General features: G+C 45.8%; 758 protein-coding genes, 1 tRNA gene, 10 pseudogenes and 1 riboswitch (2 of these 770 cut by a window edge). Of the genes and pseudogenes, 335 read left to right on the top strand and 434 right to left on the bottom strand.

All coding sequences use genetic code 11. The features are described 5' to 3' along the window. Positions 1 to 829 carry the 3' portion of a LamG domain-containing protein gene (locus MUK70_RS06130; protein WP_234658149.1) on the top strand. It extends 479 nt beyond the left edge of the window, so the window shows 829 of its 1,308 coding nt (coding positions 480-1,308); the start codon falls outside the window, past its left edge; the stop codon is at positions 827 to 829. 33 nt (positions 830 to 862) lie between these two features. Here the strand turns inward: MUK70_RS06130 and MUK70_RS06125 are convergent, their stop codons facing one another. Then, a complete protein-coding gene (locus tag MUK70_RS06125) occupies positions 863 to 1,744 on the bottom strand; it encodes a sugar phosphate isomerase/epimerase family protein (RefSeq protein ID WP_234658150.1) in 882 nt (293 codons plus the stop codon). A gap of 55 nt (positions 1,745 to 1,799) precedes the next feature. Further along, a complete protein-coding gene (locus MUK70_RS06120; protein ID WP_234658158.1) occupies positions 1,800 to 2,972 on the bottom strand; it encodes a cytochrome-c peroxidase in 1,173 nt (390 codons plus the stop codon). A gap of 76 nt (positions 2,973 to 3,048) precedes the next feature. Here MUK70_RS06120 and MUK70_RS06115 point away from each other — a divergent pair, with 76 nt between their 5' ends. The 10 genes from MUK70_RS06115 (at position 3,049) to MUK70_RS06070 (ending at position 13,321) form a co-directional block, all read left to right on the top strand. Further along, a complete protein-coding gene (locus tag MUK70_RS06115) occupies positions 3,049 to 3,306 on the top strand; it encodes a 2Fe-2S iron-sulfur cluster-binding protein (protein ID WP_234658159.1) in 258 nt (85 codons plus the stop codon). A 25-nt stretch (positions 3,307 to 3,331) separates the two neighbouring features. Next, positions 3,332 to 3,910: a Crp/Fnr family transcriptional regulator gene (locus MUK70_RS06110; protein ID WP_234658160.1), complete on the top strand. Its 579-nt coding sequence runs from the start codon at positions 3,332 to 3,334 to the stop codon at positions 3,908 to 3,910. Positions 3,911 to 4,011: 101 nt separating this feature from the next. After that, on the top strand, positions 4,012 to 4,239 hold the full coding sequence (locus tag MUK70_RS06105) for a tautomerase family protein (protein WP_234604576.1): 228 nt from the start codon (positions 4,012 to 4,014) through the stop codon (positions 4,237 to 4,239). Positions 4,240 to 4,251: 12 nt separating this feature from the next. Continuing rightward, the gene (locus MUK70_RS06100; protein ID WP_234604574.1) at positions 4,252 to 4,998 is read left to right on the top strand and encodes an SDR family NAD(P)-dependent oxidoreductase; all 747 of its coding nucleotides are present in this window, start codon (positions 4,252 to 4,254) and stop codon (positions 4,996 to 4,998) included. A gap of 31 nt (positions 4,999 to 5,029) precedes the next feature. Then, on the top strand, positions 5,030 to 6,094 hold the full coding sequence (locus MUK70_RS06095) for an NAD(P)H-dependent flavin oxidoreductase (RefSeq protein ID WP_234658161.1): 1,065 nt from the start codon (positions 5,030 to 5,032) through the stop codon (positions 6,092 to 6,094). A gap of 153 nt (positions 6,095 to 6,247) precedes the next feature. Beyond that, positions 6,248 to 6,619, top strand: coding sequence for a hypothetical protein (locus MUK70_RS06090; RefSeq protein WP_234604569.1), 372 nt, complete (start codon positions 6,248 to 6,250; stop codon positions 6,617 to 6,619). Between the two features lie 193 nt (positions 6,620 to 6,812). Next, entirely contained in the window at positions 6,813 to 9,998 is a 3,186-nt protein-coding gene (locus MUK70_RS06085) for a SusC/RagA family TonB-linked outer membrane protein (RefSeq protein WP_234658163.1), read from the top strand. Between the two features lie 24 nt (positions 9,999 to 10,022). Beyond that, positions 10,023 to 11,855 (top strand): RagB/SusD family nutrient uptake outer membrane protein, encoded by a 1,833-nt coding sequence (locus tag MUK70_RS06080; RefSeq protein WP_234658164.1) that lies wholly within the window; start codon positions 10,023 to 10,025, stop codon positions 11,853 to 11,855. A 213-nt stretch (positions 11,856 to 12,068) separates the two neighbouring features. After that, the gene (locus MUK70_RS06075; RefSeq protein ID WP_234658165.1) at positions 12,069 to 12,662 is read left to right on the top strand and encodes a hypothetical protein; all 594 of its coding nucleotides are present in this window, start codon (positions 12,069 to 12,071) and stop codon (positions 12,660 to 12,662) included. Positions 12,663 to 12,769: 107 nt separating this feature from the next. After that, positions 12,770 to 13,321 carry an HPP family protein gene (locus MUK70_RS06070; RefSeq protein ID WP_234658320.1) on the top strand — a complete coding sequence of 184 codons (552 nt, stop codon included), beginning with the start codon at positions 12,770 to 12,772 and terminating at the stop codon, positions 13,319 to 13,321. A 42-nt stretch (positions 13,322 to 13,363) separates the two neighbouring features. Here MUK70_RS06070 and MUK70_RS06065 read toward each other — a convergent pair whose 3' ends face one another. Further along, entirely contained in the window at positions 13,364 to 13,567 is a 204-nt protein-coding gene (locus MUK70_RS06065; protein ID WP_234604551.1) for a hypothetical protein, read from the bottom strand. Between the two features lie 162 nt (positions 13,568 to 13,729). Here MUK70_RS06065 and MUK70_RS06060 point away from each other — a divergent pair, with 162 nt between their 5' ends. The 3 genes from MUK70_RS06060 (at position 13,730) to MUK70_RS06050 (ending at position 16,589) form a co-directional block, all read left to right on the top strand. Then, the gene (locus MUK70_RS06060; protein ID WP_234658166.1) at positions 13,730 to 15,505 is read left to right on the top strand and encodes a tetratricopeptide repeat protein; all 1,776 of its coding nucleotides are present in this window, start codon (positions 13,730 to 13,732) and stop codon (positions 15,503 to 15,505) included. A 101-nt stretch (positions 15,506 to 15,606) separates the two neighbouring features. After that, positions 15,607 to 16,017, top strand: a complete 411-nt coding sequence (locus tag MUK70_RS06055) for a globin domain-containing protein (protein ID WP_234658167.1) — start codon at positions 15,607 to 15,609, stop codon at positions 16,015 to 16,017. A gap of 131 nt (positions 16,018 to 16,148) precedes the next feature. After that, a complete protein-coding gene (locus MUK70_RS06050; protein WP_234658168.1) occupies positions 16,149 to 16,589 on the top strand; it encodes a nuclear transport factor 2 family protein in 441 nt (146 codons plus the stop codon). A gap of 76 nt (positions 16,590 to 16,665) precedes the next feature. Here MUK70_RS06050 and MUK70_RS06045 read toward each other — a convergent pair whose 3' ends face one another. Then, entirely contained in the window at positions 16,666 to 17,337 is a 672-nt protein-coding gene (locus MUK70_RS06045; RefSeq protein WP_234658169.1) for an NAD(P)H-binding protein, read from the bottom strand. 258 nt (positions 17,338 to 17,595) lie between these two features. Here MUK70_RS06045 and MUK70_RS06040 point away from each other — a divergent pair, with 258 nt between their 5' ends. The 6 genes from MUK70_RS06040 (at position 17,596) to MUK70_RS06015 (ending at position 22,794) form a co-directional block, all read left to right on the top strand. Further along, positions 17,596 to 18,363 carry a phytanoyl-CoA dioxygenase family protein gene (locus tag MUK70_RS06040; RefSeq protein ID WP_234658170.1) on the top strand — a complete coding sequence of 256 codons (768 nt, stop codon included), beginning with the start codon at positions 17,596 to 17,598 and terminating at the stop codon, positions 18,361 to 18,363. Between the two features lie 69 nt (positions 18,364 to 18,432). Beyond that, positions 18,433 to 19,137 (top strand): helix-turn-helix transcriptional regulator, encoded by a 705-nt coding sequence (locus tag MUK70_RS06035; protein WP_234658171.1) that lies wholly within the window; start codon positions 18,433 to 18,435, stop codon positions 19,135 to 19,137. 77 nt (positions 19,138 to 19,214) lie between these two features. Next, positions 19,215 to 19,646: a VOC family protein gene (locus MUK70_RS06030; RefSeq protein ID WP_234658173.1), complete on the top strand. Its 432-nt coding sequence runs from the start codon at positions 19,215 to 19,217 to the stop codon at positions 19,644 to 19,646. Between the two features lie 39 nt (positions 19,647 to 19,685). Next, positions 19,686 to 20,264, top strand: a complete 579-nt coding sequence (locus MUK70_RS06025) for a YdeI/OmpD-associated family protein (RefSeq protein WP_234658175.1) — start codon at positions 19,686 to 19,688, stop codon at positions 20,262 to 20,264. Between the two features lie 157 nt (positions 20,265 to 20,421). Further along, positions 20,422 to 21,858 (top strand): MBOAT family O-acyltransferase, encoded by a 1,437-nt coding sequence (locus MUK70_RS06020; RefSeq protein ID WP_234658176.1) that lies wholly within the window; start codon positions 20,422 to 20,424, stop codon positions 21,856 to 21,858. After that, positions 21,859 to 22,794 (top strand): hypothetical protein, encoded by a 936-nt coding sequence (locus MUK70_RS06015; RefSeq protein ID WP_234658178.1) that lies wholly within the window; start codon positions 21,859 to 21,861, stop codon positions 22,792 to 22,794. 24 nt (positions 22,795 to 22,818) lie between these two features. Here the strand turns inward: MUK70_RS06015 and MUK70_RS06010 are convergent, their stop codons facing one another. Next, the gene (locus MUK70_RS06010) at positions 22,819 to 23,817 is read right to left on the bottom strand and encodes a bestrophin family protein (protein WP_234658180.1); all 999 of its coding nucleotides are present in this window, start codon (positions 23,815 to 23,817) and stop codon (positions 22,819 to 22,821) included. 192 nt (positions 23,818 to 24,009) lie between these two features. On the opposite strand from MUK70_RS06010, the gene MUK70_RS06005 reads away from it, so the two are divergent. The 6 genes from MUK70_RS06005 to MUK70_RS05980 all read left to right on the top strand — a co-directional run bounded on the left by MUK70_RS06005 (position 24,010) and on the right by MUK70_RS05980 (position 32,951). Beyond that, a complete protein-coding gene (locus MUK70_RS06005; protein WP_234604534.1) occupies positions 24,010 to 24,528 on the top strand; it encodes a sigma-70 family RNA polymerase sigma factor in 519 nt (172 codons plus the stop codon). A gap of 241 nt (positions 24,529 to 24,769) precedes the next feature. Continuing rightward, positions 24,770 to 25,657: a FecR family protein gene (locus tag MUK70_RS06000; protein ID WP_234658181.1), complete on the top strand. Its 888-nt coding sequence runs from the start codon at positions 24,770 to 24,772 to the stop codon at positions 25,655 to 25,657. 125 nt (positions 25,658 to 25,782) lie between these two features. Further along, the gene (locus MUK70_RS05995) at positions 25,783 to 28,926 is read left to right on the top strand and encodes a SusC/RagA family TonB-linked outer membrane protein (RefSeq protein ID WP_244784728.1); all 3,144 of its coding nucleotides are present in this window, start codon (positions 25,783 to 25,785) and stop codon (positions 28,924 to 28,926) included. Positions 28,927 to 29,015: 89 nt separating this feature from the next. After that, the gene (locus MUK70_RS05990) at positions 29,016 to 29,387 is read left to right on the top strand and encodes a TonB-dependent receptor (protein ID WP_244784726.1); all 372 of its coding nucleotides are present in this window, start codon (positions 29,016 to 29,018) and stop codon (positions 29,385 to 29,387) included. 17 nt (positions 29,388 to 29,404) lie between these two features. After that, the gene (locus MUK70_RS05985) at positions 29,405 to 31,093 is read left to right on the top strand and encodes a RagB/SusD family nutrient uptake outer membrane protein (protein ID WP_234658183.1); all 1,689 of its coding nucleotides are present in this window, start codon (positions 29,405 to 29,407) and stop codon (positions 31,091 to 31,093) included. Positions 31,094 to 31,103: 10 nt separating this feature from the next. Beyond that, complete coding sequence (locus tag MUK70_RS05980) at positions 31,104 to 32,951, top strand: outer membrane protein assembly factor BamB family protein (protein ID WP_234658184.1); 1,848 nt, start codon at positions 31,104 to 31,106, stop codon at positions 32,949 to 32,951. Positions 32,952 to 32,987: 36 nt separating this feature from the next. Here MUK70_RS05980 and MUK70_RS05975 read toward each other — a convergent pair whose 3' ends face one another. The 5 genes from MUK70_RS05975 to dgoD form a co-directional block, all read right to left on the bottom strand. Further along, positions 32,988 to 34,049 carry a phage tail-like protein gene (locus MUK70_RS05975; RefSeq protein WP_234658185.1) on the bottom strand — a complete coding sequence of 354 codons (1,062 nt, stop codon included), beginning with the start codon at positions 34,047 to 34,049 and terminating at the stop codon, positions 32,988 to 32,990. A 10-nt stretch (positions 34,050 to 34,059) separates the two neighbouring features. Beyond that, on the bottom strand, positions 34,060 to 35,061 hold the full coding sequence (locus MUK70_RS05970) for a T9SS type A sorting domain-containing protein (protein WP_234658186.1): 1,002 nt from the start codon (positions 35,059 to 35,061) through the stop codon (positions 34,060 to 34,062). 29 nt (positions 35,062 to 35,090) lie between these two features. Beyond that, a complete protein-coding gene (locus MUK70_RS05965) occupies positions 35,091 to 36,152 on the bottom strand; it encodes a phage tail-like protein (RefSeq protein WP_234658187.1) in 1,062 nt (353 codons plus the stop codon). Between the two features lie 41 nt (positions 36,153 to 36,193). After that, on the bottom strand, positions 36,194 to 37,312 hold the full coding sequence (locus tag MUK70_RS05960) for a phage tail-like protein (protein ID WP_234658188.1): 1,119 nt from the start codon (positions 37,310 to 37,312) through the stop codon (positions 36,194 to 36,196). A gap of 239 nt (positions 37,313 to 37,551) precedes the next feature. After that, positions 37,552 to 38,700, bottom strand: a complete 1,149-nt coding sequence (dgoD, locus tag MUK70_RS05955; RefSeq protein WP_234604523.1) for a galactonate dehydratase — start codon at positions 38,698 to 38,700, stop codon at positions 37,552 to 37,554. Between the two features lie 441 nt (positions 38,701 to 39,141). Between dgoD and MUK70_RS05950 the strand changes: the two genes are divergently transcribed. The 4 genes from MUK70_RS05950 (at position 39,142) to MUK70_RS05935 (ending at position 42,942) form a co-directional block, all read left to right on the top strand. Beyond that, entirely contained in the window at positions 39,142 to 39,471 is a 330-nt protein-coding gene (locus MUK70_RS05950; RefSeq protein ID WP_234658189.1) for an XRE family transcriptional regulator, read from the top strand. Between the two features lie 307 nt (positions 39,472 to 39,778). Beyond that, positions 39,779 to 42,184, top strand: a complete 2,406-nt coding sequence (locus tag MUK70_RS05945; RefSeq protein ID WP_234658190.1) for a TonB-dependent receptor — start codon at positions 39,779 to 39,781, stop codon at positions 42,182 to 42,184. Between the two features lie 80 nt (positions 42,185 to 42,264). Further along, the gene (locus MUK70_RS05940) at positions 42,265 to 42,456 is read left to right on the top strand and encodes a hypothetical protein (RefSeq protein ID WP_234658191.1); all 192 of its coding nucleotides are present in this window, start codon (positions 42,265 to 42,267) and stop codon (positions 42,454 to 42,456) included. Continuing rightward, a complete protein-coding gene (locus MUK70_RS05935; protein ID WP_234658193.1) occupies positions 42,457 to 42,942 on the top strand; it encodes an ankyrin repeat domain-containing protein in 486 nt (161 codons plus the stop codon). 70 nt (positions 42,943 to 43,012) lie between these two features. Here the strand turns inward: MUK70_RS05935 and MUK70_RS05930 are convergent, their stop codons facing one another. Continuing rightward, the gene (locus MUK70_RS05930; protein WP_234658194.1) at positions 43,013 to 45,202 is read right to left on the bottom strand and encodes a catalase; all 2,190 of its coding nucleotides are present in this window, start codon (positions 45,200 to 45,202) and stop codon (positions 43,013 to 43,015) included. Between the two features lie 247 nt (positions 45,203 to 45,449). Here MUK70_RS05930 and MUK70_RS05925 point away from each other — a divergent pair, with 247 nt between their 5' ends. Further along, positions 45,450 to 45,830 carry a response regulator gene (locus tag MUK70_RS05925; RefSeq protein WP_234658195.1) on the top strand — a complete coding sequence of 127 codons (381 nt, stop codon included), beginning with the start codon at positions 45,450 to 45,452 and terminating at the stop codon, positions 45,828 to 45,830. A 12-nt stretch (positions 45,831 to 45,842) separates the two neighbouring features. On the opposite strand, the gene MUK70_RS05920 is transcribed toward MUK70_RS05925, so the two are convergent. The 3 genes from MUK70_RS05920 to sugE all read right to left on the bottom strand — a co-directional run bounded on the left by MUK70_RS05920 (position 45,843) and on the right by sugE (position 48,238). After that, the gene (locus tag MUK70_RS05920) at positions 45,843 to 46,340 is read right to left on the bottom strand and encodes a GyrI-like domain-containing protein (protein WP_234658196.1); all 498 of its coding nucleotides are present in this window, start codon (positions 46,338 to 46,340) and stop codon (positions 45,843 to 45,845) included. 104 nt (positions 46,341 to 46,444) lie between these two features. Next, on the bottom strand, positions 46,445 to 47,869 hold the full coding sequence (locus MUK70_RS05915; protein WP_234658197.1) for a sulfatase family protein: 1,425 nt from the start codon (positions 47,867 to 47,869) through the stop codon (positions 46,445 to 46,447). A gap of 54 nt (positions 47,870 to 47,923) precedes the next feature. Further along, positions 47,924 to 48,238, bottom strand: coding sequence for a quaternary ammonium compound efflux SMR transporter SugE (gene sugE, locus MUK70_RS05910; RefSeq protein ID WP_234604510.1), 315 nt, complete (start codon positions 48,236 to 48,238; stop codon positions 47,924 to 47,926). Between the two features lie 366 nt (positions 48,239 to 48,604). Between sugE and MUK70_RS05905 the strand changes: the two genes are divergently transcribed. Next, positions 48,605 to 49,492 carry a dienelactone hydrolase family protein gene (locus MUK70_RS05905; RefSeq protein WP_234658198.1) on the top strand — a complete coding sequence of 296 codons (888 nt, stop codon included), beginning with the start codon at positions 48,605 to 48,607 and terminating at the stop codon, positions 49,490 to 49,492. Here MUK70_RS05905 and MUK70_RS05900 read toward each other — a convergent pair. Genes MUK70_RS05900 through MUK70_RS05885 form a run of 4 tightly spaced genes read right to left on the bottom strand, consistent with a single transcriptional unit; the run spans position 49,473 to position 53,440 of the window. After that, entirely contained in the window at positions 49,473 to 50,576 is a 1,104-nt protein-coding gene (locus MUK70_RS05900) for a glycosyltransferase family 9 protein (RefSeq protein WP_234658199.1), read from the bottom strand. The two genes, MUK70_RS05905 and MUK70_RS05900, sit on opposite strands and share 20 nt — an antisense overlap. After that, positions 50,563 to 51,132: a D-glycero-alpha-D-manno-heptose-1,7-bisphosphate 7-phosphatase gene (locus MUK70_RS05895; RefSeq protein ID WP_234658200.1), complete on the bottom strand. Its 570-nt coding sequence runs from the start codon at positions 51,130 to 51,132 to the stop codon at positions 50,563 to 50,565. The genes MUK70_RS05900 and MUK70_RS05895 overlap by 14 nt, the downstream gene beginning before the upstream one ends. Positions 51,133 to 51,135: 3 nt before the next feature. After that, on the bottom strand, positions 51,136 to 52,461 hold the full coding sequence (locus MUK70_RS05890; RefSeq protein WP_234658201.1) for a glycosyltransferase: 1,326 nt from the start codon (positions 52,459 to 52,461) through the stop codon (positions 51,136 to 51,138). Then, entirely contained in the window at positions 52,433 to 53,440 is a 1,008-nt protein-coding gene (locus MUK70_RS05885; protein ID WP_234658202.1) for a glycosyltransferase, read from the bottom strand. Before MUK70_RS05885 ends, MUK70_RS05890 begins: the two co-directional genes overlap by 29 nt. Positions 53,441 to 53,809: 369 nt before the next feature. Here MUK70_RS05885 and MUK70_RS05880 point away from each other — a divergent pair, with 369 nt between their 5' ends. From MUK70_RS05880 to MUK70_RS05870, 3 genes are read left to right on the top strand one after another with little or no spacing between them, the layout of a single operon-like run. Then, positions 53,810 to 55,522 (top strand): carbamoyltransferase family protein, encoded by a 1,713-nt coding sequence (locus MUK70_RS05880; RefSeq protein WP_234658203.1) that lies wholly within the window; start codon positions 53,810 to 53,812, stop codon positions 55,520 to 55,522. Then, a complete protein-coding gene (locus MUK70_RS05875; protein WP_234658205.1) occupies positions 55,522 to 56,505 on the top strand; it encodes a glycosyltransferase family 2 protein in 984 nt (327 codons plus the stop codon). The genes MUK70_RS05880 and MUK70_RS05875 overlap by 1 nt, the downstream gene beginning before the upstream one ends. Further along, positions 56,502 to 57,491 (top strand): glycosyltransferase family 9 protein, encoded by a 990-nt coding sequence (locus MUK70_RS05870; RefSeq protein ID WP_234658206.1) that lies wholly within the window; start codon positions 56,502 to 56,504, stop codon positions 57,489 to 57,491. Before MUK70_RS05875 ends, MUK70_RS05870 begins: the two co-directional genes overlap by 4 nt. Here MUK70_RS05870 and glgX read toward each other — a convergent pair whose 3' ends face one another. Together glgX and MUK70_RS05860 are read right to left on the bottom strand one after the other, a co-directional pair. Next, a complete protein-coding gene (glgX, locus tag MUK70_RS05865; RefSeq protein ID WP_234658207.1) occupies positions 57,492 to 59,666 on the bottom strand; it encodes a glycogen debranching protein GlgX in 2,175 nt (724 codons plus the stop codon). A gap of 8 nt (positions 59,667 to 59,674) precedes the next feature. Continuing rightward, the gene (locus tag MUK70_RS05860; protein ID WP_234658208.1) at positions 59,675 to 60,661 is read right to left on the bottom strand and encodes a TIGR03885 family FMN-dependent LLM class oxidoreductase; all 987 of its coding nucleotides are present in this window, start codon (positions 60,659 to 60,661) and stop codon (positions 59,675 to 59,677) included. Between the two features lie 144 nt (positions 60,662 to 60,805). Here MUK70_RS05860 and MUK70_RS05855 point away from each other — a divergent pair, with 144 nt between their 5' ends. Beyond that, positions 60,806 to 61,108, top strand: a complete 303-nt coding sequence (locus MUK70_RS05855; RefSeq protein ID WP_234604495.1) for a DUF1330 domain-containing protein — start codon at positions 60,806 to 60,808, stop codon at positions 61,106 to 61,108. A gap of 15 nt (positions 61,109 to 61,123) precedes the next feature. Here the strand turns inward: MUK70_RS05855 and MUK70_RS05850 are convergent, their stop codons facing one another. Both MUK70_RS05850 and MUK70_RS05845 read right to left on the bottom strand, forming a co-directional pair. Then, a complete protein-coding gene (locus MUK70_RS05850; RefSeq protein ID WP_234658209.1) occupies positions 61,124 to 62,041 on the bottom strand; it encodes a helix-turn-helix domain-containing protein in 918 nt (305 codons plus the stop codon). Between the two features lie 15 nt (positions 62,042 to 62,056). Continuing rightward, positions 62,057 to 62,956 carry an NAD(P)H-binding protein gene (locus MUK70_RS05845; RefSeq protein WP_234658210.1) on the bottom strand — a complete coding sequence of 300 codons (900 nt, stop codon included), beginning with the start codon at positions 62,954 to 62,956 and terminating at the stop codon, positions 62,057 to 62,059. Positions 62,957 to 63,112: 156 nt separating this feature from the next. On the opposite strand from MUK70_RS05845, the gene MUK70_RS05840 reads away from it, so the two are divergent. From MUK70_RS05840 to MUK70_RS05825, 4 genes are all read left to right on the top strand, one after another. Then, the gene (locus MUK70_RS05840) at positions 63,113 to 63,355 is read left to right on the top strand and encodes a hypothetical protein (RefSeq protein ID WP_234658211.1); all 243 of its coding nucleotides are present in this window, start codon (positions 63,113 to 63,115) and stop codon (positions 63,353 to 63,355) included. Positions 63,356 to 63,457: 102 nt separating this feature from the next. Next, positions 63,458 to 64,489 (top strand): SDR family NAD(P)-dependent oxidoreductase, encoded by a 1,032-nt coding sequence (locus tag MUK70_RS05835; protein ID WP_234658212.1) that lies wholly within the window; start codon positions 63,458 to 63,460, stop codon positions 64,487 to 64,489. Positions 64,490 to 64,510: 21 nt separating this feature from the next. Beyond that, positions 64,511 to 65,317, top strand: a complete 807-nt coding sequence (locus MUK70_RS05830) for an AraC family transcriptional regulator (protein ID WP_234604485.1) — start codon at positions 64,511 to 64,513, stop codon at positions 65,315 to 65,317. A gap of 89 nt (positions 65,318 to 65,406) precedes the next feature. Next, entirely contained in the window at positions 65,407 to 66,831 is a 1,425-nt protein-coding gene (locus MUK70_RS05825; protein ID WP_234658213.1) for a LamG domain-containing protein, read from the top strand. Between the two features lies 1 nt (position 66,832). On the opposite strand, the gene MUK70_RS05820 is transcribed toward MUK70_RS05825, so the two are convergent. From MUK70_RS05820 to MUK70_RS05800, 5 genes are all read right to left on the bottom strand, one after another. Next, a complete protein-coding gene (locus MUK70_RS05820) occupies positions 66,833 to 68,056 on the bottom strand; it encodes an RNA polymerase sigma factor (RefSeq protein WP_234658214.1) in 1,224 nt (407 codons plus the stop codon). Beyond that, positions 68,053 to 68,403, bottom strand: coding sequence for a YciI family protein (locus MUK70_RS05815; RefSeq protein WP_234658215.1), 351 nt, complete (start codon positions 68,401 to 68,403; stop codon positions 68,053 to 68,055). Before MUK70_RS05815 ends, MUK70_RS05820 begins: the two co-directional genes overlap by 4 nt. Before the next feature lie 145 nt (positions 68,404 to 68,548). Continuing rightward, on the bottom strand, positions 68,549 to 69,133 hold the full coding sequence (locus tag MUK70_RS05810; RefSeq protein ID WP_234604476.1) for a hypothetical protein: 585 nt from the start codon (positions 69,131 to 69,133) through the stop codon (positions 68,549 to 68,551). Positions 69,134 to 69,768: 635 nt separating this feature from the next. Further along, the gene (locus MUK70_RS05805) at positions 69,769 to 72,132 is read right to left on the bottom strand and encodes an ABC transporter permease (protein ID WP_234658216.1); all 2,364 of its coding nucleotides are present in this window, start codon (positions 72,130 to 72,132) and stop codon (positions 69,769 to 69,771) included. Positions 72,133 to 72,199: 67 nt separating this feature from the next. Continuing rightward, entirely contained in the window at positions 72,200 to 73,681 is a 1,482-nt protein-coding gene (locus tag MUK70_RS05800; protein ID WP_255716767.1) for an alpha-amylase, read from the bottom strand. A gap of 127 nt (positions 73,682 to 73,808) precedes the next feature. Here MUK70_RS05800 and MUK70_RS05795 point away from each other — a divergent pair, with 127 nt between their 5' ends. The 4 genes from MUK70_RS05795 (at position 73,809) to MUK70_RS05780 (ending at position 77,253) form a co-directional block, all read left to right on the top strand. Then, on the top strand, positions 73,809 to 74,381 hold the full coding sequence (locus tag MUK70_RS05795; RefSeq protein ID WP_234658218.1) for a Crp/Fnr family transcriptional regulator: 573 nt from the start codon (positions 73,809 to 73,811) through the stop codon (positions 74,379 to 74,381). A gap of 111 nt (positions 74,382 to 74,492) precedes the next feature. Further along, on the top strand, positions 74,493 to 75,443 hold the full coding sequence (locus MUK70_RS05790) for a hypothetical protein (protein WP_234658219.1): 951 nt from the start codon (positions 74,493 to 74,495) through the stop codon (positions 75,441 to 75,443). A 54-nt stretch (positions 75,444 to 75,497) separates the two neighbouring features. Next, positions 75,498 to 75,884, top strand: coding sequence for a GreA/GreB family elongation factor (locus MUK70_RS05785; RefSeq protein ID WP_234658220.1), 387 nt, complete (start codon positions 75,498 to 75,500; stop codon positions 75,882 to 75,884). A 94-nt stretch (positions 75,885 to 75,978) separates the two neighbouring features. Next, positions 75,979 to 77,253 (top strand): sensor histidine kinase, encoded by a 1,275-nt coding sequence (locus tag MUK70_RS05780; protein ID WP_234658221.1) that lies wholly within the window; start codon positions 75,979 to 75,981, stop codon positions 77,251 to 77,253. A gap of 10 nt (positions 77,254 to 77,263) precedes the next feature. Here the strand turns inward: MUK70_RS05780 and MUK70_RS05775 are convergent, their stop codons facing one another. The 7 genes from MUK70_RS05775 to MUK70_RS05745 form a co-directional block, all read right to left on the bottom strand. After that, positions 77,264 to 79,420 (bottom strand): GH92 family glycosyl hydrolase, encoded by a 2,157-nt coding sequence (locus tag MUK70_RS05775; RefSeq protein WP_234658222.1) that lies wholly within the window; start codon positions 79,418 to 79,420, stop codon positions 77,264 to 77,266. Positions 79,421 to 79,560: 140 nt separating this feature from the next. After that, positions 79,561 to 80,475 (bottom strand): AEC family transporter, encoded by a 915-nt coding sequence (locus tag MUK70_RS05770; RefSeq protein WP_234658224.1) that lies wholly within the window; start codon positions 80,473 to 80,475, stop codon positions 79,561 to 79,563. After that, positions 80,459 to 81,979 carry an FAD/NAD(P)-binding protein gene (locus tag MUK70_RS05765; RefSeq protein WP_234658225.1) on the bottom strand — a complete coding sequence of 507 codons (1,521 nt, stop codon included), beginning with the start codon at positions 81,977 to 81,979 and terminating at the stop codon, positions 80,459 to 80,461. The genes MUK70_RS05770 and MUK70_RS05765 overlap by 17 nt, the downstream gene beginning before the upstream one ends. A gap of 106 nt (positions 81,980 to 82,085) precedes the next feature. After that, entirely contained in the window at positions 82,086 to 83,093 is a 1,008-nt protein-coding gene (locus MUK70_RS05760; protein WP_234658226.1) for an alpha/beta hydrolase, read from the bottom strand. Between the two features lie 53 nt (positions 83,094 to 83,146). Then, positions 83,147 to 83,770, bottom strand: a complete 624-nt coding sequence (locus MUK70_RS05755) for a DUF4468 domain-containing protein (RefSeq protein WP_234658227.1) — start codon at positions 83,768 to 83,770, stop codon at positions 83,147 to 83,149. Between the two features lie 89 nt (positions 83,771 to 83,859). Continuing rightward, the gene (locus MUK70_RS05750; RefSeq protein WP_234658228.1) at positions 83,860 to 84,846 is read right to left on the bottom strand and encodes a glycoside hydrolase family 43 protein; all 987 of its coding nucleotides are present in this window, start codon (positions 84,844 to 84,846) and stop codon (positions 83,860 to 83,862) included. 84 nt (positions 84,847 to 84,930) lie between these two features. Continuing rightward, a complete protein-coding gene (locus MUK70_RS05745; protein ID WP_234658229.1) occupies positions 84,931 to 85,854 on the bottom strand; it encodes a tyrosine-protein phosphatase in 924 nt (307 codons plus the stop codon). A 64-nt stretch (positions 85,855 to 85,918) separates the two neighbouring features. Here MUK70_RS05745 and MUK70_RS05740 point away from each other — a divergent pair, with 64 nt between their 5' ends. The 3 genes from MUK70_RS05740 (at position 85,919) to MUK70_RS05730 (ending at position 90,515) form a co-directional block, all read left to right on the top strand. Next, entirely contained in the window at positions 85,919 to 88,750 is a 2,832-nt protein-coding gene (locus MUK70_RS05740; protein WP_234658230.1) for a TonB-dependent receptor, read from the top strand. A 16-nt stretch (positions 88,751 to 88,766) separates the two neighbouring features. Then, positions 88,767 to 89,897, top strand: a complete 1,131-nt coding sequence (locus tag MUK70_RS05735; protein WP_234658231.1) for a phytase — start codon at positions 88,767 to 88,769, stop codon at positions 89,895 to 89,897. A gap of 75 nt (positions 89,898 to 89,972) precedes the next feature. Beyond that, positions 89,973 to 90,515 carry a DUF421 domain-containing protein gene (locus MUK70_RS05730; RefSeq protein WP_234604455.1) on the top strand — a complete coding sequence of 181 codons (543 nt, stop codon included), beginning with the start codon at positions 89,973 to 89,975 and terminating at the stop codon, positions 90,513 to 90,515. Here MUK70_RS05730 and MUK70_RS05725 read toward each other — a convergent pair. Then, positions 90,490 to 91,053 (bottom strand): hypothetical protein, encoded by a 564-nt coding sequence (locus tag MUK70_RS05725; RefSeq protein ID WP_234658232.1) that lies wholly within the window; start codon positions 91,051 to 91,053, stop codon positions 90,490 to 90,492. The genes MUK70_RS05730 and MUK70_RS05725 overlap by 26 nt on opposite strands. Before the next feature lie 78 nt (positions 91,054 to 91,131). Then, a complete protein-coding gene (locus tag MUK70_RS05720; protein ID WP_234658234.1) occupies positions 91,132 to 91,728 on the bottom strand; it encodes a Crp/Fnr family transcriptional regulator in 597 nt (198 codons plus the stop codon). 130 nt (positions 91,729 to 91,858) lie between these two features. Here MUK70_RS05720 and MUK70_RS05715 point away from each other — a divergent pair, with 130 nt between their 5' ends. From MUK70_RS05715 to MUK70_RS05680, 8 genes are all read left to right on the top strand, one after another. Further along, positions 91,859 to 93,103 (top strand): PQQ-dependent sugar dehydrogenase, encoded by a 1,245-nt coding sequence (locus MUK70_RS05715; protein WP_234658236.1) that lies wholly within the window; start codon positions 91,859 to 91,861, stop codon positions 93,101 to 93,103. A 117-nt stretch (positions 93,104 to 93,220) separates the two neighbouring features. After that, positions 93,221 to 93,484 carry a hypothetical protein gene (locus MUK70_RS05710; protein ID WP_234658237.1) on the top strand — a complete coding sequence of 88 codons (264 nt, stop codon included), beginning with the start codon at positions 93,221 to 93,223 and terminating at the stop codon, positions 93,482 to 93,484. After that, a complete protein-coding gene (locus MUK70_RS05705) occupies positions 93,481 to 93,747 on the top strand; it encodes a Txe/YoeB family addiction module toxin (protein WP_234658239.1) in 267 nt (88 codons plus the stop codon). The genes MUK70_RS05710 and MUK70_RS05705 overlap by 4 nt, the downstream gene beginning before the upstream one ends. Before the next feature lie 103 nt (positions 93,748 to 93,850). After that, the gene (locus MUK70_RS05700; RefSeq protein WP_234658240.1) at positions 93,851 to 94,981 is read left to right on the top strand and encodes an AI-2E family transporter; all 1,131 of its coding nucleotides are present in this window, start codon (positions 93,851 to 93,853) and stop codon (positions 94,979 to 94,981) included. Between the two features lie 574 nt (positions 94,982 to 95,555). Further along, entirely contained in the window at positions 95,556 to 96,638 is a 1,083-nt protein-coding gene (locus MUK70_RS05695) for an efflux RND transporter periplasmic adaptor subunit (RefSeq protein ID WP_234604450.1), read from the top strand. A 28-nt stretch (positions 96,639 to 96,666) separates the two neighbouring features. After that, positions 96,667 to 99,873: an efflux RND transporter permease subunit gene (locus MUK70_RS05690; protein ID WP_244784724.1), complete on the top strand. Its 3,207-nt coding sequence runs from the start codon at positions 96,667 to 96,669 to the stop codon at positions 99,871 to 99,873. Next, positions 99,863 to 101,302 carry a TolC family protein gene (locus tag MUK70_RS05685; protein WP_234605139.1) on the top strand — a complete coding sequence of 480 codons (1,440 nt, stop codon included), beginning with the start codon at positions 99,863 to 99,865 and terminating at the stop codon, positions 101,300 to 101,302. Before MUK70_RS05690 ends, MUK70_RS05685 begins: the two co-directional genes overlap by 11 nt. 202 nt (positions 101,303 to 101,504) lie before the next feature. Beyond that, complete coding sequence (locus tag MUK70_RS05680) at positions 101,505 to 103,325, top strand: sulfatase family protein (protein ID WP_234658242.1); 1,821 nt, start codon at positions 101,505 to 101,507, stop codon at positions 103,323 to 103,325. A 12-nt stretch (positions 103,326 to 103,337) separates the two neighbouring features. Here MUK70_RS05680 and MUK70_RS05675 read toward each other — a convergent pair whose 3' ends face one another. From MUK70_RS05675 to MUK70_RS05655, 5 genes are all read right to left on the bottom strand, one after another. Next, complete coding sequence (locus tag MUK70_RS05675; RefSeq protein WP_234658243.1) at positions 103,338 to 104,591, bottom strand: PepSY-associated TM helix domain-containing protein; 1,254 nt, start codon at positions 104,589 to 104,591, stop codon at positions 103,338 to 103,340. Positions 104,592 to 104,633: 42 nt separating this feature from the next. Then, positions 104,634 to 105,881 (bottom strand): DUF4374 domain-containing protein, encoded by a 1,248-nt coding sequence (locus MUK70_RS05670; protein ID WP_234604446.1) that lies wholly within the window; start codon positions 105,879 to 105,881, stop codon positions 104,634 to 104,636. A gap of 33 nt (positions 105,882 to 105,914) precedes the next feature. Continuing rightward, positions 105,915 to 108,284, bottom strand: coding sequence for a TonB-dependent receptor (locus MUK70_RS05665; RefSeq protein ID WP_234658244.1), 2,370 nt, complete (start codon positions 108,282 to 108,284; stop codon positions 105,915 to 105,917). A 344-nt stretch (positions 108,285 to 108,628) separates the two neighbouring features. Next, entirely contained in the window at positions 108,629 to 109,111 is a 483-nt protein-coding gene (locus MUK70_RS05660; RefSeq protein WP_234658245.1) for a hypothetical protein, read from the bottom strand. A 35-nt stretch (positions 109,112 to 109,146) separates the two neighbouring features. Next, positions 109,147 to 109,494, bottom strand: a complete 348-nt coding sequence (locus MUK70_RS05655) for a VOC family protein (RefSeq protein ID WP_234604443.1) — start codon at positions 109,492 to 109,494, stop codon at positions 109,147 to 109,149. A gap of 87 nt (positions 109,495 to 109,581) precedes the next feature. Here MUK70_RS05655 and MUK70_RS05650 point away from each other — a divergent pair, with 87 nt between their 5' ends. Next, positions 109,582 to 109,698, top strand: a complete 117-nt coding sequence (locus tag MUK70_RS05650; RefSeq protein WP_310590035.1) for a RagB/SusD family nutrient uptake outer membrane protein — start codon at positions 109,582 to 109,584, stop codon at positions 109,696 to 109,698. A 76-nt stretch (positions 109,699 to 109,774) separates the two neighbouring features. Next, the gene (locus MUK70_RS05645; RefSeq protein WP_234658322.1) at positions 109,775 to 111,151 is read left to right on the top strand and encodes a sulfatase family protein; all 1,377 of its coding nucleotides are present in this window, start codon (positions 109,775 to 109,777) and stop codon (positions 111,149 to 111,151) included. A 98-nt stretch (positions 111,152 to 111,249) separates the two neighbouring features. Here the strand turns inward: MUK70_RS05645 and MUK70_RS05640 are convergent, their stop codons facing one another. After that, complete coding sequence (locus MUK70_RS05640; RefSeq protein WP_234658246.1) at positions 111,250 to 112,734, bottom strand: FG-GAP-like repeat-containing protein; 1,485 nt, start codon at positions 112,732 to 112,734, stop codon at positions 111,250 to 111,252. 180 nt (positions 112,735 to 112,914) lie between these two features. Here MUK70_RS05640 and MUK70_RS05635 point away from each other — a divergent pair, with 180 nt between their 5' ends. From MUK70_RS05635 to MUK70_RS05625, 3 genes are all read left to right on the top strand, one after another. Beyond that, positions 112,915 to 114,165: a cation:proton antiporter gene (locus tag MUK70_RS05635; RefSeq protein ID WP_234658247.1), complete on the top strand. Its 1,251-nt coding sequence runs from the start codon at positions 112,915 to 112,917 to the stop codon at positions 114,163 to 114,165. 105 nt (positions 114,166 to 114,270) lie between these two features. Then, entirely contained in the window at positions 114,271 to 114,861 is a 591-nt protein-coding gene (locus MUK70_RS05630) for a pentapeptide repeat-containing protein (protein WP_234658248.1), read from the top strand. Between the two features lie 252 nt (positions 114,862 to 115,113). After that, positions 115,114 to 115,998: a DUF4595 domain-containing protein gene (locus MUK70_RS05625; RefSeq protein WP_234658250.1), complete on the top strand. Its 885-nt coding sequence runs from the start codon at positions 115,114 to 115,116 to the stop codon at positions 115,996 to 115,998. Positions 115,999 to 116,116: 118 nt separating this feature from the next. On the opposite strand, the gene MUK70_RS05620 is transcribed toward MUK70_RS05625, so the two are convergent. Next, entirely contained in the window at positions 116,117 to 117,361 is a 1,245-nt protein-coding gene (locus MUK70_RS05620; RefSeq protein ID WP_234658252.1) for a hypothetical protein, read from the bottom strand. Positions 117,362 to 117,593: 232 nt separating this feature from the next. On the opposite strand from MUK70_RS05620, the gene MUK70_RS05615 reads away from it, so the two are divergent. From MUK70_RS05615 to msrA, 4 genes are all read left to right on the top strand, one after another. Then, a complete protein-coding gene (locus MUK70_RS05615) occupies positions 117,594 to 120,050 on the top strand; it encodes a PAS domain-containing sensor histidine kinase (RefSeq protein ID WP_234658253.1) in 2,457 nt (818 codons plus the stop codon). Between the two features lie 77 nt (positions 120,051 to 120,127). Beyond that, positions 120,128 to 120,280 (top strand): SRPBCC domain-containing protein, encoded by a 153-nt coding sequence (locus MUK70_RS30795; RefSeq protein ID WP_255716769.1) that lies wholly within the window; start codon positions 120,128 to 120,130, stop codon positions 120,278 to 120,280. A 14-nt stretch (positions 120,281 to 120,294) separates the two neighbouring features. Beyond that, a complete protein-coding gene (locus MUK70_RS05610; RefSeq protein ID WP_256464067.1) occupies positions 120,295 to 120,759 on the top strand; it encodes an SRPBCC family protein in 465 nt (154 codons plus the stop codon). A gap of 125 nt (positions 120,760 to 120,884) precedes the next feature. Next, entirely contained in the window at positions 120,885 to 121,376 is a 492-nt protein-coding gene (gene msrA / locus MUK70_RS05605) for a peptide-methionine (S)-S-oxide reductase MsrA (protein WP_234658254.1), read from the top strand. Positions 121,377 to 121,460: 84 nt separating this feature from the next. Here msrA and MUK70_RS05600 read toward each other — a convergent pair whose 3' ends face one another. The 6 genes from MUK70_RS05600 to MUK70_RS05575 form a co-directional block, all read right to left on the bottom strand. Further along, positions 121,461 to 121,934: a hypothetical protein gene (locus tag MUK70_RS05600; protein WP_234604428.1), complete on the bottom strand. Its 474-nt coding sequence runs from the start codon at positions 121,932 to 121,934 to the stop codon at positions 121,461 to 121,463. Between the two features lie 77 nt (positions 121,935 to 122,011). Then, complete coding sequence (locus MUK70_RS05595) at positions 122,012 to 123,748, bottom strand: T9SS type A sorting domain-containing protein (protein WP_234658255.1); 1,737 nt, start codon at positions 123,746 to 123,748, stop codon at positions 122,012 to 122,014. 166 nt (positions 123,749 to 123,914) lie between these two features. Continuing rightward, the gene (locus tag MUK70_RS05590; protein ID WP_234658256.1) at positions 123,915 to 124,901 is read right to left on the bottom strand and encodes an erythromycin esterase family protein; all 987 of its coding nucleotides are present in this window, start codon (positions 124,899 to 124,901) and stop codon (positions 123,915 to 123,917) included. Positions 124,902 to 125,045: 144 nt separating this feature from the next. Beyond that, positions 125,046 to 127,466 (bottom strand): TonB-dependent receptor, encoded by a 2,421-nt coding sequence (locus tag MUK70_RS05585; protein WP_234658257.1) that lies wholly within the window; start codon positions 127,464 to 127,466, stop codon positions 125,046 to 125,048. A 167-nt stretch (positions 127,467 to 127,633) separates the two neighbouring features. Further along, the gene (locus tag MUK70_RS05580) at positions 127,634 to 128,062 is read right to left on the bottom strand and encodes an SRPBCC family protein (RefSeq protein ID WP_234658258.1); all 429 of its coding nucleotides are present in this window, start codon (positions 128,060 to 128,062) and stop codon (positions 127,634 to 127,636) included. A gap of 10 nt (positions 128,063 to 128,072) precedes the next feature. Further along, a complete protein-coding gene (locus tag MUK70_RS05575; protein ID WP_234658259.1) occupies positions 128,073 to 128,561 on the bottom strand; it encodes an SRPBCC family protein in 489 nt (162 codons plus the stop codon). Between the two features lie 155 nt (positions 128,562 to 128,716). Here MUK70_RS05575 and MUK70_RS05570 point away from each other — a divergent pair, with 155 nt between their 5' ends. Next, the gene (locus MUK70_RS05570; protein WP_234658260.1) at positions 128,717 to 129,703 is read left to right on the top strand and encodes a GlxA family transcriptional regulator; all 987 of its coding nucleotides are present in this window, start codon (positions 128,717 to 128,719) and stop codon (positions 129,701 to 129,703) included. 47 nt (positions 129,704 to 129,750) lie between these two features. Here MUK70_RS05570 and MUK70_RS05565 read toward each other — a convergent pair whose 3' ends face one another. Together MUK70_RS05565 and MUK70_RS05560 are read right to left on the bottom strand one after the other, a co-directional pair. Then, a complete protein-coding gene (locus MUK70_RS05565) occupies positions 129,751 to 130,437 on the bottom strand; it encodes a hypothetical protein (protein WP_234658261.1) in 687 nt (228 codons plus the stop codon). Between the two features lie 49 nt (positions 130,438 to 130,486). After that, entirely contained in the window at positions 130,487 to 131,599 is a 1,113-nt protein-coding gene (locus MUK70_RS05560; protein ID WP_234658262.1) for an AI-2E family transporter, read from the bottom strand. Positions 131,600 to 131,820: 221 nt separating this feature from the next. On the opposite strand from MUK70_RS05560, the gene MUK70_RS05555 reads away from it, so the two are divergent. Beyond that, a complete protein-coding gene (locus tag MUK70_RS05555; RefSeq protein WP_234658264.1) occupies positions 131,821 to 132,183 on the top strand; it encodes a DUF4180 domain-containing protein in 363 nt (120 codons plus the stop codon). A 41-nt stretch (positions 132,184 to 132,224) separates the two neighbouring features. Here the strand turns inward: MUK70_RS05555 and MUK70_RS05550 are convergent, their stop codons facing one another. Together MUK70_RS05550 and MUK70_RS05545 are read right to left on the bottom strand one after the other, a co-directional pair. Then, positions 132,225 to 133,367, bottom strand: coding sequence for a DUF4249 domain-containing protein (locus MUK70_RS05550; RefSeq protein WP_234658266.1), 1,143 nt, complete (start codon positions 133,365 to 133,367; stop codon positions 132,225 to 132,227). Between the two features lie 36 nt (positions 133,368 to 133,403). Further along, positions 133,404 to 134,669 (bottom strand): TolB family protein, encoded by a 1,266-nt coding sequence (locus tag MUK70_RS05545; RefSeq protein ID WP_234658267.1) that lies wholly within the window; start codon positions 134,667 to 134,669, stop codon positions 133,404 to 133,406. Positions 134,670 to 134,861: 192 nt separating this feature from the next. Between MUK70_RS05545 and MUK70_RS05540 the strand changes: the two genes are divergently transcribed. Continuing rightward, entirely contained in the window at positions 134,862 to 137,282 is a 2,421-nt protein-coding gene (locus MUK70_RS05540; protein WP_234658268.1) for a TonB-dependent receptor domain-containing protein, read from the top strand. Positions 137,283 to 137,450: 168 nt separating this feature from the next. On the opposite strand, the gene MUK70_RS05535 is transcribed toward MUK70_RS05540, so the two are convergent. The 9 genes from MUK70_RS05535 to MUK70_RS31095 all read right to left on the bottom strand — a co-directional run bounded on the left by MUK70_RS05535 (position 137,451) and on the right by MUK70_RS31095 (position 150,966). Continuing rightward, positions 137,451 to 138,959, bottom strand: coding sequence for a RagB/SusD family nutrient uptake outer membrane protein (locus tag MUK70_RS05535; protein WP_234658269.1), 1,509 nt, complete (start codon positions 138,957 to 138,959; stop codon positions 137,451 to 137,453). A gap of 4 nt (positions 138,960 to 138,963) precedes the next feature. Then, on the bottom strand, positions 138,964 to 142,020 hold the full coding sequence (locus MUK70_RS05530; RefSeq protein ID WP_234658270.1) for a SusC/RagA family TonB-linked outer membrane protein: 3,057 nt from the start codon (positions 142,018 to 142,020) through the stop codon (positions 138,964 to 138,966). 280 nt (positions 142,021 to 142,300) lie between these two features. After that, on the bottom strand, positions 142,301 to 144,034 hold the full coding sequence (locus MUK70_RS05525; RefSeq protein ID WP_234658271.1) for a sensor histidine kinase: 1,734 nt from the start codon (positions 144,032 to 144,034) through the stop codon (positions 142,301 to 142,303). A gap of 30 nt (positions 144,035 to 144,064) precedes the next feature. Then, entirely contained in the window at positions 144,065 to 145,189 is a 1,125-nt protein-coding gene (locus tag MUK70_RS05520; RefSeq protein ID WP_234658272.1) for a sensor protein KdpD, read from the bottom strand. Between the two features lie 48 nt (positions 145,190 to 145,237). After that, positions 145,238 to 146,341 (bottom strand): porin, encoded by a 1,104-nt coding sequence (locus MUK70_RS05515; protein WP_234658273.1) that lies wholly within the window; start codon positions 146,339 to 146,341, stop codon positions 145,238 to 145,240. A gap of 88 nt (positions 146,342 to 146,429) precedes the next feature. Next, the gene (locus MUK70_RS05510; RefSeq protein WP_234658274.1) at positions 146,430 to 146,987 is read right to left on the bottom strand and encodes a K(+)-transporting ATPase subunit C; all 558 of its coding nucleotides are present in this window, start codon (positions 146,985 to 146,987) and stop codon (positions 146,430 to 146,432) included. Positions 146,988 to 147,013: 26 nt separating this feature from the next. After that, positions 147,014 to 149,074, bottom strand: a complete 2,061-nt coding sequence (gene kdpB, locus MUK70_RS05505; RefSeq protein WP_234658275.1) for a potassium-transporting ATPase subunit KdpB — start codon at positions 149,072 to 149,074, stop codon at positions 147,014 to 147,016. 74 nt (positions 149,075 to 149,148) lie between these two features. Then, on the bottom strand, positions 149,149 to 150,834 hold the full coding sequence (gene kdpA / locus MUK70_RS05500; RefSeq protein ID WP_234658276.1) for a potassium-transporting ATPase subunit KdpA: 1,686 nt from the start codon (positions 150,832 to 150,834) through the stop codon (positions 149,149 to 149,151). A 54-nt stretch (positions 150,835 to 150,888) separates the two neighbouring features. Then, positions 150,889 to 150,966, bottom strand: coding sequence for a potassium-transporting ATPase subunit F (locus MUK70_RS31095; RefSeq protein ID WP_167274753.1), 78 nt, complete (start codon positions 150,964 to 150,966; stop codon positions 150,889 to 150,891). Positions 150,967 to 151,405: 439 nt separating this feature from the next. Between MUK70_RS31095 and MUK70_RS05495 the strand changes: the two genes are divergently transcribed. Then, positions 151,406 to 153,844 (top strand): ABC transporter permease, encoded by a 2,439-nt coding sequence (locus tag MUK70_RS05495; RefSeq protein WP_234658277.1) that lies wholly within the window; start codon positions 151,406 to 151,408, stop codon positions 153,842 to 153,844. A 109-nt stretch (positions 153,845 to 153,953) separates the two neighbouring features. On the opposite strand, the gene MUK70_RS05490 is transcribed toward MUK70_RS05495, so the two are convergent. The 4 genes from MUK70_RS05490 to MUK70_RS05475 all read right to left on the bottom strand — a co-directional run bounded on the left by MUK70_RS05490 (position 153,954) and on the right by MUK70_RS05475 (position 160,803). After that, the gene (locus tag MUK70_RS05490; RefSeq protein WP_234604403.1) at positions 153,954 to 154,766 is read right to left on the bottom strand and encodes a class I SAM-dependent methyltransferase; all 813 of its coding nucleotides are present in this window, start codon (positions 154,764 to 154,766) and stop codon (positions 153,954 to 153,956) included. A 44-nt stretch (positions 154,767 to 154,810) separates the two neighbouring features. Next, positions 154,811 to 155,290, bottom strand: a complete 480-nt coding sequence (locus MUK70_RS05485) for a hypothetical protein (RefSeq protein WP_234658278.1) — start codon at positions 155,288 to 155,290, stop codon at positions 154,811 to 154,813. A gap of 83 nt (positions 155,291 to 155,373) precedes the next feature. After that, complete coding sequence (locus MUK70_RS05480) at positions 155,374 to 159,399, bottom strand: hybrid sensor histidine kinase/response regulator transcription factor (RefSeq protein ID WP_234658279.1); 4,026 nt, start codon at positions 159,397 to 159,399, stop codon at positions 155,374 to 155,376. Between the two features lie 165 nt (positions 159,400 to 159,564). Next, positions 159,565 to 160,803, bottom strand: a complete 1,239-nt coding sequence (locus MUK70_RS05475; protein WP_234658280.1) for a PQQ-dependent sugar dehydrogenase — start codon at positions 160,801 to 160,803, stop codon at positions 159,565 to 159,567. A gap of 161 nt (positions 160,804 to 160,964) precedes the next feature. Here MUK70_RS05475 and MUK70_RS05470 point away from each other — a divergent pair, with 161 nt between their 5' ends. After that, complete coding sequence (locus MUK70_RS05470) at positions 160,965 to 162,554, top strand: FAD-dependent oxidoreductase (RefSeq protein WP_234658282.1); 1,590 nt, start codon at positions 160,965 to 160,967, stop codon at positions 162,552 to 162,554. A gap of 105 nt (positions 162,555 to 162,659) precedes the next feature. Here MUK70_RS05470 and MUK70_RS05465 read toward each other — a convergent pair whose 3' ends face one another. From MUK70_RS05465 to MUK70_RS05445, 5 genes are all read right to left on the bottom strand, one after another. Further along, positions 162,660 to 163,733: an NAD(P)-dependent alcohol dehydrogenase gene (locus MUK70_RS05465; RefSeq protein WP_234658284.1), complete on the bottom strand. Its 1,074-nt coding sequence runs from the start codon at positions 163,731 to 163,733 to the stop codon at positions 162,660 to 162,662. A gap of 28 nt (positions 163,734 to 163,761) precedes the next feature. After that, on the bottom strand, positions 163,762 to 164,892 hold the full coding sequence (locus MUK70_RS05460) for a PepSY-associated TM helix domain-containing protein (RefSeq protein WP_234658285.1): 1,131 nt from the start codon (positions 164,890 to 164,892) through the stop codon (positions 163,762 to 163,764). A 30-nt stretch (positions 164,893 to 164,922) separates the two neighbouring features. After that, complete coding sequence (locus MUK70_RS05455; RefSeq protein WP_234658286.1) at positions 164,923 to 167,259, bottom strand: TonB-dependent receptor; 2,337 nt, start codon at positions 167,257 to 167,259, stop codon at positions 164,923 to 164,925. 169 nt (positions 167,260 to 167,428) lie between these two features. After that, entirely contained in the window at positions 167,429 to 167,806 is a 378-nt protein-coding gene (locus MUK70_RS05450) for a hypothetical protein (RefSeq protein WP_234658287.1), read from the bottom strand. 60 nt (positions 167,807 to 167,866) lie between these two features. Beyond that, entirely contained in the window at positions 167,867 to 168,418 is a 552-nt protein-coding gene (locus MUK70_RS05445) for a hypothetical protein (RefSeq protein ID WP_234604391.1), read from the bottom strand. A gap of 177 nt (positions 168,419 to 168,595) precedes the next feature. Between MUK70_RS05445 and MUK70_RS05440 the strand changes: the two genes are divergently transcribed. Together MUK70_RS05440 and MUK70_RS05435 are read left to right on the top strand one after the other, a co-directional pair. Beyond that, complete coding sequence (locus tag MUK70_RS05440) at positions 168,596 to 169,900, top strand: hypothetical protein (RefSeq protein WP_234658288.1); 1,305 nt, start codon at positions 168,596 to 168,598, stop codon at positions 169,898 to 169,900. 143 nt (positions 169,901 to 170,043) lie between these two features. Further along, positions 170,044 to 171,318, top strand: coding sequence for a dipeptidase (locus MUK70_RS05435; RefSeq protein WP_234658289.1), 1,275 nt, complete (start codon positions 170,044 to 170,046; stop codon positions 171,316 to 171,318). Positions 171,319 to 171,338: 20 nt separating this feature from the next. On the opposite strand, the gene MUK70_RS05430 is transcribed toward MUK70_RS05435, so the two are convergent. Beyond that, positions 171,339 to 175,361, bottom strand: a complete 4,023-nt coding sequence (locus MUK70_RS05430) for a hybrid sensor histidine kinase/response regulator transcription factor (protein ID WP_234658290.1) — start codon at positions 175,359 to 175,361, stop codon at positions 171,339 to 171,341. Positions 175,362 to 175,559: 198 nt separating this feature from the next. Between MUK70_RS05430 and MUK70_RS05425 the strand changes: the two genes are divergently transcribed. The 4 genes from MUK70_RS05425 to MUK70_RS05410 all read left to right on the top strand — a co-directional run bounded on the left by MUK70_RS05425 (position 175,560) and on the right by MUK70_RS05410 (position 184,220). Beyond that, a complete protein-coding gene (locus MUK70_RS05425; RefSeq protein ID WP_234658291.1) occupies positions 175,560 to 178,574 on the top strand; it encodes a SusC/RagA family TonB-linked outer membrane protein in 3,015 nt (1,004 codons plus the stop codon). Between the two features lie 20 nt (positions 178,575 to 178,594). Next, positions 178,595 to 180,322, top strand: a complete 1,728-nt coding sequence (locus MUK70_RS05420) for a RagB/SusD family nutrient uptake outer membrane protein (RefSeq protein WP_234658292.1) — start codon at positions 178,595 to 178,597, stop codon at positions 180,320 to 180,322. An 11-nt stretch (positions 180,323 to 180,333) separates the two neighbouring features. After that, the gene (locus MUK70_RS05415; protein WP_234658294.1) at positions 180,334 to 183,363 is read left to right on the top strand and encodes a PA14 domain-containing protein; all 3,030 of its coding nucleotides are present in this window, start codon (positions 180,334 to 180,336) and stop codon (positions 183,361 to 183,363) included. 218 nt (positions 183,364 to 183,581) lie between these two features. After that, entirely contained in the window at positions 183,582 to 184,220 is a 639-nt protein-coding gene (locus MUK70_RS05410; RefSeq protein ID WP_234658295.1) for an outer membrane beta-barrel protein, read from the top strand. 22 nt (positions 184,221 to 184,242) lie between these two features. Here the strand turns inward: MUK70_RS05410 and MUK70_RS05405 are convergent, their stop codons facing one another. Together MUK70_RS05405 and MUK70_RS05400 are read right to left on the bottom strand one after the other, a co-directional pair. Further along, the gene (locus MUK70_RS05405; RefSeq protein WP_234658296.1) at positions 184,243 to 185,625 is read right to left on the bottom strand and encodes a glycosyltransferase; all 1,383 of its coding nucleotides are present in this window, start codon (positions 185,623 to 185,625) and stop codon (positions 184,243 to 184,245) included. Continuing rightward, the gene (locus MUK70_RS05400) at positions 185,622 to 187,130 is read right to left on the bottom strand and encodes a hypothetical protein (protein WP_234658297.1); all 1,509 of its coding nucleotides are present in this window, start codon (positions 187,128 to 187,130) and stop codon (positions 185,622 to 185,624) included. Before MUK70_RS05400 ends, MUK70_RS05405 begins: the two co-directional genes overlap by 4 nt. Before the next feature lie 103 nt (positions 187,131 to 187,233). Here MUK70_RS05400 and MUK70_RS05395 point away from each other — a divergent pair, with 103 nt between their 5' ends. Together MUK70_RS05395 and MUK70_RS05390 are read left to right on the top strand one after the other, a co-directional pair. Next, positions 187,234 to 189,738, top strand: a complete 2,505-nt coding sequence (locus MUK70_RS05395; protein ID WP_234658298.1) for a phosphocholine-specific phospholipase C — start codon at positions 187,234 to 187,236, stop codon at positions 189,736 to 189,738. Between the two features lie 211 nt (positions 189,739 to 189,949). Further along, complete coding sequence (locus MUK70_RS05390; RefSeq protein ID WP_234658299.1) at positions 189,950 to 190,453, top strand: 2'-5' RNA ligase family protein; 504 nt, start codon at positions 189,950 to 189,952, stop codon at positions 190,451 to 190,453. A 47-nt stretch (positions 190,454 to 190,500) separates the two neighbouring features. On the opposite strand, the gene MUK70_RS05385 is transcribed toward MUK70_RS05390, so the two are convergent. The 3 genes from MUK70_RS05385 to MUK70_RS05375 all read right to left on the bottom strand — a co-directional run bounded on the left by MUK70_RS05385 (position 190,501) and on the right by MUK70_RS05375 (position 191,967). Then, positions 190,501 to 190,884 (bottom strand): hypothetical protein, encoded by a 384-nt coding sequence (locus tag MUK70_RS05385; RefSeq protein ID WP_234658300.1) that lies wholly within the window; start codon positions 190,882 to 190,884, stop codon positions 190,501 to 190,503. Between the two features lie 48 nt (positions 190,885 to 190,932). Beyond that, entirely contained in the window at positions 190,933 to 191,526 is a 594-nt protein-coding gene (locus MUK70_RS05380; protein ID WP_234658301.1) for a hypothetical protein, read from the bottom strand. A 180-nt stretch (positions 191,527 to 191,706) separates the two neighbouring features. After that, positions 191,707 to 191,967 (bottom strand): hypothetical protein, encoded by a 261-nt coding sequence (locus MUK70_RS05375; protein WP_234604366.1) that lies wholly within the window; start codon positions 191,965 to 191,967, stop codon positions 191,707 to 191,709. 220 nt (positions 191,968 to 192,187) lie between these two features. Between MUK70_RS05375 and MUK70_RS05370 the strand changes: the two genes are divergently transcribed. After that, positions 192,188 to 193,768: a M12 family metallopeptidase gene (locus MUK70_RS05370; protein ID WP_234658302.1), complete on the top strand. Its 1,581-nt coding sequence runs from the start codon at positions 192,188 to 192,190 to the stop codon at positions 193,766 to 193,768. A 59-nt stretch (positions 193,769 to 193,827) separates the two neighbouring features. Here the strand turns inward: MUK70_RS05370 and MUK70_RS05365 are convergent, their stop codons facing one another. After that, the gene (locus MUK70_RS05365; RefSeq protein ID WP_234658304.1) at positions 193,828 to 194,265 is read right to left on the bottom strand and encodes an SDR family oxidoreductase; all 438 of its coding nucleotides are present in this window, start codon (positions 194,263 to 194,265) and stop codon (positions 193,828 to 193,830) included. A gap of 34 nt (positions 194,266 to 194,299) precedes the next feature. Between MUK70_RS05365 and MUK70_RS05360 the strand changes: the two genes are divergently transcribed. From MUK70_RS05360 to MUK70_RS05345, 4 genes are all read left to right on the top strand, one after another. Beyond that, the gene (locus MUK70_RS05360; protein ID WP_234658306.1) at positions 194,300 to 194,884 is read left to right on the top strand and encodes a Crp/Fnr family transcriptional regulator; all 585 of its coding nucleotides are present in this window, start codon (positions 194,300 to 194,302) and stop codon (positions 194,882 to 194,884) included. 313 nt (positions 194,885 to 195,197) lie between these two features. Next, on the top strand, positions 195,198 to 196,202 hold the full coding sequence (locus MUK70_RS05355) for an ATP-binding cassette domain-containing protein (protein WP_234604362.1): 1,005 nt from the start codon (positions 195,198 to 195,200) through the stop codon (positions 196,200 to 196,202). Continuing rightward, positions 196,195 to 197,562 carry an HlyD family secretion protein gene (locus MUK70_RS05350; RefSeq protein WP_234658307.1) on the top strand — a complete coding sequence of 456 codons (1,368 nt, stop codon included), beginning with the start codon at positions 196,195 to 196,197 and terminating at the stop codon, positions 197,560 to 197,562. The genes MUK70_RS05355 and MUK70_RS05350 overlap by 8 nt, the downstream gene beginning before the upstream one ends. Position 197,563: 1 nt before the next feature. Further along, entirely contained in the window at positions 197,564 to 199,021 is a 1,458-nt protein-coding gene (locus MUK70_RS05345) for a TolC family protein (RefSeq protein WP_234658309.1), read from the top strand. Positions 199,022 to 199,055: 34 nt separating this feature from the next. On the opposite strand, the gene MUK70_RS05340 is transcribed toward MUK70_RS05345, so the two are convergent. Then, the gene (locus tag MUK70_RS05340) at positions 199,056 to 200,051 is read right to left on the bottom strand and encodes an SDR family NAD(P)-dependent oxidoreductase (RefSeq protein ID WP_234658310.1); all 996 of its coding nucleotides are present in this window, start codon (positions 200,049 to 200,051) and stop codon (positions 199,056 to 199,058) included. A 125-nt stretch (positions 200,052 to 200,176) separates the two neighbouring features. Here MUK70_RS05340 and MUK70_RS05335 point away from each other — a divergent pair, with 125 nt between their 5' ends. Next, a complete protein-coding gene (locus MUK70_RS05335; protein ID WP_234604358.1) occupies positions 200,177 to 200,530 on the top strand; it encodes a winged helix-turn-helix transcriptional regulator in 354 nt (117 codons plus the stop codon). A 64-nt stretch (positions 200,531 to 200,594) separates the two neighbouring features. Next, positions 200,595 to 201,185 carry an HD domain-containing protein gene (locus tag MUK70_RS05330; protein WP_234658311.1) on the top strand — a complete coding sequence of 197 codons (591 nt, stop codon included), beginning with the start codon at positions 200,595 to 200,597 and terminating at the stop codon, positions 201,183 to 201,185. Positions 201,186 to 201,214: 29 nt separating this feature from the next. Here the strand turns inward: MUK70_RS05330 and MUK70_RS05325 are convergent, their stop codons facing one another. Beyond that, positions 201,215 to 203,671, bottom strand: a complete 2,457-nt coding sequence (locus tag MUK70_RS05325; RefSeq protein ID WP_234658312.1) for a TonB-dependent receptor — start codon at positions 203,669 to 203,671, stop codon at positions 201,215 to 201,217. A gap of 97 nt (positions 203,672 to 203,768) precedes the next feature. Beyond that, positions 203,769 to 204,584 carry an AraC family transcriptional regulator gene (locus MUK70_RS05320; RefSeq protein WP_234658313.1) on the bottom strand — a complete coding sequence of 272 codons (816 nt, stop codon included), beginning with the start codon at positions 204,582 to 204,584 and terminating at the stop codon, positions 203,769 to 203,771. 248 nt (positions 204,585 to 204,832) lie between these two features. On the opposite strand from MUK70_RS05320, the gene MUK70_RS05315 reads away from it, so the two are divergent. Continuing rightward, the gene (locus MUK70_RS05315) at positions 204,833 to 205,813 is read left to right on the top strand and encodes a hypothetical protein (RefSeq protein ID WP_234658314.1); all 981 of its coding nucleotides are present in this window, start codon (positions 204,833 to 204,835) and stop codon (positions 205,811 to 205,813) included. A gap of 85 nt (positions 205,814 to 205,898) precedes the next feature. Here the strand turns inward: MUK70_RS05315 and MUK70_RS05310 are convergent, their stop codons facing one another. The 3 genes from MUK70_RS05310 to MUK70_RS05300 form a co-directional block, all read right to left on the bottom strand. Beyond that, positions 205,899 to 207,446 (bottom strand): SusD/RagB family nutrient-binding outer membrane lipoprotein, encoded by a 1,548-nt coding sequence (locus MUK70_RS05310; RefSeq protein ID WP_234658315.1) that lies wholly within the window; start codon positions 207,444 to 207,446, stop codon positions 205,899 to 205,901. 14 nt (positions 207,447 to 207,460) lie between these two features. Continuing rightward, positions 207,461 to 210,844 carry a SusC/RagA family TonB-linked outer membrane protein gene (locus MUK70_RS05305; RefSeq protein ID WP_234658316.1) on the bottom strand — a complete coding sequence of 1,128 codons (3,384 nt, stop codon included), beginning with the start codon at positions 210,842 to 210,844 and terminating at the stop codon, positions 207,461 to 207,463. 293 nt (positions 210,845 to 211,137) lie between these two features. Next, complete coding sequence (locus MUK70_RS05300; RefSeq protein ID WP_234657476.1) at positions 211,138 to 212,157, bottom strand: LLM class flavin-dependent oxidoreductase; 1,020 nt, start codon at positions 212,155 to 212,157, stop codon at positions 211,138 to 211,140. A 195-nt stretch (positions 212,158 to 212,352) separates the two neighbouring features. Between MUK70_RS05300 and MUK70_RS05295 the strand changes: the two genes are divergently transcribed. Further along, positions 212,353 to 212,715 carry a YtxH domain-containing protein gene (locus tag MUK70_RS05295; protein ID WP_234604350.1) on the top strand — a complete coding sequence of 121 codons (363 nt, stop codon included), beginning with the start codon at positions 212,353 to 212,355 and terminating at the stop codon, positions 212,713 to 212,715. Between the two features lie 86 nt (positions 212,716 to 212,801). On the opposite strand, the gene MUK70_RS05290 is transcribed toward MUK70_RS05295, so the two are convergent. The 15 genes from MUK70_RS05290 to MUK70_RS05220 form a co-directional block, all read right to left on the bottom strand. After that, complete coding sequence (locus tag MUK70_RS05290) at positions 212,802 to 215,819, bottom strand: VCBS repeat-containing protein (protein ID WP_244784855.1); 3,018 nt, start codon at positions 215,817 to 215,819, stop codon at positions 212,802 to 212,804. After that, entirely contained in the window at positions 215,702 to 216,229 is a 528-nt protein-coding gene (locus MUK70_RS05285) for an FG-GAP repeat domain-containing protein (RefSeq protein ID WP_244784721.1), read from the bottom strand. The genes MUK70_RS05290 and MUK70_RS05285 overlap by 118 nt, the downstream gene beginning before the upstream one ends. A 118-nt stretch (positions 216,230 to 216,347) precedes the next feature. Then, on the bottom strand, positions 216,348 to 217,862 hold the full coding sequence (locus MUK70_RS05280; RefSeq protein WP_244784719.1) for a RagB/SusD family nutrient uptake outer membrane protein: 1,515 nt from the start codon (positions 217,860 to 217,862) through the stop codon (positions 216,348 to 216,350). A gap of 27 nt (positions 217,863 to 217,889) precedes the next feature. Beyond that, the gene (locus MUK70_RS05275; RefSeq protein ID WP_234657479.1) at positions 217,890 to 221,033 is read right to left on the bottom strand and encodes a SusC/RagA family TonB-linked outer membrane protein; all 3,144 of its coding nucleotides are present in this window, start codon (positions 221,031 to 221,033) and stop codon (positions 217,890 to 217,892) included. 225 nt (positions 221,034 to 221,258) lie between these two features. Beyond that, positions 221,259 to 223,352: an alpha-glucuronidase family glycosyl hydrolase gene (locus MUK70_RS05270; protein WP_234657768.1), complete on the bottom strand. Its 2,094-nt coding sequence runs from the start codon at positions 223,350 to 223,352 to the stop codon at positions 221,259 to 221,261. Positions 223,353 to 223,411: 59 nt separating this feature from the next. Then, on the bottom strand, positions 223,412 to 226,081 hold the full coding sequence (locus tag MUK70_RS05265) for a sialate O-acetylesterase (RefSeq protein WP_234657480.1): 2,670 nt from the start codon (positions 226,079 to 226,081) through the stop codon (positions 223,412 to 223,414). 28 nt (positions 226,082 to 226,109) lie between these two features. Then, the gene (locus MUK70_RS05260; protein ID WP_234657769.1) at positions 226,110 to 227,159 is read right to left on the bottom strand and encodes an endo-1,4-beta-xylanase; all 1,050 of its coding nucleotides are present in this window, start codon (positions 227,157 to 227,159) and stop codon (positions 226,110 to 226,112) included. Positions 227,160 to 227,225: 66 nt separating this feature from the next. Continuing rightward, on the bottom strand, positions 227,226 to 229,160 hold the full coding sequence (locus tag MUK70_RS05255; protein WP_234657481.1) for an alpha/beta hydrolase-fold protein: 1,935 nt from the start codon (positions 229,158 to 229,160) through the stop codon (positions 227,226 to 227,228). A gap of 47 nt (positions 229,161 to 229,207) precedes the next feature. Then, the gene (locus MUK70_RS05250; RefSeq protein ID WP_234657482.1) at positions 229,208 to 230,056 is read right to left on the bottom strand and encodes a ThuA domain-containing protein; all 849 of its coding nucleotides are present in this window, start codon (positions 230,054 to 230,056) and stop codon (positions 229,208 to 229,210) included. A 144-nt stretch (positions 230,057 to 230,200) separates the two neighbouring features. Then, positions 230,201 to 230,722, bottom strand: a complete 522-nt coding sequence (locus MUK70_RS05245; RefSeq protein WP_234657483.1) for a VOC family protein — start codon at positions 230,720 to 230,722, stop codon at positions 230,201 to 230,203. 5 nt (positions 230,723 to 230,727) lie between these two features. After that, positions 230,728 to 232,407 (bottom strand): glycoside hydrolase family 43 protein, encoded by a 1,680-nt coding sequence (locus tag MUK70_RS05240; RefSeq protein WP_234657485.1) that lies wholly within the window; start codon positions 232,405 to 232,407, stop codon positions 230,728 to 230,730. 33 nt (positions 232,408 to 232,440) lie between these two features. Beyond that, entirely contained in the window at positions 232,441 to 234,900 is a 2,460-nt protein-coding gene (locus tag MUK70_RS05235; protein WP_234657486.1) for a glycoside hydrolase family 95 protein, read from the bottom strand. Between the two features lie 156 nt (positions 234,901 to 235,056). Further along, complete coding sequence (locus MUK70_RS05230; protein WP_234657487.1) at positions 235,057 to 236,115, bottom strand: glycoside hydrolase family 43 protein; 1,059 nt, start codon at positions 236,113 to 236,115, stop codon at positions 235,057 to 235,059. 14 nt (positions 236,116 to 236,129) lie between these two features. Further along, positions 236,130 to 237,944: a RagB/SusD family nutrient uptake outer membrane protein gene (locus tag MUK70_RS05225; protein ID WP_234657488.1), complete on the bottom strand. Its 1,815-nt coding sequence runs from the start codon at positions 237,942 to 237,944 to the stop codon at positions 236,130 to 236,132. A gap of 7 nt (positions 237,945 to 237,951) precedes the next feature. Further along, on the bottom strand, positions 237,952 to 241,191 hold the full coding sequence (locus tag MUK70_RS05220) for a SusC/RagA family TonB-linked outer membrane protein (RefSeq protein ID WP_244784717.1): 3,240 nt from the start codon (positions 241,189 to 241,191) through the stop codon (positions 237,952 to 237,954). Positions 241,192 to 241,507: 316 nt separating this feature from the next. Between MUK70_RS05220 and MUK70_RS05215 the strand changes: the two genes are divergently transcribed. The 3 genes from MUK70_RS05215 (at position 241,508) to MUK70_RS05205 (ending at position 248,163) form a co-directional block, all read left to right on the top strand. After that, positions 241,508 to 241,837: a ligand-binding sensor domain-containing protein gene (locus MUK70_RS05215; RefSeq protein ID WP_244784715.1), complete on the top strand. Its 330-nt coding sequence runs from the start codon at positions 241,508 to 241,510 to the stop codon at positions 241,835 to 241,837. Beyond that, a complete protein-coding gene (locus tag MUK70_RS05210) occupies positions 241,794 to 245,612 on the top strand; it encodes a hybrid sensor histidine kinase/response regulator transcription factor (RefSeq protein WP_244784713.1) in 3,819 nt (1,272 codons plus the stop codon). Before MUK70_RS05215 ends, MUK70_RS05210 begins: the two co-directional genes overlap by 44 nt. 127 nt (positions 245,613 to 245,739) lie before the next feature. Further along, complete coding sequence (locus tag MUK70_RS05205; RefSeq protein WP_234657491.1) at positions 245,740 to 248,163, top strand: ABC transporter permease; 2,424 nt, start codon at positions 245,740 to 245,742, stop codon at positions 248,161 to 248,163. 17 nt (positions 248,164 to 248,180) lie between these two features. Here MUK70_RS05205 and MUK70_RS05200 read toward each other — a convergent pair whose 3' ends face one another. Further along, positions 248,181 to 248,450, bottom strand: coding sequence for a phosphopantetheine-binding protein (locus MUK70_RS05200; protein ID WP_234604335.1), 270 nt, complete (start codon positions 248,448 to 248,450; stop codon positions 248,181 to 248,183). 176 nt (positions 248,451 to 248,626) lie between these two features. Between MUK70_RS05200 and MUK70_RS05195 the strand changes: the two genes are divergently transcribed. The 5 genes from MUK70_RS05195 to MUK70_RS05175 all read left to right on the top strand — a co-directional run bounded on the left by MUK70_RS05195 (position 248,627) and on the right by MUK70_RS05175 (position 252,414). Then, entirely contained in the window at positions 248,627 to 248,995 is a 369-nt protein-coding gene (locus MUK70_RS05195; RefSeq protein WP_234657492.1) for a DUF1801 domain-containing protein, read from the top strand. Positions 248,996 to 249,000: 5 nt separating this feature from the next. Beyond that, positions 249,001 to 249,561 carry a dihydrofolate reductase family protein gene (locus tag MUK70_RS05190; RefSeq protein WP_234657493.1) on the top strand — a complete coding sequence of 187 codons (561 nt, stop codon included), beginning with the start codon at positions 249,001 to 249,003 and terminating at the stop codon, positions 249,559 to 249,561. Between the two features lie 122 nt (positions 249,562 to 249,683). Then, on the top strand, positions 249,684 to 250,382 hold the full coding sequence (locus MUK70_RS05185; protein ID WP_244784711.1) for a ferredoxin reductase domain-containing protein: 699 nt from the start codon (positions 249,684 to 249,686) through the stop codon (positions 250,380 to 250,382). A 12-nt stretch (positions 250,383 to 250,394) separates the two neighbouring features. Next, entirely contained in the window at positions 250,395 to 251,294 is a 900-nt protein-coding gene (locus MUK70_RS05180) for an AraC family transcriptional regulator (protein WP_234657495.1), read from the top strand. Positions 251,295 to 251,409: 115 nt separating this feature from the next. Further along, entirely contained in the window at positions 251,410 to 252,414 is a 1,005-nt protein-coding gene (locus MUK70_RS05175) for an exonuclease/endonuclease/phosphatase family protein (RefSeq protein ID WP_234657497.1), read from the top strand. A 40-nt stretch (positions 252,415 to 252,454) separates the two neighbouring features. Here the strand turns inward: MUK70_RS05175 and MUK70_RS05170 are convergent, their stop codons facing one another. Genes MUK70_RS05170 through MUK70_RS05160 form a run of 3 tightly spaced genes read right to left on the bottom strand, consistent with a single transcriptional unit; the run spans position 252,455 to position 255,779 of the window. Beyond that, a complete protein-coding gene (locus tag MUK70_RS05170; RefSeq protein ID WP_234657498.1) occupies positions 252,455 to 253,624 on the bottom strand; it encodes a glycosyltransferase family 4 protein in 1,170 nt (389 codons plus the stop codon). 2 nt (positions 253,625 to 253,626) lie between these two features. Beyond that, positions 253,627 to 254,610, bottom strand: a complete 984-nt coding sequence (locus MUK70_RS05165) for a lysylphosphatidylglycerol synthase transmembrane domain-containing protein (protein ID WP_234657499.1) — start codon at positions 254,608 to 254,610, stop codon at positions 253,627 to 253,629. Further along, the gene (locus tag MUK70_RS05160; protein ID WP_234657500.1) at positions 254,607 to 255,779 is read right to left on the bottom strand and encodes a glycosyltransferase family 4 protein; all 1,173 of its coding nucleotides are present in this window, start codon (positions 255,777 to 255,779) and stop codon (positions 254,607 to 254,609) included. The genes MUK70_RS05165 and MUK70_RS05160 overlap by 4 nt, the downstream gene beginning before the upstream one ends. A 221-nt stretch (positions 255,780 to 256,000) precedes the next feature. On the opposite strand from MUK70_RS05160, the gene MUK70_RS05155 reads away from it, so the two are divergent. The 3 genes from MUK70_RS05155 (at position 256,001) to MUK70_RS05145 (ending at position 259,963) form a co-directional block, all read left to right on the top strand. Next, positions 256,001 to 256,519: a DUF4142 domain-containing protein gene (locus MUK70_RS05155; protein WP_234657501.1), complete on the top strand. Its 519-nt coding sequence runs from the start codon at positions 256,001 to 256,003 to the stop codon at positions 256,517 to 256,519. Positions 256,520 to 256,592: 73 nt separating this feature from the next. Continuing rightward, positions 256,593 to 257,342 (top strand): OBAP family protein, encoded by a 750-nt coding sequence (locus tag MUK70_RS05150; RefSeq protein ID WP_234657502.1) that lies wholly within the window; start codon positions 256,593 to 256,595, stop codon positions 257,340 to 257,342. A 206-nt stretch (positions 257,343 to 257,548) separates the two neighbouring features. Next, on the top strand, positions 257,549 to 259,963 hold the full coding sequence (locus MUK70_RS05145) for an ABC transporter permease (protein ID WP_234657503.1): 2,415 nt from the start codon (positions 257,549 to 257,551) through the stop codon (positions 259,961 to 259,963). A 3-nt stretch (positions 259,964 to 259,966) separates the two neighbouring features. Here MUK70_RS05145 and MUK70_RS31090 read toward each other — a convergent pair. After that, a pseudogene (locus MUK70_RS31090) lies at positions 259,967 to 260,152 on the bottom strand (hypothetical protein); the annotation flags it as partial. A 102-nt stretch (positions 260,153 to 260,254) separates the two neighbouring features. Between MUK70_RS31090 and MUK70_RS05140 the strand changes: the two are divergent. The 6 genes from MUK70_RS05140 to MUK70_RS05115 all read left to right on the top strand — a co-directional run bounded on the left by MUK70_RS05140 (position 260,255) and on the right by MUK70_RS05115 (position 266,031). After that, complete coding sequence (locus MUK70_RS05140; protein WP_234657504.1) at positions 260,255 to 260,632, top strand: hypothetical protein; 378 nt, start codon at positions 260,255 to 260,257, stop codon at positions 260,630 to 260,632. A gap of 271 nt (positions 260,633 to 260,903) precedes the next feature. Further along, positions 260,904 to 261,440: a YceI family protein gene (locus MUK70_RS05135; RefSeq protein ID WP_234657505.1), complete on the top strand. Its 537-nt coding sequence runs from the start codon at positions 260,904 to 260,906 to the stop codon at positions 261,438 to 261,440. A 234-nt stretch (positions 261,441 to 261,674) separates the two neighbouring features. Continuing rightward, on the top strand, positions 261,675 to 262,124 hold the full coding sequence (locus MUK70_RS05130; RefSeq protein WP_234657506.1) for a hypothetical protein: 450 nt from the start codon (positions 261,675 to 261,677) through the stop codon (positions 262,122 to 262,124). A gap of 134 nt (positions 262,125 to 262,258) precedes the next feature. Further along, a complete protein-coding gene (locus tag MUK70_RS05125) occupies positions 262,259 to 262,828 on the top strand; it encodes a dihydrofolate reductase family protein (RefSeq protein WP_234657507.1) in 570 nt (189 codons plus the stop codon). A gap of 254 nt (positions 262,829 to 263,082) precedes the next feature. Continuing rightward, a complete protein-coding gene (locus MUK70_RS05120; protein ID WP_234604312.1) occupies positions 263,083 to 263,403 on the top strand; it encodes a PadR family transcriptional regulator in 321 nt (106 codons plus the stop codon). A 3-nt stretch (positions 263,404 to 263,406) separates the two neighbouring features. Then, entirely contained in the window at positions 263,407 to 266,031 is a 2,625-nt protein-coding gene (locus tag MUK70_RS05115; protein WP_234657509.1) for an ABC transporter permease, read from the top strand. A gap of 28 nt (positions 266,032 to 266,059) precedes the next feature. On the opposite strand, the gene MUK70_RS05110 is transcribed toward MUK70_RS05115, so the two are convergent. Beyond that, on the bottom strand, positions 266,060 to 267,061 hold the full coding sequence (locus MUK70_RS05110; protein ID WP_234657511.1) for a helix-turn-helix domain-containing protein: 1,002 nt from the start codon (positions 267,059 to 267,061) through the stop codon (positions 266,060 to 266,062). 172 nt (positions 267,062 to 267,233) lie between these two features. On the opposite strand from MUK70_RS05110, the gene MUK70_RS05105 reads away from it, so the two are divergent. From MUK70_RS05105 to MUK70_RS05090, 4 genes are read left to right on the top strand one after another with little or no spacing between them, the layout of a single operon-like run. Beyond that, positions 267,234 to 269,567: a TonB-dependent receptor gene (locus tag MUK70_RS05105; protein WP_244784708.1), complete on the top strand. Its 2,334-nt coding sequence runs from the start codon at positions 267,234 to 267,236 to the stop codon at positions 269,565 to 269,567. 28 nt (positions 269,568 to 269,595) lie between these two features. After that, positions 269,596 to 270,834, top strand: a complete 1,239-nt coding sequence (locus MUK70_RS05100) for a DUF4374 domain-containing protein (protein ID WP_234657515.1) — start codon at positions 269,596 to 269,598, stop codon at positions 270,832 to 270,834. Between the two features lie 30 nt (positions 270,835 to 270,864). Beyond that, positions 270,865 to 272,040 carry a PepSY-associated TM helix domain-containing protein gene (locus MUK70_RS05095; protein WP_234657516.1) on the top strand — a complete coding sequence of 392 codons (1,176 nt, stop codon included), beginning with the start codon at positions 270,865 to 270,867 and terminating at the stop codon, positions 272,038 to 272,040. Between the two features lie 18 nt (positions 272,041 to 272,058). After that, positions 272,059 to 272,259, top strand: a complete 201-nt coding sequence (locus tag MUK70_RS05090; RefSeq protein WP_234657517.1) for a hypothetical protein — start codon at positions 272,059 to 272,061, stop codon at positions 272,257 to 272,259. 19 nt (positions 272,260 to 272,278) lie between these two features. Here MUK70_RS05090 and MUK70_RS05085 read toward each other — a convergent pair whose 3' ends face one another. From MUK70_RS05085 to MUK70_RS05050, 8 genes are all read right to left on the bottom strand, one after another. Then, complete coding sequence (locus tag MUK70_RS05085; protein WP_234657518.1) at positions 272,279 to 273,145, bottom strand: lysophospholipid acyltransferase family protein; 867 nt, start codon at positions 273,143 to 273,145, stop codon at positions 272,279 to 272,281. A 121-nt stretch (positions 273,146 to 273,266) separates the two neighbouring features. After that, the gene (locus MUK70_RS05080) at positions 273,267 to 275,399 is read right to left on the bottom strand and encodes a T9SS type A sorting domain-containing protein (protein ID WP_234657519.1); all 2,133 of its coding nucleotides are present in this window, start codon (positions 275,397 to 275,399) and stop codon (positions 273,267 to 273,269) included. 34 nt (positions 275,400 to 275,433) lie between these two features. Further along, on the bottom strand, positions 275,434 to 276,507 hold the full coding sequence (locus MUK70_RS05075) for a hypothetical protein (RefSeq protein ID WP_234657520.1): 1,074 nt from the start codon (positions 276,505 to 276,507) through the stop codon (positions 275,434 to 275,436). Between the two features lie 112 nt (positions 276,508 to 276,619). Next, positions 276,620 to 277,888 (bottom strand): hypothetical protein, encoded by a 1,269-nt coding sequence (locus tag MUK70_RS05070; RefSeq protein WP_234657521.1) that lies wholly within the window; start codon positions 277,886 to 277,888, stop codon positions 276,620 to 276,622. Beyond that, positions 277,875 to 278,459: an RNA polymerase sigma factor gene (locus MUK70_RS05065; protein ID WP_234657522.1), complete on the bottom strand. Its 585-nt coding sequence runs from the start codon at positions 278,457 to 278,459 to the stop codon at positions 277,875 to 277,877. Before MUK70_RS05065 ends, MUK70_RS05070 begins: the two co-directional genes overlap by 14 nt. A 49-nt stretch (positions 278,460 to 278,508) precedes the next feature. Then, positions 278,509 to 279,450 (bottom strand): hypothetical protein, encoded by a 942-nt coding sequence (locus MUK70_RS05060; RefSeq protein WP_234657523.1) that lies wholly within the window; start codon positions 279,448 to 279,450, stop codon positions 278,509 to 278,511. Between the two features lie 400 nt (positions 279,451 to 279,850). Beyond that, positions 279,851 to 280,249, bottom strand: a complete 399-nt coding sequence (locus tag MUK70_RS05055; protein WP_234657524.1) for a Dabb family protein — start codon at positions 280,247 to 280,249, stop codon at positions 279,851 to 279,853. A 35-nt stretch (positions 280,250 to 280,284) separates the two neighbouring features. Then, positions 280,285 to 281,154 carry a 3-keto-disaccharide hydrolase gene (locus tag MUK70_RS05050; RefSeq protein WP_234657526.1) on the bottom strand — a complete coding sequence of 290 codons (870 nt, stop codon included), beginning with the start codon at positions 281,152 to 281,154 and terminating at the stop codon, positions 280,285 to 280,287. 120 nt (positions 281,155 to 281,274) lie between these two features. On the opposite strand from MUK70_RS05050, the gene MUK70_RS05045 reads away from it, so the two are divergent. Next, complete coding sequence (locus tag MUK70_RS05045) at positions 281,275 to 282,111, top strand: helix-turn-helix domain-containing protein (RefSeq protein ID WP_234657528.1); 837 nt, start codon at positions 281,275 to 281,277, stop codon at positions 282,109 to 282,111. 70 nt (positions 282,112 to 282,181) lie between these two features. Here MUK70_RS05045 and MUK70_RS05040 read toward each other — a convergent pair whose 3' ends face one another. Continuing rightward, positions 282,182 to 283,585 carry a serine hydrolase domain-containing protein gene (locus MUK70_RS05040; protein ID WP_234657529.1) on the bottom strand — a complete coding sequence of 468 codons (1,404 nt, stop codon included), beginning with the start codon at positions 283,583 to 283,585 and terminating at the stop codon, positions 282,182 to 282,184. 173 nt (positions 283,586 to 283,758) lie between these two features. Here MUK70_RS05040 and MUK70_RS31315 point away from each other — a divergent pair. The 5 genes and pseudogenes from MUK70_RS31315 to MUK70_RS05020 form a co-directional block, all read left to right on the top strand. Continuing rightward, a pseudogene (locus MUK70_RS31315) lies at positions 283,759 to 284,118 on the top strand (transposase); the annotation flags it as partial. 203 nt (positions 284,119 to 284,321) lie between these two features. Further along, on the top strand, positions 284,322 to 285,143 hold the full coding sequence (locus tag MUK70_RS05035) for a CPBP family intramembrane glutamic endopeptidase (protein ID WP_234657530.1): 822 nt from the start codon (positions 284,322 to 284,324) through the stop codon (positions 285,141 to 285,143). 350 nt (positions 285,144 to 285,493) lie between these two features. Beyond that, complete coding sequence (locus tag MUK70_RS05030; protein ID WP_234604289.1) at positions 285,494 to 286,516, top strand: LLM class flavin-dependent oxidoreductase; 1,023 nt, start codon at positions 285,494 to 285,496, stop codon at positions 286,514 to 286,516. Between the two features lie 388 nt (positions 286,517 to 286,904). Continuing rightward, positions 286,905 to 287,474 carry a DJ-1/PfpI family protein gene (locus MUK70_RS05025; protein ID WP_234657531.1) on the top strand — a complete coding sequence of 190 codons (570 nt, stop codon included), beginning with the start codon at positions 286,905 to 286,907 and terminating at the stop codon, positions 287,472 to 287,474. 431 nt (positions 287,475 to 287,905) lie between these two features. Beyond that, positions 287,906 to 289,123, top strand: a complete 1,218-nt coding sequence (locus tag MUK70_RS05020; RefSeq protein WP_234657532.1) for a sensor histidine kinase — start codon at positions 287,906 to 287,908, stop codon at positions 289,121 to 289,123. Between the two features lie 178 nt (positions 289,124 to 289,301). On the opposite strand, the gene MUK70_RS05015 is transcribed toward MUK70_RS05020, so the two are convergent. The 3 genes from MUK70_RS05015 to MUK70_RS05005 all read right to left on the bottom strand — a co-directional run bounded on the left by MUK70_RS05015 (position 289,302) and on the right by MUK70_RS05005 (position 291,881). Beyond that, positions 289,302 to 290,105: a YsnF/AvaK domain-containing protein gene (locus tag MUK70_RS05015; RefSeq protein ID WP_234608816.1), complete on the bottom strand. Its 804-nt coding sequence runs from the start codon at positions 290,103 to 290,105 to the stop codon at positions 289,302 to 289,304. A 46-nt stretch (positions 290,106 to 290,151) separates the two neighbouring features. After that, positions 290,152 to 290,580 (bottom strand): YsnF/AvaK domain-containing protein, encoded by a 429-nt coding sequence (locus tag MUK70_RS05010; protein ID WP_244784706.1) that lies wholly within the window; start codon positions 290,578 to 290,580, stop codon positions 290,152 to 290,154. 242 nt (positions 290,581 to 290,822) lie between these two features. After that, positions 290,823 to 291,881 (bottom strand): calcium:cation antiporter, encoded by a 1,059-nt coding sequence (locus MUK70_RS05005; RefSeq protein ID WP_234608814.1) that lies wholly within the window; start codon positions 291,879 to 291,881, stop codon positions 290,823 to 290,825. 430 nt (positions 291,882 to 292,311) lie between these two features. Between MUK70_RS05005 and MUK70_RS05000 the strand changes: the two genes are divergently transcribed. Further along, a complete protein-coding gene (locus MUK70_RS05000; RefSeq protein WP_234657534.1) occupies positions 292,312 to 292,986 on the top strand; it encodes a VTT domain-containing protein in 675 nt (224 codons plus the stop codon). Between the two features lie 62 nt (positions 292,987 to 293,048). Here the strand turns inward: MUK70_RS05000 and MUK70_RS04995 are convergent, their stop codons facing one another. After that, positions 293,049 to 293,450 carry a DUF4267 domain-containing protein gene (locus MUK70_RS04995; protein ID WP_234657535.1) on the bottom strand — a complete coding sequence of 134 codons (402 nt, stop codon included), beginning with the start codon at positions 293,448 to 293,450 and terminating at the stop codon, positions 293,049 to 293,051. Positions 293,451 to 293,506: 56 nt separating this feature from the next. Continuing rightward, on the bottom strand, positions 293,507 to 294,118 hold the full coding sequence (locus MUK70_RS04990; protein WP_234657536.1) for a Crp/Fnr family transcriptional regulator: 612 nt from the start codon (positions 294,116 to 294,118) through the stop codon (positions 293,507 to 293,509). 264 nt (positions 294,119 to 294,382) lie between these two features. Here MUK70_RS04990 and MUK70_RS04985 point away from each other — a divergent pair, with 264 nt between their 5' ends. Together MUK70_RS04985 and MUK70_RS04980 are read left to right on the top strand one after the other, a co-directional pair. Beyond that, positions 294,383 to 295,285 (top strand): NmrA family NAD(P)-binding protein, encoded by a 903-nt coding sequence (locus tag MUK70_RS04985; RefSeq protein ID WP_234657537.1) that lies wholly within the window; start codon positions 294,383 to 294,385, stop codon positions 295,283 to 295,285. Positions 295,286 to 295,566: 281 nt separating this feature from the next. Beyond that, on the top strand, positions 295,567 to 296,313 hold the full coding sequence (locus MUK70_RS04980) for a helix-turn-helix domain-containing protein (RefSeq protein WP_310590034.1): 747 nt from the start codon (positions 295,567 to 295,569) through the stop codon (positions 296,311 to 296,313). Between the two features lie 29 nt (positions 296,314 to 296,342). On the opposite strand, the gene MUK70_RS04975 is transcribed toward MUK70_RS04980, so the two are convergent. After that, complete coding sequence (locus MUK70_RS04975) at positions 296,343 to 297,260, bottom strand: ClpXP adapter SpxH family protein (RefSeq protein WP_234657540.1); 918 nt, start codon at positions 297,258 to 297,260, stop codon at positions 296,343 to 296,345. Positions 297,261 to 297,420: 160 nt separating this feature from the next. Continuing rightward, a complete protein-coding gene (locus MUK70_RS04970) occupies positions 297,421 to 297,975 on the bottom strand; it encodes a DUF1572 family protein (protein ID WP_234657541.1) in 555 nt (184 codons plus the stop codon). 214 nt (positions 297,976 to 298,189) lie between these two features. Between MUK70_RS04970 and MUK70_RS04965 the strand changes: the two genes are divergently transcribed. Next, positions 298,190 to 299,008, top strand: a complete 819-nt coding sequence (locus MUK70_RS04965; protein WP_234657543.1) for a helix-turn-helix domain-containing protein — start codon at positions 298,190 to 298,192, stop codon at positions 299,006 to 299,008. An 87-nt stretch (positions 299,009 to 299,095) separates the two neighbouring features. Further along, positions 299,096 to 299,539 carry an LIC_13387 family protein gene (locus MUK70_RS04960; protein WP_234657545.1) on the top strand — a complete coding sequence of 148 codons (444 nt, stop codon included), beginning with the start codon at positions 299,096 to 299,098 and terminating at the stop codon, positions 299,537 to 299,539. A 31-nt stretch (positions 299,540 to 299,570) separates the two neighbouring features. Here the strand turns inward: MUK70_RS04960 and MUK70_RS04955 are convergent, their stop codons facing one another. From MUK70_RS04955 to MUK70_RS04920, 8 genes are all read right to left on the bottom strand, one after another. Further along, complete coding sequence (locus MUK70_RS04955; RefSeq protein WP_244784704.1) at positions 299,571 to 301,577, bottom strand: T9SS type A sorting domain-containing protein; 2,007 nt, start codon at positions 301,575 to 301,577, stop codon at positions 299,571 to 299,573. Between the two features lie 167 nt (positions 301,578 to 301,744). Further along, positions 301,745 to 302,512: a CBM35 domain-containing protein gene (locus MUK70_RS04950; RefSeq protein WP_244784702.1), complete on the bottom strand. Its 768-nt coding sequence runs from the start codon at positions 302,510 to 302,512 to the stop codon at positions 301,745 to 301,747. Between the two features lie 67 nt (positions 302,513 to 302,579). After that, on the bottom strand, positions 302,580 to 304,928 hold the full coding sequence (locus MUK70_RS04945; RefSeq protein ID WP_234657548.1) for a glycoside hydrolase family 95 protein: 2,349 nt from the start codon (positions 304,926 to 304,928) through the stop codon (positions 302,580 to 302,582). A gap of 373 nt (positions 304,929 to 305,301) precedes the next feature. Beyond that, entirely contained in the window at positions 305,302 to 306,819 is a 1,518-nt protein-coding gene (locus MUK70_RS04940; RefSeq protein WP_234657550.1) for a RagB/SusD family nutrient uptake outer membrane protein, read from the bottom strand. Beyond that, complete coding sequence (locus tag MUK70_RS04935) at positions 306,819 to 309,896, bottom strand: SusC/RagA family TonB-linked outer membrane protein (RefSeq protein ID WP_234657552.1); 3,078 nt, start codon at positions 309,894 to 309,896, stop codon at positions 306,819 to 306,821. Before MUK70_RS04935 ends, MUK70_RS04940 begins: the two co-directional genes overlap by 1 nt. 137 nt (positions 309,897 to 310,033) lie before the next feature. Continuing rightward, a complete protein-coding gene (locus MUK70_RS04930) occupies positions 310,034 to 311,689 on the bottom strand; it encodes a sodium:solute symporter (RefSeq protein WP_234657553.1) in 1,656 nt (551 codons plus the stop codon). A gap of 15 nt (positions 311,690 to 311,704) precedes the next feature. Further along, on the bottom strand, positions 311,705 to 312,937 hold the full coding sequence (locus MUK70_RS04925; RefSeq protein ID WP_234657555.1) for an enolase C-terminal domain-like protein: 1,233 nt from the start codon (positions 312,935 to 312,937) through the stop codon (positions 311,705 to 311,707). Next, the gene (locus tag MUK70_RS04920; protein WP_234657557.1) at positions 312,927 to 313,727 is read right to left on the bottom strand and encodes an SDR family NAD(P)-dependent oxidoreductase; all 801 of its coding nucleotides are present in this window, start codon (positions 313,725 to 313,727) and stop codon (positions 312,927 to 312,929) included. The genes MUK70_RS04925 and MUK70_RS04920 overlap by 11 nt, the downstream gene beginning before the upstream one ends. Before the next feature lie 266 nt (positions 313,728 to 313,993). Here MUK70_RS04920 and MUK70_RS04915 point away from each other — a divergent pair, with 266 nt between their 5' ends. Beyond that, positions 313,994 to 314,890, top strand: a complete 897-nt coding sequence (locus MUK70_RS04915) for an AraC family transcriptional regulator (RefSeq protein ID WP_234657559.1) — start codon at positions 313,994 to 313,996, stop codon at positions 314,888 to 314,890. 42 nt (positions 314,891 to 314,932) lie between these two features. Here the strand turns inward: MUK70_RS04915 and MUK70_RS04910 are convergent, their stop codons facing one another. Further along, on the bottom strand, positions 314,933 to 316,123 hold the full coding sequence (locus MUK70_RS04910; RefSeq protein WP_234657560.1) for a serine hydrolase domain-containing protein: 1,191 nt from the start codon (positions 316,121 to 316,123) through the stop codon (positions 314,933 to 314,935). Positions 316,124 to 316,304: 181 nt separating this feature from the next. Next, positions 316,305 to 317,528, bottom strand: coding sequence for a mandelate racemase/muconate lactonizing enzyme family protein (locus MUK70_RS04905; protein ID WP_234657561.1), 1,224 nt, complete (start codon positions 317,526 to 317,528; stop codon positions 316,305 to 316,307). Positions 317,529 to 318,001: 473 nt separating this feature from the next. Here MUK70_RS04905 and MUK70_RS04900 point away from each other — a divergent pair, with 473 nt between their 5' ends. Next, positions 318,002 to 318,943 (top strand): sterol desaturase family protein, encoded by a 942-nt coding sequence (locus tag MUK70_RS04900; protein WP_310590047.1) that lies wholly within the window; start codon positions 318,002 to 318,004, stop codon positions 318,941 to 318,943. Between the two features lie 2 nt (positions 318,944 to 318,945). Here the strand turns inward: MUK70_RS04900 and MUK70_RS04895 are convergent, their stop codons facing one another. From MUK70_RS04895 to MUK70_RS04865, 8 genes are all read right to left on the bottom strand, one after another. Continuing rightward, positions 318,946 to 320,718, bottom strand: coding sequence for a sulfatase-like hydrolase/transferase (locus MUK70_RS04895; protein WP_234657563.1), 1,773 nt, complete (start codon positions 320,716 to 320,718; stop codon positions 318,946 to 318,948). Positions 320,719 to 320,775: 57 nt separating this feature from the next. Beyond that, the gene (locus tag MUK70_RS04890; protein ID WP_374759737.1) at positions 320,776 to 321,462 is read right to left on the bottom strand and encodes a sulfatase/phosphatase domain-containing protein; all 687 of its coding nucleotides are present in this window, start codon (positions 321,460 to 321,462) and stop codon (positions 320,776 to 320,778) included. Further along, positions 321,399 to 321,581: a hypothetical protein gene (locus tag MUK70_RS31085; RefSeq protein WP_374759738.1), complete on the bottom strand. Its 183-nt coding sequence runs from the start codon at positions 321,579 to 321,581 to the stop codon at positions 321,399 to 321,401. Before MUK70_RS31085 ends, MUK70_RS04890 begins: the two co-directional genes overlap by 64 nt. A gap of 13 nt (positions 321,582 to 321,594) precedes the next feature. Continuing rightward, on the bottom strand, positions 321,595 to 323,139 hold the full coding sequence (locus MUK70_RS04885; RefSeq protein WP_234657564.1) for a sulfatase family protein: 1,545 nt from the start codon (positions 323,137 to 323,139) through the stop codon (positions 321,595 to 321,597). A 78-nt stretch (positions 323,140 to 323,217) separates the two neighbouring features. Then, the gene (locus MUK70_RS04880; protein WP_234657565.1) at positions 323,218 to 325,521 is read right to left on the bottom strand and encodes an arylsulfatase; all 2,304 of its coding nucleotides are present in this window, start codon (positions 325,519 to 325,521) and stop codon (positions 323,218 to 323,220) included. 278 nt (positions 325,522 to 325,799) lie between these two features. Next, positions 325,800 to 326,618, bottom strand: a complete 819-nt coding sequence (locus tag MUK70_RS04875; RefSeq protein WP_234657566.1) for a serine O-acetyltransferase — start codon at positions 326,616 to 326,618, stop codon at positions 325,800 to 325,802. A gap of 78 nt (positions 326,619 to 326,696) precedes the next feature. After that, positions 326,697 to 328,514, bottom strand: a complete 1,818-nt coding sequence (locus MUK70_RS04870; RefSeq protein WP_234657567.1) for a family 2A encapsulin nanocompartment cargo protein cysteine desulfurase — start codon at positions 328,512 to 328,514, stop codon at positions 326,697 to 326,699. After that, entirely contained in the window at positions 328,498 to 329,418 is a 921-nt protein-coding gene (locus MUK70_RS04865; RefSeq protein ID WP_234602711.1) for a family 2A encapsulin nanocompartment shell protein, read from the bottom strand. The genes MUK70_RS04870 and MUK70_RS04865 overlap by 17 nt, the downstream gene beginning before the upstream one ends. A 402-nt stretch (positions 329,419 to 329,820) precedes the next feature. Here MUK70_RS04865 and MUK70_RS04860 point away from each other — a divergent pair. After that, positions 329,821 to 330,237 (top strand): annotated as a pseudogene (locus MUK70_RS04860) (XRE family transcriptional regulator). Positions 330,238 to 330,533: 296 nt separating this feature from the next. Here the strand turns inward: MUK70_RS04860 and MUK70_RS04855 are convergent. From MUK70_RS04855 to MUK70_RS04845, 3 genes are read right to left on the bottom strand one after another with little or no spacing between them, the layout of a single operon-like run. Continuing rightward, on the bottom strand, positions 330,534 to 331,988 hold the full coding sequence (locus MUK70_RS04855) for a sulfatase family protein (protein ID WP_234657568.1): 1,455 nt from the start codon (positions 331,986 to 331,988) through the stop codon (positions 330,534 to 330,536). A 44-nt stretch (positions 331,989 to 332,032) separates the two neighbouring features. After that, positions 332,033 to 333,490: a RagB/SusD family nutrient uptake outer membrane protein gene (locus MUK70_RS04850; protein ID WP_234657569.1), complete on the bottom strand. Its 1,458-nt coding sequence runs from the start codon at positions 333,488 to 333,490 to the stop codon at positions 332,033 to 332,035. An 18-nt stretch (positions 333,491 to 333,508) separates the two neighbouring features. Beyond that, positions 333,509 to 336,628, bottom strand: coding sequence for a SusC/RagA family TonB-linked outer membrane protein (locus MUK70_RS04845; RefSeq protein WP_234657570.1), 3,120 nt, complete (start codon positions 336,626 to 336,628; stop codon positions 333,509 to 333,511). 150 nt (positions 336,629 to 336,778) lie between these two features. On the opposite strand from MUK70_RS04845, the gene MUK70_RS04840 reads away from it, so the two are divergent. Then, entirely contained in the window at positions 336,779 to 338,365 is a 1,587-nt protein-coding gene (locus tag MUK70_RS04840; RefSeq protein WP_234657572.1) for a sulfatase family protein, read from the top strand. A gap of 41 nt (positions 338,366 to 338,406) precedes the next feature. Here MUK70_RS04840 and MUK70_RS04835 read toward each other — a convergent pair whose 3' ends face one another. The 7 genes from MUK70_RS04835 to MUK70_RS04805 form a co-directional block, all read right to left on the bottom strand. Continuing rightward, positions 338,407 to 338,796: a hypothetical protein gene (locus MUK70_RS04835; protein ID WP_234602702.1), complete on the bottom strand. Its 390-nt coding sequence runs from the start codon at positions 338,794 to 338,796 to the stop codon at positions 338,407 to 338,409. 100 nt (positions 338,797 to 338,896) lie between these two features. Further along, complete coding sequence (locus tag MUK70_RS04830; protein ID WP_234657574.1) at positions 338,897 to 340,351, bottom strand: RagB/SusD family nutrient uptake outer membrane protein; 1,455 nt, start codon at positions 340,349 to 340,351, stop codon at positions 338,897 to 338,899. Between the two features lie 19 nt (positions 340,352 to 340,370). Continuing rightward, positions 340,371 to 341,261, bottom strand: coding sequence for a SusC/RagA family TonB-linked outer membrane protein (locus MUK70_RS04825; RefSeq protein WP_234657575.1), 891 nt, complete (start codon positions 341,259 to 341,261; stop codon positions 340,371 to 340,373). After that, entirely contained in the window at positions 341,183 to 342,709 is a 1,527-nt protein-coding gene (locus tag MUK70_RS04820) for a SusC/RagA family TonB-linked outer membrane protein (protein WP_234657577.1), read from the bottom strand. The genes MUK70_RS04825 and MUK70_RS04820 overlap by 79 nt, the downstream gene beginning before the upstream one ends. Before the next feature lie 131 nt (positions 342,710 to 342,840). Beyond that, positions 342,841 to 343,719 carry a DUF1684 domain-containing protein gene (locus MUK70_RS04815; protein ID WP_234602697.1) on the bottom strand — a complete coding sequence of 293 codons (879 nt, stop codon included), beginning with the start codon at positions 343,717 to 343,719 and terminating at the stop codon, positions 342,841 to 342,843. 171 nt (positions 343,720 to 343,890) lie between these two features. Then, positions 343,891 to 344,901 (bottom strand): NADP-dependent oxidoreductase, encoded by a 1,011-nt coding sequence (locus MUK70_RS04810; RefSeq protein WP_234657579.1) that lies wholly within the window; start codon positions 344,899 to 344,901, stop codon positions 343,891 to 343,893. Positions 344,902 to 345,008: 107 nt separating this feature from the next. Next, positions 345,009 to 345,599, bottom strand: a complete 591-nt coding sequence (locus tag MUK70_RS04805) for a TetR/AcrR family transcriptional regulator (protein WP_234657581.1) — start codon at positions 345,597 to 345,599, stop codon at positions 345,009 to 345,011. A 134-nt stretch (positions 345,600 to 345,733) separates the two neighbouring features. Between MUK70_RS04805 and MUK70_RS04800 the strand changes: the two genes are divergently transcribed. Together MUK70_RS04800 and MUK70_RS04795 are read left to right on the top strand one after the other, a co-directional pair. Beyond that, positions 345,734 to 346,642 carry a haloalkane dehalogenase gene (locus tag MUK70_RS04800; protein ID WP_234657582.1) on the top strand — a complete coding sequence of 303 codons (909 nt, stop codon included), beginning with the start codon at positions 345,734 to 345,736 and terminating at the stop codon, positions 346,640 to 346,642. Positions 346,643 to 346,649: 7 nt separating this feature from the next. Continuing rightward, the gene (locus MUK70_RS04795) at positions 346,650 to 347,420 is read left to right on the top strand and encodes a response regulator transcription factor (protein WP_234657584.1); all 771 of its coding nucleotides are present in this window, start codon (positions 346,650 to 346,652) and stop codon (positions 347,418 to 347,420) included. 159 nt (positions 347,421 to 347,579) lie between these two features. On the opposite strand, the gene MUK70_RS04790 is transcribed toward MUK70_RS04795, so the two are convergent. Beyond that, the gene (locus tag MUK70_RS04790; protein WP_234602692.1) at positions 347,580 to 348,167 is read right to left on the bottom strand and encodes a Crp/Fnr family transcriptional regulator; all 588 of its coding nucleotides are present in this window, start codon (positions 348,165 to 348,167) and stop codon (positions 347,580 to 347,582) included. A 193-nt stretch (positions 348,168 to 348,360) separates the two neighbouring features. On the opposite strand from MUK70_RS04790, the gene MUK70_RS04785 reads away from it, so the two are divergent. The 5 genes from MUK70_RS04785 (at position 348,361) to MUK70_RS04770 (ending at position 351,294) form a co-directional block, all read left to right on the top strand. Next, a complete protein-coding gene (locus tag MUK70_RS04785; RefSeq protein ID WP_234657586.1) occupies positions 348,361 to 349,344 on the top strand; it encodes a quinone oxidoreductase family protein in 984 nt (327 codons plus the stop codon). Positions 349,345 to 349,468: 124 nt separating this feature from the next. After that, positions 349,469 to 349,834: a nuclear transport factor 2 family protein gene (locus MUK70_RS04780; protein WP_234657587.1), complete on the top strand. Its 366-nt coding sequence runs from the start codon at positions 349,469 to 349,471 to the stop codon at positions 349,832 to 349,834. 64 nt (positions 349,835 to 349,898) lie between these two features. Further along, positions 349,899 to 350,273 carry an LLM class flavin-dependent oxidoreductase gene (locus MUK70_RS30955; protein WP_310590033.1) on the top strand — a complete coding sequence of 125 codons (375 nt, stop codon included), beginning with the start codon at positions 349,899 to 349,901 and terminating at the stop codon, positions 350,271 to 350,273. Between the two features lie 31 nt (positions 350,274 to 350,304). After that, a complete protein-coding gene (locus MUK70_RS30950) occupies positions 350,305 to 350,814 on the top strand; it encodes an LLM class flavin-dependent oxidoreductase (RefSeq protein WP_310590032.1) in 510 nt (169 codons plus the stop codon). 126 nt (positions 350,815 to 350,940) lie between these two features. Beyond that, entirely contained in the window at positions 350,941 to 351,294 is a 354-nt protein-coding gene (locus MUK70_RS04770; RefSeq protein WP_234657589.1) for a DUF4260 domain-containing protein, read from the top strand. Positions 351,295 to 351,374: 80 nt separating this feature from the next. On the opposite strand, the gene MUK70_RS04765 is transcribed toward MUK70_RS04770, so the two are convergent. Beyond that, the gene (locus MUK70_RS04765; RefSeq protein WP_234657590.1) at positions 351,375 to 352,064 is read right to left on the bottom strand and encodes a DUF3575 domain-containing protein; all 690 of its coding nucleotides are present in this window, start codon (positions 352,062 to 352,064) and stop codon (positions 351,375 to 351,377) included. Between the two features lie 302 nt (positions 352,065 to 352,366). Here MUK70_RS04765 and MUK70_RS04760 point away from each other — a divergent pair, with 302 nt between their 5' ends. After that, positions 352,367 to 354,034 carry a T9SS type A sorting domain-containing protein gene (locus MUK70_RS04760; protein WP_234657591.1) on the top strand — a complete coding sequence of 556 codons (1,668 nt, stop codon included), beginning with the start codon at positions 352,367 to 352,369 and terminating at the stop codon, positions 354,032 to 354,034. A 229-nt stretch (positions 354,035 to 354,263) separates the two neighbouring features. Here the strand turns inward: MUK70_RS04760 and MUK70_RS04755 are convergent, their stop codons facing one another. Next, positions 354,264 to 354,641, bottom strand: a complete 378-nt coding sequence (locus tag MUK70_RS04755) for an SPW repeat protein (RefSeq protein WP_234657592.1) — start codon at positions 354,639 to 354,641, stop codon at positions 354,264 to 354,266. Between the two features lie 264 nt (positions 354,642 to 354,905). Between MUK70_RS04755 and MUK70_RS04750 the strand changes: the two genes are divergently transcribed. Further along, a complete protein-coding gene (locus MUK70_RS04750) occupies positions 354,906 to 355,868 on the top strand; it encodes a hypothetical protein (protein ID WP_234657593.1) in 963 nt (320 codons plus the stop codon). A gap of 340 nt (positions 355,869 to 356,208) precedes the next feature. Here the strand turns inward: MUK70_RS04750 and MUK70_RS04745 are convergent, their stop codons facing one another. Continuing rightward, on the bottom strand, positions 356,209 to 356,685 hold the full coding sequence (locus MUK70_RS04745; RefSeq protein ID WP_234657594.1) for a hypothetical protein: 477 nt from the start codon (positions 356,683 to 356,685) through the stop codon (positions 356,209 to 356,211). Between the two features lie 203 nt (positions 356,686 to 356,888). On the opposite strand from MUK70_RS04745, the gene MUK70_RS04740 reads away from it, so the two are divergent. Then, positions 356,889 to 358,487: a TonB-dependent receptor gene (locus MUK70_RS04740; protein ID WP_234657596.1), complete on the top strand. Its 1,599-nt coding sequence runs from the start codon at positions 356,889 to 356,891 to the stop codon at positions 358,485 to 358,487. Positions 358,488 to 358,533: 46 nt separating this feature from the next. Here MUK70_RS04740 and MUK70_RS04735 read toward each other — a convergent pair whose 3' ends face one another. After that, positions 358,534 to 359,166 carry a response regulator gene (locus MUK70_RS04735; protein ID WP_234602672.1) on the bottom strand — a complete coding sequence of 211 codons (633 nt, stop codon included), beginning with the start codon at positions 359,164 to 359,166 and terminating at the stop codon, positions 358,534 to 358,536. A gap of 63 nt (positions 359,167 to 359,229) precedes the next feature. Then, positions 359,230 to 362,232: a sensor histidine kinase gene (locus MUK70_RS04730; protein WP_234657598.1), complete on the bottom strand. Its 3,003-nt coding sequence runs from the start codon at positions 362,230 to 362,232 to the stop codon at positions 359,230 to 359,232. Between the two features lie 460 nt (positions 362,233 to 362,692). Here MUK70_RS04730 and MUK70_RS04725 point away from each other — a divergent pair, with 460 nt between their 5' ends. Both MUK70_RS04725 and MUK70_RS04720 read left to right on the top strand, forming a co-directional pair. Continuing rightward, complete coding sequence (locus tag MUK70_RS04725) at positions 362,693 to 363,676, top strand: ScyD/ScyE family protein (RefSeq protein ID WP_234657600.1); 984 nt, start codon at positions 362,693 to 362,695, stop codon at positions 363,674 to 363,676. A gap of 38 nt (positions 363,677 to 363,714) precedes the next feature. After that, the gene (locus MUK70_RS04720; protein ID WP_234657771.1) at positions 363,715 to 364,698 is read left to right on the top strand and encodes a c-type cytochrome; all 984 of its coding nucleotides are present in this window, start codon (positions 363,715 to 363,717) and stop codon (positions 364,696 to 364,698) included. A 101-nt stretch (positions 364,699 to 364,799) separates the two neighbouring features. Here MUK70_RS04720 and MUK70_RS04715 read toward each other — a convergent pair whose 3' ends face one another. Next, the gene (locus MUK70_RS04715) at positions 364,800 to 365,186 is read right to left on the bottom strand and encodes a winged helix-turn-helix transcriptional regulator (protein WP_234602665.1); all 387 of its coding nucleotides are present in this window, start codon (positions 365,184 to 365,186) and stop codon (positions 364,800 to 364,802) included. A 99-nt stretch (positions 365,187 to 365,285) separates the two neighbouring features. Between MUK70_RS04715 and MUK70_RS04710 the strand changes: the two genes are divergently transcribed. Beyond that, a complete protein-coding gene (locus MUK70_RS04710) occupies positions 365,286 to 366,026 on the top strand; it encodes an SDR family NAD(P)-dependent oxidoreductase (protein ID WP_234657601.1) in 741 nt (246 codons plus the stop codon). 85 nt (positions 366,027 to 366,111) lie between these two features. Here MUK70_RS04710 and MUK70_RS04705 read toward each other — a convergent pair whose 3' ends face one another. Further along, positions 366,112 to 366,456 (bottom strand): nuclear transport factor 2 family protein, encoded by a 345-nt coding sequence (locus tag MUK70_RS04705; RefSeq protein WP_234657602.1) that lies wholly within the window; start codon positions 366,454 to 366,456, stop codon positions 366,112 to 366,114. Between the two features lie 142 nt (positions 366,457 to 366,598). Between MUK70_RS04705 and MUK70_RS04700 the strand changes: the two genes are divergently transcribed. Together MUK70_RS04700 and MUK70_RS04695 are read left to right on the top strand one after the other, a co-directional pair. Further along, positions 366,599 to 367,111, top strand: coding sequence for an RNA polymerase sigma factor (locus MUK70_RS04700; protein ID WP_234602662.1), 513 nt, complete (start codon positions 366,599 to 366,601; stop codon positions 367,109 to 367,111). A gap of 3 nt (positions 367,112 to 367,114) precedes the next feature. Beyond that, positions 367,115 to 367,756, top strand: coding sequence for a hypothetical protein (locus MUK70_RS04695; protein ID WP_234657603.1), 642 nt, complete (start codon positions 367,115 to 367,117; stop codon positions 367,754 to 367,756). A gap of 98 nt (positions 367,757 to 367,854) precedes the next feature. Here MUK70_RS04695 and MUK70_RS04690 read toward each other — a convergent pair whose 3' ends face one another. The 3 genes from MUK70_RS04690 to MUK70_RS30785 form a co-directional block, all read right to left on the bottom strand. Next, on the bottom strand, positions 367,855 to 368,664 hold the full coding sequence (locus tag MUK70_RS04690) for a helix-turn-helix domain-containing protein (protein WP_244784700.1): 810 nt from the start codon (positions 368,662 to 368,664) through the stop codon (positions 367,855 to 367,857). 160 nt (positions 368,665 to 368,824) lie between these two features. Then, the gene (locus MUK70_RS30790; protein WP_256464066.1) at positions 368,825 to 369,190 is read right to left on the bottom strand and encodes an SDR family NAD(P)-dependent oxidoreductase; all 366 of its coding nucleotides are present in this window, start codon (positions 369,188 to 369,190) and stop codon (positions 368,825 to 368,827) included. Then, positions 369,177 to 369,590 (bottom strand): SDR family NAD(P)-dependent oxidoreductase, encoded by a 414-nt coding sequence (locus MUK70_RS30785; RefSeq protein WP_256464065.1) that lies wholly within the window; start codon positions 369,588 to 369,590, stop codon positions 369,177 to 369,179. Before MUK70_RS30785 ends, MUK70_RS30790 begins: the two co-directional genes overlap by 14 nt. 105 nt (positions 369,591 to 369,695) lie before the next feature. Here MUK70_RS30785 and MUK70_RS04680 point away from each other — a divergent pair, with 105 nt between their 5' ends. Next, the gene (locus MUK70_RS04680; RefSeq protein ID WP_234657606.1) at positions 369,696 to 370,307 is read left to right on the top strand and encodes a Crp/Fnr family transcriptional regulator; all 612 of its coding nucleotides are present in this window, start codon (positions 369,696 to 369,698) and stop codon (positions 370,305 to 370,307) included. Between the two features lie 18 nt (positions 370,308 to 370,325). On the opposite strand, the gene MUK70_RS04675 is transcribed toward MUK70_RS04680, so the two are convergent. Next, complete coding sequence (locus tag MUK70_RS04675) at positions 370,326 to 370,685, bottom strand: amidase family protein (RefSeq protein WP_256464075.1); 360 nt, start codon at positions 370,683 to 370,685, stop codon at positions 370,326 to 370,328. Between the two features lie 135 nt (positions 370,686 to 370,820). Here MUK70_RS04675 and MUK70_RS04670 point away from each other — a divergent pair, with 135 nt between their 5' ends. From MUK70_RS04670 to MUK70_RS04660, 3 genes are all read left to right on the top strand, one after another. Further along, on the top strand, positions 370,821 to 371,183 hold the full coding sequence (locus MUK70_RS04670) for a DUF4174 domain-containing protein (RefSeq protein ID WP_234657608.1): 363 nt from the start codon (positions 370,821 to 370,823) through the stop codon (positions 371,181 to 371,183). Positions 371,184 to 371,294: 111 nt separating this feature from the next. Then, positions 371,295 to 371,666 carry a VOC family protein gene (locus MUK70_RS04665; RefSeq protein ID WP_234657609.1) on the top strand — a complete coding sequence of 124 codons (372 nt, stop codon included), beginning with the start codon at positions 371,295 to 371,297 and terminating at the stop codon, positions 371,664 to 371,666. Between the two features lie 117 nt (positions 371,667 to 371,783). Further along, positions 371,784 to 372,152, top strand: a complete 369-nt coding sequence (locus MUK70_RS04660; RefSeq protein ID WP_234602654.1) for a VOC family protein — start codon at positions 371,784 to 371,786, stop codon at positions 372,150 to 372,152. Between the two features lie 145 nt (positions 372,153 to 372,297). Here MUK70_RS04660 and MUK70_RS04655 read toward each other — a convergent pair whose 3' ends face one another. The 5 genes from MUK70_RS04655 to MUK70_RS04635 form a co-directional block, all read right to left on the bottom strand. Then, complete coding sequence (locus tag MUK70_RS04655; RefSeq protein WP_244784699.1) at positions 372,298 to 373,077, bottom strand: RagB/SusD family nutrient uptake outer membrane protein; 780 nt, start codon at positions 373,075 to 373,077, stop codon at positions 372,298 to 372,300. Continuing rightward, complete coding sequence (locus MUK70_RS04650) at positions 373,034 to 373,882, bottom strand: RagB/SusD family nutrient uptake outer membrane protein (protein ID WP_244784696.1); 849 nt, start codon at positions 373,880 to 373,882, stop codon at positions 373,034 to 373,036. Before MUK70_RS04650 ends, MUK70_RS04655 begins: the two co-directional genes overlap by 44 nt. Before the next feature lie 27 nt (positions 373,883 to 373,909). After that, complete coding sequence (locus MUK70_RS04645; RefSeq protein WP_234657611.1) at positions 373,910 to 377,407, bottom strand: SusC/RagA family TonB-linked outer membrane protein; 3,498 nt, start codon at positions 377,405 to 377,407, stop codon at positions 373,910 to 373,912. Beyond that, positions 377,400 to 378,410 (bottom strand): FecR family protein, encoded by a 1,011-nt coding sequence (locus MUK70_RS04640; protein ID WP_234657612.1) that lies wholly within the window; start codon positions 378,408 to 378,410, stop codon positions 377,400 to 377,402. Before MUK70_RS04640 ends, MUK70_RS04645 begins: the two co-directional genes overlap by 8 nt. Positions 378,411 to 378,567: 157 nt before the next feature. After that, positions 378,568 to 379,218 carry an RNA polymerase sigma-70 factor gene (locus tag MUK70_RS04635; RefSeq protein ID WP_234657613.1) on the bottom strand — a complete coding sequence of 217 codons (651 nt, stop codon included), beginning with the start codon at positions 379,216 to 379,218 and terminating at the stop codon, positions 378,568 to 378,570. A gap of 322 nt (positions 379,219 to 379,540) precedes the next feature. On the opposite strand from MUK70_RS04635, the gene MUK70_RS04630 reads away from it, so the two are divergent. The 7 genes from MUK70_RS04630 to MUK70_RS04600 all read left to right on the top strand — a co-directional run bounded on the left by MUK70_RS04630 (position 379,541) and on the right by MUK70_RS04600 (position 392,820). After that, complete coding sequence (locus MUK70_RS04630; RefSeq protein WP_234657614.1) at positions 379,541 to 382,276, top strand: substrate-binding domain-containing protein; 2,736 nt, start codon at positions 379,541 to 379,543, stop codon at positions 382,274 to 382,276. A 267-nt stretch (positions 382,277 to 382,543) separates the two neighbouring features. Further along, on the top strand, positions 382,544 to 383,866 hold the full coding sequence (locus MUK70_RS04625; protein WP_234657615.1) for a sugar porter family MFS transporter: 1,323 nt from the start codon (positions 382,544 to 382,546) through the stop codon (positions 383,864 to 383,866). 15 nt (positions 383,867 to 383,881) lie between these two features. Continuing rightward, positions 383,882 to 384,769, top strand: coding sequence for a carbohydrate kinase family protein (locus MUK70_RS04620; RefSeq protein ID WP_234657616.1), 888 nt, complete (start codon positions 383,882 to 383,884; stop codon positions 384,767 to 384,769). Positions 384,770 to 384,773: 4 nt separating this feature from the next. Further along, positions 384,774 to 387,932, top strand: coding sequence for a SusC/RagA family TonB-linked outer membrane protein (locus MUK70_RS04615; protein WP_244784694.1), 3,159 nt, complete (start codon positions 384,774 to 384,776; stop codon positions 387,930 to 387,932). Positions 387,933 to 387,951: 19 nt separating this feature from the next. Beyond that, complete coding sequence (locus tag MUK70_RS04610; protein ID WP_234657619.1) at positions 387,952 to 389,664, top strand: RagB/SusD family nutrient uptake outer membrane protein; 1,713 nt, start codon at positions 387,952 to 387,954, stop codon at positions 389,662 to 389,664. Positions 389,665 to 389,800: 136 nt separating this feature from the next. Further along, positions 389,801 to 391,303 (top strand): glycoside hydrolase family 32 protein, encoded by a 1,503-nt coding sequence (locus MUK70_RS04605; protein ID WP_234657620.1) that lies wholly within the window; start codon positions 389,801 to 389,803, stop codon positions 391,301 to 391,303. Between the two features lie 224 nt (positions 391,304 to 391,527). Further along, complete coding sequence (locus MUK70_RS04600) at positions 391,528 to 392,820, top strand: esterase-like activity of phytase family protein (RefSeq protein WP_234657621.1); 1,293 nt, start codon at positions 391,528 to 391,530, stop codon at positions 392,818 to 392,820. A 101-nt stretch (positions 392,821 to 392,921) separates the two neighbouring features. Here the strand turns inward: MUK70_RS04600 and MUK70_RS04595 are convergent, their stop codons facing one another. Both MUK70_RS04595 and MUK70_RS04590 read right to left on the bottom strand, forming a co-directional pair. Next, entirely contained in the window at positions 392,922 to 396,302 is a 3,381-nt protein-coding gene (locus MUK70_RS04595; RefSeq protein WP_234657622.1) for an ExeM/NucH family extracellular endonuclease, read from the bottom strand. Positions 396,303 to 396,350: 48 nt separating this feature from the next. After that, positions 396,351 to 398,099, bottom strand: coding sequence for an alkaline phosphatase D family protein (locus MUK70_RS04590; RefSeq protein ID WP_234657623.1), 1,749 nt, complete (start codon positions 398,097 to 398,099; stop codon positions 396,351 to 396,353). A gap of 241 nt (positions 398,100 to 398,340) precedes the next feature. Here MUK70_RS04590 and MUK70_RS04585 point away from each other — a divergent pair, with 241 nt between their 5' ends. Both MUK70_RS04585 and MUK70_RS04580 read left to right on the top strand, forming a co-directional pair. Beyond that, complete coding sequence (locus tag MUK70_RS04585) at positions 398,341 to 399,309, top strand: Na/Pi cotransporter family protein (RefSeq protein WP_234657624.1); 969 nt, start codon at positions 398,341 to 398,343, stop codon at positions 399,307 to 399,309. Positions 399,310 to 399,385: 76 nt separating this feature from the next. Then, a complete protein-coding gene (locus MUK70_RS04580) occupies positions 399,386 to 400,123 on the top strand; it encodes an AAA family ATPase (protein ID WP_234657625.1) in 738 nt (245 codons plus the stop codon). 191 nt (positions 400,124 to 400,314) lie between these two features. Here MUK70_RS04580 and MUK70_RS04575 read toward each other — a convergent pair whose 3' ends face one another. Continuing rightward, positions 400,315 to 400,824, bottom strand: a complete 510-nt coding sequence (locus MUK70_RS04575) for a hypothetical protein (RefSeq protein ID WP_234657626.1) — start codon at positions 400,822 to 400,824, stop codon at positions 400,315 to 400,317. Positions 400,825 to 400,998: 174 nt separating this feature from the next. Between MUK70_RS04575 and MUK70_RS04570 the strand changes: the two genes are divergently transcribed. Next, the gene (locus MUK70_RS04570) at positions 400,999 to 401,898 is read left to right on the top strand and encodes a metallophosphoesterase family protein (RefSeq protein ID WP_234657627.1); all 900 of its coding nucleotides are present in this window, start codon (positions 400,999 to 401,001) and stop codon (positions 401,896 to 401,898) included. A gap of 131 nt (positions 401,899 to 402,029) precedes the next feature. Here the strand turns inward: MUK70_RS04570 and MUK70_RS04565 are convergent, their stop codons facing one another. The 4 genes from MUK70_RS04565 to MUK70_RS04550 all read right to left on the bottom strand — a co-directional run bounded on the left by MUK70_RS04565 (position 402,030) and on the right by MUK70_RS04550 (position 403,770). Continuing rightward, positions 402,030 to 402,338 carry a hypothetical protein gene (locus MUK70_RS04565; RefSeq protein WP_234657628.1) on the bottom strand — a complete coding sequence of 103 codons (309 nt, stop codon included), beginning with the start codon at positions 402,336 to 402,338 and terminating at the stop codon, positions 402,030 to 402,032. A gap of 487 nt (positions 402,339 to 402,825) precedes the next feature. After that, positions 402,826 to 403,023, bottom strand: coding sequence for a hypothetical protein (locus MUK70_RS04560; RefSeq protein ID WP_234602627.1), 198 nt, complete (start codon positions 403,021 to 403,023; stop codon positions 402,826 to 402,828). A gap of 19 nt (positions 403,024 to 403,042) precedes the next feature. Then, positions 403,043 to 403,339, bottom strand: coding sequence for a hypothetical protein (locus MUK70_RS04555; protein ID WP_234657629.1), 297 nt, complete (start codon positions 403,337 to 403,339; stop codon positions 403,043 to 403,045). Positions 403,340 to 403,440: 101 nt separating this feature from the next. Beyond that, the gene (locus MUK70_RS04550) at positions 403,441 to 403,770 is read right to left on the bottom strand and encodes a hypothetical protein (RefSeq protein WP_234657630.1); all 330 of its coding nucleotides are present in this window, start codon (positions 403,768 to 403,770) and stop codon (positions 403,441 to 403,443) included. Positions 403,771 to 404,017: 247 nt separating this feature from the next. Between MUK70_RS04550 and MUK70_RS04545 the strand changes: the two genes are divergently transcribed. Beyond that, the gene (locus MUK70_RS04545) at positions 404,018 to 404,299 is read left to right on the top strand and encodes a hypothetical protein (RefSeq protein ID WP_234602622.1); all 282 of its coding nucleotides are present in this window, start codon (positions 404,018 to 404,020) and stop codon (positions 404,297 to 404,299) included. Positions 404,300 to 404,711: 412 nt separating this feature from the next. On the opposite strand, the gene MUK70_RS04540 is transcribed toward MUK70_RS04545, so the two are convergent. Further along, positions 404,712 to 405,149: a hypothetical protein gene (locus MUK70_RS04540; protein ID WP_234657632.1), complete on the bottom strand. Its 438-nt coding sequence runs from the start codon at positions 405,147 to 405,149 to the stop codon at positions 404,712 to 404,714. 198 nt (positions 405,150 to 405,347) lie between these two features. Here MUK70_RS04540 and MUK70_RS04535 point away from each other — a divergent pair, with 198 nt between their 5' ends. Continuing rightward, positions 405,348 to 405,704: a winged helix-turn-helix transcriptional regulator gene (locus tag MUK70_RS04535; RefSeq protein WP_234657633.1), complete on the top strand. Its 357-nt coding sequence runs from the start codon at positions 405,348 to 405,350 to the stop codon at positions 405,702 to 405,704. Between the two features lie 181 nt (positions 405,705 to 405,885). Here the strand turns inward: MUK70_RS04535 and MUK70_RS04530 are convergent, their stop codons facing one another. The 9 genes from MUK70_RS04530 to MUK70_RS04490 form a co-directional block, all read right to left on the bottom strand. Beyond that, positions 405,886 to 406,254, bottom strand: a complete 369-nt coding sequence (locus MUK70_RS04530) for a DUF2306 domain-containing protein (protein ID WP_244784692.1) — start codon at positions 406,252 to 406,254, stop codon at positions 405,886 to 405,888. Between the two features lie 265 nt (positions 406,255 to 406,519). Further along, positions 406,520 to 409,126 (bottom strand): ABC transporter permease, encoded by a 2,607-nt coding sequence (locus MUK70_RS04525; protein ID WP_234657636.1) that lies wholly within the window; start codon positions 409,124 to 409,126, stop codon positions 406,520 to 406,522. Further along, the gene (locus MUK70_RS04520; protein ID WP_234657637.1) at positions 409,123 to 409,461 is read right to left on the bottom strand and encodes a PadR family transcriptional regulator; all 339 of its coding nucleotides are present in this window, start codon (positions 409,459 to 409,461) and stop codon (positions 409,123 to 409,125) included. The genes MUK70_RS04525 and MUK70_RS04520 overlap by 4 nt, the downstream gene beginning before the upstream one ends. 182 nt (positions 409,462 to 409,643) lie before the next feature. Then, positions 409,644 to 411,140, bottom strand: coding sequence for a PQQ-dependent sugar dehydrogenase (locus tag MUK70_RS04515; protein WP_234657638.1), 1,497 nt, complete (start codon positions 411,138 to 411,140; stop codon positions 409,644 to 409,646). 107 nt (positions 411,141 to 411,247) lie between these two features. Continuing rightward, on the bottom strand, positions 411,248 to 412,309 hold the full coding sequence (locus MUK70_RS04510; RefSeq protein ID WP_234657639.1) for a helix-turn-helix domain-containing protein: 1,062 nt from the start codon (positions 412,307 to 412,309) through the stop codon (positions 411,248 to 411,250). A 269-nt stretch (positions 412,310 to 412,578) separates the two neighbouring features. Then, complete coding sequence (locus MUK70_RS04505) at positions 412,579 to 413,016, bottom strand: P-loop NTPase family protein (protein ID WP_244784690.1); 438 nt, start codon at positions 413,014 to 413,016, stop codon at positions 412,579 to 412,581. A 650-nt stretch (positions 413,017 to 413,666) separates the two neighbouring features. Further along, positions 413,667 to 414,206, bottom strand: a complete 540-nt coding sequence (locus MUK70_RS04500; RefSeq protein WP_234657641.1) for an SRPBCC family protein — start codon at positions 414,204 to 414,206, stop codon at positions 413,667 to 413,669. 5 nt (positions 414,207 to 414,211) lie between these two features. Next, positions 414,212 to 414,682, bottom strand: coding sequence for an SRPBCC family protein (locus MUK70_RS04495; protein ID WP_234657642.1), 471 nt, complete (start codon positions 414,680 to 414,682; stop codon positions 414,212 to 414,214). Between the two features lie 131 nt (positions 414,683 to 414,813). Further along, a complete protein-coding gene (locus MUK70_RS04490; RefSeq protein WP_234657643.1) occupies positions 414,814 to 415,131 on the bottom strand; it encodes an ArsR/SmtB family transcription factor in 318 nt (105 codons plus the stop codon). A 126-nt stretch (positions 415,132 to 415,257) separates the two neighbouring features. Between MUK70_RS04490 and MUK70_RS04485 the strand changes: the two genes are divergently transcribed. From MUK70_RS04485 to MUK70_RS04460, 6 genes are all read left to right on the top strand, one after another. Further along, positions 415,258 to 415,827 (top strand): LIC_13387 family protein, encoded by a 570-nt coding sequence (locus MUK70_RS04485; RefSeq protein WP_234657644.1) that lies wholly within the window; start codon positions 415,258 to 415,260, stop codon positions 415,825 to 415,827. Positions 415,828 to 415,842: 15 nt separating this feature from the next. After that, positions 415,843 to 416,691 carry a helix-turn-helix domain-containing protein gene (locus MUK70_RS04480; RefSeq protein ID WP_234657645.1) on the top strand — a complete coding sequence of 283 codons (849 nt, stop codon included), beginning with the start codon at positions 415,843 to 415,845 and terminating at the stop codon, positions 416,689 to 416,691. Positions 416,692 to 416,836: 145 nt separating this feature from the next. Then, positions 416,837 to 417,223: a hypothetical protein gene (locus tag MUK70_RS04475; RefSeq protein WP_234657647.1), complete on the top strand. Its 387-nt coding sequence runs from the start codon at positions 416,837 to 416,839 to the stop codon at positions 417,221 to 417,223. 320 nt (positions 417,224 to 417,543) lie between these two features. Next, positions 417,544 to 418,083: a carboxypeptidase-like regulatory domain-containing protein gene (locus tag MUK70_RS04470; protein ID WP_234657648.1), complete on the top strand. Its 540-nt coding sequence runs from the start codon at positions 417,544 to 417,546 to the stop codon at positions 418,081 to 418,083. A gap of 13 nt (positions 418,084 to 418,096) precedes the next feature. Further along, positions 418,097 to 418,513, top strand: a complete 417-nt coding sequence (locus MUK70_RS04465; protein WP_234657649.1) for an outer membrane beta-barrel protein — start codon at positions 418,097 to 418,099, stop codon at positions 418,511 to 418,513. Positions 418,514 to 418,847: 334 nt separating this feature from the next. Next, a complete protein-coding gene (locus MUK70_RS04460; protein WP_234657650.1) occupies positions 418,848 to 419,225 on the top strand; it encodes a DUF3244 domain-containing protein in 378 nt (125 codons plus the stop codon). Between the two features lie 225 nt (positions 419,226 to 419,450). Here MUK70_RS04460 and MUK70_RS04455 read toward each other — a convergent pair whose 3' ends face one another. The 6 genes from MUK70_RS04455 to MUK70_RS04430 form a co-directional block, all read right to left on the bottom strand. Beyond that, positions 419,451 to 422,219, bottom strand: a complete 2,769-nt coding sequence (locus tag MUK70_RS04455; RefSeq protein ID WP_234657651.1) for a bifunctional YncE family protein/alkaline phosphatase family protein — start codon at positions 422,217 to 422,219, stop codon at positions 419,451 to 419,453. Between the two features lie 18 nt (positions 422,220 to 422,237). Further along, the gene (locus MUK70_RS04450; protein WP_234657652.1) at positions 422,238 to 424,727 is read right to left on the bottom strand and encodes a bifunctional YncE family protein/alkaline phosphatase family protein; all 2,490 of its coding nucleotides are present in this window, start codon (positions 424,725 to 424,727) and stop codon (positions 422,238 to 422,240) included. Between the two features lie 33 nt (positions 424,728 to 424,760). Beyond that, positions 424,761 to 426,779, bottom strand: a complete 2,019-nt coding sequence (locus MUK70_RS04445) for a TonB-dependent receptor plug domain-containing protein (RefSeq protein WP_234657653.1) — start codon at positions 426,777 to 426,779, stop codon at positions 424,761 to 424,763. 224 nt (positions 426,780 to 427,003) lie between these two features. After that, a complete protein-coding gene (locus tag MUK70_RS04440; protein ID WP_234657654.1) occupies positions 427,004 to 434,254 on the bottom strand; it encodes a DUF8693 domain-containing protein in 7,251 nt (2,416 codons plus the stop codon). 114 nt (positions 434,255 to 434,368) lie between these two features. Further along, the gene (locus tag MUK70_RS04435) at positions 434,369 to 434,638 is read right to left on the bottom strand and encodes a hypothetical protein (protein ID WP_234657655.1); all 270 of its coding nucleotides are present in this window, start codon (positions 434,636 to 434,638) and stop codon (positions 434,369 to 434,371) included. A gap of 66 nt (positions 434,639 to 434,704) precedes the next feature. Next, entirely contained in the window at positions 434,705 to 434,902 is a 198-nt protein-coding gene (locus tag MUK70_RS04430; RefSeq protein ID WP_234657656.1) for a hypothetical protein, read from the bottom strand. A gap of 328 nt (positions 434,903 to 435,230) precedes the next feature. Between MUK70_RS04430 and MUK70_RS04425 the strand changes: the two genes are divergently transcribed. The 3 genes from MUK70_RS04425 to MUK70_RS04415 all read left to right on the top strand — a co-directional run bounded on the left by MUK70_RS04425 (position 435,231) and on the right by MUK70_RS04415 (position 439,999). Continuing rightward, positions 435,231 to 438,443: a histidine kinase dimerization/phosphoacceptor domain -containing protein gene (locus tag MUK70_RS04425; RefSeq protein ID WP_234657657.1), complete on the top strand. Its 3,213-nt coding sequence runs from the start codon at positions 435,231 to 435,233 to the stop codon at positions 438,441 to 438,443. Positions 438,444 to 438,449: 6 nt separating this feature from the next. Continuing rightward, positions 438,450 to 439,190 (top strand): LytR/AlgR family response regulator transcription factor, encoded by a 741-nt coding sequence (locus MUK70_RS04420; RefSeq protein WP_234602585.1) that lies wholly within the window; start codon positions 438,450 to 438,452, stop codon positions 439,188 to 439,190. 149 nt (positions 439,191 to 439,339) lie between these two features. After that, the gene (locus MUK70_RS04415) at positions 439,340 to 439,999 is read left to right on the top strand and encodes a peroxiredoxin (RefSeq protein WP_234657658.1); all 660 of its coding nucleotides are present in this window, start codon (positions 439,340 to 439,342) and stop codon (positions 439,997 to 439,999) included. A 194-nt stretch (positions 440,000 to 440,193) separates the two neighbouring features. On the opposite strand, the gene MUK70_RS04410 is transcribed toward MUK70_RS04415, so the two are convergent. Both MUK70_RS04410 and MUK70_RS04405 read right to left on the bottom strand, forming a co-directional pair. Continuing rightward, the gene (locus MUK70_RS04410; protein WP_234657659.1) at positions 440,194 to 441,297 is read right to left on the bottom strand and encodes a WD40/YVTN/BNR-like repeat-containing protein; all 1,104 of its coding nucleotides are present in this window, start codon (positions 441,295 to 441,297) and stop codon (positions 440,194 to 440,196) included. Between the two features lie 110 nt (positions 441,298 to 441,407). After that, positions 441,408 to 443,147: a serine hydrolase gene (locus MUK70_RS04405; RefSeq protein WP_234657661.1), complete on the bottom strand. Its 1,740-nt coding sequence runs from the start codon at positions 443,145 to 443,147 to the stop codon at positions 441,408 to 441,410. Between the two features lie 829 nt (positions 443,148 to 443,976). Between MUK70_RS04405 and MUK70_RS04400 the strand changes: the two genes are divergently transcribed. Continuing rightward, positions 443,977 to 444,798, top strand: a complete 822-nt coding sequence (locus MUK70_RS04400) for an AraC family transcriptional regulator (RefSeq protein ID WP_234657663.1) — start codon at positions 443,977 to 443,979, stop codon at positions 444,796 to 444,798. A 66-nt stretch (positions 444,799 to 444,864) separates the two neighbouring features. Next, on the top strand, positions 444,865 to 445,353 hold the full coding sequence (locus MUK70_RS04395) for a VOC family protein (protein WP_234657664.1): 489 nt from the start codon (positions 444,865 to 444,867) through the stop codon (positions 445,351 to 445,353). A 158-nt stretch (positions 445,354 to 445,511) separates the two neighbouring features. On the opposite strand, the gene MUK70_RS04390 is transcribed toward MUK70_RS04395, so the two are convergent. Next, positions 445,512 to 446,378, bottom strand: coding sequence for a LysR family transcriptional regulator (locus MUK70_RS04390; protein ID WP_234657665.1), 867 nt, complete (start codon positions 446,376 to 446,378; stop codon positions 445,512 to 445,514). A 123-nt stretch (positions 446,379 to 446,501) separates the two neighbouring features. On the opposite strand from MUK70_RS04390, the gene MUK70_RS04385 reads away from it, so the two are divergent. Continuing rightward, positions 446,502 to 446,897, top strand: a complete 396-nt coding sequence (locus tag MUK70_RS04385; protein ID WP_244784688.1) for an EthD family reductase — start codon at positions 446,502 to 446,504, stop codon at positions 446,895 to 446,897. 163 nt (positions 446,898 to 447,060) lie between these two features. Here the strand turns inward: MUK70_RS04385 and MUK70_RS04380 are convergent, their stop codons facing one another. From MUK70_RS04380 to MUK70_RS04365, 4 genes are all read right to left on the bottom strand, one after another. Next, positions 447,061 to 448,140 carry an alkene reductase gene (locus tag MUK70_RS04380; RefSeq protein ID WP_234657667.1) on the bottom strand — a complete coding sequence of 360 codons (1,080 nt, stop codon included), beginning with the start codon at positions 448,138 to 448,140 and terminating at the stop codon, positions 447,061 to 447,063. Positions 448,141 to 448,493: 353 nt separating this feature from the next. Next, positions 448,494 to 449,477 carry a helix-turn-helix domain-containing protein gene (locus MUK70_RS04375; protein WP_234657668.1) on the bottom strand — a complete coding sequence of 328 codons (984 nt, stop codon included), beginning with the start codon at positions 449,475 to 449,477 and terminating at the stop codon, positions 448,494 to 448,496. Positions 449,478 to 449,540: 63 nt separating this feature from the next. Next, positions 449,541 to 449,636 carry a sigma 54-interacting transcriptional regulator gene (locus MUK70_RS04370; RefSeq protein WP_255716701.1) on the bottom strand — a complete coding sequence of 32 codons (96 nt, stop codon included), beginning with the start codon at positions 449,634 to 449,636 and terminating at the stop codon, positions 449,541 to 449,543. A gap of 116 nt (positions 449,637 to 449,752) precedes the next feature. Then, on the bottom strand, positions 449,753 to 450,613 hold the full coding sequence (locus MUK70_RS04365; protein WP_234657669.1) for an SDR family oxidoreductase: 861 nt from the start codon (positions 450,611 to 450,613) through the stop codon (positions 449,753 to 449,755). Positions 450,614 to 450,642: 29 nt separating this feature from the next. Between MUK70_RS04365 and MUK70_RS04360 the strand changes: the two genes are divergently transcribed. Next, on the top strand, positions 450,643 to 451,062 hold the full coding sequence (locus MUK70_RS04360) for a winged helix-turn-helix transcriptional regulator (RefSeq protein WP_234657670.1): 420 nt from the start codon (positions 450,643 to 450,645) through the stop codon (positions 451,060 to 451,062). Between the two features lie 180 nt (positions 451,063 to 451,242). Here MUK70_RS04360 and MUK70_RS04355 read toward each other — a convergent pair whose 3' ends face one another. The 6 genes from MUK70_RS04355 to MUK70_RS04330 all read right to left on the bottom strand — a co-directional run bounded on the left by MUK70_RS04355 (position 451,243) and on the right by MUK70_RS04330 (position 460,379). Then, positions 451,243 to 453,627 carry a S41 family peptidase gene (locus tag MUK70_RS04355; protein ID WP_234657671.1) on the bottom strand — a complete coding sequence of 795 codons (2,385 nt, stop codon included), beginning with the start codon at positions 453,625 to 453,627 and terminating at the stop codon, positions 451,243 to 451,245. 105 nt (positions 453,628 to 453,732) lie between these two features. Beyond that, positions 453,733 to 454,572 (bottom strand): helix-turn-helix domain-containing protein, encoded by an 840-nt coding sequence (locus MUK70_RS04350; protein WP_234657672.1) that lies wholly within the window; start codon positions 454,570 to 454,572, stop codon positions 453,733 to 453,735. Positions 454,573 to 454,660: 88 nt separating this feature from the next. Beyond that, positions 454,661 to 455,788, bottom strand: a complete 1,128-nt coding sequence (locus tag MUK70_RS04345) for a serine hydrolase domain-containing protein (protein WP_255716702.1) — start codon at positions 455,786 to 455,788, stop codon at positions 454,661 to 454,663. 500 nt (positions 455,789 to 456,288) lie between these two features. Beyond that, positions 456,289 to 458,721, bottom strand: a complete 2,433-nt coding sequence (locus tag MUK70_RS04340) for a TonB-dependent receptor (protein ID WP_234657675.1) — start codon at positions 458,719 to 458,721, stop codon at positions 456,289 to 456,291. 147 nt (positions 458,722 to 458,868) lie between these two features. After that, positions 458,869 to 459,999, bottom strand: coding sequence for a M56 family metallopeptidase (locus MUK70_RS04335; protein WP_234657677.1), 1,131 nt, complete (start codon positions 459,997 to 459,999; stop codon positions 458,869 to 458,871). Continuing rightward, positions 459,996 to 460,379 carry a BlaI/MecI/CopY family transcriptional regulator gene (locus MUK70_RS04330; protein WP_234657678.1) on the bottom strand — a complete coding sequence of 128 codons (384 nt, stop codon included), beginning with the start codon at positions 460,377 to 460,379 and terminating at the stop codon, positions 459,996 to 459,998. Before MUK70_RS04330 ends, MUK70_RS04335 begins: the two co-directional genes overlap by 4 nt. Before the next feature lie 282 nt (positions 460,380 to 460,661). Between MUK70_RS04330 and MUK70_RS04325 the strand changes: the two genes are divergently transcribed. From MUK70_RS04325 to MUK70_RS04315, 3 genes are all read left to right on the top strand, one after another. Then, positions 460,662 to 461,489, top strand: a complete 828-nt coding sequence (locus tag MUK70_RS04325) for an alpha/beta fold hydrolase (protein ID WP_234657680.1) — start codon at positions 460,662 to 460,664, stop codon at positions 461,487 to 461,489. A 304-nt stretch (positions 461,490 to 461,793) separates the two neighbouring features. Next, positions 461,794 to 462,642, top strand: a complete 849-nt coding sequence (locus tag MUK70_RS04320) for a helix-turn-helix domain-containing protein (protein ID WP_234657681.1) — start codon at positions 461,794 to 461,796, stop codon at positions 462,640 to 462,642. 76 nt (positions 462,643 to 462,718) lie between these two features. Continuing rightward, entirely contained in the window at positions 462,719 to 463,249 is a 531-nt protein-coding gene (locus MUK70_RS04315) for a DinB family protein (protein ID WP_234657683.1), read from the top strand. Positions 463,250 to 463,301: 52 nt separating this feature from the next. Here MUK70_RS04315 and MUK70_RS04310 read toward each other — a convergent pair whose 3' ends face one another. After that, complete coding sequence (locus MUK70_RS04310; protein WP_234657685.1) at positions 463,302 to 466,910, bottom strand: BamA/TamA family outer membrane protein; 3,609 nt, start codon at positions 466,908 to 466,910, stop codon at positions 463,302 to 463,304. A gap of 158 nt (positions 466,911 to 467,068) precedes the next feature. Then, a complete protein-coding gene (locus MUK70_RS04305) occupies positions 467,069 to 468,046 on the bottom strand; it encodes a helix-turn-helix domain-containing protein (protein ID WP_234657686.1) in 978 nt (325 codons plus the stop codon). Positions 468,047 to 468,425: 379 nt separating this feature from the next. Between MUK70_RS04305 and MUK70_RS04300 the strand changes: the two genes are divergently transcribed. Together MUK70_RS04300 and MUK70_RS04295 are read left to right on the top strand one after the other, a co-directional pair. Continuing rightward, positions 468,426 to 470,783, top strand: coding sequence for a tetratricopeptide repeat-containing sensor histidine kinase (locus MUK70_RS04300; protein WP_234657687.1), 2,358 nt, complete (start codon positions 468,426 to 468,428; stop codon positions 470,781 to 470,783). Between the two features lie 161 nt (positions 470,784 to 470,944). Continuing rightward, complete coding sequence (locus MUK70_RS04295; protein WP_234657688.1) at positions 470,945 to 471,850, top strand: alpha/beta hydrolase fold domain-containing protein; 906 nt, start codon at positions 470,945 to 470,947, stop codon at positions 471,848 to 471,850. Between the two features lie 69 nt (positions 471,851 to 471,919). Here MUK70_RS04295 and MUK70_RS04290 read toward each other — a convergent pair whose 3' ends face one another. Genes MUK70_RS04290 through MUK70_RS04280 form a run of 3 tightly spaced genes read right to left on the bottom strand, consistent with a single transcriptional unit; the run spans position 471,920 to position 474,223 of the window. Beyond that, complete coding sequence (locus tag MUK70_RS04290) at positions 471,920 to 473,065, bottom strand: sigma-54 interaction domain-containing protein (protein ID WP_234657689.1); 1,146 nt, start codon at positions 473,063 to 473,065, stop codon at positions 471,920 to 471,922. Positions 473,066 to 473,098: 33 nt separating this feature from the next. After that, entirely contained in the window at positions 473,099 to 473,857 is a 759-nt protein-coding gene (locus MUK70_RS04285; protein ID WP_234657690.1) for a response regulator, read from the bottom strand. 27 nt (positions 473,858 to 473,884) lie between these two features. Continuing rightward, the gene (locus MUK70_RS04280; protein ID WP_234602557.1) at positions 473,885 to 474,223 is read right to left on the bottom strand and encodes a winged helix-turn-helix transcriptional regulator; all 339 of its coding nucleotides are present in this window, start codon (positions 474,221 to 474,223) and stop codon (positions 473,885 to 473,887) included. Positions 474,224 to 474,413: 190 nt separating this feature from the next. Between MUK70_RS04280 and MUK70_RS04275 the strand changes: the two genes are divergently transcribed. Beyond that, positions 474,414 to 475,124 (top strand): pirin family protein, encoded by a 711-nt coding sequence (locus tag MUK70_RS04275; protein WP_234657691.1) that lies wholly within the window; start codon positions 474,414 to 474,416, stop codon positions 475,122 to 475,124. A 199-nt stretch (positions 475,125 to 475,323) separates the two neighbouring features. Here MUK70_RS04275 and MUK70_RS04270 read toward each other — a convergent pair whose 3' ends face one another. Both MUK70_RS04270 and MUK70_RS04265 read right to left on the bottom strand, forming a co-directional pair. Beyond that, positions 475,324 to 476,295, bottom strand: coding sequence for a bifunctional helix-turn-helix transcriptional regulator/GNAT family N-acetyltransferase (locus tag MUK70_RS04270; RefSeq protein WP_234657692.1), 972 nt, complete (start codon positions 476,293 to 476,295; stop codon positions 475,324 to 475,326). Between the two features lie 73 nt (positions 476,296 to 476,368). Further along, positions 476,369 to 476,869: a cupin domain-containing protein gene (locus tag MUK70_RS04265; RefSeq protein WP_234657693.1), complete on the bottom strand. Its 501-nt coding sequence runs from the start codon at positions 476,867 to 476,869 to the stop codon at positions 476,369 to 476,371. Positions 476,870 to 477,129: 260 nt separating this feature from the next. On the opposite strand from MUK70_RS04265, the gene MUK70_RS04260 reads away from it, so the two are divergent. Further along, on the top strand, positions 477,130 to 478,200 hold the full coding sequence (locus tag MUK70_RS04260; protein ID WP_234657695.1) for an alkene reductase: 1,071 nt from the start codon (positions 477,130 to 477,132) through the stop codon (positions 478,198 to 478,200). 64 nt (positions 478,201 to 478,264) lie between these two features. Here MUK70_RS04260 and MUK70_RS04255 read toward each other — a convergent pair whose 3' ends face one another. From MUK70_RS04255 to MUK70_RS04230, 6 genes are all read right to left on the bottom strand, one after another. Further along, positions 478,265 to 479,344 carry an alkene reductase gene (locus MUK70_RS04255; protein WP_234657697.1) on the bottom strand — a complete coding sequence of 360 codons (1,080 nt, stop codon included), beginning with the start codon at positions 479,342 to 479,344 and terminating at the stop codon, positions 478,265 to 478,267. 125 nt (positions 479,345 to 479,469) lie between these two features. Then, positions 479,470 to 480,210, bottom strand: coding sequence for an SDR family oxidoreductase (locus tag MUK70_RS04250; RefSeq protein ID WP_234657699.1), 741 nt, complete (start codon positions 480,208 to 480,210; stop codon positions 479,470 to 479,472). Positions 480,211 to 480,297: 87 nt separating this feature from the next. Then, positions 480,298 to 481,191 (bottom strand): NmrA family NAD(P)-binding protein, encoded by an 894-nt coding sequence (locus tag MUK70_RS04245; protein WP_234657700.1) that lies wholly within the window; start codon positions 481,189 to 481,191, stop codon positions 480,298 to 480,300. Between the two features lie 104 nt (positions 481,192 to 481,295). Then, a complete protein-coding gene (locus MUK70_RS04240; RefSeq protein ID WP_234657703.1) occupies positions 481,296 to 482,048 on the bottom strand; it encodes a pirin family protein in 753 nt (250 codons plus the stop codon). Positions 482,049 to 482,125: 77 nt separating this feature from the next. Next, entirely contained in the window at positions 482,126 to 483,070 is a 945-nt protein-coding gene (locus tag MUK70_RS04235) for an NADP-dependent oxidoreductase (protein WP_234657705.1), read from the bottom strand. Positions 483,071 to 483,201: 131 nt separating this feature from the next. Beyond that, positions 483,202 to 483,939, bottom strand: coding sequence for a helix-turn-helix domain-containing protein (locus tag MUK70_RS04230; RefSeq protein WP_234657707.1), 738 nt, complete (start codon positions 483,937 to 483,939; stop codon positions 483,202 to 483,204). Positions 483,940 to 484,173: 234 nt separating this feature from the next. Here MUK70_RS04230 and MUK70_RS04225 point away from each other — a divergent pair, with 234 nt between their 5' ends. The 4 genes from MUK70_RS04225 (at position 484,174) to MUK70_RS04210 (ending at position 488,383) form a co-directional block, all read left to right on the top strand. Next, positions 484,174 to 485,082: a hypothetical protein gene (locus tag MUK70_RS04225; protein WP_234657708.1), complete on the top strand. Its 909-nt coding sequence runs from the start codon at positions 484,174 to 484,176 to the stop codon at positions 485,080 to 485,082. Positions 485,083 to 485,127: 45 nt separating this feature from the next. Then, entirely contained in the window at positions 485,128 to 485,721 is a 594-nt protein-coding gene (locus MUK70_RS04220) for an RNA polymerase sigma factor (protein ID WP_234657710.1), read from the top strand. Continuing rightward, a complete protein-coding gene (locus tag MUK70_RS04215; protein WP_234657712.1) occupies positions 485,693 to 486,904 on the top strand; it encodes a hypothetical protein in 1,212 nt (403 codons plus the stop codon). The genes MUK70_RS04220 and MUK70_RS04215 overlap by 29 nt, the downstream gene beginning before the upstream one ends. A 297-nt stretch (positions 486,905 to 487,201) precedes the next feature. Further along, positions 487,202 to 488,383 carry an ABC transporter permease gene (locus tag MUK70_RS04210; RefSeq protein WP_234657714.1) on the top strand — a complete coding sequence of 394 codons (1,182 nt, stop codon included), beginning with the start codon at positions 487,202 to 487,204 and terminating at the stop codon, positions 488,381 to 488,383. Between the two features lie 108 nt (positions 488,384 to 488,491). On the opposite strand, the gene MUK70_RS04205 is transcribed toward MUK70_RS04210, so the two are convergent. Beyond that, positions 488,492 to 489,688, bottom strand: a complete 1,197-nt coding sequence (locus MUK70_RS04205) for a helix-turn-helix domain-containing protein (protein WP_234657716.1) — start codon at positions 489,686 to 489,688, stop codon at positions 488,492 to 488,494. A 251-nt stretch (positions 489,689 to 489,939) separates the two neighbouring features. Here MUK70_RS04205 and MUK70_RS04200 point away from each other — a divergent pair, with 251 nt between their 5' ends. Next, positions 489,940 to 492,840, top strand: coding sequence for a TonB-dependent receptor (locus MUK70_RS04200; protein ID WP_234657718.1), 2,901 nt, complete (start codon positions 489,940 to 489,942; stop codon positions 492,838 to 492,840). Between the two features lie 25 nt (positions 492,841 to 492,865). Further along, on the top strand, positions 492,866 to 493,684 hold the full coding sequence (locus tag MUK70_RS04195) for a tyrosine-protein phosphatase (protein ID WP_234602541.1): 819 nt from the start codon (positions 492,866 to 492,868) through the stop codon (positions 493,682 to 493,684). A 136-nt stretch (positions 493,685 to 493,820) separates the two neighbouring features. On the opposite strand, the gene MUK70_RS04190 is transcribed toward MUK70_RS04195, so the two are convergent. Beyond that, entirely contained in the window at positions 493,821 to 496,253 is a 2,433-nt protein-coding gene (locus MUK70_RS04190) for a TonB-dependent receptor (protein WP_234657719.1), read from the bottom strand. 167 nt (positions 496,254 to 496,420) lie between these two features. Here MUK70_RS04190 and MUK70_RS04185 point away from each other — a divergent pair, with 167 nt between their 5' ends. After that, positions 496,421 to 497,002: a Crp/Fnr family transcriptional regulator gene (locus tag MUK70_RS04185; RefSeq protein WP_234657721.1), complete on the top strand. Its 582-nt coding sequence runs from the start codon at positions 496,421 to 496,423 to the stop codon at positions 497,000 to 497,002. 116 nt (positions 497,003 to 497,118) lie between these two features. On the opposite strand, the gene MUK70_RS04180 is transcribed toward MUK70_RS04185, so the two are convergent. The 6 genes from MUK70_RS04180 to MUK70_RS04155 all read right to left on the bottom strand — a co-directional run bounded on the left by MUK70_RS04180 (position 497,119) and on the right by MUK70_RS04155 (position 504,211). Then, positions 497,119 to 497,847 (bottom strand): alpha/beta hydrolase, encoded by a 729-nt coding sequence (locus MUK70_RS04180; protein WP_234657722.1) that lies wholly within the window; start codon positions 497,845 to 497,847, stop codon positions 497,119 to 497,121. A gap of 336 nt (positions 497,848 to 498,183) precedes the next feature. After that, positions 498,184 to 498,765, bottom strand: coding sequence for a hypothetical protein (locus MUK70_RS04175; protein WP_234657724.1), 582 nt, complete (start codon positions 498,763 to 498,765; stop codon positions 498,184 to 498,186). A gap of 32 nt (positions 498,766 to 498,797) precedes the next feature. After that, positions 498,798 to 499,838, bottom strand: a complete 1,041-nt coding sequence (locus MUK70_RS04170; RefSeq protein WP_234657726.1) for a nucleoside hydrolase — start codon at positions 499,836 to 499,838, stop codon at positions 498,798 to 498,800. Between the two features lie 85 nt (positions 499,839 to 499,923). Then, the gene (locus MUK70_RS04165; RefSeq protein WP_234657728.1) at positions 499,924 to 500,169 is read right to left on the bottom strand and encodes a DUF3253 domain-containing protein; all 246 of its coding nucleotides are present in this window, start codon (positions 500,167 to 500,169) and stop codon (positions 499,924 to 499,926) included. Between the two features lie 119 nt (positions 500,170 to 500,288). After that, positions 500,289 to 501,098: a LytR/AlgR family response regulator transcription factor gene (locus MUK70_RS04160; RefSeq protein ID WP_234657729.1), complete on the bottom strand. Its 810-nt coding sequence runs from the start codon at positions 501,096 to 501,098 to the stop codon at positions 500,289 to 500,291. A gap of 5 nt (positions 501,099 to 501,103) precedes the next feature. Then, positions 501,104 to 504,211, bottom strand: coding sequence for a two-component regulator propeller domain-containing protein (locus tag MUK70_RS04155; protein WP_234657730.1), 3,108 nt, complete (start codon positions 504,209 to 504,211; stop codon positions 501,104 to 501,106). A 400-nt stretch (positions 504,212 to 504,611) separates the two neighbouring features. Here MUK70_RS04155 and MUK70_RS04150 point away from each other — a divergent pair, with 400 nt between their 5' ends. From MUK70_RS04150 to MUK70_RS04105, 10 genes are all read left to right on the top strand, one after another. Beyond that, the gene (locus tag MUK70_RS04150) at positions 504,612 to 505,388 is read left to right on the top strand and encodes a hypothetical protein (protein ID WP_234657731.1); all 777 of its coding nucleotides are present in this window, start codon (positions 504,612 to 504,614) and stop codon (positions 505,386 to 505,388) included. Between the two features lie 24 nt (positions 505,389 to 505,412). Continuing rightward, a complete protein-coding gene (locus MUK70_RS04145) occupies positions 505,413 to 505,796 on the top strand; it encodes a helix-turn-helix domain-containing protein (RefSeq protein WP_234602531.1) in 384 nt (127 codons plus the stop codon). 107 nt (positions 505,797 to 505,903) lie between these two features. Next, a complete protein-coding gene (locus MUK70_RS04140; RefSeq protein ID WP_234657732.1) occupies positions 505,904 to 507,202 on the top strand; it encodes a vanadium-dependent haloperoxidase in 1,299 nt (432 codons plus the stop codon). 52 nt (positions 507,203 to 507,254) lie between these two features. Then, positions 507,255 to 508,313 (top strand): TonB-dependent receptor plug domain-containing protein, encoded by a 1,059-nt coding sequence (locus MUK70_RS04135; RefSeq protein WP_244784686.1) that lies wholly within the window; start codon positions 507,255 to 507,257, stop codon positions 508,311 to 508,313. Positions 508,314 to 508,353: 40 nt separating this feature from the next. After that, a complete protein-coding gene (locus MUK70_RS04130; RefSeq protein ID WP_244784684.1) occupies positions 508,354 to 509,472 on the top strand; it encodes a TonB-dependent receptor family protein in 1,119 nt (372 codons plus the stop codon). Positions 509,473 to 509,486: 14 nt separating this feature from the next. Next, positions 509,487 to 510,356 carry an alpha/beta fold hydrolase gene (locus tag MUK70_RS04125; protein ID WP_234657734.1) on the top strand — a complete coding sequence of 290 codons (870 nt, stop codon included), beginning with the start codon at positions 509,487 to 509,489 and terminating at the stop codon, positions 510,354 to 510,356. Between the two features lie 58 nt (positions 510,357 to 510,414). Beyond that, positions 510,415 to 511,833 (top strand): hypothetical protein, encoded by a 1,419-nt coding sequence (locus MUK70_RS04120; RefSeq protein ID WP_234657735.1) that lies wholly within the window; start codon positions 510,415 to 510,417, stop codon positions 511,831 to 511,833. A 351-nt stretch (positions 511,834 to 512,184) separates the two neighbouring features. Beyond that, complete coding sequence (locus tag MUK70_RS04115; RefSeq protein ID WP_234657736.1) at positions 512,185 to 512,568, top strand: DUF2147 domain-containing protein; 384 nt, start codon at positions 512,185 to 512,187, stop codon at positions 512,566 to 512,568. A gap of 16 nt (positions 512,569 to 512,584) precedes the next feature. Continuing rightward, on the top strand, positions 512,585 to 513,526 hold the full coding sequence (locus tag MUK70_RS04110; protein ID WP_234657738.1) for a cytochrome-c peroxidase: 942 nt from the start codon (positions 512,585 to 512,587) through the stop codon (positions 513,524 to 513,526). A gap of 43 nt (positions 513,527 to 513,569) precedes the next feature. After that, positions 513,570 to 514,274 (top strand): hypothetical protein, encoded by a 705-nt coding sequence (locus MUK70_RS04105; RefSeq protein ID WP_234602524.1) that lies wholly within the window; start codon positions 513,570 to 513,572, stop codon positions 514,272 to 514,274. A 10-nt stretch (positions 514,275 to 514,284) separates the two neighbouring features. Here MUK70_RS04105 and MUK70_RS04100 read toward each other — a convergent pair whose 3' ends face one another. From MUK70_RS04100 to MUK70_RS04085, 4 genes are all read right to left on the bottom strand, one after another. Then, positions 514,285 to 517,110, bottom strand: a complete 2,826-nt coding sequence (locus MUK70_RS04100; protein ID WP_234657740.1) for an ATP-binding protein — start codon at positions 517,108 to 517,110, stop codon at positions 514,285 to 514,287. 380 nt (positions 517,111 to 517,490) lie between these two features. Further along, on the bottom strand, positions 517,491 to 518,438 hold the full coding sequence (locus tag MUK70_RS04095) for an alpha/beta fold hydrolase (RefSeq protein WP_234657742.1): 948 nt from the start codon (positions 518,436 to 518,438) through the stop codon (positions 517,491 to 517,493). 76 nt (positions 518,439 to 518,514) lie between these two features. Next, on the bottom strand, positions 518,515 to 519,546 hold the full coding sequence (locus MUK70_RS04090; protein WP_244784682.1) for a S41 family peptidase: 1,032 nt from the start codon (positions 519,544 to 519,546) through the stop codon (positions 518,515 to 518,517). A 12-nt stretch (positions 519,547 to 519,558) separates the two neighbouring features. Then, positions 519,559 to 520,491: a hypothetical protein gene (locus tag MUK70_RS04085; RefSeq protein WP_234657745.1), complete on the bottom strand. Its 933-nt coding sequence runs from the start codon at positions 520,489 to 520,491 to the stop codon at positions 519,559 to 519,561. 454 nt (positions 520,492 to 520,945) lie between these two features. Between MUK70_RS04085 and MUK70_RS04080 the strand changes: the two genes are divergently transcribed. The 4 genes from MUK70_RS04080 to MUK70_RS04065 all read left to right on the top strand — a co-directional run bounded on the left by MUK70_RS04080 (position 520,946) and on the right by MUK70_RS04065 (position 524,847). Next, positions 520,946 to 521,869, top strand: coding sequence for a M57 family metalloprotease (locus MUK70_RS04080; RefSeq protein WP_244784680.1), 924 nt, complete (start codon positions 520,946 to 520,948; stop codon positions 521,867 to 521,869). Continuing rightward, the gene (locus MUK70_RS04075) at positions 521,866 to 522,375 is read left to right on the top strand and encodes a tectonin domain-containing protein (protein ID WP_244784678.1); all 510 of its coding nucleotides are present in this window, start codon (positions 521,866 to 521,868) and stop codon (positions 522,373 to 522,375) included. Before MUK70_RS04080 ends, MUK70_RS04075 begins: the two co-directional genes overlap by 4 nt. A 596-nt stretch (positions 522,376 to 522,971) precedes the next feature. After that, on the top strand, positions 522,972 to 523,853 hold the full coding sequence (locus MUK70_RS04070; RefSeq protein ID WP_234657747.1) for an SDR family NAD(P)-dependent oxidoreductase: 882 nt from the start codon (positions 522,972 to 522,974) through the stop codon (positions 523,851 to 523,853). A 64-nt stretch (positions 523,854 to 523,917) separates the two neighbouring features. Further along, on the top strand, positions 523,918 to 524,847 hold the full coding sequence (locus MUK70_RS04065; RefSeq protein WP_234657748.1) for a helix-turn-helix domain-containing protein: 930 nt from the start codon (positions 523,918 to 523,920) through the stop codon (positions 524,845 to 524,847). 121 nt (positions 524,848 to 524,968) lie between these two features. On the opposite strand, the gene MUK70_RS04060 is transcribed toward MUK70_RS04065, so the two are convergent. From MUK70_RS04060 to MUK70_RS04045, 4 genes are all read right to left on the bottom strand, one after another. Continuing rightward, positions 524,969 to 528,745 carry a hybrid sensor histidine kinase/response regulator gene (locus MUK70_RS04060; RefSeq protein ID WP_234657749.1) on the bottom strand — a complete coding sequence of 1,259 codons (3,777 nt, stop codon included), beginning with the start codon at positions 528,743 to 528,745 and terminating at the stop codon, positions 524,969 to 524,971. Between the two features lie 309 nt (positions 528,746 to 529,054). Next, complete coding sequence (locus tag MUK70_RS04055) at positions 529,055 to 530,521, bottom strand: T9SS type A sorting domain-containing protein (RefSeq protein ID WP_234657750.1); 1,467 nt, start codon at positions 530,519 to 530,521, stop codon at positions 529,055 to 529,057. 410 nt (positions 530,522 to 530,931) lie between these two features. Beyond that, positions 530,932 to 533,595, bottom strand: coding sequence for an ABC transporter permease (locus MUK70_RS04050; RefSeq protein ID WP_234657751.1), 2,664 nt, complete (start codon positions 533,593 to 533,595; stop codon positions 530,932 to 530,934). Continuing rightward, positions 533,592 to 533,930, bottom strand: a complete 339-nt coding sequence (locus MUK70_RS04045) for a PadR family transcriptional regulator (RefSeq protein ID WP_234657752.1) — start codon at positions 533,928 to 533,930, stop codon at positions 533,592 to 533,594. Before MUK70_RS04045 ends, MUK70_RS04050 begins: the two co-directional genes overlap by 4 nt. A 307-nt stretch (positions 533,931 to 534,237) precedes the next feature. Here MUK70_RS04045 and MUK70_RS04040 point away from each other — a divergent pair, with 307 nt between their 5' ends. The 4 genes from MUK70_RS04040 to MUK70_RS04025 all read left to right on the top strand — a co-directional run bounded on the left by MUK70_RS04040 (position 534,238) and on the right by MUK70_RS04025 (position 537,400). Beyond that, positions 534,238 to 534,762 carry a TetR/AcrR family transcriptional regulator gene (locus MUK70_RS04040; RefSeq protein WP_234657753.1) on the top strand — a complete coding sequence of 175 codons (525 nt, stop codon included), beginning with the start codon at positions 534,238 to 534,240 and terminating at the stop codon, positions 534,760 to 534,762. Between the two features lie 11 nt (positions 534,763 to 534,773). After that, positions 534,774 to 535,184, top strand: a complete 411-nt coding sequence (locus MUK70_RS04035) for a nuclear transport factor 2 family protein (protein WP_234657754.1) — start codon at positions 534,774 to 534,776, stop codon at positions 535,182 to 535,184. 494 nt (positions 535,185 to 535,678) lie between these two features. Next, complete coding sequence (locus tag MUK70_RS04030) at positions 535,679 to 536,743, top strand: T6SS phospholipase effector Tle1-like catalytic domain-containing protein (protein ID WP_234657756.1); 1,065 nt, start codon at positions 535,679 to 535,681, stop codon at positions 536,741 to 536,743. Between the two features lie 156 nt (positions 536,744 to 536,899). Further along, a complete protein-coding gene (locus MUK70_RS04025; protein WP_234657757.1) occupies positions 536,900 to 537,400 on the top strand; it encodes a hypothetical protein in 501 nt (166 codons plus the stop codon). Here MUK70_RS04025 and MUK70_RS04020 read toward each other — a convergent pair. Beyond that, a complete protein-coding gene (locus MUK70_RS04020; RefSeq protein WP_234657759.1) occupies positions 537,397 to 538,314 on the bottom strand; it encodes a helix-turn-helix domain-containing protein in 918 nt (305 codons plus the stop codon). The two genes, MUK70_RS04025 and MUK70_RS04020, sit on opposite strands and share 4 nt — an antisense overlap. A 59-nt stretch (positions 538,315 to 538,373) precedes the next feature. Further along, positions 538,374 to 539,174: an SDR family oxidoreductase gene (locus tag MUK70_RS04015; protein ID WP_234657761.1), complete on the bottom strand. Its 801-nt coding sequence runs from the start codon at positions 539,172 to 539,174 to the stop codon at positions 538,374 to 538,376. On the opposite strand from MUK70_RS04015, the gene MUK70_RS04010 reads away from it, so the two are divergent. From MUK70_RS04010 to MUK70_RS04000, 3 genes are all read left to right on the top strand, one after another. Continuing rightward, the gene (locus MUK70_RS04010; protein WP_234657762.1) at positions 539,175 to 539,579 is read left to right on the top strand and encodes a hypothetical protein; all 405 of its coding nucleotides are present in this window, start codon (positions 539,175 to 539,177) and stop codon (positions 539,577 to 539,579) included. A gap of 268 nt (positions 539,580 to 539,847) precedes the next feature. After that, on the top strand, positions 539,848 to 541,140 hold the full coding sequence (locus MUK70_RS04005; protein WP_234657763.1) for an epoxide hydrolase family protein: 1,293 nt from the start codon (positions 539,848 to 539,850) through the stop codon (positions 541,138 to 541,140). Between the two features lie 550 nt (positions 541,141 to 541,690). Beyond that, the gene (locus MUK70_RS04000) at positions 541,691 to 542,143 is read left to right on the top strand and encodes a VOC family protein (RefSeq protein WP_234657764.1); all 453 of its coding nucleotides are present in this window, start codon (positions 541,691 to 541,693) and stop codon (positions 542,141 to 542,143) included. Between the two features lie 41 nt (positions 542,144 to 542,184). Here MUK70_RS04000 and MUK70_RS03995 read toward each other — a convergent pair whose 3' ends face one another. Genes MUK70_RS03995 through MUK70_RS03985 form a run of 3 tightly spaced genes read right to left on the bottom strand, consistent with a single transcriptional unit; the run spans position 542,185 to position 544,779 of the window. Further along, positions 542,185 to 543,114 carry an aminoglycoside 6-adenylyltransferase gene (locus MUK70_RS03995; RefSeq protein WP_234657765.1) on the bottom strand — a complete coding sequence of 310 codons (930 nt, stop codon included), beginning with the start codon at positions 543,112 to 543,114 and terminating at the stop codon, positions 542,185 to 542,187. Between the two features lie 40 nt (positions 543,115 to 543,154). Then, on the bottom strand, positions 543,155 to 543,430 hold the full coding sequence (locus tag MUK70_RS03990) for a GNAT family N-acetyltransferase (protein WP_234657766.1): 276 nt from the start codon (positions 543,428 to 543,430) through the stop codon (positions 543,155 to 543,157). Positions 543,431 to 543,441: 11 nt separating this feature from the next. Further along, complete coding sequence (locus MUK70_RS03985) at positions 543,442 to 544,779, bottom strand: APC family permease (protein WP_234657767.1); 1,338 nt, start codon at positions 544,777 to 544,779, stop codon at positions 543,442 to 543,444. 516 nt (positions 544,780 to 545,295) lie between these two features. On the opposite strand from MUK70_RS03985, the gene MUK70_RS03980 reads away from it, so the two are divergent. The 3 genes from MUK70_RS03980 (at position 545,296) to MUK70_RS03970 (ending at position 547,514) form a co-directional block, all read left to right on the top strand. Continuing rightward, complete coding sequence (locus tag MUK70_RS03980) at positions 545,296 to 546,165, top strand: DUF4595 domain-containing protein (protein ID WP_244784676.1); 870 nt, start codon at positions 545,296 to 545,298, stop codon at positions 546,163 to 546,165. Between the two features lie 757 nt (positions 546,166 to 546,922). After that, positions 546,923 to 547,279, top strand: a complete 357-nt coding sequence (locus MUK70_RS03975) for a DUF1016 N-terminal domain-containing protein (RefSeq protein ID WP_234658811.1) — start codon at positions 546,923 to 546,925, stop codon at positions 547,277 to 547,279. Between the two features lie 58 nt (positions 547,280 to 547,337). Beyond that, entirely contained in the window at positions 547,338 to 547,514 is a 177-nt protein-coding gene (locus MUK70_RS03970) for a type II toxin-antitoxin system Phd/YefM family antitoxin (protein ID WP_234658810.1), read from the top strand. Here the strand turns inward: MUK70_RS03970 and MUK70_RS03965 are convergent. From MUK70_RS03965 to MUK70_RS03925, 10 genes and pseudogenes are all read right to left on the bottom strand, one after another. Continuing rightward, on the bottom strand, positions 547,509 to 548,252 hold the full coding sequence (locus MUK70_RS03965; RefSeq protein WP_255716840.1) for a sulfite exporter TauE/SafE family protein: 744 nt from the start codon (positions 548,250 to 548,252) through the stop codon (positions 547,509 to 547,511). The genes MUK70_RS03970 and MUK70_RS03965 overlap by 6 nt on opposite strands. 184 nt (positions 548,253 to 548,436) lie before the next feature. Further along, entirely contained in the window at positions 548,437 to 548,796 is a 360-nt protein-coding gene (locus tag MUK70_RS03960; RefSeq protein WP_234658808.1) for a nuclear transport factor 2 family protein, read from the bottom strand. 250 nt (positions 548,797 to 549,046) lie between these two features. Then, positions 549,047 to 550,090, bottom strand: a complete 1,044-nt coding sequence (locus MUK70_RS03955; protein WP_234658806.1) for an NAD(P)-dependent alcohol dehydrogenase — start codon at positions 550,088 to 550,090, stop codon at positions 549,047 to 549,049. Between the two features lie 77 nt (positions 550,091 to 550,167). Further along, entirely contained in the window at positions 550,168 to 551,031 is an 864-nt protein-coding gene (locus MUK70_RS03950) for an AraC family transcriptional regulator (protein WP_234658805.1), read from the bottom strand. 222 nt (positions 551,032 to 551,253) lie between these two features. Beyond that, positions 551,254 to 552,159 (bottom strand): alpha/beta hydrolase, encoded by a 906-nt coding sequence (locus MUK70_RS03945; protein ID WP_234658804.1) that lies wholly within the window; start codon positions 552,157 to 552,159, stop codon positions 551,254 to 551,256. 42 nt (positions 552,160 to 552,201) lie between these two features. Then, entirely contained in the window at positions 552,202 to 552,471 is a 270-nt protein-coding gene (locus tag MUK70_RS30945) for a GH36 C-terminal domain-containing protein (RefSeq protein WP_310590046.1), read from the bottom strand. A 60-nt stretch (positions 552,472 to 552,531) separates the two neighbouring features. Further along, positions 552,532 to 554,400, bottom strand: a pseudogene (locus tag MUK70_RS03940) (alpha-galactosidase); the annotation flags it as partial. A 26-nt stretch (positions 554,401 to 554,426) separates the two neighbouring features. Then, positions 554,427 to 557,132 carry a PQQ-dependent sugar dehydrogenase gene (locus MUK70_RS03935; protein ID WP_234658802.1) on the bottom strand — a complete coding sequence of 902 codons (2,706 nt, stop codon included), beginning with the start codon at positions 557,130 to 557,132 and terminating at the stop codon, positions 554,427 to 554,429. Positions 557,133 to 557,164: 32 nt separating this feature from the next. Continuing rightward, complete coding sequence (locus MUK70_RS03930; protein WP_234658801.1) at positions 557,165 to 558,475, bottom strand: serine hydrolase domain-containing protein; 1,311 nt, start codon at positions 558,473 to 558,475, stop codon at positions 557,165 to 557,167. A gap of 135 nt (positions 558,476 to 558,610) precedes the next feature. Continuing rightward, positions 558,611 to 559,750: a glycoside hydrolase family 26 protein gene (locus MUK70_RS03925; protein WP_234658800.1), complete on the bottom strand. Its 1,140-nt coding sequence runs from the start codon at positions 559,748 to 559,750 to the stop codon at positions 558,611 to 558,613. Positions 559,751 to 560,219: 469 nt separating this feature from the next. Here MUK70_RS03925 and MUK70_RS03920 point away from each other — a divergent pair, with 469 nt between their 5' ends. Next, complete coding sequence (locus MUK70_RS03920) at positions 560,220 to 560,645, top strand: helix-turn-helix domain-containing protein (RefSeq protein WP_234658799.1); 426 nt, start codon at positions 560,220 to 560,222, stop codon at positions 560,643 to 560,645. A 166-nt stretch (positions 560,646 to 560,811) separates the two neighbouring features. Further along, complete coding sequence (locus tag MUK70_RS03915; protein ID WP_234658798.1) at positions 560,812 to 563,955, top strand: P-loop NTPase fold protein; 3,144 nt, start codon at positions 560,812 to 560,814, stop codon at positions 563,953 to 563,955. 233 nt (positions 563,956 to 564,188) lie between these two features. Here the strand turns inward: MUK70_RS03915 and MUK70_RS03910 are convergent, their stop codons facing one another. Next, positions 564,189 to 564,470, bottom strand: coding sequence for a helix-turn-helix transcriptional regulator (locus tag MUK70_RS03910; RefSeq protein WP_234658796.1), 282 nt, complete (start codon positions 564,468 to 564,470; stop codon positions 564,189 to 564,191). Between the two features lie 141 nt (positions 564,471 to 564,611). Here MUK70_RS03910 and MUK70_RS03905 point away from each other — a divergent pair, with 141 nt between their 5' ends. Continuing rightward, on the top strand, positions 564,612 to 564,872 hold the full coding sequence (locus tag MUK70_RS03905; RefSeq protein ID WP_026632176.1) for a type II toxin-antitoxin system Phd/YefM family antitoxin: 261 nt from the start codon (positions 564,612 to 564,614) through the stop codon (positions 564,870 to 564,872). Then, entirely contained in the window at positions 564,854 to 565,135 is a 282-nt protein-coding gene (locus tag MUK70_RS03900; protein ID WP_234658794.1) for a Txe/YoeB family addiction module toxin, read from the top strand. Before MUK70_RS03905 ends, MUK70_RS03900 begins: the two co-directional genes overlap by 19 nt. 194 nt (positions 565,136 to 565,329) lie before the next feature. Here MUK70_RS03900 and MUK70_RS03895 read toward each other — a convergent pair whose 3' ends face one another. The 5 genes from MUK70_RS03895 to MUK70_RS03875 all read right to left on the bottom strand — a co-directional run bounded on the left by MUK70_RS03895 (position 565,330) and on the right by MUK70_RS03875 (position 570,324). Continuing rightward, positions 565,330 to 565,980 (bottom strand): DUF1349 domain-containing protein, encoded by a 651-nt coding sequence (locus tag MUK70_RS03895; protein WP_234658793.1) that lies wholly within the window; start codon positions 565,978 to 565,980, stop codon positions 565,330 to 565,332. Positions 565,981 to 566,049: 69 nt separating this feature from the next. After that, entirely contained in the window at positions 566,050 to 567,819 is a 1,770-nt protein-coding gene (locus MUK70_RS03890; RefSeq protein WP_234658792.1) for a sensor histidine kinase, read from the bottom strand. Positions 567,820 to 567,847: 28 nt separating this feature from the next. Further along, a complete protein-coding gene (locus tag MUK70_RS03885; protein ID WP_234614375.1) occupies positions 567,848 to 568,495 on the bottom strand; it encodes a response regulator transcription factor in 648 nt (215 codons plus the stop codon). Between the two features lie 127 nt (positions 568,496 to 568,622). Next, the gene (locus tag MUK70_RS03880; protein WP_234658791.1) at positions 568,623 to 569,537 is read right to left on the bottom strand and encodes a helix-turn-helix domain-containing protein; all 915 of its coding nucleotides are present in this window, start codon (positions 569,535 to 569,537) and stop codon (positions 568,623 to 568,625) included. Between the two features lie 46 nt (positions 569,538 to 569,583). After that, the gene (locus tag MUK70_RS03875; protein ID WP_234658790.1) at positions 569,584 to 570,324 is read right to left on the bottom strand and encodes an SDR family oxidoreductase; all 741 of its coding nucleotides are present in this window, start codon (positions 570,322 to 570,324) and stop codon (positions 569,584 to 569,586) included. Positions 570,325 to 570,489: 165 nt separating this feature from the next. On the opposite strand from MUK70_RS03875, the gene MUK70_RS03870 reads away from it, so the two are divergent. Together MUK70_RS03870 and MUK70_RS03865 are read left to right on the top strand one after the other, a co-directional pair. Further along, positions 570,490 to 570,834 carry a nuclear transport factor 2 family protein gene (locus tag MUK70_RS03870; RefSeq protein ID WP_234658789.1) on the top strand — a complete coding sequence of 115 codons (345 nt, stop codon included), beginning with the start codon at positions 570,490 to 570,492 and terminating at the stop codon, positions 570,832 to 570,834. Between the two features lie 66 nt (positions 570,835 to 570,900). Continuing rightward, the gene (locus MUK70_RS03865) at positions 570,901 to 571,773 is read left to right on the top strand and encodes a HEPN domain-containing protein (protein ID WP_234658788.1); all 873 of its coding nucleotides are present in this window, start codon (positions 570,901 to 570,903) and stop codon (positions 571,771 to 571,773) included. Between the two features lie 526 nt (positions 571,774 to 572,299). Here the strand turns inward: MUK70_RS03865 and MUK70_RS03860 are convergent. Genes MUK70_RS03860 through MUK70_RS03850 form a run of 3 tightly spaced genes read right to left on the bottom strand, consistent with a single transcriptional unit; the run spans position 572,300 to position 574,046 of the window. Then, positions 572,300 to 572,782, bottom strand: coding sequence for a hypothetical protein (locus tag MUK70_RS03860; RefSeq protein ID WP_234658787.1), 483 nt, complete (start codon positions 572,780 to 572,782; stop codon positions 572,300 to 572,302). 7 nt (positions 572,783 to 572,789) lie between these two features. Beyond that, a complete protein-coding gene (locus MUK70_RS03855; RefSeq protein WP_234658786.1) occupies positions 572,790 to 573,632 on the bottom strand; it encodes an SGNH/GDSL hydrolase family protein in 843 nt (280 codons plus the stop codon). Between the two features lie 6 nt (positions 573,633 to 573,638). Further along, complete coding sequence (locus tag MUK70_RS03850) at positions 573,639 to 574,046, bottom strand: hypothetical protein (protein ID WP_244784674.1); 408 nt, start codon at positions 574,044 to 574,046, stop codon at positions 573,639 to 573,641. 151 nt (positions 574,047 to 574,197) lie between these two features. Between MUK70_RS03850 and MUK70_RS03845 the strand changes: the two genes are divergently transcribed. Both MUK70_RS03845 and MUK70_RS03840 read left to right on the top strand, forming a co-directional pair. Continuing rightward, positions 574,198 to 574,908: a LytR/AlgR family response regulator transcription factor gene (locus MUK70_RS03845; protein ID WP_234658784.1), complete on the top strand. Its 711-nt coding sequence runs from the start codon at positions 574,198 to 574,200 to the stop codon at positions 574,906 to 574,908. Between the two features lie 7 nt (positions 574,909 to 574,915). Continuing rightward, positions 574,916 to 576,946: a tetratricopeptide repeat-containing sensor histidine kinase gene (locus MUK70_RS03840; RefSeq protein ID WP_234658782.1), complete on the top strand. Its 2,031-nt coding sequence runs from the start codon at positions 574,916 to 574,918 to the stop codon at positions 576,944 to 576,946. Here the strand turns inward: MUK70_RS03840 and MUK70_RS31080 are convergent. From MUK70_RS31080 to MUK70_RS03810, 7 genes and pseudogenes are all read right to left on the bottom strand, one after another. Then, positions 576,943 to 577,032, bottom strand: a pseudogene (locus tag MUK70_RS31080) (glycoside hydrolase N-terminal domain-containing protein); the annotation flags it as partial. The gene MUK70_RS03840 and the pseudogene MUK70_RS31080 overlap by 4 nt on opposite strands. 61 nt (positions 577,033 to 577,093) lie before the next feature. Next, entirely contained in the window at positions 577,094 to 578,269 is a 1,176-nt protein-coding gene (locus tag MUK70_RS03835; protein ID WP_234658780.1) for an acyltransferase family protein, read from the bottom strand. Continuing rightward, on the bottom strand, positions 578,253 to 580,499 hold the full coding sequence (locus MUK70_RS03830) for an alpha-N-acetylglucosaminidase (protein ID WP_244784672.1): 2,247 nt from the start codon (positions 580,497 to 580,499) through the stop codon (positions 578,253 to 578,255). Before MUK70_RS03830 ends, MUK70_RS03835 begins: the two co-directional genes overlap by 17 nt. Before the next feature lie 111 nt (positions 580,500 to 580,610). After that, a complete protein-coding gene (locus MUK70_RS03825; RefSeq protein ID WP_234658778.1) occupies positions 580,611 to 582,221 on the bottom strand; it encodes a RagB/SusD family nutrient uptake outer membrane protein in 1,611 nt (536 codons plus the stop codon). A 19-nt stretch (positions 582,222 to 582,240) separates the two neighbouring features. After that, entirely contained in the window at positions 582,241 to 585,504 is a 3,264-nt protein-coding gene (locus tag MUK70_RS03820) for a TonB-dependent receptor (protein WP_234658777.1), read from the bottom strand. Between the two features lie 250 nt (positions 585,505 to 585,754). Continuing rightward, positions 585,755 to 586,942, bottom strand: a complete 1,188-nt coding sequence (locus MUK70_RS03815; RefSeq protein WP_234658776.1) for a FecR family protein — start codon at positions 586,940 to 586,942, stop codon at positions 585,755 to 585,757. 242 nt (positions 586,943 to 587,184) lie between these two features. After that, on the bottom strand, positions 587,185 to 587,802 hold the full coding sequence (locus tag MUK70_RS03810; protein WP_234658775.1) for an RNA polymerase sigma-70 factor: 618 nt from the start codon (positions 587,800 to 587,802) through the stop codon (positions 587,185 to 587,187). Between the two features lie 461 nt (positions 587,803 to 588,263). Here MUK70_RS03810 and MUK70_RS31075 point away from each other — a divergent pair, with 461 nt between their 5' ends. The 4 genes from MUK70_RS31075 (at position 588,264) to MUK70_RS03790 (ending at position 592,094) form a co-directional block, all read left to right on the top strand. Continuing rightward, positions 588,264 to 588,608 carry an Arm DNA-binding domain-containing protein gene (locus tag MUK70_RS31075; protein ID WP_374759746.1) on the top strand — a complete coding sequence of 115 codons (345 nt, stop codon included), beginning with the start codon at positions 588,264 to 588,266 and terminating at the stop codon, positions 588,606 to 588,608. Then, a complete protein-coding gene (locus MUK70_RS03800; protein WP_234658773.1) occupies positions 588,595 to 588,765 on the top strand; it encodes a hypothetical protein in 171 nt (56 codons plus the stop codon). The genes MUK70_RS31075 and MUK70_RS03800 overlap by 14 nt, the downstream gene beginning before the upstream one ends. A 910-nt stretch (positions 588,766 to 589,675) precedes the next feature. Continuing rightward, on the top strand, positions 589,676 to 590,608 hold the full coding sequence (locus tag MUK70_RS03795; RefSeq protein WP_234658772.1) for a CehA/McbA family metallohydrolase domain-containing protein: 933 nt from the start codon (positions 589,676 to 589,678) through the stop codon (positions 590,606 to 590,608). Positions 590,609 to 590,621: 13 nt separating this feature from the next. After that, complete coding sequence (locus MUK70_RS03790; protein ID WP_234658770.1) at positions 590,622 to 592,094, top strand: glycosyltransferase family 39 protein; 1,473 nt, start codon at positions 590,622 to 590,624, stop codon at positions 592,092 to 592,094. Between the two features lie 26 nt (positions 592,095 to 592,120). Here MUK70_RS03790 and MUK70_RS03785 read toward each other — a convergent pair whose 3' ends face one another. From MUK70_RS03785 to MUK70_RS03775, 3 genes are read right to left on the bottom strand one after another with little or no spacing between them, the layout of a single operon-like run. Beyond that, a complete protein-coding gene (locus tag MUK70_RS03785) occupies positions 592,121 to 592,384 on the bottom strand; it encodes an IS3 family transposase (RefSeq protein WP_244784670.1) in 264 nt (87 codons plus the stop codon). Positions 592,385 to 592,393: 9 nt separating this feature from the next. Next, positions 592,394 to 592,963 (bottom strand): IS3 family transposase, encoded by a 570-nt coding sequence (locus tag MUK70_RS03780; RefSeq protein WP_244784668.1) that lies wholly within the window; start codon positions 592,961 to 592,963, stop codon positions 592,394 to 592,396. Further along, positions 592,960 to 593,478, bottom strand: a complete 519-nt coding sequence (locus MUK70_RS03775) for a helix-turn-helix domain-containing protein (protein WP_234658927.1) — start codon at positions 593,476 to 593,478, stop codon at positions 592,960 to 592,962. The genes MUK70_RS03780 and MUK70_RS03775 overlap by 4 nt, the downstream gene beginning before the upstream one ends. Positions 593,479 to 593,615: 137 nt before the next feature. On the opposite strand from MUK70_RS03775, the gene MUK70_RS03770 reads away from it, so the two are divergent. Then, positions 593,616 to 594,467: a HEPN domain-containing protein gene (locus MUK70_RS03770; protein ID WP_234658905.1), complete on the top strand. Its 852-nt coding sequence runs from the start codon at positions 593,616 to 593,618 to the stop codon at positions 594,465 to 594,467. Between the two features lie 11 nt (positions 594,468 to 594,478). On the opposite strand, the gene MUK70_RS03765 is transcribed toward MUK70_RS03770, so the two are convergent. Together MUK70_RS03765 and MUK70_RS03760 are read right to left on the bottom strand one after the other, a co-directional pair. Beyond that, positions 594,479 to 595,876: a hypothetical protein gene (locus MUK70_RS03765; protein ID WP_234658907.1), complete on the bottom strand. Its 1,398-nt coding sequence runs from the start codon at positions 595,874 to 595,876 to the stop codon at positions 594,479 to 594,481. Continuing rightward, positions 595,866 to 596,474: an RNA polymerase sigma factor gene (locus MUK70_RS03760; protein WP_234658909.1), complete on the bottom strand. Its 609-nt coding sequence runs from the start codon at positions 596,472 to 596,474 to the stop codon at positions 595,866 to 595,868. The genes MUK70_RS03765 and MUK70_RS03760 overlap by 11 nt, the downstream gene beginning before the upstream one ends. Before the next feature lie 347 nt (positions 596,475 to 596,821). Here MUK70_RS03760 and MUK70_RS03755 point away from each other — a divergent pair, with 347 nt between their 5' ends. Both MUK70_RS03755 and MUK70_RS03750 read left to right on the top strand, forming a co-directional pair. Beyond that, positions 596,822 to 599,230 carry a TonB-dependent receptor gene (locus tag MUK70_RS03755; RefSeq protein WP_234658911.1) on the top strand — a complete coding sequence of 803 codons (2,409 nt, stop codon included), beginning with the start codon at positions 596,822 to 596,824 and terminating at the stop codon, positions 599,228 to 599,230. A 13-nt stretch (positions 599,231 to 599,243) separates the two neighbouring features. Beyond that, on the top strand, positions 599,244 to 600,071 hold the full coding sequence (locus tag MUK70_RS03750) for a DUF4249 family protein (RefSeq protein WP_234658913.1): 828 nt from the start codon (positions 599,244 to 599,246) through the stop codon (positions 600,069 to 600,071). A 300-nt stretch (positions 600,072 to 600,371) separates the two neighbouring features. Here the strand turns inward: MUK70_RS03750 and MUK70_RS31070 are convergent, their stop codons facing one another. After that, positions 600,372 to 600,551: a PKD-like domain-containing protein gene (locus MUK70_RS31070; RefSeq protein ID WP_374759751.1), complete on the bottom strand. Its 180-nt coding sequence runs from the start codon at positions 600,549 to 600,551 to the stop codon at positions 600,372 to 600,374. A gap of 214 nt (positions 600,552 to 600,765) precedes the next feature. Continuing rightward, positions 600,766 to 600,957 (bottom strand): hypothetical protein, encoded by a 192-nt coding sequence (locus tag MUK70_RS03745; protein WP_234658915.1) that lies wholly within the window; start codon positions 600,955 to 600,957, stop codon positions 600,766 to 600,768. On the opposite strand from MUK70_RS03745, the gene MUK70_RS03740 reads away from it, so the two are divergent. Further along, entirely contained in the window at positions 600,956 to 602,719 is a 1,764-nt protein-coding gene (locus tag MUK70_RS03740; RefSeq protein WP_234658916.1) for a hypothetical protein, read from the top strand. The genes MUK70_RS03745 and MUK70_RS03740 overlap by 2 nt on opposite strands. A 626-nt stretch (positions 602,720 to 603,345) precedes the next feature. Here MUK70_RS03740 and MUK70_RS03735 read toward each other — a convergent pair. Together MUK70_RS03735 and MUK70_RS03730 are read right to left on the bottom strand one after the other, a co-directional pair. Beyond that, positions 603,346 to 605,745 carry an ABC transporter permease gene (locus MUK70_RS03735; RefSeq protein ID WP_234658917.1) on the bottom strand — a complete coding sequence of 800 codons (2,400 nt, stop codon included), beginning with the start codon at positions 605,743 to 605,745 and terminating at the stop codon, positions 603,346 to 603,348. Positions 605,746 to 606,129: 384 nt separating this feature from the next. Beyond that, positions 606,130 to 606,312 (bottom strand): hypothetical protein, encoded by a 183-nt coding sequence (locus tag MUK70_RS03730; protein WP_234658918.1) that lies wholly within the window; start codon positions 606,310 to 606,312, stop codon positions 606,130 to 606,132. A 248-nt stretch (positions 606,313 to 606,560) separates the two neighbouring features. On the opposite strand from MUK70_RS03730, the gene MUK70_RS03725 reads away from it, so the two are divergent. Both MUK70_RS03725 and MUK70_RS03720 read left to right on the top strand, forming a co-directional pair. Beyond that, a complete protein-coding gene (locus MUK70_RS03725; protein ID WP_234658919.1) occupies positions 606,561 to 607,214 on the top strand; it encodes a T9SS type A sorting domain-containing protein in 654 nt (217 codons plus the stop codon). A gap of 55 nt (positions 607,215 to 607,269) precedes the next feature. Beyond that, positions 607,270 to 607,626 carry a hypothetical protein gene (locus tag MUK70_RS03720; protein ID WP_234658920.1) on the top strand — a complete coding sequence of 119 codons (357 nt, stop codon included), beginning with the start codon at positions 607,270 to 607,272 and terminating at the stop codon, positions 607,624 to 607,626. Between the two features lie 208 nt (positions 607,627 to 607,834). On the opposite strand, the gene MUK70_RS31065 is transcribed toward MUK70_RS03720, so the two are convergent. Then, on the bottom strand, positions 607,835 to 608,014 hold the full coding sequence (locus MUK70_RS31065; protein ID WP_374759752.1) for a hypothetical protein: 180 nt from the start codon (positions 608,012 to 608,014) through the stop codon (positions 607,835 to 607,837). On the opposite strand from MUK70_RS31065, the gene MUK70_RS31060 reads away from it, so the two are divergent. Together MUK70_RS31060 and MUK70_RS03710 are read left to right on the top strand one after the other, a co-directional pair. Beyond that, the gene (locus tag MUK70_RS31060) at positions 608,013 to 608,210 is read left to right on the top strand and encodes an integrase core domain-containing protein (RefSeq protein WP_374759753.1); all 198 of its coding nucleotides are present in this window, start codon (positions 608,013 to 608,015) and stop codon (positions 608,208 to 608,210) included. The two genes, MUK70_RS31065 and MUK70_RS31060, sit on opposite strands and share 2 nt — an antisense overlap. Positions 608,211 to 608,537: 327 nt before the next feature. Next, positions 608,538 to 609,407 carry a DUF4595 domain-containing protein gene (locus MUK70_RS03710; RefSeq protein WP_244784666.1) on the top strand — a complete coding sequence of 290 codons (870 nt, stop codon included), beginning with the start codon at positions 608,538 to 608,540 and terminating at the stop codon, positions 609,405 to 609,407. A 1,171-nt stretch (positions 609,408 to 610,578) separates the two neighbouring features. Here the strand turns inward: MUK70_RS03710 and MUK70_RS03705 are convergent. Further along, positions 610,579 to 611,700, bottom strand: coding sequence for a DKNYY domain-containing protein (locus MUK70_RS03705; RefSeq protein WP_234658898.1), 1,122 nt, complete (start codon positions 611,698 to 611,700; stop codon positions 610,579 to 610,581). Positions 611,701 to 612,090: 390 nt separating this feature from the next. Between MUK70_RS03705 and MUK70_RS03700 the strand changes: the two genes are divergently transcribed. Beyond that, a complete protein-coding gene (locus MUK70_RS03700) occupies positions 612,091 to 612,453 on the top strand; it encodes a hypothetical protein (RefSeq protein WP_234658896.1) in 363 nt (120 codons plus the stop codon). 89 nt (positions 612,454 to 612,542) lie between these two features. Here MUK70_RS03700 and MUK70_RS03695 read toward each other — a convergent pair whose 3' ends face one another. The 3 genes from MUK70_RS03695 to MUK70_RS03685 all read right to left on the bottom strand — a co-directional run bounded on the left by MUK70_RS03695 (position 612,543) and on the right by MUK70_RS03685 (position 615,526). Beyond that, positions 612,543 to 612,968 carry a globin domain-containing protein gene (locus MUK70_RS03695; RefSeq protein WP_234658894.1) on the bottom strand — a complete coding sequence of 142 codons (426 nt, stop codon included), beginning with the start codon at positions 612,966 to 612,968 and terminating at the stop codon, positions 612,543 to 612,545. 101 nt (positions 612,969 to 613,069) lie between these two features. Continuing rightward, on the bottom strand, positions 613,070 to 614,842 hold the full coding sequence (locus MUK70_RS03690) for a tetratricopeptide repeat protein (protein ID WP_234658893.1): 1,773 nt from the start codon (positions 614,840 to 614,842) through the stop codon (positions 613,070 to 613,072). Positions 614,843 to 615,064: 222 nt separating this feature from the next. Continuing rightward, positions 615,065 to 615,526: a nuclear transport factor 2-like protein gene (locus tag MUK70_RS03685; RefSeq protein WP_234658892.1), complete on the bottom strand. Its 462-nt coding sequence runs from the start codon at positions 615,524 to 615,526 to the stop codon at positions 615,065 to 615,067. A 278-nt stretch (positions 615,527 to 615,804) separates the two neighbouring features. On the opposite strand from MUK70_RS03685, the gene MUK70_RS03680 reads away from it, so the two are divergent. The 5 genes from MUK70_RS03680 (at position 615,805) to MUK70_RS03660 (ending at position 623,425) form a co-directional block, all read left to right on the top strand. After that, on the top strand, positions 615,805 to 618,894 hold the full coding sequence (locus tag MUK70_RS03680; protein ID WP_234658891.1) for a two-component regulator propeller domain-containing protein: 3,090 nt from the start codon (positions 615,805 to 615,807) through the stop codon (positions 618,892 to 618,894). Continuing rightward, on the top strand, positions 618,891 to 619,658 hold the full coding sequence (locus MUK70_RS03675) for a LytR/AlgR family response regulator transcription factor (RefSeq protein ID WP_234658890.1): 768 nt from the start codon (positions 618,891 to 618,893) through the stop codon (positions 619,656 to 619,658). Before MUK70_RS03680 ends, MUK70_RS03675 begins: the two co-directional genes overlap by 4 nt. Before the next feature lie 579 nt (positions 619,659 to 620,237). Further along, positions 620,238 to 620,831: a hypothetical protein gene (locus MUK70_RS03670; protein ID WP_234658889.1), complete on the top strand. Its 594-nt coding sequence runs from the start codon at positions 620,238 to 620,240 to the stop codon at positions 620,829 to 620,831. Between the two features lie 72 nt (positions 620,832 to 620,903). Continuing rightward, positions 620,904 to 621,194, top strand: a complete 291-nt coding sequence (locus tag MUK70_RS03665; protein WP_234658888.1) for a hypothetical protein — start codon at positions 620,904 to 620,906, stop codon at positions 621,192 to 621,194. Between the two features lie 59 nt (positions 621,195 to 621,253). Further along, positions 621,254 to 623,425 carry a T9SS type A sorting domain-containing protein gene (locus tag MUK70_RS03660; protein WP_234658887.1) on the top strand — a complete coding sequence of 724 codons (2,172 nt, stop codon included), beginning with the start codon at positions 621,254 to 621,256 and terminating at the stop codon, positions 623,423 to 623,425. Positions 623,426 to 624,617: 1,192 nt separating this feature from the next. On the opposite strand, the gene MUK70_RS03655 is transcribed toward MUK70_RS03660, so the two are convergent. Continuing rightward, the gene (locus MUK70_RS03655) at positions 624,618 to 625,526 is read right to left on the bottom strand and encodes an SDR family oxidoreductase (protein WP_234658885.1); all 909 of its coding nucleotides are present in this window, start codon (positions 625,524 to 625,526) and stop codon (positions 624,618 to 624,620) included. 110 nt (positions 625,527 to 625,636) lie between these two features. On the opposite strand from MUK70_RS03655, the gene MUK70_RS03650 reads away from it, so the two are divergent. Together MUK70_RS03650 and MUK70_RS03645 are read left to right on the top strand one after the other, a co-directional pair. Then, positions 625,637 to 626,023 carry a winged helix-turn-helix transcriptional regulator gene (locus MUK70_RS03650; protein WP_234658884.1) on the top strand — a complete coding sequence of 129 codons (387 nt, stop codon included), beginning with the start codon at positions 625,637 to 625,639 and terminating at the stop codon, positions 626,021 to 626,023. 185 nt (positions 626,024 to 626,208) lie between these two features. Further along, positions 626,209 to 626,904, top strand: coding sequence for a hypothetical protein (locus MUK70_RS03645; RefSeq protein WP_234658883.1), 696 nt, complete (start codon positions 626,209 to 626,211; stop codon positions 626,902 to 626,904). Positions 626,905 to 627,223: 319 nt separating this feature from the next. Here the strand turns inward: MUK70_RS03645 and MUK70_RS03640 are convergent, their stop codons facing one another. The 3 genes from MUK70_RS03640 to MUK70_RS03630 all read right to left on the bottom strand — a co-directional run bounded on the left by MUK70_RS03640 (position 627,224) and on the right by MUK70_RS03630 (position 628,181). Next, positions 627,224 to 627,484: a helix-turn-helix domain-containing protein gene (locus tag MUK70_RS03640; RefSeq protein ID WP_256464074.1), complete on the bottom strand. Its 261-nt coding sequence runs from the start codon at positions 627,482 to 627,484 to the stop codon at positions 627,224 to 627,226. 153 nt (positions 627,485 to 627,637) lie between these two features. After that, the gene (locus MUK70_RS03635; RefSeq protein WP_234658882.1) at positions 627,638 to 627,853 is read right to left on the bottom strand and encodes an AraC family ligand binding domain-containing protein; all 216 of its coding nucleotides are present in this window, start codon (positions 627,851 to 627,853) and stop codon (positions 627,638 to 627,640) included. 37 nt (positions 627,854 to 627,890) lie between these two features. Beyond that, positions 627,891 to 628,181 carry a hypothetical protein gene (locus tag MUK70_RS03630; RefSeq protein ID WP_234658881.1) on the bottom strand — a complete coding sequence of 97 codons (291 nt, stop codon included), beginning with the start codon at positions 628,179 to 628,181 and terminating at the stop codon, positions 627,891 to 627,893. Positions 628,182 to 628,619: 438 nt separating this feature from the next. Here MUK70_RS03630 and MUK70_RS03625 point away from each other — a divergent pair, with 438 nt between their 5' ends. From MUK70_RS03625 to MUK70_RS03585, 9 genes and pseudogenes are all read left to right on the top strand, one after another. Continuing rightward, positions 628,620 to 632,909 carry a hybrid sensor histidine kinase/response regulator transcription factor gene (locus MUK70_RS03625; protein ID WP_234658880.1) on the top strand — a complete coding sequence of 1,430 codons (4,290 nt, stop codon included), beginning with the start codon at positions 628,620 to 628,622 and terminating at the stop codon, positions 632,907 to 632,909. 191 nt (positions 632,910 to 633,100) lie between these two features. Further along, positions 633,101 to 633,373: a hypothetical protein gene (locus MUK70_RS03620; protein WP_234658879.1), complete on the top strand. Its 273-nt coding sequence runs from the start codon at positions 633,101 to 633,103 to the stop codon at positions 633,371 to 633,373. A gap of 76 nt (positions 633,374 to 633,449) precedes the next feature. Further along, positions 633,450 to 634,409, top strand: a complete 960-nt coding sequence (locus MUK70_RS03615; RefSeq protein WP_234658878.1) for a PAS domain-containing protein — start codon at positions 633,450 to 633,452, stop codon at positions 634,407 to 634,409. Between the two features lie 972 nt (positions 634,410 to 635,381). Beyond that, entirely contained in the window at positions 635,382 to 635,537 is a 156-nt protein-coding gene (locus MUK70_RS31310) for a T9SS type A sorting domain-containing protein (RefSeq protein ID WP_510185830.1), read from the top strand. Positions 635,538 to 636,467: 930 nt separating this feature from the next. After that, positions 636,468 to 638,525, top strand: a complete 2,058-nt coding sequence (locus tag MUK70_RS03610) for a T9SS type A sorting domain-containing protein (protein ID WP_244784664.1) — start codon at positions 636,468 to 636,470, stop codon at positions 638,523 to 638,525. A 157-nt stretch (positions 638,526 to 638,682) separates the two neighbouring features. Continuing rightward, positions 638,683 to 642,954 carry a GEVED domain-containing protein gene (locus MUK70_RS03605; protein WP_234658876.1) on the top strand — a complete coding sequence of 1,424 codons (4,272 nt, stop codon included), beginning with the start codon at positions 638,683 to 638,685 and terminating at the stop codon, positions 642,952 to 642,954. Between the two features lie 493 nt (positions 642,955 to 643,447). Next, a complete protein-coding gene (locus tag MUK70_RS03595) occupies positions 643,448 to 643,867 on the top strand; it encodes a VOC family protein (RefSeq protein WP_234658874.1) in 420 nt (139 codons plus the stop codon). Between the two features lie 165 nt (positions 643,868 to 644,032). After that, a pseudogene (locus tag MUK70_RS03590) lies at positions 644,033 to 644,940 on the top strand (IS982 family transposase). A 426-nt stretch (positions 644,941 to 645,366) separates the two neighbouring features. Then, a complete protein-coding gene (locus MUK70_RS03585; RefSeq protein WP_234658870.1) occupies positions 645,367 to 645,852 on the top strand; it encodes a GNAT family N-acetyltransferase in 486 nt (161 codons plus the stop codon). A gap of 149 nt (positions 645,853 to 646,001) precedes the next feature. Here the strand turns inward: MUK70_RS03585 and MUK70_RS03580 are convergent, their stop codons facing one another. Both MUK70_RS03580 and MUK70_RS03575 read right to left on the bottom strand, forming a co-directional pair. Continuing rightward, the gene (locus MUK70_RS03580; protein WP_234658869.1) at positions 646,002 to 647,780 is read right to left on the bottom strand and encodes a serine hydrolase domain-containing protein; all 1,779 of its coding nucleotides are present in this window, start codon (positions 647,778 to 647,780) and stop codon (positions 646,002 to 646,004) included. A gap of 259 nt (positions 647,781 to 648,039) precedes the next feature. After that, the gene (locus MUK70_RS03575) at positions 648,040 to 648,438 is read right to left on the bottom strand and encodes a hypothetical protein (protein WP_234658867.1); all 399 of its coding nucleotides are present in this window, start codon (positions 648,436 to 648,438) and stop codon (positions 648,040 to 648,042) included. Between the two features lie 968 nt (positions 648,439 to 649,406). On the opposite strand from MUK70_RS03575, the gene MUK70_RS03570 reads away from it, so the two are divergent. Next, complete coding sequence (locus MUK70_RS03570; RefSeq protein ID WP_234658865.1) at positions 649,407 to 650,246, top strand: class I SAM-dependent methyltransferase; 840 nt, start codon at positions 649,407 to 649,409, stop codon at positions 650,244 to 650,246. Further along, positions 650,236 to 650,442 carry a hypothetical protein gene (locus MUK70_RS03565; RefSeq protein ID WP_234658863.1) on the top strand — a complete coding sequence of 69 codons (207 nt, stop codon included), beginning with the start codon at positions 650,236 to 650,238 and terminating at the stop codon, positions 650,440 to 650,442. The genes MUK70_RS03570 and MUK70_RS03565 overlap by 11 nt, the downstream gene beginning before the upstream one ends. Positions 650,443 to 652,255: 1,813 nt before the next feature. On the opposite strand, the gene MUK70_RS03555 is transcribed toward MUK70_RS03565, so the two are convergent. Beyond that, positions 652,256 to 652,639 carry a winged helix-turn-helix transcriptional regulator gene (locus MUK70_RS03555; RefSeq protein ID WP_234658862.1) on the bottom strand — a complete coding sequence of 128 codons (384 nt, stop codon included), beginning with the start codon at positions 652,637 to 652,639 and terminating at the stop codon, positions 652,256 to 652,258. A gap of 141 nt (positions 652,640 to 652,780) precedes the next feature. Between MUK70_RS03555 and MUK70_RS03550 the strand changes: the two genes are divergently transcribed. The 3 genes from MUK70_RS03550 to MUK70_RS03540 are packed head-to-tail and all read left to right on the top strand — an operon-like array spanning position 652,781 to position 654,262. Further along, complete coding sequence (locus MUK70_RS03550; protein ID WP_244784662.1) at positions 652,781 to 653,572, top strand: SDR family oxidoreductase; 792 nt, start codon at positions 652,781 to 652,783, stop codon at positions 653,570 to 653,572. A 21-nt stretch (positions 653,573 to 653,593) separates the two neighbouring features. After that, a complete protein-coding gene (locus MUK70_RS03545) occupies positions 653,594 to 653,917 on the top strand; it encodes a nuclear transport factor 2 family protein (protein WP_234658923.1) in 324 nt (107 codons plus the stop codon). Beyond that, a complete protein-coding gene (locus MUK70_RS03540; protein ID WP_234658922.1) occupies positions 653,918 to 654,262 on the top strand; it encodes a DUF2652 domain-containing protein in 345 nt (114 codons plus the stop codon). A gap of 251 nt (positions 654,263 to 654,513) precedes the next feature. Here the strand turns inward: MUK70_RS03540 and MUK70_RS03535 are convergent, their stop codons facing one another. From MUK70_RS03535 to MUK70_RS03470, 14 genes are all read right to left on the bottom strand, one after another. Next, complete coding sequence (locus MUK70_RS03535) at positions 654,514 to 655,710, bottom strand: IS256 family transposase (RefSeq protein WP_234658931.1); 1,197 nt, start codon at positions 655,708 to 655,710, stop codon at positions 654,514 to 654,516. 136 nt (positions 655,711 to 655,846) lie between these two features. Then, a complete protein-coding gene (locus MUK70_RS03530; protein WP_234658813.1) occupies positions 655,847 to 656,602 on the bottom strand; it encodes an SDR family NAD(P)-dependent oxidoreductase in 756 nt (251 codons plus the stop codon). Between the two features lie 102 nt (positions 656,603 to 656,704). Then, positions 656,705 to 657,424 (bottom strand): SDR family NAD(P)-dependent oxidoreductase, encoded by a 720-nt coding sequence (locus tag MUK70_RS03525; protein ID WP_234658814.1) that lies wholly within the window; start codon positions 657,422 to 657,424, stop codon positions 656,705 to 656,707. A 1-nt stretch (position 657,425) separates the two neighbouring features. Beyond that, a complete protein-coding gene (locus MUK70_RS03520) occupies positions 657,426 to 657,911 on the bottom strand; it encodes a nuclear transport factor 2 family protein (protein WP_234658815.1) in 486 nt (161 codons plus the stop codon). Between the two features lie 68 nt (positions 657,912 to 657,979). Beyond that, positions 657,980 to 658,774, bottom strand: coding sequence for an SDR family oxidoreductase (locus MUK70_RS03515; RefSeq protein WP_234658817.1), 795 nt, complete (start codon positions 658,772 to 658,774; stop codon positions 657,980 to 657,982). Between the two features lie 162 nt (positions 658,775 to 658,936). Continuing rightward, entirely contained in the window at positions 658,937 to 659,758 is an 822-nt protein-coding gene (locus tag MUK70_RS03510; protein ID WP_234658819.1) for a saccharopine dehydrogenase family protein, read from the bottom strand. Continuing rightward, on the bottom strand, positions 659,752 to 659,937 hold the full coding sequence (locus tag MUK70_RS03505) for a hypothetical protein (protein ID WP_234658822.1): 186 nt from the start codon (positions 659,935 to 659,937) through the stop codon (positions 659,752 to 659,754). The genes MUK70_RS03510 and MUK70_RS03505 overlap by 7 nt, the downstream gene beginning before the upstream one ends. A 1-nt stretch (position 659,938) precedes the next feature. Beyond that, positions 659,939 to 660,265 (bottom strand): nucleoside triphosphate pyrophosphohydrolase family protein, encoded by a 327-nt coding sequence (locus MUK70_RS03500; RefSeq protein ID WP_234607433.1) that lies wholly within the window; start codon positions 660,263 to 660,265, stop codon positions 659,939 to 659,941. Positions 660,266 to 660,376: 111 nt separating this feature from the next. Next, complete coding sequence (locus MUK70_RS03495; RefSeq protein ID WP_234658823.1) at positions 660,377 to 661,162, bottom strand: SDR family oxidoreductase; 786 nt, start codon at positions 661,160 to 661,162, stop codon at positions 660,377 to 660,379. Positions 661,163 to 661,208: 46 nt separating this feature from the next. Beyond that, positions 661,209 to 661,826 carry a hypothetical protein gene (locus tag MUK70_RS03490; RefSeq protein ID WP_234658824.1) on the bottom strand — a complete coding sequence of 206 codons (618 nt, stop codon included), beginning with the start codon at positions 661,824 to 661,826 and terminating at the stop codon, positions 661,209 to 661,211. A gap of 37 nt (positions 661,827 to 661,863) precedes the next feature. Then, positions 661,864 to 662,442 (bottom strand): TetR/AcrR family transcriptional regulator, encoded by a 579-nt coding sequence (locus MUK70_RS03485; protein ID WP_234658825.1) that lies wholly within the window; start codon positions 662,440 to 662,442, stop codon positions 661,864 to 661,866. Between the two features lie 70 nt (positions 662,443 to 662,512). Then, positions 662,513 to 663,433: a helix-turn-helix domain-containing protein gene (locus MUK70_RS03480; protein ID WP_234658826.1), complete on the bottom strand. Its 921-nt coding sequence runs from the start codon at positions 663,431 to 663,433 to the stop codon at positions 662,513 to 662,515. Between the two features lie 27 nt (positions 663,434 to 663,460). Further along, the gene (locus tag MUK70_RS03475; RefSeq protein WP_234658827.1) at positions 663,461 to 663,790 is read right to left on the bottom strand and encodes a hypothetical protein; all 330 of its coding nucleotides are present in this window, start codon (positions 663,788 to 663,790) and stop codon (positions 663,461 to 663,463) included. Positions 663,791 to 663,920: 130 nt separating this feature from the next. Continuing rightward, complete coding sequence (locus MUK70_RS03470; protein WP_234658828.1) at positions 663,921 to 664,730, bottom strand: SDR family NAD(P)-dependent oxidoreductase; 810 nt, start codon at positions 664,728 to 664,730, stop codon at positions 663,921 to 663,923. A gap of 363 nt (positions 664,731 to 665,093) precedes the next feature. On the opposite strand from MUK70_RS03470, the gene MUK70_RS03465 reads away from it, so the two are divergent. Both MUK70_RS03465 and MUK70_RS31055 read left to right on the top strand, forming a co-directional pair. Next, positions 665,094 to 665,705, top strand: coding sequence for a DUF2652 domain-containing protein (locus tag MUK70_RS03465; RefSeq protein WP_234658829.1), 612 nt, complete (start codon positions 665,094 to 665,096; stop codon positions 665,703 to 665,705). 96 nt (positions 665,706 to 665,801) lie between these two features. Next, positions 665,802 to 666,092, top strand: a complete 291-nt coding sequence (locus tag MUK70_RS31055; RefSeq protein WP_374760170.1) for an ArsR/SmtB family transcription factor — start codon at positions 665,802 to 665,804, stop codon at positions 666,090 to 666,092. A gap of 84 nt (positions 666,093 to 666,176) precedes the next feature. Here the strand turns inward: MUK70_RS31055 and MUK70_RS03460 are convergent, their stop codons facing one another. The 3 genes from MUK70_RS03460 to MUK70_RS03450 form a co-directional block, all read right to left on the bottom strand. Beyond that, positions 666,177 to 666,386 (bottom strand): cyclic nucleotide-binding domain-containing protein, encoded by a 210-nt coding sequence (locus MUK70_RS03460; protein ID WP_234658831.1) that lies wholly within the window; start codon positions 666,384 to 666,386, stop codon positions 666,177 to 666,179. A gap of 199 nt (positions 666,387 to 666,585) precedes the next feature. Next, positions 666,586 to 667,647: a serine hydrolase domain-containing protein gene (locus MUK70_RS03455; RefSeq protein ID WP_234658832.1), complete on the bottom strand. Its 1,062-nt coding sequence runs from the start codon at positions 667,645 to 667,647 to the stop codon at positions 666,586 to 666,588. A gap of 112 nt (positions 667,648 to 667,759) precedes the next feature. Then, the gene (locus tag MUK70_RS03450; protein WP_234658833.1) at positions 667,760 to 668,566 is read right to left on the bottom strand and encodes a helix-turn-helix transcriptional regulator; all 807 of its coding nucleotides are present in this window, start codon (positions 668,564 to 668,566) and stop codon (positions 667,760 to 667,762) included. Positions 668,567 to 670,031: 1,465 nt separating this feature from the next. Between MUK70_RS03450 and MUK70_RS03445 the strand changes: the two genes are divergently transcribed. Continuing rightward, on the top strand, positions 670,032 to 671,501 hold the full coding sequence (locus MUK70_RS03445) for a serine hydrolase domain-containing protein (protein ID WP_234658834.1): 1,470 nt from the start codon (positions 670,032 to 670,034) through the stop codon (positions 671,499 to 671,501). A gap of 247 nt (positions 671,502 to 671,748) precedes the next feature. Then, on the top strand, positions 671,749 to 671,850 hold the full coding sequence (locus tag MUK70_RS31050; protein ID WP_374759748.1) for an integrase core domain-containing protein: 102 nt from the start codon (positions 671,749 to 671,751) through the stop codon (positions 671,848 to 671,850). Between the two features lie 96 nt (positions 671,851 to 671,946). Here the strand turns inward: MUK70_RS31050 and MUK70_RS03440 are convergent, their stop codons facing one another. Together MUK70_RS03440 and MUK70_RS03435 are read right to left on the bottom strand one after the other, a co-directional pair. Continuing rightward, positions 671,947 to 672,303 (bottom strand): hypothetical protein, encoded by a 357-nt coding sequence (locus MUK70_RS03440; RefSeq protein ID WP_234658835.1) that lies wholly within the window; start codon positions 672,301 to 672,303, stop codon positions 671,947 to 671,949. 58 nt (positions 672,304 to 672,361) lie between these two features. Further along, entirely contained in the window at positions 672,362 to 673,309 is a 948-nt protein-coding gene (locus tag MUK70_RS03435) for a T9SS type A sorting domain-containing protein (RefSeq protein ID WP_234658836.1), read from the bottom strand. 50 nt (positions 673,310 to 673,359) lie between these two features. Here MUK70_RS03435 and MUK70_RS03430 point away from each other — a divergent pair, with 50 nt between their 5' ends. Both MUK70_RS03430 and MUK70_RS03425 read left to right on the top strand, forming a co-directional pair. Further along, complete coding sequence (locus MUK70_RS03430; protein ID WP_234658837.1) at positions 673,360 to 673,731, top strand: hypothetical protein; 372 nt, start codon at positions 673,360 to 673,362, stop codon at positions 673,729 to 673,731. 69 nt (positions 673,732 to 673,800) lie between these two features. Then, a complete protein-coding gene (locus MUK70_RS03425) occupies positions 673,801 to 674,715 on the top strand; it encodes an IS3 family transposase (RefSeq protein WP_244784659.1) in 915 nt (304 codons plus the stop codon). A 154-nt stretch (positions 674,716 to 674,869) separates the two neighbouring features. On the opposite strand, the gene MUK70_RS03420 is transcribed toward MUK70_RS03425, so the two are convergent. The 3 genes from MUK70_RS03420 to MUK70_RS03410 all read right to left on the bottom strand — a co-directional run bounded on the left by MUK70_RS03420 (position 674,870) and on the right by MUK70_RS03410 (position 680,894). Continuing rightward, positions 674,870 to 677,320, bottom strand: a complete 2,451-nt coding sequence (locus MUK70_RS03420; protein WP_234658839.1) for an ABC transporter permease — start codon at positions 677,318 to 677,320, stop codon at positions 674,870 to 674,872. Between the two features lie 541 nt (positions 677,321 to 677,861). Continuing rightward, positions 677,862 to 680,540, bottom strand: coding sequence for an ABC transporter permease (locus MUK70_RS03415; RefSeq protein WP_234658840.1), 2,679 nt, complete (start codon positions 680,538 to 680,540; stop codon positions 677,862 to 677,864). Between the two features lie 18 nt (positions 680,541 to 680,558). After that, complete coding sequence (locus MUK70_RS03410; RefSeq protein ID WP_234658841.1) at positions 680,559 to 680,894, bottom strand: PadR family transcriptional regulator; 336 nt, start codon at positions 680,892 to 680,894, stop codon at positions 680,559 to 680,561. 301 nt (positions 680,895 to 681,195) lie between these two features. Between MUK70_RS03410 and MUK70_RS03405 the strand changes: the two genes are divergently transcribed. Then, positions 681,196 to 682,134, top strand: coding sequence for a PDDEXK nuclease domain-containing protein (locus MUK70_RS03405; protein WP_244784657.1), 939 nt, complete (start codon positions 681,196 to 681,198; stop codon positions 682,132 to 682,134). 698 nt (positions 682,135 to 682,832) lie between these two features. Further along, positions 682,833 to 684,770 (top strand): cytochrome-c peroxidase, encoded by a 1,938-nt coding sequence (locus MUK70_RS03400; RefSeq protein WP_234658843.1) that lies wholly within the window; start codon positions 682,833 to 682,835, stop codon positions 684,768 to 684,770. A gap of 42 nt (positions 684,771 to 684,812) precedes the next feature. On the opposite strand, the gene MUK70_RS03395 is transcribed toward MUK70_RS03400, so the two are convergent. Further along, positions 684,813 to 685,415 (bottom strand): recombinase family protein, encoded by a 603-nt coding sequence (locus tag MUK70_RS03395; RefSeq protein ID WP_255716842.1) that lies wholly within the window; start codon positions 685,413 to 685,415, stop codon positions 684,813 to 684,815. 327 nt (positions 685,416 to 685,742) lie between these two features. On the opposite strand from MUK70_RS03395, the gene MUK70_RS03390 reads away from it, so the two are divergent. From MUK70_RS03390 to MUK70_RS03380, 3 genes and pseudogenes are all read left to right on the top strand, one after another. Further along, positions 685,743 to 686,246, top strand: a complete 504-nt coding sequence (locus MUK70_RS03390) for a hypothetical protein (RefSeq protein ID WP_244784655.1) — start codon at positions 685,743 to 685,745, stop codon at positions 686,244 to 686,246. A 138-nt stretch (positions 686,247 to 686,384) separates the two neighbouring features. After that, a pseudogene (locus MUK70_RS03385) lies at positions 686,385 to 686,573 on the top strand (transposase); the annotation flags it as partial. A 503-nt stretch (positions 686,574 to 687,076) separates the two neighbouring features. Next, complete coding sequence (locus tag MUK70_RS03380) at positions 687,077 to 687,514, top strand: hypothetical protein (RefSeq protein ID WP_234658845.1); 438 nt, start codon at positions 687,077 to 687,079, stop codon at positions 687,512 to 687,514. A gap of 444 nt (positions 687,515 to 687,958) precedes the next feature. On the opposite strand, the gene MUK70_RS03375 is transcribed toward MUK70_RS03380, so the two are convergent. Beyond that, entirely contained in the window at positions 687,959 to 690,211 is a 2,253-nt protein-coding gene (locus MUK70_RS03375; protein ID WP_234658847.1) for an OmpA family protein, read from the bottom strand. 244 nt (positions 690,212 to 690,455) lie between these two features. On the opposite strand from MUK70_RS03375, the gene MUK70_RS03370 reads away from it, so the two are divergent. The 5 genes and pseudogenes from MUK70_RS03370 to MUK70_RS03355 all read left to right on the top strand — a co-directional run bounded on the left by MUK70_RS03370 (position 690,456) and on the right by MUK70_RS03355 (position 695,656). Further along, positions 690,456 to 692,294 (top strand): histidine kinase dimerization/phosphoacceptor domain -containing protein, encoded by a 1,839-nt coding sequence (locus MUK70_RS03370; protein WP_234658848.1) that lies wholly within the window; start codon positions 690,456 to 690,458, stop codon positions 692,292 to 692,294. Positions 692,295 to 692,299: 5 nt separating this feature from the next. Continuing rightward, positions 692,300 to 693,040, top strand: coding sequence for a response regulator (locus MUK70_RS03365; protein WP_234658849.1), 741 nt, complete (start codon positions 692,300 to 692,302; stop codon positions 693,038 to 693,040). 377 nt (positions 693,041 to 693,417) lie between these two features. Further along, positions 693,418 to 693,585: pseudogene (locus MUK70_RS30780) on the top strand (DUF1016 N-terminal domain-containing protein); the annotation flags it as partial. Between the two features lie 45 nt (positions 693,586 to 693,630). Next, positions 693,631 to 694,035 carry a PDDEXK nuclease domain-containing protein gene (locus MUK70_RS03360; protein WP_256464073.1) on the top strand — a complete coding sequence of 135 codons (405 nt, stop codon included), beginning with the start codon at positions 693,631 to 693,633 and terminating at the stop codon, positions 694,033 to 694,035. A gap of 985 nt (positions 694,036 to 695,020) precedes the next feature. Beyond that, a complete protein-coding gene (locus tag MUK70_RS03355) occupies positions 695,021 to 695,656 on the top strand; it encodes a hypothetical protein (protein WP_234658853.1) in 636 nt (211 codons plus the stop codon). A gap of 1,084 nt (positions 695,657 to 696,740) precedes the next feature. Here the strand turns inward: MUK70_RS03355 and MUK70_RS03350 are convergent. From MUK70_RS03350 to MUK70_RS03335, 4 genes are all read right to left on the bottom strand, one after another. Then, positions 696,741 to 697,019, bottom strand: a complete 279-nt coding sequence (locus MUK70_RS03350; protein ID WP_234658855.1) for a hypothetical protein — start codon at positions 697,017 to 697,019, stop codon at positions 696,741 to 696,743. A gap of 236 nt (positions 697,020 to 697,255) precedes the next feature. Next, the gene (locus MUK70_RS03345; RefSeq protein ID WP_234658856.1) at positions 697,256 to 699,952 is read right to left on the bottom strand and encodes an ABC transporter permease; all 2,697 of its coding nucleotides are present in this window, start codon (positions 699,950 to 699,952) and stop codon (positions 697,256 to 697,258) included. A 6-nt stretch (positions 699,953 to 699,958) separates the two neighbouring features. After that, on the bottom strand, positions 699,959 to 700,291 hold the full coding sequence (locus MUK70_RS03340; RefSeq protein ID WP_234658857.1) for a PadR family transcriptional regulator: 333 nt from the start codon (positions 700,289 to 700,291) through the stop codon (positions 699,959 to 699,961). Positions 700,292 to 701,516: 1,225 nt separating this feature from the next. Beyond that, entirely contained in the window at positions 701,517 to 701,897 is a 381-nt protein-coding gene (locus MUK70_RS03335; RefSeq protein WP_234658858.1) for a winged helix-turn-helix transcriptional regulator, read from the bottom strand. A 141-nt stretch (positions 701,898 to 702,038) separates the two neighbouring features. Here MUK70_RS03335 and MUK70_RS03330 point away from each other — a divergent pair, with 141 nt between their 5' ends. From MUK70_RS03330 to MUK70_RS03315, 4 genes and pseudogenes are all read left to right on the top strand, one after another. Beyond that, the gene (locus tag MUK70_RS03330) at positions 702,039 to 702,830 is read left to right on the top strand and encodes an SDR family oxidoreductase (protein ID WP_244784653.1); all 792 of its coding nucleotides are present in this window, start codon (positions 702,039 to 702,041) and stop codon (positions 702,828 to 702,830) included. Positions 702,831 to 702,851: 21 nt separating this feature from the next. Then, positions 702,852 to 703,175 carry a nuclear transport factor 2 family protein gene (locus MUK70_RS03325; RefSeq protein ID WP_234655392.1) on the top strand — a complete coding sequence of 108 codons (324 nt, stop codon included), beginning with the start codon at positions 702,852 to 702,854 and terminating at the stop codon, positions 703,173 to 703,175. A 761-nt stretch (positions 703,176 to 703,936) separates the two neighbouring features. Continuing rightward, positions 703,937 to 704,131: a hypothetical protein gene (locus tag MUK70_RS03320; protein ID WP_234655393.1), complete on the top strand. Its 195-nt coding sequence runs from the start codon at positions 703,937 to 703,939 to the stop codon at positions 704,129 to 704,131. A 4-nt stretch (positions 704,132 to 704,135) separates the two neighbouring features. Next, positions 704,136 to 704,921, top strand: a pseudogene (locus MUK70_RS03315) (recombinase family protein); the annotation flags it as partial. A 736-nt stretch (positions 704,922 to 705,657) separates the two neighbouring features. Here MUK70_RS03315 and MUK70_RS03310 read toward each other — a convergent pair. From MUK70_RS03310 to MUK70_RS03290, 5 genes are all read right to left on the bottom strand, one after another. Further along, positions 705,658 to 705,729, bottom strand: a tRNA-Arg gene (locus MUK70_RS03310). Between the two features lie 104 nt (positions 705,730 to 705,833). After that, on the bottom strand, positions 705,834 to 706,505 hold the full coding sequence (locus tag MUK70_RS03305; protein WP_234655394.1) for an NUDIX hydrolase: 672 nt from the start codon (positions 706,503 to 706,505) through the stop codon (positions 705,834 to 705,836). A gap of 21 nt (positions 706,506 to 706,526) precedes the next feature. Further along, the gene (locus tag MUK70_RS03300; protein WP_234655395.1) at positions 706,527 to 707,210 is read right to left on the bottom strand and encodes a hypothetical protein; all 684 of its coding nucleotides are present in this window, start codon (positions 707,208 to 707,210) and stop codon (positions 706,527 to 706,529) included. Between the two features lie 113 nt (positions 707,211 to 707,323). Continuing rightward, positions 707,324 to 709,333 carry a 1,4-alpha-glucan branching protein GlgB gene (glgB, locus tag MUK70_RS03295; RefSeq protein WP_234655396.1) on the bottom strand — a complete coding sequence of 670 codons (2,010 nt, stop codon included), beginning with the start codon at positions 709,331 to 709,333 and terminating at the stop codon, positions 707,324 to 707,326. A 121-nt stretch (positions 709,334 to 709,454) separates the two neighbouring features. Continuing rightward, positions 709,455 to 710,663, bottom strand: coding sequence for a dipeptidase (locus MUK70_RS03290; RefSeq protein WP_234655397.1), 1,209 nt, complete (start codon positions 710,661 to 710,663; stop codon positions 709,455 to 709,457). Positions 710,664 to 710,904: 241 nt separating this feature from the next. On the opposite strand from MUK70_RS03290, the gene budA reads away from it, so the two are divergent. The 3 genes from budA to MUK70_RS03275 all read left to right on the top strand — a co-directional run bounded on the left by budA (position 710,905) and on the right by MUK70_RS03275 (position 713,521). After that, a complete protein-coding gene (gene budA / locus MUK70_RS03285) occupies positions 710,905 to 711,723 on the top strand; it encodes an acetolactate decarboxylase (protein ID WP_234655398.1) in 819 nt (272 codons plus the stop codon). 35 nt (positions 711,724 to 711,758) lie between these two features. After that, a complete protein-coding gene (locus MUK70_RS03280) occupies positions 711,759 to 712,781 on the top strand; it encodes an alpha/beta hydrolase (protein ID WP_234655399.1) in 1,023 nt (340 codons plus the stop codon). 107 nt (positions 712,782 to 712,888) lie between these two features. After that, positions 712,889 to 713,521, top strand: a complete 633-nt coding sequence (locus MUK70_RS03275) for an HAD family hydrolase (RefSeq protein WP_234602417.1) — start codon at positions 712,889 to 712,891, stop codon at positions 713,519 to 713,521. Here the strand turns inward: MUK70_RS03275 and MUK70_RS03270 are convergent. Continuing rightward, on the bottom strand, positions 713,514 to 714,017 hold the full coding sequence (locus MUK70_RS03270) for a DinB family protein (protein WP_234655400.1): 504 nt from the start codon (positions 714,015 to 714,017) through the stop codon (positions 713,514 to 713,516). The two genes, MUK70_RS03275 and MUK70_RS03270, sit on opposite strands and share 8 nt — an antisense overlap. Before the next feature lie 95 nt (positions 714,018 to 714,112). Between MUK70_RS03270 and MUK70_RS03265 the strand changes: the two genes are divergently transcribed. Further along, positions 714,113 to 714,925 (top strand): AraC family transcriptional regulator, encoded by an 813-nt coding sequence (locus tag MUK70_RS03265; RefSeq protein WP_234655401.1) that lies wholly within the window; start codon positions 714,113 to 714,115, stop codon positions 714,923 to 714,925. A 79-nt stretch (positions 714,926 to 715,004) separates the two neighbouring features. Continuing rightward, positions 715,005 to 715,388 (top strand): VOC family protein, encoded by a 384-nt coding sequence (locus MUK70_RS03260; protein ID WP_234655402.1) that lies wholly within the window; start codon positions 715,005 to 715,007, stop codon positions 715,386 to 715,388. Positions 715,389 to 715,574: 186 nt separating this feature from the next. Here MUK70_RS03260 and MUK70_RS03255 read toward each other — a convergent pair whose 3' ends face one another. Then, positions 715,575 to 718,076: a M1 family metallopeptidase gene (locus tag MUK70_RS03255; protein ID WP_234655403.1), complete on the bottom strand. Its 2,502-nt coding sequence runs from the start codon at positions 718,074 to 718,076 to the stop codon at positions 715,575 to 715,577. A gap of 120 nt (positions 718,077 to 718,196) precedes the next feature. Between MUK70_RS03255 and MUK70_RS03250 the strand changes: the two genes are divergently transcribed. Next, entirely contained in the window at positions 718,197 to 720,572 is a 2,376-nt protein-coding gene (locus MUK70_RS03250) for a S9 family peptidase (protein ID WP_234655404.1), read from the top strand. Positions 720,573 to 720,624: 52 nt separating this feature from the next. On the opposite strand, the gene MUK70_RS03245 is transcribed toward MUK70_RS03250, so the two are convergent. Continuing rightward, on the bottom strand, positions 720,625 to 721,134 hold the full coding sequence (locus MUK70_RS03245; protein WP_234655405.1) for a hypothetical protein: 510 nt from the start codon (positions 721,132 to 721,134) through the stop codon (positions 720,625 to 720,627). A gap of 274 nt (positions 721,135 to 721,408) precedes the next feature. Between MUK70_RS03245 and MUK70_RS03240 the strand changes: the two genes are divergently transcribed. Genes MUK70_RS03240 through MUK70_RS03230 form a run of 3 tightly spaced genes read left to right on the top strand, consistent with a single transcriptional unit; the run spans position 721,409 to position 723,873 of the window. After that, positions 721,409 to 722,194, top strand: coding sequence for a 3-keto-disaccharide hydrolase (locus MUK70_RS03240; RefSeq protein WP_234655406.1), 786 nt, complete (start codon positions 721,409 to 721,411; stop codon positions 722,192 to 722,194). A gap of 2 nt (positions 722,195 to 722,196) precedes the next feature. Beyond that, the gene (locus tag MUK70_RS03235; RefSeq protein ID WP_234655407.1) at positions 722,197 to 723,075 is read left to right on the top strand and encodes a cyclase family protein; all 879 of its coding nucleotides are present in this window, start codon (positions 722,197 to 722,199) and stop codon (positions 723,073 to 723,075) included. Between the two features lie 33 nt (positions 723,076 to 723,108). After that, positions 723,109 to 723,873, top strand: a complete 765-nt coding sequence (locus MUK70_RS03230) for an SDR family NAD(P)-dependent oxidoreductase (RefSeq protein WP_234655408.1) — start codon at positions 723,109 to 723,111, stop codon at positions 723,871 to 723,873. 1 nt (position 723,874) lies between these two features. On the opposite strand, the gene MUK70_RS03225 is transcribed toward MUK70_RS03230, so the two are convergent. Next, a complete protein-coding gene (locus tag MUK70_RS03225) occupies positions 723,875 to 725,158 on the bottom strand; it encodes a PQQ-dependent sugar dehydrogenase (RefSeq protein WP_234655409.1) in 1,284 nt (427 codons plus the stop codon). A gap of 220 nt (positions 725,159 to 725,378) precedes the next feature. On the opposite strand from MUK70_RS03225, the gene MUK70_RS03220 reads away from it, so the two are divergent. Together MUK70_RS03220 and MUK70_RS03215 are read left to right on the top strand one after the other, a co-directional pair. After that, positions 725,379 to 725,708 (top strand): hypothetical protein, encoded by a 330-nt coding sequence (locus tag MUK70_RS03220; RefSeq protein ID WP_234602404.1) that lies wholly within the window; start codon positions 725,379 to 725,381, stop codon positions 725,706 to 725,708. 125 nt (positions 725,709 to 725,833) lie between these two features. Continuing rightward, positions 725,834 to 727,012: an AGE family epimerase/isomerase gene (locus MUK70_RS03215; RefSeq protein WP_234655410.1), complete on the top strand. Its 1,179-nt coding sequence runs from the start codon at positions 725,834 to 725,836 to the stop codon at positions 727,010 to 727,012. Between the two features lie 7 nt (positions 727,013 to 727,019). Here the strand turns inward: MUK70_RS03215 and MUK70_RS03210 are convergent, their stop codons facing one another. The 4 genes from MUK70_RS03210 to MUK70_RS03195 all read right to left on the bottom strand — a co-directional run bounded on the left by MUK70_RS03210 (position 727,020) and on the right by MUK70_RS03195 (position 735,027). Next, positions 727,020 to 729,068 carry a c-type cytochrome domain-containing protein gene (locus MUK70_RS03210; protein WP_310590031.1) on the bottom strand — a complete coding sequence of 683 codons (2,049 nt, stop codon included), beginning with the start codon at positions 729,066 to 729,068 and terminating at the stop codon, positions 727,020 to 727,022. Positions 729,069 to 729,236: 168 nt separating this feature from the next. After that, positions 729,237 to 730,691, bottom strand: coding sequence for a DUF1501 domain-containing protein (locus MUK70_RS03205; RefSeq protein ID WP_234655412.1), 1,455 nt, complete (start codon positions 730,689 to 730,691; stop codon positions 729,237 to 729,239). A gap of 97 nt (positions 730,692 to 730,788) precedes the next feature. Further along, complete coding sequence (locus MUK70_RS03200) at positions 730,789 to 733,080, bottom strand: PSD1 and planctomycete cytochrome C domain-containing protein (RefSeq protein ID WP_374759720.1); 2,292 nt, start codon at positions 733,078 to 733,080, stop codon at positions 730,789 to 730,791. Positions 733,081 to 733,254: 174 nt separating this feature from the next. Further along, the gene (locus MUK70_RS03195; RefSeq protein ID WP_234655414.1) at positions 733,255 to 735,027 is read right to left on the bottom strand and encodes a DUF885 domain-containing protein; all 1,773 of its coding nucleotides are present in this window, start codon (positions 735,025 to 735,027) and stop codon (positions 733,255 to 733,257) included. 148 nt (positions 735,028 to 735,175) lie between these two features. On the opposite strand from MUK70_RS03195, the gene MUK70_RS03190 reads away from it, so the two are divergent. From MUK70_RS03190 to MUK70_RS03180, 3 genes are read left to right on the top strand one after another with little or no spacing between them, the layout of a single operon-like run. Beyond that, the gene (locus MUK70_RS03190) at positions 735,176 to 735,775 is read left to right on the top strand and encodes a class I SAM-dependent methyltransferase (protein WP_234602398.1); all 600 of its coding nucleotides are present in this window, start codon (positions 735,176 to 735,178) and stop codon (positions 735,773 to 735,775) included. Positions 735,776 to 735,780: 5 nt separating this feature from the next. Beyond that, positions 735,781 to 736,689: a ribokinase gene (rbsK, locus tag MUK70_RS03185; protein ID WP_234655415.1), complete on the top strand. Its 909-nt coding sequence runs from the start codon at positions 735,781 to 735,783 to the stop codon at positions 736,687 to 736,689. After that, positions 736,686 to 737,624: a nucleoside hydrolase gene (locus MUK70_RS03180; RefSeq protein WP_234655416.1), complete on the top strand. Its 939-nt coding sequence runs from the start codon at positions 736,686 to 736,688 to the stop codon at positions 737,622 to 737,624. Before rbsK ends, MUK70_RS03180 begins: the two co-directional genes overlap by 4 nt. A 6-nt stretch (positions 737,625 to 737,630) precedes the next feature. On the opposite strand, the gene MUK70_RS03175 is transcribed toward MUK70_RS03180, so the two are convergent. From MUK70_RS03175 to flxA, 20 genes are all read right to left on the bottom strand, one after another. Then, positions 737,631 to 738,863: a multidrug effflux MFS transporter gene (locus MUK70_RS03175; protein WP_234655417.1), complete on the bottom strand. Its 1,233-nt coding sequence runs from the start codon at positions 738,861 to 738,863 to the stop codon at positions 737,631 to 737,633. A gap of 176 nt (positions 738,864 to 739,039) precedes the next feature. Then, on the bottom strand, positions 739,040 to 739,351 hold the full coding sequence (locus MUK70_RS03170; RefSeq protein ID WP_234602392.1) for a hypothetical protein: 312 nt from the start codon (positions 739,349 to 739,351) through the stop codon (positions 739,040 to 739,042). 177 nt (positions 739,352 to 739,528) lie between these two features. Further along, positions 739,529 to 741,757: a sodium-translocating pyrophosphatase gene (locus MUK70_RS03165; RefSeq protein WP_234655418.1), complete on the bottom strand. Its 2,229-nt coding sequence runs from the start codon at positions 741,755 to 741,757 to the stop codon at positions 739,529 to 739,531. A gap of 157 nt (positions 741,758 to 741,914) precedes the next feature. Further along, positions 741,915 to 742,109, bottom strand: coding sequence for a hypothetical protein (locus MUK70_RS03160; RefSeq protein ID WP_244784849.1), 195 nt, complete (start codon positions 742,107 to 742,109; stop codon positions 741,915 to 741,917). Next, on the bottom strand, positions 742,099 to 742,995 hold the full coding sequence (locus MUK70_RS03155; RefSeq protein WP_244784651.1) for a glycosyltransferase: 897 nt from the start codon (positions 742,993 to 742,995) through the stop codon (positions 742,099 to 742,101). Before MUK70_RS03155 ends, MUK70_RS03160 begins: the two co-directional genes overlap by 11 nt. A gap of 141 nt (positions 742,996 to 743,136) precedes the next feature. Further along, positions 743,137 to 743,493, bottom strand: coding sequence for an ApeI family dehydratase (locus MUK70_RS03150; RefSeq protein ID WP_234655420.1), 357 nt, complete (start codon positions 743,491 to 743,493; stop codon positions 743,137 to 743,139). 24 nt (positions 743,494 to 743,517) lie between these two features. Then, positions 743,518 to 744,147 carry a flexirubin biosynthesis/transport protein LolA2 gene (gene lolA2 / locus MUK70_RS03145; protein ID WP_234655421.1) on the bottom strand — a complete coding sequence of 210 codons (630 nt, stop codon included), beginning with the start codon at positions 744,145 to 744,147 and terminating at the stop codon, positions 743,518 to 743,520. Further along, positions 744,140 to 744,904, bottom strand: coding sequence for a polysaccharide deacetylase family protein (locus MUK70_RS03140; RefSeq protein WP_234655422.1), 765 nt, complete (start codon positions 744,902 to 744,904; stop codon positions 744,140 to 744,142). The genes lolA2 and MUK70_RS03140 overlap by 8 nt, the downstream gene beginning before the upstream one ends. Next, on the bottom strand, positions 744,894 to 745,856 hold the full coding sequence (locus MUK70_RS03135) for a beta-ketoacyl synthase chain length factor (RefSeq protein WP_234655423.1): 963 nt from the start codon (positions 745,854 to 745,856) through the stop codon (positions 744,894 to 744,896). Before MUK70_RS03135 ends, MUK70_RS03140 begins: the two co-directional genes overlap by 11 nt. A 28-nt stretch (positions 745,857 to 745,884) precedes the next feature. Then, positions 745,885 to 747,069: a beta-ketoacyl-[acyl-carrier-protein] synthase family protein gene (locus tag MUK70_RS03130; protein WP_234655424.1), complete on the bottom strand. Its 1,185-nt coding sequence runs from the start codon at positions 747,067 to 747,069 to the stop codon at positions 745,885 to 745,887. Between the two features lie 8 nt (positions 747,070 to 747,077). Continuing rightward, a complete protein-coding gene (locus MUK70_RS03125; protein WP_234602384.1) occupies positions 747,078 to 747,335 on the bottom strand; it encodes a phosphopantetheine-binding protein in 258 nt (85 codons plus the stop codon). A gap of 33 nt (positions 747,336 to 747,368) precedes the next feature. Continuing rightward, positions 747,369 to 747,941: a hypothetical protein gene (locus MUK70_RS03120; RefSeq protein WP_234602382.1), complete on the bottom strand. Its 573-nt coding sequence runs from the start codon at positions 747,939 to 747,941 to the stop codon at positions 747,369 to 747,371. A 44-nt stretch (positions 747,942 to 747,985) separates the two neighbouring features. Beyond that, positions 747,986 to 749,068, bottom strand: coding sequence for a beta-ketoacyl synthase N-terminal-like domain-containing protein (locus MUK70_RS03115; protein WP_234655425.1), 1,083 nt, complete (start codon positions 749,066 to 749,068; stop codon positions 747,986 to 747,988). Positions 749,069 to 749,078: 10 nt separating this feature from the next. Then, positions 749,079 to 749,492: an acyl-CoA thioesterase gene (locus MUK70_RS03110; protein WP_234655426.1), complete on the bottom strand. Its 414-nt coding sequence runs from the start codon at positions 749,490 to 749,492 to the stop codon at positions 749,079 to 749,081. A 22-nt stretch (positions 749,493 to 749,514) separates the two neighbouring features. Beyond that, positions 749,515 to 749,934 (bottom strand): hotdog family protein, encoded by a 420-nt coding sequence (locus MUK70_RS03105; protein WP_234655427.1) that lies wholly within the window; start codon positions 749,932 to 749,934, stop codon positions 749,515 to 749,517. Then, complete coding sequence (locus MUK70_RS03100; RefSeq protein ID WP_234655428.1) at positions 749,934 to 750,800, bottom strand: lysophospholipid acyltransferase family protein; 867 nt, start codon at positions 750,798 to 750,800, stop codon at positions 749,934 to 749,936. Before MUK70_RS03100 ends, MUK70_RS03105 begins: the two co-directional genes overlap by 1 nt. A 2-nt stretch (positions 750,801 to 750,802) precedes the next feature. After that, positions 750,803 to 751,069, bottom strand: a complete 267-nt coding sequence (locus tag MUK70_RS03095) for a phosphopantetheine-binding protein (protein WP_234602377.1) — start codon at positions 751,067 to 751,069, stop codon at positions 750,803 to 750,805. A 195-nt stretch (positions 751,070 to 751,264) separates the two neighbouring features. Beyond that, positions 751,265 to 752,485, bottom strand: coding sequence for a beta-ketoacyl-[acyl-carrier-protein] synthase family protein (locus tag MUK70_RS03090; RefSeq protein WP_234655429.1), 1,221 nt, complete (start codon positions 752,483 to 752,485; stop codon positions 751,265 to 751,267). A 3-nt stretch (positions 752,486 to 752,488) separates the two neighbouring features. Then, positions 752,489 to 753,220: a flexirubin biosynthesis SDR family reductase FlxB gene (flxB, locus tag MUK70_RS03085; RefSeq protein ID WP_234655430.1), complete on the bottom strand. Its 732-nt coding sequence runs from the start codon at positions 753,218 to 753,220 to the stop codon at positions 752,489 to 752,491. Further along, a complete protein-coding gene (gene flxA, locus MUK70_RS03080; protein WP_234655431.1) occupies positions 753,217 to 754,746 on the bottom strand; it encodes a flexirubin biosynthesis tyrosine ammonia-lyase FlxA in 1,530 nt (509 codons plus the stop codon). The genes flxB and flxA overlap by 4 nt, the downstream gene beginning before the upstream one ends. 117 nt (positions 754,747 to 754,863) lie before the next feature. Here flxA and MUK70_RS03075 point away from each other — a divergent pair, with 117 nt between their 5' ends. The 3 genes from MUK70_RS03075 to MUK70_RS03065 are packed head-to-tail and all read left to right on the top strand — an operon-like array spanning position 754,864 to position 761,577. After that, the gene (locus tag MUK70_RS03075) at positions 754,864 to 758,748 is read left to right on the top strand and encodes a trifunctional MMPL family transporter/lysophospholipid acyltransferase/class I SAM-dependent methyltransferase (RefSeq protein ID WP_234655432.1); all 3,885 of its coding nucleotides are present in this window, start codon (positions 754,864 to 754,866) and stop codon (positions 758,746 to 758,748) included. 46 nt (positions 758,749 to 758,794) lie between these two features. Next, entirely contained in the window at positions 758,795 to 760,312 is a 1,518-nt protein-coding gene (locus tag MUK70_RS03070) for a phytoene desaturase family protein (protein ID WP_234655433.1), read from the top strand. 2 nt (positions 760,313 to 760,314) lie between these two features. Beyond that, positions 760,315 to 761,577, top strand: a complete 1,263-nt coding sequence (locus MUK70_RS03065) for an NAD(P)/FAD-dependent oxidoreductase (protein ID WP_234655434.1) — start codon at positions 760,315 to 760,317, stop codon at positions 761,575 to 761,577. Here the strand turns inward: MUK70_RS03065 and MUK70_RS03060 are convergent. Both MUK70_RS03060 and MUK70_RS03055 read right to left on the bottom strand, forming a co-directional pair. Beyond that, positions 761,566 to 762,609, bottom strand: a complete 1,044-nt coding sequence (locus tag MUK70_RS03060; protein ID WP_234655435.1) for a beta-ketoacyl synthase chain length factor — start codon at positions 762,607 to 762,609, stop codon at positions 761,566 to 761,568. The two genes, MUK70_RS03065 and MUK70_RS03060, sit on opposite strands and share 12 nt — an antisense overlap. 24 nt (positions 762,610 to 762,633) lie before the next feature. Beyond that, positions 762,634 to 764,268: a glycerol-3-phosphate dehydrogenase/oxidase gene (locus tag MUK70_RS03055; protein ID WP_234655436.1), complete on the bottom strand. Its 1,635-nt coding sequence runs from the start codon at positions 764,266 to 764,268 to the stop codon at positions 762,634 to 762,636. A 160-nt stretch (positions 764,269 to 764,428) separates the two neighbouring features. Between MUK70_RS03055 and lysM the strand changes: the two genes are divergently transcribed. Further along, on the top strand, positions 764,429 to 764,890 hold the full coding sequence (lysM, locus tag MUK70_RS03050) for a peptidoglycan-binding protein LysM (RefSeq protein WP_234655437.1): 462 nt from the start codon (positions 764,429 to 764,431) through the stop codon (positions 764,888 to 764,890). Positions 764,891 to 765,028: 138 nt separating this feature from the next. Here lysM and rplI read toward each other — a convergent pair whose 3' ends face one another. From rplI to MUK70_RS03030, 4 genes are all read right to left on the bottom strand, one after another. Continuing rightward, positions 765,029 to 765,475: a 50S ribosomal protein L9 gene (gene rplI / locus MUK70_RS03045; protein ID WP_234602363.1), complete on the bottom strand. Its 447-nt coding sequence runs from the start codon at positions 765,473 to 765,475 to the stop codon at positions 765,029 to 765,031. A gap of 20 nt (positions 765,476 to 765,495) precedes the next feature. Then, positions 765,496 to 765,747, bottom strand: coding sequence for a 30S ribosomal protein S18 (gene rpsR / locus MUK70_RS03040; RefSeq protein WP_026630174.1), 252 nt, complete (start codon positions 765,745 to 765,747; stop codon positions 765,496 to 765,498). Between the two features lie 3 nt (positions 765,748 to 765,750). Further along, the gene (rpsF, locus tag MUK70_RS03035) at positions 765,751 to 766,131 is read right to left on the bottom strand and encodes a 30S ribosomal protein S6 (protein WP_026630175.1); all 381 of its coding nucleotides are present in this window, start codon (positions 766,129 to 766,131) and stop codon (positions 765,751 to 765,753) included. 137 nt (positions 766,132 to 766,268) lie between these two features. After that, positions 766,269 to 767,210 carry a DUF8428 domain-containing protein gene (locus tag MUK70_RS03030; RefSeq protein WP_234602361.1) on the bottom strand — a complete coding sequence of 314 codons (942 nt, stop codon included), beginning with the start codon at positions 767,208 to 767,210 and terminating at the stop codon, positions 766,269 to 766,271. A 139-nt stretch (positions 767,211 to 767,349) separates the two neighbouring features. Here MUK70_RS03030 and MUK70_RS03025 point away from each other — a divergent pair, with 139 nt between their 5' ends. Continuing rightward, positions 767,350 to 768,012, top strand: coding sequence for a YggS family pyridoxal phosphate-dependent enzyme (locus MUK70_RS03025; protein WP_234655438.1), 663 nt, complete (start codon positions 767,350 to 767,352; stop codon positions 768,010 to 768,012). On the opposite strand, the gene MUK70_RS03020 is transcribed toward MUK70_RS03025, so the two are convergent. Further along, positions 768,004 to 769,050: a glycosyltransferase family 9 protein gene (locus tag MUK70_RS03020; protein WP_234655439.1), complete on the bottom strand. Its 1,047-nt coding sequence runs from the start codon at positions 769,048 to 769,050 to the stop codon at positions 768,004 to 768,006. The two genes, MUK70_RS03025 and MUK70_RS03020, sit on opposite strands and share 9 nt — an antisense overlap. Before the next feature lie 206 nt (positions 769,051 to 769,256). Here MUK70_RS03020 and MUK70_RS03015 point away from each other — a divergent pair, with 206 nt between their 5' ends. Further along, complete coding sequence (locus MUK70_RS03015; protein WP_234655440.1) at positions 769,257 to 769,634, top strand: DUF423 domain-containing protein; 378 nt, start codon at positions 769,257 to 769,259, stop codon at positions 769,632 to 769,634. Positions 769,635 to 769,735: 101 nt separating this feature from the next. On the opposite strand, the gene rodA is transcribed toward MUK70_RS03015, so the two are convergent. The 8 genes from rodA to MUK70_RS02975 form a co-directional block, all read right to left on the bottom strand. Next, positions 769,736 to 771,019: a rod shape-determining protein RodA gene (gene rodA / locus MUK70_RS03010; protein ID WP_234602353.1), complete on the bottom strand. Its 1,284-nt coding sequence runs from the start codon at positions 771,017 to 771,019 to the stop codon at positions 769,736 to 769,738. 12 nt (positions 771,020 to 771,031) lie between these two features. Continuing rightward, complete coding sequence (mrdA, locus tag MUK70_RS03005; RefSeq protein ID WP_234655441.1) at positions 771,032 to 772,957, bottom strand: penicillin-binding protein 2; 1,926 nt, start codon at positions 772,955 to 772,957, stop codon at positions 771,032 to 771,034. 119 nt (positions 772,958 to 773,076) lie between these two features. Further along, positions 773,077 to 774,648 (bottom strand): NFACT RNA binding domain-containing protein, encoded by a 1,572-nt coding sequence (locus MUK70_RS03000; RefSeq protein ID WP_234655442.1) that lies wholly within the window; start codon positions 774,646 to 774,648, stop codon positions 773,077 to 773,079. Positions 774,649 to 774,684: 36 nt separating this feature from the next. Next, positions 774,685 to 775,767 carry a PLP-dependent cysteine synthase family protein gene (locus MUK70_RS02995; protein WP_234655443.1) on the bottom strand — a complete coding sequence of 361 codons (1,083 nt, stop codon included), beginning with the start codon at positions 775,765 to 775,767 and terminating at the stop codon, positions 774,685 to 774,687. A 283-nt stretch (positions 775,768 to 776,050) separates the two neighbouring features. Beyond that, positions 776,051 to 777,625: a DHA2 family efflux MFS transporter permease subunit gene (locus MUK70_RS02990; protein ID WP_234655444.1), complete on the bottom strand. Its 1,575-nt coding sequence runs from the start codon at positions 777,623 to 777,625 to the stop codon at positions 776,051 to 776,053. 32 nt (positions 777,626 to 777,657) lie between these two features. Beyond that, a complete protein-coding gene (locus MUK70_RS02985) occupies positions 777,658 to 778,767 on the bottom strand; it encodes an HlyD family secretion protein (RefSeq protein ID WP_234655445.1) in 1,110 nt (369 codons plus the stop codon). A 34-nt stretch (positions 778,768 to 778,801) separates the two neighbouring features. Continuing rightward, complete coding sequence (locus MUK70_RS02980) at positions 778,802 to 780,136, bottom strand: TolC family protein (protein ID WP_234655446.1); 1,335 nt, start codon at positions 780,134 to 780,136, stop codon at positions 778,802 to 778,804. Next, positions 780,114 to 780,758: a TetR/AcrR family transcriptional regulator gene (locus tag MUK70_RS02975; protein WP_234655447.1), complete on the bottom strand. Its 645-nt coding sequence runs from the start codon at positions 780,756 to 780,758 to the stop codon at positions 780,114 to 780,116. Before MUK70_RS02975 ends, MUK70_RS02980 begins: the two co-directional genes overlap by 23 nt. Before the next feature lie 280 nt (positions 780,759 to 781,038). On the opposite strand from MUK70_RS02975, the gene MUK70_RS02970 reads away from it, so the two are divergent. Next, on the top strand, positions 781,039 to 784,215 hold the full coding sequence (locus tag MUK70_RS02970; RefSeq protein WP_234655448.1) for a zinc-dependent metalloprotease: 3,177 nt from the start codon (positions 781,039 to 781,041) through the stop codon (positions 784,213 to 784,215). Positions 784,216 to 784,217: 2 nt separating this feature from the next. Here the strand turns inward: MUK70_RS02970 and ruvC are convergent, their stop codons facing one another. After that, positions 784,218 to 784,802, bottom strand: coding sequence for a crossover junction endodeoxyribonuclease RuvC (gene ruvC / locus MUK70_RS02965; RefSeq protein ID WP_234655449.1), 585 nt, complete (start codon positions 784,800 to 784,802; stop codon positions 784,218 to 784,220). A gap of 7 nt (positions 784,803 to 784,809) precedes the next feature. On the opposite strand from ruvC, the gene MUK70_RS02960 reads away from it, so the two are divergent. Beyond that, entirely contained in the window at positions 784,810 to 785,829 is a 1,020-nt protein-coding gene (locus MUK70_RS02960) for a lysylphosphatidylglycerol synthase transmembrane domain-containing protein (protein WP_234655450.1), read from the top strand. Positions 785,830 to 785,833: 4 nt separating this feature from the next. After that, positions 785,834 to 786,985 (top strand): glycosyltransferase, encoded by a 1,152-nt coding sequence (locus MUK70_RS02955; RefSeq protein WP_234655451.1) that lies wholly within the window; start codon positions 785,834 to 785,836, stop codon positions 786,983 to 786,985. A gap of 4 nt (positions 786,986 to 786,989) precedes the next feature. Here the strand turns inward: MUK70_RS02955 and MUK70_RS02950 are convergent, their stop codons facing one another. From MUK70_RS02950 to MUK70_RS02930, 6 genes and pseudogenes are all read right to left on the bottom strand, one after another. Continuing rightward, a complete protein-coding gene (locus MUK70_RS02950; RefSeq protein WP_244784649.1) occupies positions 786,990 to 787,979 on the bottom strand; it encodes an FAD-dependent monooxygenase in 990 nt (329 codons plus the stop codon). Between the two features lie 52 nt (positions 787,980 to 788,031). Continuing rightward, positions 788,032 to 788,127: pseudogene (locus MUK70_RS31045) on the bottom strand (NAD(P)-binding protein); the annotation flags it as partial. 20 nt (positions 788,128 to 788,147) lie between these two features. After that, positions 788,148 to 788,861 carry a T9SS type A sorting domain-containing protein gene (locus MUK70_RS02945; RefSeq protein ID WP_234655453.1) on the bottom strand — a complete coding sequence of 238 codons (714 nt, stop codon included), beginning with the start codon at positions 788,859 to 788,861 and terminating at the stop codon, positions 788,148 to 788,150. Continuing rightward, entirely contained in the window at positions 788,858 to 790,354 is a 1,497-nt protein-coding gene (locus MUK70_RS02940) for a tail fiber domain-containing protein (RefSeq protein ID WP_234655454.1), read from the bottom strand. The genes MUK70_RS02945 and MUK70_RS02940 overlap by 4 nt, the downstream gene beginning before the upstream one ends. Before the next feature lie 583 nt (positions 790,355 to 790,937). Then, positions 790,938 to 791,285 (bottom strand): hypothetical protein, encoded by a 348-nt coding sequence (locus tag MUK70_RS02935; protein WP_234655455.1) that lies wholly within the window; start codon positions 791,283 to 791,285, stop codon positions 790,938 to 790,940. A 379-nt stretch (positions 791,286 to 791,664) separates the two neighbouring features. Next, positions 791,665 to 792,483 (bottom strand): XRE family transcriptional regulator, encoded by an 819-nt coding sequence (locus MUK70_RS02930; protein ID WP_234614502.1) that lies wholly within the window; start codon positions 792,481 to 792,483, stop codon positions 791,665 to 791,667. A 130-nt stretch (positions 792,484 to 792,613) separates the two neighbouring features. On the opposite strand from MUK70_RS02930, the gene MUK70_RS02925 reads away from it, so the two are divergent. The 6 genes from MUK70_RS02925 (at position 792,614) to MUK70_RS02900 (ending at position 797,742) form a co-directional block, all read left to right on the top strand. After that, positions 792,614 to 793,510 carry a MerR family transcriptional regulator gene (locus MUK70_RS02925; RefSeq protein WP_234655456.1) on the top strand — a complete coding sequence of 299 codons (897 nt, stop codon included), beginning with the start codon at positions 792,614 to 792,616 and terminating at the stop codon, positions 793,508 to 793,510. Continuing rightward, positions 793,503 to 795,005 (top strand): bifunctional phytoene desaturase/3,4-desaturase, encoded by a 1,503-nt coding sequence (crtID, locus tag MUK70_RS02920; RefSeq protein WP_234655457.1) that lies wholly within the window; start codon positions 793,503 to 793,505, stop codon positions 795,003 to 795,005. Before MUK70_RS02925 ends, crtID begins: the two co-directional genes overlap by 8 nt. A 3-nt stretch (positions 795,006 to 795,008) precedes the next feature. Beyond that, positions 795,009 to 795,845 carry a phytoene/squalene synthase family protein gene (locus MUK70_RS02915; protein WP_234655458.1) on the top strand — a complete coding sequence of 279 codons (837 nt, stop codon included), beginning with the start codon at positions 795,009 to 795,011 and terminating at the stop codon, positions 795,843 to 795,845. Between the two features lie 139 nt (positions 795,846 to 795,984). Continuing rightward, a complete protein-coding gene (gene idi, locus MUK70_RS02910; RefSeq protein ID WP_234655459.1) occupies positions 795,985 to 796,506 on the top strand; it encodes an isopentenyl-diphosphate Delta-isomerase in 522 nt (173 codons plus the stop codon). A gap of 40 nt (positions 796,507 to 796,546) precedes the next feature. Further along, on the top strand, positions 796,547 to 797,020 hold the full coding sequence (locus tag MUK70_RS02905) for a sterol desaturase family protein (protein ID WP_234602333.1): 474 nt from the start codon (positions 796,547 to 796,549) through the stop codon (positions 797,018 to 797,020). Beyond that, on the top strand, positions 797,017 to 797,742 hold the full coding sequence (locus tag MUK70_RS02900) for a lycopene cyclase domain-containing protein (protein ID WP_234655460.1): 726 nt from the start codon (positions 797,017 to 797,019) through the stop codon (positions 797,740 to 797,742). The genes MUK70_RS02905 and MUK70_RS02900 overlap by 4 nt, the downstream gene beginning before the upstream one ends. On the opposite strand, the gene MUK70_RS02895 is transcribed toward MUK70_RS02900, so the two are convergent. From MUK70_RS02895 to MUK70_RS02885, 3 genes are read right to left on the bottom strand one after another with little or no spacing between them, the layout of a single operon-like run. Then, the gene (locus MUK70_RS02895; protein WP_234655461.1) at positions 797,719 to 798,855 is read right to left on the bottom strand and encodes an NAD(P)/FAD-dependent oxidoreductase; all 1,137 of its coding nucleotides are present in this window, start codon (positions 798,853 to 798,855) and stop codon (positions 797,719 to 797,721) included. The two genes, MUK70_RS02900 and MUK70_RS02895, sit on opposite strands and share 24 nt — an antisense overlap. After that, entirely contained in the window at positions 798,839 to 799,534 is a 696-nt protein-coding gene (locus MUK70_RS02890) for a methyltransferase domain-containing protein (protein WP_234655462.1), read from the bottom strand. Before MUK70_RS02890 ends, MUK70_RS02895 begins: the two co-directional genes overlap by 17 nt. Further along, positions 799,527 to 801,572 carry a UbiA family prenyltransferase gene (locus MUK70_RS02885; protein WP_234655463.1) on the bottom strand — a complete coding sequence of 682 codons (2,046 nt, stop codon included), beginning with the start codon at positions 801,570 to 801,572 and terminating at the stop codon, positions 799,527 to 799,529. Before MUK70_RS02885 ends, MUK70_RS02890 begins: the two co-directional genes overlap by 8 nt. Before the next feature lie 54 nt (positions 801,573 to 801,626). On the opposite strand from MUK70_RS02885, the gene MUK70_RS02880 reads away from it, so the two are divergent. After that, on the top strand, positions 801,627 to 802,103 hold the full coding sequence (locus MUK70_RS02880) for an Lrp/AsnC family transcriptional regulator (protein ID WP_082215290.1): 477 nt from the start codon (positions 801,627 to 801,629) through the stop codon (positions 802,101 to 802,103). Between the two features lie 6 nt (positions 802,104 to 802,109). Next, entirely contained in the window at positions 802,110 to 803,057 is a 948-nt protein-coding gene (locus tag MUK70_RS02875) for an EamA family transporter (protein WP_234655464.1), read from the top strand. 342 nt (positions 803,058 to 803,399) lie between these two features. Here MUK70_RS02875 and MUK70_RS02870 read toward each other — a convergent pair whose 3' ends face one another. Then, positions 803,400 to 803,651: a hypothetical protein gene (locus tag MUK70_RS02870; RefSeq protein WP_234655465.1), complete on the bottom strand. Its 252-nt coding sequence runs from the start codon at positions 803,649 to 803,651 to the stop codon at positions 803,400 to 803,402. Positions 803,652 to 803,707: 56 nt separating this feature from the next. Continuing rightward, entirely contained in the window at positions 803,708 to 804,886 is a 1,179-nt protein-coding gene (locus tag MUK70_RS02865; RefSeq protein ID WP_234655466.1) for a cysteine desulfurase family protein, read from the bottom strand. Between the two features lie 175 nt (positions 804,887 to 805,061). Further along, positions 805,062 to 805,155: riboswitch (SAM riboswitch) on the bottom strand. Between the two features lie 190 nt (positions 805,156 to 805,345). Here MUK70_RS02865 and MUK70_RS02860 point away from each other — a divergent pair. Beyond that, complete coding sequence (locus tag MUK70_RS02860; protein ID WP_234655467.1) at positions 805,346 to 805,765, top strand: HEPN domain-containing protein; 420 nt, start codon at positions 805,346 to 805,348, stop codon at positions 805,763 to 805,765. Continuing rightward, a complete protein-coding gene (locus MUK70_RS02855; protein ID WP_234655468.1) occupies positions 805,744 to 806,109 on the top strand; it encodes a hypothetical protein in 366 nt (121 codons plus the stop codon). Before MUK70_RS02860 ends, MUK70_RS02855 begins: the two co-directional genes overlap by 22 nt. 73 nt (positions 806,110 to 806,182) lie before the next feature. Here MUK70_RS02855 and MUK70_RS02850 read toward each other — a convergent pair whose 3' ends face one another. The 7 genes from MUK70_RS02850 to MUK70_RS02820 form a co-directional block, all read right to left on the bottom strand. Then, positions 806,183 to 807,604, bottom strand: coding sequence for a sulfatase (locus MUK70_RS02850; protein WP_234655469.1), 1,422 nt, complete (start codon positions 807,602 to 807,604; stop codon positions 806,183 to 806,185). Between the two features lie 12 nt (positions 807,605 to 807,616). Beyond that, positions 807,617 to 808,993, bottom strand: coding sequence for a sulfatase (locus tag MUK70_RS02845; RefSeq protein ID WP_234655470.1), 1,377 nt, complete (start codon positions 808,991 to 808,993; stop codon positions 807,617 to 807,619). A gap of 220 nt (positions 808,994 to 809,213) precedes the next feature. Next, positions 809,214 to 810,836 (bottom strand): arylsulfatase, encoded by a 1,623-nt coding sequence (locus MUK70_RS02840; protein WP_234655471.1) that lies wholly within the window; start codon positions 810,834 to 810,836, stop codon positions 809,214 to 809,216. A 418-nt stretch (positions 810,837 to 811,254) separates the two neighbouring features. After that, positions 811,255 to 812,187 carry a hypothetical protein gene (locus MUK70_RS02835; protein WP_234655472.1) on the bottom strand — a complete coding sequence of 311 codons (933 nt, stop codon included), beginning with the start codon at positions 812,185 to 812,187 and terminating at the stop codon, positions 811,255 to 811,257. 325 nt (positions 812,188 to 812,512) lie between these two features. After that, positions 812,513 to 813,382: a ThuA domain-containing protein gene (locus MUK70_RS02830; RefSeq protein ID WP_234655473.1), complete on the bottom strand. Its 870-nt coding sequence runs from the start codon at positions 813,380 to 813,382 to the stop codon at positions 812,513 to 812,515. A gap of 52 nt (positions 813,383 to 813,434) precedes the next feature. Beyond that, positions 813,435 to 815,681 carry a M1 family metallopeptidase gene (locus tag MUK70_RS02825; protein WP_234655474.1) on the bottom strand — a complete coding sequence of 749 codons (2,247 nt, stop codon included), beginning with the start codon at positions 815,679 to 815,681 and terminating at the stop codon, positions 813,435 to 813,437. A gap of 155 nt (positions 815,682 to 815,836) precedes the next feature. After that, positions 815,837 to 816,049, bottom strand: a complete 213-nt coding sequence (locus MUK70_RS02820) for a hypothetical protein (protein ID WP_234602314.1) — start codon at positions 816,047 to 816,049, stop codon at positions 815,837 to 815,839. Between the two features lie 145 nt (positions 816,050 to 816,194). Here MUK70_RS02820 and MUK70_RS02815 point away from each other — a divergent pair, with 145 nt between their 5' ends. Further along, a complete protein-coding gene (locus MUK70_RS02815) occupies positions 816,195 to 816,773 on the top strand; it encodes a hypothetical protein (protein ID WP_234655475.1) in 579 nt (192 codons plus the stop codon). A gap of 96 nt (positions 816,774 to 816,869) precedes the next feature. On the opposite strand, the gene MUK70_RS02810 is transcribed toward MUK70_RS02815, so the two are convergent. Next, positions 816,870 to 817,853: a GlxA family transcriptional regulator gene (locus MUK70_RS02810; protein WP_234655476.1), complete on the bottom strand. Its 984-nt coding sequence runs from the start codon at positions 817,851 to 817,853 to the stop codon at positions 816,870 to 816,872. A 128-nt stretch (positions 817,854 to 817,981) separates the two neighbouring features. Here MUK70_RS02810 and MUK70_RS02805 point away from each other — a divergent pair, with 128 nt between their 5' ends. Beyond that, complete coding sequence (locus MUK70_RS02805) at positions 817,982 to 818,758, top strand: DUF899 domain-containing protein (protein ID WP_234655477.1); 777 nt, start codon at positions 817,982 to 817,984, stop codon at positions 818,756 to 818,758. A gap of 83 nt (positions 818,759 to 818,841) precedes the next feature. Next, positions 818,842 to 821,073, top strand: a complete 2,232-nt coding sequence (locus MUK70_RS02800) for an outer membrane protein assembly factor BamB family protein (RefSeq protein WP_234655478.1) — start codon at positions 818,842 to 818,844, stop codon at positions 821,071 to 821,073. 19 nt (positions 821,074 to 821,092) lie between these two features. On the opposite strand, the gene MUK70_RS02795 is transcribed toward MUK70_RS02800, so the two are convergent. Next, entirely contained in the window at positions 821,093 to 821,461 is a 369-nt protein-coding gene (locus MUK70_RS02795) for a DoxX family protein (protein ID WP_234655479.1), read from the bottom strand. 96 nt (positions 821,462 to 821,557) lie between these two features. Between MUK70_RS02795 and MUK70_RS02790 the strand changes: the two genes are divergently transcribed. Beyond that, positions 821,558 to 821,965: a winged helix-turn-helix transcriptional regulator gene (locus MUK70_RS02790; RefSeq protein ID WP_234655480.1), complete on the top strand. Its 408-nt coding sequence runs from the start codon at positions 821,558 to 821,560 to the stop codon at positions 821,963 to 821,965. Here MUK70_RS02790 and MUK70_RS02785 read toward each other — a convergent pair. The 10 genes from MUK70_RS02785 to MUK70_RS02740 all read right to left on the bottom strand — a co-directional run bounded on the left by MUK70_RS02785 (position 821,940) and on the right by MUK70_RS02740 (position 834,216). Continuing rightward, positions 821,940 to 822,863 carry a hypothetical protein gene (locus MUK70_RS02785; RefSeq protein ID WP_234655481.1) on the bottom strand — a complete coding sequence of 308 codons (924 nt, stop codon included), beginning with the start codon at positions 822,861 to 822,863 and terminating at the stop codon, positions 821,940 to 821,942. The genes MUK70_RS02790 and MUK70_RS02785 overlap by 26 nt on opposite strands. Before the next feature lie 211 nt (positions 822,864 to 823,074). Beyond that, positions 823,075 to 824,703: an alpha-amylase family protein gene (locus MUK70_RS02780; RefSeq protein ID WP_234655482.1), complete on the bottom strand. Its 1,629-nt coding sequence runs from the start codon at positions 824,701 to 824,703 to the stop codon at positions 823,075 to 823,077. 90 nt (positions 824,704 to 824,793) lie between these two features. Continuing rightward, positions 824,794 to 827,769, bottom strand: a complete 2,976-nt coding sequence (locus tag MUK70_RS02775; RefSeq protein WP_234655483.1) for a glycosyltransferase family 117 protein — start codon at positions 827,767 to 827,769, stop codon at positions 824,794 to 824,796. A gap of 422 nt (positions 827,770 to 828,191) precedes the next feature. Further along, positions 828,192 to 828,854 (bottom strand): response regulator transcription factor, encoded by a 663-nt coding sequence (locus tag MUK70_RS02770; protein WP_234655484.1) that lies wholly within the window; start codon positions 828,852 to 828,854, stop codon positions 828,192 to 828,194. A gap of 72 nt (positions 828,855 to 828,926) precedes the next feature. Then, positions 828,927 to 830,198, bottom strand: a complete 1,272-nt coding sequence (locus MUK70_RS02765) for a sensor histidine kinase (protein ID WP_234655485.1) — start codon at positions 830,196 to 830,198, stop codon at positions 828,927 to 828,929. A gap of 705 nt (positions 830,199 to 830,903) precedes the next feature. After that, positions 830,904 to 831,113, bottom strand: coding sequence for a hypothetical protein (locus MUK70_RS02760; RefSeq protein WP_234602298.1), 210 nt, complete (start codon positions 831,111 to 831,113; stop codon positions 830,904 to 830,906). Positions 831,114 to 831,361: 248 nt separating this feature from the next. Then, positions 831,362 to 832,063, bottom strand: coding sequence for a DUF4097 family beta strand repeat-containing protein (locus MUK70_RS02755; RefSeq protein WP_234655486.1), 702 nt, complete (start codon positions 832,061 to 832,063; stop codon positions 831,362 to 831,364). A 21-nt stretch (positions 832,064 to 832,084) separates the two neighbouring features. Then, positions 832,085 to 832,870, bottom strand: a complete 786-nt coding sequence (locus MUK70_RS02750; RefSeq protein WP_234602296.1) for a DUF4097 family beta strand repeat-containing protein — start codon at positions 832,868 to 832,870, stop codon at positions 832,085 to 832,087. 70 nt (positions 832,871 to 832,940) lie between these two features. Then, the gene (locus MUK70_RS02745; RefSeq protein ID WP_234655487.1) at positions 832,941 to 833,714 is read right to left on the bottom strand and encodes a HEAT repeat domain-containing protein; all 774 of its coding nucleotides are present in this window, start codon (positions 833,712 to 833,714) and stop codon (positions 832,941 to 832,943) included. Beyond that, complete coding sequence (locus MUK70_RS02740; protein ID WP_234602294.1) at positions 833,698 to 834,216, bottom strand: GFO_1088 family ECF-type sigma factor; 519 nt, start codon at positions 834,214 to 834,216, stop codon at positions 833,698 to 833,700. The genes MUK70_RS02745 and MUK70_RS02740 overlap by 17 nt, the downstream gene beginning before the upstream one ends. A 367-nt stretch (positions 834,217 to 834,583) precedes the next feature. On the opposite strand from MUK70_RS02740, the gene MUK70_RS02735 reads away from it, so the two are divergent. After that, positions 834,584 to 834,886 carry a hypothetical protein gene (locus MUK70_RS02735; RefSeq protein ID WP_234602293.1) on the top strand — a complete coding sequence of 101 codons (303 nt, stop codon included), beginning with the start codon at positions 834,584 to 834,586 and terminating at the stop codon, positions 834,884 to 834,886. A 2-nt stretch (positions 834,887 to 834,888) separates the two neighbouring features. On the opposite strand, the gene MUK70_RS02730 is transcribed toward MUK70_RS02735, so the two are convergent. Then, positions 834,889 to 836,295 carry an enolase C-terminal domain-like protein gene (locus MUK70_RS02730; protein ID WP_234655488.1) on the bottom strand — a complete coding sequence of 469 codons (1,407 nt, stop codon included), beginning with the start codon at positions 836,293 to 836,295 and terminating at the stop codon, positions 834,889 to 834,891. A 196-nt stretch (positions 836,296 to 836,491) separates the two neighbouring features. Between MUK70_RS02730 and MUK70_RS02725 the strand changes: the two genes are divergently transcribed. The 4 genes from MUK70_RS02725 to MUK70_RS02710 all read left to right on the top strand — a co-directional run bounded on the left by MUK70_RS02725 (position 836,492) and on the right by MUK70_RS02710 (position 840,831). Further along, the gene (locus tag MUK70_RS02725) at positions 836,492 to 836,971 is read left to right on the top strand and encodes a DUF1440 domain-containing protein (RefSeq protein ID WP_234655489.1); all 480 of its coding nucleotides are present in this window, start codon (positions 836,492 to 836,494) and stop codon (positions 836,969 to 836,971) included. Between the two features lie 88 nt (positions 836,972 to 837,059). Beyond that, the gene (locus MUK70_RS02720) at positions 837,060 to 837,584 is read left to right on the top strand and encodes a (2Fe-2S)-binding protein (protein ID WP_234655490.1); all 525 of its coding nucleotides are present in this window, start codon (positions 837,060 to 837,062) and stop codon (positions 837,582 to 837,584) included. After that, complete coding sequence (locus MUK70_RS02715) at positions 837,581 to 838,576, top strand: FAD binding domain-containing protein (RefSeq protein WP_234655491.1); 996 nt, start codon at positions 837,581 to 837,583, stop codon at positions 838,574 to 838,576. The genes MUK70_RS02720 and MUK70_RS02715 overlap by 4 nt, the downstream gene beginning before the upstream one ends. Continuing rightward, on the top strand, positions 838,573 to 840,831 hold the full coding sequence (locus MUK70_RS02710) for a xanthine dehydrogenase family protein molybdopterin-binding subunit (protein WP_234655492.1): 2,259 nt from the start codon (positions 838,573 to 838,575) through the stop codon (positions 840,829 to 840,831). The genes MUK70_RS02715 and MUK70_RS02710 overlap by 4 nt, the downstream gene beginning before the upstream one ends. A gap of 49 nt (positions 840,832 to 840,880) precedes the next feature. Here MUK70_RS02710 and MUK70_RS02705 read toward each other — a convergent pair whose 3' ends face one another. The 8 genes from MUK70_RS02705 to MUK70_RS02670 all read right to left on the bottom strand — a co-directional run bounded on the left by MUK70_RS02705 (position 840,881) and on the right by MUK70_RS02670 (position 850,937). Then, on the bottom strand, positions 840,881 to 841,813 hold the full coding sequence (locus MUK70_RS02705) for an aldo/keto reductase (RefSeq protein WP_234655493.1): 933 nt from the start codon (positions 841,811 to 841,813) through the stop codon (positions 840,881 to 840,883). A 134-nt stretch (positions 841,814 to 841,947) separates the two neighbouring features. Further along, positions 841,948 to 842,376, bottom strand: a complete 429-nt coding sequence (locus MUK70_RS02700; RefSeq protein WP_234655494.1) for a hypothetical protein — start codon at positions 842,374 to 842,376, stop codon at positions 841,948 to 841,950. 86 nt (positions 842,377 to 842,462) lie between these two features. Then, positions 842,463 to 842,825, bottom strand: a complete 363-nt coding sequence (locus MUK70_RS02695) for a hypothetical protein (RefSeq protein WP_234655495.1) — start codon at positions 842,823 to 842,825, stop codon at positions 842,463 to 842,465. Positions 842,826 to 842,933: 108 nt separating this feature from the next. Continuing rightward, positions 842,934 to 844,616 carry a PQQ-dependent sugar dehydrogenase gene (locus MUK70_RS02690; protein ID WP_244784647.1) on the bottom strand — a complete coding sequence of 561 codons (1,683 nt, stop codon included), beginning with the start codon at positions 844,614 to 844,616 and terminating at the stop codon, positions 842,934 to 842,936. A gap of 175 nt (positions 844,617 to 844,791) precedes the next feature. Further along, complete coding sequence (locus MUK70_RS02685) at positions 844,792 to 845,133, bottom strand: hypothetical protein (protein WP_234602283.1); 342 nt, start codon at positions 845,131 to 845,133, stop codon at positions 844,792 to 844,794. 184 nt (positions 845,134 to 845,317) lie between these two features. Next, complete coding sequence (locus MUK70_RS02680) at positions 845,318 to 845,662, bottom strand: hypothetical protein (RefSeq protein WP_234655497.1); 345 nt, start codon at positions 845,660 to 845,662, stop codon at positions 845,318 to 845,320. Positions 845,663 to 845,792: 130 nt separating this feature from the next. Further along, positions 845,793 to 847,673 (bottom strand): RagB/SusD family nutrient uptake outer membrane protein, encoded by a 1,881-nt coding sequence (locus MUK70_RS02675; RefSeq protein ID WP_234655498.1) that lies wholly within the window; start codon positions 847,671 to 847,673, stop codon positions 845,793 to 845,795. A 9-nt stretch (positions 847,674 to 847,682) separates the two neighbouring features. Next, a complete protein-coding gene (locus MUK70_RS02670; protein WP_234602279.1) occupies positions 847,683 to 850,937 on the bottom strand; it encodes a SusC/RagA family TonB-linked outer membrane protein in 3,255 nt (1,084 codons plus the stop codon). Between the two features lie 628 nt (positions 850,938 to 851,565). Here MUK70_RS02670 and MUK70_RS02665 point away from each other — a divergent pair. Beyond that, the gene (locus MUK70_RS02665) at positions 851,566 to 851,796 is read left to right on the top strand and encodes a hypothetical protein (RefSeq protein WP_234655499.1); all 231 of its coding nucleotides are present in this window, start codon (positions 851,566 to 851,568) and stop codon (positions 851,794 to 851,796) included. 116 nt (positions 851,797 to 851,912) lie between these two features. Here the strand turns inward: MUK70_RS02665 and MUK70_RS02660 are convergent, their stop codons facing one another. Genes MUK70_RS02660 through MUK70_RS02645 form a run of 4 tightly spaced genes read right to left on the bottom strand, consistent with a single transcriptional unit; the run spans position 851,913 to position 856,423 of the window. Next, on the bottom strand, positions 851,913 to 852,695 hold the full coding sequence (locus tag MUK70_RS02660; protein WP_234655500.1) for an SDR family NAD(P)-dependent oxidoreductase: 783 nt from the start codon (positions 852,693 to 852,695) through the stop codon (positions 851,913 to 851,915). A 2-nt stretch (positions 852,696 to 852,697) separates the two neighbouring features. Then, the gene (locus MUK70_RS02655) at positions 852,698 to 853,558 is read right to left on the bottom strand and encodes an alpha/beta hydrolase (protein ID WP_234655501.1); all 861 of its coding nucleotides are present in this window, start codon (positions 853,556 to 853,558) and stop codon (positions 852,698 to 852,700) included. Between the two features lie 54 nt (positions 853,559 to 853,612). Continuing rightward, positions 853,613 to 855,037: an SDR family oxidoreductase gene (locus tag MUK70_RS02650; protein WP_234655502.1), complete on the bottom strand. Its 1,425-nt coding sequence runs from the start codon at positions 855,035 to 855,037 to the stop codon at positions 853,613 to 853,615. A gap of 6 nt (positions 855,038 to 855,043) precedes the next feature. Beyond that, entirely contained in the window at positions 855,044 to 856,423 is a 1,380-nt protein-coding gene (locus MUK70_RS02645; RefSeq protein ID WP_234655503.1) for a Gfo/Idh/MocA family protein, read from the bottom strand. A gap of 92 nt (positions 856,424 to 856,515) precedes the next feature. On the opposite strand from MUK70_RS02645, the gene MUK70_RS02640 reads away from it, so the two are divergent. After that, a complete protein-coding gene (locus MUK70_RS02640) occupies positions 856,516 to 856,998 on the top strand; it encodes a DinB family protein (RefSeq protein WP_234602273.1) in 483 nt (160 codons plus the stop codon). Between the two features lie 32 nt (positions 856,999 to 857,030). Here the strand turns inward: MUK70_RS02640 and MUK70_RS02635 are convergent, their stop codons facing one another. After that, positions 857,031 to 857,702 (bottom strand): 3-keto-disaccharide hydrolase, encoded by a 672-nt coding sequence (locus tag MUK70_RS02635; protein WP_310590030.1) that lies wholly within the window; start codon positions 857,700 to 857,702, stop codon positions 857,031 to 857,033. Between the two features lie 110 nt (positions 857,703 to 857,812). On the opposite strand from MUK70_RS02635, the gene MUK70_RS02630 reads away from it, so the two are divergent. Further along, positions 857,813 to 860,263: a PAS domain-containing sensor histidine kinase gene (locus MUK70_RS02630; RefSeq protein ID WP_234655504.1), complete on the top strand. Its 2,451-nt coding sequence runs from the start codon at positions 857,813 to 857,815 to the stop codon at positions 860,261 to 860,263. A gap of 13 nt (positions 860,264 to 860,276) precedes the next feature. On the opposite strand, the gene MUK70_RS02625 is transcribed toward MUK70_RS02630, so the two are convergent. Further along, the gene (locus MUK70_RS02625; RefSeq protein WP_234655505.1) at positions 860,277 to 860,567 is read right to left on the bottom strand and encodes a GNAT family N-acetyltransferase; all 291 of its coding nucleotides are present in this window, start codon (positions 860,565 to 860,567) and stop codon (positions 860,277 to 860,279) included. A 147-nt stretch (positions 860,568 to 860,714) separates the two neighbouring features. Here MUK70_RS02625 and MUK70_RS02620 point away from each other — a divergent pair, with 147 nt between their 5' ends. After that, positions 860,715 to 861,707, top strand: a complete 993-nt coding sequence (locus MUK70_RS02620) for a phosphotransferase enzyme family protein (RefSeq protein ID WP_234655506.1) — start codon at positions 860,715 to 860,717, stop codon at positions 861,705 to 861,707. Between the two features lie 30 nt (positions 861,708 to 861,737). Continuing rightward, positions 861,738 to 862,259: a hypothetical protein gene (locus MUK70_RS02615; protein WP_234655507.1), complete on the top strand. Its 522-nt coding sequence runs from the start codon at positions 861,738 to 861,740 to the stop codon at positions 862,257 to 862,259. Position 862,260: 1 nt separating this feature from the next. Here MUK70_RS02615 and MUK70_RS02610 read toward each other — a convergent pair whose 3' ends face one another. Continuing rightward, a complete protein-coding gene (locus MUK70_RS02610) occupies positions 862,261 to 863,175 on the bottom strand; it encodes a sugar phosphate isomerase/epimerase family protein (protein ID WP_234655508.1) in 915 nt (304 codons plus the stop codon). 110 nt (positions 863,176 to 863,285) lie between these two features. Here MUK70_RS02610 and MUK70_RS02605 point away from each other — a divergent pair, with 110 nt between their 5' ends. Further along, the gene (locus MUK70_RS02605; protein ID WP_234655509.1) at positions 863,286 to 863,780 is read left to right on the top strand and encodes a VOC family protein; all 495 of its coding nucleotides are present in this window, start codon (positions 863,286 to 863,288) and stop codon (positions 863,778 to 863,780) included. A 5-nt stretch (positions 863,781 to 863,785) separates the two neighbouring features. Here MUK70_RS02605 and MUK70_RS02600 read toward each other — a convergent pair whose 3' ends face one another. From MUK70_RS02600 to MUK70_RS02570, 7 genes are all read right to left on the bottom strand, one after another. Further along, complete coding sequence (locus MUK70_RS02600) at positions 863,786 to 864,925, bottom strand: glycoside hydrolase family 5 protein (protein WP_234655510.1); 1,140 nt, start codon at positions 864,923 to 864,925, stop codon at positions 863,786 to 863,788. Positions 864,926 to 865,007: 82 nt separating this feature from the next. After that, positions 865,008 to 865,169, bottom strand: a complete 162-nt coding sequence (locus tag MUK70_RS02595) for a hypothetical protein (protein WP_234655511.1) — start codon at positions 865,167 to 865,169, stop codon at positions 865,008 to 865,010. Then, positions 865,163 to 866,503, bottom strand: coding sequence for a M56 family metallopeptidase (locus MUK70_RS02590; RefSeq protein WP_234655512.1), 1,341 nt, complete (start codon positions 866,501 to 866,503; stop codon positions 865,163 to 865,165). Before MUK70_RS02590 ends, MUK70_RS02595 begins: the two co-directional genes overlap by 7 nt. Positions 866,504 to 866,526: 23 nt before the next feature. After that, positions 866,527 to 866,892, bottom strand: a complete 366-nt coding sequence (locus tag MUK70_RS02585) for a BlaI/MecI/CopY family transcriptional regulator (RefSeq protein ID WP_234655513.1) — start codon at positions 866,890 to 866,892, stop codon at positions 866,527 to 866,529. A gap of 142 nt (positions 866,893 to 867,034) precedes the next feature. Further along, a complete protein-coding gene (locus tag MUK70_RS02580) occupies positions 867,035 to 868,033 on the bottom strand; it encodes a sugar phosphate isomerase/epimerase family protein (RefSeq protein ID WP_234655514.1) in 999 nt (332 codons plus the stop codon). A 27-nt stretch (positions 868,034 to 868,060) separates the two neighbouring features. After that, positions 868,061 to 869,185, bottom strand: a complete 1,125-nt coding sequence (locus tag MUK70_RS02575) for a redoxin domain-containing protein (protein ID WP_234655515.1) — start codon at positions 869,183 to 869,185, stop codon at positions 868,061 to 868,063. A 78-nt stretch (positions 869,186 to 869,263) separates the two neighbouring features. Further along, entirely contained in the window at positions 869,264 to 873,106 is a 3,843-nt protein-coding gene (locus tag MUK70_RS02570) for a PVC-type heme-binding CxxCH protein (RefSeq protein WP_234655516.1), read from the bottom strand. Positions 873,107 to 873,230: 124 nt separating this feature from the next. Here MUK70_RS02570 and MUK70_RS02565 point away from each other — a divergent pair, with 124 nt between their 5' ends. Further along, complete coding sequence (locus MUK70_RS02565; RefSeq protein WP_234655517.1) at positions 873,231 to 874,136, top strand: hypothetical protein; 906 nt, start codon at positions 873,231 to 873,233, stop codon at positions 874,134 to 874,136. An 88-nt stretch (positions 874,137 to 874,224) separates the two neighbouring features. Here the strand turns inward: MUK70_RS02565 and MUK70_RS02560 are convergent, their stop codons facing one another. Next, complete coding sequence (locus tag MUK70_RS02560) at positions 874,225 to 874,482, bottom strand: hypothetical protein (protein WP_234655518.1); 258 nt, start codon at positions 874,480 to 874,482, stop codon at positions 874,225 to 874,227. Positions 874,483 to 874,977: 495 nt separating this feature from the next. On the opposite strand from MUK70_RS02560, the gene MUK70_RS02555 reads away from it, so the two are divergent. Next, positions 874,978 to 877,104, top strand: a complete 2,127-nt coding sequence (locus MUK70_RS02555; protein WP_234655519.1) for a DNA topoisomerase 3 — start codon at positions 874,978 to 874,980, stop codon at positions 877,102 to 877,104. A 25-nt stretch (positions 877,105 to 877,129) separates the two neighbouring features. Here the strand turns inward: MUK70_RS02555 and MUK70_RS02550 are convergent, their stop codons facing one another. Beyond that, positions 877,130 to 877,372 (bottom strand): transcriptional regulator, encoded by a 243-nt coding sequence (locus MUK70_RS02550; RefSeq protein WP_234655520.1) that lies wholly within the window; start codon positions 877,370 to 877,372, stop codon positions 877,130 to 877,132. Positions 877,373 to 877,541: 169 nt separating this feature from the next. Here MUK70_RS02550 and MUK70_RS02545 point away from each other — a divergent pair, with 169 nt between their 5' ends. Further along, positions 877,542 to 878,384 (top strand): aldo/keto reductase, encoded by an 843-nt coding sequence (locus MUK70_RS02545; RefSeq protein WP_234655521.1) that lies wholly within the window; start codon positions 877,542 to 877,544, stop codon positions 878,382 to 878,384. A 325-nt stretch (positions 878,385 to 878,709) separates the two neighbouring features. On the opposite strand, the gene MUK70_RS02540 is transcribed toward MUK70_RS02545, so the two are convergent. From MUK70_RS02540 to MUK70_RS02530, 3 genes are all read right to left on the bottom strand, one after another. Beyond that, a complete protein-coding gene (locus MUK70_RS02540; protein ID WP_234655522.1) occupies positions 878,710 to 879,873 on the bottom strand; it encodes a Gfo/Idh/MocA family protein in 1,164 nt (387 codons plus the stop codon). Positions 879,874 to 879,983: 110 nt separating this feature from the next. Next, a complete protein-coding gene (locus tag MUK70_RS02535; protein ID WP_234602246.1) occupies positions 879,984 to 880,808 on the bottom strand; it encodes a DUF481 domain-containing protein in 825 nt (274 codons plus the stop codon). Then, positions 880,805 to 881,248: an RpiB/LacA/LacB family sugar-phosphate isomerase gene (locus tag MUK70_RS02530; protein WP_234655523.1), complete on the bottom strand. Its 444-nt coding sequence runs from the start codon at positions 881,246 to 881,248 to the stop codon at positions 880,805 to 880,807. The genes MUK70_RS02535 and MUK70_RS02530 overlap by 4 nt, the downstream gene beginning before the upstream one ends. Positions 881,249 to 881,298: 50 nt before the next feature. On the opposite strand from MUK70_RS02530, the gene MUK70_RS02525 reads away from it, so the two are divergent. Next, positions 881,299 to 884,685 (top strand): DEAD/DEAH box helicase, encoded by a 3,387-nt coding sequence (locus tag MUK70_RS02525; RefSeq protein WP_234655524.1) that lies wholly within the window; start codon positions 881,299 to 881,301, stop codon positions 884,683 to 884,685. Here the strand turns inward: MUK70_RS02525 and MUK70_RS02520 are convergent. Genes MUK70_RS02520 through MUK70_RS02505 form a run of 4 tightly spaced genes read right to left on the bottom strand, consistent with a single transcriptional unit; the run spans position 884,682 to position 888,269 of the window. Beyond that, entirely contained in the window at positions 884,682 to 885,812 is a 1,131-nt protein-coding gene (locus tag MUK70_RS02520) for a glycoside hydrolase family 18 protein (RefSeq protein WP_234655525.1), read from the bottom strand. The two genes, MUK70_RS02525 and MUK70_RS02520, sit on opposite strands and share 4 nt — an antisense overlap. A gap of 20 nt (positions 885,813 to 885,832) precedes the next feature. Continuing rightward, a complete protein-coding gene (locus MUK70_RS02515) occupies positions 885,833 to 887,014 on the bottom strand; it encodes a fibronectin type III domain-containing protein (RefSeq protein ID WP_234655526.1) in 1,182 nt (393 codons plus the stop codon). Between the two features lie 41 nt (positions 887,015 to 887,055). Next, entirely contained in the window at positions 887,056 to 887,958 is a 903-nt protein-coding gene (locus MUK70_RS02510) for a magnesium transporter CorA family protein (RefSeq protein ID WP_234655527.1), read from the bottom strand. Between the two features lie 5 nt (positions 887,959 to 887,963). After that, positions 887,964 to 888,269 (bottom strand): NAD(P)/FAD-dependent oxidoreductase, encoded by a 306-nt coding sequence (locus MUK70_RS02505; protein WP_234655528.1) that lies wholly within the window; start codon positions 888,267 to 888,269, stop codon positions 887,964 to 887,966. Between the two features lie 169 nt (positions 888,270 to 888,438). Here MUK70_RS02505 and MUK70_RS02500 point away from each other — a divergent pair, with 169 nt between their 5' ends. After that, positions 888,439 to 889,296 (top strand): SDR family oxidoreductase, encoded by an 858-nt coding sequence (locus MUK70_RS02500; RefSeq protein WP_234655529.1) that lies wholly within the window; start codon positions 888,439 to 888,441, stop codon positions 889,294 to 889,296. A 156-nt stretch (positions 889,297 to 889,452) separates the two neighbouring features. Here the strand turns inward: MUK70_RS02500 and MUK70_RS02495 are convergent, their stop codons facing one another. Beyond that, complete coding sequence (locus tag MUK70_RS02495) at positions 889,453 to 892,845, bottom strand: PAS domain-containing hybrid sensor histidine kinase/response regulator (protein WP_244784644.1); 3,393 nt, start codon at positions 892,843 to 892,845, stop codon at positions 889,453 to 889,455. 381 nt (positions 892,846 to 893,226) lie between these two features. Here MUK70_RS02495 and MUK70_RS02490 point away from each other — a divergent pair, with 381 nt between their 5' ends. The 10 genes from MUK70_RS02490 (at position 893,227) to MUK70_RS02445 (ending at position 904,530) form a co-directional block, all read left to right on the top strand. Beyond that, positions 893,227 to 894,567: an amidohydrolase family protein gene (locus tag MUK70_RS02490; RefSeq protein ID WP_234655531.1), complete on the top strand. Its 1,341-nt coding sequence runs from the start codon at positions 893,227 to 893,229 to the stop codon at positions 894,565 to 894,567. A 32-nt stretch (positions 894,568 to 894,599) separates the two neighbouring features. Next, complete coding sequence (locus MUK70_RS02485) at positions 894,600 to 894,968, top strand: VOC family protein (protein ID WP_234655532.1); 369 nt, start codon at positions 894,600 to 894,602, stop codon at positions 894,966 to 894,968. A 257-nt stretch (positions 894,969 to 895,225) separates the two neighbouring features. Next, on the top strand, positions 895,226 to 896,227 hold the full coding sequence (locus MUK70_RS02480) for a hypothetical protein (RefSeq protein ID WP_234655533.1): 1,002 nt from the start codon (positions 895,226 to 895,228) through the stop codon (positions 896,225 to 896,227). Next, on the top strand, positions 896,227 to 897,372 hold the full coding sequence (locus MUK70_RS02475; protein ID WP_234655534.1) for a glycosyltransferase family 4 protein: 1,146 nt from the start codon (positions 896,227 to 896,229) through the stop codon (positions 897,370 to 897,372). The genes MUK70_RS02480 and MUK70_RS02475 overlap by 1 nt, the downstream gene beginning before the upstream one ends. A gap of 36 nt (positions 897,373 to 897,408) precedes the next feature. Continuing rightward, on the top strand, positions 897,409 to 898,557 hold the full coding sequence (locus MUK70_RS02470; RefSeq protein ID WP_234655535.1) for a glycosyltransferase: 1,149 nt from the start codon (positions 897,409 to 897,411) through the stop codon (positions 898,555 to 898,557). Positions 898,558 to 898,615: 58 nt separating this feature from the next. After that, positions 898,616 to 899,542 (top strand): glycosyltransferase family 2 protein, encoded by a 927-nt coding sequence (locus tag MUK70_RS02465; protein ID WP_234655815.1) that lies wholly within the window; start codon positions 898,616 to 898,618, stop codon positions 899,540 to 899,542. Continuing rightward, the gene (locus tag MUK70_RS02460; protein ID WP_234655536.1) at positions 899,499 to 900,065 is read left to right on the top strand and encodes a WcaF family extracellular polysaccharide biosynthesis acetyltransferase; all 567 of its coding nucleotides are present in this window, start codon (positions 899,499 to 899,501) and stop codon (positions 900,063 to 900,065) included. Before MUK70_RS02465 ends, MUK70_RS02460 begins: the two co-directional genes overlap by 44 nt. Continuing rightward, on the top strand, positions 900,062 to 900,805 hold the full coding sequence (locus MUK70_RS02455; protein WP_234655537.1) for a glycosyltransferase family 2 protein: 744 nt from the start codon (positions 900,062 to 900,064) through the stop codon (positions 900,803 to 900,805). Before MUK70_RS02460 ends, MUK70_RS02455 begins: the two co-directional genes overlap by 4 nt. Before the next feature lie 151 nt (positions 900,806 to 900,956). After that, positions 900,957 to 902,165, top strand: coding sequence for an MraY family glycosyltransferase (locus MUK70_RS02450; RefSeq protein WP_234602221.1), 1,209 nt, complete (start codon positions 900,957 to 900,959; stop codon positions 902,163 to 902,165). Between the two features lie 94 nt (positions 902,166 to 902,259). Then, positions 902,260 to 904,530: an NADP-dependent malic enzyme gene (locus tag MUK70_RS02445; RefSeq protein ID WP_234602220.1), complete on the top strand. Its 2,271-nt coding sequence runs from the start codon at positions 902,260 to 902,262 to the stop codon at positions 904,528 to 904,530. A 208-nt stretch (positions 904,531 to 904,738) separates the two neighbouring features. Here MUK70_RS02445 and MUK70_RS02440 read toward each other — a convergent pair whose 3' ends face one another. Then, positions 904,739 to 906,601 (bottom strand): glycoside hydrolase family 2 protein, encoded by a 1,863-nt coding sequence (locus MUK70_RS02440; protein WP_234655538.1) that lies wholly within the window; start codon positions 906,599 to 906,601, stop codon positions 904,739 to 904,741. Positions 906,602 to 906,716: 115 nt separating this feature from the next. Between MUK70_RS02440 and MUK70_RS02435 the strand changes: the two genes are divergently transcribed. After that, entirely contained in the window at positions 906,717 to 907,781 is a 1,065-nt protein-coding gene (locus tag MUK70_RS02435) for an isoaspartyl peptidase/L-asparaginase family protein (protein WP_234655539.1), read from the top strand. Positions 907,782 to 907,920: 139 nt separating this feature from the next. Then, entirely contained in the window at positions 907,921 to 909,024 is a 1,104-nt protein-coding gene (locus tag MUK70_RS02430; protein ID WP_234655540.1) for a T9SS type A sorting domain-containing protein, read from the top strand. 191 nt (positions 909,025 to 909,215) lie between these two features. On the opposite strand, the gene MUK70_RS02425 is transcribed toward MUK70_RS02430, so the two are convergent. After that, a complete protein-coding gene (locus tag MUK70_RS02425; protein ID WP_244784642.1) occupies positions 909,216 to 909,935 on the bottom strand; it encodes an alpha/beta fold hydrolase in 720 nt (239 codons plus the stop codon). A 414-nt stretch (positions 909,936 to 910,349) separates the two neighbouring features. Here MUK70_RS02425 and epsC point away from each other — a divergent pair, with 414 nt between their 5' ends. Then, the gene (gene epsC, locus MUK70_RS02420; protein WP_234655542.1) at positions 910,350 to 911,180 is read left to right on the top strand and encodes a serine O-acetyltransferase EpsC; all 831 of its coding nucleotides are present in this window, start codon (positions 910,350 to 910,352) and stop codon (positions 911,178 to 911,180) included. On the opposite strand, the gene MUK70_RS02415 is transcribed toward epsC, so the two are convergent. After that, complete coding sequence (locus MUK70_RS02415; protein ID WP_082214337.1) at positions 911,173 to 911,766, bottom strand: TetR/AcrR family transcriptional regulator; 594 nt, start codon at positions 911,764 to 911,766, stop codon at positions 911,173 to 911,175. The genes epsC and MUK70_RS02415 overlap by 8 nt on opposite strands. A gap of 207 nt (positions 911,767 to 911,973) precedes the next feature. After that, positions 911,974 to 914,070, bottom strand: coding sequence for a polyphosphate kinase 1 (gene ppk1 / locus MUK70_RS02410; protein ID WP_234655543.1), 2,097 nt, complete (start codon positions 914,068 to 914,070; stop codon positions 911,974 to 911,976). Between the two features lie 143 nt (positions 914,071 to 914,213). On the opposite strand from ppk1, the gene MUK70_RS02405 reads away from it, so the two are divergent. Further along, positions 914,214 to 915,236 carry an aldo/keto reductase gene (locus MUK70_RS02405; protein WP_234602213.1) on the top strand — a complete coding sequence of 341 codons (1,023 nt, stop codon included), beginning with the start codon at positions 914,214 to 914,216 and terminating at the stop codon, positions 915,234 to 915,236. 102 nt (positions 915,237 to 915,338) lie between these two features. On the opposite strand, the gene pyrE is transcribed toward MUK70_RS02405, so the two are convergent. Continuing rightward, positions 915,339 to 915,980, bottom strand: a complete 642-nt coding sequence (gene pyrE, locus MUK70_RS02400; protein WP_234602212.1) for an orotate phosphoribosyltransferase — start codon at positions 915,978 to 915,980, stop codon at positions 915,339 to 915,341. A 2-nt stretch (positions 915,981 to 915,982) separates the two neighbouring features. After that, positions 915,983 to 917,287, bottom strand: a complete 1,305-nt coding sequence (locus tag MUK70_RS02395; protein WP_255716635.1) for a hemolysin family protein — start codon at positions 917,285 to 917,287, stop codon at positions 915,983 to 915,985. A 101-nt stretch (positions 917,288 to 917,388) separates the two neighbouring features. Between MUK70_RS02395 and MUK70_RS02390 the strand changes: the two genes are divergently transcribed. Continuing rightward, a complete protein-coding gene (locus MUK70_RS02390) occupies positions 917,389 to 918,078 on the top strand; it encodes an NUDIX hydrolase (RefSeq protein WP_234655544.1) in 690 nt (229 codons plus the stop codon). 27 nt (positions 918,079 to 918,105) lie between these two features. Here the strand turns inward: MUK70_RS02390 and coaD are convergent, their stop codons facing one another. The 4 genes from coaD to MUK70_RS02370 form a co-directional block, all read right to left on the bottom strand. Next, a complete protein-coding gene (coaD, locus tag MUK70_RS02385) occupies positions 918,106 to 918,588 on the bottom strand; it encodes a pantetheine-phosphate adenylyltransferase (protein WP_234602210.1) in 483 nt (160 codons plus the stop codon). Positions 918,589 to 918,605: 17 nt separating this feature from the next. After that, positions 918,606 to 919,511, bottom strand: a complete 906-nt coding sequence (locus tag MUK70_RS02380; protein WP_234655545.1) for a DUF3822 family protein — start codon at positions 919,509 to 919,511, stop codon at positions 918,606 to 918,608. A gap of 23 nt (positions 919,512 to 919,534) precedes the next feature. Next, entirely contained in the window at positions 919,535 to 920,032 is a 498-nt protein-coding gene (locus MUK70_RS02375; protein WP_234655546.1) for an NUDIX domain-containing protein, read from the bottom strand. Positions 920,033 to 920,099: 67 nt separating this feature from the next. Further along, a complete protein-coding gene (locus MUK70_RS02370) occupies positions 920,100 to 920,540 on the bottom strand; it encodes a CBS domain-containing protein (RefSeq protein WP_234602207.1) in 441 nt (146 codons plus the stop codon). Between the two features lie 145 nt (positions 920,541 to 920,685). On the opposite strand from MUK70_RS02370, the gene MUK70_RS02365 reads away from it, so the two are divergent. Beyond that, complete coding sequence (locus MUK70_RS02365; protein ID WP_234655547.1) at positions 920,686 to 922,113, top strand: ATP-dependent DNA helicase; 1,428 nt, start codon at positions 920,686 to 920,688, stop codon at positions 922,111 to 922,113. Between the two features lie 171 nt (positions 922,114 to 922,284). Here MUK70_RS02365 and MUK70_RS02360 read toward each other — a convergent pair whose 3' ends face one another. Next, on the bottom strand, positions 922,285 to 922,746 hold the 3' end of the coding sequence (locus MUK70_RS02360) for an L-threonylcarbamoyladenylate synthase (RefSeq protein WP_234655817.1). Its footprint extends 495 nt past the window's final position; only the last 462 of its 957 coding nucleotides appear in the window; the start codon falls outside the window, past its right edge; the stop codon is at positions 922,285 to 922,287.

The raw sequence follows: 922,746 nt of genomic DNA, 5'->3' as shown, positions 1-922,746 counted from the left end.
AGCCGATAAAGTGTATTCGGAGGGTGTGCCGAACTCGGTTGTTTTCACTTATAATGCATCCCAGGCGAAAACCGATTCGGTTTACATTGTACAAACCTGGGACATTTCCCGTAAAACATTGGTTCCCAAGCACCAGTCAAAGCATTCGGCTATTTATTATTACCCGGGCTACTTTAATACGCGGCTCATCGTAGACGGCGAAGTTGTGAAAAGGCACGTTGTCCAGATCACCTCCGATGGCTGGCTGGGTCTGGTAGAAATGGATGAAAAACCCTTTTATTTCGCAAAAAAGGACATTACCAAGCCCGACCGCATTGCGATTAGCGAAGATTTACTCAAAGCCAACAACTTTAATCTAAAACCGGTCGCGCCGCGAATTCGTCTTTTCAACCAGCGTGATATGGGCGACTTGAGAAACGACAATTTTGAGTTTGAAACAACATTGCGAAACGATTACAAGGAAGGCGGAAACACTTGCCAGCCCGTGGAAGTGCTCATCCAATGCAAAGACGACATCATTTTCCTTCCACTCGGCAACCCGGCTTGTATAGGAGAGCTAAAAATGTACGCAGCCGGCAAAATGTTCGATGCTAAGTTCGCCGACCTGTCGGGCTTCGGAGCAAATCTGAGCGAATGGACCACATTACGGGTCGTTTGCAGGGATAAGAAAATGCAGGTTTTTGTCAATAATAAAAAAGCCCTGGAATTCACATTTCCCAATGCTGCGACTGGCATTGTTGGATTGCAATATCGGTTTAACGGAGTTGGGGAAGTAAAGGGAACGTGGTTCAAGGATGCGGGCGGGCGACGAATAGACATGGCCCCCTGACCAATGGCCCAGGGGCAGAAGCGCTAGGCAACCTCAGACCTCCTTAATCATCCGATCAAAAACAGCCCGCTGCTCCATCATCGACTTGATCTTGTCCTCCGGATTGGTATGGCATTCCAGAAGGACCCAACCTTCGTAATTCATTTTACCCAGATTGCTCAGCAAAGCTTTGTAGGGATAATCGGTGCGGTCCAGTTCGCGTACGTGGATTGTGTCGCCGAACCATTTTTTGACCAGATCAAAATTATGCTGGAATCCTTCTCCTATCAGGTCTTCCTTGTTACAGTTCCAGCAGATCCTGGCGTTCGGATGGTTGGCAACTTCCATAATCTGCTTAATGTTAGGCAGTTCCTGCGTCTTCTCTCCATGCACTTCCAGCCTGATCTGCTGGCCGAAATCTTTTGCATAGGAAGCCAGTTCACCCAATGCTGCTCCGATTTGCGTCAATGTTTTTTCAACGGGAACGTCCGCATGAAGGGCATTGGGTTTCACTTTGACACCCGAACCGCCTACGTCGGCGCTTAACCGGATAAACTCTTTGGTGCGCTCGATGGATGCTTTTAACTTCGCCTGATCGGGATAATCGTATTGCTGGTTTGTACCGAGGCCTATCAGCTCCACGGGACTATCGGCAAATCTCTTTTTTACTTCTATACGCTCGGCCTTAGTCAGTTCCGGCATAACCTTATGCGCGTGCTCCACGCGTAGTTCAACACCGTTTATTTTTGTATCCGAGCAGTTTTTGATCAACGTGGGCAGGTCCCAGTCCTTTCCCCACAGATAAGTTACAAATCCGAGCTTGAAATTCGCCTTGTTCGCGGACGGACCCGCCGCGCCCGCGTGGCCGTAAACGATCGACGCGCCTGCGAGCAGCGATAATTCTCTCAAAAATGTCTTTCTGTCCATTTGTTTCATGGGATCTGATTTTAGTTTGACAAGAGGGAAAAGAAAGTGGCAAGCCAGATCTACCTCATAGCTCGATAACCGGTAATCCGCTGGGCACACTTTCCGGAACCGATTTATCAAAATCATCGTCATTTAATGCATTCAAAAACTCTACGATCCTGGAAATGTCCTTAAAATTGACGTCCATACTGGTGGCTAATGTGTCAATCTGAGCCGGTTTAACATTGGGATTTGGAATTTTGCCTCCTGCAATGTCTTCATAAAACTGCAACACTTGTTCGAGCGTGGCAAACTTCCCGCTATGCATATAAGGGCCTGTATAACGCAGGTTACGCAGCGAGGGCGTGCGAAAGGCATAATCATTATTAGCGCCCGGGTCGGTCTCTTTGCGGTTTTGGGAGTCCGGCACACCCAATGTATGAAGCCTATAGTCAGACAACATAGGGCCGGAATGACATTTGGCACAACCCGTCTTCAGGAAAAGGTTTAACCCCTCCTTCTCCCCTGTCGTCAGCGCACTGCTGTCCCCGCGCATATACTGGTCGAACCGTGAATTGTTGGCAATGAGTGTGCGCTCGTAGGAAGCAATGGCTTTGGACATATTGGTGACATTGACCGGATTTTTGTCGCCCGCAAATGCCTCCCGGAACAAACTTTCATAAGCCGGAATTTTCCTGACCCGCGCCACAATCTCATCGATCACCTTGTCTTCCGGATAAGAATGGCCGCGCATTTCTTCCAGTGTCCGCACCGGGACCAGCGCTTGCTCTTCCAGGCCTTTGGCCCGCAGGTCCCAGAACATCGGCGCAGATTCCGCGTGATAACTTTCACCGTTTTTGATGCCGTTGAAGGCAGTATTAAGAATGCTTTGCGAATTTCTTTTTACAAATGGAATGTCATTCTGATCCAGAAATTGCCGCTTGCTGCCCGTTCCCCGACCATTGACGCCGATGGACGTTTCCAAAAACTCGGCATAATTGAATTCGGGCTGATGACAAGTTGCGCAGGATACATCCTTATTTCCGGACAGGATCGGGTCAAAGAACAGCAGTCTTCCAAGCCGTACTTTTTCCGGAGTTGATTTGTTTCCGGGCGGATCTGTAACGTATTTGGGCAGCGCACCCAATGCCTGGATCGTTTCTGCATTGTTTTTCTTCTTGTTTTTCAAAGGCTCGCGCTCTCTGCCGCAGGAAGTGCAGATTATAGCCAGTCCGATGATGAGTAAAAAAGAATGCATGCTTTAAAAACGCAATTTAATTATATAAAATATTTTTGAATTTAAATTTAAGCCAGATCTGCAACAAGCGCAATTTATGAGCGACACGATTGATTTTATTCTCGTTTTGGATGGAAAGGAATATGCGGTGCGCGTGGACAAGGGTCAGTATATATCGTTAATGACACTGATTTCAGATCATTTGCCCATTTCCGGTTTCGGTCTTTGCAGCGGAATGGGCGGCTGCGGGACCTGCCTTGTGGAAATTGACGGCGAACCTGCTCTTTCCTGTGGCGTTCCGGTTAATGCCGATCTTTCTGATACGATCATTGTAATTCAGGAAGCCCGTTTCTAAATTCGGCGTTTGCAAAACATAATCCATGGAAGCGAAGGAAATTTTGAGGCAGCATATCGCCCAGGCAGCAAGTTTAACCGACCAGCAGTTCGACTATTTTTTTTCGCATTTCAAACCTCAATCCTATAAAAAAGGAGGAACAGTAATCCAGGTCGGAAAACCGGTTGAGCATGAATATTTTGTGATTTCCGGTTGCCTGAAAGCCTTTTTTGTAAATGACGATATCAAAACCTACATTCTCCAGTTTGCAATGCCCACGTGGTGGACTTCCGACTACGCCGCCATGTACAATCGTACAAATGCCACCATCACAGTCGATTGCATTACGGATGCCGAAGTCCTTTGCCTGGCGGACAGTGACCGTGAAAGGCTTTGCAAGGAAATACATCAGATAGAGCACTTCTTCCGCTGGCGCACAAACAGAGGTTATGTAGCATCACAAAAGCGGCTGCTTTCTTTTATGAATAATGATACCAAAGCCCGCTATGAAGAACTGCTGGCCTTGTATCCGCAGCTTTACAACCTCGTCCCCAAACACCTTATTGCCTCCTATCTCGGCGTTTCACGCGAGACGCTCAGCCGTCTTTACAACAACCACAGATAGCGCTTGCATTATGTGATCTAGGTCACGTAATGTGCTCATCCGGGCAGGCTTACTTTGTGTCATCAAAAGATTAATGATTGATAACACAAACAAGCAAAACCATGCCATACGTAAAAATTGAGCTGACCCGCGAAGGCGTCACCCGCGAACAAAAACAAGCCCTGATCTCCGGGGTTACAAATCTGCTTTCCGATGTTTTGGACAAAGATCCTAACCTCACTTTCGTGGTGATCCAGGAGATTGACCTGGACGACTGGGGCCATGCCGGCGAACAGGTTTCAGTCCTCCGTGAAAAAGGAATTACAGCTACAAAAAGTAAAAACAACTAAATTTTATAAATCATGAAAAAGCAAACCATTATCGTAACCGGTGCATCTACCGGCATAGGCAAAGCCATTGCTACATTGTTTTTGGAACGTGGGCATTTTGTTGTGATCAACGCCGCAAACGAAGTAAATCTGGACGCAACGTATCACGAACTCGGCAATCACGACCGGCTGGCCAAGGTTACAGGAGACATTAGTAAGCCAGAAACGGCTCAACTGCTCGTTGAAACTGCACTGAGCCGATTTGGGGCAGTGGATGTGCTGATTAATAATGCCGGAATTTTCGAGGCGAAGCCCTTCATGGAGGTGGATGCAAAATATCTGGACCGTTTTCTGGACATTAACCTGAAAGGCACTTTCTTTACGAGTCAGGCCGCGATTGCGCAAATGTTAAAGCAGGGTGAAGGCTCTATTATTAACATTGGAACTGTGCTGGTGGATCATGCCATCGGCGGATTTCCTGCCACTGCGCCCGTTGTAAGCAAAGCAGGGATCCATGCATTGACCAGGCAGCTTGCCACGGAATTTGGCAAACATAATATTCGTGTAAATGGCATAGCACCGGGGATTATCAGAAGTCCGTTACAAGCAAAAAACGGCATCAGCGATGCGGATAGCCTTGCAGGACTTCATTTGGTGAATCGCATCGGTGAAACAAACGATGTGGCTGAGTTGGCCCTTTACCTGGCGGAAAGCAATTTTGTAACGGGGGAAATCATCAATCTCGATGGCGGCCACGTGGCCGGGCATCATTTGGTATAGTAAGCAACTGAAAATGGGAAGGTCTGAAAACATGGAAAATCAAACTAAAATAACAGCACTCCTGGGGATCAGATATCCGATCCTGCAAGGCCCGATGGGCGGCGGTTTCTCTAATGCTGAGCTTCTGGCTGCTGTTTCTAATGCTGGCGGTTTGGGGAGCTTCGGAGCCTATACGCTTACGCCGGAGCAGATTCTGGCTGTGGACAAGGAAATCAAGTCGAAGACAAACCAACCTTACAACATCAATCTGTGGGTTTCGGATGTGGACGACAGCCTCAAAGATTATTCTGCCGAAAAGCTCGACAAATTGAAACAGCTTTTCAAACCATATTTTGATTCGCTAAGTATCCCGCTTCCTGATTTAGACCCGAACATTCCTTCTAAATTTCTGAAACAAGTGGAAGCTGTGTTTGAGGCCCGGCCTGCGGTTTTCAGCTTCATATTTGGCATACCACCCAAGGAAATACTCGACGAAGCACGCAGACTTGGTATTAAAACTGTTGGCGCAGCCACCACACTGGACGAGGGTCTGGCACTGGAACAAGCGGGAGTCGATGCCATTGTCGCGTCGGGATTTGAAGCTGGCGGGCATAGGCCTTCCTTTCTGAAACCTGCGCACCAGTCGCTAACAGGCACATTTTCACTTGTTCAACATTTGAAGGCGAAGATTAAAACACCAGTTATAGCGGCAGGCGGCATCAAGGACGGCAAGGGCATTAAAGCCGCGCTCAGCCTGGGTGCCGATGCTGCCCAGCTCGGAACCGCGTTTTTGGTAACCGAAGAATCCAATGCTACGCCCACGCACCGGGCCATGCTTTTGTCGGACGAAGCGCGATACACGGTGCTCTCCAAATCGCTTACGGGCAGAATGGGCCGGATAATTCGCAACCGGATAACAGAGGAAGTGAGTTACGAAACCGAAGTGTTGCCATTTCCGTTGCAGTCGCGCTTCATGGGGCCCCTGCGAGAGGCGGCGCAGGCACAGGGCCGGACGGATCTCGGCATTTTCTGGTCGGGGCAGAATGCAGTGAATTTGAAAGCGGGCAAAGCGGCAGAATTAATGCAATCGCTGATCAATGAGGCATTTGCGGATTAGCAGGCGCACAGGCCGTGTTCACGGTTTTTACTGAGGAGTATTTTGTTTAAAAATATAACATTGGAAAGAAAAGGAATCTGGTTGGATTTTCTAATTTTACGCAGTGCGGTAACCTCGCATTTAGTCATGTAAAACAACTTAATCCATTCAAAAATGAAAATGAAGTATCTTTTCCTGGTAATTTTCGCCATTACCATGTTTTCAGCGCAGGCGGGCAACTTTTTTAAGGCTGGTGACCTGGCGGGAACCTGGAAATACACTGTCTCCAATGTTCCGCCTGAATATGAAACCGGCACGATGGTTTTTGAACAAAAAGACGATAAATGGTCGGGTTCTCTCGGCTCGACCGAAAGGATGGAAATGAAGGAACTGGCGGTTGACCAGGGAAAAATTACATTCAAGCTCGATTTCCAGGGCGGCGTTTTGAATGTTACGCTCAACCAGGAAGGCGATTCTTTAAAAGGAACGATCGTTTCTCAGGATGGCGAATTTCCAATTACAGCCGTTAAGGAAGCAAAAAATTGATTGACTAAAAATATTTGAAAAATAAAACACCGGCCTGACACATGCTCAGACCGGTGTTTTTGTAATTACTAATAACCGCTTTTATACTTACGTAACATTTATTGTAAGGGTAGAAATTTATCATTTCGTCTGGGAATATTGATATAGCGAAGCTGAACGGCCCGCTGATGTGAAACATTCCTAACCCAAACAAATGAGACAAGGATATAACTTATTCCTTCGACCTGTGATGGCTGGAAGTATGCTGCTTGCGCTGCTCCTGCCCCCTGCAATGGCCAATTCCGTGCCAAAAACGCGGAAAACCAATTCCCATCACACTATTGACAAGCCGGTTTCCGGGAGGATTTTGTCAAAAGAAGACAACTCCCCTATTCCCGGCGTGACCGTTGTAGTGAAAGGCACAACAAATGGCACCACAACCGATGCAGACGGTAAATACCAGATCAATGTGCCTGAAAACAACTCCATTCTCGTCTTTTCTGCGGTCGGTTATCTGACGCAGGAAAAAGAAGCCGGCAATGCCAGCGTGGTCGACATTATCTTATCAACCGATCAGAAAACGCTTGAAGAAGTGGTCGTAGTCGGTTACGGAACGCAGAAAAAGCGTGATCTGACCGGCGCTGTCTCCCAGATTAGCGCCACGAAGCTTGAAAACGAAAATCCGCAATCTGTTCAGGATGTTTTGAGAGGGAACATTCCCGGTATGAATGTCGGGTTTTCTGCATCTGCGAAAGGCGGTGGTAATGTGGGTGTCCGCGGAACCAACTCGCTGACTGCGGGAACGTCACCCCTCGTCGTTCTGGATGGAGCGATCTATTACGGTGGCCTGGAAGATATTAACCCCAATGATATCGAGACGGTTGACGTACTGAAAGACGCAAGTTCGGCAGCGGTTTTCGGTGCAAAGGCGGCGAGCGGTGTCATTTTGGTTACCACGAAAAAAGGAAAAGAGGGTAAGACGATCATCAATGTCAATACCAACATTGGTTTTGCGGAAGTGGCCAAAAATCAGGATGTGCTGAGTCCTGAGGGATTTCTGACTTGGCGCGGCGAAGTAATGCGCAATATCAATGCAGGCGCCCAGCCAAGCCGTTTTACCAACCCAAACAACCTTCCTTCTGATGTAACTCTGAAAGATTGGCTTGGGTCTGAGGGGCCTGCGGACGATCCGGAAGCAGTTTGGCTGCGGCGACTTGGGTTGCAATCTGTTGAAATAGAAAATTATAAAGCGGGCCGCAGCGTAGACTGGTATAGCAAGATCTATCAAAAGGCACTTCGCCAGGATCATACGGTAAGCCTTTCGGGTAAAAGTGACAAAGTATCCTATTATATGTCACTGGGTTATCTAAGCAATGAAGGGATTCTGGTGGGTGATAAATACAGCACGGTGCGTGCACGTGTCAATCTGGAAGGAAAAGTAAATAAATTCTTGACCGTAGGGATCAACACCCAATTTGCAGACCGCGACGAAAGTCAGGTTCCTGTTGACTATAACCTCGCCCCCAACCTCTCGCCATGGGGATCGGAATTTAACCCTGACGGGACCTACAAATGGAGGCCCAATGACGAAGCCAGCGGAGGAAACCACCCCTATTACGCGCCGAGCTTTACTGACCGCGACAAAGGTTCTACCACGATCAACAATGTAATTTTTGCAAAAGTCGGCTTGCCTTTCGGCATTACTTACCAGGCGAATTTTACGCCAAGATTTGAATTTTATCACCGGTATAACGCTGAGTCATCCAAACATGCCGAATGGGCAGCAGAAGGCGGACGCGCTTCACGACGCAATACAAAAACCATCAACTGGCAGATCGATAACATCCTGAAATGGTACAAAACCATTGCTGAGAAACACAATATCGACGTAACGCTGCTTGCCAATGCGGAGCGTTTCAGAAGATGGGACGACAGCACATCTAACAAAGGCTTCCAGCCAACGGATATCCTGGGTTACCACAACATTGGCGGCGGAAGCGCACCCATTCTCTGGAGCAATGATGAGACGAGCACGGCTGATGCATTGATGGCGCGCTTATTCTATTCATTCAAAGACCGTTACATGGTGACGCTTTCCACGAGAAGAGATGGTTACTCAGCATTTGGACAAAAAAATCCAAGGGCTCTTTTTTCCTCGGCTGCACTGGGCTGGGTATTTACAGATGAGCCATTCTTCAAAGTGAGCTGGCTGAATTATGGTAAGCTGAGGGTGTCTTACGGAAGTAATGGAAACCGCGACATTGGCCGCTACGACGCATTATCCAACCTTGCAACCGGAAAGTATCTGCACGTGAACTCCGGCGGGACGGTCGTGCAGGTAAGTCAGCTTTATGTGGACAGAATGCAAAATCCGAATCTGAAATGGGAAAGGACCAACTCACTTAACCTTGGTCTGGATTTCTCGCTTTTCAACACGATCATCGATGGTAGCCTTGAACTTTACAAATCCCAAACAAAGGATCTTTTGGTAAAAAGAGCATTGCCGAATGTTCTGGGCTTCGATTTTGTGCTGGATAACCTGGGACAGGTTGACAATAAAGGTCTGGAACTGAGCCTGAACTCGAATAACATGAAGCGCGAGAATTTTAGCTGGCGCTCCACATTGAACATTCAGATGAACCGGAATAAAATCGCGAAACTTTATGGAAACATGGTCGACGTGAAAGATGCCTCCGGAAATGTAGTTGGACAAAAAGAAGCCGATGACATTACAAACAAATGGTTTATCGGCCACGCAGTGGATGAGCTCTGGAACTATAAGGTGCTGGGTGTGTGGCAATCGGAAGAGGCGGATGCAGCTGCGAAATATGGCGTTAAACCGGGAGATCACAAAATCCTGGATGCTAACAATGATGGGAAATACACGAATGCTGACAAGGTTTTCCAGGGTTACAAATCGCCAAGGGCCAGGATCACATTCCGTAATGAGTTCAGGATCTTCAAAAACTTCGATGCGTCGGTCATGATGTATTCGTATTTAGGACAGAAAGGAGAATTTAACCAAATGAAAAACCGCCAGGGATTTCCTGACCGTTCAAGCTCGTATGTATTCCCTTACTGGACGGCTGAAAACCGTAACAACGAATGGGCTCGCTTGTATTCAAGTGAAGGGTCGGCAACGGGTTACGCTGTTTACCGTAACAAATCATTCCTGCGTTTTGAAAGCCTTGCACTGGCCTATACAATCCCGAAGAACATTGTGCAAAAGGTCAACATTCAGAACCTGCGTATTTATGGAAACGTACGTAACCTGGGCTACATATCCGGCTGGGATTTCTGGGATCCGGAGAACGGAACGAATAACGACACCAACGCGAACCTGGACTTCTCCGTGCCGAGTCCTCGCATTTTCACATTGGGTCTGGATATAACCCTGTAATGTTCTTTTCCAAAAATTAACGAAATGAAAACGATATATAACAGATCAAAACAAATATTTGCGCCCGTGCTGATTGCCGGATGCATGACAATGGTCGCCTGCCAAAAAGACTGGCTTGCGCCTGAGCCGCTTTCTTTTTATAATCCGGACATCACATTTAATGATCCGGCTGGTTTACGTGCAACACTGGTTGCCTGTGAACGGAATATGCGACTGGAATGGTACGGAGACGCTCCTCCAATGGTAACCGAAGCCGTGTTTTCGGACATTGCTGTGGAAGGAACAACGGACAAATCGGGTCCTGCGCAGAATCTGAACCTGCTGATCACACCCGATGCGGAGCTCAACCATGTGGATTATAACCGCATTGGCTGGTACTGGATTGAAGGTTTTAAAGGTATAAAGTACGCAAACGTAGCCATTTCCCGCATTGATCAGCCTACCTATAAAAATGAGCAGGAAAAAAACGAGATCCTGGGCGCTGCTTATTTCCACCGTGCGGCACGCTATTACCGGCTCACGCAGCAATTCGGTGACGTTCCTTTAATCCTGGACGAAGTAGTGACCCAGAAACTCGATTTCCAATCGACCAAACGGGAGGTGATTTTGAAGAAAATGAAAGAAGACCTGGAATTTGCCGAACAATGGGTCCCCGCCATTACGGACAAAGGAACGGTTAACAAAGGGTCCGTAAGCCATTTGCTGACAAAAGTAAATCTGGCATTGGGCCTGTTTGACGACGCAATTAAATCGGCAAGCAATGTGATCGATGGCGGAACGCACAAGCTGATGACCAACCGGTTTGGTGTGGACGCGAGCAATGCAAACCGCAATGTGGTCTGGGATTTACACAGACCAGCAAACAAGGCGCTGGGCGCCAATACGGAAGGACTAATGTTGGTTATTGACCGCATTAACATCGACGGAAATGTGCCGGACGGCATTCAGATCATGCGCAATACTGTTCCGCTTTGGCATAACAACATTACTACACCGGCTGGAAATAGAGGCACAATTGACACTTATGGCATTGAAATCGATCAAATCACCAAACTTGGCCGGGGAATAGGACGTGTGCGCCCAACCTATTATTCACAGGAGGGTGTTTGGGATGATAAAAAGGATCTCCGCCACGCACCCGGCAACTGGACGCGTATGGAAGATATTGTCTACAACGACCCAAGCCTTATAGGTAAAGACCAATGGTATGGCAAAAACCTGCAATTCCGCAATGCTGCGGGTGCAATTTTGACCATTGACACAATCCGTTGCTGGTTTGACTGGCCTAATTACAAGCTCTTCATTGAGGACCCGCGGCGCGTTCAGCCACAAGGTGGAAATACGGACTGGTATGTGTTCCGTCTTGCAGAAACTTATTTGCTGAGAGCCGAAGCTTACACCTGGAAAGGTGATTTGGTAAAAGCGGCTGCGGATATTAATGCTGTTCGCACAAGGGCGAATTGCAGCCCGCTTGCGCCTGCCAAAATTAACATTGGCACCGTTCTGGATGAACGTGCCAGGGAACTGTATTTTGAAGAGCCGCGCAAAACGGAGCTCACCCGTGTGGCCTACATTTTCGCGATGACCGGCAAGCCTGCACCCAATGGCAAGACTTACAATATGGAAAGCTTCTCCGATAACAACTATTATTATGACCGTGTCATGGAGAAAAGCGATTTTTATAACAAAGGAGTAAAGACACGCCACGCAGATGAATACACCATGAGCCCGTATCACGTGCTATGGCCTGTGCCTCAGTCTGCAATTGATGGCAATGTGCAGGGGCGGATCAACCAGAACAAAGGTTATAACGGTTTCCAGAACAATGTTCCGGCATTGACTTCGATCCCGGAATAAGGGGATCAAAAATGCCTTTGGATGTTGAAAGTTCACCGCTTGCAAGCGGGTCCCGGATTCAGGACCCGCCTGCAAGCAATATTTCATGCGGAAAGAGACGATTTTTGAAAAATATATCTCAAAAAAGTACGGGAGATAAATTTAATAACGGTTACATAACATAGAATCCGAACGGATTTTTTATTTTCACGGCATCTTGATTCTGTTATTGCTATGAAAAAAAGCTACACCTCTCTCGCGCTTCTGATGATGCTTAGCGCCGCCATGCTGCAATGCAAAACAAAAAGCGAAATTGAACCTGATCCAGCGTTACGATACGAACGGATCGATTTTAACAAAGGCGCGATCCAGATCATGGATACGCTTGTGGATCAGTTATATGGAGAGTGGAACCTGAGGGAGGTCGAGTTTGATATTAAATATTCAAACCCAATGGGCTCGGTAAAACGGGACACGGTTTTCAAGGATTTTGCAGTATTGGATATTAAAAATATTTCAAGAGAAGAGGACCAGCGCCATCCGGTTTGCAAAGGAGAGCTTTCGCTCCGGGGGAAAGTTTGGCCCGTCGCTTTCAGGTTGTGGGCATCGCCTGAACGAATCGCCGAAAAGACTGGCCCGCAAGCGTTTACATTATTTGAAACAAACTTCCCGAACGGCTCACGGCCGTGGCAGGACGATGAAATATTTTTCCGGGATCTGGGATTGACGGGCGAGAATTACACTATTGAAGTGGATGTCAGAAATAAAAATATGATCTGGAAGGGCCTTAACCGGGACATCAAACAGATCTTACTTCAGAAGCGCTAAGACATACGGAACTGCGAGCGAATGCGGCTGCCAACCATTATATTTACGGGATTTTTGAAAGTAAATAATTGGTAAAATTGAGAAAGCGATTCAGAAAGCATGTGCGCATGGCGCGGTATGTGATTTACAAAGAGACCCTTATTGACTTTAATGATCATTTCTGGACATTCGTCGGGTCCTTTTTAGGAATAGCACTCATAGGTTATATTAATGACAGCCAATTTACCCAAGCGGATAATGTATTCCTGATCGGGTCGTTCGGCGCATCGTCAGTCTTGATTTACGGCATTGTAAATAGTCCGCTCGCACAGCCCAGGAACCTCATAGGCGGCCATTTAATCTGTGCAATTGTAGGCGTAACGGTGCATAAAATCGTACCGGACCAGATATGGCTTGCCTCTGCATTTGCAGTCTCCTTATCCATCGTTTTCATGCAGATCACCAAGACATTGCACCCGCCGGGAGGCGCTACGGCATTGATCGCGAACATAGGCTCGGAAAAAATCACCAGCCTCGGCTATAAGTATGTAATAAGTCCGGTGTTAACAGGTGTGCTCGTTTTGCTGCTGGTCGCGCTTTTTGTAAACAACCGTGCAGCACACCGGCATTATCCGAAGAACAAGAACTGGTATAAGGTCTGGCAGCGCAGATACAGGTGACCCGGAAAAATGCGCAATTAGGAGCAGATGAGCAGCATCCTGCTACGGCAACACAGGCGCAGTCAAGTAATATTCATCAATCTGGTTCCAGGAATAACTATAAGTGATCCCTCCCACTTCCTGGACAAAATCGCCGGTGTCGCTGTCGGTAAAGCCAACGCGCCAGTTGGTTGTATTTTTAATCCGGAATTTCAATACCGAATTCGGCGGCGGGAGATCTTTTTCTGCTAATATTTTGATTTTCATATGCTAAGGTAACCTTATTCAGGCACAACCAATGATATTCCTTATAGGTTGTTGATTTGGGTGACTTGTCTGGTTTCGTTGATATTCTAAGTTAACGGTAAATATCAGGCTGCGTAAAACGGCTAATTTTGGACTTCCTAAATTATATCTCTTCCCGTATTTATGAAAATTTGCCGGATTGCATTGTTATCGTTGCTGACAACCTCTCTTTTTGCCCAAACTTCTAAAATCGACAGCCTGGTAAATGTACTCTCCCAGACAAAAGCGGATACCGCCAAAGTAAATCTAATGGTTGACATTGCCACTGAATACTGGGCCTCAGAGCCTGATAAGACCTTGTCCTACACGCAAAAGGCATTGGATCTGGCCAAAAAAATCGGCTATCTGCGCGGTGAGGCGAAAAGTTACCAGGGTTTTGGCATTTATTATTGGCAAAAAAACGATTATACGAAATCCCTTGCCAGTTACGAGCAAAGCAAAAAAATGTACAGTGATCTCAAAGATCAGCTTGGCTTTGGCAAGGCAATTAGTAATATGGGGCTCGTTTACGGAGAGCAGGGAAATTACGATCTTGCCCTGGACAATTATCAGCACGCATTGTCCATTTTCCAGGAATCGGGTGATGAAAGAAGGGTGGCTTCTGTGGTCAACAGCATTGGTAATGTATATAAAAATCAAAAGAATTTTGAGGAAGCATTGCGCTCCTATCAGCAAGCGATGGCTATCTGGACAAAAGTCGACGACAAGAAATCCGCTGCCGGCGCACTGATCAACATTGCAAGCATTTACACCAAACAAAAGAAGTTCGATGCGGCCATAACCAGTGCCAACAAAGCATTGGCGCTTTTCGAAAGTTTTCAGGACAGCAACGGACAGATCATTTGCCTCAACAACACGGGGGAAATCTACATCCAGAAACACGATTATCCGCAGGCCCAACTAAGATATGAACGTGCGCTGAAAATTAATGAGACGTTCCAGAGCAAGCGGCTGATGGTCACTTCCTATAACGGCCTTGGGCAGGTTTACACGGGTCTGCACCTGGCGGAGAAGGCCATCGAAAGTTTTCAAAAAGCCAAAACACTGGCTTTGAATGCCGGCATAAGACCGGCTTTGCAGCATTCTTACCAGGGATTGGCCACGGCTTTTGGCGAAAAGAGGGATTACGCAAATGCTTTTCATTTCCAGCAATTGGCTAGCAGCCTTAAAGACTCGCTGTTCAATGCGGAAAATTCAAGCAAGATCACCAATCTTCGGGTTCACTATGAGAGCGAAAAAAAGCAGCATGAAATTCAATTATTACAAAATGAAAAAGACCTGGGTTATGCACACCGGAATATGCTGGCGCTCGGGCTTGTTTGCGGGCTGATCGTTCTGGGGCTTGCGTTTAACCGTCAGCGTTTAAAAGTGCAGAAAGATCACCAGATACACATTGCACAACAGGCGCTCACCCAGAATGAACTTTTGAACCGACAAGAAAGAGAACAGCAGCTCATCAGCGAGCTTGAATTCCGAAACAAGGCCCTGACCACACACACCTTGAATTTGATCCAGAAAAACAGCATCCTGGAAGACATCAGGCAAACGATTTCGCTGGCGCTGAAAACCAGGCAAAGCGAAGAACATAATCCGCTTTTCAGCCGCCTCATTAACCTGATCGATTACAGTTTTAACCTGGATAAGGATTGGGATGAATTTAAAATGTATTTCGAGGGCGTGCATAAGGATTTCTTTTTTAAACTGAAACAACAAAATCCGGATCTGAGCAGCGGCGAGCTTCGTCTATCCGCACTGATCCGCCTGAACCTCAACCTGAAAGAATCCGCTACCTTACTTAACATTGCCCCCGACAGCGTAAAAACAGCCAGGCACCGCCTTCGCAAAAAACTCAATTTGCCGGAAGACAGCAACCTGACCGATTATTTGATGACCATTTAAGCAAGTGTTTACTTTTTGTATACCTCTTAAAATAGGATCAAAAAAAAAGCCCCGGTAAGTTTGGCCTATCATTTTCACCATCAACATTAATCTGCCATGCCATGAACAATCGGGACATGCTAATCATTAAAAATTCGTGGAGCCAGGTCATTGCACAGCCTGATAATCCTGCGGTTTTGTTTTATGAAAATCTATTCGCAGAGGCTCCTTACCTGATCGCTATGTTTCAGTCGGATTTGGAGCAGCAGCAAGCCAAATTCAGCGCTATGATCACTTACATGGTGATGCATCTGCAAACGATGCCCGACATCCAGACTCAAATCGAGGCCATGGGAAAACGTCACGCCAAATACGGTGTCAAGCCCGAGCATTATGCGCTCGTGGGTAAAGTGCTGATCAACACTTTGGAAACTACGCTGGGTGATTATTGGGATATGGAAACTGCCGAAGCCTGGACCAATTTATACGACGTCTGGGCGTCGGCCATGCTCAATGCTGCGGAGGCTGGCTAGGGACGGGAGCAGCGCACTATTTGCGTTGCTCCTTTCATTGGGTGCTGGCACGAATTTGCTGTTCCAATAAAAAATGTTTGAAAGCAAGAATGGAAAGCCTAAATTCACTACAATATCCCAAAAACGCCCCAATGAGAAAGCTGTTAACAATAATCCTGAGTCTTCCCCTCCTTTTGACCGCCCCGGCTTTCGCCCAGGGCGACGACAGCGACGTGATCAAGCAAATGAACACGCAATGGCTGCAATCCTACCCTAAACGCGACACCGCTTCACTAAGCCGGATTTTGGCCGATGATTTCGTCATGATTTCACCAACAGGCAAGAAGTTATCGAAAACCGATGTCCTTCGCAACGTGTTAACCCCCGATCAGCAAATCATCAATGTCACCATCGATAGCACCGACCTTCAAATCGTCAACAATGTGGGCCTGCTAACTGCTTACACGAGTTTTGTAATGAAAGACAAAGAGAAAATACGCAAAGGAAAGAATTGCTATTCCGACGTTTATATAAAAAGAAAAGGCACGTGGGTTGCCATTAACGCTCATGAGACTTTATTGGAATTGAAATAAAATTTATAAGCGTCGCACTGATAGCAAAGCAAATTTAAAATCCATTTGTTGATTCTATTCAAGTAACAGGCTTGTTTCAAAGCAACGCATGCATTTCCTTCCATTCATAAACCTTCAACTTACCGGCGGGTCTTTTGGCAGCGGCTAACATAGCCTTCGCGATGTCTTTGCCTTCTATTCCCCTGAATTTCTGCATAGGGCCGATGAAAAGCGGATTGATCACGGAGAATATAGTTATTAATGACTTCTCCAATGTCCGGCTTTCCTTGCGGTTTCCCATGATCATGGATGGCCTGAAAATGTGCGTATGCTGCAAATCCTGGGCAATGATGTCCCGCTCCGTTTCGCCTTTTGTCCTGATATAAAAAACGCTGGAATCTGCATCGGGGCCAACAGCCGACACCAGAAAGACCGACTTTGCTCCTTTTTCCTTGCCTGTTTGCGCTGCTAAAACCGGATAATCGTGATCGACCTGGTAATAAGTTTTTTGATCAGGCGTATTCTTTTTTGTAGTCCCGAGTGCGATAAAGACTTCATCTGCAACGATTTCATTTTTCAAATCCGGCAGAGAATGGTAATCTCCGATCAGCACTTTGAGTTTCTGATTTGATATGTTCAAATCTTTCCTGACTACAACGGTAACCTGTTCGTAATCGGGATCATTGAGCAGGCCTTCCAATAAGTAATTTCCAACAAAGCCGCTTGCACCAAACAAAAGTGCCTTTTTCCCCTTTTTCTCGGCGCTCATAATTTCTTTTTTTTGAATTTAACAAATTACCAAACAAATCATGCCGGAATTTGAGTGGATTTACGCTTGTAAAATTTGCCTGCGATTTCTAGATTTGTGATTATGAGGATGACTCCCACACTCTGATATGCTCCAAGCGTCGACCCGGACGCGCTCCCTTTCTTGATAAGGGAATGTTACATTGTGCATTTTTTATTTTTACAACAAGATCTAAACAACGCATTGCGCTTGCTTTTTGATCGGATTTTAAACAATGTTATGGAAGCAATATTGGACAATCATCAGATTGATGATTTCATTCATAAAGGTTTTTTGCGTGTTGATAACGCTTTCCCTGAGAAAGTAGCTGAGGAAGTCTGTGATATTCTCTGGGCGGATCTTGGCCTGGATCGCCATGATCCCGCTAGTTGGAAAAAACCGGTTGTGCGTTTGGGTATGTATCCACAGAAGCCCTTCGTGCAATCTGCGAATCAGCCTGTTTTGCAACGTGCATATGATCAACTTGTTGGACCAGGTAAGTGGTTGCCTTGCGGCAGTATGGGCACTTTTCCGATCCGCTTTCCATCGGACGAAGATCCCGGTGACGCAGGCTGGCATGTGGACGCGGGTTTTCCGGGTGCGGAACCGACCAATTTTTTCTATTGGCGCATTAACATACATTCCAAAGGCCGTGGTTTGCTCATGCTATTCCTTTATTCGGATGTCGGGATACATGATGCGCCCACACGGATCCGTGCGGGCTCTCATCTGGATGTCGCCCGGTTGCTGGCTCCGAAAGGCGATGAAGGGCTCAGTTTTATGGAAGTCGCCGGTGAGTTGGACAAATTCCCTGCGCGTGAAGAAGTGCTGGCGACCGGCAAAGCAGGAACGGTTTATCTCTGTCATCCATTTATTGTGCACGCTGCGCAAGCGCATCACGGGCTAAACCCAAAATTCATGGCGCAGCCTCCTCTGTTGTTGCGAACTGCGTTGCACATCCATGGCGAAAGCCCGATAGAAAGAGCCATTAGACTGGCGATTTCATAATTCCGGGTCGTAAGGCGGCTAAGTTTGACTGACAGTCATTAACTTAGCCGCCTTAGCCATAGACACAAGATGATAGACAATGATACCAAGCGGCTTTCACGCCTGACCGCCATTTTGACCCAATTGCAAACAAAAAGGCTGATTACAGCGCCGGATCTCGCAGAAAAATTTTCGGTCAGCGTCCGGACAATTTACCGGGATATGCGGGCATTGGAACAAAGCGGTGTGCCGGTCGTGACGGAGGAAGGGAAAGGTTACTCGCTCATGGATGGTTACCGGTTGTCGCCGGTTATGTTTACGGAAACAGAGGCCAACGCATTGATTACCGCAGAACAATTGGTCATTAAAAACAAGGACGCATCGTTCGTAAAAGAATATCGTCAGGCGATTGGGAAAATCAAGGCTGTATTGCGACATAACACGAAAGACAGCGCCAATTTGCTTTCGGAGCGGATTTTATTTGGCCACAATGCGGGAAATAACCGGACGAGCACGAACCTGGCCGATCTGCAACTGGCATTAACCCGATTTACCCTACTGAATATTGACTACCATTCCCCGGACACCAACGAAAGCTCTTCCCGCACCATTGAGCCGTTTGCATTATTAAGTACTCAGGAAAACTGGCTTTTGGTGGCCTGGTGCCGCCTGCGCAAAGCTTTTCGTACGTTTCGGCTGGACCGGATAAGAAATTTGACGGTGCTTAACGAGCGGTTTGCGCCGCACAAAATGACTTTGCAGGAATATTTCGAAATGTCTCAAAAAAAGTCATGATACCCCTGACATAAGGCTGTCGCACGACCATTTTACCTTTGTAAGGAAATCAGATTTGAACCAAAACAAGAAACAAAATGGCTGGCGAACAAACATTAAGGGGCATGGCAACGCTCAATTTTTGGGCAGATGACGTGAAAGCGGCGCGACAATGGTACACCGAATTATTAGGTATCGAAGCGTATTTCCAACGTCCGGACGCAGAGAACCCGGCATATATCGAATTCCGCTTAGGCGATTACCAGCACGAATTGGGCATTGTTGACAGCAAATGGTCGCCGAATGGCCCGGGCGATGGAAGACCTGGCGGGGCCGTCCTTCACTGGCATGTGGACGACATTCACGCAGCCTGGGAAAAATTGCTGGCACACGGCGCAAAGCCTTATGATCCCATTACCGTGCGCGGAGAAGGTTTTGTCACAGCCTCGGTCGTCGATCCGTTCGGGAATGTGTTGGGGATCATGTATAACAAGCATTATCTGGATATTTTAAGCTCAAAAAATCAATAGCCCGTCAAAGGAATTTTCGCAAAAGCTTTTTTCAGCACCATGGAAACCAAAAATGACATCAAGGCCTTTTACGCACCAAGCCGGAAAGAATGGCGTGAATGGCTCTCCCAAAACAGTCAGACGGAGAAATCCGTCTGGCTGATCATTTACCACAAAAACAGTAAAACGCCCAGCGTATATTATCCAGAGTCAATTGAAGAAGCGCTGTGCTTTGGCTGGATCGATTCAAAATCTGTAAAACGTGATGCAGAAAGCAGTTATCTCATGTTCACGCCCAGAAAAGTATCCGGGAAATGGAGCGCGGTCAACAAGGAGCGTGTCGAGCGGTTAACCGCCGCTGGCTTGATGACTCCGCAAGGCCAGGCGCTCATCGATCTTGCCAAAGAAACAGGAACGTGGGAAGCCTTGGTTGACGCAGAAAACGCAGTCATTCCGCCAGATTTGCAGGAATTGCTTGACAAAAATGAAGCAGCGCTCAAAAATTTCCTGGCCTTTCCACCCTCTGCAAAACGCCTGATCCTAACCTGGATCTCAGATGCGAAAAGACCGGAAACCCGTCAGCAGCGCGTGACAATGACGGCTGAAAAGGCCGCGGAGAATGTCCGGGTGAAAGTTTAGCACTACACTTTAAGAATCTTATAATGTGCGTCTTAGAGAAATTTTTCTGGCACAGCCCAGGAACAACACTGGAATATTGTAAATTATCATTGAATAGCTATATTTGCGGAATCAGGTGGCGAATGCCAGCAGACACACTATTAAATTTATCCGGACAATGCTTTTTAACTCTCTGAGTTTTGCTCTCTTTTTCCCGGCTGTTCTTTTCCTTTACTGGATCTGTGCCAGAAACAGTCTTCGATTGCAGAACATTATCCTGTTAATTGCAAGTTTGTATTTTTATGCTTGCTGGGATTACCGGTTTGTTTTCCTTCTCATTTTCTCTATTGCCCTGGATTATTTTACCGGGCTTAAAATGGGAAGCTCAAAAATACCAGGCGTAAGAAAATTTTGGCTCGTTTTAAGTATCGCCATTAACCTTTCACTGCTGGGTGTACTCAAATATTACAATTTCTTTGCGGAGTCGTTCGCGGACGGACTTTCGCTGCTTGGCTTTTCCGCTAATCCTCATACATTGAACCTCGTCTTGCCGGTAGGCATTTCGTTTTACACATTTCATGGTTTGTCGTATGTCATCGACATTTACAAGGAAAGGATCAAGCCGGAGAAAGACTTGATTGACTACGCGGTTTTTGTGAGTTTTTTTCCGCTGCTTGTCGCTGGTCCCATCGAGCGGGCCACACATCTTTTGCCGCAAATCCAGCAGAAAAGAGTATTTAGCTACGCACAAGCCTCTGACGGACTCAGGCAGATACTCTGGGGACTTTTCAAGAAAATCGTGATTGCCGATAACTGCGCCGAGCTTGCTAATTTGGCCTTCAATAATCATGAGAGCTATGGCGGTAGCACATTGCTTTTAGGTGCATTTTTCTTTGCCATACAGATTTACGGGGATTTTTCCGGCTATTCAGATATCGCTTTAGGAGTGGCCAGAATAATGGGGATTGAGCTGCTGCGCAATTTCTCTTACCCCTATTTTTCTAGGGACATTGCGGAGTTCTGGCGGCGCTGGCATATATCGCTTTCGTCCTGGTTCAGAGACTATGTATATTTTCCATTGGGAGGAAGCCGTGGCGGCATCTGGCTGAAAGTTCGAAACACTTTTATTATATTTTTGCTTAGTGGCTTCTGGCACGGTGCTAACTGGACATTTCTTGCCTGGGGTGCGCTCAATGCTGTTTATTTCCTGCCGTTATTAATTTCAAAAAGCAATCGCGAGCATATCGACATTGTAGCCAAAGGGCGCTTATTGCCGACGGTTAACGATGTATTTCACATATTGGTAACATTCACTATGACTGTTTTTGCATGGATCTTGTTCCGGGCAGAAAACATCAGACATGCATTCGAATACATCAGCGGAATTTTTTCATCAAGTTTGTTTACAAAGCCTGATCTATTTCGGGGAGAGTTAATGCTCTTGATAGCTGCATTCTTTATTGTGGAATGGATCGGACGCGAGCATCCGTACGCCATTGCACGATTCGGCTTCCATTGGCCGAGGGCCTTCAAGTGGGGATTCTATTACTGTATAGTGATTGCAATCTTCGTTTTTACAGGGAAACAGCAGCAGTTTATTTATTTTCAATTCTAGATGGCTAAGTTCTTATTCAAATTTCTGATTTTCCTCGCGGCCGGGTTTGTCTTGGGTGAAATAGTGGTAAGGGTCTGGCATTTAACGAGCGAAGTCCCCAAACGTTTCCTGGATGCAAGTAAAATCCAGCGGTACATTCCAAAACAGCAGGGCTACTGGAAAGGCGGTAACCACAACTGGGCAACCAACGAACTTGGCTGGACAGGCACCATACCAGGAAGTTATGAAAATCTGGTTACAATTATCGGAGATTCTTTCATTGAAAACTTCATGAATCCCGCCGATTGTCACCAGGATTTGCTGCTCAAAGCGCGTGTTCCTGAGATGAATTTTGTAGAAGCCGCCCGCTCAGGCGTCTCGTTTATCGAAGCAATGGAAATTGCGAACAGCATGGATTCATTGAAGCCGCAGCTTCATCTGATATATGTCAACCCAACTGACTTTACTGAAAGTGTAAGGGAAATAAAGGTCCACTCCGACATTACGCAGGTTGATCTGACAAACCAGAAGGTTGTTGCAGGAATAATGAAGTCCGCGAGGCTCAAAACGATGCTGTACAATGCCAAATTCGCCTACTACTTGTTTCAAAGATTTCCATTAACTGATATCAAGTTGAATGTCAATGCACATGCTCCCGCCAAAATGGTCCCACAACCCGATCACTCCCGTTACATGAAATTGCTCATGCAGTTCGTGAAAGAGAAATATAATGTAGAAAACAAAATTATCGTCTTTCACCCAAAGGTCCCCGACGCGCTGAAAGCGGAAGTGCAAGCCGCCGGATTTAAAACGATCTCGCTGGATTCCGAAAACCAGGGTGAATGGACCTTTGTTTACGATCGTCACTGGACCTGTTACGGACATAAGCAAGCAGCGGATCAAGTGTCCCTTCACCTGCAAAAATGGCTTTCCTCGAAGCAGCTGGCAAGTTATTAAACGAGTAGGTTTTGGCTCAAAAAATCAAAACAATGCTCCATAATAAGGCTGTAACTTCTCCGGTGTTGGTTCGTTGTCGAGCATGTCAATGAGATCTATTTCAATATTGCGGACGATGGTGCCCACGGGAATGTCATTCAGCAGGCCCTCGAAGGGATTTTCGCTGATATCGCCCACATATTCCATGAACATGAAAACCCAGGAAACAATCATGTTGAACGGAATCAGGAGGAACATATACCTTTCTCCCAGCTCAACGAATTGCGGCAGCAGACCGAACGGCAGCAATGTCATGAAAACAAAAATAAAAAGGTTCGAGGTGGTGGCATACTGACGGGGAAACGGCGTGTTTTTGATCCGCTCGCTCTTGCCTTGTTCATCATAGAGGCTGGAAATGAGGTTTTGAAGTGCTACGTGCTGGTAAGCATCCACCCTGCCGGCCCGCCTGAGTCTTGCTAAATGTTGTGACTGCTTATCTAATATTTGCGTTGAAAGGTTTTTCTTATTTTTTAATGCGCTGTGCTCGTCAGCAGGAAGATACTTTTCTATTTCAATGTCGCAAGGCGTTTGCGATCTGTGCAACGCCTCCCGCTGACGCTTGCTCGCCCGGTCTTTATGCTCCCAAGCAGTGCGTTGGGCCATGGCATTTTTCAAAGCGTAAAGCCATGCAATGTGCCTGTGAATCATCACCTTGACATCGTCGTTTTCGTCCGCAAATTCCATTTGATCACTATAAGCAAAAGCCCTCAACGCCGCTCCAAAAGACCGGCTATGGTTCGTAATGCTGCCCCAGATCTTGCGTGCTTCCCAGCTTCGGTCATAGGACTGATTGTTTTTAAAACCAACAAAAAAAGCGGTCGCTGTACCAATCAGGGACACTGGCAACCAGGGAATTGCTACCCAGACCCACCCAAGATAGGTATAAACAAAAATGGCCATAGAACCCGTAAAGAGAGAAAAAAGCACCATTCGCCACGAGTAATAGTAAACGATGAGCGGAGACAGATAACGATTTACGTACATGTGATAAACGCAGTATTAACGGTGAGTGAAAGAAAAGCAGCTAAATTACAAAGATTGTTGATTGGCAGGATAATTCAGCCAGGTGGTTGTAAATTCATGCCCGTTTGTATAAGTTAGAGTCCAATTTTTCATTCTGCCTATCTCGTCATTATCCCCAGTAATCATTTGAACGATTTATCAGACATAGCTTTAATGAATCTTTTGAAGGATGGAGATGACAGAAACGCCTTCAACGAGCTGTATGTGCGTTATTGGAAGGTTATTTATGATATCGGTTTCAAAAAACTACACAATGCCTCCCTCGCCGAAGATCTTGTTCATGACCTGTTTGTGGACATCTGGAACAAGCGGCAGGAAATAACCATTCACAGCACATTTATCGGATATTTGCACACCATGCTGACCAACCGGCTCATCGATCAGAACCGGAAGGAAGTGTTTCGTTTGCGCGTGCAGCAGAGTCTCCTGGATAGGACGGCCGCAAGCGAAAATCAGTTTTTTGATGCGGTCGCTTGTAATGACATTGAAAAACAACTGATGGCGGAAGTAGAAAATCTGCCTGCGGACATGCGGAAGATATTTTTGCTGAGCCGGCAAGAGCATTTGTCAACCTCGGAAATCGCCCAAAAACTGTCCCTTTCTCCTCAAACCGTTAAAAACCAGATCAGCAACGCCATCCGGCGGCTTCGGCTGAAAGAACTGCATTTGTAAAAATACATGTTAATTTAATGCAACCACATTGGATGTCATTACATGCCTCCGGCATTCCAACACCGAAGCTCCTTTCTATCTCTGCCAATGTTGCGTCGCTTTGCGACTGGCTTTCGCTATTGCAAAAAAATTCATGACAATTTCTACTCGGCATAGTACCACCGTCTTTGCCAATCGTCATGTCATTATTAGTACCATTTATGATCCCGCATTTTATAGGATCAATTAAAAAACGCACTCAATGGACATTGACGACCTCTATAAAAGCCTCGGACTGGAACCTCCCACGGACGGTGAAAACAAACATGCACCGAACGGAAACGAGATCAAGGCCCGGATTGATCAAACATTAAATTTCGGCAAAGCCAGAAACATATTTTTCCGGAAATGGTATGCCGTGGCCGCTGCCGCGTCAATTCTTATACTTTCAGCAACAGGAGTTTACTTATATAACCTGAACAGTTCCGTTCCTGAAGATATGATCACCATTACCGCGGCGTCGGGAGAAACGCGGGAAGTAACCCTGCCCGATGGTTCGCATGTGTGGCTGAATGCGGCCAGTGTTCTGAGATATCCCGCCAAATTCGGTGAAACGCGGGAAGTTTTTTTGGAAGAAGGTGAAGTTTTTTTTCAGGTTAAGCGCGATACAACGGCACCATTCACGGTCCACAGCGCGCACCTCGACACCCGGGTGCTTGGAACCTCATTCAGGGTGAAGGCTTACAGGGAATTAGCCCACGAAATCGTGACGGTTGTCACCGGAAAAGTGGCCGTTTCACGCGGTGCCGAACCGCTGGCACTTTTGGAAAAAGACCAGGAAGTGATTTTTGAAAAAAACAGTGGATATGAAAAAGAAGTCCTGGTGGAGGCGGCTGAAACGGTCGACTGGAAATCGGGAAATGTGATATTAAAGTCAGTGCGCTTTGAAGATTTGATATTAGCTGTGGAAAATGCCTATCAGGTGAGCATTCACTTTGATAGGCAAAAATTTAAAGAATGCGAAAACAGCATTCGGTTTAGTACCCATCAGAGCCTCGAAAGTGTGATGGACCTTGTGAGTGACATCCAGGGAATCCGCTACGAAATAGACGGAAAGGAGGTGATCGTAAGCGGAGAGGGCTGTCAGTAACAGAAATGCTGGACCTGCGCCAACAGGCCCAGCACAAATAAATACAAACCCGGGGGCTGATTTTGACGGATCCACACCCCGGCATTTGCCGTGTTTAATAAGTGATTACTAAACCTAGCTAATTTATGAAAAGAAGAACTACTAAACTAATCAGAGTCATGAGGGCCGGATTGATCATGTTTGGGGTGTTGGTTACTACGGCGGGGACTTTGCTGGCGGAAAATGGTTACAGCCAGCGCCTCATGAGCAAAAAAGTCACAATCAGTTTCAGTGATGTTTCGCTCGAAAAAGCCATTGAAAAAATCAGTAAGGCAAGTCAGATCGATTTTTCCTACAACAATAAAGAAGTCCGGAAAATAAAGGTCCATAGCAGTGACTTCCAGGAGACCAGCGTGAAAGAAGTGCTGGAATCAGTTTTGGCCGAAACCCCCTACTCTTTCCGAGAAACAGAGGAAAGCATTGTGGTTTACAAATCGAAAGACCAGCCCGAAGCATTGGAAAGCCTCACAAACCGCCCGCTGACTTCGGGACGGACACCATCGGCTCAGATAAAGGACATTTTGGTCAAAGGTCAGGTAACCGATTCAGAAAACAGTCCGTTGCCTGGCGTAAGCGTGCTCGTTAAAGGCACATCGGAAGGCTCGTTAACGGATGAAGACGGTAATTTCAAGATCCGGGTTGACTCAGAATCAGATGTTTTGATCTTTTCTTACATTGGTTTTCAAACCAGGGAAGTGCCTGTGGGAAATAATACCAGTCTGACGATTGCATTAAAAGAGGATACAAAAAGTCTGAGCGAAGTTGTGGTTGTAGGTTACGGAACGCAGAAAAAGGCCAACCTGACCGGCGCGGTGAGCACAGTTGATGTGGACAAAACCATGCAGTCACGACCTGTGACGGACGTAGGCCGCGCACTGCAAGGCGCCGTTCCGGGATTGACCATTACGACAACGACCGGCGACCTCGGCAGCAGTCCGCAGATCCGTCTTCGCGGAATGGTTGGTTCGCTGAATGCAGGCAATGGCGCACAGCCACTTATTTTGCTGGATAATGTGGAAATTCAGAGCTTGTTACTCGTCAATCCGGATGACATTCAATCCATTTCAGTGCTCAAAGATGCCGCTTCCACATCCATTTATGGAAGTCGTGCAGCGTGGGGAGTTGTTTTAATCACTTCAAAATCAGGCAAGAAGAATACAAGAAATCAAATCTCCTACTCCGCCAATTTTTCACAAAGCACACCTACAAACACGCCCAAACTCGCCCCCGCAGCGGATGGGCCGGAATATGCCTTGCTGGCTGCGAAACGCAACAACCCGTCGGCAACCACTTTTGGAACTGTGGGCATGTATTTTACAGACGAAAGCATTCAGAAAATCCGGGATTGGGAAAAGCAATATGGAGGTCAGGACCTGGGCAATGAAATGGTGCTTGGTCGCGACTTCGAGATCAAAGATGGTCGGCTTTACTTCTATCGCCCTTGGGATGCTGGCGACATGTATATGCGCAAGTGGGCACCGCAAAGCAATCATAATCTGGGTTTTACAGGCGGCAATGATAAAACCAGCTATAATGTAAGCTTGGGTTATATGGGCCAGGAAGGCGTTTTGAAAGAGAAAACAGATCTTTTCAAGCGTTATAGCGGCACTTTTAGCATTAATTCTGATCTGAACAAATGGTTTAGCCTGAACGCCAGGCTGTTACTGTCCAAAAATGTGGCTGAAAGTCCATTTTCTTTCGGCGGCACCACTCATGACCCGCTTTATTATCTGTATCGCTGGCATTCGGTTTACCCGTATGGCACTTATGAAGGCAAGCCATTCCGGAATGTGGTTACGGAGGTTCAGCAGGCCAATATGATCAACTATTCTTCCAATTTTATCCGGGCAACGGTTGGCGGTCAGTTCAAGCTGGCGAAAGACCTTACTATTGATGCCAATTACACTTATTCCAACATCAACGATCACATTCGCGAGGTCGGCGGGACGATAACAGCGTGGAATCAGTGGAACGGGGTGCCCTTGAAATACGAAGCTTACACATCTGCCACTTACGACCGTGTAAAGTACAATTCCAACTGGAATGAAATGCATACTTTCAAAGCGTTTGCCACTTATTCCAAAGACTTGGAGAAGCATTCGCTCAAATTCCTGGCGGGAATGGACCTCGATTTATTCAAAAGATGGGGACAATCCTCCGAAAGACGCGGTTTGCTGGATCAAGCGCACGGAGAGCTGCCGCTTGCAACGGGCGATCAATATGTGGATGGTTTCAGGGGTCACTGGGCTACGCAGGGTTATTTTGGCCGGATCAATTATACATTTAATGACAAGATTCTGCTCGAAGTGAATGGTCGTTACGACGGCTCATCATTCTTCCCTGATAATAGCCAGTGGGCATTTTTCCCTTCCGTTTCGGCAGGCTATATTCTTACTGCCGAGCCCTTTATGTCGTTCAGCAAACCCGTCCTCGACAATCTGAAAATTCGGGGATCGTGGGGATCGCTGGGAAATACGGATGTGGGCAGCACAACATTCCGTCCAACTATGGCGTCTTCTGCATCCAATTGGTGGATCGGGACGAGCAATATGGTTAGCGTGGCAACGCCCTCGCTCGTGCCGCCGTCGCTCACCTGGGAGAAGATCAGCACGCTTGATCTGGGTCTGGACGCAAGCCTTTTCAACAACCGCCTGGCCGTAACTTACGATTGGTATCAACGCACCACCAGCGATATGATCACGGGCGGAATTGTGCTTCCGAGCAGCTTCGGGGCAACGCCGCCCAGAAGAAATTATGGCCAAATGCAGACAACCGGATGGGAACTTGCGCTCGATTGGCGGCAAAGTCTGGCCAGCGGATTCAATTTCAGTATTGGCTTGTCATTGTCTGATTTTAAAGAGAAGATCACCAAATTCGACGGAAATCTGGTCAACGGCAATTACAAGGGCAAAATACTGGGCGAGATCTGGGGGTATGAAACAGACCGGTTTTTCAGAAACGACGATTTTCAACAAAACTCAGACGGCTCGCTGATCACCGACGCTGCCGGTCATTACGTGCTCAAAGACGGTATTCCCAATCAGACCAAGCACGAAGCGGGCACATTCTTCTATGGCCCGGGTGACGTAAAATACAAAGATCTGAACGGCGACGGAACGATTTTCACCGGCAGCAGCAGCCTGGACGATCACGGAGATTTGAAAGTGATCGGTAATTCTACGCCGCTATCAATACGGAATTCGCCTCGGCGCCGATTGGAAAGGCTTTGATCTGAATGTGTTCATGCAGGGCGTTGGCAAGCGCAATTTGTGGGCTTCCGGCTCCATATTTATTCCGGGAAACAACCCAAATGATGCCCATGTACGCACACCAGATGGACTATTGGACGCCCGAACGGCAAGATGCTTTTTACCCGCGGCCCACAAACACCGGACAGTCTAACAACACGCAGAACTTCCTGATCCAGGACAAATATCTGCTGGATATGTCTTACCTGAGAATGAAAAGTGTGAATTTCGGTTACCGGTTGCCAGCACGGCTGACGCAAAAAATCAAAATGCAAAATCTGCGCATTTATGTGAACGGGGAGAATTTATTTGAGTTTGACAACCTGAATATCCCCATTGATCCCGAAGTGGATTTCCGAAATTCCACGATCGACCGTGCCACTTTCGGACGGGTGTACCCTTACCGGAGAAGCATTTCGATGGGTCTTCAACTCACATTCTAACCTCAAAAACAGTCATTATGAAAAAGATATTTCTCATCCTTTCCATTTCGCTGCTTGCTATCACCGGCTGTAAGGAAGATTTTCTCACTCGCGAGCCTCAGGATGCACTCACGGACGACAGTTATTGGACCAATGAAAAGAATGTAAGAACTTTTGCCTGGGGATTTTACCCCAATTATTTCGCAGCTTACGGCTCCGGTTTCACATTCGGCAGATATTTTACAGGCCAAACATTGAATGATGATTTCGCCCCGTCAAGCCCGACGCAGTTTATCAAAAACATTCCGGCCACTTCTACGACATGGTCTTTCACGTGGGTTAGAAAGGCGAATCTTTTCCTGGACCGCATCCAGAAAGTCCCTATGGAACAGGAAGCCATTGCGCACTGGTCTGGAATTGCAAGGTTTTTTAGAGCAATGGAATATCACGATCTGGTAAAGACTTACGGCGATGTGCCCTGGTACGACAAGGCGCTGGACGAAACAGACGTTGCCGGACTCTATAAACCACGCCAACCACGTACAGAAGTAATGGACAAGGTTTTGGAAGATTTCCAGTTTGCTGCTACAAATGTCCGTGCAGATGATGGTGAAAAGGGGTTAACTGTTAATAAATCAGTAGTTCTGGCTTTTATGTCGCGTGTGTTTTTGTTTGAAGGGACCTATCTTAAATATCACAACATCGATCAGGCGAGGGCGAAAACATATTTGGAAGCTGCTAAATGGGCTGCTAACGAGGTGATTAAGTCTGGCCGCTACACAGTTGCCGAAAATTATCGTTCCATGTTCTCGTCCATCACATTAGCTGGTTCTAAGGAAATGATTTTGTATCGAAAATACGAAACCGGCCAGCTTACGCACAGTTTAAACAGCTATAACAACAAAGAACCGCAATCCGGGGCGTCCAAAAATGCCATTGAAAGTTATTTGTCAAAAGATGGTTTGCCTATCGCCGTTTCACCTTTATATCTGGGTGACAAAACGATCAAAAATGTGATGACAAACCGTGATCCGCGCATTACATCCACATTCGTCGACGCCTTGCGTGTGAGCAAATATGCGCCTAATGCGTCTTCGAGCGGCTATGCAACATTGAAATTCCTGAATGAGGAAACCAAAGAATTGCCCGAAGGAAGCGGTTCGCTGAACCAGACCGACGGCCCGGTGATCCGTTATGGCGAAGTTTTGATCAACTATGCCGAAGCCGCTGCGGAATTGGGCGGAATTGTTCAGGCAGATCTGGATGCTTCGGTCAATGTGTTGCGCGCGCGTCCGGGCGTCGCTTTGCCGCCGTTGCAGGTTTTGGGTGGCTTACCGGCTGTAAATGGAAAAGTTTATGACGATCCCAAACGCGACAAAACGGTGCCCTCGTTATTGTGGGAAATCCGCCGTGAGCGCCGCGTCGAGCTAATGATGGAAGGTTTCAGATTAAATGACCTTACACGCTGGAAAAAGCTGGAATATTCGGACACCAAAGCAAACCCGGACATTAATCGAGGCGCGTGGATCAAGAAAGCCGATTATCCCGACACAGACGCCATCATCGAAGGCAACGCTGCGGAAGGTTACATTATCCCCGCATCCAAGCCCGAATCACAACGTTTATTTGAAAGTCCAAAAGTTTATCTGACTCCGATTCCCTTGGACCAGATCAAGCTTTACCAGGATGCCGGATCGGAACTGACACAAAATCCGGGCTGGGAATAACGAATAGATTATGAGATACTTCGCGTTCTGCCTGTTGCTCTGCATTGCTCCGTTTTGTTTTGGACAAAATCAAAATTTCAAGTTCGCTTTCGTCAGTGATACGCACATTGGCGGCTCCACAGGCGCGGAGGATCTCATGCGGACCGTGAAGGACATTAATGCTAATCCGTCACTCGATTTCGTCGTTGTCACCGGCGACATTACGGAGTTTGGTTCCGATGACGAACTTACATTGGCCAAGGCGATATTGGACAGTCTGCAAAAACCCTGGCATGTAATTCCCGGCAACCACGACTCCAATTGGTCGGAAAGTGGGAGCAACAGTTTCAAAACAATTTTCGGCGCCGAATCTTTTTATTTTCTGCACAAAGGTTACGCATTTCTCGGAACAGCGTCGGGGCCCAATATGCGCATGGGTCCCGGCCAGGTTCCAAGGGAGCATTTGGTGTGGCTCGACAGCACACTGAGCAAGCTGCCCGACCCAAAAATGCCCGTCATTTATCTCAACCATTATCCGCAGGACTCGGCGCTCAACAACTGGTACGATGCATTAGACCGGCTGAAAAAGAACAATATACAGCTGATCCTGTGCGGCCACGGCCATAGCAACAAAGCATTTGATTTTGAAAAAATCCCGGGCGTTATGGGACGCTCCAACCTGAGAGCAAAGGATGAAATCGGCGGCTACAACATTGTAACCATTGGCGAAGGAAAAGCGTCATTTGAAATAAAAAAACCATTCTCAGACAGTCTTAAACCATGGAATGAAGTGGCATTAACAGACCACCAGTTTTCAAAGCGCACGGAGAAATTTCACCGCCCGTCCTATGCGGTAAATGATCAGTTCAGGAATGTTAAAGCGGTTTGGAGCTATCAGGATGACAGCGATATAGGCTCCGGCGTGACTATGCATGACAAAGTCATATTGTGTTCCGATACAAAAGGCGTGCTCTTCGCTTTAAACAAAAAGGGAAAGAAGCTTTGGGAATATAAAACCGAAGGAAAGATATACTCCACGCCCGCCGCATCGGGTTCGAGTGTTGTCATCACTTCCAGCGACAAGAATATTTATTGTGTTGATATAAAAACCGGCCAGCTCAAATGGAAATTCAGCGCAGGAAAACCGATTGTTGCGAATCCCGTCATTGCTGACGGAAAAGTGTTTTCAGGCGGTTCCGATGGACATTTCAGGGCGATGAACCTTGAAACGGGCCAATTAATCTGGGATTTCAGAGATGTTAAAGGATTCGTCGTGACCAAACCATTGATTTATCAAGGCAAAATATTTTTCGGATGCTGGGCAAACGATTTTTATGCGCTTGATTTGAAAACCGGCGCATTGGTTTGGAAGTGGAACAATGGCGCCGCAAACCGAATGTTCTCCCCAGCAGCCGTTTACCCCGTTGCTTCCGGCAACCGCGTCTTCATTGTCGCACCGGACAGGTTCATGACGGCCCTCAACGCAACTTCCGGCCAGGTGATCTGGCGTAAACAAATCCCAACCGTGCGCGTGCGTGAATCCATCGGACTTTCTTCGGATAGCAGCCTGGTTTTCGTTAAAACAATGGACGGCGATATCTACGGCGTCTCCACCAAAGCTGACTCCATGGCACTAAGCTGGAAAGCCAAACTTAAATTACCCTACGAAATCTCCCCAACCGCATTAGTTGAAACCAGCAACATCCTCTACGTCCCCAGCAACTCTGGCATGGTCTGCGCCATTGACCGGAGCAGCGGTGAGACGATCTGGAAACACAAGATTTCCAACGGGCTAATCAGCGGCATAACGCCTATAAGTAAACGCGAAGTGCTGGTTACGACGATGGATGGGAAGGTTGCACTGCTGAGAACAAAATAGGCTGACAATGTTCTTAATAATGTATTATGCCTTATCTCAAAGTTTTTGAATTAATCTCCCATTAAAGAAAGCCGCATAGTTAGTGGTCGATAGTGTTGGAGTTGAATCATCGCCAGTCACTTCGCCATTCGCCCCAGAAACAAAAACGACATCCCCAGGCAACAGCTCACAATCTATCGTTACACTTCCCGTGTACTTTGATCTTGCGTCTTCGTGACTATTGTAACCAATAATTTCGCTGACCCCGTTTCTTTTTCGAACCAAATTAACTGATGGATGAAATGTTAATCCATCATTTTGAAATTTCAGACTGGTGGCAAAGTGATATATTCCATGTACAGGCGCTTGAAAACTATAAGAAGGAGCTCCGGAATATCCATTGCCTAGATTATAATTTTCAGTTGAAAATTTCACTTGTTCGAAAAAGCCAATTGCCCCACTGCCTTCCACGCCGTTTACAGAAAATGCAATGGTTTTAATAGCCGGTGCTTGCCAGGTTGCGTTGCCATTGGCATCGGATGTCAGAAGCTTTCCGACGCCGGCTGATAACCCGGGGCCGGTTATTTTCAATCGGCCGTTTACGTGAAGTGCAACACCGTCCTTTAAACTGTATGCATACACACCTGTCCCAGATCCAGAACTTTTTCCGATTACTCCTCTGCCTGAGTTCGTTGAACCCCAAACTCCTGTGCGCTCGGTTGAAAAACCATCAATGGCGGTTGAAGCAAAAGAATTACCTGTGTTCTCTAAGTAAAATAATGCACCATCATAACTGGCGGTCGACATATACGGTAATGTAAGACTGGCGCCCAGCATTTGCCACATTGGGTCGCTTTCCTTACCCATATTGTAATAAAATCCTTCCAGATTGAATGCGTTGGCTGGCTTATAAATGAGCAACCCGTTAGCCGGATTGGGTACTGCATTTTTATCCGAAGCAGACTGCAATGCCACCGTCGGAATCAATACACCTTTGTTATTGCTTGAAACCTCGAGAACAGCGCTTGCATGTGGGGTTTTTGTGCCGATGCCAACGCTTTGTGCGGACACGCCATATCCAGCACAAATGAGGGAAATAAACAGGATATGTTTTTTCATGATTCACAAACTATTTTTTGGAGATTTTTCCTGTGCTTACTGATCCATCTTTCAGTATTACATTGATTGTGTAAACCCCTGATGGAAAGTTCTTGAAATCAACACGATTTTCGGAATAGTGCCCTGTTTGAGGATTCGATGTATGGTAAACCGATTGTCCCTTTGGATTCACAACCCTAATACTCTTGATTGGAGATAAACTCTTCACTTCAATGGAAAGCCAATCAGAAACTGGGTTGGGGAAAAACACTACTGACAGCTGACTCTTCCAGGCATTCGTGATTCGACTAAATGCGAATGTTCCGTCCTGGTCTACAATTCGTAATCTGTAAAAATTGCTGCCTGCTAAGGGAGATTTATGAACATATACGTAGCTATGCACCTCATTACTTTGTTGAACGGCTGCCACACGACCGATTGTTTGCCATTCCTTCCCATTTCCGCTATGCTGAACTTCGAAAAAGTCACTATTAGATTCATAGGAAGTGCTCCAAGACAAAACAATTTCGTTCTCCTGCATCGATGCGTCGAAGTCAATAAGCGTCACAGGCAAAACGTTACCGGAATTTGTAAGCGTCAGATATTTAATGTTTGTCCAATCTACATCTTCGGCCACAAAGTTTTCTAGTGGGTTGACCACACTCTTGTTTGTGGGCACTAAAAATTCGCTAACCAGTCCAGCCTTGGTTAACTGAAGCAAATTTTCAGAATTCATGTTCAACTCATTGTCATAATAGCTGATCAATATATTGCCTTTAAAGGCTATGGGATTTCCCATCGCGTAAACTCGTTTGATACTCTCATTCGGGTTGCCCCAAATCGGCTTGGTTGAATACGAGATTTCATTGTTACTAAAACTGAATGGCCCGGATGGTGTAAGTGACAAGCCACTAACCGTTAAGGTCGTCTCAGGAGCAAGAAAGAAACCGTTGTCATTCACTGTGAATTGTGCTTGAACATCCACCTGAAATAACAATACACACATTAAAATGGTTATGCATCTAGCTTTCATTATAGCATTAAGTTTGGAAGATGTGGGTCTTACAATTTTTGAATCATTCTCCCATTGAAGAAAGCCGCATAATCGGATGTGACGAGTTTTGCTTGTGGATCATTATCAAGGTGTCCGTTACTACCCTGGACAAAGATGATGTCTCCCGGAAGCAACTCACACTCAATTGAAACCTGTGAAGTGTAACTAAACCTTGCTTCCCCAGGTTCATCTTCTGCTAGAATTGTAGTTATGGAATTTCTTGTGCGCATAATCTGCGTGATTGGGAAAAATTCCAGGTTAACATCCGAAGCATATTGCAGTAAAGCATCGAAATGATAGATACCGTGGAAAGGTGCCGTGAAATGGTTTGTGAAAACAGCATTGTAACTGTTCCCAATGTCATAATGCTCAACTAAAAATTTGACCTTTTCCTGCGTCCCGATCGTTCCATCTCCTTTGACGCCGGTCGCTGAAAAAGCAACTGTTTCTACCACAGGTTCCTGCCAGGATGCATCACCGTCTGAATCAGATGTTAAAATTTTACCAACGCCTGGGGACTGTCCTATTCCCGAAATCCTTAATTTACCAGAAACGTCTAGTGCAAGTCCTGTGGACGTATTAATGGCCTGAAATCCAGTCCCCGATCCTAGGGCTAGGCCGGCAACGCCATTCCCAGATACCGTAGCGCCCCAGACTCCTCTTTTAGTTTCGGAATAACCCTCAATTCCGGTTGCCAGAGATGAACTAGATGTATTCTCGACATAAAACAACGCACCGGCATTGGTGTCGGTAAATGACAAGGGGAGGTTCAGTCGTGAACCCAACATTTGCCATAAGGGGTTGTCAGCATCTCCTAGATTATAGTACAACCCTTCCGAGCCAAAAGCATTAGCCGGTTTGTATACCAGAAGCGATTTTGCAGGATTTGGTATCGTAGACTGGTCTGTCGATGATGCAAGCAGAACCTTAGGCAACAATACCCCCTTGTTATTGCTAACCACATCCAGCGAAGCACTCGGATGAGGCGTTTGGGTGTTGACACCCGCATTTTGGGCTAATGATTTCACACTGATCGCTAGCACGAACAAAAGTAAAGTGCATTTATTCATTGACATTTATATTGGGTGAGTTAGAATTGACGTGGCAAGTGCTACAATTCGAGGACAAGATTTCCACTGAAACTGGATTGTATGTTGTCAGGGAAGAAGGCTTGTTTTCTCAATAGGACAATCTGCGAGCCATAAGCCCTTGCGACTGTGTTTATAACATCCCCTTGCTGCAATTGACAATCCATCTCAATGCAGGATCGATACCCACCACCCCAGTTGTATACCCACGCTCGATTTTCGGCAAGAATAGTTGTTGCATTATTCCTGGTCTGCTGCAACCGGATGGTCGGACCGTAAAGGTTAGCGTCTTGTGTTTGATCTTTCCAAAGAACGGCAACTTTGAAATGATAGATACCGGATTTAGGTGCAATAAACGAGCTGTGAGGTGATTGAGTAGCATCGTTATAATCAGAGCCAACATCATAAACTTCATTAGCAAAAGCAAGTTTCACATAGCTATTCTGGGACATATTTTCATTCCCATTTCCCAGTATCCCGACCGCAGAAAATGCGACCCCGCTCGACTTTTCAATGGGTGGCTGCCAGCTTGCATAGCCCAGTGCATCCGAAGTAAGTACATCCCCCGCCGCTGGAGCCTTTGTATTTATGCCAAGATGGATTTTCCCATTTACCTCCATAGCTAAACCTTGTCCGCTATTATTCACAGCCAGGACCCCGGTGCCTGTACCGCTATTATGTCCGGCGACACCCGTCCCGGTCATGGTTCTACCCATAATGCCTATTCCAAGATCAGAAGATCCTTGCACTGCCCTGACGCTTGCCGTCGTTGCGAGATTATTGACTGCAAATAATGTGTTTGCATGGGCAACCTTGTCCGAATAAGGCAGCTTTAACTTCGCCTCCACATTCGTCCAATATGGCAAAATCGGAGTGCCATTGTTATAGTAAAGCCCGGCCTTTCCAAAAGCAGAGTTTGTATTGAAGAGCATTAAACCTTTCGCTGGTAGTGGTATGGTAGCGTTGTCAGTGGCCGACTGCAAATACACTTTCGGAAACAGAACACCCTTATTAGTTGCCCTTACTTCCAATGCAGCGCTTGGATCAGGATGAAAAGTGTTAATCCCAACATTCCCAAAGGTCTGTGCCCAAAGGATGTGGTGCCAACAAAGCGATAGGATAAGTAATACAACTTTTTTCATGGATGGAAAATGGAATTGTTGAATGTGTTTAGCTGCTGAATCAACACGGTATTAAAATACGTGTGTAATATTCCGCACCTTCGCACATTTACAATAATCCGATGAATAACCGGCTAGTTTCACTTTTTTAAAGGTTTTGAAGCGAAACATCCCCGACTATTCATTTGTGAATTTCCCTATCTCATTAGCAGTGGTTGCAAATTTTAAAACCGGTAGAAGCAGATAAATCAAATAGTTTATCACCATTCCGCTGCGCTTCCATCCTCATGTTTCCAAAGCGGATTTTTCCAGTTGTGCCCCACTTCGGCCATTCTCCGCACTTGTTCTTCGTTGATTTCAATGCCCAGGCCGGGGCCGGATGGAATGTTCACGAAGCCATTTTCGTAAGTGAACACCGTTTTGTCTTCCAGATAATCCATCAGATCATTTCCCTGATTATAATGAATGCCAAGACTCTGTTCCTGTATAAACGCATTGTGGCAAGTTGCGTCTACTTGCAGGCATGCGGCCAGCGCAATGGGGCCGAGCGGGCAATGTGGCGCGGCGGCAACATCAAAAGCCTCGGCCATCGAAAGGATCTTTTTGCACTCGGTAATTCCTCCGGCGTGCGATAAATCCGGCTGGATAATGTCTGCGTATCCCTGCGTCAGCAACTCCTTGAACTGCCAGCGGCTGAACATTCTTTCGCCCGTAGCGATCGGAATGCATGTATGGTTCGCGATCTCGCGAAGCGCCTCGTTGTTCTCAGGAAGCACGGGTTCCTCGATAAACATTGGCCTGAACTGCTCCAATTCCTTCGCAAGAACCTTCGCCATAGGCTTATGCAGGCGACCATGGAAATCGACACCAATATCCAAAGCATAACCCACCGCCTCGCGGATAGATGCAACCCGAAGCAAAACAAGGTCGATCTTTTCGTAAGAATCAATGTATTGCATTTCGTCGGTTGCATTCATTTTAATGGCCTTGAAGCCGCTGTCGAGTGACAGCTTCGCCGCGATCGCCACATCCGAAGGCCTATCGCCTCCTATCCATGAATAGACCTTTATCTTATCCCTGCACTTTCCACCAAGAAGCTGATAAACAGGCGCATTATAAAACTTTCCTTTAATGTCCCAAAGCGCCTGATCGATGCCCGCGATAGCGCTCATCAATATAGGTCCTCCGCGGTAAAAACCACCCCTGTACATGGTGTTCCAGTGCCCTTCAATGTCCATCGGGTCTTTCCCGATCAGCGTATCCATCAACTCAATCACTGCTGCTTTTACCGTTGCGGCTTTCCCTTCAATCACCGGCTCACCCCAGCCAATAATGCCTTCATCCGTTTCTATTTTGAGAAATAACCATCTGGGTGGAACCTGAAAAAGCTCATAACTTCTAATTTTCATTTTTATAAATAATTAATGACGCGTTAAAGGAAACACATTCCCATTGTTGATTAAAGCTTTGGTAGGGAATTTTATAATGAGGTTGGTTTTAGAAGAATGGATTATCCACAGATCTCAAAGCAATAAATGTCCGCTGCCGCCACGGTTAAAAATGAATGAAGCCAACAAATCCCGAAGGGATCTAATACGGCGGCAAAAATAGGATCGTAAACAATGTAATCCTGGAGGGATGGAATGTCGGTAGCAAAACATGACCGTAAACAATGTAAATCCCGGAGGGATGGAATATCGGTAGCAAAAATAGGATCGTAACAAAAAGTAATCCCAGAGGGATGGAACGGCCTGCATGATGTTCCATCCCTCCGGGATTTGTTCGAATGCTCAAACACAATAATCAATTTAATTTCCAATAGTCAATTTTTAGATATTACTTTTAGCCAGATGACAGAAAGAATTATTGCGGTTCTTAAAGCGAAAAATTTGAATCAGAAATCTGCGGCGCAGCTTTTAAAACTCTCGGGTGCAAAAATGAGCAAGGTGATGTCGGGCGAACAAACTTTGTCGGGTGAGGCGTTTGGCATTCTAATTAAGGAATTTGATATCCATCCCAACTGGATTTTTGGATATATTGGGCATGCCGATGAAGTGATGTACATGTCAAATTTGATTCCCGAAAGTGAATTGCAGAAAAAGGATAAGGAAATTCAGGAATTAAAGCTCGAACTCGGCGATGTCTACAAGCAATTGGCAGAGGAACGGCGCAACAAATAACATTGCTCCGATCAAACTCAATGTATATGACATCTTTTACACGCACCATACCGCTTCATTTTCCGTGAAAAATCAATCATGGACAACCAGTTCCACCCATCGATATAAAACGCGCCGTGTGGCATTAACATTGACCTATAATTTTGGCAGAGCAGACTTTAACATAAAAAAAGCAAGACGAGCGTGGAAGAAGGGCGCATGGGCTATTGATGTGGAATGAATAACTATTGCAGAAAAAGTCGAACGGATCTGCAACGTTTTCCCGGTTGGCTCGTCATTGCGATACGACGAGACAAACCCCTGCGCCATGAGAAAATTTTTATGTACGATCGCTGCGCTGACAGCGACCATTTGCTTCGCCTTCGCCCAGCAAATCAAGATTTCAGGACTATTATTGGATTCGGCTGCTGCCAAACCGATTGAATTTGCGACCGTTGCCCTCCTGAAAAATGGCAAGATCATTCAGGGTGTTAATTCCGATTCTAAGGGGCGATTTGTTTTTTCCAAAGTGGAAAAAGGCGAATACGCGATTCAGGCTTCGTTAATGGGGTATGTTTCCAAAACGGTTGAAAAAATCACGGCAAACGACGAGGACATTGAAACGGGCATAATTAAATTGGCCCCGACTGTCCGGAACCTGAGTGAAGTGACTGTTACGGAGCAAAAAGCTTTGTTCGAAGAAAAGGCTGACCGGATGATTTATAATGCAGAAAAGGACATAAGTATTAAAGGTGGCGATGCGACGGATGTGCTTAAAAAAATCCCTTCTGTGTCGGTGGACATTGAAGGCAATGTTCAGTTGCGCGGCAGTTCCAACATTAAGGTCCTGATTAATAACAAGCCTTCGAGCATTGTGGCGCGCAGCATTTCGGACGCGTTGAAGCAGATTCCGGCGGACATTATTAAGCAAGTGGAGGTTATCACCTCGCCATCAGCCAAATACGATGCGGAAGGTACGGCTGGGATCATTAATATCATTACCAAGAAAAATACGCTTCGCGGCACAAGCGGCTCGGTTAGCCCGAACCTGGGCCAGTGGAATAACTGGCAAAATGCAACCATTAATCACCGGATGAAAGCCATCAATGTGTCTGCAAACGGCGGTTTCAATGATTGGAAAAATAAGCGCGTCATGCAACTGGGCCGTTCTTTCACGAATGGCGACACGCTTACCAACCAGGATCAGCCGCAAGGGATCACCGGGAAAGGGAAGAATTTTTACGGGACCATCAATGTGGATTGGGATGTGGATTCGCTGAACAGGATCGGCGCCGGATTCAATTATTATAACGGCATTAATACCAACAATTTCGACATTGAGTTTACAGAAAGCAGCCTGGGAACCGTCCGTCAATATTTTCAGCGGGATATGAGCCGCACTTACGATTGGGCTGGCGCGACGGTGAACCTGGATTATACGCGTTTGTTCAAAAAACCCAAAAAGGAAATAGCACTGCTGATGATGTACTCGTTTGAAGGCGAGGACAGCAATTACTGGTCCAATCTGCGCAACCGCGAAAGCACGGTTTATTATCGCGAGAAAAGCTATAATATCAGCAACAACAAGGAAGGAACCATTCAACTGGATTTTACCAACCCGCTTGACAGTATCAGCACGCTCGAAGTGGGTTCAAAAACGATTTTCCGCCAGATCCTGAGCGATTACCGGATTTCCAGCGCCTTGGACGGTTCAACAGATTTCAGGGATCTGCCCGAGCTGGCCAATATCTTCGACTATGCCCAGCAAGTAACGTCGGCCTATGTAGTTTACACCAGAACACCTGAAAAACGATGGGGTATCAACCTGGGTGCACGTTACGAACATACATTCATTCAAGCCGATTTCCTGAACGGGACCGCTTCATTTTCAAACAATTATGGAAATTTGATTCCCAGCGTTAGCTTGTCCCGCAGCATTAAAAAAGATCAGCAGCTTCGACTGAGTTATACGCAACGCATCCAGCGGCCGCAGTTTTTTTATCTGAACCCATACGTGAATCAAGCTGATTCCAAAAACCAGTACGGCGGAAATCCTTATCTCAAACCGGAGTTAACTCATTCTATTGAAGCAAATTACAGTGTCTCTGTTAAACAAACCAGCTTTAACGCATCATTCTTTTTGCGCCAGACAAACAACGCCATTGAAGGCATTAACACTGTGGATACAAGCGGCGTGTTGACCCAAACCTTCCAGAATGTTGCACAAAATTCGGCTTATGGCCTGAATCTAAGCGCGAACACTAAGATTATCAAACAATGGAGCGTAAACGGCTCAGTAAATGTGTTTTACAATGTTCTGGAGAGTGAAGAGCTTAAAACCCGTAACGCAGACTGGATGTATCGGATCAACCTGAACTCGAGTATCGATTTTGGCAAGGGAATCAAGGCACAGCTTTTCGGTTTTTATAATTCTGCACGCGTTAATCTGCAAGGAAAATATGGCGCATTTGGTTTTTATAATATGGTTTTGCAAAAGGAAGTGCTCAAAAAGAAGGGCACCATCGGGTTAGGTTACGACAATCCCTTTAACAGGAGGATTAAATGGCGAAATGACTTCGTAGGGCCTAATTTTGTTCAAACTCAAGATGTGGCTATGTATCGCCGGGGCTGGCGCATCAATTTGAAATATGAATTCGGAAAAATGAACAGCGGCCCGCGCCAGAAAAAACGGATCAGCAATGATGACAAGAAAGGCGGCGAGGGGAACAATTAGTGGCCAGTGCAAAACTGAGAACCAATGGCATAATTTTTGACCTCTTCCTCAGACCGTGAAAATTTTAAACACAAGCGAATATGGCGGATAACGCAACTTTTATTTTAAAAGATGATTCCAGTGAAATTGTAGTCCGCAATGAGGATATTGAAGAAATCGTCCCGGATGCGGATTTCAGGTTCAGCCTTTTGATCCTGAAAAGTGGTGATAAACACTTTGTAAGCGGTACGAAAGAAGAAATTGAAGAAAAACTGGAAGCAAACGCATCGTAAATGGGAAATATTGAAAGTGTAAATTTGGATCAGGTCCTTATACATGCAGCCCGCCTGGGTAACATCCCGGTGATACAGGAAATTCTCAGCCGTGGAATTGACATTGATGTTCAGGATGAAAAAGGATACACGCCGCTCATCATCGCATGTTATAACAACCACTTCGAGACAGCAAAGCTGCTGCTGAAATCCGGTGCTGACGCCAATGCATTTGACTTCGGTGGCAACACCGCTTTAATGGGTGTTTCGTTCAAGGGTTACCCGGACATTGCGGAACTGCTCATCGACAACGGCGCAGATCTGAACATGCAGCACGGCAATGGCGGAACGGCATTGATGTTCGCGGCGATGTTCGGTAGAAATGATCTGGTAAAACTGCTTCTGGCCCGGGGAGCCGATAAAACCATCCTGGACAATCGCGGGCTTTCCGTCGAGGACCTGGCCCTGCAGCAGGGTAACCACGAAGCAGTTACGCTGCTGGCATAAACCAAACCCAATAAAAAAGCCCCGTACAACTTGAAGCTGTACGGGGTTTTTTATCGTTTGCACCGTCCGGTTATGCCGGAACTTTGCGTGGTTTTTCGCGCTCCCAGAATCTGTGCTGCGCAATGGCCAAAATGAATTTATCGGCCAAACCGTCCGTGTCCGTACCCACAATCACACCTTCTGCGAGAATGCTTTTGTCTGAGAAGTCGGCAGGCATTTTTTTGGCGAAATAGGTCGCTTCCAAGACCTGGACAGCATCCGTATGTGCCGCAATGGCTTTGCAGTGGCGGAAAGCCTCGTTCAGAAAATGGATCGCGTCGGCATCAGCCTCAATGGTTGCTACACTATTCGTGCCGCCCGGAACATAAACTGCATCATAAAATACGGATGCGGCCGTGAGCAGGCTATGGCTTACCGGAATCTTTTCGTCATTTTCGGCAACAATGTAATTATGGCGCGGCGCAAGGATTTCTACCACTGCACCTGCTCCCTCCAAAGCCGCCTTCACCGTTAGCAATGAAGCCGCGTCTACCCCATCCGCAGCCAGAAAAGCGATTTTTCTCGTCTTAATGCTGTCTTTTGGAGTGTTTGCCATGCTCAGTGCTTCCGAGGAAGTCAAAGATCCTTCAAAAATGTATGACTCGAAATCAGCAGGATCGCCGTCTGCCGGAACGCTGTGATTAATAGGCTGTTCCAGTGATTTTGGAACCGGAAGCCGCAATGCAAAAGCGACTTGCCCTGCAAGGTCTTTGTCGATCAACGACAGTATACCCAACATTCTTTCGCGGATTGCCGGGACAGTTACTTTACCCAGCTCGAAGCTTAATGCGTCCACAATGTGGTTTTTCTCCGGATCGGACTGGCTATTGAAAAACAACTTTGCCTGGCTAAAATGGTCGAAAAAGCTTTTGCTTCGCGCCCGTACCTTCCGCGCGTCAATGCGCTCAGGATAGGTGTTGAACCCGCCTTCCGAAACTTTGGCCTGCAACGGATAACCGTTGCCCAGCGTGTTCGGATTATAGCTCGTTTTACCCCTGTTGATGGTTTGGCGCATATGCCCGTCGCGCTGGTTATTGTGCACAGGCACAATGGGACGGTTAATGGGTATCTCGTGAAAATTAGGGCCTCCTAAGCGCAATAGCTGTGTATCGGTGTAGGAAAACAGCCTGCCTTGCAACAAAGGATCATTGGTGAAATCAATTCCCGGAACTATATGGCCGACGTGGAATGCCACCTGCTCGGTTTCGGCGAAAAAGTTGTCGGGGTTGCGGTTCAATGTCATTTTCCCGATCCGCTGTACAGGAACCAACTCTTCGGGAATAATTTTCGTTGGATCGAGCAAATCGAATTCATATTTGAACTCGTCTGCTTCAGGAACGATCTGCACGCCAAGTTCCCATTCGGGGAAGTCACCGTTCTCGATGGCGTCCCACAAATCCCTTCTGTGAAAATCCGGATCTTTCCCGGAAATTTTCTGTGCCTCGTCCCAGGCCACTGCGTGCACGCCTAAAAGCGGTTTCCAGTGGAATTTGACAAAATTGCTAACGCCTTCGGCATTCACAAAGCGGAACGTATGCACACCAAAACCCTCCATCATGCGATAGCTCCGCGGCAGCGCACGATCGCTCATGGCCCACATGACCATATGTGCCGATTCGGGCATAATCGAGATAAAGTCCCAGAAAGTATCATGCGCCGAAGCAGCTTGCGGCATTTCGTTATCTGGTTCTGGCTTTACAGCGTGAATCAGATCCGGAAATTTGATCGAATCCTGAATAAAAAACACCGGCATATTGTTACCGACCAGGTCAAAATTCCCTTCCTGCGTATAAAATTTGACGGCAAATCCGCGCACGTCGCGCGCAAGATCCGTAGATCCTCTTGATCCCGCAACCGTCGAAAATCTCACAAAAACAGGTGTTTCAATGCTTGTGTCATTCAAAAACTGGGCTTTTGTGACGTCTCCCATTGGCTTATAAACCTTGAAAACACCATGCGCACCTGATCCCCGGGCATGAACAATGCGTTCAGGGATCCGCTCATGATCGAAATGGGTTATTTTTTCTCTGAGGATAAAGTCTTCCAGTAAGGTGGCTCCACGCTCACCGGCTTTAAGGGAATTTTGGTCGTCATTAATTCGAAGACCGTGATTTGTAGTTAACAGCTCGCCAGTAGCGTCGGCGATGTGCGGGTCAAGGTTTTGAATTTTTGCATTGTCGGGTTGTTTAGCTTCGTTGTCCGATGGCTTATTCGTTTTCATAAAGTGAATAATTTTTAGTGGCGGCACTTATGGACCGTAGTTAGCCTACCAGTAAAATATGCGTTCCACTTCATGAAATCGCCCGATCAGCGCATTTAAGGCGTGTTGACAACTTATCAACCTTAAATTTTAATTAAATCAAGCGGTTTTATGAACAACTGTGGAGTTTTCGCCCGAAAAGAAGATAAATTTATAGCATTGAATCTAACTCCGGGCTTGTTCTGTTTCAAACACCCCTTCGTATAAAATGGCTTTTAAAAATATACTACTGATTGACGACGATGAGGATGACCACGACATTTTTCGCTCGGCGTTAAACCAGCTTTCTGATAACGTTTCTTTCGATGCGATCCTGGATGCCAATGATGCGCTGAAAAGACTGATCAGCAAGCAATTGGAGCCAGACGTTATCTTTCTTGACCTGAATATGCCGAAAATGAACGGTGAAGTCTTTCTGACCCTGATCAAAAACGACAACAGCTTAAAAAATATCCCGGTCATTATTTATTCAACCGCTTCAAGCCCGTCAACCATCCGCACGGTGAAAGAACTGGGCGCTTCTGATTACATCACAAAACCCGACAGTTTCGAAGGCCTTCTCCATATCATGAAGCCGTTGGTCGCATAGCGAGGACTCTTATCAATCTTCCAGCAAAAAGACGATTTCCGTTTGCCATTTATCGGGATTAGGCTCAAAATCAGGGTCTACCAGATAAAATTCCGTTCTCCCGCCCCATTCCGTGCGGCCGTTTTCCTGACGTGCCTTTTCGGTAAACCCTTTTTCTTTGATCCATTTTTCCAAGGCAACATGGGCCTGCATCATGTCTTTGAAATGTCCGGTATAAATAATGCTGGCGTAATGTCCCGCAGGGAAACTTCCTGCTGCAACCCGCTCATCACCTTCAACAGCTTTACCAACCGGAAATCCCGCTTCGCAATCCAGCTCCCCTTTTTCATTCATTGATTTATATAAAAAGAAATCCACCCCGGCCGCTTCAATGTTCCTTTCCTGCATCCATTCCTTCACTTCGGGGATGAGCGGGGGCAGAATTTCCGGGATATTGTGCATGTGGACAGTTTTGCGGATGCACAAATAATGCAGCTCTTCCCGGCGCTCTGTTTTAGGTTCTGAAAGCATGGCTAATTTTTGGATTTGTTGTGGCACAAATCTATGGGTTCAAATTACAACCATGAAGGGCCGATTGCGACAAAAACGAGGGCAGTTTGCGACTAAGTAGCAGTTTACTTCCTGATCGCAATGTCAATGGACGCACCTGCATCGCCTTGCTGTTCCATCCACGTACGCAGTTCGTTTGTAAAGCGCTCGATCCGTTTTACCTGCGCCGGGTCGGCTGCCAGATTATTAAGCTCAAAAGGATCATTTTGCAAATCATAAAATTCAACAGCGGGGCGGTTCACGAATCGGGATGTGATTTTTTTTGCATTTGCATCGTCAACGGCTTTATCAACCCATGAAAACCAAACCGTATTCCGATCCATGCGTTCACGGGTCATCATAAAACGATTGTAATATTCGGTTTTCGGTAACAAGTTCAAAATCAACTTGTAGCGGCCATCGCGAATGCTGCGAATCGGGTAAGGATCACCTTCCGGAATGTTGTTGTGGATGCCATAGGCAAAAGATCTGGCTGTTTTGCTTTTATCGTTCAACACCGGAAGAAAGGTTGTTCCATCCAGTCCGGCAATGGCCTTACCGCCTGCAATGTCTATTAAAGTAGGTGTAATGTCCTCATACTGAACGATTGCATTTGTTTCCGTTGCTTCTTTCACTTTGCCGGGCCATTTTACGATCATAGAACTCTTTTGTCCGGAATCCCACAAATTCCACTTTGCACCAGGGAACTGCGCACCTTGTTCGCCCAGGAAGATGAGGATCGTATTTTTGTCTTGCCCCGTTTCTGCAATCAGCTTGGCAATGTCGCCCACCTGATTGTCCAGACGCCGTATTTCGGCCAGATATTTAACATACTGACGCCTTGTAACCGGCGTATCTACCCAATCCACAGGCAATTTCAGTTTTTTCGCATCGAACTCGGTTGTATCGCCAGAAGTCCAGGGAGTATGCGGGTTAATGCTCATCACAAACAGGCAATAGGGCTTTTCACTCGCCGTCATGTAACTTTTTACTGCATCCAGGCTGTATTCATCGGTGGCAGAAACGCAATTGGGTTCGAAACCTTCAATGATGTCGAAAGGGAATACGGACTTGGGCTTGGTAACATGGTCTTTTCCCGTCAGGCCAACGCGATAACCCAGATCAGCAAGATAATGTCCAACACTCTTCAGGTTATCATAAACGGGTTTGTGATTTTGATATGAACCATGGCGAACCGGATAAAGGCCGGTAAAAAGCGATGCGCGTGTAGGCACACACATTGCTTCCGAAGCATAGATATTGTTGAATTTCAAACCCTGTGCGGCAAGCCGGTCAATGTTCTTTGTTTTGATATTTTGTCCTCCATAGCAGCTTAACTGCTTGCTATCCAGGTCGTCCGCCATAATGATAACAATATTTGGCCGTGTGGTGGTTTGCTTAACGCCGCTATCTTTCTCAGGCACTGACCTGAAACTCAGCATGGTCAGAACCGCCAAAATGCCAACCGCATATCGGCCTGCGAATAAAATGATCCTTGTCAAAGCATTCATGTTTGCATTCTGTTAATCAGATAAAATAGTTTGCAGAAATCCAGCTGCCGTTTCCTATGACGAGATTTTCATGAGCACAATTCCTGCCAGGATCAGCAGTGCTGCTGCAATGCGCATCGGACTGGCGCTCTCACCCAGTAATGCAACGCCCAACAGAAATGCACCGACTGCACCTATCCCCGTCCAGATTGTGTAAGCAGTTCCCAGCGGTAAGGACCGCATCGAAAAGGATAATAGGCCAAAGCTGGCGGCCATTGCAACGAGTGTGATAATGGATGGAACAAGCAGTGAAAAACCTTTTGACTGCTTCATAAAGTAGGCCCAGACAACCTCCAACAGTCCCGCGATAATTAAAGTTAACCAAGCCATAATGCGCATACCGGTTTAAGTCGGGTCGTCCCAAACACTTTTCCCAATACGGGGGAGGCCGTTCCTCCTGGCTGGCGCCGCCACAAACGACGCTTGTGCATAAGGCAAATATAGCGCAATTTGCCTGCATCAAAATCGCAAACGGTTAACAACATTAGGCAAAAATTCCTGCTGATGCGACGCTTCTACCGCTCCGTTGACCTGATTATATTGTTGAGCAAATACATTGTGATGATCTGTAATGTTCTGCAAATCATCAGATATGGCATGTAAAAGATTGTGTTCTTTCGCAAAATTGACGGTAACTTTTGAAAGTAAATGCTTTCCTTATAAGTGTGTAATCCAACAACTTTATGACAGACAAATATGAGCCAGATCAGAAAAGAGGACATTAAACAAGAAGTATTTGACCTTTACGACGACTACGCGCACGACCGGATCGACAGGCGGAATTTTATGCAGAATTTATCTGCATATGCTGTTGGCGGCATAACTGTTGCATCGCTGATGAGCTTTCTGATGCCAGACTATCAGGGAACGATTCAGGTGCAGTCCAATGATTCCCGGTTGAAATCCGACTATATTAACTACGATTCACCCAAGGGAGGCAAAACGATAAAAGCATTGCTTTCAACCCCAGACGGCGCAACCGGTAAACTTGGCGGCGTGGTGGTTGTTCACGAAAACCGGGGCTTGAACCCTTATATTGAAGATGTTGGCAGAAGAGTTGCGTTGGCAGGATTCATTTCTGTTGCCCCGGATGCGCTGACGCCGTTGGGAGGTTATCCCGGGAACGACGAAAAGGGACGCGAAATGCAAAGCAAAAGGGATAGAAATGAAATGTCTGAAGACTTCATCGCGGCTTACGAATATTTGAAAAATCACAAAGACTGCAATGGTAAAATCGGCGTGGTCGGCTTCTGCTTTGGCGGTGCTATGGCCAATATGATGGCTGTCAGGATTCCGGAACTTGCTGCTTCCGTTCCTTTTTACGGCGGGCAACCTGCCGCCGAAGATGTTCCGAAAATCAAAGCGCCGCTTCTTCTGCACTATGCCGGTCTGGATACGCGTGTGAACGAAGGATGGCCGGCTTATGAACAGGCATTAAAAGACAACAAGAAGGAATACACAGCACACATGTATCCCGATGCGAACCACGGGTTTCACAACGACAGCACGCCGCGCTATGATAAGGCAGCTGCGGAACTGGCCTGGAAACGCACCATCGACTTTTTCAAAGAAAAGCTGGCATAGATTTCCCCGGTAACCTGGCAGAGCCGATTAACTTCGTTTCTGCCAGGATTTCCCCGGGCGTGGGGTAAGGAATGTGATCGGCATATCGAGTTTCGTTAACGTGCCGGATCACCCTGTTACGGCTCCTCAGGTGCTCGTGAACAGAGAATTCCAGAATACGGTGCGCGCATTTCCAGGGCGTATGTTGTGGGTTCGTTTGTGCATAAAGCACGATCATGGGTGTCTGCGTCGCTGCGGCAATGTGGATCGTTCCTGTGTTCACAGAGATCAACAGGCTGGCCTTTTCCAGCAGACAAATAAACGTTCCAATCGAAAAACAACCTGCAACCGAAATGGCCGGCTCCCCTATTCCGTCTGCTATGTCATCTGTCAGCTGTTTTTCTGCCTGCGATCCGGAAATCAGAATAGGCACCTCAAACTGCCGGGCAAGCGCTCTTCCTGTTTCTATCCAAAGCACCTTTGGATATTGTCTTTTTTCTTCGGATACGCCCGGATGGAGTACGATGAATGGTTTTTGAACATCGATCTTTATGCCGGACAGTATTTGGGTAAAGGCTCGCCTATCGGCATCAGGGACATTTAATAGCAGCTTTTTTTCTGTGGTTTCAGCACCGATATGTTTTACCAAACCCAGATCGCGCTCAACCTGGTGACGAATCATTTCATAAGGCTCCGAATCTGGTATCCAATGTGTTAGCAGCTGATATGGATTTTCTCTTGCATATGCCACCCGGACTGGAATACCCGCCATAAATGCCAGCATGGCAGCTGGCAGCGCGCTCTGGCTGTAAACCGTAAAAATAATCGCTGCATCGAACGCTTTTTGTTTCAACTCCTCCGCCAGGGCCTGAATCGCTCCGTTTTCAAGGCTATTGCTTTGCACCCAGGGAAGATCAACGGCTATCAGGTCATCCACATATGCGATATAAGGCGCTATGATGGAGCCTGCTTTCGACGTGAGCAAGGTAATTTTGCTTCCAAATGTCTCTTTTAATGCACGAAAAGCAGGTGAAGCCATGATGACATCGCCCATATTATCAGCCCGGATACAAAGCACATTCTGATATGTATTAGGCTCTTGCATAAGCTATTGCAATTTTGGAATGGATATAACCTACCGCTTCCGTAAAGTCCTTTGCCAGATGATCAGGCGTCCGAAAAGCACCGGTAAGCCATTCTGTTTCGTTACCGTTATTGATCAGAATTGTCCGGCAGTCAGCGCGGTTTCCCGCTTCCACATCGTTCAGAATGTCACCAACCATCCACGATTCCCGTGCATCAATGTCCAAATCTGCGGCTGCCTGCAAGATTAACCCTGGTTCCGGCTTTCGGCAATGGCAATGTGCCCCATTTTCGGCCGGAAGATGCGGGCAATAATAAAACCCGGAAAGTATCAGGTCGTTTTTGTTGAAGAATTCATGAAAGTAGTTGATCAATTCATTCAATTGCTTTTGCGAAAACAGTCCCAGTGCAATGCCGGGCTGATTGGAAACGATCACCAATTTATAGCCTAGTGCCTGCAAGGCCGACAGTCCTTCCAATACGCCGCTTTCATACAGCACTTTTTCAGGGTCTGCATTGTAAGGCACATCCCTGATCAATGTGCCGTCTTTATCCAGAAATACTGCTTTTGCTGGCATAGCTCAGGAAATAGCATAAGTGATGGCACCCGGCTGGTATTTTTTTACAGCATTTCTCTCAAGTTCTTTCACATGCAGCAGGAAAACGCGCCCGTTGTAATTACGATTGGCTGCCTTCATGTACAGCTGATGTGCACTTTTAGCCACCCTATCCCACGTAAATTTCTCGTTTACCCGGTTTAGTGCGTTCTGGGAGAGACTCCTGTATCTTTCGGGACAGGAAATGCCTTCCCGCACTGCCTGTGCAAGCGCTTCTGGATTGTGTGGCGGAACCAGAAACCCGGTCTGATTGTGCTGCACCGTATATTTTATCCCGCCCACATTGGATCCGATCACCGGCGTTCCGCAGGCCATCGCTTCCAGGGGCGTAATGCCAAATGGTTCGTACCAGGGTGTTGAAATGAAAAAATCTGCTGCCTGATAGTAATCCCGCAACTGCTCCCGGTTCCGGCGGCCCACAAATTTCACATGGCTTTCAACGCCTTCCGAATCCGCAATGTCCTTCAATCTTTTTAATTCAAGGTTTTTTTCAAAATCAGGCTTTTCATCCGATCCGCCCACTACAAGCAGCTTAATCTTGGGAACATCGGTCAGATAGCGCATGGCACGAATGACATTGTCAATGCCTTTGCGCGGCACCATTCGGCCTAGCTGCAGCAAAATCACTTCATCTTTTCGCAGGCCAAGCCGCTGTCTGGCTGCACTCTTGGAAGCCGGATAAAATTCATCCGAACTGAATCCGCATGGAATAATGCTAATACGACTGGCGTCTGCATGATAATAATCGACAAGGTCCTGGCGGTCTTGCGGACATTCGGCGATGATGAAATTCGCGTCATTTACGATCATCTGTTCAATATCGAGACGGGCGGCCGGAAACGCATCTTTTTCTTTTTGATGGATCATCCTTATTTTCCCCAGCGCATGAAATGTGATCACATAAGGAATTCCCAATGTTTTTTTGATCGCAGACGCTACCAGGCCGGACATGAAAAAGTTCGCATGGACCAACTCGTATTCAATACGGCTGTTTCGGATGAAACGGATCATGTTGGTTGTAAAATCATCCATATATCCCAGCAAAAGCTCTTTTGCCACTTCCCGGGCAGGTCCCGCGTCCACATTGATTACCCGGATATCAGGCAGCCAAGATACAATCTGCGGCAATTCCTCATTGTCTTTCCTGGTAAAAATGTCGATCACATAGCCTAGTTTTGTGAGCGATTTGCAAATTTCAGCCACATATACATTTTGTCCTCCGCTATCCACCCCTCCCAGCACTGCCAGCGGAGAAGCATGTTCACTGATAAATGCTATTCTCTTTTTCATGATTGTGGATATTTAATTGAATAGTCTGTCTGAAGATCTTTTCCCAGTCATTGGTGAAGCGTTTGATACTGAACTTGTCAAGGGCAATGGCCCTGGCACGTTCTCCCAAACTTCTGGCCTCGCCTTCATCGGCAATCAGCCGGTTCATGTTTTCGATCAGTTTGTCAATATTGGTATCAATGAACCCTGATTCGCCATTTTTAATGACAGTCACGTATTCCGTGGTCGCCAGGGCAACCACGGGCATTCCCGCCATCATAGCCTCACAAACGGCAAGGCCAAAACTCGTGTATCGGATCGGGTTGAAGAAAAAGCGGTAATGGCTGATAAATTCCGGTAACTGCGGGTTGAGCACTTCCCCCAGTCCTCCGGACTCCAATGTGCCCATGCCCACAAGGTCAAGCGGCACTTGTTTTCTTACTTCATCAAAAACGTCCCAGCCCGTAATCCGGCCACGTTGCTGGATGTGGTTGATGACAACAATTCCCCGGGGAATGTCACCCTGATAAGTTACCTCAGGAATGCACACGCCATGTTCAATGACACGTACATTTCGCACGCCTGCATTATCCCACATTAGTTTGTTAAAATGCGTCACATGTACCAACGTAACTTCCGGATCAGTCATGATGTGCCGTGAGTTCGTGGGATGTATTTCGGGGGTGTTGTGCTCTACGTATATGCGAGGGAGTCGCTTTTGCCAGCTAGCGAGTATTTCATGCTGGTCTGACAGAAAGTTTCTTTCGGATTGGAACAGAATACAATCAAACTCCATATTACGGACTTCTTCCGCCGGAATTTCAATCACATTCGGGCCAAATGGGAAGGTGTTGCCACGGCCATAATAACCTTCGTCTTTGGTTTCCCTTACAGGAATAAAAATGTCATAATCTCCCTGCGAAAGGTAAAAGAGATAGCTTCCATGTATGTGCCATGTGAAGATTTTAAGCCTTTTTTCCGTGCTGATGTTTCCGTCCATATTCAGTGCAATTTGCGTTAATCAGACCGGCGCTTGTAAAAAACGGTGCCATTCCGATAGAACCGCTTCCCTGATACACACTATTTTAGCTGATGTTATGCATAAACGCAGGAGAAACGCTTCTAACTCAACGTATAAGGATGTCGCCGTCAATAAACTGGGAATAGAAGAATGTCCACAGTTTATCCCCACTTACAGTTGTGGCACAACAACTCTTCTCCATATTATTTCGACTGCATACGCCGAGCGCATTTATATGTAGAGCACGCATAATAAAATCTGGTTCCGGCTTAAACCAAACCTGTTCAGACACATACGTTGGCATAATCCTTATAAGGTCGGGCTGCATTTTAAACTGACAGATGAGCTATGTATATTTTAGGAATCAACGCGGCATTTCATGATACGGCTGCGGCGCTCGTGAAAGACGGCAAGATCATTGCTGCAGCCGAAGAAGAAAGGTTCACCCATATCAAACACGGCAAGCGCCCGGTGCCATTTTCTACCTGGGAATTGCCCTTCCATGCGATCGATTATTGCCTTAAAACGGCGGCTATCACATTAAAAGATGTTGACCGTATTGCGTATTCCTTTGACCCGGAAGGTGTAAATGATGCGTCGGTCTATGAAGACGACTTGCTTTCGGGATCTGATGTGCTGGTTCAGGCGGATGTTTACAATGGCTGGGACACCTTATTCCTAAACTATATCCGGAAAGCGCCGGAGCAACTGCGCGACGGTTATCCGCATCATCTGCAAAAGCGCCTCGCCGATGCAGGATCTCTGACAGAAAAATGGGAATTTGTAAACCATCATGTAGCACACGCAGCGAGCGCATTTTTCCCTTCGCCATTTCAGGAGGCTGCGGTAATGACATTGGATGGCCGTGGCGAGAAAGCAACGACCGCCTATTTTATGGGCAAAGGCAACTCGCTGGAACAGATTTCAACGGTGGATATGCCGCATTCGCTCGGAATGTTGTATGAAAAAATTACTACGTATCTTGGATTTCTGCATTCATCAGATGAATACAAAGTAATGGCGCTCGCCTCGTATGGCAAGCCTGTTTACCTGGAAGATTTTCGCTCCATCATTCATGTGCAGGACAATGGTCAGTATACGATCGATGAGTTTGACCCGCAACAATGGTGGGGTCCGGGCCGGACGAAAGAAGACCCCTTTGAACAACTACATCACGATATCGCCCATTCTCTGCAAAAAGCATTGGAAGAAACGGTTTTGACACTAGCCAATTGGCTGTATCAGGAAACACAGGCAGAAAACCTGTGCATGGCTGGCGGTGTGGCGCTCAACTGTGTGATGAACGCCGTGATCCGTGACAAGGGCCCCTTCAAGAACATTTGGGTGCAGCCCGCGGCAGGTGATGCCGGAACAGCTCTGGGCGCGGCACAATGGCTTGACGTACAATTAAACAGCCAGCATGAGGGCCGCTATACGGCACCAATGGACCATGTATACTGGGGACCGGAATATACGGATGACGAGATTGAGAAATTCATGATCTGGGCTAAAATGCCTTACAAACGCCTGTATGACGTTGCCAAAGAGACGGCTGCTATCCTGGCGGAGGACAAAATTATTGCCTGGTATCAGGGCCGGATGGAATTCGGGCCGCGGTCACTGGGGAGCAGGTCCATCCTCGCCTCTCCTATCCACCCGGATATGCAGGCAAGATTGAATGATATAAAAGACAGGGAAGATTTCAGGCCGGTTGCGCCGGTAGTTCTGGAAGAGGATGCGCCGGAATGGTTCGAGAATGCGGATGTTTCCCCGTTTATGCTATTTGTATATCCTGTCAAAGACGAGAAAGCAGATCAAATTCCAGCCGTAAGGCATACGGATGGAACGGCCCGCGTTCAGACTATTAATGCGCAACAGCATCCGCTTTATTACAAGCTGATCAGCGAATTCAAAAAACTGACGGGCGTACCGGTGCTGGTAAACACATCCTTCAATACAAGGGGGGAACCGATCGTTTGCTCGCCTAGGGACGCCATTGAATGTTTCTGGACGTCTCCTTTTGACGCATTGATCATCAATTCATTTATACTCGAGAAATAATGGGGACAGCGAGCATTAGTGTTATCATTCCCACTTTCCGGCGTCCGGCGCTGCTCAGCCGCTGCCTCGAAGCAATCCGGCAACAACATTGTCCGGATTGCTCGTTTGAAGTGCTCGTCGTTTCGGACGGCCCGGATGAAGCGACGCATGCGCTGATCAGAGACATAAACCAGGCACATCCCGAATTTCCAATTCATTTCCATGCGCTTCCTGCTAAGCGCGGCCCTGCCGCTGCGCGCAATTATGGCTGGAAGAAGGGCGCCGGCGAACTGATCATTTTCACGGATGACGACTGCATTCCTGAGGCACATTGGCTGGACGCCTACTGGACCGCATACCATCTCCGCAATCAGCATTACATTGGTTTCACGGGCAAAGTGATTGTCCCGGTGCCGGAACGCCCGACAGATTATCAAAAGAACGTGGCCCACCTGTCCACGGCGGAATTTATCACGGCAAACTGCGCCTGTTCCAGAGCGGCCCTCGACCGTATTGGCGGGTTTGACGAAGATTTCCCGATTGCCTGGCGCGAAGATTCCGAGTTGCAGTTCAAGCTTTTGAAAGAGAATTTACCCATTATTCATGTGCCGGATGCGGTCATATGCCATCCCGCCAGAGCAGCTTCCTGGGGAACGAGCATCCGGGATCAGCAAAAGAGCATGTTTAATGCATTATTATTCAAAAAGCATCCGGACTTGTATAGGGAAAAAATCGCCAAAAGCCCCGTCTGGAATTACTACACTATCATTATTGCAAGCATTATTGCAATCATTGCATTCCTTTCAGGTTCAAAAATGCTGGCATTCACAGCATTGTCGATTTGGGCCGTTGCTTTAATTTTATTTATTTCAAAACGATTAAAAGGCACGGATATGTCCTTTTCACACCGGGCAGAAATGGTCATTACGTCACTGATAATCCCTTATCTTTCCGTTTTTTGGACACTCCGTGGAGCATTGCGGTACAAAGTCTTTTTCCTATGAAATTCCCTGTCGAAACAACCCATAAAATTGCTGTTTTCCGGGCGCTCCAACTAGGCGACATGCTGTGTGCTGTGCCTGCATTCAGAGCGTTGCGAAGACAATATCCGCATGCAGAAATTACGCTGCTCGGCTTGCCCTGGGCAGCTTCATTCACCACCCGATTCGCGGATTATATTGACAAATTCATCCATTTCCCGGGCTATCACGGGTTGCCTGAGCAACCGTTTGACCAATTGTTATGGGATGAGTTTGCAGAACGAATGCAATTGGAAAAGTTTGACCTTGTCCTGCAAATGCAGGGAAGCGGCGGCATCGTAAACGATATGCTGGAAGGCTTATGTGCCGGGCCTGTCGCCGGTTTTCACAGCGAAGGAAGTTACCGCGACAGCGGTTTGTTTATCGAATATCCCAATAGTATTTCAGAGATCGAGAGACATTTGCTTATGCTGGCAAACCTGGGCATTCAGCCGCAGGGAACCGCATTGGAATTTCCTTTGCAGGAAACAGAGGCTGCCAATTTACATAACATAAAATCACCCTTCCCGGGCGGCCCTTACGTGTGTGTACATCCGGGCTCGCGCGGAGCATGGCGCCAGTGGCCAACTTCGCATTTCGCTTGCCTGGCAGATCAATGTGCAGGAATGGGTTACACGATATTTGTAACCGGGACAAAAGAAGAAGCCGCCATTACAGCTGAGGTAATCGACCTCATGGAGTTCCCGGCCGTGGACCTGACCGGAAAAACCGGCCTGGGTGAAATGGGGCAGCTCATTAAAAATGCGGAACTGCTCATCAGCAACTGCACCGGGGTTTCCCACATTGCGGCTGCTATGGAAACCCCCAGCATTGTGATCAGCATGGATGGCGAACCAGAACGCTGGGGGCCTTTGAATAAGGATCTTCACAAAACCATCGACTGGACAAAAACACAAGATTTTACTTCGGTGCTTTCGCTGCTCGACGATCTTCAATCACCTTCCGCTTGATTAGCCTAAATGGCATTTAAGTACCAATACCGAACGGCCCTGAACCTTGATCTTGTTGCCCGGCACAAATTCTTCCTGGTCTGAACCAATAAAGCCGTCGCTCGTATCGATGGCTTTTTTCCAGTTATTATGGCATTGATCAGCCGGCAAGACATAATCCAGCGATCCCTCGTGCGCATTGAAAATGATGTAGAAACTATCGTCCGTAATTTTCTGGCCGTCATAGTTCACACACCTGATTCCCTTGCCGTTAAGATAAACGCCCAGTGATTTGGCAGAATCATGCTCCCAGTTTTCGTCTGTCATCAACTGGCCATCGGGAGAATACCAGCGAATGTCTTCCACGTCCGATCCCAATACCGGCAAGCCCTGGAACCATCTTCTCCGCCTGAATGAAGGGTGGTCTTTACAAAACCAGATCAACTTCTTGGTAAAATCAAGCAATTGCTGATCAGCCGCCTGCCAGTTGACCCAGGAAATTTCGTTATCCTGGCAATAAGCATTGTTATTGCCGCCTTGCGTACGTCCCAGTTCGTCTCCCGCAACCAGCATGGGAACGCCCTGTGAGAGGAATAATGTAGTCAGGAAGTTACGCTTTTGCTTGTTACGCAAGTCAATGATTTCCTGATCATCCGTTTCACCCTCCACGCCGCAGTTCCAAGAATTGTTATCATTAGAACCATCATTATTGTTCTCCCCGTTAGCCTCGTTATGTTTTTTATTGTAGCTGACCAGGTCATGCAAAGTGAAGCCGTCATGGGCTGTGATCAGGTTGATGCTGGCCATCGGGCTTCGGTAGCCGCCCTGGTATAAATCCGGGCTGCCTGTGAAGCGCTGCGCAAATTCTGCGAGCTTTCGTTCGGAACCGCGCCAGTATGAGCGCACGCAATCACGGTATTGATCGTTCCATTCGGCCCAGCCCGGCGGAAATTTACCCACCATATAACCGTCTTCATGAATATCCCATGGCTCAGCGATCAGCTTGACCTGCGAAATAATCGGGTCCTGGTAAATGATGTTGAAAAAGGATCCCAGGGTGTCCGTATCATTTAACGTTCGCGCCAGTGTTGATGCAAGGTCAAACCTGAACCCGTCCACGTGCATTTCGGTGATCCAGTAACGCAGGCTGTCCATGATCATCCCCAGCACATTGGGAAGCTGTGTATTGATGGTGTTTCCCGTTCCGGTGTAATCTTTGTAATGTCTTGGCTCACCGGGTTCCAGCCTGTAATAACTTTTATTATCAATTCCTTTGAAAGAAAACGTGGGCCCCAAATGGTTTCCTTCTGCCGTATGGTTATAAACGACGTCCAGAATCACCTCAATGCCAGCCTGATGCAATGCTTTCACCATGTTTTTGAATTCCAGCACATGCGCACCCGCTTCGTTTTTACTCGCATACCGCACATCGGGAGCAAAGAAGCCGAGGGTATTATAGCCCCAATAGTTCGTTAGCCCGTTCTCCAGTAAATGGCGGTCTGCAACGAAATGATGCACCGGCATCAACTCAATGGCCGTAATGCCCAGCTCATTCAAATATTTGATCATCTCAGGATGTGCAATCCCTGCATAAGTGCCTTGAATTTCTGGTGGAATGCCCTGGTGAAGCTTTGTAAGTCCTTTTACATGCGCTTCATATATGATCGTTTCGTGGTACGGAATCCGGGGGGGCTGGTCATCTTCCCAATCAAAATGGGGATCAATGACAATCGATTTTGGCAAGTGGGGTGCACTATCGGTTTCACTGAAAGACAGGTCCTGCCGCTTATGGCCGATCTGATAGGCAAATAGCGAATCATCCCAGTCGATTGTTCCGGACAGGGCTTTCGCATAAGGGTCAATCACCAGTTTGTTGGGATTGAAACGATGGCCTTCCCCTGGTTCGTAGGGTCCGTGGAAACGGTAACCATACAACTGCCCGGGGCCTATGCCCTGCACATAAACATGCCAGATATGATGTGTAGTTTCCTCAATTTCTATTTTAACATGTTCGGCACTAGCCTCTGCGTTCTCGAAAAGGCATAATTCCACTTTGGTTGCATGCTCTGAAAAAATGGCAAAATTAACTCCCTGACCGTCCCAAGTGGATCCAAGCGGATAAGGTGACCCTGGCCGAATGCCCAGATCCAGCGAGTCAGGTGCTTCAACGACTTCATTTTGAATGGTGTAACTCATGGCACTGATTAGTTAATTTGATTTGTCATCGTATTTAAATGCGGTAAAACTTTTTCTCCAAAAACATGAATAAATCGCTCTTGTTCCAGATTGACATTGTGCAGATACAAATGCGAAACGCCCGCCTCAATGTCACGAGAGAGCCACTCTACATGCTGGTCCGGACTATCCGAAACGCGCACAGCCGAGTACATATCCTCCGGTCTGACCATCGCGCCCGCTGCGTCAAAACCCTCCGGGCCGCGGATATCTGCCAGGAGTGCAGACGGGAAGACATTGTTTTTCCATTGCTGGTGAGCACCTTCCAGGGCCCTTTCAATAGAAATATCATAGGAAAGCTGTACTTTGAGATAAACGGGTTTACCCTCACCTCCGCCCCTCCTGAAAGCTTCAACGATCCTTTTCAACTCGGCTGGCGGGCGCGAAGTGGTAATCATACCGTCGGCCCATCCGCCTACCCATTCCGCAGTCTTCTCTGTAATGGCAGCGCCTATGACTGTGGGCATGTAACCCGGGAGCGTATAAAGTTTTGCATCGTAGACTTCAAAGAGCCCTTTGTGCGTCACAGTTTGCCCTGCCCAAAGCGCCCGCATAATGTCTACACTTTCTTTGAGGCGCTGGTTACGCACCGCTTTTGCCGGCCACTTTTCGCCGGTTATGTGCTCGTTCAGGAACTGACCGCTTCCTGTTGCAATCCAGAACCGTTGCGGGAACATTTCGCAAAGCGTTGCCACGGCCTGTGCAATAATGGCGGGGTTATATCGCTGGCCAGGTGCGTTTACAATCCCGAAACTCAGGTTAGTCGCCTGCATGGCAGCACCCAGCCAGCTCCACGCAAAACCGCTTTCGCCCTGGGTTTCTCCCCAGGGATAAAAATGGTCTGAACTGAGCGCCGCCGTAAATCCGGCTTTCTGGGCCTGGACCGCGTAATCGACTAACTGACTAGGTTTAAATTGTTCGTGTGAGGCGTGATAGCCGATGTTTATTTTAGTCATATCCGGTAAAATTGATACCGGTTGAATATAAAAATCGTACCTATTTAGTGGAAAATGGCAGCTGTCAACTTCATAATGCACTTGATTTTACACATCTTTGGGTAAATGTGTATTTCAATAAAAGCGTGAAAACTTGCATATGCCATGATCTATTATACACAACTTATTTTTATTAAGGAAGGTAAAGAGAGCTCCTTCCATTTTTTTGAAGACCAGGTTTTGCCATTGCTCAAACAGCATAACGGGGCGCTGATCTACCGGATCAGGCCGAGCATATCGTCGGTTGTTGCCACCACTTTGGGCCATCCCTATGAAATTCACTTGGTCACTTTCCAGGATCGAAAAAGTTTTGAGAGTTATCGCGATGATCCCCAGCGCTTAAAACACATGCATTTGAAAGATGAATCTGTTGAGCGGATCATGCTGATTGAGGGAAATGCTTTATGAAAGCGCGGCGCACATTCAATTAAATGATTGCCTGAATTCCAGAGGCGAAAAATTTGTCTTGGTTTTAAACAACTTGCTGAATGATTGCGGATGTTCGAAACCCAGCTCATAGGCGATTTCGCTGACGGACAAATCCGTCACTGATAATTTTTCTTTGGCTTTTTCAATCAGCTTGTCGTGAATGTGCTGCTGTGTGGTTTGCCCGGTTAAGAGTCTAAGCATATTGCTCAGATAATTGGGCGAAATGTTCAGCATTTCGGCAATGTACTGCACCGTTGGTAAGCCCTTTTGCGCCAGATCTGAACTGTTAAAGTAGTCATTGATAATGCGTTCCAGCCTTTCCACGATTTTGTGATTGCTTATTTTCCTGGTAATAAATTGGCGCTGGTAAAACCGTTCCGAATATTTGAGTAAAACTTCCAGCTGGGCAATAATCAGATCCTGGCTGAACTTGTCAATGTTTGCATGATATTCCTGCTGAATACCCTGCATAATGCCCGAAATGATCGCTTCTTCTTTGTCCGACAGGAAAAGTGCTTCGTGCACCGAATAGTCGAAATACTCGTACTGTTTAATGGTTGTGGCCAAATGTGTGTTCCATAAAAGATCGGGATGGACGAGCAACATCCACCCCGATTGCTCCAATTGCATATCGCGGTCCACTTCAAGGCGCAGGATCTGGCCGGGCGCCATGAAGAACATCACACCTTCGTCGAAGTCAAACTCCTGCTGACCGTATTTGATCTTCACATTGAAATTTCTTTTCAGGGAAATGGAGTAAAAGTCATTGACCAGACTCCACTCATTAGCGGATAGATGGTCTATCGTCTCCAAGTTGATCACACTGATCAACGGATGCTCGGGCTTGGGTAAGCCCCTGAATTTGTGAAATTCACTGATGGTTTTAAACCGACGAAGCTGCGCATTTGACATATTACAATGTAACGATTAATGTTGAAAAGCAGCAGCAAATTCTATGGCAAAATCTTCCAGTTTTACTTTGCCCATCACTGGCTTATGATGGAGATAATCTTCTGCCAGCACACCGTTATGCAAGCTTCCATACATTTCAACCAGGCCCGCAGCGATTTTTGGATTCATTCCCATTCCTTCGAGCGCACTTTGCACCTGGGCATCGGGAGCAATGACCCATTTCAAATCGGGTTTTCCGATTGCAGCGCCCAGAACAGCCGCTGTATCATTGCCTGTGCGATCGTCGCTGGCCACATATCTTACGCTTCTCCCGGTATATGGCCGTACAATTTCCTCAGCCACCGCCACCGCAATGTCGACCGGTGAGACCCAGGGAATTTCATCCTCAGCGCCGTAATTTGCAATGATAGCCCCTTGGTTTTTAATTGCTTCTACATAACCATATAAGTTATAATAAAACGAAACAGGCCGCATATGTGTAATGGAAACATTTGAAGGCAACGCATTCAGGATCAATTCAACATCATGTGCGCCAAGCAAGATCCCCGAACCTTCTCCCGCACCGAGATGCCCGCCAATGGTGCTGAGATTAACCACCCGTTTTACGCCACTTTCCTGAATAGCTTTTGCATAATTATTTCCTTTGCTGCGATAATATGCCAGCAAATCCAGGTCATGATCGAAATAATTGGCTGGCGGCACCATGGTGTAAACTGCGTCCGCTCCGGCAAACGTATCAGTGAGAAAGCCTGCATCATCCATTGAGCCGACTGCGGGTAAAGCCCCTGTTGCTGCAATTTCCTCCTCCCTTTCGGGGTTGCTGCTGATCACTGTAACCGCGTGTCCTTTCTGAATCAAATCTGCCGTCAATGGTCTACTAATGTGGCCTAACGAGCCTGTTAAAACGATTTTCATTGGTCTGTTTTTTAGTTTATGCAAAATTGCGCAGCAGCTGGAAAGCAGACGTAGCCAAATCTATGGTTGTTGTAGCCGAAAGAAGGATGATATTGAGAATTTTGGAAAGATATTTGCAGGGAATGAAACAGGAAGATTAACTAATTGACAAAAACAATGTTGGAACCACAACTTACTGGCTTGCAAAAGCGTGCTTCGAAATATATTGATAAGGCGATTTCCTACCAGCTGAGACCTGGTGAAATGATCGAAGGCCATTTTATCGGGTTTGACAAAACCAATATCGACCGCGCGGTCATACAGATGTCCAATGCCGCCGACCGGACCACGTTGCCACTGATGACGGTTGTGAATTATTTTGAAGGGGTTGAAGATGAGGAGGAGAATGACGGCGCCTGAAAAGTTTGTGAATGGTCTTTAAAACAAATAAACTCGGCCTTTAAAACAAAAACACCGGGAAGCGCATCGCCTAATTTTGTTCCATCATTAAATCAAAAAATCATGGAACAAAAAACATTTTCGGGCAACTACGGCGGGGCTTTGCAAAAGCCGGTTCAGTCGGGCTTTACAGCATTTTCTACTGCTGCTGACGTTATTAAAGGAATTGACCTGACTGGGATAACGGCTATCGTAACAGGCGGTTACGCGGGGATAGGGCTGGAAACGGTGAAGACTTTTGTTGGGGCAGGAGCAAAAGTTGTCGTGCCTGCACGTGACATTCAAAAGGCAGCTAAAAACCTGGAAGGCATTTCAAATGTGACCATTGAGCAAATGGACCTGATGGATCCGGCATCTATTGATGCATTTGCAGGGAAATTCCTGCTTACCGGAAGCTCGCTTCACCTGCTGATCAACAATGCGGGCATCATGTGGGTGCCGCTTCAACGCGATGCAAGAGGTTATGAATCGCAGCTGGCAACCAACCATCTCGGTCATTTTCAACTAACGCTGAGGCTTTGGCCGGCGTTAAAAAAGGCTGGTAATGCGAGAGTTGTGAATGTGTCTTCTTATGGCCATCAAATGGCTCCATTTAATTTTGAAGACCCTAACTTTGAGCGCCGGGATTATGACACATTATCGGGTTATGGTCAGTCCAAAACTGCAAATAATCTTTTTGCACTCGAACTTGACCAGCGCGGTAAAGATGTGGGTGTGCGTGCCTTTTCGCTTCATCCGGGATCGGTTAATGGAACGGATCTGGGCCGGGTTGCTCCTGTGGAATTGTTTCAGCAAATGGGCACGCATGATGCCGATGGGAAAATTTTTCCGGAAGTTGCCCGCAAATTGAAAACGATTCCGCAAGGAGCTGCGACCACAGTGTGGTGTGCAACCAGTCCGCAACTGGATGGTTTGGGTGGTTTGTATTGTGAAAACGCGGATGTGGCCGAACTGGACGAGGGAAATATCGGGCAAAACTACGATGATCCGTTTACGCTCCGCGGCGTCAAATCATATTCGCTGGACGCTGATAACGCAAGGCGGTTATGGAAATTGAGTGAGGAGCTCACAGGATTGAAGTTTGCAGCAAAATAACGTCATATAATCATTGAAATCGTGGGATATCAAACACAGTATATTCATCCCGACCTGAAATTGTCGCGCTTCGACGATACATTTTACAAAGCCGACGTGCTTTTTGAACAGCATTTGCTGGTATGGCTGATATCGGGTGAAACCAAGATTGTGCAGGGTGATCAGACTCATTGGTTTGAGGCGGGAGATATATTGCTGTTCCCACGAAACCAATTGGTTACGGTCATTAATTATCCGAAATACGGCCTGCCCCACCAGTCAGCCGTTATGCATCTCACCAAGCAGCGGCTGACTGACTTTTACAATAAAAACAAGGTGGAAGTCAGGCAAATGCAGCCGCCGGTCTTCCGCGCATTTGACCGACATCCGTTCTTGAAAAGTTGTCTCAACTCGCTGATTCCCTATTTTGACCTGAGAGAACCCCTGCCGGAAAACATTGCGTCCATTAAAATCGAAGAAGCTATCACCATTCTCAGGACGATTGATCGGGAAATCGATCATTTGCTCGCCAATTTCGATGAGCCGGGTAAAATCAGTCTGACCGATTTCATGGAAAAGAATTACATGTTTAATATGCCGATGGATAAATTCGGCTATCTGACCGGCCGCAGCCTGACCACATTCAAACGTGATTTCAAAAAGACCTTCCAAACCACACCCCAAAAGTGGCTAACCGAAAAACGCCTCGAACTGGCACATTACCATATCCGGGAAAAGAAACGCAAGCCATCCGAAGTGTATCTGGAAGTAGGATTTGAGAATCTCTCGCATTTTGGCTATGCCTTCAAGAGGCATTTTGGCTACGCACCGACCGAAATGGCGGGTTAAACCAACTTGAACGAACTTGGCACGCACTTGAACCGGCCTGCTGACGGTTGTAACACATTTTTGCGCAAAAATTAAACAGCAAAAATGTCATGAAAAAGATCGTCCGATTGCTATTGATTCTGCTCGCGTTTCAAAGTTATGCGCAGAAAAAGAAAGAGATCCCGGTAACCAGAAAGGCAGATTACCAGGTTGTGATGGAGCCTGATAAATGGGAGTTCAAGGAGGGAAAAGTGAAGTTCGAGGATTACAAAGGCCATAAGGCCATGAAAATCTCCCAAGGTTCCGGCCAGGTTGTTTTAAAGAATGTGGTGTTCCAAAACGGGACGATCGAGTACGACATTGAGCCGGTACTTCCGGAGTTTGCACTTTCCATCTATTTCCATCGAAAGGACGAGAAAGAGCAGGAGATCGTGTATTTGCGGGCAGGCAAAATGGGCAATAAGCTGGCTAACGAGGGCATTCAGTATACGCCGTATTTCGATGGGGTGAATATGTGGGACATGTATCCCGAATACCAGACTCCTGCGATGACAAAAGCAGGTGAATGGAATCACGTCAAGTTAGTGATGAATGGTGCGAGAATGCAGGTCTTCCTGAATAACGCGCCCCGGCCTGTTCTGGACATCCCGAAACTGGAAGGAAATGAGACACAAGGCAGCATTGCTTTTGAAGGCTCCTCATACATTGCCAATGTACAAGTTAAACCAAATGAAACAGATGGACTCAGCCCACTGGCATTGCCGGATCTGACTGATAATGATGCAACTTATCTCAGAAACTGGGCGGTAACCGCTCCGCAGAATTTGCCCGATGGCAACGAGCTTTCCTTTCGAAACTTACCGCAACCTTCCGCATTTACCGACACCATCTCAGCCGAACGAAGAGGCCTCGTTAGCCTGACCCGCAAGTATGGCGCCAGCAAAAGCCGGCGAGTTGTCTGGCTGAAAACCAAAATCACCGCAAAAGAGGCCGTAAAGACAAATCTTCATCTGGGCATCAGCGACGAAATTTGGGTGTTTCTGAACAATCAGATGATTTTCATTGATAAAAACCTGTTTGCCCAAGGCATGCGGAAATATCCCGAAGGCCGGATTTCAATTAACAACAGTGCTACCCTGCTCAGCCTGAGACCGGGAGGAAACGAGCTGCTGATCGGTGTTGCGAACGATTTTTATGGCTGGGGAATCATGGCCAGGCTTGAATCCGTCGAAGGCATTACCCAAACGGATCAGGTTGCTGACATCATTGCCACGGCAAAAGAGATAGAAAAACTCGATTTGAATCAATATGAAGGCACTTACGGCAATGCAGACGTCAACTACAAACTCCGTTTCATACGAAAAGAAAAGCGGCTGTTTGTGCAAGTGAGCGACCAGGAACCGGCCCAACTTCAAACGGTTGGTAAAGATAAATTCGCATTCACAACCGCCAGCGCCACCTTCGACTTCCTGCCGGAAGGCAAGAAACTGATATTGAGGCAGGGAAATGAGAGTAAGGAATTCAGGAAGGAGTAGGTTATACAGTCAATTCATGCATTTTCTTTGCTATGAATCTTCTCTCAAAAGCGTTGATCGGGCAGATCAGCGCTTTTTTGTAAGAGGCCAGTGCATTGCCGGTATCGCCTTTGTCAGTATATATCCTTGCTCGGAAACAATGCAGCAAATGGTAGGTTTGAAAGAAAGGGTTAGCGATCAGCTGATTCAAAATCGCGGTGGCAGCAGCTTCGTCGCCGCCAAAATACAATGCGGCGGCCTGGCCCATTTTTGTAAATGGCGAGGGGCTTGCCACAGCAAGCCTCTGATATAACGCTGCAATCCCCTGCCAGTCCGTTTCCCCGTATGTTTTGGCGCTGGTATGCTTAAATGCAATGGCCGCTTCCAGCTGAAATGCGCTTACCCGGGACGACGTTCTTTGTGATAGCAGCAAATAATGATTGGCTACCGCGATCATTTCCTTGTTCCAGGCCGTTCGGTCCTGTTCTTCCCATGTTATCAGCTCATCCAGATGATTAGTTCGCGACCTGGCCCTTGCTAAATTGTACAATAGCAGCGCATGTAGTACTTTTACCTCACCATTGGCTTCAATGCCCATTTTATCGATTTCCTGCAACAAGCTCAATGCGTCCTCACACAGCGACTCGTCTGCCAGGTTACCATCCTCCCCCAACTGGTATCCTTCGGTAAACATGACATAAAGGACTTTCAATGCCATTCTCACTTTTTGCTCGCCAGGCTGTGCTGAATTCTGGTCCAGGAGCAAATTTTCAGCCGTATGCTGTGCCCGCCAGCGATAAATGATCTTGGAAATTCCTTCCTCACCACACGCCATTAATGCAGCAATTCGTTTCACCCGCAATCCGCAAACATATCGTAACACGATCACGAGTTGGACCTTCGGCGGCAAAGCAGGTTGCAGACACGCAAATAGCACACGCAATATGTCCTGATCGCTAGTTTGCCGCACCTCCTGGGCTATATAATCCTCCTCAATGACCTGTTTTCGACTGTCTTTTTTAAGCGTATTGTAGGCAATGTTCCGGATTGTTTTATAAAGCCAGGCCTCCGGCTGGTCGGGGACACTTTTTTGCCAGTTTTTCGATGCTATCGCAAACGCCTCCTGAACAATGTCCTCCGAAACCGCCAATTCCTTAATGCCCGTATGATACATCAGAACCGCAACCATTTTTCCGAAATGGCTGCGGTAGAGTTGAGAAAGCAATGCGGAAATATCTTCACTCACGATTCTTGCGAAATTTCCATAATGGGACGCACCTCTATACTGATCTTTCCCTGCACAATGTGCGGGCACTGCGCTGCGATGGCAGCCGCTTGTTCCAGATTTTCGGCCTGGATGATCATATAACCACTGATTCCTTCCTTTGAATCAATAAACGGACCATCAGTCGCAACTGGCTTTCCAATCGTTTGACCCTCATTTTCCAGAGGTTCACCACTAACAAAATTGTCGAATCTAACCAATTCTTCCACCCAGCCGTTCATTTCGGCAATGTCTTGCTGCATTTCTTCTTCGGACATCTGAGCGAGTCGGCTAATGTCCTCCCGAATTAATAATAAGAACCTTTTCATAGTCAATTTTCTGGTATAGTACGCAGGCCGCTACTTTTCCGGACAAGTTTGCAGTAAAAATTATAACAAAAAAACGCCGCCCGTTTTGCTGAGAGCAAATAGGCGGCGCGCGGGCACTCACAAAAGATGTTGCTGGATCAAATCATCAGATCGTCATTACCCAGTGGTAAATATTGACCTTCAATGGATTATCAGCTGCAACTTCTAACAAGTAATATTTTCCAGTTGAAGTTTTGCAAGCGATTACTGTTTTAACCGGCATATAATTTGTCCAGAAGGCTGATCCCGCGGGAGCATTTGCAATGGGAACCAGATTAAATGGAAGGTTTTTCAGAGATGCCGGCGTGATGGAAGAAACATCCACGATTTTAAGGTTGCTGAAAGAAACTTTCAACGGCTTCAAAGCATAATAGCAGCCATATTCGTCCCATGCGATATCTCCCGTTGTTTCAGATGTAATGGCAAAAGGCGATGTTAAATTGAATCCTTTTCCCGTAGGCACATCCAGGGTTTTGGCTAATTTCCATGCATAACGTGAGGTGATTGGGCCTTGTCCCATCGTTCCCTGGCCTGTATTTCCTGAAAATCCCTCTTCTACCGGTGTGTTTGCGGCTGCATTCTTTTGAACTGTTTGAGAAGCTCCGGAAGGAGTTGGTTCGTTAGAATTGCTGCAATTAAATAATGTGAATGAGAGTGCTAATAGTGCGATACTTTTAATGATATTTTTCATGATTTGTTGTGTAATATTTTTTTTAAATAGGTTTTAATTAAATTTTACTTTTACGGAAATTCAACTGACATTTCTGGCCAGTTTTTAATAATGATTTTTGTTTTTTCAAATGTTCATATTTAAAATGTGAGAGATATATTTTTGCTAACGCGGTGCAAAACAACCATGAATTTTCGAGAAGATTTGTATCGACAGGCTTTATGTTTATTTAGCGGTATCCGTTTTGATTTAGCGGTTTCTACTAGGTAAAATGGAGGAATAAAACACAAAAAGGCAACCTGACGAGGTTGCCTTTTGCGTGCTTGAATTAAATTATAATCCGACCTGATTTGTTATAATTAATAAAACAGTTTTTAAATAATATCGCGTTAATAATTAATTCGAATGGTATTATTCTGAGCTCTAATTTCTCCTTTCTCCAATTTTTTTTAGCAATGTTACTTACTGGTTTTGTTTTAAAATTTTTCTTATTTCAACATAGTCGTCATCCTTAATTATGCCACGCCCGATCCATTCGAAATTGGATGGTAATATCACCGCCATTTTCATTCTTAGGTCAAATGTAAATTGTCACTTGTACATTTAGGGTGTGCTGCGATCCTGAATGCATCAGTTGCCACGTTTCGTGCCAGGCGTTACTCCGACTTTATGGATTTTACAGGATCGGCTAATGCGGCTTTAACGCTTTGAACGCTGATGGTGAGCAGGGCTGTGATGATGGACAAACAGCCAGCTAACAGAAACATCCACCATTGGATGGTGATTTTGTAAGCGAAATCTTTTAACCATTGCTCCATCAGAAACCACGCAATGGGCGTTGCAATCACGATGGCGACGACTACGAGCTTCATGAAATCTTTGGAAAGTAATGTGGTCACGTTTAAAACGGTGGCTCCGAGCACTTTTCTGATACCGATTTCCTTTGTTCGCTGCTCCGTGATGAAGGATGCAAGCCCTAACAATCCCAGGCAGGAAATGACGATAGCGATGCCGGCAAAGACGTTGAATAACTTGCCCGTTTGCTGTTCCGATCTGTATAAATCGTTATAATTCGCGTCCAGAAATGTGTATTCAAATGGATAAGCTGGCAAATATTGTTTCCATAATTTTTCCGCAGCACCCAGCGCGGCTGGGGCGCGTTCTCCGGTGGTATGAACATTGACGATATAATTTTGCTCTGGTTTGCTGAACATGACCAAAGGCCAGATCGGTTCGCGAATGGTGGTGATATTGAAATCTTTAACAATGCCGATAATTGTGCCTTCCGTTCCCTCATGCTTGAAACGTTTGCCGACAGGATCCACAATCCCGGTTTCTTTCACAGCAGTTTCGTTTAATATAAAATGCGCCGAATCCGATTTAGAGCCGCTGAAATCCCGTCCTGCAAGTATTTTTATTCCAAAATTGGAAATAAAATCTTTGTCAATGCCCATCTGCACCATAATCAGCGTCCGGTCTTTTTCCTTTCCATCCCAATCCACAGAGGCCGTTCCGGTCTGGATATTGACAGGCGTATCGGTGGAGGTGCTGATTCCTGAAACGCTGGACTGACCGCCGAGCGCCTGCTTGAATTGTGGTGTAAAATTGCGGCCGTTGAATGTGAAAACATGCTCCCGTTTAAAACCCGGATCACGTTCACGAATGAAACGAAGCTGACTGCCAATGATGAAAGTTCCGACGATGAGCGTAGTAGCAAGTGCAAACTGCTTTACAACCAGCAGCTTACGTACGACCGCGCCGTTCGCCTGCCCCGAATGCCCTTTTAATGCCTGAATGGGATTGAATTTAGCGACCATGACTGCGGGATAAATTCCAGCGAGCAGAAAACAGAACGCAAGGCTGCCGACAAGCATTTGCCATGCCTGCGGATCTAAAAGTGAAATGATACTGCCCGACTTCCCAGTTAAACTTGCGTAGAGCGGTAAAAGGGCTTGCAGGAACACGATGGAAAGAATGAGCGCCAGACCCAATGTCAGCAAAGATTCGACAAGCAACTGCCGCGCCAACTGCGCCGAACCCGCGCCCACGACTTTCCGTATGCCGATTTCCTTGCACCTGCGCGTGGCCCTGGCGGTAGTAAGATTCACATAATTGATACAACCGATGCTCAATAAAAGCACCGCAACAACACCCAGAATACTGACCTGCTTCATCACCGATCCGTTCCCTTCCACGGGGTACAAATGAATGTCCGTAAGGGGTTGCAGCTGATAATCAGACAGGTTAGGCTTGCCCTTTAATACCGAAGCCTGGATCGAGGTTAGCTTTTTCGCCACATTTTCAGGCCTTACATTTGAACCCAGCTTTACATACGTTTCAAATCCGTAATTGTCCCAGTTTTCGTCGACCAGCTCGCGCTCGCCTTTTTCCGGCTCCGTGTTCTTTAAAACTTCAAGATTTACATACATGTTATGTCTGAGCGAAGAATTGTCCGGCGCATCCTCGATGACAGCGCTAACCGTGAGCGAAATATGGGTTTCAATGTTTTCAAAGGTTTTCCCGACGGCATCCGCGTTTCCAAAGAATTTTGTGGCCAGTTTTCTAGTCAGGACAACCGAATTGGGTTCAGGGAAAAGCGCTTTCTCGTTTCCGTACAACACTTTAAATCCATCGAATATTTCAAGAAAGCTGGTTTCTGTATAAACCAGATTGTCTTTTTCGTTGAATGTTTTACCATTTGCACGGAATGTCCCGCCCGGATAATATCCCATTCTCACCACGCTTTCCACCTCCGGGATTTGCTTTCGCGCTACAACTGCGACAGGCCCGGGGGTTGACGTAAATGTGTTTTCGTCTGTTCCTTTACCAAAACGTGCATTAATCTGGTAAATCCGGTCCGCCGAAGAATGAAATCGATCGAACGTCAGCTCATCCTTCACCCACCAAAAAAGCAAAAGGCTCACCGCGAGAACCACGGCCAGGCCACCGATGTTAAGTGTGGAATACCACCCGCCCGAGCGCACATTGCGCCAGGCGATTTTGAAATAATTACGAATCATAGCCGATCAGGTGTCTGGTTTTAAACCATTACCCCATCCCGACACATAACGTGGCAAGCCCGACCATTTAAATCGCCCACACACTCACGGAACGACCGTTTGCCCGGAATTCGGCAGTCCCATCTTCACCGATTATCACCGGTTCTGTAACGAAACCTAAATAGTCAACGAAGGTCTTACCAGCGTGCTGCTGGCCTACAAACATCGTTTTTGAAACATTTTCATGATTGGAGATTAACACTGCACAGCCGGAATTTTCGTGAGAATCGTTTCCCTCGCGCGTCCAGCCAATGCAGTTGATGTCGTCAAAATAGTCATGCTGTGTGCCATATGCGCACTTTTTCCTGACATGGAGCAGCGTTTCCAGCACATTCAGTTTTTCCAATGTGATTTCATGCTCTTCCTCATCATTGCCTTTGTCTTTGTATTTTGACCCATATAAATCGCTGTAAAAAACACATGGATAACCCGCTTCACGGAGCAGGATAATCGCATATGCCATGGGTCTGAACCAACCTTCGACGGTTTGTTCCAATGATTGCAGCGGTTGTGTGTCATGGTTTTCCACCAGCGTTACCGCGAGCTCCGGCATGGTTTGAACCAATGTATCGTCCAAAATCGTACGAAGATCGTAATGTTCATTTTCTTTGGATGCCCTGTAAAAGTTGGCTTGCAGTGGCGCATCGAACAACGAAACACGCTTGTCGGTGGCTTCAATGTAAGCCAGCATGGAGCCCAGGTCATACGGCGCCCAGTATTTGCCGACCGCGTAAAACTCTTTCTGATATTTGCCACGCAAGTGGTCCAGCCATTCATTGAAAAATGCAGGGTCCATATGTTTGATCGCATCCAACCTGAAACCGTCACAATTCACCGTTTCCACGAACCATTCGCCCCAGTTTTTCAACTCCTGACGCACATGCGGATTGCGGAATTCGATGTCTGAAAGCATCAGGTAATCATAATTGCCATTTTCCAGGTCCATTACATCCTGCCAGCCGTCGCCATATTGATTTTGAATGCTGTAAATGGCATTTTGCTCAGTTGATGCATTAAAATCCACACCCGAAAAGCATTGATAATCCCACACAAATTGTGAATACTGTCCGGCCCGGCCCGGAAATGTAAATTTTGTATAAGCCTCAATTTCAAAAGTGTCGCTCACAAATTCATTGCGGTTTTCCGGCGTCACTTCTTTTACAGGCACAGTTTCCTTTTCGTCCGCGCCGCCCATATGGTTCAAAACAATGTCACAATAAACCTGCAACCCCGCTTCCTTACCGGCAGCAATGGCATCAATCAATTCCTGTTTTGTCCCGTATTTTGTTCTTACGGAGCCTTTTTGATCAAATTCTCCCAGGTCGAATAAATCGTAGGAATCATAGCCGGAAGATGCGGCACCTTCCATGCCCTTGTGTGCGGGCGGCAGCCATACTGAGTCAATGCCCATATTTTTGAGTCGGGCCGCTTCATTTTTGAAATGTTTCCATAAGGTTCCGTCCGCAGGATAGTACCATTCAAAGAATTGAAACATTGTATAATTATCCATAAACTGTCAATGAAGTGCTGCGGGGTTAAATGCAGCTGCATGCTAAGCATAAATAACCATACCGGCGCAGCTGCATTAAACCAACATTCACTAAATTCGCCACCAGTGATCCCGATCCACGCCAGCCATGAGACATCCGCTTATCGAACACATCAGCAAGCAAGTGCAGGTGGCACCGGAAGAGGAAGCATTGATATTATCATTTTTTCAATCTGTCCGTGCGAAGAAGAAGCAAAACCTGGTGGAGGCCGGAAATCCTTGTTCCGCGCTTTTCTTCGTTGTGGAAGGCTGCATCCGCATGTTTCACCTGAGCGAAAAAGGGATCGAACAAACCATTCAGTTTGCCCTTGAAAACTGGTGGCTTACAGACTTTTCAGCATTTACATTGCAGCAAAACACCGGTTTCACCATTCAGGCTGTTGAAAATTCGGAGTTGCTGGTCATTGATGTGAAGAATCAGGAAAGACTTCTGGAACAGTTACCTAAGCTGGAAAGATATTTCCGGTTTGTTTATCAGCGGGGCTATGGGGCAGCGCAGGTGCGGATGAAGTTTCACCACGATCTGTCCCGCGAAAAGCTGTATCAGAACTTTGTCGAAAACTACCCGCAGTTCGTGCAACGCGTGCCGCAATATTTGATAGCGTCCTACCTGGGTTTTACGCCCGAGTATTTGAGTGAGCTGCGAAAAAAGCGATCTTGAATAAAAACATCATTCCAGGCCGGCAATTAAGGCCTGCGCTCATTAAGCACTTAAATTTTGTTTTGAAAGAATATGATCGTAAATTTACAACTGTAAAAATAAAAATGAACGATGACTTATATTAGTGCGCAACCGGTTCTGACAAATGACTGGGATGACATTTGTTATCCTATTAATCCTGTCTGGCTTACTGACCTTTTGCCCGATTACGATATTATCGCAACGGACCGCCAGCAACTGATTGTGGGTGAACCCCTGGGGGGAAGAAAAACCATTTTCGGCATCCAGAGCGCGGACTATACCATTATTCCCAATATCTGGATCAGAGAAGTGATCGACAAGGTGTTTGGTAAAAATTATACGGTCCAGATCAAATACACGAGCACGGGCGAATTCAGCATCAGCATCATTCTTTCCGACGGATTATCCATTGGCAGCGAAAGCCTGCAACGCAGTATGATCGTGACCAATAGTTATAATGGAAAAACGCCGCTAACCATTCAGGGACAAACATTTACAGCAATGGCAAGCGGAGGCAATAAGCCCGGAACGAGCATGTACAGGGCAATTTGCCAGAACGGCCTCATGGGCTGGGCTGATTCCTTTGGCAAACTGCCCGACTACCAACACTGGCTGGAAGACAAACCGAAAATAAAGGATAAAAAGCAGCCTGTTAAGAGCACGCAGGAGTTGCGGAAAATTCATCACAGCCGGCTGACACCAGAGCTTTTTCAGGCTCAGCTTTTCGAAATGCTCGCTGGTCAGAAGAAAGCACGGCCGACGCTGACAGCTACAATTTACGAGCACCTGCAACAGCGCACAATGACGAAGGCAGATGAAGGCATGTTGAAAAGACTGCCTATTCCCGTTCAACTGGCCAAGCAGGCGCAGGAAAGGCTTCGGCTCGAAGAGCGAATTTTAGGGGCGAGCCCCTCCTACTGGCTGATGTACAATGCGGTGAACCATGCACTTTTTAATGCGCGCAGCAGCCTCACGCTAAATGACCGCTACAAGCTGGATGAAAGGGTTTTTCATCAACTGGCGGCCAGCTCTTTTACATAAGGGCAAAATCGGAACGCGGAACAGCATTCCGATCTAACTTTTAAATACACAATTATGAATACGCTAAGAAATCATGTAATACTTGGAGAAGATGATTTTCGCATGTTAAAGCAGTTTGCAGAAAATTTCAGCAGCACCAATGCGAACGAAATGTCACTTTCCTACGAGCTGAACAGGGCCATTGTGGTTGAAAACGACGAGTTGCCGCCAGACAGCATCCGCTTGAATTCAGAGGTTAAAGTTCGGGAGCTGACGACCAATAAAGAAATGGAATTTTCCATTGTTATGCCCGCTTTTGCAGACATTAAACAGAAAAAAATCTCCGTCCTGACGCCCATGGGTGCTGCTTTGATCGGGCTTTGCAAGGGAGAAACCGTGGAGTGGAAAGTGCCCGCGGGCATGAAGAAATTCCAGGTTCTTGACGTAAGGCAGGTTGGATGAAAAAGTTGTAAGGATAGCCTTGATGTAGCTAAAATCGGGTATGGTATTTGCTGAAAGCGCTGAAAGGCTGTTTTCGAAAAATATAAACCCAACTATGGCAAAACATAAATCTGAAAAACTTGTGCAGGCTGGCGAACTGGCCGCCTTTCTGCGCACGCGCAGGGAAGTGCTGCTGAACAAATGGCGCGAAAGGTGCGATGCAGATCCCTTGCTCAGCAGGAAAAGCAGTTTTTCAAGAGAAGAATTCAACGACCAGGTCCCGGTGTTGCTCGACATTCTCGACCACAGCCTGAAACTAATGAAACCTTCCAATGACCCGGTCGAGGTCTCAAGCCAGCACGGGCTTCACCGCTGGCAAAGCGGTTATTCACTGCAGGAATTGATGATCGAATTGGAGCACCTTTTCGCGATCCTGATTCATGAGGTGTCGGGTTTTGATCCGGATTATACAAAAATGGACACCGAAAATGCGTCGCACGTTTACCGCGAGCTGAACAGGCTGTATTCAGAAGCGAGCCGGGGGAGTGTTTTGTATTACCACGAGCTCCGGCAGACAGCGGCGGCGGAACAAGCAGCCAGTCTGCAGGCTGCCCTGGATCAATTATACCAGATGAGCAAGGAAAGGAATGAACATTTACGGCACAGCTCACATGATCTGCGATCCAGCTTCAGTGTGATGTTAATGGCCTCGCAGCTTTCGCAGACGCCTTCATCCGAAAAAGAGCGATCGGAATTGATGACCATTATCAACCGCAACCTGGCGTCGGTCCGTGATATGCTCCTGCAATTAACCGATTACGCCCGCATAGAGGCCGGCCAGGAGACGCTGGAAATCAAGCAATTGAATGTCAGCGCATTGATCAGGGAAGTGGTGGAAAATGCGAGGCCGGTAGCCGAAATGCGCAAACTGACGCTTACCGCCGAAGGCCCTGAAAAACTGGAAATAATGAGCGACAAGGTCCAGATCCAGCGCATTTTACAAAATCTGTTATATAACGCACTAAAATACACGGAAAAGGGTGGCATATACGTAAGCTGGACAAATGAGAATGATTCCCGCTGGGTTTTGAGCATTCAGGATACGGGCCCTGGCTTTCAGGAAGATACGCCGACAGGATTGTTTGTAGGTCAGCTCAAACCGGCTTCCCACACCACAGCCATTCACAAGCAGGTGCCGGTAGAGAAACCGGCGCCGACAGTTTCCGATAAGAATGAGGATTTAAAAGAAAGTGAAGGACTAGGCCTTTTCATTGTCAAAAAAATCTGCGAACTGATGAAAGCGACTATGGATATTGAAAGCAGGCCTGAAACCGGAACGCTCGTAAGGATCCGCTTTCAGGCCAAACAGGAGCCTAATGCAAAAGCATAACAGGGTAATATCACCTTGTCAAAATTTCAATTTCACCACCATGTTTAAATAGCTCATGAGGAACATGATAGCCCTTCATTTCCTTCCCGTTCACTTTAATAGTAGTCAATGCCCTGCCATTGCCCGGCTTTTTGACAGTAATGACTTTTCCGTTACTTGTTCGCCATTTGACCTCGTCAAAAAGCGGGACCGTCACCAGATACTCAGGGTCTGTGGCCGAAAACGGATATAAGCCGAGCGATGTAAATACATACCACGCGGACATTTCACCCGCATCGTCCATCCCGCACAGCGCAAGGCCATTGTCTCCAATTCCGTACAGATTGTTGAGAATGTTGTCCAGCTGCGCCTGCGATTTTTCGGGCTTGCCTATAAAATGGTAAGAAAATGGCGCCTCATGGTCGGGCTGGTTGCCATGGCAATATTGCCCGACCATCGTTTCCACATTCCGGGCAATGTGCTTCGGGTTCCAGGGAACTGTAAACAGCGAGTCCAGCTTCGATTCAAAACCGGCCGGGCCTCCATACAATGCGATCAGACCCGGCATATCGTGCGGTGCAAAGAAGGAAACCTGCCATGCATTCGCTTCCCGGTACATGTATTCATAATAGGGATATTGCGGGTCAAATGGCTTAATCCAGTCGCCATTCGCCAATTTTCCACGCATAAACCTCGTTGAGGGATCAAACATATTTTTGTAGTTATTAGACCGCGCCATGAGCATCCTGTAATTGGCTGTATCACCAAGACTTTTCGCAATTTGTGCAACAGAATAATCGTCATAAGCATATTCCAATGTTTTGGATACGCCCGCGGCAGCTTTCGTTTCCACTTCGGGATTCGCAATATCAGGATCAGGAATGAAACCCAGCGCTTTGTATTCTTTAATATAAGGACGCGCGCCGCCTTCCACATTGGCATTTTTCAGTAATATTTCATAAGTGCCTTTGATATCAAAATCGCTGATTCCGCGCAGGTAGGCCCCGGCAATGGAAGAAGCGCCATGATCCCCGTGAAAGAATGTCGGAATAAAACCGCTTTTATCGCCCACATCCCTCATGGATTTGATCACATCCAGCGTCACCTGGGGAGAAATCAGCCCGAGCAGCACATCTTTATTTCTGTAAGTGTCCCATAACGAAGGTTCTGTGTAATAGTCGAAGCCGGTTTTTGTAACATTCTTTTGTGCATCCGTGAATTCTCCGTTTACATCGCTGCGCAATGCTGGCCAGAGAAATGAGCGGTACAAACAAGAATACAGCATTTGCTTTTGCTTGCCGGTTCCGCCCTTCACCTGGATCGAGGACAGCAGCTTTTCCCATTTGCCGGTTGCTTCGTTCCGGATCCGGTCAAAAGTTTTGTTACCAATTTCTTTTTCTAAATTTTCCTTCGCATTGGCTACACTGACAAACGAAATGCCAATTTTAAGCTCCACAGGCCCGTTACCATCGGCCAAATGCACGATTGCATAACCGCTCCCCGCACCTTCTTCTTTTTCTTCAAGCCTGGCAATGTTAGTATTCAGACTGGCATAGAAATAAATTTTTTCTCCCGTTTGCTGGTAACCCTGCACCACATTGTCACCCACCTTTTCAATGTTCCAGTTGGCGATTTTGTTATTGGCCTTTGCCAGGTCGAAAAGGATTTGCCTTCCTTTGTTGTTTTTGTATTCATACTGGTGAAACCCGGCCCGCAGTGTGGATGTAAGCTTTACATTGACCTTATAATCATCCAGATACACCTGATAAAAACCTGGCGATGCACTTTCATTTTTATGGCTAAACCGCGAACCGAATTTGGCACCCGGATTGGATAACGGTAAGACCGGAATGTTGCATAAATTCCAATGTCCTTTGTTGGTATGCGTAAAACCCAGGATCAGCGAATCTTCATATTCATAACCCGCGCCGGAGCCATATTCTGTCATCGGGCTTAGCTGTACCATAGCATTGGGCAGCGAACTTCCCGGAAATGTAAGCCCTGCCCAGGAGCGCCAGCCATCCGGCAATTCATAACCCAGTATTTTAGGATCCGTTAGTGGCGCGGTCCCTATGAATGTGTTTACATATTGCGTATAGACTGGTTTCTCCTGAGCGTGAATACCATTACAGGCACACAGTATGACCAACACGAAATGAAAAATGTTTTTGGAACTGAGTTTATTCATTGCAGTTTGAGGATTTAGGAACAGACAATGTGGTAAGTTGCTTTTTGCGGCCCAATTTATGGGATTATAAGTGCATTGCCAATGTCGGGATGCGAGCATCTCGTCTTGCGTCGACTTTAATGAGCATGCCTCTTTCGAAGTTATTGCAGGAAAAAAGTTGCTATTGAGACAAGCACAACGGACAGCAACATGGACAGAAATACCAGAATAGAAGACTGTTCTTCATCCGCTTTGAGGAAGGCCGCAAATACAGTCACATTCGCTGCAACCGGAAAAAGTGGAACCAGGGCCAGCATCTTATAATCTTCTTCCTCCAAATCCTTGGCAATAAAAGATGCGGCAAATGCAATTACGGCCAGGATAACAGCCGCCGCGAATGTGCGGAAGCCGAGCAATTTTGAAAAATACGGTATTTTAATGTGCTTAAAATCGACATTGGCCAGCTGACAACCAACGATCATCATTCCCGCTGCGGACACGGCGAAGCTAACAACACCAAGCGCAGGCTTCACCACTTCCGGCGTTTCTAACCCGGCTACCTTACAGATGATGCCGGCAACAAAAACATAAAGAAACGGGATGCTCAACATTTCCCTGAATGCTTTCTTAGCAGGAAATTTGGTCTTCGCAACCTGATAGTAACCGATCGTATCGCCATACAAAGCTGAGCCCAGGTAAATGCATATCAGCACACTAACCTTGTCCTCTCCAAACAGGGCAGTAACCGTTGGAATGCCGAAAAATGCAATGTTGAAAAATGAAAAAGAGCTGCGCAATAACAGGGGATCTGTTTCGGAAGCAAGTTTGTTCTGTACCAGTTTGGCTGCAAAGTTCATCCCTAATGCCAGCAAAAAAGTCAATATCGGCAGGACGACCAGCTTGGATGCTTCCGCATCGAGCATGTTGGTAAAGACAAGCAAGGGCAAAAGCACATTGATCAGCGGCTTGCTCACATAATCTGAGTTGAAATCGAATTTCTTGCTGATCAGATAGCCGGCTGGGATAAATGCCATTACCGGCAAAAGCTCCCCGTAGAGTTTAAGAAGGGTTTCCAATGATCTGACTGATAAGGTGACGAGATAAATTGCCGATCATTTTTACATTAAACCAAACCGCGTTCACATCGAGCAGCAGGCCATTCGTAATATGCCCGACCGCATAGAAGTTGGGGTAAGCTTTTTTACCTGCGATCACCTGCATTGTTTCGGTGTTGATCTTGATCCCGCCAGCATTCTCGGCTTCAATTAAATTATCCTTCGCCAGGTTCTGCATCAGCTCCGACTTCATCATTTTGACGGAAGAAGCTGGCCCCGTTGCGTTAATAAGATATTTTTCAACGGACTCCTGTCCGTCCTCGCAAGTCAGCACAAACCCGTTTTTATTTTCATCAAAGACCACTTCTTTCAAACGCGGCACCACGCTAAGTTGCTTCGTTTCAAAAAGCTTGCGGACCCTTTCCGCGTTCACAAGCGGCATACAATGGCGATTTACGGCCCAGTAAGGACCCAGCCATTTTTTAAATTTAAGTTTCTCCGATTCATCCAGCCATTTCCACATCTCCGAACTCTCATACCGGAGCGAATAAGGAATATTCACCAGTGCGTCACCGCCTTTCCTGGCAATTTCAATGTCTTCCGCAAGGAGCTGATCGGCGGGCTTTCCCATTCTTTTTGTGGCTTTCCAATCAATTGCCCCATCGGCGTATGCTTCCGCTTCCTGTATGAAAAGACGGAAGATTTCCTTAATAGTCGGATTTCTCAGCTCATTCCGCTGGATTTCGTGCAGTTTTTTGAGTGTCAAAAACTTGCATTCGATCCTTTCATGTTCATCTGACTGCACACGGGGCATAAGCCCGTCAAGAGAGTAGCATGTGATTTTTCCTGTGTAAGCATTATCGGCCAGCGTCATCAATGCATCGATGGCACTTAGGCTTGAACCCAGAATGGCCACATCCGCATCTTTGGGAATGTTTTCCAAAAGGGGCGTCGATGGCCAGGGGGAGCCGAAATAATGCTTATTGTCTTCTAATTCCGGATAGTTATTCGCAACCGGTGTGCCCGGCGCCAGCACCAGATAGTTGCACGCGTGCTTTTTATTTCCTGATAAATGCACATCGAAACCGGCTGTCATCTTGGCTATTTTGATGGCACTCGCCCGGATCACCTCCACGCGCATGCCTTCTTTTTTGGCCAGTTCAAAATAATGCTCAAATTGTTCTTTCAGATAATCTCCATATAACCGCCTGGTTGTGAAAGCTTTATTCTCACCTTGGTTATCAACCACTTCGCTGCCTATCCGTGCATCGTGCTCGATCAGCCAATCGCTGAAATGTTGCGGTTCCGTGAAATGAATTCCCATCAAATCGGCTTGGGTGTTGAGAATATGACCCGGTTGCTTCGTACCGAAGGCAAGCCCTTTCCCAACTTCCTGGTTTTCTTCGATGATTGTTATGCTGACATTTTCGTGACTTTTTGCGATGCGCAATTGAAGAAAAAGCTCAATGAATGCAGATATGCCACACGCTCCGCCCCCAATAATCGTAATGTTTATCAAACTCATTTTTTAGGTTCCTGTTTGCAATCCGCTCGCCTGACAAGCGGGATGAGGCAGAGGCCTAAAATAATCATGCTAATACGACGAACGGTCGACCTCGAATGAAGGGGGGCTATCTGGTTGTTTTGGCGGGAAATACCTGGTTCAGGAAGTTATCAATCGTTTGCAGCGTTGGTTCAAACCAGGGATCAAAAAACATGAATGTGTGCGGTGCGTCAGGGAATGTTTTTACTTCTGAATAAATGTTGAAGCCATTCAGCTTTTTGATAAAATCCTCCCTGCCCGCATGCATGCGGCTTACCGAGCTGTTGATGAACAGATAAGGCGGCGATTGCTTGCTGACATGTGTGATTGGAGATCCGTCGATCCAGAGATCTGGGCGCTCGCTTTTGGGATAGCCAAACCAGTAGGTTGCTGCGGAAATAGATTTTGAATCATCGCCCTCGCCCGATTCCGGATGAATAAAGGCCAGGATCCCGTCGATGTCGATCACGGCCTGCACCCCACTGGAATGCTTCAAATATTCGCCGGAACCTTCGAACTTCTTACTCCCGTTTGTTGCGCCAGTAAAGGCCGCCAGCTCCCCGCCTGCCGAAAAACCGAGAATGGCAATCCGTGATGTGTCAATGTTAAAATCCCCCGCATGTGCCCTGATCCAGCGAATTGCGGCTTTTAAGTCAAATACTGACGCCGGAAACAAATCTTCCGTTGATAGACTGTAATCTGCGGTTATGGTGATAAGGCCTTTTTCCGCAAGTCGTTGTGCCAGTGTTGTGTTATGCGTACGGTCTCCCGAGCGCCAGCCTCCACCATGGACCATAAGGATCGCAGGCGCTGGTTTTGGAAGCCGTTGTTTTCTTTGATAAATGTCCAGCAACAGGTTCCGGCCCGATTTGCTTTGCCTGTACGGAACATTGCGGCTGGCATTGATCGAGGCAGGCATTGCAGGGCTGGCAATTCGAATGTCGGGAAAATGCCTGCTTTCGTTGCGATAGGAACCCAACACGGAAAAGCTGGTGTCGGCCACGCCGGACGGTTTGATTTGTGCCGAGCCCTTTTGCGCATTCGCAAGCAGAATGGAAAGCATAATTACCGTGTGAATCTTGAATTTCCTGAGCATGATTTTGGCAAGGCGATGGGAGGCTTTTTCTGGAAACATCAAACTCCACGTGCTCACTTGGCCGCCAGCGATCCTGCACCCGAAACTGCTTCAAGCAGACCGTTCTGAATGAACGTAAATTGTTGGTCCATTTTGCAATGGGATTTATTGTAGTCGGCAAGATGGGATTTTAAGGCGCGACGTTTCTTATAAAGTTTGGCTAGGTCCTTTTTGTTTTTGGTAATGGAGATTTGCCAGCCTATGTCATCAATGTGCTGGCCGTATTTGCCTATGTTTGAAAAATCCATGTCTGCGGACGTGTAGGCGGCTGATCCTGAACTCAGCGTCCGCACATTGTTGATTGTGCAGCTGTAATTTCCATCTTTCACGTCGATCGTGACGCGATAACTAAAAAATTTGAAGCGTTCGGAAACGATGGGTTCGTGATCTTGGATAACAAACCGGCCGGAACTTATATCCTCTGCCATAACAACCTCACGGTAATTGGGATAAGTCCTTGATATCCAGCTCTTTATGACATTAAACGTCTTGTCTTTGGATTGGCCGGTCTGAACAGTTTTTGTCTGCGTGATCTCACCCGTAAAGCGGTTATAGGGCAAGCCTGACTTTTGCGCAAAGCCTGGTGCAACCAGAAGCAGCGAAAAAATTAACGTTGTTGAGAATAGGAATCGTTTCATTACTTTGTTGACGGAGGATAAAATCGTCAGTAATGATAAGAATTATAGAAAATCTTTCAAAATTTATGGATTAAATAATTCTACAAAAATCACTTAAACGCCTTCCCTACGGTGATTTTATCGCCGGAATCATCCACTTCGAACAAATGAGGGATTCTGACAGTGCGGTTGTTGATGCTTTTGTGGCTGTGGATGGACATCAGCAGCTTACCGTCAAATGTGCGAAAAAGCATTCCGTGCCCGAAATTGGGACCATTGACCGGCTCCTTCTCCTGAATCCACGGACCATCCAATGTTCCGCTTTGAGAATAAGCGACGCCTTGCGTGTACACGTCGTAAATCCAGCTGGTCCAAAGCATACCCAACTTTCCGGTTTTTGTGCGAAACAGCCATGGGCCGTCTGTCACTTTATTAGGACGATCTTTTCCGTCCTTTTCCTTTTCCCGGCTCCACGGCGAATCACTGGCAAGAAAAAGGATTTTCCCTTCCCCCACTGTGCCGCTGAAATCGGGTTTTAATTCGATCTTTTCAATAGTTCCATTGTCGTTCTGCAACCATTCATGACAATAAATCATGTAAGATTTCCCGTCCGTATCCGTCCATAATGTTGCGTCCAATGTTAATTTATCTGCGGGCATATAAATGGGATCGGCCATGGGCACATAGGGTCCGTCGGGCTTGTCGCTTACGAGGATATGACTTGCACGGCGTTCCAGGTTGTTACCAACGCGGACTGCTTTGTTGGTAAATGTTGCGAAATAATAGTATTTACCATTATAATGATGAATTTCCGCTGCCCAGATCATCGGGTTTGGGCCCATCCATGACTTGGGGTCAGGTTGCGCTACTGTATAAGGGCCTGTCCATTTCCGGAGGTCTTTGCTCTTCCATAACTTCCCTCCCGTTCCGGTCATGTAATAGGTGGAGGAGTTTTTGTCGGCCAGAATAAAAGGGTCACTCAGGCGGATCGAGTCAATAGGGATGTCAATGCGTAGCGCCGGTTCGCTGTTTTGAGCCTGGACGAGCATCAGATTGCATAAACACAGCGCTAAGATTAACAGTATTTTCTTCCTCATTTCTTATGGATATTTCCTGAATGACTTTCTTTAAAAGGCGTAACATTAGGCCGTGCGCCGGGTTACCAAATGCCGGATGACCCGCTAATAAGTGAGCTTCTCAACCAGCCGAGCCCTGGCTTCCTGATCGATTCCAAGCTGGTTTTGAATGAAGGAATCCATCCCACCGTACCTTTTATCGATTATATCAAATGTCGCGTTGATGAAACTTTCGTCTACGGTGATCAGGACTTCCACGGCTTTCAGATCCATTTTGCGCTTAATGATTTTGCCCATTTTCGCCTTGCCCAAAGTTTTTTCGGTGTGCGCATTTCGATAGTAATTGGACAGCAAATATTCATTCACAATCGTTTCCCTATCCACATTCAGTATGGATAAAATCAATGCCGAAACAATGCCCGTGCGATCTTTCCCAGCCGAACAGTGATAAAGAACGGGCTCACCGGAAGCGGTTATGCCGTTGATAATGTCACGCAAAGCATCAACATTTCCGGAAACCGCGTCCTGGTAAAATTTTACCGTCATGTCGCGCCCCTGCATTTCTGAGATTTCTCCGTTAATCACCCTGGAACGCAGCTGCGCTATTTCACCTGCGTTGTCCTCCACAGTAGGCGTGTGCAAATATTGCACATTGGGCGGTAAATGATCCTCCTTGCCCTTGATCTCGTGGTCCGTGCGCAGGTCATATACGCGGGCAATATGCGTAGCATTGAACTTTGCAAACTCATCACTATCAAGCTGCGCCAGATTACCCGAACGGTAAATCTTGCCGAGACGAACGGTTTTCCCATCCCTGGTTTTGAGTCCGCCTATATCCCTGAAATTAAGCGTTTCATTGAATGAGACATATCGCTTCGCCAGTATTGCAGAATCACCGCCTTGCATAATCTGGCGGTAGGCCGATTCTCCATTATGATTGTCTGCAACGCCGACCTTGCACGAAGCGAGTGCAACACCGGCTATAAAAATATAAAATGTCTTTCCCACACCGCAAAATAACAATTTCATAACACTTACCTGACACCCTGATAACATTAGTCTGAGACTTTTGCGGATTACTAAAATCAGGCTGATGAATAAACCACTACTACTCCACTCAATTTTACTATTGCTGATCCTTTGCCTGCCATCTGCTGTTTTTGGACAAAAAGCGGTGATCTCGGGAAAAATTATGGACGCGCAAAAGCTGTCGCTTCCAGGCGCAACTGTTAAGATCACGCCCGGAAACCAGTACACAATCTCGGACGTGTACGGGAAATTTGAGTTTTTGAATGTTAATCCCGGCACTTACCAGCTGGAAGCAACTTATATGGGTTACCGGAATTATTCACAAAGCATTACGGTGGCCAGCAGCGGAGGCAAATCCTTCGAGCTGATCATGGAAGAAGGCGGACTCGATATAAACGAAGTGGTCGTCCTGGGCGACCGGTTGAAAGGTCAGGCGAAGGCGCTTAATCAGCAGCGAAATAATGATAACATCACCAACATCATCTCATCCGATCAGGTGGGCCGTTTTCCTGACTCGAACATCGGTGATGCCTTGAAACGCGTGCCGGGCATTACCATGCAAAACGACCAGGGAGAAGCCAGGAACATTATCGTGCGCGGACTCGCGCCTGAGCTCAACTCTGTAACGCTGAATGGCGACCGCATTCCTTCGGCGGAAGGTGATAACCGGCGCGTACAAATGGACCTGATCCCATCTGATATGATTTCGACCATTGAGGTAAACAAAACGCTAACCCCGGATATGGACGCCGATGCCATTGGCGGCTCGGTCAATCTCGTCACACGCGCTGCACCCAACAGCCAGCGGATTTCGGCGACGCTTTCTTCCGGCTTCAATCCTATCCGCAGCAAAGCATTGTATACCGGAGGTTTTGTGTATGCCAACCGTTTTGCCAAAAACGCGATTGGAATGGTTTTGAGCGGTTCCTACAACAACAATAATTACGGTTCCGACGACGTGGAAGCTGTTTGGGCAAAAGACGATTTTGGCAATGTGTTCATCAACGAAACCGACATCAGAAAGTACGACGTCCAGCGGATCAGAAGAAGCCTTTCGGCTGCATTTGATTTTAAATTAAGTCAAAATCACACCATTACCGCCAACGCCATGTACAACTGGCGTGACGACATCGAAAACCGCTACCGCCTGCAAATCGATGACATTGAGCCGGTTTATGATGATAATGATAAAATCACGGGTTTTGAAGGCCGCGTAGGAAGACAAACCAAAGGCGGCATTGATAATAATAAGAACAAAGGCGGTCGTCTGGAAAGGCAGACCGTACAGAATTATTCGGTGCGGGGAGATCATTTGCTTGGCCCGAAAGTGGATCTGGATTGGTCTGTGAGCTATTCAACAGCCAGCGAAGACAGACCAAATGAACGCTATATCGGCTTCCGCGAAGCCGGTAACCCGCTCACATACAACGGCGATTCGCGTGCGCCCATGATGTCACCGGCTGGCTTGGATGCTACGACATTGGGCTTAAACGAAATCACAGAAAATCATGACTTCACCGAAGAAACCGAACTGGGTGCAAAGCTTAACCTGCGTTTCCCGCTGTCGATGATCCCGGATCAGAAAGGCAGAATGCGTGTAGGCGCTCGTCTGAGGCTCAAAACCAAAGACAGAAACAACAATTTCTTTGAATATACACCTGTTAATGAAGACGATATCGCAACGCTTGGCGACGCTGGAACTGTCAACTGGGCTGGCGATAAATTTCAGGCAGGTTCGCATCTGGTTCCCGGTCTGTTTGCTTCCAGAAGCTTTCTGGGTAACCTTAATCTGAACAATACGGCACAGTTTGAAGCTGAATCTGTTCCGGGCGAATTTCTGGGTGCCAATTATAATGCCAAGGAAAACATTGTGGCCGGTTACGTTCGTTTTGACCAGGATTTTAATGAAAAACTGTCGATGATCATTGGTGCGCGGTTTGAAAACACTTCCATCGATTATACAGGGAACATTATCGAAGATGAAGAGGAACTGGCAGGCACCCGTTCGGTGGAAAATACTTATCTGAATGTCCTGCCAAGCGTTTCATTCCGATATAATGCTACTGATAACTTTATCCTGAGAGCAGCCGCAACCACGGCGCTGGCACGTCCCAACTATTACGCATTGGCTCCGTACATCAGCATTATTCCGGGTGATCAGGAAATTTCGGCTGGTAACCCGGATCTAAAAGCCACTTACTCGTGGAATTTCGATCTGATGGCGGAAAATTATTTTGAGTCTGTAGGTTTGGTTTCAGGTGGAGTTTTCTACAAAAATCTCAAAAATTTCATCTATACTTATCGCAACCAGCAATATTCGCAAGCCGACTTCACAGCCGGTTTCCCAAGTGTTACCAACCCGATTTCCGCGGGACAGCAATGGGACTTTTTGCAATCCAGAAACGGTGATAATGTGAATATTTTCGGATTCGAACTGGCATTCCAGCGGCAACTGGACTTCCTTCCCGGCTTTTTAAAGAATTTTGGGATTTACACCAATTATACATTCACCAAATCATTCGCGGACGGAGTGTATAATGAGGATGGTGATGAAAGAACGGACGTTTCACTGCCCGGAGCGGCGCCACATATGTTCAATGCATCGCTCTCGTGGGAAAACAAACGCTTGTCAGCCCGTCTTTCGGCCAACTACACGGCGGCCTACCTGGACGCGCTGGGCGGTGAGGATTTTGATGATGTCTATTATGACAAACAGTTTTTCCTGGATGCCAATGCGGCTTATAAGCTCACCAAAAACCTCCGCCTGTTTGCTGAGGCCAACAACCTGACCAACCAGCCGCTGCGTTACTACCAGAGCATTTCGTCCAGAACCGTTCAAGCGGAATATTACCGCCCAAGGTTTAATTGCGGCTTAAAGTTTGACATGACCAAGTAACCACATTTTCCTTTCCATGCATGCCGTTCACACCACCGCAACGGCCTGTTTTCATCATAACACCAATAAAATGCGTTTTTATTCCATCGCTTTTCTGTTTGCTTCTTTCAGTTTTACAGCCTGCAACCGCCCATCCTCGGAGCAACCCGCCGATGATGCAACCGGATCAATTACAAAGGATTCAACCATCATTCAGCCGTTCATTGTGACGGATTCCGTTGTGCATGACACGGATGACCCGGCCATCTGGATTAATCCCGAAGATCCTTCGAAAAGCTTGATCGTGGGCACGGATAAGGACGCAGACGGTGGTTTGTATGTGTTTGACCTGGCCGGCAAAGTTCAAAAAGACAAATTTGTCAAACTCAAACGCCCGAACAATGTGGATATCGCTTACGGGCTTATGCTTTCAGGAAAAAAAACCGACATTGCCGTGGCCACCGAAAGGGAAGCGAACAAGATCCGGATTTTCACATTGCCGGATATGAAAGTTGTGGATGCAGGCGGTATCGAAGTTTTCAAGGGCGATTCGTTACAGGCGCCAATGGGCATTGCGCTTTACACGCGGCCTTCCGACAAGGCGATATTTGCCATCGTTGGCCGGAAAAGCGGACCTGCGGAAGGTTATTTGTGGCAATACAAGCTCTCAGATGATGGAAAAGGCAATGTAAAAGCCGTTCTTGTCCGGAAGTTTGGCAAATACAGCGGTAAAAAAGAGATTGAATCCATTGCCGTAGACAACGAAATGGGTTACGTTTATTATTCCGACGAGCAAGTGGGCGTGCGTAAATATTATGCAGATCCGGATAGCAGCAGCAAAGAGCTCACATTAATCCCAAACACAGGTTTTACAGAGGACAACGAAGGAATTTCAATTTATAAAACCGGCGCCCAAACCGGTTACATTCTTATTTCGGATCAGGGTGCGGACAAATTTCATATTTTTAAAAGAGAGGGAACAGAAGCCGATCCGCACGCGCACGAGCTTGTAAAAATTGTAAAAGTGGCTGCTCATCAAAGCGATGGTTCGGACGTGACGAACGTTGCCCTGTCGAGTGATTTCCCGAAAGGCCTCCTTGTTGTAATGTCGGAAGGAAAGGTTTTTCACTACTACAAATGGGAAGATATTTTCGGAAAGGCCAACTAGCATTTTAATGTTGCCGGGAAGATCCAATTAATAGCGCAAAGCTGTTACCTTGCTTCGATGTAAACAGTGCACGTTATGGATAATCTTTTTAACATTGATTGGCAATCGATCTGGCAGCCGGGCAGTTCCGTGCTGGAAATGGTCATCAGGGGAACCGTCACTTATTGGGCGATTTTTGTGCTGTTGCGTTTTTTCCGGCGCGGAGCCGGACAATTGGGCGTAAGTGATGTTTTGCTGATCATCCTGATCGGCGATGCTGCCCAGAATGCAATGGCCGGCGAGTACAAATCCATCACCGAAGGCATTGTTTTGATCGGCACACTCGTGTTTTGGGATTATACCATTGACTGGCTGGGATATCGGTCTGTCTGGTTTAACAAATTTACGCAGGCTTCTCCTACCCCGCTGATCCTCAATGGCACGCTTCTGAAAGATAATCTTAAAAAAGAGCTCATCACGGTAGATGACCTGCTCAGCATCCTGCGTGAACAAGGCGTTGACGACTTCCGCCGCGTAAGATCATGCCATCTGGAAGGCAGCGGGAACATCAGCGTAGTGCAGGAAACCGAATTCCGTATCCCGCAGCGTGGTGCTAAAAGCGGTAACCAAGATGGATAGTCGGGAAAACCGACCATTTTTTCTGCTCGTAACTTTGGTTATTCTGCATTACAATCGTGGGGTCTAGTGTATGCATTAATGCAACCCAGGGAACCAGGTAAAGTCCTTTGTATTGATCCTCTTTTTTACCAAACATAAAACGGTAACCCGTTCTTGCACCGAGTATTATGCTTTTTGACACAGTCCTTGCATCACTCGTTTTCAATCCGATTCTATCCATCCCGTAATCAGATTGCAGACCCAGAAAAAAGCCCTTGCTAGCACGAAAAAGATAATCTGCCTTGACTCCGAAACCGGAACTTTTCACTGAAAACTGCTCATTTGCCAGCGCGAACTTTGGTTGTTTTATTCCAAACACCCCTACATCAAATCGCAAGTGCGCCAGCGTGTAACCGGCGTGGAATGAGTATCCATTTAAAATGTAGGCAATGGGGTCGGCTTCGATTTCAAACCGGTTGGCAGTCGGTTGCTTCTGGGCAATGCTGCTGAGGCTCGTTAAGAATGTCAGAAAGAAGATAATTTTTACGATCGTTTTCATAGCTCATTTGTTTGCGTAACAAATGCAAAACTATCGCTAGCCATTGGGTTTAGCGATTAACAAAGGATAAGAAACGATCTATGATTTGGAAATCCTTTTGCGGATCCGGCTCAGCGAGACGGGGGTTATGCCCAGGAAAGAGGCCAGAATGTATTGCGGAACGCGTTGTACCAAAGCTGGATAATGCTTTGCAAACAATTCATAACGCTCCTGCGGGCTAGCCAGAATGTAGGATGAAAGCAGGCGCTGCGCCGAGATGAACCGCTGCTCCATCACTTTCCGCATGATGATGCTGGTTTTCGGCACCAGATCATAGAGTTGTTCCAATCCGGTTTTGTTCAGGACAAGCAATGAGCAGGGTTCCAGCGTTTCCAGGTCCTGCGTGCTGGGAATTTGCTCAATAAAACTTTCCAGGCAACTCGCAAACAGGTTTTCGGAAAATATAAAAGCCGTAATCTGTTCGTCATTTTCGGTGGTATAATAAAGTCTCATTAACCCCGAATGGATAAAATAAATCTCGTCTTCAATTTGTCCTTTTCTTGTGAGCATCGTCCTGGCATCCATTTCTTTTTGAATAAAGAATGTTCGGAAGATAGCCCATTCATCGTTTGAAAGCGGCACAAGTTTGTCAACAACGGCCCTCAGTCGCGCGTATATTTCCGGCTCGTTTGCCATAGGCTTTTACATTTTTGTAAGATATTCCTTTAATTTTGATCCTAAAACACATCTTTACCGTTATCCAGATTGTGTATACATAAAATAAGGCATCCCAAAATCTCATTTCGAAACCGCTAACTTAGAACAAATGACTAAAAGTATTATCCTAACCCTGGCCGGGGCAGCTTTTGTGATCGCTTCTTGCCAAAACAAAAAATCTGAAAATTCAGATGCTGCTGAAAAGGACAGCACGGCTGTTGCGACCAGCGCTCCTGTTGAAACACAAAAGGCAAATTCTGATTATAAACCTTCTTTTGAAGGCCAGACAAGGATCGGCGGCGTGAAATCCACAACCGCCTACGAAGGCAAAGTTTTAGCCAGTGACCTCAAAAATCCATGGGGCATTACCACATTACCGGACGGTCGTTTGATCATCACCGAAAAAGCGGGTACGATTCGCATTGCCACCACCGACGGCAAAGTTAGCGCGCCGATCACCGGCATCCCGGCTGTTAATTCGGAAGGACAAGGTGGTTTGCTGGGCATCCGGGTGGACCCAGAATTTGACAAGAACAGAATGGTTTACTGGGTATTCGCAGAAACGCGTCCGGGTGGCAACCTTACTTCCGTGGCGAAAGGAAAACTTTCGGCAGACGAGAAGAAGATCGAGGGAGCAACTGTCATATACCGCGCTACGCCAGCATTTCCAAGCAATCTGCATTACGGCGGAAGGATTTTGTTTGATAAGAAAGGCGATCTGGTGATTAGCACCGGTGAGCGTTCAGACACCGTTTCCAGGCCACAGGCGCAACATTTGAATTCCAGCCTTGGGAAAGTGATCCGTATTACCAAGGACGGCAAACCGGTTGCAGGTGGTCCGTTTGCCAGCAAAGCAGACGCAAAACCTGAGATTTATTCATACGGACACCGCAATGTGCAGGGACTGGCATTTCACCCGGTATCGGGCGATCTTTGGGAAGTTGAATTCGGCCCGAGAGGCGGCGATGAGCTGAACCGCATTGAGGCCGGTAAAAATTACGGCTGGCCCACCATTACTTACGGTATTGAGTACAGCGGCAAGAAAATCGGCGATTCCATCCAGGTGAAAGAAGGCATGGAGCAGCCCGTTTACTATTGGGATCCGGTTGTTTCGCCTAGCGGCATTACGTTTTACAGCAGCGACAGCATTCCTGAATGGAAAAATAACCTCTTCATTGGCGGTTTGAGCAGCATGCACATTGTCAGGCTCGTGATTGAGAATAACAAAGTTGTAGGTGAAGAAAGGCTGTTGGCGTCGGAAGGACAGCGTTTCCGCGACATTACAGAAGGCAAGGACGGCGCACTTTACGCAGTAACCGATCAGGGCAGACTGTACCGCATTTACAAAAAATAATAAGGGTTAGAGAAAAAGGGGGCGTTGGTGCGAAATCACCAGCGCCCTTTTTTTGTGCATGGTTGGGTTCGTTTTCAACTCATTAAATTTTTAACTTTAAAGAAAAAATTAAAATATATGGAAGCTGTATTGCGGGTCAGTGCATCTGAGTTTACCGATGAACTGGTCAATAAGATCCGAATGCTACTAAGCGGTGCCGAGAATAGCGAAATTACGATCAGTATCACTGAAATACCTTCGTCCGGAATATTAAGGAATGAAACAAGGGATGAATATTTTTCAAGACTTGAAAAGTCCCTCGACAACCTTGAGAAAGGCAATGTTATTAGTTTCAACGGCGATACATTCGACCAGTTTGCTCGGCACCTTTCGATTGGATGAGGAGAATTATTTTTGATACACTCGCTATTGAGGACCTGACCCAATGGTCTAAAACGGAACCCCGCCTTGTAAAAAAGGTTTTTGAACTGATCACCGATATCCAGAAACATCCGTTTGAAGGAATTGGCAAGCCGGAGGGACTGAAACATCAATTTAAGGGATGCTGGAGCAGGCGCATTACGGACGAGCACCGGCTCATATACAAAGTTGTCTCTGATGGCGACATTTTTGTAATGAGTGTTCATGGTCATTATGATCAGTAACTATCGAAAATAGCTGGTCAATTCTGTGGAGAAGGCAGTGAATGGGCATGGTATTTATACATTTTCCATTCCGATTGCCGGTCGCATCCCATTAATTCCAACCATGATCAAATTTTCCGATAGTCTCCGAAGTCTTAACCTCGCTGCATCTTTGCTAAGCCTGGTTTTGATCATTGCATTACTCTATGTGCTGCAAGGCGTTTTGATCCCGCTGCTTTTTTCGATTCTCCTGGCCATATCGCTGTTTCCTATCACCCGTTTTTTTGAAAAGTTCAAGCTGAACCGCGTAACCGCATCGTTGCTCTCCGTTTTGATCGCCATTGTGCTGATCGGAACCCTGGTTTGGTTCATCGTTCATCAGGTTATTGTGATCGGTGCCAATGGAGACGACCTGCAAGTGCGTTTTATGCACATTCTGGAAACCATTCAGAAATGGTTTACGAGGCGTTTCGGGATAGAAGAAGGGGAAATCACCAAGCAAATCACCGGGTTTTCCAATCGGGTCGTAAGCAATGCCGGCGTTATTGTCAGCACGGCTTTTGGTTCTGTCGGCGGCATTCTTGCAGGCGTCGTTGTGGTGCCGTTGTTCACGTTTTTCCTGTTGTACTATCGCGATTTCTTTCGTGAATTTTTCTTTCTCGCCTTTGCGTCTGCCTCCAAAGAACTGGTCAGCGATGTGCTGAACAAGATTTATTATGTTGTACAGAGCTATCTCGTCGGACTGGTAACCGTTATGGGCATTGTGGCTGTCCTGAATACGGTTGGGCTTCTCGTTTTGGGCATTCCTTATGCGTGGTTCTTCGGTATTCTGGCGTCCTTGCTAATGTTGCTTCCTTATATCGGCATTGCGATTGGTTCAATACTTCCGGCCTTGTTCGCGCTGGCAACAAGAGACAGCGCGTGGTATGCTGTTGGCGTTGTTGCCTGGTTCCAGGTTGTACAATTTTTGGAAGGGAATTTCCTCACGCCCAACATTGTCGGTGGAAAAGTGAGTATCAATCCGTTGATGGCATTGATAGGCTTGCTGTTGGGTGGTATGCTCTTCGGCCTGGCCGGATTAATCCTGGCTATTCCAATAACAGCAGTGTTAAAAGTTGTTTTTGACGCAGTTCCATCGATGAAAGCATACGGATTCCTGATCGGGGAACCTGAAAAATATCACCTCAAACGCTTTTCCGGGAAGATCATTATGAAGCGCTGGAAAATTAATCAGGCTCCTACAAATCAGGAATAGTGTTTGAGATTAAGCCCGCTGCTTGTTGCCGGATTGCTGTTTATCAGCGTTTCATATCAGAACCAGAGCGCTAAGCCTGTCAACGCTGCGGAGCAGCACACTGTTTCTAGAAACCGGACACCTCACGCTCGGTTTCGGCCCCTGCGGGGCCACCTATGAAAATCAATGGTCATGGCGGCCCCGCCGTAGCCATTCGTAAATTCTCGATTTCTTTTAGCTAGAAACAGGGGCGCTCTGCGCCTTCTTCTCTTATGCTCACCGCATTTTTATAGCTGTACAAAAATTCTTTTTTGACCTGGATTAAACTTGTCCACGGTGTTGCCATGCTTTTTTAATGCGTTTTTAACACGCTTTTAACTTGCTATTAACGGTAATGTGCGGTTTTTGTATCGGTATTAGTTAAATCCAATTCTACAAAAATAGAAACCCTCATTTCAATGAACAATGTAATCCTATTCGTGATGGTTTACATCTTGTCTCACAGAATTTTCATAATTCAGGGCTTAGGATTTGATCTAATATCGGACAAAAACATGCGTAGTTAACCATATTTTATCAAATAGCAAAAACCATCATGAAGAGAATTCTCATGGTCCTCAGTTTGTGTGCAACAATGTTCCACACAAGCTGTGAATCCAAAAAAGAAGAAAAGGAGGAAGAAGTTAAATTCCTCGTTACAAGCCCCCTGCAAAGAGACACATTGGTCACAAAGGAATATGTAAGCCAGATCCGGGCCATTAGCCACATTGAGCTGCGGGCATTGGAAAGAGGTTATTTACAAAACATTTATGTGGATGAAGGACAGACTGTTAAGAAGGGGCAGTTAATGTTCAAGATCATGCCGATGCTTTATCAGGCGGAACAGCAAAAAGCGCAGGCAGAGGCCAATTTTGCAGAAATTGAATTTAAAAATACCAAGTCGCTGGCCGACAGCAATGTGGTTTCCAAAAATGAACTGGCGCTGGCAAAAGCCAAACTGGACAAAGCCAAAGCAGAACTCGGACTGGCCACAACGCATTTAGGCTTTACAGAAATCCGCGCGCCATTTAATGGCATCATGGACCATTTCCAGGTGAGGCTCGGAAGTCTTCTGGACGAAGGCGATCTGCTGACAACATTATCTGATAACAGCGAAATGTGGGTTTATTTCAATGTTCCCGAAGCTGAATACCTGGATTACAAGGCAAACGAAGCCACAGCCGGCATGCTGAATGTTAACCTGCGCATGGCGAACAACCAAATGTTCCCACACTCCGGAACAGTCAAAACGATTGAAGCTGACTTCAATAACGAAACTGGTAACATCGCTTTCAGGGCCACATTCCCGAATCCGAAAAGACTGCTGAGACACGGCGAAACGGGCAACATCCTCGTTACAGTTCCTATGAAAAATGCTTTGCTGATCCCGCAAAAAGCCACTTTTGAAGTTTTGGAAAAGAAATACGTGTATGTGGTGGACAAAGACAACAAGATCCGTTCGAGGGAAATCCAGATTGAGGCCGAGCTGCCGCACATTTTTGTCGTGAAATCCGGTCTGAAAGCGGATGACAAAATCCTTCTGGAAGGTCTGCGCCAGGTGAAAGAGAACGAAAAGATCCACTCTACATTCGTGAAACCTGATTCTGTTATCTCCAATTTAAGTCTGTACGCCGAATAGTCAGCTATCTTAAAAAGCACAAAACGACATGTTTAATCAATTCATAAGAAGACCTGTATTTGCAATCGTGATCTCGATCATGATCGTATTTATAGGCATCCTGGCGATTGAGAAATTACCCATTTCCCAATTCCCGGACATTGCCCCTACAACAGTCAACATCTTCATCGCCTATCCCGGTGCGAGTGCCGATGTATTGGTAAAATCAACATTGATCACCCTTGAACAGGCCATTAACGGGGTTCAGGACATGCGGTACATTGCTACCGATGCAACGAGTGCGGGGGAGGCGACGCTCAGGATCATCTTCGAGCCCGGCACCGACCCGAACGTGGCCGTTATCCGGGTAAAGACAAGGGTGGATCAGGTAATGCCACTTTTACCGGAACTGGTTCAGCGTGAAGGGGTTATCATTTCGCCCGTTCAGCCCAGTATGTTAATGTATGTCAACCTTTATTCAAAAGATAAAAGCATTGACGAGAAATTCCTGTTCAACTACGCAACAGTAAAAATGATCCCCGAAATCCAGCGGACAAAAGGGATTGCAAGAGCACAAATATTAGGTTCCCGCAGATATGCCATGCGTCTCTGGCTGAATCCGGAACGTATGCGTGCCTATAACATTTCGACCGTAGAAGTTATGAAGGCGGTGGGCGAGCAGAGTATCGTAGGTCGTCCAGGACGTATCGGACAGAGCTCCGGTATCGCAGCCCAGTCGCTTGAATATGTGCTTACTTACAAAGGCCGTTACGACAAGCCGGAAGAATACGAAAATATCATTGTCCGGGCCAATGCACAGGGTGAAAGCGTTCACTTGCGTGACATTGCCAAAGTGGAACTTGGTTCCGAATTCTTCGATATTTATTCTAACCTCGACGGCCATCCTTCGGCTGCGATTGTATTGCGTCAGAATTACGGAAGTAATGCCAGCGACGTAATTGAAGAGGTGAAAAAGAAGCTAGACGTGATGAAACAATCCTTTCCTCCGGGTGTGGATTACAAGATCAGCTATGACGTTTCGCAGTTTTTGGACGCCTCTATTGAGCAGGTTATTGACACATTGCGCGATGCATTTATCCTGGTTGCCCTGGTGGTGTTCATATTTCTTGGCGATTGGCGCTCTACTTTGATTCCGATCCTGGCGGTGCCGGTTTCGCTCATCGGGGCATTCTTTGTCATACAGGCATTCGGGCTCTCGATCAACCTGATCACGCTTTTTGCGCTTGTACTTGCGATTGGGATTGTGGTCGATGACGCGATTGTCGTCGTCGAGGCCGTCCATGCGAAGTTTGAGGAAGAGCCGGGGATATCGCCTTTTAATGCAGTGAAAAAAGTGCTTGGCGAGATCAGCGGTGCGATCATTGCGATCACAGCGGTGATGGTTTCGGTATTTCTTCCGATCTCTTTCATGTCCGGTCCGGTCGGAACATTCTACCGCCAGTTCTCGATCACTATGGCTAGTTCTATCGTGATCTCGGCGCTTATTGCTCTTACGCTTACGCCGGTTTTGTGCGCAATGCTGCTTCAAAATCACCACGGCCATCCGAAAAAGAAAAACTTCCTTACCAAAGCGCTCGACGGTTTCAACAGGACATTTGATAAGCTCACGGGAAGATATGTAAGCCTGCTGAAACGCATTGTCAGCCGCAGGGTTGTGACCTGGGTTGTATTACTGGGATTCTGTGCGGGAATTGTGTTTGTAAATAAAATTTTACCCGCAGGTTTTATTCCAAACGAAGACCAAAGCACGATCTACGCCATTATCCAGACGCCTCCGGGATCTACGCTGGAAAAAACCAATGAGGTTTCGCGCCGTCTTCAAAAGATATGCGAAGAAGTGGAAGGAATCGAGTCGGTTTCGTCACTGGCAGGTTATGAGATCATGACAGAAGGCCGTGGTTCCAATGCCGGAACGTGTTTGATCAACCTGAAACCATGGCACGACCGCAAGCAGAATGTGAAAGAAATCATGGAAGAACTGGAAGCCGAAACAAGAGGCCTCGGTGCGGTCGTTGAATTCTTCGAGCCACCGGCAATTCCTGGTTTTGGTACATCCGGCGGTTTCTCCATGCGTCTTTTGGATAAAACATCTGACACCGACTACGCGGAATTTGACAAGATCAATAAAAAATTCATGGAGGATCTGGCGAAACGTCCTGAGCTTACGGGCTTGTTCACCTTCTTCGCAGCGAACTATCCACAGTATGAATTGCAAATTGATAACCAGCTTGCGATGCAAAAAGGCGTGTCGATCGGAAAAGCGATGGACAACCTGAACATTATGATCGGTAGCACATACGAGCAGGGCTTTACGAGGTTCAACCAGTTCTTTAAAGTGTATGTACAGTCTGACCCGAGTTTCAGACGGCTTCCCTCCGATCTTTTGAAATTGTTTGTAAAAAATGACGCAGGCGAAATGGTGCCTTACTCGTCCTTTATGACATTGAAAAAAGGTCAGGGCCCGAACGAGATCACGCGTTTCAACCTGTACAATTCAGCGGCGATCCAGGGTCTTCCGGCCAAAGGTTACACCACTGCCGATGCCATTCAGGCGATCCGCGAAGTGGCCGCCAAAACATTGCCGCAAGGTTATGACATCGCTTTTGAAGGTCTTTCTTATGACGAGTCGATCCGTGGAAACGAGTCGCTGGTTGTATTTGCGATCGTATTGGCCTTTGTTTATTTCGTACTGGCAGCGCAGTATGAGAGCTTCATCATTCCGTTTGCGGTTGTGCTATCACTTCCGGTTGGGGTGTTTGGTTCATTCCTTCTGCTCAAATTAATGGGCCTGGAAAACAACATTTACGCACAGATCGGTTTGATTATGCTCGTCGGGCTGCTGGGTAAAAACGCCGTGTTGATCGTGGAGTTTGCCGTCCAGAAGCGGCAGCAGGGAGAAACAATCCTCAATGCGGCTATCGAAGGCGCCAGGGTCCGTTTCCGTCCTATTTTGATGACGTCGTTCGCATTCGTTGCCGGTTTGATCCCCCTGATCATTGCCACAGGCGCCGGAGCCATTGGTAACCGAACAATTGGTGCATCTGCGATGGGCGGAATGCTCTTCGGAACCATTTTCGGGGTCATTATTATCCCTGGATTGTACTACATATTTGGTACACTGGCCGACGGCAGAAAAATGATCAAAGATGAAGAGGACGGCTCGTTGACCGAACAATTCGTTCACGCAGTCGACATATTCCCTCACACTCAAGAAACTCAAAATGATGAGCAATAAAAGAATATTGACGTGGGCAGGGATCGCCCTAAGTGCCCTCACCTATACCGCATGCAACGCTCCGTCGCAGGTGCAACGGTCACCGAATAAAACCTTGTCAGCTGCCTACAATGGTCAGGCAGCTGACTCTACCGGCAATGTCGGTAAGCTAAAATGGAAGGATTACTTCACCGATCCGCAATTGAATGCATTGATAGACACCGCTTTGCATAACAACCAGGAGCTGAACATTACTTTGCAGGAAATCGAAATCTCCCGCAATGAGATCCGCGCCCGCAAAGGGGAATATCTCCCTTTCGTAGGTTTGAGAGGCGGCGCCGGCATTGAGAAAGCGGGCCGTTATACGCAGGTTGGTTCCAGCGAAGCCACTACCGAAATCAAGCCCGGTCGGGAAACGCCCGAGCCCCTGCCCGACTTCGTAGTAGCCGCTTATGCACGCTGGGAAGTAGATATCTGGCACAAGCTGCGCAATGCGAAAAAGGCAGCCGTGAACCGTTATTTGTCTTCGGTGGAAGGTAAAAATTTCATGATGACAAACATTGTCTCAGAAATCGCCAATTCTTATTACGAACTTCTGGCGCTGGATACGCAACTGAATATTGTGAATCAGAATATCGAGATTCAGAACAATGCGTTGCGAATCGTGAAAATGCAAAAAGAAGCAACGCGGGTTACGGAGCTGGCTGTTCGCAGGTTTGAAGCACAAGTGCTGAATACGCAAAATCGCCAGTATGCAATCCGTCAGCGGATTGTTGAAACGGAGAACCGGATCAACTTCCTGCTGGGAAGATATCCGCAGCCTGTTTTGAGAAACAGCCAGAATTTCGAAAATATGCTTCCGTCCGTCATCCATGCGGGCATACCGTCCCAATTGATGGAAAACCGTCCTGACGTACGACAAGCTGAGCAGGATCTGGAAGCTTCCAAACTGGATGTTTTGGTTGCAAGAGCGAACTTCTATCCATCGCTGGGTTTGAATGCAGCGGTAGGTTTGCAAGCTTTCAACCCGATTTATCTGGGTAATGTGCCTAAATCGCTCATGTCGACATTGGTAGCCGATCTGGCCGGACCATTGATCAACAAGAACGCGATCCAGGCCACTTACAAAAGTGCCAACGCGCGTCAGATCCAGGCAATTTACAATTACGAGCGTACGGTTTTGAATGCTTACATGGAGGTTGTGAATCAGTTATCCAACATTAACAACCTGCAACAAAGCTTCGACACCAAAACGCGCGAGGTTGCAGCACTAACCGAGTCCACCAACATTGCCAACCGCCTTTTCACCTCGGCCAGAGCCGATTACATGGAAGTGTTACTGACGCAACGCGAAGCCCTCGAATCCAGGTTCGACCTGATAGAAACCAAAATGCAGCAGATGAATGCTACGGTGAATATTTATCGTGCGCTTGGCGGGGGTTGGAATTAATTTAATAATTGCTCTGGATTAAAACACACGGTAATCAGATCGGTCGGGCCTCTGGTTCTTTTTTCGACATGTATGAAAAAAGAGCCGGAGGCTCGACCATTTACATGCTGCCGGTTTTGTTTTCAGCTTACTCAATAATCTTTAAAGATCAGGTAAATCCTTTTTTTACTATTTTTACTTTCTCTATCAATTAAGTAGAATTATGATCAAAAATATCCTTTCCCTATTGCTCCTTTTCATCGTGCTGCCCGAAATCCATGCGCAGCAAAAGGACAAACCAAATATCCTCTGGATCGTAAGCGAGGATAACAGCCCGTTCCTGGGTTGCTATGGCGATACATTTGCGACAACACCGCATCTCGACAAATTTGCCAAACAGGGAATTTTATACAAAAATGCATTTGCAACCGCTCCCGTATGCGCGCCTTCGCGGTTTACGCTTGTCACGGGCATGTATCCGCCTTCCATGGGCACGGAACATATGCGCAGCACGTATCCCGTGCCCGATTATGTAAAATTCTTCCCGCGCTACCTCCGCGAGGCGGGATACTATACGACCAATAATGCAAAAAAAGATTACAATACGACTGACCAACCCGAAGCCTGGGATGAGTCAAGTGCAAAGGCAACTTATAAAAACCGCAAGCCGGGGCAGCCGTTCTTTGCCGTTTTCAACCTGAACGTTTCGCATGAAAGCAGCATTCACACTTCCATTCCGACCAATAAATTAAAGCACGATCCCGAAAAAGTTAACCTTCCGCCTTACCATCCTGCAACGCCTGAGATGAAGCACGATTGGGCGCAGTATTATGATAAAATAGAAGAAATGGACCGGCAGGTCGGGGCGCTCTTGAAGGAGCTGGAAGCCGAGGGACAGGCAGAAAATACGATCATTTTTTATTACAGTGACAACGGCGGGATCCTGGGAAGAAGCAAGCGTTTTCTCTACGAATCCGGCCTGCGCGTGCCGCTGATCATTCGATTTCCCGAAAAATACGCGCGTTTGGCGCCGAATACGCCGGGCACTGAAACCGATCGCATTGTGACTTTCAATGATTTCGCACCTACCGTGCTCAGCCTGGCCGGGCTCGAAGTCCCATCGCATATGCAGGGCAAAGCTTTTTTGGGTGCAAGAGAGGTGAAAGAACGTGCTTATGCTTACGGTTTCCGCGGCAGAATGGACGAACGCACAGACCTTTCGAGATCAGTAAGGGATAAAAAATTCCGGTATATCCGCAACTATTTGCCCCATATCATCTACGGCCAATATCTGGAATATCTCTGGAAAGCGCCTTCGATCGCATCGTGGGAAGCTAAGTTTAAGGCAGGAAGACTAAATGAGGACCAAAAGAAATTCTGGCAGGAAAAGCCGGCTGAGGAATTATTTGACATTGAAAATGACCCGCATAACATTCATAACCTCGCCGGTGATCCCAGCCATAAGGAAGTTCTGCTTAAACTCAGAAAAGCAAACCACGACTGGCTCATCGAAACGCAGGACGTGGGCTTCATTCCCGAACCATTATTGGGTAAAATTGCTGAAACCACTCCCCTGCGCGATTATGCGAAAAGCGGAAAATATGAGCTGAATAAGATTATCGAAACGGCAGAAATCGCGTCATCGAGGGACAAGTCGCATCTTAAAGAACTGGTCAAACGACTCGGGGACAAAGATGCTGTTGTACGTTATTGGGCGGTGATCGGGACAATCATCCTGAAAAATGATGCGATGCCGGCCAAAGCCAAATTACAACCGTTGTTGAATGACCCCGAAGTGGTTGTACGCATTGCGGCCGCCGAAGCATTGCTTGCATTGGGCGACACAGATGCGCCTGTGCAAACATTAAACGAGGCATTAAAAAGCGAAAGCCGGATGGCACGTGTGCAGGCATTGAATGTCCTGGAAAACATTGGAGCCAAAGCGCAGCCTGCATTTGAAAACGTAAAAGCACTCCTCACGGGCGATCCGAAAGATACAGATTACGATGTGCGGGCAGCAAAAAAAGTCCTGGAAACAGAATAGGTTTCCAGGACTTTAAGTCATTATTTTCTTTGGTCTAAATGCATTTCCCGGAGCTGCCCCGGCTCCTGCCAGTGCATTTTCATCCATTTTCGAACCGGGTGTCTTCACTTTTTTACCCTTCTTTTTACTATTGCCAAATCCCTTGCGGTTCCACCAGACAATGAACCCTGTTACCGGAAGCGACGCGCCGATGAGGGAAGCCAGGAACGCCAGCACTTTTCCGGGAAACCCAAGAATGCTTCCAACGTGAATGTCGTAATTCATCCGACGCAATTTTGCTCCGACTCCTGCTTGTTCAAAAGGTGTCCCGTAAATCGCATTAGCCGGCAATTGCTTCGCTGTATGCTGGTCGAACGTGTAGCTGAGTGCGTTGTAAAACTGGCCTGTGCTGGGATAAACCGTCACAAAAATCGCTGACGAAGCTTTTGCGGTGTCGGGAAAACTGTAATAAAAACCGCTGGATTCCGGATGTTTTGCAATGGTGGTCAGCCAGGCTTTGTCGATGGCTTGCTCGGGTGTGAAGAATTTATGTGCATTCAAAGAGTCGGACTTCGTACGGTCGCGGCCTTCGAGTGACTGACCGCCTGAGGTAACCCAATAAAGCCCTTTGCTATACCATTTAATGCCATAAACCATTCCTGTGAGCGCAATTGCGAGCAGGAAAAGCAGCGAATAAAAACCCAGGACATTGTGCAAATCAAGGTTCACGCGTTTCCAGGTTCCGTTCCATTTAATTTTGAAACTCTTATCCCGCGTGCTTTTTGTCCATTTTTTGGGATACCACCAGATAAGCCCTGTGATCAGGAGAATGACAAAAACCAATGTTCCGTAATTCACGATCGGCCGGCCTATTTCAAACGGCAGCCACAGAAACCGGTGACCATTGAGCACCCAGCGGAAAAAATCAGTTTCGCCCTTTTTGTGTACTTTTTCACTGATCACAGTTCCGGTGTACGGGTCCACCCGCAGCGTCACATTAGGACCGCGACGCTCGCCCAAGCCCAGGTAAATCGCCCGTCCCTGCTGGTAAGTGGCATAGGACATCTTCAAACCAGGGTGTTTCTCAGCGCCGATCTTCATGAGCTGCGACGGCATCAACACGGCTTTGTCCTGTTTTTCAACGCGCGTTTCCGGTTCCAGCATCGCGGTGATCTCGTCATTGAAGACCCAGATGCAACCGGTTATGCAAACGATGAAAACGATGATCCCGGAGATCAGGCCGAGCCAGAGATGCAGCCAGTTGTTGATTTTTTTGAAAGTAGACATGAGATGCCCTGGTTTAAAAATGTAATTAGCTTGATCTTATTTCTATTCGTAATTCAGCACGTTAATGGCTGTAATCACGCCTCCTTCCACTTTCAGGCCGCGCGTCCCTTTTGCCGCAACTGCGTCAACTTCATATACATAGCTCGCGCCATCGGCCTGGGTGATCCCGATATAACCGGCTTTGCCGTCTTTGGCGGTGTAATTGGCGGTGGTCACATTGGCAATGGTCGCAGGATCCGGCATGCCTTCGATCCACTTGAATGTTTTTTCATACACATTCACTGCTGCAAAGCGTTTTCCAACGGCATAAGCGCCTTTTTCAGCCGGACTTGTCATGGTCAGAATGAAATTCCCTTTGCCTACATAAAGCTGTGAACTGATGTTATAACCGCCCGCTGCCTGCTCGACATTAAATAAATAGCTTTTGTCAAACTCAGTCGTTCCTGCTTTGATACGTACGATCGCGGAAGGTTTTGTGGAGGTGATTTTACCATTATTGGTTCCTACCGAAGCCGAGTAAGCATATACATCGCCCAGCTCGTCCACAGCCAGTCCATTGCTGAAATATCGGCCAATGAAACCAATGCGGTTGTCCTTAATCACCTTTTCAACGGCCATAGAAGGATAAGAAAGCACCGCGATCCAGGCACTGTCGGGATAGCTCGTGCCGAATGCGTCGGGAGCAACGCCTTTGATGCTCATATAAGGTGCAAAAACCTTGTCGCCAACCTGCGTAGCCCAGGTAAAATGCGCGCGTTCGCCGTTCCCAGCCAGTTTTACTATGTTAACCTGTGCTTCGCCCACGATTTTGGACTGCTCTGCGTTGATGCGGTAAAAAGAGGCGCTTTCGTTGCCCGTGCGTGGTACTTTAATGGTTAATACATCATCCGCAACCGGAGCAAAAACCTGAACCGTTTCAGCTTGAAAATCAGAAACTTTGTTCAGCTCACCTTTGCCGTCCAGGTTGTAGGTGGTCACCGCGCCCGGGTTTCCCTGCCCATAAAGCAGACTGAAAAAACGGTTTTTGTGCGTAAGATAATAACGGTAAGTGCCGTCCTGTTCTTTGCCGTTTCCCACGGTTGAAACCGTTCCTGAGGTAAGGCTTTCGGCCGTCAGCAAATAGTCTGCGATTCCAGTTGAGCCCACGGGCAGTGCGGAGATCACGTATTTGGTTTTGCCTCCTTCACCCCCACCCGGAGTTGGGTTTACATTGCTGTCGTCACTGGTGCAGGCAGCCAGGAATATGCCGAAGCCAAGGCCCAGCGTAATGCTTTTTATTGCGCTTTTCATTTTTGAATTGGAATAAAATATATGTTCTGGAAATTATTTACTGATGAAATAGCGGAGCTTCACGTAGAAGCCGCGACTTGGTTTCTGTAAGCTGAAATTATCGTAAAGCCTGGCGTCGAGCAGGTTTTTGCATTCGAGGGAAACATTGTATTTCCCGTTGGCCATGGCATATACAATGTTCACGTCATGGCTCAGCTGGCGCGGGATGTCCAATTTATCGCTGCCCAGACTCGGCCAGTAGAGATAGTAAGCATGCACATAAAGCAGGTTGTAGCCGAAGGTCAATGTGTTTCCTTTCGCACCAAAATCTTTAAGGAAAACAGAGGCGTCCGCATTGCCGAACAGGAACGGCATATTGGGGATGCGGTCGCGGTAAAGCGGGCTTTCAGTGGTGTAGCCGTCTTCGAAACGCGTGTTGTTGCGCAGGTCCTGATAAGTGAGGTTGACGCCGGCCATGAAAAGTTGTTTGAAAGAATAACGCACCTCTCCATCCACACCGAAATTGGTCACATCGGCCAGGTTATCCATCACCTGCTTGGTCTGATTGGCATTCAGTTTGGGCCGGATAAAGCCTTGCGCGTTCCTATACAGCACGTTCGCATCCACATTCACCCGGTGAATTTTGCTAAACTGCGTCTGGTAACTGAAACCGAGATTGTAGTTGTCGCTGCTTTCGGGATCAAGGTCAATGTTGCCTTCGAGGTTCAGCAAATCCCCGTAGAGTTCGTCGGTTTCGGGCAGACGATAACTTTTTTCATATGAACCCTTTAACTGGAAATTTTTGAATAAAAAGAATGTGGAAGCGACACCATAACCGAACTTATCAAAACGGTTTTTCTGAACCCTGTAAGCCACATCACCCAAATTGCCGGACGGATTATAAGTGACCGAATATTTGTTAAACTGTGAAAACTGTTTCAGGAAAACCGACGTGTTCCAGCGCTCACTATAATCAAATTTATAGCCCAAGCCGAGCACATTCTTGGTGTTATAGCGAGGCTGCTCATAGCGGTCCGCGTCGGGATAAAGTTCGTCGCGGCCTTTCCTGTTAAAAGTGTTATAAACGTTGTTGATCGTGATGGAATGCTTGTCATCGAGCTGGTAAGTGACATTGGCAGTTACCAGGCCATTGTTATTCCTGAATTTGTAAAGGGAGCGTTCCCGCTCGCTGCCTAAACCTTCATATTGTTTGAACTGCTGAAACCAGTTGTACCGACGGTAAACCGTGTCCACATTCTGTTCCTGCCCCAGGTTGTAGTTGGCCGAAAGGCTTACGTTCAAGCCTTTGACAAACAAATCCTTCTTTTGATATTTCAAACTCGGCATCACAATGTTGCCCTTCCGGTGCCATTGTCCGAACACGCTCACCATTCGCGCACCAGTCTGGATTTCTGCGCGGTTCTGTCCGAGTGTTATCCCAAAGAGGAGCTTATCTGCAAATTTTTTGCCTACCACGCCTACATTGGCTATCACGGTTTCATTGTGATAATTGTCATGAAAGCGGCGGAGGCGCTGGTCGCGGAAATATTCGCCCGTGTTTACGTCGGCCACGTCCACATTAATCCAGTAATTGTTATCCGAATAATTCTGGAAAGCATTCACCTGAAAAGTAAAGCCCGATTTCGCTGTAAAACCGGCATTAATCCCGGTGCGGTGCGTGTTGAACGAACCATAAGAATAGGAAGCATCGAGATAGCTGTTCCGCCGGGAGCCGGTGACAATGTTCACCGCGCCGCCGAGCGCATCCGAACCGAGCCAGATCGGCACCACGCCTTTGTAAACCTCCACCCGCTCGGCCAGATTAATCGGAATGTTGTTGAGCTGAAAAGACGAACCAAAATTGTCCATAGGAACGCCATCGAGAAAGAACTTTACCTGGCGACCCGTAAAACCGTTCAGTGAAAAGTTCATATTGGAGCCTACGCCGCCACTTTCCCTGACCCGCACGCCGGAAACCCTGTCCAGGGCATGCGATAGGTCCAGCGTAGAATTTTGCAGTTTTTTGGCATCAATGGCTGTCACGTTATATGCCTGCCGGTTCACTTCCTTCGCCTCCGAACGGCCTATCACAGACACCGATTCCAGTTCTTGTGAAATGGCTTTGAGACGAAAATTGGCCTGCGCATTTTCGCCTGCTTTTAATGTGATTTCTTTGGTTTCAGGCTCGAAACCCAGGAATGAAATGACGATTGTACACGGCCCGGCGGGCAGGTTTTCGAGCGCATAACGCGCTTTGGCATCAGAGAATGTTCCTTTGGTTACACCCGAAACGGTGATGGATGCGCCAGGCAGCAACGCTCCGTCATCCGACCGGACGGTTCCGCTGAGGCTGGCCGTTTGCGCAAAAGACGCGCAGGAACAGGCACATAATATGCCTGTAATCAAGATTTTTATAACTTGCATTACTTTTAATTTTTGACGACTTTAAAAGTGAACACGCCCTGCGTGTTTTGGCCGTACGGTTGGCGCCGTGCGGCCTTTTTTGTACTTACCCCAGCTTAGTTACTGTAAAAGAATGCCCATATCACTATTTAGACTAAATATAATTTATGGCGCAAAAGTAAACGTGAAATGGTTAAAAGCAATTATTAATGGAGTTTTTTCGGAAAATAAGTTTTTTCGAAGTTGAGCGGACAAGGGGATTTTCATACCAAAAGCCAAAAGGCAGAGCTGATAGTCTGTCTTTTGGCTTTTGGTGACTTGCCCGGTTGAGACCGAAGTAGAATCCGGTAAACCAATGCTGTTATTTAGTTCTTATTCAATTCAAGGGCCTCTTCTCTGTTGCCGCCGTCGGTATAAATCTGCTTTTTCTTCACCCTCAATTTCGACTTGTCCAGAGCTGCCGACACTTCGATCCTGCAATGCGCATGATAATTGTCTGACAGAAACCAGAAATCAAGCTTTTTACCATTGCTGATTCTGACATTTCTCGCAGTGTCTGAATGTACCATCGGCCCTCCCGGAAAGGGACGGAAAACATCTTTAAGAACGATGTTTACGGTGGCATTGGACGCCTTGGTGACCGTCCATTCATAGTTTTTTACCCAGCCATCATTAAGAACAGTATCCGTATAAACACCTACCCAATCACCCGTCAAATCGGGGCCCGGGTTCGATAATGCCGCCTTGTCCTTTGAACATGAGCAAATAAAAACCGACATAGCAAAAACCAAAACCGGCATGATATGCTCAACCTTTATTTCTTTTTTCCAAAAAATCGACCGTTTCATTTGCATACTTCAAAATGATATGAACAACACAAAAATCATTCGGACCAGACTGCCAGCTCATTATCGTCCGGATCGGTAAACTGGAAGCGCTTTCCGCCCGGAAACGTGAAAATATCGCGGGTCAGGACGCCGCCTGCTTTCAGCACTTTTTCCTTCGTTGATTCAATATCACGTGAATAAAGAATCACCAGAACGCTTCCCCGGACCGGTGTGCCGATGGTGAAGCCGCCATCCACATAATCTCCCGAGAAGGATGTGTATTCCGGGCCGTAGTCGGTAAATGTCCAGCCAAAACTTTCAGAATAGAATTGCTTGACCTTTTCCAGGTCCTTTGAAAGAAACTCAATGTACTGAATTTGTTCGTGCTTTTCACGGTTTTCCATAGCTCTATTTTTAGTTTTTAATGTGATTTTACTAACAAACATCAGAATTTCATGGCTTAATGCCTAGTGGTGCTGTGACTGATCTGAGTGGTTGAAGTGGTTGCTGTAAACAAAACATTCGATGCGAGCCGTCATTACTTATGGCCGATTCCGCAAAAAGAGCGAGATTTAAATCCATCACTAACCCAAAACCCTGGCTGGTAATATGCGTTTTAATAAAAGTTTAAAGTTTATTGTTTTGCCTGTGCTTGCATTAGGCGCTGCAGCATTCCTGGTTGCCATGGCTCCCAAACCGGCTGCCAAGACACCCAACATTGTTCTGTTTTTCATCGACGATCTGGGTTACGGCGATCTCACGGTAACGGGGGCATTGGGTTACAAAACGCCGCACATTGATAAGCTCGCCGCGGAAGGAACGCGCTTCACCAATTTTATGGCTGCGCAGGCCGTTTGCAGTGCTTCCCGGGCCGCTTTGCTGACGGGATGCTATCCGAATCGCGTCGGCGTCTACGGGGCTTTCGGCCCTAAGCAAGGTTTGGGACTGCATCCGCAGGAAGAAACGATTGCCGAACTACTGAAAGCGAATGGTTATGCAACCGGGATTTTCGGTAAATGGCATCTGGGCAGCGATTCGATTTTCTTGCCTAAGCAGCAGGGGTTTGACGAATATTATGGTGTCCCCTACTCCCACGATATGTGGCCGCTGCATCCCTGGCAACAGCAGGCGCAATATCCACCGTTGTTCTGGATTGAGGGCAATAAGCAAGTGAAGGAAATCAAAGACCTGAACGACGCGGGTGCCCTGACACCAACTATCACCGAAAAAGCAGTTTCCTTCATTAAGCGCAATAAAAAGAAGCCGTTTTTCCTTTACGTGCCGCACCCGATGCCGCATGTGCCGCTGGCTGCGAGTGCCAATTTTAAAGGAAAAAGCGAACGGGGCATTTTCGGCGACGTGCTGACGGAGCTGGACTGGTCGGTCGGACAAATCATGAAAGAGCTGAAAGACCAGGGTCTGGATGATAATACGATCGTGATTTTTACCAGCGACAATGGCCCCTGGCTTAATTACGGCAATCATGCAGGTTCCTCGGGCGGTTTCCGGGAAGGAAAAGGAACGTCCTATGAAGGCGGCCAGCGTGTGGCCGCCATGATCCGCTGGCCGGGCGTGGTGCCTGCCGGAAGGGTTTCAAATAGGTTGTTGTCCAACATTGATATCCTGCCCACATTGGTAAAACTAACCGGCGCCAAATTGCCGGAAAAAAAGATCGACGGCATCGAATTCGTTGATCTGCTGAAAGGGGATGATACTAAAAAGCCGCGTGAGAATTTCCTTTATTATTATCGGAAAAACAATCTGGAAGCAGTCCGGAAGGACAACTGGAAACTGGTTTTTGCGCATCCCGGACGCACTTATGAAGGATCGCTGCCCGGAAAAGACGGCCAGCCTGGACCTGCACCCGAAGACCACGCCATCCCGCTTGCACTTTATGATCTGACCCGCGATCCGGGCGAGCGATATGATGTTTATTCCCAAAATCCAGAGATCGTGGCAGAACTGGAAAAGATTGCAGAAGCCGCACGCGAAGATCTGGGGGATGATTTGCAGAAACGCCCGGGAAAGAATGGGAGGCCGTTGGGCAGAGTCGAAAAGTAAATGAGTTTAGAGTTTAGAGTTTACGGCTTATCGGTTTGTTTGCGTTTGTTGATTCAAATGTGAGCTGACTGATAAGCTTTTAAATTTTAGGAGATGCATTACCGGATTGTATTTTCCAAAACGATGACTGATGGTCCTTCCAAAACCCACTTCTTACCCAAACCTGTTTTGTCGCCCAGCGGAAGAAAATGTACGAATGAGCCTAAAACCAGGTCTGCATCGCCGTCTGCATCCATATCGCCCGCGTCCATGACGATCCACCTTCCTTTAGGCGATTCGGGGAACGAGTAATCCTCAAATTTCAGGCTCCCTTTGTTTTTTAAATAAATAAAACTCTCCTCCGGATAACGGGCATAGTCCGGGAAAAATGAGATCGCAGCAATGTCCGGGTCGCCATCCAGATCATAATCCCGCACCATTGCCTTATAAGCGCCATTCATCTGGTAGAAATAGGATTGCTTAAAACCGGACTTTCCGTCATTCAGGAAAATGTAAATACCGTGATAATTCTTTAAAATGGGCGTTTTATCTGCATTATCGCCGCATACATACACAATGTCATCAAAACCATCTTTATTGAAATCCGCCAGTTCCATATGCTGCGAACCATTCAGCGGCATGAATGATAACAATCGCTTTTCCTCAAATTTTCCAGCTCCCTGATTCATATACAGGAAAATGCCCTCGTCCGCCTGCGCCATGAGCACGTAAATGTCCATTAACCCATCCTTATTGGCATCCTTGATGATGGCCGTGATCGCGCCGGGTTTCTCACGGAGGATGCGTTTGTCATAACCTCCTCTCCCGTTGTTTTCAAACCACGCCAGTTGCCCGGTTTCATTCCCGAATTCGCACGCAACCACATCTTCAAATCCATCCTTATTCAAATCCCCATAAGCCATCGAAACCGGCCGCTGCAAATTGGAGATGGCAATGTTCCCGGATTTGAATCCTTTTTCCGACCCATTTTTGACGAGCCTTTGCAGCGCTCCATCGCGCGCATCGGTGGGGAAAATGCCATTGCCGATCATGGTCAGGTATAACGCTTCCCCTTTTTCAAAGAAATCTATGGGTGTGGATTCCAGGCGCATGCTGTAATTTTCGCTGAGGTCGGGTTTCAGGAACGTAAGCACATTGCTTTTACCTTTCGCATCACTATATACGATGCCGCGGTTATCGGGCAGGATTTTCACCATGGAGGTCATGGCGGGACGGTGTGAGAACGACGTTTCCCTGTATTTGAAATGTTTCAGCCCCATCCGAATTTTACTTGTACGGATCGGAGGAGCAATAGAATCCGGCGCATTAGTCAGGAAATATTGCTCAATTTTCTGCCAGTCGGCTTTCGCCAGGATCGGCCCCATCCGCTCGTGCATATCCGGAAGCACCTTTTTCCAGTTTGATTTTCCCAATAATGCCGGCGGGATAAAAGCATGACAGCGGCTGCAATGCGTCGCTGCCAATTCCCTGCCGGATTGTGTGGAAACGGGCGGTTCTTTCAATTCAGCGGTTTCATTCTGCTTTTTTACATTGCATGAGATCAGGAAAAACAGCGAAATACAAAGCGGCAAAAGTTGTCTCATCAGGATCAGTCGCAAGGTCAGGTTTCGGGATTGTAAACCTAACAAACATTGCCCGAAAAGTCGTTACGCGGATCTTCAAAGTGGATATTAGAAAACCATTAGAGTTTGCCCGAACCGGCCTTTCGAATTGATTTTCCGGCCGGTAAGTTGTTATTTTAGATTGATCTAAATTTTTTTTGCATGGAGTTATACTATTCGTTTTCTGCCTTAATCGTCCTTTCGGCTATATTTTCGTATTTGAATTCACGCTTTCTAAAATTACCGTCCTCCATTGGTGTAATGGTCATTGCCCTGCTCGTTTCGCTGGGTCTGATCGCAACGGACACGATTTTTCCAAGGACATTTCTGCGTATTACAACGCTCATCGGCAGTGTGGATCTCACCGAAATCCTGATGGGAGCCATGCTGAATTTCCTGCTTTTCGCCGGTGCCATCCACATTCACCTGGAAGACTTGCGCGAACAGCGGCTTCCTATCATCGTCTTCTCAACGGTGAGCGTGCTGATGTCGACATTTATCATTGGCTTTTTGGTTTACTATCTGCTGCCTTTCACCGGCATTCAGATTCCGCTGGTCCAATGTCTGGTTTTTGGCGCGTTGATCTCCCCTACCGATCCTATTGCCGTTCTGGGGATTTTGAAACAGGCCGGAGTACCCAAATCCATTGAAACCAAGATTGCGGGCGAATCGCTTTTCAATGACGGGATGGCGGTGGTTATTTTTATCCTGATGCTCGCGCTCGCGCGGGGCGAAGAAGTGAACACCACATTCGGTGGCATCACGATGCTTTTCGTGAAGGAAGCGCTGGGCGGGATTACGCTGGGGCTGGCGCTGGGGTTTGTGGGCTCCAAAATGATTTACAAAGTGGATGGATACAATGTGCATGTGCTCATTACACTCGCTATTGTGATGGGCGGACATTTGGCTGCGCAGGCGCTGCATATGTCGGGCCCGCTTGCAATGGTTGCAGCCGGACTGGTTGTTGGAAATTATGGTAAAAATCCGGGTGCGGTTTCAGACATGGAGCGTGATTACATTGATAAATTCTGGGAGCTGATCGATGAGATCCTGAATGCCATCCTGTTCCTGATCATCGGCTTCGAACTGCTGCTGATCCCCGATCTGAAACAATATGTTTGGGCTGGAATGATTGCGATTGTTGTGGTGCTCCTTGCACGTTTTATCTCCATTTATCTTCCCGTGAAATTGATTCCTTTCAGAAATAAATTTGGTAAAAAATCGATTGCGATCCTGGTGTGGGGTGGTTTGCGCGGTGGCGTGTCCATTGCACTGGCGCTCTCTATTGATAAAGGCCTGAATAAGGATATCTTTCTGGCGATCACCTACTTCGTTGTGCTCTTCTCCATTATCGTTCAGGGACTTACCGTGGGGAAACTTACCAAGCGCTTCCCCGAAGAGGAGATCGGCTGATAAGGATTTCTGTGCGTTGTTTGTTAAATGTTATGTAAATATTAGGGTAAACCCCTGGTTAAGTGTCTAGTTTCAAAAGCCATGTCATATTTAAAAATTGCCGATATGAATTCATTTATTGACCCGTCTATTGAACACCGGAACCGTTTTGAAGATGTATTTATTGCCGAAGAAGATTTAGATCATCGCGTCTGGATCAATTGTGAATTTGTGCGCTGTGATTTTCGGGGCAGCGATCTGAATGGGAACAACTTTATCGAATGCCAATTTGCTGATTGTGATTTTTCCGAAACCAGGATCACTGATGCTGGTTTCCGTGACGCCGTTTTTTCAAATTGTAAAATGAATGATGTCGACTTTTCAGTTTGTAATCCTTTTATCTTTTCTTTTTCTTTCAATGAATGTGTGTTGGATCATGCTAATTTTTTCAACAGCAATTTAACAAAAACGACTTTTAAGAATTGCTCATTACTTCACACTAATTTTGAAGAAGCGGACTTAACGGAAGCCATTTTTGATCATTGCGATCTCGACGGAGCGAGATTCGTCGATTCGATCCTGGAAAAAACAGATTTCAGAACCGCGCATAATTTTAACATCGACCCTACATTAAACCGATTAAAGCGATCCAAATTTTCAGGAACGAATTTGACCGGCTTACTCCGCAGATATAAGCTCGATATTGAATCGAATTAGTAATGCCTCCTAATACTCAAAATTCAGCCATCTCCATGCAATTGGGATGGCATTTTTTTGATACAAAACTATTACTACGTTTACCCAGGTAACATTTTACATTTAATTTATTTGAAAAAATAATTAATTATTGCCCGAATTTTTCACCTTACCGTTTACTTCATTGCGTCGACCGGATACTCATTCTTTATTTAAAGCAACATTAATCGTCATAGTATTACAGCAGTAAAATATTCAAAAACACTTATTGCTATGAAAAGATTATTCAAAAAGATTGTATTATTATCCGGCCTGGCATGCGGATTATTTCTGGTTTCTTGCCAGGATGAAAGCCGGGTAGCAACCGTTCAACCAGCCGCCGGCGAACAAGTAATTAGCCAGGCTCCACCGTTAATGACCCCAAGTTTCAGGCTGACCAAGGCCGGTGATGAAACATTGACCTATAATGCCGATGGCCGTATAAAACAGGTGAACCGCCCGGCCGCCCCCAACTCAGGATACAGCGCTTACCGGACCGATTACGAATACAGCAATAACGCTATTGTAGTCACCCATTATCTGGACAATGTGAAGGAAAAGAAAATGGAATGGCAGCTGGAAAATGGACACGCATCAAAATTGAAAGTTACGGAATATAAGGCCGGAGGTGTGAATGTGTTATCGACAATGCATGCTGCTTATCAATATAATGGACAGGGTCAGCTTGTTAAGGTGATTTTGATGGATAAGGTGCTTAAGACCGTGACAGTTTCATATGATAACCTGGGAAATGCGGTCAAGTTTGCATTGGTAAACAACACCGAAAATGGCGACGAGTTTGTCAATATGATGAGATATGAATATACAGAGTATGTGGGTGGCCCACTTGAACTTGACAAGGGCGAAACGCTTCCTATGCATGTATTCGGCCAGGAAACAATTGGCTGGATAGGCGACCCGTACTTGCCTATTTTTGGAAAGTTTGGTAAAAATCGTTTGAAGAAATCCATTCGCACACACTATCCTGCCACTTATAAATACACATATAATCTGGATGCTAACGGCTATGTTAAGGAGCAAACCAAGTGGACAAAAAAAGGAGAGTTTGTTGAAAGTAAACAATTAACATATGCTATTCCAACTAAAAACCGCTTTTAAAATAAGATTCAATATCGCTTCTAAATATAACAGTATTTAGCTGGACATATAGATTTTCTAATGAGCGGTTTTTCAGCAGTGTGGGGATGAAGATTTAAATTCTTCATCCCCATTCTTTTTATTTAAACCCGAATATTAACGGAAAAATGAAGGCCACAATAATAGTCCAGATGAAATAAACGGGCAAATAAGAGCCAATCGTTTTCCCTACTTCCATGACATCTTTTTTCCCGGTAATTACTTTGTAAATCTGGATCGCAACCAGCAGCAAGTTAATTAAAATCAACACATTGCCCCCCAGCACCGCTGCCCTGTTTGGCGTAATTCCCCATTCTGAGATCCTGAACAAAATGGCCGACAGCGCAATGCCATTCACCACAATTGTTACGACCGACAGCAGGAATATGACCCACACTTCCGCACGGCTTTTATGCGAACCCGAAGTCTCTGCGACTGAAAAGAAAATAATCGCCATCACCCCAACCAGCAATGCATTGAATATCAGCAGAAATTCACGATCGTTATAAGGATCTTTTCCTGAATAAACCATCGCGACCAGGTAAACAAGCAGCATGACCAGCACCAGCGGACTGAATATTCTGGCAATGACCGGGGAGACTTTGCCAACCAACTGTGGATTGGTTTGAGTAAGATATGTGCCAACAATGGGTGCTGCGGCGAGGCCGAAAACACCGATATTCTGGAAATAAAACTCGTCAATTTTAATGCCGATCAACAGGAAAAGGTTAATCGTAATGGCTGTCAGAATGCCTCCAGCAATCAGGATAAGGCCCGTCATGACAACCAAATCACCATTATATTTCAAAAATCCAAGCCGTTTTTCACTCACATTGCTCCGGTCACCAACAAACGCAAAGCCTAATAACGACCAGAGAAACAGAGCCAGGTGAATGCACGCTAAGACCAAAGTGTCACTCGTATTCACATCAGGCAGGAGGTTAATGTAAACCAGCCCCGCCAATGTTGCTCCCGCCAAAACAATGACATTGCCCTTGTGCATGTTGTTTTTCCAAACGAAAAAGGCCATTAGGGCAGGGAAAACTATAAAACCAATGTTCCGAGAATAAAAAAATTCTTCATTAATCCCGAACATGGCCGGGATTTTCGCGATGAGCCCCGCGATCAGCGAAGCAATGATAACAAAGGTCAGTTCTTTGCTGCCGCCCCAGCTAATTTCTTCACTCGAGAAATTGAGCCGCGCATTCCAGAAGCTGGCCACCATGTTGTCCTGCAACTCAGGATACAAGGTTTGAAACGCGCGCTTGAAGCTCGGCTTATCCGTCCGATACAATTTTTCAAGCTGACCTGGGTTGTCGAGATTTAACAGGATTTGATCTTTCATAAAACAATGTCATGGTTAAGCTGTTATTTAAAAGTACTTTGCATTACAAAGTAAATCATTAAAAAAGACATTATCCAAACCAATCAGGTTTTTTTTTATCTGCTGGAATTGAGTGCCTTTTTTTATTTAAATGTTGGCACAATGTTTTTGTGCCGCCTTTGTAACTCGTTCAACTAAATCGGACAATCCGGATAAGGGCGATTTACAACTTTGCTTCATAAAACCCCAATTCATGGCAAGCCAGGCTAACTCATTTGATACTGACGACACCTTAGAGATAAAACGTCTTGATCTTGCCCTGGAATCCGCGGGAATCGGGACCTGGGAATTGGATTTTCAGACCCGGCAAATTCGTGTGTGCCGGCGGACCAGAAGCCTGTTTAAGCTGAATGAAAGTGATATCATCGACCTGCAAACGCTTATAGATCAGATAGATCCCGAAGATGGGCGCACTCTAAACAATGAAATCTTGAATGCTTTGAACCAGGGGGCTCCCTGGTCTTTTTCTTTAAAACTCCGCACCCTCGGCGATGCGGAGACAATCAGTCGCTATGTGCTTTGCAAAGGCCAGTCGCATATGTCCTCCGCGAACATGAAGCGGCTGCTCGGCAGTTTTATTGATATTTCGAATGAAGAAGACAATGTGACTGCGCAGCGGCTGGCAAAAAAAGCGCTGGAAGAAAGTGAGGCTAAATTGAAGACTGTTATAGAGTCTGCGCCAGCAGCAATCGGGCTTTTTGTAGGACGGGACCTGGTGGTGGAAATGCCTAATCAGGCTTTCATCGATATTGTAGGCAAGGGTCCGAACATCGTAGGCATGCCACTTCGCGAGGTTATGCCGGAATTGGAAAATCAGGCATTTCTAAAAATACTGGATGACGTTTATACGTCCGGGGTTACCTTCCAGAGCTATGGGACCCAGGTCAATATTATGCAGCAGGGCGTAATGACCCACAATAAATATGATATCACCTATTCCCCTGTTTACGACAGCGAGGGAAATGTGTACGCGATACTGGATATTGCTATTGAAGTTACTGACCGCGTGAACATTGAGCAGCAAATCAAGCAAAGCCAGATGCAGTTGCTGGAACTGTTTGAGCAGTCGCCCGTCGGCATCGCCACCATTCATAAGGATAATCTGACATTCACAATGGCGAATCCTTTCTATGGTCGCCTGATAGGAAGAAAACCAGAAATGATCGTCGGGAAACCGCTTTTGGAAGTGCTACCTGAGATCAGTGAGCAGGGTTTTGTCGAACTTTTGCAGGAAGTGATTGATACGGGCGTCCCGTACGTTTCCAAAGAGCAGCCGGTGGACATTGCTTTCGATGGGGTGCTTGAAACCATTTATGTGGACATGGCTTACCAACCTCAGCGAGATCGGGAAGGCAACATTATCGGTGTGTTCGTTGTAGCAACGGACCTGACCGAGCAGGTACTGAGCCGCAAGAAGATAGAGGAGACGGAAACATTTTTCAGGGGGGCCATAGAGCTGGCAGAGCTGGGCACTTATTCCATTGATATCAACACCGGCATTGTGGATTGTTCCCACCGGTTCAAACAATGGTTTGGTCTTCAGAGTGAAGAGAAAACCACATACGAAATGTTTCTTGCAGCCATATCCGAAGCGGACCGTGCAGAAGTGATAGCCGCAGGGGAACGTGCTGTTGGTCCTGATTCTGACGGACTGCTGAATCTTGAATATACATTAGATGCAGAAAAAACCGGCATAGCGAGAATTTTGCATGCTCAGGGAAAAGTGCTTTATGACAAAAACAACAAACCGGCAACCATTATCGGCACCACGCAGGATGTCACTATCCAGAGGCGGATACAGCTTGCACTAGAATCGCAGGTGCAGCAGCGGACGGAGCAGCTGGAAGCAATGAATGAGGAGCTGGCAGCGCTGAATGAGCAATACGTAGCCACTAACGAGGAGCTTTCCGATTCTAACAATATGCTGCAACAGTCTAATGTTAACCTCCAGCAATTTGCCTACGTCGCGTCGCATGACCTGCAAGAGCCGCTGAGGAAAATCCAGTCCTTTTCCGACTTGCTGGCTAAACGCTATTCCACCCACCTGGGCGACGGCATTAATTACCTGCAACGCATGCAGAGTTCTGCCAGGCGCATGTCTGATTTGATTGAAGATCTGCTTGCGTTTTCAAGGATAACAGAACACAAAGACGTCGTTGAGGCAGTATCGCTCAGCACGGTTGTTAGTGAGGTTTTAAATGATCTTGAATTGCTGATCATGGAAACATCGGCAGTGATCACAGCGAAGCAGCTTCCGGAAATTCAAGGTGACAAGATGCAGTTAAGCCAGCTTTTCCTGAACCTGATCAGTAACGCGCTCAAATTCAGGAAGCCGGATCTGACCCCGGTGATCAATGTTACCGGCAAGATCATTCCGATATCGGAGCTCCCCTCGTCGGCGAACGTAACCCGCAGCGCATATACATACCACCAGATCGATGTTTCAGACAATGGCATCGGTTTTGACCAGCAGTATGCAGACAGGATCTTTCAGCTGTTTCAACGGCTTCACGGCAGAAGTCAATATTCCGGCACAGGCATTGGTCTGGCCATTTGTGAACGTGTTGCGGCAAACCACGGCGGCGCCATTACAGTTACCAGCACCCCCGGAGAAGGCGCTACATTCAGCATTTTCCTTCCGGCGCAATAAACGCGGGGCACAGTTATTATAAGCAAGGACTGCTTGCCGACGCATGCAGGAAACAACAAACTAAAAATTGAAAGACTATGGATACGGAGCAAAAGGCAAATATTATTGAAATCGAACGGAAGTTTGACGTGACCGTGGACACGCTTTTTAAGGCCTGGACTGAGGCCGAACATTTAAAACAATGGTGGCACCCTATGGGCGACCCGCTCACTGATGTAAAAATGAACTGAAAGAAGGCGGCACTGTGGAATACCACGTAGGTGGAACAGGATTACAGATCACCGGCACTTACAGCGAAGTGGTCCCTAATGAGAAGCTGGCTTATTCGTGGGTTTGGAATATGAGCGATGAAGGTTCGGAAAGTGGCTACACATTAGACATTACATTTTCCCCGGATGGCGAAGGAAGCAGACTGCGGGTTATACAGGAAGGATTTTCGGGGCCTGAATTTTTGAAGCCGCATGAAGACGGCTGGGAAAAAGGACTCAACAACCTGAGCGCATACTTAACTTCCCGTTCTCAAAATACAGAGACAACAGGGAATGGGCAAACAGTCGGCGTGGAAAATCAGGAAACGGAAAGTGCGGAAACAAGCTCATCAGATCAGGACGCCACGCATAAGGATAGCCTGAAAAGTGCAGAAAATATGACTGATCACTCTGGTGGTTATAATGAAGATCCCGAGCAGGTAAAAGTTGGCGGAGGCTGATCAGACAACTTTCGGTACCATTTATCTGTTGTCTATTGAAATGTCAGTTTTTGCTGACCCTTTCTGTTCTGAAACGGGCGGCACAGGGTTTTTGCAAGCTATGTTATACATTAAAAACAGATTATATGAGTACTGAAAAAGCCATTTTGGCAGGCGGTTGCTTTTGGGGCGTTGAAGAACTTTTCAGACATCAGCCTGGCGTCATTTCCACGGTGGTGGGTTATACGGGTGGCGATGTTCCCAATGCGACATACCGAAATCATGGAACACATGCCGAAGGAATTGAAATCGTTTTTGATCCGTCACAATTGACTTATCGCGGTTTGCTTGAGTATTTTTTCCAGATCCACGATCCGACAACGCGCAACCGGCAGGGAAATGACATCGGGACTTCCTATCGTTCCGCCATTTTTTATCTCGACGAAACGCAGCGTGAAGTGGCTGAAACGCTGGTTTCAGAAATGGAGGCCTCAGGCGTTTGGCCAGGTAAGATAGTGACGGAGATTGTTCCGGCTGGCGACTTTTGGAATGCGGAAGTGGAGCATCAGGATTATTTACAAAAGAACCCCGGCGGATACACTTGCCATTTCGAAAGACCAAACTGGAAACTGGCTTAGCTATAAGCTATTTCAAAACAAAAAGGAACACGACGGTTGACTCGTTGTGTTCCTTTTTTAATGTGTCAAACAGTAGGGTAAACCTTAAAAAGACAGGACCTTACCCGTAGACTCTTCATACTCTCCCACTTTTTGCATTACAAATGCAGCGGCAAGTCCGCCCAGTAAATACCAGGCAACGGTCATGACTTTGGTTTCTGTTGTTTTAGTAACTGGCTTATCGCTTAGCCCGAGTTTCTGGGTAAGTCCTATTGCGCCCAAACCTGCAAAAAGGCCATAACCAGCGCCACGCAACATTAATGTCTCCTTGGAACCTTTTCCTATCATGGCATAATACATGGCATTACTCGCCAGATCAGCTGCTAATGTTGTACCGAAAAGGGCATTACCTGTTGGTGCCGACGCACCTACCGCATGCAAGGATTTGGTTAATGCTTCCTCCCCGACTTTATCTATGCGGGGTGCTTTATCCGAAAATCGCTTGGCTGCTTCGTGAATGATATTGAGGACAATGGCGCCGGCCAATCCGCCCGCCAGGCTTCTGATTTCTGGTTTCATATTTTTAATGTAGTTGTTTACTCAATATTCATTAAAAATTGTTCCAAAGCTCCTGCTATCCGCAATGTTCATCACTATTACCGCGTAATCAACACTTTTTTCAATGTGGTCTTGTCGCCATTCCTGATCTTCATGAAATAAATCCCCGCAGGCGCGTTTTTCATTCTCACTTTTTCGTCATGTGCCCCTTTGCCCTTTACTTTAACATCATACCAAATATTACCGCGCACGTCCGTAACAGTGATTTTACCTTCGTCATCCGTCAGATTGAATTTCGCGTTGAATTCTCCGGGAGCGGGGTTAGGGAACACATTGGGCGTATCTTTTATCCCGCTGGGCATATAGCCAGTTTCCGGAGCGCCCATTCTCGCAGTGTTTGTGTTGACGTTTGATATACAAACCTTGTCCTGTCTGATACTTGCGCCGGGTTCTCCCTGTATCCGCACCACGTTGCTGCCCGCTTTCAATGTGAGCATTAGAATTTCCTCACGGAACACGATGTTCCAGCTGTGGGTGGCAGGAAGGCTTTTAGAAAATATCACATAAGTATCGTTCACACGCACTGAAATGCTCGGGCCCGAACTAGCAGCATAGCGTAATTTGAATTCGTATAAGCCGTCGACGGGAACGCCCTCAACTGCATAATCCACATAGTTGTTATAATTGTCTTTGTCACCTCTTGCCTGACTGCCGGAAGCGTTAGGGTCATAGCTCACAGGAGCTGATCCGTTCTGGTTTTCCGATTCCAGGCAGGCATCAAAGTCTTCGTTCGCCGGTGGGGTGCAGTTTCTTATATTGAGTGTGTAGTTTACCGTCCGGGTTTCACAGCCCGGTTTGGACGCAGTAACGACGTAATTGTAAGACCCAATGGCATCCGGTGTGATCAAATTAATGGCTTGCCCCACCTGGTTGTTAGCACCGGGCCCGTTCCATGTATAAGTTACATTGTCACAGTCATACTCCGGGCAATGCGCATAAATGAGTATGGAAGAGTTACAGGTGGGATTATTATCCTGCAGCGAAGGATAAAAGTAGTAGCGGCATGGTGCAAGCGCCCAATCCACATTCACTGCCACAGTGCTCACTTGATCGGGGCAGCCCGGTTTGGAGGCCGTTAGCGTATAAGCATAGTTACCGACAACGGATGGAGATGTCAGGTTAACCGTCTCCCCAGAGGCCGTAATGCCATTTCCTGTCCAGGTGTACGTTACGGTTGCGCAATCTCCGCCTGTACAATTGGCGCTCAGCGTCATGGGTTTTTCCCGCTCATAAATCGGCTGGTTTGTGGTTGGTGCGATGTTAAAATCACAAACCGGCCCCTGGCCTCCCCCGCCTGTTACGCAGATCTGGTCCTGACGAATGCTCCTGCCAGGCAAACCCTGAATCCTGAGCACGTTATTACCTTGGTTCAGCATTACATTAAATGTTTCCTCACGCCAAACAATGTTCCAGGAATGAGTAGCAGGGAAGTTAGCAGAAGGAATCGCCACATTTCCATTCACAGCAATAGCTGCCTGCGCTGCACCGCTGGCATAATAACGAACTTTTACCTGATGCGTTCCGGTGGCCTTAACACCATTTACTGCATAGTCCACGTAATGGTCGTAATTATCCTTACTCCCTCTCGTTTGTCCATTAGAAGCATTGGGATCGCTGGTGATAGGCCCATTTCCGGGCTGGCTTTCTGCCTCAATGCATTGCTGGAATAATTCCTGGCGAGCGGTTACAGTGGTAAGGGTCGGATTTACACGGTCTTCTGCATACCCGTTTAGGGAGATTAAAAATAAAAAAGTAAGGTAAAAAAAGTGTTTCATGGTCATCAGGTTTAAACAGTGAATGTGTTGGATACAGCTGGAATAATGCAGTTAAAACTTGCTATATTCCAGTCACATTACAGACACTTTCCGGATGACGCAGTGTTGCATTTCACAGTGCGAAAGCTTCAATAAAAATTCTGCAGTATTACGGCCTGCTGCGGGTTCATTCGTTCATCCGGGACGCCGTTGTGTTCCTGATAAAAATCATTGCGTCGAAATCCAGGCCCGGAATGATGGGCAGCGGTTTTGGTTCCTGCCAATTGGAAAGCAGGTTTGTGATGGTGTTCGCTGTGTTAATCATCGGTTTAGGGACTTCCCGGAAGTCGATGAAGAATGCGGGAAATTTCACTTTGCTGAATGTGGCCGAAAGCGTATTTTCCTTGCCCTGGAAATCGTGGCTTTCGAATTGGCCATTGTTGAGAACGCTTACGCTGCCGCTATATGTGTCGAATCCCACTGCGTAGTAATCCGCACCATAATGTTTCTTGAGGTGACAGCCCATTGCTTTGTATTGTGCCATGGTTGTATCTTTTGCCAGATGCAGATTATGCGACCAAAGAATGCTTTTTTGCTTCGTGCCATCCTGCGCTTTTATAAAATCCCCGGCCATAAATTCGTCCCTGGTGAACGGGTCGCTCCAATATCCTTCGTCATCAAATCCGACCACCTTAACCTTGTCATTTCCGGATTGGGTTTCATTGTACATTTTCAACCATTCAAAGAGCTTAAAAATCTCGCTCGTATTGTATAATGCCATGGTTCCCAGGATATCTTTCAGATTCCCTTGCCCGGTCTGAACGTATCGGTTGACGGGTTCGATGTAATTAACCGGCGACTCAAATGCGATGATCCTGAAATTTTCCCGGCTGACCAGATATTTTATTATTCTTCGTTTTTGAAAATAAAATTCCTGGGTTCCGTGCGAAGCTTCTCCCAGTCCGACGATCGTTTTGTTCTTGATCTCTTCCGACAAAAAGGAAAGCTCATGATCAGCTGATAATGAGTCCGTAGTCAGTTCCCGTGCATTTTTGTTCAGCCAATCAACGGCGTTATCCTGCGCAAATGTCAGGAAAGGCATAGCCTGAAAAAAGGAAAGAACAATAATTTGGAGAATCGCCCTGAATGTACTTGCAGCGAAAAATTGATTCATAAATGTCTCTTTTTTAACTATATATAAAATTAATTTACATATAAAGAAAAAAAGCTTATAAATATACTGAATGTCCAGAAAAAAAGCTTGGCCGAACAAATGTTCGGCCAAGCCAATGGGTCATTTGTAATTAAAAAAAGTGATCTAAAAATTGTACGTAATGTTGGCAAGCAAAGCGCGCGGCGTTTGCGGAGCGATGGTAGACCAGCCTTTGTAGTATTCTTTGTTGAATGCATTATTCAGCTTAACCGCGATGCGATAGTTTTCGCCCTGATAGGATAGCGATGCATTGGCTACCGTATAAGCCGGAAGCAAGAAATTTCCAGTCGAAGCGTAGTTGATCGCAAATCTTTCACTCGCGCCGTTCACCCCTGCCCCTATGCCGAAGCCTTTCAATTTTCCGCCGGGCACCTCATAGTTTGCCCAGGCATTATACAGGTGCTTTGAGCCCGCGTCGAGAGGTCGCCTGTCAAGAATTTCGGTGTTATCGGATTTCGTTGTTTTGCTGTCGTTATTACTGTAACCGGCCCTTACATTCAGGCCATTGACCGGATTTGCATTTAATTCTATTTCAAAACCTTTACTGTAAATTTCGCCGCCCTGGATCTTGTTGAAAGGTGAAGCCGGATCGGTGATCACCTGGTCCTTTACCTGGATATCGTAGTAACTGATCGTCGCATTCAGCTTGTTTTTGATGATGTTCGTTTTGATGCCAAATTCTAACTGATTCGCCTGCTCAGGTCTGAACGTCTTGATGGTTTGCGGGCCATCTTCCGGATTTCCAACCAGCGACGGCGCTACATTGGTGAAACCATTCTGGTAATTGGCAAAAACAGAAACTTTGTCCGCAACGGGCTGATAAAGAATCCCGAATTTGGGCGACAATGTGGTTTGGTTGTAGTCATCCTCCGAAGTAACGACACTGCCTACATTATCAAAATGATCCAGGCGTAGGCCAACCATCACGGATAAGCTCTTGGTAAGATTCAAAACATCTGATGCATAAGCGCTGTAAATGTTGTATTTCGACTTCGTATTGGAAACCGGTTGCAATGCCAAAACAGCGTCCACAGCTGCTGTGGAAAGCGGATATTCCCTGGTTTCCACTTTGGGAGTAAACGGATCGTCCCCGTTCGCGCCACCTTCCGGCGTGACATTGCCATAAAAGGCATAACCCGTTCCGTTACTGGTAGCAATGGCAGAAAAATAATCCAGACCAATCACAACCCGGTTTCTCATAGCACCCAGGTTGAAATCGCCAATAAAGTTCTGCTGGATATCGGACGTTCCGGTGTATTCATTTTGTTTGTTCAAAAACCGTGAATATGTATCATTTCCCAGAACTCCGAAGTCAAACAAATACGAATAATAGCCCTTTGTCGATGTAGCGCTTTTTGAAATCAGCGTTTGGGACTGCCATTCGTCGGATAACTTGTAATCCATTTCCACACGGTAGTTCTGTGTCGGGTTTTGTAATGTTAAATCATTGCTGGTGAATGAAAGCTTGTTGTTATATCCCAGTTCTTTCAGGTTTTTTGATTGCGTAGGAGCGCTTCTGTTCAGGAAAAGGAACATGGGGTTGGTCTGTTCGGCCTGTGTGATCTCTCCGTAAAAAGAAAACGACAGGTTATTGTTCACTTTATAAGAAAGCGAAGGCGCTACAAAGAATGACTTTCTGAAACCAGCATCCTGGAAGCTCCGTTCCGTTGCATAGGAAGTATTAAGCCTGAAATACAGGTTTTTTTCTTTGCTCAAAGCTGTGTTGAAGTCACCTGTGATCTGGTTCAGTCCGTAAGAGCCGGTTGTAAATGAAAGCTCGCCACCGGTTCCCACGTAGGGTTTTTTGGTTACTACATTAATAAGCCCACCATAGGAGCTGACCGCGTTTCCGAACAATGTTGCCGAAGGCCCTTTCAAAACTTCAATGCGCTCGATATTTGCCGGGTTGATCGTTCCGTTCGTCAGCCCCGGCAGTCCATTCACCAGTTTGGGCTGGACCGAAAAGCCGCGAAGCGAAAAGTAACCTGCTCCGTCTCCCCCGCGGCCGGTGGATGTCCATAAGTTTTCGACACCTGTTGCATTTTTCAGGGCATCGTCAAAGTTGGTAACAATCTGGGATTTGAGTAAATAATTGGTGATGGTGCTGTAAACCTGTGTATTCTCAAAATCCCTGAGCGGCAATTTGGAAACATAAGCCGTCTTACTTCTCGAAAATTTGTTCTCCCGCTCCCCTTCAACCACCACTTCCCGTAATATTTCATCACCGGCGTAGAGTATGACATTTTTCAAATCAACCTCATTTTGAGTGATCGTAAAAGGCAATTCTTTGGTTTTGAAACCCACAGAAGAAATCGACAGCACATAATTGCCATCATTCAGATTAGGTATTTCGAAGAAGCCGTTCTCGTTAGTCTGCGTGCCGATGCTGGTGTTCACAATAAGAATATTGACGCCGGGCAAACCATTTTTGGTGTTATCCAGGACCGTGCCGCTCAGTTTGCCCGCCTGTGCGAGGCATTGGGCCGATGCAAATAATGATATTACAATTGATAGAAGAAGTTTCATTAAACTTATTTAGACAAATTACAAATAGATAGACGTGCAAATGTATTTTGCTGACTGAACACTTCCAAACGATTCAAAAAATATAATAAAACAAAAAAACCCATTGCATGCACAAGTCCAGTGGCATACAATGGGCTTACAGGCCGGCAAGAAACAACCTGGTACGACTAACCAAGATTTAGCCGTTGGTCCTCCACGTAACCTTTCCATGCAGGAGCGCAGGAGTCATAACATTCAAATTCGGGAACCAAGCCGATATGGGTAAACACGACTTTTGTTTTTTCTCCTTCCGGATAAAGTTCAAAACTGATCCTGGTCCCTTGCCATTCATTGGCGTTTTCCAGGAACGTGAGATTGCTTTCAATGACAAGCCAGACCACTTTTTTGTCCTGTTCCAGCTCCACTAATTTCTGTTTGCTGTAATGCAAACCGCCGCCTGCAAGAAAGCTAAACTCGTCACTGATCTTTTCCGAGCTTCCCTCGAATGATTCTCCGTATAACCCGGACCACCAACCGCGAACGTTCAGAATGGCATTATAAACGTCGGACGGTTTTTGATCTACAATAATACTTGTTGTGAAATCCTGATTTTTCATGGCTGTTTTTTTACTGGTTTGATTCCGTTCCGATTTGTTCGTGGCTTGTTATCTCTTGTCCCCTGTTCGGCATGCCGGTGCCTGTTTCAATGAGCTGACGCAGGCTGTTGTTCACATAGCCACTCCATGCATTACTACAAATTTCGTAGCATTCGTATTTCGGGATCAGTCCTTCATGGGTGAAACGTACACGGGTTTGATCTCCTTCTTCTGAAATGTCTAGAATAACCCTCGTTCCGATCCATTCGTTCTGGTCCTGGACGAAATTAAAATAATTTTCAGTAACGAGCCAGGCAACCCTTTTGTCCGGAATAAGCTCAACAACCTTCATTTTACACCGATGGAGATCCTTGTAATGATAGCTCCATTCCGCATTGATCTCGTCTGTGGTGCCCTCGATTTCCTCAGACCACCACGCACGGGGATCAACAATCGCCTTGTAAGCTTCGCCTGCTGATTTGGCCACCAGAAAACTGGTGCTAAAATCTTGATTTTCCATTCTGCTTTAAGTTAGATGGTTAATAGTTTTACAACAATGTTCCTTAGTATTTATGCAAATGTATTGTCGCAAAAGGACTTTATCAGAGGGGGATAAAGACATTATGGCGGGTTGTTTAGGACAATTTGATTGCCTAACATTGTATAAAAAATCATATGAAGCACATTGCCATTATCGCACCGGACGGCCAGAGCAATTTATCCAGCGTTGCGTGCATTGTAGGCTCCTACGAGATATTCTCGGAAGCCAACGCTTACTGGGTAAAGAACGGCCACAAACCTTTATACGAGATTCAGATTGTCGGGGTTTCTGATCACGCCGACTTTAACAAAGGAATGGTGAGCATCCGGCCGCATACACACATTAACAGTCTGGAAAAAACAGACCTCATTATTGTCCCTTCCCTGGCCAGGGATTTTGAGACGGCGCTATCGGGTAACATTGCCATGGTAGACTGGATGCAGCAGCAATACAAAAATGGGGCGGAGCTCGCTTCAATGTGTACCGGGGCATTTATGCTTGCCTCGGCCGGATTGCTCAACGGCAAAACGTGCTCAACACACTGGTCTGCCGTGAATACATTCAGTGTCTTGTTTCCGCATGTAAAGTTACAGTCGCATCGCACGATAACGGATGAAGCAGGGATTTATACCAATGGAGGCGCTTACTCCTTTCTGAACCTGCTCATTCACCTTATCGAGAAGTTTTACGACAGGCCCACCGCCATTTATTGCTCAAAACTGTTTCAGATAGAGATCGACAGGGAGTTTCAATCGATTTTCACGATTTTCAGCGGCCAGAAACAGCACGACGATCAGGAAATAAAGCAAGCCCAGCAGTACATTGAAAGCAAGATTGATGAAAAGATATCGGTGGAAGAACTTTCGTCGAAATTCTCTATCGGCCGACGCAATTTCGACCGCAGATTTCTGAAAGCAACCGGTAACACCCCGCTCGAATATGCCCAGAGGGTAAAAATTGAAGTCGCCAAACGTTCTTTCGAAAATTCGCGGAAAACCATCAACGAAGTCATGTACGAGATAGGCTACTCCGATCTGAAAGCGTTCAGGGAAGTTTTCAGAAAAATTACGGGCATGTCGCCACTGGAATACCGGGAGCGATACAATAAGCGTTTGGCGTAGCATTGAATGTGGAGGGTGGAGCTGCCCCCACCCTCTGAAATACAGGCTTATTCCTCCTCATTCGGAATTACATCCGCGTGGGATTCGGCGTCGTAACTATCGGCATACTTAATTTCATCCAGCCAGTAAGCGGAACTGACGATTTCGTAGGTTACCGAGTTTTCGCCACCAGAAACTTTTTTTAACTGCCAAAGAATATCCCTGGCCTCTGCAAAAAGATCCCCTGCTAGCTGATCGGAAAACAGGCGGTGGATCAGGCTTCGGTCCGACATTCCGGCAGCGAGCAATCGTACGATGGGCGCTTCCGGGTTTTCTTCAAAAATGGTGACATCGCCATTGATCTCAATGGTGAACTGAACCGCTTCGGCCCGTGGAAATTTGCCATTGAAGGCATCATATAACAATTGCGTCGATCGATAGAGATCCGGATGCAAAGGCAGTTCCGGGTATTCCTCCCAAAGCTTTTCGGTCAGTATTTCATGTGATAGATTTTCGATCTGCCCTTCCGTCAGACGGCCGGCAATTGTATAATCCAAAACGATTTTAGCCGCTTCTTCGGGCTCATAGTCTGTCAAAGACATCATACACATTTCCTTCAACTCGGAATCCTTGATTTCCGTGGGATTGTCATAGTCCATGGCATTCAACAAATTCACAAGATCATTCTTTTCCCAGGATCCCGGCAACTCCTTAATTTGCTCGAAAGACAAAATATTTATTTTGAACTGACTCATTTAGCGCTATTTATATTTGAAAAAAAACTATTTAATTCGGTATTCAACTCTATTTCTTACCCATATTCTGCTCGTCTTCTGCAATCTCCTCAATGGCAGGTTTTGTAGCGGGGTGACTATCATCCTCTCCCAGCAAAATCCCCCAGGGGTTAAGGCCCTCTACCCGATCGAAAATTACTTTGAAGATGGCTATCACCGGAATGGACAGGAACATACCCGTGATTCCCCAGATCATTTCGCCGAGAACCAATCCGATCAGGGCAATGAATGTGTTAATTTTCACTTTTGAACCTACAATTTTGGGCATAATGTAGTTGCTATCGATCAAGTGGATCACCACAATAGAAACCAGGACAAAAACAACCTGACTGGTGCCGGCGGTCGCAAAAGTTACCAGACTTGCCAATGATAATGCAGTGAATATACCCAGATAAGGGATCACATTCAGTATCCCGGAAATCAGCCCCAATAGCAAACCGTATTTTACACCAATGGCCCAAAAGGCTGCGCATGACAGTCCGGTTACCAGTAAAAGCTGCAAAAACAGCCCGACAATGTATTTTTTAACAATGTATTGCACCTGGCTAATGATATCATATACGATCATGCTATGCTGCTGATCAAATAGGGAAACCGTGAACCGCAGCAGTAACCTCCTGTGCATCAGCATGAAAAAAGTGTATAAAAATATAAACAACAGCGAAAGTAAAATCGATGAAACCGAAAGCAATGTGTGCCCTAGAATAGAAGTTCCGGTATCCACAGCTTTGGTAGCCGACTCATTGATATAGCTCATCTGCTCTTCATTATCGACATGAAAAGTAAGCTCTATCCACCGCTGTAAGCTTGTTGTGGTGGCCAGTAGTTGTTGTTTAAAAGCCGGCCAGTCCTTCGCCAGCGCGGTTAACTGCGACCCTAGAATGGTAAAAATGGCTGCAATTGCGGCGGTCAGGCTGAGCACCGCCACCATGGATGACAATGCTCTTGGAAATTTCAGTCGATATTCAAGAAACCCTGCAAAGGGAAGCAGTAAAAGTGCAAACAGGAACGCAAAAATAAGCGGTGCCAGCAAGGTTTGCCCAATGATGGCAATGTACACAAGTGAAATAATGCTTACCAAAACATAAGCGAGGCGTGCATAGAAAGGTAAAGAACGGATCATAGTAATGAATAGAGATATGTGAATCATAACATAATCATGCCTGACAAAATGGCCCGGGCTATATCTCCTGTCCGGTCTGCCAGATAAACATTAGTAACCTTGACTGGACGACACGACACAGTTCAGGGGAACTGCCCAATCCCACACGGCTTTTGCAAAGACTGGATAAAATAGCTTAATTCGCCGCCATCATCAACTTTTGGCGCAAAGGATTTTTTAAAATGGAAATTAAGGAACACCTCATAAACAAAATCAGGATCGCGGAAGTGATTTCACCAGATCTTATCATCCACAATATCGAGGATGGGAAAGATCTGATGGGAGATTTATACTATCAGGGTTTCGATAGGATCATCATTTACCAGCATAACCTTACGCCTGCCTTCTTTGACCTGAAAAGTGGTATAGCAGGCGAAATTTTACAGAAGTTTTCCAACTATCGCATTCGTTTAGCAATTATCGGAGACTTTACAATCTATACAAGCAAAAGTCTCAGGGACTTCATTTTTGAAAGTAATAACAGAAAACATGTGAATTTTCTGACTTCTCCGGAAGAGGCAATTGCGCGTTTTTCGCTTGATTAATATCCTTTTAAGGCAAACGCCCACATTCTTTGTGTTGCCCTTTACCAAAACGATGGCTTTCTGGTCGTCCCTCCTGATGTGCGGCAGTCCGCACAATCGGGCGATGCTACCAGTACGGAATCGGACCTGGGCCCCCAGTAAGTCAGCAATAATTTCTGTGTATTAAATGCGCATGGGTCGTCGGGGAATCCGCTGCATTGGACGGGGATGGTGTCCGGCTCGGTGCATCTGGGAAAGATGCCGAGGTTCGGCGAGATGGTGATGCGCCTGGTTTCTTCTGTTGAAGCGCTGAAATAACCGAAAACCAAACTCTTGGGATCAGCAATGTTCTTGATATTTCCCGTGACCTGGGCTGGCTGCGGGTCAAAAAGACTTCCGGTCAGTTGCGTGGATTTTGAAAGTTCGGTCCAGTATTCAAAGGCCGCGCGTGACAGGCCGTATTGTGTTACCAGAATGCTGTATTTTCTGAAAAGCTTGTTCGTTGAAACAGGGACTGTATTGAGCGGAAGGTCCTTAATGATGTCATTGCTGAGCCGGACGGTGCTGCCCAGCAAAATACTGCCGCTTTTTTTGTTTTGCCAGCATTTGGTAATGTTCTCCTTTCTCGAAACAACCTGGCTGTCCACAACTTCCAAAGCCGAAGAATAGGTCGATTCATATTCCCAGGTTTCCTCAAACTTCCAGCGATAAAACTGCGTTTTGTTCTGCTCGTCATGCGCATTGACGTAAAATATCATTGCGTTTTGAACATTATCCAGTTTGTAAGCGAGACTATCAATGGCAGGTGTCCGGCTTACTGTTACAAAATCCGACAGATATTCCTGCCCGTTTGCTGTTTTGATTCTGATCCGGTATTTATCCTGCATATCGTAAGAACCGGGCGGCAGAAAGTAAGTGCCTGCCCCGGACTCAACAAATGTATATGTCCGTCCTTTTTCTGCTTCAACGGCAATGGCTGCCCCGGTTTCGATTAAAGGCTGGTCTGTCTGATTTACATTTTGAGTCCTCCGCAGCTCAATGCGGCTGCTATCGTTGCCGCCCACATTGAAAAATCCATCCACAACCAAATATTGCTCGTCCAGGCTCACTTCCGGTGGCGAAAAAGGGACAATACAGCCTTCGGGAATAAGAAGTAATGCGATTAAATATTTGAGGTTGAAAATCCGCTTTAAGAATAATTTCATGAGCAAATCCAGTTCGTTTTCAAATCAGTCTAACCCTTAAAGGAATACAGAAAAGTAGCCCTTTTTTCCTCGTTGCGTAGCCATGAAGATCAGCCTTTCATTCCCCACCCAGCGCGGCACATAATCCACCGACGGGATCAGGTCCGGCAAAAGTTCAATACGACGCGCCTTACCAGTTGCTACATTGCGCACCCAAAGACTGTAAGACATTGCCGATGAGTCAGTTCTTGTGCTGAGAAAAGCCAGTTGTTTTCCGTCCGGAGAAAATGTCGGATTTGTATCAATCCAGCCAGGTTGTGTTTCAAAATATTTAATCTCACCGCTTCCTTCGGGGGAATAAAGCGAAACCGCAACCCGCCATAGTTTTTGGCCAGCCTCACTACGAATGCGCGACGCGGCAATAGACTGCCCGTCGGGCGACCAGCTGATATCAGTCTGCCGAATGTAATTAGCCTCGCGAACAGGCATAGGTGGCGTGAGGGGAACCGGCGAACCGCCCGATGCAGCGATTTTCCACAAACGAGTCTCAACGTCGGAAACAGTCGTAAAGGCAAGCCACTTTCCATCGGGCGACCAGTCCAGGCCATATATTCCGCCAGCATTTCCAACCGGAATTGTTCTCTTTTGTCCGGATGCGATATTGTAAATGCTTATTTCATTTCCCGTTCCGGAAATATAGGCAAGCTGCTTTCCATCTGTTGAGAATTGGGCTATGCCGCCCAGCCTGTCTGCCAGTTTTGCAGTAACGGGGCGTTCGTTTTCCAATTCAGCCCAATAAAGCCGCGCAGTATATTCGCCTGGCTTTTCCTGGATCAACTCGTTATAGCTGGCCCGCTTTCCATCCGGCGTCACATCTCCCCCGATCACATACTCCGAATCACCAAATCCAGGATAATGTGCCGATTGGGACAGAGAACCATTTGTCGCCATCACTGTATTGGAATTCACGGGTGGTGCGCCTTTGACTTTTGAAACAATGCGCGCCACCAATTGCTCTTTCCGACCGACCAATGGAACGTCAACCGATTTCTGGTCAGCGCTGAGCGTCCGAAAGATTTGGAATTCTCCCAGCTCCTCAGTGGCGATATGCACTTCATACGCTTCGGCTTCCACGTCCGCATCGCCGGGACAGGGCGATGTAATGCAGATAAACCGAATTTCCTCCCAGTTAAGCTTATAAACCCCGTCTTTTACCACGATTTTCAAACGAACCGGCCTCACGCGCACGGATGGATCCACCGCTTCTTCTTTGCAAGCGACCCAGAAAGAGAGTGAAACGAGGAAGAAAAGGAAACGTTTCATAAGCAGACGGTTACATGTTCAGGTTCTTCAAAAGACACTGATCTTTTCCAAAAGGTTGGGACACCAATGATCTCCTTGCATTCGCCGGGAACTTACCTGACTGCCCCAACCAAATAAAATTTTGATGCACTGCATGCAACTTTTCTATGCTTTTCTGTCCCTTTAAGGAAGACATTAGCCATGAACCTATTTATGAAAAAAATTTTACGGATCACATTTATCCTGCTTTTTCCATTTTACACCTATTCTCAAAGTTTTCTGGTCAGCGGAACTGTTAAAAATCAGCAGAACGAGCCGGTTCCGTTTGCGGCTGTTTCAGTTAACAAATCACTCGATTCTTCGTTGGTAAAAGCAGATGTGGCCGATGATGCCGGCACATTTAAAATCTCCGGCATTCATGCAGGGAAGTATTTTCTGCGTATTTCGGCTGTCGGTAGCAAGCCGTTCCAATCCCCGGAATTTGCCGTCACGGCCGCGGATGTCAACTTCCCGGTTTTCAAGTTACTCGCGGAAGCACAGCAGCTGAATGAAGTAAAGGTAACCGCTGCCAAGCCACTCATTGAGGTCAAAAGCGACAGGCTGGTCTTCAACATTGAAGGCAGCATTAACGCAACGGGCTCAAATGCATTGGAATTATTACAAAAATCACCAGGCGTCCAGGTTGATAAAGACGAGAACATTCTGGTAAAAGGAAAAACGGGCGTGCGGATTTATATCGACGGCAGACCCTCGCCAATGAGCGGAAAAGACCTTGCGTCGACGTTGAAGAGTATGAATTCGGCTGATATAGAGGCTATTGAAATTATCACCAATCCATCAGCTAAATATGATGCGGCTGGCGATCTGGGCATCATCAACATTCGCTTAAAGAAAAATGTGAAGTTGGGCACGAATGGAAATCTGAGCCTGGGCGCGATGTTTGGCATAACACCCAAGTACAATGCTTCCCTGAACCTGAATCACCGCGACAAGAAATTCAATGTCTTTGGCTCCTATGGCTTTAACCAGGGCGCCTGGCGCAATACAACCTACGACGACCAGGTCCTGAATAATGTGGCATACAATAAGCTATGGCAAGGAATCTGGCGCGACACCACGCACAGTGCGAAGGTCGGAGCGGATTATTTTATCAATTCAAAAAACACCCTCGGATTCAGTGTCGATGGCCGGATCAGTAACCACAATGGTGGCGGAAAAAGTGAAACATTCATCAGCAAAAGGAATAATCTGCAAACCGACTCGCTGACGCTATTTTCCCAGACCTCTAATCCCGAAAGAAATAAAAACCTGAATGTCAACCTCAATTACCATTATGCAGACACCACCGGTCACGAGCTCAATGTGGATGCGGATTTTGGCCGGTTTGTGTCGCGGGGAATAAGTTATCAGCCCAATAAGTATTTTTTCAGCGCAGACAATAAGGAACCGCTGGAACGAAATTACGTAAGCAAAACGCCCGTCGACATTACGATCCGGTCCTTCAAGGCCGATTATGAACAACGTGTGCAGAAGGGAAAACTGGGCTATGGCTTCAAATTATCGGATGTCAGGTCGGATAATACTTTCGACTTTTTCAATGTGATCAGCAATGTCGAGGTCATTGATACAAACCGCAGTAACCGGTTCAAATACACTGAGCGTGTTTATGCGGCATATCTCAACTACAATGTTCCCCTGGGTAAAAAATGGGATTTACAGGCAGGCGTCCGGGCCGAGCATACCAAATCACTGGGCGACCTGACGAGCTTCAAGCACAATGATCTGGACAAGGTTGATACAACATATCTTAACTTTTTCCCAAGCGGCGCGCTCTCATTTAAAGCTTCTAAAAACCACAACTGGAATTTAAATTACAGCAGGAGGATCAATCGCCCGAGCTACCAAAACCTGAATCCGTTTGAATACCGTATCGATGAATTGGTTTATTCCAAAGGCAATCCGTTTTTAAAACCCGAATATGCAAACAGCTTCAAACTAACCCATGTTTACAAAGCCAAACTGACCACTTCGCTGGGTTACAGAAGAACGCGGTTTCCGGTGGTAGGCCTTCGGATCCCGTACGACAGCAGCCGCACTTATTTCATCACGCAAAATCTGGATCATTCACAAGGTTTCAACCTGGACGTGAGCATTACAACTGCTGTTACCAAATGGTGGGACGTTTATTTCAACATCAGCGGCTATCACAACATCTGGAAGGCTGCGCTGGATAATGGACTGATTATCAACAACAGCACAACGGCATTCAATATGAACGGCCAGAGCACTTTCAAGTTGAAAAACGACTGGACACTGGAACTAACAGGCTGGTACAACTCGCCTTACCGCCGCATTGACTACAACTGGGCAATGGGCATGATGGATGCAGGTGTTCAGAAAAAATTCTGGAAAAGCAATGCGACATTAAAAGTATCATTCAGCGACATTTTCCACACGGCAAGAGGCGGATATGAGTCTGAATATGCTGGCATTAAAACCAATCTTCGTTTCCGGTTTGAGGGGCAGATGCTTAAAGTGAATTTTAATTACCGTTTCGGAAGCAAAGAAATCAATGCTGCCCGCAACCGCCGTACCGGCTCGGAAGAGGAATTGAACCGGATCAAGGGAGGTTAAGGAGCTTGAATAGTTTTTTCATAAAACGGCTTATCCTCTCGTGCAAGGCAATGATCCCATTTAAAAGTATATCGCAGTAAGGGGCAGGCGAACTTTACAGCGTATCCATGAAAAAAGGTGGCCAGGAAATCCCTGCGCCACCTTTTTTAGGTTGTAATACATCCCAACTTATGGGTTCTGCGTCAGTTTCGGATTTCGGTCGATTTCCGCTTGTGGTATAAAGAAAATAATGCGGGCGTCGGTTGGTAAAACCTTCTGTGTAATGTTGGTTGTAGGCGTATTGTTCAATGAATGTGTGCCCGGGTAATTCCTTTCCATAGGCAAGTTATTGCGGAACAAATCATACGAACGGTGTCCTTCAAACGCAAGTTCCAGCCAGCGTTCTTCCATGACCACATCCAGGACGGTTTTCGTTCCCAGGTTTCCAACGGTGTAAAGTTGGTTTCCTGACAGGCCTGCGCGCTGGCGAAGCAGGTTCACATCTTCCAATGCTGCCGCCATCTTGCCCATTTTTGCGTTAGCCTCTGCGCGGATCAGGTGCATTTCTGCAAGGCGCAGATAGACCGGAGAGCTCAGATTGATCACGCCTTCCTGCATGGAGTATTTATTGATGTAGTACATCGGCGTCGAGGGCGACAACTTCAAATTATACTGCAGGACGCCGTTAATTGTGTAAGGAGAAATAAAGTTGCTCCTCAGGTCGGCTGGATTTTTGGTCAGAAAATCAAAATATTTCTTTGAAGCATAAATCTCAGCCCAACCGCTCACACCCTGGCCCTCGGCAGTCCCAGAAGCATTGGCGCTGAAATACATAGAACCGATAGCAGAGAATCCCCGGTCCTGCACTTTGGTGTGACGGATTGCAAAAATCGTTTCCTGGTTACTTGCAGGCGCTGTTTTGAAATAACTGCTGAATTCCCCGCCCTGAACAAGCTTGTAGCGTCCCGATTTGATCACCAGATCGGCATATTTGATTGCATTTTCATTCTCGCCTTTGTACAAATATACACGCGAAAGAAGTGCCTGCGCAACTTCTTTCGAGGCAAAGGAATTGGACTTGTTCTCAGACATTAAATCCGCAGCCTTGATCAGATCCTGGATGACCGAGTCATAAACTTCCTTCACCGAACTGCGGGTAATGCTGTTGATTGCATCGTCGCTCATTCCGTCCATCAGCAGCGGAACGCCTGGATTACTACCACTTTGCTGCGTATAGGGACGCCCGAAAACGCGCACGAGGTTGAAATGCATCATGGCTCTCAGGTAAAGATTTTCCCCTTTGAGCTGGCGCAAAATCACAGACGACTCGTCGGGGACATAGGCAATGATTTTATTCGCCGCCGCAATCACCTTGTAAGCCTGCCCCCAGAAGTTGGTGGCATGCCCCGAGGTGTTGATATGCGTGTAACGATATGCGCGCGTGAGGTCATCACCGGACGATTGTCCCTGCGCAATTTCGTCACTGGGATATTCCATGAGGAAATGCACGCTGCGCACATAAGCAGCGTTCAGTAACACTGCATAAGTCCCAATGGTGGCTGTTTCCACGTCACCGGCATTGGTGAGCGCCGATTCCTCATCAATGGATGTTGTGGGTTCGTAGTATTTTTCACACGATGCCGTACCGAAAAGCAGCACACCCATGAACAGTAATTTATGTATTGAATATTTTCTCATGATATTAGAATGAAAAGTTGATCCCGATAAGATATTTTTTGCTGATTGGATATCTTAAGCTGGATAATCCCGAGCTTAAATCAACCTGTGTTAAGGTTACTTCCGGATCCGGGCCGGAGAACTTGGTCCCAGTCCAGAGGTTATCACCACTGATGAATACGGAAACTCTCGAAAAACCGCTTCTTCCCAAGACATTATCGGGAAGCGAATAGCCCACACGCACGTTTCTCAGACGGATGTAACTGCCGTCTTCCAGGTAACGCGAAGAAGATTGATTGGAATCCTTGTTACCACCAACGATTGGTTTCGGATGTGTAACAACGTCGCCCGGCTTTTCCCAGCGGCTCCATCCCTTGGCAAGCACCATTTGGTTATAACTTTCGTACAGCCCGTCGTTATCGAAATAAACGCGGCTCTCGTTATACACCCAGTTTCCGGACACAAAGTTGAAGAAAGCGGATACGGTGAAATTTTTGTAGTACAATGTATTCGAAATCCCACCGGTGAACTTCGGAGCGGCTGTTTTTCCTGCAAACTGACGTGAATCCGCCGTTTGCGCCTGATTGTAAGTGCTCGTAAGCTCTTTGGTAATATTGCCGTTTGCATCCTTAACGACTTTTTCCCATTGCGGATCACCATTTTCGGGGTTTACACCTGCCCAGATCGGCAAATTATATTCGTCCATATTGTGCCCCACCGCGATTGGCTGGCGCGCGCCTGAGTTGAATACCGTCGAACCATCGCTCAGTTCCAGCACTTTGTTGCGGTTGAAGGCCATATTCAGGTTTGTTTCCCAACTGAAATCCTTGCCTTTAATGTTGGTCGATGTCAGACTAAACTCAATTCCCTTGTTGCGGATTGATCCTGCATTAACCCAAACGTAGCTGTAACCCGTTGTTGCAGCCAATGGTTTGCGATACAAAAGCTCACTGGCTTCTTTCACATACGCGTCAACAACCAGATCGATGCGGTTGAAAAAGCTCAGATCAAAACCAACGTTCGATGATTTGATTTTTTCCCAGGTCAGGTCCGGATTTCCCTTCTGCGACGGAGCTGCGCCCGGAAGCCCCGAGTAAGATCCGTCAGCAGAAATCGTGTACAAGCCCAATGAAGCGAAATTACTCAGCCCGTCGGCATTGCCCACCGTTCCGTTGCTTGCGCGGAGTTTGGCGAATGTCAGGGTTTTGTTGTTTTTCAAAAATGCTTCATTGCTCAAAATCCAGGATGCTCCCAATTGATAGAAGTTGGCCGTGGAATTGTTTCTTCCAAACAGAGAGGAAAATTCATTCACAAAAGAACCTACGAGGAAATACTTGTTGTCAAAGTTATAATCTGCCTGTCCCAGGAATTTGCGGAAACCCACCTGTTCGTTCAACCCCGTCGGATTGGTAAGGATATCCGTTGCCACCGACATGACGTCTCGGCCAGGAGGTAAACCTTTGCCCGCCGCGCTGGTGCTGCTCGAATAAGTGGTTTCGCCTTCGGCAACTCCCAGCAAGGTAAGGCCATGCTTCCCAAAATCCTCCGAATAACGAATGCGGTTCGATGTCAGCAAACGGCTCGAATACGACGTTCCATTATAGAGCTCACCGCTATTGGCGCCCCCTTGTTTGGTGCGTTTGTCGTTATAACTTGCGCTCAGACCATTTGTAAAATTGACCCGGTTATATGACGATAATGTAATTTTATCAGTCAGTTCGTAATCCAGGTTTACGTCGGTCGTTACACCCAGGCTCTGCGCTTTGTCATAATTGTACTGTACGGAATGCAGGAAGTTCTCGCGGTCCCGCCCCAGCCAGGTCGGGTATGTCCTGGCATCTATCGGCTGGCCCTCAGCATCATAAGCCGGGTCAAACGGGAGGTTGTTATAGGCATCGTACAAAGTATTGCTATTTGCATAATTGTCCTTATTGAATGTGCCGTTAAATAATACTTTCGCCGCGAGTTTCCGGGTCAGCTGCGATTGCAGGTTGGCGCGGAAGTTATAGCCGGTTTTATCATTTTCGATCTGTGTTCCCTGCTCCCTGTAATAATTGGCGGAAATGTAGAAAGTGGTTTTCTCACTTCCACCAGAGGCCGAAACAGTGTGGTTATTCACAAATCCTGTTCGGAAAGCTTCTTCCCACCAATTTGTATTGTTCTGGAGAACGGATGCTTCACGCGGATAAAATGTGCTCTGGAAATCATACAACTGCTGCGAATTCATTAAATGAAAATTCCCCGTCGTAGCCTGGGCAATTCCCATGGTATTGGCAAAACTGATTTCAGTCTTTCCGGCTTTTCCCATCTTGGTATTGACAATGATAACACCATTTGCTGCGCGCGATCCGTATAAACCGGTTGCAGCCACATCTTTCAATACAGTAATGTTTTCAACATCCACCGGGTTATAACTGCCGCCAATGTTGCCATCCACGACGATCAGCGGCGAAGTGCCGGCCGAAATTGTTCCCGCACCGCGGATTAATATACGTCCGGGGCTGGTAGGATCGCCCGATGCGCTCGAAACCACCACACCCGGCGCCTTTCCCTGAAGCAAATTGGGAAGCTCATTGGATGTAACGTCTCTCAGTTTTTCGTTGCTGATCGTGGAGACGGAACTCGACAGGTATTTCACCTTCTTGGCTGAATAACCAACGACTACGACCTGTTCCAACTGATTGGACGACGAGGTTAAGGCAATGTCAAAAACGGTCTTCTGGCCTAATTCGGCTTCCACAGGCGCGTAACCGATGTAGCTGAATACCAGCGTGGCATTGCTGGCCAGGTTGTCGGGAATGGCCAGTGAAAAGGCCCCGTTCATGTCGGTGGATGCACCGATGGCATTGTTACCTTTAATGGTAACAGTTACGCCTACGAGCGGTTCGCCACTTTCATCCTTTACTTTACCGGTAACAGTCCGGTCCAGGCGGAGCACATCAGCGGTGGCGTGATGGGCAAACGGGAGCGCAATGCTCTGGGGAGATTGAATGAGGGACATCCCTAGCATCATCGCGAGCGGATAGCGCAACGATCGTTGTTTTGGGGACCACATGGTTGGTTTGGGCTTAGGTTTTTTCATTGCAGTAAATTTTTGTTTACGCAACAAAGTAACCGTTTTTTACTTCACATTAATATGGTTGATTTAAAAATAATGCAATTTTTAGTCTGTGTAAATTGGAAAATGCCATACATTTTTTAGGTCTATGCCCTTATTTCTTCTTTTTTCGAACATTCTTGCGTTCTCGACCACGCAAAAAATGTGCACGAGAACGCAAATATTTGGTCACAAAAATTTCGAAAAAAAGGAAGCACGCATTTGTCGAACCCGGCATTCCGCCCAACTTGGATTAACCATATTGCTACACTTTTGTCAATTCAAAATAGAATGTGCTCCCCATGCCGATCTCGCTGGAAACACCGATAATGCCACCCTGTGCTTCGATGAATTCCTTGCTAATCGCGAGCCCCAATCCGGTGCCGGTTTTTGAGCTGCCGGGAATTTGAAAATATCTGTCAAAGATCCTGTTCCGATAGCGACTGTCGATGCCCTTACCATCGTCACGTACGGAAAACCTGATGCCGTTATCACCGTGCCTGAGTTCGAGCAGCAGCCGGCCTGCTTGCGGGGAGTAGCGGATGCCATTGGTCAGGAAGTTGATGAGCACCCAGGCGGTCTTCTCCATATCCGCCCTGACATCCGGTAAATTTTCATCCGTTTCTAACACCAGATCTATTTCCTTTTGCTCCAGGGGAATCTTCACCGCGTCCAGCGCATAACGCACGATGGCATAAGGACTGCTCGGCTGAATGCTAAGCTGAATATTGCCGGTTTCCACTTGCGACATGTTCAAAAGCTCACCGGTAATTTTCAGAAGCCGGTTACTATCATCCTTAATGCTTTCCATCAACTGCTTTTGGTCATCATTAAGCACGCCCGTTCGCTGGTTTTCTAGGATCTGCAAACTCATTTTGATAGAAGAAATGGGTGTTTTCAGCTCGTGGGAAACTGTGGCTATGAAGTTGGTTTTGGCAAAATCCAGTTCTTTAAAAGGTGTAATGTTTTTCAAAATAATCACTTGCCCGATAAACTTTTTCTGCCGCTCGCCGGTCGGGATGATCGTAATGTCGACGATTTCCTTTTCGAAATAACTTTCTTTGTTGTCTGCATAAATTTTAAGGGAAGGCGCCGTAGTTTGCGTTGCAAGCCCATTGGTTTCCTGCTTTTCCTGGATCAGCACACGGATCAGATCGTTTTGAACGGCCAGATCTACAGCTGATCTTCCCAGCATTTCGCTCACCGGCATTCCCGTGATCTTCACGGCCTCAGCATTGGCAAAAAGAACATGCTTGTTTTCGTCCAGACCAATGACCGGCTCATGCATGTTGTTGATCAATGCTTCGGTCCTTTTTTTCTCAATCAGGATCTGGGAAAGGTTGCTATTGTCATACTCTTCCAGTTTTTCGGCCATGATATTGAATGAATCGGCCAACTGACCGAACTCATCTTTTCCGGGAAAATGAAGGCGCTTTGAATAGTTTTTCGCTGCAATTTCTTTTATGCTTTCTGTGAGCTCCCGGATAGGATTGGCAATGTTGGACGGCAGATTGACCAGCAGCGTCAGGGCAATTAAAAAACACAATGTGGCTGTAAAGACAATGCCGACAATAGCAGAGCGGACAGAGCCCACAGCGATATCGCTCTTCTTTTGAATGGCCTGCATGTTGATTTTAGCCAATGCTGCCAAATCTCTTCGGACAACAACCGGCAATGTGTCGCTCCGCGGACTGGCCTTCAAAAGATCATAATGATCCTGAACTTTCTGCGTGGCCTCAGCTTCCCCTATTTCCGTCACATTGCGTTGCTGCTTTTTGAGATTCTGGTCAAATGCTTTCCAGGCACCTGGATTGGTCTTCACCTCGTCCAGCGCAAGCAGCATATGCTGCACATAATCAAGAGTTTGATAGTTGTCCGCCAAAATGTTTTCCGTATCATCTTTGAGGGTGTATACATGCTTTGCGGCGATCAGGCCCAAGGTCAGGATCAGACAAAAGAGGGTTCCTAACCCAAGTCTCAGTTTGCTTTTTATTTTCATCTTCGGCTCAAATGTTGCTCAACTTCACGCTCAGGATAAGATTACCAGGTCAATGTCGGAAGACGAAAGCTTTTTCAAAAGATTATTAAAAAGATTTGTGGCCAAAATGACCTTCAAAAGGGTGATATGCGGCTTACCCACACAAATCGTCGTGATTTCCCGCTGCTCCGCCACTTTAATGATCGCCTCCGAAACATTAGCGCTCTGCACGCGGATGATCTCGCCACCCATTTCAGTTGCCAGTTTGAAATTATTGATCAGATGCCTTTGCTTGTCTAAAGCGATCTTGTCCTGGCTTTCACCGGGCGTTTGTACATACAGGACAAACCATTTGCTACTGTAGTAACTCGCCAGCCGCGCCGTTTTGCGGATCACATGCCGCGCCGTGCTTTCATTGCTGCTGATGCACGCCAGAAACTTCTCACGCCGCGGAGCCACCATTTTCGGTATTTCCGATTCCACTTTCCGCTCCACTTGGCTGGCCACTTCTTTTAATGCCAGCTCCCGGAGTTGCAGGATATGGTCGGCCTTGAAGAAGTTGTTGAGCGCGGTCTGTATTTTTTCGGGTTTGTAAATTTTCCCTTCCTTTAACCGCGTAATCAATTCGTCGGCCGTAAGGTCAATATTCACCACCTCGTCCGCCGCGCCCAACACGCTGTCCGGGATTCGCTCCCGCACCTCCACGCCGGTAATGCCTTTCACTTCCTCATTCAGGCTTTCGATATGCTGAATGTTCACAGCACTGATCACATTGATCCCCGCATCCAGGATTTCCAGCACATCCTGCCAGCGCTTGTCGTTTTTGCTGCCCTCAATGTTGGTATGCGCCAGCTCATCCACAATCACCACTTCCGGACGCAGGCTTATAACTGCCTGGACGTCCAGCTCATCGAGCTCCTTTCCTTTATAAAAAAGCTTCCGCCGCGGAATAACCGGGAGTCCATCCAGTAAATCGTGCGTTTCCTTTCGGTTATGGGTTTCTATATAACCAATTTTAACGTCAATACCGTTTCGAAGAAGCGCGTGCGCTTCCTGCAACATACGGAAAGTTTTGCCCACGCCTGCGCTCATGCCGATGTAGACTTTGAACTTTCCGCGCCTTGACCTTTTGATCAGGTCAAGAAAATGTTGTGCATTAGGGCTGGTTTCAGACATATCTTAATGGTATCGATTGATTAATTGACATGAGGAACCCTTGTTAAATCAGAAGGAGACAGATAAAGAGCTGGTCAGAAACAGATTATTCTTCCCGAATGTCTGTTCAGGTGCGTCGGCACTTGTTCTTTCCGGAGAGATCCTGTCTTTACTGCTCAGATTCCTCACTTCTACGCGCCAGAGCACGCCGGGAAATATGGCATAATCCACATTAAGCGACAGCCCGAAAGTCTCAAATCCATGCGCCGTCCCCGTTGTGACAATAACGCCATTTTGATCCCGAAAATATTCCCCGCGCGCGGCTATGTTAACCTTCGCGGATAGAGCATAACGGGCGATGAAAACCGGCACAAACCAGTTGTTATAACCCTTGCTGCCTTTGGCTTTTTGTTCAATGCCGTAGTCAAAACCAGCGGTCACGCCGAATCGCTCGCTGACCTGAATAATGCCGTAAAAATTATGATAATAGCGCATTAACCGCAAACTGTCGGGTTTGTCGTTTCCTATAAATGTGCTGTAATTCACTGTTACTGTCGCTGCCGGCTTGTAAGTGATCTGGGTGCCGAAGGCCGGCGTGGTGTTGCCGTCAACCCTTTGTATGCGCTGCCAGCCGTTGAGATACATGGCCGATAAATAGAGCTTTTCATCTTTCGTTGTGAAACCTAGTTTTACACCGGATTCGAAATAAGGCGTATTTTCCGCGACCAGGCTTCTGGTCATTGCCCAATTGTCTCTCCCGATTGCACTTTCAAACCCAATGTGAGATGGCATGATGCCGGCATCAATCCATAAATTACTGTTCTTCGAAATCCTGACACCAACATTGGCCTCGAAAACGTTTTTCAGGACACCCGGTTCAGCGGCGTAATTCGCATTCATATAAGTGCCCGTTGCCAGCGCCAGATTTCCACGCACCCGCTCTGTGGAATAATTTGCCTTTATGTAACCCAGGTTCAGGTTCACCTCCCCCACCCGGTTGAAGTTGTACATAAAGCCGGGCGTTGTGTTGTTCACCGGCCTTTTGAAATCGTAATTGTAGTAGGCTTCCGCGTAACCGCTGATGGTCAGTGACTTTATGGTTTGGGTGGAATCCTGGGCCATAGCCGGTCTCATTGTCACTAAACCCAACGCAGCCAATAATAATTTTTTCATTGAAATAAACACTGTAAACTGATCGTAGCGGCGCTTTTGAAAACCCCGACCTCCGCGTCGCTGCTTGTAAAGGCCGGGGTGGGTATTTTTATAATTTTCCCAATGCCAGGTTCAGGCTCAGCACATTCACCTTCCCGGGACCGAACATGCCCAGCAATGGCTTTTCTGTATGCGATTCTACGATCTGTCTGATCTTATCCTCATTCACGGTACGCAGGGCGGCAATCCTTTTGACCTGAATTAAGGCTGCTTTGCGGGAAATATCAGGATCGAGGCCACTGCCGCTGGCAGTTACCAGCTCCACGGGGATATCTTTTCTGTCAATTCCCGGGTTATGGACCAGAAATGTGTCGATCCGCGCCTTCACCACTGCCAGATATTCCTTATTGGAAGGTGCTTTGTTACTGCCGCCGCTGCCCGCTGCATTATAGCTCACTGCGGAAGGCCGGCTGTTGAAGAACCTGTCTTCTGTAAATGCCTGCCCGATATTCACGTAATAGCGTTTGCCATCCGCACTAATCACTTCACCCTGACCTTTGTTTGGAGCAAGCTGCGCAATGGCCCAGACGATTGTGGGATAGACTACACCGAAAAAAAGGAGTGTTACAATCGTTAATTTAATGGCCGGAAATAGGTTCGTTTTCATTGTTTGAGGCTTTGTTACAGCTTATTTTAATTTTTTATTTGAATATCTAAAATCCATATACTCACCACGAGGTCGATCGCCTTGATGCCCACGAAAGGGATGAGCACGCCGCCGAGTCCGTAGACAAAGAGGTTTCTTCTGAGCAGCGCGCTTGCGCCAATGGGCTTATAAGCCACACCTTTCAGTGCGAGCGGGATGAGAAATGGAATAATGACGGCGTTGAAAATTACGGCAGACAGGATCGCACTTTCCGGGCTGTTCAAACCCATAATGTTCAAACCTTTGAGTGCCGGGATGCCTGCAATGAACAGAGCGGGGATAATGGCAAAATATTTGGCCACATCATTGGCAATAGAAAAAGTGGTGAGCGTGCCGCGGGTCATTAAAAGCTGCTTGCCAATTTCGACGATCTCGATCAGCTTGGTCGGATCATTATCCAGGTCCACCATGTTGCCAGCTTCTTTTGCCGCCTGCGTGCCGCTGTTCATGGCCACGCCTACATCCGCCTGGGCCAGCGCCGGGGCGTCGTTGGTGCCGTCGCCCATCATTGCTACGAGCTTACCGGCTTCCTGTTCCTTTTTGATGTAGTTCATTTTATCTTCGGGCCGGGCTTCGGCGATGAAGTCATCCACCCCTGCTTTTTCTGCTATGAATTTGGCGGTTAAAGGATTGTCGCCCGTTACCATTACCGTTTTGACGCCCATTTTGCGAAGCCTTTCAAAACGCTCGCTAATGCCCGGCTTGATAATGTCCTGCAATTCTATCACACCCAGCACTTTTTCATTTTCCGAAACTACCAGCGGTGTGCCGCCATTGCTTGAAATGGATTCAACTTGTTCCTGGATCTCTCCCGGGAAAAGGTTGCCTGCACCGGTGACCAGATTTTTAATAGAATCAAATGCACCTTTACGGATACGAATAGCTCCGAAATCAATCCCCGAACTGCGGGTCTCTGCGGTAAATTTGATAAACTTCGGATCCGCGATCTGATAGGTCGAAGGCGTCGCATTGGCCAGTTCCAGAATGGATTTCCCCTCCGGCGTCTCATCGGCGATCGAGCTTAGCACCGCACTTTTTATGAAATGGTTTTCGCTAATGCCATTGGCCGTATGGAATCGGGTTGCTTTTCTGTTCCCGATTGTAATCGTCCCGGTTTTGTCGAGCAGAAGCACATCAATGTCTCCCGCTGTTTCCACCGCCTTACCCGATTTGGTAATCACATTCGCGCGCAGCGCCCGGTCCATGCCTGCAATGCCAATCGCAGAAAGCAGCCCGCCGATTGTTGTCGGGATCAGGCAGACGAATAGGGAAATGAATGCGGAAATGGTAATAGGCGTATTGGCGAAATCCGCAAAGGGCTTGAGTGTAACGCACACGATGACGAAAACCAGGGTAAATCCGGCCAAAAGGATCGTTAATGCAATTTCGTTGGGCGTTTTCTGACGGCTGGCACCTTCCACGAGCGCAATCATTTTATCCAGAAAACTTTCTCCCGGAGCAGTCGTAACCATTACTTTGATCTTGTCTGACAAGACCCTGGTTCCGCCTGTCACACTGCTTTTATCGCCACCCGCTTCCCGTATCACGGGTGCCGATTCGCCGGTTATGGCGCTCTCGTCGATCGTCGCCAGACCTTCGATGATCTCGCCGTCGGTGGGAATGTTATCGCCTGCCTCGCAGATGAAAATATCCCCTTTTTTCATCTGTGCAGACATGATACTTTGCGTTGTTACGGCAAATCCCGGCCCATTTTCGATGATCAGCTTTGCGGGGGTTTCCTCGCGGGTTTTCCGCAAGCTGTCGGCCTGGGCTTTTCCCCTTGCCTCGGCGATGGCTTCGGCGAAATTGGCAAAAAGCAACGTAAGCAGGAGTGTCAGAAAAATCACGACATTGTAAGTGAAGCTGCCTTGCGTGGTGTTCCCGGACAAGATCCAGATACAGACCGCAAACATAATGAACGTGCCTATCTCGACGGTAAACATAACCGGGTTTCGGAACAGGACTTTGGGGTTGAGTTTGATGAAAGATTGCTTTAAAGCTTCATTCACCAGCTCCCTCTGGAACAAGGATGCATTTTGAGTTTTCATAAACAGATGGATGTTAGCGCATGTCGGCATAGCGCTCGTTTTATTTTTTTGGAAAATTTGCCTGAGAAGGCACATTACAGGCTGAAATATTCGGCTATCGGCCCAAGCGTCAGCGCCGGGAAAAATGACAAGGCGGTGATGATCATGATAACTGCCAGCACCATCATTCCGAATGTGCCGGAATCGGTGCGCAATGTGCCTGCGCTTTCGGGAATGAACTTTTTGTTAGCCAAAAGTCCTGCTATGGCAACCGGTCCTATGATCGGGATGAAGCGGGAAAGGATCAGCACGAAGCCTGTTGTAATGTTCCACCATGGATTATTGTCGCCAAGGCCTTCAAATCCGCTGCCATTATTGGCGGCCGAGGAAGTGTATTCATAAAGCATTTCGCTGAATCCATGAAAACCGGGATTATTCAGGTTGGCCAAAGTAATGGCTGGAAAAGCTGCCGCAAGCGCCGTGCCTGCCAAGATCAACAACGGATGCAACAGCGCAACGATCATGGCGATCTTCATTTCACGGCCTTCAATTTTTTTACCCAAAAACTCAGGTGTGCGCCCTACCATTAATCCGCTGATAAAAACGGCCAGAATGATAAAGATGAAAAAATTCAGTATCCCCACCCCGCATCCGCCATAAAAAGCATTCGTCATCATGGCCAGCAGCTGCATCATACCAGATAGCGGCATGGTGCTGTCGTGCATGGAATTGACAGAACCTGTGGATATAACGGTGGTAGCTATACTCCAGAACCCCGAAGCCGCGCTTCCAAACCTGGTTTCCTTGCCTTCCATTGCACCTGAACCCATGTCAATGCCCATTTGAGCGATGGCCGGATTTCCGCGCACCTCCCAGATAACGGTTGGAATGCAAAGTGTCAGAAAACCAACAGTCATCACGCCAAAAATCATCCAGGCCATTTTTTTTCTTTTCAAAAAAAATCCCAGTGCGAAGATCATAGCAAGCGGGACAATCATTTGAGTAAACATCTCAATCATATTGGTGAGGTAATTCGGATTTTCGAGCGGATGCGCAGAGTTTGCCCCATAAAACCCGCCGCCATTAGTTCCCAGATGTTTGATCGCAACAAATGCAGCCACAGGGCCCGTCGAAACGCCCACCGTATCGCCCTGCATGGTGATCATCCTGTCCTTACCCTCCAAAGTCATAGGCGTGCCGTTGAATGCCAGAATGCTGGCAACGACCACCGAAGCGGGCAATAAAATGCGGGTGCAGGAGATCAGCATGAGGTGATAGAAGTTCCCCAGCTTTCCGGTTGTTTTTTCTTTTAATGCAATAAACAGAACAACCGCCGCCGCCATGCCCGTTCCGGCGCTTACAAAATGGAGGAACATTAAAAATAGCTGCGACAAATAACTCACGCCACTCTCTCCCGAATAATGCTGAAGGTTACAGTTAACCACGAAAGAAATGGTTGTATTGAATGCGAGGTCAGCCGTTTGGCCCGGATTCCCGTCCGGGTTGAGCGGCAGCCAGCCTTGGTTCATCAGGACAAACATGCCGAGCAGAAACCACACAAAATTAATCGTCAGTAATGCCACTAAATGCTGTTTCCAGTCCATTTCGGCCTTTTCGTCAATTCCGCTGATACGGAAAAATATTCTTTCGATCGGATTGAAAACCGGGTCCAGCAGCGTTTTTTCACCTGCGTAGACTTTTGCAATGTATCTGCCAAATGGGACCGCCATCAGGACCACAACTGCATACATGGCTATAACGCCTAGAATTTCTGTATTCATTTTTGAAAATTGTTATCAGGCACCTGATCATTTGCAGCTGCCAGGATCCGTGGATTAGAACTTTTCGGGTTTGATCAATACGTAGCACATATAGAAAAACACGCCGATTGAGACGATGAATAATGCTGCCATGATCAGATCTTTTCGAAAAAATGAACGGTTTGATAAAAGAGCGCAAAGCACAAGCAGCCGGCGGCGATCAAGAGGATTGTTAACATGAGATTTGATTTAAAATGAATGCTTTTCAATTTAGAATTGGTTTGTTGCTCGATACAGATTAAACATTGTTCCAAAAGAACTGCATACGTATTAAGCTCTTGGTTATCAATCTTTTATTGAGAAATCCTGATTTGTGCCAGCATAATTAAGCCTATCAAAATGATAAGGAATTCCATTTTGATAGGCCGCTGATACAGGAATGTCCGTGTAATCGTGAAATGTTCGTTTTTGAACATAATTTACATTCAATTTGCAGTTAACTACTTTATTATTAACGTCTTAACAGAGAGGGCATAGATTTTTTGACTGGCGAGCAACAGGAACTTTTGCTTAACCTTTTTCCATCTAAACCATGATCGGAAGCTACTTTAAAACTTCGGGACGCAGCTTGATGCGCAATAAGCTGTTCTCTTCCATCAACATTGTAGGCCTGGCCATCAGTATGTCGGTTGGGTTACTGCTCATCGCGTTTGTGCTCGACCTGCGTTCCTACGATAAGTTTCACAGGAATGGCGACAGGATCTATCGTATCACCAATGTCGCAAGTTTCAAGGGCGAGCAAGGCGGCGGAAAGTACGCGTCGACATCAATAAAAACCGGCAACCTTATCCGTGAAAAAGTGACAGGCGTGGAGGAGGTCGCTATTATACGCAACGATTTTTTACAGGATGCCCGGGTGGGCGACCATGTGCTTCCTGTCAAGGGTTTCTGGGCCGAGCCATCGTTTTTTAAAATATTTACCTATCCCATGCTGGAAGGCAATCCCGAAACGGCGCTAAAAGATCCCTACTCGATCGTTCTGACGGAAACGGCGGCGAAAAAGCTGTTCGGCAACAACGCTGCGCTGGGTAAGTCAATCAAATTCGATACGCTTGATTACCAGGTTACCGGCATCATAAAGGACGTTCCGTTTTTTTCGCATATCAGTTTCGAAGCATTGGTGTCGCTCTCAACGGCCCGCCAGCTGAATAAAAATGATAAAAATTTTGAGGAATGGTCCAATATGTTTGCCAACTCCGTGTACATCATGTTGCCGCAAAATGCCGGTAATGCGTCTGACCGGGCATCTATCCAATCGCAGCTTAACGCCATTGCAAAGGAGCAAAATCTGGCTGAGGAAAAAACGAAGATCCAATTGGAGCTTCTTCCATTGCATGATATCGTTGTTGGCGAAAATCTCCGTTCCGGCTCCATGAGCGGCGATTCAGGGCCTCATATGCCTCCTGTTGTGCTGTGGATCCTTGGCGGCCTCGCGCTTGTAGTCATTTTATCTGCCTGTTTCAACTACACCAATCTTTCCGTAGCGCGCGCCATGCGGCGGTTTAAAGAGGTAGGGCTTCGCAAGGCAATCGGCGCACAAAAAAATCAGATCAGGCAGCAGTTTCTCGCCGAAGCGATCATAATCTCCCTGTCCGCGCTGCTGCTTTCATTTGTTATTTTCCTTTTACTGCGGCCGCAGTTGATCAATATGGCGCCAGAAATGCAACGCACCGTAAAGCTCGACCTTACTCCCGCAATAGTTGTTTCGTTCATTGTTTTTTCGGTGATGGTCGGTGTCATTGCCGGACTTATGCCGGCCGTATTCTTTTCGAAAGTGAGCGCGATCCACGCACTCAGGAATGTGTCTTCAGTAAGATCATTCAAACCGGTCACATTTCGCCGCGCGCTGGTTGTCATTCAATATACCGTTACGCTGATTTTCATCACAACAACAGCAGTAGGCTACGTCCAGTACAAGAACATTCTGGCATTTGACCTCGGATTCAATACTGAAAATATTCTGAACATTCAAATGCAGGGCAACAAACCGGATGCTATGATAAAGGAGCTGAGCGAGATGCCGGAGGTGACTGCGGTGTCCCGGTCGCTGATCATTACGAGCGTCGGAAATGCGTGGGGAGGTTATATGAAATACAAAAATTCCCGCGATTCGGCACTCGTTATGACCAATAATGTGGACGAAAACTACATGCCGCTGCACGGATACAAACTCATTGCGGGAGGAAATTTCATCGGACGGCCGACCACCGGCGAAGCTGCCCGCGAACTGATCGTTAATCAGCAATTTTTAAAGCGATTCAACATTGGAAACGGCGACCCTGCGCAAGCCATTGGTCAGGAGGTTACATTCAGCAACTTCAAATTCAACGGACACAGGATGACCATTGTAGGTGTCATGAAAGATTTTCATTATGGCAAAGTGGAAAACCTCATCGAGCCGGTCGCATTCATGTTCTGGACCCCGGAGAACGGCGCGGTGGTGAATGCTAAAATACAAAGTAAAGATATGGTGGGGACGATGGCCAAAATCGAATCCACCTGGAAAAGGATCGATCGTGTGCATCCGTTAGAAGCTGAATTCTACGAAGAATCAATAGAAGAAGCATACAGCGAATTTTCTACGATGATCAAAATCATTGGCTTCCTCTCATTTCTTGCTATTTCCATTGCATCCATGGGCTTGTTCGGAATGGTGGTATTCACAACCGAAACAAGGCTGAAAGAGATCGGTATCCGGAAAGTGATGGGTGCGGGTTCCGGCAACCTGGTCTATTTGCTGAGTCGTGGTTTTTTGGTGCTGTTGTCCATATCGGCATGCATTGCGCTGCCCATCACCTACTTTTTCTTTGAAAGCTTTGTTCTGACCAATTTCCCTTACCATACACCCGTAAAAATCTTCGAGCTTTTCGCCGGCTTAACGGCTGTGTTAGTAATCGCATTCATCATGATCGGTTCACAGACCATGAAGGCAGCAAGGACCAACCCTGTGGAGGTTCTCAAAAGTGAGTAAGGAGATGGCCATTGAGCTATATGCAAATGTTACTATTTTAAACCGCCAAAAGGCCTGTTCGTCAACTTGCCTGCGCAAGCGAGAACAGACCTTTCAGGCGGCTGTTTTTTTACTTCAACACCGTCACTTTAAGGAATGTGGCGGGAATGGAAGTTGCATTTCTGTCCGGACTTTGGTTCTGACTTTCGAACAATGTCTCCAACTCACGCTGCAAATCGGCATCTTTCCCGTTTTTTCCGGCCGCTTCAAATGCATTCATCGTGGGACCGTAGAATTCTCTGAACGTATCCAGAAAAACAGCTGGTGAGAAAGGCGCCTGAAATGTAAATGTTTCCCGCTCGAAGGAAATGCTTTCTTTCTTCGCGCCTGCTGCAACGAACCGATCGATAACATGACTTTCCACTCCCCAAAGCATTGGGCTGACAAAACCTTCCGGCGGTGCCGGTGTGTAGGCCGAGCTCACTTTCAGGATCTGTGCGACCAGCGTTGGGTCACCGGGAATCCAGTTGCCCATGACGATCCTGCCGCCCGGGCGCGTCACACGGAACATCTCTTTGGCCACATCAAATGGCTGCGGCGCAAACATGGCCCCAAAAATGCTTACTACCAGATCAAAATTGGCGTCTGGAATGTCGCTCAGGCTGATTGCGTCACCTTCACGGAATGTAATGTTTGTCAATCCTTCTGCCCTGGCGCGAGCGTTGCCGGCTTCGACAAGGTTCCTGGCAATGTCTACGCCTTCCACATTCGCGCCAAGTTTGGCAGCGGGTATGGCCGTCGTTCCGTCGCCACAGCCCAGATCCAGAACTTTCAGATCTTTTGTAATTCCTAGCTTTGCTACCAGTGCAGAACCGCTTTCACGCATTGTTGCTGCCAGGCGGGTAAAATCACCCTTTTCCCAAAGTGCTTTGTTTGCATTCATTTTATTTTTCGTTTATGTTAATAGATACTGGTTTGACATTATTATTATTGACTAACCGCAAAATATGGCTTGCCCTTCATGTTGATTTCACGTGCTTCCGCTGCAATTTCCAGTGTGTAATGCGCGGAGACTTTACCCGAATGAAGTGTCAGCTCATAGCTGCCGGCCTCCAATTCCGAAACATCCAGGAGCTTGCCGTAATACCTGGCAGCCGTTTTATCACGGTGTAGCGCATGCCCTCGGCCATCGTAAAAGCAGACATTAATGCCGATGCGATTGGGATTGAAAATGTACACAAACACCTTCCCGTCGTCTTTCACCGTGATCTTGGGCAACACTGCAAATTGGGCGGTCAGTGGATTCGCTTTTGCGCCCGCACTGGCAGAAGCAATTGCGTGAAAGGCGTCGTGTTGAACAGCGGTTTGACCTGCGTAGGCCAGATCATTTTTTTGCGCGATGCTTTCATAAAACAATAAGGAAAGTAAAAACGCGAGCAGCACTGTCATCAATTGAAAATTTTTCATAGCTAAATGTTGTTTTGTTTGAGGCTGCAAAGTTGCGTCAGATCGATGCCTGAGACTTGTAATTATGAAGCATATCCAGGTAATTATGCGTCCTTTTGCGATATTCTGGCAGCATATTCAGTGGGTGTCTCGCCAAATTCCTTTTTGAAGCTCTTGCTGAAATACGATTGATCATTAAAACCAACGGCATAGCCGATCTGTGTGATCGTGTCCGCTTTCTGGCGGATCATTTCCGCCGCTTTTTGCAGGCGCAGGTCCCGGATAAAATCGTTAGGCGTCAGTCCGGTGAGTGCTTTGAGCTTTCGCAACAGCTGTGTACGGCTCAGGTTCATCTCCCCTGCCAATTTTTCAACCGAGAAAAGCACATCTTCCATATTTGCTTCCACAATTTCTTTGGCCCGCATCAGAAATTTGTCATCGAGCGACATTTCTTCGGGCGTAGTCACATGTACGCGAATGCGCTCCCGATAACGGTCAACCAATTTTTTTCTGATATCAATCAGATTTTTAACCCGAACGGTCAACTCTTCAACGGAAAATGGTTTGGTAAGATAATCATCCGCGCCTGTTTTCAAGCCATCCATACGCGATTCATGGCCACTTTTTGCTGTCAGTAATATTACCGGGATGTGGCTTGTGCGCTCGTCGGATTTAATGTTCGCGGTGAGCTCCATGCCATTCATATTTGGCATCATCAGATCGCTGATAATCAGGCTCGGCAGTACTTTGCGCGCACAAGCAAGCGCTTCCGCTCCATCAGGCGCCTGGTAAATAATGTAATCTTTTTCGAGCAGCGACGCCATATAATCCCTCAGCCCGGCATTGTCCTCCACGATCAGCAACGTTTCCCTGTTTTCCATACTGAGGCCGTCCTCCTCAGCTTGTTTTATCTCAGGTTTTGTAAAAACATCGGAAGTAGTTTGCGAAATTGGCATCTCATATTCATTGTATCTATCTTCTACGCGCTGGCCAGTCTCGTAAGCCTCTTTCTGAACGGGTATTTCTATTGAGAAGACGGAACCCCTGCCAGGCTCGCTTTGCAATCTGATGCTTCCCTTATGCAACCGCACGAGCTCTTTAACGAGCGCTAACCCCAAACCCGTGCCGCCATCCTGGTTTTCAACGGTCTGCCGCGCCTGGTAAAAAGATTCAAAAACCTGTTTCTGTTCGTCCCCGGCAATGCCTCTTCCAGTGTCCGAAACGGCAATGTTAAGATTTTGCAGACCTTCTTTTTCCTCGATATGCGCTTCAAATGTCACAGACCCGGCCGCCGATGTAAACTTAAATGCGTTGGAAAGCAAGTTGGTTACGATCTTTTCCAACTTATCGGGATCAAACCAAAATGCACCCGCCGGTAACACAATCTTTGTTGTAAAAACGATCTCCTTATGCTGCGCGAGTGAATCAAAAGAAGACGACAGAATGTTCAGGAACCGATTTAAATTGCCTTGCTGAACCTGTAATTCCATTTTGCCGGCTTCCAGCTTGGACAAGTTCAGGAGCTGATTTACCAGTTCCAGCAACCGGTTGGCATACCGCTTCATGATGAGCAGCCTGCCTTGTTCAGCTGGCGGCTTTTGGCTTAATTCCTCCTCCAACGGTGCCAGAATGAGCGTTAATGGTGTGCGGAACTCGTGTGAAATATTGGCAAAAAACCGGGACTTCATGCGGTCCATTTCTTTCAGTTCTTCGCTTTGCCGCATGATTTTCTCGGTTCGTTCAAGGACAGTATTTTCCAGTATCAGCTTTTCCCTTTGTAATTTTCTTTCCCTGAACCGGACCAGCACGGCAGCCAGCCCGCCCAGCAAAAGCGCATACATGGCAAACGACCACCAGGTGCGATACCAGGGTGGAAGGATGGCAAATGCAAGTCTGTCTTCCGCCCCCGGATGTCCATATACGTCTCTTCCCCGCACACGGAAAACGTAATTCCCCTCCGGCAAACTGGTGAAATCTGCAAACGATTCGCCCGACCAGGCCGACCAGTCATCGTGAAAACCTTCGAGATAATACTGAAACTCGTTCTTGGCCGAAAGGTCGTAGCTTGGCAGTGCAAACTGAAAGCGAAGTCCCTGATGCCCGTAAGCTATATGAGGCGGTGACTGCGCATCGCGGAAATTGATCAAAGAATCCTTGTTGATTGAAACTTGCCTGATGAGCGTTTTAAATGGTTTCGCGGCTCCCGTCTTCATGTTTCTATCAAAAAGCACAATCCATTTGTTGGACCCGAAAAGCAAAAATCCGTCCCCGTTATCATGCACTTTGGAGATCAGCGCATCGGAAAGTCTGCCCGAAACTGGCAATTTGTGCAAACCATTTTTCCCATATTCGAAAACGTGGCTTTGATAATGATGATAAAGTGTAAACCACATCGTTCCATCCTGGCCCGCGACGATCTCGTTGATCCACCCGGTCTTATATGGCGCAATGCCGGCAGTAAGCACCGAATCAATTTCAAACCCCCCCCTGGATGGATTGAAACGGTGCATTGCCTCGTCGGTGGAAGCGTAAACCGTGTTCCCTACCCTTTCCAGCCAGCGGATTTTATTGGATGAAAGCCCATTTTCCGGTCCGTGGTGAATGAGGTTGAATGTATTGCGGAGCGAATGTATCGTTTCAGGCCTTTGCCAGGCCATTTCGTAGATGCCGTTTCTTCGGCTGTTGATAAAAATCGTCCCGTCTGCCGCGCGTGCGAAGCTTTCGGAATAAAATTGCATGTCATCGCGCCTCCCGCCCTGCACCCATTTGCCATGATCAAAAATCAGCTCGGTAAGCCCATTGCCTTCCAGTCCGACCAATAAATGTCCGGGCATTTGTGCGGATCGCGCTTCCTCCACGCGCACTACATTTTCTTTGGCTAGTTGTGACCGGTTCCCATTTTTGTCCAACACAAAAACACCGTCGTAGTTAGAGACAATGAGCTCATTACCAAAGGCCTGGCAATGCATCGTCAGATTGTTGATCCCTTCGATCTTTTTGAAGAAAGGTTTGGATACACCCTGGGGAGAAATTCCATTCAGCGCAAAGATCCCTTTGCTGTTTGTCGTAAAAAGCTTATTGTTAAAAACCTCTATATCCATAGGGTTTTCGTCCAGCCCGTGATTTTCATTCAAAACCCGCAATGGTGAATTGATTTCCAGACGGCTGATCCCATTGTCGGTGGCCAGCCAAACATCTCCCTCCGCATCCTCGAAAACAGAATAAGCCGCATCGCTGGTCAAACCATCTTTGCGACCAATGTTGTTACGGATCGTGCCATTCCTGTCCATCAGATAAAACCCCGAACCCGTGGTCGCCAGCGCATAATCGCCGCTGCTCAGCTGCAAACCATGATAAACCGCGTCTTTGATCCGCACCCTTTTTCCGTCCCTGATAAATGGTTCCAGTTTTGACCCGTCATAAATATAAAATTCCTTACTGAGCCCCACCGCCAGCATCTTATTTCCCTCGAAAGGCAGCAAGCAGGTGAGCCCCATTCCTTTGAATGCACTCCCGCCTGCAACCACTTTGAGCGAATCTTTTTCCTTCTTTAAAAGACCGTGTTCGCTCGCGCTCACATACAATGTTCCACGAATCATCCATGCAAATCCCAGCGCACCCATGCTGCTCTTCCAGACTTTGAAATTGCCGTTAACCAGTTCGAGAATATGGAAATCGCAAACAAAATAAACTGAGCCCTTATCGGCAAATGTGAACCATACATTCCCGAAATTCCAGTCTGCACGGTTGAGCCTGTTCTTCAGGGAATGGAAAACGGTTCGATTCTGACCGTTGGCAACCAGGTAACCCACTTCCCCCGACCCACCCACATAAATGCGCCCTTTCGAATCCTTTGCCATGGACCGCACCGGATTGCCCTCGGAAGTGGGAATAAGCTGCCAGGACCCGCCATCAAATTCAAGCACGCCCGAATTGTTAGCTGCATACATCATGCCATTATTGCCCTGCACCAATGCCCAGTTTTGAAACGCCGCCTTATAATCGTCTGTCGAGTAGTTGGTAATAAAGGGAAGGCTCTGCTGCCAAATGCGACCAAGCGGGGATTCCGGCTTTTGCGCCGCCACGTCCAGGCCCAATGCCAAAGCAAAAAGCAGGATGAGTTTTTTCATGGTTTAAAAGGAATAAAAATATCGCTTTTCCAAAGCTTGTGCAATGCACGCGAGGCCGTTCTGCCGGGTAATTTAGTTAACGGGATAAAGAGCGGCGGGCCGAACAGTAAAAAGGCAACCAGTGCTCACCGGTTGCCTTTTTAATTAATCTGAAAATCAACTACATTATTTGTATGCAACCCGGTAGATCACGCCATTCGTGTCATCTGAGAAAAGCAGTGAGCCATCCTTGTGCATGGCTACGCCAACCAGACGCCCGAAATGCGCACGGTTGTTATTTACAATAAAACCCGTTACAAAATCTTCAAAACGAACGGGCTTACCGCTCTCAAAATGCATGCGCACAATGCGGTAACCCACAGGTGAGCTTCTGTTCCAGGACCCGCGCATGGCCACAAAGGCGTCGTTTTTATACTCGCCCGGAAACATGGATCCGGTATAAAAAGCCATGCTCATCGGCGCAGCATGTGCCTGGTAGGTGAGCGACGGCAATGTTGTTTTTTTCAAATACTGCTGATAAGTCGTGTCGCCCGTTGGCCTTGTGCCCGGGTTGTATTTTCCTTCTCCATAAATGTAAGGCCAGCCGTAATGCGCATTCTGCTTGATCTGGTTCACTTCCTCCTTTTGTTCGTCATCACCCAGCCAGTCGATGCCGTGATCCATTCCCCATAACTCGCTGGTTTCCGGGTGCCAGCCAAAACCAATGGTGTTTCTCAATCCGCTGGCAAAAATCTTACGGTTACTGCCATCTTCTTCTGCGCGAAGAATGGTCGCCAGTTCAGGATTCGGCTCTACGCACGAGTTGCAGGTGCTGCCCACAGTGATATACATTTTTTTATCAGGCCCGAAAGCAATGGTACGGTTGGGGTGCTGGCCGCCGTCCGGCAAATCGTTGATCAGCATTTTGGGCTGCCCCAGAGTTCCGTCAGCATTCATGGCCGCTTCGTAAACTTCCCTGACCGTAACCATGTACATTTTCCCGTTGTAAATGGTAAGGCCATGAACTTGTTTGAGGGTTGCTACGGTCTTTTTGTCTTCTGCAATCCCATCTCCGTTTGCATCTGTAAGCATTACCACGACACCGGCTTCACGGTCGGATGCATAAACGTTCCCGTTGCTGTTCACCACCAGGATTCTTGGTTTGCCTACACCTTCTGCAAATTTATTTACCGTAAAACCAGCGGGTACTTTCAGTTGAGCAACATTAGCCTCGGTTGCAGGTTGCACAGCGGGATAAAAAACATAGCCCTCCACTTGTGTAGTCGTCGGCTCCTCGTCTGTTTCAGGAACCATGGCATCCCAAAAGCTGTCATCGTCGCCGCAACTCACCGCGAGCGTAAGCATAACCGCACTGAAAATCAGCGATTTAAAAACAGGATAAAAACCTGAGTTAATTTTTTTCATAATAAAAACGTGTTTGTAAGTTGATGAAATGAATTGGTTCTCGTAAGCGCCGCCTTTGTGAATAAAAACTATACCCGTAACCGCCGGGTACCAGCAGAATCGCGCCGGACATTGGTTTGGTATGATTTTATTTCAATTTGAAGCCTAAAAAATAATTGAATATGGAAAATATCATCAACAAAAATCCAGGAGAAAATAACGATGGCAGCCAGGCCGTAAGCATTGGCCGCGATGGTCACAATGAAAGTTTATGGCAAAAAAGCGCGGTAAAAGAGAACTGGAATGGAGCATTGGACCCTTCCGTTATTTATGATACGCTGATTGTCGGTGCCGGTATTACTGGGATAACAACGGCATTGCTGCTACAAAAGGCTGGGCATAAATGTGTCATTGCGGAAGCGCATAACCCGGGCTATGGCACGACTGGCGGCACAACCGCGCACATTAACACATTTGCAGATACGACATTTGCGGAAGTGGAAAAGGCTTTTGATAAACAGGCAGCAAAACAATTTGCCGAATCGATCGCTGAATCCGTAGCACTAATCGCTGCAAACGTCAGGACGTATAACCTGGATTGTGATTTCCGCTGGCAAAACGCTTACGTCTATGCCGAGACGGACAAGGAAGTTGACGAACTTAAAGACCTGTTTGAAAGCGCATTACGCGTGGGTGTTACCGCGGAAATAGCCGATCATGCGCCTGCGCCGGTTCCTTATCAAAAGGCCGTGGTTTTTGATAAGCAGGCACAATTCCATCCGCTGAAATATATCACGGGTCTTCAAAAGCAATTTACCGACCTTGGTGGAATTGTTCTTGAGAACACCCGGATCGAAGAAATTGAATCACAGGATGACTTTCATATTGCAAAATCCGGCGAGAGGCAAATCAAGGCAAAAGCAGTGGTGTACGCCACACATATTCCCCCCGGCGGCGTTAATGTCCTCCATTTCAGAAATGCGCCTTACCGCAGTTACGTAATAGCCGCTTTACTGAATGATGATAACTATCCCGATGCGCTGGTTTACGATATGCAAGACCCATATCACTACTTTCGGACGCACGAAATAGACGGACAGAAATATCTGATAGCAGGCGGGCACGATCATAAAACAGGACATGGAGATCCGCAGCAGTCGTTTACAGATCTCATCAATTATACCAAACGGTGTTATGAAGTTAAGAGCATTCACTCGCAATGGTCTGCGCAATATTATGTTCCCGCCGATGGCCTGCCTTATATCGGCCATTTACCCGGCGCTTCCAATGGCATTTACACCGCAACGGGCTTCAATGGTAACGGAATGATCTTGGGCACAGTATCTGCAATAGTGCTCAGCGATCTGATATTAAAAGGGCAAAGCACCTATGAAAGCTTGTTCAACCCCGGCCGTGTTAAACCAATTGCCGGTTTCATGGAGACAATAAAGGAAAATGCTGATGTGATAGGCCGCTTTATTGGCGACCGTTTTGGGCTTGAAGAGATAGAATCTGTGTCGGAAATCCCTGTGGGCTCAGGAGAAATCGTGACGTACAAAGACCAGAAATTGGCGATTTACAAGGATCCGCACGGAAAGATTCACGCGTTGAACCCGGTATGCACGCATACAAAATGCATTGTTAACTGGAATAATTCAGAAAAAACCTGGGATTGCCCATGCCATGGTGCACGTTTTGACACCGAAGGGGTTGTACTGACCGGCCCGGCAAGAGCGGATTTAGAAAAGGTAAACATCGGTCCTCAGGCATAATCGCGTCGTCATCGGAATGTTAATGTTGCCCGTAAGTGTATAAAAAAAGGCCATTGAATGGCCTTTTTTTGTTTGTCTTAGTTTTGACTGGCAAACTAAAATGTGTTAAACCGCCTGACGATTGCCTTTAAGCGATGCCATGTCAATTACAAAACGATATTTCACGTCGCCTTTCAGCAGGCGTTCATAAGCGTCGTTAATGTATTGCATATCAATCATTTCTATGTCGGCTACTATGTTGTGTTCTCCGCAAAAGTCCAGCATTTCCTGTGTTTCTGCAATGCCGCCGATCATGGAGCCGGCAAAGCTTTTACGTCCCATGATCACACTAAACGCGGCAACGGGCAGCGGATGTTCGGGAGCGCCTACCAATGCCAGCGAGCCATCTACGCGAAGCAGGTTCAGATAAGCATTGATGTCGTGCTCTGCCGAAACTGCATCCAGAATAAAGTGAAGTTTGCCGCGGTAAGCAGCCATTTGCTCCTCGTCCCTGGACAACACGACTTCATCAGCACCCAGCCGCTTTGCTTCTCCGAATTTGGATTCCGACGTGGTAAAGGCAACCACTTCCGCACCCATGGCTTTTGCGATTTTAATGCCCATATGCCCGAGTCCGCCAATGCCCACAACCCCGATCTTTTTGCCCGGACCAACATTCCAGTGCCTTAACGGTGAGTATGTGGTAATGCCAGCACACAATAGAGGCGCTGTTGCGGCAGGATCAAGGTTCTCGGGAATGCGTAACACGAAGTTTTCATCCACAACCACACTTTCCGAATAGCCTCCAAATGTGGGCGTATCCAGATACTTGTCCGGCGAATTATAGGTTTGGGTCGAGCCCGGTTCACAAAACTGCTCCAAGCCATCCTGGCAATACTGGCATTCGCGGCAGGAATCCACAAGGCAGCCCACGCCTACCAGATCGCCTACTTTAAATTTACTCACATGGTCACCAACGCGGACAATTTTGCCCACGATCTCGTGCCCCGGTACGCAGGGATACTGGGTGCCGTGCCATTCATTTTTTGCTGTATGCAAATCAGAGTGGCAGACTCCGCAATAGAGAATGTCGATTTCTACATCGTGCGCAGTGGGTTTTCTGCGATTAATACCCAGTTGGTTCAATGGGGCGTCAGCCGCTTCCGTGCCGTAAGCCTTAATGTTGCTGCTTTCTATCATATCTTTCCTGAATATTAAAATTGTTCCTTCACCGGTTTGCCCGGTCACCGAGACGCGTCTGCGGCTTCTTCACCCCTCTCCACCAGAGCAAAAAACCGGTAATGGCTAAAAGTCCGGGCGTTAGCCCAATGAGAACATATAGCATTTTGACCGCAAGCCCGCCAAAATTACCCACGTGTAAGGGGAAGAAAGTTGCTTCCACACGTTCTCCAAGCGGCTTTTCGCTCAACCGGCTGATTTCAATAAGGTCCCCGGTTTGCTGATCCATCCGCACAGCATTTCCGATGCCCCATAGTTTAGGCTGACCTTTGGTATAACCTCTGACCTCAAACCTGCGCTCAGGTTGCGTGGGCAAATATACAGACGTAGGTTCCAAATCCGGCATGGCCGCGAGCGCCTTCGCATACATCTCGTCGGGCGAGATGGCAATGTGTGTGTTTGGTTTCGTGGCGACCCGCTCGTTCTGCCACGTTTTAGGTTTGAAGGCAAACAGGTTCATCCAAAATCCGGTAAAGAAAATTACGGCATTTAAAACCAAAGACCACACACCAATGATCCGGTGCAGGTCCGAGCTGATAGTCCGCCAGTTCTTACGATTGATATTTGCTTTGAATGTCACGACTTTCCACAACATTTTCCGATACACAACCGCACCAGAAAGCAGCGAAAACAACATGGTAATGCCAAAAATGGCCGTTAATGCAGCACCCGGCATGCCCAGTTGAAAGCTGAAATGAAACTGGAACAGCCATTCAATGAAGCTGGGCGTAAACTGGGTCGCAGGTCCCTCGCGTAGGATGGCACCCGTGTAAGGATTGAAGGAGATCAGCGCCAGATCATATGTCATCAAACGGGTGTCGTTGAAATACATTCTAAAATTATAAGCCTCATCCGGCCCGTCATCGGGATTGACCCAGGCAATGCCATCCAGATTGGGATATCGGCTTGTAATCTGATCGTAGCAACGCTTTAACGCGTCATTCGGAAGGGGATTTTCGGAAGAAACATGGAGCAGGTCCCGGTTGAAGAAATGGTCCAGCTCCGTCCTGAAAACCAGAACGGAGCCGCTCAGCCCGAGAAGGATCAGGAATATGCCCGTAAAAAGCCCCAGCCAGCTGTGCAACTTGAAAAGGCTACGGTGTAACGAATTTTTTTTCATATAACAACCTGATAATTAATTGAAATTGAATTACCAGAGTTGATAACTGACCCCTAACCGCACATTAAACGGATCGCCCAATCCTGCCAAAGTCACTCCCGAACGGCTTCCCGTAAAATAGTGCCTGTCGGCCAGGTTATAAGCATTCACCTGCACCTGAAACCGGTTACGCTGGTAAGATAACGCCGCATCCATAACCGTATAAGATGGAAAAAGAAACTTTTGGTTGCTTAATAAACCAACCTGATCACTCACATAGCGGACGCCTGCGGCGATGCCGACTCCCTTAAGCACTTGGAAAGGAAGCGCATATTTGCCCCAGAAGTTGAGCTGATGCTTTGGTGCATTCGCGAAGCGGTCGCCTTTTTTTCCATATGTACTCGTGCTGATCAGCACATGCTCGTTGAATGCATATCCCGCAATGATGCTCAGCGCATTCAGATTGCCGGTTACAGAAAATTCCCCGCCCCTGCTTCGTGTCCCATCGATGGCAGCCTGCCTGTGTGAATTTTCCTCTGTGGGGGCCGCCGTCAGTATGTTCGCATAATTGATTTGATATAAAGATAATGTGGCTGATAAACGATTACTGAACAGGTCGGCTTTGGAACCTACTTCATACTGAGTCGCTTTGCGGGTTGGAAACGGGCCGCCGGCAAGCACGTTGTTGGAAGTCTGGGGATTAAATGATTTTAGATATGTACCGTAAACGGACACATTCTTTACCGGCAAATACACGAGTCCTATCCTGGGAATCCAGCCCGAGGCTTGCAGCTCGTCGCCCTGCTTATTATCCCGATCGGATAACGGCGTTTCCTTGCCGTTATAGTTGTCATAGCGCAAAGATAGCAGCACTTTGAGTTGCTTACCGACACTCACCTGATCCTGAATGTAAGCACCTATCAAATTTGTAACACGCTTGTTATCATCCGATTCTTCGGCAGGAATGGAAGCATCCGGCACACTGCCCGTGTAATCTGGATTGAAAATAGATATCCTCGTCGACGGCTTGTATTGATAATCATTTTGAGTCCAGCCATAACGGTTATAGTCGGTTCCCACAATGATCTGATGTCCAACCGAGCCTGTTTTTGTAGTATATGTTGCGAAAGCGGTTGTCTGCAGACTAAACCTGTCCGTCAGCCAATCCTGGTATGCCCGACTGATGCTATCATTCCTGATCCGCCCCACGGGAATATGGTCTGTGAAGTCCAGCTTATTGCGCACCGCCCGTTCCACGATCGTGAGTTTCAAATTATCGTTGAACTGATGGTCGAAGGTCAATGTGGCCGAAGCATTATGCGTTTTGCCATAATCCGTGGGACTTTGGATCGTCAGGTTGTTGGGATAATAATCGAAGTCGAAACTGCCGTCTGCCCGGGAATAAATGAAGCTTCCATTGTCGTACTGTTGGACTGCTTTCTGATAAGCGTAATTCAATTCAAGATTTAAGGAAGTCCCTCTGTTAAAAAGATATGTCAGCGACGGCGCTATAAAAACGTTTTGTTTTTTCTGATAATCCCTGAAACTCTCCGACCGGTCATATCCCGCAATGGCACGGTACAAAAGCTTCTTCTGACCACCGACCGGCCCTGTGAAATCGACGGATGCCCGGCCGAAACCCCAGCTGCCCAGCGACAAATCGACGCTCGCCTGCTTCCCGGACAAAGGTTTTTTGGTAACAAAATTGACCACACCACCCGGCGAACCTTCACTAAACAAAGCCCCTGACGGGCCCCGCAGCAATTCAACCGATTCGATGTTATACAGCAAAGGCTGCTGACTCCAAAGAAACAGGTTTCCACGGATCCCGTTATAAAGCAAAAAGCTGGCATCATTGGGTGAGTAAGCTGTAAAACCGCGGATCTGGAAATTACCATTTCCATTATTGGCTTTCATGCCTGTAAACGAACCCGCAATTTCGTTCAACGTGAAAGCCTGGCGGTCGCGCAGAACGGCGGAAGACATAACCTGGACCGATTGCGGCGTAGAAAGCAAGGGTGTACCGGAGCGCGTTGATGCATTGGAGGTTACAACCTGATACCGTGTCTTGGCCGTACTGACCACAACTTCTGCCAACTCCTGCCTGCTCTCAGAAAGTTGCAGGTTCAGAAACGGGTTTTTCCCTTTGGCGATACGAAGACTTTGGGTATAAGCTGTGTAGCCAATGTTAGAAATTGACAGAATATACGATCCCGGTGCAATGCCCGTCAGACTGAATTGCCCGTTCGCATCGGTAATCGTGCCAAGATCTGTGTTCTGCAATGTAACGGATGCGCCCGCAATGGCCTCCCGCTCTGCATTGATAATCCGGCCGTTTACAGCGCCGGATTGAGACTGGGAGAAAGCATGAATAGAAATAGCTGTCATAAAAAATAACAGCAATAGATTTTTAATGTGCATTAGGATATAAATTATAGCAGCCCTGCATTCCGGTTACGGAATGAGCGCATGAATATCTTGGAAGTGAAAAAATGATGATCCGGATGACTGGAAGTTCACCGGCTGAAAAAATGCGTGTTGCTAACGCGAAGCCTGCTTATATACAGGGAGGCGGAACGAGAATGGAAAGCGGTGCCTGATATGAGGCAAGATGATAAGGAAAATGATGCTCCTGAGAAAGCGGAAAATGTGAGGCTAGAAACTCGAAAGAGGTGATTGTTAAAGCAAACAATTGAAGAACAGGAGTGTTCTGGACACGGTCACTGGTTTGCTTATCCTGCTTTTCCTGCTGCGCTTTCAGCTTTTTGGCAAGATAACATTTACCATTACAATGCAGCTGGGGTTTGTCGCGGTTTTCGCAGAGGACGCGCGTGATATATTCTTTATTGATCTGATAATATGCAATCATTCCCCACTGACTGAAAGTCGGCAGGATGGTGGTGACAAGCCATATGTAGACTATAATTGTACGCATCAGATTGCGGGGCAAATATATTAAAAAGGTTGCTTCACGCAACCTTTTTTAATATCACCATCAGGGACGGCTCTTTACAGACTGCTTGGCATCACGGTTTTGATAGTTGCCCGTTTTACCCGTATGATTTTTGGTATTTCTCTCCGCAGAGCCACTTCCTTTCTTAACCGTGGTATCCGACTCTGTTAGATTTTTCTTGCGTTTTGCAATCGCTTCCTTGGAATTAAAGGACTTTGGATCCGCGCTTTCTGTGTCGGAGTAGCGCCCGACATCATTTGCATTTTTATGCTCGGCCCCTCCCGGACGTGTACTTCCATCTCCTGCTGTGCTCTTTCTGGCGCGGTTTTCCCCGGCGCTGGCAGCTGTTCCTGTTCCGGAGGCAGCTCCGGCACTGGCGCCTGTTCCTGTATTGGCGCCTGCTCCTGCGCTGGCGGCTGTTCCTGCATTGGCGGCTGCTGAGCCCTTCGTTGACTTGCCTGCACTCGCGGCCTGACTTCCCTGCGCGTTTTTGTCCTGCTTATCGTCCTTACCAGAAGTGGATGTGGTTTGCGCGTAGGTTACTGTGGCAGCGCAAAGCATTGCCGCAATGGCCAGATTTATTGTCTTTTTCATAAGAAAACGGTTTTAATGTTGTGATGATTTGTCTCCCTCACTCTAAAAACCATACCAAAAGCAGAAAGCATGTGAAAGCCGGGAAACGCGCGCAAAAAAACTTACTGGATGTTACGCTAGATTATAACAATCATTACCTTGCAGAACAGGCAGCAACCTATTCCTAACCACTCAAAAATGGACTTAAACCTAACCTTAACCCGACGGGAAATGCTGGGCGCAACTGGCATGGCCGGTTTGGCAGTATTGGCAAGCACCGCATCCGGCGCAGGCCCTCAAACCCAGGCAAAAAGGCCGCGGATCGCCTGCCTGGTAACCTACTGGGGCGCAACAAGATCGCATGCCGACTGGATCATTACAAAATTGCTGGACGGTTACTGGTGGCAGGGCGCACATACGCCTTCGCGGGTGGATGTAGTTTCTGTTTACATTCATCAACTCGAAACCAGCTTGCTAGGCCAGAAAATATGCAAGGCCAAGAACATCTCCATCTTCAAAACAGTTGGTGAGGCCGTTACACTCGGTGGTAAGGAACTTGCCGTGGATGGGGTTGTCATCGTGGGAGAACATGGAGAATACCCGACAAACCTGAAAGGACAATGGCTGTTGCCGCGCTGGTGGATATATGAAAAAGTGATCAGGGTTTTCGAGCAAAGTAAGCGTTCGGTGCCCGTTTTTAATGATAAGCATCTTTCCTACGACTGGAACGAAGCCAAATGGATGTTTGACAAATCCCGTGAACTGAACTTTCCTCTGACTGGCGGCTCTTCCATACCTGTATATTTCCGCAAGCCTGAGATGGAACTGGACGTGGATACGCCACTGAAAAATTCCATTGTGGTAGGCGGTGCCCCGGATGAAGGTGCCCTTTTCCATTGTGTTGATGTGCTGCAAGCATTTGTGGAACGTCGAAAAGGAGGAGAAACGGGCGTCAGATCCGTGCAAAGTATCCGCGGGCCTGAAACCTGGAAGTGGACGGAGCAAAATCCATGGGCGGCAAGGCTGCTGGAAGCCGTAAGGATCAAGTTTGAATTGAAACCGGCGCACTTTCAGGAAATTGGGAAACCTAATGTCTGTATTGTTGAATATAATGATGGCACAAAAGCGGCTATATACTCTGCTCAGGGTGTTGGCTGGACCTACGCTTGTGAAATCGAAGGGCGTAATGACGCGACGATCATCTCCATGCTTGATTGGCCGGGCCCTTTCTCACAATACCACGCATCCAATGCCCAGCCCCATTGGATCACCGAAACAATGGTGTCCGGAAAAGAGCCATTCAACGCAGAGCGACTGCTTTTGTCCACCGGTATCACCGCGTACAACATGGAATCCAACTGGGAAAATGGCCGTTACTCGCCCGTCGGACGCCGCATTGAAACACCCTTCATGAACATGAAATACCGCTCAACCCGGGGCGCCCAGTTCAGCACCGGCGAGCGTCCGCCGAATAAGCCCTATATACGGGGGTTCGATGAGTAACCTAACTTTCGAATAAGGGGGAGTGGTGCTTGGAATGTTGAATTGCCTGGAAATCTTTAATTTAGGCTTCTATACCGATTGCTGACCACACTACACAGCAGATATTATTTTTTTCCAAAGATCATTACGACGACAAATAGCGAATGAAACGCAGAGATGTTATAAAATCCTTAACCCTTTTGCCGGTAGCCGGTAATATTATTTCCAAAAAGCCCCTTACTTCCGCCGCGATAGTTGGGAAGAACCATCCCCTGACTACGCAAGGCATCCCTATGCCCGACCTGCACCGGGATGCGTTTGTGATGGATGGGCATACGCACGTGATGAGTCGGGAGCTGGTGCTGAAAACGGATATCGGGCAGCGTTATCAGGATGGAACGGTGGATCTTCCCCGGGCAAAAGAGGGCGGATTGGATGCGATGTTCTTCTCGGTTTATACGCCTGAAAACTACTATCCCGGCAGGTTTGAGACGAAAAATACATTTCGTGTTGTCAATCTAGCGCTGGACCAGATTAAAAAGAATAATGCGGTCATCGAGCTGGCACTCACGGCTTCCGACATTGAACGAATTAATAAAAAAGGCAAAATGGCTGCTTTCCTGGATCTGGAAGGCGGTTACGACCTTTATGGTGATCTGGATTTGCTTCGCTCGCTTTACAAGCTGGGCCTGCGGTCCATGCAACTGACCGCGCACAGCACCACTAATGCATTTATCGATGCCTGCAATGATGTGTATACCTGGGGCGGCATTAATGAGCACGGAAAAGCGGTAATCAAGGAAATGAACGACCTGGGCATGGTGATTAACGTGGCCCATGCGTCTAATGATGCTATTTTGCAGTCGGTTGCCGCCAGCCGCCACCCGGTCATTTACAGCCACGGCGGCTTTCACAAAATTGTGGACCATCCCCGCTGCATTACGGACGAAGCTGCCAAAGCAATCGCTTCCAAGGGAGGCGTGATCGGCGTGCATTTCGGCAGCCTTTTCAACAACCCCAAATACTGGGCCTGGCAAAAACCCAACAATCCCATACGGGTGCAGCCCAGCCCCCAGCCCAAAACACCGCGGATTCTCACTTCCCAGATTACCACGCAAACCATTGAGGATGTGGACAAAGAGTTTGCGCGCGAGCTGCCATTCACCTTTAACGGCACCATTCCCGACGAATACTGGATGCATGTGGATCAGCTGGCCAATGTCATCGATTACGGCGTGAAACTCGTGGGTGAAGACCATATTGCATTGGGTTCGGATCTGGACGGCGGGCCCGAATTGCCGCGAGAAATCAAAGACATCAGTGACTTTCCCCAGATTACCATGTCGATGCAAAAGCTCGGCTATACAGATCAGCGCATCAAGAAAATCCTGGGCCTGAACTGGCTCCGTGTGATCCGGCAGGTGACGGAAGGGAAGTGAGCTTCATTGCCGACAAAAACTTATATTGTCTTTCCGCGCAATTCCTGTACATAATTGGAAGGGCTAATGCCAAACTGCTTTTGAAAATCCCTGGAAAAGTTGGTCGGAATGCTGTAACCGACCATATCGGCGACTTCATTGATCTTGTATTTGTTCTCAGCAAGCATTTCAGCGGCTCTTTTCAGGCGTGAAAGATTGATCAGTTCATTCGGCGTCATATCCGAAATGCCTTTGATCTTGCGATACAATGTGGGGCGGCTCATGTTCATTAAGGACGACAGCAGGTCAACATCCAGGTTACTGTCTGCAATTCGCCTTAAAATGATAGCATTAAGTTGCTCTAAAAACTGCTTATCCGCCGTCGTAAACGCAATGCCCCGGATATGGGTCAGCGGCGAACGCGCGAAATATTCCTTGATAATGTTGCGGTTGTTGATCAGGTTTGTGATCTGTGCGGCCAGGTGATCCAGTGAAAACGGCTTTTCAATGTAGGCATCCGCACCCACTTCCAGGCCTTCGATTTTGGAATTGATGGAGTTTTTCGCGGTTAACAGAATGATCGGAATGTGGCTGAACTGCACGTCGTTTTTCATTTTTCTGCAAAGCTGGATCCCATCCATTACAGGCATCATAATGTCGCTGATCACCAGATGAACATTTTCATGCTGCAAAATTTCAACCGCCTGTTGCCCGTCCAAAGCGCGCATCACATTGTAAGCACTGCTCAGTTCCCGGCTCAGGTAAGTCAGGATCTCCACATTATCCTCCACGATCAGGATCACTGGTTTGGCTGGGTCGGGTGCTTGACTTTGCTCGCTATTCAGCAGAAAATCGGGTGGAACTTCGCCTGTATCCCCTTTCAGATCCATTTCATAGTCCTGGTGAATGGGCAGTGAAAGCAGGAATGTATTTGTTTGTTCGTCCCGGTGTTTCAGTTCAAGACTGCCTTTATGCAGCTCGGCAAGCGAGCGCGCGAGCGGAAGGCCGATGCCTGTCCCCTCCTGTTTCTGGCTGGCGGCAACGCGGTAAAACGGCTCGAAAATCTTGTCCTTTTCCTCGTCGCCAATGATCAGGCCGTCATTGGTGAACTCAATATAAAAAAGCAGATCATCGCTACTGAAAGGCAAAAGTTTCACCTTTACGGCATTGTCCGCATATTTGATCGCATTGTTGATCAGGTTACTAATGATCTTTTTGCAGGCTTCAATGTCCACGTAAGCGTGCAATGTGATCCTGGGCAGCTCAATTTTATAATTCAGGTTTTTTTGCTCCGCAGCCGGCCGGAATGTAGAAAATACGTCGCTTAGCAGCTCATTAATGTCTGTTTTGGTAAAATTCAAACTGAAATTATTCGCCTCCGCTTTCCTGAAATCGAGCAGCTGGTTGGTCAGGTCAATGAGGCGGTTGGCGTTCTTATTAATCATAGTCAGGTTCTCAAATGTTTCGGCATCGGCCTTTTCGTCAGCCAGCAGCTTGTCGAGCGGCATTTTGATGAGCGTCAGCGGCGTTCGGATTTCGTGGGCAACGTTGGTAAAAAAGTCGATTTTGGCATTATAGATCTCACGCTCCTTGCCAATTTCAATGGCTTCAATTTCGCGCTTGTTCTTCTCGCCCATCGCCAGGTGATAATAGCGGAAAACCGTAATCCCGATGGCGGCCACAATGGTGCTGTAAAGCATATAAGCCCAGCCCGTAGCCCACCAGGGTGGCAGAATATCAATGTTCAGCCTCGTTTCACGGTCATTCCACACCTGATCGTTGTTCGACCCCTTAATCCTTAACACATAATGACCCGGCGGGAGTTTTGAAAAAGAGATTTTTCTACTGTTGCTCAATGTAAACCACTGCGGTTCAAGCCCCTCCATTTTGTATTGATAACTATTCATTTCTGGGATGACGAAGCTGAGCGCAGCCACATCGAAACTCAGACTTGATCGGTCGTAAGGCAGCTTGATCCAATTGGTATAAACCGGCGATTTGGTGAGGGGCGAGTCTTTCCCGCCAATGCGCAGTTCCTGATTATTGGCCTGAATGCCCGTCACATACACCGGTGGAACATAAGTATTTTTGTAAAATAAACCCGGTTTAAAGCTGATCAACCCTGCTACTGTGCCAAAAAACAGCGTCCCGTCGTCGTTTTTGAAGGAAGAGTTATAGTTAAACTGTTCGCTCGGCAAACCATTAGCTTCATTGTAATTGGTGAATTTCCCCGTTTTGGAATTCAGCATCGACAGGCCCCGAGAGGTGGAAATCCAGAAGTTGCGCATATCGTCTTCCACAACCCGGAAAACCTGATTATCGGGCAGTCCGTCTTCAATGCGGTAGTTTTTAAATTGCTGCGTTACTGCATTATAACGGGAAAGTCCGTGCTCGGTGCAGAACCAGAAATCGCCGTCTTTGCTTTGGTAAAGGCTGTTAATGTAATTATCCAGCAGCCCGCCCTTTTTGCTGGCGTCATATTGTATCCTGCCCTTTTTCCCTGTTTTGGGATTAGAATAAAAAATTCCGCCACCGTAACTCGCCACCCATAGCGTGCCTTCTTTGTCCTCATGAATGCTTTGCACCTGCGTATTCACAAAGGTCATCGGTGTAAAATCGTCCGTGCTGCGATTGTATTTAAATAAGCCCGACCACGTCCCGACGAGGATTTCGTTGGCGCTGGTTTTATAAAGCGTCACTACAAAATTGCTGCCGAAAGTATTGGGCAAACTCGTGGTGTAATGGCGGATCACTTTATTGGTTTTCAGATCCATCACATCCAGTCCATGCTCGTAAGTCCCGATCCATAACTCATCTCCGTCAGCGACCAATCCGTGCAGGTTTCGATACGCAATGCTTCCTTTTTTGCCATCAGGAAGAAACGATCGGAATGTTCCTGTTTGCAAGTCCAGTTGGTTGAGACCCGCATCTTCGGTTCCTATCCAGAGTTTACCGTATTTGTCCTTCACAATTTCGTGGATCAGATTCCCGCTGATGCTGTTGCCCGGCTGGGGGAAATATTTTTGAAAACGGTTGAATTCAGCAGAGTAATAATTGACGCCGCCAAACTGCGTGCTGATCCAGATCCCTCCTTCGCGATCCTTGAAAATGGCGTTGATAATGTTGTCCGTGATGGAGTAAGGGTTGTATTTCTCCTTCACGATCTGCTTCATTTGCTTCTTTTTCAAATCCAGAATGAAGAGTCCTGACTCAGAACCCAGCCAGTATTCGTCTTTGCCATTTTGGAAAAAAGTGTGAATGTAAATGTCCTGGTTCTGAGCTGTCTGCTTTGAAATGTCTGTAATATTTCCCGTGTTGTAATTGAAAAGCAGCAGCGTTTTCATATTCCCGACCAGCAGCGTGGAATCAGAAACTGCATGCAGGCGCATGTTTGAAAAAATCTCATTCACACGGCCTGAAAGGTCATATCTGGCCACCGTGCCCAACGCAGGATGATAGCGCCGGATCACCCCGTTGCTGAATGTGGCCCAAACCATTCCGCTGGCCGCGACGTGAACGGCGACGGTGTTGGCAGCATCGGGAAGCGCCGTTACTTTTCCTTTTTTGGAATCAAACCTGTAAAGTTGATTGTCGGAAATGATCCAGATGCCGCCGTCCTGATCGCCGCGGATCATCCGCACTTCGCCGGTCGGGATTAATTTGAAGACAGAAAATTGGTCTGAAACAGGATTATAGATATAAACGCCCTTATGCGTCCCGATCCAAAGTTTTTCGTCACCATCCTCGGAAATTGAAAAAACGGAGTTGCTTCCCAGGCTGGTCGAAACACCCTCCTTGCTCCTGAAAATCTTAAAAGAATTTCCGTCAAACCGGTTGAGCCCGTTGCGGCTGGCGATCCAGATAAATCCTTTTTTATCCTGAATAATATCCCCCGTTGCATTGCCAGAAAGTCCATCCGAAACTTTGTAATTTTTGAAATAATACGGCGCTTCCTGACCCAGGCAGGCCAGACAAAAAAACAAGAAGCAGAACGTAGAGAGCAGCTTTTTCACCCAGGCATCGAACAAAGTCAGCTTTGAAACCGACCCTTTTTCGTCAAACATTTTTATAAATATATCCCTGTAAAATCATTGGTAATTAATAAAACTTCATGTTGAGACGAATTGATCTAAAATTGAGACTCACAGATCATTCCGTTAATGAGCAAAGCAGGAAATTCGCACCACTTTAAATAAGTCCAATAAATTAATCGGATAGTAACAAGTGCGGAGTTCAAAATTCCAATTTAACCAACAATTTTAATGAAAAATAATTTGTACAAAATGGCGCAAGCTGCTAAAAGGCGGATGCGGACGAGCTGGTCTGCCGGAACAGCGATCGCAATGCTTTTGAGCATGCTCGTGGCCATTTCCGGGGTAGCACAGGCTCAAACGGGCACCCCGATTTCTGGTAAAGTTTCGGATAAGCAAGGCGCTTTGCCGGGTGTTTCGGTTGTAGAGAAAGGCACAAGCAACGGAACCACCACCGATGCGGAGGGAAAATTCACCTTGCAGCTTTCGGCTGGCGCCAAAACACTTACGGTTTCAAGCGTAGGCTATGTGGCTCAGGATGTGGACGTAACAAACAAGTCGAATGTGGAAATCACATTGGCAGAAGATCAAAAAACCCTTAATGAAGTGGTCGTGATTGGGTATGGCTCCCTAAACAAAAAGGAAGTCTCCAGCGCGATCACGCACCTTTCTTCCAAAGACCTGCTTCGCGTGGGAGGTAACAACCCAATGATGGCCATTCAGGGAAAAGTAGCCGGACTTACGATAACCAACACATCGACGGCTGATCCGAACTCTTCGGCAAACATTCAGTTGCGTGGCGCCTCCTCGCGCAGCGCGGGTTTGGGGCCATTGTTTGTCATCAACGGGATTCCGGGCGGTAACATTGACAACATCAACCAGAACGAGATCGAATCTATTGATGTATTAAAAGGCGGCGCGGCTTCGGCCATTTACGGAACGCGCGGAAGCAACGGGGTAATTGTGATTACCACCAAAAAAGGCTCAGCGGAACCACGTTTATTCTATGACGGCTACACGACTTTTGACTATCTGGCCAATGAGCTTTCGGTACTTTCCAAAGATCAATTTCTTGCCAATAACCGCGGCTTTGATTTCGGAGGAAATAGCAATTGGCTCAAAGAAGTGAGCCGTCAGCCATCCTTCTCTCACAAGCATACATTGCAGTTTTCTGGCGGAAGTGGGCAAACCAACTATTTCACCTCCGTGGATTACCGCGATGCCAACGGAATTGACTTGCGCTCGGGAAAAAGAGAATATGGCGGCCGGGTGAACATCAATCACACCACTGCCAATAACCTGCTTGCACTTACTTTCAGTGCAGCGCCACGATATGCGAAGATCAGTGAAGCCGATTACAGTGCATTCAACTATGCATTGACGCTCAATCCGACGATCCCTGTGCGGGACTCAACCGGCAAATACAGCTACATCAATTCAGGTTTTTTTGCTAACAACCCCGTTGAGTTTGCTACCAACGTGTTGCAGGACCGCGAGCGTAAATCACTCGATCTGAATGGCTCTATAAAGCTGAACATTCTGGACAACCTGAACACGACACTAACATTCGGAGAAGTAAGCACATCCAATCGCATTATGAACTTTACGCCGTCCAACATTACGCCCGTCATTAATGGCACCGGACGGAATACAGCATACCAGGCGCTGGAAGAAAACGATCAGAAAAGTTTGGAATGGCTAGGTAATTATTTCCTGGATAAGGGCAAACATGCTGTGAAGCTTCTCGGTGGTTACTCTTTTCAATATTTCACAGCCTCAGGATTTAATGCAGGCAACGAAAAATTCCCTTCCAATGTACTTACTTACAACGGACTTGGAACCGGATTATGGAACGTAGAGAAAGGGATTAACGGCGTAGGTTCTTACAAAAACAGCTCGAAACTGATCGCCTTTTTCGGACGGGTGAACTACGATTTTGACGAAAAATATTACCTGTCTGCCAGTCTTCGCAGAGAAGGATCTTCCAAGTTTGGTTACGACAACAAATGGGGATATTTCCCGGCAGCATCATTTGCATGGCGCCTGACGCAGGAAAGATTCCTGAAAGACATCCCCTGGCTGAATGAACTGAAACTTCGCGCCGATTATGGTGAAACCGGGAACCAGGACTTTGACAGTTACAAGTCGCTGGATACTTATGGCGGCTACGGTTATTATCCATACAACGGAAACTCTTACCAGGTCTGGGGACCTAACCAGAATACCAACTACGATTTGCGCTGGGAAAAAGCGGCCAACTTCAATATCGGGCTTGACTTTGAATTGCTTAGCAGCAAGATTACGGGTAGCATGAATTATTATGTACGTACCAACAAGGATCTTTTGGGGAACTATAATGTAGCGAACCCACCCAATATCCAGGGACAAACATTTGCCAATGTGGGCACGATGCGCAACACAGGCCTGGAATTGCAGTTAAGTGCAGCAGTGGTCAACAAAGGCGCATTTAGCTACAACTTGTCGGTTACCGGCGCATTTAACGACAATAAATTTGTCTCGTTTTCAAACAATCTTTTCAAAGGGCAGAGCTACGTTGATGTCGTAGGCATGCCAGCACCCGGGAGTCCGGGAACGTTGCAGCGATTGCAGGAAGACAAACGTATCGGGGGTTTTTATGCGCTCAAATCTGCGGGCGTAAATGACGCCGGCGCGCTGCTGGTCTACAACAGAAATGGTGATATCGTGCCTGCTAATGAGGCCAACAATGATGACAAGCAGTTTGTCGGTAACGGCCTTCCCAAGTTCACAACCGGGATTACAAACAATTTTACTTACAAAAACTGGGATCTGAGCGTGTTCTTCCGAGGTGCATTTGGCTACAAACTGTTCAATACTTATGCTTTCTATCTGGGCACTCCAGCCGCACAGCAAAATGCCAACTTGCTGACCTCGGCTTTTGATGGTAGCAAATATTCAAAGCTGACGAGTACAGCAACCTATTCATCGCTTTCGGACTACTTCCTGGAACCGGGCGGATTTTTGAAAGTGGACAACATTACCCTCAGCTACACACAGCCCATGAAAACAAAATTCATGAAGTCGGCGCGTATCTATGCAACGACGCGCAACCTGGCAACATTTACCAAGTTCACTGGCGGCGATCCCGACCTGATCCAGATCAACGGGCTGTATCCGGGCGTCAATACCAACTCGGATAACAACGGTACGCTGAATTACTATCCTTCGACAACGCAGTTGCTGCTGGGCTTACAACTTACATTCTAATAAGCTGACCTGATTCAAAAATGAAAAGAAATCATATTTCAAAATACATGCTCCGGTTTGCTGCCTGTGCGCTCCTGTCCGTAACGGCGGGCTGCACCAACCTGGACGAAGAATTATATGACAAGATTACCTCTGAAAACTTCCTGCAAACACGTGATGACGTAACGCGAGACTTTTTGAGAGCATTTGAGCACAGTTACTGGACCATCCAGGGCGGCAGTACATTCATGCTGCAGGAGAACAGTTCCGATGAAATGATGACGCCAAACCGCCAGGGCGACTGGTTCGACGGCGGGCAGTTCCAGCGCGTGCATTACCACACCTGGACACCGCAGGACAACTATACAACCGATGCCTGGAACGCACTTTACGGAGGCGTAACGCTGGCGACCAACTCGCTGGAAGATTTGGAAGGCATTACCGACCCCTCCAAATTCGAAATGACCCGTGAAGAACTGGACGGCATGATCGCAGAACTGAAAGTGCTTCGTGCATGGCTGAACATTCGTTTGCTGGACTTTTACAGAAACATTGTCATTGTTACCAAAGTAAAAGGCCAGACCGAAGGCGGACCGCAGGTTTCGCCGCAGGAAGCATTTGCTTACATCGAGCAGGAATTGAAAGATGCGCTTCCAAAGCTTTCGACCAACACGACATTGGGCAACAATGTTTCGGGACGGTGGACAAAAGGCGGCGCAGCCGCATTGCTGGTAAGGCTTTACCTGAATGCGAAAGTATACACCGGAACCGACCGTTTCAAAGACTGTGAAACACTTGCGCAAGAGATCATTGACGGCAAATATGGCTCCTATGCATTGGAAACACGCTGGGATGCTCCTTTTGACTACACAAACCCGACTTCAAAAGAAACCATTTTCGGATTCCCGGGCAGCTTTGCGCAAACGCACTGGCAGTATGACGGCGGCATGTATTTCTGGATGCTGCCCAACCTGGCACCAAGCTATTTCGGATTTACCGATTTTGGTAATGCCAACCCGAAATATGCCATGCAGCCGGGCCGCGATGTGGACAGCGTAGAATACAGCTTTACTCTGGGAAAACCATTTATCAAATTTCAGAAATACAAGGATGATCTGCGTTTGAAAAAATACAAAAACCTGGGTGGCAGCAAGCGCGAAGGAATGTTCCTTTACGGATATTTACCTTACAAAAATGCAGCGGGCAAACAAGATACGGTTAGAGGTTTCAAAGGTCCTTATCCCCTGTTCCTGCGGGATCAGGTTGGTAAATTTTTGAATGCAAAACCGGGAACCAAGATTGCGGATAAGGTTTCAAACATGAACAATGCGGACAACAATTCCGGCCTTTATCCGGTGAAATATCCTTACTACCCGAGTGATGATCCCAACAAAATCTCTTCCGCTTATGCAGAAATCCGTTTTGCGGAAATCTATTATTCTCTGGCTGAATGTAAATATCGTGCAGGAAACAAAGCGGCAGCGGCAACATTGCTGAACGCAGTCCGCAAACGCAATTATCCAGCCGGTTCGCCCAGCCTTTACAAAGCCAACGGTGCCGAGCTTACCGACCAGGAAATGCTCGACGAATGGATGCGTGAATTCCTGGCAGAAGGCCGCAGAAGAACGGATCTGATTCGCTGGGGCGTATTCACAACCGGCACCTGGTGGGACAAGAAACCCGATGCGGACAATCACACAGAAATTTTCCCGATCGGACAAAATGTAATGAATGCTTCACCACAATTGAAGCAAAACCCTGGTTACTAAAATATAATTAGATGAAATTTCACAAACCTTTGGTCGGGCCAAGCTTGGTTGTGTTGAGCGCTGCAATTTTAGTTGCAGTGCTCGGCTCGGCCTATCGCGGCCCGGTCAGCACTTTCCATATAAAGCCAGCAACAAATGCTGGCTTTTCAGACGTTAAGCGCCCCCGTGAAGCCTGGGTCCTACGCTCCGTGCTCGATTCCAAACCCCGGATTCTCAGCATTGCGTTGCACGACAATCTCTGGCTTGCCTACAACACCAAAACAGCCGCTTTATACAAAGCCTGGACGGGAAAAATCGATTTTAACGGACCGGTTTACACCTCGTCGCACGGCCCGCAGCCGGTTTCAGTAGGAACCACTTACATGGAAGAGCCGGACGGAAATCCCTGGCGCATAACTGCGGACGGCAAAGAAGTGACGCCGGAAATCAATTACAAAGGCCATACGGTGCTCGATAATCAGGTTACATTGAAATACGATCTGGATTATCAGGGGAAAAAGATTTCTGTTGAAGAAAGACCTGAGTTTTTTGATGCGGGAAATGGCAAAGCAGGTTTTGAACGCGTGTTTACGGTTGCTAACGCGCCAACCGGAATTGAATTGTCGCTGAATGTGCATTTGAATTCACTTGCTACGGATACCGACTATAAAACGGATGGGAAATATCTAGGCGTTATCAGCAAAGAAGCCGCCGGAAACCAGTCCTTCATTGCGATGAATGGCAAGCTGATCCTGAATAATACAGGCAAGACAACTTTTTCAGTTAACCTGACCGAAAAACCAGCACAGCCGCAAACAGCCCAGCAGGAAAGCAAAGCGGACATGGCCGCTGGACTTTTTGCAAAAAGCGACTGTAACACGTGCCATAACCAGGAAGTAAAAACCGTTGGCCCGGCTTATAAAGCCATTGCCGAGCGTTATGAAAACAATGACAAAAACAAAGACCTGCTGGTTACCAAAGTGATCAAAGGCGGCGCAGGCAACTGGGGACAAATCGCCATGTCGCCGCATCCCGATTTGAAAAAAGAAGATGCCGAAACCATGGTCTCCTACATCCTGGAACTGGATGCACAAAAGGAAAAAGCACAGGCGGCAAACAAATTAATGCCTAAGCCTGCCTACCCGATTGTGCTTAAATCCATTGCTCCCGCGAAAGTGGCTGCAGCGACTGAAAAAATCGGCATTGCGGTGAACATTTACCAATTCGCCAGCGGCATTGGCAGCGTCCCTGAAATCAATGATGAAATGTTGCCGGTTCAAGCCGGATCGATCAATGCATTGCATTTGGACGAGCGGGACTTTGGTGATTTAAAAGACAATTTCGCCATCTACGCAAGTGGTTATATCAACATTAAAAAGACGACGAACATTGTTTTCCGACTGGTTTGTGACGATGGCGGGAAGTTGTTTATTGATGATAAAATGGTTGTCGATAACGGCGTCAATCACGGGTTGCAGCCGACCGATGGCGAGATCATTTTAAAACCGGGCAAACATCCTTTCAGAGTGGAATATTATCAGGGTTCGTTTGGCAAAGGACTTTCTTTACAATGGCGTCCGTATGGCAGCAAGGAGTTTGTAGTGGTTCCGCCAAGCGTTTTCACATACAAAGGTGCGGACATTAAAAAGACTGCACAAACGCCGGTTGACGTCAAAAAAGAAGACATTCCCGGCGATAAGTCGCCGCTCGTTGCTGTGCACCCAAGTTTCACATTAGCGCAGGCGCGGCCGGATAATTTTCAGCCGAGAGTCGGCGGAATGGATTTTCTGGCGGATGGGAGAATGGTTGTGAGCACGTGGGATTCGCTGGGCTCCGTTTACATTGTAGACGGCCGCAAAGCCACAACACCCAATGACATTAAGGTAAAACGCATTGCATACGGATTAGCCGAGCCGCTGGGTTTGAAAGTCGTGGACGATGAAATTTACATCATGCAGAAACAAGAGCTCACCAAACTTGTTGATTTAAATAAAGATGAGCTCATCGACGAATATCAGACCATTTGCAACGGGTGGAAAGTCTCTGCCAACTTCCATGAATTTGCCTTTGGGCTGGTATATAAAGACGGCTATTTCTACGGAACATTGGCAACGGCCATTAACCCCGGCGGAGCGAGCACAAAACCGCAAATCCCGGACCGTGGAAAAGTGGTAAAAATTTCTAAAAAAGACGGCTCATTCACATTCGTAGCATCCGGGTTAAGGACGCCGAATGGCATTGGTCTTGGTGTGGATGATGAAATATTTATTGCCGATAACCAGGGCGACTGGCTGCCTGCCAACAAGATCATTCATTTGCAGGAAGGCGCCTGGTATGGCTCGCGGTCCGTGGACTTTGAAGGCACTGCGAATCGCAAGGAAACGCCTCCGATCATGTGGCTTACGCAGGATGAGATCGGGAACTCCCCAAGCCAGCCCGCTAAGCTGAATGTGGGTCCTTACCAAAACCAGATGATCCATGGCGATGTAACGCATGGCGGCATTAAGCGTATTTTTGCTGAAAAAGTGAATGGCGTTTACCAGGGAGCCGTTTTCCGGTTTACGCAGGGACTGGAAGCAGGCGTTAACCGCCTCGCATGGAGCCCTGACGGTTCGCTTTATATTGGCGGCGTGGGTTCTACGGGTAACTGGGGACACACCGGCAAGCTGGGTTACGGATTACAAAAACTGACTTTCAATGATAAAGTTGCGTTTGAAATGCTGGCTGTAAGAGCTAAATCAGACGGTTTGGAAATTGAATTTACGGAGCCTTTGAAAGAAGGCGTGGGCGAAACAGCCGCTGATTACGAGATCCGCCAATGGTGGTTTAAGCCAACCGGTGATTACGGCGGCCCGAAGATGGACGAGGAAAACCTGGCTGTAAAATCTGTCAAAGTTTCCGCAGACCGCAAGAAGGTGACATTGCAGCTGGCTGGCATGAAAAGCAAGCATATGGTTTACATTCATTTGAACCGGAAAAACATGATAAGCCAAAACGGAAGCAACTTATGGAGCACCGAAGCCTGGTACAATTTGAATGAAATTCCGCACACGGTAAATTAACGCACAGCTATTTTTTACTACGATTTATCTCAATTTGAAAAGGCCTGGCAGTCATGATCTGCCAGGCCTTATGCTTTGTAGGAACTTATTATTTGCTTTATATCAATCAAACATTTGAAACGGCGTCCTTTGTTTGCCTGAGATTTGTACTATTTATTTATAATTTTAACATATATTGCTAAGTAAGAAATGGTTACTAAACTGTAAAGAAGCATGATATGAAATCGATATTTTACACTTCACTGATCCTGGCCGGTTTCCTTTTTTCCGGGTCGGACGCTTGCAGCCAGAGTAAATTCGCTGTTTCTGCCAACGTGACGCCATTTTTAGGACATTCCAAAACCACCGTGGATGTAATTGTGCCCGACTCTGGTAGCAGCGGAACATTCACTACGCAAAGATGGACATCGGAAGCCTCACCAAAAGGCATTTGGATCGGACTGAACGGAAGATTTTCGTTTTCAAAGAAGTGGTCGGCTTCAACGGGGCTATGGTACGGCTATTACCGGATAAAAGCCACGAATGTCGATAGCCGTTCCCACACCTTTTCGATTCCCCTTGTTGCCAATTTACAAACGTCTGACCGTAAGTTATCGCCCTATTTTTCTGCTGGCGCATTCTGGAATTTTGCTACAACCAGCCGCTTAACAATCCCTGACATCGGCACGGTGACTTTTAAATCAGACGAAAATACTTCAAGGATCTCACCAACCGTTGGAGCGGGTGTCATTTACCATTTCGCCCAACGCTTATCCCTTATCGCCCAGCCGACTTTCACATACGCAATTCCGCCTTCAAACATGGATACAAAAGCATATCAGGTGGGTTTGAATTTGCAACTTATGGTGAAACTTTAATGTAAAAGATTAAGGGAACCCATCAGTTGAACTTAATCTTATGCAAAGCAAATACCGTCATTCGGAGCAGTAACCAGCCGTGTTTGAAACGGGAAATGTTGGTTTCGCCGTAGGTTCGGGCGCGATAACGGATGGGGATTTCAATGAATTTGAGTTTGAGTCTGGCCGACCCGAAAATAAGGTCGAAATCTCCAAATGGGTCAAACTCTCCGAAGTAGGATCGGTTGGCTGCTAATCGGAGATAATTTTCCCTGGAAAGCACCTTCGTGCCGCAGAGCGTGTCTTTTAAGTTTTGTCCCAACAGCCAGGAAAATGCCAGGCTGAAAAATTTATTACCGAGCAAATTGAGAAAGCGCATAGCCTGTTTTTCCATCGGATATACCAGCCGCGAACCGTTGATATACTCTCCTTTTCCCGACGCGATGGCATTGAAAAATTTGGGCAGTTCCTCAGGCGCGACCGTCATATCAGCATCCAGGATCATTAGAATGTCCCCGCTGGCAATCCCATAGCCTTTTCTTACAGCATCCCCCTTGCCCTTGCCATCCTGCTGCACCCATTTGATATCACGAAATTCCCGGTAATGCGCACCCAGCCGCTGGATTTCCTCCCATGTTTGGTCTGTGGAATTACCCTCCACAAAAATCAGTTCGGTGTGGCGGCCCATTTTTGGTGTGCGCCTGATCAGTGCTTCGATGTTGCCTTTTTCGTTGCGGGCAGGAATGATTACGCTCACGCTCAGATCGTTAGCAGCATCTCGCACAACCCTATTGCTCCTGGCCACCAGGCAGGTGATTAGTCCCAGGCCGTTGATCAACGGCAGATTACCGATGTAACGGTTGAAAAAATATGAAATGAGGGGAATGTATTTGGGTAAAATCATCTTCCTGTAATGGTCGATCAGGTCGAAGTCTGCAACATGAATAAGGGAGATAATATCACTGATGTCCAGCCAGTTTTGTCTTTTTTGAGGCATCTTCAAGCCTAAGGTTTCCGCAAGATTCAGTATAGGCCGCCAGATGAAATTGGTGGATGTGATCACCAGCCGCGTTTGCGGAGTAAACACTTTGTGAATTTCATGAAACACCATTTGCACGTCCCTGAAACTGCCCACCGTGTCACTAATGATCACATAATCAAATGTTTCGTCCAGTGTTATGTGCTCAGCATTCATTTCGTAATACACCTGGGCAGGCCTGCGGATTCTTGCAAAACGAATCATTTCATTTGAAATATCAATTCCTACTCCCCTTGCCGGCCGGAGCTGTTCCAGCAGATAACCCGTGCCGCAACCTATTTCAAGCACCGCAGAGCCTTCCGGAACGATAGATTTCAGGTGCTTTACCAGCGACCGATGATAGTATGCATTTTTACTGATCCATTTTTCTCTCTCTTCCCCGGTCATTTGAATGTCTGATTATACCAGCTCGAATCAGCCAGAATCAATAGTTGCTCATTGGGAATTGCCGTATAACCTTTATCAGGAAATGCGTGGTAGGCACCGTTTTGGACTAAGCCTTTTATATAGATGTACATCAATGGCTTTCCAAGAATATGTGCAGGAAGCTGCCCGTTTTCGGGCCAGAAGCTCGGATAAACCCGCTCAAAATAGCGCAGATACTGGAATGGAACGATAACTTCTGAACCCACCGGCATTGCTTTGGCCAATCCGTGGAGCTGCCGGGCTACACCGTCGGGATAGGGATCAAAACCAAACCGCGATTTGATCATGTACGAAGCATTCCTGCTTAGTGTGCTTGGCTTGGTGTCAAATGAAAAATGATGTGCGACCAGAAATGTGCCCAAAATAAATTGGAGCACACAGCCAGCCAATACCCAGCTGATCGCGTTTTGACCTGGCGTAAACCCTGCCTGAGCCACGCGGTAGCTTAAATAAATAAACGCACTGAACATAAACGCCCACAAGCCGCTGATTCGGGGCGGATAGGAAATGCCCGGATAAATGGTTGGAAAATAATAAAGCGCCTCAGTTGCAAACATCACAAACAGGACTGCATAACAACCCGCCAGCACCCCAATAACCAACTCCCTGCGCGGGAATGCACATAGCCAGGGCATAAATGGGATCAAACCCAAACCAAAAGTGAGCACGCCCACGGCCAGCGAAAATAAGAGGTAATAAAAGAATGTGCGGTTAAACTGGGTATTGGAAAATGCCTGATTGAGACGACTAGATTGCGATCCGTTCAAGTAGGAAAGCCACCATAAACCGATCAAAAATAATACCACGGAAACGGCGGCAATGGTCAGGTTTCGTTTGTTTAGAATGTAGCTTAACCAATGTTTGCCCGGATCGAGAATAACCCGGTCCACCACAGAGCAGAACAGAAAAAGACAGCAAATCAGGACGATGGAGGACTCCTTCACCAAAAAAGTGAGCGTGAGCCACACAACGAACATTGTCCATTTGCGCTGTGCCAGGCTTAAAGCAAGAAACGCGAGCAAGGGAACAAAGTACTGCTCAGGATGCCAGCCAAAGTAATCGAGATACATGAAATAGGCCATCGGCCCGAACACATAAACCAGAGCCGTAAGCCAGATTGCACGGCGTTCGGCAACATTGAAGCCGGCAAAGCTTCGGTATGATATCAGAAAAAAAAGTCCGACAAAGCATACATAGGCCATAAAAAGCCCGTTTACGCCCATGGGCCTGGTGAAAATCCCGATCAGGGGAATAAAATAATAATTGTGCTGCCGGGCGTGGTTTCCATAAATAGTATCGAAAAGATACGGGCGCCCTTCTAGCCAGCCTTTGCTCAGTTGCAGTATCACCATTCCGTCAGGATATTGCTCGGGGCTGGTTTGAAATTGAAATACTTTGACAAAAAACCACACGACGCAACCAAGAATCGGAAGCACAACGAAAAATGCATTTGCAGATCGGCTCATAGCATTTGATATAGTAACCGCAACTTAACATACGTTTCCGCCAACTGAAATACATTTGCCGTTTATTTAATCAAACCCACTGATATATTTATTTACCGTTTAAATGGATTCGAGAAGAGATTTTCTAAAAAAAGCTGCATTACTGACCGGCACAGGTGCCATGGCCAATATGCTGCCTCCTGTCATTCAAAGGGCCCTGGCTATTAATCCTGAACCCGGAAGCACTTTCTACGATGCCGAGCATGTTGTTTTCCTGATGCTAGAAAACCGCTCATTCGACCATCAGCTGGGCACATTGCAAGGCGTTCGCGGCTTCAATGATCCTCGGGCAATTGATCTGCCAAACAAAAACAAGGTGTGGTTTCAGTCCAATTCCGATGGAGACACCTATGGGCCTTTCCACCTGAATGTTAAGGATACCAAAATCGCCTGGATGGGCTCCATCCCGCACGGCTGGACCGACCAGACAGACGCTATGAACGATGGCAAATACGACCGCTGGCTGGATGTAAAAAAGCCAAATAAAAAAGAATACGCGCACATTCCACTTACAATGGGATACTGTGACCGGAACGACTTCCCGTTCTACTACTCACTTGCAGACGCCTTCACGGTTTGCGATCATAATTTTTGTTCAAGCATTACGGGCACGCACCCTAACCGATACTATTGGATGAGCGGCACCGTGCGGGAGAAGAATGAACCCGACGCACTCGCGCACCTTTGGAATATCAGCAACTACGTTTACCCTGAGCTCGACTGGAAAACCTATCCTGAGCGACTGGAAGAAAACGGCATTCCCTGGAAAGTTTACCAGAATGAAATTACCATGGGTTATGGCCTGAAAGGTGAGGAAAGTTCATGGCTAAGCAACTTCGGCACCAATGTGCTGGAATATTTCAAGGCCTACAATGTCCGCTTTCACGAAGGAGGGATCGCCAACCTGCAGGCCAAAAAAGAAACGGTCCTCCAAACGATCACAGAACTGGAAAAGCAGCCTGCGGACGAATCCAAAGAGCGGAAACTGGCTGCCGCTAAAAAGCTGCTGGCCAACTATGAAACGGCGCAAAAGAAGTTCAATGCGGAGACTTTCGCCGGACTATCCCAAACCGGCAAGAACCTCAATACGAAGGCATTCACCACCAACATCAGTGACACCGACTTTCAGACCCTCACGCCTTTGCAATACAGTGACAATGGCACCGAACGCATACTGAATGTGCCAAAAGGCGACATTTTTCATCAGTTCAGGAAGGACGTGGAAGAAGGAACGTTGCCAGCTGTTTCATGGCTGATGCCGCCCGCGCGCTTTTCAGATCACCCGGGAGAACCCTGGTTTGGCCCATGGTATGTGAGTGAAGTGATGGAAATTTTGCTCAAAAATCCGGAGGTCTGGAAGAAAACGATTTTTGTCCTCACTTACGACGAGAACGACGGCTATTTCGACCATATGCCACCTTATACTGTTCCGAATCCATACAAGGAAAATACCGGAAAGGTCTCCGCAGGAATCGACCCGAAAATGGATTTCGCAACTAAAAAGCAGCAAACCAATCCATCCATGAACGAAGCCAAACTCCGCGATGGGTCCATCGGGCTGGGTTACCGCGTACCGATGATCATTGCTTCACCCTGGACACGCGGCGGTTTTGTTAATTCCGAAATTTTTGACCACACATCTTCCCTGCAATTCCTGGAAAATTTTATTGAAAAGAAATTTGGTAAAAACGTCCGCGAAGAGAACATTACCAACTGGCGGCGGACCATTTGCGGCGATCTTACCTCCGTTTTCCGACCTTATAATGGTGAAAAAATGGAGAACCCCGCGTTTCTCGACAAAAACCAGTTCATTGAAGAAATCCATCAGTCGCAGTTCCGGCAGACGCCCGACAATTTCAAAAAGCTTTCTCTAACCGACATAAAGGAAATCAGCCAGAATCTCCGCGAATCACCGGCTTTCCCGACGCAGGAAAAGGGGATCCGCCCTGCATGCGCGCTGCCGTATGAGTTATATTCCAACGCACGTTTTGACAAATCCAAAAATCAGGTAACATTATCTTTCAAGGCCGGTAAAGCTGTATTTGGCGAAAAAGCGAGCGGCGCCCCATTCCGCGTTTACGCCGTGAATGCTTATCAAAACGATCCGCTTCGTTCCTGGGATTACAGCGCGGCTGCGGGCGATACGCTGACGGATGAGTGGAATATCGGCGATTTTGCAGAATCAAAATATCACCTGCGCGTATACGGCCCGAATGGTTTCTTCCGTGAGTTCAGAGGCGACGGCAGCAATCCGTTGCTGAAAGTAACCTGCCTTTACCAGAGTTCCGGCAAAAAGCCTACGGGCAATATCGAAGTCCTGATTGAGAATATGGATACAAAGTCACATCAGATCATTGTTTCCGATAACAGTTACAAAACAGGCGAACAGCAAAAAACCATTGCAGCTGGTGGCAAGGCAACGGTGGCTCTGAACCTTTCCAAGACATTTAACTGGTACGATTTCAGTATTAAAGTAAAAGGCAGCGAAGCGTTTGAAGAGCGCTTTGCAGGACACGTTGAAACAGGCGACGCAACAAAAACTGACCCACTAATGGGCGGCATTGTCTGATCAGGGATAATCGAATTTTCAATAAATAACCGGGCTTTGTTGTCTGTATGACAACAAAGCCCGGTTATTTTGCCGGATGAAACACTTTGAGAATGGTACGCTTTTAGTGTTTAGCAAAATTGCAAACCAAATAGGTCTCTCGTGTGTTCTCACAATCGCGGAAAGTGCAAAACGGGAATGATTGTTTGGCCGTTTCGCTCCTGATATGACTATGAAACCACTTGTTGCCACATTTGCTATCACTCCATCTTTACAGAGCTATTTTAACGAACTGCGCAAACAGCATTTTCCGGCGGAGCGCAATTATATTGATGCTCACCTCACCCTTTTTCATGCATTGCCCGACCAGCCCCGGATCATGGCGGATCTTGAAACGCTGGCGAATGAACAGCCAGCATTTGACGTCACGGCCGAGTCAGTCATTTCCCTGGGCAATGGAACTGCATTTAAAATTGCATCACCGGATCTGCCTGCGTTGCATCAGAAATTGCAAAAAGGTTGGTTTGAATTTTTGACTAACCAGGACAGACAGAAGAGAAATTTTCATGTCACAATCCAAAACAAGGTTGAACCGCAAGTTGCCAAAAAGTTGCAGGCAGAATTGGCGTCGGATTTTAAACCATTTACCTTCGCAATCCAGGGCATTCAGCTCTGGCGTTACCATAATGGCCCGTGGGAATTCCTGATGCAGTTTGATTTTCATGATCGGGTATGAAAAGATCGCACTGTCGGCGGATCGTGTCTTGTGCTGTGTAGCCGTAATTAAATCCTGACCTTGATACGCAACTTACCAGATGTTGAATCATTTAGCGAAATATACTTTACATAAACTTTCTGGCTAAAATAATCATCCTGCGTTTCGGGAATACCCGGCTTTCCAGCGGGTAGCAGGATTTCGGTTTTGGGCTCGAACCGAGGATCGGTCGACCAGTGAATGGCCGATGGGTGGGACAGTGCGCCGTCGAAGGAGAACCTGATGAAGGCGGGCTGTTTCCGGTTGTTTATCACGAAAGTAGTGTCGCGGGCTGCGTCGGTGACTTCCAGATCGTATGATTTTGCAGACTCGTAAATCGTTCCTTCACATGATGCTATGCAAACAGCCAGACAGGCCAGCAGGCCTTTGATCAGGTTTACAGATTTTCCCATAGGGCTGGTATTATTAGTGAAATTTGATACAATATCGTTGCTAGCATCTCAAAATGAATAGCCTAGGCCAATTCTCACGCCCGGATTGATAACACTTTGGCGGACACCGCTTTCCTGTTTACCAAAAGACATTAACCCGTGGCGTTCAAAAAACGGGTTCAGGAAAATGTTTGCATGTTTATAGCTGTATTTCAAACCAGCGCCCAGACCCAAACCAATCCCGGTTTGTTTGTCTATATCGCTGTCCTTTTTGTCAATTTCCGCATCAAGTAGCAACCCGCCATTGATAAAAAGATATTTGAGAAACGTCAGATGGGCATAAACCGGTATGGAAACGACCTTAATGGACTGGGTAATGTCCGGAATGACGATATCAGGCATGCCAACGTAATCAAGTTTGAAATCAAACTGACTATAATCGATGCCGGTTTCGAGTGTGATGATCTTGCTGCTCTTCATGAAGTAGCGCAAACCAAAAGAATGGGACGCAACAGCCTTATAACCAGCACCGCCCTGGACATCTCTATTATAAACAGGCTCAGGTTTAGACCGGGAATAAGTTACAAAAAGTGTGTTGGGATTTTGGCAAAAAGCGTCGACCGAAAGCGTTGCAAACAGGATAGTCAGTAAAAACTCCTTCATGAAAAAGTAAGGTTTGAATGGCTAATGTAACCGAAATATACATGATCCATCTAACCTGTCAAAGTAATATTCGGGACGGGAAATTATATTTTCATAAAGATTTGGAAAGCTGAAAAGTATGCCCGGCTATCGCTCGTTGTTAGTGAAAATAATCTGCTGCCTTATGGACTTGACGGCCGGTCACCCCTCCCCGGCTTGCAGCAACTCCTGATATTTATCTACCTGACTTTCAAACTTCCGGATGCCGGTTTCGTAAATGAATTTGAGTGATTCCAGATCGTCTATGTCCTTCTCGTAGTCAGCTGGCCCGTCCACTTTCCGGTCGAGCGCTGCAAGGAGGACCAGTAATTTTTCCAATGAACCGGCATTTTCCTCAGCGCGATATTGATACCATTCCAGGAGTTTCTGATAGTTTTCTTTTAAGCTGCTCTTTTTTGCCATGAAAGTTGATAGTTGAAGTACTTTAAGCTTTTGATAAATGTTCTTAAAATTCCATACCCGGATCTCTTCTTTTAATCCACGTAATTTTCCCTGATCGAATTCCATCCAGCGATTAAAACCCTTCCTTCATCGATTCTCAGCGGAATCAGCCTTGGCGGCGACTTAGTTTTGATCATCCGAATGCAGGTAGCATTCTTCAAAAACCAAATCAGCTAAAATCATGAAAGCCAAGCACCTGTTAGTCAAATGTATCGCAATTTATGCATTAATTAACCTCACTTCCTGCCGGGAAATGACGCCCGAAACGGAAGTGAGATCCGCAGAGGAAACGGTCGTAAACCATGTAACACCGGAAGTCGCATTTCCAGGAGAGGAAGGTGTCCGAAAGCAGGGAACACTTTTTGGTAAGGAAGTGACCTACGCAGAAATCGATGGAAAGGCGGTGTTCGAAGGTGACATGATCCTGACTCCCGAGCAACTGGGATCTGAGACCGGCGCGCGAACGCAAGCATTGTCCAAAATTGTTTCACTTTGGCCGAATAACACTGTTTCCTACACCATCGACGCATCGATTACCGATCAAAGTGCCGTTCTGGAGGCTATTTCGCAAGTGGAGGCGTTTACGCCGCTCCGTTTTGTGCTGCGCAAACCTACACCCGATCTCCCCGGGCTTCCAGTCCTAAGACAAAGCTATGTAACATTCAAACTGAGCCGCGGATATTCGTCTTCCATAGGCCGCATAGGTGGTGAGCAGTTCATCACGATCCCCACAGGCGCTACGAAAGGCGGGATTCTTCACGAAATCGGACACACGGTAGGCTTGCTGCACGAGCACACACGTCCGGACAGAGATGCCTATATAAAAGTGAACCTAAACAATGTTGCCGATGCTGCCAAGCCCAACCTTGCAATCGTTGCCGAGGAGAGCGATGAACATGTCAAACATGGCAAGTTCGACTTCAAGTCGATCATGATGATGGATTCCTATGCCTATTCCAAGAACAAGCTGCCGGTGATGACGACGACGGACAACAAAACATTTTCCGTGCAACGCGATTATCTCTCAGATGGCGACATCTACTGCATTACAGCCATGTATGCAAACCTTTTCGCCGTGACACCGTATCACATCTGGGCAGGCGACGCCGCTTCCGGAAAATGGTCTGTATTGGCGACAACCTGGACCAACGCAGAGGAAATATATGCACTTCCCGGCACGCTCTTTCTCTCAAAAAGCCCCAATCTAATGCGGCTCAATGCCAGAAGCGGCAAGGGTTACAGCATCGCGAGCGGATTTAGTGGCGTGAAAGGGATCACCTATTATAGGGGAAACTTGTTTGTATTGCAAAATGGGACCGTATGGAAGATCGACGTGGCCAGTGGAGCACGGCAAAGCTTCACAGGGCCGTTCTGGACGTCGGCAACTGGTCTCAGTTACGCATTTGGGCTCCTTTACATCGTTAGCGGCGACAATTTATATATGATATCTTCTAATGGGCAGTCATTCAGCTCAATAGGAAGCGGTTACCAGGGCGTGACGGAAATGACGGGTTGGAAGAATTCGCTATACATACTCAAACCCAATGGTAAGCTTTACAAAGTCGATCCGACAAATGGTGACCAAAAAGAATATACCCCGGCAACTTTTGCGCCAAACGCACAACTGACTTCGAACGGTAAAAATTTGCTGATCGCAAGCCAGGGAGTACTTTACAGCGTAGATGAGAATGGCTGGACCAAGCAAATTTCACTCGGCTGGACAAGTGTGACGGATATTTCCGCCGTCAGTTCAGAGGATTAGTATAAGCTTTTCAGGTAAAATGCCGCGGCTTCTACACGCGGCATTTTTTTATGTTCACCTTACTTCATCAAACTAATGTGGGTCATGCCTCCATCGACGAGAATTTCTGTGCCAAGAATAAAGGATGAATCGTCCGATGCAAGGAACACCGCCGCTTTTCCGATATCCGAAGGTTCACCAATCCGGTTCACCGGGATAATGTCTACCCAGCTTTGTTTGACCTGTTCCACATGCCCGGCCGGTGCAAGTTTGTCAAATGCGGGCGTATCGATTGTTCCCGGTGAAAGTACATTTACACGAATGCTCCTTTCCAGCAAATCGAGCGACAGGCCCTTTGCAAAGAATCCCACAGCGGCTTTTGCAGCGCCGTAAATGGCCATTCCCGGAGCTGCACGGTGTGCCGCGCTGGAACCGATCAGTACAATGGAGCCGCCGTCATTCATGTATGGCAGTGCTTTTTGTACTGTAAAGTAGACGCTCTTCAGATTCAAATCCATATACTGGTCAAATGCGTCCTCGCTAGCCTGATCGATGTTTGAGCTTCTGGCGACATATTTAAGGGAAAAAGCAGGTCTTACCGAAGCTGAAATACAGCGCGTTGAAGCGTTTGCGATCGCCAAAAAACTTCGCAGACGACAATATCTCTTACAGGAAGGCGATACCTGTATTTACAACTGCTTCATTGCCAAAGGCCTTCTCCGCATGTACCGCCTGGGCAAAAACGGCACCGAACACATCCTGCGATTTGGGATAGAAAATTGGTGGATGGCCGATTACGAAAGTTATAACACGGGCAATCCGAGCGTGCGTAACATTGACGCGCTCGAAGACAGCGAACTGCTCCTGATTAAAAAAGAACATTTTGATGCGTTGATAAGTGAAATCCCCGGTTTTCAAAACTTTATCAAACAGCTCGAATACAAGAGTTTCGATGTAAGCCAAAACAGGATCCTCAGCAATATCAGCGACACGGCCGAGGAGAGATATATCAGATTTGTGCAAACCTATCCCGAGTTCAATCGTCGCATTCCGTTGCATATGATCGCCTCTTACCTGGGCACTTCCCGCGAAACCCTGAGTCGCATAAGACAAAAACGCGCCGAGCCTGATAAGTGATCGCAACAAATTGTTCTGCACACGCCGGTATACAGTCGCGTCGGCTTCCCGAAAAATCCCCACTTGTTAAAATGAAATTAGAATTCGATTACAATCTGATTAGAGCAAACGTTTGGTGACTAGCGGTTACCAGGTCGCTAAGGCAAAATTTTGGTACTTTATAAAAAAAGTCCTGTACTACATAAAGAAAGTGAAGGATCAGGAACAGTTTTAGGGAATCTAAAAGTGTGCAATGTTCGTTAGTATATCGGCTCCGTGAATTACTATGCGAACATGGATCGCAAACGACCATCTCTATTACTTTTAAATATTAATGGGTAAAAAACATAAGGCCGAAGTGCCAACCCCCTGGCAAAGGCTCATGGGAATGCTGTATGTCGAACGTTCGACAATCAATTACATATTTATCTACGCAATGCTGATCGGCTTGATCGGGCTTACGCTTCCGCTCGGAACGACAGCAGTTTTCAACCTGCTTTCCAATGGCGCATTATACAGTTCCACTTATGTACTTATCGGCGTCGTACTGATCGGGATCATGATCGGTGGTGTTTTGCTGATCGGGCAACTTACTTTAGTGGAGCTTATTGAACAAAAGCTATTCACGAAGGCGGCGCTTGAATTCGCCTACCGGTTTCCGCGAATCAAAAAGTCGGAACTGGAAGGCGAAAACCCGCCGGAACTCGTAAACCGCTTTTTTGACGTAATAACCATTCAGAAAGGACTAACAAAACTGCTCGTCGACATTGTGGCATCAGGTGTGCAGATCGCGCTATCGGCTATTTTACTTTCTTTCTACCACCCCATTTTCATGACTTTCGGGCTGTTGACGGTTGTTGCTACCATTGTGGTGCTTTTGATGTATTACAAAAGAGGTGTACAAACGAGCATAGAAGAGTCGCATTATAAATATGAGGTTGTGGCTTATCTGGAATCCGTAGCGGCAGATTTGGACCGGTACCGGGGAAAGCCGGATAAACTCAGGCAGGTGATTGTGGATACCGACCGTATTACAGCCGATTATTTACAGGCAAGAAACGACCATTTCTGGGTCCTTCGCAAGTTCTTCGCCAGCTCGGTCATCCTAAGGACGATGCTGATGGGAGGCCTGCTTTTTTTGGGCTGCTATTATGTTGTGCAAAGGCAAATGACACTTGGACAATTTGTTGCAGCGGAAGTGATCATTGTACAGATCAGCTATGCTATTGAGAAGTTTATGACCAGCTTGGACACCATTTTCGATATGGTGACAGGAAGCGAGAAGCTTGCTGCGGTAACCGATCTGGAATTGGAAGAAAGTGAGGTGCGCCATGGCTAGACACGGAATTGACCTGACCAAACGCATTGATTGGGAAGAATTGGGCGTGCTTTCGGACAGGCAGATATTAAAAACGCGTGGGCCAAGATTGCTGGGCCGCATTATGCTGGTCCTCCTGTTTCTTTTCGTTATCGTACTTTTCCTGCCCTGGCGCCAGACGATCCCGGGAAGAGGCACTGTAACGGCATTAACGCCCGAAGACCGGCCGCAGACCGTACAAAACCAAATTGGCGGCCGCATTGAACATTGGGCCGTGCGCGAGGGCCAGCAGGTGCAAAAAGGTGATACGATCCTGGTGCTCTCAGAAACAAGCCAATCCTATTTTGACCCGAACTTACCGCAGCGATTGCAAGAACAGCTCAGGGCAAAAGAAGGCTCAGAAAGTGCTGCTGCACAAAAAATGGACGCGACTAATGCGCAGATCAGCGCCTTGACACAGGGCTTGAAATACCAGCTGAACGCAGCGGAAAACAAAGTGGATCAGGCTGTTAATTACGTGCAAGCCGACAGCGCGGACCTGGTGGCGATTCAGAAATTCTTCGAAATCAGCAAATCACGCCTCGAGCGTTATGAATCGGGATACCGAAACGGCCTTTTTTCATTGACAGACATTGAGACCCGTCGTTTGAAATTGCAGGAGGATAATGCGAAAGTGGTCAGCCAGATCAATAAATTGAACAATTCGCAGCAATCGCTGCAAAATGCGCGCATTGAACTGGACAACATCCGCGCAAAATACATGGAGTCCGTCGCCAAGGCCCGGTCTGATCTCAGCTCCGCCCTATCCAGCCGTGTTAGCGCGCAGGGGGAAATATCCAAGTTACGGAATGAGATTACCAACATTGACATCCGTCGCGGGCTTTATGTGGTGCGGGCGCCGCAAAATGGTTTTGTGGTCAAAACACTGAAAGCCGGGATTGGCGAAAACATTAAAGAGGGCGAATCCATTGCCACATTGCAACCATCCAAACCGCGTGTCGCGGCCGAAATTTATGTGGATGCGATGGACGTGCCGCTCATTCTGGACAGTAGCGATGTCCGCCTGCAATTTGAAGGCTGGCCATCGGTTCAGTTCGCGGGCTGGCCCTCGGTGGCAGTAGGAACATTTGCGGGGAAAGTAACAGTGATCGATCTGGTGAGCAGCGAAAATGGTAAATATCGTATTCTGGTAACCCCCACGGACCCGGTCCCTTACAATGATGAGCAATGGCCCAAGCAGCTTCGGCAGGGGTCGGGTGTGTATGGAAGGGTAATATTGCGGTCTGTGCCTATATGGTACGAGATCTGGCGATTGCTGAATGGTTTCCCTCCAAGCCTGGAACGTGAGCCTGTTAAGACGGATGGTGGAAGTAAAAAGTAGCATGAAGCGAACTCAGATGAATGCAATGATAAGATGGGGCGTCTTGCTCTGCACCTGCTTACTTGTGCAAAACGTGCGCGCTGGCAATGCCTGCGCGCCTGACACTTCGAAAATATTTTCAATCGCCGACCTTCGGGAGCTTGTGATGCAGAATAACCCGGTCGTCAGACAGGCCGGGCTGCTGGGTGATGCCGCGCGCGCGCGGGTAACCCAGGCACTGGGCAGCTTTGATCCAAACCTGAAAGCGTCATTTGACCAGAAACAATTCGGCGGAAAGGCATATTACAACCACTGGACAAGCGAGCTGAAAGTCCCGTTATGGCTGGCCGGGGCAGATTTAAAAGTTGATTTTGACAGAAATGTTGGCACATATACCAACCCGGAAACCACTACTCCGTTGTCGGGCTTGGGTGGCGTGGGTATCAGCGTGCCAATCGGTCAGGGACTTTTGATTGATGCCAGGCGAAACACATTACGGCAATCGCGGATCATGGTGGATTATGCCGAAGCAGAAAGGGTGAATGAAATCAATAAGGTGTGGTTTCAGGCCGTAAAAGATTATTGGAACTGGTTTTATGCGCATCAGCAATACGATCTGATCCGCCGCGGGGTCGAGTTAGCGAATACACGATACATTGCCACGCGTAATCAGGCTTTACTGGGCGACAAACCGGCAATCGATTCTGTGGAAGCATTCATTACAGTGCAGGAAAGATCCATTCAGCTAGCGCGGATTGAGATTGAGATCCAAAATTCGAGGTTGCTTGTTTCCAACCATATTTGGGATGAAAAAGGAAATCCGCTGGAATTACCAGCGGATGCCATTCCCGTAAATGCCGACTCGGCGTTGGCCGTCGTAACGGCCTATCAGCTGGACAACCTGCTAAACAGTGCCGAAGACAATCACCCCAAGCTGCAAATGTTGCGCAGCAAATCCTTGCAGCTCGCCATTGAGCGGAATTACCTGCGCGAAATGCTGAAACCAAAGCTGAATGTAAGCGGCTCACTGCTCACCACGCGCAGGGATTTCACTTCCTATGTGCCCGAATATTATGATATCGGCTGGAACAATTACAAAGTTGGTTTCGACTTTTCATTTCCTCTTTTCCTTAGATCGGCAAGGGGTAAACTGAACGAGATCAAAGTAAAACAAATGGATCTCACCCTCGATGTCCAAAACGAAACGCGAATGATCCGGACCAATATCCGCAGCTCCTTCAACGACCTGAAAGCCTACCAGACGCAGCTGTCGATTCAGACGCAGAGCATTACGAACCAGAAAGCTTTGCTTCGCGGCGAGCTGCAAAAATTCGACCTGGGAGAAAGCACATTGTTTTTGATCAACAGCCGTGAATCAAAGCTGATTGACATGATGATGAAACAGGCAGAGCTTGTGACAAAATATCAGCAATCGCTTGCAGACCTGTATTACAAAGCAGGAATGCTTCAAAATGAATAGCATTCACGCTGTTCCGAAACGATAGGCCTATTTATCATGCCATATCAAATGAAATGCCAAACCGTTCCCCGGTCAGTTCCCATAAGCGTTTTGCGGCAGCTTCGTCCAATGCGTAAGGTTTCACGCCAGTTGAAAACCCTTGACCCAAAGCCAGCTCTGCAACATCCGCATCTTCACAATAAACACCGCCGATGTTGGCCAGTAACGGACTTGTAGCGCACCAGATGGTTGTGGCTGTGCCTTGCGGGATGGTTTTCAGGGATGCGATCACTTCCGGGACCACATTTCCTTTATCGTCGTAAAAGCCAAATTGCTGCAATATTTCCAGAGGCGCCTCTCTGGTCAGCTCCGTTCCCCAGATATTGCCCGGATGCACTGCGTAGGCTCTTACGCCAGATGCTTTGGCACGGTTGTCCAATTCGAGCGAAAACAAATTAAGCGCGGTTTTGGACTGCCCGTAAGCCTGCAATGTTTGGTATTCCGAATTCTCAAAATTCGGATCTTCGAAATTAAATGGGGCAAACTGGTGGCCTTGCGAAGATACATTCACCACTCTGGCGCCAGCGGCTTTTTTCAATGCACCCCATAATCTTGAAGTCAGCTGAAATGGTGCTAAATAATTGGTTGCTAACTGCGATTCAATCCCACGGCTATTTCTTCGGAGTGGCACGAACATAATCCCGGCATTATTAATAAGCAGATGCAACGGTCTGCCCGATGCCAAAAACTTCTCCGCAAATGCATCTATGGAATCGGGGTCCATCAGGTCCATTTCCTCGATTTCCACCTGCGCGATTCCACGTAAATTTTCCCTGGCCTTGTCAATGCTCCTCGCAGGCACAACCACAGTTGCTCCCGCTTCCACCAAGGTTTTGGTAGTTTCCAGACCGATTCCGGTATATCCGCCGGTCACAATCGCAATTTTTCCTGTTAAATCTATTCCTTCCATTACATCACTGGCGGTTGATGTGGCATTAAATCCTGAACCCACTGGTTGCTGCAACGCGCCGTTATAATTATTTTGTTTCATGATTTGATCTCTTAATTGGTTTCACTTTCTCACTCTTTTTTGAATTACAAAGTTATGTTCCAACTGTTTATAATAGTAACTTTGTAACGAAAAGTAACAGTAACATCGAAGTAACCAACTAACCTATGCAATGCGAACCGCGTCAAAACGACAAACACAAAAAGGAAATGATGGCCGTCCAGGATTCGATGGATGTGCTGAATGGTAAATGGAAAATATCTATCATCTCTTCTATTTGCTATTATAACAAAAGGAGATTTTCAGACATTCTGAACGACGTAGTCGGCATTTCCAACAAAATGCTGAGCAAGGAATTAAAGGAACTGGAAATTAATCAGCTCATTAAGCGAACGGTCCTGGACACACAGCCGATCACGGTCCAGTATGAGCTTACCGACCATGGACTGACATTGAAAACAATCATCAACAACCTGACGGATTGGGGAATAGCGCATCGCAAGAAGATCATCGGTGAATAACCTGCCGGTATTTACAGACCGGGCATTACATTGCCACTCAGTTTTGATCAAATAAAAAATACAAATGCAACCAGCCGACCTTTTAAAACAAATTGAGTTTATCAAAGAAGTGGATAAGCTCAAATACATTCTGCGCAAGACGAAGCTGATCAATAGCGATCGTAACGAGAATGATGCAGAACATAGCTGGCATTTGTCGCTCATGGCTATCGTGTTAGCAGGTCACGCCAACTTTCCGATCGATTTATTGCGGGTAATCAAAATGCTGCTGATCCATGACATTGTGGAGATTGACGCGGGAGACACCTTCATTTACGACACCCAAAAAGACCATAGCAACACGGAAGAAGAACGAAAAGCCGCCAACCGGATCTTTGGGTTACTTCCCGACGAGCAAGCCGGTGAACTGATTGCTATTTGGGAAGAGTTTGAGCTTGGACAGACCAACGAAGCCAAATTCGCCCGTGCCATGGACCGCCTCGAACCGTTGCTTCAAAACACGTCTAACAACGGTGGCACCTGGAATGAGTTCGGTATAAACTATGAAAAGGTTTACAACAAAAAACAAATTATTCAACAAGGGTCAGATTCGATCTGGCAATATGCGGAACAGCTTATCAATGAGAGCGTTGAAAAAGGAATTTTAAGAAAATAGCGATTCACTCTATCAAAAAAAAGGCCTTTTCAAAACTCCTTCTCGCCAAATTCACTCGCCGGTAATTTTGCTTTCTTCGAAGTCTGGTTGAAATTATAACTCAGGTTAATCATAAAGATATCTGTTTCCTGAATGTAGTTGGTGGTGGTAAAGAAGTCCTTTCCAAATGTCGTGATCCGTTGCCTGTTCGAACCAAAGAGCCCCAGATCCACGTTTTGCCATTGCAAGGTTGCAGCCAATTTCCCTTTAAGAAGTGTTTTTCTTGCAGATAAACTGGGCGTGATAAATCGTGAATCCTCGCCTTGCGCAGTGACGCGTTTTGACAAATAATTCAGCGCGCCCTGCAATTGAAAAGTCCTTGAAAATTTAATAGTTGTATTGGCATTAATCGAGTATACCCAGCTCGACGTGCTGACATTTACATTATCGTCGAAAAGGGCTCCCTTTATTTTATAATGATATAAATTCCCGCCTCCGTAAAACTGCCACCATTTCGCCAGGTTTAATGTTGTGCCTGCCTCGAGGCCCCAGGAAGTTGCTAATCCGGCATTGGTGTAAATGCGATTCAATATCGTGTCATTATAAACGCTGTTGACACGGTTCACCACATTTTTGATTCGCTGATTATAGATGGTTGCAAAAACAGTTCCCTTTTCTAAATCCTTCACCACACCTAACTCAGAAAGGTCAATAAACTCTGGCAGGATTTGCGGATCGCCGGATTCGAGTGTCTCGGAATGCTCCCGTTCGGGAAAAGGATTTAGCTCACTGTTCGTCGCGCGTTGCACGCGTTTGCTATAACCAATTTTGGTTCGGAGCGAACTGCTTACTTGATATTGCAGATTGAGCGAAGGAAAAAGATTCGATAAGTTGAGGTTCAATGTTTGCTGTGTGCCTGCGGTGAATGCGCGCGTTGCATATTCATATCGTAAGCCGGCAATGTATTCCAATTTGCCGGATTTGGCCGAATACTGTCCATATACCGAATGAATATCGTTATCGACTTTCGTATTGCTGCTGAATTCCGGCAATACGATGAAGTCCCCGCTTTCTAAATTCAGGTCCAGATACTGAAAACTCCCCTTCTGAATTTGACTGCGATACTGATAACCTGTTTCCAGTTTCCCTGTCCCCACATTTACTGTATAATCAGCTTTTATCCTGAACGCATCCAAGGGGTTTTTACTCGGGTTCCGGTTGCTCTGCAGAAGCGTTTTTCTGTCTGGTTCTTGCAAATTAAGATTAGTAGTAAGCCCATCCACGTCTGCATGCTCCACAAGCCCGGAAATGGCCAGTGCTGATTTATTATCAAAAGTGTGCGTATAGTCCAGATTACCTAATGTGATCCTTCCGGATTTCCGCGCCACGTTGGAATTGAAATAGGTGATCTGCCCTACTGTGTCACCTGAAATAAGGTCTGTTTTTACGTTATGATAAACAATGTCGGCGCGACGTGATAGCGAACGAAATCCGGTATAAATACCTGCTGAAAATGTATTGCGGGCATTCGGAGTGAAAGAAACGGAGCTTCGTGCAGTATAATTATAGCGGGTGAAACTGCGCTCGCCGTCAGAAGGAAACGAGGTGAATACGTTGTCAATGGTCGTGTTTACATCTCCGGTGCGCTGTCCTGCAATGTCGTTCCGTAAATAATTGCCGCTCAGGTTAAAATCCCATTTGCCGGATCGGATGTTAAACGTCGCATCTGCGCCGAAACGCAATGGGCTTTCCAGATTATCATAACGGTAAATAGCCGGGAAGCCGCCCTGAATGTTTGCCGAAAAAGACCTGCTTTCCACCGCTCCCGCTTTCGTTGTAATGTTAATGATGCCGGCCTTGCCGTCGGGATCAAACCGGGCGGACGGCGAGGTAATCACTTCCACATTTTCAATCGTATTGGCCGGTATCTGGTTCAGGACCGTTGTCGCATCACTTTGCACCGGTTTCCCATTGACCAACACCAAAAATCCGGATGATCCCCGGAGTGTAATGTTTCCTTCGCTGTTCACTGTGACAGACGGTGTGTTTTTCAAGACATCGATGGCCGTTCCTCCCTGGCTGCCCAGAAACTGATTGGCCCGGTAAACCTGCCGATCGACCTTATTTTCCAGCGCCTGCCGCTCTGAGGTGACGCTTATTTCCTGTAAAGTCCGCGGATCCGGGTCGAGCAGGATGGCGGGAACCTGAATATGGCTACCGATATCTCCCGGAACTGCAACAATCGATTTGTTGTATCCCATGTATTGTATTTGCAGATAATACTGTCCCGGAACTACTTTTTCAAACCTGAAAACACCCAGTTCGCTTGTTAAAACACCTGTTACCAAACTCGAATCCAGGCTTTTGAAAAGCGCGACGGAACAATACATTAGAGGCTTGCTGGTTTGCTTGTCGGCTACACTGCCGGAAATCGTGACGCTGGTTTGCGCCTGCAAGGTGGCTAGCGAAAGGATTAAGGCGAGTAATGTTGCTGTAAAAGTTTTCATGTTGAGTAAAATGCCCTTTCTGCTGCTCCGGCAGAAGCGCAAATTTAACTCTACAATGTTTATAGACTTTGTACATAAGCGCCGATTTCTGGTACATTCAGGAAATTCCCTTGCGGTAAATCCCGGGGAGCACGCCGGTTTGGCGTTTGAAAAACTTATTGAAGTGCGACGCGTCGGAGAAACCAAGCTCGAATGCCAGTTCGGTCAGGTTCCGGTGTGAATACAGGAGCAGCTTTTTAGCCTCGGCAGTCAATTTTTCATTAACTACCGCTCCCGCTGTTTTTCCCAGGAACTTTTTACAGGCGGTGTTGAGCGTTTTGGGAGTGATATGAAGTTGATCCGCATAAAAGGCGGTTTCATGGTGCGCCTGGAAATCTGCTTGTAACAAATCAAAAAAGTCTTTCAGCAATGCAGGATACGGGACGGCCTGGTGGTCCCGGATTTCCCTTTTTAGCAGATTAAAAAGCAGCAGCAAATACGTTTGGATTACGGCCTCATGATTGGAAAGTCCCCTCGTATATTCAAGTTCAATGTTCCTGAAAATGTCCGAGAATGTTTCTTTCGCAGCTTCCAGATCAAATCCACTGGGCAGCGACAATGGGAATGTTTGGAAAAGTGTGTTATAGAGTGGCTGGTCCAGCAAAAAGTCTTTTTGGATCATAGCAACAAACCCTTTGGGAATTTCCGTCAGCTCCCAGCTGTGGATCTGGCCGGGCATTACCAGATAAAGGCTGTGCGGCTTAACCGTAAAGCGGTTGAAATCAATCTGATGAAAACCAGCACCTTGCTCCAAATAAATGATCTCAAGATAGTCTTTATGGCCGTGTGGATCGGTCGTTTTGATCACTTCCTTCATTCTCTTTATCTTGAAAAGCTCCTTTTTGGCAAGCTTGTTTTTAATCGGGATTTCCATCAAACGAGTTTAACTTGATAATAAAGAGAATTAACATCAACTATTGATCCAGCACATGGGATTGGCGCAAACATGAGACCAAATTTAAATCGCAATATTACGATTAAAATTCTAATTTCATATTCCCAACATTGTGCTTTTGTTATTACTATCCAACGGTTAGGAATTTGCTGACGGAATATTAAACTTAATCTACCCAATCTTAGCATTTGGTTTACTCAGTTTTCACTATTTAAACTCATCTCCTTATGCCGTTTACGCTGATTAAGGGCAAGTTTCATGTACGAAACTATTCTCCGGATGGCGACTCCATCCGGTTCGAACCCGACAATACTGCTTTCGTTCAGTCACTTCCCGGTGGCAGACCGAAATTCAATGCGCGCAACCACGTTCAGCTGCGTCTGGAGGCTATCGACACCCTGGAAACGCATTACACTCCGCCTAGTGGTGGCGGTGTATTTCATCAGCCCCTGACACTGGCCAATAAAGCAATGGATAGTCTGTTGAGCTTCGTTGGCATTACTGATGTGGAATGGGACGTTTTGCACAAGACCGTGGTTTCAGCCAACGACGGGACACCCGGCTACATTGTAACCCGAGCGATCGAAAAATATGGCCGGCCTATTGCCTTCGTTTTTGCGGGGGACATCGATAAGGAGGATGGAGCCAGCATTTTTCTCACCACCAAACACCTTCGCGACAGCTACAACTATCAGGCGCTGTTGCAGGGTTATGCCTACCCTACTTATTACGAAGGTCTGTTTTTTGACTTGCGCGAAACGCTCAATGAAGCTGTGCTTGAAGCCCGCGACCAGCGCAGAGAACTGCATGCCGTGGATGCGACTCACACAGGAATTGATGCTAGTTCACTGATTTCGATCACGCAGGACGTTTGCATTATGCCAAAATTATTTCGCAGGCTTTGTGAATATATGGTAAATTATGGAACGGCAATCGGGTTCAAGGAAAAGCTTGCGCAATCGAAAGAACCTGTATTAGACCTTGTTAACAATAATTTTACCCATTTTGACACCTTTATCGAGCAGGATCCGGACAGTTCTTCGATCAAGCTGACCCGCTTCCCCGAACAGCTCATCTTCGATCCGATGCCTGCACGTCCGGTTAATACATTTTCTGTTCTCATGAATCCGGAGATCGGGGAAACATTGGCTGAGACAAATATCAATGGTACGGTTCCGGGAGACTTGCTGCGGGACTTTTTGGCATAAATGTTTGCAGACAGCATTCAATCCACGAACATTGGTGTAAACAGAAAAAGCCGGAAACTTTCTTCCGGCTTTTTCAACATTGAATTTAGTTAACATCCCACCATACACGCGATTTGAGATCGTCGGCGCCTAGCCAGGAAACGGCCTTTTGATAGTTGGCTTCGTTGATCCTTAGCTCGTCGGCAGGATAAAACATCCTCCTTGGAACATAACCAGGCCCCACAGGCCCAACCGGAATTTTTGGTATGCCCGTTCTTCGCCACTCGGACCAGGCTTCGAAACCGATCTGATACAGAGAGATCCATTTCTGAACGCCTATCTTTTCAAGTTTTTGCGCCGCAGTCCCGGTGTAAGCTATGGCTTCCTGTTTGAAATAACTGTCATCCGCTGAGATACTTGCGGGCGAAAGTTTTAGATAAGACGCCGCATAGTTAGCTGGCACCCGGGAAGCGTAATACGCGAACTGATCTTTGATGCCTTTTAAATAGTAGTTCCCGGCGGCGGCAGATCCACCTGAAATGAAGCCTTTCTCAGCTGCTTCTGCCAATATAAACTGAACCTCCGAATAGCTCATGATAATCCCCTGACCGCCTTTCGCCGAAGCCAGATCCGGACTAAACTGGATTGACATCCAAAGCATGCCTGAAGGCGATGTAATGTTGGCATTCGGAAACATGCCTATGCCGTTCAGATCGCCTGCATAAACAAATTTGGATGGGTCCGGGCGATTGCCGTTCGCGTCGATTGCGCTGCTGGCGGGCGTAGGCAAGGCATAAATGAATAAGCGTTTATCGTTCGTGGTTTTCAGATAATCGACAAGCTGCTTGGAAACTTTTGTGTTCGTGCCGCCATTGCCTGACCTGTAAAACGGCGATTCGTTGGCCTGCATATCGGCCAGATATTCCAATGCAGCTTGATCTTTATGCGATGTAAAAAGCGGATAAGTGTTAGGATCTGCGACAATTTTTTGCATTTCAGCCGTAGGATTTACCCGTTTCGACTGGCGCATGAGCAAGCGCAACCGCAAACCATTCGCCAGTTTTTTCCAGTTGGCTGTATTTCCGTTGTACAAAATATCGCCCGTAACCGTCTCATTTCCCGCACCCAAAAGCGTGTTCGCTTCCGCCAGATCAGCCAGTATGCCGGCATAGACGGCCTCCTGCGTTTCGTAAGCCGGTGCGCTGATTCCCTGCAACTTGGCATTAGCCGCTTCGCGGAATGGGATCGGTCCGTAGATATCCGTAAGGCTCTGGAACATCCAGGAACGCAAAACCAGCGCGACGCCTTTGTAGTTTTTCAGGTTTTGTTTTTCGGAAATCGAAATGACTTCGTTCAGATCACGGATATAGTCGTAATAATTCCAAAGAAAATATCCCGTCGCATCGGCTCTTGTCCAGTTACTGAAATTACTTGCAAAATCGGAGGCCAGCAGATTGGCCGCAATCCCGCCGCGATCATACGCGCTGGAATAGCTCTTGTTCACCGACGCGCGGATCGCGTTGGGCAACAACAAACCCACATTGGTCACCACATCGGGCGAGTTCGGGTTTTTATTGATCTCTTCAAAATCGTCGGTGCAGCTCACGCTCAGCAGCAGCAGCAATCCGTATATGTAGCTTAACTTTTTCATCATTCAGATTTTAATTTTTAAAAATTCAGGTTCAGACTAACACCCATTTCACGCGTCGAAGGCGTGCTCATGTTTTCAAATCCTGGAATCAATCCGCCGCCGTCTGTGGCTGTCGTTACCTCGGGATCGAAGTGCTTGTTGCTTTTCGGCGTGATCAGGAATAGGTTTCTGGCTGTAACGGCAACTCTGGCTGTCTTGATAAATTTGCCATTAGCAAGCCATTTAGCGGGCAATGCGTAGCCCAGCGACACTTCGCGCAGCTTAAAATACGTGGAGCTGAATAGCTGCGCCTCGGAAATATGGTCAAGTGGTTTTTTGATAAAATCCCTGGCCTTTGTGCCGTAAACACCGGCGCTGTAAGTCCCGTCCGTGCTCGTGTTGTTAGGCTGATAACTTCCATCTTCCATTTGTGCAGCGCCCGGGATGTAGTACGGCGCATCATATTCCTTACCAGGCGTGCGCGCGCCGCGTCCCAGTGCACTTTCCTCGAGCTGACCTGCACCGGCTGCTTTATTATAGAACCGTGAGACAAATTTACCCCCAAACTGCCCGCCGAACATAAAATTAAGGCTTACACCTTTGTAATTGAGCTGATTATAGATGCCCCCGATCCAATCCGGGTGATAGTTACCCAGATAAATATCTTCGCTGGTTTGCCTCGGATAAGCGTCGTTGAAAATAATCACTTCACCTGCCATCGGGCCTTCCTTCACACGCTGATAGCCTGGCCCCCAGATGGCACCCATTTTCTCACCCACACGTGCTTGAATGGAAGCATCTTCCCCAGGAGCAGCCTGAACGATTTTGTCAACTTCGCTTGTCAGTGACACGAGCTTGCCTACGTTACGCGACCAGTTCAAGGTAACATTCCATTGAAAATCAGCCGTTTTTACCGGCGCAATGTTTACAACCACTTCCACGCCTTTATTCCTGATCTCGCCTGCATTGATCTGCCTGCTGCTTGCACCCGAACTCTGCACGGTCGGCAAACTGATGATCTGGTTCTTGGAAAGCGCATTATAATAGGTTACATCAAAGCCTACCCGGTTGTTAAAGAAGCTCCACGCAGTTCCAAATTCGAAGGTTGTAATAATCTCCGGTTTCAGATTCGGGTTCAAAAGTCCGCCTGTTCCGGTGAGCGCATAATTGCTTCCCCAGGGCGCTGCGTAATTGTAGGTATTTTTCAAAGCATATGGCCCTGTGTCATTACCAACTTTGGCCCAGCTTCCCCGCAATTGCGCCTGGCTGATCACGTCAGGCAGGCCGAGAATGCTTTTCAGGTTACCATTCAGGCCAACGGAAGGATAGAAATAAGCGTTATTTCCCGCGGGCAGCGTACTCGACCAGTCATTTCTGGCCGTGATATCCAGATATACATAGTCCTTGTAGTTCAGGTTTGCTGTTCCGTAAAGGCTGTTGATGCGTTTTTTATATCTGCTTGAACCTCCTGTAAGCGGCGAGGCCGTATTGCTGATGCTGTAAACACCGGGAATCAGTAACTGCGGAGCTGCCACATTTTCGCTATGCCCGAAGTTGTCAAATCGGTTTCCGCCCACAGAAATGTTATATCCAAAATCCTGGTTATGGAATGTATTGTTGTAGGTCAAAAGGAAATCAGCATTACGCTCTTCGTTTTTGATCTGCACAATTTCGTAACGTCCGCTTTCATTGTCTACGGTGCTTACCGCCCATTGCATCGGCCTGAAATCATTGTAAAAATCATCTGCGACCCTTGCTTTCAGCTTCAAATGGTCGTTAAATGCGTATTCCAGAGCAATGTTCCCGTAAACCCGGTCTTTATCCTGCCCTTTGGTATTTTCATACTGCAAAAAGAAAGGGTTATTGTGGTTTTCGCCATAGTTATACTGAAACTGGCGAATGCCTTCCAGCCCGGGCTGCCAGTAACGTTTCAGACTGTTCATGTTCACGTTACGTCCCATCCAGGTAAAAAAGTACATGAATGTATTGCGTCCATAACCATTGTCAGGGCGGTTGTCGCTGGTTTGTTTTACATAATTAATATTGATGGAAGAAGTCAACCGCTTAGTCAGGTGATAGCTGCTGTTCAGGTTTACCTGATAGCGGTCCAGATTGTTATTTGGAATAACCCCTTTTTCATTCAGGGATGTAAGCGAAAGCCGGTAATCGCCATTTTCGTTGCCGCCTGAAAAAGCCAGATTATTATAGTATTTTTTCCCGGTTGTAAAAAAATCATTGATGTTGTTGGGTTGCGAGACCCAGGGCGTCTGGATAATGTCGCCGCGGTTGTTTACCGCCACGTCCGCTCCGCGGAAACCATTGGCTGTTGGGGAGTCAAATTGTGCTTTGGTTGTGCCAATGTCCATTCTGGGCCCCCAGCTTTCGTCATAATCATCATTGTTTCCATTGGGGTAGGCCGACCAGCTCGCACCAAAATTTGAACCTTCATACTGACCATTGTTACCCTGGCCAAACTGATTCTGGAACTTAGGTAACCGCCCGACTTTCGTCCCAAACAGATATGAGTTGAAGCTGACGCCCACGCCTTTTCTGTTACTGCCTTTCTTGGTTGTGATTACAATCGCACCACGCGCTGCGCGTGAACCATATAATGCTGCGGCCGCAGGACCTTTCAAAACGTTAACCGACTCAATGTCAGCGGGATTGATCTCCGATGCACTGTTTCCGTAATCGGCTGATCCGCTGTTATTTGTGCCATCATTACCCACCGGAACGCCATCGATGATGAATAAAGGCTGGCTTTGCATGGATAACGAGGATTCACCCCGGATCACGATCCTGGCCGAAGACCCAACGCCACCCGCGCCGCTGATGTTGACGCCAGCGATCTTTCCCGAAAGGTTATTGACAAAGTTTGAAGCGGGCGATTCATTAATGACATCGCCTTTGATCTGTTGCGTCGCATAACCAAGGGATTTCTTTTCCCGGGTAATTCCCAGCGCGGTTACCACCACTTCGTTCAGCACATTAGTATCCTCTTCCAGCGTAACAGAAATTTCTTTCTGATTGCCCGCAATGACCTGCTGCGTTTGGTAACCTATAAATGAGAATACGAGAATGTCCTTTTCTGAATCAACATTGATCACAAATTTTCCATTTGCATCTGTTGAAGTTCCTTTTTGCGAGTCTTTCACGATAATGTTCACTCCTGGTAACGGCTGCCCTTTGCTGTCCACCACTTTCCCCGCAATGTCAAGATCAATTTCTTTGTCGGAATACACAGTTCTGCCTGACGGCAAATTCACAGGTTCCGCCTGGCGGACGCGTTCTCCGTGGCCAGTTTCGGTTAAAGGCCGTAAAGGGCCACCCGCACCTTCCGCCAGCGGAGACACAACCAGCATGCCCAGGGCAACCAGTCCATGCTGCACCAGCACAATGGGTTTGATAAAAAATGATTTCATAAAACAAGGGTTAAAACGTTGTACAGAAAAGATGGAAAGGGAGACGAGAGTTAAATCATACTTAACCATAAGAAGTATAATTGTATCTCAAAACAAAGGTAATCCGCTATTATAGCTAAGGTATTAACTAAATATTAATTAATACTAAACTTTCCTATTTGTATTTGGATAGTGCTTGACCAGCAACAAAACGCGAGCGCGGCGGCCAGATACAGGCCGCCGCGCTCGCGTTTTTGTTAATATGTATTTAAATTCAGTCTGTGATCCTGCCTAAATATCAGGCAAGAGGCCGACTATCCCACAACCCCTGCATGCTGCACACTTTTCAGGACTTCGTAACTGTGAATACGCGCTTCCGGGTCAAAAATATGGCTGGTTACCATTAATTCATCCAGCTGTGTATGTTGCTGAAAATAGACAAGGTCACTGCTTACCTTCTTTTTGTCCCCGATGAATGTGTATTTCATCATCTGTCTCACGGCCGCTTCCTCATATTCTCCCCAAAGTCCGTCCATACTTTTCACGGGTGGTTGCAGAGGGCGGCGTCTGCCTGTGATAATTCCGGTAGCGAGTTGAAAGAAAGAGGTTGCAAGACGCTCCGCTTCCTCCGTCGTATCCGCGGCGATCACATTCACACAAGCCATTACATAAGGATTCGAAAGATATCGGGACGGCCTGAAATTCCGGCGGTACAGGTCTATCGCAGTCATAAACTGGTTGGGTGCGAAGTGGCTGGCGAATGCATAAGGCAACCCCAGGTGCGCAGCCAGTTGTGCACTGTCGGTGCTCGAACCCAATATCCAGATTGGTATATCCAGGCCTTCGCCAGGAATAGCGCGTACCTTGGAATTGCTGTTTTCTTTGGAAAAATAGGTTTGCAACGCTATTATATCGTCCGGAAAATCCTGCGCGGATTCCATGTAGTTGCGCCGGAGCGCTCGGGCGGTAACCTGGTCTGTTCCCGGCGCACGCCCGAGTCCGAGGTCAATGCGGTCCGGATAAAGGGACGCAAGCGTGCCGAACTGTTCGGCAACCACCAATGGGGCATGGTTGGGCAACATGATGCCGCCGCTGCCCACACGGATCGTATTTGTGCCACCGGCAATGTAGCCGATCAGCACAGCAGTAGCCGAACTGGCTACGCTTTCCATATTGTGGTGCTCGGCAAGCCAGTATCGGTTATAGCCCAGCTCTTCAACACGCTGTGCAAGCTTGAGGCTGTTTTTAAATGTAGTAGCTGCATTATTTCCCTCCGTGATCGGTGCAAGATCAAGAATGGAAAAGGGTATATCGTGAATTTGTTTATCGGCCATGTCCATGTATTAAAATGTAAGAACGCTGCCAGTTAAAATCATTTAATCAGCTTGCTAGTTCCTTTTTCTCCATCATTTTCCAGACCTCCCGGAATAATATGGCGAAAAAAATCTCACCTTTTATTAATCTAGCTATCTTCCTGGCATGCTTTTTCTAGCTAAAATCCCGTTAGTTAAACTTAAAAGAAAGAGATTATGAAAACCAAATATGGAAATGTTGACTTCAATGATGACAGTGCGCATAATGATGGGCTGATCACGGGCCTGCTTCTGGGCGCAGCTATTGGCGCTTGCGCGGCGATTCTATTTGCTCCAAAATCCGGAAAAGAATTCCGCGAAAAAATTAAGGATGTCGCTGGTCAGCAGTCGGACAAGTTGAGCAAACAATGGGAAAATGTTAAAAGTAAAGCGGGCGATTTAGCAAGTAATGCGAAGGAATCCGTTGAATCTATCGGCAGCGATGCAGAGTCAAAATTCAATGAATTTGCAGATACAGCCGAAGATGAAGTAAAAGAAGGTGCAGAAAATGCTGCTGACAAGTTTCAGAGAAAATATTAAAAACGAAATTTATTAAATTTCCCGGGAAGGCAAAAACGCCGTTTGAGCTAATCAAATGGCGTCTTCTATTTATCTGTACGATGATTTTATTTGTCTTTGCTACGATTTAATCTGTTAACCTGAATAGAACCGGAGTTTACGGCGGTTAACAGCCACTTCTCCTGATTAATGCCTTTTATAAAAATACTTTTGCGGGCATCGCCTTTGATCATCAACCCACTGGCAGCGCAGTCCTTTGGCGTGAACCGGCCTTTCCCATTTCCCAGCAGCAGCAAGCCAGTAGACGCGTCCTGCCTGCCCATATTGACTTCATTGGGATAAAAATTCCCTGTCAGGACCACGTCGTCGTGTCCGTCTGCATTTACATCGGCCATATTAATACCAAAAACAGGTGATTTTTGAGCCTCGATTGGTAACGCGTGAATTTTGAATTTCCCCTGTCCCAAATTTTCAATGTAAGCGCTTTGGAGAAAAGTTGCCTCGGCAGCATATGCATCTTCCTTTTCATCGGCGGATAGCAAGTTGTCGAAAGTAACTTGTGCGTAATCTGCATAATGCGGAAATTTCCGGCGAAACTGAATTACCTGCTGGTTCAATGCGTCGCGCGGGACGCTCGGATAACGCTTACCCTGGATGAAATAGCCCATTAGCGGGTCAAAAGTGCCGTCACCATTGAAATCCTTCGCAGTAATCTTGATCGGCTCTTTTTCTGAGGCTCTGTAAAATGTGTTCAAACCCTCATTTCCTGCAATGAAATCGATATCGCCGTCGTGATCGAAATCACTGGCCGCAACACTGTTCCACCATCCGGTAAACTGGTTTAAACCATTATCTGTTTTTTGCGAATGCAATGACTTTCCTTTTATATTTTCAAAAATCCGGATCGGCATCCATTCTCCCGCAAGCACGAGATCGTCAAAACCATCCTGGTTCGTATCGGCCCATACCGCGCCGCAAACCATGCCGACATGAAGCAGCTCGGGGCAAAACGCAGAGGTCACATTGGTAAAATGCGGCTGGCCGTTTGTGGCGTCATTTCTTAGCAAATAACTGCTGGCAGGAAGTGGATATTTGCCTGGAATGCTGCGGCCGCCTATAAAAATGTCCAGATCGCCGTCTTTGTCGAAATCATTGGTCGCCAGGCAGGAACTGCTTAGCGAAAGTTGAGGAATGGCCGTTTCAGCTGCGGGCAGAAAACTGCCCTTGCCATTATTGAGATACAACTGCACTTTATAAAAAGCCTGCTCCGTCACGGGCAGTTCATTTCCCCCAATTGCAATCAGCAAGTCCGGATCACCATCCCTATCCGCATCCAGAAAGGCCGCAGCAGCGTTTTCATGCAATGAATCCTGCAAAATAATGCGCTTTTCAAACCGGCCGTCAGCCGTTTGCAGGAAAATGGTCGGCTTGCTTCCCCGATAACTCCCCCCTGCAAAAACATCCTCCAAACCATCTCCATTTACATCGCCCGACGCAACGGCAAAGCCGCTTTTGGAAAGCATTTTATGCATGGTTGCGGTGTGTTTGAAATCTACGAAATTACCCTCGACGTGCTGGAAATCAAGATGCAGTTCCTTGGTAATGTCAGTAAAATAAGGTTCTGACTGTGGTTCAGCCTGTCCAGACTTTCCTGAATCTGCTGCGTTTTTCTGACTCAGAACCAGGCGCCTGTTTGCAGAGACTTTATACAGCTTTTGAGATTTGCCGCCCGGCCACACAACTTCCAGGCTATCGATTACTTTCCCTTTGCCTAAACCGAAATGCAACACCGGGTCAACAGAAGACTGAAAACCCCTAACAATGCTCAGTTCGGCGTATTGGGAAGTCCTGCCAGCCCATATTGTCACTTTGCTGCCAATTCCCGACAAGTTTCCCTTTGCTCCCTCCAACGCAATGCTCAAGAAATTTGATGTTTCTTTCTCCCGGATATCATTTTCATAGATAAATGCTTCTGAATCAATATTATTAACAACCAGATCCAGGTCGCCGTCGCCGTCCAGATCGGCATAGGCGGCGCCATTGGAATAGGAAAGTTCGTCGAGTCCCCATTCCCCGGACGTGTTGGAAAACGTGAGGTTTCCGGCGTTTTTATAGGCGTAATTGGCAATCTGCACCTCTGGTACTTTTTTGATCAGTTCCAGGGCATTCTGCTGCTTGAAATTGTTGGTGCCAAAATTTGAAAAATCTTCCTTAAACTGGATGAAGTCCCGATCCGTGACGTCGCGGCGATAACCGTTGGTGATAAAAATGTCTTTTTGTCCGTCGTTGTCAAAATCGGCGATCAGCGGGGCCCAGCTCCAATCGGTTTTGGCAACACCCGCCAGCAAACCGATTTCGCTGAACGCAGGCATGCCCCTTTCGTCCCGATTGGCGGCCGCTCCTTGATTCAGCTGTAACATATTGCGCATGTATTGCAGCTGATAGCCATATTGGTCCGAAACGCTCATTTCCTTCCGGTCGTAATCCTGCCCGGCAAGCATTTTTTTCTGCCGGAAATTATCCTCCGGAAGCATATCAAGCTGGAAGATGTCCGGGTAAGTATCATTGTTGATGTCAGCAACGTCCAGTCCCATGCCATATAAGCTCGTATGCGCCGTCGCCTCTCGGATAATGTTGTTGAAACCAGGCATTCCGGTATTTTTGGCACCATTGTTCAGATAAAAAATATCGCTGCTGATGAAGTCATTGGAACAGTAAATATCCGGATAACCGTCTTTATTTAAATCACTTATAGCCAATCCAAGCCCTAACCCTTCGTATCTTACACCTGCTTCTTTGGATATATTGGTAAAAACAGGAATTCCATTTTCCCCGGCACCTTCGTTGCGATACAACTTACCCGTGCTCGGATAAGATCCGTCGTTATAGGTCTTGCGGAGAAAATTGGGGTTTTGAAGATCAGGCGCAGAATTCATCATGAATGCGTCCAGGTCTCCGTCCAGATCAACGTCGAAAAAGGCCGTCTGGACGGTAAATGAAGCGTCATTTAAACCATATGCTTTGGCCATCTCCTTAAAGACAGGCACATTATCTTCACCCGTGCCCTGGTTAACAAAAAGCAAGTTCTCTGTATCGGCAGAAGGAATTTTAATGTGCCTGGCCACAGAAACGTAAATGTCCAGCAGGCCATCCTGGTTGATGTCAACCATTGAAATCCCGGTGCACCAGCGATTCGTTTTACGCCAGCCGCTTCGGTGATGTCTTCAAATGCCCATTTTTTTGTGCGTGTATCAATTTTGCTCAGATATAACCGGCAGCTCACCTGGTTTCCGCCAAGGAAAATATCCGGCTTCCCATCCTTATTCACATCCCCGATCCCAACGCCGCCGCCGTTATAAAAATTGGTGAATGTGAATGGGTTAATGGAGTCATTCGGTGTTAATGTGTTGGAAAAAACAATTCCGGTTTCAGAGGAAGCGTGAGATCGAAAAAGGGTTTCCTGCTTCTTTTTGCAGGAGAGAAGCAGCAGCAAGAAAAGGAGGAAGTGGTAGTTTATGGAAATGTATTTTGACATATGTTAAAACTGCTTTTTAAAGGTTTGTCACCCTGAGCGCACAGGCCGCTCAGGGTGACAAAAAACGATGGGATCAAATGTAACTACTTCCTAATATCCCGGATTCTGATCTGCCGGCTCAATCTTCGCGTTGTTGTCCACTTCCTGTTGCGGAACCTGGCAGCAGCTCATGCTTATTGGCCTGGAAATATGTGATCGGTTCGGTTTTAATTTTCTTCAATTTCCTCCACCTCACAATGTCCCTGTTCCGGATTTGTTCGCCGCTTTGTTCCACGCGTTTTTCGTGGACGATGGCTGCAAAAACCTGGTCCTTGTTAGAAACGGGAAATCTGGAAGTGGGGTAGGCTGGCATGCTTACGCTTTTGCGGGCCCGGATCATGTTCAGGTATTTTACTGCCTGCGCCGTGTTTCCGAGTTCATTTTCAACTTCGGCAAGCGCCAGGATGGTTTCGGCAAAACGCATAATGCGCTGGTTAATCGCACCGGTCAAGAAGGATTCGTTCATTTTATACATGAGCGAATATTTTTGCCAGCTTACTTTTTGCGTCACACCGTCCACCACCGACGAATTGCCATTCTGCTGGCCGTCCGTTAATGTGTTAGCGCCCTTGTTATATTTCTCTCCTGTGAAATAAAACGAGTCACCGTAACGCGGATCCGTTTTAGCATCACCCTTAGTCGTTTTTTCAAATTCTGACAACAAACCATTCGATGGGATCACATTGCGCCATCCGATGGCCGAATACTCCTGCGTCCGCACCGTTTCGGTTCCTGCGGTTGCACCATTTCCATCGCCGTCCCAGTTGTAAACTCCGCCGGAAGGGAAGAAATTGACCTCAAAAATGGACTCTTTGTTGAATTCGGTTTCTTCGAGAAAGTTGTCATTGTAATTATCGACAAGCGTGTAAACGCCTGAGCTGTACACTTTCAGCAATTCGGTCTTGGCACTGGCATAATCGCCTTTCTGCATATGGACCCTGGCCAGCAGCATCTGTGCTGCGCCTTTGGTCGCGCGGCCCTGATTTGCTGCGTCATATGTGAGCGGAAGATCAGCCTGGATTGCCTGCAACTCACCGATTACATAAGCATACACTTCGTCAGCAGGAGCGCGCGGCAGGCTGCCATCGACAGTCAGAACATAATTTTTATAGAGCGGCACATCACCCCAAAGGCTCACCAGCTCATAATAGGCATATGCCCGGAGAAAACGTGCTTCACCAAGAAGCCTCTTTTTATTTTCTTCTGACAAATCCGTCACTTTCGTTGAGTTGTCTACAACCGCATTGGCACGGTGGATCATGCGGTAATAAGCAAGCCAAACCGTCCCCAACACAGAATTGCCAGCGTCGTGCGTGCCCAGCAGCAACTGGTTACGCGGCGTTTCCAACTGGCCGCCGCCTGCCGCTACGTCGTCGCTGCGAAGGTCGTGCAGGAAGAACCATTCACGGGCGACGAGGTTATTGGATTTGAGCATGGAATACACACTCGTAACGCCACTGCTCAGCTCAGCCCCAATTTTGTAGTAACCTTCAACGGTCACGCCGTTAGGGTTCGTCTTTTCGAGCGTATCGTCATTACAGGCGAACACGATCCCGAATAGAAAAGCGTAAATGATGATTAGTTTCTTTTTCATAAATTTCCTTTTATCAAAGTTTCAATGTCAAAATCCTACGCTCAAACCCACTTGCAATGTCCGTGGCTGCGGATACATCCCATAATCGACGCCATTGATCAGCTGCGTCGCCGTGTCGGTGGACGATCCGTTCACACCGATTTCAGGATCCAGTCCGGAATATTTAGTGAATGTCAGCAAGTTAGTGGCCGAAACGTAAAAGCGGGCTTTGGTAATGGTTTCTTTTGTCAAAGCAGATAGAATCTTGGCAGGGATCGTGTAACCGATGCTCAGGTTTTTGATCCGCATATAAGATCCGTTTTCAACGAAACGGTCGCTGGTGCGGCTGTTGTTGTTTGGGTCGCCGCTAACCGCTCTCGGCACGTCGGTGTCGGTATTGGTCGGCGTCCAGGCGTTGAGCACATCCGTTCCGGCATTGAACAACCGCAGCATTCCCTGCTCTATCACCTTTGTTCCGTTGTAGATCTTGTTGCCTTGCACCCCTTGCAGATACAATGTGAAGTCGAAGTTTTTATAGCTTCCACCCAAATTTGCCCCGTAGCTGAATTTTGGAATAAAGCTTCCCAGGTAAGTTCTGTCGGAAGGCGTGATCCGGCCATCGCCGTCCCGGTCCCTGAAACGGATATCTCCCGGTGCGGCCGCATCCTGATACTTGGTTTTGTCGTCTCCATCCAATGCATTGGCGGCATTAATCTCGCCCTGATTTTGGAATATGCCCTCTACTTCATATCCAAAGAATGATTGAATGGGATGTCCAGCCTCGGTTTTTGTAATATCGGCACCGCCGAAATCTGCATTGGAACCTGCGAATAGTGTCGCGCTTTCCGTTGCAAGGCTCAGCACTTTATTCCTGGTTATATCCAAATTAGCCGAAGCATTCCATTTGAAGTCACCATCGTTTTTGCTGTAACCCAACTGGAACTCGTAACCCCAGTTTTTCATGCTGCCAATGTTAGACAAAGGCGAGGTTGAGTATCCCACAGAATTGGGAATCGGGACCTGTAACAGCAATCCGTCTGTATTCCGGCGATAAGTTTCTGCCGTGAACGTAACGCTGTTATTGAACAAGGCCAGATCTATCCCCAGGTTGGTCATGGTTGTGCTTTCCCATTTCAGCGTCGTATTAGCAAGTGAACTGAAATAAGAGCCCAGCACTTTATTCCCGCCAAAAACATAATTACTGTTATCGGCTGAAACAAGCGCCTGCCATGCATAGCTTCCGATTCCGTTAAAACCAGTTTGTCCGTAGCTGGCGCGGATTTTCAGTTCGGAGATCGCGGGAACGGCTTTCAGGAATTCTTCCTCACTGATACGCCATCCCAGCGAAAGCGAAGGGAATGTTCCCCACTTGTTTCCTGGTGCAAAACGGGAGGAACCATCCCGGCGGATGGAGCCGCTCAGCAAATATTTCCCTGCATACTCATAATTCAAACGTCCTACATACGAGATCAGCGAGCTTTCATCCAATGTGCTGGTTGCGTTGGGGTTAGACGCTCCCTGCAACTCGTCGATGTCGTTGTTTGGGCGATAACCAGAGCCATTCAGGGTGCTGGTGCGGAAAGTCTGCTTGTCTATAATTGCGGTTACATTCAGTAAATGTTTGCCAAAATTCTTTTCAAATGTCAGCTGATTGGTCAGCACAGGCGAGAAGAAATTGGTGCGGTTGTCCTGGATCTCATATTGCGTCCGCGATTTGAAACCATCATTATAGATAGGGAACTGATTGACCGTGTTTGCAGAAACGACGTCGGCACCAAAACTGAAACGGTATTTCAGGTAGCTTGCCAATTTTACCTCTGCAAAAAGTGATCCGAGCAGTTTCAGACGCTGGTTACGCGTTACATCCATCAATGCAATACGGACCGGGTTATCGGGGTCACTGCCATCAGCGGCAGTGGGCGAGCTGTAACCTCCGGGTTTTGTCGGATCGGTCACCGGCCAGTAAGGCAGGTTCCGGATCATTTGCATGACTGCGGTACGCCCTCCGCCAAAACCCTGCTCACCGCGTGATTTGTCGAATGACACGGTCAGAGTCTGGCCAATGGTTAAAAATTTGGTAACCTGATGATCAGAGTTGAGGCGCACATTGGCACGCTTGTAGTTGGTCCCGATCAAGATCCCCTCCTGGTCGAAATAGCCGGCAGACGTAAAGAAGCGGGAAACATTGTTACCTCCTGAAACGGAAACCTGGTGCTGCTGGATCGGCGCGTTGCGGAACATTACGTCCTGCCAGTTGGTGTTGGTCTGGGCAAAAGTCTGCGTGGCACCCTGGTAGATCGGCTGGTTCAGATCAGACAATCTGCCCGGCATAGCGATGCCCGCATTGCCCAGCAAAGCCGTTGCATACTGAATGTATTGGTCTGTGTTCAGCACATCCAACTTCTTCCAAGCCGATTGTGTGCCAAAATACGTGTCCAGATTCACATGCAGCTTGCCGTCTTTCGATCCTTTTTTTGTGGTAATGATAATCACCCCGTTGGATGCCCTGGAACCATAAATAGCGGCGGAACTCGCATCCTTTAACACTTCCAGTGATTCAATGTCTTTCGGATCGAGGTTATTCAAGTCGCCGGCAGGAATTCCGTCGATCACATAAAGCGGCCCGGAAGCGTAATTGATGGAACCGATACCCCTTATACGTACGACCGGAGTTTGTCCCGGACTACCGTTATTGACTACGCGCACGCCCGGCACTCTTCCCTGCAAAGCCTGCTCCGCGCTCACAACCGGCAAAGCAGTGAGCTCTTTGGGTGAAACCGATGATACGGCGCCGGTAAGGGAAGATTTCTTTTGCGAACCATAACCGATGACCACCATTTCTTCCAAAGCCTGGTCCTCGGCTGATAGCCGAATGTCAATCCGGGTTTTAGTCCCCACCACGACCTCTTGCTTTGTATAGCCGATAAAGCTGAAAACCAACACACTGCTTTCGGAAGGCACAGTAATTGAAAATTCGCCTTTCGTGTCCGTGGTCGTCCCTGTGCTACTCCCTTTCAATGTTACATTCACACCCGGCAGGGCCTCACCATTATCGGCAGTTACCTTTCCGGCAACCTGTTGATCCGCAAATCTTCCGGCATAAACCACCTGCACAGACAGCAGCAGTAACAGCACAGATCCCCTTAGCCAACTTCCCCTGAGATAAGAAAACGCTAGTAATCGATTCTTCATAAGCATTGATTTAAATGTTTAGATGACACTTGTTAAACAGCACAAAATATCCCTTACGGGATTTCGAAACGAAAGAAAAAGCAAATGATATCGGCGGTTTAATCCAATTTTTAATCAGATGTATCCTATTACAAATATAATATGTTTTTGATATTTGTCAATGGTACACTTAACCAGAATATTAATTTTTTATGAAAATTTGTTATTCTTTGAACAGATACCAGTTTAACGGATTAGATAGACATGCACGGATTGCTTCACTTCTTCCAAGGTTCTCTTCGGCGGCTCAAAACCCGCGGGAATAGGTTGCCTGGCCAAGGATTGCAAATACAAAACCCAGGCATCTCTCCACCAGATTGCCTCTCTGCGCTGAACTTTTAACCGCTCGGCTACATCGGTAAAAACCATCGGATCAAGGCTTGTCTTTGCCAGATCCCATTGCTGCTGCATCCAGAGAACAGAATCGGCGCCTGTATAAAAGCGGGTGCAAAGTTCCTGCCACAAGGATCGGCCGGTGCTTAGCTTTTGGTCCCAGCGCACATGGTGGAACCATAACAGATAAGGCAAGGGTGTCCGGTCGGGATTATTCCATTGCTGTTGTACTTGGGGTTTGTACTGGGCCAGCGCGTTGCTTCCGGAAGCTGTCCTGTCAAAGCCAATTCCCGAAGAATCAGCGCGATGGTAATATATGGCCGTCCAGTCGGGCCGGGAACCTTTGTTTTGCCAGGGTTCGGGCGCAAAGTGCACGCCCATCCAGGGACGCGAAAGCCCGAGTGGCGTATTGTAGTTAACGTAAATCTCCCTTGAACGCAACATGAGTGCGGCAATGTGCCCACTTGCTTTTTCGCTCCGGGTTAAAGTCAGCGCAACCCATTCCTGCAAGATCTGTTCAGAACTCAGCTCATGATCCCAGCTCAGTCTTCCGAATGCATACCAATTGGCCTGCGCCAACGGATGCCCCGTCCAGTTCTGGCTGTTTCCCGTATTGGCCACACCTGCCATGAGCGTGCGTGTGTAACAGTGCAAACTTCCGTCTACGACCTTAGCCACTGTCGATCCCTCCCCATTTACATAAGTGTCCGAGTCCAGACATTCTTTGAAGATAGGCGCTTCATAAACGGCATGCGTGGCAAACCCTAAATACTCCTGCGTGATTTGAAATTCGATTCCCAGCGGGGTTTTCGGCATATTCCCGAAGAGAGGCGAAAACGGTTCGCGCGGCTGGAAATCAATGGGTCCGTTCTTGACCTGCACAATTACCTTGGGATCAAACTTTCCATCCAGCGGCACAAATTCCTCATAAGCAGCTTTAAAACGGTCAGCATTCGGGTCTGCCTTGTAGACGAAAGCCCGCCAGACCACAATGCCGTCATAAGCTTTAAAGGCTTCGGCCAGCATGTTGGCCCCATCTGCATGCGTACGCCCGTAATCCTGCGGCCCGGGCTCCCCTTCTGAATTCGCCTTTACCAAAAATCCGCCGAAATCGGGGATCTCCTTATAAATTTGAGCGACCTTCTCCTTCCACCAGGCGCGAACCTGCGGATCGAGCGGATCAGACGTGGCCAGTCCGCCCAGGGTTTTCGGCGCAGCAAAATACACCGACAAGTAGGTTTTGATCCCATACTTGCGCAGCACATTCGCAATCGCTGCCACTTTCTCGATGTATTCCTGCGACATAAACCGTGCGCTCGCATTGACATTGTTGAGCACAGTGCCATTAATTCCTAACGACGCATTGGCCCGCGCGTAATCTTCATAACGCGGGTCAACGCGCTCGGGCAGTTCATACCATTTCCAAAGCGAAGCACCCGCATACCCCCGCTCAATCGTCCCATCCGGATTGTCCCAGTGGTTCAGCATCCGGTAACGCACTTTCGGGGTGCTTGCAATGCTCAGGTTTTTGATTGGCCGCTGCATTTGCAGGTGCCTTAGCAAAGCAAACGTTCCGTAAAGAATCCCTTGTTCTGATCTTGAAACAATAACAATGTTACCACCCGACAACTGGACCTGGTAACCTTCCGCTGGTTGCGCAGCAGCTGCACCAGGTTCAATTCTGAAGAGGATTCCCCCTGAGCGGCCAGCAGACGAGCTTGTTTCCTGAACCGTTTTACCTAGAAGATTTTTTAATCCCATTTGCAGCTCCCTGGACGCACTCTGCGTAATCTCGCCTTTGTCTGACCGTCCAATGAAAGTGGTGTATCTCAAATACTCGGTCTTTACAGGAGCATTCGTAACCGCCTCGTATTTAAGCCATAGCCGATATCCGTCATCGCCCTCGGAAGCTAGCGGGTCTGCTGCAATTAGCTTTGAGCCAATCATAAGGCAGCTAAAAAGAAGTAGTAAATGGCTTTTGGGCATAACCGGAGTTTTCACGTAAATTATTTCTTCAAATGCTGGATATGCCCTGCTACATTGCGCATAGTATCCACGTAAATGTCCTTTTCATTCTCCTTCAAATAATGGAGCAACTCACTGTGCGCACGGTTGGAGACATTGAGCGCATGTTCCCCGCCCACGCCATGAAAGAGAAAAACAAGCAGCTTTCCGCTTTGCTGTGCCTGCTTTACGAGGCTGATCATTTCCTGTCCTGATTTTTCTGCCATCGAATAACAGTCCACGTCCATCAGGTTTTGTTCCTCAAAAGCGTGCATTTCATGTCTTACCGCTCTTGCGGCTATAAATTCGTCGGAGAGTGTCTGTATAAATTCTCCTTCTGCAACTTTTTTGTGGCCGCATGTGAATGCAAATGTGCGCTTGTCCAGGCCATCGATCGATTTCAAAAATGCGTTACACATCCGGATCTCATCCTGAATCCTGGCCATGCTATACTTGCTGAGGTCATACTCGGGTTTCACCCAGCTCATGCCGGGCCCGGTTGCATCGCAGGGGTGATAAAGGGTGTGATTTCCGAGTTCATGTCCGTTTGCAGCGGCTGCTCTCCAGTCTTTGATCCGGTTACGCGCCGCATCCGATGAAGCGGTTAAATAAAATGATCCTTTCAGGTCAAGCGAATCCAGTGCTGGTATCACATGATCCAGATGGACATTCAATGCGTCGTCATAAGTCAGCACAACGGCGCACTTTTTCCCTTTCCAGGGTTTGGTTTCGTCCAGTTGCTCACTATCCGTCCGGAATGGTGACGCGGGCAGACCGGCTGAATTGTAAAAGTTAATGCCTTCGGGATTGTCCTGCCAGGCATAACGAGCGTATTTGGGTGTCTTAACCGTTTCGCTGCTTAGTTCGACCTGGTCTTTGCCTACAATTCTTGCATTGGCCCAGAAAAATTTCTTATCATTATCCGCTAGTGAAAACCAGCGCAATGCTTCCTGGTCACCAGACTTTATGCCATCGACAACATGATCGAACGTTAAGAGCATTTTGTCTCGTGTGATGCGCTGTGATTTAAGCGTTGGCCCTCTGTAAATCACATTTTTTTCTCCGTATGCCAGGTTTCTGGCAGAGAGCGCCAGTCTTTTCCCAATGTCTTTTTTGTTTAACGGATGAATGTCGTTCCACTCTCCCAGATCTAACGTGACAGTGACGGCGGTGTTATCCAACATTAATGCCTGGTTCTGCGCTTCACGCAGCAACGCCATATTGCTTTCGGCGGGTGTGAAATCTATATCCTGAAAGTTGGGAAGCTGCACCACCAGAAAAGGTAACCTCTCATCGTTCCAGAGCCTGCGCCGGTCATGGATCAATGCGGGCAGGAGTGCGCCATAAGGTTTTGGATCGCCTACATTCGACTCGCCCTGATACCAGAGAAAACCTTTCAGTTTCATAGGCAGAGCCGGGGCGATCATCGCATTGAAAAGTGCAGCAGGCTGATTTTGGGCGACGAAAGGAACATGCTTGACATCCGCCATTTCGCTGGACTGAAAAACCTGGCCGACCTTATATTGCCAAGTGCCCTTAAGATCGATCTGCTGATCATTCGCTGTCATAAAATACGGCTTATCAGGCACAAAACCGCCCTTTCCTGCCGAGTTTGTAACCCGGATCACAAATGTATTCTTACCCGATTTCAACAAACCTGCCGGAATCTCATATCGCCGGGGCGGATATTGATAGGTCACATTCCCAATACTTTTTCCGTTGACAAACATCTGATCTGCATCCACGATGCGCCCCATGTAGAGCTTCACCGGCTTGCCGATCCAGTTTTCGGGCACCTCAAATTCCCTGCGAAACCAGACCACACCATCGAGATCTTTCAGCCCCTGATCTTCCCAGTAACCTGGAATGTTGAAGTTCCGCCATCCTTTTGGCTGATATGCCTCGCTTTCCCAATGTTCGCTTAGTCCGGGATCGGTTGACTTGGGCTGCTTTGGCGCATTGTTTAAATCCTTCTGCTTCCTTGAATTCACATAGGAAGTATCTTTGTTTCTATCAATAATCCTTTGAATGTCAGTAAAATCTTTATAACCGCCTTCACTGATCCATGCCTCGATCGGCGTGCCTCCCACCGAACTGTTAATGATGCCGATGGGCACTTTGTATTGATCGTAAAGGTCTCTTGCAAAAAAATAGGAAACAGCGCCAAAGCCCAGCCCGTCTTTGGGACTGGCTGCTTTCCACTCTGCATTGGGAAAATCTCGCCGGGGCCCATTCAAATCGGTTGCTGTGGGAATGAAAAAATTGCGGATATCCGGATAATCCGCGGTGACAATATCGTCAGGGAAACGTTCCTTCACACGCTCCATGTTGATCACCATATTGCTCTGTCCATTGCAAAGCCACACATCACCGAAGGCGATATTTTTGATACGAACCTGGTTTTTGCCTTTTACCAGCATTTCAAAACCTGTCCCGGCCGGTTGCGCGGGCAGCAGGATTGTCCATTTGCCATCGGCACCGGTCACCGCACTGCGACTTGTGCCTTTACACGTGACTGTAACTTTTTCCTTTGGCGTCGCCCAACCCCAAACAGTTATAGGCTGGTCGCGCTGCAAAACCATATTATCCGAGACCAGTTTTGGCAAGCGGACCTGCGCAAATGCTTTGCCGGAAAGGATGATTAATAACAATAAAAACTTAACAACGCGCATCAGTTTGCAGATCAGAGGACAAGAGCTTTTAGAAATTCACGACGCCTTCAAATGCTTTTTTAGGTTTATAATTCTGGTCAAAAAGCAATGGATAATCTTTGCGGCCAGGCACCGGGAAGTTATCCAGCCAGGTCGTTTTGTCTGAAACATTCCAGAAAGTGATGCCGGTAATGGTGCCTTTATGTTTCCGGAAAGTGTCAAAAATCATCTTGTAATGCGCTGCCTGCTTTTGCTCCATTTCCGGAGTCAAAACGCTCTTTTCGTCGCCAGCTTTTCTTTCGCGGCGCTCGTGCTCTTTGGGATGTACTGAAACGTCGAGTTCCGTGATCTGAACCGCCAGGCCCAGGCTCGCAAACTGTGTAATAGACTTTTCCAGTTCTGCCTGCGTGGGTTCAAAAATAGACCAATGTGCCTGCAACCCCACGCCATGAATCGGGACGTTTTTGTCTTTCAATTTTTTTACCAATTGATAGATCTTCTCCCTTTTAACGGCACTTTCCGTGTTGTAATCATTGTAAAAAAGCTTGGCACCGGGATCCGCAGCATGCGCATATTCAAATGCTTTTTGAATGTAATCTTCACCGATGATCTGGTAAAATTTTGATTCCCTGTAAATGCCTTTGCCCGTGTCGGGAACGGCTTCATTCACAACATCCCAGGCGTAGATTTTGCCTTTGTAGTGCGTCACAACGTCGGTGATGTGCTGTTTCAAACGGGCCAACAATTCTTCCCGTGAAACCTGTGCGCCGGTTGAATCTGTAAAAAACCATTTCGGCGTCTGGTTATGCCAGCATAATGTGTGGCCTCTGACTTTGATGCCGTTCGATTGTCCAAATTCAACAATTGCGTCTCCATCTTTCCAATTGTATTGGTTTTTCTCGGGATGAATCGGCCCCATTTTCATGGCGTTTTCAGGCGTAATGCTATTGAATTGCTGCTTAATGAGTTCCGCCTCCGGGCCGGTCACACTTCTGGGAGAAACCGCCACGCCGATTGGGAAATAATCTTTGTATGCTTCTTTGAGGGATTTTTGCGCGAAAAGCTGGTGCGACGAAAACAATGTGGTCGAGACAACCATACATTGCACCCAAGACTTTAATGGGGATGACTTTACCATGATTTAATGTCAGAGTTGATGAAAATATTATTTAAATAATAGCTGCGAAAACCCGAATAGGTCATGTCGCCAAACCGGCCACGTGTGGCCGCCTCGATATTCGCTGTATTGGTATTTGATGCCTAGCTCGTCGTATTTGGAAAGCATGATCTTGCAGTTTTTGTAAGCGATATCTTCCTCGCCGCCCATCGAAATCCAGAAATTTTTTAGATTGCCGTTTATGGTTTTTGCATTGTCTTTGGCAAATGCATAATGCGGGCCGGATAATGCGTCATTGTTGGCAAACCACCCGGAGCTGAACACGCCCAGGGACGAAAACAGATCGGTGTTTTTCACCCCTGCATATAATGTCTGTATCCCGCCCATGGATAGCCCCGCCAACGCGCGATGCGCTGCATCGGCCTGCACGCGGAAGTTGCTTTCTACAAATGGGAGCGCCCCAAGTTTTAGCTCACTTTCGAAGATTTTCAGAAAGCCATCACCGGCGGTAGCCATACTGCCCGGCCCCATCGGACTGCCCAGGTTTCCGTCCATCATTACCACCAGCATCGGTTTCGCTTTGCCGTCCGCAATGAGGTTATCGAGGATCAAATTAGTTTTCCCCTGCGTGGCCCAGCCTCTCTGGTCTTCGCCGCCGCCGTGTAATAGATATAGCACGGGATACTTTTCAGTCGATTGATCGTAGCCGGGAGGCGTGTATACATACATTTCCCGCCAGGAATTGCTGGCTTTCGAAAGGTATTTTTTGACGCGGATATCGCCGTGCGGGACATCGCGCATCGCATAATAGCCGCCGCCCCGGAATGGTATTTCAATGCCGCTCGCCATGCGTCCCATTCCATAAAATGTCTCGCTGGCCGGATCGGCTAACGCGACGCCGTCGATCAGCAACGAATAGTAATGAAAACCTTCGCCGATGGAATCCGTCGTCACGGACCAAACGCCTGCGGTGTCTTTCACCATATCATACTTTTTCCCCAGATCTACCTGCACTTTTTGTGCATTGGGCGCTTTGGTACGGAAAACAACCCGATTGTCCGGCAGGATCTGAGGGTATTTTACATTGCGAATGTTTGTCGAGGCTGGTGATCCCAGAATGGTGTATTTCGTCAAAGAAGGAACATCAACAGGTTTGAACAAAAACTGAGAAAACATATACAAACCATTTTTCCAAACCTTGAAATCATGCACGCCCGGCTCAATGTAAAAGATGTGCGGAACATTGTTTTCAAACAAATAATCGTGCGTGCGCTTGCTGAATGTAATCAGCCGGTCCTCATCGCCGCAGGAAATGAAAAGTAATTTCAATTTCTTTTTTGCTTCCTCAGGGTTCGGCATTAGTTCGGCAGGAGCCTTCGTATTCGGCGCGGATGAAAACCCTCCTACCCACGCAAACTGATCCAAATTGCCCAAACCGAAATTCAGCGACTGGCCGCCGCCCATCGAAAGTCCGGCAATCGCACGATGCTCACGATCTTTCAAAACGGGATATTTGCTTTCTACAAAAGGAATCAGATCTTTCAGCAAATCCTGCTCGAATGTGGCAAATGCAGCCACCTTGTCGGGAGCCATAATGTTGCCTGTCGCAGCATCATCCTTCATCGCCCTGCCATTCGGCATGACCACGATCATGGGTTCGATTTTCTTTTCTGCATATAGATTATCCAGGATTAGCTGCGGATTGCCGCCTTTCAGCCATTCCTTTTCATCCCCGCCAATACCGTGCAAAAGATAAAGCACCGGATATTTCGTCTTTTTATTAAAACCAGGAGGCGTATAAATCAGCACCTTACGCTTCGTTCCCACCGTTTTGGACTGATACTGAACCGAATCAATCTTCCCCGCAGCTACGCCGGATTGCACAGTGTCATAACCCTTGGGCATTTCTTTCAAAATTTCCTGCGCCTGGCTGGTCGATACGAGGAGCAGAACGCTCATTACAATAGATAAAATTCGTTTCATGATTCAAAAAGGATATAGGTTCAGCATTAATTGGCTTTTTTACTATACTAAGGCATTTTAAAGGAATCTTCCGGGCGCAGACTCTGACTGATAGCAGTTGGGAAATTGGGAGGAACCGGGAATGTTACTCTCCCTGTCGCCAGCCACTCCGCCGCCCTGACAACAGTCGTTTGGTAACCAATGCAGCGATAAGCAGGCGGGTAACTTTCCCCCTTCCAAAGATGCCCCAAACTTGAATTGTAAATCCGTCCTTTGCCATATTTCACCACCCATTCCACTGGCCAGGTCCTTTTGGTACTCGTGCTGTCGAAAGCGCATGACAGCACGGTGATGTTCTCGGCTGGTCCGCGAGGAAAATAGTAAACTTCCGTATTGGCCGTCTGCCACTGATCGGGATATCCTTTGTTAATGGGATGTGGCGTCAAAACCTGGATCAATGCATTGAACCTGTCGCCGTGCCCTGTTCCTTTGCCTTCGTCCGGTGCGATCCGGGTAATGCTTTTTGCTGCGTCAATTTCCAACGCATAGCCTTCGGAGGCGCGCCGCCAACCCAGTCCGATCATTTGGTCGTATTCTTTCCAATGAGGAAATGCATTGTTAGCCGAATGAAGAATGTACAAGCCACCGCCATTCTTCACATATTCTTCCAATTGCCTTTCGGCTTGCCTTGACCAGCGCAGATTGGGATTTTTGATGTTGTTGGTATTCTGGACAATCAATGCATATTGGGTAAAATCCGGGTTCCACGCGCTCCTTTCCAAACTATCCGCGGGAACCGTACTAACCTCCACCGCGAATCGTCCGCTTTCTTCCAATATCCATTTTGTTACAGCAGTAGTTTGTTTCCAGTCATGGTTACTAAATCCATCCACGATCAAAACCCGTATTGGCTTCACTTTTTGTGCTAAAGCACTGAGGGAAAAGCATGCACAAAGGATAAAGACAAGACAATTTCTAAGCATAATCATATCATTTAATTGATCTGCAAAACACCTGAACCAGCAATTGACTATCTGCTAAAAGCGAAAAACGCTCCTTTCCTATTCCATTGGCCCGATCAACTCTACAAATGTGCCGTCCGGGTCCTGCACTAAAACGAAGTGCTTATCTTTTGTCAACGGCGTCGGCGTGCTTCCCAGAAAAGCCACTTTCTGCTCTTTTAGCCTTTCAATAATGGGTTTCAATGATTTGACTTGAATGGTGATATACTGCGGACCTGTATCGTCCTGGATAAATTTTGACTTCGGATGACTGGCCTTTTTCCCAAAACTCATTAGTTTCCAATCGGTGCCTTCGGGGCCGTTTTCAAGTTTCAGAATGTTGACTTCAACGGCTTCACCGCCGGTCAAACCGCCACGCTTCCCAAATTCAGCATTGATGGTGAAGTTGCCGGTTTTGACCATGCCAATTCCATTGACATAAAAATTCAGCGAGCGCTCCATGTCCGCAACCACGACGCCAACGCCGATGGACTTACTCGTAAAATTGGACTGCGCATGAACGAGACTGCATACAAGCAGCGCAGCGATGATCAGGAGATTATTTAAAACAGATTTTTGCATAATGTTTATTTGCTTTTGAACATCGGATCATTACCGGTGTATTTCAGATATTTAAATGAAGCAGAATTGGAAGTCGGCCCTCCGGAGGAAGTAGCGTACATGCCGAACAAGCATCCGATAAAACCTCCCGCGACCTCTGTGCTCAGGAATTTGGCGTCTACTTTGTCTTTGAGCAGTTCCCAAGCACTGCCATTAGAAAAATAAAAATTGTAAAAATCACCTTCTGCAACGATGCGAAGTTTGACTGGTTTCGAAACATCTGCAATGGACTGTTTAGCAAGCAGCTCCATGCTTTTTCCATCCGCACCGCTTTTGAAAAGCTGCACGAAAGGTTTTCCATTTTCCACAGATTTGCTCAAAAAGTAGAAATGTGATTCATCCTGAAAAATGGTCAGGCCTGCTTTTTCCTTCTCTGATTTGGGCGAAAAATCGATTTCCGTTTCGGCAGTGCAAAACAAATGCTGCTGGCGTTTTCCGATGAATGATGGGTTGCCCAATTCCATAATGGTTTCGGGTTTCAGCTTCATGGTCAGACCATTTTGCTTTGATAAAGAGAAAGAACTGCTGTCAATTGTCCTCATGAAAAGCAGTGCGGGGTCGAGTTGCTTTTCGAATGTTAAGGTGTATTCGAAATTGCCGGCCTGCGGAAGCGCGTCCTTTTGCTTTACTTCTTTATAGTTGGCGGTATATTTATATTCAACATTCTTGCTGGGCGGATTGATAACCGGCCAGTCGTTTTTCCATTCCACAGGCGCGATGAAAGTTTCGCGGCCTGTGTTGTAATAATTGCCCTCATAAGGTCTTACTGCCAGGAAAATCGCGTAGGTTTTTCCGTCCGGCCCGTCTACAAACTGCGCGTGACCGGCTGAGGTGATGGGATCTTTACGGTCATCAGGCAATCCTTTTTGGGTTAAAATCGGATTGTTTTCATAAGGAACAAATGGCCCCCAAACCGACTTGCTGCGAAAAACGACTTCCGTGTGGTTGACCGAAGTCCCACCTTCTGCCGCATATAAATAATACCAGCCATTTCGCTTCATGATGTGCGGTGCTTCTATCCAAACCGGCTTTTCGCTGAGATTCACTCCCCCATTAACAAGCTGTTTTTCTTCACCAATCACCTTTAAAGTGGTGGGATCAATTTCATAAATCCGGATCGTTCTGTGGCCGGAATACAACGGTTTTCTGTCCGGCGCATCGCTGTTATAGATAATGTAAGCTCTATCGTCATCATCAAAAAACAGCGACGGATCTATGCCGCGCGCTTGCGGAACGCGGATCGGGTTGCTCCAAGGGCCAGCCGGATTCCTGGCAGTAACCACAAAGTTTCCATCATGGTCAATGTCCGTGCAAGTGACGTAAAAAGTCCCTTTGTGATAGCTGATAGCAGGCGCAAAAAGTCCTCTTGTCAGTTTCTCGCCCATGAAATCCATTTGTGAAGCACGATCAATGACATTACCAACCTGTTTCCAGTTTTTGAGGTCTTTGCTATGAAAAACGGGAATGCCGGGAAAGTAGGAGAATGTGGAGTTGACCAGATAGTAATCTGTGCCCACCTGCACCACACTCGGATCTGGATAAAAACCTGTCAAGATCGGATTCACCAATGTGGTGGTCTGTGCCGACACGGATTGTGCAAGGCATAGCAATGCAAGCAGCGCTATGGAGATAAAATTTTTAATCATTACAGCACGCACTAATTAACATTTATTATTAAGTTACTGACTAACAAATACATAGGTTTTTCCTGCCTGAGTCGGAATGTCGTAAAGGACTGTTTTTTTCAAATCCGGGGTCGCCGCATTTGCCTTGGGAGAAATAACCGCATTAGTCACTTCTTCATTTTGGTAAAATGCATTAGCATTCTGCCCGGAAGCAACTTTTACTGCTTTACCATCGGCCGATTTCAGTTCGTTCGGAGCGCGTAATCTCAGGTTTCCACCCAGCTTGGATTTCACTGCAACCTTTGTGAGCTTACCTTCTTTCCATTCCATGTTTACCAATTCAAAACCACCCTGCGCGAGCAGCCCGCCAATATTTCCTGCTTGCCAAACATCAGGCAATGCTGGTAGCAAATGCACGGAGCCGTCCGCGCTTTGCATCAGCATTTCAGTAATGCCTGATGTGCAGCCAAAGTTACCGTCGATCTGGAATGGTGGATGCGCGTCGAAGAGGTTGTTGTAAGTGCCACCGCCTTCTTTGGACGTGCCCAAGGGTGAAAGCTGGCTTTTGATTAATGTGAATGCATGATTTCCGTCCTGTAATCTGGCCCACCAGTTTACTTTCCAGCCCATGCTCCAACCGGTCGAAACATCGCCGCGGTGCAACAATGTGGTGCGGGCGGCAGAAAACAATTCCGGTGTGCGGTAAGCTGAGATTTGGTCGGAGGGAAACAATCCGTATAAATGCGAAACGTGGCGGTGATGGTCATTCGGATCATCCACATCGTCGAGCCACTCCTGCAACTGTCCGTGCTGGCCTACGTGCATCGGAGGCAGGCGTTTGCGCATTTGCCGGAGCGAATCAGTGAATGCAGCATCTTTTTTCAGGATTTCGGCTGCGCGGATTGTGCTGCTGAAAACGTCGAATGCAATCTGGTTGTCCATGGTCGTTCCGGCATCCAGCGAAGAGCCTTCGTGCGCTGCCGGTGCGTTTTCGGGAGAACTCCCCGGGTTTACGACGAGCCATTTGTACTTGGGATGTTCCACCAGAAAGTCGGCGTAGAATGTGGCTGCACCTTTTAGGATCGGATAGATTTTTGCCAGATAAGCTTTGTCGCCATGGTAAAGATAATGCTGCCATAAATGCTGACTCGTCCAGCCGCCGCCTGCGATCCACATGCCCCAGAATGCGCCGTCGATGGCGCCGGTTGCTCGCCAGATGTCCGTATTATGATGCGCCATCCAGCCTCTGGCACCGTACATGGTTTTGGCCGTTTCTTTTCCGGTTTGCGAGAGTTCTTCCACCATTTTCAGAAAAGGCTCATGCAGCTCGCTCAGGTTGGTGCGCTCTGCGGGCCAGTAATTCATCTGCGCATTGATGTTAATGGTGTATTTGCTGTCCCATGGCGGCATCATTTTGTTGTTCCAAATCCCTTGCAAATTCGCTGGCTGACCACCCGGTTGCGAGCTGGAAATCAGCAGATAGCGACCATATTGATAATAAAGCGTAACCAGTTCGGGATCGTTTACATTGCGGAAATTTTTCAGCCTTTCGTCCGTCGGCAAGTTGCCGAGGTCTGTTGTGCCGAGATCAAATTTTACCCGCTTGAAATATTTTTGGTAAGCCGCAATGTGCGGATTCAGCATAGCGGCGTAGGATTTTGAAGATGCCTTATCCAAGTAGGAAGCCGCAAGTGCATTTTCATCTCCACTTACATCATTATAGTTTTTGAAATTCGTCGCAATTGAAATGTAAATGGTGGCTGCATTGGCACCTTTGACCATTAATAAAGTGTCATTAGCCGTTACCGAACCGCCTTCCGTCTTGATTCTGGCAATTCCTTTGAAGCGAACCATTCCTTTTACACCTTCATGATCCGCAGCCGTTCCGGCAATGGTAAGGTCTTTTGAGGCTGTTGTTTTGATTGATTTATTTTTGTGCAAAGAGGCATAGGAAGCATCAAATGCAAGCATTCCCGGCTTATCGGCTGTCAGCCGGATCACGATCACGCGCTCGGGGAAAGAAGCGAGGACTTCGCGGGTGTAACTGACGCCATCAACCTGGTAAGTGGTTTTCGCCACTGCGCGTTCAATGTCGAGCTCGCGGTAATAATTGGTAAAACTTTCATGACCTGGAAAATTCAGCCGCAAGTCACCGAGCGGCTGGAACATTTGTCCGTGTGATTTTTTGGTTATGATCGTTTTATTGGCCAGCTTTTCGGCTTCTTTTTGTTTTCCCTCAAAAATCAATTTGCGGATCTCCGGCAAGGCTGCCAGCGCATCCGGGTTATCATTGCGATTCGGTCCGCCCGACCATAATGTATGCTCGTTCAGCTGGATCGTTTCATTCACCACATTGCCATACACCATCCCGCCCAGCCTGCCATTTCCCACAGGCAATGCATTTTCCCACGTCTTGCCGGAAGGTTGGTTATACCAGAGCTTTTGAACCCTCGGCGTTTGTGCGTAACCCGGAGTTATGAACGCCAGGAATAACAGGTAAAAAATTCTCCTCATGTAAAATTTGATATTTGTATCGATTAATGTGTCAATATGACACTTTAATTAATACAATGGTATGAGGTATTTTAGAAAAAACAAAATTATTTCTTGATTAAAAGATAAAAAACGGCGTCACAGCATGCAGACGTGCTTACTATGACGCCGATGTTTTCAGGGATTAATGGTTTTGATATTGCCACTGCTGTCGCGAAGCAGTTCCCTGACCTTCACATTACGCAAATGTGTCTTCCCGGAAAGCGCCGCGTCGTGATAGAAAATATACCATTTGCCCTGCACCTCAACGATGGAATGATGCGTGGTCCAACCTTCTACCGGATTCATAATCACACCTTTGTAAGTAAATGGACCGTAGGGCGTACTTCCTTCGGCATAGCATAGCAGGTGCGTGTCACCGGTGGAATAGGAGAAATAATATTTCCCGTTATACTTGTGCATCCAGGCGCCTTCGAAAAAACGGCGTTTGGTATCCGATGCCAGGAGTGGCTTGCCGTTTTCATCCAGGATCTGCACATCTTTCAAAGGCTCAGAAAATGAAAGCATATCATCGCTCATCAATGCTACTTTGGCACTTAATGCAGGCTCGTTTTCATGCCCTTTGCCCAGATCCGTCATCAACGACTTCTCATATTTGCCCGTGTGCCAGCGTTGCAGCTGACCGCCCCAGATGCCTCCCAGATACATATAGCTTTTGCCATCTGTATCCGTAAAAACAGCGGGATCAATGCTGTAACTTCCTTTCATAGGCTGAGGCTCGGCCTTAAACGGCCCGGTCGGCGATTTGCTCGTAGCCACGCCCATGCGGAACACGCCTTCCTTGTCTTTTACAGGAAAATAGAGATAGTAAGTGCCGTTTTTGAATGCTGCGTCAGGCGCCCACATTTGCTTGTCGGCCCAGGGAACATCTTTTACATCCAGCGCCACACCGTGGTCGGTAACCTTTCCACCGATTTTATCCAAAGAGTAGACGTGGTAATCACGCATCTGAAAGTGTCCGCCTTCATCATCCTGCGGAACGTCGGCTTCGATGTCATGCGATGGATAAATGTAGATTTTTCCGTTAAATACATGGGCCGACGGATCGGCGGTGTACAAGTCAGTTACCAATGGTTTAATGCTGGTTCCCTGGCAAAAGCCGGTTTGAATGCCCAGGCCACCCAACGCCAGCAAGGACGCCGATATGCCTAGTAATAAGCTGCGATTTGTCATCATTTGAATTTTTTTTATCAATATCCGGAATTTTGCGGAAACTTAGGCCCGTCTACCACCCGGTCGATCTGCGATTGCGGGATGGGACGGAGCATATTGAAATCTTTCACGTAAGGCGCGGCTTCCTGATTCCACTCCTGCACCCGGCGCACGAGCGAGCGCGTCCGAACGAGGTCATGCCAGCGCTGCCATTCTCCGAAAAATTCACGGCTGCGTTCGTCGAGGATGAAATCCAGCGTTACCTGCGCTGCGGTGATGGTCATGGCCGTTGCGGCGGCGGCATTTTCGGCTGTTGAATTGGTTTTTTTGAAAGCTGCGCGCTGTCTTACCACATTGATCAGTGCTGCTGCCTTTGCGTTGTTACCCGCTTTGAAATACGCCTCAGCGCCTGTCATATACACATCCGAGAAGCGATACAGAACCGCAGGACGTGTGGACGGATCATTGAAATTAGCGCCACGGCTTGGGTCCATGAATTTTTTCAAAGCCGGGAAAATACCATTGTTCCAGAGACTTGGCGGCACTACGATGCCTTTGAATGGCCTTTTGCCCACGAACTGCGGCGCGCCCGGCACCTCATAATCCGGTAGCCAAACGGCAGTGTCCGAACCCGGAACGGTTGTGTAAGAAATCCCGCGCAGGTTATTGGTTGCGTTGGCCTCATTTTTTACCGCAGTATTTGAAATATAAACCGTGTAAAATGAATTGGCATAACGCGAATCGACATTGCGGTTGGTGAATGCCTGATCCAAAAAGTAGTTTTTCCCAGCACGCGGCCCCGTTGCGATTTTGTCGGAATTCGGACGCATCCGCACATACGGACGGCCATAATACGAATCCCGGATCATGCCCGAAGTTCCATTATTGACAAAGGCGCCTGCTGCATTTTTGATAGAATTGATTCCGCTGTTATTGGGATAATTCCAGTTGGTAAACCAAGGGCTCAAATTTTGCGCCGCTCCTCCCCCGGCCCCCGCGCCTACCTGATAATAGCCATATTTCGGATCCAGGACGTGGTCGCTTACAAACATGGTTTCTTTACCATAATCATTTGCGGGCACGAAAGCATCGCCGTAATCCTGCCACAAGTCAAGGCCATAATCTGCTTTTTTTGCAATAATGTCTTCGCAAATGGTTGCTGCCTGGGTGAAATCGGAAGATGTATTATTCAGCCAGCCGCGGGTCAAGTAGGCCTTGGCTAGCAGGAGCTGCGCCACGGGCTTGGTTGCCGCTTTGCCCAGGAACGGAGCGGTTGGTTGATTAGGTAAATCGGCTGCGGCCTCGGTTAAGTCCTGAATGATAAGCGCATACACATCTGCTGCCGGCTGGCGGGATGCGGCCTGCGAAGGCACCGTAATGAACTCCGTGTGAAGCGGCACATCGCCCCAGGTCTGCACGAGATAGAAATACCAGAATGCCCTCAAAAACTTGGCCTGCGCCAGATATTGCTTCCGCGTGGCTTCCGGCAAATCAATGGTTGCGCCGTATTGCAGCACGCCGTTCAATGTATTAATATCCTGAAATGCAACGCCCCAGGCCGCACCGAAGTTACTGCTATTGAGACCATTGTAAGTGTAAGCTGGACCTCCGCCACCATTGACACCCTGAATAAATTCGTCTGTTCCGGCCTGCATTTCAACTGTAAAACCTTCGGTTCCCCATTGGCCCCGGATATCATTGTAAACCCCGGCTATGCCGCCAAGTACGCCCGATGGGCTATTGAAATAAGATGGGACGATCTGGGATTGCGGATGTTCTTCGAGCACTTTTTCGCAACCCGTGCTGAATGAAGCGATCAGCGCTGCTGTGATCAGATTTTTTATGGATTTCATAGTCGGATTAGAATTTAAGGTTTACGCCCACGGTGAATTGCCTTACCGGCGGAGAGTTCAGGTTTACCGAGATCTGACGCTCCGGTGCGCCGCGGTCGCTGGCGCCTTGCGGATTCAGCGTTGACTGGCCCGTTGCGTAGCTGTTTCCTTCCGGATCAACAGCCAGGTCGTCTTTCACCAATGGTGAGTAAATGATAAAAGGATTGGTGAGGTTGACGTAGATTCTCGCCGAAGTCGCACCGATTTTTTTGATCAAATCACTTTCGAAAGTGTAGCCCAGGTTAATGCTCCGGCATTTGATGAATGAGCCGTCGTAGTAACCCAATGTGGAACCGAAGTTGGCCACAGCGCCGCTGGCATCGGGAGCCGGGAATGCGTTGGTTGGGTTGGTGTCGGTCCAGTAATCTGTTTTCACCTGATTTACACGGCTTTGGTTAAAGAATGCAAACCCTCCTGAACCCGTAGAGTTACCCGTTAAGTAAGGGACAAGCACTTTCATGCCCATTCTTGCGAAAGTAACAACAGATGCGTCGAAGTTTCTGAAACTGAAACGGCTCGTAAGCCCTCCCTCCCATTTAGGCTGGAAATTGCCCAGGATCTGGCGATCGTTCGCGTCGATCTTATTATCCCCATTCAAATCTTCCACGCGGATTTGTCCTGCGAACTGAACCGGTGAAGTTTGCTGTGCCAATGTTCCGTTCTCAGCGTCTGCCGTTTGCCAGATTCCTATTTTTTTGTAATCAAAAATCACCGAAAGCGGCTGTCCTACAAACCATCCCGCGCCCAGGTTGGATTTTTCATCCTGCGTGGTCAGCTGCGTAATTTTTTCCCGGTTAAAGAAATAAGTCGCGTCGATGCTCCAATTGAATCCTTTTGGTTTTCTGACGATCTCGAAAGTGGCGGCTACTTCCAATCCCTTGCCTTCTGTCCTACCCAAATTTTTCAAAGTCGAACCGGCACCATTGCTCGGCGGCAGCGGCACGGACAAAAGAATGTCCTTGGTTTTTTGGTGATACCAGTCCACTGAACCAGTAATGCGGTTGTTGAACAAACCAAAATCAATCCCAATGTCCACCTGCGAGGTCGATTGCCAGCTTAGGTCGCTGGAAGGCAAGCTTGTCACGGTGTAAGCCAGTTGTTGCCCTGCCGTACCCAATCCAAAGTTGTAATAACCCGCAGATAATGCACCCAATGTCGAGTAAGCGCCCACATTGCGGTTTCCTGAAATCCCCCATCCGCCGCGCAGTTTAAGATTAGAAATAAATGGAGCCGATTTCATAAAACCCTCTTCCACCACATTCCAGCCTACGCCGATAGCAGGATAATTGAAATATTGATTAGCCGGGGACAATGTTGAAGAACCATCGCGGCGCAATGTTAATGTCAGCAAATATTTGTCGGCAAAGCTATAATTAAGCCTTCCCATGTAAGACAGCAGTCCTGTTTCCGAAAACGAGTTACCAAAATCCGAAGGCGCGACAGGCTGGCCTGATGCGAGCGAGAAATTGGAAGTTTTGATATAGTCAGCAGGCACACCCGTTACCGTGAAGCGGCTTCCCAGCGAGTGATTTTTCGTGTATTCGTAAAGCGCAGTGAAACCCAGTTTGTGCTTGTCTGCAAATGTCTTATCGAAATAAAGCAAATGTTGCAGGTTCACGTCCCAATATTCGGTGTTGCTGATCTCGGCTGTGGACCCGGCTTGTGTTGTGGCCGTGTTGAAATAGGTCAGCGGGCCATTGTAATTATTCAAATTAGACTGGCTGAAATTGAGACCCGCATTGAACCGGTATTTTAATCCAGGCAAAATATTCACCTCTGCATAAAGACTATTGAATGTCCTCAGCGAACGCGTGCGCCCCAAAGCAGATTCTTTTTTGGTCATGATCGTGAGCGGGCTGATTCCGGTTGCATCAATAGAACCTTCCGAAGGGAAGGTGTTGACCGTCCCGTCTGCATTGTAAGGTGATGCCAGTGGAGTCAGGCGCACAAGGCCGCCCGGCACACCGCCGCCGCCCGGCGTATTCGTGTAGGTCAGCGTATTTAATGTATTGAGGCCGATTTTGATGTTTTTACCAATCTTCTGGTCAATCGTTGCGCGAAGGTTGAAACGCTGGAAATTCTGGTTTGGAATGATTCCGGTTTCGTTGAAATAACCTAAACCCAGCGAATATTGCGTGTTTTCAACGCCGCCTTGCAAGCCCAGCTGGTGATTGGTCATAAACCCAGGCTTGTAAATCAGGTCCTGCCAATCCGTGGAAACGCCGTTATCGAGTGCTTCCTGCTCTTTTTGGGTTAGCAAATAACCCGACGTGCCCGGAGCTGTGCGGTTGTACTTGGCCGCATCTGCTTTGAACTGCGCATATTCCTGGCCATTCATGACATTGAATTTGCCCATCACCTGCGTTTGTCCGTGATAGCCGTCGTAACTGAAAACGGGCTTCCCGATTTTTCCTCTTTTGGTTGTTACCAGAATCACACCGCCCGCCCCGCGGGAACCATAAATGGCTGTTGCTGAGGCATCTTTCAAAACCTCTAAACTTAAAATATCATCCGGGTTAATGTCATTTAAACCGCCAAACGGAATCCCGTCCACCACCACGAGCGGACCGTCAAGACCATCGCTTGAACCGGAACTTGTAGTCAAAGTCCGGTTACCTCTGATCCTGATCTGGCCTTGCGAACCGGGCGTGCTTCCGTTACTGATAATGGAGACACCCGCTGCGCGGCCTTTTAACTGATTCACTAAATTGGACGAAGGCACTTCTTTCAATGTACTTTCACTAACCGAAACAACCGAACCCGTTACATCTCTTTTCCGCTGGACGCCATAACCAACCACAACCACTTCGTCCAGCGTTTTATTGTCAACCGCTAAGGTTACATTAATGATCTGCTGCGTGCCTACGACCACTTCTTTCGCTGCATAACCGACCAGCGAGAAAACCAGAACTGCATTTGCATCCTGAACCGTCAGCCGGAAATTCCCGTCCTGGTCCGCGCTGGTGCCTCTTGTAGTTGATTTAACGAGGACACTGGCGCCGGGAAGCGGTTCACCATCCGGGCCGGTGACTTTTCCGGTAACCTCAATGTCAGCCACTGGTGCTGACCTGTGCCTGGTGCCGTAGTCGGCCCATGCTGCGCTGCCTGCAACTGCATCCATGGACGCGCCTCCTAACAGCAGGATTGGAAGACCAGAAAGTCCGAGAATCCTGGCCAGCGTGTTATTGCTTAATAAACGTTCATGCATTTTGTGTATGATTTAATGTTTAAATTAGATTGAATCATGTGGCTTAATTGGTGTTGGTTGAAAGTGTCAATTTGACAATACTTGATTTGGGTGTAACTTAGGCTTCTGATCAGCTAAAAGACTGCATCACTTTTTCCAGATATTATTTAATTTATTGTCGACAAAAGTAGCGTAACGATGCAGCCTGCTGTGAGCACATTTGTTCATATTAAGGATACAATTGTTCAAATGGGTCAAAAAAATGCCCGATTCTGGGACAAACTTGCATTTTTGGGATAACTTTCGTCCTGGGCTCCTCATTTAACCCACTATTTCAATGCGCTTAAAGATTCTGCTCACATTCCGTTTAGCTTGCCTGACTATCGCCTGTTGTGCAGCGACGATCACAGCATGGGCACAGCCATCTGAGCCCAAATTCACATCGCTGACTTCAACCGACGGATTGTCGTCCAATACGGTGACGGCTATCCTGAAAGATCGCTATGGCTTCATGTGGTTCGGGACCGACGACGGGCTGAACAGATTTGACGGAACGGATGTAATGGTGTACCGGCATGATAAAAAGGATTCCACATCGCTTCGATCCAGCGATATTTCCTGGTTTGCATCAAGACCGCAAAGGCAGGATCTGGGTGGGGACGATTGAAGGCGGGCTGCACCTTTACGACCGGCGAAAAGACGCTTTTATAAGCATACCATCTCCGCACAGCGTGGTCAGCATCACGAGCGACCCGACCGGAAAACTTTGGGTGGGAACAACAGCAGGCTTGATCAATGTAAACCCCGAAAGTTATCAGATCCGCACATTCACATCAGTTGCCAACATTCCCGATCAGATTTCCAAAGGAATGATCCTCAGCATTGCGGTTGACAGCAAAAAAAGGGTGTGGATCGGGTCACGAAATGGTCTGTTCAAAATCGACCCTGCTGATAAAAGCGAGGAGTACATTAACTATCTCCAATCGCTTCCTGACGAAGCCGGAGCGCGTGCCGTGAAATCCATTGTGGAGGATAGCGAGGGCAATATTTGGGCAGGCACATTCAGTGGTGTGTTCAAGCTGAATGCAAAGGGACAGATCCTAAGGCATTTTGAATATGAACCCGACAATAAGAATTCGCTGAGCACGAATATGGTTTTTGCGGTCACGTGGGAAAATGCGCACCGCCTCTGGATATGTACGGATGCCGGCCTGAACATGCTCGATACGCGCACGGGCATTATTACGCGTTATGGCCCGGATGCGCGGACACAGTTCAGTTTAAGCAATAAATCGGTGCGGAGTATCCTGATTGACAATGAAGGAATTTGCTGGCTGGGCACTTATAAAGGCGGCGTCAATAAATATGACAAAAACCTGGCCATTTTTGGGTTAAAGCGGTCAGATGTAAATGATCCTTATGGTTTGAGCGCCCCATTTGTTACGTCCTTTGCTGAAACCGAATCGGGTGAGCTGTTTGTGGGAACTGACGGTGGCGGGCTGAATCTGTACAACCGCCAGACTAACCTTTTCAAAAAATTCCCCATTAACCCAAAAAACAAAAACGCCGCTTCGGGACTGGCAATTTTAACATTGGAACTGACTGCCAGCCATGAACTCTGGATCGGGACATTCCAGGATGGGTTATTCCAGTTTAATCCGAAAACCGGCGGTTACACGCAGTTTTTGAGAGGAAAAGATTCGGCCAGCCTCAGTAACAACGAGATCTTTTGTCTTGAAAAAGACAAGTCTGGCAAGTTGTGGGTAGGCACCAATGGCGGCGGCGTGCATTTATACGACCCAGCGACCAGAAGCTTTAAAAGAATGTATGATCCGGGCATTCCGGTTACCCGCCGGAGCATTCCGCTCAATGGATATATCAGGGATCTGTTGCTAGATCGTAAAGGGAGGCTTTGGATTGCCTCGCACGGAACAGGAATTGCCGTATTTGACCCATTAACACAAAAATCAATGCTGCTCGACAGGCAAAGCAGTGACCTGGCCAGCAACATTGTTTTTTCGCTTTTGGAAGATAGCAAAGGGAACATCTGGGCCGGCACATCGGGTGAAGGATTGGCATTATACAACCCGCGCTCCAAAAAATTTATCACTTACGGAGCAAAAGAAGGATTGGCCAGTAACATTGTCAACAAAGTGCTGGAAGATGCGCAGGGGCGGATTTGGGTGAGTACGAACCAGGGAATCAGCTATTTTGATATAAAAAACAAAAAATTCATTAATTACACTTCCTATAACGGCATCCAGGACAGGACATTTGTTCTGGGCTCCGGCGTCCGTGCCCGCGACAATACGCTCTTCTTTGGAGGCATTGCCGGGTTTAATTATATCGACACACGCAGCCTGCCCAGCGGTAAACGCATTCCCCCGATCATTTTAAAGGATTTAAAAATCGGTAACCGCAACATTACGTCCGCAGATTCCAATTTTATTGATGCCGACATTACCGTTGCGAAAACCATCAGCCTGGATTACAAACAGAATTTTTCAATCGGTTATGCGGCGCTGGATTATACCAATCCAAAGCAAATGCATTACCGGCACAGGCTGGTCGGCATGCAATCGGAATGGAATGAGACGGGACTTACCAACTTTGCGAGTTATACCAATTTGAGTCCGGGCGAGTATATCTTTGAAGTGCAGGCCAGTGGAGACGGCATTAACTGGAGTCCGCAGACGAAGTCAGTTGCTGTGATTGTCAAACCACCCTTTTACCTGACTATCTATGCATACATTTTTTACGTTCTCGTGCCATTTGCGATCGTGTATTGGATGAGGCGGCGCGGCATTCAGAAGCTTCAAAGGCAATTCAGGGAGCAGCAGCGGCGCGCGGAAGTGGAGCGGGCTCAGGAGTTGGACCGGATGAAGATCAAGTTTTTGACTAATCTGAGTCATGAGTTCCGAACACCCATATCGCTTATCCTTGCTCCCGTTGACAATTTGCTAGCCAAGACAAAATCCACTGAAATGCATCCGCCGGTAACCGCCATCAAAAGGAATGCAAAAAGACTGCTCAACCTTGTGGACCAGCTGCTGGATTTCAAAAATATGCAAGAGCAAGAAGTCAGGCTGGACCTGAAACGCCGGGATGTTATTTTGTTTATAAAAGACACTTGTGACCAGTTCAGCGACCTGTCTATCCGGAAAGGGATTCAGTTTAAAGTTGAAAGTTCACTGGATCAACTGGACATGGACTTTGATGCGAATAAACTCGAACGGGTTTTGTTCAACCTGCTTTCCAATGCATTCAAGTTTACACCTAAGGGCGGCGAAGTGGCTTTGCAAGTCGGGTTGCAGAAGGACTCTGAGGGAAAACATTGGCTTCAAATCAACATTGCCGATAACGGAATAGGCATTGCGGAAGATCAGCACGAAAAGATTTTCGACCGGTTTTTTCAAAGCGATACGGACCTGACCGTGCTGAACCAGGGAAGCGGAATCGGCTTGTCGATTGTGCGGGAATTTGTGCAGCTGCATCAGGGAAGGATTCATGTGGCCAGCCAGCCGGGTTCGGGCAGCACATTTACAGTAGCGCTGCCCATTGCGGAGGAGCTTCTTCCTGCGGCCGAACAATCTGCGCCGGTGCCGAAAACACTTGGTACTGAGGTGGAAAACGGCTATAACCGGCTGGAAAAAGCCAATCTGGAAGATCCATCCAATGTGCTGATCATTGAGGATAATGATGAATTCAGACATTATCTAAAAGAAAGCCTGATGCCTTATTATCACGTTATCGAGGCCAGCAATGGTAAGGAGGGCTGGCAAAAAACGCTGAGCCATCATCCGGAACTGATCGTCAGCGATGTGGCGATGCCTGAAATGGACGGCATTGCACTGAGTCAGAAAATCAAGTCGGACAAGCGCACCAAGCACATTCCGATCATCCTCCTGACCGCCTCAACGGGTGAGCAACAACAACTCGAAGGCCTCAACTCAGGTGCCAACGACTATTTGACCAAACCCTTTAATTTTGACATTCTGAATGCGAAAATTAATAATCTGATCTTGCTTAACCGTCTGTTAAAAGGCGTTTATTCACGCCACATCCAGGTTTCGGGCAGTGCGCCGCAGATGGAGTCCAGCCAGGAAAAGTTGCTGAAAGATATGTTGTCTTACATTGAAGAAAACCTGCACACCTCGCAGCTAAGTGTCGAAAATCTGAGCAAGCACGTGGGCATGAGCCGGGGAACATTATACAGCAAAGTGCTGGAAATGAGCGGCCAGACGCCTATTGAGTTTATCCGTTCTATCAAGCTCGAAAAGGCTGCATTATTGCTTGAGAACAGCGACCTGAGCATTTCGCAAATCTCCTACATGACCGGTTTTACTGCACCAAATTATTTTGCAAAATCATTCAGGGCTAAATTCAACATGCTTCCAACGGAATACAAGTCTAAAAAACGGAGGAACCTGCCGACGGTTTAGGATTACAAACTTGTTCAGAACTGAACGCCATTTTGTGCGCTTTTGAACAGTATGACTTATTAAATTACTGACAATCAGTACCATAAGCATCCCTTTTGCCATGGTAAGGATTTTGTCACGCCTTAACATGACTCACGGATCAAGCCTTATCGATATGCTGCAGAACTACATTAAGATCGCCTTCCGCAACCTTACTAAAAACCGCACCTACTCCGCTATCAACATTATCGGCTTGTCCGTCGGGATGGCTACGGCCTTACTGATCAGTCTTTGGATGTGGGACGAACTTTCTTTTAACAAATATCACGAGCATTACGACCGCATTGCACGTGTCATGCAGCATCAGACTTACGCCGGGATTACCAACACATCCACCGCCACTCCCCTTCCCATGCGGGCCGCTTTACAGAGTGAGCATGGGAGTGATTTCAAATATATTGCATCCTCGTCCAGGACAGAGGATCGCATTCTGGCCGTCGGCGAAAAGAAAATTTCGAGAAAGGGCAACTGTGTCGAGCCGGATTTTCCGTTCATGATGTCTTTGCGGATCATGAAAGGCACTGCGACCGGACTTGACAATCCTACTTCAGCAATGCTCTCAGAATCGGTTGCAAAAGCTTTGTTCGGCAATGAGGATCCTATTAATAAGACTATAAAGGTTGATAACAAAAATTACTTCAAGATTACGGGCATCTATGAAGATCTTCCTTACAACTCGGAATTCCGCGATGTGTCATTTTTGTTGCCCTGGAAATATTTTGTGGAGGAAGAACCCTGGGTAAAACGCTCGGAGACCAACTGGGGCAACAACTCTTTTTTATTGCTCGTTGAGATTGCGCCAAACACAGGCTTTGATCAGGTGAGTGCCAAGATCGAAAAGATCAAGGCACGGCATGCCAAAGAAGAAGCCAGGTTCAACCCCAAGGCCTTTCTTCACCCCATGAGCCGGTGGCATTTATATTCGGAATGGGAAAATGGAGTGGCGGTCCGCGGGCGGATTCAGTTTGTTTGGCTTTTTGGCATCATCGGGGCGTTTGTGCTTTTATTGGCCTGCATTAATTTCATGAATTTGTCAACGGCCCGTTCGCAAAAACGCGCAAAAGAGGTGGGCATTCGTAAGGCCGTTGGTTCACTGCGAAGTCAGCTGATCGCACAGTTTTTTAGCGAATCGATTATGATGGCCATGTTTGCATTTGTAGTTGCCCTGCTGGTGGTGCAACTATTCCTGCCATGGTTTAACCAGGTCGCCGACAAGCAGATCAACAGCCCTTGGGACAATCAGAGAACCTGGCTTCCCGGCCTGGGTTTTGCACTCATGACCGGCTTGCTTGCCGGCAGTTATCCGGCCATTTACCTGTCGCGGTTCAAGCCAGTGAGCGCTCTTACAGGCTCTGGTTCCTCAGTGAAATTGCGGGGATTCCGTTCCGCTGCACTGCCGCGGCAAACGCTGGTCATCCTCCAATTTACGGTTTCGATAACTTTGGTCATTGGTACACTGGTTGTACTTCGCCAGATTCAGCATGCCAAAAACAGGCCGGTGGGTTTTGACCGGTCGGGACTACTCTCTGTAGCCATGAACACGCCCGACCTGCAAGTACATTCGCAAGCACTTTGCCAGGATTTATTGCGGACGGGAGCTGCTGTAAACACCGCCAAATCTTCAAGTCCGACTGCTGAGGTATGGAGTAGCGACGCCAGTTTTAGCTGGCCCGGAAAAGACCCTGATCAGCTGGGCGACCTGGGGACCGTCGGCGTTACTTATGCCTATGGGAGAACGGTTGGTTGGCAACTGAAGCAAGGCCGTGACTTTTCAAGCGATTCGGGGACGGACCGTCTGGGTATGGTGATTAACGAAAGTGCGGTGAAATATATGGGACTTAAAGAAGCAGTCGGGACTCCCGTTCAATGGAATGGCGATAAGTATACGATCATTGGGATCATTCACGATGTGGTAACCGGCTCGCCCTTTATGCCTATCCAACCGACCGTATATATGTTAAAGGAAGATTGGGCATCCTTCATCCATATCAGGCTTAACCCCGCCGTTCCCACCAGAGAAGCACTCTCGAGGCTTGAACCGGTTTTTAAAAAATATAATCCCGGAAGTCCCTTTGCGTATAAATTTGCCAGCGATGAATATGACCGGAAGTTCCAGGCAGAAGAACGGATCGGTCAGCTTTCGACCGCCTTCGCATCTCTGGCGATCTTTATCAGTTGTCTGGGGCTTTTTGGCCTGGCATCCTTCTTTGCCGAACAGCGACAAAAGGAGATCGGCATTCGTAAAGTCCTGGGCGCTTCGGTGGCTAACCTGTGGCAAATGCTTTCCAAAGATTTCCTGGTCCTGGTCATGATTGCCTGCCTCATAGCGACGCCCATTGCTTACTATCTGATGCATGACTGGTTGCAACATTACACTTATCGGGCTGCTCTTTCCTGGTGGATCTTTGCTGCGGCCATCTTTGGTGCGCTGGCCATTACCTTGGTCACCGTTAGTTTCCAGGCGGTGAAAGCTGCATTGTTGAACCCGGCGAAGAGCTTGCAGAGCGAATAAACTTTATTTGTGACGAATTATTTGTCCGGGCTTCTTTTTCCCCGAATATAGTCCGCCATCGAAGATATGGAGCGGAATGCCTTTTTGCTTTCCTGTGGTTCAAGAACCTCGATTCCGTAATGTTGTTCAAACATCACAATCAGTTCCAGCGCATCGATGGAGTCCAGGCCCAGGCCTGATTCGTGAAAAAGGGGTTTATCCTCATCAATTTCTTCCGGCGATAACCCTTCCAGGTTCAATTGGGCAATAACTTGTTTTTTGAGGTCTTCCTTAAGATTGTCCGGCATCTCAATCGTGGCGTGTTGAAGTGAGCAATGAAACACCACGCCCTTTAACAAATATCATACCTGATGCCTTGCAGGAGACGACCGATATCGCAATCTGTTTCGCCGGGCCAACAAGTATTTACTAATTGCGGGTTACTTTACATTTATCGGATCACGACAATAATCTGCCGACAATCATGCAGTTACGCGACATTGATGATTTCTTTTGGAACAAACCTGAGCCGGCCAAAGGTAGCCTGAATGCATTGCGGGCTTTGGTTTTACAATTCAGTCCGGATGTTACCGAAGTGTGGCGGTACAAGATGCCCTTTTATAATTACAACGGAAAAAGGTTTTGTTATATCTGGCTTGAAAAAAAGACCGGCCTGCCTTATCTTGGCATTGTTGACGGAAAACTACTCGAACATCCAAACCTGATCGCCGAAAAACGGTCGAGAATGAAAATCTTGCTGATAGACCCCCACGAAGACCTCCCTGTTGACCAAATAAACGAAATATTACAAATGGCAATCCGTGCGAGCTGTCATCCATACAAAACAGTTTAGATCACATGAGAAAAATAATTGCAGCCACCAATATGACTCTGGACGGGTTTTGCGACCATACCGCCGTGACTGCGGATGAAGAAACGCATCAGCATTATGCCGATCTGCTAATGGACGCCGGTGTCATACTCTACGGAAGGATCACTTATCAATTGATGGAATATTGGCGAACCATCGTGGAAAATCCCACAGGTATCAAAGCTGAGGATGAGTTTGCTTTGAATATGGATAAAATTTCCAAAATTGTGTTTTCCAGAACGCTGGAAAGTGTGGACTGGAACGGTACGGAGTTAAAACGGGATATCAACAAAGAAGAAATTTTGCAACTCAGGCAGCAAACAGGGAAGGACATCTTTGTCGGCAGTCCGGGCTTAATCGCTGCTTTTACTAACCTTGGCTTAATTGATGAATACCAGATCGCTGTCCACCCGATTATTGCAGGCAGCGGCTTGCCGCTGTTCAAAAACATTCAGGAGAAATTAGATCTTAAACTTTTGAAAACAAAAACATTTACATGCGGTGCCATAATCCTGTATTACGAACCGGTAAGATCGCAACAACGCTAGCCTAACCCTTTCAAGTCAGATTAAGGAGACCCTTACAGGCTATTTGTCCACCTATTCCCGCCTTTTGTTGGACAAATGGCATATTCAGCCCCGATACCTTTGCTCAAAAAAAGAAAGGTAGCATGGTTAATATATTAAAAAAAGCGGCCTCCGGTTTATTGGAGAAGATGTTGAGCAGTGCCACAGTCATTGCGGTAAGAGTCTGGCCCGAAGCCGATATGCATGAAGTTGATCTTTATCTTCCTGATGTGGATATGGATAGCTGGGATTCCATTAAGCGCTTGAAGTGCAAGGTCGACGAGCTCGAATACCGAGATTATACGCCTGTGCTATGGAACTCTGAAATGAGTATATGCACGATGTTTATCGATAGCGGACACGCCGGGGCTGGCAGCCGCTGGGTCCGGGCATTAAAAACAGGCGATCAAATTTTGTTTGGTGCAGCACATGCCGCAGCTCTTCCTTCAACAAAAGGTCCTGTATTGTGTCTCGCAGATGCAAGTGCGCTCGGGCATTTTCTGGCATTGAAGCAATTGACGGACAGAAGTGAACATCCGATGGACGTTGCCGTACTTGTGCATGGTGATTATGAGATTCCAGAAATATTCAAAGCGGAAAACCCGGAATTTTGGTTTATAAAAAGTTCGGGGCGCGCCGAGGACATCGACATGATGGAGCAATGGTGTCACAACAAAGCGCTTACGGAATATAATTCGATCTATATTGCAGGCAATGTTTCCATGACCAAAGCACTGAAAAGCAAATTAAAATCGAATCCAAAAGTACATGCCAGGATTAAGGGTTATGGGTTTTGGGCATAGGTCACGATGAAGATGACAACTCAAGAGATCGAAATCAGGCATTTGCAGCAGGGCGCGCCGGGAATTGAAATTATGCAATTCTCTGAGAAAAATCATTTCGGGGCTATCCCGGATAGCGTCAGGGGCCCACACCGCCATGATCATTACTTTTGTTTTTTTCTGGAATGCGGGTCGGTGCAAGGAATGGTAGATTTTCAGGAGATGGACATTGACCAGCCTGCGCTCCTGCTATCTTGTCCGGGACAAGTTCATGACTTCCGGCAAGCCGAACAGGTCAGTGGCTGGGCTGTTGCTTTTGATGCAAAGTATATAGACCAGAGTGCCCGCATGGTGATTGAACACTCGCTCGCCAACATTGCTATAATCAAGCTGGATGAGGCTGATAAAGAATGGTTTGGACAGATCTTCCACCTCCTTTCCGCCGCAGTAAACGAAGATCAACAAGCTCAGTTTCAGCAGCAACTGGTCCAGGCATTGCTCAACTCCCTATTTTACAGAACCGTAAACCTGTTTCAGTTACAGGAAAATGAACGCATTCAGGCAGTGTCATTGCGTGGCGTTGAGATCGTAAAAAATTTCAATCTCCTTGTCAAGGCGAATTTTCAGACATTGAAAAAACCTGCTGATTACGCCTCCCGGATGAACATTACAGTGAGCTACTTAAATGACACAGTTAAGTCTATTACCGGATTTTCTTCTACGTGGCTGATCAGGCAAGAGGTTTTGCGCGAGGCGCAGCGGCTGCTGTTTTACACGGCCAAAAGTGTGAAAGAAATAGCGTTTCATCTCGGTTTCGAAGACCATAAATATTTTATCCGGCTGTTTAGCAAAACAATCGGCACGTCTCCCGCGAGTTTCCGCAAAACGCTTGGTCGTGCAGATCAGGAACTTTCAAAAAGCACTACATTTTAAGTTGGTTTGGTCGTGCTTAGAGTGCTTTTTTATAAAATTTAATGATTCAATAACAGCCGCTCTTCATTGAGGACATACTGCAATTGTAATTTGGCATCGACCAATATGGAACAGTATGCCAGATATTTACAGAAGAAAACAACGTTTGCATGTTTGGGGACTTTTGGTATTGCTTTTAACCTGCAACAGCACGGAGCGCTCCAATGGGTCGGGTGTAACGGACCTGCATATTGCAGAGAACAGTTTCTTAAAAGCGGACACAGAAGGACAGTTCTCAGCGATCAGCTATAACATTGCCGGTTTGCCAGCCATTATTTGCAGCGCAAAAACGCCGAGAGCCGCCAGCATCGCAGCCATTGGTAAAAAACTGCGGCAATTTGACATTGTGCATGTCCAGGAGGATTTCAATTACCACGCGGATCTGTACGACAATGATGATGTCCACAATTACCGGACGGAAACAAAGGGGCCCGTGCCGTTTGGAGATGGTCTGAACACATTGTCTAAATTTCCGCTCAGCAACGTCGTCAGGGTAAAATGGAACAATTGCACCGGAGCCGATTGCATGACGCCTAAGGGATTTACTTACAGCAAGATACAGGTCGCATCAAATGTTTTCATTGATTTCTACAATGTTCATTCCAATGCTTATAATACATTACACGCGGCTTCGGCCCGCCGCGAAAACATCAAACAATTGTCTGCCTATATTCGCGACCACTCTTCGGGCAATGCGGTTATTTTAATGGGTGACCTGAATGGCCGCTACGGTTTTTTCTATGATAATATTCAAATTCTAACCGCAGAAAACCAATTGCAAGATGCATGGGTCATGCACAAAAAGAAAGGAAAGCGGCCTGATCCATTGAAAATCATTCCTGCTGCCAACATCCTGAATTTAACCGACAGCTGCGAGACAATTGACAAAATATTCTACCGAAGCAGCGAAACGATCGAGCTCAAAACCATCAGCTATTCTTTTTTAAATCAAATCTTTAATACCAAAGAAGGCCTGCCCCTATCCGACCATCATCCCGTCAGCGCTGAATTCTCCTGGCGTATCAAACCTGAACGCGAATATTTATCTGAAACGCGGCTTCCCGTCAAGAAAGATCACTAATGGAGACTCCCGGGCACTGAACAATGCCGTCAATTCCTTTCTATGCCTGCATAGACAGATGTTCAAAGGCCTCAAAATAAGCTTTTACCATCTTGTCCCAACTATAATGGGCGATAGTGAAGTCCCGGAAAGCTTGCTTTTGCCCGCCCAAAAGTCGGCTGTCAGCAGCGAGCTCGTTGAGTTTTGCAGCCCAGCCTTCTGCATTTTGGCTTGGAAGTAAAAAGCCGTTTTTGCCGTGCCGGATAGCGTCCGGAATCCCATCAATGTCTGCCGCGAAAACGAGTGCGCCCTCCACGGCCGCTTCGAGACACACCAGCCCGAACCCTTCCATATCGCCGTCGACATGAACGTTAGGCATGATGAAGGCCGCGGAAGCTTGCAACAGCCTCTTTTTGTCCCCGGCAGGAAGCCTGCCCAAATGCCTGACCGACTGATTGAAATCCGGGTCCTTCAACAAAGATCTGATCGCCTGTGCGTCCGAGCCAAAGCCCAGAAACAACATCACCTGTTCGCGCACCTTGCCTGGAATGAGCGGCAATATCCGTTCGAAAAATGTTGGCTGGTTGTCGAATGGCCCGATCAGCACCACGAAAAAGCGGGGATCCAGCTTGCGGACCACTTCGCGTATAAACCACGAAAAACCTTTCCGCCTGACCGGTCTGCCAACGCCCACTAACAGGAGACGGCCAGCCGGAATTGCATATTTTTCCAGCAGTTCCGCGGTTGGTTGTGCGTAGTGCTCTGAATATTGGGGTTCAATATCGACGCCGTTGTTGATAACGACAACCTTGTCCGGGTTTAAGCCCAGTGCTATGGCGTGATCAGCGGTGGCGCGGCTTACCGCGATGAACAGATCGAACCGGTCAAACCTGGGAAAAACGTATTTTCTGTAAAGTTGACTAGGAAAAACGACATCAAGTCCGTGGAGCGTGACGGTGCGTTTCAGGTGTTCATAGCCCTTATGACTGAGGCAAAATGTGGCCAGAAGGGCATCATTGAAATGGATAACGGTGATATCCGGATGATCTCTGCACATCTTAAAAATGCTGCTTCTCAAACCCAGAAAGAAACGCCAAACAGTGCCCTTTCCTTCGTAAACAATGCGATGCACCTTACAATATTCAGCCATTCCGTTGATCAGCTTGAAACTTTGCATTTCCATCCCTCCAACGGAAGGGGGGAATTTGTGGCTGACAAACAAGATTTCCATGATCAGGAGTATATCCGCTTTTTGTATATAAAAAAAGAATAAAAAATGGCCCCTATCAGCACCCAGATCAGCTGGCGGGTCCTCCGCAAAGCCGAAACAGACAGCCAGAGCGGAATGCTGCTGATCCCAACAAGCGATAACATGACCTTATTCCCCAACTCTTCCACACCGATCTGGCCTGGCACAAAAGCGCCCGCAGCTTTGACCACAATAACGCCCATATCCAGCAACAGGCCGTCTAAAATCGTGATATCATATCCGAAGAGTTTTAACACAATATAGAATTCGAGCGACCCCACCACCCAATGAAGCGTAAAAAAAAGAAAGGCAAGTGCCAGTTCCTTCGGACTGGAACGATAAAAATGGATAAGCTCGGAACGCACGTTTGCAAACTCGGCACGGATTCGCGAAAGCTTTGGATACTTTTCGGCATGCCAGTTAAAAGCCAATAATTTGTAAATGATCAGACCCAGGGACAAGCAAATGATCGCAATGACGACGATAGACGTCCCCGGCAACCACACGCCTGGATTCATTTTGCCTTGAAGCGAAAACCAGATAACCGCCAGCAACAGGAGGCAAATTTGACTTACGATCATCAGTAGCCGGGATATGATCACCGAGGTCACAACCGTTGGTTGGCTCACGGAATAGGGCTTTAACAAAACAATTTTAAGCATATCTCCACCCGCAAAACTCGCCGGATTAAACAAGCCGACCGTTTCGCAGACATGCCGGATCATAAATAAATCGATTTTTGGAATGCTCGCTCTGGAATCTTTAAAGCAATACAACCAGCCTAATGTCCCCAATGCATAAGCCACAATCGTACTGAGGATTACCCATCCAAAACCAGCGCCAACTTTTGCTAATGCTGCCCGTATCTGGTGGGGATCGATCACTTTTACATATTGCCACAGCAGCACCAGCATGCTTACCAGAAGCACCGCCTTAATAATCTTTATATAATGCGGACGCTTTTTCAAGCCTTCTGGTTTTCAGTAACAGAAGTTGCCAGTTCATGAAGATCATGAAAGTAAATCTTCGCGAGCTGTTCCCAATCAAAAGCCCTGCTATGGCTTACGGCATTTGCGGACATTTGCTGCTGCAATGCGGCGTCGCCAAGGAGCAGCCGGATTTTTTCAGCATAAGCAAGTGCATTGTCAGGCTCGCATTTGAAACCATTGAAACCCTCGATCACCATATCCCTGCTCCCCCCGCCGTCGGCGATAACAGGAACCAGTCCCGATGCCATTGCTTCCAGCACCACATTGCCGAAAGTTTCTGACTGGGACGGAAAAATAAAAACGGATGCAGATGCGTAAAGAACCGCCAAGGCATCGTGGTCTAATTGTCCCACGAAAATCGCTTCGGGCATTTGTCGCACGCAACTTTCCATAGCTGATCCATCCCCCGCAATCACCCAATTGCATGCAAATCCGTCCGCCTTCAAGATGTTGAATGTAGCGATCAATGTTTCCAGGTTTTTTTCCCACACCAGCCTGCTTGCAAACAGGATCGTAGGAAGTGCATTACCTGTCAAACTTCTCAGATATTCCGGATTTTTCTTTCCAGGTGAAAATAAATTTGAATCAATGCCGCGCTGCCAGATCGTGAAGTTCCCCGCAGACATTCCGGTCTTGATAAGTTCGTCGGCCAGGCTTAGGGAGGGAACATACACTTTCCTGCACGCTCCGTAAAATGCATTCTGGACCCTGATAAGGCGGTCTTCCAATGGTTTTATCAAAAATGGAAAATACTTGAAATAATAGGCAATGTAACTCAGGAAATGGGTGTGATAAATGCTGATAACCGGCAACCCGCGATCATTGGCATATGCCAGGGCGAAATGCCCCAGGAGCGACGGCGTGGCGATATGTATCACATCCGGATTAAAACGATCCAGTTGCTTTTTGATTTCGTCCGCCGTAAATGACGGAACGGCCAGTTTGTATTTAGGGTTGAGCGGGATGCTGAATGAGCGTGTTTTGATGCAATCGAACTGATTGACCCGATCCGGTCCGCTGCCGCACACAAAAAGGAAGTCAAACTGACTCGCATCGATCCTGTCCAATAGTTGAAACATTGTCCTTGACGCACCATCGAAGTCGGGGATCAGGATTTCGGCAAAAAAAACGGCTCTGACTTTTCTCATTACGATTTCAAAACGTCTAAAATAGGTGAACCGCCCAGCTTGGACATTAACTCTGTGTTAAATATGCAGCCAGGAAGCACCCTTCGGGCCAATTGATCATACATATCGGCCATCTCTCAAATAACATTATCGCTGAGTAGTGCCGCATGGCATAGTTTTTATCAGCGCCTGCGCCAAAGTAATGTTAATCAATTCTCATTCATTATTAAACTTTATCTTTTATGAAAAAGCAATTTTTCTTTCTTTTAGTCGCAGGACTTGGTTTCACATTCTTCTCTTGCACGGATCACGAGGGCGTCGGCATGGTTTCCGAAGCAGACAGGCAGTTCATGATAAAAGCTGCAGACGGTAATCTATTCGAGATCAAAGCGGGTGAATTGGCGTCCATGAAGGCAGTTGTTGATTCTGTCAGAAAGTACGGACACCATATGGTAACCGACCACAGCAAGGCAAGTGAGGAACTGAAAGCATTGGCCAGCAAAAAAATGGTTGATCTGCCTGATATGCTTTCTATGCCCAAACAAAAAAAACTGGACAGTCTGGCGGCGATGAACGGAATGGCTTTTGATTCTACTTACATGATGATGATGGTTGTTTCCCACGTCGAAACGATCGATCTGTTCAACACAGAAACCATTTTGGGCGAGGACCAGGAAGTCAAATCATTTGCCAGCGGCAAACTGCCAACACTTCATCACCATCTGGAGGAAGCTGAAAAGCTGAGAAACTGGCTCTGGTAGACAGTCCCGTCGGGCAAAGCGCCAGGTCGACCAATGCAGCTGGTCAAGTTTAACTTTCAAACGGACAAAAACCATGAACAAATTCGTTCCTGTATGGATCCTGGCGCTTGCCCTAATGGGTTGCGGCGGCAAAAACTCCTCATCTAATATAGACGCCCCTGGTGATGAGAAAACGGTAAAAGATAAAACGCTGAATGCGGGGGCAGAGCTAATGCAAGACAAGACACCACTGAAAGGTTTCAGCACGTACCTGGATGGATTCCACTTTTACAATGGCAATATAAATTCGCAAATGGAGGCGCATCACTATGTGAACCAGATTAATGATGATGTGTACCAGGCAATTATTTTCGATGGCAACGGAAAGGATGCAAAGATCATGGGCGTCGAATACATCATTACTGCACCGATGTTCGCCCGCCTGGCACCGGAAGAGAAAAAGCTTTGGCACAGCCATCATCATGAAGTCAGCTCGGGATCTCTCATTGCGCCGGGCATACCGGAAGTCGCCGAACATGAACTAATGGAAAAATTGGTCTCCACGTATGGCAAAACGATCCACACCTGGCATACCGACCAGGAGAAAGAACTTCCCATAGGTTCCCCAATGATCATGATGGGATTTACCAAAGATGGTCAACTGAACCCTGGCATCCTCCGCGATCGCGACAAACGGTTCAATATTTCTTCAGCACAGAAAAAGCTTCACCGCAAAGACATTCGTACGCCCGAGATTATTCCCGGAGCCAATGCCTGGGAAAAGGGAGAAGTCAGACAATTGGTCATTACTGACAAGGTCGACTCTGTGGCTCACAAACATTAACAGGCATATTCACCGATGACAAGATTTTGTAATTAAAAGAAATGCCGCAGGTCTGTCCTCGCGTTGTCCACCTTTAAGATACACTGTACGAAATCGAACATCTTCGAATCGCAATCAAAAGCTTTCTTTTTGATTTACAAGCATTTAACACCTCGGCATCTTTTTTTACGTGGTAGCGATATTCTTTAACGAGATTCGATATTGCTATGCTTCAAAACTACATTAAGATCGCCTGGCGTAACCTTTGGAAGAACAAAACGTTCTCATCGATCAACATTTTCGGGCTCGCGATCGGGATAGCCGGAGCGCTTCTGATTGGTTTTCACATCAGGCATGAGTTGAGTTATGATAAAGGTTTTTCAAAAGCTGACCGCATTTACCGTATCACATTCGAGAGCACAGGAGCGGACAGCCGTCATTGGGCTGCTACGCCACCACCGTTAGGCCCCGCCTTACATCAGCAATTCCCCCAAATTGAACAAAGTGTGCGGCTGCATCGCCTGTTCCCATATCAACTGCTTAGCCACACCGGACCGACAGGGGAAGTTAAGCGATTTGAAGAGAAAGGCGGCTTGTTCGCAAATGCAGACGTAATTACTATGTTTGACCTTCCATTTGTAAGTGGCAATGCGAAAACGGCGCTCACCGAAGCCAATGCGATCGTCGTTACGGAGGAAATGGCAGCCAAATATTTTGGAAAAACAGACCCGCTTGGCAAAATCATTATAGATGACCGTAACAAGTTACCACTGAAAGTGACGGGTGTCATCAAAGCCTTTGACTTTCCCACACACTTGCATTTCGACTATCTTGTTTCCATTCCAACAATTGATCGATATCTGGACAAAAGGTCAATGGAAAACATTGACTGGTCGGGTTTTTATCATTACGTCATGCTTCGGAAGGATGCTTCCAAAGAAAAGCTCGAAGCCGGATTCCCGTCATTTGCAACCAAGTTTTACGCGCCGCTGGGTGAGTCTGAGAGCCAGATAGTCGCCACCAGGCATTTGCATCTGCAGCCAATTAAAGACATTCATCTGCATTCCAAACTGGAAAAAGAAATGTCAGCAAACAGCGATATCACATACGTGTATATTTTTGCAATGGCTGCCCTGTTCATCCTTCTGGTTGCGACCATCAATTTTATCAACATTTCCACTGCGCTGGCTTTCAACAGGATGAAAGAAATCGGGCTCCGTAAGGTCGTTGGTGCGACCAGGACGCAGCTGATCCGGCAGTTTCTGAGTGAGTCTTTTATTGTCACACTTCTGGCGAACAGCTTGTCTGCATTGTTGTTTAAACTAAGTATCCCATTTTACACCAACCTTGCCGGTGAAGGGTTTGCCTTCTCTGACGTGCTGACACTGCCTAACCTGGCAACTCTGGTCTTATTGATGCTCATTGTTGCATTCTTTGCCGGTCTTTATCCTGCCTGGTTTGTGGCGCGCTTCAATCCTGTGGTTTCTTTGAAAGGGAAAAGAATGTTAGGCCAAAGCGTCAATATTGTAAGGAAAGGACTGATCGTATTTCAGTTTGTTGTTTCTGTATTTATGATTTTCAGCACCATTATCGTGTACCGGCAGATGCAGCTCTTTCATAACCGTAACCTGGGTTTTGATAAGGATCAGGTTATCAGCATCACTATGTACGATCAGATGTGGGAAAAGTTCGGAGCGCTGACAGATCAAATGACTAAAAACCCGGCTATCGCAGCCTTTGCAACCACCTCAACCCTTCCCGGAGAACGTTTTGGAAGTTATCCGGCTTCTCCATTACACAGGGCAACCGGGGAAAGTATTCCTGACGGCAGCAGGGTTTTATGGTCGGACGAAAAGTTGTTTTCAGCGCTGGGGATCAAGCTTAAAGAAGGAAGAGCTTTTTACAAACAGTTTCCCAAGATCGACAATCCGGAATTTATATTAAACGAAGCAGCAGTTAAATCCTATCGGCTTAAAAATCCGGTTGGCGAAACGTTCGTCGTCGGCGCAGACACAGGCACGGTGGTCGGCGTGGTTAAAGATTTCAATTTTGCGTCCCTGCATTCAAAAGTAGAGCCGCTGGTGATCCAATATAACCCCTATTGGGCAAATTACATGCTTGTTAAAGTAAGAGGTGACCAAGTATCGCAAACACTTGAATTTCTCAAAAAACAGGTAAACACCCTTTCGCCTTCCAGCAAATTCACTTACTCATTTCTGGACGAGAACCTGGAAAACCTCTACGCTTCCGAAAACCGAATGGGCCAGGTTTTCAATGGGTTTGCAGGACTTGCTATACTGATTTCCTGCCTGGGCTTGTTCGGGTTATCGGCCTATTCCGCAAAGCTGAGAACCAAGGAAGTGGGAGTCCGTAAGGTCCTTGGCGCGTCGGTGGGCAGTGTCACGTTTTTGTTATCCAAAGACTTTATTCTGCTTGTGGCGGTATCCGTTGTCATTTCGCTGCCAGTGGCATGGTGGGTTATGGAGAAATGGCTGGACTCCTTTGCATACCGGATCTCGGTCTCATGGGATGTGTTTGTCCTGGCAGGCATTTCCGCCTTGCTTTTGGCACTGGTAACCATTAGCTTTCAATCCGTAAAAACAGCACTGATCAATCCTGTGAAGAATCTTAAAGTGGATTAAATGTCAGAGTTCAACAATGCGGCATTCGATTGTGCACCGACTGCCGCTGTGAATGTTTTCGTGGAAGTTGGGATGGTGTGCACGGCCTTTTTTGATCGGTAATCCGCCATAAAACAAAGCGGTAAGGCTCCAAACTATGCCCCCGATTAACTGTCGTTCCACGCCCGACGGGTTGATCACTTTCCCACAGTCAACGGCAAAAAAGACTCAGCGCTTTTGAGTTATGGAAATTAATGCTAACTTTACTACTATATAATACATAGTACCTTGTTAAACACTTTTCCGATAGCCATGAAATCAAAAAACATGTTTCCGATCGCTCTGCAGCTAACACTAATACTGCTCACATCCTGTTCAAACAACGATAATTTGAATGTCCGGGTCAAGGATTCGGATACGCAGTATACATTTACTGCTCAGTACGATCGCGGTAAAACGATAGCTGTTCAGCAGTATGTTAACGCAATGCTGCAACCCAACCGCATTTTTGCCGATCATAACGAGCAGGTCGAGAAAGACATCAAGCTTACAGATGGTGCGGCGTTTTATCTGGAATCATCTCCCGGCGACCTCACCATTGAATTTGAAAAGCAAAAGAATAGTAAAGCCGCATACAGCAAGATCAGAAAATTGTGCCAGGGCATTAAAGAGGTCGTAGCGGGTAAATAAGAGCGCCCGGTTTTTTATTTCCGGTGCATCGGTTCCCATCACTTGGGTCAGCATTGTACTATTTATGTATCCGCTTTGCAAGTGGTATGGACATTATAAGGACCAGCACAGAAAAATCAAGTGGTTCAGGTTCGGCCATAGCAGCAGCAGTATCCAAGAGGTTACCACTATCCTTTTGTATACTGCTATATTTTGTATATCAAACGTCCCTAATTTTGAATGACCGAACAAACGGACGTTTGTATCAAAATGAAATTAACTACTAATTGAGATGTCTAAAACAATTTGGAATGTAGATGCGCTGCATTCAGAAGTACAATTTAAGGTAAAGCACCTTGTGATTTCAACAGTAACAGGATCTTTCAAATCTTTCAGTGGCGAAGCCATTACGGAAGGGGACCAATTTGAAAATGCTCAAATAACGTTTACAATCGATGTAAACAGTGTCGACACCGGCCAGCCGGGACGTGATGAACATTTAAAAAATGCAGATTTTTTTGAAGCGGATACTTACCCGCAGTTTACGTTTACCTCAACGTCCTTTACGCAAATTAAGGGCGATTTGTATAAACTGGTCGGCGATCTTACCATTAAAGGCATCACCAAAGAGGTTGAACTGGAAGCAGAATACGGCGGCACCGAAAGGGATCATTTTGGAAATACCAAAGTAGGTTTTGAGGTAAATGGGACCATCGACCGCAAGGACTTCAATGTTACCTTTAATTCCCTGACTGAGACCGGTGGACTGGCGTTGGGTGAAAAAATTAAGGTCAATGCGAATATCCAACTGGCCAGACAAGCGGAGTAATCTTCCGCAGCGTATCGCCAATTCTGCTCCGCCGGATCTGTATTGCTTGCTTCAATAAGCAGGTTTAGGAAGATCTGGTTGGAGTAGATTTCTTGCTCTTGATGCCAATGAAGCCACGTATACAAGGCTGCGTCAGGGAGCCTGGCCCCTACCCACTTCGTGCTCCAAACTGGTGTGTTGACAGTCAGAGTCTTGGAACGATTATTGCTAATCCATGAAAAAGATTAATAGACCATGGAGAACGTGAAAGAGATTGTACAACAAGTGGTTAAAATCTGGCGTCTTTTTAAGACCCAGCAATTAGCGCTGACTGCGGCTATGCGGCAAGACATATCTTATGATATGAGAAATTTGCTCAGCCGTGACTATATGATTTGCCTGGTGATAAAGAAAGAAATGGCAAATCTGTATGATTCGCTCAAATGCTGCATGCGCGACGCTTGCATAACGCGTAACCAGCAAGCCCATAGTCCGATCGTGAACGACGATGTAAGCATGGCAGTGAAACAAATCGTTAATGTACATCAGCAGATCATCCGTGAATACCGGATTCTGCTGGATCTGATAAAAGATACGAGCATAAACGCCGCTATGCTGCATCAGCATCTGGATCAGCTGGAAAAAATGACCGAGGACCTTTCGGCGCAATCAGAAAGTTCACAATTCGAAGTCGCGCTTGATTAGCTGTCAGCCGGTTGGCACAACACCCCTCCGAAATAGTCCTGAAACCCCATCCAAGACCATGTGTATCTGTGATAACTTTGTCACGCTACATTCGGCTGTCGATTGTAGAATGGAACGTATCAAATACAGATAAAATGAGAAAGGTAGTTTTATTCGCACATATTTCCCTGGATGGTTTTGCGGGAGACATGAATGGGGGCCTTGGTTTTCTATCTTATGATCAGGAGTTGCAGCAATACGCGGACGAGCTGGTCAAAACAGTTGGCGTTCCTTTGTACGGAAAAACCACCTACCTCTTGATGGAAGGTTACTGGCCCACCGTATTAAATGATCCCAATGCCGACAAACATTCACTGGAACATGCAAAGTGGGTGCAGGATATCCCCAAAGTAGTATTTTCAACGACACTGGATACTGCTGACTGGAACAACACGACACTGATCAAAGACAATGTTGCAGAAGCCGTAAACCGGCTCAGAGAGGAGCCTGGCAAGGATCTGGTGATATTTGGCAGCCCCGGACTTGCCAAAAGTTTTATGAAACTGGGGCTGATCGACGCGTATAAATTAACCGTCCATCCGGTAATTCTGGGAAATGGTATCCGTCTGTTCGACAGTGATATAGCAAAGAGTCCGATGAAATTATTGGAAAGCAGAACCCTCAAATCGGGCGTGGTTACGTTGCACTACGAAGTGAATAGGTAAAAAGAGGCCGCCTCACCTGAGTTTGAGACGGCCTCGACATCTTCCCTGAGATTACAACCGTCAAAGCACGGTTTTCCCGATAACCTGCCGCATTTTCCCGCATGATTATTTATTCAGTATTCTCCAAATGACCGTGCGCGGTGTCCGCTTTTGAACAAGCCGAGTTCTAAATAACCGCGTTTCCAGCCTGTACATTGCAATTTGCTACTTCGGCACGCCATTTGTTATACATTTACGGAACTAATAAAAAATCTATGAAGGGCACGTATCTGGGAGAGTTTGAGGAGGTGGTGCTGCTGGCGGTTGCCATGCTGGCCGGTGAAGCCTACGGTGCTGCTATTACGAATGAGATCGAGCAGCAAATGGCACGGTCGGTGAACCTGGGTGCTGTGCACGCAGCATTGGCCAGGCTGGAAGAAAAAGGTCTGCTCACGTCGAGACTGGGTGGAGCCACAGCAGAACGTGGCGGGCGCAGCAAGCGCTTTTTTTCGGTTACAATGGCTGGTATTAAAGCACTTGACACCATCCGCGAGATCCGAAACCGCATGTGGAACGCTATTCCCAAACCCGCCTAAGCCATGAAAGGAGAAAGCCAACCACCCAAATGGGCCACCCGGCTCCTGCATTGGTTCTGCGCTTCGCACCTGGTTAATGACCTTGAAGGCGACTTGCTCGAGCTTTTTGCACAACGCGTCCGCAAGCATGGGCTGCGACAGGCGCGCCAGCGTTACGTGCGCGATGTATTCAGTCTGATGCGTCCCTTTGCATTCAAAAAAGAACCTGAAAGATATCCCAAACCTGTTTTTTCCCCGCCTGCCATGATCCGTAACTATCTTAAAATCGCTTTTCGCAATCTTGCAAAGCACAAAATGTTCTCCTTTATTAATGTTATGGGGCTCTCGGCAGGCATGACAGCCTGCTTCCTGATTGCGTTGTACGTGCATTTCGAGCTCACTTACGATGCATTCAACAAAAAAGCCGATCGTATTTATCGCGTCGCTACCGACGTTCAAACCAACTCTGAAACGCTCCGTTACAGCATTAGTCCGTGGGCGATGGCATCCAACATGCAAAATGATTTCCCAGAAATGGAGGCCTGCGCACGCGTACGGAAGGAAGAAATGCTTTTCCGGAAAGGCGATCTGAAATTCGTAGAAGAAAATGCGGTACTGGCGGATTCGACGTTGTTCGAGGTTTTTGATTTCAAATTATTAAATGGCAATCCCAAAACTGCATTAATGACGCCTCTGAGCATTGTTTTAACTGAAACTTCTGCGCAAAAATATTTCGGCAACAAAGACCCCATGGGACAAACATTGTTGTGGGGCGATCAGGGCGAGCTGGTAACGGTAACCGGCGTCATGCAAGACCCGCCCGTTAATTCGCAGATCAAAGGAGATATGTTCGTGTCCATGAGCACCTACACCGCGCATCGGGACAAAAATATAGAGCAGGAATGGGGCAGCTTCGGCGCGACTGCATTTGTATTGCTCAAACCGGGCACCGATCCTGCGACAATGGAAAAGAAGTTTCCTGCGTTCCTGCAAAATCATGCGGGTAAGATGATGGCCGAGCAGCAAATGCAGATCCGGATGTTGCTCGAACCCCTGAGAGACATTTACCTGCACTCGACGCGCCCGGCGGATGAGTCGGGAAATATTAATAATGTGTATGTTTTCTCCGCGGTAGCCCTTTTTATTATGCTCATTGCGTGCATCAACTTCGTAAACCTCACCACGGCGCGATCGGTGGAGCGCGCGCGCGAAGTAGGTGTGCGAAAAGCCGTAGGTGCGGCAAGAAGTACATTGGCGCGTCAGTTCCTGGCAGAATCGATCATGATGTGCGTGATTGCATTCCTGATTTCCGTCATACTCTCCGCTGCATTGATCCCCCTTTTCAATGAGCTGGCGGGCAAATCGGTGAGCAAGGGCATTATCGCTGAGTTGCCATTTGTAGCGATTCTGCTTGTGGCAGCATTATTGATCGGGTTGCTGGCAGGCATTTACCCGGCTTTCGTTTTGTCCTCTTTTGAGCCGGTAAAGGTCTTGAAAGGCCGTTTTACAACCAGTGCAAAAGGCGTTATGCTCCGAAAAGGGCTGGTTACTGTTCAGTTCACGATCTCGATCACTATGATCATTGCGACCATCGTAGTGTACACGCAGCTGGATTTTATGCGTAGCCATGATCTGGGTTTTTCCAAAAACCAAACACTGGTCATTCAGTCGGGCGTCGGCCGCGAGCGGGATGTATTTGAGGCTTCCATTATGGATCTCGCCGGGGTCAGATCAGCCACGGCTTCCGCGGCGGTGCCGGGCGGCTTGAACCCGCAGGCTTTCTCGAAACTGGAAAACAAGCGCGGCGAAATGCAGGCGGCAAACCTGGATGTGTATCGTGTCGACTTTGATTTCATAACACAATACGGCCTGAAAATAGTGGCTGGGAGGTCATTTTCAAAAAAGTTTGCTACCGACAGCACACGGGCACTGGTAATCAATGAAGCGGCAGCAAAAATGCTCGGCTATGCAACGCCGGGGGAAGCCGTCGGTAAGCAGTTCGATCAATGGGACCGGCAGGGCACAATTATTGGCGTAGTAAAAAACTTCCATTTCAAATCGTTGCAGGAAAATATCAAACCACTAACCTTCCGCCTGATTGACTTCTGGAACGGCAAGCTGCTTTCTGTACAGGTGGATGGAAAAAATGTAAAGCAAACGCTTTCCGCCATTGAAAATAAATGGCGGACCATGCACCCTGACCAACCGTTCAGCTACTATTTTCTCGACGAGTTTTACGATCGGCAATACCGCGCCGATGAGCGATTCGAAGCGCTTTTTCTGAATTTTGCCGTATTAGCAATCTTCATTTCCTGCCTCGGACTGCTTGGCCTTGCCTCCTACTCCACCGTCCAGCGCACCAAAGAGATCGGTGTGCGGAAGGTGATGGGCGCTTCGGCAGCCAGCATTGTCACATTATTATCCGGTGATTTTCTCCAACTTATTGGTATCGCCTTTATCATTGCCGCTCCGTTGGCCTGGTTTGCGATGGACCGCTGGCTGGATAGCTTTGCCTATAAAACGGATATTCATCTGTGGACTTTTATCGTGGCCGCGTTGCTGTCTGCACTGGTCGCTCTACTGACGATCAGCTTCCAAAGTATCCGGGCCGCACTGATAAACCCTGTGAAAAGTCTTCGAAGTGAGTAGGAATCACAGGTAATTTATGCAAAGCGTCTTAGTTATTTTTCAAATCTTTGGGTAAGAATCCGAATTTACGCTTGAAGGCAACGGTGAAGTGCTGTGGGTTTTTATAGCCCGATTGCGCCGCGATCTCGGCAATGGAGGTTTGACCGCCACTATCCAGAATTTGCTGCCGTGCTTCTTCCAGCCGGATACCCGCAATAAATGCGAAAATGGTGGTTCCAAAAAGTTGCTTGAAACCCTCCTGAAGCTTGGTCCGGTTGATACCAGCAGTTTTGGAAAGTTCTTCAATAGAATGTAGGCTGTGAACATTGGCAAGCAAAAGCGCTTTTACCTCATGCAATTTATCAATATCAATTCTTTTCAGGTTTTTAATATTGGCTTCCAGCGCATGTATCTGCTCGATCTGTAAAGTGAGGAGCTCAATGACCTTTGCTTCAATAAACAATTTTTTCAAAGCTCCGGCAAACTTACAATCCCTGATCTGCACCAGGATGTGCTTCATAGCAAGCGTTATCGGGAAGCTGCGGTTACCCATGATCGCGGGATGGTTCTTCTCGATATTATTTCCAAATCCACGCAGGATTTCCAGATCGTTATTGAAGATCTTCCTTAAAAAATCAAGGGAAAGTTCAATTTCAACGCTGTAAGAATCGGGTTTTTTGAGATAATTCAGTCTTCCGTTCAACGCCGGGTAAAAGAGCAATGCATGTGAACCGCCATAAATTTCGGCAGGCACTTCAAACTTGGCATTCGGGTAATAAAGACAGCCCGTGGTGTTCAATTCAAAATGCATTTGCAGATAGGGAAAATCACTTTCCAGGATGTGCACAAGATCTTTTTCCAAAGATCCTTTCATCATTGAAATGATCATCCCGGGGCAGTATATGCGATGCGTACGCATGTGCATTCCGCGATAGTCCATTTCAGACACGCTTTCCCGGATCTGAGAATCGCCGCCTACGTTAAATCCTTCTGCATACTCGCGGACAAAGTTCAACTCTGCAAAATCATCTGATTTAAATACAATTTTCATGCAAGATCCTGTTTCTGGCGTCATTAAAACTGCTTTTCACGTTAACCGTATCCGCCTATACGATACTACTTTTGACACTATTTTTAAACAGTCTTAATAACAAATTTATACAGAGTTGATAAGATCTTTACTTGTTCTGCGACTTTTATTTGCAATACTTGCCTTAAACCACTTGCCCGCAGCAGGTCAGGAAACCTCTTTTCTCTCGGGGACAGTACAAGACAGCCACGGAGATCCGCTTGCCGGCGCATCCATACTCGCTCAGGATCTCAATAAAACAACATTCACAGACAGCACGGGAATGTTTCAAATGACAGTTCCCTTCAGAGAGTCCTACACTGTTGTCATACAGCATATTGGCTACAAAAAGCTGGTCCAAAAAATGACGCAGAAAGATTTAAAAAGAGGCAACCTGGTTTTTCCGCTGCACGATGACCACACACAACTTTCAGAGGTTCAGATCCTGGGGCGAACCGAAACCCAGCAAGCGAAATTGCAGCCGATCAAAGCGGAAATTATCAATACAAAAGCAGTTCAGGAGCAACCGTCGACATTGGTAGAACTCATGAACCGCTCGGCAGGCATCCGCATCCGGCAAACCGGCGGACTAGGTTCCAGCTCCGGACTAATGATGAATGGTTTCCAGGACCGGGCCATCAAAAATTTCAGGGACGGTATTCCGCTTGATTACCTGGGCGCGGGCTATAACATTTCGCTCGTGCCTGTGAATATGCTGGAACGTGTGGAGGTTTACAAAGGTGTTTTACCAACAGGGCTGGGCGCGGATGCTTTGGGCGGTGCCGTGAATATGGTCACAAAAAAAGCACTTTACCGTTACGCTGAGGCTTCTTATGAAATAGCGTCTTTTAACACACACCGTGCTTCTCTTAATGCATTGTACAGCGATACAACCCGTCATTTTTTTGTCGGGACGGATGCATTTGTTAACCGGTCGGACAATGATTACAAGGTGGATGTGACCGTGACCGATCTGGAAACTGCCGCCCGCCGCCCAGCCACCGTGCGCTTGTTTCACAATCAATTTACCAACTACTATGCCGAGGCTTACGGTGGACTGACCAACCTCCGCTGGGCCGACGAGTTGAGAGTCGGCCTGACCTGGTTCCACATTAACCGTCAAAATCAGTATGGCGCAACCATGTCCCAGCCGTTTGGTGCATCGGTGAGCAGACAGCATTCGATCATACCGACGCTGCGTTACCGTAAAAGGTTTGGAAAACTCGGCATTGACCAATTTTTAACCGCCAGCAACATCCACACGGCGCAAGTGGATACGGTAAGGGGCACTTACGACTGGTACGGAACATTTATTCCGAGTCCGTCAAGGCTTGGAGAAATCTCCCTGAGAGGAAGTTTGTCCGATATCAAATTCTCCTATTTCACGTCACGCACCCATCTGAGTTATCAGCTCGCCGAGAATCATCTGGCCGAGGTGAATGTGGTATCAACAAACATCGGCCGCACCGGACGCGATCCTATGGGACTCACGTTGCCCCAAACCGGGCAGGACATATTAGCGCTTCCTGCAAAATATTATAAAGTGGTTGGTGCAGCCGGCATTCAATCGGTTTTCCTCAATGATAAATTAACCAACAACCTGATTGCCAAATTCTTCCATTACAACACATCTACAATTAACGTAGACATTTACGGAACAGCCCTGGGCGAACACCGGTCAACTTCCGAAAACAGCTTCGGGATTGCAGAAGCATTGAAATACGCATTCACGGGCAACACTTTTCTCCGGTTTTCCGTTGAGGCCGCCACCCGCTTGCCCGAACAGGACGAAATGTTTGGCGACGGCAATTTCCACCGGTCAAACTTCCTTTTAAAACCCGAGAAAAGCACCAATATCAACCAGGGTTTCAGGACAGAAAGACGCGGGGCCTACACCCTGGAAGTGAACTCGTTTTACCGCATTACCAAAGACCTGATCCTGAAAGTGCCGGTTGACTTTCTGTTTACCCAAAACCAGAATGTTGAAAATGTAAAGGGCCTGGGATTTGAAACCGACCTGAGCGTATCCCTAAACCGCTGGCTGCGCGCTAATGGCAATTTCACTTACCAGGACTTCCGTCTTTTCGATACCCAGAATCGCCAGACAGAAAAGGCGCGGCTGCGCAATACACCTTATTTTTTTGCCAACCTGGGCCTTAACGGCACCATTAACCAAGTCGGCAATCGCGGAAGGATGCACCTTTATTACTATTTCACCTTTGTACGTGAGTATTACCTGAACTACGTGCCCAAAAGCCTGGAACCTGACGGCTTTCTGGGGCTTTGGGGCAAAGCAAAATTCGATGCGCCGAACATTATCCCAAACCAGGGACTACATTCGGCCGGGTTCACTTACCACCCGGGCGGAGAGCGCTTTTCAATCGGTTTTCAAGCAAAAAATTTCCTAAACGCCCGCGTTTATGACAACTTCCGCATTCAAAATGCCGGCCGCAGCTTGCACCTCAAATTAAATTATACCCTCAAATAAATTTTAGTATTCTTATCAATCAAATGTTATGAAAACCCCTTTATTTAAGTCCCTGCTCTATTTCTTCGCCGCCTCGCTGTTTCTCGGCTGCTCGTCAGACGACGACGGGGGAACGCCTGCGCCGGAAGAAAAAGAGAAGTTTATACTCATGACCACCACGTCGCGCTTCGAGGCTGGCTTTATCGCGCCCATTGATGGGCTGCCTTCGGGAACAATTCAGAACAACAACCCCAAGACCTTGCAGGTAGCCAAGGCGTTCGGATTCCGGACTTTTGGAAAATGGCTTTTTAACCGTTCCAATGCGGCTGGTGACGAGGGTTTACAGAAATACACCGTTAATGCGGATGGAAGCCTGAAAGACGAAGGCTTTATCGCAGGCTCTACTCAATATCTGGTTGTAAATGAGACCACCGGCTACTACCTGGACGTGACCCGAGGCACGCTGAAACTGCAAAAATTCAATCCCACGACCATGTTGCGGACAGGTGAAGTGGATTTGTCGGTTGTTCAGAAAGCAGGTGTGCAATATCAGGCGGTGGGACAACATACGATCGCTGCCAAGGAAGGCAAATTGTTCGTAGGGATCACTTACGGCACCAAAGCAGCGAGCGGATTTGGCGACGACGTTTTTAATGCAATCGAGTTCGCGGTTGTAGATCTGGCGACGGATAAGTACGAGAAAACGATTAAATATGACGGTCTGAAAAGCATTGGCTGGGGCTCGTCGGGGAACAAAATGTGGTCAATCGGCGATGATGGCGCATTATACCTTTACAGCACCGGACTGGGGAATTCCATGTTCGCAAACTCATCCATTATCCGCATTAAGAAAGGTGAAACGGATTTTGATAAAACCTGGATTTTTTCAACCAAAGCACTTAAAGCAGGAAGCTCAATCGCTACGGCTTTGGTAAAAGGCGGAAAGCTATATTTTGAAATGGCTTCTGTGCCGCTGAAAAATGACTATTCAAACCTTACTGCCAGCATTTTTGAATATTACACTTATGACATGGCCACCAAACTGGTGACCAAGATCGAAGGCATGCCGCTGCATGATTATGCTTATGCCAATGAGCAGGCAATCACAGAAATCGACGGCAAAGTTTACCTGTGGGTGAGAAACGGAACAGTTACCGGCTCGGGAAGTACGACGGTAACCACAGTCAATGAGGACGGATATTATGTGGTGGATGACAACAAGGCAACGTCTGTCTTCAAGGTTGACCACGACGGGTCCATTCAGGGTTTTGCCAAGCTCAGTCAATAATTCATCTACAACGGATAACCTTTTAAAATTATGAGTTCTGTTAAGAAAATCCAGACCTGGTTCCAGATCCACAAGTGGACGAGCCTGATATGCACGGCATTTTTGCTGATGCTTTGCCTTACTGGCCTTCCATTGATATTTCATGAAGAGATTGAGGAACTGGAAGGAAAGCCACACCTGGCAAAACAGGTGGCATTAGGCACGCCGAAAGCCAAACTGGATAATCTTGCAGAAAACGCGCTGACAAAGTATCCCGAAAAGGTTATCCGTTACATTTACTGGGACGAACACGAGCCCAACACCACGTATTTTAGTCTCTCCGATTCCATTGACGCACCGCCGGACAATTACACGACCGTGATCATGGACGACCACACGGCAGAAGTTTTGGAAACGCCCAATTTCCAGGAAGGTTTTATGTATATCATGCTTCAATTGCACATTGATATGTTCATGGGCATTGGCGGCAAGCTATTCCTGGGCTTGATGGGATTGGCATTCATTGCAGCCATTGTTTCCGGCATTATGCTCTACGGCCCGATCATGAAGCGGTTCGATTTTGGAATGGTGCGCACCGAAAGGTCCACCCGGCTAAAATGGCTCGATCTGCACAATTTATTAGGTGTGGTTACGATCGTCTGGGGAGTTGTAGTCGGCTTCACAGGAGTGATTAATACCGCTTCTGAAATTGTCCTAGGCCTTTGGCAAATGGGGCAGCTTTCTGAAATGACTGCACCTTATAAAAATGCTGAACCTTTAACCGGGAAACTAAGCTCCCTCGACCAGGCAGTTCATCTAACCGAACAAGCCGCGCCGGGTATGCAGCCATCCCTGATCGCTTATCCGGGAACGCCATTCACCAGCAAGCACCATTACGCCGTTTTTGTAAAAGGAAATACACCGTTGACGAAACGCATTATCAAACCCGCATTAATTGATGCAAAAAAAGGAAATCTCACCGATTTGCGGGACATGCCGTGGTATGTAAATGCATTGTTCATTTCCCAGCCACTGCATTTTGGGGACTATGGCGGATTACCGCTTAAAATCATCTGGGCACTGTTCGACATTGCGACCATCGTCATTTTGGGGAGCGGCCTATACTTATGGTTTGCACGAAACAAAGCAACGAAGGCACATATCACCAGGCTGAGTAAAAATGAAACCGAGATTTTAACAGTTCAGGCGCAAAACGAAAATGTTTAACCTCAAAGCGACCATCTCATGATGAAAAATAATTTTTGGAAAGTCTGGGGAATTCCTTCGATAATCGGATTACTATCTGCAACAGGTCTTGTTTCTGCACTGACCGGCGATGGCTTTTTCGACCTGCTGTCCTGGCTTTCGCTTGGAGCGCCGGTCGTGATGACCGTCTGGTATCTGCTGAAAGCCAAAAAGAAGCCAGTTGCAGGGCGCAGCAGATAAGCCGCTGCAAACGGTATTTCTAAACTCCCGGCGTTCCTTTCCAGCGGTCATGTGACCAGAGCCAATGCGCAGGATCTTTTGCAATGTTACTTTCCAGTCGGTTATAATATGCGTCGGTAATGTCCATAGGCGGCGCTTCCGACGGTTTTTCAGAAATAACGTGAAAGGTGTAATCGTAATGAAAGCGGGCTTTTTTGGTGCATTCAAGATATACAACGGCTGAATCCGATGCGACCGCCAATTTTTCAGCACCAATTTGCACCCTTGTTTTTTGTCCGAAAAAATTAACAAAATGCTTGGAATCCATAGCAGGGCGCTGGTCTGCTATAACCACTACCAGTGAAGGATTTTCGTGTTGTTTCAATGCAGACAATGCCCCCCGGTAAAAATTCCTTTTCGGGATCAGTTTCACACCCAATGAAGAGCGCATTTTCAGTATCCACGCATTGATACGCTCATTGGATATCGGCGTATAGGCCGTATATACCTGAAAATTAACAACCTTAGGAAGGTTAATCAGGTATTCCCAATTGCCGTAATGCGATGCCAGCAGCACGACGTGCTTATTTTTCTTATAAAAGCCTTCCAGTAATTCGGGGTTTGTGTAAGTCGCCAGCTTTTTCCGGCTCCTGGGACCAACCAAATAATACAGGAACGGCTCGATAACAAGGTCGCCCAGATGCTGATAGTAATTCTTAATGGTATTAACAACTTTCTTCTCACTCTCTGATCCGAACGAAACGAACAAGTTCTTTTTGATAACCTTGTAGCGGTATTTCATAACCTGAGATGTAAGCAGGTAAATGAGTGACGATAATGCTGCGGCTATCAGAAACAGCGGTTTACTTATCCCTGTCAAGGATTGTTGTGTAGATTTATTTTTCATGGCTATAACGTATATTAATCTTCGATCCGGCGGATTTCAAACATCGAAATCAAACCAGACACGATTATAACACCATAGTCCGCCATAAAAGTTTGGAAAGATCGGTCATCATCTAACTCTATTATCTAAAAAAGATCTGCTTGGTTATACCCTTGCCTTCACCCGTTACACGCATAATGTACTTACCAGTGGGAAGATAACCCACATTGAATTGCACCCGGTTTTCGAGCGATTTGGGAGAAAAAGATCTTACAACTTTGCCATAAATATCGAACAGCGTAATCTCTGCATTGGCGATATTATCCCTCGATTCAATATAAACAGCGTTGCCCTCTGCCGGATTAGGATAAATCACCACATCACTTTCTTCGACGGTTGTGACCTCCTGCGATGCCGTGCCCGAATAACATGCAAGTGAATTGTTTCCTATGCTGTATGTCAATTTCGCCCTGGCGGAATAAAGCCCTGTTTTCAGGATTCTGACCATCTGAGCAGCGGTATCGCCTTCTATGCCCGGCCTGTTCCATAGAAATTGCACAGGATCAACAACGTCATCAATACGGGCAGTAATGGAAAACGGGCCGGATGGCTCGATTACCGGCAACGAAATGTCCGGACGGATGATCAGGGAAGATCTCGCAGAATTTTCCGAAACACATCCGTAAACATTTTGTCCTTTTACAAAATAATCGCCGCTCTCAGCAACGCGTGCAACCGTGCCTGTGGCAAAGGGTGTTGTGGAGCCTTCGCGATACCAGGTGTAAAGGTCGGTAGCGTTGGAAACGGCGAACTGAAACGACGAATCGGCGCAGGCTTGCTGGGTTCCTTCTTGCAAAATACTGGGACGATCGGGCTTAGGCCCACTTTCCAAGACCACCGCCGGTGTGAGCACAGAGTTTCCAGCCGCATCTCTTACAGTAGCGCGATACATTCCTGCACCGGAAACCTGAATGGTGTTACCCCGCTCGCCGTTACTCCATTCATAAGACTGAAAGCCTGTTGGCAGCGTAATGGTGACCGCATTATTTTCTGTAACGCAGCTTACACTGACTGGCGGGAGCTGTACCGGATTGGCAGGCGTGACGGTTGAAAAGAAATTGGCATCCAAAATGGCACTCCAGGCATTCGCGAGGATTGTTAGATCCCCGGTTCCCTCGAAATGTGTGCCGTCGATTCTGTTCGGGACGAGCGGATCGGTTTCTGGTCCGGGATATGTAGGATTGAAATCTGTATTTAAAACAGCGTTTTGCGCAGCAATAATATCATTGTTAACAGACGAGGGAATGCCTCGCTGCGGCGAGGCACGCGATGTTCTGGCCAGGACCCACGTTATTCTTTTTCCAGTGTCCGCCCCGAGGCGGTTCATGAGGAACTGGAGATCACGTCTGTAACTCGCAGGATCTGTTTTAAAGACAGCGTCTGTTTCTCCCTGCATCCAAAGCACTGCCCTGACCCCATACTGATGGGCGTAGTTACGCGCAGCGATCCTCAGATTCGCATAGGGCATTTCCTTTGCATAGACATGTCCGTACAAGCTTGTTGTTTTAACGCCCGCAGCACTTTCAGCCCAGTTTTTGACGGCTGTTCCTTCCCATGCAACATTGATAAATACAACCGGCACTTTCAGCTTGTCAACCAGTTGGTCGCCCAGAATACCCCAGCACCAGGCAGTTTGCCCGCGGGGTGACATGGTTTTCAGGTTATCGGTAATTTTTGAAAAAGATGGTGGAACAGGATCTGTAAGCAGGTCGGGATATTGGCCCAATTCGTCATTTTCATAATTATCAATATAAAGCACACGGTCGTCAGTGGCCCCCGGTGCCCCAGATTTGCCTTTGAGGCCCTGCGCGTTCGATTGTCCTGCAATGATAAAAACCTCCCCAACCCCCATACGGGTGAGAACGTCCCTGCCCACAACGCTGCCATCGAGTACACCCCGCACTTCCAGCGAATACCAGCCGCCCAGGAGCGGAACGGTTCCCAGAAAAATGCCGCCCTGGGGTTTAATCTGCAAGTCTCGCCATGGAACTTCCTTGCCTTGCCCTTCCAATACCGGAACTGCCCGAATTTCAATTTTATCAACCGGAACTGAAAATGTACCGGAAACAGAAATTTCGCGCTCACCGTCATTATTTCTTTGATAGACAGCCTGGTAAACGGGGGATGTAATTTTAATTTGAGAAAAAACTTCCGGCGAAACAAAGCATACGAACAGCAGTGCTTTCGCCAGAACAGAAAGAAAAAATCTATGCATTTGGTCTTATTTTAACTGACAGGATAAGGATTTGCTACTGTGAAGAATAGAAAAAATTGACAAGTTCCTTTTGCTCATTATAACGCAGCGACCAACGCTCACGCTTATGATTGTAGAGGTCAAATTCGTAAGATTTGAAGTTCTCGAATTCGCTCCTGAAACTCTCATCAAAATTTTGCTGACTGTCCAGGTTGAAGCCGAACAGTTGGGACTGACCTGCAAAAAGATCTCTGAAATGTCTGATTTCGGCATTTTTCAGGTTTGATAGCCTAGACATTGTAGTAAAACTGGGATCAAATTGTCTAATGCGATTAAACTGAGGAACTAAGAGCAAATCACCGTCGTCATCAAACAACATCGTCAGATTAGTAACACCCAGGTAGTTAATAATTACCTCATGAGTTTTCGCGCCATCTGGAAGCACATTTACCCTGCACTCGGCGAACGTCAACTCATTGTTGTTAATAATGTGCTGTTTGCTTTGCTCGCTGAGATTGGTCAGACTGTTGACAAAGCCCGGGTTGGGCCGGTGCCTGGCATTGATGTATTGCCGGATCTTCTCGGGCAGGTCTTCTATCGATCTAGTACTGTAGGAAGCTTGCTGATAGGGCCGAAGGGCGATTATCAGGTCAGGATCGTAAGGCTCAAACGTCAGCACGTACTTATGCCCGTTTAGCTCATAATCGAAAATGTCATCCAAAAATTGATTGCCGTCATAAATTGATTCGACGATCCTGTGATTGCTGATCTTGCCGCCCCGTATGGCGAGGGTGTCCAGTTTCGACAGAAGCCTCGCAGGAATTTGGTCGTCCGCCTGCCTGGCAATGCTCAATATGCTGAAATTATTGACAACCGATTGATAGTTCTTGCCTTTAAAGCGAAAATTAAGCTGATACACTTTACCGTGTTCCAGAACCCTCATTTTCGATATTTCGGCAGACGGGTATCTCTGGTGAACAATGTCCCTTGCGCTGCTCGGAACGTTCATATCAGGCGCAACCTTTTCGCGGCTACACCTGCTGATCAGCACAACAAGCAGGAAAAAACTAGCTATTGCCAGCGTTTTAGAGCCTGATAGGATTGACACAGTTTGATCGTTGGCGTGCATGAGGGAGTTGAGTTGAAGTTTTTGATACAGACAGGAGTTTCGTGCAGAAACGCTGCTCCGTTTTCCAAATTCTTTGAAGAATTATTTCGACAGCACGGTTCAGGTAACCCGGTTAATTGGCAAATTTTAAACCCAATGAGATTCCAACCTGGTTTGGCCTGATCTTTACGTTTTCTTCTGTGGTCAATATGCGCAAGATGTTGTATTCGAAAAATGGACCAATGGTAATAGTCGCTTTGGGACTGGCAAATAACCTTTTCCCTGCCGACAAACTTGCCGCAACCAGCTGCTGATCAGGACCCATCACGGTGCGTGAATATTCCATCCCGAGCTGAGCGTAAAGCGCGCCCAGAAGTTTCGTCTCGAAATCGAAATTCTTTTTTGCAGCTATACCAACAATGTCGAATGCACTTCTCACGGTGCGCGCCATTCCTAATCTTCTAAAATTATAATTTGCATTTGCCGGCTCTGCCGTAAACTCATCAAGTGCGTATACATATTCCGTCTGGTATTGCAAATGACTGTAATTGACCAGCAACTGATAACCCTTTGCCTGCATTCCAAAGCCAATTTTATAGCCGATGTTGGCAATTGAATTGGGGAATGACACTTTCAATATGCGGGAATGGGCACTAGGCAGCAGGTAAACACTTTGAGATGTGTTTGTTGCGGAAACGTTGACGAGCATTGCAGGTTTCCACGAACTAACTCGCTTCTTATCAACGACATCCTGAGAAACACTGTCCGGCGTAATTTCCAACATAGGGAGTGTTATCATTGGCAGCCCCAGCACCGGAAATCTTAAAGCGTTATGCAAATCAAGTTCTGAGAAATAGGCAACGTCCGCCAGGTCATCAATCTTGCCCGTAGCTGGGCTATCGTCCGCTGGGTAAGTCAGAAGAAGCGTTTCAGACGTTGCATTCCGTTTTGAAATTGATGATCTAAGTGGGTTTAACAATGGCTGATTTTCAGGTTGATCTCCTTCTTTCCGCGCCGCCGTAACACGGGGCCTTGATAAAATGGGGTGGTCATCGTTCACTTTTACCGGCACTTTTGCAGCGATATCATCTTGATTTTCACTGCCATTTCTTTCGCCCTTATGCAGGTCAGGAAGCGCTTTATGGGCCCTATTTTCAGTAACCGGCTTTGTCACACCAACGACGACACGATCTTTATCAGCTTTCACATACCACAGGAACATAACGGCAATGAGGGCGGCCACGCCCGATGCTGCCCATAATGGTTTACGGCTAGGGCGTCGGCCTAATTCTCTATAGATCTGCTCATCAAGAGATGCCTTCGGTTTTCGCTCAAAATTTCTGAACGATCCCTGCAAAGCATTTTTTATCGCATCATTTAATTCGTCATCAGAGGATTTCATGTTGCTTGATACCTTTTTGTTCTAATATTTTGAAAAGTAGGTTGCGGCCGCGCGTCAGTTGTGACCGCGATGTCGCCTCCATAATGCCTAGCAGCTGGGCAATTTCAGAATGCTTATATCCGTCTATAAAATACATATTGACCACAATGCGATAACCGTCCGGAAGCTCATTCATTGTTTCCATTAATATTTCTACGTCCATTCGCTGTAATACGGCGGTATGGTCATCCACCTGCCATTCCATGTCAGCGTTATCGTATGAGCTGCTCAGAATCTCTTTCCTGGTGACTTGATTATAGTAATCGATTGCATGCCGGATCATGATGGTTTTCACCCAGCTGTCGACAGATTCGGGTTTGGATATTTCGCCTATTTTCGAAAAGATTTTCATGATCCCTTCCTGAAATATGTCTTCGGCTTCGGCAACCGTTCTGGCATATCGCAAACAGATGCCCAACAACCTGCTCTTATAACGGTCGTAAAATACAACCTGAGCCCGTGAATCCTGCCGTTGGCAGGCCCTCACGAGCTCGGTCAGGTCCATCTTTGCTTTCGATCTAAAAAAGGCCATTCAGTAGTTTTGACAAATTAGCGCTGCTTGGCCTTGAAATAACATCCTGTTATCTGAATACATAGGATGAATACTGTTCGAATATTACCTCCCCCGAATTTGCATTCACAAAAATTTCCTGTGTTTCACTAATGAAATCACGGGTTCCTTCGGCGCCGCTTTTTCGTTGAAAAACATATCTTATACTACTCAGGTCATCATATATGGCCTCAAAAGCGAGGGTGTTGTAAACATTGAAATCAGCGTAGCCCGCCTTTATTTTTTCAAAAAGTGCTGCGCTGCCTACCTTATCATTGGGCTTATTTTCCAGCGGCGTTCCGTCTGAATTTTTCGCTATCCATTTCAAATTTCCGGCCTCATCAAAGAAAATCGGAAAAAGCGCTGCCTGTGGATGAACAATGAACGTCCTCTTACTGGCCTGGTCTTCGTTTACAGTGATCTGGCTGCTGTCCAGTTCAATTTTCGCCGCTTCACAAAACGACACGATTTTTTCCGGCACATCCGACACTTCCACTGTATACGATTCTACGGGATAAGGTGCGGCCATTTTTACTATGTGCCAGTCGTTGAGCACATAGTAGTTTAATAGCTGGGCCTTACCATTTAACATGTACTGCATTCGCGCCGCATTGTCGGTGGCCTTTTCAAGCAGTTGTAAATTGGAAAGTATGCCTCCCGAGATTTTAAGTTTGTCGGTTAAGCCTTTATAAAGCCCTGCATCGGCCGAATTTTTGAAAACATCACCGGAAATGGCCGCCGGGCTCACTTGCGTTTCAAATGTATTTGCCTGACTGGAAAACTTTGCTTTCCAGAGCTTTTCCTTTATAAGTGTTTTAAAAATAAATTGCCCTGCATCAGGGTAGCTCGTTTTGATAGCAGCAATAGCAGATTCGGGCACCACCTCAGTATCTGGCTCCTGTACATCCACCACATTGTTACAGCCGGAGAGGAGCGCAGCAAACAGCAAGAGCCCGTAATGTTTTATGTTCATTGAAATAGTGCTATACCGATTTATGGCCTTTCCTTATATGACTGATTATAGCATATAAAACGCTGCCTGGAAATTATCTTTTTTTTCAGGACGACGAGGAAACGTTGCTTTTCTTTTACGACAGAAAGAAAATGAATGATTGTATCCCTATGGCAGCAGCACGCTCAATCTGCAAACCACTGAAACCGGCATCTGCAAAAGAAATGCGAACGGGCGCTCCAAAATTAAAAATCAGCATCATCTCCAGGTTCGGAGAAAATGCTGAGTTTCTGTTTGAAAGTCGGCCGGAGCCTGAATGCAGTAAAAGTATTTGATTGCTTCAAAAGCAGGATCTGTTACTTCAATATGGGTGACTAACAGTTGCGTCATACTCAGATCATACTTTCCTGGTTCATAACGGTTATCGCTTTGGCCCAACCGAATCATAAATAACGACCTTATTCCATAAATGGGCGTAGTTATTTCTAAAATCGTCGTGGATGGGGTGTTTTTGATAGGCCTCTTCATCTGCCGGGCTGTCGAAAAAGCATAACCATGAATACGCATAATTACGTTCAATAACGTCGCGATTGGTGTCTGCCGGCGTTCCGATGTGTACCATTTTAATGGTCGGGCACTTGGCAAGCTTGTTTAACCCTTCCAGTAATTTCTCCTTATCGCCTGCATTTTCCGGATTTTTTAAGTAAAAGAAAACGTGGTGTAAAAAGGTGTTATTGGCAATTAAACCGGTCGGCACGCCTATCGCCAGGCTGGCTGAAAGGCTGCTTTTGACAAAATTTCTTCTTGATTGCTGCTTCATTGTTGAATAGATCTGATTGATGATTGGTGGGATTTCTAAAACAGGCCAGCGTATTCTTCTGGCATTGCGTTAATTTCTTTGATAAGGATATTACGGAAAAATACTTCGGCTGCTTCACTTTGTAACTGTATTTTACCACTGATCATGGGCACTTCCTTCCCTTCCGGCGTAATGTAACGGGAATTGCTAAGCACCATTGCCAACTGGCCGTTGACGATATGAAGACTCTTCCCTTCATAACAAATCAGTTCGAGACTGGTCCATTCGCCAGCAGGGCTTTCGTAATTCGCAGCGCGCATGCAATAGTAATCTGCCCCGCTTTTGAAAGCAGCGAATGGTTGTTTATGGTCTGCAACCCGGTTCATAACCCCCTCAGACTGGAACGAGCGTATGTCAATCGCCGAGTTTGCCTGGCACCAAAAGTCGCCCATATGCCCTTCCATAATCTGGAATTCCTGAGACAGCATCCAGGAACGCCAGTATTCCGCACCGGCTTCCCCATTGGAGTGATACAAAATGCCCGAGTCCCGCAGCTTGTCCTGTCTGGGATCATATTTCTTGTCGCCCCATTTGACTTGAAGCTTCATATGGTAGTTTTTGTACGATTTCTTTGTAAACAGGCAACCGTATATTTCGCCACTGACGCGTAACACAGGTCCCCCGGGCTGATTTACCACCGTGAACACTTTGGCATCATCCCGATTATACCCAACCGGAGCTAATGGGGTTCCGGATTTGTCAGTTGGTACTTTTCCATTGTATCCTGGTTTGTGTGCATAGCTCAAATAATTTTCCCACAAGCTAAGGTCTTTATCCAGCAGAGGCGTCCATTCGTCAGGCTTTTGCATGGAAAAAAGTATACATATGAATGCTATTCCGGTTAATTGGGTAAATGTACGTTTCATACTGGTGTTTGCTTTTGCCGTATTGAAGAAATTTCAGAAAGCAAATTTAAACAGTGCATCTGCGGTCCTATTGTAAAAATCCATTGTTAATTGGTAAGTTTATGCTAATCTTTGGGCCACATGAAAAGATACATCCTTCATACACCATTCAGTATCTACCATTTCGAAGCCGTTACCTGGGTTCACTCGGTTCATAAACACACCTATTTCGAAATTATTTTCATATTAAAAGGAAAGGGCGTTCATCGCATTAATGGTAATGCTTTTGCGTATGCTGAGGGAGACGTTTTTCTTTTAGGCCCTGAGGATTTTCATTATTTTGAGATTCTCGAGCTGACTGAATTCAGCTTTGTCCGCTTCAACGAATCGATCCATAAACAGTTGCGGGGCGATAAGGATCATCCATGGCAACCCATCATAAAAGCATTGCTGAACACTTCTTCGCAAAGCCGGGGGTCCATAGTCACAGATACAAACGAGAAGCAAAAACTGCACCATTTACTCGCTGTCCTGGAAGCGGAATCTGCCAATGACGAGTCTCAGTATTATGAATTGATACGTGACAGTCTCATGAGAAGTATGTTGATCATTCTTGCCCGGAACCTGTTCAGTCAGGCGCACGGCAGGCCTGTCCTGAAAGATTCGATAGAAGCGATGCTGATTTATATCAAACAGCATATTTACCGGCCGGCAGACCTGACGATTGAGCATTTGGCCGAGACCTTTCATTATGCGCCTGCATACGTCAGCCTTTATTTCAAGAAACACGCCGGAGAATCATTGAAACAGTATATCATTAAATATCGAATAAAACTGATCGAAGCGCGGCTGCTTTACAGTCAGCTAACCCTCAGTGAAATTGCCGATGAGTTTGGCTACACAGACGAAAGCCATCTTTGTAAACAGTTCAAGAAATATACGGGTACCACGCCGATTTCCTTCCGGATGAGGGTTTAGCTAAGAACATCATAAGAGTATTAATCTCTGAAAAGTGCAATGGTTAGTACATTTAAGCTGTAAGGAAATACTAATTGTTTATAACTTTTTGTAGTCCATAGATTAGTGGTCCAACATCAGCCTTACTATTAGCCAAAATTACCAGACCGCTTCTAGCTTGCGGAAATACTGAAATGTGAGATACAAACCCAATTGTACTCCCATTGTGTTGAAAATCGAGCTTATCCCCTTTTTTTCTAACACCCCAACCCAAACCTACATTTCCCGCCGTCTGCTGGTGTGTTAATTTTACAGCTGGATTGGTTTCACTAATCTGATGATGAAGATATTTTAGCATGTCACCCAGCGTGGAATGTAGCCCCCCCGCCGGCCCGAAGATTCCTAGCGCATGAGATGGGCCCTGCCTTCCATTATCAGTGTAGGGGTAAGCCATCCGCTTTTTCTGTGCTTGCGTCAGATCGTAATAGGTATCTTTCATTCCGAAAGGCTTTGTGACGTATTCCTTTAGTAAATCTTCATAAGGTTTGGCATAAACTCCTTCCATAATGTGTCCCAGCAGGGATATGCCCCAGTTTGAATAGTTGTATTTATATCCGGGAACTGTATCCAGTTTTACCCTGTGCAACGCAGCAAAATACATAGCTGAATCATAATGTGCCTCAGGAATAACCGGATTGAAATTTGGTTGTTTCTCTAAATCATCGGGAAGCCCGGGAAGACGGGATGTGTGATTCGCCAGATGAAGTAAAGTAATCGGTGCTCCCTGAAAGCTTAGGTTTGGGTAATCACCTGAAAGATATTTCCTGATGTCATCATTCAAGGTAACTTTTCCATCAATAACTGCCTGAGCAAGCAAGGTGGCTGTGAAAGTTTTCGTAACTGAGCCAATTTCATATAGTGTGTGCGACGAGGGGAGTTGTTCTGTATTCTTGTTTGACGAGCCGTAATGATAGGTCTGAACGGCTCCCTGAGCAACAATTCCTATTGAAAGTCCTGAGCTATTCGAATTTTTGAAATATGACCTTGCAAGGCTGTCAACCAATTTATCTGTCGGAGTTTTTAAAGGGTTATTATTTTTGACATTTGGGGCTTCTTTCAAAAGCTCAATGGGAACATTTGAAAAACCAAAAGTTGTGAATTTTTTGTCAGCAACTGCGAGGGTCATTTTAATGTCTCTCGTTTCACACTTTAACAAGTAAGAAGATTTTCCGTCTGCTACTGTCTGAAATCGGGCGCTTAAGATATTACCCGAATTAAGGTTACCTCTTAAAAAGCCTGATAGCTGGTTCTCGGTAATGTGATTTGAAAATGCGGTGTCTGCCAGTTGATATATTCCCTTAAAATCATTCCGGTTGTACCTGGCGACGATGGAGTCCTTAACTTCGTTAAGGTCTGGATTGTTTGTCTGAGATACAGCGTAATTGCATTCGAAACACAGGACAGAGATGATAAGCAGAAATCGATATTTTCTCATTTTACGACAAGTGAACAAGTACCGTTAATCTGTTGGAGAATAATCGTACCATCTGCGTGAATCCATAAATATGAGCTTTTCTGCCATTTGCTGGCCGAGCAAACGTCCGAATTTGAACGGCGCGTTCCAGAACTGAACACGGCTGCCTACGTTGTACCTGTTTTTATCCGAGGCTCAGAGAGATGCTGGATTTACGGTCTCTTTACATCAGAGATCTGTATGGACGTACCGGAAATCCGTCCATAGATCCGGTCGTCTTTCGCCCGGCGACCCGGTTCAAATTAATGCTTGCAGGTTATCTCGAAAACATAACAACTGATCGTAAACTTGTAGAGCACTGTTTGAAGCGGGTAAAATACAATCATGACAAAATGCGTAATAATCCGGTCGGTGCCAGTGGCGCTTCACATATAAAAGCCCAACTCTTTAGTAGTAAGACGCATTACAGCCCTAGTGATCCGGACTCACGTATTTCAGTAAAACCTGGTAGGGAAAGAAAGCTCAATTATCACTGCATGGATACCAGTTTTTAGTATGTATAAACCCGAAAGAGAAGGGCTTGTTTACGGTAAAGAAAAAGATCAGTTTTACCTGCCTTTTCTCATGCGTTCTGAAAAAGAATCAGATAATGAGAAATTTTGAATCTTTGAAAAACAGTTCTATAACGGCCACGGTGGGTGTAGCATATTCAGAAAAAAGTCGGATCACAGTTTCTCATATAATTGAATAGCCAAGAATGAGAACCAACATTATTGCATTTCTGCTCTTTACCTTCATCTGGAGTTGGCTCAATTGGGGGATCGCGCTGTATTATCTGAAAACTGACTCAGTTGAAGATGGCATGACTTACTTTATAAGTTTCTTTTTTATTGGTGCATATGGACCAACCCTCGCAGCAATTATCACAACTGCTTTTTTTGAAGGATCTAGTGCCTTACGGGCCTTATTAAAAAGGCTTTTTATCTGGCGCGCATCGCCTAAGGTGTATCTGGCAGTTTTTGCCTTGCCAATTATATTTATGTTTTCGGGAATCTATCTCTACCATTTGTTTGTCGGGTCCATTGGAAATGTTAGCCTAAGCAAAGTGGCATTGATCCCATCTATCATAGGTTATAGCCTGTTTGCTGGACCTATGGGCGAAGAACTCGGATGGAGAGGCTATTTGCTTCCCAAACTGTTGGAAAGTCATTCTTCAACGAAATCCAGTATAGTGATTGGTTTCATTTGGGTTACCTGGCATATACCTCTTTTTTTCGGGCCCACCGGGGCTTTAATCTCATATGGAGACATCACCTTTTTGAATGTGTCGGTTTACCTGCTTGCTACGATCTGCTTATCTTATTTATTTACTTACCTATCGTCTATAGCGAATGGCAGTGTCCTTATCGCAATTCTAACCCATCTTTCCGTCAACGCTGGTTTGCCAATCTTTTTCTTTCCCAACCTGACTGTGCCAGAAAAAGCTCTAATTGTATTTAAACTGACTATAATTCCACTTGTGCTTTTCACAGCCTATGTCGGAACCAAGAACACAATTAGAAGAAGTGCTGAAAAATAAGCCATTGTCATAGCATTATTGTCTTGGTCATTTGGTTACGTTCACAGTTCTAACTGCCGACTGAGCTCGCCATAAAAACTTCACATACCATCAATCAGGCTTGGTTTGTGTTTGCTTCTTAACATATCACTACTTAAACACGTATGATCGTTATCCGATCTGGAACCGACCAACGGAGCACTGTGGCCACTAATCGGAAAATGAGCGAAGCCCCATCCGGCCCGTGAATTTATTAAGCAACTCAAATGTTCCAATAAAGTGAACCCATAGGCCAGACAAACTCTTCGGTCTCATAGCTGACTAAGCTGGCTTATTTTAATTAATGTAGTAAAAACAAGAAAGGCGTTACGATGAAAAAAGTAGGATTTTTATCGTTTGGGCATTGGGCTAATCATCCGGCTTATAATGCGCAAACGGCGAGTGACACGTTGCTGCAATCCATTGATTTGGCTGTTGCTGCTGAGGAAATCGGTTTGGACGGTGCTTATTTTCGGGTGCACCATTTTGCTTCCCAGCTGGCCTCACCATTTCCGTTACTTGCGGCCGTTGGTGCCAAAACGAGTAAAATAGAGATCGGAACAGGTGTCATTGACATGCGTTACGAAAATCCGCTGTATATGGTGGAAGATGCAGGTGCTGCGGATTTGATCTCCGAAGGGCGACTGCAACTCGGTGTCAGCAGAGGATCGCCGGAACAGGTCATTGACGGCTGGCGCTATTTTGGATACGAACCGGCTGAGGGCGAAACCGACGCAGATATGGGACGCCGTAAGGCATTGGAATTCCTTGACAAGCTAAGCGGTGTAGGATTTGCAAAGCCCAATCCGAACCCGATGTTTCCTAACCCGCCGGGGTTATTGCGACTGGAACCCCATTCGGAAGGATTGCGGGAGCGCATTTGGTGGGGGGCTGCTTCCAATGCCACTGCCGTTTGGGCAGCTGAGAACGGCATGTATCTGCAAAGTTCGACATTAAAATACGACGAAGGCGGCAAGCCTTTTCACATTCAGCAAGCGGAGCAGATCCGGTTGTACAAAGAAGCCTGGAAAAAAGCGGGACACCAGCGCGAGCCGAGGGTTTCGGTGAGCCGGTCTATTTTTGCATTGGTAAACGATCAGGACCGCTATTACTTTGGTCAGGAAGCCAGTCGACGTGATAAAATTGGCATGATTGAACAGGATAAGCGTGCGATTTTTGGCCGGAGCTATGCTGCGGAGCCGGATCAATTGATCAAAGAACTTGCACAGGACGAAGCCATCCAGGAAGCGGATACGGTCCTTTTGACGATTCCCAATACATTAGGAGTTGACTACAATGTGCATGTGCTGTCATCTATTTTGGAGCACGTGGCACCCGGACTAGGCTGGCGTTAAATTTTGAATGCTACCCCCGGATTGAAATCCGGGGGTAATCCAATGATTTCTATACCGACACATCCTCCACCATTTCCAGCTTGGCCCTGACCAGTTCCGTGATCTTACAACTGGCCCGTTGAAACACTTTCCGAAGGTCAATGTCTTTATTAAAGTTAGCTCGGCCTTCAAAGAAGCCATAAAAAGTTCTTAATTTCTGTCCCCAGGTTCACTTTCCAGAAGTGGGTGTGCGCGAAGTAGCATGAATGGCGGTTTGGTTACGAACAACTTCTGTTGTGCTGCTAATTGTAATAAATGTAGGTAGGACACGTCTGGCTTTGACTTTTGATTGTTTAGCCGCCAAGATTGGCGGGTTCTAACACCTTAATGCTTTAAAATTCTTTATACCATGAATCGCAAAATCTTGATCGTTACCGGGGATGGTGGCGAAAGCTATGAAACTCTTTACGCTTTGCACCGATTTCAGGAAGAGGGCGACATCGCCGTGATCGCCGCCCCCAGCAAGCGCCGACTCAATCTGGTTATGCATGATTTCGAATTGGGCTGGGATACGTATGTAGAGCGGCCTGGCTATTGCCTGGCTTCCGACCTGACCATTGAGGAGGTGGCGGTGGACGATTATGACGCGATTCTGCTGCTGGGCGGCCGCGCTCCTGAATATCTGCGCAACCATGCCGCGTTGCTGGAAGTAGTGCGTGAATTTGACCGGCAGGGCAAATGGGTTTTTGCCATCTGCCACGGCATCCAGATTCTGGTGACGGCAGGACTAGCCAAAAACCGGACTCTCACCGCTTACGAACATGTGCGCACCGAAATCGAGATGGGTGGCGGGACATATTCCACGAAAGAGGCTGTTCGTGACGGGAAAATGGTAACCGGTCAGACTTGGCAGTCACACCCTGATTTCTATCGGGAAGTATTTGCTTGTTTCAAAGAAGCGGAACTTGTTCAAGCCTAGATCCATCAAAGCAAAACTGGCCAACAATACGGTTCAGTGATGCACATGCAGTCATTATGCCCTTGCTGACCTCAATAAAAGGCAAGGATTCCCGGCCGAATTCTTCAAAATTAATCTTGCTCGCATCAGTTCGCCGCGCGCGAGTATCCGACGTGTGTTTCCATGACCATCGAAGGGTCGCAATGTGCTAATCAGCTTTGTCTGAGGTTACATCTGCGACCCTTCGATGGTCAACGTAATCATTGTACGTTTGGTCATTAGTTTTAGGTCCGAGATTATCATAAAGTGTATGAAGGCTCACTACTTCGCCCGATATGCTGCCGTTTTCCTTCCTGAGAAATGCTTCGGTTCTCTATGCGAACATAATCTTTTTAACTTTGTGTCACCAGCATTTACTTACAAACTACTGGCATCGAACAATCTATTATTGAATGAACAATTTTCTCCACAGAACAGGCTTGATCGTAGCTGCCAGCATTCCCCTATTTATTTTACCTGCACGCATCTCCGAAGGTCAGTGGAAGGACCCGGTGAATCTGATAGGCTCCGAAGTGGTTATTTTTATGATGAGCCTGGCTTGCTGGTATGCGATCAACATGATCCAGCAGCGATACCGGCGATGGCCAGGACTGCTGTTATCCATCCTCTGCTGCTGTGTGCTTTCCAATGTGTTTTACTTCACGTTTAACCCTATTTTTAAAGATTTTCCGTTCCGTACAGCCCAAAATCCTATTGGTATAAAAATTCTGATGCTTTCCAGCCGGGGCGTCCTCATGAGCGTGATCATTATACCTGCCGCTTACTTTTTGAAGCGTGATCGTGACGCACGCAACCATCGTAAAGAAAACGAGCGGCTTGCCATCGAGAAGGTCAAAATAGAGAACAGGCTCCTGGATCAAGCCGTGACTGAACGCACGCAAGCACTTCAACAAACCCTGAGCACACTGGAAGTGTCGCAGGAAATCCTGGAACACCAATTGTACATTCAGTCACGGCTTGTTGCGTCCATCACGCATGATATCCGGGGACCATTTAAGTTCCTGATCATTATCTCAGAAGAAATCTGCCGGCTCGCCCAAAACAAAGAATACGAGCAAATTGGCAGCTATACCATCGAGCTTAACAAATCGCTCGAGACCATGTACGGATTCGTGAACAACATACTGGAGTTTACCAAACTGCCCGTTCACCAAAAGCTGGATGCGTCCGAACAGATCAATTTAGCGCAGATCGTAAAAGACAAGGTTAAGTTGTTTGAAGGCATTATCAGTACGAACGGTAATCAGGTGCATTTAGACATTGATCCAACAATCCTGGTGACCAGCAATCCGCATTTCTTAGGAATTATCATTCACAACCTGCTTGACAATGCGAATAAAAATGCCGTCAACAGCCTTATAAAAATTGCTGCAACTGTCGATCAGGCTGCCGCCCACCTCACCATAGAGAATAATGGTTCCATGGCACAAGATATAGTCGAATGGGTAAACTTGAAATCACATCACACTTACCCGCCGGTCGGCACGGCAGAAACGCAGGGAATCGGGCTGATTCTAGTGAAGGAAATAACTTCTTTGCTGGATATAAAATTGTTTATGGAATCCAGTCATAACATTACAAAAGTGACCCTTGCAATTCAATGTGCGTAATTCCGAATTTACCCTCTTTGCTAATTTACAAAGTTTAACAAAGTCTTTTGGGCAGTTTTGGTGAAACCACTCTGATCTTCCCTGGTGATTTCGAACGAGGCTGTGCTTCGAAACTTGTAGTGTATTTAATAAAAAAGCCCCTGCAAAGGCAGGGGCTGGTATGCTTCTAAACACAGGCTTATAAATCTAACCCGGCCCTTCTTAACCTTTCTTCGTCAGTAATGTCTTCCACGTCTACCTCTGTGTGGCGGACGGTGTCGCTGACGATCTCGTCTCGCTCCTCTACGGACTTATTCAGGCTTATTTCTTCAACTACACGGGCCTCCTTGCTTACAACAGGAACTTCCGCATATTCTTTCACTTCAATTGTACCTTCTTTAAAGGTCTCGAAATCCGATTCTGTGGCAATCCTGTCAACGGGTGTGCGATTGACACTCACCTGTTCCTGGCGCAGACGGATGCTCTCCTGAACGGGCCGTTCAACAACGCGGCTCCGAAGACGTACGCCGCCGGTTTCAACTTCCCGTTTTCCCAGGTGGAGCTCCTCCTCAATTACCGGAACGGTGCTCGGTCCTTCAACAAAAGACGCATCGGTAACCGGCTGGGTATAACCCGGGTTGGAAGAACGATCGGCTGTGCTCTGATCAAGGTCAATTGCACCATATTCGTCAAGAATTGCCGCTGCTGCCTGAGCTTCCTCAGCACTGGCTGCATGGACGGTAACAATGGTTCCCCTCCTGCCGGCATCCGTATAACGCCGCGTCTGGTCGTCATCGCCATCAAAGAGGTCTTTGAAAAAATTCCCGATGCGGTCGCCAAAATCGCCATCCCGGTCGATGACGGACGGCGCGTCGGTTTCTGACTTGTATGTAGCGGTCTTAAAATCCACATCGCCATCAGCAAAACCGTTGGCCAACAAATAATTTTGCGCCTCCTGGGCGTCACTTTCATATTCAAATATTCCTACTACTGTATGTGCCATGATTTGTTTAGTAAATGGTTAAAGTTTGTTGATCTTGGGGCTTCCACTAAATATTCGTGCCTGAAGCATTACGGGAAATATTAACTTTTTCTGTTCTCAGCGTTTCGGTGACCGCCTTTTCGTCCTGATATAAGCGCTTGGTAATGTGCACTTCTTCTACAAGCATCAGGCGTTTTTCAGTCACCAGCACTTCTTTGACAACAGAAATGATAGTGACATCACCTTCCTGCCTGACTGCCGGCGGAGGCGTCTGAACATACTCGTTTATTTCTTTTCTTTCTATCAGAACCTCTTCCCTGCTGACAGCGACATTGACAGATGTTTCCTCTTCCATAATTTCTTTTGAAATCAAAACCTGCCCCGTTTCGATGCGCTCAGTGGAAACTGTCAGATGTTCTCTGATAACGGGAATTTTCAGGTTTTCATCGACACGTCGTGGCTTGCCTGCATCATCGTGGCCGTCTATAGAATGCATCCCATTTTTCTTTAAGTGAGCAGCATCCCTTGCGAAAAACGTGCCAGGGCCTTTCAAGGATATTTTAAATCCCATCAGACCCCTGTTTTGGATGCAGTTAGCGGACATTAAAAGTCTACGGCGACACAGCCCGCTCAAATCGTGAGCAGATCAATATATCAATTCCTCAAAACCTTGAAATCCACACCAAAAAGCAATCGTGTAACAACGCTTAGAACGTTACTCCCGCTTCTGAAAAGCATTTAAGGGAACACCACTGTAAAGATGTACATCATCAGATTAACCAGAAGCACGATAGCGTACAGGCTGTTGGTCTGGCCTTTATTCAGTGAAAGCATTACTGTAAAAATCGAAAGAACAAGCAAAACCATCGACTTCATGGTCAGACCCAGGATAAGCGGCAAATCCATTATGGTACAAACAATCACCACCGTAGGAATACTTAGCCCTATACTTGCTAATGCCGAGCCCAGTGCAAGGTTAATGCTCGTCTGATATTGGCCACGTCTTGCCGCACGGATAGCGGCTATGCCTTCCGGCAGCAAAATCACCGCTGCAATGGCTACACCCACTAAGGCCGTGGGCAGGCCGGCTGCCACGATTCCGGCTTCGATTACCGGGGAAAGGTCTTTGGCCAGGGCAATAACCACCCCTAAGCATACCAGCAAAAAAAATAGACTTATGAGGGCTTCCCTTCCGGTCACGTCTTTTTCCTGGCCCGAGACTTCCGCCAGAAAATACTTGCGATGTCTGACAGTTTGCGTAAATATAAAAGAACCATAAATGACCAGGCAGCAAATGCCAATCGCAATAAGTTGTGGCGTGCTGTAGGAAGGTCCGGCAATACTGGTGGTGAAATTTGGCAACACCAGGGTAAGCACCAAAATTGATACAAGGCTGACCAAAGCAATCGTTACACTTTTGGTTTCAAAGCTTTGCTCTTTAAATTTCATCGCCCCCACAAACATACTGATACCCAGGATACCATTTAGAATAAGCATAACAGCTGCAAAAAGTGTATCCCGCGCATAGGTGTCCGCGCCGGCGCCTCCCGTCAACATGAGTGATACGATAATCGAAGCTTCCAGGAGTGTTACAGCTACCGCAAGTATGATTGTTCCATAAGGTTCGCCTACTTTATGTGCAACCACCTCCGCATGGTGCACGGCAGAAAACACGCCTCCAATCAAGGCCGCCACGGCTAATAGGTTGACCAACAATCCTGTACCAATAGGAAGCACCAGGTAAAAGGCCCAGGCAATAACAGGTGCTATATAACTCCACTGAAATATTTTTTTCATAGAAAAGCTGATAAAAAAGTTGTGCTCCGTATCCGATCACATCAGAAATGAAGATCGTTTATTTGATATTATAAACATGTAAGAGATGGGTTCGTTTCCACGCGGACAGAAGGAATATCATTAATTTACTTCCTTTTGACAATTTATATGTGTAAATTTACAACTGTAAAAATAAAAACGTGAATTAAATGATCTGAGTAAATGTGTTCTGACTTCGATTTACCCCACCCGGGTAATGCCCAATGTCGTTAACTATTTGCTGCCCTTATATCACTGTCCCTTAACCTGTTTATCAAGATGATTATGGAAAACGAACAAATCAGACAGAAAGATGAAACATTGACTGCCATGCTTTATGCAATGGTGATCATGGCAATTTACATCGCCATTTGCTTTATGATGCTGAGCATTAACTAAAATAATTTTTATAATGGAAATTTTTCACCAAGTTCTTGATATATTTTTTCAATTAGATAAGCATCTGGGAAATATCATCGAGCAGCATGGGGCATTGACCTATGGTATCCTGTTTATGATCATCTTCATCGAAACCGGCGTCGTATTCATGCCATTTCTTCCCGGGGACTCTCTGCTGTTTGCCGCAGGAATGATGGCAGCCAGATATCCGGATTCACTCAACATTTGGCTGGTAATTGCACTGCTCCTGTTAGCCGCGGTCTTAGGCGATGGCTGCAATTATCTGATAGGACGCCGTTTCGGAACCAAAATCCAGCAAATCAGCCTGTTCGGGAAAAGAATGATCAAGCCCGAACAACTTGCACAAACACATGGCTTTTATAAAAAATATGGCGCATCTACAATTGTCATAGCCCGCTTTGTCCCGGTTGTCCGGACCCTGGCACCTTTTGTAGGCGGTGTTGCAGCAATGAATTACAGCGTCTTCTTTAAGTTTAATGTCATCGGGGCGGTCCTTTGGGTCGTAAGCCTCTCTCTGGCTGGTTATTATTTGGGTAGTATCCCGCTGGTCAGGGACAATTTTGAGAAAGTTGTGCTAGGGATCGTTGCCGTGTCAGTATTGCCCATACTATGGCAGTTAGGTAAGGCGAAATTCAAGTCTATCAGCCAGTCGGAGGTCATTGTTTAAGGAGTTTAGCGTTGATGCAGTCCGGTCGGCGTACAACACTTTATTGATAAGAAAGAAGACACTTACAGCTGTTCTTTTTCAGCGGAAGATTTCCATAAAAAATAGCATAATAGCCAAAGTGCGATTACAGTCCCCCCATGAATAAGCATTGCCCAAAGATTGCTTTCTGGTGTGCGCCACACGATTAACATATCAGCAAAGGGAATAACCGAGCCGGCCAGTAAAGTCAGCAGCAGGGGTTTCCTGCTGCTGGACCAGGCAAACAGCACAATAAGCAATCCCGAGAAAATATCCCGGATGCCTTTGATGTAATGAAAAGCGAAATTGGGCTCCTGATAATGGAGGCCAAATCCGGCTTCTGCTGTTTCGGGAGCCAGCAAAAAGCGGCCGCCGATAAAGAGTAAACCAAACCCGATCAGAAGGCTTAACAGTCTTACCGGAGGAGAAATGCGTTGCGTTGTCATAATCTTATGCGTTTTAAGTACAGCACAAAATTGGGCAACAAGCAGCACCCGTGCATTCACTCAGGTGAAGAAATGCGGGTGTAATCCTTGCCGGCCCATCTGGCCCGGATACGGCTTAAAGACTGAGGTTTAACGCCCACGTAGGAGGCAATATGATATTGTGTGATACGTGTGGCAAGACTGGGATAATGATCTGAAAATGATTGGTAACGCTCCTCGGGGGAATCTGTATAAAGGGATACAAGCTGTCCCATTGTTTGAACGAAAATCTGTTCAATCACTATCCGGCCGAAACGTTCACCATAAGTCAATTTGTCAAATAAAAGTTGCAGGCCGACCGATGAAATCACGAACAATGAGGAATCCTCGATAGCTTGAATTGCGCGTCGGCAGGGCTGTTTGGAGAGAAAACTCTCATAATCACAAACAAAATCGTTTTCTAAACCAAAGCTGTAAATCTTTTCATCTCCATCCTGATTGACAAAATATCTCACTAAGCCTGCCTGAATAAAACCAACTTGGTGACAAACCTGACCTTGCTCAACAAAATTCGCTCCTTTTTTCAGATGCAGCGGCTGGAACAAACCATCTATCAAAGTAATGTCTGCGTCACTAAGTGGCACTATTAGTCGTATCTTTTCGATGAGCGTAGTTAGCGGGTATTCCATTGGAAAGGAAGATATGGTTTGCAAGTTTGAGGAATTTTTTTAGAAATGAAAGATCACGCTGGCTTGCGGCTTCCGTCAACAAGTCTTGTTTTATTCATCAAATGGCCTGTCGGGCAATGTGCGTGGGTGAACCTCTGTCCCACGCCCGCCAAAGTGCAGGGCGAGAGCTCCCCGTTTCCTCAATTTTGTTATGAACTCCGTTGATTCTGTTAAATCTGCTTTTTGCCGGTTATGCAACTTTGCAATACCAAACAAAAGAATATTATGAACATTGTAATTACTGGCTCGCTGGGCAATATCAGCAAGCCCCTGGCAGAAGAACTGATCAGCAAGAAGCATTCGGTCACCATCATCAGCAGTAAAGCGGACCGGCGGCAAGCCATTGAAGCATTAGGGGCAAAAGCGGCTATTGGCACCATTCAAGACCCCGATTTTTTGACCGCTGCGTTCAAAGAGGCCGACATTGTATATTTGATGGAAGCATGGGAAGGCATCGGCAACATCTTTGATAAAAATGCAGATTTTGTTGCCGCTTTTACGAGAGTAGGAAACAACTATAAGCAAGCTGTCAAAAATTCGGGCGTGAGACAGGTTGTCCATTTAAGCAGCATCGGGGCGCATACCAATGAAGGAATCGGGAGTTTGTATCTGCACAACACGGTCGAGACCATCCTGAATCAGCTGCCCGAAACGGTTTCAATCAAATTCATGCGGCCTGTCGGCTTTTATACGAATCTGTACCGGTATGTTGCTTCAATCAAAACACAATCGGCAATTATACAAACTTATGGAGGCGATCAAAAAGAGCCCTGGGTTTCTCCGCTGGATATTGCTGCGGTTATTGCTCAAGAAATGGAAAAACCGTTTATCGGAAGGTCAGTTCACTATGTAGCAAGCGACGAAGTATCTCCCAATGAGATTGCCAGCACATTAGGTGAAGCCATTGGCTTGCCCGAACTAAAATGGCAGGTAATTCCGCGTGAACTGATGCTGCAGCAGATGCTCGATGCTGGAATGAACGACTGGATCGCGAACGGCATGGTTCAAATGCAAGCTGCGCAGCAAAGCGGAAGCTTGTATGACGACTATTACTGCAACAAACCGGTTCTGGGTAAGGTAAAACTGGCTGATTTCGCAAAAGAATTTGCATTAACCTATCACAAGTAACCCAATTATGAGAACGGTTTGGATCATCGGAGCTAAAAAAGGCGTCAGCTTTAAGGCAAACCCTGCGGCCTCTCAGGAAAGATTTCAGCTTAAAATTCGATATCTTTAAGCTATGAAAACAGAAGCTCCTGCTTTGTACAAATTTGAATCGTTAACCGACTTTCATCGGGTGTTTGGCCTCCCTAAGCCCATCCATCCGATGGTAAGTTTTATTAACATTAAAGATATGGCGATCAATCCGGGTGTCTTACCGGCATCGATGGTCATGCCTTTTTACAAAATTGCCTACAAGACGAACCTCTGCGGAAAAGCCAAATACGGGCAAAATTTTTTATGATTTCGGTGAAGGCGGTCTCGTGTTTACAGCTCCGGGTCAGATTTTTGAAAGTCCGACGGAGAATGCAGGTTCCGGCTACATTTTGCTCGTTCACCCTGACTTTTTGCTTTCCTACCCACTGGCAAGTACAGTTAAGCAATATGGCTTCTTCAACTATGCAGCCAATGAAGCACTGCACCTTTCGGAAAAAGAGCGCACTGCCATTTTCTCTGTTTTCAATATTATCGAAGAAGAACTTAACAGCAGGATTGATAATTTCAGCCAGGACGTGCTAATCTCCCAGATTGAGCTGCTGCTCAATTACAGCAACCGGTTTTACGGTCGCCAGTTCATTACGAGAAAAGCCGCCAATAATGACATGCTGCAAAAAATTGAGAATATTCTGGACGAGTATTTCAAATATGGAAGTGCATCTGAACGTGGCATTCCAACCGTTCAGATGCTGGCCGAAAGACTTGGCATGTCACCGAGTTATCTCAGCGATATGCTGCGTTCTCTGACCGGAGAAAACGCTCAGCATCACATCCAGGAAAAGCTCGTTGAAAAAGCGAAGGAAAGATTATCAACCTCCAACTTGTCCGTTTCCGAAATCGCCTACGAACTGGGATTTGAGTATCCACAGTCTTTTAGCCGCATGTTCAAAACAAAAACAAGCCTCTCTCCACTGGCTTTCAGGCAAACTTTTAATTGATAGGGAAATAGCATCCGGCGCGCAGGATGCTATTTCAATAGACGCCATAGCGAACCATTCTTGGTCACCAGCTCACTTAAATTTCCGGATTTGACCAATGCTCGCAAGAGCTGCCCGGCTTGGTCCCGCGGAGTTTGCGAAAGTTCAGAAAACTCGAGGGCAGTCAGGGTGTTGTATTTGGTAAATAAATTTTTCCAGTCCTTATCGATTACTTTTTTCGACGCAGTTGGAAATTGCTTCAACATGGTATCCTCGTATACGGAGTAAGGTTTGGTTCCATACACTTTTTCCTGGTTACCCTCGCTATCCACGAAAAACATAGTCGGGAAACCGCGGACACCCCATTGTGAGGCTAATTGTAAATCCTGTTCAAACAAATCTCTGGCATTACCATTGAAATCAATTTCAAGTTTTTGAACATCCAGACCAACCTGTTCTGCCGATGCCGCCAGATTTTCCCATTTTGTTATGTTAATCTTTTCCAGGAAAACCATCTCCCGCAACACACGAAGGAAGTGGATTGCTTTATCGGGATCTTGCAACTGGGCCGCTTTAAATGCAATGGATGGAGGATAGGAAGAGTCGAGCGGATCTTCCAGCCAGACATCGCCGTCGATAGGCATGTCGTAACGCACACTTACTTCGTCCCAATGATGTGCCACGTCAGAAGGTTTGCTAATTCCGCCGCTGTTGTAGCTCCAATCCGGCAGCAGGCCACCCATGCGGTAATCAATTTCAAAATTATCGCCGTATTCCAATTTCAGTTTACGAAGCTGAGGCTCAATGCCCCAGCAGGACGAGCAAATCGGGTCCGTGAAATAGATGATTTTGACGGGTTTATGAGTGGACGCTCCCGTCTGCGGGGCTGTTGCCAAAGAAGATTCAGGCATTTCACAAACTCCCGATTCGATATCGCATAAGAGCGGATTACTATTTGTTGTTTCCATTTTAGTAAAAGTTTTAATTGTGACAATCGAAATGCCGTTGACTAAGCTCAATGCGTGTCGCTCTTTTATTGCAAACACTATGCAACCGCTGCATTCGTCCGCTGAATAATAACAAAATCAGCGCAGATCCTGAAACGCAATTGTTGTAGTCGGGCCATGGTCAAAGATCATCTGTAAAGTGCCGTCTCGATTTTTCCTGAGTGAATTTCCGCATATTGTAATCGCCCGATTTGTTCCTGGGAATTGAAAGGCTTTCCCACTTTTCATTGGCGGCCATTTTCGCAATATAAACGATTTGCCCGATATGGTAGGGATAATGGGCAAGCTGCCGGTTGATTGCCTCCATTACCGTGTGGCCGTCATTCCGGATGTAAACCACCGCTTCCAGCTGATCGTCATCGAGATCGCGCAATGTGGTCAGCAATCGGTCCCAGCCTTTTTCCCAATGCGCCATGACTTCTTCACGGTTTGCGAAACGCCCTTCAAATTCCGCATCACGGTTTCGCCAGGGTTTTTCACCGTCGGTCGTTAAAAATTCGGTAAAGCGGGATAGCATATTTCCTGTAATGTGATTGACGATCACGGCAATACTATTACTCTCCTCATTATATTGCCAGAAAAGCGCCTCGTCGGGCAGTTGCGCGATTGCCTTTTCGCCGAGCATTTTATAATACTCAAACTGCTTGACCGCGCTGGCTAAATAACTTGTATCCATTTGTTCAATGTTCTGTTTTCACATTTTTTTTCCAATGCCAACCCCGTCTGGTTTTGCCGCATGCCGTGTAAATGAGCTGCAAATGACCCCATTTTTTCAACTTGCTATGCTCATTGAGACCATTCTTGCAACGCATTGCATTTAATTTGTATCATTACTTCCTCAATGTTACAGATTAAAACAATTGGTTGTCCGAAAACATCAGGAAAACAAAATGAAACTGCAACTCATAGAACCCAGAGCTGAATTGAAACCATTCATTGGCAAAATTTGGGTTTTAGAGAGCAATGGAAGATTGCCTGAGGATGATATGAAGTTGATCGTTCCAAATGGTATGGTGAAGCTTATAATTCCGGTAAAAAACGGGTTAATAGGCAAATATGAAAAATGGCGGCACCGTTCGAAAGAAGGATCCATTACTTTGATAGGAATTTCCGACACGCCTGCTATCGTGGACATCGAACACGACAATCCGCACTGTAACATTGGTATCGAGTTTTACGCACTAGGCGCATATCGCCTATTCCACCTTCCACAATTCGAATTAAAAAATAAGATTTTCGATCTCGAAGATGTAATCGGAAACCAGGCCCGGCATTTAAGCGAACGTTTGATTAATATCGAGAAAATCGAAGAAAAAATAGAAGTCATTCAATCGTATCTGATCAGTCAGCTTTCCAGATCTACGCCGGATTTGGTTGTTGACTATTGTCTCAGCCAAATAGTGGGCACCAAGGGCCTTATAGCTGTGAATGAGCTGGAAAGAAAAACAGGATTTAGTAGCCGATGGCTGCGGGAGAAATTTACAGATAAGGTGGGACTGAGTCCGAAAAGTATTTCCTCAGTTATTCGTTTCATGCAGTTTTATGAGGCGAATGCGAACGCAAACATGGATTTTTTCAAAAACGAGCTTTATACGTATTTCTACGATCAGGCACATTTTATCAAAGACTTTAAAAGATTTACGGGAATGGCGCCTTCTAAATTCATGAAGACGGACAATGAATTCGGGCACATTTTTTACAAAGGATAGCACTTCCGATTTTTACAAGACTTGCACCCTCCTGCCTCATATCTTTGGATTGTAAATAGATTTGATCAATCCCAAAACTTTCCTAAAATGATTAGCTCAAAAATGCTGGTAAGAATTTCGGCCGCCCTGATCGTGGTGCATCTGTTGGGACACACCATCGGCCATTTAACCTGGGACGAGCCGGAGGACCCGAAAATGGGTGCGGTGGTCAAAGTAATGAAAAGTTACAGCGCCGATTTCATGGGCGCCAGTAAAACGATGGCGGAATACTACAATGGTTACAGCATAATGATCTTCGGATTATTCATTATGACTATCCTGCTGCTCTGGTCTATCTCCGGGTTTGTAACCGAGCAAAAAGACATTGCTAACAAACTGCTCTTACCCATCGGTGTCATCTATATTTTATTTGGCGTTGTGGAATTCGTGTATTTTTTCCCCTTTGCCGCCGGCATAAGCCTGTGCTCAGGGCTATGTACTACTCTTGCCGTTTTTGTAAATAAAAAAGTGCCCTACCCTTTTCCGGAATGAATGTAACAGGCAGGACACATTTCAAAAAACTTCAATTCTTCACAAACTTACCGCGCTGGTTGTTTCCTTTGCTATCTGCAACCGATATCAGATAAATTCCTTTATCGAGCTGGCCAATGCTGATCGTCAAGCCTTTCTCAGTGTATTTACTGAATTTTTTGGCCAAAATCTGCTTGCCGTCTGTGCTCATAACCGTCACCTGAAGTTCGCCTGTGAAGTTTTGGGGGACTTTCAGATTTAACTGCGTACTGCCGGGATTTGGAAATAATGTGACCGAATCTTCGTGGGCAAATTTCACCGCCACAATGCGTGAATGTTCATATTTGCCGTCAAAATCAACTTGTTTCAAGCGATAGTAATTGATTGAATCGGCATTTGGAACCTGGTCATTGAATGCATAATGCTGCGCTTTGCTGGTATCACCATGACCGGGCACTTTCCCGATGACTTTGAATGTTCTGGCATCCAAACTCCGCTCTATTACAAATTCCTTGTTATTCGTTTCAGAAGCCGTTTCCCAGGTTAGTAATGCGCTGTAACCTGCCCGTTCGGCCTGGAAATTGGCAAGTGTGACTGGCAATGCGGAATCTCTAAGTTGAATGATCATCGCGTCCTGCGCAGGCACATTCACGGATAATGTTCCCTGTGCCAACACCGCTGCCTTCTTCGCCGATGGATCATTTCCACTGAAAAGCTCCTCTGTTGCATAGTCAACCTGGCCGCTCAAACCGGCCCTGGCCAGATCTATGGAAAAAGCCTTTGCCTCCGTCCCGTAATTAAAAACCGCCAGATAATGATTGACGCCAATCGTTTTGACAAAAAGCGCATTCGGATCCCATCCCGTATTGCCTTCCACCGGGCGGAATGCTTTGCCGTCCTTGGCCAGATTCAGCAGATCCGCGTTTTGAAGCAATGTTTGCGAAACGGCTTTCCAGGCTCCGTCCGTTGCATAATCATCTCCCGTAATGATGGTGCCGGTTACGATGGAGGAAGCAAGGCGCGCGCGGTTCTCGCCAGCTGTTTCGGTGCCGAAAACAATGTGGTCGGCATCAATGTATTGGTAAATCTGATTTTGCCACCAGCCGTAATTTGTGCTGTTGAGCGTGTAAGCCGTCTCACTGATGTGCTTATAAGCATCGCACGCAATCCGCCGCATGTGCGCATAACGGCCAGTAGCAAGATTTGGTGAAATGGCAGCATACACCAGCATGGTGCCATCGAGTTGGTCTGTCAGATATTCCATGCCGGCTTTATAAGCCTCCATCCCGGTGTGAACGCCAGATTCGTAAAAACTGTCGGCTTCCAGTGAAGCGTGAGCTAAGAAATCTATTTTGATCATTTCAAAACCACATGCTTTGAATTTTCCGATCAGATATGCAATGCGCGCCTTCGTTCCCGGGTGCGTCGGATCGAGGGCATATGCGCCGTCCAGGTCCAGCGGACCGCCATTCACCTTGGTCCAGACATCCTCATAATTATAAGCACTTCCTTCCATCTGGCGTGCAGATTTACCCCAATCCACAAAAGGCGCCCAGTAAATGCCTGGCTTCAAACCTTTGGATTTACAATAATTGGCAAATTCGGTTAACTGACTGAAATCGCCCGTCATGCCACCGGGAGCCAGATTGTCCCAATAGGAATCCAGATCAACAAACAATGTATTGTCCCCATTACGGAACGCAGGAACCTGAGTTGCAAAATAATCAACGACTGATTTGGCTTTGGGAAGATTCAAATTCGACTGAATTGCGCCCCAGCTGTTCCAGCCGAAAGGTGTGGCGGCAGTCCAGTCGAAAATGTAGCGCGGCTCGGCCAGTGCGTTCGCCTTGCCGTATTGTTCAAACCCGTCGCGCCAGTCGCCATAGTAACCCACCATAATGCGGGGCGATTTGCAGCTTTGCTGGCCCACGCCTACCCAGCCGTGGCCGCGTTTGTCGCGCGTTACATTCTCGTTCGTCCAGCCGGCAATTACGGAAATGAATGAAGTTTCTGTGCGCCCTTCGCCCGCCAGGTTCACGCCCGTTTTTCCAGACTTCATGCTCCACAGAACCAATGATCAGCCCTTTCCGGCTCGTATTATCATAAATTGCTCCTGCTTCTGACGATGTAAAATTGGCATAACCAATTTCCTTTGCTTCGTAACGCACCCATTTGTCATTATCAAAAGGAACAAAAAGCCCGCGGCGATCACCATTGGAATGTATATCAACCGCATTGGAAGTCAGCGGCGTCATTTTTGTAGGAATTTGAGCCTGATCCGTTGAGAATGAGTTCGGTATAAAAATGATTTTTTCCCGTGTAAGTGTAAAAAACCTGCTGCATTTCAAGCTGTCCGCCGCCTGTTAATGTAATGACATGCCTCGTTCCTGAACCAAAGCTGTCATTCGCAGGAGCGGAAGAATAAGTCCGGCTTGTATAACCTGCTGTACTATTGACCATTGCATCCGAATTGGCCGTAGCGAATGCTTCCCCGATTGTTTTGACATTATCAAAATACACATCATAAGTCCCGTTGCTGAGGTCATAATCAATGCGGCTGTTGGTGCCAAAAGCGATCGTTTGGATGGAAGCCGTATTAAGCGGCGTCAGCACGATTTTGTCCACATTAGGACCATAACCAAACGCATTATCCAGCTTGATGCTGTTGTTACCGGCTTGAAGCGGAACATTCACCCCGATGCTAGCCACCGCAGACCAGCCGCCGGAAGCAGGACAAGTGACAGCGATGAAATCGCCTCCGTTCGGTGTCACATTAATCGTCCGCTGATCGCCCGTCGCATAAGAAAGTGTAAGCCTGTAATTGCCTGCCGTCGCTACATTCACCGGAATTGTTACCGATCCGCCGCCCAGGTTCCCGACCATTTTCTGCGATGAACAGGCATCGCAATTTTGAATGTCAGCCCCATTAGCCAGCGTTCCGGATTCCGCTTCAAAGCTTTGCGAGAATGATGGAAAAGAAACGAGAACAAGCATGAATATGCTTATTATCAGGCATGTTGCGTTTTTAATTTGTTTAGAAATAGCCAGCATAACAGATATTTTAATGTGTTGATGTAATTTCCTTCTTTTCGCCATTCATTTTCACCCACACTTTCCGGGGTGTTTTTGACAAAACCTTATAATCCGTCACTTTACCGTTTTCCCATTTAAAATCTACGGTAAAATTTCCGCGCGCTTTCAAACCTTTCACTTCACCCGAGGCTTTCCAGGCATCCGGCATAGCGGGGAGAATGTCAATGTAACCATCGTGGCTTTGAATCAGCATTTCGGCGATCCCGGCTGTGCCGCCATAGTTCCCATCGATTTGGAATGGTGGACCGGCAACGAGCATGTTAGGATACACCCCGCCACCTGCTCCGTAGTTCATATTCGTATCCAGCGTGGGCACAAGGAGTTCTTTCAGCAATTTATTAGCGCGGTTACCATCGTGCAATCTCGCCCAAAACAACAGCTTATAAGCCTTCGACCAGCCCGGACTGTCATCGCCGCGCGCTTCCAGCGTTTTGGCGGAAGCAGCAGCGAGTTCAGGCGTTTTTTCCGGCGTAATGAGCGGTGCGGGGAAAAGTCCGTACAAATGGGCAATGTGGCGGTGTTTCGGCTCGACTTCTTTGTATTCTTCGAGCCACTCCATCAGCCGGCCGTCGCTTCCTACCACACCCGGCGGCGGCAATTGTTTCAATTTATTCTGCAATGTTGTTTTCAATGCGGCATCCACGCCCAGCACTTCGCAAGCCGTGATGACATTGGTGAAAAGCTCCCGCGTCATCTGGTTATCAATCGTTGGGCCCATGCAGATGGCGGCTGTTTTGCCATTGGGCAGGTAAAATGAGTTTTCAGGTGAAATGGACGGAGCGGTAACCAGCCAGCCTGTTTTTGGATGTTGCACCAATGCACTGTTGTAAAATTCCGCCGCGCCTTTCAGGATGGGATAAATGTCTTTGAGGTAATCTTTGTCTAATGTAAATGCATAATGTTCCCAAAGATTGTTGCAGATCCAACCCGAACCTGCATTGCTTGCGCCCCAGGAAGCCTCTTCGCCAGGTTCTGTAAAACCCCAGACATTGGTGATCACGTGCGCCACCCAGCCATCGGCATTGTAATATGCTTTCGCCGTTTTTTCGCCGGGTTTTACCAATCCTTTTACCAGATCAGCCAGCGGCAAATTGAGCTCCGAAAGGTTGACGACCTCCACCGGCCACTGGTTCATCTGAATGTTCACATCCAGGTGATAATCTCCGTTCCAGGGCGTCTGGATCTGGTTAGCCCAAAGCCCCTGCAAGTTCGGTGGCAATAACCCCACCCGCGTGCTGCTAATGCTGAGATAACGGCCATACTGGAAAAATAAAACGGGCAGCTCGTTGTCCGAACCGGGATTTTTCTGGAATGATGAAAGCCGCTGGTCCGTGGGCAAATCATCCCCTTTCGAACCACCCAGATGCAGCGTCGTACGATTGAAGAATTTCTGGTAATTGGCAATATGACTCTGTTTCTGAACAGTGTAAGATTTTTTCACTGCGACATCAATCAGCCTCTCCGTCTCCGTTTGGAAGTTTTTGTCTTTAAAATCTGTCCCAGCCGAAAAATAGAGAATGATCTCATCCGCATCCGTAATGACGATCTGCTTGCCAGAAACTGCCAGTTTCCCACCCTTCACCTGCGGCTTGATCTTGGCCAGGTATTTCATCCCTTTCCCGTCCGTTCCATTGTTCAGCTGCCCCGACATTTCGAGGGCATTGTTCTTCACAACAGTCTGAAAACGCTCGGGACGGTCGAGGTTAAGGCGCAAATTCAGCTGTCCCGGCTTGTCGGCCGAAATTTTGATTATGCCAATATCATCCCCAAAGCTCGTAAAGTATTCGCGCCTGTAAGTCACGCCGTTCACGGTGTAAACCAGACTCGCCACCGCATCACTCAGCGACAATTCACGCTTGTAATCTTTGTATTGAATGTTCGAGGAATCAACGCCTTTGTAAGCAAACTGCATTCGCAGGTTCCCCAGCACCTGATAACACCCAAAAGGCACATTAGCCCCGTCACCATGCCCCGATCCGGCGCCTTTGGCCACGAAATTCTGGTTCACCAGCTTCTGCGCTTCATCGTTTTTACCTTCCAGAAGCAGCCTGCGGATCTCAGGCAAGCTTTTATGCGCGTCATAATTATTCGCATCCTGCACCCCGCCGGACCAAAGCGTAATGTCGTTCAGTACCACATTCTCCCGCATCACCCCGCCATCACTCATCATCCCCAACCGCCCATTACCAACCGGAATGGTCTCCTCCCATTGGCTTGCCGGCTTGTTAAACCAAAGGCGTTGTGGTTTAACCTGGGCTATGGAAATGGTTGTTAATGAAATGGTTAATAGAAACGCTGTTATGAGTTTATATGTCATTGTTAGTGGTTTTTACTTATCATTCTATTTTGTTTCAGGCAGTTTGTTGTCTGGTAGAATCCTTTTTTGACAGCCTTCCTTGTCACGCCGCCTCCCTTTTTGTCAGCCTGAGCGGACCGGGCCGCCGGGCGGTCGAAGGCACGTGCACATTGTTACTTACAGGATTGATTGCCCGATGTCAACGAGCGTCCTGCACGTGCCTTCGACTCCGCTCAGGCTGACAAACGTATTGTGCTCAGGCTGACAGACGTATTGCGATCAGGCTGACAGACGTATTACGCTGGCTGACAGACGTATTACGCTCAGGCTGACAGACGTACTACGCTCAGCGTCACAAACGTATTTACGCTCAGCTGACAAAGTAGGCTGCGTCTCACAAATAATCCTCATTCTGCGTCAACACCCCGCCGCTCTTGTCAATTTCCGGCTGCGGAATGGGCCACTTATAGAACTTTTCTTCAAACTTATAAGGCACGAAGCTGTCTTTAACATTGTTCAAAACCTGCTCTGCGATGTGCCATCTTTTTAAATCATAATAGCGCAATCCTTCGAAGCCTAGCTCGATGCGGCGCTCGTGGCGGATTCTTTCCCGCATTTGGGCTTTGGTGAGTCCTGCTGGCAATGCGGGCATTTTGGAGCGGAGACGGATGTCGTTTACTGCTTTGTAAACGGTTGCGTCCGGACCGGAGATTTCATTTTGGGCTTCGGCATACATCAGTAAAACCTCCGCCAGGCGTAGCACTACTGCATTTTGCTGGCTTAATGTAGAGAAACCGAATGGAATGTTCTCAGGCGCAAGGAATTTCATCACACCATAGCCCGATGGCCGGCTGTTGGATGGAATGTGCACCCTGCCGCCGCCGAAATCTGGGTGATCGACGAAGACTGTTTTGGCCAGGCGCGAGTCGCGATTTTTGAATGGCTCTTTCTTATCTGTCAGCGGCGAGACGCCGTATGGCAGTCCGTCGGTGCATTCAAAGGCGTCTACAAAATTTTGTAACGGACTCGCAACCAGCCAGTCACCGTAATACATATCCCACGGCCGGGTGTTGTTCGGGGCCAGGAAATTCGTCGAATAGATGATCTCGGGATTATTTTTCTGTCCGGCATCACGGAAGACGTCTTCGAAGTTCGGGCTCAGGCTGTACTTCGGCATGATGGCGCTGGTTAGCGCTTTTACTTGTGTTAGCATGGCAGCATCCGGCGTTCCGTTTTCTCCGTAAGCGGCAAAAAGGAGCACACGCGCTTTCAACGCCTGGGCAGAAGTCACGGCAGCATGGCCACTATTTTGCGGATATGCATTCGCATTCAGATTGGCAATGGCAAAATCCAGGTCTGCATTGATCTGCGTCAGAATTTCGGCAGCGGGCACTTTGGGCTGGTTCTGCGTTTCCAATGTGAGCGGCTCTAAAACCAGCGGCACATCACCATACAAATGATATAACTGGAAATAGTAGTAAGCACGCAAAAACCGCACTTCTGCTTCGTAAAGCTTCCTGTTCTCTTCGGTAATGTCCGAATTTGTGTAAGCTTTCAGCTGCGACAGGAAAATATTCACCCGGGCAATGGCCTTGTAACTTTCACTATAAACCCCTGATACATAACCGCCTGTTGACGGGCTGATGCTGCCCGACGTGATCTCCTTGGCTGCGCCGGAATTGTGCTGCGCGAAACCATCGTCGGTCAGACAGTTCCAAACCGGCAGCTCCACCGCCCAGGGATCGGCTTGCATAGAAGCGTAATTGGCGGTCAATGCTTTGTCGAAATCACTTTTTGTTTTCCAGAATGTGGAAGACGAAATCTGATCCAGCGGGTTCAGTTCGAGGGAATCTTGGCATGCGCCGAACGCCAAAGTCAGCAGCATGAACAATTTTAGTTTCTGACTTTTCATTATAATTTGATATTTAGTCCGAATGAATAAATCTTGTTTTGAGGATATTGCACAAAGCTTCCGCTCCCGCCGCGCTCGGGATCCAGGCCCGGATATTTGGTGGCTGTCAGGAGGTTATCGCCTGAGAAAAACACGCGGAGATTATCAATGCCGATCTTTTTCACGACCGTTTGCGGCAGCGTATAACCAAATGTGAGGTTTTTCAAACGCAGATAAGAAGCGTCCTGCAGAAAGTAAGAAGAAGCCCTGCGAATGCGGTCGGGAGCGCCCCAGCCCCAGTAAATGCGCGGCATGGTCGTCGATGGGTTTTCGGGCGTCCAGCGATTTCTCCAATCCGTTGTAGGCGGTGAACCTTGCACAAATGGCACCGTTCCCCAGTTGTCGACAAAAAACTTAACATTGTTAACCCCTTGAAAAAGAGCCGAAATGTCAAAACCCTTCCAGTTGGCCGATGCATTGAATGAATAGTTCAGACCGGGATAATTGCCCGTCATCACCACGCGGTCTTCGTCATTTACCTTGCCGTCGCCATTGGCGTCGCGGAATCGGATGTCACCTGGAACGGTCGCATCATTGTATTGTTTCGGCGCGGCTGCGATCTCGTCGGCAGTCTGGAAAATGCCTTCCATTTCCAGCATGTAATACGTGTCGTATTCCTTGCCTTCTTCGCGGATGCGATAGCCTTCAATTTCACGCTGACCGAATTTCACCAGCTTGTTTTTATAATGTTCCAGATTCACGCCCACATTGTAGCCCAACCCCGAAAACATGCCGCTATTAACCTGGTGATTGTAAGAAAGTCCCAGCTCCACGCCCGTGTTTTGCATGGTCCCGTTATTGATGATCGGCGCGCCGAGTCCCACAACGCCAGTCACTTGCGATTTTCTAAGAATGTCCGTTGTTGTCTTGCGATACCAGTCGGCCGTCAGGTTCAGGCCGCGGAAAATGGTCAGGTCCAGGCCAAAGTCGGCAATGGTTGTGGTTTCCCATTTGATATTCGCATTGGAAAGGTTCGTCTGCGCCACGCCGGATGACAAATTGGAGTCATCAAATGAATAGTTTCCGGTAAAGCTCAGGATCGCCTGATAAGGATATTCTCCGATGTTCTGGTTGCCCAGCTGACCCCACGAACCTCGAAACTTCATGCTATTCAGCCAGTTCAGGTCCAGGTTTTTGATAAAATCTTCCTCCGTAACGCGCCATCCGGCCGAGAAGGAAGGAAAAACGCCCCAGCGTGAACCGGAAGCAAGGCGCGACGTTCCGTCATAACGCATATTGGCTTCCAGCAAATAACGCTCCTTGAAATTGTAGTTCAGCCTGCCAAAAATCGAGTTGATCGCCCATTGCTTCTGGGAACCATTGGCATATTGAATGGACGGACTTCCAGCGTTAATCTCTCGTAAAACATCGGTCGGAAAGTTTCTTCTAATCGCCTCGAGGTCCTGGAAAGAGTTCTTCTCGGTGCTGTAACCCACCTGCGCTTTAAATGCATGATTTTGTCCAAAAGTGTGCTCATAGTCCAGGTAGGAGAACAAATTGGTATAAATATTCTGCTCGTCCTTCACTTCCAGCCCCCCGCCGAGATCCAATGTTGCCATGAACGCATTCGTGCGGAAATTGTACAGCTGCAATGGCGGTTTGAAGGATTTTGTTTTGTAAAAATCCGCATTCACTGCGCCTTTCGCATACCAGGTTAAGCCTTTCAACAAATTCACCTCAAACCAGCCCTGCGTGTTGGCAGAATAATCCAGTTTGTCACGGTTAATGTGCCCGTCCAGCAGCGCGATGGGGTTTTTATTATTGTATTCCAAGTCATACGCCTTGTAAGTAAAACGTCCGCTGCCGTCGGCCAGTTTCGGGCCGTAAGTTGGCGCCTGGGACATTGCGGACAAAAACATATCTTCCGAGCCAAAAACGGGCGATTCGGTCTTGCCGGATTTCAGCGCAATGTTCGCCCCGAACTTGATCTTCTTATTGATCTGTGAAGCAATGTTCAGCCGCGCATTGTATTTTTCATAATCAAATCCTTTCATTACACCCTTCTGATTCACGTAACCAATGGAGGCATTGAAATGCGTTCCGCCGCGGCCTCCGTCGAAGGTGAGGTTATGCTGGTGCGTGGGAGCGGTTCGGAAAATGAGGCTGAGCCAGTCTGTGTTCGGGTAAAGGTTGCGGTCTGTCGCATTGCGGTATTCGTCAATCTGCTGCTGCGAATACAAGCCCGATGTTAAGCCCGAATTTACGCGCGCTTCATTATACAGCTCCATGTATTCGGCCGAATTGGTGATCAGGTCAAAGAGCTTTGTAGGCTTGCTAATGGCGTAATTTCCGCTGTATTGTACACTTAACTTACCTTCACTTCCTTTTTTTGTGGTTACCAAAATCACCCCGTTAGCAGCTCGCGCACCGTAAATGGAAGCAGAAGCCGCATCTTTCAAAACAGACACACTTTCAATGTTGTTCGGGTTCAGATCAGACATATTGCCTTGCACGCCGTCGATCAGCACGAGCGGATCGGAGCCGGCGTTACTGAATGTTCCCGTGCCTCTGATCCGAACCGAAATGCCTTCATTACCAGGCTCGCCCCTGCCCTGCGTCACCTGCACACCCGGCATTGTTCCCTGCAACATGGCAGTAGGGTTGGTAACCGGTCTTTTGATCATTTCGTCACCGCTTACTGTGGCCACGGCACCGGTCAGGTTCACCTTTTTCTGCGTTCCATAGCCGACTACAACCACTTCGCTCAGTTGCTTCAAATCTTCTTTCATCACCACATCAATGACGCTGCGCCCGCCCACGATTTGCTCCACAGCCTCATAACCAATGTAAGAGAATACGAGGATCGAATTTTGGTCGGCGACATTCACCGAATACTTGCCATTCAGATCGGTGACTGTGCCCGAATTGGTGCCTTTTACAGTAATCGAAACGCCCGGCAGACCTCCATTATCTCCGGCAGTAACAGTTCCGGTAATGTCAACCGCCTGTGCGGACGCGGAAATCATACTGACGACGCACAGCAAAAAAGTCAGCAGCAGCCTGGGAAGCTGCCATTTGGTTAAGGTAGATTTTTCCATATTCTTTCATTAATTTATACTATTTGATGGGGTAAAATTAAAGCGCGGAAAATCACATTGAAATGGACTAACCTGATAAAAACATGGATAATACGATTATAGAAAGTGGATTTTCCGCTGATTTAACAAGTAACTTTTTACCTGAAAAACCAGAACAGGAAACACATGATCCCGGCCAGGAGCAGTGACAGGGTTTTGTAATTTCCTAACCCTTTCCAGCCGGGAGTTAGCAGGGATTCAAAGGGCGATTTCCAATAAAGTTGGAGACTTTCGGAAGTGTGGCGGACAGGGAAGATGAAGGAGCAAACGACCTGGACCCATACGCAAAAACAAAATAAATAGAACGCCATCATCATGAAAGGAATCTGGCCAACGGCTGTTTCCGGGTATAACTTATTTACTGTAAACACAATGACGCCGACCGCCGAGCCGATCCAAAGTGTAAATTTGGAAGAAGCCGCGGACGCATTTTTCCAGAAAATCCCGAGCAGAAAAACGCAAGTGATGGGCGGCGCAATGTGTGCTATAATGTCGTTTAGACCATTGAAAATACTCTCATAACTGTTTAAAAGCGGCAATGTGGCTAGTGCAACGATCAGCGCAACGCCCGCCGAGATTTTCCCCACGCGGATGAGCTGCTTGTCCGAAGCATCAGGCTTGCGGCGCTGATACAGATCATAACTGACCAGTGTTGAAATAGAATTCAGTGCACCCGAGATCTGGCTCATCAAGCCCGACAGCAACGCGGCGACCAATATGCCGACCAGGCCTTTTGGCAAAAGCTGGGTGATCATTAATGTATAAATCCCTTTGCTGTTGACGACGGTTTTGCCTGCGGAAACGGTTTGTAATGCTGAGATATCCAGTCCGCCGGATTGCGATAATGTATAGGCAAAAAGGCCAGGCAGTACGAAAATGAAAACGGGCAGGATTTTGATAAAACCACAAAAAAGCGGACCGATGCGTGCATGATTTTCGTCTTTCGCACCCAGCACACGCTGGACAATCGTCTGATCAGCACACCAATACCAAATCCCCAAAATCGGGTAACCCAGGAACACCGCATACCAGGGCATGCCGCTGCTATCGCCATGCGGACGCATCATCGACAATTTTTCAAGCTGGTCTGTCGCCTGCAGCACATGGACCATCGGCTCCCACCCGCCCATTTTGTTATAAGCCGCAACGCTGATGATCACCGCGCCGAACAAGAGCACAATGGTTTGAATGGACTCGGTCACCACCACCGCCGTTAACCCGCCGACAATGGTGTAAATGGCCGTAATGACGGAAATGGCGATGATACTGGTGTACATATCCACGCCAAATAATGTTTGCAGCACAATGCCGCCGGCTAGCAATGAAAATGAAATGTGTACAATAACGGCCGAAACGACGGAAATCACAGCCAGCCAGTCGCGGCTTGCGCGGTCGTAGCGTTTTTCCAGGAAATCGGGCAAAGTGGAAACTCCCGAACGGATGTAGAATGGCGCGAAGAACAGGGTGAGCAGGATCAGAATGAATGCGGCCATCCATTCGAAATTCCCGTTCAACAGTCCCGTATCAAAACCGCTTTGCGCGAGGCTTACCAGGTGCACGCAGGAAATGTTGGTCGCAAACAAGGCCAGCCCGATGGTGGGCCAGCGCAATGTTTTTCCAGCCAAAAAGTAGGCACCAGCTTCATTCGTGCCGGTTTTCGATTGGTTTTTATGTTTCAGTCCAGCCCACAAACCGATGACAAAAATCGCCGTGATGTACAACGCGCTTATCGTGATATCGATGGTGTGGATCATATTGGAAAAGAGATTTTAGTGATGCAAAGCGATCAGATCGCAACTGCTGCCGGGTTCCTGCGGTGTTTCGTAAACGCCGTTTCGGATACGGGCCGGATGGACGAAATGTTTCTGCAAATGCGGAATGTGCTCCAAAAATAACGCTTCATGCCCCATTGCCATGTGGTTATACAACACCAAATGCTGATGCAGCTGTCCCATATCACCCACATGCGGCACAACGGGAATGCCAAACTTTTTACACAACAAACTGATCGTCAGAAACTCGCTCACGCCGCCAACCCGCACGGCGTCCACCTGGATGAATGCGGCCGCTTTGGCTTGCAGGTAATTTTTAAAAATAACTTTATTTGGCACATGTTCGCCCAATGCCAATTTTACGGGCGCGATTTCGCGGGCCAGTGTCCGGTGCGCCAGCACATCGTCGGGGTGCGTGGGTTCTTCGATCCAATAGGGGTTCATCGTTGCCAGTTGCTTGCAGATTGCGATCGCATTCGGCAGGGTCCATTGCTGGTTGGCGTCGAGCATTACTTTCACGCTTTCTCCCGCAACCTCCCGTACAATGTGCGCACGGCGAATGTCCCGATCGGGATCGGCGGAGCCCACTTTCAGTTTCATCGCGGTAAATCCTTCGGCAATTGCTTTTTTGCAATTTTCCCGTACCTTTTCGTCGGAATAGTTAAACCAGCCGATCGACGTGTCATAGCCCGGGTAACCCGTTTTCAAAATACTTTCACGGCTTGATTTGCCCATATATTCCTGCTTTAATAAAGCTAATGCCTGTTCTTTGGTCAGCTCATCTTCGAGATATGAGAAGTCCAGTGTATTGATGATCGCTTCCGGCGAAAGGTCGGTCAGCAACTTCCAGAGCGGCACGCCGCGTTTTTTGGCCCAAAGATCGTAACATGCATTGGTAACGGACGCCAACGCCAGATGCACAACGCCTTTGTGTGGCCCGAGCCAGCGAAATTGCTGATCGTCAGACAATTGCCTAAATAATGTACCAAAGTCGGTCATCATTTCTTCAATGTCTTTACCCACAAGCTTTTGCGCATAATATTGGGCGGCTTTGCACACGAGATCGTTGCCTTCGCCCAATGTGAATGCGAAGCCGGTTCCGGTCGTGCCGCTGTCGTCGATGAGCTGGGTGACGGCGTAGGAATAAATGGGGTCGCGATGGATGGCGTCGCTGCCTGCGCTGCCGTCGAGCTGGTAACGGGCGTCTTTTACTGCAATTTTATAGATCATGAAAATGGTTGTGTTTGCCGGACAGCTTTTTGTAACCCAGTTCCGCACCGCCGCTGACGGGCAGGATGCAGCCGGTCACAAAACGCGCCATATCTGAAATCAGGAACAGGCAAGCGTCGGCGACAACGTCACCTTCGGGGCAATAACCCAGGGCATGAATGTTATTGAGATATGCTTCCGCAGTTTCCGGATCGGGCTGCTGCTGGCTCCAGGTGCGCAGCAGCGGCGTGATCACACCCGCCGGCGCCACCGCATTGACGCGGATCCCGAAAGGTGCATAATCCAGCGCCATCGACTTGGTCAGCGCATTCACCGCGCCTTTGGTCGCTGTGTACGCCGCATGGATCTCCTGCCCTATTTCACCTACCAGACTCCCCGTGTTCAGAATGTTCCCGCTTGAATTTTTAAGCGCATCAATTCCGTGAAAAGTGGTGTTGTAAATGCCGCCTACATTGACTTCAAACAGCTTGTGCCACTCTTCATCGGAAGTTTCGTGCAGGGCTTTGGAAGGATTTGAAATGCCCGCATTGTTGTGAATCACATCGATTTTACCAAAAATTTTAAGGCAATGCGCGATAGCATATTTCACCTCCCGCGAACTGGATACGTCCGCGAGCACAAACTCCGCCGTCCGTTCATTCAGCTCCATTTTGGCGCGGGAAATGCTGCGCGGGTCATTACTAATAATGCAAAGGCTCGCCCCTGCCCGCTGGTAAGCTTTGGCGCACTCGAACCCGATCCCCTCGGTCCCTCCCGTCAGAAAAACGACTTTATCGGCTAATAGCAACATATATCGTGGAATGTATAATCATCGTATCAAATCTTCGGAAACCAGCTTGTGGAACCGAAAGCCAAAAGTAGAATAGCATCATGCTGTTACATATAGCACATTCACTTATTTTGATGGAGAATGCTACGATTACACATTTTACTTAAACACTCATTTTTATAATCAAAACCATATTAGTTTTAAATATTTATCTAAAATTGGCTATTATCGCACCTTCGAAAAATTAGTAATGGAAAATACGATTAAAATAACAAGGGAAGATGAGCATGAGTTTTAAGAGAAGGGATGGGTTTGAAGGTGAGAAGCTGATCAGTCTTCCACCGGGGATTCTGCGGGATGTTGTTCACAAAAATCCGGCATTGTTTCAGCTCTATATCACGCACATCGGTTATTTTCCAAAAGCGCTTTTCCATTATCGCGAACGACGCAAGGGTTGCGAGGATAACATTCTGATCTATTGCATTCAGGGGAAGGGTCATTATGTGATCGGCGATAAAAAGTTTGCCGTTTCGGCCAATCAATTCATTCTGCTGCCGGCCACTGATCAATACATTCGCTATTGGGCCGATCATGAAGATCCGTGGACGATTTACTGGGTGCATTACACAGGTCCGGCCATTGACAGCTTTAATCAATCGTTGCAAATCACGCCGCAAAAAGGGCCTGTCAACCTCATTTTCAATGATAAAACGCTGGACACTTGGCACCGGCTTTACCAAAGTCTGGAAATGGGTTACAGCCTGGAAAACCTGGCTAATGCCACCATGTGCCTGCCCTATTTCATGGCCATGTTCCTTTATCCCGACAAACATCTGATCTCCGAAAATGCAGAGAAACCGGATATTGTAACCGAAACAATTACCCATATGCGGCTGCATCTGGATAAAAAACTATCTGTGGAAGATATGGCCCAAAAACATAAGTTTTCCTGCTCACATTTTTCCATGCTGTTTCGGAAAGGCACGGGCATGGCGCCGGTTGATTATTTTATCCATTTAAAAATGCAGAAGGCTTGCCAGCTCATTTATGCCAATGAGGGCAAAATCAAAGAAATCGCCATGAGCCTGGGCTATGACGATCCGTTTTACTTTTCCAGGGTGTTCAAGAAGAACATGGGACAGTCACCCGAGCAATACAGGTTAACAGCGAAGAAAGTAGGATAGTAAGCAAGGATATCGCTCTCGACCAGCCAGGGGGAACGACGGTCAATTCCAGGTCTGGATACCGATTACTCCGTGCCATAACAGATAGCAGCTAATAACCAGATGCAGTCCGGTTAAAATAACAATGTGCATGTAAATATTCCTGCTCAACACTATTTTCCTGGCTAGTACAATGGTAATGACAGACCAGGCCGTTGCCAGTGCAAACGCGATCGTCAAGACCATAATGGAAACCGACACAAAGCTGATTTTACCCAGCAGTTCAAACGGATCTTTCCCGCCAATGGAAGCCATTATTGATGCACAGATAAAAAACAGGCTCGCGAAGACCGGCCACAAGCCCATAGTCTGATACGTTAATCTGCCAGCTTTACCCATTCGCCAGCGGACGAGCCGGATAATTCCGTAGACCACAGAGCCGATCAGATAGCAGATCCACAAACCCAGCAGAATGAGTCGGCCAAATGCCACAACAGGTGACACCCGCATGAGAACCTGTGTATCTGCCTGCAGGACATCGCCTGCAATGGGGTCATTCGCTATCACCATACTGACTTTTCCGGTTTGCTGTGAGACAAACTGGTGATCAGTGACAGCCTGATAGGTTTCGACCCCGCTGCCCAAGAGGTTAGATCTGAATATAAATTTTCCTTTTCCCCAGATGTGCTGCACATTCACGACCCGGTCCAGATAATCGGAAGCCTGAATCCTGGGATTGATCATCGTGTAATAACCATTGATATCCGCGTCGGGGACAAATGTGGAGCTGTCCAAACGAACCGTCTTGTCTGATTTCAGATGGCGTGTCTGGAAACTGCGCACGAGCTGCTGGATGCGGTGCAGGGCATTTCCATCACCGGAATTGATCATGAGCGCATAGCCAGCCTGGTGATCTGGCAGGTAGGAAAAATCGGCTAACCCGCCATTTACGCCTCCACCGTGTGATCGGTAAACGTAGCTTTTATATGGCGAGGAATAATTTGACAACCCATATCCGTATTCCAGTCCACGCCTGGCACCGATCGTGGTTGCCGACATCTCCATGCGTTCCAGAGACTTTTCACTCAGAATCCGCAGATTGTCTACGCTGCCGGTTTCTTTCAGCACTTTCTGGATGGCTGTTTGCAGCTCTTTAATTGTCTCCGGCTCTTTTGGCTGTGCCCTCAGTCGGTTAGCAGAAAGTATGAGCAAAATAATTAAAACCGATCTGAACAGACTTGAAATGACGGCCATTATCTTTAATTTTTGTAAAGAGGATGCTGGGTCAATAGTGAAGCAGATACTTATATTGTTTTACTCAAAAAGGCTGATGCCGGAATACTTCATGGAAGTTTTGTTGCTACAAGGTGGCTTCAAAGGCAACCTAACCCGCAAGCGCTGCTGGCCGGTTTTTATCCATGGTGCGCTCGAATTTCTAAATACTGTATTTCCTTAGAACCGACTCATTAAATCCGTGTCCAAGCCCCGGCGCGTCCGGAACGTGGATGTAACCTTCGTCAAAATGCTCGGCTGGGGACAACAACCCGGCACGCCACGGCACTTCACCATACGCATATTCGAGAATTGAAAAGTTGGGGATCGCTGCGCAGACCTGCACACTTGCCGCCGTAGAAATGGGCCCGCTGGGATTGTGCGGGGCGACTGTTATATTTTCTGCGCTTTCGGCCAATGCAGAAATAAAACGCAGTTCCTGAATTCCGCCGCAATGCTTCACGTCGGGCATAATGATATCGAGTGCGCGGGTTGAGATAATTTTGGCAAATCCTTGCCGGCCAAAAATAGACTCTCCGCCGGCAGATCCCTGCGAAATCGCGTCCGTGATCGCTTTTGTATCTTCGACATTCTTTTCAGGATCGACAGCCTCTTCATACCAATATAAATGAGCACTTTCGAGGCGTTTTGCTGTGGAAATAGCCAGGTCTTTGTTCAAATGGCTGTGCACGTCGATCAGCAGGTCAATGTCTTTTCCGATCGTTTTCCGAACTGCCTCCACGCAGGAAATGGCATAGTCAATATCCGAATCGATCTGCGGCTGACTGGCTGTCTTCAAGGGCTTCATGTCGTCAAACGGCGCGAGCTTCACCGCTTTGAAACCACTTTCCAAAGCATTCTCAGCATTTCTCTGAAAGTCCGGGATGAGCCTGCGTCCATTTGCGTCGCGCGCATTAGTGGCACGGTTGATATTGGCATATACTTTCAATTTGTCACGCAGCTTTCCGCCCAGCAAATCGTAAACCGGCACGCCGAGCGCCTTTCCTTTCAAATCCCACAATGCATGTTCGATCGCGCTGAAAGCGGTAATTGCAGCCTTCCCTTTTTCCGCGGCGGCTTTCAATCCGCGCTGACGAAACTGTTCGATATTAAACGGAGATTCCCCTTTAACGAGTCCAAAGAAATGTTTGATCTCTGCGCGCAGCTGCCCCGGTCCGTCTTTCACGGCAAAGCCGTGAGAAGCCTCGCCCAAACCAGTTAGACCTTTATTCGTTTTCAGTTCGACAAAATGCCAGTTTCCACGTGCATTGACCTTCACCTCGTGGATCCGGATGTCCGTGACAACCAGTTTCTGATCGGTAATTTGCGGTAACATCAAAGCGGCGGGAATCCCAGCCGCATGCTTGGTAAATGTCCTTCTGTTCATACTAAAAAGCGATCACGGAGAACCAGGCTGTCCTGGCAAGGCAATTTATATACTAAACCGATAGATTATATATCTTTATTCAAAATTTTTATAGTTTTGGGCTGTAAGTAAAAATCACGGAACAGTCCCTGCCTCGATATTCTGATTTCTTACTTTACCGCAGGCGTCGCTAATGACAAACCGATAACCTAAATGCTGACAAAAATGAACCTGAATTACATGGGCGCTGGCAGTCCCGGTGTTTTTGCTGTTTATTGGGCTGGAATATTTAATCTCCAAAAAACTCGGTCGCAACGTCTTCAACTTCACAAGTTCGATCACCAATATGAATGTGGGTGTGGCTGAACGCCTGATTGATATGTTTACTGCCGCTTCATTCTATTTTTTTTACGAGTATCTCCACGAACATTACGCCATTTTCGACATCAAGCCGGGCATTTTGATGTGGGTTTCGCTTTGTACTTGCTACCGATCTGATCTGGTACTGGTACCACCGGTTTGGACATGAGATCAATATTTTCTGGGGATTTCACGTCGTGCATCATACCAGCGAAGAGTTCAACTATACAGCGGGCACAAGGATCACCGTTTTTCAGGCGTTTGTACGGACCGCGTTCTGGGCTGTACTGCCGGTGATAGGCTTTCCGCCAGCAATGATAACGACCATGCTGATCATACATGGTTTTTACCCATTTTTTACCCACACCCAGCTCATTGGAAAATTAGGGATATTGGAACATGTTTTAGTCACACCATCGCACCACCGCGTGCACCATGCCAGCAACGAGGCATATCTCGACAAGAATTTCGGCGATATGTTCATTATCTGGGATAAATTATTCGGGACTTTTGCAGAAGAAAAAGAAACTCCGAAATACGGACTAACGAAGCAGTTGGGAAGCCACAGCTTTTTGTGGCAGCACTTTCATTATTTGGTTGAGCTTGCCTATGCCGTCAAAAGGACTCCGGGAGTTTATCACAAGCTAAAAATTATATTCGGGCGTCCTGCCGACTTCGATCCTGAGCTCAGAGGGGTCGCTGAAAAAAGGTTTTTATCCAAACACAAAGTACGGACGCGCTCCCAAAAATTTCGTTTTTATGCTGTCATTCAGTTTGCCTTGATGGTTACGACATTGTTCTTTCTCTTGCTGTTCGAGCACTATATTGCAACATACATCCAGATTATGGTTGCGCTTACGATCTTTGTCACCCTGATCAACTGCGGAGCTATTCTGGAACAACGACGTTGGGTTTTTTATATTGAATTCATGCGTGCCAGTCTGATTGTGCTCATTACATTCTATTATTTTCCACATCCGACAACCTTCCTGTTCCTGTCCGCGCTCACCGTTGCTTGCCTGGCCTATTTCTCGAATTTGCAGAAGCAATATCTCAGCATCATCTATGGGCGCTAACGTTATTTTACCAAGATCAACTCAACCGCACGGATATCGGCAAACTTTTGTCCTTTAATGTCGGTCGCAAGCAGCTTCAATGTTCCCCTACCCCTTTGCAAGTCGAGTTCACCGATATGCAATGTTTTAAATTCCTTTTCGTACGATTCAGCTTGTCTTTTTACCCGGTCGGGACTGTCGATCAGCGGCGGGTCAAATGCGTCTTTGATCTTTCCTGAGATACTTTTTTCGTTAAATGTCAGCGTGAACGCATCGCCGGGTCCGGGGCTGGTGTAATGGATATTGACCTTGTATTTTCCGGTTGTATTCACCTCTACATTCCAGGTTACGAACGATTCGAGATCATTCCAGTTTGTGATCCAGGAAGAGTTTGGTGCCGATGCGCTATAAGAGAGCGTGCTGCCTTTGGAACGATGCAAAACCGCATCCTGCGAAGGAAGAACCGCTTTTGGAAATTGCCTGTAACCAACCGGCAGCCACCGCACGGTATCAATGCTGCCAATCATTTCTGACTGCCAGTTTTCCAGAGCCGCCGAGAGTGTTTTAGCCAGTTCCGGCTCTTTTAGGGCAATGTCATTTTGCTGGGTAGAGTCTTTGAGAAGGTCAAAAAGTGAGCCGCCGGAAAACAGGTAACTTCCTTTTCGCACGCTGCTGCTTTTATTGATTGAAGTAAAAAGTACGCGCTCGGAAACCTGCGGAATTTTTCCCGTTAATACGGGTTTCAGACTAATCCCATCGAGCGGTTTTGTTCCTGAAGATGAAACCCCCGCAAGATCAGTCAATGTTGGGAGCAGGTCAATGTAAGCTGCATTGCCGTCGATGACCTTGCCGGCTGTAATTTTGCCAGGCCAGCGAATTAAAAACGGCACGCGCACGCCACCTTCGTCTGCCATGCCTTTGCGACCTTTCATATCTCCGTTCCAGCGCCAGGAGTTCGGTCCATTATCGGTCATGTAGATTACAATGGTATTGTCCGAAAGTTTAAGCTGATCAAGTTTTGACAGGATCCGACCCACATTATCATCAATATTCTCACACATAGCCAGTGCAGAAATCGTCACTTCAATCTCCTCAGCACTTTTATTTTTACTAAACATATTAATTCGCTTCGCTTTCACGCGGTCATAATACTTGTCCGAAACCTGAAAAGGCGAATGCGGCGCATTGTAGGGCACATAGCACACGAAAGGCTGCGCCTTGTTCTGTTCAATAAATGCAATGGCCTTGTTGGTCAGGTCGTCGGTGATATAACCCTTGCTGCGTACCGGCTCACCATTGTGATCGAGCATGGTGTTAAAATAATTGGCATAATGTCCGCTCAGGAATCCATAGAATTCATCAAATCCGCGGCCATTCGGATGATAGGGATACTGACTTCCATTGTGCCATTTCCCAAAAGCCCCCGTCGCATAACCTGCCTTTTTGAATAGGTCGGCAAATGTTACCTCGTCCAGGTTCATAAATTCTTTCGAACTGGAAACTCCCCAGACGCCCGTCCGGTAGTGATACCGGCCAGTCAGCAACCCCGCCCGGGTAGGCGCGCACAAGGGCGCTACATAAAACCGCGAAAAGCGGGCACCCTCCCGGCCGATCCTGTCAATATTAGGCGTGCTGACATTCGTATTTCCATGAATGCTCAAATCGCCCCATCCCTGATCGTCTGCGAGAATGAACACAATGTTGGGCTTGGACTGCGCGCTGACATGTTTTGGGGGCAAAAATGCACTCAGCAAAGTCAGGAGCAACAAAAAGCACCGATTTCGAAGGTTTTTCATGGACGTATCACATTATTCTTGTTCATGTAGTCAAATGGAACAAAGAACTGGAGAAGCCTACTTCTTTGCAACTTTTTTGTAATCCGGATTTCGCTGCGGCATGTTCGCATTGACTTCTTTTCGCCAGGCGGCTAATGCTGCTTTTAATTCCTTTGCTTTTGCAGGATTTGAAGCAGACAGATCTTTCGTTTCGCTCATGTCTTTGGTTAAATCGAAGAGCTCTGTTTTCCCGGTCTCATACATTTCCACCAGCTTGAAATCGCCCTGCCTGATCGCAGCACCCGGACGGGCCTTCCTGATTGCTGAATGCGGATAATGCCAGTAGAACGGGCCACGGTCAAAGGGTTTTTCGGGATTCAGCAGGACATTATAGAAGCTTTTTCCGTCGGGCAGATTTTGCTGGTTTGTTATTCCTAAAATCTCCGAGAATGTTGAAAAGTAATCTGTTCCAATCACCTGATTTTCGGTCACCAGATTGTCTTTGATCCTGCCTTTCCACGAAAAAATCAATGGCACACGTATCCCACCCTCATACACATGGCCTTTCCATTTCCGAAGCGGTTCAAGGTTTGTTGGGGCCGGTCCAAGTTCGGCCATGCCCAGGCCACCATTGTCAGATGTGAAAATGATGATCGTGTTGTCAAGCAACTTGTTCTCGGCTAGCTGCTTCACCACGCGCCCTACACCATCGTCCATACTTTCCAGCATGGCAGCGTAGTTTGGATTGAATTTGTCTTTGTACACAAATCGGTGTAACCGAGGTCGTCGGCCATTATGAAAACGACATTCGGCTTGCGATTTTGGGCCAGGGCGGGCACAACTAATGCCAGCAAATGGACAAAGATGAGTGTGAATTTGAACATTTTATATTACTTTTTAGTCTGACCGGCGCGAGGTGCTTTGGCCTTGAATCCTGATCTTTTCAAGTAATGCAGCCAGCTCTTTTACCCTTTCCGGATGCTGCGTAGCCAGATTTTTTTGCTCACCAAGGTCTTCCAGCAAATTGTAAAGCTGCGGATCGGGATCTCGGCCGTTCTCGTTGCCATTCTTCTGCGTTTTAGGTCCGGATGAAGGTTCAATGTATTTCCAGCCATCCTTAATGATGGCAATTACCCCACCCTGTTCCACCAAAATCTGACGTCCTGATCTGGATTTCCCGGTAAATGCTGCAAACAAATCTTCGCTGTCGGGTGCATCGTGCGGCTGCAATTTTTGTTTGAAAAAACCTGCAAAAGATGCCAGCAAGTCGAGCTGACAAACCAGCGCATCGGTTACTGTTCCCGGCTTCACAATGCCTGGCCAGCGCACAAGAAATGGCACCCGCGTTCCTGCTTCGAAAGCGCTGCCTTTTCCTCCTCGTAAAGGGCCTCGCGGATTGTGCCCATTCAGCTGCGTTACCGCACCATCGTCGTAGCCGTCGTCCAGCACGGGGCCATTGTCACTGGTGAAAATCACAATTGTATTTTTCTCAATGCCCAGCTCCTTTAATTTATCCAACACTTTCCCCACTGTCCAGTCTAGCTGCAAAATTGCGTCTCCACGTAACCCTAAGCCACTTTTACCTTTGAATTCCGTACTCGGCATACGAGGCACATGGATGTCGTTAAGAGAAAAATACAGAAAAAAAGGGTTCTGCCGGTTGTTTTCAATAAATGCAAGCGCTTTGTCTGTGAATACGTGACCTATTTCCTCATCAGCCCAACGCGCTTTTTTGCCGCCGGTCGTAAAACCGATCCGGCCTATGCCGTTCACAATTGTATTGTTATGACCGTGATCGGGAGAAGCATTCAGTTTCAATAGCTCGGGGTTTTCTTTACCTGTCGGTTCATTTCCGATTTTTTCCTGATAGCTGACTTCTATCGGATCCGAGGCTTCCAGGCCAACGACCACCTGATTTTCCAGAAAAATGGTCGGTACTCTGTCACCAGTTGCCGGAAAAATGAAGGAATAGTCGAACCCAACAGCATCAGGGCCCTTTTTTATGGGCCGGTTCCAGTTGATCTTTTCCCCCTGCTCGCCCAATCCAAGATGCCACTTTCCTACAACACCTGTTTTGTATCCGGATTTGCGGAAAACGGCAGGCAGCGTTGCTTTGTCGATTGGAATAATTAGATTAGCGTCACCCGGAAGCACGCCTGTGCCTTTTTTACGCCAAGGGTATTCCCCTGTCAGCAACCCGTAACGCGAGGGCGTGCAAGTACCTGAGGTGGTGTGTGCATTGGTAAACCGAAGCCCTTCCTGCGCAAGACGGTCAGTATTTGGCGTTTTGATTCTGGTAGCGCCGTAAGCGCCCAGATCTCCATAGCCAAGATCGTCGGCATAAATGTAAATGACATTGGGTTTCTGACTCTGGGCGTTTACTGATCCAAAGGAGCATGTCGCAGCCATTATACCCGCGACGAAAAACCGAAATTGATTCATTTGGTGTTACTGTGTATTTTATATTCTACCCGGCCGGGCAATTAAATTCTTTAAGTAAGCAATATTCGTCAGCTGACATCATTTTCCTGCCGGCTGGCTTTTCTCGCCCTCACCCTGCTCAATCACCACCGACTTTACCACGCCGGTAAATGCAAAAGTTCCACCATAAGATTTGGTAACCGGCGAGTTCAGATCCAGGCCAATGCTGAACCCATCGGTTGCGGCTGAATTGAGATACTTGTTACGGTTTTCAATATTTAGTTCGGCCGACTTTTCATTATTTACATACAGTGTGACCTTGTTGTATTTCGCAAATTCAACCTTAATAGCGTTTATTCCGGCCAAAAGGCTTTTGGAAGAAGTTAACAATATCTCTTTCAAACCATCATTCAGCAGATATTGCAGCTTATTATCCTTCACAAACAAACTGGTTCCTCCAAGTAACCCGCCATTTGAAAAAACAACGCCCTGCGCATTCCTGTCTTTGAGGTCAACGGTAGCCGTGATTGTCACAGGCCCTTTTCCAATGTAAACCCTGGTCTTGATGCTGGCGCCCTCATAGATGACCGATTTGGCGGTGACCGGCGGTGGCGCAAGTCCAGCGCGGAAGTTTTTCAGCGGGTACACGTCGTATTTTTGCGCCTCCTCGTCAAATAGCTTTTTAAGTGTCTCGAGCTTTTCGGGATATTTCGCGGCCAGGTCATTGATCTCATTGTAATCTTCATTCAAATTGTACAGCTCCCATTTATCCCTGCTGAAATCAGCGATGAAATTGATGTCCATTGTGTTTTCACCGAACGTATTCCTAGGGTGATAGACACTTGCTTTCCAGCCATCTTTATAAATAGATCGCCCGCCATGGAGCTCATAATATTGCTGACTGTGGCGGCTTGGCGCTTTGGCGTCGCCAAGCGAATAGGTTAGCGAAGTGCCGTGAAACGGACGTTGCGGATAACCGTTAATCACCTCGGGGACTTTTAATGCAGCCAGTTCAATGGTCGTCGGCAGAATGTCGATCACGTGTGAATATTGCGGCCGCAACCCACCTCTTTCTTTAATGCCTTTCGGGTAATGCACGATCAGCGTCGTATGCGATGCGCCTTCGGCGTTGACATCGCTTTTCCAGTAACGGAAGGGTGTATTCGTTGCCTGCGACCAGCCGAGCGGGTAATTCGGGTAACTGTATTCAGTCCCAATTTTATCATATTGCGAGAGCAAAAAGCCAATGTTATCGCCAGCAGCCTTCTCAGCTGTACCAACCGTTCCGGTATAAGTTCCTTCCTTACTGCCCCCATTATCACCCACAACCAGAAAGATCAGGGTGTTATCCAGCTGCCCGATTTCTTCGAGGTATTTGGTCACACGACCTATTTCATAGTCGGTGTACGTCAAAAACCCTGCGTACACTTCCATGAATCTTGCGTACAATTTCCTTTCATCTGCGGAAAGTGAGTCCCAGGCTTTAATGCCAGTCTGCCGGGGCGCGAGCTGCGTATTTTTTGGAATTAGTCCCGCGGCAAGCTGGCGTTTGAGCACTTCCTCACGGTATTTGTCCCAACCTGCATCGAATTTCCCTTTGTACTTATCACTCCATTCCCTTGCAACGTGATGCGGGGCGTGCGCAGCCCCGGTTGCGAAATACATAAAAAACGGTTTTTCAGGATCGGCTGATTTCTGATTGGCAATGTAGGAAATTGCTTTGTCAGCCATTAGTTCGTTCAAATGCCGCGTGTTGGGCTCAATGTTAACAGGTGAGGTTTCTTCCACCAGCTGCGGGTGCCACTGGTCGGTTGCGCCGCCGAGGAAACCGTAGAAATGTTCAAATCCACGACCGGTCGGATAGCGGTTATACGGACCGGCAATCGTCAGATCGCGCGGCTGGTTACCATGCCACTTACCTAATGCAAACGTATTGTAGCCATTTTCTTTAAAGATTTCGGCTACCGTTCCCGCTTCAAACGGAATATTTCCATGATAACCCGGAGCCCCAATCCCAAGTTCAGCATGGTGCCCCATGGCAACACTGTGCGGGTTGCGGCCGGTAAGCAATGCAGCGCGTGTCGGACTGCAGATGCCAGTCGTATGAAAATTCGTATAACGCAGGCCGTTTTTGGCCAGCTTCTCAAAATTGGGTGTTTCAATCAATCCGCCAAATGCGGAAGTGGCGCCGAAACCAACATCATCGAGCAAAATCCAGACCACATTGGGTGCACCTTTCGGCGCCTTTACCTGCTCCTGCCACCATTGCTGCGTCTCTTCAATTGTCTTGCCGACTTTGCCTTTAAAAGTTTGCTGCGGATCATGCTGGGCGAAAACTGGTCCAAATGCAAATGCGGATAGCAATGCCGTAGCGACCCATTGTCTGTAAAATACTGGTCTCATATTCTCTTTTTTAAACTCCTCTATTTGAATTCTTGAACCAACCTAATGCAGTGTCTATTCGGCGAAGCTAAACCTGCCCGAAAGCGCTCGCACAATGTATTGCTGAGCAAATGATGATCTGGTAAAAGAATCTTCGCATGGTTTGACGTTTGTAAGAATTTACAAAAGGCTGTCTGCGTGACAAAGAGCAAAGAAAATGAAATATGCAATTAATCCATAGGCTTTATAGATTAAACTTGCGTGCAATACCACCAGAAGTCAGTCGGGCGCAGCATTATTTAATCCTGGGAATCCTTCTGTACAATCCGCAACTGATGTGTATTGAAAACCTGCGAATTCGGCTCAACGCTCCTGGTCAGGAATACACTTCCGCCAATAACACTGTTTTTACCGATCACAGTGTCGCCTCCCAGAATGGTGGTCCTTGCATAAATGATCACATTATCCTCCACAGTCGGGTGACGTTTGGTTAGTGCGAGATTTTTGGCAACCTGTAATGCACCAAGCGTAACTCCCTGGTAAATACTTACGTTTTGACCGATTATACTCGTCGCCCCAATCACAATTCCCGTACCGTGATCGATCATAAACGGCACGCCGATTGCTGCATTCGGGTGAATATCCACACCCGTTTTTCCATGCGCATATTCACTGAGAATCCTGGGCAAAACCGGGATGCCCAGTCTGACAAGTCGATTGGCAATGCGGTATACGGCGATCGCATAAAATCCGGGATACGAAACGATCACTTCATTGACACTATGGGACGCCGGATCATATTCATTGATCTTGTTGGCATCATGGCGGAGATCCTGATAAATCCCTTCGAGTGAATGGTAAAATTTGTCAACCACGTCGTCAATATCGATCCCGGATGGTTCGAGATAACTAAGCAGGATATTTTCGAGATCAATCTGATTTTTCTTTAAAATCCCTTCATATGCGCTGCTTTTGGGCAAATGGTTGCTTGGGAAAAGAAATTGTAGCAGTCCGTCGAGCCAGGCGATCGCATCAACGGAGGATGGCGTTGCCTCCCATTCTGCATTGTGTGTTTTCTTAAGGAGATCAATTAAGGAACGCGTATTGAGGTTTTTCATGAGTGGGCATTTCGATGCATGCTATAAACATTGCGGTGCGCTGGGTCAATTTCCAGCGCGCCGCAATAAAATCGTCTGCTATTTCCTGGCCTTTCGCAGCCGGTACAATGTTTCAATCAAAACATCAATCTCGGATGTAGTATTGTAAAATGCAAGCGATGGACGAACAGTAGTTTCCACCCCAAACCGGCGAAGTATCGGCTGGGCGCAGTGGTGACCCGACCTTACCGCAATTCCTTCGTTGTTCAGAGCCGCACCAACTTCTTCTGTTTTATAGCCCTCAAAAACGAAAGACAAAACAGAAGCTTTATCAGGCGCAGTGCCGATCTGACGCAGTCCGGGAATGTTCTTCAATAATCCGGTAGCATATTGAAGCAGGTTATGCTCATACTGGTGAATGGCGTCTATTCCGATTTTATTTACATAGTCGATAGCCGCACCAAGACCAACTGCGTCGGCAATGTTGCCGGTCCCTGCCTCAAAACGGTTGGGGGCTTTGTGAAAACGGGTATGCTCAAATGTTACGTCTTCGATCATGTTGCCGCCTCCCTGCCAGGTTTGGGTATCATTCAGCAGATCCTCCTTTCCGTAAAGCACGCCGATGCCGGTTGGACCGAACACCTTGTGACCTGAAAAAACAAACCAGTCTGCATTCAGCGCCTGTACATCCGTACGCAAATGCGACACGGATTGTGCGCCGTCGACCAGCACCTTCGCTCCCACCGAATGCGCCATTTGAACAATTTGCATTGCTGGTGTTACCGTTCCCAGGGCATTTGAAACCTGCGTGAATGAGACAAGTCTGGTTCGGTGATTAAGGAGTTTGGCATATTCACTCAACAGAATCTGCCCGTCGTCATCAACAGGAATAACCCTGATTTTGAAACCCTTCTTGCCCGCCAGCTGCTGCCAGGGCACAATATTGGCATGATGTTCCAGGTTGCTGAGAATGATTTCATCCCCTGCGTGCAGATTTTCATCGCCCCAGGTTTTAGCCACCAGATTGATCGCTTCCGTTGCACCACGAACGAAAATAACCTCATTCACAGAACGCGCATTCAGGAACGACCTGCATTTTTCACGGGCAGCTTCGTAAGCGTCCGTCGCCCGCGCGGCGAGTTCGTGCGCAGCGCGGTGGATGTTTGAGTTTTCGTGTTGGTAAAAATAAGAAACCCTGTCGATCACGGACTGCGGTTTTTGGGTAGTAGCCGCATTGTCAAACCAGATCAGCGGTTTTCCATTCACCTTTTCCTGAAAAATAGGAAAGTCTTTTCTAACCAGATTGACATCAAAAAAACGATTCGCCGATTTACCTTCAAGATGAGGAAAAGTGCTGCCGGTAAGCTGTGCGCTTTGAACGGAGTTGTATCCGAACGGATCATTTCCCCGAAAGCCCGCGCCGGACAAAAAGTAGTACTGCGCACTTCCCAAGCCTGCATTCGAAGGAAGTTGCGGCGGGCTTTTGAATGTATTGATGGTAGACCACAATGTGCTCACATCCGGCTCAAAGGATGTATCTGCCGACTGCGGAAATGCTACCGCGTATCCCGGCCCATGGCGCACAACGGACGGAGAGACGCCGCTCCCGGCAGCCGTGGCGGACGCTGGAAAATGCGGGTCCGACAAGCTGGTCTGCGGATTATTTACATCGAAAGGTTGAATGTGGTCCTCGCCCGGCGCCCGCCCTTTTTCAAACAGAGACGGCAATCGCTCATGAACAAGGTTCAGCGACTTTTTTAGCCGGGGATGGTCGGCCAGATCCGGCGAAAAGTTGGCTTGTGGAACTTCATTAGGCAGCAATTTGAAAAGTTCATTCGCAAGCTGCTCAATTTCATTCACGTCGGGCAAGCCGGAAATGCCGTTATCTGACTGAGGTAAATTAATATTTGTACTCATGATAGTTTCCGATTTCGACATCTTCCAGGACTGCAATCGCATCTTCTACCAGCACTGCCAGCGAGCAATACAAGGAAACCAGATATGACGCGATCGCCTTATCATTAATCCCCATAAAACGTACCGACAGCCCTGGCGACTGCTCCCCGGGAAGTCCAGGCTGATAAAGTCCCACAACCCCCTGGCGGCTCTCGCCGGTGCGGATCAGCATTATTTTACTTTTTCCATTCTCAATGGGCAATTTGTCTGACGGAAATAATGGAATGCCTCTCCATGTGATAAACTGGGACCCGAAAAACGATGCTGTCGGAGGTGGTACGCCTTTGCGCGTGCACTCTCTGCCAAAGGCGGCGATGGCTTGCGGATGTGCCAGGAAAAACCCGGGCTCTTTCCATACTTTGGTGATCAGGTCGTCCAGGTCATCCGGCGTTGGCGGGCCCAGACGTGTGGAAATGCGTTGCGAAGGGGCAATGCTGTGAAGTAATCCATATTCCTGATTGTTGATGAGCTCGCTCTCCTGGCGTTCTTTAATGCTCTCAATGGTAAGCCGAAGCTGCTCGCTGATCTGGTTATACGGCTTGCTGTATAAATCCGAAACACGCGTATGCACATCGAGTACCGTATTAACCGCCGTCAGATTGTACTCTCGGGGATTTTCAACATAGTCGATAAATGTATGCGGCAATTCTCTTTCGTCACGTCCGGAACAATCCACCTCGGCCACACTGCCTTCCTTCACTTTGTTGAGACGATAAACGCCCGACTCAACGGGTATCCAGTTTAATAAATGTGTAAGCCACCTCGGGGTGATCGACACCATTTGCGGGACCGTGCGGGTCGCAATGGCGAGTTGCCGGGCGGCTACATCGCCGAGTGCGGTTTGTTGCGTGTTCTGTTTTGCCATCTTATTTTATAATTGATTAATTGATTGCAATTGCTGCCGTTTCAGAGCGGCTGCGTTTTTTGTGCCACGAACATACGTCAATTTAAAGCCTGAAATTGGCCAAATCATGGACTTTACCACCGCTCAATTTCATACAGTTCACCATGAGCACAACAAAACAATTTTTCTATTGCATATGCTCAGAAAAGATGCATAATGATCCCCTAAACCACTATAATCATAGAAAATTCAAAATAATATTCTCCCAATATCTCTACAAAACAAGTAGACATCATAGGCAATGTCTTCTGTTTGCGTACCATTGATTTTATTTCTATTCGTGCAGAAAACTGCCTGTAAGTTATCTCAGCACATCCCGACAGATTTATATAACTTGCTTTTTTTCACCAAAACCATTTCGAAATGGCACATACTACCTCCAATCCGAAGATCCACGAAGGCCGTAACGTAAGACGATTTCGGGAAATGCTGGCGATCAAGCAAGACGCGCTGGCATTCGAACTAGGCGAAGATTGAAACCAGCAAAAAGTCTCATTATTAGAGCAAAAAGAGAAAATCGATTCCGATATTTTGGAACAAGTCGCAGCTATTTTAAAAATACCGGCTGAGGCGATTCGGAATTTTGATGAGGATCAAGCCATCACTGTTATTTCAAGCACATTCAACAACAATGCCGCTGTTGTAAACAATAATCCTGTCTTCCATCCAATAGACAAACTCATCCAGCTTCATGAGGAGAAGATTGCTTTGTACGAGCGGATGTTGAGGGAGAAAGATGAGATTATGGGGCGGTTGGAGCGGTTGATTGGCGGCAGCTGAACAAGTCAACTTTAAGCTCCGGAGGAGCTGGCTGTTTATAGAAAATCAATGATCATAAATGTCGGGCCCCAGCAAGGCCTCCTGGGAATTGCAATCAATCAGGAGGCCCCGCCGGGGCCTTTGCAATAGATTTTTTCCCGCCTTTCTATAAACAGGGAGCCGCTCTCCGGCTGTTTTTAATACATCATCTTAGCAATGAAGACGAAGAAGGGATACGACCATTAATCGACGTCAACATAAACAAAAAGCCAGTGTCAGGACAAATAGAAATACCGGTTTTTAAAAAGAAGTCTTCTTTAAAATGGACCTTTCAGATGAATGTGATCCGCTTTTCTGGCGGCTCCCGGCATTTCTCCGCGTTTGTCTTTGCTGGCAGTCGGCTCGCCGGTTTCGCGGTCGTACCAGTCGGGCGTGAGGTTCGCAGGTTCCGTGTCGCCGGTTTCGTCCTGCCATTGTTTGAGCATGCGCCGTAACTCGTTTACCTGGGCAGCGTAAGCTTTGTTACCCACCTCATTTTTGGTTTGCAGCGGATCTTTTTGGTTATCAAAAAATTCTTCTGCTGGCCGGGGTTTGAGCAGCGCGTCGTTCTGCAAAACGGTCAGCCCACCGCTCGCTTTCGCCGCTTTTAATGCTTTTGCGGAAGGACTTTGATTGGCGTCGATCGGGCCGCCATTGTCCCATTCAGGTCTTTTATTCATGATATATAAAAAGTCCTTACTCCGCACTGAGCGTTCGTAAGCCGCGTAATCGTGCCAGTTATGTTCGGCAAAAACGTATTTGCGAAACGCTTTTTCCGGTGATTTAAACAATGTCGCAAAGCTCGTGCCCTGGACCGTCTCCGCAGGTTTTACGCCCGCCACTTCCAGCAATGTAGGTGCAATGTCAATGCTGCTGATCAGACTTTCACAAACCTGTCCGGCTTTGATCCCGGCCGGCCAGCTCACGATAAATGGCGTTTTCACACCCGCATCGTACAGCCGCGTTTTGCTGCCCGGAAACGGTCTCCCGTTGTCGGCAGTGAAGATAATGAGCGTATTATCTGCAATTCCCTGCCTTTCCAGCTCTTGCCGCAACTCGCCGACGTACTGATCCAGCTGCGAAATTTCATTGTAATAAAAAGCCAGATCCTGCCGCGTTTCCTTCGTGTCAACCAGCGTCGGCGGCACAGCAATGTCAGTTTCAGGATTATGCTGAGGCCCGTCCGTTTTTGCCGACCACGGCCGATGGGCGTCAAATGGCGCAAGCCAGAAAAAGAATGGTTTGTCTTTCGGCCTGGCTTTCAGCAGGTTGTTCCATTGCAATTCCCCTCCTTCACCATTGGCTTTCCGGTCTACCAGCAGCGTATCGTAAGCCCGGCGCGTATTTGGGCCTTCGTGCCATTTGCCAACTAATGCAGAAAAGTAGCCCTGTTGTTTGAGCAACTCCGGGAAATATTTCAAATGTGCCGGCAAAGGCGAATGCAGCTCGGCCGCACCGGTATTATGCGGGTAACGACCCGTGAGAATGCTGCTCCGGCTCGGACTGCACGAGCTGGCTGTGAGGTACATATTGGTAAACCGCAGCCCGTCTTTCGCCAGCTTGTCAAGGTTCGGTGTTTTGATTTTGTTATTTCCATAAGCCCCGATATCGTCCCAGCTGATATCATCGCCGATAATGAAAATGATGTTTGGCGCCTGTGCGGCAGCTTTTTCGATGCAGCTGCCGGCAATTACGGAAATCAGTAACAGGATTCTAGCAATTTGTTTTTTCAATGTGATCTTTAATTTAAAACTTGAAAACGGACGAAACTTCGCGGTTAATAGTTGTTCTGCGTCAGCCCCGGATTTACATCAATGGCACTTTGCGGGATTGGGAACAGCAGCTTGCTTTCGGTAATGTTGAAACCTTTCGACTTCAAAACTGCCACCGCACGGCCCGTGCGCACGAGATCAAAGAACCGATGAAACTCAAAGCATAATTCTGTCCTTCTCTCATGTTCAATGGCAAGCGCTAGCGTGGAATATTTGTTGGGATAACCCGTTTTCCCATAACCTGGGAGCCCCGCCCGGTCACGCACCTGGTTGAGGTAAGAAGCATCGCCGGTGGCTTCCGAGTACGAAAGCAGAACATCCGCATACCGAACGATCTCGACATTCTGGCCCGGGTAGCGCCAGTTTGGATCGTAATATTTTTGAGTAAACGGATACTTGACAAACGCACCGGTTTCGAGGTTCACATAACCGGGATACACGGAAACGTTCTTGCGCACGGTATCGGCAGCCTCAAATTCATTCGTCAGATCCGGTGTGGGACTATTCAGCCCGCTGCCGCGGAAAGTTTCGGCGCTTCCCGGCAGGTGAAAAGCCCAGTGGTAAGGCGTATAGGTTTGCTGGTAATTGCTGTTTACGGCATTTTGCCCGGCCAGAAACTGCAATTCCAGGATTGATTCCTTCGAATTTTTGGTACCCGGCGCAAAGTTGAATGCATAGTCGGCGCTGTTCACCTTTCCATCCTGATTGGCATCGAGCGAATATGCATTGCTGTCGATGATCTCTTTCAGCTCTTTCGCCGCACTGGTTTTATCGCCAATTGTCAGGTATACTTTGGCCAGAATGGCAGTTGCTGCATATTTGGTAACCCTGCCCACGTCGGCGCCGGTGTATTTCTCGGGCAATGCCGCTTTGCTGGCTTTCAGGTCGGAGATGATCTGCTGGTAAATCGTCTCCTTTTTCTCCCGCAGATACGTATAACTTTCGTCGGCACTCACCACCTTTAAAGGCATTGGAATGTCTCCCCAAACCCGCACCATATTAAAAAAGATCAGCGACCGGATGAATATCGCCTCCGCTTTCAGGCGGTCTTTCAATGCAGGATTACCAAACTGCACGGTCGTTTTTTCGAGCTGACTGATCGCATTGTTGCAGATGTAGATCGAGTTATAGCTGTTGTTCCACGCAGTTTGGATCAAACCATTGTTGGGCTGGATCCTGAATGCTTTGATATCATCTTCAAAAGTCGTCGCGCCGCCGGAAAACTCGATATATGTATTGTCCGAATAAAGCTCACCGTACAGATCCACCAGTCCGCTGGCTGCATAAGTGCGGTTCAGCTGCCGGTATACATCATTTACAGCCTGCACGATCTGCGCCTCTGTGGTGTAAAAACTCCCTTCCGAAAGCCGCGTTTCCGGATATTGGTCAAGCTCGCTTTCGCTGCACGAAATGGTTGAGCATGCGGCAAGAATGTAAAATATATGTTGTTTAAAAAGCTTCATTTCTCTTTTTGATTTGGATTAAAAGCCAATGTTCACGCCGAATGTGTAAACCTTTGCCGAAGGATATGGAGAATGCGTCACTCCGCGTGCGGTGGCACTGGTCGCGCTGCCGTTGAAGTTTTCAGGATCAAAAATCGGGGCGTTTTTGTGCGTGAAAAGATTTTGTCCGTTGACATAAATCCGCAACGATTCCAGGTTCAGTTTGGATAAAATCCCAGATGGAAATGTGTATCCTGCCGTCAGACTTTTCACCCGGAAATACGACCCATCCACGATCCAGTAACTCGAAGCCGTTTTCTCATAACCGTCTAGATCCACAGTCAGTTTGTAGTGGTAACCATCGCCCGGCTCCTGCTCCGACCGCCAGCGGTTGGTCATTTCCTTATAGTAATTCCGGCCTTCGTGGTATAGCATTGAGCGGTGGATATTGTTGTCATACACGTCGCTACCCTGCACACCCTGGATCAGCACGCTGAGATCAAATCCTTTGTAAGTCAGGTTGTTGGTAAAACCCCAGATGAAATCCGGCGCGTAATTGCCGATGATCGTGCGGTCTTTCGCATTCAGTACACCATCGCCATTGATGTCCACATACCGCCCATCGCCCGGCTTGGCAGAAGCGTAATGCGACGGATCTGCGTCGATCTGGCCCTGGTTCATGTAAACGCCATCATACCGGTAACCATAAAAGCTGAAAATCGGCTGGCCAACCTGGTTGATCGATTCCATACCAAAACCCGGCTGGTAGATCATCGGCGCATTGTCTTTGCCCAATGCAAGCACTTTGTTGCGGTTGCGCGAGAAGTTCAGCTGCGACGTCCAGCCAAGCGCGCCTTTAAGGTTATGTGTAGTCAAATTGAGTTCAAGTCCCTTGTTCTGGAGTTTGCCAATGTTTTTGAAAACACTGTTGAAACCGGAAACAATAGGCACCGGCACGTCCAGCAGCAGCCCGTCGGATCTGGAAATGTAGTAATCGGCTTCCAGCACAATGCGGTTACCGAACAAACCAAGATCAACTCCCGCGTTGAATTGCTGCGTGCGTTCCCATTCCAAGTCCGGGTTGGTAATGCTGCCGGGGTAGTAGGTCGTGCCCAGGTTACTGCCAAATGCGACCCGTCCCTGCGACATCGCGCCGATCCACTTATAATCTGCAAAACGGTCGTTCCCGGTGAAACCATAGCTTGCGCGCAGTTTCAGGTTGTTCAATGGTTTCACAGAGCTCAAGAAGCTTTCATCCGAGACGATCCAGCCACCGGAAACGGAAGGGAACACGCCCCATTTATTGTTCGGGCCAAAACGTGAGGAACCATCGCGGCGAATGCTGGCGGAGAGCAGATACCTTCCTTTGAATGTGTAATTAAGGCGGGAAAAATAGGAGATCAGGATGCTCCTGTTCTTATCATCTTCCGCCTGAAAAACCGTTTTCCCGGCGCTCAGTGCCTTGATCAGGTCATTGTCGTAGCCTCGCCGCTCCTGGTTGGTGTAGTAATATTCATTGTTGTTATACTCCATCCCGGCAAGCGCGGAGAATGAATGTTCCTTGAAGGTTTTGTCGTAGGTAAGCAGGTTCTGCGACGTGTAGTTTACTGTGCGCGACTGATTTACCGTCATAATTCCCTCGGTGTAATAAGTTGGTCCGAGGTTGTGGTCCACCGCCTGATAGTTGTTGTTGTCAATGCGGTTATAAAAGAAATTAAGCGACGATCTGAAACGCAGGCCGGGCAGAAAATCGATTTGTGCAAAGACATTGCCGAGGTTGTTAAACTGCCTGTGCTGAATGTCGTCAGTGATCTGATAAAGCGGGTGGCCATTTTTCGGACGGAACAAAATCGCGTCATACTTCTCAAAACCAGGTGTATTCGCAGGTGCGCCGAGATAGCCATTGTTTCCGTAAACCGGATAAATCGTCGGGTACTGCACGGCCCATTCTACTGTCCGGTTGAAAGGCTCATTCTCGTGGTCGTAAGCCACATTGAGCATTCCGCCCACTTGCAGCCACTTTTTGATCTGTGAGCTGGCTTTGATGTTGAACGTGTATTTTTTGTATTCGGAAGTGATCACAATGCCTTTTTGCTTTACGTAACCCGCCGAAACGATAAAGTTTGTTTTCGCGTTACCGCCACTCGCATTCAGCTCGATTTTTTGCATCGGCGAAGTCCTGAAAACGACGTCCTGCCAATCGGTATCCTGCAAGTTTTCAGGGTTATCGAATGCTGCTGGCCAAGTGTACTTATATTGCTTGCGGGCTTCGATCGTGTTGGGTGCAGCCGGGTCGCCGCCACTTTCGATCCAGCCGTTTTGGGCCGCGTCGATGGAAGCCTGCGCATATTCTCGCGAGTTCATCACCGCAATGCGGTCGATCACTTTCTGGACTCCGTACGAATAGTTGACATTGAATTTGGTTTTGCCCTCCTTCCCGCTTTTGGTTGTAATCAAAATCACCCCATTTGCACCGCGAGAACCGTAAATTGCCGCCGAAGAAGCATCCTTCAAGACTTCCATCGACTCGATATCCCCCGCACTGAGCAGGTTCAGATCGTAGTTTGGAATGGGCATTCCGTCGATCACGACCAGCGGCGAGCTGCTGGCCGAGACCGAGTTGATCCCCCTGATCTGGATCGTAGAAGAAGTTCCCGGCCGTCCGTTGCTCGACAAAACCTGCACACCGGGAATTTTTCCGTACAAGGCCTGACCGAGTTCCACAATGGGCCTGCTCGTAATTTCCCGGTCCATTTTGACAGAACCAACGGCTCCGGTCACATCACTTTTTTTCTGCGTTCCGTAGCCCACAACCACAATTTCATTGAGCTGTTTCGTATCCACTTCCAGCGTCACATCGATAGAAGAGCGATCATTAACGGAAATTTCGCTCGACCGGTAACCGATCCCCGAAAATACCAGCACGCCGCTTTCGGAAGCCTGTATTTCGTAGCCGCCGTCGGCATTGGTCGTAGTCCCACTGGTTGTGTTTTTCAAAATCACATTGATCCCGGGTACGCCGGACTGGTCTGTCGGAGAAGTGACTTTCCCTTTAATGGTGAACGTTTGCGCCGTAGCGCCAAGGGACGACATTATTGCCACCAGCAATAGTGCCCAAAAGGATTTGCCGATCCAGGGTGATGGTAATTTTGTAACCATTTGTTTGTGTTAGTATAAAAAAACATTCGGGCTAGCTGCTCACTGGTGGTTAATGGCAGTTAACTCTATTAAATTGATAGACAAAGTAAACAGTAGCAGCGGTTTTTTGTTTAATATTGGGGCAAGAATTTTCAAAAAAATAAATCTTTTGTGAGAAGATATACGTGGATCGTACTGTTATCACTGCCCGTTTTTGCAGCAATTCAAATCAATAAAAACGAGACAAAGGCCGCTGAAACGAGGCCTAATATCCTCTTTTGCATTGCCGACGACGCTTCATACCGTCACATGAGCGCGTACGGACTTTCCGGAAAATGGGTCAGTACGCCCGGATTTGATCGTGTTGCAGCGGATGGTATTCTGTTTGAAAATGCATTCACGCCGAATGCCAAATGTTCGCCTTCTCGGGCCTGCATCCTGACCGGGCGGAATCCCTGGCAGCTGGAAGAAGCTGCCAACCATGTGCCTTTTTTCCCTGCCAAATTCAGCACCTGGGTTGAAGAACTGGGTAACTCGGGCTATCTGACAGGTTTTACAGGAAAAGGCTGGGCACCCGGGAATCCCGGCCAGAAGAATGGTGCAACCCGCCTGCTGACGGGCAAGCATTACAATGAGATAAAAATGGCCGCGCCAACCAAAGCGATCTCGCCGGTAAATTATGCCGCAAACCTGGAAGTTTTTTTGAAAGACCGTAAAGCTGGTCAGCCGTTTTGCTTCTGGTACGGAGGCCACGAGCCGCACCGCGCTTATGAATATGGCAGCGGTGCTGCAAAAGGCAAAAAGAAAATCACTGACATTGACCGCGTGCCCGCCTACTGGCCTGACAATGATACTGTTCGCAACGATATGCTGGATTACGCGTACGAAATCGAGTATTTCGATCAGCATTTACAGCAAATGCTCAAAATCCTCGAAGATGCGGGCGAGCTCGACAACACGATCGTGATCGTCACTTCCGACAATGGAATGCCTTTTCCGCGCACCAAAGGGCATGTTTACGAATACGATAACCACCTGCCGTTGGCGATTATGTGGAAAAACGGGATCAAAACAGCGGGCCGGAAAGTGCTGGATCTGGTCAGCTTTATTGACTTTGCTCCTACCCTGCTGGAAGTTGCCGGACTGACGGGAAAAACGAGCGTGGAAACGCAGGGAAGGTCCTTAATACCCATTTTCAAATCTGATAAAGCGGGACTAGTTGACAAAACACGCGATCATGTGCTGCTCGGCAAGGAACGGACTGACGTTGGTCGCCCGCACGACGCGGGTTATCCGGTGCGCGGCATTGTAAAAGGTAACCTGATTTACACGATCAATTACAAGCCCGAGCGCTGGCCCTCGGGCAATCCTGAAACGGGATACCTGGATACCGATGGCGGCCCCACAAAAACGCAGATTTTGCATGCAAAACGCGCGGGGACGGACGTGGGAAAGTGGGATTTGTCTTTTGGTAAAAAAGGTAAGGAAGAGCTCTACGATATTGAAAACGACATAGATGCAATGAAAAATCTAGCAACCGACCCCGAATATGCCAAAACAAAAGCTGCACTTCGCAAGCAAATGGAACATGAATTAAAGGCCCAGCAGGATCCGCGCATGTCTGGCAAAGGAGATATCTTCGACAGCTACCCTTTTGCAGAACCTGCATCCAGAAACTTTTACGAGCGTTTTATGAAAGGCGAAAAAATGAAAGCGGGCTGGGTTAATGAAAGTGATTTTGAAAAAGAAAAAAAGTAGGGCAAACAAGGATTGGCTCGGAGGCTTTCAGTGCCAAACGTTCAGGTTATCCCCAGCTGCCGTACGCTCCTGGCAGTCACACGCAAGCCTTTCAGATATTTAATCCTTTTATCGATATCGGCGCTATATTCGAAGTTTGTCCCAACGGCGAATTGCGCTTTGAAGGCATCTAAAATCTTATTCAGCTGGGACCTCGATACGCCGCTATATTCCAATTGAAGATATTGGGATTTTTCGGCAGAATAGGCTTTAAATTTATAGTATTTGGGATGGTTCGTGCCAATAAGCGGACTAAAATTTTCATCGTGCCTGTCTTTGACGAAAAAATCAAGCGAGAGCGAGATCGTGTTTCTATTAGTATTGCGCCGACCTGTCACAACAATTTTCACTTCGCGGTTGACCGCCAGTTTTATTATTTGCTCGTAGTTCATTAGATAATGTCTGTTTTCTGTTATTTAATCAAAGGTTATAGCTGGTTCTTGGCCGCAGTTGCTGACGAACAGAACCGTAATCACATTGACTTTTATAGGTTTATTCCAGCAGCAACTTATTGGTAATAATCTCGGTATTAGGCAGCGGAAAAACATAGTTGGCCTGTGCAGGCCCGACGGCCGGTGCAACCAGGCCGTTACCTGATTTTGCAGGGAAAGCTTCCAGGTTACGGACAATGTCGTTTGACCGGAAACCTTCTCCCAAAAGTTCAATGCGCCGTTCGGTCAAAATGGTTTTGATCAGGTTCGGCTGCGACGCTACGGCTGCATTTGGAAAAATATAACTGGCATCGGAGCGGTTTCTTACCGCGATCAGCAATTTTTTCGCCGTCGCGAGGTCGCCTTTTCTGGCCGCAGCTTCTGCGTAATTGAGCAAAACTTCCGAGTAACGGATGATGGGCAGGTAATCCAGGAATGGCGACGGCTTGCTGTATTTGGTCAAAAACTGAACCCCTGATGCGGTCCGTGAGAAAGTCCTCCGCAGATCTGTCGCCCGCCATTCGGTGTCTCCCCAGATCCCGGCGGGGTTGAGGTTATATTCTGAATTGGCATTGAAAACATACGGAAAAGAAGTTTGCCCGGTAACATTATCCAGCTCGGTCATGGGCACGGATAAAATGGACTCGCTGCTGGTATAGTTGGTCGTGAAGATTTCAACAATGTTTTCCAGCTTGTGTTTGACACCCGTTTCCGCGCTGAACGGAGGCTGGGCGGACACAATTTTTTTGGCTTCATCAATAACCTTATCATACTTCCCGCTATTGAGATAAACCCTTGTTTTGAGCGCTATCGCCGAATTACGGTGCGCACGCGTCGTGTTCAGCAAAGCAGAACTGTGTGTTAACGGCAGATCGGCCTCGGCTTCGTCCAGATCTTTTATAATCTGCGCATACACTTCTGCAACTGTGCTCCGCGCCAGATCATTGTTTGCCGTTGTGGTTTCAGCTTGCAAACGTAACGGCAAGCCTTTGGAAGCGCCCTGGTCTTCATTGAAAGGACGTGCATAGGCGGTAACCAGGCTATAATAGCTCAGCGCGCGCAGGAACCTGGCCTCCGCAATGTATTGTTTACCAACGACATCGCTTACGACGCCCGGATGGTCGGCAACCCCCTGGATCAGGATATTGGCATTATTAATCGTTTCATAACCCGACGCCCAGAAGCCGGCGATAAAGTTGGAACTGGCATTGAGTGTCTGGTTCCAGGCTTCGAAAGCGGTGAAAGTGTTACTGGTCCGGTTGATAAACTCTTCGCCCCGCGCTTCGGAATAAGTGTAATAGTTGCCGCCATAGAAATTCCCGCTTTTGGCAGATTTGTAAATCCCATTGACAAGCCCCAGAATCCGCTCGGGTGTTTCAAATGCATTTTCGCCGGTAATGGCCGTCTCCGGAATAGGGTTCAAAAGCGTTTTCTGATCGCAGGAATTCAGCGTGAGTACAGTTGTGAACAGGAGTGAAACGCGGATATTTCTGCTATTTATTTTTAAAATATTCATGCCAAATGTCTGATTAAAATTAAAAACTGAGATTAACCCCCAATGTGAAAGTCCGCGCCTGCCCCACCGAGTTTTTCTCGATTCCAGGCGTGGTGTTGGAATTTCCGTTTACAGATGATTCCGGGTCTGTGCCTGAGTAAGATGTAAGCAGCCAGAGATTTGATCCCTGCGCGTAAACCCGCACCGGCCCAATGCCTGATCTTCCAAAAGCGGACGTGGGAATGCGGTAGCCGAGTGACAGATTTTGCAATCTTAAAAAGTCCGCTTTTTCTGCGTTGGTTGACACAGGAAACGACGAGCCGCTCGACAACTGATCGTTATAGACCAGTCTGGGAATGTCGGTAATGTCTCCCGGCTTTTGCCAGCGTTTAAAAATCTCATCGGAGTTATTATAAGCCCTTTGGTCCAAAAGCGTCGCCCTCGTGCCGTTCATGACCAGATTGCCGCCTGAGAATGAGAAGTTCACACCAAGATCAAAGTTTCCGCATTTTACATTATTGCTCAATCCGCCGTACCATTTGGGCAATGCATTGCCAATCAAATAATAATCTGCTCCCGTAATCGCAGCGGCTTTGGAACCGTCCAGATAAGTCCAGCTGCTCTCACCCGGTGCCACCACCTGGCTGTACTGCACCTGCTCGCCTTTGCGGTTGATGAATATCCGGCGGCCATTTTCCGGGTTGACACCGGCAGTTTTGGCGCCATAAAGGCTTCCCACAGAATGGCCTACACGGGTTACATTGGTGGTTTCGTAGGATACGTGCGTGGTGCCTACAATGTCCGTGTTGCCGTCTGCTAGGGCGGTAACTTTATTTTGCAGTTTTGTAAAGTTCAAGGATGCATTCCAGGAGAAATCGCCTGAGCGGATGAGTGTTGCGTTGATACCCAGCTCAATGCCGCGGTTGTACATGGAGCCAACATTGCCCAGTTTCCCCAGTTGCTCACCACCTGGTTATTTCCCATCCCGATCGTGTTCGGATTGGTCTTGCTGATGTTGTAGGAACCATCCGGGTTATAGGCCGGGACATTGGGTGGCAAAGCGGTTGCCAGACGGGCGACACCCACCAGGAAAAAGTTGGAGCCCGGCAGCGATCCTGCATAAGGTGAAATGTTTTCACTGCTGTTATAGGACACGTTTCCATTCACTTTGAGCCAGCTACTCACCTCCTGATCGATGTTGAAACGCACCGATTTCCGGTTGAATTCATTGGCTTTCAGAAAACCGTTTTGTTTGGAATAATTGGCTGAAAAATAATAATTCGTCGTTTGTGTGCCGCCTGAAACGCTCAGGTTATGATTTTGAGATACGCCAGTCCTGTAAATGTGGTCATACCAGCGCGTGTCGATATTGGACCCGTCCTCGTTTTTATTTGGGAAAAATAAGGCAGCAGGAATCTTGTCATTATTCTCATTTCCTCCCAGGATCTTCGCATTCAAAACGGCTTCATTCTTGATCGCAATGTATTGCTCCGCGTTCAAAAGCTTGGGCAACCGCACCACTTCCGAGACGCCGGCCCACGATTCGAAATTAATCCGCGGCTTGCCCGTTTTGCCGCGTTTCGTGGTGATCAGCAAAACGCCTGCGGCAGCCCTGGAACCGTAAATAGACGTGGAAGCAGCATCTTTTAAAACATCAATCGACTCAATATCAGCGGGATTAATGTCACCCAGCGGATTATTGGGAACGGCGGTGCTGGTAGAAACATTGCCCGTATTAATGGGAATGCCATCCACAACCACCAGCGGATAAGAACTCAGTGAAATCGAATTCACGCCGCGGATGCGGATTACGGGAGGATTGTTCAGAACACCGTTCGGCTGGGCAATGCTCACGCCCGCAGCCCGCCCGGCCAGTGCCTGGTCGAAGCTCTGGATCGGCTGGTCTTTAACAGTCTCGCCTTTTAACCTCACTGCCGAGCCGGTAAATTCTGCCTTGGTCTGCGTCCCGTAGCCGACCACAACGAGCTCATTAAGCTGGCGCGTATCGGCATTTAATGCAACCGAAATGTCCGACTGATTTTCAACCGGTTTTTCAATCGTTTCATAACCTATAAAAGAAATTACGATCGTGGCCTTGTCAGGAACAGCAAGCTGATATTTTCCATCCTGATCCGTAATGGTACCGTTCGGCGTGCCCTTTACGATGATGGATACACCCGGCAAGCCCTGCCCCGACTCTTTATCACGGATCGTCCCGGTGATCAGCTTGTCGGCCAAGCGCCTCGAATTTGCAGCCGACGCTGGCGCATAAGACAGGTTCGAAATTATTATGAGCGACAATGTCCACGACATGGCAGTCAATGGCATTTCATCAACGTAATACAATATACGTGAAAGCCAAAAGTAGTATTGTTTCATGCTATATCAAGTTAAGTGAGCAGCAAAGGCGCGAATTGGCAATGGAATTCCCCAGCCGGAGGCGCTGCGCCTCCGGAACAAATCAGGAAATAAATGAATGTGAGGTTAAGGGACGGCTATCTGAATCTTAATCAATGTTCGCCGTAACGCTTTTCACCGGCAGAAACAGCGAGTGCAAGCTTGTTTTGTTTGGGAGGAAGCGGACAGGTTGCATAAGGCGAAAATGCGCATGGCGGATTAATGGATTTGTTGAAATCCAGCCACGCGGATCCGTCTTTTTCCACTGAAGTGTAAAGGAAACGTCCTGCTCCATACGTTTCTGTCTTGTTAGTCTGGTCGGCGAATATGATGAAAAGGTTTTCGGTAGAACCCACAGCGTCAAGACGATATTCCTTGCCGCCGACATTGAATACAAGCGTGCCAGGCGAATCCTGATCGGCGGTGCGACCCGTAATGTCTGTTATGGAAACTTTTTTGCCGGTCGTAGGCTCAAACCTGGCTTTTACGCGCCAGTTTTCCTGCACAGGATAGCGCTCAATGCCTGAAAATCCTTTCAAATATTCGCTTTCCAGATCACGCAGCCTCACCGCATACTTGTCGCCGCGCTTGATAATAAACCAGCGTAACGACTTATGGCGGAGAGTAACGGGTTTTTCACCAGGAAAAATGTCAAGTTCCGTAACAGGCGCGTCACCGTTGAAAACCTCGGCGTCCGCATTGGCTTTGAGCGTCACTTTGCCTTTTTCTAAAATTATTTCGCCGAGGAATGGATTGCTCTTATCCGCTGGAAAGTTAACATTGTTCTTTCCGTCGCCTCCAAACGTGTTTTTGCCTTCTTCGAGCCAGAATAAACCGGCCAGGTTCAGCCAGCCGGATTCTGCTTTGAGGCTTTCAACCCTTTTCTGGTGCCATTGCTGGATCTCTTGTTCGTATGCAGTGTCATTTGCAGTAAAGGCTGATAACAGGTAAATACCAGCCAGCCAGACCAGGTGATAGGAGTACTTTTTCATTGCTTCAATAGTTAAGTGAATATAGCGCAAACGCGCCGTGCCATTAGGCGACGGATTGATTGCAAATAATGGTGGTGGCTGCGTCACAAAATTAAGCAAACTATTTACTCTACCAACTTTATAGATTAAAATTTTAAAATATTTTAATTGATGAAATCGCATCCTTGTTTGTTACGCAAGCGCTCTGATATTAATTACAACCTTCCCTTTTGCGCGACCACTTTCAATATAGTCCATTGCATCATTAGTTTGAGTGAATGGGAATACTTTATCCACAACCGGTTTGATATCCCCGGATTCAATCAGCTTTGTGATCTGATGCAGTTGTTTGCCGTCTGCCCTCATAAATAGGAAGGAATACTGCACGCCAAGTTTCTCTGCCTTTTTCCGGATACCTGAACTGATCAATGAGAGGATCATTTTTATATACCAGGGAACTCCTATTGCTCTTGCAAAATCAGGCGTTGGCGGACCTGATATTGAAATGAGCTTTCCTCCCGGTTTGAGCACGTTCAGCGATTTTTTCAGCGTGGCCGTATCCTGGCTGTTCAGTACCAGATCATAATCTTTCAAAATGCTTTCAAAATCCTGCTTCTTATAATCGATAACGATATCCGCTCCGAGACTTTTCAGGGTATCAAAACTTTTCTCGCTGGCCGTTGTAGCGACGGTTGCTCCCAGGTATTTTGCCAGCTGAATTGCAATGGTGCCTACCCCACCGGAACCAGCCTGGATAAAGACTTTCTGGCCCTTTTGCACGTTACCAATTTCAACCAATGCCTGCCAGGCGGTCAACGATACGAGCGGGGCAGAGGCGGCTTCTTCCATCGAAATGTTCTTTGGTTTTATCGCAACATCATTTTCGTTGATGGCAATGTATTCGGCGAATGTCCCGATATGAAAATCGGCCGGACGTGCGTAGACCTGGTCGCCCACTTTGAAGTTTCTGACATTTTTCCCAACGCGGGTGATAACCCCTGCTGCATCATGCCCAAGAATCAACGGGAATTTGTAGGGCAATAACAATTTAAACTCCCCGGACCTGATCTTGGAGTCCAGAAGATTTAAACCGCTGGCATGTACTTCCACCAAAACTTCATCGTCTTCAATGTCAGGAGTTGCTACTTCTTCCAAAAGAAGCTTTGCTTTTTTATCGTATTTTTTAATTAGAAACGCTTTCATGCTTTGGCTATTTGTTAATTCGCAGTTCTTTTAATCTGATGTTCGTCCAATTTCATTTTTGTTTCAAATTTAATATACTTCCAGGTCTATTTTAGTCAAAAAAATAATTAAAGAATGTATTGTTCCAGTTCGGCTTTAAGGCTTTTGATCAATGACTGCATCGGCTTTGCGGTATCCATCGTTCTGCACATGACTATACCACCTTCAATTGATGCCATCAGTTTAAAAGCGAATACCGGAGGATCGAGATTTGCAGAGAATTCGCCGTTAGTAATCCCTTCTACAAGCACATTGATAAGATCCTGCTGGCCGGCACGGAATACACCTGCTATTTTTTGTTTGATAACTGGGTAATTGTCATCTGCATCGACCGCAGTGTTAAAAATTGGACAACCTCCTGATATATAGGTATTAATTGGATCTTTATAAAAATCTAGGAATGCAAAGATTTTCGCTTTTGCGGTTTTCTTATCTGCCACAGCCATGTAAATCCTGTCTGATATTTTCTTCAAAAGCAAATCGATAACCTGTCCGGAAAGGTCATCCTTGTTTTCAAAGTGTCCGTACAAACATCCCTTCGTCAACTTGGTCGCTGCCAGCACATCATCTATATGCACACCCGAAATACCCTTCTCGTTATAAAGGGGAGCAGCTGTTTCCAGTATGAATTGTTTTGTTTTTTCAGCCTTGGTAAGCATAGACACTCTTAGTTTAATAGCTTGCAACAAATATACCATAAAGTATATTTAAGTCATATATTAATTCAATGATTTTATATTATTTACTTGCGCGGCCCGGCTTGAATTTTGTGTAAAAAAACGAGCAAGTAAATATGGAAAAGACACAAGATGCGCAGGCTTTGAATGCATTTCAACTTCAAAAGAAATATCAGGTCATTAACGGCCTCAAAATGGCCTACCTTGACAATGGCCATGGTGATCCAATTATTTTCCTTCATGGAAATCCAACCTCGGGCTACATCTGGCGGAATGTGCTGCCACATGTGGAGGATTCAGGCCGGTGCATTGTTCCTGACCTGATGGGCATGGGCGATTCAGATCATTTCCCAGAAGCGGCTGATTACACTTTCACAAACAACATGCAATATCTGGACGCACTTTTCACGCTGCTGGGTCTCAATGAAAATATAACTTTTGTGGTGCATGACTGGGGTTCGGTGCTGGCCTTTCACTGGGCAAGAAAACATCCGGAAGCCGTGAAAGGGATCGTATACATGGAAGCGATCACAAGGCCCCGCTCATGGGAAGAAGTGCCCGGTGCGGCAAGTGAAACTTTTCGGAGGCTGCGGACAAATGAAGGCGAGGAAATGGTGTTGGAAAAAAATTCATTCATTGAATTCAACCTGCCGAAGACGATATTGCGCACACTGTCAGACGAAGAAATGGACGCTTATCGCCAGCCTTTTTCTCAGCCTGGTGAAACCAGACGGGCTATGCTCAGCTGGGCCAGGCAGTTGCCACTTGGCGGCGAGCCGGCCGATATGATTAAACTTGTCAATGAAAATAGCAGTTGGCTTGCAGCAAGTAACGTCCCGAAGTTGTTCATTGAAGCCACACCCGGAACTTTGGCTGATGCAGAAAAGCAGGCCTGTTTGTGCTGGCCAAATCAGACACATATAATAGTCAAAGGGCATCACAATTTGCAGGAAGATTCGGCGGATGAAATCGGCGTTGCTATTTCCCAATGGTTGCGAAAAGCTTGTAAAGCAATACATTTATAGACTAGCTATGCAAATATTTGAACCTGTTTCCTGCCTTACCCCATTCGTGAAAGCGTTTGTGGTTGTTGAAAGCGCCGACACATTTGTGAACCGGTTGTTGCCGGACACATCTTTGGTCGCAGCTTTTCGCTTGCATGGGCAGGTGCATTATCAGGAGCAGGATAGCCACACGCGCCTTCCGACATATTCCATTTCGGGTTTAAGGAAATCTTTTAAAATCGCCCGGTACGACAAAAACAGTGCTAATATTCTTGTTCAGTTCAAAGAAGGCGGCGCTGCTGCCTTCTTTGACTTGCCTATTCATGAATTGCTTGAAGCTAACGTTGCGCTGGATAACTTTTTCAAGTTTTCCGAACTAATGTTTCTCAGCGAACAGCTGGAAGCAGCCTATTCCATTGAAGGCAAAGTGAATGTTGTCCAGCAGTTTCTTACCACAAAACTTCGTCGTCAGGAGCCGGATCTGTTGATCGCTCATTCTATCGAGAAAATAAAGATGGCAAAAGGAATCATCAGCGTAAAGGACTTGGCTGAAAGTCTGTACGTAAGCATGGACGTTTTTGAAAAGCGGTTTAGAAAGGTCATTGGCACAACGCCGAAACAATTTGCCAATATCGTGCGAATGAAAACATTGATCGGCCACGCACCATCGACCGGGCTGTTGCTGGATTCAGCACTGGACGCAGGCTTTTTCGACCATTCCCATTTTATCAGGAACTTCAAAAGTTTCACCGGCCAAACGCCGACTGAGTTTTTTAATGTTGCAAAGCATCCAGTTTGAAATTTCGGACACTTACCTCCCGTATTTTTCCCTGTCGCTGATCCGCTCGCCCGGGATTCACGGAAAACAAAAGCATCTTAAAAACCATGCTGATTGTAAAGTCCATTTGTCCGAAGCAAAAATAATCGAGGTGTCAGGCACTGGAAGGTATTTCGACGCTTACTTGTACAACGTTTTTTTCCGAACCCGGCTCAGGGTTTCAGCGGAAATGCCGAGGTAGGAAGCAATCATGCTTTGAGGGAACCGCTTGATGAAGTCAGGATAAGTTTTTGTGATCTGCTCATAGCGCTCTTCTGCATCCAGGCTGATGGAAGAATGGATCCGCTTCTGGGTGGCAATTGCCCCTTTGCGGTCAATTTCCCTGACCATCAGATCAACGGCCGGGACGGTTTTGATCAGGTCTTGCATCCGCTCGTTGGTAATCAGCAGCACATCTGAATCTTCTGTCATTTCAATGTAGTAAAGGGAGGGTGTTTGTAAATTATAGCTTTCATAGTCACCCAGCCACCACGATTCAATAGCCAGTCGAATGATCGTCTCCTGGCTATTTGCTTTTATAGCATACATTCTTCCCGCCCCTTTGACGATAAATGCCATGTATTTACACACCTCGCCTTCCTGCAAAAGATACTGCCGCTTTCTGAGGTGCCTTTCCTTAAATGCTTTCCTTATTTGCTCCTTCTCCAAGTCGCTCAATTTCAGCGTTGACTTGGATTCAATGTATTCAAAAAGTGCCGTATAAGTCATAGAGAGCGGTTTGATTTGTCAAAGTTGGGAAGTTGCAGCTCTTGGTAAAGCTAATCAAATATGCAAATACGCACAATTTCCAATGATCAGAAAGGTGGACTATTGACAAATGTCAAGGAAAACTTACTGCTTTTGTCAATGCACGCGCAGCAGGATTCCCGCAACTTTGTTCCATCAAATCAAAATCAAAAACATGAACGCAACAGACAAAAGCGGCGTAGTCCAAATCAGCAAACAAGGACCGCCGTCCGTTTTAGAATACACAAATGAGATCGTAGGTAATCCCGGAAACAATCAGGTTCTGATCAGGCAAAAAGCGATCGCGCTCAACTTTGTGGATGTAATGTTTCGTAACGGGACCTTTCCTTTAAACCATTTTCCGGCCACGATCGGAGTCGAAGCGGCGGGTGTTGTGGAAGCGGTTGGAACAGGGGCAAATGAATGGAATGTTGGTGACCGTGTCGGTTATTATTTTGCATTGGGAGCTTATGCAGAAAAGCGGCTTATCAATAAAGACCAGTTAATAAAATTGCCTGACGACATATCTTTTGACCAGGCAGCCTCATTAATGGCTAAGGGGCTTACTGCTCGTATGCTCGTAAAACAGGCATACGCTGTGCAGCCAGGCGACGTGGTTCTGGTACATGCAGCAGCAGGAGGGGTTGGATCACTGGTGAGCCGATGGGCCAAGTCGTTAGGCGCCGTGGTTATTGGAACAGTAGGCAATGCATCCAAAAAAGCGCTGGCTGAAAGTCAGGGAATCGATCTTGTTATTGCTCTTGACTCACAGGACCTTGCTGAGCAAGTCGGTTCCATCACAAATGGCCTGGGTGTGGACGCAGTGTTTGACGGTGTTGGCAAAGCTACTTTCAGTAAGTCTGCACCACTGGTAAAACGCAATGGCCATATTGTCCTTTACGGAAATGCTTCCGGCTCGCCACACATAGATGCTGATTTTCTGGCGTCCAAAAACATCAGCCTGATCCGTCCGTCTGTGGGTGAATATCTGCCGGACAAGCATAGTCTGGATTTCGCTGTCGGGGAATTGTTTGAAGCTGTTCGCACTGGCGTATTCGGCGACATTAAACCAACCATTTACTCATTATCCGAAGTATTCAGAGCACATGACGACCTTGAAGCAACCCGCACAACCGGTTCTGTCATCCTTCATCCTTAAATCTTTCTTATCAAAAAATAGTCAGGAGTATGATGTTAAGTTTAAAAACCTGTTTGCATCAGCCATATTTGCAAAAACACCCGAGTTTCCAGACGTTTTAATTTAAACCTAAAAAACCTTCATCATGGATGCTGAATTTATCAAGACATTACAAGAAAATCACGTTGCTGCCTGGAACGAAAGGGACCGCGAAAAAAGGGACAGCCTTTTAAAAGATATATATGCAGAAGACATAAAAATGTATGACCCAAATTCTATATTAGAGAGTCTGGCCGAAGTTTCAGACTTCATCGGGACGCTTCACAAGCAAGATCCTGATTTTTATTTCAGTGCAGCCAAGCCAATTGAGGTCACACAAAACGGAGTTCGTCTATACGGACATATCGGCACAAAGGAAAACCCCGCCATTGTGAGCAGCATGGACTTTTTTATAATTGAAAATGGCAAAGCCGCACATTTATATGTAATGATGGAGCCAGCGGCACCATGAACTTCGCATCTAAATTAGTTGAACAGAAAACAAACTGGCCTGAGCCAGATAAATGAGATAAGCAATGGAGATTGGAATTGATAGTTTTGCATCAGCCATGTATGGCAGCGATGTTCTCAGCAGCATAGATGCTATGGAGCAGTTACTGGACCGTATTTCAGTAGCGGATCAGGCCGGACTGGATGTATTCGGTATCGGTGAGCATCACAAAAAGGAGTTTCTGGATTCAGCGCCGGCAGTGATCCTGTCCGCTGCTGCGGCCAGAACAAAGAAAATCCGTTTAGCTAGCGCAGTTACCGTGCTGAGCACAGCCGACCCGGTGAGGGTATATCAAAGCTTTGCAACCTTGGACTTAATATCCAAAGGTCGCGCCGAGCTGGTCGTTGGCCGTGGATCGGCCATTGATGCTTATCCACTTTTTGGGTTTAACCTGAAATGATTATGATGCGCTTTTCAAAGAGAAACTTGACTTGCTGCTGAAAATCCGCGATCAGGAATTTATTACATGGTCTGGCAAATTCAGACCTGAGTTAAAGAACCAAGGCGTTTATCCGCGGGCTTTCCAGGATAAAATACCTGTTTGGCTGGGCGTAGGCGGCACACCTGAATCATTTGCAAGAGCCGGAAGGTTGGGATTGCCGTTGATGGTTGCAATCATTGGCGGTGAAACAGAACGTTTTCGCCTGTTGGTTGATTTATACCGGCAGGAAGGAGAAAGAGCTGGTTTCACCCCGGACCAGTTAAAAGTCGGGCTTCATTCGCCCGGATATGTCGCCTCCACCGATGCGCTGGCCGTGTCTGAGTATTACCCTGGATATGCTGAACTCTGGACAAAACTAGGCAGGGAACGCGGATGGCCACCGGTAACAAAAAATCAATTTGATGCGCTCATTGCGCCAAGAGGTGTATTGGTTGTTGGCGGGCCCGAGCGCGTTGCAGAAAAGCTGCTGCGGCATAGCAAAGCATTAGGAGGGTGTTGACCGCTTCACTTTTCAAATGGATAATGCCGGACTTACACATCAGCAGCTGATGCATTCTATTGAATTGATCGGCACCCAGGTAATCCCATTGATCAAAGGGGCTTCTTAAACGGATTTTTACTATACATGAAAACGCTTATTAAAGTTGAAGAAGGGGCTCAGTTCGTACTCTCCATTATTTTGTTTTCCAGACTGCCGTTTGCGTGGTGGGTTTTCCCGACGTTCCTTTTCTTACCCGATTTAAGCATGATCGGTTATCTGCTCAATGCCAAAGTGGGTGCTTTAACGTACAACTTGGTCCATCATAAAGCGATTGCCATAACTGTTGGCGTTGCAGGCCTATTGATACAAAACAATGATCTTATGTTTGCGGGCATTCTGCTCTTCGGGCACTCGTCGCTGGATAGAATGTTGGGATACGGGTTAAAGTATGATAAAGGCTTCAAGTTTACGCACCTGGGTGAAATGGGAGCACATTAAGGAGATTATCATTGAACAAATTATGAAATGAATTGGATCGTCGGCGAGCGCCCGGAAATAGCCAGGATCGCCTGTCCTGGCTAATCAGAATGCTTTTTGGCCCAAACAATTAATCCGAGCCTTAATCCGAAGGACAAGTGCGCTGTTACCCTCCTGCCGACAGTGTAATTTTCACCTTCAAAGAATGGATCTGACCTTTTAATAATATGATTGACGTAATTGTTGTAAGAAGACTTTGTCTTAGACAATCCTAAACCTGAGAAAAAGTCCAATGTAATGCGCTGACCCAAAAGGAAACGCCCGCCCAACTTCCCGATCATGCCGATCTTCGTCTTTTGGAAATCGGCTTGATCAAAATTGATTTGTAACGTATCACTATCTGGCAGAAAGTGAAAGCTTGTCCCAGCCGAGGCATTCATTTTGGAAACAAACCCTTCTGCGGCCATATACCAGCCAATCCTTTCTCTTTTGAACCAGTAGAACTTTACTTCGGGCCGTGCTTCAATTAACCGGTAGTCTTTTTCCCACCTGGGCTCCATGAAACCTAACCCTGCATCACCTGTAATCGGAACGCCTACGCCCAGATTTAAGCCCACCGACCAGCGGCCTCCCAGCATATATTCCGACCCAAAACGAACCGAAGGGTCAGGAAACCGGAGCGGGACAATGTCAACATGAGCATCTATATTTTCCCTGAAAAGGTTTCGGCTTGACTGTGACCAGCACGTAGAAGCAAGTAAAGCCAAAATAATAGTAGAAAAATATCTCATATGTGATTTTTGGTTACAAAGGTAGGAATTCTTAATTGTCTCTGTGCAAGTTATCCTCATTAACAAGTCTTGCACTTTCCCTGAGGATGGCCGCGGCGCATGAAGAATGCTTTGCTGTTGCTTGGATGACACACTGGTCAGCCTAAGTAAAATAACTATAATATTCCCTTTACACGGGTATGCGGATTTTTTGGTTTTAACCAGTTACAAAGTTTCGCAATCCTCAACGTCTATTTAAAGTTTGGTGAAAGGCTTCTCTTTCGCCCAGGTATGTTCAACCATCTTTAAAACCAGTACTTACGATGAGGAATCATTTACAAAATCTTCGCTTGCTATTAGTAGCATTTTATTTACCAGTGTTAATAACCCCTGAGAGTTACGGGATTACGAATGGGGAACGGAGCGGTATTAAACACAAAATATTGGTTGCACCAATATTTAGCCAGGAACCTGCCCCGCAGGCGATTGGTGCCGGTACCATATTAATTACATCAACCTGGACTGGCGCGATTGATAATAACTGGGACAATGCTGCTAACTGGTCATCTAACGCGGTACCTGATGTATACACGGATGTCGAAATTGCATATCAAGGTCACCCGGTCGTCTCTGCGAATTCGGCAGCACGGAATGTGTCAATATTAGCTGGTGGATCTTTAACAGTTTCTTCAGGAGCAGCGTTTACGATTGCCGGAAAGCTTACTGGCCCATACGTAGCTAATGCCCCTGATGCACTTACAATATTTTCTTCAAGTGAGCCGCAGGAAATACAGCCAGGTACGTACGCGAATGTGCGGATTTCCGGCGGTAATAAGACGATATCGGGATACAATGACCTCATTGTGAACGGCAACTTTGATTTTGAGTCGGGCAAGGTGCTCTTAGACTATCGCAGTGTCCACCTGGGTCCTGCTGCAACAATTTCGAACTTCGATAAGGACAAATATTTTGTGGTCGACTATTTTCAGGGCGGCGGATTGATAAGGGATGTAGGTAGCGTTGAAAAGATATTCCCGATTGGGACATCTGCTGGTTTTACACCCATGACGATTGTACATCACGGTGATCCATCGCCCATTCTCGCTTTGGTTTTAGATGGTGCCTACAAGCACTTCAACGGAGGCGATGCCCAGGGTCCTCCTTTTGCCAGCGGAGTAGTGAATAAAACCTGGTTTGTCTTTGAAGGTATTGGAGGAGTGCAATACGGTAAAGTTTCCTTCACGGTGCAATGGAACGGCACAGATGAAAAACCCTTATTCGACAGGGAGAAGTGCGCCCTGGCAACTATCCTTGGTAACTCTATGTGGAGTTACTGGCAATTTGATGAATTAATGGCAGCAGGTGGATCAGACCCTTACACGTTGAGCCGCAGTAACGTTGAGATGGGTCGCTTTGCCGTTGCAAGTGAGGAGACTTTGCCTGTCCGGCTCGTCAAATTCGAGGCTAGCCAGGAAAACAAAGCGATTTCTCTAAACTGGTTGACCGCCGATGCAGTTAACGTAAGCCATTTTGAGGTAGAAAAAAGTTTGGACGGAAAAAGTTTTACTAAAATCTTGGAAGAGCAATATCTTGAAGGAAAACATGCCTATTATGTCATTGACTCGGACATAAGCCAGGGATTGCCGGCCGGCGGTGCAATCTATTACCGGCTCAAAATGGTTGATAAAGATGACACGTTCGCTTACAGCCGTATTGTAAGCATCCACTCGAACTCATCACAAACCCACGTAACGTTTGGCAGCCCTAACCCATTCAGCAACAAGGTCATGGTTCAAGTCCCATGGGCGTTATCGAAACATTCGAAAGTTACTTTGAAGAATATTTCAGGGCAAAATATCTCAATGAGGAAAGTCGTTCTTTTGAAGAATGAGGTCGATATAGAAGTGGATCAAGCACTTCCTGCCGGCCAATATGTCCTGACCATCCACGATCAGGATACGGTCAGATCCGTCAAATTGGTTAAACAATAGCACCGTGACCAACCTAGCCCTCACTGAGAATGACCCGGTTGAGCTTTTTGACGCGCTTCAAAGGCTATTTTTGAGAACATCAACACGAGATCTTATCTGGTTGAGCTAATGTTAATGTTGGAAATGAAAGAAAGACACCTCCAGAAACTAATCTGAAGGTGCCCGCTATCACACTAACTCAAACGACTCACAAAAAACTTGACAATAAAATCGTTGACCGTCGATATAATTATGGACGATCTAAATCCGTAAGATGGTCCCTGACCGGTGTACGGTCTGTGACTACTCCTGCCATTATCTCGAAAATACCCAGTATCAAATGCGGCAGGTAAACCTGTTCATTGAAGTCTAGCAACCATGGAGATGCGGCCAGAAACAATCCCGTGACGATGTCAATGTTCAGGTGCGCAGGCATAGGGATTGTTTTTAGAACACCACCCTCGTAGTTCGTGAACAGCGACATGAGTATTATGGCCGCTCCCACTATCAAAGCAACCCATTTGGCGGCGCTTACATCGTTAAACTGAAAGATCCAGGGCGATGCAATAAGAAGTATACCAGACATATAGTCCAGTATACTGTGAACTTTTGTGCTAATGATTTTCATAGTTCCTCTTTTTAAATGTTATGGATGTTTCAAAAAACCGGTGGCCTAATAAAAACTGTTCCAGCACCAACGACTCCACAAACTGCGCCTTAAAACGGCCAGAAATCACAGGTAAGCAGTAGCCATTTCCGTTGCATTCAGGTGATTTTGACGGATAAACAGCTAGCGACGAATATTATGTCCACAGATTTTGCGGGAACGGTTTTTATAAATGCGTTGCGCTTCATGTTTGAAGTGATTTCGTCACATTAAAAACCAATTAAAATGAAAAAGGTAATTCTAAGTGTGTCTTTGTTTCTGTTAATTTCAACAGCAGCTTCGTATGCACAGTCAACAGGAACCGGTTCCCAGCCGAACTCAACAACAAATCAAGGCACCAATTCGACGCAGGGCACAGGAAAAACTAAAAGCGGTACAACTACCAGCGGAACGACCGGGCAGTCCAGCGGCAGCCAGGTGCAGGGATCAGGAACCACCGGAACATCGGGTTCTACCGGAACATCTGGCACCGACGGCACACAGGGCACTACTGGCACCTCGAGTCAATCCGGAAGCTCCAACAGCAGCTCCGGGACTGGCAGCACCAGCGGTAGCCAAGTTCAGGGATCTGGAACCACCGGAACGTCGGGTTCTACCGGAACTTCAGGAACTAGTGGTACACAGGGCACCACTGGCACCCCGAGTCAATCGGGAAGCTCTAACAGCAGTTCAGGGACTGGCAGCACCACTGGCAGCCAGGTTCAGGGATCTGGAACCACCGGAACTTCGGGAACCACCGGAACGTCGGGTACTACTGGAACATCAGGCAGTAGCGGTACACAGGGCACTACTGGCACCCCGAGTCAATCGGGAAGCTCTAACAGCAGTTCCGGGACTGGCACCAGCGGTAGCCAAGTTCAGGGATCCGGAACCACCGGCACTTCAGGAACTACCGGAACATCAGGAACCACAGGAACATCGGGTTCAACCGGAACATCAGGCATTAACGGTACACCAGGCACTACAGGCAGCCAGGGTCAATCTGGAAGCTCCAACAGTAGCTCCGGGACTGGCAGCACCAGCGGTACATCTGGTGCAGGAACATCGGGAACTTCTGGAAGTCAAAGTACTGTCGGCCAGGATTCTGATTCAACGGGAACCTCGGATGAAGGTTCCAAAAAGTCGAAAAAGCGCAAGAATAAAAAAAATGGAAATAGCGGAGGTGGCGCAGGAACCACAAACGACTAAAATTAAGAACGACGCATAATGAGTAAGCCCGGTAGAAGTACGACCGGGCTTACTCATTTTATTGACCTCGTCTCACCAATTTTTTATAGACTACATCTTTCCCTCATTTCTCTGCATTCGGGAGTCCGACCAGACTGGCAACATCCTGTTTGGCAAGTTCGAATAAATTTCAAATCAATGGGCCTGTGACCAATGCTATCTCTCTGCTCATGTGGGTGCTCGCCGGTTACCATCGCTCTCATCTGATAAACATGCGTGTTGGAAGGGCGATGAACGTGAGTGAGTGCCAATAAATACCGAGGCAGTCTGAGACAATTATATTAAAATACATTTCTCGAAGCTAGTCTGATTTGGATATAAGTAACGCTGACGTCAGAGGCGATTTCTGCAAGTCTCGCCCGTTATGCTGAAAGTGTGTATACGCATAGAGAAGAAAACACTTGTTGTCTTCTTGCTTGTACCAAACATCTAAAGTGTCAGAGTCAAAGCTGGTCAATTTCAGGATCAGCGATGATTTCCCATTTTTATTTTTAGCGCAATCCCCGGAGAAAACATACCCTTTGGCAGCGGGCACATACTCTTTATTTAAATAAATCCATTCGTTCACCTGCTGATCGAAAAGTCCAATGGAATCCACCGAATAGTATGATCCATTTGTATCTACCAGATTTTCGCCTTTGGGATTAACAATTGAAAACCTGATTGGTGCTGTTACCGGCGCATCGGCAGTGTCCGAGCAATCATCACAAGCTAAAAAGCCAAAGCTGAGTGCCGCAAGGAAAAGCAATAAGAGAGATAAATTACCGAAAGTTCTCATTTTCAATTGTTTGAAGGCTTCAATCCTATCTAATGGCTCACATGTCAACCGCTTGTGTTTCTGACAATATCAGACATCCTGCCGTCACATGCATAGCATATTTGAAATGTAAAAGGAAAATATTTACTTTTATTAATATATCATTTGTGCTATATCCTAACCTGCCACAGGTCAATTTTCTCTAAATTATGGATAGTTAACGTATGCGGTATCTCTTTCTTTTTTTCTTGTGGATATCGCACACGTCCCGATCCCAGGACATCGCGTGGGAAATAGCGGGAATTGTTTTTGACGAAGCGGGTAAGGCACTGCCATCTGCGGCTGTCTACATTAATAATACTTCTATTGGTGCTTCCACAGATAAAAGCGGGAAATTTCGCATTACCGTTCCTGCCCGATATAAAAAGGTCGAGCTAATCGCCTCTTTTGTAGGATATAAGCCAGAAGTAAAACATCTACTGGCAGCCCCTGGCCGCACGGCCAATGTGGTTTTCAAACTCGACATCAACAATGTGATCCTTGAGGTTGTGATCACCGGAAAACGCGATAAACATTGGAAACGAAAATGGCGGATTTTCCAAAATGGGCTACTCGGGGATTCACCATTAGCCAGACAGTGCCGCATTCTTAACCCCGAATCAATCACACTCAATTTAGATGAACAGACCGGCCGCGTCACAGCAATAAGCGACCAGCCTGTGCTCATCGAAAATTTAGCCCTGGGTTACCGCGTGAGTTTTCAGATGAGCAAGTTCGAATCAGATGGGAAAAAGACATTTCTTTCCGGTTATAAGTTCTTTGAAAGTGCGTTACTAGAAGATCCCGATAAGAAGAAGAAGCAAGTGCGCAACCGGGACACAGCTTTCAAAGATTCTTTCCGAAATTTTTTAGTCTCACTTTCAAGAAGAAAGCTTGATTCGTACGGATTTGAAATATTTACCATGAAAATGACAAGGGAGTTTTATTTAACAAAAATTCCTTTGCAAGGCGAAGTTGCCAGTGGAAATTTCGCTCCTGTCAGTGCTGACTCAATCTGTATTTTTGATCAAGACAAAGGACACTTTATTTTGCACTCTAAATATCCTTTGATTGTCTTTCAAAGAAAACACTACAGCAGTACATCAGTCTTTTCCGATTACCCATTTAAATATTCACAGATCGTTTTGCCTAATCAATACTGTACGTTTACAGAAAACGGTTGGTTGATAGCCCCGAACGGGATCACCATTCATGATGCCTGGGCGAGTGAGGGCTTCGCTGAATTGCTGCCCATAGACTACCTGCCGCCCGGAAGCGACACAGTTATACCTTCAATTGCGCTTATTGAATATTCAGGCAAGGTTAAATGGGACACGCCAGCTGAAACAAAACTGCCCGACGTCGAAATCCAGCAGACAGTTTTAGATAAGGAAGGACTTTTACAACCTGATTATAAACAAGATAGAGCGTTTGTCACGCCTGATTACACGCTAACCATTACTGAGTCGGATCGCTCTGGTTCTATATTTGACTTATTAAAAAGAATCCCTGGTTTGCGGGTAACTTATAATGAAAAATCCAATGAATACAGGGTTCACTTTGTTGAAAACAACACAAATATCAGTGCAGACAGCAATTTCGACAATACGGTAGCGCTCATGCTAGACAATGTTTTTTACAGTGGGGCCGGCACGGTTGTTCCAATGCTTAATTCAATAAATGTGAGTGATTTGAAATCTATTTCTGCTGTCAGATATGGAAATTCAGCCGGGTTTGGGTCGAGGGGAGGAAATGGCACACTGATTGTCGAAACAAAGAAATAATAATCACATACAGCCAGATGCAAGCGCTCATGGACAAACAGCGCTTTTACACAAGCCTTTCTTTGATCGCCAGACTGACCGCCTCGGTTGCGCTGTTGACGTAAAGCTTGTCGTAAATGTTGCGGATGTGGTTATTTACGGTGTTGTAAGTAATGCCGCATTCGGAAGCGATGAGCTTGTAACTGTAACCTTTTACCAAAAATCCAAGCACATGTTTTTCGCGCTCGGTAAGGTGGTAGTCTTTCCTGGCGGGTGATTCTGCTGAAAAAAACCGAAGCACTTTTGCGGCGATGCTGCCAGTCATGGGTGCTCCGCCTTCCAGCGCCTCCCTCAAACTTTCCAGAAAACGCTCCGGGCTTGTCTTTTTGAGCAGATATCCATTGGCTCCTGCGCGCAGGCTGTCAAAAATGCGCTCATCTTCTTCGAAATTCGTTTGTATCAAAACCGGCAACGCACCAAAATGCCTGCGCACAAGCCGGGTTGCTTCAATGCCGTTCATGCCGGGCATATCAATGTCCATAAGCACCAAATCCGGAGTAGAGCCCGTGATATCGGCTACCAGATTACCGGCATTGGGGAAGGTTCCGGTGCACGTAAAGTCAGCTGAGAGGTTCAGCAGCATTGCTACGCTGTTGAGCCGCTCCTGATTATCGTCGAAAATAATGATCCTGGATGCCATGCCACAAAGTTAACCATTCGCTACGTAGGACTACATAGCAAATATTCGCCATCCCTATCCGGCTCAAAAAACAAGTGTAATGGTAGTGCCCTCTTCCTTTTTGGATTGAAGAGTGAGCTTACCCTTCATTTGCGCTGCGCGCTGCTGCATATTCGAAAGGCCGTTCCCTTTTTTGGTAAGCTGTTGATCAAAACCCTTCCCGTTATCCTGGATAACCATCTTGATCCTGCCGTTTTCCTGGCGAATGTCTACGTCGATCTTACTGCAATTGGCGTATTTGGCGGCATTATTGACGGCCTCTTTAAAGATCAGATAGAGATTTTTACGCGTTTGCATGTCCAGCTTCATTTTTTGAAGCTGCGGATCTGTTTCGAAATGGAGCACAATTCCTTTTGATTCGGCCAGTCCGCTCCCGAAACTAAACATGCGCGCAAAGACATCTTCAATCTCATCGCTGCCCGCTTTCACACTCCATACAATATCGCTGAGTCCTTCCTGGACCTGCTGCGCGTTTTCTTTTATCTTCCGGACAACTTGCTGGTGTTCCGCCTTTTCCATTTGCATCAGCAGCGCCTGACTGTAAAATGTAATGCTGCTAAGGGTGCTTCCGATCTCATCATGCATGTCGGCACTAATGCCATTTCGAATCTGTTGAATGTGTAAGATTTGCCGTAGCCGGTAACGGTAAAACAGGTAAAGCACCATTCCGATGCCCAGCAAGCTCAGGATAAAAAACCATGGAGATTTGTACCAGGGAACAACCACTCTGATCGGTGCCTGCCAATCCTGCGTGCCCCAGTCAGCACCTGCTACCGAAACCTGCACTTTGAGGTTGTATTTTCCAGGCGGCAGACTGTTAATCAACAATCTGTTGCTGTTTTCAATCATCTGCCAACGGTCATCTCCCCAGCCTTCGAGCTTGTAGCGGAAACGGTTCAATGTTGTGTTTTGGTAATCGGGGCTCATGAAAGAGAATGCGAAAAGGCGGTCGCCGGGATTGAAAACGATCTCTTTACCGGGCTTGTGGTTAATGATCGTATCGGCTTTGTTACGGTCTGCATCGTATTTGGAATAAGAAATCAGCTGCAATGCATGCTCTTTTTCAGGATTGGTATCGATCCGAGCGGGATCAAACGCGACAATGCCATTTAAGCCACCAAAATAGAGTGTTCCATTTTGTGATTTCAGGTAAGAACCGTGGTTGAATTCCATGTGCGGCAGTCCGTCGGCAAGACCGTAATTATGGAACTTCTGTGTTCGGGTGTTGAAACGGGACAGACCTTTGTTGGTACTCAGCCAGAGATTACCCTGCTGGTCGGGCAGCGCTGCGTAAATGTTGTTATCGGGAAGGCCATCCTGCATGGTAAAAAGCCGGGCCGTTTTCCGGACTGTATCAATGCGGATCACCCCCTGCCCTGACGAAGCCCATAACGCATTTTCATGCCAGACGGTGTGAAATATCTGCAAAGCGGGAAGTTTGATCTTATCTCCGGCAGATTGTCCGTAATGTTCTTTGATCGTGGCATCCTGGTTCAAAACGTACAAACCGTTGATCGTACTAACCAAAATACGGTTCTGCGACCAGGGCATAAAGTGATTCACACGTTCATTTTTAATGTAACGCCCTGGCTTGTCGTTAAGCAATACGGGTTTCAGGTTGCGTGTATCGATAATGCCCATTCCGCCCCAGGTGCCCAGCCAAAAAGTTTGATCATTCAACTTGTAAAAAGAAGTGAATCCACGGCCACTGACAAACGGAAACTCAACCGGATAATATTCCTCACTTTCCGGCTCGATTTTGAGAAATTGCGTGCCATCCGTGACGGCATAAACGTCATCTTTCGCAAACAGCACCTTATATGGGATCACATGATCCCCCGGAATGTTCCTTGGCCGATGCAGCACCATATGCCTCGTCCTGCCGGTCGGGGGATCAATCTGGTGGAGCATATAAGCGGTTCCATTGAGGATATAACCATAGGAGCATGCCCAGATCATCCCTTCACTGTCTTCTGTAATGCCCCGCATGCTGCTGCCAATGTCACCCGGCTTTTCCTGCGGCTTGCTCAGATACTTTGTGAATATTTCCCCTGTCACAGTAATCTTGAAAAGGCCATTGACACACGAAATCCAGAAGCTGCCGTCTGAGCTTAGGTAACTGGTAAAAAAGAAGGTTGCAGCACCAGACTTTTGCTGCAGCCGACTGGTCAGCGAGGTAGACTCACCCGTTTTCTGATTAAAAAAACGAACTTCCTTCTTGCTTTTACTCCAAACATAGCCTTTTGAGTCTGATTTGATAAAATCAGGATCGACCGGTGTATCGGCATCCTGCAGCGGTCCAAATTGCTGTTTTTTGAAGTCATACCTGCGCATTTTCCCTTTATCACTTCCTTGCTGCCTGTAATAGACGGTTACCAGGTCAGGCGCAGACTGAAAAACACTGGAAACTGCTAAATTGCTCTCAATCAATCCATCAAGCAGGTTTATTCCGCGAGTTAAGCTGTTTGTTTCACTGACTTTGTGTAAAAACGCACCTTCAATGTAAGCATACACATTGTCTTTGCTATCACTAAGCAGGGTCGTTACGACACTTCCAACTGAAAACGATTGCGACGGTTTTGAATTCGGCGTGTATAAGGCAGCGGGGTGCAATTTGCTGTTGATCCTGACGAGCCTGCCTCCCGGAATCGCTACCCATGCGTTTTGTTTTTTGTCAAAAAATATATCCAGGTTTTGCTTGGAATCCACCTCTTTGATATGCTGCGAAGGGTCGATGGTCTTGCAAGTCAGATTGTTCGCGTCAACAATGCTGATGCCATTGTTATGAGCGATCCAAATGTTGCCTTGCGGCCCGGTCCGGAGCTGGTTAATGAGGGTGCTGCCGCCAATGGAGCGGGTGAGCATTCCCGTAAAATTTTGAAATGTATACCCATCGTAGCGCCATAAGTCCTGACCGGTGCCCACCCACATAAATCCGCGCCCATCCTGCGTCAGACAGCGCGTATTTCTGCTTGGCAAGCCCTGCTCCGGCCCGAGTAACTGAATGTTCACTCGGATTTGTGGCATTTGTGCGAAGCTGCAATGAATGTTGGGTTGAAGAATTAACAGGAGGAATCCGAGACAATGGATCTTCAAAATCGGCACCCAAATGTTAAAGCGTAAAAGTTCGCGCGGCATGCAAGGAGGGAAGGTTGAGTAAGCGGACTAACGAAGTATACTCCAAAAGTCGATTCTTAGATTAAAGAAGTAACCGCTTTTTATATACCTGCGAAAAAGCGATTGTTTCAGGGACTATTTTTTGATCAAAAACACCTTTATAGCAAGAATTTGCTATTGTGCCATGACAGCCGCTTGTCTTCTTTTGCACTGTCTAATTTTCTCAGCGATTAATAGTTTGCTGTTGCACCGGTGGTGACTTGTGCGCAGAACAACTTTCCAGATACAACATTTACTCAACGTTAATTTTTACTAAACCCAATTCGATTTTACTCGACGTTATTCAACAAAAACCAACTTTCCAAACCAAATGAAAAAACTGTTACTTTCGATCGCGGTTGTCATCTCGGGACTTTTTATCCAGGCTTGTACCGACCATACCCAGCCATTCCCTGAGCCAGAATCATTTACTTCCCAGGCATTTGTCAGCGGACTGAAAGCGCCCATCGGAATGGCCATTGACGACAAGGGAAATATGTGGGTGACCGAGGCCGGCACAGGAAATGGCAATGATGGCAGCGTATCCATGATTACACCGTCGGGCACGAAAACGTTGTACGTGACTGGCCTGAAATCAATTACCCAGGAAGGATCAGCAGAGGGCATAGGGCATCTGGTTTTTCATAACGGCAAGCTTTATTTTCTGCATGGCTCAAACGGCATGTTATATACAGCGGACGTAGCTTCCTTTAAATCAGGCGATGCTCCCGTTGATCTTGCTCAAATTCCTGTTCAGGACATCGGGACTTTTGTAAAAACCAAAAAATTAACTGACCCGCTTAACTCAAACACCTGGGACCTGACATTTGGCCCGGACGGTCATTTGTACATTGTTGACTCGGGCGCTAATGCCATCGTCAAAAGACATGGTGTAACCGGTGATTTGAGTTTGTTTGCCCACTTCCCCGATGTTGCCAGCGGTGTAGAGGCAGTGCCAACAGGCATTGTTTACGACGGCACTAAATTCCTTGTGAGTACATTGACAGGCTTTCCATTTGCGAAAGACAACGCCAAAATTTTCCAGGTTGACACTTGGGGGAATGTAGATATTTACAAATCGAACTTCACGACGCTGACAGGCATTACGCTTTCTGCTAATAATAAACCGATCGTGATCCATCACGGAGCATTCGGACAGATGGGCTTTGAAGCGAAGTCGGGTAAAGTGTTGGATGAAAACGGCAAAACGCTTCTGGGCAACATTTCCCGGCCAACAGACATCATCCGCGCCGATAACAACACGTATTATCTGATGAGCTATCAGGACGGGACGATTATCAAGCTGAGCTATTAATAAAGCTTCACAGCATTCCTAAATTCATTCTGAACATTATAGTGAAAGCACTCAAAATTGTCGGGAAAATCCTTGCCGGCCTCGCAATTGTCATCGTCGCAGCCATCATTTACGTCAAAGCAGCCCTTCCGAACACCGGACCGGCGCCGGAGCTTAAAATAGAGCAAACTGCGGCACGGGTTGAGCGTGGAAAGTATCTGGCTAACCACGTGACCGTTTGCATGGACTGCCACAGCACCCGCGATTGGTCGCAATATGCAGGTCCGCTTTCGGGAGCGTTAGGCGGAGGCGGCGAGGCATTTACGCAAGAAATGGGATTTCCCGGCAAATTTTACGCGCCTAACATTACGCCTTATACATTGGCCAGCTGGACAGACGGTGAAATTTTCCGTGCCGTTACGACCGGCGTTAATAAAAGTGGAAAAGCGTTATTTCCTGTGATGGGTTACCACCGCTTTGGCCAGCTCGACAAGGAAGATATCTATTCCATCATTGCCTACATACGTCAGTTACAGCCCGTGAAAAAGGACGTCCCGCAATCAGAGCCGGACTTCCCTGTCAACATTTTGATCAATACAATGCCGCAGGAAGCTGCTTTTACAACCCGCCCTTCCGAAACAGACCAGGTGGCTTATGGAAAGTACTTGATCACAGCGACGGGTTGCGTGGATTGCCACAGCAAGACGGACAAAGGCAAAGTAATTCCCGGAACGGAATTCGGCGGGGGGATGGAATTCAAAAGCCCGAATGGCGTCAAGCGCTCGCCTAACATTACCATGCACAAAGAAACCGGCATTGGTAACTGGACGAAAGATGTTTTTGTCTCCCATTTCCGGGCTTACACGGACAGCAGCTACATTTCACGGAAAGTGGAAGCGGGTGATCTCAACACGCCTATGCCGTGGACCATGTACGGCGGCATGAAGGAGCAAGACCTGGCGGCCATATTCGCCTACCTGAATACGGTAAAACCAATTGAACACAAGGTGATCGTATCTGAAAAAATCGCCATCGTCAAGTAATTGGCCAAGCTTTTTTTCTCATCACTTTTTTCCCAAATACAAGCCTCATTGCATAATCCCGTCCATTGCATTGCAAAATGCAGTGGACGGGATTATCATCGTTAGTGCGCTTCGGATGAGGCGGCAAGCGCACGATCATTGCTCACGCTTCTGTGCATATTACCCCAGTCCGACATTGCAGCGAGGACTTCTTGCATGGATAGCCCCAGTTCGGTCATTTCGTACTCAACGCGGGGCGGGACTTCGGGAAATACCTTTCGCTGAACGATTCCGTCGCTCTCCAGCTCACGAAGCTGGGCTACAAGCATTCTTTCAGAAATCCCTAAAATTGACTTTTTGAGTTCGCCGTAGCGCAATGTGCCGTGCATGAGCCTGCACAGGATGGCGGGCTTCCAGCGACCGCCCAACACACCGAGCGTATAAGCCATACCGCAGCTGTCGATGATCATTCTCTCGTTCAAAGCATTGGTGGATGTCTCCTTTCTCATTTCTTACTTTTTTGTTGGTACCTAACAATTTGTTGCTTGCTTACAAATATAAAGGAAGTGCCGTAGGTTTGTGTCGTAATAGAAAACAAAATTGTTGTTATGAAAAAGCTAGAAAATAAAATAGCATTGGTTACTGGGGGCAGCCGTGGCATAGGCGCTGCGATCGTGCGTCGTTTGGCAGCAGACGGAGCGAAAGTAGCATTCACCTACGCACGTTCAGCAGAGAAAGCAGAGGCACTCGCAGCGGAAATATCCGCAGCCGGCGGCCAGGCTATTGCCATTGCTGCGGATAATACCCGGATGGAAGAAGTGACCGGTGCCGTAAAGAAAACGGTGGACGCTTTTGGCGGACTTGATATTCTGGTGAGCAATGCCGGCGTATACATTGGAAAAGAGTTCGGCGAACATACCATCGAGGATTACGACGCGGTGATGGATGTCAATGTAAAAGCAGTTTTTGTGGCATCCCTAGAAGCCGTGAAACATCTCAAATCCGGCGGGCGGATCATCACCATCGGGAGCAATATGGGAGACAACGCGCTGGGGCCCCAGTCCACATTGTACACCATGAGCAAATCCACATTGCAAGGGTTTACCCGCGGCCTGGCCCGCGACCTAGGACCGAAAGGCATTTCTGTGAGCCTCGTGCAACCCGGACCTACGGACACCGACATGAACCCGGCAACCGGCGAACTGGCTGATTTTCTCCGGGGTAGAATGGCGATCCCGACATACGGCACAGGTGAAGACGTTGCCGGTCTGGTTGCGTTCCTGGCTAGTGAAGAAGGAAAATTTATTACCGGATCCTGGGTTACGATCGACGGCGGACTCAACGCCTAACGCCAATATTACAACCTCATTGCTTTCATATCCTGCCTTTAAACGCAACCCGCCTCTCGTGTTCCAGCGCTAGGCGGGTTTTGTTTTAAATGACAAAAGCGGTTAGTTCCGCAAGTTGTTCGCCCCGAAAGCGCCAGATGTCGCAGTATGCACTGCGGGTTTCGTTGCCGTCGGCCTCCATGACGGCAACATCGCCGGTTGCTATAAGGTAGTCACCCTCGGCAATCAGGTTGGCGACCGTAACTTTGGGCGGTTTTATGTACGTTTTTGCCATCCACTGGCGTACGGCTTCTTTTCCCTTCAGAACCGTGTCTCCTACAAAGGTCCACTCCGTATCTTCTGTGCAGAGCGATAAAAATCCTTCATGATCCCCTTCGGAAATGGCCGCATTGCCTTTTAGTAAGATTGCCTTGTTTTTGTCTGACATCATTTTATCGTTCCGTGGTCAATTCTTAAACTTATGTATTAATCTGCTTTCAAAAAAATTATCCGCTACCCTGTGATATAATCATTGTTGCTGCGAATAATTGTATAAACCAGTTTATCTTCCTTAGCTACAAACAGAATGCTACATGCCGCTTCCACCAGATGCCAACCAATTCCTGAATGTGATCGAGGACAACAAGGGGATCATTTATAAAGTGGCCAACGCGTATTGTATAGACCGGGAAAACAGGAAAGATCTTATTCAGGAAATAATCATACAACTCTGGCTTGCATTTCCCAGGTATGACCAGCAATTCCGACTGACGACCTGGATTTACCGTATAGCGCTGAACGTTTCTATATCATTTTACCGAAAGCAGGCAAGCCGGGCGAGGCTCAATCAGCCGCTGACCGACGACATTATCAGCTTCATCACGGTGGCTGATGTACAGCCAGACGTCGATACGGAATTGTCGATGCTCAACACATTTATCAGGGAACTGAAAGAACTTGACCGGGCCCTCATATTACTATATCTCGAAGAACGGAGCCAGCAAGAAATATCCGAGATTTTAGGCATCACCATTTCGAATGTTTCAACAAAGGTTAGCAGGATCAAAGAGCAGCTTAAACAAAAATTTATCACCTCTAAAAGTTAGATTATGCAAGAGTCTGAATTCATCACATTATGGCGCAGCTACGGGCAAAAACTTGAAGAAAACCTTATTTTAAACCGGCAAAATGCCTACGCCATCACGCTGATAAAAATCAAGTCATTAGTCGGCTCAATGGTCCCGATGAAGATTTTCGTCATTGTCCTTGGTTCCATATGGGCAGCGTTCCTGAGCATTGTACTTTACCACACCTATGCCTATGCGAGCCCGTTTTTCTGGTTTTCCATAGCCATCCATGTGGTGTTAATGGCAGTCGTAATCGGCATTAATATTTATCAGGTTGTGTTGATCTATCAGACCGATCTGGGCGAAGCACTGCTCAAAACGCAATACCGGCTGGCTTATTTGAAGAGCACAACGCTGTTAATTTACCGACTGATGTTTTTGCACGCGCCGATCTGGACAACATTCAGCATACAGCAAAAAATGTTCAGGCATCCCACGTGGTTAGCCGCGCAGGTCATGGTGACATTGGTTTTCCTGATTGTGTCCCTGTGGCTTTTTTTCAATATCAAATACGAAAACCATAACAAAAAGTGGTTTAAGCTCATTTTCAGTGGAAAAGATTGGGACCCTGTCATGAAATCGCTGGAGATGCTCAAACAGGTTGAAGGTTACAGTTCCTTATGAAGCAGGCCTCCCGGGAATTCTTAGATATGGCCGTTGTAAAGGATGGGGAATTCCGCTTTTCGGTAAAAATCGGTGCTGCGAGACCAAATAAGTCACATTCAATTCAAATTCCTGTACATCTTCGGAGCGTGACCGGTTTTGTTTTTAAAGAGCTTTGTGAAATGGGATGGGTGCTCGAAACCCAGGTCATAGGCGATGGCGCTGATGGGTGCATTCGTGCTCCAAAGCAATTGTTTCGCTTTGTCTATTAGTTTTAAATGTATGTGCTCGTTCGTAGACTTCCCGGTATATTTTGTCAAAAGATCCGTGAGGTAATTGGGTGACAAATTGAGTTGCGATGCAAAATATTTAACATCCGGTAATCCTATTTCAATTAAGGTTTCCTGCGAAAAATAGTCGTTCAGAATCCGGTCAAATTTTTCCACGATTTCGTTGCTAACTTTTGCCCTTGTCAGAAACTGCCGGTCGTAAAACCGTGAACAATAAGACAGCATGAGTTCAAGATTTGTCAGGATCAGATTTTGGGAATGTGTATCGAGATTTGTAGAAATTTCCCTGGTGATATTTTCCAGACAATCTTTAAGCACTTTCTCTTCGGCATCTGAAATGTGCAGGCATTCGTGCGTGTCATAACCGAAAAACGTGTAACTGGTTAAATGTTGCCCCTTTTTGCTAGCGTGTAGAAAGTCGGGATGGATGTAGATCGCCCAGCCTTCCACTTTGTTTTCAATGCCCGGCGACAAAACCTGGTCAGGCGCGGTGAACATGAGCGAACCTTCGTTAAAGTCGTAATCCGTACGCCCGTATTTGAACGAACCTTCAATTTTTTTACAAGCAATGGAATAAAGATCGAGGCGGTACGCTGCATCGGGCGTTCTGTGCGATCGGTCGACTTTGGCCAAATCCACAACCGCTATCAAAGGGTGGACCGGCTTTTCATAGTGGAAAAAATGAAAGTAGCTGCGAGATGGACTTAATGTCGGTGTATTCCATTGGTTACATTGAAATTCCTTGTACTCGAATATATCAAAAATTCGGGGGAGCGAGCTAAGCTTCTCCCCTGAATGTTCAGATCATAATGCCTCCGCCCACTTCTATACGCTGGGCATTTACAAACCGGCTGTCTTCCGAAAGCAGCGATGCCACAAAATCACCGACATCCTCCGCCTCTCCCAGTCGGCCAAGCGCAGTCATCGAGGCGACCTGTGACCGGTGCGCTTCGTCTCCTTTGCCTCCGCCAAATTCCGTATCGATAGCTCCGGGTGCAACGCTGTTAACCCGAATTTTCCTCTCTGCGTATTCCTTGGCAAAATAACGCGTCAGTGATTCCAGGGCCGCTTTGAGCGCTCCATACACAGCAACCCCGGGAAATGCAAATCGGGCAAGTCCTGAGGAAATGTTGATAATTTGCCCGCCGTCATTAATTAAAGGCATCAGCTTTTTGAGTCAAAAAGAAAACGCCCTTCAGATTGACATTCACAAGTTCATCAAAGATGTCCTCAGTCGTGTCTTTGATCAGCATGCGTTGCGAGATTCCTGCATTATTGACCAGGTAATCCAGGTTTTCCCTCCCCCATTCACTTTTAAGCAACTGTGAAACCTGCGTTGCAAAGCCATCTAAACTAGCGGTTTTCGACGAATCCAAATGCAGCGCAACAGCTTTGCCCCCGTTGTTATTGATTGCGCTTGCAACAGCGTTGCCCTGTTCAGCATTATGATTGTAGGTCAGGATAACGTCGATGCCGCGCTTCGCAGCACTCAATGCTATGCTTTTTCCTATTCCCCGGCTGCCTCCGGTTACCAGGAGAATTTTGCGATGATGATTTGTGTCCATAAATTGTTTTTTTTGATTGACACAAAGTTCTCCGTTAGCTAAGCTTTCTGCTTTGACAATCTATGGATAGACTTATACATTTCACTGAAAACAAGAACCAATTATATGTTTGAAGTCTTTGAAAAATATTTACGCAAGCACACAGACATTTCCGACCAGGAGCTGGAAATCATCAGGACAGCGAGCACTGAAAGAAAACTGCGTAAATGGCAATCCATTTTGCATGAGGGTGAGGTTTGGCGATATAACTGTTTCATTGCCAGCGGATGCTGCCGGCTTTACAGGTTCGACAAAAACGGGACGGATCATACGGTCCGGTTCGGTGTTGAAAACTGGTGGATTACCGATCAGGAAAGTTTCAACCACGAGACCGCCTCCGCATATAACATTGAAGCGCTGGCTGCCAGCACGGTTATCCTGTGGACAAAAGCGCAATGGCTGGAATTACTTCAAACGATCCCAGCGCTTAAACTTTTTTACGAAAGACTTACTGCAAACGCCTACGAGGCAAGCCAGCGACGCATTTATTATTTGATCAGTTATTCTGCTACCGAAAAATATCTTGAATTTGAAAAAACCTATCCGAGCATTTTTAATAATGTGCCGCTGCACATGGTAGCGTCTTATCTGGGCATTTCCCGAGAGACATTGAGCCGTATCCGAAAAGATTTCACAAGATCTACAATAAACCTTCCGGAAAATCCGGAAGGTTCTTGATAATGCTCAGCTCAGCATTCAGGGAATAGGGTGCAGATCGCGCACTTCGCTGACACTTTCCAGCAGTGACGCAATGTGCAAAATGGTCGATTCGGCCAGCCAGCTCCCGACAATCTGAACGGCTATGGGCAAGCCTTCTTTGCTCGTACCGAACCGCATCGCGATCCCTGGCAAGCCAGTGACATTAAGCGGCACGGTGGCTCCCTGAAGATAAGTGGCATCCACCGTCTGACCGTTGATTATGAACTGTTCTACGCCGTGCTTGTGTGCCGGGATCGGCAGCACGGGAGTAACCAAGGCGTCATATTTTTGAAAATATCCCGCAAACCCGTCACGCAGGCGCTCCGGCTGAAACGAAGTCATATGACACAATCTCACGTTGACATTTGTCACAGCTTTTGCTAAGAGGTTTGCCAAAATTTGTATGGAGCAATTCGCGGCTCGAGTCCAACATTTGCAACCGGCCAGCCTTCATCCGGATAGTGCTGGCAGAATATTTTAAGAAGCAATGTTATGAAAGCACTAATAGGATTAACACTCGTCGCAATGCTCTTAGCGGACCAGCCCCGCAAGGTCCTGCTCTTTTACACCGAAAATGGTCTGGCGAAATGGAAAGCGCAAATGAATGCACTTGAAGGGCACCGGAAGGATATCCTGGAACGTGATATTGAGATAAAATCTTTTCCTTACTCGAAGCGAAACGCCCAGGAATGGCACAGATGGGAACTTGACACCGCAAACGCATTCACATTTATTTTGATCGGCCGTGATGGTGGTGAAAAATTAAAATCGAGCGAAGTTGTGACTCCTGACAAACTATTTGGGCTAATTGATGCGATGCCTATGCGGAAACAGGAAATAAAACAGAATCCATGATTTTATGGCATGTGGAAGCAGGCAGAAAGTCATGAGCAGTACGCGCAAATGAAAAAGGATTGGAAGCAAATCAGACCAAAGACTTATTTTTGATTAAAAAAAAGCAAGAATATGAAGCAATCATCACGATCCATCCGGCCATTTATAGGGTGCCGGAGCTTTGAAGTATCCCGAAATTTCTATCGCGACTTGGGCTTTAAGGAAGTCGTAATCTCATCCGACATGTCCCTTTTCACAACAGAAAATGTGGGTTTTTACCTGCAAGATGCGTTTGTCCAGGATTGGATCGACAACACCATGATCTTCCTCGAAGTACAAAATGTACAAAACACGTGGGATGAACTTGTGTCGCTCAACCTTCCGGCCAAATACAAAGATGTGCGGCTCACTCCGATTCGTGTTGAGCATTGGGGCCGGGAATGCTTCGTTCACGATCCTTCCGGTGTCTTATGGCATTTCGGAGAGTTCTTCAATAAGTTATAACTTTTAAATAAATCGACGAACAACTGTCTCAACTCGCCCTTACTGTTGTCTTATATCCCCCACAAATGTCTATGCCGCAGTGGGTAGTTTTGTTCTATGCATGAAACGGCAATTGACATGGATATCAAATTTGAAGGCGGCATTAATATTGCCGTAAAAATCCCAAAGGGAAAGTACGAAGCGACAGTTGGATTCTATCGCGACATTCTTAAACTCGACGTTGAAGAACGGCCGATTACAAATCCGACGGTTTCAAAAACACACCGGGTCAGCTTCGGCAACAATGTCATGTGGCTGGACTGCGTCGATAATTATACACACTCCGAAACGTGGCTGGAACTCAATGTGGAAAATGTCCCGGCAGCAACTGAATATCTGAAATCCCACGGCATTTCAACGTGTGACGAACTGGAAGAGCTTCCTGACAATATGCATTGGATCACCGATCCGGCGGGCTCAGTCTATATTGTTAAAAACAGAGAGTAGTTCCGAGACTTTTTTTAAGTGAAAAGATATGGCTCGTAAGCGGACGAAGAGCAATTTGATGCTGATAGCAACAATAATCTGGCAAAATAAAACCCGCTGACAGACGCCAGCGGGTTTTATCAAAGATCTGAAAACAATCTGGCTCTTAATTCCAGTCGTTGCTAATGTCTTTCGCGACCAGCGGATTGGTGTTCTTCTCGGTTAAGGGAATAGGGAACAATACATGTTTGTCCTGAAAAAAAGATTGGCTTGAAGCCGGATATTTGGCTTTCTTCTCGGCGTTTAGCGTTTCTTTGGCAATGCCCCAGCGGATCAGGTCAAACCAGCGCACCTGCTCACCGGCCAGTTCGAGCTGGCGTTCCAGCATGATCTTTTTCATAGCCTCGTCTTTGCTACCCAGCGTTGTGTAGGCGAATGCACCGGAGCGTGCGCGCACTTTGTTGACCAATGGCAGGGCCTCCCCTATTTTTCCGAGTTGAGTTTGTGCTTCCGCGAGCATTAGCATCACATCGGCATAGCGGATGATCTGCGAATTGATGTCCGATTGCGGCAATTCGCCTTTTTCCTTGTATTCGTAGGGCTCGTATTTCCGCCACCGGTAGCCATTGCCGTTTTCTGTAAAGGGATAAGGCTTCGCCCCGGCAGTGCATTTGTCGCAATAGGTCACGTCCCCCCCGCTGGCCTTGTCTCCGTAAAACGTGTTTTGGGCTCTCGGATCAACATAGGTCTTGCCTGCCTGGTCTTTGTAAGTGAATGCTTTGACAGCCGCATCGGATATAAACACATTGCGCCAGTCGTTCCAGCCGTATTCCATGGCGCGGCCGGTCAACGTATTTTTGCCGCTTCCCGATCCTTCCTGTGAGCCAAACATATAGTAAGGGCTACCTTCGGCCCAGCCGCCCCATTCTTTGGTGCGGGACGTCAAATACCGATTCTGCGTTTTTCACCGGCGATTTGGTGAAGAGCTCGTCCAGGTTTTTTACCAGATCATAGGTGTAGGGGGCCTTCGTAAGCAACTCGAATTGTGCGGCGGCTTCCGCGTATTTCTTTTGGTATAAAAATGCCTTACCTAAAAGTGCAATGGCCGCACCCTTCGTGACCCGCCCCAGATCGCTCGCAGGATACGTGACAGGCAGCCCGCTAATGGCATTGGTGAGGTCGGACTCTACCTGCTTCCAGCTTTCTTCCATGCTTGCCCTTGGCAGATAAAATTCGTCGTTATCACCATAATCCTTCCGGATAGGCACCCTGCCCCAAAGCGTTACGAGCAAAAATTCTGCATATGCCTTCAAAAAATAAGCTTCGGAGACATACTGGGCCAGTTTTTGTTTATCTGCGTCGTTCGCAGGTGTGATTTTCGAAGCTTTGTCAATCACCAGATTCGCCCGGAATGTCATTTTATAAGTAGTAGACCACAGGTCATTGATCTGCGCATGGTTGGACGCGTAGCTGTAATCGTGCAGCTGCAAAACGTCCCCCAGCAGCGGCGCATCTGCCTCTGCTTCATTGCCGGTGAGATCCATTAAATAATAAAAGTCCCTGGAATACAGCCCTTTGTACAGCAACAACCCATAAGTGGCTGTAACAGCTTCTGAAATCGTGGCGGGCGTTGTGAAGTAAGTGTCGTCGTTGTAGCTCGACTGGTTTTTGACATTATCCAGGGAGTTATCGCAGCCACCGATGGTCAGGCAGGCCAGCGTTCCCAGCGAAAGTATTTGCTTTTTCATCATGATGAAAATGAATTTAAATGGAGAGAATTAAAACCCGACCTGTAATCCGATGAGGAACGTCCTCGGCTGCGGATATTGACCTGTATCGACGCCTTTGGTGAAAATAAACGACTTGGCATCGTTCACACTGGCGCTTACTTCGGGATCATAACCTTTGTATTTGGTCAATGTAAGCAGGTTCATTGCGGTGGCGTAAATGCGGAAGCTTGAAAACACTTTTCCGCCCGTGGAATTTAAAACTGTTTTCGGGACCGAAAATCCAAGGGTAAGGTTGCGCAACCGCATGAACGAGCCGTTTTCCAGAAAGCGGTCGGAGGCACGCAGGTTGGAGGGTGTATTTTGTCCAGACCTGGGCATATCCGTAATGTCCCCGTCCTTTTTCCAGGCATTCAGCACAGCCGTGGATGAGTTGAATGGGCGGGTCGTACCTTCTGTCCAGTAGCGGAGCGCATTGTAAACTTTCACATCGCCGATCCCAGCCAGGCCCATCGAAAGGTCCAAAGCTTTGTAGGATAAATTGACAGAGCCGCCGTAAGTCCATACCGGGATCGCTGAGCCTAAGAACGACTGGTCCGCATCGGTAATGCGTCCGTCATTGTTCAGATCTTTGTAAACAATATCCCCCGCCTTCAAACCGTCCTGGTAACTTTTAAAGCCTTTGGCAACTGCCTGCTCATTATATCTGGCCACATCCGCATCACTGGACACCACGTGGTCCACCTGAAATCCGTAGAATGAACCGATCGCCGCGCCTACATCTGTTTTGGTGATATTGATACCGCCGTTGGTGCTGCCGCTCACGATGGGTGCGCCATTGCCTAATGAAACCACATTGTTTTTATTAAAACCTGTATTAGCAGAAATGCTGTAACTGAAATCTCCGGCCTGCCCCGCATAGGATAGCGCTGCTTCAAAACCTTTATTGACTGCATTGGCAGCGTTCTGCACCATGCTGGCATCATTATAGACATCTCCCAAACCTGTTGAAACCGGTAGTTTTACATCCAGTAGCAGATCTTTGCTGTCGCGTTTGTAGTAATCCAGACTCACTTGAAGTCTGTTTTGCAAAAGGCCGAAATCAACCCCGAAATCGATCTGCGTGGTTTCTTCCCATTTCAGGAAAAGGTTAGGCACGCGCGTAACGGTCGCTCCTTGTTGAAATGCCTTGTTTTCGCCAAAAGAATATACAATGTTGTTGTTTCCATAACCGCGGTAAACGGTAGGGTCGGTCAGGAACAAGCCGATGTTGGCATTGCCGGTGATGCCCCAGCTTCCTCTGAGTTTGAGGTCGGAGATGAAGGAGATATTTTTCATAAAATCCTCATTCGCAACCTTCCAGGCCACCCCTACCGATGGGAAATTACCTTTGCGGTAAGCCTTTCCAAATGCAGGGTTAATGTCCTGACGAATAGACGCATTCACCAGATATCTGTCATGAAAAGCATAAGTAAGACGGCCAAAATAGGAGCGCGACGCATAAATACTCGATCCCGTGCCTGTAATGCTGTTGGATTTGGAAACACCGATCTGTTTGATCAGGTCATTGGTAAAACCAGAACCTGTGAGATTAACGCTCCTGCTCCTGCTGCCTTCGTTGTAGGTGTTACCGGCCATCAGTGAAAAATCGTGGCGGCCTAATGTCCTCGTGTAGCTCAGGATGTTTTCAATGATAGGTGAAACCGAGAATGAATAGCTTTCCTCGATCTTGCGGTCTGTTTTGGTATTACCGTTTAAATATTCACCTGTGTAATTATAACTGTTGCCGTTGGAAAGGCCAATGTTGGCCTGGGTCCTGAATTTAAGGCCGTTGATAATATCCACTTCACCCCATAATTGAAATAGACTGGAGACGCCTCTTCCCAGTTTTTCGGTAAGATAAATGCCTGGCAGCGGATTAAGCGCATCGTTCTGGTCGATGATCGTCGTCACCTTGCTATACCCGCCAAGATTCGTAGGGTCCATCGTCGGTGCATAAGGTGGCATCCGAAGCGCCTCTACAAAACTGGCCGCATTACCGGTTGTCCTGGTATATTTAAAGTTAATGGTCTGCCCGAGCCGTATTCTTTTGCCGATCTGCTCTTCAAGCTGTGTCCGCAAATTGATCCGCTGATAGCCGTAATCCCTCATAATTCCTTCCTGATTGGTATAACCTGCGGAGAAATTATAGGTTGCTTTATCACTTCCGCCTGTCACGTTCACGTGGTGCTCGGTTACTTTTCCATTCCTGAAAATCTCCTTTTGCCAGTCGGTCCGGGTTACCAGCACGTCGGGCGTGTTCAGCTTGTCGGGCACTTTGTTTCCCTGCGTTGCGTCAATGTCTTTTACCAATTGCACATACTGGGCTGCGTTGAGCATATCCAGTTTTTTCCACGCCTGCGCCACGCCTACATAGCCATTGTAAGTCACTTTCGGCGCTCCGGCTTTGCCTTTTTTGGTAGTGATCAACACCACACCATTCGCTGCCGACGCTCCGTAAATAGCCACAGAAGCAGCGTCTTTGAGCACTGTAATGTCCTGAATATCATAAGGGCTTACTGAATTAATATCGCCCCCCTGGATTCCGTCGATCACATACAGGGGATCGGAATTGGTCAGTGAACCTACACCGCGAATGATGATTTTAGCATTCGAACCAGGCAACCCGCCCGTATTGACGATCTGCACACCAGCTATCTTTCCCTGCAAAAGCTGCTGGGCAGATGTAGCCGATACATCACCGAATTCCTTCCGGCCCACGACGGCAACCGCGCCGGTAAGATCCTTCTTTTTGGCCGTTCCATAGCCGATAACCACTACTTCCTCCAATGCTTTCGTATCAATCGCTAGTGAAATATCTATGACCGAACGGTTACCGACAATCTCTTCCTTAGGTAAATAACCTACGAATGAAAATATCAGAACAGCGTCGGGACCTGCTCCCGCCAGCTCATATTTGCCGGCTATATCCGTCGTAACGCCACGCTGCGAACCTTTAATCACCACGTTGACGCCCGGAAGCCCGTCCCCTCTTTCGTCTGTGACCCTGCCTTTAATTATCTCTTCAGAAGCATTCGTTTGGGTTATTTTCGAAACAGCAACATCAGTCCGGCCGGATGACTCGGGAGCCTCAGCAGGCGCAATGGTGGCGCTTTCAATAGTGGCTGTCCCGGCCTCGGAAGCTTTTTTCTCGAATCGCGGAACGATCACATATGCTTCCTTCCCCGCTTTTTTGAAACGAAGATTGAATGGTTTGAGCAGGTCGCTCAGTTGCTTTTCCAGCTTGCCGCCATCCTGACGGTAATCTGCGCCGGTAATGGTAATGTTTTTAACGGTTTCTTCTTCAAACAATATGCTTACCTGGTGCTGCTTGCCCAGATCTACCAATAAATCTTTCAGGTTCTTCGACTGGTTACGGCTTTCCTCGTGTTGGGCGGCACCCCGCTGGACAGGTCGGCTTGCCAATGTAATACCCTGCGCCGTGCAAAGCTGCTGAACAAATAACATGGTCAGCACGATACGGGTCTTTTGTAGAAATCTGCTACTCATGATTAGGATTGGTTACTGATGGTCTCAATTCAATAAATTCATTGTGTTTTACCACTTCCAGATGAAGCAGTTCGGATAAGATGGCCAGCAGGTCGTCGGCTTGCTTGGCTTTGTACACGCCGCCTATACGACGTTTGCCAAGAACGGGGTCAAGTATACGCACGTCCACTTTGAAGCGGTCGTTCAGCTGTTCCACTGCCTCGGACAACAGGGTGTTGTCGAAGTAAAACATGTCCTGTTTCCAAGCCACGAACCTTCCTGGTGTCGATGAAGATGTAAGGGTGAATTTTCCGTCTTTTTCGGTTGAAAAGAGGTTTCCGGGTTTCATGTAAAGTTGCTTTCCTTTCGGCAGACTTAGCTTTACCTTTCCTTTCGTAAGAAAAACCTTAGTGCCGCGCTCCCGCGAGAAAGCGACAAACTCAGTACCAAGCACTTCGATGAGATAATTCTTATTCATTTTGACAATAAACCGGCTGTCGCTCTGGGTGTGAACTACTTTGAACTCCGCTTCACCGTCCAGCATGACCTCCCTGTTACCCGAACCGAAACCCAACCTGGGAACCCGTAAAACAGAGTTGGCATTGAGCACCACGTTTGTCCCGTCTGAGAGTTTGTATTCAGATATCTGGCCATTTTCAGACTCCAGTGATCTGTACATCAGCTCGTTTCTAAAAACAAAACTGACCACCATCAGCAAGCATGCCGCTGCCACACCATAGAGCCACGGAGTTTTCCAGATACCGGATCGCTTCACTTCTGTTTGGGACAAAGGAATTTCTTTGCCCGTATCTTCATCATTCATCAATGCAATGTAATCCGACAGCGCATTTTCAATCTGCGGCGAAAACTGCGGATGGCGGCTCTCCCATTCGTCCAGATACTGGTGGTAGAGCTCTTCATTCTGGGGGTCCGCAAGCCAGTCCTCGACGAGCTTACGCTGAATGGATGTGGTCCTTCCGTCAAAAAAATCGAATAGGACATCTTTGGATAGGGATTCTTTCATCTTATACTTTTTAGCATTTACAGTCCGTTTAGGACTGTTTGGTGATTTCAGAGCAACCACAAAACCGTGAGGGAACGGGACACGGTAATGTTCACTTCGACTATTTACAAGAACAGACAAGTACAGTATACGCAACCCCATACCGGATTGAACACTTTTATTGAATCCAGTATACCAGACATATAAACCAGCTATCCTTCAATCCATTACGAAGCCTCGCAATGGCGCGGGTGATCAGCGCCTCCACGGACTTGGGAGTGATCTGGAGTTCGGCCGCAATCTCTTCCAGCGTTTTCCCTTCCATCCGTTTCAATAGGTAGGCCTTTCTGCATTGCGGCGGCATTTCCTGCACAATGCGTTCGATCTGCTGGTGCAACTCGCTGTATTGCAAAGCCTCATACGGGTTGAGCGCCTGCGCCAGGAAAGGTGTAGTGACCAGTTCGATCGGGGATGTGCGGTTCAGCTCCCATTTCAGGTGATTGTACGAGCGGTTCCGGACGGATTTGTACAAATAGGCCCGGTAGGAAGAGGTGATCAGCTCAAATGAGCGATTTTGCCAGAACGCAGCAAATACCTCAGAAACAATATCTTCGGCCACTTCCCCTGAATGCACAAACCGGATTGCGTGGTTGCATAAATTAGTATAATACTTTCTGAAAAGCAGCTCACATCCTTTTTTAGGGTCCTGGCCGAACGTTTCCCTGATCAGGTATTCGTCGTCGACGATCAACGGTTCATTATCCTGCACGGAAGGCCCCATAACCCCGGGCGGCTGGAGTGGTATTTTTTTGGTAGAATCAATTGCCATAGCGTTTCTTTAACCAATTGCGGATTTGCAGTCAAATCATAAAGACAAGTCAACAAATCTCATCCCCATACTATAAATAATATTTTTTTTTCAATAAATAATTCAATTTAACTGGCAGACATATTAGTGGCTTACAGAAAGGCTGTAAACGTCCGGATCAACCTAAGCTGACCCCGATGGAAACGAATCGATATTAAAATGTTCTCATATTTAGCTCCTGCCGGGTCTTGCGCCGCATCCCGCTAATAGTAAACAATTTGTTGGAAATACTAATTTTGATACATTTGACCAAGCAGCCAGGATTGTATAAATAGCCGAAAAATTGAAATACTTTGCCGCCTTTTTCACAATATTCTTATTGATATCCTGCTCTAAAAAAGAGTCGAAGCAGTACACTATCGGTTTTTCACAATGCACCGGCGCTGATAACTGGCGTAAAACGATGCAGGAAAGCATGTATCGGGAGCTTTCTTTCAATCCCGAGATCAACTTCATCATGAAAGACGCAGGCGGGCAGAGTGAGAAGCAGATTATACAAATCGAGCAGCTCATCAAGCAGGACATTGACTTGCTGATCGTCTCGCCCAATGAAGCCGAGCCCATTACGCCGATCGTTGAAAAAGCTTATCAGAACGGCATTCCGGTCATTATTCTGGATCGCCGCACGAACTCTGACCAGTATACTGCCTATGTGGGCGCCGACAATGTGGAAGTCGGGCAAATTGCCGGGGCTTACACCAATACACTTTTGAAAGGGACCGGGAAGGTGATTGAGATCAGTGAAAAGCCCGGTTCTTCGGCCGACATTGACCGTCATAAAGGTTTTTTGGAGATCCTTAAACGCTTTCCCGGCATCAAACTGGTTGATAAACTGGATGGTGATTGGGACAAAAATTCGTTTGAAGCCCCGCTGACCAAACTACTGAAAACGCATTCAGACATTGACGTCATCTTTTGCCAGAATGATCGCCGCGCGCTTACAGCATTTAAGGTCTGCAAGGATTTAGGGCTTGGAAAAAAGATCCGGTTAATCGGCGTGGACGGACTTACCGGGCCAAATGGCGGGATTGATCTGGTGGATAAAGACGTTTTAAATGCGACCATTTTGTATCCGACCGGCGGCGAGGAAGCGATACGCACCGCGATTTCCATTCTGCACAAACAGCCTTTCAAAAGGGAAAACCGGCTGCAAATCACCATGATCGACTCAACCAATGTGAGGATCATGAAATTGCAGAGTGAAAAACTGGTCGCTCAGCAGCAGGACATTGAACGTCGGCAGGGGAAGATCGAAGAACAGCGTGCGATTTCTGAAAATCAGAGCATTGTCATTTACACGGTGTCCATCACATTAGCCCTGGCGCTCATTTTCGGGGCAATTTCCTTTTATTCCTTGCGTGAGAACCGAAAGATCAACAAACGGCTCGAAGCGCAGAATCACGAAATATCAGACCAGAAAAACCAGATTGAACAACTGGCCCAAAGTGCAGAGATCGAAAACGAAGCAAAACTTAAATTTTTCACCAACATTTCCCACGAATTCAGGACGCCGCTGACGCTGATACTGGCTCCGGTGGAGGACGTCCTGGCGAGTGAAAAAATCCGCGATCCGCTCATCAAACAGGAGTTATCGCTGATCAGGAAAAATACATTACGGCTATTAAGGCTCGTAAGTCAGCTCATGGATTTCCGGAAACTGGGAAGTCACCGCATGCAGGTCCGCGCTGGTGAGCATAACCTGGTGGCTTTTGTGAAGGACATTATGGCGGCATTCGAACGCATTGCTTCCAAACATAAGATCGACTTTCAACTCATTGCGCCAGAACCCGAAATCATGGTCTGGTTCGATGCGACCATGCTGGATAAGGTGATTTTCAATTTGCTTTCCAACGCTTTTAAATTCACGCCGGATAAGGGAAGGGTATATTTGTATATCAAAACCATTGCGCCTGATCAGGTGCAGATTACGGTGGAAGATAACGGGATCGGCATGACAGAATCGGAAGTTGCGCATGTTTTCGAGGTGTTTTACCAGGCTGAAAATAGTTATAAAACCCTTGGAACCGGACTTGGACTGGCGCTATCCAAAGAGCTGATATCACTCCATAAAGGCACTATTTCTGTTCGCAGCCAGCCTAATAAAGAAACCGCATTCACCATTGAACTGCCGCTGGGCAACAAACATTTTCAGGACGAAGAACTACGGACCGAGCAGGTTGAAGACTTTGCAATGGTGCAGAATTTCGAGCTCCAAGAAGAGAATTTGCTTCCTAATGTTGCTGCTGCAAACGAAATTTCTGCCAGAGAACAATCAGTCCTCATCATTGAAGACAACAATGATCTGGTAAGGCTGCTCGAACAAAAGTTGCAGACCAGTTATCAGATTCTGGTAGCCAACGACGGCGAGGAAGGTTTGCGAATGGCATTTGAGCACATCCCGGATCTGATCGTGTGCGACGTAATGCTGCCCAAAAAGGATGGTTTAGGCGTTTCTTCAATCCTTAAAACAGATTTCAGGACCTCGCACATTCCGGTGATCTTACTTACTGCCAGAACCACCACCGAACAGCAGATCGAGGGCATTCAGGCGGGTGTGGACGCTTACATTACCAAGCCGTTTAATCTCCGGTATGTCCAGGAAAGCATTAAAACACTGCTAAAAAACCGTTCCCTCCTGCGTGAACATTATACCAGCGAGCTGCCCATTGAAACGTCATCCGGCACGAATCCGAACAAACTGGACAAGAAATTTATTACGGAGTTCACTGCATGCATTGAGGAGCGTTACGATAATTCCGAGCTCAGCGTGGAGGATATTGGCAGAGATCTTGGCATGTCGCGGGTGCAGCTTTACAGGAAAGTGAAGGCGCTGCTGGGCATGAGCGTGAACGAATACATTCAACAGGTCAGGCTCAACAAAGCCAAGTTCCTGTTACGGCGCGACGATCTGACCATTGCGGACATTGCCTATAAAGTCGGATTCTCCTCTCCTACCTATTTCTCCACGGCTTTCAAGGGGAAATATAATCAAACCCCTATGGAATATAAAAAATCATAAGTATCCTGATTTATATTTCATATCATCCGCTTATTATACAATAATCTGGTGTACGGCAATGCAGGAAATGATACGATTTTTAAAGATCATGTATCAAAAATGAAAGTCTGCTCATGTATCAAATTTGAAATTCCAATGTAATTCACTGATTATCACAATTATATACCTTTGAAATACCACTGTATCAAAGTTTAACTTTTTTGAGATATTATTTAGTTATTCCGGGTAGTTAGTGGTGGTAGTTTTGATAAAAAATCAGAACTATCAATGAAAAACAGCAAGGTATTAATTTGGTCGATCGTCGTGGCCCTTGGCGGATTTCTTTTCGGTTTCGACACGGCCGTGATCTCGGGGGCGGAAAAAGCCATTCAACATTTGTGGGACTTGTCGGCCGTTGAGCATGGCTTCACCGTTTCCATTGCATTAATAGGCACGGTCCTTGGCGCAATGTTGGGCGGCATTCCGACAGACAGACTGGGAAGAAAAACAACCCTTTTCTGGATCGCCGTTTTATACCTTGTTTCCTCCCTCGGCTCCGCGCTCGCCACCGACTGGTATGTTTTCATTTTCTTTCGTTTCATCGGCGGGCTGGGCGTAGGCGCTTCCTCCGTAGCCGCACCGATGTACATCTCCGAAATTTCTCCTGCCAAATCGCGTGGTAAAATGGTGGGGTTATTTCAATTCAATGTCGTTTTCGGGATTCTCATTGCCTATTTTTCCAATTATTTCATGCAGGATCTGGGCGATAATGCATGGCGCTGGATGCTGGGCGTGCAGGCCGTGCCCTCGTTGATTTTCTTGCTGTCTATCCTGTATGTACCTGAAAGTCCGCGCTGGCTCATCATGAAAAAAGGCGATGTGCAGCAGGCTAAAAAAGTGCTGGACATGATCGACGCCGACACCAGCGAAGAAACACTGTTTGCCATCCAGAATGCGAACGGCGAATCAAAAGATAAACCAAAAGCCAGGCTGTTTTCTGCCCAATACAAAACGCCCGTGACACTGGCCATCCTGTTCGCGGTTTTCAATCAGGTTTCGGGGATCAATGCCATTATTTATTACAGTCCGCGCATTTTTGAAATGACGGGACTGGGTGCAAAAGCCGCATTCTTATCGTCTGCGGGCATTGGCTTTGTCAACTTTGCATTCACATTACTAGCGATCAATTTTATAGATCGTTTCGGCAGGCGCACGCTCATGGCAATCGGCTCGGTGGGCGTCATTATCACACTAGCATTGGTTGCCAGGGCATTTTTCATACAGGATTTCACCGGCGTTCCCGTCTTCCTGTTCGTCTACATTGCGTTTTTCGCGTTCTCACAAGGCGCAGTGATCTGGGTATTTATTTCAGAGATTTTCCCTAACGAAGTACGCGCCAGCGGACAGGCATTGGGCAGCTTCACACACTGGTTTATGGCAGCCATTATTGCCTTTTCCTTCCCCATCATTTCCGAATACCTGGGCGGCGGGATCACCTTCTCATTCTTCGCGGTAATGATGGTTTTGCAGCTCATTTTCGTATGGCGCCTCATGCCCGAAACCAAGGGAACATCGCTGGAACGCACCGATAAAACAATGATTCTACACTAATATCTAAATCTATATATGAAACCTAAAATCACCGTTTTCGGAGAAATGCTCTGGGATATGCTGCCCTCGGGAAAACAGCCCGGCGGAGCGCCCATGAATGTAGCCATCCATCTCAAAAACTTCGATATGAATCCCGCATTCATCAGCCGGGTTGGTGACGATGACCTGGGTGCGGAACTCATGGAATATCTTCACCATCAGAACTTTAATACAGATTTTATACAAACCGGCATTACCCATTTGACCGGCATTGTAAAAGTAAATTTGACCGATAAAACAGAGGTTACCTACAAAATCGTGCAGCCGGTGGCCTGGGATTACATCCAGACAACTCCCGAAAACAAGCAACTGGTAAAAGATTCGGATGTGTTTGTATACGGCACACTTTCGGTCCGCAGTCAGCAATCGCGGGACACGCTTTTTGAATTATTAAAAGATGCAAAGCTGAAAGTCTTTGATGTGAACATCCGCCCGCCGCATCTGGACAGAGCTACCACGGAATATCTGTTGCAACAGGCAGACATTGTAAAAGTGAATGAACATGAGCTCAATACAGTCTGCACGTGGTTTGGCATACAACCCGAACTCGAAACCCAAATGAAATTCCTGTACGAGCGGTTCAACCTGAAACTGGTTTGTGTTACACTCGGGGCCGACGGAGCGATTGTACTTTCCGGCGATGGGTTTCATTCCCAAAGGGGTTATGTAGTGGAAGTGCAGGACACGATCGGCAGCGGCGATTCCTTCCTGGCCATGTTTCTCAAAGAATATGTTTCCGGCTTGCCAATCCCCTCTGCACTAACAAAAGCCTGTGCCGTAGGCGCGCTGGTTGCTTCCTACAATGGTGCCACGCCTGACATTTCCGAATCGGAACTCGATCATTTTCTTACCGTTAACCAATAATTCCATGAACAAAAGATTACTAATGATGGCATTTGCCATCCTATGCAGTATGCAACTGGCATGGGCGCAAAACAAGGTTTCGGTTACCGGAACCATAAAGGCGTCGGACGGAGAGATCCTTCCGGGCGTGAGCATCCTCGAAAAAGGGACGACCAATGGAGCAGTCAGTGACGCAACCGGTAAATACGCCATTTCAGCTTCTTCCAACGCAACATTGGTTTTTTCTTACGTAGGAATGGTGGCGAAGGAATTACCGGTCGATAACCGTTCTATCGTGGACGTAACATTAGAATATGATCAGAAAAACCTGAATGAGGTGGTTGTTGTAGGTTACACCAGCTCCAAAAAGGAAGATCTTACCGGCGCAATCGCCATTGTGGATATGGCGCCGCTTAAAAATATCAGTTCAGGAAACCCAATGCAGGCGCTACAAGGGCGTGTTCCAGGACTTTATATTGAAAAAACAGGTTCTCCTAATGGTGCCAATTCCCGCATCCTGATCCGCGGTGCGAACACGCTCGGCAACACGGATCCGCTTTACATTATCGACGGCGTTCCTACCAAGCGTCCAGAGGTTTTTCAGGGTTTAAATCCCAATTCAATTGAATCCGTACAAGTGTTAAAAGACGCGTCTGCCTCGTCTATTTACGGTTCGAGGGCGTCTAACGGGGTTATTATCGTGACAACCAAAAACCGGGCTAATGCGGATGGAAAGATTACCATTGACTTCAATACCAGCATTTCGGCGCAGTCTGAAAAATACGCAAGATTCGACATGCTTAACTCCGTTGACCGCGGGCGCGCACTATGGCGGGCTTCTGTAAATGATGGCGTAAATCCCGAAGATGGCTATGCCGCATTGTATCAGTTTGACTGGAACAAGGACTTCAAAAATCCGGTGCTGAATGGTGTCACGGTGCAGCCGCTGGTTGGTGGAAATGCCAATATGCCTGCCGGTAACACCAACTGGCAGAAGGAGTTATACAAAACAGGGATCGTAACCAATAATGAACTGACGATCTCGGGGGGAAGCAAAACTTCATCGCTGCAAATCAATCTTGGTTATTTCAAAAACACCGGAATGCTGCGATACACCAATTATGACAAATTAAGCGGCCGTATCAATGCATTGACGAGTGCTTTCCAGGGCAAACTGAAAATCGGGGCGAATGTGCAAATCGCTTCTTCCAATGAACGGCTTGTTTCCACCGACATTGGCGGCGCGCTTACCACTTCACTGGCGATTACCCAGGCCCCAACCATTCCGGTTTATGCCAAGGACGGCACCTGGGGCGGCGGGATCGGCTCGGGTTACTCGGACAGAAATAACCCGCTCCACATGCAGGAAATCAACAAATGGGACAATACCCACCGGGTAACATTGTTTGGAAATGTGTTTGCCGAGATTGAGCCCGTTAAACATCTTTTCCTGCGCACGAGCCTGGGCATGGACAATGCGAGTTATTATTTCAAAAACATTGAGCAATCCTTTGAAGAAGGTTCTTTCGGACGCACGAATAATAGCCTGACCATTGATCAGAACCGCTATTTGAGCGCTACCTGGTCCAATACGATCCGCTACAATTTCGATCTGGGCGAACATCATTTCAAGTTACTGGGCGGAATTGAAGCCATTAAGAATGACCTGCAATTTGAAACTGCCCGTAAAGAAGGGTTTGCGGAACAGACCGAGGATTACTTTGTGCTCAATGCGGGAACCGGAAATGCCAACATTACCGGAACCGGCTCAGGAAGCAGGTTACTTTCTCAATTTGCAAGAGTTGACTACGGATTTTCGGACCGGTATCTGGCAGCGGTTACCATCCGGCGCGACGGTTCATCCCGGTTCGGAAAACAGAATGCTTATGGCATTTTCCCGGCTGCTTCCGTAGGCTGGCGCATTGACAGAGAGGCATTTATGCAGAATGCAAAATCCATCAGCAGCCTGAAACTGCGTGCGGGTGTTGGCCGCGTAGGGAATCAGGAAATCGGTGATCTGGCCAGATTTGGCTTGTATGATACGCGCTATGGAACCAGAAGATCGCAATTCCCGGACGGCCACAACAGCTTTTTCGACCAGTTTTACAACATCGGAACGGCTTACGATCTGAATGGTTCCAATACGGGCAATCTTCCTTCCGGCATTATTTCGATCCAGGGGGCCAATCCGAACCTGAAATGGGAAACAACGGATGAAGCCAACTTCGGTGTCGATTTCGGGTTATTCAATGGAAGCATTCAGGGCTCACTGGATTATTTCACCCGCAAAACGAGCGATATATTAATCACCCCGCCGATCGCGTCGGCGGTAGGTGAAGGTCAGCTGAAAGTGGTGAATGGTGCGCAAAAATCCAACAATGGTTTTGAGTTTTCTGTGGGTTACTATGCCAAACCAAAAGGCGATTTTACCTATAATGTGATGGCAGGCGTAAGCCGTTTCCGTGACAAAATCACCGTTTTACCGGAAGAAGTGCGGGCAGCCTATCCGGGCAATGTTATCCAAACCATTCTCGGACACTCGCAGTTTGATCTGTTTGGTTACAAAACCGACGGATTATTCCAGAACCAGGCCGAAGTTGACGCGGCACCGACGCAGGTTGGCGCCGGCCCGGGACGCATCCGTTATGTGGACAGCAATGGTGACGGACGCATAGACGATCTGGACCGCGTATTTTTTGGAACAACATTACCTGCTTTTGAATACAACTTAAAGGTGGAAGCATTTTACAAAAACTTCGACCTTTCCATATTCGGCTCAGGCGTTGCCGGCAGATCGGGATTTGATGCTTATACTTTTTACAACAACTTCGTAAGGGGCCGTGAAAACGCGGGCCCGGGTGTATTCGATGCATGGACACCTCAAAACACCAGCTCGAGAATCCCTGCACTGTCGCTTTCCGACGCGAATAATGAAACGCGCGCTTCCGATTATTTCAATGTAAACACTTCCTACTTCAAATTGAGAAACGTACAGCTGGGCTATGCGATTGATTCAAAGGCGATTGAAAAGATCAGACTGCAAAGATTACGCGTCTATATCATGGCCGAAAACCTCTTCCTGATCAAATCCAAGCAGTTTGCAGGGCCAGACCCGGAACGTGTGGATATCAATGCGATCCCTATCCCCAGGACCATTACAGTGGGTGTAAATGTTTCATTCTAACCTTTTTGACAGCAATTCAATGAAAACCAAATTCATATACAGCATCCTGATGGCCGGTGGTTTGCTAACCGCCACATCCTGCAAAGATTACCTGGATTACGAGCCAAAAGGGCTTTTATCCTCCGAAAATACCAAATCGGCTTCGAGTGCGGAAGCACTGGCGACCGCTGCCTACGCAGGCATTGGCAATGATGAAATGATCGGGCCGATGACCAGCATGTGGGTTTACGGCAGTGTGCGTTCCGATGATGCCTACAAAGGAGGCGGCGGCGTTTCGGATGTAGCGGAAATTGATTTTTATGAACATTACAACCTTACCAGGCCGGACCTGGGATCCATGCACCCGTTTACGTGGGAGAATTTTTACAAAGCAATCAGCCGCGCCAATGCTGCACTTGTGAGCTTGAATGCGCTTACGGAGGCCGAATTTCCTTTGAAGCAAACCCGCATTGCAGAAATGCGTTTTCTGCGTGGGCATTCTCATTTTATGCTCAAAATGCTTTTCAAAAACATCCCGTACATTACCGAAAACCTGACGAGTGAGGATGTTTTGAAAACTTCTAATGTTGAGTTCACCAATGATCAGCTTTGGAATAAAATCGGGGAAGATTTTCAGTTCGCGATAGACAATCTGCCTGCAAAACAAACCCAGGTCGGGCGTGCTAATAAGCTTTCTGCCGCCGCCTATCTTGCCAAATTAAGGTTATACCAGGCTTACGAACAGGACGAAACGCATAAGGTGACGGGCATCAATAAAACGCGTTTGCAGGAAGTGGTAACGCTTACGCAGCAGGTTATCGCGTCCGGACAATACAGTTTGCAACCCGATTTTGCAGAGAATTTCATCGCCGAAACGGAGAACGGTCCGGAATCTATTTTTGCTATTCAGTATTCGATCAATGATGGAACGGCGGTGGGCAGGTTGAGCTATGTGACGGGGTTGAATTATCCGCATGGCGCGCCGCAATACGGCTGCTGCGGTTTTCACCAACCCAGTCAGAGCCTCGCGAATGCTTATAAAACGGGCGCAGACGGACTGCCGCTTTTTGATACATATAATGATAAAAACGTAGATTTTGCGACTGAAACCGTGGATACGCGCGTGGATCACACCATTGGCATTGACGGCCATGTTTACAAATATGATGCAACCAAGCCATTCAGTAACAGCTGGATACGCGATCCGGGCGTTTATGGTTCGTTTCATACCATGAAGGAGCAACAACTGGCAACCAGTGCTTCTTATCATAAGGAAGGCCCGTTTATCGGTTCTTCCAAAAACATTGATGTGCTGCGTTACGACGACGTTTTGTTAATGCAGGCGGAGGCTTACATTGAATTGGGACAACAGGCCATGGCACTTCCGCTCATCAATCAGATCAGGAAAAGAGCGGCCAACAGCACCGGCAGATTGAAAAAAAAGGACGGCACATTTGCTTCGAAATACAATGTTAAGGAATATGCCGCAACCGGCTGGACGCAGGATTATGCGCGCAAAGCACTGCAATGGGAACGCCGCCTCGAATTTGCCACCGAAAGTCCACGCTTTTTTGACCTCGTTCGCTGGGGAATTGCGGAGAAAACTTTGAATGCTTACCTTGAAAAGGAAAAGGTAAGACGGCCATTTTTGGCAACCGCCAAATTCACCGCCGGCAGGGATGAATATCTTCCTATTCCGCAACGGGAAATCAGTTTCACAAAGGGGTTATACAAACAAAATCCGGGATTTTGAGGCGGCGGTCAGCTATCGGCAGTCGGCCATCGGCACTCGGCTATCGGCGGTCGGCTTTCAGCAGTCGGCGGTCGGACTTGGGAAATTGACGGCCGATAGCTGATGGCCGAAAGCAAAAAAACAACCAACCAGTTATATGAAAAAAATCATTATTGCGCTGCTTTTCATTTGTGCCATTACAGGCGCAGATGCCAATGCTCAGGATTTTAAAGAAAAATACCGCCCGCAGTTTCACTTCACGCCCAAGGCCAACTGGATGAATGATCCGAACGGAATGGTGTATCACAATGGCATTTACCATCTTTTTTATCAGTACTATCCCGACGATAAGATCTGGGGGCCGATGCACTGGGGACATGCAACAAGCAAGGACATGATTGCGTGGAAAGAGCAGCCGATTGCTTTGTATCCCGACAGTCTGGGCTACATTTTCTCAGGAAGCGCGGTTGTTGACAAGAATAATACGGCAGGATTCGGGAAAGATGCACTGGTGGCCATTTTTACGCACCATGATCCGGTGCAGGAAAAGCAAAAAACGGGTAAACATGAGACGCAAAGCATTGCATACAGTCTGGATGACGGGAAAACCTGGACGAAATACAAAGGAAATCCGGTTGTTCAGAATCCGGGGATAACCGATTTCCGTGATCCGAAAGTAATGTGGTTTGAACCTCAGAAAAAATGGGTGATGACATTAGCGACCAAAGACAGGATCACCTTTTATTCTTCACCGGACCTTAAATCTTGGTCCCGGGAGAGTGATTTCGGCGCCAATGAAGGCGGCCATGGCGGTGTGTGGGAATGTCCTGATCTGTTCCCGATCATGCATGAAGGAAAACAAATGTGGGTTTTGATCGTAAACATTAATCCGGGTGGTCCCAATAAAGGCTCGGCTGGTCAGTATTTTCTGGGAGATTTTGATGGTAAAACATTCACTTCCAACTCCAAAGAAACCAAATGGCTGGATTTTGGGACAGACAATTATGCGGCCGTTACATTCGCTAACACCGGCGACCGGCGTATTCTGATGGGCTGGATGAGCAACTGGCAATACGCGAACCAGGTTCCGACCGATCCCTGGAGAAGTGCCAACACTATCGCCAGAGAATTGGGATTAAAAACGGTTGGAAAGGAGACTTACCTTACTTCGGTTCCTGTAAAAGAGCTGGACGTTTTAAACACAACCGGCTTTTCCGAAACCAATGCCAAAGTGAAAGGATCACTCGACCTGACCGCAAAGGCGAAAAATAAAACGGGCTTGTTCCGACTGGATTTAACCACCAAAAACACAGCAGATTTCTCAATTGTTCTTGCAAATGAAGCTGGCAATGAGCTGATTATAGGCTACGACAAGGCCAAAAACCAGTATTACATTGACCGTTCCAAATCAGGCAAAACCGATTTTGAAAAGGGCTTTGGCGAAAAACACATTGCACCCAGATTCGCAACGGAAACCAGCATTCCACTCACATTAATAGCAGATGTAGCCTCTGTAGAGCTTTTCGCAGACAACGGACTGACGGTGATGACGGATATTTTCTTTCCCGAAACCCCCATGTCCAAACTGCACATAAAGTCCACGGCTGGAATCACCCTTGATGCTTTGAAATACACTGCATTGAAACCTTCTTTGGAGTAATCGTAATTAAATATCTACCACCAAAGGCCAAATCCTAACAATGGAGCCGTGCCTGCGGTGGTAGATCTCATGGTAATATGCCATCATTGATTTTTAGGATGATGGATCTTTTTCAAATGAACCCGTTAAATATATTAGTAACAGAAAGGTAATTTTCAGGCAATCAAGTTAATGTTTTGATAAAATACACCAGCGTAGTTTTACCAAAACTAAACTTTGACAAAATGAAGAACTTTCTATTTTCTTGCCTTACCCTCGCTGCTGCTACCGCTCTTTTGAGCAGCTGTACAGACCATGAACTCCCATCTGAAAATTACCCGGAAAAAGCAGAGGCGTCGAATCCGAAAACCCTTACAGAAGTTAATGGTGTCAAAGTATACAATGGTGGTTTCGGCTCAGCCATTGTACAGGATCCAAACGACCATATGGCATTTTATCTCTTGACGGACCGGGGCCCGAATATTGACGGGAACGTAGCTAATTCAAAGGTGTTTGCAGCTCCTAACTTCGTGCCCCAGATCGGTAAGTTCAGGCTAATCGGTGATCAGCTTGTACTGGAAAAGACTATTGAGCTGAAAAATGAAAATGGGACTCCACTTACCGGCTTACCGAATCCTGCCGGGTTTGGTTTCAGCGGGGAAACAGCGTTGGATGTGATGGGGAACATTCTGCCTAATAGTGTCGATGGCCTGGATTCAGAAGGTTTGGCAATGGCTAAGGATGGGACATTTTGGGTGAGTGATGAATACGGCCCTCACCTGGTGCATTTTGACGCGAACGGTAACACGCTGGAACGCATCAACCCATTTGGCAATGGAAAAGGCGGAAGGAAGATCCCATCCGTTTTTGCTAAACGCAGGCCAAATCGTGGTATGGAAGGCCTTACTATCACGCCTGACGGCAAAACATTGGTGGGCATTATGCAATTCCCACTGTACAATCCTTCCTCAGCCGCCGTTTCCGGCTCACTTGTAACGCGTATTTTGGCATATGATATTGCAAGCGGAACAAGCAAGCAATATGTGTATCTGATCGACAAGGCAAATCTTCAGGCAAACAGCGAGATTGCTGCCATCAGTAACACAAGCTTTTTGGTGCTGGAACGTGACGGCGAATATGCGACCAACGTCAACAAGGCTTCGGTAATTAAAAAAATATATAAAATCGACCTTTCCGCTGCTACTGACATCTCTGACTCTAATGATGGCGGAGCTGGCAAATTATATGCAGGTCTGACGGTCGAACAATTGAAGGATGCAGCAACGTTGGCAACCCATAGCATTGTACCAGTGACCAAAACGCTGGTGGCTGATCTGATGACGGACATTCCAACTTTATACCCGCACGATAAGGCGGAAGGCATTGCCATTATCAATTCCACCACCATTGCCATTGCTAATGATGATGATTTTGGCGTTGTTGGCACAGGTTCATATATGTCTAAAATTCTGCCTTCAACCGGCGCTGTGGATCGCAACACAATCTATTTTGTAAAGCTTAAACAACCGCTTTGGTAGGTAAAATTCAGACAACGGTTATTGCTTAGATGTAACAAAAAAAGCTGTGCGGATCAGATCACCGCACAGCTTTTTTATTGATATGATAAATATAACTACGGCTAGTTGACAACTAATCTAACATGCTGCTTACCGAGCCCGGCTGCCACAAATTCCACATAGTATAATCCGGGCACCAATGCGGTTTTCGTATTCAATAAAAACTCATGGGCACCCTCCCCTTTTGTTACAGACACATTTACCTGCTGACCCGAAATACCAAACATTCGCACAGAACTAACATCCACATTAGCAGCTGATAATGTAAATGCTCCTTGGTTCGGGTTTGGATAGATCGTATTCACCAAAGTTTCGGAAGCGGCTTTTATAGCAACAATTCGCGACAACTCAAAAGTGCCTTTAAAATCATTTTGTTTAAGCTGATAGTAATAAGTTTTCCCCGGCTCTACATCCGTGTCCTGGAAACCGTAGACATTGCTCTGGTTTGTAGTTGCATTGCCTGCCACAAACCCGATCTGTTCAAACTGCTTTCCATCCCGGCTCTTCAACACCTCAAATCCCTTGTTATTTTCTTCACTGGCCGTCTTCCAGGTCAATGCGATTGAATGCTTTGATGCAGTACCCTCGAATGAAATGTAGGTTACAGGCAAAGCTTTGTTCAGTCCCAATCCAATCAGGACCGGATCATGGTCGGCGGACCTAAACTGGTCTGCGCTATACAAGCCACTCACCTGAGCCGCTGATTTGAACTCTGTATTGTAATCCATTACACTTGGCTCGTCAGCGTTGATGTGCCATTTGGCTGCGCCGGTTACTTGCCTGGCCAATGAGCTGCTTGCCAATGCATGGTCCAGCGAGCCAATCTGACCGTCGAATACATACGAATAAGATGTTGCAGGAAGCAGGTTTTGATATCCTGCCGATGCCAGAATCGTAAGTGGTTCTTCCTTGGCATATGCATTCAAATCACCTAATATCAAGTAATCCGGATCTTGGCTGCCGGTAGGTTTCTGTGCTAACCACGCAGCCAGATCCGCTGCTTGCCTGCTACGTGTGCCATTGGAGAAGCCTTGCCCGTCACCGGCGTTAGCATCGCCTTCTGCGCCAGAGCTTGACCCTTTGGATTTGAAATGGTTTACCACTACGGTAAACTCCTCGCTGTTCGAGTTCTGGGTAAAGGTTTGGGCCAAAGGCCTGCGGCCTACCAGGTCAAATGCTGCGCTGGTCGTCAGTGTAGCTGCATTGCCTGTGGGTGTTACCTGGGTAGTTTTATAAATCATCCCGACCGTGATCAGGTCTGTTGAAATGGGAGCGCCTGCGCTGGAGGGATTCACAAATGCATAATCGCCGCTTCCTTCCGGGTCGGCATTCAGGCCGTTTACCAAGTCTTCAAGGGCTGCTGTTGGCGTAGTTCCATTGTACTGGATTTCCATTAACCCAATCAGATCTGCGCCGGAGCGGATCAGTGCTTTAATGATTTTTGCCTTTTGACGGCCAAATTCCTCGGCATTATTGGCACCACGGTATGTATCGCCGCTCACGTCCAGATCCACAAAATAGTTGAGCACATTCGCACTCCCGACTTTAAGGGTTGGCGTTCCCGAAAGTGTGCCGCCGGTCAGGTCGGGCGGCGTGACGGGACGCTGATTCGATGGCTGAAAATCTACGCCGGCAGCCGTTTGTATACGGTAACCTTCCAGACGTTCGTCGAGGATACCAACAATGCTGGTAACCTGATCACCTCCACGCAATGTATTGGACGCGCTCAAAGGGTTTCCGCCGCGGCCAAATATGATCGGGTCCGGGTTTTGTCTTGTGCTGCCATCATCGAGCAAGATCTGCCGTCTGGCTATTTGGGCCAGATATGCGCTGTATCCGGCAGCGTCAGGTGCGTTGAACTGTGTAAATTGGTCGAGCCGCGCATCTGTTCCCGGCTGGTTACCCTCGCCCTCTACCGAAAGCAAGACTTGCCCATAGCGACCCAACTCAAAGAATTCGGTGACGGCCAGATTTCCGGTTGTTGCACTCAGCTCGGCCAACATTCCTTCGTACCGTTCCAGATCAGCCACATTTGCGACGGGCAACTTGACGGCAACCGGAGCCGGCAATGTGCTGGGGCCGAGATTGGCAAAGCTGGTCAATGTTTTAATTTCAGTCAAACGGGTGGTAACCCCGCTGGTTGTTCCTACAAAATCGACGACTGTGCCGGTTAGATTGACCTTATCACCCTGGTTTGGCGTTACCACTCCGACAGGGTCCGATGAGACATTGAAAACAAAAATACCTTCCGAAGTGGCTGGATCTGAATCAGCATCGGCGTCTTCCTCCTGGACATAAAAACCATTCAGACCTGTTACTCCAATGAATGTTCGCGTGACTACACCCTCAATCGTGTATTCGCCGGTGAGTGCCGCCAGCTGCCCACTTCCCTGAATCGCACTGATCTTCGTTGCCGAGCCAGGAGGCGCGATGGTCGTAAAATTCCATGCGGCTGCATCTGTGATACCTGAGAAATCATTGCCAGCAGCATCACTGAACGCACCTGCAGACAATGTCACCGAGTATGATTTGGTATTGAGTAACGTAACCCCCGAAATTGTAACGGCGGGACCATTTACAGCAACATTGGCCGATTGAATGTCTACTATCTCCGTAGTATTATCTGTCGTATTGGTAATGGTAAATGCACCGGCCTTTTTTACCACATTTTCGGACAAGGTAAGTATTAGATTGGCCGTTAACTGAACATTCGTGGCATTGTCTTGCGGAGAGAGACCACTGATCACAGGCGCAGTGATATCGGGGCCTGAAACCGTTTCATCAATCGTAACATCATCCAATGCAATTCGGTCGCGGCTGCCTGTGGTGCCTACCGACGATTCCCAGTAAATCCATCTGAGTTGCACCAGGTTTTGGTTTTCCAAAGTAGCGGGAAGCGTTAACGAAAATGACGCAGCATGGCCAGCTGCATTCCCTGCCGATGCGTAAACATCACCGCCAGTCCCCAGATCGACAAAATTTCCTGTGTCGCCAATCCTGTATTGCAGCGCAAGACTATTGTCCCTGCTGGCTTGCTGCTGGATTGTGCGGGCAGTCCATTCAACCAGAACGTTTGTTTTTCCAATTGTATTGATTGAGATAACCACTGCACCGGCAGCATTCGACCCGGAAGCGAGCATAGCAATCCCGTTTTCTCCGTTGGGTCCTGCATTTAGCCAACCGCCGGAACTAGGACCGGTTAAATACGGCAGGTCGCCATTCGCCGGGCTGGTTGTTCTGCTTGTTGGAATAGCAGCACTGGTTGTTCCAAAACGATGCACGGCAACTCCTGCGGGAAGTGCAGAACCTGCAATTTCAGTAAAGGAAAACGGGAGGCTTTGTGCTGGTGGCCAGGTTTGGGCAAACCCACTTGTAGCCAGGGCGGAAATCCATACCGAGCATATGAAAAGGGCAAAAGTCTTCTTTGATAAATGATTCATCATAACAACAGGATTAGTAGGTGATGTAGGTTTTCAACTAAATAAAATGCGCTATGCCGTTATGGTTTCAGAATGGCCGACAGTGGTGGCGATCGTCAACGAAGTGATGCTGGCCACATAGCGCCATTCACTTACAATTTTACTTGTGCTGAATTTGGCCATCACATATCCTCTTCTCGAAGCATCCAGGTATTGCAGGTCGTCCACGAGTAAGGCCAGTGCCTGCTCAAAACCGCCCAGTGAAACCGGGTCGGCACCAAGATATTCTTCAAAACCAGGCGAAGTAACAGAGGGAGCTGCCAGTTCGAGGCCTGCCTGGGATTTATCATTGGCGTTCAAATGTGAATACCAGCCATTGTGCGAATCACCTGCGAGCCCTATCAGCTTTTTGCCTTTTGCCATTGCATATACCTTTTCACGCTCGATCGGATACCCATCCCAGGCGTCCAGATTGTAGGGAAGCACCGTTTGTATCCGCGCTTTGTCCTGCGGTGTTAAGGTAGGATCATTAGCCAAAAAGCGGGCTTTTAACTGAGTAAGCTCACCCAATAATTTCTGGAACATCTTGAATGTCGCAGGACTTGCAGAGCCTGTCGCATCGACTTCACCAACGATCTGTACAATTGCCAGCAGCAGCTCAGCCGGCACGTACATTTTGCCCATCAAAACCTGTTGGCCCAAAACCTGCCATGCACCTTTGCCAGACCCAATGGCCGCTCCCAGCCAGTCAAGCTGCTCTTTCCCCAGAATCGTGCGGTTAGGATTAAGCCAGTCTTTCTGAAAAGCGGCCGCGTCCAATCCTGTTTGTGTAAAATAATCTGCATAGGAAAGCTGCTTGTCCCGGCCAATGATACGGGTGTCAAGCATATGCAGGTCTAGTATGTTGCCAAATGAAAAGCTCCTGTAAATCTTCTCATCGACCAGTGTTCTTACGCCAATGTATTCGTGATAGGCTTTGATGGCGCGCTGTTTCCTTTCCTGGAAGCTGCCCTCATTCTGGTTATGATTCTGGGCGCCGTCTTTGAAAGCATCATTCGCTACTTCGTGATCGTCCCAAACGCAAATAAATGGCTTTTTCTGGTGCGCCAGTTGCAGCTGTGGGTCGCTCCGGTATTGTTTGAAACGTGTGCGGTAATCGTCCAGAGACAGGATTTCATTCGCAGGCTTATGCAGGCGCGCCAGGGCAATGGTATCCGGATTGGAGCCGTACTGTCCTGCACCGTATTCATAAATGTAATCGCCCAAATGAAGAACAACATCCGCCTCCGAAGCAGCAATGGCCCCATAAACATTGAATAGCCCTGCCGGATAGTTTGAACACGAGCAAACTGCCAGTTTGACTTCATCCATCTCGCCAGCCTTCGCCAGTGTCTTAGTTTCCCCGACAGGTGACACTACCTGGGTATTCGTGATAGTAAACCGATAGTAATACTTGGTGTTGGATTTCAAGCCACTGATATCTACGCTGATTGTAAAGTCATCTTCCACGGAAGCATCCAGCATTTCCGTTTTGATGATCTGGGCAAAGCCGGCATCCGTAGCAATGTCATAAGTAAGGGTCACTTTCTGGGAAGAGGCATTTGCGGGCGAAACCCTTGTCCAAAGGATAATCTGGGTGCTTGTCGGATCAAAACTGGCAACATTGTAGTCAAAGCTCCCATTCTGATTCGGATCATTTGGATCAGGAATGTTGTGATCCGTGCAACTGCCAATCAGCACAGTTGAAAAAATTACACCTCCTGCGCCCAGCACAGAGCGTTCCAAAAATTTTCTGCGGTTAATTGTAGTATTGCCTTTCATACAGTCATGGATCATTTGAGATTAATCCATAAAGCTACCTTGCGCCTGTTTCCCGGATGTAACCAGAAGTTTAAATTGCTGTTAAGCTATTCATTCAGGATCGTAGCTTATGCCTTTGCGAACGTCTGCACAGATGTGCCCGTTGAAGGATTTACCATTTCAGATAGGTCAATGCGCTGCTTTTCAACTTTAATTTAATATTAGCTTAACATCAGATAAATTACTTTGCAAGAAAACGCGGATGGAAATTTTCTTAATGGTCCTGGGCGGGCTAGGCTTATTCCTTTTTGCAGTCAACAACCTCTCTGAAACGCTCAAAGAGCTCATCGGCAACAAGGCTAACAAATGGCTTGATTTATTTACCAAAAATCTTCTCACTTCGGTCATTACCGGCACGGTTGCAACGATATTGCTGGACTCTTCCTCAGCGGTAATTATCATGACCATTGTCCTTGTTAATGCAGGCGCTCTGTCCTTTCGCCAGTCGCTGGGAATCGTGATGGGGGCCAACATTGGCACTACCTTTTCAAGTCAACTGATTGCCCTGGATATCGGCCAGTACTCCCCCATCCCAATCTTTCTGGGGCTCGTGTTCAGCTTCATTTCCAAGAATGAGAAAGTTTCCAAAACCGCAAGGGTTGTGCTTTTCTTTGGCATCTTGTTCTTTGGGCTTTACACCATGGAAAGGGCTGTGGAACCATTGAAAGACCACAAGCAATTTCTATCGTGGATGGAAAAGCTCGATAGTCCCTTGCGCGGGACACTTATTGGTGCATTGGTTACGCTGGTTATCCAGTCTTCATCAGCAACTGTGGGCATGGTGATCACCCTGGCTAAGAAAGAGCTTATTAATTTGCCCGGTGCGATTGCTGTTATGCTGGGCTCGGAACTGGGAACTTGCTCTGACACTTTGATGGCCACCATCCGTTCGGACCGGCAAGCCGTCAAAACGGGTTTGTTCCACTTATTATTTAATATCATTTGCATTGCCCTGGGTTTAGCGGCATTTCCTTATTTCAACACCTTTATAGAATGGGTGTCAAATGGTGCCGGAATGCAGCAGAAAATTGCCAATGCCCATATGATCTTTAATATAGCCGGCGTCGTGCTTTTCCTTCCTTTGATCCCTTTTGTTGAAAAGCTTCTCAACCGGTTCCTGCCAGAAAAACAGAAAGCCGCCCAACAGGTCGAGTCATCGGCTACGGCCTGATGAGATTACTTTTAGCTATGACAAATAATAGAACGCGCCTGATGCGGAGGCTCATCCATGCAATTTTTTAATATTAATGGAAAGCAAGCCATATTTAAGAGAAGTTCAATTGATGCGGGATGGGGTTTCTTCTTTTGATAAGTATCCCTTCAACATCGCAGCCATTAAAAGCTTATCCTCTTTGCATTTTCATCCGGATGTGACCTTTATTGTAGGTGAAAACGGATCAGGCAAGTCTACCCTAATTGAAGCTATTGCTCTTGGATTGGGATTTAGCATTGAAGGGGGGCCTAAAAGCGTTCAGGCTACAACGCATGATAATGCTTCCGGGTTATTCGAGTATTTGAAATTGGTCCGGAGTTATAAACTGCCAAAAGATTACTTTTTTCTCAGGGCAGAGAGCTTCTATAATGTTGCGACGTACATGGAAGAGTTGAAAGACCCGAATTATCTCAAAGGGTATGGAGGGTCGCTACATGGCAGGTCACACGGCGAAGCTTTCCTTGCCGTTCTTACAAAAAAGTTGAAAGGTGGCGGGCTTTATATATTTGACGAGCCGGAAGCTGCATTGTCTGCAAGCCGGCAAATGACAGCTCTGGTTGCAATTGATGAATTGGTGCAAAAACAATCTCAGTTAATCATTGCCACCCATTCACCGATCCTGCTTGCCTATCCCCATGCAGTCATTTATCAATTGGATGAGAATGGGATAACAAAAATGGCCTACGAGGACACAGCACAATACCAAGTTACAAAGGGTTTCCTGGATGACTATAAACGAATGTTAAGCATACTGCTGGACAGGCCACAATGAAATACATCGGGCGCAAAGCAGTGATTTCGATGTTGCAAAATTTACGACTTCAATAGAAAAGCTGTGCAAACGTTCAGCGCAGAAATGTATCCAATCAATCATGGAAAATAAGAATTCGTTTAATTTCCCTGTGCCAAGCTTGGTCCGGGGAAATTAAACGAATGTGTTGTAGAGAAGCTTAGGCAAACAGGCTACCACCCCAAAGTGAACCTCAATTTTATATATTGTTTACCTTGATTGCCTTTGCGCTCGACTGGTAGTTCAACCTCTTTGCCTTCCAGGTGCGATGTCAAATAATGATCGACAGCCGGGATCTGACTGTATGAAACAACCTGGCTAAGATGGTTATTTTCATCTACTGAAAAGCTGATTACAACGATGCCGCTTTCAAGCACTGCCGCATCGGTGTCCTCTGACTGAATAAAATGACGGATCTGCTGTTCTAAGCTTTTTGGTTGCTTTTTAGCAGCCTGCCTTTCACGGTTTGCATCTTCGGACCTTGCAGGGGAGGCCAAACAGATTGTTGAAGTAAAGATGGCAATCATTACCATCATTTTGGGTAGCCTGTTGCTTAGGCTGCTGATTAGAAATGTACTTTTCATGGCTGTTATTTGTAAGCCCTGGTGAGTCCAGAAGGCATCACAAACATAGCGACTTGTAGATAAAATGGTCCCAATTAACGAGTAATCGGTATAATCCATTAGCCTGCGGTCTGATTTCCTTTGTCAACGGTTATAAACCAGATTACCTTCATACCATTTGATTTAACACTCCGGTAACGGCAGCTGACTATCGTGCACTTAATTTTGCTCTGTTCATATTATTTGATTTCTGGATTTTTGCCGGTGCTGCATTGCACCAATAAATCAGCTATTGTGCAGAGAAGATCTATCATTAAGGGTCTGGGCGGAATGTTTGCCGCCCCGCTATTACAGGAGCATGCCGTTCGTGTCCAGAAGCCGGTATTACGGATTGCGCATTTGACAGACGTACACCTGAAAGATGATTTGGGTGCACCCGCTAAATTTACCCAGTGCCTGCACCACATCCAAAACCAACCAACGAAAGTAGACATGCTTCTGAATGGCGGTGATATTGTTTTTGATATGAACAAAGAGAATATTGCCTCGATCAATAACCAATGGCAGCTTGTTGAAAATATCATGAAACAAGAATGCAGCCTGCCGGTCCACTACTGCCTGGGCAACCATGATGTATGGTGGTACGAAGATTCAAAACATTTGCCGCTTTATGGAAAGCAATATGCGCTCAACCGGCTCCAGTTAAGCAATTCTTATTACAGTTTTACGCGCGGCGGCTGGAAATTTATAATTCTGGACAGTACGCATCTGGACATTGACACGACATGGTACATTGGAAAACTGGGTGATGCGCAATTTAACTGGCTGCAGGAAGAGTTACGAAATACGAGTCCCGCCACACCTGTATTGATCATGTCGCACATCCCCATCCTGACGGCCCTTTTGATGATAGAAGACAATGTGGTTAACAGGTGGGAAATGCTTGGGGGAGACATGCACACGGATACTGCTAAAATCATAGACTTATTTTACAAGCATCCTAATGTAAAACTTTGCCTGAGCGGGCATCTGCATATGCGAGACAAAGTGGTCTACAACAATGTGACCTACTTGTGCAACGGGGCAGTGAGCGGGGCCTGGTGGAACGGCATGCGCCGGCAAACTGCTCCTGGGTATGCACTCATTGACCTACACGAAGACGGCAGCTTTAAGGAAGCATACGTTAACTACTAGCTGTTTGGGGCATGCCACTGGCACATTTTTCCCCACGCAGTGTTCTTCATCCATAGACAGTGATACACAAAAAACGGACTGGTAACCTACCAGCCCATTTGAACACTGAACTTAAATACATGCTGAACCTATTAGTTGGTAGGCTTGTCATTTCCCGAAAGCGTCTCTCTTTCTGTCTCGGTAACGGCTTTGAGCCGCGTTTCGATTTCAGGGCTGTCAGATTCCGTGCTTTCCGGTCCTAGTTTGGAAGTAGGCTCTCCTTTCTGTTTTTCAAGTTTTTTCTGCTGCCTGACGGAAACCTTAATTATCTTTTCGGCAAGCTTCTTGGCCGTTTTCTTGATCGCTTTCGCTAGCTTTTTACTATCGGTTTCAGCGTTTTTTAGTTTGTCTTGAAGCGACTCAACAAGAGTTGCTGCCAGTTGTTTTTTCTCACGTTTCATAGGATGTCAGTTTGTTGAAGACAATTAATTGCAAAAGTACAGCTTGCCCGCAGCAAGCAATATTAAGTTATTTGAACCTATATGTATATACGTTTACCTTTTGCGTTCGGGTCGATTTTGTGATTCCTGGCATACTGGGGCAAAAAGTCATGGCAATGATTAAAAAACATCTGTTTGCTTTTGCGTTTACACTTTATCACAGGGGGATTCTTAGACGAAAAAAATGCCGCAGGCAACGTTCGCATTGGTAAAACTTTGAGGGAAAAAGCAAATTTCGCGCAAAAAGAGGCCGGACCCGGTGTGAAACGTCCTTGGACCCGCAATACGGGCAGGTTTTGCTGAATGCAATCATAACTTAAAGTAGATAGGGTATAAAATGGATATGGAGGCCACATATACGCAAATGAACCGATAATAACTTACCGGGTGCCGGAACACAAAGAAGTTCTAACCGCAACAGCAAGTGTATTACGCTTGTTTTGCAGTGTCAGATCCTGCTTCCGCCCGCCGGGGACCGTGGCCACGAAGGCTGGATCTGGAAAAAGCTCCGTTTTTCAACGATCAAAAGTTGACTATAGACAGCTGCCAGCGATCCCCTCATTTTGTCTGAGACGCCCTCATTTAGAAAATATCCCGGCCCTGCCTGCTCGCAGGTTTGCTCTGGTTCTTGTATCTGATCATCCATGAAGTTTTCGCTTATATGTTTATAACAGGACTGATGAAGTTGTGATGTGCTTGAATTCAGTCATAACCTGCTCAAATTGCTGATCAGTTATGCCACTTGCGTGCATGGCCCGGTCCTTCATGTTGTTTAGTCCAACACTTTCAAATCCATATCTGGGTAATTCAAGACCTATCGGGCTAAAAAACAGCTCCTTGCGATGCTTGACCCAAATTTCGACAAATGGCTCAATCGTTGTTTCTCCGGCTGAATAATATCCCCTTACAACTATTTTAACTTGCTTGCCCGTCGTCATCGTGAAGATTTTCTCATAGACCATATCGAATCGGTGTGTGGTGGTGAAGCAAATTTACACAGAAGCTTCCAGGGGAACTACCAGTTAACAATATGATAAATTTACACAATACCGCAGCTCTTGGATCAAGCGATCAGGTAAGAGATCTTATCGATGATCGTGTAAAAAATGTTATCAGGATCGGAAGATTGGTTCAATGAAAAGTATTCCGCGCCAGATTTGAAATGGCGGTTGACATAGGCTTTTGCCTCCCGCAGTGAGCGGAAGTATTTTTCATCGTTGGCAACTGCTTCGTGCTGGTTGCCAGCACCAAGCCGCTGCTCGATGAAAGCCACATCCCTGCTGGGGACTTGATTAGTAACGCAGCAGTCATAGACAGCATAGTAGATGCTGTTTGTTTTGGTGCCAACATCTTCAAAACTGTTGCTGCTAACGGGGAGTAAAATGCTTGCCATAGTTAATCAAAAAAGACACAGGACCATTGACTGGGATCTTCTAGAATCGACTAAAAAGAAATATCGGATGGTGTCAGAATTAGCACAAAGTTAACAAATGGGCGCGGATCTTAATATTAAAAATATGCTGGCTGTTGCTGCAAGCAAGGATGTGTCCAATATGCACAACACATTATCTTATCGTTAACAGCGTTTTTTGGTCGTTTTAACCACTATTTTTGTCTTTTACAGAATTTCTCGCTTATACATGACACACGAAAAAACTTTAATCTTACAAACAGGAAGGTGCGTGAAAGTGATCTCGCAATGGAAGAACCCCATGAACCCTGGGGAAATCGAAATTGATGTTTTGATCAAAGACCCCTCAGAAACACATTACCGCCCTCCTATCGGCCTGACGCATCCTAAGTATTGGAAACTTAAAAGAATGGGGGCGGAAAAATCCAAGCAGCTGCAAATCCAGTACAGTGGCTTGACAGAAAAGCAACTGCGTAGCGTGGTCAAGGAATTCAGGCTAATGCAGAATTAGGCGCTGTACTCGGGCCATTTTTCAATATCTGCCAAAAGCGTAAGGTAATTTTTTTCGAGATTGTTTACTGGATGCAGGTTACAATGTTAGTGCCGGATGCGCATCAAAATGGGCGGACTATTGCAGTCCGCCCGCACAATCTGCAACAAGGAAGTGGGCGCATTTGCAGCGGGTACTTCCAGGTGGTTGTCAATGAAACCAATTTGCGGCAAGGCCAGGCCTGCCATTGCTTTGCAATCAGTCTTTGTTGATAGGTAACAGCAATATTCTTGCTACGGAAAGGCTCCGCATCCGCAAGAACGGACCCTGCAAAGAACTGAATGAGATTGCAGCCCCAAGTTAAGGAAAGCGAGCAGACGCCCGGCAAAGTTAAGAAATGGTAACAAGCGGTTTATTAACCCATAACCGGAGCTCACTTCAACATTGCGTCAGTCACCCTCAACGTGTAGTCCACTTGCTGACAACCAAAGTCGGGGTCATTGGGATTATGTTTGTGTTTGGTCCAAAGCGCATTCTCGACCGGATCCTGCTTGTAAACAAGCGTCTTTTTCCCATCTAACAACCTGTATAATTCAAAACGGGCAAATGTTTCGGATGGACGTGGGATCGACCCAAAACTTGCATCTTGCCCGATTAATGTCCGTTGTCCGGACTTGACGACCGTTGCTGAATCGATTTGCTGGTTGAGGCCCGGATCGCCAAATTCTACCAGCAGACTGCCTGTACTTTGGTTATCCAAATAATAGAAACTGGCACCTATACATTCAACAACCACTTCACTTTCTGGTTCTTTCTGACAGCCCAAAGTTGTAACGGCCAGAAAAAGCGCAACGAAGAAGTAATTTTTCATAAGAATATTATGCATGTTTGTGTGTTGACACAGTTTTGCCAGTCAAAGTTGTGATGAGGTCATGCATACGTATAAAAAAATAGAGCGTGAAAATTCCGTTTGCTATTTAAGGAAAACATTCTTGAAACCTTTTTACCGGTCCTGATGGGTTAGGCCGGGTCCTGTTTAAATTTAAGGCCGCCTCAATCTGATAAGATCATGAAGTATCAAAGAAAAATCAACCAAGACCTCGAATGCGGGATTACCGTGGCAATGCGTGTATTTTGCAATAAATGGAAACCATGCATTATTGACGCCATTTTTAAGGGTTTTCAGAGACCAAGTGAAATCCATCGCTTCATACCCGAGGCTAAACCCCGGGTGCTTGATATCCAACTCAGTGAACTACTAAAACTTGGTGTGCTTGCTCGCGAGTCGGGTAGCGGGTTCCCACTTTACAGTGTCTATACGCTTACCGAATTGGGCAGAAGCATCGTTCCGATTGTGACCCAGCTGGACGAGTGGGGAAACAACCACAAGCACCAGCTTAAAGATGTGCTGGCAGAGGCGGTTTAGCCCCTTCATTCATCATTTTCTCGTCCGGCTGCTAAGAATGACCTGATAGATGTAAAGCGGAACCGACCATCCCACCCAAAAAAGAGAGGGTGAAATTTCATCGAAACTGCCCAACCTCTGGATAAACGGAAGCTTGATCGCTAACCCGGACAGAATAAATGCCAAAGTGACCAGGTAACTTCTAACCATCCATTCCTGATGGATCTGAAATTTTCTTTGCAAGGCAGCATAAAAAAGCGATGGCCGTGGAGCTGATCCAGACCCCTACCCAAACCTGTAAAGAAAACGCATACGCCCAATTAACTTCATATGCCGTGCTGAATGCCAGGACCATAGCGCATAAACTGCTTACAAGGATCGCCATCAGATACAGCAGCCCGATAACCCGGTGCAGTTTCCAGCTATACTTTCTGAGTTTGGGCCAGAACTGAATGAAACCCATCACCAATGCTCCACCACCAGCAGTAATGTGTGCGATCAGAAACCAACGCAATTCGAAGTATTTCCCTAAGGCTTGCCCGTGTAAGGAGAAGAAAGTGATCAGCGCCATGCATGAAAAGCCAGGTGAGAAAAACGATCAGGCACCAGAAAAGTATCGGGAGAATGTCGGCCCGGTCGAGTGAAAATAGTGGTTTTTTGTTGAAACGATTTTCCATCATTTTTGCTAAATGTTGAAAGCAAAAATCGATAGGAACCGCTTTCCGAAAAATAACCGAAAAAAGATTCGGTATCAAAGCTTCCCGGTAGGCGGATCAAAGGTTTGCTGGCAAAAAGAGCTCCACCGGATTAACGGCAGTTCAATGCTGCCACGGAGCCTACTCGCTCCGCAAACTCTTAACCGGATTCATCAGCGCCGCCTTAATACTCTGAAAACTAATTGTAAACAATGCAATGGCGGTTGCCAACATTCCTGCCAAAGCGATGACCCACCATTCGAGAGTGGTTTGATAGGCAAATCCCTCTAACCATTTATTCATGGCATACCACGCAATCGGTGCGGCAATGACGATGGCGATCAGTATCAGCTTCAAAAAATCGCGGGAAAGCAACCCCACAACACCAGCGACGGTCGCACCGAGCACTTTCCGTACGCCAATCTCCTTGGTGCGTTGCTCGGCCATGAAGGCGGAAAGTCCGTACAAACCCAGACAGGAAATGAAAATGGCCAGCCCGGCAAACAAATTGAAAATACTCCCCATTTGCTGCTCGCTGCGGTAAAGATTATCCAAATCCTTGTCCAGAAAACCAAATGTGAATGGGAAGGCGGGGTTAAGTTGTTGATTGATCTTTTCCAATGCTTTGATAGTCTGCTCGTTATTGCCGGCAGTAGTGCGGATCACCATCACGCCGCCCCATTTGTTGAGGCGTAAGATTAGCGGCTCCATCGCGTATTGCAGGGATTTGAAATGGAAATCCTTGACAACACCAATGATCGTCCCCTTTCTCTCGCCAAAAGTCAGGTTTTGTCCCACTGCATTGCTCACGTTCATTCCCATGATCTGCATTGCTTTTTCATTGACTATATAGCTGGAACTGTCGCCCGAAAATGCGCTGTCGAAACCGCGGCCCGCCAGTACTTGCGATTTAAAGACTTTGACGAAATTTTCATCCACATCCAGCGAGGGAAAAACGACCTGGTTACGCGTGGTTTGTCCATCCCAAATTACATCAATAGTGCCGGATTCGAGCTTTGTTGGCAGATCTGAAATGACGGTGAAATTTTCCATAAGCGGATTTTGCGCCAGTGACGCTTTCAATGCCTGTTTTTTTTCACCAAGCTCACCGCTCATAGGCAGATATAGCAGGTTGGATTTATCAAAACCCAGGTTCCGTTTTTTGATAAAATCCAGCTGTTTGTAAACCACCGCAGTGCCAACAAGCAGCACAATAGCGACCACAAATTGCGTCACCACCAGCGCATTCCGAAAAAGCAGGTTGCCACCAGCGACCCTCAGCTTACCTTTCAGCACCTTCACCGGCGCAAACCCCGAAAGGAATAGTGCGGGATAGCTGCCCGAAAGCAGGCCAGTCAATACCGCAATGCCGATCAGGCTCAGCAATAGTTTTCCGTCCAGCAAATGGATGGCAAGGGTTTTTTCTGTAAGCATTGTGAAAACAGGCAGCAGCAGACATACGATCCCGATTGCGATCACCAGCGAGAGGAATGAAAAGATGAGCGATTCGCCAAGGAATTGAAATACAAGCTGGTGGCGATTCGCGCCCACTACCTTCCGTAGCCCAACTTCCTTCGCTCTGCGTTCGGAACGTGCCGTTGCGAGGTTCATGAAATTGATGCAGGCTACGATTAGAATAAAGAGCGCGACGACAAAGAAAACATTCACATACTGGATGTTACCATGCCCGGGAAGGTCTATCTGCAAATTGGAATGCAGGTGGATATCCGTGAGTGGTTGAAGCTGGAAGTCAATTTTAACCGCCTGGCCGCGGTCCTTGAAAATTTTGGCTATTTGTTGCGTGAGTTGCTGTTGGGCGGAAGCAGATGCAGCTGTTTTTGCATCGAGTTCGAGATAAGTATAAAAGTTAAAATTGCCCCAGGTTTCATTTTGTATATCCTGGCTCCATCTGGCCATGGTTTTCATGGGAATAATTGCATCGAACTGTAAATGCGAATTCGAAGGCGTATTGGCCAGAATGCCTGCAATGACAAAGTTTTCGTTGTTGTTAATGCGGATGGTCTTGCCTATTGCGTCGCTCGTCCCGTAATATTTCTCTGCAATTTCTTCGGTTATAAATATCGCTCCCGGATCTTTCAGGGCCGTAGCTGCATTTCCCGCCAGCAGGGGAAATGAGAAAACTTCCAAAAAATTGGAATCGGCATAAAACACGCGTTTTTCTTCCACCTTTTTTTCTCCCGCTTCAAACAGCATCGGACTGGGTTTGCTAATCCTTACCCCGCCTTTGATCTGGGGCAACTGCGCCTGCAATCCCCTGGCCATTCCCGCCGCACTCACGGCCGTTTTGAAGTCACCGGCACTACACGTTAGCCGAAACAGCTGGTCCGCACGGGCATGAAAGCGGTCGAAACTCAATTCGTTCTGAACCCATAAAAGGATCAGAATGCTGCATGCCATGCCAATGGATAAACCGGCAATGTTCAGTACGGAGTAGGCTTTTTGACGGACAATGTTCCGCCAGGCGATTTTAAAATAGTTTTTTAACATATCAGGGCTAAGAGAAAATGGTTGATTATATTTTGCGGCACTGGGACGTCGGCGTACAAATGGCGGAAGAACAGAAACGACATTCAGCAGGTAACGCAGCAGTGCCTGTCTTTTCCCGGAACGCTCATAAGCATACACATATAATTCGTCCAGGTCACCTTCCACTTCCTCAATCGTATTTTCAGGGTGCAGCCAGCGAAGCAGCGTTTTTGCCCATCGCGGCGGTTGGGGTGTGTTCATATGTCGCTCAGCTTTAACGTGTCATCGGGCATTAGCTTCCAAAGCCTGCTACGCAGCTGCTGAATATCGGCCAGCGCGGTTTTTCCCAAAGCAGTGACTTGAAACAGGCGTTTTCGCCTCCCGCCACGCTCAGTAGTCGCCCCGCCCAACTCAGACTTTACGAATCCTTTTTCTTCCAGGCGGATCAGTGTATTATGAACAGAGCCAAAGGCGACGACCCTTCCCGTCTGCTGCTCAATTTCCCGCGAAACCGTTACGCCGTAAGCTTCCCTTCCAAGAATAGAAATTATCAACAATACGAGTTCTTCGAATTCACCTAAATACGTTCTGCGCATTCGCAAAATTGATTAGTTTCTATTTTATAGTATAAATGCGTGCCAGGTTTGGAAAAAGGCTGAAATAAGCTTTGATGGTCATTCCAGGAAAGATTTATTGTTCGCGAAAGAACGGGCCCTGTTCGAAAGTGAACACTACGTGAGTAGTGGTGTCCAGTTTAACAAAACCCGCTCCTATTTTGTCAGACCCCTCCATTTTTTACCCTTATCAATTTCCCATTCACTTCATCAGAAAGCAGATACAATTTACCGCTTGGGCTTTGGATCACTTTCCGTATTCTTACCCGGTCGTCTGTAAATAGCTCCTCGGCACTTTTGACGGTTTCTCCTTCTATTACCAGCCGCCATACACTACCCTTTGATAATCCGCCGACAAGCAAATTCCGGTTCCATGCAGCAAACTCGGTGCCCCAATACACATGCACGCCGGTTGGCGCCACCGTTTGTAACCACGACCAGACAGGCTCCGTATAACTATTTCCCGGAATCTCCTTGGGGGCAAACTCGGCATAACGGTACTTCCCCGTAGTCTTCATAGGCCAGCCGTAATTGGCGCCAGCCTTCAGCACATTAATCTCATCCCCCTGGTGTGTTCCGTGCTCACTGAACCAGATTTTGCCGGTATGAAGGTCACGTGTCAGACCCTGGGCCGCCCTGATGCCCGTTGCATATAAACCGGGGGTTGCCTTATTTCCGAAGTCCGGGTTGTCTTTTGGAATGGTGCCGTCGGGATTAATGCGGTAGATTTTCCCTCGCTTGTCTTCCACATTCTGCGCGATGGGAATACCTGGTTCATCTTTCTCGGTAAATATCCTTTCACCGATTGTAAAATAGAGTTTGCCGTCGGCTCCAAAAAGCATTCCTCCCCCATAATGGACCCGCTGATCGGTATAGGGTTCCGCTACGAACAGCACCTTGATTTGTTGCAAAGATTCATTCTCAAGAACTGCCCTGACAATTTTCGTAGTCCTTCCGGCAGCCGCTTTGGCAGCGTAAGACAAGTAAATGTATTTGTTGGTTTTAAAATCCGGGTCGGTTAACACTTCAAATTTGCCTGTGTTATCGCCAAAACCATCCAGGCCATCTTCCAGATCGGTCGGAAAGCCCTTGATCCTGATTTTTTCTTTTTTTTGTAAATTATATTTTATCAAATCGCCCTCTTTCTCTGAGATCAGCACTTCGTCTTCCGAAAGAAAAGCGATGCTCCACGGTCGCTTCAGACCGTCTAAAACTGTTTCTTTCTGAGCCTGCGTTCCATTCGTTTTATGGGGTGTGCGGGTAGATACTTTGTCGGCAATCACCCAGCCCTCGGTAGTTTTCATCAGGTTGAAGTAATCGGTGAATGTCTCCCGTTCATTGATGATTTCAACCTTTGCGCTCCCCATATTATTGGTGATATCCAAAGCAACAATGTTCGTACGCAGATTTTTTGGCCGGTCATGGGGTTTGAATAAGCCTAGATACTGACTCTTTGAAAAACTGGTGAATTTTCCCTCCCGGTAATTTTTCAAAAAACATGAAGCATGCATCGCTCTGCCCAGCTTCGCGCTATCGCCTGTTGCCCAGCCGTCGAAATACAGTTCTATGGTATTCTCGATTAATTGCCTCTCTGTCGGAGCGTTTTGGCAAAAGGCCTGTAAACCAGCCAATAAGCATACAAGTAAGATTGTCCCTTTCATTTAAAGTGATTTTTGATTTTCAAAATGAAACTGTTCCATTTTGCTTCTCAAATGTCTGGCATTCTCTAAAAATGAAAGTGCAGCAACCCCGATTCAGTAGTCCTATTTTATAAATCCGTACTGTTTGACGCTCTATAAACGCTGGGACTGACGCCCTTGATCCTCTTAAAGGTTGAGAAAAATGTGGATTTGGAATTAAACCCAACCTCGTCGCCGATCGCATCTATCGATAAATTGGGGTGTGTCGATAGCATCTTACAGGCTTCGTTGATCCGGTATTCATTGACAAAAAGGTTGAAGCCCTTCTCCATATTCTCATTCAAGAGCTGGGATAGCTGGTGCCCGGAAACGTTAATCTCCCTGGCAAGGTCGTTGACTTTTAGATCCGGGTTTTTGAAGAGTTCTTTGCTGGCCATACCGTTTTTCAATTTGCCTATAATAAGCTGAGCTTCGTCCGGATCGAGCTTTTTGTCGCCGTATTTCTGAGCAGAAAAGGAAGACAAATCGTTGGTTTTCTTACGATAAAGCAGGATAGATATGACAAGATAAATGATCAGGGAAAAATAGATTGCCCCATTTATGTAGCTGCCTTTGGTAATGTCCAGGATCGCCCAGACGTATGAAGTAAACAGGATAAATACACCTCCACAAACGACAAGAAGGGAGTTTTCAAAAGGTCTCAACTTTTCTTTCCGAACCATCTTTTTCAAAAGAGGCATTAACAGCACAATGGAAAATGCGATGTGAACGCCCCATTGCAGGTAAATGATGGGCACGATGTAGCGCCTCCATAGCCACGGAAAGCTTTCATAAGAATACACCGCGCCGACCAATACTATTGTCCCTAACCAGCCTGCCAGCTGCCATATCCATGCCCTGGGAAGTTTCCTGATTTGTTTGGTTTCGGATTTGATGTAGTAATACAAAAAAGGACCAATCAGAAAACAGGCAGTTAATCCTACCTGAAGATATAGTTTGGGCAAATCGTAATCAAAAAAATAGGCCACAGATTTTCCGATCCGGATGCTCAACATCAGCAATAGTGCACCCAGCAGGTAATTGGAAAGGTGTTTTTTTGCCGGGAAAAAGAAAAAGTTAATGCTGAGCAGTAACCCGTTAAATGCTCCGAGCGCACTGAAAAAGAATAAAAGTTTATCACCAAAGCTCATGAAAAGTCCCTGTTTACAGGTAAATATACAACGAATGCTTAATGTTAAGACGGTCCGTTAACCACTCTAAGCAAGCGAACGCCACACTTCCAGTACTCACTCACAAACGGCTTGCTCATACAAGCGCGGGCTGCTGTTAATGCGTTCGAAATGGCTATGCGCAGGTAAATCAAATTCAGATATGGTCATAAATAAATTTGAGACGCTCATCAATGGTTGTATCCCCCCGTATTTCAATAACCCTGCACGAAAGCTTGCTGATCCATTCCTCATGAATTTTTGACATTACGTCCGGTAAATAACGGATCGTCATATCCGGATGCCCAGGAATAAAACGCTTTAAATAGCCTGTTGCGATGTGGGTCCGTGTAAATAACTTCACCATAACGTTCCCTTTCCCGATTCACCAATCGTTGCAGTCTGACTTGCTGCGGAACGTATAGAAAGACAACGAGATCAAACATGTTCTGCCATTCCTCTCCCCAGCCGATCAGTGAACCACCAACAATGTAGTGATCTAATGCTGACAAAGATTCGCTGAGCATTTTGTTCCGAATTACGGGATCCCTTTTTACAGTGTACGGAATATCCGATCGCTCCCAAAAGAATAGATCCGTGTCAAAATAGGGAATGGTAAGCTGCTCAGACAATGCCGTGCCTAACGTCGTCGACCCCGCACAGGATGCACCCATTATGTGGATTTTCATCCGGTAAAATTACATCAGAAGTATATCAATAATCAACTTTCAGCTCAGCATGCTCACATATTTGCTTCCCTGTCTGATCTTGGCCGGGAAGTAAGCTTAGTGCTGTTTATCTGGCTGTTATCCCTACACCTTTATTACGCCATTCATTTTCCTGAATTTCAGGACGGGGAAAATATCATAGGCTCGTTCGAGTGTTTAGCCTTTTGTGGGATCGCGCTGGTAATCTCATCCCTGGCTGCAAGGGCACAAAAGGTTGGCTCCCCTGTTGAGATCAGAGTTTAAGATATGATAAAAGGTATTGAATAGGGGCCGAAGATGCTGGCCCCTATTTACCGGCCGATCGGAAACCAATAAGTATTTTCTTGATTGGCGCGGGACTTATCCTATGTAAGAGCGCCTTCCGAAAACTTTTTAAAATGTTTTTCTGTACAAATTTGCGTAACTCAGAAGTTACCTATACAACTGGAAAAAATTGCGAACCTCCTAATCACAGCAAAAAATGGCTATACCAACTCTTGATGTATTCCAGGTAATTGGTGACCCCAGCAGACGAAAAATGCTTATGCTACTCTTTGCCGACAGCATGATTGGGGCACCGCGTTTCGATTGCTAACTCCGCGGACCGGTGTCAGTCAAGTGCTACGCGCTCTTTATTGCCTGTTTCCTTCTGGTAAATGCACCTCATAAACCTGCTGAATGTTGTGAAAACTCAGCCAAAAGTTGGGAGGGATGCTCCCTTCTAACACATTTTGCAGAATTCCCATATGGGTGTGCCATCCCGCCGCTACGCTCAACCGTGTTGCCGGATCATCGGCAAGCTTGCGGTGTGTAAGGCGCAATAAAACGCCGTCGTTGTGCTCTGAAAGCTCGATGGTCACCTCGGAGCCGTCTTCCCATGTAAATGATAGCAAATGCGGCGGCTTAATGTGAAGAACTTTGCCTGTGAAGTTGTGCCCATCCTGCATGTGCCGGTATCGCTCAGGTACCGGGGCAGTGGTCGGGCTAAGCTCATTGTGCATGAAATACAAGTCTACCCTGCCCTCTTCGAACAATTCCATATCACCCTTTGCCAACCATTTGCCCCGTTTTTCGGAATCGGTGACGTATTTCCAGACCTTTTCAAGAGTACTGCCGAAAAAACGCTCAAAATACAACACGCCCGGAGCGATGATCTTACCTTGCATTTCCATACCTATCAATGAGAAGTTGCCTGGGACGGAAATTTGTCAGCGATCAGATTGAGCTCAATACCATGCTCTAAATATGCCTTGGCTCCATCCAGTACGGTTGTAAAACCGCCGGTATTATTGTTGATCGCTTCCCATAGCTCCGCATTCTGCTGCTGAAAACCCGTATTAGTGATCTCAACATAGGTGCCGAGCCCGGCGATCTCACGAAATTCAAATCGGACCATCGTCGACGGTTCGTCCCACTGGATTTGTATAAATCGATCTGCAATGATTTCTTCCACAAAAACAGCTATGGAGACACCGTACATGTCCCATTCCCAGGTAATATGCTGGCCTTTTTTAAGCATTCCGCTTCCTTTGGTGAACCAGAAATGTCGTGTAATCTCTGGGTCAACAAATGCTTCAAAGACGGTATGGGCCGGTTGGCGGATGAGCATTTGTGCGGTTACCGTGGGGATGTTTGATTTTTGTTCCATTCCGTTCAAAAGTTTATCAATTTGAAAATATTCAACTTTTTGCCTGTGGCTGTGTGACCTTTTCAGACCGCTATTAATTGGTGGGCATGGATCATCATTAATTGGTGACCGTCGCAACTGGCTGGATAATGTCATTCGCCATCAGCGTTCAACAGATCTTCCAATGCGTCCAGCCGCTGGTTCCAGAATACCCGGTATTGCTCTGCCCAACGGGTCACTTCTTCCAATCCTTTGAGGTTGGCCCGGCAGTGCTTTTCCCTGCCAATCTTAACCATCACAACCAGTCCGCACTCTGTCAGAATATGCATGTGCTTGGAAATGGCTGGCTGGCTCATGCCAAAATTACCTGCCACTTCATTGATAGTCAATGTCTTAATGGCCAACAAACCGATCATGGCCCTGCGGGTAGGGTCGGCAATGGCCTGAAAAACGTCTCTTCTTGCAACCATAACTTAATGTATAACCGATTGGTTATACAAACATAAACATAACCATTCGGTTATGCAACTATTCTTCTCGACCTTAGCGTGCAATTCGTTGAGTTCGCAATAGATTGTACGCCAGACTTTTCGCTGATGTCCCTTTTTTACTATAGAGTCTTTGACTTTATTTTAAGCTTTGCAACCGAAAGGCATCCGAATACATATAGAATGCAAAATGTACAACGGGCAACATTAAGACAGGCACTAAATATGGAAATCTCAATCAACAAAAATCAAGTGGCTAGAATTTGCCTGATACTGGCATCTGTCATTCTATTATTTTTCGGGATATTGCATTTACACGGCACCTTTTTTTCAACGGATCTTTATCCAAGCGATTTAGGTTTAATTGAGAAGCTTAAAACAGCTACAATTCAAATGGATGAATCCGGAATTATCTGGAAGTTGTGGATAGGATTTAATGCGATGTTTAGTGTTGGTCTTATTTTTATAGGTTCCGTAAATTTATACCTGTCTACTAAACACTTCGAATTTATAAGAGGCAATAACCCTATTTTGACGTTGACTATTTGCTCAAACATATTCTTTGTATGGATAGGTAACCGTTATATGATATCTGACTTTGCCATTAGCATGGCCATACCGCTTATATTTTTTGCAATCGGATATTTGATAATTCAATTAAAACGCCTAACTACCTAAAATAAAAAGCGGCAAATGAAAAATCAAACCGATATAAGGGAACTTTTCACTCCAATGCAGCCACAAGTTGCCCCGTTAAGCGAAAAGATATTCATCATAGAGGTTCTTCCGGATGTGCGTCTTCAGCCTTATATATGGTGTTATTGGGAGATCAAATCTCGCGAACCCTTAGAGGAAGATTTTTTCTGTAAAATCGCCTCCGACGGCTGCATCGATATTTTTGTTGATATTAACAATCCCTACCAGAGTTATGCAATGGGTTTCTACAATAGAAGCTCAACATACCTGCTTGGAAGTTGCTTTCATTATGCAGGTGTAAGATTTCTTCCGGGTATGTTTTCATTCCTATTTAATACCAAGGCCTCAGAGCTAAGCAATGCCGTTGAGTTCATGGACGCAGTTCATAAAAATACATCAAAGTTCCTAATTGAGAACATTCGTCCGGGTGACAGCATTCATGAAATCAGGTCTGTTTTCGATAGGTATTTCATGCAGAATCTTCATCATGTTGGGAATGAGTTTGACCCAAGAGTCTATGAAGCGATTTTAATTATACTGAAAAACACAAAATCGTTGAATATTGAAAACGATGTAAGTAAAATTGTAGGCGTAAGCCCCCGGCACCTGCGCAGGTTGTTTGATTTTTATATTGGCCATAACATCAAATCATTCGCTCGGGTCGTTCGCTTTCAAAATTATCTGAGGGCTCACTCAGAATCGGTAAATATGGCACCAGGCTCGCTATACTATGATTTTGGCTATTATGATCAAGGACATTTTATTAAAGAGTTCAAAACATTCTCTGGCGACACTCCCTCGAAAACATTAAGCTTATCATCAAGACAACTGTATCTGCTGTCCTGAACTTGAAGCCTCGAAAGCTTTTGACTAACCAGAACCTACAAAGCCGGTATTGCGCAGATAGTAAAAAGATTAATGATCTATCTAAAAAGGCCGATTTATACAATACATTGAGTTGCAGCCATGCTAGTTTTGTATAAAAAGCGATATGCAAAACGAAAAAAACATTCTCAATTCAGCCATTAATAAACCCAAAATATTTTACACGATAGGGATTGGATTAACTTTATTATTTGGCCTCGGTCACATTGCTTATGCCTTTGTCGAATATGAAATGCTAGATGAGCAGGCGCTCTGGTTTTTGTCTGGCGCACTTTCCGTACTTTTTAATGCTGGGCTTAACTTTCTCTATTTTTACGAATGTTCCAGGCTAAATTTCATGGTCGCTATGAGCGCAAATCTCGCCTTGCTCGTTTTTAGTCTTTTGTTGGTATTTGTAATACAAGAAACCCAAACTTTTGGCTTCGCGGTCGTAGTTGTTTACACCACCGTGATATGCTATATCCATAACGGATATGCCGTTTTAGTTAAGTAGATTAATGTAGGCAACCCGGATGATATTTAAGTTAAAAATCTAAGTGATGGAAGCAAGAATGAATATCGAAAATCTTGAACCAGAGGGGTTCGAAAGATTGAAGTGTGTATGCCATCTTCATAACCGGTAGGCATTCGTCAGACGCGAACATTGTCCAATTTGCCCCATGAGAATGTCCATATTGCACACGCCTAAAATTGTTTCGCTGAATTATTTTTGCAGGAACGCTTTGAAACGAGGCACGGCTTATCCAGTGTTTTTTTGACAAGTGAACTATTAGCCATTTAAAATAACGGGGACATTAAGTCCTCATCCCAATTATGAAAAAAATTATCCAGAGAACAGCTGGGTTACTTGTCCACACCCTTTTTACTTCCTTTGTTATTCAAGATGTTTTTTGTCAGTCGATTACGGGTAAAATCCAGGAAGTCGGAGGCGCGCCGCTTACTGGCGTGAATGTACTTTTGCTTAGCGACGGAGATTCGACCTTGATAAAAAGCGCTGTTTCCGATCCTTCCGGCGTTTATGTTTTAGAAAATGTGAGCCCTGGTCATTATATGATATCAGCAAGCATCCTGGGTTTTAAAAGGGCCTATCTTCTGCCTGTCGTTATTTCAAAAAAAGGGGAAGTCGTTCAGGTCGCCGATTTTATAATGGAAAGCCTGACAACCCAGCTCAATGAGGTGGCGGTGACAGCTAAGCGACCATTTGTTGAGCAGCAAACAGACCGCACCGTTATCAATGTTGCCAACAGCATCATTGCCGGGGGCGGGACGGCGCTCGAAGTCCTGGAAAAAGCGCCCGGCGTGGACGGTTCTAGACCGATTTCCCGAAAACTTCGGAAAATCGCAAGCATATAACCTGACTGTCACATTGCCCATCCGCACCACCGAAGGTTGGACGATGGAAATGTCGTTACTGGGAATTTACAGCCAGTTTAACTATACGTATATAGGCAGGCGTGAGCAGGTCCGGCAATTCTCCGGACGTTTGAATGCATCCGGTTCTTTTATCATAGGGAAAGGCTGGACAGCGGAAATAAATGGCTGGATCAACACGCCCGAAACCATCGCTTTACGTTATTTCGACTGGAAAGGGACGCTTGACGCGGGCATTCAGAAAATTTTTTCTCCAAAATTAAAAGCCAGGCTGAGCATACAGGACATTTTCCACACCAACAGGAGCCTTGCCATTCTGGATAACCCCGAGCTTAAAAGTACGACCACGATCCGGACCGATTCGAGGGTTGTGCTGCTGAATCTGAGCTGGTCTTTGGCAATCAGAAGTTAAAAGCGACACGCCAGCGCAAGACCAGTTCGGACGAAGAAATCAAGCGGGCAAACTAGATCTCACCACTTCCTGATCTGACTATCTATTGACAAGAAAAAATTGGATTAATGGAGCATCATATTTTTAGAAATTGGACGATTTTTATGATCCAATTTGCATTTAAGTTTGTATCAGAATAAAGATCTGAAATGACTTTTTGTCCCTGCACGATTAAAACCAGACAACCGAGTAAACTGTCAAGGTTTCTAAAAACGAATGAAGAGTCCCAAGACCAATTGCAAAAGTTTTGGGCAAGACCTTATATTATTTATTAGCCATGAAAACCAAAATAGCCATGAAAATTAAACTTAGTGTATTTGCGTGTTACATCTTTTTACATACTGTGTTCGACTCCAGAGCCTATCCTATTGACCACGGAAGCACAAAATCTTTCGAGTGGGCCATCTTTCCCTTGAAGGATGGCAGGTTAAGGGTAAATATCACTAATCACCAGCTGGAAAGAATGGTGGTGATCATTAAGAATGAAAAAGGCGAAGTAATTCAAAAAAACTTTATAGACAAAAAAACAGAAAAACCAGCAATCAGCTATGATATTTCAAGTTTGGAAAGCGGAAATTATAAAGTGCATCTGCTCAGCAAAAGTGGCGCCGAAACCAAAGATTTTCAACTTAATATAGTAAGGGCACAAAGCCGGTTCCTCACTATAAAGTGAGCATTAGTGCTTAGGATAATTTTATAAATGAAACAGCGAAACGCGCTATTGACATTCGTTAAATATGTGGGATAAGACCCTATGGATTTCACGGCAAATATTCTTTGTCGTCGAACTTCATATTAACAAATTTACTCAACGTTATATGATTGAAAATGGTAGACCGTTCAGTAGAAGCATACTGGCAACAGCATTGCTTCTGACCAGCACTGCTGTATACGTTGATTAGGGCTTTGCGGACTTTTTTTTCTTACGCAGATTTTCGTCATCTTCCATCCGCCGCTTTTGCATGGTTTCGGTTCGGTCCATTTCTTCGGATTGTGAAAAAGCTTTCCAGTCGAACTTCTCATCGAACGGATCAAGCGCTTTTTGGGGATCAAACAAACGTGGGTCAATAGGCACCGCATTGTAAGGCGTAAAGTCGGGCTTATCAGTGAATAAATCTCCCATATCCGTAGCAGTCGCATCGTACTGATTCAGGTAGGGAATGCCCAGCACATGCCAGAAAGTTTTGAAAATACTTCCAAAACTGTAATGTTGCTTCCCGATGTAATTTCGCTTGATATAGGGTGAAATCGTCATCAGAATGCTCCTGTGCGCATCCACGTGGTCAACGCCACCCTGCGGATCATCCTCTGTGATGACAATCAGCATATTTTTCCAGTAGGGCGTATGTGACAAAAACTCAATGGTACGGCCCAAAGCCAGGTCGTTGTCGGCCATATAACTTTCCTGGAACGGAAAGCCTGCATCCGGCCTTTCGTTGGTTCCGTGATCATTGGGCAGCATTAATGTCAACATGGAAGGTAGCGTCTTGCTCTCGCCTGTCCATTTCTCATTGAATTCTTTGATAAAAACATCCGCCCGAAACTGGTCAGGAATGGCCATGTTATAGCTGGGAAACAGCTTTGACGATTTTTCGAGAATCGGTGCAGGCACCGGGTAGTTGACAGTATACAGCTCGCCAATGTGCTTCATGGTGCTGTCGGAGTAATTGGCAGCCATTTCCAGTCCGAAGCCAAAGTTGAAGAAATCCTTTTTATTGCGTTGCAAATGGTCCCAAAGCGAGCCTGCTTCATTATAATCTTCTGGATAAATGCTGCCTGCAGAACCGTAAAACGCCAAATTTCCGGGAGCCGACGACGTGTCGAGCATATTACGGCCGCCGCCATACGCAGCTGCAGTTCCGGTTTCTACCCATTCATTCGGGTAGGTGTTCACCAGCCAGCGGTGTCCGTCAGCGGAAACGTCGGAATCACAGTAATAGTTATCAGAAATGGCAAATTGTCTGGCCAAAGCCACATGGTTCGGCATCACATCCACACCTTTCAGTGTCACCGTTTTTTTCTTGTTTGCAAAATCCCTTTTTAAGCCAAATCTGGCAATGGTGGAATCGCCGTTTCCGGAAGCAAGCTGCCCGAAAACCTCATCATAAGTTCTGTTTTCCTTTGAAATAAAAACAATGTGCTTAATGGGTGACTCGGATGCGCCTGGATAAACCGGAACGGGATTTTTCGAGTTTTCCGAAACCTGGGTAAATATGTAATTGTTATCAAGCACCTTTTTTGTCAGGGCAGTGAGCTCGCTATCTGCCGGAATGTTGATTACAGAAACGGTTCCTTTCATCAGGCTGCCAATGTAACTTCCCGCACTGCCCAGCTTATAATCCCTACCGCCATTTGGGCCGCTGCCCCACCCTTTTGCATTGGTAACAATCAGTTTTTTGCCATCAGGACTCACTTTCAATTTACTAGGAAACCAGCCGGTTGGAATATGACCGATCACTTTCATGGTGGGGATATCAATCACTGCTACCGCATTAATTCCCGCTTCGGCCACAAACAGCCTTTTCTGATCCGGCGAAACGGTTACTCCAAAAGGAATAAGGCCGCGAAGTGACCCAAGTCGGGGTTCTGGGTTTAAATGCAGTGTATTTACAATAGTGTCTTTCGCAATGTCAATAACCGAAACGCAATCGTTGTTCCCATTGCTGACAAATACAAATTTGTCCGTAGCAACAAGTGAGTTAGGGCTGCTGCCTCCTACTGCCGGGAAATCTTCCACCATCTGACCCACCAGGATACCTGTTTTTATCTTGGCTTTTACAGCAGGTTTTGCGCCGGCCAGATCATAACTCCATACAGAGAATGCTTCCAGCGCATTCGGGTCGCCCAAAGCAGGAACACCCTTTTCTGGAATCCCTTCCTTCATTTCTTTGGAACCATATGCAGACGACGGCCATTTGTGAGCGGTTTCTTTCAGGTTGTCCTTATCAAGATCAGTAAAAGGTTTGTATTCAAAAACACCCACATTGGCAACGTAAACGCGCTTTTCGTCTGGTGAAAGACATATCCCGAACGGGTACCGGCCCGTGGGAACGTTGCTTTTGATTTGATTCGTTTTAGTATCAATGGCAATCATCCTGAACCCGATCTGATCCACCGCATAAAGGGTAGATCCATCTTTGGTCAGCACCATATCACCAATGTAGCCGTGACTGTATTTGTTGCCATTTTCCGTCGCCTGGCAATTGATCGTCAGCCTGTTTTTACCTGTTTCAAGATCAAAAAGAAAGATCTTATTGGTTTGACCACCAGCCACATACACCGTTTTGTTGTCAGGCGTTATGGCTAATCCCATAAAGCAGGCTTCCAGAATGCCTTTATCCGTTTTCGGCCCGTCAGGAATTTGTCTGACCGACGGATTTTCACTTAAAATATTTTTTAAAACACTGATTGAAAAAGGGTTAATACCTGAATTGGCCGTTACCGCAATGTTGCCATCCGCACTCAACGCAAGACCGTAAGGGTGCGGCGCCACAGTGAGTTGCTTGCCAGTCGGAGTAATATACCGCCCATTTGGAATGACCGTTTTTCCATTTTCATTCCGCTGCAAATATTCCTTACCTGACGGCGCGTTGGCAACCCATTTCTGGGCTGTTGCATAAAATGCACTTGCTAGGAACAGAACAATCAGGAGCCCGTACTTTCTCATCGTGTTTTTAGATTTTAATTAATCTTCGTCCTCCTCCTCTTCTTCATCCTCCTTTTCAAGTCTTACAAAAGCGCCCCGGCGCGGCGCGGGCATAATGCTGTTTTCACCACGCACCGCTTGCCACACGATTCGGCTGAAAATGAGGTCGTCGATTGCATCAGGCACTGAAAGGTCGAACTGATCAGATTGGCGTGAATTGGAATTCACTGCCACATTTTTCTCGGCAAGATCGACGCCTGCTTCTTTGGAAGTGAAACCTGCGGAATTAGCCGTTTTGTTAAAACATCTCCACATCGGCGTGGCGGCGGCATCATATTGGCTCATCGGTTTAATGCCCAGGATCAGTTCCATCGTACGAAGCATTCCCGAAGTTGAATACATGGTATGGTCTACAAAACCTCTTTTCACAAAACCACCTGCAACGAAAGCAATAGAACGGTGGGCGTCCACGTGATCTGGTCCGTTTTGCGCATCGTCTTCCAGGATAAATACGACTGATTCATTCCAGACCTTACTTTTGGAAAGGTGTTCAACAAAGCGCCCTACGGCAAGGTCATTGTCCGCCACAGCTGCAAAAGGAGTTGGTTTTCCAACGCTGGCGCCGGAAGTATGGTCATTTCCAAAGCGTAGTGTATTCAGCCTTGGAAGTTTGCCGGCTGCTAAAAGTTCATCAAAATCCTTTTCCCAGGCTTCTTCGCGGTCAATGTCTTTGTAACCGAGATTGTAACCTTTAAAAGTCGGACAATAGTTGCCTTCCAATGTTTTGATATTTGCTTTTCCTTCGTCTGCGAACCAGCCGTAGCTCCGGAAAGTTACACCGGCACGCAATGCATGGTCCCAGATAAATCCATCCCGAGGATGCGCGATATCCTTGCTCCCTTCATAATCGTATGTCCCACCGCGACCGCCGTAACTGGTCACCCAGTTTTTTTCTACATAATCATTGGCATACGCAGCAGACGACCAGTTATGCCCGTCGGCGCTTACTTCCGCATCCACGTAAAAATTATCGAGTAGCACAAACTGGCGTGCCAACGCGTGCTGGTTTGGCGTAACTTTTTCCGGAAATAGGCACAGCGAGGAGTCGCCGTTTCCTTCTTTCATATCACCCAGGATCTGGTCGTAAGTCCGGTTTTCCTTGATAATGTAAAAGACATATTTGATTGGCGACTTGTCACCAACTTTCATCGGGATCGGGTTTCCGGCCTCTCCTTCTGCATTCAGTTCCTTGTTTTTGGTATAAGGCGTATTTGCATAAACTACTCTTGAATACGCAGAAAGTGCTTCTTGTGAGGGCGCATCGATGATAGACAAAGTGCCTTTGAACAACCCGCCGATATATTGCTCCCGGCCGGTGTACGCCTGCGGATTAGGCCCTTTCTCCTGAGGCACTTTTGATAGGTTTGGATTCGGGCCTTTCGGGTTAGCTTTGGAAGAGAACCCTTTTCCGTTTGTAACAAAAATCTTTGAACCGATCGTCTTCACAGCGGTCGGATACCAGCCAGTCGGGATAAATCCAACGGAATGGCTGCGTCCTTTTGTTTCAACATCAAAAACAGCAAGGCAGTTATTGTCTGCGTTGGCAATGTAAAGCGTTTTTTCATCTTCACTCAGCGCCAAGCCGTTAGGAGTTGTTCCAACAGGCGCATCCGGAAAAAGGGATGTAGTTAATGTTTCCGCTATCTGGCGTTTATTAAGATCGATGAGCCCAACGGTGTTGTCATTGCCATTGGCAACATATAAAAATTTGCCGTCTTTAGTTAAAAGCAAATCGTTCGGATTTTTGTTCGTAGCGATTTCGGCGGTGATCTTTTGCGTTTCTGTGTTTACAATTACTACCCGCGAGCCGCCCCAAAGCGAAACATACAGTTCCTTTTTATCATTGGAAAGTAAACAGGTGTAAGCTGCTGCGCCCAAACTTAGTTTTCCAACGGTCTTTTTGTTTTGAGTATCACAAATGTAAAGCGCGCTATCTTCTTTGGTCACTACATAAATTCTATTCTGCGCATCGTCAACAGAAATTCCGGTAGGCGAAATTTTAACCGGCCAGGGTTTGCCCAGCACGATCGGCTCAGCTGGGACAAGCTGTTGATTTTCAATTTTAAATACCAAAATAGTATTGTCGTTTCCACCAGAAGCATAGATCGTTTTTTCATCCTGACTGAATGCCAAACCAAGGTAAGACTTGGCGACTCTCGCAGAATCCAGCACCTTTTCAGAAGCCGCATCAATTAAAATTATGCTTTGCGTGCTTTGCCCATTATTGGTCACAGCCAGATATTTCTTTGACGGAGAGACCACCAGATTCAAAGGCAGATCATCCAGATCCAGACTTCTGCCAACCGGCGTAAGTGACCAGCCATTAGGTAAACCAATGCGCTTGGACGAAAGCTCCTTAACAATGGCCGACTCCTCGCGACCTGCTGACGAGCCGGGATTTTTCTTGCAACCGTAAGCGAGAACACCGCTGAGCAGCAGGCAAAGTCCGAGTTTCAAATATTTTGTCATGGTGAGTTATTAGTATTGTTGAATAATTTATTGTTAAAACTTCCCTGTTAAAGTCAGCCAAAGGCTGCGGCCCACGCCATTAATTCCCGACCCGTGCGTACGATAATCTTTATTGGTAAGGTTCTGAGCGACAGCATTTACTGCAAAATGTTTTGTATCAAAACCAGCCATCAAAATCACAACCACCCAGCCCGGCGTGCCTCCTTTTGGAATGCGGTTATCTCCCGCATCTCCGGCTGCCAATCGCGTTTGCTCTTCTGCAAACCAGGCTTCCGGACGTACAAACCATTGACTTCTGCGGTATTCTAATCCGAACCTTCCATTCAATGGCGGAATGCGGCGAACAGGCTCATTTTTGGTTACATTTTTACCGAAATTATAAGCGCCTGAGCCATAGACTTTCCAATATTCGCTGAACACATATTCCACATCCAGTTCAGCTCCCCGAATGTAGGCGCGTTCAACATTTTCCTTCCGGTATACATCGATGCCATCAATTTTCTGTCCGGCAACTTGCACACGTGTGATCAGGTTGCGCAGGTTATTTTGAAATAAAGCTGCGCTCATTGCGAAGCCTTCCGACCGGAATTTATAGCCAACTTCAAAATTGTAGGATGTTTCCGGTTTGAGATCGTAGGCGGGTAGCTCATACCGAAAATCAACGATCCCTAATGTTCCCATATCGTCAATATTCGGTGCCCTGAAACCGGAGTGAAAGGATGTATAAAAATTGGAATGGTCGTTCAGTAAATATGAAATCGAAGCGTTTCCAACCAAGGCTGTTGGCTTGACGGACACATTACCCAGCACTTCATCTGCCACTTTTATACGAAAACCATTAAAACGTCCACCGAAGGAAAACTGCCAATCATCAAGCTTTAACTGGTGAAGCGAGTAAACTGCGTAATTGAGATATTTGCTATCATCCGGATAAAGACCGCGGCTGGCAACAGGGCCGGCACCGTCAACCTGGTCGATCTTGTCGCTTTCAACCAGATCATTATAAATTTCAATTCCAGAACTAGCGTTCCAGAACTCAGCAATGTCAGATTGAACATTCAATATCAATCCGGATGTCTGAACCTTATCCGTTTCAGTGCGTAAACTCTTACTTCCATTTTTCCGGCTCAGCCGCCCTTCGTTGGTTGCTTGCCATGATCCCGTCAGCGATATTTCCGAAGCCCACTTACTGGATGTTGGGCCATTTAATTTAAAGTAGCTTAAAGACCTTTTTTGCGGATTGAACTCATTCAAAGCAAAATTTTCAAGCTTATAGCGATAATAAAGCGGCACGTGTTTCTGAGAGACTGATTGATGGGCAAGCGTGAGCGTCCACGAGTCGCTGAGCCCGAAAAGCAATTTTGCATCAAAAGCCCGGTCTTTGTAGCCACTAGGAGATTGTTTGCCGGTGGTATCCCCTCCTATCAAATCCCCAAAATTCCGAATACTTACACCGCCAGAAAATGCAACACGAGATCCGGAGAGTTCAACTCCCGCCCGCAATGTTTTTTCCATATCGCCGGTCGCGTACCGCGCAACTGCTTTGCCACGTACGGCCGGTTTTTCCGAAAATGCAGGATTGGAAGTAAGCAGTTGAAGCGTTCCACCCAATGCATCGGAGCCATATGCAACAGAACCGCCGCCCCTAAGGACTTCTATTTTGTCAATGGTAAAAGGGTCAATGGTGTTCAGATATTGATTAGGGCCGTAGCGGAATGTACTGTTATTCAGCCGAATGCCGTCAATAAGAATGAGTGTCTGGTTACCGGTGAGTCCTCGTAGAAATGGCGATCCTGCTCCGTGGGTTGTCTTTTGAACGAAGACACCGGTTGATCCCATTAAGGCCTCAGGTGTAGTTCTTGGCTGATAAGTTTGTAATGTCCCCGCAGAAATCACGGATACGGAACCCGCTGTTTCGAGGGTCTTTTGTTGCGCCCTGTTCGCCGTGACATTTACTTGATTAAGCAGTTCGGTACGAAGTGAATCACGCTCCTGGGCAAAACTGGAAATCGTGGATAATAGGATGAAAAAACAGCAGTAAAATATCCTCATAGGTGAATAACAGCGGTATTAAAATGAGATTAAAATAATTAGTAAAACTAAGTCTTCTGTTCAGGGAAAACCCGACTGCAAGATTACTAATTTGTTAAGGTTAACCCTTGGGCACGCGCTATGCCTTCCGGGTCCCTTGCGCTGTTTTGATTCACATCCATGCATAGCAGCATTGCTACCCTACCTATTTCGGCTTGCCAACCATCCCCGCTTGTCACTGCCCATCATTGCCAAAGTAGCAGCCTTTTCGTGACAATTCTGTTGTTGGTTTGAATGCGCACCAGCAATAAACCCACGGTCGCGCGGGACAGATCGAAATTTTTCTGTTCCGACACAGCCACTACTCTTCCCGACAGGTCAAAAACCGTTACTTGTTTTATCTGGTCCTCTGTTTTGATGTGGCCATGGCGCGCCCTATCTGCCCAGACTATGATCTCGGCTTCGGCAGTCATCCACTTCACGGCCCTGGTGCGCGAGTGCTCGGTTTTGCCGTCAAAATCAGTCTGTCTCAGACGGTAATAGTTCATACCCGGCATTGGGCTGTTATCCTCAAAGCGGTATTCGTTTGTGGTCACCGCAGTCCCGGCTCCTTTGACAAAGCCTATGTCTTGCCAGTTGGCCGCGTTTGCACTGCGTTCGATATGGAATCCTGCATTGTTCGTTTCAGAAGCGGTGAGCCATTGTAATGCAATAACGGGATCTGCCGCCACGGCATTGAACTCAATCAGATTAACGGGCAAAGATGAATCGTAAACCAGCTTGATCGTGCCCGGTGCGTACTCCACCCGCCAGCGCGTGGCACCGGTTACGGTACTGAACTGGCCTTCAATAGCAGTCGCATTTAGTATAATCACTTCATCACCGTCGGCAGGCGTGTAGTTGACAGTCAACTTCAATGTGCCGCCCAATGTCGCCGTTCCCAGCACTTCTATCTGATCGTAGTTCACGCCGGCTGTACCAGGGCCATTGACCTCGATGTCCATGATACTGTTTGTGAAATCCTTGCTTTCGTTAAAGGTCATTTTGCCGGGAGAATAGCCTGGCGACAGCGTGCCGCCTGCATTCGTGAACCCGGCAGCACCGATTTGTCCCGAAGCTTTAAAATGACCTTTTTCATTATTACTGAAATTACCCGCTCCCTGCCGTGATAGCAGCGCCGCTATTGCTTCGACGCCGCCGATCGTGACGGTGCCTGCATTGGCAAAGGTGTGATCTTCGACGAAAATCCCCTCGGCCGCACGATCGATCGTGATGCTTCCTCCGTCATTGTTTGCAAAAGCAGCCTGGTTCCGGATACCGAACGTTCCGACACTGGCCATGGAGCCAATTGTGACTCGTGCCGTATTGGTGAAAGTGCCGTTGAAATTACGAAGTCCGGCAGCTGTACTGCGGTCAATGTGCATGTTGCCTTCCCCTGCATTCACAAATGCAGCCTCGTTAAATATGCCATGAACACCTACATGCTCAGAGCCACCGATGGTAATGACCGCGTTATTGGTGAATGTGCCCGCCGATTCGTACAACCCAGTGTCCGCAGAGCGATCGATCCGGATGTTGCCGCCAGCATTGTTAGTGAATGCGGCACGGTTTACCAGACCGTAACGGCCTACGTTCGCCACGCCACCGATTGTGATTTCGGCCGCATTAGTAAAGGTTCCGGCCGGGGTTGACAACGCGATATCCGTCGTATTGTCGATCCGGATGTGTCCGCCCGTACTATTATTAAATATCGCGTGTGTCTCTATTCCCACTTCCCCTGCGGCAGTCGAACCGATTATGATCTCACCGGCATTCGTAAAGCTTGCCAGGTTTTGGAGCGCGCTCCGGGTGGAACGGTCTATTTGAATTTTACCTCCATTCAAATTGCTGAAAGCAGCTTTATTAAGAATCCCATCGGAACCCAAAGCATTGTTTGCACCGAGCACGAAAGAACCAGAGTTGGAAACTGTTCCGGCGACAACAGCAATGCCATTGACAGTACTTTGGTCAATGTGGATTACAGCGCCCGTATTATTTTCAATGCTGCCCCGATTGTCTATTCCAGCTTTGCCAACAGACGATATCGCACCAATGAATAAATCGGCATGATTGACCAGCTTTCCCCTGTTTTCAAATGCTGCCTCCCTTGATCCGTCGATCCGGATTTCACCTCGGGCACCGCTTGTGCCCAGACTGTTGTTAATTACTCCGCCGTTGTTAAACAGGCCATAATTCCCTTGTAGCTCCACCGACCCGACCACGATGCTGCCCGCATTGTTCAAGGTTCCCGAAACTTCCACCCCCAAAGTGCGGTTATGGTCCGCTTTAAGAAGGCCGCCAGCGTTGTTGTTGAATGTCCCATTTTTATCAACGAGCAGGCTGGTCTTTCCTCCCGAAGCGTTTGTCCCAACTATAATGTCTCCAAAGTTTTCAAAAACACCCTGGTTTTGATAGATCCCGAGTCCTTGTAATGCGTCGCTTCTGTCAATATGGATGGTTCCTGTGGCACCATTGGTGAAAGGTGCCTCCGTCGTGATGCCGTACCGGCCGACCGTTCCCAGTGCACCTATCACGATCTGCGCCTCATTATTGAAGTTCCCTTCAAGATGGTGGATCGCAGTCGTCAATGTGAGGTCGACACGAAGCTCTGCCGCGCCCGTATTGTTGAATGTGCCATTGTTTTGAAAGCCGGTCCTTCCTGCACCCGCTGTTGCTCCGATGATGATCTTTCCCTGATTTTGAAGGGTACCGGATGCGTTATGCAGCCCTAAACTTGACACCCGGTAAACCTGAATGTTTCCGCTCGCGGTATTGGTAAAGTTCCCCCAGGTAACCAGGCCATTCAGTCCGCTAGCCGCAGAACCGCCAATGGTAATGCCGGCGCTATTGGCAAACTTCCCCGACGCATGGTAAAGGCCGTTTTCGCTCGTTTGGTCGATATGGATATTACCCGCACCCGTATTGTTAAAGTCGGCCAGGTTTTCAATTCCCTTAGCCCCGGTAGCGGCATTTTCGCCTATCGTTATGGCCCCTTCGTTGTGGAAGGTCGCGTAAACAGATTTCGGGCTATCCGCATTGTTCATCAATGCCCTCAGCGCCGATCGATCGATTTTAATGACTCCGCCGCTGTTGTTAGTGAATGCTGCATCGTTCCAGATTCCGTGGTTGCCTATGTTTTCAGCAGCACCGATGGTAATCGCAGCGCCATTCGTAAAACTCCCGGCAGCATTATAAATGCCAGTATCCTCTGAGCGGTCAACTTGGATGCTTCCTCCTGAATTGTTGATCATAGCACCCTGATTGACCATCGCATAAGTCCCAACCCCACTCGACGAACCGATGGCGATCGTACCGCTATTGTTCACGGCTCCCAGATTGTTGAGTCCAGCTGTAAAATTGAATGGCTCGGCACCCGATTGCAACGACGCGTAGGATGCAAACCCATTGATCGTCAGCATTGCTTCGGCACTGACGGTAAGCGAAGCCCCACCCTGCACGAATACAGACTTCGCTTCACCAGCCGTTTGTGCCCTGACGACGGGATCATTAGCGACGTCGGGGATTACCACGTCGTCGGATGTCGTGGGAACAGTTCCATCCTGCCAGTTTCCCGCCAGGCTCCAGTCATCCGAAACAGTCCCCGTCCAGGTGTCCATCGCGGTTGTAAACTCCGTAAGCACGACGGGATTATTTGCATAGGTGCTCTCGCAAGCCGGCAACGCGGCTATCCTTGCTTTGAGACGATAATTACCCGCTGTCAGGTTACCGAATGTTGCATTGCCGGACCAATTACTGCCGTTGTCCACGCTATATTCAACGGGTTCTGCAGCCGTGATGTTGATCACAATCGTTCCCGTGGTCACAGGGTAAGCGGGCTGCGTTACGGTGGGAGCGGTAAAAACGGGTGGGACGCAGCATTTTGTTACTGTCAACTGCCACGGAACTGTTCTGACGCAGCTGTTAGCCACGTCTTCAATTTTAACAAACAATCCATGAACGCCTTCCCCCAGGGCGGCCTCTGGCGTAAACGTATCAGAGCCTGCATTGTAAATACCTGCACTGACCAAACCTGACGCATCCCTGAAAACACCTGCGATGGTGAATGCTGCCTCCCCGTTTAAGTTAAAAGCCGGACTTAACGTTTCACAAGATGTTACCGAGCCTGGCACGACAACGATTTCATTGTTAGTGACGGCCGGAATGGAATTTCCCTGTGGATACACGATGATCCCATTGTTGGTGAATGTGCCGGTATTTATATGTGTAGATGCCGCTGTGATGGTCATCAGCCCATTGTTATCAAATGCCGAGGTGTTTTTGAGTGATTTTGATATAGAAAATTCTGCGCAGGAAGCATTCACAAATGTTCCGGCATTAGACAGGGCATAAGTCGCGGTGCCGGCCGCATCCAGCAATGTAAGGTGCCCTTTGTTTTGAATAGTGCCGGCATTGTAAAGTGCCGTTTCTGAGTCCCCGATCGCCTTCGACCTCATTACGGTAAGACTACCAAGGGCATCGATGGTCAACGTCGCACCGCCTTGCACCACCAAGGTTTTAATCTTCGCATCATAACCAGCAGAGATCACCGGTTGGTTAGCAGTGGCAGGGATCACGATGTCATTGATTTCCCCGGGAGTGGATGAAGGCGACCAGTTGCAGCGGTCGGCCCAGTCGGTTCCCGCCGCGCCGGTCCAAACCATTTGACCGTTGCTCTCCTGCGGGGGGCAACCGTTAGCTCCGTCTCCACCTATCCCGAAAGTGTAGGGATTTTTGTAGGAATCGTTGCTTGCGACACTTACGATTGCCTGTTTGTTTCCTGTCGAACTCGGATCAAAAGTGATTTGAAAAGTAGTATTTCCGCCTGGCGGAACCGTTGCAGCTGGCTGGGAAGTAACCGTAAAATCGCCTGACCCTGTGAGACTTACTGCGGGAGCACCTGTCAGGTTCAGGGCAGCGAACCCCACATTCTCAATCGTATAGGTGCGCACCGAAGTGCCTTCGCCGGGATATAACAGGCCGAACGCGGTGTCGTCTACCGGATCTGCAATATGATCTCCGTTTTTAATAATGACACCCTTGCCCTTGATATTGATAGCCGGAGCAGCGGCGGGAAGTCGAAACGGTACGATGTAACTGCACGCGCCCGAATTCAGCGTTATTTTGGCATATAGTGTCAGAACCGTGTTGTTAATTACGTCGGGCACGAAAGTGTTCGGTGCGGTGAAAGTTCCGGCGGGCTGTGTGGCCTCCTTATCATTAAAAATACCGTTGACCGTCCCTGAAAATGAGCTGCCATACCGAAAGATTGGCAGCACCTCATTTTGAACGAAAACCGAATTATTAAAAACGTTTACCTCGTAGCTGTTATCCCCGACATTCAAGACTCCATTATTGGTAACCATTCCACCGTTTACAAGCGAGTTGGTGATCAGCAGCAGTCCGTTGTTTTCAACCTGGTATGGAAATGTGATCAGGAAGTTGCCTCGCAGCAACCGGAGTGTTGCGCAGGCCGTATTGGTGATCATTCCCTGATTATGAATAGCATTGGTGCCCACATCAGCATTTTCGCCGATGGTGACATTTCCTGCATTGTTAAAATTGTAAGCGTTATGGAGGCCCGCCTCTGTTGTCCGGTCGATCCTAATCTCTGCCCCGGCATTGTTGTTGAAATTAAAGCGGTTATCGATTCCATAGGTTCCGACAGAAGCTTCTCCGCCTATTGCGATCAATCCGTTATTGGTGAATAAAACGCCATCGCCTGATTCGTTCGTAATCGCACTACCGGCAGACCGGTCGATGCTTACCGATCCTGTGTTTGAATTAAAGAAATCGGCCCCGTTCCAGATTCCAACGCTGCCTATGCTTGATTTTTTACCTAAAATAAGGTTTCCCGAGTTTGTAAACGTACCGGAAGCATTATGGAGCGCGGTTTGCGTAGTATAATCGATTTGGATGGTTCCCCCGTTATTTGAAAATTGTTCTAGATTAAAAAGGCCGTAAGACCCGGCGGTTTCCGGCGTTCCCATGATCAGATTACCGCTGTTTTTGAACACACCTTCATTGTAAAGCGCAGCGGTCAGATTAAATGGGCTCGCATAAGGCGCTGAACCGCTGATCGTAAGGCTGCCGCCTGTTTCAATATTCAAAGAGGCTGCCTGCTCGACATGAACCGCATAAGCCGCTGCTTGCGTGGTGGCGGAAATGAGAGGGGGATTACTGAAAATTCCGGGAATAATTGCGACGTAATCCGCCGTCGGCACACCATTGGACCAGTTACCCGGTTCGTTCCAGGCCCCGCTTATCGCGCCAGTCCAGGTGGTTTGGTTTGCCATTGCAGGCGGCAATACAACATAGGTAAATGGCACAAAAAATTCGCAATTACCCGCCGCAATGACCACTTTGGCATAAAGTGCGTGCATACCGACCGGCAAAGATGCGTCGGGAACAAAATGATTTGGAGCAGAGAATACACCTGCTGACAGTGCTCCGTCGCTGTCCTTATAAATGCCTTTCACGCTTCCCGAAGCTCCGACGCCGTAACTGAAAATTGGTGTTGGTGCGTTATTAACAATAACATAATTGTTGGCTACCGATCCGCTCAGATCACTGTATTTGAGAACACCAGCATTCGTAAAAGTGCCATTATTCGTCAAACGGTTACTGATCTGGATCAATCCGGCATTGGTCACGTTTTTAGCGCTCTCATTGACAAAGTCCCCTCTGAGCACAAGCAGCTTTCCGCAGGCATCGACGTTCAGGGTAGCCCGGTTCTCAACGCCGTTTGAACCGACCTCAGCTATTGCGCCAATGGTAATTACCCCGCTGGTATGGAAGCTGTTGCTATTGGTTACCAATCCTCTTAGCGAGGAACGATCGATACGAATGCCGCCATCGGCATTGTTGACGAACGCCCCGTCGTTCCAGATACCATGATATCCCACAGTTTCGCCACTGCCTATAATAACATCCCCGCTATTGGTAAAGCTTCCGGAAACTACATATAAACCGGTGTCGGTTGTTCGGTCAATACGGATGACACCGGTTGGGCTGTTCGTAAACGTGCCCTGACTGGCAATACCATAAGCACCGGCACCAGCTGCCGACCCGATGGTCAGCGTGCCGTTGTTGGTGATGGTTCCAAGGTTGTGAATTGTAGCCGTGGCATTGAACGGAGTAGTGTATACCGCAGAGCCATTGACCGAGAGAGTTCCCGCCGCTTGTATAATTAATGTGCCTCCCGATTCCACAAGTACCGAATTGGCCAGCGCAACTTCGGAAACAACGGGATCATTGATCACGTCGGGAATCGTTACTTTCGCGTTGGCGTCCGGCACACCCGCCGACCAGTTCGCCGGTTTGTTCCAATCCGAATCCACACTGCCATTCCAGGTCGTTTGTGCCAATGCCCTCTCGATAGGAAACAGCAGCATGGTCGCAAACAACAGTCGCATTACTGCTTTTGATATGAATTTAGAAGCAAGTACAGTTTGTTTCATTTTCGTTGAAATTTTAACAGGGAGAAACCAGGCCCGTCTCCGGACCTGGCTTTTGTTTCCGCCGTTTCAGGCTGGATTTGATCATTTCCTAAGTTGCGTCTATGGTTACGGAAGTCATTCCGTGGTGTACTGTGACACATCCTCGATGCGGAACTTATTCAGCTCGACAATCTGTGCCTGAGGCCGCATGAGTGGCGGAATTGATTGGAGAACTTGTTCTTTGCTGTCAAAGTCGTAGATAAACCACATTTTGTGCACACCATCCTTACATCCCCAGTGCGCCTGGGAAATGATGTGTGAACCTGAGGTCAGAAACACATTGATGACGTGCATACAATCCGAAACTTTCTCGGAATGGGGGATTTCAATCAGGTAGGTAGGCATGATTAAAGGTTTTAGCGGTTTGCAATTAAGTATTCAGACAGGTCCGAATCGATCAGGCGTTTGCCATCAAAGCAGTATGTACCGCTTCTTGCACGTTTCGCATGCATAGTCTTCGGGCCTGACGGTTCCAAGGGAAATAATCCTGGTGAGCTTGCTGATGACAGATTTTTCTTCAGAAACAAGCAGGTTTCCTCCGCATACAGGACAGCGAATACCCAGAATGGTTCTTCTTACAATAATTTTATCCAGGTCGATCAGTGCCATAGCTTTCCCAAAGGTGGCTTTGGGCAGCTATAAGGTCAAAAAAAAGGGACGAACGTGCCTGTGCGGGGATGAAATGTCGGAAGTTTGTGAAAGTACACCATAGCAATGAGAGAATCCGGGATGTACCAGAAACATCCGGGCAGTAGCCTATCCGAAACTGGGCCCGCCGGAAGGGCGCGACAGACGTTGGAATCTGAAAAATCAAACTGCACCTTTACACGAACATTAGATTCAGGATGGAACTGTATTTTACACTATGGTTAAAGGAGCCAATACATTTCGTCCTGGTCACTTCTCCGAAAATCTATTTTAAAGACAAAGACTGGCAGTGAAAGAACACCTGAATTTTGAGTCTTTGAAGCGGTTGTCTTTAACGCTTCGATGGCTTTCGCCGCTGGCCTTTTTCCTGACTTCCCATCTGCTGGCTGGTCAGGTAGATAGTGCACGCGCGTCCGAGTATACGATCACCAAACGGCTGCTTTCGATCGAAAATGGGCTGGCCTCGCATGAGGTTTTTTGCGGGCTGCAGGACTCTTCTGGTTTTCTTTGGTTTGGAACCCGCAACGGACTGAACCGCTACGACGGCCAGCATTCGCTGTTATTTACCCGGCAACGTGACAGGTTGCAGGAAAATAAGGTAGTCCAGCTCGCCAAAGACGACGCGAACAGGTTTTTTATTCTGTACGGAAGCAGTGGGTTCCAGCTTATTGCAAACGGAAAAGTGGATATCATGGACGCTACTACGCAGCGCATTCAAACGCTGACGGCCGCATTTCCAAACTTACCATTCAAAGAGAAGGACGTATACTGGGTGGCGAATGACGGCACCGGCGAAGTCAGCATCCTCACCGTATCACCCTTTCGATATTGGAAATACTCGTCAAAAACAGGTTTCAGGCTCCGTTTTGAAATGAAGGATTGGAAAGCGAACGGTATGGAATATGACTACCGGGTGTCGGGCCCGAATTGTACATTCACGGCCGGAAAAGCGCTTTTAAAACTAAACAACCAGGAAATTCAGTACCTCGTTACCGACAATGGGGTGACGGCCTTTCGCCAACACAATGTATTGCGCTCATTACCAATTGGCTTTACTCATAAAAATGAGCTTTTGCTTACCTACAACACGGCAGAGAATCCAGATAACTTTGCCATTGACAAGCTCTCAAAGCATGGTAAACTTGAAACGATTGCCGATCCGTCCGAGTACAATCTTGGGCCGGTGAAAAGCCGGTACTGGTTTCAGGTGGCGTCCGGCGGAGACGCTACGGCATTTTATATCCCTACCGATGCGCTTTTTATATGGAACAAAAATGCATTTCTCCGCGTGGTAGACCGGTCGGAGCTCAAAGGCTTTGAAAACCTGTTTGTATACCAGCTTTTCCCCGATTCACTTGGAAATATCTGGGTTTGTACTTCCCTCGGCGTCATCCAGGTAAAGCTGAACAAGAACCGGTTCAAACCTTATTTCTCCGGTAGCCAGCAAAATATTCAGCCAAATAGCCAGGCACGCGGCATTTATGCAGACCGGGCCGGGAATGTGGCGGCCAACATCTGGTCACATACATTTACGCAGCAGGCAAATAAAATGCGGGCATTACAACACCAGGAAATCCACTATTCGCTCGTCAAACACCGATCGGCGCTTTACAGCGGCGGATATACATTATTCAGGTACGACATTGAAACCAATAAGGCGAAGCCCTATCCGGCTGGCCTGGGTTCCGAAATATGGTCGATGTTTTCGTTGAATGACAGCCTGTTACTTATGGGAAGAACCGAAGGTTTTTCCATCTTCAACTCGAACACCAAGCGTTTCGATTCCCTGCCAACAAGGAATACGCCGGGTGCTAATGCTAAATTTGTCTACCGGTTTTTCAGGGACAATGATGGTATGTTGTGGGCAGTGGCCGAGAATGGTTTATACAAATTTCAAACAATTTCCGAAAGTAGAAAGCCGACGGCCGATAACAGCAATTGGTCAATAGCCAAGCTCCAATCCCCATTTTTAAACACATTAAGCCTTCTGGATGCATACCGCGACCGCGACGGGATCTTTTGGTTGGCTACCAATGGCGAGGGACTTTTTCGTTGGGACCTTAAAGCCAACACTTCCCGGCAGTTCAACATTACGGCTGGCCTGCCGTCCGATGTGTTGTACCGGATCGAGCCGGATGAGTTTGGGAACTTGTGGATCAGCTCCGATTATGGCCTGATTCGGTTTAACCGTAAGACATTCCAGGTGAGTACGTACACCACAGCCGACGGCATTTCACACAATGAATTTAACCGAACATCCTCTTTCAAAGCGGACGATGGCCGATTGTTTTTTGGAGGATTAAATGGCGTCAATGCCTTCAACCCAAGCGATTTCAGGACAGATAGCAGCACGTTGGACGTACCATTCAGGATCATTTCGTTTAGTCAGTTCATTGGTTCAAAAAATACATTGGTCAACAAAACTGCCGAGCTACTGAAAACCCGGAAAATTACGTTGGCACCGAGCGACAAATTTTTAACGGTTGACTTTCAGTTACTCGATTTTACCAAAAATGAGGGACATCGCTATGCCTATAAAATTGATGGTTTTGATGGCGACTGGAATTATATTAATGAGAACTCAATCAGGATCAGCGGCTTACCTCATGGCCAATTTACGCTTCGCATCAAGGCGCAAAACCGTGAAGGAGCCTGGAACAGGATGGAATTGAGCATTCCGATAACGGTGCTCAAACCCGTTTATCTGCAATGGTGGTTTATACTGCTAATTTTAGTGCTGTTCACAATGGGCGTTTTCCTGATCATCAGGCTCCGTTTGAAACAACTGGCCTGGGAAAAAAGGAAACTTGAAGAAATCGTGAATGAGCGTACGATGCAGCTAAAACAGTCCGTTTCCGAGCAATCGGCCCTTTTGATGGAAAAGGATGTATTGATGAAAGAGATCCACCACCGGGTTAAAAACAACTTGCAGGTCATTTCAGGGCTGCTTGAACTGCAAAGCAAAACTTTGACCGACGACACTGCCAGGACCGCATTGCAGGAAGGCCGCAACCGCGTACGGAGCATTGCATTGATCCATCAGAACCTCTACCAGCTTGAAAACCTGAGTACGATTAATCTGAAACAGTTTATCGGTGACCTGTGCCGACAGGTGAAAAGTGTTTTCCAAAAACAAAAAGATGTCACGATTTCAATCCACGTTCCTGAGCTCCATTTAGACATTGACTCGGCTGTCCCTATCGGATTGATCCTTAATGAATTACTGTCCAATTCTTTCAAATATGCATTCAGCAATGTAGAAATCGGAATGATCGGGCTGGAAATTACGGAGCTGGACGAAGGCAGATATCAGCTGCGCTACTCCGACAATGGCCCGGGCCTGCCAGAGGATTTTAGCCTGACTAGTGCACCCACGCTTGGCTTACAGCTAATTAAAGATCTCAGCAGGCAGATTGGCGGAAAAGTTCAGTATCAAACGCTGAATGGTGCCGTTTTTACGATTAATTTTACGAACCGCGAAGTCAGAAAAACCCAGGATTAACTACTCATGAGCGTTTTAAAAATAGGTGTAGTAGAAGATGAGCTCGTCATCGCCAGAACGATCCTCCACACGCTCGACGAGTTGGGATATTCGCATTGCGGCCCGGCGATCAACTACACCGAAGCGATCGAACTAATTGAAAATGACATGCCGGACCTCTTGCTGCTGGACATTCAGCTGGCTGGCCGAAAAGACGGTCTTGACGTTGCCGAAAAGCTGAACGAATCCTACAAGCTGCCTTTCATATTCCTGACCGCAAACAGTGATATCGAAACCATTGACCGCGCAAAAAGGGTGAAGCCTCATGCCTACATTGTAAAGCCATTCACGAAAGAGGAACTGTATGCCGCGATCGAGATTGCATTCAATAATTTCTCGGGAAGCAAAATGGGCGCTGGTCCGGCAAAAATGCCATCCGTGCCGATCAGAAATTTCATGTTCGTAAAAGATGGCTACGTGTTCAGAAAAATATTTTTCGACGAACTTCTTTACCTCGAAAGTGAGGCCAATTACGTGCTGCTTCACCTCACTTCGCAGAAAAAGATCATGGTGCGCTCCACGATCACCGATTTCATTGAACAGCTCGACCCAGCGGCCTTCGTCCGCGTCCACCGCCGTTTTTCAGTCAATGTAAATCTGATCGACGACATTTTCCCAAATGAAATTTCGGTGCACGGCATCAAGATTCCGATCGGCAAATCGTATCGCGACGAGCTCCTGAGCACGCTGGGCATCAGACACGGATAATTGCCTTCACCACCCCTTTCACAAACTTCTGCTGTTTCGTCCCTTTTTAGCGTCGTTCATCCCAATTTTTTGACCGATCTCCAAGCCTTATCCACCTTTGGGTAAGTTATGGCGCTGATCCATACATAAACTTTTTCCGACATTATATTATGAGCCTCAGATTAAACGACACTGCTCCCGATTTCCAGGCCGACACCACCCAGGGACCGATCCGGTTTCACGAATGGATGGGAAACAGCTGGGCCATTCTTTTCTCTCACCCCAAGGATTTTACACCCGTTTGCACCACCGAGCTTGGTTATATGGCCAAACTTGCGCCCGAGTTTGAACGAAGGAACTGCAAAGTGATCGGATTGAGCGTAGACCCGGTAGAAAGTCATTTCAAATGGGAAAAAGACATTGAGGAAACGCAGGGCTACGCAGTAAATTATCCGATGATCGGCGACCCGGACTTGTCGATTGCCAAACTTTACGATATGCTGCCTGCCGAAGAACCGGGCACGTCGGAAGGCCGGACAGCGATGACTAATCAGACTGTACGCTCGGTTTTTATAGTCGGCCCGGACAAAAAAATCAAGCTGAACCTCACCTACCCAATGACCACCGGGAGGAACTTCCACGAAATCCTTCGCGTGCTGGATTCCATGCAGCTCACTGCCCAACATCGCGTAGCCACGCCCGTAAACTGGAATGACGGCGACGAAGTAATCATTGTACCCGCTGTCTCGGATGCAGAAGCAAAAGAAAAATACCCTGAAGGCTGGAAAACGTTAAAGCCATATCTAAGAATCATTCCCCAGCCAGCGTAAAATATTCATTCATTCATCGGTGAAACGACGCGTACTTATTCCAAGGCAGGTTTCCGAGCCCTCCTTGCTACGACTTTCATAAGGCGTTTAACGTCGCCCGAAACAGTTACATGACCAGAACAGCATATGCAACCTTGGTAATGATAAATGATTTTACTATCAGCGATACACATTATTTCTGAGTCTGGAGTTTTTCAACATCCTTTATTTGGCATGACATACATCACGTTGCCAGAAACAGATAAGTTGAAGCCAAAATTTTCTACCGCAGGAATTAACAGTTTTGTCCATGTTTTGCCCATATCAGATGACCGGAATATGCCATCTGTGCGGCCACAAATTAAATAATTACCCATTTGTTTGATTGATAAAATCTCCGACAAAGATTTAAGTACGCCTATTTCTTTCATTAATAAACTAGCCCTGGAAGGTTGTAGGTCTTCGCCTATGGTATTCCAGGTTTTTCCGCTATCCATTGAAATGTGTATGCTATTTCTTTGAGTTGTCGGGTTGTTTACTATGGCGGCAAATCCTCCATCAATACGTTCCACAGCGACGCCAAGCCCCCCTTCACTAATCACGCGATCCCAGTTTTGACCATCATCGATCGATCTTAATATTCCATCTTTGCTGGTAGTCAGGAGTACGCCGTTTGACTCTACCAATCTCATTCTACCGTTTCCAACATGCAGTTGTTTCCAGGTTTTTCCCTTGTTAGTGGATCTAAAAAGGCTGTTGCTGGAGCCAATGAGCACTGTGCCTCCGGCAGTTTCAAAAACGGTGCGTACTTCTCTCTCTTTATAAGTCTTGTACATCCAATCTTTCGTGCTGTCTAAGCGTACGGCTTGCTCTTGAAAATTCGTATACATGGGCGACCAATCACTCGTTCCGTTTATTTTTTTTAGAAATTGACCCCTGATATTATATGCAAGTATCCCATTCTTGCCAGGGACAATGTTACGTTGATCACCAGGGAAAATTTCTTTTGTCCAGAAAGCAGTTGTGGCATTTGGTTCACTGTGATAAACCCCATTTCCAGCACGTAAATAGAGCCCACGGTCATTTGCAAAGAAACCATCTCCCCGTATACCTTCTTTCTGCAATTTCACGGGCAGTCCTTCGCTAATGTCCTGCCAGGTTTGTCCGCCATCAGTTGATTTGAAAATGATGTTGGTAATCGCCGATGATTTAGCTTCTTTTATTGGTTTCCTTTTTGCATTCTTTTCTTTTATCACAAATGAATTTAGCAGAAAGAATACCAGGAGGACAACCGGACTAAACACAAATAATTTTTTCATCTTTTTTAATTTAAAGTAAAACCACATTAACAAGTAATTAGCGGAAAGCAGCATCGGGAAAACATTATTGCCGGCAACGAAGTACCTGCATAATTTGCTTCATATAGCTATTATTTTTCAACGAGATCGCAATCCGTAACCAAGCCGTCGGAGGTCAGATGGACGAGTATATAGGTGTCCGGCTGATTGGACTTCAATTGGTAAGTTACTATTTCGCTTACGTCGCTTTCATGGCGTTGAATTCCCCGTCCTGCGACGTTTTCTGAGTGAATAAAAGTTAATGATTTCAAAGTTTCCGGCTCGCGCATTCCTCCTGCAAAATCGCGTTTGGCTCCCAAAGTGAGGCCCGATGCTTCTTCTAACATTTTACCACCTTTTACCATAGCCTGCAAAGCCACCATGATTTTGGGTGTGCGTGACGGATCAGGATCAGCATTGGTTTTATGGGCATCGGCAAGCGGCCCAATACGTGGAACCTTTCGCTGATAGCCTTGATCATCGTCTTTAAGCGTGAAGCCAGTCACATTTCCATTAGCGTCGGGATTGAAGATCACAGAAACATTGCGGTCAGTCGATGTAAACTTATTATTAGCGACGGGCACAAATTCTTCATCAACAAAACCATCTTCCAAGGTAAAAAGTCTCTGATTCTCAGCCTCAAAAGTGACAATTCGATTATTAAACAATTCATACCGACCTTCGAAAGCCTTTAAAGTTTTGGAATCCACATCCACCGCGGCCGGCTTAGTCTTTACAGGAAATCCCTTCCAGTGGTAATAGTCAGCGATAAAATCAACAATCCTGCCCATCATATGCGAGTTATCATTCGCATTGATCATGATCACAATGCCTTGTCCTTTGTCCACACTAGCGGTAAGTAACGCATCAAAACCCTCGTCGCGCCCATTGTGGCCGAAGCGGAGCGTAGTACTGTCACCCTGCAAAAAAACACCCAATCCATCCCTGTTTTTCTGATCTGTCAACATTTGGCGGGTCATGGACTGGGATAAAACACTTCCTGATTTTCCGGCATAGGCATTCTGAATACTAATCGCGAACCGGGCCAGATCGGACGGCGTAGTCCACAATCCCGCTGCTGCCATCTCAGGATAAATGTGCCAGCGACCTTCCACTAATCTTCGATTGTTGTAGTGACCGGTTGCCGTCAATTTGGCCAGTTCCGCGGGTAAGGGTTGTTGGTAGGTGCTATTTTTCATACCAAGTGGCGAAAGCACATTGCTTTTCATGAATTCCGAAAAAACAGCGCCCGTCACATCCACCATCAGTTGTTGCATGACGGTATAACCGCCACCTGAATACTTCCAACGGGAGCCCGGAACAAAGGCTACGCGAACCGGTGATGTATTCGACGGGGCTGTCCCATCCAGAATCTGAACGACCGAAGGGATCTTCCCGCCCACAGCGTAGCCCGGGAATCCGTGCACTGTCAGACCGGCAGTATGACTGAGTATCCCGCGCAGTGTAACCTTTTTGTCGTTTGTAAATTCATTATCAGGAACTTTCCAACTTTTTAGTTTTACGTTAACATCCTCATCCAGAGAAAGTTTATTATGTTCAACAAGATACAGAGCGCCCATAGCCGCAACAGATTTACTAACCGAGCCTGCCTGAAACAAGGTGTTCGTCGTGACAGGCACCTTTCCATCCTTATCAATAAATCCATATGACTGAGCCTTCAGGATTTTTCCGTCCTGAATGATAGCCAGGGACAAGCCGGGAATGCCCCGCTTCTGCATTTGGCTCCGGATAAAATCATCCAGATCATCCGCCTGGACGTGAAATACAACGAATAGAAAGGAAAGAATCAGAAAAAAGCGTTGGTTTTTCATGGATAGTTTTGGTGGGAATGGATTTCAACCACTGCGGTGGTCCGCCACTGCGGTGGCCGCAAAACTAAAAGTTATTATCCTGGCGCCTGTTAAGGACCGGTAAAAGAAGGTTAACGAAATGTAAAAGTTGTTTTTAGGGATTGCCTATAACAACTATCTTACAAAAGCGCTCATTAAACCAAATGCGAAATGTGATAATACGGGCAAGAACTTTTACCAACTTATCATATTGAAATGGCCATGATAAATTTCATTGGTTGGGCTGTCTTCCAATCGGCTCAATTCACGAGATTTTAGCGTATAAGCCTGCTGCCATTGTAAATGAGTATATAATCCGGCGTCAAATGAGATAAGCCGATTTAGTAAGCCAATCTCGATCTCATACCCTTCCATGCAACAAGCAGACTCCTAGCCAGAGAAAAACTATTAACCAGATAACCCAAGTTTTGCTACGCTCAGACCAGTTCCTGATTGTAAAATAAAGAATTGCTTCCACTACAAGAGATGCTGCACCGGCTAACATATAATATCGAAATGGTAGTCTTTCAGTTGGAACATTGCCTTTTACTAAAACACAAAATATGGAAAATAGGAAACTTCCAATAATCATAAACCGCCATAAATCTTTTTGGATCGCCTTACGAGTAGACTCATTCATGGGTACTAAGATATCATATTTTGAGTCGCTGTTTGATAAGGTATTTACCAAGTATATTGAAAAAGGAATGGTAGCTGGTCACACTCATACGGTTGATTCCGCTTCCATAAAAGCAATATTAGATCAACACCTTAAATTCATTTTGATATATTAACTGCATTTTTAAATAAAGTGAATTACGAAACCTACTCTCCTTCTGCCGACCTCGCCTCCTTCGTTAAATGCTATTGGACGTTAGAGGGACTGGTGGATAATGCGACACAAAAGCAGCGCGTTTTGCCAGACGGGTGCATTGAATTGTTTTTTATTCTTGGTGATGATGTAAGGCGGTTTGTCTCAGAAACCGAATTTGTTATCCAACCACGCTCCATGGTCCTGGGACAGATAACAGAGCCTTACTATATCCAGCCAACCGGGCAAGTCAACTGCTTTGCGGTACGATTTTACCCATATGGCTTTGCGAATTTCGTGCAAACGTCCATCGTAAACCTTGCCAATACGGAAACGCCAATCGAGTTGCTTTTTGGTGATGAAACGGCCGCTTACATTTCGAAGCAAATCATCAATGCTGCCAATACTCAGGATAGAATAGCGTTGATTGAAGCATTTCTATTGGAACGAATCAATGACAGCGCTAGCAGAAACAGAATCGTAGAATCGACCATCGAAGCGTTGCTGCTAGCCAACGGCAGCACGGCAATTAATGCGATACTTAAAAACGACTTATCAAGAAGGCGAAAACTCGAACGGTTATTTACACGTCAGATCGGCATCAGTCCTAAACAATTGGGAAAGGTGATCCGTTTACAAGCTGTGTTAAAAACGCTGCTTTCTCGTCAATCGGGCGATTTGATCCAGATTGCGTACGATCATGACTATTATGATCAGGCGCATTTCATAAAGGATTTCAAAGAATTGACAGGCACCAGCCCTGGCCGTTTTCTAGCCGACGATACGATGGCTCTTTCAACACTTCTTTACTCGGTGGGATAGTGTCGCAATTTTACAATTGCAAGTGCGCAGCTGCTGGTACATTTGCTGCATCACAAATTAACAGACATGAAGCAGCTCATTGCAACCCTACTTGTCGCCGCTATTACAAGTTCCGCCTGTTCGCACCAAGACAAGTCAGGTTCACAGGCCTCTGATTCTCAATCTATCCCGGAAACAACAAAAAACATGAAAAACTTAGTTTCGATCGTCGAAATCCCGACAGACTCTTTTCCCAGAGCTGTTGAATTCTATCAGTCAATACTTGACGTAAACATTGAGCAGCTTGATATGCAAGGGACGAAAATGGGCCTCTTCTCTGGTGAAAACGGCTCTGTCAATGTCGCGCTGATCCATGGACCCGGCTATAAGCCCTCTGATTTTGGCACACTCATTTATCTAAACGGAGGGGAAGATTTACAGTTGGTGCTGGATAAGGTTCAGGTGAATGGAGGAAAAGTTGTAACTCAAAAAACTGAGATTGATCCTGAAAATGGCTTTTTTGCTGTGTTCATCGACAGCGAGGGAAACAAAGTAGGCCTTCACTCGTTCCGCTGAATTTAACAGCAATAGCTATCATCTTGATGCAGGTTTTTCATAGACTGAGCTAACTGACCGTATGTTTCAGGAAAGTTGGACTTAGCATGGATACTTTAGCGCGCAAGACCAGACTAATATCCATTCAATTTCGCCCCAAGCTCTAACAAGCCGAGACTTTACATTTTACCCAGCATTTCGTAAAATTTTTTGACGGCTTTTGTCTCATAGGCCTCTCTGAGCGAAATTATCATAATAGTCCGCCTCATGTTTTTTCCATCAATTGGGATACCCACTACTTCGGGGTCGTTTACACTGGTATCACTCAATATCGTATGCCAATGCCCTGTTTTGACAATTTCAAACAAGGTAGGTATATCATTTATTTCCATACAAATATTCGGGACGAGATTTTGTTGACCGAATGACTCCTCAAAAAACTGTATGGTATTGTTACCGCTAAAAGGCAAAGCCAGTGGCAAGTCTGCCACCTCTTGCAGTGATATATTGTCTCGTTGGGCTAGCGGTGATTTTTTAGCAGTTACCAAGACCATATTTGCTTTTAACAAACTTTGATATTTCAATTCCGTTCCCTCCGGTTTTTCATGGAATGTCAGAATAAAGTCAAATTGATGCAGGTTAAGTCTTTCGAGAAGGTCTTTTGTGGTTCCAAACACAACCTGGATTTTGATCTTCGGATACTGCTTCGCAAACTCAACCAGTATTTTGGCAAACAGAATTCGCATGGAATAAATGACACCGATCGTAATGCTTCCCACATTCAGATTTTTCAAATCCTGCAAAAGCAATAACCCCTCATTTGCTTTATTAATACTCTGCAAAGCGTATTGAGCAAACAGATTACCAGCTTCGGTCAGCGTTATTCTTTTTCCGATACGGTTAAATAAGGGAACATTTAGCTCATCTTCCAGCTGCTTAATTTGCTGTGATAAAGTACTTTGACTGATATTCAAAGTTCTAGCGGCCTCCGTAAAATTTAAAAGCTCCCTGGCTTTTAAAAAATATCTGAGTTGTCTCAGCTCCATGTATCTTAATCGGTTTTATCGATCATTTTCATCGAAAAATAACGTTTTGCGAATAAAGTCATTATTTCAATATTTGCCTAATACTACTTATTATGAACATTTTACCAGTTAAACAAAGTAATTATGAAAGTTAAACTAGCTGTATCAATTATCCTTTTGACCATTTGTTTTGCAGCGTTCGGACAAGAAAAGCAGGCCGTGACTAATGTTGAGAAAGGGCTAACCAAAGTATCCGTCATGTACCCTTATGCCGAAGGTAAAACCTTTGATTTGGAGTATTATGAAACCAAGCACATGCCGATGGTAGCGGGGTTTTTAGGATCCAATCTGGTCAAATACACCATTGAAAAAGGTGTTTCCAGTGGCATTCCTAACCAGCCACTGCCTTTCATGGCTATCGGTACTTTCTATGTAAAAAGCCTGAGCGACTACCAAGCGGCTATCGGCCCAAACCGGGACGCCATTCGTGCGGATTTTCCGAAAATACACCAACATCACCCCTATCATCCTGGTAAGTGAAGTTGTCAGGTAAAATAAAGGCTTAGAGAATAGTTGAATACATTTAAACACTAAAAGGACTCACGCCATGTAAGACGTGGGTCCAAATCCTAATAGTATCTCGTTGATTTTTTCTTTTCAAAATAAATTCGAAACTGCCACTTGTTAAAAGGTAGCTTCAGGGTCAATTTTCCAGGAACGGATAATCAATGTATCCCTTCGCGCCTCCACCATACATGGTCGCCTGGTCAGGTTGATTCAACTCTGCATCCAATTCAAACCTTTCTGGCAGATCCGGGTTGGCGAGAAACAATGAACCATAAGAAATTATCTTAGCGATCCCCTTGTCCAATTCTGCCTCTCCACTTTCTTTATTGAACCCGGCATTGGCGATAACCAGGTGTTTACTTATACTGCCAAATGTTTCTATCGCATTTTTAGGATAATTTGGGAAGTTGTCCAAAGGGAACATGCCATTCATCAGATGTATATAGGCCAGTGGCATTTCATTCAAGGCTTCGATCAAGGGTGAGAATTGAGCAACAGGATCACTGTTTACAATATTGTTATAATAGACAGTTGGCGATAGCTTAATGCCCACTTTATCTGTGCCCGCGACATTAACCAACTCTCGCATTCCTTCAATTACAAAGCGGTTCCTGTTCTCAATGCTGCCGCCGTACTCATCAGTCCGAAGGTTCGCACTTTCTGATAAAAATTGGTTTGGTAAATATCCGAATGCTGCATGCAGTTCAACGCCATCAAAACCGGCTTCAATAGCATTCCTCGCAGCCTGGCCATAATCTTTCACGATCTGTTTGATCTCGTGAGTGGTCAACTCCTGAGGCGTTTCGTAATCTTTCATTCCCTGGGATGTGAAATGCTGCTGCCCTTTTATCCCGATTGCCGACGGTGCTACCGGAAGTTTCCCTTTTCTATCCACTGAATGCCCAACCCGTCCGGTATGCCAAAGCTGTGCATAAATTATTCCTCCTTTGTCATGAACGGATTTTGTCACTTTCTTCCAGGCTTCGATTTGCTCCTGGCTGTACAGGCCCGGTGTCAGCGGGCTACCCAGCGCCTGCTCTGAGATATTTATGGCCTCCGTTACGAGAAGTCCTGCACTTGCCCGCTGGGTGTAATATAAAGTCGTCATATCTGACACCACACCTTCAATGTTCGCCCGGCTGCGTGTCATGGGTGCCATCGCAATTGCGTTCTTTAATGTTTCTTTTCCCAGTGTTACCTTTTCTAATAATTTCATTGTGTCTTTGATTTTTCTTGATATCTGTACAAAATTGTTTTAATCCACCACAAGGATAACCTTACCATTTACGCCACCGGCCGGTATAAAGTGGTAATCAGTATAGCCTAAGCTGCTCCGGAGAATAAAATGCGCAGAAGTCATCAAACGGAATGCTTTATACGTCCTCTCGGAATTTCCGGGTTGGTTGATAGACGGATATAGGCGATTCTCAATTTGTCCAATTCGCCGACCCGATAGGTTCGTACTGATGAACAAATGTAGAAGTAACTGAATGGGTAAAATAACCAGAAAAGGCACAATAATAGTCCTATCCGGCAAGTAGTGTTTTAAGTTGAGAATGCAAAGGAAGTTTAAGAAGTGTAAGAGAACTTCTTTGGGGTGATGCCATACTGTTTTTCAAATAACCTGCTGAAATGGCTTAGGTTTGAAAACCCTAGTTCGTAGCCGACCTCAGAAACAGAATGTTTAGCTTGTTTTAACAGAAATGCAGCTTCTTCCATTCTCGCCTTCTGATAATAATTGTAGATTGTATCTCCAAAAGTTTGCTTAAAGAGCTGTTTAAGTTTCGTCTCGCTCATGGATGCGATCACCGCCAATTCGCTTAAAACGGGCGGACTGCTGAGATCACTCAATATTTCGTTTCGGATGACCAAAAGCTTTTCAGCATCGTTACTATTGATATTCTTGAAAGTAGTATTTTCCCTCAGCGACAGCTTACTAAAAAGCACATACATCAATTCCTGCACTTTGATTTGTACATAGAAATTATTCAGGGAATTATTCATATCCACGGATACAATATTGTTAAGCAGCAGCTGCATTTCAGCATCCAAACTTTCAAAAAAGAGAAAGGAAGCATTTTCGGCTGTGATGGTTTTCAATGTACCGTTCGGTTTTTCGATGGACAGTACTGAGCGTAACCGGTCGGCAGTTATCCCAACTACTACGTATTGAATGTTGCTGCCAGCAGGAAAACGGATTTCCGTGCGCAAATCATTGGTAGACAGCAGTATGGAAGAATCATTCTTTTGGGAGAATGGTATGTTTTCCTCGTTGTTGTATTTGACTTCAATATCTTCTTTGTTATTGTAAAAGAAAATGGTGCGGACGTTATTGGATGTTGCAGCCGGGTTGCGCTTAATAATCAGATCTTCTTTCAGTATATACCTGTGGATCGTTAATTTAAAATCGTCCCCGAAGCCAACTTTACGTACATAACCCTCTCCCATCTCCTTGGGGATCTCCAGGAAATTATCTCTCACAGGAACATTAATTTTTTCTGAAAACCGGGTTATAAAGTCAAAACCGGGCGCAGCTGTAAATTCCAAGATCATAGCAAGAGTAGCTGATTTATGCCTCTAAGGTCATGTAAATTCTTGAAATTTGAATCAACATCTTCAATCCTCTCTATTGGACGCGCCGCGCTCATGCCCGAACAACTCACTTTCAATCAAGCTGGATGGCATTGCGGCACAATTTACTTTAATAATCAACTTGCCTAAGGTTTTTGCTGCACACTAGCTGCTAATCACTTGTAAGTCAGAAAGATGAAATTCAAAAATTTCAATCCTTCTGACTATTTGAAGATTCCGTTAAAGCGAAATGTTTGTCACGCGTACTGCTCTGCCAAGTATGATTTCAAGATCGTCGGCTCTCGGCCAAGGAGTCGTACGAGATCCTGGCTTACCAGATCCGCCTCGCCATTAGCCTGCCCTATCAATATGTTAACATATTCTTGCGGAATGGCAATTCCAGCCTGTAACAACGCATCTAAAAAATCCTGCTTTGTTGGAGATACATACTGGATTGGTTCATTCGTGATATCAGAAATGATCCCAGCCACATCGCTGTAATTATACGCCTTAGTATTTACGAGATTATAGGTTTTCTTTTCGTGTCCGCTTGAAAGTAGAACAGATGCGGCAGCTTCGGCCATTTCCGAACGAAGGGCTACTGCCACTTCCCCAGTCTGCGCAGGCAAATAGATTGTTTTTGAACTGATAACATCTCCAATAAACGCTGGAATCAGCTCCATGTACAAGCCATTTCGTAAAATGGTGTAGTCTAATCCACTCTTGTATAGCAGCTGCTCTGTTTTGATATGAGCTTCCATAAAGTCATATAAAAATGAGTTTGGGTCGTCACTTTTACGGGCACCGCTTGTATAAATGATATGCTTTACTTTGGCAGCGATGGCCGCCCCTATAACATTTTCATGCTGTAAATAGCGTTTGGACAAATCTACCGCAGACACCAGCAACAATTTATCTACGCCGATCAGCGCATTTTTCATCGCGTCGATATCGTCAAAATCAGCAACGACAATTTTTACACCCAGCTCCTTCAGATCGCTTGCTTTTTCAGCGTTTCTTGCCAGGGCCGTAATCTCGCCAGGATGAGTCCCCTTGGTTAATAAGTGATTGATTGTCAGCCTTCCGAAATGTCCCGTAGCACCTGTAATTAAAATCATCTTTGTTATATTTAAGTTAAACTTTACATTTGTTTCACAAAGAAACTAATTTGGTTTCTATAAGTAACTTGTTACTTTTGGGTAACAATACAGAAACTGGTAACATCATGGTAACCAAAGGAAATAACCAAAATGACTTTAAAAACTGCCCCATTACGGCGACTATGGAGGTGATTGGTGGAAAATGGAAACCGTTGATTTTGTATAACCTGACGTTAGGAACAAGACGGTTTGGTGAGCTGAGTGTCCGTATTCCGGCGATTTCCAGAAAGGTTCTGACGGAACAGTTGAAGGAATTGGAACGTGATGGGTTAGTTATCCGTCAGCAATTTAAAGAAATGCCACCTAGGGTGGAATATTCACTCACGGAAAAGAGCAATAGTCTTGTTGCCGTATTCAAAGAAATCGCAAAATGGGGAAACCAAAATCTTTTAATCAATCAAGAATAATTCGGTGCAATGCAAAGCGGGAAGAAAAGCCCTATGATGAATGGTTACTTGTAACTGGCTGTTGGGGATGCTAAAAATGGGCATTTTAAAGACGAAAAAATCCACCATGTTTGAAACAGGTGGATTTATATTTTCAATATTAGACCACCGCCTGGCATTCGTACGGACTTATGAGGTTCCTTAGCGGGCAGTCTTTATAAATTGTAGGGCCCGGTCCAAAATTTCGTCTCGCCGGGCTAGCTCTCCTTGAATTGTCAACGTAACCGGAATGTCGATCTTTACGCCTAGTCGTTGATTGGGCGTACCGTCCGGGTAGTAAACTGCGTAACCTGAATACTTGGCAGAATATCCACCGGCCATCAGTATTGTGTTGGAAACGCCGTTAGCGCCGATGGTGGGGATCCCAATTGTGACCGGATCAAGCAGTTTTTGCCAGGCCATAATATTTGTCTCCGCCTGACTGGCATTCTGCCCGCAAAGCAGAATAAATTTCTTATCCTTTTTTACAGGAACGAACCTGGCTAAGGGCTTTACGGTTTCAGCTTCTAACGTGACCGCATTTCTGGCAAATTCCGGATGTGTTATCTCAGGAAAACTGTTGATACAGACCGTATCCCTTTTTGTCATGAACGGGGCGGCAATGGTCTGGACTATCGCTTCATCGCGCGGGTATCCCCTGGCGTCCAGGATAATATATTTGTAGTCTTTCAAAGCCTGCCACACACTATCTACCTGATTACTATAAATGCTGTTCAACCTGACGTAGCCTGTGCTGTCATCAATGCTCCGCCAAAATGGCTTAGGCACCGGCGGATAGTAGACGTTTAGCATGGCTTGCCAATAAACGTCCTTGTTAACCGGTTTTAATTGAATCACTTCCTGGCTGCTGTCCTGGTGACTGATCAATACTGTAAGCGGCTGATCTCCGGACCGGCTCATTAATGGAACCTTATGTAAGAGGTGGCGATAGCTGAATTCGTTGGAACTACCAGCATATTGGTCCCACCTTCGGAACAAAGTGTCAATAGGCACGTTGTCAATGGCCAAAAGTTCGTCTCCAATCCTGAGCCTGCCTGTTTGTCTTTCTGACTTCTCGTCCGAAAGCAAATTAACTACAATGGTTTTTCCTTCAATATACTTCACGCACATCGGAGCAAAGTAGTCAGTGATCCCGGGCGGAGGAAGAATGCCATACTGATAAAGCACTTCTGCATGACCGTCGTTTAATTGGGCGCTAAGCTCCCGTAATAGCCAGAAGTAACTTTTGTAATCTTTGGCAAAGAGAAACCGGGGAACAAAATAGGGAAGCTTATCTTGCCAGTCACCTTTTAGTAAGTGCTTATTTGGACAGAAGTAATGGATCACATTCCAAAAATTAAATAAGGCCAGCAGACGGACCTTCTGTTGGGGATACAAACTGTCTGCATAAGCCTGCTGCGGTAACCGGATGTAAACTGTATTCTCAACAGGCTTTTTTGGGCGAGTCATAGTGGTTTCAAAAAGCTTGGCGGCTAAGTCAATCAATTCATCAGTTGTAGGCTGTTTGGCCGAAATAATCACCCGGTCTGGGCCTGATCCCAGCGTGCCATCCTCGTAGATCTGTTCACCAACTTTTACATTGACCTTTATCTCGTCTGCCAGCGGCATTGTATAATAACTACCCTGCAGATATTCCGGAACAGGGCCGTCGAAAACCAGGTAGCACGCATTCCTGTTTCTAACTGCCAATAAAGCTTTCAAAGTGTTGGCGTTGTTGTATCGATTAACCAGGAAGCAAATCCGTTTAGTGCGTAAGTGGGCTTTGCCGGCAGCCAGGTAGGCTCCCTGAGACGTATTTTTAAGCCCAAATCGTTCCTGGTACCAATAATTAGGATCTCCTTCACGGGCTGCCGCAGGAATAACATCCAGGTCATCGGGAAAATCCTGCCGTAGAAAAGCATGATAATAAGCGGTGCGGGTGGTAGGCAGGATAAGCATTTGATCAACTAAACCCGAAAGCAGTGGCCGGACAAAAGATGTGTATTGCCGCAAGCCAGCAGAATGGTCTTCTGACCGGTTTCGAAGGTCGATAATCATTAATTTACCTTTGCTCATCATATCTTGTAAGGAAGAGTCCATTGAAAAAGAAGCTGTTATGATTTCTTGGGGAAAAGACAAATAAGAAACATTAGCCGCTGGCTTCCTGGTTGGTTTGCTTGCACTTACGCCCATTTGCTGTATTGGTTCAGCAGACCGTTTAATCTGAGAAGTCGGATCATCTAACATGGCGAGCATCTTATTGATGGTGGCCACAAAATTCTCGTGCGAAGGATTTTTTAATAAAGGCTCGACAGTGGTTAATAGCAATTGATCTGCGTCAAGCTTGCCCTTCATAAATGCAGGATGAAAGTATTTGAGCGTTCCCCAAAGCTGGCCAACGCTTGCTATTCGCTTGATAGCGGATTGATTCCATGTAATTGTGTCAAAAGGCTCAAACATCTGAGCTTCGATGGGAATTGGTGATTGGGCATTAGTGGATGTGGCCAGCATAATTGTGGCCAGAAGCAGGGAAATTCGACGGTTCATTGGCGCATATTGGATTGCGATAAGCCAGTCCATCGTGACAGGCTATCTCATTTAGCCACAAACATACGCGGCTGGAAAGTGTCGAAATTGTAAAAATCGTGCAGATCAGCGGGCTGGGATCCAGATAAGCTCGCTTTGCTCAACGGAGAACTTGTGTTTTAGCTGATTTGGAGTAAAACCGGTGAATTGTTTGAGATCTTTGATGTAATGGGCTTGATCGTAATAATCATGGGTGTATGCCAATTGGGTCAATTTGTCTTCTGGCCGTACGGCTAAGGCTGAAAGCGCGTGACGAAACCGGATCGTCTGACAAAAAGCCTTTGGACTTTGGCCAATGTGATCTAAAAACAACCGATATAATGTTGACTCATTCACGTGAAGTGCAGCTGCTAAACCATTTACCGTCAGCGGACCTGTGTTTTGCTCAATAAGCCTGAGTGACGTATCTAGTAGTGGGTTGCTTTTGCCGGACAGAAGCCTGGAAAGCAGGAACTGTTCCAACAAATTAGCTCGTGTAACTGGTGTATCGGTCGAGAAGAGCAAATCAATAAGCCCACTTGTTTTGCCGGGAAACAAATCTTCCAGCACCTCATTGGATTGCCATAGATCTGAAAAACCTTCATGGGTGAAGCTACGAAGCCCACCTGGTTTAAATAGGATACAAATCTGATCAATTGTCCCATCAATAGAAACTGTAAATGGCAGCCTGTGAAATCCGTATAAGCGGCTGTTAACCTTGCCATTGCCTTTGCTTACTTTGCAGTGATTTGTTGGCCCATTCACATCATATATAACCTGATTGTTTCTGTAAATTGCCAGGCAAACGTTTGTGTTTGGGAAAGTAGTATAGGCAAAGGATTGGCGCACATCTTCTTTAAAAAACAAAAATGATTGTACGTACCGCCTGAGTAAAGGATGCCTGACAGGGAGAATCAACGTGTCCATAAATGTAAAAGCTGACGAATTTAAAGATCCCAAATTATATTTTAGCCGCTTTTATTACAAAGTACAGGTAAAACATCCTTTGCAATGATTATTTACCTGCTGAAAGGCTTCGCTTTTGATAAAGTAGATTTATGAGGCTTCGCCGATCCATGTAAGAAGACAGCTCTCCATTCATTAAAATGACCAGTCCATTTTTGGAGAACGGGTCATAAAGCATATAAGTCGAGACACCAGGACCGTGCCCATTATGGCTGTACATGGGGGTCTCCGTATTAAACAAGTATAAAAACCATGTATGGAAGCCAAGGCTCATATCCTTAGGCGTCAAAGTTTGCACCGCAACGCTATCTATGATGGACTTTCCTTCAAACTTACCATCGTTCGTCCAGCACACTAAAAATCTGGCAAGATCACCTATGCTACAACGCAATTGGCCTGCAGGGTAATCTGGAAAAGTGCTTTGCTGCTGCCGCTGATAGACTTTAAGTGAATCAGAGAATATATACGGGGTTGCCAGCCTATTTGCATCCATTTTATCAGGGAACCAGTTGGTCTGACGCATTTCAAGAGGGGAGAATAGGTTCTTCTGGCAATATTCATCAAAAGGCATCTTCGAGATTCTTTCTACAAGATACCCCAGGAGGGCATATCCCATATTTGAGTACTCAAACCTGTCACCAGGCGCTGCTTGAATAAAATTCTTATCCTTGTGATAGTTTGAACCACCAATTGCCAGATAATTTTGCAAGAATATGTCTAAACTAATATTTGGGCCTTTGTATTTCCCTTCCCAAAATGGAAGAAGGTAATCAAAGTTATCACGTATAGAAGATCTGTGTCTTAATAATTGCCTGAAAGTGATAGGTTTTCGGGGGTGAAAGGAGCTTCTTACAGAAAAGGGCAGAAAGCCACTGACATCATCATCCAACGAAAAGTAACCCTTCGCAGCCAGCTGCATAATCGCCGCAGCTGTCACGGTTTTTGATATGGAGGCAATTTGAAAAATAGTATTCCCTGTAACAGGAATTTGTTTTTCCAAATTCTGAAACCCAAAATGACCTGTCCACGCAACTTCCCCCGCTTCTATCTTTGCAACCGCCAGACCAGGTATGTTCAGGCGCTTCATCTCAGTGGAGATATCAGAGTCAAGGCCAGTGTTCTGAGCTAAACATTCCGCGAAATGAAAAAGGATGAACAAACTTGCAAAAAGCCGCATGAAAGGATATTAATGTTAGCAGTATGAACGTGCAAATATAGCATGACGCCCCCTAATCTATCGTACTGAAGTATTTCGGGTCACCTACCCGGTTACTAAACGCCTTAAATGTTATAACATTAGCACTTGCTACTGAGCTTGAAGACACTGGAAGAAAGGTTCGCTCCGCAAGCGCTGGCTTTAACCTGCTAATGCTAATTAATTGTCCACAGCAAGATCTTGTAGCGGTCAAAAAAAAGCGGGCAATGCTGCTCCGCTTTTTAAAAACTACCGATACCAAATTTTTAGAGCCTTCCTTCTACCGAAGCATTTTTAATGTTCTTGCGCTCCATAATCAGTCATAGCGAAGACGAGAAAGCGGCAATGCTTTCCTTCTGATCTCCGTCTGCTAGATACCTCGAAGAATTTATGTTCATACAAAATCTCACTTACGAATAATAAATAGTGCTCAGCTTACTTTCCTGATTGCACTATTACAATTATTTCACAAATTTCGGATATCAGTTCTCCTTGGTATCACTTCTACGTCTTTCATCCGCAGCGGAGTCGCTCTTTTTGACTTTGTTTATTTGCCCGCCGAAGTTATAGGTGAAGTTTAATCGTACGGTTGTCGTTTCGTACCTGTTTTCCCAAACCTGCCGGAGTGCCAGCGATTGTTGTAAATACCTGTTTTTAAAATTATTAAAGATATCTGTTACGTTCAGGGCGATGGTTGCCCGTTTTTTTAATAAGGATTGCCGTAATCCGGATGTTAATGTAAAATAAGCGTCGGTTTTAATGTTACGTTCCTGTGATTTTCCACGGTAGCGAAAGAGAATCAGCCAGGATAACTGTTTAGTAAGTGAAAAGCTGTTGTAAGTGTCAAAATTGAAGGTTGTAATGCCCGTTATATTTACATGATCATCCACCAATTGATAGGATAACTTTCGCAAATTGATATTCGTGCTTGTGTACCACCAAGGCTTGATCTGACGATTATAAGCTGTAATCAGGCTCACAGTTTGTGTGTAGCGATTATTGACCGGTCTGGTCACCGTGCTGTCTCCGCGCTGGTTCTGAAAAGCAAAATAGGTAAAGTCGCGAAAATCGATCCCGAAGTTGGCAGTTACAAAAAGTGCGTTGCGGTAGGCCAGCGTAGCCGAACCGTTATATGATGAAACAGGCCGCAGGTTAGGATTTCCTTGTACAAAATTATTTGCATTGATGATACGGAGCAGCGGGTTCATATTTTCGTAGGTCGGCCGGTTTGTTTTTTTGTCAAAACTGACAATAAAGCTATGCTTGTCAGTGAATTTGTAATCAAAAAATACCGTAGGAAACAGTTGAATATAATTCTGGCTGAACCGCTGGCTTGACTGCAATTGCCGACCGCTGTTCCAGGTGCCTTCTGCCCGTAAACCAAGCTGGTAGGATAATTTTTTTAGCTCCTGATGAAATGTGGTATACAGTGCATGAATGCTTTCTGAATAGCGATAAAGATCACTTTGCGAATCGTTGGGTATCAATTTGCTTCCATTAATGTCATAGAGCACGTTTCGGTTATATGTCTCCACGTAGCTAGACTTGAACCCGGATTCCATCTGCGCTTTGTGTTTGAGCGGAAGGGTCAAGTCGGCTTTGGCCGAATAAACGTCAAATGCATTATTCTGATCAAAAAAAGTGCGTCTTAGCTCATCACGACCCTGACTAAATACCCCCTCAGTGTTATGCTGGTCGGAATAGTTGACATTCTGGTAATAATCCAGATCGACGGTTAGTTCTTTGCCCAGAGTATCCATTTGATGGAGCAAATGCAGGCCGGAGGAAAAGTTGTTCATTTTTGTTTTGACACGGTTATCAAAATTGCCGGCCAAGCTTTTTTCATCAAGGTTCGTCATCTCAGAAAAAGCATCCTTTTTAAACAATTGCAGTGCATTCGTAACTGCGAATGACAGCGTGGTTTTCTTTGTTAAATAAAGGTCCAGGCCAATACTGGGTGTAATATTGTTCATTTGCCGAACACTTTTGATCATTGATTCGGTGCCACCGGAAACTATGCCAGGCTCTCCGGCCGGGGTTGCCAAAATGTAATTATCGACAAAATATTTATTGAAATTGTAGTCCGTATTCAGTAGCAGATTGTACTTGCCTGTTTTAAAATTAAGATTAAATCCGCCGGTGTATTTGGCATATCGCCCAAATCCCCCACCACCGTAGGCATTGCCTCTGAGCCCTTCCCTACTGCCTCTTTTCCTGACAATATTGATGATGCCGCCACTCGCAGAAGCATCGTATTTGGAGGACGGACGAGCAATCAGCTCCACCCTTTCAATGGATGTGGCCGACATACCCCGAAGTAAGCCTGCCAGCGCATCGGCGGAGAGTGGAGTTGGTTTACCGTCAATGTATATACGTACATTTCGACCATTCAAATAGACCATATTGTCGGGGTTAACCTGTATGCCCGGCAGCCGGTCCATTACTTCCATCAGAGAAGAACCACCGGCAAGCTGATCGTTCAGGTTAATTACAATTTTGTCGGCTCGCTGCTCGATAAATGGCTTTTGTCCTGTAATAATAACAGCTGACAGATTTTTAGTCGCGGGTTTCAGTTGGATATTCCCCAGCTCATTAGCTCTGGCAACGGCAACAGATTCGATTTCCTTTCTGTATGTTTCGTAGCCTAGCATTGTTATTTCAAGCATAAAAACGCCCGTTGGAACATTAAGGAGTGTAAACTTTCCGTCAATTTCACTCAGTGCCGTTTTGATAACTGTGGAATCATGTAAAGCTTTCAAAATGATCGCCGCAAATGGAAGCGGCTGTTGTTTTTCGTCCAGGATCACACCGGAAACATGGGTATCAACCATTTCCTGGGCAATCGAAAATCTTGGTAAAAAGTCGAAAAATAATAGCAGCACTAAGAAGCTGGTATAACCCGCAAATTTTTTCATGGCAAAGCTGTTTGAACTGAAAATTTCTAATCAGAACAAATGTATAACTTATATTTTAGTTAATAAACTATTTTATAAGTTATTATGGCTTATTATTTAGTTATAATAATTTCTGCCTTTCCCAATTCTGCTATTGTATCCTGTCAATCAATTAGTTGACGACAATTGGTAGCCAAGTTTTATTTCATGCCTCACACGCACCACTCGGCCGTCTTGTAGGCCGGGCGACCATCTGGGTGAGTTGCGGATGATCCTGACAGCCTCGCTGTTTAACTTTGCGTTCGGGCTGTCCATTACCTGGGGCGATACTACATTGCCATCGGTATCGACAACGAAGCTTACTAACACCTTTCCCTGATCGTGGTGCGCTTTGAATATGTCCGATTGGCTTACCTCCTTACTCAGATAACCCAGAAAAGCATCCAGGCCGCCGGGGAAGGCCGGAGCAACAGAGCCTTTTCGGCCCATTTCGGCAGTTGCAGCAGGATTTTTGTACAAAGCAGAAAATGATGTAAGACAAAGCAGAACAGGGATTAGCAAGACATATTTCGCAAGATTTGCCTTGGAAGCGTTGTTCCTTCCCAGCATTGCGATCCGTTGTTTAAGTAAATGTTTATCAGTAAAAGCATTGGTCATCTCAGGTGAGGATTGCGACGACCTGTTCAGGATCAGCGATGCATATTGGTAGTAATTGCCGAAATGCCTTGCTGTTTCGCGATCTGCCAGAAACTCGTGCGTCCTTTTGATGCTTCGCTGGTAGAAATAAACAACCGGATTAAACCAGGCAACGATGGCCACTATTTCAAAAAACAAAATATCCAGGCTGTGCCACTGCCTGATATGCACATCTTCGTGATAGTCGATCATCTCAAAATTCGATACGTTGCGATCAACTACTTTGTATTTAAAAAATGAGAATGCCGCGTTATCCCCAGGGTTCTTGATTTTGTTTCTGATATATAGAAATCTGATTATCAGCCAGCCAAGTTTGAAAAAAACGCCCGTAAAATAGGCCCATTTCAGCCAGTCAGTGATGTGATCATTCCACATTTGCGGAGCGACTTGCGATAGCGTCTCACCATGAATCACCAGATCCAGGGGAATAGAGGCAGATAAATGCGGTTTGACGGGAATCGCCGGAATGCAGAACGAAAGTACCGCAAGACACAATAAAGAGATCCTGTTGAGCATGAAATACGTCTGTTTTTCCAGAAAAACATTGTAAAATCCGAAGCCCGCGATGAGACAAATATGAACTGAGATAAAGTAAACTATCATTTTCCGGATTGTTGATCTTTCAATGTGAGAAGCATTTTGTTTATTTCCTTGACATCATCTTCCGGGATTTTTTGCTCATCTATGAAAAAGGAAAACAGTTTTTGTGCCGAGTTATCAAAATAGTTACCCATTAATTTCATCAGCTGAAACCGCTTATATTCTTCCCTCGAGATCAAAGGATAATAACGGTGACTTTTACCAAATGCATCATAGCCTACAAGCCCCTTCGTCTCCAGGACACGCATAATCGTTGATACGGAGCTATGTACAGGCTTAGGTTCCGGCATCTGATCAATAATCTCCCTGATGAAGGCTCTTTGCATCTTCCATAACACCTGCATCAGTTGCTCTTCTGCCTTGGTAAGATCCTTTGTTTCCATCCGGTTGAAATAATTTGAACACAAACTAAAAAATTAGTTACATAATATACAACCCTATATGAAAATAAAGATGGCGTGACCCGATTTTCTTTTAAATCAAATGCATAAGCTTCCATTTTCAGTGCATGATATTTGTCTTGAACTAGCTCTTCATTGCCCCAATAATATTTTGATCATTGATTGTTGTGGTTTGTGAAATCAAGCACAAATGGTTAGGAAACAGTTTATCGGTTATTTAGCAATATATTGCCCACCTCTTCTCATTCTACTTATTTGCTGTCCATGAAAACAATATATGCATTATTACTACTATTATGTCTTACTTGTTCCTTAACCATAGGAAAACCAATTATTCCAGTATCTGCCAACAACGTAATCGATACATTGATAGATGTTGGAGGACACCGCCTCCATTTTAACGTGAGAGCAGGGACGTATCCGGCAATTGTGTTTGAAAATGGTGGCGGTGATAATTTGACAGTATGGGATGGCATACTTGATTCACTCTATAAGTCTACGGGTGCTACATTGATCACGTATGATAGGGCTGGTTTTGGAACAAGCGAACTGGATTCTAACCAAATATCCCTAACTCAGCAGGTTATCTCACTGGAAAATGGTTTACGCGCTTTGAATATTGAAAAGAGCTACTTTCTAGTTGCCCATTCGCTGGGGGGATATTTTTCGACGATATTCGCAAAGAGAAATTATAAGGCTGTAAAAGGTGCAGTTTTAATTGATGCTAATCATGTTGAGTTTTGGACAGATAAACAGACAAAGCAATATTGGGCTCAATACGAGCCTTTAAAGCAAAAATTCAAAACGGAGATGGTGGGTGTTTACTGGTTGATGAAAAATGCTCAGCAGAACGCAATCGAAATGCGTAAAATCTCATTTCCATCATCCGTCCCCGTGATTGACATGTTAGCAGAAACGCCTCCGTGGCAGTCGGAAGATGAATTAACCCGTTGGAGGCTTGCACACAAGCGATTTGTTGCTCAGGCCCCAAATCGTAAATTAATCCATATTAAAGGTTCTGGTCATTATATAATGAAAGATAAACCTAACCAGGTTATACAAATCATTTCAAAGATGTATAAGGAAGATTGAGAATTTACAACTCGATCAGGTTCAGTTAATATGCTAAATTCTTTATCGACAATCTTTATACCCAAAATTATTACCCTAATGCCTCTACTTTGTACGAAAAATAACTGCTCTCATGGTAAACTTGCCTTACCTTGTTTTTCCGATTATAGTAATCAGAATATTCAGTCCGAATGCCAGATTCATAGTAGTTGGTGGTTCCAAGTATATTCCGCCTGTGGTCGATGTTAATTTAGAGGAGCTGGATATACAAGATGAAAATGGTAGGAATTTGTAGCTTTAATAGCGCTGAACCAATATTAAGAGCATGCGATACCCCACAATACAAAGTAGAAAGAAAACCTCAGACATCATCCGGTATAATTCGGATTTGACCACAACAAATTCTAAAATTACACTGGATCAAAACTTGTTTAGCTTTTTACTGGAGGGCAACAAGAGTGTGCAATACGCGGGAAAAAAGATCACGATAAACCCAAACCAGTTTTTCCTTCTTTCTGCCGGCAATTGCTTAATGAGTGAGAAAACCTCTGCTCCTAACGGCAAATACAGAAGTGTTCTGTTTTTTTTCGACAATGAGTTGTTGACAGACTTTTTTACTCGCCATTCCATGCCCACGAGGCATTCAATAAGTGAACCAAGTGGAGAACCCTTCCTCGTATTTGAGAAAGACGCCTTTCTTACAAACTTTGTAGACTCTTTAGAGCTGATCTTATCCTCCGTTCCATCATTATCTCAGGAGCTGCAAAGGGTGAAACTTGAAGAACTGCTTATATATCTTAGCGGCTGCTATCCCGGAGTTCTCAGGAGGCTTCATGATAATAGTTATTATTCAGAGCGGGATTTTTTGATCCGCCAAGTGGTTATAGCAAATATGTATAATGTTGTTACCGTTGAGGAATTAGCGTTTCTGTGTTACATGACGCTGTCAACATTCAAACGGCACTTTGCCAATCTGTATGGTACGTCACCAAGAAAATGGTTTCAAGAGAAACGAATGCAAAAAGCCGCCGAAATGCTTAAGAACAGTAATCTTGACTTAAGCGAAATACATCTGGAACTTGGTTATGAAAATTTGTCCAGTTTCATTCAGTCATTTAAGCAGGTTCACGGAACCACACCCAAACAATATCGGCTCAACAGTTTGGACGCCTAGCTACACTTTTTGAACGTCTGCCCTTTCAGTGACAGCCCTCTTCGTCTCTACCTTTGATGTACATTAAAAAGAGAACATGACAACTTCACCGGAACGTACAGAAAAAGGCAGTGTTGATCTTAAAAGCTATTTTATTGAATTGGCTGAATTTAACAACTGGGCAGACAACCGTGTAATATCCTGGCTTACGCAAATCACGGATGAACAATGGAACCAGGTCGCAATAAGCAGTTTTGGAAGCGTCAGGGATACTGCTGTACATATCGTGAGTGCGAAGAAAATATGGCTGGATTTCTGGACAGACGCTCCTAATCCGGTATACCTATCGGCAGACTTTACCGGAACCAAAGAAGAGCTTATAGCCATTTGGAAGAGAGCCTCTACCGAACTTAAATTTTTCATCGATAATTATCCTAAGAAAAATTACGGAAACGAAATAAGTGTGATCAAACCAAATGGTGAACTGATCTCAATGGAATTCAGAAAAACATTCCCACATATGATCAATCATTCCACCTATCATAGAGGGCAATTGGTAACGCTATTACGCCAGTCAGGCTTTTTTAATTTATCAAATACGGATCTTTTTACCTACTATCTTACTTAACCGTGATTTAACAAGGACAAGCTTATCTTGCCTTTTGAGGCGGCATTTTGGATCAAAAGAAACTCCCTACCGAAACTGTCAGCAGCAATGGCTCTTCTTTGGAGGAGCCTGCGCTGATATTAAATGCGAATTGCTCCCGGAACGGCGTAATGTAAAACCCGCCACCATAGCCCTTGTGCCAGTATTTGGCAGCGTGATTTTCTCCGGCTGACCAAACCTGGCCAATGTCATAAAAGCCCCGCACGCCGATTTTTAAGGGAACAAATGTATTTCTGGTTTGAACCAGCTGATACCTCAGCTCCGTGTTGATAAATGCCCTGGCTCTGCCCGTGAAACGGTTTCTTTTATACCCTCTCAGTCCGTCCAACTGCCCCAGCGAAAGTTTTTTGTAGAACGGAATGTCGCCTTCGCTAAACCCGCCCCCAAGCCGCAACCCGAGTGTCAGCGGATTTTTTCGGTAAGTGGAGAGATATTGCTCGATTTCCACCTCGGATATTGAAAAAAGGGCATTGTTTAATTTTGAAATATGCCCTGCCTGCTGGGTAACCGCAAAAAGGAAGCCTCTTTCCGGCAGCGCCACCCTGTCGCGAAAATCGAGTTTGAATGTTCCTTTGATAGAAAACAGGTTCAGTTTTTCCACCCCGAAAATTTCTGGATGGTCGCCGAGATAGCTGTCGTTTCTTTGGATGCCCTCATTCATCTCATAATGAGCGGTTACTTCTGCAATGCTCTTCTTCCAGAATGTGCGGGTCAGCCCCGCAAATGCGGAAATGGAATTGTATTGAGCACGGTAGTAATTTGACGATCGTCCGGGGTCGTTTTCTGTGTCGTTCCCCACACCAAAAAAGTAATTATAATTCAAAGGACGGGAAATGCCAATGCCGGAAATACCGTCCCAATTGCCCACGAGCTGCCTGAACTGGTTATTGTAATTAAAATCATAGTTCCCCTTCATACTCACCGAGGCGCGGAACGCATGTTTGGCACTGAAATCTGGTTTGGAAAAACTTTGTTTGGTAAATGTAACACCTGCGTGGAAGGCCACGCCGATAAAGGGGCTGTAAGTGAACAATGCAATCGGCAGGTAAGTGTTATATTTAAATGCATTGCGGTTGTACTCATAAAGTCCGGCGTTTTTTGGCCTCACGTTTTTCAGTTCCGGTCCCCCTTCCAGTTCCGTGCTTGCGGATTTATCATAAAGCAAAGTCATCTTCTTTTTGCCAGAAACCACGGATTGGTCTGAAATTACATCATCTCCCCCGCCACTGATAATCCTGACCAGGATTGATTTTTCTGCATTCCCTTTGACTTCAAAAATATCATCATCCTGCAAACCAAACAGGCGGATTTCCTTAGTTTCGTCTGTGAAGAATTTCCGGTGATAAAATGTTTTTGTCAGGTCTGGCTTTCTTTTGTCGGCAATTCCCGATACTGTCACTTCCACCGATCCATCCAGGTTGCGGATTATCTGGAAAAATTCCTTTTTATTTGACCCCACCACATCCACTTCTTTTGCCAGCAGGGCGTAATACTGGCCAACATAAGTTTCAAGGTCTTTAATCCGGATTTTTAGTTTACGTTCAATCTCTTTCCCATCTTTCTCATAAATCTCCGCGGGCATATTCCTGACGGCATTTTCAATATCAGTTTTAGTGATTGATTGCTGGATTTGTCTGGCCGCATTGACCCAATCGGCTTGGGTAAGCTCGCTTCCCGCAAACCTGTCCAAGTGCCGCGCCTGCCACATTAAACTTCTCAACCCATGGATTTTTTCACCAAAATTCTCCCCGTTCGGAACGCCCCATTCCCGGTCCGCGATCCAGGGGATAATGCCATCCCAGCGCGAAAACGCATGGTCGCGGTCGCGCGGTATTGGTCTGAACACCTCCCCTCTTTTGTCTTTAAATCCAGCCCATTTCCAGTTGTCTTCGTGCTTGCTCCAGTCGCCAATCCAAAGGTCGAACATCCTTGCCCTGCCGAATTCTTCCTTGTTGATATAATTATCGTGGTCATGGTAAAGCTTGGCGAACATTTTGAAGCTTTTCTCAATGTCTTTTGCACCACCAAAAACCTTATCCTTTTCAATTTTGTCATTTGGGCGCTCTTCCAGCATACCGAACAGGCCCGCATAACCAGCCTGAAAATCACCGAGCCTGGGATCGTCCGGTAATACAAACAGCTTTGGCGTCGCGTGCAAAACACCAATTTTATCCATCAAAGGCGCTACCGCCATCGCTCCGTAAGGCTGCTGGGTCGATGTCTGGTCTTTCAGCACGTCGGCAACCACGGTCCCTCTCAACTCAAAACCCAATGCGCGGTAAGGGTCTTTATTTACTGACCTGAAAACATACTCCTTGCCATTGCCAGCCGATAGTTTGAGCGAAGTGGTTTGTCGTCCCCCTCCTTTGCCGGTGATAAGAAGGCCCTGGCTGGTTGTGTCGAGGTTAAGATAAGGCACCTGAACCGGCGTAGTCCACGAAAACCGATAATGTTGACCAAACCAAAGCCGCTTGAACCAGCTGCTCGCGTACTCAGGTCCGGCAGCAACTTTTATTGAAGATTGGTCTGGAACTTGCGGTTTCACATTGCCCGCACCCGCAAATGTTTCAGTGGTTGCATTCAATAATGCACCTGCCTTCGAAGCAGACAACGTATTTCCATTTAATTTTAAACTCGTAAAGCTCACCTGACCATCTCGGCTATACGTAAGTTCGATCACACCCGGATCGGAAGATGCCAAAAGCGCGCGCTTCGATTTTGCAACAAAACCCGAAGAAGCCAGGGCGCCGCTGTTCACGTAAAAATTATTTTCTGCTTTACTAATCGAATGGTTAAACTCATGGCCGGATGCAAAAACGATGGATGTGTAATCACGGAGAACATTAGCAAGTCGATATCTGAATGGATCAAAGGCTTGGTTGACAATGTCCTTACTTGTTCCAACATGCTGCCTGAATGCAACTTTCGGCGGAAGCAAGTATGCCGAAACCGGAAACCGGCCCCCATAATTCCCCGACGATACCAGCGGCAAGTGGGACAGCACGAGCACATTCTTCGTTTTTGTCTCGTCCAGGATCCCCTCCAGTTCCTCTATAAAATTGTCGGTGTCGGCAATCGTACATGCATCGGATGTGGGTAATGGCTTTTCGAAAGGATGGTTCCACCATTGGGAATTGATCACGACAACTTCCAGGTTTGGAAACGATACAGTCCACGGACCAGGGCAACCTTGATTAAGAAAAACCTGAAAACGCGGGTGCCCGGCCTGGGAAAGCAGTTTTTCGAGCGAGCTTATTTTCTTCCAACCGCCTTCTCCTGAGTCCATCCAATCACGGTCACCCTGATTAAGCAATATGAAAAGCTTGGGATTGCTATCCAGCAACCCATTTGCTTTTGATTTCCAGCTCAGTATTTGTTCGTCGGTGTAAGACTCAGGAAAAACATCCCCGTTCAAAGCCCAAATCACTGTATCCGGATTGTTGCGCGTGTGTTCTCTAATGATTTCAAATAATTGATCAGGATCTTTTAAATCCGCAGTGTTACCGGTCAGCACTACTTTCACATCCGCTGCGCGAACGTAATCAAATGAAGAAAGGAAAAATGCAAAGACCAGCAGTGCAAATGTCATGTCGAAAAATGACCGATGTTGGCGTAGTTTCATCAGAGGCTTATTGTCGTATTTTAGTCAGTGCTTTCATGAGATCGACCTCTTGTAGTCTGTGTGTAATTTACATCAGAATATTCCAAATCCGCCAGCATTTGATATAGGATATTCAGGAGAAATAGGCTCATGTGAAAATGATCCGGGCTAGTGAATAATTATGAATAGGAAAATCGCTTGGGGTTTTGTCCATAATGTCTTTCAAATAATCGGCTAAAATGGCTCAAATTGGTAAAGCCAATGTCATAGCCAACCTGCGCTACGGAGCGTTTCCCTTTTTTCAACAGGAAGGCCGCCTCCTCCATTCTTGCTTGTTGGAAATAATTGTATATCGTAGTGCCGTAAGTTTGCTTGAATAAACTTTTAAGCTTGGTTTCGCTCATGGCAGCGATCTGCGATAATTCGCGCAAGACAGGAGGCTTACTCAGATCGCGGACAATCTCGTCCCGAATGTAAAGCAGCCTGCTGATGTCGGCACTGTTAATCGCCTGATTGGCATGTTCACGCAGGGATAATTTGTAGAAAACGTGATACAGCAATTCTTGCACCTTGATCCGCACATAAAAGTTGCTCAGCATATCGCCCATGTCTATGGCAATCATGTTTTTGAGCAACAACTTTGGTTCCGCCGCCATATTTTCAAAAAAAAGAAAAGAACTACCATTACCTGTGATTATTTCAAGTACTGAGCTGGGTTTATCAACGGAAATAAATTCCTTTAAACTGGCCGGCCTAATGGCAATGACCATATAATTAATAAGTCTTTGAGCCGGAAAGCATATGACCGAACTGAGGTCATTAGACGTAACCTGAATAGCTGAATTGTCCCGCCCGGAAAATAGGACTTGCGGGTTGTTGTTATAAGTAATTGCAAGGGGTTGGTCGTTACTGTAAAAGAAAACGGTTATTAGATCGCTGGCTATTGCCGATGCATTTCGACGGATAATTAAGTCTTCTTTTAATAGAAATTGATGGAGGGTTATTTCGAAATCGGGGCCGAACACGATCTTACGGATATAGCCGTGCCCCAAATGCTTAGGTATTTCAAGAACATTGTCATGCACTTCGGCTCGAATGTGACGGGCAAAAGAGGTAAGAAAATCAAAATCAGGAGTAGCTGAAAAACTAAATGTCATATCGCGTTTTTTAAAAGCCAGGCTCAACTAGCCAATCAAATTTTCATGATTTATCCTACCGTTAAATGATCGCGTGCGATTACTGTTTTAGGATCGGTTTTAATGTATAGTAAATCCATTCCTGATATGTAATCAATTCATTTTCAGTACTTTAAATTTTGAGTAGCGATATTTCGTTACTTTATTTCGCTATTCATCGAACGGATTATTTGCCCGAGCGTCTAAAACCCGTCGGGATCGCATCCCTGGCGCTTCAAACAGAGCACGGCTGACAAAAGATTGTTGCCGCTGAAAATGCCATGTAAGCATCATTTTCTATATTTACTTCCATAGGCATATCAAGATCCAGTTCCCTGATAACCTCATGGTGCGTTTGTTTATGGAGTCAATACAATACAGGTCCATATTGAAAATCCCGGCATTGATCCGTGCGATAGGGATTTGTACCTATTTGTGTCTGACCTTTTTTGTGGCAAATGCTCAAAGCATTTCGAAGGATTCAACAAAGCAATTATTAGCAGGACTGCGCAGGGAGCAACCTGATTCTTTGAAGATCAAGTCACTCATTCATCTGGGTAATTACATTGCCGATAAAGAAGGGGCAGGCAAGCAGCAAATTGACAGCGCAGCGGTATTTTACAACAAAGGTTTAAAGCTGGCCAGAACAATCCGTTCGCTTAAATGGGGGAATAAATGTCTGCGGGCGATTACAAAGAACAATTATAATGGGCGGTATGATACGACCGGTGCCCACCTTCAGTACACGAACCTAATAAGCAGTTTCCGCCGTGCCGGTGATGTTGCCGGCGAGGCCGAATGCTGGGCAGATTTCGGGGAACTCCTGATCGATCATGCAAAAAGCTTTTCGGAAGCGCTGGTATGTTTTGAACGGCAAAAGCAACTATATCAAAAGATCAATGACAAGCTGGGTGAAAACCGTGCATTAAAACAAATCAGTCTGGTACACAGGCAACAGGGTCAGCTTAAAGAGGCATTGGAGGAAATGACCAGGGCGTATTCATTTTTTAGAATATCCAACAATCTCAAAGAACAAGTGAGTTGTGAAATCCAATTGGCGAATATTTATTGGAAATTGGGGAACACGCAACAAGCTTTATATTTCAATTCCGAAGCTTTAAAAACAGCCAAATCAATCAAAGACGATTATTGGATGGTAATCGCCACCAATTCATTGGGCAGGCAGTATTATGACTTGAAAATGTATGCCGAAGCTTTACCCCATTTAGAAAGCTCATTGGCTTTTACAAAAAAATTGAACTCGCGCTATAACTACTCCATTGCGCTGCTAAGTGTCATTGATAATCGGGTTAAGCTCGGCAAAACCCAGGGATTACTGCGCTATCTCACGACTGCTGATCAGGTGATGCCAGCCGTAAATGATATGGACAAGTTAAATATATATTGCGCCTACGGTTTGGTATACCAGTCAATGCAAAATCCTGTGGAAGCTGAAAAGTGGTTTTTAAAAACGATAGAAACGTTTGATAAATTAGAGAAAAAGAAAGCCTTCGGAAGTTACGGTCAATTATTTATGCAGACCTATTATAAGTCTATTGGAGATTTCTATATGAGCGAAGCGAAGTTTCAAAAAGCGAGGCTCTACTTTGAAAAGCTTGAGCAGCTTTCTCCGAAAGTCAAAACACCCCTATCGGAAAGTGAAATTCAGATCGCATTGTATAAAATAGATTCGGCGTCAGGAAAATATATAAATAGTATCAGGCATTTACAAAATTATAATCAAATCCACGATTCATTATATAATGCCAATTCAGCAAATCAAATCGCAAATCTAAAAGCAAGATATCTGGCTGATCAGCGGGCGAAAGATCTGGTGATTATGAAAGGCAGACAAAAATCACAGGCAATGATTGTGAAGAATGCGAATTTACAACGAGACATCACCCTTGCCGGTATTATAACCGTGTCGCTTCTTGCCGGTCTGTCATATTGGGCTTACAGGAAAAAACAATATGTATATAGCAAGCTTGAACTTCAAGGCGCCCAAATAGATGACCAAAATGTGTCGCTAAGGAAACTTTTGGAAGAAAAAGAAACATTGCTGACTGAAAAGGACTGGCTGATTAAAGAAGTGCATCATCGCGTTAAGAACAATCTTCAGCTCATTACAAGTTTGCTTAATCAACAGTCTGCGTCCTCCCGGCAAACAGATGTATTAGAGGCGATAAAGATCAGCAGAAACCGAATCCAGGCGATTTCACTCATTCATTTAAAACTTTCCAATGGCAGTAACCTGGCTAGCCTTAATATACGGTCGTATGTTTCAGAACTTATAAACAACTTACAGGACGCATTTAATCCGTCTTCACAACTTATTAAATTCACAACGTCGATCGAGCCAATCCAGATAGAACTTGCACAGGCAATTCCAATCGGTCTTATTCTTAATGAAGCGATTACCAATAGTATTAAATATGCATTTGATGCTACCGGCAGTGAAATTTCCATCACCCTCCAACATGTCACATCCACACAGGTCATGCTTCAAATTGCTGATAATGGCAGAGGCATTCCCGCGAGTATCGACCCAACCAGTGCATCGTCATTAGGCTTCAAGATTATGCGTGCGTTAAGCGCCCAACTAAGGGGCGATCTTCGCATTGAGAATAAGGAAGGCACTCTGATAACGATTCAATTTCCGTTAAAAAAATTGAAGGACTACGGAAATACTGGCTTTGGTAGCGTGTCTCAGAATTAGAGTTTCGTTCAATGTTAGCGTCATTTGAACAATTTGACTTTACCAAATGGATTTGTCGTTTTGAACTATTCTTGTGTCTGATTCGATCATTGACAGTGATAGCTGTGAATTAATTTTGACACACAATAAATGTATTGTGTAACATATTAATTTTCAAGCTCATGACAGATTCAAAACTAACGTCCTACGTTCTGACCGGGATTCTCTATCTATTGCAGCCAGAGGCAAATGCGCAAAAGATTGCGGATAGCACTATGGTAAAAATCAATAAGGAGAGAGCCTTTTATGAAACGCTGGGTAAAGTTTATCCACCTGATACTTCAATTACAATTGCCGAATCATCCATTGCAGGAATTAAGAGTTACTGGTTCAATCAGAAAATGATAGAACAGAAACGAATCATTATTTACCTGCATGGCGGTGTATATGCATTGGGAAGTATTAACTCATATAAGCCAATGGTTAGCCATTTGGCAGGGGCCTTAAATTTACCCATTCTTTTTATCGAATATTCCTTGGCGCCGGAACACCCATATCCGACTGCAAAAAATGAAGTGCTCAAAGTCTACACCGAGTTAAGAAAAAAATACCCTGACTTCCATATCACAATTATAGGTGATAGTGCCGGAGGCGGTTTGTCTGTAACATTGGTACATGACTGCATTGAGTCAAATGTACCATTGCCAAACGCCTTGGCATTAATTTCACCCTGGATTGACTTAAAAACTAGTAACAATTCGTATTTGATAAAGCAATCGGTTGATCCAATTTTAAGTAAGAATATGCTGCATGAACATGCTGAAATGTATGCTCACAACGACTTAAAGAAAGCAGATCCAAGCGAATTGAAATTCAAAAAGTTTCCTCCGGTATTTTTATTGGTCGGAACGGATGAAGTACTAAATGATGATTCAAAAAATTTCTATAAAGTGATAAAGCCTATCCAAAAAAATACAAAACTGAAAGAATATAACGGTCAAAAACATGTTTGGTTGTTTTCGGATATTCATTCCAATGAATCGATAGCTGCTATAAAGGATATCCAAGACTTTTTATCTGCAAATTAAACATATATCCAAGGTGCTCGGGAAGCTTGGATACTTGTGTAGACAGGCTCCCGAGCCATGGTTGTAATCTCAGTTTCCGTAGCTGGATGTTCTCTTGATTCCGAGTTTTTTCATTTTAGAATTGAGTGTGCTTGGCGGCATGCCAAGGATTTCTGCGGCTCCTCCGGTGCCATTTACCCTCCCGTTGCACCTCTTCAGCACTGATAAAATGTGTTCTGTTTCAACCTGCTGGAGGGTTTTACTGGCATCGGCTTCTGTTGATGAAAAGGATTTGCCTGAAGTCGCTGTTGGCAGCTCTACGCTGTCAATAATTTGCCCCTGTGTTTTGATCAGGGTACGTTCCATCAAATGTTCCAATTCACGAATGTTCCCGGGCCACTGATATTCTGACAATTGCCTTAGCACGCGTGCGCTGAATTCAGGAATGATTTTTCTTCCCAAAGCAGTTGCAGTCTTTTCAATAAAATGTTTAGCAAGTATTAAAATGTCTTCGCCCCGCTCTCTCAAAGGCGGAAGCGTAACCGGATAGACATTCAGGCGATAGAATAGATCGAGTCGGAACCGGCCTTCCCCCACCTCTTTTTCCAGATTGCGGTTCGTTGCGGCGATAATGCGTATATCAACATTGATCGTCTTACTGCTTCCTATGCGTTCGAAATGTTTTTCCTGTAAAAATCTTAACAATTTAACCTGTGACTCAAGCGGCAACTCACCGATCTCATCCAGGAAGACTGTTCCGCCGTTGGCAGCTTCCAACTTCCCTATACGCCTTTCGTTAGCGCCTGTGAAAGCGCCCTTTTCGTGACCAAAAAGTTCTGATTCAATCAGATCCGCTGGCATTGCTGCACAATTGATTGTTATGAAAGGCTTTGATTTTCTCGATGAAAGCAGGTGAACATTGTAGGCTATTTTTTCTTTACCGGTCCCGCTTTCCCCCAAGATCAGCACAGTCACATTTGTAGTTGCAACTAATTTTACCTGATCAAGAACTTCAAGTAACGGGGTGCTGTGACCAACTATTCCTTCAAACTTAATATTGGATCTGGGAGGCTGCACAGTTACAGCACGGCGCGGAACATCCGGACTTCTATCCAAAGGTTTATGAGAGAGTTGCTTGAACAGACGGTAAATGACCTTCTCCGACCTGCATAACAGCTTTTCGTGAGAACGGTCATAGCTGTCCTGATTTTTGCTAAAAAACCAGAGTTGCAGCACTCCGTCTTTATTTTTGCACTCGAACTGTAAGGTTTACCGGAAATCGCCATTCAATAACTGCTTTTTCTTCGAAAATTCAACATCAGCAGTCAAAGTGAAAGAAACGCCTTGGATCACTTTTGCACTAGCCGCAACTTCCCCGTCATTTTCAATACTTCCAAATTCCTCGGAACTATCGGAAGTCTGAATTCGAACCCCTGATAAAGCCTGATATTCACTGTAACCGATTCTCTGAAACGCCTCGGCAGATGCCTCATCCTGTCCATAAGGTTGAAAATTGTAAACCATCAGGTCAAACGGTATTACGGACTGAAAGGCAGCCGGGGTCCTGTCGAGCTTATTGATGTGAGGCGTATATTCATCTGCTAACGACCAAAGGCTCTGCTGAAGGAATGACTCGCGTTGGGCTGACAATTCAAGAATGCTGGCATGTTTACCACGCGCTATTTCCAGCATGAGCAGCAGGTCTTTTTCCCGGAAAGGCTTCACCAGGAAACCGTAAGGTTGGGTTGCCTTTGCCGTTTCCAAAACACTTTGATTTGTGTTTGCAGAGATGTATATAAACCCAATGCCCTTCTCCTGTAGATATGGTGCCAGATCAGTCCCTAATGAATCGTCTTGTAAAAATATGTCAAGCAAGACCCATGTTGGACGATGTTTCTCAATCGCTTCTTTTGCTGATCTTACGGTGTCGGTTGTTGCACATACATGATAGCCCGCATTTTCTACCATGCTGGCAAGATCACCGGCGACAATAAAGTCGTCCTCAACTATTAAAATCCGTTCATTCATAAACATTTAAACAAATCAAATCTTTGCCTACTGAAATATTTCCTTCCGATGGTTTAGTCCCCAGTCCCGCATGGCTTCTATAATCTGCCCGAAGGTGCGCCCGTAATCAGTAATGGAATACTCGACTCCAATTGGTTTGGCATCGATTACCGTGCGATCCAGGAGCTTGTTTTGTTCCATATCCTGTAATTCCCTTGAAAGCATCCGGGGCGAAATGCCTATCTCCTGTGCGAGTGCTTTGAAACGATATGGCCGCTCGTTTAGGGTCAATAAGATCAAAACTTTCCATTTGCCCCCGATCAGATCGAGCGTGTCCCGTACAGCCATTCTATTGCGGCCGCATTCTAGTTTGCTTATTTGCTCCATGCTATACTGTATGATACCGGTATACTAAATGTAACCAATAACAAAAGTATATCATACTCACTGTATCATTGTATATTATTTTAAAACGAATAAATGTCATTTTTTTCAAACACAAAAAAGCAGCAGAATCTGTTGCTTGCATTCATTTTGACATTATCAGTAATCATCGCAACATTAACTTTCAGAAATCATGAAAACCCAAATATTGAAATCCACCGACCGTGGTCAGATACAGAATGCAGTATTTGAAGGCCGGACGTTGTTCAGCAACGGAATGTCCAGCTCTATGCTACCTCAAAGTTTCGGCGCACTTTATGTCTTTAACGACGATGTCCTATACCCAAAAAGCCACCTGGGCATGCACCCGCACAAGAACGTAGAAATTATCACACTGATGATTTCCGGCACAGAATCACATCGGGATACGCTTGGCGCGCGCGAAGAATACCGTGCTGGCGATGTGCAATTAATCAGCAGCGGTAAAGGGCTGCAACATGAAGGCGGCAATGTTTCGGATTCAGAAAATGCCCGGCATTTGCAGATATGGGTAGCTCCTCGCCAGTTAGATCTGATGCCTTCGGTGCAGGTCTTAAAATCAGGACACGGATTTGATGGTTTACAAGAAAAACTAATGGTTTCTCCGAATGGGGCCCAGGATTCATTAACCATCCAACAGGATGTTTGGATGTACCAGATAAATATACCAAATCATAGTCCCCACAGCTATCAAATAAATAACCCTGGAAACGGGGTATTGGCTTATGTACTTCGGGGAGAGGTTACTATCAACGACATTGAAGTGCAGAAAGAGGATACTGTTTTTATCAGTGAAGCTGAGCTATTCAGCATCAAATCTCAATCAGACAGTTCAGAAATCATCCTGATTGAAACCATTCTTTAAATTTGACTTTATTTCACTGAACATGCCGACCTTTCCAAGTGGTGCATGCTCAGCGGAATAAAACCCGATCAGTCTAGGGCTTGCTCTCCTGATTCATTGAGCATGCCAGGAAAGCAGTAATATCAGCTTTTGCCAGTCGAGCAAATCGCTCAGAATGACCACTGCTATTTTATGTTCATACATATCTCATTAAATTAATCTACTTAGATGGATTACGGTTGCTGATATCAACAGCCATTTGGATGTTGCATCGCTCATAGGGTGTTGGTTGACCTGCAATTTTCTGAAAACCAAGCTTGTGATAGAGATTAATGGCCGGTTTAAGTATGGTGTTGCTTTCAAGATATACCTTCTTTGCATTCATTTCACTTGCCCGCGCTAGCGCTGCATTACCCAATAGCCAACCGATATTTTTACCCTGGACAGCAGGAGAAACCGCCATTTTTGCGAGTTCAAAGTCATATTCACCGTCATTCATTTTAATCAAAGCGCAAACGCCGACGGGCTGGTGATGATACAATGCGACCAGGATCAAACCGCCATTTTGAAGTATATAGCCTTCAGGGTCATTCAAAGATTTATAGTCAGCTTCCTCCATCACAAAATAGGAAGAAATCCACTGTTCATTCAACGCTTTGAAGGCCTGAGCATACTTAGGCTCATAGTTTACAATTTGGACGTCATTACTTTCCCTGGCCTTCTTCTGCTCGGTCACCCTTCGCAGCAAAGATTTCTGCATGAGTAAGAACTCCCATTCTTCAACTGCTTTCCAAAGGTTATGGGTGGCCTGTGCTGTTATGCCGTGGATTGCATTTTCAACATCCTTATATTGAAACTGAATCCGTTCCAAATAGCTCCTACCCTTCTCCGAGAGGCTGACCATGTTCCGTCTGCCGTCCAAGTCATCCTTTCTTTCCTGGATCAGCCCATTCATTGTCATCTCGCTGATGATCTTACTCACCGAAGGATGAGAGTGCCCGATTTCCTGTGCAATACCTGTTATTGTCTTTTCCTCCCCTGTCGATAAAACATAGAATACAGGAAACCATTTAGGGTGCAAATCAATATCATATAACTTATAAATGTCAGATGCATCATCTGTTATCCGATCTGTCAGCACCCTTAAACGGCTCCCTATCGCCATAGCACCAGCCTTTTCAAAAAATTCCATATTTAAAACAATTGATTACGTAACCAGTTACGTAAAGTTAATTGTTTTATTTTTTCTACACAAATACAGCGGCTCATCCAAGAAAGTCTGGCGCAAACACTTGCTGTCCATACTGCTGCGCAACCTGCTGTAAATGTTTGACAAACGCCTCATTCATAGCTGGTATTGGCAAAAAATGACCATTTTCAACGGGCTGGCCGACCTCTTCAAAAAACTGCTCCAACCCCGCCGGTATTACAGTGCACAGCAAGTGCGCGTTATTTTCAGTTTTATTTTTAAAGCTATGGACTACGCCGCCTTTGGGGATATTAATGTATGAACCCTTCACTGCAACATAAGTGCCCATCTCCGACTTCACCTCGACTTCCCCGTCGATCACATAAAAGCACTCCTCAAAATCGGGATGCGCATGTGGCCCGGGACCGCTGCCCGGTGGTATGAGCATATCAATAGCAGCAAATGCACCATGGGTGTCTTTTCCGCTAATCAGTGTCCTGTAAGTGCCGCCCATGACTGAAACACTGCTGCCTTCCTGGGGACCACGGGCAATCGGAGCTTTTTTTTCGTTTTCCATTTTAAAAAAATTTGAGTTTTAGCAAAGTTCTGCAAGCGACTATCTGAAAAATATCCCAACAAGACATTAAATCAGCTCCATAGGACAAACAGCTCGCTACTTACTGAAATATGTAACCCCCGCAACAAGTGTATCTATTAAAGTAAGTAAAGCTTCTGTAAAGCTACCATGTCTTTTCGGACTGTTTTTATGACTTTTCGCGCTATTTGTGGTTTTGGAGATGATGCAACTTTGTGGCGCATAAAAAATAAACATTTCTGATGAAAAAGCTATTCCTGCCTTTTGAAAAAGGCACATTCCGGTTAAAAAATCATGTTGTCATGGCCCCGATGACCAGGAGCCGGGCGATAAATAATTTGCCCAATGAGCTGATGGCCACCTACTATAAGCAACGCTCGGGTGCAGGGCTGATCGTTACCGAAGGCACCTCGCCCAGCCCTGAAGGATTGGGATATCCGCGTATACCAGGTGTTTTTTCTGACGAACAGGTTGAGGGCTGGAAGGCAGTTACGGCTGCTGTACATGCTGGTGGGTCAAAGATATTCCTGCAATTGATGCATACAGGAAGGATTGCGCATGTTGATAATCTGCCCGAGGGATACCATCCGGTGGGCCTGTCAGATATTCGGGCAGCTGGAGAAATCTTCACCGATACCGAGGGCCCTCAGCAGCATTCAGTGCCTGTGCCTCTCGATGCGGCGGGTATTGCAAACCTAATTAACGACTTTGTGAAGGCTGCTTTAAACGCTATGGAAGCTGGATTTGACGGCGTTGAACTGCATGGCGCTAACGGATACATTCTCGAGCAATCCCTAAACCCTCATATCAATAACCGTTCAGACGATTTTGGCGGCAGTATAGAGAACCGCAGCCGCCTGACCTTGCAAATCGTTGAAAGGATTGCTGGTGTGATCGGTGCCGAAAAGGTCGGCCTGCGTATCTCGCCTTATTCAACATTGAGTGACATGCCCGTTTACAATGAAGAAGACGTGCATGAGACCTATACTTACCTCGCCACCGAATTAAACCGCCTCGGCATTGCCTACATTCACGTTTCCAGCAATCCAGGTATCCCACAGAAAACGCACGCAGCGATACGTAATGCATTTTTTAATACGCTGATCTATTGTAACGGGCTTACACCTGAAACTGCGGAAGAGAAACTTCAGGATGCATCGGCCGATCTGGTGGCATTCGGAAGAAGCTTTTTGGCCAACCCTGACTTCATGAGAAAAATGGAAATAAAAGCCGCCCTCAATGAGGTGGATTATATGACCCTTTACACACCTGGGGAGCAAGGATATATCGATTACCCGGAGTCGGACGACTAGCCTTATCGTAAATCGTTACAGTAAGGTCGGCAACCAATAAAGTTGCCGACCTTACTGTAACGATTCATTTAAGAAACGGATAGTCTATATAACCTGCGGCACCGCCTCCGAACATCGTTGCCCTGTCTGGTTCATTGAGCGCTGCGTCTGATTTGAATCGTTCTGGCAAGTCAGGGTTTGCCAGGAAAAGTGTACCGAATGAGACGAGTCCAGCTATGCCTTTTTCAAGTTCTGCTTCACCAGAAGCTTTATCATAGCCCGCATTTGCAATGACCGTTTGCTGTATCAAGCTGCCGAACAATTCAATTTCGTCATCCGCCGGATAGTGGGCAGGCGATGGGAAATATGGGCTGCGCCTCATTAGTTCGACATAGGCAAAATCTAATTTGTTAAGCTCTTCAATCAGATACGTGTATGTGCCGGCGGGATCATCCAAAACCATGTTGCCATATGGATGAAAAGGCGAAATTTTAATCCCCACCTTATCGCCACCGACTGCGCTGATCAATTCCTGCATGACTTCCAGCACGAAACGAGTTTTATTAGGAATGCTTCCACCGTACTCATCTGTTCTTTGGTTTGCACTTTCTGCCAGGAACTGGCTCGGTAAATAACCATTGGCTGCATGAAGCTCCACTCCATCGAAACCGGCTTCAATAGCATTTTTAGCGGCTTGCCCGTAATCCTTTATTGTTTGCCTGATTTGATCAATGGTGATTTCCTGAGGTGTTTCGTAATACTTTAATCCCTGTGAAGTGAAATGTTGCATGCCTTGTATAGGCAAGGCAGATGGCGCAAGGGGCAATTTGCCATTCCTGTCGATGGAGTGCCCTACGCGCCCTGTGTGCCAAAGTTGGGCTATGATGACGCCTCCGTGACCGTGCACAGACGTTGTAACTTTTTTCCAGGCCTCGATTTGATCGCTGCTGTAAATGCCAGGTGTAAGCGGACTGCCTGTTGCGTCCTGACTTATTCTGATAGCTTCGGTAAATAGCAGACCGGCACTCACTCTTTGCGTATAATATTGAACGGTCATATCACCTACAATTCCGTTCTGATCCGCACGGCTTCTCGTCATAGCAGACATGGCCATCTTGTTCTTTAAAGCTAAATTCCCTAGCTGTGTTTTTTCTAATAATTTCATGATAATGATTAATTTATTGTCACATTCTTATGATGCAAAGATCTTTGTATAAAGGAGAATGAACTTGTATCAGATGACTGATTTTGGCTAGGTGATCAGTCATCACCTAGCCTTTATGGTTTTGGTTACCAAGGGATTTCACCGGTTTCAGGATTTGTTTCTTCACTGAAAAATTTACCGGTAGGTCCGTCCTGGTCAATCAATGCGTATTTTACGATACGTCGTCCGGCAACTGCAATATCACCTCCATTGTTCCCGGTAAATTCAGTTTTGGTATAACCCGGACAAACTGCATTTACTTTGAAGGGAGTGCCTTGCAGCTGGTAAGCTAATTGAATGGTATACATATTCAGAGCCGCTTTTGAAGAAGCATAGACTGCATATTTGGCGTAGTTATAAACTGGCCAGTCCGGATTGCTTTGAAGCGATAATGAACCCACGCTCGTACTTACATTGACAATTCTGGGCTGGGACGATTTCCGCAGTAAATCAATAAACGCCGCTGTCACTCTTGCTACGCCGATTACATTGGTATTGAAGGCTGCCAGAAATTGGTCCGAACTTGCTTCAAGCGCAGCATAAGGTGGCTTTCCGCCATTAATCCCGGCATTGTTGATGAGCACATCCAGAACATCCGTTTTTTTGCCAATTTCTTCACGGGCAGCTTTTACCGAATTTTCATCTGTTACATCCAGTTGCACGGCTTGCACACTGGTAAGTCCTTCTGACTTCAATATTTTGACGGCATCCAATCCGCTCTGTAAATCACGGCTTGCCAGATACACTTGAAAGCCACTTTGTAATAATTGCCGTGCTGTTTCCAGGCCAATGCCTTTATTGGCTCCTGTAATTAATGCTGATTTCATTTTATTAATTGATTATTGTTGATATGGCCATTCAGTTCCATGGAGAACTATTAAATTCCGCGCAGCCAGAGAGGTGTTTGATCTTTATTATTTATTGAAAGCAGGCAAATAAACCTCATTAACGAAGTCCTCTGCCGTTGTAGGCGTGGTCGTCGAATCGTCTCTTTTTTGATAATTCATAAACCCGGTTTTAACTGCTGTTCCCATTTCGATCAGGTTGTTGGCAAAATCCTCTGAAACACCGTTGCCTAAGAATGCTTGCTTTGCCTGCTCGACGGTCAGCTGCACATACGTAAGTTCAGGATTGCCAATGGCGCTGCCAATAATGCTGGTAAGCTCTCGATATGTATAGTCCCTGGGCCCCATCACGGCGCGGACACTTTTACCATTGAAGTCAAGGTTTGCCAAATGCGAGGCTGCGATTTCTGCAACATCTGCTGTGGCTACCATTGGAATGGCATGATCTCCATCTGCTGCCGTAGCATTGAAGCCCATTTTTTTAACCACACCTATTGTCCTAAGGAAGTTTTCCATAAAATAGGCCGAGCGGATGTGCAACACATTGACATCCTTCAATTGGTTTAGCCTCACTTCCTGTTCGCCAGTCCCTGCCATCATACCATTTCCTTCATGCATATGAGATCCAAGACTGCTCATATTGACGATGTACTTTATGCCCGACTTCTCGATGGCTTCAATTAAGATGCTGGTAACATGTCTCTGGTAAACTCTTGTATTCTCGGCCTTAACATTGTCTGGTAACAGCACAAAAGCGCTATCAGCATTTTTGAAAGCACTGGTCAGCGTCTGCACATCGGTGATATCCCCTGCAATGATTTCGGCTCCTAGGCTGCGGTATTTTTCCAGTTTTTCGGTGTGCCTTGCGATCAAGGTTACCTGATGCCCTTGATTTAAAAGGATTTCTGAAATTTTGCTGCCCACTGTTCCGGTGGCTCCGAGTACTACTATTTTCGTTTTCATTTTTTCTATTGCTAAATTTCTGTTGATTAATTACTATGCAAAGGTCTTGTGATCCGGGAAGTAAAACTTGTATCAGATCACTGTTCTGGTTTTGATTACGGCCGTTATCGGTGGAGATTGCCGCTATACATTCCACCATCAAAATGAGCTGCGTTTGTCTGTGTAATGAACAGTACAACATCACTTGTTTCAACTGCCCGGAAGCTTGGATCTTCCATTTCAATTAATACACTTTCGCCAGCGGTCAGGGTAATGGTTTCACTTACATTTATTTTTCCGTCAAATACATAAAACAGGAAGGCACTATTTTCAGACGGTGCATCGGGAAGCACAATTTCCTGTCCCCTTTCCAGCCGAAGGTCCATCAGCCATGTATTACTTCTTATTTGAAGCGGGTAATCATTGCCTTTGCCTGCTATTTTTCTCCAACGGTTTACACTATACGCATCTAGCAATTGAGAAAATTGAACCTTGGGAGGAAGACCGGCGGTTTCCGGCCTGATGAAGATTTGCAGCCCCTCTAAGGTGCCCCCTTCTTCTAACACCTTTTCCTCATGAGAAAACCTTAATCCCGCATTCATCATCATCAACCTATGATTGGAGATGATGTCTGTGTGGCCTTCTGAGTCAAGGTGCTTCACGTTGCCACTTCGCAGGTAAGTGAGAATTTCATCATCCTTGTGCGGATGCATTGGAATGAGGGTTCCTGGATTAATCCGCGCATGATCAATCCTTCCTATCGTGGAAAATCCACTGTCGGCTAACTGAGGACGGATGAGTCCGGGGTACAAAATCTGTATCCCGAAGCCGCCATGCTGTTTACCATATTTGATGGTATTATCTATTTTTGTAAACATGATTTCTGATAATTAACTGTTATTGAAAGTATTTAAGAAATAGCCTGAGCATCCCCAGGCAGTGTTTTGCAGCGCTTTTAGTTGACTTCTACTACAACTTTTCCAATGTAGCCGCCTTGCTCAGCATATTGATACGCCTCCGTGTAGTCGGCAAATGGAAATATTTTGTTGACTTCAATATCTACCCCATTTCTCACCGCATCAAGCAAAACATCTGTGTATTTATCAGATGGGCTGGCAAGCACGATAATGTGCTTTTGGGACGTAAATAAGTTTTTGATAAACGATAATGGAATTTCGATTGGCTTGGGCGTGGGGTTTAAGAAAAGGGCTTTCGACTTCATGATTTGTTTGGCATTGTCGTAGCCCATTTTGCCTGACAGATCAATGACGATATCGTAAGCGGCTTTCCGGGAAAGCACGTCTTCTTTTGCATAATCTATTACGGAGCTCGCTCCCCATTTTTTTGCAAACTCTGTTCCCTTGCTGCTGGTAACGGCTGTTATGTTAGCGCCTTTTTGTTTTAACAATTGGAGTAAAAACATACCAAAACCTCCGGTCGCTCCATTAACCAAAATGTTTGTTTGCGCGTTGATGTTACCCATTTTCTCCAATGCGGTAACCGCTGCCGTGCCTACCACGGGAATAGAAGCTGCCTGGGCAAAGCTGATATCAGCAGGTTTTTTCCAGATCAGCGAGGACGTAACAGCAACATATTCGGCCGAAACACCTTCTTTCATCATATTTTTTACCACGCCGAAAACCTCATCGCCTACTACAATGCCACTTACAGAATACCCGATATCTTCAACGATGCCAGCGAAATCAGCGCCTGTGTACTTTGGGAATTTCGAGCCGGACATCAATGTCATTTCCCCTTTTCGGATTTTCCAATCCATCGGATTGATGGAAAATGCCTTTACTTTAACCAGCACCTGATCTTCCTTAATAGTTGGTTTTGGCTGTTCTACGGTTTGCAACACGTCTGCGGTTCCAAACTCTTGATATACGATTGCTTTCATGATATGCATGTTTAAATGATATCACAAAGTTGCATCCAGGCACGTTGTCGAACTTGTACCAGATCACTGTTCTGCGCAAGGTGTCTTGATAAAGTGTCTTTCGTACTAGAATGTATAGAGGAAAAGCAGGACTAGTAAATCTCAATCAGGTCACTATTATGCTTTAAGGCCTTGGGAGGCATTCCAAACATTTCGTACATATACTTATTGAGTTGCGGAAGATCGTAAAAGCCCGTGTCGTAGGCAATGTCGGTAAGGCTTCTGTCCTTATCGGAAAGTGTAATGTAGATGGCCTGGCGTAACCGTGTCCAGAGCAGATACTTGGATAAGCTGCTCCCGGTTTGTTTTTTGAAGAGCGAGGCCAAACGGGATGGGGAAAGAAAAACGATATCGGCGAATGTTTGGGGGGTTATATTCTGCTCAGAATAGTTAGCCTTGATACATTCAACTATTTTGGTAACCCTTTCGTCATAGTCGATGGAAGTCAATTTAGTGAGCATGGCATCAACGATCTTGCCCGCATCCAAACTATCTTCCGGCGTTTGAAAGAACGAATTTGTTTCAGATGGTGAGTCAAAAATGATATAATCCTGGTTCTCTTTGAATCTGCCTGCCAGTTCTAAACCAACATTCGAATAAGGTTCTATATTCAGCACATTCAATGTTCCTTTTTCGGCAACACAAAAATGCGGAACATGCGGTTTAATCAAAAAACCGTGGATACGCTCATAAAGTGTCCCGCTAATCGTCGTATTAAATGGGGTATCATTGGATAAGACGATCTGATATGCGGAATGATGATGGATTTCGACGGTAAGATTACGGGCTTTAAGAGCAAGAATAAAGGGGTTACTGTTCTGTTTTCTCATAAATTCTCCATTATAACTGCCCTAATGTAAGGTTTTGAGATGCGAAGATCAAGGATTTATACAATCGGTTTTAAATTCTGATAATCGCACAGGATCATGCTTCCGTCTATCAGCATGAAAGTTCTTAAAAGTCTGATCATTGATAAATGCTGATACTTAAAAAATTTAATCTTCATGCATCCCGGCGCTGCATGTTTCGGGTCTAATGAATTGTATAAACTCCCGATGACGACCATGAGAAAAAGGATATCTTGTTTTTTGCTCTGCCTGGTAATGACCCAGCTGGGCTGCAACCGTGCAAAAGAATTGAACCCACAATCTGATAATGTTCCAAAAAAGGCATTTCAGGCCGTGAAAAAACAATTTCCGGAATCGACCAGCCTGGTCTTCGCACCGCTGACGCCTGAGAAAATCTGGTCTGTGGATTTCGAAAGCAATGCCCGGCAATACAAAGCTGTCGTTGATACGCAGGCGGTTTTGGCGAATGCACGCTTCCTGAGCAACCAACTTCCCGGGCCGCTGGCGCAATTCCTGGACAAGCTCGCTATCCGTGGCGGGACCATAGCCAGTGAGACCTGGGAAATCCAGCCTGACCCTGTCGCCGGTGAGGACTGGCCACGAGTTGCATTTGACTACCAATGGAAGGGCATGGAACGCACGATTAAGGTGATCACCAACGGGGCGAACAACGTAAAGTTTGCCCTTAATATGGGGACGCAGTCATCCCTGGCCTATTACGTAGACAAACCTGTGGATGTATCGCCAAAGATCGGCAGCTACTTAAAACGAATGGGCCTGGTGGAGCCCTCGGGCATGTGGGTTTCCTACGCCCGGGATGGCCGCAGGACCTTTATAAACAAGAACGGGACATACATTTTCGACCAGAACGAAAACCCGGTATACGTACTGCATGGATCGGTGATCAAGCAAGAAGATCTGCCAGCATTTGTATTCAACTACATCAATGCTTCGCCGGAAATGGACGGCTTCGTATTCGAAACTGCAATCCGGTTTTCAGCGGAGGGATCATCGGGTTATCAGATCAGCATACGAAAAGACACTGAAATTGGACAAATCTTTTACCTTTATTTCAATGACAATGGGGACCTGATCTATCATGATTATACCGCCTATCAATTTTAGCAATGCTCAATAGGAATAACCGTTCCTCCTAACTGATTCCCATTGATGCTTTTTTCTAAAAGACGATACAACTCCCTGACAGAACTCGTTGAAGGTTGCCAGCGGCGCGAGCGGAAGGCACAGAATGCATTCTATGACCGCTACCAGCGCAAAATGCTCGGCGTTTGCCGCAGGTATGCACGTACGCTTTCAGAAGCGGAAGATATATTCCAGGAGGCGTTTATTAAAGTTTTTACAAAAATTGACGACCTCAAAACGCCAGAGTCGGCCGACGGATGGGTGAAATCAATCATCATCCGTACCGCGCTGAGCTATTATGAGAGAACAACCAAAAAGGAGCTCATGAGCACTCCCATTGACCTGAATGTACAGGACTGGGATTCAGTTGAATTCACCTCATGGGCGCATGTCGATATTGAATTGGTGCTAAAAGTGCTCAGCGAACTGCCCAACGGTTACCGGACTGTTATCAATCTGTACCTGATCGATGGCTATAACCACACCGAGATCGTGGAAATGCTGGGTATAGAGCCCTCTACCTCAAAGTCGCAGCTAATGAGGGGTAAAAAGCTTTTAATGAAAAAATTACAGGAAATAGGGATCATTGAAAATGAACGGATCGAACGAGGAAAACTTTAAGGAACCATTAGGCGACTGGCTGAAAGAGTCCTTCGACCAGTTTGAGTTAAGCCCACGGCCATCACTCCGAAAACGGGTCTTTGCCGGGCTACCGAATAACGGCAAACGTCTCTTTCAAGCCGCATTAGGCTTGTTGTTGGCGTTGCTGCTGGCCTTATACTTTGTTAAGGCTGATAAGAATGAGATTGCGGTGGCAACTTCGCATGGAAAAGCAACAGCCTCCCAACATTCAGCTCCTATCAAAAAAATGGGCATGTCGTCGACAAAAAAAGCCACGAACGACGAGGCCATGCCGGTCAGAGCGTCGGCCCCGGCCGTTAAAGTTGTCACTGTCTTCCCTATCCGGCAAGTCCGCACCGCTACTTCAAAAGCTGAAATGGTCAAGAAACAGAAACAGCAATTGAAAGCGGAAACGGAATCTGAATCGGAGACTGCAACCGCCGGTCTTCAGGCGACATTTCCACAGACTTTGCTGGCGAGCCTGCCTACTAATCCTCCGAAACCATTGGAAACCAGTTTACCAGTCTGGCCTGAAATCGTCCCGGATTCGAATACACTGGCCCCCGTCCAGAAAAAAAATGCAACCGGATGGTTTTTTTCTGTTACGCCCTCCCAGAATTTCCAGATGCTTTACGTGCGCTCGAACGCGGAGATGGTCATTGAAAACATACGGTTTGCAGGGCTGTCATCTATGCAGTCGAAAGGCATCAAGCTTGCAGCCGGAGTTGAGCGCTGGGGCTTCAAAGGATCGGCTGCTTACACCTTTCTGCAATATCAAACACGTTTTGACATTGGCGGGCCGAAAATAGAAATGGAGCAAACCGGCCCCGACCAGTACAAGATCATACGCCAGAACACATCCACAAATGAAATCCGTCAAGACCTGCACTTCATCGGATTGGGAATCGCCCGTCAGTTTGATTTCCACGCCCGGTCCCTCGGACCTTACATTGCAACCACCGGTCTGGAATACACACGGTCACTATCGAATGACCAGGGACTGGCCATGGTAAATGCCAGTTTCGCCCGTAAGCTGCACTTGCGGGCGCCATTTCAAATCTCGGTTGGCCCCACTGTGGAGGTTGGCCTCAATGACCTTAAAATCAAGTCAATGGGGTGGCGTTACAGGCCTTATCAGGTTGGAATATCGGTGACCGTGTCTGGTGTCGTGAAGCATAAGTAGCGCAAAGAGGGCTTTTATCAGCGCATCAGTCCGAGCGAAGAGATTCTATCGCATTGTTCGTCGACACCAAAACAGTTTTGAGAATCAAAATGGCGGAACCAATGTCTAAGCGGTTCAATTTAAGGAATTTACATAATCAGACTAATATATTTAAGTGTGACACAAAACAATTAACCCAACCTTCAGCAAAATAATGGGGTATATCCAAGGGAATGCGGCCACGATGTCTCATGAACCGATATACAACCTCGTGCCTGCATATCCATACTTCTGCAATGCACATATTTTTGCTCACAAATGATTGATTTAAACAGGGAGGTTAGAACCCGCATATATTTTTTATATGCAACGGCGTCACTTTGTATGCTATCGGCAATGTATTTAAAATTTCATTTTGATTACGACCGCTTTCACGCTAAGTCCGACCGTATTTACATTGTTACTACTAAGCTCTCCACTCCTTACGAAACGACCACCACGAGCATTTCGTCGGGGACAACCGCTTCAACAATTAAGTCAGATTCCAAGTTTGTTGCGCAAACAGCCCGACTCGCTTACAGCCAAGTCCGAATGAAAGGGAACTCGCTTCTTTCCGCAAACGGATTATTTGCTGACGCTTCGATACTTGAAATTTTCGATCTACCGCTTGTTAGCGGAAATAAAAAGACTGCTTTATACAGGCCATTCAGTATAGTTTTAACTCAGGATGCTGCTGTCAAATTATTTGGTCATCATAATCCATTGGGGAAGTTGGTATTCCTTGAAGACTTTGACTGCGCAGCAACGGTAACCGCAATAGCAAAAAATCTTCCCGATAATTCTCAAATTAAAACGGATGCATTTATTTCTATGCCAACACTCGTCCAATTAAATGATTCATACCCTGACAAAAGTTTGGAAGCCATCAGCGTAATTACTTATATTCTTTTAAAGCCTAATGTTTCAGCCAAACTGACACAAGAAGAACTTTCGAATTCATTTTCAACAGGTAGGGTAGAAAAACAGAAACTGCTATTAAACAAGAAAAATATAATTCTTAAACCACTACGAGCAACTTTACTCAACCCTGTTCTTACGCGTTTTGAGATACTTTCAATATATACCGCATCAGTCACATTCTTTCTAATGCTTTTAGCATCTGTAAAAAGGGTAATAAAGATAATGCTGTTACAGATTAGTCTTTCTTCTCAATATATGACCATAACGTTAAACCAGCGAAATAGGAAATTAGCTTGGAAGGTCTGTTCGGTCACTGCGGTAACATATCTATTCTCTTATTTCACCTCAGTGGGCCTGATGTCCGGGTTGAAATATATTTTTAATATCACAATGACCGAAAGTCCTTACCCTCCACTTTACTTTGGTGTAGGAATGCTTATAATTATGCTTACAACCAGCATCTTCATAAGTCTATGGATCGCTTACCGGGTTCCCGCCGAACCGATTAGAACATATCTAATACTCAAAAAAAAACGATGAATTCACTGTCATTATCGCATTGAATGCATTGATCCTGAATAGTCCGTCACGTGAAAACCTGAGCCCATTGCCCGAATTGAGCAGAAGTAAAATGACCAACGTTTGTACTTAAATCGCAATTTTCGGCTGGCGAAGTGTTCTCAAATGCTCTGAGGGCGTAAAGCCTGTAATCTCTTTGAAATATCTGTTAAAGGAGGACTTGGCTTTGAAACCTGATTTGAAGGCTAGCGAAAGAAAATTGAAATCTTCCGACTGGCTCGCGGAAATCGACTCCATTTCTTTTAGCGCATAGGCAATGCGGTATTCGTTGATGTATTGATAAAATGACTTTCTGGCGAAGCTGTTGAGTGTTTCCGAAAGGTGATATTTGTTGATGCCAGTGAGGCTGGCCAGCTTGTCCAGGTTTAAATCGCAGTCTGTAAAAAAAAGACTCTGACGCATTTGCGATTCCAGCGATTCCCAGATTTCCCTCTGCTTTTCTTCTGGCAGCGTGACCCGCCTGGACATTGTGACTTCGGATATTGAGCCGTGCACTTCCGGAGTTTCCAAAGGAACAGTTTGATGTGATATGTCCTGTTCGGTCAGGACAGCTGCTGGTTCTGAATGCTTCGCCGGAGCCTCCAAAATACGTAATGCTGCATCCAGGGTGCTTCCGGCAACAAACTTATAGTAGATGATCATTACACAAAGCCCGCTCAGTGCCGCGTAGGTAATAATCCGAACGGGGATCATTAAGTTGGCCTCGAAAAATGTATTGATAAAGTAAACTGGCCCCGAAATGCACACCATGCCAAGAAAGCACCATGCAATAGCCAATACAATGCGTTTTTCAACAACTTTCTCCTTCCCGAAGCCCCGCATAATCCGGATTGCCAGCGTTGCGTAGCCGATATCCGAAAGCAATATACCGCAGTAACTGCCCAAATTATACCATTTGAGAAGCCTGTAACCCGATGTCCCAGAAAACATAATGACGCCGGCAGTGGTAAAATAGACGATAGCAGCGACAAAAAATGGCAGAAATACATACCAGCAAGTAGCGGGTATGAAGGTTTCATCATTCACTTTCCGCGCGTACAAGTATAACAGCGGCGCATAGCAAAAGCCGATGAATGTATTCATTTGCTGCCTTACCTGCTCATCGCTGACAAACGTGTAAATTACGAATTTGATGGAAAGATGGCAGGCTATACACGCGATGAACATGATTAAAAGCGTGTCGGCGCTCGTCCGCACTTTGCCTTTCCAGAGCAGAACAGCCGCGACAATCGCCTGAAAAATCCCTATTGCGATAATATGATGCATGTATTGCTGTTTTCTGACAACAAATTTACGGCTTCTATATTACCTGTATGTTAAAAACGCGACCGCACCGTGTGTCCAGTCTAATGTATTGGCTTTCTTAACGATTTCTTAATATAAAGTTAAGTATCTGTATATCAATGTTATTTGGGTACCAATCCAACGAGTGAGACGCTGTTGGGTAGCAGCTGTTTGCGTGGGTTGAAGTCAAAATTAAGTTGCCGCACCTTTGCCTAAAACAATCTCGGCTAACAATGTCTACTTCTACAAGGGTCGGTTCCTCCGTCGAAAAACAAATCAAACATCTGCTGTTCTGGGCCTTCCTGGCCTTGACTTCGCTTGCGTCCGGCGCTTATGCGCAGACTTTAAAAGGTGTGGTTGTCAGCAAGGACGGCAGTCTCCCCGGAGCAACGGTCCAAATTCCTGCGCACAATCTGTTCACCTCAACAGAAATCAACGGCTCTTTTACGCTTGTATCGTCCAAAGAAGGGCGAGCCCGCCTGATAATCACTTATGTGGGTTATGACAAGAAGGAGATAGACGTTATAATCGGCAAAGGTGTGACTGATCTTGGAAATATCGAAATGCAGCCTGACAACAAGAATACGTTAGGCGAAGTGCTTGTTACCGGCAGCATGGCGCCCTCGCAGATCAAGGCGATGAGCATCAAGAGGAATGCCAATGCGATTATCGATGTGATGGCTTCGGATGCCATTGGCAAGCTGCCCGACCGTAACATCGCGGAAGCTGTACAGCGTATGCAGGGTGTTGCCGTGGCCAGATACCACGGTGAGGCCGATCAGGCAACTGTTCGCGGCACACCGTTTGCATGGACCTCGACGCTGTTCAATGGAAGTCGTTTGCCGAGCTCGAATGTACTGGGTAACCGCTCGTCGGTCCTTGATGCGATCCCTTCGGAAATGATTCAGTATGTGCAGGTTGCCAAGGCAATTACCCCTGACATGGAAGGTGACGCAATTGGTGGCTCTATCAATTTTATCACGAGAACAGCCCCCACTTATCGCCAGCTGAATGCAAGCGCTGCGGGTGGCTATAACTCGTTTTCCCAAAACGGGACCTACAATGCTTCGCTAATATATGGAGACCGTTTTTTCAAAGATAAACTTGGCGTTGTGCTGGCAGGCGCGATCTGGGACCGTCAGTGGGGAGCTGATGCTTTCGATGTGAGTTACAACACAGGCCTGGCTGACCCGGTGCAGAAAAAATCCATTAACTCCGTGATGTTCAAGCGATACATGGGAAAACGCCAGACAATGGGTTTGAGCCTTGGAATGGAATATAAGTTAAATGGTGCAAACAAGCTTTTTTTCAGGGGAATGTTGAACAAATTCAATGACATTCGTCCGGTTTCAGAATCATACATTGACTATACCAACAGCCGCTACCAATACAATTACCGCTATTCGCATTACCAAACAGCCATTCAGGGGGGCGAGATCGGTGGAGATCACCAGCTGTCTCCAAAATTTAAGCTGGACTGGTCGTTCAGCGATTACATCTCTAAATATTTCCTTGAAACACCACCTACCTCTGGCACCAAAGGACTGCCTATCGCCACGTTCAGACAAAAAATCACGGGTGGTTTCAAAAACCTTTCGTCCGATGGCAAGCGCTACTGGAATTTCGATTCGCCTGATGGTATAGGCGAGAATCCAATGCATTTTGATGCAGGCCTGGCTAACGAATCTGAGGTTATGGATCCGCAAAAACTGCTTTTGCAACAGCTCGTGATCGCGCAGCTCAACAACAGCGAGCATGACCGGAACGTGCAGTTGAATGTTCAATCCGAAGTTTCAAAGAACTTCAAACTGAAATTTGGCGGTAAATACCGTCACAAATATCGTGAAAGCACCTACGGCTCGAACATTGTATTTATGCCTGCCGCTGCCTTGGGTGTCCCCAATTCTCCTGCTTTGCTCAGCCTGGGGAGTCTGCAAACAGCGAAGGCCGGTCAGGGAAGTGAATTTTTTGGTCACATGCCTGGCAACCACAACCAGTACGTGATGGACCCGCTTACCAAAGACCAGCTTTTCAATCTGTATGGCACAGAGTTGCTTACTAAAAACGGCTTTATGGAAGTGACTCCTAAGACGAATCCTACGGCGCTGTATGAGGGTACTGAACAGGTGGTTGCAGCCTACGTCATGGCCGAATATCAGGTGAGCGAACGACTCCGGCTCGTAGGCGGAGTGCGCAATGAATACACCAACATGGACCTTGAAGGCTCGGCAGCCACAGTTGCAGGGACACCACCAGTAACGGTTATTTCCCCCAAAAATGTAGTAAACCGCTACAACGCATTGTTGCCAATGTTGCATTTGAAATATGCATTGAATGCCAATACCAACATTCGCGCAGCTTACACCCGCACATTCGTTCGCCCCAATTTTGGCGACATGACGCCTGGAACCTCGATCGACAATTCTAAGACACCAATGACCATCAGTCAAGGCAATCCCGATCTGAAACCAACCTTTTCGAATAATTTCGATCTAATGGGTGAGCATTACTTCCCAAATATCGGCTTGCTTTCGGGCGGCGTGTTTCACAAGCGCATTCAGGATGTGGTTTTTACCGACATGCGGATGCAAAATATCGACGGAAACAATTACCTGGTAACACAGGCCAAAAATCTCCAGAATGCTTCGCTCATTGGATTTGAGGCGGGGATCAACAGGCGTTTCGACTTCCTTCGTGGCTTTTGGTCTGGGTTTGGAGTAGAATTTAATTACACTTTCATCGACAGCCGGGTCAAAGTTCCAAGGGGAATCGAAGGCAATGTGAAGACAGACCGCACGCAATTACCCAATCAATCGAAAAACCTCTTTAACGCCATACTGTTCTACGAAAAAAACAAGATAATGGTCCGCCTTGCCGGAAATTACCGCGGCGCCTCTGTGGAAACGATAAACCAGCAGCTAGGGCCTGAGTACTATATCTGGACCGACGCCAATTTTACCATAGACGCCTCCGCTACCTACACCATTAACAAGCGTTTGCGTGCATTTGTCGAGCTCAACAACCTGAGCGATTCGCCGGTAAAAATGTACATGGGCGACAGCCGCAGGACTACATCCAGCGAATGGTACGGCCGCAAAGGCCAAGCCGGATTACGTTGGGACATCATTAAATAATTCAGTTCAACCCAATTAATTATTCATGAGAAAGCTTATTTTTTGTTTAGCATTACTAATACCTGTGCTCTCATTCGGTCAACTTGCCGATAGCACGCAACGGCTTGTGCATGTACGCGGTGCGGTTAATTTTCGCGATGTCGGCGGGTATAAAACCACCGACGGCCGTCAGGTGAAATGGAACCGCGTCTTCCGTAGCGCGTCTATTCAGGGACTTACTCCATCGGATATGGACACGCTTCGCGCAAAGCACATTTATACGGTCATCGATTTTCGGGGCAAGCAAGAATCCGCCCAGGCTCCCGACCGTTTGTTGCCAAATACTGATTACCTGCTCAGTCCGGCTGGAAGCGACGACGGCATGATGTCCAAAGAGCAGATGAGCAAGATGTTCAAAGGCGAAGGTTTTCTGGAAGATTTTTATGGAAAAGGAGGGATCAAGTATTTCGGTGAACGCTACCGTCCACTTTTTCAAAAGCTTCTGGCCATGAATGATACAACGGCCATGCTCTACCATTGCACCGGTGGCCGCGACCGTACCGGTATGGCAACTGCCCTTTTTCTCTATACGCTTGGGGTTCCGCGCCAGACAATCAATGAAGATTTCACCGCTTCAAACACATATCTCCGCCCAATGATGGGCAAAATGATGAAGCCCATGGCCGAACACACCGGGATGTCGGTGGAACAGCTTAACAAAAAAATGGAACTCCGGCCGGAGCTGCTTGATATCTTCTTCGATGCATTAAAAACGGAATACGGCAGTGTGGAAGCTTTCATGCAAAAAGAACTGGGTATCGGTGAAAGTGAAACCAGTATTTTAAAGAAGAAATATACGATCTGATACCTGAAATTTGATTTGAGAGCAATTATATAGCATGTCTCTCCACTTTCCATATCGAAAGCGCATCGATATGGGAAGTGGAGATAGGCGTTGGAAGCGAATTGCCTTCAAAGCATTCGCTTCCGTCGCCGGCTGATTACAAATAAATCCGGTACATGATGTTGGGAAAAATACCAAACTGCTTGAAATAACCCACGGAGCCAGGTTTAGTATCGTCGTAATATTCCGAAATCCGGCTCAGGCGATTGGTAATGTTGTCGATATTGAGAAAAAGCTCGTGGGTTGTTTTACGTTTGTTGACCTTGTGACTGGCCGAGAAAGTGACCTGGTAAATATCGTCAATCTTGCCTTCGTAGGCTTTTTCATAATCCCAGACTGTTCCGCTTTCCGGGTTGGCTATCACCTGCCCGGCACCATTCCGCAGTAAAGGAATGTACTTTTTCCCACCTCCGAAAAAGACTTTTGCATTCAGCGAAATACTCTTATTATTCTTGCGGCCCAGGTTCGGAAACTCCTTGCCCATCAGCACATTGACCAGGTAATTGTCGGCATAGGCCGTGTTTCTTTCCTTACCGTCAAGTGGCGTGTATTTGGACTGGTACAAAGAGGAATTGATCAGGAAATAGTAATTTTTGTCAAAAAACCTTTCAATGGTCACCTCGATGCCGTAATTCCTTCCTTTTCCTTTATTGACCAGCTCCACGTACCGAAAGTCCTGGCCTTCATTAATGGTCGCATAAGCGCTGGTGTCCGAATTTTCAACCGGCAAATTGTACAAATGCTGGTAGTAAGCTTCTGCCTTAACCCTAAGATTTTCAGTTAACCGATACTCGTAACCCGCCACGAAATGGTGTGCTTTGAGCAGGCCCAGGTTACGGTTAGGCTCTGTGTAGCTTCCATTTGGTTGTTTCACTTTTACAAAATAATTGTGTACCCGGTCCATCGTGCTGTGCAGACCATATCCAGCATTGAATGTCCCCCGGTTACCAGCATTCCAGCGAATCGCCAACCGCGGTTCGAGCGTGCTTTTATGATTATAGAGCACATTCATATTGTGGAGTCCGGCTACGATGGTTACCCTGTTTCCCGCCCTGTATTTCCAGCTCACAAAATTGCGAAGCGTAGCAATGCCCTCGTCAAAGTCCGACAGAACCTGCCGTGCGCCGGTAGTATCATTCAAAAAGCCCTGCGCATAAGAAAAGTTGTTATACACAAACTTTGCGCCGGCTTCAATCCGGTGGCGGGCATTCAATTTATTATTATAGGTGACCGATGCGCGATAGGCGGAATTGTTCAATCGGCTTTTGTAATTGAGTCTTTTGTTTGCCAAAGAGTCCCTTTGCCACTGGCCGGCATCATCACGGATTTTGATAACATCGGATTGGTCGATATCCTCATTGATCCCGTTCCCTGAAAAGGAAAGCAGCGTCGTTAATGATCCACTTTTACTGAGTTGCAAACGATGCGAAAGGCCTGCATTCATCAGAAACGAGCGTTTTTCATAGTCCTTGCGGATTCCTTCCAGAGCTGACTGATTTCCCGGAATCGGAGCTGTGCCGGGATTGAAATTGTCAAGAGTTACCTTGCTCAACCCGCCCAGGCCAAACAATGAGAAGCTGCCTGCGTTTTTGGTTGGTAAAGATAAGTTGAAGGCGCCATCCTGAAATGTGGGAGCGCCGCCTTCAATATTCACCAATCCAATGTCACTTAAAAGACCAATGGTGGAATACCGGTAATTGGCCAAAAACGATCCCTGGTAATCTTTCCGAAAAGGGCCTTCCACAGTCACATCGGCACCTAAAATCCCGATCCCCAGGATTGACTGAAAATTCTGATTGTTCCCATTCCGGAGCTTCACATCATATACGCCCGAAAGCACGTCGCCATATTCCGCGGAGAATGCGCCTGTGTAAAAATCCGACTTGGCAAGCAGGTTGTTGTTCAATGCGCTGACACCGCCACCGACCGAATTCTGGTCGGCGAAATGGTTGGGGTTGGTAATCTCCACACCTTCGAGCCGCCACTGGACGTATTTGGGCGAATTACCCCGAACAATCACTTCATTGCTTCCGGTAGCATTGTTGGTAACCCCCGCAAAGTTCGACAGGATCATAGCCGGGTCATTGAAACCGCCAGCATACCTTTTAGTTTCATCTTGTGAAATAGACCTGCCGCTCAGCAGTGCCATATCATTTTGCGCCTCGCCTTTGTTTTCGGTTGCAGTTACCACCACCTCATTCAACTGGGTAGTTGCTTCCTGCATGACCAGTTCCAAAACCACTTCCTGGCCCGCGTCGACTACAATGTTAGAAACCTGACGCTGCTCGTATCCTACCAGCCGGAGTTCGAGCGTGACACGGCCCAAGGGAATTTGTTCCAATAAAAACCGGCCCGATTGATCGGTTATTACGCCTTTTACCGGCGCTGATCCGGCAATTAATACCGTCGCACCCGTTAATGGTTGCTTGCTGTCGGCGTCGGACAATGTCCCGCGGATGTTTTGAGTGACGGTCTGAGCGCTTCCCGCCATGGCTAAAAGCGAGAAGAATGTTAAAGAGAAGTACTTCATGTTACTTTGCTAATAGTTAATGTTTTCGCAAAGTTGAATTGAAGTTAACCGGTATCCATTGACTTTGGTTAAGAAATGAAGAGCGAACGTTACCCAACTTGTAACAATCTTCGTATATTCAAGGATTGTAGATAATCTTACCTGGTACAGATAAAGAAAGGCAGAAAATGCAAGACTTACTATTTGACTTTATATCAAAATATGTTTCCTTGACCGAAGAGGAAAAGGATATTATCATCTCTTTTAACACTTTTAGGACATTTAAAAAAGGAACAATTCTTTTAAGAGAAGGACAATATTCTAATAAAGTATATTTTGTATTGAAAGGTTGTATCCGGACTTATTACATTATTGACGGAGTAGAAAAAACAACCGCATTCTATACAGAAATGGAAGGCTTGACACCGCATTGTGTTACTAATAAAGCACCTTCCCAATATTACATATCTTGTAATGAAGACTCCATAATTAACGTTTCAAATCCTGAAATGGATGTCGAGGTTTTCAATAAATTCCCAAAATTTGAATCGCTTTGCAGGATTTTATCGGAAGAACTTTTAGCTAAACAGCAAATCAATTTTGATGAATTTAAGACCTCTTCACCTGAACAACGATACTTGAATTTATTGCAATCACGACCAGACCTTATTCAACGTGTGCCACAGCATCAATTAGCGAGCTTTTTAGGTATCAAACCCGAATCTTTAAGCAGGTTAAGAGCAAGGATTGTAACGAAAAATAAGTGGTAGGATTCATTTCTTAGATTAAGTCTACGAGTTATGGCATCTCGCCAATCTTTAATTAAGCAAGCCTGGTTTATAATATTATCTAAATCAGCGTAATTCACCCACTTGTTTTAATTATATCACTTTGTTTTATTGTATGTCCAATTCTTGTAAACAAATCGTAGTGCATCATAATATGCAGGAATTGGTTCTGTCATGTGGTCTTCGGAAGGATAATATTTATACTCGTGTTCAAATGCTTTCAAACTATCATTTTTAAATAGTTGATCAAATTTCAACAGATCATCTCGAAAAGTACCATCTTCATTCCCTACGCTATAAAAAATCTTTTTATCCATTTTTGATAGATCAGGTAATTTTTGTTCTGCTAATCGTAAAACATATTTATTGCCGAACCAAAGTGAAGGGCTTATTGCAATATAAGCATCAAACATATCAGGGTGCATAAGCATGCAATAAATTGCTGTGAGACCACCAAAAGAATGTCCGGCAAATATTTTGAAAGGACTGGTTTGATAATTAGCCTCTATGTAAGGCATCAATTCCTTTTGAATGAAGTTAAAAAACTGCTCATTGCCGCCTGATGTCTTATAATTAGAATCAACTTTACCGTCAAAGTTAATTAAGCTATTAGTGGGCGTGAGGTCTTTTACACGATCCGCACTAACAATGCCTACTACTATTATTGGAGGAATAATTTTCCAATGCGCTAAGTATTCTATATATGCAGAAAGGATGTGAAAATGATTCTCCCCATCCAAGAGATACAACACGGGCAATGCCCTGTTTATATCCGCAGAATCGATTTTTGGAACATTAATGTATATTTGCCGGTCTTGATTTAGCACCTGGGAATGTATTAAATGCACCTCGTTGGAGATATGATTATACAACTTTGGCACTTGGGCTGTTGCCTGGAAAGTAAGAAATAGAAAGAATACTATGAAATGCCTCATATCATTAACGAATAGTCTGGTAATAGTGTAATAAATATTGAATGGCCCCGTTCAAAACGTCACCAGTGTACTTGGGTAAAATGCCCTCCAGTACTTCCTAAACTTGCCGTGCTAATGTTCGATATACTGCAAATAAGACGGTATGCAAGCGGATATATTGAGAAGAAATAGGGTCCAAAAGCTTTTAACGCCTTAGTAATAAACACAATCTAAATCACCAACGGTAGCTCACACCGGTAAAAACTTCCTATAAGTACCATCTGCGTTGAAGACAATGATCAATGTACCGCCATTGCCCCCATGGAACCTGTGGGCCCCTTCTGTGATCTTTTCATTTGAAAATGGCCTCACACCATCTGTCCAGCGTCCTTTAATAGTTGGCCTGATATAAACGCGGTCGCCGATGATTTGTTCAAGGCATCGGTTCAGCTGATTTTTGTCCCCTTTCGCAGGGATAACATTATGCATTGAATCAGCGCTAAAAACTAAAATGATGTCACCTTGAAAAGTAGCGAAGCGCTCTGGCGGGTTGTCCTTATAACTGTCATCAATCGATGGAATCAGTAGCCAGCAATCCAGGCCTTGCTCATTCTTAAATTCCCTGAGCATTACGATCCCTTTGTCGTTTTTCCATTCCTTTCTCCCGCAGTAGTCTACATAATCGTGCAGAATTTCCTCCTTTTTACGATCCGTATCAATTTTGACCTGTTTTACTTCATCGCAGGGAGGATGTTTTCGGTTGAAACGAGCGCAGGAAATTAGTAGGATAAAGCCTATGCCTGCAAATATCGAAACTATAAGATTTCTCATGAGCGGAGAGAAGTGATCAATTCCAGCTTTCTCTAACGATTAAACAGCTCGATCTTTGCAAAAAAATCGTTGAACATCATTTGAATATCCAGGGTGTCGTAAACACGGATATTTCTTCCCATTGGATTGTATTGGTATAAACCTTGGTCGGTAATCATTGGCGCATTAACCAAAGCATAACGGCTTGAAGAAGGGTCCGCCTCAAATGACGATTGCAATGCGGTAAGCAAGACCAGCGGACTGTCCCCCAAAATATAGGTCTCCCCAATATTGACATATTTCACAATTCGGCCCATCAAACCTTCGAGCATTTCTGTCAGATACTCACCTAACTGACCTTTCGGCCTTACTTTCGATAGCAGTTCCGAATATGGCAGCAGCGCTTGTCTGTATGCATTTCTAGGTATTTGCCAAAGTGTAATTGATGATCTGTTGAAGACCGCTTTCGCTGCATAAATATCAATGCCCAGATTGTATTCAAGTGGCGTAAAATTAGGCGGTGGCACAGCCATACCGGGATGCTCCGGCCCTCCTATCCATATTAGGGTAAGTTTTGAAGCAATCGCTGGCTGGGTTAGCAATGCACTTGCTATTTCTGTTAACCCGGCCCCGCAAACAATATATAAAGGCAGTTTTGTATCCGTGCGCAGGGCTTCATTGATAATGAAATCAACCGCCTTGCTTTTGACGGGTGTGCTGTCATTAACCATGCCTACATTCGAACCGGCAATCACTGGAACCTTTCCCATCATTTTCATGATTTCAAGCAACTCCCTTGCTTTGCTGGCGGCATTATCAGCCTGGGTTTTAGAATTATCAAAGCCATCGCCAGGTTTAAGGTGTGATCCGATGATCCCTCGTACTTCCACAGATGGCGAAAGCAATTGATGGGCAAGTTGAAACAATCCGTCCGGATCTCCGCTGAAATCATTGTCAATGATCACGCGCATCCTGGGCTGTACCAGGTTATTTTTAAACAGATGGTTTTGTTGCGCCCAAAGCGGTACAGTGACATTAAAAAATATGCAAAAAATTAAAATGCCAGTCAAAGGCAAAGTAACAGGTTTAGACATAACCGGATGAGTTAATTGCTATTTAAAAGTTTTAAATCCCTCATTCAAAAGCATGAGTTCTATTTCTTCGACAATATCGCTACGTTCACAGAATTTTAATGCGGACGGGTCCCTTAATATCCTTAACATCAACAGGTATTCCCTTTTGTGTTATTGCTACGCTACCTTTGTTATGCAAATCAATTGCTACCTCAAGTACATCTTTCATATGCTTACGCCAGTCGTCAGGAAATAGCATGCGTGCAATTTCAGATGGACAGGTACTTTTCTGAGCGCCACGATGAATCGCAGTAGATAGGATGGTCGTTTCTATTTTATCGTAATGCTGCATGCGTATGCTACCAGGTTGTCGGGGCTTTAAAAGATACCGTCGGTCATATTATTTTTATGAATATAAGCAAGAAAATGGTGAGGCAAGCATCGGCAGATGGCTGTTGTTTTAAGTCATAGTCATTTCCTTGTGATGGAGTAGCTTTGTTCCACCTTCTCTACATTACTTGCGTAAAGCTGAACCTCGTAGGATTTTCCGTTCCTGGCCAGAATGCATTTGGGCCGGTTTCCTTTTTGGATAAACCGGATCGCCGATTTGTTCAGGATATGACTTTTACCAATCCGTATGAATGCATCTGCGGGAAGCATTCTTTCAATGGCGTCGAGTGTTGTGTTTGGAATGTTGATGTGCTCGTACTGAGAACAATACACGTTGATCTGCCGGTTGGCCGATTCGCAGTACAGAATATCGTCTATATCGATACAATGAAACAGCTGAGAGTTTTGAAACACCAGTTGATCGGATTTGTATGCAATTTGCGGAATGCCGGTTTCCAATAAGCCAGCCAATTCACTTTCCTGTTCCTTGGCCGCCTGCCACTTGTTATAGAAGATGGAAAACTTGGTTTGCAGAATAACCGGATCTATGGGTTTAACCACGAAGTCGGAGTGAAAATACGGGGCGGCTTTCTGAACGGCGGTCAGAGCCTCATCGGGATAGCCCGAAACAAATATCAGACCATACTGCTGCTGGCAATGTGTCAATTCTTCAAGCAGGTCGAAACCACTGCGGACGGGCATTTTGATGTCTAACAGGATCAGGTCCGGTTCTTTTTCCAGGATGAGCTCAATGCCGCTTCCCACATCCTCCGCCTCACCTACCACCATCGCATTGGGAATGTTGGCGATCATGCTTACCAGTGTTTGCCGGACGAAAAACTCATCGTCCACTATCACGATTTTCGCCGTTAATTGTTTCGTGTTCATCATTAAAATCAATAGCTGTCATTTGTAACTGCAACGAGTTCTTCGGGAGGGAGTATGGGATAAAGCGGCAGAAATGCTTCCGCACAAACGCCGTCCTCCCCCATTTTGCTCCTGTCGGAATAAACCTGGTAACTTTTGTAGACGTTATATTGGTTGAGCTGGTCAAAAAGGGCTTCATTAATGGCCAGTCCCCGCCCGGTCGATCTCTTGTTATACTGCCTGGCCTTTTCCAGACCCACGCCATCGTCCTCGACTTTGATGTACAAATGCTGCTCCCATACCGAAACGCTGATGCAGACAGTGCCTCCCTCGGGCTTGTTTTCCAAACCGTGTTTAATTGCGTTAGAAACATATCCCTGAATGAGCATTTTTGGAATAACAGTATCCATAGGAACCCCCGCCTCCACTTCGGTAACCGACTGGATCCGATGCCGGAAACGGACTTTTTCGAGTTCAAGATAGTTGCTCACAAAATCCATTTCTTCCCCTAAAGTCCAGAAAACCTGGCTGCGGCTCAATAGCTTATGCCGGAAAATACTGCCAAATTTGGCCAGATAATGCACCACTTTTTCAGACTCATTTTTATAAAGCATCGACTGCACGGCGGTCAGGAAATTGGATACAAAATGCGGATCGATCTGATTGGTAATGGCCCTCATTTCCAGCAATGCACGTTCGCGCCCCGCCTCCGCCAGCTCGCGGCTCATGCCTGCTTCCACATTTCTCCGTTCCGACGCTTCCAGTTCCAGCTCCGTGACCCTTTGTTTGGCGCGTAAAATCTCCTGCTGCCGGCGGGCCTGTTTTTTTACTTCCCTCAAAATAAAATAAAAAATGCAGCCCGCGATCACCAGCGCCAGCAACGTCCGGAACCACGTGGTAGCATACCAGAATGGTGCAATTTCAAATTCCTGCACCACATCTTTGGTGTTCCACATGCCATTGGCCCGCAGGACTTTTAGGGTAATGCGGTATTTCCCATCCGAAAGGTTTTTCAGCGGAATGCTGCTGCGCTGTATCGGGTCCGACCATTCGAGTTCGGGATCAGGATTGTCCAGCCGCTCGATCTTATAAACGTATACCGAATTTGCGAGCAGATTTTGGTGATTGGGTTCAAGTAACTGTATTTCAAGATCTTTGAGGTAAGGACTCAGCCTGAGCGGGCCAATTCCAGCCGGGAAAACAGTAGCCGTGCTCACATCCCTTAATGCCCTGATTCCAGTCGGAACGCGTTTCAGGAGTTTTAGCAGGTCAGCCTCGGGGATCATCATCAACCGGTCATGGGTTGTCATCCACCAACGTTTGCAACTATCGCGAAAACAGGCGTGAGAAACGCTCTGCCCCTCGTACCCATTCTTGTGATCAAACCAGCTGATCCATTCTTCTCCGTTCTCATAGTATTTTTCCAGGTCCAGTACATACAAACCTTCAATAGCTCCCAGCAGCAGATATGAATCTCCCAATGGCTGGCAAAAATTGATCACCCTCCTTAAATGCGAGCCTGCTACCCGGCGAAAACGCTTGTAATCGTACAACCACAATCCTTCATCCGTAGCCAGCCACATGTTTCCGTGCGCGTCGCGGTGCAGGTCAAAAACCATCCAGGAAGAAAAATGCTGAGCATTATAATGCATTGTTTCGAAATGATCCGACTTTCCATCCCAGATCACACAACTGTTTTGCCCGGCGATCCACAGCCGGCCGAAACGGTCTTTTTCAATGTCATAGTATCCGGTTGAAGGAAGAGCGATCCGGCGAACGAGTTGCAGGGTGCGGCGGTTGTATATCAAAAGCATTTTACTGCATGCAAACAGGTAACGGTTGCCTGCTACGTCATCGTAAAAGCCACGAATATTGTTGCCTGTTTCGCTGCCGGGAAGGCGACGGTAATTTTTTCCGTCATACCAAAGCAATCCTTTTCCACCAACCGAAGAAAAGATCAGGTTACCGTCTGCATCCCGATTGGTCGCTGCGATGAAATCTTTGACGGGAAAAGTCGAATAATAGGTGCTATCTTCCACAATCTTCCCGTTAATAAGCTTGCTCAGTCCGCGACCGCGCGAGGCGAACCACATCACGCCATTTCGGTCCTCGGTAACAGATACGGTTTCTTCCGGCAGCCCTACAGAATGGTCGAAATAGCGCCAGCCAGCACGAATAATGCGGTTTATCCCATTAATGGTACCCACCCACAAATCGCCGTTTTTATCAAAAATCATACTGCGTACGGTGGCCGTTTTTACGCCGGAGTTAAATACGTCGTCGCCATCGTACCAGCATATATTTCCGGTTTCGGCTGCAAATGCGATTTCCAGTTTATCGCTGATTGCAAATACTTCCATTTTGCTGATGTCCGCTGGAATGCTGACAGCCAGTTCAGTATCATTTGGTTTGAGTTGAAATGCTGCGGAATTGGTCAATGCAAATAGTTGACCAGAAGGACTTTGCAAGATTCGCCTAACCTTCCCCTCCACTTTTATCACTGACATTTTCTCATTTTTCCATTGCCAAAGCCTGCCGTCTTTGGTGACGATCAGCAACCGTTTTCCACCCCAGTCGGCACGCATGTCGACGATCTGTGGCTTTTCACCGGGAAAAAGTTTGCCTGTCATGTCATGCACCTGGTTACCCTCCAAATAGGAAATACCATTTTCAGTAAAATGCGCATCGGGAAGCCCGGCAAACCAAGCCCGGTTTTGATGATCAACTGTCAGGTAAGAGGTGCCAACCCGGTTGTAATGCGGGGCGTAACCGACGATGGTCGTGTCAACCTGTAATTTGAGGTCTGCCGAAATTTTCAATTTATACAGCTTATTTCCGGCCACCCATATCGTCCCATCCGGCCCGACGGCCAGGTCATTGATCAACCCTTTTGGCAATTTAGGCAGCCTGGCCGACGCGACCAATTGATGTTCTTCGTCGAAGAAATCCAGCCCCCAGTCCGTGGCAACCCAGATGCGGCTGGCCTGATCGGGCAGTAAAAAGTAAACCCGCACATTGTCCAACCCATCGGCAATCGTATAATGCTGCTGCGCGAGCTTGTGCGCATAGGCAACCATAGAAAGAAGGATCAAAATGAAGACGGAGAAAACCTTCCGCAGGGATTGTCGCCAGGTCATGAACGTAAAATATTGTGTGGCACTAAGTTACCAAAAAAAGAAGCTCGGCCAAGCCCGTGAAATCCTGGCTGCCCGAAAGTCGGGATTGACTGTTCCAAGTTCCGATTTGGACGTTCAAAAGCTGGAAATTGCCTTTCACAGTCTCGGAAGTTGCCCCGAAAAACACGGCGGATATTTTTCTTTACCTTCCCATTGACTTGATCGCCGCTCAGTTCCTTTGTAATTGATAATGAACTTATTAAGCGGTAAATCTCAAAAACCCGCCGGGGGAATTCATACATCCAAAGCCAGATTTGGTAAGCCGGTTCTGCCATTTCATCCATTCAAAAAAGCGGGCTGCTGCAATGTGTATTTCGCCGCTATAATTTTGAGCCAGTCAAACACTTAAAATTTATTAGTCATGAAAAATTTAAAACATTTTGCCTTCCTCCTGGGAGCGTTCATTATTGTATCATCCTGTGAATCTGACGATCAGGAGGAAACGCCGGTACCCGTGACCCCATTTACCGAAGTGAAAGGCAGTGGTGACATTGCCGGAAAACTTGCCGAATTCCGCACATTGCTGGGCAATCCGATTAATGCTACTCCAGGCCAGACAGCCGGTCGCAGGGAAATAACCTGGGACGGTGTGCCTGCTGCTCAGACCAACACGAACACTTTCCCGGGCGATTTTTTCAATTCCAAGGACACGGCCGTTGCTGCGGGCAGAAAACGCGGTGCCGAGTTCACAACGCCGGGTACCGGTTTTCGAACGAGCGACAACGACTTCGAGGACCTGCTGACCGGCTATGGCGAACAGTTCAATGCATTTTCACCTGCGCGTACATTTGCCCCAGTGGGCAGTAATAAAACGGACGTGTTGTTTAAAGTTCCGGGTACGTCAAACGGCGCGAGCGTGAATGGTTTCGGAGTGGTGTTTTCGGACGTAGATCGCGCCAATTCAACTTCGATCGAGTTTTTTGAAGGGGATAAAAGCCTGGGCATTTTTACAGCGCCCGTCCGGACTGATGCCAGCGGGATATCGTTCCTGGGCGTATTTTTCCCTGAAAACAAAGTGACGCGGGCGACCATTACATCGGGAAATATCGCCGTGAGCAACAAGTTTGCCGATGGTGCGCAATACGATGTAGTCGTGATGGACGATTTCCTTTATAATGAGCCAAAAGCGGCGAATTGATACACTCGTTTCTTTCCTGAACACATGATACCAACGGAAGAAATAACGGAGAAAAAACCCGAGAAGCTGAGTCAGAAAGATGTCGAAGTTTTGCAAGAAGTTAAAGAATATCTGGAATTAAATTACCTCGACGATCTTTCGCTCAATGCCATTATCAAACAATTCGGACTAAATGCTTTTAAGCTGAAATACGGTTTCAAAGCACTTTTCAATACTTCGGTAATGCGGTTTGTTGATGATAAAAAAATGAACTACGCAAAGCAGGTCCTGCTTCACCAATGCGATCAGGATGTGATCGACATTTCCGATCGGCTGGGTTATAACCACTATTCCAATTTCAGTCTGGCATTCAAACGCAGGTTCGGCTATGCGCCTACGCAGGTGAAACAGACCATGTCTGACAACTGAAAAATTCACGGAATAATACCTTTTTAATAAGTACAAATACTTTTGTCATAACCTCCATTAGACGTGCATCGGATTCCTTTGCAACGTTAAACAAAACATCAAAAAAAATGAAAAAATTACGATTATTAGCCATTTTAACAGTAGTGTCGGTCTTTGCAGCATGCAACCGATCAAATGGAGTTGAGCCCGGCGACGAATCCCGCAAGGTTCCTCATTTAAAGGAATATTCCAATCAGGTGATCCTGGATTGGAACCAGGTCGCCTTCAACGCGATGGGTGGTGCAACCTACCAGCATTCACTGGTCGCGTCCCGACTGAATGCAATGGTGCACCTGGCCATGCACGACGCTTTGAACGCCATTGCCCCGGCTTTCAAAACCTATGCGTTGCAGAAGCGCGACGCTGCCGCCGACCCGATCACCGCAGCCGCCACCGCAGCACACGATATCTTGCTGGCTTCTTTTCCTGACAAAAAAGCCATGCTCGATTCCGCACTGACAGTCTCACTTTCGGTTGTGAAGGAAGGTGATAAGCTTACCCGCGGAAAAGCAATTGGAAAGGAAGCAGCAGCCGGAATCATCGGTCTCCGTAAAGACGATGGTGAATTGCAGGACCCGATCGCCGGGGTGGAACCTTCGACCGTACCGGGTATTTTCCAGGGAGTACCGCCAATGGCATTTGTTTTCGCCCCTTTTTGGAAAACAATGAAACCATTTGGACTTACGAAAGTTGACCAATTTCGCGTGGCGCCGCACCCGACATTGACCAGCAAAGCGTACGCCGACGGATTTGAAGAGGTGAAGAAAATGGGCGATCTGGCCAGCACAAGCCGTTCAGCAGAGCAGACATCTTACGCAAAATTCTGGTACGAGTTCTCGGAAATTGGCTGGAACCGTGTAGCAAGGACCGCAGCAGCTTCCGGCAAACTGGACCTGATCGGAACGGCACGGCTGTTTGCATTGCTTAATATGGCACTTGCTGACTCTTACACGGCAGGTTGGGATTCCAAATTTCACTACAACTTCTGGCGTCCGTATACAGCTATCCGTCAGGCCGAAAAGGATGGGAACAATGCCACTTCTCCCAATGCAACCTGGGAGCCTTTGTTACCAACCCCTCCGGTGCAAGATTACCCGTCTACCCACAGTGCACTTGGGAATGCAGCGGCAACGGTTCTGGCTGGGATACTTGGAGACAAGGTTTCATTTTCAATGCCTTCTACAACGGCGGACCCCGCAAAACCGACGAGAAGCTTTGGTAGTTTCAGTGAGGCAGCCAAAGAAAATGCCGATTCACGCGTCATGGCAGGGCTGCACTTTCGCTTCTCCTGCGATGCTGGTCTTGATCTTGGCAGTAATGTTGGCAGCTGGATCCTGAAAAACCACTTGCAACCGCAAGCCGATTAAATCCGGGTGTCAGTGAGCAGCACTGTTCACTGACACCACTATCACAATCAATATGAAAACGCCCTTCCCATTTACTTTTATCCTGAACACGTTTTTTGCCTTATTACTCAGCTTATTAAATTCAATTGATTTAATAGCTCAGACGGATTCGGTGGTGAATGATCCGCAACGCACCCATTTGCTCCGCGAATTGAATGTGACCGATTACCGTAACCGCCTCACCGAATCTCTGCCGGAAATCAGGGGTACTTATCTCTTTGCAGGAAAACGCAGTGAACTGATAAAGCTATCCGACGTAGACGTCAACATTGCCGAGAAAAACGGCAGGCAGCTTTTCGCCCGCATTCCGGGTGTATTTGTATATGACATGGATGGGGCTGGTAACCAGCTCAATATCGCGACTCGCGGCCTCGACCCGCATCGATCCTGGGAAATGAATGTCCGGCAAAATGGCATTTTGACCAACTCGGATATGTATGGCTATCCTGCAAGCCACTATTCCGCACCGATGGAAAGCATATCGCATATCGAGCTGGTACGTGGAACTGCCTCACTTCAATATGGCGCCCAGTTTGGAGGAATGCTCAATTATGTGACAAAACAGGCGGATACAACAAAAACGATCGGTGTTGAAAGCATCAATTCAGCTGGCACGTATGGATTATTGAGCACATACAATGCATTGGGTGGTAGGATTGGAAAATGGACTTACTATGTGTACAACTATAAAAGACATTCTGCGGGTTATCGCGAAGGCAGCCGCTCGGACGCTAATGCGCAATTTGCCAGCGTGCAGTTTCAGGCGACAAGAAAAATAGTATGGAAGGCCGAGGTGGGCAGATCGGCCTACATCTATAAAATACCCGGGCCTTTAACCGATTCTATGTTTCACGAAAATCCAAAGCAGGCCAGCCGGCAGCGAAACTATTTTAATCCGGACATCTGGGTTCCGTCCATTGTTTTTGACTGGAAATTATCGGACCGAACGCAAATGACGGTAACGCATTCGGCGGTTTTGGGAAAGAGGAATAGCGTCCAATTCGATGCATTGGCCAATATTAAGGACACGATCAATCCTGAAACAGGTCATTTCAAAACCAAGACAGGTTGATATTGACGGCTATAAAAGCCTGACTTCGGAGATGAGGGTAATGCACAAGTATACACTATTCCAGGTCGGATCTTCCCTGGCGGTTGGTTTCCAGCTTATGCACAACGATCTCCATCGCAGACAGCTCGGGCAGGGCACGACCGGATCTGATTTTGATTTATCTGTCACAAAACCATTTGGGCGAGACTTGCATTACAAAACAAAAAATGCCGCATTCTTCATTGAAAATCAGGTTAGGTTCACTCCAAAACTGCTCATTTCACCAGGCTTGCGCATTGAAAGCGGCACGACGAGCATGTCGGGAACGATCAGCTACTATAAGCCTGAAAATGTTCCAAACAAGATCAGGCACCGGTTTGTACTTCTGGGCGTCACTGGTCAATACCAGGTCACCAATGATGTTCAGCTTTACGGCGGCTGGTCGCAGGCTTACCGGCCTGTCTTATTTAAAGACATTATTCCGGCAAGCATATATGAAAAGGTTGACAATAACCTGAAAGATGCGTCGGGTTACAACTCAGAAATCGGTGTGAAGGGTGTATGGCGAGGTTTTCACTTTAATGTCGGATTGTTTGACCTGGTTTATCGCAACCGGATGGGCAGCCTGGTTGTGAGCGTGGAAGATGGAGCCACGCAAATCCTCAGGACCAATGTGGGTGACAGCCGGCATATGGGCATAGAAGCGCTCATTGAAGGTCCGCTTTTCCATTGCGGAAAGTTTCAAACAAACTTGTTTTCATCGGTCTCCCACATGGACGCCCGCTACCGGAACGCCCGGATTTCAGCCGGGCCGGATAATAAGCGAATTGACGGGAACAAAGTGGAATCGGCGCCGGACTGGACGATCCGGAACGGCGTGACGGCAGCTTACAGAACATTCAGGATGACGCTTCAATTCAGCTATGTCAGCAAAACTTTCTCGGACGCACTCAACACTCCCGTGGCTCAATCCACCGGAGCCAGAGGGCCAGTGCCCGCATATCATTTGTGGGACTTGAATGCCAGCTGGCTGATAACGAATGCCATTTCAGCCAGAATCAGCGTCAATAATTTGGCCGACAAAAATTATTTCACCAAAAGACCTACCTCCTACCCCGGCCCGGGAATCTGGCCATCCGACGGAAGAACTGCCGTTATCTCGCTCGGTGTCAACATATAATTCAAAAAACTGTCATGAAAAAAGAAGCTTCTATCATTCTTATCTTCCTGTTTATCTTCTGCGAAAAAGGCATTTGTGAGAAGTTACTGCCTGTCGAAAAGCAGATCAAAATCAGTGACGATCTTACTTTGCATTATGTCGAACAAGGGGCGCCGGATGGCGACGTGGTGATCTTGCTGCACGGATATTCGGATTCCTGGCATTCCTACGAGCTCGTTCTGCCACTTTTACCCAAATCACTTCATGTATATGCCGTGTCTATGCGGGGCCACGGAAATTCTTCCAAACCCGACGGCAGTTATCATCCGGATGTCCTGGCAGGTGATATCGTCGCGTTCATGCAAAAACTTGGGATTCACAAAGCAGCTGTTGTCGGCCATTCTCTGGGCGCGACGGTTGCACAAAGCTTCGCCACGCATTATCCTGAGAAGACTGCCGCCATGGTATTAGTTGGCGCGTTTGCCCATTTCAATAAAAAGGTAATTTATGATTTCAAATCAGCGGTTGATTCGCTGCAAGATCCTGTGGACGCTGCGTTCGCTCATGAATTTCAAAAGAGCACATTGTACCGCCCGGTATCAGGCCATTTTTTTGAAACGGTGGTAAACGAGTCCACCAAACTTCCTGTGAGGGTTTGGAAAGCTGCGGTCAGCGCGATGATTACCTGCAACTACCTGGATAACCTGCAACAAATCTCAGTTCCTACCTTACTGATTTGGGGCGACCAGGATGTATTTACACCCATCGAAGATCAGCAGTTGCTTCACAAAGCCATTAAAGGTTCGAAACTGAGGATTCTCAAAAAGGTAGGCCACGCCGTGCATTGGGAAGAACCAGAACGGTTCTCGAAAGACCTTGTCGCTTTCTTAGGCGAGGCTCTTTGAATTACAATCACATTACTTGTCAACTATTTTATTCTAATCACTTTCTTACTTATTAGCCATGAAAAATAACAAAAACAATGCGGTCAACCGCCGCGAAATGATGGGCTCTCTGATGCTCGCCTCCGGTGCTGCATTGACAGAGCTGGGTTTTACAAAAAAGGGCACTGCGCTTAAAAAGCGGGGATTTACTACACTGGAAGGTTTGGAAAATGTTCCGAGGGGATTGTCGGAAGCCATTAAATTTCCGCTGATCGAAGCATTGTATGGCCGCCGCGCCAGACGGTTTTCAATGGGTGCCGAAATTGCTGACGGGGTGATGAAATATAAATCAAAACATAAGCCTGAACCGCTGACCAGATTGCAGCAAATGATGGTTTTGACCGCTGCTACCGGCAATACGGGCTGGCACCACATGATCTACCGGAACCAGAAATATGCCCCTCATCTGGCAAACTATGCAATGGCCGCAGGTGGACGGACTTTCCCTTCTGCCGCGGGTTTTCATACGACCGAGTTTTTCTTTACCGACGACAATGGCTCGTATTTTCTGCCCACGCGCGATTCCGGTTCGCTGGTTAAAAAGGAAAAAGGTGAATTTGACCTGCAACATTGGCTGGAAGCACATGAAAAACGCATTGTAAAACTAAGTGACGGCCGCCTGAACATTCCCGCAAAAGAGCCATTTATGGACGGCCACAATACCTGGTGCGTCAATGCGCCGGGCAGTACTTTGCTCATTCCCGTGGCCGATATCGCCCAGCACATGCTGGGATCGCTGTGTTTTTTGGTACAAAATGGAGCCTGCATTTACGACGATACCAACAACCGCAAAATTCCCGGAATGGAGAAATTCAAAAACCTGGTTGATGTAGAAAATCCATATCCGCTCAGTTATGTTGAACAAATGTCACTTACCGAAGCAACGGCGGAAATGTCTACTGCTTGTTACGCCGGAATGCTGATGCTGCAGGCGACTGGCCTGGGAGGGTGGATGTTCGACGGGTTAGATCGTTTTAGCCTGCTGGGTGCGAGCGGTGATCCCCAGGTTCCGGGATTGGGTTTTGTTTCAAATAAGGTTGAAAATTCACCTTTTCCCAACATTACGGGTTTGCCGGGTGTATTTGAGTCTTACTGTCCGCCGCATTACAAAGATATGAGCGAAGCAGTGAAAGCATTGGTAAAACGCAAGTTCGGGCAGGATGGGCCTTTTAACAAAAACACGGCCGGGCCGTGGAAAGAGAGCAGCAAAGTTCGTTCGGCGGCGCAATTTCACAGTCCGGAATTTCAGGAATGTGTTGCAACCATGGCCCAGTACATCTTCGACACCTTCGGAAAATTCCCAGCCAGCGTGCCCGCCGTTTACTGCCTCACTTACCTGCAGGCTCACCACCTTGACCTTGAATTTTATGATCATTTTCACCAGGAAGGCAGCTATTTATACACCCATAAAAATCGCAAGAAATGGTGGGCGACTTAATACCCTCGTTTTATACTAAATAGAGTTTTTCCTTGCTATATTTTTAAACAAATGATGACTTCCAATTATCGGGAAAGCCCGAACAAGGGTTTGTGGCGTTCACTTCCCTAGGTACGCTGAATGCTGCATATGCTCGGCCACTTCTCACAAGAGGCCGGGCATTGCAAGACATGAGGTAATCGTACGCCATTTGATTTCCAGGAAACGAATCTTTCAAAATGCCTAATGTGCTGTTTAGACACGTTTTTCTGGAATTGACACGTTTTCAAATGGATCTGCAACAAATTCAAAATCCTGTTTTAATCTGATAGTCGAGCTTTGCGATAGTCTTAGTCACAAAATCCGAAACTGATGAAAAACGCCCTTAAATGGCTGGGTTGCCTTGCTATTCTTTTAACAATAGCCTCTTTTATTAGTGCCCAAGACCCCATTGTGGGACGCTGGCAGCGGATACAAAAATCTCCCAATGGCGACATTAACCTGATATTTATCTTTCGGGCGGACAGCACTTATGATGGCATTGTGAATGGGAAAGCATTCACCAACGGGCGTTATTTTATCAAAAATGACACGATAAGTGTCTCTGACAATGGTTGTAATCTGGCTTACTACGGAACCTATAAACTCAAATATTACGCCCAGGATTCATTGCTGTTTACCGCCATTTCCGACACCTGCCAAGAGCGCTATCAAGGCGCGAATGGCTTAGCCTGCAAGAAATTACCGAAGAAGTAATTTAAAGCACTTTTCAGTGAAAGCAAAAATAGTCATACTGATCTGCGCCCTTCCGTTGGTTTTCATCCGCAGTATAATGCATGAACCCGAGCCGACCACTTCTTTGGAATTAGGAAAGCGGCTGTTTTTTGACCCGATATTATCCGGCAATCGCTCCATCAGCTGCGGTTCCTGTCATAAAGAAAACCTGGCCTTTGCAGATTCTCTGGCCGTTAGTCCGGGCGTGAATGGTCGGCTGGGAACAAGAAATACACCTTCGGCCATGAACATGCGCTTTCAGGAAAGTTTTTTCTGGGATGGAAGGGCCACAAGTTTGGAACAGCAGGTGCTGATCCCCATCGAAAATCCGGTTGAAATGGATTTGCCTGTGGATTCAGCCATTGCCCGCTTAAACTCCGATGCATTTTACCGGCAGTCGTTCCTGCGCATATTTAAAGAATTGCCGTCCAAAAGCAGTTTGGCAAAAGCGCTTTCTGATTTTGAACGCTCGCTGGAAACAAACGACAGTCCTTTTGACGACTGGCGCATCAACGACAATGAGGATGCAGTCAGCGCTTCTGCAAAAAGAGGATTCAAGCTATTTAACACCAAGGCCAAATGCATTCAATGCCACTTTGGGCCTGATTTCAATAACGTCGAGTTCAGAAACATTGGCTTATTCGATGGCAAAATGCACATAGATAGCGGCCGGTCAGCCATTACACATCAAGCTTCGGATCTTGGTAAATTCAAAATCGGCTCTTTAAGAAACATCTCCGTCACAGCGCCTTACATGCACAATGGAATGTTTAAAACATTGAAAGAAGTCATTAACTACTATGATAATCCCGAGGCGATCCTTCCCAACAGCATGAACCGGGATTCGCTTTTGACCGGATCTTTGCAGCTTACCGAAGTAGAAAAACAAGACATCGAAAATTTTCTGATCTCTCTAACGGACAGGCGGTTTTCAAAATGACCATTATATAACCTTAAACATCCATCACTTTTCCATTAATCGTATGTTCAAACTTAGCATTGCCTCGTTTACTCTTTCGCTCGCCTATGGCGTACTTGCTATCGCAGTTTCATGTTCAGATCACGAAGTGCCGGTCGGTAACCTGCCTGAATCAAAATGTAAGAATGTAGACGGCAGCGACCGGATGTATCCCTGCGAATTTTCCATTGAAAAAATCACATTCCAGGGCGAAGGCGGCGCGGTCGCTGGCACAGTCACCGGTTCAAATCAGGTGCTTGCTTTACCCCGGTCATTGGCTAAAACGGACAGTTATACAGGAAGTGAGGAAGGAAAAATCGGTATAGCAAAATTTGGCGTCAAAATCACTTTGAAGAGAATAGCTTCACCTTCATTTCCTGTCAATGAGGGTTATCTGATCGGATTTACTCACAACACTTCGGGCGCAAAAATCCTGCACACCAGCACTGGCGGCGGCACGTACGGTGAAAGAGAAAAAATGGGCCCGCCCGTCGCGTTAAACATGGCAATAGGCGAAAATATGGATGTCGAGTATGAAATGACGTTTCCATACAGGTTGGAAAAATCAGGCTCAGAAGTTGTCCCTATTACGCAATTCTCTTCTACGTCCTTCTTCGTGGACAATGATGTTACAACTTTGAAGCTTCCCCGGGCAACAGTTCCTTACAATTATGTAGGCAGCGTAACCGAAGCTTATTATGAAAGATTGATGGTTACATTGAAGAATTGATCACTAACCTTTACTGCTTTTCAATGCTCACTGAACTGGGTGGATAGCCAAAGTGCTTAGAAAAGCTGGTTGAAAAATTGGCGGGGTTGCCGTATCCGACCATGTAGGAAATTTCGGCGATCGTCCCGGCTTTGTTTCCCAAAAGTTCATGCGCTTTCTGCATGCGGATGCTACGGACAAACTCTCCCGGACTTTGGTTAATCAAGGCTTTTAATTTACGGTGCAGTTGCGCCCGGCTCAGGCCGACCTGTCTGCCAACCCAATCCGTGCTGATTTGTTCATCATCCAGATTTTGTTCGATAACTGTCCTGATTTTGTCAAGAAATGCCTTCTCAACCGAAGGCATTTCTTCTGAATGGGTAAGCCAACGGTAATTCTGACTGTATTTTTCTTGCAAAGCCTTGCGTTGCCGAAGCAGGTTTTCGATCACCGCCTGCAATTCCTTGTTATCAAAAGGCTTGCCCAGATACGCGTCTGCACCCGTTTCCAGACCATGGATCCGGCTGTCCTGATCCGCCTTGGCTGTAAGCATGACAATGGGAATATGGCTGCTGCGCTCGTCTGCTTTCAGTTCCGCACAAACCTCGTAGCCATTTTTAACCGGCATCATTAAATCCGTGATGATCAACGCAGGGATTTCTGCTAATGCAAGATCAATCCCGGCTTGCCCGTCTTCGGCTGTCAAAACCGAATATTTTTCGGACAGGGTTGTACGGATAAATTCATTCAATTGCTGGTTGTCTTCAATGAGCAGGATCACTGGTAACGAACCTGCGGACAGCTGCCCAGCGACTTCTTGACTTCCGTTGACATAAGGAACCCGTGGTTCCGGGTAAGGCGTTAGTTCAGCTTCGTTTTCACTCAATCGGTAAGGCAGCCGGACGGCGAAGACGCTTCCATTTGACTCGGAACTTTCTACCGTAATGGTTCCTCCAAGTAAGGTTACGAGTTCCTTGACCAGCGCCAAACCTATTCCCGCGCCTTCCCTGGTCCGGGTGTCGCTGCTGTCGGCCTGATAAAACCGGTCGAAAATAAACGGCAACTTTGCCTGCGGAATGCCAATCCCCTGATCCTCTACCCTAATCTCAAACTGCTCTCCAGCGAGCAGTTTAAATAAGACTGTCACCTGCCCCTCCTTATGACTGAATTTGATTGCATTGCTGATCAGGTTTTGAATGATCTTTTCAAGTTTGTCAGCATCTTCCTCGATAACGAGGGTTTCAGTCTCCGTAAAGAAATCCAGACGAATATTCTGGTTTGTAGCCAGAGAATGAAATTGGGCAACATGAATGCGGATCATAGCAACAATATCAACCGGCTTTACTTCCAGTTCAATTTGCCCGGACTCTAACCTTCCCAAGTCAAGTAACTGATTAATAAGCTGTAAAAGCCGATTGCTGTTTTGCAGGATATATCCGGCATATTGCTGAGCGACCTTCGGATCGGGGTTATTCAGTAGTTCTCTGGCAGGATTGATGATCAGGGAAAGCGGGGTTTTGAATTCATGCGTGAGATTGATAAAAAAACGTGATTTGGCAGCGTCCATCTCCTGTAACCGATCGGCTTGTTCTCTTACCTGAGCGGTTCTTTTCAAAACAGTTTCTTCCAGCTCCGTTGTGTGTGCCAGGATCAGCCTTTGTTTTTCCTGTTCCTGGGCTAGATTGGCTGCTGCAAGGTCGCGGGTTTCAATGAGCTGCTTTGCCAGAAAACGATTGGTCCCAGCCACTTCCAAAGCCAGGTAAATCGTAAAAAGCGCGGGCACGACCAGATTTCCCCACGCGAATGCAAGCATTACCTCCGGCAGTGTAAACCAGTTAAAAACATTGGCACCAATCAAGATTCCGGACACAAAATGAAAGATTACACCCGCAGCAATCAGCCACAATGTCTTTCTGCCTTTTCGCATTTCCCTAAGAACGGCAAGAAAGGCATCGGTGTAAAAGACCAGGATAAATAGCAGCAGATATAAATTATGAAGGTTACTTAGGATTTTATCATACCAAAGGTCATACCAATTCCAGACAGCCAGGAAAGTAACAGGAATGGAGATAGCAAAAACCGCGATGATCTTTTTACGTGGCAATGTGCTGTAACCCGCCGAATAAAGTAGCAATGCGCCAAACGCAAGGTTCATGGAAACAAAGCATAAAAACACTTTTGTATAGAACACCTGCATCGCAGGGTCGGTCGTGACAATGGTCTCATACCGGGCATAGAGTCCCAGCGCAATCATCGAAACATAGAACACATAACACAAATGGATCCGCTGTTTGGGATAGAATGCAAACAACAGCAAATGCAGCAGCACCAGCGTACAAGCAGCAGCCACGCTCATCAGGAGCTGGTCCATAAATCTTTGATCGGCCGTGAGCCTGCGGTTCATTTGATGCAGATCCTGGATTTGCGCATCAAAGCCGATAAAATTTGGATAAAATGCCTCAAAGTTGCTGAACCGGATTGCGATCAAATGCGGCAGCGTATCCGTGATAGCGAGCGGAATCGCCACATTTGGCTCCCGTACGGCTTGCATGGTCTGTTTTGAATTTCCCAGCCGGCCAAAAGACATGATCTTTTTACCATCCAGATAAGTTTCCGAAGCTGCGTCGTGGTTCAGTTTCAAACCCCAGCTGTTTGTTAAATCCGGACTTTCCTTTTTGACCCATAATCTAAACCAGCCAAAACCGGTCCAACTCTTAGGCGCTGAGGATCTGGTGTATTTTCCCTTTCCAAAGTCTGTTGCCGAAAGGGTCTGCCAACTACTGTCGGCGAAATTAGGACTAGCCCATCTGGTATCGTCCCCGGAATGGAATTTCCAGGCCGATTTGGTTAAGGACAAGGGTTTTGATCGGGCACTATCGGTCAGCAGTACCGGAGCTATTTGCGCAATAGCAGAAAAATTGAATAGCAAGCAGCAAAAGTAAAGGAGGCCCTTTTGAAAAACGTACGGCTTGTAAAATTGTCTAATCTTCCCAGTCAAATTCTGCATCATTTAACAGTTAGCACGTTTTTTGGCCGATAAGTACACCACTGCGCGGCATAAAGTTGATAGAACCCTATCAGTTCAAGGTAACCTTTTTTAGGTCAACCAACAAAAAACATAACAAGAGGGGAGATCCGGTTAAAGTCTCGGAATGGGAAGTCAAAGAATCTTCTTTGATACCATATGCTACTAATTATTGTGTACAATAAATGGATAACATCACGAATATTAGCACATTAGGACAAAATAAAAAACGGAGCCGCCAGACAGCAGAAAATCAGCGTACCATTGGCTATCCTAACCATATGGCTTATTGCTCTCGGTTCGGTTTCAATTCCGTGTCCAGCATTTGGCACGACAATAATCTCTTTTAGCTGGCAGAAATTCTTCTTAGCATTCCTCATTGATTTCTTATATGGGAAAAGAATATCACGGTCCCCGACAATTAAATAGATATCTGAGGTTATATCTCTTAATTCATCACCCATATCGTACGGTTTTTGGGTATGGTCATTGTATCGTGTCAAGGCAAACAATTCATAATCGATCAGCATTCGCTCAGCTTCGGGCGAAACGGTATGAAAAGGTTTGCACAAGACCGCTTTGTTTAAAAATTTATCCACATTCGAGCGAGTTGGGCGCAGGATTGGGAGTAAGTTGTAATAAAGATTTTCAAGCGAAAGAGAAAAAGGCTGCAGGCACCCCGGGTTTAATAAAAAAATGGACTGAACCATCTCAGGTGCTACCAGACTTAATTTCAAACAGACCAAGCCGCCAAAAGAGGCTCCTGCAACGTAGGCTTTCCCTAAATCCAATTTCGCAAGAATTTCCGCGGCCCAGTGACCATATCCCAATTGTTTAATGTCTGGCGTAGCGCCATCACTTAGGTTAGGTAAGCCGTTGGTTTCAACAAGGTATATCCTATAATACTGCTCCAAGGGCTGGAGACCATTATCTAAATCCCAAAACAATGCCGTGGTCCTAGCACCTGGAAATATGACCAATGCTGGCAAATCCATTCTTGCAGGGTTTAACGCCCACACCTGCGTATATCCCAAAGCGGTAGTAATTTCTATCCGGTCATATCGCTTTTGATTTAGTATTTCCAATCGACTGACCCAATTATCAAACCATGCCCTGTCTTTCTCTGGATCTTTGAAAAAAGACCGTCTTTTAACTTTCATGTTTGTTTAAAGTAAGCAACGATATACGTTTAATTGCCAGTCAAATACGATAAGCAAGATCAACTCAACAGAGTGCTTATCTGAGTCTTTCACGTGCCATTTCAAGAGTTTTGTCTACGCCATTAAGGACATCCGACTTCTGATTTTCACTGATGATTTTAGGCATAATCCCACGTCCCTCGTAGCTTTTACCGTCTGATCCGCGGTAGTCGCCTATACCTACTGTAATAATCCACCCGTTAGGCAATTGATGGGCGATCACGTCAGAAAACGCACCAGCAGTCGTGGTTCCCAAATGAGTAACATTGTCATTTTCCCGCATAGCAAATGTAAATGTTTCTCCGGCGCTGACAGTAGTAGCTGTGGTCAGCAGGATCACGGGTTTGGTATACTGCGTTTTACCCGTCGGCTCCACATACCAATTTAAAGCAGCTTCAAACTGGTCGTGCCGCGGGCCATTTCGTTTTTTGGATGTCATAAAGAGCTTTTTTGACTTCGCGAATCTGCCGGCTATATATTTACTCACATGATCAGAGCCACCTTTATGATCTCTTATGTCAAATACAATTCCTTTGGTGGACGATAAGGCATTGATCGCTTTGTCTATGCTTTTTTCGTAGACTGAAAACTTGTCCTGGAACGATCCAACATGGATGTAACCGATATCGGCCGATAACTTCCCGTAACCGAAATCCTCTGATTCTTCGTTGTATTCAGTCAGGTATTTTTCACGGACTACCTTAAAATCAAAGCCTTCCTGAGCAGGTATATGTCCATTTTCCCCGCTGTTATAATCTGTCAGCTGAGGGCTGTTTGTGTAGATATTTACATGTTTGTCATTCAAAGTGTGCAAGGCCGATGATAAGACTGAGAACAATTCCGCATCTGTTTTTGCAGCCCGGGCTCTAGGTAGGTGTGAAGAATAAACTTCATTCCAATCAACATTTTTTACAAGGAACAGGCCGTAGTGGCTGTCAAATTTTTCCCACGTGGCCTGAAAATTGCTTTCAAAAGATTTATCGGCCTCATGTCCAACCATTATTTCCTGGCAGGAAGAAAAAAGTATTGTCATTAAAACTGCTGCGAGTATTGTTATATGCTTTTTCACTAGTGATCCTATTTAAAAAGTTAAACCAAGAGATAATTGATTGCCTGCCTGGGTTAGGTGCTTGGGTTTGTAGTAGTGCATCCAGGAAGCTTCGTATGTAATATTTAAAGCAATGCGCTTTTTTACCAACAGGGGATATTTTATTGCTATTCGGGCATTTTGGAAGTGATTGAACGTTTCAACCTTATTATTACCCGTAAAAAATGCTGCTAAACTCGACTTCCCAGGTGCTCCCGGCGACTGGTGATATGGAAGCCTGGTTACCATAGAAACAACTGGAACTGCCAACTCGAAAATGACCGGCTTACCATTTTTTAAGAAATAGTCGAATCGCGCTTTGGCATTTAGTGAACTGTAGTTGATTACACCAATACTGATGAACCCTGGTGTGTAGGTTAGATTTTCTTCCAGACTTCCCCCCAGATAGAACGATTTGAATGAATTCCTTAATTGCTTAATTTCATGTAAATACCCCAATTGCAGGTTCAACCCTATCTGGCTTAATTCAAGTTCTTTACGTTCGATAGTTTCAACACCGTGAATGTCTGTTTCCTTACTGTAAATATCAACGCCAGATCCGGAATCTGGTTTCAAAGCGCCTAAAAAGACATGGAGATCAGAAGAGAAAATTCCATTTCCTGACTTATGGGAATAGCCCAACTGAACCCTTGTTCTTACCGACTTATACATTTGGGGAGAATAAATAAGGTCAAGCGTCTTGATGTAATCAGCGCCTAATCCAATCCGGAATTGACCTCTCTTAATTAAGGGAACAGCACTTCCCTGGCCATGAACCGGAATCGTCAGTAGTAAAAATGTGAAAGAGAGTATGAAGAAAAACGAATATTGATGTAAGCAAAGGCCTCTTTGGGAAAGATGGGGGTCTTTAAGTTTTGTTGTTCTGGCCTGCCTGGCTAGGCAGATCTTGATATTGCTTGTTCTCATGGCCGTATATAACTTGTTTAAAATGTTTGGTAAAATTGCTACTCGCCTTACTCCGATAAGACAATACAAACTTAGCGGGTTGTGCTGGGGGGATCCTATTAAAGCAAGTGTACAAGAAGTGTACGGCGGCAAAGTAAGAGCATACAAAAAGTGTGCATCCTCCTAAACAGACTACGAAGCCTGAAATTATCCAAAAAACAACTTGGGTCTTTATCTTAGATTTTACTTCACCTTTTATTAAATGATGCGTGCTGTGATTGATTGGTGCAGACCTAAATCCCGCTCGTCTACCATATGTATACTTGAAATTTCAGGTCGGTTAACTTCTTGTATACTCTTTAAAATTGTTGCCGCTGTTAATCTGCGCTACGTTTGCATTGCCTTCACACCATGTTTCTTCAATCACAAAAAGGCAGAAACGTATCAATCATTTTATAACAATTTATTTATCTCCATGAAAAAGCTATTTACAACATGTATGCCTCAAACATTGTCATACCTAGCCCGCACAATGCTGCTTATCGCTTTGCTAACAGCCTTTCAAAGCTGCAAAGAACCTGACATCATTAATGAGCCTGCCGTTTTAAAACAGGATGAAAAAGACACGCAGCTGCAAACGCTTAGCAGTTTTTTAGCAGGCGTAACAGGGGCGCCAATTGATAAGGTCAAATATATTAATGAAGAAAAAAAGTTTGTTATCGATGGTGACATGGAAATTTCCCGAACCAGTGCCGAAGAATACCTGAATGCTGAAAAGACAGGTCGGGTTAACCAGAAACGCGCAGTGTGGCTGCTAAGCGATAATGTTGCCAAGGATGTTAAAGTTTATATTAACCCATCCATTACCCCTGAATGGAAGGAGGCTGTCCGCGAGGCCATATACGAGTGGAACCACATGGGAGACATGAAAGTGAATTTCCGCGAAGTATTATTTGACTATAATACTGATGTTGTTGTAACCGCAAAATACGAGGGCCCGAACCCGTCCAGCCCGCAACCCTGGATTGCACGCCAAAATATGCCTGATATCGATGGTACAACCGGAGGTGGAATGACAATTAACACATACTATAATTCAAGTAGCCTGCTGTCGAAATCCGAAAAAAAGTTTGCCATGGTTCATGAACTGGGCCACGTAATCGGTTTTGCTCATACAGATAAACCTACACAGGGCCTCATTGATTTTCTGGTTTGTGATACGCCTGTATGGGATGCAAACTCGGTCATGAATTTTGTTGTAGGGTCCTGGACTATGTTTAGTTATTATGACCACGTTGCTGCAATGGTGCTTTATCCGGAACATACCTGGAAAAATTTACCTGGCCAGGCCACTGATGTAGCTGCTTCAACCGGAACTGATATAGAGTGTTGTGGATGATTAGCAAAACACCAGTCAACGGCGGATTTACCATTAACAAATTTAACTACCTGACCAATTCTTTTACACAAGTTCCCGGCGGCGGCGTCCGGATAGCAGTTGGCCCCGACGGTACTCCATGGGTTGTAAATAATCTTGGACAGATATTTAAACGTGTCAACTCCCAGTGGCAAATGCAACCTGGAAACGCGCATGACATTGCTGTGGGTGCTGATGGTTCTGTCTACATTGTAAGTACTACGCCAGCTGCCGGTGGTTTTGCGATTAAAAAGTGGAAAAACAATAAATGGGAGCAAATTTCGGGAATTGGCGGGATGCGGATCGCAGTCGCTTCGTATGGTTTTGCCTGGGTCATTGACAACGCCAACAGAGTACTGAAATATAACGGAATAAATATGGAGGATACGGGCGCCCTTGGAAGAGACATTGCGGCTGGTCGAAACAACAGTATTTTCGTCATCGGCCAAACCCCTGTTCCCGGAGGTTACTCAATCAAAAAAATTTGAAAAGGATTGTTGGGTACAGCTGGCAGGTGGCGGAGTAGCCATCTCAGCACACGGCACCGGCACACAACCGGTAATCATCAACAACAGTGGAGTAGTAATGGAGTATTAAATCGTGAATAAGGCAGGCCAGTTTATGACAAAAAAGCGGGCCTGCCTTTATATATACGGGTAGTGCAAATGAAAGTTTATCAAAAACCTCGTTGTGCGGTGCCTGTGTAAGCTTCCCCTAAAAGTTGTCGTTGAATAAATGGAGCTTTCCATCGTTGGATCAATAACGGCCTCTTAGCAGGCATTCGGACCGACCTGGCCAGCTATCAGTTTGCGCCGCACAGCTCAATAAAATCATTGCTCTGGTCAGTTGTAACTGTTTTATCATAGCAGCGAGCCAGCGTGCCGGGCCACATACCCAGCCGGTTGCAAGTTCAGCAGCGCACGCAACAGTTAAGTCTCTCGAACCAGGATTTGTGGCAAACCTGCGGGCGGCAGGATAGAAAAGTTGATTTCCTCGTTTCGGCTACGAGAGTCCTCATTTAGACTACAGGCAGGCACTGGCACCTGCTGATCTTTGTGTATTACAAATGGTTAAATAAAACATTATGGTACATCAAAGTAATATTTCAGGTGCTGGTTTAGAATCATCTCAGGTTAAAGCCAACAAAGTTTGGTTCATTACAGGCGCTTCACGCGGTTTTGGTCGTGTTTGGGCGGACGCTGCACTAAAACGTGGTGATAAGGTTGCAGCTACGGCACGCACGTTGGCCAGCATCGCCGACTTCAAAGATCAGTATGGTCCAAACGTTTTGACCTTAGAGCTTGACGTAACCAAGGCTGATCAGGTAAAAACAGTCGTGGAGCAAGCCCATGCCCATTTCGGAAGGCTTGATATTGTGCTCAATAATGCTGGCTATTCACTTGTCGGCACGATTGAGGAAGCAAGCGCTGACGATGTCCGGGCACTTTATGAGACGAACATTTTCGGGTCACTAGCCGTTATTAAGGCGGCCTTGCCATTGCTCCGGAAACAGGGCGGCGGTCATATCTTGGGCACATCCAGCAATCTTGGGCACGTGACCATGCCGGTGATCGGCTATTATTGTTCTTCAAAATGGGCGTTTGAAGCTATTTACGAAAGTCTGTCTGCAGAGGTCAAAGCTTTTGGAATCAAAGTAACGATCATTGAGCCCGGTGCCTATGCTACTGAATTTGGAAGCCAGGAATCCTTGAAATTTGCACCCGGACTTGAAGTTTACCATGATTTTAAAACGCAGTTTATGGGCGGGATCAGAAGTACAGAGAGAGGTGATCCCAGAGCGACGCCAGAAGCACTCTTCCAAATGGTAGATTCGGAAAATCCTCCGCTAAGATTTTTTCTGGGTAGCCATAATTTGCCGGCGGTGCGTAAAGCATACGCGGAGCGGCTGGCAATCTGGGAAGAATGGGAAGCTGTCTCCAACTCTGCTCAGGGCACATTAAAATAGAGACTAAACCAATCATAACCGGTAGCTCAATGCTATCGGTTATTGTTATATCTAAAATGATCCAATGAAAAAGGAAGAAAATATCCCCTATAAATTCGATTCTTTGTCCGACGTGCATCGGGCCTTTGGCTTACCCAAGCCGCTACATCCGCTGATCAGCCTTATAGATAATACCAAATTGCCGGTCGAACCAAACAGACCACAGCATTCACACGTGCTCACTTTTTATAAAATAGCTTTAAAGGGGAAACTGAACGGAAAACTGCGATATGGTCAGACCTATTACGATTTTGATGAAGGCGGGCTGTTGTTTGCTGCTCCCGGGCAAATCATCGGCCACCCAAGCGACGACGCTAATCTTAATGCAAGTTCTTCCGTGTTCACATTGCTGATCCACCCTGATTTTTTGCTGAATTTCCCTTTGGCTAAGAAGATTAAGCAGTACGGATTCTTTTCCTATTCGGCTAATGAAGCATTGCACCTGTCCGACCAGGAAAAGGCTGTGATACTGTCGATTTTTAATATTATGAACCAGGAACTGCAAAGCAGGATTGATGAATTCAGCCAGGACGTGGTGCTTTCGCAAATCGAGTTGTTGCTCAATTATGCCAACCGCTTTTACAAACGTCAATTCATTACCCGCAAAGTATCAGGGAGCAATTTGTTACAAAAACTGGAAGAAATCCTGGACGAGTATTTCCATAGCGAAAAGTCTCTGAGCCAGGGAATTCCAACGGTTCAATTCCTTTCAGACAATTTGAACATTTCTGCTAGTTATTTGAGCGATATGCTCCGTTCACTGACCGGACAAAACGCTCAGCAGCATATCCACCAGAAACTCATCGAAAAAGCAAAGGAAAAATTAGCTACAACCAGCTTGTCGGTAAGCGAAGTTGCTTACGAACTTGGCTTTGAGCACCCGCAATCGTTCAGTAAGTTGTTCAAAACAAAAACCAAGCTGTCGCCATCGGAATTCAGACAATCTTTTAATTAAGAATCGCATATCCAGCAGCATTAAAGCAATACAGGCCTAGAAAATGAATAGCAACGGGCATCTGATTCCTGATGTTTTACTGCCTTTTTTTTGAAAGTAACAAAATGTCGTCAGGGACTTACTAGCATTGTATTTTTTGGGACAATTCTTCCAGCATTTCCATTAGTTCTTCCAGGTTTATCGGCTTGCTAATATAATCATCCATTCCTGCGGCAAGGCATAGCTTCCTATCTTCCTGCAGAGCATTGGCCGTCATAGCGACAATATAAGGTCTGGTTGGGTTAGTTGCCCTGATCTTTTTAGTCGCTTCAAGACCATCCATATCAGGCATTTGCACATCCATTAATATTAAATCAAATACTTTTTGCATTGCCCTTTTCACGACTTCCAGGCCATTGCTAACCATCTCAACCTGGTAACCGAGCTTGCCCAGCACTTTTTGGATTACAATTTGATTCACTTTGTTATCCTCTGCAACCAATATCTCCAATGGATATTTTTTGGAAAAATTGGAATGCAGTATCTTACGGGAAAGCTTAGCTTGTTGCAGCGGTTGAGAGGCTGGTGCAGTGTTCTGCTGCTTTAACTGTTCGGAAATTCTCACAAGGATAGAAAAATAAAAGGTGCTGCCGTGACCTTCATTGCTGGTTACTCCAATCGTTCCACCCATCAGGTTTACCAGCTTTTGACAGATTGCAAGACCCAGGCCTGTGCCTCCGTATTGTCGGCTTGTGGAAGAGTCTACCTGCGAAAAGGCCTTAAACAGGCGGTCCATCTTGATTTCGGAAATACCAATCCCACTGTCCCTTACTTCAAAGTACAATCCGACCTCGTTGTCGCCCGACCGGCCATCCAGGGCGACTGTCAAGATCACCTCACCTTCCCGGGTAAACTTAATGGCATTTCCGATCAGGTTGATTAAGATCTGACGAAGCCTTTGCCCGTCGCCAATCAGGTGCTCAGGCACATCGTGATTAATTTTATACAACAGGTCCAGCTTCACTTCAACCATTTTTGGCATAAAGACGTCCATCACATCTTCGATGCAACTCCGCAGATTGAATGCCCTTTCCTCCAGTTCCATATTCCCGGACTCTATTTTGGAAAAGTCGAGAATATCATTGATCACAGTCAGCAAGCTGCCACCGCTCGACTGTATGCTTCTGGTATAACTGAGTTGTTCTTCATCCAGGTCGGTTTCCGCCAACAGCGAAGCCATACCGATCACCCCGTTCATAGGAGTTCTGATCTCATGGCTCATGACAGCCAAAAAAGAGCTTTTTGCCTGGCTTGCCAGCTCTGCCTGCTGCTTTGCCTTCTTTTCTTCCTCAATTGCGATTTCCGCGACGCGTTTCGCTTTTCTTTCTTCTTCGATCGCCACTTCAAGTTGCATGGTGCGCTGTTTGACTTTTGTGACAAGCAGTTTCTTCTGTCTCCGGATCGATTGAGTACGGAACTTGTAAACAAGGATGAGCAGGCCGGTAAAGCACAGCACCGATAGTAGCCTGAACCACCAGGTAAGCCAGAAAGGCGGTGTGATGATAATTTTTACAAAGTTGCCCCTGTTGTTCCATACCCCGTCGTTGTTGGATGCCTTGACCCGGAATGTATAAGTCCCGGGATCAAGATTCGTGTAAGTGGCCGTCCGCTTGTTCCCTACATAGCTCCAACCCGGATCAAATCCTTCCAGTTTGTATGCATACTGGTTTTTCTCTGGGATGGTATAACTCAGCGAAGCAAATTGAAACGTAAAAACGGACTGTTTATAGGAAAGCGTAATGGACTTCGTATCGCTGATATCTCTTTTCAGAATACCGGATTTATCACCTACGGAAACCGTTTTGTTGAAAACCTGGAAGCTGGTGAGATAAACCGGCGGGATAAAAGTATTGTATTTAATACTGTCAGGATGAAAAGTGTTGAAACCGTTCACCCCACCAAAAAACATTTGCCCGCCTTCTGTTACAAAGCACGAGTTATCCCTGAACTCATTGCTTTGCAGCCCGTCCTTCACGCCAAAATTCCGGAAGGTTTTGCTTGCGGTATTGAATCGGGAGATTCCTTTGTTTGTACTCAACCACAAGTTTTTATGTTGGTCTTCCAGCATTGCAAATACGACGTTGCTTGCCAGGCCGTCTTTTTCGGTAAAGGCTTTAAATGTTTGCTTATGGGTGTCAAAGTAATTGAGCCCGCCGCCGACAGTCCCTATCCATAGGTTGCCGCCCTTCCCTTCCCGGATGCATTGAACCTTATTATGTGACAGGGAAAAGATCTTTTTCGGGTTCCGCTGGTAACGGGTGAAATACCGACCGCTGCTGTCCAGTTTGTTCAACCCGTTATAAGTCCCCACCCAGATTACCCGATTCTTATCCTGGAAAACAGTAGTTACAATGTCCGAGCTAATGCTGGTGCTGTCAGCGGGATCGGTGCGATAATGTTTGAATTTCTTGCTTTTGACGTTATAATAATTCAATCCGCCTCCCCAGGTGCCGATCCATAAATTACCGTCGATATCCTTGAAAAGGTTATTGACATCGGCAATGGACAGACTGTTGGGATCTTTGGCATTTGGCAAATAGTGTTTCGCAATGCCCGTCTTGGTATCAAAAAAATCGAAACCACCATCGTGATATCCTAATGCCAGTACATCGGCGGAAACCCGGACGATCGAAATGACATAGTCATTGCTGATTGAATTTGCATTTCGCGGATCGTGCCGGTAACTGGTGAAAGTGTTGCTGCTATAGTTAAATACGTTCAATCCGCCACCATCGGTGCCAATCCATATTTTCTTACCTGAACTGTCCCCGCATAATGAAAGCACTACATTGTCTGTCAGGCTGCTCGGCTCCCCCTGTATGTGCCTGTAAGAAATAAATTTCTCCCCAAACTTTGGCAGAAAGTCGACCCCGCCTGCATAAGTCCCCACCCAAATATTCTCAGCATTATCCTGATAGATCGTATATACAGAATTATTGCTTAGCGTAGCAGGTTCATTAGATCTGTGCTGGTAATTCAGGAACTGTCCTGTGCGCCTGTCATACACGCTGACACCTCCATTTTCGGTTCCTATCCAAAGCTTGCCGTCTTTGGCCGCGAGAATGGAAAGAATGTCATTGTGAGCGATGGAATTTTGATCGGTTGGCTCGTGCATAAAGTTGCGGAAAGACCGATCCTTAAGATTGTAAAGGAACAAGCCCTTGCCCTTCGTGCCTATCCATAAGTTCCCATGATGATCCCTACACAAAGCCCTGATTGCCGGTGCCGGAGAACGGTTCCCACGATTTACATCGATGCTTCTGCTGGTGTACCTGTCATTGTTGATTGCCACCTGGAAAAGCCCGTTTCCTGTACCCAGCCATAGCGAGCCGTCGTCACTCTCTTCGATGCGGTAAATAGGATTTTTAGTTTTGCTACCCCGGGTCTGCCCGGCATACAGAAGCAGTCTGAACTTCATTTTTTGCCGGTCAAACAGAAACAACCCTTCCAGAGTGGCCAGCCAGATCCTGTTTTTACTATCCTCAAAAAGGTCGTTGATGTCCTGGGTTATGTAGTGTACAAAACTATTTTTATTCCTGTCAAATCTGTCCAGCCCGTTAGAAGTTGCAACCCACAAATCGCCGTGCTTATCTTCCAGTAGATCCTGTATATAACTATCCGAAATGCTGCTTTTGTCGTAAGCATCATGTTTGTAGTGTGTAAAAACATAACCGTCATATTTATTCAGTCCATCTTCACTTCCAAACCACATGAAGCCCTTTTTGTCTTTCAGTATCGCCGAGACGTGGCTTTGGGCCAGTCCTTCATTTGTGGTAAGGTGATTAAATTTGACACTTTGCGCTTGCGCGAGGCTTAGTAGTACCCACCAGATAAACGTGATCGCTACCGCGAATCTCATTTTACCTGAATGTGAGCGCTTAATCTGGTGTAAAAAAAGCATTTGTAATCCTAACGATTGCTTCATTGTTGGAAAATAAAGCCGGCTGTGAACAATTCATACAATATATAAAATTAATTCTACAAAGCTGCCTTTTTCGACTTCATGCGCCACTTCCTTTGCTGAACCTTTTAGGTCTGCGTTCCATCTCTGAGCTGCACGCATATTGGAGCTTCTAAAACCGCTGCATCCACTGATCAGTGTTATTGATTTTAGCAAAATCAAATGTTATGAAGATGCCGTCAGCACAATCTTGATAACCGCTTGTTCCTATATCTTGACTACCTTTTTAACAATTCTCTTCCTTTCATATTCAAAAATAAGCATATATAAACCAGCTGGCCAAGCAGTTGTATCAACCTCAAAAGTCTCATTAATTTGGTAATCTGTTGAAAGCAGCTCAACACCTGAGACAAGAAATACTTTAAATCTTAATAGGCTACATGTCGGCCGCCAGCTTGCACTATCCATTTGAACCGTAAACTTTTTGTCGATTACAGGGTTGGGATATACAAAAAGATCCTCACCACATACGGTTGTCCCTGGTTTAAATGGTTCAGTTGGTGATGTATTAAATGTAGATTGTAGAAAATTAGGAAGACCCTGGTAAATCTTACCACTCTGTAAATCCATGGGAAGCTCTTGTATATCAATGCTTTCTATCTGACTATTCGGCGAGTTTATCACCAATAGTCCCTTTCTGTCCAGGCAAGCCATATATAGCTTACCATCTGGACCAAGTTGTAACGCCCCGGCAACGTATGTAACATTGTTATTTAATGCATCCGGAGAAATTATCGAGGCCGGAGGCAGGTTTAAATTCTTTATATCAAACCGGAAGGCACCATAATCGCTTAACAAGGATAGGTATAGTTTCGAATTATCAGGAGAGAAAGACAGACTGTATTGATTACTAAAGTTGCCCAGGCTACGATAGTTGGAAATTGTGCCGTTTCGATTATCAAAATCATATAGCTCGAACGGACGCTTGCTTTCGTTGTAAACTGCAGCTGCAAGCAGGCGCCCATCGGGCGAGCCTTTCAGGGTCCCTATTTCCTCGCTAATATAATGGTCAGCCCCTTCAACTGCTTTTCTGTGAACAGTACCAATCTTTATCTCCTTAGCTGCGGAAATACCCATTGGAGAAACCAGATAAACCAAAAAAACATCGCTGTCCCATCTATGGGAAATAAGCCAGAAGTCCCTTTTATTAATGTGGGGAATAGCCGTTAGTTTTTCGGAGCCAAATTTTTCCAGCAGTATATTTTTTTTATCAACTGATACACCTCCCATGCCGCTGGATAGCGTCATATCAATGACAGAATAATGCAGTCCTCCGTTTTTATCGGCAAATGACCTTGTTGTAAACAAATAGAACAAATTGGACTTTCCCGGGAATGGTAAGGTTAATGCAGTTTGCGTGGATGTAAAACTACCTAAGAGACCTTCTCCATGCAGCATAATCTTGTGATCGGCATTCCAGACCGTGCTACCATCCGTGTAAAAAAGCAGTTTTCCAGACTTCGGATCTGTTGCAACAGCTGTTCCTTCGGTTTGTTTGATCGGGCTTCCATAGACGGGTATAGGCTTACCAGTCGCAAAAGAAAGTCCCACCTCCCGACCAAAAAACCAATTATCAGCTTCATGCTGGGCAAAAGTAGTCGAAGGGGTAAGCGTCAAAAACAAGTAAAATCCTATCAGAAACAGAAGCGCCAGCACCTTGCGAATATTTCCCATTATTAAATACACATTCCTTATAGGATAATTGGAGACTATATTCGCCAGTTGTTGAAATCGTGAAATTACTGACCTGGCTTCCATCTTGCCTTACGGCCAGAATACCAGGAACCTGCCACAGCAACAAGGTTGTCGCTGCCATGATAGAATATCATTGTAACCAAACGTCTATTAAATAATAAATATAAGTATTTCCTTAATTATTTACAGAATATCTATCTACGTTACAGTCAATATTTGGAGTACTGAATATGAGTGCCATTCAGGAGATCAACGTGGGCGCTTCACCTGATATTTGCAATCCTCATGTAAATCGCCCTGAATGGTTTCAAGCAAATGGGCTGCACAAAATCATTGAAGAAACCGGTTAGCCCGGCATGGCAGCTTCGCTTTTATTATTTTGAAATGAATTACTCACTTTTTAAACTCTTCACAGGATCCAGCAGCGCAGCCTTAATGGCCTGGTAACTAACAGTAATCATGGTAATCAGCATTGCACCCGATGCCGCAGCGACAAAAACCCACCACGATATTTCGGTACGGTATTCGTATTTTAAAAGCCAGGCGCTCAGGAAGTAATAGGCAACAGGTGCCGAAATCACGCAGGATACAATCACCAGTTTCACAAAATCGCCAGAGAGTAATGCCCAGAGATTTGCTACGGACGCTCCCAACACTTTCCGGACTCCAATTTCCTTGGTGCGCTGCTCAGCCGTAAAGGAAGCTAACCCGAATAATCCGAGGCAACTGATTAAAATAGCAAGGATTGCAAATGCAGACGCAAGCCTGGCAATGCGTTCTTCTGTTGCAAATTTGAGTGCATATTGTTGATCAATGAATTTGTAATCAAACGGGCTGCCGGGATTGAACTTTCTGAAAACGGCTCCGACCTTTGCCAGAGAACTGCTTGCCGATTGCTGCGGGTTCAGTTTTATGTTGATCACATTAGCCCAGTTGTAATCGGCCATAAATACCATAGGATAAACCGGCTGAAAGGGCGAATCCATCACCATATCCTTAATCACGCCTACCACATTAAATGGCCTTCCATGCCACTTTATGACCTTGCCAACGATCTCAGAGGGATTCTTTAGGCCCATGTATTTCACGGCTTTTTCATTAAGCACCATTCCCGATGAGTCCGTGGCAAATTCTCTTGATAAATCCCGTCCCTCAATAAACTGCCAACCGACAGTTTTGCCAAAATCATGGCTTACTGCAATCGTCCCGAAGTTTTCCTTAAAATTGGGGTCCTTTCCTTCCCAATCATATCCGTCATTAGAAGAATTCATATCCGTTGTCGGCGTAGATGAAGTAGACATTTCTACCACAGCGCCTGTTTTCAGCAAATCACTTCTTAATGCGTTGTAATGCTCATGTAGTTCGGGCGTATTTATATTTACTGTAATCAGCCCGCTGCGATCATAGCCAACGGGCCGGTTTTTGGCATGCTGAATTTGTTTAAAAACAATGATAGTCCCAATGATGAGCGTAACCGAAACGGTGAACTGCAAAACCACAAGCGCTTTGCGTGGAATTGATGTATAACGGCCTCCATGAAAGACTCCTTTCAAAACTTTTACAGGCTGAAAGGATGAAAGGTAAATGGCAGGATATATTCCGGAGAAAATGCCGGTTATCATTGTAAATGCGCCCGCAAACAACCAGAACCAGACATTTTTAAACGGAAAATCGATCTTTTTGTCTGCTACCTCGTTGAAAAAAGGCAGAATGACGATGACCAGCAACACAGAGAGCACGAAAGCCAAGGTCACAACCATAAGCGATTCTGTAAAAAACTGGTTGATTAACTGCGTTCGATAGGAACCGACTGCTTTGCGGATGCCAACTTCCTTGGCACGTTTCTCCGAGCGGGCCGTGCTCAGGTTCATAAAGTTAATGGAGGCAAGAAGCAGCACAAAGACTCCAATTATGCCAAATAGCCAGACGTACTGGATCCGTCCGTCCAGGTTTCCGGCTTTATCCCAACCAGTGTACAAATGCCATTTTTGCATGGGTTGCAAAAAAAGCTCCGGTTTAAAGAATGCTGTCTCAGGAGCATGTTCCAGCTTTAAATTCCGGATCTTTCCCGAGACGGTCGCAAAGTCTGAGTTGGGACTGATCTGTACAAGTATCTGCCATGAATTGTTATTCCACTCATTGTTTTCAATGGCTGTCTTTACCCAGTTCTGCGTGGCAACGTACAAACTCCATGGCGCAATAAATGAAAGATCTCTAAATTCGGTGTTATAAGGAAGATCCTCGTATACCCCGGTAACCCTAAGGTTCATGCTATTATCGAGCTTCACGATCTTGTCAATCGGATTCTCTGTCCCAAATAATGCTTGTGCAACAGACTCTGATAACAGGATGGAATTCTGATCTTTAAGCCCGGCGCGTGTACCTTGTTTCATATTAAGGGAAAACATATCAGGCGCTTCTGCACTCAGATAATTTCCTTTTCTGGTAAATTTCCGGTCGCCGTAAGCCAGGATATGCTCCCTGGTCCAGGACGACATGATCACATATTCAAAATCGTCCGCAAACTTTACACCAAGCTCTTTTCCCATCGACGCGGGCATGTACTCGTTGTTAAAGACCTCATTGTTAAAAGCGCCTTTCTGCATGACTTTGGCAATGCGATCGTAGTTCTTATGGTACTTATTGAAAGCAAATTCATCGTGAATCCATAACCCAATCAGCATTGCCACAGCCATGCCAAGGCTCAATCCGCCAATGTTTATGGCGGAGTAACCTTTATGTTTAGCAAGGTTTCTGAACGCGATTTTTAGATAATTTTTTAACATATCAATACTGAATAAAGGATGAGAAGAATGGTCATTATCCCATTGGCTGGGTGCGTGTTTTCGCCTGATATATCTTAGTTTGAAAAATCCCAGCACTTCCCACCAGTAGTCAAGGCGGGCCTTTCTTATGCCGGCACTTTCGGCTTTATAAATAAATGCTTCATGCAGATCGCCCTGAATCGATTCCAGCAAATGCGGCGCGCAAAACAGGCGAAGCAGTTTATCGGCCAATGGCGGTGGTTTAGAAAGTTTCTCGTGCCGGCTCATAAATTGGTGGAAAGCTTTAACGGATTTAAGATTCTATTCCAAAAACTCACACGCACCTCCTGAATTTCGTGCAGGGTCCGCTGCCCGAAAGCAGTTACTTTAAACAATCTTTTACGTCTGCCACCCCTTTCGGCAGTTGGCTCCCCCATTTCGGATTTCACCATTCCCTTTTCTTCCAGCCGCTGCAAAGCCGAATGAACCTGGTTCAGCCTTACGTCACGGCCAGTCTGTTCAATGATCTCACGCATCAGCACCACCCCATATGCCTGTCCTTCCATCACCGCAACGGTCAGCAGAACGATCTCTTCAAACTCTCCTAAATAGATCCGTTTCATACGTTTTTATAACTTCTACTTTTGCTGATTAAAATTTCAAGCCAGAATTGTAAGTAACTATCAATTCATTGATTAATAGATATTTATATTAAATATACTTGTTGCCTAATGTCCGATACCGGACATCTGAATGTTCGCTATGAGCCACCCGAAACTACTACGTGCCTCAAAACAACTTGTCTTTACAGTTGATAAAAACCACTCCAAAATCGGGGTTCATTGTGATGGTTATTACAAATAAAAGATACAAGACAGACTTGTCTGTTCGTTTTTAATTCTATACATTTGTTTCATCAATAAAATGAATATGAATACGCCTAAAGAAAGAATAATAGACACGGCTTCAATTCTGTTTCATCAACAGGGTTACAACAGCACTGGAATTAATCAGATTATCAAGGAAGCCAATGTTGCCAAAGCGAGTTTCTACCAACACTTTAAATCAAAAGACGACCTGTGTCTCGCATTCCTAAATGCAAGACACGAATATTGGTTTTCCGAATTGATATCATACGTCTCGGAATTTGAAAGCACCAAGAAAAGAATATTAAACGCCTTTGAATTCATTATTTACATGAATTCAAAGGAAGATTTTAGAGGGTGCAGCTTTTTGAACATCCTTTCCGAAATATCAAAAGAGCAAGGCAACATACTTACCATTATACAGGCACATAAATACGACCTTAGGGAATTTTTTGCAAAAGAACTTGGAGATGAATTATTAGCTGCTCACATCTATCTATTATTCGAAAGTTCAATTATAGAAAGCCAACTTTTTAAATCAAATGAAATAGTCGAGAAGTCAAAACAAATCGTGAATAGTCTAATTTAAGTTTTATAACTATGGAACAGAAACATCCTTTGCCTCCGTTTACTTTGGAGACTGCAAAACAAAAAATCCAAATGGCGGAAGATGCCTGGAATAGTCAAAATCCCGAAAAGGTATCAATGGCTTATACTGTTAACAGCGAATGGAGAAATCGAAACCTGTTTATCAATGGGCGGAAAGAAATTGTGAGATTTTTAACCGAGAAATGGGCAAAGGAATTGGATTACAAACTTAAAAAAGAGTATTGGGCGCATACCGACAACAGAATTGCTGTTCGGTTTGAATACGAATACAGAAATCAAAAAGGTAAATGGTTTAGAGCCTACGGTAACGAAAATTGGGAGTTTGATGAAAACGGTTTAATGAAAATGCGATACGCAAGTATCAATGACCTCGAAATAAATGAAACGGACAGATATTTGTAAAAACTATCTATTAAATATTTATCCATGCTTTCAAAAATAGGGTAAAATTCACTGTATTTGAAACTTGCCTACCTAACCAGTCCATGTGCTGATTACGTAACGGGAGCGTTGCTACGTGTTGACGGCGGACACACCAAATCGGTGTAATACCCTACAGATCGTATTTTCAGATCTGAGCCTTCTCAACTTACAGAAATCTTATCACGACAACCGAATAATAAGTAATGCACTGACAATGAGTAAATTGATTTGATTAAATTATTTAATACAATAAATTCAGATGCGACAAAGATGAATTTGCCTCATTTGAAAGATTCTACTAAAAAAGTAAACCAATTTCATCAATCAGCAAGGCTGAGCGAACCTGGCGAACGCATAAGAAATGGGGACCAACCGTGACTCTCAATAGGATCGACAGAAAGCATTAAACTATTCTTGGAATCCTTGAACATGCGATCAACCTGACCTAGCTATCAATAAATCCGCCCTCTTCAATGAAAAACATAGTGATCTGTTGCGACGGCACAGCAAACGAGTGGACAACGCCTGATAAAACTTCGAATGTAGTACAGCTGTTTTGCATGCTTGCAAAGGATCCGACTAACACCCAACAAGTCAGGTATTACGATCCGGGCGTGGGAACAAGGGGCTACACGCACGTGCTGGATTGGTGGGATCAGGCTACCGGGTGGAGTGTTGACGAGAACGTAAAACAAGCCTACACCTTTTTAATGAATTTTTACGAGCCAGGCGACCGAATATTTCTGTTCGGTTTCAGTCGTGGAGCATTTACAGTCAGGGTTTTATCGGGATTGATAGCTAAAAGTGGGCTGCTCTATAAGCGCAATGAGAACCTGATTGAATACGCTTTCAAAATATTTCGCGGCAAAAACAACGAAAACCAGGCGCGCGATTTTGTGACCAATCTTTCGCAGTCTGTTGAAATAGCATTTTTAGGTGTGTGGGATACGGTTAGCGCCATGCTTCAGAAAGCATCATTCAGTAAACTCCCGACATTCTTCCAGGATACTGAGCTATCTGAACAGGTACAATATGCTTGCCAGGCACTATCAATTGACGATTTGCGACACGTCGCATTTCGCCCGATTTTATGGGGACCTGTCGAGCCGCTCTCGCGGATGGAGCAAGTTTGGTTTGCAGGTGCGCACTCTGATGTCGGGGGTGGTTATGGACCGGATTCAAATGACCACCGACCAGCAAGAATCCCACTGCAGTGGATGGTCAAAAGAGCAAAGAAGCACGGACTGTTGATCGACCCGAGTGTCGCTGTTGACAAAATTGCCTTGCCGCAAGATGAATTAGGGAAACTTCACCGTCCAGATCAAAGCCTGCCGTGGGTTCTGGCCCCGTTTTTAAATGGCAGGCGGTCAATTCCTGAGAAGGCTATCATTCGAGGCACTACTACGAGTATGCTTTCGCGGATTCATCAATCAGTGGTTGACAGGATTGCATCAAGAAATGATTACCAACCTAGAAACTTGCCCGCTTGCTATGAAATAGTTGATGACGATGGCAATGTCCTTTCTGTGATCCCATAGAACTTAATGAATCTTCACCCCGTAACAAAAACCTACTCAAAATCAGCTGCTTCCACCGATAGGTAAAGTAAGAGCAATCAACCGTTTTGCTTAAAATAAAACATAAACTCTGTATCCGGGGCAAATGCCGGTAAACCGGGAAACTGGTGGGGAATCGTGACCAATACGGGTAAAAAGGACGGAACACCCATCGTCCAAACTGCCCAGGATCCAGCGCCCGGCTACTATGTTTCACCGACTTCTCTGGCTGATAAAACTAAAAAAATACAAGACCCAAACAGGTATGTGGACTCGCAGGAAATCCCGTACATTGCAATTCCCTCAAAATTCTCGACCCAATTTAAACTGGGCGATATTGCGCTAGTGGTCAACAAGAAAAATAACTTAAAGTGTTATGCCATTTTCGACGATGTCGGACCGTCAAACAAAATAGAGAAGGGTCTATCAATCTGGCAAAAGAGCTTCAGATCTCCGGAAACCCCAAAACTGGCGGGGCAGTTGCCGATGTTGTTTAGCGCGACAAATCATATAGTCCAGGCCATAAACAAAAAAGACCTGACCGTTTTGACCAACGAGGACATGATAAGGATGATCGGCGGTCCGAAAGTTAGGTTTCTATACGTATCGCCTTCAAAATTCATAGCTGCCCTATCTTAATTAAAGCTCGCTCTGAATTCCAGTGGGGAAAAGTTTGTCTTTGATTTAAATAACTTACTAAAAGACTGCGGATGCTCAAAACCGAGCTGGTAGGCGATTTCACCTACTGTCAGATCACTGAATGTCAACACTTCCTTTGCTTTTTCGATAAGCTTATTGTGAATGTGCTGCTGCGTATTCTGGCCAGTCAGTGCGCGGAGCATATCGCCCAGGTAGCGGGGCGAAACGTGCAGCTCGTCCGAAAGATATTGGACGCTCGGCAGCCCTTTCAGCAGGGCAGTTTCGTCGTCGAAATAATTGTTCAGCAATTGGTTTAGCTTTTCCAGCAATGCATTGTTGATCGAATTGCGGGTAATAAACTGGCGTTTGTAAAACCGCTGACTGTAATTCAGCATCAGCTCCAACTGCGAAATCAGTACATCCTGGCTCAGGTCGTCAATGGCCGTTTCGAGCTCGTCGCCGATGTTGCTGGCAATGCCCTCGATGATCAACTTTTCTTTGTCCGATAAATGCAGCGACTCGGTAACCGAGTAGGAGAAGAAGCCATAATGTTTCATTTTGGCGTCCAGTGGATAGTTTCTGAGGAAATCAGGGTGGACTAGCAATGTAAATCCCAGAGTCGATTCGGCCACTTGAATGCCCGTCAGCGGCTGGCCCGGCGAGGAAAAGAACATTCCGCCTTCCTGAAAATCGTAGGTTGTTTGCCCGTACCGCATCCGGCAGCCCGCCGATTCGTTGTAGGTGATGTTGTAGAAATCCATGGCAAAAGTATCGGCCAGCATTTCAGCAGTGATCTGCACCTTATTGAAATCGAGCAAGCTAATCAGCGGGTGCAAAGGTTGCGGCAGGCCGAATGCACGCTGCATTTCGGCAATGGAGTGGTACACGCGCGGTTTGAGATGTTCCCTTTTCATAATCACATAATTGTCTGCCGGCGCAAATCGTTCCAGCCTGCGTCGGCAGACCTTTGATTTTAAACAGTGGCTAACAATTGTTTGATCCCGTCCCGAAAAGCCTCGTCGCCCTTAGCCAGGCGCAGCGCATACCATTCTTTGGCATCGTCGCCACAGACGTATCTTAATGTGTCGGTACCATCGGTAGCCGCACCGTACACCACTTCGGCGATTTGTTCGGAAGTCGTCGCGGCTTTTTCGGTTGCCAGCATCGCCGTGAATTTGTTTATCAAGGCTTCATAAGCCGGGTGCGTGGCAAACACCGACTTGGCACCAATTTCCGTCGCCACCAATCCGGGTTCAATGGTTTTAATCCCAATTCCAAACTCATTCAGCTCATAAGACAAGCTTTCCGCCCAGCCTTCCAGTGCAAATTTACTGGCATCGTACATCGAGCTTACCGGGAAAGCCATCAACCCTGCCGATGAGCCGGTAGTGATAAAAAGTCCCGCTTTTCGCTCACGGAAATACGGAATAAAGGCCTGCGTCACCCGCACGACACCGAAGAAATTTGTTTCCATTTGCTGTACCAGCTGCTCGTCGGTCATCGCTTCCAATGCGCCGAACAATCCATAACCAGCATTGTTAAATACCACATCAATATCACCCAAAGCCAACACTTGCTTCGTGGTTTCGCGAATTTGCGCCAGGTTGGTCACATCAAGAGGCAGCACCGTTACATTATCCAGCGCATTGAGTTCTGTTTCATTTTCAGGTTTGCGCATGGTCGCGATCACCTTCCAGCCTTTGGCTGCAAACAACTTGGCCGTAGCCCTTCCGATACCTGTTGAAGCACCAGTAATAAAAATCGTCTTTGTCATTTGTCATATTTGTTATTTCGGGAGACAAATTTCCGCAGCGCGCGGCTGGCGCTTGTAGCGGATGTGGAGATTGTTGTAGCCAAAATGGTCCGCTATCCTTTACTTCTCGCTGGCCAGTGCCAGCTCTTTTTGCGTATCTTAACCCAATGCCGTCCTGAGCGGCGCGGGCTGAAATCGACGCTATCAAGGATGGCCTGGTATGCGACTGCCAGGCGTCGCGAAAAGAAGTGCTTTCAGCAAGACCTTGTCCTGGGTGAAGTCCGCCGCATCCGGCGGCAGGTTCCTGGTATTGGAACAGCTAAACTGCACGAATTGATGAAGGACTTTGTGCGCGGATACCAGATCAAACTTGGGCGTGACAAACTATGGCACTCTTATCTAGAACAAACCCCGCGCGACCACTAATCCACCACTCAGATCGCGGCGTGCAGTATTGCTCTGTCAACGGATTCTAGTAGCATACGCCGTCCACCATCTCACATGTAGTATTCCGATAACCGGTATTCCTCAAATCCAAGCATTCGGGCAAGCTGAGAAAAATTAATGCAACACTCGCCTGTTGGAATGACTAATTGGCGGTTCAATTCGTCTACTCAGCCGGTTTCTGGTTCGTTTACGCGGTGGTGCCCAGATACTTTTGGGAAACTATCCAACAATCGTATCCAATAGAAAAATGAAAAAGACCAACGTTTTCTTCGCAAGCACGCTACTCACAGCAGCATTCATTACAATGTCCTTTACCGGCTTTTCCCAGATATTCCCCACTACCGGTTCACAGGTTGCTACTCAGGCAGTGCGCCCCTACAAAGTCGCTGTTCCCCAAGCAACACTTACAGACCTACACAAGCGGGTCTTGGCAACCCGCTGGCCAGATAAGGAAACAGTGGCTGACCAATCACAGGGCGTCAAATTAGAACAGGTACAAAAACTCATAAAATATTGGGGTGCTGGTTACGATTGGCGTAAAGCGGAAGCGAAACTCAATGCGCTGCCGCAGTTCGTGACCATGATCGATGGATTGGATATCCACTTTTTACATGTCCGCTCCAAACATCCAAATGCACTGCCACTGATCATTACCCACGGCTGGCCTGGTTCGGTGTTCGAACTGACCAAGATCATTGGGCCACTTACAGACCCGACTGCATTCGGTGGAAAGCCGGAAGACGCATTTGATGTAATCATACCTTCCATGCCTGGCTATGGATTTTCCCAGAAGCCTACCGGCACAGGCTGGGGACCAGACCGTATTGCAAGCGCATGGGATGTACTGATGAAACGGCTCGGTTACAAAAAGTATGTGTCCCAGGGCGGTGACTGGGGCTCAGTTGTTGCAAACGCAATGGGCAGACAAGCTCCTGAGGGCTTGCTAGGCATACACGTAAATATGCCTGCGACAGTGCCTGCTGATGTAGCCAAAGCATTAAAAAACGGTGATCCTGCTCCACAAGGATTGTCGGACAAAGAGCTCGCCGCATTTAAATCATTAAATCACCTTTATACAAAAGGTGGCGGTTACGCTGGTATGATGGTCACTCGCCCCCAAACATTAGGTTATGGCCTTACAGACTCACCGGTTGGACTTGCTTCGTTTTTCCTGGATAAGTTCAACGAGTGGACTTATAGTAGTGGTCAGGCCGAGAAATCGTTGACGCAAAACGAGATGCTCGACGACATTACGCTCTATTGGGTGACAAATACCGCAGCATCTTCCGCGCAACTTTACTGGGAAAACAACACTAACAATTTTAATGCACTAGAGCAAAAAACAGCTCAAATCTCAGTTCAAGTGGCCATTACGGTTTTTCCTGGGGAAATCTACCAGGCTCCAAAAACCTGGGCTGAACGTGCCTATCCAAAACTAATCTATTTCAATGAAGTCAGTAAAGGCGGCCACTTCGCGCAATGGGAAGAACCGCAACTGTTTGCCGAGGAACTTCGGGCAGCTTTTAAGACGCTACGGTAAGATTGTAAAACATTGCTGTTCAACATCCTCTCACTTGTGTTTCCCTGTATTGTTTCCAAAGACTCGTCAGGTGTCCACTGGTTGGGGAAACCAGCTACCCAATCAAAAGCCAGACCGTTTTCATTGACTCCTCCTTGCGCCCAGCCATTGTCAAATCCTACAAACGCACAACCAAAGTGGCCTTTTCCAGAAGGTCGGAACCAAAGCCAGGTTGTTGGATTCGAATAATCCTCATTATCAAAAAACAAGGTACGGTCTGTCCCTGTCAGAATAAAAATCGTACAAGGAGTCGCGGAAAACGAGATTAGCAGCAGACAATATGTAGACAAACGATGTTGAATAAATAGTATAACAAGTGGCAAGAGTACCCGACGTTTTGTGAGAAGCCAAATAAGCATGATAAGTATATTTTCCCATAGGCTTCCTCTACAACAATACAACATCCATTTAGTGTATTAAAAGTGCGACAATCGTAAGTTATGCCCAACTTTCTGACAATAGAGACGCCCAGGCAGAAACGCAGTTAAATGAAACTTAAAAGAATTTAACATTGACAAATAACAAATTGCTTAGAATGGACAATGTTGGCATCGTTGTAGAATCCCTTGATGATGCGATTTCGTTTTTCTCAGAAATTGGCTTGAAGCTCGAAGGGCGAGCAACAATAGAGGGAGAATGGGCTGGCCGTGTTACCGGGCTTGGCACTCAGTGCGTAGAGATTGCGATGATGGTCACCCCAGATGGCCACAGTCGACTTGAACTATCGAAGTTTCTCTCACCTCCTACTATATCAGATCACCGGACTGCGCCTGTGAACGCCCTCGGCTATTTACGCGCCATGTTCACCGTTGAAGACATTGATGAAATGGTATCCAGATTAACCAGGCACGGTGCTCACCTCGTCGGAGAAGTGGTTCAGTATGAGAACTCGTATCGATTATGTTACATTCGGGGAGCCGAAGGACTGCTTGTTGGACTGGCAGAAGAAATTAGTAACAAATAGTAAATCCGTAGAATATTGACAATCAGTATCACTAAAACCGCCTACCGTGAGACAATGCGTATAATGTTTTCTCTCATTTCAGTTTTGTCATAGATTCGTTGAACATCGGCACGCAGGTCTCTGATATGTTGCAAATGTGCTGTCAGATGGTGGTCCCATGCTGCGTGATACTCGTAGCCCAGTTCAGAAGCAACGAACTTTGCCGAGTATCTGAACAAATCCATGGAAGCGAACGTAGCATTCCATATCTGAGGCTGGCTTGCAAGCGGATAAGTTGCAAGCAGTTTTTCGTACAACTCGGGCTCCAGATAGCGGCTGTAGAACTTCCCCCATTTACCAGGGTTCACTTTGAATTCATGTTTACATCCAATATACCAATCCAGCATTTGCAGCAGCGTTCCCCGGACCACCTCGCTGGATAATTGTTGAGCAAAAATCACTTCACCACGCCAAAGTGCTTTGCCCATACTGCCGCTTGTAAACCAGAACTCGTTACAGCAATCCGTAAATGAGCGGGCTGATGGTTTTTGAGTCCAATAGCTTGTATCGCTTGCCTCAGGCAGCGGGCTGGTAAAAATACCGTTCTTATCTAATAGCACCTTACAAAGGCTATCAGCCGCGAAATGGTCGAGTCTGTTAAGTGGCACCAGGACTAAATCAATCCGGTTCCCATCAGTAAATAGCATCAGGTATGAAAAAGCGTCTGCAAGCTCGGGAGATGGAGGATACAGCTCCATATCTTCGGGTAACTGCATGATCATCCTTTCACCAAAAACATCCACCCAAATATGATCCCGCAAGTAAGGCTCTAAATCTTCCACTATATAAATAATGTCGAAATCCTGGAAAATATCGGCAGTTACATTTGGGTTGGATCTGGACCCGTCCTGTAAAACCGCCAGAACACGGCTGTCTTTGCGCGCGATCCCCAATATTAAATCCATCATCTGTAACGTGCTTCTACTCGTCATGCTATTTGTCATATCTTTTATGTAGTGATTTAATAATCATCTATCGCAATACTTTTTTCATCATAATATCTGTCTGCTCATCTTCGCCAAACTTGAAAATATGTTTGTCGAAGGCGACAAAACCGTTCTTTTCATAAAAGCGGATCGCTTTTATGTTTTCTTCCCAGACACCAAGCCAGAGATATGCCATCTTTCGAAAACGTGCGACTTCCAGTGATTTTTCATACAAGATTTGCCCGATCTTTTCTGACAAGATTCCTTTTGTCATCTCTTTTTGAATTGCTACTGCTTGAATCAAGCTTGGAAACCAACGCAATCATCCATTTTTTACTTGACCATCCTGGCACGGAGCGTTTTAAAATACTTCAGCAAGTAGAATAGTAAGCTTAAAACGACCAGGGTAAATAACATTCCCATTATTTCTGCTTTTGTAAGGTTGGATAAAAAAACAAGAATGGTTATAATGGCCAGAACAGGAACCAGGTAGCCCCCTGGAATTTTAAAAGAGGGGGAATCTGCCTGATCTTTTATTCTTAACTTAATTACTGCTAAGGCAACTCCTAGATAGATCAAAAGCACCGAAGAGGAAGACAAGATGGCTAACTGTTTAAATTCACCCGTAATAGCCAGCAAACAGCCTAATGTGGTGAATGCAATAACTGAAACATAGGGGGTGGAAAATCTGGGATGAATTAACGCGAAGGCTCGGATGGGAATCACGCCGTCCTTGGCCGAACGGAACAATACCCGCGGCATATTCAATATGTCTCCACTTAAATAACCAAACATAGAAATGCAAGCCCCGAGTATCATTAAGGTCGCCCCGAAGGGTCCCATTATTCTTTTGGCCACCTCGGCTAAGGGAGCGGCTTTATATTGGGGGAATGCATCGCCCAGTATTCCCTGAGCAACCAATTGCACGGCTATGTAAAGCAAAATAATAACCAATAAACTTAAAAAGATGGCCCTTGGAATAGTTCTTTTTGGGTTCTGAACTTCCCCGCTAACGCTTAAACTATTCTCTGCTCCCTGAAAGGCAAAAAACAGGATAAGCGAAACACTGCCAAAAGAAGAAAGGGCGGGTACTTTGTCCCATTTGAAATTCTGAGGTGATATTTGAGTTGAACCCCAGATCACTAATAATAACAAGGGTGCCAATTTGGCTATTGTCGTTAATTTCACCAAAGTAATGCCTTGCTTTACCCCTCTGACATTGACTATGGTTAGACCCGAAAACAGGATCAGAAAAAAAACGGCTCGAAACGCTTTTTCTTTAAATACGGGCAGCAGGTAAGACAAAGTATCTGCCAGTGCATTAGCTACCGCTGCGGTGGCCATCAGGGAAGCTCCAAAGATAAACAGGTTGGTGGTTAGAAAACCAAAATATTCTCCAAAGGCGGCTTCAATGTAAGCGTAAGCACCTCCCGTCAGCGTTACTTTACTTCCTACCTCGGCAAAGCAAAGCATGATTATTGTTATCAGGAATCCGCAAAACAAGTAGGCCAGTATGCCGGCAGCTCCCAGTCCCTGGCTAACCAGAGCGGGCAAAACAAATATGCCGGAGCCAATGACCACATTGATGATATTAGAGGTTAACCCCCAAATTCCAATTTCTCTTTTTAAGCCTTCTTTTGTGGGAAAGTTACTTCTGGTAGTATGCCGCATATAACAATTGGTTGTGGGTTACCTTATTTAAAACATTGGTGCTTTCCTTCGGATCTGACTAGCAGGGAATGATGGGCAATAATGTAAGATTTCGTGAGATGAAAAGTTAGATCAGTTACAACTACAAAAAGAATACCTGCCGGCCACTACCCCTCGGGAACAAAGCGATCCTCATCTGCAAACACTTAGAATGGGGCCGGTAATTATCGATAATCTCGGAAATGTATTGGAATATTAGGCCCTTAGGCATCATTTCCGGCTCTTTCCGGCTATTGTACACCTTTTGTACACTATAAATTTCTCATCGGAAACCTTTTGTATACACCCAAAAATTGCCGGCAGTTTTAATCCGGCCTACGTTTGTATCGTCTTCCGGGACACATTCAAATTGGACTTCGGAAGCATATTTATTATTCAAAACCATTGTTGTATCACAATAAAGCAGGGTACGCCGAAAACCTGAAATCGAGTAGGCAAAAACGAACAAAAAAATATTTTTTTAAATCCAACAAAGCCATGTTAAACAAAACACATTTTTTTAAAAGTACCCTTTTTATTGCCCTTGCAATTGGCTCCTTTGCCTGCCAGAATGACAACCCGGTGGATCCCATGCCGACTGACGCAGCCTCGGCAGCCACAGCACGGATCGGAAGTGATATTGACTCACCTAACTTTCCCCAGGTGCACAAGCTCACTAAACATGGTGAGGCAACCCTGACTTACGACAACGATGGCCGACTCATGAATGTGACCACCCCCGTACGTGGCGGTCTGGCTATCCAGACCGACTACACCTACAGCCCCGGTAAGATCAGAGCGTTTACGCATCAGGGAAAGGTCAAACTCCGGGATGAAACCTTTACGCTGGATGCCAGCGGGCGCTGCAAGGAATCAGCAGAAGTCATTACCGTTGTCAACAACAATGTTCCTTTAACTTACCTCAGGGAGTGGAAGTTTACCTACAATGCAAAAGGTCAGTTATGGAATTTCCAAAATAAAAACAGCTGCGTCGGTGGATTCAGTTATGGTTACAATGCTGACGGCGATGTGACCTCGGTGAGTAAATCTACAGGAATAGGAAGCAGTGATGATACAAAAATTGGCTACACTCCGGCAGGAGGCGACCCGATCATGAACGATAAATATCCTTTGAACGTGCTAGGGGTGAACGAACACGACGCTTACCTGCGGATTTTCGGTAAGCCGAGTAAGCACCTGGCCACGCTCGTAACCGAGCAGGGTTCACTCGACGGAGATTATTACAATTACGTTCTGGACGCGGATGGCTACGTGACCCAAAGAAAGCAGTACAAACTGATTGGTAGCAGCCTGGTCGATACCAAGTCGTACGCCTACGTGACAGCTAACATCGGGATGCCGTTCTGAGCTGCGCCACCCCAGAAACCCGCGGGCCAGCCGCTCCCAAAAACGGGAAAGGTAATCCCGACAGAAAGCCCTTCGATGTCCATTCGAGGGCTTTCTGATTTTAACCGGCCGGGTCAATCGCCTGCTGGCGCATTATAAGCCAGCAGGTTCCTGTCAACTTTTGGGGTTGCGCTAGGACGACCGTGCTAGACAGACTAATTAAGAATGAGTATTGTTGCAATATGCTTGTCACGCATCTTGGCTGTAGCTAATCAAAGTTATCTTTGATTACAATGGTGGATCGAACTATCAAAGCGAAATTTCAGGTCTTGCGTCTAACATTAAAAGCGATTTTTATCCGAATATGATTGCTAAGTTAGTTAAGGATAGTTAGGCATAGCAATAGATGTTTAGTTTACACAAACGCCGCACTTATAAGCATCATACCAGCCCGGGAATTTCGGAAATCAATGGATATCTAGATCTTGCCGAAAAAGAACGGATGACCATTCTCCAGAGAAAGAAGAAGAAATCAGATTTCCGCATGCCAAGTGATGAAAGTACTGAAACTTATGTCTTTCGTCGGATCGGTAAATGTTATATGCTATTAAAGAAGGCATGAAGGACGTGAAGTTGGAAAGAATGACTTCCATGCACTATATCAAAAATATATCAAATTAGCCGCTGGTCAGTATCAATTATCCTACAACCAGACTTTCAGCGGGACGTTTCAGCCACTCTCTGTAAATCCCCGCATCCAAAAACACACTAAATCTGGATGCATCTTACTTCCAACCAGTACCCGCAAATCCTTGCGGAACTAAAAGTAACCATCCGTCAAAGTCGCCTTAAAGCATCCCTTTCCGCTAATGCACAAATGCTGACGCTTTACTGGCAGATTGGAAAAACGATCGTTGAGCAGCAGGAAGCTGCAAGTTGGGGAGCAAGGATCATCGATCCACTGGCATCAGACCTTCGAAAAGAATTCCCCAACATGCAGGGACTTTCGCCCAAAAACCTCAAATACATGCGCCAATTTGCTACCGCTTATCCCGACCGGGAATTTGTGCAAGCGGCACTTGCACAAATCACTTGGTACCACCATCATCTTGGGAGCTTTTACTCTTCCTCCTGATTACTTTCGCAAAAAAATAGAAAATCCGCTATCTTCGTGTACACAAAATCGTACACCCATGCGAATTATATCAGCCAGGGAATTTCGGGGAAAACAGAAGGATTATCTGGATCTGGCCGAGAAAGAGCGGGTAATCATTCACCGGGGAAAGAATAAGAAGTCAGTTTTACTCACGCCAATTGATGAAAATACTGAACATATGGGCAGAGATTCTGTGGTAGCCAAAACCCTATGACAAAAACTCTTGAAAAACATCATAACCATACCTTAGGATCATCAGCGAAACAACAACCAAAAATATTTTTCGGACGAATCCATTTCCTTCGCGCAAGGCCATTCTACTACCAATGATGTTGCCGGCAATGTTAAAAACAGCCATCAGCAGCCCAATACCCAACAGGTAATTCCAACTACGTATAAAAACCAGCAATGCCGAAGTATTTGTGACACAGTTGATGAGTTTTGCGTATCCCGAAGCGGTTAAAAAATCGAATCTGAGCAACACGACAAAACCCAGGATGAGAAAGCTACCAGTTCCGGGGCCAAAGAAGCCGTCATAAAAACCAACTACCAGACCAATTAGCGACCCCAGCAACAATTGCTTCGCAAATGGAAGCACTTTGGTTTGGACTGCACCCAGATTTTTATTTGTATAAACGTATATCAGCATTAAGATCAGAATAATCAGAATAACCGGTCTGAGAATGTCTGCCCTTACCATACTTACGGCTTTCGCTCCTAAAAAGGAAGCTGTAAAAGCAGCCAGACTAACGATGATGAGGAGACGGTAATCAAACCTGATGCGCTGGCTATACTGATACGCCGCCACAGATGTTCCAGAAATGGCGGCGATCTTGTTTGTGCCAAAAAGCGTCGCCACAGCCTTATCCGGGAACGCGATTAGGAGAGCCGGAATCTGTATCAAGCCTCCCCCTCCTACCACAGCATCAATAAAACCGGCTACAAAAGCCAGCGTACTTAAATGATAAAAGTAAGATCAAAGAGTAATCTGTATTGAAATAACTTATATCCATTCTGGATGTAGTTTACTGTTCAAAAACAATAAACTAAATAGCTTTGACATAACCGAAAATAAGAATATCAAAAGCATTATCCACGGATGAACGCTTTTGATATTCTTATTTATAGGCATCATTCTACTTTTTAACATGATAAACTTTACTTACAATTTTCCACAGATCACCATCTTTGACCAATGTAAACATATCAGCAAATTTACTGGGGCCGAATTGTGACTCGATCCGGACAATAGCCACATCTTCTGCCACATCCAGTGTAGTGAGTTCGTAACTCGCTTCCATAGGCTCCCAACTATCGAAACCATCAAATAAGGCCTGAATTGGTACACTTTTTAATTTACCATCCTCTGTCCAGGACATTGTTGCAGTCGGCGAAAATGCTTCCGCTGCGATTTTACCGCTGGCTTTCCGCCCACCTTCCACATACAAATCTATTGCACGTATTATACCTTGTTTTTCCTGCTGTGAAACTTCCATATTTTGGTTATTTTGACAACTATTTAATTGTCTTTATTTGTTGTACAAAATTACATCTAACCAAAGGAGCCTAGTATTCTATTCAGCTCAAATAATCTTTCTATTTGGTCCAATTTGGCCTGTTTAAAAAAGTGACATTTCCACACAAAAATGTGATGCTGACCAGGTCAGATTGAACCAGAATCAAATATCCGCTTATAAAAAAAGCCTCACCAAAATTTGGCAAGGCTTTACGTATCTGATATATCAACTACAAGGTTGCCATATCAATCACAAACCGGTAACGAACATCACCTTTTTCCATACGGTCGTAGGCTGTCTGAATATCTTTTATGTCAATAAGCTCAATGTCGGAAACGATGTTGTGCTCAGCACAGAAATCTAGCATTTCTTGTGTTTCGGCTATGCCTCCTATGCCAGATCCTGCGACACTTTTTCTTCCGCCAAGCAGACTAAAAGCCGCTATTTCTGCTGGTTTTGAAGGAACACCCACGCAAATCAGCGTACCGTCTGTCCGAAGCAACGAGAGGTACATATTGAAATCATGTTCGGCAGAAACGGTGTCCAGAATGAAGTCAAAAGTCCCCAAAGCTGCCTTTACCTGAGCCTCGTCGCTGGTAACAACAAAATGATGCGCACCCAGCCTTTTGGCATCTTCTTCTTTTTTTGGTGATGTACTTAAAACAGTTACTTCCGCACCGAAAGCAAGGCCAAACTTAACACCCATATGCCCCAAACCGCCAAGACCAAGTACCGCCAATTTGTGTCCTTTTCCCACTTTCCAATGTCTGAGAGGCGAATACGTGGTGATACCTGCACACAATAAGGGTGCGACAGCAGCCAGGTCGAGCTTTTCAGAGACATGCAGTACAAATTCTTCCCGCACCACAATGGTATTAGAATATCCACCATACGTTGGTGTTTTCCCATCACGTTCCAGTCCGTTGTAGGTTTGCGTATTGCCTTCCAGACAATATTGCTCAAGATCTCTTTTGCAATTTTCACACTCCTGGCAGGAATCAACCATACAGCCCGTTCCGGCCAGGTCGCCTACTTTGAATTTTTTTACATGATCACCAACTTTGACCACACGACCAACGATTTCATGTCCTGGTACCATTGGGAATATGCCCGGAAACCAGTCGTTATTGATCTGATGCAAATCGGAGTGGCAAACACCGCAATATAAAATATCAAACTGAACGTCGTGTGGGCCAACTTCTCTGCGTTCAAATGACCAAGGCGCTAAATCTTCATTAGGACTCTGTGCAGCGTATCCTTTTGTTTCTATCATCTCTGTAACTCTGTTTAAAATAAATATTGGGATTTGTAAAAATTTTGTAGGCTCAGCATAAGATCTGATTTAAATGCTTAACTACGAAATACCGAAGGAGCCTGACCGTGGTACTGCTTAAAAATCCTTGAAAAATGCGAAACGTTTTCAAACCCGAGCGTGTAGCAAATGTCAGAAACAGACATGAGTGTGGTTTCCAGCATATCCTTTGCCTTTTCCAATCTCTTCTCGCGTATCCATGAAGCCGGAGACGTATTATAAACCATTTGAAAATCTCTTTTGAAACTCGACAAACTTCTGCCTGACAAATAGGCCAGCTCCAATAAGGAAACCGGCGAAGCATAATGTTGTTCAACTACCTGACGAATCTCTGCCCGCACCGGCTGGTGCAATTGAAGAATCTGCAAAAACATATTGCGATTGCATTCTGCAACGTCGTATAGCAGTTCCATTATTTTCAGTCGCAACTGGCCTGGATGCACAATGGAGTCGTCATGAAAATATGGTTTAAGGGAATAGGCGAATGCCACCAGACATTCATTCATCGGATATACCGCCGTTTTAACCTCGCCTTCTATTTTGGGGACTTTAACTTCTGATGAAGCCAAAAAAGTTTTTAAGAGATCATCTTTTAAACTGAACATCAGACTGTCATAGATGTTGTCATTATCCGGGTTGCCCACTTTATCATATTGTACTGAAATCGCTTTCTTTAAAAGGATCATGTCGTTCTTTCCAAGCGTGTACTGCTGCTTTCCATACGTCAGCGTGACAGTCCCTTCCAAAACGATCAGCAGCAAATGCTCTTCCAGATACATAGTGCCTTTGGCCTCCATGCTGTGTATGCATTGCTCTATGACCGAACAGCCATCCAACATTAAAGCACTTTGTTGCCCTGGCCCGCTAACCAGCGCAGTAGGAACCTTAATCACTTTGCTCATATCGATTCTATAAAAAATCAGCTTGTTGGTAACATGATCAACGCAATCAATGTTGCCAGCACACTCATATCTGAACTATGACACAAAGGTATCAATCTTAAAATTGTCGGATTGTTCTATTTAGGTCAAAAAGTTTGCTGATTTAGCTCAAAGATTTAAGATCTGAACTCCTGCGAATTTTTAGCAGCCACAATTCCTTACAGACGATCCTGCCGAAGATGCTTACTTTTTTTGAATCATTCCAATGTCCATTAACCACCCCAAAAAACTTTCAGGCCAGTATTTCAGGGTTTCTCCTTTTGTAAAATCCATTGCAAATCCATGAGAGCCTTTATTGTAGATATGCATTTCGGCCGGAATTCCTGCTTTCAGCAGCGATGAATAAAAGTCAACACTTTTGGAGGCCGTAGTCAACTTATCGTCGTGGGCATTGATGATAAAAACTGGTGGACAACTTTCCTTTCGAACAGTATAATTCTTTAAAAATGCAGCATAAAAAAGACCTGCGAAATTGGGTTTCCAGCTAACCTTGCCGGGTCCTTCATTGATTTCTTCGGTTGCTGCAAGTTCTACCGCCAATGTTCCGCCAGCCGAAAAACCTGCTATGCCGATTTTATTGGGGTCAAGTTTAAGTTTAGATACATCTTTTCGTAAAGTGATGATGGCCTGCTTTGCATCATCGAATGCAGCTGCGAAATATGTATCTCTGGGAATTACAAAATTTTTGCTGCTATCTCTGGTATTGAGGCGATACTTTAACACCAACGATGCCACGCCCTGTTCTTTTAGCCAGAGTGCAAGGTCGGTACCTTCCCGATCAAACCAATTATCTACAAAACCGCCTCCGGGACATATCACTACGGCGACCCCCGTTTCTTTTCCGGGCGGTGGCAGATGAAGAACGTAAGTAGGAACGGACACTTTGCGAAAGACCCGGTTCTTCTTTGAAAGAGACTGGGGATTTACATCGAAATCTACCATTTCTTCGGCAGGATATTTGACGGGATTATCTTTGATACCCGATGGCCATAGTGGTTTTTCTTCGGATGTTTGGGCATCAACGGTAAATCGCAGAGTAAGCGAAAGACCAATTGTTAACAGCGTTGTCAATATGTTTTTCAGGTTCATAGCGCAAGATTTATGATTATAAACTCTTCAAAAAATAGCACCCTACATCGCCTCAATCTCCAATACCACACTAGTCCTTCTCGCATTCACAACCGGATTGAACCCCGCCGTCATTAGATATTCTCCCGAATAAACCTGATCTTCCTTGATAGCAGATTTTGTCCCAGGATAGAGATTCAACTCTTTCACTTTATAATTTTTAGAAGCATCTAACCCTTCCAGTCGGATCGGCGTATCGGAGCCGTCTCCGTTTCTATTTCCGACCAAATAGGAGAAGAGCACTGCTTTGGACTTGCTTTTCGTAACATACATCAGAGCGGCATAATCATTTTTCTTGGGATCAACCAACCGGAAAAGATCGCCCTGGAAAATGATATCCTTCACCGCATTGTAATTGGTAACCGCCTGCTGACTGAATTGCAGATCCTTTTCATTCAAATGACTTACCACAATGTCATAACCCAATCGCCCCATCATGGCCACATCCGTACGGAATTTCAAAGGTTGTTTCCCCCAATCCGTTACGTGCGCGCTAAGTGCGATTGACGGGAAGAAGTAAGAGTATTCCCATTGCATAAAAATCCTTTCCAAAGGATCCGTATTGTCGCTGGGCCAGAATTCTGTGAAATATTTCAGCGCTTCATAATCGACGCGACCACCGCCGCCGGAGCAAAGCATCATCGGGACTTTTGGATATTTTGTCCGCAGCTTTTCCAAAACTTTATATAAGCCTTTTACATAATCCACATAGAGTTTGGATTGTGCCTGCTTGCTTTTTTCAAGGTAAGCGGAGTAAGGATTGAATGTGGTTGCGTTGCAGTCCCATTTAATATAGGCGATGTCCGGATTTTCAATAAACAGTTTATCCAGAATGCCATATACAAAATCCTGAACTTCCGGATTTGACAAATCCAGCGGGAGCTGATTTCGCATGTAATGTTCCGGGCGCTGCGGTTGTTTGATCACCCAGTCCGGATGTTTTTCTTATAACTCACTTTTTGGATTTACCATTTCCGGCTCAACCCATATCCCGAATTTGATTCCGGTTTTCTGCGCTTCCTTCACCAGATAGCCGATCCCATTTGGCAATTTCTTTACGTTTTCCTGCCAGTCTCCCAAGCCAGCCCCATCACTGTTTCTCGGATATTTATTGGCAAACCAGCCGTCGTCCAGCAAAAACAGATCAACGCCCAGCTTCTTGCCATCTTTAAAAAGCTCAGAAAGTTTAGCTTCGTTGAAATCAAAATAAGTGGCTTCCCAGTTGTTCAGAAGTGTCATTCTGGTGCCTTCCCCATCCAAGATCCGATATTTTCTGGCCCAGTTATGCAGGTTGCGACTGGCTTCTCCTTTTCCATTTTCTGAGAATGTGTAGATAAAAGAAGGTGTTTTGAACTCCTGTTTTGAAGCAAGCGGATATTCGGAGGAATAAGGATTGATACCAGCGATTAATCGCAAATTATGGTATGAATCAACCTCAAATTCCATCTTGAAATTGCCTGACCAGGCCAGTGTCCCCAGTAATACTTTCCCTTCCGTTTCGGTTGCCGGTTTGTCAAAGGACAGGGAAAAAGTAGGTGGCTGATAAAGATTGGCGCGGGTTCCCAGTTTGGAGTCCAACACCCGGATTCCGGCTGTCAATTGCTCTTCTTCCGGATTCATTTCTTTGGCCCAGGTGCCGTTGTAATGTGTCAGATAATAATCTTTTGCGATGAAATAGAGGTTGGCGGAAGCGTATTTTTCAAGGGTAATGGGTTTCTTCTCTTCGCTTTTAATCACACTCCACTGCTCTACTACATTTTCCTGGAAATAGGTTTTGTAAAAAAGTGTTACTTCCACTGCATACACGGGGTCTTTCAAAACAATGCTGGTTAGACTTACATTGTCATTTTCCTTTGCGGTGCTGTGGCTCACATAAACAAGATCCAACGATTTGTTTCCATCGCCATGTGTAACTTGCAGCGCTGGTTCGGAGACATTCCATGTTCCCGCAGGCGTATAAGCCGAGTTATAAATCCCCGCATTTCCGTCACGCTGGCGGCTCTGCGATGGGATGAGTTTGTACTCCGTAGCCTGACTTAATTTCTTTCCGAAATAGGTTATTCCAAGATGATTTTCCTTGTCTGTTTGCAAGACCAGAACATTCTGTCTGGTTTCAATCGGGATAATGGTTGGCGCATTCTGAGCAAAGGAACTGGTTCCGATTATTGCCAGAAAAACACTGCTGAAAATATGCTTATACACAACTATATAATTTGATATGGATTGATTTATTCACCTGCGCCGAACCGAACAGCTTTGATTCTGATTGGAGCTCCGGTAAAGACAAAATAAACATCTTTAACACCCGATACTGCACCGGCAGCGATGTCGAAAATCATCCTATCACTGTATTCACCGGAAAACTTACCTAACAGAATTCCATCTGCGCTGCCTGCATGTGCCTCGATCGTTCCGGAGGGAGGTGTCGGTGCATTCCGCCCGGCAGCACGAATAATTTCAATGTGCTTGATGCCGGTCAGGTCAGCTCCTTTAAGCCTGAAAGACGCGCCGGAATTTCTGACAAATGCCATGGTACTGTCATTGTTAAAACTGATCTCTTTAACCTCATCGGCAAGAGTGACCGGCACTACCGGATTTCGAAGGACAACGGTCGATTCCGACGATTGGGAGGACGCTATTTTTGTACCCCGATCTGCGTATGCGGCGCGGAATATGAAGCTGCCTTCCGTATCACCCTTAGGCACAGCCGTTGTATAGGTACCTTTTACAGGCAAAGTTTTGGCCGGTTTGGGCGCATCCGACAAGCTCATAATGTAGCGGACAATTCCTTTCACATCGCTTTCCGCCATGGTCGGGTGTGCAGGCATAAACGCGTCTCCCCAAACGCCCGAACCGCCATTTAAAATCTTCTTGGACAAACCTGCAACCGCGGTTGGATCTCCCTTGTATTTCGCAGATATAGCTGTAAAAGAAGGACCCAGCACCTTTTCTTTAATGGCATGACAAGCCTTGCAATCGCCATTATTGATCAGCGAAATCGCGGTTGCATATTGCGCCGAAGCATCTACACTCATTTGCTTTTGTGCGATCCGGGTTAAGTTAAAACCCTCTGACAGATAGTTGGTACTGACAGAAACCTGAGAAGGCGCTATTTTCTTGTTTGCAAGACTGCCATCTTCCTTGTCGCTTACACGCACCTCATAGTCAATGCTTTTTCCTGGAAAATAGAAGGTGGAATTTCCTTTGGTTATTTTAAATTCCACCACCGGAGGTTCATTACCTGCTTTTATTTCAACTGATTTGGTATTTTTCTCCCCCGCTTTATCCGTTACAGTCAGGGTTGCCTGATACGTACCCGGCGTGGTAAAAGTGATCGACGGATTTGCATCTTTCAGCGTTTTGAAAACTGCATTGTTTTTCCTGACAACCCATTCATATTGCAGCGCGTCGTCTTCGTCAAAGTCTTTCGTGCCTTCCGAAGACAGTGTAACCTGCATGGGAAGCGCACCTGCTGTTTTACTGGCTGATGCTTCTACCAATGGTTTTCTGTTTCCGCTGTTGTATTCGATCCGGATCAGTTCTGCCTCCGGGTTATCTTTGAAATATCCGTTTCCATATTCCAGCACATACAGGTCACCGTCAGGCCCGAATTTCATGTCGATCGGCCCCTTTAGTTTCAGGTCAGGAAGAAAACGCTCCATGGATTTGTATTCGCCGTTTTCATCCATTTCCACCACATTGATCCAGCCCCGTACCCAGTCGGTGATGAACCATTTTCCTTCGTAGTATTCTGGAAATAATCGTGATGCATTTTTGAAATCATCTTTCCTGAATACCGGCCCACCCACTGCGCTGTTGCCCCCACTTTCCATCAGCGGAAATTCCTGGCTTTGTGCTTTTGAATACCATATAAACGCAGGTTGTGCAGCCGGAAGCTCCTTTAAGCCGCTGCTGTTGCGAGAATTGTTGACCGGATGAGCAGCATCAAAAGGCTCCCCAGACACTTTGGTGGCGAAGTCATATTTTACGTATGCCTTGTTATTGGCTACAAAATACGGCCATCCGTAAAACCCGGGTCCCTTGGCGCGGTTGAATTCATCATAGGATTGCGGTCCGCGTTTTTCGATGTCGTCACGGGAACCATCCGGGCCTACTTCTCCCCAGTAAAGCCATCCGGTTTTCGAATCGATTGTTGGCCGCCATGGGTTTCTGTTGCCCATCGTGTAAATTTCGGGCTTGGTCTGCGGCGTTCCAGGAGGAAAAAGGTTGCCTTTGGGAATGGTGTAGCTACCGTCCGGCTCTGGGTGGATACGCAGAATTTTTCCTCTCAAATCATTCGTATTGGGAGATGACTTCTGGGAGTCGCGGGGTGATTCCCCCGGCCTTTCATCTAGGGGAGCAAAACCGTCGGAAGCGCGCGAAAATGTATTGTCACCCGTAGTCAGATACAGGTTTTTATCTTTATCGAAAAGCATCCCTCCGCCCACATGACAGCATTCTTCACGCTGAACCGGCACTTCCATAACGACCTTTCGCGAGCTTTCCAGTAACTCCTTACCATGCCACTCGTATCGCACCAGCACGTTTTTGGCCTCGTCGCCAGCCAGGGAATAGTAAATGTAGATCCAGTGATTTTTATCATAATCAGGATCCAGGATGACGCCCTGCATGCCGTCTTCTCCTTCGGTTACTTCTCCTGCTTTGTTTACATATTTTGTACTGACGGCAAACTCAGCCACCATTTCCATAGTCTGCGACTTTGGATCATAAACCTTCAACTTACCCTTCCGCTCCGCATAAAGTACCCTGCCGTCTTTTAAAATTTGAAACTGCATGGGCTCTTCAAGCCGCTGGGCAAGAACCACCTTGGTGAACCGGTTACTTTCCGGCTTTTTAGGTGTTTGCGCTAATAATGGGCGAATTGGCAGAAAGGCAATGAACAATGAGAAAGCCCCTAATAAAGGCTTTCTCAAACATTTTGTCAGGAAATTGCAAGTATGGAACATTATTTAAAAAGTTGATAAGCTTTACTAAGAAATGGTTTGTACATCGGCTCATGCTTGGGCATATTCAGGTAAAACAGCACAATCATATTGTTTTCGGGGTCGATAATATAGTCCGTACCGTACAATCCGCCCCAGGCAAATGCGGTGTTGGAAACTTCCGGAACCGGTTTCTTTTCTGCATTATAGAGTTCAAATCCAAGCCCAAACTGAAACCCTTTTCCACCGGAATTCTCGGCAGGCAAGCGGTTGACCTTCGTCATCAGCTCTATGGTCTCCGGTTTGAGGATGCGCTTGCCATTGTACTCGCCCTTGTTGAGCAGCATCTGGCAAAATTTGGCATAGTCGCCAATAGGTCCGTTCAGGCCGATAGCTCCCTCCGCATAAGTTTGAACCGGGCTGATCGTGGTCTCGCTGAATTTGTTGGATTGCGGCACCAGTTTGCCATCAATGTCGCTATAAGCCTTCACAAACCGGTTCATTTTCGAAGATTCATAATACCAGTCCGTTTCAGTCATCCCTAAAGGATCCAGAACCGTTGATTTGACATATTCACGCAGACTTTTCCCCGAAATGACCTCGACCATATAAGCCAGCATATTCGTGCTGATATGGTAACTCCACTCGCTGCCGGGATCGAAACCCAACGGATATTTAGCCAGTGTGATCATTTCGTCTTTGAGAAATTTGGCCGTGCCAGCTCCGCCCGTTCGCTGTCCCGGGCCTGCCGGTGGTGTGGCTCCTGAGCTTGCAGCGGCACTTTTCTTCTCCATTTCGGCTCGCCGTGCCTTTCCGACCAGTCCGGCGCTGATTCCGGAAGAATGCGACATCAGATGTGCAAATATCATCGGCGTCTTCACTGGCCTTATTTCGAATGTTCCATCCTCTTTGATGGCTGTCGCCACTTCATCGGAAATCTCCGGAAAATATTTAGAAACTGGATCGTCAACCGAGACCAATCCCTTCTCCACCAGGGTCATAAAAGCCACGGTCGTCACTGCTTTGGTTTGAGAAAACAGGATATAGTAATCATCCACAGCAGCCGGAACCTTATTTTCGACGTCTTTGTAGCCAAATGCTTTATTGTACACGACATTCCCGCCTTTGGCAACAAAACCTACAATGCTGCTCGCTTTCTTCTGGTCAATAAAACTTTGCAGCAGCGAGTCAATGCGTTTTGTCTTGTCTTCGCTGGTGCCGGTGGCTTTAAGATCAGCTTTATAATTTAATTCCTGCGGCGCGGGGGATTTTTGCTGGGCAATTGTGCTGTTGAATGCAGTTAAAAGCGCAATGCTCAAATATATTTTCTTCATAACTATAATTTTTAAATTGATAACTATTCAGCAGCAGATAGCCTTTGAAATTTCAATGCCGTGTCAAAAAGCATATACATGTTGAAAACCCAAAAACAGATAAGACCTACCTATTACTAGAAGGCACAAAAAGCGCTATCTGCCATATATATTCTTCAAGTCGCCTTCAAACAGCGTGTATTCATTTTCATAAAACTTCTTGAAATCGGGTACGGCGGGATGCCCTGGAAACGGTGCGTAATAATGTGTTTCACTTCTGGTATCGTTGCGCCAGACAAGCACATAAGCCAGATTCAACCTATTCTTTTGCAATACTTTAAGCAATACCTCGGTATACCAGACAGGATTTACGATGGATTCCAGACCTGTTTCGGTCATGGCGGCCAGCTTTTTGTTTTCCAGTGCAAAGTCATTTACGATTTTGAGTTTTTTGATCGCTTGTTCCAGATTGTACTTGCCGTCGCGTCCCATGTCTCCGTAGTTATCCATCCCAACGAGGTCAACCCAATCGTTGCCCGGATACCGCTCCGTAAATTCGGCGACGCTGTTGAATTTATTGTCAGGGGAAAACGCGTAAATCAGGTTATGAACATCCAGACTATCCCGTAGATACCCTGCTGTGAATTGCCATAATGATTTGAATTCATCCGGCGTGCAGTGTGCCCTTCCCCACCAGAACCAGTCTCCGTCAAACTCATGATAAGGCCTGAAAATAAGCGGGATAGCCTCTCCTTCGGCACCTTTCAGACTTTTGAACCAACCTGCAAGACCTTGTAAAATGACCTTGTAATCTTGGTGATTTTTACCGCCCGGAATAATGTATTTCACCGCCGGCAACGAAACGGAATCTTTCCAGTAAAAACCACCGCCAGAAACTGGATTGGAGAAATGCCAGGAGATGGTTGTAATTCCGCCACGCCCGTAGGTATCAGTAACCAGTTTTTTTAGGCGTTCCTGACTTTTCTGTATAGACTCCACAGACCTGCCAGTCAATGGCGCAATGTCAACACCAATTACTGCCGGGTGTGAGCCAACAACTGACTTCACGTCCGATCGTCCCGGTTCGTCTCGCCAGCCATGTCCATAATCTGTTGCGTCCTGATGTCCAAAAAGTGTATGTTTTTTGGCTAGCTCGTGCATATTGCGGTAAAGTGCAGAGGTTTCTTTTGTTGCTTTGGAATCAATTAGTTTTTGAGCCCAAGAGAGCGAGCACGATGCAATAAAAAGTGCAGCGAAAGCGATTGCTATTTTGTTGATTTTGAAATTAATGTGCATTTGAAATTAGTATTGCTGTATTGAGATGAGTTCTTTGCCCTGGTAGAAAACCGTTGTTTTATCCGATTTGCCGTCACCGTCATAAATAGCTTATAACTTGGGAATTATTTACCGGAAGGAATAATTGGGAATAGAAAAAATAGAACTTTTTATTGCAAAAGTAGGACGGATCAGAATGCAGTTGGATTATGGAAAACCCTACTTTTTTAAAACTTAGGGTTTTCCCTTAAAGTCAGTCCAACTGTGCTGAGAGCAGCACCAAAGCATCGCCAGCAGGTACGACCATGCCATAGTTGATAGCTTGATCAAGATCGCCATCCGGGAAGAATCCACTTCTGCAAAGCACACAATCCTGAAAAACATACCCAACAATCTGCAACCGGTAACTTACATTCCCTGGCCTGTAAAATATACCTGAACTTCCCGAAGGATTTATATAAATTGCCTTTTTAACAAAAACCGTCCCTGTATGACACATACTACCTCCAATCCAAAGATCCACGAAGGCCGTAACCTTAAAAGATTTCGAGAAATGCTCGGGATCAAACAAGATTTCCTAGCGTTTGAACTCGGAGAAGACTGGAACCAGCAAAAAATCTCCCTCCTCGAACAAAAAGAAAAGATTGATTCCGACATTTTGGAGCAAGTTGCGGCGATTCTCAAAATTCCCGCTGAGGCGATTCGGAATTTTGATGAGGAGAAGGCGATTAATATCATTACGAATACTTACCACGATCATTCTAATGATAATTCGTTTAATCAGGGCACCTTTTATTTAAATCCTGTTGAAAAGATTATCCAGCTTCATGAGGAGAAGATTGCCTTATATGAAAGAATGTTGAAGGAGAAGGATGAGATGATGGGGCGTTTGGAAAGGTTGATTGGCGGGAAGTAGACAAAAGTCAGAGCGCTAATTATCAGTCTAGACAATTTACAAGAGTAGGCTGTGGTAAATCAAAGATCAATCCAGGTGCCATTGTAATACCTCTACTATGTGCTTACTATAAAGCCTCCCCACAAACCAGCTAATTAATTCTTACCAAGTTCTTAACCCTCAATATATGGACACGAAAAAAAATGCTCCTACATTTCTAGAAAACAAGCCGATCGGTGAAGATCTTTTTGAGGGAAAGTCGCAAGATAAAATTGCCAATGTTCTTATCGATGCAATCAGCAAAGAAAGTTTTAAAATAATTGGCATTGAAGGAGCATGGGGTACAGGCAAAAGTAATCTTGTCCAAATAATGGCTAAGAAACTAACATCTCACAAATTTTTTATCTATGATGTTTGGGGCCATCAAGAAGACGATCAGCGCCGGGCGATCCTAGTAGAGCTAACGGATTTTATCACGAATGAAAAAAGTAATATAATTAAAAATAAGGAAAAATGGGAAAATAAATTAAAGTCATTGCTTTCTAAGCAAAAAGAAACAACCACAACAAATATTCCTTATCTAAGCATGGGATTCATATTCTCATTGCTATCTATAATATATATTCCATCCGTAAACGCATATAAAGATTCATTTACGGATTATCTCGGAATTGAAAGAGTTTTTTGGAAGGCTGTCTTGTTATTTTTTCCAATTATTATTGTATCGCTTATTTACACATATTATTTGTGCATAAATATATTCTCAAATAAAAAAGGAAAAGAATCTTTCAAACTAGCAACCCAAGACACATTTCAAATCTACACTAACAAACAGAAGGAAGAAACCAAAATCGAAACAATTTCTGAAAATGAGCCCTCAGTAAAAGACTTTCGAAATTGGATGAAAGACATTGATAATGACCTTGAAAATAAGAAGCTGATAATAATTTTTGACAATCTAGATCGCCTTCCTAAAAAGCAAATACTTAGTATATGGTCTTCAATTCACGTGTTCTTCTCGGAAGAATCCTACAAGAATATTAAAGTGCTGATTCCATTTGACCGCCAACATATTCATCTGGCATTTCAAGAATCATACAGTCAAAAAGTCAATTTCGCGAACGACTATATTGACAAAACCTTCGATCTTGTATACAGAGTATCTCTTCCCATACTTTCAAATTGGAAAGGTTTTTTTAAAGACAAATGGAAAAAGGCGCAGTTATATACCGTGGAAGAAGAATACTTAAATGTCGAACAAATATTTGATGTGTTCCAGCAAACAATAACTCCGCGATCGATCATCGCTTTTATTAACGAAGTTGTGTCATTAAAAAGACTTTATGCTGAAATACCAGATAGATATATATCACTATTCGTGTTGAACAAAGAGGATATATTGTCAGACCCTCTAAAAGCAATTACATCACCCGCCTTTTTATCTGGCTTAACCTATAAATATGGTGATGACGAGGATTTTCAACGATACGTTACTGCCCTTGCATATCAAATAGATCCAAATAATTCCTTGGAGATCGTTTATAGAAAAAAACTAAGAGATAGCCTGATCAACAACAATCCATCCGTTCTTGCAGAAATTGCTAAAACTGCAGTGTTCAATCAAATAATTTCCCCAGCACTTGAAGAGATAGAAGATTTTGAGCGGCCAATTCTTGCATTAACTACATTAGACCAAGAAGAAACTATTAGCACATCTACGATCCAAGGCATTTGGGATGACATATATTTACAAATACGCCCCATATCTTACAAAGATTTCTCATTTAAAGAATATGAAGAGCAAATTGTTGCTCACATATCTATTGGATATAAAAAAGCCGCTGTAAAGAATATTCTTGATAGACTCATTAACCATTCGGATTTTGATGTAACTATCTACACTGGTGTTGTTGATAAACTAACACAGATAATTAATGAAAGCTCAATTCCGACCACTATAAATGAAATATTAACTTCAAAAACTATTAAACCAGAAACTTACATTGAACTAATAAATGTTAGAAAAGGTGAATATTTGAAGTATAACCTGAACTGCCCAATTAATGACATAGACTTATATTTGACTAATCTAGATTTTACAAAGTTGAGCATTAGTAACATAAGTACTTTCGACTATTTATATTACCTGAACAAATACTCCTTCCCGAACTTAGTAAGCAAGTTGGAACTCGATATAGAAGCAAATAAGCAATATAAGGATATTGTTTCTGCTCTTTTCCAAATATTAAAAATTGTAAAGAAAGATGTCATTGAATCCCCTTTTGAAGACTCAGAACTATATAGTCTTTTCAGCAGCACCGGGAAGGACGAAAAATTTTATTTAGATCTTATGGCAATGCGGATTCAAAGGACTAACGATTTCAGCGATATTTATGAATCAATATTCGAACCAGTATTACAAGATGAAGATCAAGATCTTGCCGATAGAATTTCTGAGCTAATTGAATATTACGTACAATTTGATAAACTCCTATTAAACTCACTCGAATTCGAAACTAAGGGTTTATATAGCAAGATAGTACTCAGCACAATTAATCGCGGTTTTTTTAACAGGAAAGCTGATGTTATTTCGTTGCTATATAAATTTGAAGAATTGTGTATAACTAATAACATTGAGCCTCAGAGGTTATTGAAAGTTTTAGACAAATTAAGTAAATCTATCATCGATCAAGATATTTCTGTAAGTCTTTCTCATTTTTATTTTAGCTCTGCTATTAGCAGCCAAACTAAGTTGGCGTCGAACAGCATAGATCAAGTCAGAGATTATTACAATAGAATATTAAAAGATGAGTGGATTTCCATTTTCAACAATTTCCAAGGTAGAGAGTTTAATATTTTAATGACGATTACATATCAAGGGTGGAATACCTACGCCGTCTCTGCACTTAGAGATCGTCTAATGGACATCATCTCTGCTAATGATGTGAGCGAATTGGCAAGCTTTCGACTCCTTATCGATTCTATGGAAGCATCTGGCAAAAATCTTGCAGGCATATTCAAGGATGTTAGAGACAAACTAATTTATACCGGAAATTCGACTAGTGATTTTTTCAATTTCTTCGCTGATGGTTTTTTCAAGCATTCTGTTCTTTTAGAACGAGCAGACGATGTGCTAAGAGCTATATTGGCACCAGAACTGTTTGATAATCAAATTTCCATACGAATTTTAGGTGAAAATCATTCTAGTATATCCAGGTTACTAGAATCTGGCTCAGAGGCAGAAAGAGTCCATTTTGTAGAAGCATTAATAGATAGAAAATCAAAGCCTGAGATTTTAGAGCTTGCCAGACATTTGAATATCGACGTCTAGCACTCTCAATAGGTATTTGCTACCTCATGGAACACGCATTATATGGCTATTTGCTTAAACGGTAACTAGTTTTCGGCACGACATCCAAGATCTGGTTAATTCAAAATCCATTTGGCAAAGTGGTTCTTAAAAATTCTGCCATTGACTGAATCCATCCCGGAAAATTTGAAAGCGAAACTTCCTTCCATTGAAGAACTTGAATTGCCAACAATAATTGAATGTTGCATTAAAAATCACCCAACCCTAACTCCAATCAACTCAACTCCCAACACCTCCTCAATCCGCACAATCGTCTCAATCGTGAAATTGCTATTACCTTTCACCCAGGTATTTACAGTCTGAGGTGTTACTTGCAACTTCTCCGCCAAATCCTTTTGGCTCATTCCAAGTTTGCGCAATTGGGCAAGGATATTAATCGCAATAATCCTCGACTTTTCAAGTGCTTTCGGATTTTCGGCTTTGCGGGCTGCGCGTTCTTTCCATTTGCTGGATTCAGTGGCTGTGACTGACTCCAATTTTTGTAATATATCTTCTCTCGTTTGCATAGTCATTCAAAATCAGTCTTCCTAGTTTCAATATTCAATTATTTCAAACAATAAACAAATCGACTTTTTCAGAATAAATACTTATCTTCGTGTACACAAATTCGTACACCCATGAGAATCATAACAGCCAGGGAATTTCGGGGGAAGCAGAAGGATTATTTGGATCTTGCAGAGAAAGAACGGGTGATCATTCACCGGGGAAAGAATAAGAAGTCAGTTTTACTCACGCCAATTGATGAAAGTACTGAAACTGATGTCTTTTTTTCGGACCCGCAAGTATTAAATGCCATTAAAGAAGGCATTGAGGACGTGAAGGCTGGAAGAGTGACTTCCATTCGCGATCTTAAAAATATATGGGCAGATATTCTGTAACCTTCTCTGACAGAGCAAAAAAAGACCTTTCCTTTTTACATAAATCCGGTGGCAAGTCACTCGTAAAACGCATCGAGCGCATTTTCGAAGAGCTTGGTGAAAATCCTTACAGTGGAATCGGCAAGCCTGAGCAACTTAAAAATAATCTTTCTGGACTATGGTCGCGGCGCATTGATAAGAAGCATCGCCTTGTTTATCAGATCATTGAACAAACTGTTACTGTCTTTGTGATTGCTGCGAAAGGGCATTATGACGATAAGTAGTTGGGATCGCGATGAGTCACCCCATCCTAACCCCAATCAACTCAACCCCCAAAACCTCGTCAATCCACACAATCGTGTCAATTGTAAAATTGCTATTCCCTTTCACCCAGGAATTCACGGTTTGAGGCGTTACCTGCAAATGCCCCTAATGTGAACAATGTATTATCCGCCTACTATCTCCTGGCAACATTCGGTCAGGGCTTAGCCTGAACAATTTGAACATTTCTAACGATTGCTTCTTCTACTTTTTCCGGATTATGGGAACAGATATACAAACCCACAAAAAGCGGAGTGGGTAGGTCGGGCATGTGATGCGAACCAACGGTCTGTAAGGCTTCACCTTTTTTTGCCACCCGCATGGTATACGCATTGCCCTTGCGCTCTACCTGGATTGTCTGAATATTCTTTTGCGGACTAAAAATTTCGCCTTCCGGATCACGCATCGCCATGCCTTTTTTGACTCGCCACTGAAATACGGTCAAGCCATCGCCATGCGCTACGGCACTGATGTGCGCGGCATCGTCGGTCAGTGATTCTCGAACCATCCAGCCTACTTTTCGATGCGGGTCTGTACCGGTTCCAACAAACTCAAAATCGGCAGTTACAGTAAAATCGCCACTTATTTTTTTGAACAGAAACTGAAATTCATCCCGTGCAAACCAAATGTTGTATCCGGAACCGCGCAGCCTGTATTCCTTGGTCACCTCGTTATAAGTTGATGAGCCGGCTAGTTTGGGCTTGCCAATGTCCTGACTATGTTGGAAAGCACCAATCGGAGTGTCGGCGGTGAAGCTGATAGAAATACCAATCGCTACGATAAAGAGAAAGAAACTTACTGGACGCATAGATTAAAAAGGTTTTTTAAAACTTAGGGAAAACCCGAAATAGAGAAGCAAAACTCAATTTTTGGACTGTCAAGCCACAAACGCTTCCAATTTTTGTAACTTTTGCATGGGCAACGAAATCATAACGGATGTTCCTTTTCCGGCTTCGCCGTGCCACATGACCTGCCCGCCGAGGTAGGCAATGCGGGACTGAATGTTGGAGATACCATTTCCTTTTGATTGCAGATTGTCAAAATCAGCCCCCTGGCCATCGTCATCTACACTAATCAAGGTTGTTTCTTCATTGACCATCAGCTGGACCGTCACCATCTGGGCGTGCGCGTGTTTCAGCGCGTTATTGAGCAACTCTTGCACTACCCGGTAGATCATCACGGCAGCTTCATCACCCAAAGGTGGCATCTCGCCATAATGGTCTAAGATCAGCTTTGTTTTGTTTACCAAATTTAGTTTTTGCACCAGGTCTTCCAGCGCCGGAACGAGGCCGAAAGTTGACAGCGCATAGGGGCGCAGATCGTTGGAGATCAGCCGGGTTTCGGTGCAGGCTTCATCCAGAAACTGGTTCAAGGGTTCCTTAACGGATAAAGGCAATTCTTCCTGATGCGCTTCAATGAATAGTTTAATTCGCGAAAGTTGAATTCCCAGACCATCGTGCAGATCACGCGCAATCCGACTGCGTTCGCCTTCTTGACCTTCGATCATCGCACGAAGCGATTTAAGCTCCAATTGTCGAATCTGTTGCTGAGCGATGACCGTGTGTTGATGGTCAATCAATTTTTGCTGACGTCTTAGATACGCAAGTGTAAATACGCCTATAATACTGATTATAAAGCCGATAAATAGTGCAGAATTCAATACATTCTGATTGCGACTTTTTTCTTCCACCAGTTGTTTTTCAACTGCCAGCGTTTTGATCTGACTATCCAGTTCCTGCAAACGAATACTTTTTGTTTGTTCGGATGCGTAAAACTGGACCGTATAATCGAGCGTTTTTGATGACCAATCGTATGCATTTTTATAGTCGCCCATACGTGAATAGCTATCTGCCGTGTGCCGCGATAATTCCCGCATCATGCCCAGACTATTTTCAGCCTTCGATAAGTTGTAGCTCTTCTGGTAGGCTTCAATAGCCGCCAGACTATGATGTCTAAACTGCTCAACCAGGCCCAGGTAAAAGTGATTCAGGCCAATTAACCAATTGACATTTAATCGATTTGATATAATCAGACTTCGGCTTGCAAAATAGTATGCAGAATCGGGCTGCTTGGAGAGTAAGTACGTATTAGCTAGCAGACTAAGGGCATACGCCTGAGAATAGGGTTGTTTGTATTGTACGCTAAGCCGCTCGGTTTCACGCAGGTGTGTTTTCAAACCGGGCGGCATAGGTTCTACATGTTGCGCGATATTGTGCAAACCCAATCGAGATTCGATGACTTTGGGCATGTTATGGGTTCGCTCAAAATATTGCTGGGCTTTTTTAAGATATTGTTCAGCGTAAGCATGCATGAAGTAATCCTGGGTGTAGTAGTCCCCTATCACCAGGTACTGATTAAAATATCCAAGTGAGTCGCCCATCAGGCTGTAATATTTCAAGCTACTTAAGTAAGAATCCATCGTGTATTTATTGTATCCATACTGCCGATGGTATAGTTTACCCAAAGAATCGTAAGCTTTTGCAGCCTGACTGTAAAGCTTATCCTGCACCAACATCTTAATCTGTCTTTGTAAACTATCAACAGACGTCGTGTCAGTTACCGCCTCGACGGATTGAAACCCGCCGGTCAGGATAATTACGAAAAGGAAAATGATCCGCCAAACAGACCGGAGAGAACAGCATTTCATGAGCATTACCAGTAATGACAAAATAGAATTAATCAATCATTTGCATCTCCATAGCCGTCTTAATCAGTAGGGCTGTATTAGGAACACCGAACTTCATCAGCAGACTGCTTCGGTGAAATTCGATCGCTTTGGCGCTCACAAATAACTGAGTGGCCATCTGCTGCGTAGTTAATCCCTGCGCAATGCGGGTCAGCACTTCCGATTCGCGAGGGCTAAGGTGTGGTTTTGCGCCAATGCCGGCCGTCGACCTTCTGGTCTTGGGGCTATCGTTCAGCAAAATTTGCGTGATCGATTCATTAAAATATTGCTTCTCGTGGTGAACCGCCTGGATGGCCTGCAGCAACTCCGTTTTTGTAGTATTCTTCAACAAATAGCCTTTCGCCCCTTTTTTCACGACCCGCTTAATGAGACTGGCATCGTCGTGCATAGTCAGTGCTACCACTTTCGTTTCCGGGTATGTACGGACAATATATTCACAAAGGCCGAGGCCGTCTTCAATGTAGGGAAAAGAAATATCAAGTAACACGACGTCGATCGCGGTCTGGCTTAATCGCTCCATAACTGACTGCACCGTATAGCAGCGCTCCGTCACTTCAATATCAAGTGATCCCGAAATAAGCGACTCGATGCCTTCAACAAAGACATTATGGTCATCCGCGATGAGGACTCGTATCATTTATATTTATAAATTTATCCATCGAAAGTACGATGAATCAGCCGTGAACGTAAATCCAACAGTTCCCATCTTATAAATCTTAGGGAAAACCCTAGCAGGAAGCATCCATCTTGTAAGTGGCCAGTTCCTAATTCGGATTCAGCAACTTACGAAAAGCAGCGGGTGACATGCCGGTTTTTTGTTTGAATAATTTGTTGAAAGACTGCGGATGCTCAAAGCCTAATGCATAAGCCACATCGGCCGTTGTAAGCAGGTCATTCCCAAACATTTCCTTGGCTTTGTCAACCATCTTCAAATGAATATGCTGCTGGGTGGTCTGACCGGTGAGGGATTTGAGCATGTCGGACAAGTATCGCTGTGAAACTTTCAATTCCTCTGCTATTTCCTGGGTCGTCGGCAAGCCGCTCACAAGCGCCTCTTTCTTCTCAAAGCGCTCATCTAAAAATGCATTCATCTGATCGATCAGATCGTGATGAACCACATTGCGAGTCAAGAATTGCCGGTTGTAAAAACGATTGCAGTGATGAAGGAGCAGCTCGATCTGCGAAACCAGCACATCCAGGCTGAAATGATCAGTGTGCGTTCCCAGCTCCGTCGCTATTGACTCAAATACACCTTTGATTACACGCTTCTCTTTCTCGGAGAGAAACAATGCTTCGGAGACCGAATACGCGAAAAAGCCATATCGGTGAATGCGGGATGCAAGTGGATGTTTGTAGAAAAGATCGGGATGAAAGTACAATGCATAACCCTCGTGCTCCTCCAAATCATCGGATAGCTGGACGATCTGATTGGGCCCAACGAAAGCAAGCCCGCCATCGCGAAAATCATAAGATCCAGGTCCGTATTTCGCCTTGCCATTGAACCGTAACTTAAAAGCTATTTTATAAAAATGCAGCAAATACTGACTTCCCGCATCAGCCAGGCCAGGTTTGTTTTCGTCATAGTTGACCAATGTGATCAGCGGATGCAGCGGTGACGGCAAGCCGACCCGCTCCATCAAAGCTGAAATATTATCAAAAACTACTGGTTGCCCCTGCATATCTATATACCTCTTTTTTGAAAATACCAATCTGAAAACTTTCTACTTAATCCTGAACAGTCGGACGGATCACAATGTCGCCGATATCCACCTGATCCGGCTGCGCGATCGCGTAGGCAACCGCTTCTGCAATGGCCGTGGCAGGGATAGCAATTTCGCTCGCTTTTTGCGTCACAGCATCCCGGACAGCCTCATTCTTGATTTTGCCCGCGAAGGGCGTATCCACGAATCCGGGAGATATTCCGGTCACACGCCACCGGCCTTTTGACTCTTGCCGCAAAGCTTCGCTGACCGTGCGAACTGCATTTTTGGTAGCCGCATAAACGCCCATTGTAGGCACAATACTAATGCCAGCTGTCGAAATGATGTTGATAATATGTCCGGAACCCTGCATTTTGAAAACGGGCAACGCGGCGGCAATGCCATAAAGCGTTCCTTTCAGGTTCACATCGATCATTTGCTCCCAACCTTCCACATCTACATCCTCCAGTAATTGCAGCTGGCTGATACCTGCATTGTTAATGATCACATCTAAACGGCCAAATTCATTCAAAGCCAATTGTACCAGGGACGCGACTTCTGTCCGCTTAGTAACATCCATTTGCAGGTAAACCGCCTGGCCGCCTGCTTTTTGGATGCGTTCAGTTAGAGTTGCTAAAAGATCTGCCCGGCGAGCACCGAGAACGACTTTCGCTCCTTTTGCTGCCAGCAGCTCCGCCGTGGCTTCACCTATGCCGCTGCTTGCGCCGGTGATGGCAATTACTTTATTTTCAATTCCATTAATCATATCGTATGGTTGAATGTTACGATACAAAATTCCGGAAACGAATAGCCGAAAGTGTAGCCAGAACCGCCAAATGTGTAGTCGGTAATTGCGATTAAATCTCAATGTTTACCGAGATTGGAATAATCATTCAATATGTAGTTTCGGGATCTTGAAACAAACTATGTTATGGATTATCAAACACTACTCCGCCAGCTCTATCAGGATTTCAATGCTCGTCGGATCGATGCAGTTCTGGCGCATATGCATACAGACGTAAGCTGGCCCAATGGCTGGGAGGGCGGCTATGTGTCCGGGCACGAGGAAGTGCGTGCTTACTGGCTGCGGCAATGGGAACAGATTGATCCTATGGTCGAGCCGATTTCATTCGATAAGAAGCCGGACGGACGGATTGCGATCAAAGTCCGTCAGATCATAAAAAGTGTGGAAGGTGAAATTTTAAGCGACACGCTGTTATTTCACGTCTACACTTTTAAAAATGGAAAAGTGCGGACGATGGCAATTGAACAGTAGGGCACGTCGTAAATAGGTTTTTGAAATTTTGTATCTTACCAAAATTTCAAAAACCCCCACACACGAATGAAAACCTCCCTCTCTCATCTCCCACAAAACAAGCAAGACGAGTTAAAAGAGATCACCCAAATTATCATCGAAAAGGTTCCGGCGGAAATGATCATTCTCTTCGGCAGCTATGCGCGGGGTGACTGGGTCGAGGATTACCAGGAGAAGTACGAGTATGTAAGCGATTTTGACATTCTGATCGTCACCAAAGACAAAAATTCGGCAAAGCAAGTTAAGAAGTCGCGTGAGCTGGATGAGGAACTGATGGCCGATGATGAAATCACAAGAACGAGCATCATTTATCACAGCATTGGTTTTGTGAACGACAAGATCGAGCGCAATTACTATTTCTTTGTCGACATCCTGAAAGAAGGAATTATGCTTTTTGATTCCGGAAAATTCTCCTTGTCCGAACCGAAAAACCTTAATCCGGAGCAAAGAGTCGAAAAAGCGACGGAACAATTTGAGCATTGGTTTGAAAGCGCAAACCACTTTTTTGAAGCCTTTGAATTTTTCTTTCAAAAAGGAGAGAATAAGATAACCTACTACAATAATGCTGCATTTGAACTTCATCAAGCCACAGAAAGATTCTATGCCGCGATACTGCTTGTTTTCACCGACTACAAGCCGAGAATCCATGACATTGAAATTTTAGGGCAACACGTCATTAAGCAACATGCAGAGTTCGCGACGGTTTTTCCAATGTCTACCGAGGAGGAGAAGCGGCTGTTTGTGCTTCTTAAAAAGGCGTATATTGATGCGAGGTATAATAGGAATTACAAGATTGAGAAGGCGGAGTTGGAGTATTTGGGGAGTCGGGTGGCGTTGTTGAGAGATTTGACGGAGCGGATTTGTAGGGAGCGGATTGGGCTATTCGTTGATCGAAATTAGATCAATTCGTTAGGTATTAAAAATTGGGACGTATCGGAAAACGGAACAATTTCAACTTTACCTCGTTCAGGGAGATGATTTATTAGCTCATTGACCATTTGAATCATATTGCCAGCATTAGGATCTTGAATCATGTGGAAATTTTTAAGAATGCAATATAAAATTATACACTAACATATCAATGAAATATTGACAGGATGAATTCTGATAATAAAAAGAGGAACTATGCTTGGTTAAAGTCAATGGAAAATGGTTCCGTAGGCAAAGCCCGAACTCGGCCTTTCTTGATGGATAAGTTTTGAGTATTGGATCGATCGGTCAATGTTGATGGAGAGGATTTTTTGATTCAGGTGAAACCTAACGAAGAAACACTATTATCAAGATGCCAGCGAAGTTCGGCCGTGTGCAGTCAAAATTTGTGCAGGATTCACAAACTACATCAAGCGAGAATATGTCTTAACAGATAGCAATGCAGCCCGTACTAACTTCTTCCTTCTTGTAAACACTGGTCAGTTCTTACTTAAAATCATGGCTTCCTTTTCATCCACCATTTCAGTACTTTATAGTCCGTGCTTCCGATATATGGATTGCCCGTGATCACCCAGCCAAATTCGTTGTCGTCAAATATTTCCAGGTGCCCAACGGTTTTTTCTCCGTACACGGCGGCGATGTCCTTGTTGTCGTTGAAGAATGTTAATTCTCCGGTTCCCGCTGCCACGCTCTTGACCGTATAGCTCCACCGGCCCTGTTTCCTGCACGTTTGCTGCGAGCAGCCGTCCATACTGCCGTCGGCATAAAACTTATAGCCCAGAGCCCCTTCTTTAATGGTAAGCGTTATTTTATCACTTTCCGACTCAGTATAGGTTTTATACACATCCCAACGTCCTCCGACAAGGAGTTTAACGTATTTTTCATCAGGTGCGGGATCTTCACTCTTATTATTACAGCCGGCCCCCATGTTCAGGAATACAATTCCGGAAAGTATCAGATAAGAAAATAGCTTTTTCATGTTTACTTTATTTGCCTGCGTTGTAAATACTCATTAAAAATGCTTTGCTGATCCGGGTGGCGGCTTTTTCGCAAAGGTGTCCCTGCCCTTCTGCCGCGTCTACTCCCTGATTTTTGCTGGAACAAGCTTCTGTTGAACGGTTTTCGTCACAGATCGTGAGCACATTGCCCAACTTGCAGGCGCCGTTGTTGGATTCGATCTCTTCCAGTTCGTAAATCACGTCTGTGGTCTTGAATGTATCTTTCATCCATTGGGCGACATTCATTTTGGCTGCATTGCCGTCGTCCCGGGTTACGATGTAGATCAGCGGCGGGGTGATATGGACAAAACGGATACCGGTAACCTGTGTACGCAGTTCGTCTATCATTTTTTTGTAGGCTGCTTTTACGTCTTCCCGGTTGGTATCGTTTATGTCTGCGTATCCGAATTTGAAAATGGCAATCTTTACGCTCGCCTGGTGGGCGATGACATTCTTTTTAAACTCTGCCATCTTACCCATCGGATCGCCGTTAGACACGCTGAACACGTTACCACTCAGACCTTTTGGTGCAGCGGCGAGATCAAAATATTCAAACTTAAATCCATTGGCTTCGGCACCGTCTTCCAGGTCACCACCGACCGACTGATGCATGAATACCGTGTTCCATGCTTTAATCCGGTTTCTTTCTGTTGCGGCAAGCTTGTCCCAGGCCTCAATACCCGACAAGCCCACAATTCCCGGTTCTCCTTTGCCGGTGCCTGTTTGTTCCCCGTTTGGTTCGGGATCAGGCCCACCTGGATTATCCGGATCAGTGCCCGGCTTTGAACATGCGATAAATCCAAGCAGGGTGATAAATAGTAGTTTTTTCATCGTGTTTCAAAGGTTTTGATATGTGATGACGTCGCCATACTCACTTTTCCAAATCATTTTGTCTCCCGAGAATGTGAGCGTATACGTATGTCCGATGCCCTCTTTGCCGCCAATGAATATTTTTGAGCCATCTATTTTCCACACATTTTTTGAATAAAGTCTCTGCTGGATATTAACATAACTTGCATCGCAGCCCGAAGAGGACGCATCCAGGCGGTAGTTGCCGTCTGAGGTGATACGATAGACGATTTTGGATGCGCAGGGACGCTGGTTAAGTAAGGCAGCATGTGAGTCGAAGGTCTTTCCGTCATAGGTGGCCAGGTGTGAGAGCATTTTCCAGTTACCTACCGGAGATTGTCCGGATACCGTAAAGGCCCCCGATACCATCAAGAAGAGAAATGTGAGATTTTTCATTTGAAGTGCATCAGTTTTGGTGATCTTCTTGTGATAGGTCAAAACTAGATGATCGCGAATTTGCAAATCGCAACGAATCGCCCAACTGCATTTTAAATAGACGAACAACCGGTTTTCACTATATTTAGACTGAAAACTGGCTCTCTAAAAAATGTCTGGAACGCAACTATCCTGCATCATCATCGACGATGACGAGATTGACCGTCTGACGACACAGGCATACGCAAAAAAATATCCATTTCTGAATGTTGCCGGCGTCTTTTCATCGGCCACACAGGCTCTTACTTCTGTGGATCAGATACCAATTGATGTCATGCTTAGTGACATTGATATGCCCGATCTGAATGGCCTGGAATTCCGCAGAAAAATGATGAAGATCCCGGTTTGCATTTTCATATCCGCATATCCCGACTATGCTGCTGATAGTTTTGAGGTGGAAGCTTTTGACTTTATGGTTAAGCCATTGAAAAAAGAACGCTTCGACCACTGTATGGCCCGTGTTCAGAATTACTTTGATATAAAGAGAAAGGCGCACTTGTTCGAGTATAGCCTTGGCAATAGCAACACAGTCTTTATCAAGGACGGGCACGAGCAGATCAAGTTGAATCTTCATGATATTATGTACCTGGAAGCGTTGAGAGATTACACGCGAATTGTCACCTCAGGCAAGAAATACTCAGTGCTTTCTTCGATCGGAAATCTGCTGACTGAGAATGCATTTCAGTCTTTTGTGCGTATTCACAGAAGTTACGCAGTCCAGCGCCATTACATTGAACGGTTTACTTCTCAGGAAGTTTTTTTGCAAAATATCTCACTACCCGTTGGTCGCAGCTACAAGGACGTCCTGGTCAATCTGAAATAAGCTAGCCATGAAAACCCGTTTCATTTTTTTCTTGCTGCTGGGGGTCGTATGCAATGCTTTTGGGCAGAAGCAGGGGAAGGAGCTGGTGGATTCACTGATCGCCCGGATCCCTAATGTTCGTAACGATTCATTGAAAGTGAGGCTCTTCAAGCAAATATCGGATGAGTACTTTTACATTGACGTCGAGCAAGCACTTGTGTACAGCAAAGCAGGGCTGAAATTAGCTGACAAAATAAAATGGAAACGCGCGATCGGTGCTTTTAATTTAAACATTGGACGTGCATATAGCGACAAGGGTAGCTATGATTCCTGCATGTATTTTTACAATAAAGCATACGATATTCACCGTCAGGCAGACGACAAGGTGAATATGGCTTCATTACTGAACAACATGGGGGCCGCCGAGCAAAACCTAAAATCCAACGACACCAAAGCCGCCAATTACTATTTCAAAGCATTAAAAATAAGTGAGGAACTGAAAGATGACTATCTCACGGCCCTTTGCTATGACAACATCTCCCAGATTTACTTTTCTCAATCCAATTATTCCAAAGCGCTCGATTTTGGATTTAAAAGCCTCCGTTTATATCAAGGAAACTTAAATGGGCAATCCGGTAATGATCAAAGAAACGTCGGAAATGCTTTTGCGAAAATTGCGGCTATTTATACAGACATAAATGAGGCGCAAAAAGCGAAATTGTATTACGACCAGGCGATTCCGTTGCTGGAAAAATCCGGCGATCTGGAAGGCATGGCCAAGGCTTATTCGAATATGTCTATTCTGGCGGGGAAAGACTTTGCCTCCAAGCTTGACTACGGCTTAAAGGCAGAAAAGCTTTGGAACCAGGTGAATCCGATGCACCTGCTGGCCGTGCATAATGTGGGGAGCATGGGAATTGCTTTCCAGGAGGTTGCACATAGTGATTCTCTTTCAAAGCTCGGCTATTCGCGAAGCCAGCTTGCTGATCTTGCCAAAGTTTATCTTACAAAGGCTATCCGGTTGAGCGAGCAAACGGGAGAGATCAGTTCCCGTGCACATTTTACAGGGGCACTTGCCGAAATCCAGGCCGAAACCGGCGATTATAAGAACGCATATCTCAACTTCCGGCTTTACCAGCATGTGCAGGATTCACTTTATTCACAGGAAAATAAGAACCGCATAGCGGGCCTCCAAGGCAAACGGGAAATAGAGCTTCGGGACAAGCAGATCCGTATCAATGCGCTTGAGCTGGAAAATCAGCGGAAACAGCGGCTGGGTTTGGCAGTTGGGCTGCTGCTGCTTACGCTGGCAGGAGGACTTTTTTACAGGCAAAGCCTTTCCAGAAAAAGGGCAAATGTTCAGCTTCTGCGTCTGAATGCCGAGCTCGATGAGGCAAATAAGGTGAAAGCAAGGTTCTTTGCTATTTTGAGTCATGACCTGAGAAGCCCCATAGCGAATCTCATCAATTTCCTTCATCTCCAGAAGGAAGAACCCGGCATGCTTACAGCCCAGCTGGCAGAAATGCACCAGAAACGTATCACGGCCTCAGTCGAGGGACTGCTGGAGAACATGGAGTCGATGCTGCTTTGGAGCAAGGGACAGATGACCAACTTCAAACCACAGGCAAAATCGGTACTGGTGTCGGGTTTGTTTGAATATATAGAAAAGTTCTTTGCGGCCGAGCCGAACGTAGCATTCAGCTTTTCAAGTCCTGGCGCACTTGTCGTTGTCTCGGATGAAGATTATTTGAAAACCATTCTCCAAAATCTTACTATCAATGCCGTGAAAGCACTAAAAAATGTTCCGGATGCGCATATCCGGTGGGAGGCGGAAGAGCAAGGCATGGAAGTGATGTTGACCATTACCGACAATGGCCCTGGCGCAAGTGCGCAGCAATTGAGAGCGTTGTTCAACGATGACACAGAGATCGGTGTGAAGACGGGTTTGGGGCTACACCTGATCCGTGATCTGTCGAAGGCGATTGGCTGTAAAATAACTGTCAAATCTGAACCGGGAGCAGGAACGGCATTTCAGTTGACCGTTCCTGACTTATCTTAGCGGTAGTATAGTGAGCCTGGATGCATCATGGCACCAATATGCCCATTACCAATCGGCAAGGTTTCGACCCACTGTGTCGTCGGCCTTTTGTACCATAACTTCTAGTGAGTCGGTTTAGTGCCAAGGAACTGAAACACGGCTACTATATTAAATTTTCAAAAACAGTTTGTTCTTAAACAGCACATATAGGAACACCAATTCTACCAAAACAACGGATACAGCCTTTAACAAATCACTGAAAGGATCCGAAGCGAGATTAATCAACCCGCCGAAAATAAAATTGGCCGTATATTGAAAATTCACAATGCCTTCGACTGCCATATAAATCACAATTGAATTTGTACCGATCAAAATGAATGGGAATGTCCATTTTTCAAAACCAAGCACATCGATGACCAAATAGAACAGCGCAAAAAATGCAACACTCCAGCCGCCTGCAAAAAGCACAAATGAGCTGCTCCAAAGACGCTTGTTGATGGGGAAGATCATATCCCACACCAGTCCGATCAACATCAGTCCAAGTGCAGTGAGAAGCATCAAATAAACACTTTTCAGCGGTTCATAATTTTTCTTTTTCACAAATGTCCCCGTGAAAATTCCAAGCAACCCTGTCGCGATGGCAGGAATAGTTGAAAGGATCCCTTCCGGGTCGTGTACTTTACTATGGAGCCTTCCTGGCAATAAAAGCCGGTCAATACAGGATTCCAGCGACCCTTCCATCGACAGGTCACCCGCTCCAAAACCAGGTACAGGAATGTAAGCCATCGCCAGCCAGTAACTGATCAGGATTACCAAGAACCATTGAATTTGTTTAACCAGGCTGCAATTGAGATAAATCATTCCGGCAAAAAACCAGGCAATACCTATTCTGCCCAATACGCTTGCAAACCGTGTGTTTTCCAAACCGTTAAATTTAAACAAGCCATTGACAACCAGGCCAAGAAAAATCAGGATCAATGCCCTCCGGGCCATGGATTTATAAATTTGGTTTTTAACTTTTGATGGAAGCTCATAAGCATTTTCCACACCCGCTGCAGCAACTTTTTTACCGAATGAAAATGGCATGGATACACCCGAAATGAAAAGGAAAAGCGGAAAGATCATGTCGTAAAATGTACAGCCATTCCATATGGTATGATGCATTTGAGCAGACAGCCAGTTCATCACCGGCCATCCGGTCAGTTCTGCAAGGGCATGAATAATGTGCTCACCTCCGATGATCCAGAACATATCAACCCCTCTCAAGGCATCCAGTGAAACCAGTCGTTCCGTTTGTAGGTTCTTATGCTCTACCGCGTTGATACGATTACTTTTTGTAGTCATTACTAATTTGCTGACGGTATTTTGTATGCAATTTCACCGCAGTGTCCAGGCTGCTTCCTTTTTCTGTAATTGGGAAAGACTTTTGCTCGTTCACCCACTTCCACTCCCACTGAGAGATTGTTTTTTCAAAGGCGCCGAAATCGGGCCCCTTTCCGGTTTCGTGTGAATTGTTGAGCATAAGAAAGAATTTTTCCCACCGAGGTCTGTAAAAGTCACTCAATAATCCGCTCCATTGACGGTTTGAATATTCATGAAGCGGGCTGTTTGCATCTCCCCAAAGTGTAATGAGATCCCTGGCATTTTGTTCATACAAAGCCTTTTCCTCTGCATTGTTGCCCCATTTTCTGGCATCGGCAATCCACGGGCCGAGCAGGAAATCTTTCCGGGTTGCCAGCAGCGCATCCATATCGTTGATCAGATCAATAAATTCTTTGCTATGTTTTTTGAAAGCGGTTTTACCGCCTTTTTTAAAAGCAGCAACCCATTTCTTGTGAAGAACCAATGCATAATTGGCAAGAACCTGACGTGAAACGTCCACCAGATCGTAGCGGAATCCGTCCGTTTTGCTGCCGCTTTTAGCCGATTTAACAAACAAATCCCAGGCAGGCAACAGCTCTTCCGGCGCGTAATTCAGTTTCGTTCTTGTCCAGATCGTCGTCGAATCGAGCGTTGGTCGACCCGTCACAATCGATTCCGCGCCATCACGGATTTCTTTGCCGTTGTATACTGTTTTTCTTAAAATCTGCCAGGCCTGATTGAGATCCGGGTCATCTTTTCCGTACCGATTTCTGGCATATTTTTTCAGCCAGTCATCCAGATCAATCGGCGTTGTCCGCCAGGTATGGTCCATGGTAAGTTCATAGATCACGGGATTCTGTTCAATCGCTTCCATCGTCAGACCGATTCCTTCAAGCCGTTTTTTGTTGGGGTCATTCCAGGCTTCGGCAGGTCCTTTTGCAACACCTTCCATCCGGCCAAACAGATTGACATTCCCTCCAAAATTATTCAGCATATTCCAAATCCAGGGTTTGCCATAAAATGCACCCGTTCTTTTCCATACAGGTTCAATTTCAGCCGCCAGGTCAAGCAAGATCATTTTATCATCCGGGACAGCTTTTAAAAGTGCTTCAATCTGAGGTGCTTTCCAAAATTTCCGGTCGCTGTAAAACAACCAGCCTTGCATTACCCAAACTGCATCGGGGTCAGCCTGGTTCATTCCGTCATATATCCTGGCGCTCAGTTTTGACAAGTATTCCGGTTCATCTGTCGGCGGTTCGTTTTCATTAAAAGTATCCGCAGAGTATAAGTGGTCGGTACCGTAAAGCTTAGTTTGCTTATCCAGGAATTTCTTTCCGATTTCGGCAAACATTGGATCCTGTGAATCCAGGATATAGGTGTCACCAAATCCGTTTGTCCAGTTGGTTGCTTTCAGCTGTGCTTTTGGAAATTTCTTTTTAAAAGCAGCAGGAACGTGTCCTGTGAAAGCTGGCAATACGGGTTTCATTCCCAGTTCACGTTCTCTTTTGACAATCTGCTGTTGCAAAGTTTTATGGCTTTCCATCCAGCTTATGGGCAAAGGCCCGCCCCAGCCGTCCAGATTCCCCATCCAGAACCAGCCAAAATAAGCCGGCCCACTGAAAAAATCTTTCAGATCATCTTCTTTGAAACCCATGTCTTTGTACACCTCCAGCCAGGTATATTCTTCGCCGGTAATGGCCAGCGGCATGTTAATTCCGTGTAGCGCCATCCAGTCGATCTCTTTTTGCCAACGCTCCCAATTCCACCAGCTCATGCTATAGCTAAATGTGCAGTAATTGAAATTGTATCTAAAATTGTAGACTGTGGCCTTGCTGATTTTGTTTGGGACAACAGGAAGTTTTGCCGGAAGCGCCAGATTGGTCCCGTTCCAGGTAACCTGGCAGTGTGCGTATTCTGTCAGATAATGGTAAAGTGCGGAAGCCACAGCAACGCCACTTGAACCACGAAGTACGATTTTGTCATTCTTACTTTCGATTTCAAATTCGTCTTTTCCCGATTTTGAAGTTAGTTCCTCCACTTCGAAATGGGACGCATGAGACGGGATAACCCTTTCAACTAATGATCTTGCCGAGCTTGTTATAGTTTGCGCGCTTGCAGTTTTTGAGAAAACAATAAAGAAAAAGACAAGACAAAACCAGTTGATCCTTCCCAAAAATTTTGGAGAAGAACAACCTTTAAGGATGTTATTCATTTTTAATACATTAAGGTATGATTCGCCGTGTCATAAAAACGATCCGGGCTGAAATGTCACAAGAAGAAAATATCTCCGTATCCATAAAACAGACACGGAGAATACCATAGATCAATAACCTGGATTTTGAACCAGCGCAGGATTTAAAAGCATGGCTGAATTCGGGATCGGGAAAATGCGTTTGTTAACATCCGCATCCGTTTTGTATCCCCATTTATTTTCAAATTTTCCAAAACGGATCATATCGTTTCTGTGCCACATTTCGGAAGCAAACTCACGTGCCCTCTCCTCATAAATTGATTCAAGCGTAACACTAGTAAACGCTTTCGCTGTCCGAGCCGTCCTGATTGAGTTGACCAGAGACAAGGCGGTTGCACCGGAGGTTGCAGCTCCACCCCGCTGGATCGCCTCTGCTTTCATTAAAATTGCGTCGGCATAACGGAATATAGGCACATCGTTATTCTGGTTTCTGTTCAAAGAGGTAGCGTCCGGATGAAATTTGATGTTTCTGTACCCCATGTTCCAGGCAAGCTCATCGTTTCCAACATCGAAAGAGGCAACATCCTGTCTTAAAGTAACTTCTGGCGTAATGTTAACCTGATAAGTATATGGGGCAGAAGGGTCGGCACCTTTATAAAACTGGTCATACCCTTTTTTGGTGGTCGTTACAGTAACTGGCGAGCCGTCATCGTAAAACTGCAATCCCGTCAGCCATTCTTTATTTCTGATGTCCGTTGCATCGTTGAAATACTTGTAAAATTCGGGTAATGTACTCACCGCTGCATCAGGCGTAAACGGCATCTTGAATTTAGCAACCATACCTCTTGGAATATCATAGCGCGAATGCAGGTTCGTCGCACGGAACGGGAAGCTATTGGTTGCTGTCGCGTCGAAAGGAATTGCAAAAATGAACTCTTTCATGGCAGGGCCATTATCGGGATAGAACATTTTCAGGTAGGAACTTGCCGGTTCGAGCGAAAACTTGCCGGAACTAATAATTGCATCACAAGCTGCGATACAATCTGCATAACGGGGTGTTCCGGTGTAAACCTCCGCATTCAGATACATTTTGGCAAGTAACGCGTGCGCAAGATATTTTGTCGGACGGCCATAGGTCGAAATGTCTACAACTTCACTAAGATCGGGAAGTGCAGCTTTGATCTCTGTTTCCAGAAATGCAAAAACTTCTGCCCGTTTTGCATTCGGATGTGCACTGTAATCGCCATATGTTGTAATTATAGGTACATTTCCAAAACTGTCCATCATCCAGAAGTAAGCGAGTGCACGAACCATTTTAAGTTCTGCCAGGCTTTGGGTTTTGGACGTTCCTTCGGGCATATTGGTTTCGAGAATAGACAATGACTGGTTAACCGTACCGATAATTGTGCTCAGCCAGGTCCAATTTCCAGTGACGGTACTGTGGTCTTTTGTCCAGCTATGTAAGTGCAAATCCTTAAATTCAGCGCCATTATACCAGTTACCACCTTTGGCTGGAAAAATGGCTTCGTCCGTACTTAATGTCTGCAAGTGAAAATATTCAACAGAAATATTTCCCCGGAGCGCTACGTAAGCAGGTCCCGCTGCGCTGATAAACTGTGAAACATTTGTGGGGAAAACATCCGGAGTAAGTTCAGAAGTTACCGGCACATCCAGGTCGTGACAGGAAACCATTGTCCCCATTAAAACTGCTGAAAAGATGGTTTTTATATATGACTTTTTCATAATATCTAGTTTTTAAAAATCAGAATGATACGTTCACTCCCAAAAGGAAAGTTCTTGTTTTAGGGTAGAAATTATTCGAATCCACCCCTGGCGCGAGTCCACCCTGATTGATTTCCGGATCAACCCCTGTATATTTTGTGATCACAAACAGGTTGTTCACGGACGTGTATACACGCAGGCTTTTCATTCCTGAACCAATATTTTTGAAATTGTAGCCCAAGGTCGCATTATCGAATCTCAGGTAACTACCGCTTTCAACGAACCTCGAAGAATACTGATACGAATTGAAATCAGCCATCGATTCGCCCCCTGCATCAGCAAGAATGTTTGTGTACTGCGCAGTATTCGGACGGAACAGATCGGCACGGGTTGCGTTGAAAATCTTATTTCCAAAAGCACCGCGCACGAAAACATTCAAATCGAGGTTTCTGTAACGAAAGTTGTTAGACCAACCAGCCAGCAATTTTGGCTGCGCATTTCCAATGTATTTGTAGTCCACTCCGATGGAGGGTGTTGTTGTCAACTGCCCGTCTCCGCCGACAAACTGTGAAACGCCTGCCGCATCTTTACCTGCATACTGGAGAGAGAAAAACTGACCAAGTGGCTTTCCTGCTTTAAGGATTTCGAGCGAGTGGCTGGACTGTCCCAAACCTTCCGGATAAGCAAGCAAAACGGAGTCACCACCTGCAAAAAGCGGGTTAGATAGACTTGTAACCGTGTTCTTGTTGTGCGCAAGATTCAGACCCGTAGACCATTTCAAAGATCCTTTATCGAATACAATTGCATTCAAACTCAACTCAATCCCTTTGTTATTAATACTCCCGCCATTGGTCGTGATTTTACCAGTTGGCACCAGAATCGGATCTACACTGTACGAATAAATCATACCTGTCGTATTCTTGTTGTACAGTTCCAAAGTACCGCTCAGCCTTCCTTCTAATACTGCAAAGTCAACTCCAAGATTACTGGTTGCTGTTTTTTCCCATTTCAAGTCCGGATTGGCAGCTTGCGTTGGTCCGAGCGCTGCAGTAAGTGTTCCGTTGTAGTAATAAGTCCCAAGGCTTCCTGACAAAAACTGGGTTGTGTAAGCTCCAAAGCCAGTAGCATTACCCGTCACGCCGTAGCTTGCACGCAGTTTAAGATCATTAAAGACCTTTTGTCCTGTCATGAATCCTTCTTCTGAAATTCGCCATGCTGCACCAACAGACGGGAAATAGCCCCACTGATTGTTTTTACCAAAAACTGAACTTCCATCCCTTCTGACAGAACCCTGAAGAAGATATTTGTTTTTGTAATTGTAGTTGAACCTGGCAAAATCAGAAATCAGGCGTGTTTGCTGATAAATTCCATCAGCACCAAAGCCAATCTGAAAACCTGACACGCCGTATGGATTACTTAAAGCAAGGTTGTTGTAGCTGATATTATCAACCGGCATATTGCTCGTAATCACCTGGAAACCTTCGCCGATAATGTAATCCTGCCATGAATAACCTACAACAGCGTTAAGCGAGTGATCTCCGAATTCCTTGTTCCAGGTTAAAAATGTTTCGAGGATTTTGCTTGAATTGCGGTATGAACTTCTATTCGCTTGTCCGTTTGCACCAAACGACTGCTGTGTATGATATCCCAATCCAGGTTCAGGATTATCATACATATTATTGTAGTTATCAGTAAAATATTTGTTATAATAAGTGCCTCCTAATGAGTTGGTATTGAGATAAGATAAGTTTAAATTATACAGCAAGCCAAACGGCAGCTTCACCTCGGTTGTGAAACTACCAGTCAGGTTATTTGTTTTCGTGCTGTTTTCAGCATTGTTGATCATTGACAACGGATTGTAGTAATCTGTGTGATCCAAATTTTCAAAATAGCTTCCATCGGCATTTCTGACCGGAGAAACGGGCAGATAAAGAGCTGATTGAAGTAAAACGGTATTACGGAACGGAATGTCCCTGGCCGTGCTGTTAGAATTGGTAACAGTAAGCCCAAACTTGATTTTATCCTTGAAAGCGTATTGTTGCAGCGACAAACGGCCGATGAACCGTTTAAGGGAACTGTTGAGCAAGATACCTTCCTTGTTTACGTAGTTCAAACTTGCGCTGTATGTACTATGCTCGGTTCCGCCACTGAAGGATATATTATGATTTGTAGAAATCGCAGTTTTTCTCTGAACCGCCGACTGCCAATCTGTGTCTGCACCCAAGTCGTCTTTTGGAGCAAGTCCCACGCCGTTGTTTTCAAGAAAAGTTCGTAACTGCGCGCCGGTCATCATATCCAGTTTGTTCGAAACCTTTTCTATCCCTACAAAACCATTGTACGTTATTCTGGACTCACCTTTTTTACCCTTTTTAGTGGTCACCATGATCACACCGTTTGCCGCCCTGTTTCCATAAATAGCCGTCGCAGCTGCATCCTTAAGAATGTCAATAGAAGCAATATCGTCTGGCGCAATAGTCGCAATATCAGCACCGGGCACATTATCGATCACGTAAAAAGGCCCCTGCGAACTGTTAATTGTTGACGCACCGCGAAGAACAACCGCCGCTGGCTTGTTTGGGTCGCCGTTTGCCGTAATGTTCAAACCTGGAACTTTACCCTGCAAAAGCTGGCCAACGTCCGTAATTGCTCCTTTATTCATCTCTTCTGCTTTGACCGTACTTACAGCACTGGTCAGCGTTTTGCGTGACTGCGTACCATAGCCGATCACCGCAACCTCACCCAAAGTCGTGTTACTTTCTGACAGCGAAACTGAAATATTGCTCTGTTTGCCAACGAGAACTTCTTTTGAATCGAATCCGATATAGGAGAAAACAAGCACATCCGTGTCTGTCGCGTTTATGGAAAAATTCCCATCCATATCAGTCGTTGTTCCTAATTTGCTCGCTTTTACAATCACAGTAACCCCAATCAACGGTTTCCCATCCGAACCAATTACCTGACCTTTAATAGGTTCCAGAATCTTTATGATGGGAGTTATAATTTTATCCTGCTTCTTGGCTTGCAAAACAACCGTATGATCTACAATAGCGTAATCAACCTGCTGATTTTTCAAGACCTTCGAAAGCGCGTCTTCCAGATTAGCGTTCTGAATGGTAACACTAACTTTCGCCGCCTTGCTAATAAGCTCAGTTTTATGCCAAAAAGAGTAGCCACTCTGTTTTTCAATATCTTTCATTACTCTTTCCAGAGATGCATTTTGAGCAACTAATGTGATTTTCTGCGCTGAGCTGCTTGCGCTCACCTGCATACAAAAAGCCAGAGAAATAATAAAGATTAGCTTCATTACCAAAAATGTTTTGGTTGTCAAAAGACTCCGGTAACTGTCGGCTATATACGACAGGCCTCGTCTCTTTTGGTTTAAAGAGTTTCGATTCATACTTTTGTTTAGAGTTAGTAATACGGTTTTGGACAAATTGTAATATTTGCTGGCTCCTCTGAACGAGAACGTTGACGCGTTTTCGTTCTTTTTTTGAGACAGCACCTGTTTTTTGAATCTTACTGGTGTCTATTTTGTCATAGGCTCTAAAACTGGGTTATGGTGTTACAATAATTGATTTTCCCTCTATTCTGAACTTCACACCGCTAAGTGACAATATTTTAAAAACCTTGGAAACATTGGCATTTCTTGGTAACCTGCCTGTATAAGTTTCTTTCCCCGGATTTCCTTCATAGGTCACATCCACATCATACCATCGGGAGATCTGTCGCATGATATTTTCCAGATTATCATCCTGAAACTGAAAGAAGCCATTTTTCCATGCCATTTCTTTCTCAGTATCAATGTTATCCACCACACGGATATTGTTTGTGATGCTTTTTATTCGCGCCTGCTGACCGGGCAACAGCGTCGCTGAACCGCCCGCGATGCTCACTTTCACAGACCCCTCCAACAGTGTGGTTTTCATCACTTTTTCGTCAGCATAGGCCATCACGTTAAAGTGTGTTCCCAATACGGCTATTTCTGTATCGCCGGATTTTACTATAAACGGCATTCTGGCATTGTGCGCCACTTCAAAATAAACTTCACCAGTGATTTCCACTTTACGCTCTTTTCCTTTAAAAGCAGTGGGAAATCTTAAACTGGAAGCGGCATTCAGCCATACTTTGGAGCCATCAGGTAAAACAATGTGATACTGGCCTCCTTTCGGGGTAGCCATCGTATTAAACACAACCGCCTGATCAGGAACGCCGGAAACATTGTAGACCAACTCGCCTTTCTTTGATTTGGTAATATTCGTATTTCCCTGACTGGCCAAATTCCCATTTTTCGCACTGTCAAGCATGATACTGGAACCGTCTCCAAGGGTCAGGATTGCTTTATTTCCGCCCGGGGCAATGTCACCTGCTACAACACGTGCTGTGGTTTGCAGAGCAACCGGACTTCTATCTTTCCCCGACCACCAGTATATTCCCAAGGATAGGATTAAAACAGCAGCCGCTGCGATTTTTGACCAGAGATATCTTGTAGATGAATCACTAATAAATCTTTCAGATGACGAGATTTCGGAATTTGACGCCAGGATATTGCTTAATATTCGGTTTGAAACATGATCAGGCATCCGGATGTCACTCTCAAAATCATCCCATTCATTCTCCAGTGCCTCAATCAAAGTCTGATCGGGATTCTCTTTGATCCAAATTGCCAGCTCTTCCTTTTCTGATTCACTGTAAGTGCCTGCAAAAAACTTATTTGTCAGATATCTTATTCTCTCGTTATACATATCGAATTTTCCTTTTCTCCATAATTACTGCTGCACTTCGAATAATTACCGAACGATTCCATCATTGATCCGAACGATCACCAAATAAAAGACAAATGAGAAGCCCGCAGGGACTAGTCTGTGATGAAAAAAAACCAAATTATATTTAAAAAGCGCTTATGTACGCTTGAAACAGGCTTTTTACTTCCAAATTTCTTGTGACCTGATCCAAATCCATTAGAATTCAAGAGCAGTGAGAGTAATTAGTCTTTGAAGATGGTTACCAATGCCAACATCAGGAGTGTATCAGAATAGCGGCGAAGTTGTGTACGGATGGTAGACATTGCCTGTACAATGTGATTTTTAATTGTATTGGGAGAAATTTTAAGCATGTCAGCTATCTCATCGTGCGTCTTTCCTTCATGTCTGCTAAGCTTATAGATCATCTTTTGCTGAGCAGGCAGTTTATCAATGATGTCTTCGAGAATTTTTTTAGTTTCTTTCAGCGACACGGTATCCTCTGTTTGATTGTCAGAGGGATTTGCCTGAAACATTTCAGAGATGATTAATGTCTCGCGTGACATCCTCCGAAAATGATTAATTGCCTGATTTTTCGACATGCGAAACAGGTAACTTCCAAAATTATCAATCTCAGCAAGCGTTTCACGATCATTCCAAAGCTTTAAAAAAACATCCTGAACGATATCTTCCGCAAGCATTTCAGATTCCGTAAGGCTTGTCAGATAGGAATAGAGCTTATGCTTGTACAAATAAAAAAGGGACGTAAACGCTTTCTCGTCTGCCATAGAAGAAAGCGCCAGCAAAGTCCGTTCATTATTTACATCAGTTCCTAACACATCAGCAAAATAGAAGTTATGCAAAGTTCAAAATAACAATATTTTGTTCTAATTTGATTGAAAAAACACAAAGAAAATTACAAAAAGACAATAGCCTGCAAATTGAGTTTTTGATCCAACTCTTTATCGATGGTTGTCACCACTGAACGACTTTCCAGCTTTGCGAACCAATCTTTTGAACTGCTTACCAAGTAAGTTAAAGACAAGTCCAGCCATCAAGAAGATCTGGCGAGGAAGGCTAGCGCGGCACCGTCTCTCTCGCGATCCCTTCCGTTTGTGAGAGGGGATCACTGAAAGCACCTCAAAGGGCGCCTTTTTCGTTTAAAATGGCCTGAAAATCAGCTTGTTTGAAGATTCGTGAATCATTCTGATCAAAGTAAACCAACCGATTCGGTTACCTATCAGATTTTCTAAATTAGGTAACCGAATTTCGCAAAATAGCTTGTGTGATGTGGTTTTGAGGAAATCGATGCGTCGCCTGCGGGATGTCCCCGCCGGGAAACATTAGATCACTTAAAAATGTGAAGGATGAAAGCAATCAGAAACTTTCGATTTTATTCTGGCTCTTTAAAGCCAAAGCGACCAAGGATGGCAAAGCGCCCATCTATGTCCGGATTACCATTGAGGGACTCGAAGATGAAATTTCCCTGGGAAAAAAGGTGCACCCAAACCACTGGTGTTCCAAGACCAAAAAAGTGACCTCGCCAGGCATGGAAGCCAAAACCGCTTGCCGAGGTTTCTGCCAGGAAAGATGTCAAGTGGATCAGGCAGATCGCCAACATCGGTGTCAAAAAGGATCTGATTACCAGGAACCCCATGGAGAGCTTTAAGTGCTCAGGTGGAGAGGTGGAGGTAATCCCGCTGGAATTCGAACAGGTTGAGCGTATTTACCTCAAAAAATGCATGGACATTGAGGGCTGTTCTGGTGCGCAAATCACCCAGCGATTTGCTTCGTTTTCCATCGGGATCGTTAGAATATTATCATAAATTACATATACTTCGTAATAATGCTCACCGATACCGAAAATTTCCTCAGAATAAATTGCTCGGATCCATTAATAAGTCTTTTAGCAATCCTCTGTTTTTCAATTAATAATTCATTCATTGCTATTTTGCTCTCAAAATAGATCCCGTCATCGTATTCAAATTCCAACGCAACATATCTCTATCTCGACGGACTTAAGTTTGTCTATCACCAGATATAGGAATCAAACTGATGCTGCCCGATTCTCCTTCGCAAATCCGCTCGCGGCTACACCGGAAAGATTTAATCCTCATTACCATGGCTGCGTATCCTTTGCGTTAAAAAAAACAAGTGCTGATTGTGGGCAATAACACCTTCATTCCCCAGAAAGCACCCATCGCTGCAACGACAATAACTGCTATGCAGTCGGCATTAAACAAGGTTATACATTCTGGTTACCATACGGAATATATGATGCAATGGTGGGGTGAAAAATACAAATTTTCGAAATTTTTAAATTTCTTCCATTACCCCACCTTTCTCAAAATCCAACCGTAATTATCGAGGACTTATCATCAGTTTCTAATCACGAAACGTGCGTGACTTGCCCAAACATGACTGTAAGTTATCAGTGGGTTAACATTCTGCTAATCCCATAAATGCAATTTTACGGAATCCATGAAAGCACTTCGGTCTGCCTCCATTTTCTTATTCACGCTGGTTGTTTTACTATTGGTAAACCAATATTTCTTTTGCCCCAGATTTCAATTTTATCGGTCAGCGCCCTTCAATGGTAGCGCGATTTACAATCCATATAAATCGGCAAAATCTGACCATTGGGTGAAGTGCAATTTTCACGCGCACGCACGGAGCTGGAAGGGTATTACCAATGGACACGGGACAGCAAATGATGTTCACAGCGCGTACAAAGCATTGAAATATGGTGTTCATTGTGTTTCCAATTATCAGAATATTGATACAACCGGCTCTTTTGAAAAGAATTATATATCTGCATATGAACACGGCTTTAATATCAACAAAACGCATCAGCTTGTTTTGGGAAGCAAAAAAGTTCAATGGTTGGATTACCTTTTTCCACAAACTATTCACAATAAACAAGATGTGCTTAATCATTTGAAGGAAGCCCAGTCAGTTACTATATTAAATCACCCGGAATTAAGAAAAGGCTATGTTGATAGCGACTTTCAATCGCTGTCAGGTTATGATTGCATGGAAGTTTTAAATCCTTCCGTAATTTCAACAAGTCAATGGGATGCCGATCTTTCTGCCGGGAAAAAAACGTTTGTTGTTGGTAATGATGATTTGCACAATGTTATCAAAAAGGACCGGCTTGGCAAGATGTGTACATTTGTAAACGTTCGGGAAAATAGCAAAGATTTAGTTTTACAGGCACTTAAATCCGGAAATAGTTATGGTGTTGTAATTGGTGACAATCAGAATGTGGATTCAATACCTTATCTCAAAAGCCTGACAATTAGTACAGATATTATCACAATCGAATTAAGTCAACCTGCCAGAGAAATTGTTATTACTGGCCAGAATGGAAAGGTGATACAGTCGTTTAATAATCTTCAAAAAGTCAACTTTGTACTTAATAAAAACTACCATTACGCCAGAGCCACCTGCACCTATGACAATGGTACCAAGCTATATTTAAATCCTGTATTTTACACCGAAGATCCTGATTTGACTCTTTCAAAAGTTCCGGAAAATATTTTAGAAACGATGTTATTTCGTGCATTAGGTGTGATAATCCTTTTCACATGGCTGTTTCTGGTGGGAAAAGTGGTGCAATGGAACAATACGAATCGCCATTCCCGTCAATGGGTCTATTTTAAACTATAATTTCTGTCTATTAGTGGCACAAATAGCGTCGTCATTCAATCCATTAACTCAAATTATTGTCTTTACGGCACTGATACGCATTCTATTAGCCACTTTTCTTAATCTTGGCAATGATGAAGTTTATTACTTTACTTACGCAGTACAACCCGACTGGAACCACTTTGATCATCCTCCGTTAGTCGGACTTTTTATTCGGCTTACTACGTTAAACCTGACCTGGATTAGTGATCTGTCAATGCGTTTGCCAGCAATTTTTGGAGCTGCAATAAATACATGGCTTATTGCTAAATGCACACAGCGGATAGCCAATGAAAGAGCAGGCATTTTCGCTTCCATTCTCTATAATGCCTCAATCTATACTAGTCTTATTTCCGGGCTTTTTATTTTGCCCGATTCGGTACAGCTTATGTTTTGGTTGGTGGCGCTGCATGAAATGGTCAAGATCGTTACCGCACCAGAAAATGCAAACCAAAACAATCGTATTTTACTAGTTGGTATATGGATCGGCTTAGCAATGATGTGCAAAGTCCATGGTATTTTTCTTTGGCTTGGCTTTATAGGTTTCATTATTTTTCATCGCCGCTCTTTACTGAAAAACCCGTTTTTATATCTGGGAATAGCAATTACACTTCTTCTTATCTCCCCCATTCTCTACTGGAATATCAGCAACGATTTTATCACCTGGAAATTTCACAGCGAAAGAGTTACAGTTGACGAGGGCATTCATTTCAAATCGTTCCTGGTGACAACAATCGGCCAGATCCTCTATTCGAATCCTGTGCAATTCGTTATTTATGTCGTTTGCCTTACAGCATATGCAAAAAGAAAAAAGTTTATAGCAAGCGACGCTGTCCAATTGTTGTTATGGTGCAGTGTTCCGATCATTTTCGCAACAAGTCTGGTTTCCCTATTCAGAAGTACGCTACCTCATTGGAGCGGGCCTGGATTTCTGGGATTGATGATTATTGCAGCGGTTTACATTGATTTCAGCCTGAATCAATATTCAAAAAAAGCGTATCGTTTTTTAAAAGCTGCTGTTTTGATTGCCAGCTTTGTCTGTGTTGCTGGCCCTTTGCTTATCTACTTTTTTCCGGGCACCATCTCAGATAAGGCTTCTCCCGAGACCGGCCTAAATGACCCGACACTTGATTTGCATGGCTGGGATGAACTGCTACCTGCTTTCGACAAGATTCGCAAGGATGATATTGCAAATAAAAGAATGTCCGAAGGCGATCCGATGGTTGCACATAAGTGGTTTCCTGGCGGTCATATTTACTATTATGTAGCTTACCCTTTGAAAATGAGATTTATCGGATTAGGGGACTTGAACGATCTACATAAATTCCAATGGCTTAATGCGATATATGGGTCTATCAAGCCCGGATCAAATGCCTATTATATTTCACCTTCTAATCATTTTACAGACCCAAAGACACGCTATTCCGGAAAATTTGACATCATAGAAAAGGCTGCTACAATGGACTGAACCCCAAAAGTTGGACGAGTTAAGATTTAACGATTAGTGTGATGAGCCCGGTATTGAGCCGGGCTCATTCCATTTAAATTAAGCCTGATCCTATCTTTGTTGTAATAGTGAATGTAATCTTTGATGTCTTTTTTGAGCTCATCAATGCTTTGATATTTGTTCAGGTAGAACAATTCCGATTTAATTGTTCCAAAAAAGTTTTCAATAATAGCGTTGTCCAGGCAATTGCCTTTTCTGGACATACTTTGGGTAATGCCTTTTGATTTGAGCATTTTTTGATATTCACTCATATTCATTTGTCATCCCTGATCCGAATGTAGCACCAGGCTTTCTGGCTTATTTATCTTTTTAAATGCGGTTTTGAGCATTTGTGTGACTTGTTTGAAATTAGCCGATTCAGATAGGCTATAACTGATGATTTCTCCATTAAAGAGATCAATAATAGGAGATAGAAAAAGTTTTTTGTCTTTCACCCTGAACTCAGAGACATCCGTTGCCCATTTCTGTGATGGCTTTATAGATTTAAAATCCCTGTTGAGGATGTTGGGCGCTACCTTGCCTGTCTGACCTTTGTAAGAGCGGTACTTTTTGGCGCGGACCAGCGATTTAAGGTCCATGGCCTTCATCAGCTTTAAGACCGTTTTATGGTTGATGTTGCTGCCCATCTTACGGATAGTCATTGTAATGCGACGGTAGCCGAACCTTCCCTTATGCCGATCATAAACTTGCCTGATCTGCCTTCGCGCGTCTTTATACTTGCTGTCGGCAGCGCTATTTTTAATATGGTAGTAGAAATTACTTCTGGGTATTTCAAAGAGGTCCAAAAGCAATTCAAGCGGGTATTTCTGCCTTAACCCATGGATTGTCAACGCTTTTTCTTTTGCGCAGCTTCCTTCTCGCGGATTAAGGCATCCAGCTTTTTTAGCAAGTCATTCTCTGCCCTCAGGCGCAGGTTCTCGTTTTCGAGCTCCTCCAATCGGGTCAATGGACCGTATGTTTTAATGATCTTGGGTTTGTTTTTCATAGACCTGGGCCTGCCACGGGCCGTGATAAAACCATCTATACCAAACTGCTCATACTGCCTGATCCAGACATGTAAAGTACTCATGCTGGGTATTTTAAATTTGAAGCAGCACTCATTCAAAGATAAGCCCTGGTTCTGATAAGCATGCACGACTTGTTGCTTAAATTCTTTTGTGTAATTGTGCCCGTATTGCGGCAAAAGGCTTGAACCCCCGCCTTGCTTATAATGTCCAATCCATTTTTGCACACTGGATTTAGCAATCTTAAAGCGTCTGGATAATTCATTGATACCATCACCGGCTAGATAGGCTTTAACGACCTTTAGCCTGAAAGCTACACTGTGTTTTCTGTTTTTGCCCATAAAAAAGCCCCCAAGAAGTGTCTAACTTTTTGGGGGCAGTGCACAATTACTCAAAAAAGAAACGGGAAAGTTGCCCGTTACTGGTATGTTTACAGACTTTTGTATCTTACCAAAATTTCAAAAACCCCCACACACGAATGAAAACTTCCCTCTCTCACCTCCCGCAAAACAAGCAAGACCAGCTAAAAGCACTCACCCAAATAGTACTAGACAAAGTCCAGGCTGAAATGATCATTCTCTTCGGCAGCTATGCGCGGGGTGACTGGGTCGAGGATTACCAGGAGAAGTATGAGTATGTAAGTGATTTTGACATTCTGATTGTCACCAAAGACAAAAATTCCGCCAAACAAGTCAAGAAATCGCGTGAGCTGGAAGAAGAACTGATGGCGAATGAGGACATCACCAGGACGAGCATTATCTACCACAGCATTGGTTTCGTGAATGACAAGATCGAACGGAATTACTACTTTTTCGTAGATATATTGAAAGAAGGAATCATGCTTTTTGATTCTGGGAAATTCACCTTATCTGAGCCGAAAGATCTAAATCCGGCGCAACGGGTCGAGAAATCTACTGAGGAATTTGAGCATTGGTTTGAGGGAGCCAGCCGGTTTTTGGAAACTGCGTATATCCAGATTGAAAAAACGTGGTACAAGGAAGCGGCCTTTTTACTTCATCAAGCTACGGAACGATACTACGCAGCTGTTCTGCTTGTTTTCACAGACTATAAGCCGAGAATCCATGACATTGAGATTCTTGGGAATCAGGTTATTAAACAGCATGCAGAATTTACTACTGTTTTTCCGATGACCACGGAGGAAGAAAAGCGGCTGTTTGTACTTCTCAAAAAGGCGTATATTGATGCCAGGTATAATAGGAATTACAAGATTGAGAAAGGGGAGTTGGAGTATTTGGGGAGTCGTGTGGCGTTGTTGAGGGATTTGACGGAACGGCTTTGTCGGGAGCGGATTGGGCAGCTTGGGTTATAGTTCGTTAAAAGTCATCTATTAAATTTATACAAAACCTGCACCCTGGCACCCCACAAAAGATCTTTGTTGGAAAATTCTGTTTTACGTAATTGAGGACTAACGTAAGGACTTACCCTAAACAGGAACTTGTTCGAGCGACGCTCCAGACCCAGGTTTATTGTAATATCGTTAAAAGGCTTTATGGCTAATTTTGCATTGTATTCTCCTTTATCAAAGGATTGACTGTCTTTCTTATAATTGAAATGGATGTCTTTTAGGGAGTAAACTGTAAGATCGGTTCCTACTCCGAAACTTAGGCCCCAATTCGGACGTATCTCGTGATGATATGCAATGGTTAAGGGAATTTGAACGAGCTGGTAATTTTGTTCAATATTTAACAAATCAACATTTTGAGCTACATAGGGCGCATATAAAGTCCGAAAATCCTGGCCGGTCTCTTGACCAAACTGCTCGGCAGTGTCGTAACTGTCGCCGGTGATCTCTTTCCAGCGGGCACCGGTTTGAAAACTCCATTTGGGAGTGATCCGCAGCTCTCCAAGAAGTGAGCCTTCCACCTGTCTGTTACCTGCGCCAAGGCTTCCACCCACATAATAATCCATCTTTTTAAGAACCGACTTCATTGATTCGGAGTAATATTTGGGTTTGTCTTTGCTAGCAGAAGATGATTTTTCCGGCGTCTTTAAAACCGGTAGTTTTAACTCCGAAAATGAAAGATGAATGTTGCCAATACGGCTATTAATTATTGGCTTACCAGCTTTGGGAAAATCATCTTTATTTGTATACGCTGCCTTGTTTGCCGGATTATTGTCGTTGCCAGTTGTTTCGGAGGATCCTTTCCTAACTACGGAATTATCTGATCTGCTGGCATTTAATTCTGCGCCAGAAGCATTATTCTGAGCAATGGATTTCGCAGTAGTACCAGCCATTTGGTTCGGTACCATGCCAGATGAATCTGCTGGTCTGAAGTTTGGATTCTTTACTGATTCATCCGTAAGCGGATTATTAATTGGCTGCTGAATTTCGTTATGAGGACTCTGCCTGGTATAAAGCAACTCCTGACGATTTTGAGCTGCAATGGTTTTTTCAATATATCGGTCAATGTATACGGTGTCGACACGTAGACTTGTTTTTTTAGTAGAATTTAGTTCGATAGAAGTGATTCTGCTTTTTAAAGAATCCAGGGAGGATAAGAGTTTTTTATTGGTAAGATTTTGAACATAATTGAAGGTTAGAGAGCCGACCAATAACGAAGCGCCCAACCCGTAAATCAGGATTTTAGTCCATGAAAAATGGGGCATACTATTGCCATTCGAAGAGACATAATTATATATCCGATCGACTTCTTCATCGCTTGGATCTAGACCCAATAACTTTTTCCGGAATTCGTCGTCAAATTGCTCAGTTTTCATTAAATCCCTTATTAGGCCAGTTATAAAGTTGATACAAATGCGGAAAGTTTAGTTTTATCATTGTCTGCAACTTTCGTCTGGCATCCCTCAGGTTAGATTTTGATGTTCCTTCCTGGATACCAAGCATGTTAGCTATTTCTTTATGTGAATACCCATCAATTACAAACAGTGTGAAAACCATTCTATATGCGGGTGGGAGGCGTTGAACCATTATCAATATTTCTTGGGCAGATATTTCGCTTAAAATGTCATCACTCCAGTCCGCGACTTCCAGATCATCCAGACTAAGCTGTCCCTGCCATTTGAGATTCTTTCGGTAATGGTCAATGGCCGTATTAATAGCAATTGTTCGAAACCATGCTTTGAAAGGTTGAGCTTTGTCATAGCTATGTAAATTATTAAACACTTTTAAAAAGCAGTCATTGACAATCTCTTCCGCTTCCTCAAAGGTAGCTGCATATCGAAGCGAAATGCTTTTGGCATATCCTGCAAATTGTCGGATCAGACATCGTTGGGCCTGAGCATTGCCATCCTTACAGGCATCCAAAATGCTTGACAGATCCTGTTCATCAAAGAGAGCTTTCCTTCTAAATAGCAATGGTAATTAGATTTAACATCATCTTCTTCCCCTTACGGAAGGTAACATGCAAAGGTGGGGTGTGATTCTATATTTTTTTGAGAGAGGAAAAATTTTTAGCATTCACCCCACTATTTTTCCTGACAACCCGTAATGGCCTTTGAAAACAGTCGTGCTGTCGAAGCCAAGCCTCACATTAACGACAACTAGAATCTAAGCAAGCGTATAGCGCTTATCGTTTGCTTGTGCCTTACCTTCTTTTTCAAAGGATCTACAAATTCATGAACCATCTCGCATCTGAGAAGGGCGATTGCTTGTGGGGTAGATGAAATTTTAAACAACACATAAATAACCTCTTTGTAAACATTATGAAAAAAACAAGTCAATTAAAACCCCTTAGGTCAAGAAAAAGACAGGCCTTATTTACGGTGATGATGTTGTGCCCAGTATTCCTTTTTGCACAAACAAAATATACAATTAGTGGTGTAGTCAAGGATGTTGGCAACGGTGAAACACTCTCGGGGGCAACTGTCCTTTTAAAAGGTACTTCCATTGGAAGCACGACCAATGAATATGGTTTTTATTCTATCACAGCACCTGAAGGTAATTATACCTTAACCATTTCCTATTTAGGATTTACAACTTTTGAAAGGGCAATAGACCTTAACTCTAATCAAAAGCTCAACATTGAGCTTAAAGAAGATGACGCTCAATTAGATGAAGTAGTCATCACAGCTGAAGAATCAAAGAAAGTTGACCTTCAAACACCGCAAATGAGTGTGGCAAGACTCTCAACTAAGGATATCAAACAGATGCCTGTCGTGTTGGGTGAGGTAGATTTGATCAAGTCCATTCAATTGCTGCCAGGTGTTACCAACGCCGGCGAAGGCGCATCGGGCTTCAATGTACGCGGTGGTGCAGAAGACCAAAATCTAATTCTTTTGGATGAAGCAATTATTTACAACGCCTCCCATTTGTTTGGTTTCTTCTCAGTATTTAATGCTGATGCCATTAAGGATGTTAAACTTTATAAGGGAGGCATTCCTGCACGTTTTGGAGGGCGGGCTTCTTCTGTACTGGATATACGTCAAAAAGACGGAAATAGTAAAGCATTTGAACTCACTGGCGGTATTGGTGCTATTTCCAGTCGCTTGGCGGCGGAAGGGCCAATGTTTAAGGACAAAGGCTCGTTTCTTATCGCTGGTCGAGCTTCTTATGTAAATATATTTTTAGCCTTGGCCAAGGAGAGTAGTAGAGCCGGATTTTACGATTTGAATCTGAAAACGAATTATGAAATTAATGAGAAGAATAAACTATATCTATCTGGTTATCTAGGGAATGATAACTTTAACCTGGCAGGCTTGTTCACTAATTCATACGGAAACCTCTCAGGAAACTTGCGATGGAATCATATTTTTAATAACAAGTTATTCTCCAATGTATCCTTAATATACAGTCGTTATAATTATAATCTGGAAATTCCCATTGAAGGAATTGATTGGACCTCAGATATAAGCAATTATAATATGCGCTATGACTTTGGGTATTATGCAAGCGATAAATTAAAATTTGACTTTGGAGTAAATGGCATTTATTACAACTTTAATCCGGGCAGGCTCAACCCTTTGAATGCAACTTCGGGTGTTAATCCGGAGAAATTGGACGATAAATTTGCTTTTGAAGCTGGGGTTTATGCAAGTTTAGAACATAAGATTTCTGGAAAACTCACCGCTGAATATGGGTTGCGTCTTAGTTACTTTAATCGGCTGGGAAAGCAACCATTAAATAATTACGCCAATAATTTACCAGTCATTTACAACGAAGAATTAGGAATCTATGAGCGTGCCGAACCCATTTCCAGTACCAATTACGGTAAGGGGAAAAGCATAGCTACATTCAATAATTTAGAGCCTCGGTTTGCACTTTCATATCAGCTTAATGAGAACTCTTCTTTTAAAGCAAGTTATAACCGGGTTGCTCAATACCTGCATCTAATTTCCAATACCTCATCAGCCACGCCATTAGATGTTTGGGCACCTAGCGGAAAGTTTATTGAACCACAAATGGCAGACCAATATGCTGTCGGCTATTTCAGAAATTTAAACGAAAATATGTTTTCGATCGAAGCCGAAGCCTATTACAAAACGATCGACAACAGGATAGATTATATTAACGGCGCAGAGCTTATAGCACAAAACACCATTGAAACCGAAATTTTGACTGGTGAAGCCCGAGCTTATGGATTAGAGTTTCTATTGCGGAAAAACCAAGGCGATTTTACAGGCTGGGTGTCATATACGTTGTCAAAATCGCAACAGCGCACACCCGGAGGAGCAGCCGGCGGAGCAGGTATTAACAACGGGAAATGGTATAACTCTAACTGGGACAGAACCCACGACTTTGAGTTTACCGGAAGTTACAAACTCAACGAAAAATGGCGATTTGGGGCGAATATGGTATTCCAGACAGGACGACCTGTTACCTATCCTAACGGACAGTTTATATACAACGGATTATCCGTGGCGACTTATTCCGAAAGGAATGCAGACCGATTGCCGGCCTACCACAGACTAGACCTTTCTGCAACCTTAACACCTCGAAAAAATAAAGATAGAAAATGGCAGGGAGAATGGGTATTTGGCATATACAACGCTTATAACCGAAGTAATGCAGCCTCTATTTCTTTTGGTCAAAATCACCAGACAGGTGTATCTGAAGCCACTCGTACTTCCATATTTGGTATCGTGCCTTCAGTAACATACAATTTTAATTTTTAAAACAATGAAAAACATGAATATATACGGCAAGTTAGGGGCACTCCTTCTATTAATAGGACTTTTAAATTCTTGTACCGATGTCATCGACGTTAATGTCCCAAACGGCGGGGCACGATTGGTGGTTGATGCGTCTATTAAGTGGCAAAAAGGTACTACGGGAAAAACACAAACCATTAATCTAAGAAAATCAACTGCTTTTTTTGATAAGAATCCAGATGTTCCTGTTACGGGTGCTTCAGTAACAGTAACCAAAGAAAACGACGGGTCGGTATTTGTGTTTGCCGACCAGAATAATGGTAGTTACACTGCAACCGATTTTGTCCCGGAATTAAACGCATCGTACACTTTGAAAATCCTTTACAACGGCAACTCCTACACGGCAACCGAAACCTTAATTGCAGCACCTGTTATTAATCGGGTTGAACAAAAGATTGAAGGTTCTGATGGTGACAAGGAAATTGTGCTTCAGGTATTTTTTGACGACCCCGGAGCTGTTAAAAATTATTATTTAGGAGAATTTACCCCGTCTAATCCACCACTGCCGTCTCTTGCAGTTATTAGCGATAAATTTTCAGATGGCAACGAAAATTATATTGAGAACGATAATGAAAACAATGTTGCCGGAGTAACTGTAGGAATTAATGTGTATGGTATTTCAAAACGATATTATGACTATTTAAACATATTGATTCAGCAATCTGGAAGTGATGAAGGCGGGCCTTTTCCAACTATCCCCGTTCCGTTAAAAGGAAACTGTACTAATGTCAATGATTCTAACGAAGAAGTATTGGGATATTTTAGGCTGGGTGAATTTGATACTACCTCATATAGGGTAAATTAGCAAGCATCCCGAACTGCAATTGTTTTTCTAGTCATTTTCCACAGATCTATTTGCTTGAAAATAGGCGAGATTCTATGAACTATCCGGAAGCTCAACACAAAAATTTTATAAATGAATTGGAAAAAGTTCATCGAGCTATAAAGAGGAAAGCATTTAGATATCTTACTGGTAGTTAAAAGCAAGATAGGTAAAACGTGCAGTAACAATGATGATGTAAAAAAGAATCCTAATTTGTAGACCGAGTCATAGATTAAGAAATTACTGTTGCTTTCACCTAGGTGGAGAACTCGGAGCCACGGATCACCACAATTCAGAAATTACGGACATCTCGTTTCGGTTGAAATTGACAATGCTAGTGCCTTGTCCTGATACAATAGAAAGTGTCCCACTTACCACCCAAGTATAAGAAGCACCGCTAATATTGGTTACTGTAAAATTTCCAGATCCGGAAATGTGTACCGCTTTTTGGATCCACCTCAAGCTGCCGTAAGACTGCGCCCCCTCGCCTACTCATCCAGATCCGCCGCAGATTTCGGACGCTATATGAGACATATTATCAATTAAAATGTAGGCTATTACAGCTTAGCGAGAAATTTTGCGCTCAAATGTGCAACTAATCACGAAGGCCTGGAATAGGCCTACGTTAAACCTGATCCAGAAAATGGTATCCTCGAAAACATTCGGCAAACCGTTTTCAATGGCCTGCCCAATTTGAGCCACAGCGCCCCCCCGATTTCAAAGAAGATGGATCTGATAACCGGTTCTGAAACCAGGCGATATCTTTTTCAGAGTCTTTAAAAAAGATCTCTTTTGAATACCAATTAATTTTTTTTGAAGAATGTTGAATTGCCGGTGGCTTGGTTGTCAATGCGGCTGCAAACATCATGACCAGAGTTTTCGGCTCCAATTCGTCGGTATATCAAGAGTGGACGCAGATTGGTTACCTTTTGTATACGGTCGGGAGCCCGGCTGATCTACCTTTTGTACACCTAAAAAAATTGCTGTTGGTTTTGATCAACCCTACGTTTGCATTGCCTTCCCAGAAAAGGATTTCCCTGGTTCTGAGGCAGGGTTTAATCAATCAGTATTTTATCCATTTATTAATCAACGCCATGAAAAATCTATTGTTAATTCGAATTTCCAGATCATCATTAATCATTTCCCGGGCAATGCTGCTCTTCGCTTTGCTTATATTCTTTCAAAGCTGTAAAGACCCGGACATCGCCTCGGACCCATCCGTTTCCCAGCAGACGGGCAATGATCCGCAGTTGCAAGCGCTCAGCAATGTTTTGGCCAGCGTTACCGGCGCACCTGTTGATAAAGTCGTTTACGATCTGAATGAAAAGACATTCACCATCGACGGTGACATTAAAGTTTCAAGAAGCAGTGCCGAAGGTTATCTTAATGCCGATAAGGGATCAAGGGTGAACCAGCGGCAACTCTTGTGGACGCTTAAAGACGAAGTTGTGAAAGACATAAAGGTTCACTTCGCCTGGGGCGTTTACACGGACTGGTATGAACCTGCCATCCTGGCAATGAAAGATTGGAATGAGATACCTAACACAAAGGTGCATTTTCACCAAACAACCAATCTTGATGAGGCTGACATCCGGATAACTGCCCAGTATGGTTTTCCCAATCCCGATGGATCGCCAAACTGGGTAGCGCGCCAATGTCTGCCGAACGCGGACGGAACAATAGGTGGCGGCATGGAAGTCAATGTTTATTACAATGCCGAGAGCATCATGCCCTTATCTAAAAAACGGCTTGCTATTGCCCACGAGCTGGGTCACGCAATCGGCCTCACCCACACAGACAAACTCTCAGGTTTCCTTGAGGTTCAGGTTTGCGACACACCCATTATGGATAGTTATTCGGTGATGAACTCGTCGGTAAGCAATTGGAAAGGGTTTAGTAAATACGACATGAAAGCAGTGGCAACCATGTATCCGCAACATACCTGGAAATATTATCCCACTCAGGCCACAGATATCGCAGCATCGTCGGGCAAGACTCAATGGTTGTGGACGATCAGTAAGACACCAGCCAGCGGAGGATATGCAATCAACAGGTATAACTATGTGACACATCAATTCCTGCCGGTTCCGGGAGGAGCTCTCCGGATAGCCGTAGGCCCAGACGGCCTGCCATGGATTGTAAATAACAAAGGGGAAATTTATAAAATGAGCATTGATTCCAAGTGGCAAAAGCTGACAGGCAGCGCACTCGACATTGCCGTTGGGACTACCGGCACAGTACATATTATCAGCACAGTACCCGCCCCTGGCGGTTTTGCGATCAAATACTGGAAAAACAACCAGTGGAACCAATTGCCCGGGAAGGGCGCGGTACGCATCGCGGTATCTTCAACAGGTGTTGCCTGGGCCATTGATAATGCCAATAAAATCCTGAAATCGAACGGAACATATATGGAAGATACCGGCGCATTTGGCAGGGACATAGCAGCCGGAGGTAATGGCTCGGTGTATGCAATTGGTCAAACGGCGGTTCTTGGAGGCTATTCGGTCAAAAAAAATGAAAATGGCTGCTGGGTGCAATTAGATGGAGGCGGCGTAGCCATCACAGCCCACGGCAACGGCATGGGACCTGCGGTCATTGATAATTTTGGAATGGTCAGGGAATATTAAAGAGCTGGCCCCTCCGGCTTTAAATAAATGATCAGGAAAGTAACTTCATGGATTAACAACTTGTTTAAATCTGAAAAGCCGACTGCATCCCCTTTCATTTTGGAAGGGGATGTTCGCATAGAAGACGACAAGTTGATTTACTCGGCGAGAGAAGATTCCGGCCAACAGTGATCGGCCTGGTGCCACTGCAATAAGTGTATGTTACACCACAGAGAATTGTCAGAATCTGGTGCACTCCGAGAAAACAACATTTTTCGGAGTATGCGCCCTCAGATAATTGCTTGTTAGTAAATTAAGCAAATTGGCTTGACCCACACTCGCATGCTGCATGTGCAGCTCACAGTCAGTAAGCGCATTATTGATTCATGGATTGGTGTCATGCATGTCCAAAGATACCACGGCTCACTGATTGAACACAATTTAAAATAATTTCACAAATCCTCGCGGGTGTTGCACAACTCCTATTTGCAGCAGCCATTATTGTTACTCAATCCGAACGTATTTTAGTCAGCAGTATCAACTGGCCACGCTCATTTTGAGATTCCTGCGTTTCTGCAATCGACAGCCAAGTCTTCAAGAATTTCAAAGATTCGGGGTGCTGAGCCAAGACGTTAGTACTTCACTTGTTATTGCACCCTCAGATGTCTCACAGGGTTGGCAACAGCGGCTTTCAGTGCATGACCGAGCACCGTTGCGGTCGTAATAATGGCCATTAGCGCAATAGTCGCGAGTAATATCCAGCCGTTCACATGGATCCGATGCGCATACTGCTGCAGCCAGCCAGAAGTCAGCCACCAGCCGAGCGGCGCGGCCAATACAAAACCAATCGCCATTAATCTACTGAACTCCTTTCCAAAAATCCACAACATTTGTGCAGTACGTGCGCCAAGTATCCGACGCATACCAATCTCTTTCGCACGGGTTTCGGCCATAAAAGTGACCAGACCATACAGACCAAGACAGTTCATGGCAATGGCAATGCAGGCAAAAATCTGCACGAACCCGGCCAATAGATCTTCCATTTTGGTGAATGACTTCATGAGCCTGTCGACCGACGAAGATTTGTACAGATGATCGGGCATAACTTGTTCCCAAATAGTTTGTACCGCTTTTTCTGGCAGGTTCTGTTGACGTGAGGTGAAAGAAAGCACTGCCATCGCCGTGTGTTTTCGATCATGGATTAAGGTAACGGGGACTATCGGAGAATGCGAATCACCACTTCGGAAATCTTTCACTACCCCCACAATGGTACGGTCCGCATCTTTGATGCGCATTCGCTTGCCGATTATCTGGGCTGGTGAAGAAAGGCCCAGTCTTTTTACCATAGTTTCGTTCACAAGCACTCGTTGCCCGGTTGTGTCGGCTGCATCGAAGTTGCGGCCCGCGACAAGTGTTAGCCCAAATACCGCCAGGTATTTCCCATCGACCGCCCTGACCCGCGTTTCGAATTGCTCCGGTTCGCTTGCCGTGTGATAACTAAAAGATGCGGGACGATTGTACGGTGATGCCGGTGGATCGCTTGCGAAGGTAACCGATTCAACTCCTGGTATGCGTTGCCACCCATTCCTCAGCCTTTCATATTGGGCTGGCACCTGCTGGGGAAGCCATATAGCGAGCATCCCTTCGTTATGGAAGCCCCAATCTATTTTTTGCATATGGCGCAGCTGCGCAGTTATAACCAAAACGACAATCAGGAATAATTGGGTAAGAAGGAATTGACCTGTAATGAGTGTCCTACGGATGTTCAGCCCACCGGCGCCGCGGTCCAAACGGCCAGCCAGCGCTTTGGCGGGATTGAAACCAGAAAGGACTATCGCCGGATAAAATCCGGAAAGCAACGTGACGCCGATTAATAGCGGCAAAAACCAAAGTAATGCGCCAGGTTCCAGGAGGTCCAAAATTGAAATGGACGGTTTAAGTGTTTCGTCCTGATCATTAAGAGTCTGGTTCACAAAGGGCATCGCAAGCTGTGTCAGCACAAGTGCCACTAGCACTGAAAATAGGGTGATCAGTCCGGTTTCGATCATGAATTGTTTGAGCAGCTGAAACCGGTTACTTCCAACAACCTTTCGGACGCCAACTTCCCGCGAACGTTGTAACGCCTGTGCAGTGGCCAGATTGATATAATTAATGCAGGAAGCTCCTACCAGTAAAAGACCAACCGCGATCAAAGAATACAGTACAACCCTGGGAGCCATTCCGCTACGCTGGTGGTTCAGCTCTTCCAGTGGAAGAATATGGTACGAAAAGTGGCTCGATTCGGCTGGCGGCAAATACTTCTTTTTGATGGCACGCAAGGCGCCAAGCAGCTGGTCTGTCTTTGAACCATCACGCATGAGCACAAAACACATGCTCTGAAGCCCCAGCCAATCCTGCATTCCGGCCTGCGATTCGATTACCGGAATGGTAGCGTAGGAAATGAGCCCGTCATAACGCAGTTGCGTGTTTGTCGGCGGATTTTTAATAATACCGGTTACTGTGAGATCAACACGGCTATCAAACCGAAGCGTTTTTCCCATCGCGGCGGTTGTATTGAAGTATTTTTCGGCATATCGCTCGCTAAGGACGATGGCGTTTGGTGACGATAGCGCGGTTTCAGGGTTTCCACTGACCCATTCCACCCCGAAAAGATCAAAGTACTGGGGCTCGGTAAAACACATATTCCGAGCTTCATTAAATTTTTTCGCCCATCCCCCCTTGCCATTAGGGACGCTGATCATCCGGCCAAAAAGGGTTTCCAGTCGCACAGCACTTTCAACAAACGGGTAACTCCGGCGCAAAACATCGGCCAATGGTCTCGGCGCGGCATCGGTCTGCTTCGTCGATTCCCGGTGAACATCTGTTACTACCCAATATGAACGGTCGACATGCGGATGATACCGGTCAAAGGTCAGCATGTAATTGACCACCAGAAAAATTACCAGGCCGCTGGCGAGCCCAATGCTGAGGTTTGCGGCGCGAATAATGTTTACGTGTTTTTCACGCCAGATCCGGCGCCATGCGAACGATAGGAAATGTGATAGCATAAAAGTCGTTTTTAAGATAAACAACTTTTATATGTAAATATACTTTATATATAAGACAAATTTTAGAAATTTTGTTGTTTACAATTTTTGTATTTATCACAATTCAGGGGAACTTTATCAGGCGTTGAGTGGCACTTATTAAGGAGTTTAATGCGATTGCCAGTGCCCTCATCAATTTATGATCGATCAGCTTTGCAGAGACTATATTCCACTTGATGCGGAGAAATATGTATTCCGTGCCAAACATACCGAAAGAAACCTGACTAGAGTTACAAAGGTGTCGCGTCTGCCAAAAAGCCAGTGAAAGCTCAATATGGAGCATACTACTTCATGACTAGCGATACGGAACCATCTTGAATTTGGTGGGAAAGGTAAATCAGGTCTTCAATCACAAAGATCCTTTTCAAGAGTGTATGGCGTGATTTCATATGGATTGTAGTTAAAAAAGTCAATTTCCCGGGTGTAGTTGAAGACATGTTTTTCCAGCTTATCAATTGCCAATTCCACATTATTGTACCCGTATCCTCTCCCTTTTTGGCCAAAAAGCAAATATGATGTGCGGCTCATCGTTTCATCGAGTCAAAGCGTCTCCCGAAGAAGTTAAACGAGTGGAAGCCTATAACCAAATTATGGGGCAGCTTGTGGACAATAAAATTCTCGGACTACCTCAATTTCCGCCAGTGATCAGTATATCCTAATACCTGTTGTGTTTCATGTCGTGTGGAAAACCTCGGATCAAAACGTCTCGGATGCGCAGCTTTGCGACCTTTTAAGTATTATTAATGAAGATTTCAGCCGAACTAACCCGGATCGAAATGACACACCCGCGGCCTTCCAAATATATGCGGGGAACCCTAAAATACAGTTTCTATCTAGCCAATCGGGACATTAATGGAAATGCAACAACGGGACTTACCCGAACGCAAACAACGAAAGATAAATTTTTGACAAGCAGTAATGAAATTATGTCTACTTCCACCGGAGGCAAGAACGGATGGGATAAAACAAAGTTCTTAAACATTTGGATAAGTGGGCCGCAACTAGAAGGAAGCGACGGTGGACTAGTTCAAGGTTACGGGGTGTTTCCTAACAACGGTGGAAATGGTATTGCGGTTAGAACGCAATACTTAAACACTCCGCTACATCTTCCTACGCCACTAAGCATACCGCGCACTATCAATAACAATAACACTTGTAAGGTTACCTTTTCCCTTTACAATTATAGCAGTTTCTATCGCACCGTAGTGTATCCTAATCCAGCATCTAATGACTTCTCAATCGAAGCGGTTGTAATTGCAGACATGAATTTAGTCGAATCATATTCGAAGAAGGCAAACATCCTATCTAGAAAATCGTTTACTCAAAACAAAATAAATTTCGATACTGAAAAGTTGCCTAACGGAACTTACTTTCTTCATATTGGTAGTGGAGAATCTAAAATTATGAAGCAGATACAAGTCCAGCACTAATTTTCCGTAGGGGCCCCAAAGTAATAAGGGATTCAAGTCAATAAATCTGAGCAAAATGAAAACGCGAACCAGCATAATTATATACTTTGGGCTTTTATGCCTATGGGGTTGCAAGAAAGACCAAGAGCCTAAAATGAGGAATTGCGGTTGTGACAGTGAACCAGAAGTAATTCTCAATGAAAAAGGCAAAATCGTCTTTGAGAAAGGCGAGCCTACTTTGTACACTGTCTACTGGGCCGGACGTCCTTTGTCCGTTTGTATTGATTCAACATTCAAGAAAATCTTGACGGAAAACGAAATTGTTGACAATGATAGCATTGATTTTGTCGGTGGTGGGAAATCTAGCTGTTCAGATTGCAATAATTGTGAGCCGCTTTTTCCGGTCTCAATTATGAGCATGAAAAAGATATAGGCACTAATTCGTTGGGTTTATAGCAACACATCTGTGGTCTTTCATTAATTGAAGCGTATCTCAAGTGGTAATCAAAATCTTGTAGAGCTTTGTCGCACGAAAGCCTTGTTAACAGAAAGTAAACTTGTTTAAATAGTAATCAAAGGCACTGAAATTTTTTTGGAGCTTTTGTTTAGTATCATTTCAAGCTGTTGATTGAGTATTTGGATTACGAATGACGGGCCGCTTTCGAACCCGCCGACAGCGTCGCAGGGCGGCCTGTGCCGCTGGCACCTGTACAAAACCATGCAGGCGCAGGGATTGTTGCAGGCTTTGGAAATGGCACTCTTATCCAGAACAAATTCTGAGCAGCCACTGATCCACCATCGCCCGGCGACGAAAACGCCATGGCGGAACGTGTCTTTCGCACTTTAAAACCGGGCCGCCGGGCGGAGGATTTTAGATTGACCGGCTTTTTCTCTTTTTCATCAGCGCAGGCCAGCATTGCGAAAGCCATTCATGCCTATAAAACTTTTCGGCCACATACGTCCGTCGGCTATCTAACTCCCAACCAGGCACATCGCCGCTCGGTTTGCTGCCATTAAAATGGTATCCATACAAAAAAGTGCATTTTGGAAATGTATTGGAATATTAGGCCCTTAGGCATCATTCCGGCTCTTTCCGGCTATTGTACACCTTTTGTACACTATAAATTTCTCATCGGAAACCTTTTGTATACACCCAAAAATTGCCGGCAGTTTTAATCCGGCCTACGTTTGTATCGTCTTCCGGGACACATTCAAATTGGACTTCGGAAGCATATTTATTATTCAAAACCATTGTTGTATCACAATAAAGCAGGGTACGCCGAAAACCTGAAATCGAGTAGGCAAAAACGAACAAAAAAATATTTTTTTAAATCCAACAAAGCCATGTTAAACAAAACACATTTTTTTAAAAGTACCCTTTTTATTGCCCTTGCAATTGGCTCCTTTGCCTGCCAGAATGACAACCCGGTGGATCCCATGCCGACTGACGCAGCCTCGGCAGCCACAGCACGGATCGGAAGTGATATTGACTCACCTAACTTTCCCCAGGTGCACAAGCTCACTAAACATGGTGAGGCAACCCTGACTTACGACAACGATGGCCGACTCATGAATGTGACCACCCCCGTACGTGGCGGTCTGGCTATCCAGACCGACTACACCTACAGCCCCGGTAAGATCAGAGCGTTTACGCATCAGGGAAAGGTCAAACTCCGGGATGAAACCTTTACGCTGGATGCCAGCGGGCGCTGCAAGGAATCAGCAGAAGTCATTACCGTTGTCAACAACAATGTTCCTTTAACTTACCTCAGGGAGTGGAAGTTTAACTACAATGCAAAAGGTCAGTTATGGAATTTCCAAAATAAAAACAGCTGCGTCGGTGGATTCAGTTATGGTTACAATGCTGACGGCGATGTGACCTCGGTGAGTAAATCTACAGGAATAGGAAGCAGTGATGATACAAAAATTGGCTACACTCCGGCAGGAGGCGACCCGATCATGAACGATAAATATCCTTTGAACGTGCTAGGGGTGAACGAACACGATGCTTACCTGCCGATTTTCGGTAAGCCGAGTAAGCACCTGGCCACGCTCGTAACCGAGCAGGGTTCACTCGACGGAGATTATTACAATTACGTTCTGGACGCGGATGGCTACGTGACCCAAAGAAAGCAGTACAAACTGATTGGTAGCAGCCTGGTCGATACCAAGTCGTACGCCTACGTGACAGCCAACATCGGGATGCCATTCTGAGCTGCCCACCCCAGAAACCCGCGGGCCAGCCGCCACTAATAACGAGAAAAGTAATCCCGACAGAAAGCCCATCGATGTCCATTCGAGGGCTTTCTGATTTTAACCGGCCGGGTCAATCGCCTGCTGGTGCATTATAAGCCACCCTAAGCAGCTGCTCTGTCTCTGGGTTTTTGAGATTCTGATATCACTTGACAATGTTGCTGCTCGTATCCGCTGGCTTTGCAACCAAGTCAGGTAGCAGCGGGCTAGCTCTAAATGATGAATGCCGAAAGATTTGTTAATTTACATCACAGACATCGTGAATATAAGCAGATCATTGGGTTGATTCCTGGGCCGGCCGAAAAAATGATTTTGGAGACTTTTTTCTAAATCTGGATCATGATGCCCTGGCTGAACTAATTGAGGCGTGGGGATTGAGGTTTCCGGTAAAGAAGCGTATAAGCCGCCCTTGAAAAAGAACCTATGACAGCCTTATTTGGGCACCCCCCCACGGTTGTTACCTGGCTGCACGAACTTGTATAAGTATTTTTATAATAATGGTATTCGTGAGCGGGAAGACCTGATTTTAAGTAATCTTCCCAATGAAGACAAACGTTACGGTAATTCTACCAACTGGGGCAACTACATATTGTAGCTGTCATGGCGCGTCAGTATGTCAAGGCAGCCAAATTTAAGAGACTTCCCGCAGTAGCCTTCCATCTTAGGTTAGTGTGGTTTAAGAAAACCATCCAAGATTTATCCTAACTTTCAGACCAAATATAATACCCCAAAAGATAGCTATGCTCCTCATTGGCCTCATTAAAGATGAAGATCCTACATCATTGATTGACCCCTTGACTGTCGAATCGGTTGAAGCGCTGCATGAATTCCTCTCTTTGGTTTAAAAAAAACGCAATTTTTCGCTTTCCTAGCCAATCACAATTGATCTTCTCAATGAAAGTCTGAAACTGGAAAAGCCTCTGGATAGTAGATCGCGTCTTTGTGTGGAAAGTTAGCGTGCGATTGTGTTACTTCGCCGAGGATTGCTGGGTATGGTGCGGAGAATGCTTCGAGAATAACTCCCGGGTTATCGTAAATTATGTCATCATTTGGAAGATCAGTGGTATATGGAATGGTTGCAATACCATATTGTGTAATCACTTTGCTGGAGCTGACTGCTTACGAATGATTACTAATCTTCCACTTTTGTCCCTTCGTGAAATTTGTGCGTTGCATCTTCGGAATCTGCATTTCCGAAGTCGTGTGGGTAAACTGTAAAAGTAGCAGGATCAGCATTTTTGACAATCTCGGTTTTATAAAACACATGTTTGCTGTCACTGCCGTAGTTTTCACCTAACACTTTAAATGTGGCTACGTCCGCAATTTTTAACTTTTTGTCGTCCATAAAAACGGAAGATCGGTCATGGGCAAAATTGAAATCATGCCCGTATTGCCCATTTTCCACATAAACTTCAAGTGTTTCAGGATCAGCGCCTTCGACCTTTTTCTGCTGAAAAAAAACTTTGTATTTGTCTTTTGCATAGCCTTCTGTTAGTATTTCAAAGGATTTGCTGTCAGCTCCTTTTAAAGTAAATCCAAGAAAAAAAACATGGTGATCGTCTTTGGAATAACGATAATCGAGGATCTTAAATGAAGCCCTTTCACAAGGTATAATGCAGATACTATGCCGCTCCTCGTCGGGATGCCCCTCACCTGTATAGCCATAATAGTAAATGTTCAACGCATCTTTCGCAAAATTCTCTTCTAAAAGCTCGAATGTTTTCCCCTGACTGCCGGCAACGGGTAGCCGGTTCAGATAAGCAGATACATGGTCTTTGGTAAAATATGAGTTGATACTAACCAGCGAGGAAACCTGTTTTACATTAAAAGCAATCCCGTCGAAAAAAGCAGTTGATTTGTCTTTTGCATAACCATTTCCCAGACTGATGAAAGTCTGTAAATCTGCATTATGAATTGTAACTACCCTTTGTTTTTTAGTCAAATAATAGTTTTGTCCTTCCCGGTACTCATCACAATAATAAGCTCGGTTTTTATCTTTCGCATAATGTTCATCCAGAGCCTCAAATGTTGGCACGTCAGCATAGCTGAACGCGTAATCTTTGTAATACGCAGTAGTTGAATCTTTTGCAAAAGCGTTGTTGAGTATCTGGAAACTTTTGTCCGTGATCACCTTACCATTAAATTTAATCTCCTCAGCTTCTTGGTCAAGGCCAAATATCGCTTTTATCAACCCTCCGATGAGCCAAAACAGGGTTTTAAGCAGCCATTTTAAAAATTTTAAAAAATCAAGCATGATGAGGGATTGGTTTGAATGAATTTATAATGACGCATTTCGGCTTGTCTGTTCCGGGTCATTGTCCACAATGTTGGTTACTGCCTCAAAGTCTGCCGGCATGGTGACTTTTTCATCTTTTGCCATCTCCTGGATTCCATTGACAATACTGATAAAGCTTACATTCTCAGGCGTTTTGTAGATATACTGCCAGCGACATTTAAAGAGGATACAAGCAATGCAAAGTGTATTTGTTTACCTTTTGTATACTTGATTTCCAAGGTCACTTACCTTTTGTATACGCCCGAAAATTGTTGCTGCTTGTGATCCTTCCTACGTTTGTATCGCTGCTTGACTTTAAAGTCGAAGGCCTCAGATTACCAGATTATCCACCTTAAATTTCAAAGCAAAATGTCAAACGTAACAACACTAATGGATCAATGGGCCGTAAAAGATCTGGAAGATGGCTCCTGGTTAATCATCACCGTAAACAGCTGTACGGAACTGGGAAAGGAATCGCTCCCCGGAATACAAGTGTTGTATATGGGAAACGCCATCAACTTTGAACCGGTTATCACCGAGCGCTGGGCCTATCAGGCTACAAAAGCGGGAGTCACAGAATTTTTGTTAGCGGATTACTCCTGGATGGCTCATGAAGACCTGTTTATCAAAAACTTTCTGATCGTAGGCGACACCCTAAAAACAAAAATTGAAGTAAAAACCAGGAGCTCCAAGTTGATCAGCAAAGAGTATGAATTACCTTTTACAGTCTAAGCGTCTGGTATTCAAAAGAAACAGCGGGCTTTACTTTTATATCACTGCTACGCCTGGATTTAAAAGACAGGTGCATATAATGTAAACAATTATAGGGAATTATTCCGGGCTTCGTGAGAAGCCTTGATCATTGAGCTTGCCCAAATATTATATAGTTCAGTCCATGCCTGGCAGCATTCTTCATCCCAGTGCTCTTCAAGGAGTTTTTCCAGCGTCGATAGCAAGGCCCCTCCTACCGTGATATAATGCGCATCATGGACACCATAGCCTGCGTGCCGAACCGCCAGGGCGTCGATTTCTTTTTGAATATCGGGCATGGCCTGCATACGTCTAACCATATAGGTGATCATATCCGTCAGCTTTTGCGCCTGGTGCCCCAGGTCCGGTGGAAACATACCCCGCAGTGTAGGGTCCAGTTCAAAAAGTTTCTCATAGAATAATTCCCCGGCCAATTCCGGCTGGGCGATCACATAGCTCCATGTGTTTTTTATAGTAAGTGTTTTGCGGTCAGTCAATTGGGTAATGATTAAGAGAGTAAAGATTGATTCTTAAAACAAAGGGACCCATTTTAACCCGCATCACCAAAGAATTGCGGTATACAAAAGGTAATCAGAGCTTAAATTCGCATTAAATACTCCAATAAATTGTTTTCCTCGCCTAATTTAAGTTTTTTTCGAAGTCTGTGGCGGGCAGTTTTTACGCTGTCAGGTGAAATGCTGAGCAGACCAGCAGATTCTTTTAAATTAAGGTTTAGCCGGACCAGCGCGCAGAGCCTTAACTCTCCCGCACTTAGTTCAGGGTGTGTACCTTTCAGTGTAGAGAAGAAATTGGGGTGAACGCCTTCGAAATAAGCCTTAAACTCGTCCCAATCTTTATCAAGGTTAAAACTGTAATCAATCAAATTGATCAGTCTGCTGAAAAGTGGTGTATTCTGATCTTTTGGTCCTGATTTTAATGCCAGTGTAACTGTCTCGCGGATGTCTTCAAGGATACTGTTTTTTTGAATTAGGTTTAGCGTGTGTGTGGTCAAAGCTTTATTTTTGAATTGTAATTCATTTGTAAGATGCTGCTCTTTTTCCAAACTATTCTGGATTTCAATATCAGCCAGCGCTTTTTGGGCAGCCTGCAGTTCCTTGTTTTTTGCATCTTTCCGCCGCTGACGGTTAGAAGTTTGTGCAACCACAATGAGAACTACCAGTAGTCCAACCATAATCATATTGCGCGCAGCATCGCCACGGCCCCTTTCTTTTTTCAGTAGTTTAATCTCCTTCTCCTTCAGCTCATTCTCATAGTGAACGCGCAGGTTGGTCATCTGAATTGTACTCTCTTCATTAAAAAGCGAATCTTTCAAATCCGTAGCCAGCTTTTGGAAACGAAATGCATTTGCGTAGTTGCCTGTTTGCCCATAAACACTCGCCAATCCTTCATACGCCAGCTGCAGTGCAGGCCTTATTCCATTTGCTTTCGCCAACTCCTGTGCCTGGTAATAACTGGCGAGCGCTTTTGCATGCTGGTTGGTTCTAGAGTAAACATGTCCAAGCCCGTTATAGGAACCAACCATCGCTGGTTTGCGCTGAAATTCCCGGTTAATGGCCAGAGCCTGCTCGTATTCAGCAGCTGCCAAATCATACTTTGCAGTTTGAAAATAAATTTCGCCTAGGTTATTGTGACAAATGATCTTCCCGTTTGTATCCTTAAACTGGTCAAAAAGCTTTAAACCCTTTTTCACGCTGGAGAGTGCAGTATGGTAATCTCTCTTTTTGATATATATCGTGGCAATATTAACGTAAGACCCAGCCAGGGACTTTTTATCGCCCAATTTTATCCAGATCGCCTGGGCTTGGCGGTAAAACGACAATCCTTCGTCGTAATTCCTCTGGTTCTTATGGACATTTCCAATGCTGTTCAGGATGTTGGAACTGCGCTTCTGGTCCTTTAGTCCCTGAAAAATAGCAAGCGCCGTTAGGTAGTTATCCAATGCCTGGCTATAATTTCCCTGTTCTTCATAAACAATGCCCGCGCTTGCAATCGCCTTTCCGATTCCCACTTGATTTTCAATCTTACGGGAAATGTCTTCGCTTTTAGAATAATGCGCAATTGCTTCGGGATACTTGTTTTTTTGCCAGTAATAAACACCCAGGGCATATTGGCCATCCGCTTCACCTTTTTTATACCCAATTTTTTTGGACATGGCCAATACCTTTTCAGCATTTTCCAATGTTTTTTCCGGCGCTGTGCTCCACGACTCGATAGCGATTTCAAATGTGAGATTGATTTTCGCGGTGTCAGACTGTCCTTTGGCGAGAAGATTTTCCAGGCTATCGAGCTTAGAGTGTTGTGCAAAAACGGATGATGAGGTTATAATAAGGAAGTAGAGCGTGAGTTTCATGCAGACGTATCCGTCAATATAGTATAGGTTTTCAAAAATTTTACTGGCGTTTCCCAATTATCCGTGCTGGCAACCACAACTGATCTCCCTGCAAAACCTATACAATTGCATAGGATCATCCAGATTAAAAGTAGAAAAGTAGAAATGAATTTTAATTTTAACATTTGGGCAATTTTCATGGCTAATAGAAATAATGTCTTACAACTGTAATTACTTTTCCCTTCAGCAACCTCTCGAAAGTTGCCTTTTCAAAATCCTGATAACAAAGCCTATAACCGGTAAATTTTCGTAAAAAAGTGCCCCTGCATCGTAGTAATCACAGTGGGAAATGATTTTGTCGGATAGCAACAGAACTGTAATCCCTGAAACATGGACCCGCCTTTTCGACACTTTATATTCCAGTTCGAGTCTCCATGACAAATAGGCTTTATCATGCAATAGTGTTTGCTGTGTGTATCTAAACCCACCTCTAACCAGGTTTCCACAAAATCGATTGTGATACAACCGCACATTGTCCACCCCCTTGATTTTACGGATGGGATCCTGAAACTGTACATCTTCTGCATAAAACGCCTCAGTCTGTATCCCTTCCAAATGCGGAAGACTTTCGAAATATTTTTTAAAGTTGTCAATAATGTGCGTATCCATTTTCTTCCAAACAATAAGGGCATCTTTTTTCTTCAAAAGTATATTAATGCCGTTTTTGGTAAAAATTTAACTATGTGAGGTGCTACCTTTTCAGTCTGAAGCGTAGTGAAATCACAAGGAAGGGTTTACAGGCAGATGAACGTATATGCAGCGTTGTTTTAACGAAAAACCCAACGGGACGGATCAATTCATTTGAAACACACTTGATTCTCAGATTAACACGTTTCACAAAAAAGAACTAAGATTGATCTGATTTTTTTGCAAATTTTAGGGTAACAATCTCAGCAATTACTTCTTGCTTACCCTTCACTTTCATGAGGCCTGTAATTCATAGACACTATACACACTTCCTTTTCAAATGCTTCCTTGTCTGCTCCTTTCATTTTGTGCATAGCCAGGACCTGGCTTTCAGGGTTACAAGCTACGACGAATCAGAAGGGCTGGCCAGCAAGTATGTGCGGTGTATGATCCAGGATAAGAAGGGCCTGCTCTGGTTTGGAACGATTGAGGGGCTTGCCCGTTTTGACGGGTACCGGTTCAAAATGTTCAATAAGGAATCGGCCGATACCAATTCACTTTCTTCCAACTACATCACCACACTGGCTGAGGGGCTTGACGGGCTGATCTGGATAGGATACCAGCAGGGCGGCGTGTCTTCCTATAATCCTGCAACAGGGCATTTCAGAAATTATCCGCTGGTTGATAAAAATAACAAACGTTTTCCCACACATGAGATACGAATGTTGCACGTCGATATGGACAATGATGTTTGGATCAGCATTCACAGGGAGGGTTTTATGCGTCTTGATAAAAAAAGCGGGCAATGTGTCAGGTACAGTCTTTTGCCTGCGGGTACTCCGCTGGACAGCAGAAGGCGCCTGTATGACTATGCAACCGGCATCGTTGAGGTAAAAAAGGGCAAGTTCTGGGTCGCCACGGCAGACGGACTATACCATTTTGATAAAAAAACGACTAAGCTGCGATCAATACCCTTTCCAATCCCGCCGCAGAACTTTATTAGAAGCGATCTTTTTACGTCTATTCATTACGATCGGGACACGATCTGGCTGGGTTCTTGGTCAGGAGGCATTTCGTATTATCATCCCCGTTCCGAAAAATGGGGGAATTTCAGGAATGAGCCGGGGATTGTCAGCGGCACTACCAACATTATCAGCGGCATGGTGGCAAAGGGCAGGGATACTTTGTGGATTACAGCCGCGACAACGGGCGGACTTGGCTATTTCCTGAAATCCAGAGGTACATTTCATTTTTATAAAAACATTCCTGAATTACCTGCGGGCCACTTTTTCGGGCTTTGGAAAGACAGGTCTGGAAATTTTTGGCTTAACCATGAAAAGGGTTTATACAAAGTGCAGATCGACAAAAAGAAATTTTCTTTTTTCAAAACCCCGGTGACAAAATCGGATAATGGGGAGCTTTATATCATTTCCAAAATCTTCGAAAACAAACGTTTTCTGATCAAGGGAACCATGTTTGCTGACGGTATACACATATACGACAAAGAAAAACGAACAAACAGGACGCTTTCTTTTGATTTTGACCTCGATGAAAAAGTGATGATCGTTAACGATATTTTAGAAGATAGTAAAGGTGTGATCTGGATAGCGACCCGCGATTATATTTACCACCTGGATCAGGATAAACTAGCACTTCGAAAACCAGTCCAGCCGCCGTTGTTCTCAGCTATCGAAAATACTTCTAACTTATTTTACAGGATCTGCGAAGACAAGGAGGGGGATATCTGGATCACGAGCAGGCGCAATGGTGTATTTGTATATGAAAGAAAATCAGGAATCTACAGGCATTATGCGGCCTTTCAGAAAGGCAAAAACCATATCCCGGAATCGAACATAAAGGCAATTTCCATGGACTTTAAAGGGAATGTCTGGATTGGAGGCGTCAACGGGTATCTGGCCTATTTTGACGTGAAGACGCAACAATTCATGCGCATTTCAGCCAAAGTCCTGGGGCAGGCAGCCGGAAATCACATCCACGCATTAATCACTGACCGCGACGGAACGATCTGGGCCGGGACCAACGCTGGTTTGCTGAGTTTCGAAATCGCAAATAATGCCGCTGTGCGGACATGCATGCTTACAGCCGAACATGGTCTCCGCGGCGACATTGTATATGACTTGTGTGACGATGCTTATGGGAAGATATGGTGCGTTACCAGCTCGTTACTTTGTGTTGTAAAGCCTGAAAATCATAGTATCACCAGTTTTGGCCCATCGGACGGGATACAATATTCAGAAACCGAGCAGCGGATCATGCGCTACGGCGACCACACGATGCGTTTTAGCCTGGCTCAGGGACATTATGAATTCGACCCTGCATTCCTGACAATGAAACGGGCTGCCGTGCCCGTTTTACTAACGTCTTTGAAAGTTAATGACCAGGAGAGATATTTTGAAAACCAGTTCAGGCGTGACGGAAAAATAAACCTTGGATCGGATGAAAACAGATTGTCTTTTGAGTTTGCAGCCATTGACCTGGACCAGCCCGAAAAGCAGCATTATGCGTATATGCTTGAAGGTCTGGATGAAACCTGGGTCACGTCCGGGAGCCGCAGGTATGCGAGCTACACAAACCTGCCGGGCGGAGACTATATTTTTAAAGTAAAAGTTAGCAGTGTAGACGCAGACTGGAAGGTAGCGGCGGTAAATTTGCCGCTACATATTGAAACCGTTTATTATAAACAATGGTGGTTCCGGCTTGCTACGATTTTCTTAGCTGGCTGTATTATCTACCTATTCATCAAGTATCGCGTGCGGCAGGAACAGAAACTTTATGCGCTCGAAAGCAAGGCCAATTCGCTTGAAAAAGAAAAGGCGATGGTTATGTACGACAGCCTGAAACAGCAACTTAACCCGCATTTCCTATTCAATTCTTTAACTTCACTAAGTAGTCTTATCCAGGTAGACCAGCTCAGGGCCGGGAAATTCCTGGAAAGTCTGAGCAGCACTTACCGGTATATCCTTACAAACCGGGATAGTGAACTGGTGTCACTAGCAAGTGAACTGCAGTTCACTCAGACCTATATCAGACTTCAGAAAACGCGCTTTGAAGATGGCTTGGAAGTAAATGTAGATGTAAATCATGAACACAAACATTGGAAGATTGCCCCGGTGACGCTGCAAAATCTGATTGAAAATGCAATAAAACACAACAAAATTTCGCCTTCCAGACCGCTGATAATCGACATATTCACAGAAAATGACAAACTCGTGGTACGTAACATTCTCCAGCGTAAAAATTTTGTAGAAACCAGCAACAGAAAGGGTCTTACGAATTTAATCTCGCTTTACCAGTATCTGACTGACCAGACGATCGAGATCATTGAAAATGAAAAATTCTTTATTGTTAAAATTCCTTTAATATGATGAAAGCCATTATCATTGAGGATGAAAGCCTGGTAGCCAGGGAATTGCAGCGAAAAATCGCCATTGTTGCCAGTGATATAATGGTTGTAAAGGTACTTTTCAGCCTTGAAGAGTCCATTGCCTGGCTTAAAGGGAATCCGCATCCAGACCTGATGTTTATGGATATCCAACTTGGTGACGGGGTTAGTTTTGAGCTAATGGAGCATGTAAAAATTAATTGCCCCGTCATTTTTACCACTGCTTATGACGAATATGCGATCCGGGCTTTCAAGGTCAACGGAGTAGATTATCTGCTGAAACCTGTTGATGAAACAGAACTGAAAAAAGCGACGGATAAATGCCGCGCGCTTCTGGGTGATAGCTATTATCTGCAATCCAACCTGCACCAATTACTGCATGCTTTCGCGCACCCTTCACAAACCGAATACAAGAAAAAGTTTCTTGTTTGTATGCGGAATCAGTGGATTCCGGTCAGCACAGATGATATTGCCTGTTTTGCCAAGGATAACATTCATTTTTTGTATACGCTAAAAGGTGACCGTCACGTAGTCGACTTCACGACAATGGACGAGATTGAAGAGCTGCTTGATCCTAAAAAGTTTTTCAGGGCGAATCGTCAGTTCATCATCAACATTGAAGCCATTCATGGTATTCGTATGCATGAAAACCAAAAGTTAACCGTAGCACTCAAAAGTCCTTTAACAATGGAGTTGGACATCAGCCGTGAAAAAGCTCCAGCTTTTAAAAAATGGTTTGATATCTAGCAGGTTTCCAAAGCCTACTTAACAGTATTTTCCCTTCTTATAAGCATTGCTGAATCCTGCAAAGCTGCTTACCCCCTCTCAAAACCATATCGCCTGGGCCTTCCAATCCGTCGTCGTAATTCTTCTGGTTCTTATCAACATTGCCAATGCTATTCGGGATGTCGGAACTCTGCTTCTGGCCCTTAGGCCATGAAAATGGCAAGTTCCGTTAGGTAGCCGTATAAGATCATTCTTAGGCCAGAAAGTTTTCCAAGCCCTCACGCTTCGAGGAACCTGCTGAAACTGGAAATGAGGTAACAATTATAAAGTAGAGCGCTTTTTGTGATATAAGACTTATCGATAGCTAGCTCTGCGGGCAATATTTCGACAAGAAAAAGGTAAATACTTATTCTATTGCAGTTTTGTATACCTATTGTATACCTACTTTTTGGGCTTGTGTACCTTTCGCATACCGCGCCAATTAGGATGCCTGCCACTGCCATCTCTAAGTTTGCATCAGTCCAATACCAAACGCATCTGCATCTGTGGATCCGTTGCTAACATGACTAAAATCAAACAATTTAAACCACATGCAACGCCATGAAAAATGTTCTTATAAGTACCGCAATGCTTTTACTTTCGCTCTCAATTTTCAGCTGCGAAAAACCAAATGAGTTAACGCCGGATGGCGGCGCAATATCTGCAGTTGATGCTTATCAATCCGCACCAAACGAGGCTACAACAGCGATGCAGGTAGGCGGCACGACACCTAAACGGAAACCGCCGATCTCAACATCTAGCTGGAAATACGTCCACACGGCAACGGTCCCGTTTCTTAAAGGTTTGAAACTGACAAGCCCATTCTCGATCGTTGATGAGCATGCAGGAGATATCAGCTGGGGATCTGGTTTCGGTTGCTATAATGCGATCAATACCGAATCTATGCATTATGCAAATGCAGGCATTCAGGATGTAAGTACCCTTACGAAGGAATACTTGGATACGCTCAAATTTTACATCAAAGGCGGCGCGAGCTGGGCCCCAGCGGGCTCCACATTCTGGACAAACCATATTCCCGTCGGAACAGTGCTTGTGTACAAAACACCAGGTGGAAAATATATTCTGGTGCAAGTCAAAAATACAGATACCCTGGTGCTGGATATTTATCATGAAAATGTTCATATCCAATATTAATGCGATTTCAAGGCCGGGGATTTGACTGTCTCGGGCCTTTTACCAAACAGGCCCGCTCCAACAATTCTAACAATGATTTTATTCTGGATTCTTTGGGCTTTTTGCGCCGGTATCCTGCTCGTGCTGCTTTATCTTTTCAGAGACAGCGTATACACCACTCCGGGAGGCCCGCCTGCATCTTTTTACAGGGCTGCGGTTATCGCAATCGGCTTGCCCGCAATTGCATTGCCGGCAAGCTTGTGGCTGGTCAGCAATGGTTTTCAATTAGCAGCAAAACTGTTGCTCTTGTTACCTGACTTACCGGGACTGGCCTTTCTGCTTTTTCTGCTGATATACCAGTTCTCAGATGGTCGTAAAAATTAGCCGGCGATTGTCTTTGAAAACGCCAATTTCATTTCTTTAAATACAAATTCACATTAGTCATGAAACTTTCTATTACTATAAGACCAACTATTTACTTCACTCGTGCTCTGCTGGTATTCCTGCTTTTTGTCCAGACTTTTGCAGCCCACGCACAGATCGATTGGACGAGCCGCCCGCTATTGCCTGACAATATTCTTTTTGATGTAGCCTTTGGTGCAGGAAAATATGTAGCAGTGGGACAGTCCGGGATGATCCGGGTTTCAACCGACGGCATTACCTGGAACGAACGATCATCACCCGTCGGCAAGACCAGAAATCTGAGGCGCATTATATACGCCAACGGGTTTTTTGTAGTGGTGGGGGATCTCGGGACAGTCATGACCTCAACCGACGGCCTGAACTGGTACCAGCACAATTCAGGAACAGACCGGAATCTGTACAGCATTGCCTACGGCGGCGGAACTTTCGTCGCGGTAGGGATGTGGGGTTGCCGGTTAACATCATCGAGTGGCATTGACTGGACTAACAGATCTGATAAGCAGCAAAACAGTCTCTACGACGTGGTTTACGGCAATGGACTTTTTGTATCAGTCGGCGATAGTGGCATTTTAAAAACATCCAGTGACAATGGTGCAACATGGACTGCAAGGGTTTCTGCAACAACTAACACCTTGTATGGCGTTAGCATGAACAAATTCGGACGTTTCGTGGCAGTGGGCATCAAAGGTACCATCATCTCTTCGGCAGTCGGAATGGATTGGACCTCTTATAGCCTGATTGACCAGACATTGATCCTGAAAGCAGTGGCATCTAATCCGAACACGGGTAAGTTTGTTGTCATGATCCAAAACAAAAACAAGGTACTTACTTCCGCTGACGGTGTTTCCTGGAATACGCCGCTCGTCGGAACCGCCATCGATCAGACCCTTTATAGTGTGCGCTATCTTCAGAATCAGTTTCTGGCCACGGGAGAAGGCTGCATGTTCCGGTCTTCCTATACCGACGGCGCCACATGGGTTTCCGAAACAGTCAATCACTGGAAGACGTTCATTTGCGGTTCCGCTTATGGAAACGGGCGTCTTGTACTCGCTGGCGGATCGAACAACGGCGAAATCTATGGAACACAGCGCAACCTGATCTTAACTACGCTGGATGGCATCAATTATAAAGCGGCGGAAACGATCCAATTGAATCTCGGGGCATCAGTCTTTACCTCTGTCACATTTGGAAAAGGTCTTTTCGTAGCCGTGGGCACGGACGCCATCATTCAAACCTCTACCGACGGTTACGTATGGAGTTATAGTCGCGTGGAGTACGGCCAAAGGCTGGAAGGCGTTGCATATGGAGGTGGCAAATTCGTTGCAGTCGGCGATAATGGCCTCATACTATATTCCTCAGATGGCAAAAGCTGGATCAAGGCCGTCACTAAGAGTTCCTACCATTACAAAGCTGTGGCATATGCCAACGGAATGTTCGTACTGGTAGGATTGCAGGGAGTTGTGGCAACCTCCACAGATGGCAATCAATGGACATTCAGGGCCAGCGGTACGCCCTATCCATTGGAAAGTGTAACCTATGGCAATGGCAGATGGATAGCTGTGGGTCTCGCAAAGTCGTTTGCAACATCGTTCGATGGCAAGATATGGGTGGCAACCAGCGATCCGTACAGTGATATTGACTATCTCGACGTGGTGTATGAAAATGGCCAGTTCGTGATTTGCGGAAGAGATGGAAAATTGTTCCGATATGTTCCCGGTGTATCGTGGACGGCTTTGAAGAGCAAGGTAACCGTTGACTTGCTGACCATTACATACGGCAATGGCATGTTCATTACCGCCGGCGGATATCAGGGAATTCAAACGTCACCTGGCATTAGCTCTCCTGCCCCGGCACAACAAAGTGCATTTTCAGCTGACAATACTATGCGAAGTGCTTTCGCGGGCGATAGTACGGGACTTGAAAACTTTGCACCCGAAGTTGCATTCAAGGCTACTACTTATCCGAATCCGGTTTTGGATCAATTCTCTGTGAATGTGGAAGGTGCCAATGGCGAAACGATACGCCTACAATTATCGGACGTCTCGGGCCGGACGATCTTTGACAAAGTGGTGAAAGCCCAAAACGGAGTTTATCAGGAAGAAATCCCGATGGCACAAAAGCAAACCGGACTATACCTGATGCGCGTGAGTACGCCGACCCAAACGCAAACTGTAAAGGTTTTGAAGAAATAATTATTAGCGCGTCTTTACCGATGCCACCACAAATGTAACCGACAAAAACTAATTCGGCACTTGCTGGTCTCAATTCCAAAATCAATACTACGCTTTAATCAGTTTGAGTCTCCTTCAGGGCTAAATAGGTTCTCTGCGTAAAAATACGCTTGAAATACTTTTTCTTTGCCCACCCGTTCTGGGTGGGAAACCCTGCCAGCTTCGGTAGCTTTAAGGATGCCCACATTTTTTAGGGCATCCTTATTTTTCAAATGCGGTGGTCGCAAGATTTCTGCCAATTGGCATTATGATGATCTAATAAACCTATCTCAAAACCCGCTGTGCTAAATAGGCAGCATTACATTAAATCGCCTGTAAAAGGGATATTTTATAGTGACTTAAAAAGTGGCGATCAAGTTTTGAAAGGGCAAAAGATCGGTAATATAACGGATGTCTTTGGAAAACGAATAGCTGATCTTAATACAGATCAAAATGGGGTCATCCTGTATAAAGTGGGCACTCCACCGATTCATGAAGGGCAGACATTATTGTGTATTGGATACACTGATACCCCCACAATTAATAGCTGACAATAGTACGATTTAACGTACTCCCAAGCACTTGAAACATACTAAAATAAGCTTCCAGATAACTGAAACTGCTAAAAGTAGTGAGCTTCCATATTTCGTTTTAACCACCGAATTTATAGACAGCTCCAAGCGGTTACAAACCCAGCCTTATTTATGATCTCGCATTAAGCCGACGCCGACGTGCTTAACCTAAACATGACGGTTACCGTTTCAGAAACTTACATTAGATGGCTCGCTTGCGGTATACATTACCAGCACAGTGAAAGTATGAATTTGTTCTAGCCTCATTGTATTTAATAGAAGGCATTGGTGTCTTTTGTACATCCGATACTGATCTAGCTGGGTCAGTATTGGACGTTTTAGGGCGTTAAGTTTATGGTTGCAGACAAGTCGAAATGCAAGATATCTTAAGGCTAAAAACATTAAGGCGAATTCGTGATGCCCGCATTGTAGGTCGAAGATTAAGAACATTTAGTTCATTTACTACGTGGCTGTTTAAACAAAGCAGGATTTTGTTGTCCAAAAAGAGGATAAGTTAAAAGAGTAGCGTATATAGCTTATCGTAATTTATTGGTAAGCGATATACGCTTTTTACTTTTCGGGTTGGTTTATATTAATGTCTATTAAACCTGAGACACATTTTCACTATCAGCATGGGCGTAAACCTGATCGATAAACTGCTTCATTGTGGTTGGTTTTCTCCCTAAAAAGCGCTCCAAAGTAGGATCATCTGCATCCATTGTATGCTGTGATAATGCCGTAGCCCATGTGGTGAACATCCCGATATACTGATCCGGCACACCAAAACTTTTTAGCATTGATTCAAATTCTTCCACCGGTGGAGAATGATATGCCACTTCTTTTCCGATGGCCCTGGATAGCTCAACCGCTATGTCAAGGAAAGAGACCGAATCGGTATTCGTGAACTTGTACAGCTTGTTTTGGTGACCATCCGTAGCCAGGATGTGCGCCGCGGCTTCCGCTAACTCCTCCCGAAGCACGTAACTGGCTCTGCCATTCTGGGCCGGGAATACAATAGTGCCTTTCTCTACAACCTTTTCGCCCAGAAAGACCGGTATCATTTCCAGATAAATACCATTTTGCAGGATCGTATAATTAATCCCGCTATTCATTAAGAACGCCTCTGACTCGACATGTGCATTTTGAAATCCAGCAATGGCCGAATCTTCAAAGTTGGGTTTTCTAACAAAAGAAGTATAAACAATGTGTTTAACGCCAGCCTGTTTTGCAGCTTTGATGGCATTTAAATGATGGGCTGTTCTGTTTTCAACAGCCTGCCGGTCATTACTCGACACAAGTAATAGCTTGTCTATGCCATTAAATGCCTGGACCAGTGAACCGTAATTTGAATAATCTCCAACTCTTATTTCAATGCCCTTTTCTTGAATGCCCTTTGACTTTGCTGCGTCTCTCACCAACGCTGAAATTTGGGATGTTTCAATTCCTTTTTTCAATAAATGGTCAATGGCTTTCCCGCCAAACTGCCCCGTTGCACCAGTAACTAGTATCATGTTATTTTTGTTTTTGATGGACAAAACTACCACTACTGATATATTTAGTATAGTTTGTTATCATAAAATATCAGTATACTTTTGTATACTGAACATCGTAAATATCTGGTATGAGTGACTTTAAAGATTTTATTGGAAGTGAAAAAGGCCCGCAGTGTCCACGGATTTACATTCTGGCTTTAACAGATACATTAAACGTTATCAGTGGCAAATGGAAATTGCCTATTATCGCAGCGCTCCTCCGCGGCGTGAACCGGTTTAAAGACCTGTTAGACAGTACGGAAAAGATAACTCCCCGAATGTTATCAAAAGAATTGAAGGAGCTTGAAATGAACAGTATTGTGGAGCGCAAGGTGTATAATCAGACACCCGTTTTAATTGAATACAGGTTAACAAATTCTGGAAAAGACATTGCAAATGTTATCGATTCAATGATTGATTGGGGGATGGTTCACAGAACGCAGGTGATCACAAATTCCAACACAGGGAAGGGTTAATCGAGCGCCGGAATGCGTTTGATGAATTCAATTAGATGCATTACAGTAAATTCGTCCAGAAAACAGGGATGCTCCGGAGAAGGCTGTGATTTTACTACACTAAACGGATGTAAAAATATCGTAGCCATTCCAACCAAATTGACATCCGTCATGTCACCAGTAAGTCACTAAACCTCAAAACTTAAATGAGAGCTAACTTATTTTTACATGTCTTCTTGTCTTTTACACTTGCCATGATGAGCTGCCGGGTCGATCAGGATGAGCCGACAATAGTTGGACCTGAACCGGAGCCGCGCATAAACTATCTTGGCAGGGACAGTATCACAACGGGCGATTACAGAGGCATTGCAATCAATACATCTACGGATGACGCTTTTAAAGTCTTGGAAGCTTACCGCGAGAATAAAACTGTCGTTTACCTGGGTGCAGTTAATAGTTATTTTGCTGATGTTAGTGACCTGAAAAATCGTCTACAGTTTTTCGACTGGATGGTGCTCGACGAGACCTTCGATACCCCAACCGGCGTACAATTTCAACTTGCAGCAGGTCAAATCACAAGCATTAGACTTAACCAGGGTACAGCGCTGGGTCAATGGCCCGAAGCGGCCGATTTACAGGTGGCAATAAAAATTGGCGATGCACCCGAAATCTTGTATAAAAAACTCGTTGCGCTGAGCAAGCAGGCCGAGTATACACACAAATTTCAGCGCGTTGTACTGGGTGCTAAGTACACCTACGCCCTATACGATGCCAAGAAGGCACAACTGCCGTGGGCATTTATATACGACACTCGATCGCAGGGTGTGATGGAGCAGGTACGCGTTTATTTCAAGGACAAAAAGGTCGATTACATCATTGTGGATCGCTTTCAGCAGTATTAAAGAAACGAGATACCAAGATTTCCACACTCAGCGCATCAGGCTTTGACAGCCTGATGCTTTAGTGCCATTTAGTTTAGCTTAGCAATTCAAATGTCCATGTTGAAATTTGAAACATTTATGAGCAAGTACGTCCTCCTTAGAATTAACGGTAAATTCCGACCGCACTTATTATAGTTTAAATCATCGCACCGATCGGAGGTATTGGTGACCGATCAAACTCCCTATATCCTAAGCAGAATCAAGAGCTTGCGTATAATTACCTCCCCTGTAAATCACAAGTTCAGCAAAATTTAGCACTTGTAAAAACCTGACACATTACTTAAATGACAGCTTCCGTATGGAGCCTGCGGTAGGCTGTTGGGTTCATTCTTTTATATTTTTTAAATATCCTGTTCAAATGGCTCTCGTCCGTAAAGCTTAGTTTGTTTACAATCTCATTGATCCGCATATTGCTGTGCAGCAAACGGGTTTCCACCAACTTAATTTTGTAACTGGTAATATAATGCCGCATGTTTTCCCCGGAATGGGTTTTAAAATAACGCCCAAGATAACCTCCGGAAATTCCGAATTTGTCACTTATAATTTCTATGCGCAGCTTCTCGGGAGTATAAATATTCTCCTGAATATAACTGATGATATGCAGGATCGTCCTGTCTGTATTATCATCAATTTTCTCCGGCAGTTAACAGCTATGTTCCTGGCGACAATAGTAATGATCATATTGATCAGTTGATCAACCATTTCCAGGTGATACCGTTTCCACATCGAAGGAATGGCTGTCTTCGGGCGTGATAAGAAACATTTGTCCCGGCTTGTAGTGATATTCATTTTCATTTATGCACTGTTTGCCGCTGCCGCTGATAATGTAAACCAGTTCAAAGAAGCTGTGCTTATGCGTTGACTTCGGGAACTCTTCCAGCTCTGCCGTGTAAATTACCGCTGCTTTCATATTAGTCATTTAGATTTTATGCGTGTGGGTGCCTAATTCAGATCTTGTTAAAAATATACCGGAAAATCTTCCAGTCTTCCGCCCCTCTTGGGACCACAAAGAAATCCCTCGTTTTTACGGCGATGGATTGACCTTGGGTGTTTTCAGTTGTCACTGTTGCGATGCTTTGAACAAATGCAAAATCACTTTCCACGGCTTGATCTTTAAGCAAAAAATCAGCTTTCAAGGTTTGGGTTTGAAAGAAACGTTCGGCACTATTGTAAATTTGCTGCGCGCCGCGGATCGTTGCAAAACCATCGGGCATATCATCTTCCATGCAATCATTCACTCCATTGAAGGTGAAGAGAGTATATAATTGAATGCTATGCAAAGTTGTGGCCAAACATTGAAACAGACTCATAAACAACGGCAAGAAAACCCGTAAAGAAATAGCACTGAGTTTGGACGGTCTTTATTGGAAACAGCAAATAGCATTAGTCCCTGAGGTAGGTTCTACCGAATTGATATGTGCTTAATTACGGAATTGCAGTGGTCTGTGCTCCGAATTCTCCACCCATTGTGCATCTAAATAACAACAACTTCCTTAAACAGCAAGTCGGCCGGCGTCTGGCATCGCGACCGAAAATCGTAGCACGCAATCTCGACCGAGCAATTCCTGTACCAAATTATTTAAACAACTATATAGATTTTCGTCTATTTAATGCTACATTTCCATGATTCAGACAGTACGCTGATTCAGACAGTACGCCTCCAATTTCGAATATTTATGAGAAACAAACAGGCAGGCAGAGCAAGCAAAATCTGGCCAGTTGAGCAGTTAGCAGCCCCATATAGATTTGTTTTTTTTGTATTTTTCTTTTTACATTGTTTCAATGCCTTAACCGCTCAGGAAATCCAATTCGAGCATTTGACAGTTGATGATGGATTGGCTCACAGCGATGCGATGGACGTCGTGCAAGGCAGCGATGGCTTCATCTGGATAGCGACCAACAATGGCGTTGACCGACACGATGGTTATGGCCTGAAACATTACAGAATGCCTCCTAGCAATCCCACAGGAGTTACTTCGAACAGGGTACATGTCCTGTTTGTCGATCTGAACGGACTGCTATGGGCCGGAACAGAGAATGCGGGGATCTATTATTACGATCAGCGGACGGATCAGTTCTACAGCCCTGCCTTTACTATCAACCGGGTTTCGCATGATCCGTTGCTTAAAAAGCTGCACAGTTCCAATATCAAATCTATAACCATGGATCAGCGTCATCGTATGTGGGTGGCGACAATGAAGCATGGTGTTTTTTGCTTGCAGACGGGCACGGGTGGCGTGATCTCCTCCATTCAGAATGTAGCCCTGGGTCCCACCGGCGATTTAAATTATGCAGCTACAACCGTGTTTGTGAATATCTCCGGACAAGTGTGGATCGGAACCCTGGACAAAGGGCTTTGGATGGTTGAATCCATAAAACAACATAATAGAGGCCGATACACAGCTACTGAGATTCAATATATTCCAGACAAAAACATCCGGGTTTTGGGTCGGGACAAAAAAGGAAACGTCTGGATCGGCTCAGACCATTCTATTTATCGGATTCAGCAAGGCACCTCGGACCGGCAACCTACAATTCGAAAACTCCCCCTGATATTTGACGATATACAATGTCTTTATTCTGATTCATTCGGCCATTTGTGGATCGGCTCAAATTCAGGCTTAAAAATGATCGAAAATGTTGAAAAATACCTGAATGCGCCAGCATCTCAAAATATTCATCATTACGCTCCGGATGGTTCCGATCCATCAGGGATTAATTCAGCGCGGATTCATCGAATCATGCAGGATAATTTTGGAAACCTCTGGCTGGCCGCCTCAGATGGTGGGGTGAATAAAATACGCCTTCAAGCGAAAGGCTTCCATAATTTAAGCCGCTCAGTTTCTAAAAAAAACACATTAGCCAGTAATTTTGTTAATTCGATCGTTCGGAGCGACACGCAACAAACAGTATGGATTGGCACAAGTAACGGCTACTGTGTATATGATGAGCAAAGCAATAGCTGTGCAAACTTTTTGTCAACAACGGCCCGGGATAAAGGCGAAGGGGTTGAAGTATCCGCTTTTTGCAAGGTGGGAAAAAGCATGTGGGTTGGTACACGTTACAATGGATTGTATCTGGCGAAAACGGATTCGCTTCAAAATCCGGTTGCATTTGGCAGGCAGCCAGGCTTGCCTGCCTGGGGCCATATCAGTGTAGAAAGTATTGTCTCCGATAACAAAGGTCAGGTCTGGGTGGGAACATTCGGCGCAGGATTGATCCTGTTTACCAAAGAAGGTCAGTTCGTTAGGTCCTACAACCGCTCCAATAGCGCTCTGCCATCCGATGATGTCAGTTTTCTGCTGTATGATCCTGTGTATGACGTAATCTGGGCCAGTTCACTCGACCAGGGAGTCTTGAAGATGCAGGAGCAACGCGGAGCGCTACAACTACTCAAACAGTTTAAACATGATCCTGGCAATGACAACAGTTTAAAAGTCAATTTCGCATGGCCTTTGGCACGCGACAAAATCGGAAATATCTGGGTTGGAACGATTGGTGGCGGACTGCATAAAATAGAGATCAGGAATGGGTCGGAAGTACTCCGTCCATTTCAGCACTTAGTCCCAGACAGCGATATAGAAAGTATATTGATCGATAAAAAGGGAAATCTCTGGATTGGCGGCGCTGGGTTGAAAAAATTTACGCCAAAAACTGGTGAACTGATAAACTTCGACGTGAAAGATGGCCTTCAGGGTAATTCATTCAAAGTTGGATCTGCTTTTCTGTCCTCCACAGGCACAATGTATTTTGGCGGGCCCAACGGGGTTACTTGGTTCAAGCCCGAAGAAATACGTCCTACCCTCCCCCCGATGGTAAGAATAACCGCATTGAGGGTATTGAATAAAAATCTGGCAGAAACCAGCGGGCAGCCAGGAAGTTCCATGGTCAATAAAACTTTTTCAGAAAGGGATGGGGTTACAATTCATCCGGATGAAAATGACTTTCTGTTTGAATTTGTGGGGTTAAATTATGTCAATGCACAAAAGCAATCTTACGCTTATAAGCTGCAAGGTTATAGTGAAAATTGGGTTAAGCTTCCCGATGGACAGCGCATAGCAAGCTTTTCAAATCTGCCAGCCGGCGACTATGTTTTTAAGGTAAAGGCCAGTAACGGTGAAGGCATATGGTCGGTATCCCGGCCAGTGCGGGTCACAGTACTGCCGCCCTGGTGGCAGACCTGGTGGGCGTATTTGTTTTATCTTTTTGCTATCCTGGCCGCACTCTTCTGGTACAAAAACTTAACAACCAGCCGGTTAAAACTGGAAAATAAATTGGCACTGGAAAGGCTCAAAAGCGAGAATGAACAAAAGATTGCGGAGATGAAAGCCAACTTCTTTACAGGTGTCTCACATGAGCTGCGCACACCACTCACGCTGATCTTAGGCCCGATGGAGGAACTTGCAAGGTCATATTCAGAATCCGGTGCGATGCGTGAGAAAGTCCTGATGATGCACAAACAATCACGTAAATTACTTCATCTGGTCAATCAGTTGCTCAGCTTTCGTAAGTTCGAGGCAGGTGCAGTACAACTGTCTGCGTCCAGTCAAAATGTAATGGAGCTTATCCTTGAGGTTTTTTCGATCTTTAAGATTAAGGCTGACGAGCTTAATCTGCATTACCAGCTTGATGCTCCTTCTCACGGCGTGCATATGTATTTCGATCATGAAAAACTGGAAGTGATAATCACCAACCTTTTATCAAACGCATTTAAGTACTCCAAGTCCGGCGGGACTATCCGTTTTGTCACCACGATAATTGGTGACCCGGAATGCGACGCTGTATGGAATGATAAAAAGCTGGCTGATCACTTCCTGGAAATTTCTGTGACCGACACCGGCATTGGCATTCATGCGGATGATCAGGAAAAGATTTTTGATCCGTATTTCCAGGCTTCCAACAATATTTCGTTCTTATCTGGTTCTGGAATTGGTCTTGCACTGGTCAAAGAGTTTGTAGAAAGGCATTCCGGTGAGATTGCTTTTAAGAGTAAAATCGGATCAGGATCGACGTTCATTGTGCGGTTACCTTTCGGGAAAAAACATCTGCGACACTGCGAGATAGCCCCTGCCACTGCGTTGCCTGACTTTACCCAAAATCAACCTGTGGCGCCTCAGCCAAATGCAGAACAAAGATTACCGAAACATGAAATGTACAAGCTGCTGATCGTAGAAGACAATGCCGATCTCCGAGACTATCTGTATCATTTATTTCGTGATCAATACCGGGTCTTTCTATGCGCTGATGGCTTGGAAGGATGGAAGAAAGTAACAGAAATTTTGCCCGATCTGATTCTGAGTGATGTCAGTATGCCGAAAATGAGTGGACTTGAATTAAGCAAAAAAGTTAAACAGAATCAAAAAACAACGCATATTCCGGTAATATTACTGACAGCGCTTGCGGCCGCTTTACAGGAATTGGAAGGACTGGAAACAGGAGCAGATGACTACATCGTAAAACCTTTCAATGAAGATATCCTCAGAGTTAAAATTGCTAATTTTCTTGAAAACCGGGAAAGGCTTCAGCAGTATTATCACACGCAGATTCTTTTGCAGCCCAATCAGATTGTAATTGCTGATGAAGACAAACTTTTCCTGGAAAAGGCCATGGGACTGGTTGAAGCAAACCTGAATAACCGTGATTTCAATGTGCAATGCTTAGTGAACGACATGCATATGAGTCAGTCCGTTTTTTACCGCCGCATCAAAACAATTACCGGGCAGACTGTGATCGAGTTCATCAGAGATACCCGTCTGAAAAATGCAGCTCAGTTACTTAAGAACCCGCACATACGGGTTTCGGAGGTAGCATCGATGGTCGGCATGGAAGATGTCAGAAACTTCCGTATTTTTTTTCAAAAACGCTACGACATGCTACCCTCCGTATATGCCAGGACCTACCGGCAACAAGAAGTACCGCCTCAATCGGACAACAGGACTGATTTACAAGCATTAAGTGAAATTTGAAACGTTTTCTGACGAATTCACCCCCTTTCCCTCACACGATTTACACATACTTTTGTATGCTGAAACCGAAGTTATAATTCTAGGCAGGAAGTAGGATTACTGAAAGCATGTCAAATGGCTTGGATAGGTGATGTACTACCTGTGCCTGATCCCTTCAACGGTAGAGCCGCATATAAATTCATTGCCTTAGTATGAAAAGCTACCAACTTGAAATTTACGCCCCACACTCCATGGAATCCTGGGTTTCGTTTGAATCTGACACTCCATTTGGAGCGATTAACAAAGGTGATATTTTATCAGTGGCCTCCTTTCCGGATGCTGTGATCAATGAGGGGGTTCGTGTCATTTCCATTGAGCACATCATTTGGGAAAAGCACGAAGTCGGTGTACGTCATAAGATTTGTATACGGACTGAAAATGTAGACGGGAATGTCTTATTAAAGGAAATTGGAGTTTGGAATTAAATTCTTAATGGAGATAAGCGCGCGTTAAGGATACATTCAAACCAAACATGCCTTTCGGAAATCCCTCAATAAGTAAATGACACGCAAAACCGATTATTTAGCATTAGTCAATCAGGCCACTGATCTGATTTCTGTATTGAACAGTGAAGGGAATTATCTCTTTTTAAATGAGAGCCATACCGCAATAATGGGATCAGATTTATCCCTATTTATGGGTAAAAGCATATTTAATCAAATACACCCTGCCGACCGTGCCGTATTTCAGGCTTCATTCTCATTGCTACAAACACAAAACAAGATACAATTTGCTTTATTTCGCATGAAATCTTGCTCGGGAAATTGGCAATCAATAAAAGCACATGCTGTAAATTTTTCGCATGATCCTGGCATCGAGGGGATTGTTCTTGTTTCACAAGATGTAACAGAATTGGTCACAGCAAAGCAACAGTTAGAGCGCGCACAGCAGCGTGATAGTGCATTAGCCAATGCAACCGGAGCGGCTATTTTTGACTGGGATATTTGTGCTGATAAGTTGGAATGGGTGAGCGGGTTTTACGAAAACTTCGGTTACTCAGCCACTCAAAGTAATAGTTATGAATTTTACAGTAAAATTGACAGCCCGGATCGAAAGAGAATATGGAATGAAATAGAAGATGGAATAGGATCATCTCCGGTAAAAATGATTAGCTCGGAGTTCCGCTTTCGTAAAGCCAATGGAGTGCTGGCCAATGTTGATTACTTTGGAATATTTTTGCAAAATCAATATGGGAAAGTCTACCGTGCTGTGGGTACACTACGTAATATATCTGAATTTGAAAGCCATCTTCAAAAGGTTAGAAGAAAGAACGTGATCATGAAAGAGATTGCCTGGTCAGAATCCCATATTGTCCGCGCACCATTATTAAAAATGTTGAATATAATTGAGCTAATGGAGACCAATCCCGATGTTCAGCCTAATATTAAGGACTTAATTAAAATGGTTTCTCAGTTGGCCAATGAATTTAACAATAACATAAGAGGTCTCGGAGATCAGTAAGAAATGTAGCCAATTATGACGTTTATGGAACTGCACTACGTTCAAATAGCCTCCTACCGAACATTTTAGCTTCCAAAATGTTCCTGAACTCGAATGGTGAGTTTCCAAAGCTTGGTTATAGAGATTGGGAAAGTTACCAATTATCCGCATTTCTCAAGAGAGCGGTTTAAATCTGGACGGGATAATAATTAATTGTTCTTTAATGATTTTTCGGTTTTCATTAGATTAAGCGCAAAGTTAAAAGCATCCCGATACGCTACACAGTGGTCTCGGATTACGCCAGTGAAATCAGATTTTTTGGCTCCAATGTTGCAATATAAATTATGTGATATGGTTAGCTCAGTATTATAGTACCTGGGAAACCGAACAATCAAACTCCTATTCGTGTAGGCTTTCCAATTTTCAGGAAGTGTAAACCAGAGAAGTGGCCAAACTAGTTCGCCCTGCTGTTCTCAGGCTGCACTTGTCTTGGCGTTTGTTGTGCCGCTTAAACAAAATGAGCTCTCTTGTGATTTAAATGAGCAATTTGTCAAAGATGTATTGGAGCAAAATGGGAGAATAGAATATGATTCTACAAACCAAAAGTACCGTTTTTAGTAGGAATAGATGGTACATATGATTCAATGGAAGTTGGGGTAATTTGCAATATACCTGATGAGTTAAAAAAGGGTGGGCTTAAAATTATATTCAGTGGAAAATATTATAAGTACTCTGAAAAAATAACCTATTACTATCCGGGTCAAATCTATTATAACTTGAACCTATCAGAGTATAAGATAGCTATGACAGAGTAACATTTCTTCTTCTTAACTCACCAATCTATGAAAACTATTTACTTGATCTTGTTAATTGTTTTTGTCATACCTGCGGTTTTTGGTCAAAAAAGGCTCTTTTGTATGACAATTGGCCTACTACAGTTGCCAGAACGGTTGAACTTTATAATGAAAGTTCAAAAAAACCTGTAAGTCACTTCTGATTCAGGATATTTATAAAAACAAAGCTGTCAAAGATGGACATAAGATTGAGTTAGATGTAAGTGATTTACCGCGTGGAACCTATTATCTTCATGTAATGCCCGGAAAAGGTACAGACCAAAAAATAGAAAAGACCAGAATTGTTTTACAATAAATAACACTTAAATAAATCAACTCTAATGTGATTATAACCGAGCAACAATGCCCGGTTATTTTTTGAGAATCTCAATTGGTATAGGCTGCCACTGATGCAAACGCAATTTGCGCTTGTCTTTTTTTATCTACATTCGAGGTTTGCCTTGGGATGAACAATATAATACAACTACTTTTCCCAATGAGTTTGGTTTGCCAGTTTTGCAAATACCCAAAACTCAGAATTCACAACTTTGTTAAGTTGTCTTATATACTGCTATATTTATATAAATATTGAACTTTATTACTATTGTTGTAGAAGCGATAAAATAGTATTATTATTTCTCTTGAAGAGAAGCAGCGCGTGATAGGGATACTTACAGTGCTCCTTCATAATCGCCCGTACGTTTAAATTTCAAAGTTAATTTTTCACTTTCGAGACTGACAATTCTACAAAACTTTCTGTCATCAATCTCTAGTGTAAGGGTAAAGTTGATATCAAGACTACGATGTCGCCGCTTATTATTAAGTTGTCGACAAAAGAGATTTTAGAACCAATAAAACCCTGCGTATAGCAAGAATTTGCTATTGTGCTTTGCAGCACGCTTCGCTTCCTTTGTCTTCAATAAATCCGGCCACTATATAAGTTCGGCAACTTCTCAGGTTACTTCCAGGCGGATCGCTTTTCAGATCTATGAATTTACCTGAAGTTATTTATCGCTCCACATTTTCACAAAAATCAATACCCTTTGAAATGCAAGAAATGATTATTTGCTCAATGTCGTAATACTTCCGCTTTTTATAAAAGCTTGTGCAGACCACACCGAACCTATTGTTATTCAGCATGGAACATTCCGGTCCAAAGGATTTGAAGCGAAAACAGGTAAAGTGCTGGACGAAAGTGGCAAAACGTTATTTGCTGATATCACACAGCCGACTTAATAACTCAAAAATGAAAAAACTATCTGCCTCCATTTTTCTGATGCTTTTGTGGCTCCAAGTGAGCGCGCAATGCCCCCTGCCTGGGAGTATTGATCTTAACTCTCAGGCTGATGTCAACAACTTTCAAACCTTATATGGGTCATGCCCCAACCTGATTATCGATGGAAATCTGCGGATTAATGCGAGTGACGTTACCAGTCTGCTGCCCCTTGCCAATCTGAAAGGTGTTACCGGTAGTTTTAGTATTTCATCCAACAACAACCTGGTCAACCTCAATGGCCTCGCAAAACTCGAACAGATTGGACAAGATCTCAATATCGACAATAATGCTTTACTGGTCGACATCAGCGGTTTGAGCGCGCTTACATCCATTGTCGGGTCTATGTATATACAGAACAATCCTGAACTGGTGACCCCGGGTACGTTAGCCGAATTAACCGACGTAGGCAATACGATGTATATCCAGGACAATGCGAAAATGACAAACCTGCCTAATTTTCCCAAAGTGGTAAATTTTAGTGGTAATATGCGAATTTTGTCTAATCCTGTACTGACTAGTTTAGCAGGACTCTCGGCGCTGGAAAAATTGGATGGTGGCCTCGAAATCATCAATAATTCTTCACTGATCAACCTCAATGACCTAGCAAAAATCGAGCAGATTGGAGGATATCTCCAATTTATCAATAATGCTTCCCTGGTCGATATTAGCGGGTTGAGCGCACTTACCTCCGTTGGCAAGTTAATGTACATAGGGGGCAATCCTAAACTGGTGACTCCGGGCACGTTCGCCGAATTAACCGACGTAGGGGTTATGCTGTTTATTGAAGGTAACGCCAAAATGACGAGCCTGCCCAATTTCCCGAAACTCACGCATATTGGAGAAGATCTTTATATTGTAGGTAATGCTTTACTGGTCAACCTCAATGGCCTCCCGAAACTCGAACAGATTGGAGGAGATCTCGATATTTACTTTAATGCTTCACTGGTTGACATCAGCGGGTTGAGCGCACTTACCTCTGTTGTCAAGTCTATGTATATACGGGATAATTCTGGGCTGGTGACTCCGGGTACGTTAGCCGAATTAACCGACGTAGGCAATACAATGTACATCCAAGACAACGCCAAAATGAAAAGCCTGCCAAATTTCCCTAAAATGGTCAATTTTAGTGGTACTATACAAATCTTCAATAACGCTGTGCTGACTAGTTTGGCTGGACTCTCGGCGCTCGAGACCATAGGACTTGGTATCAGAATCAGTAATAACCCGTCACTTACCAATCTGAGCGGACTTGAAGGTCTCAAGCAGGTAAATCAATACTTTCAGATCAGCGGAAATAACGCTCTTACTAATATAAGCGCTATCCAGGGCGCTACAATAACGGAAAACCTGGAAATTTCAAGCAACCCGCTTCTAAGCACATGCGCAATCATTTCTGTTTGTTCCTTACTCAGCACATCGCCGGATCAGATATCCATCGCAGCCAACGCAACAGGATGCAATACATTTGAAGAAGTTCAGGAAGCTTGTGAAGCAGTTCTTCCGGTTACCCTGGTCAATTTCTCAGGAAAAATGAACGCCGAAGGTTTTGCCGATTTGGAATGGAGTACCTCTTCCGAAACCAACAGCGATCATTTCATTAATGAACACAGGAGGACTGGAAACGAAAAATGGTCGGCCTTAGGAAAAGTACCTGCCAAAAGGGAAAGCAGTTCACTGGCCACGTACGACTTCATTCACAACCGGCCGATGAGCGGTGAAAATCTGTACCGACTGAAAATGGTCGACACCGACCAGACTTTTGCATATAGCCGCATCATCAGTATCCGGAGCAAAGAACTTACAGCAATGTATGCCTATCCCAATCCCGTCAAAAGCAAATTGCATTTCAGTGGTGCAGGTGATGTACAGGAACTATCGGTATTTGATACAAGCGGCGGACTTAGGCTCAAAACGAATCTGACTGGTACAAATGAAGTGGATCTGAAAAATCTGGCACCAGGGAAATATCTCCTGAAAGTGCAAACCAGTGATGGGAGCTCGCATACACAGAGCGTTGTGAAGGAGTGATGAAGATCTGATATCAATTTGCGGGGTAATGTTATCGATTTTGCAAACGCCTGACCATTTGCTCCCCGATTACAAATTGGGGCGACCCTGTTGTATATAGCTCAAAAATTCAACAACAGTTTCACAATTTAGACTATAAACTCAATTGAAAAATTTTATGAAAACATATATACGAACATTTGTGCTTTCTTTTGACAACAGCTTTAAAGCAAATGCACTAAACAAATACCGCGCAGTTCATGGTTTGGCTGGTTGTGTTTCAATGCCTGAGAATGCACTTTCCCCCTTTTTCTTACAAAGAATATGGCGGTCTTTATTATGCTTGACTGTGTTTCTTTCTGCTGCCGCTGGCAGTATTTACGCACAAGGCTATTGTGCCTCCACAGGAGGTAATGGAGGTAATAGTCAGGATATCTCAAATGTACAGATCGGCACGTTAAACAATTCCTCAAATTGTAGTTCAACAGGTGGCACAGGATCTATACAAAATAGCTATTCGGACTACACCAATCTTGCTGCTCCGAATCTTCCGCAACTAAACCCTCTCTCTTTTTCGGTTGGTATAACTAGTTGCACCAATTACACAAATATCATGATTTCAATTTGGATCGATTATAACCAAAATGGAAGTTTTGATGCGCCCGATGAACGCGTCTATCAGTCAGGCGCAAACGCCGATGCAATTTATAATGTAACAGGTTCCTTCATTATTCCGGAGAGTGCCTTGTTAGGCCCAACGCGTATGAGAGTAATTGCTTCGGCAAATACAAATGTAAATCCGTGCGGAAGTTATCGTGACGGTGAGACAGAAGATTATACGGTGAATATCACAGGACCAGTGTATTGCAGTGGCACACCTGCACCAGGAAGCACCTTGGCAAGTCAAACTACTGTTTGCTCTAATGAAACCGTTGACTTCTCTTTTTCTTCGTCATCCGCACTGAATAATATAAATGCTACCGGATTCACTTACCAATGGTTTAATAATGCAGGCCCTGTTTCGGGTGCAACCAATCCGACCTATACAGCAACTATTACCACCACAGATAATTTTTATTGTAAGGTTACCTGTAGCCAAAGTGGTCAAACAGGTCAATCCACTCCGGTCGCCATTAATTTGACACCATACGCCGAATGTTATTGTACCTCTGCTGCCGGCAGCACCACGGGTTTGGATATTTTCAATGTGACAGCGGGAACGTTAAATAATTCAACCAACGTTTCTCAAACCGGCGGGCCCGGATCGCTATTAAATCGTTATTCGGATTTTACCACCTTAGTGGCTGCGCCGGTGTTTAATCAATTAGCTACGATTCCATTTTCAATACAAGTCGCTGAAAACGGCGGTTACGCCCGAACTTCTATCTGGATTGATTACAACCACAATGGTATTTTTGAGAGCCCGGATGAACGGGTTTATCAAACAGCGGAATCAAATTTTGAAAACCATACGCTTAACGGATCTTTCACGATTCCAATCACCGCTTTGACGGGTACTACCCGGATGAGAATTATTACCACTGCCGGTCAAACGCCAGTAAGCTCTGCTTGTGGAAATTATGGTGAGGGAGAAACCGAAGATTATTTAGTCAGTATCGCAGTACCTGTTGCTTGTAGCGGCAGCCCGGTACAAACGAACACAATTGCCACGCAACACCTCGTTTGTCCGGAAGCTAAATACACCTTTTCTCTGAGCCCATCCATTAGTACTGGCGGTACTACGTATCAATGGTATAACAATGCCGGACTAATTGCCGGTGCCACAAATGAAACTTACACTGCAACCATTACAAGTCCGGATGAATTTTATTGTGATGTAACCTGTCCAACAGGAGAAAAAACAACAAGATCAATTCCTGTTTCTGTCCTGACATGTTATTGCACTTCTACTGCTGACATTAATGGAGGTCTGGATATTTATAATGTAACAGCAGGAACGCTAAATCATTCAACTACTCCTTTTGAAACCGGCGGGCCGGGATCGATATTAAGAAGTTATTCTGACTTTACAACCTTGGTGAATGCACCGGTGTTTAATAAATTAGCCACGATTCCATTCTCAGTAACGGTCGGCGGAGGTGCCACTTATGCCCATACCGCCATCTGGATTGACTACAACCGTAATGGCATTTTTGAGAGTCCAGGTGAATTTATATTTCAAGAAACAGGTTTTGCCGGGTATACTGCAACTGGGTCCTTCACAATCCCCCAAACCGCATTAACAGGTGTGACCCGTATGAGGATTGTTACCAATGAAGGTAATCTGGCAATAAATTCTGCTTGTCAAAATTATGGTCCGGGAGAAACAGAAGATTATCTGGTGAATATTGCACCATCTCCGCCTTGCGGTGGCTTCCCGCTACAAACTAACACAATCGCTACGCAAAACCCGGTTTGTCCGCAGGTGAGCTTTACTTTTTCTCTCAGTCCTTCTATCATTACCTCAGGCAATACCTATCAATGGTATAATGATGCGGGCCTGATTGCTGGCGCTACGCATGAAACTTATACCGCGATCATTACAAGTGCCGATAATTTTTATTGTGATGTGACCTGTCCCAACGGTGAAAACACAACCAGATCAATACCAGTTGCTGTGAGAGAGCCCTACCTTTACTGTCCTTGCACCTCTGTATCAAATGATCCGGAAGCTGAGGACATATTTAATGTAACGATTGGCGAATTAAATAACTCCTCCAATTGTGGTTCAACTGGTGGTGCGGGGTCTATACTAAACAGGTTTTCGGATTACACTTCCTTGGTGGTTGCTCCGAATCTTGCGATATCCAATGCTATTCCAGTCTCTATTCAGATAGGCATTTGTAATTCTTATGAACCCAGCGCAACATCTGTTTGGATCGATTACAACCACAATGGAAGTTTTGACTCGCCCGAGGAAAGAGTATATTATGCAGGAGATAACTATTCCCCAAACTATACTTTAACGGGTTCAATCACAATTCCGGAAACTGCTTTGTTAGGTCTGACACGCATGAGAGTCATATGTGGCAATGGAGAGATAGATGCTTCTGCATGCGGTGGTTATGGCGGTGGTGAAACGGAAGATTATTTTGTCAATATTGTTGCTCCGACTTGTAGTGACACGCCTACTGCTGGCAATACAGTGGTTAGCCAAAACAATGTGTGTGCCAATACAAGCATTACCTTGTCACTATCATCTCCACCAACAATTACCAACGGAATTACCTATCAGTGGTTCAATAATGGCGGTGCTATTACGGGTGCAACAGATGCCACCTGTACGACAACAATTACAACCACAGGTAATTTTTATTGCGAAGTGACCTGTACCAGCAGTTCATTAAAAGCTTCATCAACGCCTGTAACTGTGAATGTGGCGCCGGTTTCCCTCCCCACATCAGCTACAACCCATACACAAAACGTAGCCACTACGCCGTTGGTAGTCAACAATTGCCAATATATAGCCAAAGTGGTGCCTACAACCGGCTTTACGGATGCTACTATTAAAAGCTGGACTGAAACAACTCCGCCATTCATTTACGTGCCAAGGCATTATGAAATTACACCAGGCACCAACCCAAATACGGCAACCGGTACCGTAACCTTGTATTACTCACAAGCCGATTTCAATGCGTATAATGGGACCATAACGAGCGGCTTATTGCCAACCGGCCCATCTGATGCCGCAAAAATTGCCAATTTCCAAATCCTGAAATATGCGGGAACCAGTCCGACAGGCCTGGGTTATGCAGGCTCACCAACATATATTCCGGGTGAAGGAAATTCCTGGAATACGGGCGCATACACTTTTGTTTGGAATGCAACAAATTCCATTTGGGAAGTCACATTTCCAGTTACGGGTTTCAGTGGTTTTCTGGCTAAATCAATTGCACAACCTTTACCAGTTACTTTAATTTCTTTCACAGGAAAAGCCACAGAGAAAGACAATGAACTTAACTGGAAAACCAGCTCAGAAGTCGATTTCAGCCATTTCGAAATCCAGAGAAGTGTGAATGCAAAAGTATTTGAAAAAATAGGCATCCAGGAGCCGAATGCGTCAGGCAATTATACGTTCCTTGATTCGAACGCCCCCGGAGGGAAGGCCTATTATCGCCTTAAAATGATAGATCGGGCCGCGGGCGGTATGGATGGAACTTACAGCTTCTCAAGAATGATTGCAATAGAAAACGATGCAGAAAAATCTATTGTTGGCAATTTCTATCCCAACCCAGGAACTGGCAAAGTGTACATTGAAATTAAAGCAACAGAAAAAGGAATCTGGAACATTACCACCTATGATTTAAGTGGAAAAGTAATCTCGTTTAAAAGTAAATTTTTACAAGTTGGATTGAATAAAATTTCGATCGAAAAGCTGAATATTGGTTTAAACGTTGTAAAGTTTGAGAATGGAATTATTTCTGAAACCAGGAAAGTAATAAAAGAGTAGCTTCTGAATATCATTTCGAATCTGAAAACAAAATAGAAAGCAGCGACTTTTGAGACAATTCTGGCATACAGTCCGCTGACCTTTTTAGCATAGTTTTTTTTGATCACAAACTGATCACAGAATTGCGAAATGATGTCTCAATACGCTTCCTTTTTTTCGATGCAGCCATGTCCATTTCTGTTCTTTAGGCTGGTTTTCTCCTTGGTGTCGTTTACTTAAGGATATTCAGAGTTTCCTGTATGATATACAGTGTTTTTTTGAGTACTCTCATGATTGGGGAGATTAAGACGACTTCCGTCGACTGCCAACACACTTATCGAAAACCAACTCAGTGAAGGAACAAAGAAGCTATCTATTCATTTACTACTTTTACCTACCGTGCTAATTCCTATTGGTGTTTTTCCAGAAAACCTAACCGACGCTGTTCTTTCATGACAAATTTTGTGTTTATCCGTCATTTAAGCCAACTTCTAACCACTATCAGAACAACTTTATGGCAACCCTAAATCCTTACATCTACTTCAACGGAAATTGCGAAGAAGCATTCAATTTTTACAAATCAGCTTTTCAAAAAGAGTTTGCATACATCGGACGCTATAAAGATGTTCCCCAAACAGACAGACAAGTTTTTCAGGAAGCAGATGAAAAAATCATGCATGTTTCTCTACCGATCAGCAATGAAACAGTTCTAATGGGATCTGACAACCGTGAAGCGTATACAGAGCTATTGACTTACAGCAACTTCTCGCTTATTATCCATACCGACAACAAAGAAGAAGCGGATAGACTATTTAATGAACTTTCTATAGGCGGACAAATCAAGATCCCAATGGATTTGACATTTTGGGGATCGTACTATGGTATCTGTATTGACAAATTTGGAATTATGTGGAAGGTAACAATCGAATCATAACACCAATAGACGTCCCCCAGAGAGAATTAAGCGAATTCACCCGTTACAAAAAATAACAAAAAGAAACTAATTTAAACCCGTTGTACGGTTGAAATTTAAATGGAAAAAGATTGTGCATTTTCCTGAAATTCAGTAAGTTAATAAGGGTACCAAACCATATTAACGATGCACAATCTTAAGGCCAATTTCAGCAAATTTTTGGCGATTGCCAAATCGGTTTTTCGGGACGAAATCAACACCGACGGTAATTTTAGATTTTACCCTAACAAACCTAAAATGTCTGATATACAGATAATTACCCTGTCATGCTTTACCGAATCTTTATCAATTGATTCGGAAAATTGGCTTTTTAGTAAGCTTCGCTCTGGGTATCGAAACTGTTTCCAGACTTGATTCACAGAACAAATTATAACAGAAGGCGGCGCGGGCTTTCAGAAAGGACGGCGCAATTGTCAAAACTAGTCTGTTTAAAATTTTCCGGAAGCGACGGTGAATACATTATTGACTCAATACCCGTACCGATTTGCCAAAAACCTCGAATTGCCCGGCTGAAAATTTGTCGTGATGATGACTTGGTTATGCCGTCGACGGCTTGGCACGCAAGTCATAAGAGTTGCTACCATGGCTTTAAGATGCACTTGGTAATTTCTAAAAGCGGCTTTCCGTTTGCAGCAGGTATGACCACTGCAAGTATGCATGATTCTCAATACATTCCATTCTTGAAATATGACAATTTGCCTGAATGTGAACTACTTGCGGATCGAGGTTATATTTCAGCCGACCAACAACTCGCTTTATTCCAGCAAGTAGGCGTGAAAATAATAACCCCATTAAAAGCCAATATGAAAATCCAAAATCTATGGAATTACCAGCGCCGGAAAACCCGTAAAACAATCGAAACTCTCTTTTCACAGCTATGCGATCAGCAATTAATTAAACGCAACTACGCGAAGGCCTCAGATGGGCTATTTGCCCGAATTGTCGCCAAAATAGCTTCTGTCTCAATTCTGAAAGCAATCAACTCGCTGGCAAACAAACCACTCGGACGCATTAAACACGCACTACTTTGCTAACCGCACAACGGTTAAGTTCTGATTTATTAATTTTTATAGTAAGCCAATTATATTCTTATTTTAATCAGCTAACCGAACGGTAAACGGAAAGTAAAAATTTGAAAGCAGGACTTTTCCTTCCCGCTTGTTCTGTGTTCATTCCTCTGAAAGTACAGTTTAAGTGCCAGACTCAAAGTAAATCAAACTTCCAAAGGCATTGATCAGCTCCAAACCTACATTTGTGAAATATTTTTAATTACGTTTTAGCTAACGGATTATTTCAAGATGTTAGATTGTATAGTCGGTGAATCATTTAGACTTGAAATCTATTAGACGACTGAATATTTTAAAAACGGACTATGGTACTAGTCCGATTATGGGTTAGATTTGGAGTCAGTTGTAGAGGGGCTGGTGTTACAAAACCATGCTAGAAATAAAAGAATGAACATGACACAAATAACCATTCATAAAGCTGAACTAGCCGATCTGTCCACGGTCCAACAGATCGGGCGGGAAACATTTTTTGAAACCTTCGCCGAAGCCAACACCGAAGCGGACATGCAAAAATATCTAACGGAAAATTTTAACGATGCGAAAGTCTTGGCAGAGCTAAGCCATCCCGACTCTCAATTTTTCATTGCTTGGGAAGGTAATGCCCCTATCGGGTATTTGAAAATCAATACAGGCGAGGCACAGACTGAGCCGCAGGGCGAGACTGCCCTTGAAATTGAACGCATTTACGTCAAGAACGCCTACCACGGTAAGAGTGTAGGGCAAAAGCTCTATGAGCGGGCACTTGCTGTCGCCCACCAGGAGAACAAAACCCTTCTCTGGCTGGGCGTCTGGGAAGAAAACCCGAAGGCGATCCGATTTTATGAAAAGAATGGATTTGTCGCGTTCGGCAAACTTAATACTATCCCGGAATATTTGTAAAACGTCCTGCGGCTTCTAATCTGAAAAGAGTCTATGATCTCAGCTGTGGTATGATGAGCTAATTGGGTTCTTCACTAAATGCGCTATCTTCTGGTATTTTAGAACCAGAGCTTTTGGCCGCTGCAGTTCTAGCTTTAATTTAACCCAATTTACTTGGGCATTCGAAAACTGAGTCCAGCGAATTCGAGGATGTGATACGAATCATCTTCACGGAATTTCACGTTAAAACCTCCAAAACCAGAATTTACCCCACTGGTCAATGCGTAACCAGAATCGATTACATCCAGTGGGATCTCATTAGAACTACCCATTGTTTTAAGCCTGAGCATAAGCACGCTGTCTGTTGACAAATACAATTCAGTGCTCTTGAATTTACTGTCCCCAATCAACATTTGATATCCGTAATGTTCATAGATGCCAGTTTTTTTCGCCCATGTCGCAGGATCAATCGGCGTCAGGCGGTATCCCAGATTATATTCCCTTCCTTTCACTCTTCGAGAAAGAAAGATGTTGTCGTTAATGTCTTTAAAAATCAGACGCTGATTACTTCTGGGAATAGTGTCTGTGGTTTTAATGTCGTAAGGAATGAATTCCGTTTCACTAACAGGTTTCAACACAAGCTTTGCCCCACCGTTTGCCAGCATAAGTTGGTGGCTATCCATTCTAACAACGTTATAGGAGCTTGATTCGGCATAGATCCCGGAATATCTCTCCAACACGCTGTCAGGAAGAACAACCAGGTCTTTTTCCGTACTAACTAAATGGGTATTAGGTACAGGAAACAGGTCAGGGATACTTAATCCGAATCTGGGTAGCAGATTAAAGCAAAAATTCTCAGCCGCCTGTCCGCCTTCGGCGGTATTTGTCATCACTATTATGGCTGCATTACTTTCGGGTATCAATAGTAGTTTGGCGTGTGTAAAGCCGGCGCTACCCGCATGGTATACAGCAAAAGTTGAATCATTGCGGAACATAAACCAGCCAAGTCCTTTCTTATTTGTTTCCAATGGCACATGGGCGTTTTGCAGGGAAAACATTTCTTTTGCTGTTGCTTGCCTAAGCAGCCGGGTAGATTCACCACGGTAGGCCTGTAACAGGCCGATAGCATATCTGGTGAAGTCGTTCATATCCGTGTAAATACCCCCGGAGGCAATGTCCCGTAATTCATACTCTTGGGCCTGCTGGCCATACGCATAAATTTTTGTACGATTTTTAAGCCGGTCCATTGCGAAGCCTGAGTGCTTCATCCCTAACACATTAAAGATATTTTTATGTACATAATCTGCATAATGTGTCTTGGTAACATCTTTGATCATATGCCCCAGGATGTTGTAGCCAGCATTGGAATATAGTCCCGCCAATCCTGCCGGATAAACCAGGTGAGTATGGTTGATGAAACCGAGCACGTCTGTATATTTCCCCGAACCGAGATCTGAATTCTTCCATATATCTGACTGGATACCGGAAGTGTGCGTAATGAGCGTTTTCACGGTGATCGAATCCAGATGAATCCCTGGGCGTGCCAGCGGATGAAATTCTGGAAGATATGTTGTTAGGGACTTCTGGATATTGAGAAGATCACACTCCTGCAATTGCATGACACTAAGCGCGGTAAAAGTCTTTGTTACGGAGCCTATATTAACTACAGTGTTAACCGTCATAGGGACTTTGGTCTGTCGGTCGGAATAGCCGAATCCTTCCTTCCAAACCACCTTGCCATCCATGATAATTGCCGCGCTGAGTCCTATAATTTTATCCGTTTTTAGTTTTTCTGCAAAGTACTCCTCAGATTCAGTTATTAGGCCTGCGTAAGTATCACTTTGTGGGTGGGCATGCCGGATTTGCCCAAAAACAGGTGAAGTAGTTATCAAAATCAAATTTAACAACCACAGTGAAAAGATAGTTGGTGCCGGTTCGATGCCTTTCATGGATACCTAAGTTGTGATTATAGGGTTGAATCTGGAATTAAATGTGAATTTAACATTGGGTTAAATTAAAAGATTGAACGAAAAGTACCGCGGGTTCGGTAGAGCCGTTTTTCTAGTGAGACGTTTACTACGTGTAAATCTAGCCGCCATCTTTTAACATACAAGGAGAGCTCACTTCTCCCATTTTGTTTCTTAGCTGGCAGCAAGAAGGTGTTTAATCATAAGGCATTTATGGGAACTGTAGGTACCGAATCAACTTTCAAAACGTCGTAAGTTGCCCCGATGCTCCCGCTTGTATGAATGTATTGTACAATCTCAGGATAAATTTCGTAATGCGGCTGTCGTCAGGCCAATCTTCAAATCGCTCTCCAAATGAAGACGCTGAAATCGGAATCAGCTTCTTCCGATCAGTTGTTCCATCTGGGTAAAATGTGATTCTTGAAGCCCTCTTTTTTTTAGAATCGTCGTAGGCCATTGCAGTCGGGCATTTGCAAAGTGAATCATAAAAGGCCACTACAAAACGACTTCTGTTTATCCCTTCTGGTATATTAAAGGTGGCTTCTTTGGGAACAAATTCAGAATATTGAATCGAGTCACGTTCGGATTTGTCCGTCATTGCAGATTTTACAGTTATTTTATCGGGTATCTTGTTGTACATCCTTTTCAACTGTCTGTGTTTCTATTGGTATAGAGCCACCATTTCTAGTGGCAGGTTTGTTCATAAATAGCAAAACTACAATTGCTAGTAGAACTAATATTGAGAGTGCAATTCCTTTCATTGGAGATGAAATGGGTTAAATTAAAGTTAGAACAGTACAGTTGGCAGGTGTAGATCTGCTGTATTTAAATCTCAGCACGATCTTTGAAAATGTTAGTAAGATTCTGCCATTAAAGTGTTTGCAGATAGGCCTACAAGATTTTTTGCCCAAAAAGTTTCATTCCAGCGTCCTAACAGGGACGACGGCACTTTATATACAATCTTTTAATATAACCATAATATCCATTCGTGAAGCTTTTGCCTGTTTCTTTAAACCAGGCCCAACACGTGGGCGATCATGCATTAAAGGTTAGAAATGATATCAAAGTGATCAAGGAATACTGATTGAAATCTACGCTTGGTTAACGGACTAGGCAGATCACGGAAGAGATCTAATTGACTGGGTGATGGGCCTGAAAATCAAGGTAGTGCACTGCGAAGCCTGCACGAATTATCTAAATATACATTGCGACGGGTAAATTGGTGTTTCACCCGTTTAGGGTTTTGGCAGAGTCTGAACGTGACTTGATCCAGGAGCGAACCTTGATAGGATTGTCAGAAGCACATTCTCGCGAAGCCCAACCGTTACCCGCCATTGAAAAAAAGTTGACAGAGCCAACAAATCAATTCTTTATTTTTATATTTGCAACCTGCCTTATTATTCATAACATATTATCTGCATCCTATCAATAGGACTAACTCGCTGAAAAGCCGAGTCGTGAGAGTATTGAAGCTTTTTAATTTAAATACTCAGATAGTACTCTCTTTATTTCCTTGATTCTTAATCAAAACAATTGACCTCAATCAATTGCATTATCACGTTGTGCTATCTCCAATGGCTCAACTGTGATATTAAACGATGAAAAAAAATGAATAGTAAACAGTTAATAAGCAGAAACATAGAGCACTTTTATAATAAAGTCTCGGAAGAAACCAGACTTGATAAAGGAATGGGGGTATTTGAGTTTGAAAGAAATAAATCACTTATAGAAAAATATACCCCTAATTGTCCATCAAAAATTATTGATGTTGGCGGTGGGACAGGGAAATATTCAGAATGGCTTGCTAAGAAAGGGCATTTAGTTCATTTAGTAGAACCAGTTCCTAAACATATAAAGATAGCAAAAACAAGAGCGAATAGATTAAAAAACAAGTTTTCCATTCATTTAGGAGAATCTCGGAAATTGGAATTTCCTGATAACTATGCCGAACTAATTATTCTTCATGGCCCACTTTATCACCTTCAAAAACAGGAAGATAGAGATTTAACCATTCAGGAAGCTAAACGTGTTTTGAGAAAAGATGGAGTTATACTGGCATTTGCAATAAATTACACCGCTTCAACTTTAGTCGGACTTTTAAATGGTTTAATCCATAAACAACCATTTTTTGAAATGTGTAAAGAAGAATTAACTTCTGGAATTCATAATCCACCAGATGATTTCCCTTGGCTTTTAGCCGAAGCATTTTATTATAAACCTGCTCAATTAAAAGAGGAGTTCGTCAGTCAAGAATTAGTCCATCTCAACACTTACGCTGTTGAAGGTTTGGCCTGGCTTGATAAGGATTTTTTCATCAATTTGTCAAACGATAAACGAAAGAAGACATTGTTAGAGTTAATTCAGTTAACAGAAAATGACCCTTACCTTTTACCTTTTAGCCCACATATGATGATAGCGACAAAAAAGCAAACCACTTATGGAAAATAAAAACAGATATTATAACTTACTGAAAGAAGATAACGGTCAACAAAATGAAATTGATCTCGGAGAAAAAGTTGGCCTAAATGAAGAAGAAACAAGGGAAATAGTATCTCAACTTCTTTCGGAGCATAAGATAGAATATAAAGAAAACAAAGCTTGTAACTACAGAGTTGTGAAAAAGCTAAAAAAAATGGGCATGTAACAGCACCCACAAGGATAGCAAGCGCAAAACAGTAGCAATCAACAGTTGATTGGGACGACATACCGAGAACAGCTTACGGCAGAAGGCTGTAAAGGGTTAATTGCTAACTTCATGTACTGTTGGAACCTTCTTTATTTATTTGGAAGTCTGTCAGAATGTAAAAATCCGTTGGACCGGGAAGCATGATTAAAAAATATACTGGCCACATCCACCCACAGCTGGGAGCATATCAATATGCTTGGGGAGTAGGACTTTTCAGAAAAGGCAGATTTTCAAACTTTTAACCTTGATAAAATCCTCAAGATGGCGCTGAGATTTGGATGTAGCGTACCTAATCCTAGAAAAATTATTCTAATCAAACCCGCGGCACTTTTGGTTCTAACTTTTAATTTAACCCAACATTTCAAAGAGTCTGTGCTAACCAGATCCGGGAAACCCTTTCAAATTATTGATTGAGGTTTTTGGTAAATGGTCAGTGCGGCTGCCGCAAAGTATTATGCCAGGCATCGCTACGCGGCTCGCCGTCCTGGACTTCTAATCATCCTTGGCGCTTTGAATGATCAACTGGTTTAATGATCACGCCGGCATAACGAAGCACTTTGTAAAATGTTCTTCGACCACCAATCTGGAACGAGTTCATGATTTCAGTTGTGGACTGTTGGCCTAGTTCATAAAGATTTTTTACTGAACGTGCAATCTTTTGATATTTTACGGCTAACCTTTTTGGCCGGCCTCCTTTTCGTCCACGTGCCCGGGCAGAATCTATCCCGGCTCTTGTCCGCTGTACAATGACATTGCGTTCATGTTCGGCAAGTGTCCAAAATACCCGACATTAGCTGAGACGTGGCAGATAGCCGGTTTGCAGATTCATCACTCAAAGAAGTGTTTTGCAAACCTAGGAAACAAATTCAATGCCACTGAAACATCTTTGAGACGTTGATACAGAAACGGACTCGAAACGTCTTTTTATTCCTCTTGATTCTGTTCATATTAAAATAATTGAGGTTTGCAAAATCACGAGGTCAAGCAACCACTGAGACATTATCGGTTCTATGTAGAAACCAACTTTTAAAAAAAAGATCCAGAACAGAGTTTTGATAATCATGCTGGTAGCAGCATTTTTAACAGGTTGTAAAAATGGAACCCCGCTCTTAATGATTTTTACACTATCAGAGTATCGACTTCAGACACGATTCGCGTGGACGGGGATAGAGTATTTAATAATAACCAGTACGTGGTGTTGAATGATTTGCACAGACCCTTATTTAAAGGGCGTCAGGAGGAATTTCGGTTTATTGGCATCCGAGGTGACACCATTGCTGTCAGTGAAGCTTACGTGATACGAACTGATAGATGTCATATTCAAAAAGTGAGTGGTAGGGATGCGATTTGAAACAACCTTCTGCTACTATATTTTATCTAGTTATCGGTGGTGAGACATTCCTCTAATCAGTTTTGGCAACAAAATTCAGAATCTCACAAAACGCTCGAACGTGAGACGTTATACCCTCGTCTGCCCCACGTTAGAAGCTGCCGCGTATTTTGGAGATTTTGTTGAGATGCTATTTATTTTAGTCTTTGTTATAATCACGCATTAACTTTATCGGGCTATGAGTTCAAAATTCCAGTAGCATACGAAATATTATTTGGCCTAATTTCTCAGAATGTCGTTAACTCTGCCATAGTCTTTAGACAATGACCATGGATATTGCTACTAAAATCTCATTATTTAAACATAAACTTGATTAGCGGAACTAGCTCTGTCAGATCATGTTGCGAAGCTTCCTGTTTAGGTTTGTTGGCTGTCGCGAAGCTACCCAAGGGTATCGTGCAAATCAGATATTAGAATTTGTTTTAAAATCACATCCCGCAAACGGTCCTCATGTTCATCGCCCCACTGTCCTAATGCGGCGATTACAGGGATTACAGTCTTACCAAAATCCGTTAGGCTGTATTCTACTTTTGGCGGTACGACGGGATAAATTTTCCTTGTAACCAGTTCATGATCTTCCAATTCTTTCAATTGGATATTCAGAACCCTGCGGGAAGCGTCGGGGATTTTGCGTTGCAGTTCGCTTGGGCGTTGATAACCCTGGTCAATAAACCACAGCAAGCGGATTTTCCATTTGCCATAAAGCACTTCCCCGATCAGGTCAAGTCCGCAATTCAGGTTTGGTGTTGTCTTTCTTTCATACATATTTCAAAATTAAGCGTATGTATCAGTTAGTGCAATAGGGGATCAATTTATCCCTATATGAATCGTAATTCCGTACTTGTCTAAACTTCATTTACACGCCAATTTTGTCCTATCATTCATTTTTAAGCAAAGGACAATACAATGGAACAGTTTAATTTTAACAATGAATTATCAGGCAAGATTGCTTTGGTAACCGGGGGTACAAAAGGAGCCGGAAGAGCAATTGCAGAAAGGCTTTTACAAGCTGGCGCAACTGTGATTATTACCGCAAGGAACGCACCGGAAGAGCAAAACGAGAAGTTGCATTTCATTTCCGCTGATTTAAGTAAGGCGGAGGGATCACAAAAGGTGGTAAGCGAGGTGCTATCGGCTTATGGAAAGCTGGATATTCTGGTAAACAATCTTGGATCGTCATCAACGCCTGCCGGTGGATTTGCTGTATTGAGTGATGAAGATTGGGAATCAACGCTACAGGCCAATTTGCTTGCCCCGGTTCGGCTGGACAGAGGATTTTTACCACAAATGATCGATCGAAAGAGTGGTGTTATCATTCACATTGCTTCCATACAGGGCATACTGCCTTTGTACGATTCAACTTTGCCATACGCAGCCGCAAAAGCAGCATTGAGAAATTACAGTAAAAGCTTATCCAACGGGGTTGCGTCTTCGGGTGTTCGCGTGCTGACTGTTTCCCCAGGCTGGATTAATACGACAGCATCAGAAGCCTGGCTGGGCGAACTTGCAAGAAACGCGAATAGTACCGTAGAAGAAGCGCAACAGGGGGTGATGGATGCATTGGGTGGAATACCCTTTGGAAGACCTGCCCAACCAGAAGAAGTGGCTGAATTTGTTGGCTTTTTGGTTTCGCCAAGAGCGAGTTACCTCACAGGGACAGAATATGTCATTGACGGCGGAACTGTACCCACTATTTAACAACCTCAAAAAAAGACAAAAATGAACTTACCAAAAGTAGTAGCCGATTTAGTAGAAACGCAAAACAACTTTGATAGCGTCGCATACGCCAATTGTTTTTCTGAAACAGCCGTAGTTTTCGATGAAGGAAAAACGCACAACGGAAAAAAAGAAATAGAGCGTTGGATAGCGGATTCTAACGAGCGATACAAGGCGACAATAAAGCCTGTCGGCTTTGAAGAAAAAGAAACGGAAAGCCTTTTGATGGCAGAAACTTCGGGAAATTTTGAAGGAAGCCCTATTGTATTAACCTATCATTTGGAAATAGTTGATGAATTGATTCAGACGTTGAAAGTCACAGGATAATTGGAAACGGCTAACATGCTGGCTGCGTTTAATGAGCTGATTGATCACTGGAAGCTTATTTGTCCTCACGTAGCGATGTTATCTATAAAGATGGTGGCGCACTATGGTGCGATTGCTGAATTTAAGGTTGACAGGTTTCGCAAGATCTATGGGAAGGCGGTTGTCGAAACACACCGCCTTTTAAAAAACCATATCCACTCACACACATACGCGCTAGTTACTCACCAATACTTGCAGCAGGCGAATGACAGTAATATGGAACAATGGGAAAACAAGAGCCAACTTTATGATGTTTATGATGTGGGCGAGCTTTGCTATACGTATTTTCCCTATGAAATGGCATAAGTGAGCTGAGTCGTCTGACACAATGGTTTGGCAAATGCGTATTATCATCAGCCAGATGTATCTCAAAAGGCCATGCTTTCTCGGCGATGATACTGAATGCCAGGTTTCAGCGGGACATGGAAATTTCACTTATACGACCGTTTGAATGAACCCGCATAGGAAAAATAACCCTGTTAAAATAGTGCAAAACAATTCTAAATTGGGACTATCGCATTAACTGTGTAAAGTTTTCAATCGGGGTTGGGCGAAGCTTATAGCCTGACCCTATTTTCAAAAATAGTCAAAAACTGATTCAGGATCATGCCCCAATTCCGGATGGGCATAGTCCATTTCTTCGAAGCCTCTCTAAGGGCTAAATATACGGATTTCATCACTGCTTCATCAGTAGGAAACGACAGCTTGTTTTTTGTGTACTTCCTAATTTTCCCATTTAGGTTCTCTATGAGATTTGTGGTGTAAATGATCTGGCGGATCTCTAATGGAAAATCAAAGAAGACAGTCAGCTCATCCCAGTGCTCGCGCCAGCTTTTGATGGCGTAGGAATATTTGCTGTTCCATTTCAGTTCAAGGTTATCCAGGGCAGCTAAGGCCGCCTGCCGGGTGGGGGCACCGTAAATGTCTTTCAAATCACGGCTAAACTCCTTTTTATCTTTCCAAACCACATACCGACAACTGTTCCGGATTTGATGGACTACGCAAATCTGAGTAGCAGAGTCAGGAAAAACAGACCGGATTGTTTGGGTAAAACCATTAAGATTGTCTGTTGCCGTGATCAGGATGTCCTGTAACCCGCGGGCTTTCATATCTGTCAAAACACTCATCCAGTAGGCTGCAGACTCATTTTTACCAAGCCACATGCCTAAGATTTCCTTGTAACCATCGCGTTTAAGCCCAACAGCGATGTAAACTGTCTTGTTGACTACCTTGCTGTTTTCACGTACTTTGAAGACAATACCGTCCATCCAGACAATCAAATAAACGGGTTCCAAAGGCCGGTTTTGCCAACTGACAATATCTTCTGCTATCCGGGAAGTGATACGGCTGATGGTAGATGTCGATACTTCAAAATTGTAAACATCCCTGATCTGATCTTCGATATCGGCAACACTCATTCCCTTGGCATATAGCGATACAATCACCTCTTCGACCCCATCTACCATATTTTCCCGCTTGGGAACAATCATCGGATTGAAACTCGCGTCCCGGTCGCGGGGCATACGTATTTCCGACTCGCCATAGCTGGTCTTGACCCTCTTTTTTCCATAGCCGTTACGGGAATTGCTGTTGGGCGACTGCTCGTGCTTATCATATCCCAAATGCCCATCCAGCTCTCCTTCAAGCATTTTCTCAATGCCCCGCTTCTGTAACTGGCCAAGAAAGTCATTGAGCGTCTCGCGGCTCTTGAACTGCTTTAAAAACTCATCAGTCAACAAATCTTCTAGTCTCATAAACTGTGTTTTGTTAAAAGTAAAAAATCGGAGTTACAAACCCCGATTTAAACTTTACACAGATTTTGAGATAGTGTCTCTAAATTCACATGTCTGCCTATTCGCGCCTTTTGTCTTTTAAGTCTAGGCAAATTAATTAAAGCCCAAAAATACCTCCTGAAACAGATATTTTCTCACCTGTTATCCACCCCGCATCGTCCGAGGCTAGAAATACGGCAACTTTTGCAACATCCTCTGGCTGCCCTGTTCGGCCAAGAGGCGTATTGGCAACTACTTTGGCTTCAAAATCACTTCCAATAAAACCATTACTGTGGGTTCCTTCCGTTTCAATAGCCCCTGGTAAAAGGGAGTTAATACGAATCTTCCTACCACTAAACTCCTTCGACAAAGAAATCGTAATAGCATCTAATGCTGCTTTGGATGCAGAATATATCGATCCTGTCGGAACTGGTGTTTTGCTGGCTCCTGAGCTGATGTTAATGATATTTCCGCCCTTATCACCAAACATTTTTAAAGATTCCTGAATGGCAAATAAGGACCCTAAAACATTAATGTTGAATTGCTGATGGAAAGAATTTGCTGTGGCATCTTCAATACGAGCGTATTCGAAAATGCCGGCATTGTTCACCAAAATATCTAATGTACCGAATGCCCTTTGGGTTTCTTCAAAAAGTTTGCTGACATCACTTTTTTTCGACACATCCCCCTGCACGGCAATAGCGATCCCCCCATTTTCAATTATAGCCTTAACAACTCTTTCAGCTCCTTCTTTACTTGAAGCATAATTCACGACAACCTTTGCGCCTTCGGCTGCAAAATATGTTGCAATTGACGCTCCTATTCCTTTCGACGCTCCCGTCACTATTGCTACTTTGTCCTTTAACTTATTCATATCTATTATTTTAAAATTTAATTACTACCATTTATTTTCCATGCAGATTTTCAGAAATAACCAGAAAACCCTCTGCGGCATTATCCATCCGTATCCGGTCGACTACCAGGGGAGTATCCCATTAGGCCCGAAAAAGCCTCCGTTAGCAGCTTCCAAGTCCATAGTTGCATACTTTATGGGCACTGCTGCTCCCTCCTGCGTACTCAGCGTTCCTGTATTATCGTTAAGCTCGGTCCGGATATGCCCGGGTTCGACAGCATATACCTTTATACCAAAAGGGCCAAGTTCCTTAGCAAAAGCGACAGTGATCATATTCAGTGCTGCTTTTGAAGCCGAGTAGCCCATGAAATTGACTTGTCCATAAATGACATTAGGATCTGAGCTCAGGCCGATAGAGCCAACAATACTACTTAACATGATGACACGCGCATGATCAGCAGCTTTCAGCAAAGGCAGGAAAGCTTGTGTTACGCGGATTGGTCCGAACGTGTTTGTCTCAAAAGTTTGCCGGATCAAATTCATGCTTTCCTCGCTAGGCAAGCTTTTTAGGTTCGGGGCAACACCTGCGTTGTTAATCAAAATATTCAGATGCGGGGTGTGCTCATTCAAAGTGCGCGCCGCCTGAATCACACTACTATCATCTGCGACATCAATCATAAGCAAGTATACGTCCAGCCCCTTGGAGCGAAGATCATCGACAGCTGCCTGACCGCGGGAAAAATCCCGCGATCCCAGCCATACTCTATACCCTTGTTTGGCAAGCCCTTCAACGGTTGCCAACCCTATTCCTTTGTTTGCCCCGGTAACAAGGGCCGTTTTCATATTATTCATTATCCTTCATTATTTTCGCAGATGGCCCGTCCGGGTTAGCGTGGTGTGACAAGTCTCCGGCAAAACCCATAGAAAGGCTTCTCTCTTTAAAATGCCATTGACCATCAATCCGCGCGAAGATGTCGTCATACGTACCAGTCATGACCGGCTGCAAAGGAAATGACCGCTCAACGTCCTGTTGAAAAATGATAAGGTATGATTTCGCCGTAGCTGACGTTTCATCCTCATTTATTTTAATAACAGTATTAGTTGTTATGTGCGCAGTCTGAGGAGTGCCGTTTGGATAGATCTGAAGATTAGATTTAAGCATTGCTTCAATATCCGCACCGTTTGTAAATTCTCCTAGGGAACCTATTCTTCCATGTGCAAACAAGGCACCAACCCCTGCAAAGTCACCTTTGTCCAATAAATGTGTATAACGAGCGATTAGATTTTCTATCTCTCTTTCGCTACTGATTTTATAATTTACCTGATTCATTTTTATAGATTTTATATTTATGTTTGGTTTATCTTTAATTGTAGAATTCAACAGTGAAGAACTAAATGCTAGATGGTTGGGATAGCACCGCCGTCAATGATATAATTACTACCTGTGATGTAGGACGCCCTTGGTGAAACTAAAAAGCCAACTAGCTCCGCAATATCTTGCGGTGTTGCCATTCGGCCCATTGGAATCCCACCAAGTGTGTTCATCAGATTCTGTGTCGTTACTTCTAAACTTAGCCCTAATGATTCTGATAAAGACTGCAAATACATGTCCATCGTATCGGTCTTTACCATACCTGGTGAAACGCTGTTAACGCGTACGCCCTTAGGCGTCACCTCTTTTGAAAGGCTTTTGCTATAATTATTCAAAGCGCCTTTGGCCACCGCATAGGCGCCAAGGGACTGGTACAAGGGCAATACCCCACTTAAAGAAGAGATATGGATAATTACCCCGCTTTGCTGTTCCAGCATTTTTGGAAGAACGGCCCTATCTATACGTACCGGGACCAACAGGTTTAATTGCAGGTCGTTCTCCCAATGCTCATCTGTGAGCGCGGCAAACCCGCCCGAAGGACTGTTAGAGCCGCCCATATTGTTGATTAAAATATCAATAGCCCCGTACTTTTCATGGATATGCCCTATTACTCTTGCCGTTTCTGAGGAAACCGTTAAATCTGTTGCAACAAAATGATGCTTTAACTCATTATCATCCGGATGATTTCTTGCTGTTACAATTACGGTAGCGCCCGCCTCAGAGAGCCTGTCAGCAATTGCTCTTCCAATCCCTTTTGTACCCCCTGTCACAAGGGCAATTTTACCGGATAGTTCCGGGGTTTTTATTAAATTATTTTCCATTGCACTACTTAACTAAATTAGTTATAAGGATTAATATGACTGATAGTCAATACTTTAAAACGACTGTTCCAGAATTAGATAATAAGTTATTTTGATACATGAGCGTTAACTTGTGCAGACACTTCTTTCTCCAACGGTACAGGGTTATTTGTATGTGCGTAATTATAAGTTGAGTAATTCAATGTCTAGGGCTTTCAGCAGTGCTGTTCCGTACACCGAAGCAGGTGATTGAAAGCCTACTGTATAGAAACCGTTTACTACCCTCGAAACAATTTCTACCGATGATTTGACGGTGGGCATATAACCGGCAGGCATAATCGCCATGGATCGTACTATGGATCCATCTGCCCCCATCACCTCTGCAACAATCTTACTCTGCAGCACATTGTAGTCAATACCCATTTGGCTGTGGACATTAATAGTATCTGGCTGCCCGGTACTGGCGGGCAAAGCCATTTGAAAATACTCTTCTATATTAGCGATCCCTGTTGACCGGTAACAAAGCACGACCCCACCCAGTGGTGTGGGCAGACACTCTTCAGGGCCATCTCCAAAATCAAACTCGGCAGCCGTGGCCTCCAATAACCGCTGGATCAACCCATTCTTTCTTATCAGTATTCCGGCATTAATTATGTTAGCACTGCTGGCAATTGAACCAGGCGTGAAACCACCGCTGTATTTGAAAGCAACACGAAGCGAAATCGGGTTCTTAATCCGGCCGACTGTATGTAAGACCAGTGGGTCATAGGTAGCAAAGAGCCCTGCCCCAGAAAGGATCATTACGCCTGCATCAGCTGCTTCTAAGCCCTTAGATTCAGCTAGTCTGTAAATGTCAATTTCGGCAGTAATGTCAACATAATGTACTTTGTGACTTATACAAGCCTGCATGGCAGGCTTCGCCGTTTCGCTGAAAGGGCCCGCAACATTGAGCAAGCAGGTTTTACCTGAAAGGGCTTTTTCCCAGCCAAATTTATCATCTACCAAAAAACATGATATGGCACACTTAATTCCCGAGACAAGGCCAGAAGCTTGTCCCTGTCTCTGCCTGCAATTTCAAAATCCAAGCCGCGCCTAACGGCTTCGTAACAAATCATTTTGCCGGTATATCCAGTTGCGCCGTAGATGAGCAGTTTTGCGCCGACAGCTTCTCGTGTTAATTCCATATTAGTTACTTAAAAGCTTCTCGGTTCTTGACAGAAATCCATCCAGTGCTGTATTAATATCTAGATTCATGCGGTCAGCCAGTATAATTAGCCACCAGATGCTTTCACCTAACTTGTGTGAAAGTTCATTTTCCGGCTTGTCGCCTTTGGGCCAACGTCCTTGCTGTGCCATCGTTAACCTGCCAACAAGCCCGGCATCTGTCATAAATGCCAGTGCATCTTCCTGAACAGACCACTCGCTACCGTGGTGTTTGAGTTCTAGTTCGTGGTATAGCTTCCTGATAGCGAGTGAGCGTTTTACCACATCATCTAAATTGATATCTTTCATAGTTTAAGTGTTTAATATCAAGTCATATATCCTGTTTTTCTGCAACCATTAAGTGTTGGCCAATGTTGAAAAGGGATTAAAACGCCTGATCCATAGGGTATTGATCATTTATTAAAAAACAGTAGGTATTGTTCCCCCATCAATTACGACGTTGCTCCCGGTGATGTAGGAGGCTTTGGGTGAAACCAGAAACCCTATCAGATGCGCTATTTCTTCTGGCTGGGCGAGTCTGTTCATTGGTACACCTCCCAGACTGTCCATGACCAACTGGGCTGTTTCGTCCAGGTTTTTTCCCATAGAAGCGCCGTAGCTGTGAAGAAAACTTTCCATGGCAGTGGTTTTTACCATGCCCGGTGATACGGTAATTACGCGCACACCTTTGGATGCAACTTCATTGGCCAATGCCTTGCTGTAATTGTTAAGGGCCGCCTTGGTTACACCGTAGGAGAAATTAGAAGCATAAAGCGGTAACTTACCATTAAGGGAAGAGATATGGATAACCACGCCACTGTTACGCTCGATCATCAAAGGAACCAGCGCCCTGTCCAGTTTGATGGCTGACAGTAGATTCAACTGCAGATCATCTTCCCAGTCCTGATCAGAGAGTACACTAAAACCGCCTGCCGGCGCGGATGTTCCACCCGCATTATTAATTAAAATATCGAGGGCGCCGTATTCATTTATAATTTTGTCTGATAACTGTTTGTTATCCTCTGGCTTGGTAAGATCTGCTGCGATAAAGGCGTGCTCCGGATTTGCATCAGGTCTGCTTCTTGCTGAGATAATCACGGTGGCTCCCAGGCGAACTAGCTCATCTGCTATCGCTTTGCCTATGCCTTTTGTTCCCCCGGTGACTAGCGCCACTTTCCCGGTTAATTCATTTGTTGCTGCTTTCATTATCAATTGTTATTATTGAAACATTTGTTTCAGATTTGATTAAAAATTATTGTTGCTTTGCTACGGGATCGCGAAGGATCGTTTGAAGATGTGCCTGACTTTCCCCCACCTCGAAATTGGTCAGATGAATTTCATGATGCATGCCGGATTTTTTAAAACCGTTGTCGGTAGCAAATCGTTGCAGCACAGGTAGCGTTTGCAATTCCCCGGCAAAAGGGCCTGTATGTAAAAGCTGGACACTAGTTCCTGCTGTGTAGGTGAAAAGTTCAAAGCCGCTGGCGAAGGCAATATCTTGTCTTTGTCGTGCCGTTTGTGCAATGGCTTCACTCGTAACAAAATCAGGAATACGGATCGCAATCCGGTAGCGGAGTAGGTCTAAATTTACTGTTGTATAAAAGCGGCCGATATCGACAAACCCAACCTTCTCCGGATCAAACCAGTAAAATATCTCCACGATCCTGCTTGTAAATGCATGATCAGTGAGCGCAGAGCTCTTCTCCAATGCAATGATAAATTCTTTTATGGCCGCTTTCTTTTCATAAAAAACGGTAGTCCCAGGGCTTCCTTCTCCAAGAATTGAAACATAGCTGGCTTTTCCTATTTCGATAACTTCAGGTTTTTCAGTTGCCGTGAAGTAATCTTTGTATTGCTCATGTATATTCATAATTTCGAAACATTTGTTTCAGATTAGTTGCAAAAAATTACAGGCTTATCTGCTGCATAAGGAATGCTGCCATTTTCTTGATGCGCACCTTATCCTTGTGAATGATAAACGACTCGTGCCAGCCGGTAAAGTGGTTGATGATATAGTCTGTTAACATGGCTGCGTCCTGGCTTACTTTTATTTCTCCTTTCTCTATTGCCCTTTCCACCAGAGTGATCAACAAATTATAAGTAAAATCATTGTCGGCTTTTATGATCTGCTGCACCTGCTTATCAGTTGCGGCTACTTCAAACGTCGTTTTAATGGCTAAGCAGCTATTAGGTTCATTTGTAATGGCATGAGCGGATGATTGAATAAATTTTTCAATTGCTTTTAATGGCGATTTGATCGGTTCCAACTGCTTCAAAGCAGCTCTCATTCTTGACTCAGTAAAATGCGTTAAGCTCCGGATAAAAAGTTCATGTTTGTCGCCAATCGTATTATACAGGCTACTGCTGTTGATACCCATCGCCTCTGTCAGATCTCTCATCGTAGTGCCGTTATAGCCTTTTCTCCAAAAGACATCCATTGCCTTGGAAACAGCTAACTGTTCATCAAATTCAACATTCCTTGCCATGCCCTAATTTACAAATGATAAACAAATTAAGTTCAATTCTGAAACGTTTGTTTTTTAATACGCTTTTAATTTAATTGTTGAATGATTGTCTGAATTCCAGTGGTGAGATTTTTGTCTTACTCTTAAAAAGTTTATTGAAAGACTGCGGATATTCGAAGCCAAGCTGATAGGCTATCTCAGCAATGGTCAGATTGCTTGTGCTTAAAATATCTTTCGCTTTCTCGATTAGCCTGGCGTGTATATGCTGCTGGGTGGTCTGACCGGTCAGCGAGCGAAGCATATCACTTAGATAGCGCTGGGAAACGTTCAAATGGTCGGATAACTGCTGCACCGTTGGTGGCCCCGTCAGCAGGGACTTGTCTTCATTGAAGTATTCAGATAAATAAGCTTCCATCTCTGCAATCAGGTCGTTGTGCAACACTTTTCTTGTTATAAACTGGCGGTTATAAAAGCGGTTACTGTAGTTGAGCAGTGTCTCAATCTGTGACACCAGCACATCCTGACTAAAATGGTCAATGTTATTATCGAGCTCTAATGCTATTGCATCAAATAAAGAAAAGATTACTCTCTTCTCTTTCTCAGATAAGTATAGCGCTTCTGCAACCGAGTAAGAGAAGAACCCGTATTTGATCATACTTTTACCCAAGGGATAACTCCGGATAAAATCCGGATGGAAAAGCAAAGTATAACCACTATAATCCTTTTCTTCCTGAGCGGCGGATATGAGCTGGTTTGGCGCTGTAAACGAGAGGCCCCCTTCCTCAAAATCATAATGGCCCTGCCCATAACGAACCTGCCCTGCAAAATGCTTTTTAAAGGATATTTTGTAAAAATTCAGGATATACCCCTTTCCAATATCGCCAGTATCAACACGGACGTCCTTGTAATCAACCAACGCCACTAAGGGATGGGTTGGCTTAGGCAATCCCAAAGCCTGCAGCAGCTCAGAAATGCTTTGAAAGATATAGGGTTGAAATTCTTCTTTTTTCATAATTCAGCCAGTTTGTAACTATTTGGGTCAAATTTGATGATAGATCGGGTAAATGTTCCAGGAAACGGTCCCTTGGTCGATCGCATCATGTACAGGTGAACCTGCCAGCTCGTCCATTAGCCGGTGCATGGCATCGGTGCCCTGCTTCTCTGAATCCCAGATCAGCGCATCGACAATCGTTCCGTCTCGCCGCTGGGCAATATGCCTGGACTGAAAGCCAGGCTGCTTTTTAAGCCAGGTGTCCACATCAGCATTGGCTTCAATGAAATCCTGATAGGTCTTCCTTTTTTCAAGTTGAAAGGTGGTCATTTCCAGGCCACCTGGTTGCAGGCCACCTGGTTGTTTTATGTCTGACATTGTTTTGTTTAATAGGGTTGTGCAGTTGGGCGGATTATCATTTCACTAACGTCCACATCCTGGGGCTGACTTATCGCGTACGCCACGGCATGTGCCACTGCATTAGCTGAGATTGCTAAACTTTCCACAATCAGTTAATTTTATATAGTTCACTGATTTGTTCACTGTGCGCTTGTATGCCGAGCTCCTGACGCATCTTGGCAGCATTGACCGCATCTGGGCCAGCCAGGTAACGCACTTGCGCCTTTCCGTCCGTGGCGGCTTCATAGACTACTGCTGCAATTGCAGCTGGGTCTGAAAATACGACATTCGTACTGCCATCTGTAAAGCCGGACATCATCTTGTTCCAGAGCGGCTCATACGCTTCATGTGCGACGTATGTCAATGACCTGCCAACATAATCGGTGTTCATTGCACCAGGTGCCACTGTTTTAAAGAAAATACCAAATTGGTTGGTTTCATAGTTCATTGCCTCGCTCCATCCTTCCAATGCAAATTTGGTTGCGCTGTATACCGACGCAAGCGGATTAGCCGCAATTCCTGCTGCCGAAGTGATTGTCAAGAAAATGCCTTTTTTCCCTTGTTCGCGACATGAAGTTATAAAAGGCTGGCTTACCCTGAAAACGCCCAGCAGGTTAGTATCCAGTTGCCTTTTGATTTGCTCATCAGAATATCCTTCAAATCCTCCAACCAACCCATAGCCCGCATTGTTTAAGACTACATCCACGCCCATTGATATGGCTACCTGGGTGGCGTCATTAACCTGCTGCACGTTTGTCACATCCAAAGCCAGCAGGGTCAGGTTTTCCAACCCAATAAGATCGGTTTCCTTTTCAGGGTTTCGCATGGTCGCAATGACTCTCCAGCCATTGGCCAGAAATAGTTTCGCCGTTTCCTTTCCCAGTCCGGATGATGCTCCTGTAATGAATATCGTTTTCATTGTTTATTGTTTTTGGTTCGATGCAAAGGTCTCACCTGTGCAATTCACGCATGTTTCCATTTTGGTCAATGTTGTATCCAAAAGCGGCCGCACAAAAATTTAATGTATTTTTTGAAACAATTGTTTCAAAATGGTGTTTACTGGTTAAAATATGGCGACACCACCCTAGTTACTGTAAAAGCAGCAACAATCCGGATAACAGGAATGGTAAGATCCTGGAAATAATTAAAACGAAATTAGCCAGCCAGCGCAAATCCAGTAACATACCCAGCCCAAGATGGATACATCTTCTACATTTCTGGAAACCTTGGCGCTAGAAACATTTGTGACATTTGCAATGCAAGTTCACAAACCAATACTGCAATGAAAAAGGGATCAAAAGGACTAATTTTTATCGTAGATATCAGTGGTTTTACCAAGTTTGTAAGCAGGACTGCTAACGAAGATGGGAACTGGATTATCAGGCAACTGTTTAACTCGATTATCAATGCAAACGAGCTCTCATTTCAAATCTCGGAAATAGAAGGTGACGCAATCCTGTTTTATCAGTTCGGCAAACCGTTATCTGTCACAAAAATACTGACCCAGTTTAAAAAAATGCTGCACTCCTTTCATGATCAGATTAAAAAGTTAAAATGCGTTTACCCAATTGTCAAAGATTTAAGCCTTAAAGTCATTGTGCACTATGGAGAGATGAGTGTCTATCAAATCGGACGTTTTTTCAAACTCTTCGGACGTCCGTTAATTGATGCGCACAGACTTTTAAAGAACAGTATTGGACTGGACACTTATGTGCTGATAACAAACCAGTATATCAAGGAGTTGACGTCTGTTTATAAGCTACCCCTGCCGGAAGGTTATAACGCCTGTGAGCTATATGACGTTGGAAACCTGTGCTACACATATTTTCCATTTCAACAAAATGGAAGAACAGCATGCAGCGCTACCGCCGGGGCAAAGCTTATCAGGGTATGATAAATAGCGCTTTTAGTCATACAGCCATATAGTCAACTCGTTTTTGTTAAATCTTCACTGTTTGCGATTGTTCTATCAGCTTGAAGATCACCTGGTATGGAAATAAAAGATTTTAATAGGGTATCAAAGGCGTTAAGCGACCGCAATCGGGTACTGATGCTTATTGAAGCAGCGAAACAGGAATGGATAGAATACTCAGATCTGCTATTAACTTTCAACCTATCCCAACCCACGATATCTCACCATATCAAGATTCTCCGCGACGCGGGTCTGTTGGTTATTAAAAAAGATGGCACAAGGATAAGATGTTCTCTGGGTTATCAAGTGATCGATGAACTTAATTATTACCTACAAGAGCTGGTAAATCAACGTCCGAGGCGGAGTTAGGATTATATGATGGATGAAAGGTAATATCTTTCTGAAGTTAAAATTTCCGTCTGATTTATTGAAATTCATATCATTGGTCGGTGGTTACTTCTCGGACAATCTTTTGCAGATCCGGCTCAGGGATTGATTTTTGACGCCCAAATAGGAAGCAATGTGATATACCTGTACCCGTTTGACAATAATGGGGTGTTCTTCCAACAGATTCAGGTAACGCTTTTCATGTGTTAAAAACAAAAGGTCTTCGGCCCGCCCCTGAGAGTGGTTGAAAAAGTGTTCAGCAAGTAAGGCGTCCAAATCTCTCCCACGGTTTGGAAGATGTATACATCTGTTGCAGATCATGGTAATTCATATACAATATCTCCGAATCTTCGAGTGCTTCGATATAATAGCTGCACGGATATTGGTATATAAAACTGCGTGTGAAATCCATCAATAAATCGCATATCTATTTTACTATTAAATTGCCGTATAAACAGCGGGTCTAGTGAGATCACTAATCAGCAGACTGTTTTACTAAATTTTTTTTTACCAGCTTGCGGATTTGATCATGAAAATAATAGACTCTTGTCATGTCAGTTGGGTCAGCAGACCTATTTTCTAGGATAACTACACTGATTTTAGTTGATGGAAAATACAGTATAGTGGAAATAAAGCCCGGAACGTAACCACTCATACTCAGCTCCTGGATACCGTCAATGTAGTCAATTTGAACACCATCACCATATTTGACTTCGCCCCATCTATGCGGGCGGATGACTGCCTCATTAATCATTGAACGGTAGATACTGTCGGTTAAGATTTTTCTCTCATGCAAGCAATAGTTCCAACGTGTCAAATCTTCAACGTTTGAAATTATGCCAGCCGCGGGAACACCCATAACCGGAAGATTCAGCAATGTCAGGATATTATCTCCTGAGGTCCATTCTTTATCATGATTCTCAACGTATCCCCTTACAATTTTTTGGTGCTTTTTGTCTTGAGGAGTTGATGCTGGGACTTTTGAATCAACCATTTTGCAAGCAGAAAACAGGGCTCTTGTCAAATTTGCATAAGTCTGAGACGATGTTTTCTCAACAACTTTCCCAAGAATAGCATAGTTCAAGTTTGAATATGAAAACTGTCTGCCAGGTTCAAATAAAAGTGGCGTGTTCCAGTTTCTAATCCCTGACGTGTGATTCAGCAGTTGCTGAATGGTTACAGAATCTGCCCATCTTTCAGAAAATTCTGGCAAATATGAATGAATGGTATTCTTTAACTTGATACGACCAGCCTGAACTTCCTGCAAAACTAAAACTGCCGTAATTTGTTTGCTGATTGACCCAATAATGAATTTGTCTTCCATTCTGAGAGAGACCATTTTCTCAGCATCACTGAGCCCATAGGCACGCTCATAGATAGTATTCCCATTTTGACTAATCTTGATAATTCCGTTGAAACTCCTAGGTGTTGATATTTTGATTAGAGAATCTACCGACCTGGTTAAAGCTGACTGTCCAAAGCTGTTGCTGGATAACAATAATAGGAAGAAAAAAAAGCTGATGATATGATGTGCCATAGTAAAAAATATTCGGGTGTGAACGTGAATTTGCCCTCAAAGTGTACCGTGAGTTCTGGACAAAAGTACCGGCAGACTCTGGATGAAACTTGGAAAAATGCGAACAGACGCTTTATTTTTTTAAGGAGAGAAGGTAGTCATCGGCAAAAAACTTTCCAGGTGACGTGTTCGTGATAGCCCGAAATGTATTGTTAAAATGTGCCTGGTCATAGAAGTTGTTCTCCAGCGACAAGTTCGTCAACGATCTATGAATGTCTTCAGGATAAGCAATAAGCTCGATTGTTTCTCGTAGCTTAATTATCACAATGAATTCCTTTGGACTTAGGCCTATATGTTTTTTAAATATTTTTTGTAAATGCCTTTGCGAGCATCTGATGGCTGTTGCAATGTCTTTTACAGTTGTGTTTCCTTTCAACTTTACAATCATTTTAGTGCTTTTGGTGATCAGAGGTGATGCTTTTGCTGGATTATAAAATTTTGCTAAGCATACTTTTAATTTGTCAAGGAATTCGTTGATATCCTTTGTATCGCTAAATTTAAGAATAGTCGCCTCGTTCTCCTTTTGACATTCTAAAAGGCTAACCATATTTGTATAGGGGCTGAGTGCCTGTGAAGTAAAATGAACGGGTGCCCAGGGGTAAAGTTGTACCATTGTGGCTTTGGAAAAGGGAAAAGCATCAATTGAAACTACATGAGTGCTTTGCCCGCAGAAATAGATACCTGCCCCTAGCACATCAACTCTTCCATTTTGTCGAACGGTAAAGCCTATACCTTCAATAATGGCAATGTTAAAGCAGCCGTTAGGCAAAATAGATTTGTCCAGGACTGCCAGACAGTTGTCAGAGTTGTTTAAGATCCAGATCTTCTTTATAAAAGGAGACAGAGCATCAGTGACTTCATGCTCCTGATATTGAAACATATCTTTAATAATGTGAAGGATTTTAAACTGGCTTGCTATATGATGAACAAATTTACTTTTTTATTTGAGCGAAAGTGCGAGCAGGCGAACTATTGGTTAGAACTTACTACTCTGACACACTGATAGAGAGTAAGTTGGACATTGAACACAAACTCATCTTGGAGGATACTAACAAATGAAGGACTTTTTGGAAATTATGATCGCGAAGTCAAGGAAAAAATAAAATTCTTTGTCGGTGAGCGCATTTTATCAATCAGTCAATTCGGAGAATCTGGGCAAGATTTTACATTATCTCTCAGCAACGGCACCAAACTCCAGATATTTAGTAATACCTATTTCGAACCGTGAATATTTTGTTAGGTGGGCAAATCGTTTTAGTAGCGGCATATCCAGATAATCTCTCCTGCAAATAGGGGGTAAAAGAACTATGTAAAACACTGCAAAACAATTCTGAAAGTCACAACCAATTGGGAAGAAAATCACATGGTGCTGAGAGTATGGAAAAACCACCGGATATTTGGTGGGGTTAAAATCGTATAGTCAGAGATTAGCACCTGCTGTTTGGAACACAAATCCGCTGGTATTGAGGCGAATCGATTAACGGAAGATGTGCACGACCCAAGAAGATGCACTAGGTTAACTGCTTTTAAATATGGCTGCGTCATTCAGGAAATCTTAGATTCTTCGTCCTATGCTTCCCAACTATTTTCATATTTTCTGGGTCACTCTTGTGAATCTTAGACAATATGCCATATGCGGTTAATCCTAAAGGCTCCGTTGTACTTCAATCTGCTGTTCATTTTCGCATTCGCATGTTCAAAAAATGATGAAGACTGTGGGTGTGATGGCTCAACGCGCCGTGTCCTAGAAAACCGACTAGCCAGATACATTGGCGACGGTACCTTTGTTGTTCAAGAAACAATGGCAGGTTCCATAAGCGTACATGCTTGTGATGTGGATAATGCTTGGGAAACAAATAAGGATGAAAAAAACTGGAATTATACTATCTCAGGCAATATTAAAAACACGTGTCTAGGCCCTAATCCCGAATTGAGGCTTCCGCCTCCGGGAGGGCCAATTCAGATTACATATGTTAAAAAGAATTAGGCTGAACTAGTAGTCTTCCAATTCTATCAACAGCATTTTCTTGCCATGCCACTTTGGGTTTTGTCACCGGGCTTGCCAGTGTAGGGCTCCTTCCGCGCTACGGTCTATACCGCCATCCCGTAACCAACTACCCCCCTCGGAATATTTGGATCAAGTAAACAGTTTACTTTGACCACCGTTTCCAATACGCTGATAAATTTGTTAGTAGCCTTGCAAGTAGCTTGCAGCTGGCTATGCAAAATATTAAATGTTCGCTGATAGATTTCTAGCTTATCCGGAGTTTGCAAAGAAGCTGTATATTGTTAATCTTACATTAGTCTTACCGACAACTAAAATCACTTTAGTCTGGCAATTCATTATGCTGAGAAGGATATTAAGATATTGCATAGGTCTGGCACTCTTCGTAAATGTTCTGGCCTGTTCTACTGACGAGCAAAAACTGGTAGGAATCTGGCATACTGAATTTGAGGCTGTGCCACATCTTAAAGGTCCGCTCGATGTTGAGTTGCGTCATGATTTTTTTTCTGATTCGTGGAGCGGCAGGTTTGAAATTCCGGAATCAATGGCGGAAGGAACACTGTCTGGTATAAACATAACGAATTCAAAAATATTCCTGGATCTGGGGCAAGGAGCGACATTCACGGGTAATCTTTCGAAGAATAAAACAGAAATCGGAGGATTGCTCAATATACCCGATCGCAAACCTGAAACGGTGACCTTGACGAAAACTGATCGTTGGACGTCACAGCGGCCAGCAAGGGTTGACAAGGAAAATCGTCCTCTGTTGAAATGGAGCTATCAAGCTCCGCCTGTAACCAGTGATGGCTGGAAAGTGGGCGCATTGAATATGCAGACTGCGAATTCCAAGGTATTACACGATCTTTTCGAGAACATATTAAAGGGCAAATATCATGGACTGGACGCAGTGCTTGTTGCCCAGAATGGAAAGTTGTTGCTTGACGAATACTTTTATTTAGGTGAACGAGAAAGAATCCATAGTTTACAATCCTGTACAAAAAGTGTGACGTCGCTCCTGATTGGCATCGCGAAAGATGGTGGCCTGATCCAAAATCTGGATGCACCATTAACCGCTTTTTTCCCGGCCTACAAGAACTCTATAAAAGAAAAATCCCCACAACCCACGCTGCGTAATGCTTTAACCATGTCGGCCGGACTGGATTGGCATGAGGACATTCCTTACACTGACCCCAAAAACGATGCTGTTTTAATGAACCAAAGCAAGGATATGTATCAGTATGTCCTGGCTAAAAATTTGGATGAAAAGGACAAGCCGGGTAAGAAATTTGAATACAACAGCGGCCTTTCGATCTTGCTAGGTGGTATTCTATCCAATGTAACGGGAAAGCCTGCGGACAAATACGCAGAACAATCCCTGTTTAAAGGCTTGGGAATTGAAAACTTTTCCTGGACTTCAATGAATAATCAAGTCCACACAGGAGGAGGATTGTTTCTCAGGCCCCGGGATATGTTGAAAATTGGCCAGCTGATATTGGGCAAGGGAAAGTGGAATGAGAAGCAAATTGTGTCCACATCCTGGATCACCGAATCTACTGCATTTGTTATACCAATAAATGAGTCAAGCTCGGATTGGGGATATGGATATCAATGGTGGCGTGGCGTGTTCCGAGTTAGAGATAAAGTATTTCCCGTAATATACGCTGCTGGTTACGGAGGTCAGGTGTTATATATCGTTCCCGATTTAAACCTTTCAATCCTTACATTACATCACAACGCTTCGGATGTAAGTGGCAGCCACTCCCTGACCTGGAAAGATATCGAGAAGTCTATTCTTCCTGCTTTCATCTGATTAGAAGCATTTAGGCAATGTGCCGTCCACTTATACGAGGTTGCTTTCCGATTTATGCGTAGGGGGCTACTTGAAATTTGTCCCATCGTATTACAGTAAATTACCAAGCAAAATTTTTGTGCAGACTGGTAAGCTTGCATGCATTCCACCAGAAAATAATGAAAACCATGTACCAATTCAGAATGGATTAAGCATCATTGCCTAATGATAAAACTTTTAGGAAAAACGTATTAGAGCCGCCATAAAGATGGATGATGCTATGGAAAAAATTGAAGATTTTAGGTGGGAATACAATCACGTTAGGCCGCACCGTGCACTGAATGATTTAACCCCAAAAGAAATTTGTTAATTTTCATCAAGAAACACCGGAAACTCTACTTTCAACCCTCTGAAAACCAGGGATGGGCTCAGTAATGGGATACTTACACTGGCTTCCCACCAATGATTATTTTTTTGCTAAGGTAGTAATCGAAATTAAGCCGCAGAATTCACAATCCGTACACGTATTTTTTGCTTCGCCACCAAAGACGACACTATCGCCATTCATGATCTTATTCTGAGCCAATAAGGTTTGAAACGTTGAATCGTTACAAACCGCTAATCCAGTTGAATAATACCCTTGGAGTCTGTATGAAATAGGCTGTTCAGTAGTATCATATTCTATTTTGCCTGAAATATTGTTAATTATAGCCTCTGCATCACTATCACAGCCACACTGAGCTCTTTGTGGGTCTTTCTTTTCTTTGCACCCTATTAGGGACAAAAAACATGTGTAGAAAATCGTTTTGACCAAGAATTTCATGTAGCTTTTATCTTTCTATTTTTATGTATGCACAACATCCGTCATTTTTTGATATCAATCAGTGCTGAATTTGAATCTGTTTCATAATTTTGGATTCACCACTACCAATATGTAAAAAGTAGGTTCCGTTTGGCAGCTTATCAGTGGCAAAATTGATTTTCTTTTCAGTAAAGGCTTTTTTAGAGAGAACATTTCCCTTCTCGTCCAGCAACAAAAGTTCTGTCATTTTTAAATCGTCGGTTTTCAACAACGTTTCTGTTTTCGAATATGATTCAACTTCATTCATGTCTGTTACGGCAACGGCTTCAATGGAGAAATCACTAGAAGCCGGATTTGGATAAACTATTGTCCGATAGAAACTGCTATAATTATAAAAGGAAAAGGTGACCTTACAGGTGTTATTGTTATTAATAGTGCAAGGAATGCTCAGGGAAGCACCTGGTCCAAGCGTAGCATTTGCATTCCGACCATTAGCACCACTACTCACCGATCCGGACTGTGTGGGCGGACCCCATACGTATGTAGCTGTATTACCGTAATCTTTCATTAAAACTGAAATGCTATTTCCACAACTATTACAAACCCCTGCGCCAGCAGTGCTTCCTGTAAAGTCAAACGTCGTTAATCCATAACTAATGCTTCCTGCTGGTCCTACAAATACTTTTTTAGATAATTTAGTGCTACCGCACAGAGATCCCCCTGTAATATTGGCACTAATAATTACTTCACCATTAAAACCGTTCTGACGGGTTGCAACCCCGCTGCTGGTTATACTCAGGCCTGACGGGTTAGAAGTAGACCAACTAATGCCCAATCCTGCTGACAATGTTCCAGAAAACGAATATGATGCCGATGTGCAGATGGCTTCATTGCCTAGTACCTGATAACCAGTGTTAGCAAAGGCATAGGATGAATACGAGCCACCTGGAGCAAAGTTGGCACGCATTCGAGATATCTGTCCATTGGTAAAAAAATTTAGTTGATTACTGTAATCCATAAAATTCATAAACATAATTGTATTACACTGAAATAGCCTTACAATAACCCTGTAAGCTTATGAAATTGAATGGATTAATTGTTATCAAGAAAAATTACAAAAACAGTAAGTTCCGATCTCAGGTTGTTGAGCTTTGTCGCTCTGGCATATTTTCCGACCAACAACTTTTGAGTCAACTTAAAATTTCTCGAACTTCACTTAAAGCCTGGCATCGTTGGCGGTCCGCCGCGCGGTACATGCGCTACCGTCTTGGCCGCTGGCTTAGGACTAAACCACGTGTTCCAATGAAAAAAGAATCTGATGAGCTCTTGGCATTAAAGCAGAAACTGGCTGCTGTTGAAAAGGAAAACGAACGGCTTAAATTGAAGAATGAAGGATTGGAAATTATGATCAATATCGCTGAAAAGCACAGGGCCGCCTGTGCGGTTTGACATTCCAATCCGAAAAAAGTCTGGACCCAAGCAGTAACGGAGTTGAGCTACCAGCGTCCACTAGTGGCGATGAAAACATTATGCGAGCTGTTTGGGTATGGCCGTCAGGCATGGTATGAAGCCATAAAACGCAAAGATCGACGGGCTGATGACGAGCGGCTTTTAGTTGCTCAAATTCGATTGATACGGTTACAGCATCATAAAGTGGGCGCTGAAAAACTATACTTTCAGATGAAAGACTGGTGCATAGCACATGGTATCAATATTGGACGGGATAAGTTTTTTAAAATTTTGAGAGACAATGGCTTAATGATTCGAAGGAGGACAAGAAAAGCCATTACAACGAATTCGCGACACAACTTGCGTCGCTATCCAAACCTAATTCGAGATTTAGAAATCTCTGGTCCTAATCAATTATGGCCGGGCCGCCGGGCGGTCAGCGATATGACTTATCTTACCCTTACCCGTGGCTTTGTTTACATGAGCCTGGTGACAGACGCATATTCTCGCAAAATTGTAGGCTGGTCAGTGCACAAATCTTTGCAGACCGAAGGGCCACTTTTAGCTCTGAGAAAAGCGTTGAGAACCATAATGGGAACAGAGAATTTGAAGTTAATCCATCATTCAGACCGGGGAGTTCAGTATTGTTCAAGGTCGTACATTCAGCTTTTGAAGAATAATAAGGTTGATATCAGCATGACAGAACATGGTGACCCCTACGAGAATGCGCTGGCAGAAAGGATGAACAGAACCCTGAAGGAAGAATTTTCTCTTGACCGGACTTTCTTCTCGTATGAGCAGGCAAAGCAGTTAGCGGCTGAAGCAATTGCATATTATAATCAGACTAGGCCTCATGCCAGCTGCAATTATCTAACACCCAACCAAGCTCATGAGTGTAATGGGACGATGCTAAAAAAGTGGAGACCCGCAAAAAGAAAGATAACCGGAATATTACAAAATCGACTCGTCTACAAAATGGTGTAAATCTTAATTAAATCTGTAAGGTAAAGTCAGCGTAATGCACGGGTAATAGTCCTTTATATCTCCCTATTCCGGCATGCGAGTTGACCTGCTAAGCTGACTTAACATAGCAATTGGTTGTCGGGAATGCTACATGTTAGGTGTGTTAAGACAGTACTCATTCCGATTTTAAAGTCGTTGCCGGATTGGCCAATGCTGCTTTTATTGCCTGGGAGCTGATGGTGGCAAAAGCCAAAGCAATGGCAACTATGCTGGCTACTGCAAACATCCACCATTCGATATCTATTTTGTAAGCAAAATCCTCCAACCAGAGCCGGCTTGCATACCAGGCAATGGGCGAACCGATGACAATTGCGATCAGCACCAGTTTGATAAAATCCTGTGACAACATTGCTACAATGCTGCCAACCGTTGCCCCCAGCACCTTACGAACGCCGATTTCCTTGGTGCGCTGGGCAATGGTGTACGACGACAAACCAAATATCCCCAACGAAGCGATCATCACAGCCAGCATTGAAAAGAATGTCGAAATCTGGCCGAAAATGCGGTCGTCTTTATATTGCTCGTTGAACTTTTGATCCATGAAAAAGTAATTGAAATTATTTCCAGGGAAGAAGGCGTCGTATTTTTGTTTGACCTGTTTGATTGTCGCTTCTGCCTCAGGCGCATTCATTTTCATGGAGAAAAATCCAGCCATTGAGTAAAAAGGAGCAAAAACGATCGGCTCGATGGCATGTTTGAGCGATTGCTGATGGAAGTCGCTGACAACGCCCACGATCTCCCATTCCCTGCCATTAACAACATATTTTTGGTTAATTGCTTCTTCTGCACTGTTGAAACCAAGCAACTTTACGGCAGCTAGATTTAAGATAGTGTTTTTCACTTTGCCGCCATCCACATTCGAATCCGTTGCCAGGAAATTGCGGCCTGCCAGTTTTGTTATTTTATAAGTATCAAAAAAATCAAGGTCAACGGCCATTGAACTGAGTGTTACACCTTTTTCATCATTAGAACCCACCCGTTTGATATTGAAGCTGCGGCCCAGGCGGTTACCAAAGATATTTCCCGATGCGCTCGCCTGCTGCACAGCAGGAATGCGTTCCAATTCGGTTTTAAACGCGTTTAGGCGATCAATCGCGGTTGAATCCCAAAGGGTAAGTTCCGGTCCGCGGATAACCAATACTTGATCCATATTAAAGCCCAGTTTCTGCTCACGCATAAATTTAAGTTGCTGGAAAATAATGAATGTCCCAATAATCAGGATAATGGATGCGGTGTATTGAAAAACCACCAGCGACTTGCGTACCCAAATGCCCTGTGAGGATCTTTTGAATGTTCCTTTCAAAACCTGGATTGCCTTAAAGCCTGATAATGCAAAGGCAGGATAGAAGCCCGAAAGGAAAATGCCAGTCATGAAGACGCCAGTCAAGATAGCGGGTAAATAATAACCGTTAAAACCTTGTCCAAGCAGTAAAGACAATGACAAAGGCCTGCTAACAAGTTCATTCAATGTGGGCTGCAAGAACATGGTCAGCACCAGGGATAGCACCGCCGCAGTAAGGTTAAGGATGATGGATTCGGACATAAACTGCCAGATGAGTTGCCCGGAGGTTGCGCCTGCCACTTTGCGGACACCCACTTCGCGCGCACGTTCCAGCGATCGGGCTGTGGAAAGATTGATGTAGTTGATCCAGGCGATAACCAAAATAAAAGCAGCGATTATAAGCAGCGTCCAGACGGCCTTTCCACTATTGACCTTGCCAATTTCATACTCGTAATCCGAGAAGAGATGTGCTCGGTGCAGTGGTTGCAAGCTGAATTTTTCAACACTTCCTGAAATCTTATCGCCTTGAAAATGCCGCTGGCTGAAAGCGGGAAGCTTTCTTTCCAACGCAGCTACATCAGCACCTGGTCGGAGTTTGACATAATGCCACATATCCGAATTTTGCCAGCTATTTTTCACCCATTCGCCCCAAGTTTTGGACAAAGTTTCATAAGACATCAGAGCGCCAAATTCAAGGTGCGAAGCTGCTGGAAAATCTTTCATTACGGCGGTAATCTCATAAGGCTCGTTATCCGTATCGACTTTCAAAGTTTTGCCGATCAGACTTGCATAATCTGCTGAACTAACCCTAAAAATCTTTTTTGCACTGCTTTCTGAAATCACAATGGAACGTGGAGCCCTAAGCGCAGTTCGGGCGTCGCCGGCAAGCAATGGAAAGGTGAACATTGATAGGAATTGCGCGTCCGCAAAAATTGCTTTTTCCTGAAAAATCTGTTTATCCTTTTGAAGGTTGAAAGTGCCTACATAGCCCATCGTTGTCACGCTCTCCACTTCATTGAAATCAGCAACCATTGCCGGACCAACCGCCGGATAAGTGATTGTTCCATGCTGTACAAGCTTTCCCTGCTGAAAACGATCGTTTGCAATCCGATAAATGCGTGGTCCATCCTGATGGAACTTGTCAAAACTAAGTTCAAAATTCACATATTGGAGGATTAACAGGCAGGCTGTTATGCCTGTAACCAGGCCAGTAAGATTCACGAGTGAAAAAGTCCTGCTTTTCCACATGCTACGCAAGGCGATTTTAACGTAATTCCGAATCATATCAGGTTATCTAAGGTTGGCTTTGTTGGCAATCCTTCTTTTTATAAACAAAGTGCCAGTGGCCAAAAGTAGCCTGTATAGCGTGCTGATCGCGATTTATGACTTTGTCAGTGTTCGAAAATGAACAGCGCTTCGCCGCGGCGGACGGTTTTACAACACGCTTCGAATTATTCATTGTATATGAACTATTCAACCCTTGTTTTATCTCACAAAAGAGTAATTGTTATTTGGTTGAAGCTAGTTTAAGAACCGGCTACTACACTGGTGTGGTTTCAGCAATAAAATACTTGAGCTATTCAGGATCGGTGGCATAATTCTTAAATTCTATAAAACAGCTCATAACATTTCAGATTTTGACGATTGCCAATGTTTTACTTGTCCAGCAGATCAAGTTTGTTTACTCGCCGTTTGAGTCAAGCGATTCGCCAACGCAGCAATAGGATTGAATTGCATGTTAGACAGAAGCTAATATGCTGTGGCCACTTTCTAGATACAACGTATGATTTCGAGCGGTCAATGTCTGGTTATACATTCACAGCAACTACTCGCTCCGAAGACTTTTAACCGGATTCATCAACGCTGCCTTGAAACTCTGAAATGAAACAGTTAAAATGGCGATCGTCATCACAAGGGTTGCGGCGGCGGCAAAAACCCACCATTCCATCTCGATTTTGTAAGCGAAGCCTTGAAGCCACTTATTCATCAGGTACCATCCTACCGGAGTCGCGATGCAAATAGCAATGAGCACTAATTTCAAAAAATCCTTTGAAAGCAATGACACCACACCTGCAATGGAAGCTCCGAGTACTTTGCGAATTCCAATTTCTTTGATGCGCTGCTCGGCTGAAAACAAGGCAAGCCCCAACAAACCCAGACTAGAAATCATTATAGCGAGTGGTGCCAGCAGGTTTGAAAGTTTGGCGATTACCTGCTCACTGCGGTAGAGTTTATTGAACTCCTGATCCAGAAATTGGTAATTGAAAGGAAAATCAGGATTTGCTTCTTTATATATATTGCCGATACCAGCAAGCGCCTGGGTGGTTTTGCCAGGTTTGGTACGGATGAGAATGACGCCGAAGTACTCGTTTTCTTTTACATCAATGACGACCGGCTTGATCTTCTCATGCATGGATTGCACGTGATAATCTTTCAATACACCGATGATATGCCCTTTTTTGGCCCAGGCCGAAATCCATTTTCCAATCGGGTCTTTCATTCCCATTTGCCGCAGCGCTTCTTCGTTGATCAGAAACGCATCTGTCGAATCGGTTGCCATTTCTTTGGAGAATCCCCGGCCTTGAACAACTTTCAGGTTCATCAGTTTTACAAAATCCATCCCAACCGAAGCTGGACTAAAATACACTGCGTCATTCTTTTCCTTCCCTTCCCAATTAACTGCATCGGCAACTGAAAAACCCATGTCATGCGGAGCCTCAGTGCTTCTGTCGACCATTGCCACGCTGGCAAGTTTTGAGACCCGCTCTTTGAAAAGTAAGTAATTGCTTCGGGCTGCAAGTTTTCCTTCAATGCGAATGTAAACCAGATTATCACGGTCATATCCGAGATGCTTATTTTGCACAAAGCGGGTTTGACCCGAGATAACGATGGTGGCAATAAGTAGGACAATTGACATTGTAAATTGGAAAACAGTAAGTCCCTGCCTGAACCACAAACTACCCCGGGTGAAACGCACTACACCTTTTAATATACGCACAGGTTCAAGGGAAGAAAGATACAAGGCCGGATAGCTTCCCGCAACCAGTCCGGTGACGACTAATAAAGCTAGGAGAAAGATCCAGAAAGAAGGTTTTGCGATAGGGACCTGGATATCCTTTCCGGTTAGTGTGTTAAAAGAAGGCAAAAGGAGTAGAACAACCGCCACTGCAACCAACATTGCCAGAAAAGTAAACAAGAGTGACTCTCCCAAAAATTGTGATGCCAAACTTATCTTGGACGAGCCTACAACTTTTCGTAAGCCGACTTCTTTGGCACGTTTGACAGACCGCGCTGTCGACAGGTTCATAAAGTTGATGCAGGCAATGGCCAGAATAAAAAGGCCTACACCTGTGAAAATCCGGACATATTCAATGCGCCCGCCTTCGGGTTTCCCGTTTTCAAATGTGCTATGAAGATATTGGTCATAAAACGGGATCAAACCTGCCCTTTGCTGGATTCCCTTTTTCTTTTCCAGCCGCGTGGCCAGGTACTGATTGATTTTAGCTTCCACTTTGACAGGATCCGAATCCTGCGTGAGTTTTAAGTACGAACGGATCTCGTTGGATGCAAATTCGAGTTTCGTTTTTTGCGCTTCCCAATTAAACAGATAATCGAATTTCAGGGAACTCTGCCTGGGAAGGTTCTCGAAAACCGCAGTAACCTTAAAGTCTGCCCGGTTCTCGTGGCGCATAATTTGTCCCATTGCTTTGCCGGGACTGCCAAAGAACATTTCGGCCATATGCCTTGAAATTGCTACGCCTCCAATGTCTTTCAATGCCGTTTCCGGGGTCCCCTCAATCAATTTATAACTAAAAATTTTAAAGAAATCTTCTCCTGCCCGAGACCCTTCCAGCTTGATCTTCTTATCGCCCACTTGAAATGTTTCAGGGTGGCCCCACGGCAACTCATAGCCAGTGGCATAGTAGGCTTGATACTTAATTTCAGGAATGACTTTATCAATTTGTTCCAATGCAAAAGAAATGCGACTCGAACCAGGCGCTAGAACAAATCCAGCAGCATATGAACCGGCTACTTTCCCGTTTGTCGTGGTGGTCTCATACATTGCATACAGGGTTTCTTCGTCGGCAAGGAAATGATCAACCGCGTTTTCATCCTGCACCCACAAAAAGATAAAAAGGCAGCAAAGAATCCCCAAAGCAAGCCCACAGATGTTGATGGCTGAAATAACTTTGTTTTTGAAAAGATTGCGGAATGCAATTTTGTAATAGTTCTTGATCATGGCAGTACTCAGAAAAAAGGGTGAATGATATTCGTTTGTTTGTCGCCTGATAAATATGGGCCGCATGTAGGACATTGCTTCTATGAAGTATCGCCTTTGCGCATTGAGTTTGCCATGAAGCTGAATCCTTCGGGCATATCGTTCATGCAGATCGCCGAGCACTTGTTCATGCAAGTGGGGCGCAACCAGCCATTCAAGACATAGGGTCAGCCAACGTGGCGGCTGGTCAGATTTCTGATCTGCGGACCTGGGTTTTGATTTCATCGGAGATATTTTAAGCGATCAGTTCCATTCCATGCGTACGGCCGGCAGGATACGCTCCCAAAACCGGTTACGCACAGCGCGCGACTCTTCAAGAATTCGCCCGCCCAAAGCTGTCACCGAATACATGCGCTTTCTACGCCCTCCCCTTTCCGCAGTCGCCTCCCCCCAGGCCGAGCGGAGGTAACCCTTCTGTTCAAGGCGCTGCATTGCTGCATGGACGGCGCCAGTAGTCACCACATTGCCAGTTTCACGTTCAAGGTCTTCGGCTATGGTCAAAGTATACGCATTAGTCGACAAGGCGGCGACGGCCAACAATACAATTTCTTCAAACTCTCCCAAATCGCTTCGTCTCATTATCTTACCTTATTTAATGTCCGACTATATGATCTATTTCTGTATAACAAACTATGTACCAGTGTCAACAATGTGCCTTAGCAGCTTAAATTCAGCAAACAGCACAGATTCTAATTGATAAAAATGGCCGGAATCGGACAGTTAGAGTTCGGCCTTGAACATGCTTGGAATCCTAGGAAACAATTAAATAAAGCTCGCGCTCTTATTTGTCGTTGGTGTATCTTTTCCTTTGTCTGGCTACCTTTGATTTTATCATGAGCCTGGATCAGATTGTGGTAAGCACAGCGTATAATATCAAAATATGAGTTTAGATAATAGCCAAATTCAATTTATTTCGGACATTAAAGAGAAGGTGAGAGCTGCGCAGTATGAGGCACTCAAAGCCGTTAATGCACATTTACTAAACCTGTATTGGGAGTTAAGTAAGGCAATTTCCGAGAAGCAAGCAAGCGGTTGGAGTAAATCTATTGTTTCATCCTTATCGAGCGAATTGCAACGTGAATTTCCAGCAATGAGTGGGTTTTCAGTCGCTAATTTGTGGCTTATTAGTCAGTTTTACTCTGAATATTCAGTTCATGAAAATCTCGTACCATTGGTACGAGAAATCAGTTGGACCAAAGATGTATTAACCAACCAGATAGAGAACAATACCTACGAAAAATATCTCCTTAACCAAACAAATTTCGAGGACGTATTGCCTGAAAACCTAAAAAAACAGGCTTATTTAGCTGTAAAGGATAATTACACATTTGATTTCTTAAACCTTGCAGACAAACATTCAGAGAGTGACCTCGAAGAATCCCTAATCAAGAATATTCGCGAGTTCCTGCTGGAAATGGGATCAGACTTCACCTTTGTTGGAAATCAATATAAAGTATTAGTTGACAAAAGGGAATATAAAATTGATCTGCTCTTATACCATAGAAAGCTACAGAGTTTAATTGCCATCGACTTGGAAATAGGCGAATTTGAACCAGAGCACAAGGGAAAAATGGAGTTTTACCTTTCCGTACTCAATGACAAGGTGCGTTTACCTCATGAAAATCCGGCAATAGGGATCATAATTTGTAAAAGTAAAAACCGAACAATAGTTGAGTATTCTCTTCGGACTGCCACATTACCAATCGGTGCTGCAACATACCAAACAACCAGTTCATTGCCTGCTGAGTATCAAGCCTTGTTACCTTCCGCAAACGTAATAAGCCAGAAATTGATGCATTTGCTAGACAGTAATCATTAGACAGTATAGAGTTTCTAATTTTAACCAGTTTGCAGTGTAACCCTTCCGCTGATTAATGACCGCGTCGTTCTGAGCATATGCACAATCTAATGCCTAAAATATACCAAGGTCCAGATTACACCACTCAAAAAAGCTAGCGAACCTGTAAGACGCTTGTTTGTAGTCGGTCTGGGCACCTCCCGCATTGACTTCTTTTCCCAATAGGCTATCCAAGCCTGGCTAAGATATGGCCATAGATGTGTCAGTCCCAGACAGCAATAGACAATTACGATCAAACCATACCATGCTTTATCACTCCACATAGGCTCCTTTTTGTTCTTGCGATGTGAAATCAAGTTAAGCATTTTATCTCCTTGTTTCTCCACCTAACACAAAATATTGGTAAAGTCATTGCGACCCGTTCAAGGCGCCATACACAAAGTTTTAATGCAACAACAGTCGCAACTTCGGTAAAATTTGGCTTATGGCATTTCAAGAACGTCCGTTTGTAAAATGCCATAACATACAAGAACAAGTTGGACCTGTTGTGAATTTCTTGCCATACACGGGAATCTGCGTTGAAGTAGGGTTTGATTTTAATGGCACATTCCTTGCTGTATTACCGATAACTCAAATGATTTGGCTCTGCTTGGTTTTTGAGGTAAATTCGATAGCTACCCCACTAGGTCTCGTTAGGACAAGTTTCATTTTTTTCCAGGATGAAAAAAAAGTATTTCACGGCGCTATGCCTAGCCGCTGTTATTTTGTTTTGCGCCGCTATCTTCCGCAATAACAGCGGGATTAAAACAAGCGCCGCTCAACAGGTAGGGGAAATTTATCTAAATGAAATGCAGCGGCTGGACTCCATGCTCGTTGGGTATCCAACCTACTTTATGGATAGCAACTATGCTGCAAGGATTCGTGTGTACACCGATCTGGCTCGCCAGTTCAAGCGTGTTGAGCTTTTCTTCCTTTATTTTTATCCCGAAAAAGCATACACGACTATATGGCAGCCGATCCAGGCGATAAAGCAGCCGGTCGGACCATCATTACCGGACAACTTCCTGATAGCCGGGCCATTTGGCATTGATGCGGACTCGATTGTTACCAAATCCAGTAAAGGGAGTCGGGATTTTGAGAAAATGTTTATTGCGCGTGCTGCAAATAACTTCCATGCGACGTTGGTGGAAACGCAATTCGAGAAAACCATTTCGCAAATAACAGATGCGCAGATTATGGAAGCCATGAAGCTGCAAATGTTTAATATCAGCTCCGTAGGGCTGGGCAATGGCGATTTTCAACTAAACCCAGTCAATTTGCCATGCATTCATGCTGAAATAGAAGTTTGGAATAAGGTCATGAGAGTGTATCTGGCGCAGCTTCCCCGTTCTTCTGAAAAACTCAAAATCGAGGTTGAAGGTTTGCTAGATGACACTGAGAAATATCTCCTTGTCAACACTGATTTTGATACATTTGATAGAATGAAGTTGCTTACCAGCTATCTCAATCCGCTATCCAAATACCTGGAAAGAGTTAGAAAAGCCCTAAATATCCCTGCTGAAAACCGTTTTGTAGCATTCAACCCGGAAGTTAACGGGTTGTTTGAAGCCGATATTTTTAATCTGACTTTCTTTATGCCCGACAGCAGCGTTACGCTATTTAAGGAACGAGCGGATTTAGGGAAAGTCCTGTTTTTCGACCCGATTCTTTCTGATAATAACGAACGCTCCTGCGCATCGTGCCACAAACCCGAAATGGCATTTACCGATGGTTTAGGAAAAAGTATGAGTTTCACACTTGATCAACTACCCCGGAATGCGCCAACTATTATCAATTCAGTTTTTCAGCCATTTCAATTTTGGGATTCACGCGTTAGTTCTCTCGAAGATCAGGCAGATTCTGTCATTATGAATCCGAATGAAATGCACGGAACATCCTTCGAGATCGTCACTGAGCGTATTACAGCTAGCGACGAATACATTAAGCTTTTCAACAACGCATTCCCTGAAACAATTAAACATGGAATTGCCAGGAAGCATATCAAAAGCGCCATTGCATCGTACGAAAGGACATTAATTGGTCTTAACTCCCGGTTCGACAAATACATGAGAGGCGAGAAGACGGCAATGAGTATCCAGGAAATTAACGGTTTCAACGTATTCATGGGCAAAGGCCGTTGCGGAAGCTGTCATTACGCACCTTTATTTAATGGCACCCTGCCACCGCACTTTTCCATTTCTGATCACCGCAGTTTAGGCGTGCCAGTGAAAGACACGATGACTACATACGAGATCGATGCGGATATTGGCTTGCAACATTCCACACGAAATCCTTTATTCAAATCCTCATTTAAAGTCCCGACGGTTAGAAATGCAGCTCTCACAGCGCCTTACATGCACAATGGAATTTATCAGACACTGGATCAAGTGGTGGACTTCTATAATCATGGAGCAGGTAATAAATTTAGATTTCGCGGCCTCTTTTTGTCAATTCTTCCGGACTCTTTAAACCTGAGCAGCACAGAAAAGAAGGACCTTATTTCTTTCGTGCACGCGCTAACAGACACCTCGGGGACAAGAGCAAGGCCGAGGCATCTGCCAGAAATAAAAGGCAAGCACGCTGTACTGAATAATCGACTGATTGGAGGAAAATTTTAAGGTGCCAAATATTTGTAGCCGCGACTTTACGACGATATCTTGTCATCTTCGTTTTCGCAAAAACCCTTTGACATCTACTCCTGCATATTTTAAAATCTTATAAAGTGTGGGCTGGCTTTTTATTTTGAACATCTCTCGGATCTCATCCGTGCTCCTACTTTTCTTATCATAAATCTCCTTGACCTCCGGCGCGATTTTGCGGTAACGCTCACTCAAACCTGCCGGCCTCCCTCCTGCCCTTCCCCGCGCACGTGCCGATTCCAACCCAGCTTTTGTTCGTTCCCTAATGATGTTACGTTCATGTTCAGCAAGCACGCACATAAATTGAAAAAACAGATTGCCAGTTGCTGTACTGGTATCAATGGATTCCGAAAGTGATTTTAGATTGACTCCCCTTTCTTTTAGTTCTTCTATCAACTCAATAAGCTTGACAGTACTTCTGCCCAAACGGTCAAGTTTCCAGACAACGATCGTGTCGCCAGGCCTGGCATACTCTAATAGTTTCTCGAAGTTCGGCTTACTCGCTTTTACTCCGGAAACCTTGTCGGTAAAAACCTGCTTACATCCTTCCTTTTTCAAAGCATCCAACTGCAGGTCTAAATTCTGCTCCTGTGTTGAAACCCTTGCATAGCCAATTTTGATCATTTGTGTACATTACTTAACAAAATCAAATATAATACATTTTGTTATTTTACATGGCAATATAAACAATGAATCCAGCTTTAAATTTTCCAAAACTTCCTATTTACAAAAATGGTCGTTTTTGTAAACAGATAAATCTTCCTAATTTATACCAAAAGAACGTCTACCGCGCAGATTTCCCCAGCTGACCTTTTTAAAGACCAAATAGCAAAAGCAGTTACTGAAATGGTGACCAGAATACGCATGTAAGCTGAAAGCGCCGACACTTGCTACAATGTTGGTCACAAATGAAGTACCGGTATCCAAGGAGAATAGTTATATAGCTAGACTATGCATCAACATAGAGCGTTAATAGTAGAATTCGGAATAATTATTCTCGCTATGAATCCGGTTAAAATCTTCATTTACGTTGTTGCCTTGCTATTTCCTACAACTTTTGTTGGCTGCACAAATAGTGTAGAAGAGAGAGATGAAATAGGAATGAATAGATCCATTTATGTGGACGAGTTCAAGCTTACTTATTTTCGAAAAATGTTGCTTAAAACTTATAATAATTCCGGCGCTGCCAGGGAAATCATCAATCAAGATCATAGTGGATTTACCGAGATCGTCCTAACCATGGATGACTATAACCTATTGGACAGTTTAACAAGTGCTGACAATGAATTTCTGAAGTCAGATTCCGCTTATAGCATTGGAAGACGTGCCGAAGGAGCTGAGGGCAAACAATCACTTGGACTAATACTTGACAGAATTAGTAGTCATTGGCTTGACAGCCTTGCATTGAGAAGGTTTGAAATCTCCAACGCGAATACTTCCATGTTTTATGATTGACGCCGAGCGGCAGATCAACAATTCTGCATGTACCACAATTTGCGATTATGCTAAACATGACCTCCCCCCGGCAAACGAGACGGCTGAAAACTAGAGATTTTCGGTGGCAAAAACGGATCAAAAACGTAATTTGTCACTATGAAAAAGTCAAAATTCACCGAGGCGCAGATCGCTTTTGCGCTTAGGCAGTCCGAGACCGGAACACGGGTAGAGGAGATCTGCCGTCAATTGGGAGTGTCCCAGGCAACCTTCTTTAACTGGAAGAAAAAATATGGCGGAATGGGTGTTGCTGAGCTGCGAAAACTGCGCCAGTTGGAGGAGGAAAACGCGGGATTTGTAGCTGTCACGCTCGGATTCCGCCTTTTTAACCGCGGTGTCCTTTTCCTGCGTCAGGCGCGCGCGCTGATCGGCCAGTTTCTGGTTGATATCGCCACCACCGCTGTCTTTCAAGTGGTTATATTCTTCGGTGCTGAAATCATCCGTCAAGCCACTGTATTTGTCGGTCAGCTCGGTTACCTTCGTTTCAAGTGCCTTTTTTTCGACGCGCGCACTGGTTAGGGATGCTTTCAAACCTTTAACATCAGGGTGATCGTCAACCTGCTCAATGTTCAAAAAGAACTTGCCGTCCTTTTCGGTGTAAAACGCCTGAACGGCTTCGTCCAGACCATCGAGGTTTTCAAGAACTGTTTTCAATTTCATAAGGTGTGCCTTTCGGGTAGGGTTAGTATTGGCTGATTATTAAATATTTATGCCTAATAGTCAATTTATAATTTTGTTTTTGTATTCATTTGGATTTGTTCGTTTATTGTAGCTTAACTTAATCCTCTATCATGAACAAGTTTCTTCTACTTTTGCTTGTATCCTTAATCATTATTCCGCTAGGTTGTAAAAAGCAAAAGTCTAGTGATGATCCAAAGCCTGTTTCTACTATAAATGGCAAGTGGAAATATGATAGCAATTTGACCGCAGGTGCATGCGAAGACCTTTTTACAACCACTATTGAGATAAAAGATGGGGAAGCGAATGCTTTGAGTGTACCAGATAACAGATTTGGTTTTAAGGCTGGCGAAAAGTGGTTTGTAAATATCAAGCAAACGACATCGGCAAACAACTTTTCTGCCAATGGTGTAGTGCGAAATGCAGGTGGTGCAGTTGCTAATCCTAATGACCTGGTTGATATAGTTATTCAAGCCGGTGGTCAGGAAATGACTGTAGAAAGTAAAAGCAATGTTTGTAATCCCAAGCAAAAATGGATTAAGATCCCTTAAATTTTTCGCGCCGGGCGAGTTCCTTCAATGTATAGACATGCCCGGATTGGTCTACAAACTTTTCTAGACGTTCGCCAGTTCGGAACCGTTTCGCACGTTCGAGGCCTAAAACATCTTGCTGGAATTCGATTGACAGTTTTTTGAGAAATTCCTCAAAGTTGGTCGCGGCCGGCACGGGTCCGAACATACTTGCCCGGTTACCTTCACCTGGGCCGAAATATGGCACATAGATGGATCGGCAACGCCAGTGCGCGGGGATCAGCGGCGCCTTGTCCAAAGGAAACACTTTGCCATGTAAGCTTTCCCGAAATTAGGACAGCGTAGGATTAGACTCGAAATGAGCTCAATTCCGTAAGAACTGTCTCATATTGCTCAACAAAAAAGCACCCTTCTGAATTATGTGCTTCATCGGATACTTACCCTGAGGCGCCAGTATCTCGAAAATCAATTTTGGACAATTACAAACTCCACTCGCCGATTTTGCGCCTTCCCGTCTTCTGCCCTATTATCTGCAAGGGGTCGACTTTCACCGTAACCCCGGCTACGTAGGCGCGATCTGACAATACCTTTTGAAATTAGGTAGAAGCTAACGGCATCGGCCCTGTCTTGCGAAAGCGTCAGATTAGTTTGGTCGTTGCCGACGTCATCGGTGTGACCAGCGATCTCTACACCGACACTATTGTTCTCCGTTAAGAAGCTGGCAATACGGTTAAGCTCTGCATATGATTCAGGGAGCAGATTTGACTTACCTGTTGCAAAAAAGATGTTGTTAATATTAACGGTTGTTCCAACCTCAACAGGTGCAACGTATAATGCTGTTGGTTTGATAACGATTTTTTTTTCGGGCTTAATTAAATCTAAATTTACCGAACTGGCTACAAAACCCTTTGCTTTGGCCGTGATGCCATAGCGTCGACCATAAGGCAAATCAAGCACGTAATCTCCAGTCTCGTTATTTACCTCAGTTTGCCCCAATAACTCGCCTGTGCTTAAATCTTCGTATATGACAATAGTTCCTGACGGCACCGTATGACTTTTTTTGTCTATAATGCGTCCCCGATACTGATACGTATTGTTAGATTTATCCAAAACGACGGTCGGCGTTTTAATCATTTGAAGAATTTCATCAACTTTTTCATTTTGGCTATTTTGCTTATATCGGGACAAAAGTGGTTGAATATATCTTTCATCTCTTCCTCCTGCTTTTATGTATTCATAAATATAAGAATTAGCTTTTTCGTAATCTTTTAGCGCGTCAGCGGTAAGGCCAGCATACAAAGCTGACAAGGTGTCTTTTTGATTCGCCGCTAAGAATGCACTATTAAAATTGGATAAGGCATCTTCATATAATTTCGCCTGAAATTGAGATATTCCGTTTTCCATGAAAACACTGTAATTTGCTGGATAAGCTGCATTCCCCCCTGGTGTGACTTTCGGTTTTCGGGTTGTGTTATCCGGCATATTGATTTGCTGATGTGTGATTGCATCGAAGTTCCCCCACGTTAGCAAATCATAATCGCCGGCGGTTGGTTGCTGCGTTTCTATGACCAGTTTACAGATACCAGCTTCTTTTATCACATACGAGCGATTAATCAATCGAGATGTTGGACTGTTGTCAAAATGGGGTACTAACTCCTCGCCATTTTTATCGTACACTTTAATTAAACTCGCTTCGACGTTTGTGGAGCGGTAAATGAATTCAAGTATGCCAGGTTTAGCCTGGATCGTATATTCGTGCCGTCTATTGTTAGCTGAAAATTGCCCTTTTTGAGCTTGGAATTTAGATTCGATGCGTTTAGGGGTAGTTTTTAGTTTACCCATAACCTCTAATTTATACTTAGCTTTTGCATTAGGTTCACGAGTTGCAACCCATATTTGATAGGATCCTTTTTGATCGACTTTACTTACGACATAATGCAGCCCTGGTTCTTCTCCAGACATTCCCATATTTACCGAACCAGCTGGATTTACCAGACCAACTTGAACAGGTACACCATTTGCTTCAACATTGATGTCAAGAACGGTCCCTTCTTCTGGCTCAAAAACATAACAGTGATTGCGTGGCGAAAAGAAGTTATTGTTTACTCCTCCGCCCCCTTCTTCGCCAAATGTCAATTCTTGCTCAAACCACCGGGGAATAGGCTCCTGGTAGAAGTTTTGGATTGGCCCTTTCAACTCGAAACGGTATTTGCCTTTCTGGTACCGCCATTGAGTTGCGACCTGAATTTTATATTTGCCTGCTCGTGGAAGTGTGTAATCGTCAAGATAGTGATTAACGTCGCCGTTAAACTCCGTTACGATACCCCTCGGCAGGTTTAGCATATTTGATTCTGCCGAGAACGTAATGTGAGTATTTGGCTCGGCAACTTCGAAGTAGTAGACGTGGTTTCTTGGCGATGTCGTAACAAAATCAAGATGTCCTGTACCTTGCCAGGTTCCTCCTCCTCCATAGTCGGACCAACCATTTTCAACTACTTTTGAACCTAGTCTTTTTGTAACACTTCGTCCTTGTTTGTTTTCAGAATTACCTCCCATAGGTTGTCCATTGACTGTAATTATTTTCCCAGCGCCTTCTGCTAATTTTCCAAAGAACCCTTTTTTGGGGACTGTTGTAGTTTGCGATGGATCTTGGGCGAGAAGTGGCGAAGAAATTGCTAACGTAGCATAAATCCAGAAAAAGACTATATATATTTTCATTATTGATTATGAGTTTACAAGAAATGAGAAATTGAATATTATAGCTTTGGGAAATACATCCATTAATAAATTTGGTTCAATTCAGGAGCATTTCCACGCGAATACAGGAGAGTCGGTGTTTTTTCTTGCGAAATGGCTTTTCTTTCTTTCCTAGGCCTAGGCCTGGATCGAACTTATTAATAGATTTGATACCTGCTGGCTATTCTAAATCTGATTAGCTCCTGTTATAAATAATGCTGCGATTGTGCAACTGCTACTTCACAATATCCCTTTATATTGTCTTCTTGATGATGGCTGCCGGTGTAAATTTGCTGAACGCCGTCACTTCGTTCTGAACTGCTATCGTGGCATCAGGCACTTGTCTCATATCGGCGCATTTTACGTGTGGGCGATGACGGCTTGTATGTCCCAAGAAACCATCAAACTACAGGTTCAGCCGAAACGTTTGAAGAATGCTCAGGAAATTGAGCAAAAGGCTATTGCAGCCCGTGATTCGATACTTTTAGCCGAAGCGTGGTATCTCTACGGGAAAATGTATGTGCTGGCCGGAGATTACCGCAGCGCACACGCCTATTTTATGAAAGCCTTTCGTGTCATTGAACCAAAAGGCGATTCCTTTGAGCTCAATCGGCTCTACCGGCGGTTGGCTGAAAACGAAGAACGGTTAGGGCATTTTCAAGAAGCACTCCGCCTGGGCAATCAATCTCTGGCCATTGCCCAGCGAGTTCGTTCCAACCCAGGTCTTGCAGGTTCCTATATGGTATTAGGCGACATCTACAAGAGGATATGGGAAACCCAGGGAAGCCAGAATCAAAAAATCTATCTCCTTGCCGTGATCAATTACAGGCAAACCGAATCGCTCTGTCACCAGGTAAAGGATTCTATGGGCATCGCCGATGCCTGTGTACGGCTAGGAATGCTATACCTACGGGCAAATGACCGACAGGCGATTTCCTATCTTCAAAGGGCTATTAAACTATATCACCCCGATGAGAAGATCGGTAATCGCATTCAGGCCATGTTAAACCTGGCATCCGCATTCGCTTCGGCAGGAAATTATCAATTGGCATTCCGGACAATCAGGGAGGCAGAAAAACTGTATCAAACCAAATGGACAGCTGATTACTCACTGTTGTTAGAATTCGAGAAACAATATATTCAATGTTATCAGGCAGTTCATCAGTGGCAGGCTGCATTTGACCATCTAGAGAAGCTACACAAATTGGAAAAAAGCCAGTTGATGGCCGACAATCAGGGGGCCATCAGCCGTTTAAACATTGCTTATCAAACCAGTAAAAAAGAATCCTTGCTACATGCGCAAGCTAACGAGCTTTCCACCCTTCATCTCCAGCAACGCTTTTTCCTGGTAACCTCGATGCTGCTGATATTGACCATCGGCTTAAGCATTACCTTTTTCCGGCTTTATCGCAAAAACCAACGGACCAGTCGTCAAAATCAAGAATTGGTGAAAGAGCAAAATCACCGGGTCAAAAATAATCTTCAAGTGATTTCAAGCTTGCTAAGCCTGCAAGCGGACCAATTAACGGATGAAAAGGCCCGGCAAGCCATTGAAGAATCCTATTTGCGTGTAAAATCCATGGCTATCCTTCACCGTAAGCTCTACGATGGTGACCAGTTGGCCAAAGTTGATTTGGAAGAATTCATTCCTGAACTGGTAATTGGTATCCTGCAAACCTTCGGGATAAGCAAAATCGAACCTGCTTTTTTTATTGATCCAATCCATTTATCAGCTGACAAGGCCACTCCATTCGGGCTGATATTGACCGAACTGATAACTAACGCATGCAAACACGCCTTTGCTGACAATCCATCTCCTAAATTACAAATAAGCTGCCGGCAGAAAGGGCGGAATATTCACCTTGAAGTGGCTGACAACGGGCGGGGGTTGGTTCCACAAATGCCTATGATACCACTGCATGCCTTATTAAGAACACAGAGTGGCACATTCGGAATACAACTTATTCAATCTCAACTGGCGCAGCTGAAGGCGGATGGCCATTTTGAGACTGTCCGGCCAGAAGCCGGGCAAGGAACAAAATTCCATATGGATTTTAACGCTTAGCAAATATGAATTCTCTGCAGATTTTGATCGTCGAAGATGAAATACTTATAGCAATGATGCTACGAAATGCTCTCGAAAAGAACGGTTACAATGTAACTGCTATGGCTAGGACATTAACCGATGCCCGCGAATCGGTGCTGGTTAATCCGCCTGATTTGGCGGTGATTGATATTACGCTTGATGGAGCAGAAGGTAACGGTGTCGAAACTGCAAAAGAATTATCTGACTTACATCCCATGCCCATTATTTACCTAACAGCAAATTCTGACTTAGATCAATTTCTTGAGGCTCAGCAAACCAGGCCATCCGCCTATATGCTCAAACCATTTAAGGAAGATGAACTGCTATTCAATATAGAATTGGCATATCATAATTTCATATCGACAATACAACATCCCCGTTTTGAAGGGCACATGATGTTACCTGTGAAGCAAGGTCTTGAAATGGTGGTTTTGGATAATGTGATGTACCTGAAGGCAGGTGGCGCCTATGCGGAAGTGGTTATGGCTAACGGTACCCGCCACTTAGTGAGCACAGGCCTTGGACAGTTGGAGCACTATTTTAAAAAAGATTTCTTTCGGCTCTCCCGTTCCTACGTCATAAACCTTCGCCATATTAAGCGTATAAAGGAGAATGAATTGCTATTAAGTGATGAACTGACCCTTCTGCCCATTCCTGATGCCCACAGAAAGGAATTGCTCAATCGACTAACGGTTGTCCGTACGAAGCCTTCGACTAAGAAATAGAGGAATAATACAACAACAGTACAGAGGTTGCATTAGGGAATCCCATCAAAACCTTGTAGGTTCACTGGTCCCAATTTTTATTGACCCGTGAAGTAAACAAGTGCTACTAAAACCTTCGAAGGGTTGATTTTTAAAGTGTTGATGGTCATCAAACCTTCTTTGAAATGTGAAATTTTTCAGAGTCACTTTATAATGAATGATAGCTCTACCTTCGGCGCAAGTGGATTAGTTAATGGCTCTTGCTGATTCAGTATCAAGAGTTCTGTACAACCGTTCTGGCACTGATCCTACCTTATCCAGGGAATTGCAACGTAAATTCCCAGCCATGAGTGGATTTTCGGGCAAACTTGTGGCTAATTAGTTAGTTTTATTCGGAATATTCAGTTTATGAAAATCTGGTACCATTGGTACGAGAAATGAGTTGGACTAAACACACTGTGATTTTGAAGAAGTGTAAAGATGCCCAGCAGCATCAATTTTATATTTTGGCAACTAAGAAATTTAGTTGGACCAAAGACGTATTAACCAACCATATAGAGAACAACACCTACGAAAAGTATCTTCTCAACCAAACAAATTTTGAGGATGTATTGCCTGAGAGCGTTAAAAAGCAGGCTTACTTGGCTGTAAAGGATAACTATACCTTTGATTTCTTAAATCTTGCAGAGAAACATTCAGAGAGTGATCTTGAAGAATCGCTAATCAAAAACATTCACGAGTTCCTGCTGGAAATGGGGTCAGAATTTACCTTTGTGGGAAACCAGTATAAAGTATTGGTTGACAAAAGGGAATATAAAATTGATCTGCTCTTATACCATAGAAAGCTACAGAGTCTAATTGCCATCGACCTGAAAATAGGCGAATTTGGACCAGAGCGCAATGGGAAAATGGAGTTTTACCTTTCCGTACTCAATGACAAGGTGCGACTACCTCATGAAAATCCGGCAATAGGAATCATCATTTGTAAAAGTAAAAATCGAACGATAGTTGAATAATCTCTTCGGACTGCCACATTACCAATCGGCGTGGCAACCTACCAAACAACCAGCTCATTGCGTGCCGAGTATCAAGCCTTGTTACCTTCCGCAATTGTAATAAGCCAGAAATTAATGCATTTTTTAGACAGTATAGTGTTTCGAATATTTATCCTGTTTGCAGTGTACCCATTCCACTGATTACTATAGCCGACGTAGTTCCGAGCATATGCATAAGCTAGTGCCTAAAATATAGCAAGATCCACATTACACCACTCAAAAATGCTAGCGAACCTGTAAGACGCTTGTTTGTGCTAGGTCTGGGCACCTCCCGGATTGACTTCTTCTCCCTATGGGCTATCCAAGCCTGGCTCAGATATGGCCACAGATGTGCCAATCCCAGACAGCAGTAGGCAATTACGATCAAGCCATACCATGTTTTATCACTCCACATAGGCTCCTTTTTGTTCTTGACAATGTTTAATCAAGTTAAGCATTCTATCTCATTGTTTTGTCACTTAACTTAAAATCTTGGTTAAATCATTGCGACCCACCAAAGGCGCCGTACACATAGTTTTAATGCACCAACATTCACAACTTCGGGTTAAATTTGGCTTATGGCATTTTAAGAACGTTCCTGAAGTTACAAAAAGTCAACTTCTTTTGGAAGAAACTTAAGTTGTTTTTGTTTGAGTTTTGCAACGGCCACCACCGATTAAATTGCGAACCTTTGGCGGTTACATAATGAGTTCGCAATCATCTTGCTAGATTATTGTAGCTAGAGTCGTTTGATAAATATATATATGTTTGTGGGACTGGCTTCATACGAACACAATAAATTCCAGATTAGAGGTAATTAAGGTGCCATCGTTTTTACGACTCACATCCGGATGTTTTCACTCGCCTTACCATTGATTTCTTGAACCATAAATATAATTACTGCTTGAAAATGATTACCCGATTCTTAAAATCGCTTCAATTTTTACTTGTATGCGTTGCGCTACTGATGTTACCGAAAGCAAATGCGCAAAGCATTAAGTTAAACACCAATACGTTGGAACCGTTTCAGGCATTTATGTCTTTGGTAACTTTGAATGGAAAATCCGTTATCAAAGTTGTGAAAGATTCTACTATTAAAGGTGTCGATGAGCCCACCTTTGTCAAAATCAGAGATGTAGATTTTCATAATGGTACAATTGAAGTGAAGGTACTGAGCAAACTTTTGAAAAATGCTCCACAGTCAGCAAGAGGCTTCATTGGTGTTGCCTTCAGAATTAATGATGATAATTCCCGTTACGAAAGTATCTACATCCGGCCGACAAATGGCAGGGCAAATGAGCAGGTAAGGCGAAACCATTCCATTCAGTATTATTCCTATCCGGATTACAAATTTGACCGTCTCAGAAAAGAAGCGCCCGAAAAATACGAGTCTTACGCAGATATGGACTTAAACAGATGGATTACCATGCGCATCGAGGTTAGTGGCATGCATGCGAAACTGTTTTTGGACAACAGCTCTCAGCCGGCACTGATCGTCAATGATCTTTTCCATGGCCCGGATTTAAAAGGTGCCATAGCGCTATGGGTGGAAGTTGGTACGGAGGGCTATTTTTGTGATTTAAAGGTTACCAAAAAAGATTAATTACATCGGATCGTACTGTTCTCATTACAGATGAAACCTGTCATAGTAGGCAGGTTTCTAGCGCCTGCCAATCAATAAAAGGCACTTTTTGCCATCATGACCAGTTCGCTTTAACCACCGAATAATTTCTGCGGTTCAGCTCATAGATAGTATCTATTATATAGTTGAAGCGATGAACTACAATGGGATTCTTGATGTCGAGTAAAGACCCAGTGTGGGATCAACTCAAGCCGCACATTTATCTAAACCATATTTCATCGAATGAGTCTAACTTTGGTCGTGGGCGTAAAACCGAGTGATGCCGGATCGCTTTAATAGGTGGCCCATGATAGAGTTGGTTGATGGATCGGCTCGAATAAAGTACCCTCTGCGCCCGCACAATTGGACTAAGTGCAAGCAGTATTCCAAATAGAGTAATAAATCGGCTCATAATCCAGACTTTTTTTTTAAATGTATTACCGATCAAAATAGCATAGGCTGGGCGAACTTCCAATAAACTAGAAGTAACTTATAGTTATCCAGTTGGCATAACGGTTGTATATAGCATGTTTTGCTTGCAAACCCAGCAACAATTAATGACAGTAGACGGTGGTCATATTGAACTTGCTCGGATTTGTTAGTGCACATTCAAAGAGCCTCGCAGTGTATTCATCATAGACAAAGAATGATGGGGAAACTTGTAGCATATAAATTTTATGGGGCTTGTTTCCATTCTATCCCATGTAGTGCCTATAGTGGTCTAGCTTGGAATTCCTGCCTGCACGGATAAATTGTTAGTATGTCTTGGGCGAACATTTTTCTTCCTAGTTAGAAAATCCCCGACCAAATTAATAAAGGAGTTAACCGCCGGTTGCTTTCAAATAAGAGACTGGTGCATTGCCAATGGTTTTTATATTGGAAGGGATAAGTTCTTTAATGTACTGCTATCTCGACAACCGTTAGTAGAGCGCTATTGAATCAGAACACAAATTTGATCTGAATTGTTAAAGCATTGCCCACCAGCGAAATGCAATGGACATTCCGTAAAGGAACGATAATAACGAACTACATGAACCAGCGTACGCAGTCAAGCGAGCGGCATATCTCACTTTTTCTTCGAAACCAAAAGATGTTTAAGCGCCGGGTCCAGATTGATCTTTGCAATCTCGGTTTCAATGATCTCTCGCACATCATCCTTAATCTGCTCGAACACCTTTTTAATGATCTGGCCGTTGATCTGCCTTATGACAGGGATCGGTTTGTAGCCCGCCGATTCTGCTGCTAAGGCCTGATGATTGTTCAAGATACGGTTATGAAACGCTTTCAAATCGATTTGCTGATCAGGATTGTCGGCGACCAGACCTACAAATTCCCCTGAGCTCATGGAAGAAATTTTCGAGGCCGGGAGTTATGTCGCATACCGCCCGGCGGCCCGGCCAGACCTGGCTAGGTGCAGTAATCCCTTTAATAATAAGAAGATTAGGATGCTTTTTGAGTCTATAATTGTAATTAGTCGTCTGGTACCTGCCGGCGCAGACGAAGCATCAGGCAATGGTCGTGAAGGATCTTATGAAGTTTATCCCTGCCTAATTTAATGGAACCCCTGACGACCCTGCCCTTTTACTCCGACCTGAGAGTCTTCACCGGGGTCATCAATGCGGCCTTGATGGCCTGGTAACTCACCGTGAGCAGGGCAATACCGGTTGTTATCACGCCAGCCAGTGCAAAGATCCACCACTCCGCGTCGATGTGATAAGCATACTCCTGAAGCCACCAGTTAGCGCCAAACCACGCAACAGGGAATGCAAAGCAGCAGGCGATTAAAACCAGTTTCACAAAATCTTTAGAGAGCAACGCCATAATGCTTAACAGATTGGCACCCAGAACTTTTCTTACACCGATTTCCTTTAACCGTTGTTGTGCCGAGTAGGTAGCAAGTCCGAAAAGGCCCAGGCATGCAATGACCACGCTGGCCAGGGCGACCCAACCGAGAATCGTTTGGCTGCGCTGATCTTCAATGTAGAACCGAGCGAGCTGCTCGTCGAGGAAGTGGTATTCGAAAGGCTCGCGTTCATCGTTTGCCACCATTACTGCTTTAAGCTTTTCCAGGGTAGCCTGAATGTTCTGCGGTTGGATCTTTACTGAATAATAATCGATAGGATAAATCGGGTTGTCGTGGTAGGCAATGATCAATGGCTCGATCTTCGCCCGAAGTGATTGAAAGTGGAAATCCTTCACGATGCCGACCACACGCGGTTTAAACGAAGCGTTGATATCATCATAAACCGGAGCAAAAGAGGAACCCCGGGCACTTTGCGGAATCTCAACAGCTTCATTGGAAACATGGGTAATGCCGAGAATTTTAGCAGCCGCTTCGTTGATCAGGACGGCGGAGGTGTCATTCTTATTGCCAAAGTTCCTGCCTTTGAGCAACTCGATCCCATAGGTGGCTAGAAAATCCTTATCCGCACCAATCACATAGGCTGTGTGCAGCTGGTCGCTACCGCCCTCCTTTTTGAGTTTGACTCTCACTAAAGTTTTCCAATCCCCAGGCACATGCGATGTTACAGTAACTTGCTCCACAGCAGCAATCTTCGACATTTCGTTTTTCACCCAGTCAAAGTTAGAGCGGGCCTTGCCCACATTCACGTCGATGACCACCATCAGGTCTTTGTTGAAGCCCAGGTTACTCTCGTTTAAAAAATGTACCTGCCTGAAGAGCACAATCGTTCCAATGATCATTACAGTCGAAATTGTGAACTGCAGGACGACCAATGCTTTGCGCACGGAGAAATCACTACCACTTTTGAGCACCAGGCCTTTTAGTAATGAAACCGGTTTGAAATAGGAAAGCAACAGGGCGGCGTAGCCACCAGAAAGCAAACCCATCGCAATGATCAGGCCTGCCGCAGCGGCCCAGAAACCTAAGCCCACGGAGGAGAAAAGCAAAAACTTTTTATTGGCAAATTCATTGAATGAAGGCAGCAAAACCGCAACGATGAGCACAGCAACCCCGAACGCGATCACTATTGTGATGAAGGATTCGACCAGAAACTGCCCTATCAGATTGCCAGGCACCGCTCCGATCACTTTTCGGACACCGATTTCCTTAAGCCGGCTTGAGGCCCGGGCTGTGGTCAGATTCGAGTAGTTTATTCCTGCGATCAGTAACACAAGAATGGCCGTAAATAAGAACACTGTTACATATACCGGGTTTCCCTGCGGAATGGGATCAACATTTGCATTTCTTGCGCCATCGATAATTCCGTCAGATTTCAAATGCACGTCCTTCAATGGCTGAAGATTGTACGAAAGTTTTGTGCCTGGTTCGAGCGTTACATTGGCATGAACCAGGCGAGTGATCTTACTGGATACAGAATCAGCATTCGCATCAGGCTTTAACAATGCATAGACGGTGTAGTTCTGTGAAGTCCAGTCACTCAGGGCTTCACGCATGAATTCTTCATTAGAATACCGCGTCGACTCCGACAACACACTCGTAAAAGTAAAGCTGGAATTCTTTGGGTGATTTTTCAAGATCGCTGTGATCTTTACTGGATTATCCATGTGGCTGAACTGCAAATTTTTATTGATTACATCAGTCCTGCCGAAGATTCTCATAGCGAGCTCTTCGGTAATAGCAATAGAATTCGGCTCTTTTAACGCAGTACGCCGATCGCCCTCAAGAAGCGGAAAATCAAACACCTGAAGCAAATATTCATCCGCGACAGTGATGGCCTCCTGTACATTGACGGGATTCTCGGGATCGACAAGGTTGGCACGCCCAATGCGTTGCATGCGTGTTGTCCGCTCTACATTCGCAAAAGTTTGCGTGGGATCTTCGGCCACCATATACCCTGCTGCGGCGACTGTTGTAGCTTCATTGTTGGGGCTTTTTTCGTGGGTAATTACACGATAAATTCTTTCCGCATTACTATGTTGCGTATCGAAGTTGAGTTCATCATACACGTAGAGACCGATCAACAGGAAACAAACCATGCCGAATGTAAGGCCCAACACATTGAGCGTCGAGTAGAGTTTGTTTTTCCAGAGGTTTCTCCACCCCATCAAAAAATAACTTTTGATCATACCGTTGGAGGTTAAAGGTTGGTGAATTTTAGCCGATCGGATAATTCCCGGTCTGAAGAGGAACAAAACGTCTTTGCACAAGTGTAAATTTGCCCGGTTTCTCCCCCAGTGTTCTACCCTTCTATCGTAGATTTCAAGCAGGTCTCCTTCGATGTCTGCATGATATTCCGGCTTGCAAAACCATTCCAGGAAACGCAAGATGAAACGGGGTGGCTCAACGCTTTTCATGGCCTTTTATTTAAGGTTAAGCACCATTTGGGGCAGCGCCTTCCATAGCTCGTCGCGCGATTCTTTACAATAGTCCAGAGCTTTTTTTCCGTAAGCTGTGACTTCGAAGAAAAGCTTTGGTCGTCCACGCCGGCTTTCGGTTGAATCCCCGGGCGTTGACTTCAGGAAGCCTTTGGATTCCAGTCTCCGCAATGTAATCTGCAAGGAGCCGACGGATACTTCCCGGTTAAGACGTTGTTCGATCTCATCCTTGATAGTTACTCCGTATGCATTGCCGTGCAACACGCCCACCGTAAGGAGGACGATCTCCTCGAATTCACCGAGCTGAAAACGTTTCATGACTGAATAATACTATTATGCAGTAATAATAGCAAAGATTTTGCATAAATACTATTTTGTAGTAATAATTATTTTCTCGCGTGTGTTGGACCCCGGATATTTGGAACCAATCATTTATCAAGAAGCGTCATAATAAGATTACGATAGTGAGTAGGGAGAGTTGGTTTGGACTTGCTACAATGCAAATAATTAGAAACGCGGGTTCATTATATAGTAAGTTATTGTTTTAATCCGTCTCGAATATATTTCGGGCCCATCAGATGCAATGTTCTTGAATGCGGGAATCGTGTTTATTTTTCCTGTCATCCAAAAAAATACCAGAAACCTTTATCAAATGCTTTTCACCTATCTTTTCATTTTTTGAATTTGCTAGTACAAAGTTGAAAAAGCAGGTATTTTAAAAGCAGTAACCTAGTCTGATATAACAGTAATATTATTGGAGTATATGCACAATACATCTGCCATTGATCTTCGTAAATGTTATCACCATCACAGTTATGCTGATTTACAGCAACATTGATCAATAATGGTAGTGCAAATTTACCCGGTGAATCAGGCAAGGTGTTAAAGGTATTCAAACCAATGTTTAATACATTTAAACAATAGTCGGTTGGTAACAGCTACTATCCGACATAGACGAACTTAGGCAACTATTGCCTATCAATCTGGAAGCTGCTTATGAATGTAGATTGATGTGTCAGTTAAAGTGTGTGACTACATATTACATTAAAACGTGCTTGCTCAATGGTTTAGTAAACCTTGAGAGTTCATTTGCGCATCTAGGACTTGATAATTACTTAATTTAACCGATCTCCAAAATGTTCGTTATAACGACCGGATTAATAGAATATAAATACTACTAGATACCATCTATATATAAAAATCCTGATTATTTTGAACAGATTTATATGTGTGTAACAGAAACAAAATGACAGTATAGGAATAGATGATTTAGTGCCGCCATCATCCCAGAAAATGAAGCGCACAAAAAACTTCTGTAAAAAAAAGGAGGGAGTGTATGCTATAACCCCGGAGGAAGAATTTGTGATTATCGGATAGCCTTTCGCATTGTTAGGCATCAGAAGAACCAACCCATATATTGTCAGGTCTAAGAATATTCTCGTTTTTCGACTAAGGTCATTGCATTTGTCAAAATTCATTCTCCTATACACCTTGCAACATAGACGTTGAAAGATCAAAACTGTTTCGTCAATATACTGATCAATTAAATGGGTACGCCAATATCAGAACTTACAGCGTGTCTCAAAATCACCTCCCGCAAACGCTCTTCGTGTTCATCGCTCCACTGCCCCAATGTGGCAATCACGGGAATTAACGTCTTACCAAAATCAGTAAGGCTGTATTCTACTTTCGGCGGTACGACGGGATAAATTTTCCTTGTAACCAGTTCATGATCTTCCAATTCTTTCAACTGGACATTCAAAACCCTGCGGGAAGCATCGGGAATTTTGCGTTGCAGTTCGCTTGGGCGTTGATAACCCTGGTCAATAAACCAGAGCAAGCGGATTTTCCATTTGCCATAAAGCACTTCACCTATCAGGTCAAGTCCGCAATTCAGGTTTGGTGTTGTCTTTCTCTCATACATATTTCAAAATTAAGCGTATGTATCAGTTAGTGCAATAGGGGATCAATTTATCCCTATATGAATCGTAATTCCGTACTTGTCTAAACTTCATTTACACGCCAATTTTGTCCTATCATTCATTTTTAAGCAAAGGACAATACAATGGAACAGTTTAATTTTAACAATGAATTATCAGGCAAGATTGCTTTGGTAACCGGGGGTACAAAAGGCGCCGGAAGAGCAATTGCAGAAAGGCTTTTGCAAGCTGGTGCAACTGTGATTATCACCGCGAGAAACGCACCGGAAGAGCAAAACGAGAAGTTGCATTTCATTTCCGCTGATTTAAGTAAGGCGGAGGGATCACAAAAGGTGGTAAGCGAGGTGCTATCGGCTTATGGAAAGCTGGATATTCTGGTAAACAATCTTGGATCGTCATCAACGCCTGCCGGTGGATTTGCTGTATTGAGTGATGAAGATTGGGAATCAACGCTACAGGCCAATTTGCTTGCCCCGGTTCGGCTGGACAGAGGATTTTTACCACAAATGATCGATCGAAAGAGTGGTGTTATCATTCACATTGCTTCCATACAGGGCATACTGCCTTTGTACGATTCAACTTTGCCTTACGCAGCCGCAAAAGCAGCATTGAGAAACTACAGTAAAAGCTTATCCAACGGAGTTGCCCCTACGGGTGTGCGGGTGCTGACTGTTTCGCCAGGCTGGATCAATACGACAGCATCGGAAGCCTGGCTGGGCGAACTTGCAAGAAACGCGAATAGTACCGTAGAAGAAGCGCAACAGGGGGTGATGGATGCATTGGGTGGAATACCCTTTGGAAGACCTGCCCAACCTGAAGAAGTTGCAGAACTTGTCGGCTTTTTGGTTTCGCCAAGAGCAAGTTACCTCACAGGGACAGAATATGTCATTGACGGAGGAACTGTTCCCACTATTTAACAACCTCAAAAAAACACAAAAATGAACTTACCAAAAGTAGTAGCCGATTTAGTAGAAACGCAAAACAGTTTTGATAGCGTCGCATACGCAAATTGCTTTTCTGAAACCGCCGTAGTGTTTGACGAAGGAAAAACGCACAATGGGAGAAAAGAAATAGAACATTGGATTGCCGATTCTAACGAGCGATACAAGGCTACCATAAAGCCTGTCGGCTTTGAAGAAAAAGAAAATGAAAGCCTTTTAAAAGCAGAAACTTCGGGAAATTTTGCAGGAAGCCCATTTATATTAACCTATCATTTAGTAATCATTAATGACTTAATACAGTCATTGAAATTTACAGGGTAAACAAGGAATGGCTAACATTAACTCGACAACTATGAAATCGGGTAGCTTTCGGCGGGAATCCACTCACATACATACGCGCTAGTCACTCACCAATACTTGCAGCAGGCGAATCGCAGTAATTTGGAACAATGGGAAGACAAGAGCCAACTTTGTGAAGTTTATGATGTGGGAGAGATTTGCCATACTTATTTTCCCTATGAAATGGCAGCCGCGAGCTGAGTCGTCTGAAACAATGGTTTGCCAAATTCATATTATCATCAGTCAGATGTATCTCAAAGGGGCTCTGCTTTTTAGGCGAAAATACTACATTTGGAATTTGTCCAAAAATACGAACGTTTGCATGTGGAAGCTTGGAGCCTACGAAAAGTAAAGATTAAGGTGTGCCACTCCGCTTATAATGTACCCAAACATTCCTTCGAACGATAGAACGCCAGGTTTTAGCAGGACATGGAAATTTCACTTAAACACCGGTATTTCTGTACACCAATCAATCGGCAGACCGCATACATTGTCCTCATTTTCAGATAATTAATCCTGATATTAATTTTAAATCATCAAGCAGCCGGTTCGACATTTGTTCCGTTGCGGGTGGAATATTAGCGTGTCAAGTTCATCTCTTTTACGTTAAGAAATTTAGCGGGACAATCAATTCCAGTAGATTATGTACCTTCCTGACAAGGTCACCTATTCGAAAATCGAAAGGGTCTTTGTTCCACATTTCTCTAGGTTTAAATTTAAGCTGAGAGAAATGGCAGAGGGGAATGGAAACGACCAACGAACAAAAAAGACTTCAAATCCAGAAAATTATAAATGATTTAAAAGAAATAGGTGACGAAATCTCCTATGAACAAGCAACGTTGATGCTCAATTCGATGCAACAACTGGTTACATTGGCTGTTAATCAGTATTTTCGCGATATTATTAATAGCGAAAGCATCTCATCAACAAAACGTTAACTCAATGGCACAAGCTATCCTCTATGTCAGAGTGAGCACTGACGAACAAGCAGAAAAGGGCTACTCACAAAGAGATCAGGAAGAACGGCTTCGAAACTGGTGCAAAATCAATTCGATCGAAGTCAGTGAGGTGATCTTGGAAGATCATTCAGCCAAAACATTCATACGACCACAATGGCAGTTATTATTACAACGCCTAAAAAATAACAAGCGATCAAATATTGCCCACATCCTGTTCACAAAATGGGACCGGTTTAGCAGAAATGCTGGTGATGCCTATCAAATGATAAGCCATCTTCGACGATTGGGAATAGATCCACAAGCTATCGAGCAGCCATTAGATTTGCGGATTCCGGAAAACAAAATGATGCTCGCGTTTTACCTGGCGGCGCCAGAGGTAGAAAATGACCGTCGCGCCTTGAACGTTTTTCATGGAATGAGGCGTGCGAAAAAAGAAGGAAGATGGGTCGCAACAGCGCCGATTGGCTATCGAAACACTACCTCACCTGATGGGAGGAAAACTATAGTACCCGACGACAACAAAGCCCCGATTCTTCGTTGGATTTTCGAAGAACTCGCCACCGGGCGATTTAATACCGAACAGGTTTGGAAAATGGCAATGAAGCGTGGATTGAAGTGCAGCAAGAACAACTTTTGGCTTGCGATAAGAAATCCGGTTTATTGCGGGAAAATTTTCATACCGGAATTCGAAAGCGAAAGGGCACATTGTGTTCAGGGACTCCATGAACCGATTATTAGTTCCAATACTTTCGACGCAGTACAGGATGTGCTATCTGGCAGAAAAAAGAATCCATTTAACAAGCCAAAAATTGTCTCAAAAGAGACCTTGCCACTTCGTGGGTTTCTAATCTGCCCAGAGTGCAATCGAATGCTGTCAGGTAGCGCTTCGAAGGGTAACAAATATTACTACCACTATTACCACTGCAAAGCACCTTGCGGCGTACGCTACAGAGCGGAGGAGGTGAATAAAAAGTTTAAGGCTCAACTTAGAAGGTTAATTCCTCGGCCAGGAAGGCTGGAAATCTATTCAGATTTGCTACTAGCCCGATTCAAGGAAGAAGCAAAAAAAAGAGATCAGGAACGTCGAAATGTCCTCCAAGAGCTTGATAAGGTTAGCGAGCGAATGCAAAACGCACGCATTAAGATGGTAGACGGCCTATCGAGCGCTGATGATTTCCAACAATTAAAAGAACACTGTTCTAAGCAGATGACAGATTTAGAAAAGAGGCTTAACAATTTTTCGTCCGATCACGGCGAAACAACAAACTTGCTTAAGAAAACCCTTACGAGACTCGAACACCTAGTAAACCTCTATGAATCAGGAACTTTGGAAGAAAAAAGACAGCTAGTGGGTTCGATCTTTCCCGATAATTTGGTGTTTGACGGAAACACAGTTCGAACTCCTCGAATCAATGAAGGAATCGATCTTATCTATCAGATTTCCAACGAGTTACAAGGCAAAAAAAATGGGACAAATCCATTTAATTTGGACTTGTCCCTCAGGGTGCACCCAACGAGATTCGAACTCATATCGTCGGTACCGGAAACCGAAATTCTATCCATTGAACTATGGGTGCTTGGGTGGCTTTTGGCCGGTAATGGGGTGCAAATATAGCCGCTATTTTGAATTATGACCAATGCGGCAAGAAATGTTTTGCAAAATTTCGGCTTGCTGCCCCATTCATAGTTGTTTCAAAAGATCCCAGTCCTGGACGTCTTTGAGATACATATAATCAAGCAAAATGCCGTTTACGTTGGTAATCAGCTTGTGACCTTCGGCGAACGGAACCACGTGGGTGTTGATATACTCGTGGTCGGAGAGCAATCCTTGTGCCTGATTATGGTAAGAGTGGATCGCCTCTGCGGTGAGTTCGAGTTCACAATAAAACATATACATGGCCTCGTCGCTCGTGCCGGTGGACGGATAAAAGGGCTGCTCATTAACCTTCGTTAATTGCTCCTTCTTAACCTGGATCCCGGTTTCTTCAAAAACCTCCCTGGCAGCAACCGCGGCTGCGTCACTTTCGCTGTCGAGCATTCCGGCTGGGTGCTCGAAGGTCATCGACCCGTCACAAATCCTTCTTTGCTGAACCAGTAACAAATACTTTTCACGACTTTCGACATCGATGAAACAGATCAATACACTGACCACTTCACCTTTCAGAAAACAAATGGGCGGGATTTTGTTGCCTTCGGGTGTGGTCGCATCTGTGTATAATAACGAAAACAACACTTCTCCCTTTCCATTTCTGCGGCTGTATAGCTCATCGACGCGGTGAATATCCAGGCCGTTGCCTTCCAATTTGCCTTTCCAGAGCTTGTATTTATGTGAATCGGTAAGCTTTTCGGTCATAATAAAGATAATGTGCGCTGATTAATTATATAAAGGAAACGAAATGGAAAGGTTTGGAACACCATAGGTTTTACTGAAGCGTTTCTGACCATTATCCAGCTTGGCTTCGGTTGCGTAAGTTATCCTTCCCGCCATATAGGCCAGCTTTACACCGATGCGGTCGGTGATCCAGTAACGCAGGAACACTTCCGAATTTCCGTTCTGGTTATCCAGTGCCAGCGGCAATAAATTGAGTGTACTGGGATTACTTCTTACGTAAGCATTGTAATATTTAGCTCCTTCCCCTTCAGAAAACCCAGGTTTGGTATATAATGCTCTTCTCCGCAGCCCGAATGCAATGCCCACAATATCCGTGTTTGCCCCAATGTCAAAGCGCCACAACCTGATGTTAGCACCCAAAATAAAACTTATACCGTTTGCTGTCAAACGTCCGAATTCCAGTGTATCGCGGGATAATGCGTTATCTTTTGGTAATAAATTTGTCCTGCCTGCATAATATCCCCACGTTCGCACGCCCCAGCCTATTCTGAACCATTGAAAATTGGCCAGGCTCAATTCCTGGTGATACAATGCTGCCGGCACCCATTCGTCCTCCTGATATCCGAGCCCCAGATCAATGCCTGACGTTACACGGGAAAGACTTTGTGTAAACCCCTGAATTGAACCAATAAAAATAAAAAGTACTATTAACCGGAAGCTTTTCATTGATTTTTAAATGATGTGATGGGCAAAGGTAAAAAAATGTACAAAAAAATAAGGCAGAGATCTGCTTCTCTGCCTTAAGTATCCCGACAAATTAAGTAAACGGCCGGAAACTACTATTTATGCTGTGGCACTCCGTTTTTCTTCAGAACGATCGCTCCCATCGGCGGCAAGTCAAGAATTACCGAGTGGCTTTTGCCATGCCATTGATGCGCTTCCGAAGTGACAGGACCTGAATTGATGACGCCGCTTCCCTGAAATTCGGCTTGGTCAGAATTAAAGATTTCCTGCCAAATGCCTTCTGTAAGCACGCCAACGCGGTAACCCAGACGCGGAATAGGCGTCAGATTGAGCACGACAACGACATTCTGATTTGGATCAAGTCCTTTTCTTGCAAAAACCAGCACCGAGTTCTCGCGATCCTGTGTATCAATCCATTCAAAGCCATCATGGGAAAAAGAAAAATCATACAGCGCAGGCTCTGTTTTATATAATTTATTCAAAGCGGTCACACAATCTTTCATCCCCTTATGCATCGGATTATCAAGCAAATGCCAGTCCAGGCTTTGCTGAAAAGCCCATTCGGAAGTTTGCCCGAATTCACAACCCATGAACATCAGTTTCGTACCCGGATGCGTAAACATATAAGCGAACATCAATCTCAGGTTTGCAAACTTCTGCCACTCGTCGCCCGGCATTTTATTGATCAGCGATTTTTTGCCATACACCACTTCGTCGTGTGAAAATGGCAGCATATAATTTTCTGAAAATGCATATACCAGGCTGAATGTCAGTTGATCCTGATGCCATTTGCGGAAAGCGGAATCTTTTTCAAAATACTTTAATGTATCGTTCATCCAGCCCATCATCCATTTCATCCCAAAGCCAAGTCCGCCCACAAAAACGGGACGTGAAACGCCTGGAAATGCCGTAGATTCTTCGGCAATAGTCTGGATGTCAGGAAATTCAGTGTAAGCTGCGACATTCATTTCCCTCAACAAGGCAATGGCTTCCAGGTTTTCCCTCCCACCAAATTCGTTTGGGATCCATTCGCCGTGCTTTCTTGAATAATCAAGATAGAGCATAGAGGCCACTGCATCCACGCGCAAGCCGTCTGTATGATAACGATCCAACCAAAAAATCGCATTACTGATCAAAAAGGACTTTACTTCATTGCGGCCGTAGTTGAAAATGTAGCTTTTCCAGTCGGGGTGATAACCTTTGCGCGGATCTTCATGTTCGTAAAGCGATGTGCCGTCAAAACGGAAAAGCCCATGCGCATCGCCGGGAAAATGCGAAGGAACCCAGTCTACATAAACGCCGACTCCGGCCTGGTGAAGCTGATCGATGAGATACATGAGCTCCTGCGGTGTCCCCATTCTGGACGCGCAAGAAAAATAGCCGGTAATCTGGTAACCCCACGATGGTGGATAAGGATGCTCCATGATCGGCATCAGTTCCACGTGCGTAAAACCCATTTCCTTCACATAAGGAACAAGGCTTACCGCAATTTCTTTATATGTCAAAAACCTTTCGGGATCAGCAGGATCACGTTGCCATGAACCCAAATGGACTTCATACACCGAAATAGGCGCATTTAGCTTGTTTTTCTCTTTGCGGACTTTCATCCAGTCCGAATCGCCCCATTCATACCAGGTGTCCCAGACAATGGAAGCAGTGCGCGGTGCCACCTCGCACCAAAGTGCAAAAGGATCGGATTTTTCCTGAGCCTCTCCGGTTTGGGATACAATGTAATATTTGTAAACCTCTCCTACGCCTATATTTGGAATCCAGCCTTCCCATATTCCCGAGCTGTCCCAGCGTGCCGCCAATGCATGTGCGCCCTGATTCCATCCATTAAAATTTCCAGTAACGGATATATAAGACGCGTTAGGTGCCCAGACCGCAAAATAGGTTCCAGTAACACCCTTAAAATCCATTACATGAGACCCCAGCTTTTCGTAAAGCTTGAAATGCTTGCCCTGACGAAATAAATGTATATCAAAATCGGTAAAACGGCTAACGGTTTCTACCGCATTCAAACCATGATCCCGGATGGTTTCCACTTTGCTTTCAGAGGGATCCGGAGTTGAGTCTGTTTTTTTCTTACCAGTTAATTTAGCCATTTGCAATACACAATTTTAGTAATCCTACGAGCATGTAAGATTTACAATTTTATTAAACTATTTCTTAAAAAGTATATATTTTTTTACCCCTGATAGCTAAATCCGTCAGAAACAGCGGCCTTTACATGGTGCCCGCAGCTTTCTCAACCTCATCCAAAACGCGCATAATGTTGCCTCCCCATATTTTGGCAATGTCTTTTGCAGAGTAACCGCGCTGTACAAGTTCTTCCGTAATGCCACCAATCTGGCTCACATCGTGCAGCCCGATCACCTCTCCGCCTCCATCCAGGTCCATGCCAATGCCCACGTGATCCACGGAAGTGAGCTTGATCACGTGCTCGATGTGGTCCACAGCTTCTTTCAATGTGGGCATATCGGATTTATATTTTTCATTAATGGCCTTCATTTCATCGCGCAGCGCTTTTTTGTCCTCGTCCGACAAATCCGTCTGGCGGATTTTCAATCGCAGTGCTTTCAAAGACATTTCATGCGGCTGTGAAGGCTTTTTCACAAAACCCGGCACAAAATTGATCTGGATCACGCCACCGTTTTTGGCCAAAGTCCTGATCATATCGTCGGTCATATTCCGGGGCACGTCGCATAATGCGCGACAGGAAGAATGGGAGGCGATCACCGGTGCTTTGGTCAGTTTAATTACGTCATAAAATGTCGAATCAGAGACGTGCGAGATGTCTACCATCATTCCAAGTCTGTTCATTTCCTTCACAACTTCCTCACCAAAAGCGCTCAGACCATTGTGTTCAGGGCCATCTCCGTCGGTTGAAGAATCGCATATATCATTGTTGGATGAATGCGAAAGGGTTACATAGCGCAGGCCGAGATCGTAATATTGTTTAATGCTGGACAAATCCTTTCCAATCGGCCAGCCATTTTCCATGCCGATAAAGACGGCACGTTTTCCTTCTTTTTGTAACCGGTATGCGTCTTTTGACGTGGTAGCAATGCCGGCAACGCCTGGATTCAACTTTACTGATTCGTGTATTTTGTCAAAAATCGCCAGCGCTTTTTTCCTGGCCTCCGCATTTGCTTCTTCCGACCGTTTGCCCTGCCCCAGATAAACGGCAAAGAACATCCCGTCCATTCCGCCTTTGATCATCCTTGGAAAATCAATTTGAGAGCGATCTTTTTCATAATCATGTTCCACCGCAATGTCGAAACCCGGCTTCATCATGTTGATCGGAACATCGGCGTGGGTGTCGATGGTGAGTGCTTTTTCGTGGATCTTCGCAGCCTTTGGCGACATAGTGACGCCCGCATTCTGGCCGAACGAAAGCACCGGCAGGGAAAGCAAAAGTAGAAGCTTTTTCATTTTAAGGAGTGATTGGTTAAAGGAATTGTAACTGTTTTTAAGTTGAGCCTTTTTTTCTAAAATATCAACAAAGCGCAGCTTTTCCTTCATTTCCTCCTAATTAACATCGCCAGGATTCTATTCAAGTGGAAAAATAAAAATGGCCGGAGCCTGTGCCACATTCATGCTGAGTAGACAAACTTTATTTTGTGTTTTAACAACACGGGAAGGCCCTAAACTAAACGATCCCCGTATCCTATAAATGAAGCATTACTTTACCAGTCACCGGTTTCCTTCCATGCTGCCGGCCATTGTCATTTCTATCTTCTTAATATGCTGCCAAACTGCAAAAATGCCTGCGTCCGACGCAGAGCGCGAGAAGGATTTCATGTATCAATACTCGATCATCGATGCATTGATGGCCGGCGTTTTTGATGGGAATTTGAGAATAGGGGATTTGAAACCAAAAGGCGATTTCGGTGTGGGCACTTTTAATAAAGTGGACGGCGAACTGATTATGCTTAAAGGTAAAGTGTTTAAAATGAGCTCCGATGGCCGTGTTAAAGAAGCCTCTGACAGCGACAGCACTTCCGCTGCTTTTGTTAAATTCTTCAAGGCTGATACGACCATCTATTTTAATGAGCCCGGTTTGAGTTATGAGCAATTGCAGGAACATTTGATTGAAAAACTAAATGCAAATACCATATATGCAATCAAAATCACCGGGTCCTTTTCATCTATGACAACCCGCGCTGCCAGTCCGGCAAAACCGCCCTACACAACACTAACGGCACATTTAGGCGAACATCAGAAACTTTTTAACTACAATAACACGACTGGCACGTGCGTTGGGTTCCTGCTCCCGCCCTACCTGGCCAGAGCCAATGTGCCGGGATTCCATTTGCACTATATTGCGGATGACCTGAATGCAGGCGGTCATATTTTCAAGTTCAATACCAATGCTGTTGCTGTTGAAATTGATTTTGCCAAAGGTTTTACCATTGAAAATAATACAAATGCAGCGTTTTTGAATGTGAACCTCAAACCGGACCGCGGTGCTGAACTTAAAAAAATCGAGTAATTTTATGTTTCTGACCTGATGGAGATTAAATAATCATGTATTTTTTATCCCAAAAACTACTCTTATCCTGTGCCCTGATCCTTACAGGTTGCGGTTCGCTGTACGGACAAGTTACTTACTTTGCTGACATTCTGGGCCACGGCTTCAAGCAAGCGACCATTGTACAGCCCTCCGACTATGAGGGCAGTGTAACCTGTACAGTCATTAAAAAACAAACCCCTGAAAAAAGCGATAAGGCGGTTCTTTACGTGCATGGCTTTAACGACTACTTTTTCCAGGAAGAAATGGCCGAGCGTTTCATTCAGGAAGGTTACAATTTTTACGCGGTCGATTTACGCAAATATGGGAGGTCTTATCTTGCCAATCAGAAGTTTAATAATGTACGCGATCTTTCCGAATATTTCGCTGACATTGACACCGTGCTCCATATCATCCAGAGTGAAGGATCAGACAAAATTTTACTGAGCGGACATTCGACGGGCGGTCTGGCTGTATCTCTGTACGCAGCCGAGCGAACGGGCAAGGAAATGTTTGATGCTATTTTACTAAACAGTCCGTTTTTTGATTTGAATGTAAAGTCGGTTTTGAAAAAAACAGCTATTCCTGTTATTGTAAAGAGGGCTGAAAAGCATCCTGAAACAACGATCAGCGCTGGGTTAAGTCCCTTATATGGAGAGAGTTTACACAAAGATGCGCATGGTGAATGGAGCTATAATCTCGGTTGGAAGCCACACATTGCGCCACCTGTCAACTTTGGCTGGATCAGGGCCATCCATGTAGGGCAACTCAGATTATCAGAGGGTTTGCAGATCGACAAGCCCGTTCTGGTGCTCCACTCCGCAAAATCTATTGACGAAAAAAAGTGGAGCGATGTAATGTTCACCGGGGACGCGGTGCTCAATGTGGAAGAAATAGCAAAACAAGCACAGAACATCGTAGGGCAATACAGCATTCAAGCCATTCAGGGCGGTATGCATGACCTCATCCTTTCCCGAAAACCGGTTAGGGAAGAAGTCTATTCCACTATTTTCAACTGGGCCAAGCGAAATGTAAAATAATTAAAATGTGGCTGGCCTGAATGTCAAACCTGCCCATAGCGCGTCCGGGATGATGAAAATGTATATATTGCCGGAGTTTTCGGTTTCATAAAAGCAAATTTTTTACAATGCAGATCAGCGACCTTAAAATACTTTTTTTCGATATCGGCGGTGTCCTGCTGAGCAATGGCTGGGGCCATGAATCGCGTTTGCTGGCCGCGGAGAAATTTGGGCTGGATTATAAAGAAATGGATCAGCTTCATAACTTCATTTTTAATGTTTATGAAATTGGGAGCATTAATCTGGATCAGTATCTGGATACGGTGATCTTTAATCATCCCCGGGATTTTGTTCGGGAGGACTTTAAGGAGTTTATGTACGCCCAGTCCGTGGAACTTCCGGGGATGCTTGCGTGGCTCAAAGAATGGAAAAATGATTGCGGCTTCCGCATCATTTCAATCAATAATGAAGGCAAAGAACTGAATGATTACCGCGTTCAGAAATTTAAACTTCACACAGCCTTCGATGCTTTTATATCATCTTGTGAAGTCAAAATGCGCAAGCCTGACCCGCGCATCTTTGAACTCGCAATGGGCATTGCGCAGGCAACGCCCAGTCAGTGCGTGTATTTTGATGACCGTATCATGTTTGCCAATATGGCCAAGAAACTTGGTCTGCGCGCTTTTCACCACACGGGTTTTGAATCAACCAAAGAAATTCTGGAAGACTTAAAAAAAGAACGCTTCGAACGGGTTAGCTGAATCCTTTATCATCTGCGGATGGTCCGTAAATCGAGGGAACCGCAATATCGTTCAGCCGCATATAAACGGTCAGTTGGCCTCTGTGGTGAACCCAATGATTAATTGTTGACCCTATGGCAGCAACCATTGGCTGTGCGTACAACAGTTCCCCTTTATTCATGAGTCTGAATTCTTTTGCCAGATCTTCTTCCGTGGCATTTTGCAATGCAGCCTTTGCGCGCTCGATGTTTTCGTCGTAATGCCGGACCACAGCTTCCCTTTCCCTTGTATCCATATGTTTGAAAGTAACGAAATCAATTTCGCCTTCTTCCACCATTACAGCCACCCAGAGCGGGATTTCCGCCACGAGTAATGTAAGATATCCCATTTCCATTGACTTGGGATGCGGTTTGAAATTATACGATGTTTCCGGAATTCTTTCCAGACATTTCCGTGTGGACGTGTACTCGGCCTCCAGCTCCTGGATGTAGGCATTTGCAAAAAGTTTGTTTTCCATAGCGTTTATTTTTTATTTGTAAAAAATAAAAAAAATATGCCTGTTCTCTTTAAAGCTCCGGCACTCAGTACATTACTCGATTAAAGCGGACAATTTTGAGGGAGTTAGCAGAGATCAGAAAGCTTTATAGCCCCATTCAGCCCACTGTGAAGCAGTCGGCGAAACACGTTAATTACGTCGAATTTTTACCCGATTTGCGTCTTCAAAACTACATTTACTGTTACTGGCAGCTCCAAACATCTCAAACGCTGGACGAACCGTTTCATTACCGCGTGGTTGCGGACGGCTGCATCGACATTTTCTTCGAGCTTACGGACCCGGCAGACAGTTATGTAATGGGTTTCTGCAAAAAATACACCGAGTTTCCGCTCGAAAACATCTTCAATTACATTGGCGTGCGCTTCCTGCCAACCATGTTTCCGCAAATGTTCCGCGTCAATGCGGCGGAGTTGAGCAACCGATATGAGACGTTGGAATCGGTCATTCCGGCAACCGCAAAATTTATCGCAACGCATTTTGAAAACGGCCTTTCTGCGACCGATGTCAAATCCCTGTTCGACCACTATTTCATTGATTTGCTGGCAGATGTCGAATTCGACAACGATCACCGGTTGTACGGAGCACTATCCCTTATCCTCAAAAATTACGGTGCTGTTCAAGTTGAAACAGATCTCGACACCGGTATCAGCCCGAGGCAGTTACGGAGACTTTTTGCCTATTATATCGGTGACTCGGTCAAGACATTCAGCAAAGTTGTCAGGTTCCAAAACATTCTACGTGCGAAACCTTCACAGCAAAGCCTGAGGGAAAATAAGCTGTTCTTCGATGGTTACTATGATCAGGCGCACTTCATAAAGGAATTCAAAAATTTATACGGCGTAACACCCGGGCGAGCTTTTGGAAGATGATTTTGTCCGAATTTTACAATGTTGCAGTTGACGATTCAGCGAAATTTGAACCATATTATCAACCTAAATAATCTGGAAAATGAAACTTAACGCAGGCATTGTCACTACTAAGATCGCTGAAACAAAGGCATTCTACAAAAAAACACTTGGCTTTGGCGTCACATTCGAAAACGAATTTTATCTCCTTATGCACACGCCCGGTCGCGGGGCAGAAATCAGCTTCCTGTTGCCCGAACATCCATCCCAGCAGCCTCTTTTTCAAAAGCCGTTCAAGGGCCAGGGAATGTTCCTGACTATTGAGGTCGAAGACGTGGACAAGCTTTATAAAGACCTGAAAAAGAAAGGGACTTCGATAGAAATTGAACTTCGGGACGAACCATGGGGCGACCGCCACTTCGCCATTGTTGACCCAAACGGCATTGGCATCGACTTGGTAACATACGCCCCGGTTGAGCGGGAATGACGTGCACAGGGTTTCCATTACATCCCTCCGGGATTTGGGTCATGCGGTCACTGTATTTTTCTACCAATATTCCATCGCTCCGCGATTCAGGTTTCGATAATCCCGACGGGATAAAATATTGGTAGCAACAATGTATCCGTGTAACGAAAATCCCGCAGGGATGTAATGTTATGTAATACGCATTCATTAACGCTTCAGCCTCGCTGCCCGTTGCGGAAGATCAATGGCTTGCAACACCTTGTTTTTGAGAAAATAAGGATAATCCGGGTGCTTTGCAAGAAATTTGCTGGCGACGTCGGTTGCGGCTCTGGATGAATGCCCTGAAAAGGTTGCATTTGTCCAGCGCGTCGGAAAAAAGATATCGCCCGTAAGCTGAATTTCCTGCAACATTTCCAGCGATGGCTGCAAATATTTGATAGCGGTGGCAGAACGTAGCGGATGGTGCAAATTGGATAATCCATCCAGCACCCAAGCCTCTTTCTCCCGGTTCTCAGGTTTTTTTAATGATTCAAAAAATGCATCCCGCTTTCTCTCATCCTGGCTTAAAGACGGAATAGCAAACTGCATTCTGGCCTTGCGATCAGGATTTTTGGTGCTGTCCAGCTGCATTTGCAATATGGTCTTTTCATCGCCTTTTGCTCTGACGGCCAATTCATAAGCCAATGAAATCCTGTCGTCCTCCGACAATGCAAGATCATTTAAAACCAATGTTTTATTCCAAAGCGATTCCATTTTCTGATAGGCATCATCGCTCAATGCAACGCGTTTGAACGTCCGGAAATAGGACTTTTTCATTCCCTTATCCGGCACCTCATTAAGCAAGCTCCATATCCCTTTTTCAATCGCTGGCTGATATCTATCTCTGTTTTCATCGCTCAGGAATGACCACCAAATGGTTTGCACACGTCCGAGCAGATAATCTGTCAGCAACGGATCCTTCTCTTTCGGCAATACTTTCAGAAAATCACTCAAAAGCGCGCTTGCGTCCGGTCCGTCACCACGCAGGAAGCCTTCCCAGACGTTGACCAGCATCGCGCCACGGAAGACAGGCTTCGAGAAAATGGAGTCACCTTTCTTATTATAGTTCGTAAAAAAATAGGAAGTGCTCGCGCTGTCCATTTGAAAATAACCGTAACCAGCCCCATCGGGATTTGGAAAATGGAAATGTTTCTGACCCAAGGTAATGTCTTTAAATGCAACGGGTTGCTGCCATATCCGGTTAGAAACAGAATCCCGTTTTTGAATGTATGTGCCTTTCGTCTCATTGGATAAAGCATATTCAGGCATTCCGGGCGTCTTCACCCATACGCGGCTCCAATCAGCAATGTCAAGCGGCGTTTTATTGTCTATGATCCGGATCAGGTCGTCCCAGCGGGCGTTTTGGTAAGCATAGGTTTTCAAATATTCCGCCAGGCTTTCACGCATTAACTTTGCGCCTATTTTCCTTTCCAGCTGCCGCATGATGATGGGTGCTTTCATGTAAATAATGGCTCCGTACAATGTTCCGGCGTTTTTCAAATTGCCCAGATCCTGCAAAACCGGATTAGTGCCCGCCGTCCGGTCGACCTCGTACGCATGGGGATAATGTGCCAGCAGGAAGCGCAGTTCGTGGTTGATTCCGGGGAAACTTGGATGAACGATTTTCGCAGCCATGAAATTGGCGAAAACCTCTTTCAGCCACACATCATTAAACCAGTCCATCGTAACCAGATCGCCAAACCACATATGCGCCGACTCATGGGCGATCACACTCGCACGCGCCATTTTTTCATTTACAGATGCGTTTTCGTCCAGAAAAAGTGCTGACTCGTTATAAAAAACAGAGCCGGGGTGTTCCATGCCGCCATATTGGAACGACGGGATCAGGACAAAATCAAACTTTTCAAACGGGTAGGAAATACCCGTGTAATCTTCAAGCCACGAAAGGGATTTGGCATGGAGATCGAAAATCTCATTTTTATTCCGACTCACTTTCGCAGTATCGGTTTCCCGGTAATACATGGTCATTGCCCTGCCTTCCACCGTTTTTTCGGTTTTTGAAAACTTTCCCGCCGCGAACGCAAATAAATAGGAGCTGATCGGTTTGGTTTCCGAAAACTGGAAAACACACTTTCCGCTACGGGAAGTTTTGGACTTCAAACTGCCATTCGAAACCGCCTCCCAGCCGTCGGGAACGCTCAATGTTAATGCATAAGTTGCCTTTAAGTTGGGCTGGTCGAATAGCGGAAAACAGGTTGACGCACGGTCCGGGACGAAAAGCGTGTATAAATATTCGTCGCTCCTGTTCAGGGAAAGGTTACCCGCTATGAAGCCGATCGTTAATGTATTCCTGCCTTTTTTGAGTCCGTCCGGCCCGATTACAATGTGCTGGTTAGCCACTTCAAACTCAATCTCCTCCCCTTCCGATTGCACCGATATAATGTGCGTGCTATCCGAATTGAAATCCAAAACCAACGCTGAATCAAGTGCATTAAGGTTAAAAGAAATCGTCTCGATCCCTTTGATCGATTCACTTTTCTCACGCGGTATGTCAAGCTGAATGTTGTAACTAATGCTGTCTATGGTTGCTTTCCGCCTTTTATTTAACTGGTAACTAACCCCTTTTTCAGGAATTTCGGATTTGTGGTCAGTGCATGCCATTTGAAACAAAAACACAACTATTAAAGCAAGCCAGCAAGAAATTTTCATACGTGAGTGAATGGTAACCGTCAAAAATAGTACTTGGAGCGTTAACTTTTAGTGCCTTTCTTCAATGTATCATAACATGATTTATCTTTAACCGACACAAAATAAAAGTTACACGATCATATGTTCCATGTTTTTCGCATCGCCTGCCTAGCACTTTGTTTACTTTCCAAATCGTCTATTGCTCAAACCCTGGGCGTGCTTACCGTTGAGAAAATTATGCGGGACCCTAAGAAATGGATAGGGACTTCGCCAACGGAAATTGCCTGGTCGGAAGACAGTAAGACGATTTATTTCAATTGGAATCCAAATAAGAACGCAGGCGATTCGCTTTATGGCTACGATCTGTCGTCTAAAAAAATAAACAAGATCGCGCCGGCCGAACGCAGAACACTGCCCGCGAAAAGTAATGTTTTTGACAAACAAAAAGCGCAGCGCCTCTACGAAAAGAATGGCGACATTTTCCTGATTTCGACAGCGGATTTCAAGGTCCGGCAACTGACCAACACAGTCGAACGGGAAAGCAACCCTGTTTTTAGTGGTGATAATGAGAAGGTTATTTTCACCCAGGGAATGAACCTCTTCAGCATTACCTTAGAAAGCGGGCTGTTGAGCCAGCTAACCGATTTCAAAACAGGAACAAAGAAGGCAGATCCCAACCCGGATGGTCAGGAAAAATTTTTAAAGGATGATCAGCTGGCAATGTTTGAGGTTTTGAAGGAAAGAAAGGCGAAAAAGGATGCGGGCAAAAAGATAACCGATGCTGAAAGGGCATCATACCCAAAAGAAATTTACATTGGCGAAAAAAGTCTGACTAACCAGGAAATCAGTCCGGATGGACGATACATTACTTACAGATTAACTCAGACAAACAAGGCCGCAAAATCAACAATTGTACCCAATTACGTTACAGAGTCTGGCTTCACCGAAGACATTTCCGCAAGAACCAAGGTCGGCGCGCCGACTTCGGATTCTGAGTTTTGGGTTTACAATGTTAAAAGAGACACAACATTGAGGGTGAGTGTCAAGGATATTCCGGGCATTACGGACAAGCCGGATTATGTGAAAGATTATCCCAAACTGGACTCCGCATGGAAAAACAAACAGCGTGACGTGATCATTAACGGACCATTCTGGTCGGAAAATGGTGAAAATGCGGTTGTTATTGTGCGGTCAACCGATGCGAAAGATCGCTGGATCATGGCATTCAATCCGGAGACATTGACATTGAAATTGCTCGATCGCCAAAGGGACGAAGCGTGGATTGGCGGGCCGGGCATTGGCGGTTATCCGATGAGCTCCGGGGAAATTGGCTTCATCGACGAAAACACCATTTACTTCCAAAGCGAGGAAACGGGTTACTCGCATCTTTACAGTCTGGATGTCACCAGTGGCAAGAAAACGGCGCTCACGTCCGGCAAGTTTGAGGTTCAGCATGTTAATTTGTCAAAAGATAAAAAAACCTTTTACCTCATTACCAACGAAGTGCATCCGGGTGAGCAGCATTTTTACAGTATGCCGGTTGCGGGCGGTCAACGCGTGCGCATAACGCACCAAACCGGGGCCCACGAGGTTACGCTTTCACCGGATGAAACCAAACTTGCCATTCGCTATTCGCAGAGCAATGTTCCGTGGGAATTGTTTGTGATGGAAAATCCTGCGGTTTCGCATGCAAAGACTGCCAAACCTGAGCAAATTACCCAATCTGTAACCCAGGAATTTTTGTCATATCCATGGAGAAAAGCGAAAGTCGTGACCATAAAGGCAACGGACGGTCAGGACATTTACGCACGGGTTTATGAGCCGAGGAAGTCGAATGGAAAGGCTGTCATTTTTGTGCACGGCGCGGGTTATCTGCAAAATGCACATAAATGGTGGAGCCAGTATTTCAGGGAGTATATGTTCAATAACATGCTGGTGGACCAAGGTTACACGGTTTTAGATCTGGACTATCGCGCAAGCTCGGGTTACGGGCGCGACTGGCGCACCGGCATTTACAGATTTATGGGCGGCAAGGATCTGACGGATAATGTCGACGGTGCGAAATGGCTGATTAAAAACTACGGTATAAACCCCAAGAAAATAGGCATTTACGGCGGCTCGTATGGCGGTTTTATCACATTGATGGGCCTCTTCACTGCTCCGGATGTTTTCGCCGCCGGGGCTGCGTTACGTCCGGTCACCGACTGGGCAGCCTATAACCATCCCTACACTGCGAACATTTTGAATGAGCCCCAGTCAGACAGCCTGGCCTACAGGAAAAGTTCCCCTATCTATTATGCAGCGGGCCTTAAAAACAATTTGCTGATATGCCACGGCATGGTGGACGTAAATGTACATTATCAGGACGTTGTCAGACTTTCGCAGCGGCTGATCGAACTGGGCAAAAATAATTGGGAGCTGGCTTCCTATCCGATGGAAGATCATGCGTTCGTAGAAGCCTCATCCTGGACAGACGAATACAAGCGGATATGGAAGCTTTTTGAAGAAAAATTATAAACATTAAATGCCGTGCTGGTTTCCAGACACGGCATTTTCAATTGTTCAAGTCTTATGCAGCGTTATTAACCTTTCTGACCAGCGAATAACCGCCGTAATTTTCCCACAGGTTAACAATCAAATTGCGCTCTTTAACATTGTGAAGGCCAAAATCAATCAGGATTTCTCCTTCCTGGATCCGCCTTTGAAAATAGGTTGCGTACTCATCAGACAAAACCGTACCCGCGATCGCCCGCTGGCCGCCTTCATTCAATTTCCCTGCAACTACAAGTGCCAGTCCCGGAATCGACACAAACCTACCAAACACATCCAATGCATCCGAGATCCTGGTTACCTGTAGCTTTTTACCTTTGCCCAAACCGAGCGTCCGATTATTGTCGTGATCCGAGTCGTGATATTGATAAAGTCTTTCGCAAGTTTCTTCGGACATGATCAGCGTAATTTCCTCTGCATCGTAGCCCAATTTTAACAATGCTTTATACGCATTTTCTGCATCCGCCCTTGTTGCAAACACGCTTGTTACCGTGTTTACACTTTCTGTGTTATATGTGTCGTTCGTCATCTCCCACCCCGCAATAGTTCAACATGTACTAAAAATTGTTCTGCTTAATTAAAAAAGAACTGTTCCATCAGCAAAAAGCCAAATATTATTCCTGGAAGTGCTGGGATTGTGGAAGTGGCTGATTTTTACGTTATTATACGTCGACTTATCTGTGGCTTTTGTTCTACATCAAAACAAAAGACCGTCAAAAGGAGTATTTACAAAAATCGCAGGTCTTATATCCAGGCTATTCAAGGCTTGCAAAATCAATCGCATATTACTTAACCTCATAAGGATGAAACAGCTATTTTCTCAGATAAAAACAATTGTACTGGTTCAGGGCGCTGTGTTGCTGACATTGGCCGCAAATACCCACGCACAAGTAGGCGTTGGAACCAAGGCACCGCAAGGCGCGGAAATCTTCCTGGATGGGAGTCGCAAAATGTTGGATGAAAAATGGGTTTATTGGGAAGGCCCGCGCTTTTCAGCAAAGCCTCCTATTAAATGGACCGTTGTGAATGATCCGGTTGATAAAGGAACGGTCATCAATTGTAATGACGCGGCATCAGCCGGTGGGAAATATGGCGCTGCCGACATTGTTACTAAAAAGCAATTCAAAGACTTCCGCGCGCATGTGGAATTTTTGATCACCAAAGAAGGCGGAAACAGCGGTGTATATTTGCAGAACCGTTACGAAATCCAGGTTTTGGATGGCGACACCACTTCCCACGGGATGGCCGCGGTTATCAATGAATCCAAGTCGCCATACGCTGCTTACAATGGCATTGGCAAATGGAATTCGTACGATATTCTTTTCCGTGCTGCGCGCTTCAAGGATGGTAAACTCGTGGAAAAGCCGATGGTAACCTTATATTTTAATGGAAAAAAAGTGCACACCAATCAAAAGATCAGCCAGGTTTGGGGTGGACCCAATTCAGGAATTGACGGTGGTAATGATGGCGGCAAAGGCATTACAGACACACCAGGAGGTTTGAAACTACAATCAGAAGGCCACGATGTGTACTATCGTAACATTTGGGTGAAAGATATGACGCTTGATAAAGCGGATACAGATTTTTGAAAATGGAACACAGAGTTGTTTTTGACTTTGCGGTTGAATTCACCAACGGCGGCGGCGTTCAGGGTCAGGATTTCAGGCTTGACATGGAAGGCGAAACCATTTCAGATCAGGAATTGGCAGACTACATCGTTGCGGATCTCCGCCTGCTGATGGTGGAAAAAGTGACCATTCTAAACAAATTCTACATTCAGGAAAAACATAAGCGCGAGCCCGTTGATCCAGATAATGCCAAGAAACTGATTGATTTGAGCCATACGATTTTTGACGGGCTCATTACCTATAAAGGCCTCCCCGCTCCCGTTATCTGTGATTTCCTGAGCCGTGAAAATTCAAAGGCGAAATACGAAGAAGGAACTGAATTTCAAATCGGGAAAATTGAGATGGTCAGCAACACAGGCACTTATATCGACTGCCCTTTTCACCGTTATGCGCATGGGAAGGATTTGTCGGAAGTAAGCCTGGCAGCATTCGCTAATCTGGACGGGGTCACGATCAATGCCGTCGGAGTGATGGAAATCGGTGTCGATTATTTTAAAAATAAGGAGATCAGGAACAAAGCGGTCATTGTCAGAACCGACTGGTCAAGACACTGGAACACAGACGCATATTTTGAAAATCATCCATTTATAAACCGTGAAGCTGCTGAGTATCTGCGTGATTGCGGTGTAAAATTGGTTGGCATAGACAGCCACAATATCGATGACACGCGCGGTAACAACCGACCCGTTCACACTGTTTTACTCGGTGCTGAAATTCTGATCGTCGAGCATATGTGTAACCTGGGCGCATTGCCAGAAGCCGGGTTTCTTTTCAGCGCTGTGCCGCCGAAATTCAAAGGTGTGGGCACATTTCCTGTGCGTGCATTCGCGACATTGGCATGAAATTAATGTTCCATGACGGTAAAAAGTAACGTTATGGTTTCAGAGAACTTTAATTTAAAGGGAAAAACAGCATTAGTGACGGGTTCAAGTCAGGGCATTGGCGAAGGCATCGCTTTGGCATTCGCTGAATATGGTGCGGACGTGATTTTACATTGCCGGGAAGACAGCGCCGATGCAGAAAAAGTAGCAAATAAGGTTAAAGAATTCGGTGTCAAATGTTTTGTTGTGGAATCGGATCTTTCCAGAGCCAGTGCCGCCACCGAAATTTTTGACGCTGTGAAACAAAATATGCAGAAGGTCGACATTCTCGTGCTGAACGCTTCCGTTCAGATCCCCAAGGCTTGGGACGAGATTAATTTTGACGACTTCGACTCTCAAATCAACGCCAATTTCAGATCATCCCTTTTATTGATTCAGCAATTTGCGCCTTCGATGATTCAGAACGGTTGGGGACGCATTCTTACATTAGGCAGTGTGCAACAAACGAGGCCTCACCCATTCATGCTTGTGTACGCGGCCACAAAATCGGCTGTTCTGAATATGGTGCAGAATCTGGCCATGCAATTTGCTGATAAAGGCGTTACTGTAAACAACCTGGCTCCCGGTGTAATCGGCACGCCACGCCTTGATCAGGAGGTTCCCGAGGTGGAGGAAAGGATCGATAAGCGATTGGAAACGCCTTCGGGCCAGATTGGTGACCCGAAGGACTGTGCTGCCATGGCGGCCTTATTGTGTTCAGAAGCAGGGCGCTTCATCACAGGCCAGAATATTTATGTCGATGGCGGAATGAGCCTTTGACTTATTTTTTTTGGTAATCAATTTTGAAAATAGTGCCGTTCAAATCGTCGGTCACGTAAAGTGCTCCATCCGGGCCTTGCGCCAGGCCACATGGACGATGCTGGATCGGGCCGGTTGGTTTCACCAGATCAGTTCCTGCGAAATTTTCCGCAAAAATCTCCCATTTCCCAGCTTTCCCATTTACGAATGGCACAAATGCAACCATATAACCCTTTTTCAACTCAGCCGACTGGCTGTGAAAAGCGATAAATGCGCCATTTTTATACTTGGCTGGAAACATGTTCCCGGTATAAAACACAATCGCGTTGGGCCCTAAATGCGCGGGAAATGCAACCAAAGGATTTATGGCTTTTTCGCCAGCGGTCTTTTTGCCGTCTCCACCATATTCCGGTGCAAGGATCTTTTTGTTTTGAAAATGATCATAGTAAATGTACGGCCAGCCAGCGTCATCGCCTTCGTGCAATTTGTAAAGCGTTTCTGCGGGAAGTTCCGCGCTCTGCTTAGGCGTATAGTACTGAGGGTAAAAATCATCAAACTTGCCGCGGCCGTGCACCGTTGCATACAATGCATTGGTTTTTTGGTCCCAGTCAATGCCTACGGCATTTTTCACGCCCGTCGCAAAGCGAACGCCGTCCGAAAAAGTTTGGCCCGCCTCGTCCGCTTTAAATTTCCAGATCCCACCTGCCGAATCCAGAATGGTGCAAGGCGACATTCCCTTACCGGACCCTGCCTGGCGGCAGTTGTCGCTATACGATCCTACTGTGACATAAATGTTTCCTGCATTGTCCAGCGTGATTGGCTTTGCATTATCGCGGCCATGATCCGCAAGCCCTTCGACGATTTTTTCGGGTTTTTCAAAATCAACAACTTCCTCCTTTTCATTGAGTTTATAGCGAAACACACCTTTGTTGGAAGAACTGTACAAATAGCCGTTTTTAATGGCAATACCGGTTCCCGTATAATCCCCGAAAAGCGTCTTGGCCTCGATTTCCCCGTCGCCGTTTGCGTCTTTCAAGTGATAAATTCCCTTGCCGTCTTTCAGCTTGGAAAGCTTCACATACATATCCCCGTTCTTTCCAATGACCAAATGCCGGGTTGCCCCGAGATCAGCAGCCACGATCTTCGCCGAAAATCCTACGGGAAGTTTTAGCTCAGTCGCTTCGATGGCGTGTTTTTTGTTAACTGATCCGGGAGGGTTAACCGGAACATTGGTGTAGGCAAACAGGCCCGTAGCTCCTGCTAATGCCAAAAATGTCCCTTTGATTTTTGCTAAATTTTTGCTCATGCAATGAGTTATAAAGAGTTAAGTAAATAAAATATGAGCCGCTGCCCGGGCAAAATTTCTATCTGTATTAGAAAGCATCCGACTGAAAGTTTATTACTTGTTACGCCACTTCAATTTTCCTTACTGAAATGTAAATTGGAATGATTTTTTTTGACATCTTTGAAACGTGGAAGGAAAGAAAACCTCACTTACAACTAGCAAACCAATAAATTTTTGAGCTATGAATCCATTCGATGATGATGACGATGACTTGTTTGATGACGATTTGCCAGGAAATTATCCCGCAGAAGAAGACATTTTCCGTCAGGGATTAATTGATAGCGACATTGATCCGGAAGACATTTCAAAAGTAAAAAGTGAAATAGAATTGGAATCGGATGATTGGAATGAAAAATCCTTCGATGATGATCTGACTGGTGATGACCTGGATGTTCCTGGGTCAGAAGATGATGACGAAGACGAAATGATCGGCAGGGAAGATGAAGAAAACAACTATTATAGCATCGGCGGGGACAATCACGACAACCTGGAAGAAAACCAGGGCGACTAAGCTTCTCAGACATATTTACAAAGCCGGACAACCACATTGCCCGGTTTTTTTATGCCCTGTTTGCGTAAAAAAGAAATAAGTATGAATGATTGACCAGATACTTTTTCTTGAAAACAAACTGGACTATGGCCGAATTTGCCCCGGAAGCATTCAAGAAAGAACTACTCAGCATCCTTACTTACTGGGAAAAATATGGCCCCGATATTGAAACGGGTGGTTTTTACGGTCGTGTGAATTATGAGAATCAGGCCGTCAAAGACGCTGAACGCTCGGTGGTTTTAACAGGGCGCATTTTATGGACTTATTCACTGGCTCACCGGATTTTTAAAGAAGCAAAATATCTGACATTGGCCGATCGGGCTTATCAGCAATTGGCCAAGCATTTCTTTGACCCTGAGCACGGCGGAGTTTACTGGTCTGTGAATGCGGATGGAACGCCATTGGAAACCAAAAAGCAGATATACGGCAATGCATTCGCCATGTACGGGCTCAGCGAATATTACCGCGTTACGCATCATCAACCTGCATTGGACAAAGCAAAAGACTTGTTTAATGTTATCGAGAAATATGCATTCGATCCAATTAATGGCGGTTATAGAGAGGCATTTGCGCGCGACTGGTCCCAAACGGACGATTATATTTTGAGTAAAAGTCCGTGGATCAAAAGCATGAACACGCATTTGCATCTGGTGGAAGCCTACGCCAATTTGTACAGCGTATGGCCCGATCCCAAGCTCAAAAAACAAACCTCCGATATGCTGGAGGCGATCATTACACGAATCGTAAATCCGCAAACCAACAGTATGGAGCTGTTTTTCGACGAAAAATGGCAACCGAAAGACCACGTCATTTCTTATGGGCACGACATTGAAGCTTCATGGCTATTGTTCGAAACGGCTGAAATCCTGCATGACGAGCGCCTGATCGCGAAACTGAAAAAAGTATCCATCGCCATGGCCGAATCCGCCAGCAAAGGACTGGCAGCGGACGGCGCGCTCAATTATGAATACGATCCCGAAACCAAACATTTACAGACAGACAGATCCTGGTGGGTTCTGGCCGAACAAATGGTCGGGTTTTACAACGCATATCAGCTTACCAAAGATGCACAGTATAAGGTGAAGGCCGAACGCAGCTGGGATTACATTGTAGACAAGTTCGTGGATCGTGAAAAAGGAGAATGGCATGGCACGGTGAAGGCCGACGGCACGCCGGTAAAGGGCGACAAGATCAATTTCTGGAAATGTCCTTATCACAATGTGCGTGCATGTGCAGAAATGTTCAGGCGTACATCAAAAGCCTGATTGTAAATTAATTAAGAAACATCTCATCGACGAGCAGCAGCGCTTTGTTCCCTTTGCTTCGGTGCCAGTCCGGTATTTTGCTTAAAGGTTTGGCAATGATTTTCAAGTAAGTAACGCTTTGTGGCTTGAATGTTCCTTCTACCGTTTGCAAACTCGGCCTATCCCCTTTTTTTGGCATTCCAGCCTTGAACCGCGTCAGCAATTTCAGGTTTTTCGTATCGTCCCCGCCCCAGATTTCAATCGATTCCGGCGGAAAAATCCCGGTGTCTTCTTCTACCATATAATGCACACCGAGTGACGAGATCAGGATTGGTTTCTTGAATTCTGAAATAAATGCCATGTCATTGTCCTTAACGCCCGCCCAGTTGTTGGCCCAGGCAGGATTGTTGGCACCGATAACACCCAATTTGTGATCGAAAAATGTCTTGGCACCCTCCGCCTGGTGCACCCGGTTTAAAGGTGCCAGCAAGTTGACGCTGTCCGGGTTGTAAGCACTTTTGAAAAAGTCAAATGTGGCCATATCGCTTCCATACCAGCCTTCCTTATATGCCTTTGCCTTAATGGTCCCGCTTTTGGTCACCAGCATTTTATCAAATAATGCTGAGTGGATGCTATCCGGTTCAGAGCCATCCGTCGTGTAACGGATATCCACGTTCTTGATGGGGTGACGAAGTTCCAGGTTCAGTGATTGGGCGAAGATCGTAGAGCTGTTTTTAACCTGCGGCGGGTTCAGCTTCAATGGATTTTTACCATCGTCTTTAAATCCGCCTATAATTTCAATATTCTTATAGGCCTTTTGAAGGTTCTGCACGTCCGCAGCAGTAAGTTTTGTGTCCCAGACAGTTACCGTTTTGAGTGGTTTCAAATTGGGTAACAATGCTTTCAGATCTTTAAAATCGACTTTTGTACCTGATAAAGTGAGATTTTGCAAATATTTCAGGGACGCCAATGTCTTTAAGCCGTCGGCTGTCACATCGGTGAAATTAAGATCCAGGCGACGCAGGTTTTCAAATTGCGCGATGCTTTTTAAGTCAGCATCTTTGACAGGCATTTTATTGAGATTTATTGAAATGACCTGCTTTTTAATCTCGCCCAATTCCTCCAGCTGCTTTACATGATAAGTTGCACTGTTATAAATGTTTACTGCAAGTGCCGGGGATTCCCTTGCTAGCGGCAATATTGTGCGGTAATCTGTGTTCAGACTTGCAACTGTTTCTTCTTCCGCAGCATCAAAATCATATTCGATTTCTTGCTCAACGGGTTTTAAATAAGCCGTAGCAACGATCCTTAGCGAGTCGTTTGCGGGCAGTTCGGTCAGCTTTTTCGTGAAATCCACATTCTTTTTAACCCAAAGCGTGAGCAATGCAATTTCCTGCAATGTGAGCTGCGCCTTACCCTTTGGCGGCATGTGTTTTTTGTCCTCCATCGGCAAGTGAACGCGTTTTAGCAGCAGGCTAACTTCCGGATTTCCAGCCACGAAGAGCTTCCCCGTCTTCCCACCCTTCAATAACGACTCTGCATCCGTCATGTTCAACTGGCCTTTCAACTTATCCGGATTATGGCAGCTCGTGCATTTTTGTTCTAAAATAGGTTGAATCACATTTGTAAAAACAACCGCCTGCTCCAATGGAACCGCTGCCATCGTTTTCTGGCTATCGATCGGTTCCCAGATGAAGTTACTGCCGTGGGTTAATGCGGCTCCGTAATGTCCCGTCATCACCAGTGCGACCACCGTCATAAAAGCGCCTGCCCTCGCCACCGGGGCTTTGTACCAGCTTGTATTTCGGACAAAATAAATGAATGATGCAAAAAAGAAAATGCCTGCGCCCGTCCATTTGTGGTATTGCAGGACGTCTCCGCTGTAACCCTCTTCTCTGGATAAAAAAAGGCCCATCACCACAGTGACAGCGGCGAAGAGCGCGCCTACCAGCAGCATGTTTTGCAGGAAATTTTTGTAAAACTGATTGGTCGCGTATTCGGGCTGGAACCTGAAAAATTCAAGCAGCATCGCAATAAGCAGGATCACAATCGGGAAATGCAGGATGAGCGGATGCATGCGCCCGACGGTTTGTAACCAGGCAGGGATGACCAGTTTGCTTTCGAAGATCAGTAAAAATAAAATAAAGATATTAGAGGCAACTAATAACTGTTCCGCAAAAACCCTGAATCTCAAATGCATTAAAATTTAGCCGATAAATTGATCAATCGTTTACTGCCAGGCAATTTAGCTGATAATGTCTTTCACCACTTTTCCGGAAACGTCGGTAAGCCTGTATCTTCTTCCTAAATGTTTGAAAATAAGTTTTTCGTGGTTCAGTCCAAGCTGATGCAAGATAGTCGCCTGAAAATCATGCACATGCACAGGATCTTTGGCAATGTTGTAACCCAGCTCATCGGTTTCGCCATATACGATTCCCGGCTTAATGCCCCCGCCCGCCATCCAGATCGTGAAGCATCTTGGATGGTGATCGCGGCCATAGTTATCAGCTGTAAGCTTGCCTTGGGTGTAACTGGTCCTGCCAAACTCTCCGCCCCATATCACCAGCGTTTCATCGAGTAGCCCGCGCTGTTTCAGGTCGGTAACCAATGCTGCCGATGCCTGGTCCACGTCCATCGCCTGTTTTGTAATTTCAAAAGGCAGGTTACCGTGCTGGTCCCAGCCCTGGTGATAAAGCTGCACAAAGCGCACACCATTTTCAGACAGCTTCCTGGCTAGCAGGCAGTTGGCCGCATAAGTGCCTGGGACAAGACATTCCGGGCCGTATAATTTAATAATGTCGTCAGATTCTTTGGATAAATCCATCACTTCCGGCACGGCAGTCTGCATACGGTAAGCCATTTCATACTGCTTGATCTTGGCCGTTATTTCCGGGTCGCCGAACTCCTGGTAAGAAAGCTCATTCAGCTGCGACAGGTTATCGAGCATATCCCGTCGGTCGTGACGGTCCATTCCTTCCGGGTCACGCAGATACAAAACCGGGTCCTCGCCCTTGCTAAACTGCACGCCCTGGTGCACGGAATCCAGAAAGCCATTAGACCACAATTTGGAATAAACTCCCTGACCATTCCCCACCCCGCGTGAAAGCAAAACGGTGAAATTCGGAAGGTTTTTATTCTCATTACCAAGCCCGTAGCTCAGCCACGAGCCCATGCTCGGACGGTTGCCCTGCTGCGAACCCGTTTGGAGAAATGTCAACGCGGGATCGTGGTTGATGGCCTCTGTATACATTGATTTTACAAAACAAAGATCATTCACAATCTTGGCTGTATAAGGCATCAAATCACTTACCCACGCGCGCGAATCGCCATATTGCTTGAAATCCACGAACGATCCGACCAGCGGAAATGACGCCTGATTGGCCGTCATACCGGTTAACCGCTGCGTTCCGCGCACAGAAGGCGGTATTTCCTTGCCCAGCATTTCACGCAGTTTGGGCTTGTAATCAAACAGTTCCTGTTGCGACGGGGCGCCATTCTGGAATAAATAAATGACCCGTTTCGCCTTCGGAGCAAAATGCGGAACCCCCGGGGCCAGACCCTCGTCTTCAAATCCACCCCCATTTAACAGATCTGGCATCAGCAAGGAGCCAAGCGCCACGCCCCCGAGCCCAAGGCTCATGGAAGACAAAAAACGCCTTCTATTAAAATTGAACCCATGTTCTAGTATTTCCTTTTCCATGATTTGTTGGCTATCGGCTTCCGGCAGCCGGCTTAGCTTATTTTGGTAAACTCGTGAACATAATACCTGACAGCCGAAAGCCGACGGCCGATCGCCCCTAAGATTTTGTTATCGTTTCTTCCAGATTATAAATGGTGGAAATAACGCGCATTAATGCTGCCTGCGCCTTTTTATCCAGGTTTTTTGTCAATGGATACTCTCCTACCGCAACCATTTTTTCAGCAGTTGCCGGCTTTATGGACTTTATCTGCTTATCGTAATAGGCCGTCAGCACGTCCAGCTCCTTTTCACTTGGCTTGCGGCAGACAATCAGGCGGAAGGCTTTTATAATCTTGTCTTTTGATTCTGTTTTTTCCTGTAACAGCTTGGCTGCCAGCACGCGCGAAGCTTCCAGCACAGCCGGGTCGTTCATCATGACCAGGGCCTGCAACGGTGTGTTGGTTTTCAGCCTTTTCACTTCGCACAAATCACGGTTACTCGCGTCAAAGATGCTCATCGTCGGAGGCGGGACGGTCCTCTTGATCAATGTGTACATGCCGCGGCGATACAAAGCACCGCCGTGATCCTGGTTGTAAACCGACAATAAACCACGGCCCGAAGTGGCGCCTTCCCAGAGTCCTGCGGGTTGATACGGCTTCACACTGGGTCCGCCGATGGTTTTGTTCAGCAAGCCGCTGCTGGCCAGCACGAGGTCTTTGATAAATTCTGCATGAATGCGGTAACGAGGGCCGCGTGCCAGCAGAATGTTGTCGGGGTCAGTGGCTAGTTTCTCTTTGGTAACAACGGCCGATTGCTTGTAAGTGGCTGACGTAACCATTTGTTTTACAAGGCGTTTGATATCCCATCCGTGATCCATAAAATCGGTCGCCAGCCAATCCAGCAATGCCGGATGCGAGGGAAGCTCGCCCTGCATGCCAAAATCCCCGGAAGTTTTGACAATGCCTTTTCCAAAGAACTCCTGCCACAGCATGTTAACGTAAACGCGCGAGGTCAAAGGGTTTTTCTTATCAAAAAGCCATTTGGAAAGCCCTAACCTGTTTTTCGGATAACTGTTGTCAAAAGGCAGAATGGACGTTGGCGTTGCTGGTTGCACTTCATCGCCCGGGGCATCATAAACGCCTCTTTTAAGAATGTAAGTTTTCCGCAACGTGTCCAGATCGCCCATCACAGACACAATCAGACGGTTGGTATCCGGCTTGTTCACGAACGTGAGAATGTTCTTAACGTCCTCATTACTAATCTCCATGAGCGGCTTCTTGGCGTAAGTTTCAGGCCCGCCGATCACGGATTCAATCCCCTCTTCTTTCACATTATTAAAAAAGGCGAACATCTGGTAATATTCTTTCTGTGAAAATGGATCGTATTTATGGTCATGACAATGGGCACATTCCAGAGTGACACCTAATAACCCCTTCCCAAACAGATCATTGCGGTCCGTCACGTACATGATGCGGTATTCTTCCGGGATTACACCGCCCTCTTCCGTGATTTTGTGGTTTCTGTTAAAACCCGTTGCCAACAGTTGTTCCTTGGAACTGTTTGGCAATTGATCTCCTGCTAATTGCCACGTTACAAAATCATTATAATGCATGTTTTTGTTAAAAGCATGGATCACCCAATCGCGCCAGGGCCATTGCGTGCGGTAACCATCGTCCTGATAGCCATGCGAATCTGCATAACGCGCCAAATCCAGCCAGTGGATAGCCATTTTCTCTCCATATGCGGGATTTTTAAGCAATTGATCGACCATTTTTTCATAGGCATTGGCACTGTTGTCCGCCATGAATTCGTCCATCATTTTCAATGTAGGCGGCAGGCCGGTCAGATCCAGGCTCAAACGTTTTAGCAGTCGCTCTTTATCCGCTTCCTCATTGGGTTCCAGGCCTTTCTGCTCCTGTTTGTCGAGAATAAAGTAATCGATCTCGTTCTTTGGCCAATCTTTATGTTCAACCTCCGGCAGAGCTGGTTTTTTTGGCGCAACGAAAGCCCAGTGCTTTTCATATTTCGCACCCTGTTTGATCCATTTTTCTATCAGATCAACTTCACGCTGGGTAAGTTTGAGATTGGAGCCTGTCGGAGGCATGCGAAGCGCGGTATCCGCAGTCGTAATGCGCAGGTAAACTTCTGAAAGTTCCGGTTTCCCGGCTACGAGTGCATGTGCTTTGGGATTTTCCTGTAAAGCTTTGAATGCACTTTCGGCAACATCCAGGCGCAGTCCGGCTTCGCGTTTATTCGCGTCAGGGCCGTGACAGGCCAGGCATTTATCGGAAAGAATCGGGCGAATGTCAAAGTTGTAACTGACTTCCTTCGGAATCTCCTCTTCAACAGCCGTGCTTTCTGACGATTTGTTGCAGGCCTGGAAACAGATAGCTGATCCAGCCAGCAGCATGGACAAAATCAATCTTCCTCTAAAAATCATAACCGTGGGTTCAGGGAAAGCAAATGCTCATTTTTTACATAATATAATTAATTAATTAAAAAAATGCACATTTTGCTGGAACAATAATGTCAAAATCAAATTTGACAACTGTCCTGCTCTATGCTGTTCCCACTATCTTCCTGACTATTTTTTTGCACCGATCCAGGCGTTTGTTTTGTCTTCAAGCAGTTTCAGGGGCACACAGCCTGATTCGAGCACCAACTTGTGAAAGTCTTTGATATCAAATTTTGAACCTAATTCTTTTTCTGCCTTCGTTCTCAACTCCCTTATTTTCAACTGACCTATTTTGTAGGAGAGCGCTTGTCCGCCACCAGCCATGTATCTTTCAATTTCAGCAATAATGCTCTCTTCCGACTCAGCTTCATGATCCAGCGAATATTGAATGGCCTGCTCACGTGTCCACCCTTTTGAATGCAGGCCTGTGTCAACAACAAGCCGGATAGCGCGATGCATTTCGCCGCTTAGCATTCCAAAATACTGATAGGGATCGGTGTAAAGGCCGAGTTCTTTGCCAAGCGACTCGGAATACAGCGCCCAACCCTCTCCATAAGCACTGTACCAGAGGTTTTTACGAAAATCGGGCAGGCTTTTATTTTCTTGCTGTAAAGAAATCTGGTAATGGTGGCCTGGGATCGCTTCATGCAAAAAAAGACTTTCATCTGATACAACATTGTATTTCTTTACATCAGGAACCGGAACATAAAAAACGCCCGGTCTTGAACCATCCGCCAGCCCCGGGTTATATTCCGCTGCCGCCGACGCTTCCCTGAATGCCTCCGTCCTGCGCACTTCGAACTTTGTTTTTGGGGTTAATTCAAAAAGCTTTTGAAGATTCGGCTTCATCGTCTCATGAATCTTATTGAAATGCACGATCACTTCTTCGGGGTTGGTAAAAGGCATTAATTTCTTGTCTTCCCTTACTGCATTGAAAAACGATTTGAGATCACCTTTGTAACCCACTTGCTCCTTCACTTTTTCCATTTCGCCGGAAATTCGCGCAACCTCATTGATGCCGATCTGGTGGATCTGATCGGCGTTCATTTCCGTTGTAGTGAAGTATTTGATATAATAATCATAAAGTGCTTTTCCATTTGGCAGCGCATCGAAACCATGCGTGCTTCTTCCTGCGGGCAAATACTCCTTTTCTACAAAATTATGCAGCTTTTTAAATGTCGGGATAATTTTTCCTTCCACCATGGCTGCATATTCTTTTTCAAAGCGGGCCTTTTCATCATCAGAAAATTCTTCTGGAAAATTTTTAGCAGGCGAATAAAAAAGGTGCTCCTTAACTGGGCCATGATCCATATCAGCCAGCTGTGGGATCATTTTTTTAATCAGTGGTTTTGGTAAAATATATCCTTCCTTCATCCCCCTTCTCATATTCACAACAGCCGTATCGCACCACACAACGAAACCATCCACCCGTTTCAACCAATTTTCATAGTCCTTAACCGTCTTGAATGGCTGCAGGCTTCCGCCACTGGCCATCTGCCCGATCATTAAATGCGTCGAAAATATCTGGTTCAAAGGCATTAGCTCCGTAGGGAATTTTAACCCTTCGAGATTAATGTTACATTCCCATTGCAGCAGGTCCCAGCTGGTTTTCTCTTCTTCCGTGAGTTTTTCCCTGTCGTATTTCGCCAGTTCGGACTGGTATTTTTTGAAGAATGTTTCAGCCTTCAATTTGCCTGCCTGTGTGAGATCGTCCGACATCTTGTCGTTGTAACGATTGTCGCCATTCATTGTAGCTTCGAGCGGAAACAATGCAAGACGCTCCTCATAATAGCTGGCAAAAACGTCCTTAACAGGCGTTGAAGCCTCATCTTTTCCGGGTTTTTGTTGACAGGACTGCATAATGGCACCTAAGAAGATAAAGAACACAAGAAGTTTTAACATAGTCTCATAGTTTTGCGGAAGCCAAACAACTTTGCCGGCTTTTATACATCATAACGGATTCTTTAAAGATCGGATTTATACGATTAAAATCAGTGTTCGGGGGTTTTAATTATTTGTTATAGGTTTGCATTTATACAAATCAACAGCGATGGGACTGAGGACTTACATCAGGGAAAACTTTATTGAGGACATTAAGCCGTACAAACCAAGGCATTTCAGGAAACCCGGGCAAATGCTCGACATCGTTTCCGCGTGGAAAGGTCTGGAACAAATTGTCGAAGACATTATTGACCAATTTGGTTTAGAGCGGGACCGTTGCATTGAGTTTGGGGTTGAATTCGGCTATTCTGCCGTGGTTTTTTCCAATTATTTCAAAAGCGTAACCGGCGTTGACACCTTTGAGGGCGACATTCATACGGTTAATAAAAACGAGCACTTCGAGGAAACGAGTCGGCGACTTGCTTCTTATCCAAACATTCAACTTGTTAAATCGGATTATAAAGACTGGATCGCCAGAGACGATCAACATTATAATTTGGCGCATGTGGACATTGTTCACAATTATGCCGAAACCTTTGAATGTGGCCTTTGGGCGGCACAGCACAGCGATTGCACCATTTTTCATGACACGGAAAGCTTTCCCGAGGTGCGCAGGGCAGTGAAAGACCTGGCCAAAAAAACAGGGCACAAGCTGTACAACTATCCCGAGCATCACGGTTTAGGGATTTTAGTAGCCAGGAAAAAATGAGCTAAATGAAAAACAAAGTCCTTGTCATAGGAAGCTCCAACACCGATATGGTTGTGCAAACGGCCGAATTCCCAAAACCGGGCGAAACGGTTCTGGGAGGAACGTTTTTGATGAATGCTGGCGGAAAAGGTGCCAATCAGGCCGTTGCAGCGGCCAGGCTGGGTGCAGATGTCCGCTTTGTCGCCAAAATCGGAAAAGATATTTTTGGGCATGAAGCGAAAAAAGGTTTTGTAAAAGAAGGACTGGACATTGACTATTTGCTGGAAACAACCGAGTATGCCTCGGGCATTGCGCAGATTACGGTGAATGCAAACGGTGAAAACGAGATTGTCGTAGCTTCCGGCGCGAACATGAATCTGCTGCCCGCCGATCTCCCGGATCAGATTTTCGAAGGCGTCGATTTTGTTTTGATCCAGCTGGAAATTCCGCTTGAAACCACTGCCTGGATTGTAGAAAAATGCCGGAAGTTAAACATTAAGGTTGTTCTTAATCCGGCGCCAGCAGTTTCATTGGATGAAACGTTGCTGGCAGGCGTTTTTCTGATCACCCCTAACGAAACCGAAACACAGATGCTTACAGGCATTTATCCCGGGAATGCTGAATCTATGCAAAAGGCCGCCGGGTATTTTCACAGGGCTGGCATTGAACATGTTATCATTACGCTGGGCAGTGCAGGCGTCTATTTGTCGAATAAACATTTCACAGAAATAATCCCTGCCCAACAAGTAAAAGCACTGGATACGACAGCGGCGGGAGATGTGTTTAATGGCGCTATACTTACCGCCCTTGCATCGGGAGAGGGCTGGCCCGAAGCATGCCGTTTCGCTTGCAGGGCCGCTGCTATATCTGTGACGCGCGCCGGTGCACAAAATTCCGCTCCATACAGACAGGAGCTTATTGAAAAATCAGCATGAAAAAGAGGGCATTAATCATTGACTGCGACCCGGGCCATGACGATGCATTGATGCTGATGCTCGCGGTGGGATGTGATTTGTTTGACATTAAAGCGATTACGGTTTCTGCCGGCAACCAAACACAGGAAAAGACACTTTCCAATGCATTAAAAATCCTCACATTGATTGAAGCTGACATTCCGGTATATCGGGGTGCAGAGAAGCCGTTATTCAGGGATTTAATCGTTGCCGACTATGCGCATGGCGAAACGGGACTTAATGCACCCTCTCTACCAGTGGTTACCCGTGAACCCGCCCAAGGTTCAGCCATTGAAGCCATAGCCAAGATTGTAAGGGAAGCAAATGAAGGAGTTACAATCGTTCCCACCGGGCCATTGACCAACATTGCTACCTTCTTACTGGCTTATCCGGATTTGAAGAATAGAATTGACAGGATATCATTAATGGGTGGTGGAATTTTCAGAGGCAATATGACTCCTTTGGCAGAATTTAACATTTATTGTGATCCCGAAGCCGCCGCCATTGTTTTCAATTCTGGCATCCCAATTACCATGTGCGGCCTTGATGTGACGCATAAGGCACTGGTTTACCAGAAAGACATAGATCATTTCAGGGCCATTGGCAACAAATCGGGAAATGCAGCAGCGGATCTGATGGATTTCTTTTCGGTGTATTACCGCGAGCACCACACGGAACTTGAAGGAGGCGCAGCATTACACGACCCGTGTGCAATTGCCTGGCTGATAAACCCTTCTGTGTTTGCGACTAAACCTTGCTATGTAGATGTGGAAACCAAAGGCGAACTAACGACAGGAGCAACAGTGGTTGATTTTTACAATACTTTGCAAAGGAAGCCCAACACCGAAGTCGCCTATGACATTAACCGCGAAGCTTATATGGAAATGATCTATCAGGCTGTCAAACGACTCCCCTGACTTGTTTTAAAGCAGAACCGAAACTTCATCTTCCACTTCTCTCCTGCTTGCCTGGTGCTTGACAACCGCATTACCAGCGTGCAGAATTACGAGTCCGCCCAAAGAACAAGCGGCCATCATGCCCACCATCGGTAAGGCCGTATTGTTATGTAAAACGCTCACAATAGCAGAAATAATTGCCCCGGCACCCATTCTCCAACTACCCATTAAGGCGGAAGCACTGCCCGTGTGTTTCCTGAACGGTGCGAGCGACAATGCAGAGCCGTTTGGTCCCGTAAGTCCCTGACCGGTAAGGAAGATGAACATCATCCCGATCAGCGAGTATAGTCCGAACCAGTTGTTATAAACGCCCGCAATCAGCAGAACGCCAACAATGCTCTGGTAAAATAAGGTCACCTTAATGATCTGCTCGCTCTTGAATTTTTTCAGTAATATATGGTTCAGTTGCGTAGAACCAATCATTGCAACGGCGAGGAAAGCGAAAATCCATCCGTATTGCTGCTCGGTAACCTTATAAATGTTCATGAAAACATCGGAGGAACCGGCGATGTAAGCAAACGGAGCAGCTGTTGCCAGGCCGCCTGCTAATGTATAGATCAGGAACTGAGGCTGCCTGATAACCGTTGCAAAGCCATTCATCACCGCTTTGGGGCGCAGGGAAACGGAATTATCTGCTTCCCGTCCTGTCGGCAAGAAAAAGTAGATCGCCGCAATAATCAGTGAAACGATTCCTGCTAAAATGATAAAAATCCACTGCCAAGAAATCGATGCAGTAACATAACCTCCAACGGTTGGGGCGATCATTGGCGAAACGGCAATAACAAGGGTAATCAACGAAAAAACTTCGGCGCGTTTATCGGATGGAAAAAGGTCGCTGACCAGCGCCTGCGAGGCAACCAAGCCAACACATCCACCCATCGCCTGAAAGAAACGCATCACGATTAATGCGTCAACAGAAGAAGTAAGCGCGCAGCCAAAAGATGCCACCACGTACAATGCCAAACCCGCATACAATGGCTTTTTCCTCCCAAACCTATCCAATAGCGGACCATAGAGCACTTGCCCGATACAGATCCCCACAAGATAACTGGTCAGCGAAAGCTGAACCCTGTTAATCGTGGTCCCCAATTCCATCGCAATGCGCGGGAAACCAGGAAGATACATGTCTATGGAAAATGGACTTACCGTGGCCAGGGAGCCCAGGATAAGAATGATGAAAAAATACTGCTTACGACTCATGAAATATTAAAAACTTACCCCCCTTTAACGAGCATTTCAAGAAATTAAGTTCCTGTTTTTCAATAAGTACAATATTTTCACCAATGATCACTATCCTAAATTACATTCCCGTTATAATGCAAAAATGCCCGTTAACACGAATGTGTCCACGGGCATTTGTTTTTCAGGATAACCGATCAATTATCTGTTTTGTCCTTTACGTCTTCCTTCAATTCTTTCGCTTCCCGTTTTGAGGCTTTATATGCCTTTTTTGTTCCTTTTTCTACTTTATCAGCTCCTTTTTCCACACCATCACCTACCGCTTCGGCACCGTCTTTGGTTTTTTCACCAACATACTTTGCGTCTTTTTTGATTTCCTTACCTGCCTTTTTTCCAGCAGCTTTCGTATTATCGACAGCTTTTTCTGTTTTGGTTTTCGAGTCGTCCTGTTGTGCAAATGCTGCTGTCGACAATCCGATCAATGCAGCTAAAACAAATACTTTTTTCATGATCATTCTTTTTAATGAGATTTTTACCGCTCCCGCTATTTGCCAAAATCGGCAACGTTGCAACGGCAGCATTAAACCCCAACAAAAATCGTTCCGGGCGTAAGCTGGACATTCATTAACATCAAAGCCACTCCGCACATTTATACGGAGTGGCTTAAATGTTAAAAATACAGATGCTTATTTTGCAATGTCCTTCGCGGGATAGTGAGCAACATGTTCCAGGCTTTTGGCAGCTTTCTGCGCAGCTGCAACTTGTATTCCCTTTACTTTCGCATCGAAGCCCTCTATTTCCGCTTTGTCCACGGCAATGTGTGGTGCAATAACCAAGGACACGATGGACATCAGCTTGATAAGGATGTTCATCGATGGGCCGGAGGTGTCTTTGAAAGGGTCCCCTACCGTGTCGCCGGTTACTGCTGCCTTATGCGGTTCAGACTTTTTATAGTAAGTTTCCCCATTGATAACGGCTCCTTTTTCGAAAGATTTCTTAGCATTATCCCACGCACCACCGGCGTTGTTTTGAAAAATACCCATTAAAACGCCCGAAACTGTTACTCCCGCCAGTGTTCCACCCAGCACCTCAGGGCCAAAAAGGAAACCGACGATGACCGGAACGATCAGTGCAATGAGACCTGGCGCAACCATCTCGCGGATGGATGCTTGTGTGGAAATGGCCACACATTTATCATATTCGGGTTTGGCAGTGCCTTCCATAATGCCCGGGATCTCGCGGAACTGCCTGCGCACTTCTTCAACCATTTTCATGGCAGCGCGGCCTACTGCCGCAATGGCCAGTGAGGAAAATATAAATGGGATCATCGCTCCCACAAATAGCCCGGCGAGCACATTTGCTTTATATATATCAATTGAATTAATGCCCGCCACACCACAAAAAGCGGCAAAAAGCGCCAGTGAAGTAAGCGCAGCGGATGCAATGGCAAAACCTTTTCCGGAGGCAGCGGTAGTGTTCCCGACAGCATCTAAAATATCCGTGCGACCACGGACCTCTTCCGGCAAATGCGCCATTTCGGCAATTCCACCGGCATTATCGGCAATCGGGCCGAATGCGTCGATGGCAAGTTGCATGGCTGTTGTTGCCATCATACCAGCAGCCGCAATTGCCACACCATATAGTCCGGCAAATTCATAACTGATGTAAATACCCGCAGCGAGCACCAATGTTGGGATCACAGTAGATTCCATTCCCACAGAAAGTCCGCCGATAATGTTGGTAGCGTGACCAGTTGACGACTGATTTACAATGGATTGAACAGGCCTTTTGCCCATTGCGGTGTAATATTCCGTCACAGTTGACATGATAGCACCCACAATCGACCCCAATAATATAGACCAGAAGACATCCAGCGAAGTGAAATCAACGCCGCGAATGGTTAACGTTCCTTCGGGCAACATCCACATCGTCAGCGGATAACTTCCGATTAAAACAAGAATGATAGAACCCCAGTTACCCAGGTTCAAAGCGCCCTGCACATTACCCTGGTCATTTTTCACGCGAACCAGCAACATACCGATGATAGACGCAATGAGGCCCATTCCAGCAATGACCATAGGAAGCAAAATCGGCGAAATACCGCCAAAATTATCTGTTCCCTGAGAAATGATCTCACGACCCAGAACCATTGTTGCCAGAATTGTTGCTACATATGAACCGAATAAATCGGCTCCCATACCCGCTACATCGCCGACGTTATCACCCACGTTATCGGCAATGGTCGCCGGGTTTCGTGGATCATCTTCCGGAATTCCGGCCTCAACTTTCCCTACAAGGTCAGCACCAACGTCAGCAGCTTTGGTATAAATACCGCCGCCTACGCGCGCAAAAAGCGCGATGGATTCAGCTCCCAGTGAAAAACCGGCAAGCACCTCCAGCACTTTTTCCATGCCCAGACCATTGACATCCGTGCTGTCGCCAACGAAAAAATGATATAAAATGATAAACAAACCGCCCAAACCGATCACAGCTAAGCTTGCCACACCAATGCCCATAACGGAACCGCCGGTAAATGACACTTCAAGCGCTTTGGTAAGGCTTGTGCGTGCTGCCTGCGTAGTACGGACGTTGGATTTTGTTGCAATATTCATCCCGATGTAGCCTGCAAATGCAGAAATGAATGCACCGACCAGGAACGATATGCCAATAAAGGCACTCGAGTTTTCAACCAATGTGCCTGAGTAACCCAATAAAATACTAACAATGATACCAAAAACTATGAGTACACGCCATTCGGCTTTCAGGAAGGCAAGGGCACCATCTGCAATGGCGTCCGCGATTTCTTTCATTTCAGGACTTCCACCGTCCTGCCGGACAACCCAGCCTCTTTTGAAGAACATAACCAGCAAGCCAACAAGGCCCAAAGCCGGCACTAAATAGGTAATGTTACTCATGCGATAACTAAATTAGGTTAGAGGTTTTTAAAATCTCGTAAATATAGAGAATGAGACCTCATAACAAAATCCGAAACCACTAATTTTTGATCAATTCGTATAGATTTTATAAAAATTTGTAGAAAGTGCGAAGAACTCGGATCTTGTTCAAGTGGCGTTACTTGCGAAAAATGACCAATAAAAGATAAGTTAGAAGGAAGCCGATAAGTCCGGCTACAACCGCCAACAATGTTCCGCCAATAAAATATTGTACGAAATTTACATGGATTGATTGAAGTGTAAGGTTCTCAAAAGAAGCAAGTTGCACGCTATTTTTATAGAACAGACCACCGAACTTGTAACTACAATAAATGATAAGGGGAATAAATGGAGGGATGCTGATATTGGCTGCGGCCAGAAAAAGCCTTGTTCATCTTAAAATAAATGGACAGCGGAATGCCAATCAGCAGCTGGAAACCCCAAATTGGCACAATGCCCATAAAAAACCCAAAACCAATGGATTTTGCCTTGCTTAAATTGGATTCTTCCGCCTTTACTGCCTCTTCTTTAATGGTCTTCCAGAGACCTTTTTTTTTTACTTCCCTAATCAGCTTTCTGGGCAAAAAGTAAAGCAGCGCGAGGGTGACCAGCACTGTATTCAGCACGCTGATCCGGGCAAAATCCTTGAATGGGCGGAAGTGCGTCACGCGTTCCTCTTTATCGTATATCACGTGAATGTCTACCGGAATGATCGGCACATCGCGCCATGCAAGCCTGACAAGAACTTCTATTTCCGTTTCAAATTTGGTTGTATAAAGTTTCATTTTGGCAATTTCGGCCAGCGGATATAACCTGAAACCCGTTTGCGTATCCGGAAGTGAAATGCCTGTCTCGACCTTAAACCAAAAATTCGAAAACTTATTACCGAAGGAACTCTTACCAGGTACATCCTCCTGCTCCATATCCCTGGACCCCATGATCACAGCACCGGGATTTTTAGCGGCAGCTTCCAGGAAAAGCGGAATGTCTGAAACCAGGTGCTGCCCGTCCGAATCGATCGTGATGGCATTGTCGTAACCCATGGCAATCGCTTTTTTGAAACCTGCGCGGAGCGCGTGGCCCTTGCCATTGTTAAGCACATAATCAATGACGGTAAGCCTCCGTCGATAATCTAACAGCAGATATGGCGTTCGGTCCGTAGAGCCGTCGTTTACGACGATGATGTCTTGTCCGCCTGAGAAGAGAAGAAGGGATTCCATAATCCCTTCTATTGTTTTGATATTATTGTAAGTGGGTACGATTACGCAGCAATTGATGTCCTTTAAGGTCATTGTTATATTTATGATCAGATGGCTAATTTAAATGAATCGGCCGCTGAGTAAATTGAAACGAATCTTTGATTAAAGATAACTCGCCTGCATTTTAAAAAAAACCTTTCCCTGGGCTTCTCCTGAGGCAACAACATCTAAAATCTCCGACTGCTTGTATTTGATGTTAATCCGGACATTTGGATTTTCCCGGGGATTAAGCACTTCCAGGAACTTACAGGTCCGCATCGTTTTCATTGCCAGTTTCCTCCTCAGATGTGCTTCCAGAATTTCCTTCACAATCTGCAATTGCACCACGCCAGGCATAACGGGTGAACCAGGGAAATGGCCCTCAAATACGGCATGCTGTTCATTGATCTTTATCTCTGAAACAATGCTTTCCGAAGTCAATTCATTGCTGATAACAAAATAGAGACTATTTACAAACATGCCAACGTTCTAATAATGGATACCTCAAAAGTTAGAAAAAAGACTATCGTTTATGGGGTGGTTAAACTTTTCGTTCTGAAATTTCATCACGCTCTTGTCCCCGCCTTTTTCAAAAAAAGACAGCTCTTTTAAATGCAACGTACTTTTAGGGAAAACCAAAGTGATCTTGGAATAAATATTTTTTAGTCTGCGGTTAACCGGCGTTAAGACGATCATATATTGGCCCGTGCTTTCAAGGCAGCTTTGTGCGAATGCTTTGTTTTGCTGAAAATCACCGTTGACAAGCCCGATCATCAGCTCCTTGATCTGCCCAGCCATTCTACTTGCCTGTCCCACATTTTTCTCCTTTCCAGCCTCCTGAACGCGTAATTTATCGCTGTTAATTAATATTACATAACTAGAAGGCGATTTTTGCTCCCATCGCATCTTGTCGCTTTTCTTATAATAAAAAACCCCGGATGAATGCCCGGGTTCTTTTAAAACCGACAGCATTTTCTCCTCTGTAAATGCCGCCTGAATGGAATTGACGGATTGCGAAGCCTTACGCAGTTCCAGAAAAACTTTCTCAGGATTGGAAACTTTGTTAAATGATTGCCCTTCCGCGATTCTGATGACCGCGGAAAATATGAGCAACATTAGCGTGAATTTATTCATATGGTTCCTTTTGGATCAGCTTCGACAACGGCTCGATTTTTATTCCCTTTTGCAAACAATGTTCAATAAGGTCTTCCAGGGAATCGGCTGTTACCTTACGATTGTCGTGCAGCAAAATGATGTCTTTCGCGTTAACAGCAGATATAACCCGATTGATGATTTCATACTTATTCCGCGCCTTTGTATCCAGACTCCTCAGCGACCAACCTACGGAATCCAGTTTCAGATTACGCAGTACGCGCGCATAGCGCGGGTTGGTAACACCGAACGGCGGGCGGAAAAATTTTGGTGTTTTTCCAAGAATACCGGCAATAATGCCAGAGCAACGATCCAGATCATTCTTTAATTTCTCTGTCGAAAAGAATGCGATGAGATAGTGATGGCTGTACGAATGATTACCTACAATATGACCTTCTTCGTCGATCCGCAGGAGCAGCTCAGGATGTTTTTCGGCCCTTTTACCAATGACAAAAAAAGTCGCTTTTACATTTTTCTCTCTCAGCATGTCCAGAATCCTGGGGGTGGTTTCGGGATCCGGGCCATCGTCAAAGGTTAATGCGATTGACTTGCGCTTTCCCCGACTGGTAGATTTCAGAAAATAATTCGCCTGAATGTTGAAAGATCCGTACGCAGTGACAGCCAGATATGCGAGTGCGATTGCGATAAATATCAGCCATGCAAAGCCCGTTTCCCAGAAGATGATTCCGCTGAGTGCGAATATAGTGATGGCTATTGCTGTAACGATATTATGCTTCAACGGATTGCAAGAGTGTCAGCCCCAGGTTACTTTGAATTAATGTATTGCAAATCAGTACATTTTTTAGCGATTTATCCGCTTTCATTTTGTCAACAGCTAAATGCAGTGCAAAAGCAGAAGTAGTTGGATAAATTCCTGAAAAACAGAGATAGTCAGCACATTTACCTTTGTCTAACCCTAAATTCGCAAATAAGTTGGTCACACCGCTGCTATCCTTACTAATTCCCGGAAAGAGTACCAAATCCAAATCTCGAACATTAACCTGATTTTCTGTCAAAAATGCACGGATCAACCCACCGGCGTCATCCACAAGCCCAAAGGTCCGGGTATCTTTCACATGCGCCAACGACCGATCATTTTTTTGATTGGAAAGAATAAAAAATGACGCTCCGGAAGTAAGCGGAAGGTGCAGATGCAGGTGCAGCTTATCAGAAATTTCGTTCAAAAAGTCAATGGCTTCGTCAGCAGCGCCCACCAGAATGTTTTCTTCCTTTTCATCCAAAAGCAGCATGGCGTCCAGCATGGCATTTTCGAATGACACCGTATTTTGGGTATGGGTCATGTTATATCCGTGGTTGCCAATGCTAAGCGAAATTTGCCCAGCCATCGTGTTGTGCGTCGACTGAATAAACGAGGTCGGCGGAAGCATGCCTTTGATGGTTATAACATTGTTAAGAAATTTTTCCGTGTCAAGAAGGCATCCCAGTCCCGTCCCAACGATGATTGCGCCGGGCTGCTCTATTTCGGCTTGCCGGATACAGTCCTGCGCACAGGCCACTGACATCCTCAAAATTTTGCTCATTCTGCGCAAGAGTCCTGCGTCAATAAATTCTTTATAGTCCGGGCTCAGGAGCGCAGATGATGCCTGCACTGGTTGAATAGCAGCAGAAAAGCCTACATTTTGAAATGTGGGCTGATGCGAAATGGTTGATGTGGCAGAAATGTAATACAACTATAAAAAGCTTTGAATTTGTTTAAAGTCATTCACGATCTGAAAAGACCAGTGACGAGTTATTTCCTCCAAAACCAAAGGAGTTAGAAAGAACTGCCTTAACATGTTTTTCGTTTCGCAATGATGTAACCGGTTCCAGACCCGTTTCGGCAATGGCTACGGCGTAATTCAGGTTAGGAAAAATGAGCTGATGCTGGATGGCCAAAATTGAAAAAACCGCTTCAATCGCCCCTGCGGCAGCCAATGTATGCCCTGTAAATGGTTTTGTTGAGCTGAAAGCCGGGATATTTTCCTTAAATACATTCCTGAGCGCAACGGATTCGGATAAATCGTTATTCTTTGTGCCTGTTCCGTGAGCGTTTATGTAAGATATGTCTTCCAAGGGGATGCCTGATCGCTCCAAAGCATTGGTTATAGCCATCGTAGCGCCTTTTCCATCTGGTGACGATGCAGTTTGATGATAAGCATCCGCCGCATTCGCCCAACCATTTATATAAGCAATCGTTTTATTTCCCGAATTTTTGATGCTCTTTTCATTTTCCAGGAGTAAGAAGGCAGCACCTTCGCCTAAGTTCAGTCCGCTTCTGGTTTCGTCAAACGGCCTGCACCATTGATCGTCATAAATCATCAGCGAGCGAAAACCGTTAATTGTGAATTGCGTTAATGCGTCCGAACCTCCCACCAGAACTCGGTCCAGCTTTCCGCTTAACAGCAGGCGTGCGCCGAGCATTATTGCGTTGGCACCTGACGAACAGGCTGTTGACAATGTATTGATATAGCCCGAAATACCCAGCTCTGCAGCAATCCGCTCAGTAGTACTGCCGCTGTTGTGCGTTTTTAAGATATTAAAATCTGGATTTGCTCCGGCAAGATATGCTTTATAGAAACCTTCAGTATTATCCATTCCGCCCACGGATGTCGACGAAATGATGCCGGTTTTGAGGTTGTGTGTATGCTTATTGTCACCCCAAGCCTCCTTTGCAGCTTTCAGGCCAAGTAAGGATGTGCGGGAAATGCCTTTCGAACCGATTCCGAGCTCTTTCTGCAATGCTTCACTGGACATTTTTACTTCGCCAACCAGCAATCCTTCCTCCTCTTCCAAATATTGGACCGGCCCTATTCCGGATCTGCTTTCCCTGAGCGCCCGCAGGTTTTCCGCAACGGTTAATCCAATCGCTGAGACAATGCCAATACCGGTGATTCGGACACCCATTTTAGTTTTCAGCTTTTCCTTTGACGGATATATTCGGCCATTGTATCGATCGACTTAAATGCGACCTTCCCTTCTTCCGGATTAACGACTTGTATTGCATGGTATTTTTCGAGCAGTACAATCAGTTCCAGCGCATCAATGGAATCAAGTCCAAGACCTGCGTCAGCGAACAATAATGCGTCGTCCGCTATGTCGGCAGGCGTAATATCTTCGAGGTTTAACTGCTCTATGATTTGTTTTTTAAGATCTTCCTTTAAATTATCCATTGTAAATTCATAAGTAAACTTAAATTCGAGTTGTTATGGATGGCCCAATTGTGCGAGGTCCGTAAGGTTTTCCACGTTGAAATCACTGCCATTATCCGATTCGCTTTCCACTAAGAATACGAACACTTCAATGTCATCCCCGAGGACTCCCAGCCACCCGCAAAGTAACGCTTTCGCGCCGGTTGACAGGAGAATCTTCCCGTAGTCTACGAAAAAACCGGGTGCGAATTTAGGCAAAACAGCGAACATATTTTCGCCATACCACTTGTTTCTGATTGCTATTTCGCCCAAAACGATATTGGGTAATGTGTATACAAATAAAGAAGGACTCGGCGCACCATTGTGCTCGTAGGAATGCATAAACCGCATATCCGTATCCGCGCTGGACGATTGGTTTGCAAAAAGCATCGCTATCTCGTCGTCCTTATATTCGCTGGTAAGTCCCTGATTTGATCTTTTTATCAATTCAGACGCCAGAAAGCCAGCCTGCGACAGCGCGTCCATTTTGTAAAACTTGGGGTATACAAATTCCTGCTCCTTATAAATCTGTTTAAACCAACTATCGGCGGAACTCATGTGGCGCGTGGAAACAATTTCACCGTTCACCGAACACTGGTCTGGGGATAAATAACAAAATGTGGTAATACAACTCATAAACTTCTGATAATCAAAGATGCATTTCCGCCGCCAAATCCGGATGCTGTTTTCAGGATCGTCTCTGGCTGACTAGCGGCATTTTCTGCAATGACATTTAATTTTCTCGAAGTCCCACTTTCCCTGTATCCCAGGCTTTTCACCAAAAGGCCATGCCGCATCATTTGCATGGAGGCAGCAGTTTCGATTACACCGGCAGCGCCAAGTGTATGACCGAAATACCCCTTCAAACTGCTGAGATGGACGTCACTGAGGCCTAGACGGTCGAAAGCAATCGATTCCATTTCATCATTAAATACAGTGGCCGTTCCGTGGGCACACACAAAGTCAATGTCCTCCGCCGTAAGCTGATTGTTTTCCAAAGTCTTTTTTACGCTCCGAAAAAGGCCTTCACCTGTTCGCGATGGTCCGGAAATGTGGTTGGCATCGTTGGCACTTGTGCCGGATAACAGCTGCAAAGCGCCATTCCGGAAAATATTCTTTGTCTGCGACACCACAACAGCGCCACAGCCCTCGCCCATTGTAATTCCGTTGCGTAAAGTATCAAAAGGCGCACAAGGCTGATCGCTCACTGCGAAAAGCGATTGAAATCCATAAATCACAAAGTCGGAGATCAGATCGCAACCAATAACAACAGCATGATCGTAAATTTGCGCATCAATAAAATTACCAGCTGCATTGATGGCCAACACACCCGATATGCAAGCATTCGAAAGCACAACTGGCTGATTTGCAAGCAAAAACCGGGAAATCAATGCCGAAATGCTCTTTCCAAACTGGTCGTGGATGTTTTTATCCAGTTCACCTTTCGTCGAGCTGATGATAACAATGGTTCTGTCCGAAGTCAGGATTGCAGGATCAATTTCTTGTGCAACAGTCGATAACGCATCTATGAGAAGCTTTTCAAATTTATAATCATCAACCAGATCCAGCATTTTCGATAAATAAAGATCTGATTTATCAAAGCCGGCCCGTTTAACCAAGGAAATCCCCGACTGGTTTGCACGGATAGCAGCCCAATTTTCAGCTGTGGTCCTACCCAATGGACTTATGATAACTTCGGCACCAATGTAGGTCATGCTGATTTTACTAAACCTTATTTATTTCTTTCCATTCCCGGTAAAAATCGGGCGTAATCAATTCCAACGTGCGCGTTTCCTTGTCCAAAAAGACCTGCATTGTCTTTCCTACGGCACACAATTCGCCTGTTGTCAGGTTAACAACCTCGTACTCAAACTGGATCTTTGCAGATTTAGCAGGAACATATTTGGTTATCACCTTGATAATCTGTCCGTAATAGACGGGCGCCTTATGGTCAATTTCGGATTTTACGATGGGTGTGAAATAGCCTTTGTCAAAAATCGTCAGGTATTCCAATCCGTATGTTTTGCCAAATGCTTCTCTTCCGTCTTCAAAAAATTTGAGGTAGTTTCCATGCCAAACCACGCCCATTGCATCTGTTTCACTGAAACGTATATCAATTTCGATCTCCGAAGCAATCATATGTTTTCAATCTCGTTAGGGGTTATTGTGTCACCACAATCTTCATTTCACAGCCGAGCAATATACGCCCTTCCATGAAACTTTCCCCTTTAACGAGGTAAATATTTCCTAACTGATGTAGTGGAATCACAATGGTCCGGATTGTTGAATGGACCGGCGGAAGCGCCGAAACTTCTACTTTGGTCATTGCGCCAATAAAGCCGATTTTAGGCTCTCCCGCTTCCTCACGTGCTAAAAACCCGAATGATGCCGCACAAGTTTGCGCAATGTTTTCCAGCAGTCCCGATTCCGTAAAATGTCCGTTTTCGACCAGCACATTATGCTCTTCAATAACAAATTCCGATTCAAACCTTTCAGCCGTAACGCTTACCAGACTGCTGATCATGATAAAGGGCTCCCTATGCGGAATATATTGATTAATAGACACTTGGGGCACGATCATTAAACATAAAAGTTGAAATAGTTAAACCATTGTTCGGGATATTCCTGCACTTTTCGTTCCAGCTCTGCCACGTATAATCTGGCGATTTCTTCTGGTTTTAATTTGTCGGTAATCGGCATTGTTGCGCTCAGGTGGTAGCTGTATTTACCATCTTTTGCTGCAAACACAAATGTTACCGGTGCATCAAACTTGGAAGCGATCACAAATGGCCCATAGGGGAACTTTGCTTTTTTTCCAAGGAAATCCAGTTCAATAAATTTCGCGCCGTCGAGATAACGATCGGAATGGATGGCTATGAATTCATTATTAACCAGCGCATTACGAATCGCTATAATGTGGGAAAGGTCTTCCTTGATCGCAATTACTTTAAAGCGCGAACCGCCTGTCGACGTGTCCATAAACTGTTTGATACTTTCAACTTCCGCATCCAGCATGACAATGTTAATGGTTGGCGTAACGCGCCCTTTCAGCAAGTTCCCGGCCGTTTCCCAATTGCCCAGATGCGCACTCAGTAATATTCCCCCTTTTCCACCTTCGCGGATATCAATCAGATATTGCTCATTTTCAAAAACATGCGTAAAATGCTCGGTCTTGCCAAGCAAAAATGCGGCACGGTCAACCAATGTTTGGCCGAAAATGTAAAAATTCTTTCTGGCCAGCTTTTTGGCCTTCGCAACAGGAAAATGAAGGATATTTTGGTAAAAGTCCAGCAAGGCGCTTCTTTGCTTTTTTGCAAACAGATAATAATAGTATGTTACCAGTTGCAAAAGCCCGTAGGCAAAGTTCAGCCCAAGCGTATTGATAAAGAAGAGAAAAATTTTATAACCCGCTAATGATCCTTTGGTCTTACCATCCCAACGGCTCATGCCTACAAATTTAGTTTCTTACGGACAAGCTGATAGAAATCGCCGAATGTTACAATCTCTTTGAAATCCTCACCGGTAATTTTAATGTTAAGATTTTCTTCAATGAGCACAACGAGATCCACATAGTCAAGACTGTCCAAATCGAGCGTTTCTTTGAGACTGTTTTCAGGAAGAATCAGATTCCGGTCCACCTCAAACTCCTCAGATAAAAAATCCCTCGTTTCTTCGATAACTTCTTCCCAACTCATTTTTACGTCGTTAACATACATGGCTACAAAATTAGATTATTCTGGCTGATAGTTTAAAAATATTGCTCTTTTTTCAAATAAATTCTAAGGCTTGCACAATAATTCCGCTTAAAAATCATTGAATGCCATAATAGAATACGGAGCAGAACAAAAATACAAATTTATGGTTGCCAGGGACTGCCGGTCACGAAGTTTATGCAACTGCCGCGCACCCGGTCAGTCGATCTTTTTGAGAATCAGCGTAGAATTTGTCCCACCAAAACCAAATGAATTAGATAGGAAGCAATTGATATCCTGCTCTTTAGTTTGTGCCACGACGTTGATCCGGGCCGAATCTTCGTCGGGATTTTCGAAGTTGATGTTCGGTGCAATAAAGGAATTTTGCATCATCAACAGAGAATACACAATCTCGCTCGCGCCGGCCATCCAGCATTCGTGACCTGTCATGGATTTGGTTGAACTCACGGGCGTTTTACTACCAAACACATCAAAAATAGCCCGGGCTTCACTTCCGTCGCCCACCGGCGTAGACGTTGCATGCGCGTTAATGTAATCTACATCGCTGGCTGCAATGCCCGCCTGAGTCATGGCCATTCGCAGAGAGCGGGTTTGTCCGTCAATGCTTGGGTTAGAAATATGGTCACCATTGGATGAGAACCCGTAACCGATCAGCTCAGCCAGGATCGGAGCGCCGCGCTTCACTGCGGCTTCGTAAGATTCAAGAATGACGGTGGCTGCGCCGCCGCTCGGGATGAGCCCGTCGCGGTCCCGATCAAAGGGCCGGGATGCTTTTGTGGGATCCGATTCGCGCATGGAGAACGTTCCCAGGCCATCAAAACTAGCCATAGCAGCTGAATTAATCTCCTGTGCACCGCCGCAAATGATCCTGTCCTGTAACCCCTGCCTGATCATCAGATAACCCATTCCTATTGAATGTGAACCAGACGCGCAAGCGGCGCTGAGCGTAAAGTTGATGCCCTTCAACTTAAAGATCGTCGACAAGTTCATATTGACCGTGCTATTCATGTTTTGAAAAATAGCGCCGCTTCCGATTAATGTCGTGTCGTGCTTTTCTTTGGCCTTGTCAACTGCTTCCACCACGGATGCTGCGGTGCTGTCGTTGCCATAAATGATGCCTGTTTCTGTGGTTTCGAGGAAATCCACCTCTAGCCCGGACAGTTCGAGCGCCTGGCGGGTTGCCATGTATGCGTAGATCGCAGGCTGATGCATGCCCAGGCGCTGCCTTCTGGACAGGTAATTTTTCAAATCCGGCTCAGGAACCATACCCGTTAAAGCGGAACGAAAGCCAAAATCCTTCCTGACCTGATCAAAAACAATCCCGCTTTTGCCGGCATATAACGATTTCGTGACCTCGTTCAGGTTTGCACCCAGGCAAGAATAAATCCCTATTCCGGTTACGACAACTCTATGATCCATCAATTATGAATAAATTCCTCCGTTGATATTAATTACCTCGCCGGTGATGTAGGCGGCTTTATCTGAAACCAGGAAACTAACCAGGTGCGCGACTTCCTCAGCCTGTCCAAAACGGTTCATCGGGATCATTTGTTTCAATTCGGCCTCATTTAGATCTTTGGTCATATCACTCGTGATGAAACCTGGCGCCACCGCATTCACCGTGATCTTGCGCTTGGCGACTTCCTGTGCCAACGCTTTTGTGGCTGCAATAATTGCCCCTTTTGCAGCCGAATAATTAGTTTGTCCGGCAACCCCTTTCATACCCGAAACCGACGCAATGTTCACGATCCGGCCGGAACGCTTTCTGAGCATTTGCTGGATTGCATTCTGTGTAACATTGAAAAGTCCTTTGGCCGAAATATTCACCACATCGTCCCAGTCCTGCTCAGGCATCCACATAAAGAGCCCATCCCGCGTAATTCCGGCGTTATTGACCAAAACACTGATATGTTTTTCCTCGTTTCTTTCTCTCCACTTGTTCAGCGCCTCATCCACTTCCGCTTTTGTCTGAACATTGAATGGCAGCAACTCTCCTTCTCCTCCGCTAGCTTCAATTTCAGCAAGCGTTTCCTCGGCAGCAGCCTGGTTTGAGGCATAATTGATCAGTATATAAAGTCCGTGATCTTTTGCCAGCTGCACCGCAATGGCACGCCCCAATCCTCTTGATGCGCCTGTTACCAATGCACAGTTCATAGTTGAAACGGGGTTTCTTTGATATACTCAAAAACGGCAGCAATACTTTCAGACTGAGGTACGTCTTCTTTTACAAAATGCGCATGTCGCCGGATCTGGCCGTAAATGGATTTAGCATTGGGCGATAAACGCTCTTTTTCCTCAGGTTCCAGCAAATCAATCGCCTGGCAAATGGCCATAATGTGGATTGACATGACTTGGAATGAGTTTTCCAAAACCTGTTTGGCTAGAACAGCACTGTTGGTTCCCATACTCACAATGTCCTGATTATCATTGTTGTTTGGAATGCTATGCACGTAAACCGACCCTGATAATGCCTGATTTTCCGCCGTCGTTGAGGTTGCGGTGAACTGCACGCCCTGGAATCCAAAATTCAAGCCCCATGTCCCGGCATTCAGAAACGGCGGAAACTTGCCATTCAATTTACTGTTCATCAGGAAGTTGAGTTGACGTTCCATGAGCATTGAGAGCTTGGTAAGCACAATTTTCACTTTATCCATTTCCAATGAAATGTAATCGCCATGGAAATTACCACCGTGAAAAACGTTGTTGTCGTCCGGACTGACGATAGGATTGTCATTGGTCGAATTCAACTCATTTTCAACCACTTCCTGCGCATATTGCAATGTGTCAAGCACAGGACCCAGAATTTGCGGAACGCAGCGAACAGAGTAATATTCCTGGATTTTGCGCTCAAATTCTTTCCGTTGCAATGCCGTATCGTCTTTAAAAAGCTCTTCCCGGCTGCGAATAAGCTGACTTCCAGCCAAAAAATCACGCATTTGCTGCGCAATCACCTGTTGGCCCTTATGGTGTTTTACAGCATTCAATTCCTTAGAAAACGAATCATCGAATGCTTCGATCACCTCATTCAGCATCGATGATGCGGCAACGGCCCATTGCAACAGCCTTTTAGCATATATAATGTTGATAGCCGCAATGCCTGTCATGCATGAAGTGCCGTTGATCAGCCCAAGGCCGTCACGCAACTCCATTTTGAGCAGGGTAATGTTGTTCTTTGCCAAGACATCGGCCGTTTTGGTCCGCACGCCCGCCTCATACACATATCCCTCGCCGATCAGGTTCAGTCCCAGGTGCGAAAGCTGCACTAGGTCCCCGCTTGCGCCGACGCTGCCGTGTTCAAAAATTTCGGGAACGATGCCATTATTTAAAAACGCTATGAGCTGCCGGATCACACCGGTGCTGACGCCGGAATTGGCCTGTAAAAACGAATTCAGACGCGCCACCATCACGCTTCGGGCATAAATTTCGTTGAGTGGCTTCCCTATGCCGCTGGAATGGCTGCGGATCAGATTGTATTGAAGATTACTCAATTTATCGGTCTCGATCCGGTACTGGGCCATCGGACCAAACCCGGTATTGATTCCGTATATAATTTTATCTTTGGAGAAATTCGTTAGAAATGTAAAGGATTTAGAAACTTTATTGAGGGCGTCTTCGGCTAAGATAAATTCCTTCTTTTCAAAAGCATACTGCTCGATATGAGCTAAGGAAATACTATTCATTTATAGTTTGCATAATTAATATTACGTAAAATAAATCTTTTTTTACGGTTTTGACAAACATGGACTAATCTGCAAACGTGCCACCGGAAGTTGCCGGAATTTTACATTTGCTTACTTTTGTCTGACATTCACGTTCCCCTTTCAATGATCGGAGATTTACTTTTAAGGTTACATAAGTTCCTTTCCAGACACAAACCTGCATTTTTTCTGAGTCTGGTTGCCCTTATCAGTATTTTGCTCTTTGGGATTTCACGGTTAAAGGTTACGGAAAGCATCTTTGCCACCCTGCCAAAGGGGAAAAGCTTTGAAGAGTTTAACCGGCTGATCGAGAGCAAGAACATCATTAACCAGATCGTTTTCTCCCTCGACATTCCTGAGGAAACCACGTCCGACGAGGCCAAATTACTTGCCGAAGCGTTTTCTGATTCCTTAATCCGCTATACCAATGGCGCAATCAGGAACATTCAGACCGAAAGGCCATTTGTTCAGGAAGATGTTTACCAATTCGTGTACGGTCATTTCCCGCAGCTGATCGATTCTTCCTATTATACGCATATTGCCAGCCGCTTGGCTCCGGATTCGGTCAAAGCGTCGGTGAATACGGCCTTTAACCAGCTTACAACACCCGGAGGCACATTCCTTAAACAATTCATTGTCAATGATCCGCTTGGTATAACCGGCCGCTATTTCCGGAAATTGAATGCTGGCAGCAATGCCAATGGAATGGTGCTGGAAGACGGTGTCATGTTCACGGGTGACCGGAAAAAGATGATCATTTTGGCGGCTACCAGCTTCGATTCAGGCAATTCCGAAAAAAATGTTGCGTTGTATGAAGATGTCGAAGCTTTCAAGTCGCGATGGAATACACAGCAGCGGCATCATCATTTTGCGTATTTCGGGACATTTGAAATTGCGGCCAGAAATGCAATTCAGGTTAAGCGGGACTCCTATCTTACTTCGTTTATGGCATTGGGAGGCATTTTGCTGCTGCTCATCCTTTATTACCGCAAATTTCTGATTCCGCTCTACATTATATTGCCGGGATTGTTCGGAGCCACTTTCGCATTAGGCATCATTGGTTTTGTCCGGCCAGAGATCTCGGGGATTTCCCTCGCCACGGGCGCAGTGGTTTTCGGCATCTTGCTGGATTATGCATTCCATTTTTTTACACATTTAAGGCACACCAATTCTATTTCAACAGCCATTAAGGAAGTAAGCGGACCGCTGCTGACCGGCAGCTTTACGACCGTGATGGCTTTCAGTGCATTGCATTTTGCAAATTCGGCCGTTTTACAGGATTTTGGACTGTTTTCATCGCTCAGCTTGCTGGGAGCAGCACTTCTTACATTGATTGCCTTGCCCGTTATTCTTTCGTCCCTTGCTTTTGACAATAAGAAAATACCGAAAGAAAGCCGCACATTTCGTTTTCCTGAAATTCGGGAAAAGTCAAGACCGGTTATCCTGGCGTTTATTGCCATTTTGACCTTGATATTTCTCTACTTTGCCAGATTTACGGAGTTTGACAGCGGCTTTGACAACCTTAGCATTCAGGATGATGACCTCAGGAAACGCGAAGAAGCGATGACGGGCATTGATCCGAAGTCTGAAAAAAGGATCTATATTTTCGCCGGTAATCCGGTCCGGGCTAAGGCGGAGGACTTGAATTTTCGGGTTTACCAAAATCTTGTTCAATTGCGCGAAAAAGGAAAGATCAACAGCTTCGTCTCATCCGGTGCCTTCCTGATCCCGCAAAATCTTAAACTGGAACGCAACCGCAGGTGGCATGATTTCTGGGACATTAATCGCAAGGAAGCGACCTATAATGTGCTGGACCAGGCGGCTGCTAAAAATGGCTTTAATGCATCGGCATTCAGGGATTTTAAAATGTGGATAGCCGGCCAACCATCCGGTTCAGTTCCTGTTGATACATTACTAACTGAGTTGGGCCTGGATAACCTGATTGAATCCAACACAAAAGGCACGACATTCATCACGACCCTAATCGTTCCTCAGCATCAGCTGAACAGTGTTAAAAGTGAGCTCCGGGCAATCCCGGGCATCGCCCTGTTTGACCGTGGCGAGCTTGCCGGCGACCTGTTGAAAATGGTAAAAGATGACTTCAATTACCTCCTGCTCGTCTCAGCCTCCATCGTCTTCCTTACTTTGCTCATTGTGTACGGCCGGATAGAGTTAACACTGTTAACATTTCTGCCAATGGTGATCAGCTGGATATGGATACTGGGTATAGCGGCTATTTTGGGCATAAAATTCAATTTTGTGAATGTCATTGTTACCACATTCATATTTGGACTTGGTGATGATTTCAGCATTTTCGTAACCGACGGCCTGCTTAATAAATACAAATACGGCAAGGATTCACTCCGTTCTTATCAATCGGCCATTGCATTGTCTGCCACCACAACCATCATTGGCACCGGCGTGCTGATCTTTGCCCGGCACCCCGCCATTCAATCCATTGCGTTAATCAGCGTACTGGGGATTTGCTGTATTCTTTTTATATCATTCGTTTTCCAACCCGTGCTGTTTGGTTTTTTTGTCCAAAACAGAATTGCCCGGAAAAAAGCGCCCGTTACCTTACTGCCGTTTCTGATCAGCGTTTCAAGTTTTACCTATTTCTTATCGGGTTGTCTATTTCTGCATTCGAAACTGGTCACGATTCTGCTGCTGCCTATCTCCAAGTTAAAAAAGAAAGCGATGCTCAACCGTTCACTTTCTTTTTATGCCAAAACGGTCATTTACTCCGGGCCGCATGTGAAGAAGAATTTCTCGGGCCTCGAAAATTTGCAGCCGGATAAACCGGTCATTTTTATTGCGAACCACACTTCTTTTCTGGACATTCTGCTGGCTATTATGCTCAATCCCAAGATCGTGTTAATGGTAAAAGGCTGGGTTTATAACTCCCCGTTTTTCGGACCCATCATTCGCCATGCGGGTTACGTGTATACGGACGACGGGCCAGAGGAAAATATTAATAAGGTGCGAACATTGGTTGCAGATGGATATTCCCTGCTCATTTTTCCGGAAGGAACGCGGTCGGAAGACGGCGGGATCGGGCGATTCCACAAAGGCGCTTTTCACCTTGCCGAGCAGCTCAAACTGGACATTCAACCCATTCTGATCCACGGAGCCTCGGACGTTTTGCCAAAGAATGATTTTCTCATCCGTCCGGGCGCACTTAATGTGCGCGTTCTTCCGCGCATCCGGCTGGATGACACGCAATGGGGCAGCCAGCTTCGTGACAAGACCAAAAATATTTCAGCCTTTTTCAAATCTGCATTTGCATCCTATAAAGATGAAATGGAGGACACGGCCTATTTAAAACATAAGATTTTTACCAATTACGTCTTCAAAGGCCCCGTGCTTGAATGGTATTTCAAGATCAAATGGCGGCTGGAAAGCAAGAACTTTGCTTACTATAACGAGCTGATCGGAGCGCGCAAAAATATCCTGGACATTGGCTGCGGATATGGCTATCTGTCGTTTTACCTGCATTACAAAAACGCCGGAAGGATCATTACGGGCATCGACTATGATGAAGAAAAAATTACCATAGCGCAGCAAAGTTATCACAAAACGAACCAGCTAAGCTTTATTTACGCAGACATTATGCTGGCGGACCTGGGCAGCCCGGACGTGATTTTTTTAAATGATATCCTACATTATTTATCAAAGGAAAAACAGCTTAAATTGCTCGATCGTTCTGCATTAGCGCTGCAACCGAACGGCATTCTTTTTATCCGTGACGGCATTACGGATAATGGCGAAAAGCATCGAAAAACAAAAGCGACCGAGGCATTGTCCACGGGACTGTTCTCTTTTAACCGCAAGGAAGATGAGTTTCACTTTTTCTCGTCAGCAGACATCCGGGATTTTGCAAATAAGCATAATATGCATTTCGAAATGCAGGAACATTCTGCAAAGACATCGAACGTTTTATTCGTTTTGAGACCCATGCGTGCAGATTTTCCAGATAATAATTAGCCTGTTGTAAATTTTTTCAATAATCATTTTAATACAATCTTCCGCCTTGCAAAAAGAATACGACTTTGTGATTGTAGGGAGCGGGCTTGGCGGCCTGGCTTGCGCAAATATCCTGGCTTTGGAAGGTTTCAGCGTTGTTGTGCTGGAAAAAAACCATCAGATAGGGGGACATTTGCAGGTTTACAGCCGGGGAAAGAGCATTTTTGACACAGGCGTACATTATGTGGGCAGCCTGGACGAAGGCGAAAATCTATATCAGTTTTTTAAATATTTTGGGATAATCGATAAACTCAAAATGAAGCGGATGAATGATGACAAATTTGACGTCATCCGTTTTCAGGACGGCTCGGAATATGATTATGCGCAAGGCTTTGACCATTTCAAAAACACGCTGATCGGATATTTTCCGCAGGAGACAGCAGCCATTGAAGCTTACTGCAATAAGATATTAGAAATTTGCGACAAATTTCCCCTTTACAATCTGAGGGTATCCGGAGAAAACTATCAGATGGATGGAGATGTAGTAGGATTGAACGCACATGACTTCATCGCCTCCATTACTGAGAATGAACGGCTTAGAAATGTGTTAGCGGGATCGAACCTGCTATATGCCGGCGTTCGGGACAAGACACCATTTTACGTGCATGCCCTCATTATGAAAAGCTATCTGTCCGGTTCCTACAAGTTTATTGATGGCGGTTCACAGATTGCGATCCAGATGAGTAAGGCAATCAGGGCGCGCGGCGGTGAGATTTATAAATACAAAAAAGTGGTTTCCGCCAATTACAATGATGAGGGCCACATCACCGAAGTGGTTTTGGAAAACGGGGAGACGTTTAAAGGGAAACAATTTATTTCTAATGTACACCCTTCTATAACCATTGATATCTTCGGGAGCGAAAGGTTTCTTAATGTATATAAAAACAGGGTTCAGGGATTGGAAAATAGCATTTCCACTTTTTTAGTCCATATTACCTTTCAGGAAAAGAGTTTTGAATATTTGAATCATAACATTTATCAGCATCACATTGACGATGTTTGGGGCGGCATCGATTACGATAAGGAAACCTGGCCACAGACCTACTTTATCTGCACACCCTACATTTCAAAAACAAGCCAATATGCTGATTCCATGTCAATTATGACATACATGAATGCTTCTGAGACCGAGAAATGGAGCGAGAGTTTCAGCACAGTTGCGGAACCGGGAAAGCGTGATGCGGAATATGAGGCGTTCAAAAGAGAGAAAGAAGCAAAAGTCCTATCGCGATTAGAGGAAGTTTTCCCTGGAATTTCACAGAAAGTGAAGGCCATTCACAGTGCTACGCCCTTGACATTCAGGGATTACATTGGCAACAAGGACGGCTCGCTGTATGGCGTGCTCAAAAACTCAGCCTCGCCTACAAGGACACAGATCAATACAAAAACACGGGTCCCCAACCTCCATTTGACGGGTCAGAATATTTCAATGCATGGTATTCTCGGCGTGACCGTGAGCGCTTTCGTGACATGCTTTTCATTTGTAGATAAAGAAGAACTCATCCAAAAAGTTAAAAATGCCTAATTATGCAAACAGTTGATGTTGTGGTCATTGGTGCCGGGCCAGCCGGGACAGTTGCAGCTTCGTATTTAAAAAAACAGGGCTATGATGTCACAATTCTAGAAAAAGAAAAATTTCCCCGGTTCCAGATCGGCGAGAGCCTGCTCCCCTGCTGTATGGAACATTTGGAAGAATCGGATTTGCTGACAGCTATTGAAGCCAAAAACTTCCAAAAGAAGACAGGTGCAGCATTCATGAGAGGCGAAAAAAGATGCGAATTCCTGTTTTCCGAGCAATTTACAAAAGGCTGGACCTGGACATGGCAGGTGAAACGCGCCGATTTTGACCTTACCCTTGCCGAAGCCACTCGCGCAAAGGGCGTAGACGTAAACTTCGAATGCGAAGTACTGAAAGTAGCGTGTGGTCCTGATATTCAACACATTGAATACAGGGATGTCAATGGAAACATTCACGAGATCCAATCCAGATTCATCATAGATTCCAGTGGATATGGACGCGTGCTGCCCCGCTTGTTCGATCTGAGCAAGCCTTCTGCATTTAGTCCACGCGGTGCTATTTTCTCGCATTTGGAGGATAAAAACCGCAATGAAGAGACCAGTAACAACATTTTTGTCCACTCTTTTGACAACAACCAATCGTGGATCTGGGCCATTCCTTTCTCCGATGGTTCCACTTCCGTGGGGATTGTTGGGGACAAAGAAAAAATCACCGCAATGGCAGAAAACGGTGGCGAGGCTTACAAAAATTTCATCCGTGAGTTTGAAGACCTCAGTGGCCGCTTTAAAGATTCAGAACTAATATTCGAGCCGCGGCACATTTTGGGTTATTCCATTGGCGTGAAAAAAATGTACGGCGAAGGATTCGTTCTTTCCGGCAACAGCACCGAATTCCTGGATCCGATCTTTTCATCCGGTGTAACTTTTGCAACCGCATCGGGACTGCTGTCCGCCAAGATGGTGCATAAACATTTGCAAGGCGAAGCAGTGGACTGGGAAAACGAATATGAAATGGTGGTTCAAAAAGGAATCAATGTGTTTAGGAGCTACGTTACAGGATGGTATAGCGGTGATTTCCAGACCATTGTTTTTACCCCGCTAATTGATAATGACATCAAAAAACAAATATGCTCGGTGCTGGCTGGCTACGTCTGGGATCATTCAAATCCTTTTGTAAAAAAACATGATACAATTTTAGCCACGCTGGCAAAAGTGATCAGAATGAAGGAAAAAAACGTAGAAAACCACGGTTCGCTTCTTTCAGGGAGTTAATAATATAAAGCTGTGCTGTACACCTTTGTAGTGGTTGTAAATCAACACATTGCTTGCTCTTTGTGAACTTGGGTTGTTTTGAATGCAGGATGAAGGGACCGGATGGCCGGAAAGCATTTTTACGGCCATCCATGTTGCGAATGCCGAGGCAGTCGGATAATCTCCGACCATATTCTTATATGTGTACGTGTTGCTATCAGGGAAAAATTTCGATTGGAAATCCGCATATAAATGATCCGTGCGGTTATCTCCACTGATCCCCAAAATCAAAGAACTGATATCCGGTCTTTTGAGGCCATTTCTGGTCAGGAATTGATCCAGTTTCATTTCAAGGTCATCATGGCTTGGATAGCTTAATTGGTCCACATCCTTAATGTGGGCCAAAGTGTTCTCATTTCTGATCGATTCCGCGACAAACATTGTTGCTCCCTCCCCATTTACCGATCCGGGTGAATTACTGGTCAGCAGGTTTTCCGAAGACGAATCCTCATTTTTGAAATGACCGTTCAGGAAATCAATGTTGTGATTATAATCCGAAATCTCCTCCACACTCCCTACCAGGAGTCGTTCGAGTTTTTTCGCTTCCAAAAGCATCATTGCATCGAGCAACGCTGCTTCAAAAGCCAGTCCTTTGTGCACATGTGTGGTATTATAGCCGGTCACCTTGCTCATCAGGGCCAGATTTCCCGCCACTGCATTAGGCGTGCTCTGTACAAAATGGGTTGGTGTTAATGTGCCCTCATCGTAGTCTACGATCTGGTTTAGAAATTTCAGGCAGTCCTCCAGTCCTCCATTCGCGGTTCCGAGAATTATTCCGTCCACTTGGGTTTTACGGATCAAAGGAAGCCCTGCTCCTACGCCCATGCGCACAGCCTTGCCCATTCTGCGCAGCAAGCCGGCTGGAATTAATTCTCCATAACCGGGCTCGACGGCCGCGTAGCGATTGCCAAAGTGCACTTTTATCTCTCCTTCAAAAAAGGCGTTATCAAAAGTTCGCTGGGGTGAGATACAAGCTAAGTCGGTAATGTACATCCCTGGTTTAAAGTGATTTGGTTGCTAGGCTCCGGCGTCGGTGATAAATTGTTTGAGTTGCAGGCCATAGTCATCAATGTGCCGCTGCGTTTCACTTTCATCCCAACCCAATTCCCGTGCCATCAGACTAGCAACAACAGGCAGACAATTTAAGGTTTCCTGCCAATCTGTAATTTCCAACCTGACCCGTCTTGCCAGGAAGTCCCGGGGTGTGATAACCATTTCATTTCGAACGGCATAGACAACCTCTGCCTTAATGTAAGGATAAGAATCGCTTAAACGCTCTTTTAAACTAATGTCTTGTTCCGTCAGATCTGCCACCGATATAGCCCGCGACCCATATTTTCTGACCAGATGTATTGCAACATCGGCAGGCAATGCATATTTTGGAATCAGTTTTTCAGATAAAGAAGAGTCGTAGTTTTCGCCGCCAGCCAGCACGTAGTTTGCAGTCAAACATTCATTTCGTTTAAATAGAATGGCATCTGCCTCGTCAATCGTATCTTTCGCCATCAGACGGTAAGTTGTCCATTTCCCACCCAGCAAACTCACCAGCCCGCTGGACGGGTCCACCTCCACCTCATGATCTCTTACCAAGCTTTTTGTTGACTTGGACGGATCTGCGGCAAGCAAGGGCCTCAACCCGCCAAAACCGGCTTTTAATGTTGTAATGTTGATCGGATTTGCTAAAAACGGATTTAGCGTGTCAACAAGATATTTTTTCTCGGACTCATTTAAAGTAGCCTCAGAATCAATGCTATCCGATTCAGTATCCGTTGTCCCGATCATCATTGCCCCCTCAAAAGGAATGGCAAAAACCACCCGGCCATCGGAGGTTTTGGGAATAAGCATTGCATATTCACTATTTAACGTCTCATAAGGCAGTACAACATGAACGCCCTTACTAGGACGAAGCCGCTCAGGCAACGCAGGGTTAGCCAGCAACCGGATTTTGTCTGAAAACGGCCCCGTGCAATTAATAACCAGCTTCGATTTAATAATGAATTCAGATCCCAGCTGCATGTCCTTCACCTGAACACCAACCAGTTTCCCTGAGTCATTTTTAGTAAAACCGGTCACATCGAGATAATTCGCAGCAGCGGCGCCCGCCTCCGAGGCCGATTGCACCAGTGCCAGACAATAACGTGCGTCGTCCAGCTGCCCATCGTAATACAGCACGCCACTATGGAGCTTTTTTTTGTTCAGCGTCGGGATTTTAGCCAAAACTTCCTTTTTGGAAAGCCATTTGCTTTTCGGAAGTGAATCGTTGGTCGCAAATGTATCGTAGAGCTGCAATCCTATTTTGAAATACAACCCTTCAATCCAGGAACTTACCGGCGTCATCAGCGCGAGCGGACGCGCCAGGTGTGGTGCGTTTTTGAGAACAGTATGCCGCTCTTCCAAGCCGTGGCGGACTTGTTTGAGCTGCGCAAAATCTAATTTTTTGAAGGCCTGTTCCAGGTAACGCACGCCGCCGTGTATCAGCTTGGTGGAACGGGACGAGGTTTCAGAAGCGAAATCTTTCTTATCAATGATAGCGACTTTATATCCGCGTAAAATGGCATCCAACGCACAACCTGCCCCGCTTGCCCCCGCTCCAATGATACAAATATCAAACTCTTCACTTCTTAATTTATCCAGCGATGCGTTACGATTCATTGATTGGCAGAATATCGAGCATTTGATTGACCTGTTGCAAAAGTACAAACTCACACCTGAAAGATGAGGTTGTTCTCACCTCTTTTAGCGATTTGAGGTAAAAAACTTTGGTATAATAATTGCACTTACCCAGTTAATCTCACATTAAAACAACTTAAACATGGGCTTACTATCGTTTTTAAAGGGCGTAGGGGAAAAAGTATTTAAAAAAGAAGATGTAGCTGCCGTTCCGGCACCTGAGGCAGAACCATTGCGTGCCAGCGCGCTGCTGGCGCACGTTAAAGCGCTCGGACTTGCGTATAACAATCTGACGGTTAAGACTTCAGGCGATACAGTGACCATTGAAGGTGAAGTGTCCAATCAGGAAGACGCCGAGAAAATAGCGCTTGCCGTAGGTAACGTAGAAGGCGTACAAGTCGTAGACAACCGCCTGAAAGTGGCAACTCCAGCACCGGAAGCAACTTACCACACTGTGGAAAAAGGCGACACGCTTTCAAAAATAGCAAAAGAAGTCTATGGCGATATGATGAAGTATCCCATCATTTTCGAAGCGAACAAGCCAATGCTTACTCATCCGGACAAGATTTATCCAGGCCAGGTTTTACGGATTCCAGCACAGTGACGGGCGGCAGTCAGCTGTCGGCTGTCGGCAATAAGCTCTCGGGAGATAGACTTGAATGGCTGATAGCTGATAGCTTTCGCTAAGACATAAAAAAGGCAGCCTTTTGGGGCTGCCTTTTTTTATGTCTTAGCGAAACAATTAATCTTCCTGCGCGATAACGTTCAGCGCGATTTTGTGTTTCACTTCTTTGTGCAAATCGATTGTTGCAGAGTAAGTTCCGATGGATTTTACGTCGTCCAAAGTAATTTTCTTGCGATCGATGTTGAAACCTTTTGCTTTAAGAATATCAGAAACCTGTGTATTGGTAACACGTCCGAAGATACGGCCGCTTTCTCCAACCACTGTTTTGATATCAATTGTAAGATCACCGATGGCTGCTGCGATATCTTCCGCATCTTTTTTAAGCTTTTCAGCTTTGTGTGCAGCCTGGCGAACGTTTTCAGTAACGATTTTGCGGTTAGAGGCGTTAGCCAATAATGCATAACCCTGAGGGATAAGGTAATTACGACCGTAACCTGCTTTCACAGTCACGATGTCGTTCTTATAACCTACACCTGCTATATCAGTTATTAGTATGATTTCCATTGTTTGTAGCTCTTTCTATATTATTTCAATTGATCAGCAACAAAAGGCAATAAAGCCAAGTGACGCGCTCTTTTAATTGCCTGAGAAACTTTGCGTTGATATTTCAAGCTCGTTCCTGTAAGGCGGCGTGGCAAGATCTTACCTTGCTCATTCACCAGTTTCAATAAGAAATCAGGATTCTTGTAGTCGATATATTTAATGCCTGCTTTCTTAAAACGGCAATATTTCTTACGGTTATTGTTTTTTTCAACCGGTTCGTTTACTAGTGACATAGCTTATGCGTTTTCGGTTTTAGACTCAGTTGATTCTTCTCTTTTTCTTCCAACCAGACCCTTGCGTTTTTTCTCGTTGTAAGCAATGGAATGCTTATCCAGGGCGATGGTCATAAAACGCAAAATGCGCTCGTCACGACGGAATTCGGTTTCCAAAACGTCAACCACGTTTCCTTCATTTGCTGTGTATTCTACAACATGATAGAAACCTGAGTTTTTCTTTTGGATGGGGTAGGCCAGCTTGCGCAATCCCCAATTTTCTTCATGTACAATCGATCCACCATTTGCGGTGATGATTGTCGTGAATTTTTCAACGGCGTCCTTTGCCTGGGCCTCAGACAAAATGGGAGTTAGAATGAACACCGTTTCATATTGCTTAGACATACGGTAATTGATTAATTATATAATGTAAAATAAAAACCCTCACTTTGGGATCATACCAAAATGAGGGTGCAAAAATAGGGCTTGAAATCTACAATTCCAAGCCCCGATCTTACTTAAATTCAAGTTATTCAGCCTGATTACCTCACTTCGAAGTCGCCCTGCCCAATTTTAAATCCTTCACTGTACACTTCAATCGCATACTTGCCGTCTTTCAAAGGAATGCCGCCACGCCCGTATAAGATGTCAACCGATTGTCCGCTATTTGTAAAATTAACCGTTTGACGTGAGCTGTAAATCAACTCCTTGCCATCATGCATGAATGATCCCGACCCTGTTGCCATATCCGACAAGACCGCGCCGTCCGGATCCAGAATGCGCAAATACATTTCCTTTTCATTCTGTTTTGCAACCGCATTCGGCGCCAAACTAAAATTCACCCGCAGTTTATCAATGCGTTTTGCTTTGTATTTTCCGCCCTCACGTTCCTTGCCTTTTGCCGAAACTGCATTAACCGTCAGGTTTTCAGCTCTTAATGCTGATGCAATGGTAACTTTCTCAGCCAACTCCCTGTTTTGAACCGAATAATTGGTAACGGAGTCTGCCAGCAGTTGCTTCTCCGATTCCAGCCCGGTAACTTTTTCGTTCAGTTCCTGGTTTTTTGAAGTCGCAATGCCCAGTTCCTGTTTTAGCTCAGCAATTTCTGTGTCTTTTTCATTCAGCACAGTTTCATATCCTTTGATCTTCTTGTTGTAACCCGACGCTGAATAATTGCTCATATTCTTTAATTCCAGCTTATCCTTTTCCAGCTGCGATTTCATTGCCAACAATGAATCCACACTGCCCCCGAGCTTCTGAATTTCTGCAATTTTAATGTCGAGCTCCTGTGAAATAGAGTCAAGTTTGGTTTTGATAAAAAGAACTTCCTCTGTCTTGGCCGTTATAATGTCGTCTTTTGCGAGATTTTCCTGTTTTTCATGATAGATAAAATAAACAAGCACCAAGTTAAGCAATAGCAATACGGCCAGAGCGGCCCATAAAAGTGTTTTCCTGTCTTGCTTTTGTTCCTGATTATAGTCCATACAGAAGGTTATATTTTTAATTAGTTGGTAAAAGAACTATGTTTTTTTCAATTTTGAAATATGTTAACATCTATTTCTGGATGCCGACAAGCAAATTTGCCGTTTAATACTTTAATACTCAAAAAATTAGTCTCCCCAAATGCCGTCAATTGCTGAAAATATTGGACAAATAGAAAAAGGATTAAAACAGGAAACCCGTTTGATTGCGGTAACAAAAACCAAGCCCGTAGAAGTTCTCCTGGAAGCTTATCAGGCTGGCTGCAAGCGTTTTGGCGAGAACAAGGTGCAGGAGATGACAGCCAAACATGAGGCGCTTCCCAAGGACATCGAATGGCACATGATCGGCCATTTGCAGACCAATAAGGTCAAATATATGGCACCGTATGTTACACTGGTGCATTCTGTTGACAGTTTCAAATTATTAAAGGAGATCAATAAAGAAGCTGCGAAAAATGAACGCGTAATCGATTGCCTGCTGCAAATTTTCATCGCGCAGGAAGAGACAAAATTTGGATTGTCGGAAGAAGAAGCTGTTGAAATACTGACCACCCCGGCATTGAAAACATTGAAGAATGTGCGCATATTGGGGTTGATGGGAATGGCGTCGAATACGGCAGATGAGCAGGCGGTCAGGAATGAATTCCGGGGGTTGAAGTCTTTGTTCGAATCATTCAAAAAATACAATAGCGAGCAGATCAGCATGCAGGAGCTTTCCATGGGTATGAGCGCGGACTACTCGATCGCGATGGAGGAAGGCAGCACGCTTGTGCGGGTTGGAAGCTATATTTTCGGGTCAAGGTAGCTGGATAACGCCAGCGACTTTGTCCTTTACAAAATCAAACGAAAGCTGCGAGCACGGAAGGCCTTTCTGACGTACAAAAATCGCATTCTCCTGCCTTCCATAACCTCCTGAATAGGGATTATACTCTGGAAAATCATTCAGCGAACCCATTAAAATCATTCCGAATGTGCCCGAAGCATTGCCCAAATGCGAAGGACCGCTGTCCAATCCGATAAAATAGGAAGCACGGCGGATTACCTCGGCTGTTTCCAAAATGCTCAGCTGACCGCATAGGTTGCGATACGATTTCGCAGTTACCGAAAGATTGCTTTTCAGGCCAATTTCGACGATCTGATAAGGATAATTACCCGCCAGCCATTGCACCAGCTGCTCCCATTTTTCGGCAGGCCAGTCTTTCGGCGCGTAATTGGACTGGCAATGCAGCACGATAAATGGTTCTTTTAAATGCAAAGAATCCACTTTTTGACGGTGACTTTCCTGCAAATAAAGTCGGGGACGGTCATCCGCAGGAAATGCAGCTTTTTCAGGAATCAGATCGCCTGTCTGAGCGAAAACTTCCAGCAAATTTCCAAAATTGAAATAATTGAAAATGTTGATGTTACGCCGCGTTGCAACCGGATTATTAATAAAAACCTGGCATTTGGGGCAATGGTTATTGTTGGTGAATTGCAGCTGGATAACCTCATCAAAAACGCCCGTATCCAGCAACGTCTTCCGTTCTGTCACACAAAATTCCTTAAAGACCTCGTCGATAGAAGGATTATGCGCAACCAGTTCAGCGAACGAAGGTTTAACAAACCAAACAATGTGCGCATTAAGGTGCAGGGAGCGCACATAACGCGAGATCGGTTCTGCTGCCACGATGTCCCCAAAATGTTCCGTGCGGATGATCGCGATTAGCTTTTGATCCTTCCTTAATTTACTTTTTACGCCTTTGAAATGTAACCAAGCCTGATAACCAAGAAGATGGGCTTTGCTAATGTGCGAATATTTATGATAACGATGAGTCCAGAGCGCTATAAAGCTTTTTAAAGTCATTTCGTAATTCTTATCCAACATTGGCGGCTACGATCTCCCCGCCTTTTTTACAACCACGCAAGATAATAAAATTGAATCAAAGAGTTGGTTACAGCTCAATCCGGGCATAACTTTACCGCACTGCGAAATGCTGGCTATACTAATATGCAAGCCGTAAAACGGACATTTCCCGCAATGCATTCACATTACCTTAATTGATAAATAATATGAAATTCATGATTCAGGCCGGTGGGATTTTGGGTGCGCTAGCCGTGGCGTTAGGCGCGTTCGGTGCACATGCATTGAAAGGAATGCTGGAAGCTTCCGGCCGGAGCGACACTTTTGAAACAGCTGTAAAATATCAGTTTTACCACGCCATAGCCATGGTTTTGGTAGGATTGCTCATGCAACGCGCCGGCACGGACGCCATTAAATTACTGGGTTGGTCAGGCAATGCATTTGCGATCGGTGTGATCATTTTTTCAGGTTCACTTTACGCCATTTGCTTTACCGGCATCACAAAATTCGGCGCAACGGCACCTATTGGCGGATTGGCACTAATCGCCGGATGGGTTTTGCTGATTCTGGCAGCTGGGAAGGTTTAATGAATTTTGAATGATTGAATGATTGAATGACTGAATAAGCAAATTTTGAATGACTGAATGACTGAATAGTTTTTTTTCATTCACTCATTCAATCATTCATCTCAGCCCCTCGACAACGTAAACGGTCGCTGGGCGTCGATTTTTAGGAAAACGAAAAGCAAGATCGAAAAAGACCAGAGGGACGAACCTCCGTAACTGAAAAATGGCAATGGAATCCCGATCACGGGCATTAAACCGATGGTCATGCCAATGTTGACCATGAAGTGGAAAAAGATAATTCCGGCTACGCAGTAACCGTAAACCCGCGCAAACCGGCTTCGCTGTCGTTCTGCGAGCACAACGAGCCTGGCTATCAGGGAAACGAAGAGCACAACCACGATAGCGGAGCCGATAAAACCATGCTCCTCTCCTACGGTGCAAAATATAAAGTCGGTGCTTTGTTCGGGCACGAAATCAAATTTAGTCTGCGTCCCCTGCAAAAATCCCTTCCCTGCAAATCCGCCTGAGCCGATCGCAATCTTGGACTGGATCACATTCCAGCCAATTCCGCGCGGATCGGAATCAGGATCCAAAAGCACCATAATACGGCCCCTCTGGTGTTTTTGAAGCACATTATTCATAAAAAAGTCCACCCCGAACACAATCCCGATCATCACAAATGCAATAATGATCGTTGCCCAAAGTCCGCCCCGCCTACGCGTCATAACGGGCATCAGCCAGATCGCCAGACCCGCAATGACAATGATCACACCGGCAATATACCACTTCACAAAAAGCAATGTAATGATCAGCAAAGCAGCCGTTACCATGCCGATTGCCGGAATAAATCCAGGCATTCCTTCGCGGTAAAGCACAATCGCAAATGAAGCAAAAACGAGCATTGAACCCGTTTCGTTGGATAAAAGAATGAGAAATGCGGGCAATGCAATGATCCCCATAATGGGATAATAATCTTTGAGCTTGCGCGTAAGACTGATTGCAGGATCACTCAGATATTTGGAAATGGCGAGACTGATTGCCAGCTTTGAAAACTCCGCAGGTTGCAACGAAAACGCCCCAAACTTGATCCACGAGCGTGATCCATTAATGTTCGATCCCGCGAATAAAACGACGACCAGCAAGAAAACAATGACCGCATATATGATGAAGGAAAAGGTCTCATAGAATTTATAATCAATCACAAGGATGCAAATGATCAGTAAAGCGGCTGTTCCAATCCACATCAGCTGCTTCCCGGCATTGTTCCCCAAATCGAACATGCTCATATTCACTTCAGGGTTGTAAACGGCAGCGTAAATATTCACCCAGCCAATCCCCAGACAGGCGATGTAAATGAGCACCACCATCCAGTCTACATTCTTTGTTATGGGCTTATTTTCCGCCATTGGTGTGTTGGGTTATTGTTTTTCAGGTGGGGTTACCGGCTTCGAAACCGCTTTTTTCTTCAATGAATCCGCAGAAATTAGCTTTTTCTTCAACGAGTCCGCGGAGATCGGCTTTTTCTGTCCAGGCAAGATCACTTTGCTCATCAAATCTGCCTTGAACATCCGCTCTTCCAATGCCTTATTGGTAATCTTTCTGGTTAAATATTTTTCAATGATCAAGTTGGCAATCGGGGCAGCGGCCGAGCCTCCTGCCCCTGCGTTTTCTACAAAAACAGCAATAGCGATTTTGGGATTTTCAACCGGTGCGAAGGCGATGAAGATCGAATGGTCGTCCCCGCGTTTGTTCTGCGAAGTTCCCGTTTTTCCGGCAATGGTAATGCCTTCCACGCGCGACCTGCGGGCCGTTCCGCCTTCCACCGCACCGATCATTCCCTCAATAACAGGATCAAAATTGTGCGATTCGACTCCTGTGTCGTGCCTTACCAAAAAATCGGGATTCACTTTCTTGGCGTCACCAATACCGTGGATTACGTGTGGCGTGTAGAAATAACCTTTGTTTGCAATGATCGCAGCCACATTTGCCATTTTGAGCGGCGTGATCAACAACTCGCCTTCGCCGATGCTTAGCGAATAAATGTTGGAGAACTTCCAGCGATATTCGCCATAGAAGCGGTCATAGTATTTTTTATTAGGCAAATTCCCTTTGTATTCACTCGGTAGGTCAATTCCCAACCTTTGTCCAATCCCGAATTTACTGATCGCATCATGCCACGCGTCCAGACCCACCGCAGAAGCTTTGAACGTATTTTGAATGTTGTTTTTATAAATGATCCGCCTGAAAACATTGTAAAAATACGGGTTGCACGAGTGCATAACCCCCAAAGCCACGGTTCCAGTGGCCGGGTGATTGTGGCATCCAACCGGACAATTTGCATGCGTAAAACCGCTTTCCGGCGTAATCACGCCCTCCTGCAAACCAATTAAAGCTTGTATCAATTTAAATGTAGATCCCGGCCTGTAACTCGCCATAACCGGTCTGTTAAAGAGCGGCTTATAAGGATTTCGCGCCAGGGCAGCATAGTTTTTGGAGAAATATCGACTGGCCAGAATGTTGGGATCATAAGTGGGTGCAGAAACCATGGAAATGATCTGGCCCGTTTTCGGCTCAATGGCCACCACGCTGCCCACTTTATTAACCATCAGACTATCCGCATATTGCTGCACTTCCAGGTCAATTCCGGAATAAAGGTTCGCACCTGCAACGGCCATTGTATCCAACTCACCGCCTTTCCAGGGGCCTTTGTAAACGCCGCTCACATTCTGCATGACAAACTTAGTCCCGCGCTTCCCGCGCAGTTCATTTTCATATATTTTTTCAATCCCGCTCTGGCCAATATAGTCGCTCTGGCGGTAATAAGGCTCTTCCTGCTTTTCCAGCTGACCTCTTGTAATCTCGCTCACATAACCGAGCGTATTCGCGAGCGTGGGCGCCGTATATGTGCGCAGGGAGCTTTTGGCAAACTCAAAACCCGAGTAATCCACCATAATGTCCTGGATAGAGGCAAAATCCTCTTTGGACAGCTGGCGGAGAAATAAGGATGGCTTTACGCGGCTGTATGCACTCGCTGCGTTCATTAAGCTGTCAAAATCGCGGCGCTCAATACCCAAAACCTGGCAAAAACGAAGCGTATCATCCACACGCGCTTTGTAAGGCGTAACCAATAAATCGTAAACGGGTGTATTATAAACGATGAGCTTTCCGGTGCGGTCGTAGATCTGCCCGCGAAACGGGATTTCTATGACACGCTTAATGGAGTTGCTGGACGATTCGATGGAGTAACTTTCGTCCAGAACCTGCAAGTAGAAAAGTCGTAATAAGTAGATTAAACCTACTAAAGCAAAAAAACCAATGATGACAAAGCGACGACTTTCAAGCATTCTGCACTAAAAATTCCTGTTCTCTATTTTCATACGAAGTTCGTCATATCGCCAGACTTATCAAAGCACATGTAAACGTTTCACGCACTAAAAACTTCATTTATAACAGAATAAATCGGCTATTCACCTTTCGCTGCCACCATCAAAACATTTTCCTTATCAATCACCACAGCCCCTTCCGGCAGACCCTTTGGTTTACGGACAAATTTCTTTGGTGTGTAGATAACCGGGCACAGCGAATCGTTTTTTCTTTTGGAATAAAAAGCCGCTAATTCCGCTGCCCGCTCGATAACCAATGCCGGAAAATTGCGTCCTGGCTGATTTTTGATCACCACATGCGAGCCCGTAACGTCCTTTGCGTGCAACCAAAGATCGTCTTTGGTTGCAAATTGTTTGGTTAAAACATCATTGTTTTTGGCATTTCGCCCGATCAGAATGGTGTAACCCATGAATTCTACTTTTTTGAAAAGATCCGTGGCTGTGGCGACGGCTTTGGTATGATCGAGGCCGTTCGTTTTAATGTAACTTCTCAGCTCCCGCAACGATTCAATCGATTCAATGGCCGTCAAATGTTTGGCCAAATTCTGACGCTCAATTTCCCGCGCAGCAAGGCTATCATTTAATCTCCCCAACTCGATTTTCTCGTTTTTAGACTTTCTGTAATAACCTTCTGCATTCTTCTGTGCGGTAAGATCCTTTTTTAATTTTACAACAATGGGCTGGTCACGGTAAAAGTCAAAAAGCTCTATTTTCTCAGTCCGCTCGGGAATGGCATGTAGATTGGCCATGATAATGTTCCCAATCTCATCATTCTTGGTAGCCTCTTCCAGCTCGACGAGTTTCTTAAACGTATTTTCGAGATAATGATCCGTCTGCGTGAGTCTTTTTCTCAACATGCGGATGATCTCAGCCTTCTCCTTGTCAATGCCGCTGAGCCGGATGTATGCTAAATAAAACCCGTTCAAGGCCTCAATAGGATCATTGTATTCTGTAATAATCTCGCCAACAGGCAAAAGCGAAAGGGCCGGAACGAGCTCGATTTTGGTCAGATAATAGGGAGGCGTATCCAGCTTAATTAATGTTTGCTGAATGATGCCCCACTTCTCTGAGGCATTATTTAAATCTCTTATTTTTTCCACCAAGTAGGCATTTACAAGCTTCCCAAATGTTGGAAACAAAGCTTCGAAACGCTCCTTATTTTGGACAAAAGCCTCATAAGACTGGTCAATCTGGCGGTTAAGGGATTCCGAAGTGATCGATTTGTCGGCAGGGAGTTTGTTGTTAAAAAGCTGCGTGGCTATGCCTTCTTCATTTAATGCAATCAAATTTGACCGGTTGCCAAAAAGCTTGAAAACGAGTTTCTTACCATCTTCAAAACGGATTTGAATTGCTCTTTCATTGAGGTAAACCTGAACGAAATCCACTTTTTGATTTTGGAAATCTATAAATAGGTTTACGCTATTGCGCCGGGCACGATCGAAACTATCCGGAAAGCTCAGGCAGGCAAAATTCGACCTTAATGTGGCTTTGATAAAAAAGGGATCAACCAGGTTTTGATCATTCACCGAGGCGTCAAACACCAGAATAATTTCGTCCTTTTCCTGACTAAAAGCTTCAATGAATGTTTTTCCGGCCAATTGCTGATGCAAAGCCGGAGCAAGCTGTTTTAAAAAATAGTAATTCTGGTGCACGGCATTTCGGATAATTCAGCGCAAAAGTAGGCACTTTTACACTAACCCGGTCACGCAGGCCAATCTGCGGCTCTCTTCCTGAACCGCATCCAGAAAACCGTTTTTCGCCAACCATGCGTCATTATAATAGGTATCCTGGTAACGCTCACCCGAATCGCAGATCAGCGTGACGATTGAACCTCTCAAATCCTGCTCCTTCATTTCCTGCGCCAGTTGAAGCGCGCCCCAGAAATTGGTTCCTGTTGAACCTCCTACCCTTCGGTTCAGCAGTTGAGACAATGTTTTCATCGCGGCAAAACTCGCAGCATCCGGCACACGGATCATGTGATCCACCACGGTTGGAATAAATGAAGGCTCTACTCTCGGCCGACCTATGCCCTCGATCCGCGATCCAAAATCACTGCAAACGCCGGGATCATTGGTTTGCCAGCAATCGTAAAACACGGAATTTTCAGGATCAACCACGCAAATTCGGCTCGCATAGCGCTCGTAACGCACATAACGGCCCAGTGTCGCCGAAGTCCCGCCTGTGCCCGCGCCTATGACGATCCATGTCGGAACCGGGTGGGCTTCAAACTGCATTTGCCGAAAAATGGATTCGGCAATGTTGTTATTACCGCGCCAGTCCGTCGCGCGTTCGGCGTAGGTGAACTGGTCCATAAAATGACCTTTATTTTCCTCCGCAATGCGTCTGGAAACGTCATAAACTTCGGCCGGATGATCTACGAAGTGACATTTACCACCATAAAATTCAATGGCCTGCACCTTGTCCTGACTTGTCGTTTTGGGCATCACCGCAATGAACGGTAAACCCAGTAACCGCGCGAAATACGCTTCAGAAACAGCAGTTGAACCGCTGGAAGCCTCTGCGACCGTCGTCCCTTCGTAAATCCACCCGTTACAAAGCGCATACAAAAACAGCGACCGCGATAACCGGTGCTTCAAACTACCCGAAGGATGCGTCGATTCATCTTTAAAATAAAAATCAACACCCGGAAATTCAGGCAGTTGCAACGGAATCAAATGCGTATCCGCCGACCGCTGATAATCCGCCTCGATCTTGGTTATGGCCGCGGTTACCCAGGAATTAGAAAGTGAATGTGTATGGGTTGAATGCACAGCGAACGGTTTGATTAGGAAGCAAAGAAAATCATTAAATAAAAGATTTGAATATACAATGGCATCAATAACAAAATAACAAAACTTTCGCGACCTCAAAATTATTCAACTCAATCGTCCCGGAGGGACACCCTGTTTCTAGAAGACCCCGGTTTATGGAAGAATTTACAACTCCCGCGGAGTTGCCTAATTCTGGCAATCAAGGAGGCCCCGCCGCGTCAAAAAAAAGAGAAGCTTCCCAAAATCGGAAAGCTTCTTCAATATTACCACTACACTTGAAATCTTAATGCACGGAGGAAGGATCCACTTTGGTTTTGCCGCTTTTGGTCCAGAGCACGAACGGAACGCAGATGAGAAACATGAGTCCCAGATAAAGGAACACGTCCATGTAAGACATAACCTGCGCCTGTTTGGTGACCGTATAATCCAGGATCTTGTAACCGCTTTTCAGCGCAACATCCGAGGACATTCCTTTGGCCATAAAAGATTGCTGCAAACCTTCAACCCGCTGCATAACGGACGGATTGTTAACGTCCAGCTTGCTAACCAGATCATTGCGGTGCAGCATGTTTTGTCTGGCCAGATAGGTTGTGATCACCGCCACGCCAAACGAACCGCCCAGCTGCCGCATCATCCCGGTAAACGCTGCCCCTTCACCAATCTCCCTTCCTTTTAATGTCGATAATGCCAATGTCGTAATGGGCACAAATAACAATCCCAAGCCAATTCCTCGCACAATCAGCATGTTGAAAAATGCGTCTTTTCCTGTGTCAGGAGTCAGGATTAAGTAACCCCAGTAACTGTAAATAAAGAAGAAGACCATTCCGGCCGAAACCAGATATTGCTGCTTCACACCGCGCTGGATGAGCTGACCTACAATGGGCATCATCATGGCGGTAACAACGGCCGCGGGGACCATTAACATGCCCGATTGTGTTGCCGTCCAGCCTAATGTAGCCTGCGTATACAAAGGAATGACGAATGTAGAACCATATAATCCGAAACCGAGAATGAAGGACAAAATGGTCCCGACGCGCAGGTTTCCATTCGCTAAAACCCTCAGGTTAACAATCGGATTTTTATAAGTCCATTCGCGCCAGATAAAGAAGAAGAATCCAAAAACAGCTGTAACGGTCAACAGAATAATGATTTCGTCGTTGAACCAGTCTTCTTCCTGCCCTTTTTCCAACACATATTGAAGCGAACCTACGGAAATAGCCAGCAGGACAATGCCCCAGTAATCAATTTCATTCGCTGCTTTCTTTTGAGAAAACCTTGGGCTTCTGACAAATTGCAAAGTCAGCATCGCGGCAATGATGCCCAGCGGAATGTTGATATAAAATATGTAAGGCCAGCTGTAATGATCCACAATGTAACCTCCCAGCGGCGGGCCCAATGTAGGGCCCACAATCACACCCAGACCGTAAATAGCCTGCGCAACTCCGCGTTTTTCGGGTGGGTAACTTTCGGTGATCAGTGTCTGGGCAGTTACCAGTAACGCGCCGCCGCCCAGGCCTTGTATTAACCTGAAAAATACCAATTCCCAGATGTTGTTCGCGTTACCGCAAAGAAATGAGGCAACCGTAAAAATAATGATAGAAGCTGCAAAGTAATTCCGGCGGCCAAACTGTTGTGAAAGCCAGCTGGTCATGGGCACAACGATCACATTACCAATGGCATAGGCCGTAATAACCCAGCTCACTTCGGACAATGTTCCGCCCAGGTTTCCCCGCATGTCGTTGAGCGCGACATTGACAATGGTGGTGTCGACGATTTCGAGCAACGCACATAGTACAGCTGTGATCGTAATGATGACCCTTCGGAAACCATATTCGACGAGTGATTCCTGTAATTCCATTTAATTTGGGTTTAAGGTCAGTGTGCTGATCCTTAGTTCAATTCCACATCCACGAACACGTTCATGCCCGGTCTCAAAGCTGCTATACGCTGGTCATTTGGCTGCGTAAATTCAATCCTTACAGGCAGTCGTTGCACCACTTTTACGAAATTTCCACTTGCATTATCAGGAGGAAGTAATGCGAATCTTGCGCCTGTTGCAGGAGAGAAAGACGCCACTTTTGCCTCAAATTCGTGATCCGGATAAGCATCCACGTGAATTTTCACATGTTGTCCCAATTTCATTTTGGTCAATTGTGTTTCTTTGAAATTCGCCACAACCCAGGGCTCAGTGGTTGAAATAATGCTGAACAGCGACTGCCCCGCCTGCAAATACTGGCCAACCTGCGCATTCACCTTTGAAACACGACCGTCTGTCGGTGCGGTAATCACTGTGTATGAAAGGATTAATTCTGCATTCGCAATCTCTGCCTGGCGTGCCTTAATGTTTGCATTAGCCACATCGGTTTGAACAGAAGTCGCGCGGGTTTGACTGCCTGCTGCTTTCGCCTGACGTTCTGCTGCGTTTTTCTGCGCAACCAAGACGGCCAGCTGACGTTCAGCTTTTTGTTTCGTCGCCGATGCCTGCTCATATTCCTGCTGTGTGATCGAATGGTCTTTGATCAGGTTTTCATAGCGGGCAAAATCCTGATTGGCACGCCATACATTCACTTTTGCCTCTTCAATCTGCGCTTCTACGATCGACACATTGGCCTGATAAGTTATGCCGCTTGCCTGCGAAGCATTGGTTGTAGCATTGGCCACGACGAGGTTGCCTTGAGAGCCTGCCAGCCCTGCTTTCGCTTGTTCAAGTTTGATGAGCTGATCGCGATTATCCAGGACGATCAGTGTGTCGCCTTTTTTGACAGTTTGATTGTCCTTCACCTTAATTTCCGTCACATAACCCGATATCCTGGGAATTACAGGACTGATATTCGCGTCAATTTGCGCGTCGTCTGTTTCTTCGTGGTGCAAACCGTGGTTGTATTTGGTAAAACCCCAGGTTCCGCCGATCGCAATCAGCACGCAAAGAATGATCACGAATGTGTAGTTTTTCTTTTTTGGAGCTTCCTCGGGTTGCAGTGTATTTTGATTGGTTTCCATTTTCAATGTTTAATGAGTGAATGACTGAATGATTTTAATTAATCACTCCGGCTGATTGTTCTAGTTTTTTGTAGGCTACGATGGCGTCGGCTTTGGCGGCTTCGTAGTTGATGCGGGACTGCACCTGGGCGACGTCTGCATCGAGTAGTTCTGTGGTCGTTACCAGACTGTTATCGTATTTATTTTTGGTGATCCGGTAATTTTCGTCGGCTTGCTCCACGGCTTTGGCATAGACGTCAATTTTTCTTTTGCTCAAAACATAATTGAAATAAGCCGTGTTGACTTCCAGATGAATGCGGTCCAAAAGGATCTCTTCATTCGTTTTCAGCTGGTAAACCTTCGTCCTCGCCTGCGCAATTTTTGCACCCGATTTCCAGAGTGATCCAATGTCGTATCGCACGCCAATTCCTGCATTCATTGCATTCGGGATCGTCGCCACTCCTGGAATGCTGAGGGCAACGTAACCTGCGGTGAGCGCCACATTAGGATAAAAATCGGCCTTAGCAACCTTAATGTCTGTATTTGCTGCTTTTTGACGGATGCCATTGGCCGCAATGTCCTTGCGATGTGAAATCGCCGTTTGCTCCCACTCGGCCGCATTGCCTTCTTCCTTCAAGGCCATAAAACTGGCCGAATCGGCTGCCAACACCGTATTTTCAGGCATGCCCAGCAGGAGGTTCATATTAATGGTCGTTACTTTCAGATCGTTTTCAGCATCGAGCAATGCAAGTTCAATGTTCGACTCCTGCAATTTGGCTTTCATCAAATCGTTTCTGGCCAGCATGCCGTTTTTTTCACGGTTTGTAAATTCGGCCACGCGCTCTCGCTCCCGCAACAGGTTTTCAGCAACCAGGTCCACCGATTTTTTGGCCTTATACAAATTGCTGTAAGCCGCAACTGTATTCTGGATCACGGCATCACGGTCATTTTCAGCGTCCAGTTTCGCCGCTTGTTCCAGGTAATGTGCTGATTCCAGGCCATATTTGAATCTGAAACCGGAGAAAATCGGCAGTGATGCGCTTGCCATTCCATACATTACCTGGTGAACTTCCGGAGCGCTGGTTTGTGTGCTGTCGCTTCCGTTTCTTGGCAGTTTGAGGTTAATGTTCGGCGAATTCAATCTCAGGTAAGAACCTGAAACACTCAGGCTTGGCAACTGATTTTCCTTGATTTGCCTGATACCCAGACCGGCTAGATCTACATTGGTCTGACTTAATTTGAGCTGCTTGCTGTTTTTCAAACTCATTTCAATCGCTTCTTCCAGCGTCAATTTTCGCGGGTCCTGGGCGAACGAATGAGCGGTTGCGGCGAGCCAGAACACGCTGGCGATCGCAAAAACCATTCTTTTAGTCCTGGTTGTGGTGTTCATTAGTTACTGTTGATTTAAATAAACTTTTTAAGTGCTGGCTTAATTTTCTTCTCAAATGGTTCTGAAATTCAGCCTCTTCCATATCTTCCAGACCGTTGATCCGCTTGTAAAAATCCTGGGTCGCGATCGCGTAATTGATCGTGCCGTATAATGTGGTGCTCATCAGGCTCAGGTCAATGTTCTTGCGAAATGCCCCCATTGCCTGACCTTCTTCGATCAGCTTCTGCATTAACTGCACATTCCGCAGTTTCAAAGTTCTGATATGCTCCGAAATCGCCGGCGTCCGCTCCGACGAAAGCTGCTCACGCATCATAATATTGTGAAAGCACTGGTTCCCCATCAGACGGTCAATTGCGCTGTCAATCAGGATGTTGATTTTTTGAATTGGGATCAAATCTTCGTTACTGAGCAGCATTTCCATTCGCGAGCGGGATTCGCCCATGCGCATGGCAAAAAGCGCCTCGATCAATTTTTCCTTCGATCCGAAATAGTAAGAGATCATCGAGACATTCACATTGGCCTCCTGCGCAATGTCCCGCACCGACGTCCCCGCAAACCCTTTGTCGGCAAACAAACGTTCTGCAACTTCTATGATCTGTATCTGCTTTGCGTTATATTCCATCTAAATGACTCATTAACAGTTCATAACATTTTCTTTCCGTTAATAGTGATGCAAATTTAAATCAGCCAAAAATAAAAATCAAACGATTGTTTGATTTTACTAAACAAACGTTTGATTAGTAAAATGAAATGTTGGTTAAATACCATTAAAATTTTTTTAATCTCGGTTGAATGCCCATTGCAACGAAAATGATAAGAACATTGTCCTATTTTTAGGGCAAATGGGCACATTTCCGGCCCATTCGCGCCGCAGACCAGCGTTAAGGCAAAACTCCTCGTTCATGAAAATACTTTTTACCAGGATCATTGGGCTGATTATCCTGTTGTGCGTGGCACCTTACATCGCCTCAGCACAGCAAACCCTTCCTGTTTGCGGCACAAATGACTCCCTATCAGCATCCCGACTCGTAAAATTTGCCCGGGTAAAAGACCTGACTCGCGCCAGAACGGCCGGGGAGCAAAAACTCGAATACAGGCTTGCACTCGACATCAATTACAAAACTTATCAGCTTTACGGCGGAGATAAGGCGCTGATTACGAGACGGGCAGTGCAATTTATCAACCAAGCCTCCGCCATTTTTGAAAGGGACATCAATGTAAAGCTGACCATCACGTCGATCCTCATTTGGGATAAACCCGAGCCTTATGCGTTGGACGAGGATTTTCAGTATTTCTCCAATGTTCAGAATTACTGGCTCTTCAACAGAACTGACGAAAGGGACGCCGTTGTGAGTCTTTCGAGCCGGGACGGGTGGTTTTATGGCGGTTATCGCATGTGTTCTTCCAATTTTCCAAGGCCCGAAATGCCTGACCTGCCCATTGACCTGCTTTGCCACGAGCTCGGGCACACGTTGGGCTCGCCGCATACACACAATTGCTCGTGGCCAGGCGGTCCAATCGATCGCTGCACGGCGCTGGAAGGTGCAAGCGCGGAGTGCGAAGAGGGTTACCAGGAAACGGTTAATGGGTCTATCATGTCCTACTGCCGGTCTGTTTTGCGTTTTCACCCACTGTGCCAGAACCTGATGCGGAATTATGCGGAAGGAAACATGGATGAGAATTTCAAACTCACCGCCATTCAAGAGAACCCCAACGCGCCGGATTCATTGACCATTTACGAAGACGATGCTCAAAAAGCGTCTCATACGCCCTCATTTCGATGGAAAACACCTTTTGGCGTGAATCAATATCGCTTTCAAATAGCCCGGGATGCGGCTTTTACGGACATTGTCGAAGACACATTGATTGCCCAATCGCATTTCACGTCTGCAGGTCAGGGCGAGGGAAATTACTTCGCACGGGTGCTTTCAGATCAGATTCCCAAAGCTGCATTATGGTCGAAAACATTGCCGTTTTCGATTGCTCCTTTTGACAAAAAATCATCAGCACCGCTCCTGTTACAGGTTTCCTGGAAGAATGACGGCTTTCTTGCAGGCATTTTTCAAAAATATGAAGGCATTGAATCCTTCCAAACTGAAGTTGCCGATAAGAACCAGACAGACGGGGTCGTGTTTCACGATTTTCCTGTCACAAATCAAAAGATTCAGCATTTTAAAATCATACTCAGGCCTAACGGCTCGGAGCGATATGCCGTCCGGCTACGGGTGAAGCAAAACAATGAATGGAGTCAATGGTCGGATGCGGCGTATTTTCTCCCGCCCTGGAACGGCACATTGTGGTCGTCTACGGATCTTTCCCATGCTGCTGCCAAGCCCGTTATCGCCGTTTCAACTTACATTTCATCCTTGCATACGGGGTTTCGGCAAAGCATCGAGATTGCCAGTGACCGAGCATTTAAACAGGTTGTTTTCAAAGATTCCATTGCATTAAGCGAAATGAACGCAGCCTTTACCAACAAGGGCGTTTTTCAGCCGATTCTGAATGAAAATCAATCCTATTTTGGCCGGACGAGAGTTCAGTATATGCCGGGAATTTTCACCAACTGGAAAAATTTTGAAATTAAGACCAATTGGAATGATTCCCGGTTTGAATTTCTTGGCCTGGTTTCCAAAAATCTGCTTTCTACCACAAACGCTTATGGTTTTCTAAAAAACAGGTTTTACAATGTTGGGGACAAATTATATGTGTACGAAACAAACAATGGCTATTACACTACAAAGGATCTCAAAACCTGGGAAGCGAGCACAATAGCGACGACAGCAGGCAAAAGCCCTAACGCAATCAACTTCTTCGGTGCTTCGAAGGGAGGCGATGTTTTTGCAATGAGTTTCAATAATGTGCTGCTCAAACGCGATGTGAATGGTAACTACGAGTCGAGTTTTGTCAATGAAAAGTTTTCTGCGGGTGAAATGGCCCCGCTTGTGCTGACCACTTCTGCGGGCATATTTTTCAAAACATCCGACCGCGGCGTCGGACGTTTCCTGAATGGAGCATGGACATTTTACGGACAGGAAGTGCTTGGTAATAACCACGTGATCTGTGTTGCGGCAGATGCTGAGGACCAGGTTTGGACGGTAACGGAGGACGGGTTGATTTATTCATTTAAAGACAATAAATGGACTTTCCGGACGCAAATAAGCAATGCGCAGGGATTAGCCGGTATTGCTTTTGACAGTAGGCAAAACCTTTACGCTTACGGGGAATGGGGCGTTTCCAGGCTTAATAAGGCAACTCAGGCCTGGGAGGCGGTTTTCTCGCTTTCTGGCTATTTTATCAGGAACATAATTTTTGACAAGACCAATCAAATGTGGGCCGCTGCCTACGGCGCCCCGGAGCAACATTTTGAACCGCACGCATTGATTAGGTTTAAAGATCAAAAAACAAACATTTATTCCGATGGCCTGAACATGCTGAAAGAGCCGTTTGACATAACCATTTTCAATGATAAGCTGCTGATGCTCACAACAGGCGGCGAGGTCTATTCTTTTCAGGAAAGGCAATTCCAGCGTTTCCAACCCGAACCTTCCTACAATGCGGGAGACGAAATAACATTGACATTGACTACCAACTCGACTTTTGGGAAAAATAATGAGACCCGCTTTATCCTGCGCAACACCAGCAACAATGCAACAGTAAAATTAACGGGAACAAACGTCGCGGATAACACTTACACATTTAAGATCCCTATTGACATAAAAGGAGGAACTTATCAACTGAAAACCGCCACAACCGAACCGGAAGTGACCAGCAATGAAAGTGTAGCATTCATAATAAATCAATCTCCTGCTTACAACCTGCCAACCGAGGTGACTTTGATGCAGAATGTTCCAAACCCGGTCGGCGCCAGCACCGAGATCGCCTTTTTCCTGCCCGAGGAAGAACTGACAACATTGACACTATATAATGTAAGAGGTCAGAAAATCAGGTCGCTGGCAGAGGGGAAATATCCGGCAGGCTGGCATATTGCAAGACTTGACGGGCAACATCTTTCCGCGGGTTTTTACATTTATCAACTAAAAGTCGGGAATGTGACTAAAACGCTTAAAATGGTCCGCTGATGCTATTTTACCCGCTCCGGATTTTCACTGACAAATGCACCCCATCCACCTTTTTTAGATTTTTTTGAAGACCCGGTGGATACAGAAGCGGGTGAATTGGCGTGATAATGATGGCAAATAGCAATGGCGATCCCGTCGGTTGCGTCCATAAATTCCCGGCTGAGCTCCATACTGAGGATTTTTTCGAGCATATAAGCAACCTGTTCCTTGGAAGCGCTTCCACTGCCGGTGACAGATTGTTTCACTTTTTTGGGTGAATACTCGACAATTGGAATGTCCCTGGCCAGTGCAGCTGCCATGGCCACACCCTGCGCACGGCCCAATTTGAGCATCGATTGCGGGTTTTTGCCGTAAAATGGATCTTCAATTGCCATTTCGTCGGGCAGATATTCCCCGATGAGCTGGGTAATGCGCTCAAAGATTTTCTTTAACTTCAATTCATGCGTAGTATATTTGCTTAGATGAATCACACCATATTGAACCAATGTAATGTGCTGGCCTTTCACCGAAATGACTCCGTAACCCATCACCTGGGTGCCGGGATCCACCCCAATAATCACTTTTTCGGTAGCGTCGGTTTGCTGCATTTTAATCATGGTGCAAGATAAGGAACTCTCTACTGCCAAAGAAAAAAGAAACCTGCAAAACCTGCTCTGGCTGGGCAAGCTCATTATCACGCTCCTGATCCTGAGTTATATCTATAAAACTTTTCAAAACGAGCAAAAGGGCATTGCCGATGTGAGCGCCGTTTTTCGGGATATACTGGTTCCCGATCATTTGCCGATTTTGCTTTTCATGCTCGTGCTTGTGCCTGTCAACTGGGCACTGGAAAGTCTGAAATGGCAGCAACTGGCAAAAAAAGTGGTTGATATCAGCTTCCGGGACGCATTTCGCGGGACATTAACCGGGCTTGCGCTTGGTGTGGCAGCTCCCGCTCAACTCGGTGACACTATCGGACGGGTGGCTGCATTGAAATCGGACCGGCGGCTGGAAGCAATAGGCGCGGCGATTGTGTCGAATGGTATCCAGTTTTATATTTCGGTGGCGATGGGAGCAGTGGGTTGGTTGCATTTGGAGGGCAGATTAGGCCTGCCGCCGAGAAGCAAGCAAATCATTCATATGCTGCTTGCGGTTGTCATAATAGCCGGAATTTTTGTTGTCTGGTTCCGAAAACCGCTTACAGACTGGCACCCAAGGAAGGCCATTTTTCAGAAGGCGCACGCCTATTTGCGCATCATTGGCAATTATTCAGCCTGGGATATTGTTGTTTCCACAATGTACGGGGCGCTGCGTTACGCAGTGTTTCTGGGTCAGTTTGTGCTGGCGTTGTCGCTTTTCAATTTTCCCGTTCCTGCATTTGAACTTGCGTCTGCGGTTTCATTGATTTTTTTGGCCAAAACACTGATCCCGGCGATCAATGTGCTGGGTGATCTGGGGCTGAGGGAGTTTACTGCCTTGCTGGTTTTTGAGCCTTATAATTTGCCTGCCGAAGAGATTATCGCGGCTACTTTTCTGGTCTGGATGCTCAATGTGCTCGGACCGATCCTGATCGGGATTTTCCTGATCTGGAAATATAAATGGAGTAAGATGAAATTTTCAAGCTCCAATAATTAACTCAATGACACAACATTATTTACTTTCCTGGCTGATTCCCCTACTCTGGCTCGTCATTTTGAGTTACGCGGTTTTTACATTCATTCTCACCTTTTTCTGGAACCGGATCAAGCCGTCGGGTATTTTTAAGTTTGATAAAAGAATCTTCATTTCGGTCATTATTCCTGTCCGTAATGAAGCAGATAACATTGGTCTTCTGCTCAATGATCTGGACAAGCAACACTTCCCACATGAGCAATTCGAAGTCCTCATTATGGACGATAATTCCACCGACCGCACCGCTGCGATCGTTCAGGCACTTGCGGCGAATTCTCAGGTAAACCTGCACCTTATCGCCCTTCCGGGCACTGCCACCACATCTCCCAAAAAACGGGCTATCGAAACGGCCGTTGCGCGCGCAAAGGGAAATCTGATCGTGACCACAGACGGGGATTGCCGCGTGGAATCAGGCTGGCTGCAATCCATTGCGGCCTGTTATGCAGCAACGAATGCAAAACTGATCAGCGCGCCGGTCACTTTTGCAGATGAAAAATCGGTCACTGATCATTTACAGACCGTAGAATTTGCAAGCCTTATCGGAAGCGGCGGGAGCGCCATCGGGGCTGGATATCCTTCCCTGTGCAATGGGGCAAATCTGGCCTACGAGAAAAGTGCATTTATAGAAGTGGGCGGATTTGAAGGCGTGCGGCACATTGCTTCGGGCGATGATGAATTCCTTATGCACAAGATTGCGGACAGATATCCCGATGGGGTGCATTTCTTGAAAGATGCGAGGGCAATTGTGACGACGAAGGCGCACGATAACTGGCAGGCTTTCTTCGGTCAGCGGAAGCGCTGGGCAAGTAAATGGAAGCATTACCAGAGCAAGACGCCTCTTTTTCTGGCCATTTATATCTTCACTTGTAATCTTTCACTGATAATAAGCGGGTTACTCTATGCTGTCGGCCTTGTTGACGGGTATGTTTTTCTAAGCCTGTTGTCTGCCAAATGCCTGCCCGAGTGGCTTTTTCTCGGCTCTGTTTTATCATTTTTGAAAAAGCCCGGATCTATTCCCTACATTCCGATTACGCAGATCATTTATCCTTTTTATGTTTGCTTTTTCGGCTTGGCGGCGCAGAATCCGGCGTATGAGTGGAAGGGACGGAAGCTGGTTTGATTTGTTATATCCTCATCGAAGTAACGTCATAAAGGAAGTATTTATCAATCACTTTCAGCGTAAACGACGAGGGGGTTAAACCCAGGATCATATTCCGGATGTAAACGGCGATGCTGCTCTCAAGCTGCCCGATTTTGCCTAGTCGCCTGCTGTCTTCAACGATGTTTTTGGCGCGGGCAAATTGCAAGGATTCGTATCGTTGAAATACGGTGTCGGTGACCCCATATTTCCGGATGATTTCTCCTAATATATGCGCTCCTTCAAAAGCAAGACACCCGCCTTGCCCCAGGTTGGGGGTTGTCGGGTGCGCTGCATCTCCTAATAATGTACAATTTCCTTGGGACCATCCTCTAACGGGAACCCTGTCCGCGAGGCTGGTTTTGTAAATATGATTGGTTTTTGAGATCAGGTCCGGGATCGGATCATGCCAGTTTCCGAAGAGCCGCAGCAACTTTTCCTTTGTTCCTTCCGGCCCGTCGTCGGCCATAAATCGCTCATTCTTTGTTGCCCACCAGCCACATTGGCTCTCGCCGATGGGAATAATGCCTACTCGTTCACCTTTCCCATAACTTTCGCTTGTGTAACCGGCCCCTACCCCCAGATCCGCAATGCCGCACCAGATGCTGTAACCCTGAAAAACAGGTTTGCCATCGCCAACAATAGCTTGCCTAACTAGTGAATTAATCCCATCGGCGCCGATCATTGCATCAAAAATCTTGAACGCACCATTTTTAAAGCTGACACTGACCCTTCCGTCCGGAGTATTTTGAAATGAATCCAGCTCATGGTCGGGATAAAGGGTTGCATTGGCGTGTCTGAGCAAAATTGCGTGCAACTCGGAGCGGCGCATACTCATGGCGGAGAGCTGGTATCTTGGCTCGGTCAGGGCAAGTATTTTGCCCTGATCCGTTTTCATAATAATCTTCGAAATGGCGCTCCCTATATCCATAACATCTTTCAAGAGTCCGAAAATGCCTGAGCACCCGTAATGCATTAGGAAACAGGGTGATACAGGCATCTATCTCGTTGAACGTTTCTTTTTTCTCGAAAATATGGCACTTGAACCGCGTGTTCCTCAGGCTGACAGCCAGTGCCAACCCTGCAATTCCTCCGCCAATGATTGCAATTTCCTTTGTCTGCATGGGGCTTGGGGTTTTAGTTACTAATTTTTGAAGATTTTTTCGGATTGCACAGATCCGTCTTTTCTGGTCATGCTGACGATATACATGCCGGAAGGCAAGTCCCGAAAATTGATCCGCCTGCCAGACATTTTTTGTATTTGCTCTTCCTTGAATGCCCCTACCGTAACACCAGCGCCATTCGTGATTTTCAGCTCTCGTATGTTAGCCCAATCTTTGGCGTCAACTGTAAGCCAGTCTGATACGGGGTTCGGGTGAATTGCCAGCCCGCTTTCAACACCGAAGTGAATGTTCCGCACGCGGCTATACGCATAAGTTCCATCTTGATCTACCATCTTCAGGCGATAAAGATTTTCTCCTTTTCCCGGGCTGCTATGCTCAAATGAATAGCTTTTAATCGCATTGCTTTCGCCATCCGCCTTCACCTGCCCGATTCCTTTCCATTGCTTGCCATTCGTGCTGTGCTGAATTTCAAAATGGTCGCTGTTTGTTTCTTCGGAAGTGCTCCATGTAAGTGAAACCGTGGATGCGTCCGTCAGCATGCATTTGAAATCAATGAGCTTGACCGGCAACGCAGACATGGCCTGCGGCGTCAAACTCCCCAAAACCCAAGTGACACTTACGCCGCCGCCGGAGGAAATATTGGCTGCGCCGTAAATTCCTGAGGGAGAGATGGATTGTGAGCTAGCCAAACAGGCTGAGCAGCAAAAACCCGTGATCATTAAAAATCTTTTCATTTCGCAGCTGATTTTATCTCTGTAAGACCGGTTCCTTTATTGACACTCGCTTCCAGCAACTCCAACCGCTTACCCATTTCCCGCATGCCTTCCAACTCCTTACGCAGGACCGCAATCTCGTCCGTTTTGCGCTTCAACTCCTTAACAGATTCAATCAGGTGAGGAACCAAACCAATGTAGTTGACAGACTTGAAACCATCTTTATTCGTAGAAACCAGTTCAGGAAAAATCTGCTCAACTTCCTGGGCAATCAATCCCGTTTGAAGTGTCTGATCTTTGGTTTTATCTTCCCAGTTGTAATGGTAGCCTTGTAAGTTGCTTACTTTGCCGAGGCTGTTTTTGAATGGTAGAATGTTTGTCTTGAGGCGGCGATCGGAGGTTTGGATTAAATTGCCGTTTAGATAGCCATTGCCTTGTGGATTTACCCAAAACCGCCAGCCTCCGCCTATGAAAAGGCCAATTTCGGTGTCTGTCTTCATTCCAACAAATCCCTCGGCAGCGCTTTGTGAAGCATCGAGATAAATTCCTGCGGTTGATGTTCCATTGTATCTTATTCTCATTCGGCCATTGACGTCCATCGGATATTCTGGATTAGTTAACCCAATTCCTACTTTGCTATTCCTTAGAATGGTAAGGGCATTTATACGCCCGCTAGAGGACCCAGCTCCGATTTGAAATATCCGATCAGTCGGAAGACCTGCTGCCGGATTAGGGTTGTCGTCGTTTTCATTCCATCTTCCCAAAGATATTCCTCCCCGAGCCTTTGCAACGGTGCCTTCTCCAAATGCCATCGAGTAATTTCCTGAAGCAACGGAGTTAAACCCTCCCGCAAATGATGCTTCTCCATTAGCGGATGTATTATTACCAAATGCAAATGTGTAATTACCGATTTGGGCATCGTCCCACGCTCCTGTGTTTTCAAAACCGAATCTGAATGCAGCCTTTCTCGGATACCAGATAAATTTTGTTTGTGCAGGTATCGCTGGAAGCGTCCCTCCCTGCCCAATATTTCCAGTCATAAAAACTGGATCATCATTTTTCAATCGATCAGCTTCAGCAGCGTGGAGCGCGTAAGGCACACTTAGCAATTGAGTTGTGCCAAGATCGACAAAATTACTTCCCGAACTTGGATCCATTTCCACTTTTAAATAGTACTCGCTGGTCTTCCAATTGATGTTGCTCAAATTAATCCCCGCGCTTCCTACTGAGACATTAAACACTCCCTGAGAATTAGTAAAAGGGACATGCTCTTCTTCAAATTTCGTATTCGAGTTAGGGGCACCCTGATAAATCGTCAGGCGTAGTCTCACTATTTTATCCGCAATCACCTTCCCGGCCGCGTCTCGCGCGACTCCTTGAAAACTGAATTGCTGCGGCGCCTGCGCTTTGGCCAGTAGGCAAAGAAACAGCAGTATGGTTGCAATAATAAGTGTCCGACAATCTGATAGTGGGTCTTGCGTCCGCATGTGTAAGTGTAGAATCGTTTTTTTCATTTTATACTATCGGTTTTTAAGATTAATACTATAATGCATGGTGTGTGGGCATGCATTTGCTTGGCGTAATTCTCGGTATTAAGTCTGAGAAAAAGAACACCCGATGAGCCAGAGGCGGGGATGAATTATTTAAGGGTAGAGATTTCCGCTGGGCGTAAATTATTATATAAGCAGGGCTTATAGGCTGGGTTTTGACATTAATTGAGCCGGGTGCACTCGTGGCAAAATTCTACTCCAATTGTCTCATACAGTGAAGCGCGATGTATCCAGATGAGGCTTTTGATGGTCACGCTTTATTCAAAAAGATTTTTGATAACCCATAAAATAAATATTGTAATCAAAGCCTTGATAAGCTCGTGACGGAAAGAGCGGGTCTTGCGCATAGAAATGGTAAGGTTGGGAATTCACTTCATTTAAAACAGACGCAATGCCGTCAAAAAACGCCAGATAGGAAAAAATGGCTGAGCCAAAGGCGGTGCACGTTTACCCAAAGGCAAAGCTTAGCAGAAATCACCAAAAAAATGGCTGCCCCAAATGAGACAGCCATTTCCAATTCACATAACGCTATATAAGAATTCTAAACTTACTTTTTCGAAATTTTGGAGGGGTATTTACCTTTTGCTTTTGACGCTGAGAATGCCGGGAAGTCGATGATGCGTGCAAAGTGGTTTGAACCCGTTCGGAATACATTCTCGCAGATCGGGTTATCATTTTCACCCAGTTTGGGGGACCAGGTATTTACGTTCGCATTAATGGTAATGTTGGGTGAATCGCTGTATCCTGCGTTGCTTCCGGTAATCTGGATTGTGGACTCAGCATTGTTGCTGTCTTTGTACCAGATCCGCGATGCCGAATTCGGATCTAACGGTGCACATTGACCTATTAGTGTGATATTCGCAAGAAGGGCTACGAGTAAAAGTATGGCGCACATTGTTGAGTTCCTTTTTATTACTCAACGAAAGTAGACTACAACCAAAAGTATGCAATCCTTTTTGTGACCAGTCAGGGAATGCCTGGGGTGATATCTCAGAATTCCGGGGTTTTAACAAAAGTCAGAATTGCATTTTAACGATATATTCCCACACTAAACATTAACTAAATTGGAGCGGATGACATTTATTTTTTTAGTAAAACACATTCATTCTACGCCTTCATCACACTATTATTCCATTCCTTCTTGCACTTTCTAGAAATGCTGCGATATGCAATTCGTTTATGGTTCTAATTCAATCGCATCATAATAATTTTCCCATTTCCTTATTACAGCATCGCAAAGGAAGGAACATCTGTGACCTATGGTTACTATCCAATTATTTGGATGCCGGTTTGCCTTTAATTTCCTTGATCTCGTTCTGCATCTCCTGCAACATTTTCATCAATTGCTGCATATCCGTTTGTGGCTCGGGAAGCGCCTTGCTATGGAAGCTGTAATATTCCCAAAGCTCGATAACCTCCGAGAGCGGCACAGTGTAGGCAAAGTATTGCTTATTAAATGACTGCAAGAGCATAGTCCCATCTTTATTAATGGTAACCTGCTTGAAAACAAAATCCTGATCGCCCTTCAGAATAACAATGCAAGGGGTCTCCGGACGGATCGTTGTCCAGTCCTGCACATATCTGGTAATAATGTCGGCACCTTCCGGGACGGGCAGCATGGAATCCCCCACCGTCGGGAACATTCTAAATGTGCCGTTTTTGGGAAGCGTAGGTAAGCTGAACCGGGGCAATGTTGCCAGAAACTCAGGGTCGCTGTAACCTGAGCGATATCCTGCCTTGGCCTGAACCGGAACATATTCAATGTTTTCTTTCTCCTCTCTGTCCACAGTAATGGCTAGCACGCGAATGTTGTTGCCTTTCATGAATAGCTCACTTCCCTGTTCCAGATCCTTCACTTTCTGCTCCGATAGCTTGCTCAGATCAATTTTAAGCAGGCTGTCAATGCTCATCCTGAAAAATTCCGAAAAATGAATGAGATCGTCGATCGTAGGGTTGGCTGTGCGTCCACTTTCATGCGCATTCAACTTCACCCTGGTGATTCCCAGCCGCTCAGCGAGTGCTTCCTGACTCAGTTTAAGGCGCAAACGAAGGAACCTGATGTTCACCGGCCAAAATATTTCCTGACTTCCCATAACGTGAATGATATTTTATAAATCAAACATATGATATTAATAATATCAAAAGTAGCAGCATTTTTTTATTTTCCTACAAATAATGGCTAAAATAATTTTGTTTAAGTATTTTTGAAAAAAGTTAAACAAAATGTCATCCTATTCTATCAAAGACCTGGAAAGAATAAGCAGCATGAAAGCGCACACAATTCGTATGTGGGAGCAGCGCTATGGCTTGCTTGAACCTGAGCGGACGGATACGAACATTCGCTTTTATAATGACGACCAAGTCAAGAAGCTTCTGAATGTGTGCACGTTACTGGATCGGGGAATGAAAATCTCGCGGATCGGAAAGCTGACCAAATCTGAAATAGCATCGGAGATTGACAAGATCATCCAGGCCTCGTTTCAGGGCGATGTGAATGTAGAGGCGATTATCAATCAGGCACTGATTGCGATCACCACCTATCACGTCGCGCTTTTCGAGGAGCTTTTCGCAAATGCGGTTAAAAGGCTTGGATTAAAAAAAACATACACGAAAATCCTGTATCCGCTGCTGGTGAGAACGGGCTTAATGTGGGTAAAGGATGATTTGCTGCCTTCTCAGGAACACTTTTTATCTAATCTTATCCGGCAAAAATTGTTTGCTGCGGTTGACGCCCTGCCACTGCCGGAAAAACCAGATCAAAAATGGATCCTTTTTTTGAATGAGGAAGAAGATCACGAGATCGGTTTGCTTTTTGCGTACTATATGGCCAGGCAGATGGGCCAGGATGTGGTTTACCTGGGTGCCCGGGTTCCGTTGCAGGATCTTACAGCAGTTATTTCTGATTACAAGCCTACGCACGTTTATTCTTTTTTTGTACGTAACCAGTATGATAATCAAGCAGAAACACTATTGGGAAGCCTTAGAAATAATTTCCCCAATCTGACGATCTGCATCTCGGGAGGCGATGAAAAAACAAAGGAAATCGCTAACAAAAAAGGGGTTATCTTAATTGAGACAATCGAAAATCTGACAGACATTCTTAACAGTTCAAATGCATAACCAAATTCTGACTAAAACTGGTAAATCACATGAAATTGCAGTCATAGGTGCAGGTTTTGCCGGACTGGCAGCAGCTTCTGTGCTCGCCGAAAGCGGAAATAAGGTTACTGTTTTTGAAAAAAATCCGGGCATAGGAGGCCGCGCAAGGACTTTTTCGCAAGATGGGTTCCTGTTTGACATGGGCCCGAGCTGGTATTGGATGCCCGATGTTTACGACAGCTTCTTTTCACTCTTTGGTAAAAACACATCTGATTTTTACGATTTAAAAAAACTTGACCCTGGTTTTGCCGTCATTTTCGAAAACGAGGTGATGGACATTCCTGCTGATTATGATGCGGTTTGTGCGCTTTTTGAAGACATTGAAGCGGGCAGCGGGGCAAAGTTGCGGAAATTCATTGCCGAAGGGGAATTCAAGTACCTGGTTGGGATGAATGATATGGTTTACAAGCCAGGGCATTCGGTGACAGAGTTTTTCAGTTTGAAATTATTCAAAGACGCGCTGAAACTCCAACTTTTTACTTCGTTCAGTAAGCACGTCAGGCAATATTTTAAAGATCCGCGGCTGCTGGCGCTGATCGAATTTCCGGTCCTCTTTCTGGGCGCGATGCCAAAAGACACGCCCGCCCTGTATAGCCTTATGAATTTTGCTGGCCTCAAACAGGGCACATTTTATCCTATGGGCGGCTTCGGAAAAGTGGCGGAATCATTCAGGAAGATAGCAGAGGATGCAGGAGTCAATGTGCTGACCAGTCAGAATATTGAAAAATTCGATATAGCGTCAGACAAAATCAGCCATTTGCATACCAAAAACAAAAGCTTCAAAGCCGACGCTGTTATTGGAAGTGCTGACTATCATCACATTGAACAGAATTTACTGGAAAAAGAATACCGCACCTATAACGAAGCGTACTGGGAAAACAGGACTTTCGCTCCCTCGTGCCTGTTGTTTTATTTGGGGGTAAATAAAAAGGTCGATAAGCTTCGTCACCACAATCTGTTTTTCGACGAGAATTTTGATCAGCACGCCGTTGAGATATACAAAGATAAAAAATGGCCGAAAAGTCCGCTCTTCTACGTTTGCTGCCCTTCCAAAACCGATGCATCCGTAGCGCCGGCGGGAAGTGAAAATCTGTTCATATTAATGCCCATTGCCATTGGCCTGGACGACCCCGACGCAATCCGGGAGACGTATTTCAACGTACTTATGGAAAGGCTGGAAAAATTTGCCGGTGAAGACATCCGAAATCATGTGGTTTTTAAGAAAAGCTATTGCGTGTCCGATTTCATCTGCGACTACAATGCCTTCCAGGGAAACGCTTACGGACTTGCTAACACGCTGATGCAGACTGCTATTTTTAAACCGAAACTCAAAAGCAGCAAGGTCAAAAATCTATTTTATGCTGGCCAGCTGACTGTTCCCGGACCGGGCGTTCCGCCTTCTATCATTTCAGGCCGCATTGCAGCCACTGAACTTCAAAAATTCCTAAACAAATAAGTCATGAAGAGCTTGTTCGACAATCTGTCCGCATCATGCAGCAAAACAACCACACAACTATATAGTACGTCGTTTTCGCTTGGCATTTATTTCCTGAAACCATCATTGCGGGCGCCGATATACGGTATATATGGCTTTGTAAGGCTTGCCGACGAAATTGTGGATAGTTTTCATGACTACGATAAGGAGTTTATGATGGACAAAATCCGTAAGGATACGGTGGAAGCGCTTCACCACAAGATCAGCATTAACCCGATCTTGAACAGTTTTCAGCACGTGGTACATACATATAACATTGAATGGGAGCTGATAGATACGTTTTTAAGGAGCATGGAAATGGATTTGATGAAGAAGGAATACAGTCCTGATTCCTATTCCGAATATATTCTTGGCTCCGCCGAAGTTGTGGGATTAATGTGCCTGAGAGTGTTTACGGAGGGAAATCAGCAGCTGTTTGATGAACTCAAACCATTTGCGATGAAGCTTGGCGCAGCGTTTCAGAAAGTTAATTTTTTGCGCGATTTGAAGGCCGATTATGTAGACCTGGGCCGAACCTATTTTCCGGGCGTAAATTTTGACCACTTTTCATATAAAGAAAAAGAGAAGATCCAGCAGGAAATTGAAGAAGATTTTGAACAGGCATTGATCGGCATCAAGCAGTTGCCGAGTGGCGCGAGACGCGGCGTTTACCTTGCCTATTATTATTACAAAAAGCTTTTCCTGCGGATCAAGGAGACCCCGCCCGAAAAAGTGATGAATGCACGCATACGAATTCCCGATCATGATAAAGTGGGACTCATGTTTCGTTCGTTAGTAAGGCATCAGTTCGACCTTTTATGACGTTTTTGATGTTATAGGGGCTGTCGGCTGTCGGCAATCAGCTGTCAGCTGTCAGCAATTGGCTGTAAGCAATAGGCTGTAAGCCGAAAGCCGATTGCCGACAGCCGAAAAATCCCTTAGTTCCCTAAATCCCGATTTTATGACTGATCAAGTTGTGCTGGTGAATGAAGATGATATGGAAATTGGGCGGATGCCTAAGTTGGAAGCGCATCAAAAAGGTGTTCTGCATCGTGCATTCTCTGTTTTTATTTACAACTCAAAAGGCGAAATGCTCCTGCAGCAACGGGCTTTCGGCAAGTATCATTCCGAAGGGCTTTGGTCTAACACATGTTGCAGCCATCCGCTTCCGGACGAATCTGCGCATCATGGAGCGGTAAGACGACTTTCCGAAGAGATGGGAATCACTGCTGATCTACAATTTCTTTTCACATTTCAATACCATGTCAATCTCGAAAACGGGCTGACGGAAAACGAGCTGGACCACGTCTTTTGGGGCATTTCCGACGCAGTCCCCAAAATTAATGTGAGTGAGGCTAATGACTTCAAATACATGAAACCTGCTGATATCGAGGCGGATATGCAGCGGAACCCACATACTTACACCGAGTGGTTCAAAATTTGCTTCTCGGAAGTTGCCGACAAAATAAGACCAAAACAATAGCCGACGGCCATTTGCCGAAAGTTGAAAGCCTGAATTTGCAATGAGCCCCTGGATAGTAAATACATTGATCGTACTGGCCGCATTTGTTGGAATGGAATGCGTGGCGTGGCTTGCACATAAATACTTGATGCACGGCGCTTTATGGTTTTTACATCATGACCACCACCAGCGTGATGACGGTGATTTTTTCGAAAAGAACGACTATTTCTTTGCCATCTTTGCTACGCCCGGGATTCTCTGCCTTCTGCTTGGGGTTAATCAGGGATTTAATTACTTCTTCTGGATAGGACTGGGGATTACGCTTTACGGTTTCACATATTTTCTGGTGCACGATATTTTTATCCACCAGCGTTTCCGAATGTTCCGGAATACGGATTCCGTGTATTTGAAAGCGATACGCCGGGCTCACAAAATGCACCATAAGCACCTTGGAAAATATCAGGGAGAATGTTTCGGGATGCTTTGGGTGCCTTTAAAATATTTCAGGGATGCTAAAAACGCCGCGGCAAAATGAATTTTCTCTATTTGCTTGTTGACTTGGGCGCAATTGCCGTTCCTCTGTTGTTTTCCTTTCATCCCAAGATCCAGCTCTATAAGCGGTGGCACTTGCTATGGCCTTCGATACTGCTCTCATTGGTGCCATTCGTGATCTGGGACAGTTATTTTACAAAGATCCGCGTATGGGGTTTTACGCCAAAATACTTGACAGGGATCTATTTCTTTGACCTCCCTGTGGAAGAGATCCTGTTTTTTATCTGTATTCCGTACGCCTGCCTGTTTACTTACTATTGTTTTCGGATTTATTTCGGGGCCGACTATCGCGTAAAAAGGGAGAACAATATTACTGCCATTTTCCTGTGCTTCACCTTCGCAATGGGTCTGACGTATTTTGACCGATATTACACTTGCTGGACGGCGGTCGGTCTGTTTGGCTTCCTGTTGTTTCTCAAACTCGTTGTAAAGGCTAAATGGCTGAGCCTGTTTTATTTCTCCCACATGTTTTTACTGATTCCATTTTTCATCGTAAATGGGATTCTCACCGGTTCGGGGCTGGACGAGCCTGTTGTTTGGTATAATAATGCTGAAAACATTGGCATAAGGATTTTTACCATTCCGTTTGAAGATATCTTCTACGGGATGCTCATGTTGTTGCTGAACACGTTTTTGTTTGAATATTTACTGGCTAAATATCCCGTTCCTGAGAAAGAAAATCTAGAAACGGTCTCCGTGCGTTAACGAAACCAATCTGTTTGTTAGGCCAGGCAGATAATTCAAAGTCCTCAATGTAAGATCGGTTGTAAGCCTTTTGCCAAATAATCCCTGCAAATAGTAACCGGCTGTAATTCGGCGGCCGAATGCATTGTTCCAAGCGGTCTTATAGTTAGCCGCTGCTGCTTCCTTCGTTTGCTTTTGCTCAAAAACCCGGATCAGTTCGCCCGCCAGAATCTTCGAGGCGCGCATCGCCATACTCATGCCATTGCCGCAAAGCGGGGTTATAGAACCAGCTGCGTCACCGAGCAGAAAAACGCCGTCGGTCTGGATTTGTTTTTTGGCAAAACGTATGTTACTGATAGCAAGCGGATTCTCGTTAACAAATTCAGCATCAGCAAAGTAACGTTTTAAGAAAGGATTTTTGTGCAACACATTTGTCTCCATGCTCTTGATGTCCTTCGCATTCTCCTGCAAATTCCGGGATGTGGTCAGGTAACACAGGCAATGCCAGTCCTGATCAACTTTTGAAATCCCGCAGTAACCGTCTTTGAAATTGTGAAGCTCGATGCGATCTGCTGCCAAATCTGTCTTAATGTGATATTTAACACCGATGTAATTGTCTGTTTCATTCCCTGCATCCGAGACTTTGGACGACAAAAACTGAGGCGTGTATTTTCCATAACTCCCGCAAAGCACCTTCACATGAAAATTCCCCAATGCTGTTTTGACCTCAAAACCTTCATTCCCATTATTTTGCAGTCCATTAACGCGGCAATGTTCCATGATTGCCACGCCCTTTGCCGATGCAATGCGAGCAAGCGCGTGATCCAGGCTGAACCTGCTGATGCCATACCCGCCCATTTGAAGGCTATGTTCAAGCATAAAGCCCCTTTCGGAACTGATTCCGAGCTTGGTAATGATCGGCAAATGGAGCGATTCCAAGTCCATTCCAAGACTCTTAATAAAATCCCAGCTCTCCATAGAAATGTATTCGCCGCAAACTTTGTGAGAAGGAAACTGATTTTTTTCAAACACAATAACGGAGATGCCTCGATCCGCAAGCTGGATAGCAAGACAAAGGCCGGCTAATCCACCACCAATAATGCCGCAATCATACGTTTTAGCTGGCGTTTCCATAAACGATCACTTCATGCCTGAACGCCCATTTATTCCGGACAGAAAAATTGACTGCTCCGGCCTTTTCCAAAATCGCCAACCATTCCGCTTTCTTGAAGCCACGCAAAACGGATAATGGCGCATCATTCTTCACCAGATAAGATTTGGAAAACAATTTTGTCAACCATTTTATGGAGTAATAGGCCAAAGGATTCCGTTCCAGATCATTAATCACCAAAACCGACTTATTACGCAGCGCAAACTCTACAAGCTCAACAAGTTGGCTTTCGGCCAGATGATGACAGAACAGGCAGGCGTGAATGATATCAACTTGGTCCAGGTGGCTAAAAATATGCCGGTAATCATCGCAAATAAGCTTTACGGATGCCGTTTTCAGGTTTTCTGCTGCATAAGCAATGCATACGGGCTTAATGTCCACTCCATATAAGTTCAGCTTATAACCTGCTTTGTTGCTCCAATGATGAATACGTTTCAGCGTATCCCCGCCTCCGCAGCCAATATCAACGAGAATGTAGGATTTACCTGGCCTGACAACCTTTTTTAATGCGTCAAAAGAAATATTATAGCCGCCAAGCCAGTGATTTATAAAATCAAGTTCTCTTAAATTCTGAAAAAGATCCGCAGATGGGATTTCCTCCTGATCAAGTAGTTCCTTATTCTGATTGCGGGATTTAAACATATCGCAATTGCATTGTTTCAATGCTCAGCCCCGGCCCGAATGCCGCTGCAAAGATGCGGTTCCCCGCATGCTCAGGCTTCGCTTTTGCAAGAACTTCTTTCAGGACAAACAAAACTGTAGGCGACGACATGTTACCGTAGTTTTTAAGCACATTATATGTAGGTGCCATGTGGCACTTGTCCAGTTCCAGAGCACCGGCGAAGTCGTCTACAATGCGCTTTCCCCCCGGATGAACAGCCCAATGTTTGAACTCTTCCGCCACCAGCCCGATCCTGTCCATCATAGGCTTGATATTTTTCCTAATAAGGTCCGGCACATAAGATGACAAATTCATGATGAATCCCGTTTCCGACAATTGCCAGGCCATATCCGAATAGCCATTATGCAGGATCAGGGAGTTGAATGTGTCAATTTTGACCGGATGAAGATAATGTTGCCCAGGCTCAGACGTCACCAAAACAGCCGCGGAACCATCCCCAAAAATCAAGTTGGAGAGCAAATAGTCATCATTATATCGTTTCTGAAAATGAATGGTGCAAAGTTCCGTACACACGATCAGCACCTTTGCGTGCGGTTGACTGTTGCAGATTGCATCCGCATTTTTAAGCGCAATGATAGCCGCGTTACATCCCATAAAATTCACGCTGCTACGCTGGATCGCAGGATTCAGATCCAGCTCGCGCACGAGTTCCACATCGAGGCCGGGAGCAAAAAGACCAGTGCAGGTGACAGTGATCAGGTGCGTTAAAGTGCCTTTTATTTGTTCAAATCCTTCAATGCGCTCAATTGCGCTTTTCGAAAGGTTCGTCGCATGCTTCTGATAGAGCTGCATGCGTTGCGTCAGGGTCGGTTCGGGAAGTAATGTGGCGGTTTTGTTAAAAAACTGGTAATCTTCCGGTGCTTTATCAAAATCCGAAATCACGGAATAGCGGCTCGCAATGCCTGTTTTCCCCGCAACTATTTTAATCTTTCTCTTATTGGTCAGGTCGTCGGTCGATTTCAGGTAAAATGAAGCCAATGCTTCCTGCGAATAACAATGCTCGGGGACGGCCGTCTCAATAGCGGATATATAACTCAATGGAATTCTGTTAATTATAATTAAAACAATGAAACAACTGTTCATGCAAACGGCTGCAATCCAATTCATCCGCATGGTATTCCTGAAATTTGCTTCACTCCTATCCCTCCACACCCGGTGAAACCAATAGCCAAAATAGACGATAATTGGCAAAAAGAACACCTGAATAATTGCAAAAACCATTCCAAGGCCCCTCGATGTAAAATACAAATAATAAAATACATTACACAGCAAAAACATCAGTGCAGCAAACAGAAATGTGCCGATGTAACCGAGCTTGTAGCTCAATGTGATAACGCCGTCCTTCAAGTCCTGCTTGTGCTGATAAACTTGTGTGAGCGGATACGCGCCCGCAATCTGAAAAGAACAGCCTAACAGCACGTAAATATGCTCCTGGTTCAGCACCAGCGCACTTCCCGACACGCCCACAATGGACATGTAGTAGGTAAACGCGCCCTGGAAAATCACGACGACCAGAAAACCGGTTACCGGATATTTTTTCAGCCGGATCTGCCTCGAACTGTACGCCCGCGATGCGGCAATGTATAGGACCAGGCAACCTGCGAACATTATATTTACGAATAGGAGCGCTAAAACGATCGCGGTAAAATCCAGAAACAGGGTGAGGTAAAACAGGCTGGCCGTGGGCATCGGCGGCTTCTCTAATCCGCCGATGCTATCTTCATCCTTATCCACATAGCTATTGTAACCGTTACTAGCCGGATAAACCAACAAGTGAATGATCAGGAAGGCAAAAAGCGCCTGGCGGTGTGCAACCGTTTCTGCCTGGCTGTAAGCAAACAGGAACAAGGGCATCAGAAAAAACGAGAATGGTATCCTTAGGAGCTTTACAGTATTGCCATCGATGCGCATGGCCCAATTTAAGAAGAAATTCTGTGCATGAAAATCCGGCTCAACATTCGAACAGCTCGCCCGACCTCCAAAATGAATTATATTCAAAAAACTTAAAGCATTATTGAATATAATTCTGAATTATACTAACTTCACAGAATTATGAACGGAACCGAAATTATTCTTGACAAAACAGACCTTGGCATTCTTCGGCTTATGCAGGGCAACGCCCGCATTACCAATGCAGACATTGCCCGTGAACTGGAAATGGCGCCTTCCGCAGTGCTGGAACGAGTTAAGAAGCTGGAACAGAAGCAGGTAATATTGCAATATACAGCCCGAATCAATCCCGTAGCAGTAAATCAGAAACTGCTGGCATTTATTTCCATGAAATCCTCGGAAGGAATGGGGTCCAATAACACGGCAAAAGAGCTTGCCAAAATTCCGGAAGTGCAGGAAGTGCACCACATTGCGGGGGAAGATTGCTACCTCGTCAAAGTCAGAACAGCAGATTCCGCATCGCTGATGAATTTAATGCGCAACACTTTTAGCCATATCCCTAATATCCTATCCACCAGGACAACTATTGTTTTGGAAACAGTTAAGGAGGAACAACAATTAGTCATACCAGAAAAATAAAAGATCATGCAAGCACAAAGTAAAGCACCTTCCACCCTGTTGGTTGTACTGGCTTTTGCCACCGTTTACATCGTATGGGGATCTACTTATTTCTTCATCCAACGCGCATTAGAAGGCTTTCCGCCATTTTTTCTTGGCGCATTCCGCTTCATTACGGCCGGTTTAATCATGCTAATTTGGAGTTTGTTACAGGGAGAAGATGTGTTTTCTGCGAAAGCCATAAAGCCAGCAATCATAACCGGGCTTTTGCTGTTATTTATTGGAAATGGCATCGTGATCTGGGTAGAACAGTTCCTTCCCAGCGCAATGGTGGCGATTATGATCTCCTCCTCTCCGCTCTGGTTCATCCTGCTTGATAAACCCAAATGGTCTGAAAATCTGAGCAATAAATCAACGATTGTTGGCTTACTGATCGGTTTTGCGGGTGTGGTGCTTTTGTTTAGCGAGAAAATTATGGTCTCTATGTCTTCCCTGAACAGCTCCCGCGACTTATTTGCAATGGCCCTTGTCGTCTTTGGCTCAATGGCTTGGGCAGGTGGTTCTTTGTATTCCAAATATAAATCAGGCACGAACTCGGCAACTGTCAGCTCCACATGGCAGATGCTCGCGGCAGGCATTGCGTTTCTGCCAGGAAGCTTTATTTCCGGAGAGTTCACCAACCTGGATCTTGCCGCAATTCCTATGGATGCCTGGCTGGCAACGACTTATCTGATCATATTCGGATCAATCGCTGGTTTCAGCGCTTATGTATGGCTTCTCAAAGTGCAGCCGGCTACGAAAGTGAGCACATATGCATATGTGAATCCCGTTGTAGCAGTGCTCTTAGGCATATTTTTCGCGAATGAATCCATTTCCGTGCTCCAAATCGCAGGGCTGGTCATCATCCTTGGAAGCGTGCTTTTGATCAACCTGCACAAGTATCGCAAGCCGAAAGAAGCTGTTTCTGCTTACTAAGGCGATTCCAGTTACATGCCTCCGGCATTCGGAACTGCCTGGGCCGGGCGATTTTTGCTACCGATATTTTATGCCTCCGGCATTGGCTTAATGCCTGGGTGGACGATTTTCCTACTGAAATTTTACGCCTCCGGGATTGAAACTGCCTGGGCGAGGCAATTTTCTACCGAAATTTCATGCCTTTGGCATTTGGCTTAATGCCTGGGCGGACGATTTTCCTACCGAAATTTTATGCCTCTGGCATTGGCGTTCCGCTAGTGCCGGAGGCACGAAATATTGGTAGCAAAGATAAATAAGAGAAAATGGAAATCCCGGAGGGATGTAACTGCATCCTATACTTTATTAACAAAAGCTTGCATCTGTGATCTGCTCCACATCGGAAATATCCCTGTTTGTTCTGATCAGGGCAAAGATCCGTTCGAAGTCTATGAGTTGAGAGGCTTCAAACGCGATTACGCCTACGAACTCTCTTCCTTTACTGATGAAATTGAGGTGTTTAATCCTCGCACCTTTGACTGATTCTACTATGGAGGTGATTTTGTGAAGGTTTACAGCATTTCTGTAAATGATTTTCAGGAAAAAGATCTTGCTCATATTAATTGTTTCTGGCTAATGGATGTTTGATGATTCTCGCAGAAAGCTTTTCAGGCTTAATTTGCTAATTCGTAATGAAAACGTGAATAGCTGTTGTGCGCAACAGGATCAGTATGATAAATGCCCACAATGGCTCGGACGATATGGTCGATCTCGTCAAATGTGTTGACCTTGCTAAATGAAAAACGGATATTTTCTTTATCCTTTTGACAAGGAAGCGCGGTGATGACATGCGAGCTGCCCTGGCTGGAACAAGCACTGCCGCCAGAAACGGCAATTCCCAGATTATCAAGGCTTTTAACCAAACTTCCCGCAGCCAGACAAGGGAAGGAAACATTGAGAATGTTTACCAGGCTGTTTTCAAGCGAATGGCTTTCCCCATTGTAACAAATGCCGTGCACGCCGCTGATCGCCAGCTTTGAAACCATATATTGTTTCAACTTACAAATTTTGTTGTGGTTAGCTTCAAGGTCGCGGTAAGCCACTTCAAGCGCCTTCGCCAGTCCTACAATGCCCGTAACATTTTCTGTTCCGCCCCGCTGCCCTTTTTCCTGGCCGCCGCCAAAGATCTGCGCCTTGATGCGGTGTTTTTTATTGATATAAATAAAACCAGCCCCTTTTGGTCCGTGAAACTTGTGCGCGGAACCCACCAGAAAATCGATAGTCGTCTGGCTCAGATCGAACCATTGCTTTCCGATTGTCTGGGTGGTGTCCGTGAAAAAAATAGAATCATAACGTTGAGCAAGTTTATTGATCGCATGGATATCTGTCAGATTTCCAATTTCATTATTGCCGTGCATCAGACAAATCAATGTCTGGGGATTGGCTCTTAAAAGGTTTTCGAGATGATACAGGTCAACATTGCCGCGCTCGTCCAGCTTCACAAAGCTGGTTTCGATGTCGCCCGCTTTTTCGCGCTGGAGAATCGTTTGCAAAACGGCTTTATGTTCAATTTTGCTCGTCACAACATGGTTAATGTCATAGGTCTCAATGGCACCTGAGATCGCGAGATTGATGGCCTCGGTTGCGCCGGAAGTAAAATAGATTTCTTCCGCAGATGCATTTAAGACTTTTGCAACCGTCTTTCGGGCATCATCCACAGCATCTTTCACCTTCCTGCCAGCCCAGTGGGTCGAGGAAGGATTGCCAAAGGTTGCGGTAAAAAATGGGAGGATAGCTTCAATCACTTCCGGATCCAGTGCAGTTGTGGCGGCATTGTCGCAATAAATTTCCATGTTGATCTAAGTGTTAAATTTCAATATTCAGTTTGTCAATTTCCAAATGCCGCAACTTTCCTGAGTAGTCCACACCGATTCGGCCAAACGCGAAACCGCCATAGACATTCCCGGACAAGCTTTTGGCTTTCCTTAACTCGATTTTACTCTGTTTACTCCGGTGGTTGGATTCTCAGATTTATCATTAGAATTAGGTTGGGGCACCTTAAAAAGTCATAGGTTGCCAGAAGATCATAGAGCCTAACCTCTCCCTTCCTTCTTTATAAATCTACTAATTCGATAGACAAAGATTGAATAAAGATTTTAAGAATGCAAGCGGAAGGAAAAAATTTGTTTTGAGCGACCGCAGATTCAATGATATCGACCTAAGAATCAATGCTTGGAACCTTCGGCTTATTGAGCGGCTCTAAGTGTGAATGTTATTGCTAGCTTGCAGTTACAATTCATGACACACTAGCATTGGCAACTTTAACAGAACTTAAAACACTAGCACTGATCAGGCTTAAAGAAGCGCAAGCTTTATACAATAATGGCTATTATGAAGGCGCTTATTACGTGGGTGGTTATGCGGTTGAATTAGGTTTAAAAGCTGCCATTTGCAAAAATCTCAATGTAAATATCTTTGATAGGAAGGAGGTTTCTGGTAGTTGTTTGAAAGCTTTTCTGACCCATGATCTTTCCGATTTGACCGTTCTGGCAGGTCTAAAACCTGAGTTGAACATTTTAATTAAAGAAATTAATTCCTTCAACATAACCTGGTCTATCGTTTCTGATTGGAATGAACAAAGACGTTATCAATCTGGTTGTCCAGGACAGAAGGCCAAAATTTTCTTGGATTCTGTAAACATTGTAATGATATGGATAAAGCAACATTGGTGAAAAGGTTGAAAGAAGCTTTTGTTGAAAAGAGGAACGCAGGATTGCTTGTAGACGCGATCGGTCTTGTGCCCGCATATCACGGTGCCGTTGATGATTGCTACACACTGGGTGTAAGTGCGCCATCATTAAAAGACATACATGTTTACGCCAAAATGGGCGCAATCATCGATATTCTTTTCGAATGTCTGACATCGGAAGAAAGAGCGTTTATCGACCGTGTACGCGTTTTCAACAATGTTGAAGAGCTTGAATCTGCCAAAGAAAATGAATTTGAAGAATATCCATACGAGGGTTATGACTCCTATGCCAGAGCGCCCAAAGCTGAGTTATATGAGGTTGCTTAAACACTTGGTTTCCAAAAAGATCTAACAGACGAACTATACACTTATGCATAAAAAAGGCCCTGACAGGCCTTTTTTACTTTGTATCGGGATAGCCTTTTTGTAAGAGCATCGACATTTCGTTTACTGTGATGATGTAGGTGCTTTCTTTGGCCAGGTTCGTAAATTCGTTTGGGTCTTTCTCGTGATCATATAATTCAACGCCGGCTTTTCCTCCGTCCCATTCCGTGTAGCGGAAGCGTTCGGTGCGGACGCTACGGCCGAAGATTTGGTTGCGCCGCACTTGGGTATATGCAGCTTTGTCCCAAATTGCATCGGGGTTTTTGAGCAATGTTGTCAGGCTCTTACCGCCTAGCTTTTGTGTAGGCGTCAATCCGCAGAGCTCTGCTAATGTAGGGTAAATGTCGAGGAGTTCGACGGTTCTGCCAGAAGCTTTTCCCTTCGTTCCGCCTGGAACCGACACGATGAGCGGAACACGTGCCGAATTTTCAAACAGACTCTGCTTCATCCATTGACCGTGCTGGCCAACATTATAACCATGGTCGCTCCACAAAACAATGAGCGTTTTATCCGTCAATTTCAAACGGTCGAGCTCGTCTAGTACACGTCCCACCTGCGCGTCCATGAACGTTATTGTCGCATAATAAGCCCTTAATGCTTCTTTTCTTTCCGCAACGGACAAACCCCAGTGGGATGGTTTGGTGGAAATCGCAGCTTCGGGAATGTCATCCTGGTCATTTTCGATTTCTTTGGGAAGCGGGATGGTGGCCAGCGGATATTGGTCGAAATATTTCTTTGGCGCTACGTAAGGCGAGTGCGGACGATAAAATCCAACGGCCAGAAAAAACGGCTCATTTTTCTTTTCCTTTAACAACTTGATGGCTTCGCTCGCCACCATGCCATCGGTTTGCTCCTCGTCCGTCCCTTCGCTGGCATGCCAGGCTAATGCGCTTCCCAGGCCGCGGTCGGGGGTCAGATTCTTGACCAGCGGTTCTTCTGTTTTATCGCGTCCTTTCGGGTTTATTTTATTGTCCCAGGAAATAGGGTCATCGAGTCCGTCAGTTCCAATCTGGCCGGGAACTCCGTAATGGTAGATTTTGCCGACGCGGGCGCTGTAATAATTGTTGTTTTTAAACAACTGCGGCAACGTTACCACATCCGGCAAAATCTTGCGGAAGTGGGTTTGCAACTCGTAAATCTTTGTAACATCCGGTCTTTGACCAGTCAAAAGGGATGAGCGGCTTGGGCTGCACAACGGAAATTGCGTGTAAGCCCTGTCAAATTTGACGCCCCGCCTGGCCAGGCGATCGATATTTGGTGTTTTTACATATTTGTTACCATAACAACCCAGATCCGTATTGAGGTCGTCGACTGCGATGAAAAGCACATTCAACTTCTTTGCATTGCCTTCTTTCTCATCCAAAGCGAAACTTTTTTGAACATTAAACCCGGAAAATGAGCAAACCAGCAATGCGGAAAATACGTATCGTTTTATCATTGGTTATGGAATTTATTCTTTGCCCTCTTTTACTGTCGGGGCGTCTTTCTTGTTGATAGCAGGCAATGATTTTGCCAGTTTAATTTTTTCAGCTGAATATTTTTGAACCTTAGCCAGATTCTTGAATTCCTGAGGATCATTTTCGTGGTCGTACAATTCCTCAGAACCATCATTGTAACGTATATAACGCCACTTTTCAGAGCGAACAGCATGGTTACCAAAGCCATGAGTTGTAACCGAAGGGTGCTCCCAGGTGGCCGAAGGATTTTTCAAAAGCGGCACAATGCTGTTCCCTTCCAGCTCTTTTCTGGCGGGCAAATTACACAATTCTGCCAGAGTTGGGTAAATATCCAACAGATTCACGGTCCTTTCCGACACCGAATTTACCTTCGAAAGTCCGGGCGCATACACGATAAGCGGAACGCGCGACGCCTCTTCCCATAAAGCAAACTTGCGCCAATGTTCCTTTTCACCCAAATGCCAGCCATGATCACCGAAGAAAACGATGATCGTATTTTTGGCATATTCACTATTTTCCAAAGCATCCAGCAACCGCCCGATTTGAGTGTCGGCAAATGTAATACTGGCCAGGTAACCCTGCACCGCCTTTTCCCATTGTTTGTTATTGACAATAAACTGATGATCGCCCTTTGGTTTGGCGATTTTTACACCTGCATCAGGCACGTCTGAGAGGTCATTCGCAACAACTTTCGGGAGCTTGATGGACGATAGCGGATACAGATCATAATATTTCTGGGGCACATACCAGGGCAAATGCGGGCGGGTCAATCCGATCGCCAGGAAAAAAGGATTATCGTGTTTTTGGCTAAAATATTCAATGCCTTGATTAACCACTTTGAAGTCGCCCATATCCTCATCATTCGCGTCCACGGGACTCCAATCGAAATGTGCGAAACCATTCACGGGCGCTTTCGGCGGCTCGGGTGATTTAGGCACATCAAAATAGACCGGCCACGACGCGTCATCATTGAACGCATTATGAAAAATCTTTCCGGCGCCTTTCACATCATAGCCATTAGCTGTGAAATACTGGGGCAATGTAACGGCATCTTTCAACACCGGCCGCCAGGGCTGGTTGTTATGATAAACACCCGAAGTCGACGGACGAACGCCTGTTAACAGGCTCGCTCTCGAAGGGTTACAAGCCGGGGCAGCGCAATAGGCTTTTTTGAAAACCACACCTTTTTTTGCGAGTTTATCAATATTGGGCGTCTTTATCCCCTCATAACCACCAAACGGCCCCACCCAATCATTCATATCGTCGACAGCAACGAAGAGAACATTGTATTTAGGTTTCGTTTGGGCAAAAGCGTCACCCAGCAGCGCCGAAACAAGAGCAATGCCGGACAATATGTATTTAATTTTCATATAATAAATGTTTTCGTGCATGGAGGAGGCCCCTCCGGGGCCCAATTGATAATATTCCTTTCGGTTGCTAGAAACAGCAGGCTCCGCCGGAGCCACCGCACGCCAGAAAATGCCGCCGAGCGGTTTCCTGTTTCTGGCTCGGTCAATGCACCCCAGCGGGGTTTCCCGTTTCTAAATAGCGGCAGATTAGATTAGTTTTCTACTCCACTCTCGATTTAAATTATTTGCCGGAAACAGTTTCTTTTTTCGCCTTGTCATAATCATAAAACCATTTGAATGTTTTATCATATTCCTCGGCTCCCACCCGCTTATACCATTCTTCATATTTAGCAACTAGCTTTTTAGCAATCTCCGGTTGTTTATCAAACAGGTCATTCAGCTCCGTGCGATCCTTTTCTACATCATACAGCTGCCACTTTTCCGTTTTCTCAGCCACAAGCTTCCATTTCCCGTCGCGGATAGCCCGGTTGCCTTCATGCTCCCAGAATATCGGGTTTCTCCGGTTGATCGACTTTCCGGCAAACGCAGGTTTCAGGCTCGTTCCTTCCAGCGGCTGAATCGTTTGTCCCGCGAAAGTGGTCGGATATTTGGCACCGCCCAGGTCCACAAGTGTAGCCATGATATCGATAATGTGCGCAGGTTGTTTTTCAAATTTGCCATTTCTCGAAGCGGGAATGCCATTGGGCCAGGAAATGATGCCTGGAGACGAAATTCCGCCTTCATGCGTATGATGCTTATAGGCCCAGAAAGGCGTGCAAGCCGCTTCCGCCCAACCCTGGCCCAGAAAAACAGTTGACTGCGCATTGCCTGGCTTGTCGCCTTCATATCTTCCTTCCATGCCCGGCTCGGCATTTCCACCGTTGTCGGAAACAAAAAGTATCACTGTGTCATCAAAAACGCCCCTCTTTTTCAGGCCTTCAACGAGGTCGCCGATGCTTTTGTCCAAACGATAAATTACAGCAGCATAAATCGCCATCATGTCATCATATCGTTTCTTTTCCTGCTCGCTCAGGCTTTCCCATTTCGGGATATTCGGGTTCGCAGGCGGCAACTTCCACGAAGGATCAATCAACCCAAGTTTCAACTGCTTCGCATAGCGTTGCTCTCTGAGTTTTTCCCAGCCCTGGAGATATTTTCCCCTGAACTTTGCAATGTCCTCTTCCGGTGCCTGCAATGGAAAATGCGGTGCGTTGTGCGCCAGATAAAGCATAAACGGTTTCTTTTCAGCAGCGGCTTCATCAATAAAACGTAAGCCAAAATCTGTCCACAGATCCGTTGAATACCAATTTTCAGGAAGCTTGTCAGAGTCGTTTGCCAACTCTTCGCCGTTCAGAAAAATCTTTGCGTTTTTCCCACTTCCATAATAAAAACCACCCGCAGGTGCATTCAATGACCTATCGAATCCGCGCTTCCAGGGAACGGTTCCCGCAGCCTGCCCCACATGCCACTTACCTGTCATTGCCGTAAAGTAACCTGCCGTTTTCATCACTTCCGCAATGGTTACGCTGGTCTCATTCAAATGTCCGCGGTAGGCCGGATGGTCTGCGCCTTTGTCATCCATCATGTGGCCAATGCCGGCTTGATGACTATAAACGCCGGTCAGCAGCGCCGCACGCGTCGGGCAGCAACGGGCTGTGTTATAAAAACTAGTTAGCCTTAAACCATTCTGAGCCAGTTTGTCCAGATTAGGTGTTGGAATTTCGCTGCCATAGCAACCCAGATCAGCATAACCCAGGTCATCCGCCAGGATCACGATGACGTTCGGTTTTTCCTGGGCGAACGAAGCGGATGTTGCCAGCATTGCGGCGGCAAGAAATAAGGACTTTGTTTGTTTTAAATTCATATGTGAATCTTATTGATGGTTCAGGAAGCTCCGCCGGAGCCTTTACTTTTGATTGATTTTTTTTGTTAGAAACAGATTGCCGCTCTGCGGCTGGTATTGCTTCTTTCACCGCGGAGCAGTGCCCTGTTTCTAGCTGGATATTTTCAAATCTCGCTGACTCCAGAGGAGTCGCCTAAACCCCAGTGATTTTATGTGATCGTAACCTTTTTCAATCTGTCCTTAAACGCCGATTGCGTCCTTAACTACCCCAGTGAGCAATTCCTGCGCATATGTTGTAAAAAACAACCCTGAACAAAACAGGGTGAGATAAAATGTAGTTGTCCATCATTTAAATAAGGGATTACCTTAATTTCAGGGCGCAACAATCCTCCCGCATATCGATATACGCGGAAGGAAATTGACTGCCTAAAGCCGATGGTTAATTTACAGCCGCGAACCTTTCAATTTTTTGTTTTTCGTCTTGAAGGCGCTTGGGATCCGGTTTCAGATAACCGAATTGTTGTAAATCTTTCTGCGCATTTTCAGCAACCCACAACAAAAACTTCTTGGCCTCGGGATTTGAGTTATGCTTGTCGATCGAAAGGTGAATGTATTCAACCGGCACATTTTTGATTTTTTCATTTTCAACGCTGGCCAGTACCTGATCCAGGTTCTCGAGCGATTTTTCTTCCTTGGAAACCCTGCCGTTTCCGTCCAGGTCAACCGGTATAAGCGCTATTCCTTCCGTTGGTTTGCGGGTTTTCAAATCAAAGGCAAGTCCTGGGATTGTGTACGTTACCCCTGTTTCATCCTTCAAAAGTGCTTTAATCAGATGCTCATCTGCACCTGCAATGGTTTTGCCTTTGATATCCTTTTGCTCATAACCGAAATATTTCGCGAATGTGATCGGCGCACCGGCTTTTTGCAAGCGGGTGTAAATCGTGTAAGGAGTATCAAGTGTTTTGTCCTTTTCCGCGTAAATATCGTGGAAGAATATTTGCTTATAAGTTTTCTCATTCAATCCTTTCTCCGCATATTCTTTCGCAAATGCGGACTTTGCATTGGCGATCGGAAGCAGCGCATAACGGGCGACGGAAATGTATTCGCGCGTCTCCCTCACTTCCTTTTCCTGTTCGTAAGCTTCAATGAGCAGGTCGTATTTTTGCGGGTCCGTTACCGTCCTGGTTTCAATGCGAATCTGCGCCTGCGGATTAGCAGCTTTATATTCTCCGATCCATTTCTCCACCAAAGGATAAGCGAACCGCACGCCGGTGATGACAACTTCATTGGGATTTGCAGTCTGCGAAAAACCTGACTGACTGATTGCCAGGGACAAGCCGGTGGCTACAAGTAATGATTTAATACTTCTCATGATAATATAAGAGTGATGATGGGCCACGCATGGACGCATGGTTTTTAGAAGAAATACTGGTTTGCTTAATGTTTTAGTCGCAACAACAGCATGTTTCGAAGTGCGGAAAATCGTTGGAATCGACCACCATGGACGGAGTTATTTTATTCGAAGAATTTGAATTCATCGCTATTATAGGTTAATAATGTTTCTGCTATCCCTCTTGCTGGTGGTTAACAAGAAAGAATCCTACTAATTTGATAGACAAAGTAAAGTTAAAGAACACGCAATACCAAAAATTTTTTATTCTTTGTTAAATTGGCGGGAAAAATGAAAGCAACTTTTGCTATTCCATCTTCTTCGTTAAGGCATTCAGCTCCGCCTCGGTAGGCGTTGTGGATGGGATTCCCTCTTTGGGGATCTGGGCTTTGGCGGCCCAGGCAATGGCATTCAGGACTACTTTTCTGAAATTATCGTTGCCCCAATTCTTATGCATGTGACCACCTGAAAAACCGAAACCCCGGCCTCCATCTGGCCGGACAAGTGCCCAGGCAACGGGCTGCAACTCCTTTTTGGTAAGCACGGCTTCCCGAACAGCCGGATTGTTTGAATGCGTCCCATCCTTCCCTTTCAAAGTCGATTCCGGCGGCAGCGCTTGCAAAATGGGCGTGATATTCTTCATTCCATCCGCAAATCGCATGTGATAATACCATTCGTCTTGAATCGAAAACGGCTTAACACCATTGGCGATCGGGTGATCCGGAAAGCTTGAAAAAGCGGCTTCCCAAACCGGGTTAACAGACCAATTGATCTCAAAATAACCTCCGATCCAGTCCTTAAGATAATTCCCGACCTTCCCTGCAGGAACTTCCAGCGAAAAATGCAGCATAACCAACCCGACTCCCTTCTTCGTTAATCTATCCATCTCTGTCAAATGCGGCATTAACAAATGGTCACCGCCGCCATCTGCATAAATCACAATGGCATCGGCATCATTCAAAACGGAGCTGTCTTTTGGCCAGCCATTCTGAACAAGAACAGCATCAACGCCAGGAAGTCCCTCCTTAATCGCTTTGACGAGCAATGTGCTCCCGCCCTGATGCTCGTGCTCTCCTTTGCCATGGCTATCTTGCCCGGCTATAAACACAATTTTTTGAGCAAAGCTGTATCCGCTCAAAAAAACAAGTAACAATGTGATTCTCAGTATCCGCTTCATCCTTATATATCTTCGGTTATGAATGAAACTGGTAAAAAATCACGCCATATGCTTAGTCCTTGACAAACCTGACTGCCTTTACTAGTTTCTGATCGGCATCTTCGAGCTGCAAAATGTAGGTTCCGCGCTGTAACCCTGCGACATTAATGGAATTCGGACTTGATTCAGAAACCTGCTCTGTTTGTATCAAATGGCCATCTGCATTGAATATAGCAACTTTTCCTACCCCCTGCTGCTTGTCAGCGGTTTCAAAATGCAACACATCATGAACCGGATTCGGAGATACGACGAGATCAGATTTTTGCAGCGTTGCGCATGTATTTCGCAAAATGCGCGAATACTGCACTTTACCATCCAGATCCTTTTCCGCAATGCGGTAATATGCGCCTTTTACATTCGAAATGTTGTCGGTGTAAGTATAATGCTTCAAATCGATGCTGTTACCTACCGCGGCGACCGAACCGATCGCTGACCAGTTGATTGCGTCGCTACTTTTCTGAATTTCAAAAACATCGGCGCTAACTTCCTGCGATGTTATCCACACAAGCTGTGGCTGCTCACCCAGACATTGAATTTTGGCAGATTCAAATGTAACCGGCAGCGGATCGGAGGATTTTGTGATAACATTGTTTTTGGTAACCAGCCATTTTTCGGGGTCGAATGTTACCATGTTGGGTTCGAAGCCAAGGTTTTCGAAAAATGTTTGTCCGCTGGTTGTATTGTTGAGAACTACCAGTTTCTGCTGCCCTGTCGTCGTATTTTGGAACAGCAACGGAAGAGGCAATTGGAAAAAGCCTACCGAAGGGTGCGAAGTCATTTGGCTGATCTTGATCTGCACATTGTTATTATCAGGAAACCATTGGATTTGATAAGAAGGATAGCCCTGACCGGTAAACCACTGATCGAAAAAGTAGGTCAGATCCTTTCCGCTAACGGCCTCCAAATGACTTTTAAGATTATCGGTTGTCGCGAAGCCATATGCGAGCGCGGGATCTTGCAGATAATTTTTCACGGCGGCGAAAAATACCGCATCGCTGAGTATCCAACGAAGCATAAACAGCAGGTGCGAACCTTTGAAGTAGCTCAGACGCTGGCTGAAAATACGGTTTGGACTACTCACATCATCGACCTTTACGGACCCGCCCGGATCGGCAGTGATGGCGTTGATTTGCGCATTGCGGTAAACCGTGGCATTGGCAGGAAATTTATTTTCAATATAAATATTGGCCATGTGCGTTGCAAAACCCTCATTCAGCCAGATATCCTCCCAATTGCCGCAGGTTATTTTATCTCCAAACCATTGATGGGCAAGCTCATGTGCAATAAGATTTTCCCCCATATTGACCATAAATGAGCACGTTTGATGCTCCATTCCGCCGCCAAATGCAAATTGGACGTGCCCATATTTTTCCTTTTTGAATGGATAATCGCCTAGTAAGTCGCTGAATTGCACCATTGCATTCATGGCATTTTGCGCACCAGCAGCGAATGTAGCCTCATTTTCGGGATAGCAGTAAGTCTGCACGGGAATGGCCGTCCCACCAATATCGACGCTATTATTCAACACATTATAATTGGAAACGGCAAAACAGACAAGATAGCTGGCAATGGGATAGCGGTGTCTCCAATGCGTGACCATTTTGGACCCGGACACAGGCGTCTCCGACTTCAAAAGACCATTGGAAGCCGCCTTGTAAATGGAAGGATGTTTCAGATAAACGTCGATCGAATCGGCTTTGTCATCCAGCCCATTCTTGCACGGCCACCAGTCTTTCGCACCGAAGGGCTCACTCAATGTCCACATGGCGGGAACCATATCGGGACCATGTGTGGCTGTAGCAAACGGACCAAAAGTGGTGGTCGGAATACCACCGTAAGTAATGCTGACCGAATCTTTGGAGCCGCTTATAATGGGTGACGCGAAGGAAATAGTAACAGCACCATTACTGTGTGTGAATGATAGCGGGACATTATTCCGGGTTACTGCACTGATCGTGTGCTCGTTGGCAAGGTCCAATGTAATAGAATTTCCTGCATCAGTCATTACAAAATGCGTGGTGACATTCCCTTTAATGTAACGAACCGCCGGATCCACTTCCCATTCGCAACGATAGTATATAACGTCGAAATTTTGCGAGGCGCTAGTCCGTGCATGGGCGCCAGTGGCTTCCAGCCTGCGCTGAAAGCCCTTTTGCTCCATGACTGATATATTCTCTGTCTCCTTTTGACATTCTGCCTGCTGCTGCGCCTCAGCTAACGAACTGAAAATCAGTAAATATAATAGCAAAAATTTTCTCATAATTAGCGGGTTTGACGGTTCCGTGTTCTTAACAACCGGACATTGATCTTACGCGCTAATATGAGAAAAGGGTGGTGATGGAGTACAAACCGTTTATCCTGTGACCGTATGGATTTTTAAACGGCTAAAAAGCATTCGCAATCCTGGATAGATCATTAAGACGCAGCTGTCGCGTCTTCCAGTTTGATGAGATAACTTCCGTCATCGCCTTTTGTGGGCAGCGACATTTCGAGTCCTTCCCCTTTATTTACCCTCAGATAATTCTCGACGGCCAGAATTGCCTCATTTTCGGATGAGGCATTGGTTACGGATAGCGTTGTTCCCGCTTTTACTGATCCCGAAGGATCTCTATTTTCGATATTTGGCATAATGTTTCAATTTTTAACACCGTTTTGTAAATTCCCGTACCAGCAATTTATTTTATAACAAAACAGCCCACCGATGGGCGGGCTGTTCATATTTCAAAACTTGACTATGTCCGGCTATTAATTCCGGGGAGTTGCTGGTCTTGAAGTGCTGCTTCCTGGAACTGTCGATGATGATGACGGCGTTGTAGCACTTCCCGGCACTGTTGATGATGGGACAGTAGTACTCTGCGGAACAGTCGAAGGTTGTGTCGTATTATTCGGAATGCTTGAAGCCGGCACATTGCTGTTAGGCACTGTGTTGGATGATGGCTGCGTTGTGCTTCCTGGTACAGTTGTCGATGGCTGCGTAGTTGAACTTGGTACAGTGCTCGATGGCTGTGTAGTCCTGTCAGGCACAGTGCCCGGCGGGATTGACGATGGCGTTGTCGTTGAGCTCGGTGTTGTAGTCGACGGCTGGGTTGTTGTTGTTGAACCGGGCCGCGTTGTAGATCCTGGCTGGGTTGCTCCCGGCAATGTGGATGGCTGGTTCGAGCTTCCAGGAACTGTTTTTGGCTGTGTTGAACTACCGGACGTGGATGACGGTTGCGTTGTGCTGGACGGCGTGCTACTTGACGGCGTACTGCTTGACGGCGTTGTTGTCTGCGCGAACACGGCGGTCGATCCTAATAATGCAATAGCTAGTATGTTTAACTTTATCGCTTTCATGACATTTGGTTTTTGGTGATGAATCGTTAATGTTTATAATATTATTAAGATTAGGCAAAAAGAATCGTACCAACAGCGCATATCGACAGATTAGTTATGTCAAACACACTGAAAATCAGGCTGCAATTGCTCCGGAGCGACTGTATTTTTTGCGATAATCCTGGGGAGTCAGTCCTGTAATCCGTTTGAAAACGCCCCGGAAAGTCTTCATATCATTATATCCCGAATCGTACATAACATGGGCAATATCCTGCGAGCTGCTTTCAAGAGCCTTTTTTGCAGACTCAATTTTAACGCGCTGAATGTATTCTAATGGTGTATTCTGCGTAGCTGATTTAAATCGCCTGATAAAATTTCGCTTGCTCATGTGCGTCTGATCAGCCACCTGATCAATGGAAATTTGCATGTGATAATTTTGCTCAATGTAGGTTTGCGCTTTGAGTATCACCTCATCTTCATGCCTGCGTTGCCCCTTAAATACCGCAAAGTGTGCCTGACTTACCCGATCCATATCAATGGAAAACATTTTGCTAACCGGAATACAAACCGCACGGCCACAGAATTTCTCGATCAGATACAGGATTAAGTTGAGTGAGGAAAATGCCCCTCCGCTTGTGTAAACGCCTTCATGATCGGTCAGCACCATGTCGGAGAGCACCTGGGCATCGGGATATCTTTTTCTCATATCATCAATAGCCATCCAATGGGATGTGCATGTTTTGCCAGATAACAGCCCGGCCTCGGCCAGAAAATAACTACCCACGCACAAGCTGGCCACCTCCACACCTTTTCCGCTCATTTCTTTTATCCACATAATGGCTGCCCGATTTTTAGCCAATAAGTTTTCTACATCACCGAGAAAGGCTGTAACGACGATCAGGTCTGCGTCGATCACTTCTTCAAAAGTTTTCAGCGCAACAAGCTGGGTATGGCCTTCCAGGCGAATATTATCTGATCTTTCACCGACCAGTTCAACCTCAAATGCGGATTGTTTACCCGCGGCGGCAAGGATGTGATTTGTGCCTGCAAACAGATCCAGAACACAGGAAATAGATGACAATACGGCGTCTTCGTGAACAACAAGTGCAATTTTTTTCATGATAAGGTAAGTTTGAGTTGGCTAAGGAATTTGAACGATCTGTCTCAAACACCCCCTAAATCCGGCGTTTTTGCACAGCTTGCTTTACAAAATTATTAGGGAAGTTTGTAAACATCAATAACAGAAACATGGACAAACAACATGAAATGATGGCCGCAATTCCAGCTGAAAGCACTGAGCACCATCGCATTGTATCGCAACAGGAATGGATCGAGGAGCGCAAGGTGCTGCTAAAAAAAGAGAAGGAGCTCACCCGCCTCAATGATGAGCTGGCCCGTCAACGCCGCAAGCTGCCTTGGGTGAAGGTTGACAAATCCTATTCATTCCAGAGCGAGCAGGGTAATGAAACGCTTTCGGATCTTTTTGGCGGGAAAAGCCAGCTTATCATTTATCATTTCATGTTTGCCCCAGGCTGGAAAGAAGGCTGCCCAGGTTGCTCTTTCCTGGCCGACCATATCGATGGCGCCAATCTGCACCTCGCGCACCACGACATTTCCGTAGTAGTTGTTTCCCGTGCTCCGTTACAGGAATTGTCACCCTTTAAAAGCCGTATGGAATGGAAGTTCAAATGGGTATCGTCCTTCGACAGCGATTTCAATTATGACTATTTTGTTTCCTTTACCCCGGAACAAGTCGAAAGCGGCGAAATTTATTACAACTACCAAAACCTCAAACACGATGAAGGAACCGAATCGCCGGGAAGCAGCGTGTTTTATAAAGATGAAATGGGGAACATTTATCACACCTATTCCAGCTATTCACGCGGCTGCGACGCGCTCATTGGTGCATATAATTACCTGGACCTGACGCCAAAAGGCAGAAATGAAGATAGCACGATGGACTGGATGCGTCATCATGATAAATACGACGATTTCAAAAAAGACAATAATTCCTGTTGTCACTAATATATAGGAAGGGGTTGAGATCCAAATAAATGCATCCGGTTTGGGCCAGGAAGTAAAACGGCGTTACGCGCTTCTTTTCATTCATGTCCATTTTTCTTAAAAGGGACATTCTTCCTAAACCGTCACTTTCGCAGGATTTCAACCCCTATATGATTGAATTTCTACAAATTGCGCTGCGCCTTTTCCGAAAAAACCTAAGCCTGGTGCTGGCAATCACAGCATTCGCCGCACTGGTGGCTTACCATACGAAAGAGAAGGACCGCACCTGGGCCATTTATAAAGCCGATGCAGAAAGCACCAGCTACGCCTCACTCAGCCAGATCAACGCCACGAACGTGCGCGAGTTGCAATCTGCCTGGACCTTCACATTCAGCGACATGAAGCCCGGATCACGGGCAGGAAACAGCGAATGCAATCCTATCATTATAGATGGTGTGATGTACGCCACTTCCGCAAAACATCTGGTTTACGCAGTGGATGCAGGAACCGGCAGGCAAATCTGGACATTCGATCCATTTGAAGGGGCCGAAGGCGGCGGGGTAAGCCGCGGCGTTACTTATTGGGAAAAAGATGAGGACAAACGCATACTGGTGACCGGTGGCGATGTGCTGTTCGCATTGAATGCACAGACGGGCCAACCCATTCCAACATTTGGGAAAGAGGGAAAAGTCAGTATGAATGTAGGGCTTCGTGACGACCCGGAAACCATTTCTGTGATCCCGACCAGCCCGGGAATTGTGTATCAGGACCTGCTCATTATGGGCGCCGAAGTTTCTGAACTTTATGGCGCACAACCGGGATACATCCGCGCCTACAGCTGCGTGACCGGCAAACTGGAATGGACATTCCACACCATCCCGCTACCCGGCGAGCCTGGCTACGAAACATGGCCAAAGAATGCCTACAAATATGCAGGCGGCGTAAATGACTGGGCTGGGATGAGCCTGGACATTAAAAGAGGAATCGTTTTCCTCGCACTGGGTTCTCCCAGCTACGACTTTTACGGGGCAGACAGGAAAGGGAGTAATTTATACGGAAACAGCGTGGTGGCGCTTCACGCCGCTACCGGGAAGTATATCTGGCACTATCAGCTTGTCCATCATGACCTTTGGGATTACGATCTGCCCGCTCCGCCCAATCTGGTCACCGTCCAGCGTGACGGAAAGGTTGTGGACGCGGTCGCCCAGGTCACCAAGCATGGATTTGTTTTTGTTTTCAATCGGGAAACGGGCGAACCGCTTTTCCCGATTGAGGAAAGGAAAGTGCCCGTATCCAGCATTCCCGGCGAGGATTCCTGGCCCACGCAGCCATTTCCGCTAAAACCCAAGCCCTTTGCCAGGCAATGGATGACCGAAGCAGACCTCACACATTACACCGACGCAGGTCGTGATTCCATTCTTAAAAAGTTTCGCTCAATGCGTTACGAAGGGCTTTTCACGCCGCCAGACCTGAAAGGCACATTGATGCTGCCGGGCACGCGGGGCGGTGCGGAATGGGGCGGTGCTGCTTATGACCCCTCTACTTCGGTGCTTTTTATCAAATCCAACGACTCACCAGAAATCCAGTCCATGAAAAAGGTGGATGCGGAAAAAGAGGCGAAGGACCTGACTGTTTTTGAACAGGGTAAAACGATTTACACAACCTATTGCATGGCTTGTCACGGAAAGGACAAGAATGGAGATGAACCCAATTACCCTTCGCTGATTGGCCTCAAAAACCGCATGACGCGGGAAGCGGCTTTGGACAAAATCAAAAAGGGCGGAGGAAAAATGCCTGCTTTTGCCAGCGTGGTCAAAGGCAAGGAAAAAGGGATCCTGGCATTCCTGTATGAACGTGAGCAAAATTCTGGCAAGGTTACCAAAATGGAAACCGGCCAAACCAGAGCTGGCGCAGATAAATATCTGAACCTGACAGCTTACGGCCATTTTCGCGATCCGGATGGGCATCCTGCCCTGCGCCCGCCATGGGGAACATTGAGTGCGATCAACCTCACAACCGGAGAATATGTGTGGCAGATCCCGCTTGGAAACAATGAACGGCTGCAAGCAAAAGATGCACCCGAAACAGGCCAGGAAGGCTCCGCCGGGCCCATCGTAACAGCTGGCGGGCTCATTTTTATCAGCGGAACAAACGATAAGAAGCTTCGCGCGATCGATAAAAGGACAGGGAAAATCCTTTGGGAAACCCTCCTACCCGGAGTCGCCAATGCAACTGCCTGCACATATATGCATGCGGGTAAGCAATATGTTGCACTGTCGGTGGGTGGAAGTAAGGAAAATCCCTCCGGATCCATTATGGCATTTAAGTTACCTTAAAGCTCCTTTCAGCAGTAATTCAGAAAATCTTCTGCGCCGTTGTATTAGGCAGGAAAATGCTGCTATCACGCAGGAAAGCAGAAATCCATACCAAGACAATAGGCAAAAGCGCATTGAATGGCGTACCGTGAGAAAGTTCTGTGGCCAAGGCTCCCGCAAAGTAGCAGGACAGCAGAATAAACCCGATTTTCATTGTTTTAGGGTAGAGAAATAATGCTGTAAACCCTATCTCCATCAATGCGAGCGGAACAAGGTATTCTGCTATGCCTATCTTGCTCATAGCGCTAACAACCTCTTCGCCGGCAGTCAGCTTCATAATTCCGCTAAATACAACCATTGCGCTGGCGATTACGGTAACTCCTATCGTGATAATTTTCCTTGCTTTCATAATTGTTTTTTTTCAGCAAATCTAACTACCTTTACTTACATAAATATAGTAGTATACAAAAGGTTAGCAGTATCCTCTAAGTTAGTTAGTAATAATATGGAATATACAGATGAAGATGTGCAGCGTCTTTCGGTCCATGAATGCAATAGTAAGCTGGGGGCGATTGGCGATGCACTTTACGTGATCGGCGGGAAGTGGCGGTTGCGGATTATTGTAGCACTCAAAGAAGGCGGCACACGCTTTAATGAATTGCAGCGGATGATTCCCGGTATATCGCCGCGTGTGCTTTCTAATGAGCTTAAAGAGTTAGAGATCAATGGCTTTCTGACAAGAAAAGTATTCACAGACATACCTGTGATAGTCGAATACAGACTCACCGAATACAGCCAGACGCTCGACCCGGTCATGGGCGCGCTTGTAGAATGGGGCGAAATGCACCGGGCAAAAATACGCCAGGACGATCGGCAAATACCCGAGCCTATTGCTCAGGAAGCGACACTGTAATGTGCCACATATCACCCGAATTTGTCACTTTTTGCGTTCCCCAAACACCCGGGCCGCCATCAGCTCGGAGATAAACCCCAAAGACCAGGCTCGTCACGTCGGAGCCTGTTACCATCAGGCTCCCGCAAGCAGCGCCATTGCCGCAGTTCCCTGTAATTGCTGACTTTGTATGTAGTATTTTCGTTTTGGTATCATCTAATACAAGCTCCTTGCTTCCTGAAAGTTTGATGAGCGTGCGCCCTGGTGACTGCAATTCCAGTTCCGTTGCAAAACCCAGCCGCTTATCCGAGAAGTTGGTCGTGGCGCCAAGGCCGACTAACGAAATGACCGGGTTGTTAACAGGCCGGCTAAATTGCAAACGCAGCTTTCCATAGTAATAACGACTGGTATCCGAGGTCGGCGCGTTGGCAGTGAGCAATGGTTTGGCGGACAGGAAAATCTGCACACCCACACTATTGTACACATTGACTCCTCGCCCCGCTTGCCCCTTAGGATGTGCAGTGAAAATCGTCCGCGTTGAATCTTCGAAGAAATTATTGTTGACAACCGGGACCGATTTCACCTGGCTGGCACTGGCACCCGAAGCTGCCCCAAACGTCATGCCGGTAACATGCTGCGGAACGGTAATGTATGTCTGATCATCGAAACTGAATGTAACGGATAGCCTGGATTGCAGACTTTGAAAGTAAATTCCTTCGTCTTTGCTCCCATTGTTATTGAGAAAAAAAGCAAGTGTTTGCGGAATGGAAGTGGGCCCTTTGGGAACGGGCGGATTGTAACTGTTATTAACCCCGTCCTGGACAAATTCGAGCGTATGTTGCGCCGAAGCGGGTAGTAATGCGAGGCAGGTAATGAGTACAAAACACACCCGCAAGATGAGCGTTTGTTTAAAAAGCATGTGTAAAAAGTGAATATCGCTGGGCCAATGTATTTACTGCAATATAGTATTTCGTATACAACATTGAAATCCTTATAGTCCGCAAGCTATGACACCTGCGGACTATAAGGATTACGATCACAATTATAACGACTTGAATATTAACCCAATGTAAATTTAAACTGTAACTACTGTACGGACGCCCTCTGCAATTCAAAATTAGCTCAGTTCGTTACGAAACTGTGCGGAACCAGCGGTAACCATAGGCTTCCAATGTAATGGTGTGGCTGTTTTTTTCATCCGCAACGCTTTCAATGTTGCTCATCAGATCGGCTATGCGGGATGCTCCGGCCATTTTTTCGGGCACAACCAGTTCAAGCGATTTTTCGTGGAAGTTATGCCATATGAGCAGGATCTTATTCTTCCAGGTGTAGCGCATGCCCAGGATTTCCTTGTGCCCGGTGTCCATGATTTCCCAGTTACCATAACCGATCTCGGGGCACTCCTTGCGCATCCGGATGAGCGAGGTCATCCAGTTCAGCAATGATCCCGGTTCACGCCGCTGATTTTCAACATTGACGTGTTCAAAAGAATAATAACCTTCATCTACAACGGGATGGATGAGCGTTTCTGCTTTGGAAAATCCGGCTTGTTTCTCCCCCGACCATTGCATTGGCGTTCGCACCGCATCGCGTTCCTCCAGTTCCAGGTTATCCCCCATGCCAATTTCATCACCGTAGCGGATCACGGGTGTTCCGGGCAACGAGAACATCAAACTATAAGCGAGTTCTGTTTGCTGTCTGCTGCCCAGCATAGGCGAAAGCCTGCGTCGGATGCCCCGCTCATAAAGCTGCATGTTTTTTTCGGGACCGAATCTTGCGAAAACCGTCTGACGTTCTTCTTCTGTCAGCCTGCCCAGGTCCAGCTCATCGTGGTTGCGCAGAAAGTATGCCCATTGGCTGCTCCCAGGAATGTCACGGGTGGCTTCAAGCGCTTTGATCAGCGGACTGGTATCGGCGGTGGCAAGGGCGTAGAAAGTATATTGGTTCACAAAAAAATTGAACATTAAATGAATGCCTTCACCTTCTTCACCAAAGTATTTCTTGCTTTCGTCGGGCAGCACATTAGCCTCTCCCAACAGCACTGCGTCACCTTTGCGCCATTGCAGGAATTTTCGCATTTCTTTGAGATATTCGAAATGCAGCTTGGGTTTACTGCCCGCTTTGGAATGACTGGATTCTAAAATAAAAGGCACCGCGTCCACCCGGAACCCGGCAATGCCCAGTTCTAGCCAGTAACCCATAATCTTGTTTATCTCTTCTCTTACTTCGGGATTATCCGTGTTCAGGTCGGGTTGAAATTCGTAGAAACGGTGGAAATAATATTCCTTTGACTCCTTATCCTTGGTCCAGGTAGCTTTTTGCACGCCCGGGAAAAGCATGCCTTTGTTCCAGTCGGCTGGCCGCTTGTCGGACCAAACATACCAGTCCCGCTTGGGATTATCCTTCGAAGACCGCGCTTCCTGAAACCAGCGGTGCTGGTCCGAAGTGTGGTTTACGACCAGGTCAATGATAACCTTAATGCCAAGTTTTCGTGCCTTATGGATGAAGCTGACAAAGTCCCCGCTGGAACCGTGACGCGGGTCTACACCATAAAAATCGCTGATATCGTAACCATTATCCCGGTTTGGCGTAGGTTGAAAAGGTGCGAGCCAGATCGTGTCAAGTCCTAATGCGTGCAGATAATCCAGCCGGTTGCAAAGTCCCTCAAAATCGCCTGTGCCATCACTGTTGGCGTCCATGAATGTTTCAAGATCGAGGCTGTAAATCACAGCGTTTTTGTACCAAAGGTCTTCAAGCATAGGTTTGAGATTTGTTGATAATGACAGTGCCGTAAAAAAGCAATGCCATGAAATCTGCATTCCACGGCATTTACTTAATAAAATCAACTCTTAGTTACCTGCGGTATACATATTAAATGCCAGCAGATGTTTCCTGAAAATGGCATCGTACTGCTGCGCTGCGGCTTCTTGCTTAGCACGTTTGCATTCCTGAACGATGGTTTGAAGTATGTAAAGATCCACATTCACATCCCTGTTGCGGACCCCACCATTTTTCTGGATCCAGGAGAGATTTTCATCCGAACGGAGCGCCATGGTCCTGGCCGAGTCCAGTGCTTTTTTGTCTTCGCCCAGGTCAAACAGCATGCCCAAAAAACCAACAGAAAACTGGTCAAATGGGATCGTGTCATCAGGCATGACCGTCATTGCTGTATTTACCACTTCTCTGGCTTTTTTCAAATCATTTTCAGCGATTAGCTGGCCTGCAAGCCGCAGAAACGAAATGCGCGCAGTGGCAACCGGGGAGCCACGATAGGTGTCGTCGTAATATACATTAGGGTCGTTCAGCGAACGCCATTTCATTTTCTTCATCATATTATCGTACATAATTTCTGCATTGACATACCCATCCGAAGCTCCCTGTACGCGCACTGGCAGCAAACGGTACGTGTAACCTTCCAACTGCATGTACTCCTGCAGTCCCAGATTATGTGTTGCGCCCATTGTTGAAGAAAAATAGACAGGTCGTTTCCAATTGTTTGTTGCTATTATATCCAACATTACCAGATCGCTTTTGTACAGGTCCTTTGTGCCAATGTTCCAGCTCATGGAATCGGAAAGCATAGGCAAAAGCGCACTTTTGATAATGTTCATGGACTTGACCTTTTCAGCATCCACCGGTAAAAAGAGTGTGGAAGAAGGTAAAATCGAGGTCATATCGCCACTGGTGAGCGGAACCTGAATCGCCTTGTTTTCCTGGTTAACCAGTTCAAGATATTCTTTCAGGTTAATGCCGCTTTTGACAGAAGGGACCTCATAAAACGGCACGAAATCGTTTTTACCCATTGCATAATCATCCATATCCAGGGATAGCGGTAATGGCTCCGACTTGTTGGTCTTCCGTTTGAGCTGCTCAATGTACCAATCGAGGCCCAGAAAAGTCTGCACGCATACGCGCACGTCCGTACGAACGCCCTCAACCTCCTGCAAATACCATAAAGGGAATGTATCATTATCACCTCCTGTGAAAAGTATCGCATTAGGAGCGCAGGAATTGAGCAGGTTTCGTGCAAAATCAACCGAATGGTAGCGGTTGCTGCGGTCGTGGTTATCCCATCCTTTTGCAACCATGATCAAGGGAACAGAGAGGCTTGCAGCCACGGTTAATGTGGTGCGTAAGGTGGCTTTCTTCACCGCTTTTTGTAAAAATCCCGCAACTGCCATAACGCCAAATCCAATCCAGATGCAGAAAATGTAAAAGGACCCAACGTAAATATAATCGCGTTCGCGCGGCTCCGTGGGTGGCGAATTGAGATAAATCACAAGCCCGACGCCAGTCAAAACAAACATTAAAGTAAGAACCACCAGGTCGTCGCGACGCTTTCTGTACATCCATAAAAGCCCTGCAAGGCCCAGCAAAAGCGGCAGCATAAAAAAGTTGTTATGCCCTTTATTGTTCGTAATAGATGAAGGAAACTGGCTGGGAACCTGCCAGGGCAAAACCGTCCCTGCTCCTTCCTGGTCACTTTCGCGGCCTACGAAATTCCACAGAAAATAGCGCCAGTACATGTGCCCGATCTGGTGACCAAACAGGTAGGCCAGGTTATGTCTCATCGTCGGTTGCTGCCCTTCTGCCAGGCCCGTCATTTGCTGATAAAGCTGCGGGTGGCCCGGCTGTGCACTGTACATGCGCGGGAAAAGAATATTGCTGCCTGGCTCATACCCGTAAACCGGACGATAATCGATGATCACATATTTTCCATCCTTTTTGCGATAAACCGGCGCGCCGTGCTCCTGGGTTACGGGCTTCGAAGTGAATGACGGTCCATAAAGCAATGGTCTGCTTTCATATTGCTCCCTTTTTAGATAAGACACAAAACGTAATACATCACTGGGATTATTCTCATTGATCGGCGGGTTATATTCCGAGCGGACAAGCACCATCATATAAGAGGAATAGCCGATCAGCACAAAAACAAGCGATAACAAAGCCGTATTAAGCAAAACCTTTTCTTTTTTGTGCGCATGACGGATCGCCCAGCTTAATGTCCCGAGAAAGAGAATGACGAAAAAGGCAATTCCGAAATTGTAAGGAAGCCCCAGCGCATTGACAAAGAAAATTTCAAACTTGCCAGCCAGATCCGGCAAACCTGGGATAATGCCGGAATTGATAATGGCTAAAACGACCAATCCGCCGCAAAAAGCCATAATTCGCCCCTTAACAGTGGGTTTTGGATATTTTTTGTAATAATAGATCAGCGCCAGGGCCGGGATGGTGACCAGGTTCAGCAAATGCACACCAATGGAAATGCCAATCAAGTAAGCGATCAGGATCAGCCAGCGGTTGGCCGTAGCCGCATCCTTTGTTTGTTCCCATTTGAAAACTGCCCAGATCACAATAGCCGTGAAGAACGATGACAGGCCGTAAACCTCTGCTTCGGCCGCTGAAAACCAGAACGAATCAGACCAGGCGTAAGCAAGCGCCCCTGTTACGCCCGATAAAATGACGATTATCGCATCCGGTTTGCTTACCTCTTGTTCCGGATTACCGATCAATTTCCTGACCAATAATGTAATAGTCCAAAACAAGAACAGGATGGTGAAAGCGCTGCTAACGACTGAAACCATGTTTACCCAATAAGCTACGCGGGTAACATCTCCAAAAGCAAGCAAGGAAAAGAGTCTGCCGACAAGCAGAAAAAAAGGTGCTCCCGGCGGATGGGGAACCTGCAATTTAAACGCAGCAGCAATAAATTCTCCGCAATCCCAGAAACTGGCAGTACGTTCCATGGTAAGCAAATACGTCACAAAGGCCGTGAAAAAGACGGCCCAGCCTGTAATGTTGTTCCATTTTTTGAAAAATGTCATGTTAAATTAAGTTTAGCCTGAGGTTCAAAGCTATCGAAAGCGCCTTGAAGGGATGTCCTGCCAACTCTTAAAAAAAGTTAACCGACCCTCTCAATATCAAGCATTTAACTTAATTTAACACAACTACATGCTGCTGTTCATACTATCAGGAGATGGTAAAGCGCATAAATAGCAGAAAGCCAGAGCAGCGATCCTGCGGTGATCGTGAAAGCAACGGCTCCAAAAAAAGATAAAGCCCTGTCTTCAATATGATAGTGAAATGTTACTGGCATCTCCTTAGAAAAATATTTTTTTAGGGTTATTCAAAACGACCTGCAAGCGTTCGTGTGGTAAATATAAATATTGTTAGATAAAATTGTTCACCTGGTTTAATAATTATGCCGTGCGAATTTGTTGACGTTTCGTAGTAAACATTCGACAAATTATGATCGAAGAAAGCTTGTATTGTGCTTTTTGTAGATTTCGACTTTTTTAAATAGTTCCAGCACATTGGTCACTTCCAGCTTTTCGAAAATGCGCGCCTTATAAGTGCTTACGGTGCTCTCCTTAATGTTCAGGTCGATGGCAATATCCTTTGTCCACTTCCCGGTCAACAGCATATCCATGATTTCGAGCTCCCGGTTAGACAGGATTTCAAGCGGGCTTTCGCGGCTTTCTCTTTCCTGTAAAGTGTTGTTATCCAGCTGCTGCCGGACCAAACTGGTGACATATGTCCCTCCGCTGAGGACTGTGGTAACTGCACGTTCCAGCTCCTCGTTGCTCGTGTCTTTTGGCAAAAAACCATTCGCGCCGGCTTTCACGTAGTGCAATGCATACAGCTCTTCTTCCTGTGATGAAAAGATCAGGATCTTTACCTTTTCCTGAACAGATCTGATGCGCGGAATCATATTGAATGCGTCTCCTCCTGGAATGCGGATATCTAAAATAACCAGGTCAAAATGCCTGTTGTGAAGCATTTTAAGTGTTTCATTAAATGTTCCGGCTTCGCTAACAACTACCGAAGACATGAAATCTTCTATCAGCAATTTCACGCCCATCCGCACAATGGAATGATCTTCTACTAATAAAATCGCTTTCAAATTCATCGTTATTTCCTATTTCCTCTTAAAGTAGTTTAATACGGAGGGAAATTACGTAGAACTTTACCTACAACAAACTCATTTTTGAAAAATTATGCTGATTGACACACCCTGTTCTCCGTTCGGTTCAGCGGCCAGTCCTGCATGGATCAGGGTGCTGACTTCCTTAACGATAACCAGTCCCATACCAAAACTCTCGGGATCCAGATCAGCGCCGGGCACCTTTTCGCTGCTGTTCAGCCAGCGTATAATCGCCGGATCCATGCCAGGTCCGGTGTCCCTGACGATCAGGTGCAACGAATCACGGAAATCTTTGTGAATAACCTCGATCACGCCCCCGTTGGTCACTTTGTTTGCGTTATCGATAAGGTTATGCAGGACAATGCTCAGCAGTTGCACATTGTTTTTAAGGATTACGCCTTCGGGGACAGCGTTTAGAAATCGGTTTCCGTTGCTTTCTGCCTCGGCCAAAAATATAGCAAACTTCTGTTCAACCAGCTCATGCACATCCAGATAATTAAAAGTAACCCGTGTGCTCCTGTACCGGAACTGTGCATAGTCAAGGAGGTTTTTCATGAAATGATAAAGCCGGTAACTTGACTGGCTAATGGCGCGTATTGTTGGCAAATCCGGATTGGTCTTGGCCAGACGGCCGGTTGTGGTCATTAAAAACCGAAGCGGGCTTTTGATATCATGTGAGATGGTGGCGAGCAGTAATTTCTGATGTCTGAACTCAGCTTCAAGCTGCTCCTGAGAATCTTCCAGGAAAGCAAGGCTGGACGTAAGTTCGATTGTACGTGCATCCAGGGTAGATATCGTTGAGTAAAAAGAGTTGAAAAAGTAATAGTTGACCAAAAAAAGAAAGCAAAAATTGTGCAGCAACAGGATAGCAATGGCAAGTCTGCTCACTCCCACAGGCCCCCATGGGACTGCGGCAACGAACTGCTGTTCCAGATACATATAGATAAAGAAGGGCAAAATGGCAAATAATGAATAACATGTTCCCCATTTATTCCCCAATCCATAGAAGCCATAAATGCTGATGATGACAACATACTGCAATGTGACGACATGGAAGCCCTCCTCATAGAAGAAAAGGTTGGACCAGATAATGAAGACAAAAAGCAGAATTGCAATGTGAATGGCTTTCTGCCAGTTCAGGCCAAGCCGTAACGCAAAGTAATACAGGACCACAACGCCCATTAAAATGCCTATCCGCTCGGTCTGAAGCGTATGATTTTCTGCGACATAAAGCGTAAGCAGCATTGCGGTGTAAACCAGCCTCAAATGGAGAGACAATGATAAAACTTTGATGCGTGCAATGTTGAGGACATTTGTTTCCTCAGCCAATTGTTTTTGAATAGGCCAGTCTAGAAAAGATAAGTTCATCTGAGATCAATACGCTACTCCCGGAATAATTACATTTCAGTAGAGACGGACGGTGGGAATTTTTCCGGATCCGACTCATCAAATCAAGGGTCGTTACGAATTTTGAAACCGGGAGGGGATGGGCGTTACTTTGTTCTCTGATCCAAAAAGCAACTTTGACGTGTAACGGGATAATTCCAGGCAAAATTTACTTCTTTTCATTTGTCTACAAACAACAAACCAAATCTACCTAAAAATGGTCACAAACAATGTAGAGAAATTGCTACAACAGTTTTTATATCTGGTTGCAATAAATCTTGCTTTTACATTGTAAATTTGTATAACCGCTCTTTTATTTAGGTATGTGCTGACAGCTGAGAGGTTCTTTCGGGAATGAACGTAATGAAATACGTTATAAACGTTGAGTATATCTTACACCTTCCGGTTCTGCCGCGAAGGTGTTTTGTTTTTGAAATATTAAAAACATTCATTTTTCAAAAAAACATCCTTCGGGATCTGATCTGACAGCAGGCACATTGCTGCCAAAACAATTACAAATTTTATGGGGATGCGGCTTGGAGAAACCGAGTAAAGTCAAGTAGAGGAACGAGTGTAGATAGTGCGTTTTAACAGAGCATTATTGAGCACGGGTGGCCCGCATTCTGGTTTTCGGGAATGATCGCTTTTTTAATTGCCTTCGGATTTTTCCTGAGCCTTGCGCTTCAATTTCTTAACTTCCCCGGGGGTAAAATCACCATTGATCCATCTTACAAAATTCTTCGATTGTACTTGATAAACCTGAGCTGACAAAGGTTTCAGGTCTGAGTTTTCAATCTCCCGAAGATAGTCTGCAAGCAGCCTGTTAATCTCTTCCAAATACTGCTTCTGTGTTCTCATAGGGCATCTTTTAATTAAAAATAATGTGATTAAATCTAGTTGGAATTGAGAAATCTCATCTTCTAACTATGTGCAATTATAATTTATTCATTTTACTCCCTTAATATTTTTGGGGTGACCCTGCCATTTTCCAGGGTGTAGGGTGATCTTCGTGGGGACATGCTTTGCGTCTCCTCATCCGCATATATGCGATAAGGGCTATACGCAATGCGTATAGCCCTTATATTCATTTCGTTATGTTTTAGAAACTAGTCTTTACTGCGCAGATACACATCGTTGCTGATGGACTCCAACTTCACATCCGGGCCACCTCCTTTGACTGTTCCTTCCAGCAAATATCCGACGATGGGGTTCTTCTGTTTCTTGTTTTTAAAATCAATATCAAAGTCGGAATACACCTCGCCGGTGATGGTTTTCATGGCCACGTTAATGCCCTTTGATCTGGGCCAGCTCATATCCACATATCCGCTGATCGTTTTCGCAAAAACGGTTGTCGTTGCGCCATCAATATCAATGTTCCCATCGATCGTTTCCAGTTTAAGCTTGGCATTTCGGGGCAGGAACACCTGGTAATCAATTTCTTTACACATATAATATCTATGAGAGCCCTCCTTATTTGTCCAGCTGCTTCGCCTGTCGCCGGGACAATCCTCTTCTCTTCCTTTTTTGAGCAATTCGTCATCAAATCCTATTTCCATGATCACCTCGTCCGTGGTCGCCCGTTCGGTAACAACCAGGGCGTCATTTAATTTATTCCCGTTAATCACAGCCTTGATTTTGACGTAAATTTCGGGTTTATCCCAATATCTGACGTGGATAGTGTCCGCAAATTTCAGGTTCAGGTTTACAGTTTGGCCATCTTTGTGAGGGATCCTTTTTTCAATGATCTTCTGCGCAGCCAATGGCCCGGCAAGCAATGCCAGAGCGAAAATTAATAGATTGTTTTTCATGACGCTAGATGCAAACGGTGGTTACTTTTTACGGATGTAAATGTTACTGCTGATCGTGTTGAGTTGCACTTCCACACCTCCCCCGTTCGTCGCGCCCTCAATGTTACTGCCGCCGCCTACTTTGGAGAGACCGTCCCGATTGCTTTTTGTGCCCAAATCGAAGTCCGTGTACATTTCACCATTAATCGACCGCAACTTCATCGTCGATTTTGTAGTTGCCGGCAGCGTAACGTCTACTTCGCCGCTGATGGATGAAATGGCGGTGGGCTTGCTTTGATTAAGCGCAGAAAAAACGACATTTACATCGCCGCTCGTCGTGTTAGCCACCACGGGGCCGGTGACATTGGTCAGATTGATATTGGCGACGTTGGTTTTTATTTCCAGGTCGCCGTCCATGTTACTGATCGCGATTTTGGATCCGCCCTGCCAGTTTACTTCCTGAAAAAGCACCGCAACCTGTTTTGGCAAACGGATCGTGTATTTCACCTCTTTCCGCGTCACTTTTTCCACTTTCAGGCCACCTGCTTCGGGTGTAACCGAGAGCCCGATTCCTGTGTTATCGACGCCGGAATAGTAGAGCGGCTTCAAACCTTTTGCTCTTTCAGGCGGTGCTTCAAAACCGGATGATGCCTGAATAAGCACCTCGTCTCCGGCATATCCCTCGATTTTTACCTGGCTGGCGGCCATTTCAATGGTTATTTTCTTTTCCTTGGAATTGGCAAGCCTGGTTTTGTATTCATGCGTCTGTGCCATGGATTGCGCAAGGCATAGCAAGCAACCCATACTCATTAAAAGTACTTTTTTCATGGTTTCCGATTAAAATATGTGATTGAAATTAAATGCGGTTTAATGTTATCCTTTTCTGAAGAATATTTTTTCAGACGTCTGCGGCGGTCAACTCACTCACTCCCTGTTGTGCTTTCAGCTTTACAACCTCCATTACATCCTGTTTTCTGACCAGCTGCTGAAATGGCTCCACGGCCCGCTTTTCTTTGATTGAAACCAGAACCTCGATCAGCATGATCTGAATGTTAGGATCGGTTTGAATGGCCAGGGACTGCACCAGCGACTCTGCCACATCAGCCTCATTCTGAAAATGTTGCAAAGCCTGACAAGCGGCGAGCCTGACATTAATATTTGGATCAAAATTCAGGGTATTAATAAGCAGCTGCGTGATTTCCTTGTCCACTTTTGGCAAATCATAACTCTGGTTTATGGCCTGAATGCGTTCGCTAGCAGATGTAGAAGCTAATTTTTCAAACGTCAGTACATTTCTTATTTCTACTTGCGAGACTGATTCTTCCGTAGCAATTAAAGGATTGGCTCCCGTGCCACGGTCCTGAAACACACGTCCACCCAGAAACCCAACGATCAGCAACGCAAGCCCGGCGGCAATTCTCAACAACCAGCTTCCGAACCTTAAAACAGGCGTTTGTTTGGGCGGGTCTAACAAGGCAGAAAGTTCGCTGCCGAATGTAAGGGAAGGATACTCATTTCGGGCTTCTACGAAATAACCAAACTGCGCTGCGTGGCTCATCAAATGCTCCGGCACGTTCTCATGCTGAAAAAAACGTTTGAGCTCTTTTTCCTCATCAATGGTCGTTTCGCCATCGTAATACTTTTCAAGCAATTTTTCAATATCCTGATTCATAATCGTTTGCTTTAAGATAATTCTCGCGCAGTTTTTGCCGCGCCCTCGAAAGGATCGTGCGAATGTTCGCATTGCTCAATCCTGTAACCTGCTCAATCTCCTCAAATGAACATTCCTCCACATCGCGCAAATGCAACACCAGCTTGTGTTGTTCGGGCAGCTCGCCTATCAGCCTGTGAATGAGCGCCGCGCTGTCGCTGTTCTCCAACTGCCGGTGTGGTGACAACTCGGCCGCATGCACGCTGGTGACGTCCGCATCGTTCTGCATTTTCTGCTTGTGATGAGATTTAAGGCGGTCAAGGCAAAGGTTTTTGGTCATTTGCACGGCCAATGCTTCGATGCTATGGTAAGTTTCCAACTGCTGCCTGTTCGTCCACAACCTCAGCAACACATCCTGAATGGCATCTTCGGCTTCCTCGCGGTTGCGAAGAAACATTTGCGCCAGTCTGAAAAGGCGTCCCTGCACGGGAAGAATGCGTTGGTTAAAGGCTTGTAAATCCATTTCAAATACAAAGACGAGCACGCCGGCATTTCGTTACAGGTCAGAAGTAAATATTTTTATTGTTGCTAAATGAAAAGGGCTTGTAGTTGTCGGCGCAGAAGCATGCAGCGCCTGAAAGCCGACCAAAGTGGCTGATTTTCAGAAAATTCTCGCTTCCCCCAGAGTAAGGTCTGCGCCCGCAAGCAGACACCCGATTTCCAATGCCAAATCAGGTCTGGCTTTTATTTATCAATGATACGATTCAGACACAGGAAATGACAATCCGGATAGAGAAAAGCACAGATTAGAAAATTTTAGCGTGATGCCAACGGTTTAGGAAGCTAATTTGTCATGAAAGTAAGTTACTGATTACGCAAACCTCTCAACCATGACCTTGAAACCTTCTACCCTTATCATTATTTCCACACTCACCATCGGAACCGTTGCAGGCATTTGCATGGGTATTGTGCGACAGCGGAACATCCTTTCATTACCAAGTGCACCTGCATGCGATGCTGAAAAAGCGGTGCATTGCAAGTATATGTATGACGAAATGGCCCAAAAGCTTGTTGCTTACAGCCCAACGGAAAAATGCGCCGCCGACCGGGAGAGCTTCTCTTTCAAGGTCGGAAGCCGGATTCTGGAAGTCACAAAAGGTGCTCAGTCAGCTCCGGAGATTATTGCGCTTTGACATTAATGTGCGGTTTCAAACATTTCTTCATAATGTCTCGACGGTGTAAGAATGCCGCCGCTTTCTGCATAGAATGATGCGTCTGTAACGTAAACCCCTTTTTGCGTCCGAACCCAGGACCCGTCTTTTTGAGGATGGTAAGTCATCAGCTTTTCCCAATTTTTATAATACTGATGGCCATTTGTTTCTTGTAAACCTACACTCATGCCTGGAAATGGTTGCAGCCTAGCGGCCACATTTTTGTTCCAATCCACCAGAATGGGATTAACCGTCAGATCAGCGCAAAAGCATGGCACCTTTTTTTCGTAGGCGAGTTGCGTGATTTTCATGGTCATACTCAATGTTTTAGCGATGGCTTTTACTGCAATCGCGCTGTAACCCAGATCAATCCGGTGCGCGGCGTCTTCCACAGTATGCGCACTCTCGTCAGCAGCGACACGGACGCCCAAGTCGCCCACAAAAGCTTCGTTATGCTCTTCAAATGGCTCCTCGATCACAGCAATCTGTTCAAATGCACCGATCTTTTTGGCGTGATCCAGAAAGCGCAGCAATGTTTCTTTCTTCTCATATCGGCCATTTGCGTCGAAATAATATGGAATTTTACCGTTTTGCGTATATGGCGTTTCATAATGTCCGATCGCTTTATGCACTGCACTCAGGAAGGCAATGTCCTTTTCAATCATTTCCTGCTGCGTTCCGGCCGAACCGGTCTTTAATTTCATAATAAAATAACCCTCATCTGCCGCTTGCCTGATCCGCTCCGCGGACGTACCTACACTAAACGACGGAATGCTCGCCACCTTCTCATGCCTGTGGGAAAGCCCTCGTTGATAAGCGGCAGGGATCAGCTTATCAAACTGATCAATGCCATTTTCCTTGGCGTACAAAAGCCAGGCCGCATTGTCGACGCAAACCAGTGCATTGAGCGCAAATGTTTTACGCAAGTCCGGATTCCCGGTTATCTTTTTTCCGTAGGCCAAAACTTCCGGCAGTATATCGTCGAGCAGTTTCACCGGATCAGAGAACGTTGTGCCTTTAACCATTTGCAAGGCCCGTTCGCTCATTGCATACATTAATGCATTCCCGGCGCTTTCGGAATGTGCCGCAAAAACCTTCGAATCAGACCACAGCACACCCTGTGTCCCTATGCCGATCTTTTTATTGCCGGAATCGGATTCGAGCATTGCTATTGCCTGCCAGCTGTCTGTTATGGCGCTCCCTTTGAACCGGTAGGGGTTTAATGGTTCTCTTTCAAAATTAGAATCGACATTTTTGATCCTTATGGCTTTCATGGGTTTGGTAAATTGCGTGGATACGCTTGTGAATTCGGGAGCAAGGGTCCCGGCCACGGCAATTACGCCTGCCCGAGCCATAAAATCCCGCCGCGATATATTTTGATTTTTAAGCATATATAAACAGGGCCGGTTTGATCGGCTGTTTATTCTAAAGGACGCATAAACGTATTACTACTAACCTGATCCGGAGTCTGTCGAAGCAACGGTCTCGGTGCCCGGCTTGCAGTTCATTAGTCTTTGATCGCGCTGCGTATGTACCTGGCGTTATTACCATCAATTTTGTATATTTCAACATCCAATCTTGCCATCCATGAAAACATCAAAATTTGCGGGGTCCGGTTTGAGAACCGTCTTGTGGGCTGCATTCGTAGCCGGTTCGCTTGACATCATGGCCGCGTTTGTCGTTTACGCGATTATCCTGGATCAAACAACACCGGTCCGGATGCTTCTGTCCATCGCAAGCGGTGTATTTGGTAAAGCTGCTTTTGAAGGTGGAAATATGATGGCTGTATACGGGTTGCTATTTCATTTTCTGATCGCACTGGCATTCGCGCTATTTTATTTTTTGATATACCAATACATTGCATTTCCTGCCAGGCACAAACTGGTAAGCGGTATCATTTATGGCATCTTTATCTGGCTGGTGATGAATATGGTCGTCATGCCGATCGCATTTTCCGGAATGCCTGCCTCGTCCTGGGATGCCGCATTGTTGGGCACAGTCATCGTGATATCGGCCGTAGGCTTACCTATAGCGTACATCATACCCACCGGGCAACAGTTCCCTTAATCCCCATTCAACACTTTCATCAGACGCTTTCGAAGGGAATAGTTTTTATAGACCACTATAAAGGAACAACTATTCACCATTCGAAAATATGATTAATGAAACAGCTTTTTTAGAAAAACCTGTCGGAGATAAACGGCAGTTGCCTGAATTTGAACTGGTGAACCTGACAATCAACGGCCAATCCTATAAGCTCAGATTGCAGCCGTGGGTAAGCCTTCTTGATGCGATTAGGGAATACGCGGGGCTGACCGGCACTAAGAAGGGATGCGACCATGGGCAATGCGGCGCATGCACTGTGCTCATCAATGGCAAACGCATCAATTCCTGCCTTACGCTTGCAGTCATGAAAGACGGCGAGTCGATCACTACTATTGAAGGACTTTCAGACGGCATTACAAACCATCCTTTGCAGGACGCATTTATCGAACATGATGCATTTCAATGCGGCTATTGCACGCCGGGACAGATCTGTTCAGCGGTGGGCATGCTCAATGAGGGGCGGGCCGATTCTCTGGAAGATGTTCAGGAACTAATGAGCGGCAACATCTGCCGCTGCGGCGCCTATAATAATATCAATGCTGCCATTATGGAGGTTAAATCAAAAATGGCATGAACAGTTTTTCATACAACAAAGCCCATGACGTTGCAGGAGCTGTGGCGGACATTCAGGAGCACGAAGGCGGGAAATTCATTGCTGGCGGCACCAATTTGCTGGATTTGATGAAGGAAAATGTGATGAAACCGGATCATTTGACGGACATTAACCGGCTGGATCTGGCAGACATTACAGAAAATGAAGATGGTGGGCTGAGACTCGGTGCATTGGTTACCAATGCCGACACGGCATGGAATGGGCTTGTGGAACAACGCTATCCACTTCTTTCAAAAGCTATTTTGGCTGGCGCTTCACCGCAGTTGCGCAATATGGCCACCAACGGAGGAAACCTTTTTCAACGCACCCGCTGCTATTATTTTTACGACACTGCGACTGCCTGCAACAAGCGTGAGCCAGGTTCCGGATGCTCTGCCATCAATGGGATTAACCGCATACACGCCATTCTGGGAACGAGTGAGCGTTGTATTGCCACGCATCCGTCGGATATGTGTGTAGCGCTCGCGGCCCTGGATGCAAAAGTGAACATTACCGGCCCGAACGGCGAGCGCTCGCTCGATTTCCGCGATTTTCACCGGCTACCAGAAAATACGCCTCATTTGGATACTAATATCAGCCCCGGAGAGCTTGTTACTTCTATTGATCTTCCGCCAAGCAATTTTACCAAATACAATTTTTACTTGAAAGTCCGTGACCGTCAATCTTATGCGTTTGCCCTGGTTTCTGTTGCTGCTGCGTTGGAGCTGGAAGGGGACGTGATCAAAGACATCCGGATAGCATTGGGTGGTGTGGCGCACAAGCCATGGCGCCGCCGCGAAGTGGAGGAGAATTATATTGGAAAAGTTGCCTCAACTGAGAATTTCAGGACGTTAGCGGAAACAATGCTGACCGGCGCAATCGGCTTTGGTGGTAACACCTTTAAAATAGAGTTGGCCAGGAGAGCCATTGTACGCGCATTGCATGAAGCGCTTAAAGCAGGAGAAAATCTATGAAAACGCAATATATTGGAAAACCCGTGAGCCGGGTGGATGGATTGGCAAAAGTTACAGGAACTGCCAGATATTCGGCCGATTTTAAAGTAGATCGGATGCTTTATGGCTACATCGTGTCCGGCAGCATTGCAAAAGGCAGGATAATTAGCATTGATACATCCAAAGCCATGGGGCTTAAAGGCGTTTTGCAGGTTTTTACGCACGAAAATGTTTCCGGACTGCCATGGTTTAGCATTAAGTACAAAGATATGGATGCGCCTTCCGGTTCACCGTTCAGGCCTTTGCACGATGATAAGATCCTTTACAGCGGACAGCCGGTTGCATTGGTCGTGGCTGATACTTTTGAACTCGCCAGATATGCATCCTCCCTGATTGATGTTCTGTACGAAGAGGAAAGTTTTGCTACGGATCTGGCCAAGAATATAGACCGTTCTTATAAAGCACCAGTTGGAAAAATCGGTTATGTATCACCCAAATCACGTGGCGATGCGGACGAAGCTTATGGTGAGGCAGAATTCAAGATGTCTGGCACTTACCAGCATGGCGCTGAGCACCACAATCCCATGGAGCTGTTTTCAACCACGGCGATCTGGGAAAACGGAAAGCTTACGGTGTATGATAAAACACAGGGCGTTACCAATTGCCAGTTTTACATCGGTAATGTGTTTGGACTTGCGTATAAAGATGTGCGGATTATCTCTCCGTATGTCGGCGGCGCATTCGGGTCCGGATTAAGGCCGCAATATCAGCTTTTCATGGCAGTGCTGGCTGCTTTGGAATTGAAAAGGCCAGTAAAAGTCGGGTTAACCAGACAGCAAATGTTCACGTTCGGGCACAGACCGGTTACTATGCAGAAACTGGCACTGAGTGCTTCTGCAGACGGCTCGCTGGAATCGATCAGACATGAGGCTTATTCTGAAACATCGCGGTTTGAAAGTTATACCGAGATCATTGTCAACTGGTCGGGGACAATGTATAACTGTGATCATGTGAAGTTGAAATATGAGCTCGTCGGCCTGGATATGTACACGCCTGTGGATATGCGGGCACCGGGGGCCGTTACTGGCGCGCACGCAATGGAAAGCGCTATGGACGAGCTCGCTTACGAGCTTAAAATGGATCCCCTCATTTTCAGACTGAAGAACTATGCAGACGAAGACCAGACGGAAGAAAAGCCGTTTTCCAGCAAGGAACTGATCGCTTGTTACCGCGAAGGCGCCGAAAAGTTTGGCTGGACCAGGCGGAACATTGAACCGCGCTCTATGCGCGAAGGAAACCAGCTTATTGGCTGGGGAGTTGCCACGGCAGCCTGGGACGCATTCCAGATGCCCTGCAGGGCGAAAGCATTGCTGTCTATTGATGGGAAATTGGTGATCAGCAGCGGGACTTCCGACATTGGAACGGGCACTTATACCATTATGACGCAGATTGCTGCGGAAAGTCTGGGATTGAAGATGGAAGATGTTACTTTCCACTTAGGCGACACAAATATGCCCATGGCGCCGCTCGAAGGTGGTTCCTGGACCGCAGCATCGGTGGGCTCAGCAGTGAAAGGCGTTTGTGAAGATGTAAAAAAGAAGCTGATCAGGATGGCCGTCAAGACGAAGACATCCCCGTTATATGATTCAAATAGTAAGGATATTGTGCTTGACTCCGGCATGATTTCGGATGTAAAGGATAGCTCAAAGAGCGCTTCGATCGTGGAAGTAATGCGTCTTGCGGGCATTAATAGCATTGAAGAAACCTCCACCAGCGGCCCGAATCCGATTAATAAGATGAAATATACATTTAACGCGCATGCGGCGGTTTTCGCAGAGGTTAAAGTAGACGAAGACTTGGGCATTGTGCGCGTGACGCGCGTTGTTTGCGCGGTAGCAGCGGGTAAAATCCTGAACCCGAAAACGGCAAGAAGTCAGATTCTGGGCGGTGTTGTTTGGGGAATCAGCAAGGCTCTGGAAGAGGAGAGCAAAATGGACCACCAGTATGGCCGGTTTATGAATCACAACTTATCTGAATATCATGTGCCTGTAAATAAGGATATCAATGACATTGAAGTGATTTTTGTAGAGGAAAAGGATGATATTGTGAATCCGTTAGGCGTAAAAGGTGTCGGGGAAATAGGCATTATCGGCGTGGCAGGCGCGATTGCCAATGCTGTTTTCCATGCGACGGGCGTCCGCGTACGTAATTTACCGATCACAATGGATAAAGTGCTTCAAATTGCCGAAGACGATCGTAATCAGGTAGCAATCTGACACGAATAGGAAACTCAAAAAGTGCGTGGCGATGATTGTCGCGCATTTTTTATACTTTTTCGATCCATTCAATCATTTTCTTTCTTCCGGCTTCATCAGGAAGCTTGCCGAGGCCTGCGCTCAGATTTTCGACCAAATGTTTTACATCGGAAGTGCCGGGAATGGCGCAAGTGACTGCTTCCTGGCTAATAATGTATTTGAGGAAAAATTGCGCCCAACTTTTAATGTCGTAATCCGCTGCGAAGGCTGGAAGCTCTTTGCCCTTAACGGCGCGGAACAAGGCGCCCTGCTCGAACGGCTCGTTAATAATGACTGCCACGCCATTGTCCCTAGCTGCATTCAGTAAACTTTTCTCCGCATTCCGCGACCGGATAGAATAATTAAATTGAACAAAATCTATTTCTTTTGATTTTACGATCTGCTCCAGGCGTGGGTGTGCAGAATCCGTGTAATGGGTGATGCCAATGTATTTTACTCTTCCCTGCGTTTTCCAGTCTTTTAATGTTTTCAAATGTGTTTGCCAGTCCTGCAAATTATGGACTTGCATCAGATCCATTTTTTTGCGCCCCATCTTTTTAAAGGAGTCGTTCATTTGATCAATCCCCTCCTGCCTTCCTGTTGTCCAGACCTTCGTAGCAAAGAAAAACTGGTCATTGTTTTTCAGCGCCGTGGTAAGTTCACCGATTACTTCCTCCGACCTGCCGTACATGGGTGAGGCGTCGATGAGTTTGCCGCCCATTTCCTGCATTTCTTTCAAAACCTCTTTTAATGGCGTTCTTTCGCTCGCGCTCGGGCCAACGTCGAATTGCTGCCATGAGCCAAGTCCTACTACCGGAATTTTCTCTCCACTTACCGGAATTGATCTTTGTAAAATCATTGCCTGATCGGTTTTTGCATGGGATAACAATGGGTTCAGCAGCATTGCACAGCCTGAGACGCCAATGCTTTTCACCATTTCACGACGGGAAAACAAATATTCCATGCTCAAAGGGTAGGATTGTGTGGATTTTTTTGTTGCTCCAATTTACGCAACAATCCCAAAACTTGGTTCGAAAGGCCAAAAAAGAAGCCCGACCATTGGCCGGGCTCATTCCTCGATTTCACACCAAAACTAAGTCAATTACTTTTTTCTATCGTAACATTCACCTTATAATCCTCAATCTTAGGTGTTTGCGTACTTACCGGGTAAGGTTGCAGCTCACTCACCTTCAAGACGTAATTTTGACCACTTAATGTGAACGTCCGAAAATCAGCTTTGCTATCGCCTTTGAACTCTACTTCAACGTCCGTTGCATTCTTGGAATCGGATACATTGAACTTGATTCTAGCGCTTCCCATTTGTATGCAAACTACGTCCTTGGGGCAACGGCTGTCATTTACTTCGCGAAGGTCCACTTTAAGATCCGCTCCCGAAGCTGCTATCGTCGTTTGCTGCCGGTAGGGTACGCTGGTTGCCTTCGGTTCAGGTTGTGGTGCTGCATCCTGTTTCTGGTCACAGGCCATGGCGGCCACCCAGATCAGTGCAAATAAGATTGTTCTTTTCATGCCATAGTACTAATTAAATACAGACTGAAGAAACACCAGGAATAAAAAAGGTTGTAACAAAAGTTGAAAAAATTATAGAACCGAACTCAGACCTCAAACGGCAGATCGTAATCTTTGGTAATGGGCTTGGAGCTTCGTGTTTTAACCGTGATCCGGGCTTTCAGCGGGCTGCCGATGACGAGAAAATGTTTGATATACTGATCTTCATGGTAAGTCCAGGATTTATCTTCCAGAAAATATTCATCAGCATTTTGCTTGCCGGCCTTATATGCCCATTGCTCTACAACATTGGGCTCGTAAGTAACGATGGAGCCCATGCTTGTGATCTGGATGCCGGGCACGCCGCCGTTGCCCAGCTCGGTACAACTTTCCACAGTAACATTGATAGATGAATTGTCTTCAAGATCTTTAACCGACCATTGGTCGAGTAGCGTTTTTACATTAGCCATAATTGGATGAACTTTGAATTTAAGTGTAGCAAACAAAGAAACAACACTGATTCCGATAAGCGGATTGCCAGTTATTCAACGGCGGGTGTGAAATAGGGAAAGGTGTGGTCAGGGATTTTTGTGTAAATGTGCAGCGGTCACTTTTCTGATTTTACCGTCGCTTTTGGTCATGATGTAAAGGTTCTTTGTAAAAACATCATATTCAATCCGCAGATCCACGCGCTTGGAGCCTGTCATTTCACGAAGACTTGTGTCTTTTCCGTCCTGAATAATGCTCAATTCACGCACAGTGCTGTCGGACAGAGTCTTGTCAACATTGGTATAAAATATGCGGCCGCTGACAATGTCACCGAACAGATATTTGTTTTTCAAAACCGTAATATCACCTTCATACACAGCGCCTCCACTGATGGCAGCACCATCGATATGGTCGTACAATGCATAGGGTTTGACGAATGTCGAAGAAGGTTTTTCGGGTTTAAATACATTTTTCAGGTCCTTGGGAGATATACCGTAATTCCCCTCCTGAATGTTCCAACCATAATCTCCGCCTTTCTCAATAATGTTGATCTCCTCAAAATTGGCCTCACCAATTTCTGTGCTGAACATTCTTTTGCCATGGGTCATATTCCAGGACATGCGGTGCGGATTGCGGAAACCATAGGCATAAATTTCTTTTCTGACCTTCGGATCAGGCCTATCCGCGAATGGGTTATCTGCCGGAATGCCATAGTTCCCATTTTTGCCGTTCTTCCCAAGCGGATCAATGCGGATAATGGTCCCGAGCAGAGAATGCAGATCATGGCAAAGTGCGGGATAGCCGCCGATAGTCGAACCACCGTCGCCAGTGCCTATGTATAGCAATCCGTAATCTTTATCTTTCTTTTTAATATCCGGAACAAAACCAATGTCCTGTATCCCGTGCACATTTCCCGGAACATTAATACGAATCAGTTCCCGCCTTTTTCCTGTAAAAGTCTCGCTCTTTACATCATTGTTCTTCCATTCCGAAACAACCCATTGCAGCGCAACTTTCATGGAATCATGGTATTCATAATCGGCTTTTTTCCCTTTGAATGCTTCGGTGTGGGTGATGTAGATCAAGCCGTTTTCCAGATAATCGGGATGAAAAGCGAAACTTCCGAGTCCGGTTCCCAAGCCCGGTTCATTAATATAATCTTCAATGAGTGGCCTGATATCCAGGAATATGCCTGGCTTACCACCCTTGACCCTGTAAATCAAACCACGCTGATCGCTGACAAAAAGTGCGCCGTCGTGCGCGGGGCTTGTACGCATATTCGCAATTCTCGTTCTGGGCATTTTTTCAGAAGACACAGGCATGATGGCAAATTCTTCCGTTTCAATTTTCAAACCGGAAAGTGTGACTGGCCTGGTTAGTCGTTCTGCTGTATGGCCCGATTCGTCCAAATTAACTTGTAGCGGCTTGATATTATGCGCTTGGGTTTCCTCCGCGATGTACGAAAGAATGGATTTAATCTCGTCATCTTTCAAAAAGTCAAAGGGAGGCATAATCATCTTGTAACGCTTGGTGAGGTTCACAGCCCGCTTGTTTCCAGCTTCAATGGCAGCGTTCGGATTTTTAATAAATGCAACAAGTTCAGGTGTGGATAGCAAACTCGTTACGCCACCCAGTTTCGGGCCTATTTCTTCCTGTTCGAGTGCATGGCAGGAAATGCAATGTGTGGTATAAATGGCTTTGCCCGACTGCGAGGCCGTCTGAGCGAGGGGTTTATTTTTAGTTTTTGACTTGCCGCCGGTGCAATTAAACATTCCTGTTACCAGCAAAAAAACACAGATGGGGTAATGTAAAGGTTTTAACATTCAATTCAGAAAACTGTTAAGTATTTAGGGAAGGGCAATGTTAAGGATAACAGCTTTTTATACAAAACAAAACAGCCGAAATCTTTCCCGGCTGTTCTCTGAAAATGTGGAAAAAAACTATTTTTTATCCCACATTATTTCCGTCTTTATCCAGTTTTACCCGGGCGCTTTCTTCGCCCTTGGCAACTTGCAATTCGTAATATTCACTCTTGTCACCTTCTTTCACAAGAAAGGCTTTTTTCACAGTCCAACCCGAGAATTCCTCTCCTTTAATTGTCTTCTTAATGCCTTCCGGAAGGTCTTCCGGTTTGACCGCTACCTTATCTTCCTTGGAAGTTGTAGTAGTTTTTGTGGTCGTCTCCTGCTTTGTTTCCGTCTGAGCAGACTGTGCTGTTTGCGCCGTGGCCTGAACAGAAGCGAAAGAGATAAGTCCTAGGGCAAATGCCGATACTATTAGCTTTTTCATAATGTAGGTTCTTTTGAACTTGTTTTATTTGGCGTTTCTGTGCACTCGCACTGTTGCCCGGAGTCCTAACATCATTATGCCAAAACTAACAATACATTAATAATCAATTAGTTACATATCTATATGAACATGTGGTTGTGTCGAGCGAAATCCACGTTTTGTGGGATTAATCTCCACGCCTGCATTAATTAAGAACCTGACCGTCTTTATTAATCTTCATGCGGGACTGCTCGTCAGCCTTGCGGACAACAAGTTCATAATAGGAACCGCCATCATCGGCAACGACCAGGTAGGCATCTGAAATCGTCCATCCTGCATAGGACTTGTCATTCAATGCATTCCGCACTTTTTCAGGCAGATCTTCGGGCCGAACCTGCACGCGCTTTTCAAGTTCGATTACGGTTGCTTTTTTGACAATGTCTGCCTTCTGGATATTACCGCCAGGGAATGTTGAGCTGATAACGCCGAATCCATATAAAACAGAGATCAGCAGTAAGCCCATTTCGAAGAACATTTGTCGTTTTTTCATGATAATTAATAGCGAATACCGACGCCTTGGGCGGAGTCTGTTTTATTAAGCTAAAAATTATGCCCGTGTTAAAAACAAAGAAGCCATGCCCCAAAACGGACATGGCTTCCAACAAGGATTTCAAAAACAATTACTTATCGTAACCCGGGTTTTGAACCAATTTAGCATTACGGTTGATCTCGTCACGGCTGAACGGACGGAAATACATTTTATCAACCCAGGTGCGGTTTTCGTGCGATTTCTCCACAACCGGCGTGTAGGTGTAAGTATAAACATCCGTATCATAGTGATATGGCTCTTTCATAGACTTACCCGCCTTGAATTTACCCAGCACGTTAATGTAGGCTAATGGGCGACCCAATGTTTCCTTGGCGATCATCCAGCGACGCGCATCATGATAACGCTGCTCCTCATAAGCCATTTCGATTCTTCTTTCGTGACGGTAGGCCTCTTTCAAAGCTGCTCCGCTCACTTTCAAAGCTGGCATACCTGCACGGAAACGGATCCTGTTCAACCACAGTAAAGCTTCTGCTTCCTGACCCACTTCAATGCTCGCTTCAATATAGTTGAAAACAACCTCGGTGGTGCGAAGGAATGGCCATGGGATGTTCTGACGGTCGGTGTTATCATACAATGCAGGGTTTGGATCAATAAACTTACGCATGTAATAACCAGTCCGGCTTCCATTCCAGTCTTCGATTGAGCTGCTGCGTGTATCCAATCCTTTGCGGTTGATCAATGCTCCTTTGTCATCTAAAAGGTCATATGCACCTGTCTGAATCTGGTTTGCCGGATCTTTTGCATCCGAAGGACGTGGTTTCCAATCTGCACCATCATACATGACGGTTGCATAGAAACGTGGGTCGCGATTTTTGTAAGGAGCTGCTTTGTGAACTGGGTTTGTCCAGCTAAAACGCGTTCCGTCCATCAATTCATAATCGTCAACCAATGTGCCGATAGGCGTGTTTCCAGCCCAGTTGTGGTAGCCGTTAGGACCATTGTTCAAGCCCATCTGGCGAGCGCCTTCACTGAGGCTGGCCGTGAAATAACGACCGAAAATGATTTCATTAGCAGCTGACGCATCCAGTGATTTATCAGCGCTGGCGCCACCCATGGCAATTGAAATGTAATTGGTTTTTCCCTGCGCAGGAGTTACGGGAGCAGTCAGATTGAGTTTGTAACCTCCATCCGTTGCAGCCAGTGCCACTTTTGCAGCAGCCTGCGCAGCCGTCCAACGCGCCTTTCTGTCTCCTGAAATATAACCAAGAAACTCAGGATTAGGATATGCGGCAATCACACTTGATTTGGCTTTCGCGGTAGGCATGTCATGCAAATCGCTCGCAGCATATAGCAACACCCTCGATTTCAGTGCCAATGCAGCTGCTTCACTCGCACGACCTTTCACCAGTGTTTTGCCTTTTAACAACAATGCAGAACTGTCAAGGTCAGTAACAATACGGTTTACGCATTCTTCAAACGTGTTCCGTGCTACGGAGTAATCTTCATTCAGGTTGTAAACCTTGGTGATGATCGGGGCTGAACCGTAGTAGCGAACAAGTTGCTGATAGTAATAGGCGCGTAAAAAGTAAGTTTCGCCCATCAGACGTGCTTTCAGCGTTTCGTCTGTGAAAGTCGCTGTCGGAAGATTAGCCAACGCCAGGTTTGTGGCCCGAATCCGTGTAAACATGGGCCCCCAGCCATAGGTATCATCCACCCAGCCCAGGTTTGAAGGGCTTAAACTTCCTTCGTTCACCGTGTTAATGTTTCGGCCTGTGTGCGTAAATACCGCCTCGTCAGTCAGGGAAGCAAGCATTTGCTCACTGAATCCCCCTTGCTGAAGACCTGCATAAATACCCGTTACAAAACCTTCGGCCAAAGCGCCTTCTTTCCAAACTTCTTCTGACGGGATTTCGGTCGGAGGCGTTACGTCCAGGAATTCCGTGTCGCATGACACCAGCCCGATCGAGCCCAGTGCAGCTAAAAATATCCAATGTTTATAATTCAGTTTCATTTCTAATTCTTAAAAAGTTACACGTACACCTGCATTAAGTACTCTTGACTGCGGATAGTATTGTCCGTTTGAGCTGGTCGATTCAGGATCCCAGATTTTGATCTTATCGAATGTGAACAGGTTAAGTCCATTTACATACACCCTCAAATTACCCAAACCGATTTTGCTTCCTATTTCAGAAGGCAGGTTGTAGCCAAGCTCTATGTTTTTAAGACGCAAATAATTGTTGCTTCTCAAGAAGTAAGTGTTGGCACCAGCATTATCAAAATTGGTATAATAAGTGTTGTTTCTGTTTGCAAGCCTTGGCTCTGTTGAACTTGGATTGTCGATCGTCCAACGGTTATCGTAAGCATATTTCAGGTAGTTACCAATATCACCGGATTCAGTTTGTCCGATGTACTGCAAGCCACCCAATGCGCCCTGGAACAAGATTGAAAGGTCAAATGCTTTGTAACCCAGGTTAATCGCCGCACCGCCGGTGAATTGCGGACGGTTTGTTTTTTCGGATCTCACTTTGTCATCAGCAGTGATTCTTCCATCATTATTCACATCCTTGAACTTCATGTCACCGGGACGGATCGTACCAGTGATACCCTTGTAATCCAATGGATTGGAATCAACTTCTCCCTGATCTTTAAATACACCGTCGTATTGGTAAGCCAGGAATGAGTTATAAGGCATTCCGGTTGTTTGCTGGTACGCAGGTGCTCCCGGCGTTTCATCCCAGAATTTGATCTGGTTTTTGGCATAACCACCATTCACACTCACAGAGTATGTAAAGTCCTTTGCGCTGCCGTCATAACTTACTTTGAATTCCCATCCTTTGTTTTGCAGTTTACCAAGGTTTTGGGGAGGAAGTTTTCCATCAATACCCGCACTTGAAGGCGTAGAACCTGTTTTCGGGATCAGGATATTCGAACGATTGTTAACAAAGTAGTCAAATTCGAATGCGATCCTGTCACGGAACAATGTACCCTCGATACCGAAGTTCATGTTGTTGGCAACCTCCCATGTAAATGCTTTGTTGGCAACACGCGATTCAAGAAGTGTTTTAGCCACCTGATCGTTGATTACATAAGAACCAAAACCCATTGTAGATAAGTATTGGTATTCAGCAAGGATTTCTGTTCCGACCAAATAAGGCTCAGCACCCATTTGTCCCCATGAACCGCGAATTTTCACATTGTTCAGGAAGTTGATATTGCCCTTCCAGAAATCCTCTTCCGAAATTCTCCAACCTGCCGAAACCCCTGGGAAGAAACCGAAACGGCCATCCTGCGGGAATACATAAGAACCATCTACACGCCAAAGGAACTCAGCTAGGTATTTCTCTTTGAAGTTATAACCTGCTCTACCAAAATAGCTCAAACGGGCCCTGGTGAACAGATCTGTGTTGTTGTAAGTCTGGCCGTTTACTGTAGTACTTCCTGAGTTACCAATGTTTTGCTCAGGCGTTCCGCCTGCAAAAAGCTGATCTACAACCGGTGAGATAAAGTAGCGACGGTAAGCAAAAAATCCATCCGCATCTACTTTTTCACGCTGGATTCCAGCCATGATGTTGAAATTGTGGTCATTGATTTTTTTCTCGTAAGAAACCTGGCCTGTCAACTGGATCGACAATTCCTGCGATGCTGTTTCAGTCAAACGGGGATCGCTGAATGTCGAGCGAACTGTTCCTGTCAGGAATGGAGAAGTTCCATCCGCTTCATAGGTTTTTTTATCCCAAAAATAAAGCGTCCATGGCTTCTGAAACGATTTCTGACGGCGAATCTGCTTATCAATCGCAGCCATTGCATTTACTTTCAAACCTTCTACACCCGGAATAAGGATTTCAATGGATCCGTTGGTTTGGATGTAGTCGCGTTTGTCGTGGTTATAACCCGTTGTGTTTGTTGTAATAACCGCCGGGTTCTGACCATTTTCGATATCAGGACCGGGTCTTCCGTCCGGCCAGATCGCGATTTCAGTTGGTTTACCACGCATCAACATACGGAAGATATCACCCGCGCCACCACCATTTGGGAAACGACGGAATTCTTCACGAAGCGTCAAACCAAGGTTCGCACTTACATATTTGTTGATTTTTGTATCCAGGTTGATACGCATATCATACTGCTTATAACCCGTTGCAGAATTGACATAGTTACCTTCCTGGTTAATGTGTCCAAGCGATGCCATGTATCTGATGTTGTCGCTACCACCGGTCAACTGCAAGTTGTGACGCTGTTGTGGTGACCAGTTACGGATCACGCTGCCATACCAGTCTGTATTCGGGTGGATCAAAGGATCAGTTCCGTCGCGGAATTTTTGCATGTCGTCCGGCGTAAAAACTGCATTTAATACATTGCCATTGTCTTTTCTGGTGTAAGCTCCGTTGGTATTAAACCCTTGCAAAGCACCTTGCCATTCACCCACTTCCAGGTTGTCATAAATCTGCAACTCGTTACGGATTTCGGCATATTCCGACGCGTTAGACATCGTTGGCGTACGGGTAGGCTGGGCCATCCCCATATTGAAGTCATACGACAGCTGTGGTTTTCCGGTTTTACCTCTTTTTGTTGTGATCAGAATAACCCCGTTACCGGCACGTGAACCGTAGATCGCAGCAGCCGCATCTTTCAAAACGGATACGCTTTCAATGTCAGCAGGGTTCAGACGGTCCAAACCACCACTACGGTTAGGAACACCATCCACGACGATCAGTGCATTGCTGTTACCCAGGGAGTTGGTTCCACGGATACGGATGGCGGAACCATCGTAACCCGGCTCACCACTGCCTTGTACCGCAGATACCCCCGGCAGACGGCCGCTCAATGTGTTGGAAAGGTTAGCTGCTGGCGCTTTTGCCAATTCGCCACCCTTAACCGCTGTTACTGAACCGGTTAATGTTGCCTTTTTTGCTGTTCCATAACCTACGACCACAACTTCTTCCAAAGCTTTCGTGTCGGTAAGCAATTTAACATCGAGGCTGGTTTTATTACCCAAAGGAATTTCCTGAGTGATATAACCGATAAATGAAAACACCAATGTGCTTGTTCCCGGTGCGTTAACTGTGTAATTCCCTTCTAAATCTGTAACGGTACCCACAGATGTACCTTTCACTACAACGCTCACGCCAGGTAACCCCTGCGACTGCTCATCATTGACTTTCCCCTTTACCGTAACATCCTGAGCAAATGCAGCGGCCGTGACGATGAACGTCAGAAAAAGGGAAAAAAAATACCGGCTTAGGCCCCGGTCTTTTTCAGGTTTAGAAATCCCCATAAATAGAGTATAGATAGTAGATAGTTAAAAAATAGTTAAACAATGAAAAATCTTAGTCCTGTCATATTATCATTCGGGCGTAATCATAGGCAGTTAAAAAGAGTGTCATTTAAACACAATTATTTCAATCAGAAAACAGCAACATCCTATCCTGTGCGAAATGTATTTTCCGCAGGGAACAATCGATAAATTTTTGAGGGGGTTGAAGCAAAAGCGACACTTGCGCTGCTTACCTTCTCCGCCTTTACGGAGCCGGCCAATAGTAACCGGGAGTACAAAAAGATATGATATAATTCACATAAACAAGCATTCCTGCTTTCTGACTATGTTTTCTTCGAAAATAACCATAGGTTACTTAACGTATAACCAATAACCGTGTCATTACGACACTTAAATCTTGTTTATTCCATAAATTGTCACAAAAAATGATTATGATGGTGCCTTCACTAAAACCTTTCAACACTTTTTTCCAAGCCATCTTTCGGCCACATGCCGCAGAGAAGAGAGAACCAAACATCCGTTCGGTTCGTAGCTGTTATAACTAATTGAGAATTGCTTTTATTATGTTTTAAAAGAAAATATTTACATCACGTGATAAGAGGCGCTTATACGATATTTTCAAAAACCTGTGAAAAACGATTTACATTTGTGGAGTAAAAAGTCATCATTGCACACATATAAAAAAGCTGAACAAATGAAGAGTAAATCAGAAGATATCCAGTCTCTAAACACACCGCTCAATGGAGGAATCGCCTGTGGGCTTGTCTTGGGAGTTATTATAGGCCCCATTGGCGCACTCATCGGCGTTATTATTGGAGCAACAGTGGGATTTTACTACGATAAGAAAGAGAATTCCTAAAAAATAAGTCAGCAAATTAACAGAGCTACATTTAATCAACCATCTCACCAACCCATTAATCTCGACCCATACAATTTTTAACTCATTCACACATTCACTCATTCACTCATTCAAAATTAATGCGCCGTCCAGCCGCCATCGACGGTTAAAATCGACCCGACCATGTAGCTGGATGCTTCACTAGCCAGGAAAATGGCGGCACCCTGGATTTCCTGGAGATTGGCCCAGCGCTGCAGAGCGGTGGCACCGATGATGATGTCGCGGGCTTCGTCGCTGTCGGCGATGGGAATGTTCATTTCGGTGAGGAACGGACCTGGACAGATTGCGTTGACATTGATATTGAAAGGCGCAAGTTCCATGGCTAATGCGCGCGTCATTTGCACGACCGCACCTTTGCTGGCCGTGTAGGGCGTACGATTTGCCAGCCCTACCAGCCCGAGCGTGCTGGCTAGGTTAATGATTTTGCCGCTTCGTTGCTGCTTCATAATGGGCGTAACGGCACGCGATGCAAGCCACGTGCCGTTGACATTCACTTCCATAACCTGATTGAAATCCGCCGGAGAAAGCTGGTCAATCGGGCCGCGTATATTGATCCCCGCACTATTGATCAGAATATCGATTTTACCAAAAACCTGCACCACGAATTTCACCATGGCCTCAGTCTGTTCCGGGCTGGTAATGTCCGTTGGGAAAGAGGTAATCCGTGTTCCGAAACTACGCAACTCCTCTGCGCTTTTCTCGGCTTCGGCTGCATTGCGGTTGACGAGTACAATATTGGCTCCGGCAGAAGCCAGTCCGGCAGCCATGGCGAGGCCAAGACCTTTGGAGCCTCCGGTGATGACAGCCACTTTTCCCGTCAGATCAAAAAGCTTTATTCCTGGTAAATCCGCGACAGACATAATTAATACTGATGAAAGGCCTGCGACACGAATTCGAGCACTTTGGGCAGCGACTCCCGCCAGTAAGTCCAGTTGTGGGCACCTTCTCGGATGCGGAACTCATGTGGGATCTCTTTTTTCTTCATGGCAATGTGCACCAGACTGTTGCCTTCGTAAAGGAAGTCGTCGTCACCGCAGTCAATATACCAGCGGACAGCTTTCTTTTGATCATCTTTAATGTTATTGATCAAGGCCAGAGCGCTGTGGCGGTTGTAGTAGTTGGTCACTGTCGAATCCTGAATGTCGGGGTTATTGCGTAACAAGTTCTTTTTGGCATCTTCCACGGTAATCGGCCCGGCGGATGCGCTGAGCGGACATGCGGAAGAAAATAGTTCGGGATGATGTAGTGCATACATGAATGTGCCACCGCCTCCCATGGAAAGTCCTGCCACAGCCCTGAAACGCTTATTGGCTTTGATACGAAACTTTTTCTCGACGTGCGGCATCAATTCCTGGAAAAAGAAATCTTCATAATTCCAGTCGCCCTTTACATCATTGAAATAACCTCTTCTTCCCGTGTCTGCATCAGGCATAACAATGATCATCGGGGTTGCTGAACCTTCGCGGATCGCCTTGTCGGTAATGTTAAGGACTTCGCCAAACTGGACCCACCCGGTGTGATCATCGCCTGCACCATGCAAAAGGTAAAGCACAGGATAGCTTCTTTCGGAAGTTGCGTAATCGGGTGGCAGATAAATCGCGTATTTTCTTTCGGATTTCAGGAGCTTGCTGAGCACCGATAAATTATCCATGACCTTGCCAGTTTGGGCAAAAGCCGAAACCGCCAGTATAGCCAGCAGAAAAGTAGCGTAAATCTGTCGCATAAAGTTGGGTTAATTTGGGTAAAAAACGCCTTTGGGATAAAAAGGAACTGCGTATCACACTTTACCCGCAATGTTGGTAATCATTCCTTTAAAAATGAAAGCATGGAATGGAAGAACGGCATACCAGTATAATCTACCGGGCAGACCGAGGGGACGAAAAGTGGCTGTTTGTTTCAAAACATTATTTTCATCAAGGCAAAATTCCAGCCAGGCCTCGCCGGGAAGCTTCATTTCCGCATATAACAAAAGTCTTTTTTCCTCTTTGTTTGCCAGCAGCACGCGCCAGAAATCGAGCGGATCGCCTGGATAAATTTGTTCAGGATGCCTCCTGCCCCGCCGCAGCCCTACCCCACCCGTAACCTTGTCCAGAAACCCGCGGATTTCCCAGAGCCAGGTGCCATAATACCAGCCTGTTTTCCCGCCTATTGACCAAATTCTTTTCAGCACATACTCGGGATCATCGACTTTGAGTTCCCTTTTATCAATGAAGCAACCATTTGTTGGCACTTGCATGTAGCTGGTAATGCCTTTGGAAAGCGCTGCACTGCTTTGCGCGCCGGTCCAGCTGGATAACACCTGATTTTGTTCTATCTTATCAAATGCCAGACTAATTGCCTTCTCATAGCCAAGTAATTGAATGTGAAGCTTTTCGGCCAGATCATTTGGCCTGCAAACGACTTTCACTTTCATGCTGTGAACAAGGTTTTTGGCCAGCGAATAGGAAGTGGAAGTGACAAAATACAGCCAGTAGGAAGACAATTTCGGTGTCATCACCGGCACAACCCATATGCGCCTTTTTAACCCGCGCACCTTGGCGAATTTCAGGAGCATTTGTTTGTATGTTAGAATATCCGGGCCGCCAATATCAAAGCTCTTATCGTAAGTTTCCTTTAAAAGCAATGTTCCGGTCAGGAAATCGACTACATTACGGATTGCTATGGGCTGGCACTGCGTATGCAGCCAGCGCGGCGCGATCATGACAGGCAACTTTTCTACAAGGTCTCTTATTATTTCAAAAGACGCGCTGCCTGAGCCGACGATAATGCCTGCACGCAATGTGGTTAATGCATAATGTTCCGATTTGAGAATTTCCTCCACGTTTTTGCGGGAAAGCAAGTGTTTGGAAAGATCCTCTTCATTAATGATCCCGCTCAGATAGATAACCTGCCGGACATTCGTTTTTTCAATTCTTTGCTTGAAATGCGTTGCGGTTGTTTCTTCCAGCTTCTCAAAATCTTCACCGCCGCCGGTGGACATGGAGTGAATCAGATAATAAGCGACATCCATGTGGTCCGGGATGTTAACAAGCGTTGCCTCATTCAGAAAATCGACTTCTAAAACAGTGGCGCCAGGGAACTGCGACGCATTGAAACGCTGCTTATCCCTGACGCAACAATAAACTTCATGTCCCGCTTCCAGCAACACCGGCAGTAATCGCTGTGCAATGTATCCCGTGGCACCAGTGAGCAAGATTTTCATTTTAATTTATTTCTTTTTAACCTTCATCGCCACCGGGTCCCAGTTGATGATCTTCTTGGAAAAATAACTTTCATTGCAAGCCAAAACGGGAGCTGCCGCGCGGAATCCGAAAATGGGGTCTTCAATCGTTCCGACACTGCCTTTCTTAATGTTATCAAAGAAATCCGCAAAGTGGTTGGCGTGTGCATCATCCTCCTTAGGCGCAGTGAACTTCACTTCTTTAACCGGGTCTGCCTTGCGGGTATCTTCCGGATATTGCGCATCATATTGCTTTTTAAATTCCTGCTGCTGACTTTCTGAAAACGTATTAAAACTGTCATAACCACCAAAGCCGGGCGCTTTCGGCAGCTTTTTCTTAGTCAATACCAGATTGTTTTCAGTAAACTCAATCTGTCCCTCCGTTCCGATAATGCGGGTGTTGTTGGCAATGGCTCCTGCATTGGCAAAGTTTACGCGAAGCACCATTTGGAAGTTGGCATGAATGTCGGTTTTTGGGTAATCCAAAATAGAAACCAGGACATCCGGCACGTCACGGCCATCTTTCCAGTAACTCAACTCACCGGACGACATGATGCGCTCCGGCCCCAGCGAATTGGTAACAAAATGAACACCGGTAATTAAATGCACAAATAAGTCCCCTCCTACGCCCGTTCCATAATCCTGGTAGTTTCTCCACCTGAAAAAGCGCTTCGCATCAAAAGGCACTTTGGGCGCGTCACCCAGATAATGGTCCCAATCTACAGTGGTCGGCGAAGCGTCTGTCGGGATGGAATAGTTCCATGCGCCTATTGAATTGAAACGGTCATTATTTGATTCTACATAGTTAATCTCGCCAATTTCTCCGGCCTGAAAAAGTCTTTTGGCTTCCTTGAATGAAGCCGAGCTAATGCGCTGGCTACCAACCTGCATCGTCTTACCCGATTTTTTCCAGGCATCGATCACTGAAAGCCCTTCATTGATGTGATGCACCATGGGTTTTTCACAATAAACGTGCTTCCCGGCTTGCAACGAGGCTTTGGTAATGTGGTCATGCCAGTGGTCGGGGGTTACGATGAGGACAGCATCAATGTCTTTTCGTTCCAGGATCTGGCGGTGATCTCTCGTCGTAAAAATATCTTTCCCGAAAACTTCCTTCACGCGCGCCAGCCTGCCATCGTACAAGTCGGCAGCGGCCACAAATTCTGCATCGGGAGCGCCCCTTAATGCAGCCTTGGTGTCTTGATGCCCCTGAATCCCCATGCCAATGGTGGCAAAACGGATCTTGTCATTCGGGCTGATCTTTTTAAGATCTTTGATGATGTTAAAAGGCTTGGCAATGCTTTCTGTGGCTAACAAAGCTGAGGCAGCTGTCACGTTCCTGAGAAATTTCCTGCGGGTAGGATTCATATTAAATATGACTAAAATGTTACATTGTGATGATTCCCCTAAAATAGGGAATAAATGTTTGTCGAACCACAACGAGCTTCTATTTAGAATTTATGGACAGTATTCAACGCAAGAAACTTGTAAATGAACTCATTAGCCTGATCGAGAAAGGAAATGCGCATGTTAGCTTTAAGGAATCAGTTACCGGCTTACCATCCGAATTGCGCACAATCATTCCCGAAAACTTGCCTTACAGCATCTGGCAGTTGGTCGAACACATCCGGATCGCGCAAAAAGATATCGTCGATTTTTCGTCTTCTGCCGGCAGTGAGTCACTGGCCTGGCCCGACGATTACTGGGTAGAGCCGACCGATACGGTTACCGACGAAGATTGGAATAATTCATTGCAACAAATTGAAAAGGATCAACAGCGATTTCAGGCTTTGCTCGAGGACGAGCAACATGACCTTTTCGCACCGCTTCCGTGGGGGACAGGACAAAGCCTGCTGCGCGAAGCAATGCTTATAGCGGATCACAATGCTTATCACACAGCCGAAATCGTTGTTGCGAGGCGATTACTGAAAAGTTGGAAGTGAGAAAACAACAGCCACGCTGCGCACCGTGGCTGTTATAATTCTTCTATAAAAATATCTTTGTAATACACCTTGGCCTTACCACCGCCGTGGATCTGCAAACCAATGATGCCTTGTTGCGGAACGGATTTATCGGGTTCAGTATAGTCCACAGTCTGCTTGCCGTTGAGCGCGATCCTGATCCTGCCATTTTCGCTCCATACCTGATAGTCATTCCAATCATTCAATTTGACAAGTTTCAGCACTTCCACGGAATCCGGGGCAATGAGCGTTTTATTTCTACGGGATTCATCATAAAGACTTCCCCAGAATTTAGCTCCAAGGTCTGCCTGGTAACCGATCATTTCATAGGAAGGATCTTTGGAACGTACACTGTGAAACTGAACACCCGTATTGATAAAGCCTTCGTGCCCGGTGAGCTTAAATTTCACATTGAGAATGAAATTGGAATAAGTCTTCCTGGTGCACAAAAAACTATTATGCGGGACCGTCTCCACCAGTGAGCCGCCGACAATGGCGCCGTCCTGAATTTTCCAGGTTTTCGTCGTGTCTCCCTCCCAGCCGTTAAAAGTCTTACCGTCAAACAGCGAGACTTTGTTTTTCTGAGAAGCCATTGATAAAACGGTTACCAGCATAACGGCACTGAATAAATAGGATGGCGTTTTGAGCATTGTATCGACATGAATGTGGTTGACGATAAAAGCCATCCGTTTAAAATCTTTACTATCCGCTCCGGCAGTAATCCGAAATGTGTCCGCATCAGAAAGTGGGCCTTTACTGGCTTTTTCATTAATATCAGTATTTTTACAGACGATGCATGTTTCAAATAGTAAACCGAACACGAAGCTGGATTTTGATAGAAATGATTGAAACGCTTGATAACAGCAATAAAGACAACCTGCTTGTTGCCATTGAAAGATTTGAGCTCGTTGTAAAGGCCACGCATGATGTGATCTGGGACTGGGACCTGGAAAAAAACACAGTCTGGTGGAACGACGGAATGAAAGAAGTTTTTGGCTATACATCCCAGGAAGTCGAACCAGGTCCGGAATCCTGGTTTAACCGAATTCATCCGGATGATCGGACCGAAGTGGTCCATAATATGCATGCTGCCATCGACCGCGGAGACTCCAACTGGGGGGATTACTATCGTTTCCAACGCGCAGATGGCAGCTTTGCCTATGTACATGACCGGGGTTACACAATCCGTGCGGATGGAAAGGCGGTGAGAATGGTTGGCTGTATGAGAGACCTTTCCGAAATTGTACAGTCGGATGAGGCCCGGCAGGAGAGTGAAGATAATTTACAGTTTGCGCTGAGTGCCGCGCAGCTCGGGGTTTGGAATATGAATCCAGAAACGGGTGTAGTTTACTTTGATGAAAGGTGCAGAGGGCTTTACGGAAACCCATCTGAGGAGATCCTGAACTATGAAACTTTGATCCAACACATTCATTTCGAAGACCGGGAAAAGGTGGTTAACGCGATTTCCAGTGCATTGAATCCGGAAACGCGGACTGCTTATGACATTCGTTACCGAACTGTGGGTGCATCAGATCACGTTTTGCGCTGGCTGCATTGCACTGGCAAAGCATATTTTACGCCGGAAGGAGTTCCTTATCGGTTTTCAGGTGTTTCCCGCAATGTCACGGACGAAATATCCAGCAAAGAACGGGTTGCCTGGGCAGATCAGCAGGCCGCAATGACCGTGGAGGGTTCAGGCGCTGGTTCATTCCTCGTGGCCCTGGATACCAATGAGATCATCTACTCTCCTACCATGTCGCGTATCATTACGGGAAGGGAAAATGGAGATATGAAGAGGGACTTTTTTGTGATGCACATTCATCCGGAGGATTTTGATAAACGGACGGCAGCCTACGAAATTGCCTCAAAAACAGGCGAACTACGCTATGAAGCCCGATTTGTCTGGCATGACGATTCTGTTCATTGGGTAAAGGTGATCGGGCAATATCTTTACGACAGCACGGGTAAAGCGATTTCTCTTTCGGGCATCGTAATGGATATCACGGACCGCATTGAGTCCGAAAATATGATCAAGGCCAGTGAAGAGCACCTGCGCACGCTTATTGAGCAGGCGCCCGTGGCAACCTGCATGTTTGTGGGTAAGGATATGGTCATTGAACTGCCCAATGAGGCCATGTTAAAGATCTGGGGAAAAGGGGATAGTGTGATCGGCAAACCATTGCGGGAAGCACTTCCTCCTGAGATGCTGGACCAGCAGTTGCTGAATATTCTGGATCATATTTTTGAAACGGGGAAACCCTATTCTGCCTCCGGCCGCCAGGCCGATCTGATAGTGAATGGAACGCTTGAAACTTTTTATTTTGATTTCACCTACAAGCCATTACGTAACTCAAAAGGTGAAATCTATGCGATCCTGGATATGGCCGTGGACGTTACCGAGCAGGTGAAGTCCCGTCAAGCCCTGGAAAGAAGCGAAGAACGTTATCGGCTGCTGGTTGATGAGCTGGAGCAAAGGGTTCAGAAACGGACTGAGGAACTGCACCAGGCCAATCAGGAGCTAGTTAATTCCAACAGCAATTTGCAACAGTTTGCCTATGCGGCAAGCCACGATATGCAGGAACCGTTACGCAAAATCCAATCATTCAGTTCGCGTTTGCAAACAGTTTATAGCGAGTCGTTCGATGAGAACGGCGTTTTTATGCTGAACAGGATCCAGGATGCATCCAAGAGAATGTCGAGCATGATTGACGACTTGCTTGCGTATTCGCGCCTAACCACACATGACAGTGCTTTTGAGGCGGTTGACCTTAACAAAATTGTCTCCGCCGTGATCGCAGATCTCGAAGTTTCAATTGAAGAACAAAAGTCTGAAATCAGGGTCGCGCAGCTGCCGGTCGTTTGGGGGAACCCTTCACAGCTGACTCAACTTGTACAAAATTTGCTAAGCAATGCAATCAAATACAAAAAACAGGATATTCCCTCAGAAATCGAGATCCGTGCTGATGACCTTACAGAAACGGAGAAAGCCGACTTGCCCAGGTTGTCACCGGGGCATCGCTACATTAAGTTTGAGGTAAGCGACAATGGCATTGGCTTTGATGAAAAATATCTTGGCAGGATTTTCCAGATGTTCCAGCGTTTGCATGGCCGCGGAGAATTTTCGGGTTCGGGAATCGGGCTGGCGTTGTGTAAAAAGGTCGTCCAAAACCACCACGGCCATATTACAGCCCAAAGCGAGCCAGATCGGGGTGCTACATTTATGGTGTATTTACCTATCCCGAACTAATCAACCTTTTCAATTACTTTTTCCAGACATCCTGATATTCATCGGGATGTTTTTTAAATTGTACATGCACATACTCGCAAAGCGGGACCACTTGCAGTTCATGTTTGCGCGCATAAGCAACCATTTCGTCCAGCATTAACTTTGCAAGGCCTTTTCCCGACATGTTTTCATCGACTTCGGTATGGTAAACCGTCAACGCGGTTTCACTAACGCCGATCACCATTTCCCCCACTTGCTTACCCTCTTCATCCAAGTAAAACGCACCTCTTTTGCGCTCATCCAGCCTTAATTTTACCTCACTCATATATTTGATTTGAAATACCTAATAAATCACTTTCATTGCCGGTAAATAATTCTGCCAGGCATTGCCGGACAAATTGAGGCATATTCGAATAAAAAGCAAATAAGTTTGCCCGATTATCTAATTTCGGCGCTCACAACAAAGCTTCCTATGTCGCACTTCCCTGTCACGAGCTCGAACTTGTCAACCCGTCATATCGCGGACTTTCTTAAACAAACCTATTTCCCCAATGTACAAGTATCGTGCCGACTTTTGAAAGCGGGGATCAGTCACACCTATCTTATCAAAGCCCGGGAAGAAAAATTCATCTTCCGCATTTACGCATTGAACTGGCGAAGTGAAGTGGAAATCAATGAAGAGTTGCGTTTGCTTTTGCATTTAAAGGAGAACCATATCCCTGTTTCCTATCCGCTTCCAGACACAAACGAGCGCTTCATTCAGTCGCTTGGTGCGCCGGAAGGGATGCGCCTGGCCGTTATGTTTTCCTATGCAGCAGGCGAAAAACAATTCAATTTCCCGCCGGATCTGCACTTTCAGATCGGTTCATTGATGGCCCGGATGCATTTGCTGACGCAGGATTTCCATTTAGACCGGGTGACTTATACCAGTCAGGAAATTCTAATCGATTCGCTGAATCACGTCAGTGAATTTTTGCCTGATAATACCGAAGAAATGGCCTTAATGCGTTCCATGCAACAATTTTTGCTGGAAGAATTTGATAAAGCAGATGAAAGTCAGCTGCGAAAAGGCGCGGTGCATCTGGATATCTGGTTCGACAATCTCGTCATCGACAATGCCAATAAGGTAACACTTTTTGATTTCGATTTTTGCGGAAACGGCTGGCTTTGTCTCGATTTGGCTTACTACATTTTACAAGTTCATAGCATCGAAAGGGATCCTGAACAATGTCATTTGAAAGTCGACAATTTCTTGAAAGGCTATGAATCGGTAACGGCCATCTCCGCAGAAGAAAAAAGAATTATTCCCATGCTAGGCGTGAGTCTTTACTTCTTTTACCTGGGCATTCAGTCACAACGTTTTCATGATTTTTCCAATGTGTTTTTTAATGAGGTTTACTTAAAACGCTTCATCAATCTTTTGGTGAAAAAATACTTTGACACTGCCGTTGTCCCACAACATTAAATTTAAAATTCAGCCAAACACACTATCAGTATGACATTATTCAAAATCTTGTTCCCCATCATTTGCATCACCGGCATTTATTTTCTGTTCAAAAGCATTGGTAAAATCATGGAAGTGTATGGCGGTAAAAAAATTGAATTTCCCGCTACTTCCATCATGGATCAGCTTGAACTGGATGCCGCGGGGACATTTGAAATTGCCTATAAAAGACCATCACTAACCGGCATCATTCCCTCCGACTGCCACTTCAAACTCAAACGACATGCAGACCAGCAAGAATTGAAGGTGTTCAACAAAGTAAATTTGTTGGGTATGCGGAAAGATATGTCGGGAAGCCGTGTGGTTCCGATTGCCGAATTCAACCTTGAGCAGCCGGGCACATACACATTGCGTATGACCGAGTCAGAGGATTACAAAAAAGGGGACAAAATACAGATCACTGCCAAAACGGGCTCCAAAGGCTTTATCGCCATTTTCGCAATCATTATTTCCGCATTTGCAACCATTGGCGGACTTGTTTTGAGCATTCTTGCTTTTATGAACAAGCTTTAAATTAAACGCCTTCGGTCACTTTCTTCATTTTAGCGAGCCCTGTTTTCGCAACTAACAATGCGTCCTGCGCATAGTAATCTTTGTTGAAAACTTCAAAAGAAAGAATGACGGGGCGATCCGGGTTTTTGAGCGATTTTAAAAGTTCTTTCAATGGTGCTACGCCATCGCCTGCATACACACGGTCGGCATCTGTAATGGTTTCGCGCGGGGGCGTCGCAGGATAATCGTTAATGTGAAAAATCTCAACCAATGGCTTACCAACATCCTTCACCGCATCCATGCCCGAGCCGCCTTTGTGCAAATGATAAACGTCCATGAGTAGTCGCGCCGACGGATGTCCTGACTCCACAGCAACATACAAGATCTCTCCTACCCGGCTCAGATTTTTAGAAAAACCCCAAAGTTCCAGATGCGGAACCACGCCCGTTTTATCACCCAATTCCAGAATGGTCCGGTAACGCTCAGCCACTTTTGCCAGATCCAGCGAAGCGCCCGTAGTGGCACCCATCGGAGGTGCCGCAATGCGCGGACAGCCGATTTGCGCGAGTTGGTCCATCTCTACTTTCAGCTGTTCAATAGCCTTCGAACGTGCAGATTCATCATCCACGATCCAGGTCGCAAAACCGATGGCGTCTTCCACCTTAATGCCCAGGTCATCAATGATCTTTCTGGCTTCCTTTAACGTTCCGCCTTCTTTCAGATAGTCCTGCAAAGTGTTAATCCAGATTTCCACCGATCCAAACCCTGCTTTCGCGGCCACTTCCAACTCCTTCCTGAAACCCAGCTTATGACCACGCAATGTGCTCATATTGAGGGAATAAATGAAAGACTGGGATTTGGTCGGTGTTGCTTCGGCTGGTAACATTCCTGCGCCCGAAACGGCCAGGATAGAGGATAAAGCGGTTCTGCGGTTCATTCAATTAATAGCTTATTGTACACGGATATCTTGGTAAAGGTGCAACAAGGAATAATTTACCGAAAGATGATGTAAATTGATTGACAAAATCACCTTAAACTACCCTCCCTATGGAACCCGAAGCATACAAAGTTCCCGTCAAAACGAGCATTGGACACGTCCATCTGAAAGTATCCGACCTGGACAAAGCACTGGATTTTTATTGCGGCCTGCTGGGATTTGAAATCATGGCACGTTACGGAACGCAGGCAGCATTCATCTCAGCAGGCGGTTACCACCATCATATTGGCCTCAACACCTGGTATAGCGCGGGCGCTCCTGCCGCACCGCAGCATGGCGTCGGCTTGTTTCACACCGCTATCCTTTATCCTACGCGCAAAGATCTTGCGATGATTTTCAACCGCCTGCAACAGGCTGGTTACCCACTCTCCGGCGCCAGCGATCACGGTGTTTCGGAAGCATTGTATCTCAATGATCCCGACAACAATGGCGTGGAATTGTACTGGGACCGTCCCAAAGAGCTTTGGAATTTCATGCCCGACGGAACGGTCGAAATGTACACCAAGAACCTCAATTTGAGAGGCTTACTTGCTGAACTTGGCTAAGGTTTTCAGTATTTCATCATTAAAGTGAGCAGTTTGCGGTCGAGCTTGTGACCGTGCCAGTCCTCGTACGCGACATCGTCGCGGCGCGAATCGAGCACGCCAAAATCACCCGCAAATTCCCAAAGTGAGAAACCGATTCCGTTGGATGTCAATATGTCCAGCACATCGCCGAACCAAGCCAGGAAGACTGCATGAGGCGTTTTATTCCAGCATCCGCATTCGCCGCAATGCACGCCGACGCCTTTGCCAACCATATCGATCCACGGCTTGTAAAAGCTTTCCAGCATCGCGCGGCTCAGATATTTGTCTCCCACCTGCCCCGGCCATTTCGGCTCGGGAAGATTGTTGGGGTCTTTATTTGCCCAGGGTGCTTTGTAATGTGAAATAATTCCCGGATGATAGCCCCGGCAGCTTTGCGCAATGTCCAGATCTGCAATTTCCGGGATTACCGAACTGCCCACATCATTGCCATCAGCAATAATCAGGTGCATCGGATTCTCTTTCCGGATCGCTTCCGAAGCTGCTATGGCCAGTTTCCGGTAGACTGCACCCGGAACAGATGACCTTTTCGAATGCTGATCATTCATATCCTCACGCATGCTGGGCTCGTTCAGCAGATCGAAGCTGATCTTTTTGTTTGACACACCTTTATATCTCTTCGCCCACATATTCCAGTGAAAGCAAAACGCATCCAGCGCTTTCTGATCTGTCCAGAGATTGTATGGTTCGTTGAAACCTGCATTGATGCAGTAACCGGGCGCACGGTGCAGGTTCAGGCTTACGTGCATGTTGTATTTATGAGCAGTGGTCACAAGCTTGTCAATGCGCTCAACAGCCTGTTCATCAATTTGATAAACTTCTTCCGGCGTAATATTGCGACTGCGGTCAAACTTCACATATGCAGGATAAGCCATCGGGATCCTGACAAAATCAAAACCCCAATCGCTCATCCATTTGAATTGTTCCTCGGTGGTCGGCTTCCGGCTGGAAGCCGGGTCTGGCGAAAAGAAATCCAGCAAATTAAAGCCCTTCCATTTTGGAAGCTTGTTTTTCGCGTTCTGATTTTTGAAGGAGAAACCTGTCGAAGCGGCCGCCCCTGCTGCAACGGTTACAGCCGTATTTTTGATAAAAGTCCTGCGATGCATGTTCCGGCATGTTCGTTTGATACTTTTATAAAAATACAAATGCCGTAATGTTATACTTGTGTTGCTGTCGCGGCAATGTAACTTAACGATTGTTTGCCTCTCCTTTTACCTCTCCCTTCTCGTGTTCTTTTTCTATTTTTTCCAAAATTGCATTAAACTCCTTTTCATATTTTGGATATTGCTCTTCGGGTATTTCTTTGCCATCAATCAGCATCGCTTTGATCTTCCCGTTCACCTTCACCATTCGTAACCCTTATCATTGACATACACTTTAAAAGTACTAACCCCATTGCTCGAAATATTTACCTGCGAATGAGAATTAGCATCTGTATTTATTGATACATTCTCATTAACCTCCACATCTTTTGACTGAACAGTTACTGGCTTTTGCAATTTCTTCTTCTTAGGCAATGTGTCCTGATTTACGACTGCAATCACTTTCCGTTCGGCTGGGAGATCCCGCGCCGGCTCGACCTTTGGCTTTGAACTTACAGTGGCTGAAACAACTTTCACGAGAGCTGGCTGCGGGGCTTCCTGCGAGATGGTAGCAGACAATGCGACGGCGGTGAGCAGACTGAATGTTACAAATAATTTTTCCATGGCGTTCAAAGGTTTATTGTTGTTATAAATAATTCGCTTGATCCTGTCCAGCAAGTGATTACGATTTCTCGAAAAAGCCATTTCAAACGCTGAACCAGTCACATGGTACTCCTGAAAAGAAACCAGCGCGTGCACAAATGACGTCTTATTCTCCATCACAGAAATTGCCAGATCGTCACAGCAATGCTCACGCTCTTCCCGAATGAGGCTCGACAGCCATAGCAATGCGGGATTGAAGAAAAAGATGTTTTCACAGAAAATCTGCATGAGATTCACCACGTAATCACGCCTTTTAATGTGTGCCAATTCGTGCAAAACGATGGCCTCGATCTGCGTTTCAGGAAGGTTTATAAATATGCCAAACGGAATGATGACCATTGGTTTCAGAAAACCGATCACCATCGGAACCAGCACGTGTTCGGACTCAATGACCTGAATGGCTTGACTGATTTTCATTTTTTTTGCAAGGATATCAAACCTCAATCTCCAACTTTCGCGAAGTGGATGCGCGTTGTGTTTTTTGACTTTTTGCAGATATAAAAATCCTGCTGTGGCCTGAAAAGATTTAAATGAAAAAACAACAAACCAGATCGTTGCGATTACCTGTGCTTGGCTGCTGCAAAAATCCATCAGATACGAAATCCAGACCCTATTATCACTACCCGCAAATGCTATTTTTTCTGAGATAGAAACTTTGCCAGCTACGGCGAACCGAACTGATTCTGAATTACTTAAATGATTATTAACGAATTCATTTTCAGAAAACAAGAGGCTTGCGAAAGTGTAGGCCGAGGTGAGCACCAAAGCAAAGAGCAATGTCGCCAGCAAATTATACCGCAGCGCCGGTTTCGCCTTTTTGGTCAACATGAGTATCGTTCCGGCGATGACGGCGGCGATCAGGCCCTGCCAAAGCGAATGGATCAAGGTGAGGCTGAGCGCCTGAACCAGTTTTTGAAAATACAATTCATTGAAATTCATGGCCAACCGGGATTATCAAGTGATTACTTATCCAGCTTTTTCAAAAAATCCTTGATCTCATTTAACTCTTCCTGTGAAGTGTTTTTGTTACCAAAAAGCTGCATAACCAGGTTCGAAGCCGAGCCTTTATACATTGAATCCACAAACTTTTCCAGTAACGCACTCTTCGTTTTATCCTCTGCTTCCGCCGGAATATATACATGCTTCATGCTGCTCTCATCGCGTATCACGATGCCTTTTTCAGCCATAATCTGCATCAGCTTCAATGTTGAAGAATACTGCACTGCCCGCTTTTCCTCATTCAACTTATCATTCACAAACCTGACGGTCGATGGGCCGTGCTCCCAAAGCACCTGTAATATTTCCAATTCTGATTTTGTAGGCTCCATTTTACTGATTTTGTGTCAACAGATCAAAGGTAGGAAAAATTTCGTACGAACAAATGTTTAGGTAATTTTTTTTGATTTAATACAAAAAAGCCGCTGCAAGTTAAGTCTGCAACGGCCTCATAATCACATATAGTAGCTGAGCTTACGCCCCTAGTGCCTTCCTTGCGTACTCAACGCACTTGGCTGTTTCCTTCACCGCATCCGAGCCAGCAGGGATCTCATATTCCAGCTCAATGGTTGCCGGGAACTTGTATTTTCTGGCGCGCATGAGTTCCAATGCGGCTGTGATCGGCGTATCGCCTTGTCCCCAAACCACATTGGCGCCGCCGTTTTCCTTGTTTTTCCGGTCCTTTACGTGCATGCTCACAATGTGGTCGTGTTTGGTTTCGATCAACGGGATCGGGTCGAAACCTGCGGCCACGTAATGTCCCATATCAAAGTTCATCGCATTGTATTTCGATTGGTTCAAAGCCGTGTCCCACCACGTTGGCGTTTGTTGCGTGTGGCCGTGGTAACCTACATAAACTTTGTTTTTAGCTGCAATATCACCCAGTCTTTTGGTTTGCGCGGGATCATTCGGTTGTTCAATTGTGGCTTGATTCGCACCCAAAGCTTTGGCCGCCCGGAAGGCATAATCCACTTCCTGATCCGTGTTTTTCTCACCCAATGCCGACGGCTTGAATGCGTAAATGCTCACGCCGGCATCGTTGTACATTTTGCGCAGCTGCACAAATTTGTCCATTGGAACTTTGGCGCGCCATTCGGCCATCTTCACCAGATGTTCGGCTTGGGCTGCTTTTTGCTCATCCGTGAGTTCGGGACGCTTTCCGCCGGTCCAGGGCGGCATTTTTGGCCCCTCGGGCGCGCCGGCGAATATTTCACCTGTCGGCCCCATCAGTTCAATGGCGCTGATATTGGCATCAATGCAATACTTCAAAATGTCTTCCGCGCCGCCCGGCATGCTCCGCCACGAATAAGTGATCGCGCCCACCTGCACGCCGTTGAATAATGAATTGGGTTTGCCCAGATTTTTAATATAAGACGGAAAGCCGAAGCCCGCGCTCGGCAAAAGGCCCACGCCAGCCGTTAAAAGTGCAGATGCACTTAAAAACTGCCGTCTTGAAATTTCGTGTTCTGCCATGATTCGTAAAGGTTAATGATCTGATTGTTAGTAATATCTGCCTACGTATTTATTTTCAACGACTATCTTTTTCATCTTATGCGGGTCAATCGGGCCTTGCTGCGCGTACACGATTTTTCCGCCCGGCTCCACCAAAATCGTGTAAGGCAATGCGCCCTGCCATTTGGGATCGATGGCTTCGATCAGTTTATACTTGTCTTCAACATTGAAGATGTAATTCTTATTGGAGGCGAATTTCCCTTGCAAAAACTTCAAAGCTTTTTCCTTTTTATCAGGGCTATCGGCGCTGATGGACACAAATTCAAAATCGCGGCCGCGATACATGTGGTGCATGGTCATGAAATCAGGAAATTCCGTAACGCAGGGGCCGCACCAGGTTGCCCATACATTGATTAGGCGCAGTTTATCCGTTTTGTTGCCAATCAATTCTTTGATTCCAGCTTCGTCAATGGTTTCCAAAGTCACCGGTTCCTTTGCCCAGCCAGCCTTTTCTTTTTGCACACCGTCTTCTTTGGAGATCCACTTCATGGAGCAGCCAAATGTTTTGGTCGACGGAACAGGGACTGGTTTGTTGGCCAGAAGGGCTTCAATGGCATTTTTTGCATCCAGATTTTTGGGCGTGCCTGTCGGCTTTTCAACGTCGTCAATGCGACCGTGATATTGAAGTTTTCTGGCTTTGTCAAAGACAAAAATGTGCGGCGTAGCGACCGGTCCGTAAGCCAATGCGGTCTTCTGATCGTCGCCGTCAAACAGATAGGGAAAATTGTAAGCCATATCCTTGGCGCGGACTTTCATTTCCTCGTAAGTGTCGCTCAAATCCGTGTAACCGAGCTCATCCAGGCGGATGGCTTTCGGGTCGTTGGAAGAAATGGCGATCAGCGCGAAGCCTTTGGACTTGTAATCAGCCGTTAATTTCTTGATCCGCTCTTCGTAAGCCTGGGCGGTTGGACAATGGTTGCAGGTAAAAACGATCGCCAAAACCGGCGCTGCGGCAAAGCTTTTCAGCGAATATTTTTTACCATCAACGCCCATCAAGTTGAAATCCGGGGCGGCGGCGCCGATCTTCAATGTCTCTGGTTGTTCGGCTTTTACGTGAATGTTTGTAGCAATGAGAACAATAAGCGCAAATAAAATCCTGTAATATGCCCGCATAACGATCTCCTTTTTAATTTGGAATATAATTTAAATCAAAAGCAGATCTGTTACAATAAATTACTGGTATTGTAATATTTATTTGGGTAATTCAACTTGGGCTGTTGTCTTCAGATAAGCAACCAACTCCGTCACTTCCTTATCCGACAATGCTTCCAAAAGCCCCGAAGGCATCATCGAAACCGGCGTCACCTCGCGCGTCTGAATGTCGGATTTATTGATAGCAACCGCATCCTGCCCTACAATGCGCAATGTGACCTGTCGCTCGGTTTCCTTGGCAATGTTGCCTACATATGTGCGCCCGTCGCGAGTGGTCACGACCACCATTTTGTAATCGTCCTGAATTTCGCCGCTCGGATCCAGAATGTTACCCAGCAGATAATCCAGATTAGCACGGTTCGAACCGGTCAGTTCCGGGCCGATGATGCCGCCCTCTCCATATAGCTTATGACAGGGCGCACAAGTTCTTTGGAAAATCATTCGACCGTGGTTGCGGCTGGCTTCGGAAACGTTCTTATCCGTTAACAGGCTTTTGTACTTTTTATAAGCCTTTTCATCGAACGCCACATGATCAATCGGCCCCCAAACTTCTACAAAACCACTTCCTACCACTCGTCTGAGCTGACGCGCTACATAGGTGGGAATATCCTTTTTGGGAATTACATTTTTGGAAATGGCCTGAGTGAGCAACCAGCCTGATTTTGGCCTGGAAGCCAGTGTTTGGATGGCTTCCGCTTTTTCGGCTGTATTGAATTTCGGATATTGATCAATAAGCAATTTACCCAGCAGTTCGCTGTCGTAGCCTGCCACGGCGCGGATTGCGTCGAGTTTTAAATCATTGTTTTTAAGCAAATTAGGCAGTTCAGCAACTAATTCAGGCCGTTGTCTGGTTGCCAATGCCTGCAATGCTTTTCGCCGCTGATCGACGGGTGCATTTGGGTTTTGTAATGTTACCAAAAAGTTTTTTGCCGCCTCTGTGTCCCCAAAATGCTGTGAAATTTCAAGTGCAAGCTTGGCCGCCGGTTCGTTGGCTTGCTTTAATGATGCATAAACCGCTTTCCAGTTTGCCGGTGTCTTAATGTCCGTCCGGCCTTCAAGCCCATCGCGCATGCCTTCCATGAGCGCCACGTGATTTGCAGGCATTTTACCAATAGCGGCTACAACCGTTTCAACAGCATCTGCATCCACCGCACGGCGGGCGATAAACTGCGTTACCATTGGAATTTTACTTTTTCCAGCCATTTCCAAGGCTCTGGCAGGATTGGTTTTGACCAAAGGCTCAATGCCATACCAGATCATTTTGGGAATGTTGTGATCCCCGGCATCCGTCTGGTTGGCAATCAGATTTTCTGCAATGCTCCAACGTTGCGCCTCATCCATGCGCTGCAATGCGGACGCCAGATAAAGCCGCACAACAGGCGATGGGTCTGATTTGGAAAGCTTTACAAATTTGGCAATGTCTTCGGTTGAAGGCTTATTGTTTTCACATAAAAACTGAATAGCCCAGCCACGAACATACGGATCGTTGTCATCCAATGCCTTTGACAATGCATTCATGTCTAAGCCGTTAGAAACCTGCAAGGCCCACATGGCGCGCAGGCGATAATCTGCATTGCTGTCTTTGGAATAAATACTTGTCAGCTTTTCGAGCGCATCTTTCGAAAGTTTCCCCTTCGCAGCCCGGTTCTGCAAGATAATCCTTGCCCGCCGCGCGTGCCATTCGCTTTTGCTTGTTTGAAGATCTGCCAGTTGCAAATCCGACATTTTGGCTAGGTCGTCATAGCGTCCTTTCCAGTTTTCAGCATGGGAAACTTTGGGCATAATCCTGAAAATCCGGCCTGTTTCTGAGTTCAAAACGTCCGATCCGCAAATATCGGCGTCGTGCCAGTCGAGCACATACATGCCGCCTTCCGGCCCTATTTCCATGCTGAAACCGACCCATTGCGCATTGTTGGCCATCATAAAATCATCGCCGTGCTTGCCACTAAAACCCGAGCCTTTGGGTGTGAGAATGTCTGATAAAATGCCGTGCTCGTGAATGTTGGCCATGAATATTTTGCCGCGTTCCGATTCGGGAAAAGCGTCCGACAAGTAAACCCTTGCACCGCCATGCGCCGAGCGATGCGTGTGATCGGCGATGGTTTTGATATCATTATAAACATACGGATTGAAATGCTGTCCGCCTTGCCGATGGTAAATGCCGCCTGGAATGACATGCCACAAATGCGGGATCACGCAAGCCGTCATCAGCAACTGGCCTTTTGCATCATAATCGATCCCCCAAGGATTGCTGAAACCATGCGCTACAACCTCAAAAATGGCTTTCGTAGGATGGTAACGCCAAACGCCGCCATTGATATCGACGCCGTTTTCAACTTCAAAGTTTTCCGGAAATGGATCCTTATGCTTGTAAAGTTTGCCTTTGTCTTTTGGCTTTCCCACCTTTGAAGGCGTCGCAAAGCCCTGCAAACCATATAACCAGCCATCGGGACCCCAGTGAAAACTATTCAGTGTTTCGTGCCGGTCGCGGATGCCCCAGCCGGTTAAGCGGACTTCAATGTCCTCCATATCGGCCTTGTCGTCGCCGTTTTTATCCGGGACAAAAAGCAAATTGGGTGGGGCACCCACGAACACGCCGTCAAAACCAACCGCAATGGCTGATGGAAACGCGATGCCTTCCATAAAAACTTTCCGGCTGTCAGCAACGCCATCACCATTCGTATCTTCCAGAATCAGGATGCGGCTGTCACCCGCATTGGAAAAGCCCTTTCCTCTCGACTCATAATCCTTGTTTTCCGCAATCCACATCCGCCCTTTATCGTCCCAGCAAAACGCCATCGGCTGTGTCATCATCGGCTCGGAAGCATAAGCATTGACCTGAAAACCATCCTTAATGGTCATCGCCTCAACGGCTTCCTGCGCGCTTAGGAATTTGGCTTCCTTACCCTCTTTTTGTGCAATCGCCCATAATGCTGCCGTGTTGTAAGTGCCGTTGTTTCCAATGAATTCACCAAATGTTTTATTCAATTCCACATCATTCAGCTCACCGGTGTAAATGACCAGTTCGTGCTTAATGGTCTCGGTATCGCCTTTTTTAATGTGCCAATCGGCTTTTCTCGCTCGTGCAGGACCTGCGCCTAATTGCGTGTCCACGCGCCAGGTTTGCGGATAACCTTTGTTTTCCGGATGGTCCAGAATGGCAATGTGGGCGAGGTTATCGCGGCCTTCAACCTGCATGCCGATGTCCACCCACATGGCGGCCTGGCCTTCTGCTTTTTCGTTTTTTTGTCGCGCAGCATTGATTACGTCACCCTTAATGCCCTCTTTCCAGGGCATCCGCACAAATAATCCGCCGTAATCGTATTTCCCAATGGTCACGTCCGTCTGCGCTTCGCCGTTCCATTCGAGATCGAGCAGATATTTGCCATCTTTGAAGCGCATGGACCAGTTTTGCGTTTCGGTCAAAACCGCCTTTCCCGTTGAATCGAGCAGGTTATAGACTGTTTGCCATTTCACTTCCGTGCCTTTTGCCTCAATCACCCTGGCCGAAACCCTTTTCCAGTAATCGCCGTCGGGATGGTGAAAATAATCGCGGCCGTTGACGCGTGTGTATCCCCAATAAATGCCGGTCTGATGCTTGTGATGGCCAGGGCTATATTCGGTGAGCACGCCTTTGCCGTCTGGCGCAACGATGGGGTGCAGATATGGCCGGAAATTTGCTTTGGCATTTTGCACCAAAATCGGCTTTTTATCTGTTCCGCTAAATATACTGATGGTCTCTCCGGCTTCGTTTTGAACGGCAGTGAGGGAATTTTCAGCAACCGGCGTCTTTTTGGAAACTGCACTGGAATTTTTGAAATTATATCCGAAATTGAAAAGCAGGAAAAGAAAAAAAAGCGGGGCTGACCTGACAAGATTCATAGGCTTTGCGATCGGATAATGGTTGGGGAAAGGGCTTAGAATGATTGGAAAAGCACAAATTCTTATTGAAATACTCTTGATTATTTCGGGCGGACTAGTTTAAATACCAAAGGTTTGTTTTGCAATGGCATTGATAAAAATGATATTGTTGCTCGTAATGATTACCATGATGGATTTTCATGGAATCATTTACCGTGGCGTGAAGGAGAAGAAAGATGCTGATTATCAAGGTCGTATCTCAGACATTAATCCCCTGATCCTGAGAAAAGGCATAATTAGCGGGAGCTGGCGGTTTATTGAGTTTAAAAGCAACGGAAATCCGCAGAAACAGTATCGCGACCTGACCAAAGCAGCCGGGAGCATGAACCAGGTGCTCATGTCCTTTTTCCCCGACAGCACTTTCACGCGCATTCACCACACCGGCGCATATGACTTTGGCCGGTATTCCTATGATGCAGAGGAACAATCACTTTTACTCACGGCCAATCGGAAAACGGAGGAGTTGAGAGTGGTGACGGAAACGTCGCCTTCCGGCAAGCAGCGACTCTCTGTCGAATTTATGCCTGGAATGACCCTTTCGCTGGCGCAATATGGCGAACCTATGGACAAGTTCAGGGAAGACCCATTTTCAGTCCAAAACAATGCCTGGCGCATCAAGCCGTCTGCACAGGAAACGAAGCAACAGATTTTTGACCGGCTCATTAATTACATCGGCCACAATGCTTCCATATTAAGGGCGGCTTACATTCGGGAACAGGATTTTATTTCGTGGGAATTTTCCAAAGGCATTATCAAGGTCTACAATGTGGGAATTGGAATTGTACCAAAAAACGAAGTGCCGCAGGCTTGGATTGACAGTTTCTATTCCCGGGAGGATGCGATGGAATGTTATGCGCTGTTTGAAAATTACCTGCGCAATGCCAGGCACACGAAACACAATTCGGGCAATTGGGTGAAAGACGATTACCAGATCCTGGCCGACATCCGCGAGGGCCTGCTCAGATGGCAGAAAACCGGCGTCCGCGAATAACTCAGGCACAAAAAAAGAGGAAGAAATAATCTCCCTCTTTAAATTCTTTATTCTCAATTAAGCCTTCTCTAACCAAGGCTGATTTCAATTACTTCGTAGCGCTCTTCAATTGTAGACCTACGATAGCTGCTTTTTGTGATGCACTGTGATTGTTGGTGTCAGCCAAATTTTTTGCCTTCTGTGGTGCTGGACTATCCAAAACTGGAAGTGAAGCTGGAAGCGCTTTGCTCAATCCTGTAACCTTTACTTTTTCTTCAACTGTATATGCAGAATTATTAGCGTTGGCGTAAGTTGTGAAAGTCATGGCCATCAAGGCTGCTACTAACAAGTTTTTTGTATTTTTCATCGATAATAGTGTTTACGTTTTTTGTTTTGTTTGTGTCTCTATTTCTTGTACAAATATACTACAATATTCTGGATACAAACGTTCAGGCAAACATTGAGCTTTACAATATTTGGTCGGAATACGTCTTGAATAAGTTGTATATGGCAATTCTGATCAGTAAATAAATATAATTATTCAAAGATTAGAAATTTGAAAGGAACCATAATCCAGCTTTTTTTAGCTTAACTTAATTTCGTTCCTGGAAGCGTTTGGTAAATCTTAGAACAATCCAATTTAAAAGGCTAGGATACAATTTGGCAGTTCGCCCCTTACTCAGAATAAAATTCGGAGTGTATTATATCAATAGCGATTTTTACCAAATATTTGCCTCTAATCGCTGCTTATTCCGAAAAATATTTTGAAAAAACTTTTAAAAATATTTCACCGATTGATTATTCGGTCAGTTTTTCGGCTGATATTATAAACTTTGCCCGCCAATCCAGTAAGTTTGCAGCTATGAAAGTGTGTATTGCTGAAAAGCCAAGTGTTGCCAAAGACATTGCCGGAATCATCGGGGCCAATCAGCGCAAGGACGGTTATTACGAGGGAAACGGTTACCAGGTAACCTGGACATTCGGGCATTTCTGCACATTGAAAGAGCCGCACGATTACACAGAACGTTGGAAGTCGTGGCGCCTGGAAGATCTGCCGATGATCCCTTCAAGCTTCGGTATCAAGCTGATAGACAATGCAGGTGCATTGAAACAATTTGCTGTGATCGAAAGTCTGGTCAGCAAATGTGAGGAAGTGATCAACTGCGGCGATGCGGGCCAGGAAGGCGAGCTGATCCAGCGCTGGGTTTTGCTGAAAGCCAAATGTGCCGTTCCGGTTAAACGCCTCTGGATCTCTTCCCTGACCGAACAGGCTATCCGCGAAGGCTTTGAAAAGCTCAAAGACAGCGCACTTTACAACAACTTATATGCAGCGGGCAGCGCCCGCGCCATCGGCGATTGGCTGCTGGGCATGAATGCGACGCGCCTTTTTACAAAAAAATTCGGACAGGGAAAAGTAGTGCTGAGCATTGGGCGCGTGCAGACGCCGACGCTGGCGCTCATTGTGCAGCGCCAAAAGGAGATCAACGCATTTGTTTCGGAAGAATATTGGGAATTAAAGACCATTTACCGCGAAACGGAGTTTACAGCTACCATTGACCGCATCAGGAATGAAGAAAAAGCCAATAAGGGCCTTGCCTATCTCCTGCTGCATGATTTTGAAATAACATCATTTGAAAAAAAGGAAGGAAAAGAAGGCAATCCCCGGCTTTTCGACCTCACCTCACTGCAAGTAGAAGCCAATAAAAAGTTTGGCTATTCTGCCGAGGATACATTAAAACACATTCAAAACCTTTACGAGAAGAAGTTCGTGACTTACCCAAGGGTCGACACGACTTATCTCTCGGAAGACCTGCATCCCAAAGTGGAGGGCATATTAAGACAACTCACTTACTACGCACAGCTTACTGCGCCGCTTTTGGAAAAACCCATTCCAAAATCAAAAACCGTTTTTGACGATAAAAAAGTAACGGATCACCACGCGATTATTCCAACCGGCGTTTTGCCCGGCAACATTAGTCCGGAAGAAAAACGCATTTACGACTTAATTGCCCGCCGTTTTATCGCCGTGTTTTATCCGGAATGTAAGGTCTCGAACACAACGGTTTTAGGAATGGTGGGACAGGTTGAATTCAAAGCAACCGGAAAGCAAATTCTCGAACCGGGCTGGAGGGCTGTGTATGCCAATGATGCCAGCGCAAAAAAAGAAGCGGCGGAAGAAGAAAAGCTGATGCCCAACTTCGAAGTGGGCGAAAGAGGCACGCACGAGCCGCGCGTGCATCAAGGAAAAACCACACCGCCCAAAGCCTACACCGAAGCAACCTTATTACGGGCGATGGAAACAGCCGGAAAGCAGGTTGAGGATGAAGAAATGCGCGAATTATTGAAAGACAACGGCATAGGACGACCTTCGACGCGTGCGAACATTATAGAAACCCTTTTCAAAAGGCGTTACATTGAAAAGAAAAAGAAGAACATTTTCGCCACCCAGACAGGCATCGATCTCATCGACACAATCCAGAACGAGCTGCTGAAAAGTGCAGAACTGACAGGCAACTGGGAGCGAAAGTTGCGGCTGATCGAAAAAGGCGACTACTCGATGGAGACATTCAAACAGGAATTGATCCAGATGGTTGTGGAGCTGACCAACGAGGTGAAAAATAATCGCGGCCGGGCCATTAGCATCGCAGAAGAGGCTCCGGCGGAGGTTATTAAGGAGGAAAAAGAGAAAAAGCCTGCTAAGCCAAAAGAACCGAAGGAGGAGATCAACATTGAATTGCTAACCTGCCCAAAATGCAAGGAGCAGTTGCTAAAAAAAGGAAAAACCGCTTACGGCTGTTCCAATTTCAGCGCATGCGGTTTTAAGATTCCGTTCGAGTTTTTAGGCAAAAAACTCTCAGACAAACATGTCTATGATCTGTTAAGTAAAGGCAAAACAGCCAAAATAAAGGGCCTGCAAATTCCCGGCAATCCTGAAACCACCGACGCAAAGCTGGTCATGAATGGTGATTTCAACTTTGAAGTCGGTTAAGTTGAGCTGCTAATACTGCCTGAAATTACATGGGCGTGTTGGGCGTCTCAACAGTCGGTAACTGGAATGAAATCCCTGAAATCTGGCACAATGCCAAAAACTCCGACAAGCTTGGAAGTTGCTCGCCATTGAAGATCTTATTCACAAGCTCGTGGTTTAACCCCGCTTCTTCCAGTGCATTTCCATTATTAATTCCCTTAGCTTCAATCAATTGTTTCATTTCAGCGATCAGCTGCTTTGCTTTATCTTCGTAAACTGTGGTTTCCATTTTTCGTAATTATTGATCTTAGCAATACGGAACAAAACTGTGCCAAATTATGCGTTGGTCAGACATTGTTAATCACACTGCTTAATTCCGCATTAACATTTATCCATGTGCGAATCAAATTTCCGAACTGTGGGTTAATACATTCATAACCTTTAACAGAACACAAATCATGAGCACATCCATTGCAGAAACATTCCGCGTTGGCGGAGAAATTGAAATAAAAAGACTGGGTTATGGCGGCATGCAGCTCACAGGCAAGGGCGTTTGGGGCGATGCGCCTGACCGCGAAAATGCGAAAAACGTCCTGAAAGCAGCCCTGGAAGCAGGCGTAAACTTTATTGATACAGCTGATTCTTACGGCCCACACACCAATGAGGGGTTGATCGCAGACGCGCTGCATCCTTATCCGCTGGATTTGCTGATTGCCACAAAAGGCGGATTCGACCGCACCGGCCCAAACCAATGGGTTGTCAACGGAAATCCGAAACACATCCGCGAGGCAATCGACGGCAGTTTAAGACGCCTGAAAGTGGAGAAAATCGACCTTTGGCAGTTGCACCGATTTGATGCGAAATTCCCTATTGAGGAAACATTAGCTCCCGTCGTAGAAGCCGTTCAGGCTGGCAAAATCCGTTATGTGGGACTTTCGGAAGTTGATGTTCAGCAAATTCAGCGCGCTGAAAAAGTGATCAAAATTGTCTCAGTGCAAAACCTTTACAATCTCGGCGATCGCAAATGGGAAGAAGTTGTGGATTACACTGAACAGCAAGGCATGGCCTTCATTCCATGGTATCCCCTGGCTTCCGGTCCAAACAAGCTGCAATCCAAAATCGCTCAGATCGCTGAAAAGCATGGCGCAACAATCTCCCAAATTGCATTGGCCTGGCTTTTGAAACGTGCACCGCACATTTTACTTATCCCGGGAACCAGTTCCCTGGAACATTTAAAGGAAAACATGGGCGCGGCGAACATTACTTTGTCTGATGAGGATTTTGCGGCGTTGTCGAAATAACAAGCGTGTTTGACGGAGCGGATGCCGTTTCATGCCTCCGGCATTCCATCGTTGTGTAATATCTTGCCTACCTATATTGCATGCCTCCGGCATTTTTGCGAAGTTCAAATGCCGAGGCATGCAATGTGGGTAACAAGTAGGTGACTAGCCAACAACATTCAAAACGCCTAAATCGCGGAGCAATGCAACATTGCTCGCAACTTCAATCCTATCCAAAATTTAAATCCCGGAGGGATGCAATATCGGTAACACGATCGATTGACATCCGCGCCGACAAGAAATCCCGGAGGGATGCAACCACGTCCCGGATGCCTCCAACCAGAAATTAGCTCAGCGCCGCCACATTCTGCGCGTTCTTTTGCGCTTTCAATGCCAGCTCTGTGGCCAGGAAGCAATGTTCCTGTGACATGGCGGTTTCGGTTCTGTTGAGGACGTCGTCTACGAGTTGGCGGCCGTACGGAAGTTCTACCTGGCTGCAATCCACGTATTGGGTTTCTTTGTTGTTGACTACAAAAAGGTGATTTCCCCCTTCGCGGCCAGCAATGTCGATGTTCTTGCGGATTTCAATGTAGCCTTCGGTGCCGAGGACGGTCAGGCGGCCGTCGCCCCAGGATTTGAGGCCGTCCGGCGTGAACCAGTCTACGCGGATGTAACCTGTGCCGCCATTGCCGCGCAGCATTGTGTCACCGAAATCTTCAAATTGCGGATATTGCGGATGGTTCACATTGCCGACCTGCGACGCAACAATTTCAGCTTTTGTAGAGCCGGTAAAGAATAAAAATTGGTCAAACTGGTGTGAGGCAATGTCGCAAATGATTCCGCCGAAGCGCTTTTTATCAAAAAACCATTCGGGACGGGATTTGGGCGTCATGCGATGCGGGCCCAGGCCGATGGTTTGTACGACTTTTCCAATAACTCCTTCCTTAATTAATTCACCAGCCTTAATGGTAGCACGGTTTTCCAGGCGCTCGCTGTACATGATCGAGTAAATCCGCTTGGTTTCCTTTTGCACCTTGCGCACTTGTGCGAGCTGTTCGAGCGTGGTGATGCCCGGTTTGTCGACCATATAATCTTTTCCACTTTTCATGACGCGGATCCCCAGCGGCGCGCGCTCATCAGGGATGCCGGAGCTCAGGATCAGTTGAATGGATTTGTCGTCCAGGATTTCCGCTTCACTTTTGGCTTGCTTTGCCTGCGGGTAACGCTTGGCGAATGCTGCTGCAAGGTCTGCTTCTTTGGCATAAAACGAAACCAGCTCACCGCCACCGCGCGTAACGGCCTCCACCTGACCGTAAATGTGGCCATGATTCATTCCAATCACCGAAAATTTGATTCTTGGCGGCATATTAGGTGTAATTATTCCTTTCAAGGGATGCGCCAAACCGGATGCGGAAGCCTTTTCTGCCAGGCCGGGCAGCAACATTAATCCTGCGGCTGTACTTACTGAATTCCTGATAAACTGGCGGCGGTTATCGTCTGATTCTTTCATGTCAAGATTGAAAAGTTGTGATACTATACAAAGCACATTTTAAGCATATATAATGTACCGCAACCATTGACAGCATTATCAGCCTTCTTCCCTTACAAGCTCAGCCGCCATTATTTGTTCCCCACCGAAACCCCGAACGTGATCCGGGAATCATTTCGTTTCCGGGTGGTTTCCACTACGCTTTCGTACGAGTTTTCAAAGCTTGTTCGCAATGTAACCCACTTGTTTAAAGGCAATTCGAAGGAAATGATGGTGTTCCAGCGCAGGTTGGAAAAATCGTTCAACGCCGGTTGTAGGAAGGTAAGGTGGTTTATACGGATCTTGTCTTGCAGCAAAGAATGTTTGCCCTTCACACGAAACGAATTCCGTATGGTGGTCACAGTTGAGATTTCCCGAAAATTGGTGGATTCGTACAGAATCGCATTGGTCAGGCTCATGTCATTGGATTTGGTTCTTACAAGACGGTAGCCTACTCCTGCACCGATCATTTTCCGCAAGTCGATGCGCCGTAAATTACTCGTTTCCAGCACCCCCAGTCCAAACGCATATGTTTTGCGCTTTTTAAAGACGTCAACAAAAAGGTCGACATAGCTGTCCCTTTCAGCCAATATGCCACTTTGCTTGCCATACGTAAAGCGCGGATTGGTTGCCACATTAATGGCAGGGCCACTAAATGTCAACTCTGCCCTGAGCACAACGAGACTGCGGTTAACGTTCCCCCGCGCAAAGTTCCCATCGCCCATGAAACGGTAGCGAATGGTGTCGAACAACGGCGGAGGGGGCTTGACGCCGCTGTCCGGTTTTACCGCCAATACAGAGTCCAGTGGAACTGCCTGAGGCGAGTTGGATGATGGTTGCTGCGCATGTGCAAGCGCGGAACAAATGAACAAAAGGCAAGCGGTAAGCTTTGAAATGGAAATCAAACCAGCACTCATTTTTCCAGTGCCTTTACTTTCCCTAACCTGCGCATATGCCGCTCCTCGCCCGTAAAACGCGCATTCAGGAAAGATTCGGCAAATTCCTGCGCTGCCATATTGCCAGTTACGCGGCCGCCGAGGCATAGCAAATTCAGGTCGTCGTCTTCCACACCCTGATGAGCCGAAAAGTGGTCATTAATCAACGCCGCACGCACGCCGGCGACCTTGTTGGCCACCACCGAAGCACCCACGCCACTTCCGCAAACGGCAATTCCCCGGTCCACTTCCTTTTTCACAATCGCGTTCGCCAACGGGATCACGAAATCGGGATAATCGTCTTTGGAATCCAGCTGATAAGCGCCAAAATCCGTGATATGATGTCCCTTTCCTATCAAATATGTCTTCAAGAACTCTTTCAGTTCGTATCCGCCGTGATCAGCTGCAAGTCCGATTTCCATGTTGAGAATGATTTAAAATGAATGTGCAAAATAGTTCATTAATTTGCCATATGAAAAAGAATGCCCCTGCCGAAGCAGAAAACCAGCCAGCCCATAACTTTGTTTTTCAGGATTTCAATCTTGCCGATTTAACCACAACACACATCCTGCAAAACAGTGCTGAACTTCCGGCTACGGACCGGAGGGGCTTCTTCGACATTCAGCCTCACGAGATTGACGTGGATTATGCCTCATTTAAAATCCCGGCAGCATTAACCGATCATTATAAGGTTGTTACAAGACAAAACAGCCATTCACTTACAATATATTGCGAATGCAGTAAGCCCAAAAAACGGCTTTGCGAGCATCAAATCCAGGTATTATATAATCTTAATAACAGAAAAGACCTGCGTGCTTTTTTTGATCGAAAGCTGCGATTTGACAAAATAAAAGTCGTTGCAAAAGACTATGGTTTAGAAAACGAGACGGATCTGGATGCTTATTTTCAATTGATCTACACGAATAGGGAGCTGGAAATCAAGCCGAAGATGAAAGAACTGATCCCAATCAGCGCAACTTCTGTTTCATTTTTGGAAAATCAGTGGATTAACAAGCCGGTTATCGACATTCCGGGCGCAAAAGTGCAGCCGGAAAATACCAAAACGATCGTCATCATCGGCCAGCACAAATACTATGACCATTTCTACCTCGAAATGTACGAGGCGGTAACAACCCGCGAAGGAAAGATCAAAAATCCACTGACATTGCTGAATCCGCTGGACGCGATCTGGAAAACACAGGATCCGGACGTTATCAAGTTTTACACGGCTGTTGCTTCTTTTCAAAATAATTTTCGCAAAAAACAGCTCGAAATGGATCTGGCGGGGCTGAAAAGCATTGTGAAGAATCCGGAAGGACTCGATTTTTTTTACCATAATCCATTGATCTCGGAAAATATCAGCGCCGCGTCTCTGGTTTTGGTAAAGCTGGAAAAATCGCCTGTGGACATGCATTTGACCATAGACCGGAAAGACCCGTTTTTTCAGATTTCGGGCCAGCTAAGTCTGAATGGTGTTTCGCTGGATCTGGAAAAGGTCAGAATGCGCTATGACTATTTCGTGCTGTATCTTGATTCCCTGCATTTGATCGACAATGAGGACATTCTGAAAACGGTTGAATTTTTCAGTCAGCATAATCAGAAAATTATCATTCATAACGCCAAATTTGAGCAGTTTCGAGAAAATCTGCTGGCGAAACTGGAATCCAAAATCCGGATCACTTACTCCTATTTGAAACCGGCCACTCAGGCTCAGAAGGAAGAACAGGGTTTTGATCTGGAAAATGAAAAGATCATTTATCTGGAAGATTTCGGCAATTATGTGATGATCACGCCGGTGATGAAATATGGTGCCGTAGAAGTTCCAGTGTTTTCCAGGAAGCAAATTTATTCCGTTGATGGCCACGGAAACCCGTTCACTGTGCAGCGGGATGAAAGCGAAGAACTGCGGTTTGCAGGCGCGATCATTCGCCAGCATCCTGATTTTGAGGACCAGCTGGGCCGTGAATTTTTGTATTTATACAAAGAACGCTTCCTCAGCGAATCATGGTTTCTCAATACATTTGAAGAATGGCGGGACCAGAAAATCACGGTTCTGGGTTTTGATAAACTCACAAAAATGCGACTGAACCCCAACCGTGCGCAGGTGTCGGTAAACGTGATCAGCGGGATCAACTGGTTTAATACAACTGCCGGCGTAAAGTTTGGGAATCAAAAAGTTACGTTGAAAAACCTGCATAAGGCGGTTAAAAACCGGAGCAAATATGTGCAGCTGGACGATGGGACACAGGGCATTTTGCCAGACGAATGGATCGAGAAATTCGCCAAATTTTTTGAAGCCGGAGAAGTGGTGGGCGAAACTATTCAGACTTCTAAAATGAACTTCGCTTCTGTGAGTGAAATGTATGATGCCGAGGCACTTAGCAAAGAAGCGAAAGAGCAGATTGCATTCTACAAGTCCCGTTTTGCAGACTTTGAATCCATACAATCGGTGGAAGTGCCTGCTAACCTGAACGCATCTTTACGGGAATATCAGAAACAAGGTCTGAACTGGCTTCATTTCCTGGACGAATTTGGTTTTGGAGGCTGCCTTGCGGATGATATGGGCTTGGGCAAAACGCTTCAGATCATTGCATTTATTTTGTCGCAAAGGCAAAAACAGGTTCAGAACACCAACCTCATCATTGTCCCTACATCGCTGATATTCAACTGGCTGGCTGAGATAGAAAAGTTTGCACCTTCATTAAAAGTGCTTACCATTTACGGCGCCGACCGCGTGAAAACGATCTCGGATTTCTATCGCTATGAAGTGATATTAACTTCATACGGCACCTTGCTTTCGGATGTAAATTTTTTGAAAAAATATCATTTCAATTACATTGTCCTCGATGAGTCGCAAGCCATTAAAAACCCTGAATCCCAGCGCTATAAGGCTGCCAGATTGCTTCAATCGAGGAACAAGCTCGTGCTGACCGGGACGCCGATTGAAAACAACACATTTGACCTTTATGGACAGCTTTCCTTTGCTTGTCCAGGACTGTTAGGCAATAAGACGCAGTTCAGGAACCACTTCTCCACGCCAATCGACCGCTTCAAAGACAACGATCGTGCTCGGGAACTTCAAAAAAGGATCGATCCGTTTATTTTAAGAAGAACCAAAAAGCAGGTGGCGACCGAGCTTCCGGATAAAACGGAAATGGTCATTTATTGTGAAATGGGCGATGAGCAGCGCAAAGTGTACAATGCTTATGAACTCGAATTTTACACATTCCTGAACACCAAAAATGAGGTCGACATTGCACGCGAAAGCCTGCATGTGCTGCAAGGCTTGACCAAGCTGCGGCAGATCTGCAACTCCCCGGCCTTATTGAATGATCATTTGTATTATGGCAATGCGTCGTCCAAGATCGAGACGCTTTTAGAACAAATTGAGAGCAAATCGCCACAGCACAAGATCCTGGTGTTTTCCCAATTTGTGACCATGTTGGATTTAATTAAAAATGAGCTGGTTACCCGGGGAATTAAGTTCGAATATCTGACCGGGCAGACCAAAGACCGCGCTGCAAGGGTTGAAAGTTTCCAGAATAATGCCGAGATCCGCGTGTTCCTGATCAGCCTGAAAGCGGGTGGAACCGGCCTTAACCTCACCGAAGCGGATTATGTATATCTGGTCGATCCCTGGTGGAACCCTGCGGTTGAGAATCAAGCTATTGACCGGAGTTACCGCATCGGGCAGAAGAAAAACGTGATCGCCGTCAGGCTGATATGCCCTGGAACCATTGAGGAAAAAATCCTGGAATTGCAGGAATCCAAAAAGGATCTGGCCGACGATCTGGTCAAAACCGATGCTTCCGTTTTGAAGACTTTAACAAAGAACGATTTGCTAAGTTTGGTGAGTTAGTCCAAGTCTTTGCTGATTTCCGTGATCAGATATTCCTTTGGGTCGCTGAAATATTCCCAGAAAAATATCCCGGCTAAGTTGTTCTTTTTGATATACTTACATTTTTCCTTAATGGATTTCTCGTCCTCGTAAGTGATCAGGACTTTGGTGGAATCATTGAAAAGATAAGGTGCCCTAGCTTTTTTGTCATAAAACTTTTTATAACCATTCTGATTGATCAATGTGTCTTTAAGCTTGGTATAACCACCTCCCTGAACGGCTTTGACGCGCTTTTCGCCCAGTCCGTTATTCTTGGCAGTTTCAGCCTCCCAGCCCTTTCCATAGAATGCAGCGCCGAGGACAATTTTGTTTGCAGGCACACCCGCGGCCATGAAATTTTTCACCGAACGATCTGCCGAAGATCCGTCCGGAATGTTGCCATAATCGTACAAATTGGTGTGATGGCCCACGGTTCCGTTCTTGCCGCCGTAATCGTAAGTCATAATAAACACGTAATCGAGATATTGCTGTGCAAGGCCCATTTCCGTATTATCGACGAATGATTTGGAGCCGCCTACGGCTGTTGTCAGTTGGTAATCGCGGCTTTTTTCTTTCTCTAAAATGTCCAGTTCTTCTCGAATCGCCTTGAACATCAATGTGAAGTTCTGCTTGTCTTCCGGCCGGAAAATATTGCCTTCCTCGCCGCGCATGGCGGGATATTCCCAGTCAATGTCCACGCCGTCCAGATTAAACCGGCGCACGATGTCAACACTGGATTTGGCGAATTTTCTACGCGAAGTTTCGGTCAGGACTGCATCTGAAAAATTTTCACTCCAAGCCCAGCCGCCTATGGAAATAAGGATTTTCAGATCGGGATTTTTCAATGCTTTCATTTCATTGAGCTTGCGAAAGTTTGTAGAATCGGTCGCCAGGTTGGTCAGCACGGCGAGGCTGTCCTGCACATTCACAAATGCGTAATTGATGTGTGTTAACCTTTCAGCGTCGATTTCTTCGGTTTGCACCAGCCCCCGAAAACCGCCTACATAAGCATTAACAATGTATTTTTTCTTTTTTTGAGCAAGAGAAAAGGCAGGACAAAGCATTGAAAATCCCAGTGCGAGAAGCAGCAGGGTGCGTAAAGATTTCATGGTTTTGAATTTAGGATATACTAATCCAAAAGCACCACTTTGCGCGATATTACTTCTTTGCCTGTCTGAATGCGAACAATGTAAATGCCCCGGGCCAAATGGGCGAGACTTGTTCGGGACGAAGTGCCTATTTTGGCCTCTAACTGCCTGGTTCCGCTTACATTATATAGCTGCAACTGAGCATACGCGGATTTATTCAATTCAATAATGAGTGTTCTTTCGGCAGAATAAATGATTGGGCCGCCCGGCAACGACTCATTCCCTGTGATGATCGCGTTGGCAAGAACAATGGAAATGAGGCTATAAGGCGAGCTTCCACCTGCATTGATTGCCTTGATCCGATAGTAATAATTGGTGTTGGCCAATGAATCCTTATCCTGAAATTGCAACACGTTGGCGGCCACTTTACCGATCTGGACAAACTGGTTGGTAACACTTTTGGAACGTTCAATGATCACTTCTTTTGTATTTTCGGACACAGCTGACCAGCGCAACTCCACTACATCAGGAGCAATGGGCACGGCTGTAAAATTCTCAGGCATGTCGGGCACAGGGAGGTTGTCGGTTGTTGCTGAATCTACATTGCTATATGCAGAAGCACCTGCCGCATTCACTGCGCGGACGCGGTAATAATATGTTGTAGCGGCGTCCAGGCCGGTGTTTTGGTAGGATTTAATGTTCGGGCCCAGGTCGGCAATTTTTGTAAAAGCAGTCCCATTCAATGACCTTTCCAACTGAAAACCGCTTTCGTTCAACGCGTTATCCTCCCAGCTCACATTGACCTGAACGGTCGAAACGGATATGGCTGCAAGTTTCCCGGGTGCATTGGGGGCGATCAGGAATGTGGTTGCACTGGCAATGTTGCTGTATGCAGACTTTCCAGCTGAATTTTTGGCCCGGATCCTGTACCAATATCTGGTTGAAGCGGTAAGCCCTGTATTTGAATATGCCTTGATATTAGCGGCCAGGTCAGCAACTTTCACAAATTTCAAACCGTCCACGGATCTTTCCAGCTCAAAACCGGTTTCGTCCTTAGCATTATCCACCCATACCAGATTTATTTGCGTGGCAGAAATTGCAGTCGCAGCCAGCGCGGACGGTGCTTTGGGGATCACCACAGCCTCTGCTGCCAGTTGACAAAGCAAAAGGACAATGATAAAAATGCAGCGGGAAGCAAAGGTTTTAGTATAAATAAACTTCATAGGTTAACGAATAAACAAACAGATCAAATTCAATAAAACACTCACAGCCAACCTTTTTTCTTAAACCAGCCGTAAACTCCAGCAGTGATCAACGCCATCAGAATCATGACACCGGGATAACCAAACTTCAATCTGAGCTCGGGCATATAGTCGAAATTCATTCCGTAAATTCCTACGATGAAGGTCAACGGCATAAAAAACACTGAAAATAGCGTTAAAACGCGTACAATCTCGTTTGTGCGCTGGGACGAAATGGAAAAGTAGATCATTACCAGCTGATTCATGTTCTCGAACAGTGTGTCATAAATGTTCTGCATTTTCACAAAAAGGTCGCGCGTGTCCCTCGTATAGGCATTGGAAGTATCCGGAGCATCCATTTTGTCGACAATCTCGTGCGAAAGCATGATGACGCGCCTGGTAACTTCTACCCTGCGGCGTAAATAGTAAAGGCCTTTTAGCAACGAAGGTTTACGGTTTTTAAGAAACATATTTTCCTCATAATATTCAATGTCGCTGGTGAGCTTTATCGAGGGTGCTTCGTATGTGCCCAGACAACTCTTGACAATTTCATTAACAAGGTGTAAAGTATCTTTACAGGCGTGCTGCTCGAGCTGGTTTTCAGCGATGTATTCGGGTGCTGCCCATGGTTTTCGGTGTAGGGTAATGACTTTTTCGGGAAACATAAAAATAGCGACCTTATCCGTGAGCTCAGGAACAGTGTCGGCTTCTGATCCAACGGTTTCAGCGTGCATCCGGAAAATAATGAACACATAATCGCCTACTTTTTCATATTTTGGAAGATGGTCGGGCTGTCCCCAGTCTTTGATGGAAGATTCATGTAACGAATGTTCCCCGGTGAGCTGTTTTAACTCCTCCTCACTGGGGTCTGTAATATCCAACCACTCAAACGGATATTTGTTTTTCTCGGCAATCGTATGAATCATAAATTCTATTTATCGGGCTTTGCATCCATGATGAACCGCAATGACTGATCTCCGGTAAAAAAGGCAACCATCCAGTTGTAAAAAGTTTTGATCTGGTTGCGATAGCGGGTCAATGAAAATAAATGCACGACCAGCCACAGAAAGTAAGCTATAAAACCTTTGAAATGCAAACCAGGCAGGTCGGCAATGGCCTTGTTCACGCCGATAATGGCCATCGTGCCCTTGTGTGTATAATGAAAATCGCTTAGCGGCTTCCCTTCAACTAAACGGGGAAGATTAGCAGCCAGGTTCTTACCCTGCTGAATGGCCACCTGGGCGAGCTGTGGATGACCAATGCGGTCGCGGTTGCCTTCACTTATTCATGCTTTAAACTGTGAAAAACATTACTCACGCACAATGTTCTATCAAATTTATGGCATTGGCACATAGTTTTAAGGATAGCGCACATTCACAATAATTGAACGCTAACATTTTAAGATCATGGATTACAACATAGATACGAAGGGACAAACGCAAAGCTCACAGCCTGGGATTGAGGGGATTATGGATCCAGCACCGATCATTATCCGGGAAAATTATCGTGGGAGCGGTAAGTTGCAGGGAAAATCGGCGCTGATAACGGGAGGCGATAGCGGAATAGGAAGGGCTGTTGCGGTTCACTTTGCAAGAGAAGGCGCTGATGTGGCCATTGTATATCTGGAAGAGGACCAGGATGCAGAAGAAACCAAGGCAATGGTGGAAGCAGAAGGCAAAATGTGCCTGCTTATCCCTGGTGACATTCGGGATGAAGCTTTCTGCAAAGAGGCTGTGACGCGTGTTATCAGCGAGTTTGGTAAATTGAATGTTCTGGTAAATAATGCGGCTGAACAACATCCCAAGGAAGATGTGCGTGAAATTACTGCGGAGCAGCTCAACAATACATTCGCGACCAACATTTACTCTTTCTTCTATTTTACGCAGGCGGCGCTGCCTCATTTGCAGGAAGGCGATACGATTATTAATACAACCTCGGTGACTGCCTATCATGGAAGTCCGGCCTTGCTCGATTATTCTTCTACGAAAGGGGCGATTGTAGCTTATACCAGGTCGCTCGCGGTTTCGCTGGCAGACAAAAAGATCAGGGTCAATGCCGTTGCGCCGGGCCCGATCTGGACGCCTTTGATCCCGGCAACCTTCGATTCTGAAAAGGTGGAGAAATTCGGGAAAGACACGCCTTTAAAACGTCCGGGACAACCCGCTGAGGTTGCGCCTTCCTACGTTTTCCTGGCTTGCGAAGATGCTTCATACATGAGCGGCCAAGTGTTGCACCCGAATGGAGGACAGATTGTTAACGGGTGATTTTCGAACTAAACTAAAAAAGGAGGCTTATGCCTCCTTTTTTAGTTTAGTTCGACTTGTGAGCGCTGCAAAAGCCACCTCGCTATGGTTTGCTGTAAAGTATCCTTGACAACAGGTTTGGTGAGATAATCATCCATGCCTGCTTCAATACATTTTTCACGCTCGCCAACCACCGTTCCTGCAGTGAGCGCAATGATCGGGATTCGGCGGCCGGCCGGATTCCCGTTTGCGAATTTCCTGTGTCGCTTCGTAGCCGTTCACTTCGGGCATTTGAATGTCCATGAAAATGATGTCCGGTTTAGTTTCTTCGTATAACTTAACCGCCTCCTTTCCGTTCACAGCCTCAATCATTGTCACATTAGTCAGGATTTTACCCAACATTGTTTTTACCAATAACATATTGATCTTATGGTCTTCGGCAATCAACACGGTGACAGCTTCGGGTATGTTCTGTCCGCGGAAAATGAGTCCCGGATCGGCGACCGATCTTCCCGCAGGCTGATTTTTGGTGTGAATCCGCGACAACATAGAAAACAACTGCTTGATCTTGACCGGCTTTACCAGGAAATGCGAAATGCTGAGCTCAGCCATGACAGCCGTAAGGGTTTCCTCTTCGAATGAGTCATTGAGCAGGATAATGGGCAGATTTCGCAACGCGGGACGCTCACTTGTGCGCACATTACGAATGGTTTCAATGCCATCCATATCCGGCATTTGACAATCCATTAAAACAACATCATACTTAACACCAGAAAACAATTTTTCCAAAGCTTGTTCCCCGCTTGAAACTAAGTCCGATTGAATCGCCTTATTGCCCAGAATGTCGGTCAGAATTTTCCCGTTGTGCATATTGTCGTCCACCACGAGCACTCTTTTAATGTTATCCGTATTGTCCCAAACGAATTTCTCGCCGTCTGGGATAATTTTGAATGTTACATCAAAAAAGAAAATACTGCCGACGTTTGTCTGGCTATTGAGCTGCAACCGGCTGTCCATTAGTTCAAGCAGGCTGTTGGAAATTGTCAGCCCCAGGCCTGTGCCACCGAAGCGCTTGGTAGTGGAAGAATCTTCCTGGGCAAAAGCATCGAATATCCTGCGCTGGTTTTGCGGCTCAATCCCAATGCCCGTATCCCTGACTGAAAACCGAACCGTGACATTATCATGGCTGCGGTCCAGCAGTGCTATTTTCAGTTCGATTTCGCCGCTCATTGTGAATTTGACCGCATTGCTCAACAGATTGGCCAAGACCTGTTTTAATCTCAGCGGATCTGCCAGCACGTAATTCGGAATGTCAGCCGGAATGTTCAGAAGCATTTCCAGATGCTTTTGTTGCGCCTGATAAGTGAGCATATCTGAAACTTGTCCGCAGATCGTCAGCAAATCTGTCTTCTCGTAACGAAGTTCCAGTTTACCAGCCTCGATTTTAGAAAAGTCCAAAATGTCATTAATGATTTCCAGCAGCGAATTGGCCGACTGGAAGACCATAGACATATATTGTTGCTGGGTTTCATCGAGGTTGGTTTTCATGAGCAGATCCGTAAAACCTACGACGCCATTCAGCGGTGTACGGATTTCGTGGCTCATATTGGCAAGAAATTCGGATTTGAGCTTACTGGCCGACTCCGCCTGCTCGCGGGCTTCGAGTAGTTCAAGTTCGGCATGCTTGCGGAGCGTAATGTCCCTGATCACAGCCTGGATGATTTGGGAATCGTTCACATTGATCAGGTTCAGCAGCACTTCTGCCACAAAACTGTCGGTATCCGGTCCGAAGCGTTTGAACACCCATTCAAAACTGTGGCTGCCTCGCTCGTAAACCATTTCCAGGTTGTCTTTGGCAATTCCTGCGAGCTGGTCGTAAGATGAATAGGTTGCCGCTGCCAGTTCCTCGTGTGTTTTGCCGACCAGCATGTCCACGGAACCCAAATTGAACATTTTCAATGCGGCACGGTTGCAATCCAGATAGCCCCTCCGATCAAACAGCACCACAGCATCGCTGGTGGAGTCATAAAGGCTGCGGAATTTGGCTTCCGAATTAAGGATTGCCATTTCTGAGCGTTTACGACGGGTGATATCCTGGAATGCACCAAAAACCCTCACACATTCGCCATTGATCATTTCTGCTTTCCCGATCGTCCTGACCCATATCTCGTTTCCTTTGGCCGTGATAAGTTGCAATTCATTATCCCAGGGCGTTCCATTTGCAAGACCAGCCGTCACCACCTGATTAATTGTGTCGCGGCTGCTTCCTTCCTTATAAAACGCTATGGCCTCATCCGCGTTGGGTTTGTAGTCCTCTCCCACTTCGTGGATTTGTTTTGTGATAGACGACCAGTAAAGTTCTCCTGTCTTTGCATGTAATTCCCATCCACCGATCCGGGCAACGCTGTTTGTTTGTTCGAGAAGGTCTTTCACATGCCGCAGCTCATCATCCGATTTTTTTCGAGCGGTTATGTCCCTTTCAATGGCTATGTAATTGGTACAATTCCCATTATCATCAAAAACAGGTGTAATTTTTAAATCCACCCAATAACTTTCACCGTTCTTTTTATAACATAATATTTCAACCTGGACGACCTTTTTTTCCCTGCTGGCTTCATAGATCTTTTCAATGGTTGCCATGTCGGTGTCGGGGCCGCACAGCAGCTCTGCCGGGCTCCGCCCTTTAACCTCGCGCCGGGTATAGCCTGTTTGATTTTCGTAGGCTTTATTGACCCAGGTAATATTTCCCCTATTGTCGGTGATAACAATGTAGTCCGTTGTATTGGAAGCAACAATTGCGAGTTCCTTTAACCGCTCGCGCGACCGGCGTAATTCGGTAACGTTATGACTTGTCAGGATGATTTCTTTGCTTCTGCTATCGATACTTGCATGCGTATTGCTCCACGACCATGTCCCGTTTTTGTGCAGGATACGGTGTTCGATCCCACCGCGAATCGGCGTATTGCTTTCGACAATTTTCATCAGCGATGCCGTGCAAAAATGGAGATCATCGGGATGAATGTAATTAGTAAAGGAGTTCCCAAGTGTTTCCTTAATCTGATAACCATAAACCTTGGTCCAGCTGGGAGAAACGTAGGTGAATATCAGGCCCGGAGATAATGTAAAGAGTACATCCTGTACATTGGACACCAGCACGGATAAATCCTGTTCTGTTTTAACCTTTTGCGTAATGTCGTAACCCAGGCAAAATATCTCCTTCACGGAGCCCGACTCGTCGGTCAGACCGGTGAACTCCCAATGGGTAGTTTTGATCGCGCCATGCTTGGAAGTTTTCCGCAACGTGACAGAATGCGGTTTCCCCGGCTTAACCAGGCACATTTCACCTACTTGCAAGCATTTTTCTATATCTTCCGGAACAACTCCAAGCAAGGAGGACCGGCCCAGGATTTCTTCGCGTTTCATGCCGTAGAAATCACAGAAATGGTTATTTACAAAAATATATGTTCCATTGATATCCAGACGAACTACGTACATGGAATGGCTTCCCAGGAAAGTCTGAAAGAGCTGAAAGTCACTGGCGTAATTTGGTTCTTCTTGTTCCTCAGACATTGCTCTACTTGAAGTGTTCATTATCAAAAAGCTCTTGCAATTTAATGCCTGCCTTACGATTATATATATCCGTACAAGATAGCTTTTATTTAATTATTTTAACTCCTAAAACCACAGCGTTTGTAATACTTATCGCCACAACAACGAAGTACTTCTACAATGTGCCGTAAAATGCTCTGATCCTTCCTTTTGCTCGTGTATAGCCTCCTCCACTTTTTCGCCTGCCTTTTTTCAATACTTTGCCAAGATTTCAAAAATTTATATGTTGAAATACCCTACATTAATCTTTTGAAAACCCCCGATTATACAAAACGTGTACCAGTAAAACATTGTTTTCAAACGGAGGTACGCTTATAGTGCAAGTTTCTAAAAACCATTATTATGAGAAATCCCGTCATCTTCCTTTTTTTGCTGGCTGTGTCCATAACCGGCTTTCATGCCTATGCCCAGCCACAAAGCATAATCCTGAAAAACGCCACAGTAATTGACGGAACGGGTGCGGAGCCGAGGGATGGAACAGATATCCTCATCATGGATGGAAGGGTGGTCGCGGTAGAGTCCAATATCAAGCTCAAAGGCGCGAAAGAGATTAACCTGACGGGGAAAACGGTGATGCCCTCGCTCATCAGCGCACACGCGCATGTGGGAACGTTGAAGGGAACCACTTCGTCGGCGGATAATTACACACGGGAAAATGTACTACGTCACTTGCAAAAATATCAGGATTATGGTGTAAATGCCGTCCTGGCAATGGGTACGGACAGGCCATTGATTTTCGACGGCTTACGGGATTCCACATTGGCTGGACTGCTTCCAGGCGCGCGTTTGTTCTCCGCAGGTTATGGATTTAACACACCTGATCCGAATCCAGGCTCCTGGATGAATTTATTATTGCGTCCCGAAACGCCCGAGGAAGTGCCGGCAATGATGGACAAGCTTGTTCCGCTGAAACCAACGGTAGTGAAAATCTGGGTGGACGATCATGGTGGCAATGCACAGAAAATGAAGCCGGAGATTTATCAGGCTATCATAACCGAAGCCCACAAACGTAATATCCGCGTTGCTGCACATTTATTTTACGCCGAGGACGCACGTTTGCTAACTGAGGCAGGCATCGATGTTATTGCCCACAGCATCCGCGACAGGCCGGTGGACGGTGCGCTTTTGAATAAAATGAAAGAAAAGAATGTCATCTACATTCCTACATTATCCCTGGACGAATATCAGTTTGCCTACGCCAATCAACCCGACTGGATAAATGACCCATTTTTTATAAGATCACTAGAACCGGGTGTTTACGAAATGATCACAGACCCAGCATACGCTGAAAAAGTAAGGACTTCTGCCGATTATGAGCGCAATGCTGCTGCATTTAAAACTGCGCTGATCAACTTGAAAAAAATTATGGATGCCGGCATCACCGTTGCGCTGGGAACGGACTCAGGCGCATTTCCGATCCGGACGCAAGGCTTTACGGAACATTTGGAGCTGGAATTGATGGTACAGGCAGGACTTACGCCTATGCAGGCCATCATGCTGGCGACGCAGAATGCAGCAAAAGCGCTGAAAATAGATCATGAACTGGGCACATTAACCCGCGGTAAAAGAGCAGATCTGCTCATTTTGAGTGCTAATCCAGCCAGTGATATTAAGAACACGCGGAAAATCGAGGCCGTATGGAAAGATGGTCGGGAAGTGAGCAAAGGACCTTTATCCAATTGAGTAATGCTAGGAAATAATAAAATACACCTGAAATGAAAATTGAATTTGAAAGGCTTAATCACATTATGCTGTGCATCCCTCATGGGGCGGAAGAAGCCGCAAGGGCGTTTTATGGCGGTGTGCTTGGCCTTGAAGAGCTGAGAGATTTAGGATATCCGCTTCCGAATGGCGCGATCTGGTTTCAAATGGGAGACATTGAATTGCACATTCGTGCCGAGCAAGCTTCGGAGCTGTCGCAACGACATCCGGCGTTTGAAGTGAAAGATCTGGAAGCTGCGCGTTTACTTTTGGAAAGCCACGGAATTGCGATCAGAACTGATAGCCCGATTCCCGGCCGGAACCGCTTTTCCTTTCGCGATCCCTTTGGAAACCGCATTGAGTTGATACAAATGTTAGCCTGAAACCTGGCGGGCCTGTTCATGTCACATCGCGCAGGCCGGAACCGTATTGCACTGCGTTCAAATCGGCCGCTAATGAGTTTAGCCGCAGTTTTGAACATGGATTAGCGGGCGGCATCCTTGTCAGGGCGATGTCAGAGAACCATTCCGGTTTCCGGCATTTGTGTTAATTTATTCCCCGTATTTATTAAAAAGTCGTAAATGGGAAAAGTAATTCTAAATTTGCAAACGCATTTGCGGCGGACACAGCGTTTTCTTTGATGTTAAAATATTTTTATAGATTCTTAATCCTCGTGGTGGTCCTGGCGGCTGCTGCGGAAATTGTTTTAAGATATAAATACGGCTTCTGTAATTCTCCGCTATATGTGTCGGATCCTGATTTTGAATACATATATGCTCCCAGTCAGGATGTTACGAGGTTTGGTTATAATGTGCGCACCAATAGCCTGTCCATGCGCAATGAAGAAGTCCTTCCTTCGGACAGCATCGTGATTTTGCTGATCGGCGATTCGGTTGTGAATGGCGGCAGCCTCACCGACCAGGACAGCATTGCCTCAACAATGCTTGAAAAATGGTTTTTGAAAGATTTTAACAAACGTGTCCGCGTGCTGAACATTTCTGCCGGATCGTGGGGACCCGACAACATTGCCGCTTACCTGAAACGATACGGCACATTTAAAGCAAAGCTTATGTGCCTGGTCACCAGCAGCCACGACGCGCACGATATTATGGCGCACCAAAATCTCGTTGGTAATGATCCGGCCTGGCCTGACAGGCAATATAAAGTAGCTCTTTACGAGTTATGGGACCGTTACCGGTGGATTTTCTTTTATTACTTCAACACCTGGTTTTTTGCCCCAACGATTGAAGAAAATCCCGAAAAGGTGCTTTTGGATTCGATGAAGAAGGATTCCCTTAAAAAGGTAAAACTCAATGATGCCGGGATCAGAAAGCCGGGCCTGGCCTTCAATCCGGGTTACCAGCAGCTTTACGACGTGGCGAAAAGAGATTCTATCCCGATGTTTATTTATCTGCATCCCGAAACGTCGGAGGTCGATCTGGGGCATTTTAATGACCAGGGAGATGAGATTATGGCGTTCGCAATTCAGCGTAACATCCGGCTGATCAATGAATTTAGTTTGGGGATTGACAAGAAATATTACAGAAAGCTGGATGTGGTTCACTATAACAGCCAGGGCCAGCTATTTCTGGCCAATAACCTTTATCCTTTGTTTCAGGAATATTTAAATCTGAAAAAATAATGCGCGTGCTCGTTGTACACAATCAGTTATGGGCGCATTATAAGTCGCGGCTTTTCAGCGAGATCCATCAGGCATTCAAGGAAAAATATCCCGAAAGTGACTTCCTGGTGATTCAGATCGCGCTTTATGAGGCAAGCCGGAGCGTCATGCAAAGCGATGACACCATCACTTATGATTATCCTTACCAAGTCCTTTTTGAGCGCAGCCTGGATCAGGTGAGCTTCAAAGAAAGGCGCGCCGCATTGTTTGCCGCTTTCGACGCATATAGGCCTACCGTGCTGAACATTACCGGCTATTTTGATCCAGCTCAGGTTTTGCTCATGTTTTATGCACGGATAAAGGGCGTCAAAGTTGTACTTTCTTCCGAATCTTCTTCGGCCGACAACAGCCGGTCTTTTATCAAAGAATCGCTGAAAAAACTTATCGTCAATCGCGCTAATGCGTTTTTCTGCTTTGGCAAAACCTCAGCGGAGTATCTGGAAACCCTTGGCGCGAAACCTTCACAGATCCCGGTCCGGAATGCTGCGGTGATCGACGAAGAAGTGGTTCGCTCCCGCTATGATGCTGGTAAGCAGGAGAATGTGAATATTGCACGGGTAGCCCGGTTTGTCTTTGTGGGGCGGTTGGCTCCTGAAAAAAATCTGGAAACCTTATTAAGGGCTTTTGCCCAGGTTCGGCAGCTGGACGCGGAATTGTGGCCGTGGGAGGTTATGTTCATCGGTGATGGCCCGGAACGGCCGTTGCTCGAAAAGCTGACGAACGAGCTGCAGCTCGAATCCAAAGTGTTATTTATGGGTGGACTTCCCTGGTATAAGGTCCCCGACCTGCTGGTGCATTGTGATGTGCTTGTTTTGCCAAGCAAATCGGAGCCCTGGGGGTTGGTTGTAAACGAAGCCATGGTTTGCGGACTGCCGGTGATCGTGTCAAAAAATTGCGGCTGTGTGGCCGATTTGGTTGAAAACGGCGTGAATGGTTTTACTTTTGACCCCGACAGCCAGCAGGAGCTGGAAACCGCAATGGCCTTTTTCATGAAAAATCTGGAAAAAATAGCCGTTATGGGCCGCGAATCGCGCCGGCTCATCGCGCCGTTTTCATCAACACAAGTGGCACGGCAGATGGCAGACTGTTATCACACTTTAAAATAACAGCTTTATGATCAGTTCAATACACGAAATACACGCATGCGGATTTTAAATATTTGCGCTTACACCTGGGAGATCGGTGGCCCGGCCAGGATTATTTATGACCATACGACGGAGGTTTTGAAACAAGGCCATCAGGTAGATATCCTAAGCCCGATGACTCCGGGCGATGAAATGTATCCTGCTCCCGAAGGTGCCAGGCTGTTTCCGGTTGCCCGCACGGCTCCGGTCAGCAATTTTTACCGTGAATTTTCAATTGAAATGTACCGGTTTCTACGGCATCACATCCACGAATACGATGTGATCCATATGCACGGAATCTGGCATTTCGGAAGTTTGGTGCCGTTTTTGATCCCTAACAATGCGGTTAAAGTGATCACAATTCACGGCTTGCTGGACAAATGGGCTGTGGCGCATCACAAATGGAAAAAAGACATTGTTACGCTGCTTTATCAGAAAAAAATCCTGGGCAAGGCGGACCTGATCCAGATCAATAATACCGACGAAGAAGCCGACGTGATCCGTTACCTGGGTTACCGTCCCAAAAATATGGTAATCGTTCCGAATGGCATGAAGTTGTCGGAATATTCAAATTTACCACCAAAAGGCAGTTTCCGTGCGAAACATCAGGTCGCAGACGATGAGCAGGTCGTGCTTTTTATGGCCAGGCTCAACATTAAAAAGGGTCTGGATCTGTTGCTCCCTGCTTTCAAACAGGTAGAAAAACAACTGCCCAAAGCGACACTCTTTCTTGCCGGAGGCGACGACGGTTATCAGCAGGAAACAGAAGATTTTATCAGAAAAAATAATTTGCAAAACCGGATCAAGCTCGTGGGGCTACTCACAGATTCGGCTAAAAAAGAGGCGCTTGCCGATGCTGACGTCTTCGTTCTCCCCTCCTATTCCGAAGGTTTTTCAATCGCTGTTTTAGAAGCAATGACCTCCAAAGTACCCGCCATTGTTTCGGACCGTGTGGGTTTCGGGGATTATATCAAACGCTGTGATGCCGCCTTCCTGACGCCGCTTACGAGCGACGGCGTGGCCAAGGGTCTTCTTAAAATATTACAAGATAGGGCCTATGCACAGGATCTTGCAAATCGGGCTTACAAGATGGTAACAGAAAATTTTGATATCCGGAACGTGGCTAACCAGTTATTGGAAGAATACAAGAAAGTTCGAAAAAACTAATTATCTTTGGCCGTTTCCAATCACCGCAAATTGGTAATTTTTGACTGTTGTTCCCGGTATGATCGATTTGTCCGTCATCATTTTAACACACAATGAATCGAAGCACATTGCACGTTGCATAGAAAGCTTGCTTCCGGTGACAAATAAGATTTTCATCGTTGATTCATTTTCTACGGACGACACGGTGGCTATTGCCCGTAACCTGGGCGCGACGGTGATCCAGAATCCCTGGGTTTCGTATTCCTTCCAATTTAATTTCGGCATTCAAAATAACCCGTTCGACACCCAGTGGCTTATGCGCATGGATGCCGACGAATACATTACGCCCGAGCTCGCAACCGAACTGAAAAACACATTGCATCTGACGCCTGCGGAAGTCTCCGGCTTATATGTGAAGCGACGTGTTTTTTTCATGGATAAATGGATCCGTCGCGGGGGCTATTATCCGATATGGCTGCTGCGGGTGTGGCGGAAAGGCATCGGGCATTGTGAAGAATTGTGGATGGACGAGCACATTAAGCTCAGCACCGGCACCACCGCGCAATTGCAGCACGACATAGTGGACCATAATCTCAACAACCTGACCTGGTGGACCCAGAAACATAACAATTATGCAATAAGGGAAGTCATTGATCTATTGAATATTAAATATAATTTTGATAGTAAAGAAACGGTTACCCCGAGCTTTTGGGGAAGCCAGGAACAGCGCACCCGGTTTTTGAAGATCAAATACGCGGGCCTTCCCTTATTTACGAGGCCTTTCATCTATTTCGTTTACCGCTACATTTTTAAAGGCGGTTTTCTGGATGGCATGAAAGGATTAATCTGGCACTTCCTGCAAGGATTTTGGTACCGCTTTCTCGTCGATGCTAAAATTTATGAAGTGTATTATCGCGCGGGAAAAGACAAACAGGACATCATAACACATTTCAAGACAGAATATGGAAAAGACCTTAAAAGCCCGAACCGATCTGTCAAAGTATGATAACAGCTGGTACAAACCGGGGAGCTTCCTTAAACAACTGCTCTGGTATTTTGCCAATCGGTTATTCATCAACACCTATTTGCCTTATCCCATGATAATTAAGCGGTTTGTGCTGGAAATGTTTGGTGCCCGGCTTGCAAAAGGGGTTGTGATCAAGCCAAAAGTGAATGTAAAATATCCATGGTTTTTGGTAATCGGTGAAAATGCCTGGATCGGAGAAAATGTGTGGATTGACAACCTCACAATGGTGACAATCGAATCAAATGTATGCTTGTCGCAAGGCTGCATGCTGCTGACAGGAAACCATAACTTTACCACAAGCGCATTTGACCTGATTGTCAAGCCGATAACGATTGAGAGCGGCGCCTGGATTGGCGCGAAAGCAACTGTCTGTCCTGGTGTAACAGTAGGTTCGCATGCGGTGTTAACTGTGGATTCCGTTGCCACCTCCAATTTGGAGCCTTACGGAATTTATCAGGGAAATCCGGCTAAATTTGTCAAAACAAGAAACTTGTCCCGTTGAAAGTAAGTATCATAACTGTTGTTTATAATGGTGCAAAAACCATTCGCCAGTGCATCGAGTCTGTGCTCGCCCAGGATTTTCCCGGAATCGAATACATTATTGTCGACGGTAATTCCAAAGACGGAACGCAGGAAATTATAAAGGAATACGGCAGCAAAATCGCCACGTTCGTCAGCGAGCCTGACAATGGAATTTACGATGCGATGAACAAAGGCATAAAATTAGCAACAGGTGAAATCATCGGAATATTGAACGCCGACGATTTTTATGCTTACAATGCGGCCATCAGCGATGTGGTTGCCAAGATAAATTCTGCTAATTTTCAGGGCTGTTATGGTGACCTTGTTTATGTAGATTCGGCAGATGAGGTGGTGATTAAGAGGAAATGGATCTCTGGAAATTACAAGGAAGGTGCTTTTCTTAATGGCTGGATGCCGCCCCACCCTGCGTTTTTTGTAAAAAAAGAACTTTATGACCAGCTCGGCTTGTTTCGACTGGATCTGGGAAGCGCGGCGGATTATGAACTAATGTTACGGTTCATCCATAAATCGAAAATTAAAATAGCTTACGTGCCAAAAGTGATTGTGAAAATGCGGACGGGAGGCGTGAGCAACAGCAATTTAAAAAACCGGATCGCGGCCAACAGGAATGATATGAGGGCCTGGAAGGAAAATGATTTGAAGCCGCATTTTTATACGTTGTGGTTGAAGCCGTTGAGAAAAATATTACAGTTTCGCTAAAATAGAAAACATAAGACACCATCCAAACCGGATAATAATTATTTTGATATCCAGCTATTTAGCTATCCATAATATAAATTTTAATTGCGACTTTTGATTAAAGGTCAGAATCTACTACAACGTTATTACTCTATTTACATTGGCAGACACTATGGAATTAAAAGTACCCCTACAGATATTAAGCGAAGGAAACTTCAGCAACATTATACATCATGATGTTTACCAATGCCTCCTTTCCTTTTTAATTGCCTGTTTCCTGTCGATCATCAGCATTCCGATTATCATTAATTTATCGAATCTACTGCATCTGACAGCAAAACCTGGTTTTAGAAGCTCACACGAAACTGAAACCCCTACTTTGGGAGGCATAGCGATATTTGCGGCAACGCTGATCGCTTATTTTTTATGGCCTCATTCCGAAAACATTCTGGATTCGAATTTGATCAGCCTCGCGATGACCGGTGTGATAATCTTGTTTTTTCTGGGGATCAAAGATGATATTCTCGCCGTTGACCCTACTAAAAAGCTAATTATACAGATTTTCGCATCATTGATCCTTGTGGCGATGGGCAATTTCAAGGTCGACAATTTTTATGGAATATTCGGCATTCACAATGTTTCTGACTTTATCAGCATTCCTTTAACGGTTTTCATTTTTATTGCCATCATTAACGCGATTAACCTGATCGACGGCATCGACGGCCTTGCAGGAGGCATCAGCCTTATCGCGGGCTTAGGCTTCGGGATCTGGTTTATTTTAAATGACCATTTCTCGTTCGGCTGCCTGGCATTTGCCATGTCCGGTTCACTGCTTGGTTTCCTTCGTTTCAATTTTTCAAAAACCAGCAAAATCTTCATGGGCGACACCGGTTCGCTGATCGTGGGTTACCTGCTTTCCATTTTTTCCGTTGAATTTCTATCGCTGAATGTGGGCTACCTGCACGATCCAAATGCTTATTTTAATGCGCCGATCATTGTCATGGTTTTGCTGATCGTTCCTATTTTCGACACGCTCAGGGTATTTATTGTAAGGATCTTCAAAGGTGGTTCGCCTTTCATTGCGGACAGGAACCACATGCATCACATCCTGATCGACAACGGCCTGAACCACTTCTGGGCTTCCTTCGCGCTTTGGATGGTTACGATCCTGAACACGACATTGTTTTTCACTTTTCACGGCAACATTACCAACACGGCCTCGCTATACATATATATAGGTATGTTTGGCGCGTATATGGTGTTTGCCTACTTCCTGAAAAAGCGGATTGTATCGGTTAAGAAAAGAAAGAACCTGGCAAAGAGTCCTTCTTTCAACGAAGATGATGTAACTTCTTCCAACAACATTCTCAGGGATTTGTAATCATTTGGCCCTAAAATCCACTGTTATTAACGCCGGAAATTGATTGCGTTGCATCTAATGTTTGTACCTTAGCACGAAATAATCGTCAACAGGTATGAATAAAAAGATCAGAAAAGAAGACGCCCTATACTACCACTCAAAAGGTCGCCCTGGCAAGATCCAGGTGATCCCGACCAAAGAAACCAGCACCCAGCGCGACCTTTCGCTTGCGTATTCCCCCGGTGTTGCAGAACCCTGCCTGGAAATTGCTGCCAATGTTGAAGATGCCTATTTGTATACTGCAAAAGGCAATCTTGTGGCTGTGATCAGCAACGGGACTGCCGTGCTCGGACTGGGTGATATTGGCCCGGAAGCATCCAAGCCGGTGATGGAAGGAAAAGGACTTCTCTTTAAAATATATGCAGACATTGATGTATTTGATATCGAGCTGAATACCAAAGATGTCGACGAATTTGTAAGGACCGTTAAGATTCTGGAACCCACATTTGGCGGCGTTAACCTGGAAGATATCAAGGCGCCTGAATGCTTCGAAATTGAAGCACGACTGAAAAAAGAGCTGAATATTCCGGTGATGCACGACGACCAGCACGGAACGGCTATTATTAGCGCCGCGGCCATGTTGAATGCACTCGAATTGGTTAAGAAGAATATAAATGAAATCCGTGTGGTGGTTTCCGGCGCAGGCGCTTCGGCGGTTTCGTGTACAAAACTATATCTTGCGCTGGGTGCCAATCCTCAGAACATTGCCATGTTCGATACTAAAGGCCACATTCACAATGGCCGGACGGACCTTACTGAAATGAAAAAGCAGTTTGCGACGGACGTGGCTTACGATTCGCTTGAAGATGCAATGGTTGGCGCTGACTTGTTCCTGGGGCTTTCCACAGCGGACATTGTGTCAAAAGATATGGTAAAATCCATGGCAAAAGATCCAATCGTGCTCGCTATGGCCAATCCAAACCCTGAAATCCCTTATCCTGATGCGGTCGAAGCGCGGGAGGACGTGATCATGGCGACAGGTCGCTCGGATTATCCGAACCAGGTAAATAATGTCCTTGGATTCCCTTACATTTTCCGCGGTGCGCTGGATGTGAGAGCGACGGAGATCAATGAAGCCATGAAACTGGCAGCCGTTCATGCCTTGGCTGATTTGGCCAAAAAACCGGTTCCCGACATTGTAAATCTTGCCTACAACGAAACAAACATTGTTTTTGGCAAAAATTATATCATTCCCAAACCTGTTGATCCGCGTCTGTTGACGACCGTGGCGCCTGCGGTGGCAAAGGCTGCGATAGAAACTGGCGTCGCGCGTAAGGTGATTACGGACTGGGACGCCTACGAACAGGAACTTTCCAGCCGTCTGGGCCGGAACGAACAGATTTCCCGCGTTATCCTGAACAAAGCAAAACTGGCTCCGAAAAGGGTTGTTTTTGCAGATGCAGAAAACATTCAGGTGCTCCGCGCCGCGCAACAGGTTCGCGATGAAGGCATTGCCGTTCCGATTCTGTTGGGTAGCAAAGAAACGATCATCAGTATGATCAAGGAAAGCAAGCTAGACCTGGCTGATGTGGCGATTGTGGACCCACGTGCAACCGAAAACGAAGAAACCATTAATAATTACGCCAACCTGCTTTTTGAAAAGCGTAAAAGAAAAGGCCTAACGCCGATCGAAGCGCACAGAAGCATTTATTTCAGAAGCTATTTTGGCTCCATGATGGTGGAAAACGGAGAAGCCGACGCGCTGATCTCCGGTTTAACAAGGACTTATCCCGACACTATCCGTCCGGCACTGCAGGTTATCGGCAAGGACCCGGGCGTGAACAAGGTGGCGGGTATGTACATTCTACTAACCCCAAAAGGGCCATTGTTTTTTTCGGATACAACCGTAAACCTGGACCCAACTGTTGACGAAATCGTTGAAATCACCGAACTGACTGCAAAAGCCGTAGAACGCTTCAACATTCAGCCACGCATTGCTTTGGTAACTTACGCCAACTACGGAAGTGCCGACGGGACCGACGCAATAAAAATGCGTGAAGCGACTGCGATCCTCAAAAAGAGGAACCCAACAATGATCGTAGAAGGTGAAATGCAGGCCCACCTTGCTTTCAATACAACCCTGTTAAAAGAAAACCACCCGTTCAGTGACCTGGTTGATGGCGGAGCTAACACGCTGATTTTCCCGAATTTATCGGCCAGTAACATTGCATACAACTTACTGAAAGAAGCAGCCGAACTGGAAACCATCGGGCCGATCCTGCTGGGAATGAAAAAGCCGGTTCACGTATTGCAATTAGGAAGCTCCGTGCGCGAGATTGTCAATATGGTGGCAATCGCGGTTGTAGAAGCGCAATTGAAGAAGTAAGGTAATAGTAGTCTGTCATACTGAGCGAAGCGTTGTCTCACTGAGCAACGACCTGTCACAAAACAAGCGACCTGTCACACTGAGCGAAGCTACTTGTCACACTGAGCGGAGCCGAAGTGAGTGCCGCCCTGCAATTCACTTCGGCTCCGCTCAGTGTGACAAAGTTCCGCTCAGTGTGACAAGGTTAATGTGACAACATTAGACAGCTTCAAGGCTTTAACTTCACCCAATCTGCATTGTAAAGTGGGGCGTGTATCGCTTTCAACTTTGCCTCAGGGAATTTGATCACTTTGCGATCGTATGTCATGAGCCCGTTTATTTCTACCTCAACATCAGTGGTTTGTGTGTAGACTGCTGCGGATAATCCTTTTTTGATTAATGGCTCAAACCGTTTGACGAAGGATTCGTAACGAGCGTAAAGCTCTTCGGGATTCTTGAAGCTTTGGTAACCCCAGTTATCCTTCTGCTGCCAAACATGGTTATCAACCGGCAGCCCCAGCCCACCGAACTCACCCAGCACAATGATCTGTTTAGCACCGAAAAGATCAGGCCTTGGCATGACAGGCGCGGGATAATTGTGCATGTCGATAATGTGCCCTACGGGATGGAAATTGCCTCCGCTGGCACTGTTAACCAGTCGGCTGGGGTCATATTGCATGGTCCAATTTGTGATTTCTTCCGTTTTGAATTGTCCCCACGCCTCATTAAAAGGAACCCAAACTACAATAGATGGGAAATGGTCATTCGCATCGATAATGGCTTTCCATTCTGTTTTATAGATATTTTCGGATTCAGGTGTGCGGTCCTTATCCGTTTCGGCGCCGGTTATACCAGGGCGCTGCTCCCAATTATTGCCCATATCGCCGCTTGGCATGTCCTGCCACACGAGCATACCCAGCTCGTCACAGTAACGATACCATCTTGCCGGCTCCACTTTCACGTGCTTTCTGATCATATTAAAGCCCATTTCCTTGGTTTTTAATATGTCGAATTTCAGGGCTTCGTCTGTTGGAGCGGTGTAAAGTCCGTCTGGCCACCAGCCTTGGTCGAGCGGTCCGTATTGGAACAAAAACTTGTTATTCAGAGCCATACGCTGAATGCCGTTCTCATCGGGCTGCATAGAAATCTTGCGCATTGCGAAATAGCTTTTCACCTCGTCAATGACCTTTCCGTTTCTGGTTACGGATATTATCAGGTCATAAAGAAATGGATTCTCAGGAGACCATAATTTTGCATTCGGGATGTTCAGCACGGCATTTTCGCCCGATGCAATTTCCTGCTCGGCAACCTTGGCAGAACCGTCCAGGGCAGTAACTTTGATTCTGTCTGTCGCTGCGGCATTTGTAAGCGTCGCGGAAACATTAAGCGTCTGCTTATCAATATCCGGCACCTGTTTGAAATCAACAATATGCGTGGTTGGAACAGTTTCCAGCCAAACGGTTTGCCAGATACCCGTCACCGGCGTATACCAGATCCCATGCGGATTTTTAATCTGCTTGCCACGCGGCTGAGGCCCGTCGCTGCTCGGGTCCCACACCCGCACGCTGATATCCTGTTGCTTTTTCTTCAACAGCAGATCGGTGATGTCAAAGGAAAACGGATCATAACCGCCCTGATGTGTTCCTGCGGGCTTGCCGTTCACAAACACATCACATTTCCAATCCACCGCACCGAAATGAATCAAAACACGCTGATCCTTTAATTTAGGTGAAAAATCAATACTGCGCTGATACCAGAGCACGCTGTCTTTCCCAACCGTCTTACTCACGCCCGACAAGGCAGATTCTACTGCAAACGGAACCAGGATCCGGCCGTCAAAAGATACAGGTCTGGCTTCCGAAGCTTGCTTAGGAACAATAGAATAATTCCAGAGACCATTCATGTTTAACCAGTTCTGGCGGACCATTTGTGGCCTGGGATATTCGGGATGAACATTGGCAACATTCACCTTTTCCGTCCACGGCGTGACGATTTTCCCTTCCACATATTTCCATTCGGATGGCTTCTGTGCCACTGAGTCGACACTCAGGACGCATGAAAGTAACCATAATCCAAGCAGTGCTCTTTTCATTAAATTTGAGTTGTTCTGAATAAAATGTTAAATAATTCAAATTTAAAAGGATTTCCGAAGGCCGCTCTACTATCATTTTGATTAGCTTTGAAATAACTCACTCAAATCCAATTGCATGAAAAAGCTTTCCTACCTGACCCTTTTGGTGCTGATCAGCCTCTCCGGTTTTGCACAGGATTATTCGGATAAAATTACGCTCGTACTGCACGGCGGTGCCGGCACCATTACCCGTGCCAATATGTCCCCCGAGCAGGAAAACGCTTATAAAGACGTGCTTAACACAGCATTACTAAAGGGTTACGGCGTGCTGAGAAACGGTGGAACAAGCGTGCAGGCGGTAGAAGCGACAATCCGGGTGATGGAAGATTCGCCCCTTTTCAATGCCGGTAAAGGTGCCGTTTTTACCAATGAAGGCAAAAATGAGCTGGATGCGTCCATCATGGAAGGCAAAACATTGAAAGCCGGAGCCATCGCGGGCGTAACTACGATCAAAAATCCGATCAGCACGGCCATTGCAGTGATGGAAAAGTCACCACACGTCATGATGGCTGGCAAAGGCGCAGAAACATTTGCAAAAGATCAGGGCCAAGCGATCGTTGATCCTTCCTATTTCTACACAGAATCAAGGTTTAAAGCTTTACAGCGTGCCAAAGAACAGGAAAAAACAGAACTGGATCACGACGCAAAAGAAAAACAAGAAGTAAAAAAGGCACCGAAAACCGGTTCGATCGAGCAAGAGGATCTCATATTCACAGAAGGCAGGAAATTCGGAACCGTCGGCTGCGTTGCACTGGATAAATTTGGCAATCTGGCGGCTGGCACATCAACCGGCGGCATGACCAATAAAAAGTACGGCCGCATAGGCGACGCACCCATCATCGGTGCGGGAACCTATGCCAATAATGCAACATGTGCCGTTTCGGCAACCGGGCACGGAGAGTATTTTATCCGCTCCGTGGTTGCTTTCGACATCTCGGCGCTAATGGAATATAAAGGAATGACAGTAAAAGACGCTGCGAATGAAGTGGTGATGAAAAAACTCGTGGAACGCGGTGGCGAAGGCGGGATCATCGCGGTTGATAGAAACGGGAACATTGCAATGCCATTTAACAGCGAAGGCATGTATCGCGGCTATATCAAAAGCGATGGAAAAAGTGAGATCCTGATTTACAAAGACTGATTTTGAGCACTTTCTCAGCCTGATTTCAGCGCGGTTACAAAAACATGTTTTTATCTATTTGTTTCTTGTTCGCGCAATACAAAACGGGCTGCTTCCGTCGTTCTGAATAAGTAACGTAACATTCAACTTCCTTTACTTTATGAAATCAGTTTACAAGGTTTTTCTTCTGATCTTACTGGCTTCTCCGCTTTGTCTTGCAACCCATATCCGGGGCGGCGAAATCATGGCGTCGCATGTTTCCGGACAAAACTATAACATCAAAGTGCGCTTGTACTTTGATCTCAGAACAGGCCAGGATGCTGCTAACGGGCAAACGGGCGTTCTTGTTTGTTTTGGTGATGGTTCTACAAAGGAGTTTCAAAGGTCGAAGATGGAACAATTGCCTGGTAATGTGCTTGTCGCAGATTATGATGGTTCCCATACTTACGCATCTGCCGGAACATTCCAAATTTCAGTTTCGCTAGAAAACAGAACTCCAGGGGTTCTGAACCTGCCAAATTCGGGCGACACAAGAGCATTTTTCTGGACAGTTATTAATACACAAGTGTCCAATTCTACCCCTGTTCTGCCTAATCTCTCATTCGAGGCGGGCGTAAGGCAGCTATTTACAATTAACCTTAAACCGACGGTTGCGGATGTGGACAGTATTTCTGTCAAGCTTCCGAGATTGAGCAAGCCGTCGCCGGGCGAATGCGGCGTACGAATGTTGGAGCACAACTATATGTATCCCAATGAGATCAGTGCAACTGGGACATTTAAAGTTATCCCTTCGGTTAATCAGCTGGTTTGGCAGGCTCCGGAGATTTTAGGCAATTACATATTTGCAATGGTCGTAAGCGAATGGCGTGATGGAGTTATCATCTCAGAATCGTATCGCGAAGGGCTGATTACCGTGACGGATAAGCCTGGCCCGACAGTTGACATTCCACCCTATGAGTCTGCAGAAAACAGTGGGTTGATCACTTCCACGCCTAATGTTAAATCCGCGGAAGTCTCAATGGCCATCGAAGCCTATCCGGTCCCAACGGAGACATTTATAACTGTAAAAGCATATAGTAAAAAGCGCTCTGTGGTAACGTTGCAGCTTATTGATATCAAAGGAAGGGTTCTCCGGGAAGTAAAGAGCAACGGTCCGGTTATATCCATTCAGGAGGAATTTGATATGCGTAGTCTTGCAGAGGGGATTTATATCATTAAGGCCGCTAACGAAAAGGATGCAGTATCTCAAAAAGTTCTGCGATAGTTTCAGCCTAAGAATCTTCATTAAATCCTACGCAACATTGTAATGGTATAAAATGAAATTTTCGTCCTATGAAAATATGGCACTATTGCACAGCAACAGATCTCCGTATTTATCATAGGTTAATTATAATTCAGAAAAATGGCTGATCGTATGATCAGCCATTTTCTTTTTCCTCATTGTGTAAATTAATTTTAATTTCCCATCTGCCCGGTGGCGGTGGACATGTCGATTGAACTGAGCTTATCTTCAAACACCTGATTTTTCAGCAGCATTTCCTTGATCATCGACAAATGCGTGTAGGTGATCATATGCCCCGCCTTGTGAAGGAAAATATATTGAGCTCGCTTGCTCTTAATGTGTTTTTTAGCAAAATCAATGTTTGCAGGGTCAGCAATCCAGTCATTTCCTCCCTGAATTACCGTTGTCGGAACATTCAGATTCTGCCAAACGGGTAAAAGCTTTCTCAACTCGTCGGAATGACTGTATTTTTCAGCCGTAGCCGTGTTGAATTCTCCGGGAAGAAATAATTGGATAAATGAATTCCGGCCCCATTTGGAAAACCAGTAAAACTTCTCTTTTTCAGGATCGATAACCGGTGAAACCATGATCAGTTCCTTGACCTTGTCCGGTTCCAGCGAAACCAGCTTGGCCGCAATCGGCGCCCCATAAGACCTGCCGAGAACGGTCACTTTCTCTTTACTTTTATTTAACTGAAAAACGGGTAACAGCGCATTGGCCTGCGTGGCAATAGAAGTGACATAACGGCGCTTCTTCTTCACTTTGAGCCTGGATTTACCATAACCCACGCGGTCCACGGAAACAATGTGAAAGCGCTTTTGCAAATCCTCGTCGTCCATCAGATTCATATAACCCCATAACGAACCCGGCGCTCCGTGAATGAGTAGTAACATCGGCAGCGTATCTGAGCCCACACTGGCTATACAAAGCGCCAGCGTATCATTCCTGATGATGCGTTCCTCGGGTTTTACCTTCTTTGCTGCATAATGCTTCCGGACCTGCTTGGCTGAAATAATGTACCGGGGAAAAACAGGAACTTAGCGAAACTGATATCAGGAAAACGACAATTGCCGATCGCAAAAATTTAAAACTTGGCATACACTCAGGAATGTTACTCTAATTTATAACTTCACAGGATAATTCAATATACGATTATAATCAGATAAACAGCGCAATTCAGTTCGCGAATTTCAAAGAAATAGCCCGAACAAAATTTTTCGGCTCATTTCTGTGTTCAGTATAAAAATTAATGCCCAGTAAGGCCCGGGCTGCGTAAGCCGCCGATGTAAGCCAAATATCCAATATTAATGACAGCCAACCACCAAAACCAGTTCTTTCAGCGCCTGGCAGCGCAGAATGAAAGATATCGCTACCAACTGCCATCCCGGCATGATGCCGGAAAGTTTATCCAGGACCTGATTAATTTTTTGTTTCCAATCAGCAAAGACTGTCCAAGCTGCCCCGGTAAGGATATTGCGATGAAATATGCTGACTTACGCAACAGTCTGGAATGCATGTTGGAACCTTTGTTGCCGGAGCTGGAAAAAAGTAAGGAAGAAATACTGGATGCAGTGTTTGCGCAGGTCCCTGAGATCTACGAAAAACTTTTAATGGATGCCAAGTCCATTACCGATAATGATCCTGCGTCGGTGAGCATTGAAGAAGTCATTTCTGTTTATCCCGGCTTCATGGCCATTGCAACTTACCGATTCGCCAATTCATTCGCATTGTGCGGCATCCCGTTGTTACCGAGAATGTTAACCGAGTTTGCACATAGCCAGACTGGCATTGACATTCACCCCAATGCAACGATTGGACACTCTTTTTTCATCGATCACGGCACAGGCGTGGTCATCGGGGAGACGACGCACATCGGAAACAATGTGAAATTATACCAGGGCGTTACATTAGGTGCTACACACGTGTCCAAGTCACTGGCATCGCGCAAGCGTCACCCGACTATTGAGGACAATGTGGTTGTATATGCGAATGCAACAATTTTGGGAGGAGATACCGTGATAGGCCACGATTCGATTATCGGCGGGAATGCCTGGCTCGTGCGAAGCGTACCTCCATTTTCACAGGTTTATCACCAAAGCAAAATAGAGATACGCCCGCAGACGCCGTCTGTTACATAATACTTCTTATAAATCGGCGAACACCTTCCATATACACGGGCTCCGCTTGCGGAAAGGCGTATCTGGGCTGTGTGGTCATAGTGATGCTGATAAAACCGTAGGTAAGGCACCACCATTCGTAATAGGTTTTGGTGACCATTTCGCCGGATCTCGGACGCAAGCTTGCAATCATTTCCCAAACCGGATTACCCTTAATGCTCATCGCCTTTCCATACACATTTTTGGAATCGCAATAAGCACCTTCCAGATTGAACATGACCTGAAAAACTTCCGGATTTTCAATAGCGAATACCCAGATGCGCTGTGCCACTTCGGCTAACTGTTTCTGAGGATTACTGAAATGTGTTTTGATCTTTAAAAATTCCGCTTGCAGGATGTCGAAGCCTTCCATGCGGATTGCTTCAAGCAATTTATCCTTGCTCTCAAAATATTCATAGAGAATTGGAGGGCTGTATTCAATCACTTCAGCAATTTTGCGGATGGAGACCGCTGTCCACCCGTCCTCACGGGCTATTTCTTTTGCTGTTTTGACGATATCCGAACGTACCTGTATTCTGAGGCGCTCTCTTCGCTCTACTATTCCCATACTATAATGCTGATTTTATGATGGAGTCAGAATGATATGCATTCAAATATAAACATATAGTCCTTACCGCTCAAGAGGATTTTAACCCGCTTCCTCAAAAAAATCCCGCTTTAAAGATATTTTTTCGTGCAAACAGCGCTAATTAAATCTAACGGCGGATTATAAAATTTAAGCGTAAAAAAATTTTTTTAAACGCCTGAAAATGTTTTATTGTGCGCGTTTTGCAGGCCCTGCCTTCTCCATCTTTTCGGTCAAACGATAATTGGCTTCCTGTGCACGGACCTTGCCGCGGGACTCATCCGTGATCCGGAGGTTATTCTGATAAACATCCAGCCGGACGGCTTTTTGGTTATCGTTCACATAGTTACGCAATACCAAACGCATCTGACTTTTTAGTGTTTCATCCAGAATTGGAAAGCAAACGTCAATACGCCGGTGCAAATTACGATGCGTCCAGTCACACGACGAAAGATACATTTCATCATTGCCACGGTTGCCAAAATGAAAGATGCGGGTGTTCTCGACATAGCGGTCCACATAGCGGCTTACCACAATATTGTCACTGATCGAGGGCAATCCCGGAATAAGACCGCAGCTCTCGCTAATGATCACATGCACCGGCACGCCCGCCTGCCCGGCCTGATAAATTTTATCGATCAAAATATGATCCTGCAGCTGGTTGATCTTGATCGTTACAAAGGATTTCAACCCGGCGTTACAATTGGCAATTTCCCGGTCGATCAGATCCAGGAGCCTTTTTTGGAGTGTAAATTGTGTTACAAACAGATAATTGAAGGGTAAATACTTATACTTTTTGGGCTCGTCTTGCGTGGATAAATAACCGAAGAGTAATTCCAGCTCATTGGTTAATTCGCGGTGGCTCGTAAGCAGTGCGTGGTCGACAATTTCACGGCTGGTAAGCCGGTAGAAACCGCCCGTTCCCAGGAACGCATAACGCTCCCAGCCTTTTTGTACTTTCCGTTTGATCAAAGCGATTTTAGCATGGACTTTCAAACCCGGCACACTCAAAATAATCTTGACACCAGCGTCCCGCATCTTTTTTGACCAATGCAGATTTTCCTGAATGTCGAGCTTCGTATTGAGCTCCACATAGGTGGTTACCCGCTTACCATTCCGGGCAGCGCTGATCAACGAATTCAGAATAAAGGAATTGGGGCTGATCTTGTAAAGTGAAACATGGATCTCGCGTACATGCGGGTCAACGGCAGCTTCATTAAAAAACCGGACAATAGGTTCATAAGAATGATAGGGCAAATGCAGCAGCTGATCGGCCTTTTGTATCGATTCAAAAACAGAAGTCGTATCATTAAAGTCCGGATTCTGAACCGCTCTCTGGTAAGCGTAATCGAGGCGGCGGGACAGCTGTGGAAAGGTCATCAGATCCTGCATTAAGATATAATGTCCCCTTTCATGAAACTCATTCATTGGAATACCGGCCTTGCTCACCAGATATTCGCGCATATACAGCGGCATGCCGGATTCGTAAAAATACTGGGCAGGCTGCACAAAATTGCGTTTTTCAAGCTGTTTCAAAATACGCTGCGCAATCTGCATCGGATATTCATCTTCAATGGAAAGCTCAGTATCCTTTTCCACCCGTAATGCGTAGCTTTCGAGCACATCGTAACCCGGGAAAAGCAACGGTAAATTTTCACGGACAATGTCTTCGAGAAAAGTCAACTGACGCCTGCCGTCGAGTTCGGGCAGCTCGATGAACCGTCCGAAAGGCTCGGAAGGAATGTTTACAAGGGCATACCAATCCTCTTCCGAGTCGTCTCTATGCTGCAATCTAACGACCAGATACAATTGCTTGGATTCGAAGAATGGCATTTTTGAGCTTCTTCTGCTATCCAGAAATACAGGCTGTAAATGGCGAAAAAGTTTGTCTATAAAAAATTTCCTTAAAAAACTGAGATGCTCATTTGCAAATGTTTCCTGATAATATAAATGTACGCCCTGCTCGTGCAGTGCCGGAAGAATTCCAGCGGTGAGGATATCATTAAATTCCCTCAACTGATTTTCAACCGTTTCGTAAACGTGTTCCAGCAGGGACTCAGGAAAGAGATTCAGCTTGGTGCGGATGTCGTTGCTCACCTCCCCCATCGCCAGCAGGCTGGGCACACGTGCCCGGAAGAATTCACTGGTCTGGTAAGCGTAAATGCCAAGAAAACGTAAACGCTCCCTCACCGGTACAGTCTCGTCATTCGCTTCCAATAATAATCTGTAATTATTGGAGAGCCAGCTCAGATTTGTATCGAAGTAGGGATATGCAACATCTATCATTGATTAAGGTAAAAAAGATTCAAAATTTGCTACAATATAAATACATTTGGCCGGTAAGGATCTAACTTTGCGGCACAAAGATTTAACAAAGTTCGGCGCGCATCCGGTGTTATATCTTTCATTTAAAACTTAATTACAGTACTATGCAATATCAATTATTGGGCCGGTCGGGTTTACGTGTTTCGGAAGTTTGCCTGGGCACAATGACCTTCGGAACTGAGTGGGGATGGGGAGCGGATAAGCATGAAAGCTTTAAAATATTCGAAAGTTTCGCAGGTGCAGGTGGTAATTTTATCGATACGGCCAATCGCTATACAGAAGGTTCTTCTGAAAAATATGTAGGTGAATTTATTGAGAGTGACCGCGATCATTGGGTTTTAGCAACCAAATTCACGCTCAAAGACCGGAATGATGACCTTAATTTCGCCGGTAATCACCGCAAAAATATGATGCGCTCAGTAAGAGCGAGCTTGAAACGCCTCAATACAGAGTACATCGACCTACTGTGGGTGCACATGTGGGACAATACGACGCCTGTCGAAGAGCTCATGCGTGGACTGGACGACTTGGTTACCAGAGGATTAGTACATTATGTCGGTATATCGGACACGCCTGCCTGGGTTGTTTCACAAGCTAATACAATTGCCGATTTTCGTGGCTGGAATGCATTTGCGGCAATTCAATTTGAATATTCGCTCATTCAGCGCACACCGGAACGTGACCTGCTTCCTATGGCCAAAGCGCTGGGGCTTGCAGTCACTCCATGGGGTACAATTGGTGGCGGAGCACTTACAGGAAAATATTTACGCGGAGAATCCGGCCGGGTTCCTGATCACAGTTCACGCAGAAGCGAACATAGTAGCATTATAGCACAAACTGTGGTAGATGTCGCCAGCGAACTTGGGGTTACGCCCGTGCAGGTGGCCATCAACTGGGCTCGCCATCGCGACCAGGTCATGATCCCGATCATCGGTGCCAGAAAAGAAAAGCAACTCGTGGATTCGCTGGGCTGTCTGTCATTCAAACTCCCTCAGGAAATGATCGACCGGCTGAATGAAGTAAGCAAAATAGAGCTTGGCTTCCCACACGAATTCCTAAAATCAGAAGGCATTAAGGAAGAAGCGTTCGGAGGACTTTTTGAGAAACTGGAAAATCATAGGAACTAACAAGCTGTATGCTTTAAGCAATACGCTGTATGATGTAAGTGCATATTGCCTATAGCATATTTTCTAAGCCTACCCCTATTGCTTAAAGCATACGGCCTATTGCTACTTCCCCCATGTTTCCGGAGCCAGACGCCATGCGCTCAGGCTTTCCAGTTGGGAGCTGTTAATGTAATTATGTTCTAATGCAGTTTCTATCAATGCATTGTAATTGCTTACAGTGCTGAGTTTGACATTTTTCTCTTTAAAGTTGTTTTCAGCCACTGCGAATCCATATGTAAAGATCGCTACCATTCCGGCTACTTCAATTTCGGCCGCGCGCAGAACATCAACGACTTTCAAAGAACTTCCACCGGTTGAAATAAGGTCTTCAATGATGATCACCGATTGTCCTTTTTCCAATCTGCCCTCGATCTGATTGCCCATTCCATGCTTTTTGGGCTCGGGTCGAACATATGCAAAGGGTAATTCCAAAAGATCTGCTACCAACGCACCTTGCGCGATTCCGCCCGTTGCTACGCCAACAACCGCCTGCACATCAGGGTATTCTTTTTTGATCAATGCTGCCAGGGTTTTTTTGATAAAAGTCCGGGTGTCGGGATAAGATAATGCCACGCGGTTATCGCAGTAAATTGGCGATAACCAGCCTGAGCTCCATTGAAACGGTTTGTCGGGACTCAATTTTATTGCCTGCGCTTCGAGTAGCAATTCAGCGATTCTTTTGTTAATATCCTGTTGGTTTAGCATGGCTAGTCTTCGGATTCTTCGTTTGTATTATGATTAATTACTAATAATTTATCGATCCGGCTGCGATCCATATCGATCACTTCAAACTCGAAGTGCTTCCATTTAAACTTATCCCCCGTGCTCGGAATGTTTTCCAGAATGTGCAGCACAAAACCGCCTAATGTGTTAAATCCAACCAATTCACGGCGTTCTGTCTCCTGAATGTTGAGATTGAAATACTGTATAAAATCGTCAAATGGCAACTGCGCATCGATGAGGTAACTGCCATCTTCCCTGCGTATGACTTCGGAGGCTTCTTCAATGTCCTCAGAAATGTCACCAACCAGCGCATCCATAATGTCGTGCATGGTTAAGACGCCCAAAATGCCCCCGTACTCATCTACAATGATCCCAAAATAGACGCGCTGCTCTTTGAACTTGGCCAAAGCCTGATACGCACGATTGCTTTCGGGCAAATAGACCGGATCTTTTACGACCGCATTCATATTGGCCAGCTGCTCTTCTATATCGGTTGCTATGAGGTCCTTCACGTAAACCAAACCCACAACATCGTCCACAGCGCCGCGGCAAACCGGGTAAATAGAATGTCTTGCATCGAAAATCTTGGCTTTATTTTCCTCAACAGAATCTTCCAGGTCCAGCCATACGATTTCCTGCCGGTTGGTCATCAGTGAAGTCACTTTCCGGTCGCCCAGTTGAAATACATTGTGAACAATCTCCTGCTCGATTTCTTCAAAAACACCGCCGGATGTCCCCTCTTGAATCAGACTCTTGATCTCCTCCTCGGTGACCGAATTTTCACTTTGCTTGATATTCAAAACCTTGATAATAAGATCACTGGAAAATCCGAGTAAAGCTATGAATGGTGCGGTCGCCTTTGAAAGCAAGTTCATAGGCGTGGCCATGAACTTGGAAATCGCTTCGGGATTAGCCATTCCTATCCGTTTGGGAACGAGCTCACCGAGCACCAGAGAAAGATAGGTGATAAATACAAGCACTGTTCCAACTGCCAGAGAATGAGCATAAGGCATCAGTAAGGGGATAGTCCCAATGTATTTCTCAAGATCACTGGTGATATTGTCACCACTGTACATACCTGTCAGCAGACCGATCAGGGTTATGCCAATTTGTACGGTGGACAGAAAACGGGTAGGTGAATTAGCGAGATGAAGTGCGGCCTTTGCGCTGGAATCCCCATTTTTTGCAGCAGCTTCAAGACGGGATTTGCGGGATGAAACAAGTGCTATCTCAGACATGGAAAAGACACCATTGAGCAGCACAAGAAGTAGAATTATCAGGAGTTCCAAGAACTGTATATTTGATACAAACACAAATTTATCAATAATAATCACTGTCTAAACTAAACTCTTTACTTAATTTTGGCATCGATTCACGTACCATTTGAAAAATGATCATTTTTTTTGACGACCGTCCTTTGCGAATTGTACGGACCAATCAGCTTTCTGCATCGGAAACTTCCGCATTCGATCACATTGTAGACCTGAGACTTGAGAAGCTGCAAAAAAAGATGTTAGCAGGCCACGTGCTTTTCCTGAACACCACTGCCGCATCTGCCATGCAACTCATTGAACTCCTGGAAAAGGCACTACCGACGGATATGTTGTCTGTGACAATGGCAACGCGTGAGAAGTCGGAATTGGAAGAAAAAATTAAAGGGAGTTACAAAGTAATCAAAGCTGCAGGCGGCGTTGTGGTAAAGGATGGAAAGTGGCTTTTCATGTTCCGCCGCAAAAAGTGGGACCTGCCCAAAGGAAAGCTTGACAAAGGTGAAAATTCCAGAACCGCGGCTATAAGGGAAATTGAGGAAGAAACGGGTGTTAAGGCGATGGTAAAAGAAAAAATCTGCACAACCTGGCACACTTACAGTCTGAATAACAACCGGATTTTAAAGCGGACCAAATGGTATCTTTTCGACTGCATTGATGACGCCAACATGCAACCACAAGCGGAAGAGCAAATTGAAAAATTAGGCTGGTACACGCAAAGCGAAGCCAAATCGATTCTGATAAATTCTTATAGTTCAATCCGTTATGTGATTGAAAGCCTTAATAAGACGCACGACATTAAAGAACAATAATATCGCAAGACTTTACTTTTGATAAACTCAGCCTTCCTGGTTGAGTTTATTAAGTTCTGAAAGGGAATAAGGCAGAAAATCATCTACACGCTGCCCATATCGGTGCAGATCGCGGATAATGCTTGAACTGATCGGAGCCAGCATCGGTGAAGTGATCAGAAACACGGTTTCAATTTCTTCGTAAAGATACCGGTTAACCTGCGATATGCCGTTTTCGTATTCAAAATCGGTTGTGTTACGCAAGCCCCTCAATAGAAACGTCGCTCCCAATTCTCGCGCTGTATGCGCAGTAAGGTCATCGTAAGTTACCACTTTCACGTTTCCCTGATCGGAAAATGTCTTTTCGATCATTTCCTTCATTACATCTAGCGGGAAATAGCGCTTTTTGGTTGCGTTGTTCCCGATGCCGATGACCACTTCATCAAAAAGCCGTAATCCGCGTACAACAATGTCTTCATGTCCTTTTGTAAATGGATCAAATGATCCCGGAAATAGTGCTATACGCTTCATGAGAGCAGCATTTACAATTAAGATGATACGAGGTAGGTGTTAAACAGGCCAAAGTAACGATGTCCCGGGACATCCGCACATTGTCTGTTATATTTAAGTGTGGTGGGGCCGTTGCCGATCTGCAAATTGGGGAAAAATCTTGAAAGCTCTGTGTAAGAATCGGAAGAAGATGCGATTTCGCCGTAACAAAGCACTTTCATCTCCTCAGGCAGAAAATTTAGCTGACTTAATGTAAACAGGATAATGTAGGCCAATTCCTGGGTTTTGGAAAAGCGGAAACGGTTGCAAAGTATCAGCTGCTGACCTTCTGTTATGACCAGCGTGAAATATTCTTTTTCAAAATAGATAGAAACCATCCTGAGCTGCTGATGCTCCAAATGGCTTACCAATGCTCCGATAATCAACGGACTGGTCAAATGGTAAAATGTGATCTGGGATGTGCCGAAATGGTTGATCATCCAGTCATACCAAATTTGCGGAACGCTAAAAACATTCTGCGCATGCACCAGCGGCAGATCGTGATAAAGCACTTTTTCATCCTTCGGAACCGGATTACCCAAAGCAAATGCCAGGTAATCGGTCGTGGATTTTTCTTCAAAAATCAGATTGGGGATTAAACTAAATGCGTGTGAATTGATAGAGATCCTAACATTTTTCCAACTATGCGATGACCAAAGCAAATGTCCTGTAAAAACCTTTTTAAGCCTTTCAAAAATTTCGCTGGGGTTCAAAACGGTTTCGAAGCTGTAATCTTCCAGCCAGATGCATTCCATGTTTTCATCGCGGACAATGCAAAACCGGATGCGCCTTTCGTCCACCTCTATGCACAATGTGCACAATGGAATGCTGGACGCGTCGAATGAATTATCGCCTACAAGCAGCGTAGGAATAATTTCAATGACCTGGTTTTCGGAATTTGCCACAATAATGGGTTAAGGTTAAAAATCTATTTTTTTGCATCGGACAAAAACTTACCCAGCCTGTGAATTTCATCCAAAGATTGCAACCGGGTAAAAATGCTGTGATATGCTTCCTCCGGCAGCGCATGAATGTGCTCCAGGCGCATCAGTTTCACGTCTTCAATGATTTGGTTATGCATTGAAATCTCCGGATCAGTCCCCTTGCTAATGCTGCCATGCACCGCTTTTACTTCAAAAAACAGCTCAATGGCGTGAAGCGGAGGCTGCACAAATTCATTGACAAACAACAAATCACCCATTTCTGCAACCAGTCCGGTTTCTTCCCTGATCTCTCTTTTTAAAGCGGCTTCGGCGGTTTCCCCAAAGAGAATGCCCCCGCCCGGAGGACTCCAGAACGACTGACTTTTGCCATACAATGAATGATTTACCAAGAGAACCTGATCCTGAACAATGTATATGCCGCTTACACGAACACGCACATTACCCCCGTATAAATTCTTTACTTCATCATTTAAAGTCTGCACATCGCTCACTTTTTCGGAGCGGCAAAGATAACCAACCTGAGATAATTGGCAAGATATAATATAAGGATCAGGAATAAGGACTTCCTGAAATGTAGCTTTCCAGCGAGCTGATATGTTCTTTTTGCTCGTGGATAATCGCGGAAACAATATCGTTGATGGATATGATGCCAATCAGCTTTCCATCCTGATTGACAGGCAAATGCCGGATATGTTTGTCAGACATTATCTGCATACATTCCTCGATTTTCTGGTCCGTTTCAACGGTGATCACTTTACTTGTCATAACTTCCCTGATGCGCGTATCCCGCGAGCTCTTTCCCTGCAGAATAACTTTTCTGGCATAGTCCCTTTCGGAAAAGATACCGATCAATTCATTATCTTCAAGAACCAAAACAGCACCAATGTTTTTGACGGCCATGAGTTCCAGAGCCTCAAACACCGTGTTGTCTTGCGTCACCGACCAAAGCGCATTGACAGGCTTGTTGCCCATTACATGTTGTACTAGCATAGATGTTTGAGGTTTTGGAGTGTAAAAGATAAAATTGGGAATCTAATATATGCATTTGCAGCATTAAAATCCAATAAATTCTAAGTATATTTTTGTAACTGTTACGCACTTTGATTTAAGCAATCGTTGCGTTAGTTTCGGCATTATGGAAACAGATAAGATTTTACCTTCCCAACTTTTACGCAAGCGTTTTCCTTTCAAACCCACTGAAGGCCAGCTCCGCTTTTTTGAACAAACGAATGATTTCCTCGTCGAAGAAAAAGGCCTGGAACGTTACAGGGATTGTTTTTTGCTGAAAGGTTACGCCGGAACGGGAAAGACAACCATTATCAGCACATTAATCAAAGTGTTGAAAAACTTTGGCTATAAATCCATTCTGCTTGCCCCGACCGGCCGCGCCGCAAAAGTGATGTCGGGTTACTCCGAAAAAGTCGCATTAACGATCCATAAGAAGATATATAAGCAAACGGCCGACTCATTTTCGGGCAACCTGACATTCCAGCGCCAGAAAAATTACCATGACAACACACTGTTTATTGTGGATGAAGCTTCCATGATCACCGACGATGCAGATTTTGGCAACAAAAGTCTTTTGGCGGACCTGGTCGAATTCGTTTTCGAGAATCCCGGAAATAAGCTGATGCTTGTGGGCGATGTGGCACAGCTGCCACCCGTTGGTAAGGAATTGAGCCCGGCATTGGACGGCGAATATCTGGAAAAGACGTTTTATATGTCTGTTTTTCAGGAGGAATTAAAGGAGGTCATGCGGCAGGACGAGCAATCGGGGATATTGTTCAATGCAACATTATTAAGGAACCAGCTGGTTGCCGAAAAGCCTGAAATCCAGATCACCACGCGTTCCTACCGTGATGTTTTCAAAATGACCGGCGAAAAACTGGAAGAAGGCCTGCGCTATGCCTATGATAAATATGGCCAGGAAAACTCCATCATTCTGACGCGGTCCAACAAATCAGCCGTCCAATACAACGAATACATCCGGCGCACCATTAATTTTTCAGAAGAAGAGCTTGATGCTGGCGACCGGCTGATGGTGGTTCGAAATAATTACAACATCCTGGATGAGGATTCACCTGCGGGCTTTATCGCAAACGGTGATTTTGTGGAATTATTAAAAATCCGAAAAACCCAGGAAATGCACGGTTTCCGTTTCGCCGACGTGACCCTACGCCTGACAGATTACGAAAAGCAACCTGAATTCGACGCCAAAATATTCCTTGACACCCTACATTCAGCCTCCCCTTCCCTGTCGTCGGAGGACAACAAGAAGTTATATGAAAGCGTCCAGAAGGATTATTTTGATATCGCATCAAAAAAGGAAAGAATGGAAGCATTAAGAAAAGACCCCTTCCTTAATGCATTGCAAGTAAAATTTGCCTACGCCTTAACTTGCCACAAAGCGCAAGGAGGCCAGTGGAGCTCCGTGTTTATTGACCAGGGATATCTGCCTGAGGAACAGATTAATGTAGAATTCATCCGCTGGCTTTATACGGCCATCACGCGGGCGACAGACGAAGTTTTCCTGATGAATTTCCACCAGCATTTCTTTAAATGAATGCCGGCAGGCATGTAACATTGGTAGCAACAAAAACGGTTGTGAGGATGGAACAAATCCCGGCAGGGATGTAACGACCAGCGTGATGCATGCCGTTACATCCCTGCCGGGATTGGCGATTTTCGTGGTCATCATTTTCTACCAATATTGCGTCGCTCTGCGACTTTTTGTTTACTCCCTGGCTGCGGCTCGTTGTAGACGATCGTTGATTGCCAAACCTAAGCCATTCATTGGGACAAACTCTGCGCGAATTTGCTGAATGGGCAACATATCTAACTCTCTCAGATATGCAAATAGGTTATGCGCAGCTTCTTTCATATCACCCGTTTTACTCAATATCCGCTGATATTTCCGGTCAATGTTTTCCAGATATTCGTCAAAAAGCAGATAACCTGTCAACATCTCTTCGCTTGCCAGGAACGCGCCTCTATGATTAAAGTAAAGCGGCTTTCTGGGCGCATAATGGCTTTTTAACATGCCCGGCGCTTTGGGATTGGATGAAGAATGCGGCATCAATTTCACCTTTCCGACAATCGCCTCAATGTCTTCAACTGCCAAACCTCCTAACCGGTAAACAACGGGTTCATCATTTTCAAAACCAACAATGGTTGACTCAATGCCCACTTCACTTTC

Source organism: Dyadobacter chenwenxiniae (assembly GCF_022869785.1).
GTDB classification, from domain to species: domain Bacteria; phylum Bacteroidota; class Bacteroidia; order Cytophagales; family Spirosomataceae; genus Dyadobacter; species Dyadobacter chenwenxiniae.
The sequence above is the reverse complement of the archived record's forward strand: the minus strand, read 5'-3'. Positions and strand labels throughout refer to the sequence as shown.

Bases quoted from the DNA above. Each gene is read 5' to 3' on its own strand.
- MUK70_RS06125 (WP_234658150.1), bottom strand. From the start codon at position 1,744: ATGAAACAAATGGACAGAAAGACATTTTTGAGAGAATTATCGCTGCTC.
- MUK70_RS06120 (WP_234658158.1), bottom strand. From the start codon at position 2,972: ATGCATTCTTTTTTACTCATCATCGGACTGGCTATAATCTGCACTTCC.
- MUK70_RS06115 (WP_234658159.1), top strand. From the start codon at position 3,049: ATGAGCGACACGATTGATTTTATTCTCGTTTTGGATGGAAAGGAATAT.
- MUK70_RS06110 (WP_234658160.1), top strand. From the start codon at position 3,332: ATGGAAGCGAAGGAAATTTTGAGGCAGCATATCGCCCAGGCAGCAAGT.
- MUK70_RS06105 (WP_234604576.1), top strand. From the start codon at position 4,012: ATGCCATACGTAAAAATTGAGCTGACCCGCGAAGGCGTCACCCGCGAA.
- MUK70_RS06100 (WP_234604574.1), top strand. From the start codon at position 4,252: ATGAAAAAGCAAACCATTATCGTAACCGGTGCATCTACCGGCATAGGC.
- MUK70_RS06095 (WP_234658161.1), top strand. From the start codon at position 5,030: ATGGAAAATCAAACTAAAATAACAGCACTCCTGGGGATCAGATATCCG.
- MUK70_RS06090 (WP_234604569.1), top strand. From the start codon at position 6,248: ATGAAAATGAAGTATCTTTTCCTGGTAATTTTCGCCATTACCATGTTT.
- MUK70_RS06085 (WP_234658163.1), top strand. From the start codon at position 6,813: ATGAGACAAGGATATAACTTATTCCTTCGACCTGTGATGGCTGGAAGT.
- MUK70_RS06080 (WP_234658164.1), top strand. From the start codon at position 10,023: ATGAAAACGATATATAACAGATCAAAACAAATATTTGCGCCCGTGCTG.
- MUK70_RS06075 (WP_234658165.1), top strand. From the start codon at position 12,069: ATGAAAAAAAGCTACACCTCTCTCGCGCTTCTGATGATGCTTAGCGCC.
- MUK70_RS06070 (WP_234658320.1), top strand. From the start codon at position 12,770: ATGGCGCGGTATGTGATTTACAAAGAGACCCTTATTGACTTTAATGAT.
- MUK70_RS06065 (WP_234604551.1), bottom strand. From the start codon at position 13,567: ATGAAAATCAAAATATTAGCAGAAAAAGATCTCCCGCCGCCGAATTCG.
- MUK70_RS06060 (WP_234658166.1), top strand. From the start codon at position 13,730: ATGAAAATTTGCCGGATTGCATTGTTATCGTTGCTGACAACCTCTCTT.
- MUK70_RS06055 (WP_234658167.1), top strand. From the start codon at position 15,607: ATGAACAATCGGGACATGCTAATCATTAAAAATTCGTGGAGCCAGGTC.
- MUK70_RS06050 (WP_234658168.1), top strand. From the start codon at position 16,149: ATGAGAAAGCTGTTAACAATAATCCTGAGTCTTCCCCTCCTTTTGACC.
- MUK70_RS06045 (WP_234658169.1), bottom strand. From the start codon at position 17,337: ATGAGCGCCGAGAAAAAGGGGAAAAAGGCACTTTTGTTTGGTGCAAGC.
- MUK70_RS06040 (WP_234658170.1), top strand. From the start codon at position 17,596: ATGGAAGCAATATTGGACAATCATCAGATTGATGATTTCATTCATAAA.
- MUK70_RS06035 (WP_234658171.1), top strand. From the start codon at position 18,433: ATGATAGACAATGATACCAAGCGGCTTTCACGCCTGACCGCCATTTTG.
- MUK70_RS06030 (WP_234658173.1), top strand. From the start codon at position 19,215: ATGGCTGGCGAACAAACATTAAGGGGCATGGCAACGCTCAATTTTTGG.
- MUK70_RS06025 (WP_234658175.1), top strand. From the start codon at position 19,686: ATGGAAACCAAAAATGACATCAAGGCCTTTTACGCACCAAGCCGGAAA.
- MUK70_RS06020 (WP_234658176.1), top strand. From the start codon at position 20,422: ATGCTTTTTAACTCTCTGAGTTTTGCTCTCTTTTTCCCGGCTGTTCTT.
- MUK70_RS06015 (WP_234658178.1), top strand. From the start codon at position 21,859: ATGGCTAAGTTCTTATTCAAATTTCTGATTTTCCTCGCGGCCGGGTTT.
- MUK70_RS06010 (WP_234658180.1), bottom strand. From the start codon at position 23,817: ATGTACGTAAATCGTTATCTGTCTCCGCTCATCGTTTACTATTACTCG.
- MUK70_RS06005 (WP_234604534.1), top strand. From the start codon at position 24,010: ATGAATCTTTTGAAGGATGGAGATGACAGAAACGCCTTCAACGAGCTG.
- MUK70_RS06000 (WP_234658181.1), top strand. From the start codon at position 24,770: ATGGACATTGACGACCTCTATAAAAGCCTCGGACTGGAACCTCCCACG.
- MUK70_RS05995 (WP_244784728.1), top strand. From the start codon at position 25,783: ATGAAAAGAAGAACTACTAAACTAATCAGAGTCATGAGGGCCGGATTG.
- MUK70_RS05990 (WP_244784726.1), top strand. From the start codon at position 29,016: ATGTACGCACACCAGATGGACTATTGGACGCCCGAACGGCAAGATGCT.
- MUK70_RS05985 (WP_234658183.1), top strand. From the start codon at position 29,405: ATGAAAAAGATATTTCTCATCCTTTCCATTTCGCTGCTTGCTATCACC.
- MUK70_RS05980 (WP_234658184.1), top strand. From the start codon at position 31,104: ATGAGATACTTCGCGTTCTGCCTGTTGCTCTGCATTGCTCCGTTTTGT.
- MUK70_RS05975 (WP_234658185.1), bottom strand. From the start codon at position 34,049: ATGAAAAAACATATCCTGTTTATTTCCCTCATTTGTGCTGGATATGGC.
- MUK70_RS05970 (WP_234658186.1), bottom strand. From the start codon at position 35,061: ATGAAAGCTAGATGCATAACCATTTTAATGTGTGTATTGTTATTTCAG.
- MUK70_RS05965 (WP_234658187.1), bottom strand. From the start codon at position 36,152: ATGAATAAATGCACTTTACTTTTGTTCGTGCTAGCGATCAGTGTGAAA.
- MUK70_RS05960 (WP_234658188.1), bottom strand. From the start codon at position 37,312: ATGAAAAAAGTTGTATTACTTATCCTATCGCTTTGTTGGCACCACATC.
- dgoD (WP_234604523.1), bottom strand. From the start codon at position 38,700: ATGAAAATTAGAAGTTATGAGCTTTTTCAGGTTCCACCCAGATGGTTA.
- MUK70_RS05950 (WP_234658189.1), top strand. From the start codon at position 39,142: ATGACAGAAAGAATTATTGCGGTTCTTAAAGCGAAAAATTTGAATCAG.
- MUK70_RS05945 (WP_234658190.1), top strand. From the start codon at position 39,779: ATGAGAAAATTTTTATGTACGATCGCTGCGCTGACAGCGACCATTTGC.
- MUK70_RS05940 (WP_234658191.1), top strand. From the start codon at position 42,265: ATGGCGGATAACGCAACTTTTATTTTAAAAGATGATTCCAGTGAAATT.
- MUK70_RS05935 (WP_234658193.1), top strand. From the start codon at position 42,457: ATGGGAAATATTGAAAGTGTAAATTTGGATCAGGTCCTTATACATGCA.
- MUK70_RS05930 (WP_234658194.1), bottom strand. From the start codon at position 45,202: ATGAAAACGAATAAGCCATCGGACAACGAAGCTAAACAACCCGACAAT.
- MUK70_RS05925 (WP_234658195.1), top strand. From the start codon at position 45,450: ATGGCTTTTAAAAATATACTACTGATTGACGACGATGAGGATGACCAC.
- MUK70_RS05920 (WP_234658196.1), bottom strand. From the start codon at position 46,340: ATGCTTTCAGAACCTAAAACAGAGCGCCGGGAAGAGCTGCATTATTTG.
- MUK70_RS05915 (WP_234658197.1), bottom strand. From the start codon at position 47,869: ATGAATGCTTTGACAAGGATCATTTTATTCGCAGGCCGATATGCGGTT.
- sugE (WP_234604510.1), bottom strand. From the start codon at position 48,238: ATGGCTTGGTTAACTTTAATTATCGCGGGACTGTTGGAGGTTGTCTGG.
- MUK70_RS05905 (WP_234658198.1), top strand. From the start codon at position 48,605: ATGAGCCAGATCAGAAAAGAGGACATTAAACAAGAAGTATTTGACCTT.
- MUK70_RS05900 (WP_234658199.1), bottom strand. From the start codon at position 50,576: ATGCAAGAGCCTAATACATATCAGAATGTGCTTTGTATCCGGGCTGAT.
- MUK70_RS05895 (WP_234658200.1), bottom strand. From the start codon at position 51,132: ATGCCAGCAAAAGCAGTATTTCTGGATAAAGACGGCACATTGATCAGG.
- MUK70_RS05890 (WP_234658201.1), bottom strand. From the start codon at position 52,461: ATGAAAAAGAGAATAGCATTTATCAGTGAACATGCTTCTCCGCTGGCA.
- MUK70_RS05885 (WP_234658202.1), bottom strand. From the start codon at position 53,440: ATGGACGGAAACATCAGCACGGAAAAAAGGCTTAAAATCTTCACATGG.
- MUK70_RS05880 (WP_234658203.1), top strand. From the start codon at position 53,810: ATGTATATTTTAGGAATCAACGCGGCATTTCATGATACGGCTGCGGCG.
- MUK70_RS05875 (WP_234658205.1), top strand. From the start codon at position 55,522: ATGGGGACAGCGAGCATTAGTGTTATCATTCCCACTTTCCGGCGTCCG.
- MUK70_RS05870 (WP_234658206.1), top strand. From the start codon at position 56,502: ATGAAATTCCCTGTCGAAACAACCCATAAAATTGCTGTTTTCCGGGCG.
- glgX (WP_234658207.1), bottom strand. From the start codon at position 59,666: ATGAGTTACACCATTCAAAATGAAGTCGTTGAAGCACCTGACTCGCTG.
- MUK70_RS05860 (WP_234658208.1), bottom strand. From the start codon at position 60,661: ATGACTAAAATAAACATCGGCTATCACGCCTCACACGAACAATTTAAA.
- MUK70_RS05855 (WP_234604495.1), top strand. From the start codon at position 60,806: ATGATCTATTATACACAACTTATTTTTATTAAGGAAGGTAAAGAGAGC.
- MUK70_RS05850 (WP_234658209.1), bottom strand. From the start codon at position 62,041: ATGTCAAATGCGCAGCTTCGTCGGTTTAAAACCATCAGTGAATTTCAC.
- MUK70_RS05845 (WP_234658210.1), bottom strand. From the start codon at position 62,956: ATGAAAATCGTTTTAACAGGCTCGTTAGGCCACATTAGTAGACCATTG.
- MUK70_RS05840 (WP_234658211.1), top strand. From the start codon at position 63,113: ATGTTGGAACCACAACTTACTGGCTTGCAAAAGCGTGCTTCGAAATAT.
- MUK70_RS05835 (WP_234658212.1), top strand. From the start codon at position 63,458: ATGGAACAAAAAACATTTTCGGGCAACTACGGCGGGGCTTTGCAAAAG.
- MUK70_RS05825 (WP_234658213.1), top strand. From the start codon at position 65,407: ATGAAAAAGATCGTCCGATTGCTATTGATTCTGCTCGCGTTTCAAAGT.
- MUK70_RS05815 (WP_234658215.1), bottom strand. From the start codon at position 68,403: ATGAAAAGGTTCTTATTATTAATTCGGGAGGACATTAGCCGACTCGCT.
- MUK70_RS05810 (WP_234604476.1), bottom strand. From the start codon at position 69,133: ATGAAAAATATCATTAAAAGTATCGCACTATTAGCACTCTCATTCACA.
- MUK70_RS05805 (WP_234658216.1), bottom strand. From the start codon at position 72,132: ATGATTCGTAATTATTTCAAAATCGCCTGGCGCAATGTGCGCTCGGGC.
- MUK70_RS05800 (WP_255716767.1), bottom strand. From the start codon at position 73,681: ATGGATAATTATACAATGTTTCAATTCTTTGAATGGTACTATCCTGCG.
- MUK70_RS05795 (WP_234658218.1), top strand. From the start codon at position 73,809: ATGAGACATCCGCTTATCGAACACATCAGCAAGCAAGTGCAGGTGGCA.
- MUK70_RS05790 (WP_234658219.1), top strand. From the start codon at position 74,493: ATGACTTATATTAGTGCGCAACCGGTTCTGACAAATGACTGGGATGAC.
- MUK70_RS05785 (WP_234658220.1), top strand. From the start codon at position 75,498: ATGAATACGCTAAGAAATCATGTAATACTTGGAGAAGATGATTTTCGC.
- MUK70_RS05780 (WP_234658221.1), top strand. From the start codon at position 75,979: ATGGCAAAACATAAATCTGAAAAACTTGTGCAGGCTGGCGAACTGGCC.
- MUK70_RS05775 (WP_234658222.1), bottom strand. From the start codon at position 79,420: ATGAATAAACTCAGTTCCAAAAACATTTTTCATTTCGTGTTGGTCATA.
- MUK70_RS05765 (WP_234658225.1), bottom strand. From the start codon at position 81,979: ATGAGTTTGATAAACATTACGATTATTGGGGGCGGAGCGTGTGGCATA.
- MUK70_RS05760 (WP_234658226.1), bottom strand. From the start codon at position 83,093: ATGCTCAGGAAATTCAAGATTCACACGGTAATTATGCTTTCCATTCTG.
- MUK70_RS05755 (WP_234658227.1), bottom strand. From the start codon at position 83,770: ATGAAACGATTCCTATTCTCAACAACGTTAATTTTTTCGCTGCTTCTG.
- MUK70_RS05750 (WP_234658228.1), bottom strand. From the start codon at position 84,846: ATGAGGAAGAAAATACTGTTAATCTTAGCGCTGTGTTTATGCAATCTG.
- MUK70_RS05745 (WP_234658229.1), bottom strand. From the start codon at position 85,854: ATGAAATTGTTATTTTGCGGTGTGGGAAAGACATTTTATATTTTTATA.
- MUK70_RS05740 (WP_234658230.1), top strand. From the start codon at position 85,919: ATGAATAAACCACTACTACTCCACTCAATTTTACTATTGCTGATCCTT.
- MUK70_RS05735 (WP_234658231.1), top strand. From the start codon at position 88,767: ATGCATGCCGTTCACACCACCGCAACGGCCTGTTTTCATCATAACACC.
- MUK70_RS05730 (WP_234604455.1), top strand. From the start codon at position 89,973: ATGGATAATCTTTTTAACATTGATTGGCAATCGATCTGGCAGCCGGGC.
- MUK70_RS05725 (WP_234658232.1), bottom strand. From the start codon at position 91,053: ATGAAAACGATCGTAAAAATTATCTTCTTTCTGACATTCTTAACGAGC.
- MUK70_RS05720 (WP_234658234.1), bottom strand. From the start codon at position 91,728: ATGGCAAACGAGCCGGAAATATACGCGCGACTGAGGGCCGTTGTTGAC.
- MUK70_RS05715 (WP_234658236.1), top strand. From the start codon at position 91,859: ATGACTAAAAGTATTATCCTAACCCTGGCCGGGGCAGCTTTTGTGATC.
- MUK70_RS05710 (WP_234658237.1), top strand. From the start codon at position 93,221: ATGGAAGCTGTATTGCGGGTCAGTGCATCTGAGTTTACCGATGAACTG.
- MUK70_RS05705 (WP_234658239.1), top strand. From the start codon at position 93,481: ATGAGGAGAATTATTTTTGATACACTCGCTATTGAGGACCTGACCCAA.
- MUK70_RS05700 (WP_234658240.1), top strand. From the start codon at position 93,851: ATGATCAAATTTTCCGATAGTCTCCGAAGTCTTAACCTCGCTGCATCT.
- MUK70_RS05695 (WP_234604450.1), top strand. From the start codon at position 95,556: ATGAAGAGAATTCTCATGGTCCTCAGTTTGTGTGCAACAATGTTCCAC.
- MUK70_RS05690 (WP_244784724.1), top strand. From the start codon at position 96,667: ATGTTTAATCAATTCATAAGAAGACCTGTATTTGCAATCGTGATCTCG.
- MUK70_RS05685 (WP_234605139.1), top strand. From the start codon at position 99,863: ATGAGCAATAAAAGAATATTGACGTGGGCAGGGATCGCCCTAAGTGCC.
- MUK70_RS05680 (WP_234658242.1), top strand. From the start codon at position 101,505: ATGATCAAAAATATCCTTTCCCTATTGCTCCTTTTCATCGTGCTGCCC.
- MUK70_RS05675 (WP_234658243.1), bottom strand. From the start codon at position 104,591: ATGTCTACTTTCAAAAAAATCAACAACTGGCTGCATCTCTGGCTCGGC.
- MUK70_RS05670 (WP_234604446.1), bottom strand. From the start codon at position 105,881: ATGAAAAGCGCAATAAAAAGCATTACGCTGGGCCTTGGCTTCGGCATA.
- MUK70_RS05665 (WP_234658244.1), bottom strand. From the start codon at position 108,284: ATGCAAGTTATAAAAATCTTGATTACAGGCATATTATGTGCCTGTTCC.
- MUK70_RS05660 (WP_234658245.1), bottom strand. From the start codon at position 109,111: ATGAAACGGTCGATTTTTTGGAAAAAAGAAATAAAGGTTGAGCATATC.
- MUK70_RS05655 (WP_234604443.1), bottom strand. From the start codon at position 109,494: ATGGAAAACCGTGAAAAGCACGAACAAATTCAGTACATTGAGTTTCTT.
- MUK70_RS05645 (WP_234658322.1), top strand. From the start codon at position 109,775: ATGGCTCCCAAACCGGCTGCCAAGACACCCAACATTGTTCTGTTTTTC.
- MUK70_RS05640 (WP_234658246.1), bottom strand. From the start codon at position 112,734: ATGAGACAACTTTTGCCGCTTTGTATTTCGCTGTTTTTCCTGATCTCA.
- MUK70_RS05635 (WP_234658247.1), top strand. From the start codon at position 112,915: ATGGAGTTATACTATTCGTTTTCTGCCTTAATCGTCCTTTCGGCTATA.
- MUK70_RS05630 (WP_234658248.1), top strand. From the start codon at position 114,271: ATGAATTCATTTATTGACCCGTCTATTGAACACCGGAACCGTTTTGAA.
- MUK70_RS05625 (WP_234658250.1), top strand. From the start codon at position 115,114: ATGAAAAGATTATTCAAAAAGATTGTATTATTATCCGGCCTGGCATGC.
- MUK70_RS05620 (WP_234658252.1), bottom strand. From the start codon at position 117,361: ATGAAAGATCAAATCCTGTTAAATCTCGACAACCCAGGTCAGCTTGAA.
- MUK70_RS05615 (WP_234658253.1), top strand. From the start codon at position 117,594: ATGGCAAGCCAGGCTAACTCATTTGATACTGACGACACCTTAGAGATA.
- MUK70_RS30795 (WP_255716769.1), top strand. From the start codon at position 120,128: ATGGATACGGAGCAAAAGGCAAATATTATTGAAATCGAACGGAAGTTT.
- msrA (WP_234658254.1), top strand. From the start codon at position 120,885: ATGAGTACTGAAAAAGCCATTTTGGCAGGCGGTTGCTTTTGGGGCGTT.
- MUK70_RS05600 (WP_234604428.1), bottom strand. From the start codon at position 121,934: ATGAAACCAGAAATCAGAAGCCTGGCGGGCGGATTGGCCGGCGCCATT.
- MUK70_RS05595 (WP_234658255.1), bottom strand. From the start codon at position 123,748: ATGAAACACTTTTTTTACCTTACTTTTTTATTTTTAATCTCCCTAAAC.
- MUK70_RS05590 (WP_234658256.1), bottom strand. From the start codon at position 124,901: ATGAATCAATTTTTCGCTGCAAGTACATTCAGGGCGATTCTCCAAATT.
- MUK70_RS05585 (WP_234658257.1), bottom strand. From the start codon at position 127,466: ATGAAACTTCTTCTATCAATTGTAATATCATTATTTGCATCGGCCCAA.
- MUK70_RS05580 (WP_234658258.1), bottom strand. From the start codon at position 128,062: ATGAAAAATCAGGATTTCACAACAAGTATTATTGTAGATCAAAAACCG.
- MUK70_RS05575 (WP_234658259.1), bottom strand. From the start codon at position 128,561: ATGGAAAATCAAGATTTTAGCACCAGTTTTCTGGTGGCCAAATCAGCA.
- MUK70_RS05570 (WP_234658260.1), top strand. From the start codon at position 128,717: ATGAAGCACATTGCCATTATCGCACCGGACGGCCAGAGCAATTTATCC.
- MUK70_RS05565 (WP_234658261.1), bottom strand. From the start codon at position 130,437: ATGAGTCAGTTCAAAATAAATATTTTGTCTTTCGAGCAAATTAAGGAG.
- MUK70_RS05560 (WP_234658262.1), bottom strand. From the start codon at position 131,599: ATGATCCGTTCTTTACCTTTCTATGCACGCCTCGCTTATGTTTTGGTA.
- MUK70_RS05555 (WP_234658264.1), top strand. From the start codon at position 131,821: ATGGAAATTAAGGAACACCTCATAAACAAAATCAGGATCGCGGAAGTG.
- MUK70_RS05550 (WP_234658266.1), bottom strand. From the start codon at position 133,367: ATGAAATTATTCTTAAAGCGGATTTTCAACCTCAAATATTTAATCGCA.
- MUK70_RS05545 (WP_234658267.1), bottom strand. From the start codon at position 134,669: ATGAAACGTTTCCTTTTCTTCCTCGTTTCACTCTCTTTCTGGGTCGCT.
- MUK70_RS05540 (WP_234658268.1), top strand. From the start codon at position 134,862: ATGAAAAAAATTTTACGGATCACATTTATCCTGCTTTTTCCATTTTAC.
- MUK70_RS05535 (WP_234658269.1), bottom strand. From the start codon at position 138,959: ATGAGAAAATATTCAATACATAAATTACTGTTCATGGGTGTGCTGCTT.
- MUK70_RS05530 (WP_234658270.1), bottom strand. From the start codon at position 142,020: ATGAAAAAACCTAAGCCCAAACCAACCATGTGGTCCCCAAAACAACGA.
- MUK70_RS05525 (WP_234658271.1), bottom strand. From the start codon at position 144,034: ATGAAAATAAAAAGCAAACTGAGACTTGGGTTAGGAACCCTCTTTTGT.
- MUK70_RS05520 (WP_234658272.1), bottom strand. From the start codon at position 145,189: ATGTCTGAAACCAGCCCTAATGCACAACATTTTCTTGACCTGATCAAA.
- MUK70_RS05515 (WP_234658273.1), bottom strand. From the start codon at position 146,341: ATGAAAAAATTATTATTGGCTGCGTTGGGTTTAGTGACAATGAGACCG.
- MUK70_RS05510 (WP_234658274.1), bottom strand. From the start codon at position 146,987: ATGAAAACGAACCTATTTCCGGCCATTAAATTAACGATTGTAACACTC.
- kdpB (WP_234658275.1), bottom strand. From the start codon at position 149,074: ATGAAAACTCAAAATGCATCCTTGTTCCAGAGGGAGCTGGTGAATGAA.
- kdpA (WP_234658276.1), bottom strand. From the start codon at position 150,834: ATGAATACAGAAATTCTAGGCGTTATAGCCATGTATGCAGTTGTGGTC.
- MUK70_RS31095 (WP_167274753.1), bottom strand. From the start codon at position 150,966: ATGGCAGCATTATTCATCGTCTCAATCGGCGTGTTTTTCTATATGTGC.
- MUK70_RS05495 (WP_234658277.1), top strand. From the start codon at position 151,406: ATGATCGGAAGCTACTTTAAAACTTCGGGACGCAGCTTGATGCGCAAT.
- MUK70_RS05490 (WP_234604403.1), bottom strand. From the start codon at position 154,766: ATGAATGCAAACAAAGCACTTTGGGAAAAGGGTGATTTTACCCGCCTG.
- MUK70_RS05485 (WP_234658278.1), bottom strand. From the start codon at position 155,290: ATGAAAAATTTTCAATTGATGACAGTGCTGCTCGCGTTTTTACTTTCC.
- MUK70_RS05480 (WP_234658279.1), bottom strand. From the start codon at position 159,399: ATGAAAAAACTCATCCTGCTTTTTGCTTTGGCATTGGGCCTGGACGTG.
- MUK70_RS05475 (WP_234658280.1), bottom strand. From the start codon at position 160,803: ATGAAAAAAATTAACTCAGGTTTTTATCCTGTTTTTAAATCGCTGATT.
- MUK70_RS05470 (WP_234658282.1), top strand. From the start codon at position 160,965: ATGGAAAATATCATCAACAAAAATCCAGGAGAAAATAACGATGGCAGC.
- MUK70_RS05465 (WP_234658284.1), bottom strand. From the start codon at position 163,733: ATGATAGAAAGCAGCAACATTAAGGCTTACGGCACGGAAGCGGCTGAC.
- MUK70_RS05460 (WP_234658285.1), bottom strand. From the start codon at position 164,892: ATGAAAAAAAATTCGTTACACCGTAGCCTTTTCAAGTTGCACAGCTGG.
- MUK70_RS05455 (WP_234658286.1), bottom strand. From the start codon at position 167,259: ATGACAGCTATTTCTATTCATGCTTTCTCCCAGTCTCAATCCGGCGCT.
- MUK70_RS05450 (WP_234658287.1), bottom strand. From the start codon at position 167,806: ATGCGTACAATTATAGTCTACATATGGCTTGTCACCACCATCCTGCCG.
- MUK70_RS05445 (WP_234604391.1), bottom strand. From the start codon at position 168,418: ATGAAAAAGACAATAAATCTGGCCATTGCGGCAATGCTTTGCGCTGCC.
- MUK70_RS05440 (WP_234658288.1), top strand. From the start codon at position 168,596: ATGGACTTAAACCTAACCTTAACCCGACGGGAAATGCTGGGCGCAACT.
- MUK70_RS05435 (WP_234658289.1), top strand. From the start codon at position 170,044: ATGAAACGCAGAGATGTTATAAAATCCTTAACCCTTTTGCCGGTAGCC.
- MUK70_RS05430 (WP_234658290.1), bottom strand. From the start codon at position 175,361: ATGTTTGACGAAAAAGGGTCGGTTTCAAAGCTGACTTTGTTCGATGCC.
- MUK70_RS05425 (WP_234658291.1), top strand. From the start codon at position 175,560: ATGAAAAATAATTTGTACAAAATGGCGCAAGCTGCTAAAAGGCGGATG.
- MUK70_RS05420 (WP_234658292.1), top strand. From the start codon at position 178,595: ATGAAAAGAAATCATATTTCAAAATACATGCTCCGGTTTGCTGCCTGT.
- MUK70_RS05415 (WP_234658294.1), top strand. From the start codon at position 180,334: ATGAAATTTCACAAACCTTTGGTCGGGCCAAGCTTGGTTGTGTTGAGC.
- MUK70_RS05410 (WP_234658295.1), top strand. From the start codon at position 183,582: ATGAAATCGATATTTTACACTTCACTGATCCTGGCCGGTTTCCTTTTT.
- MUK70_RS05405 (WP_234658296.1), bottom strand. From the start codon at position 185,625: ATGACCGGGGAAGAGAGAGAAAAATGGATCAGTAAAAATGCATACTAT.
- MUK70_RS05400 (WP_234658297.1), bottom strand. From the start codon at position 187,130: ATGAGCCGATCTGCAAATGCATTTTTCGTTGTGCTTCCGATTCTTGGT.
- MUK70_RS05395 (WP_234658298.1), top strand. From the start codon at position 187,234: ATGGATTCGAGAAGAGATTTTCTAAAAAAAGCTGCATTACTGACCGGC.
- MUK70_RS05390 (WP_234658299.1), top strand. From the start codon at position 189,950: ATGAAACCACTTGTTGCCACATTTGCTATCACTCCATCTTTACAGAGC.
- MUK70_RS05385 (WP_234658300.1), bottom strand. From the start codon at position 190,884: ATGGGAAAATCTGTAAACCTGATCAAAGGCCTGCTGGCCTGTCTGGCT.
- MUK70_RS05380 (WP_234658301.1), bottom strand. From the start codon at position 191,526: ATGAAGGAGTTTTTACTGACTATCCTGTTTGCAACGCTTTCGGTCGAC.
- MUK70_RS05375 (WP_234604366.1), bottom strand. From the start codon at position 191,967: ATGGCAAAAAAGAGCAGCTTAAAAGAAAACTATCAGAAACTCCTGGAA.
- MUK70_RS05370 (WP_234658302.1), top strand. From the start codon at position 192,188: ATGAAAGCCAAGCACCTGTTAGTCAAATGTATCGCAATTTATGCATTA.
- MUK70_RS05365 (WP_234658304.1), bottom strand. From the start codon at position 194,265: ATGGATTTGAATCTGAAGAGCGTCTACTTTACAGTACAAAAAGCACTG.
- MUK70_RS05360 (WP_234658306.1), top strand. From the start codon at position 194,300: ATGTTTGAGCTTCTGGCGACATATTTAAGGGAAAAAGCAGGTCTTACC.
- MUK70_RS05355 (WP_234604362.1), top strand. From the start codon at position 195,198: ATGGGTAAAAAACATAAGGCCGAAGTGCCAACCCCCTGGCAAAGGCTC.
- MUK70_RS05350 (WP_234658307.1), top strand. From the start codon at position 196,195: ATGGCTAGACACGGAATTGACCTGACCAAACGCATTGATTGGGAAGAA.
- MUK70_RS05345 (WP_234658309.1), top strand. From the start codon at position 197,564: ATGAAGCGAACTCAGATGAATGCAATGATAAGATGGGGCGTCTTGCTC.
- MUK70_RS05340 (WP_234658310.1), bottom strand. From the start codon at position 200,051: ATGAAACAAAATAATTATAACGGCGCGTTGCAGCAACCAGTGGGTTCA.
- MUK70_RS05335 (WP_234604358.1), top strand. From the start codon at position 200,177: ATGCAATGCGAACCGCGTCAAAACGACAAACACAAAAAGGAAATGATG.
- MUK70_RS05330 (WP_234658311.1), top strand. From the start codon at position 200,595: ATGCAACCAGCCGACCTTTTAAAACAAATTGAGTTTATCAAAGAAGTG.
- MUK70_RS05325 (WP_234658312.1), bottom strand. From the start codon at position 203,671: ATGAAAACTTTTACAGCAACATTACTCGCCTTAATCCTTTCGCTAGCC.
- MUK70_RS05320 (WP_234658313.1), bottom strand. From the start codon at position 204,584: ATGGAAATCCCGATTAAAAACAAGCTTGCCAAAAAGGAGCTTTTCAAG.
- MUK70_RS05315 (WP_234658314.1), top strand. From the start codon at position 204,833: ATGCCGTTTACGCTGATTAAGGGCAAGTTTCATGTACGAAACTATTCT.
- MUK70_RS05310 (WP_234658315.1), bottom strand. From the start codon at position 207,446: ATGATGAAAAAGTTAAGCTACATATACGGATTGCTGCTGCTGCTGAGC.
- MUK70_RS05305 (WP_234658316.1), bottom strand. From the start codon at position 210,844: ATGAAATCATTTTTTATCAAACCCATTGTGCTGGTGCAGCATGGACTG.
- MUK70_RS05300 (WP_234657476.1), bottom strand. From the start codon at position 212,157: ATGGCCGATAAACAAATTCACGATATACCCTTTTCCATTCTTGATCTT.
- MUK70_RS05295 (WP_234604350.1), top strand. From the start codon at position 212,353: ATGAAAACCAAATATGGAAATGTTGACTTCAATGATGACAGTGCGCAT.
- MUK70_RS05285 (WP_244784721.1), bottom strand. From the start codon at position 216,229: ATGTCAAAATACATTTCCATAAACTACCACTTCCTCCTTTTCTTGCTG.
- MUK70_RS05280 (WP_244784719.1), bottom strand. From the start codon at position 217,862: ATGAAAAAGAAACTAATCATCATTTACGCTTTTCTATTCGGGATCGTG.
- MUK70_RS05275 (WP_234657479.1), bottom strand. From the start codon at position 221,033: ATGAAGAATCGATTACTAGCGTTTTCTTATCTCAGGGGAAGTTGGCTA.
- MUK70_RS05270 (WP_234657768.1), bottom strand. From the start codon at position 223,352: ATGATTGGCTCAAAGCTAATTGCAGCAGACCCGCTAGCTTCCGAGGGC.
- MUK70_RS05265 (WP_234657480.1), bottom strand. From the start codon at position 226,081: ATGCGCGTTGTTAAGTTTTTATTGTTATTAATCATCCTTTCCGGCAAA.
- MUK70_RS05260 (WP_234657769.1), bottom strand. From the start codon at position 227,159: ATGGTTGTCTCGACCACATTGTTTTCGTCGCACCAGCTTTTCGCGCAA.
- MUK70_RS05255 (WP_234657481.1), bottom strand. From the start codon at position 229,160: ATGAAACGAATTTTATCTATTGTAATGAGCGTTCTGCTCCTCGTATCG.
- MUK70_RS05245 (WP_234657483.1), bottom strand. From the start codon at position 230,722: ATGCAAAAATCTGTTTTAAATAATCTCCTGATCATCGCTGCGCTGCTT.
- MUK70_RS05240 (WP_234657485.1), bottom strand. From the start codon at position 232,407: ATGATTAAAAATTTTATCTCCATAGCGCTGCTTGCATTGCTATGCCTT.
- MUK70_RS05235 (WP_234657486.1), bottom strand. From the start codon at position 234,900: ATGAGGAGAATTTTTTACCTGTTATTCCTGGCGTTCATAACTCCGGGT.
- MUK70_RS05230 (WP_234657487.1), bottom strand. From the start codon at position 236,115: ATGATGACAAATCGCAGCTTATTACTAGGCATATCGGCGTCCTTGCTG.
- MUK70_RS05225 (WP_234657488.1), bottom strand. From the start codon at position 237,944: ATGAAATCCATAAAAAATCTGATCACAGCAGCGCTGATCGCTTCATTC.
- MUK70_RS05220 (WP_244784717.1), bottom strand. From the start codon at position 241,191: ATGCATGAACGTTTATTAAGCAATAACACGCTGGCCAGGATTCTCGGA.
- MUK70_RS05215 (WP_244784715.1), top strand. From the start codon at position 241,508: ATGCGCTTAAAGATTCTGCTCACATTCCGTTTAGCTTGCCTGACTATC.
- MUK70_RS05205 (WP_234657491.1), top strand. From the start codon at position 245,740: ATGACTCACGGATCAAGCCTTATCGATATGCTGCAGAACTACATTAAG.
- MUK70_RS05200 (WP_234604335.1), bottom strand. From the start codon at position 248,450: ATGCCGGACAATCTTAAGGAAGACCTCAAAAAACAAGTTATTGCCCAA.
- MUK70_RS05195 (WP_234657492.1), top strand. From the start codon at position 248,627: ATGCAGTTACGCGACATTGATGATTTCTTTTGGAACAAACCTGAGCCG.
- MUK70_RS05190 (WP_234657493.1), top strand. From the start codon at position 249,001: ATGAGAAAAATAATTGCAGCCACCAATATGACTCTGGACGGGTTTTGC.
- MUK70_RS05185 (WP_244784711.1), top strand. From the start codon at position 249,684: ATGGTTAATATATTAAAAAAAGCGGCCTCCGGTTTATTGGAGAAGATG.
- MUK70_RS05180 (WP_234657495.1), top strand. From the start codon at position 250,395: ATGACAACTCAAGAGATCGAAATCAGGCATTTGCAGCAGGGCGCGCCG.
- MUK70_RS05175 (WP_234657497.1), top strand. From the start codon at position 251,410: ATGCCAGATATTTACAGAAGAAAACAACGTTTGCATGTTTGGGGACTT.
- MUK70_RS05170 (WP_234657498.1), bottom strand. From the start codon at position 253,624: ATGGAAATCTTGTTTGTCAGCCACAAATTCCCCCCTTCCGTTGGAGGG.
- MUK70_RS05160 (WP_234657500.1), bottom strand. From the start codon at position 255,779: ATGAGAAAAGTCAGAGCCGTTTTTTTTGCCGAAATCCTGATCCCCGAC.
- MUK70_RS05155 (WP_234657501.1), top strand. From the start codon at position 256,001: ATGAAAAAGCAATTTTTCTTTCTTTTAGTCGCAGGACTTGGTTTCACA.
- MUK70_RS05150 (WP_234657502.1), top strand. From the start codon at position 256,593: ATGAACAAATTCGTTCCTGTATGGATCCTGGCGCTTGCCCTAATGGGT.
- MUK70_RS05145 (WP_234657503.1), top strand. From the start codon at position 257,549: ATGCTTCAAAACTACATTAAGATCGCCTGGCGTAACCTTTGGAAGAAC.
- MUK70_RS05140 (WP_234657504.1), top strand. From the start codon at position 260,255: ATGAAATCAAAAAACATGTTTCCGATCGCTCTGCAGCTAACACTAATA.
- MUK70_RS05135 (WP_234657505.1), top strand. From the start codon at position 260,904: ATGTCTAAAACAATTTGGAATGTAGATGCGCTGCATTCAGAAGTACAA.
- MUK70_RS05130 (WP_234657506.1), top strand. From the start codon at position 261,675: ATGGAGAACGTGAAAGAGATTGTACAACAAGTGGTTAAAATCTGGCGT.
- MUK70_RS05125 (WP_234657507.1), top strand. From the start codon at position 262,259: ATGAGAAAGGTAGTTTTATTCGCACATATTTCCCTGGATGGTTTTGCG.
- MUK70_RS05120 (WP_234604312.1), top strand. From the start codon at position 263,083: ATGAAGGGCACGTATCTGGGAGAGTTTGAGGAGGTGGTGCTGCTGGCG.
- MUK70_RS05115 (WP_234657509.1), top strand. From the start codon at position 263,407: ATGAAAGGAGAAAGCCAACCACCCAAATGGGCCACCCGGCTCCTGCAT.
- MUK70_RS05110 (WP_234657511.1), bottom strand. From the start codon at position 267,061: ATGAAAATTGTATTTAAATCAGATGATTTTGCAGAGTTGAACTTTGTC.
- MUK70_RS05100 (WP_234657515.1), top strand. From the start codon at position 269,596: ATGAAAACCCCTTTATTTAAGTCCCTGCTCTATTTCTTCGCCGCCTCG.
- MUK70_RS05095 (WP_234657516.1), top strand. From the start codon at position 270,865: ATGAGTTCTGTTAAGAAAATCCAGACCTGGTTCCAGATCCACAAGTGG.
- MUK70_RS05090 (WP_234657517.1), top strand. From the start codon at position 272,059: ATGATGAAAAATAATTTTTGGAAAGTCTGGGGAATTCCTTCGATAATC.
- MUK70_RS05085 (WP_234657518.1), bottom strand. From the start codon at position 273,145: ATGAAAAATAAATCTACACAACAATCCTTGACAGGGATAAGTAAACCG.
- MUK70_RS05080 (WP_234657519.1), bottom strand. From the start codon at position 275,399: ATGCATAGATTTTTTCTTTCTGTTCTGGCGAAAGCACTGCTGTTCGTA.
- MUK70_RS05075 (WP_234657520.1), bottom strand. From the start codon at position 276,507: ATGCACGCCAACGATCAAACTGTGTCAATCCTATCAGGCTCTAAAACG.
- MUK70_RS05070 (WP_234657521.1), bottom strand. From the start codon at position 277,888: ATGAAATCCTCTGATGACGAATTAAATGATGCGATAAAAAATGCTTTG.
- MUK70_RS05065 (WP_234657522.1), bottom strand. From the start codon at position 278,459: ATGGCCTTTTTTAGATCGAAAGCAAAGATGGACCTGACCGAGCTCGTG.
- MUK70_RS05060 (WP_234657523.1), bottom strand. From the start codon at position 279,450: ATGAACATAAAACATTACGGGCTCTTGCTGTTTGCTGCGCTCCTCTCC.
- MUK70_RS05055 (WP_234657524.1), bottom strand. From the start codon at position 280,249: ATGAAGCAGCAATCAAGAAGAAATTTTGTCAAAAGCAGCCTTTCAGCC.
- MUK70_RS05050 (WP_234657526.1), bottom strand. From the start codon at position 281,154: ATGAAACGTACATTTACCCAATTAACCGGAATAGCATTCATATGTATA.
- MUK70_RS05045 (WP_234657528.1), top strand. From the start codon at position 281,275: ATGAAAAGATACATCCTTCATACACCATTCAGTATCTACCATTTCGAA.
- MUK70_RS05040 (WP_234657529.1), bottom strand. From the start codon at position 283,585: ATGAGAAAATATCGATTTCTGCTTATCATCTCTGTCCTGTGTTTCGAA.
- MUK70_RS05035 (WP_234657530.1), top strand. From the start codon at position 284,322: ATGAGAACCAACATTATTGCATTTCTGCTCTTTACCTTCATCTGGAGT.
- MUK70_RS05030 (WP_234604289.1), top strand. From the start codon at position 285,494: ATGAAAAAAGTAGGATTTTTATCGTTTGGGCATTGGGCTAATCATCCG.
- MUK70_RS05025 (WP_234657531.1), top strand. From the start codon at position 286,905: ATGAATCGCAAAATCTTGATCGTTACCGGGGATGGTGGCGAAAGCTAT.
- MUK70_RS05020 (WP_234657532.1), top strand. From the start codon at position 287,906: ATGAACAATTTTCTCCACAGAACAGGCTTGATCGTAGCTGCCAGCATT.
- MUK70_RS05015 (WP_234608816.1), bottom strand. From the start codon at position 290,105: ATGGCACATACAGTAGTAGGAATATTTGAATATGAAAGTGACGCCCAG.
- MUK70_RS05010 (WP_244784706.1), bottom strand. From the start codon at position 290,580: ATGCATTCTATAGACGGCCACGATGATGCAGGCAAGCCACGACGTGTC.
- MUK70_RS05005 (WP_234608814.1), bottom strand. From the start codon at position 291,881: ATGAAAAAAATATTTCAGTGGAGTTATATAGCACCTGTTATTGCCTGG.
- MUK70_RS05000 (WP_234657534.1), top strand. From the start codon at position 292,312: ATGGAAATTTTTCACCAAGTTCTTGATATATTTTTTCAATTAGATAAG.
- MUK70_RS04995 (WP_234657535.1), bottom strand. From the start codon at position 293,450: ATGACAACGCAACGCATTTCTCCTCCGGTAAGACTGTTAAGCCTTCTG.
- MUK70_RS04990 (WP_234657536.1), bottom strand. From the start codon at position 294,118: ATGGAATACCCGCTAACTACGCTCATCGAAAAGATACGACTAATAGTG.
- MUK70_RS04985 (WP_234657537.1), top strand. From the start codon at position 294,383: ATGAACATTGTAATTACTGGCTCGCTGGGCAATATCAGCAAGCCCCTG.
- MUK70_RS04975 (WP_234657540.1), bottom strand. From the start codon at position 297,260: ATGGAAACAACAAATAGTAATCCGCTCTTATGCGATATCGAATCGGGA.
- MUK70_RS04970 (WP_234657541.1), bottom strand. From the start codon at position 297,975: ATGGATACAAGTTATTTAGCCAGCGCGGTCAAGCAGTTTGAGTATTAT.
- MUK70_RS04965 (WP_234657543.1), top strand. From the start codon at position 298,190: ATGAAACTGCAACTCATAGAACCCAGAGCTGAATTGAAACCATTCATT.
- MUK70_RS04960 (WP_234657545.1), top strand. From the start codon at position 299,096: ATGATTAGCTCAAAAATGCTGGTAAGAATTTCGGCCGCCCTGATCGTG.
- MUK70_RS04955 (WP_244784704.1), bottom strand. From the start codon at position 301,577: ATGAAGTCTGGAAAAACGGGCGTGAACCTGGCGGGCGAAGGGCGCACA.
- MUK70_RS04950 (WP_244784702.1), bottom strand. From the start codon at position 302,512: ATGCTTGTTCTCGTTTCTTTTCCATCATTCTCGCAAAGCTTTGAAGCG.
- MUK70_RS04945 (WP_234657548.1), bottom strand. From the start codon at position 304,928: ATGACATATAAACTCATAACAGCGTTTCTATTAACCATTTCATTAACA.
- MUK70_RS04940 (WP_234657550.1), bottom strand. From the start codon at position 306,819: ATGAAAAGTCAGAAACTAAAATTGTTCATGCTGCTGACTTTGGCGTTC.
- MUK70_RS04935 (WP_234657552.1), bottom strand. From the start codon at position 309,896: ATGGAAAAATCTACCTTAACCAAATGGCAGCTTCCCAGGCTGCTGCTG.
- MUK70_RS04930 (WP_234657553.1), bottom strand. From the start codon at position 311,689: ATGATCCACACCATCGATATCACGATAAGCGCGTTGTACATCACGGCG.
- MUK70_RS04925 (WP_234657555.1), bottom strand. From the start codon at position 312,937: ATGATCTATAAAATTGCAGTAAAAGACGCCCGTTACCAGCTCGACGGC.
- MUK70_RS04920 (WP_234657557.1), bottom strand. From the start codon at position 313,727: ATGTTGCTATTAGCCGATAAAGTCGTTTTTCTGACGGGAGGGACCGAG.
- MUK70_RS04915 (WP_234657559.1), top strand. From the start codon at position 313,994: ATGAGTTTTAAGAGAAGGGATGGGTTTGAAGGTGAGAAGCTGATCAGT.
- MUK70_RS04910 (WP_234657560.1), bottom strand. From the start codon at position 316,123: ATGGCCGTCATTTCAAGTCTGTTCAGATCGGTTTTAATTATTTTGCTC.
- MUK70_RS04905 (WP_234657561.1), bottom strand. From the start codon at position 317,528: ATGAACAGAAGGACATTTACCAAGCATGCGGCTGGGATTCCCGCCGCT.
- MUK70_RS04895 (WP_234657563.1), bottom strand. From the start codon at position 320,718: ATGAAAAACCTTCGAAATCGGTGCTTTTTGTTGCTCCTGACTTTGCTG.
- MUK70_RS31085 (WP_374759738.1), bottom strand. From the start codon at position 321,581: ATGTTCAAATTCACACTCATCTTTGTCCATTTGCTGGCATTAGTTGTG.
- MUK70_RS04885 (WP_234657564.1), bottom strand. From the start codon at position 323,139: ATGAATCAATTTCGGTTTTTCGTCGCGGGTATAATGGCTGCGACATGC.
- MUK70_RS04880 (WP_234657565.1), bottom strand. From the start codon at position 325,521: ATGAGACCAGTATTTTACAGACAATGGGTCGCTACGGCATTGCTATCC.
- MUK70_RS04875 (WP_234657566.1), bottom strand. From the start codon at position 326,618: ATGAAAAACCTCAATACGCGTTCCTTAATTGATCTCCTTAAGAAAACA.
- MUK70_RS04870 (WP_234657567.1), bottom strand. From the start codon at position 328,514: ATGAGTACAAATATTAATTTACCTCAGTCAGATAACGGCATTTCCGGC.
- MUK70_RS04865 (WP_234602711.1), bottom strand. From the start codon at position 329,418: ATGGCAAAACAGAACACGCAACAAACCGCACTCGGCGATGTAGCCGCC.
- MUK70_RS04850 (WP_234657569.1), bottom strand. From the start codon at position 333,490: ATGAAGCTTTTTAAACAACATATATTTTACATTCTTGCCGCATGCTCA.
- MUK70_RS04845 (WP_234657570.1), bottom strand. From the start codon at position 336,628: ATGGTTACAAAATTACCATCACCCTGGATCGGCAAATCCTTTTGGGCA.
- MUK70_RS04835 (WP_234602702.1), bottom strand. From the start codon at position 338,796: ATGAACTACGAGCAAATAATAAAACTGGCGGTCAACCGCGAAGTGAAA.
- MUK70_RS04830 (WP_234657574.1), bottom strand. From the start codon at position 340,351: ATGAATATTTTAAAAATAAATAGCAGAAATATCCGCGTTTCACTCCTG.
- MUK70_RS04825 (WP_234657575.1), bottom strand. From the start codon at position 341,261: ATGTACAACCGCGGCATTGAGCTGGGTATCAACGCAACACTCATCCGC.
- MUK70_RS04820 (WP_234657577.1), bottom strand. From the start codon at position 342,709: ATGAAACAATACTACTTTTGGCTTTCACGTATATTGTATTACGTTGAT.
- MUK70_RS04815 (WP_234602697.1), bottom strand. From the start codon at position 343,719: ATGAAAAAGTACTCCTATCACCTGGTCTGGCTGGCTGGTATTTACCTG.
- MUK70_RS04810 (WP_234657579.1), bottom strand. From the start codon at position 344,901: ATGAAAGCGTTTCTAATTAAAAAATACGATAAAAAAGCAAAGCTTCTT.
- MUK70_RS04805 (WP_234657581.1), bottom strand. From the start codon at position 345,599: ATGCTTACCAAGGCTGAAAAAACAAAACAATTCATACTGGAAACAGCT.
- MUK70_RS04800 (WP_234657582.1), top strand. From the start codon at position 345,734: ATGGAAAAGACACAAGATGCGCAGGCTTTGAATGCATTTCAACTTCAA.
- MUK70_RS04795 (WP_234657584.1), top strand. From the start codon at position 346,650: ATGCAAATATTTGAACCTGTTTCCTGCCTTACCCCATTCGTGAAAGCG.
- MUK70_RS04790 (WP_234602692.1), bottom strand. From the start codon at position 348,167: ATGACTTATACGGCACTTTTTGAATACATTGAATCCAAGTCAACGCTG.
- MUK70_RS04785 (WP_234657586.1), top strand. From the start codon at position 348,361: ATGAACGCAACAGACAAAAGCGGCGTAGTCCAAATCAGCAAACAAGGA.
- MUK70_RS04780 (WP_234657587.1), top strand. From the start codon at position 349,469: ATGGATGCTGAATTTATCAAGACATTACAAGAAAATCACGTTGCTGCC.
- MUK70_RS30955 (WP_310590033.1), top strand. From the start codon at position 349,899: ATGGAGATTGGAATTGATAGTTTTGCATCAGCCATGTATGGCAGCGAT.
- MUK70_RS04770 (WP_234657589.1), top strand. From the start codon at position 350,941: ATGAAAACGCTTATTAAAGTTGAAGAAGGGGCTCAGTTCGTACTCTCC.
- MUK70_RS04765 (WP_234657590.1), bottom strand. From the start codon at position 352,064: ATGAGATATTTTTCTACTATTATTTTGGCTTTACTTGCTTCTACGTGC.
- MUK70_RS04760 (WP_234657591.1), top strand. From the start codon at position 352,367: ATGAGGAATCATTTACAAAATCTTCGCTTGCTATTAGTAGCATTTTAT.
- MUK70_RS04755 (WP_234657592.1), bottom strand. From the start codon at position 354,641: ATGAAAATCATTAGCACAAAAGTTCACAGTATACTGGACTATATGTCT.
- MUK70_RS04750 (WP_234657593.1), top strand. From the start codon at position 354,906: ATGAAAAAGGTAATTCTAAGTGTGTCTTTGTTTCTGTTAATTTCAACA.
- MUK70_RS04745 (WP_234657594.1), bottom strand. From the start codon at position 356,685: ATGAGAACTTTCGGTAATTTATCTCTCTTATTGCTTTTCCTTGCGGCA.
- MUK70_RS04740 (WP_234657596.1), top strand. From the start codon at position 356,889: ATGCGGTATCTCTTTCTTTTTTTCTTGTGGATATCGCACACGTCCCGA.
- MUK70_RS04735 (WP_234602672.1), bottom strand. From the start codon at position 359,166: ATGGCATCCAGGATCATTATTTTCGACGATAATCAGGAGCGGCTCAAC.
- MUK70_RS04730 (WP_234657598.1), bottom strand. From the start codon at position 362,232: ATGCCACAAATCCGAGTGAACATTCAGTTACTCGGGCCGGAGCAGGGC.
- MUK70_RS04725 (WP_234657600.1), top strand. From the start codon at position 362,693: ATGAAAAAACTGTTACTTTCGATCGCGGTTGTCATCTCGGGACTTTTT.
- MUK70_RS04715 (WP_234602665.1), bottom strand. From the start codon at position 365,186: ATGAGAAAGGAGACATCCACCAATGCTTTGAACGAGAGAATGATCATC.
- MUK70_RS04710 (WP_234657601.1), top strand. From the start codon at position 365,286: ATGAAAAAGCTAGAAAATAAAATAGCATTGGTTACTGGGGGCAGCCGT.
- MUK70_RS04705 (WP_234657602.1), bottom strand. From the start codon at position 366,456: ATGATGTCAGACAAAAACAAGGCAATCTTACTAAAAGGCAATGCGGCC.
- MUK70_RS04700 (WP_234602662.1), top strand. From the start codon at position 366,599: ATGCCGCTTCCACCAGATGCCAACCAATTCCTGAATGTGATCGAGGAC.
- MUK70_RS04695 (WP_234657603.1), top strand. From the start codon at position 367,115: ATGCAAGAGTCTGAATTCATCACATTATGGCGCAGCTACGGGCAAAAA.
- MUK70_RS30790 (WP_256464066.1), bottom strand. From the start codon at position 369,190: ATGCCTTTAATTAATGACGGCGGGCAAATTATCAACATTTCCTCAGGA.
- MUK70_RS30785 (WP_256464065.1), bottom strand. From the start codon at position 369,590: ATGGACACAAATCATCATCGCAAAATTCTCCTGGTAACCGGAGGCAGC.
- MUK70_RS04680 (WP_234657606.1), top strand. From the start codon at position 369,696: ATGTTTGAAGTCTTTGAAAAATATTTACGCAAGCACACAGACATTTCC.
- MUK70_RS04670 (WP_234657608.1), top strand. From the start codon at position 370,821: ATGAAAGCACTAATAGGATTAACACTCGTCGCAATGCTCTTAGCGGAC.
- MUK70_RS04665 (WP_234657609.1), top strand. From the start codon at position 371,295: ATGAAGCAATCATCACGATCCATCCGGCCATTTATAGGGTGCCGGAGC.
- MUK70_RS04660 (WP_234602654.1), top strand. From the start codon at position 371,784: ATGGATATCAAATTTGAAGGCGGCATTAATATTGCCGTAAAAATCCCA.
- MUK70_RS04650 (WP_244784696.1), bottom strand. From the start codon at position 373,882: ATGATGAAAAAGCAAATACTTTCGCTGGGAACGCTGGCCTGCCTGACC.
- MUK70_RS04645 (WP_234657611.1), bottom strand. From the start codon at position 377,407: ATGAGTAGCAGATTTCTACAAAAGACCCGTATCGTGCTGACCATGTTA.
- MUK70_RS04640 (WP_234657612.1), bottom strand. From the start codon at position 378,410: ATGAAAGAATCCCTATCCAAAGATGTCCTATTCGATTTTTTTGACGGA.
- MUK70_RS04635 (WP_234657613.1), bottom strand. From the start codon at position 379,218: ATGGCAATTGATTCTACCAAAAAAATACCACTCCAGCCGCCCGGGGTT.
- MUK70_RS04625 (WP_234657615.1), top strand. From the start codon at position 382,544: ATGAAAAACAGCAAGGTATTAATTTGGTCGATCGTCGTGGCCCTTGGC.
- MUK70_RS04620 (WP_234657616.1), top strand. From the start codon at position 383,882: ATGAAACCTAAAATCACCGTTTTCGGAGAAATGCTCTGGGATATGCTG.
- MUK70_RS04615 (WP_244784694.1), top strand. From the start codon at position 384,774: ATGAACAAAAGATTACTAATGATGGCATTTGCCATCCTATGCAGTATG.
- MUK70_RS04610 (WP_234657619.1), top strand. From the start codon at position 387,952: ATGAAAACCAAATTCATATACAGCATCCTGATGGCCGGTGGTTTGCTA.
- MUK70_RS04605 (WP_234657620.1), top strand. From the start codon at position 389,801: ATGAAAAAAATCATTATTGCGCTGCTTTTCATTTGTGCCATTACAGGC.
- MUK70_RS04600 (WP_234657621.1), top strand. From the start codon at position 391,528: ATGAAGAACTTTCTATTTTCTTGCCTTACCCTCGCTGCTGCTACCGCT.
- MUK70_RS04595 (WP_234657622.1), bottom strand. From the start codon at position 396,302: ATGATGAATCATTTATCAAAGAAGACTTTTGCCCTTTTCATATGCTCG.
- MUK70_RS04590 (WP_234657623.1), bottom strand. From the start codon at position 398,099: ATGAAAGGCAATACTACAATTAACCGCAGAAAATTTTTGGAACGCTCT.
- MUK70_RS04585 (WP_234657624.1), top strand. From the start codon at position 398,341: ATGGAAATTTTCTTAATGGTCCTGGGCGGGCTAGGCTTATTCCTTTTT.
- MUK70_RS04580 (WP_234657625.1), top strand. From the start codon at position 399,386: ATGGAAAGCAAGCCATATTTAAGAGAAGTTCAATTGATGCGGGATGGG.
- MUK70_RS04575 (WP_234657626.1), bottom strand. From the start codon at position 400,824: ATGGATTATACCGATTACTCGTTAATTGGGACCATTTTATCTACAAGT.
- MUK70_RS04565 (WP_234657628.1), bottom strand. From the start codon at position 402,338: ATGAAACGTGAGAAAAAACAACTGGCAGCAACTCTTGTTGAGTCGCTT.
- MUK70_RS04560 (WP_234602627.1), bottom strand. From the start codon at position 403,023: ATGGATGATCAGATACAAGAACCAGAGCAAACCTGCGAGCAGGCAGGG.
- MUK70_RS04555 (WP_234657629.1), bottom strand. From the start codon at position 403,339: ATGGTCTATGAGAAAATCTTCACGATGACGACGGGCAAGCAAGTTAAA.
- MUK70_RS04550 (WP_234657630.1), bottom strand. From the start codon at position 403,770: ATGGCAAGCATTTTACTCCCCGTTAGCAGCAACAGTTTTGAAGATGTT.
- MUK70_RS04545 (WP_234602622.1), top strand. From the start codon at position 404,018: ATGACACACGAAAAAACTTTAATCTTACAAACAGGAAGGTGCGTGAAA.
- MUK70_RS04540 (WP_234657632.1), bottom strand. From the start codon at position 405,149: ATGAAAAATTACTTCTTCGTTGCGCTTTTTCTGGCCGTTACAACTTTG.
- MUK70_RS04535 (WP_234657633.1), top strand. From the start codon at position 405,348: ATGAAGTATCAAAGAAAAATCAACCAAGACCTCGAATGCGGGATTACC.
- MUK70_RS04530 (WP_244784692.1), bottom strand. From the start codon at position 406,254: ATGGCGCTGATCACTTTCTTCTCCTTACACGGGCAAGCCTTAGGGAAA.
- MUK70_RS04525 (WP_234657636.1), bottom strand. From the start codon at position 409,126: ATGAACACACCCCAACCGCCGCGATGGGCAAAAACGCTGCTTCGCTGG.
- MUK70_RS04520 (WP_234657637.1), bottom strand. From the start codon at position 409,461: ATGCGCAGAACGTATTTAGGTGAATTCGAAGAACTCGTATTGTTGATA.
- MUK70_RS04515 (WP_234657638.1), bottom strand. From the start codon at position 411,140: ATGAAAGGGACAATCTTACTTGTATGCTTATTGGCTGGTTTACAGGCC.
- MUK70_RS04510 (WP_234657639.1), bottom strand. From the start codon at position 412,309: ATGAGCTTTGGTGATAAACTTTTATTCTTTTTCAGTGCGCTCGGAGCA.
- MUK70_RS04505 (WP_244784690.1), bottom strand. From the start codon at position 413,016: ATGAAAATCCACATAATGGGTGCATCCTGTGCGGGGTCGACGACGTTA.
- MUK70_RS04500 (WP_234657641.1), bottom strand. From the start codon at position 414,206: ATGGAAATGCAAGGTAAGATCATCGCTCCGGGCGTGTTGTATTTTGAG.
- MUK70_RS04495 (WP_234657642.1), bottom strand. From the start codon at position 414,682: ATGGAACAAAAATCAAACATCCCCACGGTAACCGCACAAATGCTCATC.
- MUK70_RS04490 (WP_234657643.1), bottom strand. From the start codon at position 415,131: ATGGTTGCAAGAAGAGACGTTTTTCAGGCCATTGCCGACCCTACCCGC.
- MUK70_RS04485 (WP_234657644.1), top strand. From the start codon at position 415,258: ATGTCCCTTTTTTACTATAGAGTCTTTGACTTTATTTTAAGCTTTGCA.
- MUK70_RS04480 (WP_234657645.1), top strand. From the start codon at position 415,843: ATGAAAAATCAAACCGATATAAGGGAACTTTTCACTCCAATGCAGCCA.
- MUK70_RS04475 (WP_234657647.1), top strand. From the start codon at position 416,837: ATGCAAAACGAAAAAAACATTCTCAATTCAGCCATTAATAAACCCAAA.
- MUK70_RS04470 (WP_234657648.1), top strand. From the start codon at position 417,544: ATGAAAAAAATTATCCAGAGAACAGCTGGGTTACTTGTCCACACCCTT.
- MUK70_RS04460 (WP_234657650.1), top strand. From the start codon at position 418,848: ATGAAAATTAAACTTAGTGTATTTGCGTGTTACATCTTTTTACATACT.
- MUK70_RS04455 (WP_234657651.1), bottom strand. From the start codon at position 422,219: ATGAGAAAGTACGGGCTCCTGATTGTTCTGTTCCTAGCAAGTGCATTT.
- MUK70_RS04450 (WP_234657652.1), bottom strand. From the start codon at position 424,727: ATGACAAAATATTTGAAACTCGGACTTTGCCTGCTGCTCAGCGGTGTT.
- MUK70_RS04445 (WP_234657653.1), bottom strand. From the start codon at position 426,779: ATGAGGATATTTTACTGCTGTTTTTTCATCCTATTATCCACGATTTCC.
- MUK70_RS04440 (WP_234657654.1), bottom strand. From the start codon at position 434,254: ATGAAACAAACTGTACTTGCTTCTAAATTCATATCAAAAGCAGTAATG.
- MUK70_RS04435 (WP_234657655.1), bottom strand. From the start codon at position 434,638: ATGCCTACCTACCTGATTGAAATCCCCCATTCCGAGAAAGTTTCGGAT.
- MUK70_RS04430 (WP_234657656.1), bottom strand. From the start codon at position 434,902: ATGGCACTGATCGACCTGGATAAAATTATTGTAAGAAGAACCATTCTG.
- MUK70_RS04420 (WP_234602585.1), top strand. From the start codon at position 438,450: ATGAGCGTTTTAAAAATAGGTGTAGTAGAAGATGAGCTCGTCATCGCC.
- MUK70_RS04415 (WP_234657658.1), top strand. From the start codon at position 439,340: ATGAGCCTCAGATTAAACGACACTGCTCCCGATTTCCAGGCCGACACC.
- MUK70_RS04410 (WP_234657659.1), bottom strand. From the start codon at position 441,297: ATGAAAAAATTATTTGTGTTTAGTCCGGTTGTCCTCCTGGTATTCTTT.
- MUK70_RS04405 (WP_234657661.1), bottom strand. From the start codon at position 443,147: ATGAAAAACCAACGCTTTTTTCTGATTCTTTCCTTTCTATTCGTTGTA.
- MUK70_RS04395 (WP_234657664.1), top strand. From the start codon at position 444,865: ATGAAGCAGCTCATTGCAACCCTACTTGTCGCCGCTATTACAAGTTCC.
- MUK70_RS04390 (WP_234657665.1), bottom strand. From the start codon at position 446,378: ATGGAGCTGAGACAACTCAGATATTTTTTAAAAGCCAGGGAGCTTTTA.
- MUK70_RS04385 (WP_244784688.1), top strand. From the start codon at position 446,502: ATGAAAGTTAAACTAGCTGTATCAATTATCCTTTTGACCATTTGTTTT.
- MUK70_RS04380 (WP_234657667.1), bottom strand. From the start codon at position 448,140: ATGAAATTATTAGAAAAGGTAACACTGGGAAAAGAAACATTAAAGAAC.
- MUK70_RS04375 (WP_234657668.1), bottom strand. From the start codon at position 449,477: ATGATCTTGGAATTTACAGCTGCGCCCGGTTTTGACTTTATAACCCGG.
- MUK70_RS04365 (WP_234657669.1), bottom strand. From the start codon at position 450,613: ATGATTTTAATTACAGGTGCTACGGGACATTTCGGAAGGCTGACAATC.
- MUK70_RS04355 (WP_234657671.1), bottom strand. From the start codon at position 453,627: ATGAACCGTCGAATTTCCCTGCTTCTGGCCACAATTATGCTGGCCACA.
- MUK70_RS04350 (WP_234657672.1), bottom strand. From the start codon at position 454,572: ATGGACACGTTGATTCTCCCTGTCAGGCATCCTTTACTCAGGCGGTAC.
- MUK70_RS04345 (WP_255716702.1), bottom strand. From the start codon at position 455,788: ATGCGGCTTTTTGCAAGTTTGTTCATCCTTTTTCATTTCGCGGAATGT.
- MUK70_RS04340 (WP_234657675.1), bottom strand. From the start codon at position 458,721: ATGAAAAAATTTGCGGGTTATACCAGCTTCTTAGTGCTGCTATTATTT.
- MUK70_RS04335 (WP_234657677.1), bottom strand. From the start codon at position 459,999: ATGATAGTTTACTTTATCTCAGTTCATATTTGTCTCATCGCGGGCTTC.
- MUK70_RS04330 (WP_234657678.1), bottom strand. From the start codon at position 460,379: ATGGAAACAAAGGATCTTACCAAGGCAGAAGAGCAACTGATGCAGGTG.
- MUK70_RS04325 (WP_234657680.1), top strand. From the start codon at position 460,662: ATGAAAACAATATATGCATTATTACTACTATTATGTCTTACTTGTTCC.
- MUK70_RS04320 (WP_234657681.1), top strand. From the start codon at position 461,794: ATGCGATACCCCACAATACAAAGTAGAAAGAAAACCTCAGACATCATC.
- MUK70_RS04315 (WP_234657683.1), top strand. From the start codon at position 462,719: ATGACAACTTCACCGGAACGTACAGAAAAAGGCAGTGTTGATCTTAAA.
- MUK70_RS04310 (WP_234657685.1), bottom strand. From the start codon at position 466,910: ATGAAACTACGCCAACATCGGTCATTTTTCGACATGACATTTGCACTG.
- MUK70_RS04305 (WP_234657686.1), bottom strand. From the start codon at position 468,046: ATGACATTTAGTTTTTCAGCTACTCCTGATTTTGATTTTCTTACCTCT.
- MUK70_RS04300 (WP_234657687.1), top strand. From the start codon at position 468,426: ATGGAGTCAATACAATACAGGTCCATATTGAAAATCCCGGCATTGATC.
- MUK70_RS04295 (WP_234657688.1), top strand. From the start codon at position 470,945: ATGACAGATTCAAAACTAACGTCCTACGTTCTGACCGGGATTCTCTAT.
- MUK70_RS04285 (WP_234657690.1), bottom strand. From the start codon at position 473,857: ATGAATGAACGGATTTTAATAGTTGAGGACGACTTTATTGTCGCCGGT.
- MUK70_RS04280 (WP_234602557.1), bottom strand. From the start codon at position 474,223: ATGGAGCAAATAAGCAAACTAGAATGCGGCCGCAATAGAATGGCTGTA.
- MUK70_RS04275 (WP_234657691.1), top strand. From the start codon at position 474,414: ATGAAAACCCAAATATTGAAATCCACCGACCGTGGTCAGATACAGAAT.
- MUK70_RS04270 (WP_234657692.1), bottom strand. From the start codon at position 476,295: ATGGAATTTTTTGAAAAGGCTGGTGCTATGGCGATAGGGAGCCGTTTA.
- MUK70_RS04265 (WP_234657693.1), bottom strand. From the start codon at position 476,869: ATGGAAAACGAAAAAAAAGCTCCGATTGCCCGTGGTCCCCAGGAAGGC.
- MUK70_RS04260 (WP_234657695.1), top strand. From the start codon at position 477,130: ATGAAAAAGCTATTCCTGCCTTTTGAAAAAGGCACATTCCGGTTAAAA.
- MUK70_RS04255 (WP_234657697.1), bottom strand. From the start codon at position 479,344: ATGAAATTATTAGAAAAAACACAGCTAGGGAATTTAGCTTTAAAGAAC.
- MUK70_RS04250 (WP_234657699.1), bottom strand. From the start codon at position 480,210: ATGAAATCAGCATTAATTACAGGAGCCAATAAAGGCATTGGCCTGGAA.
- MUK70_RS04245 (WP_234657700.1), bottom strand. From the start codon at position 481,191: ATGAAAACGAAAATAGTAGTACTCGGAGCCACCGGAACAGTGGGCAGC.
- MUK70_RS04240 (WP_234657703.1), bottom strand. From the start codon at position 482,048: ATGTTTACAAAAATAGATAATACCATCAAATATGGTAAACAGCATGGC.
- MUK70_RS04235 (WP_234657705.1), bottom strand. From the start codon at position 483,070: ATGAAAGCAATCGTATATCAAGAGTTTGGAACCGCAGACGTGTTGCAA.
- MUK70_RS04230 (WP_234657707.1), bottom strand. From the start codon at position 483,939: ATGAGAAAACAGAACAGTAACCCCTTTATTCTTGCTCTTAAAGCCCGT.
- MUK70_RS04225 (WP_234657708.1), top strand. From the start codon at position 484,174: ATGAGAAAAAGGATATCTTGTTTTTTGCTCTGCCTGGTAATGACCCAG.
- MUK70_RS04220 (WP_234657710.1), top strand. From the start codon at position 485,128: ATGCTTTTTTCTAAAAGACGATACAACTCCCTGACAGAACTCGTTGAA.
- MUK70_RS04215 (WP_234657712.1), top strand. From the start codon at position 485,693: ATGAACGGATCGAACGAGGAAAACTTTAAGGAACCATTAGGCGACTGG.
- MUK70_RS04210 (WP_234657714.1), top strand. From the start codon at position 487,202: ATGATTGATTTAAACAGGGAGGTTAGAACCCGCATATATTTTTTATAT.
- MUK70_RS04205 (WP_234657716.1), bottom strand. From the start codon at position 489,688: ATGCATCATATTATCGCAATAGGGATTTTTCAGGCGATTGTCGCGGCT.
- MUK70_RS04200 (WP_234657718.1), top strand. From the start codon at position 489,940: ATGTCTACTTCTACAAGGGTCGGTTCCTCCGTCGAAAAACAAATCAAA.
- MUK70_RS04195 (WP_234602541.1), top strand. From the start codon at position 492,866: ATGAGAAAGCTTATTTTTTGTTTAGCATTACTAATACCTGTGCTCTCA.
- MUK70_RS04190 (WP_234657719.1), bottom strand. From the start codon at position 496,253: ATGAAGTACTTCTCTTTAACATTCTTCTCGCTTTTAGCCATGGCGGGA.
- MUK70_RS04185 (WP_234657721.1), top strand. From the start codon at position 496,421: ATGCAAGACTTACTATTTGACTTTATATCAAAATATGTTTCCTTGACC.
- MUK70_RS04175 (WP_234657724.1), bottom strand. From the start codon at position 498,765: ATGAGAAATCTTATAGTTTCGATATTTGCAGGCATAGGCTTTATCCTA.
- MUK70_RS04170 (WP_234657726.1), bottom strand. From the start codon at position 499,838: ATGTCTAAACCTGTTACTTTGCCTTTGACTGGCATTTTAATTTTTTGC.
- MUK70_RS04165 (WP_234657728.1), bottom strand. From the start codon at position 500,169: ATGCAGCATTACGATAAAATAGAAACGACCATCCTATCTACTGCGATT.
- MUK70_RS04160 (WP_234657729.1), bottom strand. From the start codon at position 501,098: ATGATGAACACGAAACAATTAACGGCGAAAATCGTGATAGTGGACGAT.
- MUK70_RS04155 (WP_234657730.1), bottom strand. From the start codon at position 504,211: ATGACCTGGCGACAATCCCTGCGGAAGGTTTTCTCCGTCTTCATTTTG.
- MUK70_RS04150 (WP_234657731.1), top strand. From the start codon at position 504,612: ATGAAAAATTTAAAACATTTTGCCTTCCTCCTGGGAGCGTTCATTATT.
- MUK70_RS04145 (WP_234602531.1), top strand. From the start codon at position 505,413: ATGATACCAACGGAAGAAATAACGGAGAAAAAACCCGAGAAGCTGAGT.
- MUK70_RS04140 (WP_234657732.1), top strand. From the start codon at position 505,904: ATGAAAAAATTACGATTATTAGCCATTTTAACAGTAGTGTCGGTCTTT.
- MUK70_RS04135 (WP_244784686.1), top strand. From the start codon at position 507,255: ATGAAAACGCCCTTCCCATTTACTTTTATCCTGAACACGTTTTTTGCC.
- MUK70_RS04130 (WP_244784684.1), top strand. From the start codon at position 508,354: ATGCACAAGTATACACTATTCCAGGTCGGATCTTCCCTGGCGGTTGGT.
- MUK70_RS04125 (WP_234657734.1), top strand. From the start codon at position 509,487: ATGAAAAAAGAAGCTTCTATCATTCTTATCTTCCTGTTTATCTTCTGC.
- MUK70_RS04120 (WP_234657735.1), top strand. From the start codon at position 510,415: ATGAAAAATAACAAAAACAATGCGGTCAACCGCCGCGAAATGATGGGC.
- MUK70_RS04115 (WP_234657736.1), top strand. From the start codon at position 512,185: ATGAAAAACGCCCTTAAATGGCTGGGTTGCCTTGCTATTCTTTTAACA.
- MUK70_RS04105 (WP_234602524.1), top strand. From the start codon at position 513,570: ATGTTCAAACTTAGCATTGCCTCGTTTACTCTTTCGCTCGCCTATGGC.
- MUK70_RS04095 (WP_234657742.1), bottom strand. From the start codon at position 518,438: ATGAAAGTTAAAAGACGGTCTTTTTTCAAAGATCCAGAGAAAGACAGG.
- MUK70_RS04085 (WP_234657745.1), bottom strand. From the start codon at position 520,491: ATGAGAACAAGCAATATCAAGATCTGCCTAGCCAGGCAGGCCAGAACA.
- MUK70_RS04080 (WP_244784680.1), top strand. From the start codon at position 520,946: ATGAAAAAGCTATTTACAACATGTATGCCTCAAACATTGTCATACCTA.
- MUK70_RS04075 (WP_244784678.1), top strand. From the start codon at position 521,866: ATGATTAGCAAAACACCAGTCAACGGCGGATTTACCATTAACAAATTT.
- MUK70_RS04070 (WP_234657747.1), top strand. From the start codon at position 522,972: ATGGTACATCAAAGTAATATTTCAGGTGCTGGTTTAGAATCATCTCAG.
- MUK70_RS04065 (WP_234657748.1), top strand. From the start codon at position 523,918: ATGAAAAAGGAAGAAAATATCCCCTATAAATTCGATTCTTTGTCCGAC.
- MUK70_RS04060 (WP_234657749.1), bottom strand. From the start codon at position 528,745: ATGAGATTCGCGGTAGCGATCACGTTTATCTGGTGGGTACTACTAAGC.
- MUK70_RS04055 (WP_234657750.1), bottom strand. From the start codon at position 530,521: ATGGGAAATATTCGCAAGGTGCTGGCGCTTCTGTTTCTGATAGGATTT.
- MUK70_RS04050 (WP_234657751.1), bottom strand. From the start codon at position 533,595: ATGAGCCGGCACGAGAAACTTTCTAAACCACCGCCATTGGCCGATAAA.
- MUK70_RS04045 (WP_234657752.1), bottom strand. From the start codon at position 533,930: ATGAAACGGATCTATTTAGGAGAGTTTGAAGAGATCGTTCTGCTGACC.
- MUK70_RS04040 (WP_234657753.1), top strand. From the start codon at position 534,238: ATGAATACGCCTAAAGAAAGAATAATAGACACGGCTTCAATTCTGTTT.
- MUK70_RS04035 (WP_234657754.1), top strand. From the start codon at position 534,774: ATGGAACAGAAACATCCTTTGCCTCCGTTTACTTTGGAGACTGCAAAA.
- MUK70_RS04030 (WP_234657756.1), top strand. From the start codon at position 535,679: ATGAAAAACATAGTGATCTGTTGCGACGGCACAGCAAACGAGTGGACA.
- MUK70_RS04020 (WP_234657759.1), bottom strand. From the start codon at position 538,314: ATGAAAAGGGAACATCTCAAACCGCGCGTGTACCACTCCATTGCCGAA.
- MUK70_RS04015 (WP_234657761.1), bottom strand. From the start codon at position 539,174: ATGACAAAGACGATTTTTATTACTGGTGCTTCAACAGGTATCGGAAGG.
- MUK70_RS04005 (WP_234657763.1), top strand. From the start codon at position 539,848: ATGAAAAAGACCAACGTTTTCTTCGCAAGCACGCTACTCACAGCAGCA.
- MUK70_RS03995 (WP_234657765.1), bottom strand. From the start codon at position 543,114: ATGACGAGTAGAAGCACGTTACAGATGATGGATTTAATATTGGGGATC.
- MUK70_RS03985 (WP_234657767.1), bottom strand. From the start codon at position 544,779: ATGCGGCATACTACCAGAAGTAACTTTCCCACAAAAGAAGGCTTAAAA.
- MUK70_RS03980 (WP_244784676.1), top strand. From the start codon at position 545,296: ATGTTAAACAAAACACATTTTTTTAAAAGTACCCTTTTTATTGCCCTT.
- MUK70_RS03975 (WP_234658811.1), top strand. From the start codon at position 546,923: ATGCATCTTACTTCCAACCAGTACCCGCAAATCCTTGCGGAACTAAAA.
- MUK70_RS03970 (WP_234658810.1), top strand. From the start codon at position 547,338: ATGCGAATTATATCAGCCAGGGAATTTCGGGGAAAACAGAAGGATTAT.
- MUK70_RS03960 (WP_234658808.1), bottom strand. From the start codon at position 548,796: ATGGAAGTTTCACAGCAGGAAAAACAAGGTATAATACGTGCAATAGAT.
- MUK70_RS03955 (WP_234658806.1), bottom strand. From the start codon at position 550,090: ATGATAGAAACAAAAGGATACGCTGCACAGAGTCCTAATGAAGATTTA.
- MUK70_RS03950 (WP_234658805.1), bottom strand. From the start codon at position 551,031: ATGAGCAAAGTGATTAAGGTTCCTACTGCGCTGGTTAGCGGGCCAGGG.
- MUK70_RS03945 (WP_234658804.1), bottom strand. From the start codon at position 552,159: ATGAACCTGAAAAACATATTGACAACGCTGTTAACAATTGGTCTTTCG.
- MUK70_RS30945 (WP_310590046.1), bottom strand. From the start codon at position 552,471: ATGTATGTTACGAAAAGCAAGTCCAAAGCAGTGCTCTTCTCCTATTTG.
- MUK70_RS03930 (WP_234658801.1), bottom strand. From the start codon at position 558,475: ATGAAGAAAATATATTTGAGCATTGCGCTTTTAACTGCATTCAACAGC.
- MUK70_RS03925 (WP_234658800.1), bottom strand. From the start codon at position 559,750: ATGCACATTAATTTCAAAATCAACAAAATAGCAATCGCTTTCGCTGCA.
- MUK70_RS03920 (WP_234658799.1), top strand. From the start codon at position 560,220: ATGACACATACTACCTCCAATCCAAAGATCCACGAAGGCCGTAACCTT.
- MUK70_RS03915 (WP_234658798.1), top strand. From the start codon at position 560,812: ATGGACACGAAAAAAAATGCTCCTACATTTCTAGAAAACAAGCCGATC.
- MUK70_RS03905 (WP_026632176.1), top strand. From the start codon at position 564,612: ATGAGAATCATAACAGCCAGGGAATTTCGGGGGAAGCAGAAGGATTAT.
- MUK70_RS03900 (WP_234658794.1), top strand. From the start codon at position 564,854: ATGGGCAGATATTCTGTAACCTTCTCTGACAGAGCAAAAAAAGACCTT.
- MUK70_RS03895 (WP_234658793.1), bottom strand. From the start codon at position 565,980: ATGCGTCCAGTAAGTTTCTTTCTCTTTATCGTAGCGATTGGTATTTCT.
- MUK70_RS03890 (WP_234658792.1), bottom strand. From the start codon at position 567,819: ATGAAATGCTGTTCTCTCCGGTCTGTTTGGCGGATCATTTTCCTTTTC.
- MUK70_RS03885 (WP_234614375.1), bottom strand. From the start codon at position 568,495: ATGATACGAGTCCTCATCGCGGATGACCATAATGTCTTTGTTGAAGGC.
- MUK70_RS03880 (WP_234658791.1), bottom strand. From the start codon at position 569,537: ATGCAGGGGCAACCAGTAGTTTTTGATAATATTTCAGCTTTGATGGAG.
- MUK70_RS03875 (WP_234658790.1), bottom strand. From the start codon at position 570,324: ATGATTAATGGAATTGAAAATAAAGTAATTGCCATCACCGGCGCAAGC.
- MUK70_RS03870 (WP_234658789.1), top strand. From the start codon at position 570,490: ATGGATTATCAAACACTACTCCGCCAGCTCTATCAGGATTTCAATGCT.
- MUK70_RS03865 (WP_234658788.1), top strand. From the start codon at position 570,901: ATGAAAACCTCCCTCTCTCATCTCCCACAAAACAAGCAAGACGAGTTA.
- MUK70_RS03860 (WP_234658787.1), bottom strand. From the start codon at position 572,782: ATGAAAAAGCTATTTTCTTATCTGATACTTTCCGGAATTGTATTCCTG.
- MUK70_RS03855 (WP_234658786.1), bottom strand. From the start codon at position 573,632: ATGAAAAAACTACTATTTATCACCCTGCTTGGATTTATCGCATGTTCA.
- MUK70_RS03850 (WP_244784674.1), bottom strand. From the start codon at position 574,046: ATGAAAAATCTCACATTTCTCTTCTTGATGGTATCGGGGGCCTTTACG.
- MUK70_RS03845 (WP_234658784.1), top strand. From the start codon at position 574,198: ATGTCTGGAACGCAACTATCCTGCATCATCATCGACGATGACGAGATT.
- MUK70_RS03840 (WP_234658782.1), top strand. From the start codon at position 574,916: ATGAAAACCCGTTTCATTTTTTTCTTGCTGCTGGGGGTCGTATGCAAT.
- MUK70_RS03835 (WP_234658780.1), bottom strand. From the start codon at position 578,269: ATGACTACAAAAAGTAATCGTATCAACGCGGTAGAGCATAAGAACCTA.
- MUK70_RS03830 (WP_244784672.1), bottom strand. From the start codon at position 580,499: ATGAATAACATCCTTAAAGGTTGTTCTTCTCCAAAATTTTTGGGAAGG.
- MUK70_RS03825 (WP_234658778.1), bottom strand. From the start codon at position 582,221: ATGAAAAAGTCATATATAAAAACCATCTTTTCAGCAGTTTTAATGGGG.
- MUK70_RS03820 (WP_234658777.1), bottom strand. From the start codon at position 585,504: ATGAAGCTAATCTTTATTATTTCTCTGGCTTTTTGTATGCAGGTGAGC.
- MUK70_RS03815 (WP_234658776.1), bottom strand. From the start codon at position 586,942: ATGTATAACGAGAGAATAAGATATCTGACAAATAAGTTTTTTGCAGGC.
- MUK70_RS31075 (WP_374759746.1), top strand. From the start codon at position 588,264: ATGTCCCCGCCGGGAAACATTAGATCACTTAAAAATGTGAAGGATGAA.
- MUK70_RS03800 (WP_234658773.1), top strand. From the start codon at position 588,595: ATGGAGAGCTTTAAGTGCTCAGGTGGAGAGGTGGAGGTAATCCCGCTG.
- MUK70_RS03785 (WP_244784670.1), bottom strand. From the start codon at position 592,384: ATGAGTGAATATCAAAAAATGCTCAAATCAAAAGGCATTACCCAAAGT.
- MUK70_RS03775 (WP_234658927.1), bottom strand. From the start codon at position 593,478: ATGGGCAAAAACAGAAAACACAGTGTAGCTTTCAGGCTAAAGGTCGTT.
- MUK70_RS03770 (WP_234658905.1), top strand. From the start codon at position 593,616: ATGAAAACTTCCCTCTCTCACCTCCCGCAAAACAAGCAAGACCAGCTA.
- MUK70_RS03765 (WP_234658907.1), bottom strand. From the start codon at position 595,876: ATGAAAACTGAGCAATTTGACGACGAATTCCGGAAAAAGTTATTGGGT.
- MUK70_RS03755 (WP_234658911.1), top strand. From the start codon at position 596,822: ATGAAAAAAACAAGTCAATTAAAACCCCTTAGGTCAAGAAAAAGACAG.
- MUK70_RS03750 (WP_234658913.1), top strand. From the start codon at position 599,244: ATGAATATATACGGCAAGTTAGGGGCACTCCTTCTATTAATAGGACTT.
- MUK70_RS03740 (WP_234658916.1), top strand. From the start codon at position 600,956: ATGACCAGAGTTTTCGGCTCCAATTCGTCGGTATATCAAGAGTGGACG.
- MUK70_RS03745 (WP_234658915.1), bottom strand. From the start codon at position 600,957: ATGATGTTTGCAGCCGCATTGACAACCAAGCCACCGGCAATTCAACAT.
- MUK70_RS03735 (WP_234658917.1), bottom strand. From the start codon at position 605,745: ATGCTATCACATTTCCTATCGTTCGCATGGCGCCGGATCTGGCGTGAA.
- MUK70_RS03730 (WP_234658918.1), bottom strand. From the start codon at position 606,312: ATGAGCCGCACATCATATTTGCTTTTTGGCCAAAAAGGGAGAGGATAC.
- MUK70_RS03725 (WP_234658919.1), top strand. From the start codon at position 606,561: ATGACACACCCGCGGCCTTCCAAATATATGCGGGGAACCCTAAAATAC.
- MUK70_RS03720 (WP_234658920.1), top strand. From the start codon at position 607,270: ATGAAAACGCGAACCAGCATAATTATATACTTTGGGCTTTTATGCCTA.
- MUK70_RS31060 (WP_374759753.1), top strand. From the start codon at position 608,013: ATGGCGGAACGTGTCTTTCGCACTTTAAAACCGGGCCGCCGGGCGGAG.
- MUK70_RS31065 (WP_374759752.1), bottom strand. From the start codon at position 608,014: ATGGCGTTTTCGTCGCCGGGCGATGGTGGATCAGTGGCTGCTCAGAAT.
- MUK70_RS03710 (WP_244784666.1), top strand. From the start codon at position 608,538: ATGTTAAACAAAACACATTTTTTTAAAAGTACCCTTTTTATTGCCCTT.
- MUK70_RS03705 (WP_234658898.1), bottom strand. From the start codon at position 611,700: ATGCTTGATTTTTTAAAATTTTTAAAATGGCTGCTTAAAACCCTGTTT.
- MUK70_RS03700 (WP_234658896.1), top strand. From the start codon at position 612,091: ATGTCAAACGTAACAACACTAATGGATCAATGGGCCGTAAAAGATCTG.
- MUK70_RS03690 (WP_234658893.1), bottom strand. From the start codon at position 614,842: ATGAAACTCACGCTCTACTTCCTTATTATAACCTCATCATCCGTTTTT.
- MUK70_RS03680 (WP_234658891.1), top strand. From the start codon at position 615,805: ATGAGGCCTGTAATTCATAGACACTATACACACTTCCTTTTCAAATGC.
- MUK70_RS03675 (WP_234658890.1), top strand. From the start codon at position 618,891: ATGATGAAAGCCATTATCATTGAGGATGAAAGCCTGGTAGCCAGGGAA.
- MUK70_RS03670 (WP_234658889.1), top strand. From the start codon at position 620,238: ATGAAAAATGTTCTTATAAGTACCGCAATGCTTTTACTTTCGCTCTCA.
- MUK70_RS03665 (WP_234658888.1), top strand. From the start codon at position 620,904: ATGATTTTATTCTGGATTCTTTGGGCTTTTTGCGCCGGTATCCTGCTC.
- MUK70_RS03660 (WP_234658887.1), top strand. From the start codon at position 621,254: ATGAAACTTTCTATTACTATAAGACCAACTATTTACTTCACTCGTGCT.
- MUK70_RS03655 (WP_234658885.1), bottom strand. From the start codon at position 625,526: ATGATACTAGTTACTGGTGCAACGGGGCAGTTTGGCGGGAAAGCCATT.
- MUK70_RS03650 (WP_234658884.1), top strand. From the start codon at position 625,637: ATGAGTGACTTTAAAGATTTTATTGGAAGTGAAAAAGGCCCGCAGTGT.
- MUK70_RS03645 (WP_234658883.1), top strand. From the start codon at position 626,209: ATGAGAGCTAACTTATTTTTACATGTCTTCTTGTCTTTTACACTTGCC.
- MUK70_RS03635 (WP_234658882.1), bottom strand. From the start codon at position 627,853: ATGAAAGCAGCGGTAATTTACACGGCAGAGCTGGAAGAGTTCCCGAAG.
- MUK70_RS03625 (WP_234658880.1), top strand. From the start codon at position 628,620: ATGAGAAACAAACAGGCAGGCAGAGCAAGCAAAATCTGGCCAGTTGAG.
- MUK70_RS03620 (WP_234658879.1), top strand. From the start codon at position 633,101: ATGAAAAGCTACCAACTTGAAATTTACGCCCCACACTCCATGGAATCC.
- MUK70_RS03615 (WP_234658878.1), top strand. From the start codon at position 633,450: ATGACACGCAAAACCGATTATTTAGCATTAGTCAATCAGGCCACTGAT.
- MUK70_RS03610 (WP_244784664.1), top strand. From the start codon at position 636,468: ATGAAAAAACTATCTGCCTCCATTTTTCTGATGCTTTTGTGGCTCCAA.
- MUK70_RS03605 (WP_234658876.1), top strand. From the start codon at position 638,683: ATGAAAACATATATACGAACATTTGTGCTTTCTTTTGACAACAGCTTT.
- MUK70_RS03595 (WP_234658874.1), top strand. From the start codon at position 643,448: ATGGCAACCCTAAATCCTTACATCTACTTCAACGGAAATTGCGAAGAA.
- MUK70_RS03585 (WP_234658870.1), top strand. From the start codon at position 645,367: ATGACACAAATAACCATTCATAAAGCTGAACTAGCCGATCTGTCCACG.
- MUK70_RS03580 (WP_234658869.1), bottom strand. From the start codon at position 647,780: ATGAAAGGCATCGAACCGGCACCAACTATCTTTTCACTGTGGTTGTTA.
- MUK70_RS03575 (WP_234658867.1), bottom strand. From the start codon at position 648,438: ATGTACAACAAGATACCCGATAAAATAACTGTAAAATCTGCAATGACG.
- MUK70_RS03570 (WP_234658865.1), top strand. From the start codon at position 649,407: ATGAATAGTAAACAGTTAATAAGCAGAAACATAGAGCACTTTTATAAT.
- MUK70_RS03565 (WP_234658863.1), top strand. From the start codon at position 650,236: ATGGAAAATAAAAACAGATATTATAACTTACTGAAAGAAGATAACGGT.
- MUK70_RS03555 (WP_234658862.1), bottom strand. From the start codon at position 652,639: ATGTATGAAAGAAAGACAACACCAAACCTGAATTGCGGACTTGACCTG.
- MUK70_RS03550 (WP_244784662.1), top strand. From the start codon at position 652,781: ATGGAACAGTTTAATTTTAACAATGAATTATCAGGCAAGATTGCTTTG.
- MUK70_RS03545 (WP_234658923.1), top strand. From the start codon at position 653,594: ATGAACTTACCAAAAGTAGTAGCCGATTTAGTAGAAACGCAAAACAAC.
- MUK70_RS03535 (WP_234658931.1), bottom strand. From the start codon at position 655,710: ATGAGACTAGAAGATTTGTTGACTGATGAGTTTTTAAAGCAGTTCAAG.
- MUK70_RS03530 (WP_234658813.1), bottom strand. From the start codon at position 656,602: ATGAATAAGTTAAAGGACAAAGTAGCAATAGTGACGGGAGCGTCGAAA.
- MUK70_RS03525 (WP_234658814.1), bottom strand. From the start codon at position 657,424: ATGAAAACGGCCCTTGTTACCGGGGCAAACAAAGGAATAGGGTTGGCA.
- MUK70_RS03520 (WP_234658815.1), bottom strand. From the start codon at position 657,911: ATGAATCAGGTAAATTATAAAATCAGTAGCGAAAGAGAGATAGAAAAT.
- MUK70_RS03515 (WP_234658817.1), bottom strand. From the start codon at position 658,774: ATGGAAAATAATTTAATAAAAACCCCGGAACTATCCGGTAAAATTGCC.
- MUK70_RS03505 (WP_234658822.1), bottom strand. From the start codon at position 659,937: ATGGAATTAACACGAGAAGCTGTCGGCGCAAAACTGCTCATCTACGGC.
- MUK70_RS03500 (WP_234607433.1), bottom strand. From the start codon at position 660,265: ATGAAAGATATCAATTTAGATGATGTGGTAAAACGCTCACTCGCTATC.
- MUK70_RS03495 (WP_234658823.1), bottom strand. From the start codon at position 661,162: ATGAAAGCAGCAACAAATGAATTAACCGGGAAAGTGGCGCTAGTCACC.
- MUK70_RS03490 (WP_234658824.1), bottom strand. From the start codon at position 661,826: ATGAATATACATGAGCAATACAAAGATTACTTCACGGCAACTGAAAAA.
- MUK70_RS03485 (WP_234658825.1), bottom strand. From the start codon at position 662,442: ATGGCAAGGAATGTTGAATTTGATGAACAGTTAGCTGTTTCCAAGGCA.
- MUK70_RS03480 (WP_234658826.1), bottom strand. From the start codon at position 663,433: ATGAAAAAAGAAGAATTTCAACCCTATATCTTTCAAAGCATTTCTGAG.
- MUK70_RS03475 (WP_234658827.1), bottom strand. From the start codon at position 663,790: ATGTCAGACATAAAACAACCAGGTGGCCTGCAACCAGGTGGCCTGGAA.
- MUK70_RS03470 (WP_234658828.1), bottom strand. From the start codon at position 664,730: ATGAAAACGATATTCATTACAGGAGCATCATCCGGACTGGGAAAGGAA.
- MUK70_RS03465 (WP_234658829.1), top strand. From the start codon at position 665,094: ATGAAAAAGGGATCAAAAGGACTAATTTTTATCGTAGATATCAGTGGT.
- MUK70_RS31055 (WP_374760170.1), top strand. From the start codon at position 665,802: ATGGAAATAAAAGATTTTAATAGGGTATCAAAGGCGTTAAGCGACCGC.
- MUK70_RS03455 (WP_234658832.1), bottom strand. From the start codon at position 667,647: ATGGCACATCATATCATCAGCTTTTTTTTCTTCCTATTATTGTTATCC.
- MUK70_RS03450 (WP_234658833.1), bottom strand. From the start codon at position 668,566: ATGTTTCAATATCAGGAGCATGAAGTCACTGATGCTCTGTCTCCTTTT.
- MUK70_RS03445 (WP_234658834.1), top strand. From the start codon at position 670,032: ATGCTGAGAAGGATATTAAGATATTGCATAGGTCTGGCACTCTTCGTA.
- MUK70_RS31050 (WP_374759748.1), top strand. From the start codon at position 671,749: ATGGATGATGCTATGGAAAAAATTGAAGATTTTAGGTGGGAATACAAT.
- MUK70_RS03440 (WP_234658835.1), bottom strand. From the start codon at position 672,303: ATGAAATTCTTGGTCAAAACGATTTTCTACACATGTTTTTTGTCCCTA.
- MUK70_RS03435 (WP_234658836.1), bottom strand. From the start codon at position 673,309: ATGAATTTTATGGATTACAGTAATCAACTAAATTTTTTTACCAATGGA.
- MUK70_RS03430 (WP_234658837.1), top strand. From the start codon at position 673,360: ATGAAATTGAATGGATTAATTGTTATCAAGAAAAATTACAAAAACAGT.
- MUK70_RS03425 (WP_244784659.1), top strand. From the start codon at position 673,801: ATGAAAACATTATGCGAGCTGTTTGGGTATGGCCGTCAGGCATGGTAT.
- MUK70_RS03420 (WP_234658839.1), bottom strand. From the start codon at position 677,320: ATGATTCGGAATTACGTTAAAATCGCCTTGCGTAGCATGTGGAAAAGC.
- MUK70_RS03415 (WP_234658840.1), bottom strand. From the start codon at position 680,540: ATGAAATCAAAACCCAGGTCCGCAGATCAGAAATCTGACCAGCCGCCA.
- MUK70_RS03410 (WP_234658841.1), bottom strand. From the start codon at position 680,894: ATGAGACGAAGCGATTTGGGAGAGTTTGAAGAAATTGTATTGTTGGCC.
- MUK70_RS03405 (WP_244784657.1), top strand. From the start codon at position 681,196: ATGAGTTTAGATAATAGCCAAATTCAATTTATTTCGGACATTAAAGAG.
- MUK70_RS03400 (WP_234658843.1), top strand. From the start codon at position 682,833: ATGAAAAAAAAGTATTTCACGGCGCTATGCCTAGCCGCTGTTATTTTG.
- MUK70_RS03395 (WP_255716842.1), bottom strand. From the start codon at position 685,415: ATGATCAAAATTGGCTATGCAAGGGTTTCAACACAGGAGCAGAATTTA.
- MUK70_RS03390 (WP_244784655.1), top strand. From the start codon at position 685,743: ATGCATCAACATAGAGCGTTAATAGTAGAATTCGGAATAATTATTCTC.
- MUK70_RS03380 (WP_234658845.1), top strand. From the start codon at position 687,077: ATGAACAAGTTTCTTCTACTTTTGCTTGTATCCTTAATCATTATTCCG.
- MUK70_RS03375 (WP_234658847.1), bottom strand. From the start codon at position 690,211: ATGAAAATATATATAGTCTTTTTCTGGATTTATGCTACGTTAGCAATT.
- MUK70_RS03365 (WP_234658849.1), top strand. From the start codon at position 692,300: ATGAATTCTCTGCAGATTTTGATCGTCGAAGATGAAATACTTATAGCA.
- MUK70_RS03355 (WP_234658853.1), top strand. From the start codon at position 695,021: ATGTTACCGAAAGCAAATGCGCAAAGCATTAAGTTAAACACCAATACG.
- MUK70_RS03350 (WP_234658855.1), bottom strand. From the start codon at position 697,019: ATGAGCTCAGGGGAATTTGTAGGTCTGGTCGCCGACAATCCTGATCAG.
- MUK70_RS03345 (WP_234658856.1), bottom strand. From the start codon at position 699,952: ATGAAAAGCGTTGAGCCACCCCGTTTCATCTTGCGTTTCCTGGAATGG.
- MUK70_RS03340 (WP_234658857.1), bottom strand. From the start codon at position 700,291: ATGAAACGTTTTCAGCTCGGTGAATTCGAGGAGATCGTCCTCCTTACG.
- MUK70_RS03335 (WP_234658858.1), bottom strand. From the start codon at position 701,897: ATGTATGAGAGAAAGACAACACCAAACCTGAATTGCGGACTTGACCTG.
- MUK70_RS03330 (WP_244784653.1), top strand. From the start codon at position 702,039: ATGGAACAGTTTAATTTTAACAATGAATTATCAGGCAAGATTGCTTTG.
- MUK70_RS03325 (WP_234655392.1), top strand. From the start codon at position 702,852: ATGAACTTACCAAAAGTAGTAGCCGATTTAGTAGAAACGCAAAACAGT.
- MUK70_RS03320 (WP_234655393.1), top strand. From the start codon at position 703,937: ATGGAAACGACCAACGAACAAAAAAGACTTCAAATCCAGAAAATTATA.
- MUK70_RS03305 (WP_234655394.1), bottom strand. From the start codon at position 706,505: ATGACCGAAAAGCTTACCGATTCACATAAATACAAGCTCTGGAAAGGC.
- MUK70_RS03300 (WP_234655395.1), bottom strand. From the start codon at position 707,210: ATGAAAAGCTTCCGGTTAATAGTACTTTTTATTTTTATTGGTTCAATT.
- glgB (WP_234655396.1), bottom strand. From the start codon at position 709,333: ATGGCTAAATTAACTGGTAAGAAAAAAACAGACTCAACTCCGGATCCC.
- MUK70_RS03290 (WP_234655397.1), bottom strand. From the start codon at position 710,663: ATGAAAAAGCTTCTACTTTTGCTTTCCCTGCCGGTGCTTTCGTTCGGC.
- budA (WP_234655398.1), top strand. From the start codon at position 710,905: ATGAAGCATTACTTTACCAGTCACCGGTTTCCTTCCATGCTGCCGGCC.
- MUK70_RS03280 (WP_234655399.1), top strand. From the start codon at position 711,759: ATGTATTTTTTATCCCAAAAACTACTCTTATCCTGTGCCCTGATCCTT.
- MUK70_RS03275 (WP_234602417.1), top strand. From the start codon at position 712,889: ATGCAGATCAGCGACCTTAAAATACTTTTTTTCGATATCGGCGGTGTC.
- MUK70_RS03270 (WP_234655400.1), bottom strand. From the start codon at position 714,017: ATGGAAAACAAACTTTTTGCAAATGCCTACATCCAGGAGCTGGAGGCC.
- MUK70_RS03260 (WP_234655402.1), top strand. From the start codon at position 715,005: ATGAAACTTAACGCAGGCATTGTCACTACTAAGATCGCTGAAACAAAG.
- MUK70_RS03255 (WP_234655403.1), bottom strand. From the start codon at position 718,076: ATGAAAATTTCTTGCTGGCTTGCTTTAATAGTTGTGTTTTTGTTTCAA.
- MUK70_RS03250 (WP_234655404.1), top strand. From the start codon at position 718,197: ATGTTCCATGTTTTTCGCATCGCCTGCCTAGCACTTTGTTTACTTTCC.
- MUK70_RS03245 (WP_234655405.1), bottom strand. From the start codon at position 721,134: ATGACGAACGACACATATAACACAGAAAGTGTAAACACGGTAACAAGC.
- MUK70_RS03240 (WP_234655406.1), top strand. From the start codon at position 721,409: ATGAAACAGCTATTTTCTCAGATAAAAACAATTGTACTGGTTCAGGGC.
- MUK70_RS03235 (WP_234655407.1), top strand. From the start codon at position 722,197: ATGGAACACAGAGTTGTTTTTGACTTTGCGGTTGAATTCACCAACGGC.
- MUK70_RS03230 (WP_234655408.1), top strand. From the start codon at position 723,109: ATGGTTTCAGAGAACTTTAATTTAAAGGGAAAAACAGCATTAGTGACG.
- MUK70_RS03225 (WP_234655409.1), bottom strand. From the start codon at position 725,158: ATGAGCAAAAATTTAGCAAAAATCAAAGGGACATTTTTGGCATTAGCA.
- MUK70_RS03220 (WP_234602404.1), top strand. From the start codon at position 725,379: ATGAATCCATTCGATGATGATGACGATGACTTGTTTGATGACGATTTG.
- MUK70_RS03215 (WP_234655410.1), top strand. From the start codon at position 725,834: ATGGCCGAATTTGCCCCGGAAGCATTCAAGAAAGAACTACTCAGCATC.
- MUK70_RS03210 (WP_310590031.1), bottom strand. From the start codon at position 729,068: ATGCATCCGCTCATCCTGCATTTCCCGATTGTGATCCTGCTTATTGCG.
- MUK70_RS03205 (WP_234655412.1), bottom strand. From the start codon at position 730,691: ATGGAAAAGGAAATACTAGAACATGGGTTCAATTTTAATAGAAGGCGT.
- MUK70_RS03200 (WP_374759720.1), bottom strand. From the start codon at position 733,080: ATGCTGCTGGCTGGATCAGCTATCTGTTTCCAGGCCTGCAACAAATCG.
- MUK70_RS03195 (WP_234655414.1), bottom strand. From the start codon at position 735,027: ATGTTAAAACTTCTTGTGTTCTTTATCTTCTTAGGTGCCATTATGCAG.
- MUK70_RS03190 (WP_234602398.1), top strand. From the start codon at position 735,176: ATGGGACTGAGGACTTACATCAGGGAAAACTTTATTGAGGACATTAAG.
- rbsK (WP_234655415.1), top strand. From the start codon at position 735,781: ATGAAAAACAAAGTCCTTGTCATAGGAAGCTCCAACACCGATATGGTT.
- MUK70_RS03180 (WP_234655416.1), top strand. From the start codon at position 736,686: ATGAAAAAGAGGGCATTAATCATTGACTGCGACCCGGGCCATGACGAT.
- MUK70_RS03175 (WP_234655417.1), bottom strand. From the start codon at position 738,863: ATGAGTCGTAAGCAGTATTTTTTCATCATTCTTATCCTGGGCTCCCTG.
- MUK70_RS03170 (WP_234602392.1), bottom strand. From the start codon at position 739,351: ATGAAAAAAGTATTTGTTTTAGCTGCATTGATCGGATTGTCGACAGCA.
- MUK70_RS03165 (WP_234655418.1), bottom strand. From the start codon at position 741,757: ATGAGTAACATTACCTATTTAGTGCCGGCTTTGGGCCTTGTTGGCTTG.
- MUK70_RS03155 (WP_244784651.1), bottom strand. From the start codon at position 742,995: ATGGAATCCCTTCTTCTCTTCTCAGGCGGACAAGACATCATCGTCGTA.
- MUK70_RS03150 (WP_234655420.1), bottom strand. From the start codon at position 743,493: ATGTTTGTAAATAGTCTCTATTTTGTTATCAGCAATGAATTGACTTCG.
- lolA2 (WP_234655421.1), bottom strand. From the start codon at position 744,147: ATGAATAAATTCACGCTAATGTTGCTCATATTTTCCGCGGTCATCAGA.
- MUK70_RS03130 (WP_234655424.1), bottom strand. From the start codon at position 747,069: ATGGGTGTCCGAATCACCGGTATTGGCATTGTCTCAGCGATTGGATTA.
- MUK70_RS03125 (WP_234602384.1), bottom strand. From the start codon at position 747,335: ATGGATAATTTAAAGGAAGATCTTAAAAAACAAATCATAGAGCAGTTA.
- MUK70_RS03115 (WP_234655425.1), bottom strand. From the start codon at position 749,068: ATGACCTACATTGGTGCCGAAGTTATCATAAGTCCATTGGGTAGGACC.
- MUK70_RS03110 (WP_234655426.1), bottom strand. From the start codon at position 749,492: ATGATTGCTTCGGAGATCGAAATTGATATACGTTTCAGTGAAACAGAT.
- MUK70_RS03105 (WP_234655427.1), bottom strand. From the start codon at position 749,934: ATGATCGTGCCCCAAGTGTCTATTAATCAATATATTCCGCATAGGGAG.
- MUK70_RS03100 (WP_234655428.1), bottom strand. From the start codon at position 750,800: ATGAGCCGTTGGGATGGTAAGACCAAAGGATCATTAGCGGGTTATAAA.
- MUK70_RS03095 (WP_234602377.1), bottom strand. From the start codon at position 751,069: ATGTATGTTAACGACGTAAAAATGAGTTGGGAAGAAGTTATCGAAGAA.
- MUK70_RS03090 (WP_234655429.1), bottom strand. From the start codon at position 752,485: ATGGATCATAGAGTTGTCGTAACCGGAATAGGGATTTATTCTTGCCTG.
- flxB (WP_234655430.1), bottom strand. From the start codon at position 753,220: ATGAACTGTGCATTGGTAACAGGCGCATCAAGAGGATTGGGGCGTGCC.
- flxA (WP_234655431.1), bottom strand. From the start codon at position 754,746: ATGAATAGTATTTCCTTAGCTCATATCGAGCAGTATGCTTTTGAAAAG.
- MUK70_RS03065 (WP_234655434.1), top strand. From the start codon at position 760,315: ATGCAAACAGTTGATGTTGTGGTCATTGGTGCCGGGCCAGCCGGGACA.
- MUK70_RS03060 (WP_234655435.1), bottom strand. From the start codon at position 762,609: ATGTACATTACCGACTTAGCTTGTATCTCACCCCAGCGAACTTTTGAT.
- MUK70_RS03055 (WP_234655436.1), bottom strand. From the start codon at position 764,268: ATGAATCGTAACGCATCGCTGGATAAATTAAGAAGTGAAGAGTTTGAT.
- lysM (WP_234655437.1), top strand. From the start codon at position 764,429: ATGGGCTTACTATCGTTTTTAAAGGGCGTAGGGGAAAAAGTATTTAAA.
- rplI (WP_234602363.1), bottom strand. From the start codon at position 765,475: ATGGAAATCATACTAATAACTGATATAGCAGGTGTAGGTTATAAGAAC.
- rpsR (WP_026630174.1), bottom strand. From the start codon at position 765,747: ATGTCACTAGTAAACGAACCGGTTGAAAAAAACAATAACCGTAAGAAA.
- rpsF (WP_026630175.1), bottom strand. From the start codon at position 766,131: ATGTCTAAGCAATATGAAACGGTGTTCATTCTAACTCCCATTTTGTCT.
- MUK70_RS03030 (WP_234602361.1), bottom strand. From the start codon at position 767,210: ATGGACTATAATCAGGAACAAAAGCAAGACAGGAAAACACTTTTATGG.
- MUK70_RS03025 (WP_234655438.1), top strand. From the start codon at position 767,350: ATGCCGTCAATTGCTGAAAATATTGGACAAATAGAAAAAGGATTAAAA.
- MUK70_RS03020 (WP_234655439.1), bottom strand. From the start codon at position 769,050: ATGACTTTAAAAAGCTTTATAGCGCTCTGGACTCATCGTTATCATAAA.
- MUK70_RS03015 (WP_234655440.1), top strand. From the start codon at position 769,257: ATGAAATTCATGATTCAGGCCGGTGGGATTTTGGGTGCGCTAGCCGTG.
- rodA (WP_234602353.1), bottom strand. From the start codon at position 771,019: ATGGCGGAAAATAAGCCCATAACAAAGAATGTAGACTGGATGGTGGTG.
- mrdA (WP_234655441.1), bottom strand. From the start codon at position 772,957: ATGCTTGAAAGTCGTCGCTTTGTCATCATTGGTTTTTTTGCTTTAGTA.
- MUK70_RS02990 (WP_234655444.1), bottom strand. From the start codon at position 777,625: ATGGAATTACAGGAATCACTCGTCGAATATGGTTTCCGAAGGGTCATC.
- MUK70_RS02985 (WP_234655445.1), bottom strand. From the start codon at position 778,767: ATGGAAACCAATCAAAATACACTGCAACCCGAGGAAGCTCCAAAAAAG.
- MUK70_RS02980 (WP_234655446.1), bottom strand. From the start codon at position 780,136: ATGAACACCACAACCAGGACTAAAAGAATGGTTTTTGCGATCGCCAGC.
- MUK70_RS02975 (WP_234655447.1), bottom strand. From the start codon at position 780,758: ATGGAATATAACGCAAAGCAGATACAGATCATAGAAGTTGCAGAACGT.
- MUK70_RS02970 (WP_234655448.1), top strand. From the start codon at position 781,039: ATGAAAATACTTTTTACCAGGATCATTGGGCTGATTATCCTGTTGTGC.
- ruvC (WP_234655449.1), bottom strand. From the start codon at position 784,802: ATGCAGCAAACCGACGCTACCGAAAAAGTGATTATTGGGGTGGATCCC.
- MUK70_RS02960 (WP_234655450.1), top strand. From the start codon at position 784,810: ATGGTGCAAGATAAGGAACTCTCTACTGCCAAAGAAAAAAGAAACCTG.
- MUK70_RS02955 (WP_234655451.1), top strand. From the start codon at position 785,834: ATGACACAACATTATTTACTTTCCTGGCTGATTCCCCTACTCTGGCTC.
- MUK70_RS02950 (WP_244784649.1), bottom strand. From the start codon at position 787,979: ATGCATTACGGGTGCTCAGGCATTTTCGGACTCTTGAAAGATGTTATG.
- MUK70_RS02945 (WP_234655453.1), bottom strand. From the start codon at position 788,861: ATGAAAAGATTTTTAATGATCACGGGTTTTTGCTGCTCAGCCTGTTTG.
- MUK70_RS02940 (WP_234655454.1), bottom strand. From the start codon at position 790,354: ATGAAAAAAACGATTCTACACTTACACATGCGGACGCAAGACCCACTA.
- MUK70_RS02935 (WP_234655455.1), bottom strand. From the start codon at position 791,285: ATGTGCGCCATACTTTTACTCGTAGCCCTTCTTGCGAATATCACACTA.
- MUK70_RS02930 (WP_234614502.1), bottom strand. From the start codon at position 792,483: ATGGGAAGTCAGGAAATATTTTGGCCGGTGAACATCAGGTTCCTTCGT.
- MUK70_RS02925 (WP_234655456.1), top strand. From the start codon at position 792,614: ATGTCATCCTATTCTATCAAAGACCTGGAAAGAATAAGCAGCATGAAA.
- crtID (WP_234655457.1), top strand. From the start codon at position 793,503: ATGCATAACCAAATTCTGACTAAAACTGGTAAATCACATGAAATTGCA.
- MUK70_RS02915 (WP_234655458.1), top strand. From the start codon at position 795,009: ATGAAGAGCTTGTTCGACAATCTGTCCGCATCATGCAGCAAAACAACC.
- idi (WP_234655459.1), top strand. From the start codon at position 795,985: ATGACTGATCAAGTTGTGCTGGTGAATGAAGATGATATGGAAATTGGG.
- MUK70_RS02905 (WP_234602333.1), top strand. From the start codon at position 796,547: ATGAGCCCCTGGATAGTAAATACATTGATCGTACTGGCCGCATTTGTT.
- MUK70_RS02900 (WP_234655460.1), top strand. From the start codon at position 797,017: ATGAATTTTCTCTATTTGCTTGTTGACTTGGGCGCAATTGCCGTTCCT.
- MUK70_RS02895 (WP_234655461.1), bottom strand. From the start codon at position 798,855: ATGGAAACGCCAGCTAAAACGTATGATTGCGGCATTATTGGTGGTGGA.
- MUK70_RS02890 (WP_234655462.1), bottom strand. From the start codon at position 799,534: ATGTTTAAATCCCGCAATCAGAATAAGGAACTACTTGATCAGGAGGAA.
- MUK70_RS02880 (WP_082215290.1), top strand. From the start codon at position 801,627: ATGAACGGAACCGAAATTATTCTTGACAAAACAGACCTTGGCATTCTT.
- MUK70_RS02875 (WP_234655464.1), top strand. From the start codon at position 802,110: ATGCAAGCACAAAGTAAAGCACCTTCCACCCTGTTGGTTGTACTGGCT.
- MUK70_RS02870 (WP_234655465.1), bottom strand. From the start codon at position 803,651: ATGAGCAAGATCTTTTTCCTGAAAATCATTTACAGAAATGCTGTAAAC.
- MUK70_RS02865 (WP_234655466.1), bottom strand. From the start codon at position 804,886: ATGGAAATTTATTGCGACAATGCCGCCACAACTGCACTGGATCCGGAA.
- MUK70_RS02855 (WP_234655468.1), top strand. From the start codon at position 805,744: ATGGATAAAGCAACATTGGTGAAAAGGTTGAAAGAAGCTTTTGTTGAA.
- MUK70_RS02850 (WP_234655469.1), bottom strand. From the start codon at position 807,604: ATGATAAAACGATACGTATTTTCCGCATTGCTGGTTTGCTCATTTTCC.
- MUK70_RS02845 (WP_234655470.1), bottom strand. From the start codon at position 808,993: ATGAAAATTAAATACATATTGTCCGGCATTGCTCTTGTTTCGGCGCTG.
- MUK70_RS02840 (WP_234655471.1), bottom strand. From the start codon at position 810,836: ATGAATTTAAAACAAACAAAGTCCTTATTTCTTGCCGCCGCAATGCTG.
- MUK70_RS02835 (WP_234655472.1), bottom strand. From the start codon at position 812,187: ATGAGAAGTATTAAATCATTACTTGTAGCCACCGGCTTGTCCCTGGCA.
- MUK70_RS02830 (WP_234655473.1), bottom strand. From the start codon at position 813,382: ATGAAGCGGATACTGAGAATCACATTGTTACTTGTTTTTTTGAGCGGA.
- MUK70_RS02825 (WP_234655474.1), bottom strand. From the start codon at position 815,681: ATGAGAAAATTTTTGCTATTATATTTACTGATTTTCAGTTCGTTAGCT.
- MUK70_RS02820 (WP_234602314.1), bottom strand. From the start codon at position 816,049: ATGCCAAATATCGAAAATAGAGATCCTTCGGGATCAGTAAAAGCGGGA.
- MUK70_RS02810 (WP_234655476.1), bottom strand. From the start codon at position 817,853: ATGAAAAAAATTGCACTTGTTGTTCACGAAGACGCCGTATTGTCATCT.
- MUK70_RS02805 (WP_234655477.1), top strand. From the start codon at position 817,982: ATGGACAAACAACATGAAATGATGGCCGCAATTCCAGCTGAAAGCACT.
- MUK70_RS02800 (WP_234655478.1), top strand. From the start codon at position 818,842: ATGTCCATTTTTCTTAAAAGGGACATTCTTCCTAAACCGTCACTTTCG.
- MUK70_RS02795 (WP_234655479.1), bottom strand. From the start codon at position 821,461: ATGAAAGCAAGGAAAATTATCACGATAGGAGTTACCGTAATCGCCAGC.
- MUK70_RS02790 (WP_234655480.1), top strand. From the start codon at position 821,558: ATGGAATATACAGATGAAGATGTGCAGCGTCTTTCGGTCCATGAATGC.
- MUK70_RS02785 (WP_234655481.1), bottom strand. From the start codon at position 822,863: ATGCTTTTTAAACAAACGCTCATCTTGCGGGTGTGTTTTGTACTCATT.
- MUK70_RS02780 (WP_234655482.1), bottom strand. From the start codon at position 824,703: ATGCTTGAAGACCTTTGGTACAAAAACGCTGTGATTTACAGCCTCGAT.
- MUK70_RS02775 (WP_234655483.1), bottom strand. From the start codon at position 827,769: ATGACATTTTTCAAAAAATGGAACAACATTACAGGCTGGGCCGTCTTT.
- MUK70_RS02770 (WP_234655484.1), bottom strand. From the start codon at position 828,854: ATGAATTTGAAAGCGATTTTATTAGTAGAAGATCATTCCATTGTGCGG.
- MUK70_RS02760 (WP_234602298.1), bottom strand. From the start codon at position 831,113: ATGAGAACACAGAAGCAGTATTTGGAAGAGATTAACAGGCTGCTTGCA.
- MUK70_RS02755 (WP_234655486.1), bottom strand. From the start codon at position 832,063: ATGAAAAACAATCTATTAATTTTCGCTCTGGCATTGCTTGCCGGGCCA.
- MUK70_RS02750 (WP_234602296.1), bottom strand. From the start codon at position 832,870: ATGAAAAAAGTACTTTTAATGAGTATGGGTTGCTTGCTATGCCTTGCG.
- MUK70_RS02745 (WP_234655487.1), bottom strand. From the start codon at position 833,714: ATGAATCAGGATATTGAAAAATTGCTTGAAAAGTATTACGATGGCGAA.
- MUK70_RS02740 (WP_234602294.1), bottom strand. From the start codon at position 834,216: ATGGATTTACAAGCCTTTAACCAACGCATTCTTCCCGTGCAGGGACGC.
- MUK70_RS02735 (WP_234602293.1), top strand. From the start codon at position 834,584: ATGACCTTGAAACCTTCTACCCTTATCATTATTTCCACACTCACCATC.
- MUK70_RS02730 (WP_234655488.1), bottom strand. From the start codon at position 836,295: ATGCTTAAAAATCAAAATATATCGCGGCGGGATTTTATGGCTCGGGCA.
- MUK70_RS02725 (WP_234655489.1), top strand. From the start codon at position 836,492: ATGAAAACATCAAAATTTGCGGGGTCCGGTTTGAGAACCGTCTTGTGG.
- MUK70_RS02720 (WP_234655490.1), top strand. From the start codon at position 837,060: ATGATTAATGAAACAGCTTTTTTAGAAAAACCTGTCGGAGATAAACGG.
- MUK70_RS02715 (WP_234655491.1), top strand. From the start codon at position 837,581: ATGAACAGTTTTTCATACAACAAAGCCCATGACGTTGCAGGAGCTGTG.
- MUK70_RS02710 (WP_234655492.1), top strand. From the start codon at position 838,573: ATGAAAACGCAATATATTGGAAAACCCGTGAGCCGGGTGGATGGATTG.
- MUK70_RS02705 (WP_234655493.1), bottom strand. From the start codon at position 841,813: ATGGAATATTTGTTTTCCCGTCGTGAAATGGTGAAAAGCATTGGCGTC.
- MUK70_RS02700 (WP_234655494.1), bottom strand. From the start codon at position 842,376: ATGAAAAGAACAATCTTATTTGCACTGATCTGGGTGGCCGCCATGGCC.
- MUK70_RS02695 (WP_234655495.1), bottom strand. From the start codon at position 842,825: ATGGCTAATGTAAAAACGCTACTCGACCAATGGTCGGTTAAAGATCTT.
- MUK70_RS02690 (WP_244784647.1), bottom strand. From the start codon at position 844,616: ATGTTTAATTGCACCGGCGGCAAGTCAAAAACTAAAAATAAACCCCTC.
- MUK70_RS02685 (WP_234602283.1), bottom strand. From the start codon at position 845,133: ATGAAAAAGCTAATAGTATCGGCATTTGCCCTAGGACTTATCTCTTTC.
- MUK70_RS02680 (WP_234655497.1), bottom strand. From the start codon at position 845,662: ATGAAAAAACGACAAATGTTCTTCGAAATGGGCTTACTGCTGATCTCT.
- MUK70_RS02675 (WP_234655498.1), bottom strand. From the start codon at position 847,673: ATGAAACTGAATTATAAACATTGGATATTTTTAGCTGCACTGGGCTCG.
- MUK70_RS02670 (WP_234602279.1), bottom strand. From the start codon at position 850,937: ATGGGGATTTCTAAACCTGAAAAAGACCGGGGCCTAAGCCGGTATTTT.
- MUK70_RS02660 (WP_234655500.1), bottom strand. From the start codon at position 852,695: ATGTCTGTCGCGGATTTACCAGGAATAAAGCTTTTTGATCTGACGGGA.
- MUK70_RS02655 (WP_234655501.1), bottom strand. From the start codon at position 853,558: ATGCGACAGATTTACGCTACTTTTCTGCTGGCTATACTGGCGGTTTCG.
- MUK70_RS02650 (WP_234655502.1), bottom strand. From the start codon at position 855,037: ATGAAAATCTTGCTCACTGGTGCCACGGGATACATTGCACAGCGATTA.
- MUK70_RS02645 (WP_234655503.1), bottom strand. From the start codon at position 856,423: ATGAATCCTACCCGCAGGAAATTTCTCAGGAACGTGACAGCTGCCTCA.
- MUK70_RS02640 (WP_234602273.1), top strand. From the start codon at position 856,516: ATGGACAGTATTCAACGCAAGAAACTTGTAAATGAACTCATTAGCCTG.
- MUK70_RS02635 (WP_310590030.1), bottom strand. From the start codon at position 857,702: ATGGCTTTTATCGTCAACCACATTCATGTCGATACAATGCTCAAAACG.
- MUK70_RS02630 (WP_234655504.1), top strand. From the start codon at position 857,813: ATGTTTCAAATAGTAAACCGAACACGAAGCTGGATTTTGATAGAAATG.
- MUK70_RS02625 (WP_234655505.1), bottom strand. From the start codon at position 860,567: ATGAGTGAGGTAAAATTAAGGCTGGATGAGCGCAAAAGAGGTGCGTTT.
- MUK70_RS02620 (WP_234655506.1), top strand. From the start codon at position 860,715: ATGTCGCACTTCCCTGTCACGAGCTCGAACTTGTCAACCCGTCATATC.
- MUK70_RS02615 (WP_234655507.1), top strand. From the start codon at position 861,738: ATGACATTATTCAAAATCTTGTTCCCCATCATTTGCATCACCGGCATT.
- MUK70_RS02610 (WP_234655508.1), bottom strand. From the start codon at position 863,175: ATGAACCGCAGAACCGCTTTATCCTCTATCCTGGCCGTTTCGGGCGCA.
- MUK70_RS02605 (WP_234655509.1), top strand. From the start codon at position 863,286: ATGGAACCCGAAGCATACAAAGTTCCCGTCAAAACGAGCATTGGACAC.
- MUK70_RS02600 (WP_234655510.1), bottom strand. From the start codon at position 864,925: ATGCATCGCAGGACTTTTATCAAAAATACGGCTGTAACCGTTGCAGCA.
- MUK70_RS02595 (WP_234655511.1), bottom strand. From the start codon at position 865,169: ATGGTGAAGGTGAACGGGAAGATCAAAGCGATGCTGATTGATGGCAAA.
- MUK70_RS02590 (WP_234655512.1), bottom strand. From the start codon at position 866,503: ATGAATTTCAATGAATTGTATTTTCAAAAACTGGTTCAGGCGCTCAGC.
- MUK70_RS02585 (WP_234655513.1), bottom strand. From the start codon at position 866,892: ATGGAGCCTACAAAATCAGAATTGGAAATATTACAGGTGCTTTGGGAG.
- MUK70_RS02580 (WP_234655514.1), bottom strand. From the start codon at position 868,033: ATGGCAGAACACGAAATTTCAAGACGGCAGTTTTTAAGTGCATCTGCA.
- MUK70_RS02575 (WP_234655515.1), bottom strand. From the start codon at position 869,185: ATGCGGGCATATTACAGGATTTTATTTGCGCTTATTGTTCTCATTGCT.
- MUK70_RS02570 (WP_234655516.1), bottom strand. From the start codon at position 873,106: ATGAATCTTGTCAGGTCAGCCCCGCTTTTTTTTCTTTTCCTGCTTTTC.
- MUK70_RS02565 (WP_234655517.1), top strand. From the start codon at position 873,231: ATGGCATTGATAAAAATGATATTGTTGCTCGTAATGATTACCATGATG.
- MUK70_RS02560 (WP_234655518.1), bottom strand. From the start codon at position 874,482: ATGAAAAATACAAAAAACTTGTTAGTAGCAGCCTTGATGGCCATGACT.
- MUK70_RS02555 (WP_234655519.1), top strand. From the start codon at position 874,978: ATGAAAGTGTGTATTGCTGAAAAGCCAAGTGTTGCCAAAGACATTGCC.
- MUK70_RS02550 (WP_234655520.1), bottom strand. From the start codon at position 877,372: ATGGAAACCACAGTTTACGAAGATAAAGCAAAGCAGCTGATCGCTGAA.
- MUK70_RS02545 (WP_234655521.1), top strand. From the start codon at position 877,542: ATGAGCACATCCATTGCAGAAACATTCCGCGTTGGCGGAGAAATTGAA.
- MUK70_RS02540 (WP_234655522.1), bottom strand. From the start codon at position 879,873: ATGAAAGAATCAGACGATAACCGCCGCCAGTTTATCAGGAATTCAGTA.
- MUK70_RS02535 (WP_234602246.1), bottom strand. From the start codon at position 880,808: ATGAGTGCTGGTTTGATTTCCATTTCAAAGCTTACCGCTTGCCTTTTG.
- MUK70_RS02530 (WP_234655523.1), bottom strand. From the start codon at position 881,248: ATGGAAATCGGACTTGCAGCTGATCACGGCGGATACGAACTGAAAGAG.
- MUK70_RS02525 (WP_234655524.1), top strand. From the start codon at position 881,299: ATGAAAAAGAATGCCCCTGCCGAAGCAGAAAACCAGCCAGCCCATAAC.
- MUK70_RS02520 (WP_234655525.1), bottom strand. From the start codon at position 885,812: ATGAAATCTTTACGCACCCTGCTGCTTCTCGCACTGGGATTTTCAATG.
- MUK70_RS02515 (WP_234655526.1), bottom strand. From the start codon at position 887,014: ATGAAGTTTATTTATACTAAAACCTTTGCTTCCCGCTGCATTTTTATC.
- MUK70_RS02510 (WP_234655527.1), bottom strand. From the start codon at position 887,958: ATGATTCATACGATTGCCGAGAAAAACAAATATCCGTTTGAGTGGTTG.
- MUK70_RS02500 (WP_234655529.1), top strand. From the start codon at position 888,439: ATGGATTACAACATAGATACGAAGGGACAAACGCAAAGCTCACAGCCT.
- MUK70_RS02495 (WP_244784644.1), bottom strand. From the start codon at position 892,845: ATGTCTGAGGAACAAGAAGAACCAAATTACGCCAGTGACTTTCAGCTC.
- MUK70_RS02490 (WP_234655531.1), top strand. From the start codon at position 893,227: ATGAGAAATCCCGTCATCTTCCTTTTTTTGCTGGCTGTGTCCATAACC.
- MUK70_RS02485 (WP_234655532.1), top strand. From the start codon at position 894,600: ATGAAAATTGAATTTGAAAGGCTTAATCACATTATGCTGTGCATCCCT.
- MUK70_RS02480 (WP_234655533.1), top strand. From the start codon at position 895,226: ATGTTAAAATATTTTTATAGATTCTTAATCCTCGTGGTGGTCCTGGCG.
- MUK70_RS02475 (WP_234655534.1), top strand. From the start codon at position 896,227: ATGCGCGTGCTCGTTGTACACAATCAGTTATGGGCGCATTATAAGTCG.
- MUK70_RS02470 (WP_234655535.1), top strand. From the start codon at position 897,409: ATGCGGATTTTAAATATTTGCGCTTACACCTGGGAGATCGGTGGCCCG.
- MUK70_RS02465 (WP_234655815.1), top strand. From the start codon at position 898,616: ATGATCGATTTGTCCGTCATCATTTTAACACACAATGAATCGAAGCAC.
- MUK70_RS02460 (WP_234655536.1), top strand. From the start codon at position 899,499: ATGGAAAAGACCTTAAAAGCCCGAACCGATCTGTCAAAGTATGATAAC.
- MUK70_RS02450 (WP_234602221.1), top strand. From the start codon at position 900,957: ATGGAATTAAAAGTACCCCTACAGATATTAAGCGAAGGAAACTTCAGC.
- MUK70_RS02445 (WP_234602220.1), top strand. From the start codon at position 902,260: ATGAATAAAAAGATCAGAAAAGAAGACGCCCTATACTACCACTCAAAA.
- MUK70_RS02440 (WP_234655538.1), bottom strand. From the start codon at position 906,601: ATGAAAAGAGCACTGCTTGGATTATGGTTACTTTCATGCGTCCTGAGT.
- MUK70_RS02435 (WP_234655539.1), top strand. From the start codon at position 906,717: ATGAAAAAGCTTTCCTACCTGACCCTTTTGGTGCTGATCAGCCTCTCC.
- MUK70_RS02430 (WP_234655540.1), top strand. From the start codon at position 907,921: ATGAAATCAGTTTACAAGGTTTTTCTTCTGATCTTACTGGCTTCTCCG.
- MUK70_RS02425 (WP_244784642.1), bottom strand. From the start codon at position 909,935: ATGTTACTACTCATTCACGGAGCGCCGGGTTCGTTATGGGGTTATATG.
- epsC (WP_234655542.1), top strand. From the start codon at position 910,350: ATGACAGCCAACCACCAAAACCAGTTCTTTCAGCGCCTGGCAGCGCAG.
- MUK70_RS02415 (WP_082214337.1), bottom strand. From the start codon at position 911,766: ATGGGAATAGTAGAGCGAAGAGAGCGCCTCAGAATACAGGTACGTTCG.
- ppk1 (WP_234655543.1), bottom strand. From the start codon at position 914,070: ATGATAGATGTTGCATATCCCTACTTCGATACAAATCTGAGCTGGCTC.
- MUK70_RS02405 (WP_234602213.1), top strand. From the start codon at position 914,214: ATGCAATATCAATTATTGGGCCGGTCGGGTTTACGTGTTTCGGAAGTT.
- pyrE (WP_234602212.1), bottom strand. From the start codon at position 915,980: ATGCTAAACCAACAGGATATTAACAAAAGAATCGCTGAATTGCTACTC.
- MUK70_RS02390 (WP_234655544.1), top strand. From the start codon at position 917,389: ATGATCATTTTTTTTGACGACCGTCCTTTGCGAATTGTACGGACCAAT.
- coaD (WP_234602210.1), bottom strand. From the start codon at position 918,588: ATGAAGCGTATAGCACTATTTCCGGGATCATTTGATCCATTTACAAAA.
- MUK70_RS02370 (WP_234602207.1), bottom strand. From the start codon at position 920,540: ATGCTAGTACAACATGTAATGGGCAACAAGCCTGTCAATGCGCTTTGG.
- MUK70_RS02365 (WP_234655547.1), top strand. From the start codon at position 920,686: ATGGAAACAGATAAGATTTTACCTTCCCAACTTTTACGCAAGCGTTTT.